We start from the raw sequence: 922,746 nt of genomic DNA on the forward strand, positions 1-922,746 counted from the left end.
TGGCAACAGGGCAATGGCCGGCAACGGGTTGAACATCGACGTCAGGGTGCTCAGCAAATCACGACCCAACTGGGTCGAAACCGCCAGCGTGGTGAGCGCAAACGCCAGAATGATCCCGATCAAGTAGCCCTTGAGCAGCACCACCATGGAAATGCCCACTTTGCTCAACAACTCGCCGCTGATCAAACCGCTATACAGGGCACTGCTGGTTTGCAGGAACGTGGGTAACAGCAGATCGTTGTTCTGGTAACGCGCAACCAGCTCCCAGAGCACGGCCAGGACTATCAGAATCAGGCTTTTACGTAACCAGCCCTGCTGCCAGAGCCGCTGCCCGAGGGGCAGTTCGCGCTCCAGAGGTACCGTCAGCAACGGCTCCAGGACCACTTCATACTCCTGGCGTACAGATGATGATTGGCTCATCGGGCAATCCTCCACGGCTCAATAAGCGATACGGATATCAGCGAAATTCAGGGGTTGTTCGTCAGTGCCTGCATCGGTTTCATCGAACAGCAGCCGATGAATGCGCCGCGCCGTGTGCTGGAACCCCGTACCGCCCAGGCTGTGCAGGTCGTACTGATGGCTGTTGATTTCAGCGCGCACACGCCCCGGGTGCGGCGACAGCAGCAAGATCCGGTTACCGACTACCAGCGCCTCTTCGATGGAGTGCGTGACAAACAATAAGGTAAAGCGCACCTCCTCCCAAAGCAGCAGCAACTCTTCCTGCATCTTGCGTCGGGTCAGGGCGTCGAGTGCGGCAAAGGGCTCGTCCATCAACAGGATTTTCGGCTGCATCGCCAAGGCCCGGGCGATCGCCACGCGAGCCTTCATGCCACCGGACAAGGTGTGCGGGTAAGCTTCGGCAAATGCAGCCAGGCCGACCTTGTCCAGATAATGCAGTGCCCGTTCCTCGGCTTCGCGCCGTGGCAGGGTTTTGGAGGCCAGCAAAGGGAACATCACGTTTTGCTTGACCGTCTTCCAGGGCGGCAGTTGATCGAACTCCTGGAACACCACCATACGGTCCGGCCCCGGCGCGGTGACGGCCTGGCCCTGGAGGCGGATCTGCCCCTCGCACGGTGTGTGAAACCCGGCGACTGCCTTGAGCAACGTCGACTTGCCGCAGCCCGAAGGGCCAAGCAGGATAAAACGGTCCGCCGGATCGATTTCAAAACTGACCTGATGGGTTGCCCTCACCACACGTTGCGGCGTGCGGTACTCAAGGCTTACCTGATCGACCGACAACAGGGCAGGCCCTGTTGCGTTCAAGTGGCTGGCCGTGTGGCCTTGCACGGAGGCGTTCATGGCTGTCAGCTCCCCTGCAGCGGTTTGGCGTCCTGGAAGAAGTAATCTTTCCAGGAGTCGGGTTTGTTTTTGATCGCGCCAACGCGGTACAGAAACTCAGCCAGTGGGTAAGTGTTTTTCGGCGTCACGCTGAACTCGTACTCCGGGGTGTCGATGATCTTCAGCAACTCGTCGCGATCGACTTTGGACTTGGTTACACGAATGTATGTGTCAGCGGCAGCAGCCTTGTCGTTCTGGGCAAACTCGGCCGCCTCGGTCAACGCCTCGACGAAGGCCTTGTAGGTTTTAGGGTTGTCGTTACGAAACTTCTCGGTGGCAAACAGCACGGTCGGTGAGTTGGGGCCGAGCAAGTCGTAGGTATTGAGCACCACGTGTACGTTGGGGTTTTTCAGCGCCTGATCCTGGAACGGCGGGTTGGAAAAATGCCCGCTCAGCTCTGTACCACCGGCAATCAGCGCAGCCGTGGCATCAGGATGGGGAACGGCGATGGTGTACTTGTCCAGCCGGTTGAATTCCTTGTCGCCCCATTGCTTGGCAGCCGCGTATTGCAAGAAGCGTGACTGCACGGAAACACCCACAGCAGGCACGGCAATGCGGTCCTTCTCGGAGAAGTCGGCAATGGTTTTGACGTTCGGGTTATTGCTCAGCAGGTAGTACGGAAAATTGCCCAGCGATGCCACGGCCTTGACGTTCTGCTTGCCGTGGGTGCGGTCCCAGATTGTCAACAGCGGGCCAACCCCGGCGCCGGCAATGTCAATGGAGCCGGAGAGCAAGGCATCGTTGACCGCCGCTCCGCCGGACAATTGAGTCCAGTCGACCTTGATGTGGATGCCCTCCTCCTTGCCGTGTTTCTCGATCAGGTTTTGATCGCGCACCACGTTGAGCAGCAGGTAGACAATGCCGAACTGTTCGGCAATACGGATCTCGCCTTCGGCATGGGCCACGGTGGGTGCGACCAGGCTGCTGGCAAGCAGACTCAAGCCCAGGCCTACACTGGCAGCGACGGTTTTGAATGATTTGGGCATGGCTATGCTCCTTGAAATAGGGACGATCAGTAAGGGGCATTGCCCTGAATGGTGGTGCGATAGAGCTTGCGCCGCAGATGGCTTGGGCATCCGGCAGCGAGATGGATCAGCGAACGGTTATCCCAGAACACCAGGTCATGGGGCTGCCATTGATGGCGGTAGATGTTTTCAGGCAGCACGCTGTGGGCGAATAGCTCTGCCAGCAACTGGCGGCTTTCATCCTCGGGCAGGCCCACGATACGGGTCGTGAAACCCTCGCTGACAAACAGGGCCTTGCGGCCGTTTTCCGGGTGGGTCCGTACCACCGGATGCACCACCTCGCTGACCTGGGCCAGTTGCTCTGGGGTCAGGGTCGGGCGCCAGTTGCCTTCAAATTTGGTTTCGCTGTAGCGCGCCGTATACGAATGCGCGGCCGAGCGGCCCTCCACGGCGCTGCGCAAGGCTTGCGGCAGGCCGTCCCAGGCTTTGTGCATGTCAGCGAACAGCGTATCCCCGCCTTCGCTCGGCAGCTCCTGGGCATGCAGCATCGAGCCCAGGCTCGGCAGCTCTTTATAGGAAAGATCGGAGTGCCAGAACTTACCCGCATCCCCCAGGCCGATGGATTGGCCGTTCTCGATAATATTGGAGACGATCAGAATTTCCGGGTGGCCGGTGAGCAGAAACTGCTTGAGCACATGAATCTGCAAGATGCCAAAACGACGACTGAAGGCGATCTGTTGCTGCGGGGTAATGCGCTGATCGCGAAACACCACCACGTGATGCTCCAGATGCGCGCGGTGAATGCGCGCAAAATCCTGGTCATTGACCGGCAACGCCAGATCAAGCCCGATGATTTCGGCACCCACGGCACCGCTGAACGGGCGGATTTCAAAAGACTGGGGGGCGATGCTTACAGCAATCGCAGAGGCAGACGGTGCAGACATAAATCACTCCCACGCAGAGCACACCCAATGGCGCGCTGATCGATCAGAAACTCACGGAGGTCCCGTGTTGGTTCATTTCGTGCGGCGCGTCGATTGGTCGACCTGTACGCAGGGGTATGACTTTATAGGTATAAGAAATTTAATTTAAATACCGTTAGGGAATAAGCATATGACCTGTGATCCGGCTTATTTCGCTCCACGGGCTAAAGCACTGACGCGCCCTGCCGATGGACTTGAATGGCATAAGGTTTAAAGGACGAATCGACATGGTCGGCAGCATCAATCCCTTGGCATCCAGCCTGAATATCCAGAGCGTGGCCAGCACTGCATCCAGCAAGGCGCCGGACAGCAGCGCCGTGAGTGACGCCAGCGCCACGGCCACCGAACAGGTCAAGCCGCGAGCGTCCAGGGGCGCCAATGCAGCACCTGCGCCAGACAGCAATGACGACAGTTCAGACACGGTCAAGCAGCTGAAAAAACAGATCGCGCAACTGCAAAAACAGCTCCAGCAGCAGATGCAGGCACTGCAAAGCATTCAGGCCAGCGACCAGAGCCCGGACGCCAAGGCCGCTGCCGTTGCCGGGGCCCAGGCACAAGTGACGGCGACCACTGCGGCGCTGCAAGCGGCCACGGCCGCATTGCTGCAGGCACTGACAGCCCAGGGCAGCAGCGGCTCGGGGTCAATGGTCAGCACCAAGGCGTGAGCTTTAGGGCAGGCGCGCAGAGCGCCTTATAGATACTTAGGTGGGAGTGAGCCTGCTCGTGAATGGTTATAGCGAGCGGCTTGCCCCCACGGGTGAAGCCACTCTGCAGCCGCTGAACCTCAGGTCGGTAAACCGCTACGCTGTAGCCGGTATACGGTCCAGGCGTAGAACACCAGCGCCAGGCCCGCCAGCGAGCCCCCCGCCAGCCCGATCCAGGCAAAGCCAAAATGGCTGCCAACCGAACTGCCCAGCAGTGCACCGCCGCCGATCCCGATGTTGTAAATCCCCGAGAACATTGCCATCGCCACATCGGTTGCATCGGGCGCCAGCGTCAAAACTTTGGACTGCATCGCCAATCCAAAACCCATGATCGCCATCCCCCAAATGATGCTCAGCACACCCAGGGACTCAATCCAGTTGCTGGCCGGCAACATCAACAACAGGCTAAGCGCGATCAAGCCCACTGCCGTCAGCAGAAAGCCTTGGGGGTTGTACTTGTGGAACCAGCTGAAACACAGGGAGCCGATAATCCCTGCCCCACCGAACAGCAGCAGGATCAAGGTCACAGTGCTGCCGCTCATGCCGGCCACCCCTTGCACAAAGGGCTCAACGTAGCTGTAAGCCGTAAACTGAGCAGTAATCACCACAGCGGTCAACACATAGACCGCCACCAGCGCAGGTCGCTTGAACAGCACCGGCAGGCTTCTGAGTGAGCCCGAGTTCTGGCTCGGCAACAATGGCAGGGTTTTGGCCAGCCAAAACACCAGCAACGCGGCCAGCCCGGCAATGACAACAAAGGTGGTGCGCCAGCCCATGGCTTCACCCAGCAAGCGACCCAAAGGGACGCCCATGACCATCGCCAGCGACGTACCGGTTGCCAACAAACCCAGCGCCTGTACCTGCTTGCCCTCTGGGGCCAGCCTTACCGCCAGTGACGCGGTAATCGACCAGAACAGGGCATGAGACAACGCTACCCCGATCCGGCTTAACAGCAGGATGCCAAAGTTTGTCGCCAGGCTCGATAACACATGACTGGCGATAAACAACCCGAACAGCACGAGCAACAACTTGCGTCGCTCGACGTTGCGGGTCAGCAGCATGATCGGCAGCGATGCCAGTGAAACCACCCACGCATAGATGGTCAGCATCAGTCCGACCTTGGCAGTGGACAGATCAAAACTGCTGCCAATCGCACTCAACAACCCCACAGGTACAAATTCGGTGGTGTTGAACACGAAAGCGGCCAGCGCAAGCGCGATGACCGGTTGCCAGTTGGCAGTGGAGGTAGAAGTGGGGTTGGTCATTTAAAGAATGCACTACTCGCTATCGATGATCTAACAAGCCCATGACACGACCGCCCTTGCAGACCCTTCGAGCCAGAACCACGCAGACGGTAGTTTATAGCCTTCTCAAGGGGCTGTTGATGAACATCTGCTCTTGCTCTGAAAATTTTTAATGGATCCACTGAAGTAACTCATATTTTTATTTTGTGTTCGGTAATCGCCAAAACAAGCCATAAAACCCAATAAGCCATCAATGTGAAATTGACTTGAAAGATCTGGATACCGCCTAATGGATCCATAAAAGCAATAACACCTGATCTGGAGATTGGTCATGTACCCAAAAAACACCTGGTATGTCGCATGCACCCCCGATGAAATCACTGACAAGCCTTTGGGCCGGCAGATTTGCGGCGAGAAAATGGTTTTCTATCGCGGCCACGAAAACAAAGTCGCCGCTGTCGAGAACTTTTGCCCGCATCGCGGTGCTCCCCTGTCACTGGGGTATGTCGAGAACGGCAACCTGGTGTGCGGCTATCACGGACTGGTCATGGGCTGCGACGGCAAAACCGTCGAGATGCCCGGACAGCGGGTACGCGGTTTCCCGTGCAACAAGACCTATGCCGTGGTCGAACGCTACGGCTTTATCTGGGTATGGCCCGGCGATCAGGATCAAGCCGACCCTGCCTTGATCCACCACCTGGAGTGGGCGGTGAGCGATGAATGGGCCTATGGCGGCGGCCTGTTTCATATCGGTTGCGACTATCGCCTGATGATCGACAACCTGATGGACCTGACCCACGAAACCTACGTACACGCCTCCAGCATTGGCCAAAAAGAAATCGACGAAGTCGCCCCGACCACCACGGTTGAAGGCAACGAAGTCGTCACGGCGCGGCACATGGAAAACATCATGGCCCCGCCGTTCTGGCGCATGGCATTGCGCGGCAACAACCTGGCCGACGATGTGCCGGTGGACCGCTGGCAGATTTGCCGCTTTTCTCCACCCAGTCATGTGTTGATTGAAGTCGGGGTCGCCCACGCGGGCAAAGGTGGCTACCACGCAGCCCCCGAGTTCAAGGCATCGAGCATCGTGGTCGATTTCATCACCCCTGAAACAGACACCTCAATCTGGTACTTCTGGGGCATGGCGCGCAACTTCAACCCTCAGGATCAGGCACTCACCGCTACGATCCGTGAAGGTCAGGGCAAGATTTTCAGCGAAGACCTGGAGATGCTCGAACAACAGCAACAAAACCTGCTGGACCACCCGCAACGCGCATTGCTCAAGCTCAATATCGACTCGGGCGGCGTGCAGTCACGCCGCGTCCTGGACCGCATCATCGCCAGCGAACGCACACCCGAGCCACACCTGATCGCCACTGCGCAGTAATTCCCGGACGGGGGCGAGCGCACGTGGGCCAGCCCCCTCAATGGCAACGCTTTGAGGAAGCAGCATGATTGATGTGGTGGTGGTATCTCGCAACAACGAAGCGCAGGGCATTTGCACCTATGAACTGGCCAACGTCGATGGCAGCGCCCTGCCCGCGTTCAGTGCCGGTTCGCACATTGATGTGCACCTGCCCGGCGGGCTGATCCGCCAATACTCCCTGTGCAACCATCCTGACGAACAGCATCGCTACCTGATTGGCGTGCTCAAGGACCCAGCTTCACGGGGCGGCTCGCAAAGCCTGCATGAACACATCAAGGGTGGCGATCGTCTGCGCATCAGTGAACCGCGCAACCTATTCCCGCTGGTCCACGAAGCCCGCCGCAGCTTGCTGTTTGCAGGCGGGATAGGGATTACCCCGATTTTGTGCATGGCAGAACGACTCGCCCACAGTGGCGCAGATTTCGAAATGCATTACTGTGCCCGCTCCAGCGAGCGAGCGGCTTTTGTCGAGCGCATCCGCAACTCGCCTTTTGCTGACCGGGTGTTTTTGCATTTCGACGAGCAGCCAGAAACCGCCATGAATACCGCTCAGGTACTGGCCAACCCGCAGCCCGACACCCATTTGTATGTGTGCGGGCCCGGTGGTTTCATGCAGCATGTTTTAGACAGCGCACGCGCTCAGGACTGGCAGGAAAACGCCCTGCACCGCGAGTACTTCGCCGCCGCCCCGGTTGACAGCAGCAACGATGGCAGCTTCTCGGTCAAGGTGGGCAGCACCGGCCAGGTCTTCGACATTCCGCCCGACAAAACCGTGGTTCAGGTCCTGGAAAGTCACGGCATCGATATTCCCATGTCGTGCGAACAAGGGGTCTGCGGCACATGCCTGACCCGCGTACTTGAAGGTGTGCCGGATCACCGCGACATGTTTCTCACCGAAGAGGAGCAAGCCTGCAACGATCAGTTCACCCCGTGCTGTTCGCGCTCGAAATCGCCCATGCTGGTGCTGGATATCTGAACCTCAATCGGAGCGGTGAATCACTTTCATCCGCTCATTGGCGGTGGCCGAGCCGAAGATTTCGGCATAGCGCAACGTCGCGTTGGCGTGCTCGCGCATGATCGCTTCGGCGCGGGCACCCTGGCGACTGACCAGCGCATCGAACACCGAATGATGCTGCATATGGGCATAGTTGAAGCGCCGGTATTCACGGGCCATGTCTTTTCGATCAACCGCCAGCGCCGTCACTGAAGCAAACGGCAAATGATCATTGCGGGCCAGGGCATCGGCAATGGCCGGGTTGTGACTGCCTTCAACGATGACCTGATGGAAACGCATATTGAGGTCGTGATAGACCTCAAGATCGTCCTCGGTGACGAAGCCTTTATCGAACAGCTCGTCCCCTTGCAACAGGCATAACTCAAGGGCGGCCCGCGCCTCTGGCGACAGCCCGCGCTCGGCAGTCAACCGTGCCGCCAGACCTTCGAGCACCCCGCGCACTTCCACCGCCCCCGCGATGTCATTGGCACTGACCGAGCGCACCTGAAAACCGCGCCCGCCGAAACGCACCAGCAAGCCTTCCTGCTCAAGCGTGCGAAAGGCCATGCGTACCGGCATGCGGGAGACGCCGAACAACTCGGCAGTGGGAATTTCCATGAGGCGTTCGCCAGCGGCAAGCTCGCCAGAGGCAATCATCTTGCGCAGTGCAATCAGCACCAATTGACCGGGTTTGCTCATCCAGGCAGCATCCAGAAAACGTGAGCGGCCATAGTAACGCATGAGCGGCTATAGAGACTGAGCGGCGCGCACACTCCTCAGCATCCACCGCCTGGCACACCTCCTTGTGGGAGCGGGCTTGCTCGCGATGGTATCGACGCTGTTCGGCAGACACACCGCACGGCCTGCATCGCAGGCGCCCCTACATCGACAACGGATAACTCACGATCACACGGGTCTGGTCGAAGTCGCTGTTGAAGCTGCGACGGTTGGTGGCGTTGTTGACGCGCAAGCTGAGGTTCTTCAGCGTGCCGCTCTGGAACGTATAGCCGACCTCGGTATCGCGCTCCCATTCCTTGCCGTTAGCCCCCTGTTTGGTAGTGGCGTTGTCGCCATGACCATAGCGAACCATCGCCAGCAATCCAGGCACCCCGAGCGCGGCAAAGTTGTAGTCGTAGCGCGCCTGCCAGGAGCGCTCGTCGGCATTGCTGAAGTTACCGTTGAACATGTCGTTGCCCAGCGTGCGCCCGCTGCTGCCGTACACCGACATCCAGCCGCTGTCCCCGCTGACCCGCTGCAACCCCAGGTACAACGTGTGCCCGCCCGTAGCCGCGGAGAACAATCCGTACGCCGTGCGGCTGCTGACCCGACCGATACGCGCGCTGCCATCGTCCTTGTCGATGAAGTAACCCAGATTGGCGCCCAGCACCCAGTCACCCACCGGCTGTTTGTGCAGCAGATTGAAATAGCTCTGCTGGTAGATATCCGCCAACTGCGAATGCCACGCCCCCACCTGGGTACGCTGCTCATTGAAACGGTACTCAGCCCCCGCGTAGTTGAATCGGTCGGAGGTCACGCCCGGCGCAGCCCAGGCCGCCAGATCCTGCATGTCTGAAGAATTGCGCAGGCTCACGGCCCGGTATTGCCCCGCCTGCAGCCCCAGGCCTTCAATCTCCCTGGACACCAGCATGGCGCCACGGAAGGTCTGCGGCAGCAGTCGCCCATCGTCGTAGCGCAGCACCGGAACATCCGGCAGCAGTTCGCCAACCTTCACTTCCGTTTCCGAAAAACGCGCCTTGGCCGCCAGTCCTGCCCGGCCAAAGTTATCGGCCGCGCGACCATCGCTGTTCACCGGCAGCAGTTCGGAACCACTGGCCACGCGACTGCTGTCGAGCTTGACCCCAAGCATGGCAATCCCTTCCAGGCCAAAACCCACAGGCCCCGGGGTGTAGCCTGAGCTGAATTTCAGAATAAAGCCCTGCGCCCATTCATCCACCTTGCTTTTGCCGGCGCTGTGGTCACGAAAATCACGATTGAAGTAGTAGTTGCGCAGCATCAAATCGGCCTTCGCGCCGTCAAAAAAACCTTCATCCTGGGCCATTGCCGAGGCACACACCGACAACGACAGCAAACCTGTAAGCATCTTCATTATTATTGTTCTCCGATTGTTGGGCGCAGCCGCTCCCCGCAGCTGATACAGCCCGCCCAGACAGATAGATAGATAGATAGATAAGGGTATTCGCCCGGCCAGGCCGGGCATTGATCAGAAAGTTGAATCAGGCCTGGGCGAACGCCGGTTGTGCCTGCGAAGTCGACGGCTTGAGCAGCAGCAAGCAACCGGCCGCGATCACGAAGACGATGGCAAACACGCCATACAGGTGCAAGGGCTGCCAGCCGGCATCCAGCAGAAAACCGGCCACAATGGGCGACAGGATCGCGCCGATACGACCAATGCCGATCCCCCAGCCCACGCCCGTCGCTCGTACGGATGCGTCATACACCACTGGCGACAATGCATAGAGCCCGGCAACGCAACCGTTGGAAAACAGCCCAATCAGCAATCCAAGCCCAAGCGCGGCCATGACCGAAGACCCTGAGCCGACAAACAGCACCAGCAACCCTGCGGTAATCAACATGAACAGCGACAACACCCGGGTCAGCGGCCAGCGCGATGACAAGCCGCCGATCAGCGCCGCGCCAAAAATCCCGCCCACGCTCAACAGCACGCCGCCGGTAATGCCCTGTTGCGCCGAAAGCCCGGCCGACACCAGCAGTTTTGGCGTCCAGCTCATCACAAAGTAAAAGCCGAACATCACCAGGAAGAACAACAACCAGATCAGCAGCGTGGTGCGGCGCATGGCAGGCGCCAACAGCTTGGTCAGGCTTGAACTGGATCCTGCCGTGCTCGCCACGACAGGGGGCATTTGGCTCAAGACCGGCTGACCCAGGCGCCGGGCCAGGTTATTGATGCGCTGTAAGGCCGTGGCCGGGCGGCGCGCAAGCAAAAAGTCCAGCGACTCGGGCAGCCACAGCAACACCAGCGGGATCACCGCAAAGGTCACAACCCCGCCGAAGACAAACACCGAACGCCAGCCCCAATGCGTCAACAACCAGACCGCCAGCAAGCCGCCCAGTGTCGCGCCCAAAGCATAGCCGGTGGATTGCAGACTCACTGCCAGGCCGCGCCAGCGCTTGCTGGCGTACTCGCTGGCAATCACGTTGCTGCTGGCCAGAATCCCGCCAATCCCCAGCCCCGTAAGCCCGCGCAACAGCGCCAGCTGCAATGGGGTCTGGCTCAGCGCCGAAAGCAGCATGCCCGTGCCGCTCACCACCAGGCACAACAGGATCAATGGGCGTCGACCGATGCGGTCCGCCCAGGGCGCAAGAAACAGTGAACCCGCCGCCATGCCAAACAGCCCGGCACTGAGCAACATGCCGATTTGCGCTCCACTTAGGGCCCACTCCGCCGACACTGAAGCCGCCGTGAACGCCATTACCAACACATCAAAGCCATCGATCATGTTCAACACGATGCAGATCCCGATGGCGAGCCACTGGAAGCGCACCATCGGACCGTTATCCACGCGAGCTTTCAGATCGATATCCATCATTGCACCTGCCTGTCGCAAGCGACCCGGACAAGGCAAACGCAAAACACGGCAGTGCGCGCAGACATAAAGCGGACAGAACCCTGACAGTTCTGTGCTCTGGATAAGCCTTTCATGACGAGACCCTTTTTTTGTAATTTTTATGGGCGACGGTCAGGAAGGAATCCAGCCATCGCCAGGGCGCTAGTCAACCCGTTAATGGATCCACAGGCAATATGATGGATTGTCACAATCTCAAGAACCCCTGCCCTCAGATCCTGAAACCGGCGCAGGGATAATATTTTTTTCCTTTAAATACAATACCTTGGATTAAAAAGACCCTCTACACTTTAGCGTTCGATTATCGACCAATCTCGTAGCCAGAAATCCTGTCTGGCCACGAACCCAGTATTAGTCACTTGAAAATCGATTTATTGGATCCACTGAAGCAGTGTTTTCCGGGTATCACTCGACAAACGCCAGGCTCGCCTGTGCGCCACGAATGGAGGCGATTCGGTAGTCGGCTTCTGGCAATAGATAGGCAAAAAAGAACTGCGCAGTTTGTAGCTTGCCGGCGCGTACAGGGTCGCTGTCGGGCAGCAAACGGGACACCCGCGCCCCTCGTACCCAGGCAAACCCCAGCAGGGCCACCCCGCACAACCGCAAAAAGTCCCCGGCAACCCGATAGGGGTACTCGACCTCTTCGCCAGCGCGCTCACGAACTGCGCCCACCAACGCTTCAAGCTTGTCGCACAGTCGCTCCAGCTCAGTGCCAAAACCGGCACACTCCGAGACCTCCAAAGCCAGCGCGGACTCCTGGCGCATCACCGCCAGCAACTCGGCAAACGCCCGGCCGTCATCGCCCAGTACTTTGCGCAACAGCAAGTCATTGGCCTGGATCTCGTTGCTGCCTTCATAAATCATCGCGATCCGGCTGTCGCGCAGGGTTTGCTCGATCGCGAACTCGCTGACATAGCCGTAACCGCCGAACACCTGCAAAGCGTTGCTGGCCTGGCGAAACCCCTGGTCGGTGAAAAATGCCTTGATCACGGGCGTCAGCAGTTCTGCCAGTTGCAGGGCGCGCTGTCGCTCGGCCGGACTCTCTTGGTGCTCAGCCTCATCGAGCAGATGCGCCACCCAATAGCCCACGGCCCGCATCCCCTCGGTGCAGGCGCGCAACTCCAGCAAGGTGCGGCGCATGGCCGGGTGAAAATGGATCGGGTCGGCGGCGTCGGCACTGACGCCTACAGGCCGCACCGGCGCACGCATCTGCTTGCGTTCCAGGGCATAGTCACGCGCGTTCTGCCACGCCGCTTCGGCGTGCCCCAGCCCCTGCAGACCCACGTGCAGCCGCGCCGAGTTCATCATCACGAACATCGCCGCCAGGCCGCGATTAGCCTCGCCAATCAGCCAGCCTTGTGCCTGCTCGAACACCAGCGAACAGGTCGCGCTGCCCTTGATCCCCATTTTGTGTTCGATACCATCGCAACGCACGGTGTTGACCTGATGGTGGTCCAGCAGCTTGGGCACCAGAAACAGCGAAATGCCCCGGCTGCCAACAGGCGCACCGGGCAGTCGTGCCAACACCAGATGCAGGATATTTGCGCTCAGGTCGTGTTCGCCGCCAGAAATAAACAGTTTGCTGCCGCTCACACGATAACTGCCGTCGTCTTGCGGCTCGGCACGACAGCGCAGCAGGCCGACGTCGCTGCCTGCCTGCGGCTCGGTCAGGCACATGGTGGGCAAGACTTCACCGCTGACAATCTGCGGCAAATAACGCGCCTTGATCCACTGCGGGGCATGGGCCTTGAGGCACAGGTAGGCACCATGGGCGATGCCGGTGTACATGGCCCAGCCATGATTGCTGGCATAGAGCATTTCCTGCAGCGCCGCGTCGAGCAGCTGCGGCAAGCCCTGCCCGCCGTAGGCCTCATCGCACGCCAGGGCTGACCACCCGCCTTCGGTGTAGGCGCGATACGCCTCGACAAATCCGGCGGGCGTCGTCACCCGGCCCGCGTCGAAACTACATCCCTGGCGGTCGCCACTGCTGTTGATCGGCGCAAGCACCTGGGCGCTGAACCGCCCGGCTTCTTCGAGCACCTGGCGGGCCAGCGCCAGGTCCAGCCCCTGGAACCGCTCTGTCTGCGCCCAGGCCTGCGGGGCCTCAAGCCAGTGTTCAATCACAAATTGCATGTCGCGCAGCGGCGCCTGGTATTGCCACATGGGAAAACCTCAAATCGTGGAAAAATGCGGATTCTCGATCAGTACCGCCATGCCCTGGCCACCCCCGACACACGCAGCGGCAATGCCATAACGCAGGTTCTGTTCGCGCAGTTGCCGCGCCAGGGTCAACACCAGACGCAATCCGGTGGCGGCCAAGGGATGCCCCAGGGCAATGGAGCCGCCACGGCAATTGAGTTTTTGCAGGTCGAGTTCCAGCACCTGAGCCACGGCCAGAACCTGTGCACCCTGCGCCTCGTTGATTTCAAACAGATCGATCGCGTCCAGTGCCAAACCGCTGCGCTGCAGCAACAACTGGATCGCAGGCACCGGACCTATCCCCATCAATTGCGGCGCTACGCCGACCACCGCCGTCGCCAGCAGAGTGGCCAGGGCCGGCTGCCCCACCGATGCACGGGCGACCAGCGCAGCAGCGGCGCCATCCACCACTGCGCAACTATTACCCGCCGTCTGCACACCACCCGGGTGAATGGCCCCAAGCCTGGCCAGGGCTGCGGCGTCGGTGGAACGCGGATGACTGTCGAGGCTGACCGACTCACATCCACGCGGCAGGCTGATACCCCTCGGCTGGTAGCCCTCCAGCTCAAACACTTCATTGCGCAGGGTGACGATCTCACCTGCCAGCCAGCCGCTGATCTGTGCGTGAAGTGCCTGCTGGTGACTGTTCAGGGCATATCGGTCCACCGCCTCACGGCTCAGGCCGTACTCCGTGGCCAGGTTTTCCGCCGTGGCGATCATGTCCACGCCGGGAGCCGGGTCGTACAGTGCCTCCCAGAGAAAATCCTTGAACTCGACCGGCGCCCCCAGGCGGAATCCACCGCGATGGGTGTAGCCGGCAATCGGGTTACGGGACATGGACTCAGTGCCCACGCACAGCGCCAGTTCCATGCCGTCCTGCAGCTGCCCGGCAGCCTGGCGCAGCAGTTCAAACCCGGTGGCGCAAATCCGTTGTACCGCCAGGGCAGGCACCTGTTGTGCCACGCCACTGTAAAGGCCCATATGGCGCGGCAACATGTACGCATCGAAACTGGCCTGGGCCATTGAACCCGCCAGTACCGAGTCCACTGCCCCCCCGTCCAGCCCGGCGCGGGCCAGTACTTCACGGGCGACCTTGATCCCCATGTCGATCGGTGAAACCTGGGCCAATGCCCCGCGCAGGTCGACCCACGGTGTACGAACCGCCTCAAGAATGGCGACATCGGTGAATGCCGAGTACTGCCCCCCAGGGCTCACGACGGCTTGCCAGCACGCAGGATCGAAGGCGCCTGCCCGCGATATAGCGCTTCCACATGCGCCGCTCGCCATTGCAGCACTGCACGCTGATTGATCGAACCCTTGTCGGTGATTTCACCGCGATCGATCGACGCAGCCTCATCCTGCAGCGCGATCCATTCCAGACGACTGGCATTGCCACTGGCCTGAAGATTGAGCCGCTGCAACCAGTCCGCAAACCACTGGCGCACCGGCTCACTGGCCAACACTTGCGCCTCACTGGCATCGGCGGGCAAACCCGATAACTGTCGGCACTCATACATTCGCGCAAACACCAGGGCCCCCAGGCATTCGCGATCCGGCGCTGCAATCACCAGATCCTGAACATAGGGCGAACCTTCGAGCACGGCCCGGTTGCGCAGCGGCCCCACGCTGACAAACACCCCGGATGACAATTTGAAGTCCTCGGCCAGTCGTCCATCGAACATCAACCCCCATTGCGGGTTGCAAGGATCGGCCAGCTTGATGGCGTCACCGGAGCGGTAAAAGCCTTCATCATCAAACGCCTCGGCACTCTGCTCGGGGGCGCGCCAGTAACCGGGCATGATGTGCGGGCCGCGAAAGCGCCCTTCCAGCTTGCCATCCACCGGTACCAGACGGACCTCACAGCCCGGCGCCGGCAGACCGATGTAACCGGCCATCGACAACGGTCCGGTGGTGAAGGTGCATGAAGGCGAGGCTTCGGTCATGCCCAGCCCGGCCATCATCCGGATGCGTTCGCCACAGTGTTGCTCGGCAACCCGGTCGAGGCGGTCCCAGATACTTTGCGAAAGGCCCGCCGCGGCGAAAAAGAACAGTTTGATGCGGGCAAAAAAACGCTCGCGCAACTCGCTGTCGGTTTCCAGCGCCGTGACCAGTTCTTCCCAGCCTTTAGGCACGGTGAGGTAGGCAGTAGGCGAGATTTCCTTGAGGTTGCGCAGGGTTTCGGCAAAGCCCTGAGCCGTTGGTTTACCGCCATCCAGGTACAGCGTACCGCCGTTGTACAGGACGATCCCGAGGTTATGGCTGCCGCCAAACGTGTGGTTCCAGGGCAGCCAGTCCACCAGCACCGGGGGTTCTTCGGCAAATACCGGAAAGGTCTGCAACAGCATTTGTTGATTGGCACAAAGCATGCGCTGGGTGGTAATCACCGCTTTGGGCAGCTTGGTCGAGCCTGAAGTGAAGAGAAATTTGGCGATGCTGTCCGGGCCTGACGCCATGAACGCAGCCTGGGCCTCGGCGCCGCCCGGCTGCTCCAGCAAACTGGCAAAGCTCACCTGGGGCCGCTCCGCCATCTCGCCGCGTACCGCTACCAATGGCGTGTCTGCGGGCAATACCGCGTCCACGGCACGCTGATAAACCGCCGCGTCACTGACAAAGATCAGGCCCGGCTGCAACAGGTCGCAGACATGGCGCAATTTGGCAAAATCCTGGGACAGCAACGAATAGGCAGGCGAAACCGGACAGTAAGGAATACCGGCGTACATCGCCCCCAACGCCATCTGCAAATGCTCAATATCGTTGCCCGACAGGATCGCCAGCGGACGCTCTGCTCCCAGGCCATAGGCCAGCAGGCTTTGTGCAATGGCGCGAACGTCTTCCAGCATCTGGGCATAGCTGATGCGACGCCATTGGCCGTCACTGTCCCGTGCGGCGATAAAGGTCTGCTCGGGACGGATTCGCGCCCAATGCTCAAGGCGATCAAGCAAGCGTTCGGGCATCGGCTCCAGGGTTTCCAGGGAGCGCATGTGCAAGATGCCGCCGACCTCCAGCACTTCGACCGCCGGGTGACCGATGGCCACCTCGCGATAACGTGGCGTCGGTGTAGGGGACTTGGCCGGGGAATTGAATTCGAAACTCACGTCATGCTCCTCCATCAAGGCATGCGCTGCCCGTCCGACACTTAAGCGGCATGGCGCAGGCATGGCTCCTTGTTATTGTTATGCCTTGTGCAGACGATCAGATCGGGTAGTGGCGCGGCCCGTTCTGCAAGGTGATCCATCGCAACTGGGTGAATTGCTCGATCGACGCCTTGCCGCCAAAACTGCCGTATCCGCTGGACTTGACCCCACCGAAAGGCATTTGTGCTTCGTCGTGAACCGTAGGGCCGTTGATATGGCAAATGCCCGATTCGACCCGCTGGGCCAGCGCCAGGGCACGCCCGGTGTCGCGACTGAAAATCGCCGCCGACAAACCGAACTCCGAATCGTTGGCCAGGCTCAGCAAGGCCTCATCACCGTCACCGCGCAGCAGCACGGCAACCGGGCCAAAGGACTCTTCGCGGTACAGGCGCATGCTCGGGGTTACGCCATCGAGCAACGCCGGTTGCATGATGCTGCCCTCGACCTGACCGCCCACCACCAGCCGCGCGCCTTTGCCGACCGCATCGTCGATCAGTGCCTTGATCCGCACACCGGCGCTGGCATCCACCAGAGAGCCGAGTACCGAGCCGTCCGCCTGAGGGTTACCTGCGCGCAAGGTGGCAACCTTGGCCGCCAGCTTGTCGATAAAGGCATCAGCCACCTTGTTGTCCACGATCAGCCGCTCGGTGGACATGCAGATCTGGCCCTGATTGAAGTAAGCGCCAAAGGCTGCGGCGTCGACTGCGGCGTCAAGGTCAGCGTCGTCCAGCACCAGAAACGGCGCCTTGCCCCCCAGCTCCAGAAGGGCCGGCTTGAGGTGACGGGCTGCCAGTTCGGCAACAATGCGCCCCACGTGGGTTGAGCCGGTAAAGTTGACCCGGCGCACCGCCGGATTGGCGATCAGTCGCTCCACAATCGCCGGTGCATCTGCCGGAGCATTGCTGATGACGTTGACCACGCCATCGCCCAGTCCCGCATCCTGCAACACCTGGCCAATCAACCGGTGAACGGCCGGGCTCAGCTCGGAAGCCTTGAGCACCACGGTGTTGCCGCACGCCAGCGGCATGGCCAGCGCACGGGTGGCAAGAATCACCGGGGCATTCCAGGGCGCGATGCCCAGGATCACGCCACAGGGTTGACGCAAGGCCATCGCAAAACTGCCGGGCACATCGGAAGGGATCACTTCGCCGTTGATCTGGGTGGTCATGGAGGCGGCCTCACGAAGCATGCCGGCCGCCAGCTTGACGTTGAACCCATACCAGTTGGCCATAGCCCCGGTTTCGCCCGCCGCCTCGATAAACTCGCTCGCCCGTGCCTGCATCAACTCGGCAGCAGCGAGCAGCCGCGTACGTCGTTCATTGGGCGCCAGCGCAGCCCAGGCAGGAAAAGCAGCCTGAGCCGCGGCAACTGCGGCATCGGCATCTTCCAGAGTGGCGGCGGCCACGCGTGACACCACCTCACCCGTCACCGGGTTGCAGCGCTCGAACGTTCGGCCATCACGGGCCGGGCACGACTTTCCGCCGATGAGCAGGGGCACGTCCAACATGGTGATTCCTCTTTATTGTCTTTATCGGGAATTCATTTACAGGGTGCGACCGGCGCACCCTGAACAGCGAGATTAGCGCTTGTAGGCTTGCAGGCCTGGCTTGATGCTCTTGTCATCGAGGAATTGCTTCATGCCCTGCTCACGCCCGCCTTCGGTGTCCAGCAGTCGCGACTGGTCGAGTTTGGCGTACAGGTAATCTTCGTTCTGCTCCCAGGTCAGTTCGCGGCAGCGCTTGAAGCCATGCTTGGCCGCACGCAGAACAACCGGGTTTTTCTCCAGCAGATTGCGCGCCAGCTCAATGGTGACTTCACGCAGCTGCGCCAGCGGCACGCTCTCATTGACCAGGCCCATCTCGGCGGCTTTACGCCCGTCGAAGGTCTTGCCGGTCATGATGTAGTACAGCGACTGGCGGTGGCCTACGGTGTCTGCCATTGCCTTGCTGACCAGGTTGCCCGGTGGAATGCCCCAGTTAATCTCCGACAGGCCAAACGTAGCCTCGTCGGCGCAGATGGCCAGGTCGCACGCCACCAGCGGGCTGAAGCCGCCACCAAAGCACCAGCCATTGACCATGGCAATCGTTGGCTTGGCGTACATGCGCAGCAACTTCCATTGCCACTGCGACGCTTCACGGCGGATTTTCTCCTGAAGAATCTCGGGACCGGCGTCCACTTCGCGAAAGTACTCTTTCAAGTCCATGCCCGCCGTCCAGGCATCGCCCGCACCGGTCAACACCAACACGCCAGCTTGCGGGTCCTGCTCCAGGGTTTCCAGCACGTCGATCATTTCACGGTTCAGGGTCGGGCTCATGGCATTGCGTTTTTCCGGACGATTGAGAATCACCCAGGCGATGCTGTCTTCGATTTCGACTTTGACGGTTTTCCAGCGGCCTTCGTATTGGCTCATAGCGATTGCTCTCTTGTTGTTCGCATGAAGATGAGTAAAAACTAACCGGCAAAATTAGTTATGTCAATTAACCATTAATTAAATTAATCAAATTTTTTGGCAGCAAACGCTCGTAAAATAACGCAGCGGTGGCTATCAACCTTCAACCGCGGCAAACTAGATAGGTTTATTAACTTCATTCGAGCAAGGACCCCTCTATTTATGGCCAAGTCAGCCACCCCTGTCGTCGCCCAAGAGGCCCTGCCTGAAAGCCCGGACGTACAGCCCCCCCTGGACACCGCGCTGGACGAACTGATCGGCTATGCCATGCGTCGCGCCCAGCTCAAGCTGTTCCAGAACCTGATCAGCCGACTGTCGGCCCATGACCTGCGCCCGGCGCAGTTTTCGGCAATGGCGATCATTGACCAGCATCCCGGCCTGATGCAGGCAGACCTGGCCCGTGCGCTGGCGATTGAGCCTCCGCAGGTGGTGCCATTGCTCAACAAGCTGGAGAGTCGGGCGTTGGCGGTACGGGTTCGTTGCAAACCCGACAAGCGCTCCTACGGCATATTCCTGAGCAAGACAGGCGAAGCCCTGCTCAAAGAGCTCAAGGCCATCGCTGCCCAAAGCGACATCGACGCGACCTCGGCGCTGGATAGCGCCGAGCGTGAAGAACTGCTGCGCCTGCTGAAAAAGGTGTATCAGGAGTAAGCCGGGGCTGTAGCCACTGCGTAGCAGTTGACGAGTAGAACGAGGCTACGTTCGAGCGCGCAGCGGTCGCAAAACCTCAACACGCGCAGTGCCTGATTAACCGTGCAAGCCGGTTTCACGACTGCTTCGCACGGCTCGTCAGCTGCTACGAACGCTGCGTAGCAGTTGACGAGTAGAACGAGGCTACGATCGAGCGCGCAGCGGTCGCAAAACCGCCCCTACCAGATCGGCAAGGTATAGATGGCCAGAAAGCGGGTCTGGTTTTCATCGCGAAAGGCCGCACCTGTCGGGAAGTCGTTTCGGTAAATAGACTCCCTCGCCAAAAGACCCAGGTTTTTCAGCGGCCCGCTCTGGATCACGTACCCCAGCTCCATCTGAAACTCGCGCTCCTTGCGATCATCCGCATTCAAGGACGCTAGTTCGATATTGTCACCGCGCACATAACGCAACCGCCCTTTCAATCCCACCACCCCCACCGCCGTGAAGTCGTAGTCGTAAATGGCCTGCCAGGTGCGCTCCTTGGCATTGAGAAAGTCCGAACTCATGGTCATTTCGCTCATGCCCATCAGCTCTGTGCCGGAGATATATGGCGTTGCCGTATCACCGCTGGAATGCATATAGCCCACGCTTAAACGATGCCCCCCCAATCGATAACCCAAGAGCGCCGATGCGTTGATGTTGTCGACCTTGCCTGCTTTGGCACTGCCCGCCTCATCACTGAAAAAACTGCGCAGGTCGGTGGTCAGCACGCCGTCACCCAAGGGCAGGTCATGCAGCAATGCCAAGGTGCTTTGCTTGTACAAATCCGCCACCTCGACATGGTAGGCACGCAGGCTCAGGTTTTTGTTGACCTGATAATCACCGCCGCCGTAAGCCAGGTGCGAGGTTTCGGCCGAGCCCTTGAATCGGCCATTGGGGGACGCGATGGTCATGGCCTGGTAGTTGGTGGAGTCACGTTTGTTGATCGCGTCGATATAACCGGTGTTGAAGGTCAGGCCGTCAATCTCCTTCGAGCTGACGATGGTTCCGCGAAAAGTCTGGGGTAATAGCCGCGACGGGCTGGCAAAGGCAAACGGCAGAAAGATCGAGACATCACCGGTCTTGAGCGTGGTCTGGCTCACACGCAACTTGCCGGTGAAAGCCAGTCGCGAGTACTCATCCGCCGCCTGTTTGTCGCTGTTGACCGGCAGCAGTTCGGTGCCGCTGCGGTCAGGCGACGAGTGCAGACCGCGCACATCAAGTCCGAAGCCAACCGTCCCTTCGGTAAAGCCCGACTCCATGTTGGCAATGAAGCCCTGAGCCCATTCCCGCGCAGCGGTCTTGGCGCCATCGTCCTTGTAATCACGGTCCATGTAGTAATTGCGCAGGGTCAGGGTGCCGTGGCTGTCTTCGATAAATCCCTGAGCCCACACCTGGGGCGTGAGCAGGCACAGGGCAATGCACGAAAGCGGGAACAAGCGCAGGGCGCCTTGGTTGAGCGTATGCATATTGAATGTCCATTTATTGTTTTTTTTGACAGAACCAGAACGCTCTCATGGCGTTTCCTGAGCCAGAGAATGGAAACAACTCAAAGCAACGTCAATCATAAATGACCGATAATCGAACATTATGTTTCTTATCTAGTTTTGATTATCACTGGCAGATACGGGCTAAAAGCCTGTCTTAAACACCTTAAATCTCATCTTGAAGCCAATAACAATCTCAGCTTCTTTTTTTAGTTATCTTTGTTAATCTTTATTTGGCTCGCAGAAAGCCCCCCTACAAAAACAATAACGAGGTTCGTCCATGAACACTCCACAGCATCGCTCGACGCTGACAATCGCTTTGTGCTTTATCGTTGCGCTTATCGAAGGGTTCGACCTGCAAGCCGCCGGCACTGCCGCCGCAGGCCTGCGCCAAACCTTTGCCCTGGACCCGAAAATGATGGGCTGGGTGTTCAGTGCCGGGATCATCGGCCTGCTGCCCGGCGCCTTCTTCGGCGGCTGGATTGCCGACCGCATTGGTCGTAAAAAAATCCTGATCGGCGCGGTCATCCTGTTTGGCGTCTTCTCCTTGTTGACCGCCTATGTAGACAGCTACTCCCATTTGCTGCTGGTGCGATTCATGACGGGCCTTGGTCTGGGCGCCGCCCTGCCCAACCTGATCGCTTTATGTGCCGAAGCGGTTGACGAACGCCGTCGTGGCACAGCGATCAGCATCATGTATTGCGGCGTGCCACTGGGCGGCGCATTGGCAGCGGTAGTGGCGATGTTCTCCCATGACCACTGGCAAACCACTTTTATCATCGGCGGACTGGCCCCGTTGCTGGTGGTGCCGCTGATGATCATGCTGCTGCCCGAGTCCCGGGTTTTCCGCCAGGACGTCAGCCAGGCCTTGCGCGTGTCCACGGGCCAGGCACTGTTTGGTGAAGGTCGTGGCCGTTCGACCCTGGCGTTGTGGCTCAGTTACTTCTTTACCCTGACCGTGATGTACATGCTGCTGAACTGGCTGCCCACGTTGCTGCTCGCCCAGGGCTTTACCAAGCCGCAGGCGGGCATGGTGCAAATGCTGTTCAACATAGGCGGTGCTTTGGGCTCCTTGCTCGGTGGCCTGCTGCTGGACCGCTGCAACCCGATCAAGGTGGTTCTGGGCGTCTATGCCGGGCTACTGGCATCACTGGCCGGGATCGGCTTTTCGGTAGGGATTGTGCCCGTGGCCACCGCAGGCTTTGCCGTGGGCCTGTTCGTCATGGCGGCGCAGCTGGTGCTGTATGCAATGGCTCCGCCGCTGTACCCGACCGCCGTACGAGCAACCGGTGTCGGCGCTGCGGTCGCTATTGGGCGCCTGGGTTCGGTTGCAGGTCCCTTGGCCGCAGGTCAGATCCTCGCCGCCGGGGCAGGTACGGCCGGGGTGCTGCTAGCGACCTCTCCGGGACTGGTGATTGCGGCATTGGCGGTGATCACGGTGATTAACCGCGCCAATCAAAGTGCGAGCCTGAAACCGGGCTTTGTGGCCGCTGACCAGTAACCCAAGGCTGCGCTCTGTGGCTTGGAGCGCCTCGACAGCGTGTTTGTTTAGGTTCTGCCGATCTCAGGATTCAAAGGTTTGAATCCTGAGATAACCGGTTGTCTGTTATTAACGTTCGATGCACCGCACAACCATAATCGAACCTCAAGGACGACCCGCAATGCCATCCACTCCTCCCCAACAGGCCAAGGGCGTCTTCGGGCTCTTCTGCCTCGCCAGTTACCTGTTGTCGTTGTCTTATGGCACCACTTTTTTACTGGCCATGATGCTCAGTGCCCACGGCGGCAGTGAGTCGGATGCGGGTACGATCATCTCGGTCGCCATGCTCAGCACCTTCATGGCCGTGATTTTTTCCGGCCATCTGACCGACCTGTTCGGCGCTCCCAGGGCCATAGCCTGCGGGGCTCTGCTGCTCGCCGCGGCCTGCCTGGGTTTCGCCACCTTGCCGGGTCATGGCACCGCAGTACTGATCTTTGGCTTGGTGCTGGGGTTGGGCTGGGGAGTGTTTTACACCCTGGGGCCGATCGTCGTGGCCATGCTCATCGAGCCCGCGCAACGGGTGAAACACTTCGCCTTGCTCTCGGGCAGCATGATGACCGGCATCGGCACCGGGCCCTTGCTCGGCCGGGCCGCCCAGGCATTGGGTTATCCAGTGGAGTCGGCGTTCCTGGTGGCGGCCTTTGCCAGCCTGCTGGGTGGTCTGGTGTTTGTGGTCATCGGCCCTGAAATCAAGCGTCAGCACAGCACCCTAGGCCCTGTCATAGCCTGCAAAATAACGTTGCCGGCCACTGGGCGCGTACTGCGTTCCAAGGCCGTGTTCGCGATCATGATGGTTGGCCTGGGCGGTGCCATCTTCGGAGGGTTGTCCAGTTTTCAAACCTCCTACGCGACGCTCAATCAGCTGGACTATTCACTTTTCTTCCTGGGCTTCATGGGTGCCGCAATCACCTGTCGCCTGCTGGTTGCGGGGTTGATTGTCAGGCGCGACCCCTATGTCATGTCCTGCTTGCTGACGGCCTTGATGGTGGTTTCGGTGTTGATGCTGATGTTCTTTGTCAGCTCCGGGTTCACCTATTTATTGGCTGCCATTGTGCTTGGGGTCGGCTACGGCCTGACGTACTCGGTAATCAACGGCCTGGCTGCCAACGAAGCACCTGCCGGGCTGACGCCACAGTCGCTGGTGCTGTTCAGCCTGGCGTATTTTGTCGGAGTATTTGGTTTCCCCTGGCTGGCCGGGCAGATCATCGTTAACTACGGAATGCACACCCTGCTCTGGATAATCCTGGGGATTGCCTTGTGCAACTGGTCCATTACCCTGGGCCGCCTGGTATGGCGGCTGCCTCTGTTCCAGAACACCCCCCCACCCCGGACCTTCGCGAGCAGGCTCGCTCCCACGGTTAAAGTCCCTCCGGTCACTCAGCCAGGGAGCCTGCCTTCACCCCCCCACACTCCAACGGAATAATCTGCGCAGTGCCATGCCGAACCCCGCGTTCGGCCATCACATGACGCGCCAACTCCGTCACCTCCCCCACTGTGCCCTTGAGCACCGAGACTTCCATGCACTTGCCCTGATCCAGGTGCACATGCAGCGTCGACAGCGTCAGGTCATGGTGCTCATGAAAGGCCGTATTCAGACGCTTGGACAACTCCCGCGTAGCGTGGTCATACACGTAGCTCAAGGTCGCGACACAGGCACTTTGCGGGTCACCCTGCTCCGGTTCCAGCAACCCGGCACGCAACAAATCACGTATGGCCTCGGAGCGCCCCTGATAGCCGTGGGTACCCACACGCGCATCAATGGCAGCCAACAAATCATCGTCCAGCGAAATAGTGACCCTCTGCATCCAATCAGCCTCGCAGTTATGAACTTTTGACATAGACTTCATACCCAGCATCTGATCAGGCCAATAGCCATCAATTGAGGGAGAAGCAGTGTGAAGCAGTCACGGACTAAAAAACAGCTGGCTTTATGGATGATTGGAGCCTGCCTGAGCGCAGGCATCTCGACTGCCTGGGCCGCCGCCCCGGCACCCACGCTGACCTATTCATGGCCGACCAATGCTGGTCCGCTAGACCCCCGAGGCTATTCGCCCAACCAGATGTATGCCCAGGCAATGGTCTATGAACCCCTGGTGCGGTACACGGCACAGGGCACTCTGGAACCCTGGCTCGCAACTCACTGGACCGTGTCGCCGGACGGCAAGACCTACACCTTCACCCTGCGCGACAACGTAACCTTCAGTGATGGCAGCCCCTTCAACGCGAGTGCCGCCAAAACCAACCTTGATGCGGTGCTGGCCAACAGTAAGCGCCACCAGTGGATGGAGCTGGTCTCCACCCTTGAGCGCGTCGAAGCGCCGGACGAGCACACGTTGGTGCTGGTGCTGAAACATCCTTATTACCCGACCCTGATGGAGCTGGCACAAGTACGCCCGTTGCGTTTTGCCGCGCCAGACGCCAAGCCAGGCACGCCGGTGGGTACCGGGCCTTGGGTGCTTGCCCAAACCCGGCGCGGCGAATACGACCGCTTCGACCGCAACGAGCACTACTGGGGGCCGAAACCGGCCTATGACTCGGTACTGGTCAAGGTCATCTCCGACCCGGACAGCCGTGCCATCGCGTTGCAAACAGGTGAAATCGATCTGATCCAGGGCGCCGACGGCGAAATTTCTCCGGGGACCTTTGTGCGCCTGCGCGATTCGGGCTTCAAGGCTGCCATTTCCGCACCGCTGGCCACTCGCACCGTGGCCATGAACACCGGCCTGGCACCGACCAATGAGCTGGCGGTACGCCAGGCGATCAATCAAGCCGTGGACAAGGACACCATCATCGCCAAGGTGCTGCATGGCCAGGAACCCCGTGCCGATGCGCTGTTCGCCAGCAACATGCCCTATGCCGATCTTGGCCTCAAGGCATTGCCCTATGATCCCGAGCAGGCGAAAAAAACCCTTGAGGCCGCAGGCTGGAAAGTCCCTGCGGGCAAGAGCATTCGCGAAAAAGACGGCAAACCCCTGAGCACCGAGCTGGTATTTCTGGGCCCCAGCGCCCTGCAAAAAAGCCTGGCTGAAATCATTCAGGGAGAGTTGGCCAAAGTCGGTATCGAGGTCAAATTGCGCGCTGAAGAAGACGGCGCACTGGTCCAGCGCCAGCGTGAGGGCAAGTTCGGCATGATCTTCGCCGACACTTGGGGCGCGCCCTACGACCCGCACTCATTCGTCAGTTCCATGCGCTACGCAGGTCACGCGGATTACATGGCCCAGCGCGGCCTGCCGATGAAGGACGCCATCGACCATAAAATCGCCGAGGTACTGGGCGAAAAGGATGAAAAAAAACGCGCCGAAGATTACCGCGAAATTCTCACCACCCTGCACGATCAGGCCGTGTACCTGCCGATCTCGCACCTTACGGCCATCAGTGTCAGCGGTAAAAACGTCGACAACGTGCAGTTCGGCAGCACGTTGTTTGACGTGCCGTTCGAGGTCATGCACCCAACCACCGGGAAGCCATAAATCATGCTGCGCTATATCATCCTGCGGCTTGTGCTGCTGATCCCGGTGCTACTGGGGGTGTCGCTGATCGTCTTTGTCCTGCTGCATCTGGGCAACGGCGACCCGGCACTGGATTACCTGCGCCTGTCGCAGATCCCGCCGACCGACACCGCGCTGGCCGAGGCCCGCCACGCACTGGGCCTTGACCGCCCCCTGCCCGAGCAATACTTCACCTGGCTATGGAATGCCCTGCATCTTGATTTCGGCATTTCCTATATCACCGGGCGTCCGGTGCTCGACGACATTCTCTATTACCTGCCTGCCACCCTGCAGCTGGGCGGGCTTGCTTTGCTCACCACCCTGGTGATGAGCATTCCGCTGGGCCTGGCGGCGGCTCGCTGGAAAGGTCGCTGGCCCGATCAGGTGGTGCGTTTCATCACTTTTATCGGGGTGTCGATGCCCAACTTCTGGCTGGCATTTCTGTTGATCGCCTTGTTCTCTCTGTGGCTGGGCTGGTTACCACCGATGGGCCGTGGTGGCCCGCAGCATCTGCTGATGCCGGTACTGGCCATTGCATTAATGTCAATGTCGATCAACGCCCGTCTGCTGCGCGCCAGCCTGCTCGACGTGCGCCAGCACCGTCATGTGTTCTACGCCCGGGCCCGCGGCCTGAATGAGAAACGGGTGTGGCGGGACCATATCCTGCGCAATGCCTGGATGCCGCTGGTAACCGCAACGGGCATGCATATCGGCGAATTGCTGGGCGGCGCACTGGTGATCGAAACCATCTTCGCCTGGCCCGGTGTCGGGCGCTTCGCGGTCAGCGCGGTGCTCAATCGCGACTTTCCGGTGATGCAGTGCTTCACCCTGCTGCTGACCACGCTGCTGGTGGTGTGCAATCTGGTGGTGGACATCTGCTACGCCTGGCTCGATCCACGTACGCGTTTGTCGGGGGTGATGGCATGAGCGAAATAGCTGCGGCTTATACAAGCAAAAAACACGGCCTGCGCATCGGTTATGTACTGGTGGCCCTGCTGCTGGTGATGGCGTTGCTCGGCCCATGGCTGGCGCCTTATGACTCGACACTGGTGAATCTCGACGACCGTCTGCTGCCCGCCAGCGCCAGTCACTGGCTGGGTACCGACCATCTGGGGCGCGACGTACTCTCGCGCCTCATCGTCGGAACGCAACTGTCCCTGGGCAGCGTAGTACTGGTGCTTGGCCTGGTTCTGGTGCTGGGCGTGGTTATTGGCGGTATCGCGGGCATCGTCGGCGGCAAGGTCGACATGTTCCTGATGCGTCTTTGCGACATGTTCCTGACCTTCCCTACACTGGTGCTGGCGTTCTTTCTGATTGCCTTGCTGGGTACCGGCCTGACCAACGTCATCATCGCTATCGCCCTGTCCCACTGGGCCTGGTATGCGCGGATGGTGCGCGGCATGGTCCTGGCGCAGCGCAATCGCGACTATGTGCTGGCTTCGCAACTGGCCGGCGCTTCACGCCTGACCCGCCTGCGCCAGCACGTGATGCCCAACGTCGTGGGGCAACTGCTGGTCCTGGCGTCGATGGACATCGGCCATATGATGCTGCACGTCTCGGGACTGTCCTTTCTCGGTTTGGGCGTCAGCCCGCCGACGCCTGAATGGGGGGTAATGATCAACGACGCCAAGGAGTTTATCTGGACCCAACCGCAGCTTCTGCTCTGGCCCGGCCTGATGATTTTTATCTCGGTCATGGCCTTCAACCTGCTGGGCGATGCATTGCGTGACCGGCTCGACCCAAGCGTACTGGCGGAGATCAAGGAATGAAGCACACATTGACCATTCGCGACCTGACCCTCAAACACCAGCAACGCACCCTGGTTGACCGGGTGGAACTGACCCTCAAGGCTGGCCAGGTGCATGCGCTGGTGGGCGCCAGCGGTTCCGGCAAGTCTCTGACCAGCCTGGGCATCCTCGATTTATTGCCCCCCGGTGTACACAGCAGCGGCGCAACCTTGTTGCTGGACGGCATTCCGGTTGAAGCCGCGCACCTGCGCGGCCGCGAAGTGGCGCTGGTGTTGCAAAACCCGCGCAGCGCCTTCAACCCCGTGCGTTCATTACGCCAGCACGCACTCGAAACCTTGCAGACCCGCGGCCTGGGAGGCGCAGAGGCCGAGCAACTGATCCAGACCACCTTGCACGAGGTCGGCCTGCACGATGATCAACGGGTGCTCGACTCATTCGCCTTTCAACTGAGCGGCGGCATGCTGCAACGAATGATGATTGCCCTTGCGCTGCTGGCCGACAGCCGTTTTTTGCTGGCCGACGAACCCACCAGTGATCTGGATGTAGTGGCCCAGGCCCGCTTTCTCGACCTGCTCGAGCGGCTGGTGGAACAACGCAACCTGGGCGTGCTGCTGATCACCCATGACATGGGGGTGGTCGCGCGCTGCGCCGACCGGGTGAGCGTCATGGCCAACGGGCGGATTGTCGAGCATGCCGGTGTGCATGAGCTGTTCAACGCACCGCACAGCAAGGAAGCGCGCACGCTGCTGGCGGCGCATCACTCATTGACCCTGGAGGGCTGCGCGCCATGAGCTTTATTCAAGTACGCGACCTGAGTCACGGTTACAACGCTGGCGGTTTTTTCAGCAAACGGCATCGAGTGCACGTGCTCGACGGATTGAATCTGGACCTGGAACAAGGCCAGAGCCTTGGCCTGCTGGGGGGCAGCGGCAGCGGCAAAAGCACATTGGCGCGCCTGCTGATGGGCCTGGAAAACGCCGATCAGGGCAGCATCGTGTTCAATGGCCAGCCGCCGTTTTTGCAAAGCGTGCAGATGGTATTCCAGGACGCCCTCAGCGCCTTCAACCCCCAGCGCAGCATTGGCTGGAGCATTGCCGAGCCTCTGCGCCATCTCAGCACAATGTCTACCGAGTCGTGCAAGGCCCGGGTTGAACACCTGTTGCAGCAGGTCCAGCTGGAAGCCAGGGACATCGACAAACTCCCCGCGCAACTGAGCGGCGGCCAACTGCAGCGCGCCGGTATCGCCCGAGCCATGGCGATCGGGCCGCAACTGATTATTCTCGACGAAGCCCTGTCCAACCTTGATCGGGTGCTGCAAGTGCAAATTCTGGATTTGCTGGCACAAATACGGCGTGATTCGGGCACAGGCTTTTTGCTGATCACCCATGATTTGAGCCTGGTGCAGCGTTTTTGCCAGCGGGTGGTGGTATTGGCCGAAGGCAAGCTGGTGGAGGACATGCCCGTTACCCCGCAGATGCGCTTTACCCACCCGGCAGCACGGACCTTGCAAGAAGCAGTGCTGCCGGCAATGCCGAGGGCGAGCAAAGTCTATCGCGAGACGGCGATCCTGTAGCACTCCTGTGGGAGCGGGCTTGCTCGCTCCCACCGTGATGATGAAGCTCTGGTTTTGTGAGGCTCACGTCCCGCTTTTAACCTTGCTCCATACCCGTGTCCGTACCCGCTCAAGTTTCAGGGGCAGCGGCTCAAGCGGGAACAGCGTCTGCATGACGTCCTTGCCGGGGTAAATCTCCGGATTGTCGCGGATCTTTTCGTCTATCAGTGCCCTGGAGTCCTGATTGGCATTCGGGTATTTGAGATAGGTAGTGGTCTGCGCAATGACTTGCGGGCGCAGCATGTAATTGATAAATGCCAGGCCCTGTTCGGGGTTGGGAGTTTCCTTGAGCAGGACCATGCTTTCGACCCAGATCGGCGCGCCTTCACGGGGGATGCTGTAACGGATGTTTCGACCATTGCCGGCCACTTGGGAGGCGGTCTTGGCGTCCTGCACCCCGCCTGCCCAACCCACCACCACACACACGTTGCCATTGGCCAGGTCGGTAATGAATTTGGACGAGTCAAAATAGCGAATGTATGGGCGCAACGTCAGCAGCAATGCCTCCGCTTTCTGGTAGTCCTCAGGGTTGGTGCTGTTGTAGGGCAGCCCCAGGTAATGCAGGGCGATTGGGATGATTTCACTGGGAGCGTCCAGCATCGCCACGCCACACTGGCTGAGCTTGCTCAGGTTCTCGGGCTTGAAGATCAGGTCCCAGGAATCGACCGGCGCATCCGCCCCCAGTACGGCCCTGACCTTGTCGACGTCATAGCCCACCCCCGTGGTGCCCCACAGGTAAGGCACGGCGTAGCGATTACCCGGATCGTTACTCTGCATCTTGGCCAGGATGTCCGGGTCCAGGTGTGAGCGATTGGGCAACTGCGCAGGGTCCAGCTCCTTGAGCACCCCGGCCTTGATCAGGTTGGGCAGCAGATCCCCGGTGGCCACGACAACGTCATAGCCACTGCGCCCGGCCATCAGCTTGCTTTGCATCACATCGCTGTTATCGAACACGTCGTACATCGAGCCGATTCCAGTTTCGGCCTTAAAGTTTTTCATCGTGTCGGGGGCAATAAAGTCGTACCAGTTGTAGATGTTCACCTGCTGTTCAGCCGCAACCGCGCTCGCGAGGCTACAACTCAACACCGCGGCCAGGGCCAGGCGCATACCGTTTTTATTTTTCATGTTCAGGCTCCGATCAACAGTTCGCGACGACCGTCTGCATGTTCGAGCTGTGTGCCCGACAGCAACAAACGGCGATCCTTGAGGTAGTCGTAATCACGGCGGGCAGCCTTCAGCTGATCAAAATCCAGCGCCACCACCTGGCGATTTTCTTCGCGCCCGGCTTCAACCAGCACCCGCCCAAACGGGTCGACCGCCATACTGCCACCCGCAAACACCAGCCCGTCGTCCCCAGCTCCTACGCGGTTGACCATCACGGCGAATGCCTGGTTTTCCTGGGCGCGGGCCATGATTGCCGTGCGGTGCACAGGGCCATAGGGATCCATGTTGCCGTTGGTGACGATGATCAGTTCGGCCCCCAGTTGCGCCAGGGCCCGGCTGGTTTCCGGCAGTTCGATGTCGTAACAGATCAGCAGACCAATCCGAACGCCCTGCCACACAACGGTGGTAAAACGGTCGCCGGGGCAGAAGTCGCCACGCTCCGAGGGCCAAAGATGGGTCTTGCGGTACTGCAGCGTGATCCCCTCGGGCGTCACCAGTACCGAGGTGTTGTAGAACGTGCCCTCATGGACCTCGGCAATCCCGACCACCACACCGACACCACGCTCCCGTACGGCCTGCAGCACAGCGTGCAGAGTCGGACCGTCCAGGGGCTCGGCCACCTGCGCCAGCTGTTGGCCGCCGACAAATCCGGTCAAGTGGGTCTCGGGAAATACCAGCAAATCCGTATCGCCAGCGCAGGTGGCGATGGCATTCAGTGTGCGCGTCAGGTTATAAGCGGTGTCGCCGTCACGGCCAGCCAGTTGCACCAATTCAATGTTCATCTCGGATCCTTGTACCCAGGGATGAGCCGAGTATGGTGCGCGGCACAGCGCCAATAAATGACTTCGATGGGGTAACACCCGGTGGGTAGTGAGATGAATCTGACGTTGCAGGATGTGGCTTGGCACGACGCAATGGGCCGGGTGATCGAAACCCTCGACCAGTCCAACTTCTGGACGGGGCTGGTGCGTTTGCTGGGCCGTTATGTGCCCGTGGACAACTGGGTGGTGCTTGTTTACAGCGCGGGCAAGCCGCAGGTTCTGGCCGAATCCCCCGGGGAAGACGGCGGCATGGACTCGTTGTTCCAGGACTACCTCAAGGGCCTGTACCTGCTGGACCCGTTCTATATTGCCAACCGCGAATCACCGAAAAGCGGGTTGTTCCGCTTGCAGGACGTGGCTCCGGAATGCTTTGAGCAGACCGATTACTATCAGCGTTACTTTCGCCTGAACATCGTCACTGACGAAGTGCATATCAATGTGCAACTCGACAACGAACGCACCCTGAGCCTGTCACTGGGCAGCCAGTGCCGGTTCAGCCTTGAGCAGACCGCGTTGCTGGGGCTGGTGCAGCCTTGGGTGGCCGCACTGATGCGCCAGCGTCTGATCTTTGAACGCGAGCCGCGGGAGGCGCCCGAGCTGACTCCCAACTGGCAAAGCCGCCTGGAAGCCGCTACTGAACAGTTGAGTACACCCCTGACCGCGCGAGAAATGGAGGTGGGCCTGCTGCTGCTCAGCGGCTGCTCGAACAAGGAAATCGCCCGAAAACTGGCAATTTCTGCAGAGACGGTGAAGGTGCATCGCAAGCACATGTACAGCAAGCTGGGAATCAAGTCACAGTCCGAACTGTTCTCGCTGTTTTTACAGGCGCAGGAATAAAAAGCACCTACCGTTGCACTTCCTTGCAGTGTAAGTTTAGAAATGTTTTGTTTCATTCATCCCACATTTCTACCCAACTGACTGCAAAGGAATGCCCAGCACAATGGATTTTTCACTTAAGCATCTGGCCGTCGCAACCATGATGATGGCCAGCCTGTCTGCGTTCAGCAACGCTGCACACGCCGCCATCACACCGCAACAGAGCGCGGTTATTCTCAAGACATTCAGTGGCACTTCAGCCACTGATTTCAGGGAGTTCCTGAGCGGTCTGGCCAAGAGCGATCTGGCCAGGACCGACAACCTTGAGCAAACCATCAACGCCTACCTCGATAACCAGGCCCTGGCACCTGAACAACAGAACGAAATCTATCGCCTGCTGGGCCTCTACACGCGGTTGAAGTATGGCAGTGAAGCCACGCAAACCCTGCGTGAGCTGGTTGCGATCCCGACCGTCAACGTGGACGGTGTGCCCACGTACGAGAACCCTCAGTTCATCAAGATTGCCGACAAGATCAAGGGCCTTGCCCAGGCCTTCAACCTGAACTTTCGCAATGTCGACAACCGCGTTTACGAAATTACCCTGCAAGGCAGTGGCGATGAAGTCGTCGGTATTCACGCCCACGCCGACGTAGTGCCCGTGACCCCGGAAAACTGGGTGTTGAAGGACGGAACCCGACTCGATCCGTTCAAGGTCACCCTGATCGGTGATCGCATGTACGGTCGCGGCACCGAGGATGACAAAAACGGCATCGTGGTGGCCATGTACGCCATGAAAGTGATCAAGGAAGAGAAGCTGCCACTGGCGAGGAACTTCAAGCTGCTGATCGACACCACCGAGGAAACCTCCGGTGATGCCATCCCCTATTACTTCGAAAAAAACCCGGTCCCCAATTACAACCTGGCGCTGGATGGCGGCTATCCGGTAGTGATTGCCGAGAAAGGTTACGGCACCGTCATGGCCAGCTTTGCACGGCGTAACGCCGAGGGTCAGGGCGCTGAAATCATCTCGCTCACGGGCGGCATGGCAACCAACCAGATCCCTTCGACCTCGGTCGCCACCCTGATCACGGACAAGCCTGCAGAACTGGCCGCTGAATTGAATAAGGCCGGGGCGCAATACGCTAAGCGCAACGGCGGTAATTTCGAAGTGAATGCCAAGGTGGTCGGCAAGGATGTAGTGCTGACCGTCACGGGCGTGTCTGCGCACTCCTCTGAGCCCGAGTCCGGGGTGAACCCAGTGGCAAGGATGCTGGATTTCATCAGCAGCGTTGACGGCCAGATCGCCCTTAAACACAACCACATTACCGACGCGGCTCACTATGGCGCCGAGAACTGGGGGCTGGACTACGAGGGTGGCAAGTTGGGGATTGGCTTTGCCGATGCGTTCATGGGCCCGATGACCACTTCACTGACGTTTGTCGGGCTGGACGACAAGGCCCTCAAGCTTGCCGTCAACCTGCGCGTGCCCAAGGGCAAGTCCCCGCAAGAACTCAAGGCGCAAATTGCCGAGAAGCTGGATGCCTGGAGCAAAAGCAAGCACGTTCCGGTGACGTTCGACTACAGCATCGCCGAACCCATGTACCGCAACCCCGAAGGTGAATGGGTCAAGGCGCTGCTGGCCGTAGCCAGCGAAAACCTGGGCATGGAACACACCTTCGGCACCTCGGCGGGTGCTACATCGGTTCATGAACTGCCTAACGGCGTGCAATTCGGTCTGGCCATGCCCAACGTCAAATACACCGGGCATACCGACAACGAGTTCAAGACGGTCGAGCAGTTCATGCTGGACTTGCAGATCGTCACCGAGATGATGGCTCGCGTCGGGCAATTGCCCAAGCTGTAAGGGAAACGCCACAAAACCTGTGAGAGCTGGCTTGCCTGCGATGCATATGACGCGGTTTATTTGAACGATCGCGGTGATGCCTTCGCGAGCAGGCTCGCTCCCACAGAATCTTCAGCACCTACAGAATCCGAGCCTTGCAGGGATTTTTGTGGGAGTGAGCCTGCTCGCGATGCAGGCGACGCGATCTGTCTGGGCTACTGCGGCGATACCATCGCGATCAAGTCGAATAGTCGCACTGCCGCTCCTACAGGTTGGATTCGAGTCAATCCGCAGGCTTCCAACCCACCTGCTGCAACGCCGCAAGCAATCGCTCAGGCTTGAGCGCCAGCACCGTGTTGCCACAGCCTGTCAGGTCATCAGCGCCGAGCATGGCATTGAGAATGGCTTCTTCCACTGCATCGGCCGCTGCCACAAACAGTGGCGAGATGTAGTCGTTATTGACCATCTGCAATGCCGTTGTCGGCTCACCCGGATGACCGAAATTGGCCGCCGGCAAGTTGTTGTTGCCCACCGCAAAGGCAATGAAAATATCGCCGCTGGAGTCCTCGGTTCCTCCCCCCACCCGCGCCAAGCCGACACTGGCACGCTGTGCAAGACGGGTGCACTGATGGGGCAACAAGGGCGCGTCGGTAGCAATGGTAATCACGATCGACCCCATGCCCGGCACGCCGACATTGACCCCGCTTTTGAAGGGCGATGGCACGTCATCCAGCACCGTGCCGACCGGGTAGCCGCCCACCCGCAAGGCTTCACGCACGCCGTAGTTGGCCTGCACCAGTGCCCCTACCGTCCAGCCCCCCTGCTCCGGGCTCAATACCCGTGATGACGTGCCGATCCCGCCCTTGAATTCGTGGCAGATCATTCCGGTACCGCCCCCGACGTTGCCCTCTGCCACAGGCCCGGACTCGGCCGCTTGCAGGGCAAGTTGCAGATGCTCGGCAGTCACGTGCTGGCCCCAGATATCGTTCAACGTTCCGTCGTAGGTCTCCAGCACCACGGGCATGCACCAGTAGGTATGTTGCTTGCCCATCTCCCGCTCGGCAGCCACCAGCGCATCGCGAACCACGCCCACACTGTGGGTGTTGGTATAGGCGATGGGCGAGGTCAGCAAACCCGCCTCGCGAATCCACTCCAGCCCCGTGGCGTCGCCATTGCCATTGAGCACATGCACACCCGCAAAACACGGCTGCAAATGGGTGGCTCCGGCCCGCGGCTCAATCACGGTGACACCGGAATGGATGGAAACCCCATCGGTTTCAACATTGAGGGTGTGATGCCCCACTCGCACACCCGGTACGTCGGTGATGGCGTTGTACACGCCCGGGGTACCTGAACCGATAGTGATGCCAAGCTCTCGGATACGCATGGTGCTGTTCTCGTCATTCGATTAAGTGCCCCCAGTTTAGGAACCCGGCAGGCACTTGACGATAACCCCCATTCACTACCCCTGAGGGGTTACTTGTCCGACTTGATGCTGGTCCAGACCCGGGTGCGCACCCGTTCCATTTTTTGCGGCAGCGGTTGCACCACATACAGAGACTTCAACGCCTCGCTGGTCGGGGTCAGGTTCGGGTTGCCGGTGATGTCCTTGTTGATCAGCCCCAGCGAGTCCTTGTTGGCATTGGGATAACCAAGAAAGTCGCTGATCCCGGCGATAACCTTGGGCTCCAGCAGGTTATTGAGAAACTCGTGGGCTTCTTCGACATTTTTCGCGCTTTTAGGGATGGCGAAGGTGTCAAACCAGATCGGCGCGCCCTCTTTGGGCAAGCGCCAGTCGACCACTACACCGTTACCCGACTCTTTGGCGCGATTGCCGAACTGGTAGAAGCTCCCTGAATAACCGATGGCCACGCAGATGTCGCCATTGGCGATATCAGTCATGTACTTGGCCGAGTTGAAGTAGGTCACGTAGGGACGGATCTTGAGCATCAGCTCCTTGGCTTTTTCATAATCGGCCGGATTCTGGCTGTTGGGGTCCAGGCCCAGATAGTGCAGCGCCAGCGGCAGGATTTCCGACGGTGAATCGAGCATGGCCACGCCGCAGGATTTCAGCTTGGCCATATTCTCGGGCTTGAACACCAGATCCCAGCTGTCCACCGGGGCATTTTCGCCCAGCGCGGCCTTGACCTTGGCCGGGTTAAAGCCGATCAGCACCGTGCCGTACATGTAAGGCACTGCGTACTGGTTGCCGGGGTCGTTGGTGTCCAGCAACTTGAGCAGGGCCGGGTCCTGATGCTGCCAGTTGGGCAGTTTGGACTTGTCCAGTTTCTGAAATACGCCAGCTTTGATCTGGGTATCGAGGAACTGGTTGGACGGCACCACCAGGTCATACCCCGAGTTGCCTGTCAGCAGTTTGGCTTCAAGGGCTTCGTTGGTGTCGAAAGAGTCCCAGGTCACCTTGATGCCCGTCTGTTTGGCGAAGTCCTTGGGTACGGACGGCAAGATATAGTCCGCCCAGTTGTAAACCCGCAACTCGCGCTGCTCGGCATGTACGCCGCCGGCCAGCAGCGTCAGCCCGCAAACAGTGGCGCCCAGTAAGCATTTCAGAGTGTCCATGGATCAGTTCCCCAGGTTCGGCGTGAGATCGATAGTTGTTATGTTCTGTACACGGCAGAGGCCTGCAGAAGGCCGAGGGTAATGACGAAAGGATTTGTTGTTATTTGAGTGGTGGGGTTGATTCTTGCCGACAGCCAGAACCGATCACAGAGGGAGGCAGGCCAAAAGGGGATTTATATGGCCATTGTGCGTGTCCGATTCTATGTCCGGGACGCAGATTCAGGGGCTAACACTAGATCTGTAGGGGCTTGCTTGCCTGCGATGCTGACGACGCGGTCTTTGCGCCGTACCGGGTAGATGCCATCGCGAGCAAGCCCGCTCCCACAGGGATTTGTGCCAGACAGCGGATGCAGCCGACGCGGTCTGTCAGGTCAAAACTCTACAGCCAACCGATTGGCCAATGCCTTGGCTTGTAGTGCAACGTCCGTCACCGCAGTGCTTTCCCACCACATGCCACGCAACGGCGGGCCCATCGCAAACAGCTTTTGTCCCGGCTCGCCGTCGGCATTCAAAACCGCTCCGCCCGCGTCAGCGGCAATGCCCAGCCCCAGGTTGCCGGGCCGTATCAACCCGCGCTGCAGCAGTTGCCGGGGCAAGGCTTTATCCACCCGGCGCCAGTCATACTCAATGCCGGTGGAGTTGATCAGCCCATCCCCTTCTACCCACACCGCTTCAGTTTGCCCACGGTAACGCAGACGAATTCGAAGGCCGGCACTGTCTACACCTTGCATGGACGCGGCACGCACCGTCAGCCGACCTTCCTTGAGCAACCGCTCCAGCAAGGCATTGCCCTGGGGCGGCGAGCGATGGTGATGGCTTTCCCACCAGGGCCGCACATGACGCACAAACTGTCGGCGCTGTGCGTCGCTGGCCTGGCTCCACAGCCGGGCGATATGCACCCGCACAGTGTCCAGCGGCGCCTGCCAGTCGATGCCCTGCTCCAGGGCCAGCGCACATTGGCGACGCAGTTCGCGCAGCAGTTGCAAGGGGCTGCGCAGATCCGGCGCCAGGGACAAAAAATCCTCCCAGGCTGGCGGCTGGCGGCGTACATGGGGCAGTAGTCCGTGACGCGAATAGACCTCAATAGGCCCGCGATGCCCGGCCTGATTCAAGGACTCCAGGGCATCGACCATAGTCAGCCCCGAGCCGATGATCAGCACCCGGGCATCCGTGGGCAGCGCTCGTAGTGCGTCGACATTCCAGGGGTCCAGTGCTGCTGCGTTAAGGCCGCTGGACTCGCGCTGGGCAGTTCGGGCCGCCGGGAACATGCCCGTGGCCAGTACGGCCGCAGCGGCCTGCCACTGGGCACCGTCCTTGAGCGTTGCCCTCACCCCCTGTTGGAGGGTTTGCAGGTCGATCACTTCATCACGCACATGGATCAGGCTTGAGCCATTGGCCTGACCGATGATCAGTGCTTGCGCCAGGCGCTGCTGGGTATACAAACCAAACAGCCCCCGGGGCGGGAATAATTCACTGACCGGCACATCCTGGGTACCGGACTCGGGCCAGCCGCCCTCATCAAGATGGGCCTGCAGCCAGCGTGTCAGGTCATCGGCATCGTCCGGTTCGATACTCATGCGCGCCGCATTACCGTTCAGGGTATGCCCCAGTTCGGTGGCGCTATAGGCTTCGCCCCGGCCCAGTTCGGGCCTGGGCTCCACCAGCACGATGCGCCGGGCGCCGGGTAAACGCAGCAGTTGCATGGCTAACAAGGTGCCGCTCAGGCCACCTCCGACAATCAAAACATCGGCCTCACGGATGGCAGGAGTTGCCTGTCCGGTTTGCGGCTCACTCATGGTTACTCACTCATTCTTGGATTTATTAAGCGCTGAACGCAGGATCGATCGCCAATCCTGCGTTCAGCTCCCCCGCTGTGTCCAGCACCGGGGTTCAGGCCCGTTGTTTTTCCTGGGCGCGATTAAGCTCTCCCAGGTTGCGGTAGCCAGGCCAATGAGCTTTTACCAACTGTTGCTGGGCTAGCAGCTCTCCTGCAACGCCCGCGGGCGATGGCTGCGCAACTCGGCTGCGGGGGCGGCGGCCTGCTGCAGCTGGAAGTCGAATGCAAGCTCGGCATAGCGCCCCGTCACATCACGGGCGCCATCGTCGCGAAACTGCACCTCGCCGACCAGACCTTCACGGGTGGCATAGGCAAAGTCATCCCACAGGTACTTTTCGCCCGACAGGTTGATCTGCGTGGTCAGATGCCGGTGGCCAGGGGCCGAGATAAAGAAGTGCACATGGGCCGGACGCTGGCCGTGGCGCCCCAGCAGATCCAGGCATTCCTGGGTCGGCCCCTGTGGATCGCAGCCGTAGCCCGATGGCACGATACTGCGGGCGCGATAGCGACCTTCGGCATCCGTGATGATGCGCCGACGCAGGTTGTACTCAGACTGGCTCTGGTCGAAAAACGAATAGGTGCCCTTGGTGTTGGCGTGCCACAGGTCGACCGTGGCGCCAGCCAGCGGCTTGCCCTGGGTGTCGAACACCTGACCTTCAAGGAACATCACGGTGGCAACACCCTCTTCACTGCCGTCGTCCATCCGTGCGTGCCCTTCGGACAGCGGCGCACCGGCCACGTACAGCGGGCCTTCGATGGTACGCGGAGTGCCGCCGACCTGACCGGCCTGCTCATCCTTGGCGTCCTGCAACAGGTCGATAAAGTGCTCGATGCCCAGGCCTGCTACCAACAGACCGGCTTCCGAGCGGCCGCCCAGACGGTTGAGGTAGTCCACGGACTTCCAGAATTCGTCCTCGGTGATTTCAAGGTCTTCGATGATTTTTGCGCTGTCCTGCAGCACACGCAAAATGATGCTTTTGAGGCGCGGGCTGCCGTTGTCGCTGCCAAAGCCGGCGGCTTCTTTGAAGAAGCTCTGGATACCGTCAGTGTGGGAAATTTTCACGGTCATGGGGCTCACCTTATCTTGTTCTTGTGCGAGGGAATGAAGGGGTTAGCGGTCGTCGTCATGGATCGAGGACGGGTGGCGGCACAGCCCTTCGATCTCGATGTCCATGTACGGAAAAAGCGGCAATTGCAGCAGGGTGTCGTGCAATGCCTCGACGCTGGCCACGTCGAATACGCTGTAGTTGGCGTAATGCCCGGCAATGCGCCACAGGTGGCGCCACGTGCCTTCCTGTTGCAGGCGCTGGGCCAGTTCCTTTTCGTCGGCCTTGAGCGTCGCGGCCTTGGCCGGGTCTATGTCGAGTGGCAGGTTTACGGTCATTTTTACGTGGAAAAGCATGGGGTTCTCCTTGAAGAAATAGGGGAAGAGGCTGTGGGAGCGAGCCTGCTCGCGAAGACGTCGAGGCGCCTGCATCGCGAGCAGGCTCGCTCCCACAAGGTTTGGTTCAGCGGCTGAAGCGCGCCAGGCGCTCTTCGTCCAGCGTCAAGCCCAGGCCCGGGGTACGCGGGATGTGCAGTTCAAAATCGCGGTACTGAGGTGCCTCTGTCACGATGTCTTCGGTCAACAACAGTGGCCCGAACAGCTCGGTGCCCCAGGTCAGTTGCTTGAGGGTGAGGAACGCATGGGCCGAGGCCAGCGTGCCTACCGAGCCTTCAAGCATGGTGCCGCCGTACAGGGCGATCCCCGCTGCCTCGGCAATCTGCGCAGTACGCAGCACGGCGCGTGGGCCGCCGTTTTTGGCGATCTTGAGGGCGAATACGCTGGCCGCGCCGTCAGCCGCGAGGCTGAAGGCGTCCTCGACACTTTCGATGGATTCGTCGGCCATGATCGGCGCCGGACTGCGCTGGTTCAGGCGCATCTGGCCCGAGCGGTTGACCCGTGAAATCGGCTGTTCAATCAGGTCGATACCGTTGTCACCCAGCACCTGACAGCCTCGGATGGCCTGGGACTCGTCCCAGTACTGGTTGACGTCGACGCGCACGCTGGCCCGGTCGCCCAGGGCCTTTTTAATGGCGAGCACATGCTTGAGATCCTGCTCCAGCGGGTTGGCGCCAATCTTCAGCTTGAAGATCCGGTGACGGCGCACATCCAGCATCTGCTCGGCTTCGGCGATATCGCGGGCGGTGTCGCCACTGGCCAGGGTCCAGGCCACTTCCAGGCTGTCACGTACCCGACCGCCCAGCAGCTCGCTGACCGGCAGCCCCAGGCGCTTGCCCTGAGCGTCCAGCAACGCGCTTTCGATCCCGGACTTGGCAAACGTATTGCCTTTGGCAATCTTGTCCAGGGTCTGCATGGCGGCATTGATATTGTCCGCAGGCTTGCCCACCAGCATTGGTGCCAGGTGCGCATCAATGTTGGCCTTGATGCTTTCCGGGCTCTCGTACCCGTAGGCCAGGCCGCCGATGGTGGTGGCTTCGCCGATGCCTTCGATACCGTCGCTGCAACGCAGGCGCAGGATCACCAGGGTCTGCTTGCGCATGGTATGCATCGCCAGCGTGTGCGGGCGGATGGTGGGCAGGTCGACGATCAGGGTCGTCAGGCTTTCAATCAGGACTTGGTTCATTTCAGTGTTCCCGTCAGGTACTTGATACCGGCCCTTCAGCCGAGGTCGCCGCCGCCGACCGGCAGGGTTACGCCGGTGATATAGGAGGCTTCGTCGCTGGCCAGAAACAGGATCGCGCCGACCTGTTCATCGAGGCTGGCGTAGCGTTTCATCAGGCTGCTGTCCAGGGTCTGGTCGACGATTTGCTGGTACCAGATTTTCTCGTCGGGCGTCGGCTGGGCTTCATTGCGCGCAATCCGGCGCGGCGGTGCCTCGGTACCGCCCGGTGCGGTGGCGTTGACCCGAATGCCGCGCTCGGCGTTCTCGAACGCCAGGCAGGCGGTCAGTGCATTCACCCCGCCCTTGGCCGCGCCGTAAGGCACGCGGTTGACACTGCGGGTGGCGATTGAAGACACGTTCACGATCGCACCATGGCCCTGTTCCAGCATGTAGGGCAGCGCCGCATGGCAGCACCACAGGGTGGGGAACAGCGAACGGCGTACTTCGGCCTCGATTTCTTCGACCTGGTAGTGCTCGAACGGCTTGGCCCAAATGGTGCCGCCCACGTTATTGATCAGAATGTCGAGACGGCCGAAGGTTTTTACCGCCTCAGCCATCACCCGAGCGCAGTCGGTGTATTGCTCAAGGTCGGCTGTCAGGGTCAGCACGCCCTCGCCCTGCAGCTCGAACACCAGCTCGGAGCGGTCCACCGCGATGACCCGTGCGCCTTCAGCCAGCAAGCGTTCACACACACGGCGGCCGATGCCTTGGGCAGCGCCGGTGACCAGCGCGACCTTATTGTCGAATCTGTTGTTCATGGCAACCTCGTATAAAAAGGAATCAAGCGGCAGCGGCGAATTTTTCGTAATAGAAATTGGCCGGTGTAATGCCTTGTTCGCGGATATAGAGGTTGACCGCCTCAACCATCGGCGGCGGGCCGCACAGGTATACGTCGACATCGCCCTGGTTCAGGTGGCATGGCTCGATATGCTGGGTGACGTAGCCCTTGAGCGGGTGCTGGCTCTGCGGGTTGGCCACGCAGGCACTGAAGCTGAAGTTGGCAATGCGGGCGCTCAAGGCCTGCAGCCGATCCAGTTCAACCAGATCAAAGTCGTTGCTCACGCCATAGATCAGATGCACCGGGTGCGGGCTGCCCTGCTCGGCGATTTTTTCCAGCATTGCGGTAAACGGTGCCAACCCCGTGCCTCCGGCCAGCAGCAACAGCGGGCGCTGGATCTGGCGCAGATAGAAGCTGCCCAGCGGCCCGGCCAGGGTCATGCTGTCACCTGCCTTGGCAATGCCGGTCAAGAAGGTGCTCATCAAACCGCCCGGCACATTGCGAATCAGAAAGCTGACCTCGCCATCCTTTTGCAGCGTGCTGAAGGAGTAAGCCCGCGACTGATCGCTGCCCGGTACGTTCAAGTTGACGTACTGACCCGGCAAGAAAGCCAGGCTGCTCAGAGACTCGCCCTTGATCGACAACGCGATCGTGCTCTCGGACAGCTGGCGCACATCACTGATGCTGGCTTCAAAACTGGCCTGCTGGGTCTTGCACACCGTCGAAGATGCGGGCACACGCAATACGCAGTCGCTGGCGGCACGCATCTGACAGGTCAGCACGTAGCCCTGCTCAACTTCATCTTCGCTCAGCGCGTCTTCGATGTATTCGTCGCCCAGCTCGTAGGTTCCGGCTTCGGCAAAGCACTTGCAGGTACCGCAGGCACCGTCGCGGCAGTCCAGCGGGATATTGATGCCCTGGCGGTAAGCCGCGTCGGCGACGGTTTCGTGGCTGTTGGCTTCGATAAAACGGGTAACGCCGTCTTCGAAATTGAGCGCAATTTGAAAGCTCATAATGTACCTCGCAGGCAATGCCGGGCCGCAGGTGCCCGCAGGCACCTTCAAGCACGCATCACAGCGTTGATCAGATGTGGTAGATGTCGATGACCTGACGCACGTAGTCGTTCTTGAGCACTACTTTTTTGGCCTTGATCAGCGGCTGGGCGCCGCGCAGGTCGAGGGTGTAAAAGCTGGTGCCGAAGTAGCTGTCGGTGGTCTTGTAGCGAAAGCTCAGGGTGTGCCAGTTGAAGCGCACTTGGCACAGCCCGTCGGCCTCTTCGACGATCTCGATATTGCTCAGATTGTGCGAGGTGCGGGTGTCGGGCATGGTCGCACTGGAGCGCTCGGTCTTGATCCGGAACACCCGGTCTTCCAGGCCGCCACGGCTGCCGTACCAGATCAGCGAAATTTCGCTTTGCGGGTCTTCGGTCAGGGTGTCGTTGTCGTCCCAGCACGGCATCCAGAAGCTCGCATCGGCGGCGTACAGTTCCAGCCATTGATCCCACTGGCCGTCGTCCAGGTAACGCGCTTCGCGGTACAAAAATTCGCACACCATCCCATAGAGGCTATTCATTACACGGCCTCCAGAGGAATCAGCTCAGGCTCGCACGCCGTGGCCTTGAGCATGGTTTCCTGCCAGTACTTGTGTTGCAGCACAAACAGGCCTTCGTCTTCGGTACGAACACCGGACAGCAGGGGCTTGAGGTCGATTTCTTCGGCGCCGGCATCGGCACCTTCGATCCAGTGCTCGGCGCCGCGTGACATATCGTTCCAGCCACGACCCGCGCCGTAGCCGGTCTGGCAGGAGCGGAACTCTTCCAGGTCATCCGGGGTGGCCATGCCGCTGACGTTGAAGAAGTCTTCGTACTGGCGAATACGTTTGGTGCGCGCCTCGCTGCTCTCGCCCTTGGGCGCGATGCAGTAAATGGTGATCTCGGTCTTGTCGACGGAAATGGGCCGGGCGATGCGGATTTGCGAACTGAACTGATCCATCAGGTAGACGTTGGGATACAGGCACAGGTTGCGCGAGTTTTCGATCATCCAGTCGGCGCGGGCCTGGCCGAAGTCGCGGGACAGTTCGTCGCGGCGCTCGTAGGCCGGGCGATCCTCGGGGTTGGCCCAGCGGGTCCAGAGCAGCAAATGGCCGTGGTCGAAAGAATAGAAACCGCCACCGCTCTTGGCCCAGCTACCGGCGCTCATGGTTTTGATTTCTTCGCCGGCTTCACGCAGGGTGCGCTGGTTTTGGGTGGCAGCGTAGTTCCAGTGCACAGAACTGACGTGGTAGCCATCGGCGCCGTTTTCGGCGGCGAGCTTCCAGTTACCTTCGTAGATATAGGAACTGGCGCCGCGCAGTACTTCCAGGCCATCGGCGGACTGGTCGACGATCATGTCGATGATCTTGGCCGACTCACCCAGGTGTTCGGCCAGGGATTTGACGTCGGGATTGAGGCTGCCAAACAAAAAGCCGCGATAGGACTCGAAACGGGCAACTTTGGCCAGGTCGTGGGAGCCTTCGCAATTGAAACCTTCGGGGTAGCCGGCCGCGCTCGGGTCCTTGACCTTGAGCAGCTTGCCGCTGTTGTTGAAGGTCCAGCCGTGGAACGGGCAGGTGTAGCTGGCACGATTGCCGGTCTTGTGCCGGCACAGCATGGCGCCGCGATGGCTGCAGGCGTTGAGAAAAGCATTGAGCTCACCGGCCTTGTTGCGCGCGATAAAAATCGGCTGGCGCCCCATGGTGGTGGTCAGGAAGTCGTTAATGTTGGGGATCTGGCTCTCGTGGGCAAGGTAGATCCAGTTGCCCTCGAAGATGTGGGTCATTTCGACTTCGAAGAGATCAGGGTCGGTGAACATCTCGCGCTTGCAGCGGTAGATGCCCTTCTCCTTGTCGTCTTCAAGCATGGCATTCAAGTAATCGATTCCCAGGGACATGGCCGGGGCCTCCGTTGTTATTATCCAGGCCCGGTCAGGTTAGAGCGTCGATTCAAGGAGCAATATCCGTTTACTGCGGATCGCTATCCGATTACTGCGCAAAGGGGATGTTTCAATCGTGGGAGCGAGCCTGCTCGCGAAGCGCATTCACGAGCAGGCTTGCTCCCACAGTGGGGAGGGGGTATTTCAATGCCGGCGCTTGAAGGTGCTCGAAGGCAGCTCGCCGAACTGCAAACGGTAGCTTTCGGAAAAACGCCCCAAATGTAGAAAACCGTAATCGAGTGCCAGTTCGGTGAGGCTGCGGACCCTGCAACTCGGGTCGCTCAGGCAGGCGTGGATACGCTCAAGCTTGCGTTGGCGGATGTACTGCAAGGGGGTGACGCCCAACTGGCGTTCGAACAGGGTGTACAGCGAGCGCGGACTCATGCGCGCCTGCGCAGCCAGGTCCTCAGCACTGAGCTCCTGCTTCAGGTTGCGTTCGATGTAATCGAGGATGCGCTCGATGCTGGCATTGGGTGAAGTCAGGGATTCACGGGTGATGTTGGTCTGCATCAGCGTCAGCAACTTGCTGCCGACAATCTGGGTGTAGTGCTCTTGTACCCGCAGTAACGGGTCACTGGCCTCCGACTCCAGGCACACCATCCCCAGCAAGCCGAGAAACCCTTCCAGCTCATCGAGCCGGTAGTGATTGCGCATGAAGCGCACACCGCCCGCAGGTCGTCCCCAACGCTGCTCGTCGCAAATGGATTCGAGCACGTTGACCGGTAATTTCAGGATGAATTTTTCACAGTCCTGGGAGTACGTCAGGTCGACCGGGTCGTCGGGATTGATCAGCAACAATTCCCCCGGTACCAGATGGTGTTCACGGGTCGGACCACGCCACAGGCAATTGCCGCTCAGCAGCACCTGCAGGTGAAAGATGGTCTCCAGCGCAGGCGAAGTCACGCGAACACTCCCGCCATAACTGATGCGACACAGATCAAGTTCGGCGAATTTTCGGTGATTGAGGCTCGCCAGTGGTCGTGTGGTTCTGGAGAGACCAATACAGTGCTGGCCAACATGCTGGTTCACATAATCGGAAACGGCATGTGGGTCTGCATGTCTGAACACACTACTGCGCTCACTCAGCAGGTGGCTATCCATCGGCAAGGTACTCGGTGTTGTCATTTTTATGGGTGTCACGTACGCCAGAGTAGGCACGGTCATGATTGCAGATCAATTGGACCCTTGACTAATGTTCGATAATCGAACGGTTTTAGCCGACCGGCTGAGCCACTTCGGTTGACGACGACATAACCTGTGCGGCTTAGACCAACAATATAGAGAAGATCAATGTTCCCCCGCCTAAGCCCTGCCCCTTTGTACCTCGCGCTGGTCAGCGCACTGACTGCCACCGCCAGCCAGGCCGCTGACCTGAGCTGGGTCGATCCCGCCGTCGCCTCGGTCAACTCACAGGTTATTTCGCTGCGCCATACCATTCACCAGAACCCGGAGATGGGCAATCAGGAGTTCAAGACCGCTGCATTGGTCGCTGAACAGCTCAAGAGCCTGGGTCTGGAGGTGCGCACCCAAGTGGGTAAAACGGGGGTGGTGGCCGTGCTCAAGGGCGCACTGCCCGGCCCGGTCATGGCCCTGCGCGCGGACATGGACGCGTTGCCGGTCAAGGAGATGACCGGCCTGCCGTACGCCAGCAAAGCCACCGGTACGCGTCTGGGCAAGACCGTGCCGGTCATGCACGCCTGCGGCCATGACACTCACACCGCCATGCTGCTGGGCGCCGCCAGGGTGCTGGCCGAACACCGCGATCAGGTCGCGGGCACGGTGGTCTTTGTGTTCCAGCCCGCAGAAGAAGGCGCGGCGGACGTGGACGAGTTCGAGTCAGATACCTTGATTGGCGCCCAGGCAATGATTCGCGACGGCGCACTGGACTCGCCCAAGGTCGAAGCCATCTTCGGCGTTCACGTCATGGCGGGTTATCCCACCGGACACCTGTATTACAAGGCAGGCACCGTACTCAACAGCAGCGACGGCTTTCGCATCATCGTCAAGGGCAAGCAGACTCACGGCTCAGCACCCTGGAGCGGCGTTGATCCCGTGGTGGCCAGTGCAGGCATCATCAACGGCCTGCAGACCCTGGTCAGCCGGCGCGCCGACCTCACCCAGGGGATGGGCGTGATCAGCGTCGGCACTGTCAATGCAGGTTCGGCGGCCAACATCATTCCCGAAACCGTGGAAATGACCGGCACCATCCGCAGTAACAGCGCTGCGGTGCGCGACACCCTGCTGCAAAAAATGCCGCCACTGGTACAAGGCATCGCCAGCGCCTATGAGACCGAAGCCAACCTGCTGCTGGTCAACCATGCACCGGTCACTACCAACAATCCGCAACTGACGGCCGCCATGATCCCGGCACTCGAACTGGCAGCCCCGGGCAAGGTGCAACGGCTGGAGGCATCCCTGTCCCCAAGCGAGGACTTCTCGTATTACGCCGAAAAAGTGCCAGGTTTGTTCGTCTTTTTGGGGGCCACGCCTGAAGGACAGGACATGAGCAAAGTGCCGAATAACCATAGCCCCTACTTCACCGCCGACGACGCGACCCTGGCTACGGGTGTGAAGGCGCATGTGCAGTTTGTAATGAATTATCCGGGCCGGGATCGCAGCAGCCTCTAACCCCCCGCTAGATCTCTGACTGACCGCACTGATCGGGCCGACTCCCACCGCACCTCGTCGGGAGTCAGGCCGCATGTGCCCGCGCCTGCGGGCTCCTTGTGATCCAGACACTCCGCCACCGCGCCATGCTCGCCCGAACCCGAAAGTGCCTGAGGGGGATGACCGGCATACTGAAAACCGACCTGCCAGTCACATATGTAGTGCGCAAAAATAATCACTACATATGTATTGACGACACGATTTTCCCCCAGCATTATGCAGACGTCTTCCCCACCGGAAGCGCTGGAAAGGGTTGTTGCAAGCATGTCCGACGAGCTGTCGGGCTGTTCCGGGATAGGTACTGCCCACAAGGCAGAATTGATGAAGCTGACCTGGCTTGATCGTCCGCGTCAAAGACGACAGAGGGGCTTCAAGAAGCTTGTGGTTGATGCGTCATGTCACCCTGGCATCCTGGTTTACGCTGCTCTCCCTCGCTTTACGCTCTTTATGTAGTGTTATGTTTTACGACTACATATGACGAACTCAAGACAGATCTGCTTTAGATGGACACTACGTAGCGCTGCAAATGCAGTTGCGCGAATCAATTAGACAGATCAACGAGTGGTCAAGGAGTTAGCTATGAACCTGAATAACCAACCGACTGTTAATGAGCTGGCTCGACTCTTCGCCGCCCAGAAAGACACGCTGAACGACCACATTCTGTGGATCAGTGACGCCGGTGATGTTCGTATCGATGCAGTGACTTCGTGCAAGGAAGAAACCAGTTTCGAGGAGGACCGTCCACAGATGCGAGCCCACCTCAAAATGTACCGCCGTGGCCAAGGCTACGTGGGCAAGAAGGCTGCCGCCGATAACGACTACATGGCGCGTGTCCTGCAAACCTTGACCCTGACTTGGGAAAAGGCTCAAACCGAGCCAGCACTGGTCAAAGTTAACAGCTACAGCTGATAACCTGCTGCTGTAACAAAAAGCCCCGGACAATCTCCGGGGCTTTTATGTTTCTGGCACATCGGTGGTTAGCTTCAGCGTCCCATTGTGGGAGCGGGCTTGCTAGCGATGGCATCGCCCCGACCTGTCTGCCAGACCGCATCGTCAACATCACAGGCAAGCCAGTTCCCACAGAATGGGGTCAACCCCAGCTTTCAGCTCGGCTTCAGATCGCCCGCTCCAGTTCAGGCACTGCTTCGAACAAGTCCGCTACCAGGCCGTAATCAGCCACCTGGAAGATCGGTGCTTCTTCGTCCTTGTTGATCGCAACGATCACCTTGGAGTCTTTCATGCCGGCCAGATGCTGGATCGCGCCGGAAATCCCCACCGCGATGTACAGCTGTGGCGCAACGATCTTGCCGGTCTGACCGACCTGCATGTCGTTAGGCACAAAACCTGCGTCAACGGCTGCGCGAGAAGCGCCAACAGCAGCGCCCAGCTTGTCAGCCAGGGTGTAAAGCAGTTTGAAATTGTCGCCGTTCTGCATGCCGCGACCGCCCGAAACGACGATTTTGGCTGCGGTCAGCTCAGGACGGTCCGACTTGGCCAGTTCTTCACCCACGAACGACGAAGTCCCTGCATCGTGAACCGCTGCAACCGCTTCAACCGCTGCCGAACCACCTTCTGCAGCCACCGGGTCGAAACCGGTCGCACGTACGGTGATCACTTTTACCGGCGCAGTGGACTGCACGGTAGCAATGGCGTTACCGGCATAGATCGGGCGCGTGAAGGTGTCAGCGCTGATGACCGAAACGATCTCGGAGATCTGATCCACGTCCAACTGCGCAGCAACGCGCGGCAGGATATTTTTGCCGTTGGAGGTAGCGGCCGCCAGGATGTGGCTGTAACCGGCACCCAGCTCAGCGACAAGAGGCGCCACGTTTTCAGGCAACTGATGGGCGTAAGCCGCGTTGTCGGCGACCAGCACTTTAGCCACGCCAGCGATTTTAGCGGCGGCTTCGGCTACTGCGCCAATGCCCTGGCCTGCAACCAGAACGTGGATGTCGCCACCGATTTTAGCGGCAGCAGCCACGGTATTCAGCGTGGCCGGGGCCAGTGCTTTGCCGTCGTGTTCTGCGATTACCAAGATAGTCATGTTTAGATTACCTTCGCTTCGTTTTTCAGTTTCTCGACCAGTTCAGCCACCGACTTGACCTTGATACCCGCGCTGCGAGCAGCCGGTGCTTCAACTTTCAGGGTCTTGTTGGTCGAAGCTGTCGAAACGCCCAACGCATCTGGCGTCAGCACTTCAAGCGGCTTCTTTTTGGCCTTCATGATGTTTGGCAGGGACGCATAACGCGGCTCGTTCAAACGCAGGTCGGTGGTGATGATCGCCGGCAAGCTCAGCGAAACAGTTTGCGCACCGCCGTCTACTTCACGGGTCACTGCAACCTTGTCGCCTGCCACTTCAACTTTGGAAGCGAAGGTGCCCTGACCGAAACCGGTCAGCGCGGCCAGCATCTGGCCAGTCTGGTTGTTGTCGCTGTCGATGGCCTGTTTGCCCAGGATCACCAGCTGAGGCTGTTCCTTGTCGACAACGGCCTTGAGCAGCTTGGCCACGGCCAGCGAGGTCAGATCTTCGGCGGACTCGACGAGAATGGCGCGATCTGCACCCAGTGCCAGCGCGGTACGCAGCTGTTCCTGAGCAGTGGTCGGGCCGATGGAGACGACGACGATTTCAGTCGCAACCCCCTTTTCCTTAAGGCGTACGGCTTCTTCCACAGCGATTTCGCAGAAGGGGTTCATCGACATCTTGACGTTGGCGAGGTCAACGCCGGAGTTGTCCGCCTTGACGCGAACTTTAACGTTGTAATCGACCACGCGCTTGATACAGGCCAGCACCTTCATAGTTTCTCCCTCTATGGCTACAGGAGCAGTACCGACAAAAAACAGCACTGCGTACCTGTGTTGATTGGAAAGCCCTTAAACCGTTGCGGGTTCGACGGGCAAAATCAGTTGATCCGGCACCGACTGCCCCGACGTGCGTGCCACGAAGTAATACACCAGCGCTGGCAGCGTCAGGCCGATGATCCACGAGATATCAGTCCCGCCCAGTTGTTCCACCAGAGGCCCGGTATAGAAGCTGGTAGCAATAAACGGCAATTGAACCACCACCCCAAAGGCGTACACCAGAATACCGCGCAGGTTCCAGCGCCCGTATCGGCCATTCGGGTTAGACAAGGCAGGCACGTCGTAGCGCTCTTTGCTGATCAGGTAGAAGTCCACCAGGTTGATCGCGCTCCACGGAGTGAAAAACGCCAGCAAAAACAGGATAAATGCCGAGAAGTCCTTGAGAAACGAATGCTGCCCCAGTAACGCCAGTGCGGTGGCAAAGCCCACCATCAGCAGGATGTAAAACAGGCGCAAGGGTTTGGAGATGTCGTGGTTACCGCGAAAGCCGCTGACAATGGTCGCCAACGACATGAAACTGCCGTAGGCATTGAGTGTGGTGATGGTTACCTTGCCGAACACCACGCAGAAATACAGCAGCGCCGCCATTGCACCGCTCGCGCCCATACCAACGATGTACGACACCTCATGCCCGGCAAACTTGCTCCCTGCCAGCGCCGCCACGAACACACCGAAGACCATCGAGATTTGCGAGCCGACGACCGAGCCCAAGCCTACCGCCAAAAAGGTTTTCAACGAAGAGGTGTTCGATGGCAAGTAGCGCGAGTAGTCCGCTACATAAGGCCCGAAGGCAATCTGCCAGGAGGCGGACAACGAAATCGCCAGTAAAAAACTGCTCAGCGAAAAGTGTTTATTACTGAGTAGCAGGCCAATGTCGTTTTGTGAAATCAAGGTGTAGAACAGGTAGAAAAACGCCAACACCCCGACCACGCTCGCCACGCGTCCGATCATATGAATGGTGCGATACCCCAGAACGGTCAGCAGCACGATCAGCGCCGCAAAAATCAAAATCCCCCACGAATCGCTCACCCCGACCAGTTGCCCGACCGCCTGCCCGGCCAGTACCGAACCGCTGGCTGAAAAGCCCACATACATCAGGCACACCAGCACAATCGGGATCACGGCGCCGTAGACACCGAACTGCACCCGGCTGGAGATCATCTGTGGCAATCCCAGTTTTGGGCCCTGCGCTGCGTGCAACGCCATGATGGTGCCACCCAGCACTTGGCCGATCAGCAGGCCGATCAACGACCAGAACACATCGCCGCCCAGCACCACGGCCAGGGCCCCGGTGACGATCGCGGTCACTTGCAGGTTGGCCCCGAACCACAGGGTGAACTGACTGAACAGGCGCCCGTGGCGCTCCGACTCAGGGATGTAATCAATAGAGCGTTGTTCGACCAGTGAGGCCCGTTGTGAATCCTGGTTGTGCGTGGACATAAGCAGTTCCTTCAGGCTGGCACCCAAGGTGCGCCGTGTTGTTTTGGGAAAGACTTTTCCAATCCTTGACCGAACCTCAGTGCATCCATGCAACAACGGGCAGGCTCTATTACGAACCTGCCGCAAACCGATTATTTGGCTGCGTCGAGCAAGGCGCGGGAGATGATGATTTTCTGCACCTCGGAAGTGCCTTCAAAAATCCGCAAAATCCGTGCATCACGCACGTAACGCTCCAACGGCAAGTCCCGGCTGTAACCATATCCGCCGTGCAATTGCAGAGCGGCATCGGTGATAAACCCGGCACACTCGGCGGCGACCAGTTTGGCGGTGGCCGAGTCCAGGCTGAAGCGCTCGCCGCTGTCACGCCGCGCGGCAGCTTTCATGGTCAACATGCGTGCGCTTTCAAGCTGTGCGTACATGTCTGCCAGCCGCCATTGGGTACCTTGATAAGCCGCCAGCGGCTTGGGCCCGATCTGACGTTCGCGCACCCAACTCAGGCTGGCTTGCAGTGCGGCATTGGCAATGCCAAGCGACATGGCCGCCACTTCCACCCGTCCGCGATCCAGCACCGCCATTGCCGTGTTGAAGCCCTGACCCTCAACACCGAGCAGCGCCGACTCCGGCAGCCAGCAGTCCAGCGACAGCTCATAGATGGTACTGCCACGCAGGCCCATGGTTTTTTCCGGGCTTGAGAAGCTGATACCCGCCGTTCCACGGGGCACTATAAATGCACTGATGCCTTTATGACCGGCGTCTGGGTCCGTCTTGACATAGAGGACGATGAAATCCGCTTCCTTGGCATTGGTGATGTAGTGCTTGCTGCCCCGCACACGCCAGCCGCCCTCTTCTCGCACTGCGCGGCTGCGCATGTCGGCCGGATTGGAACCCGCCGCAGGTTCAGTCAGGGCAAACGCTGCCAGCAACTCGCCGCTGGCCGCCCGTGGCAACCATTCCTGCTTTTGTTCTTCTGTACCGCCAAGCAGGATCGAGTCAGTGGCCAAAAAGTGCGCGGTCATGGCCGATGCCGTGGATGCACAGGCGCCCGCCACCGCTTCTACCACACGGCTCATGGCAAGACTGCCGATGCCCAGGCCGCCATATTCTTCTGGCAGGTTAATGCCCATGCAGCCCAAATCCCCCAGGGCCCTGATGCTCGCCAGACAGAAGGTTTCCGTTTCGTCGTAGTGCTGGGCCAGTGGTTGAATGACCTCGCGGGCGACTTGTTCGGCACTGTCGATCACTGCCAATTCTTCTGCAGTCATTTCGAAGTTCATGCGTGTGCTCCTGCTTTGTTCAAGCCAAATGCGGCGTTGTCTGCGCCCAAACGTGGGGCAATGGTGGACGCGTGGGGTTTGTGGCCGTTGAAGAACACCGGTTGCGGTACCAGCGGCAGCGCTGCGCCCTCTGGCTGAAACTGCAACTGGCGGACGCGGGCGTGTTCGCTGCCTGCGGCTTCGGCCAGATCCCACACTGGAGAGGACGGCACACCAGCATCGAGCAGGCCATCGCACAAGTGCTCAACGCTGTGTTGCGCGGTCCAGGATTCAATGGTGGCGCGTAACGCAGGCTCGTTCAGGGTGCGCTGAGTGTCATTGATAAAACGCGCATCCGTCGCCAGCTCCGGTTGGCCCATGCACTGGCACAAACGTTCAAACAAGCGATTGCTCGCCACCGCAATTACCACCAGGCCATCCGCTGCACGGTATGTGTCGAAAGGCGTCGATACCGGGTGCCGATTACCGACCAGCCCGGGCGCCACACCGTTGGCGTAAAGGTTGGACAAGCCCGTCACTTGCAGGCTGAACAACACGTCAAACATGGCCACATCGATGTACTGCGCCCCCGGCGCATGCCGTTCGCGGGCAAACAGTGCCGAGCTGATTGCCCAGGCGGCATAGACGCCAGCGCACAGATCACCGAGGGCCTCACCGCTGCGAGTCGGGCCGGTCGCGGCAAAGCCGGTCACACTCATCAGGCCGGACATGGCCTGCGCCACGATGTCGTAGGCTGGACGCCTGGACAGCGGGCCTTCCTGGCCAAAGCCGGAAATACTGGCGTAGATCAGGCGCGGGTTGTGCTGCTTGAGGCTATCGAAATCAATGCCCAGGCGCTGAGTGACACCGGGGCGGAAGTTCTCCACCACTACATCGGCATCGGCTACCAGCTCATAGAAGCGCTGACGGTCCGCAGGGTTTTTAAAATCGATTTCAACGCTTCGCTTGCCGCGGTTTATCAAGCCGAAGTAAACACTTTCACCGTCCAGGAACGGCCCCAGATGACGGGCATCATCGCCCTCCTCGGGTACTTCAAACTTGATGACATCGGCCCCTAGGTCAGCGAGCATCGCGGTGCAATGCGGTCCGGCCAGTACGCGGCTGATGTCCAGCACACGAACGCCTTGCAGTTGTTGGGTAAACGGACTGTTGTTCATGCTCACACCCTCTAGATATCCGCAAACAAACCCGTCCTGTGTCGCCGGGCCTGCCTGCAATTGAATCGCCTCGTATCGCCTGAAGCACCGAGGCGTCTGCATCGAGCAAGCCCGCTCCCACAGGATTCGTACCCGTGGGTCAGCCGTTAATCATCGGCAGGTTCAGGCCCTGCTCGTTCGCACAGTCGATGGCGATGTCATAGCCCGCATCCGCGTGGCGCATCACGCCGGTTGCCGGATCGTTGTGCAGGACACGGGCGATGCGCTCAGCCGCTTCGTCGGTACCGTCACACACGATCACCATCCCCGAATGCTGCGAGAAGCCCATGCCTACGCCGCCGCCGTGGTGCAGCGACACCCAGGTCGCGCCGCTCGCGGTATTGAGCAAAGCGTTGAGCAATGGCCAGTCGGACACAGCGTCCGAGCCGTCTTTCATTGACTCGGTTTCGCGGTTCGGGCTCGATACCGACCCGGAGTCCAGGTGGTCGCGGCCGATCACGATCGGGGCTTTCAGCTCGCCACTGCGGACCATTTCGTTGAAGGCCAGGCCCAGCTTGGCGCGTTGACCCAGGCCTACCCAGCAGATACGGGCCGGCAGACCCTGGAAGCTGATGCGCTCGCGGGCCATGTCCAGCCAGTTGTGCAGGTGCGCGTCGTCGGCAATCAGTTCCTTGACCTTGGCGTCGGTTTTGTAGATGTCTTCGGCATCACCCGACAGCGCGACCCAACGGAACGGGCCTACACCACGGCAGAACAATGGGCGGATATAAGCCGGTACAAAGCCCGGGAAGTCGAAGGCGTTTTCTACGCCTACTTCTTTTGCCATCTGACGAATGTTGTTGCCGTAGTCGAAGGTCGGCACGCCCGCTTTCTGGAAGGCCAGCATGGCTTCAACGTGCTCGCCCATCGAGGCTTTGGCGGCTTTGACCACGGCTGCCGGATCGGTCACGGCGCGGTCGCGGTACTGCTCCCAGGTCCAGCCTTTTGGCAGGTAGCCGTTCAGTGGATCGTGGGCGCTGGTCTGGTCAGTGACCATGTCCGGGCGTACACCACGACGAACCATTTCTGGCAGCAATTCAGCAGCGTTCCCGCACAGGGCGATGGAAATTGCTTTGCCTTCGGCGGTGTATTTGGCGATACGGGCCAGCGCGTCATCCAGGTCCGCGGCTTGCTCGTCGACATAGCGAGTGGCCAGGCGGAAATCGATGCGGCTTTGCTGGCATTCGATGTTCAGCGAGCAGGCGCCGGCCAGGGTGGCGGCCAGAGGCTGGGCACCGCCCATGCCGCCCAAACCGGCCGTCAGCACCCATTTACCGACCAGGCTGCCGTTATAGTGCTGGCGACCGGCCTCGACGAAGGTTTCGTAGGTGCCCTGGACGATGCCCTGGCTGCCGATGTAGATCCAGCTGCCGGCGGTCATCTGGCCGTACATGGCCAGGCCTTTGGCGTCGAGTTCGTTGAAGTGCTCCCACGTGGCCCAGTGCGGCACCAGGTTGGAGTTGGCGATCAGGACCCGTGGCGCGTTGCTGTGGGTTTTGAACACGCCGACCGGCTTGCCCGACTGCACCAGCAGGGTTTCGTCATCGTTGAGGTTGGTCAGGCTTTCGACGATTTTGTCGTAGCACTCCCAGTTACGCGCTGCCCGTCCAATACCGCCATACACCACCAGCTCGGTCGGGTTCTCGGCCACTTGCGGGTCGAGGTTGTTCATCAACATCCGCAGCGGCGCTTCGGTCATCCAGCTTTTAGCAGTGAGCTGGGTGCCACGGGCGGCGCGGATTTCACCATCACGGTGACGGGTGTGAGCAGTGGTCATGGGGCAGTCCTTCATCAAATGGCATCAACGTCATACGGTGAAGTGCGATAGGTGCGCACTTATACCAACCTGTATGTACAAGTGAATGCAAGTGAAGGGCCAACACGCAAACACCCGCGCGCGAAAAGGTGTCTGAATCGATATAAATATTTTTTAAATCAATGAGTTAAAAAAATTACGTTTTTTAATGAAAGAACATCACGCACGGAAAAGCTGCAAAAAAAGTGCCGCAACTTTGTGCATAAACAGGCGGGAAGGTAACAAAAACGCACCAAAAGTAACGCGAGTAACACATCGTTACCCGCTACGAGGGGCCACTCAGTTGCCGCACTGACCCTGCAGGCGATAGCGCGTTCCCGGGTACACCAGCCGGGCGCACCCCACCATCCCTTGAGCCGCCCAGGTGCGGCGGCGAATCAGCAGGCACGGCTCGTTTCGCTTGACGTGCAACAGGCGACACTCTGCAGATTTTGCATGGATCGCTTCCACCACATGCTCGCCGCCGGTCAATGGCGCTAGGTTCATCAGGTAGGCATAGGCCGTGGTGCGAGTGAAATCCTGCTGCAAGTACTCAGGGGCAATCTCGGCATTCACGTAGCGCTCTTCAATTTGCACGGGCACTTCGTTTTCGTAATGCACCATCACCGAGTGGAAGAACCGCTTGATGCCGTCCAGGGCGAACGGCATGACAGGCGTGACCTTGGCCGGGACCTCTTCGAGCACGATGACTTCACAGCGATGCACGTGGCCACGGTCAGCGATTTCCTGGGCAATGTTATGGATTTCAAATAACGCCGCATTGCCTTTGGGCACCGCAACAAACGTCCCCACCCCTTGCATGCGCACCAGCAGCCCTTCGATTGTCAGTTCACGCAGTGCGCGGTTGATCGTCATGCGACTCACGCCCAACAGGGCAAGCAACTCACTCTCGGAGGGCAGCTTGGAGTTGGGCAGCCAGGCACCTGAACGAATTTTTTGCGCAATGGCCTGCTTTACGCGCGCGTACAGCGGCGCAGGACTCTCGATGGAAAATGACTCAAGGGATGAATTGTCATCGACTGACTTGGACACAACGACTCCTGTTCGTGGGGGTGGGCATGCCAGGGGGGCTTGATCAGTTTGCACGCCGTGAGCAAACGGATTGAAAACACACCCTCGTGCGCCGGAGCAGTTTACGCGCAGCGTGAGCGAAGCAAAACGGGCGTTTAACGCGGCATGTAATCGCGCTGCCAGCGGCGCGGGATTCTCAACGAAAGCAGCCCGAGGACGGCGGCAAAACCGGCACTGAAGAGCATGGCCTTGAGCCCGAACTGTGCCTCCAGCAGTGCGCCCATGACCGCGCCCAGCAGCATTCCCGTCCATGGCACCAACTGCACGCGCCAGCCACTGCGACGCTCGCCCAGCACCCATCGGCCAAGGCCCCGGCCAAAACGTGACAACGCCCCGGTTACATAGGTCAGGCCCACCGGCAGTCCATTGACCTGTTCCACCGCCGCATTGAGCATGCCCATGGCCACAATGGCGGCCAGCAACGCCGGCACTTGGGTGGCGAACGGCAGTAGTGCCGCTGTGCACAGCAGACCCGCAATCACCAGCATCAACGGCAGTGCGCGCCGCCCTCCCCAGCGCGCCAGCAAAACCCCCAGGGCGTTGCCGACAATAAACGCCAGCACCGCGAATAACAGGCGCACCACCAGGCTCAAGTCGCCCTCGCCAATGGCTACCGCCAGGCGGGTGGTGTTACCGCTCATGAATGAAACGAAATCACCGGTGGCCAGAAAGCCAATGGCGTCAGTCATGCCCGCCAGCACCGACAGGCTGGCAACCATTGCCAGCCCCACTCGCCCGCGCCAGGCACGAACACGCAGATGCACGGGATTGCTCGGTTTTCTGAGGGGGGCTGGAAGCATGGTGTAAGCCTCTGAAGAGTGACTCGACTAAAGAGAGAACGATTTTGTCATACAAAAAAGCCACCATAGCACTCGACCTGTAGGACCATTCCCAATCTAGCGCAGGTAAAATCGAACCAAATTTGAAAATGCCATCTAATGATTGCTTGGAACAAGGATGAGAAACACAGGTTGTGTAGTAATGACAGGGATAAACACACGCGCGATGTGCTCGATGTGCCAGGCCAGTCAGCCTTAATGCTGTATGTAGAAGAGCCCCATGACTCAGTCTGTTTGGAATAAATTCCGACTCAAAACCTACGCACTGGCGGCAGCCCCGCTGTTACTGATTGCAGGCGCCGTGACGCTGGCCGTGCATGCAGATGATGTGTTTGCCCAGCCGGTTGATGGCGTACAAACCCTGGTATTTATGCGTCACGCCGAAAAACCGGCCGACGGCCTTGGCCAGCTCACCTGCCAGGGACTTAACCGCGCAATTGATCTGGCCACCCTGCTGCCGCAACGCTATGGCAAGGCCGACTACGTGTTTGCCGCCAACCCTTCACGGCAAGTGGAAGAAGGCGCTGATGACGATGCCTACAGCTACGTGCGCCCGATGATGACCATCAACCCCAGCGCCATCAAACTGGGCTTGCCGATCAATCTGGAGTACTCAGCCAACGACACCCGCGCACTGGCCAAGGAACTGACCGACGACCAGTATCACAACTCCACCATCTACACCGCGTGGTCGCACGGCTATTTGCCGGAGCTGATCAACAACGTCGCCAGCCAGGCCCTGGGCAAGAAGACTTCACTGACCGAAGACTGGCCCGGCAGTGATTTCGACTCGTTGTACGTGCTGACCCTGACCTGGAAAGATGGCAAGGCCACCCTGCTCAGTCGCGCCGAAAAACAGGACCTCAACAATGGGGCTCATACCTGCCCTAGCTGATTGGCCCGCACATGGATCACGGCGCGAGCATTGTCCGCGCCGGGGCATGGCGGCGCACCGCCCAACTCACGCCCCCAAGCAGCAATACAACCGCCACGGCTTCGGTCAAAGTCGGCCAGCGCTGCAAGTAAACAAAGCCATAGAACAACGCAAACACCGTTTCGAACACAATCAACTGCCCGCTCAGGGTCAGCGGCAGGCGGCGGGACGAAGCATTCCACATGCGATTGCCAAACCATGAACCGAGCACCGCACACGCCAGATTAACCATCCAGAACATCTGCCAGCGCTGATCACTGACCTCGACCGTCACTGCGTCCAGGGACAATACATGGGCCATACCCCAGATCATCAGACCCAGCACACCCGTGGTGACGCCCCACAGTGTCGACCACTCACCACTGTCAAACTGGCTGTGTTTCAAATACCGCGCATTCTCGATCGCAAACCAGCTCCAGCACAGCAAGGCGCCGAGCCCGCACAGCACGCCCAGAACCTTGTCCCCCAGCGGCTGCTGCGAAGTGCCGCCGAACAAGGCTTCAAGATTGATGCAAAGCACGCCGCCCAGCACCAGAAGCAGCGGCCAGGCCAGCCTCGCCAGTGGCACCGCTCCGGCATCGCGGCGCCCCAGCCAGGTAATGCTCAGGGGCAACACCCCCACAATCAGAGAGGCGGCCGCAATGCCTACCCACTGAATCGATGCCGCCAGCAGCATGTAGTAAACCAGGTTGCCCAGCAGTGCGAACTTGACCAGTGTGAGCACATCGCGCCGGGTGAGCTGGCCCAGCAAACGCCGCGCATGGGGCAGCAACAAAAGCAGCGATACGGCCCCGTACACAATAAAACGCCCGCAGCTGAGCAACAGCGGGCTGAATTCCGGCAACAGCTTGGGCACCAGAAACACCAGCCCCCACACTGCACCTGCCATGCCTGCATAGACTATTCCGCGCTTCATTCAACACTCTCAAACAGTTCAGTATCGAGTGAGCGTAAGCGGCCCTGCGATTTGTCACAAAAGATCATTTGGCATGCTGGTATTCCGTGCAGGAATGCCTTATACCGTCACCCCGCGGCAGGATAGCCGTGCCGGACAGGTATCCGGTCGGCCAGCAAAACCAGATTCTCAGCAGCTACAGGGCCTGAAGGAAACTTCAACTGTGGGAGGGTTGACTGGCAACAGAGTAACTACAGCATTTGCGCGGCATTCCAGTGACGAAGAGGCAACATGAATCGCTATTCGAAAAACCTGCCACCTCTGGACAGCCTGATCACCTTCGAAGCGGTCGCACGCAATGGCAGCTTTACCCGTGCGGCAAGCGAGCTGTGCTTGACCCAAAGCGCGATCAGCAAACAAATCCGGGCCCTGGAAGACAACCTCAAACTGACCTTGTTTGAACGCCAGGCGCGGGGCATTTGCCTGACGCAGGCCGGAGCAAGTCTGCTCAGCGAAGTCACTACTCTGCTTGAACGCCTGCTGCACGGCGTCAACCGGATCAAGACGGCCCATGCCCCCAACTCGGTCACGGTGCTCTGCACCCATGCCGTGGCGCAGTTCTGGCTGTTTGGGCGATTGCTCGCGTTCAATACCGAGCATCCGTCCATCACGGTGAATATTCACGCCAGCAACGACATCCACGAATCCAGCGTCGCAGATTACGATTTCACGATTTTATACGGCGCCGGTCACTGGTCATCCCTGAATGCTGAGCCATTGTTTGCCGAAAGGGTCTACCCTGTTGCCCGACCTGATTTGAAATTGAACCGCGTCAATGAGCCCTCAGACCTTCAGGACTTGCCCCTGATTGAACTGGACGCCTCGCAATGGAACTGCATGGACTGGCGCGACTGGTTCGCGCATTTCGGCCTGGAGCACAAGCCCGATGCGAAGCGGCCGACCTTCAATCAGGTCACCCTCGCCTATCAGGCAATCGTGCAAGGCATGGGCGTGGGGCTGGGATGGGACTTTATGGTCAAGGACAAAATCGACAAGGGCGAACTGCGCCGCGTGGGTCCATTTGAATTTTTCAGCTCTAACGCGGACTATCTGGCGCACTCTCGCCATAAAACGCTGTCAGATGCAGCACTAACTTTCCAGCGCTGGCTGCTCGACGACGCCCGGCGCGAACACTCTCCACATTGCCAAGAGCTCAAGGTACACCCATGAAAATCAACGCTATCGGTTTACCCCTGCTTGTGGTTGCCTTGCTGGGACTGGCAGGTTGCGCGACCCCGAGCGTTGTAACCCTGCAAAACGGCACGCAGTACCTGACCAAAGACCTGCCAAAGACCACGAACAAGGACGGTCTCTATGAGTTTGTGGACATTGCAGGCAAACACATCAAAGTCAGGGCAGCGGATGTCTCGACAATCAAGTCTGATTGAAGGTTAGCGCCAGGTACCAGGCCAGCCGTCACCCATGCAAGGCATCCAGCAACCGGTAGTAGCTGATGCCCGCTGCCACGTACAAACGCTGCAAGCTATGAAAGGGAATTCTGCGAATCGGCGTCACCGGGAACGGGAAGTCATCGCTGGTTCCCAAGATGCGGGCCGCGAGGTGTTTGCCCAGGGTGGTGGACATCGCAATGCCGCGCCCGTTGTAGCCCATCAGGATTGACAGGCCCGGTTGCGGTTCGTGCAGTTGCGGCAGCACGCTGTGGTTGAGTGCCACGCGACCGCTCCAGCGGTACTCAATCGCAACGCCTGCCAACTGCGGGAACACGTTGATCAGCGAGCGCTCCAGATGCGCCCAGTCTTCGTTGCGGCCCGGCTCGGAAAACGGCCCACGGCCACCCAACAGCACTCGCCCTTGAGCATCCTGCTTGAAGTACAGCAACAGGCGCCGTGCATCCGAACACACTTCTCCACCCGGCAAAATCGTTTTGCGCAGTTCCGGCGAGAGCGGTCGAGTCGCGATCATAAAGCTGTTGGCCGCCAGCACGGTTTGCCGCAAACCGGGCCATAAACCATCGGTATAGCCATTGGTGGCCAACACCACCCGCTCGGCCGTCACGGTGTGACCTTGTGCAGTGCTCAGTTGCCACTGCGTACCGATGCGCCGCAAATCGGTCACCCGGCTATCGCTGTGAATCATCGCCCCACGGCCCAACGCCGACCGGGCCAGTCCACGGGCATAATTGAGCGGGTGCAGGCTCCCGGCACGAGGGTCAACCCAGCCGCCCACATAGTTTTGCGTGCCGATGCGCTGGCAAACGGCATTGCCGTCCAGCAACTCAGCAGCCACACCACGCTGCTGCCATTGCCGGGCGCGGTGCTCCAGGGTTTTCATCGTGGCACTGGAGTACGCGGGTTGAATCCAGCCCTTGCGTGTTGCATCGCAGGCGATTCCGTACTCACGAACCAGCGAAAACACTTCGTCAGCCGCCCCGCCGCACGCCTCGATAATCTTTTCACCGCGCGCCGCGCCAAAACGTTCGATCAACTGGTCAGGATCGTATTTGAGCCCGGGAATCACCTGCCCGCCGTTGCGCCCCGAAGCACCCCAGCCAGGCTCTCCTGCATCCAGCACGCACACGCTGACACCCGACTCGGCCAGGCGCAGTGCAGTCACAAGCCCCGTGTACCCGGCGCCGACAATTGCCACGTCCACCCGCTTGTTTTGCGCGAGTGGCTGGGTCATCGCAGCGGTGCGAGCCGTGGCGGACCAGAGCGAAGGCGGCAAGGTGAGTTTCGACGTTGCTTTCATGTACGCCTCCGCAGCGCAAAACGGCCTTCCAGACGACGCAAGCCATAAGACAGCGGCAAACTCATCGACAGATAGAGCAAGGCAACCAGGGTGTAGACCGTCATGTTTTCAAAGGTCGAGGAAGCGATCAGTTGCCCTTGGCGCGTCATCTCGGCCACGGTGATGGTCGACACCAGCGAGGAGTCCTTGAGCATCATTACCAGCGTGTTGCCATAGGGCGGCAAGGCAATGCGAAACGCCTGGGGCAGCACAATGCGGCGCATGATCATCAGGCCACGCATGCCAAAGGATTCGGCGGCCTCGATCTGGCCAATGTCGATGGCCTGAATCCCGGCCCGGAAGTTCTCGGCCTGATAGGCCGAATAGGCAATCCCTAGACCAATCACACCGGCCTGCATGGCGCTGAGCTGGATGCCGAAGTCGGGCAAGACAAAATAGATGTAGAACAGTTGCACGATGATCGGCAACCCGCGAATCACATTGACCACGCCAATGGCGAACAATGCGATGGCGCGGATTTTTGAAACCATCATCAGCGCGAACATCAGGCCAATCACTGAACTGAGCAGGAACGAACCCGCCGTGACCTGCACAGTGACCACTGCCCCTTTGAGCAGAATAGGAAGAAAGTCCAACGCGTCCTGGAGAAACATAAACTACCTGCACACCGCTACAAGAAGTGGCCCACCGCAGAGCGGGGGCCACAGAATCATCAGTTCAGCTTCCACTTCTCGATGATGCGCTGCAGCGAGCCGTCAGCCTTGATGGCTGCAATGCCCTTGTTGACCTGTGCCAGTTTCTCGGCGTCGCCCTGACGCATGACCAGGCACACATCACCCATCACTACCGGCACATAGGTGCTCGACAGTTTCACATCCGGGTTTTTACCCTGGGCCAACTGGTAGGCGATGATCGGGCGATCGCCGAAAGCAGCCTTGATGCGACCCAGTTTCAGGTCACGCATCAGGTCAGGAATAGAGTCGTAGCTGCGCACTTCCTTGAAGCCGCCGTGCTTGTTCAGGGCGTCGAGGAATACCGTGCCCACTTGAGCACCGACCACTTCACCGGCCAGGTCATCCATGGTCTTGTATTCTTTGGGATCGTCAGTCTGGACGATCAGGCCTTCGCCATAGCTGAAAATCGGATCGGAATACTGCACAACCTTTTCACGCTCAGGGGTTTTGAGCATGGCGGCGGAGATCAGGTCAATTTTGTTGGTGGTCAGCGAAGGGATCAGCGCGGCAAACGTGGTTTGCTGGATCTCGGTGTCAAACCCCCCTGCTTTGCCGACGGCTTCAGCGGCGTCGACCATCATGCCCTGGATTTTTCCGCTCTTGATATCGAGGAAGGTGAACGGGATACCTGTCGCCGTTGCACCGACTTTATAGACAGGCTCTGCAACAGCACTGGCTGATCCAATCAGTCCGGCTGCCATTGCGCATACAAGCGTCAGTACTTGAAAAGGTTTGTGCATAGCGAATCTCCCTGTGGTCGCTTTTATTGTTGCGGGGCAGCATTTAACACCCTTGCACCCTCTGGTACAAAATGCCGCCATCGACTATAACCAATTTACTTAAATCGTAAAGAGATTTATAAATATCGCATATCGATATTCATGACTCTAAAAAAAGCCAAGGATGCGCCATGAGCGATAGCAACAACCCTCTTTTCAACCAGTCACTGGAAAAGGGCCTGGCCGTACTTCGCGGCTTCGGGGCAGCGCGGCGCACCATGACTCTGGCGGATATCGCGCAGGTTGCGGGCATCAGCAAAAGCTCGGCCCAGCGCATGGTGCATACCCTTGAAGAACTCGGCTATGTGCGTAAGCACCCGCAAAGCCGACGCTTCCAGTTAACGCCCAAGGTTATGGAAATCGGCTACAACTATTTAGCCGCCGACATATTGGTCGATGTCGCAAACCTCTACCTCGCCGAGCTCAACCAGCTCACGGGCGAGACGGTCAACCTGACGGAGCCGGACGGCCTGGACATGGTCTATGTCTCGCGTTTTGTGGCACCCAAATTTATCCCGATCCACATGCCCATCGGCAGTCGAATCCCGATGTATTGCACCGGGGGCGGTCGAGCCTATCTGAGTGGCCTGGGGGATGACGAAATTCGCCGTGTGCTGCAAGACAGCACGCTGGCTGAGCTGACCCGCTACACCCTGACTGATGCCACCGCCATTTTTGAGCGTGTGATCACCAGCCGCAATCAGGGCTATGCCACCAACAAGGAAGAAATGTTCCTGGGCGATATGACCATTGCCGCACCGATATTCAACAGCAACGGCCTGCCGGTTGCGGCCGTGCATGTGGTAGTGCCGAGCAGTCGCTGGAGCATGGAAGAAGCCGAAGATAAATTGGCCTCGACCGTTATCCAGTGTGCCCGTGGGATCAGCAATTCGATCAGAACCTTGTAGCGGTCCCCGGTGGGAGCTAGCCTGCTCGCGATGCAGCCGGACGTAGCCTCGCACAGCTCGTCAACTGCTACGTATTCCTTGTAGATGCTCTGTTGCCAACCGGCCTGTTTAGAGAAATGTGCTTCGCTAAACAGGTCGGCCTGTAGGCCGCCTCGGCGGGCCGTTGATCTTGTTTTTGCACTGGTTTTTGATCTGCCTGCCCTTCGGGAGGCCGTACGCGGGGGCGAAAGCGCTTTGGTTACTTTGCCGCTTTTGCAAAGTGACTCGCTGTAAGAGCGAAACCATCATTTCAGTTAACTGCGGATGCCGGATATGTACCCCGTGTGCCCGTTGTTTTGCGAAGCGCCCGCACCTATGTCGAGTACATATCCATTCGATGTGTCACGGTTCTCTACGGGTTCCGCCCTTACGGCGGGTCACTTTTTCCAGACGCCGAAAAATTAACCAAAAAGGCTTGCCCTACCATTCGGCCGCCTCGCCCAGGCTCGGTGGTTCCCTCACTCCTGCACTGTCATGGGGGCACGCCGCGACGGGCCATCCATGGCCCATCGCGGCTGGCGCGGCGTCCTGCCGCGCCACCCCCATAACAGCACCTGCGTTCGGCCTTCTGTCATGGGCATTCGCGTCGTCTGGACATTCGTATGGCTCCAGCAAAAGCAAAAAGCATCGCAGACGACACTGAACCCTACGAAAAACGGTTTAGCGCCAACATACAAGTAGCCACCGAAGGAACGAGGCTGCGTCAGGTTTGATGCGCCACTGCGACGTAGCAGTCGTGGAATCGGTGATCGTGGTCGCCCTGAATCACCACAGCCGCTGTCGTTGCATGGCAACAAAACCCCCTCCCACAATAGGTAGCATCCTCATATAAAGCCCGTGCTAGAGCAGTCAATTAAGGTTCAGTTAAGTTTCGGGCGCTAACGTGACCGACGAGTCACAAATGACTCGCATTAGCTTTTCCCCTGCTCTACCACAGAGGATGAACGATGGATATCAAGGTCACACAGCGCTCGGCTGCAGCTACTGCCCCTCCTGAAACGGAACAGGCTGGCGCAGCACTGCAGCTCATTGTTGAAGGTTTTCTGCACTTCCATCGTGAGGTCTTTCCACAACAGAAAGACCTGTTCAAAAAACTGGCCACCGCTCAACGCCCAAGGGCAATGTTTATCGCTTGCGCCGATTCTCGAATCGTCCCCGAATTGATTACCCAAAGCGCTCCTGGCGATTTGTTCGTCACCCGTAACGTCGGCAACGTCGTACCGCCTTATGGCGAGATGAATGGCGGGGTCAGCACGGCGATCGAATACGCCAACCTGGCACTGGGCGTACAGCACATCATCGTCTGTGGGCACTCAGACTGTGGTGCCATGCGCGCAGTACTTAACCCGCAAAGCCTTGAGAAAATGCCCACGGTCAAAGCCTGGCTGCGCCATGCCGAAGTGGCCAAAAGCATGGTTCAGGAAAACTGTTCCTGCGCCAATGAAGCTGAAAGCATGCACGTGCTCACCGAAGAAAACGTGATTGCTCAGTTGCAGCACTTGCGTACCCATCCCTCAGTCGCTTCGCGCATGGCCAGCGGCCAGTTGTTTATCCATGGTTGGGTCTACAACATCGAAACCAGCCAAATCAAAGCCTACGACGCAGAGTCTGGCAGTTTCCTGCCATTGGACAATCTCCAGACAATCCCTTGCGCGACACCTAAAGCGCGCTTCTAAACCTGTCCCAATGAGGTAGCAGTGGCGGCCAGGCATGACGCCAGGCCTTGCCACGCCCCAAGCCCCCCCCAGGGAGAATCATCATGCGTGCTGCGCAATTAAAAGCAGTCCTGCCACGGGAGCTTTTGGCCTCTGTGGTTGTGTTTCTGGTCGCCCTGCCTTTGTGCATGGGCATCGCGATCGCCTCCGGGATGCCACCGGCCAAAGGCTTGATCACCGGCATTATCGGTGGCCTGGTCGTAGGCTGGCTGGCGGGATCGCCGCTACAAGTCAGTGGCCCGGCAGCCGGTCTGGCCGTGCTGGTCTTTGAAGTGGTGCGCCAGCATGGTATGGCCATGCTGGGGCCGATCCTGCTCCTGGCAGGATTTTTACAACTGGTGGCCGGACGTTTGCGCTTGGGCTGCTGGTTCCGTGTTACCGCCCCGGCAGTGGTCTACGGCATGCTTGCCGGGATCGGGGTGCTGATTGTGCTGTCGCAAATACATGTGATGCTCGACGGCGCGCCAAAGCCCTCAGGCCTCGATAACCTTGCAGGCTTCCCGCAGGCGGTGGCGCAAGCCATTCCAACCCTTGGCTGGCAGGCTGGCCTGCTGGGCCTGGCAACCATTGTGGTGATGTGGTCGTGGGATAAGCTGCGCCCGCAAAAATTGCGTTTCGTCCCCGGCGCCCTGCTCGGTGTGGGCCTGACCACGGCGGTCAGCCTGGTCATGGCCTTGCAGGTCAAGCGCGTCGAAGTCCCGGAAAACCTGGCGGATGCCATCGACTGGTTGCGCCCGGCCGATTTGCTGAGCTTTGCCGATCCCAATCTGTTGATCGCGGCGTTTGCGGTAGCCTTTATTGCCAGCGCAGAAACCTTGCTGTCCGCAGCGGCCGTTGACCGCATGCACAACGGCCAACGTTCCGACTTTGACAAGGAGCTGACGGCCCAAGGGGTCGGCAACATGCTCTGTGGTGTGGTGGGTGCGCTGCCAATGACCGGCGTGATCGTGCGCAGTTCGGCCAACGTTCAGGCAGGTGCCACCACGCGGCTTTCGGCAATGTTCCATGGCCTTTGGCTGCTGGCTTTTGTGCTATTGCTGTCCAGCGTGCTGCAAAGCATTCCGGTGGCGAGCCTGGCGGGCGTACTGGTGTATACCGGCATCAAGCTGGTAGACATCAAGGCTTTTCGCGGCCTGGCGCGCTATGGCCGCATCCCGATGCTGACCTATGCGGCGACCGCCCTCTCAATCATCTTCACGGACTTACTGACCGGTGTACTGCTGGGTTTCGGCCTGACCCTGGCCAATCTGGCCTGGAAGGCAGCACGCCTGAAAATCAGCCTGATTGATCTGCCCCAAAACGGCGAAATGGAGTTGCGGCTCAATGGCTCGGCGACCTTTCTCAAAGTACCGGCATTGACTCAAGTGCTGGCTCGCGTACCGGCAGGTAGCATCGTGCATGTGCCCCTCAATAACCTGAGCTATATCGATCACTCCTGCCTGGAGTTGTTTGAAGAATGGGGGCGGGCCAATGCCGCCAAGGGTTCGAAGCTGATCATTGAACCTCAGGGGTTGAAGCGACGCCTGGAAGGCCGACTGCGCACCACCCGTGGCCTGGGTTCAGCCACCGCCTAAAATCAAACCCCGGTAATGCCCGGGATTGGTTCCCGACCATTTGCGAAAGGCTTTGTAAAACGAGCTGGTGTCGGCAAAGCCCAAGCGCAGGGCGATGTCGGCATAGCTATGGTCGGGTTCGGCCAGCCAGCCAATTGCCAGTTCCTTGCGCACGCCGTCCTTTATCCCCTGGAAGGTTTGCCCTTCTTCCGCCAACCGACGGCGCAGGGTCGATGCCGACATGCACAGGCTTTGCGCCATCCCCGGGGTTTCAGGCCACTGCACGGCAGGCAGTTGGCGCAAGTCCTGTTTGATCTGGCTGGCCAGGCTCTCAGGATCCCGGTATTTGACCAGAATATTGGCAGGCGCTTCGGCCAGAAAACGCTTCAGCTCCTGAGCGTTGCGCTTGATCGGTGCATCCAGGCAGTCGGCGGCAAAAATCATCCGCGTGCGTGGCCGCTCAAAGCGCAGATTCTCGGAGAACATCACCTCGTAGTCTTCGCAATAGTCGGGCGCTGCACAGCGCAACTCAATGGCCAGAATCGGTATTCGCCGCCCGGCCAGCCAGCAGGCAATACCGTGCACGATCATCCAGTAGGTGAAGTAGGTAAAACCACGGTTCGCCGGTTGCTCAGGCTCCTGCAAGACGATTTCCGCCAGGCTTTGCTGGCGCACTAATTGCGCCGGCAAACGCTCAAGCATCAAGGACAGGAAACCCAGCACCACCTCCAGCCCCTGCGCCAGGGTGGGCTGAGCCATGGCCGTGCGGCACATGAACTCCAGGCTGCCAGACCGCAGCTTGCGCGGATCCATGGCAAAAAACTCGTCATCCAGACGTCGCGCCAACAGACGCCACATCCGCGCATAAACCATCGCAGGTACCCGGGCATCCGGCTCGTTGAGCAACTGCGGGGCAATGCCGACCTTGTGCAGCACTTCATCCGTGGCACTACCTGGCGCACAGCTCTGCAGCAGCGCCTCTCGCACCAGATGAATGGAGATGGTGTCCTTGTTCAACATTGGCCGTGTTCCAAGCCCGATGACGTGTCGTTGACGGCCATCTTAAGCAGCACGGATCAAAAAGCCAGCAGTACCTTAGGCTTATACGGGCAACGCCAGCGGCGGTGATGACAGGCGTCTGGCCAATAGCCCGGCAAAGGCCACCACCGGCACCACAGCCGTGGCCAGTGCCAGCCACAGCAGTCCGGCAAAACCGTCTGCCACCAGTTGTCCCGCCAGCGCTGGCCCCACCATTGAGCTCAAGGCAAACGCGGCAGGAATCAGCATGATCGAGCGACCGCTCGGATCGAGCCGGGCCACGGCGGCGGTCTGGTAGATGCACCCCCAGCAGAAACCCACTTCCCAGATCCAGGCACCCAGGGCATACATCACAAATCCCTGGGCATAGGCCAACAGCAACAAGCCCGTACCGATGACAGCCAGCACCAGCAGATGCGGCCAGCGCGAACCGAGGCGATCGCCAACCAGCGCCAGGGTCAGGGCCGCCCCACCGCCCAGCAGTTTAAGCACCGCAAAAACCACGCCCATCTGCGCCGGGGCCACGTCCAGCCCGTGCCCGAGACGTTCAAGAAACGCCCATAGACCAATCTGTCCGGCACCAAATACGAAAAAAAACCCCAGCGCCCAATAGGCGGGCACCGGGAAGCGAAAACGCCCTTGAAGGGAGCTGTCTTTAGCCAAATCTGCATGCACCGCGAAGTCACTGCGCCGAGGCAACGCGAAGGCGCTCAGGCTCAGTAACAGAATCATTGCCGCCAGCACCAGCGCGCCACCGGCGTAGTGAAAATTGCTGATCACCAGCGATGGCAGCACAAACAACACCAACGCCACCAACCCCAGCTCAATCCCCTGACGCATACCGAACGCCCGCTCCTTGTTGGGCATCTCGGCCATTATTCGCAACCCGAGACACGTCATGAGCGCGGCAAAAAAACCGATCAGGGCCCACAACGGCAACTGTGCAGGCGCCGGCAGTTGTGATGATGCCAGCAACGCCAGTGCCGCACCCAACGCACAACCAAAGGTCAGGGCGCGCCAGTTGCAGCGGTCAATAAAGCCCACCGCTACCAGCGTTCCTGCAAGATAGCCAGTGAAGCAAACAGAGCCGAGCAAACCGATTTGCGTCGGTGCGAAACCGAAACTGTCCGCCAGTGAGCCCAGCAAAATAGGCAGCGTATTGAAGGGCAAGCCGCCAATGGTTGAGGCCAGGCTCGCAGCCAACATAAAAGTCAGGGTTTTACGTTGGTTCAGCAACATTGGCAGTACCCTTCGTTCAAGCAATCAATCAGCGGTTATCAACGGTGGTGAATTCACGGCGCTCGGCCATACTCGCCGGCACACCGGCTTCGTCCGTAAAGAACTGCTGATACCACTCGCGCAGTTGATACACAGGGCCATCACCTTCAGCCAATACCGGATTGTTGACCCGAACCTTGTGGGTCCAGATATCAACGTCCTGATAGAAGGAATCCCGGTTACGTTGCACGTAATCCACCGCCAGCGCTTCGTTCTGCTCCTCTGTCCAGCCCGGTACTTTTTTGACCATACAGCCAAAACGCAGCTCAAAGCTGTTGGGTCCGATCGGCACGTGGCAGTTAAGAAGGATGGACTTGATTTCCAGCCCTTCGAACACCGCGCGCATGCGGGTCAGGTGAGTCGCAGGGCCGTAATAGGCCGACTCTGCCACCAGATCACCCCCCAGGCGCTCAGAGTCGCCATGGAAGATCTGTTGAGCGATATGCCCTTCAAATACGTTATGGAAATACTTGGTCGGTGTGCCATGCACCGGGCCGAAATGCTGGGCATCCACCAGGTTGTCGACCAGTTCGCGGGGGTTGGTGTTGATGATCAGCTTGTCCATGTGCCAGCTGTGCAGCCACTCATCGCTGTCCATTTCGGGCAGATGGGGAATCACCACGTCTTCGGCAGGCGGCTTGCCTTCGGGGTTGTTCCACACGAACAGCAGCTTGTTCACTTCACAGGTCTGCCAGGCACGGGTTTTGGCCTTTGGCGGTATGCGTTTGCAGTACGGGATCTCGACACACTTGCCGCTGGCATCGTACTGCCAGTGGTGGAAGGGGCAAACCACGCGGTCATTCTCGATCGTGCCCTGGGACAGGTCGGCGCCCATATGCGGACAATGGGCGTCCAGCACGCTGATCTCGCCCTTGGACGTGGCAAACGCCAGCAGTCGCGAGCCAAACACATTCAGGGTATGCAGCTTGCCATCACGGAACTCATCCGCTTCGCCCAGACAATGCCAACCACGGCCAAAGCGCGGCGACAAAGCGTTCTCGACGTGAATTTCAGCGAGTTTAGTCATTTTTATTATTCCTCAGGTTAAGGGCCAGGGCGCTTTACTGAGAGATCTTCACCGAGGTGAGAAACAGGCTCATCGTTCAGATGGACTAGAACACAGAGGTGTTGTAGTCGCTGCCGAGGCACGAGGCTGCGATAAGGGCCGCAGGACCTTCAAAAAACCGGGGCCGCTGCGCAGCCCATCGCAGCCTCGTGCCTCGACAGCGACTACAGGATTTGAGTGTTCAAAATCCTTGTTAACGCCAATCCTCAACAATCCCGTGTTCCCGGGCAAACGGCTGGCATTGAATGGTCTTGCGCTGATGATCGACTGCAGCCTCATTGGTTGCCAGCCACAGCATCACCGCTGCCGGCACCTCGGGCGGTGCAGAGCCTGCACGCAAGGCAATCACGCCCTTGTCACCGATGGTGGCGCGCAAGGCATCGGTGGTCACCACGCCCGGGTTCAGGGTGTAGGCGCGAATCCCCTGATCGCCGAACTCCACCGACAAAATCCCCGACAGCCGCGACACCGCAGCCTTGCCCGCACCATAGGCATAACCCCAGCCGCCCTTGCCTGCCGCCACCGGCGGATCGGTTTCACCCGCTCCGGAGGTGACATTGATCACTACCCCGCCGCCCTGCTCCAGCATCTGGCTGACCACGGCCCGGGTCAGCAGGAACGGGGTCATCATGTAGCCTTGAAACACCCGCTCCAGGGTCTCTGGCTGCAACTCCATAAAGGGCGCGTTCAGATCGCTGCCCTGATAAATCGCGTTATTGACCAGTACATCCACCCGGCCATATTCCGCAAACACCGCCTGACTGGCCGCAAGCACCGACTCACTGTCGAGCAGGTCCATGCGCACCACCAAGGCCTTGCGGCCCAGTTCGCGAATGGCTGCGGCGGTTGCGTTCAAACTGCCGGGCAACGCCGTGCCGTCAGGGTTGCGCAAACCGTGGGTGTGGTTTTCACCTTCTTCCAGGCTGCGGGCGCTGATGGCCAGATCAAAACCTGCACGGGCAAACGCCAACGCTGTTTCACGACCAATACCGCGACTGGCGCCCGTAATAAATGCCACTTTGTTCATAAGGACTCCTTTAAGGTCAGAAGCGCTGCGCACGCACCATTGCGTCCATACCACCATCGACGAACACTACGCTGCCGGTCACAAAACTGGCCTGGCTCGATTGCAGAAAAGCAACCACCCGGGCGATTTCTTCAGGCGTACCCGCACGGCCCAATGGCGCCACAAATTCACGCACCGCCTTGCCGAACCGCTCATCTTCCTTGGCTGCCTGGTGCAGCGGGGTTTCTACTGCGCCCGGCGCAACCACGTTCAGGCGAATACCTTGCGCCGCCCACTGCACCGACTTGCGCCGCGCTTCACAGGTCACCGCGTACTTGGAGCTGGCATAGGCGATGTGGGGCTGGCCCAGTGCATTGGCCAACTCCAGCGCCAGGGTCTCGTCACCGCCCAGCAAGGCTGCGACCATCGGTTGTTGATCCGCGCCGGGCTGGGTGGCGGCCACCGAGCCAATGACCAGCGCGGCCGGGTGTTGCCCCTTGGCCAGCGCATCGGCCAGGCCATCAAGCAATTCGCTGACGCCAAAGTAGTTCACCGCCAGCACCAGGCTGCTGGAAGACGCCGTCACCCCGAGCCCGGCGCAACACACCAGGCCGTCGAGCACACCGCCCGACTGTTCAAGCACCTGCGCCACGGCGGCCTCGCGCCCGGCACGGGTGGACAGGTCGGCGACCACCTCGGCATTGGCCCGGTCAATCCCGATAATGCGGTGCCCCGCAGCCCGTAATACCGCGCACACGGCGGCGCCGATCCCGGAAGCGGAACCACTGACAGCTGTAACTGGCATAAGACTTTCCTTGATGATTCAGGCGCTGGTTGGCCTGACTGAAGGGCAACTGGCAGTGGCGCTCAATCGCTACTGCCAGCCTGTATTCATTCCTTAAGCGCTTTTGCGAACGGGTCGCGCCAACTGGGGTGCTGGCACCACCACGGACTCAGCCGCTCGCAAGGCGCACTTGGGCTTTCCCAAGGCGACCACGCTGTTCAGCAAAATCCTTACCAGTTCGGTCTGACGGCGCACCCCCGTCTTGGAGAAGATCGAACGCAGGTGCGCCCGTGCGGTGTTGCGTCTGATATTCAGGTTTTCGGCGGCTTCTTCCAGTGACAAGCCGTTCGCCAACTCCATCGCCAGCGCCGTTTCGGCTTTAGTCAGGTTGAACAGCTGCTTGGTCACCACTTCACTGGCCAGCGACTTGCCGACCGAATCACGGATATAGATCACCGCCGCAGGCTTGCTTTTGCCTTCCGCCCATTCGAGCGAAGGAATCGCCTCGACCACCAGGCCCAGGCTGACCTGCCCCGATGGCCGAGTAACGGACATTGCATCGGCCGTCACCCCGCCGTCGCGCACTTCCTGGCTAAAGGCGTGCTTGACCAGACGCTGCAGCTCACGGTTATCGCTGGGGTAAGTGGCCTCCAGCCGACCGCCCACCAGTTTCAAGCCATCAGCATTCTTGAGGATTTCTTCAGCAACCGGGTTAAGGCGCAGTACCTTGCCGGTTTCGTCGAGCACGATGGTGGCCACGGACAGGCGGCTGATGGCCTGCGCGTAAAGTTCGCTCATGGACTCGCTGCGATCGAGCAGGTTGTGCAGGTGCAGGGCCCGGCGCAGATGCGGCAAGAAACTGCTGCACAATGCTCGCTCGGCACTGGAGAATTTGGGAGACGTTTTGGGGCGGGTAAGACGAAAGCGCAGCTTGCCGCCGTCGGGAGTCGAAATATCGGCGCCCATCACATGATAGACATCCTGCTTGGCACAGTAGGCTTTGAAATACGGCGACTGCACCCACTCGGACTCGCTCATCAGGTCCTCAACCGTAAACACCTGATCAAGCGCCTGCCCGGCGAACGGAGTGTTGGCTTGCGGGTAGGTCTGATACGTCAACTCACCCTCGCCTTCGATATCACCAGCCACAATCATCAAGCCCAGATCGGGCTGATCCGGCACCCGCAGAATCAGGGTCGCGTAGTTGGCCTTGAACATGCTGCGAACGGCACACAAGGTACGACCCATCACTTTCGGGTCCAGCGCACCGTCGTAGAAGTTACCGACCATTTGATCGTAATCGGCCAGTTCGAGCCCCAGACTGGCCAGGGTTTGGTGGTTCAGGGTCACTGTATCCACGGACGTATCCTCGCATTGGGTCAGGTTCAAGACCTGCCCTTTTTATTGTTCTTATTACTAGCGGTTGTCTCTGCGCAGCCACTGCAACCGCAGCTGCGCAAAAACGCCTCAGTGTCTCTTTATGTTCACCGTCATACAAGCCCGGCAAGCTGTCTGTTTCAGCGGTTTGAAGCGTCCTTGGCGGCAACGCTCTGCTTGAGCGGGTAATGCCCTGCAGGTACGTCCCGGACGTGGGTTTTAACCCTGACCAACGGGCGACCCAAATTGAACCAGGCGGCCAGCGCTGGCAGCAGAAAGATGGCTCCGAGCACGTTGACCAGGAACATGAAGGACAGCAGCACGCCCATGTCAGCCTGGAACTTCAACGGTGCAAAAGCCCAGGTACAGACCCCGATGGACATGGTCAAAGCGGTAAACACCGCCGCCGTTCCGCGTTGGCACATGGCCTGGTAAAACGCGTTGCGCAGGTCTTTGCCGTCGGCCATCTCATGGGCAATACGCTCGTAAAGATAGATCCCGTAATCGACCCCGACCCCCACACCCAACGCCATCACCGGCAGCGTGGCAACCTTCAGGCCGATGCCCAGGGTGGCCATCAAGGCGTTGCACAGAATGGCGACAATCGCCAATGGCACCAGAATGCACAGCACTGCCCGCAATGAGCCGAAGGTCAGCCAGCAGAACAGCGCCACCGAACCGAACAGGGCTGCCAGCATCACCACCTCGGCCTGTTTGACCGCTTCGTTGGACGCAGCCATCACGCCCACGTTGCCGCCCGCCATCAGAAACTCCACATTCGGCCCTTGCAAACCGGCAATGATGCGCTGGGTTTCGTCGACCACATGACTCACCGTCGCCCCCTCGTGGTCGGTGAGGAACACCAGGATCTGCATCCGCTGGCAGCCTTCGGTCACCAATCCGTCGTCCGGCATATACGCCCGGGAGCCCTGACTCAAACCACGTTCGGAACCCGGGATCGCCGACCAGCGCGGGTTGCCTTCGTTATTCCCGGCAATCACGGTTTTGCCCATGCCCGCCACACTCTGTACCGACTGCACGCCCTCGACGCTACGGATCTGAAAGTCGAACGACTCGATCGCGCGCATCACTTGAGGCGCCAGGCAACCCTCTTCAATGCCTTTGACCCGCACAAACACCGACATCACATCCAGTCCGATGGAATAGCTGTTGATGATCTTCTGGTTGTCCTGGTTGTAGCGCGAGTCTGCCCGCAGTTCCGGCGCGCCGACGCCAATATCGCCCACCGCCAGGTCCCGGGCCTTCCAGGCGCCCACGCCGAGCAGCAACAGGCTGACCACGAACACGGCCAGCGCCGGTTTCGGCTCGGCCAGTGCCGACAGGCGCCACCACAATGCGTGCTTGCCCTGAACCTTGAGGCCTTGAGCCAAAGCGCTCGGTTCGAGTTTCAAGTACGACAGGATGATCGGCAGCATCAGCTTGTTGGTGATGATCATCAGCATCACACCAATACAGGCGGTCACACCCAGTTCATGCACAATGGGAATGTCGATCAGCATGATCACGCCAAAGCCCAGGGCGTTCATCAGCAAGGCCAGGGAGCCCGGAATGAATATCTTGCAAAAGGCCCCCTGCGCCGCCTGCACCGAAGAGCTGCCGCCCAGCACGTCCTGTTTCCAGGCATTGGTCATCTGCACGGCATGGGACACGCCAATCGAGAAAATCAAAAACGGCACCAGAATCGACATCGGGTCGATCCCGAGCCCCAGCAAAGGCAGCAGCCCCAGCAGCCAGACGACCGGCAGCAGCGCCACAGCCAGAGCGACAATCGTCAGGCGCCATGAGCGTGAATACACCCACAGCATCAGGGCCGTAATGACAAAGGCAATCACAAAGAAGCCGATCACCGTGGTCAGCCCTTCGACCACATCCCCTACCAACTTGGCAAAGCCGACGATATTGATTTCGATGTCATCGTTGCTGTATTTGGCGCGGATATCCTCAAGCCGTTGGGCCACCTCTGCATACGACACCGACTTGCCGGTTTGCGGGTCCATATCCTGCAAGTCGGCGCGCACCATCGACGAAGTCAGGTCATTGGCCACCAGGCGTCCGATCTGCCCCGACCGGGCAACGTTATTGCGCACCTGGGACAGATCTTCGCCCGAGCCGATAAAGCGCGGCGGCACGACCACATCGCCAAAAAAGCCGTCTTCGGTGATTTCGATGTACCGCACATTGGCAGTAAACAACGAGGTCACACTGGCGCGGCTGACACCATTGATGAAGAACACGTCATCCGTGACCTTGCTCAAGGTATCGAGGTACTGGCGGTTATAGATATCGCCCTCGCCCTTCCACTTCACGCTGACCAGAAAGCGGTTGGCGCCGGTGAAGTACTGGCTGAAGTTGAGGAAGTTGACCATGAACGCATTGCGCACCGGGATCTGCTTGTTAAAACCCGGATCCAGCTGGGTGTGCGTGGCGCTGTAACCCAGGGCCAGCGTCAGCAATACAAACAGCGCCAGCAAGCTTTTGCGCCATTTGATCAACAGATCGGCAACGTGCTCGACCGCGCGATTTACTGCACTTTTTTCGCTACTCACTGGGCACCTCCGAGCGCAGCAACGCCGTCATCGGCCCCCTGAAACACACCGCGCTCCCCCCCCACCAGCAAGCGCTGGGCGCCGATCAATACAGCTGAAGTCAACGTACCCAGCCCTGGCAGGCGTGTGGCACTGACCAGACGACCATTGCCGTCCAGGCGAACCACAGAACTGCCCGCACCCACAATCAGCAGACCGCCGCCATTGGGCAAGAGTGCATGCCCGTAGAGCGGCAACTGATTGCCCACCTTCACAGGTTCCCAGGTCTGGCCAAAGTTCTGGCTGACGAACACATGCCCGCGCATGCCGTAAGTGACCCAACGGTCGGGGGTCAGGCGCACCACACCGAACAATGAGCCGTTGTAGAACGGTTCCAGTTTCTTCCAGCTGAGGCCTGCGTCGTCACTGCGCAACACCAGCCCCTGCTCACCCACCACCATCCGCCGACCATCGGCACCGCCGTCCATGCCATTGAGGTGAGCACTGTCCACCTCCAGCGGCTGGGCTTGCCAGGTGCGACCGTCATCATCGGACTGGTAAAACTTGCCAAAGCTGCCGAACGCCAGCACGCGATTACCGCCAGCACTCCAGACACCCAGCAAAGGCTCGGCGATGTCGCCATCAAAGCGGACCTCGGACCAGTTTGAGCCTTCATCTTCGGAGCGCAGGATCCAGCCATCATGACCCACCGCCAGCAGGCTCTTGTCTTCAAGGGCTACCAGGGCGGTGAGGGTCAGATCACGTTGTGGCTTGACCGCGGCGGCCTTCCAGGACTGCCCCTGATCATCGCTGAGCAAAATATTGCCGCGCTCACCCACCGCTACCACACGCTTGTCGAGGTACAGCATGCCGTTGATTTGCAGGCGGTCAGGCCGCAACTGAGCAGAAGCGACGGTCGATGCAGGGCGGGGGGAGAAGGTAAACGCGATGGTTGCAGCGACAATCAGGCAAACCAGATAGCCGATCATTGAGCGCATGGTTGATGCCTCGCTGCACGATTCAGTTGCTGGGCAGAGTTCATGCAGCCAGTCCTCTTTTTTATTATCTTGGATGCTCTGGATTGCTCCTCGCAGAGGTATCCAGAACCTGGCTTCGATCATCGGACTGGTCAGTCACAGACACATCGTCCAAATGGCCTAGCCCGGATGGAGGGGGGGATAGTTAAAACGCTTGTCGCCGCTGACGAGGAACGAAGGCTGCGGTGGGGGCGGTGAGGTGTTTGCTGTGATGCCTTAGCGCACCGCTCGACAGCGGCTACAGACTCACGCTTACCCCCCCCCGCCGTAGCAGTTGACGAGTAGAACGAGGCTACGTTCGATCGCGAAGCGGTCTCAAAACCGGTACACGCGGTGTGCCTGATTAACCGTGAAAGCCGACTTCACGACTGCTACGCAGCCGGACGCAGCCTCGTGCTACTCGTCAGCTGCTACGGGTCGTGAGTACAACCCACCAACCAGGTCGGACGCCACGGGGTGCAATGCTTTTGATCTGACCGCACCTGCGCGGGGGACTCCTGAGCGAAGCGAATGCCGGATATGTACCCGGTACACCCGTTATCTCCCGAAAACCCAAACGCAGCATCACACACTCAAACCAGTCGCTGAATCTGCTTATGCCGCCACACAAACCGGTAATACGCGGCTTGCAACCCCAGCATGGCGATATAGGTCACAGGGAACGCCATCCACACCCCTTCGAGACCAAAGTGCGCATTGAGTGCATAAGCCACCGGCAACTCGATGCACAACACGCAGAAAATCGTGATCCCCATAGGCACCAACACCACCCCGCTGGCTCGCATGATCCCGCCAATCACCGCCTGGAAACCAAACACCAGAACGCTCCACAGCATGATATGCAGCAGGTGCTCAGCCCGGACCCGTGCGTCAACGTCAGTAATAAACAGCCCCAGCAACCAGTGGGAAAGCACATAGCCCAGCACAATCAGGAAACCGGTCAGGCACAGGTTGATCAGCAGCCCGGTGCGCAGGATGGGCCCGATGCGCTCAATGCGCCCGGCGCCAATGGCCTGGGCGCCAAGGATCGAGGCGGTGATTGCAATCGACAACGCCGGAAACTGCACGTAGTTGACGATCTGGGTCACGGCCCCGTAGGCCGCGGTCGCCTGGGAGCCGTGACTGTTGACCAGCGCCAGAATCACCAGCTCCGACAGTGACAACACCACCATCTGCACGCCCGTCGGCAGGCCGATGCGCAACACCTTGCCCAGAATTTCCCGGTTCAGGCGCAGTGCAAGCCAGAGCTCGCGATCTGGTGCCATCACATGGTTTTTGTGGCGCAGGCGCAGCACCAAAAACAGCATGGCCAGCACGTTGCCCACCAGCCCCGCATAGGCAGCACTTTGAATACCCATGGGTGGCAGACCGGTCCAGCCCAGGATCAGCGCCGGGGTCAACAGTAAACCCACCGCCGTTGAGACCATCAGTGCCAGCAATGGCGAAACCGTATCACTGACCCCGCGCAGAATTTGCGTGAACAAAATAAATACCAGCAGCAATGGCATGATCAACATCATCACCCGGGCATAACCGACGGCCTCTTCCAGCACGTCAACCGGCGTGCCCAGCGCCTGCAAGGCGGGGCGCGCCAACAGGCTGCCCAGCACCGCAGCAAGCAGCCCGATCAGCGCCCCAAGGGTCAAGGTGGCCCCGGTGATCTGCTTGACCATCGTGGTTTCCCGCGCGCCCCAGGCCTGGCCGATCAGCACCGAAGCCCCCGCCCCCAGACCAATGACCAGCGCGATAAAAAAGAACACGATGGGAAACATCCCCGATACCGCGGCCAGCGCCTGAGTACCCAGCAGTTGCCCGACATAAATCCCGTTCAGGGTACCGGAGAAGCTCTGAAGGAAGTTGGACAGCACCATGGGCGCGAGAAAGATCAGGTAGATCCGCCACAGCGGCTGTTGCGAAGGGGTTTGCATGAACACAGCGCCTGAAAAAATGAACAACGGGAGTTATACCGCAAATGTATCCAGATATTCCTGAAGAGCAGGATCAACGACCCGGCTTGAGGGTCTCATCAGGGGCATTTGGACTACGCTTTCTGACGACTTGCTGAACATGAAGAAATATTCAGAAACGTTTCAGCTTTTTGCGGGCAAAATGTGCTCAACGCTGAAAGAGCCCATCAGGTGACGGTATGACCCGTATTTTGACCATTGAAGACGATGCCGTAACGGCGAAAGAAATCGTGGCTGAATTGACCAGCCACGGCCTTGAGGTCGATTGGGTAGCCAATGGTCGCGAAGGTTTGGTGCGCGCAGTCAGTGGTGACTACGACCTGATCACACTGGACCGCATGCTCCCCGAACTGGATGGCCTGGCGATTGTGACCACCCTGCGCACCATTGGCGTGAGTACACCGATTCTGATGATCAGCGCCCTGTCCGATGTCGACGAGCGTGTACGCGGCCTTCGCGCAGGGGGTGATGACTACCTGACCAAACCTTTTGCCAGCGACGAAATGGCGGCCCGGGTTGAAGTCCTGTTGCGGCGCAAAAGCCCGGTCGACAAATACGAAACGTCATTGCGCGTCGCGGACCTTGAACTCAACCTGATCACCCGTGAGGCCAGTCGCTGCGAACAACAGCTGAGCCTGCTGCCCACCGAGTACAAGTTGCTGGAGTTCCTGATGCGCAACACCGGGCAAATCCTCTCGCGCATGATGATTTTCGAAGAGGTCTGGGGCTATCACTTCGACCCTGGCACCAACCTGATCGACGTGCATATCGGTCGCCTGCGCAAAAAAATCGATCCTGCGGGCCAGGTGCCTCTGATTCGCACTGTCCGAGGCTCGGGTTATGTCATTGCCGAACCCCTCTAAGGGCTGGCGTTCTTCCAGCAGCCGACTGCTGGCGCTGTACAGTTTTCTGTTCGTAGCCTGGAGCTGCATCCTGATGGGGGTGCTTTATTACGAGGTGTCGGATTACCTGGGCAATCTGGCCAAGCACTCGCTCATGCAACGCCAGCATTTGTTTGCCCGCTTTGAAGGCGAACAACTGGACGAAGCGCTTGCCACCAGCATGACCTTCGACATGCGCGCAGTGGATGCCTATGGCCTGTTCGATGCCCACCACAAGCCCCTGAGTGGCCCCATTCGATCACTCCCTGCGGGTTTGCCGCTGGATGGCCAGATCCATGCCCTGAGCACCTGCATCGACTCTGACAACCCCGACCTGCCCCAGGACAGTTGCGATGCCATCGCCACACAGACCAACGACGGCCGCTGGCTGGTACTGGTACGCGACAACGGTTCGCTGTTTGCCGTCACCCGGATCATTTTGCACGCGCTGCTCTGGGGCTTGTCGCTGACCATCATCCCGGGCATTGCCGGTTGGCATTTGCTGCGCCGACGCCCCTTGCAACGCATTCGGGCGATTCAGGCCAGTGCCGAAGCGATTATCGCGGGGGATTTAACCTGCCGCCTGCCGTTGTCCAATCGACGTGACGAGCTGGACATGCTGGCCGCCATCGTCAACGCCATGCTCGATCGCATCGAACTGTTGATGCACGAGGTCAAAGGGGTGTGCGACAACATTGCCCACGACCTGCGTACCCCCCTCACCCGCTTGCGGGCCCAGCTGTACCGGATGCGCCAGCATGCTGTCGAGGGCTCCGCCGAGGCGCTGCAACTGGACGAAGTGATCGGCGAAACCGACACCTTGATGGCACGTTTTCGCGGATTGCTGCGCATATCCGAGCTGGAAGACCATCAACGACGCTCGGGCTTCCTGCAGCTCGATCCGCTGCCCTTGCTGCAGGAGCTGTACGATTTTTACCTGCCTCTGGCTGAAGAAGGCCAGGTCACCCTGATTCTCGACACGGAGCCGACATTGCCCAGCCTGACGGGCGATCGCGCATTGCTGTTTGAGGCACTGGCCAATCTGCTGAGCAATTCGATCAAATTCACCCCCCCCGGCGGCGAAGTGACCCTGCGAGCCACAGACGATAACGGGAGCCCGCGCATTGAAGTGCTAGACACAGGCCCCGGGATCCCCGAGGCCGAGCGGGAGGCAGTGTTCAAGCGTTTTTACCGCTGCGATGACACGCACGGCGGTTTTGGCCTGGGCCTGTCCATCGTAGCCGCCATCGTCAACCTGCACGGCTTTAGCCTGGACGTCAGCAACCGCGAAAGCGGCGGCGCGTGGTTGACCCTGCACTGTCGACAAAGGCTGATTAACCCCGGGTAATCCTTTATTTAATTAGCAATAGTGTGGGAGCCAGCTTGCTCGCGAAGGCAGCACCGCGATCGTTCGGATAAACCGCATCGCCTGCATCGCGAGCAGGCTCGCTCCCACAGTAACCCCTGCAAGCTCAACTCTTCAGGGCGCCAAAGTTGAAGTGGGAGCGAGCCCGCTCGCGAAGGCAGCACCGCGATGGTTCGGATAAACTGCATCGCCTGCATCGCGAGCAGGCTCGCTCCCACAGTAACCCCTGCAAGCTCAACTCTTCAGGGCGCCAAAGTTGAAGTGGGAGCGAGCCCGCTCGCGAAGGCAGCACCGCGATCGTTCGGATAAACCACATCGCCTGCATCGCGAGCAGGCTCGCTCCCACAGTAACCCCTGCAAGCTCAACTCTTCAGGGCGCCAAAGTTGAAGTGGGAGCGAGCCCGCTCGCGAAGGCATCACCGCGATCATTCGGATAAACCGCGTCGCCTGCATCGCGAGCAGGCTCGCTCCCACAATAATCCCTGCAAACTCAACTCTTCAGGGCGCCAAAGTTGAAGTGGGAGCGAGCCCGCTCGCGAAGGCAGCACCCCGATCGTTCGGATAAACTGCGTCGCCTGCATCGCGAGCAGGCTCGCTCCCACAGTAACCCCTGCAAGCTCAACTCTTCAGGGCGCCAAAGTTGAAGTGGGAGCCAGCTTGCTCGCGAAGGCAGCACCGCGATCGTTCGGATAAACCGCATCGCCTGCATCGCGAGCAGGCTCGCTCCCACAAAAACACCGCTCGTTTAAATGAACAGCATTGGCTGTGCGGGTGTGGGGGTTTTCAACGCGCGGCACAAGGATCTCCCGGCATGCCTTTACGATTCCTGCCCCTGCTCCGCTCCATGCTGGCGCCCGTACTGGCCTGCATGTGCCTGAACGTAAGTGCAGCACCCAGCGAGGCCATGACCGTCTATGGCGAAGCGCCCAAATACCCGGCCAGCTTCCAGCACTTCGACTTTGTAAATCCGAACGCCCCCAAAGGCGGCTCCCTGAGCCGGGCGGCCATGGAAATCGGCCAGTTCAACTACATCACGCCCTACGTCGATCAAGGCACCGGGGTCGCTCAAGTAAACGACTGGGTCTACTCGCCACTGGCCTTTCGTTCACTGGATGAGCCCTACACCGTATACGGCCTTGTAGCGCAAAAAATGGAGCGCGACCCCGAAGGACTGTGGGTACGGTTTTACTTGGACCCCAAGGCACGTTTCGCAGACGACACACCGATCACCGCCCGGGACGTCGCCTACACCTACAACCTGCTGATGACCAAGGGCAGCCTGGGCTTTCGCATGCTCTATGGCGAGGTCAAGGGCATGGAGGTCGAAGGCCCGCTGCAAGTGCGCTTCGACTTCAAGAGCAACCAGAACCGAACCTTGGCGCTGGATCTGGCGAGCATGCGCATCCTGCCGCAACACTGGTGGGAAACCCGTGACTTCAGCAACGGTGGCGGTTTTGAGCCCCCTTTGGGCAGCGGCCCGTATTCGGTGTCCCAGGTCGATCCTGGGCGCAGCATCAGCTTTGAGCGCAACAAACACTGGTGGGCCAGGGACTTGCCGGTCAGCAAGGGGCTTTACAACTTTGACCGCCTGACCGTGAATTTTTACGGTGACACGGACGTGGCCCGCGAACTGCTCAAGGGTGGAGCCTTCGATTACAACCGCGAATTCTCGGCCACCGGGTTCAGCATCGGCTACGACAGCCCCAAGCTGACCGATGGCCGCCTGCAAAAAGGGGTATTCGCCAAGCAAAAGCCGGGGGCGGCACAGGGCTTTGCCTTCAACCTGCAAAATCCGTTTTTCCAGGACCGCCGGGTACGCCAGGCGCTCAGCCTGTTATGGGATTTTGAATGGACCAACAAGCAGATGATGCGCAGTTTTTATGTGCGCCAGCAGAGCTACTTCCCGAAAAGCGAAATGGCTGCCACTGCCCTGCCCGACGCCCGCGAACGGGAGATCCTTGAACCCCTGCGCGGCAAGGTTCCAGATGAGGTGTTCACGCAGGTCTACCAGGCGCCGAAAACCGATGGCAGCGGTTACATCCGCGACAAGCAACTGCAAGCCCTGGCGCTGCTCAAGGAGGCGGGCTGGAGCGCGAAAAACAACACCTTGGTCAATGCACAGGGCGAGCCGCTGAGCTTCACATTCCTCGATGGACAGGGCGGATTCGACCGCATGATCCTGCCGTACAAACGGACCCTGGCGCAGATCGGGATCAACATGGAAATCCGCAAGATAGACTCGGCGCAATACGTCAACCGGCTCAATGCCCGTGACTACGACATGATCGTGGTGGGCTTTCCGCGCAGCGGCGACCCCATTGTCTCCCCGGGCCGGGAGCTTTACGACATGTATGGCTCGCGCAGCGCCACCCAGCCCGGTGCCTCCAACGCCTTCGTGCTGCGCGACCCGGCAGTGGACACGCTGCTCGACGGATTGGTACAAGCCAACACCCGTGACGAAATGGTGCATTACGCCCGCGCCCTCGATCGCGTCCTGCAGTGGGGCTATTACATGATTCCCAACTATTACTCGGTGGGCACCCCGACCGTGTACCAGAACCGCTTCGCCCGTCCGGCGCTGGAGCCCAAGTATGACGAGGGGCTGAACACCTGGTGGGAAGTCAGCAAAACCGCACAAACCAACGCCGCCATGAACGCTACGGGCACAGCGTCGGAGGGGCATTGAAATGCTGCATTACATCAGTCGACGCTTACTGCTGATCATCCCCACCCTGCTGTGCATTCTGGTGGTCAACTTTATGATCGTGCAGGCCGCCCCCGGTGGTCCGGTGGAGCAGGCCATTGCCCGCTTGCAGGGCTTTAGCAGCACTGCCGTCGCCGGTGGAGCCCGTGACATGGCAGGCGGCACCGGCCTTGCCAGCCGTAGCAGCCGGGGCCTGGACCCGGCGCTTGTCGAAGAAATCACCCGGCACTACGGCTTCGACAAACCCATGCACGAGCGGTTATGGCTGATGCTCAAGAACTACGCGCAACTGGACTTCGGCAACAGTTTCTTTCGAGGCGCCAAGGTTACAGACCTGATCCTGCAAAAACTGCCGGTGACTATTTCACTGGGGCTGTGGGCGACGCTGATTACTTACCTGATCTCGATCCCGCTGGGCATACGCAAGGCCATCCACCACGGCAGCGCGTTCGATGTGTGGACCAGCACCGCGATCATCATCGGCTACGCCATGCCAGCGTTTCTGTTTGCCATTTTGTTGATTGTGGTATTTGCCGGTGGTAGCTACGTGAGCTGGTTTCCGGTGCAAGGGATGGTCTCGGAGAACTTCGACAGCCTGGGCTTTTTTGCCAGAATCGGTGATTACCTGTGGCACATGGTGCTGCCGGTCTCGGCGTTGGTGATCGGCGGTTTTGCCACCCTGACCATTCTTACCAAAAACAGCTTTCTCAATGAAATCAGCCGCCAGTACGTGGTCACGGCACGGGCCAAGGGCCTGACCGAGCGGCGGGTGCTGTACGGTCACGTCATGCGCAACGCCATGCTGCTGGTGGTCGCAGGGATTCCCCAGGCCCTGATCGAAGTGTTCTTTGCCGGCTCACTGTTGATTGAGACCATCTTCAACCTCGACGGCATCGGGCGCATGAGCTACGAAGCGGCCGTTTCGCGGGACTACCCGGTGGTGTTCGGCACGCTGTTTCTGTTTACCCTTTTTGGCCTGCTGATCAAGCTGATCGGCGATCTTTGCTACACGCTCCTCGATCCCCGCATCGACTTCTCGGGGAGGGAAGTTTGATGCTCAATCTTTCCCCCTTGGGCCGTCGGCGTCTTGCCCGTTTCAAGGCCAACCGCCGTGGCTGGTGGTCGCTGTGGATTTTTATCGCGCTGTTCGTCCTGTGCCTGTGCGGCGAGCTGATCGCCAATGACAAACCGCTGGCCATTCACTTCAAGGACCGCTGGTACTTCCCGGTGGTGTCCAGCTACGTTGAAACCGAGTTTGGCGGCGAGCTGCCCTTCGAGCCCGACTACAGAAGCGATTACGTGCGCAAGCTGATTACCGATCAGGATGGCTGGATGCTCTTCGCGCCGATCCCGTTCAGCTTCGACACGGTCAATTACGACCTTCAGGAACCCGCCCCGAGCCCGCCCAGCAGTCAAAACTGGCTGGGCACCGACGATCAGGCACGGGATGTACTGGCGCGGGTGATTTTCGGTGCCCGGATTTCGATTCTGTTCGCCTTGATCCTGACTGCCATCAGCGTAGTGGTGGGCATCAGCGCCGGTGCCCTGCAAGGGTATTACGGCGGGCTGGTGGACTTGCTCGGCCAGCGCCTGCAAGAGGTGTGGTCAGGGCTGCCGGTGCTGTACCTGCTGATCATCCTGTCAGGCTTTGTGGCGCCCAGCTTCTGGTGGTTACTGGGGATCATGGCGCTGTTCAGCTGGCTGGCGCTGGTGGACGTGGTGCGCGCCGAGTTCATGCGCGGGCGCAACCTGGAATACGTCAAGGCTGCGCGGGCACTGGGCCTCAGCGATATGGAACTGATGCGACGGCACATCCTGCCCAACGCCATGACCTCCACCCTCACCTACCTGCCCTTTATAGTGACCGGCGCGATTGCCACCCTCACCGCCCTGGATTTTCTGGGGTTTGGCATGCCGCCGGGCACCGCGTCCCTGGGTGAACTGATCGGCCAGGCCAAGCGCAACCTGCAAGCTCCCTGGCTGGGCCTGACTGCGTTCTGTGCCCTGGCGCTGATTCTGTCGCTGTTGGTGTTCATCGGCGAAGCCTGCCGTGATGCTTTTGATCCACGGGCGTGAACCTGGGCGCAGCCTCGCACACCGTTGCGTAGCAGTTGACGAGTAGAACGAGGCTACGTTTGAGAGAGTGCGCCACTGCGACGCAGCGGCGCAGCGGTCGTAAAACCGGTACGCATGGCATATCTGATAAACCGTGGAAGCAGACGAGAACATATCCATTCGATGTGTCACGACTTTCTACGGGTTCCGCCCTTACGGCGGGTCACTTTTTCCAAACGCCGAAAAAGTAACCAAAAAGGCTTGCCCTACCATACGGCCGCTTCGCCAAGGCTCGGCGGTGCCCTCGCGAGCAAGCCCGCTCCCACAGCGATCAGCGCAACGTCATATTCCTTAAAGGCATATTCAAATCATTTTATATTCTTTTTTAAAAGTTAAATTTCCTGCAAGACTCTCGTCATAACTCTTCCAACTCATGATGAGAACGAAATGAAAAAAATCACTGCCCTCACCGCTTTGACCCTGGCTGTCTTGTCTGGCCTGGCCCACGCCGATCGTCTGGACGACATCAAAAAGTCCGGTGTGCTGCGCGTGGCGTCTTTTGACAGCAATCCGCCGTTTGGCTTTGTTGATGCCAAGAGCAAGCAGATTGAAGGCCTGGACGTGGACTACGCCAAGGCCATTGCCGATAAGCTGGGCGTGAAATTGCAGTTGCAACCGACCAACCCGGCCAACCGTGTGCCGTTGCTGGTCGCGAACAAGGTGGATCTGGTGCTGGCCAACTTCACCATCACCCCTGAGCGCGCCGAGCAAGTGAACTTCAGCATTCCGTACTTCGCATCGGGTCAGCAATTTATCGTCAAGAAAGGCACGCTTAAATCCCCGGAGGAACTGAACAAGTGGCGTGTCGGGGTGGACAAGGGCACTGTCAATGAAGGTGTGCTGCGCGAGAAATTCCCCGGTGCCAAAGTGGTTGCCTACGATGACACCCCTTTCGCCTTCACCGCCTTGCGCAACGGCAACGTCCAGGCCATCACCCAGGACGGCCCGAAGCTGATCGGCCTGCTGGCCAATGTGCCGGACAAGGACAAATACGAAGTGCCGCCGTTCACCATTTCCAATGACCTGATCGGTGTGGGCATTCCAAAAGGAGAAGCGCGCCTGACCGAAGTGGTCAACCAGACCCTCACCGACCTGGAAGCCCAGGGCAAGGCACAAGGCATTTATGACGCCTGGTTCGGTCCGACCACCAAGACCCCGCTGACTCGCCTGTACAAAATCGGCGACAAGAGCTGAGCCACTGCCTGTGTGAGGGCGAGCCTGCTCGCGAAGGCTTTTCGCGAGCAGGCTCGCTCCCACGGCTCCTGCCTCCTTCAGCCCGTCCCGGATAACCGGACGGGTTTGTTCGTTTATAGATGGACGCTGTTTTTATGTTTGGTGAACTGCTTGCCCCGCACTACCTGCACTGGCTGCTCGACGGTTTTGTCCTCACCCTGATCCTCTCGCTTCTGACCTGCCTGGTAGCCACCGGGCTGGGTTTTTTGCTGTGCCTGGCGCGCATTTCACCTTCGCGCGTGTGGTCGTGGCCAGCACGGGCTTATCTCGCCCTGTTTCGCAATACGCCGCTGCTGGTGCAATTGTTTTTCTGGTACTTCGCAGTGACGGCGATGCTGCCCGAAGAGTTGGTGATGTGGCTCAACCAGCCGCGCAGCCTGTCAGTGGGCCTGTTTGAAATTGAATGGCCGTCCTTTGAGTTCATTGCCGGGTTCTGGGGCCTGATGTTGTATACCGCAGCCTTTATTTGCGAAGAGTTTCGCGCGGGCATCAGCTCGGTGCGTATTGAACAACGGGCGGCCGGTCTGGCGCTGGGCTTCAAGCCTGCACAGGTGTGGCGCTATATCGTCTTTCCACAGGCACTGCGCACGGCTTTGGGGCCGTTGCTGGGGCAATACATGAATGCCCTGAAAAATTCGTCGCTGACCATGGCCATTGGCCTGGCCGAATTGTCTTACGCTTCGCGCCAGGTCGAGACTGAAACCTTCAAGACGTTTCAGGCCTTTGGCTTTGCCACCTTGCTGTATGTGGCCAGCATTGCGCTGATCGAAGTGATCGGCCAACTGATTGCACGCAGCAAGTGGTATCGCCAGGGAGTGGTGTAAGACATGGACTTTTCGGTGATTAGCGATAATTTTTCGTACTTTATGCTCGGCGCCTGGCCCAACGGACCTCTGGGCGGAGCGGCACTGACGCTGGTGCTGAGTCTGCTGTCGGGGATCATCTCGGCACTGCTGGGGCTGGTGCTGGGTATTGCGCTGGTGATGATTCGCGGCAAAGTGCGCTGGCTGTTGCTTGGCGTACTGGGCTTTTTACGGGCGATCCCGGTGGTGATGCTGATTTTCTGGAGTTACTTCCTGCTGCCCATTGTGTTCAAGGTCGATGTTCCCGCACTGGCCACCGTGGTGTGCGCGTTGTCGTTGATTGGTGGCGCGTACCTGGCGCACTCGGTGTATGCCGGGATCAGCAGCTTGCCGGCCGGGCAATGGGCTGCAGGCAAGGCGCTGGGCCTGGGCACCTGGCAAGTGCTGCGCCTGATCATCCTTCCTCAGGCCTTGCCCATGATGTTGCCCTCCTTTCTCAATCAATGGATTTCACTGATCAAGGACACCTCGTTGGCGTATGTGATCGGGGTTGGCGAGCTCTCGTTCGTCGCCACCCAGGTCAGCAATCGGGTGATGGTGCACCCGACTGAAATATTCCTGTTCGTCGCCTTGGTGTATTTCGTGTTTTGCAGCAGTCTGGATGTAATTGCCAATCGCTGGGTTCGAAAACCTGCATAAAGCTTGTAGCAGCTGCCGAAGGAACGAGGCAGCTGCTACGGGTTCACGTCAGGGTTTCGATCACCGCCCAAACCGGCACAAATCCCATCGGCAACCACACGGCCAGGCGAGGCCTGTACGGCAACAGCATCAGCAGCCCAAAACCGCTCAACGAAAGCATGCCGAGCCAGCCCACCGGCCCCATCGCCCAGCCCCAGGCCAGCCCGCAAAAATAGAAGCTCAGCCCCAGGCTCACCCAGCCTGAAACCCGCAGCAAGCGGCTCAGACGAGGCGATGGGGGTTTGCCCCACACCTGTTTGTAATGGCGGTCCAGCCCCTGACACAGAGCAAGCATGCCGAGGTAGGCGAACGCCAGCGCAGCAAAAAAATGAGCCAGCATCTCAATTCACCTCAGCCATGACAGCGGTCTTTTTGCGCGGCACGCGCTCAACCGCCGGTTGCGATACCTTCCAGCACGCCCACAACAACAAGGCACCTAGTGCCATCGCAGTCAGTTCCACGCCCATGCTGGTAGGCAGCGCCCAAGGCCGACTGACCGTGAGCATGCTCAGCAGTGGCAAGGCCAGGCACATCAACCCCGCTAACCCAAGCTGCTCGCGCCAGGCCTGCATGCGTGGCCGGATCAACGCATGAACCAGACTCAGGGCCCACACACCGAAGAACACGTTCAGTTCAGCGTCGGCACGTTCTGCCAGCCCTGAGGGCAACAAGCGATTGCCCCACAGCAAGCTGATGCAGGCCAGGCTCAGACCAGCCATGGCGGTGATATTAAGCGCTTCAACCACACGGTAGAGGACCTGCGCGACGCGGCTTTCGCTGGCGTATTTACGTCGCCGCTTGACGGTGAACAACACCAGGCCACTGGCGATCATGGCGCTGCTGATCAGACCGCAAACGAAGTACAGCCAGCGCATCGGATACCCCCCGAACTGGGCAAAGTGCAGCCCTGAAATCACCCGATGGGTCAGCACTGTAGGACGCATTTCTGTCGGCCCGGAAATCTGCTCACCCGTTACCCCGTCGAAGCGCATGCCTTGCCCTTTGGTCAGGGCGATGCGGTTACCCAGAATCGGTCGAACCTGGATTTCGGCATTGCTCTGCCCGGGGTTGCTGATGTTTACCCCGCTCAACGGCCCCATCACCTCACGGGCCTTGGTCAGCAACGGCCCAAGTGCCACCAGCGGCGCCGGTTCGACCGTCGCCGGGCGCTTGACCTCAAGCGCGGGTGGCGCGGCGTCCTGGGCTTTGAAAAAGGCCTCGCGGTTGCCATCGAACAACGCATCCATCGCCGCTGGCATGTAGATCACCAGAAATATAGCCAGCCCGCTGTAGGTGATCATCAAGTGAAACGGCAACAACAGCACGGCACTGGCGTTGTGAGCGTCCAACCATGAACGCTGGCCCTTGGCAGGACGAAAGGTAAAGAATTCCTTGAAGAACTTTTTGTGAATCACGATCCCGCTGACCAGCGCTGCAAGCATGCCCATGGCCAGTGCGCCAACCAGATAGATCCCGATCATGCGCGGCATATGCAGGGTGAAGTGAAACAGGAAGAAAAACCGTCCACCCACCGATTCGCGCACCGGTATCACCTCGCCGGTATCGGGGTCGAGTGTCACCGACACCCCGTCACGGCGCCCGCCGGTCGAGGCCTGCAGCTGCGGCGAACGTTCATAAGGCAGGCGGATACCCCACTGCTTGGTGTCGGCCTTGTGTGCTTGCAAGTAATCCAGCGCACGTTGCGCGGCTTGCTCATCCGTCAAGTGGTGCGCAGGCAGTTCGGGGGTCATCCAGTTGTCGATCTCTTGATCGAACACCGCCAGGCTGCCGGTCAAAAAGATCACGAACAACAACCAGCCGACGATCAGGCCGCCCCAAGTATGCAGCCAGGCCATGGATTGGGTCAGGGTCTGTTTCATCCCAGTTGCTCCAGCAGTTGTGGCCAAAAGCCGATGGCGGCCAAAGGGACGGCGAGTACCGCGCCCATCCAGGCCGACCACTGATGACGGGCAGCAAACGCCCACAGGATGGCGAAGGTGTAGATCACAAACGACAGCAAACTGGCGACGATCATCGAGTCCACATTGTCCAGCGGCAGCAGCCGCGCCAATGCAGCGGTAAAGGCATAGGTAAAGACATAACCGCCGACCAGTGCAGCCAGGGTGCGGGACACAATCGGCGCCCAGGCCGACGTAGCGAGTTTCATGTTTTCAATTCCTCATCGAGCTCTGCGTTTTGCCTGCACCAGATGCGACAACGGCGCGGCACCCGTTATTCACGGATGTCGCGCCTGGATGTGCCTGCACCGGTAACAGCGATCAGGCCCGGGTTATTTATCAGAAGGAGCTGGTCACCGACGCAAAGTAGGCACGGCCTGCTTCGTTATAGGTTTGCGCGCCCGCTTCGTCAGAGTTGCCCTTGCGGTACAACTGCTTGTCGAACAGGTTGTTGATGCCGACCCGCACGCTGAAGTTCTTATTGAACTCATAACCACTGCTCAGGCCCACGAGACCGTAAGGGTCAACCGGCTGTTGTACCGATTTGTCGAGTTCTTCGTTGGCGCGGTTATTACGCTTGGGCGCTTCCTGCTTGCCGTAATAAGTACCGCTGACCTGGAATGACAGTTTTTCAGTGGCGTACCAGTCCAGCATGGTGTTGAGGGTGTACTTGGGAATGATGCTCAGCGGATCACCGGTTTCCTTGTCCTTGCTTTCGATCATGTAGGTCAGGTTGGTGTTCCAGTCAAGATCGTCGCGCAAGCTGACGAACAGATTACCCTCAATCCCTTGCACGATGGCTTTGCCGCTGTTTTCCCATTGCAGCACGCGACGGCCGTTTGGCAGGCGGAATGCCGATTCGTTGCTGGCATTGATCTTGTTTTGGTAGTCGTTGCGGAAATACGTACCGCTGGTGCGCCATGTGCCTTTGTCGTACGCCAGGCCGATCTCTTTGTTGACGCTGATTTCAGGCTTGAGGTCCGGGTTACCCACCAGGTAGCAACCGCCCAGATTCACTTCTACTGAACTGCAACCGTTACCACGGCTGTACAGCAGGTAGTTGGGGTTGGACTGGTACAGGTTCGGGGTTTTGTAGGCCCGGGCAATACCGCCCTTGATGCTCAGCTCATCGGTGATCTGGTGCGAAGCGTTGAGGCTCGGGCTCCAGTTGGCACCAAACTCGCTGTGGTGATCGAAACGTACGCCGGGGGTCACGATGGTCTTGGCGCCGACTTCGATATTGTCTTCAACATAGAACGCATAGCTGTTGGCCGTGGTTTTGGTTTGCGTACGGTCCGTGCCCGGCAGCCCTGGAGTACCGTCAGTGCCTGGGTCCCAGCTTTGCGGCCGCAACGAACCCGGGTCATTGAGCGATTCGTACAGGTACTCGCCGCCCAGCGTCAGCACTTGTGCGGTGCCCAGGGTCAACGGCAGGTTTACTTCGCCGGTGGCTCGGGTGTTGCGCAACCGCGATTCAAATCTGCCCGCGCTTTCAGACGGCGCACCTTCACCATAACCGGCCAGGCCTTCGTTGAGGCGAGCGTTACGGGTCAGGTCGTGGGTCAGAGAGGCCATGGTGGAGCCCCAGTCGAACGAGCCATTATGGGTCGCCGAAAAGCTGCTGCGCTGCAGTACGCTGGTTTCTTTACCGGTCAGGCTGTTAACGAAATCACCACCGCTGTTGAGCATGGTGTCACCGGCAAAAATATTGCCCTGACGGCTGTAACTGGCTTCCAGGTCCAGTGACTGCTCCGGGGTGAACTGCCAGCTGAGCAAGCCGTTGACGTCTTTGTTGCGCACGCCTTCACGACCAGCCACTACGCTGTCAGGAGACGCCTGAGCGGCGGTGTTGATGCCCGGATCATCGGCATCGGTCTTGTTCAGGCCGCCATATACACGAAACACCAGATCGTCCGTGATCGGCCCGCTGAGGTTGAAGTTGGTGCGTTTGCTGACGCCCTCAGAATCGTCTTCAGGGGACATGTAGTACGCAGTGACCGAGCCGCTGAGTTTGTCCGAAGGGCGCTTGGTGATGATATTGACCACCCCGCCCATTGCGCCGGAACCGTAACGAGCAGCTGCCGGGCCACGCAGGATCTCGATGCGCTCGACTTCTTCGGCCGGCACCCAGTTGGTTTCGCCACGGGTATCACGGTCGCCGCTCCAGCCATAGCGCTGGGCGTTGCGTGAAGAGGATGGTTTGCCGTCAATCAGGATCAGGGTGTTTTCCGGGCCCATGCCACGCAGGTCGATCTGGCGATTGTTGCCGCGAGCGCCGCTGGAGCTGTTGCCCGTCAGGTTGACCCCCGGCTCCCGACGAATGATGTCGGAGAGGTCGTTGGCTGGCGGCCGTTTTTTAATATCTTCGGCGGTGATGATCGACACACCCGGTGCCTGCTTCAGTTCCTGGGCTGCGGTGCCCAGTACGCGGGTTTCTTCAAGTTGCAGCGCCTGTCGGGTGCCATCCACCGGCAAATCGGCGGCCTCTACCGGTACTTCGTCACGCTCACGCTCAAGTGCATCGGCGAGCAGGGTTGGCGAAGCCAGTGCGGCCATGAGAGCCAGTGAAAGATGACTGCGGTTGAATCGAGACGACATGTCCAGTTGATCCCTTAACAATGGAGTGTGCTCAGCAGGCCAAGGGCTGGAAATTGCTGACGCACGACCTTGAAAGGACCTACGTGTTTAGCGTTCCCCGGCACTGCCAGGGCTGCAATGATAAACATTCTCAGTTGAGAGTAAAGCGCAATTGACAATGATCCTCATTGCAAAGTTCCCCGATCCCTTTGTTTTAGAGCCTTTTCCTACATAAAAAGAATCAAAAACAATTGCAAAACCGCCTTCAAATTGAGAAAAACCCTGCCCGGAACAATCGTTCACCCTACTTTTTGAGTCCCACCACCATGACAGACGAACTGCAAATCACTGACCTCTTGCCGGGCGACGGCAAGGCCGTGGCCAAAGGTGCATTGATCACTACGCACTACACCGGCTGGCTCGAAGATGGCACGGTATTCGACTCATCGTTTGAGCGCGGTAAGCCGTTCCAGTGCGTTATCGGCACAGGGCGCGTGATTAAAGGCTGGGATATCGGTCTGATGGGCATGAAGGTCGGAGGCAAACGCGCACTGCAGGTACCAGCACACCTGGCCTATGGTGAAAGAAGCATGGGCGCGCACATCACACCGAACTCCAACCTCCGGTTTGAGATCGAACTGCTGGAAGTGCTCACGCGCGACGATTGATTGGCAGGGCATATTTAAAGGAGTTGTATCGGGTGAATCGATTCTTCAGGTGTTTTTTATCGGTGATGCCCCTGGTGGTAGTGGCGGGTTGCGGTACCCAGGGGTCGCGGACAAACCCGGATATCACCCCCGACCAGGCACGGGCACGCATTGTGCAATTGCTCCCGGTGAAAACCGCGGACCGCCAGGGCTGGGCGGCGGATATCCAGGTCGCGTTTACCGCTCAGGGGCTGGCCCCCACCGATGAGAACCTGTGCTCCGTGCTAGCGGTGACCGAGCAGGAGTCGACCTTTCAAGCTGATCCGCCGGTGCCTGGGCTGGCCACCATCGCCCGCTCGGAAATCAACCGCCGCGCCAGCACACTGCATATCCCCGAGTTTTTGGTGCGCAGCGCCCTGAGCATCACCTCGCCCAATGGCAAGACCTACAATCAACGACTGGACACGGCCCGCACCGAAGGCCAGCTGAGCGCCATTTTTGATGACTTTATCGGCATGGTGCCATTAGGCAAAAGCCTGTTTGGCGGCTTGAACCCGGTGCACACCGCAGGCCCTATGCAGGTCAGCATCGCCTTCGCCGAGCAACGGGCGCGGGACTACCCTTACCCCGTTGCACACTCGATCCGTCAGGAAGTCTTCACCCGACGCGGCGGCATGTACTTTGGTATCGCCCACTTGCTGGGCTACCCGGTGGACTACACACAATCGCTGTACCGTTTTGCCGACTTTAATGCGGGCTGGTATGCCAGTCGCAATGCCGCTTTTCAGAATGCTGTTAGCCGCGCGTCCGGCATTCCGCTGGCACTGGATGGCGACTTGACCATCCCGGGGTCCTACAAACTTGGCTCCACCGAATTGGCGGTGCGCGCCCTTGGCAAACAGGTGGGCTTAAGCAACAACGCCATCCGCCGCCAACTCGAAAAAGGTGACAGCCTGGAATTTAACGACACGGACCTTTACCAGAGCGTCTTCGCCCTCGCCGACCGCCAGCAAGGCAAACCCCTGCCCCGCGCCGTGCTGCCGGGCATCACTCTGCAAAGTCCCAAGATCACCCGCAACCTGACCACCGCCTGGTTTGCCAAGCGGGTGGATGAACGGCGGGCGCGGTGCATGAACCGGGCAAAGGCCTTGCCAATGGGCTGAGTGGTAGTTCTGTGCTGCCATCGCGAGCAGGCTCGCTCCCACAATCATCCCTGCAAGGCACACATTCTGTAGGCGCCGAAGTCCCTGTGGGAGCGAGCCCGCTCGCGAAGGCATCACCGCGATCATTCGGATAAACCGCGTCCCCGGCATCGCGAGCAGGCTCACTCCCACAATCATCCCTGCAAGGCACACATTCTGTGGGCGCCGAAGTCCCTGTGGGAGCGAGCCCGCTCGCGAAGGCATCACCGCGATCATTCGGATAAACCGCGTCCCCTGCATCGTGAGCAGGCTCACTCCCACAATAATTCCTGCAAGGCTCGAATTCTGTGGGCACCGAAGTCCCTGTGGGAGCGAGCCCGCTCGCGAAGGCATCACCGCGATCATTCGGATAAACCGCGTCGCCTGCATCGCGAGCAGGCTCGCTCCCACAACAATTCCTGCAAGACACACATTCTGCGGGCACCGAAGTTGAAGTGGGAGCGAGCCCGCTCGCGAAGGCATCACCGCGATCATTCGGATAAACCGCGTCCCCGGCATCGCGAGCAGGCTCACTCCCACAATCATCCCTGCAAGGCACACATTCTGTGGGCGCCAAAGTCCCTGTGGGAGCGAGCCCGCTCGCGAAGGCATCACCGCGATCATTCGGATAAACCGCGTCGCCTGCATCGCGAGCAGGCTCGCTCCCACAACAATCCCTGCAAGACACACATTCTGCGGGCACCGAAGTTGAAGTGGGAGCGAGCCCGCTCGCGAAGGCATCACCGCGATCGTTCTCATAAACAGCGTCCCCGGCACTTGTAAGACCATGCAGTCATATTTTCATAATTCATATGTGAACTAATTTATTGAAAATAGTCGTATCCGGAGTAAGCTGGCCATATCAACTTTCTGGAGGCGGCCATGCACCTGGTAGCCAAACACCCCGAACCCGATATCACCAGCGGCGATGCTGGCCGGGTTGCACTGACTTTTTTCTTCAGCTTGATGGAGCATTGGGGCTGTACCAAGGATCAGCAGTGCACCCTGCTCGGCTCCATCGGCAATACCACTTACTTCAAGTACAAAAAGCTGCCAAACGTACGCTTGCCCCATGACACTCTGGAGCGCATTTCGTACCTGATGGGCGTGCACAAGGCTTTGCGCATCCTGTTCAGCAATAAACCTGAACGTGCCTATGAGTGGGTTCATAAACCCAACACTGCTGCGCCATTCAATGGTCAGAGCGCCTTGAGCTACATGCTCGCAGGTCAGGTCGTCGACCTGGCGGATGTGCGCCGCTACCTCGATGGAGTACGCGGCTGATGCCAGATGCAATGCTGCCTGAGTGGAACAAGGCTTATCGCATCGTCAACAGCGCCTTCCCGCCCATTTCAGTGTTTGAAGACACCCTGGACCCGGCCGATCTGGAGATCGCCTTCGCCCTCGAAAGCCTGACCAATGACAGGTTGCGTGATCAGGCGGGAGTGCTGAACAGGGTCCGGCCTGAAGACCGCCTGTGTGGAGAAGGCTCAACGCCCGTGATGGCGGCTTTTACCCATATTGGCCGTGCCAGCCGTTTTACCGATGGCAGCTACGGCGTGTACTACTGCGCCAACAGCGTTGACGCGGCAATCGCAGAAACCTGTTTTCATCAGGAGCAATTCTGGCGGGCGACACAGGAGCCCAGTATCGAAATCACCATGCGTACCTATATCAACCGCGTGGTGCAGCCGATGATCGATGTGCGTGGCGACCCGCAGCTGCATCAACCGTCACCGTGCGCATATGGTCTGTCTCAGGCATTCGCCCGGCCTTTGCGGGAAAACGGCGCCTGGGGGCTGCTCTACAAGAGCGTGCGCCTTGAGGGACACGAATGCGTGGCCGCGTTCCGTCCACCTGCGCTGTCGGTACCGGTGCAAGGCCAGCATTTTCGGTATGTGTGGGATGACAAGACGCAGGCGATTGCCTGGGTGTTGCAGGTCAGTGAAGTGGTGAGATAAGAGCAGGGCAATGTCAACGACACCACCCTGCCCTCGCTCAGGTGTTACAAACCATCGGTTGGCTTGAGCGTACGCTCGGCAACTGCGTCAGCACTTTTTTCCTGCCAGACCGGCCAGTATTCAGCGCGTTTTTTCTCGACGCTGGCTTTGACTCGCTCATACCAGGCCAGAGACTTCGGCGAGTTGGTCACCATCTCCGTGTCTTCAACCCATTCTTTGAAGTTCTTGGACTTCAGGCTGTGTGACGCTTCGGGGTCATTGCTGATCGGCCACAGTGAAAAGCGAGCTTTCCACAAACCCATGCGCGGCGTTACCAGCGCGTAATAGGTTTTGCCTGCCACAAGGTCGGCTTCCATAAAGTCAGCCGCTTCGGACACCACCATGTAGGTGTGTTTGCCTGGGGTGGCGGGATGAACGATTTTCGTGCCGTTGGCCATTACACCAATGAATTGGGTCTTGCCATCGGTCACGTCATACAGCGAGGAAACAATGGCTTTGCCGGTGTAGGCATCGCGCATGAACACGACTTGTGACATGCCTGGCGCAGGTGGCTGCACCGTCTGGTCAGCTACCGGGTCCATGGGGTTGCTTGCGCAACCGGCCAACAACAAGGTGCCCAACAGGGTAAAGATATAAAACACGCGCATCTACAGCTCCTTTGAATTGCAACTTCCTGACCCGGCACCTGCCGGGCCCGCGGCATTATCGACACATCTTGCCCTGGCCTCAAACCAGATCATTGATCGCGACCCCACTCAGAGGGTGTATTGCTTGAACAGTTCCTCTTTGATGATCAACAACGCATCTTCGTAATAGCGCTCACCCCGGGCTTCGCTGAGCAACACCGAACGGACGCTGCCCTCGCCTTCCCGGGGCGTGTGTTCGCAGGTGAGGTAGAACTCGGCGGTTTCGGGCTTGAATTCCAGGTAATAGAACAACTCGCGACCTTCTCGGTGCCAGTAGCCAATTTCTCTGCGCATGAGGGTTCCTTGGACAGTTCGGGCGGTAAAGGATACACAAGACCTTTGGGCGCAGCGGTCACAAGATAAGCCTCTTCGGTTTATCAGGCAGAGGGGTGGGCGAGGGTTTTTGCTGTTTATCGCCTTTGCCTTTGCTGTAGCCATTCGATTACCTGAACGCCACAAATGCCCATCACAGAAGGTCGAACGCAGGTGCTGCTACGGATCGCGAGTACCCTTTAGCACTTACCCGCAATCCGCTCCAGCGCCACCTTCAGAACCTGGATACTCGCAGCCGCTGTCAGGCTGATGCGCACTGCATTGGTCGCGGTGGGTTTGACCGTAAATACGTCCGCAGGCACCACGTCAACCCCCGCGGCGCGGCAAGCCTCGGCGAGCGGAATCTCACTGTCGGGCACCGTCAGCCAGATATGAGGCGATGGCGTTTGTGTCTGGTACATCCCGGGGCCAAGGATCTTTTTTGCCAGCCGCCAGCGCCGGGCGACTTCCCCGGTTTGCCACTGCACACGCGCTTGCGCAGTGCCGTCGCCAATCCATTGGCAAGCAATGGCCATGCACAGGGGCGATACCCCCCAGTGCGCGGACTGCGCATAGGGATCAATGCGGGCCAGCAATTCAGGACTTGCGACAATCCACCCCAAACGCACGCCTGCCGCAACGGTCTTGGACAAGCTGCTGACCAGCACCGATAGCTCGGGTAAAAACCGGTACAACGGCGGGCTGTCGGTGAGAGCCCCGTACACGTCATCCTCAATGATCAGTACACCGTGACGCCGGGCGACATGGGCAATGGCCTGTTTGCGCTCAATGCTCATGACTGCCGATGTAGGGTTTTGCAGGGTCGGCGTCAGTACGGCAATCCGCGCCCCCGTCGCTCGAATCATCCGGTCGAAGTCCTCCGCCACGATGCCTTCCCGGTCAAGCGCTACACCGTGCATGGGCAGGCGCAGTTGTGCGCAGGCAGCCTTGATCCCGGGAGCGGTAAACGCCTCGACCAGCACCGGCTCGCCTGCCTGGCACAACGACAAGAGCACCGTGAACAGCCCTTGCTGGGCGCCGGTACACGGCATGATGTGATCCACGTTCAGGTCCAGCCCGCGCCCCTTGAACCAGGCCGCGCCCTGCACCCGTGCCAGCAGTAAATCCGCCGCGCTCAAGTAACCCTGCAAACGGATTGCCTGGCGACTGTCGAGTAGCCATGACAACGCCTGTGCATCATGCTCACCGAGGTGATCAATGGCCGGCACGTTGGTTCGCAGGTCGATGCGCGCGGCGTTTTCATCGGCCTGTTGCAACCTGAACAGGGTCGCTTCCTGGCTGCTGGCCAATACATAAGTGCCACGGCCCACCTCGCCCGAGACCAGATGCCGGCGTGCCGCCTCGCGATAGGCCTGCATGGTCGTGCTGGGGTTCCAGCCCAGCGCCCAGGCCAGACGCCGCTGTGGCGGCAAACGTGCGCCGGGTTGCAGCTCGCCACAGGCTATGGCCTTCGTGATGGCATCGACCAGCGCCAAATAGCGCGGCTGGTCCTTTTCGCTGAGCGTCGGTATCCACATTTATTGTTGGCCATGCAATATAAGGATCGGCCCATACAATGCGTTGTGCCTAGAATCGAGTCAAACCCCTCGATGACGGTGCGCCATGTTTGACTTGAATGCCCTTCGCCTTGCAGCACAAACCGTTTACCAGACCCTGGCGCCAACACCGCAACTGGCCTGGCCTTTGCTGACTCAGCGCCTGGGCTGCACGGTGTGGGTCAAGCATGAAAACCACTTGCCCACCGGTGCGTTCAAAGTGCGCGGCGGGTTGTTGTATGTCCAGGGCTTGCTGGCACGGGAACCGAATACCAGAGGCCTGGTCACCGCAACCCGCGGTAATCACGGGCAAAGCCTGGCGCTGGCGGCTCGGCGCATGGGGCTGCCGATCCGTATCGTGGTGCCTGTAGGTAATTCTCAGGAAAAAAATGCGGCCATGCGGGCGCTGGGCGCAACCGTCATTGAATGCGGCAAGGACTTCGACGAAGCGCGGGCCGAAGCCGCCACACTGGCCGCCACCCATCAATGGCATATGGTGCCCGCGTTCCATCACGACCTGATCCGCGGGGTCGCCACTTATGCTCTGGAGTTGTTGGAAGCGGTGGAGGAACTGGACACGGTGTATGTGCCCATCGGCATGGGCTCCGGGATTTGCGGGCTGATTCAGGCCCGTGATCTGCTGGGCCTGGATACAGATATCGTGGGTGTCGTGTCATCCCATGCCGATGCCTTTGCTCAAAGCTTCGAACAAGGCCGCGTGGTGTGCACGGACTCGGCCCACACCTTCGCCGACGGCCTGGCCTGTCGTCAGCCGCTGCCCGAGGCATTGGACATTATCGCCAAAGGTGCGGCACGGGTGATTCGGGTCTGCGATCAACAGATCTCCCACGCCATTCGGGTCTACCATGAAACCACCCACAACACCGCCGAAGGTGCGGGTGCTGCGGCACTGGCCGGGTTGATCAGCGAGCAGTCAAGCCAGCAAGGCCGTCGGGTGGCGCTCATTCTGAGCGGTGCCAATATTGACCGTCAGCTGTATGCCGGGATTCTGGCCGAAGGCCCTGACCCCGCAGCCTGACCCTGGAAAAACAAGGAGCCTGTGTGCAGTGTCAGATTCGCCGCGCCCTGCCGGTCGATGCCCAAGCCATCAGCAAGGTGGTGATTGCCGCCTTGCAGGAATCCAACGCCCGGGACTATTCCCCCGAGGTGATCGCCCAGGTAGAGCAGAACTTCTGCCCGACTTCGATCATGGCGCTGATGAAACAACGCCAAATGTATGTGGCAGTGGTTGAACAGCATGTGGTGGGTACGGCCAGCCTCGATCAGGCGGTGGTGCGCAGCGTTTTTGTCAGCCCGCGCCATCAGGGGCGCGGTATTGGTCAGCAATTGATGGCCCGCCTTATGGAGGCAGCCATTGCCGCGCAGGTCGAAGAGCTGAGGGTGCCCTCCTCGCTGACCGCTGAATCGTTCTACGCACAACTGGGTTTTCACACCGTGCGCGATGAGTTTCACGGTGCCGAACGCACCGTGATTATGGCGCTGCGGCTGGACGCTTAAATCGTCGCGCAGCTATGCTGAGCCCCATGACTCCCATAGCAGCGACTCGCTCACCCTGCCCACCCGGCGCCTGCATCTGCGAGCGGGAACAACTGTTGGCGACACCGGATACCGACCTGCGCATTTTCAGCCTGACCCGCCAGGCCGAAAAGGTGCTGCTGGAGCGACTGGAGAATATTCAAAGCCTCAGCGATCTGGAACACATGCAGCGCCGCATGCACGAGCAACTGGGGATTGAAGTACAGATTGACCCGGGGTTTAACGAAGTTCGCACCATGCGCGGTATTTCAATCCGCCTTGTCGAGCAGCCGGGGTTGTGCCGAAAAACCCGGCAGGCCATTCCCGCCGCCATTCGCCGAGCCCTGGAGAAACGCCCGGAAATTGCCTACAAGTTGCTGGACGGTCACGACTTGCTGCGCGACACCTGAATCGGTTCAGATAAGGACTTTTAGCCATTAAAAGGCCATAATATGCAGCCTATGAACAAATTTGCTTGCCATAACCCGAATCGCTGCCCTATAAGCGCGTCTTTTATATTACAAGAGTCTTATCAATGAGTGCCGGATTCACCGAGGACGACATGCGCAGAGCGCTCGGCCTTGATATACCTGCTGCCCCTGTTCAACCTGAAGTTGAACCTGCCCCTGCAAAAACCACCCCAATCCCGAAGAAAGCTCCGGCACCTGCCAAGGCTCAGTCACCTGTGCCGAAAAAGCGCAGTGGCCCGGTTCTTCGCGTCACCATGCGTGTGACGAAGGTCTTTGACGGCGAAGAAACCAAGTTTGTGCACGACTCCAAGGATTTGAGCCGATTCAACGCTGAGCAAGAGGCCAAAAAAGCCCTGGCCAAAGCCGGCTTCAAATACTTCGAGCTTGAGTCTATCGTTTCAGTGGACTGACTTCGCACTGGCGGTCAGCCATCGACCGCCCGCTCTAGCGCCCCATCCAAGGAGCCCGAACATGCAATCGCAACCCCTGAACGCCAGCGACTTTGACGTGCTCGAAAACACGCTGCTCAAATACGGCGACGATCACTCTGTGCTCAACCCTTCGGAGCTGGACGGCTACTTCACGGCTCTGGTGTCGAGCCCGACTCGAGTGGATATCGCCGAATGGTTCCCGGCGATCTGGGGCGGCCAGAATCCGGCCTGGCAAACCCCGGAAGAAGCCAAGCAGTTCATCGAGTTGAGCGTTCGCCACATCAATACCCTTGCACGGCAACTGGCCGAGGACAGCGCTGCATTTTCACCGCGCTTCGAGCAGACCGAGCATCTGGGTCAAGACGTGACGCTGGCTGAAGAATGGTGCTTCGGTTACACCCGTGCAGTCGCTATCTGCAACTGGCCGGCATTGCCTCTGCCGCAAGCGAACCTTCTGCAAGCCATTGCCGAATGCGCCGAGCAGGACAACTTTGAACTGCCTGAAGACCTGGACGTAGCGGCTCATCAGCACAGTGTTGCCGCCATTGCACCAGCGGCACGTGCACTGCATGACTTCTGGTTGAGCCAGCGCTGATCACCCGATCAAACTCAGATCCAGTGTGGGAGCGGGCTTGCTCGCGATGGCGCCACTTCGGTTTATCTAAAAACCGAGGTGATGCTATCGCGAGCAAGCCCGCTCCCACAGAGATTCACCTCTCCCTCGCGGACAAAGCCCCATGACCACCCTTGCCCACTTCGATACTCCGGTCAGCGAGCCGATCAACAGCCAGATTCTGCAGATCGTCGTCGACCACCTCACCGACATCAGCGCCATGGAAATCGCGCCGAGCAATCTGCTGTACAGCATCTACCAATATGCAATTGGTTTTGAAGTGCACCTTTATCTGCAAGCACTCGACGGCTCCAAGGGGATTGCGGTTGAGCTGATTGTGGCGACCGACGCTCAAGACCCGGAAAAAGTGACCGGCTTCGCCCTCTATCTGCCCGTCAAGGATGATCCGCATGCTTGCGGCATCGCGTACATGGCCGAACTGGCCAGCCATCGTCATTTGGGTGTAACCCAGGCAATGGTGCAGGAAGTGGTGCGCCGTTACCCCCATACCGAACTGACCTGCAGCGTGACCAAAGTGCCGGCATTTGAAGCCATGGGCCTGCAAGTCATCGGTACCCGTGGCCCCCAAGTGTTGATGAACACCCGTGATCACAGCACCGACGGCCTGACGGGCGTACTCGATGTCGCAGCGATCTACAACTCCACCGAAGTGCGCCAGATCCATACCTACCTGCTGCAACGCAACGGCAAGAAGGCAATGCTCGACGCCGAGAAAAAGCGCGACCGCCAGATCGATCAGCTGACCGCCAGGGCAAAAGCCTTTGTGGCCCAGGCAAAAGACTAACAAGCCGAAATAACGCATCATGGGGGTATTACGTTTAGAGGGAACCTATATGCGTACTCACTTAACCCTGGCCCGTCTTGGTGCCTTGACCCTGGGGCTGGCGTTCAGCGTTCCGGCCCTCGCCAGCGAAGAGTCGCAATTGATCGATTCGATCAACGCGTATCGCAGCCAGATCCAGTTGTGCGCAGGCCAGGCTTCGCAAGAGTTGCCGCCGCTGTCCGCTGATACCCGGCTGATACTGCCCGCCAGCAGCTTCGGCGACTTGCAGCAAGCCCTTGGCCGGGCGGCATACCCGATGGTAAACGTACAGGCGATCAATCTCTCCGGCCCCCGTGATGCGCAGGCCGCCATGAAAGCGGTGCAGGAAAGCTTCTGCCGCGTGGTGCTGGACCCGCAGTTCGTCGATATCGGCGTCAGCCATGACCAGCGCGAATGGCGCATCGTCCTGGCCCGCCCTCTGCTGGCGGCACGCTTGGGTGACTGGCAGGCCGAAGGCCAGAAAGTCCTTGAGATGCTCAACAGCGCCCGCAACCAGCCCCGTCAATGCGGCACACAGGCCTTTGCCCCGGCCGGACCGCTGACCTGGAATGCCACCCTGGCAACCTCCGCTGAAGCCCATTCACGGGATATGGCCAATAACAACTATTTTGACCACAAGGGGCGCGACGGCTCGACACCAGGCGACCGTGCTGAACTGGCGGGCTATATCGCCCAGCAGATCGGCGAAAATATCGCGGCCGGGCAAGACACCACGCGCAAACTGGTCGACGGCTGGCTGGCCAGTCCTGGCCACTGCGCCAACGTAATGAACCCTGAGTTTCGCGAGCTCGGCGCAGCCTACGCGGTAGACCCCAAAAGTGACGCAGGCATTTACTGGACGGCCTTGTTCGGCACGCAGTAAGGGCCGATACCCGGTGCGTATGGTGCGAGGCGAATGTAGGAGGGGGTAGTGCGAGGTAAAGCAGCCCCACCCGAACAGCGTCGGGTGGGGCCGTTTTTTTACAGCGCCATGTCAGCCGCTGGGTTGCTTGGCGCAGGCTTGGCCGGCGCGGCAGCAGGGGCTGCAGTGTGAGTTGCAGCCGGGATCGCCGGCGGCGGAGTCAATTGCAGGACTTCAGCTGTGTAGGCCCACTCTTGAGCAACGCGATCAGGATCACCGTTCAGCTTGGTGCCATAGCTCGGCACGATCTGGTGCAGCTTGGCTTGCCACTCTGGCGTCGCAACCTTGTCCTTGAACACGGTTTCGAGCACGGTCAGCATGATCGGTGCAGCGGTGGATGCACCAGGCGATGCGCCCAACAGACCTGCGATGCTGCCGTCTTTGGCGCTGACAATCTCGGTACCGAGTTTCAGCACGCCGCCCTTCTCTTCATCACGCTTGATGATCTGAACACGCTGACCGGCTTGCCACAGGCGCCAGTCTTCAGATTTAGCGTTCGGGAAGTACTCTTTCAAAGCATTGAAGCGATCTTCGTCAGACAGCATCAGTTGGCCAGCCAGGTATTCAACCAGTGGGTACTGTTCGATGCCGACTTTGGTCATTGGCCAGATGTTGTGGGTCGTGGTGCTGGTCAGCAGGTCGAAGTACGAGCCTTCCTTGAGGAACTTGGTAGAGAAGGTCGCGAACGGGCCAAACAGGATTACGCGCTTGCCATCCAGCACGCGGGTGTCCAGGTGAGGAACCGACATCGGCGGTGCGCCAACCGATGCTTTACCGTAGGCCTTGGCCAGGTGCTGCTGAGCAACGGTAGGGTTTTCGGTGACCAGGAACGAGCCGCCAACCGGGAAGCCTGCGTATTCCTTGGCTTCAGGAATGCCGGACTTCTGCAGCAAGTGCAGAGCACCACCGCCTGCGCCAATGAATACGAACTTGGCATCAGTCTCGGTTTTGGTGCCGTCTTTCAGGTTTTTGTACACCACACGCCATGAACCATCTTCATTGCGCTTGATGTCTTCAACTTCGCTCGACAGTTTGAGCGAGAATTGAGGCTTGGTTTGCAGGTAAGCCACGAACTGGCGCGTGATTTCGCCGAAGTTCACGTCAGTACCGATCGGAGACCAGGTGGCCGCGACTTTTTGAGCCGGGTCACGCCCTTCCATCATCAGCGGAACCCACTTCTTGATCTGCACCGGGTCTTCGGAGTATTCCATGCCCGCGAACAGAGGGCTGGCCTGCAGGGCCTCGTAGCGCTTCTTCAGGAACTTGATGTTGTCATCGCCCCACACAAAGCTCATGTGCGGAGTGGAGTTGATGAACGAACGCGGGTCTTTCAGAACGCCGTTCTTGACCTGCCAGGACCAGAACTGACGCGACACCTGGAAAGCTTCATTGATTTCAATGGCCTTCGGGATTTCAACGTTGCCGTTCTTGTCTTCTGGCGTGTAGTTCAACTCGGCCAGGGCCGAGTGACCGGTACCGGCGTTGTTCCAGCCGTTGGAGCTTTCCTGGGCAACGCCATCGAGACGTTCAATCATCTCCATGGACATGCCAGGTTCCAGCTCATTGAGCCAGACACCCAGAGTAGCGCTCATGATGCCGCCGCCAATCAGCAGTACATCCACCTGTTTAGGCTCGGCAGCGTGCACGGAGGTAATCCCCATGGTCAGCGCCAGACCCAGTAGCCCCTTGTTCACTTTTTTAAACATGTTGTAGTACCTAAGATAAAACGCCATCCACCCGACACGCAGAGCATGAAATTCTTCGACTCACCACAGGCTTGTCGCCTGCGATCGAACCGATCCTCAAACCTTGAACGGGCAGATATATAAGGCCTGTGCACGTTACAGACCTCACTTTATGCACCTTGGGCGCTGATCTCTTGTTGGTTTTGGCTTCAGCTGCTTGGGTAACATTTTTTGTGCAGCACTTGCGGCTCCTTGATGCCCGGCCTGCTCACAGCTCCTTCCGGGGAACGTGTGTGGATACGACGATCCAGGGCGGCCAGCCGACTTGCTGCGTCATTCTACCTCAGGTGGCACTTTGGGCGAAGCGGCAGTCGCTGCAGTGACCGAGCCCCGAGGTCAGGTATAATCGCGCTTTTGCTCCGCCCATCAACAGGATTCACCCATGTCTTTAAGCAAGCGCACCCAGGCACAGATCGAACGTCGTCTGATCACCACCCTGACCGAGGCCTGTGAAACAGCCAAATCACAGATTCCGGGGTTTGTCTGGCTGACTCATGTGGTCGACTACGAGGCCTTCCCGGCCAGCCTCAAGGTGGTCTGGGTGTTCGATACACAAGCCAGTAAAGACTTCGCCCTGGCCGATGGCGAGGCCAGTTATATGGGTGAACTGACGGCCCGGGCATTGGCTGATGCCCAGGTGAAGGTGCGTAATGGCTCGGCCCACGTATTTTTCGATTCTGAAGAAGAATGCCAGCGCAGCTGTGGCGGCAACTGGCCAAAGCGTCTGGCCCAAAAGCAGACGGGGCGCAACTGATTGGCTAAAGACATTGAAAATCCGTGCATAGCCGTGTGCCAGTTGAGTGGCGATCTCTGCGTGAGTTGCGGGCGTACCAAGGAAGACATCCGCAAGTGGCGGAGCATGAAACGTCCGGAAAAAATGGCCGCCGTGCAACGCGCCAGCGCCCGACTCAAGAGCTTGCGCAAAAAGAACAGCTAAGCCTTTACGCCAGATACTTGCCGAACCAATCCAGCGTCCTGCTCCAGGCCAATGTCGCCGCGGCCTCATCGTAGCGGGGCGTTGAATCGTTATGAAAGCCGTGGTTTACCCCCGGGTAGACATGCCCTGCATAATTTTTGCCATTGGCCTTAAGCGCCTGTTCGAAGACCGGCCACCCTTCGTTGATTCGCGTGTCCAGCCCGGCGTACTGAAGCATGAGTGGCGCCTGGATGCGGCTGACCTCATCGGCAGCGGCCTGGCGCCCGTAAAACGATACCGCCGCCCCCAGCTCCGGATAGGCCACCGCAGCCGCGTTGGCCACCCCACCGCCATAGCAGAACCCGGTAATCCCTACTTTTCCGGTCGTCGCGTCGTGCTGCATCAGCCATTCCACTGCGGCAAAAAAGTCGTTCATCAACTTGGTGGGATCGACCGTTTGTTGCAATGCCAACCCTTGCGCGTCATTGCCCGGGTAGCCGCCCACTGAGGTCAGACCATCGGGTGCGAGGGCGATATACCCCGCTTTGGCCAGCCGCCTGGCGACATCTTCGATATAGGGGTTGAGCCCGCGATTTTCATGAACCACCACCACAGCTGGCAACTTGCCCTGCGCCTTGGCAGGACGCACGAGATAGCCGCGAACCTGGCCGTTGCCCTTCGGAGATGGATACATGACGTACTCGGCCACGATATCCGGGTCGGTAAAAGAGACCTGTTCGGCGAGCGCGTAATCAGGGCTTAGCGCAGCCAGCACGCTAAGCGCTGAACCACCCAGGGTGAACAACGCGGCACGATCCAGGAACTCGCGACGGTTGATCTTGCCGTGGGCGTAGTAGTCATAGAGCTCAAGCAACTCAGGGGCAAAGTCTTTCGCGGTAAGACGAGTCATCAGTGCACTTCCTATGGCCGGTTGCGTTTAACCATAGAGCAATTTGTAGCTAAATGCGTCTCAGAACTTTTACCTGATCCTGTGGGATACCATACGCGCCATGCCCGATGCATGTCGGGCTCCAACGCTTCGACTACACAACCTGAAGGGGTATCAAACGGTGAGAATTGCACTTGTGCTGCTGTTGAGCGCGCTGTCCATGCAGGCCTTCGCGGCGAATATCGGCGAGCGCCTGACGCCCTGGACCCTGCAGGACCAGCATGACCAACCCTACACCCTGGACACTCAAACCCGGGTTCTGCTGGTAGCACGCAACATGGACGGTTCCAAACTGGTCAAGGCTGCACTGGAAAACGAGGCCAAGGGCTATCTGGAAGCGCGCAACGTGGTGTTCCTGGCCGATGTACAGCGCATGCCCTCGCTGATCGGCAAGTTCATCGCCATCCCGGCCATGCGTGACTACAGCTATCGTGTGGTCCTGGACCGCGATGGCAGTATTGCCGCCAACTACCCGGGCGCCGAAGAGAAGGTGCTGTGGCTGCAACTGGACAATGGCACGCTGGTTTCCCAGCAAGAGTTCGCGACCGCTGAGGAGTTGCGTGGGGCGCTGGAAAAACTCCCGGTTCAATAAAGTTTCGGGGCTCAGCCGTCTCGGCTTGGAGCCCCCTCCTCCCGCCTCACTCTTGAGCGCTGTTCACCACCACCAGCAGTTGGGCCTGCTGCTCGCCCACCGAACGAATACGGTGCGGTTTCTGCGCGTTGAAATGCAAGGCATCCCCGCGATTGAGCAACACACGCTCGTTCATGAAGTCCACTTCGACCTGCCCCTCGTGGACAAACAGAAACTCCTCGCCCATGTGCTCCTTGAAGGCTTTGTCAATGAAATCGGCCGGCGGATAAATCATGAACGGCAGCATGCTGCGCTCCCCCACCTGATGGGCCAGCACGGCGTACCCCAAGCTCTGGTCATTGGCTGCCAATGACTGACGCTCATCGCTGCGTATCAGGCTGTAGCTGTCGAGCTGGACGTTTTCTTCGCTGAACAACTCTTCGACCTTCACATTCAGCGCTTTGGCCAGCTTCAAGGCTGCCGCAATCGACGGCGTATTAAGGCCGCGCTCGATTTTCGACAGATAACTCTTGGTCATGCCGGATTTTTCAGCCAAGGACTCCAGGCTCATCCCCAGTTTTTTTCTTAGCAATTTCAATCGGATAGACATAAAAAACGGTCAGCTCACAAAAAAGGAAACGACTCATGCTTGCCAATGACACAATGTGTCATATAGGATCTTTCGTGTCATTTGTATTCACCCATGCCCTCCCCAGAGATGAGTGACAGCGAACTCGACGCTTAATGAACGCATCAGAGGACACCTCTATGAGCAAGACACTAGCACTCCCCAAAGACCAATTGGTCAAGCAGGCACTGCAACAGATGCAACAAACCCTGGCGGATAATACGTGGACTGACCGGCAAAAGCTGGCACTGACCTGCCGTATTTTGTTCGAGAACGGTCATGACTCGGGCCTGGCCGGGCAAATTACCGCTCGTGGCCCGCAACCCGGCACTTACTACACCCAGCAGTTAGGGCTCGGTTTCGATGAGATCAGCGCAGGCAACCTGTTGTTGGTCAATGAGGACCTGGAAGTGCTCGAAGGCCACGGCATGCCCAATCCGGCCAACCGTTTCCACAGTTGGGTGTACCGCGCCCGTCCGGACGTAAACTGCATCATTCACACCCATCCCACCCATGTCAGTGCGTTGTCGATGCTGGAGGTTCCACTGCAGATTTCGCACATGGATCTGTGCCCCCTGTATGACGATTGCGCGTTTCTCGAAGGCTGGCCGGGTGTTCCGGTGGGCAATGAAGAAGGCGAACTGATTGCCGGTGCGCTGGGCAAAAAACGGGCGGTGCTGCTTTCCCATCACGGCCAATTGTCGACCGGCGCCAGCATTGAAGAAGCGTGCGTGATTGCGCAGTTGATCGAGCGGGCCGCCAAACTGCAATTGCTGGCCATGGCCGCAGGTGAAATCAAGCCGATCCAGCCTGAACTGGGCCGCGAAGCCCACGACTGGATTGCCAGGCCCAAACGCCACACTGCCGCCTTCAACTATTACGTCCGGCAAAACCTTCGTCGTCATGCCGATTGCCTGAACTGACCCCCCCTTTTCTCAAGGACATCGACATGTCGACCCCTGATATCCACGGCATCATCGGCTACACCATCACCCCATTTTCCGCTGACGGCGAACACTTGGACCTGGATGCTCTGGGGCAATCCATAGACCGCCTCGTCGACAGCGGCGTACATGCCATCGCGCCATTGGGCAGCACGGGCGAAGGCGCCTACCTGAGTGACCTTGAATGGGACCGGGTGTGCGAATTCAGCATCCAGCACGTGGCCAGACGAGTCCCGACCGTCGTCAGCGTTTCAGATTTGACCACCGCCAAAGCCGTACGCCGTGCGCGCTTTGCCCAGGCCCAGGGTGCCGATGTGGTCATGGTGCTGCCTGCGTCTTACTGGAGACTCAGCGAAGCGGAAATTCTTGCCCACTACCAGGCCATCGGCAGCAGTATCCAGGTGCCGATCATGCTCTATAACAACCCGGCCACCAGCGGCACGGACATGTCGCCCGAGCTGATCCTGCGGATCTTCAACGCCGTTGAGAACGTCACCATGGTCAAGGAGAGCACGGGGGACATCCAGCGCATGCACCGCCTGCACGTGCTGGGCGAGGGGCAGGTGCCGTTTTACAACGGCTGCAATCCTCTGGCACTGGAAGCCTTTGCCGCAGGCGCAAAGGGCTGGTGCACCGCAGCCCCCAACTTGATAGCGCCCCTTAACCTTGAGTTGTACGCGGCCATTCTGGCCAATGATCTGGAGCGGGCACGGGCGTTGTTTTACCGCCAGTTACCCCTGCTGGATTTCATCCTCAAGGGCGGCTTACCAGCAACCATCAAGGCCGGCTTGCGCAACACCGGACTGGAAGTCGGCAACCCGCGCTTGCCGGTATCGCCACTGGACGATGGCGCCTGCAAACAGCTTGAACGTCTGATCGCCGCCTTGAGCTAATGAGTCCGGTATTTTTCTGAGTTTATGTAGTGTCCGTTCGCCGCCTCGCTCCGCGAGGCGGCGGCTACTAAATCTCTTCCAGCACTTGCAGGGTTGATGGCACACAACATCCAACACCAGCGGCACCGCTCTTTTGGTGATCACGATCCGTGATCACGGCATCACCATATACGATTGGCACTCAAGGGCGGGAGGGGTTGAAAGTGGCGGCATTGCCCCACTCATAAATCCAATTCAAGGAGGCACCCATGCCCCAATCCCTGCCAACCCTGTGCGGTTCGATCATGGGGTCGCCGTTTTCCCTCTCCGCAAAAATTCACAATGCGGCCTATGCCGCGCTCGGTCTGGACTACACCTTTGTGTGCTTTGGCGTTGAAGACCCGGTGGCCGCCGTCGCGGCCATCCGGGCCTTGGGTATACGCGGCATGAACGTGTCCATGCCTTACAAAACCGCCGTGATGGCTCATCTGGATGTGATTGACGAGTCCGCCCACGTGATTGGCGCAGTCAACACCATCAATAACATCGACGGCGTGCTTACTGGCTACAACACCGACTATCTGGGCGCAGTGCGTGCCCTGCAGGAAGTCAGCGAACTGAACAGCAGGCGCATTGCCGTGATCGGTGCCGGTGGCGCTGCCCGGGCCGTGGTTTACGGCTGCCTGCAAGCAGCGGCCCGGGTCACGGTGTTTAACCGCAGCCGCGAGCGCGGCAAGGCATTGACCGAGGATTTGGGGGCTCGATGGGGCGGCAGCGTCGATGCATTTGCAGCCCAGGATTTCGACATCGTCATCAACGCGACGTCCGTGGGGTTCAAGCAACCGGACAGCAACCCGCTGGACGGCCTGCTGGCCAGCCACCTGATTGTCATGGACGTGGCGTTCATGCCCGTGCAGACCGCCCTGCTGCTGCAAGCGGCAGGGCTGGGCTGCCGCACGGTTAGCGGCACACGCATGCTGGTGCACCAGGCATGTCGGCAAATCGAGTTGTACACCGAACACGATGCACCCATCGACGTTATGGAGCAGGCCATGCTCCATGAAATACAGAGACTGAAATTGTAAGTAACCCTGCTGCCTATCGATAACAAGATGCCGTAAAGGCACCTACCAGAAGGTACCAACATGACTCATGATCATTCTCCATCTGACATTGACCTGGTCCCCGAACCGCAAGAACACAAGAAAGACTTGCACCGCGCTGCCTGGGCCTGCTCCTTGGGCAGTGCTCTGGAATATTACGACTTTGCCCTCTATACGTTGGCCGCCGCACTGATTTTCGGGCCGCTGTTCTTTCCTGAACAGACCCGTACCATGAGCCTCATCGCCAGCTTCGGTACTTACTTCCTGGGTTTTGCCATTCGCCCCCTCGGCGGCGTGCTGTTCGGCATGATCGGAGACCGCGTAGGGCGCAAATTCGTGCTGACATCCACCGTGCTGCTGATGGGTGTTTCCAGCACCCTGATTGGCGCCCTGCCCACTTTTGAACAGGTCGGTTATCTGGCACCGGTCCTGCTGGTGGTTCTGCGTCTGCTCCAGGGCCTGGGCGCAGGTGCCGAGCAGGCAGGCGCAGCCGTCATGATGACCGAGTACGCCCCCGAAGGCAGACGCGGTTTCTATGCCGCCCTGCCATTCCTTGGCATCCAGCTGGGCACCATCCTTGCGGCGCTGGTGTACTTTTTGGTGATCAGCAGCAGTGACAACGTGCTGGAGAGCGGGCTTTGGCGCATACCGTTTTTCAGCAGCGTGGTGATCGTTGCCCTGGGCCTGTACATGCGTTTGTCGCTCAAGGAATCGCCGACATTTATCCGCCTCAAGGCACTCAAGCGCGTCTGCGACAACCCGCTTAAAAGTTCCATGAAGCACTCCAAGCCCACCCTGCTGCTCGGCATCGGCCTGCGCCTGGGAGAAAACGGCGGTTCTTCGATTTATCAAGCCCTGGCGGTGAGCTACATCGTTGGCGTAGTTGGCCTGCAAGGCCCGGTGGGTGTGCTGACATTGATCTGCGCTGCCAGTCTCGGCGCGCTGACCGTACCGATTGCCGGCAAACTCAGCGACCGCTTTGGTCGTGTGGTGGTCTACCGGGCTTTTGCCATGCTGCAACTGGTATTGGCTTTTCCGGTGTGGTGGGTACTGAGTCAGGGCAATGTGGTGGCGAGCATCATTGCCATCTCCATCGCGCTGGGCATCGGTACCTGGGGGATGTTCGGTACGCAAGCGGCGCTTATGCCCGAGCTGTTTGGTTCGCGTCACCGTTACATGGGCGTTTCCATCGCCAGGGAAGCCTCGGCCGTGATCGCGGGTGGCATTGCGCCCTTGATCGGCGCAGGCCTTATCGCCCTGGTCGTGGCCAGCCACGATGGCGACGCCAGCGCGGGCATTGGCGCCTGGCTGCCGATTGCCTGCTACCTGTCGCTACTGACGCTGATCACCCTTTACACCACCTTCAAAACTCCGGAAACACTCAACCGCGATCTGGACGAACCCCGTGATGCCTGGGAGATGATGCCCGCCCACAACGTCTCGAACATAACACCGCAGCCAGTCGTGCCGTGATGATCACCCGCTGCGGGAGCGAGCCTGCTCGCTCCCGCAGCGGTACTGCTCAGCCTCAACCCTCGATAAACACCTTCAGTGGCGGCTCGTGCATCAGGAAGTTCTGATGCGAGATGTTCCAGGCATAAGCCCCCGCCAGCGTGAACACCAGCAAATCACCCATCGCCAGTTGCGCCACGGGTTGCCGTCTGGCCAGCACATCCTTTGGCGTACATAACTGCCCCACCAGCGTGACCTCCTGATCACTGATCTGAGCTGGCTGAGTGCCTCGTACTACCGTGAACGGATGGTCATGGCCTTGAGCAGCAGGCGTGCGGAAGTGATGCGTACCGCCGCGGCCAATGGCAAAAAACTCGCCATGACTGCTTTTTATGTCCAGTACCTGCATGACGTAGTAGCCACAGGCAGCACTGATAAATCGGCCAATCTCGAAACGAATGCAGGTGGCGCCCATGTCGTACTCATCGATCAAACCCTGCAGGCCCTGACAGAACCGTGGCCAGTCGAACGACTGCGCCGAGTCCTGATAGTGGATGCCCATGCCTCCGCCGACATTCAGGATCGGCAGTTGCAGGCCGTTGTCGGCGCACAGCTTGCGGAATGTCAGGAAGTAGCTGCGAATCAACTCCAGGTGCGCGTCCACATCCAGCTGGTGTGACAGAAGATGGAAGTGCAGCCCCTTTAGCTCCAGAGACGGCTCTTCACGCAGTAGGTGCAGGGCACTGGCGAGCCCCTCTTCATCCAGACCGAATGGCGTGGGTTTGCCTCCCATGACCAATCGGCTTTGCGGTGCCTGGGCCAGCTTCAGATTCAATCGCAGCATGACCGGTGCCTGCACGCCACGCTCACGGGCGATGCGTGCCAGGCTGCGCAATTCAGTCACGCTCTCCACATGAAACGCCGATATCCGGTACTGCAGGGCGAGATCCAGCTCGCGATCAAGCTTGCCGGGGCCGCCAAAAATCAGCGGCTGGTCGGGGCACTGGTCATGCAGCCACGTCAGTTCGCCGCCTGAAGCAGCTTCAAAGCCATCGACCCAAGGGGCAAGGGATTTCAGCACCCGGGCTTCCGGATTGGCCTTGGCGGCGTAGAACAGTTCACAGCTTTTGGGCAGTACCTGGCGCATTGCCTTTACGTGCCGTTCAAGGGCAGGCAGGTCGTAAACGTAGGCACATAATGGCCCGTCGTGCTCAGCCTTGAGCTGCTCGATGCAGTGGGTGACGGATGCAGGAAGGCTCATGCGCATTGGCTCTTTTCAATGATAGCCAGCGGACTGGGCAACAGGGTGTAACCGGCTTCACGGTCGGCGCGCATCATCAGGCGTGTCATGAAGTTCTCTTTGCTCGGCAATGGTGCACCGGCGCACAACGCTCGCAGGGGCTCGGGGTGGCCAAGCCGCTCTGATTGCACCTGCAGCAGGTCGCCGATACGTGCCCACAGTTGTTGCTCCAGGGCAGTGCTACCGCTGGCCAGATGGAACACTGCCTCGCCCAGATTGTTCACCAGGGCGCAGTAGCCCACCCGCTGCCAGGCCTTTTGTGCGCTGTAGTACACCGAGCTGCGGGTGCGCTCATCCAGTGCGCTGAGGCGTTCAGCGGGCCAGATTTCAGGGACCAGCTTGGTGCCTTCAAGGTCTCGAATCCACACCTGGCTTGGCAGCCCATCCTCGGCGAAACCGATGACCGTATTCTGCAAGTGCGGCTCCAGCGCTACGCCCTCACGGAACAGGCAATACAGTACGCCGCCAAGCATCTGGGCAGCATAGGCATCCAGCCAGTTCAGGGTGGCGAGCTCAATGCCCAGACCGGCGCGGTCGGCATAGCGCTGTACCTGTTCGCGGCACACGCTGCGACCCTGTTGATCCCAGGTGAACAGCGCCATTGCCACTTGCGGCTGATACCGCTCGCGGTCTTCGGCGCAGAGGTTTTCCCGGTACACGATACCGAAGCATTCAGTGACTTCCCGGGCCTGTTCAAGGGTGCCAAAAGCACTGAGGTCCAGGCTGGTGGCACTGGGTTCGGGCATCAGCCTGAAACCAGGTTGCTGCATCGCCAGCTCGTTCATGACAGGGCCGAGCAGCCGGGTCAGAGCGACGGCACTGTCAAGCTCATACCAGGCGTTCTTGCGCACGCAGTTGGTCAGGCGCACGTGCATCGAGAACTTCATGAAATAGGGCAACTGCGGATGGTAAAGCGTGCGCACCGACGACGTCGGGTACATGGACTGTCCCAAAGCACCGAGGTATGTAATCAAGCCCTGCTGCTGTGCGCGCTGCACCAGCGGGTCGGCCAGTATACGGGCGACTTCCCAGGGGTGGCACGGGTAAGCGTCGTCGCGCCCCGATAGGTCGCGCAAGGTGCTGCGCGGGTCATCGCCCTGATGCCGTATCAGCGCCGGGTCGACCTTGAACCAGTGCAATTGAAAGCGCGCCCCGACTTCCGGCGAGCAGGCCAGCAAATCGTCATGGGAAATACCTTCTCGACTCTTCGGAGTCGGATGCAGGGCGTGACCCCACAGCTGATGTTGCTCGGACGCCAGCAGGCTATCGGCAACTTCATTGGCAGGACGGGAGTGGCGCAGAAAGGTACGGGTGATCAGCAGGCTGTTGGCGACTTGCTGCAGCATCTCGCCGACGCGCTCGGCGCCACTGAGCGGCGTACACAGCAGGCGTGCCAGCTCATGGGCGTCCAGCGGCCGCCAGCTCTGTTGGTTGCCCTTGAAATAAGGTGCGCTGAGATAATGGCATCGTCCCAGAAGGCTGGCGCGATCGATGCGTACCACCAACCGGCCGCCGGGCAGGCGAATGCTGATGCAACGGCCGTTGGCCTGGCGCAGGCTCATTGGCAAGTCCTGAGCCTGATAGTTCAGGTTGGCCTCATTGCGCGGCAATGCATATTCACGCAAATAGCAATTGAGCAGGCACTCGATGGCATGTCGCTGCGCTTCGCCATCAAGGGCATGGTCCTGCAGGGATACGGTGTTCAAGGATGGGGTATTGCTAGCGAACGTCATGCCGGAATCTCCCGGGAAGTGATCAATAGAGGTCGCGCCAGGACCATGGCCGCCATGGCCGCCAGGCACGCAACAAGAAACGGAGAGGCAATGCCGCAGGTCTGGCTGACCACGGCGGCGGTGACACCGGCAGCGGTTCCGGCCCATTTGCCGCTGGAGTCGAACCAACCGAACAGGCGCCCTGCACTGCCCTGGCGGCTGCGCTGGCTCAGGCAGCGGTGCAACCCGACAAAACTGAGCAACATGCCCGCCCCGCTGAGCAGGCGCAGGGCGAATAAAGGCTCGGCCTGCACACTCCAGAACTGCAGCGCGTTACTGATTGCCAGCAGCGCCAACCCCGGCAACAGCAGGTTGCCCTGATGCTTGTGCACCCAGGGCAAGGCCAGCAGGTACACCAGATGCGGCAGGCTGTAGAGCACGCCGATCAAGGTGTCGCTGCCGACTCCCAATTGCTCGCCGAACGGCATGAAATAGGGAAAGGTGACGACCATGGCGAAGCTGAATAAAAACTGCACCGCCAGCAGCCGCGCCATATCTGGCGGCAGCTCACCCAATGCCTGGTTTTTTTTGCTGTCCAGAGCATGCCTGGGCTTGTCGTTGGGCAACGCCAGGACGAGCACAAAGGCCAGTAGCGGCAACCAGGCCAGATAGCTGTACAGGCTTAACCCCAGACCTTTGGAAGTCATCAGCCCCAGCAGGATCGGACCAGTGATCATCGCCAGCCGCGCCGAATACTGTGTCCAGTTCAGGGCTCGGGACAGGTCCCCGCCCTTGAACTGGGTCGACAGATAGGCGTTGGACGCCGCCATCGCACCACCGAAAGTGCCCTGGATGATTAACGCCAGAACGAACACCGTCAGATTGGGGCTAAAGCCTGCCAGCAGAAAACCCGCGAACAGCCCGGCATGAGCGCGCAGCAATGACAGGCGACAGCCGTTGCGATCGGCCCAGCGCCCCCAGATCGGCGCTGCCAGCGCGGTGCACAGTGTCGGCAATACAAACAGCACACCAATGGCCCACCCAGGGGTACCGGGCGCCAGATCGGCCAGGATGCGCGGCAGGTACAGCGGAATCCCCAGCGCCGTGAAAGCCGACAGGAAATGCCCCAGCAGGACGCTGGTGATCAGACGGCGTTGCATGCCCCCTCCTCCAGCAGGAAGTTCGTCGCGCTGTAGCCGTAGAACTTGTTGATATCACTGGCACCGGAATGCGCCTTGCTCAACAGGCTGCCTGCACTGAGCAGGTACTTGACCGGCAGTTTCGGGCTGTCGAGAAGCCACAGGCGTGCGTCGTCACAGTTGATGCCGTCTGTTTCGAGCTGCTCCAGACAAAGCATCAGGCGCTGACGCAACGTACCGTACAGGCTGGATCGGGAGGACAGCCCCGCGACCGCAATGGCCTCAACAATGGCCACGATGTTCAGTTGCAAGGTGATGGTGCAGAACATCTCGGCCAAGGGCTGGGTGCTGTCGACACGAATGCGCTCATCCTGCAGCGCTGTCGGCAAATCGGCGAGATCCGGGCAGGCAGCAGCGAAGCGCTGAGGCCACAAACGAGCGGCGTCGTTGTCCTTCATCAACAGTCGCAATGGTTGCCCGGGTTCGAAAATCAGTACGGCGTTCTGCTGGTTGGCCTCCAATGCGATGCCGTAATGCAGCCAAAGCCGCAGATGCACCTGCAGCAGCAGGTCGAGATAGTCGTTGAGCCAGTGTTGCAATGAACCTGCGTAGAAGCGCTCGACCAATTGCTCAAGGAACAGCCGCCCATCGGTAAGCGGGCTGGCCAGCGCTGCGACGGGCACCAGCGTGGTGTTTTCAAGACCTGAGGGATAACGACGCACGATGTAAGCCAGATGACGACTCTGGTCCGCATGACCGCCATGTTTTTCATCGACGTGCAGATACCGGGATGCCAGGGCCGTATCGCGCTCGGCCAAAGCCATCAAGGTGGTTTGAAACCAGTGACCGTCATACAGAGTGCTCGGTTTGATCAGGCGTAAATTGCGCGCCCCGAGGGTGCTGACCAGCAACGGCAGTTTGAGGTGCCACTGCGGTTGGTCGATGCACACCACCGTTCGCACGGACAGCGTGGGCTCGACCTGCATGGCGGTACGTGGAGCCCTGAGTGTGCCTTCGGGCAAGCCATAGTGCTCAAGTTCGTTCCAGGTCAGCGGATGAACCGGCAACAATGAATGGCTGTTGTGCAAGGTCGGCGACAGGCCGACTTCTTCAAAGTCCGGCCAATGCGGCGGCGGCGGGCTGGTCAGGGTCAGCGCCTGGCTGGGAATCGCCAGCCAGTTGAGTTCAAAGCGCGGTGCAAACTCCGGGGCGTAGCCTTTAAGCGCCGCCGCATCGAAACCGCTTTTAGCCCGCGCCGTGGGGTAGAACGGGTGATCCAGATAGCTCGCCAACTGGTCTATTTTCAACAACCGCTGTGACCAGTCCTTGAGCGCAATGACATCACCGAGACCGGGGGCACAGTGGTGATAGGCCTGATTGCACAGGGTCCGGTGTTCAGTGGCGCAATCCGCTTCTTTCAGATACGCCGCGAACAGCGCCAGGCTTTCTTCATCCAGGCCCTGACTCAAGTGGCCCAGCCATTGCGAATAGCCGCGCTGGACCTCGACCGGTTGTTGCGACGAAACCTTGATCCAGGCGTCGCCTGTACCGATCCAGTCCTGCAACGGATAGGCCCTGACAACGGGCAGCCATAGCTCGTCGGCGCCCAAATGGGCGATACGGAGCCAGTGGGCGCCGGGCTGCTGATGCAGATAGGGGCTCAACGCTTCGGGCAGCGGGCCAAGCTGCCCCTGGCTGACAACCCCGCGAATGTCTTCGCGCAGGCAACAATCGATGATGCGCCGGGTGATGAAGCCCTGATCGGCGACCTCTGGTTGCAGGCTCATGCCACCACCCATTTCAGGTCGTTCAGGGTCGAACTCAGTTGCGCATCAAGGCTGACATCATCCGGCGCGATCAGGCGCAGCACACCGACATAGTCTTTGTTGGAGTGGCTGATAGTCACCGTATCCCCCGCATGCTGCAACGCCCGATAATCGCACCAGTGCCCTTCTCGCTCGACGTTGAAACTGGCGCTGGCCTGGTCCAGGCGCCCGCTGCGGTCGGCTACCAGGTAATGCACGGTGGCCTGGGCTTGCGCCGGTTGCGCAGCGCTCAGGGCGTGCCCCAAATGCACCGCGACAATACGATCGAACCACCCTTGCGGCAGCAGGCGGTCAAGCAGGAACTCCCGGCCATCCCCGATACTGCGATAGTTGATTTCAACCAGTACCGGGCCTTGGGCGGTCAGAATGAACTCGCTGTGGCACACACCGAAATTGACCCCGAATGCAGCGACTTGTGCCAGCGCCGCAGAACGCTGCGCGCAACTGAGGTGGCCGTTCCAGCGTGCGGCGAGTTCCACAAAATGCGGCGGCGCAGACAGGGTCACGTCGAAGCCGCCAATGGCTTGCAGGGTCCGTCCGTCCCCCAGGGTTTCGAGGGTGAACAACGGGCCTTCCATATAAGCTTCGAGCAACAGTGCCCGATCAGGTTGCTGCTGCCAGAACTGCTCGCAGTAAGTGCCCAGGTCGTCCGCGTTGTGACATAGCCTGACGTCCAGGCTGGCAACGCCTTCACGAGGCTTGGCCACCACCGGCCATGGCGCATCGGCCGGCAATGGGCTCTTCGATGTGAGTACCTGAAACCACGGCCCAGGCAAACCCAGTCGTTGCATGCGCTCGCGCATGGCCGCCTTGTTCTTCGCCGCGTAACACAGTCGCCAGTCCTTGCCTGGACACTCGAATGTCTCGGCCACCATCGCCGTGGCGGTTTGCAGGTGGTCGCTGTTGGAGAACACAGCCACGGGGCGCAAGCCCTGGGCGTTGAGCGTCTCGATAACTGCCAGCGGATTGAACACATCACATTCGATAACGTGCAGCTGGTCGGGCGAAATGTGCGAGGTGGCGAGCAGACGCCGGTGCTCCTGGGCGTGATCAGTAATCACCACAACCGGCACCCCGCGCGCGTGTGCTGCAGGCAAGAAGCCCTCGAGAATGGCTGGATGTGCGACGTGTGCAAGGATGACAAATGGACGTTGCATGGCAGTTTCCTGGGGGCAGCAGTTGCCCGTCCCTGAGGATCGGGCAACTGGTTCACGTAGGCGCGTGTGCGCGGGTTAGAAGCGGTAGTTGACGCCTAGGGTGAGCGAACGCTCGGGCGCGGCTTGACGACCCCAAGGGGCGGTGTCGATACCGCGGAAATAGTATTCGCGGTTGAACAGGTTGCTGATGCCCGCCGATGCGGTCAGGACGCTCTTGTCTGCCAGCGGGAACTCACGTTCCACGGCCGTGTTCCAGACCCAGTACGCAGGCAGCTCACCCACACTGGCCGAGGCATTTTCATCGCGGGTATTCGCGGCATCGGTGTAGGCCTTGCTGATGTACAGGCCGTCAAGGTTGTAGGTCCAGTGCTCGGCAAAACGATAACGGGCGTCAACCATGAACTGGTTGCGCGAGGAGTACGGCACCTCGTTGTCTGTGTATGTGCCATTGCGTTGCTTGGCATCGAGGTAGGCATAACCGGCATGCAGGTCCAGATCACGCATGGCTTGCGGCGTCCAGAAGATATCGGTCTCGAAACCCTGGTGACGCGTGCTGCCAAGGTTGTCGAAGCGGTCGGTCGTGGCGTTATATGAAATCTGGTCGTCGAAGTCGATGCGGTACAGATTGAAGTCGACGCGCATGCCGTCCCACGGGGTGTAGCGCACACCGGTCTCGTAGTTCCACGCCAGCTCGGCCCCCACAGCGCCCTCCTTGACGATCTGCGTAACTTGGGGCGGACGCAGGGACTTCTGGGCGTTGGCGTAGACATACCAGGCATCGTTCGCCTGATAACCCACAGTCAGGCCCGGCAGCCACTCCTCGGATTTGTTTTCGCGCTTGAACCCGGTGATGCCGTCGCTGTAATTCATGCGGGCGTTTTCATAGCGCACGCCCGGCGTGATGGTCAGGCGGTGATCGAGCAGACTGATGGCGTTGCTGATGTAGAAGGCACGGGCGTTGTCATCGAACTTCCAGTCGCGGAACGGCGCCGTCACGCCGGTCGCGAGGCTCTGGCGATTGACCTTGTAATCGATGTCTTCGCTGACATAGCGGGCACCGAGCAGCCAGGTCTGGCCAACGTTGTCGCCATCGACCGTGGCACTGATGCGCGGCTCCGTCCCCCATACTTTGAAATCACGAGGGCCGTCCTGTTTGGTGACTGCCGTTCCGTCCGGTGTGAACGGCAAGCCGACCACGAAGTTGCGGTAACTGTTGTGGGCGAAGTTGGTCCAGCTGAACTCCACCGAGTCGAAAGGCCCCATGGCGCCCAGGCGCTGGGTGTAGGTGCCCCAGACGCGATTGGTGTCGCCCTCGAAGCGGTCCAGCGGGCGCGTAGACTGGCGCGGATCATCCTTGTAGTCCTTCACGCTGAGCGCCCCGGCTAGGTCCATGTCGGCCTTGTAGTGCTGCACACCGAAGCTCAGATCACGATCGTCGTCGATGTTCCACTGACCCCGCAGGCGGTAGTTCTGAACATCGGTGTCGGAGTGCTCGCGACCGTATTCACCGCTCAGGGTGTTGATATCCAGTTGCAAGCCGAAGTTGTCGGTCAGGTAACCACCGGTGCCCAGATAGGTGTCCCACAACTGGCGCCCGCCAGGGTTGAATGTAGTCCTCTCCTGCAAAGTGGTCTCCCACTCACGCGGAATCGGCTTGCTGATGAAGTTGATGACCCCGCCTACGTTATTCGGACCATATTGCACCGCTGCGCCCCCGCGCACGATATCAATACGATCGACCGTGGCCATGGTCATTGGAAACAGCGACAGGCCCGTCTGGCCGTAGGGTGCCAATGCCAGAGGGATGCCATCGGACAAAGCCTGGATCCGGCCGCTGCGGCTCTCATAGAGCCCGCGTACAGAAATCTGCGGCAAGGCGCCGGTGCCGGTTTCGTCAAAAATCTTGATCCCGGGGACCCGCTGCAAAGCGTCGTCCAGACCGCGGACGCTGGCTTTTTTCAGATCGCTGGAATCGACGACACTACGACTACCGGCGTAAGTACGCACGTCCTGATCGCTGGCTGCGCCGAGAACGTCCCCCTGAATCGTCATGGGTGCCAGTTCCAGACTGCTGACGGGGGGTTGCTCAGCAGCCAGGGCGGCATGGCAAATGCCCAGTGTGATGAGACTGAGTGAAAAGTGTAGGTATGTTGTTGTTTTCATTTATCTACGTCGACTCGTTATTGCTGTTGGAGAGAATGCAGGCGGGCTTTCAATGCGTTATGCAGCAAGCCACGGTCTTCACCGGCCAGAAAACTGCGCACACCCCGAGCTCGCCAAAACGCGTTCTGTTCAGCGGTGCGGGGATTGGCGCAAAAAGGCACTTCAGCGGCGAGGCAGGCGTCGGCCATGCCTTGCAGCATTTGCCAGACGTGAGGGCTGAGCGGGTCAGGCCCCAGATCGAGATCAAGGGCCAGATCCAGGGCGCCCTCCATGATCATGCCGACTCCCGGCAGTAGCAGGATTTCGCTCAGAGCGTCGACCCCTGCGCGGCTTTCAATCATGGGAACAATCGGTGTCTGACGGTTGGCCAGCTCGATGTATTCGGGTAATGGCACACGACCGAATCCGGTGATGCGCCCCCCTGTTATTCCGCGGTTCCCCATGGGCGGGAAACGAGTGGCTTCGATGGCGCGCTGAACCTGCGCGGCACTTTCGGTACGTGACAGGACAATGCCTTCGATACCGGCATCCAGTGCCCTGCCGATCAGCTTTTCGTCAACGTGGGGCAGGCGCAGCCAGGGAGAAATGCCGGCAGCCTCACAGGCCCGAATGCAATGCATGAGGTCTTCTTCGGAGCGCAGCAAGTGCTCAAGATCGAGGATTACAAAGTCATACCCGGCAAACGCGAGCATTTCACAGAGCATGGGTGAAGGCAGGGAATTGAGCATGCCGTAAACGCTTTTCCCGTTTTGTAGCAGGGAAAATACCGGAGAGGTTCTGATCACTGACACAGGTCCTTTGAGCGAGGAAACACTGAAGCCAATAATAATCATTCTCAGATAGGAGTAAACGATTTTTATTATCGAATAGCGATATTCGTGATGGAGTGCATAAAAAAACGTTGCTGCCCGTAAATGGCTGGCTAAACGCCAGTGCTTTCTTGAACTTCAGACGCTGAGCTGTGGAGTGCTGAGGTGGGTGGCTGCTAGAAAAATAAGGTCGTTCTGGATCCTTGCGATCCAAAAGCCCTGCTGGCGGATATTGAGGACGTGCACGAGAACAACGGGCCGTGCTCAGCCTGAGCGGTATCTGGCCCCCCGCACGCCAAATTTCAGGCAAAAAAAAGCCGCTATCGCTAGCGGCTTTTTTACTATCTGGCTCCACGACCTGGACTCGAACCAGGGACCCAATGATTAACAGTCATTTGCTCTACCAACTGAGCTATCGCGGAATTGCGTCTATCTTACTGATATAAAAAGAGAAGTCAACACTTTCGATGACTTCTCAGTGCATTATTCAGATGACCTGAACAATAGCGTCGGTTACCGCTTCAATGTTGCGCTGATTCAAAGAAGCCACGCAGATTCGGCCGGTGTCCAGGGCGTAGATGCCGAACTCGGTACGCAGGCGCGTCACTTGCTCAACGGTCAGGCCGGAGTACGAGAACATGCCGCGCTGACGCGCAACAAAGCTGAAATCATGCCCCGGAGCCTTTTTCGACAGCAGCTCTACCATTTGCAGGCGCATACCGCGAATGCGCAGTCGCATTTCAGCCAGTTCTTCTTCCCACATGGCACGCAGCTCAGGGCTGTTGAGCACAGCGGCGGCGATGGTTGCACCGTGGGTCGGCGGGTTGGAGTAGTTGGTGCGGATCACACGCTTAACCTGGGACAGAACGCGAGCGCTCTCATCCGCAGACTCGGTGATGATTGACAGTGCCCCTACACGCTCGCCGTACAGCGAGAACGACTTGGAGAACGAGCTGGAAACAAAGAAGCTCAGCCCCGACTCAGCAAACAGGCGCACTGCCGCGGCGTCTTCGTCGATGCCGTCGCCAAAGCCCTGGTAGGCCATGTCCAGGAACGGAATCAGGCCTTTGGCCTTGACCACGTCCAGCACGTTCTGCCAGTCAGCCGGGGTCAGATCGACACCGGTCGGGTTGTGGCAGCACGCGTGCAGCACAACGATGGAGCCGGCTGGCAGGGCATTGAGATCTTCGAGCATGCCGGCACGGTTTACGTCGTGGCTGGCGGCGTCGTAGTAGCGGTAGTTCTGAACCGGGAAACCCGCGGTTTCGAACAGAGCACGGTGGTTTTCCCAGCTTGGATCGCTGATGGCGACAACAGCATTTGGCTGCAGTTGCTTGAGGAAGTCAGCACCGATTTTCAGCGCGCCAGTACCGCCCACGGCTTGAGTGGTGATTACTCGACCAGCAGCCAACAGGGGTGAGTCAGCACCGAACAGCAGTTTCTGAACAGCTTGGTCGTAGGCAGCAATACCATCGATCGGCAAGTAGCCGCGCGACGCATGCTGAGCAACCCGAATCGTTTCGGCTTCGACAACGGCACGCAAGAGCGGAATTCGTCCCTCTTCGTTGCAGTAAACACCGACCCCCAGATTCACTTTGCTGGTACGGGTATCGGCGTTAAATGCTTCGTTGAGGCCCAGGATAGGATCGCGTGGTGCCATTTCGACAGCGGAGAACAGGCTCATTATTACGGCGGCTCTGAATGGAGAATGGAGGGGGTGACAACGCTCCAGCCGATTGCACTAGAGCGGTGCACAAACGGGGAGCAAGTATAAGGCCGATCACGATTCGGGCAACAGGCTATTACCGGTTTTGGCTAAGTATTTGAGTTTATTTTCAGGCCACTGGTCGAATTGCAATCTTTGCCAAGATCACCGTGTCAGAGCAGCGCCTTGAAACAGTCAGACATGACCTCCATATTTACCCGTATCCTGTTTTTTTCCTGCGGCTTGAGTCGCATGCACTTATAAGGGTCAACGCCTTTATAGAAGCAAACCCCGAGGTCCTTCATGCCCGATTTCCAGCTTGTTACCCGCTTCGAGCCTGCGGGTGATCAACCCGAAGCCATTCGCCAGATGATCGAAGGCATCGAAGCCGGCCTGTCGCACCAGACCCTGCTCGGGGTAACGGGTTCGGGCAAGACCTTCAGTATCGCCAACGTGATCGCCCATGTGAATCGTCCCACACTGGTACTCGCGCCAAACAAGACCCTGGCCGCGCAGTTGTATGGCGAGTTCAAGTCGTTCTTCCCAAACAACGCGGTGGAGTACTTCGTTTCGTACTACGACTACTACCAGCCCGAAGCCTACGTGCCCTCCTCCGACACCTTCATCGAGAAAGACGCCTCGATCAACGACCACATCGAACAGATGCGTCTGTCCGCGACCAAGGCGCTGCTGGAGCGCAAGGACGCGATTATCGTCACCACGGTGTCGTGCATTTATGGTTTGGGCAGCCCGGAAACCTATTTGAAGATGGTGTTGCACGTCGATCGCGGGGACAAGCTCGACCAGCGCGAGCTGTTGCGCCGCCTGGCCGACCTGCAATACACCCGCAACGACATGGATTTCGCCCGTTCGACATTCCGGGTGCGTGGCGATGTGATCGACATTTACCCGGCAGAGTCGGACCTTGAGGCCGTGCGCATCGAGCTGTTCGATGATGAAGTCGAGAGCATCAGCGCCTTTGACCCATTGACCGGCGAAGTCATCCGCAAGATGCCGCGCTTTACTTTCTACCCAAAAAGCCACTATGTGACCCCGCGCGAAACCCTGCTGGACGCCGTCGAAGGCATCAAGGAGGAACTCAAGGAGCGTCTTGAGTACCTGCGCGCCAATAACAAACTGGTCGAGGCACAGCGACTGGAGCAGCGCACCCGTTTCGATCTGGAAATGATCATGGAGCTGGGCTACTGCAACGGCATCGAAAACTACTCGCGCTACCTTTCGGGCCGCGAGTCCGGTGCGCCGCCACCGACTTTGTTCGACTACCTGCCGGCGGATGCCTTGCTGGTGATCGACGAGTCTCACGTCAGCGTGCCGCAGGTAGGCGCCATGTACAAAGGCGACCGCTCCCGCAAAGAGACCCTGGTGGAGTACGGCTTCCGTCTGCCTTCGGCACTGGACAACCGGCCGATGCGCTTTGATGAATGGGAGCGCATCAGCCCGCAAACGATTTTCGTCTCGGCCACGCCGGGTAACTACGAGGCCGAACATGCGGGCCGTGTGGTCGAGCAAGTGGTGCGTCCGACCGGCCTGGTCGACCCGCAAATCGAGATTCGCCCGGCACTGACCCAGGTCGACGACTTGCTGTCCGAGATCGCCAAGCGCGTCGCGCTGGAAGAACGGGTGCTGGTCACTACGCTGACCAAACGCATGTCCGAAGACCTGACCGACTACCTGGCCGACCACGGCGTACGCGTGCGTTACTTGCACTCGGACATCGACACCGTGGAACGGGTCGAGATCATTCGTGACCTGCGTCTGGGGGTGTTTGATGTGCTGGTGGGCATCAACTTGCTGCGGGAAGGCCTGGACATGCCCGAAGTGTCGCTGGTGGCAATTCTCGATGCCGACAAGGAAGGCTTCCTGCGTTCGGAGCGCTCACTGATCCAGACCATTGGCCGTGCGGCCCGTAACCTTAATGGCCGGGCAATTCTCTATGCAGACCGGATCACCGGCTCGATGGAACGGGCCATTGGCGAAACCGAGCGTCGTCGCGAGAAACAGATCGCGTTCAACCTCGCCAACGGCATCACCCCCAAAGGGGTGTTCAAGGACGTTGCCGACATTATGGAAGGCGCAGTAGTACCGGGTTCGCGCAGTAAAAAGCGCAAAGGGATGGCCAAAGCCGCCGAAGAGAACGCCAAGTACGAAAACGAACTGCGCTCGCCGAGCGAGATCAGCAAGCGCATTCGCCAGCTGGAAGAAAAAATGTACGCCCTGGCCCGCGACCTGGAGTTCGAGGCCGCCGCGCAAATGCGCGACGAAATCGGCAAGCTCAGGGAGCGGTTGTTGCAGGTTTAACCGTTCACGAGCAGGCTCGCTCCCACAGGGGCACAGAAAAAAATTCAATTAAGTGGGAGCGAGCCTGCTCGCGAAGTCTTCCAGGCAGCGCGGTTTATCCAGTAACTGCGCGTTAACGGCGGGTTCAGACTCCCACTTACACAGCCACTGCCGCCACCGCCTCTACCTCAAACAGCATCTCATCCAGCGCCAGTCGCGGTACCGGGATCAATGTGCAGGCCGGTGCTGGCAGTTCACCCCACACCCGCGAGATCTCGGCACCCAAAATCTGCAGACGCTCCATGCTGTGATCTACGATCAATACGGTGATCTTGGCGACGTCCTTGATCTGCGCATCCGCTGCTGCCAGGGCAATCTGCACGTTGGCAAATGCCTGGCGCACCTGCTCGGCGAAGTCGGGTGACAACTGGCTTTCGGCGTTTTCACCGCCCTGGCCTGCGGTGTACACCAGGCGCACATTGGGCGCCAGACGGGCGACATGGGAATAGCCGTTGGGCGCAGGGTCATACAAGCCTGCCGGGTTGAGTAATTGCACTGCAGGGTTAGAGTTCTTATCCATAAAATACGCACCATAGGCAGTTGAGTAAGCAAGCGCGCTATTCAACCACTCTCGCAAACCCGTATGCCAGCGCCCTCGCGACACCTGCCGCAAATATGTAAGGATGTCCCGCCGCATCGCACCAGAGCCCGTTTTCCAAGGATGACCATGACCGCCATCAACACCCAAATGCCCCTTGTGCCGGGGCGTCTTGAACAAATGTCGACCCGCATTGCCTTTTTTATCGCCGGTTTTGGGCTCGCGGCCTGGGCGCCACTGGTGCCCTATGCCAAAGCGCGGGCCGGACTGGATGAGGCGACCTTGGGGCTTTTGCTGCTGTGTCTGGGCGCAGGGTCGATCCTGGCGATGCCTATCGCAGGGGTTCTGGCCACACGCTTTGGCTGTCGGCGGGTATTGATCGGCGGGACGCTACTGATCTGCCTCGCACTGCCGCTGTTGGCGACTGCCAGCTCCATGTCGCTGTTGATCGCGACGCTCTTTGTATTTGGTGCAGGGCTGGGCGCCGTCGACTCCACCGTCAACCTGCAGGCCGTGATCGTTGAGCGCGCCAGCGGACGCAACATGATGTCGGGCTTTCATGGTTTGTTCAGTGTGGGCGGGATTGCCGGGGCAGCCGGTGTCAGCGCATTGCTTGCGCTGGGCCTGTCACCACTGTGGGCAATTGTGGTGGTGATTATGCTGATCCTTGCGGCCCTGATTAAAGCCGCTCCCCATCTGCTGCCCTATGGCAGCGAAAGCAGCGGCCCGGCGTTTGCCGTGCCTCACGGCGTGGTGCTGTTCATCGGGCTGCTGTGCTTTACGGTGTTTCTGGCCGAAGGCGCGATGCTCGACTGGAGTGCGGTGTTCCTGACCACCGAAAAAAACATCGGTGAAGCCTACGCCGGGCTTGGCTATGCCGCGTTCGCACTGACCATGACCGCAGGTCGTTTGATGGGCGATACCATCGTCAAGCGCTTGGGTGCCCGGCGGGTGATTGTCGTGGGAGGGCTGTTTGCCGCTGCCGGCATGGCCCTGGCAACACTGGGGACGGGTTGGGAAGTTTCGCTGCTCGGGTATGCATTGGTGGGCGCGGGGTGTTCAAACATCGTTCCGGTGCTGTACACCGCCGTAGGCAAACAAACCGTGATGCCGGAAAACATCGCCGTGCCGGCCATCACCACCCTGGGTTATGCGGGGATTCTGGCAGGGCCTGCGGCCATCGGCTTTATCGCCCATGCCAGCAGCCTGAGCATCGCCTTTTTGCTGATCACCGCCATGCTGATGGCCGTGGCCATCAGCGGGCGGATCTTGCGCGTCTAGGTAACACAACACCCTGTGAGGGGGGCCAGTGCTGCGCCTCGCAGGCAAACCCGCACCCACAGGTCCGGCAGTACCTGTGTTGAGGCGCTTAGAAACCTACACTCGCCTGCACAAAGAACGTACGCGGCTCACCCAGGTAAATCCCTGAGTTGTTGTCGCTGGAACGGGTGTAGTACTCCTGGTTCAGCAGGTTCTTGATCCCCGCCCCCACCTTCAAATTCGACGCTTCAGGGCCGAAATCGTAGCCAACACGGGTGCTCCAGGTCGCATAGCCCGGTATGTCCCCATACTGGCCATCCGGTGTCGGATCAGTGATGTACACACCGCCAGTGCCGGGCGCGTGCTGCTGGGACTGGGCAAACATGTCCAGGTTATAGGTCCAGCGATTGACCACATAACGCGCACCCAGGTTTACCACCTGGCGGGAATACAGCGGCAGGTCACGCCCCTTGAAGTTCGGAATGTCACCCTCGGAAGTCGCCTTGGTGTAAGTGAAGCCCGCATTCACCGACAAGCCTTCAAGGCGTGCGTCCAGAGCCGACAGGTCGTAATGAACCGAAGTTTCCAGGCCCTGGTGCTTGGTTGCCCCCAGGTTGGTCCAGCCCACGTCATTACTCACGTATTGCAGCTCATCGGCAAAATCGATGTAGAACAGCGTCACTTCACCGCCCCACACGCCATTGTCGTAGCGCGTACCCAGCTCGTAGGTTTTGGCCTTTTCAGGGCGCAGGCCTGCCGCTGTCGCATCGCCGACACCGCCCTGCCCCAGCTGGAAGTATTGCAGGCTGCCGAACGAGGTTTCGTAGTTGGCAAACAGCTTCCAGGCGCCCGAGAGGTGATACATCACGCTCAGGGCCGGCAGGGCTTCGCTGCTGTCGATGCTGCGCTTCTTCTCAAGCACCGGCACACCGTTGTTTCCCAGTACCGGGCGGTCATGCCATTGGGTGCTGATGCGCTCGAAACGAATCCCCGGAGTCACCGTCCAGTTACCTACATCGATCTTGTCATCGATATAGAACGCGTTGGCCTCAGTGCCGCCCGTGCGATCCTGATACACATGACCATCGGCTCCTGGCCCCGGCACTGGCACGTTATTGACCAGCAAGACCTGGCTGGCCTCCTCGTGCATCGCTTCTTTGAGATAGCGATAGCCCACACCCACTTCCTGCGTCACGGGCCCCAGCGTAAACACATGGGACACCCGTGGCTCGATGCCAAACGTGTGATAACTGCGCGGATACGAGGCCAGGGTCTGCAAGTTACGTGCGGCAATAGTGCTGCCACGAAAGCTGTCGGTGTAATACGTCAGGACTTCAAACTGGGTCTGGTCGTCAATCTGGCGCAGGTACTTGAAAGACACGTCCTTGCGCCGCCCGGTGAAGCTGTCGTAGTCGCGCACCGACTGATACGGATCGGCATCGAACTGCTTCTGGGTCAGGCCACCGGGCATGTCCGCTGTGGCATCGTAATAATGAAAGTTGAGGGTGAAGTCATCCTGATCGGTGGGCGCCCAGTGGGTTTTAAGCAACACGTCATCAATATTGTTGTCATTGTTGCGCGCCCGATAGCCATCCCCCTTGACCCCCGAGTACAGCAGCGCGGCACCGATGCCGTTGTCTGCCGTGCCGCCCAGAAACGCCGATTCAATGTGCTTCCAGCCACCGCGTTCGGAGGTCTCCAGGGTAGTACCCACTTCGCCCTGGAAGGTTTCAGGAATGGCCCGGGTGACGAAATTGATCACCCCGCCCACGTTTTGCGGCCCATAGCGCACCGAACCGGCACCGCGTACCACGTCAATGCTGTCCAGGTTGCCCGACGAAATCGGAGCCATCGACAATTGTGGCTGGCCGTAGGGCGCGAACGCCGCAGGGATGCCGTCGATCAATACGGTGGAGCGCGGCGACAGCCGTGAAGTCAAACCGCGTACGCCTACGTTCAGCGAAATATCGCTGCCGCCAGTGCCGTTGGACTCCTGCACCTGCACCCCGGGAATGCGCTTGAGCGCGTCACTGACGTTCATGGTGCCCTGCTCGACCATGGCCTCGCGGCGTACCACCGTCCGGGCGCCCGGATGATTCTGCACCACCGCGTCATTGGCATCGCTCAGCCAGTTACCGACCACTTTCACATCCACCGGTCCCAGTTCCAGGGGTCCGGAAGGTGCGGCACTGACGGTGGGCGCAGCACTCAGGGTCACGGCATCGCCGTCCAGCGTGTAGCTCAGGCCACTGCCTTGCAGCAACTGCGCCAGGGCTTGCTCGGGTGACAGGTTGCCGTCGACCGCAAGCGCCAGTTTGCCCGCCACAAGTTGCGGGCTGAAAAACACCTGCAACGAGGTCTGTTGAGCCAACTGGCTCAGTGCGGCACCCAAGGGCTGCGACTGAATATGGACAGCACTCGACGGGGATTGTGCGGCAAACGCACAGGGCATCGCCGCATTGACCGCCAGGGCCAACGCCAGCGGCAACAAGCGCGTGCGGGGAAGAGAAGCTGGAGTGCTCAAAGGTGTTTCAAGCGAGGAAAGTCGCCCACGATGATTGTTGTTTTTCACGTCGAGTCTTGCCCTGTGGATCGCACTTGAGTGCGACTGTTAATGCAAACCAGTTGCAGTTGATCAAGAAGACGAAGAACTCGAAAAAAACCTGAATTGATTACCCAATTATTTTCTGGCGATGATTTCCTGACTGCCGTCTGACCGTGCCCGGACAGCGACTGGAAGGATCTGTGGCAAGGCCTTGAGCAGCGCATCGGTGTCATCGGTTTTAAACACGCTGGACAGCCGCAGCCGGGCGATCGCAGGCGAGGTCACGTGCACAGGCTTGTCGCGATAACGGGACACTTGTGCCGCCACTTCACCCAGGGTGGCATCCTCGAACACCAGTTGTCCCTTGCGCCAGGCGGTCAACACCCGGGTGTTGACCGCCTGCACGGCAGCCACCTGCCCCTGCGCGTCCACAACAGTCCCCTGCCCCGCCGTCAGGTTGGCCACTGCGTGCGGGTTGGCACCTTGCACCCGAACATGCCCGGACTCCACCGCAACCCGTGCCTGATCGCCCTCGCGCAACACGTCAAAACGCGTACCGGTCACTGTCACCTGTCCGGCACCGGCCTGAACCACAAACGGCCTGTCAGCGTCGCGGGCCACGCTGAACATTCCCTCGCCCTGCTGCAACTCGACATTGCGCTGGCCACGCTCGAAATTGATTCGTACGCGGCTGCGGCCGTTGAGTTCAATGGATGATCCATCGGGCAGGTTCACTGTGCGCCGCTCACCTGTCGCCGTGGCAAACTCGGCCTGGTAGCCCGCTGACGATTGCAGCTGCATCCACAGGCCCGCCCCGGCCGCTATTGCCACAACACTCGCAGCCAGCCCGTAAGCCAGAAACGAGCGACGCCCCAACCTTGGCGCAGGCACTTCGCACAACGCCTGCAATCGCGCCTTGGGCAACAGGTCTGCGGCCGACCACATGCTGGCCAACCACTGGTATTCCGCCTCATGGCTGGCGTGTTGCGTACGCCACGCCTCAAATTCGGCCTGCTCGACCACGCTCAGGGTGTGCGCTTGCACCCGCGCAAACCAGGTTGCGGCGGCGGCGCGCACATTCGCGCTGCCACATGCACAGTCAGGCGTATCCATCACGCAATCCTTTACCGATGTCATCACGCAGACCCCACACGTTCACGCAGATGGCGCAGGGTGCGGATCATATACTTTTCCACCATGTTCTTGGACAGCCCCAGGCGCTCTGCAATCTCTGCCTGGGTGAGGCCTTCGATCTTCTGCCAGACAAAGACCCTGCGACAATTGAGCGGTAGCTCCAGCAATGCCCTTTCAACCGACTCAGCCAACTGCAGAGCACGCATGTACTGCTCCGGATCACCGGTTTCGGACGAGCCTGAAGGAACGCCCGCCTGCTCCTTGGCAGCGCGCAGTTCTTCACGGCGAAAACCGTCCACCGCGATATTGCGGGCTGTCTGGTGCAAATACGCACGCGGCTGCTCGACCGCATCCACATTGGATTCGAGCACGCGGACAAAAGTGTCATGGGCGAGGTCTTGAGCCTGCTGTCGGTTGCGCAGGCGCCGGGTCCAGGTTCCGATCAACTCTTCGTAATGGTCAAAGAAGCCCGTTTTACGGGGCACTTTCTGAGTCATCGCAGGGGACTACACAGGTGGGGCGCGAATAGTAATGCTTCCTATTAAAGCCAGCAATCACTGCGATGACAGATGGTCAAACCCTTACATCTCGGCCTTGGCTAACAAGCGTTTCTCGACTTGAGTGGCACCGCTGGAACCATAGCGCCGGGCCGTGAGCAACCCGACCACTCCCATCACCCCGCAGAACGCCACGCACACCCACGGACTCCACGGCATCAACGCGATCAGCAGCAACGGCGTGGTGCTGGCCCAGAGTGCGTAGGCGATGTTGTAGGTAAACGAAATGCCCGAGACGCGGATCGGCGCAGGAAACAGGCCAACCATCACCGAAGGCACCACCCCGACAATCCCGCAGGTCAAACCGGCGAATGCGTACGCCAGCCCGGGCAATGCCCACTCCCCTACCAGACTGGCGTACAACAGGCCGATACCCAGTGGCAGCAAAACGCTGTACAGCGCAATGCTGCGCCAGACGCCGATACGGTCGACGATCAGACCGGCCAGCACACAACCGATATTCAAAAACACGATGCCCAGGCTGCTCAACGCAAAGGTGTGACTGGCAGTCATGCCAAAGCGTTGCTGCATCACGGTCGGCGTAATCACCACAAACACCACCACGGCGCTAGTAAGAACGCAGGTCAGCAACGCAGCCGGCAGCAAAGACCCACGGTGATCACGCAAAACCGTGCGCAACGGGAACTCTGCGCGGCCTTCCTTGCGCTCGCGCAAGGCCAAAAACACCGGGGTTTCACTGAGCCAGCGACGCAGCCACACGCCAATCACACCGAACACGCCACCGAGCAGGAACGGAAAGCGCCAGGCGTAATCAAGGATTTCTGCTGGTGTGAACATCTGGGCGAGCAGCGTCGCGGTCAAGGCCCCGATCAAGTAGCCGAAGGTCAGCCCGGCTTGCAAGAAGCCCAGGGCAAAGCCCCTGCGACCGGCCGGTGCATGCTCGGCCACAAATACCCAGGCACTGGGCACCTCCCCCCCTACCGCCGCGCCCTGAAGGATGCGCAGGGCCAACAGAATCAGCGGCGCGAAATAACCGATATCGGCGTAAGTGGGCATGATCCCGATCAGCAGACAAGGCAGCGCCATCATCAGGATGCTCAGGCTGAACACCCGCTTGCGCCCCAGGTGGTCGGCAAAATGCGCCATCAGAATCCCGCCCAATGGGCGGGCCAGATAACCCGTCACAAAAATCCCGAAGCTCTGCAGCAAGCGCAGCCATTCGGGCATGTCCGGCGGAAAAAACAGCTGGCTGAGGGTCAGGGCAAAGAATACGAAAATGATGAAATCGTAAATTTCCAGCGCCCCGCCCAGGGCCGCAAGGCCCAGGGTTCTATAGTCGGAACGGGAAAAACGCACCGTTGTGGCTTGAGTATCAGCAGACATAAATAGGCTCAATGTTAACTGGACACGCCTATGTTGGCGCTTGCGGTCGAGGGCGCGAGCATAGCAAATCCTGTAGAAACCACTGGCATAACCTGTGGGAGCGGGCTGGCTTGGGATGCGAACTGCTCGGTGTGACTGAGTCACCAAAGCGCGGCCATCGCGAGCAAGCCCGCTCCCACATAGGCCCCCGCCCCCAGGCAACTACCCCTGCCACCCTCCACCCAATGCCCCAAACACATCCACCAGCGACAGCGACACCTGGGCGGTGCTGTCGACCAGCGCTGCTTCGTTGGCCAGCAGCACGTTTTGAACGGTCAATACGTTCAGAAAGTCCACCGTACCCTGGGTGTACTGTTGATGGACGCTATCCAGCGCACGCTGGCTATGCACCACCGCCTGCTGCAGGCTGTCACGACGACGCTGGTTGGCCTGATACGCCACCAGTGCATCGTCCACCTCATGCCAGGCCCGCAATACGGTTTTTTGATAGGCAATGCCGGCCTCTTGCTGACGCCCTTCCTGCAATTGCAACGCACCCTGCAAACGTCCACCCTCAAACACCGGCACGCTCAACCCCGGCCCGAACGCAAAACTGCGCGAGCCCCAGCTGCCCAGATCTGACAGTTGCATGGCTTGCATCCCCAGGCTTCCAGACAAGGTAATACGTGGATAAAAGTCCGCCTTGGCCATACCGATAGCAGCCGTGGCTGCATGCAATTGTGCCTCGGCACGGCGGATATCGGGGCGTCGCTGCGCCAACTCGCTCGGCAAGCCAATCGGTACATCCGCGCCATAGGCCGGCACGGGCGCCGCTACGTTCAATTGCTGCTGCAAGGCCCTTGGTTCACGAGCCACCAGCATGCTCAGAGCATTGATCAATTGCGCACTACGCTGCTGCAACGGCGCCATGCGCGCTTCGATCTCGGCTACCTGAGCGGCGGCTTCCGACACTTGCAAGTCAGTGGCTACGCCCTCTTTGAGCTGCAATTGAGTCAGCTCCAGACTACGGCGGGCGATCTGCAGGTTTTGCTCCACCACCGCCAGTGCCTGCTGCGTACCACGCAGCTGAATATAGTGCTGCGCGGTCTGCACGATCACCAGCAACTGCACCCCGTGACGATCCTCTGCCGCCACTTGCACTGATGCATCAGCCGCTTCCACCGAACGCTTGACCCTGCCCCACAAGTCCGCTTCCCAGCTAAAACCCAGGCCACCATTCCACAGATTGAACGCCTGCTTGCCGCTGTGCCCCGAAGGGTCATTCAAGCCCACCTGACTGTTACGGCTGCGACTGTAACTGGCCGTACCGTCCACCTCAGGCAAGGTGTCGGCGTTTATTTGACGGCGTATCGCAAGGCTTTGCTCCAGGCGACTGGCCGCCAGTTGCACATCAAAGTTGCTCTGCTGCGCCTCGCGCACCAATGCCGACAGCTGACGATCGCCAAAAGTGTCCCACCAACGCGGGTCGATTGCTGACTCGAGCGTCCCGCTATGCCCCGCTTCGGTGGCCACGGGCGCCCAGTTTTTTGCAATCTTGGGCACGGGCGCCTGGAAGTCCGGACCTACCACGCAACCACTCAGACTCAACACGCTGTAACAGGCCACAGCCCAGATCAATGCAGTGTTTTTCATCGTGCGCTGACCTGTTGATCGTGCGCTGTGGCCGTGTCGATAGATGCATCTACCGACATCCCGAGGCGCAATTGGCTGGCCAGTAACTGCCCTTGATCCAGGGTGACTTTCACCGCTATGCGCTGCGCCACCTTGGTGAAGTTGCCCGTTGCGTTATCCGGGGCAATGGCCGAGAACGTCACACCGGTAGCCGGAGCAATACTGTCGACGGTGCCTTGCAGGGTCTGGCCGGGGAAACTGTCAACCTTGATCGTCACACGTTGCCCGGCCTGCATGTGGGTCAGCTGATGCTCTAGAAAGTTGGCAACGACAAAGGCGTCCGCCAACGGTACAACCGCCAGCACGGTATCCCCGGGCTTGACGTAAGCGCCAAGACGCACGCTGCGCCGCCCTACAACGCCGTCAAAAGGTGCCGTCAGTTGGGTGTGGGACAAGTCCAGCTCGGCCCGTGCTTGCAAGGCCTCGGCATAGTCCACCGACGCTTGCGCCGCGGTGGCCTGGGCGGCCAGCACACGGGTTTGCTGACGGGCAGCTTCCATGGCGGCCTTGTGCTGGGCCAACTCGGCCCGGGCGGTCAGCGAACGATTTTTCGCCTGCTGGGAGTTCTGCAATGTTCCCGCCCCCTGCCCCGCCAGATGTTGATAGCGCTGCAACTCATGTTCGGCAAACTCCACCTGCGCCAGGTCCGCATCGACCGTGGCCTTGGCCTGTTCGATCAGCGAGCGTTGACGCTCAAGCATCGCCAGTGCATTGGCCTGCTGCGCCCGAGCGCTTGCCACGCTGGCTTGCGCCGCTTGCACGGCAGCCTGATAGTCCTGAGGATCGATCCGCGCCAACAACTGCCCGGCCTTGACCGGCTGGTTGTCCTGCACCAGCACTTCGTCGATAAACCCTGCGACTTTAGGCGCGATCAAAGTGTAATCGGCGCTGACAAACGCATCATTGGTGCTCTGCACTGCACCCGATCCGAAAACCAGCCGCCACAACCCGTACAGCACAATAACTGCCACCAGACCCACGCCGACCATGACCAAAGGCTTGCGCCCGCTTGTTGTACTCATTTCACTGCTCCAACAGGTGTGCCCGGCGCGTAGATCCGCGTGGGGCCAAAAGGGATTAACACAATCAATAGAAGCGCCAAGGCGGCCATGTACAGATAGAGGTCGGCAGACGTCAGCACCACCGCCTGCTGATGAACCCGATGCGCCAGATCTGCCCCGGTACTGACCAGCGGCGAGTTACCCAGGCGATCGAGCAACATCGTTGAATGGAAGTGCTCGCGGTTGAGCGTCAACACACCCAGCACACTGCCCGCGGCAACCGCTGAAAAGCCTTTGACAGTGTTGAACCAGGCCGATGCAAACGGGCCGTCAGCCGGGTTCAGGCCGCCCGTGGCGAGCATCAACAACGGAATTACTGCCATGGGCTGTGCGATGATTTGAATCGCCTGCAACCCGTAGAAATTCTCGCGACTCCACATTGAGGTCACCTGCGAACCGAGGCCGCACGCCAGCGCCAACAGCGCCAGACCAATGGCCAGTACCCAGCGGCAGTCAACCCAGCGCAGGTTGCACAGCGCGACCACCAGCGGCAGCGCAATCAACTGTGGCAACGCCACCAGCAACATGACCGGAGCGGTTTCAAGGGGACGGTAACCCTGCACCTGAGCCAGATAACTGGAAGGGATCTTGATCACCGCCAACAACACAAACAGCACCCCGCCCAACGTCAGCAGGGCATGAGCCAGGTTGCGGATTTTCAACAGTTGCAACTTGAAAAACGGCAGCGGATGCGACCATTCATTAATAAAAAACAACACCATCAGCGCGGTGCCGCCGACAATAAAAAACTGAATCATCGGCGACTCGAACCAGTTCAGCCGCTGGCCCAGTTCCAGGCCCAGCACCAGCATGATCAGGCCCGGCAAGCCAAGCAGCAGACCTCGCCAGTCAAACTGCTTGAAACGCTCCAGCCGCAATGGGTCCTGGGGCAAACCCCAGGCCACACAAGCCATCGACAACAGACCCAGCGGGATGATTTGCCAGAACGCCCACTGCCACCCGGCGTACTCCACCCACCAGGCAGACAGCGGCGTACCAAAACTGGGGCCAAAGGTCGCGGTCAGCGCATAACTGCCCAGCCCGTATAGACGAATGCCCGGCGGCAAAAACCGTAGTGCCACCGACATCAGCATTGGCGGCAGGGCGCCACCGGCAAACCCTTGCAAAGTGCGCAGCAACATCAGCACATCGACATTAGGCGCAAACGGGCAGAGGATGCCCAACAGCAAAAAAGCACCGATGGCACACAAGGTAAATCGTCGCAAAGAGAAGGTTGCCGCGCACCAGGGCGCGAAAGCCATGGCACTGATGGACGTGGCCGAATACACCGCCAGCAACCAGGTACTTTCGTCAAAACCGATGCCCATTGCCCCACGAATATCGGGCATGGCCACCTTGGTTACATTCTCGTTGAAACCCGATACCAGCACCGCCAGCAACACGCCCAGCAGACCCGTAAAAATCCGCAGCCCAAATGCCGTGCTGATGGCGGGTGCCGGGGTGGTTGCACCTGCAACCAGCGCAGTCACACCCCTGCTCCAGACGCCAGACTGCGCCCATGATCAAACCGCCAGTACATGGCTGACTCCGTCGTCTTTATAGATGACAGAAAGTTTAATCAGCTTGCATTGCTATAAAAATTGATAAATAGCTAACTGTGGAGTGCGTCAGACGCAATTATTGCGGATGCCAACTTTTGCCGGTATTCGCTGACGAAGGGATGAGCGCTCAAACCACTGCGTTATCGCAGAAAGTCTTGAGGGTTCGACGCAGCCAGCGGTGGGCATGGTCGTTGTCCAGGCGCGGGTGCCAGGCCTGAACGATTTCAACCGGCTGCAACTGGATCGGCAACTCGAACGGACGCAATTTAAGGCCCAGTGGTTCAAGGGTTTTAAGCAGCACCTGGGGCATCAACGGCAGAATCAGGTCGGCGCCAGCCAGCGCAAAGATCGCCGAGTAGAAGGTCGGCGTAGTGAATGACACCCGACGCTCCAGCCCCTGTTCAGCCAGCACCACATCAATCGGCCCCCGGGCATGGCCCCGGCGGGACACACTGATATGGTCATACCCGGCAAAGCGTCGGGGTGTAATGGGCTGGTCGAAGATGGGATGACCTTCCCGTGCCAGCCCTACAAACGGGCAAGTGAACAGCTTTTGAACCTTGATATCCGAGCTGAAGCGGTTAGTGGCGCAGATGGTGAGGTCAATACGCCCTTCATTAAGCGCTTCATCATCGGTAAAACCTTCCGGCACGACCCGCAAGGTGGCCTTGGGCATTTCCAGGGCTATTTGCTGGCGTAAAGCGGCACCATACACGCCAAAAAATACGTCGTTGGCGCGAATGCTGAACGTGCGCTCCAGCTCACGCAAATCACTGTTCTGGCTTTGAGTGAAGATCCCGTGGGCCAACTCAACCACACCGCGTACCTGTTCACGCAATTCCAGCGCCCTGGGTGTGGGCACAAGCCCACGGCCGGAACGCACCAAAATAGGGTCATTCAAGACTTCACGGATTCGGGTCAAGGTGCGGCTCATGGCCGGAGCGCTCAGGTTCATGCGCCGGGCAGCGCCCACCACAGAGCCCTCTTCGAGCAAGACATTCAAGGCAACCAGCAGATTCAAGTCAGGTATTTGCATGCCTTAAAGGGTATCGGGTAACGCATGTCATGCCTAGCCGGCTCGTAATGCACCATTATTGCGCATCAGGTAAAACAGTTTCGCTCACACTTAGCTAGCTAACTAAGAGTGACATTGATACATTGCCGCCCGTCAGGTTGATGCCTGACGCTCTCTTTGGTTGAGATTTTTGGCCATTACCGGATCCCCATGATGGTAATGGCCTTTTTTACGCCTGCCATTTCTCCCCCGCCCCAAAGTAGAGCCATCCTGAGTGGTGGAGCCACCCATCCTGAACTACGCTGGCAGCCCAATCCATTACAACGATTGGGGACTCTATGCAGCTGGGCAAAAAGATTTCAAATCTGGAAAAACTGGCCTGCAAATACAACCACTGGATCCATGCCACCCGTATCAGTCTGGCGTTCCTGATTACCTTCGTTGTCATTCGTTACTTCAAGCTCGACGGCGCCTCCTATGCCCTGATCACCATGCTCATCGTGATGGGGCCGCAGCCTTATTGGGGTAATGTCTCGTCACGAGCCGTGCAACGTACCGGTGGCACCATCATTGGTGCGCTGTCGGGGCTCGTGGGTTTGTACCTGGAAACCTACTCGTTTTCCCTCATGCTGTTGTGGTCCGGCGTCCTGATGTTCATCGCAGGCTACCTGACGCTGGGCAAGCATCCTTATATGGCCCTGCTGATCGGCGCAACGCTGGCAGTGGTCAGTTGCGCGCCGCCCAATGACATGGAGTCCGCACTCACCCGCAGTGGTTACGTACTGGCAGGTTCGATACTGGCCATGCTTTACACCAGCATTTACCCGTTAAGGGCCTACACCGATCTGCGGATCAAACTCAGTGCAAGTCTGGGCAAGATCAACGAACTGTATTCGGCGTACTTTTCCCCCCGGATCGCCGAGCGGCCCGATCTGGAGGATGAGCTGAAGGATGAGTTGGACACGATCATCAAGTTGCGCAGCTATATCGCTCCCGCCAGCAAAGAGACCAAACTCAAGCCACACGTGTTCGAGGCAGTGCAAACCCTGCACCGCAACATGCTGGCGACCATGAGCCTGATGATCGATGCATACTGGTCTTCACGCGAAAGCCATCTGCTGATTGAGAGCGAACCGGCATTGAGCGACCTCCACCACCTGATCCCGCAAGCGCTCGAATCACTCCAGAACAAGCTGACCCTGGGCATTTCAAACAACCAGATCAGTGGCGAACTGCGGCAAAAAACCCACGACCTGCATGAACTTGTGCTCAAGAGTCTTGATGGCAAGATCAGCGAAACACCCTTTTATGCCTATGTGTGGCTGAGCCTGGAAATGCTCAGGCAACTGACCGAACTCAATGATCAACTGCACAGCGCACTCTATCCGAACCCCCACAAGCACTTGTTTAAAAACGACAAGCTGGCGGATCAGAAATAACCTCATGGCAGCTGCCTGAATGGTGAATTCGCAGGGTCTCATGCAAGAATTATGACGCTTGCATAAGGCCCTATTAATCCAATGCTCTTGACCCATTTAGATGACTTAACGCACAAAAGATGAGGATTTTTCGGACTCTAAAAATGCGTATTTAGCTATAAACACCAGCCAAAAAAGCAAATAAAAAATATGTAATTTATTGTTTTAAAACAATAAAAATAAAAATCAGCCAATTCCAGACTCTGTCAACACCCTGTTACCACCCTACAGCCTCACCTGGCCTGCCGAGAATTATGGTCTAGGCTCTGCTCGCACCCGTATTAATGGATTTGAACGGTTGAGCCCATGAAACGACCACCTGCACCCAAAAACCACTCAAACCTCAACCAGCCTTTGCACGGTCCCGACGTGTGGAGTGTTTTGCATGCGCGCACGCCTGACACGCACTCCAGAACTTTAATTCTTACCGCACTGTAGATAGGAGGGCTTATGCAGCTCACCCCCAGAGAAGTCGAAAAGCTGATGGTTTACACCCTCTCGGACGTCGCATTCCGGCGCAAGGCTCGCGGCTTGAAATTGAACTATCCAGAGGCTGTTTCAATTATCACCGTGACCGCACTGGAAGGCGCGCGAGACGGCAAGTCAGTTGAAGATGTGATGACCGAGGCCAGCAAAGTGCTGACCAAAGATGACGTGATGGAAGGTGTCAGCGACCTGATTCCCAACGTTCAGGTCGAAGCGATTTTCACCGACGGCAGCCGTCTGGTCACGGTCCATGACCCGATCAAGTAACCGCCTGTTCCAAACCCGGTTAACGCAAAACTTTCACGTTTTGAGGAGTCAGTCATGAGCACTAAAGAGACCGCAGGGCCGCACCAGGACACCCACCCGAAGCACAACATCCCTCACGCCAAAAACCCTGGCGGCGTACACAAGGGCAATGAAGCTGACGTGCCTCTGGGCGGGACCATCTTCGCCAGCACCCCGATCACATTCAACGAAGACCGTCCCGTCACCAAAGTCAAAGTGCGCAACACCGGCGATCGCCCGATCCAGATCGGCTCACACTTTCATTTTTTCGAAGTCAATCGTGCCCTTGAGTTCGATCGTGCCGCAGCCTTTGGCAAGCGCCTGAACATCTCGGCTACCACCGCCATCCGCTTCGAGCCGGGCGATGAAATTGAAGTGCCGCTGATTCCGTACGGTGGCAAGCAAACCCTTTACGGCTTCAACAACCTGGTCGATGGCTGGGCACCGGACAAAATGACCAGCAACCATGAACGCCCGGAAAAACTCCAGGCCATTCAGCGCGCGGTCGATCACGGCTTCAAATTTTCCAAGCCGGCCAAGCCCACCAACGACAAGTAACCACAGCATTTTCATATTTTGCACTCGCGCCGTTTAGTCATTGACGCCCGCGCGGCATTAGAAAAGGAGCCACCGATGCCAACCATTTCACGCAAAGAATATGCAGGCCTGTTCGGCCCAACCACGGGCGACAAAATCCGCCTGGGTGATACCAACCTGTTTGTCGAGATTGAAAAGGACTTACGTGGTTACGGCGAAGAATCCGTCTACGGCGGCGGCAAATCCCTGCGCGACGGCATGGGGGCTGACAACACCCTGACCCGGGACAATGGCGTACTGGACCTGGTGATCACCAACGTCACCATCATCGACGCGATCCAGGGCGTGATCAAAGCCGACGTGGGCGTGCGTGACGGCAAGATTGTCGGTATCGGCAAAAGCGGTAACCCGGGCACCATGAGCGGTGTGACCCCCGGTCTGGTGGTGGGTGTGAGCACCGACGCCATCTCCGGTGAGCATTTGATCCTGACCGCAGCCGGGATCGACACCCACGTTCACCTGATCTCGCCACAACAGGCCTATCACGCGCTGTCCAACGGCGTGACCACCTTCTTCGGCGGCGGCATCGGCCCTACCGACGGGACCAACGGCACCACCGTGACCGCGGGCCCGTGGAACATCCGCCAGATGCTGCGCTCGCTGGAAGGTCTGCCGATCAACGTCGGCATGCTGGGCAAGGGCAACTCCTTCGGCCGCGATCCGCTGGTCGAACAAATCATCGCCGGTGTAGCCGGTCTTAAGGTTCACGAGGACTGGGGCGCAACTTCAAACGCCATACGCCATGCGCTGCGTACTGCCGATGAGATGGACGTCCAGGTGTCGGTGCATACCGACAGCTTGAACGAATGTGGTTACGTCGAAGACACCATTGATGCCTTCGAGGGTCGCACCATTCACACCTTCCATACCGAAGGCGCCGGCGGCGGTCACGCCCCCGACATCATCAAGGTGGCGAGCCAGAGCAACGTGCTGCCGAGTTCGACTAACCCGACCCTGCCCTACGGCGTCAACAGCCAGGCCGAGTTGTTCGACATGATCATGGTCTGTCACAACCTTAACCCCAACGTGCCGGCTGACGTATCGTTTGCCGAAAGCCGGGTACGCCCGGAAACCATTGCCGCCGAAAACGTGCTGCAGGACATGGGCGTGATTTCCATGTTCTCCAGTGACTCTCAGGCCATGGGCCGGGTCGGTGAAAACTGGTTGCGCGTGATCCAGACCGCCCATGCGATGAAGGCTTCACGCGGCAAACTGCCGGAAGACAGTGCCGACAACGACAACTTCCGTGTACTGCGGTACGTGGCCAAGATCACCATCAACCCGGCGCTCGCCCAAGGTATCAGCCATGTGCTGGGCTCGGTCGAAGTCGGCAAGATGGCCGACCTGGTGCTCTGGGACCCGCGTTTCTTCGGTGCCAAGCCGAAGATGGTCATCAAGGGCGGCATGATCAACTGGGCGGCAATGGGTGATCCGAACGCCTCCCTGCCAACTCCGCAGCCCGTGTTCTACCGTCCGATGTTTGGCGCGTACGGTAAAACCGTGCAAGACACCTGCGTCACGTTTGTTTCGCAAGCGGCGCTTGAAGACGGCGTGAAAGAAAAAGCCGGGCTTGAACGTCAGGTCGTGGCAGTCCGGGGCTGTCGCACCGTGTCCAAAAAAGACCTGGTGCGCAACGACCAGACACCGAATATCGAAGTTGACCCTGAAACCTTCGCCGTAAAAGTCGACGGTGTGCACGCCACGTGCAAACCCATCGATGTGGCCACCATGAACCAGCGTTATTTCTTTGGCTAAAGTCTGAACGGGCAGCCGCCGGGAGCGCATTCATCCCCGGCGGCAAACGCCCGGCAAATGATTCGGGGAAGGAGTTTGCGACGTGATTTTGATTGAACACATTCTGGGTAACGCCAAGAAAGACACGCTCTGGAAACAGAAACTGGAAGGCGCCAATGTCGACCTGCTGGTGCTGGACCAGCGTGAAGCGCAAAAAAGCCGCTGCCGGCGCACCAGTCTCGGCGGTCTGGACCTGGGTATCTCGCTGGAGCGCAACGTCGTGTTGTCCGACGGTGATGTGCTGCTGTGGGACGACGCCACCAACACTGCGGTGGTGGTGCAACTGAATCTGCGTGACGTGATGGTGATTGACCTCAAGGAACTTAAACAGCAACCCCTGGACGTTTTGATCAAAACCAGCTTTGAACTGGGCCATGCCCTGGGCAACCAACACTGGAAAGCCGTGACCAAAAACAACGAGGTGTACATCCCTCTCACGGTCGAAACCAAAATGATGGACTCGGTGATGCGCACCCACGGTTTTCAACATTTGCCGTATGCCTTTGTCGGCGGCGCTGAAATCCTGCCGCTGCTGACTACTTCAGAAGCACGTCTGCTGTTTGGCGGCGCCGAAGAAACCGACACCCACGTTCACGTGGCCAGCCCGCAAGACAAGCTGGACGCCGCAGCCCTAAAGATCCAGGGCCTGCACAGCAAAGACTCGCACAGTCACAGCCACGACAATGGCCATACGTTTCACAGCCATAAGCACTGAATCCGGCAAGAAGGCGCTTTGATGAACGCATCAGATCTAATTCGCATCATGCAGTTTGGCGATTCCGTATTGCCAGTCGGTGCCTTTTCGTTCTCGAACGGCGTGGAATCCGCCATTCAGAAAGGCATCGTTCACGATGTCGCGACCCTCAAGGGTTTTGTCCTCACGGCTCTCAAACAAGCGGCCAGTTGTGACGGCATGGGCGTCGTCGCAGCCCACCGGGCCTGCGTCGCCGACGACCGCGACGCAATTTTGCGCGCTGATTGGGCGGTTAATAACCGTAAGCTCAACGAAGAAAGTCGGCTGATGGCCACCCGCATGGGTAAAAAACTGGCCGAAATGTCGATCCATGTCGTCGAAAAACCCTTGGTCCGCTGGTGGCTGGAGCAGATCAAGGCCGGCAATGCGGCGGGTACTTACCCCGTCACCCAGGCCGTAGTGATGTCGACCCAGGGCATTGGCGCCAGGGAAGTGGTGGTGATGCACCAGTACGGTGTCGCCATGACCATTCTCAGCGCCGCCATGCGCTTGATGCGGGTCACGCACCTGGACACCCAGCACATTCTGTTCGAACTCAACCATGACATTGAAGCCTTCTGCGATATCGCTGAAATCGGCGATATCGATCAAATGTCCTCCTATGTACCCATCGTCGATGTGCTTGCCGCCGTACACGTCAAAGCCCACGTACGACTATTCATGAACTGACACCCGTGGCCTGCGTTGACAGGGTCAACGCTCAATCAGCTCCCCTATCTGGTAAGGAAATAACCGTGAAAAAGATTACTCGTATTGGTATTGGCGGCCCGGTCGGTTCAGGTAAAACCGCGATCATCGAAGTGATCACTCCGATTCTGATCAACCGTGGCTACAAACCACTGATCATCACCAACGACATCGTCACCACCGAAGACGCCAAGCAGGTAAAACGCACCCTCAAGGGGATCCTGGACGAAGACAAAATCCTGGGCGTGGAGACCGGTGCCTGCCCGCACACGGCAGTGCGTGAGGACCCGAGCATGAACATTGCGGCGGTCGAAGAAATGGAAGAAAAGTTCCCCGACAGCGACCTGATCATGATCGAGAGCGGCGGCGACAACCTGACCCTGACCTTCAGCCCTGCCCTGGCCGACTTCTACATCTACGTGATCGACGTGGCCGAAGGCGAAAAAATCCCGCGCAAAAACGGCCCGGGTCTGGTGCAGGCCGACATTCTGATCATTAACAAGATCGACCTTGCCCCTTATGTCGGCGCCAGCCTGGATGTCATGGAGAGTGACACTAAAGTGGTGCGCGGCAACCGCCCGTACATTCTCACCAACTGCAAAACCGGCCACGGCATTGAAGAGCTGGTGGACATGATCGAACACATGTTCCTGTTCGCACAAAAACCGGCGGTCAAGAGCGAGGTCACTGCATGACAGCGCAGAGCCAGATCGTGAACACCCCGTCACGGCTTCGCGCTCACTCATTAGGCAATGATGCGCCGGAGCTGTCCCAGTACCAGGACGAACCACCGCAAATGCAAAGCGGTGCCGCAGGTAAAAGCGGCTACCTGCGACTGGGTTTTGAAAAACGCGGCAATCGCAGTGTGCTGGCGGATATGGAGCGGCGGGTACCGTCGCTGGTACAGCGGGCCCTGTATTGGGACGAGGTGATGCCCCAACTGCCCTGCGTGACCATGATTTCAACTTCAGGCTGCGTGCTGCAGGGCGATCGCCTGGCCACTGACGTCACGGTGGGGGTGGGTGCCTGCGGGCACGTCACCACCCAGTCAGCGACCAAAGTGCATTCGATGGATGCCAACTACGCCACGCAAATCCAGCACTTGCGGATCGAGGAAGACGGCTATCTGGAGTTCATGCCAGATCCGCTCATACCCCATCGCAATGCGCGGTTTATCACCAACACCCAGATCAAGATCCATCCCACGGCGACGGCGATCTACTGCGAAGTGTTGATGTCGGGGCGCAAATACCACCACATCGATGAGCGCTTCGGTTTTGACGTGTACTCCTCGCGAGTGAGCGCTGAAAACCTTGAGGGCCGTGAGTTGTTTGTCGAGAAGTACATTCTTGAACCGAAAAAGGAGAGCCTGGACGCCATTGGCGTCATGCAAACCTTCGACGTGTTCGGCAACGTGGTGTTGCTCACGCCCAAAGAGCATCACAACCGGATTGTGGAGCGCATCCCGGCGCTCTTCGACATGACTGCAGGGCTGGCCAGCGGCGTCACCCGCCTGCCGAACGACTGCGGCCTGATTTTCAAGGTGCTGGGCAATGACAGCGGTGAGGTCAAGGCGCAAATCCGCGAGTTCTGGAAAGTTGCCCGCGAAGAGATTCTGGGTTTGACACTGCAACCGCAGTTTCTGTGGAAGTAGCTGTGTAGCTTCGCGTTGTTCGTCAGAGGCTACAGAAAGGTCAACTGTGGGAGCGAGCCTGCTCGCGAAGGTTGTTCGCGAGCAGGCTCGCTCCCACAGGGGGACATAGCATTACCAGGGCGGCTCTTGGCCGAATGCATAATTGGGAGAGTCAATATGGAAACTGCATCCAAGTGGTCAAAAGTGGCGGATGGCAACGTCGTCCTTGAGTTTATCGACGTCACCCTGCGCGGTTGCGCTCAGGTCATGTTCCAGAACAATCCGCTGACCGGATTGTTTTTTTTCGCTGCGATCTTTGTCGGGGCTTTTGCCGAAGGTAATCCGGCCGTGGCCTACGGCAGCGTACTGGGCACCGTAGTGGCAACCCTCACCGGCATGCACCTCAAGGACCACACGTCCTGGAAAGCCGGTCTGTACGGCTATAACGGCTGCCTGGTGGGTGTTGCCTTGCCGACCTTTCTCGCCGTCACCCCCATCCTGTGGCTGTGCATCATCCTGGGCAGCGCAGTCTCGGTAATCGTCACCATCTGCATTGCCGACATCCTGAAAACCTGGAAAGTCGCCGCACTGACCGCCCCCTTCGTACTCGTAACCTGGACCATGCTGCTGGCCAGCTATGCCTTTGGCGGACTGGAAAACAGCTCACTGCCCGTCCCCAACCTGCCCCACGACCTGATCGCCTATAACAGCAATCTGTTCGACGGCATCGACCTGTTCAAAAGTACGTTTTACGGCGTCTCTGAAGTGTTTCTGATTAGCACGGTGATTGGTAGCGTGCTGTTTCTGGCAGGGCTGGCGGTGTCATCGTTATGGGCAGCCGTGTTCGGCCTTCTGGGCTCGCTGCTGGCCGTGCTGACCGCGGTGGTCCTGCAGGCCGAACACACCAGCATCAATAACGGCCTGTATGCATTCAGCGCTGTACTGACGGCCATCGCCCTCGGGTCAACGTTCAACAAACCCAGCTGGCGAGTGCTGATCTACACCCTGGTGGGCGTAATCTTCACTGTATTTGTACAAGGTGCCTTGAATACAGTATTGGGCCCGGCAGGTATCCCGACACTGACCATGCCCTTTGTGCTGGCTTCATGGTTATTTCTGGTACCTAACAAAGACGTCATGCCGGCCCACCGCCAATAACTTTCGATGCCTTGCCGGAGTCTTCCCATGACCGTGATTGCCCGACCCCTTGCCGGTGCCGAACCGTCGAACACCACGCGTCGTGCCATTTACCTGCTGGCCGGTTTGGTCCTGGCCAACCTCCTTGCCTGGGCCTGGGCCTTTATCGAGTTCGGCAACAACCCGATACTGATGGGCACCGCATTACTGGCGTACGGCTTCGGCCTGCGCCACGCCGTGGATGCCGACCACATCGCAGCCATCGACAATGTCACCCGCAAACTGATGCAGCAGGGCAAACGACCGATTGCCGTAGGCACCTGGTTCTCCCTGGGGCATTCCACCATCGTGGTCCTGGCATCCTTTGCCATCGCCGTCACGGCGTTGGCTTTCAAGGACGACATGGAGTGGTTCCATGAAACCGGCGGATTGATCGGCACCCTGGTGTCATCGGTGTTCCTGCTGCTGTTCGGCGTGCTCAACCTGGTGATCCTGATCTCGGTGTACAAGAAGTTCAGGCTGGTCAAGGCTGGCCACAGCCTGCCCCCCGAAGAGCTGGACCTGATCTCCACCAACAAGGGTGGCCTGATGGCGCGGATCTTTGGCCGGGTGTTCAACCTGGTGGATAAAAGCTGGCACATGTACCCGGTGGGTTTTCTGTTTGGCCTGGGTTTTGACACCGCCACCGAAATCGGCCTGCTGGGCATCAGCGCCACCAGTGCCTCGCACGGCATCAGCCTGTGGTCGATCATGGTCTTCCCGATACTGTTCGCGGTGGGCATGGCCCTGATCGACTCACTGGACAACTTCGTGATGATCGGTGCCTACGGCTGGGCGTTTTCCAAACCGGTGCGCAAGCTCTATTACAACATCACCATTACTGCCGCCTCGGTGGTGGTTGCGTTGTTCATCGGCGGCATCGAGGCATTGGGACTGATTGCCGACAAGCTGGAGCTAACAGGGGGAATATGGACACCGATCAATGCCATCAGTGAAAACTTCGGCGAAATTGGCTACTGGATCATCGGCATGTTTGTGCTGTGCTGGTTAATTTCGGCCCTCAACTACTACCTCCGCGGTTATGACCAACTGGCTGCCAATACCTGATAAAGGCCAAGCACTCGGCCCCCCGTGTGGCAGGCATAAAAACCTGACCTACACTCCCTTCACCCCTCAACAGACGCGTCGTAGGTGCCATGACTTTATTACAGGACGTAAAAAATCGGATCTCCTTTGCCTATGGAGTCGCCTTGTTGGTGGCGATCAATGGCTTTCTTTTATTTTTGCCGGTGTTGCAGCGTGGTATTGCTCACGCCAATACAGTCTCTGGCTCATTTGACTCCTGGAAGGAGGCCTTAAGATTTTTAGATTTACTCGAAATACCCGGATTTGTGGTGGGATTTGTACTGGTACTGATGTCACTGGGGCTGCTGATCAAGTCGCGCATCAGTTGGTTTTTCGCATTATTGCTCTTAGTGGCCACCGTCTGCGTTGATGTCTTTATCCTTAAGAAACCCGACGGCGTGACCTTCTTTTCACTCTTCACCCTTGCGGTACTGGCCTTCTATTGGCGCCGGTTCGACCACTACAGTCTGGCCACAGGCAGCTTCTTTGCGGTGGTCAGCATTGCCTCGCTGATCGTCTACAGCACGCTGGGCACGCTCTACATCGGTGAAGGATTCGCACCCCCCGTTACCGACCTGCCGTCAGCTTTCTACTTCGCCATTGTGGTGATGTCGACCGTGGGGTTTGGCGACATCGTCCCGCACACCACCGATGCGCGGTTTTTCACCCTGACGGTGATCATTCTGGGCATCACCATCTTCGCGATCTCGGTGGCGTCCATTGCCGGCCCGCTGATCAGCAACAACATCCAACGAATCGTTAAAGGCAGGATTACCCACATGGCCCGTAAAAATCACTACATCCTCGTTGGCGTCGGCTCACTGGCACAAAACGTCTACAAAGGCCTGACTGATCGCGGCGAGCACGTCACGGTCGTGTGCACCACCGGCAGCCAGCACGACTTGCCCGAAAAAGCTGACATCATTGAGGGTGACCCATCGGCAGCTGCAACCCTGAAAATGGCCGGTGCCGAGGACGCCAAATACATCGTGACCCTGTGCGACAGCGACGCCGAAAACGTGTTCACCATTCTGGCGGCCAAGGAAGTCGCCGGAGATGACACCCAGATCATCGCGCTGGTCAACGAAACGCGGAACATGCCCAAGGTCAAACGCGTCAACCCGACCATGGTGCTGTCGTTGCCATTGCTGGGCAGTGAGCTGCTGGTGCGGACCCTGCAGGGCGATCAAATCAATAATGACCTGATCACCGAGATGTTCTTCGGCAAGCGTACGTCCCTGGCATAAACACGAGCGGTGTTCTGTGGAAGCGAGCCTGCTCGCGAAGATCATTCGCGAGCAGGCTCGCTCCCACAGTTGAGGGCTTTATCATGTTTTATTGCGAGGTATCGGGGGCAGGCGTGCCCTTGGCCCCGGCCACCAGGCCGAACTCAACGGCGGCAAAACCGATCACCAGACTGAGCACCAGATAGCAGATGGAGACAAATACACCGCTCGGGTCTTTCATCATCTCAACGGCACCGAACACAAAACTGGAGAACGTGGACAGCCCGCCCATGATCCCTGTGCCGACCATGACGTGTACGTATTGATTGATCCGGTTGCTCTTGAACAGCGACGTGGCCACCCCCAGCAGGAAGGCGGCGACGATATTGACGACAAAAATATCCATGGGAAAGCCGTCGGCCAGGCGCGGCACCGACAGCATGACAAATTCGCGGCACATGGCACCAAACGCACCGCCGACGAAAATCAGAATAATCATGTTCAACATGGTGTTTGCTCCTGTGTCAGCGCGCCAGCCAGGCGCCGAATGCGGCGGCGGCCAGACCGACCAGTACCGAGATGATCAGATAACCTGCCGCCCATGCACGATCCTTCGCCTTGGCCAGTTTGGAAGCATCCAGCTGCATGCTACTGAACGTTGTGTAGCCGCCAAGAATACCAGTCAGCACGGCAGCACTCAGGAAGTCGCCGTAGCGGTCACGCCAGTCCACGGTAAACAGAATGCTCAAGTAACCGATCACAAAGGCGCCACTGACGTTGATCAAAAACGTGCCCAGCGGGAATGATCCCTTATAGAACTGCCCCACCCGCAGTCCGATCCACCAGCGCAGCAAAGACCCCAGCCCGCCCCCCAATCCGACCCAAAAAACATCCAGCGCAGTCATGAAGTTCCCTCTCGTGCCTGTTGATTAGTGAGAGGAACTCTAGTTCAGAAATACCAGGAGGCACGTGATTTGGAGCATAAGGGGCGCCACACACTTTCTTGAAGTTTGTGTCTGGTATTAACGAGGAGGACTTGGTAATTGAATAGCCGCTTAGAAATGGAAGTCACTTGCTAAAGTCCCACTATGGGACTAGGATCATTCTATGAGAATTGTTGCGACCAGTCAGCTTAAAAAATTTTGGCAACAGCACCCGGGCTCGAAACAGTCTTTCCTTTGCTGGATAGATGAGGCCAGGCAGGCCGACTGGCAAACACCCGCCGACATCAAGGCCCAGTTTCGCCATGCCAGCATTCTCAAAAGCAGCAGAGTCGTTTTCAACATCAAAGGTAATGAGTATCGACTCGTGGTCGCCGTGGCTTACCGCTTCAGCGCCCTTTACATCAAGTTCGTCGGCACCCACAAACAGTACGACGCCATTGATGCCGATACCGTTGAAATGGAGTAACCCATGAATATTCGCCCAATCCGTACTGAACAAGATTACCAGGACGCCCTGAAGGCTGTTTCCCCTCTGTTCGACAATGAGCCGGAACCAGGCACCCCGCAAGGCGACTACCTCGATGTCATGATCACCTTGATTGAAGCCTATGAAGCGAAGCACTTCCCGATGGACCTGCCCAGCCCGATAGAGGCCATACGCTTCAGGATGGAGCAGTCCGGACTGTCACCTGCCGACCTGGTGCCCGCTATCGGCAGGCAGAACCGGGTTTACGAGGTGCTTAATGGCAAGCGGGCGCTGACACTGCCCATGATCTGGAAACTGCATGAGATGTTTGGCATCCCGGCTGAAAGCTTGATCAGGCCGGCAAAACCTTAGCCGCCAGGTATCCCGTCAGCCCGGCGGTTTAAATACAGGCGATTGCGATGAAAAGGAGTACCCTGCCCTCCGGCTTTATCCCCACGCTTATGGACCCCCTATGTTTCCCAACGCTGAACGCTACAACCACTCCACCGAATACGCCAACAAACTGGTCGACCGCATCGGCCAGACCCCGGCCTGGATTGCCCAGCGCATCGGCGTGACCGAAAAGCGCATGCGCTACATCCTCGCGGGCTCGCGCACGATCAAGGGTGATACCACAGAAATCATCATGAGCTACGCCGAGCAGTTCTGCCTGGAATGCCTGGCCGCTGAAGCCAAGGCCGCCAAGGATCGCGCCAAGTCCAAGGCAACTGCCCCCGGCAGCGACGTTTAAAACAACCCCATCTGCCCGCCCACCAGCGCGCTGAAGTCGTCGTCGACAAACACCAGAATCGCGTCCGCCACCGGTTGTAGCTGACGCGTCAGGTAATGGTCGTAATCCACTTCTGCGGTGCGATTTTCCAAGGGCTGGGGGCCGGCCACGGTAATCACATAGCTGATAGTGCCGCCGTTCTGGTACTGCCGGGGCCGCCCCTGCTGGTCGTTGTACTCATCGGCCAGCCGCGCCGCCCGCACATGGGGCGGTACGTTACGTTCGTAATCACTGAGTTGACGACGCAGACGCTTGCGGTAAATCAACAGTTCGTCATGCTCGCCCGCAAGAGTGCTGCGCACAAAATCCCGCACATAGTCCTGATAGGGCTGGCGATTGAAAATGCGCAGGTACAACGCTTGCTGAAACTGCTGGGCCAGCGGTGACCAGTCGCTGCGCACAGTCTCAAGCCCCTTGTAGACCATCTCCCGACGCCCGTCCGCATGGGCCACCAATCCCGCATAGCGCTTTTTACTGCCCTCTTCGGCGCCGCGAATCGTGGGCATCAGGAACCGGCTGTAGTGGGTTTCGAACTGTAGCTCCAACGCACTGGTGAGCCCGTATTCTTCACGCACATGGGCCTGCCACCACTGGTTGACGTGCTGCACCAGCTCGCGACCGATACGGGCGGCGTCGTCTTCGCTGTGCTCGCTACGCAACCAGACGAAGGTGGAGTCGGTGTCGCCATAGATCACGCTGTAACCCTTGGCCTCGATCAATGCCCGGGTCTTGAGCATGATTTCATGCCCCCGCAAGGTGATCGACGACGCCAGCCGCGTATCGAAAAAACGGCAGCCACTGGAACCCAGCACCCCATAAAACGCATTCATGATGATTTTCAGGGCTTGGGACAAGGGTGCGTTTTTTTCGCGCTTGGCGACTTCGCGACCATTGGCCACCCGTTCGACAATGGCAGGCAAGCAATGCCGGGTTCGCGAAAAGCGCGCCCCGCGAAAGCCTGGCACCGAGGCCTCGTCACTCGGGTCGCGCAACCCTTCTACCAGCCCCAGCGGGTCGATCAGAAAGGTGCGGATAATCGACGGATAAAGGCTTTTGTAATCGAGCACCAGCACCGACTCATAAAGCCCCGGCTGGGACTCCATGACAAAGCCGCCGGGGCTGGCCTGGGGTGGTTTGTCGCCGAGATTGGGGGCGACAAAGCCCTGGCGGTGCATCAACGGCATGTACAAATGGTAAAACGCCGCCACTGAACCACCGCTGCGATCTGCTTCCAGGCCCGTGACCGAAGCCCGTTCCAGCAGAAAGGTCAGCAACTCGGTTTTCGCGAAGATCCGCGTCACCAGCTCGCAATCCTTGAGGTTGTAACGCGCCAGCGCAGGCTTGTCTTCGGCAAACATGCGGTTGATTTCGTCCATGCGCTGATACGGCGTGCTGATGTCCTTGCCTTCACCGAGCAGGGTCTGGGCGACATTTTCCAGGCTAAACGAGGAAAACGACCAGGTTGCCGAGCGCAACGACTCAATACCGTCGATGATCAATCGCCCCGCCGCACTGGCGAAGAAATGATTATTGCGGGTGCCGTGTTCGCGCCACTGCATTTCACTGCCCGCACGCCCCAGCAGCAGCGGGATACCCAGGCGCCGGGCATGCTCGTGCAACACCCGCAGGTCAAATTGCACGACGTTCCAACCGATGATCGCATCGGGGTCATGCTGTGCCATCCACTGGTTCAGGCGCAGCAGCAAGTCGCCGCGGGTAGCGCAGAACTCAAGATCGAAATCGACCGCAGTGTCCGCCTCGGTGGCTTTGCCCAGCATGTACACCTGACGCTGGCCACAGCCCTCTAGGGCAATGGAATACAGATCACCCTGGGCACTGGTTTCAATATCCAGCGAGACCAGTTTCAAGCGCGGCCGATAATCGGGATGCGGCTTCATCCTGGCATCCAGTAGCGATCCATCGCCCTGAGCCCGTCCGCCAAAACTCACCGGGGCGGTGATGAAACGCTCCATCAGAAAACGTTCCGGCGGGCGCACATCGGCCTCGAACACATCGACCCCGGCGCGCCGCAGACGCTGGGCGACGTCCATCAACTGGGCATGCTGACGGCAGTAAAGGCCCATGACCGGTCGCGATTGAAAATCGCAGAGCTGCAGCTCACGAAACTCCACGCCACGCTCATCCTGCAACAGGGCCTGCGCCTGAGCGAGCTGCACCGTCGGGATAAACGCGGTTGAGGTCTGATAAGGCAGGCGTACGTGCTGCGGCCCGTCATCGGTGGCCAGCCAGAAGTCGACTTCGATCCCCGACGGCGTATCGCGCCAATGCCGGGTCAGGACAAACCCCTGCTTCAACTCCACCGCAGCACCCTCAAGAACTTACAAACATGTCGCCAGCATCGCCAAACGGCGCATGGCTGCAGCGTCGCCCGGTTGCTTGGCGTAGTAGCTCACCGCAGTGCCCGTACCTTGCGGCACCAGATCGGCAAAGGATTCTGCGCCACGGGTATACACCGTCTGCTGACCAGCCTTGTCGCTGTTGAGATAGGCACTGGCATCTACCCCGAAAACGCTTTCGTCTTCCCACGAAAACTTGATGCATTCGGCGACCAGCGCCGTGGCTTTATCTGACGCCAGCACCCGGACCGGGGCTTTGCTGCGGGCAGTGTCCATCGCAGGAGACACACAACCGGCCAGCAAGGCCAGGCTCAAAACGCCAATCAGCATTCGCATTGGAAATCCCCTCAATAAAGGTCAACACGATAGCACGCGGCCAGCGCTAACCGGTGGCTAAATATCCAGTAGTCGCCATTAGAATCAGTGCCTTCAGAGGATTCACGTCAGATAACCGCTCGTCTTTTATCAGTGACCCAGGCCACAGAATCAGCAGTTTTTCATCCGCCAGCCAGCGAAGTCCGGGGTTACTGCTAGCTTCAATTAACAATAAATTCGCCGGGCATCGGACGATAGACCGCCAAAGGGCAATTGAAGGAGCAATACGATGGGATCAAGCACCGTCCGTAAAGCCAGTGTCACGGCACTCACTTTGGTCCTGACGCCGCTGGCGAGCTGGGCCGATAACGCCCGCGATTGGCAAAATACACCCACCGACCTCAACATGCTGTTCGGCTATTACAACCGCGTCGACAGTAACACCCCCATCGACACGGCCTTGCCCATCAAAGGCCTGTCGCTCAATGCTGATGTTTACATCCTGCGCTATGCCCGCTCGTTCTCCGTAGAGGGCCGCAACACTGCGATCCAGCTCCTGCAGCCCTATGCCGACCTGTCGGCGTCTTTTGACAATGCGCGCTATTTCACTGGCACCAAGCACAACGGCGGCATGGGCGACACCCAAGTGGTGCTGGCTCATAACATCTTCGGCGGCCCTGCCCTGAGCAAAGAGGAGTTTGCCAAATGGACTCCCGAGACCTTTCTCACTGGCGCTATGGGTGACTACGCCTACCGGGGACTACGACAAAAACCGGGTGATCAATATCGGCGCCAACCGCTGGGTATTCAAACCGGAAATAGGCTTTGGCACGCCCATTGGCCCTACCTGGCTTGAACTGAACACCTGGGTTTCGCTGTTCGGTGACAACGACGAATACCAAGGCGACAGCAAGCTTGAGCAAAAGCCGCTGTATGCCATTGAGGGCCATTACAGCTACACCATTAATCGCGCCCTCTGGGCCTCACTGGACGCCACCTATACACGCGGCGGCGAGACCAAAATCGACGGCGACTGGCAGGACAACAAACAGGAGAGCACCCTGGCAGGCGCCAGCGTGGGCTTTATGCTCACACCCCAGTTTGGCGGCCTGCTGGCCTACACCGACACTGTGGCCGAGCGCAAAGGGTCACCAGATATCGCCACCTGGACCCTGCGCATGCAGTACGTCTGGTAGAGGCCGCCATCATGCTCGCCTTGCGTCCTGCCTTGCTCGGCCTGCTCCTGGTCTTTACCGGACAGGTCCATGCCGCTGGGAACATAGCCATTGAACCCGCAGCCGTGCAGGCACTGGAGCGGATGGGCAGTTACTTGCGCAGCCTCAGGCAGTTTGGCATCGAGGCCAGCAGCCTGACTGACCAAGTGCTGGAAAACGGCCAGACTGTCGAGTTTCGTCATACCACCCAACTGCTGGCCCAACAGCCGGACAAGCTGATGGTCTCGGTCGACAATCAAGGCGTGCGGCGCACGCTCTATTACAACGGAAAGCGCTTTACTCTCTACCAGAGCCCCAGCGCCTACTACGCCAGCGCTCCTGCGCCAGCGAGCATCAATGCACTTATCGACCTGCTCAACACCCGTTACGGTATTGAATTGCCACTGGCCGATCTGTTTCGCTGGAACGCCAACACCTCGGAACAAGCCGGCTTGCGCTCCGCCGTGCTGATTGGCAGTGACACTCTGGAAGGTCAGCGCTGCGATCACTACGCCTTGCGCCAGGACGATATCGACTGGCAACTATGGCTACGCCAAGGCGAACAACCTCTACCCTGCCGCCTGATCATCAGCCGCCGCGATATCCCCGAACATCCGCGCCACAGCGTGGATTTTACCTGGCAACTTAAACCGGCGATCAGCGCCAGCAGTTTCGAATTCGAACCACCCCAAGGCGCCCAGGAAGTGCCATTGCAATGGGCCCCCAGCAAGTACAGCCCGGAGGCGCAACCATGAAGCGCCTACACTGGATGCTCTGTGGCGTACTCGGCGCCAGCCTGTTGCACACCTCGGTGGTCATGGCCTGGCAAATACGCAGTGGTGGCGGAGCACGCACCTTTGTTGTGCCCCACAATGGGGGGTATCCGCCCTCTCCACACCCCATGCCACAACCACACCCTCAGTCAGGTCAGCATCCGCATCCACAACCGGGGCCGCCCCCTTATCCGCAACCGCACCCCTACCCGGCGCCCCGGCCCATGCCGCCTCCACGCCCCATGCCTCCTCCACCGCCCCCGCCTCCTGATAACTGGTATCACCCTTGGGCCGCAGCAGCTGTGGTAGGTGCAACCACGGCCATAGCCATCGGCTCGCAGGTAACCAGCGTACCTCCTGACTGCGTGTCGGTGATGGCCAACAATGTGGCGTATCAGCACTGCGGACCCACCTGGTACCAACCGCGTTACGTAGGCGGCAACGTGCAGTTTGTAGTGGTCCCCGCGCCCTGGTAATCATGCTTAAGCAAGGAATGCTTTATGACAACGCTCAACGATCTTAACGCCCTGCAAGCCAGCATCGCCGAATCGGTACTGGGGCAGGATGAGGTTATCCGACAGATTATTGTCGGCCTGCTGGCCAACGGGCATCTGTTGCTGGAAAGCCTGCCGGGGCTGGCCAAGACCCGTACCGTCAAGGCGCTGGCCAAACACCTGGACGCCAAAATGAGCCGCATCCAGTTCACCCCCGACCTGTTGCCTTCGGACATCACCGGTGCCGAGGTGCTGCATCAGGTCGACGGCCAGAACCAGATCATGTTCCAGCCCGGCCCGCTGTTCGGCAACCTTATCCTGGCGGACGAAATCAACCGCGCCCCGGCCAAGGTGCAGGCCGCCTTGCTGGAAGCCATGGAAGAACGCCAGATCACCGTGGCCGGCAACAGCCATCAATTGCCCGAGCTGTTTATTGTGTTGGCCACCCAAAACCCCATCGAGCAAGAAGGCACCTACCCGCTGCCCGAGGCGCAGATGGACCGCTTTCTGATGAAGGTATTGCTCGACTACCCCAACCCTGCGCACGAGTCGCAAGTGTTGCGCATGCTGCGGGCCGAGGAACAGGCGCAAGGCGCCAGCGCCGACACTGCGCCGGGGTTCGCCCTTGGCCAGGAGGCCATTTTTGCTGCCCGCCGTGAAGTCAGTGCGGTGACCGTCTCGCCCGCCATCGACTGCTACCTGATCGACCTGATCAACGCCACCCGGCACCCCGCCGACTACGACCCCGACCTGGCGCGCTGGATCGCCATCGGCGCCAGCCCCCGGGGCGGCATCGGCCTGGACCGTTGTGCCCGGGCCGACGCCTGGTTGCGCGGTCAGGCATTCGTTTCGCCCGATAACGTGCGCGCGGTGGTGCATCCGGTGCTGCGTCATCGCCTGCAACTGAGTTACGACGCAGTGGCCGATGGCGTCAGCGCCGATCAAGTGCTCCACCGACTGCTCGAAAAAGTCGCAATACCGGCCTGAGGAACTTGCCGATGTACGCTCCACAGCAGGACGCCGATGGATTGGTGTATGTGTGTCTGGCGCAATTGATGGCGCTGGAATTCAAGGCGCGTGCGTTGAGTTTTGTCGCCCGCCAACCCCAGGGCAGCATCCTTTCGGGCAACCATGCTTCGCGCTTGCGGGGCCGTGGATTGAATTTCGACGAACTGCGCCGCTACCAGCCCGGTGACGACCTGCGTCACCTCGACTGGCGGGCCTCGTTGCGCACCGGCAAACCGGTGGTACGCACCTTTACCGAAGAGCGCGACCGCCCGGCGCTGATCCTGGTTGATCAGCGCATGTCGATGTTTTTTGGCTCCAGCCACAGCTTCAAATCCGCCACCGCCGCCGAGCTAGGCGCATTGGCCGCGTGGATGGTTTTCAACGCCGGCGACCGGGTTGGCGGGCTGGTGTTCAACGACCAGCGCATCGACAGCATCGCCCCGCTGCGCAGCCGCAAACGGGTCGAAGCGCTGTGCAGCAAAATCGTGCAGCAAAACCAGCTGCTCAATGCCACGCAACCCGACTGCGAAGACGCCGACCAACTGGACAAGGTGCTGCAACACTGCCTTGCCGTAGCCGGCCATGACCACCTGATTTGCCTGATCAGCGATTTCGCCGGTGCAGGCCCGCGCACCCTGCAGCTGATGCGCCAACTGGCGGTGCACAACGATGTGATCGCGATGCAGGTCTACGATCCCTTGGCGCTGGACCTGCCCAAAAACGGCCGCTTGCTGGTGACCCAGGGTCAACTGCAAGTGGAGCTGGCGGTGCAGCACCCCCACATTCGCCAACCCCTGGGAGACTTTCTCAGCGGCCGCTTCAAGGACATCGCCAGCCTGCTGCGCCGCAGCCAGGTGCCGTTGATGATGTTCAGCACCGAGCTGGATGCCCACAGCCAACTGCGCACTGAACTGGGCAAACTGGGCGGGCCGCGTCGATGACCACTCCCATCCCCAGCATTGATCAACTGCAAAACTTGGCCTTGCCTGCGCCCGTCAGTTACATGCCGCAGACCTGGGGCTGGTGGGCGTTGCTGGGGGTTGTACTGGCCGGGCTGGCGGTCTGGGCCGCACGCACTTACTGGCTTTGGCGGCGTAACCGCTACCGGCGCGAGGCCTTGCAGCGTTTGGCCCAGCTGCGCGCGGCCAACGACCCGATCGCCACCTTGCGCGAGCTGCCCACGCTGCTCAAGCGCGTGGCCCTGTCCATGCCGGCCCCACAGGCTGTTGGCCCGTTGCAGGGGGCGGCCTGGCAAGACTTTTTGCGCGGCCACAGCCCGCAACCGCTGCCAGACGATTTCAGCGAGCAACTGGCGTTCCTGGCCTATGCCCCGGATGACCAGTTGCTGGCATTGCCTGACACGCAGCGCCAGTACCTGTTCGAGACCTGCACACGCTGGGTGGAGCTACACCATGTGGCAGTTTGATTACCCCTGGTTGCTGCTGTTGCTGCCTTTGCCGTGGTTCGGCTACCGCTGGCTGCCCGCGTACCGCGAGGCCTGCAGCGCGGTGCGAGTGCCGTTTTTCAACGCCATGAGCCGCGCCATCGACCAGGCGCCACAGGCCGCCGGCACGCGGCATAACCTCTGGCAACTGCTGCTCAATCTGCTGGTGTGGGCGTTGCTGGTGGTGGCCGTGGCCAGACCGGTGTGGGTCGAAAAGCCCATCGAACGCCAGCAACCGGTGCGCGATCTGATGCTGGCCATCGACATCTCACAATCGATGGAAACCACGGATTTTACGGACGCCAACGGGCAAAAGATCAACCGCCTGGCCGCCGTCAAACAGGTGGTGCAGGACTTTATCCAGCGCCGCAAGGACGACCGCATCGGCCTGATCGTGTTCGGCAGCGGCGCCTACCCCCAGGCGCCGCTGACCCTTGACCACGCCAGCCTGTCGTTGCTGCTCGAAGACACGGGAATCGGCATGGCCGGGCCCAACACCGCCATCGGCGATGCCATTGGCCTGAGCCTCAAACTGCTCGACCAGGCCCACGAGCCGGAAAAGGTGCTGATCCTGCTCACCGATGGCAACGATACCCACAGCGCCATCCCCCCGACCCGTGCCGCCGCAATGGCAGCGGCCAAAGGCGTGGTGATTCACACCATCGGCATTGGCGACCCGAATGCCGAAGGCGAAGCCAAGGTCAACCTCACCGCCCTGCAAAGCATCGCCAAAAGCACCGGCGGCCAGTACTTTCGCGCCGAAGACCGTGACAGCCTGAACCAGGTGTACGCCACCCTCGACCGCATCACCCCGCACCAGGTCAAAACCCTGAGCCATCAACCCAAGCGGGACCTGTTCTGGTTGCCGCTGGCGGCGGCCATCAACCTGTTGGCGCTGTATCACCTGGGCGCGCTGCTGGCCTCGCGGCTGCATCAACGTCCGACCCGGCAGGAGGTCTGAAATGGAGATCAACCTCAGCGACTTCCACTTTCTGCGCCCGTACTGGCTGCTGCTGGCTTTGTTCGGCGCCCTGCTGCCATTGCTGTGGCGCCGCAGCCATGACCAGCAGCGCCGCTTGCGGGCGATCATTGCCCCGCATCTGCTGCCCCACTTGCTGATCACCCCGCAAGACCCTCACCGCCTGCGCCCGGTGCACTTGACGGCCGCCCTGCTGATCCTTGGCGCCATCGCGGCGGCCGGGCCCACCTGGGAACAGGATCGCCCGGCGTTCCTGCAAAACCGTGCCCCGCTGATCATCGCCCTGGATTTGTCACCGTCGATGGACGCCAGCGATGTGCAACCGACGCGCCTGGAAGCCGCCAAACACAAACTCCACGACCTGATAGCCCGGCGCAGCGGCGCACGCACGGCCTTGATTGCCTATGCAGGCAGCGCGCATCTGGTATTGCCCGCCACCGACGACCCGGCGTTACTGGACAGTTTCATCCAGGCCTTGGGCACTGACCTGATCGCCCTCCCCGGCAAAAATGTGGCGGCAGTGATCGAACAGGCCAAGCGTCTGCTGCAAGCCGAGAAAGCCCCCGGCACTTTGCTGCTAATCACCGACGGCGCCGACACCGCGCAGCTGGACAGCCTCAAACCACTGCTGCAAGGCAGCGCCCTGCAAGTGCTGGTACTGGCCGTGGGCAGCGCCAATGGCGGGATCATCCGCGATGCCAGCGGCCAGCCGCGCACCGACAGCAATGGCCGCCCCGAGCTGGGCAGCTTCGACAGCGCCGCACTCAAGCAACTGGCCGCCGCCACCGATGCGCCGCTGGGCAGCCTGACCATCAATGATGACGATCTGGACTGGATAGAGGGCCACGCCCGGCAGCACTTTCAGGCCGCCAGCGATGAACAGCGCGAACTGCAATGGAAAGACGCAGGCTACTGGCTGTGCGGGCCACTGCTGTTGATCGCGTTTTTCTCGGTGCGCCGTGGCTGGAGCCTGAACTGGAACGCCGTGCTGGTGCTGGGCGCAGGCCTGGCCCTGCAGCCGGCACCCGCTGAGGCCAACGCCCTGACCGATGCCTTTTTCACCCGTGACCAGCAAGGGCGCTGGGCCTTTGAACATCAGCATTACCCGGCAGCGGCCGAGCTGTTCGTCGACCCTTACTGGAAAGGCATCGCCGCCTACAACGCTGCCGATTTCGACCTGGCACTGGCCAGCTTTGCGCAACTGGACACCCCCCAGGCGTACTTCTATCTGGGCAATATCTACGTGCGCCGCTTCAAGTTCGAGCAAGCGATTGCCGCCTACCGCCAGGCGTTGGCCCTGCAACCACAGTTCCCCGAAGCCAGTGCCAATCTGGCCCTGGCACTGGCCCTGTTGAAAGACACCGACAGCGCCGAGCAAAACACCCCCGAGGTCAAACCCGACGCGATCAAATTCGACAAGCAACCGGGCAAGGGCCAAAGCAAGCCGCTGCAAACCCTGCAAGCGGCCAGCGACGAACAATGGCTGCAAAACCTCACCACGTCCCCGGCCAACTTCCTGCGCCAGAAATTCAGCCTGCAGGACCAGACCGCACAGCAACCGAAGGTGGCGCCATGAAGCGCCTGGGCTTGACCTTGCTGCTGTTCAGCGCTCTGGCCTGGGCTGATGAGCCGCAGTTGCTGGTGCAAACCCGCCTCGTGCCGGGTGACGCGGTGGTGGTCGGCGAACCCTTGCAGCTGCAAGTCGATGTGCTGACCAACACCTGGTTCACCAGCGCCGCGACGCTGCCGGAGCTGTCGATCAGCGGCACCGATATCTTGCCGCCCAATGCCGAAGCCCAGCACCTCACACAAACCCTGCACGGCCAGACCTTGACCGGTCTGCGCTACACCTACCGCATCACCGCGAATCTGGCGCAGGGCTTTGCCATCCCCCCTTTCACCGTGCGGGCAACCCCGGCCCAGGCCAGCCATGAGCTGTCGGCGCAAACACCGGCGATGCAGTTCCGCGCCAGCCTGCCGAGCGGCTTCAGCCCCGGCGAGCCGGTGCTGGTGGCCAGTGCACTGCGTTTTAGCCAAACCATCAGCCCCAATGCCGGCCCGTTCAAGGTCGGTGACAGCCTCAGTCGCACACTGACGCTACAAGCCGACAACACCCCCGGCCTGTCCTTGCCAACGCCTGCGCTGGGCACCCTCCAAGGGCTCAGTGCTTACCCGAAAACCCCGCAAGTGCGCAATCTGGACGACGGCCGTGGCAGCTTTATCGGCGGGCAACGCATCGACCGCGTGAGTTATCGCATCGAGCGCGAAGGCGACTTCACCCTGCCGGCGATCAGCGTCAAATGGTGGGACAGCGTGAACCGCAAGGTGCAGGTCAGCCAGGTACCCGGGTTCAGCTTCAAGGCCACAGCCAACAGCGGCGACAGCCCGGTGTTTTCCATCACCCGCGACCTTGAACAGCTGGGGCAACCGACCCGGCTGCACATCCCCGGATCGCTGTTGTTCCTGGGCTCAATCCTGCTGCTGACAGGCATCGGCTATATGAGCCGCCGCCGGTTGCAGCACGGTTTCAGCCAGGTCAACCACTGGCTACGCACGCGACCTCCACGCAAAACCTATGGTTTGCGCCCACTTAATCCTGGTCATGAAAAGGACTTCCAAGAATGAATACATCAAAACCAGTAGCCGTGAGAGCGAGCCTGCTCGCGAACGACCTTAGCGAGCAGGCTCGCTCCCACCGGGGCTGCTACAAGAGGCCCTTGACCGGCAACAGGGTATTTACAAAAGCGCTGACGGCCTTGCTGTTTGCCCTGCCCCCTGTTCGCGCAAGCGGCAGATCCGCTGCCGTCCTGGAACGACGGCCCGGCGAAAAAAAGCATCATCGAGTTTGTGCAGACGGTCACCGCTCCGAACAACAAAGGCTTTGTACAACCCGAAGCGCGGATTGCCGTATTCGACAACGACGGCACGTTGTGGAGCGAGCAACCGGGTTACTTCGAAGAGCTTTTCGCCTTCGACGAAATCAAGCGCATGGCCGCCCAGCACCCGGAGTGGAAAGACCAGCAACCATTCAAGGCGGTGATCGAGAATGACCACAAAGCCCTGGCAGAAGGCGGCATGGAGGGCCTGCTGAAAATCTTCATGGCCACCCACGCCGGGCTCACCACCGATGAATTTCGCGACAACGTCCAGCGCTGGCTGAGCACGGCCCGTCACCCCACCACCGGCAAGCCCTACACCGAGATGGTCTACCAGCCGATGCTGGAAGTGCTCGCTTACTTGCGCAGCCAGGGTTTCAAACCGTACATCGTGTCCGGCGGTGATACCGGCTTTATGCGCGTGTTCGCCGAAGAGGTCTACGGCATCCCGCCTGAGCACGTGATCGGCTCCACATTCGTAACGGAGTACCAGGACAAGGACGGCAAACCTTCAATCCTGCGCACCGCCAAAATCGCCCACAACGATGACGGCCCCGGCAAACCGGTAAGCATCGATAGCGTGATTGGTCGTCGGCCGATCCTGGCGTTTGGTAACTCGGACGGCGACCTGCAAATGCTCCAGTGGACTGCCGCAGAATCAGGTCCACGCTTTATGGGCCTGGTTCACCACACCGACGCCAAACGCGAATGGGCCTATGACAAGGACTCAAAAATAGGTCGCCTGGACAAGGCGCTGGATCAGGCAAAACAACAGAACTGGGCTATCGTCGATATGGCGTCGCAGTGGCGGCAAATCTATCCATTCGAGTCCGGCGTAACGGAGCAACAGCAATAAGAATAAGCCGTCAGCAATGCATCAAACAGGTCAACAAGGAGCAAGTTGCATGACTCGAATAGCCAAGTGGTTACCTCAGCTAGCCTTAGTGGCGGCTTCAGTGATGGCGTTGTCTGCCACTGCTGTTGCCGCTGAAAAACCCAACATCCTGGTGATTTTTGGCGATGACATTGGCCAATCCAATATCAGCGCCTACTCCATGGGTGTGGTGGGTTACAAAACGCCCAATATCGACCGGATTGCCAAAGAAGGCATGATGTTCACCGACTATTACGCGGAGAACAGCTGCACTGCCGGTCGATCATCGTTTATCACCGGTCAGACACCACTACGAACCGGCCTATCCAAGGTCGGTGTTCCAGGCGCACCGGTGGGCCTGCAAAAACGTGACATCACCATCGCCCAGGCGCTCAAGTCGCAAGGCTACGCCACGGGGCAATTTGGCAAGAACCACTTGGGTGACCGCGACGAATACTTGCCGACCAATCATGGTTTTGACGAGTTCTTCGGCAACCTGTATCACCTCAATGCCGAAGAGGAACCCGAGCGTCCGTACTGGCCCAAGGATGACCCCGAGTTCGTCAAAACAGCCTCACCACGGGGTGTGATCCACAGTTTTGCCGATGGCAAGATTGAGGACACCGGCGCTTTGACCGCCAAGCGCATGGAAACCATCGACGACGAAACCACCGCGGCTGCACAGGCGTTTATCGAAAAGCAGGCAAAGGCCGACAAGCCTTTTTTCGTTTGGATGAACACCACGCGCATGCACTTGTTTACCCACGTGCGCGACTCCATGAAGGGCCAGAGTGGTATGCCCGGCAACGAATATGCCGATGGCATGCTTGAGCACGATGGCGACGTCGGAAAACTGCTCAAAACCCTGGACGACCTGAAGCTCACTGACAACACCATCGTGGTGTACACCACCGACAACGGACCGAACCAGTTCTCCTGGCCAGACGCGGCGACCACTCCGTTTCGTAATGAGAAAGACTCCAACTGGGAAGGTGCCTACCGCGTCCCTGCCATTGTGCGCTGGCCAGGCAAGATCAAGGCCGGCGAAGTGAGCAACGAAATGTTCTCAGGGCTGGACTGGTTCCCGACCTTGCTGGCCGCGGCAGGTGATACTGAGGTCAAGGACAAGCTGCTCAAAGGTTGGGCACCGGTGGCAGGCGGCACCGACTTCAAGGTGCATCTGGACGGCTACAACCAACTGCCCTACTTGACCGGTCAACAACCCAAGGGAGATCGTAGCGAGTTCTATTACTTCAACGATGACGGCATGCTGGTATCGATGCGTTTCGACAACTGGAAAGTCGTGTTCTGCGAGCAACGTGAACCGGGCGGATTCAAGGTTTGGAGCGAACCTTTCGTTTGCTTGCGAGTGCCCAAGATCTTCAACTTGCGCATGGATCCGTTCGAGCGGGCAGACATTGTGTCCGATCAGTATTACGACTGGACCACCAAAAACGTTTACCTGGGTGAAGTCGCAACCATGAAGGCTGCCAAGTTTTTACAAACTTTTGTAGATTTCCCGCCAAGCCAAAAACCGGCCAGCTTCAGTATCGATCAGGTAAGGGCTGAAGTAGACGCCAAAATCGCCGAGAAAATGAAGCAACACCCAGCGCAGTAACCCTCCGCAAACCTGCCCTCTCCCTGCGGGAGAGGGCTTAAGCTCTTTATGTAGGCATCCGAATTCTTTCCGCACAAGGCTCCCGCGCAATGCCGTCATCCTACCCGACCAGTCGTAAGACGCTGTTAATGCCCGCCTTGCTGCTCTTTATCTCCGGAACTGCAGCCCTGATTTATCAGGTGCTATGGATCAAACAACTGTCGCTGGTGATCGGTGTCGAGGTGTATGCCATCACCACCGGCATCAGTGCCTTTTTCGCAGGCCTGGCTTTAGGTGGACTGCTGTTTGGGCGATTTGCCGACAGGCTGGTCAAACCTTTGCTGCTGTATGCAGGGCTTGAGGTTGGCGTGGCAGTTCTGGGTGTTGCTACTACCCTGGGCCTGAGCCTTAGTGCAGCCCCGTTCGCCTGGCTTGAGCAAAAGGTTGGCCTGCTGGCCTGGTTGCTGCCTCTGCTGCTGGTGGGCCTGCCTGCATTGCTGATGGGCGGCACGCTGCCGGTACTGGTCCGCGCGCTGGCAGCTGACCCTCGGCAACTGGGCCAGGCCGGTGGCCGCCTGTACGCCGCCAATACCGCCGGGGCAATTGCCGGTACGCTGCTCACCGCCTTTGTGCTGATTGCCACCCTTGGCGTGCGCGGCAGTGCCTATGCCGCAGCCTTGCTGAACGTTGTCGCGGCCATTGGCGCATTAATCGTACAGCGTCGCTATCCGACACCCCTTGCCACTCCTTCTTCGACGCCACCGTCGCCGGCCCGTTTGGCCATGGTGCTGTACGCCATTGCAGGCGGTGTGGCGCTGGGTTACGAAGTGGTCTGGTCGCAATCGATCGTGCAATTCATGAGTACACGTACCTACGCCTTTGCGGTGGTGCTGGCGACCTATCTCACCGGTTTGTTTATCGGCAGCAGCCTGATGGCGCGCCGGGTTGATCGCCTGCGCGATCCCTGGGGCATCTTTGCGTTGCTGATCGCTGCTGCAGGCCTGGTCGCCTTGCTGGAAGTCGCCCTGCTCGGGCGCTGGCTGGTCCTGCTGCAAACCCGGGGCGAAACCCTGGTACTGGCTTTAGGCACCTCTGCACTGGTGGGCATGAGCACCCGTTTTGCGGTGGCGGCGCTGTGCATCGTATTTATTCCCACACTGCTATTAGGCGCAGCTTTCCCGGTGGCGTTGCGACTGTGTGTAGGCCCGGATCGGGTCGGGCGTGATGTCGGCGCAGTCGTTGCATTCAATACGCTGGGCGGCATAGTCGGCGTTGCCCTCTGCGGCTTCGTGCTGATCCCGTTGCTGGGTCTGGTTCGCACCCTGGGCCTATTGGCAATCATCGCTGCAGGGGTTGGTTTTGTCGCGGTGCGTCAGGGACACGGGGTCAAAAAAGGCCATCGCCAAGGGGTCATTGCGCTAAGCCTGGCAGCGCTGCTGGTGGCCTGGCTGACCCCGGTTGAGCGCATCGCCGACTTGCTGCCGGGGGCTCGCAACGCCGAGCTGGCGTTCTATGAAGAAGGCCGTGGCGGCACCGTGGCCGTGGTGACCCAAGGTAAAGGCGAGCGCACCTTCCACCGCCTTTATATTCAGGGTGTATCGAACACCGGCGATGCCATGCCGTCGCTGCGTTACATGCGTATTCAAGCCCTTCTGCCGTTGCTGATCCACAACGGCGAACCACGTTCGGCGATGGTAATCGGTTTCGGCACAGGGATAACCGCCGGGGCATTGTTGAGTTATCCGGGGCTGGAACAAAGGGTGGTGGCCGAGTTGCTGCCCTCGGTAGTCAAGGCCTCTTCACTGTTCAAAGGCAACTTCGATGCCGCTGCCAACCCCGGCTTGCAAGTGCGCTTGCGCGACGGTCGCCAGGAGCTCCTGCGCAGCGACCAGCGTTATGATCTGATCACCCTGGAGCCGCCACCGCCTTCCGCCGCTGGGGTGGTCAACCTGTATTCGCGGGACTTTTATCAACTGGCCGCGCAGCGCCTGGAGCCCTTGGGGATAGTCGCGCAATGGCTCCCGCTGCCAACCCAGAACATAGACGACTCGCGCTCTCTGGTGCGCAGCTTTCTAGACGTGTTCCCCTACGCGACGTTATGGACCAGCGAGTTTCACGAAATGCTGCTGGTCGGCTCCTTGCAACCGATTGAACTGGACGCAGCGCGCATCAACGCACGCTTCGAACAACCAGGTGTACGCAGCGCCCTGCAGGATGTAGGCGTCGCTTCGGCGGCGGCCCTGCTGGCAACCTGGGTGACAGATCGTCAGGGGCTTGAACGTTTTGCTGCAGATGCGCCGGCCGTCACGGACGATCAACCACGTATCGAGTACGCTCCCTGGGTACGCTCCAAGGAAATCAGCCGGGTACTCCCGGCGTTGCTCGATCTGCGTCGCCCCGCACTTTTGCTCAACGCCGACCCCGGGTTTGTCGCGCGCATGAATGACCATCAGCAACGTCTGATGCAGTTTTACCGCTCAAGCCTGCATGCCTACGATGGCGACCGTGAGGCATGGGCCAGGGACATCCGCGAAGTGATGCGCGGTGATGGCGCCAACCCCTATTACCGCTGGTTTGTCGGTGAACGCTAAAGCTATTTGGATACGGAAGTCGCAATGCCCAAAACTAAAACTATAAAAGCTGCAAACCAACCTGATTCGCGCCCTACCCTGATGAACCGTTATCTATTACCCGTCAGCGCTGTCATGTTGCTGTTGGTGCTGGGCGGGCTGTGGTTTTATCTCAACCGCCCGGCCCCGGTCGTGACGCCGGTGCTTGAGTCCAAGGCGGTGGCCACCGCACCCGTAGTCAGGCACATGCCCCCTGCGCAGATGGTCGACGAACAACAGTGCCTGGGCTGTCACAGCGCCCAGGCCAATGACTGGCAAGGCTCCCATCACCAGCTGGCCATGCAGGGGGCCGACCAGCAGACCGTGCTGGCCGATTTCAACAATGCCACGTTCAAGGGCGAAGGCGAAAACACCCGGTTCTTTCGCAAGGGCGATGAGTTCTGGGTCAATACGCCGGGACCTGAAGGCAAGGCTGGCGACTTCAAGGTCGCCTACACCTTCGGCATTGCGCCGTTGCAGCAATATTTGATCGAAGTCGGCGACGGCAGGTTGCAAGCCCTGGGCGTGGCCTGGGATACCGAGAAAAACCGCTGGTTTCACCTTTATCCGGGCCAGGGGGTGGACTTCAAGAATCCATTGCACTGGAGCAAGCCCAGCCAGAACGCCAATTTTATGTGCGTGGAGTGCCACACCACCGGCTACAAGCGCAATTTTGACGCCGCGACCAACCGCTTCAACAGCCAGTGGAACAGCCTCGGAGTCGGTTGCCAGGCCTGCCACGGACCGGCCTCCAGTCACCTGCTGGCAGTGACTGACAACACCAAACTGCCCCACAGCGGGTTTGTCGTCGACCTTAAAAACAAGGACGCCACCAGCGAGATCGAAACCTGCGCCCGCTGCCACGCCCGACGCGCCCCGCTGGGTGACGGCTTTACCGTCGGCAAACGCCTGATGGATGACTACCTGCCCAGCGTGCTCAGCCGTGAACTGTATGCACTGGACGGCAAGATCAAGGATGAAGTGTTTGAACACGGCTCCTTCGCGCAAAGCAAAATGTTCGACAAGGGAGTGCGTTGCAGCAATTGCCACAATCCGCACAGTACTCAATTGAAAGCACCCGGCAATGGCGTGTGCCTGCAATGCCATAACAGCGCAGGCAAAGCGGCGGTTACGGGTATTGACGGCAAGGGGCTGCAAGCCAAGGACTACGATTCGATCGAACACCACCGTCATACCGAAGGCCAGCCGGGCTCGCAGTGCGTGGATTGTCATATGCCCGGCAAGCTCTACATGGGCAACGATTTCAGGCATGACCACAGCTTCAGCATCCCCAACCCGGTACGGGCCAAAACCCTCGGCACCCCGGACGCCTGCCTGACCTGCCATCAGGGCAAGACGGGGGACAAGGTGACTGAACAGTTCAAGCTCTGGACCTCACATCAAGGCCCCCAGGCAGCCCGTTACGACGAAAGCTTGTGGTTGATTCGCAGCGGTCAGCCCGGCGCGGCGCAGGCGTTGTACGAGCAATTGCGACGCAGCAACCTGCCGGCAATTCAACGCGCAACGTTATTGGCCGAGCTGGCGAACTACCCCAGTGAATCCGCCATGAAACTGGCCAGCAAGGACTTGAACAACCCTGCACCGCAAGTACGTGAAAGCGCGGTGCGGGCAGTAAGCACGTTTTTGCCTGCGGCTGAACGTATCACCTTGCTCGGCCCGTTATTGAATGACAGCGTGCGCGCGATACGCATCATCGCCGCCCGTAATTTGCTGGGGGCTGCGCGCAATGGTCTAGGGGCACATCAAGGTGCCTGGGACGCAGCCATCGGTGAGTACGAAACAGTGCAACTGGGTCTGGCCGAACGGGCCGAGTCCAACCTCAACCTGGCTATGTTGTATCAGGCCAGTGGTCGTAATACCGAGGTTGAACCAAAACTGCGGGCCGCTTTACTCCGCGACCCGGAGTTCTTCCCGGCGCTGGTCACGCTGATCCAGTGGCTGGAAGCCAGTGGCCGCAGTGCCGAGGCTATGTCCTTGCTTAACGACACGATCAAAACGCACCCACAAACAGCGCTGTTGCAACACAGCCAGGGGTTGGCGTTGATTCGTGCAGGCCAGCCCAAACACGCCATGACAGCTTTGCAGCAAGCGGTGAAACTGGAACCTGACAATGCCCAATACCGTTATGTGCTGGCAGTGGCGTTGCACCAGAGCGGTCAGGTAGAGCCGGCCTGTGCGCAAATGGAAGAACTGCTTAAACGCCAACCGGCATTTCGCGATGCACGGCTGGCGTTGATCCAGTTTTACCTCGACAGCGGCCAGGAGCCCAAGGCACAGGCGGTACTGCAGGCATGGAAAAAGATCAACCCTGAGGACGTGGCGTTGAAGTGAGTCGTCGTAAACTCAGGCGTTAAACCTGGCTATGCTCCTCAGCGGCTACAGTGCGCCCATCCTGTAGATACTCTGTTGCCAGCCGACCTATTCAGAGAAATGTGCTTCGCTAAAGAGGTCGGCCTGCAGGCCGCCTCGGCGGGCAGTTGATCTTGTTTTTGCACTGGTTTTTTGATCTGCCTGCCCTTCTTGGCGTCCGCTGCAAGGAGACAGGTCCAGTTTTAGCGCCAACATACAAGATGGTTGTGACATGTTGAATGTGTTGGGTTGGCGATTGCAGCCTGCATAGAAAAACACCCCAGTGCAGGGCTTTACGGCGGCTGCGTCTACAGGATTCGTCGTCTATCCCTCTACGTAGCAGTTGACGAGTAGAACGAGGCTACGTTCGAGCGCGCAGCGGTCGCAAAACAGTTACACGCGCAGTGCCTGATTAACCGTGCAAGCCGATTTCACGACTGCTGCGTCGCAGTGGCGCACCAAGCCGAACGCAGCCTCGCACGGCTCGTCAGTTGCTACGGATCGTGAATGCAACCCACCAACCAGGCCGGTCGGTCGGCCGCCTCGGCGGGCAGTGCTTTTGATCTGCCCGCCCCTTCGGGAGGCCGAGAGGAGGTTCTGCGTAGTGGGTCGACCGGCATGGATGCCGGGAGAGCCGTGTTGGGCCAGGGATGGCCCGTCACGGCGGGGCCACGGAGCGGGACCGGAATGAGGGAACCTGAGCGCAGCGAGGGCCGTACGCGGGGGCGAAAGCGCTTTGGTTACTTTGCCGCTTTTGCAAAGTGACTCGCTGTAAGAGCGAAACCATCATTTCAGTTAACTGCGGATGCCGGATATGTACCCCGTGTGCCCGTTGTTTTGCGAAGCGCCCGCACCTATACCGAGTACATATCCATTCAATATGTCACAACTTTCTACGGGTTCCGCCCTCACTCCGGCACTGTCATGAGGGCACGCCGCGAAGGCTACAGCATGTATGCATGATTCACCTCCCCGCCATGCGCTCCAGGCTGTTGCTCAAGTGCAGCAGCATGGCGGCGCGGGCGGCATCGGGGTCCTGTCGGCGAATGGCACGCAAGATCGCTTCGTGTTCCAGCACTGCCATTTGCCCCAGTTTCATCAAGTCGGCATCGCCGCGCTCGTCAGCGTCAATCCGCGTGCGGGGGATCACCGAACGACCCAGCTGCGAAATGATGTCAGTGAAGTAGGTATTGCCAGTGGCCTGGGCTATCAGGTTATGAAACCGCTGATCGGGCTCGACGCTGCTGTCGTTGTTGGCCAGTGAACTCTGATAGTCATCCAGCGCCTGGCGCATTTGCAGCAATTGCCCTTCTGTTCGACGCCTGGCGGCCAACGCTGCCGCTTGTGTCTCAAGGCCCATGCGCAATTCGATGATGCCACGTACGCTGGCAGCGGTATCGCGCTTGAGGTGAATGCCCTGCTGCTGATCGCGCTCAAGCACGAAGGTGCCAATCCCGTGCCGGGTTTCGACCAGCCCCGAGGCCTGCAATTTGGAGATGGCCTCGCGCACTACGGTACGGCTCACTCCATGCTCACGCACGATGGTCGATTCGGAAGGCAGCTTCTCTCCGGGAGCCAGTTGGCCCAACAGGATTCGCTGCGTGAGCTCAGCCACGATGTCGTGGGCCAGGCCAGGAGAACGCTTGCGGGTCGATGGGCTTTGCGGGTCTTGCATGGGAAACCCCTTCAGTTAAGGCGGCGTAATACTAGCATCTGAATCGCCCCCAACATGTATGACAACCTATCTTCAGACCAAAAAATGCAGGTCTTGAAAAATTTTAACCTGCCCGCGACAGAACCTCTAAACAACCTAAAAACTGCGAAAAAAAGCTTTATAAGGGCATAAAATCCATTAAAGGCATTTTAAATCTGTTTTATATAACTTATCGGTTTGTGTCTGGGCATTGCGATGACAAAAGTCAACTCGTATGATGTCCGTCAACCGAAGGCGCATCCTCCGGCACATATCACCCGCATAACAATAATCAGTGGGGCTTCGAATTGTGAACACTTCCAGCAATCCGTCTGCTGCGCACGCCAACGACCCCGTCCTGGCGCGCGCGATTCAAAAAGTTAAGAGGCATGTGCTGCCGCTCTTCGTCATCATGTTTATCGTTAACTACATTGACCGCGTAAACATCGGGTTTGTGCGCACCCACATGGAGCACGACCTGGGCATTGGTGCAGCCGCTTATGGCTTCGGGGCCGGACTTTTTTTCATCGGCTACGCGCTGTTTGAAGTGCCCTCCAACATGCTGCTGCAAAAAGTCGGCGCCCGTATCTGGCTGACCCGGATCATGTTCACCTGGGGCATCACCGCTACCCTGATGGCCTTTATCCAGAACGAAACCCACTTTTATATCCTGCGCTTTTTACTCGGTGTGGCCGAAGCGGGGTTCTTTCCCGGAGTGATCTACTACTTCACCCGCTGGCTGCCTGGCGCCGAGCGCGGCAAGGCGATTGCCATCTTCCTCAGCGGTTCGGCACTGGCGTCCCTGATCTCGGGCCCGTTGTCCGGCCTGCTGTTACAAATCACCGGCATGGGCCTGCATGGCTGGCAGTGGATGTACATCATCGAAGGCATGGCCTCGGTGTTTTTGTGCGGCTTTGTATGGTACTGGCTGGACTCAAAACCCCATGACGCCAAATGGCTCAGCCGTGAGGAACAAGATGCACTGGTGAATGAAATTGACCGCGAGCAGCGCGAGCGAGACGCCGTCAACACCGTTAAACCGAGCATGCTCAAGCTGCTGAAGGACCGCCAGATCATGCTGTTCTGCGCGATCTATTTCTGCATCCAGTTGACCATTTATGCCGCGACTTTCTGGCTGCCCAGCATCATCAAGAAAATGGGCGACCTGAGCGACATGCAGGTGGGCTTTTTCAACTCGATTCCGTGGTTGATTTCGATTATTGCCATGTATGCATTTGCTTCACTGGCCAGCCGCTTCAAATACCAGCAAGCCTGGATTGCCACAGCCCTGTTGATTGCCGCGCTGGGCATGTTCCTGTCGACCACCGGCGGCCCGATCTTTGCCTTCATTGCCATCTGCTTCGCCGCGATCGGTTTCAAATCGGCATCGGCGCTGTTCTGGCCCATTCCCCAAGGCTATCTGGATGCACGCATCGCGGCAGCCGTGATCGCACTGATCAACTCCGTCGGCAACCTGGGCGGATTCGTCGCGCCCACCACCTTCGGCTTTCTGGAACAAACCACGGGTTCGATCCAGGGCGGGCTCTATGGCCTGGCCGGCACATCGATCATCGCGGCAATCATCGTGTTCTTTGCCAAGACCAAACCCACCCCCGCCGCTGCGATCCCCGCCGCCCTGCAACCAGCCTGACAAGGAACAGACCATGAACGCCGAACATCAACATCACGCCACCAAAGCCCCGGTCGTCACCAGCCTGCAGGTTATTCCGGTAGCGGGTCATGACAGCATGCTGCTCAACCTCAGCGGCGCCCACGGCCCTTTCTTTACCCGCAATATCGTTATCCTCAAAGACAGCAGCGGCAATATCGGCGTCGGCGAAGTGCCTGGCGGTGAACGCATCCGCGAGACCCTGGAAGACGCACGCAACCTGGTCGTGGGCCAGCCCATCGGCAATTACCAGAGCATTCTCAACGCCATGCGCACCACCTTCGCCGCCCGTGACTCGGCTGGCCGTGGCCTGCAGACCTTTGATCTGCGCATCACCATCCACGCCGTCACGGCAATGGAAGCCGCCCTGCTCGACTTGCTCGGTCAGTTTCTGGAGGTACCAGTGGCGGCCTTGCTTGGCGAAGGCCAGCAACGGGATGCGGTGAAGATGCTCGGCTACCTGTTCTACATTGGTGACCGCCAACAGACCGATCTGGCCTACCGCGATGAAGCCGAGGCCGATGACTGGTTCCGTCTGCGCCATGAAAAGGCACTGACCCCGCAAGCCATCGTCCGCCTGGCAGAAGCCGCACAAGCCAAATACGGCTTCAACGACTTCAAGCTTAAAGGCGGCGTTTTTAGCGGTGCCGAAGAAATCGAAGCCGTCACCGCTCTGGCCGAGCGCTTCCCCAACGCCCGTATCACACTGGACCCTAACGGTGCCTGGTCACTCAAGGAAGCTGTCGCCCTGTGCCGCGATCAACATCGCGTACTGGCCTATGCCGAAGACCCCTGCGGTGCTGAAAACGGTTATTCGGGACGCGAAGTAATGGCTGAATTTCGCCGCGCCACCGGCCTGCGCACTGCCACCAACATGATTGCCACGGACTGGCGCGAAATGGGTCACGCCATTCAATCCCAAGCCGTGGACATACCACTGGCCGACCCGCACTTCTGGACCATGCAAGGTTCGGTACGCGTCGCGCAAATGTGCCACGAGTGGGGCCTGACCTGGGGCTCGCACTCCAACAACCACTTTGATATTTCCCTGGCCATGTTCACCCAGGTCGCGGCCGCCGCACCGGGCGAAATTACCGCCATCGATACCCACTGGATCTGGCAGGACGGCCAGCGCCTGACCCGCGAGCCGCTGAAAATTGTCGACGGTCACATCAAGGTTCCGACCAGAGCCGGACTGGGCGTGGACATCGACATGGACGCCGTGGCCAAGGCCCACGAACTGTACAAAGGCATGGGCCTGGGCGCACGGGACGATAGCGTCGCCATGCAGTACATTGTTCCGGGCTGGAAATACGACAACAAAAAACCCTGTCTTGTGCGCTGAGCTCCCCACTGCGCCCTTAACACTCTAGCGAGGATCGAACGATGTCGACCGTAACTGGCCACAACTTTATCGGTGGCAGCCGCAGCGCTGCCGGTACCGTCACAGTGCAAAGCCTTGATGCCAGCACCGGAGAGGCGCTGCCTCTGCACTTTTATCAGGCTACGCCTGAAGAAGTGGACCGCGCCGCCTACGCCGCCGAAGAGGCCTTTTTACCGTTCCGCCAACTTTCCCCTGAACGCCGCGCCGAATTTCTGGACGCCATTGCCGACGAAATCGATCAGTTGGGTGACGATTTTGTGACCCTGGTGTGCCGAGAAACCGCGCTTCCAGCAGCGCGCATTCAAGGTGAGCGTGGCCGTACCAGCGGGCAAATGCGCCTGTTTGCAAAAGTACTGCGTCGCGGCGACTTTTTGGGGGCGCGGATCGATCTGGCCCTGCCGGATCGCAAGCCTCTGCCTCGGGTGGACCTGCGTCAGTACCGCATCGGCGTCGGACCTGTGGCCGTCTTCGGTGCCAGCAACTTTCCGCTGGCCTTTTCTACTGCTGGTGGCGACACCGCAGCCGCCTTTGCAGCGGGCTGCCCGGTGGTTTTCAAGGCACACAGCGGGCACATGGCAACCGCCGACCAGGTGGGCTGCGCAATTATTCGTGCGGCTGAAAAGACCGGCATGCCCAAGGGCGTGTTCAACATGATCTTCGGCTCTGGCGTCGGTGAACTGCTGGTCAAGCACCCGGCCATCCAGGCCGTGGGCTTTACCGGGTCGCTGCACGGCGGCAACGCACTGAGCAAAATGGCCGCCGAACGCGAGCAACCCATCCCGGTATTCGCCGAGATGTCGAGCATCAACCCGGTGATCCTGCTGCCTCAGGCCCTGGCCTCACGCAGCGAGGCTGTCGCCAAAGACCTGTCGGCATCGGTCACTCAGGGCGGCGGACAGTTCTGCACCAACCCCGGCCTGGTGATCGGCCTGCGTAGCGCCCAGTTCTCTGCCTTTGTCGAGCAACTGACCCGGCACATGGCCGAACAGGCGCCGCACACCCTGCTCAACGCAGGCGGGCTGCGCAACTACGCCAAGGGCGTGGAGCATCTGCTCAGCCATCCGGGCATCAGCCACCTGGCCGGCCACACCCAGTCGGGATCGCAAGCACAACCTCAGTTGTTCAAGGCAGATGTCAGCCTGCTACTGGACAAGGATCCACTGCTGCAAGAGGAAGTGTTTGGCCCGACGACCATCCTTATCGAAGTCGAGAGCGATGCGCAGTTAAAGGCCGCCTTGCTGGCCTTGCGCGGCCAGTTGACCGCCACCTTGATCGGCGAGCCGGATGACCTGGTGAAGTATCAATGGCTGGTGCCGATCCTTGAGCAAAAGGTCGGGCGGATTCTGGTCAATGGCTACCCTACCGGCGTCGAAGTGTGCGACGCCATGGTTCACGGCGGCCCTTACCCAGCGACTTCGGACTCACGCGGCACGTCGGTTGGCTCATTGGCCATTGACCGCTTCCTGCGTCCGGTCTGCTACCAGAACTATCCCGATGCCCAACTGCCCGAAGCGTTGCAAAACAGCAACCCGTTGGGTTTGAAGCGTCTGGTGAACGGCGAGTGGAGTTCGCAGGCGATTAAATAAGGCGGGGGTTTGCCTGGAGGCGCCAGCATGTGGCGCCTTTTTTATGCCTGCAAATTGGATCCAATATCAAATTTCAGGCAAAAAAAAGCCCAAGTAGCTGATGGAAACTTGGGGCTTAAAAATGCATAAACCGTGGTAGGTGAACGCAGGGCGATCTTACCCTATCGTAACAATCAGTAACAAGTGATTCTGCACAATTTATTTCAAACCAATACTGACCTAAGTCATTAAATAGCCACGTTTTTTAATTGTTTTTTGGATCCAGTCTTATTCCAAATTGCTATCACCGCGATATTTATGGGTATTTTTTACCCATATCTCGCAGCCCTGTGCTCAACCTGGAAAATTGCTTCGCAGCGCCGTCAGCCCGCCCTGATAGATGCCTGAAAACAGCTCCTGCGCCTCTTCATCGCTTACCCCATTCGGGGTAAAGCGCCCCGACCAGGTCACACGGGCGCCATCGCCGTGCGCTTCCACGCGCAAGGTTGCCAGGTAATCCGTCACCGGGAACGGCGCCTGAGTAATGGAGTAGCTGTAGGTCTTGCTCGCGTTGTCGAAGCTTTCAAGCCGTTCGACGATCACCGTACCGTCTTCGGTATGCAAAGTACGCAAGCGCCCGCCTTCGCTCTGGTCGCTTTTTACAATAAACGCCAGCCAGTCCGGCAGCGAGTTAAAGCCACCAACCAATTGCCAGACCTGATCGGCCGAAGCGGGGATATCGATAACTGCGGATGCTGTTGCCATGTGAAATTTCTCTGTAAGTCAGTGATCTGTCGTTAGCACTCAGTTTACGGGTTGAACAAAACCGAAAATACGTGTGCCAACAGCAACGGCCCCTGTGAGCCCCGCTCGGGTTACTCGAAAACCGGCCTGAAGAAGCTTCGCTCGTAGCTCAGAATGCAACGATTGTCTTCAGCCAGTTTGAAGGCGGCAATGCACTCGGCATCGGTTTTTGAGCGCTCGCGGTAGTCTTCATAGGCCGCAAGGCTGGGGAAGGTAAACATGGCCAGGGCGATGTTGTTGGCACCTTCCGAGGGCAGGAAGTAGCCATGGTGCTGACCGCCGAACTTCTCAACCAGCGGTATCCAGATTCGCCCGTACGCTTCGAATTCGGCCAGCTTGTAAGGGTCAATCACATAACGCAGATAGCACGTGATCATTGGTTCACTCCATGAGGCGAAAGGAGATCGAGACTAGTCTCCAGCCGCCCCACGGGTCAACAGACTCAAAGAGGATGCAGACGATCATCCTCGGCATAAATCGCCGTGTGCAAACCGCCTTCGGTATCGCGCCAGGCGCGGTACATGCCCGGCGTATTAAAGCTCAGGACGGTCTCGCCGGACGGTGACACCGCCACTACTCCGCCGTTGCCTCCCAAGTCCTTGAGTTCGCCCTGCACGACCTGCTCGCAGGCATGCGCCAGGCTCGATCCCACCAACCGAATCCGCGACGCAATATTGTGTGCTACCACCGTGCGCATGAAGAACTCGCCGTGACCGGTCGCCGAAATCGCGGCACTGCGGTCATCGGCCCAGGTGCCGCAACCAATCAGCGGCGAGTCACCCACGCGTCCGTAGCGTTTGTTGGTAATGCCGCCTGTAGAGGTGGCCGCCGCAACATGACCCTGTTGGTCCAGCGCCACAGCCCCCACAGTGCCGAATTTTTTCTCGACGCCACCCGGCTCCAGCAACACGGTCTGCGGCTGTTGTTGCTGGGCAGCCCACTGTCGGCGACGCAAGGGGGTGTCGTACCAGTCGTTGCTGACGTGCTCCAGATCGGGTTGTTCGGACAGAAACAGATCCGCACCCTCGCCTGCCAGCAACACATGTTCGCTGTGCTCCAGTACCGCCCGTGCACCACAAATCGGGTTACGCACGTGATGTACGCCAGCCACCGCTCCAGCTTCGAGGTTGGCGCCGTTCATGATCGCCGCGTCCAGTTCGTGGTCACCCTTGTGGGTAAACACCGCGCCCTTGCCGGCGTTGAACCATGGGCACTCTTCGAGTTCTACAACGCTTGCCTGCACGGCGTCCAGGCTGCTGCCGCCCTGTTCCAGCACCTCAACACCGGCCCTGAGCGCCTGCAACAACGCTGCGTGAATCGCCTGTTCGTCATCGTGCGTCAGCACGCCGGGCATCAGCACCCCGGCTCCGCCATGCAGGGCCATCGCTATGGATTGAGTCATTGCGCATGCACTCCGTGATTAATTATCTGGCTCAAAAAACGTTGGGTCCAAGGTGATTCCGGGGCCGAAAAAAAACGCTCGGGGGGCGCTTCTTCGACGATTTCGCCCTGGTCCATGAATACGATCCTGTCTGCGACCTTTCGGGCAAAACCCATTTCATGGGTCACGCAGATCATGGTCATGCCTTCCTGGGCCAGGCTGGTCATCACATCCAGCACTTCGGCGATCATTTCCGGGTCCAGCGCCGAGGTCGGCTCGTCGAACAGCATGACCTTGGGTTGCATGCACAATGCCCGGGCAATAGCGATACGCTGCTGCTGCCCACCGGACAACTGCGAGGGAAACTTGTTGGCGTGATCGCGCATCTTGACCTTGTCCAGCAAGGCCAGTGCACGTTCGATGGCTTCAGCCTCAGGCACACCCAGATTGGACGTCTGGGGCAAGGTACAGTTTTTCAGTACCGTCAGGTGCGGGAACAGATTGAAGTGCTGAAAACACATGCCCACCTGCCGACGGATTCGCTCCAGGCCCTTGACGCTGCCATTGAGCTCCTCGCCCAGCACCTCGACCAACCCTTGCTGATGCTGTTCCAGCTGATTGATGCAGCGGATCAGGGTCGACTTGCCGGAACCGGAAGGCCCGCAGATCACCACTTTCTCCCCGGCATGGACATTCAGGGAGATGTTTTTCAACACGTGGGCATTGCCGAACCACTTGTTCAATTGTTCGATACGCACCATCTCGGCGGCATCTGCCTTGGGTTTCATGATCATGAGCGGCTTTGCTCCATACGAAGTTCAAGATGTCGGGCATAGCGCGACAGTGCAAAACAGATGACAAAGAAATAGATCGCCAGGAAGACGTAAATTTCGTGGCCGTACTCAACCCACTCCGGCGCGACGGCGGTGCTCATGGCGATACCGACGATGTCCAGCACGCCGACAATCATCACCAGCGTGGTTTCCTTGAACAGGCCGATAAATTGTGTGAGCAAGGGCGCAATGGATTGCTTGAGCACTTGCGGCAGGATGATCTGGCCCATGGTTTTCCAGTAGCCAAAACCCAGCGCCATGGCCGCTTCGTACTGCCCCTTGGGCAGGTTCTGCAAACCGCCGCGCAGGGTCTCGGCCATATAGGCGGCGGTAAACAGGATCAGCACCAGTTGCACCCGAAGCAGGATGTCGAAGGCCGAGTCCGGCGGCAGAAACAGCTGAATCATCAGCGAAGCCATAAACAGCAGAGAGATCACCGGCACCGAGCGCACCAGCTCGATATAGAGCACGCACAGCATGCGGATAACCGGCAACTTTGAGCGTCGACCCAAGGCCAGCAAAATCCCCAGGGGCAAGGCGAAAATCATCCCTGCGGTACCCAGAAAGACCGTCACCAGCATCCCGGCAAACTTGGTCGAAGACACCTCGGGCAAACCGGCCCCGCCCTTGAGCAGCCACCACATCACGATCGGCAGCAAGGCCAGGTACGCCAGCAGCACGCGGCGGTCCAGACGTTTGAAAAACAGCAAAACAAACGCCGCGCCCGCCAGTATCAGCGACAGGGTCACTCGCCACTGCTCGGCTTGCGGGTAAAAGCCATACACAAACAGGTTCCAGCGTTGGGTGATCGGCAGCCAGCATGCCCCGGCGGGGTTGCAGTCCTTGGCGCTGTCGCCCACGAACGTCGCGTCGAACACTAGCCAGTTGAGTGCCGCAGGAATGCACCAGCACAACAGTGCAATCACGCCGAGCGTCAGCAGGCTGTGGCCAATACTGGGGAACAGCTGACTACGGCTCCAGGCCAGCGCCCGCTGAGCCCAGGGCAATTTTGGAGGTGCCAGCGCGATAGCCAGTGATTGATTCATGGCAGTCATGTTCAGTGCCCCCTCTGGCCAATACGATGGTTATAGATGTTCATCCCCAGAGAGATCACCAGACTGATTGCACAGTAAGTCCCCATGACCAGCGCGATGCACTCAATGGCCTGGCCCGTCTGGTTCAGGGTGGTACCGCCGGTAGACGACACCAGCTCCATAAAGCCGATGACCACACCCAATGAGGAGTTCTTGACGATGTTCAGGTATGTGTTGGTGATCTGCGGAATCATCGGATAGATCGCTTGTGGCACGATCAGTTGGCGCATGGTTGAGCCGGATTTGAAGCCGAGCGCTTTGGCTGCTTCGTACTGACCGCGATGCACCGACTCAATGGCGCCCCTGACGATTTCTGCGATGTAGCTGGCGCTGTAGAACGACAAGGCGAGGCACAGGGCAAGCATCTCCGGCACCAGGGTGATTCCGCCCTTGAACCCGAATCCACGCTGCACAGGCACTTCCCATTGCAAATGGGCATCGCTCAAGACGTACACCAGCAACGGCAGCAATACCGCACCGGCCAACAGCACTGGCCATCGGCGGGAGGCAAATCCGCGCCACGGTGTACGGGCTTCCTTGACGCGACAAAACACATAACCCAGCAACGTACCCAATACCATCAGGGTCAGGCCCCAGCCGACCTGACTGCCTTGCGCAAGCCAGGGCAGGTTCAGACCGTTGTTGTTCAAAAACACCACGCCAAACAACGAAGCCGAATGCTTGACCCCTGGCAACGCCAGTACCAGGCCGTACCACCAGACCAGATGCACCACCAGCGGCACGTTGCGCAGAAACTCAATGCACGTCCCGCTCAGGCGCTTGATCAGCCAGTTGTCCGAGACGCGGGCCATGCCCAGTGCGCCCCCCAGGAGGGTTGCCAGCACAATGCTCAATACCGACACCAGCAAGGTGTTGAGCAACCCCACCAGATAGGCCCGGGCATAGCTCGCGTCCGGGGTGTAATCAATCAGCGAAAAACTGATGTCGTAGCCAGCGCGCTGAGATAAAAACCCGAAGCCCGAGGCAATATTCAGATTTTTCAGGTTCAGCGCAGCGTTACTGGAAAGCAGGTAAAAGACCGCCGCAACCAGAGCCAGTACCAGCCCTTGCTGCAACACACTCGACAGGCGCAGGTTGTGCGAACGATAAGTCGACATGACAGTAATTCCCTTAACGAATCGGCGGCGCGTACATCAAGCCATTGTCTTTCCAGCTGCGGTTCAGACCGCGCGGGATGTTCAGTGCCGTCTGCTGGCCGAGGTTGCGGTCATAGATCTGCGCGTAGTTGCCGACTTGCTTGAGAGCGCGGTACGCCCAGTCACTGTCCAGGCCAAAGGACTTGCCGATCGTGCCTTCAGTGCCCAGCAAACGGGCGATATCGGTCGACGCCGTTTTATCACTGTGCAGTTGGTCGACGTTTTCAGATGTCACCCCCAGTTCTTCACCTGTCATCAGGGCATAGGCGGTCCAGGTCACGATATTGCGCCAGGTGGTGTCCCCTTGGGCGACGAAGGCGCCGAGGGGCTCCTTGGAAATGACTTCCGGCAACAGCACGTAGTCTTGAGGGTTGTTCATCAGCGCCAATCGGGCAGCCAGGCCGGAGGAGTCATTGGAGATGGCGTTGCAGCGCCCGCGCTGAAACGCGGCGTACAGTTCGGGGCTTTTCTCGATGACCACCGTCTTGTACGTCAGGCCGCGCCGACCGAAATAGTCCTCGAGGTTCTGCTCCGACGTAGTGCCCGGCGACAGGCAGAACGTTGCTCCGTCCAGATCCGTCAGCTTTTTAATGCCATCCGCGGCGTGGGTCATGAAACCCTGGCCGTCGTAAAACCAGACCGTGGTGAAGTCCACACCCAGATTGGCCACCCGTTCGGCGGTCCAGGATGCGGCCCGCGACAGAATGTCGATTTCCCCGGAAGCCAGGGCGGTAAAGCGGTTTTTTGCAGTGGTGGTCAGGTACTCGACCTTGTCCGCATCGCCCAGCACGGCGGCGGCAACGGCACGGCACAGGTCAACGTCCATGCCGGTCCAGCGACCTTTGTCGTCAATCAGGGAAAACCCCGGTTTGTCGCCGGCCACCCCGCAGCGCACGCTGCCATGGGCCTTGACCTTGTCCAGCACACCTGCCTGGGCAACTTGAGCACCGGTCACCAGCATCGCCAGCAGTGGTGCCCCAAGTAAAAGCTTCACCCTATTCAATTTGTGCATATCATTGCCCCTTCAAAATTCTTCTTGTTATGCCTGACAACCACAATCCAACGGCAGGTGGCGGTTAAGACGCACAATAAAGACAGAGGCATGGGCCGGATAGCGACTATTGATCCACTAAGCTGGACGCGCTATCGAATATTGGAATAACTCTATGAACATCGACTGGTATGAAGACTTTCTCGCCCTGGCCGATACCGGCAAGTTCACGGCGGCGGCCAGCATGCGCGGCTCTTCGCAATCGGCGCTGAGCCGGCGAATTCAATTGCTGGAAGCGCACCTGGGTGCGACCCTGATCGACCGCGAACGCAACCCCGTGCGACTGACGGCCGCCGGTGAAGCCTTGCTGCCCAATGCCGTGGAACTGGTGCGTATGGCCCGCGACTGCGAACAGAGCGTGAAGGTGCTGAATCGGCCCCTGACCTTTGCCTCGTTGCACACCCTGGCGTGCAACTTTTTCCCGGACTGGATCAGCCAGTTGAACAACCCGCAAGCGCCCCTGTTCACCCGTATCGATACCGGCTATCGCAGCACCGATGACTACTACATGGCGCTGATGTCCGGACGTTGTGATTTCATCCTGTTCTACCGTGATACCAAGACCGCGCCCTACTCCCGGCAAAGTGAGTTCGAGGTCAAGTCCTTGGGCCATGACGAGCTGTACTGGGTCGCCACCCCGGCACTGGCGGTGCATTGCGCCCAGACCGATGAACCGATCCCGCTGCTCAGTTATTCGCGCAGTGCGCAACTGCATGAATTGTCCCGTACCCAGATCAACCGTCACCCCCAGCCCCACCGCCTGCTTCAGGTGTTTGAGGCCACAGTGTCCGAAGCCCTCAAACCGATGGTCGCCAGCGGCCAGGGCGTGGCGTGCATGCCACACAGCATGGTTGCACCGCTGATCGAGCGCGGGGAGCTGGTGCGCTTGTATCCGGACATGGAGTCCGACCACCTGGAAGTCATTCTGGTGCGGTGGAGGGACAACCGTAACCCCCAGGCTGATGCGCTCTGGCAGCGGTTGTAGACAAAGAAAGTGTAAAGATCCCGGGACCGCTGCGCACCGGCGACAGGCGTACGCAGGGGCGAAAGCGCTTTGGTTACTTTGCCGCTTTTGCAAAGTGGCTCGCTGTAAGAGCGAAACCCCTATTCCAGTTAGACATGCATGCCGGATATGTACCCGGCCTGCCAGCTATCACCAAAGCCCCCAATCGCGGCCCCGCACATCACCAGCCCCACTACGAACTTTCAGGATTTTTCGCACAGGTTTGCCAATTGCTGAGGTATCGGCACGACGCCTATAGTCAGCCCTCGCCGATAAGGCGACCGGGTTTGGCGACCTGGCAGTATCCAGTTAACGTGTGGTTGTTAAATATGGCTAAGCGTGTATTTTGCTCGCACTGCTTTATGGCAGCTGTACGTGGGAGATCTTCGGGTCTGCCGGGTTTCCTGGATCACCGGTTCGCCAACCCGCGTACAGCGGCCACCTGTTTTCGTTTGGCGACGAAATAAGCTGGCTCAAATACCCTTCCAGGAGCATCACTTATGACTCAACATCCATTTATTCCGCTAACCGCCATCGACTGCACCATCCCCGCCTTATTTATCGACCGCAATACGCCCCTCGATGTGCTTCACGCCAACGCCGTGGCCCGCATGCTGGCGGCAACCCAACTTATGGAAACACTCTCCAGCCGCGAATTGCAGCAGGCAGATTCGGTTGATCTCAAACATCTTGCCACGGCGGCTGCGCTGCTACTGCGAGATGGTTGTGACGTATTGAATGTGTTGGGTTGGCGATTGCAGCCTGCATAGAAAAACACCCCAGTGCAGGGTTATACGACGGCTGCGTCTACAGGATTCGTCGTCTATCCCTCTACGTAGCAGTTGACGAGTAGAACGAGGCTACGTTCGATCGCGCAGCGGTCGCAAAACAGTTATACGCGCAGTGCCTGATTAACCGTGCAAGCCGATTTCACGACTGCTGCGTCGCAGTGGCGCACCAAGCCGAACGCAGCCTCGCACGGCTCGTCAGCTGCTACGGATCGTGAATGCAACCCACCAACCAGGCCGGCCGGTCGGCCGCCTCGGGGTGCAGTGCTTTTGATCTGCCCGTCCCTTCGGGAGGCCGAGAGGAGGTTCTGCGCAGTGGGTCGACCGGCATGGATGCCGGGTGAGCCGTGTTGGGCCAGGGATGGCCCGTCACGGCGTGCCCACGGAGCGGGACCGGAATGAGGGAACCTGAGCGCAGCGAGGGCCGTACGCGGGGGCGAAAGCGCTTTGGTTACTTTGCCGCTTTTGCAAAGTGACTCGCTGTAAAAGCGAAACCATCATTTCAGTTAACCGCAAATGCCGGATATGTACCCCGTGTGCCCGTTGTTTTGCGAAGCGCCCGCACCTATGCCGAGTACATATCCATTCGATGTATCACGGTTCTCTACGGGTTCCGCCCTTACGGCGGGTCACTTTTTCCAGACGCCGAAAAGTAACCAAAAAGGCTTGCCCTACCATACGGCCGCCTCGCCCAGGCTCGGTGGTTCCCTCACTCCGGCACTGTCATGGGGGCACGCCGCGACGGGCCATCCATGGCCCATCGCGGCTGGCGCGGCGTCCTGCCGCGCCACCCCCATAACAGCACCTGCGTTCGGCCTTCTGTGATGGGCATTCGCGTCGTCTGGACATTCGTGTGGTTCCAGCAAAAGCAAAATCCATCGCAGACGCCACAGAACCCTGCGCAAAACGTTTTAGCACCCACATACAAGCCGCTGACGAGTAGAACGAGGCTGCGTTCGATCACGCAGCGGTCGCAAAACCGGAATACGCGGTTTACCTGATAAACCTGGGAGGCTGATTTTACGACGGCTACGCCGCAGTGGCGCACCAAGCCGAACGCAGCCTCGCACGGCTCGTCAGCGACTACAGATCGTGAATGCACCCCACCAATCAGGCCGGCCGGTCGGCCGCCTCGGCGGGCAGTGCTTTTGATCTGCCCGCCCCTTCGGGAGGCCGAGAGGAGGTTCTGCGCAGTGGGTCGACCGGCATGGATGCCGGGTGAGCCGTGTTGGGCCAGGGATGGCCCGTCACGGCGTGCCCACGGAGCGGGACCGGAATGAGGGAACCTGAGCGCAGCGAAGGCCGTACGCGGGGGCGAAAGCGCTTTGGTTACTTTGCCGCTTTTGCAAAGTGACTCGCTGTAAGAGCGAAACCATCATTTCAGTTAACTGCGGATGCCGGATATGTACCCCGTGTGCCCGTTGTTTTGCGAAGCGCCCGCAGCTATGCCGAGTCCATATCCATTCGATGTGTCACGGTTCTCTACGGGTTCCGCCCTTACGGCGGGTCACTTTTTCCAAACGCCGAAAAAGTAACCATGGCCCTGTCCCGTGACAACGGACGCCTCGCCCAGGCTCGGTGGTTCCCTCACTCCGGCACTGTCGTGGGGGCACGCCGCGCTCGCAAACCCTGCACACCCGGTCTGTCTGAGAATGCGAGGGCTGCCCATCGCAGCCTCGCTGCGCTCCTCAGCGGCTACAGTTTGTCTGCGCCCAGCCCCGCCTGAATTTTTCCCACCATCTCCTGCATCGCCGGTAAGAAGCGGCGGGCAGCTTCTTCAACTGGCATGGCCTTGGCGATATACACCAGGTTCAGGCAACCCATGACCCGCTCCTCATGCATCACCGGGATCGCAATCGCCGCTATCTTGCGCTCTTCGCCCCAGTGCGAGTTGTTTTCGCCATAACCCTTGCTGCGGGTGTGCTCCACCAGTCGCTCGACGAATCGTCGATCCGCCGCCAGCGGTGATTGCACGTCGTCTCGACTGATCATCAATTCGATCAATTCTTCTCGCTCGGCAGGTGGGCAAAACGCGAAATATGCCCGCCCGGTTGCGGTCATCAGCAAGGGTAAGCGGCGACCCACCATCGAACGGTGAAACGACAGGCGACTGAAACGGTGAGTGGTTTCGCGAATCACCATGGCGTCGCCGTCCAGGGTGCACAGGTCGGTGGGCCACGCCACTTGCTGGAGCAACTGGCCGAGCAAGGGCGCGGCAATCGAGGAAATCCACTGCTCATCGCGAAAGCCTTCACTCAGTTCTCGTACCTTCAGCGTCAACCGGTAGCTGTCATCGGATTCACTGCGGCGCACGTAGCCTTCAGCCTGCAATGTCTCCAGCAAACGACGCACGGTCGTGCGGTGCAAGCCACTCTGCTCAGCCAGTTGAGCCGTACTGGCGCCCCCGTCAAAACGGTTGAGACCGTTGATCAGTAACAGCCCGCGCATCAAGCCCCGCACGGCCTTATATTCGGTTTCGCTCATGTGTTTCCCATTATTTTTATCGGTAAATCAACGATGTGCACTGAGTGCACCCTAGCAAGGGTTGTCGTTGTTCACCAGCTTCGTGATTTCCATACTGCGCCCAACAAGAAATCCAAAAAAAGCGCTGTACGGAGATACCCATGAGTTCTGCACCCACTGCTTCCCCCTTGGACCTGAGTACCGATGTCGCCATTGTCGGGGCTGGCCCTGTCGGGCTGATGATCGCCAATTACCTGGGCCAATGTGGTGTAAACGTCACCTTGGTGGAAAAGCTCGACAGCCTGATCGACTACCCACGCGCCATTGGCCTGGATGACGAAAGCCTGCGCACATTCCAGGCCGTCGGCCTTGCCGAAAACGTGCTGCCGCACACCACGCCCTGGCATGCGATGCGTTTCATGACGCCCAAGGGTCGCTGCTTTGCAGACATCCAGCCCAAGACCGATGAGTTCGGCTGGTCCCGGCGCAACGCCTTTATCCAGCCCTTGGCAGACCGGGTCCTGTTCGAAGGGCTGGAACGCTTTGACAACGTCAAGGTGCTGTTCGGCCGCGAACTCGAAGGCTTCGAGCAAAGCGACAGCGGCGTGCAACTCACACTGAAAAACGCCGAGGGCCGCAGCGAGCGCTTGCAGGCCAAATACCTGATTGGCTGCGATGGCGGCAACAGCCTGGTGCGCCGCAGCCTGGACATCAGTTTTGAGGGCAAGACCGCGCCCAATCAGTGGATCGTGGTGGATATCGCCAACGACCCCCTGAGCACGCCCCATGTGTACCTGTGCTGCGACCCGGTGCGCCCTTACGTGTCCGCCGCCCTGCCCCACGGCGTGCGCCGCTTTGAGTTTATGGTGATGCCCGGCGAGACCGAAGCTGAACTGAGCAAGCCCGAAAACATGCGCAAGCTGCTGGCCAAGGTGCTGCCGGACCCGGACCGCATCGAGCTGATTCGCAGCCGCGTCTATACCCACAACGCCCGCCTCGCAGGCCGCTTCCGTCAGGGCCGGGTACTGCTGGCCGGGGATGCCGCGCATATCATGCCGGTCTGGCAGGGCCAGGGTTACAACAGCGGCATGCGCGATGCCTCCAACCTGGCCTGGAAACTGTCACTGGTGATCAAGGGCCTGGCCAGTGACCGCCTGCTCGACAGCTATGAGCTGGAACGCCGGGATCACGCCAAGGCCATGATCGACCTCTCGGTACTGGCCGGCCACGTACTGGCGCCCCCCAAGCGCTGGCAGGGCACCCTGCGCGATGGTGTGTCGTGGCTGCTCAACTATGTGCCGCCGGTCAAACGCTACTTCGTCGAAATGCGCTTCAAGCCCATGCCGCAATACACCCGTGGCGCCCTGATCGTGCCGAGTGAAAAAGGCTCGCCAGTGGGCAAGATGTTCATTCAGCCCAAGGTGCTGACCGACGCGGGTGCAACCGTATTGCTCGATGAAGTGATCGGCGAGAATTTCGCGATTATCGCCTGGGGCTGCGACCCGACCTGGGGCCTGACGGCGGCGCAGATTGCGCAATGGAAAGCACTGGGCACACGGTTTATTCAAGTGCTGCCGGATGTCCAGCTCAGGGCCCCGAGCGACGCCGGCAACGACGTGATTCGCGTCGGCGACAGCAGCGGCCGCCTGCGCGAGTGGTTCGCTCGCGGCTCATCGTCCATTGCCCTGTTGCGCCCTGACCGCTTCCTCGCCGGGCTGGCCACACCGCAAACCCTCGGCAAGGCCTGCAATGAACTGGCCCTGGCGCTCAACGCGCAGCCACACATCCAGGTGACGCCAGCCGTCAGCAAGGTGGCTTGAGATGAGCGCCTATTTGCACTGTTTGTCACACACGCCGCTGGTGGGCTACGTCGACCCGACACCTGACGTGCTGGCCGAAGTGGACAGCATGATCCGCGATGCCCGCGAACGCATCGCCCGCTTCGACCCGCAGCTGATCGTGCTCCTGGGGCCCGATCACTACAACGGCTTTTTCTACGACGTCATGCCGCCCTTTTGCATTGGCATGGCTGCCGATGCCATCGGTGATTTCGACACGGCCGCCGGCCCCCTCGACGTGCCCAAAGCGCTGGCCGAAGCCTGCGCACAAGCGGTTATGGATGCCGGGATAGACACCGCCGTGTCCTACCGCATGCAAGTCGATCATGCCTTTGCCCAACCCCTGGAGCTGCTGCTGGGCGGGTTGCGCACCTGCCCGGTGATTCCGGTCTTCATCAATTCGGTGGCGGTGCCCCTGCCCGGTTTCAAGCGTGCGCGCTTGCTGGGTGAGGCCATCGGCCAATGGGCCAAGTCACTGGACCTGCGCGTGCTGTTTCTGGCGTCCGGAGGACTGTCTCATCAGCCTCCAGTGCCCGAACTGGCCAAGGTCGATGCGCGCATGGCCGACCGCTTGATGGGCAGCGGCCGCCAGTTGCCCGCCGATGAGCGCGCCGCACGCCAGCAGCGAGTCATCGAGGCCGCACGGCACTTCGTCGAAGATCAGAACAGCCTGCATCCGCTCAACCCGGTTTGGGACCAACAGTTTCTCGACACGCTGGAGCAGGGTCGCTTGAGCGACCTCGATGCGCTGGGCAATGACGCGCTGTCGGCGCTGGCCGGCAAGTCGACCCACGAGGTGAAAACCTGGGTCGCCGCGTTCGCAGCACTGTCCGCCTTTGGCCCTTACCAAACCGAAGGCCGCTACTACCGCCCGATTCCCGAATGGATCGCAGGCTTCGGCGCCCTTGGCGCACAGCCGCTGAACACCACCCTTTGAATTCAAGGAACACTGCCATGACTGCCAGCGTATTCACTGAAGCCTCGACCAGCCGCTTTGCCCGTATCAAGGAAGGCGACCTGGACCTGCAATTGCACTACAACGACGTCGGCCAGGGTGCCGAAACTGTGGTCATGCTCCACGGTTCCGGGCCTGGCGCCAGCGGCTGGGCCAACTTCAACCGCAATATCGAACCGTTGGTGACTGCCGGTTACCGGGTGATCCTGCTCGACTGCCCGGGCTGGAGCAAAAGCGATCCGGTGGTCAGCGAAGGCTCACGTTCCAACCTCAATGCGTCGGCGCTCAAGGGGCTGCTCGATGTGCTGGACCTTGACCGGGTGCACATCATCGGCAACTCGATGGGTGCCCACAGCACCGTGGCCTTCGCTCTGGAAAACCCCGAGCGCATCGGCAAACTGATCCTCATGGGCGGCGGCACCGGCGGCCCGAGCGCGTTTGTGCCCCAGCCCACCGAAGGCATCAAGCTGATCGGTGCGCTGTACCGCGAGCCGACCATCGAGAACCTGAAGAAGATGATGAGCGTCTTCGTTTTCGATACCAGCAGCCTGACCGAAGAACTGTTCCAGACCCGTCTGGATAACCTCCTGGCGCGCCGCGACCATCTGGAAAACTTCGTCAAAAGCAGCACCCTCAATCCCAAGCAGTTCCCCGACTTCAGCCATCGCCTGCACGAAATCAGCGCCGAAACCCTGCTGGTCTGGGGGCGCGAAGACCGCTTTGTGCCGATGGACACCGGCTTGCGCCTGCTGGCAGGGCTGCCCAAGGCTCAGTTGCACGTGTTCAACCGCTGCGGCCACTGGGCGCAGTGGGAGCACGCCGACACCTTCAACCGCATGGTGCTGGACTTCCTGACCCACTGATGACCGAGACCGCCATGAACCCGACTCCCGAAACACTGGCCCAACTGGCCGCCGACCTGCGTCACGCCGAAACTCACGGCAACGCCATCGCACCGCTGCGCGAGCTGATCGGTGAAGACAACGCGACAGCCGCCTACACCATCCAGCAGCTCAATGTCGCCCACGGCGTCGCCAACGGGCGCCGGGTAGTGGGCCGAAAAATCGGCCTGACCAACCCCAAGGTGCAGGCGCAGCTGGGCGTGGACCAACCGGACTTCGGCACCCTGTTCGCCGACATGTGCTACGGCGACAACCAGACCGTGCCCATCGATCGCGTGTTGCAACCCAAGATCGAGGCGGAAATCGCCTTGATCCTCAAACATGACCTGCCCCACTCCGACACCACCTTCGACGAAGTCATGGCCGCCACCGGCTGGGTGGTCCCGGCCCTGGAAATCGTCGGCAGCCGTGTGCAGCAGTGGAACATCCGCTTTGTCGACACGGTGGCCGATAACGCCTCCAGCGGCTGCTACGTACTCGGCGGCCCGGCCCGCAGCCTCGAGGGGCTGGACTTGCGCAATGCGGGCATGCGCATGACCCGCAATGGTGAAGAGGTTTCCAGTGGCAGCGGCGCGCAATGCTTGGGCCATCCGCTCAATGCGGCCGTGTGGCTGGCTTGCACCATGGCGCGCCTGGGCAATCCGCTGCAAGCGGGCGACATCATCCTGACCGGCGCACTGGGGCCGATGGTGGCCGTGGCCGCCGGTGATCGTTTCGAGGCGCATATCGAAGGCATCGGCAGTGTCGGTGTGGACTTCTCGCAACACAGCAGCGCCGAGTAATCGGCGACTTGCGTGCAAATGAGGCAACAATAATGAACAAGAAACTCAAGGTCGCCATCATCGGCTCCGGCAATATCGGCACCGACCTGATGATTAAAATCCTGCGCAATGCCAAGCACCTGGAAATGGGCGCCATGGTCGGTATCGACCCCGCCTCCGACGGTCTGGCCCGTGCTGCCCGCATGGGTGTTGCAATCACTCACGAAGGGGTTGAAGGCCTGACGCGCATGGACGTGTTCAAGGACATCGACTTCGTGTTCGATGCCACCTCCGCCGGTGCCCATGTCAAGAACGACGCCTTTCTGCGGGCCATCAAACCCGGCATCCGCCTGATTGACCTCACCCCGGCCGCCATCGGTCCGTACTGTGTGCCGGTGGTCAACCTGGAACAGAACCTCGACCAGCTCAACGTCAACATGGTGACCTGCGGCGGGCAGGCGACCATTCCGATGGTCGCTGCCGTGTCTCGAGTGGCCAAGGTGCATTACGCCGAAATCGTCGCGTCGATTGCCAGCAAATCTGCCGGCCCCGGCACCCGCGCCAATATCGACGAGTTCACCGAAACCACCTCCAAGGCCCTCGAAGTGATTGGCGGTGCAACCAAGGGCAAAGCGATCATCGTGATGAACCCGGCCGAGCCGCCGCTGATGATGCGCGACACCGTTTTTGTGCTCAGCGAAGCCGCAGACCAAGCGCTGGTCGAGGCCTCTATCGTCGAAATGGCCGCCGCTGTGAACGCCTATGTGCCGGGCTATCGCCTCAAGCAGAGCGTGCAATTCGACGTCATCCCTGAAGACGCACCGTTGACCATTCCCGGCCTGGGCAGGTTTTCCGGCCTCAAGACGTCGGTGTTTCTTGAAGTTGAAGGCGCCGCCCACTACCTGCCGGCCTACGCCGGAAATCTCGACATCATGACCTCCGCAGCCTTGGCCACCGCCGAGCGCATGGCGCTGTCGATGCTCAACGCCTGAGGGGAAAACCATGAACGGTAAAAAGATCTACATCAGCGACGTCACCCTGCGCGACGGCAGCCACGCGGTACGCCACCAGTATTCGTTGCAGAACGTGCAAGACATCGCCCGCGCGCTGGACAAGGCCCGCGTCGACGCCATCGAAGTGGCCCACGGCGACGGTCTGCAAGGTTCGAGCTTTAACTACGGTTTTGCCTCCCATACCGATCTGGAGTGGATCGAAGCGGCGGCGGACGTGATCAGCCACGCAAAAATCACCACCCTGCTGCTACCCGGCATCGGTACGGTTCACGACCTCAAGGCCGCGTACAACGCCGGGGCCCGGGTGGTGCGCATTGCCACCCATTGCACCGAAGCCGACGTATCGAAGCAGCACATCGAATATGCCCGCGAACTGGGCATGGACACCGTGGGCTTTCTGATGATGAGCCACATGATCCCGGCCGAGCAGCTGGCGGCCCAGGCCAAGCTGATGGAGAGCTACGGCGCGACCTGCGTGTACATGGCCGACTCGGGCGGGGCGATGAATATGCAGGACATTCGCGATCGCTTCCGCGCGTTCAAGGCCGTGCTCAAGCCTGAAACCGAAACCGGCATGCATGCTCATCACAACCTGTCGCTGGGCGTGGCCAACTCGATTACAGCGGTTGAAGAAGGCTGCGACCGGATCGACGGCAGCCTCGCGGGCATGGGGGCCGGGGCCGGTAATGCCCCGCTGGAAGTGTTTATCGCCGCCGCCGAGCGCCTGGGCTGGAACCACGGTACGGACCTTTACACGCTGATGGATGCGGCGGATGACATTGTTCGACCGTTGCAGGATCGCCCGGTGCGGGTCGACCGCGAGACCTTGGCGCTGGGTTATGCCGGCGTGTATTCGAGCTTCTTGCGCCACGCCGAAATCGCTGCGGCCAAGTACGGGCTCAAGACCCTGGACATCCTGGTCGAGCTGGGCAAACGGCGGATGGTGGGCGGTCAAGAAGACATGATCGTCGACGTGGCGCTGGACCTGCTCAAACGCTAAGGCCTTCCTTACCCCCCTTGTGGGAGCGGGCGTGCTCGCGATGCAGATAACGCGGTTTACCTGACGAACCGCATTGATCCAGTCGCGAGCAAGCCCGCTCCCACAGAAACAGGGGTTATCGCTGCTTCATCCATAACAACAATAAAACGGGTACAGCCCATGACTTCACTCAATCTGCAAATGGCCCGCACCATCGGCCTGTGTTTTCTCGTTGCCCTCATGGAAGGCCTCGATCTACAGGCCGCAGGGATCGCTGCTCAAGGCATGGCTGCCGCGTTCGAATTGGATAAATTACACATGAGCTGGGTGTTCAGCGCCGGCATTTTCGGCCTGTTGCCCGGTGCGTTCGCGGGTGGATGGCTGGCTGACCGCATTGGTCGCAAACGCGTGCTGATGGCCTCGGTGGTGCTGTTCGGGGTGTTTTCACTTGCCACCGCATTGGCCTGGGACTTTAACAGCCTGCTGGTCGCACGTTGCCTGACCGGTGTTGGCCTTGGCGCCGCCCTGCCCAACCTGATCGCCCTCACCAGCGAAGTGGCTGGCCCGCGCTTGCGCGGTACGGCGGTAAGCCTGATGTATTGCGGCGTGCCTTTGGGCGCTGCGCTGGCCGCCATTATCGGCATCGCCGACCTGACCGGTGGCTGGCAGGTGGTGTTCTACGTCGGCGGCGTGGTGCCGCTGTTGATCGTGCCGCTGCTGGGGCTCTACCTTCCCGAGTCGCAGCAGTTTCGCAACGCTCAGGGCGAGATGCCTGTCGGTGTGGTTCAGGGCTTGTTTCGCGATGGCGCGGCACTGCCGACTGCGCTGATCTGGGTCAGTTATTTCTTCACCCTGATGGTGGTTTACATCCTGATCAACTGGCTGCCCAGCCTGGTGATCGGCCAGGGTTTCACCGGGCGTCAAGCCAGCTGGGTGATGCTCGCCCTGCAAATTGGCGCAGCCATCGGCACCCTGTTTCTGGGTTGGGTGATGGACCGCCTGCCCGCCTGGGCACTGTCTGTACTGATCTATCTGGGCATCCTCGTGTCCCTGAGCGCCCTCGGGTTGGCCAGTCATCTGCCGGGCATGCTGGCCGCAGGCTTTATCGCCGGTTTCTTTGCCACCGGTGGCCAATGCGTGCTCTACGCCCTGGCGCCCCATTTCTATCGCCCTTCGATACGCGCCACGGGCGTGGGCAGCGCGGTGGCCATTGGTCGTCTCGGTGCCATGAGCGGCCCATTGGTAGCCGGCAAGATGCTCGCGCTGGGTACCGGTACCGCCGGGGTGATGCTGGCGTCGGCGCCGGGCATCGTGATCGCGGCCGTGGCCATGTTTTACCTGTCGGTGCGGCGCAACGCAGCAGCGCCGGACTGACAACCTGCGCGTCGAAAGGCGCGCAGTGCTCCACCCCCAATAACAATAAAAGTGAAACCGCCATGCTCAAGACTGTTCTTCGGGCGCTCAGCGCCTGCACCTGCGTTTTATCCATTGGCCCTGCCCTGGCCAGCGGCTTTATCGATGACAGCCACGCAGACCTGGTGATGCGCAACTATTACTTCGATCGCAACTACGTCAATGCAACACCCCAGGCCGCTGCCCGGGAATGGGCACAGGGGTTTATCCTCAACCTGCGCTCGGGCTACACCGAAGGTCCGGTCGGGTTTGGCCTGGACGCCCAAGGTTTGCTCGGCGTGCGCCTGGACTCCTCACGCGCACGCACCGGCACCGGCCTGTTGCCTTACAACGCCACCACCCGCGAACCTGCCGATGAGTACTCGGAGCTGGGGCTGACAGCCAAGGCCCGCGCCTCCAAAAGCGAGCTGCAACTGGGCACCATCAGCACCTTTTTGCCGATCGCATTCGCCAGCCCTACCCGCCTGCTGCCGCAAACGTTTCGCGGCGCGTATCTGAAGTCTCAGGACATTGACCAACTGACGCTGCATGTCGGCTGGCTGGACCGCATCAACCTGCGCGACTCGACCGACTACCAGAAAATGTCGGTCGGCTCGCCCAATGGCCGCTTCAATGGCGCGGTCGAGTCAAACCGCTTCATGTTTATCGGCGGTGACTACGCCTGGTCACCGCACCTGACCCTCAAGTACTACCACGCTGAACTGGCGCAACTGTACCGCAAGGATTTTTACGGCCTTGTCGATAATCGGCCGATGGGCCCCGGCAGCCTGAAAAGCGATTTCCGCCTTTTTGTCACTGGCGAAGACGGCGCAGCCAAAGCCGGAACGGTGGACAACCGCAATGCGGCGCTGATGCTGACCTACAGCCTGGGCGCCCATAAAATCGGCGCCGGCTACATGCAACTGACCGGCAAGACCGGCATGCCGTATCTGTTTGGTACCGAACCGCTGGTGATCACCGAAGGCACCCTGAGCTCGGAGTTCCTCAACCCCAAGGAGCGCAGTTGGCAGGTGCGCTATGACTACAATTTCGCCGCAATGGGTGCGCCAGGCCTCAACGGTATGCTGCGCTACGTGAGCGGCGACAATATCGAGCTGGCCAGATTCGGCGGCTCGAACCTGAGCGAGAGCGAAAAGGACATCGAGGTGTCATACGTGCTGCAGAGCGGACCGCTCAAGGACCTCTCCCTGCGGTTGCGCAACGCCTGGTACCGCAACGATTTCACGGCACAGGCCAGCCATCGGGATGACAACGAACTGCGGGTCAATATCGATTACACCTGGAAGCTGTGGTGACGATTTACGACAACAATTGCGACATGGGCTGGCTGAGCAGGCAGGACTTTAGATAAGCTCTGCCACCCCCATCAGCAACCAGCGGTAAGCGCATGATTGAAGTCACCGAGGTTTCCATAGCCCAACTGCGCGCCGCGCTAGAATCCGGCCAAACCACGGCGGTCGAGCTGGTGCAGGCCTATCTCGCACGGATCGACGCCTACGACACCCCGGACACCCCTACCGCGCTCAATGCGGTGGTGGTGCGCAACCCGCAAGTGCTGATCGAGGCTCAGGCATCCGATGCCCGCCGAGCCAAGGGCCAGACCCTTGGCCCGCTGGATGGCATCCCCTATACCGCCAAGGACAGTTATCTGGTCAAGGGCCTGACCGCAGCGTCAGGCAGCCCGGCCTTCAAGGACCTGGTGGCGTATCGCGATGCGTTCACCATCGAGCGGCTGCGCGCCGCCGGTGCCATCTGTCTGGGCAAGACCAACATGCCGCCCATGGCCAACGGCGGGATGCAGCGCGGCGTTTATGGCCGTGCCGAAAGCCCGTACAACGCCGACTACCTCACGGCCCCCTTCGCTTCCGGTTCGTCCAACGGCGCAGGCACGGCCACGGCGGCCAGCTTCTCGGCATTCGGCCTGGCGGAAGAAACCTGGTCGAGCGGACGCGGCCCGGCTTCCAACAATGGTTTGTGCGCCTACACCCCGTCACGGGGTGTGATCTCGGTGCGCGGCAACTGGCCGCTGACGCCGACCATGGACGTGGTGGTGCCGTTTACCCGAACCATGGCCGACCTTCTGGAAGTGCTCGATGTGGTGGTGGCTGAAGACCCGGACACCCGTGGCGATTTGTGGCGCCTGCAACCCTGGGTGCCCATCCCGAGTGTCGCTTCGGTGCGTCCGGCTTCTTATGCCGAGCTCAATGCCAATGGCGCCGCCCTGGCGGGCAAACGCTTTGGTGTGCCGCGCATGTACATCAATGCCGACCCAGAGGCGGGTACCAGTGAAGCACCGGGTATCGGCGGCCCTACGGGGCAGCGCATCATCACCCGCGCCTCGGTGATTGACCTGTGGCAAGCCGCGCGCAAAGCCATCGAAGCCCAGGGCGGCGAAGTGATCGAAGTCGACTTCCCGCTGGTATCCAACTGCGAAGGCGACCGCCCTGGTGCCCCGACGGTGTTTACCCGTGGGCTGGTGTCCAAAGCGTTTTTGCATGATGAACTGTGGGAGCTGTCGGCCTGGGCGTTTGACGACTTCCTGCGGGCCAACGGCGATCCAAAACTGAACCGTTTGGCCGATGTCGATGGCCCGCAGATATTCCCTCACGACCCGGGCACCCTGCCCAATCGCGAAGACGAACTGGCGGCGGGCATGGACGAATACGTGCGCATGGCCGAGCGCGGGATTACCCCGTGGGACCAGATCAGCACCGTCCCGGACGGCCTGCGCGGCCTTGAGCAGACGCGTCGAATCGACCTGGAAGACTGGATGGACCGGTTGAGGCTCGATGCCGTGCTGTTCCCGACTGTGGCCGACGTGGGTCCGGCGGATGCGGATGTCAATCCGGCCTCGGCGGACATCGCCTGGAGCAATGGCGTGTGGGTGGCCAACGGCAACCTGGCGATTCGGCATTTGGGCGTGCCTACGGTTACGGTGCCAATGGGCGTGATGGCGGATATCGGCATGCCGGTGGGGCTGACCTTTGCGGGCCGTGCGTATGACGATTCGGCGTTACTGCGTTTTGCATCGGCGTTTGAGGCTACGGGCTCCAAACGAGTGATCCCGCCGCGTACGCCGCCGTTGTCGGGTCGTTAACAGGAGAGTCTCGTCAGCGGTTGTAAATCCGTGCTGACTTTACGACGGCTGCGTCGGGGATCGCAGCCTCGCACGGCTCGTCAGCGGCTACAGATTCACGTTTACCCCGCTGTAGTCGTTGACGAGTAGAACGAGGCTACGTTCGATCGCGAAGCGGTCGCAAATCCGGTACACGCGGTATGCCTGACTAACCGTGGAAGCTGACTTTACGACTGCTGCGCAGCCGGTCGCAGCCTCGCACGGCTCGTCAGCTGCTACGGGCCGTGATTGTCGCCCGAAAGTCGAAACCGCTTTATCGCTGCAAATGCGAAATCAATAGGCCGTGTATCAGCCCTTCGCAGCCATCGCCGTCACTTCTACCCGCATCCCTTCAACCGCCAACGAGGCCACGCCCACCGCGGCACGCACCGGCCACGGCTTGGCAAAGAATCGTTTGTACACTTCGTTAAACGCCGCACGATCAGCCATGTCGGTCAGGTAGATAGTCAGGTGCAACACCCGGTCCATCGAGCTGCCCGCCTTCTCCAGCGCTACCTTGAGCGCCTGCAGGGTGCATTCGCTCTGCTCGACAATCCCGCCCAGCTCAAGGCTGCCGTCAGCACGGGTCGGGATCTGGGTGGACATCAGGATGCCGCCGAAACCGGCAACATCCGATGAGATGGAGTCAGCATCAGGATCGGGAACAAACGTCAGGTCGTGATTACTCATGGGAGTCTCTTGTTTGAGTTAAACAAGGATTGTCGCGTGTGCCAGCACCGTCGACAACCCTTGCCAGGATCACACTACCCCAACGCTACAACGGCCCGGGTTCCACACCCTTGAAGCTCAACCCCTGGCTGTCGCTCACTTGCCAGGGGTTGGTCCCGCCCGTATCGGTAAACACCACCTCTGCGAACTGCGAGTCTTTCAAGCCGTCAATCCGCGCTTTGGCCGGGCCGCTGAAACGCACCCGCTCGAAAACCAACCCTTCGTGATAAGCGCTGTTTTTACTGTCGCCCTTGACCTCAATTGACGCTCCCCGGGCGTTCTCGACACTCACGTCGGAGACGCGAATATCACGGAACTGCCCCGGCACCGTGGAGCGCCGGTAGTCGAGTTTGGCGTTCGGGTCGTTGTAGTCGAGGGTGAAAATAAACGCCTGTTTGACCGTGTTGCGAATCGCAGAATCGCGGAAGGTGACGTTGCGCGCACCGCCATCCATGAAGTTGGTGCTCTTCATGCGCAGCCCCGCATCGGTGCCGTCCGAGACGTTGTCTTCTGCAAGGATGTTTTGAATCCAGGCGCCTGTATGGCTGCCGGCCACAACCATGCCGTGGCCCTTGCGGAAGAAGTTGTTGAAGATCCAGGCATCTTCCTGGGGCTTCTGATGCACCGCATCGGCCCCGGTGCCCGCGGCGAAGTTGACGCAGTCATCACCGGTGTCGAAAAAGTTGTTGAACACCATGGCGCCCTTGCTGTTCGCAAACTCGATGCCATCGCCATTGTTGGCGTCGTAGGTCTTGTGCGTGGTGTTGGCCAGCACCACGTTTTCGGTCTCCAGGTTCATGATTCCGTGGTAGGCCGGATTGAGCACGGTGAAGCCGCCATAAAACACATTCTTCACGTCACGCAAGGTGATCAATGAGGAACGCATCTGCCCATACGCATCCTTGACGTTCATGCCGCGGGCAACGGCTTGCTCCACCTGGGCCTTGGCCAAAACGCCGTCCAGCATGTAGCGGGTGTTATCGCTGGGCAGGTAGAACGGCAGCGCCTGACCCGTCTCGTCCAGCACATCGGCCTGGCGCTTCCAGCCATTGCCGTCGATGGTGCCCGGGCCGACGATACGAATATTTTCGAAGCGCTGGTGCTGCTTCGGATCTCTGGGCAACGCGTTAATCAAGGATGCCGGCCGCACGGTGGTGGAATACGGATACTGGATATAACCCGCCAGCGGATAGTCTTCGGCCCGCTCTGAGCCCAGCAACGTGGCACCTTCAGCCATTTGCAGGGTCATGTTGCTCTTGAGGTAAAGCGCCCCGCTTTTGTAGATGCCCTTGGGCAGCAGCACTTTGCAGCCGACGGTACAGGCGTCGATGGCGCTCTGGATGGCCTGCGTATCGAGGCTGCTGCCGTCGCCCTTGGCGCCGTACTGCATGACGTCAAAGACCGCAGGCACAGGGGTGGTGCGTTGCTCCACGGCCGGGCTGTCGACCGATTCCTGGCCATCAGCCCCTACCGAACGCACGGTAAAACGGTACGGGGTGTCCGGCTTGAGGCCCTGTGCGGTGTAGCTGTGGATGCCGATGCGATGGTGAAAGTTGGCCTTGTCCTGCTCGTAGAAGCGGTTGATGTAAGGCTTGGCGGGCGACACCCGGTCGTTGTTGGCGTTGCTGCTGCCCAGCAGCACGCCATTGGTGTAAACCCGATAATCCTTGACCGCAGCATGGTCTGCCGGTTTTTCCCAGACCAGAATGATCTCCTGATCATCAAAGGCCAGGGTCGGCACTTGCACCTTCACTGGCGCCTGCAACGCGGCCCACAGCGGCAGGCTGAACCCCAGCGCCAGGGTGGCCACCGCCGACCGAGTCAGCACCCGCCGGGGTAAAGCAGTCGTCGTGTTTTGATCCAACATGTTGTCTTCCTTATTGTTGTGAATCGTCACGCCAGAGCCGTTTAAGCCGATGCCTGACTGAAATCGCGACTGGCCTGCACCAGCATTTGGGTATAGGCGTGGACCGCCGAGTCCTGACTCAGGGCCTTGCTGTCCAGCAGTTCAACGATTTTGCCCTGCTGCATCACGGCCACCCGATCACACAGGTGCGTCACCACCCCCAGGTCGTGGGTCACCATCAAGTACGTGAGTTTTTCCCGTTCACGCAGGTCCGTGAGCAGATTGAGAATCTCGGCCTGCACCGAAACATCCAGGGCCGAGGTAGGTTCATCCAGCAGCAGCACCCGTGGCTCCAGAATCAGGGCCCGGGCAATGGCCACCCGCTGACGCTGACCACCGGACAGTTGATGGGGATAGCGATAACGGAAACTGTCATTCAGACCGACCTTGAGCAGGATTTCATTGATCCGGTCATCCTTGTCCCCAACCCCGTGAATGATCAGCGGTTCGCGCAGGGCGGTGTCGATGGTGTGGCGCGGATGCAGGGAGCCGTAGGGGTCCTGGAAGACCATCTGCACCTTGCGAAAATGCTCCTTGGACAGTTTGTGCTGCAACGGCACGCCAGCAATGCTCAGCTCGCCACTCCAGTGCCGGTACTGTCCGGCCAGGCAGCGCAGGACCGTGGTCTTGCCGGAGCCGGACTCCCCCACCAGACCAAAGGATTCGCCATCGGCGACACTCAGATTGACATCCTGCAACACGTGGTTATGAGCCGCGCCTGCACCAAAGCTCAGGTTCAGCGAACGGGCTTGAATCATGGACATGACGGGTTTCCTCAGTGGGTCAGCCAAAGCGGGTCACGCTGCAGCACCGGCAGGCGCACACGGCGATTATCCATGCTGGGCAGCGCAGCCAGCAGGCCACGGGTATAGGGGTGCTGGGCATTTTGCAGGTCGCAGGCAGCAAGAGACTCCACCACCCGCCCGGCATACATCACCAGCACACGGTCGCAGTAGTTGCGCACCAGATTCAGGTCGTGGCTGACAAAGATCAGCCCCATCTCCTGCTCCTCGACCAGCTCCTCGAGCACGCTGAGTACCTGCTGGCGAACGGAAACATCAAGGGCAGAAGTCGGCTCGTCGGCGATGATCACTTCCGGCCGCGTGATGACCATCATCGCGATCATGATGCGTTGCCCCATGCCCCCGGACACTTCGTGGGGGTACAGGCCGTAGACCCTTTTTGGATCACGAATATGCACTTTTTCGAGCATTTCCATGACCCGTTCCCGGGCCTCGCTGCGGCTGGCCTTGTGATGGGCCAGGTAGGCTTCGGCGATCTGGTCGCCGACTTTGACCACCGGGTTCAACGAGTACTTGGGGTCTTGCATGACCATGGAAATGCGCTGCCCGCGAATCTTCTGCATGGCCTTTTCACTGGCACTGAGCAGGTCGACTTCGCAAAATTGCAGGGTGTTGGCGGTGATCCGGGTGCTGCTCGGGTGCAACTTGAGCAGGCTGCGCCCGACCGTCGACTTGCCCGAACCGGACTCGCCGACAATGGCCAGCTTTTCCCGACCCAGGGTGAAGGACACATCGCGCACGGCATGGGTTTCTTTCTGGCCGTTGACGAAGCGCACATTGAGCCCTTCGACGACCAGTTTATGGGTGGACACGGTATTCGCAGACATAGGGCCTCCAGTTACTCGCTACGCGGATCGAGAATGTCCCGCAGGCCATCGCCCAACAGGTTGAATGCCAGGCTGACCAGCATGATCGCGGCCCCTGGAACTGCGACCAGCCACCAGCACTCGAGCATGTAGCGCCGACCCGTGGAGATCATCGCGCCCCACTCCGGCGACGGTGCCTGGGCCCCAAGCCCAAGGAAGCCCAGGGCGGCGGCAGTGAGGATGATCCCGGCCATGTTCATGGTCAGGCGGATGATCACCGACGACAGGCACATCGGCACGATGTGACGCAGGATGATCCGCGCAGGCGAGGCGCCTTGCAGCTCGACGGCGACCACAAAGTCGGCCTTGCGCAGGGACAGGGTTTCGGCCCGAGCCAGTCGTGCGATAGGCGGCCAGGACGTCAGTGCAATAGCGACCACCGCATGCTCCAGGCCAGGGCCCAGTGCTGCGATAAAGGCCAGCGCCAGTACCAGGCTTGGAAAGGAGATGAAAATATCGGTCAGGCGCATGAACACCGTGTCGACGATGCCGCCGAAATAACCGGAGACGGTGCCGATAAACAGGCCGATGGGCCCGACGATCACCGTCACCAGGGTGATGATGTACAGGGTGATGCGCGAACCGTAGACCAGCCGACTGAACACATCGCGGCCGTATTCATCGGTGCCGAACCAGTGGGCGGCACCCGGCGGCTGCAGGGCGTCGGCCAGGTTCTGCGCGACGGGGTCATGGGTGGCAATCCAGGGTGCGAACGTCGCCACCACAATCAGCAACAGGGCGACCAGCAGCCCGGCCAATGTCATGGGGTTGCGCAGCAGATGGCGCAGCACCCGCAGACCGTTCTTGCACAGGGCATCGAAACTGGATGCCGGAGCATGGTGCAACGGCTGTTTGAGGCTGGAATCGGTAGAAGACATGGTGGGAATCATCGGCATGTTCTCGGATTGAAATCAGGTTCACCGGATACGCCCGCAGGCGCGTCCGGCAGCACTTCGCGGGTGAACACTCAGCGTTCCTTGTAGACCCCCAGATAACGGGTGGCCTCGGCGTCATCACCCGTAAACCCCTTGATATCGGAAGCGCTCACGACGGTGTCGGTCATTTGCGAAATCATCATGATCGGGCCCACTTCCTGGTCGTAGAGGTTCTGCGCCTGGTGGTACAGGCTCACCCGCTGGCTGGCGTCACGCTCCACCCCGGCCTTGTCGATCAGGCTATTGATCTGCGGGCTAGAAAACGAAGCACGCCAGCCCTGGAAATTTGGCAAGCCTGCGTCATCGCTGTTGTCGGGGTTGTAGACGAAGGTGCGCAAGCTGAAGTACGGATGCGGGTAACGTTCGGCGCCACGGGCGACGATGATGTCGAAGTTGCGCGCACGCATCGCGCCATACACCTGGTTACCCGTACCGGTGACGATGCTGGCCTTGATCCCGCCTTCGGCCAGGGTTGATTGCAGGCGCGCAGCGATGTCAATAAAGGGTGGCTCGGACAAGGTGCGGATGGTGGTGGTGAAACCCTGCGGGTAACCGGCTTCGGCCAGCAGTTTTTTCGCCTCCGCCACGTCCATGTGATACCCAGGATCCGGCAAGCGTGCTTCCAGGCTCAATTGCATCGGTTGCTGGTTGAGCTTGCCGTAGTAGGGCATCACCTGCTCATCCAGGCCCTTGTAGTCGATGAGGTTGCGCACCGCTTCACGGACCTTGGGTTTGGCAAACTCGGGCTGCTTCATGCTCATGGCCACGTAGTACATGGTGCCCCGGGGTAACGATTGCACCTGAAGCTTCGGTGAACCGTCGATGGCGCGAATGTCCGGCGCCGCCATGCCGTAGGCCAGGTCCAGATCCCCACGCTCAAGCATCAGGCGCAGGGACTGGGACTCGGTCATGTGCCGCACCACCACACGCTTGAGCTTGGCCGCGCCACCCCAGTAGCCATCAAAGCGGGTCAATAACAGCGAGTCATTGGCGCTCCACTTGGTCAGCACGAAAGGACCGCTGCCCGCTTCGTTGGTCACCAGCCAGCCTGCGCCAAGATCACCGTTCTTTTCATGGGCCAGGGCCGTCACGCGGTCCACCACCACGGCACTGGGCGAGATCGCCAGGGAGTCCACCAACAGCAGTGGATCCATGACCTGCGGCAGGTCAATGACCAGGGTGTGGTCATCTGTGGCGCGGATCAGCGACTGAATATTGTCGACGTTGTAGCCGTAAGCCTTCCAGGTCGTGGCCAGGCCAAAGTTGAGTTTCATCACCCGGTACAGCGACCAGGCCACGTCTTCGGCGGTCAGCGAATTGCCGGAGTGGAACTTCACGTCCTGGCGCAAATGAAAGGTCACCTGCTTGCCGTCTTCACTGACCTCCCAGCGCTCGGCCAACTGCGGCACGTGACGCTCGGGGTTGCCCTGGTCACGCTTGATCAGGGTGTCGTAGAGGTTGGCATTGACGCCCGAGGCGTCAAGACCGGGCGCATTGGCCGGGTCTATGGAGAACAAATTAACCATGCTCATGCCGACAATCAGCTGGTCGGCCGGGGTCTTGGCATTGACCGCGCCCGTCGCGCCCAACGCCAGAACAGCTGCCAGCAGACTCATATGCACTGTCGAAAATGCAGTCTTCATTCAAAAATCCTTCTTCTTATAGTTATTAAGGTGCTGCAGTCGGACTAGCGGGTGCGCGGATCAAACACCTTGTACAAGGCATCACTGATCAGGTTGAGCGCGACGAAGATCAAGCCGATTACCAGTACGCATCCCATCACGGCATTCATGTCGCCGAGCATCAGGCTGCTGGTCAGGTACTGGCCGAAACCGGGCCAGGCAAATACCATCTCGATCAATACCGCGCCTTCGAGCAGCGACCCGTAAGCCAGGGCCACGACCGTCAGCAGTTGCACCAGGATGTTGCGAAAGGCATGCCCCCAGACCACCTGGCGCCGGGACAGACCCTTGACCCGCGCCGTAATGATGTATTCCTGGGAGAGTTGTTCGAGCATGAAGCTGCGTGTCATGCGACTGATGTAGGCCACCGAGTTGAGGCCCAGAATCAGTGCAGGCAACAGGATGTGGCGCATGGCGCTGGCAAACGCATCCCAGTCCCGGGCCAGGCTGGTGTCGATGAGCAGCAACCCGGTCACTTCGGGCACCATGCCGTCGTAGGCCAGGTCGATGCGTCCTGCCCCACCCGCCCATCCAAGCCAGGCGTAGAACACCAGAAGGCCCATCATGCCCAGCCAGAAGATCGGCGTGGAGTAACCGAACAGTGTGATGACCCGGGCAATATGGTCACCCATGCGCCCCTGGTTACTGGCAGCGCAGACCCCCAACGGCAACCCGATGAGCACCCCGAACAGGATCGCCAGCGTTGCCAGTTCGATGGTTGCCGGGAAGACCCGCAGAATGTCTTCAAGCACCGGATGACCGGTTAACAGCGCGTTACCGAAATTGCCGTGCAGCAGGTCATTGAGGTACAGGCCGAACTGGGTCCAGATCGGCTTGTCCAGGCCCATTGCCCGGTAGACCTGGTCATAGGTGGAACTGTCCGCGTCCGGCCCGACCACCGCCAGGACCGGGTCCAGCGGCATGACCCGGCCAATCACGAACGTCAGAGCCAGCAGGCCGAGCAAGGTCACCAGGACCGTGCTGACCCGCCGGGCGGCGTTGGAAGTACGCGCTCCCAACACAGAGGCTGTCGAAACAAACATAGTGAACTCCTGATCTATCGGGCACCGGTGCACCAAGGACGCGGGCGTTTACCCGCGCCACTTTCAGCGATTTTTGTAGACGTCTTTGTAGCGCGTGGTCGCCGCCGTATGGCCCTGGAAATCAACCACATCGCCGTATACCAGCACCGTGTCAGTCATCTGCGAGACAGGCAGGATGGCCCCGACCTGCTGGTCGAGTTGCTCCTGAATCTCGCGGTACTGGGCCAGTTGCTTGGCGGCATCGGGCTCCACTTCGGCGCTTTCGATCAGGGTGTTCAGTTCCGGGCTGTAGAACGATGTGCGCCAGCCCTGGAAGTTGCTGAGCTTGGCTTCATCGCGGTTGTCGGGGTTATAGACCAGGGTGCGCAGGCTGGAATGGGGATGGCGTTCAGCACCGCCGCCGCCACGGCCGACGATGATGTCAAAGGACCTGTCGCGCATGGCGCCGTAAACTTGGTTGCCGGTGCCGGTGATGATGCTGGCCTCGATCCCGGCCTGGGCCAGAGTCGATTGAAGGCTGGAGGCGATGTTGATAAACGGCGGCTCGGTCAGCACCCGGATAGAAGTCTTGAAACCGTTGGGATAGCCCGCTTCGGCCAGGAGCTTTTTGGCTTGATCGACGTTCAACTGGTAGCCCGGATCGGGCAGCCGTGCGGGTAGCCCCAAGGGCAAAGGCCGCTGATTGATCACGCCGTAGTGCGGCATCACGGTCTGGTTGATGCCCTGATAATCGATCAGCGAACGCACGGCCTGGCGAACCCGGGCATCGGCAAACATCGGCTGCTTCACGCTCAAGGCCACGTAGTAAAGGGTGCCGCGCTGCAGGCTTTGGGTACGTATATCGGGATTTTTTTGCAGGGCCTGGATATCCGGGGCAGACATGCCTTTGGCGATATCCAGATCACCGCGCTCGATCATCAGCCGCAAGGACTGCGACTCCGTCATGTTGCGCATGACGATACGCTTGAGCTTGGCCGGGCCACCCCAATAGCCATCGAAACGGGTCATCAGAATCACGTCATTGGCGCGCCAGTCGTTCAGCACGAATGCCCCGCTGCCAGCCGCATGGGTCACCAGCCAGGCGGCACCCAAATCATTGTTCTTTTCGTGCTCCAGGACTTTTTTACGGTCCAGGATAAAGGCACTGGGGGACGTCGCCAGCGTATTGAGCACCAGCATCGGGTCGGTGGGCCGGGCCAGTTCAATCACAACGGTGTTGGGGTCAGTGGCGCGGATCAGGCGGTCAACATTGTCGGCACTGAATCCGTAAGCCTTCCAGGTCGAAGCCAGAGCCAGGTTGAGTTTGAGTACCCGTTGCAACGACCAGACAACATCGTCGGCGCTCAAAGGATTGCCTGACTGGAACTTCACATCGGAGCGCAGGTTAAAGGTCAGGGTCTTGCGGTCATCACTGACCTGCCAGCGTTCAGCCAGCGCGGGCAACAGACGATCGGGCTGTGCCACATCCTGCACCAGCAGCATGTCGTACAGATTGGCATTGATCTCCGACACATCCAGGCCAGTGGCTGCCGCCGGATCCAGGGATAACAGGTTGATCATGCTCATGCCGACAATCAGCTGGTCGGCCGGAGTCTTGGCATACGTCACAGGTACTGCAGTGACCGCCAGGGCCATCGCCAATACCCGCGCCCAAAGCAAAGGGGAAATGCTCATGGTGAGAGTGCCTTTCTTATAGTTATAGGGCGCTCGGACAACCCGGTTTTTACCGGGTTAGCCGGGTACACATCAGAAGCTTTTGAGCGTGTTGGTCTCGATGAAATCGAAATCGATTTCTTCACCCAGCCCTGGCAAATCGGACAGATGAACAAACCCGTCACTGTCCATCGGGTCGACCAGGCGCTTGAGATACGCGGGTACTTCGTCGTAATCCAGGTACGGGTGCAGCAAGCCGCGCTCATACCAGGTGCAGTTCTTGATGGCCCCGACCACCGCCAGGTTGGCGGCACCGTTGCCGTGGATCTCGCAATCCATGCCGAACGACTCCGCCATGTGCGCGACCTTCAGGCACGGCGCAATTCCACCGACCCCGGCAACGCCTGCGCGCAAAATATCGCACACGTCGTTCTTGACCCAACTGGCACGACTCAGGTGCTTGCCACCCAGGCTTTCCGGGCCCAGCACCGGAATATCCAGCTGCCCCGCCAACCAGGCATAGGACTCGGCGGAGTCTTCCATCATGGGCTCTTCAAACCAGGCAAAATTGAGTTTTTCCAATTCGCGACCGATGTACAGCGCGTCAGTGCGGCTGTACCAGTGATAACCATCGAGCATCAGGGCGATGTCCGGCCCCACTGCCTCGCGCACGGCGGCGCAGGCTTTGACATCCATGCGCGGGCTCGGGGCGAAGGACACCGGCGGCATCCAGGTATGCAGCTTGATCGCCTTATAGCCTCGCTCGACCAGCGTCTGGGCAAACCGGCCATAATCTTCTGGCGTCGCCAGACCACCCGGTAATTCATCACCGCACATGGTTGACCCATACGCAGGCACCTTGTCGCGGAAACCACCAATGAGTTTGTGCACCGGCACGCCCAGCTTGCGGCCTGCCCAATCCCACAACGCCTGCTCGACCAGTGCCAGTGCGCGGTCGGTCAACTGGCTGGCGCTGCCACGTTGCCAGTGCGCCAGCTCATGCCAGATCTTTTCGCGATCAAATGCGTTTTGCCCCACCAGCACTTTGCGCACAAAGCCATCGAGCACATACGGCCTGATCAATTCGGGAGCTCCGAAGGCATACCCCTCGTTGCCGTCTTCGGTCTGGATCCGCAGCAGCGCCATTTGTGCCTGGGCGACATCACCGGGATGGGCATGGCCGGCGCTGTCTACTGCGCGGCGAGTGGGATAGGAAAAAACCTGGACGTTGACTGCGGTAATTCTCATGGACGTGGTTCGCCTTTTTATTGGGTGTGTATCAGAGCAATCGCCTGTCGACATGATCATAAGTCATCGTACAACTATTGAAAAGACACTGATAAACATCCTTTAAAAATGCACACCGCTCCTGAAAATCGCATCAAAGCCCCAATTTACTGGGGCTTAAAGGACAACATCGAGATAACTCATCCATCACCACGGCTGAGTAAAACATCAACATATGTAACAAGATGTTACCAAAGCACCTATAACCCATAGACTCGTTACATGTCGTACGATAACGTATATCGGCGCGCAACATTTGATCCGCCCGTAACAACTGATTGGTAGCAGCCGTTTCAAACGAACCCCAAAAAAAACAATAAAAGAAGGCCGTATGAACAACCCTCTACGTACGCTCGTTACTGTCGCGACCCTGTGCCTGCCCTTCTACGTCAGTGCCGATTCCGCCAGCATCAATTACCGGCACCAGATGACTGAGGAAGACAGCGCCCACGCCGACAGAATCAAGCTGGGCTACCGCTTGGACAGTGGTCTGGGCTTTGAAGCAGAAATGAAATACCGCACGGCCGGCGATCGCAAAGACGTCGCCTACGACAACATGGTCAACAACGGCCATGAGTTCACCGTCAGCTACAACCACAAGTTGAGCCCGCAATCGACGTTGACACCGGCGTTTCAGATGGACAGTTCGAAGGACTCGACCTCTTACAAGTTCGGCCTCAAGTACACCTACAAAATCAACGACACCTTCTACGTCGCGACCCGCTATCGCATGGACATGAAGAAACTCGACCGTGACCAGGTCAACAGCGACCTGCCCGATCACATCAAGGATGACCAGGACACTCACCGTATCGAAGGTTGGGTGGGCTACACCCCGGCCGGTAAGTGGGCTTTTGAATACCAGGCCATCTATTTCAAAACCAACTACATCCGCTACGACAACAAGAAGAGCGATTACGAGCAGAACCTGATCGTGAAGTACAAGATCAACAAGCAGTGGGCTCCGTTCATGGAGATCGGCGACGTCAAGGTCAACTCAACCTCCGACGACCGTCAGGCCCGCTGGCGTCTTGGCGTCCAGTACAACTTCATGTAATGCGCGTGCTGCCTGGCGTACGCGCATCGTGCGCCAGGCAGGCCTGTGCCACCCGGACCTGAATCCCCATCAAAGGACGACCTGACCATGACAACACCGCTCTCTTCTAACAAACCCTTCAACCGCATTCTGCTCACCGGCGCCGCCGGTGGCCTGGGCCAGATACTCAGAGAAACCCTGCAGGCTCACGCCACCATCGTTCGAATCTCGGATATCAGCCCGATGGCGCCCAGTCAGGGTGAACATGAGGAAGTCATCACCTGCAACCTGGTCGACAAAGCCGCCATTACGGCACTTGCCAAGGATGTGGACACCATCGTTCATTTGGGCGGGATTTCAGTTGAGCGCCCCTTTGAAGAAATTCTCGAGGCCAATATTCGCGGCACCTTTCACATTTATGAGGCTGCGCGCATCCACGGGATCAAGCGGATCGTCTTTGCCAGCTCCAACCACGTGACAGGTTTCTATCCCCAGGACACGCCGCTGGATGCCCACTCCCAACGTCGTCCCGATGGCTATTACGCGCTGTCCAAGTCTTACGGCGAAGACATGGCAACCTTCTACTTGCACCGGTATGGCATCGAGACGGTGAGCCTGCGTATTGGTTCTTCGTTTACCGCACCCCGCAATACCCGAATGCTGTCGACCTGGCTGAGCTACTCCGACCTTGAACACTTGGTAGAGCGCGCCTTGCTGGCACACGACGTCGGCCATAGTGTGGTCTACGGTGTTTCCGATAACAGGGATGTGTGGTGGAGCAACCGCCATGCCTCGCACCTGGGCTTTGCGCCGCAGGACACTTCAGAACCGTTTCGCCCACAGTTCGAACAACAGCCCGAACTGGCGGCTGATGACCCAAACCGGCTGTATCAGGGCGGGGCCTTTGCGGTTGCCGGGCCTTTCGGCGAGTGAAGCGCCAGCACTCATCCCTTCAGGCTTGACTCATACGCCTTGCGCATCCGCTCACGGCTGTTGGAGAGGTGCAAACGCATCGCCGCACGGGCTGCATCGGAGTCGCGCCGGGCAATGGCCTTGTAAATGTCCTCATGCTCGCGGCTCAACCGCTCCAGATAAGGGCCCGCATCACTGGTATGGCGCGTTGAATGCAGCCGGGTGCGCGGGATGATGCTGAGCCCGAGGTGCAACATGATGTCGGTGAAGTAACGATTACCCGTGGCCAACGCGATCTGCTGGTGAAACTGGAAGTCCGCAGACACGGCGTAATCGACACTGACTGCCGGTGAATTCAGGGCATCCAGCGAGTCGCGCATCAGTTGCAGCTGTTGATCCGTTCGCCGCGAGCACGCCAGGCCTGCAGCCTCTACTTCCAGGCTGATGCGCAACTCAAGCACAGCCAGCACGTCATGCAGCGTCACAATGCTGTCAGGGTCGATATAAAAACCGCTGGCGCTCGGGATGTCCCGCACAAAGGTGCCAATGCCATGCCGGGTTTCTACAAGCCCGCTGGCCTGCAATCGGGAAATAGCCTCGCGCACCACCGTACGGCTGACACCGTGCTCCTGCATGACCTGCGACTCGGTCGGCAGTTTTGCAGCACGTGCCAACTCACCCTCTCGGATCCGCCGGGAAAGCTCAGTAACCAGATCCTCGGCCAGGCTGCGATGCTTTTGGCGAGCTCGGGGTTGGACGTTCGGATTGTCCATCAAGTGCCTTTACTTCTGCTGGCGAATGAACTGCCATCATAGCTCAAGCAGTTGTACGACAACATGCCTAAGCACTGAGACCTGCTCCATCCGTGTCTTGCGCGGCCTTTTTTCCGCTGATAGGGTCTGCTGACAATACCTGCCCAAGCAGGAACACGAGGAAGCAAGCCATGCAGATTCAATCCCACAACACGGCGGACGTGGATCAGCAACTGGTGATTGCAGGCTGGCAGGAACACTACCAACAAATGTCGGCGGGGTATTTCCAGGGCAAGGTGGTGCACCTGCAACTCAACGGCATCGAGGTGTTTGAGGAGCAGATGAACACCCGCATCGAGCAGCATTTTCATGCACCCGCTGCCTCGCTGGTGTTCAGTTTTGACACGCAAAACGGCTCGCTCTATCTGCTCAACGAAGAAACCCAGAACACCTGGATCACCCCGGAAAACTACAAGGAAGTCTCGGTCGTCATCGGCCCCCGCTACCTCAGGCAACTGGAAAACCTGAGCAACCTCGATGGCCTGTTCCTCACGCCGCTGGTGTCCCAGCAAAGCCGCATTTTTGGTCGCTGGTTAAGCAGCACCTTGCAGCAACTGGCCGTCGATGATTCGCCCCTGCCCGACGAAAGCCTGGCCCAGCAACTGGTCGACGATTGCCTGTATATCCTCGACTGCCCGCGCCAGACCCTCGATCACAGCCAGCAAAAACACCTGGCCCATGACCGACGCCTGATCCAGCGCGTATTCGACCTGGTCATGACCGCCCCCCAGGAACACTTCAACGTGCTGCAACTGGCCAATGCCGCCGGGGTATCCGTGCGTCAGTTGCAACACAGTTTCACGTCCTTTACCGGCGTCTCGCCCAGCCAGTGGCAACGTTTGCGCCGACTGAATTTTGCCCGCCGCGACTTGCTGCGCCTTTGTCCCGCCCAAACCACCGTGGCAGAAATCGCCATGCGCTGGTCGTTCTGGCACCTGGGCCGGTTCTCGGAAACCTACCGCACACTGTTCGGCGAACTGCCCAGCAGCACCCTGTTGCGCCCCCGCTAGCGCACCAAAACAGGGCATTAATTAAAACGCAAATCGGATAGAAGCCTGCCGTCCCACGATTGCACTATCACCTCGCGACACGGAACTGAGCAGCCAGGGGGCGCTCAGGCATTTCCCTGCAAGAGGCGTTATGAAAGGCAATCTGGATCGACTGAGTCACTGGCTTAAAGAAAACAAAATCACTGAAGTCGAGTGCCTGATCTCTGATCTGAGCGGCATCGCCCGGGGCAAAATCTCTCCCACCAACAAGTTCCTCAACGAGCAAGGCATGCGCCTGCCGGAGAGTGTCTTGTTGCAGACAGTGACCGGCGATTACGTAGAAGACGATATCTACTACGAACTGCTGGACGCAGCGGATATCGACATGCACTGCCGTCCCGATCAGGACGCCGTGTTTATCGTGCCCTGGGCAACAGAGCCCACGGCACAGGTCATTCACGACACCTATGACAAACGGGGCAATGCGATTGAACTGTCGCCACGCAACTTGCTGAAGAAGGTGTTGAGCCTGTACACGGCGCGCGGATGGAAGCCCATTGTTGCCCCCGAAATGGAGTTCTACCTGACCCAGCGCAGCCCCGACCCGGACTACCCGCTTAAGCCGCCAGTGGGTCGCTCCGGCCGCCAGGAAACCGGACGCCAGTCGTATTCAATCGAGGCCACCAACGAATTCGACCCGTTGTTTGAAGACATGTACGACTGGAGCGAAGCTCAGGGGCTGGATCTGGATACCCTGATTCACGAAGAAGGCACGGCGCAGATGGAGATCAACTTCCGTCATGGCGCGGCGCTGTCCCTGGCTGACCAGATCATTATTTTCAAGCGCACCATGCGTGAGGCAGCGCTCAAGCATGACGTGAACGCAACGTTCATGGCCAAGCCCATGACCGGCGAGCCCGGCAGCGCGATGCATGTACATCAGAGCGTGGTGGATCTTGAGACAGGCAAGTCGGTGTTCTCCAACCCCGATGGCAGCATGAGCGAGCTGTTTATGCACCACATTGGCGGCCTGCAAAAGTACATCCCCGAAACCCTGCCGCTGTTCGCCCCAAACGTGAACTCGTTCCGCCGTTTCCTTCCCGACACCTCGGCCCCGGTCAACGTCGAGTGGGGCGAAGAAAACCGCACCGTGGGCCTGCGCGTCCCTGACTCGGACCCGCAAAACCGTCGCGTTGAAAACCGTCTGGCCGGTGCCGATGCCAACCCCTACCTGGCCCTGGCCGCCAGCCTGCTCTGCGGTTACGCCGGGATGGTCGAGGGCATTGAGCCGAGCGCTGCAGTCGTTGGCCGTGGTTATGAGCGCCGTAACCTGCGCCTACCACTGACTCTGGAGGCTGCGCTGGAATGCATGGAACAGTCGGACATGGCCAAAAAGTACCTCGGCGAGCGCTTTACCAAGGGCTTTGTGGCCGTCAAACGGGTCGAGCACGAGAACTACAAGCAGGTCATCAGTTCCTGGGAGCGCGAGTTCCTGTTGTTTAGCGTGTAGCGCTTAACGCCTTCCAAAATGGACTCACAGAATGGACATGTGGATGAAACGTATTGCTAAAAAAATGATGTTCATAAGCTGCTTCGCCCTCGCCGGCCAGGCCTCGGCGCAAGACACGGTCAATATCTATAACTGGACGGACTACATCGCCGAAGACACTCTGGTCAACTTCCAGCGCGACACCGGCATCAAACCGATTTATGACGTGTTTGATTCCAACGAAACCCTTGAGGGCAAGTTGCTCGCCGGGCGTACCGGGTATGACGTGGTGGTGCCCAGCAACCACTTCCTGGGACGACAGATCAAGGCCGGGGTGTTTCAGAAGCTCGACAAGTCGCAGATCCCCAACTGGAAGAATCTAGACCCGACCTTGTTGGCCAGGCTGCAAGCCAACGACCCGGGCAATGAGTACGCAGTGCCCTACCTGTGGGGCACCAACGGCATTGGCTACAACGTCGATAAAGTCAAACAGGTGCTGGGCATCGACAAAATCGACTCTTGGAGCGTGCTGTTCGAGCCTGAAAACCTCAAGAAGCTGAAAAGCTGCGGCGTTGCCTTCATGGATTCTGCGGACGAAATAATGCCCTCGATGCTCAACTATCTGGGGCTCAACCCCCGTAGCCTGGAGCTCAAGGACTACAAGATCGCCGAGAAAAAACTGGAGCCGCTGCGCCCTTACATCAGCTACTTCCACTCCTCCAAGTACGTAACGGACCTGGCCAACGGCGACATCTGCATTGCCTTCGGTTATTCGGGTGATGTGTATCAGGCGATCCATCGTGCGCAAGAGGCCGGTAACGGCGTAAACGTTGCCTACGTGGTGCCCAAGGAAGGCGGCAACCTGTGGTTCGACATGCTGACCATCCCGGCCGATGCCAAGAACCCTGAACAAGCCCACGCTTTTATCAATTACATGCTCAAGCCCGAAGTGATTGCCGGTATCAGCGAGTACGTGGGTTACGCCAACGCCAACACCGCGGCCACGGCCTTGATGAAAGACGAAATCACCCACAACCCGTCGATTTATCCGCCCGAGTCAGTGCAGGCCAAGCTCTATGTGTCATCGGAGCTGCCGCCAGACCTTATGCGCTGGATGACCCGTTCGTGGAATAAGTTCAAGTCCGGTCGTTAATCCTGTGCAGGGCATCAATGGGTGCCCTTCAACTCAGTAGGCAGTTTTTTATGACGCCCATGATGTCTTTACCGCACACCTATTACAGCGCCACGCGCAACCAGCAGCTCGACTGCCCGCCCCTTGCAGGCCATGTGCAGGCCGACGTCTGCATTATTGGGGCAGGCTTTACCGGTTTGAACACAGCCATTGAGCTGGCGGAACGGGGGCATTCAGTGATTGTGCTTGAGGCGCGGCAAATCGCTTGGGGGGCCACAGGCCGAAACGGCGGTCAACTGATCCGCGGGGTTGGCCACGACCTGGATGCCCACGAAAAAACCATCGGCCGCGAAGGCGTCACGGTACTCGAGCGATTGGGGCTGGACGCGGTGGATCTGGTGCGCCAGCGCGTAGAAAAACACGGCATTGATTGTGATTTGCGCTGGGGCTTTTGCGAGCTGGCCAATACCCCGGGCCATGTTGAAAATCTCGTGGCAGAGCAGGCGTCCCTGCAACGACTGGGGTATCAGCACAAGGTGGAACTGGTCGAGCGCGCGGACATGCATCGCGTTGTCGCTTCAGACCGCTACCTCGGCGGGCTGATCGATCAAGGCTCGGGGCATTTGCACCCGCTCAACCTGGCTCTGGGCGAAGCCAGAGTCGCTCAGCAGCTTGGGGTCCGGATTTACGAGAACAGCGCCGCGACCCGTATCGACTATGGCAGTCAAGTTCGTGTGCACACGGCCAACGGCGTGGTGCAGGCAAAGACTCTGGTACTCGCTGGCAACGCCCATCTCGGTGATCTGGAACCTGCGCTCAGCGGCAAAATTTTGCCCGCAGGCAGTTACGTGATTGCCACTGAGCCCTTAAACGAGGACTTGGCGCAAACCCTGATTCCCGAGAACCGGGCACTGTGCGATCAACGTGTGGGGCTTGATTACTATCGTTTGTCGGCTGACCGGCGCTTGCTGTTTGGCGGTGCGTGTCACTACTCCGGGCGTACGCCCAAGGATATTGCGGGGTATATGCGCCCCAAAATGCTTGACGTGTTTCCGCAGCTGGCCGGCAAAACCATCGACTTTCAGTGGAGCGGCATGATCGGCATTGGCGCCAACCGGCTGCCACAGATTGGCCGGTTGCAGGCCCATCCCAACGTGTTTTATGCCCAGGCCTATGCCGGGCATGGCATCAACACCACCCATATGGCGGCGCGGCTGGTTGCACAGGCCATCAGCCTTGAACACAGCCAGGGTTTTGACCTGTTCGCCCGCGTACCGCACCTGACATTCCCCGGGGGCAAGCACCTGCGCTCACCTTTGTTGGCGCTGGGCATGCTCTGGTACCGACTCAAGGAAATCGCGGGGCATTGATGCATCCATGGTCACCAATAAGCCTGTGATCCATTACCATGAGCCTCGCCATGACGTCGTTACGTAGCCTGGAGTGCTCAGTGGAAATCAAACACCTGCGATCATTTGTGACCCTGGCGGAGGAGCTGCACTTCGGCCGCGCTGCGCAACGGTTGTCCATCGTGCAGCCGGCCCTGAGCATGCAGATCAAGCTGCTGGAGGAGGAGCTCGGGGTACGCCTGTTTGAGCGCAACCGGCACTCGGTCACGCTGACTGAAGTGGGCACCCTCTTCCTGCCCGAGGCCCAGGCGACGCTGTATCAGTGCGCCCATGCAGCAGATGTGGCCAAAGCCTGCGGACGTGGAGAAATCGGTCGCGTACGTTTGGGGTTTGTCTCATCGGTGCTGCCTGAACTGCTGCCTTCACTGATCCGCTCGCTGCATGCACGATTCCCGCGTATCGAGCTGGAGCTCAAGGACATGCCTGGCCCGGACCAGGCAGTGGCACTCAAAAACGGCCAGCTCGATTTCGGCCTGATGCGCCTGCCAGCCGCTATCCCCGGCATCCAGACCCGCGAGGTGCTGCAGGAAACCTTTATTGTTGCCCTGCCCGGCGATCACCCGCTGGTTGCCTGCGACACCCTGCACCCGACCACCCTCGACCAACTGCCCGTCTTTATCCTGGCCAGACGTTACGCTCCCGGTTTTTACGATGAACTGATGCAATCAATCACACGTCAGGGCGTGCAGCTTCAAATTGCGGCGGAGCTGGGCGAGTTCACCACCATGCTCGCGCTGGTGTCGGCCGGGTTAGGCGTTGGCTTGCTGCCCGCCAATGCCGGACGCGCATTACCCGCCAACGTCATCTCCAGACCTCTTGAGCTGGGAACCTACCGCGCAACCACAGGGTTGGCATGGACGGATTTGAACAGCGCCGTCAAAAGCACCGTGTTCAACTTGATGAGCGAGTTGCTGCCGTTTGGGCCACAGGTGCTTAAAGAATGACGTGCGGGCTTTGACGTGGTGGATCCCTTACTGACCCCAGCACGTCCTTAACAGGATTGCCTTATGCACGACGGGTTTAATGCTCAATCGATGAACAAAGCACCCAATCAAAGCGAATGAGACTGGATACCGATAATACAATGACAAGGGATGTTCATCGCTTTTAGCTCAAATTAAAGATCCAGTTGGCAAAACATTCATTTAAACAACGACAATGCTGATCCGCTGGCTATAATCGAATCTTTCCTCGTATGGCCTTTTGCTATGCTCCACTCAATTCAATTATTAAGAGCCGTGGCTGCCTGGCTTGTGGTACTTCATCACTATATTCAGATTGTGCATGGCAACCAGCTAAACGGCCCCATATCTAAAGCACTCCATATGTATGGCGCCATAGGCGTGGATTTATTTTTTATTATCAGCGGCTTTGTTATTTACCTATCAGTCGTTGGGAGAAACGTTACACTTGGCGTTTTTGCAGTCCATCGTCTGGCACGAGTAGTACCCGCTTATTGGGTTTTTACTTTTATTAGCGCCGCTACCTTCATCATTGCACCAACGTTCTTGCCACTGACCGCCTTTGAACCGATGTTCTTTTTACAAAGCCTATTGTTTATACCGGCTCAAAACCCATCAGGCATTGGTCCGTATCCACTGATTACGGTGGGCTGGACGCTGAATTATGAAATGGCATTTTATGCTGTTTTTTTGCTGAGCTTTTATTTTCCCAAGAAAATGCAACTACTCATGGTTGCGCTCGGGCTTTTTCTGCTTTGCAAATTTGTATCCCGTCTTGGTGGCGATTGGTCCTTCTATGGCAACAAAATCATCTATGAGTTTTTATTCGGGATCATTACGGCCATCGCCTATAAGAAAAGATGGATGCACAAGCTACCGACACTGGGGGCTGTCGTCATGGTTCTTGTCGCAACTGGAATGATTATCTATTACGGACAAGTCGTTCACAGTCCGATAAAGTCAGGTCTTCCTTGCGCAATGATCTTTTTTGCGGCCGTTTCGCTGGAACGCTTTAGCCCTAAATCAGGATTGATGAGCCGATTAGGGGATTGGTCATATTCAACTTACTTGTGCCACATCTTGGTTATGTGCTGCATGATGAACGTCCAGGAACAATTGAATCTGAGTGATGCCGTGACATTTATCTTGATCATCATGGGTATTGTGGCCGTGTCCTATTCGAGTTTTCGGTGGATCGAAAAACCGATTTCAGATCTCGTGAAAAAGAACTTCAAGACGTCCTCAGTAGCGACAGTCGCCGTTTAGTTTAATTTCATAATCTCATGCATTGCTAACATGCAGAACGCGCCACTGCGCACGAAAATGATTGCTCTTTGTGCGGGCACATCGCCCTGCTCCACAGCTTCGTTTTGTACTCCACACCCAAAGTAAATGATAAACATTCCTGCTGCTGATACGATTCAGCACTGCTGACGCGCCTGAAACGCCCGTAATAGACGTTTCACCCGGAATACCTGGAACCTTGTCCCGCGTGTGTCCGGTGCTCGGCAGCGAATTCAGTTATCTGCCGTCAATGGTGTGGAGTGTTACGGATGTTGCAAAGGAAGCAGGGATTAAAACGGGCCGGCATTGTGCCGCTGGGTGTGTGCACCAGTCTGATGATCAGTTGCACGGTGCTGGCGAACGAAGCCGCCCCCATACAACTGCCGAGCATTCAGGTCGACGGTGTGCAGTCCAGCGGGGACGATACGGACTACCGTGCAGGCTACAGTTCGACAGCAGACAAGACCGAAACGCCCTACCTCCAGCAGTCACAAACTGTGGATACGGTGACGCCCCAACAGCTCAAGGATCAAGCGCCTCAAACCCTCGAAGACGTGATCAAGTTTATGCCAGGGGTCGTGGTCAGCAATAATTTTGGTGGCACCCAGGACAGTTTCATCAAGCGCGGTTTCGGCAACTCCGACGATGGCGGCGTGTTACGCGATGGTGTACGCATGCCCATCGGCCGTAACTTCCAGCGTGTCACCACTGAACGCGTTGAGATGCTCAAAGGCCCTGCCTCATTGCTTTACGGCATGCAGGAGCCGGGCGGTGTGATCAACGTGATCACCAAAAAGCCGCAGTACCAATGGAACAGCGCACTGGGCGGTACTCTGAGTGACCAGGGCGGTGGCGATGGCTGGTTCGATGTGACCGGGCCCCTGGGTGAGACAGGGTTTGCGTTTCGACTGATCGGGCAAAATCGGGACGAAAATTACTGGCGCAACTTTGGCCAGAACACCTCCAAGCTGGTCGCCCCCTCGTTGTCCTATGAGTCTGACGATCTGTCATTTCTGGCCGCCTATGAATACAACGATTACAGCAACACCCTTGACCGCGGAGCAGTGTTTTACAACGGTCATCACGTGGGCAGCCGCGACAAGCGTCTGGACGAAAAATGGACCCGCGCCCAAGGCCAGCGCCAGTCGTTCAACACCACCACCGAGTACCGTCTGGCCCCGGATTCACGGGTACGCCTTACGACCGGCTGGGTGTATGACCACTACAACGATTATCAGGCCGACCCCAGCGAATACCGCCCCGCCACCGGCGAGTTGACCCGACGCTTTCGACGCAATGTGGGCGCCAATCGCGAGAACGCTTACCTGTCTCTGGACTGGATCGGCAACAAGACCTGGTACGACATCGACCATGATCTGGTCACGGGTGTCGACTATGAAACCCGTCGCGAAGCCAACGGGGATTTCCTGCAAAGTCGTAACGTGGGCGGCTTTTACCCGGCCAATCCGCAGTATGGCTTGTTGCCTGCGACAGGCACGGTCAACCCGTCGAACACCAACGGCAAAAGCCACATCAAGGGCCAGTCGCTGTACGTCAAAGACACTATTCACTTGGGCGAAAAATGGATCCTGGCGCCAGGCCTGCGCTATCAGCACTACTCGATAGACGCTGGAGCGGGTCTGGACTTCAAGCAAACCACTGATGAGGGCGAGTCCAAGCTCCTGCCGTTTCTGGGGCTGGTGTATCAGATGCGCGATGACCTCTCTGTCTATGCCAATTACAGCCAGTCGTTCGCACCCAATGAGATGGAATCCGGCACCACCTTCGAAGGCACTTACAAGTCGGAGACCGGCCGCCAGTACGAGGTGGGCCTCAAGTATGACAACGGCGACTGGACCAGCCAGCTGGCGCTTTACGACATCCTGAAAAAGAACGTGCAGCAGAACACCGGCGAGCTGGACGAGTTCGGCAACATGGTGCAGCGCTTGGCGGGTGAAGTGCAGTCTCGTGGACTGGAATGGAGCATGACCGGACGCCTGAACGCGCAATGGAGCGTGATTGGCAACTATGCCTACACCGACGCCCGGATCAAAAAAGACACCGAACAAACCGAAGGCAATCGGTTGTTCAACGTGGCACGTCATGTGGGCGGTGCTTACCTCACCTACGAAGTCCCGGCCGATATTTTCGCGGGTCGATTGCGCCTGGGTTCCGGTGCTCGCTATGTGGGTAAACGCGCAGGCGATATCAGCAACTCTTTCGAGCTGCCGGACTACACCACGCTGGACGCTTTCGCATCCTGGAATTCTAGCCATCTGCTGGGCAAGGAGACTTCGCTGCAACTCAATGCCAGCAACCTGACCGATCGCAGCTACTTTGTGGCTTCAGGTGGCAACACCCGGCGAGTGAGCTGGGGAGAAGGACGTACGTTGCGCCTGTCTGCGCAAGTCAGCTTCTGATGAGACGTGCGGGCGCCAGGATGACTGGGCATGACGCCCATACATTGACGGTTCAGCAACGTGTGAGGATCACGTCAGCTGCGCTGATCCGGCGCCAGTGCAATGAATACTTGATGCAGCGTTGCCTGGGTTTCACAATCTTGAATTGCGCCTTGCAGTCACTCAGGCGCTGAGCTATTACGCTGTTTCAAAACCCTTCACGGAATTGGGTTGAACCCGAAAATAACTGACCAAAAAGGACTTTACGGATGTCATTTTCACTGGAAGAAAGAATCGCTCTGTTAGGGCTAAAGGGTATAGGGCCAACCGTCATCACTCGGCTTGAGCAAATGGGCATCGAGTCCCTGGCTGACCTGAGTAAGGCGAGTGTCAGTGACATCCTCACCCAAGCATCCGCGGCAACCGGATCGACTTGCTGGAAAAACAGCCCTCAAGCCCGAGCGTCCATCACTGCAGCTTTTGAATTTGCCAGAGCCTCAACAGAGACTGTTTCAGTCCAGTAGGCACCTTCCATACGTCCTTGGCGAACAGCTTGATTGTCATGAATCGTCCAAGGTCGCACAGCCCCCTGAGCACTGAACTTATTGGACAGGCGCTCGGTCACACTTCAACCAATACCCTGTGTGAATATCTGCATGCTTAACCTTACAGATAGCAATAGAACGTTTTTAAAGAAGATTTATTCGCTCTCCACCGACCTGAATGACAGAGAGGTTTTGGTGGGGCTCACCCATGAAGAGTCCAGACGATACCTTGCTCTAAGCGAGCCGATGAGAAACGCGACACCTGAAGAAAAGAACGAGCACTCCGAGCTTAAGGACAGGCACAGCCTGACTCGCGTGCAAGTTTTGGAGGCGGAGCTTTACCTGCGGACCGAGAACCCTTCTGTGCACTGAGAATGTTCATTCGGTGCAGTCGGAAAAATCCGGCAGAATGATCCACCGTGATACACATTCTCAGGAGAGCTCATGAGACGAATCCAGCCCAATCAGGAGCTTAGTCGCAAGCTCGAAATAATAGGTAGCAAGCTTGAGCTGGCCGCAAATGATGCGCTTGGCCAAGCGAAGGAATATCAGGGCGCAGAACTCATAGAAGTTCTCAAGCTGATCACAAAGCTTTACGAAGACGTTGCCCGGCTTAAGGTGATTTCAGAAGAGCTCAAGCAGAGAGATTGCGAAGACTAAAGCTGAGTGCGTGGCGCGACTTCGATTTACTGGCGTTCATCTGATGTATGCGTCGTTTTGGCGATTGCCCAGCCCGTGCTGCGAACTTGATACGCCACTCAACCTGTCGAGAAGCCAATCTTCAACCGAAAAGCGCGGACGGCTAGCGACCTTGGTAGCATGACCGTCCGCCTCCCCTCGACTACTGACCTTTTTGTGAGTTGACAACATCCTGCAGGGCTTTATTCGTGAGGCTGATGCACTTCTGCGTGTCACCTTCAGCCTGCGCTTTTTCAGCCTCAACTCTCGCGTCGTGGATTTGCCCAAGCAGCGGCTGGCCAAGAGTGCTGGCAGTGGCCTTGTAGTCAGACAGTTTCTGCAGATTGATGGTGCATAAATCATCGGCAGCAAAAATAGGCGTTGCTACCAGGCCCGCTAGAACAAACAAAACTGATCGTTTCATAACGCTCTCTCTTATTGAGGCAGTGGGCTTTCACTATAGCTATAAACAAGCAATCTGCCGCCTGCACTGGGCATCTCCCCTACCGTGCCTGCTGGCACCTGTAAATCCGGCATTGCTTGAGATGCCCTGCACATCACACACGAAGTCCTCATCGAGGTGTTTGTGGCACCGAAGGACAGGGGCCGCATGCAAATAATTATGCTGAAAACAGTGCAGATTCACGTAATCAAGCTTCACTTGAATATAAAGGTTTGCAGTGAACAACCAGCGCCAACGACAGCCTGTCGGTAACTGCCCGATCCCTCACGGGAGGTCGCATCGGAGTGTGATCTGAATGCCGCCCGCCAGCGCGAGAGCAACGTCGGACAAGCATCAGGTAGATCCCACTCCCATGCAGAATACTTGGGCACCGCGCAAAGCGTGCCATCTGAATCAAATCCGTTTAATAACACTCTTCCCTTCAGCCTACCGGACGTTGGTTGTTGCTTAGCTATCCGAAGTGGAATGTCACCCCTCCACCGATGGCAGCGCTTGCCCGGGCAAACGATCCGTGGCGCGCGATTGAGCATCAGGCGGTTGCAGCATGACCGCCCTTAGCCGAATCGTAATATTTCGACGCCCCCCCATGCGGCCGCTGGATCTGCACACCATCTGTTATAAACGCGGCAAATCACCCGCGCACGGGAGAAGTGATGACTCACCCTCCCAAAGATGAAGGCCCCAAAGGCAGGGTTTTGTGAATTGCGGTTATAGCTCAACCACCCGCTACAGCGCAGCCCACATTCCTTTCGCGACCATGCGTCCAGACGGATGCGAAGTCGAAGGTCTCTCCCGACATTGTATCGACACAGGGCGTTTGGATGATGAGCAAGGTAAAGTCGCTATCACCGTCGACACCGACGTATTTAACGTTATCTGCCGAAATAACCTTGTCAACTTTGAGCTGACTACCCTGTAAGTTTTCAGGCGTTATCCAGGTCAATGTGGCTCCGTTGGATTTGATCGTCCAGAACGGTTCATTACCTCTTGCAACGAACTCTCTAACAAGTCCGCTTGACTCAATTTTCTGAGATGAACTTGCCTTGGATGCTTGGAATTCAGCTACATCACCAACAGGCTGAGACTGTTTACATGCCGTTAACACCGACAATAAAAAAGCACCCCCGAGGAACAAAAACATTCTCTGAATCATGGTTTTACATTCCTTATAGGAGTTGTGATCCAACCTAACAAAATACATGCGTATTACCAGCTATACCAGTTCGCCCGCCCTCAATTCAAAGCCAGCCGCTACAGCGACAAGGACGAAGTCATGCCTGAAGAAACAGTATTGATCCAGCCGGTTTGCGTCGAACGTGACAACGACGGACGGTGGGTTAACTCAACATGCCAGATATCGATGGTCTTCACCCGTATGACGACGGCGAGTGTCACTGCCTCGACTGGAACCCGTTCGCATCTGCTCATGAGCAGTTCCTGATCGGGATTTTCGATACCGTAGACCCTGGCCCTGTTTAACGAAAAAGTCCGCCCTACTTCAGTGAGTTTCTTATTGGCGAGCGCGGCCTTGGCTTTGACCGGCTGGAGCTTGATGAGTGGGCCTATTCTTACGTCGAAACCTGGGCAATTGATATAAAAGGCGCATCGGAGTAACAACATGGCGCGCAAAACAATCACAGGCCTTCCCCAATGGAACGGGCTCGGCATATCGACAAGAAAATCAACGGCGAACGAATTTGCGAAAGTACTGGAGCTAGTCAACAGTAAGCAGCAGAGCGGTACCTGATCCACAGGCTGAAGCAAATCCGGCAGCAAAAGGTGTATGGCGTCAAGCAGGTGAGAACGTGGCGGGACGCAGCCATGCGTTTCCTTCTGGAGATTCGCGACCAGCCATCGATCAAGTTGTCAGCTCACCACCTTTCGCAGCTCGATCCGTATATCGGTGGCATGCCTTTGATCAATTTCGGCGGGCGATGTGATGAGCGCCCGGTGGTGCTCAACACCGTGGCCAAGTCGATCATTGAGAAGCAGCGTGGTATCAGCAAGGAATGGGTATTTCCTTACAACGGGACCGCGATGCACCGAATGAACGATTCAGCCTGGAGAAAGCGCGAGTGAGAGCGGCGAAACTCTGGCAGGAGAAAAACCTTCGCCGTGCTCACCCTGGCTACCAGTCGATCAGGATTCACGACTTGAAGCACACGTTTGGCCGACGGCTACGAGCAGCAGGTGTAACCGAGGAAGACCGCAAGGCATTGCTCGGACACAAGAACGGCAGCATCACCAGTCACTACTCCGGCGCTGAACTGGGGCATCTTCTCAGCAGCTGACTCGCGTGGGCCGGTGCTGACGATTTTGAAGAGAAGGCAGGCGTCAACTGTGAAGAAGTCACGCACATGAAAAAGCCCAACTCGTGAAAGTTGGGCTAAGTCATTGAATAATATGGTCGGGACGGAGTGATTCGAACACTCGACCCCTAGCACCCCATGCGGGCTAAGACCCTACAACCCCTTATATATCAAGTGTTTACGTGGGCACCCACTGCAATCGATGCCCAACGCTGCACAGCTAAGTTTTACGATTCCCCGCAAAATCCCCTGTGGTGCTTCTGTACCTTCCTACGGCGTCCTGCCGAACGAACACAACCATTAACGTATGAAAAATCACTCCCCTCAATGGAGCACACAACTCGCTCCGACTATCAATCGATAAGTAGAGCTCTGGCCTCATCAACAGATAAGCCCAGGTCGTACTTATCTACCAGCATAATTACGGCAAACTCATTGCTGGCATAGCCTCCAGTTTCAATCTGCTTGCGGTAGGCCTGCACCTCACACCAGCGCCGGTACGGCCGGGTAAACTTGTACAGCAGCTGATGAAGGAGCGGTGCCAGGCCAAACAGAGGCCAGAGGGACGGCGAGACCAGCAGTGTCAGTAGCGTGCCGATCAGCAGCCCCAGGGCAAGCCAGGCATACCACTGACGCACATGCACTTTTTCATGCTCAAGCAGGCCGATGTCATCTTTGTACTTCGGCAGTATTTTGATGAGCGGGCCTTGAGCGGTGCCACCAAATCCGTTGGGCAGTTCTTTTGCGTACTTAATCAGGTAGAACTTCACTCTTTCCTCCATACGGAAAAAAGCCCGCACAGTGGCGGGCATGCTTGGCTATAGGATCAGGCCTGAGCTCCGACTACTGTGCCGTCCGTTTCGCTGGTCGGATCTCCGTTCTTGATACGCGACCTCCCGGACGATTCAATCCAGCGGGTGTACCCACCACGTAACAGCTCAACATTTCGCCAAAGTCCAACAGGATTCTCAGCCCGCTCGTTAACCGAGTAATTAACCCCATTTCCGGTGTAGTGCAGGACGTCTACGTCCCCCTCAGAGGTATTCCCGGATGAGCGGATACCGTTCAGACCGTTCGTGCTTACTGCCGGGCCTTTATCATCATGCCGGTGGCAATTGAACGCGGTGGACTTGCTGCCTGAACCTGACAAGTAAATTGCCCCGCGAGCAAAGATATCTGCCGGAACACCGATAGACAGAGGGTTTTCCATTTCCAGTCCTTCCACGTCAATACGCACTGTCGAGCGTACTGGGTGTCTCCCTGTGTCCGCGAAGCGCATGCCCTTGATAGACGAGCGTCCGCCCAGGCAGACGATGCTGTCGATTGCAGCTTTAGTGGAATAACCGCCGCTTACTTGAACAGGGTAGTTCGCTTGAATATCAGCATTCAGAGAGTACGCAAACCCGCAATCAACAAGGGCGAATCCGTCTGTAGGTGCTGTTACACGTACGTGCTGCTGCGTCGGATCCATACCCGCGCCAGCTATATCGCCCTTAAAGTTAACGCCAATAGCCTTGATGCGAGAGTTCTTTTTCACTGTGCCGGTGTACAGGCCATAGAACGGGACGAAGTTTAAGAACCCCCCGATGATGAGCACGTCGGATACGCCGTCTACCTTAATGCCGCCATAGCGTGTCTTAAAGGCGCCGCAGTTCTGAACTACCGTTGACTGCCCTGTGTGGTAACCGTCGCCAGTACCCTCAAAAATAGCTAAGTGCCCGCTACCGTTGTCAGCAACACAGTTGAGCATAAATCCATCATTGGTAATGCCCACGGTGCGTACACCACAGTCGGCAAAAAACCAGCAGTCCCGGACGTCCCAGCCTGAAATACCGTCCAAAAATATTGCGTTAACGCCACCGACAGTCTCGGCAAGGCAAATGCCTGTAATCTTTGGTATCAGACCCCCAGGGTCTTTGGTAAGAATTCCGTCAACTAAAGCCCACCCGACATAGATTAGCTGGCCTATGCCGACCTGATTCGAGAAAATACGAGTTGCTGTATACCCGCCACCTTCCAGCCAGTCACCTTTGCGCTGGTAGATCGGCGCAGTAATCCTGTAGTTGCCCCCAGGTCGCAGGATTATTTTTCGGCCTCCAGGTTTCAGGAAGGTGTAGCCATAATCGTTGTCATACGGAACCTCTGACCGGAACGCCAAGCGAAGCTCCGCAGTGTCATCGGCCACCCCGTCACCGACAGCGCCGTACCACTCGACATTGACAGAGGTAATGTCAGCAATTCGCAAAAGGCGACCTCCGGGAACTTCGAAGATAGCGCCTCCCTCAGCCGGGATAGTAGAGCCTTCCAAAAACTTAAAGTCTCCGCCCCCCAGTGGGCCAAGGTACGCAGTGGTTAGACTCCATTTGTGATAGGACTCGACCCTGTAGATCACGTCACTTTTGTGTGTTGCGGTCAGCAGATCGGCGATTGTTGCTATTGCGACAACACCGCGCCCCAGCATGGCCGAGCCCTTGTTCGGGTCGATGGAGTTGGCCAAGTCAATCGCCAGCTCCGTCCCTGATCCACTGGCTGGCAACAAACCTATAGGCTGACCAGCAGCATCAAATCCCATAACCTTGTTGGCGCGGGATGAGGCTGACGGCAGCTGAGAGAGTGTCTCCCCGTTTGCCGTTCTTACCGTGCGAAGCATTTGTGTATCGGTGTACTGAGTCGTATCGAGCGTCAGCTCATCTGCATATTTTTTTGTTACTGCATCCTGAGGGTTAACGGGGTCATGCAGGTCGCGAATCCCATTCCCCTTCGCCCGATACCAGCCTCTCCCATCAACGTCAAAATAACCGAGGCGCAGCGAGCGGCCTGCCCAGCGCAAGAGCTGCTTAAGCGCCTGCCAAATCCTATCGAAGTCTCGATTAACCGTGGATGAAAGGAAGTCGCCATTTTCCTGATAGTCATTCAGGCGCTCAAACGGAACGTCTAGCTGCAGATAGATATCAGCTTGATCAGCTGGAGCTACAGCGAATGTAAGGGTGCTGGTGGGGTAACCCACGCTGGTAACGGTAAACCCCGAAATGACCTCTATCCCGTCAATGAAAACATCTAGATCGGTCGCAGCCAGCAACAAGAAGGGGATGGTGAATGTCTTTGTCACACCGTTGCCGATGTAACGTTTGTCGGTTGGTCCTTCTGGAACTGCCATGGTCTGCCCCTGTGTATTGCCGGGCTAGTAGTCCACTTGAACTTCATGTACGCCCGCATCTGGACGCCAATCGTCGCGCCGCGCCTCTGTCGGTTTCCCGACTATTCGCCCAATGCGTACGGGGGTTTGACTGATTGCACCGGCGCCGGAGTCGATGTAGTCATCATCCTGGTTAGCCAATGCAGGATTGAAGTCGCGCATCTGATCCCACACGGGGCCCCGCAACACGTCGACGTGTGCCCACAGGAAGCGGGCCGACAATGGCGACTCGAATGCATCAAGGATTCGCTTCTGTTTGTTGGTGCTGGAATGCTCCTCCCCTACCCCGCACCCGGTGCCCTTGAGCGCCTGTTTCAGAATCGTTGGAACGAATCCACCCGGCCCGTTGGTTTCAACGATGACGCGGGGGATCTGGTACTTGATGACCAGTTCTCGCACCTGGTGCACCTGCCCGCCGATAATTCGGTCACGGCTATCAAACTCGGCGATTTCACCGGTTAGGCCTTCGGCGACGTGCCAGTAGAGCTGGCCGCGCGCGTCAGTCAGCAGCAACGTGAAGGCTGAGGCATCTGACTTGATCTTGCCCAGCGAGCAGTCCCAATACGCCACGGCACCGACGATCTGGGTCGAGCCCAAGAACATGGCCACGGCGTTGTTGGCGTGCCGCATGGTGGGCTGTACGTCGTAAGGAATGATACGAGCCGGGTCCAATCGAACCTCCGTAATGGGTTTCGAGTGGAGCTGGTACTGCGAATCCCATTCGTTGATGGTGCGGGTTTTCTTACGGCGGTCGGCCAGTTCTGCAGCGTTGAAGCGCTCAGGCCATGCGCTACCGGCGTAGCAATCGACCAACGTACCGGGCGGTGTTAAGAAGGCAATGCCGGTTTTCGTCAGTAGATAATCAACGCCCAGCACCAACAACCGGGCATGTTTGCCAATACCGGAAAACACCACGTCCGGGACAAACGGCACGTCGTAAGCGTTGAGCTTGGCATCATCAATGCGGTACTCCTGGCCAAACATCCGAATGGTTAGGCAGTCAGCCCCCAAGCCCTCTACCTCGTCATACAGGCTGTCATGGGTGTGCGGGGTGCCGATGAACAGCTGGCGTGCACCTGGCACCATGATGTGGATCTGTTCACCCAGCCGGTACCGCATCTTTTCTCGCGCTTCGGGCGTGCCGATGTTGCGGGGCACCTCAACATCATCGTTCTGACATTCATCCGCCCGGGCAGAGGTGACGTTGGACAGGATGCCTTTGGCGAACATGCTGCCGTTTCGGCTATCCACTGCACCCAGAACCCACCACTGTTCAACTGTGCCCTGGTTATGGGGCAGCAGGTGGCGAGTCAGTGGATGATTGCGAATGACGTTCTGAGTATCCCGGCTGGTCTTGTAAGCCGTCGGGTCAGACTCCGACTGGTGCAGGATTCGATAGGTCGGGTCGCAGTAGTACCGCCAGGCGTTGTAAACGGCCAGCAGTGTGGACTTACCAAACCCACGGAAACAGCGAAGCACCGCAAGGTTGCCGCGGTGCTCCAGCCAGTAGCATGCCCGGACGTGAATGTCCGGTACCGCCCAACGCATGCGCTTCGCCCACATTAGGAAGAAGACCAGCAGCGACACCTTAGTGGACATTGGCGCCCTTGCTCGCTCGCTCCAGCAGCGCCATAGCCTGGCGTTCGGCCTGGGCTACCTCTTCATCCAGTTCATCTTCGCCCTTGCCGGTGCCTGCAGTTGTCGCGGTGTGCGTGACTACCAGGTTGTTGACCTTAGTCAGTAGGGCAATGGACGCAGCCGCCAGCTTACGACACCAGTAAGCATCCCCCCGCTCTTTCTGAGTCATGTCCACCGCGACTTTTCCTGAGCCAATCCAATTTGACGGATCAGCATCTAGAAGCGCGGTATCTAAAAGGCGGTCCCGCAGTATCTCAAGCCTTTCTCGTTGATCGGGCCTCATACTCGCGCTGCCGGTCCAGACCGCTCACCCAATGCGCATTGCTCTTCTCGACACCATAAGTAATCGAGCTGAGTACAGTCATTTTTCTTGGGGCGATATTGGGACATGTGCCGGTGAGGGTGCCATGGTGAACTAGCTTGTGTAAGCGCATTTGCCGTGATCTTGTACATATCGTGCACCTGCTCCCTAGAAAGGAGTACAGGCACGAACGATGGGAGCACGATTGGCGTTCGTTTTCGGGAGCGACCCTAGCCTGTCATCACCACTCCATAAAAGTGGTGATAACAGAAGAATCGAACGCGCAGGGTGTCGGTTTCCCGACTCTTTGAGTTAATAGACTTGATAGTAATTACTAAAGCGTTGGGGCTAAGGCATTTCCAGCACAGTTGTTCACAATCAACTTGTCGTAAACCCCTACTAGTTCGGCATTTTTATTGTAATAAGCCGTCATGGCGTCTGCGTTTTCCGCAGATTGAGCATCATATGGTGATGGACACTCACTGACTGCCGATAAGAAACTGGATCTGGAAGACTTGTACCTCTTCGCAGCCAAATATGCTCCCATTCTCGTATCCTGCGCTGCAGTGCAAATCTCCGTATTGGTCGCATCAGTTTTTATCATATCTTGCATTTGGTTTAGCTTCTCTATAGAGCGAGCCGCATAAGCGTTACCTTTTTTCAGGGCTGCGTGTGCCTCAGTTAGAGTTGATTCGCAATCAGCGATTGCAAAATTGGCGAAAAATAAACAGATGACAGCGGCGACTCTATTCATAGACCACCTCATGTTTTCGCAATTAGTAGCGATCACGAAATGTCAGTCTAGCCACCTCCTTGTAAAAGCACGCGAGAGCTAGAAAATATTTCCTACACCCTTTGAGTATTGGCAAAGGTGCCGATCACCTGATCCACCTCATCGGCTGGCTCCCACAGCTGCACCAAGGTTTGGTGCGCGATCGGGAGTTGCTTCGCCCGGCTCCCACCAGAACGATTGCCCGAAGTCTTTTTGTGCACGGCGCGTCATCCGGCGCAGGTACCCCGGGGACAGCAGCTCTTGCATGTCATGGAAAACGGCATGCTCAAACGCCGCTTTGGTGTACCAACTGCGAATAAATGGAGTGTTCTGGTAACCGATACGAAGAAGGTTCGCTCCCACGTCCGCAGGTTCTGTGCCCTTCTTGAAGACGCTGCCGGCCGTCAGGCCAACATCAGCGGCTGTGCCGTACACAGGGCCAAGCAAGCCCGTAAGGTTTGACTGACCGCCACGGTTGTCGCCACCGAGGCCGGTATTCAAAATGTCGCCGAAGATGCCGACACCACCGCCACGCAAGGCAGCCTGCACCCAGAACTTAGGGTCATTGATGTTTCGCGGGTCACGCCCGTTCATGATGTCCATCAATTGGTTGGTCATCGCGCCAGCCATCAGCAAGCCAGTGAACACCGACGCGGAGTAGGCGAGTTTGCCTGCGGTCGTTTCGATCTGTGAGGCGCGCTTCCAGTGGCGTTCAAACATTGCTACGCCAAAGGATTTGAATAGGGTCAGGTGGCGCAAAGACTCGCCGCCGATGCTGCCTGATTGCGTACCTTGGCGCAGGGTTGCCCGGGTCATCAGGCCCGGAAGGATTGATGTGAATTCAGCCTCGTTCTGGATGTATCCCAACAACTTACCGACGGCATCATTCTTCTGCTTCGCACTGAATCCTTGCAGGCTGGCAATGGATTCAGGAGTGAGCATGTTCTGCCCACGCCAGTTCTCGGGCGCTGCTGCCTGCCAGACCGCCCAATCTTCCTGGTTGATGCCATAGCGCTCGAGCCGGGCCTGTAGTTTCGGGTCGGAACCCCAAGCGCTGCGGGTGTCGCTGGCCATGCGCGACATGATCTCAACCGAGAATCCGCGACGCATCGCAGTGGTCCACCCCTCCAGCAAGGTGACCTTCATAGTTGCGTTGGCAAGCTTCGAGGTCCAACCAGCGGACAGGTTGTCAGTGTGGAAGGTGACCATGTCCGAAGTGATGCTATCCATGCCTATGGCCATGCGCGCAGCTTCGGCGCGGTACTCTGGAGAAACACTCTTAAGGGCGCTGACCAGCGTCTTACCAATGGGCAGCCCGTGGTAAGCGCTTGTGATAGCCAGGGACTGCATGTCGCCGACCATAGATGTGATCAAAGTCGCCTGCAGTTTGGCCGCCACCATGAAGTTACGGATACCCTGGTTGAACTCAGCAAAGCGAGCGTTGACCGGGACGCCCAGGCTGCCATTCAGCACGTTCCATACCATGTCCGGCGTTGCACCAAACTCGGTACCGGAAAAGAAGCCGTCACCCTTCCCGTCTTTCATCTTGGCCGTGTCATGCAGCAGGCGATAAGTCTGAGCAGAGTTCGGCCCGAGCTGCTCGATCATGACCGTGTCCTTGATTTGGGCATGCACGGAGCCCTGCATCGCTTCAAATACTGAAGTTGGCCCGAAGTCCCGCATGTACTCGAGGTATGAGTCACCGTCTTTAAAGTGGATTTGCCGGTGGGCATCGTCGTGTTTGGCCGCGCGGCTTGCGCCACCTGCAGCGCCCGGCGTCATTTTGTTGAGGCCGTCTGTCTTCAAGGTTTCGTGGGCAGCCAGCAAGAAGTCAGTAACGGCCGCATCATTCATCTGCGTGCCGTCCTCGTTCAAATAGCGCTTGCGATCCAGCCGGTTCAACACAAAAGCAGCCCAGGCATCCGGCGTCGCTGCGCGCACCTTCACCAGGCTATGGGGCTGCGGTAGCCAGCCGTAGTCGAGTCGCCCAATATTCGCACCAGCGGCGTTCTGCCGTTCACGGATGGCATCCATCTGTTCACGCCATACCTTGGCGCCCTTCGCGGCCAACTGGTTGCCTGTGTCGCGCCCGAACACCTCGTGCACAAAGTCACGCTCAGCGGCCTTGTTGGTGATCATGCCCAAGAACTTGGGAGCGGCAGCATCGATGGTTTCCATGATCGAACCAAACGCCCGGTTGCGCTCCCCCTTGATACGGCTGTCCACCTGGCGCAGGCGCTCGAACAAAGCAGAGGTAAAAGGCTGCTTACCTCCAATTACCGCAGCTCGGGTCTCTTGGTTGGCCAGCTCGCGGGTTTGCGCCAGCAGGTTCTGCCCCTTGCGCTGCGCTGCCTTATCGACGCTGGCCAAGTGATCGACCATAGCGGCCTGAGCGGCGGTCAACTGGCGCTGCTGCTCGGTCATGGAGTTGAATTTGGCAGGATCGGTGCGGGCCAGGTCACGGATGTGAAAGCTGATCTTGTCCTCGATCGCTTGGGCCTCGGCCTTTTTGAGCGGACGGCCAATGGCCTGTTCAACTTCTTTGATGCAATCAGCGCGCATCGCCATGGGCTTGCCTCCAGTGGGAATGGAAGCAAGCCTATGAGGGAGAGGTAGACGGTTTCCCGACTATTTGGGTTGCCATAACAAAGGGCGTTTCAATCAGAATTTCTTAGGCATGAACCAAGATATAACAAAGCAGATGATCGTCAGCCCCCCACTTATTTGCCAGAACTGCAGTTCGCCCCAAGGACCTCTCACTGTGAGCTCGATTGATAGAGCGAGCGAAGCTATGAAAACCACAATAGATACGCCCCACACGAGATAAAATATAACGGAAGGGATTTGGCTTGTTTTGTAGGACGCAGACTCGCGAGCAAGACTTGCTACTTGTTTTATGAAAAAGCATGCAATTAACAAGAGAAAAACGACTACAGCCCCGTATACAAGAGACTTATCCATGATCACCTCAACAAGCAACTAATTGCCGCAAGATAAGACTGCGACTCCCTGACCCCGGCTCTGTGCTCAGCCTCAATATCCGCAAGAACATCAGCAGCTTTTGCCTGTAGTGGCATACCGTCAGCATCGAAACCGGAATTTACCACGGTGTCCGGGTTTCGGTTCACCGAGTCGCGCAACAGCTGCAGCTCGACGGGCTCAGCCCTGGTAGCTGGTTTCCCTTCGCCATCTGGTTTACCACCTCCGCTTACCACCTCAGGGCCCGATTTATCAGGAGTGGTAACTTTCGTGGCTGCTGGTTTACCACCTGGTGGTAAGTCGGGTTTCGGCGCCGAAGCCTCTACCGGCTCACGCGGCAAGGTGGCCTCGTACTCACGCACCAGCACGTCCAGCTCATCCCTGGCAGCGCGCTCGTTGATCTGGCGCGGGGTCATTGTTCGTTTGGCCGCAGCAACACCATCCGCCAATGGCTTGCGCTGGAAGCCTTGGATGATTTCATCTGATCGAGCATTGAAGCGCTCATCAAAGCGCGCAGGCAGCTCGCCGCGATCAAGGGCGTTCAAGTCTGCCCGGGCCTGCTCGGCGGAGCGGTTGCCGGCCAATCTGTCATTCAGTTCAGATTGACGGCCAACCAACTGCGATCGTTCTTCGGCAATGGCCTTGCGCGCAGACTGCTCGGCCTTTTTGCGGCCAAGGCCCTGCCCCTGAAATTCTTTCGCTTTGGCGCGGAAGGTGCTGTCCAGGTCATCAAGGGTTTTACTGACGGTGGCCAGCTCCGCGCGAATATCACGAACGTTTGCCAGGCTACCGGCTGCAGCCTGCTCAGCCTCGGCACGCACTACCGGCAACAATTCCTCCCTGGCGCTGGCCAACGCTTGATCACGACTTGGCGCAATCACTGGAGACTCATCACCGGCCCGCAAGAAGCTGGCCGACTGGATGTTGTCCGGCAATACCACAGCCTCACCGCGGTTGATCGAATTGATGGCCGCGCGCAAAGCATCTTGGTGGGCAACGGCTGATCGAGGATCTATCGGCAATCCCGGCGCAGTGTCGATATCGGCGTGCTGGGAGTTGCGCTCAGCAAGCACAGCATCTATTTGTTCTGTGGTGGGTCTGCGCATCGCGACCCGACCAATACCAAAAAAACCAAGCCCCATGAATAGATCTGTTAGAACAGCTGTTCTATCGAAGACTTTGTATTGTGCGGCTTGAGCATGATATCCATTAGTTTCTAGCAGTGCCGCGGCTGAACCTCGGTGAGCCATTCCAAGACCAACAACGGCGCTCACAGAAAGGCCCGCATCCCCTATAAGCGTTTTCGCAAAACCAGCAGCCGGAAGTGCGGCTCCTACCCCAGTGACCACACCTTCCGTGACACCCAGCCAAGTAGCCGTTGACTCGTCAATTCCCTCCTCCATAGCTGTTCGCTTGCGCGAGTAGCCAGCAGGGCCGCCCGCAGCGACAGCAGCGCCAGCTGGCCCCGCAACAACAGCACCTACCAATGTACGCGGGAGGATCGCGGCAGCTTCACCGATGATCTGACCGGCAATGCCGACCTCAGTAGGGTCAGGTCGGTATGCCTTGGCCATCTCACCAACGCCTTGGCCCAGCGCTTCCTGGCTGGACTCTTCGGCGCTGGTGACGTTAGGTGTCCCGCCGAACTTAGGCTCCGGCAGCAACAGGCTGGCGGCAGCATTAAGCCCGCCCTGCCAGACCGTGCTAAGTCCCGACTCAACACTAGTTACCCCTTCAAGTACCCCGCGATAAGTATTTGGCCCCAAAGGATCTAGGGCACCAGTGAAGAACCCCGGTTTGAGTTTTTCGTTTGTGCGGTCAAGGCGCTGGTCTTGGCTCAGCGCCTCGTTGTCTTCGACCAATCCATCGAACCAGCTCATTTGACTTTCACCACCATGGGTTGATTAGTCGCCGGATCAACCTGCACCCGGCCCGCATTCATCAAGTAATACGAACCTTCCTTGCCCGGTACCGGAGATAGAGGCATGTCCTCCAGTTGGCTGATAGGGAGTTTGCTGTGCATGGATAGGCCTTCAAGCTGCATATCTACAAGCGCGTTGAAAGTCCCTTCCTCCATTTCGTATGGCTTGATCACCTTGGCCCCACCCCTTTCCATGATGCCGCCAGTAGACATTTCTGCAGCCTGATCAGCCAAGTCACGATCCAGCTCCGGAGCGGGCCCATCGTGTTTGATCCCCTTGGGCCCCGACATACCGGCATACAACGACTTGAATGCCAGATAGGCCTGCTCCCGCTGCGGTGTACCAGGTACCAATGCATTGCCCACGGCTTTGTCGAAGGACTCCCGAAACACAGCATCCTTGGGCATGGGCGTTGATTTGTCCGTAAGTACCTTGGCGCCAGACAGCAGGGTCCGGGGAACGTCAGTACCATCAGCCCCCTTAAGCCCACGGAACTGAGCCATACCCGCGAGCATGGTGATGGGCTGGTCAGCAATAAGCGGTTTGATGGCTGCGGCGTACTCCGCGCCCGAAGGGGATGAGCTGGCAATAACACCCAGCACCTGCAATTTAGTGCCGTCATCCGCCTGTTCAAGTAGCGATTTCAGCATGGTCTGCTCTTCGGGCTTCCATGGGTTGCGAGCAACCTCCGGACCGTATGCCTTGCGCACAGAGTTGACTACGTCGAAACGATCAGCGATCTGTTCGCCCAGCTTCTGCTGGCCTTCTTGGGTCATAACTCCAGAAACGTCGAGCGGCTCCACATCGGCACCGGTTCGCATTGCGTTGAAGGTCAGCGGGTTCTCACGCAGCATCTTGGTGTTGTAATCGACAGCAGTTTGCAATCGGGTGACGTTGGCCTGCTGGGCAACGCTGGCACCATTGACCTGCATCTGCTGACGTTTACGGTCGATGTACTGCTGTTGCTCGGGCAGTGGTGCCCGCAGTAATGTCTGAACCTCGTTCATCTCCTGCATACGAGTATTGAATTCGCCTGCGACGGAGGTGCCAGATAACACAGACTTCCAACGCTGCTGGAGCGCTGGTGGTGGTGGCACCCCGGTAGCTGCCTGCTGGTCCATCTGGGTGAGTACCCGCTCGGCTTTCATCTCACGCATTTCTGCCTGGCGCTGCTGGTGTTCCTTCACCTGGAAGATCCGGCCACTGACAGTGTTCAGCAACTGGTTACGCTTCTCCGGATCAAGCTTTTTGGAATAGAAACCGTCCTCGGCCGTGAGGTCATGCTCTACCTTTTGCAGGCTGGCCAAGCTCTCACGCGACTCAATAACGCGCTGGGTGGCATGCGTAGACCAGTTGCCATCCTTAAATTCCTGCTTCTTACTGGTCCACCCCTCACCGAACGCCAAGCGCCCTGCTGTATCAATGTCTTCGGCATCCATCCGCGCGTTGATCTGTTCGACATTTGCCCCGGGCATGGCAGCATCTTTTCCCAGCATATCCATGCGCGATGTCAGATCACTCTGGGCCGACAGGATGCGCCCCTTAGCAGAGGCCGCGCGCACGTTCTCCAGCCCGCCCAGCTGGATGCGCTTCAGTGAGTTGCCAATTGCGCCCTGCTCAGCTTCGTTAAGACCGGGGGTTTGCAGAGGCTCCAGCTGCGCCACAGCGGTGTTGTAGGCCTCCTCTGATTTTTCATAACTCAACTGACCTGTACGCATCTGCTCATCAAGATCAGTAGCAATGGTCTTGATTTGCGACTCCCGGTCGATCACTGCGTTGCTGGCTTTTACTCGAGCAAGGGCCTGATCCTCTTTGGCCCGCTCATCAATGATATTGAGGCCGATATTGACCAGCGTGCTGGCAACTTGCTGCGCACCCCGGTTCTGCAGGCCAGGATCAGGGGTTATGACGCGGTTCTGTACAACATCCTGCTGCACATTGACCTGGCCAAAATTACCAAGGGGGATCTGTGCCATTAGCCGTTCCCCCCAACTCTTGGCGCTGTGCCGTTAACTGATGCCTTCCAGCCCATCATGGCGAGCGATGAACCAGTGTTAAGCACGCTGCCCACGGCCTGAGAGTTTGCCGCCGACTGAGCCTGGCTGCCTGCCAGCTTGTAATTGCTGGAATCAACGTAACCGCGGGCCTTTTGGTTTTGCCCGTTGAAGATGGTCAGCGCAGCGTCTTCCTCGCCGTTGCCGATAATTTCCTCGTTGATGTTGATTGCGGTACCGGCGCCAGTCTCAACACCCGAGGCAGCCAGTGCGGCATTGGCCTCACTGGACTGGTTGCGGGCCAAGCGACGTATGCGGTCAGCTTGCACCGCCGAAGCGCTTGCAGCGGCATCAGCGTCTTTCTGAGCCTGTTCTGACTGCGCGTCAGCGTTGAGACCTGCCTGCTTGGCCGTCTGATTGCCCGAGTAAACCGAGTACGCGGTGCCCGCAACAGCTGCCGCAGCAGCAATGTACCCACCATATGCAGCCATAAATGCAGCGCCAGCGGCCATTAGATAAGCTCCTTTTGAAAGAGGGGCGCGAACAACTCAAGCCCCAATGATTGGTACAGCCGGGATGTGCCCTCGACGTTTACGCCGGTTCCTATACCCATTTGCATATGCTTGGCGCCCTTGATCCGGGCCCAGGATTCGAAAGCACGGATCAAGCGAATAGCCGTGACACCATGACGCTTGGTGGGCTCGATGAACAGGGAGTAGTCATAAGCCACCAGGTCATCGTTGAACCACTGATCAACCACCGCCCCTGCCATGCCGCCGACCACAAGGCCTTCGACCTCAGCCACAAACACCACGCCGTTCGGCCCATTAATCAGCTCATGCAGGAAGTTGCCCGATTTGGCCGCGTTGAAAGCCATCGTTGAATAGCTGCTGGTGGCATGCAGCAACGTGCCCAGCTCAATAAGGCGGGGAACATCGGAGTGTTTGGCAGGCCTGATCATGGTGTCCCCTCAGTCGTTGAATGTTGCTTTTTTGATGATGCACAGCAGATGGAACGGCAACGGTTGGTCCTGGGAGATTTCTAAAGTGGCTTGGCCACGATCCCACCCGAGGTTCTCCATGCGGTGAACCCCTGTGAACAAAGCTGGTGGTTTGTCGAGCACCTGAGCCCCGAGGTTGCGGAACGCCACGGTTTGGCCATTGATCTTGCAACCGATGGTTTCGAGGAATCGCAGCGACACCTCGCCGATGCGCATGCTGTTGCCCTGCACGCTGCCGGTATTGCCGGAAACCTCAGGGGTTAGCGTTTTGATCCGAGTCTTGAAGTTGAGACCGATCGAAGTGGTGAGTGCGTTACGGGGAATGGTGACTTGGCCACCGGTGACCAGCTGCTGTTGCATGACAACGCCGTCAGCAACGATATCCACCATCTTGCCTTCCAGGTGTGAGAGCCCGCCCCATACGGCCTGACCCTCAGCGCTCACAGCATTCACGCCTGAGTCGACGCGAACATTCGCGGTGAAGCGCTCGATGTAGCGCACGTTCTGACCATTCACGTTACGGCGCACCACCACCCATACCTGATCACCATCGGCAGTAGGGATGGATGCCGCAGACTCAAAAGCCCCGTCAGTGATCTGGCGGGCCCAACCAACAACGTCCTGGTCACGATCCACGGTCATGGTGGCCATCACGCCATCGGCACGCACCATGTAGAGAATTGATTCAGGCTCCTGTTGATACGCCATGTCGATGATGCCGGACTTGGTGGCGTGCTCAGACAGCACGGACATGTCAGGCGAACCAAAGGTGTCGGAATCGTACTTATAGGCCATGGCCCGTAGCCTGCGGTTGGAGCGCTGGATGAAATACAGCTCGTTGCCAATTCGCACAGGGCGTACACGGTTGCAGCCATACACGGAGGGGTTTTTCGCACGGATGTTGGTCGGGGTGATTGCCTTCTCTACCCCGCCACTGACCGTGAACTCACCGCCGTAGGTCAATGGAATCAGGGCGTTGATCTGGCCTATGTGCAAAATCGGGTTGATCTGGTCAGACGACAAGTTGTAGGAAATAGCGTCATCGTCTTTGGTCCCCAACTCGAAGTTCAGGTACTCCCCGGTGCGCGACTCCCATATGGTTTGGGGGAAATTCGGCGATCCGCCCAAGGCAAGGCGTTGCTCGTACAGAGTGCCTGCACCTGGGTAACCGTCCACATCGTTCCAGACCGAAGCCTCAAGCGACCAGGCATTGGCAGGTGACGCAACAACGGACGTGGGAGCTGATCGGATGATGCCCGACACCACTGTGGGACTGGTGTAAGCACTGACCTCGAGCAGGCCACCGTTGATCTTCACGAACTTACCAATGTCGTTGGCACGCCAGCCGGCAAGCCCCAGTGTCATCGTGACCGTCCCACCCACAGGGGTGAAAGCGCTCAAGGTATTGGTAGTTTGCGGAGATCCTTTCAAAGACCAGGTGGGGCGTGTGGTTGCACTGAATGCGTTGAGCACTTCAACGGTGGCCACTGTCGGACTGGTGATTGCCGTAATACGAGCGATGCCACCACCAGCCCAGATTTCACGGCCAACATCAGCAGCCAGAAAGGCAGCCTCTGAGGCTGTTGCTGTGCGACCGAGACCAACAGCCGGATCGCTGAGGGTGATCAGGGTTAGAAAGTCGATGCCCTTCTCGTCAAAGGGTTTGGTTACGAACGGTGCAGGGGCAAGGGTCCATTCAGCATTGGTGATGCGGCGTAGCCTCTGCACAGGCACGGCATTGTTGAAAATGAACATAGTGTCAGCACCCTGCACGTAATCCATGCGCTCAAGCATGTCATGGCTATAAGGGCTGACTAGCTCGATACCGCTGTAGCTGCCATCGGCAAAGAAGATCCTCACGTAAAAATCACCAAACTCAACCATGTACGCCTGCGAGGCGTTGAAGACGTAAGGGATCAGTCGGCACTTCTTGTCAGGAAACTTGGCGGGGGCGCACATCAACGTGCCGTCACGACGAACACAGCCGCCATGAATGACCGGCCAAGCGTTCTCAATGATTTCGGCGCCGTTCTGGTACCGGGCAAGATCGACCCGGCCCAGCATGCGCGGGGAGACTTCACCGGCAGTGAAATTGGTTTGGATCAGTGTCAGACGAGGCATTACCAGCCACCTCCGAAACGAGCCCGCAGCAGTCGCTCATCACCAAGGGTTTGTGGCGGATCCTCTTGACCGTCAACGGCGCGCGCACGCTTGAGTGTCATTTCAAGCTTTTGCTCGAAGGACTGCTGCAAGGCGGAGGACTGGGTCACCGGATATGCCAATGCCGCAGCCATGCCCAGCGTCACCAGCTTAACCAGGTGCGCATCCCATGTGTTTTCAACCTCGTTGCGGAACACGTAACGCAGCTCGAGCACGGTGGTGTCCGCCTGGATCGTGTGGCCTTCAACCAGGTAATCAATCTGGGAACCGTTGGTACCCACCTCGAGCACGCGCATGAAGTCAGCAGGCAACTCAAAGGAATGCGTGTATCCAAACACAGGGGCTACCGCATCAGGGGCCAGAACGGCCCGTTTGATAGCGCAGTTCCATGGGTGAGAGCGCAGCATGTCGTCGCGCACTGTTGGATACAGGTTGGCGCAAAGCTTGGCCCGGTCCAGGTTCAACTGGTCTGCAAAGTCGTTAATGGTCTGCGCACCCAACATCAGCAGCGCGTTGGAGCAGATTGATACACCGGTGGCCATGCTCATCCTCAAAACCTCCAGATAAAAAGACCGGGGCACGCGGCCCCGGTAAGTTATTGCCATCCATGGCCGCCGCGAATCAGTTCTGTCCGGCGTACTGCGCAACCAACGTGATTACTTGGCCTGCCTGCAACGCTGCACCTGCAACAGTGGAGAGCAGCTCACTTTGGTCAGTGGCCAGGCCTTGCTGGGCCACGGCCACTTCAAACAACCCACCGTTGGCAAACTGAGCCTCAGCCACAGCGTTACCAGCAGCAGCAACAGACGTGGCAGCGAGGTAGCGAGCCTGCGAAACCGAATCGCCCAAGTTGATGGTTGAGGACGCAGCGCCAGCCCCGAAGTACAACTTGGTGCCAGGCATCAGGCGAGCACCGAACGGGATAAAGCCCCAGGAGATTTTGTCGCCAATGGCAACGCCACCAGCAGGAACGGTGTAGGTGCTGACCAAAATCTGAATGTCAGCGCCTTGCAGATTTGGCTTAACCAACTGCTGTGGGAGCGCCGCACGGGCTGCGGCTACGAATGCGTTTACGGTTGCCATGGTGTGGCTCCTAAATCTGGACTGAGAGGAAAAGCCAAAGCCGCTTAAGCGGCCTCGGTTACAGCGATTTCAACCACCTTCTCTTCCTCAGTCCGTACAGCACCGATGGACTGCTTGGCATAGATCCGGACGTTGAAGCCCTTGCCTGGATCCTCGCCGACCTTGGTGGTGATATCGGCGCCCTTGCCCAGCGTTACGCCAGACTTGGCCCAGGCGTACAGGCGTCGAGTAGCGCCGTCGTAAGGGGTGCGTTCAGATGGAATCCAGGTGAAACCCATCCACTTGCCTTCCACATCGCCTTCCTGCAGGAACTTGCCGGCCATGTAGTCAGCGCTGGTCAAGGTGGCGTCCGCGAGAATGTCGGCAGCCGCAGCAGCCGTGTAGGTGATGAACAGCTCTTCACCGTTGTGGTTGTCCGCTTCGTTACGGCGGAACAATTTGCGGGCCTGAATGATCTTGGCCTTGGTCAAGCCAGTGCCGCCCACAACGATTTTCTGGGCAACTGGCAAGATGACGTTGCCGGTGGTCGAGCGCGAGTTGCCGCCCATTGAGGCGATGATCACGTCGTCTTTCGCACGATTGAGCGCTGCAACCATTGCCTTGACGTAGTCCGATGTTGGGTCAACCAACATACGAATCTTGTCCTGGTCGTCGATCATGTCGCCGTCATCCCAGTCGAACAGATCCACAAAGCGCGTGCTGTGTGGCTGATCATTGATCGGGGTGTCTGCGTGTCGCTGGGTGCGGCGCTGTGCAGTGCGTTGACCCAGGCGGTTCACAGACTTGGACATGCCGACAATGTTCGGCTCGATGGAAACCCGCGTTTCAAAGCGCGAGGTCATTTGCTGCGCCAGATGGCGGAAGTTGTCCGCAAACTGCTGAACAAAGGCTTCGGTGATTTGTTGGGACATAAGATGCACTCCAATGCAGATAAGGGATTGCCTGCCGGGTATCCGCATCGCGGGCCGGTATTCCTGGCGTGCATCGGCTTTGCTGCGCCTCGGGGCTTTCTGGGTATCTGCGTGCCATCGCAGGCCAGCCCATTACTGGGATGCCTGCGATGTTTGTGCATGGAGGGTGTCGGTTTCCCGACTATTTGCGGGGGGAGTCAGAAGCGGGTTTTAGGCTGGTTGTATTTCTGGTTGTACATTCCGTCGAGCTGAGCCTGGATGCCTTTGCGCTTCGGGTCGTGGGCCGGTAGGTCCTGCAGCTGTTGGCGCAACTCAGCTGTCTTGACTGCGAAATCTGCCTCGCTGACCTGGGCACCACCATTGATGGCACGGTCTTCCTTGAGCTCTTTGCCGATGTTGGCAGTGAACGCAATGAAGTCCGGGTCGTTGCCATACTTGGTCATCAGGGCGTTGAAGTTGCCTGGCGCATCGCCCTGGCTGGCGAATGCCTCGGCCGCGCGGTAGGACGCGGAAACATTGGCGCGGATCGACTGGTCATCGCCCCAGACGGCTTTGAGGGCTGCGGTGCAATCCTGCTGGGTCAATACTGCCGCGCCACCAATCAGGCCCGGGGCCGCTTTCAAGTACTCGCCAATCACATACTCAACCTGGTCATTGTTCAGGCCTTTGGCATGTGCGCCCTTCAAAAACGATTGGGTGCTCTCGTCGGCCTTGAACTCATCCCAGTTGAAGCCCTCCACTTCAATCTTGGGGGCGTACTCCTCGTGAGTCTTTGGCGGTGCATCACCCGAACCCATGCGGGTTTCAAGGTGTTTGTAGGCCTCGGCAACCTTGCGCGACGATGCTTCCAGATCAAGGCTGCCATCCTCTTTGTTGGTCCGGTACTTCTCGGGAATGAAGTCGGTGCCGGTGTTGCCGGTGGAAAGCACAGAGCCTGGTGCAGGCTCAGCTGCTGGGGCTGCCAGGGTGGATGGGTCTCCACCCTCCCCAGCTTCAGCCATGTAAAAGTGGCCCAGTCGGCCATGAATAAACCAGTTCATCGTTAACCCTCTTGGTCGTTGGCGTCTTCTTGAACGCCGTTGGCACGGTTGATACGGAGTACAACGTGATCCAGGACCTCACGGGCCCCGGCCTGCTTGTAAGTGGTGAGGACGGCATCGATGCCGCCGACGGTGCAGGCGTTCTTGGCAAAGCGCTGGATCAGCAGCTCAAGCACAATCCGGCCTTCGTTGTGATCTTCGAAAACGCGTTTGAACATGTCGTCGACTTGTTCCGGGGTCATGCTCATGCTGCGGCTCCCTGTTGTTTGAGTGCGGCCTCACCGGCCTGCTGCTGCATCACTTGTTGCTGTGCCTGCTCCTGCTGCGCCTGCAGGGCTTGGGCTCGATCCTCACGAATCTTGTCCCGGTCGGCCTTGCTCCGGATGACAGCGGACGGAACGCCCAAGGCTTCACCCTTGAAGCGCTGCGCCTCGTCCATATCGATGTTGTCCATAACGGTGGGATCGACCGCGACAAGCGCTGCAGCACCGGCAACGAACTGGTCAATGGCGGTTACCTCCTCGAGCTTCTGAGACCTGGCCAGCGGCGACAGATAGCGCACGGTGAAGTTGCGTCCCGCCAGTGACTCGGGCGCCGCGCCGAGAATCCCCGCGCGGTAAGCCAGGCCGAAACAACGCTCGATCATGGGTTGCAGGTATTCGGTCTGCAGGCGGCCATACACCGGACCGAGCAGCTGACGAATTAAGTTCACACGGACGTGCACCTCGGTGGCTGTCATCGCCGGACCGTCCTGTGCCTGGAGCTGATCGGCCATCAGGATCTTGCGGATAGAGCCCTGCAGGCGTGCGATCTTGGTCTCGGCATATTGGAAGTTCGACCCGCTCTGCAGCGGCTTCATGCTGTCCACAGAGTTGGCCACAATGATCTTGCGCGGCCCGACCTTGACCGTGCGTGGGTTCAGCACGCCATCGTCTTCGGCAATCCACATGCCCGCGATGGCCAGATCACCCGCCGCCAAGTCCATGCGGCAAAGCTCGTTGAGGGTGCGTGAATCCGGCAGCGCATCGAACACCGGGCCTACGGCGTAAACGCTGTCAGGGATCATCATCCAGCGCGGAACAACCACCGGCATTTCGTGGTAGCCCGACTCGCTCACCAGCTTCTTGGCTTCTACCTCGACCTTGCAGGACGCAATGGGCATGTTCTTGGCCAGCCTGGCCCCGACCATATGCGTGGTACGCGGATAGATCGCATGGACGAAGCGCACCATTTCCTGAGGCTTGTCCTTGGCCAGCTTGCGGGTGTTCTCGCTGAGGTTATGCTCCCCGAACTCATTGACCGCCTGCTCAGCCGTGAGCTTGTACTCTCGATAAACCGTATCGATCTTGCCGCCAGCCTTGGATGCCGAGCAGTACACGCTCGCAATTGGCCACAGGTCGAAGGTGAAACCACCCTTTTCCATGTCCTGGTCGATGTACAGGGCAAACCAACCGGCGCACACAACGTCAATCAGCCCCTCAAAGGCGGCAGCATCGAAGTTGGATGCGTGGATGTTCTGCCAGAGAATGTCGGCGGAGTCGTCCAGCCAGCGACGCTCGTCTTCGCTCTCCTGCCCGACGTCCATGCCGAACCACAGGGAGTTGGCCGGGGTCAGGCCCGACATGATCCCGGACGACAGGATCCGCGCCGCGTCTGTGGTGGTGCCATCGATCATCCTGGCCTTGCGCATCTGCGCCTCCATGGCCGTGATCTGTTCAGTACAAAACCCGCTCCCACGAATGGGGTAGCTGTGGTCGAAGCAATCGCGCCAGACCGACTCATGCGGCGAGCGGAGAGACTTCAAGGTGCTCAGCGTTTTGGCGATCTGGTCGGCTGTCATGATCCGAGGGTTCTCTTACCTTGCTCAAGGACGCTGCCACCGGCGCCAGCGGACGACAGCAAGCTGCTCTCGGCCTTGCGCTTCTTGCGGGTGGCGGTTTCTTCGTTGGCCTTCTGCGCAGCCGTATCAGCGGCTTTTTGGGCCTCAACTGCTGGATCAGGCACATCAACCACTTTCGGCTTGCTTGGCTTGCTTCCCATGGCCTTAACCCTTAACTGTTGGCTCAGGGCACAACCAGCCTTCACTGGTCATGACTGGCTGTTTGAGGGTGGTGGCGTCGATGGCGCCGGTGCTGGTGACGGGACGGGCCTGAGCTGCGGCCTCGTTGAGATGCTGCGGATCAAGTACCAGGGGCTCGCCACCCTCGGTCAGGCGCAAGGCTTCGGCCTCGGCCTGGGCTTTGGCACCATCACCAGCGGCCATGAAGTCGCTGAACCAATCGGCATCGCCTTCGGATGGTGTTAGCCAGACCTTCCAGCGCCCGCCACCGTTGTGCTTGGCGGTGTACGTAGGTGCGGATGGGGTTTGAGTAATGGCGCCGGTGCTGGTGACGGGCGCAATGGTTGAGAGCGGTTCACCCGGCATCTGCGGGGTAAGGTCTGGTGCTGACATGCTGGAGGCCTCGGTGATGGTTGTGATCAACGAAGGCCAGCATCTGAGAGGTGAGCTGTCGGTTTCCCGACTATCGCGAGGCGCTGCGCGTGCAGCTGGTGATGATGAACTGCTGCAGCCCTGTCACCTGGGCAGTCACTTTGCTGTTGGCGGCAACGAGGTCGGCATAATCCTGTCGAGCATCAGCTGCAAGTTGGGGGGTGGCTGCATCAGTGCTGCCGGTGGCGTTGGGATTGGCGGGCACACAGGCGGCGCGGACGTACACGACGCGAGCGCCAGAGTTGAGGTCAGCAACAAGCTGAGGTTTCGAATCTTCGGCATTGCGGATTGCCTCCTGATACTGGCGGTCGATTGAATCGCGGACGGTGATGGCCTGCTCGTATGCCTTGGCTTCGCCTTCCAGCACGCCTACACGGCTCGTTGCAGTGGTGAGGCTGGTGCTGGCATGGTCGAGACGCCACAACGCCAGCAGCAGACCAATGACGAGCGCGACACAGATACCTGCAAGAGTCTTCATTGGGCTGCCTTGCACTTGGCGTTGCGCTCGAGCTGCCGAGACCAAACGCCCCAGCACTGCTTGTTGCCCGGCGTGGAGCAGTCGAAACCAGCGGCATAGCGATACTTGAGCAGATCGGTGCATGCCCGGGCGTACTCACCTGCGATCAGATCCCGGCGCATCGATGACGAGCGCCAGTTGCCAATGCCGTACTGCCCGGTGAAGTCCATGTACAGGTCGAACTCCACCTGGTGCAGCTTCACGCCCGGGAGCGATGCTGCAAATTGCTTCTCGGTTTGGCTGTTCAGATTGCGAGCCAGTAGCTCGGCGTGCGGACGGGTAATGGTGTCGCCCATCTTCACGGGCTTGCCATCCTCGTAGCGTGTCGAGCCGTGGCCTATGGTGGGCACGTCGCCTTTGGTGGGGATGACGGCAGTATCCGTGAAACCTTCGCTGGCCTTCCAAGCGCCAAAACCGGCAAGGCTCACGGTCAATAGCCCGACGGCTATGCGCTGTCGTAGCTGGCTCATGCTCAAGGCCTCAGCCAGTCACGGAACTGCGACCAGTACCGCGGAATCAGCAGCCCAATCTGCAGCAACAGGTACAGCACCGTCAGCGCGGTGATCCATTCCGCTGGCGTCATACCGAACAGCATGGCGCCTGAAACAATGACCGGAGGGGTGGCCTTCATGGCCTCAAGGGTTACGTCTTGGGTTGCCGTCAATTTGATATCTCCCTGCACAAAGAAAAGCCCAGCGCGGTGGCTGGGCTGCGATGAAGGCAAGGATCATCGGGGCGGGGTGTCGGAATCCTGACTATTTCGGCTCCCGTTTTAGATACCTGAGCAGGAGTTCATCGGAAACTTCCACCTCCTCAGCAATGAAAACGCTGGACTCAGACCAGCCATCGAGCACATGCCTGGTGTAAAGAACGTTTGCTGACGGCCTCGAATAAGGCGTCCCAAAAGGCTCAACACTTGCTTGCGGCAGCTCAAAGCTATCCTCTTCGTAATCCGGAAAACGGTCTCCATCGTGAGGACCGCCGATAAGCAAAACATCATCCATTTGAAGCCCATCCATTCGTCAAAGGAAAACGGACTATACGACAGCGTTTCCACGCCCAAAAGCCCTCAGGCCTTGGAGTGGTAAGCCCACCAGTCACCTGCGGCGACCATGGGCAGTTTGTCGCGGCTTTCGCCTGATATCTGGCACCAGAGCAGTACCAGGCGTTCGCCTTCGCTGTAGCGGGGCTCGGCGCCCTGCTTCCAGCCAATGAGCGTTGTGCGGGCCACATCGATGGCATCGGCGGCACTCTGGATCGAGTGCCCACCGCGCAACACCTCCGTGATCACCCGAAACCAGTCGATGCGCTTTGGTCCTGAGCGGACAGGCGCAGGCGTGTGCAGAACATGCTGCGCGATCGATACGCGAGCTGGCTCTGCAAACAGGGGTATCTGCTCAAGCACGGGGGGCTTCATCACAAGCACCAAACGCGCGCGCACGCGAGGCAGACAAGGTATGAACCTCCACCCCAAGCCCCCTGCCCATCACGTAAGTCATTTCGGATATAACCCGTTTGAAATCCATAACCGGATCGTTTGACTCATCAAAGTGGAAGGGATGCACAGCGCGGCGGTACCCAAGCAAAGCCTCTGGCTCTCCCGGCAGTTCAAGGCTTGCGTCAACGCAGAGCAGCACCCAGCCGTCGGCGAGCTTGTGTGTGGTCCAGATCAGGGTTGGCAGGCTCATGATGATTTCCCCACAAGCGGCACAACACGCACTGACACGCCCGGTGTTTCGCTGAAACGCTTGCTGAGTGAGACGTTGACCACTTGCACGTCATCCTTGAAAACGATGCCGTTGATACCGTCACAGATGGCCTTGAGCACGTTGTCAGCGTCTGGTTTCTTGGTGGGCATCACATCACCCGCCAGGGCTTCTGCCGTTTTCTTCTTCGACCAGGACGCAGCGACGGAAACCAAAATTTTCATTTCGACCAGTACGGGGCCCCCAATCAGCTCGCGCCCTGCCATGGCCTGCTGTGCTGCCATAGCGATCAAGGTTTCGTAGTTGGCAGTTTTCGGTGGCGTGAACATGCGAGCGTGACCACCGATGGTGCTGACACGCGGCCTGCCCTTCCCCACGGCTTCACCTGGTACAACGAACGAAACGGGTTTCAGGTCAGACATGCGTGTCTCTCCGGATATTGAGCTTGGCCAGCAGCATTGCCCTGGCGGATTGGCCGTTTGATGGGATGCCCTGGGCGATGACCAGCGCTTCGGCTTCCTTGCGGGAGTGCTCGAGCTGGATCTGTTCGCGTGGCCGGCTGCTGTCGTGGCCAATGCCGTGGGCAATACGCCCTTCCAGTGGCTGGCCGGTCTGTGCACGGCGCATGACGATGGCGTAGTTACGTTCAAAGCGTTGTTTGAGCGCCTTGTCGTTGTTCTTGCCTGAGTGCAGGTCGAACGTGCTCGTGGCTTCAGCCGCGATCTTCACGGCATTGTGGCTGTACTTGCCTGAACGGGCTTCGTCCCATGCTTGCGCTTCGGATGGCAGTCCAGGTACTTGCAGGCACATGGCGCGAAAAACGTTTGCCGGAGGTGGCCAGCTGAACTCATCCGCCTTGTCCACCAGTGCATTCAAACCGTTAGCGATCTGCTTACCAGTGATGCCCTTGAGCACCGTGGCCCACGAATGACTCAGATCAGCAGATACGCCGAAATTCGACGTCCAGCGGTGGCCGTACATCTCGCTCATCTTGATCCAAAGGTTGTCCATCAACGCCTGCGACAGCTTCTCTGGCTTGTCGCTCTGCAATGGCTGCTCGCACTTGGTCTGGAACTGGCAATGAGCCTTTTCGAGCATTGCGTTGGCCTGACTTGGCACCCTGGCCTTGACGGTTTTGGGCAGCGTTTTCGGGTCGAGCGTTTCCATTGGCGGTGCTCCCGCTGGCTTTGGCGAATTGGATTTGGGTGTTCAGGTAGGCGACCAGCTGGTATTCCCACTGGGCCTGGGACTGCTCTTTCTCTGGCCTGACGAACCAGTACGAGCAGAACGCGTCGAGCAGCTCGGGGGTGGCCGCGCTGACAGGGATCTGGTTTTTGAAGGCAATGGCTTTGAAGGTTTTGGGGTCTGGCTCCCAGCCTTCGAGCGGCATCGGGAAGTAAGTCCCGCGCTCTAATAATTTAATAGGATTAACGGATATCGGAGGTAGGTTGTTGATCAGGGGTTCGCCTGATTCTGATCCGGTTGTTGATCCTTGGTCGGGGTCGACAAAAGCACCGGGTTCATTGATGTTTTCCGGTATGTCTTCTGGTTGTTGATGTGGTTGCTGATCGGGTTGTTCATCGGTTGCTGATGATTTGGACGAACCATCCCAATCCGCATTTGGCAGCTGGTAAACAAGGGGTCCAACAGGGGTTATTGCACCTAGGGTGATCAGGCGATCAACCAGCGATCTGACCTTTTGCCTGGTAGGGGATCCAGACTCATGACGGCCACGCGTGGGGGCAATATACAGCTCTTCGCGGAACATTTGTTCGCTCAGTCGCCGCTTCTGTCCAGACACGCCTGTCCTGTAATCCATAAACCGGCGAATGGCGCAGTACAGCTTGAACACGTCCGCTGGCTCATCAGCCAGGGCGCCCCACTCTGCGTCATTGATCTGGAAGGAAGGCACAGTCAGTCCTCCTCGAGCTGATCAACGTGCTGGACGTGTTCCATCCAGCGCTTGGCCTGGTGAAAGATCGCTTCAATATCCCGCTGGTTGAAGCAACGCATCTCACCGGGAACGATCTTCAAATCAAGCACGGCCAGAATTTGAGCGAACTGCTCGAACTTCTCCGGCTTCATACGGCTGATCGTCGCCTCGTCGCAACCGACTGCAAGCGCGACAGGGCCGTTACCGATCGATGCAAGGCGCTGCATGAGAACGGAGTAGTTCTTGCGAGCCCTTACGGTCTGCTCTTGGTTCAATGGGCTCGTCGACATAATCAAGCCGCTACTTCGGCGGAACCCTTGAAGCGCTCCGGGTACAAGATGTGAATTTCGGTTATTTCGTGATCGAAAACCCGGCACAAGTTTTCGGCCAAGGATGTTGATGCGCGTTGAGCGCCCCGCTCAATCCTGGAAAGGTTTCCGGTATCGACTGTCTCGCCGACCTGGGCAAGCCGCGCCGAAACCTCGGCGAGTGTCCAGCGGCGCAAGGTGCGCGCTTGTTTTAAGGGAGTCATGGCAAGGCCCTGAGTTGATTTCAGGGAACATTCTGCGCAGCGCGCAGATTTAACGCAAGCCAAATCTGCGCTGGACGCTTTGCGTGTAACGCAGTAAGTCTCGAGAATTGCTGAATGGATATCGGACAAAGCATTAGAAAAGCGCGTAAAGCCAAGGGCTTGACGCTAGAAGCTCTCGCCAACCAGGTCGACACCGACACGGGCAACCTGTCACGCCTTGAGCGTGGCTTGCAGGGTGCGAGTCAGGAGTTACTGAAAAAGATCATGGCTGCTCTCGATATGACTATCGGGCATAGCCAGCCGCTCGATGATGGGCATTCAAATGTGCAGGTGGCTTTACAGCCAAACAGAGCACCTAAGGAGTACCCGCTGATTAGCTGGGTTATTGCTGGATCGTGGGCAGAATCCCCCGAGAATTTTCAGCCAGGTGACGCAGACGAGTGGATTTCCTCAACCGAAAATGCCGGTGATCATGGTTTTTGGCTTGATGTGAAAGGTGACTCGATGACCTGTTTTGGAAACCCAAGCTTTCCAGAGGGGTCCAGAATCTTAATCAGGCCAGAATCAGACTTAGTCAGTGGCAAGTATTATGTCGTACGGCTGCTGGATAGCGGCGAACAGACCTTCAAGCAATACGTTGAGGACGCTGGACATAAGTATCTTCGCCCGCTAAATCCGAGTTATAGAACCATAGAAATCAACGGAAACTGCCATTTTATTGGGCGCGTTGTTGACGCCAAAATGACCGGACTTTGAAGGCATGAAAGGTTTTTTATCATTGGCCATGGCGACCATTGCCGCATGCCCGGCCGTGTCGTTCGCACTATCTGGTAATACCCTGTATCCATCGGGAGTTCAGTTCGAAAAGGAAAACCCAAACTTCGAATCTGCTATCAGCTATGCGTTCATAGGGTACGTTTCAGGGGTTATCGACTCTCTAGACAATACTGCGTTCTGTCTGCCGATAACTGTCACCTATCCGCAGGCGGGATCTATCGTGATGAAGTACCTAAGAAACAACCCCGAGCAGCGCGATAGGATGGCTTCAAAGCTTGTTGTAGAAGCATTGAAAAAACCATTCCCATGCTCTGAATAGAACCTCCTCCCTCTAAGAGAGCCCGCCATTGCGCGGGTTTTTTTTCGTCCACAAAAAATAATCTGCGCTTGACGCAGAAAACAATCTGCGCATAATGCAATCCATGTTCTGCGTTGTACGCAGATATTGCCGAAGGTCACCGCTCTTTAAAAACCAATCGCTACACAGCATCGGCCGGGAAAGGCTTTGACGCATCGAGGGTGGGCGACTCCCACGTTGATGCGCCGTATAGACCTCGGTAAGTCGGTGCGCAATACGGAAATTTTCACCAGATGCACCTGGGTAACCGGGTGCATTGGGAAACCTACCGGAGAAGTGCAATGAACCACTACCAAGCAATCAGCAAGTTTTCTGGCCGCGTGTACGCCTCGGGCTCTACGGCGGCAGAAGTGAACGGGGCGTGCAAGGCGATGGGCGTACCTCGCTCGGAATACACGCTCAAGGGCAGCAAATGAATAACGGAGCTTTTCGCTTCTGCCACTGGATCGGTGGCAGTGGGAAAACAACCAAACCGCCACTTTGGAGGCGACCATGACTTATGAAGTGATTGTTGAAGGGTTCGTCCTCCAGGTGGAGGTTACGAACTGCGAGAACACCCCGCCCAACCCAGGTAGCTGGGCCAGTGACTGGGATTTTCAAGGCAGCCGCGAACTTGAGTTCGTTGTTGTCTCGGGCATCACCTATGACGATGACGGCGTGCCTATGGATGTACCTGGTTACGAGTGCTACCAGGTTGGCCAGCTGTACGAAAAGCAGATCGAGGCCGAGATTTGGCGCCAGATCGACAGCCACACGCAGCGGCAACGGTGGGCAGCATGAGCCGTTATCACAGCATCGCAGTTGGGATGATCGACTCTCGAATTGATCAGCTGGCTGCAGGCAGCACGTCGGCACAACTGCACGCGGAAGTGGGTATGGCCATTGAAATGGCTCACTCACTGGGTGCGATCGATATCAGTGAGTACTCCCACTACGTCGCTCGGCAGAACCGGATTATTGAGGGCCAGCATCAAGACCTGCTGGCCAAGCTGGAGGGGCTCAGCGCATGACCATCCTCTGCCGAACTTCTGCCCAACTTGTACAAGCCCTGCATCGACAGGGCTTTTTTCTGGTCAGCGTATTGCCCCGCCCGCTTCGCATTGAAGTTCGGCGCGGCATGTTGATTGCGAGGTTGTTATGACCAATCGCCAACGCCAGCGCCGCTATCTCCTGTGGCGCGGCTCATTCCCTGCCCTCGCCGTCTTCACAGTCCTGATGCTGCTCAGCGCTTTCGCTGATCGGATCACTCAATAACCCTCCCCCCCTTTCAATGCTGCGCACGTCGCGGCAAGGAAACTCTTGTGTCCGAATTAGCCATCAAGCCCACGTTCAGCCTGGCACCGCAAAACCTCGACGAGGCATTGAAGTTCGCCGACTACCTCGCGAACTCCGACATTGTCCCGAAGGACTTTCAGAAAAAGCCCGCCAACATCCTGGTGGCCGTGCAATGGGGTATGGAACTGGGCTTGCAGCCCATGCAGGCCATGCAAAGCATCGCGGTCATCAACGGGCGCCCATCGCTCTGGGGTGACGCGGTAATCGCTCTGGTCCGCAGCTCGCCGCTGTGTGAGTACGTGTACGAGACCGACGACGGCGAGACGGCTTCCTGCCGGGTGAAGCGTGTCGGAGAGGACGAGCAGACCCGCACGTTCAGCATGAACGATGCCCAGCAGGCCGGCCTCAAGGGCAAGCAAGGCCCCTGGGCGCAGTACCCGAAACGAATGCGCCAGATGCGCGCCCGGTCCTTTGCCCTGCGAGACGTGTTCCCCGACGTGCTGCGCGGCATGCCGATGGCCGAGGAAGTCCAGGACATCCCAACCGAGCGCGAGCTCAACCAGACCCACGCCCGTAAAGCCGAAGAGCCGAAGGTGCTGCCGGCCTACCCCGACAGCAAGCTGGAGGAAAACGCGGAGAAATGGCGCGGGATGATCGCGCAGAACCGCACAAGCCCCGAACACCTGCTGGCGAACCTCACCAGTAAATACGTCGTTACCCCTGAGCAAGAAGAGCGCATCCGCGCCCTTACCCCTATCGAAGGAGAAGCCACCGATGAAAGTGCATAACGTTCAGCAAGGCACGCCCGAGTGGCATGCCCTTCGTTCCAGCTATTTCACCGCTTCGGAGGCGCCCGCGATGATGGGCGCTTCGAAGTTCCAGACCCGCAACGATCTGCTGACCATGAAGAAAACCGGCATTGTTCCGGACGTCACCCCGCAGCAACAGGCCGCGTTTGACCGTGGCCACACCACTGAGGAAATGGCGCGCCCCCTGGTCGAGGAAATGATCGGCGAGGAGCTTTACCCCATCGTCGGTACCAGCGGCAACCTGCTGGCCTCCATGGACGGCGCCACGATGCTGGGTGACGTACTGTTTGAGCACAAGCTGTGGAACGAGAAGGTCGTCACGCAGATCCGCGCCGGCGAGCTGGATCCCCACTACTACTGGCAGTTGGAACAGCAGCTGCTGGTGAGTGGCGCCGAACGCGTGATTTTCGTCTGTTCGGACGGCACCAAAGACAGGTTCGCGCACCTGGAATACAGCCCGGTTGCCGGTCGTCGTGAGCAACTGGTCGCTGGCTGGGCCCAGTTCGAACAGGACCTTGGCGAATTTGTGGTCAAGGAAGCCAAGGTCGAGGCGATTGGCGCTGCCCCCGATCAACTGCCGGCGCTGCGAATCGACGTAACCGGCATGGTCACCGCCAGCAACTTGGACGCGTTCAAGTCCCACGCCCTGGCTGTAATTGGCGATATCAACACCGATCTGTCGACCGACAAGGACTTCGCCGATGCGGACGCCACTGTGAAGTGGTGCGGCGAGGTTGAAGACAAGTTGAAGGCAGCCAAAGAGCACGCCCTGAGCCAAACCGAGAGCATCGACGTGCTGTTCAAGGCCATCGACGACATCACAGCAGAGACTCGACGCAAGCGCCTCGAGCTGGAAAAGCTGATCAAAGCGCGCAAGGACATAATCCGTAGCGATATGGTCATGGATGCAGCGAAGGCCTTGCAGGCGCACATCGACCAGATCAACGAGACGCTGAACAGCCGGATCCGGATGCCGAGAGTGCCGGCGGATTTCGCAGGCGCCATCAAGGGCAAACGCACCATCGACAGCCTTAAGGAAGCCGCCGACGCCGAGCTGACCCGCGCCAAGATCGAGGCCAGCCGCATTGCTGACCTGATTCGAGCGAACCTGAAAAGCCTGAACGAACTGGCCATCAAACACGGCTTCCTGTTTCACGATGCGCAGGAACTGGTGCTCAAGACCAACGATGACCTGGTAGCGCTGATCAAGGTCCGGATCAACGAGCACGAACTGCAGCAGGCGGAGCTCAAGCGCCAGGAAGAGGAAAAGGCGCAGCAGCTCGCAGCCCAACAGCGACAGAAGGCCGCTGAACCGGTTGTTGAACAGCCAGTGAAAGCCCCGCAAGAGCCGGAGCTGGTCGCCGCCACTCCGATCAAGACGACTGCAGCAGCTCAGCAGCCCGTCGATGATGGTCAGCGCATCAAGCTTGGCGATATCAGCACTCGCCTGGGCTTCACATTGTCCGCCGAGTTCCTGCGCTCTTTGGGGTTCGAAGCGGTGGAGCGCAAGCAAGGCGCCCAGCTGTACCGCGCCAGTGACTTCCCACGCATCTGCGTCGCCCTGGTCCACCACATCCAGGCAGTACAGGCCAATCAGGTCGCAGCCTGATCATGGCTGTCCAATCCATCCTCGACATCTACGACAGTGTTGAGGAGTTCACCGGCATCCTGGTCTCCGCCGAGCTTCACGCCAGCGGGACCTGGGAGTTGGAGTTCGTCGAAAGCATGCGCGCCAGCTTCAAGCGTTACGGCGCCCATACCAACCTGAGCCCGGCTCAACAATCGAAGCTTGAGCGCATCGCCAAGCACTGAGGATCCTTATGAAAATTGAACACATGGAAGTCATCGAGCGCGCCAAGATGCACGGCGTAATGCCTTCGGTGCTGGCTCATGAGCTGCTGGTGCGCGACCTGGTCAAAGCTGCAATGTTCGAATGGCAGAACATCGCGGCACCGTTCAGCAAGCTGAACGAAGGCCAGCGCCAGGAAGTCACCGACCGTGTCACCGAGAAAGTCACTACAGCGGTTTACACGGCTGTCGGCATCATTTCTTCGCGTAGCGTCGACACCATCCCGCTGACGGTGGCAGACGCCAAGTTCAAGGCCAAGAGCATCACGGTCACCGCGACCATTGATGCTCAAGATCCGAATCGTCATGGACTCATCGATGTTGCCGGCAAGCTGTGTTTGCTGGTCTTGGCTCCAAACGATTACGCCGAAGGCCTAGACAGCCTCCAGGTTGAGCGTGATCAGCGCGAAATGCCGCTGCACGTCAGCGACCTGACCGGCAGCCTGTTCGAACACAGGGCGACAGGATCGGGCGAACCGGACGGTGGACACCCACTTGGCAGCGCCACTGAACTGGCCGAGCGCACCGATGGTGCTAGCGGCGCCGACCTGGACAAAGAGTTCGGTGAGTTCACCTACGACGATGCCAAGCAGTTGATCGTGCTCAAGTCCAACAACAAGCCGTTCAAGGGTCACTGGGTGCAAAGCCGACTGGCCATCGATAGCGACAAGACCGCCACCCTGCTGCTGCGGCTGCTCGATGACAAAGTGGTCGAGATCGAAACCGAGGGTGAATCGGCGTTTGACCACAGCTTCAAGGTCATCGCCGCGCTGGAAGACGTCGTCTGACTCTCCCGCCACAACACCAGGCGCCAACACGGCGCCTTCTTTTTGCCTATAGGAAATGCCCCATGAACCTGATCACCCCTTACGACACTGAAACCACCGGTCTGCCGCTGTTCCGCGATCCAAGCGACGATCCACGTCAGCCGCACCTGGTGGACATTTGCATTCTTGCCTTCAACGCCGACGGGACTCTGGTCGATTCCTTCGAAGCGATGATCCGTCCGGATGGCTGGGTGATCCCTGCCGAAGTGACGGCGATCCACGGCATCACCAACGAAATGGCGATGGACCTGGGTATCCCTGAGTCGGAAGCGCTGGATGGTTTCATGGCCATTCATGACCGTGCGGGCCAGCGGGTTGCCCATAACATCAGCTTTGACGACCGGATAATGCGCATTGCTCTGTCGCGGTACCGGGGCAAGGAAGCGGCCGACGCATTCAAAACCACCCCGGGTTACTGCACCTGCCAGAACAGCAAGAACCTGGTGCAGTGCCCGCCGACCGCCAAGATGATCGCCGCGGGCTTAGGTCGACAGTTCAAGGTTCCGACCGTTGCCGAGGCGCTGCGCCACTTCACTGGCGAAGAGTTGGTCGGTGGCCACCGTGCGCGGCCTGATGCTGAGGCTTGCGCTCGTGTTTATTGGGCAATGAACTCTTCTGTCTAGCCATTTAGTCATGAGCGGGCGGCATACGCCGCTCTATTTGAACATATGGATTTTCGGACTTAATAAGATACGTAAAACTTTCATTAATTCTTTTTCCATCTAAACGAATATATTCGATCAAACAGTCGCCAGAAAAATCCTCATCGGGACAAATAAACTCGAACCTAATCTGCCTAGTCTTATCCCCTCCCCCGAGCCTTCCAAACTCCTCGATACATACTTCACCAATCGGCGGATTAAAACTTACTTTCAACGATCTAGCTTCAGGACCAGAATTCAAAAAAGACACATACGTTATTATCTTTACCCCAGGCCCATTACTACCATGCTTAATCCCTGACTCAGCTGAAATATTCGGAGATAGTGAGCGTTCTACCTCGAGCTCTTGAAGCCTCAATACTGCACGCTGAGACTCAATCTGCTGTATAGCAGCCTGAGCCATGATGGTTTGCTGCTCAACTGAGTTCTTCAGCTCTTTCGCCTGTAGCTGCAAGGCTTCAGAGCTTAATTTAAGTTCGCGACCTTGCTGGAGAAAACCCAATACCAACCATAAAAACGCTATCGGGCCGAATGCACCGGCCAAAAAATCACCGAGTTCATTAAGGCTTAGAACTACAAAATTTGAAAACTTAAATGCTACGGTTGAAGCAATAACTAGCAGATATATTGCTGTACCCACCACCCCCCAAAACTCTAACTTCTTATGCATAGCTAAACTCCATCTACTGCCGAAACGGCATCTGGCCATTATTTCATAGTAAGAGGTTTTAAATGAACCCAATCGCACAGCGGGCGCTTGATCGTGCCCGCGAAACGTCTGCATCAAAGCTTCTCCCGCCGATCCAATCCAACGAACCGCTACCTGACCTGGTCATCACTGGCCCCATCAACCGCGTCATGGAGTTGGAAGCAAAGCGCTGGGCCCTCGACTTCGTGCAGGACCTGGGCGCATCAATCCGACGCGAGCCCGTGCGGACCAAGGCCATCGCAGACCTGACCCGGTACGCCGTTGCCCAGCCACCCAGCGTGGCGAGCGGCGTGAAGATTGTCATTGATCTGTTGAAGGAGGCCGTGTGATCGCCCTCCGCCGAACAGTTCGGATACGCGGCGCTCCCATGGGCCAACTGGATCTGCAAACGATCAGTGACAAATGCAATAAGTCACACGCCCACAGTAACTATGCAAAATGGATTAAACTGCGCAAAGCAAAAACGAATGAGCGGCGCGCATTGGAGCATACGGCAACAAATTTAAGTCGAACCTCACTCACTCCGAGTACTACACAGCAAACAAATGATAGTTCAAACATACAGATCTATACACCGTTCATATACTCATAAAACAAATCCCCATACCCCCAAACCACTGCTCCAGCAACGGCAGTAAAAAGGCACAGCCTATTTAGCTGCACCACAACTTTTTTCAAGTTGTTAGATACTTTTTGCACCCCAGGGGAAGCCGCTTCTCCATAAGTTTTATGGTAAGGCATCACTAAGTGATCCAGCCTATATGCAGCCCACAAGCCGAGGAGAGTAGCAACTGCACCTACTCGCATGAAGGCATCTGACTGGCTTCTGCCAGGAAAATAGGAAGCAAAAAAATATGCAAGCACGACGCTAACAATTGTCAGCATACAAATATAAAAAACCATACACAGCTGATATCCAATATTTACATCACGCCCATTAAAGCTCCATCCAAGTAATTTCACCGGAAGAGACACCAGCACTTTCAACAACAATTTTAAAACATCCATAAAAGGTCCTAACAAATAAATTCGACACATCTCAATATAGCTTGTGAAGCATCATACTTCTAATCCTCCTCTACTCAAATAAACAAAAGCCATCACATGGCGAGGTACTCCTATGGGCGCTAAAAAAACACAGACAATTTTGCTTATAGTATTTCCCGATTTCCACCTTGATAGTCACTCCGCACACTGGGTCAAAGCCGAGGTGTTGCAATGGCTCAACGAACAAATGGCAGCGTGCAGAATGTCGCCGCTGGCACGGGGGTAACTTATGGCAAACGCAGCAGCCAGCGCCAATCAATGCCAACCACGAATTCTCCGCGCCGGTAAAGCCCCCGCATACCTCGGCATGTCGAGAGGCGCTTTCACTGAAATGGTACGCCCCTATGTCCAGGAAATTCGCATTGGTACACAAGGCGTTGGGTTCGACAGATACGAGTTGGACCAGTGGGCAGACAACTACATCAAGACCAAATCGGTTGATAAAGCATCGCCGCAGGACAACAATCCGCCCTGCAGTGGGCGCCCGGGAGAGAAACAATGGCGCGAAAAACGATCTCCGGCCTCTACGAGAGGAACGGTATCTGGCACATCGACAAGGTCGTCCGAGGTACTCGACTTCAAGAAAGCACTGGAACAAGCGAAAGGGAAGAAGCGGAGCAGTACCTGATTTTTCGGCTTGAGAAACTCAGGCAGGAGAAAGTTTACGGCGTGCGCCAGGTGCGAACTTGGCGCGAGGCGGCAACAAGGTTTTTGGTTGAATACCAGCATCAGCCATCAATTGCCCTGTCTGCATTGCACATCGAACAGCTTGATCCTTACCTTGGCGATCTGCCCATAACCCACGTCGATGACGGGACACTGGCGCAGTACATCAAGGACAGGCAAACGCCGGGGCTGACAAAGACCGGCAAGGTCAAACCCGGCGTATCGAACAGGACGGTCAACATCGCCCTGCAACGAGTCGTCAGGGTGCTGAACTTGTGCGCAAGGAAATGGCGGGACGCTGAGAAAAGGCCCTGGCTTGAGTCAGTGCCGATGATCAGCATGCTGGACGAGAAGACAGAAAGCCGAAAGCCCTACCCACTTTCTTGGGAGGAGCAATCGGTGTTGTTTGCTGAGCTGCCGGCTCACTTGCAGCACATGGCCATGTTCAAGGTGAATACAGGGTGTCGCGAGCAAGAGGTCTGCAAGCTGCGTTGGGATTGGGAGATTTGCGTGCCCGAATTGGATACCAGCGTGTTTCTGATTCCAGCAGGGTTTGGCGGGCGACGGGAAACCTCAGGCGTGAAAAACGGCGAAGATCGTCTTGTCGTTCTGAACGGAGTGGCTAAGTCAGTTATCGAGAAGCAACGCGGTCTGAGTAAGGAATGGGTTTTCCCTTATGACGGTACCGGGATGCATCGGATGAACGATTCGGCCTGGAAGAAAGCGCGGGTACGCGCAGCGAAGATATGGCAGGAGAAATACCTGCGCCCTGCTTTGCCGGGTTTCGCATCGATCCGGGTTCACGACCTGAAGCACACCTTTGGCAGAAGGCTACGTGCAGCAGGCGTGACACTGGAAGATCGAAAGGCATTGCTTGGGCATAAGAACGGAAGCATTACGAGCCACTATTCTACCGCAGAGCTTGGGCAACTGATCGAAGCGGCAAACAAAGCGTCGTCAACTGATTCGCGGGGGCCCGCACTGACGATCTTGAGGAGGAAAACCGGGTGATCCCCCGCAAAAGTCCCTGAGCATGAAAAAGCCCAACTCGCGAAAGTTGGGCTAAGTCATTGAATAATATGGTCGGGACGGAGTGATTCGAACACTCGACCCCTAGCACCCCATGCTAGTGCGCTACCGGACTGCGCTACGCCCCGACTAGGCGTTACAACTTTCTAGAACGTCGAGAAATATACCCTAAGCTTTTGAAATACGAAAGTATTTTAAACGCCGAAGTTACTTTCTAAGGACTAGCAGAACATCCTCCAACTCGGAGATCGTTTGGCGAATCAGTTGCTTGTACTGTGTGGTGTCATCTTTGGCTTCATCACCAGAAAGTCGCAAACGCGCTCCTCCAATGGTGAATCCTTGATCATAAAGCAGTGCACGAATTTGCCGGATCATCAGCACATCTTGACGCTGATAATACCGGCGATTTCCGCGACGTTTCACAGGGTTGAGTTGAGGAAACTCTTGCTCCCAATAGCGCAGCACGTGCGGTTTTACCGCACAGAGCTCGCTGACTTCGCCAATGGCGAAGTAGCGTTTGCCTGGGATCGGCGGGAGCTCGTCGTTATGACTTGGTTCCAGCATAAGCCTCTACTCGGGCCTTCAACTTCTGCCCTGGACGAAAAGTGACTACACGGCGAGCCGTGATCGGGATTTCTTCTCCCGTTTTCGGATTGCGGCCTGGCCGCTGTCGCTTGTCACGCAGATCAAAATTGCCAAAACCTGACAATTTGACTTGCTCGTTGTCTTCAAGAGCGTGCCTGATTTCTTCGAAAAACAATTCCACCAATTCTTTGGCTTCACGTTTATTCAGGCCCAACTCTTCATAAAGACGTTCCGCCATTTCAGCTTTCGTCAGAGCCCCCATACGTCACTTCCTTAACGTGGCGTTCAACCTTTTTTCGAGCGAGGTGAGAATATTTTGCGTCGTGGCGTTCACCTCATCGTCATTAAGAGTGCGCGATGGATGCTGCCAGGTCAAGCCAACTGCAAGGCTTTTTCTATGCGGATCAATACCTTTACCCTGGTAAACGTCAAATAACCTTAGGTCCGTGAGCCACTCGCCTGCATTTTCACGAATCACATCCAGTACAGCACTGGCTGCAACGTCACGGTCGGCCAACAAGGCCAAGTCACGACGCACTTCAGGAAAGCGCGATAACTCATGGAATTTAGGCATTTTACCCAGCGCCACTTCAGCCAAAACCAGCTCAAAAACAAACACTGGTCGGTCAAGACCCAGATTTTTTGACAGTTCCGGGTGAATTGCACCGACATAGCCGACTTCTCGACCATCACGTTCGATACGGGCGGTTTGACCAGGGTGCAGCGCAGGATGTTTACCTGGCACGAAGCTGAATGCATCCAGAGCACCAGCAAAACCCAACACTGCCTCTACATCGGCTTTGACGTCGAAGAAGTCAACGACGTCGCGGCCTTGCGCCCAACCCTCAGGAAGACGACTGCCGCAAACCACACCTGCCAGCATGGGCTCTTGCTTAAGTCCTTCCAGCTGACCTACAAAACGCAGACCACTTTCGAATAGGCGAACGCGGTCTTGCTGACGGTTCAGGTTGTGCTGCAATGCCTTGACCAGTCCTGGCCACAACGAGGCACGCATAGCGGCCATGTCGTTGGAGATCGGGTTAGCCAGCAGCAGTGGCTCAACACCCGGGCTGAACAGTTCGAACTGTTTCGGGTCGATGAAGCTGTAGGTGATCGCTTCCTGATAACCACGCGCTACCAGTAAACGACGCAGCTCAGGCAGGTCGCTACGGGCTTCAGCCTTGGCTTGCGGTGCCAGGCGGGCCTGCGGATAACGAACCGGCAAACGGTTGTAGCCGTACAGACGGGCCAGTTCCTCGATAAGGTCAACTTCCAGACTGATATCGAAGCGATGACTAGGCACTTCTACACGCCACTGCCCTGCCCCTTCAGCGGTAATGGTCAGACCCAGCGCACTGAGCAAGCGCTCAATTTCTGCCGAATCCATTTCCAAACCCAACATCTGACTGATACGAGCTGCACGCAAAGTGATCGGTGCAATCGATGGCAGATACTGCTCGCTGACAGTTTCGATGATCGGGCCGGCTTCGCCGCCAGTGATGTCCAGCAGCAGGCCAGTGGCGCGCTCCATCGCTTCACGGGCCAGCTTCCAGTCAACGCCACGCTCATAGCGGTGCGAAGCGTCAGTATGCAGACCATATGAACGTGCTTTGCCAGCGACAGCAATCTGATCAAAGAAGGCACTTTCAAGAAATATATCGCGGGTCTTGGTGGTTACACCGCTGTGCTCGCCACCCATTACGCCAGCAATCGCCAAGGCCCGGGTGTGGTCAGCAATCACCAGTGTATCGCTACGCAGGGAAACTTCCTGACCGTCGAGCAACACCAGCTTTTCGCCATCTTCGGCCATGCGTACGCGGATACCGCCATTGATTTCGGCGAGGTCAAACGCGTGCAACGGCTGACCCAGCTCCAGCATCACATAATTGGTGATGTCGACAGCTGCATCGATACTACGTACATCGGCACGACGCAAACGCTCAACCATCCACAACGGCGTGGGCCGGGACAGATCAACATTGCGGATTACACGGCCCAGGTAACGCGGGCATGCGGCAGGAGCAAGTACTTCGACAGAACGGACTTCGTCATGTACAGCCGGTACAACAGCCACAACAGGGCGAGTCACCGGCGCCGCGTACAAAGCACCCACTTCCCGGGCAAGACCTGCAAGCGACAGGCAGTCACCGCGGTTAGGGGTCAGGTCCACTTCGATACTAGCGTCTTCGAGGCTCAGGTAAACGCGGATATCTTCGCCAACCGGCGCATCAGCCGGCAGCTCCATCAGACCGTCGTTACCTTCACCCACCTGCAGCTCTGCCTGGGAGCACAACATGCCGTTGGACTCGACACCACGCAGTTTGGCTTTCTTGATTTTGAAGTCGCCCGGTAGTTCGGCGCCGATCATGGCGAACGGAATCTTCAGGCCTTGACGCACGTTAGGCGCGCCGCAAACTACCTGAAAAGTCTCAGAACCATTACTGACCTGGCAAACACGAAGCTTATCGGCATCAGGGTGTTGCTCAGTGCTCAGCACCTCGCCCACGACCACACCACTGAATACACCGGCGGCCGGCGTAACACTGTCGACCTCAAGACCGGCCATCGACAGACGAGCAACCAGCTCGTCGCGACCTACCTGCGGGTTTACCCAACCACGCAGCCATTGTTCACTGAATTTCATCCTGCTCTCCTAAGAATTAGTTACGACTAGCGAAATTGCGCGAGGAACCGCAAGTCGTTGTCGAAGAACAGACGCAAGTCATTCACGCCGTAACGCAGCATGGCCAGACGCTCAACGCCCATACCGAAGGCAAAGCCCGAAAATTCTTCTGGATCAATTCCGGACATGCGCAGCACGTTCGGGTGAACCATGCCGCAGCCCATAACTTCCAGCCAGCCCGTCTGTTTGCAGACACGGCAGCCTTTACCGCTGCACATCACGCATTCCATATCCACTTCAGCTGAAGGCTCAGTAAACGGGAAGTACGAGGGACGGAAGCGCACGGCCAGTTCTTTTTCGAAGAACACCCGCAGGAACTCTTCGATGGTCCCTTTCAGGTCCGCGAAGTTGATATCGCGATCTACCAGTAGGCCTTCAACCTGATGAAACATCGGCGAGTGGGTGATATCGGAGTCGCTACGGTACACACGGCCCGGGCAGACGATGCGGATCGGCGGTTGCTGCGATTCCATGGTGCGGACCTGTACCGGCGAGGTATGGGTGCGCAACAACATGTTTGCATTGAAGTAGAAGGTGTCATGCATCGACCGGGCCGGGTGATGGCCTGGGATGTTGAGCGCTTCAAAGTTGTGATAGTCGTCTTCAACCTCAGGGCCTTCGGCAATGCCGTAGCCAATGTGGGTAAAGAACTGCTCGATACGTTCCAGAGTCCGGGTAACCGGATGCAGACCGCCGGAGGTCTGGCCACGGCCAGGCAGGGTCACATCAATGGACTCGGCAGACAGTTTGGCGGCCAGGTCAGCCTCTTCAAACAGTGCCTTGCGCGCATTGAGAACCTCTGTGACACGCTCCTTGGCAACGTTGATCAGAGCACCTACTTGCGGACGCTCATCTGCCGGCAGATTGCCCAGGGTCTTCATCACCTGAGTCAATTCACCTTTTTTGCCAAGGTATTGAACCCGGATTTGCTCCAGGGCATTGATATCTTCAGCGCTTTGCACAGCCTCTAGTGCTTGAGAGACCAGCGCATCCAGGTTTTCCATGTACAGACTCCAGATACAAAATAGGGGAAGAGCTTGAAGGCTCTTCCCCTATTTAAGACGTTTAGCACCTGGGCTCACACAGGCAAGCCCAAGTGAATGTCGGGGGTACTTAAGCCAGAGTGGCTTTAGCTTTCTCGACAATCGCAGCAAACGCCGCTTTTTCGTTCACTGCCAGATCAGACAGAACCTTACGGTCGATCTCAATGGAAGCTTTTTTCAGGCCGGCGATGAAACGGCTGTAGGACAGACCGTTAATACGTGCACCAGCGTTGATACGAGCGATCCACAGAGCGCGGAACTGACGTTTTTTCTGACGACGGTCACGGTAGGCGTATTGGCCTGCCTTGATTACCGCTTGCTTGGCAACACGGAATACGCGTGAGCGTGCGCCGTAGTAGCCTTTAGCCAGTTTCAGAATTTTTTTGTGACGTTTACGGGCGACAACGCCACGCTTTACACGAGCCATGAGTTACTTCCTCTATTCTTGACCGAAATTAGCAAAGGCGCAGCATGCGCTTCACTTTTGCCACGTCAGACGGATGCAGCAAGCTGCTACCGCGCAATTGACGCTTACGCTTAGTCGACATTTTGGTCAGGATGTGGCTCTTGAAAGCGTGCTTGTGCTTGATGCCGTTAGCAGTTTTCAGAAACCGCTTAGCAGCACCACTTTTAGTTTTCATCTTTGGCATGTTCGGTACTCCGCATTCAGTTGATAAACATAATCAAAAGGCCTGCCGTGCCCTAGTGATTACTTCTTCTTTTTCGGGGCGATGACCATAATCAGTTGGCGTCCTTCCATCTTAGGATGCTGTTCGACGGTCCCGTATTCAAGCAGGTCACCTTCAACCCGCTTCAACAGTTCCATACCCAGCTCCTGGTGGGCCATCTCACGGCCGCGGAATCTTAACGATACCTTGGCCCTGTCCCCATCACTCAGGAAACGTACCAGGTTGCGCAGTTTTACCTGGTAATCCCCTTCCTCCGTCCCTGGACGAAACTTGATTTCTTTAACCTGGATCTGTTTCTGGTTTTTCTTTGCAGCGGCAACCTGTTTCTTCTTTTCGAAGATAGATTTGCCGTAGTCCATCAGCTTACAAACTGGGGGTACTGCATCAGCGGAAATTTCCACCAAATCCAGTTTGGCCTCTTCAGCTTTAAGAAGCGCGTCTTCAATTGACACAATCCCAAGCTGCTCGCCTTCAGCCCCAATTAACCGAACCTCGCGTGCAGAGATATTCTCGTTGATCGGGGCTTTCGGTGCAGCTCGTTTATCTTGTCTCATTTCACGCTTAATAATAATTACTCCGAATCATGGCGACCACGCCGGGAAACCGCTTGTGCGAGGAATTCAGCGAATTGCGCGACGGGCATCGAGCCCAGGTCAGCACCTTCACGTGTACGCACAGCGACAGTCTGCATCTCGACTTCCCGATCTCCGATAACCAAGAGATAAGGAACCTTGAGCAAAGTATGCTCTCGGATTTTAAAGCCGATCTTTTCATTTCTCAAGTCAGACTTGGCACGAAATCCGCTCTGATTGAGAGTTTTTTCAACTTCAGCAGCAAAATCTGCCTGTTTATCAGTGATATTCATGATCACTGCCTGAGTCGGCGCTAGCCACGCAGGGAACGCACCTTCGTAATGCTCAATCAGAATTCCGATGAAGCGTTCGAACGATCCAAGGATCGCGCGGTGCAGCATAACGGGTTGCTTTCGACTGTTGTCTTCGGACACATATTCTGCGCCAAGACGGATCGGCAGGTTGAAATCGAGCTGCAGGGTACCACATTGCCAGACACGACCCAGACAATCTTTCAGAGAAAATTCAATCTTGGGTCCGTAAAAGGCACCCTCGCCCGGCTGCAAATCATAAGCCAGGCCAGCGCTATCAAGGGCTGAAGCCAGTGCGCTCTCAGCGCGATCCCACAGCTCATCAGACCCAACACGCTTTTCAGGACGTGTCGACAGCTTGAGCTCAATGTCTTTGAACCCGAAGTCAGCGTAGACATCCAGCGTCAGCTTGATAAAGGCTGCAGACTCGGCCTGCATCTGTTCTTCGGTGCAGAAAATATGCGCATCGTCCTGCGTGAAGCCTCGAACACGCATGATGCCGTGCAAGGCACCCGACGGCTCGTTACGATGGCAAGCGCCGAACTCTGCCAGACGCAGCGGCAGCTCACGGTAGCTCTTCAGGCCTTGATTGAACACTTGCACGTGGCAAGGGCAGTTCATCGGCTTGATTGCGTAATCGCGGCTTTCCGACTGAGTCGTAAACATGTTGTCGGCGTAGTTGGCCCAGTGCCCGGACTTTTCCCACAAGCTACGATCCACTACCTGGGGAGTTTTGATCTCCAGATAGCCATTCTCGCGCTGTACTTTGCGCATGTACTGCTCAAGCACCTGGTAAAGCGTCCAGCCATTAGGGTGCCAAAACACCATGCCCGGGGCTTCTTCCTGAGTATGAAACAAGCCAAGACGCTTGCCGATTTTACGGTGATCGCGTTTTTCAGCTTCTTCAATACGCAGAACGTAGGCCGCCAGCTGCTTCTTGTCAGCCCATGCCGTGCCGTAAATACGCTGCAACTGCTCGTTTTTGGCATCGCCACGCCAGTAGGCGCCCGACAGCTTGGTCAGCTTGAACGACTTCAGGAAGCGAGTGTTCGGGACGTGAGGCCCGCGGCACATGTCGACGTACTCTTCGTGAAAGTACAAACCCATGGCCTGCTCGTTCGGCATGTCTTCAATAAGACGCAGCTTGTAGTCTTCACCACGAGCGGCAAACAGATCGATCACTTCGGCACGCGGAGTGACTTTCTTGATGACGTCGTAATCTTTTTCGATCAACTGCTGCATACGCTTTTCGATAGCGGCCATGTCATCCGGAGTAAACGGACGCTCATAAGCGATATCGTAATAAAAACCTTCGTCGATCACCGGCCCGATCACCATTTTGGCTGTCGGAAACAGTTGTTTGACTGCATGACCGACCAAGTGAGCGCAAGAGTGGCGAATAATCTCCAGCCCCTCTTCATCCTTGGGCGTGATGATTTGCAGGGTGGCGTCGTTTTCAATCAGATCACAGGCATCTACCAGCTTGCCGTTGACCTTGCCGGCCACGGTGGCTTTAGCCAGGCCCGCGCCAATTGAAGCGGCGACCTCAGCAACAGATACAGGATGATCGAAAGAGCGTTGACTGCCGTCGGGAAGAGTAATAGTTGGCATGGCGCCTCCTCTCCTAGTGGTGACCCCTACCAAAGGTCACGTGGGTTGGGATGAGCCAGTACGCGATTCGGTGGTATGCCTGCCTCACAGTGGCAGGAGCCTTGCGGCCAACCAAAAACCGAACCAGAGTGACTGGAGTTCAAATCAATAAGGTTAATGGCACTGCCCTGCAACTCAGAGAGCATGCAAACACACAAAATAGCCAAGGGCGGCATGCTAGCACAGATGCATGATCACTGTTGTGCGCCCGGCCCTGCATCTAAAAGAAAGGCAGCTTTTTTACATATTGGTGAACTTGAGCTGCACTAACCTCTCAGATACTCAGTGATACACACTCGGTTTTAATGCTTACAAGGAGCATCTTATGCGCAAGATCCGCTTACTCGCCTTCGCAGCACCTTTGGCAATGCTGCTACCCCTCACCGCCCAGGCCGACAACTGGCCAGCCGGAGCAAAAAAAGACTACATGAAGGACTGCGTAGCGGCGGCAAGCCAAAGCGTCGACCTGAAGACCGCTCAACAACATTGCGCGTGCGGTGCGGACAAACTGTCCGAGAAGTTTTCGACTGCAGAGATCCAGCAGTTGATGAGTAAGACGACGCAGCCGAGTGCAGAGCTTAGAACCAAAGCTCTGGATGCAATACAGGCCTGCAGAGCTACAAAATAGACCTCACCCCCAAGGCTGATTGGGTCCTGATTCAGGGCGAAACAGGCCTAAAAACCTATTTTGCGTAAAAAACATGTATTCGCGACTGCTTTTTTTCTAAGTGTTTTTAACCCTCAAACCCCCGTAAACCGGGGTCCTTGAGTGTTGCCACTCACAAAAAAGAGCGAACATTGCAGCAATCTGTGACTCAGGGGGGCTCCCAAAGCGCACATTTCGACTATGATAGCTCGGTGTGCCCAGTTGGCCTGAGCAGCACAGTACTACTGAAAATATAAGTTTCTTGGAGATACACCATGTCTAATCGCCAAACCGGCACCGTAAAATGGTTCAACGATGAAAAAGGCTTCGGCTTCATCACTCCTCAAGGTGGCGGTGACGACCTGTTCGTACACTTCAAAGCTATCGAAAGCGACGGTTTCAAAAGCCTGAAAGAAGGCCAAACCGTTTCCTTCGTGGCTGAGAAAGGCCAAAAGGGTATGCAAGCTGCACAGGTTCGTCCGGAGTAAATCTCCCTCGAACAAAAAAACCCCGTCCATGTGACGGGGTTTTTTATGCCTGATACAAAGCCAGGCCTGCTGCTTAGCCGCAGTTCACGCGGGTGATGACTGCATTGTCATCCGTATTAAGATTCAAGCGATCCGACCGATACTCGAGGGTCATGACGTCGTGTGGCGACAGGAGGCGTGCATTCTGCGCACCGGCCTTGACGCGGGCTTGCTCCAGAAGCTGCGCCGACGCTTTCTGACCAATCACAAATGATGCTGCTTTAGCATCACAGCGGCTATGCCCTGCCTCCACGGCGGGTTCTTTATCCGAATTTGAGGTGGTGCACCCTGATAGCGCTACGACCGCCAACAACGAACCCAATGACACTAGCTTCCAAGACATGAAGCCTCCTTAAAATAAAAAGTCCGAACCCTTGCGACAGCTTTTTCGCAATTAGGTTGCATGGTGCCTGACAGCATCTTCTCTTAGATCAATGCGCGAACAAGTGTGCCCGAGCCGGCCTCTATAGCACTCACCCAATCATTGCCAAATATGTGTAGGAATCAGTACACATCAATGTAGTCAAAGGGCGGATTGGGCCAGTTGTCTTTGAGGGCATTGGAAATCTGCATAACCCAGACCTCATCACTTGCCGCAACCTTTCCGACATAGCCGGAACCTGCCGCCCAGGTCTCCAGCCTGAAAAGCAGCCCGTCGATATCTACTCCGCCGACTACACCTGATGAAATGTAGGCAATACCTGCCTTGGTAACACGCAATTGGGTATGCGCATCATCACTGGCTGAAGCCAGCAGTTGACGTACAGCCGCAAGGGTTAAAGCTTCTGGGTCGTTTAGATCAATTTGCATGGCCTGCCCCACTTTCAAAAAGTGCAAGTGTGGCATGCAGCATGGGTCTCATGGGAAAGTTGAGGCCCCGAAATATCATTCACACGATTTACGGTGGTCTCTTGATAGCTTCGAGACGACTTTTTGCTAAAATCCCTGTTTCACGCCCCCTTATCATGAGCAGCCAATGACAACAGTCAGCATCGATGCAGATATCAAGGCCAAATGGCATCAAGGACAATGCTCCTACAGCCCTGGCAGCCCTGAAGAGCTGGCCATCATCGGCATCGACCTTTTAGTCAAGGAGCTCGGGACAGAGGCTGCCCGAGCGTTTGTCAGCCAGGTTTTCGAAAAGTACAAACCGACTGAACTGTCCAAGCTGACTTGACTCTGCGCGACATCAAATCACTTCAACCGGCCCAGCCGCGCCGTCAATAAATCGAAGAAACCTTGTGCGTCGCCGTTTTCGACCCAAAAAGCGTTTTTGGGCTGGCTCAAGGTGTTGTACCAGTCAGGAATTGTCTGGCCAAAGGTCGGCCCTTCACGGGTATCCACTACCAAATTGACCTCACGCCCGGAAAACAGACCCGGATTCAGCAAGTAGGCAATGACACTGGCATCGTGTACGGGCCCACCCGGTAATCCGTAGTGCGCCATATCGCCTTTGACATATTCATTGAGAATATCGCCGACCAGCTTTCCGGCCGTATTGCCCAACGCTGCGATCTGCTTGAGACGCTCCTCGCTGGTCAGGATTTTATGCGTAACATCCAGCGGCACATAAGTCAGCTTGACGCCGCTTTTCAACACCACATCGGCTGCATGGGGATCCGCATAGAGGTTGAATTCGGCGACCGGAGTGATATTGCCCCCATTGAAGTGAGCGCCGCCCATGACCACGACTTCCTTGATGCCCTGAGTAATATCAGGTGCCTGGATCAATGCCAGCGCCAGGTTTGTCTGTGGGCCGAGCATGGCAATCGTCACGCTGCCAGGCTTCGCCGCACGCAATGTCTCGATCAGATAGTTAACGGCATTGGTCGATTCAAGTCCTTTTGCAGGCTCATGGACAGGCACACCTGTCACACCTTCCTGACCATGAATATTCTCGGCATAAATCGGGGTGCGCACCAAAGGCTTTGGCGCTCCTGCATAAACAGGAACCTCCTCACGACCTGCCCACTCCCGCGCCAAACGGGCATTACGAGAAGTCTTGTCCAACCGCACATTGCCCGCCACGGTGGTGATCGCCCGCACATTCAATTGCTCGGGTGAAGCCAGCGCCAACAGCAGCGCAACAACATCATCGGCACCGGGGTCGGTATCGATAATCAAATCAATCTTGTCTGCGGCTTGAACACTCGAGATCGTAATGGCGGACAAGAAGAGGACACTCCTTAGCAATGGCTGAAAAACCTGTGTAAAACGCGACATGACCAACTCCCTGGATTATTTCGTTAAAAGGTTACGCCTGAGACCAAGGCAATGTTGCAGTAAGGACGACACTCTCCAGTACGAACAATCACCTTTGCCTGTAGGCACAGCTCCTTGAAAGCACTGTGGGTGAGCAGAAGCCTCGACCCCAACTCACCGCTACCGGCTAGCTCCTCGATGCACGAGAGTGCAGGACACGGTGCATGCAGCAGCTCGTTGGCCAGTACATGACTTTGCACCTGCATCTCGCTGAGCAACGTACGCAAGGTACTGGCGACATCCGGAATGCCCTGGGTCAGCGCCAGATCAATCAGCTCCACTCCCTTGGGCACCGGCAATCCTGCATCCGCGATAACCACAATGTCGCCATGCCCAAGCGAAGCAACAAGCCGCGACAGGGCAATATTAAGCAGAGGTGTTTTTTTCATGGTGTGGCAAAGCCCTGGACATCACGCAATGAAGGAATCGAAGGCTGAGCACCTGCATGGGTTACCGACAACGCGGCAGCTACTTGAGCAAAGCGAATCGCATCGTCCTGATCCATACCCGCCGCCAGTGCAGCAGAAAAGCCCCCGACAAAGGTATCCCCTGCCGCTGTGGCATCTACCGCCTCAACCCTGGGCGCAGCAAAGTGCTCTACACGCTGGGCACTGACAAACAGGGCGCCCTTGGCACCCAGGGTCACAATCACCTTGCGCGCTCCAAACTCGATCAACTGGCGAGCTGCCAGCTCTGCCGATTCAAGGGAGTCGACTGTCACACCGCTAAGCGCCCAGGCTTCACTTTCATTCGGAATTAAATAGTCGATGGCGCCGTACCAGTGCCCGGGCAAAGGACCACTCGCCGGGGCGGGATTTAGAATCACGATCTTATCCAGTTCACGCCCACGGCCGAGCACGTAGCCTACAGTCTCCATCGGCACTTCAAGCTGGCAGACAATCACGTCTGCGTCTTGCAAAACCTGATCACACGCCTTGAGATCTTCAGGCTCGAGACAACCATTGGCACCAGCCACGACCACAATGGTGTTCTGGCTGTTGGCATCGACGGTGATGAGCGCCACACCGCTTGCACTCTCGGGCACGGTGCGCACTGCCAGGCAATCAATCCGATCAGCCAGCAGCCCTTCGCGCAGTTGCACTCCATAGGCGTCACTGCCGACACACCCAACCATGGCCACGCGGGCCCCCAGGCGCGAAGCCGCCACCGCCTGATTAGCCCCCTTGCCTCCGTGCACTGTGCCAAAGGACTGCCCAAAAACCGTTTCTCCCGGGCGAGGCAATCTCTCCGTGCGGGTGACCAGGTCCATGTTCAGACTGCCAACCACTACTACGTTTGCTTGCATGTATCGGCACTCATCCATTGATATTTTGGGGGGACTTGAAAGGGGCCTCGACATAGGCTCTGGTGGACTCTCGCAACACGATGTCAGGCTTCACGATCCGCTGCTCTATCGCTCGCTCCGGCGAGGCAATGCGGCGCAACAACAGTTGTGCTGCCATTTCACCTAATTGCAAAATCGACTGCCCCACCGTCGTCAGGGAGGGATAGACGTAACGACTCATCTGCACATCATCAAAGCCGATGACCGACAACTGCTCCGGTACTCGAATGTTGCGCTCCGCCGCCGCCCGCAATACACCGATACCCATCATGTCGTTGCAGGCAAAAATAGCCGAGGGCCGGTTGTGCTCGAGCAGGCCGACAGCAGCCTGATAGCCGCCCACGCTGCTGAAGTCGCTTTCGACCAGCCAGCGTTCATCCGCCATAACGCCCGCCTCGGCCAACGCCCGCAGATACCCGGCCATGCGCAGCTGTGCAACGCGAGTGATTGCCGGCCCTGCGATACAGGCAATGTCACGGTGCCCCAAATCGAGCAAGTGACGGGTCGCCAAATAAGCGCCAAGCTCGTGATCGATTCGCACCAGATCAGCCTCCACGCCCTCAAGGCTACGGTCGACGATGACCATCGGCGTTCGAACCCCGACCAGGCCGCTGGCCATCCCCAGATCGCCACCGGCCGAAGCAACCACCAGCCCGTCCACCCGCTTTTCAAGCAGTACCCGTAAGTAATTGCGTTGTTTGTCTGGGTCATCGTCGCAATTGCACAAAATCACGCAGTAATTGTTGCGCTCGCAATAGTCCTCAATCCCCCGCGCCAACTCGGCAAAGTACGGGTTCAGGCTATTGGCAACCAACAGACCGATAGTCGCCGTGGTCTTGGCTTTCAACGAGCGCGCTACAGCGCTGGGGACATAATCGAGGCGCGCGATGGCTTCCTCAACTTTCAAGCGAACCGGCTCGCTCACTGGGCGGGTTTTATTCAGAACATGGGAAACCGTCGTATATGAAATGCCCGCCATTGCCGCGACATCTTTAATAGTTGCCATCGCTTAGTTCCGTCGCTGTGCACGTTGACTGCGGTATGTGTCCAATACCACTGCTATCACTATGACAGCACCGGTAATAATACGCTTTGTAGGCTCTGTCGCGCCGATCTGGGCAAGCCCTGCGGCCAATACCGAGATAATCAGCACACCAAAAAAGGTACTGATTACCGAGCCGCGCCCGCCCATCAGGCTCGTACCGCCAATCACCACTGCGGCAATCACCTGCAGCTCAAGACCCGAACCGGCATTGGGGTCGGCAGCTTCAAGGCGAGAGATCTGGAACAGGGCCGCAACTCCTGCCAGCAACCCCATCATGCTGAAGACCACTATCTTGTAGGGCTTGGGATTGATACCGGCCAGACGTACTGCTTCTTCGTTGGTACCAATACCGATCAGGTAGCGGCCAAACACCGTGCGCGTCAGTACCGCTTGAGCGATAACAATGATCAGCAATGCGATGATGAAAGAGGGTGAAATACCGAAGGCAACCGGGTTTGAAAGCCAGGCGAACGCATCACCGATATAGGCCGTGCGCGAGCCGGTCATTTGGTAGGCCGCACCCCGGGCCATCTCCAGAACCCCCAGCGACACAATAAAAGAGGGGATTTTCCAGGCCACTGTGATTGAGCCTGTAATCGTACCCGCAAGGGCTGCACACCCCATGCCCAGCAAGGCGGCAGGCATCACACTCCAGCCCCAGCCCAGAATCGCGACACTGACCGCTGACGCAGCCAGGGCCAATACCGATCCAACCGACAGGTCGATGCCGCCGATAATCAGTACAAACGTCATACCGACAGAGAGCACCATCAAATCCGGAATCTGGTTGGCCAGCGTGCTCAACGTGTCATAAGAGAAAAAGTGATCACTGAGGCTTGAGAACAGCACAATCATGGCCAGCAAGGCGCCCGCCAACCCCAGATAAGTGCCCATTCCGTAGTAGTTGTGTGCATTTTTTTGCGGCACGAGGGTGGCTTTCATGAGGCTTCCTTTGGCGCGGCTTCTGTAAGCAACGCATCTCTTTTTTGATAACCGGCAAACGCTGCTGCCAGCAATTGTTCTTGGCTCCAGCTGTCACGCTCGAACGTATCGATCAAACGCCCCGCAGACAGCACGCCAATGCGGTCACAGATCAACATCAACTCACGAAGGTCGCTCGACACCACCACCAGCGCCTTGCCCTTGCGCGTCAGTTCACCCAACAGTCGGTAAATATCGAACTTGGCACCGATGTCGATACCGCGAGTGGGTTCATCAAACAGCAGGACCGTACAGTCGCGCTCCAGCCAACGGCCGATGACGACTTTCTGCTGGTTCCCGCCGGACAGTTGCGACACCACTTGATCAGGACCGCTGCTGCGGATCCCCATTGCGTCTATCTGGCGTCGGGCCAGCGCGGCTTCCTGCTGGCCATTCACCACCCCCGTGCTGGAGATACGGTGCATATTGCCCAGGCCGATGTTGGCACTGATCGACTGAGTCAAAAGCAACCCCTCGCCCTTGCGATCCTCCGTAATCAGGGCAATACCCTGCTTTACCGCATCGGCTGGCGAGCGAATGCTCACCACTTGCGCCGGCGTGCCCACCGCAACGCTGCCGGTATCGGGTAGATCGGCGCCATAGATCAATCGTAAAAGCTCGGTGCGCCCTGCTCCGATCAGCCCCGAAATGCCAAATATTTCGCCCTGCCGCACTTCAAACGAGACATCTTGCACCTTGTTCGAACGACCGATCCCACAGACTTTGAGCGCCGTGTCACCCAAAGTACGCGGCCCTAAATCCAGCTGGTCGCCCAACTCACGGCCCACCATCAGATTGACCAGTTGCTCACTGCTGTAATCCGCAATGGGCTCGACACACACCAGGCAACCATCACGCAGCACGGCAATCCGCTGCGCCACACGCGCCAACTCTTCAAGTCGATGGGAGATATACACAATTGCCACGCCACGGGCCTGAAGCCGTTCGATTTGCACAAACAGCATTTCAACTTCACGGGCCGTGAGCATCGCAGTAGGCTCATCCAGGATCAGCACATGACAGTCACCAATCAGGTTGCGAGCGATCTCGACCATTTGCTGATGACCAATCCCAAGCTCTCCGACCAGGGTGTCAGGGTCTATCGCCTCCAGCCCCACCTGGGCCATGGCTTCAATGGCTGACTTGCGCAATTGTTTACGGCTGATCCAGCCCATGCGGCTGGGCAGGTTATCCAGAAACAGGTTTTCAGCCACTGTCAGGGTGGGCAGCAGGTTCAGCTCCTGCATGACCATGCGCACGCCCTGCTTCTCAGCGTGTGAGCGACTGCTCGGGGCATAGGCCTGGCCATTGAATTGCATCTGCCCCAGAGTCGGCACTTCCAGGCCGCCGATAATTTTCGACAGGGTGCTCTTTCCGGCGCCATTTTCACCCGTCAAGGCCAGCACTTCGCCGCGATACAGCGACAGATCAATGCCTGCCAGCACTGCCTGTTGAGTGTACGTTTTACCAATCCCGCTGACCGTGAGGACCACGCCGGCATCAGGAGCAGACATATTATTTCTCCCGGCACCCGCCCAAACGGGCGGATGCCTGCAACACCGAAGGGGGTTACTTGTTGATGACCAGTTCGACTGGGGTGTCGATGACACCGTCCTTCAGGTTTTCAACCGGCTCTTTCTTGACCAGCTTGAGGGCGGTTTCAATGCCAAAAACCGCCTGCTTGGCTGCTGCCTGGTCTGCAGTGGCCAGTACCCGGCCATCTTTGAGCATCGGTTTTATCGCATCGATATTGTCATAGCCCACGACCTGGACCTTACCGACCTTGCCTGCTGCACGGATGGCCGACACAGCGCCAAGAGCCATGCTGTCGTTGCCTGCAAGAATGGCCTTGAGATTGGGGTACTCGCTGAGCATGCCCGCCGCAACCTTGTTGCCGCCGTCGATTTCCCAATTACCCGACTGCACGGGCACAATTTTCATGCCGGCTGCGGTCATGGCGTCCTTGAAACCTGCGGTGCGCATTTGAGCATTGGTGGTGGTCGACACGCCCTCAATGATCCCCACTTCATCGCCTGCCTGAAGTTTTGTCGCCAGGTACTCACCTACTTCACGGGCGCCTTGGCGATTGTTAGGCCCCACAAACGGCACCTCGATACCTTTGCTTTTCAGCACGTCGGGGTCCAGCTGGTTGTCGATGTTGACCACCACGATCCCGCGGTCCTTGGCTTTCTTGATCGCCGACACCAAGGCTTTGGAGTCCGCCGGTGCAATCACCAGCGCATCGACCTTGGCGATGATCATCTGATTGATGATGTCGATTTGGCCTGCGGTGTCGGTTTCATTTTTGATCCCGTTAGAGACCAGGTCGAAACTGGCCGCATGGGCTTTTTGATAGTCCTCGCCACCCTTTTGCATGGTGACAAAGAACTCGTTTGCCAACGACTTCATCACCAGGCCGACTTTGGGTTTTTCAGGGGTATCTGCATGAGCAACAGGGAGGGTAAGGGATGCCGCAGCCAGCATGGCGACAGCAAGAAGGCGTCCAGCGAATGGCAGCTTCATGGAAGTAACTCCGATCTTATGATTATTGTGAGCAACGTCCTGCTCGCGCCAAGCCTGAGTGCCAACAGCCGTGTTCTGGCAATAGGTCATGATTCAGAAACTGCCGGGGCAGGTTCAAAAAACGCCGCGCAAACGTTTGCTTGAACCTCACTATGGAAAGCCGCTTGTTATTTGTCAATGTGAAAAAAAGACCGCGTAAAACGGACTGGCATTCGAATCTCCGAACGGAAAAAGCTTTTTTGTTCGGGAAACCGGCCAATTTCAATACAAGAAATTTCAAATTATATTTTTATACTTATAAATCAATAACTTACATATCGACACAAGGGCCGCGCGCACTGGCATAAATAATGCTCTCCCATACACCGCTCACGGCCAATGAATCGCTTGTGCCGTGTTTGGTGTGCGTACACCGGCACACTCACTAATAAGAGAAAAAACAATGAAAAATGCTGTGTTGAAAACCTTCGTTCCGGGCGCTCTGGCCCTTCTGCTTGCACTGCCAACTGCTGTACAAGCCGAAGAAGCCGCCACCAAGCCCAATGTTGTCATTCTGGCTACAGGCGGCACCATCGCCGGTGCAGGCGCAAGCGCTGCAAACAGTGCAACTTACACAGCAGCCAAGGTCGGTATCGACAAACTGATTGCCGGTGTACCCGAGTTGAGCCAGCTGGCTAACGTTCGTGGCGAGCAAGTGATGCAAATTGCATCCGAGAGCATCACCAACGACAACCTGCTGCAATTGGGCCGCCGGGTAGCCGAGTTGGCTGACAGCAAGGATGTCGACGGCATCGTGATCACCCACGGCACCGACACCCTGGAAGAAACCGCTTACTTCCTGAACCTGGTCGAAAAAACAGACAAGCCAATCGTTGTTGTCGGCTCCATGCGTCCGGGCACCGCCATGTCGGCTGACGGCATGTTGAACCTCTACAACGCCGTTGCCGTTGCCGGCAGCAAAGACGCCCGCGGTAAAGGCGTGCTGGTCACCATGAACGACGAGATCCAGTCCGGCCGTGACGTCAGCAAATCCATCAACATCAAGACCGAAGCATTCAAAAGCCCATGGGGCCCACTGGGTATGGTCGTTGAAGGCAAATCCTACTGGTTCCGCTTGCCAGCCAAGCGTCACACCATGGATTCCGAGTTCGACATTAAAGACATCAAGAGCCTGCCAAACGTAGGCATCGCCTACTCCTACGGCAACGTCGATGACACAGCCTACAAGGCATTGGCACAATCCGGCGCCAAAGCCATCATCCACGCGGGCACAGGCAACGGTTCGGTGTCTTCACGTGTTGTTCCGGCCCTGCAAGCTCTGCGTAAGGATGGCGTACAAATCATTCGCTCTTCCCACGTAAATAACGGCGGGTTCGTACTGCGTAACGCAGAACAACCTGACGACAAAAATGACTGGGTTGTAGCCCACGACCTGAACCCTCAGAAAGCTCGCATCCTGGCCATGGTCGCACTGACCAAAACCCAAGACAGCAAAGAGCTGCAACGGATCTTCTGGGAATACTAAGTCGCACGCGTTAACGCCTGCGGTTGAACTCGAAAAGGCCGCCTCCCTCAGGGAGGCGGCCTTTTTATTGGGGCCTGAATAACCGCCGGATGCGCTCCCCCGTGCACCAAACAGTTGCCAAATCTGACACAGTTAAATACTGTATGCGCATACAGCACACCAAGGATCGCATCATGGCTAAAAAAGTGGCGAAAGCGCCTACCCCACCGAGCCCCTACGAAATTTTCGGCACACGCATACAAAAAATCATCAGTTCGCCCAAAGCTCAAAAAGACAAAATGGCGGTGCTTGAGCGACTCGAAGGCGACAATCCTGAGTTCTGGGAACGCCTGCTGGAAGAAATTGGTGAAAACGACAACGTAACCGTTGCCCATCGCGATGATGGCAGCGTCAATATTTTCTGGACTGTGCCCGAGGAAGACTGAGTCGATGAGGTTTTGTTTACTGGCACTGGTCAGTCTTTTTACCGTTGTAAGCGCACACGCTGCAGCCCCGCAAACCTTCAGTGAAGCCAAGAAGGTCGCCTGGAAACTCTACGCACCGCAGTCCACCGAGTTCTACTGCGGCTGCAAATACAGCGGCAACCGCATCGACCTGAAAGCCTGTGGCTACATCCCACGCAAAAATGCCAATCGGGCCGCTCGCATCGAGTGGGAACACATCGTTCCGGCCTGGCAAATCGGTCATCAGCGCCAATGCTGGCAAAGTGGCGGGCGGAAAAACTGCACCCGTAACGACCCGGTATACAAAGTGGCCGAAGCAGACCTGCACAACCTCGTGCCCAGCATTGGTGAGGTCAACGGGGACAGAAGCAACTTCAGCTTTGGCTGGCTACCCGAGAAAAAGGGCCAATATGGCTCGTGCCTGACACAGGTCGACTTCAAATCCAAAAAGGTCATGCCCCGCCCCAACATTCGCGGCATGATCGCCCGCACCTACTTTTACATGAGCAAGCGCTACAACTTGCGCCTTTCCAAGCAAGACCGTCAGCTCTACGAGGCCTGGGACAAGTCCTATCCCGTTCAAGCCTGGGAGCGTCAGCGCAATCAGGCGGTCGCCTGCGTGATGGGTCGCGGCAACGAGTTTGTTGGCCCGGTCAACCTCAAGGCCTGTGGCTGAAACCCCTCTGCTCGACTGCAACAGCCTTGAGCCCTGATGTCAGCGCAGGCTCAAGGCGTTTCTCCTGCCATTGAATGTCCACCAACAGCCAATGAATTATGGCTTTTTCAGGGGGGCTCACATTGCTGAACCTGCATTGCTGAGCTATTACTTGCGGGATGATTAAACAGGTTCGATTCACTAAAAAACAACGCGTGGTCGACGAGCTCGTCCACCGTATCGAAAGCGGGCTTCTGGCAGATGGACATCTGCTGCCGGGAGAAGACCAATTAGCTCAAGAACTGCGTGTGAGCCACAGTACGTTGCGCGCAGCACTGACTGAACTGGAAAGGCGAAAATATATCGCTACGCGGACCGAAGGCGGCGCCATCGTCACGTATGACGGTATTACGCTCGACCAACATAACGGCTGGACCCAGGCGTTGGCCAATACGGGCGCCCGCATCCACACAGAGCTGCTTCGACTAGAGGCCATTGAGCGCCCGGATCTGCTCCATCAATTCGGTTTGAGTCAATTTGTCATGCTGGAGCGACGCCGCCGGCGCGACGATGGCACCGCGATTTCGCTGGAGCGCTCCCTCATGCCCGCAACTGGCGGCCTTGAAGGCCTGCCAAGAGTAGGTCTGATCGACGACTCACTCACCATCACCCTCGCGGCGTACGGCTTTGTCGGCGACCGGGGCGATCAATGGATTGGCGCCGAACCTCTCAACGAGGAAGACGCACTGTTGCTTGGGCGTCCTGCCGGAACCGTTTTTCTCAAGGCGCTACGTACCACTTACGACCGCCACGGACGCTTTATGGAGCTGGTCGAAAGCTGGCTTGATCCCGTGCACTTTCGCATGTACCACTCGTTTGGAACGCCCACATGACGGCGACGGATCGTGCGCTGGGTGCGTTTTATGGCCTGGCTTTGGGTGACGCATTGGGCATGCCGACCCAGTCATTGAGCCGAAGGCAAATTGTGGCCCGCTTCGGGCACATTACGACGCTTGAAGGCGCCCCGGCCGACCAGCCCATTGCCCCGAACATGGTCGCAGGCTCAGTCACCGATGACACCGAGCAAGCCATTCTGGTTGGGCAACTACTGGTCGAAGGCAAAGGCAACATTGACCCCAACCAGCTTGCCCAGCGCCTGATCAGTTGGGAATCCGGCATGCAGGCAAAAGGCTCTCAAGATCTGCTTGGGCCATCCACCAAGCGCGCGATCGAGATGATCCTCGCTGGCCACAGCCCCGAGGAGTCAGGCCGCTACGGCACCACCAACGGCGCCGCAATGCGCATTGCCCCGGTGGGTATCGCCAGCGACATTTCCCATCCGGAACATTTTATCAATACCGTGATTCAGGCGTGCCAGGTCACTCACAACACCAGCCTGGGGATCGCCAGTGCAGCGGCGGTCGCCGCCGTGGTCTCCAGCGGGATCAATGGCAAAAAACTGGAACACGCCCTTAATGCGGGCACCGAAATGGCATTCATTGCGGAGCATCACGGCCACTGGGTTGCGGGCGGGCGCATGGGCCCGCGCATTCGCTGGGCCAGACAGGCAAGCACCGAGTGCAACCCTGACAACCTTGGCGACTTGCTGTATGACGTGATCGGTACGTCCGTCGCGTCCCAGGAATCTGTCGTCGCAGCGTTCGCCATCGCCCAGCGAGTGGCAACCGCCAACCTCAGCAGTTTCGACGCCCTGTGCATGGCCGCCAGCCTTGGCGGCGACACCGACACCATTGCCGCCATTCTCGGCGCCATGCTGGGCGCCTGTGCTGGGCTGGATCAATGGCCGGCTGAGCTGATCGAACAGATCACTGCGGTCAACAGCCTGCAACTGGAGCCGTTGGTGCACCAACTGCTGGCCCTTCGTAACCTGTAAAAAATCTGCCATGGACAGCAAACGATCGGCCTCGCTTCTGAGGCCCGTCCTGGACGCACGCGGCTTACAACGAGAACACAGCATCAGGAGCCACTTTCCATGACATCGCCTAACGCCGGGCACAGCGCCGGGCAACTGGAAACACGCGGCATTGAGCCCGTCCCCGAAAACGAGTGCAACGGCGATCCCCTGCAACTGTTCTGGGTCTGGTTTGCAGCCAATATCAGCATTCTCGGTCTGCCATTGGGGGCAACCCTGGTGGCCTTTCATCAATTGGCCATTTGGCAAGTCGTCATCGTCGCCCTGATCGGTGCTGCCGGCTCGTTTGCCGTGGTCGGTGTCATCTCGATTGCTGGACGACGTGGCCGCGCGCCAAGCCTGACGCTGTCGCGAGCCATCTTCGGCGTACGGGGCAATATTGGCCCCACACTGGTTTCACTGATTTCACGTGTAGGGTGGGAAACAGTGAACACCACCACCGCCGCATTCGTGCTGCTCGCACTGTCCTCAATCGTCTTCAACACCCCTGCCGAAGCCAAACACGCACCGTGGCTTACCCTGCTGTGTATCGGCATTTTTACAGTGCTTACCCTCTGCGTTTCCGGCCTGGGGCATGCAACCCTACTGCTTATTCAGAAATGGGCAACCTACGTGTTTGGCGCGCTCAACCTGCTGGTAGGCGGCTTCCTGTGCGCCACCATCGACTGGCAAACCGTGTTCAGCGCCAGCCCTGCGCCCCTGAGCGCGGTGATTATCGGGATCGGCATCATGGCTGCAGGCACCGGCATTGGCTGGGCCAACGCCGGCGCCGACATGTCGCGGTACCAGAAGCGCAGCGTCAGGGCCTCGCAACTGATCGCGAGCGCGGCCTGGGGTGCCGGGATTCCTCTGGTCTTGTTGATCAGCCTTGGCGGCTTGCTGTCTGTCGGCAACCACGACCTGGCCTCCGCCACCGACCCTATCGCCGCGATCCGTAACATGCTGCCCTCCTGGATGGCTGTTCCCTACCTGCTCAGCGCCTTTGGCGGCCTGTTACTGTCCAACCATCTGTCAGTCTATTCCGCAGGCCTGACCACCTTGACCCTAGGGGTGAACATCAAACGGGTACAGGCCGTCGTCGTCGATATCGTGGCAATTTTTTGTGGCTCGATTTACTTCATGCTGTTTGCTGGCAGCTTTTATGGCCCCTTCATCACCTTTATCTCACTCACCGCCATTCCGATTACCGCCTGGGTGGCCATCTTTGTCGTCGACCTTGCTCACCGCCAGTACTACAGCCCCAAAGACCTGCTGGACGTCAGCGCAAGCAGCGCCTACTGGTACAACGGCGGCATCGAATGGAGAGCATTGGGTGCTTGGGCACTGGCCCTGGTGCTGGGGTTTTGCTTTACCCGTGTGGGCAGCAGTGACGCGGACTGGTTTGTCGGACCACTGGCCGACTCCTGGTTGGGCCATAACGGCTTGAGTTGGGTGGTGACATTCGTCGTGGCAGGTGGCTTGCACGCACTGCTGGGCGGTGCCAAAGACCGCCGTCAGTCTGCTCCGGATACCGCCCATGTCTAGGTTGCTGCATACCGGCCAGGTCATCGTCGACCTGGCAATGACCCTCGACACGCTGCCCCGTTCCGGTGGCGATACATTGGCCCACAGCGCCCGCTTTCATGCAGGTGGTGGTTTCAACGTGATGGCCGCTGCCCAGCGCAATGGACTACCAACGTTGTATTTGGGACGCCACGGCCAGGGGCAGTTCGGTGATTTGGCCCGGCAGGCCATGAATGCCGAGGGCATCCAGATGACCTTGCCCATCGACCCGCACAAGGACACCGGACTGTGCGTCGCCCTCACGGAAGCCAGTGCTGAGCGCACGTTTATTTCCTGTATCGGTGCCGAAGGCGGGTTATCCGCCCAGGATCTGGCGAACGTCACCGTCCAGCCTGACGACTACGTCTATGTCAGCGGTTACAGCCTGCTCCATGTCGACAAGGCTCTGGCGCTAATGAACTGGATACAGAGCCTGCCGTCGAGCGTACATGTGTCGTTCGACCCCGGTCCGTTAGTGGCCGACATCGATCCGCACCTTCTCGACCTTCTGTTACCGCGTCTTGACCTCTGGACCAGCAATCGCAGTGAAGCACAGACCTTCACCTCCAGCACTACGCTGGCAGGCGCCCTGTCCCTCCTGCCTGCACGCTTGCCCCACCACTGCCTCACGATTGTGCGCGACGGACCGCAGGGGTGCTGGATCAGCGATTGCCAAGGTCCGCAGCACATGGCCGGGTTCAAGGTACACGCCGTCGACAGCAACGGTGCCGGAGACACGCATGCCGGAGTGATGATTGCCTCGTTGGCGGCGGGCTATAGCTCGGCGCAAGCAGCTACGCGCGCCAATGCCGCAGCGGCGCTGACCGTCACCCGCCACGGCCCCGCCACGTCGCCAGGTGCCGACGAAGTAGATGCTTTACTGAGGGAAATAGAAAATCCCCACCCGCAACACGACCAAAGACTGTAAGCAAATATGTTCAAAAACATCATGAAAAGCTGGAAAATGCCTAAAGTGCTGCACTAACCTTACGCCTTGGCTCCCATCAAGCGACACCAGCGCCCGATAACTCCTACAGGATATCGGGCTATTTGCGTGTATGCAGGGCTGCGTTTCTCCTGACTTGTGACGATACTTTTGAAACTCATCATTATTGCTGTCTATGTTTTGTCCATTGCCTATGTCCACCTGCGGGGCACTGTGCGCCATAAACTTGGACGTCAACTGAGCGACCATTCCACCTTTCTGGCCCCCATCAACTGCTTTCTGTACCTCTTTTCCAAAGTACCGAGCCAGCCCTACCTGAAACCTTCAGATTTCCCCGAGCTACAGCCTCTGCAAGCGCATTGGCAGGAGATCCGCGAAGAAGCACGAAACCTGATGCAAGCGGGCGAAATCAAACGCTCCGAACAGCCGAACGACGTGGGGTTCAACTCGTTTTTCAAAAGCGGCTGGAAGCGCTTTTATCTGAAGTGGTATGGCGACAACCACCCGTCAGCGGTCGAACTGTGCCCAAGAACCATTGAGTTGCTCAACGGCATCGGCACCATCAAGGCCGCCATGTTTGCCGAGTTGCCACCCGGCTCGAAACTGGTGCGTCACCGCGACCCTTATGCAGGCTCGCTGCGCTTTCACTTGGGGCTGGATACGCCTAATGATCCGGGCTGCTACATCAATGTCGACGGCCAGAACTACGCGTGGCGTGACGGCGAAGCGGTGATGTTTGACGAAACCTTTATTCATTACGCTGAAAACACCACCGACAAGAACCGCATCATCTTGTTCTGTGATGTAGAGCGGCCCATGAAATATCGCTGGGCCAGCGCCTTCAACCAGTGGTTCAGCCGAACGGTCATGGCTTCTGCCAGCTCACCCAACGGCAGCAGTGATAAGACCGGTGGTCTGAACCGCGCATTTACCAAGCTGTACAAGATTCGCCTGCGCGGCAAGGAGCTGAAAAAGCGCAACCGCGCGCGCTACTACCTGGAAAAGTGGCTGGTGTTTGGCGGTTTGCTGGGCGTTTTTTTACTGATCTAGACTTCTCCCTGGGGAGCCTGCTCGCGAAGATCATTCGCGAGCAGGCTCGCTCCCACAATAATCCCTGCAAGCTCGACTCTTCAGGGCGCCAAAGTTGAAGTGGGAGCGAGCCTGCTCGCGAAGGCATCACCGCGATCATTCGGATAAACCGCATCGCCGGCATCGCGAGCAGGCTCGCTCCCACAATAATCCCTGCAAGCTCGACTCTTCAGGGCGCCGCGAAAGTTGAAGTGGGAGCGAGCCTGCTCGCGAAGGCATCACCGCGATCATTCGGATAAACCGCGTCGCCTGCATCGCGAGCAGGCTCGCTCCCACAATAATCCCTGCAAGCTCGACTCTTCAGGGCGCCAAAGTTGAAGTGGGAGCGAGCCCGCTCGCGAAGGCAGCACCGCGATCATTCGGGTAAACCGCGTCGCCTGCATCGCGAGCAGGCTCGCTCCCACGAGGCAGTGCAGGCATTAAAAACAGTTAGCCCACCACCAGCGGCGGCAAAGTGCCCAGCAACGAAACCGCAGCCACTGCCGCCAATCCGAAAAACCATTCAAGGGCAACACTGCTGCGTAACAGTGCGATGCGGCCCAAACGGCTCATGACCAGATTGAGCAGTGCCAGCAGTAACATCACCCCCACCAGCGTCACTTTGATCAACAGAATCAGTGCGAACCCTTCAAACAACGGTGTAGGCCAGAGCGCCCCCGTTAGCACCCGGGTATTGATGAGCCCGGTCAGCATGATCCCGGCAACCAGCACAAAACCCAGATTGCTGAAGCGCTGTAAAACCGCACTCACGGCATGCCCCGCAGGACGCCCAAGGATCAGCAGCAACCCCATCAGACCGCCAAGCCAGGTGGCGACACACACCAGATGAATCAGTTGGTTGAGCATCAACAGTTGCCCACGCCAGCCATCCAGCATCGCACCGTGACCAACCGGCGCCAATGTGGCCAGCAACAAAAAGCTCAACAGCCAGATGACGTAAAAACGGGCCGGGGCGTACAAAGTGATCAGTAACAGAACGCAGAACAACAGATGGAAGGCCCAGACCTGACCGAAAAAAGTGCTGCCCAGCACCAGCCACAATGTGCCGAGGTCAAGTGTTTCTGGCCAACTGCCGGCCATCGAATGGGTGGTCAACACCAGCCACGCCACCCCGCTGCCAAGCCCAACCCATGCCAGAACGCGATTGACCTTGCGCAGCTGTCGATCAATCTCGACGCAAGGCCAGACACCCAGCAGCAGAGGCCTGAATGCACAGGCCCCGAACATCAGCAGCACAACGCAAAAATGCACAAAACGGCAGATGACCATTGCACTGACAATCAACTCAGTTGCTCACCGTAAAACTGTAATCGCCAGCACTCTTGTGAGTATCCACAGACACTGCGTTCCACTTCACCTGGTAGGTACCTGCAGGCAACGGTTGGGCCGGGGTCACAATCAGGACTTTCTTGTTGGCAGGCTCGGTCTTGATGCTGCTCACAGTAACCGGCGCCTGGTCACGGGTCAGCACGACCTTGGTGAACGCCTGCTCCACGCCTTCGGTGAACACCAGTCGCAGTTCATTGGCACTCGTGACGGTGCTACCGGCAGCGGGTGTCGACTGTTCCAGATGGGCATGGGCGAACGCCGCACTGGCACCGGCCATCAGTGTCAGTAATGCAGCGGTATTAAGGACTTTTTTCAACAGAGCAGCAGCCATTGCACAGTACCTTGAGAGTGAAATACGCGGTCATAATACTCGCCTAAACTGATTCAAGGGCGAGCGCACGCAGTCTCCCGGCACCCAACACGACGCCTCCCCCGCAAGGACCCCAGCATGCCCACCCGCCTCAGCTTTATTTGTCATGCCCGCACTGAAGCCCAGCGTCTGGGACGCTTTGCACTGGATGAACCGGCTGAACCAAAGGGTTTGCTGCTGGCAGCTGAACTGAGGGCGCGGCTGAAAAAGCCGGTGCGCATACTCTGCGGGCCCGAAACCCGAACCTTGCAAACCGCTCAGGCACTGGGCGGCGAGATTGAAATTGTACCCGCCCTGGGGGACTACGATGTCGGCGACTGGCAGGGGTTGCGCCTGTCGGACTTGCAGCAAAGCATGCCGCAAGTGCTCACAAGCTGGATCAACAACCCGTATTCAGCGCCCCACGGCGGCGAGTCCGTGCAGGACCATTGCCTGCGAGTCAGCGCCTGGCTCGATGAGTTTCGAGAAGAAGGTCATTTTGCCGTAGTGACTCACCCCTTTGTCATCCGTGCCGCCATATTGCATGCGCTTGCTGCAAATACGGTGTCCTTCAACCTGATTGACGTTGAGCCGCTGTCGGTGGTTGACCTGCGCTTCACTGAGCGCTGGCGGCTGCGGGTGTGAATCACTCCTCCAGCATTAGCCCACCCGGAGGCAGCGGCAACGCGGTTTTGTAGCGCACCTGTTTGAGAGCGAAGCTTGAACGGATGTTGGCCACCCCTGGAACCTTGGTCAGAAAGTCCATCATGAAACGCTCAAGTGCCTGAATACTCGGCACCAGCACCCGAATCAGGTAGTCCGGGTCGCCCGCCATCAAATAGCACTCCATGACTTCATGGCGATCGGAAATTGCCGCTTCAAAATGTTGCAGGGCTTCTTCGACCTGTTTCTCCAAGCTGACATGGATGAACACATTGACGTGCAGCCCCAGCATGTCGGCGTCGAGCAAGGTCACCTGCTCACGGATCAGGCCACGCTCTTCCATCGCCTTGACCCGGTTAAAACACGGCGTCGGTGACAGGTTTACCGAGCGCGCAAGGTCCGCATTGGTGATGCGCGCATTCTGCTGAAGGCTGTTGAGAATCCCGATATCCGTTCGATCTAGCTTACGCATGAGATAAAAACACCTGTTTTTTATGTTTATAAAGAATTCTTATCCTTAAATGCTGCAAAGCACAATGAACTACAGAGAAATATTCTTCAGCGTCAGGAATATGATTGTTGTAGGACAAGATCTTGGTCTTATATCAGACAGATCTTCGACGTTTTACCTAGCTCCCGCGCCTAATAATCACGACAAGATCGAGCGTAGAGAAAGCCATGAATGAATATGCACCGTTGCGCCTGCACGTTCCCGAACCGTCTGGCCGCCCAGGCTGCAAGACCGACTTCAGTTACCTGCGCCTGACCGATGCCGGTCTGGTACGCAAACCGCCAATCGATGTAGAACCTGCCGACACGGCTGATTTGGCCAAGGGCCTGATTCGCGTGCTCGATGATCAGGGCCAGGCCCTTGGCCCGTGGGCCGAAGGCGTATCCACCGAGGTGTTGCGTGCAGGCATGCGCGCCATGCTCAAAACCCGCATTTTCGACACCCGCATGGTGGTCGCCCAGCGCCAGAAGAAAATGTCGTTCTACATGCAGAGCCTTGGCGAAGAGGCCATCGGCAGCGCCCAGGCCCTGGCCTTGAATATCGACGACATGTGCTTCCCGACCTACCGTCAGCAAAGTATTTTGATGGCCCGCGACGTCCCTCTGGTCGACCTGATCTGCCAATTGCTGTCCAACGAACGCGATCCGCTCAAGGGCCGGCAATTGCCGATCATGTATTCGGTTCGCGATTACGGCTTTTTTAGTATTTCCGGCAACCTCGCCACCCAATTCATGCAAGCCGTCGGCTGGGGTATGGCCTCGGCGATCAAGGGCGACACCAAAATCGCCTCGGCCTGGATTGGCGACGGTGCCACTGCCGAGTCCGACTTTCACACCGCCCTCACCTTCGCCCACGTCTACCGCGCCCCTGTGATCCTCAACGTGGTCAACAACCAGTGGGCGATTTCGACGTTCCAGGCCATTGCCGGCGGCGAATCCACCACCTTCGCCGGACGTGGCGTAGGTTGCGGTATCGCTTCGCTGCGGGTTGATGGCAACGACTTTATCGCGGTGTACGCCGCCTCGGCCTGGGCCGCCGAGCGGGCCCGCCGCAATCTGGGACCGACCCTGATCGAGTGGGTCACCTATCGCGCAGGCCCGCACTCCACGTCTGACGATCCATCCAAGTACCGTCCTGCCGATGACTGGAGCCACTTCCCGCTGGGTGATCCGATTATTCGTCTCAAGCAGCACCTGATTGCCACTGGCAACTGGTCGGAAGAAGAGCACGTCGCGGTCAGCGCTGAACTCGAAGCTGAAATCATTGGCGCGCAAAAGGAAGCCGAGCGTTTCGGCACCCTGGCCGGTGGGCAAATACCCAGCGCTGCCTCGATGTTTGAAGACGTGTACAAGGAAATGCCCGAGCATTTGCGCCGGCAACGTCAGGAATTGGGGTTATAACCAGATGAACGACAACAATAAAATTCAGATGGAGAACGCCGTGAGTACCAGCACCATGACGATGATCCAGGCCCTGCGCTCGGCCATGGATGTGATGCTTGAGCGCGACGATAACGTGGTGGTATTTGGCCAGGACGTGGGCTACTTCGGCGGCGTGTTTCGCTGCACCGAAGGCCTGCAGGCCAAGTACGGCAGCTCGCGGGTGTTCGACGCCCCCATCTCCGAAAGCGGCATCGTCGGCGCTGCAGTGGGCATGGGTGCTTACGGCCTGCGCCCTGTGGCCGAAATCCAGTTTGCCGACTACTTCTACCCGGCTTCCGATCAGATCGTTTCCGAAGCGGCGCGCCTGCGCTACCGCTCGGCCGGTGAATTTATCGCCCCGATGACCATCCGCATGCCCTGCGGTGGCGGGATCTACGGCGGCCAGACCCACAGCCAGAGCCCGGAGGCCATGTTCACCCAGGTCTGCGGCCTGCGTACCGTGATGCCGTCCAACCCCTACGACGCCAAGGGCCTGCTGATTGCCGCCATCGAGAACGATGACCCGGTCATCTTCCTTGAGCCAAAACGCCTGTACAACGGTCCGTTCGACGGCCATCACGATCGCCCTGTCACCCCGTGGTCGAAACACCCGGCCAGCGCCGTACCCGACGGTTATTACACCGTGCCGCTGGACTGCGCCGCCATTGTGCGCCCCGGCACTGAAGTCACCATCCTGACCTACGGCACCACCGTCTATGTCGCCCAAGTGGCCGCTGAAGAAACCGGCATCGATGCTGAAGTCATCGACCTGCGCAGCCTGTGGCCGCTGGATCTGGACGCCATCGTCACCTCCGTGAAGAAGACCCGCCGTTGCGTTGTCGTGCACGAAGCCACCCGCACCTGCGGTTTCGGCGCCGAGCTGATCGCACTGGTTCAAGAGCACTGCTTCCACTACCTGGAAGCACCAATCGAGCGTGTAACCGGCTGGGATACGCCGTATCCCCATGCTCAGGAGTGGGCCTACTTCCCCGGCCCGGCGCGAGTGGGTGCTGCTTTACAACGGGTTATGGAGGTCTGAATGGGTACGCACGTTATCAAGATGCCGGACATTGGCGAAGGCATTGCTCAAGTTGAACTGGTGGAGTGGTTTGTCAAAGTCGGCGACATGGTCAGCGAAGACCAGGTCGTGGCCGATGTGATGACCGACAAGGCCACCGTGGACATTCCCTCCCCCGTGGCCGGTAGAGTCCTGGCTCTGGGTGGCCAGCCCGGTGAAGTCATGGCCGTGGGCAGTGAATTGATCCGCATCGAAGTCGAAGGCGCGGGCAACCTGCGTGAAAGTGCCCAGCCTGCCGCGGCGCCAGCCCCTGCGGTCGCCGCCCCTAAAGCTGCGCCCCAGGCCCGGGTCGAAGTCGCCGTGGTGTCATCGCCTACGGTGAAAACCGCAGCAATGCAGCGTGTGGCGCCTGTCGCCCGCGAAGCCAATGAACGCCCGCTGGCCTCCCCGGCCGTGCGCAAGCGTGCCTGGGATGCCGGGATCGAGCTGCGCTTTGTGGTGGGCAGCGGCCCTGCGGGTCGTGTGCTGCATGACGACCTGGATGCTTATCTGGCACAAGACTCCAGCACCAGCGTTGCGCCTGCCAGTGGTTACGCCAAACGCAACGACGAGCAGCAGATCCCGGTGATCGGCCTGCGCCGCAAGATCGCCCAGCGCATGCAGGACGCCAAGCGCCGCGCTGCACACTTCAGCTATGTCGAGGAAGTGGACGTCACAGCGCTCGAAGAACTGCGCGCCCAGCTCAATCAAAAATGGGGCGACAGCCGAGGCAAGCTGACCTTGCTGCCATTCTTGGTACGGGCGATGGTCGTCGCCTTGCGCGATTTCCCGCAGATCAACGTGCGTTATGACGACGAAGCACAAATCATTACCCGCTTTGGCGCCGCCCACATCGGCGTTGCCGCGCAGAGCGACGCCGGCTTGATGGTGCCCGTGGTTCGTCACGCCGAAACCCTGAACCTGTGGGGTGCCGCCGATGAAATCGCTCGCCTGGCCAACGCCGTGCGCACCGGCAAAGCCACCCGCGAAGAACTCTCCGGTTCAACCATTACCCTGACCAGCCTGGGCGCGCTGGGCGGCATTGTCAGCACCCCGGTGGTCAACCTGCCTGAAGTGGCGATTATTGGGGTTAACCGCATCGTCGAGCGTCCGGTCGTGGTCAAAGGCCAGATCGTGGTGCGAAAAATGATGAACCTTTCCAGCTCCTTCGACCATCGCGTGGTCGATGGCATGGACGCGGCGCAATTTATCCAGGCCATGCGTGGCTTGCTCGAACAACCTGCCACCCTGTTTCTGGAGTGAACATGCAGCCAACACAACACACCACGCTGCTGATTATCGGTGGCGGCCCTGGCGGCTATGTCGCGGCGATCCGCGCCGGCCAGCTGGGGATCCCGACGGTCCTGATCGAAGGCCAGTCCCTGGGCGGTACCTGCCTTAACGTGGGCTGCATTCCGTCCAAGGCGCTGATTCACGTTGCCGAGCAGTTCCACACGACTCAACGCTACAGCACTAACCATTCACCGCTGGGGATCAAGACCCAGGCCCCGAGCCTGGATATCGGCCAAAGCGTGCAATGGAAAAACGGCATCGTTGACCGCCTGACCACCGGCGTCGGCGCACTCCTGAAAAAACATGGCGTGAAGGTCATTCATGGCTGGGCCAAGATCCTCGACGGCAAGGCCGTTGAAGTCGACGGACAGCGCATCGAATGCGAACACCTGTTGCTGGCTACCGGCTCGCAGACCGTCGACCTGCCGATTCTGCCCATTGGCGGCGCGATCATTTCGTCTACCGAAGCCCTGCAGCCAACCGCCATTCCCAAGCGCCTGACCGTGGTCGGAGCCGGGTATATCGGTCTGGAGCTGGGTATCGCCTACCGCAAGCTCGGCGCCGAAGTGACCGTGGTTGAAGCACGTGACCGGATCTTGCCAACGTACGACAAGGATCTCACGCTGCCGGTGGCCGAATCCCTCAAGGCGCTGGGCATTACTCTGTACCTGTCCCACAGCGTCGAAGGCTTCCAGGCCAGCACCAAAACCCTCTCCATGCGCAACGCCATGGGCGAGAGCCAAACCCTGGAAACCGATCAGGTGCTGGTGGCGGTCGGTCGCCGCCCCCGCACTCAAGGCTTCAACCTTGAAACCCTGGCTCTGGCCATGAACGGCCCGGCCATTCGCGTCGATAACCGCTGCCACACCAGCATGCGCAACGTGTGGGCGATTGGTGACCTGACGGGTGAGCCGATGCTGGCACATCGAGCCATGGCCCAGGGCGAGATGGTTGCCGAGATCATTGCCGGTAAACAGCGCGAGTTCAGCCCCACGGCCATTGCTGCGGTGTGTTTTACCGATCCGGAAATTGTCGTGGTGGGCAAAACCCCGGCCGAGGCAGAAGCGGCCGGGCTGGACTTTATCAGCGCCAGCTTCCCGTTCTCGGCCAATGGCCGGGCCATGACCCTGGAATCCAAAACCGGATTTGTGCGGGTTGTGGCGCGCCGCGACAACCACCTGATCGTCGGTTGGCAAGCCGTGGGCGCGGGTGTTTCGGAGTTGTCGACCGCCTTTGGCCAGTCAATGGAAATGGGCGCCTGCCTGGAGGACATTGCCGGCACCATTCACGCCCACCCCACACTGGGTGAAGCCGTACAGGAAGCCGCCCTGCGCGCATTGGGGCATGCCTTGCATCTGTAATGTCTGATGTGGGAGCGAGCCTGCTCGCGAAGGTCGCGTGCAGGCATTCGCGAGCAGGCTCGCTCCCACCGAAGTGAGTCGCGGCGTCAATAACCAACCAACACTGGGCGTAATGGCCCAAGACCAGTAGAATCGCGCTCTTTTTTCCAGGGCGCTCGCCATGACCTCTCTCAACACACCGCCTGAAGCCGAGTCCCAGACCAGCGAGCTGGTCTTCGGTCTTGAAGACCGGCCCAAGCCGTGGATCGGCTTTCTGGCAGCTCTGCAACATCTGCTGGCGATCATCGTGCCAATCGTCACCCCCGGCCTGCTGATCTGCCAGGCACTGGGTGTGTCCAGCCGCGATACCAACCTGATTGTCTCCATGTCGCTGGTCATCTCCGGCATCGCCACCTTCGTTCAGTGCAAGCGCTTTGGTCCTTTCGGCGCCGGGCTGCTGATCGTGCAAGGCACCAGCTTCAACTTTGTCGGGCCGCTGATTGCGGGCGGCGCGCTGATGGTCAAGCAAGGCACGCCGGTTGAAGCTGTGATGGCTGCGATCTTTGGCGTGGTCATTGCCGGTTCGTTTGTCGAAATGGGTATCTCCCGGGTTTTGCCCTTCGTAAAACGCATGATCACCCCGCTGGTCACCGGCATTGTGGTGCTGATGATTGGCCTGACCCTGATTAAAGTCGGTCTGATCAGCATGGGCGGCGGCTTTACCGCGATGGGCAACGGTACGTTCGCCAACGGCGAAAACCTGATGCTGTCGGGCGTAGTGCTGGCAATCATCGTGATCCTTAACCGCATCCCGCTGGTGTGGATGCGCAGCTGCGCCATCGTCATCGCCCTGGCAGTGGGCTATGCGCTGGCGGGTTATCTGGGGCGTCTGGATTTCACCGGCATGCACGAAGCAGAACTGTTCCAGGTGCCAATGCCGTTGCACTTCGGCCTGGGCTTCTCCTGGTCGCTGTTTATTCCGATGCTGGTGATTTACCTCGTCACCTCGCTGGAAGCCATTGGTGACGTGACCGCCACCAGCAAAGTGTCGCGCCAGCCGGTCGAAGGCCCAATCTGGATGCAACGCATCAAGGGCGGCGTTCTGGTCAACGGTGCCAACTCGTTCCTGGCGGGCATTTTCAACACGTTCCCCAGCTCGATTTTTGCCCAGAACAATGGCGTGATTCAGCTCACCGGCATTGCCAGCCGCCACATTGGCGTATGGATTGCAGGCATGTTGATCCTGTTGGGCCTGTTCCCAAGCGTGGCCGGTGCCATTCAGGCCGTGCCCGAGCCGGTACTGGGCGGTGCAGCCATGGTGATGTTCGGTGCCGTAGCGGCGTCGGGGATCAATATTCTGGCCAGCATCAACCTGGACCGTCGCGCCCTGTTGATCATTGCCGTCTCCCTGGCCTTGGGTCTGGGTGTGTCTCAGGTACCTGAGTTCCTCGCCCACATGCCCGCTGCCCTGCGCAACGTGCTGGAATCCGGCGTGGCCACAGGCGGTATCTGCGCCCTGCTGCTGAACTGGTTCCTGCCGGAAGCCGAGAAAAAGCCGGCGCTGTAGGCAAAATAAAAGAGGCAGGAACGCTTGGCGCTTTCCTGCCTCTTTTTGTCTGAAATCACACAACCTGCAGAGACTATTGACGACCGCCCTTTCCCTCTTTCACCGCTTGAATTAATCTTTGCATGACACCCATGCTCCTATCAGGTTACGCACATGAGTACCTACGGAAAACGCCTCAGAGAAGAGCGCCTGCGCCTTAGCCTGACGCAGCAGCAAATGGCTCTGGCCGGAGGTATCGGTCGCAACGCGCAAAGCCTGTATGAGCGGGACCTTAGCCTTCCCCGAGCCGACTATCTGGCGTTGATCACCCTGCTCGGCACCGATGTGCTCTATATCCTTAACGGTCGCCACACCTTGTATCGATCGCCCTCTGTCATCGTGCCTACCGGCAATGGACAACTCACCAAAAACTGATCTCCATCCCGCGATGCAGCCAACACGACTACACCGTTGAATGGCCAGACCCCGGGTGCAAACGACACGAGCGGCGTCGAACGCGTCTACGCTATGTTCTCGCCCTTTTTCAATCTGGAGACTTGTGTGACCGAACCCGGAACCAATCATCAAAAAGCCCTTGATCGCTTTCTCGACGAACACCCTGATCTGGCTGCAGAACTTGAAACGTTAAACCCCCTGGCTGCCCGCGCTGTTGGCCAGTCCATGAAGGAATATCGCCAGGAACGCTTGAATGAAGCCTTTGAGGCCGAGGCCGAACGCCTGGGCTTTTTTGCCTGGGAGCTGACGCTGCAATTGACCAGTGCCGATGCTGAAGAATTTCAGGCCCAGCGCCTGGAAGTTCACCGTGAAGTGGCGCAAATGGCGGGCATGGACTGGGCAGAATACTGCGAATTGCATGGCCTTGAGGGGCGCTGATTACATACGCTCCACACGTCATCAGAATCACCGCAGCGTCTGCATCGCGAGCAGGCTCGCTCCCACAGTGGATTTGCGGTGGTTCCCACACAAATTGCAACGCCTGCACCTGCCTGATCCCTTTCCCTCGACACGCTCGAAACCACAGCCCATCCGGGCACGCCACTCTTCAGCATCAACCCGGTATCAACGCCCACGACGCCTTGCTGCCTATTTCGCTGTTGCTCAAGGGGGCAGAAACCACTGCCGGCGACATCCGCTCCCCCCTCAGGGGTTTTGACGCCGAGCCGCTGTGGAACGTGATACACGGTGTCGAAATGGCACGCGGCGTGGTGGATTCACTGCTGGCAGTGCGTAGCAGCATTCACACCCAGCGCCCGCTGCGGCATCCAGATACTCGAACACACCTTCTCCAGCAGGGCCTTGTTATGGCTGAACACTATCAGCCCCAACTCACGATGCCGGGCTTCTTCCAGCAGGACATGCCAAACCTGCGCCTGAATATGCGGGTCCAGCTGGGCCGTCACTTCGTCTGCGATCAGGTAACGGGTGCGCGGATCAAGCGCTCTGAGCAAGGCGATACGTGCCAACTCACCGCCCGACAATTCATCCGGGCGTCGCGCCAGCCAGTCGGGTTTCACGGCCAGACGCTCCAGCCAGGCGGCATCCGGGGACCAGGCATCGCGCAGGCTTTCGCCCGTGGTGCGATAAGGGTTGAAGGTCTGCTCGGGATGTTGCGGCACTAACTGAACCGGGCAATAACCCTTTTGTGAAAGCGGTTTGCCGCCCACGGTGACCTTGCCCGACGTTGCTGACTGCCATTGCGCCAGCACCCGGCCCAGGGTGGTTTTACCGTAGCCGCTGGGCGCCGAGATGCCCTGGCGCTCACCGGGCCGGACCTGGAACGACACCGAATCCCAGAGCCGGCGTCCATCCTGTACGATACTCAACTGCTGGACTTCAAGCATATTCAGGCACCCTGCGCGCCAGAAACTGCTGTTCGGGCAACGCCGCCCACAGCGACTGCAACCACGGGCTGCCACCGTTCTCGCGCAACTCTGCAGCACTCAGGGTTTCGTGCAGCTCGCCTTGATGCAGTACGGCTATGCGGTCGGCAAAACGTGCCGCCAGCGCCAGGTCATGGGTCACCCACAAGATCCCGCGCCCCTGTTGGCAAAAACCTTTCAGGTGCGTCAGCAACTGGCTGGCATGCTCGTCATCCAGCCACGACGTGATCTCGTCAGCGAGGATATAGCGCGCACGGGTCAGGGCCGCGCAACTGGCCAGTACGCGCTTGGCCATCCCGCCCGACAGGGTGCGCGGGAACTCATCCACCAACTGCGGCTGCAAGTTGTAGTGTTTGAGTTGATCAGCCACCTCCTCCATTCCCAACTTGACCCCGCTCAGGCGCGCGGCACGCATCAATTGCGGCCCGACCTTGATCAGCGGGTTCAGGGCGCTGACGCCCTGAGGCACGTAACACACCGTTTTGCCGCGTTGATCGACCTTGCTGGTATCGCCCAGCACCTGCCCGTCGAGCACAATGTCACCGCGACAGCGCATGTTCTCGGGCAGCAAGCCCAGGATGCTTTGCAGCAGCAGGCTTTTACCCTCGCCGCTGGAGCCCACCAGCGCCACCAGCTCTCCGGGTTTGACCTCAAGGGAGATAGTGCTCAACAGCGGATGCCAGGTTTTGAGGCCCAGCCAGTGGTAGTGAGCAACATCGATCGAAAACTGGTCGAATTTCAGCATCAGGTAATCCTTATCCAGAGCTGCTGCAATGCCCGTGCAAATTGGTCAAAAACCAACACCAGACTTACCAGAATCAAACCCGGGAAAAACGCCAGCCACCAGGCGCCGCTGCTCAAGTACCTTAGCGCATCGGCCAGCAACAGGCCCAGAGACGGGTCATGGGGTGCCAGGCCAAAGCCCAGAAAGCTCAACGCAGCTGAGTGCAGCACCGCGTGGGGGAACATCAACAAGGTGCCGATGATCCACTGCGGCAACAGCAAGGGCAGCAAGTGATGGCGCCAGCGGTAGAAACTGCTGTTGCCCAGGCGGTGCGAGAGCATCACGAAATCCGTCTCACGGATACGCAGGATCTCGCCACGCAGGATCAGTGCCAGCCGCGGCCAGTGAGTCAGCGCCACCGCCAGGATCACCCCCTGTTTACCGCCACCCAGAGTGAAACAAATCAGCACCAGCAGCAGTAAATGCGGCAACGCCAGCATGCTGTCGATCAGGCCGCGAATCAGGTAGTCCAGGGTTTTGTTCAGCGAACACAAACTGGCGGCCAGCATCGCCAGAAAACCGCTGCTAAAAGCCGCGGTCAGGCCGATCTGCAAGCTGGTGGTCATCCCCTGAAAGCAGCGCAACCAAAGATCGCGCCCCAGGCTGTCAGTACCAAACCAGTACTCGGCCGACGGCGGCAGACGTCGCGCCAGCAGGTCCATGGAGACATCGACATTGATGATCGAAACGCCATAGGCGATCAACACCAGCAACATCAACAGCGAAAGGCAGAGCCTTAGCAAGGCGCGATTCGGATCGTACGTCATGACTGGCGCGCCGCCCCACGGTTGAGGCGCAATAACAGCGCGTTGGCAATGCTGTTTCCGGTAAAGACCAGCACCGCGCAAAACATTACGATCCCCATCAGCAACGGAATATCACCGCGCAATCCTGCATCAATCGTGGCCTGCCCCAGGCCTGGATAAGCGAATACTTTTTCAGCCAGCAACGAGCCGCCAATCAGCTCTCCTACCGAAGCAAACTGCAGGCACAAGGCAGGCGTCAGGGCATGGCGCACGATATGGAAGTTGATCAACGGCCAGCCTTTATCGCCCTGAGCACGGGCGTAACGAATGAACTCGCTGTTCATCACCTCCGCCACCCGGGAGCGGGTATGCAGGGCGATATTGCCTACGCCCAGCATGCCTAGCGCCAACATGGGCAGAATCAGATGCCTGAGTTTGTCACCCCACGTGGCCGTTTCGGCATTGCTGCCGGGGGTCCAGGCGCAGCAGATCGGCGCCCAGTTGAGGGTCACGGCAAACAACGACAGCAACAGCAGGCCAATCCAGAAGGTTGGCATGGAGGCGAGCACATAAGACAAGGTCGAAATCAGTCGGTCAGGCCAGCGATTCAAGTAGCGCCCTGCCGTCAGCCCCATGGCCAGGCCGACAATGCCGGAAAACAGCCACGCCGAAAACAACAGGGCAAATGAGGTGGCGAAACGCTCGCCGATCACCTGCGAAACCGGCGCGTTATAAAGCATCGAGTAGCCAAAGTCTCCTTGCAGCATTTGGCCAAACCAGCGCAAAAAGCGCTCCCACAACGGCAGGTCGAGCCCCCAGCGCGCAGCAATCAACGGGTATTGCTCGGGCGGCACGTGCAGCAAGTCGTTGCCTATATAGGCGCGAATCGGGTCCACCGGAGAAAAACTGAGCAAGGCAAAGGTGCCTGCTGCTGTCACCAGCAGCAGGCCCATCAAACGCACAACGAAGAACGAGAGCCCTCGTATCACTTGCAGGTCCACTTCCAGCCATCAACGCTGTTGAGCAGCGACCAGGACCCGTGAATTTCCGGTGCTCCCTTGCCCAGATCAACACATTCATCGGTCAAATAGGTGTGCTGCACGTTCAGGAGCCAGGCCCAGGCCGCATCACCTTTAACGCCAACACCGGTCTTGCCGTCCCACTCCACTTGCTGCCAGAACGGCACCGCCTGCTGCCAGGTCGGGGCATCCAGCGCTTGCTGGAGATGCTGGTCGACGACCGGATTTTTGTAATAGCCAGGGTTGTAGTACTCAACGCCTGCGGCCTTGCTGCTGTAGTGATGGTAAAGCTCCATCGGGTCGAGGCTGCCCCAACCAAACAGGGTCGGGTTGGCGTGCATGTTGCGCTCGACGGTCTCCCAACTGCCGGACTTGAGGTCCACGTCGATGCCGACGGGCTTGAGCATTGAGCGCACGGCCTGGGCCAGATCACGACGAGTCACATCGCCACTGGCGTACCACAGGGTGATTTTGGCCGGCAGGCCATTTTTCTCCCGGATACCGCTCGGGGTTTCTACCCAGCCGCCTTCATCCAGAATCTGCTTGGCCTTGGCGATATCGCCATCCTTGAAGGCTGCATCCGGATTAGCCCACGGCAAGCCCTGGACGCCGGAATACGCCGGGACCGCATGCCCTTCGAGAATCTGATCGGCGAGCAGTTGGCGATTGATTGCGTAGTTGATGGCTTTGCGGATGGCGACATCTGCTGTCACATCATTGCCAATGGGATAGCCGTTGGCGTCTTTTTTACCGGAGGCGATGGTCGGCATCACGATGCCGCGGTTTTCAACGCTGGGCCGCACCCACAGCTTCATGCCCGCGGCCGGGGTCACCGCCAACGAAGGGGCAATGCGCACAATGCCCAGCTGCTTGCTTTGAGCGGCAGCAAAAGCGCTGTCTTCATCCAGGAAAACGAACACCAGTTTATTGAAATCGTTTTTTTGCCCTGCGTAGTACGGGTTGGCCTCAACAATCAACTGCTGGCCCGGCTGATAGCTGACCAGTCGGTAGGGCCCTGCACCGATCGGCTTTTGCGCGTAGGTTTTGGCATCGTATTTATCCGCTGAAACAATACCCAGCGAGCCGAGCACATTGACGAACGTGCTTTGTGGCGCCTTTAACTCAATACGCACCGTGAGCGGATCAACCGCCTCGGCCTTGAGGAAGTTGCCCATGTCGACCTTGCCACCGCTGGCCGCTGCATTGTTGTAGGTGTAGGCCACGTCCTTGGCTGTGAGCGGTGAACCGTCAGAGAACTTGAGTTCGGGCTTGAGCTTCAAGGTCCAGGTCTTGCCATCGTCGCTGGTCTGATAATCGCTCAGCAGAAAACTGCTCCAGGACAAGTCCTCGTTTTGCTTGAGCAATGGGCTGTGCAACAGCAGGTAACTGCCATGGCTCCAACCCAACATAGGATCAAAGCCCTCGGTCGGCTCATCACCAATAGCCAGTTGCAGAGTGCGGTCCTGCGACGAATAAGCCGGCGCTGCCATGACACTGAGCAAAGCAGCCGCCACCAGGGTGTTACGCATCCATGCAGTCTTTGACATCTATCCTCCCGATCATAAATAGGCTGGCCAGAAGGCCTGATAAGCGGCTGTACACGCGTTATCGCGCCCAACAGTAATAGCAGTCTGACTCTAAATAGCCAGTTATCCATCTGATTTTTTAGGGGTTTTCCGGCCTGCCAGCATCACTTTGTAACAATTGCTGCAGGTCAGGTTTCATGCGTGTGACTGTGCTATACCAATGGGGAAGATTATTCCGTCACGGGATACAGACTCAACTGACAGAGGTTCGCATGTTTAAAGGATTAGCCGGTCACCTCAAAGATAAAAACGTCCACTCGATCAACGCCCTGCCGTCCAACAACATTGAATTGTTCGACTGCTATACCGGCTTGATCCTGGGCCATTTGTACCGCAACTTTCCCTTGCCGATCACCCTCACCGCAGAAAGCTTTATCGACTACAAAACGCTCGGCGACAGCAACCGCGAAGCGTTGGAAAAGGAAGAAAACCTGTTTTTGGCCACCGTCAAATGGCTGGCCGATATCGGCTACATCCACTTCGACGGTATGTCTGGCGTAGCGTTCTACGAAGTCGTGCTGACCAATAGCGGGCTACTGATCTTGCGCGCCTACCCTGAAGGCACAGACACCGCCCCGACCCTGGGTGAAAGGCTGGCGCAGTGCATCAAGGACGAAAACACCACGGACCTCAGAGCCCTGGTAACACAAGCGCTTAGCTTGGGAGTCCGGATGATCAGCCCGATGAGTCGGTCGGGGATTTAAGCCAAGTACAATGGTCCGCATGCCACTGCAATGCTTTAAGACTCGCCATCGCTGAAGGCGATGCTGGTGTATTCAGTGGCATGCCTTCGTATTGGGCATAGTCCGATTGACTGAGCGCTGGGGCCAGACGAATAAGCCGAGTACCTGGCTCAATGGCGATCAAGTACAAATCGAACAATGTATGAAGATCGGCGCGAAGCAATAAGCCGTTGGAAACGGAGTGGGTTTGCTGCCCCATATAAGGATGAATATGCGCTGCCTCTAGCACTTCGACTTGGTCGCAACCTGTGATGGCGCATTTACCATAGGCTGCCAATAGTTCCTTACGAAACGCAGCTTGTCCGCGACGACGGACAATACTCGCTACTACTCGGTTTCTAGCATCTTCAATGTTTATGGGGTCGAACGCGTCATCTTGATCTGCTTGGGCTTCGGCTAACGCAAGCTCTTGAGCTGCAGGGCTGAGATCAGAGCGTGAGTTAATCATTTCAATCAGCCTGCCTTGATCGCTGTGCCGATATTTCTTTGCGGTTTTAGCCCTTTAACCCACTCCTGGCCGCTGGCTTCATAAATCGCCGAAATGTTTTGCATCCGACGCTCAAAAGCACCCTCATCGCGCCCAAACCGCTCAGCTAAGCCACGATAAATATGAGATTTTACAAAGGTTTGTTCTTTAGCCTGTTTCTTCAACATCTCACGGTATGCCTCAACCGAGGCCGCAAGTTCCTTGTCACTCCAACCGTCCGACATCACCTTATCCCTATGAACCTATGCGTAGGCACTCAAGGTAGGGAAATTTACTGGCAACGTAAGCAGAAAGTAACTGCTGTAGGAAAGAGCCGAGATGCTAAAACTAAAATCGAGACCCTAACCCATTACTAAATCACCACCCGCCGCCCTCCCACTCGCCACCCCAGTTGAATCCCGGCCGCAGCGATCAAAATCGCCGCAACGCCGATCCATTGCAAAAGCTCAAGGCGATGGCCAAAGGCAAACCAGTCCACAAATATCGCGGCGATGGGGTAGATAAAACTCAGGGCACCGATCAATGCCGTGGGCAATTTCTGGATTGCTCCGTAGAGAAGCACGTACATCAGGCCGGTATGGACCACGCCAAGCGTCAGCAAAGTACTCCAGGCCTGTGTGCCAGTGGGCAGTTCCGTGATGTTGGCCATCGGAGCCAGCAGCAGTATGCCGGTACTGACCTGAATCAGCGCGATCAGGTGCGGGGGGACTGCGCGCAGACGCTTGATGATCAACACGGCCACGGCATACATCAACGCCGCACTCAAGGCCAAGGCAATCCCCAGCAAATATTCAGTCCCGCTCTCCCCTTTGCCGTGATGGGCGCTGACGATAGCCAGCATTCCTGCGAATGACACCGCAAGCCAGGCCAGTTTTTGCAGGGTGATTTTTTCGCCGAGAAACAACGCTGCCAGCCCAAGCAAAATAAACGGTTGGACGTTATAGACGGCAGTGCCAATGGCAATTGAGGCCCGCGAGTAAGAGGCAAACAACAGTACCCAGTTGGCGACGATGGCCACCCCGCTCAGCACAATCATTAAAAAACTATGGCGATTCAATACGCCGGGGCGCAGGAACCCCATCAGCGCACAAATCACCAGCAACGTGGCCGCACCGAACACACATCGCCAGAACACAACGTCCAGTACCGCTTGCCCGGAGAGCATGACCAGCCAGCCGATGGTGCCGGAAAGCAGCATGGCGGCGACCATTTCCAGCGAACCGCGTTGCGTTGTTTTGTCCATAATTGCCTCCCTCAAAGTAGGAAACAGTATGGCAATCTCGACGCTCGCAGCTCCATAATCCAAAAAAGGTAAATCGACCTATTTGCCTTTAGTGTTGAGGCATTCTGCTGGTTTCGCCTAAGGAGCAAAAATGAACGACGAGATAGATCAGCTATTGATTAGCGCCTTGATGCAAGACTCCCGCAGCTCCCTGAAAACGCTTGCCCGCATCAGCGGACTGTCATCACCCAGTGTGGCGCAGCGCATACATAAACTGGAGGAGCGCAAAGTCATCACCGGTTATACCGTGGACGTCGACCCCAAAGCATTTGGCTATCAACTCCAGGCCATCATCCGCATTCGCCCGCTGCCCGGTCAGTTGCAGGAGGTAGAACGCCAGATCCAGAACACGCCCCAGTTCACTGAATGCGACAAGGTCACGGGGGATGACTGTTTTATCGCTCGACTGCATGTGCGTTCCATCGAACAGTTGGACAGTCTGCTCGATGGCTTGAATGCCTATGCCGAAACCAATACCGCAATTATCAAGAAAAGCCCGGTTAAACGCCGCCTGCCACCCATGGGGTGATCTCCCACGGTTGAGGTCATGGCCGGCCCCTAAGCATGGGCTTGAACCACCCATTTCACTTTGGCCAGCCCCTCTCGCAACGCGTTCATGTCCACCGAACCCAGCGCCAGCCGGATCGCACGGGGCACGTGGGCTGAGGTGGCAAACGGCTGAGCGGTGGAGACCGAGACTTGCTCACGCAACAAGGCCGCCGCCACCTGATCGGCTCTGGCGTCCTCCGACAGAGGCAACCAGACAAAGTAGGAGGATGGATGACGAACTGTGTGCAGTCCGGCCAGGCGTTCGTCAGCGATCAATTGCCTTGCTTGTGCGTCCTTACGCTTTTGCGCCTCCAGTCGGCTAACGGTGCCATCGTCAAGCCAGGCGCTGGTGATGGCGGTCATCACGCCGGGGGCGTTCCAGGCTGTAACCCGGATGATTCGCTCCAAAGCACCAATTTTGTGTGCGGGCGCAACGATAAACCCAACCCGCAGACCCGCCGCAACACTTTTGGAAAACCCGGAAACGTAGACCGTCCTCTCAGGTGCTAACTCAGCCAACGGCTTAGGTGGGTTTTCAACCAAAAAAGCGTAGGCCGCGTCTTCAATAATATGCAGATCATGCTTGCGTGCGATCGCTACCAACTGCTCGCGCTGCTCAAGACCCATCACCCAGCCCAACGGGTTGTGCAAAGTGGGCATGCTGTAGATCGCGCGCACTGAGCGGCTACAACAGAGCTTTGCAAGGGCATCAAGATCGGGCCCGTGGTCTGTTGTCGGGATGGGCAGGATTTCAAGATGCAGTGCGAGCGCCAGCGCCTTGAACCCCGGGTAGGTCAAGGCATCGACCGCAATGACATCACCCGGTTGCAGCAAGGCCATCAGGACCACGGTCAATCCGTGTTGCGCGCCATTGACGATTAGCACCTGTTCGGCAGGCACGTTCAGGCCGCTCATGGCCAGATGCCGCGCCACCGACGCCCGCTCATGCAGGCGTCCTCCATGGGGCTGGTAGCGCAACAACGATTCGAGATCACCGGACAACGCAAGCTGACGCAACGCGGTGCGCAGCATATCGGCCTGGCCCGGCAAGGAGGGATAGTTGTAGTTGAGGTCCAGCATCCCGGCCGTCACGTCGGGCTGGTCAATGCCGTGACCGGGTGGCAGCGAGGTTTCCCTGACGAACGTGCCACGCCCGGTTTCGCCACTCACCAGCCCCATAGCCTCCAGTTCTGCATAGACCCGACTTGCGGTGACCAGGGCCAGCCCTTCACTGGCCGCCAATTGACGGTGCGTAGGCAGGCGTGTTCCCGGAGGCAAGCATCCTGAACGAATATCGACTGCAAAAGTGTCAACCAGCGACTTGTACCGGGATCGAGACATCGACTTGTATCCATGACAATATTTTGATTGTCATTAATCATCAGCCCTAGGATGCGTTGCATGCAATCCCGCGATTAGACCTGAGCGTGAGACTCGATGGAACGTACCTCCAACCTGCAAAACCCCGGCGCTGAAAAAAACCTGAGTGGCTGGATCAACGGGTTTATTGGCGTGGTCATTTTCAGTGCTTCACTGCCCGCAACCAAGGTAGCGGTACTGGAGTTTGACCCGGTGTTTCTGACCCTGGCCCGCGCCAGCATTGCCGGCGTAATCGCACTGGCCCTGCTTGGGGTGCTCAAGGCCAAGCGACCGGAGCGTCGCCATCTCTTCTCGCTGTTGCTCGTGGCAACCGGCGTTGTCGTCGGCTTCCCCTTGTTGACCGCACTGGCTTTGCAGCATGTGACCTCGGCCCACACCATTGTCTTTCTCGGCCTGTTGCCTCTTTCCACGGCAGCCTTCGCCGTCGTACGTGGCGGTGAGCACCCTCGACCGGCGTTCTGGATTTTTTCAATGCTGGGCAGCGCGATCGTGGTGGCGTATGCCCTGTCACAAGGCCTGACAGTCGCTCCCGAAGGCGACATCCTGATGCTTCTGGCAGTCCTGATGTGTGGCCTGGGGTATGCCGAAGGAGCAAAGCTGTCCCGCACGCTAGGCGGCTGGCAGGTGATCTCATGGGCGCTGGTACTTTCGCTCCCCGTCATGGCTCCACTTGCAGGGTTGAGTGCCCCGTCTTCATTTGCAGGCATCAGCCCCCCCGCCTGGTTTGGACTGGCATACATATCCGTTTTCAGCATGTTGATCGGTTTCATATTCTGGTACCGGGGGCTGGCCCAGGGCGGAATTGCAGCCGTCGGGCAACTACAGTTGTTACAGCCTTTTTTCGGGTTGGCACTGGCAGCTACCTTGTTGCATGAAACGGTTAGCATGGGCATGTTTGGCGTGACAGCAGCGGTGATTCTGTGTGTGATTTCGGCCAGGAAATTTGCCAACTAAGACACCTTGTTAATTGACAAGGTGCGAGGAGTTTAATGCTAAATGTTCTCTTGCGCTGACCGTTCGACAGCCACTTTTCCGTCACGGATCGCGCTTAAACTGTACACGGAGTGTTTATTTATAATAATGACACTCCAACAAACGGACACACCTGTTATATCTAAACTCCCCAACCGCACCCCCACACACTACCCGATTAAAAATAAAGACTTCAGTATAAACACTCTCGCGACGCAACACCTCACCCGACCTTACTCATACATCACTTTAATCTTAATCAATCTTACTTACCCCCAAACTCACCCCATTACCACCTCGAACAATCCAGCAAAGGGTAAAAATAGGAATTTTCCTACATCCATACTTGACTCATAACGCCTCACCATGGTGTAGTTGCACAAGACTATATCAAAGGTAAGTAAGATGCAGGGTGACCGTGAAACGCCAACACCATTACACACGGCCAAATGCACCTATGATCACGATAAGTTGTTACTGAGTTACCCTCCCCTGCAAACAACCCTCACCAGCAATGAAGGCCATTTATTATTAGCCCTGATTGAGGGGGTTACCGACAAGGAAGATTTAATTAGCCGTGTCTGGGGCGACCGGGGGCTCATTGTATCGGACAGCAGTTATTATAAAGCGCTCCACACCCTCAGGCATTACCTCTCCGAAGTGGGGCTCGACAGGTCCATCTTAAAAACACTGCCACGACGAGGCGTTGTTTTATTGCAGCACATAGAACGTGTTTGCGGCGATAACAGCAACCACGACGTACCCGGCGACCTGAAGCCCGCACGCCCCGACAGTCAAACCTTTGAAATCGCTACGCCTCCCTCAGAAGTAGCCACCCCGTTACTCGCCATCAGTGACCCACTTGAAAACAGTGAAACACCCTTGGCCGCCACACTCGAAGAACAGAGCCCCCCCGCCCTTCCACGTTCAAGTGCCGTGTTCAGGAAGTATTTCTATAAAGCATTTTTTTACGCGACGTTTTTCCTCGGCATTACGTTGCCTGTTTATTATGCCTATATGCTTTTCAACAAGCCGGTCCAACTGGAAGGGTGGCGACTGTTATGGGAAACCCCCCAAGCGAAACTGTATGTCGAACGGGGAGAGAAAAAAACCAAGGACAGCATTCTTTCAACCATGGCCAGGTTTGGTTCTTCTGTGGGTGCAACGGGAACAAATTACTATGTCCATAAAACATTATCCGAACTGTTAGTTAACTGCGAAAAACCAGAAAGCAAAGGAGAGGCGCTGTGCACAAACCACCTCATTATCGAACAAAAAAATTAATACTGCTCCTGAGCCTTGCCTCCACTCTCGTGTTCGGAACCCTCATCGCCCTGCAAGCCTACACCTACCATGAGGACACGCCTCAGGCACCGTGCTACGCCGCCATTGATTTCATCTACACGCTAGACAACGGCCAGCGCTGGACGGGCAAAGGAGACATGTCGATCAACATGGAGGCGCAAGAAATCTATCTTTACTTCAACCTCAAAGATCCTGAGCAGCAAGAGTTTCTATATAACCGCAGGCTCGACGTGCAGTTTGACACGCTGGACAGTTCACGTTTTTTGTTTAAAACCCTGAACGCCACGGTATTCGAAAGTGACAACAGCCTTAAACATGCGCTCTTCATGCGTCGCGGGCTGGAGGGCGGACTTATTACCTTCTCACGTTTCTCGGACGTTGAATATTATTACAACATCAATAATGTTCTGACGGGTGTATGCCACGTCCCCACTTGAGCACTGCAGGGTAAGTGCAACCCTTCAAACCCGCCCATTCTTTTCTAGTTGATACGCGGATGCCTTGCAGACATTCGCGCTGAACAAATACGGATAAACAGGTGCTCTCCCCATGCTCGTACAACGGCACGCGTGCTCTCTTTGCTTTGGCGAGCACCGACAACAAGTGCCGGACAGTACTTGCAGCCCTGGGGACATCAGTACTTGATCCATGCACAAACTTCACCACGCTCGTTAGCGCACTGCTGTACTGCGTAAAGGAGACCAAGGGAGGGTACTTCCCGCACTGACAAATATGCGCAGCAATCGTGTTAGCGATATGTTCAATCTCCTGCTCGCTAGCCAGGCAGCCTTGGCGAATCAATACATCAAGAAAGCGCAAGGCATTTCTAACATCGATATTCCTGACGGTATTTTCATCCTGAATGGCCAAGGCGGCTTTAAATCCGAAGTTTCTGCCCACGATGGGAATTGATAGACGTGAATGCATGCTGCCCTGCCCAGGAAGAGTTCTAACGCCATGCTCCCACAGCGCTACGCCCTTAACCCGGCATCGCTCTTATATAGACTTTCCGGACCTTACTTCTTCTTACTGCATCGGAAATACACAGTGCACGGGTATTATTCAAGGCCCGATGCGCTTAACATTGCAGCCTGAAACTGCCATTTATCATGTTCGCCCTCTCTTACCTTACCCGTATTCTATCCGACTGAATTTCGCAGGAATGATCCATGAATCGAGCACTACGTTATTCCTCGAAGAAGGTTTTTTTAATAGCGCTTGTCATCGGCATTCTTCCACTGGCCCTGGGCATTCCTCTGGTCTACCTGAAATCTGTCTCGGATTTATCTCGCACATCAAACACTGCGGCGCATGAGGCATTCAGGCAGATAAATGTGATGCTCAGCGAAGCAGAGGCGGCCGCCAAAGAACTGTCAGACATAACCGGGTTGCCCTGCTCGCAAGCGGCCAAGCCACTTCGGGAAGCCGTTGCCACCTATCGTTTCTTGCGGGCAACAAGTCTGGCCACTGACAACAAGGTTTATTGCAGTTCGCTGTATGGGTCCGATGTAAACATTACCGTGAACCCACACGATTATTTGCGTGGCCGTCTGCGACTGATTGACCAGACAGCCTCAGGCTCCAAAACCGCAGCCCTCATTCTAAGAACCCAGCAAGCACATAAAAGCGCCTTGGTCAGCATTGATGGCCGCCATATTCAGGACGCCCTTCACCTCATCGATAAAAAAAGTAATTTGTCACTCAAGGTCGGTAACCACTGGATGACCCAAAACGGGGTAGTGGATAACCCTCCGTTCGAAAACGAACCGACGGCACCCCGCTCCGTAGTGTCCAACGAATATGGGTTTACAGTCTCTGCGGCCTATCCGGCAGGCACCCTTTTCAGCCATACACTTGAGACCTATTCGATTATTCTTGGCCTATTGCTGGCCTTGGGCATGTTTTCCGGCCTGCTCACCTACTGGATGCTGGGGCGCGTGCTGGCCCCCAGCATTGAGCTTCAGCGGGCTTTGTCCGCCGATGAGTTCGTTCCTTTTTTACAACCTGTCTTCTCTTCAACCTCTGGCAAATGTATCGGGGCCGAAGTACTGGTCAGGTGGAACCACCCTCATGAAGGGATTATTACGCCCAATAGTTTTATCCCGCTGGCCGAGCGCTCCAATCTGATCATTGCCATCACCCGGCGCCTTATGCACAAGACTGCACAACAACTCGCGCCACACGCGTCGAGACTGGAGCAGCCCTTTCACATCGGATTCAATGTGTGCGCAAAACACTTTGAGAACTTTGACCTGGTGGATGAATGCATTTTATTTTTGAAAGCGTTCAAACCCGGCACTGTGATCCTGGTGCTGGAAATGACCGAGCGCGAACTTGTAAAACCGACACCCACCGCACTTGAACTCATTGAAAGGCTCCATGAGCTTGGCGTAAAAATTGCGCTGGATGATTTTGGCACCGGTCATTCGAGCCTGAGCTATTTGCAGCGTTTCAAAGTCGACTTCATCAAGATCGATCAGAGCTTTATCTCGATGATCGGAGCGGATGCCCTGTCCGTGCACATCCTTGATTCGATTTTAGACCTGGCACTTAAACTGGACCTGCAAGTGCTGGCCGAAGGCATTGAAACGGAAGAACAACGCGACTACCTGGGTGCCTGCGGCGTGGATTACATGCAAGGCTATTTCTTCGCCAAACCCATGCCCGTCAGTGAGTTTCTGAAGACGATACTCAACCACCCGGATTTCTCGAACAAAACAGCCTGGACTGACAGCCACAGTCAAACCGGTAAACGTTTAACGTCCCCGGTGCGGTGATTCTGTCAGTTCGCAGACCTGCCCTACAGGTATTAACCGAAGGATCGTCGGTGCTGAATATGCCGATGACACTTTTGGAGCGAATCACCTCCAGCGCTGCCTCGATAATCACGACTTACTGATGACAGGTCGAGGTTCAGCATGACGAGCGTATCCACAGAGCAGGTCAGCCCGAAAGCGCTGAGAAAAGTGATTGCCGCCGCCACCATCGGTAATTTCGTCGAGTGGTTCGACTTCGCAGTGTATGGGTTTCTGGCCACAACCATCGCCCAGCAGTTTTTCCCCAGTGGCGATACCAGCGCCGCGTTGCTCAAGACGTTTGCCGTGTTTGCAGTGGCTTTCGCCTTCAGGCCATTGGGCGGCATTTTCTTCGGCATGCTGGGGGACAGAATCGGCCGCAAGCGCACGCTTGCGATGACCATCCTGCTGATGGCCGGTGCCACGACCTTGATCGGTGTGCTGCCCAGTTATGCCGCTATCGGGGTTATGGCACCGATCCTTCTGACCCTGATCCGATGCGCCCAAGGGTTTTCGGCCGGAGGCGAATATGCGGGAGCCTGCGCCTATCTGATGGAGCACTCGCCCAACGATAAAAGGGCTTGGTATGGAAGTTTTCTGCCGGTATCGACATTTTCCGCTTTTGCCGCTGCTGCCGTGGTGGCCTATGCGCTCGAGGCGTCATTATCGGCCGAGGCCATGGGTAGCTGGGGCTGGCGCCTGCCGTTCCTGATTGCCGCACCTCTGGGCCTGGTGGGTCTTTACATGCGCTGGAGGCTGGACGAGACCCCGGCGTTTCAGGCGGTGACAGAGGAACACGCGGTTGCCCACTCCCCGCTCAAGGAAACGTTGCGCAATCATGGCGCAGCCATCTGCTGTCTGGGGGCTTTTGTATCGCTGACGGCGCTGTCGTTCTATATGTTCACCACCTACTTCGCAACCTATCTGCAAGTCGCAGGAGGATTGAGTCGTGCAACCGCGCTGCTGGTGTCGTTGATAGCGCTGATCTTCGCCGCCGCAATATGCCCACTGGCCGGGCTCTATTCGGATCGGGTCGGGCGTCGGGCTACAGTGGTGACGGCGTGCGGTCTGCTGATTATCGCGGTGTATCCGTCGTTCATGATGGCCAGTTCCGGGGGGTTCGCAGCGTCCATCATCGGCGTGATGCTCCTGGCCATTGGCGCAGTGTTATGTGGCGTGGTGACCGCAGCGTTGCTTTCGGAAACCTTTCCTACACGTACTCGCTATACGGCGTCGGCTATCACCTACAACATGGCCTACACCCTCTTCGGCGGCACGGCACCGCTGGTAGCCACTTGGCTGATCAGCTCTACCGGCAGCAATCTGTCGCCTGCGTTTTACCTGATGGCTGTGGCATTGCTGGCTCTGGTCGGTGGCCTGGCATTGCCCGAGACTTCGCGGATTTCGCTACATGATGTGGCGACGCCAGCAAAAGGGACGACTGTGCCTGCATCGGTCTGAGGTGCTGACCGGTTGGACTGAAAGAGGATGCCGCCGAGCTTGAGCTCGGCGGCAGTTGGATCAGGACGCGGCGTCCAGGGCGGCTTTTTGCGCCTTGGCGATTGAGCGACCACGCAGCCAGTTGAAACAGATAGCGAGGATCAGGGCGAAACCCACGTAGCCCAGCAGCGGATAGACGGTACCTACCAGCTTGCTGAAACCGCCCAGGCTCAAGCCCAGACCCACGCATACGGTCACGGCACTGACGATTTTGAAGCGACTTGTTTCAGGTTTGGAGAATCGTGCACTGAAAGCAAAGAACATCCCCACCGCAGTGCTGTAGACCATGCACACCAACGCCACCGACATCACCACCGAGAGGATTGGCGAGATGCGGCCTGCGAGTGCCAGGGATGGCATTTCGATGCCTTGCAGTTGGTTAATGTTGGCAAACAGGCCGATGTTCAACAGCAGGATCAGCGCACCCAGACCCAGACCGCCAAGTACGCCGCCGATTGCAGCAGCCTTGGGCTGTTTGGTCATGCCGCCAATCACAGCCAGCATCGGGAAGCCTACGGCGATATTGAACGATGCGTACAGCAATGCACCGACAAACCAGTTACCCGTAACGGTCTCGTTGTTTTCACGAGCAACAGCATCGAGGGTTTCGATCGGGGCGTTGTAGCTGAAAATCGAGTAGGTGGTGATGATGAGTACCATCGCCAACAGGAAAGGCATCACCGCGCTGATCAGGTCAATGATGCGCTTGACGTTCATGCACAGGGTCGCGATCACCAGTACAGTCATCAGCACACCGCCGACCAACGGATCCAGACCGTACTGCTGGGAAAAGATCGAACCGCTACCGGCCAGCATCACCACACCGACGCCGTACAGGAAGAAGGACAGCACCACGTCAACTACCAAGCCGAGACGAGCGCCGAACAGAATATAAAGAACGTCCTTGTGGGACTTCGCCTGCATCTTCGAGCTCATTCGAGCGATCTGCATACCGAGGAAAGCGAACATCAAACCGCTCACCAGAGTGCCTACGATGCCTATCAGCCCATAGCCGGTGAAAAACTGTAGCACCTCCTGCCCGGAGGCGAAGCCACCGCCAATGACGACAGACATGTATGCAAGAGCAATCTGGATCGACTGTTTATTCATTACACTTTTCTCATTCTTAGACTTATTAGGTGCACGGGAAAAGTGAGGCCATCTACGCCTTAACATTTCCGCAGAGCGACTATCTCCATAGCAGTCCAAAAAAACATCGTGCTTTTTCGAACTGTGCAGGTACGCAGACGCCGAGCGCAGTATAGGAAGTGTTGAGCAGTTATTTTCACCATAAAAATCACAAATAACAGCTTAAACATGGCGCACTTCATGATTTAACAGCAAATAGATACCGAACATGGCAATATTCACCGCAAAATCAATTGAAACATTATGAAACAAGTAGGCTTTTACAAATCAAGCACTTAGCCGATATCGGCAAAAACGCCAGACGCTCAGACCCATGGATACAGTCCTGAGGCACCCCCCTCACAGGGTCAAGCCAGATGCAAAAAATCGGGGTATTAGCTGAGCGTCCCGTGCAAAAATAACTGACAATCGTCTTTACAGAGCGCAACTCCATGACGCCCATCAACTTTTGTGCGCACTAGGGACTCAAAACCTGCGAACGCTTGGCGGCTCAAGGGGGGGGACGGGGTGATGGATGACCTTTGGAACCGTAAGTCGAGCGGCTCCCTTCAATGTGGCGGCACACTCTCGAAGACACGGTCAGGCAAAAATCAAGAACATACATGCTGAGTAGAAAACATGAATCGTCGCAAGAAAATAACGCAGCTATTGAAGGCTCACGCCAAAAAAGCCAGTGCCAAGCTGGCACCGAAAAACAAGACCAAATACATCAGCAAAGCTGACCGACTTAAGCTGGCAGCCGAGACCAGTCAGGAACCGACCACGCCTTGCGAAAGTTGATTTACAGGCCACTCGTGTTAACGCTGCCCTGGCGTCAGCAAGGACGCCCATGTCGACCGTTTGCTCGACACTGATATTCCCTTGCCACAGGCTAAAGGCCTTGACCACCTACCCGGTACTTCGCGACCTGAGTCGCTTGTCCGTAGGTGGCGGTCTTTATTGCCAGAACACCCGCCTCAATCAGGCAGCAGCAACCAGGCCTCGACGACCAGCTCCCGTATCGAGCTGATAAACAGCTAACAAACCACGGAACATATCCAAATGCGTATGGCCAAGCGCTTAAATACGCCCATGAGGCCGAACGTCTGTGACCGTCAACGCATCAGGTGCGCCTGCGAACTTGAGGCAAGTCATAATGACTGATCCCAGTTAGTCATTAAAAAACTGAACACAGCAAACACAACCAGCGCAATTACAAATATGTGTTTCTTGTGGATTTTAGTTTTCATAACGTTCCCTTTTTTCTAAAGTTTCCAAGCCGCCAACGCCGCTCGAAGTTCAATGTCAGGTTGTGAAGATAATCAAGTGCGATTCAGTGATGGCCGATCACGCAGGTCACGCCTCACCGCCTCGATCGTCCAAATCCAAAAAGCCGTGCCTACAAATTCCGAAATCAGTGCCTGAGGACCAGCACTCCATAACCACCCTGACAGCCCCAGAAGAGGAACAACCAACCCATGGGCAAAAACAGAAACACCCACGCCAAATACAATACCGTGAAGAATATTGGCCCTTGGTAAAAACTCAACAACGACACAATAGATGACGGCAATCACCATAGAGAAGATTATATGAACCCCATTGCCGCCCCAATTAATGCTGTATCCCATCCAGTCATAAGTCAGGACGTCTACGTTAACGCCAAGCTTTTCCAGAAGCACTACAGGGGGCGGTGGTGTATTGAGGGTTCTGGGTGGAATCAATGTCTCAACGCCTGATTTCACGAGCGCAGATAGGATACCGGCAACTACCCCCACCCGAATAGCCGCTGTTATATTTCGTTCTTTTTTTGATCGCATGGTTAATAACGCTAACATCCAATCACCCCATATACCTAGCCAGCAAGTGCTATGGCATTTGTAAAAAAACAGACCCGCGAGTTGTTCGGATCTTACTCTAGTACATTTTTATTTTTTTGACAGAGGCTAAAGTACTGATGTGTTGTATCGACCCTGGAATGCGCGCTGAGCCTGATTTTTCCGGCGTTAATGCGGGTATGCCTTAGCCAAAAAGACCTTTAAGCAGACGAACCGCCGACAGTTGTTTTTGCGCCTCGTGCGCGCTGAGAGGTCTTTCGCAGCATTCTCGACTGAGAAAGACAATTGCGTCATTACCGTCAGGATTTGCGGAATAACCGGGGTGACTGGATATCGCTGCCAGCAAGTCTTGCGTGACAGGTGCAACATGAAAATGGACATTAAAACCAGGCGAGAACCCTAATTTGTAGAACATCACTTTGTAGGGGGAATACGCCATTATTAGTACACGCTCCACCGTTTTCATTACCCACCCTAAAGACGAAAGGGCTTCACAACTCAACTCACCGAGATCCGATGCTGTTTCTTCAGATGAAATGATCAAGTACCCGTCGTGACGTGCGTCTCTGCGATGGCTCACCACCCAGTGGGAATTCCTGAAAACCCTTAGCTCGTCCATATAGCCCCCAGTTGAGCGACGTCGTTAGATGTTTGCTGGCCGGGGCTGATCGTGCATAACGTCAGCCATGACCGCAATATTTAATAGATGCAATGGGCAAAAAGACTGTCCCGCCCCCGCTGCGTTATCACTGATCTGACCTGAGCTGAGGCCCAATGCTCAGTCCCTTTATCAAGTCATCGACTCTGTCCTTGGGGCCAGACTCGTCAGCCCGCCACCAACGACTAGATATGCGCATGGTGTAGCGACGGCGATATTCTGAAGGCGTGACTCCCGTTGCGCGACGGAACAGGCGCCGGAAAGCGCTGGCATCCTGATAGCCGCAGTACTCCATCACTTCAGTCAGATCTACCAGGGTGACTTCCAATAATTGCTTGGCTCGTTCCACCCGCAGTCGGTGCAGATAGTCGAGCGGCGTCATGCCTTCTACTTCTTTGAAATGACGCAGCAAGGTGCGAGGACTCGCTGCCGCTTCCTGAGCGACGCGTTCCAGGCTGTAAGGCGTCTGGATGTGCTGCTGAATCCAGTGCTTGGCACGGAACACCACGCTGTCACGGGTCTTTACCGAAATGCCAGGGAAATTAAGGCTCGAATGCTCAAAACGCATTGGGTGATAGAGCAGCCCATTGGTCGCAATCTGCGCCATTTCTTCGCCTGCAAAATGACGAATCAACTCCACCATCAAATCGCATACGGCTGCCGGGGCACCTGCGGTAAAGACCAACCCGTCAACCACCACCGGGCCTTCCATTGCCAACTGCACCGCAGGAAAGCTGGAGGCAAACCAATTGGCAATCATCCAGGTGACCGTCGCACGCCTGCCGTCCAGCACACCCGCTCGAGCCAGCATCACCGGGCCGTTAAAGCTGGCTGCAACGACACGTCCTTGAGAGTGATAACGCGCGATGCAATTCAGTTCCTCGGTGCATTGATCGAGCACATGCTTAAGATCCGGCACGCTTTTCATCTGCACCCCTGGCACAAACAGCGCGGTCTGCGAAGGCCGCAACGCTTTGCGCCCTCCGGCAGGCGATTGCATCCCTGACAACCAGTCCGGAAGCGGCAGTTCATGGCCCGCTGCATCAATCAATCGCCAGTGAAAAAAGGCCCCTCGCTTATCCGGATTACGCATCTGCCACAGGTTATTAAAGGTGCGCAGAATGTCGATCACACTGAACAGCGTCCCGGCCATGCCATGGGGGCTGTGCAATAAATCTATTCGGACGTTCATCGGTCCACCTGGCGTTATTGGATTTATTTTTGGCGATATTAGCCCTACTTCCAAATGCTGTCTGCCTACGGCTCGTACTCGCTGCCCTGCCCTATTCCCCCTCCCTGCCAGAACACTGGATATCAAAGCGTATGAGTAGGCTGACTCAGGGGTGGGCTCGCTTCTTTTGAGCGCTCAAATAAGGGGCCTTAATGCCTGTTTTCTGCTGGCGATATTGACACCATCGCTGTCGGTATTCGCCGTATTAAGAAAAATAGTTCAGCGCTAGACTGAAAAACGCCTGGCATTCACAAGAGAAACAAAAACAAAGGTATTAGTCAGTGACAACAACAATAAGAAAACAGTGGGCAGCGACCCGAAACCCCGTATTTGCAGGGCTGGCCACGTCTTTATTGACCGTTGGCATGACGGCATCCGCTGTGGCTGGAGAGCTTGTTTTCGGCGATCTCAAGTCAGGATTGGGCAAAGGTATCGAATGGCAGCAGGACGACACTCGCCTGAACGTGAAAGGTGCTTTTTCACTGGGCTCCGTGTGGCGCATGGACAAACCGAGCCATCGATTGACCAGCACCGAGTACGGCATGAATTTGTTCAATGACGGCAACCTCAACTACAAGCGCGGCGATGCGGTTTCTACTTCCACCGAGGCTTACCTGCAAGCGGATTTGAGCCACCGAAACCTTGGCATGTTTCTGAGCGCCAAAGGCTGGTACGACTACACCCAAAAACACCAGAACGTGGACTACGGCAGCGTTCCGAACGGCTATCAATCCGGTGAGCCGCTGAGCGATGCAGGGTTTGATTCGCTGGCGCGGTTTTCCAATGCAGTCATCAACGACGCGTATGTTTACGGCACGTTCCAGCCTGGCGGGCACAACCTGCTGGTGCGACTCGGCGATCAGGCGATCCCCTGGGTCACGCCAACCACCATCGGCGGCGGCTTACAGGCAGTGAACGCTTTTGATTGGGCCGCGGCACGTCGAGCCACTTCAATTGCAGAAGCTCGCACCGTGGCGATGCCGACCCTTTACGCCAAGTTGGCGCTGACTGAAAACCTGTCGGTCGATGCGTTCAACCAGTTTGAGTTCCGTCCCAGCGCTTATCCGGGTTGCGGTACCTTTCTATCGACCAGCGATTACGCTCAACCGGGGTGCGATCAGTTTCTTCTCAATGGCAGTATTTTGAGCTCCCTGGCCGGGCGCCCGATTTACACCACCGACGGCCAGGCCTTGAACAACCCTCTGGATTACGTGTCCCGTGGCCCGGACCATCGCCCCAGTAACAATCAGTTCGGCGCCAGCCTGCAATATTTATGGCAAGACGTCGGCATGTTCGGGCTGTATTTCGCTGACTACACCAGCCGCGAAGCAGTCACCCAGGCGGTACGTACCGGCCCCGGCGTTCTGACGCCGCCCGCCGCTAACCTCGGCCAGGCCAAACCCTCGGGGATTGCCGCTTATTATCAACGCGCCTTCCCGACCAGCATCCGGATGTACGCCCTTAATTTCAAAACGCGACTGCCAGGTGGCACAGGCATCTACGCTGAATACAGCTATCGTCCCAATCAACCGATCGCCTGGAACGGTTCCGATTTCATTGCTGGCCTGTTAGGAGGCAACGGGCCCATGGGCTACCTGTCCAAAACGCCCACAGGCTATGTGGCCAGCGGTTTCGACCGGTTTCGAGTGAGCCAGCTTAATCTCGGCGCCAGCCATCCTTTTGGCACTGTATTGGGCGGCGAGATGAAGTTGTCAGCCGAGGCGGGATTCAAATATGTCCACGACCTGCCCGACACTGACGACATCCGTTACGGACGCCCCGGCTTCGGCAGCGCGCCTTACGGCAACAGTTCGAAATGCACAGGCCCGGCGGCAAAATGTGCAATCGATGGTTTCGTCACACCTTTCTCGTGGGGAACCCGTTCCAAAGGAGAGATTCGTTATAGAAACGTTTTGCCCGGACTTGACCTGACGCCTTCGTTAACCCTGGTGTATGACGTCAAAGGGCACGCCTATGACGGCGTGTTTTCCGAAGGGCGTTATGCACAAATTTTCGGACTGCAGGGTGAGTACAAAAGCGACTACAACTTTGAGCTCAACTACCTGAACACCGGGGGTGGCGATTACAACATGGTTGCAGACCGAAGCATGTTAGAAGCCAGTGTCGGCATGCGCTTCTAAAAAAGCTCCTCAATTAAAGGCCATACCCATGCATTTACTTCCCGATAAAAGACGTCCGTTCGTTGTTGCTTTGCTGATGACTGTGGTGATTATCAGCGTGCTGGATAAAACCATTTTTGCCTTCGCCGGCCCGCAGATTATTGACGAGCTGAAACTGACGCCCGAGCAGTTCGGTTTTATCAGCAGCGCGTTCTTTTTTCTGTATTCCATCTCTGGGGTACTGGTGGGCTTTCTGGCCAACCGCATGCCAAGCCGCTGGATCCTTTCGGGCATGGCCTTGGTCTGGATGGCCGCGCAATTGCTCGCCGCCCTGTCCAGCAGCTTCGTCACCCTGCTCATCAGCCGCGTCATGCTGGGCGCCGGTTGCGGCCCTGGTACAGCCGTCACCCAGCACGCCTGTTTCAAATGGTATGCCACCCGCGAGCGGGTGCTGCCAGCGGCGCTGATTCAAGTCGCAATCATGTTAGGTGCCATCGCAGGCGCCCTGTCCCTGCCAACCTTGATTGAGCATTACGGCTGGCGTACGGGGTATGTGCTGCTGGCAGGTGTTGGCCTGGTGTGGCTGCTGCTGTGGCAGCTGTTTGGCCGCGAAGGCCAGCATGACGATACAAAAACCGCCAATGGCAGCCTGTTGCCCACACTGCCCTACAGCCGACTGCTGCTCAATCGCACGTTTGTCTGCATTACTCTGGTCGCTTTCTGTAGCTATCTGCCCAATGCTCTGCTTTACAGCTGGCTGCCCACCTACCTGCAAAGAGGGCTGGGGATGACGCCGATGCAGTCCGGTTATCTGGTGCTCGCCACCACGCTGGGGGTGATCTTCATGAACTTGCTGGTGTCCAGCCTGGCCCAACGAGCGATGAAGCGTGGCGCCAGCATCCGCAAAGCGATGGTTATTCCGCCCCTCGTGGCATGCCTTATCGCAGCCGTGGCTTACATCATCATGGGCTTTAGCTCGACATCGCTGACGGTCACGCTGGGGCTGTTTCTTCTGGGCAGTATCCTTCTTAACTTGCTGTCAGCCTTTGGTTTTAGCATCGTCGCCCACATCGCACCGGCCCGCCAACGCGGAAGTATGCTGGCCATCCACATCGCCTTGCTGACCACCGCAGGCATGCTCGCGCCTCTTCTGGTGGGTCAGGCCATCGGCTGGCAGGGGGGGGATTTAGTCACCGGTTTCGAACTGGCGATTGGCCTGTTCGGGATCGCACTTTTAGTGTTCACCGTACTTGGCCTGGTGCTCATCGACCCTGAGCGCAGTCGTCGCGAACTTAACGCCAACCTTCCCGAGCCCGCCCCTTCAACTGCCTGCCCGGCCCACATCGCGCAGTGATTACCCCCACTCCCTGATCGCCAAATTTGGCACGACTGTTAATAGGACATCCTTGATGGACGTATCCTGCTTTTCACAAAGCTACGCCGAAGCTCGGCAAAAATTCCTGCAGGCTTGCGCCTATGCCCATCTGGAAGTTGAATCCCGCGCTCACCCGTTACCCGGTCGCGATGGAGAAGAGCTGGCAATTGATGTCGCACTTCTTGGTTCACCCACAGCAGCCAACCTGCTGGTAGTGAGTAGCGGCGTGCATGGCGTTGAAGGCTTTTGCGGCTCGGCTGTTCAGGTGGATCATCTGCGCAATCATGATTGGAGCAGGCAGTGCCGGGATCAGAATATGGCCGTGCTTTATGTGCATGCGGTCAACCCTTATGGCTTCTCCTGGCTGCGTCGCGTCAACGAAGACAATGTCGATATCAATCGCAACTTCATGGACTTCGACCGGCCATTGCCCGGTAACCCCGAATACACCTCGATCGCCCCGTTACTGGTGCCCCGGCGTCAACCGCCCACGCTGCTCAGTACCCTCGGGCTCCTTGGGTACGCGTTACGCCACGGCACCAAAGCCTTACAGTCAGCCATCACCCGAGGTCAACACAACGACCCTGACGGCTTGTTTTTTGCGGGCACCCAGCCCACCTGGAGCAACGTACAGGTTCGCCAGATCATTCGACGTTATGGCAGCCAATGTCGGCGCATAGGCTGGATCGATGTGCATACAGGGCTTGGTCCCAGTGGCGTGGGAGAGCGTATTTATAAAGGACACGATACCCCGGACGCGATTGCACGGGCACGAAGCTGGTGGGGTGAACAGGTCACCCTCAGCACACAAGGTACTTCTTCATCAGCCGTTTTAAACGGCACCCTTGATTTAGCCGTGATGCAGGAATGCCCCGACGCGCAATACAACGGATTGACCCTGGAGTACGGCACCAAACCCGGACCAATGGTGCTCAAAGCGCTGCGTGCCGATCAGTGGTTGCACAACCAAGCCGCTGTCCCAGCAGAACGGTTAATGCAGATCAAACGCCAACTGCGCGATGCCTTCTATATTGATACCGACCCATGGAAACGCCGGGTGCTGCAGCAGGCGCAAGACGTGCTTGAACTCACCCGGCTCGGGCTGGCCGGCACCCCGAAAGTACGTAGTTAAAATCGACTTGCGCTGTAATCACCAAGCAAACCCAGAGGATATTCAGGATGAATGCTTATATGTTTGAAGCATTAAAGGAGCTTGTACGGTCAATCAAATGCTGCCTGGATGGGCACGAAGCCGAGACCATCGACATACTGCGGCGCGTCGCTGATGGCGACCTGGAAATGGTCGAGACCATCAGCCCCGAGGAAGAGGCTTACGCGCGGGCGTTGTTCGGCTGGATTGCACAACAGGGCCCGAAGCGGGTCTGGGAGAGGCTTGAGCCGGTGCTCGCCGATCCATCTCAATTACTCAAGGCAGAGATCTTGCTCGAGGAATTCCTTGATGATCCCGGATTTGGAGTACTCCCCCCTGCCCTCAAGGACCCGATACACCAGCGCACCCTGCTCAGACTTGGTGTTTTGCTGATGAGTTACATCTGCTATGAGCAGTTTCATTACCCGCAGCCCGAAACAGGCGTGTATGACATCTCGGGCAATACTTTCCAGAAGACCAAGTGGCTCTACCGCTACTGGCTTAATCAACTTGAAGTTGCCGAAAAAGAGTCGGGGCTCGAAGGATTCTTCGCTGACCAGACCTTGAAGTTCCGTAACCTGAGTGACCCCTCAATTGAACAAGGGGGTGTATTCCCGGTTATTCCCGTCCTCTCAGTTTCATGTGCGGGTGACTTGCTTGCGGTGGATGTGCTGACGCCTGAAAACACACCGCACCTGTTCGACGACATCACAGATTTTTACAGCACCGCTGACATCGTTAGTGCCAACCTGGAGTCGACCGTTGATGAGAGCAAGCCTATAGGGCGCCACCAGCAAACTGGCAAGCCGGCGCAAATGAACACCTCTGAAGCGATGTTCAACAAGTTCCGCCATGAAGCGAAGATCAACTTCTTCAGCACAGCGACCAACCACGCGATGGACTGGGGTAAGGAAGGCGTGGAGGCCACACTCAAAGTACTTGAGAAGTCAGGGGCCTACTATTCCGGCACTGCCCGCAGTCAGGCCGAGCAGGATGATGTCGTCGTGGTGGAAAAAAACGGCATCAAAGTCGCTCTCCTGTCTTACACATTTGACCTCAACGGTCACTCACGGGATGGGGAGCTTTACCTGGCCAACGAAGTGCGATTCAACGACGTTGACCCGCCTCCGGATTACGCCCTGATCAAAAAACAGGTCGCTGCCGCCAAGGCCAAGGGCGCTGACTGGATCATCGCCTACTGCCATTGGGGGTGGGAGTTCGAAATGTACCCCCATGCAAAAATTGTTGATGCCGCGCACAAGGTTATCGAGTGCGGCGTGGACACCATCCTCGGCAACCACGCGCACGTCAGCCAGCCAGCGCAAATGATTCCACGGCATGGCAAACAGGATGCGTTGGTCATCTACGCTTTCGGCGACTTTGTGAGCTTCCATCCAGAGAGTCGCAACTCAAAACTTGCCTACTCCGTAAAGTTCGACATTGGCAAAACCCTTGGGGTGACTCGGCTGTATAACCTAAAGGTACTGCCCATCTATATCGTTAACGAAAAACGGGACACGACCGACTACAACTGCCGCATCGTCAAGTTCGAAAATGTCCTGAGCAACCCAGACCACTACGGCCTGACCGAGCTGGAAAAGAGTCAACTGCCTCATCTGCGTGACAAGGTGTGGAAGGAGATCCTGTCACCTCTTTCGAGCCTCTATTCAGACCTCTAGAGAATGATTTGAGAGAAACACCCGCCCCTTGCAGGACTCAACTTCGGAATTGTTGGCCGGGCTGGATATAGACGCATCCAGTTGCGGCCGCTTTTTTACGCGCCCGATGCGATAGAGAAGCTACTTTCCAGAGCGCTGGATCGGGCTCTAAAACTGCTCGGGGTGAGCAAGGGATGGGGCAAACGCTGAGTTCCCCCACCCCCCAGAAACGACAAAGCCCGCCAAAAGGCGGGCTCTGCGGTGTAGCAATATGGCGGAGGCGATGGGATTCGAACTCATGGACCTGTTACAGTCGACGGTTTTCAAGACCCCCATGTATGCATATACAGCATATGGCCTGCAGGGCGTTTTGGGTACCAATACTTTGAGAGTGGTGATTGGCTGCAGGCCACGTCCTGCAAGGGGGGATTTTTTGGTTCTGGTACCAAATTTTGCCCCTTCATTTTCCATAAAGCAGTTCACGGATGTTTGGCTAGACAGCAGTCATGCCATTGAAAGTTAGAGCCAATTTAACAGCTCAGGATACATCCATTCCCATCTAGCGGCTGGCTCGCCAATGAGCATCAGCTGTCTTCCTCAGCCATTGACGAAATCGTGCAAACCATCCGCCAGTGGAGCGTGATGGCGCACGCCAATCAAAGCCTTACCTCACCCACACCCCCAGGAGCTCGCCACCTGCTGCGCAGAAATTTTATCCCCACAAACCAGTCGCCAACCAGTAACAAACCAAGCATATAAAATAAATTTCAATGTTTATTGAATGAAACACGCATACTCGAAATCAACCCGAAAACAATCAGTAGACATTTACAGCTCAAGGAATTAGCTTAATAAGCACTAGCCCATCACATCGCAGGCAAACCAATGATCGTTCCTCCTTGCCCTTTTGAGCACACCGCCACGTCTCTGGACGATATCCGCGAACTCCTTAAACATATGGGCGCGGACATGGCGATGCTGAAGTTCCTGCCAAAGAACGCCAACGACAAAAACCAGGTGTACTGGCTTCGGGAAATAGGGCCGCTCCCGACTCACTTTGCCCTGAAGTTCAGCGAGCGCGGCATCAGCACAAGCAAGGACCGTGTGAATCCAGGGGACAGCATCACAGAGGCAGTATTTGAAGATTTTCAATGGCTGGAACAGGACGGGGAAAAAGTACCGGTAAAGAATGCGAAAGTGATCATCTACCCGCAGTACCCGGAAACCAGGCTCTCAGGCTTTGCCACAACCAAAAACACGATGCCTAGAATGCTGTCAGCCACATTCACCAAGGCAAATCCTCACGCCATCAGACTGATGGTCCTCGGACGCATCCCGGGCGGAGCTTGTGTTGGAGTAATGTTCATTGACCTGTCGCAATCTGTTGTCGATGAAATTAATGCCCTGCCAGGTGTTGAAGGATCTCGGGCCTGCAAATTGCTCATCATCTCCCAGGACCATAGCAAGCGACTTTTCGGCCGGCTCCGGGAAGTGGTCGATCAACCTCACAGAGGCTGCCGACTGGATGTACAAGGAAACACAATCCCTTTTACTGGAACTCAAGTCTGCGGTTACACCCTGGAGCAACAATTCGGCATCACGCCCAATGCAGATATGGACGGCGACTTTCACGGCATAGAGCTCAAGGTACATACGGCGCGTAAAGTCACGCTGTGCACCACCGAGCCGGATTTCGGAATGTACGCTGAAAATTTCGAAAGCTTCATGACCACTTATGGTTATGAGTCTGCCCCCGGCGAATGGAGAGTGACCGGGCTTCACCGGGCCAATGCACCCTGCGCAAAATCCGGACTTACGCTACGGGTCCGGGAATTCCGTACAGTCGACCCGCACAACCCTAAATCTGACTGGATTCGCAACGAACAAGGTGAACGGGAAAGCTTTGCTTACGATCCGAAGACATCTCTAACCGCAAAAATCAATGCCGTCGAAGTAGTGCTACAGGATGACGCGGGTACAGTTGCCGCCGGATGGAGTCTCGGCCGCCTGATGAACAACTGGGGTGCAAAACATAACGAGGTGGTCTACATCTCAGCCAATAAAGAAGACAATACAAACGTCATTGATGCGGAAATGGGATTCAAATATGAAATCACCTTTTCTCCCAAAATCATCTGGTGTCGTGAAACCTCCGCCGAGCGCTTGCTGGAAGCAATCTGTGTCGGCACCATTTTCCTGGACCCTGCTCCAAAATTTCTGGCCAACGACCGCTCCAAGAACAAGCGCCGCTGCCAATGGCGCGTGAACGACATCTACAAGTCGGCTAGCTCCCTTTATGAAAACGTCATCTTCAGGGATCTCAGCGATCAGCACTCCTATACGCTTGCCCCAGCCCCCTGACAGGTGAAGCATCTTTGCGCCTGAGCATCAGTCTTGGGCCATCGACACAACCAGTGGATCCAAAGACCAGCAGAATTTTGCCCCTGATTGAAACTGCCAATCATGAAGCCCCTGCAGCTAGCCTTAAAAAGGCAACACAAACTGGTCTCATTGCAGGGGCAAGCCCCGCCGCCTCCCCCCACCTCAAAAACTTGACGCGCCCTCTTGCGCACTGGTTGGATATACAGCAACCTACCCGCAACATATCCCCGACTTGCTTCGCTCCGATGCGGTGGCTGATTTCGCCCTTCCGGAAAGATATTAATTTACATCACAAGCTACAGGGATAGAATGGTGACATTACGTCACAGATTTTACCCAGAGGAAAACAGGACTCATGAACCATTTTGATAGCGCAGCTCTTGAGTCTGCCCAACTGGGACTTCCGATCTCTCAACCGCACCTCGCAGAAGATCTCGAGCTGATAAACAAGCTACTCGAGATCTACGACCAGGGGCAGCTTGCCGCGAAGCTTAATGAGGTAGGCTCCCTGCATTGTCGCGAGACGGTAAACCGTTGGGTTAAAGGCAAGGCAACGCCTCGTCTTACCTACGCAGAGCACATGCATCTGAAGTCCCTGCTTCCACCCAAGCCTACAAAAAAGACCTCTTTCACCTTTATCGACCTGTTTGCAGGAATCGGTGGAATCCGGAAGGGGTTTGAAGCCATCGGAGGTGAGTGCGTATTCACATCCGAGTGGAACCCCTTCGCCGTCCGCACCTACAAGGCAAACCACTACTGCGACCCGGAGCGTCACCGCTTCAATCAGGACATCCGCACAGTTACCTTGTCCGACAAGCTAGACGTTAGCGAAGAAGAGGCCTACCAGAATATCGATCGTGAAATTCCTGATCATGACGTCCTGCTAGCCGGCTTCCCGTGCCAACCGTTCTCCCTGGCAGGTGTTTCCAAGAAAAACTCTTTGGGCCGCAAGCATGGGTTCGAGTGCGAAACTCAGGGCACCCTGTTCTTTGACGTCGCTAGGATCATCAAAGCCAAACGCCCGGCTGCCTTCCTGCTGGAGAACGTCAAGAACCTTAAAAGCCACGACAAGGGCAATACATTCCGCATCATTTGCGAAGCACTGGATGAGCTCGGTTATGAAGTCGCAGACGTCAATGCGCCAAAGGGTTCAGACCCAAAGGTGATAGACGCCAAAAACTTCGTGCCGCAGCATCGGGAACGTATCGTACTGGTGGGCTTCCGTCGCGACCTTGGTATCCATAATGGCTTCACATTGCGGGATATCGACAAGCTGATACCCAAACAACGCCCGACCTTTGGCGACATTCTGGAGCCTAAGGACCAAGTCGACAGCAAGTACATCCTCACGCCGAAACTTTGGGATTACCTTTACAGGTACGCCGAGAAGCACCGCCAGAAAGGCAACGGCTTCGGGTTTGGCTTGACGGGGCCGAATGACGTAGCACGTACCCTCTCGGCCAGATACCACAAAGACGGATCAGAGATCCTGGTTGACCGCGGCTTTTCAGAGAAGCTTGATTTTAACAGCGAACTGAATCAGCTCAACCGCCCGCGCAGACTTACACCTCACGAATGCTCACGATTGATGGGCTTTGATAAGCCGGGAGAAAGTAAATTCGTGATTCCGGTCTCTGACACGCAGGCATATCGCCAATTTGGTAACTCAGTTGCCGTTCCTGTGTTCGAGGCTGTAGCACAATTAATGAAGAGCCGAATTTTAGCCGCTAAGACGAAGGCTACCGACTCAGAGAGATAGTAGATAGAAAAAGCACTTGCCAACTGAGCGTCCCTTGGAGATATTCGAGCCTTTTGCAATATGTCGTAGCATTACGCATTTGCAGCAGGACGGTATCTCAAGGAGTAGCAGGTGTCTGATCAAGAGCGATCACCGCTGGAGTTTGCAAGTGATGTAATGCAGCGTCATGGGGCGACTAGAATTGTCTTCAAGCTGCTGGCCAATAATGACAACTCCAAGCAACAGGTGTATTTCGGGGGGGATTTTGACGTTTTACGTCTGATCCCTCACGGCGATCTTGTTTCTGAAATATCCTCTCGAGACGGCCCTATATTCAAAGCCAGTCTCAACTTAAGCTGGATTGACGTTTTTTCCGATGCCGATCCGGCGCCTGCTCCTGGGGCTCAACTAATTTTCTACCCCCGATACCCTGAAGTCAGGTTTTCCGGTTTTTTGAAAAATTGCTCACGGGCCCCCAACCTGTTGATGAAGGCCCCCACTTCCCAGCAACGACAAGAACGAGAACTCACACCTCGCTGCCTTGTGCTTGGACTAGTTCCGAACGGAAGTGTTCTAGCCTATGTTGCAGCATGGGGCAGCGACATGGCATTGGATGCAACTCATTGCATCAACGCGGGCCAAGTCGAAAATATAGCCTCCGTTTTTCATGAGCTAAAACTTCAAACAGCCGACAGTCGCTCGCGCTTGCTTCAACGTCTCACCGAAATTTACCAAGGCGGTGAGGTCCAATCCTGCAGATTGGGTCGTGACGGTAAATGGCAGGCTTACACGGCAAGAAATGCCGCAGGTTATACACTCGAAAGTCTTTTCGGAATAATCCCCAATGGTATCGCAGAGCCTGACTTCCTAGGCTGGGAACTCAAATGTCATGGCAGAGGCCCTGTAACTCTCATGACGCCGGAACCGGACTCTGGTTCATATCGAGATGACCTCGGGCAGTTCCTGCAAACCTATGGCAAATGCGGCGTTGAGCGCAGAGACTTCACTGGCAGGCACTTGATTGGAGTTCGAAATACTAAAACAGGGCTTACCCTTCGGATGGAAGGTTATGATCCAGCTAAAAATGAAGTTACGGATACCTCCGGCGGACTAGTCCTTCGAGATGATCAAGGGAATATTGCCGCAGGATGGACATTCAATAAGCTGTTGACCCATTGGTCAAAAAAGCATGCCGAGACAGCGTACATCAGGTATACCGCCATTGAAGCCAACGGTTTCAAACACTTCACATTTGGGCCTGAGATCCAGTTATGCCAAGGTGCAGGAGTAGGGTCGTTCCTGAGAGCCATGTACACCTGCGAAATCTACTATGATCCCGGCATCAACATGAAACGGATCAATGAGCACTGGACCCCTAAAAAACGAAATCAATTCCGTGTGGCATGGAAGAATATCGGCGCACTTTATGCGAAGACCGACAATATCCTTTTACCTACAATCTGAGTTCAGGCAGTATGGATATTGTCGATGCAAATACTCGATCTCGGATGATGGCAAACATCGGAAGTAAAAATACCCTTCCTGAAATTACAGTGCGCCGGTATCTGCACGGCTTGGGATATCGCTTCAGATTGCACCGTACTGACCTGCCAGGAAGGCCAGATCTTGCACTGCCCAAATACAAGCTTGCCATATTTGTTAATGGCTGTTTTTGGCATAGACATAATAATTGCTTCTACGCAACTTCACCTGCGACGCGCAAGGAGTACTGGCAGGAAAAACTCAATCGAAATACAGAGCGCGACACTCTACATATAAAACTTCTTATTGAGTCTGGCTGGAGAGTCCTCACCGTCTGGGAGTGCGGACTGAAACACAATATGGACTCAATTGATTCGCTACCAGAAATGATCGAGTCAAAACTACCTATATGTGAGTGGCCAGCCACTCCTCCCCGCCTCCGAAGTGATTACTGAAAGCACTCATTAATATGCCTTGATGAAAAATATTTCGTGCATTTCCGCACAAAACCTCAGTCAATTACTGATTGATAGAAACGTGCCGATCTAAATAATCAATAAAATGGTTACACCTGCCCGGCACGGATGGCAAAATGCGACTATTACCAACCGAACTGCAAAAAAATGACCATTTCAAAAGCTCAGCTAATAATCGCCATACATCAAGTTGAGAAGGGATATCACACCCGGATTTCCAGCCTGATCACTGAATGCTATCTGATGCGACAATTCAAAATCAGCTTTGCCCAAGGGAAGTACAGCGATGTGCAGTCTGGCTGGGTCATTTTGAGAAATCCCTCACTACACCACGGTGAAGAAACTTGGTACCGGTTAAGCTCCACCAGTACGTCTATTTCAACCGTTGACATGGAGCTTATGAATAAATTCGCTCGACCGGGTCGACGTTTTTTTCTGTGAGCTACAAATTTTCTTTAGATTTCTCACTGCCTAAAAGCTTAATCCTATCCACGCAAAAAATGGGGACAGACTGTCTTCCTCTTTCTTCTGATAGACAGGAACAAAGCAATATATTAATGGATCGCCTTAATTAATTTTTCTCTCGAGTAAATGAAACTAAATCCAGCCTAACCGAGCCATCTGCGCCATGGCTTCAGAATTTGGATCGGCACGAGTTTGAATTAGCTTTGGCTCAGCGGTGCCTCATGAACGCCATAGGTATATGCCTTGATATTGACGCCATAGCTTTAAGAAGCGCCGACAATAAGCTTGTGCTTTTTGAATTCAAACGCAAGTATCCTACCGTAGGCGACAATGCTTTGAATGAGGCTTTCGACAAAAACCTTAACAACCTGATCGAGTTATATCCGCCCTAACTAGCGGCATGCCGATATTGTATAAAAAATTAAAATTACGTTTTACGCAACCCAAAACCTTGTAAAACATTCGAGCAAATTTGTAACGACAATTTAGTAGACGCCTACCGTCAGCACCCTGACGCCAAGTACTGCGGCCTTGACCGGGATCTCGCTCATAACGTATCCATGTGCGAGAAAGTAAATATAGAATATAGATATTTAGTATGGAGCTATAAACCAGAGAATGATCTATCAATGGTTAACCTACCAAAAATAACACAGCACTCCAAAATAAAAACACTTGAAAGACTTCTACCCCTAAACTTGCAAGCAATCCAAGGCAATAGAAACTTCCTGGCTGCCACTCTTACTTGCAAGAATGCTGCCGCCTTGTCTTTTACGGAGGGTGCTGACTCAGGGATTTTTAATGGCGGCGTCAGGGTTCAGGTTCTTTTCAGTATGCCCGAGGTAAAAACCGATCACCTCTCCCCCATCACTACCCAAACGCTCCCAAGATGAGCCTACAGCGCGATCAGCCCTTGATTGCCATCTCTGATGGTTGCGATGAACATCTGCTGGACAAGGCATAGTTCCGCAAGCTCCATGAGCCAAACTGCCGGGCTGGGCAGAAGCTTGAGTTCAAGTTTAAAAAAGCAGGAGCTGAGTCTTGAATCGACCTTCAGTACTTCGTGAAAGCCGTTTAATAACCGCCCTACATGTGGCAGGATGCCATTACTCATGATTATTTTAATCATAAAAAAATGAAGCTCATCTTTAGCCAGGGAAGCCTATGTCAGCCATCATGACGGAACCACAGTACGACCGATGCAGGGACTACATTGACCTATGCCGGCAGCAGAACCAAGAATGGGACGAGCTGAAAACCCTAGGGATGAATGAAGAAGACCTAGATCAGTGGCTCTCCCATCAAGTCAAGTTCCAATTCTGGCCCTCGTTTGGGAACACACTGGCTGAAAGGCGCCAGTGCTGGCAAGATCTTGTGACGGGCAAGCAAGCGGCCGATCAACGGGCAATCGAGACCAGTCGACCACTGGTAGTGGTGGGGATTGAGGAAACTGAGCCGGGAATCAAAGTTCCTGCATCTGCGAAAACATCTTGGCAACTGTACAAAAAACATCTCCTTGACCAGAGCTGGAAAAAGACAGCCGTCAGTAATATCGAAACGTCTGCATTAAAAACGCTACGGCATATGCGCTTGAAGAGCTCTATCCCTGTTAAAGGGCTTATTGTGGGGCACGTTCAATCCGGTAAAACGGCAAGTATGGCCGGGTTGATTGCAATGGCTGCCGATCATGGGTGGAACCTGTTTATTGTGCTGACCGGAACATTGGAAAACCTCCGCGTACAGACACGGGATAGGCTCTTTGATGACCTTGTTCGTCCAGGCAATCTGAGCTGGCGTCTGATCAATCAACCTAGCCACAACAGCCCACCGGAATACCAAGCCAGAAACATGAATTTCACTGACGGTAGCAATGATCGCCACCTGATCGTCTGCCTGAAAAATCCCACGCGCCTCGCTGGCCTGATCCGCTGGATCAAGGAGCTTCAAGCAGGCATGGACAATTTGCGAATTGTGATAATCGATGACGAAGCTGATCAGGCCGGCATCAATACTGCAGACGTATCCTCAGACGACCGCACACGAATCAACGGGCTTATCGTCGAGCTTGCGAATTTATCTACTCAAAGCGTGAACTACATCGCTTACACCGCAACACCGGCAGCGAACTTCCTCAATGAAGGTCCTGGGGAAGGTCTTTATCCAGAAAATTTCATCATTGCCCTGAAACAGTCCGACGAACATTTCGGCCCGGTCCAAATTTTTGGTAATTCCGATTCAGGACAAGAGCCACTCGGCATCGTGCGCAAAGTCAGCACAACCGACGTTGATCTGGTCAATGCGGTGTACGAAGGCGATATAAGCTCGATACCTAAAAGCCTCGAAGATAGTGTGTTGTGGTTCCTTTGCTGCGTCGCCGCCATGAGATACAGAGGCTTCTCTCGTCCGGTTAGCATGCTGGTTCATACCAGCTCAAGACAATCGCACCATAGCGGCGTAGATGATGCTATCAAGTCGCTGCTGGAACGCTACGCGACTCAGTACGGAGCTACACCCAAGAGTTTCAAACGTCATGCTAAGGAGTGCTGGGAGAGAGTCACCTCAAATCTTAATATCGCGGATTTCGAGACTCGATTCCCGATGTATGGCCGGCTTGAAGAGATCGAAGCTTATCCAGACTTTGATGATATTTATCCAGAATTCGAATCCTTGCTTGCTGAGGTAACAGCCATCCAGCTGGATAAGGAAGGCGCTCTCAGCTACCACCGAGGGGTTCATATTTGCGTTGATAACTGTGCCAATAATGGCATCAATGACGAAAATGAAATACGACGGCTTTTTTACCCTCGCTCTGCAGCTAAAGGCGGCCCCAATTTTGCTACTGCATTTATTGTCATTGGGGGAGGCACGTTATCCCGGGGACTGACTATTGAGAACCTTGTGAGCACCTTTTTCTTGCGCGGTTCAGCCCAAGCGGACTCATTAATGCAGATGGGGCGCTGGTTCGGCTATCGGAAGGGTTACGAACTTCTACCGCGCATTTGGATGCCGGACGAGACACTCGAGAAATTCGAATTTATGGCGCAAGCAGAGGAGGATCTTCGAGATGAGTTGGAACGTTGTGAGCACCAAGGTACCAAGCCATCAGAATTTGGTCCACGGGTAAGGGTTAATCCTCGTATCAATTGGTTACGTCCTACGGCCGCAAACAGAATGCAGCTCGCCATCGGCGCAAATTATGATTTTTCGGGAGTTAATCGGCAAACAACCTTGTTCCACAACGGTGCTGGATCTGGCGATATTCACCGTAGGAACTTTGAGTTCACTAACGGTTTCTTGCGTACGTGTGGCAAGAGCACCAGAGGTGGATTTGGTAGCCAGGTATGGAGACACGTGCCGGTCGGTGATGTCTCTGAGTTTCTACGCAACTTCACATTCCACCCAAGCAGTCAATTCTTCTCGGATGTTTCGCCATTTTTAGCGTGGCTTAAAGAACACGCAAAAGCAGCAGGATTCGATAAATGGAATGTTGTTGTCGCAGGGACCCATGACAAGAAAGACGATGGCTGGAGCTTGCCTACAGGGAGTGTCGGTCGGGTGACTCGAACCCGCCTAGGCCCAATGCGTAGTGATGGCGCCGTTTCGATCGGTGCATTGAGAGACCCACGCGACTTGTTGGCAGATCTGGCCGGTGAAGTTGTAAAGGCGCCCTCGGGCCAACCGTTTACAAACAAATACATTGAAAAAACCAGGAAAGATCACGGGGTGGGTCACTTGCCCCAGCTGTTGCTTTATCTAATTGACAAGAACAGCAAGCCGCAAACTCAAGCGACCGACAAAGCACCTGACGGTAGTGAATTACCGATATCAGAAAAAGCACGCCAGCCACTGGAGGCCCAAGAAGACATAGTCGGAGTCAGTATTTGGTTGCCAGGCGCCAGCAACGGCAAACAGCAGAGTTTTGTCACTCATGTCACCGTAAACATTCCGGCGGCGGGCATATATGACAAGTTCGAGCAGGCATCTGAAGACGTAGAGGGAAACTGAGCGTGAAGTATCACGGATTAACCTTGCGGCCTATGCAGGAGTCTGGCGCCTTTTTATTGCGGGCAATGCAGAATGAGGACATGCCACGTCTCGACTTGCTGGTAAGAGAGTCGGTTCAGAACTCACTGGATGCTGCCATAGACAAGCTGTCCGGCGGTCATGTTCGTGTAGATTTTTCTTTCCGTGAACATAGCACTGCTGCGGTGACAAACTGGTTCCATGATGGTATTGACGTCCCAATGCTAAATGAGCGCTACCCAGTGGGTGGGCGTTTGCTAGAGATTCGCGACACATATACAGAAGGCTTGGGAGGACCACTTACATTCTCACACGTAAACGGCGCAAGCCCCCATGGCAACTTACTCAAACTGGTGTTCGAAATTGGCCGCACCAGGGATGACGAGGGTGCTGGTGGCTCCTGGGGACTGGGCAAAACCTGTTACTTCAGGATGGGGCTTGGTTTTGTTTTGTATTACTCACGAATTCACACCGAGAATGGCTATCAAGAACGCTTGGTGGCAAGTATCGTTGAAAACGAGGCCAGCCAATCGAAAGTCCAGTGTCGTACGCAAACCGGAATTGCTTGGTGGGGTGACGATAACAGTCAGGAGTCAATCCCTGTAACAGACTCCTCAAAAATTGCCCCAGTGCTGGCTGCACTGGGCGTGAGCCATTTTCATGGAGATGAAACTGGGACTGTGATCGTAATTCCGTTCCTCAGAGACGACCTGATTATCGAAGAGGAACCTGGTGAAGATGGTCAAAAGACACGGCAACCTTGGTGGTGTAGCAATTACGAAGCATATACAGAGATCTCTCTACAGCGTTGGTTCGCTGCCAGACTGGACAACCCGTTGTTCCCAAATGGACCTTGGCTGGATGCCCGGGTAAACGGAAACCAGGTACGCCGTTCCGAGATGCTTCCTGTTTTCCAGGTGATGCAGTCGCTTTATAACCGTGCCGCAGCCGATCAAGTTCTTGACGACGACTACCTGAAAAGGCGCGCGGTGAGTGAGCCTGATTTGACGTGCAGGTACGTGAACGTTCGAAATGAGTTCGAGAATGGTGGCCAGGCCGGCAAACTGGCCGCAGTTATTCTCAATAGTGGTCAGCTCGGAATGGGGGCGCCGGATAACGAACCAAGCCCGGCAACATGCATTTTCGGACGTATGGACACCTCCCCACCATATAGTCCAATAGTTACTTACGTAAGAAAGCCTGGCATGAACATTTGCTGGAACGACGGTACTGAAAGCCGAGGATGGTCTGGTGGCCTGGTTTCTGCTACTGGCGAGGGGCATCTGATTGCTGTGTTCGTCCCGCACCATGAACAGGTGCTGGTGAAAAGAAAGCTTCTACCGGTAGCCGAAGGACGCTCACTCACCCTAGAGGCATACCTTCGCAGTTGCGAGCGCTCAGACCACACTGAGTGGGTCGATAAGAACGGCGTGCGAATAGTTGATAAAATCCGTACCAACACCGGACGAGCGCTTAAAGATTTTGGTGGAAAGCCTGCTCCGGCCTCGAATGTGAAACCAGCTGTGCGAATGGCACGTAACCTGGCTGATCTGGTAATGCCCAAACGCGGCTTTGGCCAGGACGGTAGATCTGGTCGTCCTGCAAAACAGAACAGACCACGAGCCGAGGGGCTCCCGAGAACTTCAAACCCGACTCTCTATATAGAGCGCATTGAGCACATCAGTGGCAGTATCCTTGTCCACTGGTCCCTTGCATGGGGAGCAGCCAACCCAACGAGCTCCCGCGTAATTGATCTGCGCGTCGACTCCGAGACAGGCTCCATTACAAACGGCGACTGGGCATATGACCTGGGGGATTTTCCATTCCGAATTGGAAATTGCATGGTTGAATCACAGGGTGTCGCAGTGAAGGTTACGGTTGATAATCTTATTCAGATTCAGGCAACTGCAGCGGTTCCGCCGTCCTCAGTGACAGGCCAACTTCGTATAGATATCGTCACTTCATCAGGAGGTACTTTACGCCCCGCACTGCATGCGAGTCTTATGAAAACTGCAGAGGCTGAGCTGTGAGCGGCCTAATCATGCCGTATCGGACACTGCCTACTGACTTTCATCTGGATGTCCGATATAGCTTCACCTCGAGCGGGCCGGACCCTAAAGCAGAAATAATTTGTGGCATCCAATACTCTCTTGGAAATGACAGCGATTGGAGTGCAGATGAGCATGACCTAGAAGTTCACTGCCACTTGGGTAACATCCATCTATTGACTGCCCTGTTTGATGAAGCGGGAATAGCTGCGCCCGACGCTGAAGTGGTAATTGCGTTAGAGTGGACTTCCGCAAATTCGGGATGGCGGCAGTTTGGCGCGCCCCTTTACCTGACCCGCTACCAGTGTATGTCGATGGAAGTTCCCCGAGTCATAAAGCTACAGATGGAGCGGGCGACATTGCGTGGCTACGGACATTTAACTCTGCAGCTCATACTCGGACACCCCGGCAGCGCTGAAACCAACTCCGCTTGGGCTCAAGTAGCCGGCTCTCATTTGGGCTCCTTGACAGAGCGCTTGGAAGTTGTAATTGATGGTGACGGCTCAATATTTCCGGTTCTAGAAGAGGCTCGGACTGCCGAAGGCCCATTATGGGAATTGAGCGCCAACTGGACTGATGCATTTGAGGAGCCTTTCTCAAGTGAATACATCGCCCTGCTGCTAAACCGTGACCATGAGCTGTTTAGCGCACTTTATGAGCGCAAACCTGAATCAGGCAAGCAGACGCCCTTGATGAGAATGGTCCTGTCGTCATGGATTGCCCTGTTTGTGTGCAAAGTCAAAGATGAGATAGGTGATGAATTAGAAGCACTCGTCAGTCGCCCTAATATCACAGATGAACTAGGAAGCGTTGCAGATGCCGCGGCTTCTTTTGTCCGACTTGGGGCACTGGATACAACATCACCAGAGAAACTGTTTGCGTCGGCACAATGCTGGCTCGACCGGCGAATAGAACCGGAGGCTGTGCAATGAAATGGCCCACACTTAGTGTAACCATGTCTCAGCGGCGGTTTAGCGAGATGCAAGATATCGGTATTTTTGAATCGACCGGGCTTACCAAAGAACTTGAGGCGTTCCGTGATGAGTTTCTGCGTGAATTGGCCCCCTTTGAAGAACTGATGAAACAAAATGTCGGCGCATTCGATGTCGCGTGTGGCCTTGTATTGTACCGAGTTCTAAGTCAGTCCGGATTTGACGTGCGAACGGCAGCAGACAACGGCGTATGGCGTTTTTTTTCTATAAAGCTGTTGCCTGACCTAGTTGCAAAACGATGGAAACAAGTGCCTGAAAGCCGCTTCTTCAGCGGTCGAAGCCGCATCTGGTTGCGCGCTATCTGGTGGACGGTACACCTGACCTGGCAGGGTACAGAAGCTCGTACACGTGAGATTCTCGCCACGGTAACGACGGACACCATCGTACAGCTCGTAGAACGGCCCGGTAGAGCTGGGTTCAGGGTTGAACTTACGCGGCGGTTGTTTTCGGAGCGTAACCTGCATAACCCTTCACAAGAGCAGTTCCGGGCAATTATGAAGCTCAATACTGCCAAAATCCTGATCCTTGAACCTTCATTTCACGAAGGGGGTATGGTCGGCTATGTGCGGCGCCTGTTCAAAGAGGCAGGCTGCGACAATGCTCTAAACGCTCCAGCATCCATCAAAGGTGAACCCATCCATGAATCTAATTGATGAGATCCGTTTTGGATTCGCCAATCTTGGGAAAAATAACTTGATGCTACCAATCAATCTCCTCCCCAGCAGCGCACCCGCTTGGGTATTCAGCGAGGGCTCGGTGTTTGGTGTGGCTGTAGAGCTGAATGATGATCGACTAGTAGCTGAAGCTTTTACCGGTTCGCAATTGGTATCTGTCGATCGAATCGTTGGTGGGGTGCCTCGCCATTTATTACGCCTTGAATCCAACATGCATTCATTGCGAAACGAATTTGCAGTCATTTGTGCGCACATGATTACGCCGGGCGAAAATGACTGTTCGCGAAATGAACTGCTTGCCGAGCCCTCGACGTGGTGGAAAAAGTGGCGACACTTATTGGGTAACTCACTGGCAACAAAGAGCAGCTTCGGGGTGCTAGCCGAGATGCTCACCATTGAAAAGCTGATGGCACAAAAGACTGAAATCCAGTGGCTAGGACCCTGCGGCGGGGTAGTCGACTTGAGAACATCCACAGCTGCATACGAAGTGAAAGCCACAGTAAGCCGTTACGATTCTTGTATTCATGTGGCCGGGCAATTCCAGCTGGCGCTGGCTACTGAAATGCCGTTGAATTTAGTCCACTACCGCTTCGAAGCCTCCGCATCCGGGGACTCCATAGATACAGTAGCGCACCGTTTGATCAAATCTGGGTACGATGCCGAAGAACTGACCCAGTCCTTGGCACGTGTCGGCTTTCATCCCGGCAACTCCGCAAGGAGTGAAGCTTTCATTGTGTTGGAGTCTCGAATATTTTCGGTGGACGCCAATTTTCCGAGAATTACTCCAGAGAGTTTTATAAGCGGAGGTTTACCTCAAGGAGTAGTTTGTATTGAGTACCAAGTGGACCTTGCCGGGCTGCCTAACCAACCTTTCTGATACATGCTAAAAACCACAGCGGCAACTAACATGAATCGGTCATAACAACGGGCAGCCTCAGTGGAAAAACCAGAGTTCCTTTGCAGAACTTGCTGGTGGATCCTGAAGGGCCGGTGACTGGACTCGATGTTGACTTACTCAGTGCCGGCCGCTCCTTTTACTTTGTGCCAAATGCTCCTTTGGCGTAGGCCTGACAGGCCTGCAGCGCGATCAGTCCTTGATCGCCGTCGCTTGTGATTCCGATAATTCGTTGAGCATGCGCTGGGTCAAGTTGGGCTCTATGGGCGCCATAAACCACGCCGCCGGCGCCGGTGGTGGCTTGCACTGCATCACAACCAGTTGCGACGATGGCGCCGAGTTGGACTGACAGCCGCAGGTCAGCAGTAGCAAGGCGATCACGCAGGCGGGTTTGTTTGATTTTCTCATCGGTCAGGGCTCGGTAATGGGATTGGTCACTGGCTGCCAGCCATTGCTCCAGGGCGAGGCGCTTGCCCTGCTCTGCCAGAATCTGTGCGGCGTTGACATTGGCCAGATCGGTATGTTCGGTTTGGTAGGCGGCTTCCTTAGCGGCCAATTGCTGGCCGTAGGCGTTGGCCTGCCACTCCCATGCGGCCCACGCGCTGCCCGCCATCAGGGCCAGGATGATCAGCAGCACCCCGCCACACTTCACCGCATCGATGTTCACGCCAGCACCTTGAGCGCCCGGGCGTACAGTGCCTGCCGATCGGCAGCGCCATTCTGGCCACCGTTGATGCGCCGGGTGATCTTGTCGAACTGATCAGCCTCAGCAAGCGTGTTTAGGCCTTTGGTCGCCCAGAACCATGCTGCCGACTTGCAGGCATGCTGCGGCTTCTCCAGCAGCTCGGGCTTCTTGATCAGGTCAAGGTCCAGCGCTTCGCCGCACGCCATGTAGTTGGCACGGCCGGTGATCTGGATCAGGCCACGCCCCCGGTACTTGGAGCCGTCGCCGGCCACGGTGTTGCCCAGGTCTTTGCGGCCTTCGTATCTGGCTTGGGCGGCCGTTGGGCCCCAGATTTCCTTGACGTATTTGAGCTGGCCAGACTCATGGCCAATTTGGGCGATAAACGCAGCTACGCGCTTGGTACCAACAATCTGGTACCGGTTCATTGCGGTGTTCAAGACAGGCACAAAAACGCCGGCAACTTGGCCGGCGTTCGGGAGGATCAGCAGCAGTTGCTGCGCGGTGATGGGCATAAATTTCTCCAGATAATAAAAAACCCGCACTCGGCGGGTTTCTTTGAATCGGTGCAGGTATTTACTGTGGCTGGATGCCTTTGATTTTCTCCAGGCGCATTGGATAGCCATTGGCTGGCTGAACCACAGTTTCGCTTTCAACCGCTTGAATGATCTTGCCGTTAGCATCTTTCGTCACTGAAATAGTCTTGCTATAGGTGCTCTGCACCACGCAGCCATTCATCAACAATGCCGCGCCGACTACAGCCAAAAAATGGATGCCATTCACTTGGTACTTCCTTACCTGGATAATTTCGGCGCCGACTGTAGCAGGCTTTATGCCATCATTTCCAACGACATGGGCTGAAGTCTTGCTTCGCTTGAAGGCATGCCTATCTCGAGACAAAAAAAACCCGCACTTGGCGGGGTTCGGTACTGCAGTCTCACTTCATTAAGACATCACTTGTTCAGCCGTTCCGCCAGTCGCGTCATCAGGTCCATGCGCTCATGCAATATCGCCACGATCAAAGCAGGTGCACCCTCACGCGGCAGGGCAAATGCGTAGTGGTGTTCGCAGTGCGCTATCAGCAACGTCGGGTAGAGGTCGCTCATGTCCCTGTATGCGCCTTGACGGGCGGCAAGGCGCGCAATCCCGCGTTCAAGTCTGCTGATATACACGCGCACCTGCTGGTCACTCCACTGTTGGCGCGTATAGCGGATGATCCCGCGCAAGTCGGCTTCAGCCTCAAGCGTAAGAACGTAGGCGCCGCTCAAACCCGGCTTTCCCCGGACAGTTCTTCGTCGAGGATGTCACCAATGCTCCTGTCTGAAACCTTGCCCGCCAGGCCATCATTGATGCGGGCGGTTAGTACGCCTTTCAGCTCTTGCCATGCCGGATCATTGTCGATATTGCCCGGGAACAGGCGCTCAATAGCGTATTGCTTGATCGTCTTGCCCTGCAAGGCGGCCAACGCTTTCAGGCTCTGATGCTGCTGCTCGGATATGTCGATGGTCAGGCGGCTCATGTGGCAACTCCATACGTGATCTACGCCCTAATCTTCGCACAAATGTGGGAATGTGGGTCATCTGCTGGACGACCGGGACTTCTGTCCGATTAGCTTGGTCGTGCTGGCCGCTGACTTGAATCGGGATAGCCCTCTGCATCGAGCTTCCAGGCTCGAACCTGAGTACGGTAATCACGCCACAGGCGCTCCGTACACGCTACCTGCTCGCCATCCTCGATGGCCTCCAATTGCTCAGCCACGAACTTGCGCTCCTGCTCGGCCCACTGGACTTCGACAGCAATCAAAGGCGCCAAGCGTGCAGTCTCGGCCTCAGCTTTGATATCTGCTGCCTTGCGCAGCTCTGACAAGTCAATATTGCTCATGGGCTCCTGCGCGGACACTTGGCTGATCTTGCTCGCCAGCGCGGAGCTGACATCCGCCGAGGCTTTGGCCACGTCGATAATGCTCGCCGCGTTCTCACCGACTTGGGCCTCAACCTTGTCGGTACGCACAGCCTGGGCAAAATCTCGCTCGGCTATCACCGACACCAGCGACTCTGCGCCAGCCGATGCACGCTCATCCCCTGCGCTGCCGTTTTCATCACCGGCAGAGCCGGAGTCGATATAGGCATACACGCCATCGACTCTCTCGGCCGTTGCCGTGACCTTGCCGTCGAGGGTTTCCACGGTGCTGGTGAGTGAACTCAAGCCGCTGGCAGTGGCCTCTAACCCTGTTTCAGGGTCAGTGACCTTGGCGTTGATTGCGTTGAGTTGCTCGGCCTGCGCCGTGATCTTGCCGTCGTGTTCGATGATGCTGGCCGAGTTCTTTTGTACCTGCAGCACCAAGGCATTGGTGGTTTCGGCCAGGGTGCCCATATCGAGCCAATACGTGGCGTCAGGCGGTGGATGGCCAGTGGTGGCTGCAATCGCCTGAAATAGGCGATTGCCCAAGCGCACGACTTCGCCCGATGCATAGGCCTTAGTGTTGTCGTACTCCAGCGCATCTGTGATTTCGTCGATCAGGCCTTCCAGTTCCTTTTTGGCCTGGTTGAGACGGTCATTTACGGAGCCTGACCCATCGCCATCAATCAGCTCGATCCGATCCAGCAACTCCTTGCCCAGCTCGGTTTCGCCAATCTGCCCGGCGATCAATTCCAGCACTGGCCCGGCCTCGGCGCTGGCCTGCCCCATCACCCCGTTTTTCTCCGGGAAGAACGGCCCGATATTGCCGGTGCGATCCACCAGCCGCGCCCAGAAGAAAAACTGCGCACCAGCTGCCAGGCTTTGCAGACGGTGATCGTTCTGCGGATAGGCCAGATCCGACAGTTTGACGGCGCTCTCCAGGCTATTGGTTTGGCTGAACCAGATCTCGGTGCGCTGGGTGTCTTCCGCCCCTTCCGGGAAGCCCCACTTGAGGCCGATTTCAAACAACCGACTTTGGCTGGTCAAGTAGCTGACTGCAGGGGGCACGCCTTCCTTACCGTTCAGTTGGGTCAGCTCCGAGGACTTCCAGACGGAAGAAATATCAAACGCACTGACCGCTCTCACCCGAGCCAGATAGGCGCCGGCGTAGATGCCGGTGATGTCCACGCTGGACGAGCCAGTACGTTGCACCTTGATCCAGTTGCCGCTGTCCTTGCACCACTCCACGTCATAGGCGACAGCGCCGGGCACCGACTCCTAGGCGATGGTCATGGTGGTCACCGCCAGGCCTTGGGCAATCGACGAATTCGACGTCAGCACCACGCTGGCCGGCGCCGGCACCACAGTAATCGGGATCACGCTGATGGGGCGCTCTTCCAGCCGGGCGCCGGTGTCGATATGCGCAAACTTGCTCGGGTCGTACTGCACGGCCGAGATTTCGAATACACCGGCCTCCGGCCGCGACACGCTGGTGACCCGGTAAAGCGGTACCGCCAGATCGTCAGCGTCCAAGCACCACACCAGTTCGGGCTCAGGTGCAACGGAGTACGCCGTGGTCACCGTCAACTTGCGCCCGCTGACCTGCTGGATCGTTCGCCCCTCGCACTTGCCGTCGGGCAGGTTGAGAATCAGGCGATCGCCCGGCTTGGCCGATGTCTCGCGGTCCAGGGTAATGACCTTGCCGCCAACCCCCGCCACCAGCCCGCCCACTGGCCGCCCAGCGATTAACTCGTCAGCAATAGGGATCACATACCCCGGCAAGGGGATACGCCCGGCCAGACCCGTTCTGAAGGTCACCGCCCGATCCTTGGCATTGGTCAGCAACGCCCACTTTCCCCGGCGCTGCCCTCTGATTCGCGGGTGCAGCCAATCGCGCTGATCTCCAACGGGTTGTCGCCATAGCGGCGCTGCAACTTGCTGTCGGTTACCGCGGTGACATCGGTGTCGTAGTTATTGGCCGGGTTGTCGTAGCTGATCAGTGCCCGGCTGTAACGGGTGCGCTCAGAGGCACTGGCATAGGTGAACTTGCCGTCGATGACATTGGCGCGGGTGTAGGCAAAATCAAAATCGGTCGAGCGCGGCATATCCGACAGCGAGAACACCTGGCCCTGCGCCCAGTAGGTCATGCCGCGTTAAATCGCCGAAATATCCCGCAGCAACGTCCAGGCATCCGCCTTGCCCTGCAGGTTCAGGTTGCAGATAAAGCGCGGCTCCATGCCCCCCCTGCCGTCCGGTACCAACTGATCGCAGTATTAGGCGATGCGATACAGCTCCCACTTGTCGACCTGCCAGGGCTTGATGCGCCGGCCTAGGCCGAAGCGGTCGTTGACCGTAATGTCGTAGGTCATCCATACCGGGTTGTCAGTCCAGGCCTGCTTGAAGGTGCCGTCCCAGATACCCGTGTACGATCGACTCCGCGGATCGTAATTGCTGGTCACGGCGATTTTGCGCGCGTCACACTCAACCGTGATCGCGGGGATATTGCGGAACTGCTCAGCAGAGAACTCAATGTAGAGCAGCGCGGTGTTCGGATACCGGCATGGTCACCGCCAGCAACCTGAAGGTATTTGAAGATTCGGCTCTGGCTGTCATCGACTCGGTGAAAACCAAACTCTCCACCGACCAGGACTTCGCCGACGCGAAGAAGGCGGTCAAGTGATGCGGCGATGTTGAAGAGGCTGTCGCGGCCGCCAAGAAACAGGCTCTGCCGCAGACACAAAGTATCGACGAGCTGTTTTCGTCACTGGATCGCATCAGCGGCCATGCCCGCGAAACTCGCTTGAAGGTCGACAAGCTAGTGAAGGCTCAAGAGTTGTTGGTGAAGACCAATATCAAGCACAAAGCCGAGCTCGCCCTAGCGGGACATATAGAGGGGATAAACAAAACCTTAGGCAAGGTGGCGCTACCTCATGTGCACGTCGATTTCGCCGGCGCCATGAAGAACAAGCGCACCATCGCCAGCCTTCAGGATGCAGTTGATACAGAACTGGCCCGGGCGAAGATCGATGCAAGTCAGGCTGCCGACGGCATTCGCTTGAACCTGACTAGCCTGGCGGAGCTCGCTGTTGATTACGCCTTCCTGTTCAGCGACGTGCAGCAGTTGGTGGCCAAGGCCAATGATGACCTGGTGACGCTGATCAAATTTCGGATCGCAGAACACCAGAAGGACGAGCAGGCAAAGGCCGACGCGAAGCGCATCACCGAAGAGCAGGAAGCCCAGCGCCTGGCTGCCATCAAGCCAGAGCCGGTCGTGGAGAAAGTGCCGACACCAGAGCCTGTCCGCGCGGCACCGGTCCAGACGGAGGCACCCGTCATCCAGACCACAAAGCCATTAACGAGCCAAGCGGTCGAACAGGCAGCGCTACAGGCTAGCGTGACAGACTTCGAGGCCCTGGTGAAAGCCGTGGCATATTGTCAGGCGCCAATTACCGTCCTCCTGGTTAACTGGGAAGCGCTCGACGCAATGGTCGCGGCGCAGGGATCAACCTTCAGCATGGCTGGGGTGATGCTGGCCAAGGCCGCCGCATGATCAGCAACCACATCAGCCTGGTCGAGGCACTTCGCCCGGCCTCGGATGAACTAGCGGCCTAGGTCGCCCAGTTTCTTGCCAGAGGCGGCCAGATCGAAGAAGCGGAGCCCATCGGCTACAAGCCCAAGCCCATCACCTAAAGCAACCAGATGCCGCCTGCACCGAAGCCGTTTGTTCGGAGGCGGGCTGAGGCGACTCCCCTGCCCATGGCGCGATCCGATGTTCGTGACCAAGAGCGCCTGAAGCTGGTTGAGCACATTCGCGGCCTAGCCGTTAATCACTCAAAGATTGAGGTCGCGGCAGAACTCGGCATCGACCGGCGTACAGTCTCCAAGATCGGCAAGGAGTTCGGTATAACCTTCAAAGCTCCAACCCGCGGCGGCGCCCGGAACCTGGCACCAAAGAAGATGGATGAAGCTAAGGATGCGCGCCTCCCCCAACGGATCAAGGCATTCATGGCGCTGGGCATCACCCGCCGGCGTTGCTGCGGCAAGCTAGCAATCGGCGCCAAGGCCTTCGAGCGGATCATCGCCGCCCACAGCATCGACTACCCCAAAGCGCGCCAAGGCAGTACTTCATGCGCCGCATAGCCCGCATCCAACAACGCAAACGTCAAACTTGGCCCGCACTGCCAGCCAGTGGAATAGAAGAGGTAGGCCATGGCTGCCCAGCAGAAATAACTATCAGCAAAGACTGCGGCGAAGCGAATATCTCGAGGCGAGGAAGAAATCCGGCTGCATTGCATGGCCGGCACCCGGCAGGCTCTAGCTGAGCTGATGGGCTGGAGCGGCATCGAGGAATAGGGCGAAGCGTGTCATGACAGTTGCTGATGGCAAACCAATCATCAACCCTAAGACCAAATTGCCCAAGGTTGAGTTATGCGAATGGCAGCCTAAGTCGCAAACTCAGGCGGCCTAACTCTCCGGCCAAGCTCAGGTAACTGGTACTTGCTCGGCCTGAATCTGTCGCAATATCGCCCTCATTCCCACATGAGTGCACGACCTGCCTGGCGCAGTGCATTCAATCGTGCGATTGATCTCACGGCTTGTGATGCTTGGATCCAAGGCCGCAGGATAAAGAGCGCGGACATGGCTCTCATCAAGCCATTTATTACTTCTTTTGTTAAATCAAATGCTAAGTCCTGGTCGGCGTTTCCTGACAGGCAAAGTGGCACTGGTTATTTCAAAAAAACGATTAACAAAGCTATGAATTGTCATCGCCCCACTCCCTGATCCGGCACAGCGCCAGTATTTCGTAAGACTCCATATCAACGAGCCACGCTAGCTCAGGCCGCGCCAAAGGCTGGCCAGAGATAACCCATGAGCACATTTGCAGTGCTTCGAATGACCCTCGACTTTACCAAGAGCTAGACTCGAAAGAAAACGACCGGTACCAAGAAGAACCCTAAAGCGTCTGGCGGCGTCGAGACGACTCCTGAAGCTGAATGGCTGAAAGTGGTCGCCAAGCAATCCGGAAAGATCAGGGGGCACGGCGCCCTCACCATTAAACACATCGAGCTTACAGATGCAGTTGACTATGTGCTCGCCGACCAGCGAAAGCCCATCAGCATTATCGTCTGGGAGAGCATCCCCGGCGTCCTCAGTGACCAAGGAGGAAGCTATCCATATCGACCAAGGTATAACCTTGTCAGCTAATTTTCGGCTTCGTGGTGACTTGATCGATGCGCTCGTCCTCCCACAGTATATCTCCATTTGGAAGATTAAAGTGCCAAGCCTCAAGACCAACGCTATTCGCATCACCTTCAAAGTAGGTCAGTTCAACAATAACTTCTAAAACCTTTATATAACGCTCCTCCCACCTATGAATTTCAACATGCTGCCCACCACCTGCAATTGATGTTGAAGGTTCAGTACGGAAGTATATCGTTTGGACTACAAATTCGTAATCAACAGCATATTTAGCGCTCGTCCTATCGGCATATAGAACACGTCTATTCGCAGGCGTCACTTTCAAAACTTCGGAAGGATTGTAGCGATAATTAGACTCTCCATCCTCAAGAATACCGAAATCTTGGTCATTCAAGTATTCCACAACGAGAGATAAAATATCTTTTCCAACAACAACAAATGCTTTATCTGCAAAAGCAGCTGGATCAACATGCTCTAAATGAACCGCAGCATTTACAAATACTCCAAGCCTATCCGAAAAATAAAAATTTGGATCACTGTCGCAGTAGGCTCGCATATCCTCATCAGCACTAAGGATATGTATGCGAACTCCGTTATCAACAGCATAGGCTTTTAGAGCCTCTAGGACGAAGGCATCTCGAAACTCTTCGGGTTTCTTTTCAGAAAATGGTGGTAAAACGGAAAAATATTTTTCGAAAACCTCCTCAGCAGATGCAAGATCAAGTGAAACAACCTCGACATTCTTTGCCGACATGAAAGTATCAAACATAGCGACTAAATCATCTTCAACGGCTTTGCGATCGACCTTCTGAAAAACAAAAGTACTCGAGAACTCCGGCAAGTTTCGTAAAATCTTACCTTTGTCTCGAAGAGATTGAACTGCGTTTGCAGCTTCATTTGCTTTTATTTTAATATGCCGCTTAATTTCAGAAATTGTGATTGTGGTAATCAATAATGTCAGCTTACCGGACTCCAAAAGCCTGGTAATACTTTCCAGATCCGACTTGAGGAATTGATAATTACTAGCATGATAAATACTTGTATCTATAAACAAATACCTTGATTTTATAGCGAACACATCAACTTTTTCTTCCACAACATATACTCACATCCCAGTCCATGACAAATCATATCGCTTTTTATGACCTAGAACCATGGCGAATGGCTTTTACTCAATCTACCTTCGGCTCAGCTTCTTAGACAGACCACGTCGATCCACTTTAAGCGATATCCTCGAACTGTAGACTCTGGACAAACCTGTTGTACGCCTGCATATGCCTACTGAGTCGCTCCCATAGCACTATTGCTAACACCAATGATCCATGGCTTTTGAATCCACATAGTTCAAATCCATGGCAGCTGCGATGCTAACGATGGATATGGTGAGGGTGACCCTGAGTAGGCCGTGGGATGGAGCACTACTTCTGATAGAGGGCAACGCCCAGGCGCCATACGACTAAACAGTAACACTGACCTCAACAGCCACCCAGCCATGCAGCTCACGCTGGATGCTTTCCTCAATTTTTAGACTTCTGCGACCAGCCGACAACCCTGAATACGCTCCTAGGTACCCAAATCCCGGGTATTGAAGTGGAAAGACCGATAGCAAATAGCGACATCCCTACTACGAACAATAGCTGTTTGAATGCGCTGCCTGTAACACAAACCTCCTTTAAGAGTTAATCCCATATAACAATAACCCCAGCCGCTGTAGCGGCAAGGATTCCCTGTGCCTCTAATTCATACCATCACCACCAAACAGCTATGCCTGTTCGCACTGATCGTGACCTTGTTCCTGATTACCAGCGTTGCATGGTTCTTTCTTGCCATACCAAAGCTGATGGAACACGGCTCAGAAGCCTGCTTAATCCTGGCCTTTTCCGGCACCTCGCTCTGGGTTGTCGCCGGGTTTTCGCTTGTCATTTATATAGTCCTCCCCACCAGGAGCTGAACATGGAAACTGAAATCCTCTCAGAGAAAGAACTGGCCGACCTGACTGGCTATAAACAACGCAGTTTCCAGCGCCAATGGCTAAAAAAACGCGATTGGGTCTTTGTCGAAAGCCGCGGAGGCCGTCCGCTTGTAGGTCGAATGTTCGCCCGCATGAAACTGGGAAGAGCCCCACCTAGCCTTTCAGCACCAACTCCGCCATCAGCACCACCCACCTGGACCCCTGACTTTTCCCGAGTAAGTTGACATGCGCCCACGTAAAACCGAAAACCAGAATCTGCCACCACACATGTACCGGCGCACGCGCCAACGCAAATATGGAAAAGTGTGGGTTGCTTACTACTACCGCGACGCCCAGGGCAAAGACATACCACTGGGCAGCGACCTCGATCAGGCGCGAATCAAATGGGCGCAGTTGGAGGCCAAGGAAAAGCCCCTGGATCTGCTGACTATGAAAGGCATCTTTGATCGTTACATCCGCGACATCATTCCGAAGAAGGCGCCGCGCACGCAAAAGGACAACCTGGCCGAGATAAAAAGGCTACGTGAACTATTCGATGATGCCCCCATCGACTCCATCACGCCGTCATCGATCGCGGGATACCGGGACGCCAGGACTGCCAAGGTTCGGGCCAACCGCGAGATCGCCACGCTGTCCCATGTATTCAACATGGCCAGAGAGTGGGGCATCACCACAAAAGAGAATCCGTGCCAGGGCGTGCGAAAGAACCGCGGAAAGCCGCGCGACTACTACGCCAATGATGTGGTGTGGGCCGCTGTGTACAGCAAAGCGCCCCAGGAACTCAAAGACGCAATGGATCTGGCGTATCTGACGGGCCAGCGCCCTGCTGACGTGCTGATGATGCGCAAGGACGATGTAGAGGGTGGGTATTTGCTGGTCCAGCAGAACAAGACCGGAAAGCGTCTCAGAATTCGCGTGAACTCTGACGGGGAAGTTAACAGCCTTGGCAAGTTGCTCAACCAGATTGCCGCACGCAACTCCAAACTAGTTACAAGCTACTTGATTGTAAGCAAAACAGGCCGGCGTATGACCGCGGCTATGTTGCGCAAGCGTTGGGATGAAGCGAGAGAGTCAGCCAGGACAAATGCACTACTGGAAAAGGATTCTGTACTGGCAGACAAGATAGCCGCATTCCAGTTCAGGGATATCCGCCCCAAGGCAGCCTCTGAAATCACGGACATTGGCGAGGCAAGTCTGCTGCTGGGGCATACCGAGGGAGATATTACGCAGCGGGTTTACAGGCGCATCGGAGCGACCGCCAACCCGTCAAAATAAGCTGAGTTATGGAACACATGCTAAAAAGTTTTGGAACACATCACCCAAAACCACCCTTCAGCAGCACCCTTCCCCAACCCCCAGAAACGACAAAGCCCGCCAAAAGGCGGGCTCTGCGGTGTAGCAATATGGCGGAGGCGATGGGATTCGAACTCATGGACCTGTTACAGTCGACGGTTTTCAAGACCGTTGCCTTAAACCACTCGGCCACACCTCCTAACGTTGTTTCGGGCGCCATAATACCTGAATGAAACACGTTGTCAAACTCTCTTGATCGCTTGTTTCAGAGCCTCTGCTATGATCTTTGCTACTTAACATTTCAGACCACAGGAGTATCGCCATGCGCGAACAGGATTACGCAGTTAATAACAGCGTGCAGGCCGAGCAGCTAGAGGTTAGCCGCGTCCTGCGCAACACATACGGTTTGCTGGCTCTTACCCTGGCTTTCAGCGGTGTGATGGCTTACGTCTCGCAGCAGATGCGAGTCGGCTACCCTAATATTTTTGTCGTCCTCATCGGTTTCTACGGCCTGTTCTTCTTGACGAACAAGCTGCGTGATTCGGCATGGGGCCTGGTGTCTGCTTTTGCCCTGACCGGTTTTATGGGGTTCCTGCTGGGCCCTATTCTTAATCGTTTTCTGGGCATGCAGGGCGGCGCTGAAGTTGTCAGTTCTGCATTTGCAATGACCGCTCTGGTTTTTGGTGGCCTGTCCGCCTATGTGCTGATCACCCGCAAGGACATGAGCTTCCTGGGCGGCTTCATCACTGCCGGCTTCTTTGTGCTGCTGGGCGCGACGCTGGCTAGCTTCTTCTTCCAGGTCAGTGGCCTGCAACTGGCGATCAGCGCAGGTTTTGTACTGTTCTCGTCGGTGTGCATCCTGTTCCAGACCAGCGCCATCATTCATGGCGGCGAGCGCAACTACATCATGGCTACCATCAGCCTGTATGTTTCGATCTACAACCTGTTCATCAGCCTGCTGCAAATTTTCGGCATCATGAGCCGCGACGACTGATCAACAACCGCTACACAAAAGCCCGCTTCGGCGGGCTTTTTGTTGTCTGCTGCAAGCATCTTTGGGCTTCTGGCTTTATCATTACCGCAGATTTGCTGACAGAGCCCACCATGAAATTTGCCATTGCCCTTTATTCGGCAGCCCATGCGCCCTCTTCCCGTCGCGCCCTGCGTTTTGCCGAGGCAGCGCTGGCGGGCGGCCATGAAATTGTAAGGCTGTTCTTTTATCAAGACGGTGTTCACAGCGCTTCGAGCAATATCGTGACGCCGCAAGACGAGCAGGATATCGCGCAACAATGGACGACCTTCATAAGTCAGCATCAGCTTGATGGCGTGGTGTGTATTGCCGCTGCCTTGCGCCGAGGCGTGCTTAATGAAGACGAAGCAGCGCGCTATCAACGTCCCGGGGTCAACCTGAAAGCTCCGTGGGAATTGTCGGGGCTGGGGCAGTTACACGATGCCATTCAATCGGCAGATAGACTGATCTGCTTCGGAGGGCCTTGAAATGACCAAATCGCTTTTGATAATTAGCCGCCAGGCGCCATGGTCTGGCCCCGGGGCCAAAGAAGCGCTGGATATCGTTCTGGCTGGCGGTGCTTTCGATTTGCCGATTGGCCTGCTGTTTATGGATGACGGTACTTTTCAGCTCGTGCCCGAACAAAACGCTGCCGCCCTTCAACAAAAAAACCTCACTGCCAATCTGCAAGCCTTGGCCATGTTTGGTGTTGAAGATCTGTATGCTTGCCGTCACAGCCTCAACGAACGCGGCATCTCGCCCGCAGGCCTTGCGGTAGCAGATGTGCAGCCACTGTCCGCAGAGGAAGTCCGTGCAGTTATTGACCGTTATGACCAAGTGATTACCCTCTGATGTCGACCCTACACGTTGTGAGCCACTCACCTTTTTCTGACACCCGCCTGGGTAGCTGCCTGCGCTTGCTGGGCAGTGAAGATGCCCTGCTGCTTTGCGGCGATGCGGTATACGCCCTGCAGCTTCAAGGCAGCGCTCTCACATCCCTGGAAGACAAAAACGTTTTTATCCTTGAAGAGGACTTGCTGGTGCGCAACCTTGAGTGCCCGATATGGGCGACTGGAGTTGATTACCCGGCCTTTGTCGAGCTGTCGATTCATTATGACAAGGTCAACACCTGGCTATGAATGTGCTTACGCTGAGCGGTAAAAGCATCGAACTGGACAAAGACGGCTACCTGCTTGATCTCAACGACTGGTCTACTGAAGTTGCCCAGGCACTGGCCGCTCAAGCAGGTATCGAGCTAAGTCCCGAACACTGGGAAATCCTTGAGTTGTTGCGCCGCTTTTATCAGGAGTTTGAGCTGTCTCCCGCCACGCGCCCATTGATCAAGTACACCGCTCTCAAACTGGGGCCTGAAAAAGGCAACAGCTTGCACCTCAACCGACTGTTTAATGGCACCCCAGCCAAACTCGCCGCCAAGCTGGCGGGCCTGCCCAAGCCGACCAATTGCCTATGAACACTCCCGCTGCGCTGACGCTCGAAACCCCGGCCGAACACCCTTTTGCGCAATTTGTACGCATCCTGGGCAAAGGTAAACGTGGTGCTCGCAACCTGACCCGCGAAGAAGCTCGCGAGGCCATGGGCATGCTTCTTGACGAGAAGGCAGAAGACACCCAATTGGGTGCCTTCCTGATGCTGTTACGTCACAAGGAAGAAAGCTCCGAAGAAATGGCAGGTTTCACTGAGGCTGTGAGGGAGCGTCTGACAGCGCCCGCGATCAAGGTCGACATCGACTGGCCGACTTACGCAGGTAAAAAGCGTCACTTGCCTTGGTATCTGCTGGCTGCCAAGTGCCTGGCCCAGAACGGCGTGCGCATTTTCATGCATGGTGGTGGCGCCCATACGGCGGGCCGAATGTACAGTGAACAGCTTCTGGAGACGCTTGGCATTCCACTGTGCCGCAACTGGCAGAGCGTTAACGAAGCCCTGGATGCAGGCAACCCGGCGTTTATGCCGCTACAGGACTGGGCGCCACAATTGCAGCGCATGATCGACCTGCGCAACACCTTGGGCCTGCGCTCGCCGATTCACTCTCTGGCACGCATTCTTAATCCCCTTAGTGCACGCTGCGGCCTGCAAAGCATTTTCCATCCGGGCTATCAAAGTGTGCACCGCGAAGCCAGTGGCTTACTGGGAGACACCAGCATCGTGATCAAGGGTGATGGCGGCGAGGTCGAAATCAACCCCGACACGCTGAGCCATCTCTACGGCACAACGGCAGGTGTGAACTGGGATGAAGAGTGGCCCGCTTTGTCTGCACAACGCCATGTCAAACCCGCATCGCTGGAGCCGGAGCACCTTAAGGCGCTATGGCGTGGCGAAGTCGAAGACAGCTACCCCCAACTGGCTCTGCTTTCAACCATCGCCTTGGCACTGAGAGGGTTGGGCACGCCCCGAGAGCAAGCCTTTGAGCTGGCCCAGCGCTATTGGGATAATCGTGACAAATCGATTTGATGCTGTAACTGGCCGCCCAATTCTGCCTTTTTGCGAGACCGCACCATGCTAATTCCCTACGACCAGCTTGAACCCGACACCCTCACGAGTCTGATCGAAGATTTCGTCAGCCGTGATGGTACTGACAACGGCGATGACACACCCCAGGAAACCCGCGTGCTGCGTGTCCGGCATGCGCTGAGCAAAGGGCAAGCCGTCATTTTTTTCGACCTCGAAAGCCAGCAGTGCCAGCTGATGCCCAAGCACGCCGTGCCAAAAGAGTTCTTTGATTAATCCTTTGCAAGCGCGCCACCTGCCAGGTGCCCGGCATTGCCATCTTTTATCCGCTTATAGATTTCAGCGCGATGAACACTGATGGCCTTGGGGGCCTCAACCCCCAAGCGCACGTTAGTACCGTTTACGGCAATAACGCTCAGCGTTATTTCTGATCCGATTGAAATACGCTCGCCTGCGGCACGGGTGAGTATCTGCATGGCTGTCATCCTAGGATCTGAGTAGGCATAAAGACTGCACTGCGTAAAACACCCCATCAATCCCTACAAATGAATTCAGCGCACGCCTACTGCTTCCTCAGATACCTCCTACAGACTAACTGACAAACAAGCCTTTTACGGGCTTGAAAAGCGCGGCCCCAGCAAGATGATAGTTGCGCCGATCACACACAACCCTACGCCAATCCAGTCGGACCCCAGCGGCCGAATACGTTCCACGACCGCCAGCCAGGCGATGGACGTAACAATGTAAATACCGCCATAGGCGGCATAGGCTCGCCCGGCATAAGCCGCTTCGACTTTGGTCAAGAGCAAGGCAAATAGCACCAGGCTCACGATCGCCGGCAATGCCCACCATGCACTTTTGCCTTGGCGCAACCACATCCAAAATCCGTAACAGCCTGCAATTTCAAACAAGGCTGCCAAAAAAAACCATACGTAGTTGAGCATGCGTGTGTCTCCAGATAGGCAGCGCGCACCCTACCTGCGGGTCTGCTGCCGATCAAGGTGGAAGTGTTTTTCAACTGAAGCGAATAAAAGTTGAATTATTCGCCTGTCAGTTGAGTCGGATTTTATAAGCACTGCCCATCCTTGCTCCTCAAGCGGCGCCCCAAAACCTGCATATTGGTGCAACACAACAAGAAGGAAATGCTCATGACCACGATTCTTCTGATCGTTCTTATTTTGCTGTTGGTCGGTGGACTGCCGGTATTCCCACACTCAAAAAGCTGGGGATATGGTCCGTCGGGGATTATCGGGACAGTACTGGTTGTGCTGTTGATATTGCTGTTGCTCGGCAAGATCTGACGCCAGCAACACAATAAAAAAGAGGCCCTGAGGCCTCTTTTTTATTTACCCGGCTGATTACTTCGGATCAGCCACGCCTGCGGTGTTGTCCAGCAGGCTCTTGGTAGCGGTTTGCAGGAAGGATTCGAGCTTTTGCTTGAGCTCGGTCGCTTCAGGCGAATCGGTTACCACTTTTGCTTCGGCATTGGCGCCCAGCTTGTACTGCCAAACCTTGGCCGGCATATCCTTGGGCTGAACCAGCAAATGGTCGCCGCTGATGATCGCCACGGTCTGGTCACTGCCAGACGGCTTGATCACACCGCTGCCCTTGTCGCCTTCCGGCAGGGTCAGCAGGTCACGCCCCCAACACTGCTGACGGAACTCGCCACCCAGACGACCCATGATGGTCGGAACGATATCGACCTGAGTACCCACCGTGTCATTGCGGGCACCAAACTTCTCTTGAATACCAGGCCCGATCAGCAGCAGGGGTACGTTAAAGCGCCCTAGGTCCATCTCGGAAATTTGCTGTTCGTTGCCGAAGCCGTGGTCACCGACCACAACAAACAGGGTTTCCTTGAAGTACGGCTCTTTACGCGCTTTTTCGAAGAACTGGCCCAATGCCCAGTCCGAGTAACGCATCGCAGTCAAATGCTCGTTGAGCGAACCGCGATCAGTCACCGGCTCAACCGGCAACGGCGTAGGCAAGGCATACGGCGTGTGGTTGGACAGGGTTTGCAACAGCGCATAGAAAGGCTCTTTACCTTCACGCTTTTTCAGCTCTTCGAGGCCACGATTGAACATGTCCTGGTCGGACACGCCCCAGGTAGGGTCCGAGAACACCGGGTCAACGAAATCGTTACGACCCACAAAAGTAGTCATGCCCTGGTTGCTGAAGAAACCTGACTGGTTGTCCCAGGCAAAATCACCGTTGTAGACATACACGTCATCGAACTTACGGGCACTCAGCAATTCCGGCAGGCCGGACAGCTTGTGGCTGCCTTCGGGCGTCTGCATCAGGTATTCGAAACCCGGCAGGTTCGGGAAGCAGGCCATGGTGGCGAACATACCTTGGTGGGTATGGGTACCGTTGGAGAAGAAACGTTCGAACAGCAAACCTTCCTTCGCCAGGTTGTCGAAGTACGGTGTGATATTGCCCGGACGACCCAAGGCACCCACCGAGTGACCGGCGAAGCTTTCCATCAGGATCACGACGACGTTCTTGATCGGCAGGGTTTTTTCCGCAGGCGGCGTGGTATCACGGCGCACAGGAGCAGTATCCGGGTCGACCAGCTTGTCGTTCTCGGTCAGCAGCATGTCGCGTACGGTCTGCTGAGCGACCGGTTGCTCCAGCGTAGCCTTCCAGATATTGGTGCGATCGTCACCGAAGCGGCTTTTGGCAGCAGCAATCAACGACAGAGAGCCGTTGAGCCCCAATTGGTTAGCGAAGTTGGAATCAGTTGTGTAGGCATCACCCCAGCGCAGCGGAGGACCCTGGCGCAGGGTGCCACGGGCCGCGACCACGCACACCAGCAACAACACCATAAACACGGCTACACGGCCATACCACGGCGCAACAGCGCGGGAGGCGCCCGAGGCAGTGCTTGAACGGGTGATGCGGTCTGCGCCACGGAATGCGAAATACAAAATGACAGTGCCAACGGCCCAGGCCAACAGGTAGCGCACTACCGGGAAGCCGTACCAAAGCATGCTCATGACGGTTTTCGGGTCTTCTTTAACGTACTGGAAAACCAGGCCGTTAAGGCGTTGATGGAATTCACGGTAGAAATCCATCTCCATCAGGCCCAAAAACAGCGCCAGACTGGAAGCAGCAAGCAGCCAGAAGCGCAATACACCGCGCATGGTCATTGCCTTGGCACTGAGCAGCGCCAACAGCAATGGAATGCTGAAGTAAACGACAATACGCAAGTCAAAACGCAGGCCGTTGGCGAACGCTTCGAGGAAAGTCGAGGCCGGGGTATCGAGGATCATTTCCCGGTTATAAACCAGCAATGCCACCCGCAGCAGGGTGAACATCACCATCATGATCAAGGCACAGAGCAGCGTAAACGCCAGATGCGATTTGACGGTCGGTTGCAACACACGCGTAGCAGCATGTTGTTGACTTGGGGCGTCCGGGTTTGCCATGTCGTTTTAGGACCCATTGGTTCATGTTGAAGTGGCTTTATTGAGCATTGCCCTACCCTTGGCACCCGTGCGCGTTGGCACAGGCAGAGAGGTCACGCATTGGGGGGGCAAATGTTGCATGATCACCGGTGGATTTCCACTGGTACATCGCTCTTCTTTAAGCAGGATTTGGCCCGACACTCACCGCAAAACACCGCGCTAGAGGTGTTTGCAAGTTATGTAGCCGATAATTTGCGTGCGAATTGTCTTAAAGATTCCGTGAAAATTTCGTTCAAAGCACATCTTGAAACATAAGAAAGGGCCATCAGGCCCTTTCCAGTCTTTGCACAGCCGTTGAGTGTCGGCACCGCGGCTTGATAACCCAGTTGCTTAAATGCGCACATTCCCCCGCGGCCCGGCGATGGCCCAAATGACCAGCCCCAACACCGGCAGCAACAGAATCAGCAAGATCCAAAGGATTTTTGCCCCGGTCCCGGCACCACTTTTAAGCACGTTGATAATGGCCCAGATATCCAGGGCCAAAATAATCAAACCGATCAGTCCATTAAACGTTGAACCCATGATGACGCTCCTGAGTGAGTACGTGTGCACATAGGATAGTCACCCGCAGCCAGGGTTCCGCTTTTTATTGCACCGGCACAGCTTCAGACGTGCACGGCAACCTTCAAGGCTTCGAGCGAAGGTGCTGCCGCGATACCCGCTTCGGCACACAACTCCAGCACGCGAGGCACGTCATTGCCATACACCAGCACCACTTGAATCTCATCATCGAGCGGCTGGCTCAGGTTTAACAACACATAACCACCCTTCTCGGCGCTCATGCTGCCCATCTGGATCTGGATGCGGTTCAGCGCCGTCAGCGGCTCGGTCTTGGCCAACTGCTTGGGTTTGATGTTGAACGCGACGTCCGGACCAAACGAAGCAACGATCTGGGCAAACAGGTCCATGTAGGTATCTGCCTGGAACAAAACAGTGTCCGGCAAGCTACCCACAATTACCCACTCACCCAGAGGGATAGGGAAGCTGTCGTCGTAGTTGATGTCCGGATTGGCAGCCAGAAACGCATCCTGATCAGCGTAAGCTTGAGCCGCCTCGTCAGCGATTGTGGCGATTTCGTCGTCGCCCATGCACCCAGAGCTGATTTTGCTGATGAGTTCAACGAGAGTGGTTTTCATGGGCGAGGCCTGTCACTGGGAAATTTAAGGGCGCGAAGGATATAACAATTGCGCCCTTCACGGGCATTCAGCCCAACAGCTTCTCAAGTTTAGCCACGGCGTCGGTTGCGCCCATGGTCTTGGCGGCATCCAGCGCAGTAATGCCGTTGGCATCCTTGGCTTTAGGGTCAGCGCCCTTGCTGATCAGGTAATCGATGATCTCGGTGCGATTGAACATGGCGGCCATCATCAGTGCGGTTCGGCCATCAAACGAAGCACCTTCAACTTGTGCGCCGCCCTCGACCAAGGTTTTGACCATCTGCAGATCTCCCTTGAAAGCTGCACCGGCAATCGGGCTTTGGCCGTTGTCATTGCGGATTTCGGGGTCGGCATTGTGTTCAAGCAACACCTTGACCGCCTCTGCGTGCCCGTGATAGCTGGCCAGCATCAGCAAAGTATCGCCTTTATGGTTGCGCAAGTTAGCCGGCAAACCCTTGCTCAGCAAGGCGGCCAACATTGCAGCATCGCCGTCGCGCGCTTTGTTGAACACCTGCTCGGCAAAGTCGGCGGCCTCTTCCGGGGTCATCTGCCGGGCTTGATCTGCTGGCTTGTTGTCTGACATGTAAGGCTCCACCTTCGCTACAAAAAAACCTAGTTTCCTGAGACAGAGCAAAGGTGTCATCCCTTTTTTTCTCAACATGGCCATAGAAGCAATCAATCGCAGATTCAGGCCTCATATCAACTGGGCAAAATGCAGGATGCACGATGGCCCTTCATGCAAATTGCACGACACCTTCACTTTTAATAAATTTTATGTCATTGATTAATAAGGGTTTTTTAAAACCAAAATAGTGGCACAATCACTGCAACTACCCCTCCATAGAAGCCTTTCAAGAGCTATGGAGCCAAACACATGAGCCTGATTCAGGAAAAATTCGCATCGTTGTTCTCCAACTACACAGTTACCGTCAAACCCCGTCCAGATGGCGGCGTGTTGTTGACCCTGTGTGACAGCGACGGGAAACAGACTCAGCGCACGATTTCATACGCGCAATTGCACACCGCCGAACAACTGACGTGGGCCATCAGCGCCATTCGCCGCGATCTAGCCGGCACCGCCAGTGAACTGCCGACGATTTCGCTGCTGCAAAGCCAGCATCGCTTCGCACTGCCGACTTATCACACGCGCTAGTCAGAACGACTGATGCAAAAAAGCCAGCGATTGCTGGCTTTTTGTTGTGTCCGGCAGGTGCACGATCTAATCGTCAAGACCTGGGAAGTGGCTGGCGATGTCTGCCCCAGTCGGATTCACAACCATGCCCTGCGTGCTGCTGTACATCCTGATGGCAACAAGGTGCGGGTGCTCACCCATATCAAACCATTGCGCAGTGCCGGCAGGCACCGAGACCACATCGTTCCGCTCGCACAGCACCGCATACAGGTAATCGCCGATGTGCAGCGCAAGCAGTCCGCGTCCGGCGGCAAAAAAACGTACCTCATCAGCGCCATGTCGATGCTCGTTCATAAACCCTGCGCGCAACTCGGCTTTTTGCGGGTGTTCGCTGTTGACGCTGACAACCTCTATACAGACGCTACCGTGTTCACTCATAAGCCGATCAATCGATTCACGGCAGGCCTGGACCACTTCGTCCTCGCTGGCTCCCGGCCGGATCGGTGTCGTGGTTTGCAAACGATCAAAACGCACACCCTGCTCGGCCAGCGTAGAAACGATGTCTTCAAAGTGGGTCAGCACTTTGTTGGGTAATTCAGGGCTCGATACGTGATAAACGGACAGGCTGCTCATGGGATGTGGTTCCTTGACTTGGGCGTGCATTCGGCTGTTACGGACAGTGATTAACGCCTGTCCTCTTGCAATCGAGTGGCAATGATAACGGCTGCGGTCAGCGCTGCGACGCTTGCCATACTAAAGGTGAACGTGGGACCCAGGGTGTTCCAGCTGTAGCCGGAATACAGCGCACCCACTGCGCCGCCAATCCCGGCCAGGGTGGCGTACAAAGCCTGTCCTTGCCCTTGCTGGCCCGGCCCGAAACTGCGCTGTACAAAGGTCATGGCCGAGGCATGAAAACTGCCGAACGTGGCAGCATGCAGCAGTTGCGCCAACAGCAATACCCACAAGTGCTCCGCAAAAGAGCCCAACAACAGCCAGCGCAATGCGGCCAGCAAGAAACTGAACATCAACACACGACGCACCGAGAACCTGAGCAGGATGCGGCGCATGCCCAAAAACATCAGGACTTCGGCGACGACTCCCAGGGCCCAGAGCAAACCGATCACTCCCCGACTGTAACCCAGGTCTTCAAGGTGCAGGGTCAGGAAGGTGTAATACGGTCCGTGGCTCATTTGCATCAACGCGACACAGGCATAAAACGCCAGGACACCGGGGCTGCACAATTGCTTTAAAAAGCCGCCGACGATGGCTGCACGACCCTGACTCGAAGGTTGCGCGTTCGGCACCCAGAGGCTGCACAACACGATGCCGCCCATGATCACGATCAGCGCTACCGGGTAAATATCCAGGCTCAGCCACTCAAACAGACGTCCCAAAATCACCACGATGAGGATAAAACCGATCGAACCCCATAGGCGAATCTGACTGTAACGTTCGGGCTGCTCGCGTAGATGGGCAAAGGTGATGACTTCGAACTGCGGCAGTACGGCATGCCAGAAGAAAGCGTGAAGCGCCATCACCAGCGCCAGCCAGGCGTAGCTCTGGCTGACAAAAATCAGGGCAAAGCTGAGCAAGGTAAAGAGCGCACCCAACCGCACGATCAACAGGCGCTGGCCAGTGTAGTCCCCCAGCCAGCCCCACAAATTGGGGGCCACGCAGCGCATCAGCATCGGGATGGCCACCAGTTCGCCTATTCGCGCACTGGAGAAGCCCAAATGATGGAAGTACAGCGCCAGAAACGGCGCTGTCGCACCGAGCAAGGCGAAATAGAAGAGATAGAACCCTGACAGTCGCCAGTAAGGAAGAGTCGCCACGGTCGTCAGACCATGGCGCTCAGCAGCCCCTGCATTACAGCTGGCCCAGCACAGGCGTGCTTACGCGCACGTCGGCATTTTGGCCTCGATGACGCAGCAGATGGTCCATCAGCACGATGGCCATCATCGCTTCGGCAATCGGCGTGGCACGAATGCCGACACACGGGTCATGACGGCCCTTTGTGATCACGTCCACCGGGTTGCCATGCACGTCAATCGAGCGGCCCGGGGTGGTAATACTCGATGTTGGTTTGAGAGCCAAATGCGCAACGATCGGCTGACCCGACGAAATACCGCCCAAAATGCCGCCCGCGTTGTTGCTGAGGAAGCCTTCGGGAGTCATCTCGTCGCGGTGCTCGGTGCCACGCTGGGCAACGCTGGCAAAGCCCGCACCAATCTCGATGCCCTTGACTGCGTTGATGCTCATCAGTGCATGGGCCAGTTCGGCGTCAAGGCGATCGAAAATCGGCTCGCCCAGACCGGGAATCACACCCTCGGCGACCACGGTGATTTTTGCACCGACCGAGTCCTGGTCACGACGCAGTTGGTCCATGTAGGCCTCAAGCTCCGGCACTTTGTCTGGATCAGGACTGAAAAAGGCGTTTTCTTCGACCGAGTCCCAGGTCTTGAACGGGATTTCGATCGGGCCCAGCTGGCTCATGTAGCCACGAATCACGATGCCCTGGGTGGCCAGATACTTTTTGGCAATTGCACCTGCGGCCACACGCATCGCCGTTTCACGGGCCGAACTGCGACCGCCACCGCGGTAATCGCGTTCGCCGTACTTATGGTGGTAGGTGTAATCGGCGTGGGCCGGGCGGAACAGATCCTTGATCGCCGAGTAGTCCTTGGACTTCTGGTCAGTGTTGCGGATCAACAGGCCGATGGCGCAACCCGTGGTGCGGCCTTCAAACACACCGGAAAGGATTTCGACTTCGTCGGCTTCCTGACGCTGGGTGGTATGACGGCTGGTGCCGGGCTTGCGTCGATCCAGATCTCGCTGCAGGTCTTCAAGGGACAGCTCCAGCCCTGGCGGGCAGCCATCAACAATGGCGACCAACGCCGGACCATGGCTTTCGCCAGCGGTGGTGACAGTGAACAGCTTGCCGTAGGTATTGCCGGACATGCAGGGCGCTCCGCGAAAATCAGCCGATAAAATTCAGCCCGGAATCCGTTCAAATCTTGTTGCAGCCACAACAGAAGTTGAACAGATCCCAGATAACCAAATGCGCCAGTATACGCAGGCTACCTCCGTAGTTCATCCTCGAACCTTACTCATCCGGGTTTGTCCAACCGGCACACTAGACAATGATGGCGCTATGATGCTGCGAATACTCTTTTTTGCACTGACCCTGCTTGGCTTTGGCTCCCAGGCCCTGGCAGCCCCCCCCTCCAATGTCTTGCTGCGACCCATTGAGCTGGATACCGGCTCCGGCACGCTGTATGGCTCGCTGGTGTTGCCCAAGAGCGACAAACCTGTCCCCGTGGTATTGATCATCGCAGGCTCCGGCCCCACTGACCGCGACGGCAACAACCCCCTAGGCGGGCGCAATGACGCCCTGAAAAAACTGGCATGGCGCCTGGCCCAGAGCAATATCGCCAGCGTGCGTTTCGACAAGCGTGGCATTGCTCAAAGCCGACCAGCCGGGCCTGACGAACGACAGTTGAACCTTGATCAATATGTCACCGACGCGGTGGCCTGGGGCGAGAAGCTCAAAAGCGATCCGCGCTTTGGCAAGGTGTTTGTGCTCGGACACAGTGAGGGCGCGCTGATCGCAAGCCTGGCAGCCCCCAGAATTGGCGCCGCCGGGGTGATTTCCATTGCGGGGACGGGACGCCCGGTGGGCGTATTGTTGCGCGAACAGTTGCAACGCAATCACCTGCCACCTGCGCTGCTCAAACGCAGTTTTGAGTTGATCAGTACACTTGAAGCCGGTCGCACCGACGACAATGTACCCAACGACCTGCAACTGGTGTTTCGTCCCAGCGTCCAGCCTTACATGATCAGCCTTCTGCGCTACAACCCTGCGACTGCCTTTGCTGCACTGAAAATGCCGGCACTGATCATTCAAGGCACTCACGATATTCAGGTCGAGGTCAAGGATGCACGCCTGCTCAAGGCGGCCAAGCCCGATGCCGTCCTCACGCTGATCAATGGCATGAACCACGTGATGCGCATCGTACCGATGGACATGAAGCGCCAGATACAATCCTACAACGACCCCAATCAGCGTCTGGCTGGCGAACTGGGGGATCGAACTGTGCGCTTTATCACGAAAGTGAACGCTGGCCAGCCCTACAGTCCTGCGCATAACGGCCGATAAACCGGTGTCGGCCGCCTTTGCTTTGCTGACATTTCGGGCTAGCACAGGACTGAGCCGCTATGAGCGACACCCCATCACACCCCGCCGGGCCTGAAGCACCGGCAGTGCCCGAGGCACCGCCCCTGCCTTGGGCTGACGTGCAGCCCGAGCATTTCAGGATGCTGCGCCTCGCCCCCCTGCAAACTGACCGCAGCACCGGGGCGCGGCCCCTGCGTTTTGTGCAGTTCGGGTATGCCGAGCGCAGCAGCAAAGAACTCAGCCTCCTGCGCCTGACTGTCACCTTGCCCGGCCAACGGGTGCGCAATGAGCAAAACCATCTCGACGTGTGGGTCGACCACGTCACTCACCGTGTGCGTTTGAGCCCCGAACGCGGCCTGCAGGTTGAACCCTTGAACCGCGGTATTGGCCGTTTTCTGCTGGCTCAAGCCGCTCAATGGGTGCAAAAAAAGTGGTCACACTACCGCATTGACGGGACCGACCTGCCCAGCAGGGATGCCCTGAACGAAGACAGCCGCCTGCGCCGCGACCATTTTTTGCGCGTGCATGGGTTTGATGTGGTGTATGCCGACGCCCAGTTTCTGAAAGCGCGCATCGAAGACGTCCAGGCAGGCGAAATACTGGACAGCTGGAACGTCGAGAAACTTCAGTTCCTGGAAGTGCTCGATGCCGCACACATGCTGCAGCAGGCCGAACAGAATCTGCAGGAGCAGGACGTCAAGTTGCGGGACAAGGATGAAAAGCTCAGCAGGTTCCGGCGCGAAGAGACCGGGTTGCGCTTTACCATTACCTGCCTGGTGGCCTTTTCAGTGTTCCAGGCAGGCTTGTTGATCTGGATTGCGACACACCGTTAACACAACGGCTACAGAAAGACTTCAACCATGGGAGCGAGCAGGGTCGCTCCCACGCTGCGTATCTGCATCAGCCATCAGATCCGCGAAGCAAACAGCGCCTGATGCTCGCGGCACTGCTCGGCGGTCAGCATGAACACGCCGTGCCCCCCACGCTCGAACTCTAGCCAGGCAAAATCGACTTCCGGGTACAGCGACTCAACGTGAACCTGGCTATTGCCCACTTCAACAATCAGCAGGCCTTTTTCGGTCAGGTGGTCACCCGCCTCGGCCAGCATCCGACGTACCAGGTTCAGACCATCGTCGCCGCAGGCCAGACCCAGCTCAGGTTCATGCTGATATTCGGCAGGCATGTCGGCAAAATCTTCAGCATCGACATACGGCGGGTTGGACACGATCAAGTCGAAGCGTTGCCCCGGCAAGCCATCAAAGCCATCGCCCTGAACGGTATAGACGCGCTCGTCAACGCCGTGACGCTCAATATTCTGATTAGCCACTTCAAGGGCTTCAAAGGACAAGTCAGCCAACACCACTTCGGCGTTCTGGAACTCATAGGCACACGCGATGCCGATACACCCCGACCCGGTGCACAGGTCAAGAATGCGCGCAGGCTCTTGTGCCAGCCATGGCTCAAAACGTTTTTCGATCAGCTCGCCAATGGGCGAGCGCGGAATCAGTACACGCTCATCCACGATGAACGACATGCCGCAGAACCACGCCTCGCCCAACAAATAGGCCGTCGGCACGCGCTCTTCGATACGGCGCTTGAGCAAGTGTTGCAGGTTGACCAGCTCATCGTCTTCAAGACGGCAATCGAGGTAACTGTCCGCAATTTCCCAGGGCAGGTTCAACGCACCCAACACCAATTGACGGGCTTCGTCCCACGCGTTGTCGGTGCCATGACCAAAGAACAGCTCTTCCCCATGAAAGTGGCTAACGGCCCAGCGAATATGGTCGCGCAAAGTGCGCAGGCGGGAAGTGATCAATGGTCTTACTCCTCAAAATCGATTGGCGATTCTAACAGCCAAACTCCGACGCGCCAAAGTTGTGCCTTACGCTTACACGCAACGCTGTTTTAAAACGTCAGAACGCGTCCCGGAAAAACATGAAATCGCTCCAATTTGTACATTTTCCGGTTCTTGCCTTACCCCTTGACATCGCTACAGGCCAGCAACCACACCGCTTACACGACAGGCCATTCACATAAACGCTCCGCCAGTGGAGAATGTCGCAAAAGCCCCATTCAAAGGAGCCCCCGAATGCCCGCTTTAAAGACGATGTTTCAACTCACTGGACGTGGTTATGCCGCGGCCAATCTGAGCAATGCCAGCCTGCTGATCATCGATGCGCAAAATGAATACCTGAACGGGCCATTGGCCTTGTCCGGGATGGACGCTGCCACCGCCAACATCGCACTTTTGCTGGAGGCTGCCCGCAAGGCCAAGCGCCCGGTGATTCATATCCGTCACCTGGGCACCGTTGGCGGCATGTTCGACCCTCAGGGCGAGCGCGGCGCGTTCATCAAGGGCCTGGAGCCCCAGGGCGATGAACTGATTATCGAAAAGCGCATGCCTAACGCCTTCAATGACACGGGTCTGCAAAAGGCACTGGAAAACCTGGGTTCTCTGGATGTGATCGTCTGCGGCTTCATGAGCCATTCCAGCGTCAGCACCACCGTGCGTGCAGCCAAGGACTATGGCCTGCGCTGCACCCTGGTCGAAGATGCCTGCGCCACCCGAGACCTGCCTACCCCGGACGGCATTATCAGTGCAGAGCTCGTTCAGAAAGCCGAGATGGCGATCATGAACGACAACTTCGCCACCCTGACCCTGACCAAAAACCTGATTTGATCTGAATCGGCTTCTGACGGGCGGTCTCTCCAACCGCCCATCAATAAACGCCTTCCACCTGCACGCAGCTTCCTATTTCACCCCTCCCAGGAACAACCTGCCCAAGTCCCTGTCGAAGGGCCGATACCCTTTAAGGAAAGATCGGAATGAAGATCTCCGATGGTTTTGATGCTCGACGCTTACGCCCCAAGGCCCACAGTGATTGGCGCTCGCGCCTGGTTCTGATGTTTGCGGCGCTGCTGGCGCTGCTTGGCGCACTAATGTTTGTGGCGGGGGCTACCAGCCTGATTGGCCATCCAGATGCCTTGGGCGAGCTCAATGCCAGCCCCGCTGGTGCATCGCTGGTGCTGGTGACGGGCATGCTGATCTGCTGGCTAGGGATCTGGATGTGGCGTCGCCGTCGGCGCCTGATGCGAAAACCGTTTGGGCTGAACATGGCTCCACACCTCATGAAAAAGCACGACTGAAGCATATCCGCCGCCCGATGGTCGTCGACTTGGGTAAACTAGCCGCCCTTCACGGAGGCTGACATGCAAGACGACGACTTTTCCCTGTTCAAAAACGAGATCCGCGGCGTTAAACCGATCAAGCATGATCGAGCGGACACCGGTAAACCCAAAGCTGATCGTGCACAGCTGGCAAAACTGCGTCAGTCAGCCACTGTGCGAACCAATGCGACCATCATCGACGGCCTGTCAGACCAATTCGTGATTGATGTCGGCCCCGAAGATCAACTGAGCTGGGCCCGTGACGGCGTGCAAGAAAGCCAGATGCGCAAGCTCAAGCTGGGCCAGATCAGCTTTGAGGGCAGCCTTGACCTGCATGGCATGACTGTCGAAAAAGCCCGCGAAACCCTTTGGGAGTTCCTCAGCGAAGCCACCCGGCTAGAAGTACGTTGCGTGCGCGTCACCCACGGCAAGGCTGTGCGTCTGGACGGCAAGCGCCCGATGATCAAAAGTCACGTCAATACGTGGCTGCGTCAACACTCACAGGTGCTAGGGTTCTGCTCCTGCCAGGCCAAGCATGGGGGTGCCGGCGCGGTGTATGTCATGCTCAAACGCACCATGATGGAAGGCCGCGACGAGCAATAAACCCGGCATGGGTGTAGAACCCGCTTCGCTCCAGGCAAAGCCGTCATATCGAGCAGCCCTCCAACTGCTCAATAACCCCTTAGTTCAGTGGCACTCTCCTCGCACACACTAAAACTTCGTGAGCTCGTGGTCGAGGCTGGCTGTAGCGTTTTACGGCACCCTTAAGTTACCCGCTTAACTTTATGGGTTTCAAACTAACTAACTATACAAAAAGTATGGCTACCCTCCCCTTTAAACCTGCTGGATAATACGGGGTATTCGGCGCTGCTTTAGCCCTCCACACATGGATAACTTTTTGTGACTCCACGACCTCCCAAAACACGCATATTAGTTGTCGACGACCAGCCGCTTATCGTTGAAGAGATGTGTGAGTTTCTTGAGAGTAATGGTTTCGCCTGTATTCCCAGCTACAGCAGCCGCCAAGCCATTGACCTGTTCAACGAGGACCCGTCGATCGCCTTGGTGGTGTGCGACTTGTTGATGCCCGGTTTCGATGGAATAGAGCTCATCCAGAAGCTCAAGCAATACTCCAAGAAGCATCGCGTCTTCGATGCCGTCCTGCTGAGTGCCCAGGGCGAAAAACAGGATTTGGTCCGCGCTCTGCGGGAAGGTTTCTCCGACTACCATCAAAAACCTGTCAACCCCGACTCGCTGCTTCAAACGCTAAAAAAACTGGAAGAAAAGCAAACAGAAAGCGCCACACATAATCAAAGCACCGACGCCTTGAGCAGGCGCTTGCAAGGCTTGATAAATTCCATAAGCGACATACACAGCGATATAAAAAAAACACACCCCACCCGTGTAAAGAACACTAAAAGCTCATCAAATACCGAACAAGCTGATTATAAAAAATTTCTATTCAGCAAGTTATCCCCTCGCCAACTGCAAGCGGCACACCTTGTCAGCGAAGGTAAAACAAACTACGAAATCGCCTGCGACATGGGCATTACGCCAAATACCGTAAAGCTCTATATCTCACAAATACTGAACTTAACAGGCGCCTCCAACAGAACACAGTTAGCGCTGGCTTTAAAATCACATGGATTGAGTCTCTAAAGCGATGAACATACGCTACAGCAAAGGTTTTGGCTCCTTTATCACTATTTGCATGCCGGACGCGGTGAGGGTCGGTTTACACCGTCAACTAAAGGCTATCAATAGCGCCCGGAACAGCCTGCAAGTACGCTTGGCAAGTGAGCGCGCAGAAGGCTTTAGCGAAGCGCTCAAAACCCTCGATATATTAAGCAATGAGGATATGGCCAGTGTTTCCCAGGTGATACACGCCGTGGTCCAGGCCAGGACCCACGCCCTGACGCTGTAAAGGCGGCTGGATGAACACGCCCTCGCAGGCCTCCAGCGGGGTCAGCCCTCGATTCGCGCAGGCCTGATCCCGATAATGTATTGAGCCTGCACTCGACCGAATCACGCTTATTTTTCAAGAAGCGCCATCAAAACTGACCATCAGAGTGCGCTGACAATACAACTGCCGCCATTCCTACGCTACCATGTGCCTCATGGCAGGCATGAACCCTGCGTTTATCGCCAATCAGCTAAGTCACAGCGTACAAATGTTGCATTCAACGTATGCTAAATGGCTCATTTCCAGCACAGACTGGAGCGAGCTCGGGAAACTCGAAAACAGCAAGATTGGTACAAAATTGGCACGACCCGACGAGGTGCCACTATGAAACCCGCATGGAATATAGCCCTGTGACATTGGAACAAAACTACACCGCCATCCTCGGTCAACTCGGCGAAGACGTTTCCCGTGAAGGCCTGCTGGATACGCCAAAGCGTGCAGCCAAAGCCATGCAGTACCTGTGCCGTGGCTATGAACAAACTCTCGAAGAAGTCACCAATGGTGCCTTGTTCAGCTCTGACAACAGCGAAATGGTGCTGGTGAAAGACATCGAGTTGTACTCGCTGTGTGAACACCACCTGCTGCCGTTTATCGGCAAGGCCCACGTTGCTTACATTCCGAGCGGCAAAGTGCTGGGGCTGTCTAAAGTGGCGCGCATTGTCGACATGTACGCCCGCCGCCTGCAGATCCAGGAAAACCTGAGCCGCCAGATCGCCGACGCAGTGATGCAAGTCACCGGCGCCCTGGGCGTTGCCGTGGTGATTGAAGCCAAACACATGTGCATGATGATGCGCGGTGTCGAGAAGCAAAACTCGTCGATGATCACATCGGTGATGCTGGGTGAGTTCCGCGAAAACGCCGCCACCCGTAGCGAGTTTCTCAGCTTGATCAAGTAACTGGCGTCCCGAAAAAGACCGGCGTTTATCGCCGGTTTTTTTTCGTCTGCCTGTTTTCAGGTAAGCTGCGCCCCTTCTTACTTGCCCATGAGGCTTTTACTGTGTTTATCAAAGCGCTTCGCGTAGGCCTGGGTCAGCTCATCATCGCTGGCGATTTTGTTACCCGCCCCAGCAAAAAGCAGCGCCCTGCAGCCGCACAGGCGCAGGTCGATCACGCTGCCAAAAGCCTGACCCTGTACCAGTTCCACGCGTGCCCGTTCTGCGTAAAAACCCGCCGCACCTTGCGTCGCCTGAATGTGCCGGTAGCCCTGCGTGACGCGAAAAACAACGAGCAGGACCGTCAAACCCTGCTGGAGCAAGGCGGCAAGATCAAAGTCCCGTGCCTGCGCATCGAAGAAGATGGCAAGACCACTTGGATGTACGACTCCAAGGTGATCATTGCGTACTTGAACCAACGCTTTGCCAACGTTTAAACATCACGCTCCACTTACAAAAAAAACCGGCACTAGGCCGGTTTTTTTGTGTGCGCAATCAACTCAATCGAGCATGCCCACATGCCGCGGATGGCTGGCCACTCGTTGCAGCCACGCTTGAATACCCGGGTAACCGCTGAGATCAAAGCCACCCTGATCCGCCACGTGGGTGTAGGCGTACAGGGTCACGTCTGCAATCGAGTACTGATCACCCACCAGATACGGTGTGCGGTTGAGCTGTTGCTCCATCACGTCCAGCGCTTTGTAGCCCCGCTTCTGCAGTGTGCGGTACTCCTCCAGACGCTCTTGAGGCAAGCCCAGGTAAAACTGGATAAACCTCGCCACCGCAATGTAAGGCTCATGGCTGTACTGTTCGAAAAACTGCCATTGCAGCACCTGGGTGCGCAAGCGCGGCTCGGTCGGCAAGAACTCACTGCCGTCGGCCAGATAGTTGAGAATCGCGTTGGACTCCCACAGGCACGTACCGTCTTCCAGCTCCAGCACCGGCACTTTGCCGTTCGGGTTTTTCGCCAGGAAATCCGGGGTTTCTGTTTCACCCTTGAGGATGTCCACCGCGAACCACTGATAATCAAGGCCCAGCAAATGCAGCATCAGCTTGATCTTGTAGCAGTTGCCCGAATTGTAATCGCCATAAACCTTGAGCATCGCGCCTCCTTTAGGCCGCTTGGGCAGCCTGTGCCTGACGAATAACGTTAGCCAGGCGCTTGAGGCCTTCGTGCAGACGCGCAGGGTCGATGTGGCTGAAGTTCAGGCGCAGGCTGCCAACGTTCTGGTCCGGGTTGGCGAAGAACGGCTCACCCGGCATGAATGCCACGTTCTGCTCCAGCGCAGGCTTGAGCAACGTACGGGTATCGAACGGCTGCTTGAGGGTCAGCCAGAAGAACAAACCGCCCTGCGGTACATGCCAGTCAGCCAGGTCCGAGAAGTGCTCTTCGAGCGCCAGCTGAAAGCCGTCACGACGCACACGGTAGAAGTCACGCAATTCGGCCAGGTGGTTGCTCATTTTCTCGGTGCCGATCCACTGCAATGCCTGCCATTGGCCAACACGGTTGGTGTGCAGGTCCGCCGATTGCTTGAGGCGCAGCAGGTGCGGGAACAGATCAGGGCTGGCAATCAGGAAGCCAACGCGCAAACCCGGCAACAGGGTTTTGGACACGGTGCCGGTGTAGATCCAGCTGGCTTTTTTCAGGCGGCTGACAATCGGCGTGGCGCTGCCGCCGTCAAAATTCAGTTCGCGGTACGGCTCATCTTCAATCAGGGTTACGCCGAACTCGTCCAGCAAGGCCGCAACGGCGTCGCGCTTGGTTTCGCTGTAACGCACGGCAGACGGGTTCTGGAACGTCGGGATCAGGTAGATGAAAGCGGGACTGTGTTTTTCCAGTTGCACACGCAACGCGGCCAGGTCCGGGCCATCGGCTTGCAGCGGGAACGTCAGGCACTCGGCACCGAACAGTTGGAATATTTGCAGCGCGGCCAGATAGGTCGGCGCTTCAAGCATGATCTCAGTGCCTTTGTCGATGTACAGCTTGGCAGCCAGATCCAGTGCCTGCTGCGAGCCGCTCAGTACCATGACCTGGCTCGCGTCGCAATCAACGCCCAATGCACGGGCCTCGGCAGCCAGTACTTCACGCAATGCCGGCTCGCCTTCACTCATGCCGTATTGCCCCATCGAGGCCGGCATATCGGTCCAGTCGACCTTGGGCAGCATGGCTTCGGCCGGTAGCCCGCCAGCGAAAGACATGACTTCCGGACGTTGGGCTGCAGCCAGAATTTCACGAATCAAAGAGCTTTTCAGGCGGGAAACACGTTCGGAGAAGGCCATACAGATCACCGGTAGCGGAAGTAATTGGAAATAAGTCAAACTGGTTGACCGAAACTACGCCGCGAAGCCTAGATACGTCAATATGCTTGACCTTAAAAATCCGACCACTCAGCGTGCCGCCATGGAAGCCTTCTTCTTTGGCTATCAAGCATTTACCGCCAAGGCGGACGAAATGCTGGCACGTCGTGGGCTAAGTCGGGTGCATCAGCGCATCGTTTTCTTTATCGCCCACCATCCCGGTGTAAGCGTCAAGGAACTGCTGACGCTGCTGGGTGTAAGTAAACAAGCCCTTAACACGCCTTTACGCCAGTTGATCGAAATGGACCTGGTGCGCAGCGTCGCCCCCGAGACCGACAAGCGCAAACGCCTGCTGGAGTTGACCGCTGACGGCGTCACCTTCGAGAAAAACCTGCGTCGCGAGCAGGTCAAGCTATTGCAGCGGGTGTTCGCCCAAGCGGGTGACGACGCCGTCAATGGCTGGCTGGCAATCAACCATGCCTTGGGCCAAAGCCGCCAGCCCTAGCCTGCCCCCACCTTAACGTCCTCATGCACCCTGCATTTCGTCTACAACCTCGAAAACATTAATTGCTTTTTTTGTATACAAAAGCATAATTCATCTCGCCTGCATTCTTGACCCAAAGGTCAGAAAACTGCCGCTCGCCTCACCAGTGCCCTTAAAAACAATAAAAGCCTGAGGAAATAACCGTGGACAGCCAAAAGTCAGAAATCCCCGCCGTTGAACTTTCCCCTCCCACCTCCCGCGGGTGGCTGGAGCGCCTGTTCAAACTGTCGCTGCATGGCACCACGGTCAAAACCGAGCTGATCGCCGGGCTGACCACCTTTATCACCATGGCCTACATCATCTTCGTCAACCCCAACATCATGGCTGACGCAGGCATTAATCATGGCGCGGCCTTTGTGGCGACCTGCATCGCCGCCGCGCTAGGCAGCCTGCTGATGGGGCTTTACGCCAACTGGCCAGTAGGCCTGGCGCCAGGCATGGGCCTGAATGCGTTCTTCACTTACACAGTGGTCGGAACCATGGGTTACAGCTGGGAAACGGCCCTGGGTGCGGTATTTGTGTCTGGCGTGCTGTTCCTGTTTCTGACCCTGTCGCGGATACGCGAATGGCTGCTCAACAGCATTCCTGTCAGCCTGCGCCATGCGATGGGTGCGGGGGTCGGCTTGTTTTTGGGGGTTATTGGCCTGAAAACCTCGGGCATTATCGTCGACAGCCCGGCCACCTTGATCAAGCTGGGATCGCTGCATGATCCTGCTCCGCTGCTGGCCGCCGTGTGTTTCTTGATGATTGCGATTCTTAGCTATCACCGTGTATTCGGCGCGATCCTGATCAGCATCATTGCCGTCACCCTGGCTGGCTGGAGCCTGGACCTGGTCCACTACAACGGCATTATGTCTGCGCCGCCTAGCCTGGCTCCCACCTGGATGGCCATGGACCTCAAGGGTGTGTTCAATATCAGCATGATCAGCGTGGTATTTGCCTTTCTGTTTGTACACATGTTCGACACTGCCGGAACCCTGATGGGCGTGGCCCAGCGTGCCGGCCTGGTCAAGGCTGACGGCAAGATCGAAAATCTGTCCCGGGCACTCAAGGCTGACAGCGCTTCGAGCGTATTCGGCGCCGTGGTGGGCGTGCCGCCCGTAACCAGCTATGTCGAAAGCGCCGCGGGTGTTGCCGCCGGCGGTCGAACCGGACTCACCGCAGTCACCGTGGGCGTATTGTTTGTAGCCGCGATGTTCTTTGCCCCCCTGGCTGGCATGATCCCCGCTTACGCGACTGCTGGCGCACTGATTTACGTGGCCATGCTGATGATGGGTGGCATGGCCCACATCAACTGGGACGAACCCACTGACTGCATCCCTGCCATTGTGACCATGATCATGATGCCGTTGACCTTCTCGGTCGCCGACGGGATTGCTCTGGGCTTTATCACCTATGTCGCACTCAAGGCGGGCACCGGCAAATACAGCGAAATTTCTGTCAGCTTGTGGGTGCTCTGCGCTATTTTCATCGCCAAGTTTATTTACCTGTAGACCGGGCGATATCAACCGGCCCCGCCAATGATGCGGGGTCTTTGTGTTATGGGAGGAAGTGATGAGTCTGGAAACCTGGCTGCTGTTCAGCAGCGCGGCATTGGTGGTAATCCTGATTCCGGGGCCTTTGTCGTTATTGATGATCAGCAACAGTTTGAACTACGGTTTGCGCCGTTCGTATCCGGCATTTCTGGGGGGAGTGTTTGCCTCGATTTGCCTGCTTAGCGCTTCAGCTCTCGGCCTGGGTGCCTTGCTGCTGGCTTCGGAAAAACTCTTTAGCGCCCTGAAAATCGTCGGTGCGCTGTACCTGTTTTACCTTGCCTGGCAAAGCTGGAAGCAATCGCGCCAGCCGGCCACGGTCACCAACGTGCCTGAAGCCGCACCAAAACCACGCTTCAGCGCCCTGTTCGGGCGCGCGTTTGTACTGGGCGCCAGCAATCCAAAAGATATTTTGTTCTTTGCCGCCTTCCTGCCACAGTTCCTCAACCCCGACTTGCCGTTCCTTAACCAGTTGCTGGTGATGATCGCCACCTGGACCGTACTCGACCTGCTGTGCAAGCTGGCCTACGGCCTTGGTGCCCATGGCGCGGCGGGTTATCTGCGCAGCGGCAAGGGCCAGAGCTGGTTCAACCGCATCAGCGCCGGGTTGTTTGGTGTAGCGGGAACGGCGTCACTGCTAAGCCGCTGATAAAGCACCGCCTGTGTGGGAGCGGGCTTGCTCGCGATTCAAGCGCCGCCGTGTGTCTGGATGACCGCGTCGATGCCATCGCGAGCAAGCCCGCTCCCACAGGTCATGTATAGACAGGCAAAAAAAAGCCCGCAGTGTGAGCGGGCAAATAACCACATGCGCAGATCGAAAGCTTCTAGCTACCGCGATAGGTCGAGTAGCTGTAGGGCGAAATCAGTAGCGGTACATGGTAGTGATCCTGCTCGGAACTGATCCCGAAACGCAGCACCACTACGTCCAGGAACGCCGGCTCAGGCAATTTCACACCCTTTGCGCGGTAGTAGTCACCGGCACTGAACTGCACCTGGTAAACCCCCGAACGGTACGTATCCCCTTCCAGCAGCGGCGCGTCGCACCGGCCATCGCTGTTGGTCAGTGCTGTAGCGACCAACTCCAGCCCCGAACCTTCAACCCGATACAGCTCGACCTTGATCGAGCTGCCCGGACAGCCATGTGCGGCATCCAAAACGTGCGTAGTCAAACGTCCCATAGATTGTGCGACCTCCCGAATCGGTAAAAAAATGGCCACTGCACCCCTTTGGCGCACCAAAAGCATCAGCGAGAACACGATTAAGACATTTATCAAAAAAATTGTACACAATTAAAAAGCACAATTTCAGCCAACCCTTGAGCCACGCCGCCTGCACGGTATTTACTGTCAAAGCCGCAGGGTTAGCAGACTTCTTATCCATAAGCTGACCAATCAGGCAGGTTTCTTGCAAGTACCCTTTAGGCGCGAAGCATGGTAGAAATAGATAAAATCAGGGTTACAAATAGATTATAAAGTTGTATACAATCAGGCCATCGCAGTGACGCCAGGTCTGGCCAATCGACTGTTAACACGAACAATAAGGAAGACTGTAGTGAGCGCTGACTACCCACGCGACCTGATTGGTTACGGTCCCAACCCCCCGCATCCGCATTGGCCGGACAACGCCCGTATCGCCCTGTCTTTCGTACTCAACTACGAAGAAGGCGGCGAGCGCAACATTCTCCACGGCGACAAGGAGTCTGAAGCTTTCCTGTCCGAAATGGTCTCGGCGCAGCCGCTGCAAGGCGAGCGCAACATGAGCATGGAGTCTCTCTACGAGTACGGCAGCCGCGCAGGCGTATGGCGTGTACTCAAGCTGTTTCGCGAGTTTGATATCCCGCTGACTGTATTTGCAGTCGCGATGGCCGCCCAGCGCCATCCGGATGTGATCCGCGCCATGGTGGCCGCCGGGCATGAGATTTGCAGCCATGGGTATCGCTGGATCGACTACCAGTACATGGATGAAGCCCTTGAGCGTGAACACATGCTCGAAGCCATCCGCATCCTCACCGACATCAGCGGTGAACGCCCGCTGGGTTGGTACACCGGACGCACCGGCCCCAATACACGGCGCCTGGTGATGGAAGAAGGCGGTTTCCTGTACGACTGCGACACCTATGACGACGACCTGCCTTACTGGGAGCCCAACAACCCTACCGGCAAGCCGCATCTGGTGATCCCTTACACCCTGGACACCAATGACATGCGATTCACCCAGGTGCAGGGTTTCAACACCGGCGAGCAATTCTTCCAGTACCTCAAGGATGCTTTCGATGTGCTGTACGCCGAAGGCGCAGAGTCGCCGAAAATGCTATCCATCGGCCTGCATTGCCGCCTCATTGGCCGCCCTGCGCGTCTCGCCGCCCTCAAGCGCTTCATTGAATACGCCAAGGGTCATGAACAGGTCTGGTTCACCCGCCGCGTGGACATCGCCCGCCACTGGCACGCCACCCACCCTTTTGTTGCAGAGACAGCCAAATGAGCGCCTTCAAGACCCTCAAGCCTTCACAACTGAGCCGTGAAGCGTTCGTGGCAGCCTTTGCCGATATCTACGAACACTCGCCCTGGGTAGCCGAAAAAGCTTATGACCTGGGCCTGGACAGCAGCGTCGATCAAATCGAAACCCTGCACCAGCGCATGAGTGACCTGTTGTTGAGCGCCGATCACGCCAGCCAGCTGGCACTGATCAATGCTCACCCGGACCTGGCCGGCAAAGCAGCCGTCCAGGGCCAACTCACCGAAGCCAGCACCCATGAACAAGCTGGCGCCGGTATTCACCAATGCACGGCCGAAGAGTTTCAACGCTTCACCGAGCTGAACGAGGCCTACAAAGCCAAGTTCAAGTTTCCCTTCATCATGGCGGTAAAAGGCAGCGACCGGCACCAGATCCTCGCCGCGTTCGAGACCCGCATCCACAACCCGGCAGATGTCGAGTTCAAATGCGCGTTGGCAGAAATCAACAAAATTGCCCTGTTCCGATTACTCCAGCTCTAAGCCGAATCGGCACCTGCCGATGACGCATCTCCAGCCACTTATTTAAAGGCAGACAAGAAGAATGAAAGCTTACGCCGTACCTTTCGAGAAGTTCGTCAACCTGGCCGATGCCCGCCTGGGCACCAAAATCGTTTCGGTCACCGATGACTGGTTCGCCGACGCCAACCGCCTGTTCCAGCCTACCCCGGCCGTATGGAAGGAGGGCGTTTTCGATGACAACGGCAAGTGGATGGACGGCTGGGAGTCCCGTCGCAAGCGCTTCGAAGGCTATGACAGCGCAGTGATCCGCCTTGGCGTTCCGGGCTCGATCAAGGGTGTAGACATCGACACTTCATTCTTCACCGGCAACTTTCCGCCGTCTGCCTCGCTGGAAGCCTGTTTCCTGGCCTCGGGCGAACCCAACGAAAACACCCAGTGGGTTGAAGTGCTGTCGGCTGTCGAGCTGCAAGGCAACAGCCATCACTACCACGAAATCAGCAATGACCAGGCCTTCAGCCACCTGCGCTTCAACATCTACCCGGATGGCGGCGTAGCACGTCTGCGTGTGTATGGCGTGCCGTTCCGTGACTGGTCGGCGGTGGGCGACAACGAGCAGATTGACCTGGCAGCTGCCTTGAATGGCGGTCGCGCCCTGGCCTGCTCCGACGAACACTTCGGTCGCATGAGCAACATCCTTAACCCGGGTCGCGGCATCAACATGGGCGACGGTTGGGAAACCGCACGCCGTCGTACTCCGGGCAATGACTGGGTCATCGTGGCTCTGGGCCATGCCGGCGAGATTGAAAAAATCATCGTTGATACCCTGCACTTCAAAGGCAACTACCCGGACAGCTGCTCGATCCAGGGCGCGTTCGTCAAGGGCGGTACCGACAGCCAGATCGAAACCCAGTCGCTGTTCTGGCGTGAGCTGCTGCCGAGCCAAAAAATGGAGATGCACGCTGAGCACACCTACAGCGAGCAACTCAAAAACCTCGGCCCCATTACCCATATTCGCCTGAACCTGTTCCCGGACGGTGGTGTAAGCCGCATTCGCGTACTGGGTAAAGTCGCCAAATAAGCGCTGAACCCATCGCGGGCAGGCCCGCTCCCACATTTGAAATGCATTCACCCGGTGGGAGCGGGCTTGCCCGCGATAGCGACAAAAACTGACACCACAGAAACCCGAATAAGAAGACCACCATGCGCACATTGATGATTGAACCGCTGACCAAAGAAGCCTTCGCCCCTTTTGGCGATGTGATTGAAACCGATGGCAGCGACCACTTCATGATCAATAACGGTTCGACCATGCGCTTTCACCGTCTGGCAGAGGTCGAAACGGCTACGCCAGAAGACAAGGCGATCATCAGCATTTTCCGCGCCCAAGCGCAGGACATGCCGTTTACCGTACGCATGCTGGAGCGCCATCCGCTGGGCAGCCAGGCTTTTATACCGCTGCTCGGCAACCCCTTTCTGATCGTGGTCGCGCCAGTTGGCGATGAACCTGTATCAGGCTTGGTCCGCGCCTTTGTCAGTAATGGCAGGCAGGGCATTAATTACCATCGCGGCGTTTGGCACCATCCGGTGCTGACGATCGAAAAGCGGGATGACTTCCTGGTGGTTGATCGCAGTGGCACAGGCAATAACTGCGATGAGCATTTCTTCAAAGAGGATCAGTTGTTGTTCCTCGCCCCCCACCAATAAGAGAAGGTCCAACACTCATAAAAGAGTGACGGGCAAGAGGTAAAGACTGTGGAAGCACATCTAATGGAATGGCTGAATCTGAGCGTGCGCTGGATTCATATGATCACGGGTGTGGCCTGGATCGGCGCATCGTTTTATTTCGTCTGGCTGGAGAACAACCTCAACCGGGCCAACCCCAAGGATGGCCTGGCCGGCGATCTATGGGCGATTCACGGCGGCGGCATTTACCACCTCGAAAAATACAAGTTGGCTCCTCCCACCATGCCGGAAAACCTGCACTGGTTTAAATGGGAAGCCTATTTCACCTGGATGTCAGGCATCGCCCTGCTCTGCCTGGTCTTCTACTTCAACCCCGCGCTGTACCTGATTGCTCCAGGCTCCAGCCTGAGCGGTCCAGAAGCCGTTGCCATCGGTATCGGTTCGCTGATTGCCGGCTGGTTCATTTATGACTTTCTGTGCGACTCCGCCCTGGGCAAACGCCCGGCGTTGCTCGGCTTCGTCCTGTTTGTGTTGCTGGTTGCGGCAGCGTTCGGCCTGAGCAAGGTGTTCAGCGGGCGCGGTGCATACCTGCACGTGGGCGCCATTATCGGCACCATCATGGTCGGTAACGTGTTCCGCACCATCATGCCCGCGCAACGCGCTCTGGTCGCCGCGATCAAGGAAGGCCGCACACCCGACCCGGCGTTGCCGGCCAAAGGCCTGCTGCGTTCGCGTCACAACAACTACTTCACCTTGCCGGTGCTGTTCATCATGATCAGCAACCACTTCCCGAGCACTTACGGCAGCCAGTACAACTGGCTGATCCTGGCCGGGATTGCGGTGTTCGCGGTGTTGGTGCGTCACTACTTCAACACCCGTCACGACAGCCACAAATATGCCTGGACACTGCCTGTCGCGGCACTGGGCATGATCTGCCTGGCGTACGTCACCGGTCCAAAGCCGGTGTCGACTGCACCTGAAACAGCCAAGGTAATCAAATACCAACCGCTCCCGGAAACCGCTCTGGGCGGTGTCAGGGCGCAGGATGCTCCACCGTCTGCACCCGCAGCACCTGCAACACCCGCAGCACCAGTGGCCAGCGTTGACTTCGAAAAAGTCCATGTAGTGATTCAGGAGCGCTGCACGGTTTGTCATTCCGCCACCCCCACCAGCCCGCTGTTCAGTGCGGCCCCGGCAGGCGTGATGTTCGACACCGCGCAACAGATCAAGCTCATGGCTCCCCGCATACAGGCCCAGGCCGTCGCCACCCCGATCATGCCGTTGGGCAACATCACCCAGATGACCCAGCAGGAACGTGATCTGGTCGGCGCCTGGATCAGTGCAGGAGCCCAGACCAACTGACGCACGCGCTATGCGGTCGCAGCCATGCTGCGACCGCATGAACACACCACTAGCTCACAACAATAAAAAATGACCGAGGTGTTGCATGTCCGATTTATCCGAACCGCGCATACCCGCCATAACCGCGCCGCCCCCGCTGGCGCGGCTACCCATGCTGCAACTGATCCTGGTCGGTTTGCAGCATGTACTGCTGATGTACGGCGGCGCGGTTGCAGTGCCGTTGATCATCGGACAAGCCGCAGGCCTGAGTCGGGAAGAAATCGCCTTTTTGATCAACGCTGACCTGCTGGTAGCGGGTGTCGCCACCATCGTGCAATCGATGGGTATCGGCCCCATGGGTATTCGCATGCCGGTCATGATGGGGGCCAGTTTTGCCGCCGTCGGCAGCATGGTGGCTATGGCCGGGATGCCGGGTATCGGCCTGACCGGGATTTTCGGCGCCACCATCGCTGCAGGCTTTTTCGGGATGATCATTGCGCCGTTCATGTCCAAGGTGGTTCGTTTCTTTCCACCGCTGGTCACCGGCACCGTGATTACTTCGATCGGTTTGTCCCTGTTCCCCGTTGCCGTCAACTGGGCCGGTGGTGGCAGTACTGCTGCGCAGTTCGGTTCCCCGACGTATCTGGCCATTGCTGCACTGGTGCTGGGAACCATCCTGCTGATCAACCGCTTCATGCGTGGCTTTTGGGTCAACATTTCGGTATTGATCGGCATGGCCCTGGGCTATGTACTGTCAGGCGCCATTGGCATGGTCGACCTCTCCGGCCTGGACAACACTCCCTGGTTCCAGATCGTCACCCCGCTGCACTTCGGCATGCCTGAGTTTCACCTGGCCCCGATCCTTTCGATGTGCCTGGTGGTGGTGATCATCTTTGTCGAGTCCACCGGAATGTTCCTGGCGCTGGGCAAAATCACCGATCAGGAAGTCACTCCACGCATGCTGCGTCGTGGCTTGCTGTGTGATGCCGGGGCGTCGTTTATTGCCGGTTTCTTCAACACTTTCACCCATTCCTCATTCGCCCAGAACATTGGTCTGGTGCAAATGACCGGCGTACGTTGCCGCTCGGTGACGATCATGGCCGGTGTATTTTTGATCACCCTGAGCCTGCTGCCAAAGGCCGCGTATCTGGTGGCCTCCATTCCGCCTGCGGTATTGGGCGGCGCCGCCATCGCCATGTTCGGCATGGTCGCGGCCACAGGGATCAAGATTCTTCAGGAAGCCGACATTGCCGACCGCCGCAATCAATTGCTGGTGGCTGTGAGCATCGGCATGGGCCTGATCCCGGTGGTACGCCCCGAGTTCTTCGCCCACCTGCCACTGTGGATGGACCCCATCACCCACAGCGGCATCGCCATGGCCGCCGTCAGCGCGGTCTGCCTGAACTTGATGTTCAACGTACTGGGCGGCGCCGAGCGCGCAGCCATGAGCGGGCACGTGCATCAGCACTGATCCGACTACCCCCCTTGTGGGAGCGAGCCTGCTCGCGATGCAAACGATGCGGTATTTCTGAACGACCGCATTGATGCCATCGCGAGCAGGCTCGCTCCCACAGATTCACCCGCTTCTGGTTAAGAAAACAACAATAAAAAAGGAGTTACCCATGAACTGCAAACACTGGGGCGTCACGCTCGCGGGTGGGTTTTTGGCTGCCGGTCAGGCCCTGGCAGGTGATCTGTTTTTGTGGCAAACCAACAGCCTGACTTACCTCTACGGCAAGAATTTCGCGATCAACCCCTCGATCCAGCAAACCGTCACCTTCGAGCATGCCGACAAGTGGAAATACGGTGACAACTTCCTGTTTGTCGACCGCATTTTCTACAACGGCAAGGATGATCCCAACAAAGGCCCGCACACCTACTACGGCGAGTTCAGCCCACGCCTGTCGTTTGGCAAGATCTTCGACCAGAAGCTTGAGTACGGCCCTATCAAGGACGTGTTGCTGGCCATGACTTATGAGTACGGCGAAGGTGACAGCGAAGCGTATCTGATCGGCCCGGGCTTTGATCTGGCAGTGCCGGGTTTTAACTACTTCACCCTTAATTTCTACCGTCGCCACACCGAGGGGCCACGCCCTGGCACCGGGGTCTGGCAGATCACTCCGTCGTTTTCCTACACCATCCCCTTGGGGCGCTCCAACCTGCTGATCGATGGCTACATGGACTGGGTGGTCGACAACGACCAGAACTCACGCGGCACCTATCACGCCAACCTGCACTTCAACCCTCAGATCAAATATGACCTGGGCAAAGCCCTGAACCTGGGTGAGAAACAGCTGTATGTGGGGATTGAATACAGTTACTGGAAAGACAAGTACGGCATCGAAAGCAGCAGCCGCCTGGACACCAACCAGAACACGGCCAGTGCCCTGATCAAAGTCCACTTCTAAGTTAAAGGCTGTGCACGCTCTGTTATCGCTCGACCCGGGTGATAACAGAGCGCTTGAGTGCAAACGTCTGAGCCAGTATTCTCCGCGGCCGCTCAAACGCGAGTGCTGTTTTAAAGCTGACTTCAAAGCCAACTTAATGCCTTTAAATCAAAGGTTTAGTGCCTGTATCAATCACCTTTCACGCGATTGTCAGATGACTGCCGGGGGATTCTTTTGGCCCCCAAACAGGTATGGCCCCGTACTTGCTTTAAACAATAAAGCTGACCGTAAGGGCAAGTTTTATAAAGACGGACCAAGGCGCCAAAACAGAGCGCCACGTTCTCACTACTGCACACCTTTTTACTTTTTTGGAGCTAACCGAATGAAGCGCACTCTTACCAGCCTGATGCTTGCGGGGAGCATGTTGGGCGGGGCTCCGGCAGTCGCCGGCGACCTGCTGCAATGGCAAACCAACAGCCTGACTTACTTGTATGGCAAAGACTTCCAGGTCAATCCAAAGATTCAGCAAACCCTCACCTTCGAGCACGCTGACAGCTGGAAGTACGGCGATAACTTTTTCTTCCTCGACCGTATTTTCTATAACGGTAAAGAAGACGGTAACGTTGGCCCGAACACCTATTACGGCGAATTCACCCCACGCTTGTCGTTCGGCAAAATCTTCGACCAGAAGTTTGAGTTTGGCCCGATCAAAGACGTACTGCTGGCCATGACTTACGAGTTTGGCGAAGGCGACACCGAGGCCTACCTGATCGGCCCGGGTTTCGACCTGAACGTGCCGGGCTTTGACTACTTCCAGTTGAACTTCTACCAGCGTTTCCCTGAAGGCAACCGTGCTGGCAAAGGCGTCTGGCAGATCACCCCGGTGTGGTCCTACACCCTGCCCGTGGGCAATTCCGATGTGCTGATCGACGGCTACATGGACTGGGTGGTCGACAACGACCAGAATTCCCGCGGCACCTACCACGCCAACCTGCACTTCAACCCACAGATCAAATATGACCTGGGCAAGGCGTTGAGCTGGGGCGCCAAGCAGTTGTACGTAGGTGTTGAGTACGACTACTGGAAAAACAAATACGGTATCGAAGACAGCGGTTCATTCAAAACCAACCAGGACACTGCAAGCCTGCTGGTCAAGTACCACTTCTGATGCCTGGGCCTCAGTCGCGTCAGCGCGCCTGAGGCACCTGCAACAAACCCCGCAACATCAGGTCAAGGCTGTCCAGCGCAGCCGCCAGACGCTGCGGCGGGTTGTCAGCCTCGGCAATCCAGAACGATGCATCCATCAAGCCGCCCTGGATCAGGCGTGCCAACGCCTCGGGATCGGTGCGTTTAATCACGTGGGTGTCCATCAAGCCTTGCAGCATCGCCGCCATGGACAGGCAGCACACTGACTGAGTGTTCTGCACGTATTGCGACCCCAGCACCGAGGGCGCATCACGCAACAAAATGCGCTGCACTTCGATTTGCAGGGCCATCTCCAGATACAGCCGGCACTGATCCTGAAACCCTTGCCACTGGCTTTCGGCTAGCTCAAGCACCTGCGCCAGCTGCGCATCCAGCTCGGCGTCGATTTGCTGGGCCACCGCTTGAAACAACCCCTTCTTGTCACCGAAATGGTGATACAACGCGCCGCGCGTCAAGCCCACCGAAGCCGTCAACTCATCCATCGAGGTCTGGGCATAGCCCACCGTACCGAAAGCCAGCCGTGCTGCTTCAATCAGCTTGCCACGGGTTTCTTCGATCATTTGCGACCGCGCTTTGGGCGCCATGTCTGCCACCTTTTTTTGGGATACACGGCGTATGTTAATTGACATACGCCATGTATGCGTATATTTCTACATACGCCACGTATGTGACATTCGGCAATTACACATTTCCCGTAGCCGCTGCCGAAGGCTGGGTCCGGTTGCGAAGCAACCGTAAAATCAGTGAATGCCGTTTTCCTGAAGAACCGCATTCACTGGTTTTACGTCGACTGCGTCGCCGGACGCAGCCTGCGGCAGCTGCTACGTAAGCGCCCCCAATACCGTTCCGGAGCTTGTATGTCTAACCCTTACCGCGAGATTTTCAGTACCCCTGGCACCAAGGCTTTCAGTGGCGCGGGGCTGATCGCACGGATGCCGATTTCCATGGTCGGCATCGGCATCATCACGATGCTTGCACAACTGCACGGCTCCTATTGGTTAGCCGGCGCCGTCGCAGCCACCTTTGCCCTGGCCATGGCCTTGTTGGCCCCGCAAATCTCGCGCTGGGTCGACCGTTACGGTCAAAGCCGGGTATTACCCGGCGTCACTGCCGTTGGCGTTAGCGCCATGCTGGCCTTGTTGCTGTGTAGCCATTTTGCGGCGCCTGACTGGACACTGTTTGTGTTCGCTGCGTTGTCGGGCTGCATCCCGAGCATGCCGGCCATGGTGCGGGCACGCTGGACCGAGCTGTATCGCGGCTCCCCCAAACTGCACACGGCGTTCTCGTTCGAGTCAGTACTTGATGAGGTGAGTTTTATTGTCGGCCCGCCGATTTCCGTGGGGCTGAGCGTGGCGCTGTTTCCGCAAGCCGGGCCACTGGTCGCTGCCATCCTGCTGGCTATCGGCGTTACCGCATTTGTGCTGCAACGCAAAACCGAACCACCGGTACACCCACGCAGCAGCGAACACGGCGGCAGCGTATTGCGTCAGGGCGCCGTGCTGATTTTGCTCATGGCTCTGCTGGGCCTGGGAACGATTGTGGGGACTGTGGACGTGGTCAGCGTGGCCTTCGCTCAACATCAGGGCCAACCCGCCGCTGCAAGCATTGTGCTGTCGGTGTATGCCCTGGGTTCGTGCGTCGCCGGGCTGGTGTTCGGCACACTCAAGTTGAACATGCCACTGCCAAAATTGTTTGTGCTGGGCGCGCTGGCCACTGCGATCACCATGGTGCCGCTGATGTGGGTCGACAGCATCGCCACGCTGGCCGTGGGAATGTTGTTCGCCGGGCTGTTTTTCGCCCCTACCCTGATTACTGCGATGGGTCTGGTGGAAAACATAGTCCCGCCCGCCAAACTGACCGAAGGACTGACCTGGATGATTACCGGTCTGGGCATGGGAGTTGCCCTGGGCGCAGTCGTTGGCGGCTGGGTGATTGACGCCTACGGCCCCCAGACCGGGTTCACAGTGTCGCTGGCGGCCGGGGGCGCCATGCTGCTGTTTGCCGTTCTGGGTTATCGCCTGCTGCAGGACAGCACCTCACCGCGTGCCGTAGCGACCTGACAGCTTAGCTTTTGACCGCGCGCCAGACCTTGCTCACACCAGACACCACCGCCAACACCACCGCGCCGGCAATAATGCCGGCCACGGCGTTGAGCAAAGTCGGCACGATTGCCGAGACCACGCCCAGCCATTGCGCGCTGCTTTGCGCCACGCCTTCAACCCAATGATGCAGCGCCGGTACGCCGTGGGTCAGGATGCCGCCGCCGACCATGAACATCGCCGCCGTGCCAATCACCGACAGGCTTTTCATCATGTAAGGGGCCGTGTTCAGCACCCCGCGACCGAAACTGCGCTGAAAACGGGGCCACACGCCTTCGCCGGTCTTCTTGCTCAAGTACAGGCCAGCGTCGTCGAGTTTGACGATACCCCCTACCAGGCCATACACCCCGATGGTCATCACAATGGCGATCCCCGACAACACCACCACTTGCTGCATCAGCGGTGACTCGGACACGATCCCCAGGGTGATGGCGATGATTTCGGCTGACAAGATGAAGTCCGTGCGCACGGCACCCTTGACCTTGTCCTTTTCATACGCCGCCAGATCGACGTCAGCACCGGCCAATGTGTCATGCAGCGCCTGACGTTCGCCCTGGGCGTCGGCCTTGCTGTGCATAAAGGTGTGAGCGAGCTTCTCGAAGCCCTCGAAACACAGATAAGCACCGCCCACCATCAACAGCGGCGTGACCGCCCACGGCGCAAATGCGCTGATGGCCAGTGCTGCGGGAACCAGGATCAGCTTGTTGCGAAACGAGCCCTTGGCCACGGCCCACACCACCGGTAACTCCCGGTCAGCCCGCACGCCAGAGACCTGCTGGGCATTAAGCGCAAGGTCGTCGCCCAGCACCCCGGCGGTTTTTTTGGCGGCCACTTTGGTCATCAGTGCGACGTCATCGAGTACAGCGGCGATATCGTCGAGCAACATCAGCAAGCTACTGCCAGCCATAGAAAAACGTCCTTTAAGATTGAATGGCCACAAGCATAGCGCGTGCCAGCCCGAAAGCTGCAATCTTGAGCCACTTGCAAGCCCGGTGCTACCATGCCCGACCGCCCCAGCAGGCAAGGACATATCGGGTTTATGAGCAGTATCCGCGAGCGTAATAAAGAACTGATTTTGCGTGCCGCCAGCGAAGAGTTCGCTGACAAGGGTTTCGCCGCCAGCAAAACCAGCGATATCGCGGCCAAGGCAGGCGTGCCCAAGCCCAACGTCTACTACTACTTCAAATCCAAGGAAAACCTCTATCGCGAGGTACTTGAGAGCATTATCGACCCGATTCTGCGGGCTTCGACACCGTTCAATGCCGATGGCGAACCGAACGAAGTGCTGAGCAACTACATCCGCTCAAAAATCCTCATTTCCCGCGACTTGCCGTTTGCCTCCAAGGTGTTTGCCAGCGAGATCATGCACGGCGCCCCGCACCTGAGCGAAAAACAGGTCGAACAGCTCAACGTCCAGGCCAAGCACAACATCGACTGCATCCAGATCTGGATCGACCGTGGCCAGATTGCCCCGATCGACCCCCATCACCTGATGTTCAGCATCTGGGCGGCGACCCAGACCTACGCCGACTTTGACTGGCAGATCACCGCCATCACCGGCAAGGCCAAACTCGAAGACAGCGACTACGAAGCCGCGACCCAGACCATCATCCGGCTGGTGCTCAAGGGTTGTACTCCAGACTGAGCCCCCTTCAAAACCTGTGGGAGCGGGCTTGCTCGCGATGGCATCACCGCGCACTCCTGAGGGACCGCGCCGTTTGCATCGCGAGCAAGCCCGCTCCCACAAGGCCCGCCCCACCTCACTACGGTCTCTGCGTTTAGACCACCACCCCCGCATCCGCCCTCAAGCCCAGTGCCTCGACCGCGTTGATCGCGCACTGCTCGTCGATATCCGAGGTGTCGCCGCTGATGCCGATCGCACCGATCACCTGCCCCGACTCATCACGGATCAACACCCCACCCGGCGCTGGCACCACGTCGCTCTGCCCCATCCCGTTAAGGGCGGCATAAAACGCCGGGCGCTGCTGTGCGTCCAGCGCCAGCAAACGCGAGCCCTTGCCCAGGGCAATCGCGCCCCAGGCTTTGCCAATCGCGATGCTGGGGCGCAGCAAGCTCGCACCATCCTCGCGCTGCAGCGCCAACAGATGCCCGCCACAGTCGAGCACCGCCACCGTTAACGGTGCCGCGCTGATCTGGCGCCCTGTGCTCAAGGCCTGAGCAGTAAGTTCTAAAGCGACTTTCAAGGTTAAAGCACTCATGGTTGCCGTCCTTATCTTGTTATGGAAAGCCTTTCGCGCGTTTTTTCAGGCGCATTCAATACAATCAATAGAACACAATACAAATCTGTTTTGTATACAATTTTTATTGGGCATTAAATCAAAAATCAAACCAAAGACCAGAATGCAGGGCTCCAGAGCCATCAATCACTGAATCAACAAAAGCCATTGACCTGCACGCCGGAGGATGAATACACTCGCTCAACAGCCACTTGTATACAATTACAAAACGTAAGAGGCACAAAAAATGAGCAAAATGAGAGCAATCGAAGCCGCCGTTCTGGTGATGCGTCGCGAAGGTGTCGATACCGCATTCGGTATCCCGGGTGCCGCCATCAACCCGTTGTACTCGGCCCTGCAAAAGGTCGGTGGCATCGATCACGTCCTTGCTCGCCACGTAGAAGGCGCCTCGCACATGGCCGAGGGTTACACCCGCACCAAGGCCGGCAATATTGGCGTGTGCATCGGCACTTCCGGCCCGGCAGGCACCGACATGGTGACGGGCCTCTACAGTGCCTCAGCCGACTCGATCCCTATTCTGTGCATCACCGGCCAAGCACCACGGGCACGGATGCACAAAGAAGACTTCCAGGCCGTCGACATCACCACCATCGTCAAACCCGTCACCAAGTGGTCGACCACCGTGATGGAGCCGGGCCAGGTGCCCTACGCCTTCCAGAAAGCCTTTTACGAAATGCGCTCCGGCCGCCCAGGTCCCGTGCTGATCGACTTGCCGTTCGACGTGCAAATGGCCGAGATTGAATTCGACATCGATGCCTACGAACCGCTGCCACTGGCCAAACCATCGGCAACCCGGCTCCAGGCCGAAAAAGCCCTGGCCTTGCTCGATCAGGCCGAACGTCCGCTGCTGGTCAGCGGCGGAGGCGTGATCAACGCTGACGCCAGTGATCTGCTGGTGGAGTTCGCCGAGTTGACCGGCATCCCGGTCATACCGACGCTGATGGGCTGGGGCACGATTGCTGACGATCACCCGCTGATGGTGGGCATGGTCGGCCTGCAAACGTCCCACCGTTACGGCAACGCCACCCTGCTCAAGTCCGACGTGGTACTGGGCATCGGTAACCGCTGGGCCAACCGCCACACCGGCTCGGTCGACGTTTACACCGAAGGTCGCAAGTTCATACACGTTGATATCGAGCCCACCCAGATCGGCCGCGTCTTCAACCCGGATCTGGGCATCGTTTCCGACGCAGGTTCCGCGCTCAAGGTATTCCTCGAAGTGGCCCGCGAATGGAAAGCCGCCGGCAAGCTGAAAAACCGCAGCGCCTGGCTGCAAGACTGTCAGCAACGCAAAGCCACGATGCAGCGTAAGACTCACTTCGACAACGTGCCGGTCAAGCCCCAGCGCGTGTACGAAGAGATGAACCAGGTGTTCGGCAAAGACACGTGCTACGTCAGCACCATCGGCTTGTCGCAGATCGCCGGCGCGCAGTTCCTGCACGTTTACAAGCCGCGTCACTGGATCAACTGCGGCCAGGCCGGCCCACTGGGCTGGACCATTCCTGCAGCGCTGGGCGTGGTCAAGGCCGACCCGACCCGCAACGTCGTAGCGCTGTCCGGTGACTATGACTTCCAGTTCATGATCGAAGAACTGGCGGTGGGCGCACAGTTCAACCTGCCGTATATCCACGTAGTGGTAAACAACTCCTACCTTGGGCTGATTCGTCAGGCGCAACGCGGTTTCGAAATGGACTACTGCGTGCAGTTGGCTTTCGACAACCTCAACGCACCCGAGCTCAACGGTTATGGCGTAGACCACGTGGCCGTCGTTCAAGGCCTGGGCTGCAAGGCCTTGCGCGTGTTCGAACCCAGTGAAATCCAGCCTGCACTGCGCAAGGCCCAGGAGCTGATCAAGGAGTTCCGTGTGCCCGTGATGGTGGAAATCATCCTGGAGCGCGTGACCAACATTTCGATGGGCACCGAAATTAACGCCGTGAATGAATTTGAAGACTTGGCGCTGGTGGGTAACGATGCACCGACCGCCATTTCGATGCTGGATTAATTGACTGCCCCTCTCTCAGGGAGAGGGGCCACCTATTTGCAGGAGTTCACCATGCCGCGTTTTGCCGCCAACCTGTCCATGCTGTTCACCGAACAGGATTTCCTTGTCCGTTTTCAAGCGGCTGCCAACGCTGGTTTCCATGGCGTTGAATACCTGTTCCCTTACGACTACAGCTCTGCCGAGATCAAGGCGCAGCTCGATGCCAACAAGCTGACCCAAGTGCTGTTCAACCTGCCGGCCGGTGATTGGGCCAAGGGCGAACGCGGGATTGCCTGCCACCCGGATCGGGTTGAGGAGTTCCGTGCCGGGGTCGACCTCGCCATTGCTTACGCGCAAGTACTGGGCAATGACCAGATCAACTGTCTGGCGGGGATTCGCCCACAAGGCGCAGACGAGGTCCTGATCGAAAAAACCTTCGTCAGCAACCTCAAGTACGCCGCCGACAAGCTGCAAGCGGTGGGCATCAAGCTGGTGATGGAGTCGATCAACACCCTCGACATTCCCGGCTTTTACCTGAACAACACGAAGCAGGCCCTGGCCATTCAGGACAAGGTCGGTAGCGCCAACCTGTTCCTGCAATACGACATCTACCACATGCAAATCATGGAGGGCGACCTGGCCCGCACCATGCAAACGCATCTGCCGCAGATCAACCATATCCAGCTGGCCGACAACCCCGGCCGCCACGAACCGGGTACCGGCGAAATCAACTACCGCTTCCTGTTCGATCACCTGGACCGCATTGGCTATCAGGGCTGGGTGGGTTGCGAATACAAGCCACTGACCAGCACCGAAGCCGGTCTGGCGTGGCTCAAGACTCATAACGCGGTGTAACTCTGTGGGAGCGGGCTTGCTCGCGATGGCAACGACGCGGTGTACCTGTCACTCCACAGCGCTCCCCTCGCGAGCAAGCCCGCTCCCACATCAGCCCACCTACTCTGAATCGCCTTAAGAAAAACAAGAGGATTTGTCATGGCTAAAATCGGATTTATCGGCACAGGCATCATGGGTTCGCCTATGGCCAGCAACCTGCAAAAGGCCGGGCACAGCCTGTTTCTATCGACCCATCACGGCGCCGCACCGGCCGATCTGGTCGCCGCCGGCGCAATCGCCCTGGCCAGCCCTCGTGAAGTCGCCCAGGAAGCCGAGTTCATCATCGTGATGGTGCCGGACACCCCTCAGGTCGAAGACGTACTGTTCCGTGAAGACGGTATCGCGGCAGGTCTGAGCCCGAACAAGGTCGTGATCGACATGAGCTCGATCTCGCCGACAGCAACCAAAGCCTTCGCTGAAAAAATCAACGCCAAGGGCGCGCAGTACCTGGACGCGCCAGTGTCTGGCGGTGAAGTCGGCGCCAAGGCCGGCAGCCTGAGCATCATGGTCGGCGGTGACGAAAAAACCTTCGCCCGCGCCCTGCCCCTGCTCCAGAGCATGGGTAAAAACATCACCCTGGTCGGCGGCAATGGTGACGGTCAAACCGCCAAGGTAGCGAATCAGATCATCGTTGCCCTGAACATTCAGGCAGTGGCAGAAGCGCTGGTGTTTGCCGCAAAAAACGGGGCTGACCCGGCCAAGGTTCGCGAAGCACTGATGGGGGGGTTTGCTTCGTCAAAAATCCTTGAAGTCCACGGCGAGCGCATGATCAAGGGCACCTTTGATCCGGGTTTCCGCATCAGCCTGCACCAGAAGGACCTCAACCTGGCCCTGGCGGGCGCCCGCGAACTGGGGATCAACCTGCCCAACACCGCCAACGCCCAGCAAGTGTTCAGCACCTGCGCCGCCATCGGTGGCAGCAACTGGGACCACTCGGCGCTGATCAAGGGCCTGGAACACATGGCCAACTTCTCGATTCGCGACAAGTAATCTGCACGACTTCTGCAGAGAAACTTCAGTCGTGGGAGTGAGCCTGCTCGCGAAGGACGTTCGCGAGCAGGCTCGCTCCCACCCATAGTTTCTACAGGGTTTACGGGTTCCAACCGCCACACTGCGTAGCCATCACCATGAGCTCACATCCCTGTCCCGACTGGGCGACTGCCCTGTGCGCCGGTTTCAGCCAAATCTTCCTTCAACGCCATCCACTGTGCGGGGTGATGTGCCTGCTGGCGATTTTGCTCAGTGCGCCCACCCTGCTCGGTGGCGCCTTGCTGGGCGGTGTTGCGGGGCTCCTTACCGCGCAACGCCGCGACTACCCCAAAGCCGAACGCCAGGCAGGCCTCTACAGTTACAACGGCATCTTGCTGGGGTTGCTATTGAGCCATCAACTGGAATGGTCGGCCCTGCTGCCTTTGCTGATTATCGCGAGCGCCGGGTTGAGCACCATGCTCGTCCACCAATGGTTAAAACGCGCCGCCCATGGGCAAAGCCTGATGGCCTATACCGCGCCGTTCGTGGCTATTGGCTGGATTTTGCTGCACGTCAACAACGCCTCTGCCACTGCCTTGAACCACGATCAGACCGTCAACAGCCTGACGCTGATACAAGGCCTGTTCAAAGGCGTAGCCCAAGTCATGCTGTTGCAGCATCCAATTGCCGGGCTGCTGATTGTCCTCGGCGTGTGGCTGAGCAGCACGCGGGCAGCACTCTGGGCCATCACGGGGTCTTTGGCGGGTCTGGCATTCGGCCTGTATCAACAGGATACGGCTGGCGCATTGAGCGGTCTGGCGGGTTATAACCCGGCACTCGCCGCATTGGCCCTGAGCCAGCAACGACGGCGGCCCTGGCTTCCACTGGTCGGCATCATCGCCACCCTGTTGCTCACACCCGGATTTATCGCCCTGGGGCTGGCGCCATTAACCGCACCGTTTATTCTCAGTTGCTGGCTGGTGCATGCCAGCATTCGGATACTCAGCCCCCAGGCGCCCGATGCAGAAGAACAATGCAGGTTGCGCATTGAGCGTTAATACTCGAACCTTCTGACATTTGGGCATCGAGCAACCTGCATGGATAACAAGGATTGGCGTCAACGCCTGTACGTCATGGTCTTCCAGGCCGACACCCCCGCGGGCCGACGTTTTGATACCGCGCTGCTGCTGATCATCATGTGCAGCCTGGTGGTGGTGGTGCTCGACAGCATCAACAGCATTCACCGCGACTACGCCAACCTGCTGGCCTATATCGAGTGGGGCTTTACCTTTGTATTTGCCATCGAGTATGGCCTGCGCCTGTACTGCTCACCCAAACCACTGCGTTACGCCTTCAGTTTTTACGGGCTGGTGGATTTGCTGGCCATCGTGCCGGGGATTCTGGCGATCTATTACAGCGACGCGCAGTACCTGCTGATCATTCGTATCATCCGCATGCTGCGTATTTTCCGCATCCTCAAACTGCGACCCTACCTGAGCCAGGCCAACTACCTGCTCTCGGCCCTGCGTGGCAGCAAGCAAAAGATCATCGTGTTTCTGGTCAGCGTCTCGACTCTGGTGACGGTGTTTGGCAGCCTGATGTACGTGGTCGAAGGCCCGGAAAACGGTTTTACCAGCATCCCGGTCAGCATTTACTGGGCCATCGTTACCCTGACCACAGTCGGCTTTGGTGACATCGTGCCCAAAACCGTACTGGGGCAAATCATCTCGGCCATGGTCATGATCACGGGCTACTCGATCATTGCCGTGCCCACCGGCATCTTTACCGCAGAACTGGCCAACGCCATGCGCGGCGAACAGCTCAAGCACGACTGCCCCACCTGCAAGAAGAACAACCACGAACCCTCGGCTTCTTTTTGTTCACGCTGTGGCAATGCTCTCTTTACTAAAAATGCATAACCACAGCACTTTTTAATCTTTTAAGGACTATGCGCCAACCGCTATAGTTGCTGGCAAATTGCCCTTATTGCTCCCTATAACAAGGAATTCGCAGTGAAAAAACTCTTTGGTGCTTCAATTCTGGCCGTAGGCCTGGCCCTGGGCAGCGTTGCTCACGCAGCCACCCCTCCGCCGTTGCTGAACGTGTCCTACGACGTGATGCGTGACTTCTACAAGGACTACAACGCGGCCTTCCAGAAGCACTGGGCACAAGAGCACAACGGCGAAAAGCTCAACATACAAATGTCCTTCGGCGGCTCCAGCAAACAGGCCCGTTCGGTAATCGATGGCCTGCCGGCAGACGTGATCACCATGAATATGGCCACCGACATCAACGCGCTGGCGGACAACGGCAAACTGGTCCCGGAAAACTGGGTCACACGCCTGCCTGACAACAGCGCGCCGTTCACCTCGGCCACTGTGTTTATCGTGCGCAAAGGCAACCCAAAAGCCCTGAACGACTGGCCTGACCTGCTCAAGGACGGTGTTCAGGTGATCGTGCCCAACCCGAAAACCTCGGGCAACGGCCGCTACACCTTCCTTTCGGCGTGGGGTTATGTGCTGAAAAACGGCGGTGACGAAACCAAGGCCAAGGACTTTGTCGCCAAGCTGTTCAAGCAAGCTCCGGTACTCGACACCGGCGGCCGTGCAGCTACCACCACCTTCATGACCAACCAGATCGGTGACGTGCTGGTGACCTTCGAAAACGAAGCTGAAATGATCGCCCGTGAATTTGGCCGCGACCAGTTCGAAGTGATCTACCCAAGCGTATCGGCCGAAGCCGAACCGCCAGTGACCGTGGTCGACAAAGTGGTCGACAAAAAAGGCACCCGCGCAACAGCCGAAGCCTACCTGAAGTACCTGTGGTCGCCTGAAGGCCAGGAAATCGCTGCCAACAACTACCTGCGCCCACGGGACAAGGCAGTGCTGGACAAGTACAACGACCGCTTCCCGAAAGTCGACTTCCTGTCGGTTGAGAAAACCTTCGGTGACTGGCGCGACGTGCAGAAAAAGTACTTCAACGACGGTGGCGTTTTCGATCAGATCTATAACGGTCAATAATCCCCGCCTCCTGTGGGAGCAACTGTCTTGCTCCCACAGGATTTACTCGTAGCATCTGCCGTAGGGACGAGGCTGCGTTCGACGACGCAGTCGTCGCAGAATCAGGCACTGGGGTGTACCCGTTACATCCAATTCTCAGAATTTACGATCGCTTCGCAATCGAACGTAGCCTCGTCCCTTCGGCAACGGCTACTCAACAATTAAACCTGTACATATCAACAGTAAAAACACTTGCCCTCGCGCCCGTCTCTGCCCATGCTGTGCGTCTTCTGCGCACCCTGAATGAGTTGAGCGATGCGGTTGTTTTTGTGTGAAAAACCCTCCCAGGCCAAAGATATCGCTGCCGTACTCGGTGCCAGCCGACGCGGAGACGGCTGCTGGGTCGGGCCCAATGCCACCGTCACCTGGTGCATCGGCCACCTGCTCGAAACCGCCCCGCCCGACGCCTACGACGAGCGCTACAAGCGCTGGGTACTGGCCGACCTGCCGATCATTCCCGACAAATGGAAAATGCGCGTCAAGCCCAAGACCGCCAGTCAGTTCAAGGCCGTCAAGCGCCTGCTGGGTGAAGCCAGCGAACTGGTGATCGCCACCGACGCCGACCGTGAAGGCGAGATGATCGCCCGCGAACTGATCGAGCACTGCCGCTATCGCGGCCCGATCCAGCGCCTGTGGCTGTCAGCCCTGGACGACGCCTCCATTCGCAAGGCCCTGGCCGCACTCAAACCGGGGGCCGAAACCTTCAACCTCTACCATTCGGCACTGGGCCGCTCGCGGGCCGACTGGTTGATCGGCATGAACATGAGCCGCCTGTTCACCCTGCTCGGGCGCCAGTCCGGCTATCAGGGCGTGTTGCCAGTGGGCCGGGTGCAAACCCCGACGCTGCGGCTGGTGGTCGACCGGGATCGCAGCATCAGCGACTTCATCCCCGTGGCCTACTGGGCCATTGATGTGCAACTAAAACACGAGGGGCAGTTGTTCACCGCGCAATGGCGCGCTGATCCCGACACGTGCGACGACCAGGACCGTTGCCTCAACCAGGCCCATGCGCAGCAGGCTGCCGCGGCGATCAACAGCGCCAGCAGCGCCCGGGTGACCACGCTGCGAACCGAGCGCATGCGTGAAGTGGCGCCGTTGCCGTTCGACCTCGGCACCCTGCAAGAGGTGTGTTCAAAAAAACTCGGCCTCGGCGCTCAGGAAACCCTCGACGTCGCCCAGGCACTGTACGAAACCTACAAAGTGATCACCTACCCGCGCAGCGATTGTGGCTACCTGCCGCAAAGCCAGCACAGCGAAGCACCGTCGATCCTGGCGGCATTGCAGCAGGCAGACCCGACACTGGGAGCGCTAGCCGGGTATCTGGACCCTCAGCGCCGCTCACGGGCCTGGAACGACGCCAAAGTCAGCGCCCACCACGGCATCATTCCTACCGCGGCAGCGAAAAACCTTGAGCGTCTGAGCGGCAAACACCGCGCCGTGTATACGCTGATTCGCGCACGCTACCTGGCGCAATTTCTGCCCAATCACGAGTACGACCGCACCCAGGCCGACTTCGATTGTGCAGGTCAGCACTTGCGTGCCGTGGGCAAACAGATCGTTGAACCCGGCTGGAAGCGCGCGCTGCCCGAAGCCCTGGCTCCGGCAAAAGGCCGCGAAGCCCCAGCGCCACAACCTTTACCGATAATGCGCGAAGGCCTGGACTGCGCAATTTCGGCGGTCAACCTCAAAGACCTGTGGACCCAGCCACCCAAGCCTTTCACTGAAGGCGATCTGATCAAGGCGATGAAAAACGTCGCCAAGCTGGTGCAAGATCCGCTGCTCAAGCAAAAGCTCAAGGACACCACGGGCATCGGCACCGAAGCCACCCGGGCCGGAATCATCCAGGGCTTGCTGGACCGCGGCTACCTGATCAAAAACGGCAAGGCCCTGGCTGCCACGGCGCCCGCCTTCAGCCTGATCGACGCCGTGCCCCGCGCCATCGCCGACCCCGGCACCACGGCCATCTGGGAACAGGCACTGGACATGGTGCAAAGCGGCGAGATGACCCTCGACGTATTCGTCGCCAAGCAGGCGGCCTGGATGAGCAAGCACATCGAGCGCTGCAGCGCCCTGACGCTGACCATCAGCGGCCCTGCCAGCCCGGCGGGTGCAGCACCTGCCTGGAAAAAGAAGCGCAAGGCCGCAACCGGCAAGGCCAAGCCAAAACGCGCGGTGAAAGCCAAAGGGGCATGAATGTTAAAGCGTGAGTTGCCCCGAAATACAGGTCACGGCTGAACCGCCCACCCAGATATCATCGCCAACCTGTTCGATGGAGACGCGCCCCGCTCGCCCCATGGCCGTGCCCTGACTGGCCACATAGTGTGCCGGCGCAAGGCCGTCGCCGATCAGCCACTGGGCCAGCCCGGCGTTCAGACTGCCAGTGACCGGGTCTTCGGGCATGCCTTCACCGGCACAAAACGCACGCACTTCAAACTGAGCTTCATCCCCATGGCGCTCGACGCTCCAGGGAGCGACCACGCCAATGGACAGGCCAAGCAATTGTGCATAATCAGGGTTTAAAGCCAGTACCTGCTCACGGTCGTGCAGCATCAGCGCTACCCAGCCCGGGCCGTTGTCGACCCAACGCGCCAGCGCCACAGCCTTGGACTGTATGCCCAGGCCACCGCAGATACGTTGCAACAACTCATCCTCGACAGCGCCATCACGCAACAAAGGCGGTGCTGTAAAGGCCAGTTGCTCCCCGTCGCGGCGGATTCTGATCAAGCCCGCGCTGCATTCCTGAATGATTTCTTCACCCTTGGGCTCGCCCCCGGTTTCCAGCCAGGCATGACAACTACCCAGCGTCGGGTGCCCGGCAAACGGCAGTTCGTGAAGGGTGGTGAAAATGCGCAGGCGGTAATCCGCTTCAGGATTTTGCGGTTTCAGTACGAAGGTGGTTTCACTCAGATTGGTCCAGCGCGCAAAGTCGGCCATCTGCCCGTCGGTCAGACTGTCAGCGTTCAACACCACAGCGACCGGATTGCCCTTGAGTGCAACCGTACTGAAGACATCAACTTGCTTGAATTCAAATAGGCTCATGGCCAGCTCCTGATAACGACCAGAAGCACCCTACACAATCCGGGGAAATATCGCGCGTTTTGTAACTGCTGCAGAAACACAAAAGCCGCGATCGGCTTTACAAGCAGATCGCGGCTTCCTCGTTTCAAACGCTGTTACACGGGTTAAACCAGATCCGTACCGTCACGCTTCGCCTTGCGCATGTCGCGCCACAGGCTGACGCACAGTGTCACCATCACCGTGGCCGCGATGGCCGGCCAGATCAATACGTAAGCAGTCAAAGCGAAACTGGACATGGGGAGGCTCCGTTTACAGTGTCAGGTTCAGCGTCGTGGTGAAACGCCACCACCCGCTCGTTGATGCAGTCAAAATCAAATGTCTGGTTGGAACGTAAACTCACCAGCACACACACCACCGTACTGACGCCATAGGCCGTCAGTGAGCTGAGCAGTACCGGGTAATCACGTAAAAAACCAAACGCAAAGGGCGCAAACACCATAAAGGCCAGCGCACCCAGCACAAACCCGGCGCGCTTACCCAAAAAGCCGAATGCCATCAGTCCGATCACCACCCCGCCGCCAATCGAAGCGCAGAGTTCGAAAAACAGTGCCACCACCCCTTGCATCTCCAGCAGCTCGAACCGCGCCACCAAAAACATCACAAAGCCTGCGATTGCCGCACTGGTAAACGCTGCATTGGTGATCCGTTCCCAATACAGACTGGCGATGACAGGGAACACGATGGCACCCCACAGCGCACCGACAAAAATCAGCATGGTTAATATGTCGAGTTTCATACTGGCAAAAATCATTGCCAGCATTGTCGCCAGCACCATGGTCAGGCGCCCGACAAACAACATGGTTTTGGGGTTTGGCTTGCCCTTGGCGATGTTCTTGCCATACACGTCGGTCATGACCAGCGCCGACAATGCGGACAGATCCGAATCGGCAGTGGATGACAGCGAACCAATCACCATGATGAAAAACAGCCCCACCGCAAACGGCGGCAAGTAGGTCGACGCCATTTGCGGGATCAAGTTATTGAGGTCGCCATCCAGCGGTTCGATACCGGCCAGCAACGCCAGAAAGCCCAGCATGCCGAGCCCGATCACGATCGAGGCATAACCGATGGTGGCCGTGACAAAGGTCGACTTCATCAAGTCCTCACGCACCGCAAACAGGCGCTGGGCGATGGTCTGGTTACCGATGGCGTAGGCCAGCACGGCCACGAAGTACGGTGCACCCTGTTCAAGAATCGCGGTTTTGGAATAGAAACTGGCTTGCTCGGGCGTGATTTTCGGCATGCCCTGGGTGAAGATTTCCGGCCCGCCCAGCTGGAAGAAAATAATCGGAATAATCACCACGGCAGCGAAGATCATGGCGAACAACTGACCGAAATCCGTGAGTACCGACGAGCGAAACCCCGACCAGATGGTGTAGGTAAGAATCCCGACACCCGCAATCAAAACCCCGTGGGTGAAACTCAGTGGCGAGAGTACTGCCACCAACGCCCCGGCGGCGGTGAAGTTGACCATCAGGCTGATGAGGCTGCCTACAATATTGGAACCCGCCAGAATCATCTGGCTCGAGCGCCCGTGCCGGGCATGCATGATTTCAGCAAGCGTGTGAGCCTTGGGTGCCAGTTGCCGAAATCGCCGGCCAAAAGGGTAAATGAACAAGATCATCAGCGCGCCCCAGAAGCCGTAGTGCAGCGCCCCCGAGATCCCGAATTTGTAACCCGCAGTGGCGGCGGCATAAAACGATGCCGCCCAGATCCAGGTCGCCGTCATGCTGGCGGCTGACATGCCAAAACCGATGGAGTTATTGGAAACCATATAACCGTCGACATTTTCTTCCTTGCGACCCACGCGCAAAGAGACCAGAAACGTCAGGCCATAAAAGCAGAACATAAGCAGCAACACAGTGAGGGTGGAAAGTTGAAACATTCCTTTCTCCTTTTTATGTGCGCGCAATCGCCACTGACGCAACGAAAGGCCAAAAAACGGCAAGCGCAACAACCCGGAATTCCTGACAGGCAGGCGATAACAGACAGAGGTCCGTGGGTTGTCAGAGTGATGGCTGGCAAGTGACGGAACGCAAGAGGCGTCCCACGTCAAAAGGTAAAGCGTGCGCTAGCACGTTGAACCCGGTGCTTGCAGCAATGGCCGGCGTGTGCCGGAAGATAAGTCCTACATCAGAAGCGTAAAGCCCTGACGCGAACGGATAGGAAGTATACAGATTTGGGCGTGAAACTGTTCGTTCAAACTAAACCGTGGGAGCGAGCCTGCTCGCGAAGGCAGTAAGCACTGGCTTTTGTTAACGCCCTTCGCGAGCAGGCTCGCTCCCACAGAGGTCGCCGTTTTGCGTTACTTGAACTGCCGGCTCAGCCCTGGCGGTACGCCGCTGATGTCAGTCTCTTCCCAAGGCCCGTTGGCGGTAGAAGACGTATTTGGGCGTGAAACTGTTCGTTCAAACTAAACCGTGGGAGCGAGCCTGCTCGCGAAGGCAGTAAGGACTGGCTTTTGTTAACGCCTTTCGCGAGCAGGCTCGCTCCCACAGAGGTCGCCGTTTTGCGTTACTTGAACTGCCGACTCAAACCCGGCGGTACGCCGCTGATGTCAGTCTCTTCCCACGGCCCGTTGGCGGTAGAAGACGTATTTGGGCGTGAAACTGTCCGTTCAAACTAAACCGTGGGAGCGAGCCTGCTCGCGAAGGCAGTAAGCACTGGCTTTTGTTAACACCCTTCGCGAGCAGGCTCGCTCCCACAGAGGTCGCCGTTTTGGGTTACTTGAACTGCCGACTCAGCCCCGGTGGTACACCGCTGATGTCGGTCTCTTCCCACGGCCCGTTGGCGGTAGAAGACGTATTTGGGCGTGAAACTGTCCGTTCAAACTAAACCGTGGGAGCGAGCCTGCTCGCTAAGGCAGTAAGCACTGGCTTTTGTTAACGCCTTTCGCGAGCAGGCTCGCTCCCACAGAGGTCGCCGTTTTGCGTTACTTGAACTGCCGGCTCAGTCCTGGCGGTACGCCGCTGATGTCAGTCTCTTCCCAAGGCCCGCTGGCGGTAGAAGACGTATTTGGGCGTGAAACTGTCCGTTCAAACTAAACCGTGGGAGCGAGCCTGCTCGCGAAGGCAGTAAGCACTGGCTTTTGTTAACGCCTTTCGCGAGCAGGCTCGCTCCCACAGAGGTCGCCGTTTTGCGTTACTTGAACTGCCGACTCAAACCCGGCGGTACGCCGCTGATGTCAGTCTCTTCCCAAGGCCCGTTGGGGCTTACCGAACGGCTCCAGCCGTTGTCCCAGCGGTAGTAGGCACGCTGGCGGTAGAAGATGTTGGTCTGGTTATCCAGCACGTACACGCCCATGCGCGCATCCCAATGGCTCGGGCCACCCGGCGGCGGCGCAAAGGTGGCCGAAGTACGCGGCAACGGTTTTGGCGGCTTGGGGATGGGCATGTCCGGCAGGGGTTTGCCGGAGGGCTGGGGCGACGGTTGCGGCATCGGCATCGGTGTTGAAGGCGCTGTCGGTTCGTAAGGCTGATTTACCGCACAGGCGCTCAGGCCTAAAGCCAGTGTGAGCAAGGTGATGCGTGCAAGTGGATGCATTTCTATTTATCCGGGCTGTCGATGGTCAGTTGTTGCAGCTCTTTGGTGCTGCTGGACAACGGCTGGCTACGCCCTACCCACTCGCCCGCCGTCGGCTGACCAGCACGGGAGATGCGTGCCATCAATTGGACTTCAGGAAAGTTGGACAGTTTCAATTGCGGCATCATTGCGTCCACGTCCCCCAGTTCAACGGTGATCGGCAGGTCCGCCACAGTCACACGCTTGACCGCCAGAGGGGCCGGAGGGCCGGACACGGCACGGGCAAAAATGAAGACGCTATCACCCGGCAGCGCGCTGGCTTTCACCGCGTCGGCCAAGTCAACGTTCACCTTGATCGAGGCCTGGGCCTTGGCGACAGGCGCCGCTTCAACCTTGCCACCGCTGGCCAGCAACTGCTCACGGGCTTTGGCAATACCGCCTTCGAGGGCAGAACGTGAAGCATCGCCTTCGGGCAGCTCGTCCATCAAACGCTGCCAGTAGCCAATGGCCTCCTGGTAGCGCTGATCTTCAAAAGCGGCAATGCCCAACAGGCCAAGGCTGGTGACTTCTTTCGGGTCAGCCTTCAAGGCTTCGTCGGTCAGCGCCTGAACCTTGTCGCTCCATTTTTTATCGTCGGCAAAGTACTGCGCCTGAGCCCACTGGCCCAGCAGTTCGGGCTGACGCCCGGCCAGGTTGGCAGCGCGCTCAAACACTTTGGCCGCATCGCCCGGACGGTTTTGCGCCATATAGGCACGGCCCAGGAAGTACAGGCCTTCGGCCGACTCCGGTTGCGCCACGGCGGCACGCTCAAGGCGCGCAACCATTTCTTCAAGGGATTGCGGCGGCTGCGAGAACTCGCGGGTCAGTTCGACCTTGTCGCTGGAGCCAAAGTGCAGGTACAGCCCCAAACCCAATACCGGCACCAGCACGGCTGCCAGTAATGGAATGGCCTTGCCGAGACTGGACACCCGTCCCGGAGCAACGCCTTCAGTGTCAGCCAGCAATTCGCGGGCAGCTTCGGCGCGACCGGTTTCAAATTGCTCGGGGGTCAAAGCACCCTCTTCGCGCTGCAACTGCAACTCGGCGACGCGCTCCTGGTACAGCGCGACATTCAGTGCGGTGCGGTCTTCTTCGCGCTGGGCGCGACGACCACGCAATACCGGGATCAATAAAAAGCTGAGGGCGATCAGTAGCAGCAAGCCGGCTGCGAGCCAGAAATCAATCATCTTTGGTTTTATCCAGCAAAGTGTCGAGGCGCTTGCGCTCATCGACAGAAAGTGTGTCCGGGCCGTCGGTCTGCTCTGTGCGACGACGGCGCCCTACGATGACGCCAATCACCACCATACCTCCCACCAGCAGGGCTAGCGGGCCAAACCAGAGCACTGCCGTCTTGCTGGTCAGGGCCGGTTTATAGAGCACGAAATCGCCGTAGCGGGCGACCATGAAATCGAGGATCTGCTGGTTGTCCTTGCCCTCGCCCAGCATGCGGAAGATCTCGCGGCGCAGGTCAGTGGCAATCGGTGCGTTGGAATCGGCAATGTCCTGATTCTGGCACTTGGGGCAGCGCAGTTCCTTGGTCAGTTCGCGAAAACGTTCGCGCTCGGCGTCGTTGGCAAACTCATAGGTGTCGATGGCGGCATGGGCAACACCCGTCAACGTCAACCCGAATACCACAGCGGCTAACCAGCGCTTCATGGTTTGGCCTCGTCAACCAGTGCCTGATATTTACCCGCAAGCTGCTCGCGCCACACGGTTTCGTCGATCACACCGACAAATTTGTGACGAATGATGCCCTGGCTGTCGATCAGGAATGTCTCGGGGGCACCGTACACACCGAGGTTCAAGCCCAGGGAGCCGTCAGCATCGTTGATGTCCAGCAGGTATGGGTTGTGGAATTCCTTGAGCCACTTTTTCGCGTCTGCGTTGACGTCCTTGTAGTTCACGCCATAGATCACCACACCCTGCTCGGCCAGCTTGGTCAACATCGGGTGTTCGACCCGGCACGAAATGCACCAGGTGGCCCACACGTTAACCAGCGCGGGCTTGCCCTTGAGGTCAGCTTCGGTCAGGACTTTGTCGCCCTCGACTGCAGGCAGACTGAATGCCGGGAACGGCTTGTCGATCATCGCCGACGGCAACTCGGTCGGGTCCAGGTACAAGCCTTTGTAGAGAAACCACGCCATGCCCAAAAAAGCGGCCAGCGGGACCAGCATTAACCAACGTCTCATGCCGTGGCTCCTGTCATGCCCAATGCTTCACGCACGCGGCTTTTAACCTTGACCCGGTAGCGACGGTCCATCGCTGCCAGCAACCCACCAAAACCTGTGAGCAGACCGCCGAACCAGATCCAGCGCACAAACGGCTTCACATGCACCCGCACCGCCCAGGCGCCATCGCCCAAAGGCTCGCCCAGCGCGACGTAAAGGTCACGAGTGAAACCGGCGTCGATCCCGGCTTCGGTCATCATCGAGTTCTGCACCGTGTAAAGTCGTTTTTCCGGGTGCAGCACGCTGACTTCCTTGCCGTTGCGGATAACCCGCACGGTGCCTTTGTCTGACGTGAAGTTAGGGCCCTGGAAGTGCTTGGCACCTTCAAAGATGAACTGATAACCGCCCAACTCCATCGACTGGCCTGGCGCCAGGCGCAAGTCACGTTCGGCACTGTTCTGGCTCGACAAGACCACACCCAGGGCGCACACCGCGATACCCAGGTGGGCGATCTGCATGCCCCAGTAACTGCGGGTCAGGCTGCGAACGCCTTTGACCAGGCCTTTGTGCCGGGTTTTATCCCCGATGTCGCGAACCCCGGCCAGCAGCACCCAGGCCGCCAGCATGAAGGTGGTAATCACCGCCCAGTTGAAGTCGCCATAGGCAACACCCGCAATCGCCGCCAGCGCTGCGCTGCCCAGCAATACCGGGGTCAGCATGCCCAGCAGCCATTTGACCGGGGTGTCTTTCCAGCGCACCAGCATGCCCACTGCCATCACCACCATCAGCAGCCCCATCAACGGAATGAACAATGCGTTGAAGTACGGCGGGCCCACCGACATTTTGGCGCCACTGATGGCATCCAGAATCAGCGGGTACAACGTGCCGAGCAGAATCATCGACGCGGCCACCACCAACACCAGGTTATTGCCCAGCAGCAAGGTTTCACGCGACCACAGCTTGAAGCTGACGTGGCTCTTGACCACCGGCGCACGTAACGCGAACAGGGTCAGCGAACCGCCCACCACAAACAGCAGGAAGATCAGGATAAACACGCCGCGCTCAGGGTCGGAGGCGAACGCATGCACCGAGGTCAGCACGCCGGAACGTACCAGGAAGGTGCCCAGCAGACTCAGCGAAAACGCGGCAATGGCCAGCAACACGGTCCAGCTTTTGAACACACCGCGTTTTTCGGTTACAGCCAGCGAGTGAATCAGTGCAGTACCCACCAGCCACGGCATGAACGAGGCGTTCTCCACCGGGTCCCAGAACCACCAGCCGCCCCAGCCAAGTTCGTAGTAAGCCCACCACGAACCCAGGGTGATGCCGATACCCAGGAAGGCCCACGCCACGATGGTCCACGGACGGGACCAACGCGCCCATGCGGCGTCCAGTCGACCACCGAGCAAGGCGGCAATGGCGAAGGCAAACGCCACGGAGAAACCGACATAACCCATGTACAGCATCGGCGGGTGAACAATCAGGCCGATATCCTGCAGCAGCGGGTTAAGGTCATTACCGTCCGAAGGAATCTGTGGCAGCAAACGTACGAAAGGGTCTGAGGTCAGGATCAAAAACAGCAGGAAGCCCACGCTGATCATGCCCATGATCGCCAACACCCGCGCCAGCATCACCTGCGGCAATTGCCGGGAGAAGATCGAAACGGCGAAGGTCCAGCCACCCAGAATCATGGCCCACAACAGCAGCGAACCTTCGTGGGCGCCCCACACGGCACTGAACTTGTAATACCACGGCAGCGCACTGTTGGAGTTGCTCGCCACGTACGCCACCGAGAAATCATCGGCCATAAAGGCATAGGTCAGGCAGGCGAACGAGAACAACAAGAAAGCGAACTGCCCCCAGGCGGCGGGTTGCGCCAGGCTCATCCACAATTTGTCGCCGCGCCAGGCGCCCAGCAGCGGCACGATGGCCTGCACAATGGCAAAGCACAGCGCCAGAATCATGGCCAGATGGCCCAATTCAGGAATATAGAGTCCAGACATCAGTACTTAACCTCTTTCGCCGGTGCTGAGTTGCCCGGTACAGGCGCGGACAGGCCACTTTCATTCAGCGCCTTGGTCACTTCAGGTGGCATGTATTTTTCGTCGTGCTTGGCCAGCACTTCATCGGCCACCACCACGCCCTGGGCATTGAGCTTGCCCAGCGCGACGATGCCCTGCCCTTCACGGAACAGATCCGGCAGGATGCCGCGATACGTGATGGTCACGGATTTGTTGAAATCGGTGACCACAAACTGCACGTCCAGCGAATCACCCGTGCGCTTGAGCGATCCGGCTTCAACCATGCCGCCGGCACGAATACGGGTATCCAGTGGCGCTTCGCCATTAGCGATTTGAGTCGGGGTGTAGAACAGGTTGATGTTCTGCTGCAAGGCGCTCAGGGCAAGGGCCACGGCAGCACCCACCCCCACCAGAATCGCCAGGATGATGATCAAACGTTTTTTACGCAGCGGATTCACTTCACATTCTCCCGACGCAAACGACGCGCCTCTTGTTGCAAATAACGTCGACGCGCCATGATCGGCAACGCCACGTTCAACGCCAGTACCGCCAGGCAAATGCCGTAGGCCGACCAGACATACACCCCGTGATGGCCCATGGCGATGAACTCACCAAAAGAAGCAAAACTCATCGCGCGCCCTCCAGTGCCTTCAACACCTCAGCCTTGACCCAACTGCTGCGAGCCTCGCGCTTGAGCACTTCCAGGCGCATGCGCAACAGCAGCACCGCGCCAAAGAAGCAATAAAAGCCCACCACTGTCAGCAGCAGCGGCATCCACATTTCCATGGGCATGGCCGGCTTTTCGGTGAGGGTGAACGTCGCACCTTGATGCAGGGTGTTCCACCACTCCACCGAGTACTTGATGATCGGAATATTGATCACGCCAACAATCGCCAACACCGCACAGGCCTTGGCCGCGCTGTCGCGGTTGGTGATGGCATTGCCCAGGGCAATCAAGCCGAAGTACAGAAACAGCAGGATCAGCATCGAGGTCAGGCGCGCATCCCAGACCCACCACGAGCCCCAGGTCGGCTTGCCCCAAACGGCGCCGGTGACCAGCGCCACGGCGGTCATCCAGGCACCGATGGGCGCAGCCGCCTGTAGCGCAACGTCGGCGATCTTCATCTTCCAGACCAGACCCACCACGCCGCACACCGCCAACATCACATAGCAGGACTGCGCCAGCATGGCGGCCGGAACATGGATATAAATGATCCGGAAACTGTTGCCTTGCTGGTAGTCCGGCGGTGCAAACGCCAGGCCCCAGACCACCCCGCAGGTGATCAGCAACACGGCGGCAATGCTTAACCACGGCAACAGCCGCCCACTGATGGCATAGAACCATTTGGGCGAGCCGAGTTTGTGAAACCAAGTCCAGTTCATCACGCTGTTTCCATCACGGTGCCGGTCACGACGGGTTGAGTGTCATGCCAGCCAGGGTCTTTACTGGTCCACGGGGACCAGACCTCATTATTCGCCGACGCTGATTTTCAGCCCGGCGGCTATAGCAAAAGGTGTCAGGGTTACTGCCAGGGCGGTCAGGCTACCAAGCCACAGCAGATAACCGGTTGCGGGCATGCCTTGCAATGCCGCCTGCAAGGCGCCACTGCCAAGAATCAGCACCGGGATATACAAAGGCAAAATCAGTAGCGCCAGCAGCAGGCCGCCACGCTTGAGGCCGACGGTCAGCGCAGCCCCCACGGCCCCAAGCAGGCTTAACACCGGCGTCCCGAGCAACAATGTCATCAGCAACACCGGCAGGCAGGCTACCGGTAGCCCCAACATCATGGCCAGCAGCGGCGACAGGATGACCAGTGCCAGTCCGGAAAACAGCCAGTGTGCCAGCACTTTGGCCAAGACCAGTAGTGGCAAGGGGTGCGACGAAAGGACCCACTGTTCCAGCGATCCATCCTCAAAATCACTGCGAAAAAGCCCGTCCAGCGAGAGCAAAACCGCTAAAAGTGCTGCGACCCAGAGCAGCCCCGGAGACAAGGTTTGCAACAATTGAGTCTCGGGGCCGACCGCCAAGGGGAACATGGCGATCACGATTGCAAAAAATACCAGCGGATTGGCCAACTCGGCCGGACGGCGAAACAGCAAACGCGCCTCACGCGCCACCAACGTTCCAAACACACTCATACAGCCCACTGCCCCAGGTCGATATTGCGATAACCGGCCGGCATCCGGAGCAACGTATGGTGCGTGGTAAGCACCACCATGCCGCCGCCTTCGCAATGGCGGGCCAGGTGTTCTTCAAGTTGCGCGACCCCTTGTTTGTCGAGCGCGGTAAACGGCTCGTCGAGAATCCACAACGGCGGGCTGTCCAGATACAACCGGGCCAGCGCCACACGCCGCTGCTGACCGGCCGACAAGGTGTGGCACGGTACATCTTCAAAACCCTTGAGCCCTACCGCAGCCAGTGCTGTCCAGATCGCTTCGCGGGTTGCCGGTCGATGCAGGGCGCACAGCCAGCCGAGGTTTTCTTCGGCGGTGAGCAAATCCTTGATCCCGGCAGCATGGCCGATCCACAGCAGGTTAGTGGTCAGTTCATGGTGCTGGCTGCTCAAGGCCTGGCCGTTGAGTCGTACTTCGCCCGCCGTCGGCTGCATCAGGCCCGCCAACAATCGCAGCAGGCTGGTTTTACCGCTGCCGTTGGGGCCGCTGATTTGCAGCATGTCACCGCTGGCCAGACGCAATTCGAGGTTCTCGAACAACATCCGCCAGTCACGCTCGCAGGCGAGCGATACGGCTTCTAAAAGAGGGCTGGTCACGTAATTGAGGCCTTCACGGTTCAAGTCGGCTCAGGCGCGGCCGTTAAAGTGATGCAGAATAAATGCATTTGCGGCCGGTTTCAGAGAGCTGGATCAAACAATTGCAATGTTTTCATGCCCTCTGAACGACGGGGCAGCATTATACATGCCATGTCCTACGCTAAAGAGGGCAATTTCGACAGGTTGTAACGATGAAAGGCGACATGAATATTCCACCCATCCCGCAAGCCACCCCCAGCAGTGTGCGCCCTGGTCTTGTGGGCGGTGAAGTACTCAAGTTGTTGCAGCCTGCCGAAGGTCTGATAAGACCCGGCCAAAGTGCCCAGGCAGAAGTGATATCGCTCAAGCAAAACGACCTGGCGTTCCAGTTGCTACTCAAGTTGACCCTGGCCGGTGGCCGGGAAACCAACGTGCAGGCCAGCAGTAACTTTCCCTTGCCGTTGGGGACACAACTGGCCGTGACCCAGCCTTCTGCAGGCAATCTTGCGATCAGTCTGCAACAGGCCCTGAGCAGCAGCGTCGCCACCCTGACTCGCCTTGATACTCAGCAAGTGCCGGTGGGCACCCTGCTCCAGGGCAAGGTTCTGACGACTCAGGCATTGGCGCAGCCAGCGGGCCAACCGGGGATCTATCGTTCATTGGTGACCCTGCTCAACAGCACCCTGAGCGGTAGCACCCTGACCCTGGACAGCCCGCAGCCCTTGCGTATCGGCAGCTTGTTGAGCGCACAGGTCCTCGATGCGCAACGTTTGAGTTTCGTCCCGCTCAGCGGACGCCAGGAACAACTGGCCGTCGCGCAGCAATTGGCCACACAACTAAGCCGCCAAGGCTCACTGGAGGGACTGCTCAACGCCCTGCAAAAACTGCCGCCCAACGCACAGATACCTCCTGAACTACGTGCCTCTATCGACACGCTGTTGGCTCAATTGCCTACACCCTCGCAACTGAGCAACCCCAAAGCCCTGGGCACTGCCTTGCTCAACAGCGGCGCATTCCTGGAAGCCAAGTTGCTCAGCGGTCAGGCACACGCAATGGCCCCGGACATGAAAGCCTCACTACTACGGCTGATTGCGCAGATTCTGCCCGGCGTGCCGGCCAGCACCAGCTTCAACCCCGGCATGGCCGCCAGCACTCAGGCCCAGGCGCTGCCGACTTTTGTGCGTAATGCCTTGGGAATGCTCGGTCAGGTCAGCGCCAAGCCGCCACCCACAGGCTTTCCACTGCCCCAGCGCTCGGTGCAAAACGGCGAAAGTGAAGACAGCCTGGAAAACTTGCTGAAACTGGCCGCGGCGGCCATTTCACGACTGCAAAGCCACCAGCTCTCGAGCCTGGAACAAAGCGGGCGAACCGCCGATGGCGGCGTGCTAACCACTTGGCAACTGGAAATCCCCATGCGCAATGCCCACGACATCGTGCCTTTACAGGTCAAGTTTCAGCGAGAAGACCCGCCCGAAAAAGAGCCACACGATCCGCCCGAATCCCGGGAAATCAAGGACCCACTGTGGCGGGTAGAACTGGCCTTCGACCTCACGCCCTTAGGCCCGCTGCATGTCCAGGCGCAACTGCTGCGCGGCAGCCTGTCAGGCCAGCTGTGGGCCGAACGGGCCTCTACGGCGCACTTGATTGAGAGCCAGCTGGGCGACTTGCGCCAGCGTTTAAACGACGCGGGGTTGAGCGTGACCGATCTGGACTGCCACCAGGGCACCCCGCCACACAGTGGCCCTGCCCGACTTGAACAACGCTGGGTCGATGAAACCGCATGAAGACAGAGCCCGCACCACGCCAGGCGATCGCCCTCAAATATGACGGCAAACAAGCGCCCACTCTTACCGCCAAAGGCGACGATGAATTGGCTGAAGCCATCCTTAGTCTGGCCCGCGAGCATGAGGTGCCGATTTATGAAAATGCCGAGTTGGTCAACCTACTGGCGCGCATGGAGCTGGGCGACAGCATCCCGCAAGAGTTGTATCGAACCCTGGCTGAAATCATTGCATTTGCCTGGCAGCTCAAAGGCAAATTCCCGGAAGGGTTTGATCCGGATGCGGGGCCAGGAGAGTCGTGATGAGCGTTCGCGTTGTTTGAACATTCCCGTGGCTACAGCAAAGGCAATAAGCAGATTTTAAACAGCACCTTTGAAGTGGGAGCGAGCCTGCTCGCGAAGCAGGCGACGCGATCTTTCCGGCAAACCGCAGTGATGCCTTCGCGAGCAGGCTCGCTCCCACACAAGCAACTAACCCCGCAACGCCAAATCTACTTGCCCGGCCGCGTCCAGCAGCACACTGTCCTGACGAAAACCACCAATCAGTTGCAACCCCACCGGCAGTTCACCCGGCTGTCTGGGTAAGGGAATGTTGATTTGCGGCAGCCCGAATGCCATCCAGCATTTGCAAAAGTCCGATGGACCCGTCGTTTCCAGACCCAGGGGCGCAACCATGCCGCAGGTGACGCTCAGCATCGCATCGAAGGGTGCAAAAATCGCTTGCAGTCTCGGTGCCTGCGCAGCCAGGCGCGCCTTGGCCGCTGACTCCTGCTCCCATGTTGTGCCCTTGGCCCGCTCGATCATGGCCACGACGGACGGGCTCAGCAGTTCAGGGCTGGATTGCCACTCTTTTGACAGCGACCGTGCGCCCTCGCAGTCATTGATCAACAGGTGGTCGTCAAACACCTGCGCAAAATCATCCGGCAGGTCCACCATGGTCACGCTGTGCCCTGCGGCTTTTAATCTATCGACCGCCGCCAGCAACGCATCAGCCACAAGAGGTTCAACCTGATCCCAGCGCGCGGTGCGGCAAAAACCAAACGTGCGCGGGCCGCTGGGGCGCGTGGCATGTGGCAAACCGGGAATCAGCACCTGTGCGACCAGCCCCAGGTCACGAACTGAGCGCCCGTACCAACCCATCGTGTCGAAACTCGGCGCCAGGGGTTTGACCCCTTCCAGGGACACCAGCCCGTATGACGGCTTGAACGCATACAGACCGCAATAAGCCGCAGGCTTGAGCAATGAACCGGCTGTTTGCGTGCCCAACGCAACGGGGAAAAACCCTGCAGCCATACCCGCAGCAGAACCGGCGCTGGAGCTGCCCGGGGTCCGGCTCAGGTCCACGGGGTTGCGGGTCGGCCCGGTGTGCATATAGGCAAATTCGGTGGTGTGGGTCTTGCCCATGATCACCGCCCCCGCCTGACGCAGCAGCGCAACCACATGGGCATCGCGCGATGGCCAATTGTTGTCGTAGATCGGGGAGTAAAAACCCGTGGGGTGGTCGCGGGTATCAATGATGTCCTTGACCCCTATCGGCACTCCGGCCAGCAAGCCGTTGATCCCTGGGCTGCTCAGCCCCTGTGCCTGTTTGCGCACGACCTGCGGGTCGAGGGCGACAAACGCCTGGATCGCTGACTCACGGGCGCTTGCTTGGGTCAGGAAATGCTCGGCCACTCTGCCGGGGCTCAGGCGTGCAGTGCGGACCTGTTCGGCAATCGAGTGGGCATCCGCTGTGTCGAGAAAACTCATGCTGTTTTCAACCTCGGTTCATGAATACGTTACTGGGCATAAACCGCCGCCCACTCTGCAAACCCCTTGATCTCGACAGGGTTGCCTGACGGATCGAGGAAAAACATCGTCGCCTGCTCACCCGGGGTCCCGACAAAGCGAAAGGTCGGCTCCAGAACAAAGTTCACGCCGCGCTCCACCAGTCGCTCCTTTAAGGCCAACCAATCAGGCATGCTCAGCACCACCCCGAAATGCGGCATGGGTACCCAGTGGTCACCCACTTTCCCGGTGTTGCTGACAGAAAATGGCTCACCCAGGTGCAATGACAATTGGTGACCGAAAAAATCGATATCCAGCCACGTGTCGGTACTGCGACCTTCTGCGCAGCCCAGCACATCACAGTAAAAGCTGCGCGCCGACACCAGATCATGAACGTGGTAAGCAAAATGAAAGAGCGATTGCACAGTAACCTCCTGAACCCGGACCTGGCCAAATGACCAGGCGGGAAATCATGCTACGGCCGGTTCAAAAGAGATAACCTGTTATTTTTTCCATCAACGAAAGAAATTCTTATGGATACGCGCTATCTCAGAAGCCTGATCGCCGTGGTGGAATGCGGGTCAATCGCCAAGGCAGCCCGCCTGGAAAACCTGACGGCTGCGGCGGTCAGCCAGCGTATTGTGGCGCTCGAACGACAGCTGGGGCTCGAACTTCTGGTGCGGGTTGGCCACGAAGCCAAACCCAGCCTGGCCTGCATGGACCTGCTGCCAAGGGCCAGAGCCATCGTCAATGAAGTGGCGCTTCTGGCAGGTGACGTCGACACACAAGGCCTGACCGGCCCCTTGCGCATCGGTGCTGTTTCAACGGTCCTCACGGGCCTTCTGCCACAGGCCTTGCGCAGCTTGACCCGATCAACTCCGCAACTGAAACCGGTGATAGTCCCAGGGACGTCACGTTCGCTGTATCAGGCGCTTGAAGCCAACGAGCTGGATGCCGCCCTAGTGGTCGCGCCGCCATTTGCGCTTCCCAGAACGTTCGATGCCGTATTGCTGCGCAAGGAGCCCTTGGTGTTTCTCTCCAATGAGCACTCGACGCAGACTATCGACGCCCGCCTGCAACGCTGTCCGTATATTCAATATGACCCCGATGCCTGGGGTGGCCGCCATGCCGTGCAGTACCTGCAAGACCATGGCCTGACACCTGCCGCCCTGCTGGATCTGGATGCACTGGAAACCATCGCCCTGCTGACCTCGCAAGGGCTGGGGGTCAGTCTGGTGCCTTGCTGGTCGGGGATTGAGCGCTGGACAGAAAGTTGTGTGGTGGAGGATGTGGGTGATGAACGCTATGACCGCAAGATTGTGCTGATCAGCCATGCACAAGGTGCAAGGCTACGAATGGTTGAGGCGTTGAAGCAGGCGCTGCAGGAGAAGACGCCATGACCCGCTCCCACAGGATTAGCCTCAGCCCTTGTGCATCTTGCTCATCAACTCGGCCTCGGCCTGAGTCAACCCGCAAGACTGGGTTAATTCGTCAACGCTGGCGCCCATGCTGACCAGGCGTGCTGCCTGGTTGAACGACAGGCTGGTAGGGTCGCGCTGTTCGAGCTGGGTCAGCTTCTCGGGCAGCGGCGCTACCACCGCCCGCAGTTCGTGCAGGTCTTCCCCCATCTGCACATTGCCGTTCTGATAGGTGTCCAGTCGCCGCGCCAGCTCCCTGAGGCGCCGGTCACGCTGTTCATCGCCCGCGACCTGCTGCGCCGCCAGCACGCGCTGGCGGCGAACATGGCTTACGAACAGCCACAGGGTCACGGCCCACAACAGGCCCAGGACGATTACCGCCACCTCAAGGATCAATCAGATGTTCTCCAGATCCGACCATTCTTCTTCGGTCATCATTTTGTCCAGCTCAACCAGAATCAGCAGTTCGCCATTCTTGTTGCATACGCCCTGGATAAACTTGGCCGACTCGTCGTTGCCCACATTGGGCGCCGTTTCGATTTCAGACTGACGCAGGTAAACCACTTCCGCCACGCTGTCGACCAGAATCCCGACCACTTGCTTGTCCGCTTCGATAATCACGATGCGCGAATTGTCGGTGATTTCTGCGTTGTACAAGCCAAAACGCTGACGCGTGTCGATGACCGTCACCACGTTGCCGCGCAGGTTGATAATGCCCAATACGTAGGAAGGTGCGCCGGGGACCGGGGCGATTTCGGTGTAACGCAGCACCTCCTGCACTTGCATCACATTGATGCCGTAGGTCTCGTTATCGAGCTTGAAGGTAACCCATTGCAGGATCGGATCTTCCAAACCCTGTGCCGCTGACTGTTTCATACCCCAAACCCCTGACTGAAATACCGCTGAATGCTGATAACTGGCGGCTCACCCTTGCAGATGAGCATCAACCACACGTGTTCTTATGCTTTGCCCTTGGCGATCAATTCGGCCAGCTGCGCCACGTCCAGCAATGCGCACATGTGCTCAATCACTGTGCCTGCCAGCCACGGCCGCTGCCCACGCTGGGACCGCCATTTGATTTCGTTCGGGTGCAGGCGCAATGAGCGGCTGACTTGATGCACCGCCAACCCCCACTCGTAGCCCTGTACGGAAATAACGTATTGCAGGCCTTCGCGAAAATCATCGCGATAGCGCTCGGGCATCACCCAGCGCGCGGTGTCCAGCACGTTGAGCTTGCCGCTCTGGCTCGGGAGTATCCCCAGAAACCAGTCCGGCTGACCAAACAGCGGAGTCAGTTCACGCCCGGCCAGCGAATAGATTGAGCCCAAGCACACCAATGGCACTGCCAGGGTCAACCCGGCCACGTCGAACAACAGGCACTCGAAGGGTTCTGCGGCCCACGCGGGGCGGCCATCATCGGGTATCGGTAAATGCGCACCGGGCGCACTTGGCCGATGAACCTCAACCAGCGGATGGGCCAGCGCCTCAGCGGGCACGCCCACTTGCGAGAGCTCCACCGGCATCGCCACCTGCGCCTCAACAGGCGCCTCAACGGCCTGCTCCTGCTCCAGCGCAACGGGCTCAACCGACTCCAGCGCCTGCGTTGCATCAAACAGCAGGTCGTCGAGATACGACTGCAACGCCACTTGCGATCGATTGGAAAGTGCTATCGGCTGCGTCATAAAGTGCCCCACTCAACAGCCTCGCGACAGAGACTTGTAGACGTTATCGGCCACACGCGACCGATACTTGAATAACCGTCCACCTCAAGCGACCTGAGGTGCAAGCTGGCGGGTCAGTACATGTTTGAGCAACGCACGATAGGCGATGACCCCCCGGGTTTTGTCATCGAACTGCGAAGGCGTCTGCCCTGCCCGGCTGGCATCGCGCAAGCGGGTGTCGACCGGGACAAAGCCCTGCCACAAGGTGTCGGGATACACATCGCGCAAGACCCGCAAGGTGCTCATCGAGGCTTGGGTGCGGCGGTCAAACAAGGTCGGCACGATGCAGAACGGCAACGCTTGCGCTCGCGAGCGATTGATCATGCGCAGAGTGTGAACCATGCGCTCCAGGCCCTTGAGCGCCAGATGCTCGGTTTGCACCGGAATGATCAATTGCTGGCTGGCCGCCAATGCGTTGACCATCAGTACGCCCAGGATCGGCGGGCTGTCGATGATTGCGTAGTCGTAGTCCTGCCACAGTTGCGCCAGGCTGCGCGCAATCACCAGGCCCAGCCCACTTTGCCCCGGCGCCTGACGCTCCAGGGTCGCCAGCGCGGTGGTTGCCGGCAGCAAGGCAATCTTTTCGTGGCTGGTGGGCAACAGCAACTGTGCAGCCAGACCTTCCGGTACCTGGCCCTGATGCAGAAACAGGTCGTAGACGCTGTGTTCCAGACCGTCGGGGTCATACCCGAAGTAACTGGTCATGGAGCCGTGCGGGTCAAGATCGACTATCACCACGCGCTTGCCCGCCTCTGCCAGCAAACCGGCCAGAGCGATGGATGTGGTGGTCTTGCCGACCCCACCTTTTTGATTGGCTACTGCCCAGACTCTCATTCAGTTGTTCCTCCCGGCTGCATGCGTGCCGGCCGAGACTATAGGGTGGGTGACGGGGAATTGACGGCATCCCCACGAACCAGTGGCTGTGTCTGTGGCGGTGCAGTTTGTGTGCCAGCACGCTTGAGGGCCGCATCCGGTGTGGCGTTGGCGGTCCCCGTACCGGTCAGGCTGCGACGCACTTCCAGGTTGCGCGACACCACCAGCACCACCCGGCGATTGAGCGCGCGCCCTTCTGGCGTAGCGTTATTGGCCACCGGCTGGAACTCGCCATACCCCACCGACGCCATACGCCCGGGGTTCACGCCCTGCATCGCCAGCATCCGCACGATGCTCGCCGAACGCGCCGACGACAGCTCCCAGTTGGTAGGGTATTGCGCAGTGCGGATCGGCAGATCGTCGGTAAAACCCTCGACGTGAATCGGGTTTTCGAACGGTTTCAGGATCGCCGCCACCTTGTCGATAATGTTGAACGCTGCATTGCTGGGCATCGCGTCGCCACTGCCGAACAGCAGGCTCGAATTGAGTTCGATCTCGACCCACAACTCATTGCCACGCACAGTCAATTGTTTGGTCGCGATCAAGTCGCCAAACGCATGGGTGATGTCATTGGCAATGGTCTTGAGCGGGTCATCGGGTACTTGCCCAAGGCCGGCGTCGGTATGTTCACTGTCTTTGATCAACGGTTCGGCAGGCGGAATCGTCAGCGGGCGCTCTTCACCTATGGGTACCGGCTTGATGCTGCGCTCGGTGTCACTGAACACCCCGACCAGCGCCTGGGAGATGACCCGATACTTGCCTTCGTTGATCGAAGAAATCGAGTACATGACCACGAAAAAAGCAAACAGCAAGGTGATGAAATCCGCGTAGGACACCAGCCAACGTTCGTGATTGACGTGTTCATCCGCAGGGCGACGGCGCCGGCTCATAGTTAACCCGTAAAGCCTTGAAGCTTGAGTTCGATAGACCGTGGGTTCTCACCTTCGGCAATCGACAGGATGCCTTCGAGCAGCATCTCGCGGTACAACGACTGGCGCATGGCTATGGCCTTGAGCTTGCTGGCGATGGGCAGCAACACCAGGTTGGCACTGGCCACCCCGTAAATGGTCGCTACGAACGCCACCGCAATACCGCTGCCCAGTTGCCCCGGATCGGCCAGATTGCCCATGACATGGATCAGGCCCATGACCGCGCCGATAATGCCGATGGTCGGCGCATAACCGCCCATGCTTTCAAATACTTTCGCGGCCTCGATATCGCGGCTTTCCTGGGTCATGTAATCGACTTCCAGCACGCTGCGAATCGTTTCTGGCTCCACACCGTCGACCAGCAATTGCAGGCCTTTGCGCGAATAATTGTCGGGCTCGGTGTCGGCCACGCCTTCCAGGCCCAGCAAGCCTTCCTTGCGCGCCGTCAGGCTCCAGTTGACGACACGGTCAATACCGCCCGCCATGTCGATACGCGGCGGGAACAGGATCCAGACCACGGTCTGCATCGCCCGCTTGAACGCACTCATGGGCGACTGCAACAGCGCCGCGCCCACCGTCCCGCCCAGCACGATCAGGGCTGCCGGACCATTGGCCAGGGCGCCCAAATGACCGCCCTCCAGGTAGTTGCCGCCGATAATCGCGACAAACGCCATGATGATGCCAATCAGGCTGAGCACATCCATCAGTGGCAGGCCTCCACCAGGTGTTTGCCAATGTCATCAAGGCTGTACACCGCATCGGCCAGGTTGGCTTTGACGATGGCCATCGGCATGCCATAAATCACGCAACTGGCTTCGTCCTGTGCCCAGACCTGACTGCCGCCCTGCTTGAGCATCCGGGCACCTTCACGGCCATCCGCGCCCATGCCGGTCAGGACCACCGCCAAAACTTTGTCACCAAAGGACTTGGCGGCAGAGCCGAAAGTGATGTCCACACACGGTTTGTAGTTCAAGCGTTCGTCGCCCGGCAGGATGCGTACCGCACCACGACCATCAATCATCATCTGCTTGCCACCCGGCGCCAACAGGGCCAGGCCGGGGCGCAGGATATCGCCGTCTTCGGCTTCCTTGACGCTGATACGGCATAGCTTGTCCAGACGCTCGGCAAACGCCTTGGTAAACGCCGCCGGCATGTGCTGCACCAGCACGATCGGCGCCGGAAAATTGCCCGGCAACTGGGTCAGTACCCGCTGCAAGGCCACCGGCCCACCAGTCGAAGTACCGATGGCTACCAGCTTGTAAGCTTTGCGCTTGGGAGCCCCGGACGTGGATGACGGCGCAGGCGCGCCACGGCTGGCAATCGGCGTGGTGCGCACTGAAGCCGTCGGAGCGGATGACACAAAACCGCCGGGCGCAGGCCGAGGCACCGGGGCAGGAGCTGAAACCACTGGTGCTGGCGCACTGTAGCTGGACAGTCGACGGTTGCTGCGCGAGATGCTGTGAACCTTTTCGCACAGCATTTGCTTGACCTTCTCGGGGTTGCGCGAGATGTCTTCAAAGTTTTTCGGTAAAAAATCCACTGCCCCGGCATCCAGCGCATCGAGAGTAACGCGGGCGCCCTCATGGGTCAGCGAGGAAAACATCAAAACCGGGGTCGGGCAGCGTTGCATGATATGGCGCACAGCCGTGATGCCATCCATCAACGGCATCTCGTAATCCATGGTGATCACGTCCGGCTTTAGCGCCAGCGCCTGATCAATCGCTTCCTTGCCATTGGTGGCGGTGCCGATCACTTGAATCGTCGGGTCAGCCGACAGAATTTCCGAGACGCGGCGGCGGAAAAAACCGGAATCATCCACCACCAGGACCTTGACTACCATAAACACTCCGTTAGGCGGTGCGGGGCGTAAAAGCCCCGGCTCACCAGAATCAAATACGCCGTGATGCGTAATGCTTGAGCATGCTCGGAACATCCAGAATCAAGGCAATACGGCCATCACCGGTAATGGTGGCGCCCGACATGCCTGGCGTACCCTGGAGCATTTTCCCCAACGGTTTGATCACCACTTCTTCCTGGCCGACCAACTGATCGACCACAAAGCCGATGCGCTGGGTCCCGACCGACAGAATCACCACATGCCCTTCGCGCTGCTCTTCATGGGCGGCAGACGCCACCAGCCAGCGCTTGAGATAGAACAGGGGCAACGCCTTGTCGCGCACGATCACCACTTCCTGACCGTCAACCACGTTGGTGCGCGACAGGTCGAGATGGAAAATTTCGTTGACGTTGACCAGCGGGAAGGCAAACGCCTGGTTGCCCAGCATCACCATCAGGGTCGGCATGATGGCCAGGGTCAGGGGTACCTTGATGACGATTTTAGAGCCACGCCCCAGGACCGACTCGATGCTCAGCGAGCCATTGAGCTGGGCGATCTTGGTTTTCACCACGTCCATGCCCACGCCACGTCCGGACACATCGCTGATCTCGGTCTTGGTCGAAAAACCCGGCGCAAAAATCAGGTTGTAGCAGTCGCTTTCGCTCAGGCGATCGGCTGCATCCTTGTCCATCAGGCCTTTTTTCACCGCCAGGGAGCGCAGGAAGTTGGCATCCATGCCTTTGCCGTCATCGGAGATCGACAGCAAGATATGGTCGCCTTCCTGCTCGGCCGACAGAATGACCCGGCCGCAGCTTGGCTTGCCCGCAGCCGCACGTTCTTCCGGTGTTTCGCAACCGTGGTCGACTGCGTTGCGCACCAAGTGGACCAGCGGATCGGCCAGGGCCTCGACGAGGTTTTTGTCCAGATCGGTTTCTTCGCCCACCAGTTCCAGGCTGATTTCTTTTTTCAGCTGACGCGCCAGATCCCGCACCAGACGCGGGAAGCGCCCGAATACTTTTTTGATCGGTTGCATGCGGGTCTTCATCACGGCGGTTTGCAGGTCGGCGGTGACCACGTCGAGATTGGACAGGGCCTTGGCCATATCTTCGTCATGACTGTTCAGGCCCAGGCGCACCAGACGGTTACGCACCAGCACCAGCTCGCCGACCATGTTCATGATGTCGTCAAGGCGTGCGGTATCGACCCGTACGGTGGTTTCCGCCTCAGAAGCAACCGGTTTTTCCGAAGGTGCAGCTGCCGCCCGTGCCGGTGCCGGACGCGCCGCTGCAACCGGCTTGGCGGGTACAGCCGCAGCGACTACCGCTGCCGAGTCGGGGCTGAACTTGCCTTTGCCGTGCATCTCATCGAGCAGGGCTTCGAATTCGTGATCGCTGATCAGGTTCGGGTCGCCAGCCGGCTCCTGGGCAGTGGCTACGGTCTCGGCGACCGCAGCGCCCAGCGCTTCGGTGTTGAACGCCCCCTTGCCATGCAACTGATCCAGCAAGGCCTCGAATTCGTCGTCGGTGATTTCATTGCTGACTTCGGCTGCAGCTGCAGGCACTTCGTCAGGCACCGGGGCAACCACTGCGGTATCCGCAGAAAACTGGCCCTTGCCGTGCAACTGATCAAGTAGCAACTCGAACTCGGCGTCGCTGATTTCGTCACTGGCCGAGATGTCTGCCACCGCCACCGGTTCCGGGTCAGGCTCGACCGCAGCGGCCTTGACCGCATCGAGGGACTCCAGCAGCTGCTCAAACTCGCTGTCGGTGATATCGGTCACCGGGGCTACAGCCGCAGCCGCAGACACCGGCGCAGGCTCAGGTGCACCAACTGCTTGCGCGGCTGCAGGCTCGGCAAGACGTGCCAGCGCCGCCAGCAACTCGGGAGTCGCTGCAGTGATCGGGCTACGCTCGCGCACTTCGCTGAACATGCCGTTGACCGCATCCAGGGCTTCAAGCACCACGTCCATCAGCTCCGCGTCGACGCCGCGTTCACCCTTGCGCAGGATGTCGAAGACGTTTTCGGCGATGTGACAGCACTCCACCAACTCATGGAGCTGCAGGAAGCCGGCGCCCCCTTTTACAGTATGAAAACCGCGAAAAATTGCATTGAGCAGATCCGCATCATCCGGTCGGCTTTCCAGCTCGACCAGTTGTTCGGACAGCAACTCCAGAATTTCGCCGGCTTCAACCAGGAAATCCTGAAGGATTTCTTCATCGGCGCCGAAGCTCATGTACGTGCTCCTTGATATAGGCCCGCGACGCCAGGCAACAGCGCCCGCACGTCTATCGAGTCCTAAAAACCTAAACTGGACAGCAAATCGTCAACATCATCCTGACCGGATACGACGTCATTACGTGTATCGGCATGAATCTGCGGACCTTCACCCTTGGCCTGGTTTTTTTGCGAATTATTTTCAGCGCGCAGTGCATCACGGTCGTGTTCGATGCCGGCAAAGCGGTCCACCTGGCTGGCCATCAGCACCAGCTTGAGCAAGTTGCTTTCAACGTCGGTGACCAGTTGCGTCACACGCTTGATAACCTGACCGGTCAGGTCCTGATAATCCTGAGCCAGCAAAATGTCAGTGAGGTTGGCAGACACGACCTGGTTTTGCTCTTCACTACGCGTCAAAAAACTGTCAACTCGACGCGCCAGCTCACGAAACTCCTCGGCACCGATTTCACGGCGCATGAAGCGACCCCAGTCGGCACTCAAGGCCTTGGCGTCCTGCCCCAGGCCGTTGACCAGCGGCGTGCTGTTTTCCACCAGATCCATGGTGCGATTGGCTGCCGCTTCGGTGAGTTTCACAACATAAGCCAAGCGTTCAGTGGCGTCTGTGATCTGCGACACTTCTTCGGCTTGCGGCATGCTCGGGTCAATATGAAAATTGACAATCGCACTGTGCAGTTCACGGGTCAGTTTGCCGACTTCGCGATACAACCCGCGATCACGGGTCTGGTTAAGTTCGTGAATCAGCTGCACTGCATCGCCAAACTGACCTCTTTCAAGGCTTTCGACCAATTCGTGAGCATGTTTTTTCAGGGTCGACTCAAAATCGCCCTGTGTGGATTCTTTATGCTCCATAGCGCCCCCAAGGCAACCGATCAACCGATGCGATCAAAGATCTTCTCGATCTTGTCTTTGAGTGCGATAGCCGTGAACGGCTTGACCACATAACCGTTAACACCGGCCTGGGCCGCTTCGATGATCTGCTCACGCTTGGCTTCAGCGGTCACCATCAGCACCGGCAAGTGCTTGAGTTTTTCGTCTGCACGCACGTGGCGCAGCAGCTCGATACCGGTCATGCCGGGCATGTTCCAGTCGGTCACCAAAAAGTCGATGTGACCCAGATTGAGGATCGGCAACGCCGTGATGCCGTCATCCGCCTCGACCGTGTTGGTGAAACCAAGGTCACGCAACAGGTTTTTGATGATCCGCCGCATCGTTGAAAAATCATCAACGATGAGGATTTTCATGTTCTTGTCCAATTCGACCTCCAAGCAGTCTTAAACGCGTCCGGTCTGGGGACACGCCATTCAATCAATTCGTTTTCAAACACCGCCAGAATCGACTGTGGGAGCGAGCTTGCTCGCGATGCTGGCGGCGCGGTTTTTCTGATTCACCGTGTCGATCCCATCGCGAGCAAGCCCGCTCCCACAATAAGTACGCGTGTTCCCGTCAGTGCGCTCGCCACTGGCTCAAGCGTGCACGCAGTCGTGCGGCGCACTGGCTGTGCAACTGGCTCACACGGGACTCGCTGACCCCCAGCACTTCGCCGATTTCCTTGAGGTTCAATTCCTCGTCGTAATACAGCGCCAACACCAGTCGCTCACGCTCGGGCAGATGGGCAATTGCATCGGCCAGTGCGCCCTGGAAGCGCTCGTCTTCAAGGTCACGCGACGGCTCCGGGTGAGCACTTGCGCCATCCTCATGCAGCCCTTCGTGTTCACCGTCCTGCAACAAGTCGTCAAAACTGAACAGGCGGCTGCCCAGGGTGTCATTCAAGATGGCGTAATAATCATCAAGGCTTAACTGGAGTTCGGCCGCAACTTCATGATCTTTAGCGTCACAACCGGTTTTTGCTTCAATTACCCGAATTGCGTCACTGACCATCCGTGTATTGCGGTGGACAGAACGCGGGGCCCAGTCGCCTTTTCGCACTTCATCGAGCATTGCGCCACGAATGCGAATCCCGGCATAGGTCTCAAAACTCGCGCCCTTGGTCGCGTCGTATTTGCCCGACACCTCAAGCAATCCGATCATTCCGGCCTGGATCAGATCGTCCACCTGCACGCTGGCGGGCAAGCGCGCCAACAGGTGATAGGCGATGCGCTTGACCAAGGGGGCGTAGCGCTCGATCAGCTCGTACTGGCTGTCACGCGACGCCTTGCTGTACATGCGATAGCCGCTGGCGGTCATTAAAAGCGCCCCCCTGCTTGCTGCACCAGACGCTCGACAAAGAACTCCAGATGCCCGCGGGGGTTGGCGGGCAACGGCCAGGTGTCAACTTTCTGTGCGATGGCTTTAAACGCAAGGGAGCACTTGGAGCGCGGGAACGCTTCGTAGACGGCCCGCTGTTTTTGTACGGCCTTGCGCACGCATTCGTCATACGGGACGGCGCCCACGTACTGCAGGGCCACATCCAGAAAACGATCGGTGACCTTGGTCAGCTTGGCGAACAGATTGCGCCCTTCCTGCGGGCTCTGGGCCATGTTGGCCAATACGCGAAAGCGGTTCATGCCGTAATCGCGGTTGAGCAACTTGATCAGCGCATAGGCATCGGTGATCGACGTCGGCTCGTCGCAGACCACCAGCAGCACTTCCTGGGCGGCGCGCACAAAGCTGACCACCGACTCGCCAATCCCGGCCGCGGTGTCGATCACCAGCACATCCAGATTGTCGCCGAGGTCACTGAATGCCTGGATCAGTCCGGCATGTTGCGCCGGGCTCAAGTGCACCATGCTCTGGGTGCCCGAGGCCGCGGGCACGATACGAATCCCGCCCGGGCCCTGGAGCAAGACATCGCGCAGCTCGCAACGCCCCTCGACCACATCGGCCAGGGTAAATTTTGGGGTCAAGCCCAACAGGACATCGACGTTCGCCAGCCCAAGGTCCGCGTCCATCAACAGAACGCGCCTGCCCAGCTCGGCCAAGGCGATGGACAAGTTGACTGACACGTTAGTTTTACCGACGCCACCCTTGCCGCCGGTCACTGCGATCACCTGTACGGGATGCATGCTGCCCATGATCTTTTTTTACCTTGTCTTACTTAGACGCGGCTACATGCGTTGGCTGCCCGTTCCCGAATGGAACAAAACCTTCAGACCATCAGATGTAGGTACATTGCAACGTAATCTTGACTACCTCAACCTACCCGCTTGGGAGGGCTGTGGTAGATATCAGCGAACATATCGGCCATGGCTTCTTCGCTGGGTTCTTCCTGCATTTGCACACTCACTGCGCGACTCACCAACTGGTGACGACGCGGCAGGTGAAGGTCGTCCGGAATCCGTGGACCATCGGTGAGGTATGCCACCGGCAGCGCGTTACTGATCGCCAGGCTCAACACTTCGCCCAGGCTCGCCGTTTCATCCAGTTTGGTCAGGATGCAACCGGCCAGCCCGCAACGCTTGTAACTGAGGTACGCCGCCGTCAGCACCTGTTTCTGGCTGGTGGTGGCCAATACCAGAAAATTTCTGGCCTTGATCCCGCGCCCCGCGAGGCTTTCCAGCTGCAGGCGCAACGCCGGATCGCTGGCTTGCAAGCCAGCAGTATCCACCAGCACCACACGCTTGCGCACCAGCGGCTCAAGGGTCTGGCCCAACGACTGACCGGGGGCCACGTGGGTCACCGGGACGTTAAGAATCCGGCCCAGGGTCTTGAGTTGCTCCTGAGCGCCAATACGAAAGCTGTCCATGCTCACCAGCGCGATATTCTGCGCGCCGTACTTGAGCACATAACGCGCCGCCAGCTTGGCCAGCGTGGTGGTCTTACCCATCCCGGCAGGACCGACCATCGCGATCACACCGCCCTCTTCCAGCGGCTCCAGCTCAGGTGTGGCAATCATGCGCGCCAAGTGCGCCAGCAACATCCGCCACGCCTGACGCGGCTCTTCGATACCGGCCACTTGCGCCAGCAGATCTCGGGACAGCGGTCCGGACAGGCCGATACGCTGCAGGCGACGCCACAGATTGGCTTGTGCAGGCTTGGCATCCTGCAACTGGCTCCAGGCCAGCGAGCCCAGCTGCACTTCGAGCAACTCGCGCAAACCGTTGAGCTCATGACGCATGTTGTCGAACGCGCGCTGATCAATCGTCGGGGCGGCCGGCGCAGGCGCAGGGCGCGGTGGCTCTTCGAGCGTCGGTTCAATCAATGGCTCGGCGGCGGTCAGCGGCAGACCGGCAAACAGCTGACGGTTATCGCCCGCCTCGCCCTCACCGCGCAGACTCAACTCGGCCTGGGCCGAGACAATCCGCGACTGGGTCTTGCGCAGCTCTTCTTCGAGCTCAATGTTCGGTACACGGGGTGCCAGCGCGGACAGCTTGTAGTCCAGGGCCGCGGTCAACTCAACGCCCCCGGCAATCCGGCGGTTGCCAATGATGGCGGCGTCAGCCCCCAGCTCATCACGGATCAGCTTCATGGCCTGACGCATATCGGCGGCGAAAAATCGCTTCACTTGCATAAACCAAACCCTCAGCCGTTAGGGCCTACTGTCGCAACGATCGTGACCTGCTTGTTGTCAGGGATTTCCTGGTAAGCCAGTACATGCAGGTTGGGCACCGCCAGACGGCCAAAGCGCGAAAGCATCGCGCGTACCGGGCCTGCCACCAACAGGATCACTGGATTACCTTGCATCTCCTGACGCTGAGCCGCGTCAATCAACGAGCGCTGGAGCTTTTCTGCCATGCTTGGCTCGAGCAAAACGCCCTCTTCCTGGCCTTGTCCGGCCTTCTGCAAACTATTGAGCAATATTTGTTCCAACCTTGGCTCCAAGGTGATCACAGGCAGCTCAGACTCAACTCCTACAATGCTTTGCACAATGGCGCGCGACAAGCCGACCCGTACAGCGGCAACCAAAGCGGCAGTATCTTGACTCTTATGGGCATTATTCGCGACGGCTTCGGCAATACTGCGGATATCGCGCACCGGTACCTGCTCAGCCAGCAAGGCCTGCAATACTTTGAGCAGTTGGGACAGGCTCAGCACGCCCGGCACCAGTTCTTCGGCCAGCTTGGGCGAAGACTTGGCCAACAACTGCATCAACTGCTGCACTTCTTCATGACCGATAAGCTCATGGGAGTGTTTGTACAGAATCTGGTTAAGGTGAGTCGCCACTACGGTGCTGGCGTCCACTACGGTATAGCCCAGCGATTGCGCCTGGCTGCGCTGACTGACCTCAATCCACACGGCTTCCAGACCAAAGGCCGGGTCTTTGGTGGTAATGCCGTTAAGCGTGCCGAATACCTGCCCCGGGTTGATCGCCATTTCGCGGTCCGGGTAGATCTCGGCCTCGGCCAGAATAACCCCCATCAACGTCAGCCTATAAGCACTGGGAGCCAAGTCGAGGTTGTCGCGGATATGCACGGTGGGCATCAGAAAGCCCAGGTCCTGGGACAGCTTTTTGCGCACGCCCTTGATCCGCGCCAACAGTTGGCCACCCTGATTGCGGTCAACCAGCGGGATCAACCGATATCCAACTTCCAGGCCGATCATGTCGATGGGCGTCACGTCATCCCAGCCCAGCTCCTTGGTCTCTTGGGCGCGGGCAGGCGATGGCAACAGTTCCTGCTGGCGCTTGACCTCTTGCAGGGCCTGAACCTTGACCACGTTCTGCTTTTTCCACATCAGGTACGCCACGCCACCGGCCACTGCGGCCAGGCTGAGGAAGGAGAAGTGCGGCATGCCCGGCACCATCCCCATCACGGCCATCAGGCCTGCCGACACAGCCAGCGCCTTGGGCGATGCGAACATCTGACGATTGATCTGCTTGCCCATGTCTTCTGAGCCAGAGGCGCGGGTCACCATGATCGCGGCGGCAGTGGACAGCAGCAGAGAGGGCAGCTGCGCCACCAAACCGTCACCGATGGTCAGCAAGGCGTAGACCTTGCCGGCTTCGCCGAAGGTCATGCCGTGCTGGAAGATACCCACGGCCATACCGCCGATCAGGTTGATAAACAGAATCAACAGACCGGCGATGGCATCACCGCGTACGAATTTGCTGGCACCGTCCATCGAGCCGTAGAACTCGGCTTCCTGGGCAACTTCCTGACGGCGCATCTTGGCCTGGTTCTGATCGATCAGGCCGGCGTTGAGATCAGCATCGATGGCCATTTGTTTACCGGGCATGGCGTCGAGGGTGAAACGCGCGCTCACCTCGGAAATACGCCCGGCACCTTTGGTCACCACCACGAAGTTGATGATCATCAAAATCGCAAAGACCACGATACCGACCACGTAGTTACCGCCGATCACCACTTCACCGAAGGCCTGGATCACCTTGCCTGCGGCCGCGTGGCCTTCATGACCGTGGAGCATCACCACCCGGGTGGAAGCCACGTTCAGGGCAAGGCGCATCAGGGTCGCGACCAGCAAAATGGTGGGGAAAACAGCAAAATCCAGTGGCCGCAGCGCATAGACACAGACCAGTAGCACCACAATCGACAGCGCGATGTTGAAGGTGAAGAACACATCCAGCAAAAACGGCGGAACGGGCAACATCATCATCGCCAGCATCACCAGCAACAACAACGGCACACCTAACTGCCCCTGACCCAAACCGGCCAGACCGCTGCGCGCGGTGTTGATTAACTGAGAGCGATCCAAGGACATTGCGTCAAACCTTTAGCAAACTTTTGACGCCATGCGCGCCGTAGAGCCTGCCTCTGCAAGAAACCTTCCAACTTTGGCCACTTGTTCACGCATGGCCGATTTGGCCAAGGGTTTCGGAGTGGGCCATGAGTCACGCTCAGCGTGACGCACAGCTAATTGACTCGGCTTTGGCTCAGCCTGTACTGCGGCCGATCGTTCAATTACCTGCAGTTGTGGGGGTGAGATCCTGGTAACACGGCGCATGAACGGATCGTTTAATCGAACGTGTTTCCAGGTTAAATCCGACTGTCGGGGTACGGCATTTCTAGTGCACTGCCTCACAAGTACTGATCCTTTTTTGACGAGTGGCTGTTGTTGCCAGGCAAGGCGCCGCGACGACTCATAGCTAACTATGGGCAGGAGCGGCAACGCAGCATGGCAACAACAGATGCCGTTAAAAGAGGATCAGTATTTGCGAGATAAAACACTAGGTTCAAGGTAGGCCCATTATCAGCGTCGCACTGCCCGTAAAAGGCCCTGCGGCAGGCAAGCTGCCGGGTTTGCGAATAAGTGCAAAAGTCACACCGTCCCTTCCCGAGCTATTGGTGATAGTCCCTGCGAATGAGCCGCCCGGAGGTACTAGCGCACGGGTACTGGTACGGTACATGACAGTCGCGAGATCAGGATTACTCATCACAAGGCCACCTGAGAAGAACGAAGAGGCACTGCCCATCAATGTGATTTTGATGGGTGAGGAAATCCCCGCATCAGGGCATGAATAGATCAGTACGAAATTTTTATTATTTGGCGTAGCCAGTGGATTCGTCCCGACCGCCAAGGGATCCACCGAACCGAAGTCCACATTAATAGGCGCATTATTATTAATCGTGCAGGTGGACGGGTTCAAATTAAGTGAATGACGCGCATACACATTCACAAAAGTCACAAAGTTCCGGAGTGTCGAGCCGTTCAAATAAGTGCGCACCCTTAATCTTACGGTAGCGACAAGCGCCCCGGACGAGATTCTAACGTATCTGCCCGGCGCTCTTACAATATTGAGATATGGCCGCCCCAGCACACTCACGAGGGGCTCATTTCGCTGCACGGAGAGAACAATACCGGCCCTCACAGGTGTCGGATAATAAGTACCCGTCACATTCAATCCACCCTCAGCAAAATAACCAGGTTGCGGATACAGCATCATCGTATCGGGGTCGGTCAGCACTTGCTCGTAAGGATCAAAAGGAAAAGTCGTTTGCAATCCATGCCTGCATTCAAACGTGTAACCATCCAGAAAAACTTTTGCAGCTGCAAGGTTCGGCACAAGATTGACATACGCGTTAAATCCATGCCTTTCAGGATTTACCCAGTTGCCACCATTCAATCGGCATTCCGTTGCACTGACGGCTTGCATCAGCAGTAAAAAAAGCAGCCCCATCAGATACTTCATATACATCCCTCCGCTATAAAACAGCCCTTGCAGCTGTGCATATTTATGGGCGTAGCCCGATGCAAAAACCGAACTACAGCAAATACCTCAGGCTTTATTATTTGATTAACAACGATCCGTGGCTTAACTTTGGTCGATACCTTAAATGCAATCATGTAGCCTGATATTTAATAAAACAGCACCCTAAAATCACTACTCTTTTAAGGGTAGGCTAATGTAAATGTCGAAACGGCCGTAAAGTGTCCGGCCACTATCGTTTGATTAATAATGGCTTGCGGCTCCCCCTGCAAAAACACTTTAAAAGCAATGACATTGGCGCCATTACTCAATGCCTGCTTACCACTGGCGATATTTAACGGCAACGGTGAGCCCGCAAGTGTTTCTAGCCCCAGCGCCACTCCTTTCTCAGGGCTTGCGTCCAGCGCCAGCAAGCCCGGCAGCTTGGTGTTCTCGATGCCGCTAAAGGTAGTCGTCACAGCGTCACTGATACTGGTGTCGCACTCTTCAAGGCGGATCTGAAAAGTCTTGCCGACCGTCCGGGTATTTAGATAAAGCTCTGCGTTAGTGACCGCCTCCAGATCAATCGCCAACGCCTCGTCGCCCGCCTTGATCCTGCAGGCTGCCGCAACCAATGCGCCCTTGAGCGTCAAGTTGCTCGCCGCCACGCCATCATCTGACCGCATCAAGGACACACCCAGCAGCAGCACGATCACAGCAGGTTGCCAGCGCTTACTCATGCTCCCGGCTCGCATGGGATGCCCTCCTTACTCGTAAAATGCCAGCAGAACTGCTGTGGCCGTAAAATCGCCTTCACTCAGCGTTGAGCCCGACCTCTTGACTGGAACCACCTCCAGTACCGGTGGACTTGACAGGCTAATTGAAAGCTTAGTGTTGAGCACAAATGCCAGGTTATTTCGCAGTACCTTGATGCCAAGATCAGGAACACTGGACTGCACGGCTGAAGAGTCAAAACTCGTTGCCGTACCCGTCAACATCAAGTTCAGCCCCCACGGCAGAGTGCTGGAAGTGCAAGTAATGGTGTAATTCAGCCCTTTGCGGTTCTTGACCCCATCGACACTTTTGACACTTATATCCCCAAAGTCGACAGCAATAGTGGAACCACTGTTTATGGTGCAGGGCGGCGGCTCTACCAGGGTGCCACTAAACGTGAGGTTGGCCATTGCGTTAGTGCAAAAGCCAAGCATGGACACTGTTAAAAGGGCAAATCGTTGCTTGAATCTCATCAATATGTCTCTCTTATCGCAGTGCAACCACTAAGGTAGCCGCTGCAGAAAATGACCCGCCCGTGAGCGTGCTACCGGTTTTTTTGACGAGATAAGCCTTCACAACCGGCAGGGCGGGATAGGTGAAGTTCACGGTTTTATTGAGGGGCCAGGTAACACCCCCAACAGTAAAACTGATGCCGAGATCACTTTTACTGGTACCCAGGAACGCACTGTTAAACCCGGCGCCAGTTCCCTTTAATTCCAGGGTCATAAAGTTGGTTGGCTGCGGTCCGCATGTGACGGTATAAGCCACTGTTTGGCTGTAATTAACGCCGTTGATCCTGGTGGTCAGAAGGCCGGCTCCAAAAGGTACATTCAACGTGCCCCCTGCGTTGACCTTGCAGGGTGGAGGCATAAGGACGACCCCCTTGATGCTCACACTGACGTCCCCCCATGCAACCTGACAGCACATCGACAACAGGCCGCCCACCGCAATGAGTGCCCGCCAATGCTTTAACTGACTCATCGTTGCGCTTTCATTCATAGACAAGCCTGAAATCAACGGCCGCCCGAAAGGCGCCATTGCCCAGCGCAGCCGAAGTGCGCACAGGCTGCACGTGCCAGGTCTGTGTGTCGTTGCCATGCTGCATAAACAAAGGCTCGCCGCGACTGCCCAAAGCTACGTTCCGGCCAAGGGCATCGGTCAGGAGTAGCCCCATCCCGGTTACCCCCCTCACCTTGACCAGCCTTGAGTCATCCGCATCGGCTGGCGCCACAAAGGCAACCGATACCACCGGCTGATAGGCACTCCACACCAGATTGCCAGTGCGCTCACTCTGAATACTGCCCGAAGCGCGCTGGCAGTCGACAAAGCGCAACTGGAAAGCCACAGGCGTTCCCTGATCGCCAGGGCGCAGCAGCTGGCTGCGAGAGACAGTCCCCAGGTTTACCTCTTGATAGGCCGAAGGCATGTCCACGGCACAGGGGGTGTTGTGCAATTCGCCAATAACATCCAGCACTCCACTCATGCCGTCGACCGCCTCGGCCCGGGCCTGGTGGATACTCGACGCCAGTAGCCAGCACGACAGGGTCGTGACCGTGCACACACCTCGCGCACTACTCATTGACTGAGGACGCCGCCACGTCCACCTTGCAGGTATTGCCTTCGCAACTGAAAACCAGAGGTGGGCGACCGCCGTAATCATTTACATAGGTCAGTCGTGGTTTAGTACCAAGCGCAGCCACACTCCCGCCCAGCTTTAGCGATTCTTTTGGTGACAGCATAAGGGGCTCGAAACCCGTCACGGTTTCTGCCTCTTTACTGCGGCGGGCATCAATCAGGGTGACGTAGTACGGAGTGGGGTTGTTGACTTGATACTGATCCCCCACAAGGGTGAGGGTCAGTTCCTCCTGCCAAGGTGCAGACCGCTCTTGTCGGCTCTGAACTAACGCGGCAGGACGGTAAAACAACTTGATTCGGGTTTGCAGGGCAATCTGCAGGCTGTTGGTCTTTTCACTGCGCGGAGGAATTTCGCGCAGGTTGAAGTAATACACCGACTCCCTGTCCTGAGGGAGCGACTGGACTGCAGGTAACGACTGGACTTTTACCTGACTGTTTTTACCCGGCTCCAGACGCTGGACGGGTGGAAGCACGATCAGCGGCGAGGTGATCTTGTTGCCCTGTTCATCTTCTATCCAGCCCTGGGCCAGATAAGGCAACTGTGTGTTGTTATTGGTGATGCTCATGCTGACGGCTTCTTTGTTGCCATCAAACACAACCCGGGTGCGATCAAGACCAATGGCTGCATTGGCGTTGTTGATCAGGCACATGGCCACAAGGGCAGGAACCGAGAGTGCAAAGCTGACTGTCTTGATCATGAAGGTGTGATCTCTGTGTTGGTAAGCCGGATCCCCGATGCAGGTGCAGCGTTGTCAGGTATCAGCATCTGGCAGGGCAGATCCAGGGTGGTGGCCAAACCGTCGTCCGGTAAATTGGCAGGCATCACCAGCGTGCAACGCTCTGCCCCCCCCCCAAGAGACAACCATCATTCCCCCAGGCCGGATGCCGCTTAGATAGACACTGCCACCGTCATTGATGATGCCGGTCTCCTGCTGTTTTTCATTCTTCACCGTGCCACCGAACGGCGGCACGCGGCCATCGGACAGGCGCAGCACAACCATGGCCTTGTAGCCGGCAATCACATCCAGCGTGCGATAGCCAATGGCCCCGTCCGTCAGGGTCAATTGAGTCACGGACTGAGTCGCCTCGACATTGGCCGGCAGACTTTCAAGGTCAATACTGGCCGCTGTACGCAAGTAGCTGTTGACGTCAGGGATCACTGCTTTGCCGAAGGCATTGCTGCGCGTTGGGCTGCCATAACCGCGAACGGGCACTCCCGGAACACCGCTGGTATCGACCATCAGTCGAGTGCCGCCCGCTCCTGCGCTTCGATGCCCTGCGCCCCCATACGGTGTGAGTGTGGCGCCGCCTCGCGCAGACATGCCAAGGCTGGTGTGGTTGTTTTCTTGTCGACTGGCGCTCAAGGTCAGATCAGCTTGATCTGCGGTATGGCTTAGATAACCGCCAATGGAGGTGTTACTGACTGCCAACTGATAGTGGTTGCGTTCATCCAGCTGATCGCTGAAGCGTGCCGAATACGTACTTTTATTCTGCGAATTGTTGGCACTGGTGGTTAAAGTGCCGGATCTGCCAAGGGGAAGAGTGAGTGACAGATACATCCCGGAATTATTATTTTGCGTACGAGTACGCTGGTTTTGTTCCTGATTTCGAAACAGGTTCAATGAGAGATTGATGTTCTTGACCGACCCCGCATTGAAATAGCGCGCCAACGACACGTTCCAGCGGTTGCTGCTCGGGCGATCCCAGTAGGACTGGTCGGTGTAGGTCACATAAGCGGAGAGGCCAGCCTCTCGAAAATGCTTGTTGAACGTTGCGGTGTAGAGCGATTTGCTCCCGCCCACACGCTCGCCGTAGCGTCGCGCATCCAGGTATTCGCTCATGCTCAGGTAGTTTTTCTCGGAAAACCGGTATCCCGCGAAGGTGACCTGGCTGTCGTATTCTTCAAATTTTTTCGAATAACTCAGGCGGTAGGAGGCGCCGGACAACGTATCGTCCTGCAGGGTGGCGCTGGCTCGCGAAGCATCGAATGAAAGGGCACCAAACGCCAGCAGATCGCGGCCTACCCCGAGGGAAAAAGCCTTGTAGTAGCTGTCACTGATACCCCCTCCATATACTGACCAACCATTGCTCACACCCCAGGAAAACTCCCCCGCACCAAAGACACTGCCCTGCCCTCCATCATGCAGATAGGACGGCCGACCGGTGGCCAGCTTGTAGCGCACAGTGCCGGGGCGTGTCAGATAGGGAATACTGGACGACTCGACCTTGAACGTATTGACACTGCCGTCCTGCTCTTCCACGCGGACATCCAGAGTGCCGGTGACGGCATCGTTCAGATCCTGGATGCGGTAGGGGCCGGCCGCGACCAATGCCTCATACAGCACACGGCCTTGCTGGCTGATGATGACCTTGGCATTGGTTTTAGCTACCCCGACGACTTCTGGGGCATAGCCTCGCAAGTTGGGAGGTAGCTGACTGTCATCCGAGTTGAGTGCGGCGCCGGTGAAACGGAAGCTGTCGAACAGGTCCGAATACAGGTAGTTTTGCCCCAGCGACAGACGTGCCCCGAGTGAGGGAACAGCGCGATAGGCGTAAAAGCGGCTCCACTCAAGGTTCTTTCTGCTATTGACGGCCTCATCTTCAATACGACCCTGCCAATCAGCCCTCAGCCGCCAAGGGCCTGCGTTGGCACCGAAAGTACCATTGCCGGTCAGGTCGGTTCGGCTGGCAGTGTTTCTTTGATTGATGGACTGTGCCGTAAGGTTGTAATCAACCAGCAGGCCAGGCACGCCGTCATCCCAACGTGAGGGCGGGTCCCAGTTCTGAGCGTTGTACTCCAGATAGGCCTGGGGCACAGAAATGTAGAGCGTAGATGTACCCAGATCGCCGCTCACTTCCATCCCCGCAAGGCTGCGAATATCCAGGCACGTTCCCTCCTTCCACCAGGAGAGTTCCGTCAACTTGTTTTCCTTTAAGCCCAACTGGCTTGCCAGATCGGATGACAAGCAGGCCTGGCTGCCTTTGGGATCATCGTCCGGAGGATAAAAAGTGATGCGCTGTTCAGGCAGCACCAGCGTGTTCACCTGTACTTGCATTGGATAAGTACCCGGCAAGATAAAGCCGCTGCGCGAGAACTGAGACAAGTCAATATTGGTGCGATCGTTCAGGTCGAGAATATCGGTATTGAACTGGATGTCTTCTGCGGCCGACACTTCACAGGCAATCGACATCAAACTACTTAATACACTGGTATGCAGAATTGTCTTCGCAGTTGAAAAATCTCGTAATGCAAGCAACCCATGCATTCAAAAATACTCCAGTCTGAATCGCAACGCTGTGCGGTGAGATCCAACAACCATGGGGCGGCCATTGCCAACCAATTGCAGGGAGTAACGTAATTCTTGGTGGTTTTCGGTCAGGGCGATGAGTGACATCGGGACGCCCGGTATACTTTCCTGCCCTTGCACATCGGTTATGCGCAGGGCCATACCACTTGAAGTACCTAATGCTGCAAAGTGACGCCCGCTAATGTCAGTCAACCCGTCAAAGGTCACTCTTACATGCTGCCAATCGGGCAAGTAGGCACCAGGACGATGAGGATCGGGACGCGTTAATGAACATTTGACCAGGCGCAATGAAAACACACTGGGCTCACCCGCGTTATGGCGAATAAGGCCGCCCACTGACAAAGGGGTCATATCAATGACTTGATAAGCGCTGCTCGCATCCAGTGCACAAGCAGAATCCAGTATTTCTCCGGCCATGTTGATACGGCCATTACCTTGATTTTCACGCGCTGCAGCAATAGACATCAACGAACTTGTTAACATACCGATAAAACCAGTCATGACTAACATCGTGAGCACTCTCACACTCGACCCCGCTGAAACTTGCCCCGCCACTGAACCGACTGCAACGGGGCAAATAACTTACTTGTAAGTCAAGGAGAAATTGGTCACTGCAGCGAACGCGCCCGGGGTGATGGTTCCCGTGCCCTTACCTCTGAGAAAGGCACTAAAACTCAGGGTGTTATCACCGGCTTGAATAAGTTGCGTCTTGGTTGGCGTCCCCAGTGTTACAGCCGTGCCGGAGCCATCGACCATCATGACGCCCGCCCCACTTGCCGTCCCGATAATGCCCAACGCACCGGGCACATCGACGGATTCGGCACCTGTAAAGGTGGTCGATACGGTTTTATCGGTAAGGCTCGAGGGAGAGCATCCGGTCAATTCAATTTCAAAGACTTTAGGAGTACTTGCACCGCCCGTTTCCAGTTGAGACTTGGCAACTTCACCCAGTGGAACGGTCTGGTCGCTATTGCCCGGCTTGATGGAGCAGGCAGCTTCCAGAATCTCGCCCTCAAACGTGATTGTTCCTGACCCGGCTCCCGCCGCATGAACAACCGATACAGAAGCAGCCAGCAACGCCATGGAAGCCATGGCCTTTTTAATTACAGCATTCATTAAAGATCCCCTGCACATAAGTATTTGACTCAACATGAAACCTGTAGGGGCCTTCATGTCTATTAAGAGTCCAGAGCATATTAAGTTTGGCAAACGCTCCAAAAAGAGCATTGGAAAACTAACAATTTAACACTCAAGAATATGCAGGAAATTGCCTATTAATCCGAATGGATTTTATTGAAAAATTGAAGGAGCACTCTAGATTCACAGTAGGAAGTTGCTGGTCTCGATAAAACAACCGCCCCGACAACCCCCTACGGGCCACTCACTTAAAAACATATCGCAAGCAACTGATTATAGTTAACAACACCCACCTCAACACAGACTTGAATATACACTTCATGTCTATCTTTAAAACAACAACACACTATTATCTTAACACCCACTTCCAGTAAGAATCTAAAGACCTATCACCCCAACCTTATCCACATCACTCATCACGCCTTAAATCCGGCGGAATCGGCAGGTCCTTGAGCGGATCCGGGCGCTTGCCCTTGCCCGCCTGGTGCTGACGGATCTGATACACGTAAGCAAGCACCTGGGCCACGGCCAGATACAGCCCGGCAGGGATCTCTTGTTCCAGCTCTGTGGAGTGGTAGATCGAACGCGCCAGCGCAGGGGATTCAAGCAGCAGGATGTTGTGCTTTTCACCAATCTCGCGAATCTTCAGCGCCAGAAAATCACTGCCCTTGGCCAGCAACATCGGCGCCCCGCCCTTCTCCGCATCGTACTTGAGGGCCACGGCGTAATGCGTCGGGTTGGTGATGATGACATCAGCATCCGGGATCGCGGCCATCATCCGCCGCTGGGACATGTCGCGCTGCAACTGGCGAATCCGCTGTTTGACCTCAGGGCGCCCCTCCTGGTCCTTGTGCTCGTCGCGCACTTCCTGCTTGGTCATCAGCAGTTTCTGATGGCTTTCCCACAGCTGCACCGGCACGTCCACCGCAGCGATCAAGATCAACCCGCAGGCCATCCACAAGGCGCTCCAGGCCACCACTTGCAGGCTGTGAATCACCGCCAGCTCCAGCGGCTCATGGGCGATGCGCAGCAGGTCGTCGATGTCAGACTGCAACACCAGCAAGGCCACAATCAGGATGATGAAGAACTTGGCCAGGGCCTTGAGCAGCTCGACCAGTGCCTTGGCCGAGAACATGCGCTTGATCCCCGCAGCGGGGTTCATACGGCTGAATTTAGGGGCCAGGCTGCCAGCGGCGAACAGCCAGCCGCCAAGGGAAATCGGGCCGACCAGAGCGGCGATCAGCAAGGTGACCAATACCGGTTGCAGGGCGAGCAGTGCGATTTTGCCCGAATGCAGTAAAAACAGGCCCATGGAGTCAGGATTGAGCAGCACCTCGCGGCTCAGGCTGAAGTTGTAGCGCATCAGCTCCATCATGTCCTGCGCCAGCGCACCGCCAAAAATCAGCAAGCCCGCAGACCCGGCCAACATGATGGCCAAGGTATTCAGCTCTTTTGAGCGTGCGATCTCGCCCTTTTCCCTGGAGTCCTTTTTGCGTTTCTCCGTGGGGTCTTCTGTTTTATCGGCACCACTTTCACTCTCTGCCATAGCGGTCTACTTCGCCTGTGCCAGTTCACGTAGAAACTGCAGGGCCTCGGAGGCCAGCGGTTGATACTGGTTGAGAATGTCCGCCATGCTGATCCACAGAATCACCATGCCCAGCACCAGGGTCAGCGGAAAGCCGATGGCAAAAATATTCAGTTGTGGTGCAGCCCGGGTCATGACGCCAAACGCGATGTTGACCACCAGCAACGCCGTGATGGCTGGCAGCACCAGCAGCAGCGCAGCTCCCAGGACCCAGCCCAGTTTGTTGGCGATTTCCCAGTAGTGATTGGTCAGCAACCCACCGCCTACCGGCAATGTGGTGAAGCTCTCGGTGAGCACCTCAAACACCACCAGATGGCCGTTCATGGACAGAAACAACAGGGTCACAAGCATGGTGAAGAACTGCCCGATAACCGCCACGTTCACGCCGTTGGCCGGATCGACCATGGACGCAAAGCCCATGCCCATCTGAATCGCGACAATTTGCCCGGCCACCACGAACGCCTGGAAAAACAGCTGCAACGAAAACCCCAGTAGCGCGCCAATGATGATCTGTTCGGCAATCAGCATCAGGCCGCTCAGATCAAGCGGGTTGACAGTGGGCAGCGGCGGCAGGCTGGGCATGATCGCCAGGGTGATCGCCAATGACAGAAACAGCTTGATGCGCTTCGGCACCAGGGTCGTGCCGATGATCGGCATGGTAGTCAGCAGTGCACCCACCCGAAATAGCGGCAGCATAAAGCTGGCGACCCAGGTACTGATCTGCGCGTCTGTCAGAGCGAGCAGAGACATTTAGCCGATCAACTGCGGAATGCTGCCGTACAACTGCAGGATGTATTCCATAAAGGTCTGCACCAGCCAGGGCCCTGCCACGATCAGGGTGATCAGCATCACCAGCAATCGCGGGAGGAAGCTCAGGGTTTGCTCGTTAATCTGGGTCGCGGCCTGAAACATCGCCACCAGCAACCCGACCAGCAAACTGGGGATTACCAGTACGGCGACCATCAGTGTGGTCAGCCACAACGCACTGCGAAACAGGTCAACCGCAACTTCTGGGGTCATGACTCACACTCCGCCAAAACTGCTGGCCAGGGTGCCGATAATCAGCGCCCAGCCATCCACCAGCACAAACAGCATGATTTTGAATGGCAACGAAATGATCAGCGGCGAGAGCATCATCATGCCCATGGCCATCAGCACACTGGCCACTACCAGGTCGATGATCAAAAACGGGATAAAAATCATGAAACCGATCTGGAATGCAGTTTTCAGTTCTGACGTGACAAATGCAGGGACCAGAATGGTCAGGGGTGCAGCATCCGGTGTGGCGATGTCGGTGCGCTTGGACAGGCGCATAAACAGTTCAAGGTCGCTGGTGCGTGTCTGGGCCAGCATAAAATCCTTGATCGGCACTTCAGCCTTGAGAATCGCATCCTGGGCCGAGAGCTTTTCAGCAAGATAGGGCTGCAGGGCGTCGTTGTTCACCCGATCGAACACCGGGGCCATGATGAACATCGTCAGAAACAACGCCATGCCCGTCAGGATCTGGTTGGACGGGGTCTGCTGCAAACCCAAGGCCTGACGCAGGATCGAGAACACAATGATGATCCGCGTAAAACTGGTCATCAGCATGACGAACGCCGGAATAAAACTTAGCGCGGTCATGATCAGCAAAATTTGCAGGCTGACCGAATATTCCTGCTGGCCGTTGGCCCCGGTGCCCAGGGTGATGGCCGGAATCGACAGTGGATCAGCCCCTAACGCCAACGGCGCGACAAGCGCCAACAACAGCGCGACAACTAAACGCATTACGGCTTGTCCTTTTGCTGGCCCAGTATTTCCATCAGCCGCTTGGCAAATTCGGGGGTTGCCTGCGTTGAAGTACCCGGCACTTGCACGGGCTCCTTGAGCACATGCAACGGTGTAATACGGCCCGGCGTCAGGCCAAGCAGGATCTGTTCATTGCCGACCTGCACCAGCACCAGCCGATCCCGCGCCCCCAGGGCCCGGGAGCTGATCAGCTCGATCACTTGCCCCTGGCGCGGCCCCGTTTGCTGGACACGGCGCAGCAACCAGGCCAGGGCAAAGATCAGACCCAGCACCAACAGCAAACCCAGTACCAACTGTGTCAATTGCCCGCCGATGCTGCTGCCCACAACCGGCGCGGCCGCCGCCGTGGCGCCAGCCAGCGGTTCAGCCGCCAGCACGCTTACGGGGAACGCGAGTAAACCGCCTAGAACCCGCTTCACTTAACGCAGCTTCTTGATGCGTTCGCTTGGGCTGATCACGTCCGTCAGGCGGATGCCGAACTTTTCGTTGACCACCACCACTTCGCCGTGAGCAATCAGGGTGCCGTTCACCAGCACGTCCAGCGGTTCGCCCGCCAGGCGATCCAGCTCTATCACCGAGCCCTGATTGAGTTGCAGCAGGTTGCGGATATTGATGTCGGTGCTGCCCACTTCCATGGAAATCGATACCGGAATATCCAGAATCACGTCCAGGTTAGGGCCATCCAGCGTCACTGGCTGGTTGTTGCGCGGCACACTGCCGAACTCTTCCATTGGCAGACGGTTGGGTGCCGGTTTGGTGACCGCATCAGCCGCCAGCAAAGCGTCGATATCTGCCTGGCCAACATCGCCGGTTTCTTCCAGCGCCGCTGCCCATTCATCAGCCAGCGCCTGGTCTGCAGCAGTTGTATCGTGTTCGTTAGCCATGGGGTGTCCTCGGCGAGCATTTCAATCATTAGCACAGCAAATTCGTGTGGCCTGACGCCTAGCGTCGACCGATAGGCTCAACCACTTGCAAGGCAAGATTGCCTTTGTGCGAGCCCAGTTTGACCTTGAACGAAGGCACGCCATTGGCGCGCATTACCAGTTCATCTTCCAGCTCGATCGGGATCACGTCCCCGGGCTGCATGTGCAAAATGTCCCGCAGTCGCAATTGACGACGGGCCACCGTGGCACTGAGCGGCACGCTGACATCGAGTACGTCTTCGCGCAGAGCCTTGCTCCAGCGCTCGTCCTGATCGTCGAGGTCGGACTGGAAACCGGCGTCGAGCATTTCCCGTACTGGCTCGATCATCGAGTACGGCATGGTCACGTGCAGGTCGCCGCCGCCCCCATCGAGTTCGATGTGGAACGTAGAAACCACAATGGCTTCGCTGGGGCCGACGATATTGGCCATGGCGGGGTTAACTTCCGAGTTGATGTACTCGAAATTGACTTCCATGATCGCCTGCCAGGCTTCCTTCAAATCGATGAAGGCTTGCTCCAGCACCATGCGCACCACGCGCAATTCGGTGGGGGTGAATTCGCGGCCTTCGATCTTGGCGTGACGGCCGTCACCGCCAAAGAAGTTGTCTACCAACTTGAACACCAGTTTGGCGTCGAGGATGAACAGTGCCGTGCCGCGCAACGGCTTGATCTTGACCAGGTTCAGGCTGGTAGGCACATACAGCGAATGCACGTACTCGCCGAACTTCATGACCTGCACCCCGCCCACCGCCACGTCCGCCGAGCGGCGCAGCAGGTTGAACATGCTGATACGGGTGTAGCGGGCGAAACGCTCGTTGATCATTTCCAGGGTCGGCATGCGGCCCCGGACAATACGGTCCTGACTGGTCAGGTCGTAGCTTTTGACACTGCCGGGCTCGGCAGCTGTTTCGGCCTGTACCAGACCGTCATCCACGCCATGCAACAGCGCGTCGATCTCATCCTGGGACAGCAGGTCTTGCACGGCCATGTCGTGATCCTACTGCAATACAAAGTTAGTAAAGAGCACCTGATCGATAACCACTTTTCCGAGTTCTTTCTGTGCGACTTCCTGCACGCTGGCTGTCGTTTTCTGGCGCAGTATTTCTTGACCCACTGGCGTTGCGAGGTCGTCAAAGGCCTGCCCGGAAAACAGCATTACCAGATTGTTGCGAATGACCGGCATGTGCACCATGAGGGCTTTCAGATCGCCAGCATCGCGAGCCTGCAAGGTCACGCTCACTTGCATGTAACGCTGACGGCCATTGGCGGTGTAGTTGACGACAAAGGCCGGGGCCATGGGCTCATAGAGCGCGGGTAATTTGACGGTGCTATCCACTTGCGGCACAGGCTCGCTCTTGGGGCTGTGCATGAAATACCAGGTGGCACCTACGGAAAGACCAATCGCCAGCAGCACAGCCACGACGATCAGGATAATCAGCTTGAGTTTGCCTTTGCCGGCCGGTTCACTTACCGCGTCGCTCGTCGCCATGCCAATAATCCGTCACTATTTGGTTTTCACAGATGCTGGGGTAGGCACAGCAAGTGTTATGCCAGAAGCAGGACGGTGGGTGACTTTGTGGGAGCGGGCTTGCTCGCGATACAGGCTATGGGGCGCTACCGTTACACCGCGCAGCCCGCTCCCACAGGATTTGTACTCAGGCGTAGTAATCCACTGCACTGGAGCCCAGAACTACGCTTGGCGTTACCGCCGCGACCTTCGCTGGCTCGTCATCAATGACGCTGCCCAGCCGCTGGCCATCGCTCCTCCTGCGGTCCTGTTGCTCCTGACCCTGCTGCCCCTGCCAGTTGCGCGGCTGGTCGGACACGTTAACGTCCACCTGCCCCATGCCCTGCTGCGCCAGCATGTCGCGCAAACGGTGCATCTGGCTGTCCAGCGCTTCGCGCACTCCCGCATGACCACTGACAAAATTGACCTGCGCCGACTGATCGGCGGCAATGTTGACCCGGATATCCAGGCGCCCCAGTTCCACCGGTTCCAGCTGGATATCGGCGGATTTGAGGTTGGCACTGGACAAGTACATCACACGATTGACCACTTCTTCAGACCAGCCACCCTGGTGCATGGCCAAGGGCTGATTGACCGGCAGCGCATTCACGGTTTTGGGCACTGCAGCCTGGGTGAGTGCCGCCAGGCGGTTGGCGAAGTCATCGACCCGCGTATCGCTGGACGTGCTTTTCAGATCCTTGAGGCCGTCTTCGAGCAACCCTTTAAAGGCCTTCTCGCCGCCCTCGCCGGTGGCCGGCTCGTCGGCCTCCCCATCGACCAGCATAGCGATGCCGCTGGCTTGCCCCTGAGCCACGGCAGGCGTGCTTTCACTCGGCTGGTTTTTGACCGGGCTCTGGCTGCTGGCCGATACATGCCCACCCTGCTCCATCGCCAGGCGCACAGCAGGCATCGCGTCGAGAGGGTCTGCCTCGGGGTCGAAGGTGTCGTCGGCGGCCGGCTGCAACTGGGGCTGTGCTTGAATAACCTGTTGTTGTGCGGCTTGTATCTGTGCAGTAACCGGCAACTCAGGTGCGGCCTCAACAACCGGCACGGAAGCTGCCGTCACAGGCTGCGGGGCAAGCGGATCGACCACTGCCATGTCATCGCCCGACTGGCCAGCACTGTCATCCTGATCGGTGATGGCTGCATCCTTGGGCTTGCCGCCAGGCAAGGTGTTGCCGCTATCGGCAACCGAGAGCGCCGGGTCAGACGCCTTGGCATACACCTTGGCAAAGGGCTGAGCCTCAGGCCTGGCAGGTTGCGCAGGGTTGCCCGCCGCTGCTTTGGGGGCAGCGGCGGCAGTTGTCTGAAGCAGAGGTTGGGCGGCAACGGGCATTAACGGGTCTCCGCTGTACGGCTGGCATGGGTACAGGTCAGAGAGTCAGAGCAAGGTTCGGGCCAGCTTTTGAAGAATCAGCTGACCGCGAAATGCGACGGCCCGGAGCGATGGCGCTCGGCGCGATAAAGTCGCCGTACCATCTGGTATTCGTCATCGATCTTGATCACCAGCTCCTGGATACCGGCCAGTTGCCTCTTTTGCGCACGCTCTTCAAGCAGGCCGCACAAGTGCGCCAAACGAATGGCACCCATGTTGCTGCTGCTGCCTTTAAAGCTGTGGGCTACCAGTGTCAGATCGCCGGCTTCGCGAGTGTTGTGCAGTTGGCCAATGCGCTCTTCGGAGTCAGATAGGAAGGTATCCAGCAAGTCCACAAAACCTCCCTCCATCACGTCGCGCAATGCATTGACCACTTTCGGGTCCATATGAATGTCAGACACTTGTTCACTCCTTGATCAAGAATGGCCGGATTATGCCAGACCCCCCCATGAAAACTCTACGGTCGCACTACGACCATCAGGGGCCCAGCGGGCTGCAGGGCACAGTTGACGTACCAGACTCACGCCACGCCCCGACAGACGGTCTGCATCAAGGGGTCTGGCCATCACTTTGATGACATCAAAGCCGGCACCACTGTCTTCAACCTGGATAAGAACCCGCCCGCTCTCCCCGATCGGTTCGACCTGCAACGACACCCGCACAAATCCGCTTTTAAGTGTCGCCAGACGCTCCCTGCGCTGCTGGTAGTAATGGGCAAATCCTTCTGTATCGCGCTTGAGCCGAGAATCGAGCCCCAGCACACCGTGTTCCAGCGCATTACTGTAAAGCTCGGACAGCACGGCATGGATCACCGCCCCCTGGGTACGCAACCCATGAACTTCCATTAGCAACTGCAGCAGGAAAGGCAGTGGATTGAACTGCTTGAGGGTTGATGCCCGAAACTCGAAACTGGATGACCAGTCCCGCGGGCTGCATTGGCCGCTGTCTGAATAGACGATGGCCGGCACGCCCAAAAACTGCGGCAGCTGGGAGGTGATCTGCACCATGCTCACGTCATCCCGGGCCTGCCCCTGAAAGTCGCGCAAGGCCTGTTCGACCTCTGCAATCAGTTGCAACGGATGACGATTGGCATCGAGCACCCGCTCCAGACGCTCGACCCCGAACAACTGCTGATCCGGACCACAGGTATCGATCACACCATCGGTTAATAGAAACACCTGATCGCCCGGCTGCATCGGCCACACTTGGGTGGCATGGTCAAACGCGTCAGCACGCAACACACCCAATGGCAGGTGTTGCGAGGTCAATGCCATACGCTTCCCGCCAGCCTGCAAGTAGCCGTCGGGCATCCCGCCATTCCACACCTCGACACTGCGGCGCTGGGCGCTGATACACAGCAACGTGGCACAGCAATACATATCGACGGGCAGGATACGCTTAAGTTTGGCGTTCATTTCACGGAGGATTTCGGCCAGGCCATAGCCTTTGGCCGTCATGCTGTAAAACACTTCGGCCAGCGGCATTGCGCCAATGGCTGCCGGTAAACCATGGCCGGTGAAATCAGCGAGCAGCAGGTGGGTATCCCCTGCGGGAGTGTAAGCCGCCAATAGCAGGTCGCCATTGAACAAGGCATACGGCGATTGCAGAAAGCGGATATTGGGTGCATCCAGGCAGCCCGAGTGCGCCACCCGATCAAAAACAGCCTTGGCTACCCGCTGCTCATTGAGCAGGTAGTCGTTGTGCTCGGCTATCAAGTCACGCTGCTGCAGCACGGTTTGCTGCAACCGCCGCAAGCGCTCCATTGAACGGCTCAATTGATATCGAACAGCTTGTCAAAATTGGAAATACCGAGAATCTTGCGCACATCCGGACTGCTGTTGACCACGCGGATATCGGAATCATCACCGCCCACATGTTCACGCAACAGCAACAACATGCCCAGCGCCGAACTGTCGAGGTAGGTCGCATCTTTCAAATCCACGATCACGCAGACGGGCCGCGGTCTCAGCTCCTCGTAGGCACTGCGGAATTCCTGGTGTTTGGCGAAGTCAAAACGGCCCTTGATTGCGATTGTCAGCTTGCTGCCATCTGCGGAGACTTCAGACGTCACTGCCATATGGATACTCCCGTGGTTGACCCAGCAACTATAGACGCTTTGCGTGGGAGCGGGACTGGGGGTCAGTACACGTCTTTACGCGGCAGCCGCTGGGACAACTCGTCCATCAGTTTTTGCTCGCGCTTGTCTTCGAGCTGGCGGGCTTCGTCAGCGTAGCGCTGGACCAACTTGCGCAGCCCCTCAACCCGCGCATACGCCTGCTGCCACGTTTCGCGGGCCTTATTGAGGTTGTTCTGGTGCCACACCAGGCTTTGGCGCTGCTGGCCGACGGCCGTCTCCAGCTGGCTGAGGAAGTATTGGTAGTTGCGCAACCATTGACCCGATACGCCCTGGCTGCCGCGATCAACCCATTGCGACTGGTACTCGCCACGGAAGTTTTCCAAGTCGCCCAGTTTGCTGTTGGCCAGGTTGACCTGCCCTTGAAAGTGCCCCAATCGCTGGGCCGCAGCCTTCTCGGTCTTTTCGGCCATATCTACCACGGGCGCCAGGCGCGCCGCTCTTGAATCTGCGCCCATCGTCGATTAACCGCCCGCTGCCGGAGCGAAGATGCTGCCCAGATGGCCGCCACTCTCGGCCAGGCTGATATTGTCGTTCAGCCCTTGGCGCAGATACGCCACCATCGCCGGCTGCAAGGCAATCGCAGTGTCGGTTTCACGGTCGCCACCCGGCACGTAGGCGCCCACGCTGATCAAGTCCCGTGCCTGCTGGAAGCGCGACCACAGCTGTTTGAATTGCTGCGCCCGGCGCATGTGTTCTTCCGTCACCACCGACGGCATGACCCGGCTGATGGACGCTTCAATGTCGATGGCTGGGTAATGGCCTTCTTCGGCCAAACGCCGAGACAGCACGATATGACCATCAAGTACGCCTCGGGCCGAGTCGGCAATCGGGTCTTGCTGGTCATCGCCTTCAGACAACACGGTATAAAACGCGGTGATCGAACCGCCACCCGCTTCAGCATTACCGGCCCGCTCCACCAGTTTGGGCAGCTTGGCGAACACCGAAGGCGGATAACCCTTGGTGGCAGGCGGCTCACCAATGGCCAGGGCGATTTCTCGCTGGGCCTGGGCGAATCGGGTCAGGGAATCCATCAGCAACAGGACATTCTTGCCCTTGTCGCGAAAGTATTCGGCAATCCGCGTGCAGTACATGGCCGCACGCAACCGCATCAGTGGCGCGTCATCGGCAGGCGATGCCACCACCACCGAACGCTTGAGGCCTTCGGTGCCGAGGATATGCTCGATAAATTCCTTGACCTCACGACCCCGCTCACCAATCAGGCCCACCACGATAATGTCGGCCTCGGTAAAGCGGGTCATCATCCCCAGCAGCACACTCTTGCCCACGCCCGTACCGGCAAACAGGCCCAGACGCTGACCGCGACCCACCGTCAACAACCCGTTGATACTGCGAATGCCCACGTCCAGCGGCACGCTAATGGGGTCACGTTTGAGGGGGTTGATGGTGGGGCCGTCCATCGGCACCCAGTCTTCGGCCTTCATCGGGCCTTTGCCGTCCAGTGCACGCCCGGCGCCGTCGAGAACCCGCCCCAGCATGCTCATGCCCATCGGCAAGCGGCCATTATCGGCCAGGGGCACCACACGGGCGCCCGGCGCGATCCCGGCGACGCTGCCCACGGGCATCAGGAAGATTTTGCCACCGGAAAACCCCATCACCTCGGCTTCGACCTCCACCGGATGAAAGCTGTCGTCGTTGATCACCAGGCAGCGGCTGCCCATGGCGGCGCGCAGGCCTTCAGCCTCAAGGGTCAGGCCGACCATGCGCAGCAAGCGGCCTTCAACCACCGGTTGCACGGGCAAAGTCACGGCCGGGGCATAGGTGCTCAGGCGCTTGGCAAAGCTGGTGCGCTTAAGGTGCATCGAGGTCGATGTCGATATCAGGCGCCGCCGGGTGCAGTGCCTGCTCGTGGAGCTGATCGAGCAACTGGCTCATGGCCTGCTTGATGCGGGTTTCGATACTGGCATCGATCCGGCTGTGCTCGGTTTCAATGCGGCAACCGCCGGGCTGCAGGGTGTCATCTTCAACAATTCGCCAGTGCTCGTCGTGGCGCTCACGCAAGGCTTTGATCTGATCGAAATCCTGTGGATTGATAAACAGCCGAATGTTCTCGGCGCCCATCGGCAAGAGCTTCAAGCCCTCGCGCAGCACTTTCTCGATCTGGGTCGAATCGGTTTTCAGTTCACGCTGAATCACTTGCCGGGTCATGTGCTCGACCAGCCCGACCATGGCTTTTTCAAGCTGCTGGTCCTGCTCGGCAAGGGGCGCCAGCAGGCTACTCATCAACCGTTCAAGGCTGGCAACCTTGGCGCTCAAGGCGACTTCGGCTTCCTGGCGAACCTTGAGCTGAGTGCTGTGAAAGCCTTCTTTCTCACCCGTGGCGAAGCCTTCGTTCCAGGCCTCCTGACGAATGCTTTCGAGCTCTTCAAGGGTCAGCGGCTGGACTTCATCCAGCGGCACTTCTTCGCTCTCCACCGGCAGCTCTTCGACCGGTTCGGGCTCAGGTTCTTCGGGCTCGCGCCAAGGGTCAAAGCTGGGCAACCCCCATACATCGAAGGCACCTACATCCTTGGCACGGATCACATCACCGGGAGACTCGCCGCTGCTCACTTAGATCATCTCTTCGCCGCCCTTCCCGCCGAGAACAATGTCTCCGGCTTCGGCCATTCGGCGGGCGATGGTAAGGATTTCTTTCTGCGCGGTCTCAACATCGCTGACGCGAACCGGGCCTTTGGCTTCCAGGTCGTCACGCAACAGTTCGGCAGCCCGTTTGGACATGTTCTTGAAGATTTTTTCCTGCACGTTTTCGTCGGAGCCCTTGAGCGCCAGTACCAGCACGTCCGAAGACACCTCGCGCAACAGCGCCTGGATGCCCCGATCGTCGACGTCGGCCAGGTTGTTGAACACGAACATCAGGTCTTCGATCTGACCGGACAGGTCCTCGTCGATATCGCGAATGGAATCCATCAACTGGGCTTCCATCGAACTGTCGAGGAAGTTCATGATGTCGGCCGCCCGCTTGACGCCACCCAGAGAGGTGCGCGCCGCATTGGAGTTGCCGGAAAACTGCTTTTCGAGGATCTGGTTCAGCTCTTTGAGCGCCGCCGGCTGCACGGTATTGAGCGACGAAACCCGCAGGATGATGTCCAGACGGGCCTTCTGGTCAAAATGACCCAGTACTTCACCCGCCTGGTCCGGGTCCAGATACGCCACCACAATGGCCTGGATTTGTGGATGCTCGAAGCGGATCACATCGGCCACTGCACGGGGCTCCATCCACTTCAGGCTGTCGAGGCCACTGGTGTTGCCGCCCAACAGGATGCGGTCGATCAGGCCATTGGCCTTGTCTTCGCCCAGGGCCGAAGTGAGCATTTTGCGGATGTAGCTGTCCGAGCCCACACCAAGGCTGGTCTGGTCGCCGACGATTTCGACGAACTCGCTCATCACCTGCTCGACCTGCTCACGGTGCACATTGCGCATTTGCGCCATCGCCACACCCACCCGCTGGACCTCTTTAGGGCCCATGTGGCGCAGAACCTGGGCCGCGTCGGACTCACCGAGGGACAGCAGTAAAATTGCCGCCTTGTCGACACGGGTCAACTTGGCGTTGGCAGCGGCGCGGTTATCACTCATCGGCATTGATCCACTCTTTTACTACCTGGGCCACACGACCCGGATCTTCTGCGACCAGACTTTTGATGGCGTTCAACTGAGCGTCATAGCCTTCGCTCGGGCTTGGCAACATGATGCTTTGCGGACCGCTGAGGCTGACACGGTCGTTGGCCAACTCACGATCCAGTCCCCCCAGGCTGCCCATCTCGGCATCGCTGCCAATGCCTGCCACTTGCTTGTTGCGACCGTTGCCGGTGAGGTTGTTGAGCACCGGGCGCAACACACCAAACACCAGCACCAGAATAAACAGCACGCCCAGTACTTGTTTGACCACATCCCAGAACCAGGGCTGCGAATAGAACGGGATGTCGGCGATCACTTCGGCGCGCTCGGTGGAGAACGGCACGTTGATCACGCTCACACTGTCGCCACGGCTGGCATCAAAACCCACGGCGTCCTGCACCAGACGGGTAAAGCGCGCCAACTGATCAGTGGTCCACGGCACCTGGGTGATTTCACCGTTGGCCGGGTTGACGCTGATCTTGTCGTCGATCACCACGGCCACCGACAGACGATTGACCCTGCCCTGCTGCTGCTTGGTATGGCTGATGGAGCGGTCCAGCTCGAAGTTGCGGGTCGACTGCGAGCGCTTGTCTGCCGGGTACGGAGCCAGCATCGGCTGGCCCGTGCCCGGGTCCATGATTTGCTGACCGTTGGCATCGAGCAAAGGCTGACCCGGCTGGATCATGCCCGCTGCGGCTGCACCCTGACCGGCTTGCTGCGGGGCCGTGGCCGGGCTCGGCGGCTGATTGCTCAAGGCACCGGGCACGCCTTGCGGGCCGTTGCTGGCAGTGCGCTGCTCGCTGGTGGATTGTTCGCTGCGCAGCGCCGGTTGATCGGGGTTGAACTGCTCGGAGGTGGACTCCACTGCACTGAAATCCACGTCGGCCGACACTTCAGCCTTGTAGCGGTCATTACCCAGCACCGGCTGCAGGATGTTGTGCACACGCTGGGTCAACATGCCTTCCATGCGGCGGCTGTAGTCGAACTGCTTGCCAGCCATGGTCAGTTCGGAGTTTTCACCCTGATCCGAGAGCAGGTTGCCCTTTTGATCGACCACGGTGATCTGGGACTTGCTCAGTTCAGGCACGCTGGTGGCGATCAGATTGACAATCGCCAGCACCTGACCCGGCTCCAGCGAGCGGCCCGCATAGAGCTCAACCAGTACCGAAGCGCTGGGCTTGCGCTCATCACGCACGAACACCGAGCTTTTCGGGATTGCCAGATGAACCCGCGCGCCCTTGACGTTGTTGAGGCTGGAAATGGTGCGCGCCAGCTCCCCTTCCAGACCGCGACGATAGCGCGTGGCTTCCATAAACTGACTGGTGCCCAGGCCCTGGTCCTTGTCGAGAATCTCGAAACCGATATTGCTGTCGGTAGGCGAAACACCTGCGGCGGCCAACTTAAGGCGGGCACGGGAGATGTCGTCGGCCTTGACCAGCAAGGCACCCGAGTTGGGCTCAACGGTGTAGGCAATGTCGGCGGCGGCCAGGGTTTCCATGACCTGTTTGGCATCCATACCGGCCAGGCTGCCATACAGCGGCCGGTAATCAGGTTGCTGGGACCACAACACAACGGCAAAACCAATCGCCACGCTCGCCGCCAGACCGACCATCAGGCCGACCTGACGCAGCATGGTCATGTCGGCCAGGTTGTCCATAAAAGACAAGCCAAACAGCGGCGACTTGCCGCCGGCTGAGCCTGCTTGGGCCGGAACGTTATCCGGGAGTGCATCTGCCATGACTTGATATCGCCCTTAAACCGGCATCTGCATGATGTCTTGGTATGCCTGAACCAGCTTGTTACGGACTTGGGTCAACGCCTGGAAAGAAACGCTGGCCTTCTGGGAAGCGATCATCACATCCGTCAGGTCTACACCGGTTTTGCCGATCTCGAATGCGTTCGACAACTGGCTCGATGCCTGCTGCGTATCGCTGACTTTATTGATTGCGTTGCCGAGCATGTCGGAAAAACTGCTGGCACCCGCTTCAGGAACGGCCTGCACAGCCGATTTAGGCTGAGCCATTGCGTCCATCTGCATGGCCCGCATGTCCAACATCAATCGATTAAATTCAATACCTTGGCTCATGGACAACTGCCTCCGACGACCCGCATTTTTTTGACACTTTCACAGCGCTTACCGAGGTATAGCAACAAGAGTGCCAGCTCTTTGTCGTTCTATAACTATTAACGTTACAAAACGTCGCAGGTAAAACGTCACTCAACCCTGTGGGAGCGAGCCTGCTCGCGAAGGCATCACCGTATGCACCTGGTAAACGCTTCGCGAGCAGGCTCGCTCCCACAAAACAGGAGGCGACCTGTCAACCTGAAGCAAACAGATAAGCCTCAACATCCATCCCCGCATCGCGCATCTGCGCCAGCTTGTAGCGCAGGGTGCGCGGACTGATGCCCAGGCGCTCGGAGGCTTCCTTGCGCCGACCACGCTCGGCACGCAAGGTGTCGATGATCATCTGGAACTCACGCCGGCGCAGATCATCGCCCAAGGCCCCTGCCGGCTCCATGGCATCGACCGGCAACGGTTCAATACGCGACAAAGACGGCAAGGGCGCGCAAGCCACCGGCCCGGCCAGGCAAAAATCTGCCGCCTGGATCATGCCGCCCTGCTGCAAAATCAACGCCCGCTGAATCGCGTTATCGAGCTCGCGCACATTACCGGGCCACGAGTAAGCGCTCAGGCACGCCTGTGCATCCGCCGAAAACCTTACTGCGGTGTGCTTCATTTTACTGATGTACTTGGCCAGCAGCCGCTCAGCCAAGGGCAGGATGTCGGCGGTACGTTCGCGCAGCGGGCTCCAGGCCAGCGGAAACACTGAAAGGCGATAGAACAGATCCTCGCGAAACCGCCCAGCCGCCACTTCGCCCGCCAGATCACGGTTGGTGGTGGCGACTACGCGGATATCCAGCACAATCGGCTTGCGCCCCCCCACTCGTTCCACTTCACGCTCTTGCAGCACACGCAGCAGTTTGGCCTGCAGACCCAAGGGCATCTCGGAAATTTCATCGAGCAGCAAGGTGCCGCCATCCGCCTGCTCAAACTTGCCGGCCTGGGCCGCAATGGCACCGGTAAACGCGCCTTTTTCATGACCAAACAGCGTGGCTTCGAGCATGTTGTCGGGGATGGCCGCGCAGTTGATCGCCACAAACGGCTGATCAATTCGACGGGAATGCTGGTGGATGTATCGCGCCAGGACCTCCTTACCGGTACCTGACTCACCCGAGATCAGCACCGTGGCATCACTGCGCGCCACCCGCGCCGCCAACTCCAATAGCTGCACACTGGCCGGCTCAACCGCCACCGGACCTTCTGTGTCCGCCACACCGAGACTGCCCAGGGCATGGCGGGCCACCAGATCGAGCAAGGCCCTGGGCTCAAACGGCTTGACCAGATAATCCACCGCCCCTTGGCGCATGGCGTCCACCGCTCGCTCAACGGCGCCGTGGGCCGTCATCAGCAACACCGGCAATTGCGGCTGACTGGTGCGCAGGCGGGCGAGCAACTGATGGCCATCCATGCCCGGCATATTGACGTCACTGATCACCAGACTGAACGCTTGCGACGTGACCGCCGCCAGTGCTTCTTCCCCCGAGTTGACCGCCAGAAAGCCGTGACCGGCCAGCAATAGCGTGTCCGCCAGCGCTTCGCGCAAGGCATGATCGTCTTCGACCAACAGCACGTTAATTCGCATCACCATCAGTTTGCCTCCGCCACACCGGGAATCAGCGGCAAGCTGAGCAAGGCGCACGTGCCACGCCCCAGCCGCGAACGTAATTGCAATTGGCCCTGATGGGCCCGCACCACCGCGTTGACCACCGCCAACCCAAGGCCGGTGCCGGTCGCTTTGGTGGTGAAAAACGGCTCGCCCAAACGTGCCAGGACTCGAGGTTCAATACCCGTGCCACTGTCGCTCACACACAGCCTCAGGCTGTTATCGCGACGGTATAAATGGACTTTAAGCCGCACCTGCACGGCCCCGGTTTGCAGGGCGTTTTCGATCAGGTTCAGCAGCGCGCCGACCAGGGTGTCGCGATTGCACAGCAACTGGCCGGTATACGCGTCGCACTGCCAGCGGATTGGCACGCCCTGAACATGGGTTTGGGCGGCGGCCTGCAGGGTTTGCATCAGGACTTTGGGGCTGACCTTATCTGTGAGCGGCAACTCACCCCGGGCAAACACCAGCATGTCGCGTACTTGGTGCTCAAGCTCATGCAGACGCTCCTTGAGGCGCCCGGCAAAACGCTGCTGGGTTTCCAGCGGCAGCGCCTGCTCAGTCAAATGACTGGCGTAAATCAGGGCCGCCGAAAGCGGTGTACGAATCTGGTGGGCCAAGGAGGCCACCATCCGTCCCAAAGACGACAAACGCTCATGGCGGGCCAGTTGATCTTGCAGGCGCCGGGTTTCTGTCAGGTCGTTGAGCAATACCAACTGCCCCGGCTCGGCATCCAGCGAGCGGGTGGCAATCGACAGGCGCCGGCCGTCCTTCAGGGAGACTTCGTGACCATCGTCTTCGCGGGGTGCAAAGCAGCGGGCAATCACATGGCGCCACAACTCGCCTTCCAGCGGCAGGCCCAATAGCTCGCAAGCCGCGGGATTAGCCTCGCGCACCCGTCCGCGATCATCGATAACGATGACTCCACCCGGCAGCAGATCAAGAAGGTTTTGCAAGCGATTGGCCAGCCGCTCTTTTTCCGCGAGTTCGGCCATGCGCTGCGCGCTGACCACCGCCAGCTCACCGGTAAGCTCCGAGACGCGGGCCTGGAGCAGGCTGTAGGGATCAGCAGCGGAGGATAACTGGAGGGCGGCTTGAGACATGGTGCGTTCTCGCTTGGCTGACCGTCATAAAACGGTTCGTTGAACCAAGCGAAGCAATACCCGTGCCTGATAGGGGTGAATGGCAGAGGTAAGCGCTCCGTAGCAGCTGACGAACTCCGCGAGGCTGCGTCCGGCGGCGAAGCCGTCGTAATCACGAGCACTGCTTGCAGCCAGGGAAATCTCGAATTCAGATTTTACGGTTGCTTCGCAACCGAACGCAGCCTCGTTCCTTCGGCAGCTGCTACAAGGATTAGCGTCAATCGTCAGCCTGTTCTTCGCCTTCACGACGGCTCATGCCGTACTTGCGCATTTTTTCCACCAGGGTGGTGCGACGAATCCGCAGGCGCTCTGCCGCGCGGGCGACGATGCCATTGGCGTCGTCGAGCGCCTGCTGGATCAGGCCTTGCTCCAGACCACCAAGGTAGTCCTTGAGGTCCAGCCCTTCGGGCGGCAGCATCGCGTTGGCGCTGGCGACGAAGTCGGTACTGACATTGTTGATTGCCACGCGCTCTTCCAAGTCGCTGCGCAGGCTGTCGACCATCTGCTCGTCTTCGTCGTCCACATAGCGGAATTTCTTGGGCAGTTCAACGACACCAATCACGCCATACGGGTGCATGATCGCCATGCGCTCCACCAGGTTGGCCAGCTCGCGAACGTTGCCCGGCCAAGCATGACGGCACAGCGACATGATGGCGGCAGAATTGAAGCGGATAGAGCCGCGCTTTTCGTGCTCCATGCGCGAAATCAGCTCGTTCATCAACAACGGAATGTCTTCGACCCGCTCGCGCAGGGGCGCCATTTCGATCGGGAACACGTTGAGGCGGTAGTACAAGTCTTCGCGAAAAGCGCCGACTTCAATCATGCTTTCGAGGTTTTTGTGGGTCGCGGCAATGATCCGCACATCGGCGGACTGGGTCTTGTTACTGCCTACACGCTCAAAGGTCCGTTCCTGCAACACCCGCAGTAGCTTGACCTGCATGGGCAGCGGCATGTCGCCGATTTCATCGAGGAACAGCGTGCCGCCATTGGCCAGTTCAAAACGCCCGGCGCGGCTGGTAATTGCCCCGGTGAAGGCGCCCTTCTCATGCCCGAACAGCTCGCTTTCGAGCAGCTCGGCAGGAATCGCCCCACAGTTAACGGGTACAAATGGCGCGTCACGGCGCTTGGAGTGGTAATGCAGGTTGCGTGCAACCACTTCCTTACCGGTCCCGGACTCGCCGAGGATCAAGACGCTGGCATCAGTGTCGGCCACTTGTTGCATCATCTGGCGCACGTGCTGAATCGCCCGGCTGGTACCGACCAGACTGCGAAACAGGTTGGGCTCACGATGGCGGCCGCGCTCACGGGCCTGGTCATACATCTCGCGATAGACCTGGGCACGGTGCAGGGAATCAAGCAATTTGCTGTAGCTGGGGGGCATTTCGAGGCTGGACAACACCCGGCGGCGTTGGTCGTCAGGCAGGTCGACCGAAGAAACTTCACCTAAAAGCATGATCGGCAGGAACTCATCCCACACAGCCAGTGTCTTAAGCAAGCCAGAAAGACCACCCGCAGTGCTCACGGTGCCTACAAGCACGCAGAGCACTTCACGGCTGGACGGCAAGACTTTGACGGCTTGCTCCCACTCGTGGCTAGGGCTGGCCAAATTTTCTTCGCCAAGAAAATTCAGAATCACCGCCAGGTCGCGGCGGCGGACGCTATCGTCATCGATCAGCAGAATTTTGGTTTCACGCCACATGCAATAGCAACTTCCCTAGTCAACTCAATGCCCCGGATGGCAGGACATATGTAGACGCCCTAACCCTGTTGGATATCTAAGACGACTGAATACAGAATAACGTGCTAGTTAAGTCAAAAAACTGTGCAGAGTCAAATTTATGGCGGTTTAAAACGCAATTAACCACATAATCTTTAGGCCTTAACCGAATAGATGGTAAACCTTTGACGCATTTTTTGCTTGATTGATCTGCCCCATTTGCTCAACGACTGACTGACGCTCATCAGTCGCGGCTTCCAGCAGCATGCGATACACCACCAACAGCCCTTCCAGATTCTCGCGCAACACCGCCTCATCCAGCGGCGCCTCATCCAGAACACTCTCGACACATACCCGACACGCCGAGTCCAGCTCGCCGATGGCATCCCAATTGCGCTCGGCCAGAGCGTCAATCAGCGCTACGCGGGTTTCTTGAATTCGTTGCAGTTGGCTCATGGCGCACTCCTCGGGCTTATTGCGGGGCAATGGCATCCCAACCACTTTTTACAGTGATCAGCAGGCGAGCCACTTCATCGATGATTTCAGGGTCGTTCTTGGCATTGGCCTGGGTCAAACGCACCGTCATGAATTCATACAGGCTGTCCAGCTGCTGCAGCGCTTCCTTGTCATCGGTCTTGTCTTCATCCAGACCCTGACGCAGGCCGGTGATGATGTCGATGGCCTTGGTGATCAACATGGCCTTCTGCGGGATATCCCCACGGCTCATCGCGCCTTTGGCCTGGGCCATACGATCCAGACCGCCTTCCATCAGCATTTGAATCAAGCGATGGGGGCTGGCTTCGGAGATTTGAGCGTGGGAATTAACCTTCTGGTACTGACGAAGGGCGCGCATCGGGTTCATGTTTCGACCTCATTACGGTGACAGGCAAAAATGGCGGGTTCTTGATCTTTTTATCGACAGAAGCGGCCAAAGCTTTAGTGCCAAGGCCGGGCAAAATCAGTCGGATTTAGGATTATTCAAGGAGTTGAGCGTGGTCATGATGCTGGAGCTGCTGGCGTTGATTTTGGCGATCAGACCGTCCATGGCCGTGTATTTGGCGGTCAGGGTGCTTTTCATGGATTCCATACGCCGGTCCAGATCCGCTTGCTGAGTGGTCAGGGTGGTCAGCTTGGTGTTCAGATCCGTGGCCCGCGCCGCCAGCAACCCGCTGCTGCCGACATAGCTTTCGGTGGCCTTGGTCATACGGGTTATCAGGCCGGTATCGCCGGTAAACACCTTGGCAATCTCGATTGCACCATTGGGCGTTGCAACCGCTGCTTTCCACTTGGTGTCATCCAGGGTCAACAGCCCGGTTTTCTGATCGGTACTGATGCCCATCTGGGACAGGTTGCCGACACTCGACGTACCCGAGTTTTGCAGCAGCTCGCCGCGCAAACCGTTGACCAGCTGACGCATCGACGCGTCACCCGTCAAGGCACCTGCAGTGGTGGTCGCGGCATCACCGGTGGCGGTGACCTTGGTCTGGGTGTTGATGCTGGTCAGCAGCGCGTTGTAGGCCGTGACAAACGACTGTACGGAGGTTTTCAGAGTGTCGGTGTTGGAGGCCACGGTGATGGTGGACGCCTTGGTATCGAGCAACTCAAGGGTCACGCCACTGATGGCCGAAGTGATCTTGTTGCTCGACGACTCCATGACGATGTCATCGATGGTGTACTCGGCATTCACCGGCGCTTTACCGGCGTCATATCCGGTGGCCAGCTCCGAATCACCGCTGACGGTGATATCGGTGCCCTTGCCCGTGGTCTGCGAGCCGATCACCAGCCGCGAGCCGTTGGCATCGGTCAGAACGTTGGCGCTGATGCCCTTGGACTGCAGCTGCGTGTTGATCGCTTCACGGGTCTGCTGCAGGGTCGCGCCAGCCTGGATCTTGACGTCATAGCTGTCACCGGACTGGGAGATGGTCAGGGTCTGGTCTTGCTCGCTGGAGTTAACCGACGCCGATGCGCCCCCTTCAAACACCTTGCTGGTGATTTTTGATGCGGTCGCCAACTGAGTGACGTTCAGCGCGTACTTGCCGCTGGACGCCTTGTCATCGATGGTGACTTTAGAAATTTTTTCGTCATTGGACGAAGCGGTCAAACCGTTGAAGCTGGAAACGCTGTTGAGCTTGGCAATGGCCGTGCGATAGGTTTCGAGCGAAGCTTTTACCGTGCCCACAGCGGACAGCTGAATCGTGGTGTCTTTTTGTTGCGCAGTAATCTGGCTTTGCTTGGGCGCTTTTTCAGCATCCACCAAGGCTTTCACAATCCCGATGGTGTCAAAACCCGAGCCGACACCGGTAATCGTTGAACTGGCCATCTGTATTCTCCTTGTACGGTGGCTATCGCTTTATTGACGAAGCAAGTGCCAAGGCTGCAGGCAGCTTCACATTTCGTGCCACCTTCAAGTACCAAACGCTGAAAAAACAAAAGGGCACGTAAACGCGCCCTTTTGTTCTCAACCAAACGCTGAAATTACTGAAGCAATTTCATGACAGCGGAAGGCAGCTGGTTAGCCTGGGACAGGATCGCGGTGGAAGCCTGTTGCAGGGTTTGTTGCTTGGTCAGCTCGGCAGCTTCGGAAGCGAAGTCAGTGTCCTGAACGCGACCCAGTGCAGCGGTAGAGTTCTCGGAAATGCTTTGCAGGTTGGCCACGGTGCTGGTGAAACGGTTTTGTACTGCACCCAGGGCGGAACGTTGGGTGTCGATCTGCTGGATCGCGTCAGACAGGGCCTGGACGGTACGCTGGGAGTCAGCGGCGGTCAGGACGCTCAGGTTGGATACGGTGGTTTCTACGGTGGTGGCCTTGTTGGAACCGGTGGACAACCCAAGAGCGTCCAAGCCTGAACCTGCAGCGCCGTCCTTGATAGTAATGTCCTTGTTGGAGAACAATTTCAAAGTACCATCAGTGTTTTTGCTTGCAGTTACGCCAGTGCTGGCACTGTTAATCGAGGACACGATGGTATCAGTGGTATCACCCTTCTTGAACTTGACTTCAACGCCGTTCAGTTCGATAGAAGTGTCATCCTTCAACTTCGCTTGGGAAGTACCAGCCGACAAACCTAGCTGAGCTAGCGAGCCACCTGGAGTCGCGTTGGCCAGCTTAATATCCTTGCCGGCACCCGAAGTAATTGTGACACGGCCGCCAGTTATTTCAGCTTTAGCTCCCGTACCTGCCTCGGCTTTGATCTTGTCCAGCACAGCAGACATCTGATCACCCGCATTCCATGCCACTGCCTTACCATTTACAGAAATTCCACCAGCAGCAGCCATAGGAGTGGTAAGTGTAGGGGATGCAGCCGGTGTAGCAGGCGTATTTGCCGCAAGGCCACCCAAAGCAGCCATAGGAGTGCCTGCATTGTTGGCAAGAACAATCGCACTATCCGACTTTAAAACCAACTTCCCTGAGTCTACAGAAGCAGTAACGCCTGTATTAACAGTTTGATCATTAATCGCTCTCAGGGCTTCTGTGAGTACATTTGCACCGCCAGTAGAGGCAGTAGCTGCGCCAAACGAGATTGTTACATTATTGATTGTTAGCTTGTCAGTAGCTGCAAGCACAGCAGTATCAGTTACAGCAGCAGTCGCTGTTACTTTAGCCTGCGCTGGCGTAATCAAAGATGAACCAGTAGTAGTTGCAGCTAAACCTGTTAGCGCAGTACCGCTGGTACTTGCTTCACTGTAAGAACCCTTCAAAGCAGTAGCACTGATATCGCTCATACCAAACGAAATGGTCTGGTTGGCATCAGCACCCACCTGGAACGCCTGGTTCTGGAACGAACCGTCCAGGATGTTACGACCACCGTAGGTAGTGGTTTGTGCGATACGGGTCAGTTCACCGGTTTTCGCAGTAAATTCTTGTTGCAGGGACGCACGGTCGGCGTCGCTTTTATCACCGTTCGCGGACTGCAGGGCCAGTTCACGCAAACGTTGCAGAATGTTGGTCGACTCTTGCATCGCGCCTTCAGCGGTCTGCGCGATCGAGGTGCCGTTGTTGGCGTTGGCGATGGCAACGGTCATGCCTTTGGTCTGAGAGGTCAGACGGTTGGCCATCTGCATGCCAGCAGCATCGTCTTTGGCGCTGTTGATTTTCAGGCCGGAAGACAGACGAGTCATCGAGGTGCTCAGTGCATCGCCGGCTTTGTTCAGGTTCTTCTGAACGGTCTGGGACGTGATGTTAGTGTTTACTGATAAAGCCATGACGAAATCCTCATTGGATGAATACTGCGGCTTCCGGCCCTGGCAACCGCCGGGTGTGGCCTAGAGAACCTTCGTAATAGTTATCGTCGTCAAAGCGGGTTGCTTGAGGGTTTTTTTGAATTTTTTTACTGGCAGGAGGCCATCCCTTGTATTTCAGGGGGTTAGCGAGGGATGACCTGCCAGGCATCCCCCGCTCCCACAGATGGCATCAGCCCCTATCAGAACGCAAAACGCCCGTGGCTTTTTGGGCCACGGGCGTTTTGTGTGTCGGCTTGAAGCTTATGGGCGATAGATGATCGCCGAGCCCCACGACAGGCCCACGCCGAAGCCGCTCAGCGCTACGCGCTTCCAGCTGGCTTCCATGACGTGTTTTTCCAGCAGCAGAGGAATGCTCGACGACACGGTGTTGCCGGTCTCGACCATGTCCTTGATGAACTTCTCGGGCTCGCCTTCAAAACGGCGGGCCACGGCGTCGACAATGGCCGCACTGCCCTGGTGGATGCAGAAGGCGTCGATGTCTTTGGAGGTCAGTTCGGACTCTTCCAGCAGCTCGTTCAGGTGCGCAGGCACTTTGAGCAGCGCGAAGTTGAAGACCTGGCGACCGTTCATGAAGAACACGCCATCACTGACTTTAAGGTGCGGAGCGCCGGAACCGTCGGTGCCGAACTTGGCCTTGCCCAACTGCCAGGGAGCGTCTTCGCCCATCCAGGTGGCGGTGGCCGCATCGCCGAAGAGCATGGTGGTGTTGCGGTCTTCAGGGTCGACGATTTTCGAATACGGGTCTGCGGTGATCAGCAGGCCGTTTTTCAGGCCCGTGGCCTCCATAAAGCCTTTCATCGCGTAGATGCCGTAGACATAACCCGAGCACCCCAGGGAAATATCAAAGGCAGCCACGTGGGTCGGCAGACCGAGCTTGTCCTGAACGATAGCGGCCGTGTGCGGCAGGCCTTCGGCGTCGCCGTTCTGGGTGACGACGATCAGTGCGTCAATGGATTCGCGTTTAAGCTGCGGATTGTTGGCGAACAGCGCGTTGACCGCTTCGACACACAGGTCCGAGGTTTCCTGGTCAGCGTCTTTGCGCGGCAGAAAGGCCGAACCGATCTTGCCCAGAATGAATTCTTCGTCCTTGGAGAACTTCGCGCCTTGCGCGTAGTTGTCTACACCGCTTGCTGGCACGTAACTGGCGATGCTTTTAATGCCAATCATTGTGGCTTCCCAATACTGAATAGCTGGAGATCACCCGCTCGTACAACCGAGGGGCGTTGACAATAAAAGGGCTTTATCGCGCAGGAATGCGGCGAATGTGGGTGCATGAAAATAGACAAAACAGCCTGAAAAAGGCCCGGCACCCGCCCGTACGTTTCACACGATACAGTGAAGATGCGCGTAATGACTCATAGGTCACGCTATTTTGTGTGGTTTTATACAAAACATTACGAGAACACAGGGATTCCCTGTGGGAGCGAGCCTGCTCGCGATAGCCATAACGCGGTATGCCTGAATCACCGCGTTATGGCTATCGCGAGCAGGCTCGCTCCCACATAGAGGTCTCTGCGCAGCTGTTTAAAGCTGGTTAAACAGGCTCAGCTGGGAGATTTTGACAAACGCCAGTTGCGAGGCTTCGAGCATGGCCTTCTGGAACGCCAGTTCGATGGAGGCCCCGGCCATGTCGGTGTTGCCAATCGCCGCCGTGGTGGAGTCGTTGGCCAGGCCCAGGCTGATGTTTTCGTCAGCCTGGATGTCCACCGCCTTCAAGCGCGCACCAATCGAACCCCGGGCGCTGTCGACCCCCGCACTGGCGTTTTTCAGGTTGCCGATCGCCGAGTTGATCGCGTCTTTTTGCGTTTGCTGGGCCAGCGGATCTTTGTCGCTCGGGATCACCAGCGCCTTGCGCAGCTCACTGATGGTGTCCAGCGCGCTTTGGCTCTGGTGGTTGTTGCGGTTGATCGAGAACTGGTCACCCGCCTGTGCCGTGCCGGCAAAATCGAACGTGATCCCGAGCGCACCGTCGGCAACGTTCCCTTGGGCAATCGACTTGCTGTCGGCCGTCAGCGGCTGGGCATAGACGTCGTACTCCGTGGCGCTGGTGAATTTGATCACCGCGCCATTGCTCGGAAAGCTGTCGCCGTAGACCCCGGGGTCGGTCACGGTCGCGTTGGTGATCTGCGCTGTCGAGCCGTTGCTCGGCGTGCGCGAGGCATTGAACGAGTCCGGCTTGGCCTCAAGGGTAAAGGTACGCCCCGCCACTGCTGCATCCCGGTCCGCTGCCGGAACGTCTTTGAGGTTGGGGGTGATGTCAAAGGACACGCCACGCAGGCTGATGCTCTGTGCGCCATCCTTGGTCGGGTCGAACACGCCATTGCCCGCCATTTGCGAGGTCAGGTCGTTGCCGTCGCGGTCGGTCACGGTGTACTGGGTGCTGCTGCTGAATGTCAGCGTGTACGGCTGGCCTTCGGCAAAGCTCTTGTTGAACACAGGACTTGAAGTGACCAGGCCGGCAGAGACGGAGAGCTTGCCATCATTGACCGTAGGCTCGCCATTGGCGTCCACCCCCGGCACAAAGGTGGCCTGGGTACGCCCGGTATTGACCGAGTTCTCCATAAAGCTTTTGGCCGTGTCGCTGCTGGCCAGGGTCAGGGTGTCCGAGACTTTCAGGTTGAGCTGGGTGTCGTCGCCCTGATAGCTGTAGGTGCCGTCATTGTTTCGGGTATAGGGCGGGGTATCGGTCCTGGAGCCCGAGAACATGTAGTTGCCTGCGACGTCCTTGCTGTTGAGCAGGCTGAACACCTGCTCTTCAATGCTGCCCAGTTCGTTGGCGATTGCAGTGCGGTCCGCGTCGCTTTTACCGCTGCCCGCCCCAAGCGCCAGTTCACCGGCCTTTTGCAAGGCGGTGTTGATGCTGTCGAGCACCGCTTCCTGAGCCCCCAGCGACGCCTTGATGCTGTTCATGTTGGTGCTGTACTGGCCCAGCATGTCTTTTTGCTGTTGCAGTTGCAGCAAACGCGCAGCGCCCACCGGATCATCCGCGGCCGTCTGGATACGCACGCCGGAGTCGATCTGGCCCTGGGTCTTGATCACCGACGAGAAGTTGTTCTGGTAGGTGGCACTGGTCGATTCAAAAAACTGCGAGGTAGAAATACGCATCGTCGCGGGCTCCCTTAAAGACTGTTGATCAGCGTGCTGAAGGTTGCTTGCGCCGCTTTGATGATCTGCGACGAGGCGGTGTAGTACTGCTGGAACTTGACCAGGTTGGACGCTTCTTCATCCAGGTTGACCTGTGACACCGAGTTGCGCACTTCCTTGGCATAGGCCAGTGCCGCGCCGTTTGCAGTGCCGTCGACAGCCGCCTGGCTGGCCTTGCCGCCCACCTTTGACACAAGCTGGCTGTAGGAGGTCGCCATGCTGACACCGCCAGTGCCGTCCTTGCCTACACCGACTGTGGCTTTGGTTTGCAGGGCCAACAGTTCGTTGCCGTTGCGGTTGTCGGCCTTGCCGTCCTTGTTGAACTTGATATCGAAGCTGTCGCCCTTGCCCGGCGAGCCGCTGATAACAGTGTCAAAACCGACGTTGGTCGTGGTGCCGTCCGCGTTGGTGACGGGCACATTGATCGTGACCTTGTTGTCCTGCCCCGGCACGATGCTGCCTTTGCCGATTTCCTTGCCCGCTTCGTTCAGCACCCGATAAGTCTGGGTGCCGTCGGCGCCGGCTTCGTCAAAGGCAATCCGTACCGGCATTGCGCCTTCAATATCACTTTGCGACTTGCCCAGATCGACGCCGCCGTAAATATCCAGCACCGAGGACAGGCTCAGGCCACCCACCGCGCCCGTACCACTGTTGGAACCGCCCGCCCCCGCCACCAAAGGCCCGGCAAACGCCAACTTATTGGCATCGCTCATTTGCACGCCGATAGCGCTGGCGCCGGTGCGGGTGGGGCTGACCTTGAAGCTGTCGCCCGCAGCTACCGCGCCGCCCTGGGGGAGTTGGAGGGTAAAACCGTCAATCTCCTGCTTGTCACCGAGCTTGAACGGGCCCTTGGCATCCTGGCCGTCAGAGCGCTGGACCGTGTATTCGGTGGCACTGGTAAACGTCACCTTGTAGTCATAGGCCGTCAGTTGGCTACTGTCGCTGATGCTTACGTTCAGGTTGCTCGAACCGGCACTGTTGCCCGTCGCCGCCAGGCTGCGCTGGGTGATGGCTTTTTCGCTGTTGATGCTGTTGAACATCGACGAGCCGAACTCGCCATTGGCATCCAGGCCCTGCCCCAACTGCTTGTTGATCGCATCGGCAACCACAATCGCAGTACGCCCCAAGTCGTTGATCGCGGGCGCAAGCACATCATCGCGATAACGCAGCAGGCCGCCGATCTTGCCGCCGCTGAGCACCGAGGTCACATCGGAGCTGGACTGCTGGTAATTGATCTGGATGCTGAACTGGCTTTTATCGACTTGGCCCGGCACCGCCGACAAGGTATTGGAGGTAGAGCCTTGCACCAGGGTCTGACCGGTGCCCAGCGTAATGTCGTAAACGTTGTCGTGTTCCTGAACCGTTACCCCGACCAGCTCATTGAGCGTGCGCACCGCTTCGTTGCGCGCATCCAGCAGGTTGTTCGGGATATTGCCCGCCGTGGTGGCCTGGGCGATCTGCTTGTTCAGCGAAGCAATGGTCGCCGTGTGCTGGTTGACCATCGAGGTCAGGGTGTCCAGCTGGCTGTTGATGCCTTCGTTCTGCTGATTGAGCTGGGACGAAATCGAGTTGAAACGGTTGCTCAGGGTTTGCGCGCTGGTGAGTAGCAACTGGCGCGCCGACATATCACCGGGGGCAGCGGCGGAAGTCTGCAACGAGCTGAAAAAGCTGCTGAGGGCGGCCGAAACGCCGGTGTTTTTATCCGACAGCAGTTTGTCGACCGTACCGATCTGATCGAGGTAGGCCTGAGCATCGCCGTTGAGCGAGGTGGTGGTTTGCAACTGGGCGTCGAGGTATGAGTTGTACACGCGGCGCACGTCGGCCAGGGTGGTGCCGGTGCCGATAAACACCCCGCCCACCTGCTGCGAAGCGCCACTGCCCTGGACAATTTGCTGACGCGAATAGCCCGAGGTATTGGCGTTGGCAATGTTGTTGCCCACGGTGGCCAATGCGCCCTGGCTGGCGTTTAGCCCCGACATCCCGATGTTGATCAAACTCGCCATGGTTCAAACCTTATAAATTCGTGAGAGAACCCGTCGAGGCGTAGCTCTGGTAGGTTTTCATTTGCTTGGCTATCTGAGAAATCTTGCTCGCGTATTCAGGATCGGTTGCGTAACCGGCCTTCTGCAACTCACGTACAAACTGCTCCGGTTTATCGGCCGCGTTGAGTACTTCTTTATAACGATTGTTGCTCTGCAACAGCGTGACCAGATCGTGGAAGCTGTCCTGATAGGAATCGTAGGAGCGGAAGTCCGCCGTCTCCTTGACCCTCTGCCCGCCCTTGAACTCACTGGTGATGGCCCGCGCTTGCGCACCCTGCCAGTTGCCGGTGGCCTTGATGCCGAACAGGTTATGGCTGCTGCTGCCGTCCTGCTGGCGCATCACCGACTTGCCCCAGCCGGTTTCCAGTGCCGCTTGCGCCACCAGATACAGCGGATCGACACCAATGCGGTCGGCAGCCTGCTGCGCCATCGGCAACATCGTCGCGACGAACGCATCGGGGGAGCTGAACGCCTGCTTGGCCGGGGCCAATGGCGGCTGCGCCACGGCACGGCCATAAATCTGCATCCGCCCATGCGCACCACTGGCACTGAGCATCGGCTGGCGGCCGCCCTTGAGCACAGCATCAAGCCCCGGCGAAGTGCGCTCCGGCACTGCGCCTGTATTGAGGGTTGAACGCGCCGGGTCGGCGGAAGGTACGATCCCGGCCAACAAGCGGTCGGTCAGCTTGGTCGGCAACGCCAGGCGTCGCTGATTGAGCATGGCCATGTCATTTTTGTGCCCGCCCGCTGCCGCATCCGGCGCGATAGCAACCCGCGAAGCCCACAACGGGCGCTGGCCACTGGAACGGACAAAAGGACTGTCCACCGCAGGGGTGGCCGCAGGAGTTTTAACTTCAGCGGTCAGCGCCGTGGTCACCGCAGACTCCCCCGGCACGGCGGACTTGTTTTTCGACATCTGGCGCATCAGCACGTCTGCCAGGCCGATACCACCGCCCTGCCGGGACAGCGTCACCGACAGTTGCTGGTCGTACATTTCCTGATACTGCTTGGCCGCAGGGGTGTTGAGCGGATTGTCCTTGCCCAGCACTTCGTTTGCCGAGCGCATGGACTTGAGCATTTCGTTGAGGAACAGCGACTCGAATTCCTGCGCCACCTTGCGCATATTGGCGTCGCTTTCGCGGTCGCCGACCTTCAGGTTGTTCAGCCGATTAAGGTCGGTAAACGCTCCCGAATCGCTGCCACTGACCACCCCGCTCTTATGCATGTCCATAACGTCGGCCTCAGATCACGATCAGGTCGGCTTGCAAGGCGCCGGCCTGTTTCAGCGCTTCGAGAATCGCCATCAAGTCCCCTGGCGCCGCGCCGACCTGGTTCACCGCCCTTACGATCTCGTCCAGGGTGGTGCCCGGGCCGAACTTGAACATGGGCTTGGCTTCTTGCTGGGCATTGAGGCGCGAGCGCGGCACTACCACGGTTTCGCCGTTGGACAGCGGGCCGGGCTGGCTGACAATCGGGTCTTCGGTGATGGTCACGGTCAGGCTGCCGTGGGTCACGGCGGCAGGCGAGACCTTGACGTTCTGGCCAATCACGATGGTGCCGGTGCGCGAGTTGATGATGACTTTGGCCACCGCCTGCCCCGGATCGACTTCGAGGTTTTCCAGGATCGACAGGTAATCCACCCGCTGGCTTGGGTCCAGCGGCGCGGTCACACGGATCGAGCCACCGTCAATTGCCTGCGCCACACCCGGGCCGAGCAGGTCGTTGATCTTGTCCACTACGCGCTTGGCCGTGGTGAAGTCAGAACGGTTGAGGTTCAGGGTCAGGCTGTTGCCCTGGTTGAAGCCACTGGGCACCGCACGCTCCACCGAGGCGCCGCCCGGAATGCGTCCGGCTGACGGAACGTTGACGGTGATCTTCGAGCCGTCACGGCCTTCTGCATCAAAACCGCCTACCACCAGGTTGCCCTGGGCGATCGCATACACGTTGCCATCGATGCCCTTGAGCGGCGTCAGCAACAGCGTACCGCCGCGCAGGCTTTTGGAGTTGCCGATGGACGAAACGGTGATGTCGATCACCTGCCCCGGCTTGGCGAACGCTGGCAAGTCGGCACTGATGGACACCGCGGCCACGTTTTTAAGCTGCACATTGCCCGAGCCCGGCGGTACCTTGATGCCGAACTGGGACAGCATATTGTTGAACGTTTGCAGGGTGAACGGGGTTTGCGTGGTCTGGTCGCCCGTGCCATTCAACCCGACCACTAGGCCGTAACCAATCAATTGGTTGGAGCGCACGCCAGAAATGCTGGCGATGTCTTTCAACCGCTCGGCGTGAACGCCCAGGGAGGTCGACAACAGCAACACGGCTGCCAGCAAATGCTTGAGGTTGGGCATGGCTCGATTCACTTGGAAAGACTCGGTTAAAAAGGGAATAACGGACTAAGGAAGAATCGGTCAAACCAGCCTGGCTGACTCGCATCGGCAAACGAGCCGGTCCCCGAATAGGTAATGCGCGCATCGGCCACGCGAGTCGAAGACACGGTGTTGTCGGTGGCGATGTCATCCGCCCGCACCAGACCGGCAATGCGTACCAGTTCGTCGCCCGTGTTCAGGGTCATCCACTTCTCACCACGCACGGCGATGATGCCGTTGGGTAGCACGTCGGCCACGGTCACGGTGATCGAGCCGGTAAGGCTGTTGCCCTGCCCCGCCTTGCTGTCGCCCTTGGTGGCACGGCTGCCGCTGTAACCGGCATTGAGGCTCAGGTCACCACTGCCCAGCGGGTTGTTGGTGGTCAGGCCGCTGCCGAACAACGAGGTCAGGCCGATGCTGGTATTGCTGTTTTTACCGATCGCCGAGTTGGCGTTTTTGCTCGCCTGCGTCCGCTCGTTCAGAGTGATGGTAATGATGTCGCCAATGCGGAACGCCTTGCGGTCGCTGTACAGGTTCTGCTCGAAGCCAGCCTGGTAAATCGAACCGTTATTGGCCGCAGCCGGCAGCGGCGTGCGCGGCAGGACAGGGGCGTAGTACGGGTCGTTGGCCCGCGGAGGCGGACTGACGCACCCCGCCACAAAGGTAATGGCGCCCAGTGCCAGAACAGAAAACAAGCGCTTCATGAGCTCTCCCGCTATTTCACGTAATTACAGGTTTTGCGTGACAAACGACAACATCTGGTCAGCGGTGGAGATCACTTTCGAGTTCATCTCGTAGGCGCGCTGAGTGGTGATCATGTTGACCATTTCTTCCACGGTGCTGACGTTCGAAGTCTCAAGCATGCTCTGCATGGTCAGACCGAAACCGTTGAGGCCCGGGGTGCCAATCTGCGGCGCGCCGCTGGAGGCGGTTTCCAGGAACAGGTTGCCGCCCTGGGACTGCAAACCGGCCGGGTTGATGAAGTCGGCGGTCTGCACGTTGCCGATCACTTGGGCGGCCGGGTTGCCGGCGATGGTCACCGACACGGTACCGTCCTGGCCGACGGTGAAGGTCTGGGCATCGGCGGGCACCACAATCGCCGGTTCCAGGGCAAAGCCGCTGGCGGTGACGATCTGGCCGTTGGCATCCAGGTGGAAAGTACCGTCGCGGCTGTAGGCCGTGGTCCCGTCGGGCTGCATGATCTGGAAGAAACCACGGCCATTGATTGCCATGTCCAGCGGCTGGTCGGTGGTCTGCAGGCTACCGGCGGCGAAGTTCTTTTGCGTGCCCACGATGCGCACCCCGGTGCCCACTTGCAGGCCCGACGGCAGTTCGCTGTCCTGGGTCGACTGGGCACCTGGCTGGCGCTTGATCTGGTAGAGCAAGTCCTGAAACTCGGCGCGATCACGTTTGAAACCGGTGGTCGACACGTTGGCCAGGTTGTTGGAAATGGTGGTCAGGTTGGTGTCTTGTGCAGCCAAACCTGTTTTTGCAACCCACAGTGCCGGAAGCATGGTGCTCTCCTCGCGCGCCGATTTTTCGGCGCTGCGTTCAAGTAATTAGCTGATGGACAAGACGCGAGTCATGGCCTGGTCGTCTTCTTTGGCGGTGTTCATCATTTTGATGTGCAACTCGAACTGCTTGGACAGGGCCAGCACCGAGGTCATTTCATCGACGGCATTGACGTTGCTCGCCTCCAGAAACCCCGAAACCACCTGCACGTTGGCATCGGCTGGCGCCGGCTGACCGTCGTTGGTGTGGATCAGGCCGTCCAGGCCCTTGCTCATGGTTTTCAGGTCGGGCTGGACCAGCTTGATGCGGTCCACTTGCGCCATCACCCGCGGGCCTTCGCCCTGGGCACGAATGCTGATGGTGCCGTCCTGGCCGACTTCGATCTGTTGCTGGGGCGGTACCGCGATCGGCCCGCCGTTGCCCATGATCGGCATCCCGTTGCCAGCACGCAGAATGCCCAGGGCATCCACATTCATGCTCGCGGTACGCACATAGGCTTCACTGCCGTCAGGTGCCTGCACGGCCAGCCAGCCATCGCCGGACACGGCCACGTCCAGATCGCGCCCTGTTTCAACCAGAGCGCCGGGAGTGAAGTCGGTCGCGGGGCGTTCGCTCAGAGCAAAGGCACGCGCCGGAAAGCTGTCACCAAACACCGGCATCGAGCGGGCCTGTTCCAGGTCACGCTGAAAACCGTTGGTCGAGATGTTCGCCAAATTGTTGGCATGGGCCTTTTGCGCCAGTGCGTTCTGACTGGCGCCGGTCATTGCCACATAAAGGTACTTGTCCACAGTCTTTCCTCTGTCTGACGGACGCTTGCCGCCCACCGCTGTACTGCGATGGCTAAAGCAATTTGCGCACCAACTATTTTTTGACGCCATGCAGCGCGGGTTTGCGAGGGGGTGGGGTGAGGTACGGGGCAAGATCAGCGGGATGAAAACGGCGGGGTTATGCCGGTTGCGGCAATGCATGGCCAGAAACGTGTCGCTGACGAGGCAAAATCCGGAAAACCTTGCACTTCCCTTGCCCCAACCTGCCTCTGAAAATCCTGGCGCCGACAATTCACGCAAATGCTCGGTATTAACCAGTGCGCAAGAAGTTGCACACTTATTACAAGAACAAACTGGCGAACAGTTATCTGCAGACTAAAACACAAGAAACCGACCAACACTGTGCAACTTCTTGCGCACTTTTATAAGTTTCGTTTATTTGTTTATACACTTCAGCCGCCCCTGCATTGGCAAACTTTTATGAACACCATAAAGAGCATTTGATTTTGCCAACACTAGACTTGATAGTTATAAGACGCCTGAACTCCAGCCACCCTCACGGGCGTTTCAATAATCTCACTAACACTTTAAAGGCACTTAGCAAACACCCACTGGCATTGCACTGGGTGCTCTTCTTTCAATAAGCCTGACAAGAGACAAGACCCACTTATGAACTGCTTGCCCCTTTTGATATTAATCAGCGCCCTCTCACTGCAGGGCTGCGCCGACGCCATACCTGACCGGTTAGGCGCGCCCATCGAGGGGTACAGCCATACCTCGGCAGCGATTAACCGGTTTTCGGTGAATAAGAATGGCGGGCCCAATTTGGCGCCCTACGGATACGGCGGCGGGCAAATGTGCTGCGCGACGCTTCCCGTGAAATGGCACCCCGGTTTGACGGTAGTGGTCGAGTGGGAGAAAGACCCCAATCCGTTTGATTCCGCCAACTGGCCCAAACCCCGCTATTCCGATGCTTGGTCCAAGGCCGCCCGAGAGCACGAAGCCAAGTACACCCGCCATCGTGCCGTTGTGGCGGTTGCGCCGTATGAACGCTTAGGTGTCGTCAATGTTCACTTTCTACCCTGCAACCAAGTCGCTGTTACGGCAGGTCTGATGATGCCCCGCTCACCCAACTACCCCTATAAATTCCCTCAAAAAATGCAGGAGCCTGCCACATGTCCGACGCCGTGATCCGTGGACTGTTGGTGATGTTAATCAGCGCCCTCTCGCTGCAGGGCTGCGCCGACGCCATACCTGACCGGTTAGGCGCGCCCATCGAGGGGTACAGCCATACCTCGGCGGCGATTAACCGGTTTTCGGTGAATAAGAATGGCGGGCCCAATTTGGCGCCCTACGGATACGGCGGCGGGCAAATGTGCTGCGCGACGCTTCCCGTGAAATGGCACCCCGGTTTGACGGTAGTGGTCGAGTGGGAGAAAGACCCCAATCCACATGCATATGCCGACTGGCCCAAACCCCGCTATTCCGATGCTTGGTCCAAGGCCGCCCGAGAGCACGAAGCCAAGTACACCCGCCATCGTGCCGTTGTGGCGGTGGCGCCGTATGAACGCTTAGGTGTCGTCAATGTTCACTTTCTACCCTGCAACCAAGTCGCTGTTACGGCAGGTCTAATGATGCCCCGCTCACCCAACTACCCCTATAAATTCCCTCAAAAAATGCAGGAGCCTGCCACATGCCCGACGCCATAATCCCACCATTCAAAAAGCCTGATCCGGAGTTCCTCAGCCTGACCCCCGACTTCAAAACGAGTGGGTTATTGCCGCAAACACCAGGGGATGTATTGCGTAATTATCGGGAGCAACTGAAGGCTTTCCACCCGTTTGAACAGCAGGCGATGGACGCAGAGCGTGCTGCCGGTAGGGTTTACGCGGGGGCACCGTGCATGAAGATGGTGACCATCACGCTTTGCTTTGACGGTACTAATAACCATGAGCCTTCGGACAGCCTGGCGTTACCGTCGACCACGACCAATGTGGCACGTCTGTTTCATGCGAGCTTGGGAGGCTCTGAACATGAAGCAGAACAGAGAGAGGGGTTTTATCGTTATTACCTGCAAGGCGTCGGCACCGAATTCAAGGAAATAGGCGAGTTCAAACCCGATGGTGCAGGGTTGATGGCTTCCGTTGGTGGCGAGAACCGAATCAATTGGGGGTTGACCCGTTTGATTGACGCACTGAAAAGGGCCTCTGGCGATACTTATCTTGATAATGGAGATGCCTACGCCCTCGTACATAAAATGGGCACCAGCCTCACCGAAGATGCCCTCGGGGTCTCACTCTTCAAAAACAGCTATGACCGTCGCAAAGAAGTCTTGGATCAACCGCTGGCCGAACTCAAAGCCCAGATCGACGCGGCCCATACCGGCAAGACCATCGCTGAGATCAAGGCCATACGCCTGTTCGTGTACGGCTTTTCACGGGGGGCAGCCCAGGCGCGGGCATTTGCCAACTGGCTGGAAGCCCTGACCAAGGTCGAGGTGGAAGGCACCACCTGCTACCTGTTTGCCGGGTTGCCGATCAAAATTGTGTTTATGGGCTTGTTCGACACCGTTGCCTCAGTGGGCATCCCTTACCTGGCGCCGTTTGCCGCAGGCCATATGGGCTGGGCCGACGGCACGCTGCGCCTGTCAGACTCCGAAGCGTTTCTTGAGCACTGCGTGCACATGGTGGCCGCCCACGAGCAGCGCAGTTGCTTCCCGCTGGATTCGATCCGGCGCAAAGCCAACCCCGACGATCCGAATTGCCCTTCGACCTACCGCAACGGCACGGCGGAGTACCTCTACCCCGGCATGCACTCCGACGTGGGTGGCGGTTACCCGCCCGGCGATCAGGGCAAAGCTGCAGCAGGGGGAAAAGAGGTGCTATCGCAGATTGCCCTGCACCATATGTATGACGAGGCCTACAAAGTTGGCGCTCCGCTGCAGGCACCCAAAGATGCTCTCGAAAACGAATTGGAAAGGCGCTGGCCATGGCGTGTGATGGATGGTGCGACGGCGGTTGAATTCCAGGTCGCCCCCACCCTGATCGAACGTTTCAACACCTGGCTCGACAACATGGACAACGGCCCGCTGGAAGAGGTCATGGCCCGCGAAGCCGGGTTGATTACCGGTTGGCGCATCAGCCGCTACGCCATGGACCGGATCAATTGGACGAATATCTATGGGCGGGTACTGCAAAACGGCCCCGCGAGCGATATGGACGGCGACGAAGTCGACGCGTTCATGGCCTTGCACGCCAGGCAACTCGAAGAAGACGCCGCCATGCGCGCCGGCTCTCAAGCGCCGGTATGGTCCGAAGCCGAGCTGGCATCGCAAAAAAAACATCAAGCCACAAAAGTGGCTTATGAAAAGCGCACCGGCACCCAGCCTGCCGACTCGTTCAACACTAGCAAGATGTATGAGCCCAACCTGGATTACCGCCAGTTGCGCAACGCCATGGCCGATTTTCGGCGTGACTACGTGCCGGAGTGGAACTTGACCTTCAGCGAGATGATCAGTTTAGGCACCCTCTTCAACACCCTGGTGGGCGGACTGGTGTATATGACCAACGGCCAGGATGAGGCCGAGCACTATGTCGAACTGCGCCAGGCCGGTGAAGCGAATTACGCCCTGCTGTTCGGCGCCAACGGCAAGCCGGTGAACGACAAAGCCTGGGCGATCGTGGGCCTGTTTGACGAGCATGTGCATGATTCCCGCGCCTGGTTCATGAACGCGGCCTTGAACGAGCGGGAGGTGTTCAGCGACTACTTTCGATACCGCGGGATCTTCTTCGACACTCAATCCAACAACGAACTGTCGCTACTGGTGAACGCCGGACGCGTGGTGGGTGTCGCCCTGGCGGTGGCCAGTGTCGGCCTGACGATCAGGCGCCAGGACCCGCGCTTTTTGGTGGGGCTGATTCTGCCAAGCCTGGGCACCCCGGTGCTTCGCGGCAAGGTGGGGTTCCCGCAGATCAGTGCTTTTGACACCGTGACAGGCCTGGCATTGCCGATGATCGAAGGCATAGAAGCCGTATGCGCTTTTACCAAAAACACCGGCGACGCCGTGAAAGCGGCCCAGGCGCTGCCCGTGCCACCTGCGCTGACCGAAAAAACCGCCACTACGGCTGACTTGATCGCGATTCTCAAAGCCTCTCAAGCGCTTGAAACCAACAGCCTGTTGGAGCAAGCGCTGCAAACACAAACGCCCCAGGCTGAGCCGACCAAGGGCTGGCTGGATCAGGCGAGGGGCGTGGCGCAGAGCTTAAAGGGCTAGTTGCCGAGCTGTACTTGGGGCTACACCTCAGGTCACAGAAATCTAGGCCGGTTTGATAATGTCGTACTCGCGCAGTTTGTTGGCGATGGTGGTGTGGGAAACCCCCAGCCGCTTGCCCAGCAATCGGCTGCTCGGGTGCTCGGAATACAGCTGCTCCAGCACCGCCTTTTCGAAACGGCCGACAATGTGGTCCAACCCGCCTTCCAGGGAGAACTCGCCCAACGGCTGGCGCACGCCGTAGTCCGGCAGGCGGATATGCTCGGCTTTGACCACCCCGCCATCACACAGCGACACTGCCTGAAACAGCACGTTTTCCAGTTGGCGCACGTTGCCCGGCCAGTGGTAGTGGCTCAACCGGTCCTTCGCGGCAGGCGCCAGGCGGGGCAGCGGGCAACCGATCTGTCGGCTGGCCTGATCCAGAAAGTGCTCGACCAAAGGCTCCAACCCGTCCAGGCAATCGCGCAACGGCGGGATATGCAGCGACAACACGTTAAGCCGGTGGTACAGGTCCTGGCGGAACTCGCCCCGGGCGCACAACTCGGACAGGTCGACCTGGGTGGCACACATCACCCGCACATCGAGGTAGACCTCTTCATCGCTGCCGACCCGCCGGAAGCAACCGTCCTGCAAAAAGCGCAGCAGCTTGACCTGCAAACGCGGGCTCATTTCGCCTACGCCATCGAGAAACAACGTACCGCCCGCTGTCAGCTCCAGCAGGCCGAGTTTGCCTTCGGCCCGCGCGCCTTCAAACGCCCCCGGGCCGTACCCGAACAGCTCGGTTTCAGCCATCGACTCCGGCAGCCCTGCACAGTTGAGCGCCATCAGTGGCGACTGGCCACGGGGGCTGGCCAGGTGACAGGCGCGGGCCAACAGTTCTTTGCCAGTGCCGGTTTCGCCTTCTATCAAGAGCGGCGCATCCAGGGGCGCCATGCGCCGGGCTTCACGCACCACGGCGGCCATGACTTTAGAGCTCTGGAAGATGCTGTCAAAACCGCGCAACTCTTGCTTGCGCACGTTGTAGATCTGCTCGCCCACGCGGTCGGCGCGGTGCAGGGTCAGGACGGCGCCGGCCATGGCCTCGCTTTCATCATGTTCCAGTTGCAGCGGCGCGATATCGGCCAGGTAAACCAGCCCCTTGATCGTGACTCGCAAGCCATTGATCCGCGACTTGTTGGCCCGCACCAGCTCGGGCAGGTCGAAGTCTTCGGCATAACGGGACAGGGAAATCCCCGGCACCTCGTCGACCCGCACCCCGAGCAACTGTGCAGCCGCACGGTTGGCGGCAACGATGCAGCCCCCCATGTCGATGGACAACACCGGAAACTCCAGCGCCCCGAGCAAGGCATTGAGCTCCATATGCCTGCGCTCGCTGGGCATCAAGCCTACGCGCTTGACCCCAAACACCCCGGCGATGGTTTCAAACTTCGGGCGCAAGGCCTGGAATTGCAGGTTGATCAAATTCGGGCAGTACAGATAAATCGCGTTGCCCTGATCCCCCCCGACCTCCCCACGCTTCACGTTGATGCCGTAGGCAACCAACAGGTTAAGAATGTCGCGAAGGATGCCAATCCGGTTTTGGCAGTGGACTTTGATACGCATGGGCAAGGCTCGGAGATAACTAACAATGGAGATCCAGTGTGGGAGCGAGCCTGCTCGCGAAGGCCTCAAGAGCGCCTTTCGCAAGCAGGCTCGCTCCCACAGAGAAGTTTTCATACTTCAGGGGCATTTCATCGTCACGATTTTGTGACAGTTGTGCTGTCGCACACTCAATAATGACAGCCCGGAGCGCACATCGTAACGAATACTTTACGAATAACCCGCATCATCCCAGCATTACTGGCTTTAGGCTAGCTGCACGGAGCAATCACTTGGGGTATCACTAAGGCATCGCAACAACACCGAATAATAAAAACGATTTCCTTGCGGAGAGCCCCATGAAGCAAACGAAATACGTCGCCCGTGAGCCGGATGCCAGTGGCTTTATCGACTACACACCAGCCGAACACGCGGTGTGGAATACGCTGATCACCCGCCAGCTGAAACTGCTGGAAGGCCGCGCCTGCCCAGAGTACATGGAAGGCATCGAAAAGCTGGACCTGCCCCACGACCGCATCCCGCAACTGAGCGAAATCAATCAGGTACTGGGTGCCACCACTGGCTGGCAAGTAGCCCGCGTTCCCGCGCTGATCCCCTTCCAGACCTTCTTTGAGTTGCTCGCCACTAAGCAATTCCCGGTAGCGACCTTTATTCGTACCCCCGAAGAGCTGGATTACCTGCAAGAGCCGGATATTTTCCACGAAATTTTCGGCCACTGCCCGCTGCTGACCAACCCGTGGTTTGCCGAGTTCACCCACACCTACGGCAAGCTGGGGTTGCAAGCGAGCAAGGAGCAACGGGTGTATCTGGCGCGCCTGTACTGGATGACCATCGAGTTCGGCCTGGTGGACACGCCAGAAGGCAAACGCATTTATGGCGGCGGGATTCTTTCGTCGCCCAAAGAAACGGTTTACAGCCTGTCGTCAGAACCGGAACATCAGGTCTTCGATCCGCTGGAAGCCATGCGCACGCCGTATCGCATCGATATTTTGCAGCCGCTGTATTTTGTCCTCCCGGACTTGAAGCGACTGTTTGACCTGGCCCACGAAGACATCATGGGCATGGTCGAAAAAGGCATGACAATGGGCCTGCACGCGCCCAAATTTGCGCCTAAACCGAAAGCGGCATAACACGTCTTTTTACCTATCAATAAAAAATGAATTCAGGAATCCACCATGAACGCTCTGAACCAAGCCCATTGCGAAGCCTGCCGCGCCGATGCTCCTCAAGTCAGCGATGAAGAACTGCCGGTACTGATCAAGCAGATTCCAGACTGGAACATCGAAGTTCGCGACGGCGTCATGCAGCTGGAAAAGGTGTTTCTGTTCAAGAATTTCAAGTTCGCACTGGCCTTTACCAATGCCGTGGGCGAAATCGCCGAAGCCGAAGGCCATCACCCGGGCCTGCTGACCGAGTGGGGCTCGGTGACCGTGACCTGGTGGAGCCACTCGATCAAAGGCCTGCACCGCAACGATTTCATCATGGCCGCGCGCACTGACGACGTCGCAAAAACTGCAGAAGGCCGCAAATAATGCACTTCGACGCCATAGGTCGGGTGCCGGGCGACCCGATTCTCGGTTTGATGGATGCCTACCAGCAGGACAGCAACCCGGACAAGTTCGACTTGGGCGTGGGCGTCTACAAGGACGCGAACGGCCTGACGCCGATCTTGCAGTCGGTCAAAAAGGCCGAACAGCGCCTGGTGGACCAGCAACTGACCAAAACGTACATCGGCGGTCATGGCGACAGCCGCTTTGGGCAATTGATCACCGAGCTGGTATTGGGCGAGGATTCGCCGCTGCTGGCGGGCAAACGTGCTGGAGCCACCCAAACCCCGGGCGGCACCGGTGCGTTGCGCCTGAGCGCCGACTTTATCGCGCAATGCCTGCCGGGCCGCGGTATCTGGCTGAGCGATCCGACGTGGCCGATCCATGAAACCATCTTTGCCGCTGCCGGGCTGAAGATCAGCCACTACCCCTACGTGGGCCGCGACAACAAGCTCAACGTGGCGGCAATGCTCGAAGCGCTGGAACACGCGCCAAAAGGCGATGTGGTGCTGCTTCACGCCTGCTGCCACAACCCGACCGGTTTCGACCTGTCCCAAGCTGACTGGCTAAACGTGCTGGACGTGGTTCGCCGTCGCGAACTGCTGCCGCTGATCGATTTCGCTTACCAGGGGTTCGGTGACGGCTTGCAGGAGGATGCCTGGTCAACTCGTCTGTTCGTCAGCGAGTTGCCGGAAGTACTGATCACCAGTTCATGCTCGAAGAACTTCGGTCTGTACCGCGAACGGGTTGGTGCCTTGATCGTGTGTGCCAATGACAGCGAAAAGCTGACGGATATCCGCAGCCAGCTGGCGTACCTGGCTCGCAACCTGTGGTCAAACCCGCCGGATCATGGCGCGGCAGTGGTGGCGACCATCCTCGGCGATGCAGAGCTTAAAAACCTGTGGATCGACGAAGTCGAAGCCATGCGCAGCCGTATCGCGCACTTGCGCAGTGGCCTGGTCGAAGCACTGGCGCCGTTCGGGCTGGCGGAACACTTCGCTCATATCAATGAGCAACGCGGGATGTTTTCCTACACCGGCCTGACCCAAGAACAAGTCCAGTTATTACGCGAGAAGCACAGCGTGTACATGGTCGGTTCTGGCCGCGCCAACATGGCCGGCGTGGACGGCACGCGCCTGAGCCTGCTGGCCAAGGCGATTGCGCAGGTGTGTACCCGCTGATTTTGTACTGATCCTGTACCTGTACCTGTAGTCGCTGCCGAAGGCTGCGAAGGGTTGCGGAGCAACCCGTTCTCTCAAGCTCACCGCAGACTTCACGCAGCCTTCGGCAGCGACTACAGGGTTCTTACGCCGCCAGATGAAAATTTCGATACAATTCCCCCCAGACGCAATAAAAAGACAAATTGTCACACTCCCTCCTGTATCCTTAGCAAGCTACTTAAAACACACCTTGCGAGGAGCGCGACGATGCACGAGATCCCAAACCTCCCCTTCCCAAGCCTGCACGAAACCGAGCAGCCAATCCCGCAACACACCAGTGGCGAAAACAGCGCTCTGGATGAGGCTTCAGAAAGCCTCCAGGCCGACAGCGAAGACTGACGGCATACACTCAGACGGTGCGAAAAGCAGCTTGTTTTTCACACCGTCTGACACAATCGCTCCACCCCCCTATTCCGGATTAATGCGTGACTGACACTTTCAGCGAAACCCAAGCCAGCGTTCTGATCGGCACCGCCGAAAAAATGATCGACCTCTGGGAGCGTCTCAGCCCCGAGAAGCAGGCGACCCTGCTCAAGCGTTTCGGCACTCAGGAAAACGCCTTGGCCGCTTTAATCGCGACACAATTGGTTGCACCACTGTAATCTGCCTCAACCGTACCCCGCAGGACCCCTACCCCATGCCCGAAACACAGCGTCCTATGGCGATCACTCTGCAAGTGGTTTCCATCGTTCTGTTTACCTTTATCGGCTATCTGAATATCGGCATACCGCTGGCCGTGCTCCCCGGTTACGTACACAACCACCTTGGCTATGGCACCGTCATCGCCGGGCTGGTGATCAGTGTGCAATATCTGGCCACGCTACTGAGCCGCCCTTATGCCAGCCGTATCATCGACAACCTGGGCAGCAAGCACGCGGTGATGTACGGCCTGGCGGGCTGCGGCCTGAGCGGCGTATTGATGCTCGCATCGAGCTGGACAGCATCGATGCCGGCCGTAAGCCTTACCTGCCTGCTGATCGGGCGACTGGTGCTGGGCAGCGCTGAAAGCCTGGTGGGCTCCGGCTCCATCGGCTGGGGTATTGGCCGGGTCGGTGCGGCCAATACCGCCAAAGTAATTTCATGGAACGGCATTGCCAGTTACGGCGCAATTGCCATTGGCGCGCCATTGGGCGTGGTGATGGTCAGCCACTTGGGCATGTGGAGCATGGGCGTGAGCATTATTTTGCTGGCGCTGGTGGGCTTGCTGCTGGCATGGCCCAAGCGCGCGGCGCCCATCGTCAGTGGTGCGCGCCTGCCGTTCCTGCATGTGCTGGGGCGTGTATTCCCCCACGGTGCCGGGCTGGCGTTGGGCTCGATTGGTTTTGGCACCATTGCGACCTTTATCACCCTGTACTACGCGACCAATCACTGGGAAAACGCGGTGCTGTGCCTGAGCCTGTTCGGCGCCAGCTTTATTGGTGCACGGCTGATATTCGGCAACTTTATCAACCGTATCGGCGGTTTCAGGGTGGCGATTGCCTGCCTGAGCGTCGAAACCCTGGGCTTGCTGCTCCTCTGGCTGGCACCGAACCCTGAACTGGCGCTGGCGGGCGCAGCCTTGAGCGGTTTCGGCTTCTCGCTGGTATTCCCGGCGCTGGGCGTTGAAGCGGTCAACCTGGTTCCCGCCTCCAGCCGGGGGGCGGCAGTGGGCGCGTACTCGCTGTTTATCGACCTGTCACTGGGCATCACCGGCCCGCTGGTGGGTGCCGTGGCGGCAGGCTTCGGCTTTGCTTCGATCTTTCTGTTCGCGGCACTGGCGGCATTTAGCGGGTTGTTGCTGAGTGTTTACCTGTATCGCCAGGCGCAGAGAGCGAGAGTCACTTAATGCCCTTTGGGGGTATTGGAGGACTCTCTAGAAGTCCACCTTGCCTCGCCCGGCCTTGATGCTGCCGCGCTTGGTCTTGGATTCCAGGCGACGCTTTTTTGAGCCCAGGGTCGGCTTGGTAGGACGGCGCTTTTTCTCGACTTTGGTCGCGCTGACGATCAACTCGACCAGGCGCTCCAGCGCATCCGCCCGATTTTGCTCCTGGGTGCGATATTGCTGAGCCTTGATGATCAGCACACCATCGCTGGTGATCCGACTGTCACGCAGCGCCAGCAGCCGCTCCTTGTAAAACGGCGGCAACGAAGAGTTGGGTATATCGAAGCGCAAGTGCATGGCGCTCGACACCTTGTTGACGTTCTGCCCGCCCGCACCTTGGGCGCGAATTGCCGTCAGCTCGATCTCGGCATCGGGGATATGCACGTTGTTGGAAATCACCAGCATCAAAAATGGGTCCGTCTTCGGGGCGTGCAGGATACCCCACAAACAACAAACCCGGCTCAATGGCCGGGCTTGTTGCATTAACCGCTCAGCTTATTTGGCAGAGCTGTAGGCCGCAGCCGATGCCTGCACCGCGCGCTTGTTTTTGATCAGGTAGCACACCCACATAAAGACCACCCACACCGGAATCGCGTACACCGACACGCGAATGCCCGGGATCAACAACATGATCACCAGAATGAACGCGACAAATGCCAGGCAGATGTAGTTGCCGTAGGGATACCACAGGGCCTTGAACAGCGGCGTCTGTGCTGTTTTGTCCATGTGCTGGCGGAACTTGACGTGGGAGAAGCTGATCATCGCCCAGTTGATCACCAGGGTGGCCACTACCAGCGACATCAGCAGCTCCAGCGCATCGTGGGGCATCAGGTAGTTGAGCAGGACCGCAATCACCGTGACCGCTGCCGAAGCCAGGATCGAGTTGACCGGCACACCGCGCTTGTCGATTTTGGCCAGCACTTTGGGTGCATCACCCTGCTGCGCCATCCCCAACAGCATACGGCTGTTGCAGTAGGTGCCGCTGTTGTACACCGACAGCGCTGCGGTCAGAACCACAAAGTTGAGGATATGCGCAGCCGGGTTGCTGCCCAGCATCGAGAACACTTGCACGAACGGGCTACTGCTGTAGCTGTCGCCACCGGCGTTCAGGGTTTCGAGCAACGAGTCCCACGGCGTCAGAGACAGCAGAACCACCAGGGCACCGATGTAGAAAATCAGGATGCGGTAGATCACCTGATTGATCGCCTTGGGGATCACGGTGCGTGGTTTGTCGGCTTCTGCTGCGGTGAAACCGAGCATTTCCAGACCGCCGAAGGAGAACATGATAAAGGCCATGGCCATGATCAGACCGGTCGTCCCGTTCGGGAAGAAGCCGCCGTGCTCCCACAAGTTGCTGACCGATGCCTGAGGACCGCCGCTGCCGCTGACCAGCAGGTAGCTGCCCAGGGCAATCATGCCGACGATCGCCACGACCTTGATGATCGCGAACCAGAACTCGGCCTCGCCAAACACTTTGACGTTGGTCAGGTTAATCAGGTTGATCAGGACGAAGAACGCTGCCGCCGAGGCCCAGGTTGGAATCTCCGGCCACCAGTAGTGCACGTACTTGCCGACGGCGGTCAGTTCCGACATGCCCACCAGGATGTACAGCACCCAGCAGTTCCAGCCCGACATGAAGCCGGCAAAACCGCCCCAGTACTTGTGGGCAAAGTGACTGAAGGAACCGGCGACCGGCTCTTCGACGATCATTTCGCCGAGCTGGCGCATGATCATGAAGGCAATGAAGCCGCAGATCGCATAGCCCAGAATCATCGATGGACCGGCTGACTTCAGCACCCCGGCCGAACCGAGGAACAGGCCAGTACCAATCGCGCCACCGAGGGCGATCAGCTGGATATGACGATTTTTCAGGCCGCGTTTAAGCTCGCCCGAATGCGAGGTATTTCCACTCATTGAAAAGGTCCCACACAAGGTTTGATGTGATTCAGTGCGTTGTAGCTTGAGCACCAGAGGCAGTGATCGAAGGGTCTACAACACAAATCAAACCCCAGCGCAGGCGCCAGGAATCCAAGGTTGTTTCACGAGTCATGCGTCACCTGTTTGTTTTTATCTGTGACGGAATCGAACCCGCAACGCTTGTGGCATTGCGGAATTATCAAGGCGTACGGCCTTGGCAAAATGCGCGGGTACGCAATTGAGTCACAGTTAAAACGCGGCGCATTGTACACCCGCACGAAGGCAAGATCCCATCACACAGCCGATAGCAAGACGAAACAAGCCGCCATATCGGTAGGAAGTGTCCTAAATCTATAAAACTCGGAAGATTTTCATTACAGCGAGGTGATTTCAGCGGTTTAAGGTCGGTAAGTGGCTGAATTCGTATGGATTTATTGACGCGGCGTAACGAAAAATTGCCACTTAAAAAACAACCGCACAACCTGTACAAGGCCCCTTGTGGGAGCGAGCCTGCTCGCGAATGCTCTTCGCGAGCAGGCTCGCTCCCACGGTCGAAGTATCTCTGCAGCCGTTCATGACCAAAATGGCATCAATCCGTCAGGCATAAAAAAACGCCAACCCCGAGGGGTTGGCGTTTTTTGTACAGCGCTTAAAGCTTACTGCGGCTTGCGACGGCCGAAGCCTGGACGCTGGCCGGAACCGGCCGGGGCGCCACGACGCTTGCCCGACGGTGCATCTTCAACCAGCTTGGGGCCTGAGCGGCTTGGCTTGGTTGGACGCTTGTTGACTTCGCTCGGACGCTCGGCCACTGGCGCGCCACGACCCGCAGGTACGCGGTCAGTGCGACCCGCTGGCTTGCGTGCCGGACGAGCAGCCTCATCGCGGGCAGGACGCGCCGGGCGCTCGCCTTCGATGTGCGGCTGACGCGCCGGGCGCGGAGCCAGCGGAGCACCTTCGGCAGGACGCAGAACGCGGGCAACACGATCGCCACGAGCCACAGGGCGCGAGGATTTACGTTGCATACGCTCAAGCTTGTCTTTGCTTTTGGCGTTCATTTGCGGCATGGCAACCGGCGTGAGGCCAACTTCAGCGCTGAGGATATCAACCTCAAACTGGCTCATTTCGCGCCAGCGACCCATCGGCAGGTCAGAGTTGAGGAACACCGGACCGAAACGCACGCGCTTCAGGCGGCTGACCACCAGGCCCTGGGATTCCCACAAGCGACGTACTTCACGGTTACGGCCTTCCATCACTACGCAGTGGTACCAATGGTTGAAGCCTTCGCCGCCCGGAGCCTGCTTGATGTCGGTGAAACGCGCCGGGCCGTCTTCCAGCACAACGCCGGCCTTGAGGCGCTCGATCATCTCGTCGTCCACTTCGCCACGCACACGTACCGCGTATTCACGGTCCATCTCGTAGGAAGGGTGCATCAGGCGGTTAGCCAGCTCACCGTCGGTGGTGAACATCAGCAAGCCGGTGGTGTTGATGTCCAGACGACCGATATTGATCCAGCGGCCTTCTTTTGGACGCGGCAATTTGTCGAACACGGTCGGACGGCCTTCAGGGTCGTCACGGGTGCAGATTTCGCCGTCTGGTTTGTTGTACATGATCACGCGGCGAACCGATTCGGCTGCCTCTTCACGCTTGATCACCTTGCCATCGATGGAGATGGCGTCGTGCAGGTCTACGCGCAGACCCAGGGTTGCATCTTTGCCATTGACCTTGATGCGGCCCTGGCTGATCCAACTCTCTACGTCGCGACGCGAGCCAACGCCAATACGGGCGAGGACTTTTTGCAGTTTTTCGCCTGCTGGGCCAATTTCCTGGCTGTCTTTAGGGTCTAGATCACTCATCTGGGCACCTCCCGGTGTGTCAATTCAGGCGAACGCCTGAAGTGTAAAAAATGGGCCTTGGGGCTCTATCGAGCGCCAGAGGGTCGCGAATCATACGCTGATGTTGGCCATTGCGCATCAAAGGCTAGTCACGAAGTGGCTGACTTACTTCTTTTTCCGCCGGCCGGTGGCTTCAAATGCCAGCAAACGCAGAGCCGACTCGGCCAGCACCGCACGCTTTTCGTCCTTGTCGAGCTTCTTCCAGGCCTTGATTTCACGCTTGGTGCGACCGCAACCGATGCACATGTCATCGGTGAATTTGCAGACGCCTATGCAGGGGTCTTTGGGTGAACTCATGGTTAAACCTCTCAATCAGAAGCTGGCCAAGGTCCGTAGCAGCTGCCGAAGGAACGAGGCTGCGTTCGGGCGCGAAGCGGTCGTAATAATGAAAATCCGGCGTATCTGACATACCGCACCCACTGAATTCACGACTGCTTCGCAGCCGAACGCAGCCTCGTTCCTTCGGCAGCTGCTACAAGAGCGTGTCAGTCCTCCAGCTCGCGGCGCTCTTGCTCGATGGCTTCAGCCAGTGCCTGGGCCTCAAGCTCTTCGTCGCTCATGGTCGATCGCTGCTCAAGGGCTGCAACGGCAGCGCGCAATCGCTCGCGGGCCAGTTCGGCGGCAGAGGGTTGCTGCGGTTGTGGTTGCGCTTCTACCTCTACTTCTACCTCTACTTCCGGCTCCGGAACATCAACGGGCGCAACGTCACGCAACAGGTCATCAAAGTCGGTTTTAAGACCTTCTTCCATGGTGTCCAGTTCCGTCAGCAGGGTGCGGAAGCTGGTTTCATCCTTGGGTTCTTCCGGCTCGGCACTTTCGTCGGCCAAGGCCTGAAGATGCGCAGGCACCGGAGCGTCGTCGAAATCGAGGATCGGATCAGGTTCCAGCTCACGCAACTCCGCCAGCGGCGGCAGTTCGTCGAGGCTCTTGAGGTTGAAGTGATCGAGAAACCCCTTGGTGGTTGCGAACATCGCGGGTTTGCCCGGCACGTCGCGATAGCCCACCACGCGGATCCATTCGCGCTCAAGCAGGGTTTTGACGATATGGCTGTTGACCGCCACACCTCGCACATCTTCAATTTCGCCCCGAGTAATGGGCTGGCGATAGGCAATCAGCGCCATGGTTTCAAGCATGGCTCGCGAGTAGCGTTGCGGACGCTCTTCCCACAAGCGCCCGACCCACGGCGAGTACTTTTCGCGGATCTGCAGGCGATAGCCTGAGGCAACTTCCTTGAGCTCAAACGCGCGGCCGTCACAGGATTTGCGCAGCAGCTCCAGGGCCTTTTTGAATACGGGCGGTTCCGGGCGTTCGACCTCTTCAAACAGTTCAAACAGGCGTTCAAGGCTTTGCGGCTTTCCCGAGGCCAACAGAAAGGCCTCAAGCAAGGAGGCCAGCTCGCGGGGTTCAGTCAAATTCATGGTTTCAGCTCTTTATTCGGCTCTTGCCCGCACGTGGATCGGCGCGAAGGGTTCATTTTGCACCAGCTCGACCAGCGACTCCTTGACCAGTTCAAGAACGGCCATAAAAGTCACCACCACGCCCAACTTGCCTTCTTCGGCGGTAAACAGCTCGACAAACGGCACAAAGCCACCGCCCTTGAGGCGTTCGAGGACATCGCTCATGCGTTCGCGGGTCGACAGAGCCTCACGGCTGACCTGATGACTTTCAAACATGTCGGTTCGGCGCAGCACTTCAGCCATGGACATCAGCAACTCTTCCAGGGCTACATCCGGCACCAGCTTGCGGGCCCGCGCTTCAGGGGCATCGAGTTTGGGCACGAAGACCTCGCGCCCTACCCGGCTCAATCCTTCAATCCCTTCAGCAGCAGCCTTGAAACGCTCGTATTGCTGCAAGCGGCGAATCAGTTCGGCGCGTGGGTCGCCTTCGTCCTCTTCGATCTCGACCGAACGAGGCAGCAGCATCCGGGATTTGATCTCGGCCAGCATGGCGGCCATAACCAGGTACTCGGCGGCCAGTTCCAGGCGCACGGTTTTCATCAGCTCGACATACCCCATGTATTGGCGGGTGATCTCCGCCACAGGAATGTCGAGGATGTCGATGTTTTGCTTGCGGATCAGGTAGAGCAGCAGGTCGAGCGGGCCTTCAAAGGCATCAAGAAACACCTCCAGTGCATCCGGCGGGATGTACAGGTCTTGCGGCATTTCGATGACCGCCTGGCCATAGACCATAGCGAGGGACAGTTCTTGCTGGGCACCGGCCTGGGCCTCTACCGCCTCAGGGGCTTGAACTTCAGACATCAGGCCTCGACCATAAACGGTTCAGGGTCGCCGCAACCTACCCGGACAATCTCGGGATCTCCGCTGTCTACCAAGCTGATCACGGTCGACGCCTTGTTGCCGCCAAAACCGCCATCAATAATCAGGTCGACCTGTTTTTCGAGGGCATCGCGGATCTCGTACGGGTCTTCCATCGGCTCGCTCTCACCCGGCAGAATCAGCGTCACGCTCATCAGCGGTTCGCCCAGCTCTTCAAGCAGTGCCAGCGCAATCGGATGGCTCGGCACCCGCAGGCCGATGGTACGACGCTTGGGATGCAGCAGCAGGCGCGGTACTTCGCGGGTGGCGTTGAGAATGAAAGTGTAAGGACCCGGCGTATGGGCCTTGAGTAAACGAAACGTGCCGGTGTCAACCTTGGCGAACAGCCCCAGCTGCGAAAGGTCGCAGCACATCAGGGTGAAGTTGTGCTTGTCGTCCAGGTTTCGCAGGCGCTTGATCCGCTCGATCGCACTCTTGTCACCCATCTGGCAACCCACGGCGTAGGACGAATCGGTGGGGTAAATCACCACCCCACCCTTTTTAATGATCTCGACGGCCTGCTTGATCAGGCGCGCCTGAGGGTTTTCCGGATGAATCTGGAAAAATTGACTCACAGTGTTTACCTGTTCAGACGTTAGCAGTGGGCTGTTCATATTTGAATCGACACCACAATGGCGGCAGATCTTCCGGGACTGGGCGGTATTCGCCTATCTCGGACCAACCTCCCGGACCATGAAAATCACTGCCGGCACTGACCAGCAGACCGAACTCACGCGCAAGGATCGCCAGGCTGCCCACCTGATCGGCTGGCTGATACCCGTTGACCACTTCAATAGCGTGACCCCCAGCTTGAATATAGTCGCCAATCAGACGTCGGCGCTTGCTGCGGGTGAAATCGTAGTGCGACGGGTGCGCCAGGCTGACCCAGGCCCCGGCTGCACGCAGGGTGGCAACCGTGTCTTCAAGGGTTGGCCAATGCAGTTTGACGTCACCCAACTTGCCAGCGCCCAGCCATTTGCGAAACGCCTCGGCGCGGTCCTTGACGTAACCGGCCTCGACCAGGAAGTCGGCAAAGTGCGGGCGGGCCGGAGCATTACCGCTGTCACCCAGCCCTTGCTGGATGGCCCTTGCGCCTTCAAGCGCGCCGGGCATGCCCTTAAGCGCCAGTTTGCGGCTGATCTCCTCGGCCCGCAGCCAGCGCCCCTCATGAAGCTTGGCAATGGCCTCGACCAACGCCGGGGCATGGACATCAAAGCCGTAGCCAAGCACATGGATCGTGGCACCGCCCCAAGTACACGACAATTCGACGCCATTGATCAGGGTCATGTTCAACGCCTGCGCCGCTGTGCGGGCTTCGTCGAGGCCTTCAAGTGTGTCGTGATCGGTCAGGGCCAGGACTCGCACACCTTTCTCGAACGCACGCGCGACCAGTACCGCAGGCGCCAGGGCGCCATCGGAAGCTGTGCTATGGCAATGCAAGTCAATTTCCACGGGGATTTAATAACCTCTAGCTGACACTTTCGCTGTCATTGATGTTTGTTATTATGCCGCCACATCCTGCTTCTGGCTGCCACTGTGAAACAATTCATCGACTTCATCCCGCTGTTACTGTTTTTCATCGTTTACAAAACCGACCCACGCGTCATCGAAATCGGCGGGCACAGCCTGTCGGTAGGGGGTATCTACAGCGCTACGGCGATGTTGATTGCCAGTTCGCTGGTGGTGTACGGGATTCTGTTTTTTAAACAGCGCAAACTCGAAAAAAGCCAATGGCTGACCCTGGTTGCCTGCCTGGTGTTCGGCAGCCTGACCCTCGCCTTCCACAGCGAAACCTTCCTTAAATGGAAAGCTCCAGTGGTGAACTGGCTGTTTGCGCTGGCGTTTGCCGGCAGTCATTTCATTGGTGACAAGCTGCTGATCAAACGCATCATGGGCCACGCACTGACCCTTCCGGACGCCGTTTGGGCCCGCCTGAACCTGGCCTGGATCGCGTTTTTCCTGTTCTGCGGTGCCGCCAACCTGTTCGTTGCGTTCACCTATCAAAGCATCTGGGTCGACTTTAAAGTGTTCGGCAGCCTGGGCATGACCGTGCTGTTCCTGATTGCCCAAGGTATCTACTTGTCGCGCCATCTGCATGACACCGATCCAACCACCCCCAAGACCAAGGACTGACATGCTCTACGCCATCATTGCAACTGACGTCGCCAATTCGCTCGAAGCTCGCCTGGCTGCTCGCCCAGCGCACCTTGAGCGCTTGCAACAACTGAAAGCCGAAGGACGCATGGTGCTGGCCGGCCCGCACCCGGCCATCGACAGCAATGATCCGGGCGCAGCCGGTTTCACCGGTAGCCTGATCGTGGCAGAGTTCGAGTCTCTGACCCTCGCTCAGGCCTGGGCCGATGCCGACCCGTACATTGCTGCTGGCGTGTATGCCAATGTCAGCGTCAAGCCGTTCAAGCAAGTCCTGCCATAACCTGCCTGCCTGCGGTATCTTTGCCGGTGGCCGACGTAGACAGCGTCGGCACTGGTTAAATCGAGTAAGTCATGAGCGACCTGTTACTGATAGATGATGACGAGGAGCTGTGTGAGCTTCTGGTCAGTTGGCTGAGCCAGGAAGGCTTTCAGGTTCGCGCTTGCCACGACGGTTCAAGCGCCCGCAAGGCGTTGAACGAATCCAGCCCCGATGCCGTGGTACTGGATGTCATGCTTCCAGATGGCAGTGGTCTTGAGCTGCTCAAACAACTGCGCAACGATCATCCGGACCTGCCCGTGCTGATGCTGTCGGCCCGTGGCGAACCGCTGGACCGCATTCTGGGGCTCGAACTGGGCGCCGATGACTACCTGGCCAAACCGTGCGACCCCCGAGAGCTGACGGCCCGCCTGCGCGCTGTATTGCGCCGCAGCCACCCGGCAGCGGTATCCAGCCAGATGGAGCTGGGGGATTTGTGCTTCAGCCCCATGCGCGGCGTGGTCACGATCGACCAGCGCGACATCACGCTGACGGTGTCTGAAAGCCGGATTCTTGAAGCCCTGCTGCGTCAACCGGGCGAGCCGCTGGACAAGCAGGAACTGGCGCAGATAGCCCTGGGCCGCAAGCTGACCCTGTACGACCGCAGCCTGGACATGCACATCAGCAACCTGCGCAAGAAGATTGGCCCCCACCCCGACGGCAGCCCCCGTATTGTGGCCCTGCGCAGCCGTGGTTACTTTTACAGCGCATAACCCCTTTTTGCCGGCAGCGTATGTAAAGACCCCGAAAAACCCTCTTTACCAAAGCTTTACGCAGGGCTGACAGCGCTTGACCTTGATCTCCCTAAACTGGGCGCATCCGGATTCACCGGAACCGTAATCGAAGGAGACACACCATGCGTAAGACTCTAATTGCTTTGATGTTTGCTGCAGCACTGCCAACCGTCGCAATGGCCATGCCTGGTGGCGACGGCTCAATGGGCCCACGTCACGGTGGCGAACACCACGGTCGCGGCGATGCTCCCTACAGCCAACTGGACCTGAGCCGCGAACAGCGCCAGCAGATTGGCAAGTTGATGGGCGAGCAAATGCATGATCGCAAGCAGTTGGTCGAGAAGTACCTGGAAAAACTGCCAGCCGCTGATCAAAAAGCGCTGAAAGACGAGATCAAGGCCAAGAAGGACAAGACCCAGAGCGATATCCGCGCCGTGCTCAAGCCTGATCAGCAGAAACGTTTCGACGAGATGCAAAAGAAACGTGCCGACCGTCAGGCCGAGTGGAAGCAGTTCAAGGAATGGAAAGCACAGCAAGCTACTAAAGCGCAATAAACCGCGCGTGCATCAAGCCCAACGGCCCCTGGCCGTTGGGCTTTACTCGTTTTAAACCACAACTCGTGAGGAATTACCGTGCGATCACTGTTTTGGCGCATTCTTGCCAGCTTTTGGCTGGCAATTGCCTTGGTCGCAGGGCTGTCGATCCTGCTGGGGCATATGCTCAATCAGGACGCGTGGATTCTTTCCCGCCACCCAGGGATCGCCAACCTGGCGCAACAATGGACTGAACGCTACGAAACTCAGGGCGCCGACGCGGCGCAAGACTTCCTCGAAAAACGCAAACGTCGTTACCACATCGACGTGCAGGTACTTAACGAAAGTGGCGACCCCGTAGTACGCGGCACCTTCCCGCGCCGGGCAGCCGCCTGGGAAGCTCGCCAGCACCCGGGCGAAGAGCAGTTGCCGTGGCGCCGCCTGACGGTCGAATACACCAGCCCGAAAACCGCCGAAACTTACCTGCTGATTTATCGCATTCCGCACCCGGAACTGGATGCCTGGCATCGCCAGAGCCTGCTCTGGCCGCTGAGCGCATTGGGAATTGCCCTGGTGGTGCTGACCCTGTTCAGCCTGATGGTCACGTTGTCGATCACCCGGCCACTTAGCCGCCTGCGGGTGGCGGTGCACGATCTGGGGCAAACCACCTATCAACAGAACAGCTTGGCGCGCCTGGCCTCGCGCCGCGATGAGTTTGGCGTCCTGGCCACCGACTTCAACCGCATGGGTGCCCGCCTGCAGAGTTTGATCAGCAGTCAGCGCCAGCTGCTGCGCGACGTGTCTCACGAACTGCGCTCGCCACTGGCCCGCCTTAAAATCGCCCTGGCACTGGCTGAGCGCGCCGGACCTGAAGAGCGGGAAAAACTGTGGCCGCGGCTGACCCGCGAATGCGATCGGCTGGAGTCATTGATCAGCGAGATCCTGACCCTGGCCCGGGTTGATGCCGATCAGGCGAGCGCGGAGCACGTCGAGCTCAATGCCCTGCTCTGCGCAGTGCAAAAGGATGCGTCGATGGCGGTCCCTGAGCAACCCGTGCAATTGCATGCCGAGCCGGATTTGAGCCTCAATGGCTGGCCTTTGATGATCGAGCGTGCGGTGGATAATCTGCTGCGCAATGCGCAACGTTTCAACCCGCCCGGCCAGCCGATCGAGTTGAGTGCGGCGCGCGAGGGCGAGCACATCACCATCAAGGTTCGCGACCACGGACCTGGAGCGGCTGAAGAGCATTTGACGCAGCTTGGCGAACCGTTCTTCCGCGCACCCGGCCAGACAGCCGCCGGGCACGGATTGGGACTGGCGATTGCACGCCGTGCGGCGGAACGTCATGGCGGCCGCCTGGTACTGGGCAATCACCCGGACGGCGGGTTTATCGCCACCCTGGAGTTACCGCTGGAGCCCAACGGCAATCTGTGAAGGTTGCGCTTTCACTCAATGCGTAGCAGCTGTCGAGCTCCGCGAGGCAGCTGCTACGAGTATGTGTGCTTCTTAATTGACCGACCACGCCTTCACGAACTCGGCGCTATCCACTTTCGGCGCGGTACGCAGTTCGTTCTGCGGTGTCCCAAGATACAAAAACGCCACTACTTCTTCGCCTTCGCCCAAGCCCAAACCTTTGGCGACGTGCGGTGCATAGGATAACTCGCCCGTGCGCCATACCGCGCCAACGCCCTGGGCATAAGCCGCCAGTTCAATGGCATGGGCCGCGCAGCCTGCAGTAATCAACTGCTCAGACTTCGGTACTTTGAAGTGATCCTGCAAACGGGCAATCACCACTACCACCAAAGGTGCACGCAAAGGCATGGCGCGAGCCTTGTCCAACGCCGCTTGTGTCACCTCGCCACCCTGGGCCTGCACGGCCTCGGCAAGTATTTCACCCAATTGATTGCGCGCTTCGCCTTCAACCGTCAAAAAACGGTAAGGACGCAACTGGCCGTGATCCGGCGCACGCAGTGCGGCCGCAAAAAGTACTTCACGTTGCTCAGCCGTTGGCGCCGGATCAAGCAAGCGCGGGGCAGAAACACGGTTGAGCAAAGCGTCGAGAGCCTCCATTGGCCACCTCCTGAAGAAAATGTGCAGCTATTCTAACGGTATCTCCCTAAGGCCTGGCGGTTTACATAGCCCAGACCACAGGTAGAATGGCGCCCCTCTTTCATGCCCGAGCTGACTTCATGGCGTTGCCGACCTTACGCATCATCGGTTTTATTATCGGCATCTTCCTGATTACGCTCGCGATCAGCATGGCTGTGCCCATGCTGACCCTGGTGATTTACGACCACTTGGGCGACTTGCCGTCTTTCCTGTGGGCCAGCCTGATTACCTTTATTGCCGGTTTGGCGCTGGTGGTACCTGGACGCCCCGAGCAGGTTCACCTGCGCCCCCGGGACATGTACCTGCTGACAGTGTCCAGCTGGGTCATCGTGTGTATCTTCGCCGCGCTGCCATTTTTGCTGACGCAGCACATCAGCTACACCGACTCTTTTTTCGAAAGCATGTCCGGCATTACCGCCACCGGTTCCACGGTATTGAGCGGGCTGGACACCATGTCCCCCGGCATTTTGATGTGGCGCTCAATGCTCCACTGGCTCGGGGGCATTGGCTTTATCGGTATGGCGGTAGCGATTTTGCCCTTGCTGCGAATCGGTGGCATGCGCCTGTTCCAGACCGAATCTTCTGACCGTTCGGAAAAGGTCATGCCCCGCTCGCACATGGTGGCCAGACTGATAGTGGCCGCCTATGTCGGCATCACCATCATCGGTAGCCTGGCGTTCTGGTGGGCGGGCATGAGTGTGTTTGACGCGATCAACCACGCCATGTCGGCCATTTCCACCGGTGGATTCTCGACCTCTGACCAGTCGCTGGCCAAATGGTCACAACCGGCGGTGCACTGGGTAGCCATTGCCGTAATGATCATGGGCAGCTTGCCGTTTACCCTGTATGTCGCCACCCTGCGCGGCCATCGCAAGGCGCTGATCAAGGACCAACAGGTACAAGGCTTGCTCGGTTTGCTGCTGGTGACCTGGATCGTACTCAGCGCCTGGCTGTGGTGGACCACCAACATGCCCTACTGGGACGCCTTTCGCCATGTGGCGCTGAACGTAACTTCGGTTGTTACGACCACAGGCTTTGCGCTGGGCGACTACAGCCTGTGGGGCAATTTCTCGCTTATGCTGTTTTTCTATCTGGGCTTTATTGGCGGGTGTTCGGGCTCGACCGCAGGCGGAATCAAGATTTTCCGCTTTCAAGTGGCCTATATCCTGCTCAAGGCCAACCTTAATCAGCTGATCCACCCCCGCGCGGTGATCAAGCAGAAGTACAACGGCCACCGCCTCGACGAAGAAATCGTACGCTCGATTTTGACCTTTTCGTTCTTCTTTGCCATCACCATTTGCGTGATCGCCCTGGCCCTTTCGTTGCTGGGGCTGGACTGGATGACCGCCCTCACCGGCGCTGCCAGTACCGTGTCCGGCGTTGGACCGGGGCTGGGCGAAACCATTGGCCCCTCCGGCAACTTCGCGAGCCTGCCGGATGCAGCCAAGTGGATTCTGTCCCTGGGCATGTTGCTGGGGCGCCTTGAGATCATTACCGTGTTCGTACTGTGCATTCCGGCATTCTGGCGGCACTGATCCACACATGAGGTCGCCATGGACCAAATCCTGTCACTGCGTCATTACCGCCAAGAGGTGATTGCTCACAGCCATGAGCACGCGCAGGTGGTGATCAGTCTGTCCGGCAAACTCGATTTCGAAGTGGACGGGCGCGCCAGCCTGTTGCGCCAGCAACACCTGATCATTATTCCCGCAGGTGCCCACCACACCTGCGGCAGCCCGCAAGGCAGCCACTGCCTGGTGCTCGATGTTCCGGGGCAAAACTGGCTCGGGCAAACCCTGGGCGAGCACGCCGATGCCAGCCGTCGCTTGCTCGACACGACCGGTCACTTGATCCTGGACCCCAGGCAACATCAATTGGTGAGCTGGCTGGCCAGCAGTCCTGTGAGTGATCCGCTGATTGCCCGCCAGGGTGCGATCCTGCTGTTGGCCAGTTTGAACCAGCTTGCACCCGAACAGGTTCAACCCAAACGCCTGCCCTATGCCGCCATGGATGCCTACATCGAGCAAAACGCCGCCTACCCGCTGCAGGTCGCGGACCTGGCACACATCGCTGGCCTATCCTGCGCCCGCTTGCACAGTCGTTTTGTCAGCGAGAGCGGGCAGACTCCCATGGACTACATTCGCCAACGCCGCCTGTACAGCGGCTTGACGCTGTTACGCCACAGCGCTCTGCCCATTGGCGAAGTCGCCAGCCGTGTCGGTTACAGTTCACAAAGCGCTTTTGCAGCCGCCATGCTCCGGGAATTCGGCGCCTCGCCTTCGGTGCTGCGCCGCGAGTCTGGCGACAACTGACGCCAGTCTCACGACAGACAGCCCCCCGCCCTGCCCCTTAGACTGCACGTCTTGCCCGTATTGATTTAAGGAATGCAATGACTCCGCGTACCGCCTTGGGCGCTCTGCATATCGGCGCCTTGCTGTTTGGCATGACTGGCGTTTTCGGCAAGCTTGCGGCCGCTTCAGCTTCGGTCATCGTTTTTGGTCGCGCCGCATTTGCGGTGCTGGCGCTGGTCTGTTTCGCCGGGCTGGCCAAAGGCTGCTGGTACAAACTGACCCTGCGCGATGCCCGCAATCTGCTGTTAAGCGGTTTGCTGCTGGCCGGGCACTGGGTGAGTTTTTTTGTTTCGGTCAAGATCGCCGGGGTCGCGATTGCGACCTTGGGCTTTGCCAGTTTTCCGGCGTTTACGGTGATTCTCGAAGGATTGATTTTTCGCGAACGCATCCGGCTCAACGAAATCATTCTGGTGGTTCTGGTCAGCGTCGGGCTGATTCTCGTCACCCCCAGTTTCGATCTGGCCAGCCAGGCCACCGAAGGGCTGCTGTGGTCAATCGCCTCGGGGCTGCTGTTCTCTTTGCTGTCGCTGAACAACCGCGCCAACGCGGGACGAGTTCCGGCCGTGCAGGCAGCCATGTGGCAAAACGTGGTAGTCGCCTTTTGCCTGCTGCCATTTGCCGCCCCGCAGCTGAACGATGTTCGCCCGCTGGACTGGCTGTGGATCTGCCTGCTCGGCGTACTTTGCACCGGGCTGGCTCACAGCCTGTTCGTCGCAAGCCTGGCAGTGATCAAAGCGCGCACAGCTGCCGTGGTCTTTGCCTTGGAGCCGGTCTACGGCATCACTCTGGCATGGCTGCTGTTCCACGAAACACCTTCGCTGCGCATGCTACTGGGCGGGGTGCTGATTATTGTTGCGATTGTGGTGTCGAGCCGCATGGCCAGCGGCCCCGCTACGGGCAAGTCAACACTGGACGCCGCCGCTCACTGAACCCGATCGTTATGCCCGAGGTCGCGCTGTGGATCGATCTGGTCGCGAACGCGCTGCTTGAGCACCTTGGCCTCGGGAAAGCCGCCATCGGCCTTGCGCTCCCAGATCTGTACGCCATCGCAAGTGATGCGAAACACCCCACCGGTGCCCGGCTCCAGCGCGACCCTGCCAAGGTCTTCGGCAAACGTGCTGAGCAACTCCTGGGCCAGCCAGGCAGCGCGCAACAGCCACTGGCATTGGGTGCAGTAGGTGATGACAATTTCGGGTTTGTTTGACGACATGATTTCAAAGGCTCTTGAAGGAAAGGCGCCGCTATAATAGCCGCCTTTGTCGCTTGCCCAGAGATTCATGATGCGCCGCCTGCTGAGCTGTTTACTCCTGTGTTTATGCCCCTTGGTGCTGTTTGCTGCCGAAGCGGCCAAGCCAAAAATCGGCCTGGTACTGTCCGGAGGGGCGGCCCGTGGCCTGGCCCACGTCGGCGTACTCAAGGCGCTCGAAGAGCAAGGCATTCATATCGATGCCATCGCGGGCACCAGCATGGGGGCAGTGATCGGCGGGCTGTATGCCTCGGGCTACAAGATCGATGAGCTGGAAAAACTCGCGCTGGGCATCGACTGGCAGGAAGCCCTGTCAGACGCTCCGGCCCGCGAAGACATACCGTTCCGGCGCAAGCAGGATGACCGTGATTTTCTGGTCAAACAAAAACTCAGTTTTCGCGATGATGGCAGTCTGGGCTTGCCATTGGGCGTGATCCAGGGCCAGAACCTGTCGTTGCTGCTCGAAAGTTTGCTAGCTCATAGCAGCGACATCCGTGATTTCGACAAGCTGCCGATCCCGTTTCGTGCCGTGGCCACCGATATCGTCAATGGCGAAAAGGTGGTGTTTCGCAAGGGCCATCTGCCCCAGGTGATCCGCGCGAGTATGTCGATCCCGGCGGTATTCGCCCCGGTTGAGATCAACGGGCAACTGCTGGTTGACGGGGGCATGGTCGACAATATTCCCGTGGATGTAGCCCGCGAGATGGGCGTGGACATGGTCATCGTGGTGGACATCGGCACCCCGCTTCGGGGGCGCAAAGAACTCAACACCGTGTTCGATATCCTCAACCAGTCCATTACCCTGATGACCCGCAGCAACTCCGAAGTGCAGCTGGCGTCGCTCAAACCGGACGACATCCTGATCCAGCCCGCGCTGGCCAGTTATGGCGCCACCGATTTTGGTCGCTCGCAAGACATCATCAACGCCGGCTACCGCGCCACGCAGATACTCGAAAAGCGCCTGGCCAGCTTGCACCATGACTCCAATACTCAGTTGGCTGAGGCCCGAACTCCCGAAGAACGCACCCCGGTCATTACCGCGATCAAGATCGAAAACGATTCGAAAATCGGCGACTCGGTGATCCGCTATTACATTCGCCAGCCCATAGGCGAACCGCTGGACCTGGGCCGTTTGCAACGGGATATGGGCACGCTGTACGGGCTGGACTACTTCGATCAGGTGCAGTACCGCGTGGTGCACAAAGGCCAGGACCGCACGCTGGTCATCAGCGCCCGTGGCAAACGCAGCGGTACTGACTATCTTCGCCTGGGGCTGAACCTGTCTGACGATATGCGCGGCGACAGCGCGTTCAATATCGGCGCCAGTTACCGCATCAACGGCATCAACACCCTGGGTGCCGAGTGGCTGACCCGGGTACAGATTGGCGACAAGCAAGAGCTGTACAGCGAGTTTTATCAGCCGCTGGATGCGGGCTCGAGGTACTTTGTAGCGCCCTACATCAACGCCCAGTCACAAAACGTGGAAGCCATCCTCGATAACGACCCTATTGCCGAGTACCGACTTGAGCGTTACGGCTTTGGCCTGAATTTTGGTCGCCAAATCGGCAACAGCGGCGAGATCCGCCTGGGGGTGGGCGAGGCATGGGGCAAGGCCGACGTGCGAATTGGCGAGCGTGACTTGCCAAGCACCAGCTTCAATGAAGGCTTCTACGACCTGAAATACTCCTTCGACTCTCTGGATAACGTGTACTTCCCCCACTCCGGTGAAGACATCAACCTGAGCGTGCGTCAATTCGATCCGGGCATCGGTTCGGACGAGCGTTATCGTCAATGGGAGTTCAATCTGGACAAGGCCCTGAGTTCGGGACCCGACACCTGGATTTTGGGCGGACGCTACGGGCGCACGCTGGACAAGGCCAATGTGGTGACATCGAGCTTCCTGCTCGGCGGCGCACGGCAGTTGTCGGGGTTCAGGGAAGACGGGATTTCGGGACAGAACATCAGCCTGATGCGTGCCGTGTACTATCGCCGCCTCACGCCGCGCTCATACTTGCCGTTTGATTTCCCGCTGTATGCCGGTGCCTCGCTGGAACGCGGGCGCGCCTGGAACAACGACAACGAGTTCGACAGCGGCTATATCAATGCGGCGAGTATTTTTATCGGTTTCGACACACCGCTGGGCCCGCTGAACTTCAGCTATGGCTTTAACGATGATGACCAAAAGGCGCTGTATTTGAATTTGGGGCAGACGTTCTGACGATTCAAACCAATGTGGGAGCGAGCCTGCTCGCGATGCTGGCAGCACGGTCTTCCAAAGAGACCGCAGTGATGCCATCGCGAGCAGGCTCGCTCCCACAAGGGGAAATGTGCAGGGATCAGTGCTTTTCGAGGTTATCCAGAATGCGCTTGTGAACGCGCAGGCAAATACGCTGCTCTTCTTCGTCGACGCCCACAAACAACTCTTGGCGCAAGGCCGTGGCGATGGCTTCGATCTGCTCGATCAACGGGCGGGCGGAGTCACTCAGGACGATTTTCTTGGCGCGGCGGTCTTCGACCACCGAGTGACGCTGAACCAGGCCCTGGGCTTCAAGGCTGTCGAGCAAACGAGCAAGGGTCGGGCCTTCAACGCCAACGCTTTGGGCCAGTTCGCGCTGAGTAGGCGCCTCGTCAAAACGGGCCAGATGCAAGAGCACCAACCAGCGCGCCTGGGACAACCCCAGACCGGCAAGACGACGATCCAGCTCGGCACGCCAGCCACGGGACATTTGGGCCAGTTGCATACCAAAACGGTGCTGATCGGTTAACGGCATAAAAAACTCGATGATTAGACTGAAAATAGAGTGAAGCTAATTATTAGTCAGCTAAGCATGCCGCTTGCTCATAGGCAAGAGGTGCAAGTCAATCAATCGTTACATAATCAGCTACATGGTCACATTTCAAACTCAGATTGCAGGGCTGCACGCACGCAATACAGCACACCTTCCGGGACACGCCCCTTGAACTGCTCGGCGATACTGGCAACGCTCGGCAGTTCGCCTTCACCATCCAGGAACGCATCCTGTACTTCTTCCATCAGGTCTTCAGGCAAGTCCAGCGCCTGTTCCAGCGATAGCTCCTGACGACCAATGGCTTCGGCCAGCATTGTGTAAACGTTCTTTTCCGAACACTGCAATTGTCCGCTGATCTGCATTGGGGTCATGCCGGCACGGGCCAGGCTGATCAGCTCGTGGCGAATATCGGCCACCACTTTGGGCGTTTCGGCTTGCCCGCCCAACACTTCGAGGAACGCCTCGCCGTACCGCTCCAGCTTGCGCGCACCCACACCACTGACCGTTGCCATCTCGGACAGGGAGGTGGGTTGGCTACGCAACATTTCGAGCAAGGTTGAGTCGGGAAAGATGACGTAAGGCGGCACACCGTGCTCTTCGGCCAACTTGCGCCGCAACGCGCGCAGGGCTTCCCACTGTTCTCGCTCTTCGCCACGCACCAATTGACTGGCCGGGCTGGCAGAGCTGCTCTTGACTGTGGTTTGCGGCTTGAGCTCGCGGCGCAGCTCCAGGGTCACTTCGCCACGCAGCAAAGGCCGGCAGCTGTCGCTCAGACGCAAACCGCCAAAGCCTTCGATATCAATATCGGCCAGACCACGGGCCACCAACTGGCGGAACAGCGTGCGCCATTCGCCTTCGCTACGGTCTTTGCCGACACCGAACACGGCCAGGTGCTGATGCCCCATGCTGCGGGTCTTTTCGTTTTCTCGCCCCAGCAGCACGTCGATCAAATGCCCGGTGCCATAACGCTGACCCGTGCGATAAATCGTCGAGAGTGCCTGACGTGCAGGCTCGGTGGCATCCCAGGTTTGAACGCCATCCATGCAGTTATCGCAATGCCCGCAAGGCTGTGGCATATCTTCATCAAAATACGCGAGCAGGGTCTGACGGCGGCAGCGGGTTTCTTCGCACAACGACAACATCGCATCGAGCTTGTGGTGCTCAAGACGCTTATGGCGCTCGTCGCCTTCGGAGTTTTGCAGCATTTGCTTGAGCATCACCACGTCTTGCAGACCGTAGGCCATCCAGGCATCAGCCGGCAGGCCATCGCGCCCTGCACGACCGGTCTCCTGGTAATAAGCCTCAAGGGACTTGGGCAGATCCAGATGCGCGACAAAACGTACGTTGGATTTATCGATACCCATGCCGAACGCGATGGTCGCTACCATGATCAGCCCTTCCTCATTGAGGAAGCGCTTTTGGTTGGCGGCGCGGGTTTCACTCGGCAAACCGGCGTGATACGGCAAGGCCGGGAAGCCCTGCTCGCACAGAAACTTCGCCACCTCATCGACCTTTTTGCGCGACAGGCAGTACACAATGCCTGCGTCGCTGCGGCGCTCCGAGAGAAATGCCAGCAACTGCTTGCGCGGCTGTTCTTTAGGCACAATGCGGTAAAAGATGTTGGGACGGTCAAAGCTCGACAAAAAACGTTCTGCGTTCTGCAAATGCAGGCGGGTGACGATTTCTTCGCGAGTACGCTTGTCTGCCGTGGCGGTCAGGGCGATACGCGGCACATTGGGGAACACTTCGGCCAACTGGCCCAATTGCAGGTATTCCGGGCGGAAGTCGTGACCCCACTGCGATACGCAATGGGCTTCGTCGATGGCAAACAGGGCGATATCCAGGCTCTGCAAAAACGCCATCATGCGCGGTTGCACCAGACGTTCGGGGGCCAGGTAAAGCATTTTGACTTCACCGCGCTTGATGCGGTTGGCCAGATCACGCTGTTGTTCGGCGCTGAGGGTCGAATTCAAGGCCGCAGCTGCCACCCCGAGTTCTTCAAGGGTTGCCACCTGATCGTCCATCAAGGCGATCAATGGCGAGACCACTACCGCCAGACCATCGCGCAGCAGTGCCGGCACCTGGAAGCACAAGGATTTGCCGCCGCCGGTCGGCATCAGCACCAAGGCGTCACCACCACTGGCCACGCGCTCAATGATGTCACCCTGACGACCACGGAAACTGTCGTAGCCGAAGATGTCTTTGAGTACGCGTTGAGCCTGTTCGAGCATAGAAACTCCAGAAATCGCCGAAACACCCCTGCGCCAGCGCGATCCGGCACGGCCGCAAGCCTTTTAAAGGCTCGGGCACAAGGCGCCGGTGCGCTACATTCATCGCAGGGCATCACAAAACGCGGCAGTATACCCGAGCACTCCCCCGCTGCGGGTTGTGTAATTGCAACACTGATAACCGGGAACTGATGGCAAATGTGCCCTGCGACTGGCTTGGGAGCTCAAGAAAGCCTAGAATTCACTATCGTTTATTTACTAGGTAGCACATTAATGTCCTTCGCTGAGCAACTAACCCGCCTGCAAGTCTTCCTCGACGCCGACGAGCTGCATGACGAGGCGCTGGACTACGTGGCCACCCACGGCTATCTGACTGCCCTGTCCATCTGCTCTGAAGAGGTTCCTGAGCGTGAATGGATCGATGCGATCTTCTCTGAAGCCCCGCATTACAAGGACGACGCCCAGCGCGCAGAGATCGAAGGCACGCTGATTCAACTCAAGGCCCACATCGCTCGCCAACTGGCGTCCGACGAAGAGTTCGAACTGCCTTGCGACCTGGATCTGGGTGACGAGCCGGATGACTCCGACCTGCGCGGTTGGTGCGTAGGCTTCATGGAAGGCGTATTTATGCGCGAAGCCGCCTGGTTCGAAACCGCCGAAGAAGAAGTCAGCGAAATGCTGCTGCCAATCATGGTGGGTTCGGGTCTGTTCGATGACCAGCCTGAGTTCGAAGACATCGCCAAGGATGCCAACTTGATGGACGACATGATCGTCCAGATCCCGGAAGCGCTGACTGCCCTGTACCTGCTGTGCCAGGCGCCAGACGAAAAGCCTGCGATCCTCAAGCCACGTCACCACTGATTCAGTGACACCTCCCGATTTCAGCAACCGCTCGCGGTTGCTGCGCCACGTTCTGTTTGCCATCGGCTGGCTGAGCGTGGCCCTGGGAGTGATCGGCATCTTCCTCCCTGTTCTGCCCACGACTCCCTTTCTGCTATTGGCTGCCGCGTGCTTTGCTCGCAGTTCGCCGCGCTTTTATCAATGGTTGGTCGAGCACCCTCGACTTGGGCCATGGATCCGCGATTACCTTGATGGCAACGGCATTCCGCTCAAAGGCAAGGTCTACGCCATTGGCCTGATGTGGCTGAGTATCGGGGTGTCCTGTTACCTGGTGCCTTTGCCCTGGGCAAGGGGGTTCATGTTGACCAGCGCGGTGCTGGTGAGCATTTACATCCTGCGTCAAAAAACCCTCGAAAAACCCTGAACCCTTTGTGGGAGCGGGCTTGCTCGCGATCGCATCAACCCGGCCTCCCTGACATACCCCGCTGCCTGCATCGCGAGCAAGCCCGCTCCCACACGTTACGACTTGTCCCCGTGATTTTTCAGATAGGTGTCGGCACCCATTGCCTCGATCTGCCCCTCAATCAACGCCTCAAACGGACGCAGCAAGGGCGCAAACGAAGTGGCCGGCTCAAGGATTTCAAGCGCCTGCACGATGGCTTCCAGGGTCGACAGGGCTCCCGGCCCCGGCGCTTTGCGCAGGCGGTAACGGGACACCGCACCTTCAGGCAGCGTGACCCGGGGCAACTGTGCCAGCAAGGGATTCAGGTGCAATAGCTTGCGGGCCTTGCGCCACGTGCCATCGGGCACCACCAGCAGCACTGGCAAGTTTTCGCCTGACGCAGCGCTTGCCTGCAGCAACTGCGCATCAGCCCCCGGAAACAGCAACCGCGCCTGGTACCCCGGCGGGCTGAGCAACCTGTCCAGATCCTCAAACACTTCGCCCACCAGCAGCTCGGCATTGATCAACCCCAGCGCTGCCAACCGCGCGGTGTTCAGCGCATGATTGACCTCGCTGGGATGCTGTAACAGCAACACCCGGGTGCGGCTGTCCAGGTGCGTAATCAACTCGCATAAACAGTGAGATTGCGGGCGCATGCAGCGAGGGCATTGGGCTCGTGACATGAAATTAAAGCTCTCGTTCAAGGTTGATTAAGCTGTGCTTTGAGCAGGTCGCGAAAGGTTTGAATCAGCGGTTCACGGCTGCGACCACGGCGCACGATCATCGAAAACGGTGCCTGATAACCAAAGGTCGCAGGGAGCAGCACACGCAGGTCGCCCTTCTCTACCCAGGGCTCTGCGTAATGCTCTGGCAAGTAACCAATGTAAGCACCCGAAAGCACCAGGATCAGCTGCGCCTCCATGCTGTCCACCGTCGCCGCGCTGTGTTTGAAGCCGTGGCGCGCCAGCTCTGCTTGGCTCCAATAACCGCGACCGACCATCCTCTGCTGAGTAATCACCTGCTCGGGAATACGACGCTCGCTGAACAGGGGATGCCGTGTGCTGCAGTACAACCAGTGTTGCTCACGATACAACGGCTGATAGACCAACCCGCTCATGCGTGTCGAAAACGCACCGATGGCCAGATCCAGGCGATTGTCTTGCACGCCTAGCTGCAATTCATAAGGGCTCATCACTGATAAATGCAGGTGCACCGCCGGGTGTTCCTGACTATAGGCACCAATCGCCTCGGCAAAGGGCAAGGCCTTGTCGCTGACCGTGGAGTCGATAACGCCCAGGTTCAAAGTGCCGCGCAATTCACCCTTGAGCGCAGCAGCGTACTGCTCAAAACCTTCCAGCTCACCCAACAGGCGCAGAGTTTCCTGATGAAACAGCTCGCCTTTGCTGGTCAAGCTGAACCCACCGCGCCCGCGATGGCACAGCACCAGGCCGAGATTGGCTTCGAGCTGGCTCATATAGGTGCTGATGGCCGATGTAGAAAGGTTTAGCGCCTGCTGCGCATTGGCAAACCCCTGATGCCTGACCACGCTGGCAAATATTCGTAATAGTTTCAGATCAGGTAAAGCGTTGGCCATCAAACTCTCACTTGCCACTGCGGGAGCGGGCTTGCTCGCGATACAGGCGGTCTTGGGCATCAGAGTCTACCGCCATTAGTTTAGAAAAACCTGAACTAAGTATTTGCCTACAGCGATTCTTCCCGCCGCGCACCTTTCGCAGAATCGAACGCCATAACCACAACAAACGACGAGGCCTTACCCGTGGACAAAATTCTTCATCAACCACTGGGCGGTAATGAAATGCCGCGCTTCGCCGGCATCGCCACCATGTTGCGCCTGCCACACCTGCCATCGGCCAAGGGCCTGGACGCAGCCTTTATCGGGGTGCCTCTGGACATCGGCACCTCGCTGCGCCCCGGCACCCGCTTCGGGCCTCGCGAAATTCGCGCTGAATCGGTGATGATCCGCCCCTACAACATGGCCACCGGCGCTGCGCCGTTCGACTCGCTGTCAGTGGCCGATATTGGCGACGTGGCAATCAATACCTTTAATCTGCTGGATGCCGTGCGCATCATCGAAGAGTCTTACGACGAAATCCTAGAGCACGATGTAATCCCCCTGACCCTGGGTGGCGATCACACCATCACCCTGCCGATTCTGCGGGCCATTCACAAAAAACACGGCAAGGTCGGGCTGGTGCATATCGATGCTCACGCTGATGTGAACGACCATATGTTCGGCGAGAAAATTGCCCATGGCACTACTTTCCGCCGCGCCGTGGAAGAAGGACTGCTGGACTGTGACCGCGTAGTTCAGATCGGCCTGCGCGCCCAGGGCTACACCGCCGATGACTTCAACTGGAGTCGTAACCAGGGTTTTCGCGTGGTGCAGGCAGAAGAATGCTGGCACAAGTCCCTGGAACCGCTGATGGCACAGGTGCGCGAAAAAGTCGGCAATGGCCCGGTGTATCTGAGCTTTGATATCGATGGCATTGATCCCGCCTGGGCACCCGGTACCGGAACGCCGGAAATCGGCGGCCTGACCACCATTCAGGCGATTGAAATCATCCGCGGCTGCCAGGGCCTCGACCTGGTCGGCTGCGATCTGGTAGAAGTCTCGCCGCCGTACGACACCACCGGCAACACCTCGTTATTGGGCGCCAACCTGCTGTACGAAATGCTCTGCGTGCTACCCGGCGTAGTGCACCGATAAGGACATCTTTGCGGTGCCATCAAGCCTTGCGCTTAACGGCACCAAGCCACCGAGCCTGCTGCATCCATAAAAAAAATAATCGGAGATTCGCCATCATGGCTTTAGATCTACTGGTCGTCCTTATCTACGCTGCGGCAATGTTGGTGCTGGGTTACTACGGCATGCGCAAGGCTAAAACCCACGAAGATTATCTAGTCGCAGGCCGCAACCTGGGCCCTACGCTCTACATGGGCACCATGGCTGCTACGGTTCTGGGCGGCGCTTCCACCGTCGGTACCGTGCGCCTGGGTTATGTGCACGGGATTTCTGGATTCTGGCTGTGCGCCGCCCTCGGTTGCGGGATCATCGCGCTCAACCTGTTCCTGGCCAAGCCGCTGCTCAAGCTGAAAATATTCACCGTGACCCAGGTCCTGGAGAAGCGTTACAACCCCATGGCCCGCCAGGCCAGCGCGGTGATCATGCTGGCTTACGCACTGATGATCGGCGTGACCTCGATTCTGGCCATTGGTACCGTACTGGAAGTTCTGTTCGACCTTCCTTTCTGGATCTCTGTGTTGCTCGGCGGTGGCGTGGTGGTGGTTTACTCGACCATTGGCGGCATGTGGTCGCTGACGCTGACAGATATCGTGCAATTTGCGATCAAGACCATCGGCCTGATGTTCGTGCTGCTGCCGATATGCCTGTACCGCGTCGGCGGCTGGGACGAACTGGTCAGCAAGCTGCCGGCATCGAACTTCAGCTTCACCAGCATCGGCTGGGACACGATCGTCACCTACTTCATGATCTACTTCTTCGGCATCCTGATCGGCCAGGACATCTGGCAGCGCGTATTTACCGCCAAAACCGCCCGGGTGGCGAAGTACGCCGGTACATTCGCAGGCTTGTACTGCATCCTCTACGGCCTGACGTGCGCGCTGATCGGTATGGCGGCGCATGTATTGCTCCCTGATCTGGACAACGTCAACAACGCCTTCGCCGCAATCGTGAAAGTCTCGCTGCCTGACGGCATTCGCGGCCTGGTGATTGCTGCTGCCCTGGCCGCCATGATGTCGACCGCCAGCGCGGGCTTGCTGGCGGCCTCCACGGTACTGACCGAGGACCTGCTGCCTAGGCTGCGCGGGGGCAAGCAATCAAGCCTCAGTATCAATCGCCTGTTTACCTTGCTGACCGGTTTTGCCGTGTTGGGAATCGCACTGGTGGTCTCTGATGTCATCAGCGCTCTCACCCTGGCCTACAACTTGTTGGTCGGTGGCATGCTGGTGCCATTGATCGGGGCGATTTTCTGGAAGCGCGCCACCACAGCAGGCGCCATTACCAGCATGAGCCTGGGGTTTGTCACCGCACTGGTATTCATGTTCAAGGATGGGCTGGAAGCCAACACGCCCATTTATTACAGCCTGGCCGTGGCGCTGATCAGTTTTATCGTGGTCAGCCTGCTGGATCGACGCCCCGCTACAGTAGTGAGCGTCGCCTGATCAACGCTTTATAAGACGGGTACGACGTGGCAGGTCGTATCCGCTTTTAACCCTGCCCCTTTCACACAGCCCCGAACACCAATACCTCGTCCATACAGCGCCTTATCGCTGCCAGCCCATTAATGAGTCCAACTACGCTTGAAAAGCGGCCACATGGGATGTAGCCGCACACCCTCAAGCCACTTCGACTCACTAAATGGACTTAACGACATGACCCACGTAAATAAATATCTGGCCACTGCGGTAATGGCTATCAGCCTGGCGCTCACCGGCGTCAACGCTCAAGCTGATGTCACCACGCTGACATTCGAAATCGTCAATAACACCTCCGAACCGCTCAAGCTCAATCGTTCGAGCTGGGACCTCTCACTGGCCGCCCCCGGTTTCTTTGATGTCGATCCGTATAGCGAGCATTCATATGAAGCGAACTATAAAACCAGCTTTGGCTACCCGCGAAAAACACCCGCGACACTGCGCGAAGTCATTTCATATGCCACTGGCAATCGGGAATGCACCTTTACCACGGCGCTGAGAGTTACCCAGTCATTCGGTGTATTCAAGCCGGCACTGAGCTCAACGCGGTCAGCCAGTGCAACCTCGACGGGTATAGACGATGTGAAGTGTGAAGCGCGGGTTACGGAGAAAACAGACAAAGTGCCACTGGATTACAGCGTGCGCTTCACCATGGGCTAACACAGCCCTGGAGGGAGGGGCAGCTCGCACTGCCCTTTTCTTTTTCCAGCCCGACACCCTTCCGGCGATCCAGGACCGAAAAAAACATGGCCAGACAACCGGCGTAACGTGCAGCTGCGCCCTTAACGGCGACGTTGTGGACGGCGGCGCGTGTCATCGACAGGGATCGGCACAGGCTGCAGTGGCGGCTCGATCAGGCCAAGCGCAACACCAACGTCATGAAGCCAGGTTTGCAGTTTGTCTTTCATATATCCCCCTTGGGGTCACTCTGGCGACGGGAATTCTGTGGTCGCTTCACACAGATAATAGTCCTAAGTCCTACGCAATGCTTGCCTAAGGTCAATGAACTTTAGGCTAATGCCCTACACATCTGACTCAATGTTCCACCTTGAGTTGCGACGACGCTGCTCCATTTGACAACGGCGCCGTCTGCTGCAGCTCTATCCATGCATTCAAGTTGGCGCCCATCATGCCTTTTCGCCACATCAGCCATGTTGTGGCGCTTGCAAAAGGTTGTTTCAAGGGATGTATGCTGACATTTTCTCGCCCTGGCAAGCTGCCCAGCATCGAGGCAGGCATCAGCGCCACACCCGAACCCGCCACCACACACGCCAGCATGCCTTGATAGGACTCGATTTCCATCACCCTCCCCATCGTGGCGCGGTCGCTGGCATACCAGGCTTCGAGTCGGGTGCGATACGAGCAGCCTTGACGAAAGGTGAATACCGCCCTGCCCTGCACGTCCCGGGCACGATCAATCGGCGGATGATCCAGGTCGCTGATCAGCACCAGGCTTTCTTCGCAGAACTCCACACCGTCCAGCCCGGCCAGCTCCAGCGGACCATCTACCAGCGCGGCATCCAGACGCCCCGTCAACAGCCCCTCAAGCAACTCGCCGCTGGGGGCCGATTGAACGTGCAGATTCACCGCCGGATAGGTGCGGTGATAGTGCGCAAGCAAACCCGGCAAATGGATCGCCGCCGTGCTGTACATGGTACCCAGCGTGAACTTGCCCGAAGGCACGCCACCTTGCACGGCACTCAGGGCTTCATCGTGCAGTGCAAACAGCCGCGCGGTGTAGTCCAGCAACACTTGCCCCGCGGGAGATAACTGCAAGCGCTGGCGCTCTCGGACGAACAACTCGACGCCCATCTGCTCCTCAAGCTGCTTGAGCCGGGTCGACAGGTTCGATGGCACGCGATGCAGGCGCTCAGCGGCACGGGTGATCGATCCTTCCTGGGCCACGGCCTGAAAAATCCGTAGTTGGCTAAACTCCACGCCTTTCTCCAAAACTGAACAAGTTACTCACTATTATTCATTTTTGAAGAAAGTCAATCCGCATTAGCCTGACGGTCATTGCCTTCACCCTGGAACCTGCAGCATGTCGCCCCTGATCCGCTTACTCGCCAGCTTTATCGCGCTCATGATGGCCATGGGCATTGGCCGCTTCTCCCTGACTCCGCAACTGCCGCACCTGATCAGCGAGGGGCAGATTGACCTGACCGGCGCCGGACTGATTGCTGCCGCCAACTATCTTGGCTATCTGATCGGCGCACTGGATGCCATGCGCGCCAGACGCCCAGAACAGGTTCGAGGCCGTTTGCACACGGGCCTGTGGCTATGCGTGCTGCTGACACTGGTTTCGTACTGGGCCTACGGTTTTTGGCCGCATCTGCTCTTGCGATTTGGTTCCGGTGTCGCCAGTGCTTGGGTGATGGTGATGATTACCGCGCTCAGCCAGCACATAGCTATCACTGACAATCGCCCACGCCTGGGCGCCCTAGTGTTTGCCGGGCCCGGCCTTGGCGTGATGCTCACCGGTTTATTGGCACTGGCAGCCAATGTAACCGGGCAAGGTTCGGCCACCCTCTGGATGATTTATGCCGTGGCGGCGCTGTTGATGCTGCTTGTGATTTGGCCGGCCCTGCCACAACCGGCCGCGGCCGCCGCCCAGACTCACACTGCGCCAACTGGCAGCCGCCAACCCGGAATCGCGCGCCTGGGGGCGATTTATGGGCTGTATGGTCTGGGTTACATCATTCCTGCGACATTTTTGTCACAAATGGCCAATGCCCGTTTTCACGGCCAGTGGCAGGCCGATCTGTTTTGGCCGGCTTTCGGGCTATGCGCCGCGATTGGCGTAGTACTGATCAGTTTTCGTCGACCCCGCCCTGCCACTACGCGCTTCTGGCTAATGGGCGGGCTATGGGTTCAAGCCCTTGGCGTACTGGCATGCCTGCTGCCGAGCAGTACGGGCCTGGCACTTGGCGTGATCCTGTGCGGCACGCCGTTTCTGGCCTGCATGCCACTGGTCATGCAGCGCTCACGGGATCTGGTGCCCCACGCCACCGCTCGAAACGCCGCCCTGCTGACCGCCTGCTTTGCCGTGGGCCAGTTGTCCGGGCCGTTACTGGCAGCACTCAGCAGCTATTTCAGCGGCGGCCTGCAACCGGCGCTGATCATTGCCGCCAGCGGGCTGCTGCTGGCTGGCATGCTTGCCTGGACGTCGGTCAGTTCCCCAGCAGAGCGCGCACTTTGCGACGCACCCACTGTTCAGCGCTGACAAATGTGATGCCGCACAACACAAAAATCGCGCCCACCACAAAGTTGACGCTTAAAGGTTCGTTAAGCACCAGCACACCGAAGGTCACGCCAAACAGGGGCGTCATAAATGAGAACACCGCCAGATTGGAGGCCATATAGCGCTTGAGCAGCCAGAACCACACCAGGTAGCTAAAAAACGACACCACCAGCCCCTGAAACAGCACGCTGGCCACTGCGACGGTGGTCAGGCTGACATGGGTGATCTGGCCGCTGAAAGCTGCAATTACCAGCAACCCGAGAAAGCCTACGACAAGCTGGTAGAACAGAGTCAGGGTGACTGGTGCTTCCGACAATCGGGAGCCGCGTACCACCACAGTGGTTGCGCCCCAGGCCATGCCTGCAAGAATCCCGTAGACGTCGCCCAGCAGCATGTTGCGATCCATATCGGAAAACGAAATACCGCCAGCAAAGGAAAAGGCGATCCCGACGAACGCGAGAATGATCCCCAGCCATTGCAATGGCCGCAAACGCTCGCTGGGTAACAACCAGTTGATCCCCAGGGCGGTAAAAATGGGCGCGGTATAGAGGAACACTGACATATGCGCAGCGCTGGTCAGTTGCAGGCCTTCGGCTATAAAGAAGAACTCCAGACCAAAGAGGCTACCGGCCAGCACGCCGCCACGCCACGTGGCGGGCACCTGGTTCCAGCCACCCTTCCAGCAGATCAACAAACCCACCAGCAGCGCCGATATACCGGAGCGCAACGCGGCTTGCATGACGGGCGCGATGTCGGGTGCTGCAACTTTGATGATGACCTGTTGCACGCCCCAGATCAGGCATAACCCCAACATGACCTGCAGTGCAAAGGCATCCGTTGCACGTCGAGAAACACTCATAGTCCACCCGAAAAAAAGCCACGCCCTCACAGGTTCAAAACAGCACAGTGTTTAACGTGTAAGAAGAAAGGAATCAGGACGCCAGCTTGCGGGCCGCCCAGTAACCCGACAATGATGCAAGACAGGTCAACAACCCGCCCCACGCCATGTCCATCAATGCCAATTGGGCAGACCAGCCTTGCAGCGTCGCCCAATTGGTCATGTCATAGGTGCCATAGGCCACCAATCCGAAGAACGCGCCGGTCAGTGCAGCCCTGCGCGCACTGGCCCGGGCCAGGGCCGGCAGCACGACAAAGAACACTACGCCCAGCACGTACGCCAGATAAAACACGATGGCCGGACCCCACTTGGGCTGTGCCAGCATCAACGAGCCCAACAGCTCTTTGTAGGTAGAGGTCATGAGCACGCCGAGCCAAAGGCCGTCGAGCACCAGAAAAGCCAGTAACGCACCGATATACGCCCACACTGCCTTGCTCATGTCGTCAGCCCTCCTGGGTCAGTTCAGATCAATTCGATGCGGTCCGGGTGGATCGCAATCTTGCCTTCCTTGTACAGCGCGCCAATGGCTTTTTTGAAGTTGCCCTTGCTGACGCCAAAATGGTTGCTGATCACTTCTGGAGCACTTTTATCGCTAACCGCCAGCACGCCGTTGTTGTCGCGCAACTTGCTGAGGATTTTCGAGTTCAGGCTGCTGGCGGCTTCCTGACCGACGGGTTGCAGGCTCAGGCTGATTTTGCCGTCAGCACGAATTTCCTTGATATAGCCTTTTTCTTGCTTGCCCGCACGCATGAACTTGAAGATTTCATTCTTGTGGATCAAGCCCCAATGCTTGTTGTTGATCACGGCCTTGAAGCCCATGTCCGTGGCCTCGGCCACCAACAGATCAACTTCCTGACCTACTTCATAGTTGGCCGGGGTCTTGTCCAGATAACGATCCAGACGCGCAGTCGCGGTGATACGGCGAGTGTGCTTGTCGAGATAGACGTGCACGACGACATATTCGCCGGCGGTCATCTGGCGTTTTTCTTCGGAATACGGCAGCAGCAAATCTTTTGGCAGACCCCAATCGAGGAATACACCAATGCTGTTAACTTCAACCACTTTAAGACTGGCGAACTCACCGACCTGAACTTTTGGTTTTTCAGTGGTGGCAATTAACTTGTCAGCGCTGTCCAAATAAACAAATACGTTGAGCCAGTCTTCATCTTCACTGGGAATATCTTTGGGAATATAACGATTGGGCAACAGGATTTCGCCGTCCGCCCCACCGTCGAGATACAAACCAAAACTTGTATGTTTAACCACTTGCAAACTGTTGTAGCGACCGATTAAAGCCATGTCCAATACCCTCATTACGTAGGCGGCATTCTACCCGAGTTTAGGGGGGCGAATTGGAGCGCCGCGAGCCGGTATTCAAAAAATCTGCGAAAGGTTTGATTTATCAGGATTTTCTGGAGCACCTTGGCTGCCACTCGTCAGCCTGCGAGGGGCTGACCTCCCATCCATCAGCGTCTGAACATGTATAAGATCCCTCCCGTGATATGAATTAAAACAGCGAGTTAGCGGACAATTAGACGCGTGTATATGTCATCGAGCACAGCGCCTCTATTATTTTACGAAGATATTTAACAAGCAATTGTCAAGTATTTCAGGTACTATCGCTGGCCAAGTTATTTTCTACAGGTCAATAGCCGCCATGCGTGTAAAAGCATCCGCCAGCAAAGCAAAGCCAGCTCCCGCAGTTGAAACCAGTGATTCCATCAATGCTCAAATCGAAGCATTCCTGAAATCGGGCGGCGAGATCCAGCAAATCAACAAAGGCGTCAGCGGCCAAACTTTTGGCCCGTCCAAGCAAATCACGCTGGGCAAGAAGTAATACCCCTCGCCTCATCTGGTCCTTATGCGCTTTGCCTTCCAAGGCGCTAGGACTATCGATTCATCCCTGGTTCCCTCGCTATACCTCTGATTCGAATCGATAAATCGACGAACGGCACTTTATTGCCGGTATTCCTGCGTATGCTCCAAAGGCTCTGAATCAAGCCTTTGAGCCCATATAGGGAGCCGATTATGCTCACACGGGCTGTACTGCTGACTAGCACGTTGCTGGCCAGCACGATTGTAGATGCACAGGTCTTTTCCCGCGAACTGGGCAGCTTCGACCTTAAACTGGCCACACAGCCAAGCCGCAGCATGGCTCAAGGCCTGGTCAAGCCTACAAGCCCCGGCTCGACCTTTCATGGCGGCCTGGACCTGGCCCATGACAGTGGCTGGTATGCCGGCCAATGGGCACCGACCATGGGTATCAAGCCAGGCAGCAATCTGGAAGTAGACTCCTACCTCGGCTACAAGCACCCCTTCGACCAAACCCTGAGCTATGAGCTGGGGGTAATCCATTACAGCTACCCCAAACTCAGCTCACTGGACAGCCAGCAGATCTTTGCCGGCCTGACCATACTGGGCACACGCTTTGGCGCCGCCTTCAGTAACGACCCGGACCGACGCGACAGCACCCTGTTTGCCGACCTGGGGGTCAACCAGCCCTTCGGTATCGGAGTGAGCATGAAATACACCACTCACCAACTCGGCTCGCCCGTGTCCATTGTCGATGGTGGCAGCGTGAGCGCTTTCAATGACTGGTCGATAAAGCTCTCCCGCCCCTGGATGGGCATCGACCTGGATCTGATCTACAGCGACTCAAGCCTGGACGGTACCGACTGTTCAGCCTACTCAGGGCAAAACACCCAGTGCGATGGCCTGCTGACATTCAAGGCTGAGCGAGCCTTTTACTGACCCGTAATTTTTTGTGGGAGCGGGTCTTCTCGCGGTGGCAGCCCGCGGTTTTGCAGGCAACAAAAAACCCGGCACTGGCCGGGTTTTTTGTGAGTTACACCTGCGCTTTATTCAGCAGCCGGCGCTTCTGGCTTACGGCGCTTGAGCGGAGCCATACCGTCCTTGCTGACCAGCGACAGGGCGTCGGTCTTCGGGCGGTTGGCTATTTTGCGCTTGGTCGGTGCCTTGGCGCCCGACTTCTTCTTGACACCCTTGGCGTCAGTTTTCTTCTTCTTCACACCAACAGCTTTACCCGAGGCCTTAACGTTTTTCGGACCGCCGTAAACGCCTTTGACTTCCTTGATGGTGCGGCGCTCGAAGCTTTGCTTCAGGTAGCGCTCAACGCTGGACATCAGGTTCCAGTCGCCGTGGCAGATCAACGAAATCGCCAGGCCTTCGTTACCCGCACGACCCGTACGACCAATACGGTGTACGTATTCGTCGCCGCTGCGTGGCATATCGAAGTTGATCACCAGATCCAGGCCTTCAACGTCCAGACCACGGGCTGCAACATCAGTAGCCACCAGAATCTTGACGCCGCCCTGCTTCAGGCGATCGATGGCCAATTTGCGATCTTTCTGGTCTTTCTCACCATGCAAGACAAACGCCTTGTAGTCCTGAGCGACCAAACGACCGTAGATACGGTCTGCCATGGCGCGGGTATTGGTGAAAACAATAGCTTTTTGATACGTCTCGTTAGCCAGCAACCAGTTAACGATTTGCTCTTTGTGCTGGTTGTGGTCGGCCGTGATGATTTGCTGACGCGTCGTTGCGTTCAGCTGGCTGACCTGATTGAGCTGCAAGTGCTCGGCATTGTTCAGCACCTTGCCGATCATCTCGCGCAGACCCGAACCACCGGTGGTGGCCGAGAACAGCATGGTCTGCTGGCGATTAGGGCACTCGTCGACCAGACGCTGAACGTCTTCGGAGAAGCCCATGTCGAGCATGCGGTCGGCTTCGTCGAGTACCAGCACTTCAACTTCTTTCAAGTCGAGGTTGCCGGCGTTCAGTTGCTCCAGCAAACGACCCGGGGTGCCGATCAGGATATCCGGCACCTTGCGCAGCATGGCGGCCTGGACCTTGAAGTCTTCACCGCCGGTGATCAGGCCGGACTTGATGAACGTGAACTGCGAAAAGCGCTCAACTTCCTTGAGCGTTTGTTGTGCCAGCTCGCGGGTCGGCAGCAAAATCAACGCTTTGATACTTACGCGGATTTTGGCTGGACCAATCAGACGATTCAGAATCGGCAGTACGAAAGCGGCAGTTTTACCACTCCCGGTTTGAGCTGTAACCCGCAGGTCACGCCCTTCGAGCGCGAGCGGGATGGCCGCTGCTTGCACAGGCGTAGGCTCGACAAATTTAAGCTCGGCCACAGCTTTAAGCAGGCGTTCGTGCAGGGCGAAATCGGAAAACACGGGTGCTACCTCGAAGAAATACAAAAAATCAGCGGCATAGAGTAACGGTTTCGAGCGCCAAGGCCGAGTTACTTTGCACGAACGGCATGAAACAAATGGTTTTTTAAGGTCTTTAGTCCAACCAGGGCCCATAAATTGCTCTGAAGTGCTCTAATCCCATGGCCATTTATTACTGGGATATCGTTTTAGCTTATGGAAACTCAACCACTCTGGACCCAAATCCAGACCCTGTGGGCCAACCTGGATCAACATCCCTGGGTCAGCGCCATGTTGGGTCTGATCGTTCTGGTGGGCATTGCCCTGCTTGCCGGTCATATCGCACGCATCATCGTGTTGCGCGTGACCAAAATCCTGGGCCGTCAGCCGGCCTTGCACTGGATCAACGATTTACGCGAACACAAAGTGTTTCATCGTCTGGCGCAACTGACCCCCTCCCTGATGGTGCAGTTCGGGCGCAATCTGGTGCCGGACATGAGCGACAACGGTCGCCACTTCCTCGGCAACCTGGCGCTGGCCATTACCATTTTTGTGCTCACCCGGGTGATCAGCTCACTACTGGATGCCTTGCTCGATATTTACTCGCGTACCAACTACGCAAAGACCCGACCGATCAAGGGCTACATTCAGCTGACTAAAATGCTGCTGTATGTGTTTTCCGCAATCATCATCGTTGCAACACTGATTGATCGCTCACCGATGCTGTTGCTCTCCGGTCTGGGCGCGATGTCTGCGGTCATTTTGCTGGTCTACAAAGACACACTGCTGTCGTTCGTAGCCAGCGTGCAGCTGACCAGCAATGACTTGCTGCGCGTGGGCGACTGGATCGAGATGCCGCAGGTCGGCGCCGATGGCGATGTGATCGACATCACCTTGCACACCGTCAAGGTGCAGAACTTCGACAAAACCATTGTGTCGATCCCGACCTGGCGCCTGATGTCCGAATCGTTTAAAAACTGGCGCGGCATGCAGCAGTCCGGCGGGCGCAGAATCAAGCGCAGCCTGTTTATTGACGCCTCTGAAATTGCTTTCTTGACCGATGAGCAGGAACAGCGTCTGGAACAGGTACACCTGCTGAACGATTACCTTCATCGCAAGAAAGCAGAGCTCAAAAGCTGGAACGAAGCCCAAGGCAATGTTGCGGCAATGTCTGCCAACCGTCGCCGCATGACCAACATCGGGACTTTCCGCGCCTATGCCTTGGCCTACCTGAAAAGCCATGCCGACATTCAGCCCAACATGACCTGCATGGTTCGCCAAATGCAAGCCACGCCACAGGGCGTGCCACTTGAGGTGTACTGTTTTACCCGGACCACGGTCTGGAGTGATTACGAGCAGATCCAGGGCGATATTTTTGACTATCTGCTGTCAGTACTCCCCGAATTCGGACTCAGCATGTACCAGCAACCGAGCGGCAATGACCTGCGCAAAGGGCTGCTGAGCAAGCTGCAAACTCCGCTGGCGCTGCCCGAAGACGACTGAACCTGGTGGGGGCGGGCCTTCTAGCGATTCGGGCAACACGATGCTCCAGAGAAACAGGGTGATGCCATCGCGAGCAAGCCCGCTCCCACAGATCCCGTCAACCCAAGCGGCCACAGCATGAGTTCAGGCTTGCTTGAACTGAGGGTCGCCAGTGAGCTTGAACAGCAACTCGATCCCCTGCGGCCAGTTGCCATAGCCCCCTTCACCATTGATGTGCCCGGCATTTTCCAGCCACACCAGTTCACTGCCCCAGGCATCGCTGAAGGCGCTGGCGCGTTCCTGAGTCACATACGGGTCGTTGGTGCTGGCGACAGTGATTGCATCAAAAGGTAGGGTGTTGAGCGGCATCGGACTAAAACCCGTTGTGCCGGCCGGGTAACTGTCGGCTTCGGTGTCGCTGGGCGCGACCAACAGCGCCCCGCGTACACGCCTTGCCTCTTTGGGGTACTGCAGCGCCCAACGGGCAATCAGCGTACACGCCAAGCTGTGGCCCACCAGCACGACGGGCCGCTCGCTTTTGGTGATCTTTTTCTGCAGGTTCTGCACCCAATCCGTACAAACGGGGGTCTCCCAGTTTTCCTGCTTGACCCGGTGCAGCCCGCTGTAGTGCTGTTCCCAGTGAGATTGCCAATGCTCTGTTCCTGAATTGAACAGGCCCGGCAAGATCAACACCCTGACTGTCATTCCGACTCTCCCTTAAGGCGCTAGATGGACTGTGATTGACCTTAGACCGTCACAGCCCTGCGGTCTAGCCGGCTTATCCAGACGGCCAGGACAATCACCAGCCCGCCGATGAACAGTCGCCCCAGAGGCTCATGCTGGTTCCAGATCAACAGGTTGAGCAACAGGCCCACCGGCACATGGAGATTATTCATCACCGCCAGAGTGCCTCCACTGACCATGCAGGCGCCTTTGTTCCACCAGTACAGGCCAAGGGCCGTCGACACCAGGCCCAGAAACACCAGCACGCCCCACTGCAAGGGCGCTTCAGGCAGGAAGTTGGCTTTGCCAAACAGCATGAATGCCGGCAACACCACCGCCAGAGCGCCAAGATAAAAGAAACCAAAGCGCCGGTAATGGGGCAAATCACTCGGGTAACGGGCCACCAGACGACGATACAAGACCTGCCCGGCTGCATAGGTGAAGTTGGCCAGTTGCAGCAACAAGAATCCCTTGAAGAAATCCGGGCTGATGCTGTCAAAGCGAATCACCCCGGCACCCGCCACGGCCACCAGTGCCGCCACCAGCGCCCAGGGGTTAAAACGCCGGTTCAGAGCGTCTTCGATCAATGTCACGTGCAACGGTGTCAGGATGGTGAATAGCAACACCTCAGGCACCGTCAGCACCCGAAAGCTCAGGTACAGACACACGTAGGTGATGCCGAACTGCAAGGCCCCGATCAGTAACATGCCGCGCATGAAGCCGGGTTCGACCTGTCGCCAGCGCGTCAGCGGAATAAACACCAGCCCCGCCAGGACTACGCGTACCAGTACCGCAAAGTAACTGTCGACGTGCCCCGCCAGATACTCACCAATCAGGCTGAAGGAAAACGCCTGAATCAAGGTGACAAACAACAGATAGCCCATGAATCTCTCGCTCAGAAAGTCGAAATAGCTTCGCGGTAAAACGCCCGTGAACCCATAAGAATGTGCGCGACCTTAGCGGTTTTTCATCAGCCTTGACCATCACCCCGCAAAAAGCGGGCAAAAAAAAACCCGATCCGGCGCAAGGGCTGATCGGGTACGAGCACTCAAAAAAGTGCAAAGGGAGGTTCGATGCGCGAACCGCATGCTTGAAGGAGCAATGAAACGATTAAGCCATCCTGCGATTATCTGTCGATTAACAGCCTATGCAATTGCAGACAGTCTTGCCTTGGCCTGGTTTAAACCTTTTTCCTGGAAGTCACCGCCCAGGTTCATGCCCTCTGCATGAATGAAGGTCACATCGTGAATGCCGATAAAAGCCATGACCTGACGCAGATAGGGTTCCTGATGGTCCGAGGTGCTACCCGCATATAGCCCGCCCCGCGCAGTCAAAACGTATGCTTTCTTGCCGACCAGCAGTCCTTGAGGACCGGTTTCGGTGTATTTAAAGGTCACCCCAGCCCGCAATACATGATCAAGCCAGGCCTTGAGCGTGCTCGGGATCGCAAAGTTGTACATGGGGGCCGCCAGCACCAGCACATCAGCTGCCAGCAGCTCATCAGTGAGCTCGTTGGAACGTTGCAGGGAAATCTGTTCGTCAGCATTGCGTTGCCCTTCTGGCTTCATCCAGCCGCCCAACAGACTGGCGTCAAGATGCGGCACCGGGGCCAGGGCCAGGTCACGAACGGTCACTTGATCAGCCGGATGCGCCGCTTGCCACTGACTGATGAACTGCCGGGTCAACTGTCGTGAGAATGAGTCCTGCTGGCGGGCGCTGCTTTCAATGATCAGAACGTTGGACATGGCGGATAAGACTCCATCTGTAAATACGGTAAGGCGATGGAGTAAAGAATAGAGAGCATCAACTCGATAAAAAAGCGCATTAATTTGCTACAACCTATCTATAAACCTGTTGTTTAACGGTATCCTGCAACCACTCCAATTCAGAGGAATTCATCGTGAAAGCGCCCCGCGTGACCCTTGATCAATGGCGCACCCTGCAAGCGGTGGTCGACCACGGCGGTTTTGCTCAAGCCGCAGAAGTACTCCATCGTTCGCAGTCGTCTGTCAGCTACACCGTGGCCCGCATGCAGGATCAACTCGGCGTGCCGCTGCTGCGGATCGATGGGCGCAAGGCGGTGCTTACCGAGGCGGGCGGCGTGTTGCTGCGCCGTTCACGGCAACTGGTCAAGCAGGCCAGTCAGCTCGAAGACCTCGCCCACCATATGGAGCAAGGCTGGGAAGCCGAGGTCCGGCTGGTCGTCGACGCGGCCTACCCCAATGCACGACTGGTGCGCGCCTTGACCGCCTTCATGCCGCAAAGTCGTGGTTGCCGCGTGCGCCTGCGCGAAGAGGTATTGTCCGGCGTCGAAGAAGTCCTGCTCGAAGGCGTGGCTGACCTGGCCATCAGCAGCTTCAATATTCCCGGCTACCTGGGCACCGAGTTGAGCACCGTCGAATTTGTGGCCGTGGCCCACCCCGAGCACCCCTTGCATCGCCTGCAACGCGAACTGCATTTCCAGGACCTCGAAAGCCAGTTGCAAGTGGTGATTCGTGACTCCGGCCGCCAACAACCCCGTGACGTGGGCTGGCTCGGCTCAGAACAGCGCTGGACCGTCGGCAGCCTGGCGACGGCGGCCGCCTTTGTGGGCAGCGGGCTGGGCTTTGCCTGGTTGCCACGGCACATGATCGAGCGAGAACTCAAGGAAGGTGTCCTGAAGCCGTTGCCCCTCAACCAGGGTGGTAACCGTCATCCGGTGTTTTTCCTGTACGCCAACAAGGACAAACCGCTGGGCCCGGCGACACAAATCCTGGTCGAACTGCTGCAAACTTTTGACACGGCACCGCTGGATGCGCCGTTTGCCGCGCCACAGCAAGCGTGAAGATCAGTGGGCAGGAACCCGATTCGAGAATATCCTGTCCAACACCCGCCGCCCGTGAGCATCCGCCACTAACGGATGTGGCACGGGCATTGGTTCAACGCACCTGGCGTTACTGCCTGTGTGGCATTGAACAGTCACCCCACTTTTCAGGATCACTGAGCCATGCTTAAAAAAATTGCACTTGCCGCTGGCGCCATGCTGTTCGCTGCCAACCTAATGGCTGCCGACACGTCCAAGGCACCTCATGTCGTACTGGACACCAGCTTCGGCAAGATTGAAATCGAACTGGACCCGGTCAAGGCTCCGATCAGCACTGACAACTTTCTCAAGTATGTGGACAGCGGCTTCTATAACAACACCATTTTTCACCGTGTGATCCCGGGCTTTATGGTGCAAGGCGGCGGTTTCACTTCGCAGATGGCGCAAAAGCCGACCCGCGACCCGATCAAGAACGAAGCCAGCAACGGCCTGCATAACGTGCGCGGCACGCTGTCGATGGCCCGCACTTCCAACCCTAACTCTGCCACCAGCCAGTTCTTCATCAACGTGGCAGACAACGCGTTCCTGGACCCGGGCCGTGACGCCGGCTACGCCGTATTCGCCAAGGTGGTGAATGGCATGGACGTGGTTGACCAGATCGTCAACTCGCAAACCACCACCAAACAAGGCATGCAGAATGTGCCAATCGACCCGGTGCTGATAAAGTCGGCCAAACGTATCGACTGACAGGCTGCACACTGCAGGGAGCTTTGACCTGTGCCCCGTAGCAGTTGCCGAAGGAACGAAGCAACTGCTACGGGAGGGGTAACGTCAACTAAAGGAGAGCCCGCGCTGCGGGCGTCAGTGCCCATGCTTTACCGCCGTTTCGAACAACTGATCGATATATTCCGCGAAGCCCCCTCTGCCGCTCCTCCCAGCACCGTCTGGGCGTTTTACTTCTACTACCTGCGTCAAGTCTGGCCCATGTTTGCCGCCTTGCTGGTGATCGGCCTGATAGCGGCACTGATCGAAGTTTCGCTGTTCAGCTATCTGAGCACGCTGATTGACCTGACCCAGGGCACACCCAACACCGAATTCTTCAAGGTCCATAGCGGCGAACTGATCTGGATGGCCGTAGTCGCGCTGATCATCCGCCCGGTGTTCTTCGGCCTCCATGACCTGCTGGTGCACCAGACCCTGAGCCCGAGCATGACCAGCATGATCCGCTGGCAGAACCACAGCTACGTGCTCAAGCAAAGCCTCAACTTCTTCCAGAACGACTTCGCCGGGCGCATTGCCCAGCGCATCATGCAAACCGGCAACTCGCTGCGCGACTCGGCCGTGCAGGCGGTCGATGCCCTGTGGCACGTGTTGATCTACGCCATCAGCTCACTGGTGCTGTTTGCCGAAGCCGACTGGCGCCTGATGATTCCGTTGCTGACCTGGATCCTTTGCTACATCGGCGCCCTTTACTACTTCGTCCCCCGGGTCAAAGAGCGCTCGGTGGTGTCTTCCGATGCGCGCTCAAAATTGATGGGCCGTATTGTCGACGGCTACACCAACATCACGACCCTGAAGCTGTTTGCCCACACCCATTTTGAGCAGCAGTACGCCCGCGAAGCCATTATCGAGCAAACCGAAAAAACCCGGTTGGCCAGCCGCGTAGTCACCAGCATGGACGTGACGATCACCACCATGAACGGCCTGTTGATCGTCAGCACAAGCGGCCTGGCGTTGTGGTTGTGGAGCCAGTCGCTTATCAGCGTCGGTGCCATCGCCCTGACCACCGGTCTGGTCATCCGTATCGTCAACATGTCCGGCTGGATCATGTGGGTGGTCAACGGCATTTTTGAAAACATCGGCATGGTGCAAGATGGCCTGCAAACCATTGCACAACCCATCGCCGTCCAAGACCGCGAACAGGCACCCCGCCTTACGGTCAGCCGTGGCGAAGTGCGCTTTGAGCACGTCGATTTCCATTATGGAAAACGCAGCGGCATCATCAGCGACCTCAATCTGGTGATCAAACCCGGTGAAAAAATCGGCCTGATCGGACCTTCCGGTGCGGGCAAGTCGACGCTGGTCAACCTCTTGTTGCGCCTGTATGACCTGCAAGGCGGTCGTATCCTGATCGACGATCAAAACGTCGCTGAAGTAACCCAGGAGAGCCTGCGCGAACAGATCGGAATGATTACCCAGGACACCTCGCTGTTGCATCGTTCGATCCGCGACAACTTGCTCTATGGCAAACCGGACGCTACCGACGAAGAACTGTGGGCAGCCGTGCGCAAAGCCCGGGCCGATGAATTTATTGCGCTGCTGTCCGATGCTCAGGGCCGCACCGGGTTTGACGCCCACGTGGGCGAGCGCGGGGTCAAACTGTCTGGCGGTCAACGCCAGCGGATCGCCATTGCACGGGTCCTGCTCAAAAATGCACCGATCCTGATCATGGACGAAGCCACCTCGGCACTGGACTCCGAAGTCGAGTCTGCGATTCAGGAAAGCCTCGAAACCCTGATGCAAGGCAAGACCGTGATTGCAATCGCTCACCGCCTTTCAACCATCGCCCGCATGGACCGTCTGGTGGTGCTGGAAAACGGCCATATCGCTCAAACCGGAACCCACAGCGAACTTCTCGCCCAGGGAGGTCTGTACGCCCGCCTTTGGCAACATCAAACAGGTGGTTTTGTAGGCATCGACTGAAGCCTACAACCGGCACCTGTAAAGCCCGTGAAACACAACGCCAGCGCCCGGTTTTAAAGGGCTCTGGCGTTTTTTATGGCGCTGGAAAAAACCCGGGCGAGTGCTGTACTTAAATCAGGGCTCGGGAGAGCTCTGTTGTTAATCGCAGGACGCTACGCCGCTTCAATTGCTCGATAGATTTATCTATCCGGGACCTTCACATGACCTTGCTCAAACGTTCAGCAACCGAGTTGGTAGGCACCTTCTGGTTGGTTCTTGGCGGCTGTGGCAGCGCAGTACTCGCTGCGGCTTTCCCCAACGTTGGTATTGGACTGCTGGGGGTCGCACTGGCTTTTGGCCTTACCGTACTGACCATGGCATTCGCGATCGGCCATATATCCGGCTGTCATCTGAACCCCGCCGTGTCGTTCGGGCTGTGGGTGGGCGGCAGATTCCCTGCAAAAGAGCTACCCGCTTACATCGTGGCCCAGGTACTGGGGGGCATCATTGCCGCCACACTGCTGTACTTCATTGCCAGCGGCAAACCCGGGTTTGATCTGGCTGCCAGCGGCCTGGCAGCCAATGGCTATGGCGACCATTCCCCCGGTGGCTACTCGATGATTTCAGGGCTGGTATGCGAAGTGGTAATGACGGCCATGTTCATCCTCATCATCATGGGTGCCACTGACAAGCGAGTCCCGGCAGGTTTCGCCCCGATCGCCATAGGTTTGGCGCTCACGCTCATCCACCTGATCGCTATCCCGGTCACCAACACCTCGGTCAACCCGGCTCGCAGCACAGGCCCGGCCCTGATCGTGGGCGGCTGGGCACTTCAACAGCTGTGGATGTTCTGGTTGGCCCCCCTGGTGGGCGCAACCCTTGGCGCACTGACCTATCGATGGCTGGGCAAGCAGGACGACTGACAACCGAAATGGCGAGGATCAGGCCTGACGATAGGGCAGCGCCGACCTCGCCTCTTCTGCATACGCCAGCACCCCGACCCGCTCACGCTGCAGAAAGTCACTGACGGCGGATTTCAGGCCCTGATGGCGCAGGTAATGCCATGAGTGAGTGATCACCGGTTCAAAACCGCGGATCAGTTTGTGCTCGCCCTGAGCGCCGGCATCAAAACGCTTGATACCCTGAGCAATGGCGTAATCCATACCCTGATAGAAGCACGTCTCGAAATGCAGGCGATCAAACTCGGCCAGGCATCCCCAGTAACGCCCATACAAGCTGTCGCCACCGATAAGACTGAACGCCATCGCTACCGGGGTCGGCCCCTGCCTGGCCAGCACGACACGAATCGACTCGGGCATGCGCTCGGCCAGCAAGCTGAAAAACGCTCGCGTCAGGTAGGGTGTTTGTCGCCGTACGGCGTAGGTGTTGGCGTAGCAGGCGTAGACAAAATCCCATTGCGCCTCAGTGACCTGCTGGCCTTCCAGCCATTCGAACTCGAACCCCTGCCCGGCCACTTGCTCGCGTTCTTTGCGCATCTGCTTGCGCTTGCGGGAACTCAAGGCATCCAGAAAGTCCTGAAAGTCGCGGTACTCACGGTTCTGCCAATGAAACTGGCAACCGAGCCGCTGCATCCAGCCGGGCTGTTGCGCCAGGGCCGTATCGGCCAGGGTGTCGGTGAAATTGATGTGCGCGCTGGACAGCCCTTCTATCTCCAGATAGCCGGGCAAAGCGGCCAGCAACTCAAGCCCGTCCTGGGCACTGGCGGCCAATAAACGGGGACCGCTGACCGGGCTGAACGGGATTGCCGTCAACAGCTTGGGGTAGTACTCGATACCCGCCCGCTCGCAGGCCTGCGCCCACTCGTGATCGAACACGTACTCACCGTAGGAATGCCACTTGCGGTAGCTCGGCAACGCCGCCTGCAACCGCCCGTTTTCATAGTGCAGCAAGTGCTCGGGCTGCCAACCGGAATGCGGGCCCAGGCAGGCACTGTCTTCCAGACTACTGAGAAAGGCATGCCGCAAGAACGGCTGCTCCACCGGCACCAACGCATCCCATTCCTGAGCGGTGATAGCGGACAGGCTGTCCAGTCGTTGTAACGGCATTGAGAGTCCCCGGAGCGTGGCATGTGAGCCGCGATGGTAGCACCGCAACCCAGGTGGGTGCTGGCTTGCCGGCGATACAGGCGCAACGGTTTGCCGCGCATCTTGCGGTGAGGTCTTTGAGAGCAAACCCGGCTCCAACAGGTTTTCTGGCCTCTGCAGCGCGGTCAGCGAGTGTCACGGACTTGCTATCAGACTGCCACTTTTCTGTCATATCCAGCCGCGATACTGGCGCCGCTTCTTAGATCACGAGGTTATGAGTGACCTGTTTGCCAACACGCTCATGACACACCCAAGCCTCGTTAACGTGAGCCCGCTAAGGGCCGATTTTTATTGGGGTGGCTAGGGCCATCTCAGCACTGGGAGATTCACAATGCGTTTTGTTTCTACACGGGTTGCGGCTGGACTGTGTGGTGGCCTGGTACTGGCCATGAGCGTTCCGGCCAGCGCTGCGGTCGATGCCAAACTGCTCGAAATGCTTAAAGCCAACGGTTCCATTTCGCCGGCCCAATACTCCGAACTGCAAACCGAACTCGCCAGTGAGAATCAAGCCAAGCAAGAAGCTGCTGCCAATCAGGTCAAAAAATCCGACCTCACCGCCTTTGAACAAAAAGTCGCCTGGGCAGCCAAAACCGAACTCAAGGGGGATGTCCGGGTTCGTCACGAAAACATCAAGATCGACGGCGAGTCCGATGGCAAGAACAAGGACCGTCAGCGCATTCGTGCCCGTCTGGGCGCCTACACCGAAATCAATCCGCAAGTGAACACCGGTATCCGTATCGCCACAGGCGGCGGCGACGATGCGCGCTCCACCAACCAGGATCTGGACAACTACTTCGACAAGAAGCAGCTGTGGCTGGACATGGCCTTCATCGACTACCACCCGACCGCCGTCAAGGACCTGCACTTGATCGCCGGCAAGATGGCACAGCCCTGGGTCAGCATGGGTGATGTGATCTGGGATAGTGATATCAACCCGGAAGGCCTGGCTGCCACTTACAAGCACAATCTGGGTAACAGCGGCGTCGAAATGTTCGGTAGCGCCGGTTACTACACCCTCAAGGACAACGTCGACGGCGACGGCGTGCAATTTCGTCATGACTTGCGTCTATACGCAGGTCAGTTGGGTGCAAAATTCGCACCCACCGACAGCCTGAAAGTTACCTTGGGCGGTAGCGTTTACAGCTACGACAATGACAAGGACAGCGCCTGCCCTGCCACCGGGACCAAGACGACCCCTTGCGCCCTGGCCGTTAACGGCAACAGCACCAGCGAGTTCCGCCTGTACGAAGGTTTCGGCCAGGTCGATATCGCCAACCTGCCGCTGCCTCTGTCGCTGTACGGCCAGTACGTACACAACGCAGCCACCGACAGCGACCAGGACGACGCCTGGCTGGTGGGTTTCAAGAGCAAGCTCAACGCCTTCAGCCTGGACTACAACTACCGCGACCTTCAGCGTAACGCAGTGGTCGGCGCCTTCACCGACTCTGACTTCGCCAACGGTACTACTGGTTCGCGCGGTCACAAGTTCAAAGTGGGTTACGAAATCGACAAGAACTTTGGTGTCGGCCTGACTTACTTCCTGACCAAGGCTGACTACGTAACGTCCACGCAAAAAGATGCCAAGGCCAACACCTTGCAGCTGGACCTGGAAGCCAAGTTCTAAGATCCAATGACAAAGCGTTTCACGTAACAAACAGGACGCCGAACTTATTCGGCGTCTTGTGTCTGAAAGCAAAGCGAGGTTGGCGTCGGCCCCCCTGACATCCACCGACGGCAGCCTCGCTCTTGCCCCTTCTTTAGCGCGATTGCTCGCGCATCATCCGCTCAACTGTTTGCTCAAGGTCTGCGGGCAACGGTTCGGGAAGCTTTTTCAACGTGACGCTCATCAAGCGCATGTGCTTGATAAAACGTCGGCAGTTCGCACAAAACATCAGGTGATGACGCACCAACAGCCGCTCACGGAAACTCAGCTGGCCATCCAGATAGTCGCTTGAGCGTGCTACTTGCTGTTTGCAGGTCAACATTCGCCGGTTTCCTCGAAATGCTCCACAGTGGCAAAGACTTTAAGCCGGGCTCGATGCACCAGCACTCGAGCATTAGAGAGCGATATCTCCAGTAAATTACAAATCTCCTCCAGCTCCAGCCCCTGGCGCTCGCGCAACAGCAGCACACTGCTTTGTAACTGCGGCAGGCTGAGCATCGTGTGCTCCAGGCATTCACGCAATTCATCTTCTGTGAGCAAGGCTTCAGGCGTGTCTTGATGCCAGGCAAACGGCGCCAGCAACCAGTGGCCATCGCCGCTGAACCGGTCGTCATCGATGGTGCCGTGGGGCGAGGGTAGATCGTCGAGCAACACTTCGCGGCGATTTTGCTTGTAGCGGTTTTTCGCCGAGTTGGCGGTGATGGTCAGCAGCCAGGTCTTGAGGCTGGAGCGACCTTCGAATCCGGCCAGATTGCGTACAACTGACAGCCACGCATCTTGCACGGCTTCATCGGCATGACGGCTGCCGACGATGGCATAAGCCACTGCACGCATGGCACTTTGGTAGGTAGTGACCAACTCGCGAAAAGCCGATTGCTCGCCCGCCAACAGACGCTTGAGCAGTTGAGAGTCGTCAGCAACTGACATGGATACCTCGTCTGCCTGGAGTCTGTGGGAGCGGGGAGTTGTCGATTAACGCTTGCGCAAAATCACACTGCCGATCGAATAACCTGCACCGAACGAGCTGAGTACCGCCAGCGCACCGCTTGGCAGATCATCCTGATACGTGTGAAAAGCAATAACAGAACCGGCCGAACTGGTGTTGGCGTAGGTGTCGAGAATGACCGGTGCTTCTTCGATCGAAGCTTCGCGCCCCAGCAGCTTGCGCACGATCAAGTGGTTCATGCTCAGGTTGGCCTGGTGCAGCCAAAACCGCTTCACCTGTTCCACGTCCAGCTGGTTTTCTTGCAGATGCTGACCGATCAGTTCAGCCACCATCGGGCACACGTCGCGGAATACCTTGCGGCCTTCTTGAACGAACAGTTTGTCCGGGCTGTCGGCAGGCTCGTCAGAAGCACGGTTAAGGAAACCGAAGTTGTTGCGGATGTTGTTGGAGAACGTGGTCAGCAATTTGGTGCTGACGATATCGAACTGATGCTCGGACGTCGCCAGATCTGCGCGCTCGACAACCACCGCAGTCGCCGCATCACCAAAGATGAAGTGGCTGTCACGGTCACGGAAGTTCAAGTGGCCGGTGCACACTTCAGGGCTGATCAGCAGCACTGCGCGGGCTTGCCCCAACTGGACGCTGTTGCTGGCGGTCTGGATGCCGAAGGTTGCCGAAGAACAGGCCACGTTCATGTCAAAACCAAAACCCTGGATACCCAGCGCGTGTTGCACTTCAATGGCAATCGCAGGGTACGGACGTTGCAGGTTAGAGCACGCCACAATCACGCCGTCGATGTCGGCAGCTGTTTTGCCCGCTCGTTCCAGCGCCTGTTTGGCGGCGCCAACGGCCATTTCGCAGAGCACGGACATTTCGTCGTTGCTGCGGGCCGACAAGTGCGGGCGCATGCGTTGTGGGTCGAGGATGCCGTCCTTGTCCATCACAAACCGGCTTTTGATGCCCGATGCTTTTTCAATAAATGCAGCGCTCGATTCGGCCAGAGGCTGGATTTCACCGGCCTCGATAGCCGCGGCGTTGTCCGCATTGAACTGTTGCACGTAGGTATTGAAAGACTGCACCAGCTCTTCGTTGGAGATGCTGTTGGCCGGGGTATACAGGCCGGTGCCGCTGATGACGACGTTATGCACGGTCGTTCCTCTATAGGTATTCAGGTTCGATAGCCGCGAAGTTTGCCATAAACGCCAGCATTTGGCGTCATTTGCACGCGCGATGAGCGCCACTGCAGAAACTTAAACTGTGGGAGCGAGCCTGCTCGCGAAGATCTTTCGCGAGCAGGCTCGCTCCCACAGGGGGCCTTGGCCGGTAACAAGGCATCCCGCTATCAGTGGCCTCTATGCGTCCACCGCACTCCACTGCTTGCTCAGGCGCTTGTCCGAAATAGGCACCTTGGTGCCCAGTTGCTGGCCGAACAACGATACGCGGTATTCCTCCAGCCACCAGCGGTACAGCTCAAGCTGCGGGTCGCGTTTGCCTTCCTGGGCATGCTTGGTGGCACGGGCTTGATACTGCGCCCACAACCCGCTGAGCTCACCACTCCAGACCCGGTCTTTCTGCACCTGGCCCGGCAGTTTTTCGAGGCGCATTTCTATCGCCTTGAGGTAGCGCGGCAGCTCCTTGAGCCACAGGGCCGGAGTTTCGCGGACAAACCCCGGATACACCAGGTGGCTCAACTGCTGCTTGATGTCATTCAGGGCAACGGCCTGGGCCAGATCGATCTTGCCCTTGAAACGCTTTTGCAGACCGTGCCAAAGCTTGAGGATATCCAGCGTCAGTCTGGCCAGTTTTTCCGCATGCTCGGTCCAGGCACCACGCTTGCGCTCGGCAAGCGATGCCAGCCCGGCGCCATCACGGGGCAATACCGCTTCGCCTTCAAGGATGCAGCTGTCGAGGCTGGCCAGCAGAATGTCCTCAACCAGGCTTTCAACCCGGCCCAGTTCGCGGTATAGCAAGCCCAGCTCGGTCAGCCCCGGCAATTTGCCGCGCAGGAACTTCGCGGGTTCAGCCAGTTGTTGCATCAACAAACGCTGCAACGCACGGCGATGCTGATACTCAGCCTCGGCCGGGGTCGAAAAGCGTCCTTCCTTGACCGTGTTGCCCTCTTCCACCAGCGCCGGGTAAACCGTCATCGACAGGCCCGCGATCTTCTGCTGGGTCTTTTCGGCAACCGGGGCGAACACCTTGGCCTCGACCGGCAGCTGGTTCTTGGCTGTTTGCGGTACGGCCAGTGCCGCCTGGCTGGCCTGGGCGAAGCGCGCCGTCAACTCGGCCAGATCACGGCCTTCGCCCAGGAACTTGCCGTCCGCGTCGACCACTTCAATGTTCATCTTCAGGTGATTCTCGACCTGCAGCGCGGCTTCTGCCCACGCCTCGTCACTCACCCGTGCGCCCGTCATGCGCAGCAGTTCTCGGCCCAGGGTCTGCGGCAGTGAACCTTGAGCAAACTCCATGCGCTCCAGGGCCGCCTTGATGAAGTCAGGCACCGGTACAAAGTTTTTGCGCAACGCCTTGGGCAAACTGCGCACCAGAGCAATGCACTTGGCTTCGATCATGCCGGGCACCAGCCATTCCAGGCGCTCGGGCGGCAATACCGGCAGCAGCGGCGCAGGCACCTTGACCGTCACCCCGTCACGGGGGTGGTTGGGCTCAAAGTGATAGCTCAGCTCAAGGGTCAAATCACCCAAGTGCAGAGTGTCCGGATAATGCCTGGCGGTGATTTCAGTGGCTTCGCGGGCCAGCACGTCTTCTTCGCGCATGATCAACAGCTGCGGGTCTTTCTGACTGTTAACCCGGTACCAGCTGTCAAAGGTCGCGGTTTGATGAATCTCGGCGGGCAGACGGGCGTCATAGAACGCATACAGGGTTTCTTCGTCGGCCAGGATATCCCGACGACGGGCCTTGGCCTCCAGCTCGTCGAGCTGCTCCAGCAACTGCGCATTGGCAGTCAGGCACTTGGCACGGGACTGAATCTCGCCTCGCACCAGCCCTTCTCGGATAAACAGCTCACGGGACAACACGGGGTCAATCGGCCCGTAGTGCACGGCACGGCGGCCGACCACGATCAGGCCGAACAACGTGATTTGCTCGTAAGCCACCACTTGCCCGCGTTTCTTCTCCCAATGGGGTTCGAAATAATTCTTTTTGATCAAATGCCCGGCCAGCGGCTCGATCCAGTCAGGTTCGATCTTGGCCACCATGCGCGCATACAGCTTGGTGGTTTCTACCAGTTCAGCAGTCATCAACCACTGCGGGCGTTTTTTACCCAGGCCAGAGGAAGGATGAATCCAGAACCGGCGCTGACGCGCGCCCAGGTAATCGCCGTCTTCGGTTTTTTGACCGATCTGGCTCAGCAAACCGGACAGCACCGCCTTGTGCAATTTCGGGTAGTCGGCCGGCTCTTGGTTGACCGTGAGCTGCATGTCACGGCAGATCAGGCTCAACTGACGGTGGGAATCGCGCCACTCGCGCAACCGCAGGTAATTGAGGAAGTTCTTGCGACACCAGTTGCGCAACGGGCTGGCTGTCAGGGCCTGGCGTTGCTCTTCAAAACCACGCCAGACGTTGATCAAACCAGCGAAATCGGAGTCAACATCTTTCCATTGTGCGCGGGCCTGATCCGCCGCTTGTTGACGCTCAGGAGGACGTTCACGCGGGTCTTGCACCGACATCGCACTGGCGACAATCAACACTTCCTGCAAGCTGCCCAGCTTGGCGGCTTCGAGCAGCATGCGACCCATGCGCGGGTCCACCGGCAAGCGCGCCAGCTGGCGTCCCAGCGGGGTCAGCTGATTTTCACGGTTCACTGCCGACAACTCTTGCAGCAGGTTGAATCCGTCGGTGATCGCCTTGCCATCTGGCGGCTCGATAAACGGAAACGCCGTAATCTCGCCCAGACGCAAGTGCAGCATCTGCAGGATTACTGCCGCAAGGTTGGTACGCAAAATCTCCGGATCGGTAAACTCCGGGCGACCGTTAAAGTCTTCTTCAGCGTACAAACGTACGCAAATCCCGGGCTCGACTCGACCACAACGGCCTTTGCGCTGGTTGGCACTGGCCTGGGAGATCGCCTCGATCGGCAAACGCTGCACTTTGGCCCGATAGCTGTAACGGCTGATACGTGCAGTACCACTGTCGATCACATAGCGAATACCAGGCACCGTCAGCGACGTTTCGGCCACGTTGGTGGCCAGCACCACACGGCGCCCCGGGTGGGACTGGAAAATCCGCTGTTGTTCGGCAGGTGACAGCCGCGCATACAAAGGCAGGATTTCGGTGTGCTTGAGCTGGGCCTTGCGCAGCATGTCGGCGGCATCGCGAATCTCGCGCTCTCCGGGCAGAAACACCAGCACGTCGCCCGGGCTTTTGCGCTCGCTGCGTTCGAAGGCTGCAATCTCGTCCAGGGTGGCAATGATGGCCTGATCGACACTCAGGTCTTCTTCGACGTTGTTGCCCTCTTCGTCCTGCTCGGAGGTCAGCGGGCGATACCAGGTTTCGACCGGGAAGGTACGGCCCGACACTTCGACGATGGGTGCGTCATTGAAGTGTTTGGAGAAGCGCTCCAGATCGATGGTCGCCGAAGTGATGATGACTTTCAGGTCTGGACGGCGCGGCAGCAGAATCTTCAGATAGCCCAGCAGGAAGTCGATGTTCAGGCTGCGTTCGTGGGCTTCGTCGACGATGATCGTGTCATAGCGTTCGAGATAGCGGTCGTGCTGGGTTTCGGCCAGCAGGATACCGTCGGTCATCAGCTTGACCAGGGTATTGGAGTCGCTCTGATCCTCAAACCGTACCTGATAGCCGACCAACGCACCCAGGGGCGTACCCAGTTCTTCGGCCACACGGCTCGCGACACTGCGCGCAGCAATCCGGCGTGGCTGGGTGTGGCCGATCAGGCCGTGCTGACCACGGCCGATTTCAAGGCAGATTTTCGGCAACTGGGTGGTTTTGCCCGAACCGGTCTCACCCGCCAGAATCAGCACCTGATGCTTGAGCAATGCGGCCTTGATCTCATCGCGCTTGGCGGCAATCGGCAGGTTTTCGTCATAGCGAATCAACGGCACACTGGCCGCCCGCGCGGTCACCTGCGCACAGGACGCCTGCACCCGCTCGGCCCAGACGGCCAGCTTGGCCTCGTCAGGCTTTTTGCGCAGCTCATGCAGTTGCCGCCGCAGCTTATGGCGATCGGCAATCATGGCTTGATCAAGGTTTTTCAACAGTTGGTCGATAGCAGGCGATTCGTCAGTCATCAGGTACGCAGAATTCTTCGTAAATGCAGGGGGCGGATTGTCGCAGATTTGGGCTCTACAGACACGGGGATAACGGTGGGCGCGGGCATGCCCGCGCCCACACAATCATCAGGCTGCGTCCAGTCCCTTGCGCCTGTAGGGAAACACATCAATCACCTTGCCCTCCAAAATCGCCGCTTGCAGGCTTTTCCAGTAATCGGCGTCGTAGATTTCGCCGTGCAGCTCGTTAAACAGGCGGCGCTGCCCTGCATCGGCGAACAGGAACGGCGGAAACTCTTCGGGGAACACGTCCAACGGGCCGATGGAGTACCAGGGCTCACTGGCCATTTCGTCTTCAGGGGTCCGCGGCTGCGGGATATGTCGGAAGTTGGCCTCGGTCAGGTAACAGATTTCGTCGTAGTCATAGAACACCACGCGCCCATGGCGGGTGACACCGAAGTTTTTCAGCAGCATGTCACCGGGAAAAATGTTGGCCGCAGCCAGTTGCTTGATCGCCAGCCCGTAATCGTCCAGCGCTTCGCGGATTTGCGCGCTGTTGGCGTTTTCCAGATACAGATTGAGCGGAGTCATGCGTCGCTCGGTCCAGCAGTGGCGAATCAATACGTTATCGCCTTCAACCACCACGGTTGAAGGCGCGACTTCCAGCAACTCGGCCAAGCACTCGGGCTCGAATTTGCTCAACGGGAAGCGAAAGTCGGCGAACTCCTGGGTATCGGCCATGCGCCCTACCCGGTCGACACTTTTTACCAGTCGGTACTTTTCAATCACCGTGGCGCGACTGACGTTTTTCGACGGTGAAAAGCGGTCCTTGATCAGTTTGAACACCGTGTTGAACCCTGGCAGGGTGAACACCGTCATGACCATGCCGCGCACCCCGGGCGCCATGACAAAGCGGTCGTCGGTGGTCGCCAGGTGATTGATAAGCGCCCGGTAAAACTCGGACTTGCCGTGTTTGTAAAAGCCGATCGAGGTGTACAGCTCCGCCACATGCTTGCCGGGCAGGATGCGCTTGAGAAAGCCGATGAACTCTGCAGGCACCGGCACATCCACCATGAAATACGAGCGGGTGAACGAAAAGATGATCGACACTTCGGCCTCGTCGGTGATCAGCGCATCGATCTGGACCCCCTGACCTTCACGGTGCAGCAAAGCGATCGCCAACGGCCATTGCTCGTCGCGTGTATATAGACGCCCCACCAGATACGCACCCTTGTTGCGGTAAAGCACTGACGAAAACAGCTCGATGCTCAACTGCGGGTCTTTACACACCCAATCCGGCAGGTTTTCGCGCAAGAGGGTTTCGAGCCGGTGCAGGTCGCCCGGCAAGTTGGCGTAAGGCTCATCGAAGGCAAAGTCGGAAAAAATTTGCGCCAGCGCCTGATTCAATTGCCCGGCAGGCCGATAGGTGCGGGTTTGCGCGGCGCGGGCCTGACGCAAAGCGGGTCGGGTGGTGTGAATAAACATACAGCCATCGCTGATCAGGTCATGACTGAACAGGCTGCAAAAGGTCGAGTTGTACCAGGTCTCGGCCAGCTCATCGTCAAAGCGCAAATCTATAAGCCGGATATAAGCACTTTTGACCCGCGGCCATTGATCAGCATCCAGCAAATCCTGACCGGCAAAGGTGCTGCGCAAAGCCTGGCTGATTTCACTGACTTTATGCTCGTACAGATTGATCCGTGCGGCCGAGGCAAGCTGTGCGGCTTGCCACAACGCCCCTTCAAACCGGGCACGGGCGCCTTCGGTGATCTGGCGAAAGTGCTCGCGGTAATCATCGAAGCCATCGAGGATCATCTGAGCAATAGCGGCCGCCGGCCAGGAGTGGGGCATGGTGGAACCTCTGCACAGCTGTCGGTGAGGGTTTTATTACACGCCTGAGCTTAGTGGCCAATTGTTAGCAGGCGCAACCATTGCCTTGCGCGCAGCATCCCCTACACTGCGCGGCTTAAACCTTGTAAGGAAAATCCCGTGAGACTTGTCGATTTGGTGCGCATGCTGTCGCTGGCAGGCATTTGGGGCGCCAGCTTTCTGTTTATGCGGATCATTGCACCAGTACTGGGGACTATTCCTACCGCATTCTTTCGGGTCTCCATCGCCGCTACCGGCCTGGTGGTTATTCTGGCGCTGATGCGCGTGCGCTGGGATTTCGGTGGCAAGCTCAAGGTCATTCTGATTCTGGGGGTGATCAACTCCGGGGTTCCGGCCACCCTCTATTCAGTGGCGGCTCAGGTATTGCCTGCCGGTTACTCGTCCATTTTCAACGCGACCACCCCGTTGATGGGCGTGTTGATTGGCGGGCTGTTTTTCAGCGAAAAACTGACCCTGACCAAAATGGCCGGGGTATTTCTGGGGTTGCTCGGTGTCGGTATTTTGACCCGGGCCGGGCCAGTTGCTTTCAATATGGACTTGCTGATGGGCGCCCTCGCCTGCCTGCTGGCTACCACCTTTTATGGCTTTGCCGGCTTTCTGGCGCGCCGCTGGCTGGATCAGCAAGGCGGTCTTGACCCACGGCTTTCGGCGCTGGGCAGCATGCTGGGTGCAACCCTGTTCCTGTTGCCGCTGTTTGGGCTGAGCGTGATGAATCAGCCACCCGTGAGCTGGGGCGGAATGAGTGTGTGGTTATCGTTGCTGGGGCTGGGCCTGGTGTGTACGGCGTTTGCCTACATCCTGTACTTCCGTTTACTGACCAGCATTGGCCCGGTCAAATCCATGACCGTGACGTTTATGATCCCGCCGTTTGGCGTGCTATGGGGCGCGCTGTTCCTGGGTGAGCCGCTGTCGATGGCCCACCTGTATGGCGGGCTGCTGATCGCTGTGGCGCTGTGGCTGGTGCTCAAGCCAACGGCCAGACAGCCAGCCTGAGCCTTTCCACCCGTAGCAGCTGCCGAGGTACGAAGGCTGCTACGGGTCTTGGTTTACTCAGCGGGTTTTACGGAACACAAACATCAGCCCGACGATAATCATGGCCATCCCGAGCACACTTAACGCTGCCAGTTTATTGCCGAAAAACAGGTAGTCCATGATCGCGGTCACGGCGGGAACCAGATAGAACAGGCTGGTGACGTTGACCAGATTGCCCCTGGCAATCATCCGGTACAGCAGCAAGGTTGCCAGCACCGACACCACCAGCCCCATCCACAACACCGGCACCACAAAGCCGGCACTGTGTTCGAAGTGAAACGGCTGGAACGGCACAAACACCGCGCACACCAGCAAACCGGCAAGGTATTGCAACGGCAGCGTGCCCAGCGGGTTCTGGGTGATGCGTTTTTGCATCAAAGTCCCTGCCGTCATGCTGGCAAGTGCCAACAGGGCAAACAACATCCCGGCCCACGACAACCCCGCCAGACCGATGCTCTGGTACACCACCAGAACCAGCCCGGCAAGCCCCAGCAACAACCCGAGGGAACGGCTGAAGGAGTGTTTACGCTCCATGATCACAGCCGTGAGAATCGGCTGCACGCCCATAACGGTGGCCATCACTCCGGGGGTTACTTTCAGGTCCAGCGCCAGCAGATAAAAGATCTGGTAAGCGGCCAGCAACACCACACCCGTAGCCATGGCATAACTGATCGCCCTGACGCCACGGGGCATCTGAAACTTCATCAACGGAATGATCAGCACCAATGCCATCAGGGCGATGGCGAAACGCATCAACAAAAAGGCAAAGGGCGAGGCGTGAGCCAGCCCCCACTTGGAGAAAATCGCACCGCTGCTCCACAGCAGTACGAACAGACACGTGGAAGCAGCCGCCATCGCGGACTCTTTAGAAATCAAAAACATGGAAAGCACCTGTCATCAGGCAAAAAAAGCCGACTCAGCCGAAGCTGAAGTTCAATGGTTTTTTAGACGGGTACGGGCAGCCGAACGATCAGCTCAGCCCGCAACAACACCCGGTGGCGATACGGCGACGTACGCCACAGTGCGGCTGACAGGAGGGGGGTAGTGACTGATCTGCGCAGGCTGTTGGTTCCCGCACGGCACGACGCCAGCAGTGACTGCTGAATCGACGACGCAATGTGCAAAGGAAACCGGCATGGGCTGATCTTTTTGAAGAGGATTAACGAGCGCCGACTATAACCAGCGCCCGATACAAATTGCAACGACTTAACCGAACAACCACCGCCATAGCACTACCAGCACCAGCACGGCCAGGATCGGGCGGGCGATGCGGTACAGCTTGGGATTACGGCGCTTCCACTGCTTGACCACGCCGCTGAAGCGGTCGCTGAAGGTTTTGCTCCAGGCATAGGCCTTGTTGATCCCGCCTACGCGCTCGTCATCGAGGTTCTGCGGCGCCGTGGCTTTGCCCAGTTGTGCGCTGACCCAGCGGTTGACGCGGGTCATGAAGGGGCTGGAGAGCGGTCGTTCGATATCGCAAAACAGGATGACCCGAGTGATGTCGGTTTCATTCTTGACCCAATGCACATAGGTCTCGTCGAACATCACGTCTTCACCATCGCGCCATGCGTACTCCTCGCCATCGACGAAAATACGGCAGGCATCCGAGTTGGGAGTCGACAGCCCCAGGTGATAACGCAGCGATCCGGCAAACGGGTCACGGTGCGGATTGAGGTGACTGCCGCCCGGCAGCAAGGCAAACATTGCGCCTTTGACATTGGGGATGCTGTTGACCAGCTCAACGGTTTTTGGGCACAGCAACTCGGCCGATGGCAGCGCTTTGTCGTACCACTTGAGGTAAAAACGCTTCCAGCCTTTTTTGAAGAACGAGCCAAAGCCGGCGTCGTTGTTTTTTTCTGCGGCGCGAATATAGCCTTCATCGAACAGATGCATGGCTTCTTCGCGGATCGCTTGCCAGTTGTCCTTGAGGACATCCAGCTCGGGAAACTTGCTGCGGTCCAGGTACGGCTTGGACGGCACGCCGGAGAACAGGTACATCAAGGCGTTGTAGGGTGCAAAGAACGCTGAGTGGTTGACGAACTGACGTAACACCGGCAACCGTGCCTTGCCGCGAAAATGCACGTAAAGGATGCTGCCGACAAACAGCAGTATGAGCCCGGCCTTGATGGCGAAGGATAAGGTCATGCAACAACTCCTCGAAAATACCGTGCGGCACCAATAGCCCGACGTGGCAGCCGGCCATGATAAACACTACCGGCGCAGGACAAAACCCGCGTATTCCAACAATCAGTCTTAAGTAATACGTAACAGCGCTTTTTTAGCATAAGCCGTGAGAAAGAGGCTTGATGTGGGTCAGCCAAAAACTGTAGCCGCTGGCGCAAGCGGCTACAGCGTAGTGTGTTACTGGTGCAGCTCCTGCTCGCTGAACATGTCGCTGAACAGAAAGCTCGACAAGTAGCGCTCACCCGAGTCGGGGAGGATCACGACGATGGTTTTGCCTTGCATTTCCGGGGTCTCTGCCAGACGTACCGCCACGGCCATGGCCGCGCCACTGGAGATACCGCACAAAATGCCCTCTTCCTGCATCAGGCGCAGGGCCATGGCCTTGGACTCGTCATCGCTGACCAGTTCAACTTTGTCGAGGATCGACAGGTCGAGGTTTTTCGGTACAAAACCGGCGCCGATGCCCTGGATCTTGTGGGGAGAAGGTTTGATTTCTTCCCCTGCCAGCGACTGAGTGATCACCGGCGAGGTGATAGGCTCGACCGCAACCGACAGGATCGGCTTGCCCTGGGTGTGTTTGATATAGCGCGAAACGCCGGTAATCGTACCGCCGGTACCGACGCCAGAAACCAGCACATCAACCCCGCCATCGGTGTCGTTCCAGATTTCCGGGCCGGTGGTCTTCTCGTGAATCGCCGGGTTGGCCGGGTTTTCGAATTGTTGTGGCATATAGTATTGCGCGGGATCGCTGGCCTGGATCTCGGTGGCCTTTTCGATGGCGCCTTTCATGCCCTTCGCGGGCTCCGTCAGCACCAACTCGGCGCCCAGCGCCTTGAGCACTTTGCGCCGCTCGATGCTCATCGACGAAGGCATGGTCAACACCATTTTATAACCCCGCGCCGCCGCCACAAACGCCAGGCCGATACCGGTGTTGCCCGAGGTCGGCTCGATGATGGTCATACCCGGTTTGAGCAAGCCCCGGCTTTCGGCATCCCAGATCATGTTGGCGCCGATCCGGCACTTCACCGAATAGCCCGGGTTACGGCCTTCGATCTTGGCCAGGATAGTCACGCCACGGGGTGCAATGCTGTTGATCTGCACTAAAGGCGTGTTACCGATGGATTGGGCGTTATCTGCAAAAATGCGGCTCATGGCGGGGTCCTTATGCACCTTTTGGGAAGATCCCAAGGGTAGGCCTCACGTTCCCGTGCGTCCAGTCATGACGTGACGCTTCATTCAGAGACTGAATGGTGCGTCTGCGTTCAAGTTCGGCGGGCGGCGCGTTATAGTCGGGCATACTTTTCAGTTCTCCCGCCCTGCCCCTTGCAGGGCCCGGGTCATGGTTTGAGGAATAGCAAATGAAGTTTGAAGGCACTCGCGCCTATGTGGCCACCGATGACCTGAAGCTGGCGGTCAACGCAGCTATCACCCTGGAGCGCCCGCTGTTGGTCAAGGGCGAGCCTGGTACCGGCAAGACCATGCTGGCCGAGCAACTGGCTGAATCCTTTGGCTGCAAGCTGATCACCTGGCATATCAAGTCCACGACCAAGGCCCATCAGGGCCTGTATGAGTACGATGCTGTCAGCCGCCTGCGCGACTCGCAACTGGGCGTCGACAAGGTGCACGATGTTCGCAATTACCTGAAAAAGGGCAAGTTGTGGGAAGCCTTCGAGGCCCAAGAGCGGGTCATCCTGCTGATCGACGAAATCGACAAGGCCGACATCGAGTTCCCCAACGACTTGCTGCAAGAACTCGACAAGATGGAGTTCTACGTTTACGAGACGGATGAAACGATCAAGGCCAAGGTGCGCCCGATCATCATCATTACCTCCAATAATGAAAAAGAGCTGCCGGACGCTTTCTTGCGTCGCTGCTTCTTCCACTACATCAACTTCCCGGATCGCACCACGCTGCAAAAAATCGTCGATGTTCACTTCCCGAACATCAAGAAAGAGCTGGTCAGCGAAGCCCTGGACGTCTTTTTCGACGTACGCAAAGTGCCTGGCTTGAAGAAAAAACCTTCGACCTCAGAGCTGGTGGATTGGCTCAAGTTGCTGATGGCCGACAATATCGGCGAAGCGGTATTACGCGAACGCGATCCGACCAAGGCCATTCCGCCCCTGGCCGGTGCGCTGGTGAAAAACGAGCAGGACGTGCAATTGCTTGAGCGCCTGGCGTTTATGAGCCGTCGCCCCAATCGCTGATTTTTCAAGAAGGCGATAAGCATGCTGCTTAATCTGTTCAATGAAATGCGTGCGGCCAAGGTGCCGGTTTCAGTGCGTGAGCTGCTGGACCTGATCAACGCCCTGAAAAACCGCGTGACCTTCGCCGACATGGACGAGTTTTATTACCTGACGCGTACGATTCTGGTGAAGGACGAACGCCATTTCGACAAGTTCGACCGGGCCTTTGGCGCCTACTTCAATGGCTTGCAAAACCTCAACGAGCACCTTGAGGCCCTGATCCCCGAAGACTGGCTGCGCAAGGAGTTCGAGCGCTCGCTGAGCGACGAAGACCGCGCGCAACTCCAGTCCCTGGGCGGGCTGGACAAGCTGATCGAGGCATTCAAGCAACGTCTTGAAGAACAAAAGGAACGCCATGCCGGTGGCAACAAATGGATCGGCACGGGCGGCACCAGCCCGTTCGGTTCGGGTGGCTATCACCCTGAGGGCATACGCGTGGGGGATGCGGGGGCGCGACAGGGCAAGGCCGCCAAAGTCTGGGAACAGCGCGAGTACAAGAACCTCGACGATCAGGTCGAGCTGGGCACGCGCAATATCAAGGTCGCGTTGCGGCGCCTGCGCAAGTTTGCCCGCCAGGGCGCGGCGCAGGAGCTGGATATCGACAGCACCATCGACCACACCGCACGGGACGCTGGCCTGCTGAACATTCAGATGCGCCCCGAACGGCGCAACAACATCAAGCTGCTGTTGCTGTTCGACATCGGCGGCTCGATGGACTCCCATGTGAAGATCTGCGAAGAGTTGTTTTCGGCCTGCAAGACCGAGTTCAAGCATCTGGAGTACTACTACTTTCACAACTTCATTTATGAGTCGGTGTGGAAGAACAACCAGCGCCGCCAGGTTGAGCGCATCTCGACCCAGGATCTGCTGAACAAGTACGGGGCCGATTACAAAGTGATTTTTATCGGCGACGCAGCGATGGGGCCATACGAAATCACCCACGCCGGGGGCAGTGTCGAGCACTGGAACGAAGAGCCGGGTTACAAGTGGATGCAGCGTTTTATGGAGAAGTACAAAAAACTGGTCTGGATCAACCCGTATCCCAAGGACACGTGGAACTACACGGCCTCGATCGGGATCGTGCGTGACCTGATAGAAGACCGCATGTACCCGCTGACCCTTGAGGGGCTGGGAGACGGGATGCGGTTTTTGGCGAAGTAATGAACCTTGTAGATACTCTGTTGCCAACCGGCCTGTTTAGAGAAATGTGCTTCGCTAAACAGGTCGGCCTGTAGGCCGCCTCGCCCAGGCTCGGTGGTTCCCTCACTCCGGCACTGTCTTGGGCATTCGCGTCGTCTGGACATTCGTGTGGCTCCAGCAAAAGCAAAATGCATCGCAGACGTCACAGAACCCTACGAAAAACGGTTTAGCGCCAACATACAAGCCGCTGCCGCAGGCTGGGCAGCGCAGCGCAGCGCAGCGGCTACAGAGATACTTCAAGCGTGGGAGCGAGCCTGCTCGCGAAGATCATTCGCGAGCAGGCTCGCTCCCACTGGGGCTTGACCTGGAACAGAGTATCTACAAAGTGATTCAGCCGAACCGTTGCATAAACCCCACCATCTGACGCTGCGCAGCCTCTTGCGTGGTCGGGCGCAGGGCCACGCCCTCCCCCGGCAAGCACTGGGCCAGTCGCGCCAGCGCCAATGGCGTCAATGCCCCCAGTCGCGGATAACCCCCAATGGTCTGGCGATCGTTGAGCAGCACAATCGGCTGACCATCGGGCGGTACTTGAATCGCGCCCAGCGGTATCCCTTCTGAAATCATCGGTGCACCTTGATAGACCAGTGCGGGGCCCAGTAAACGGATGCCCATGCGATCGGCACGGGTGTCCAGTGTCCACGGGCTGTTGAAGGCATCAAACGTACTTTGGCCACTGAAGGCACCGACTTGCGCCCCCAATACCACGTCCAGCCCGGGGTTGGGACTGAACACGGGTTGCTGCTCACTGGCCAGTTCGCGCAACGGCTGCGCATGCCCGTCAAAACTCAGTTCATCGCCTGCCGCCAACCCACGGCCAAAGCCGTCCGGTCCGCCCAGTTGTTCGCGGGCCACAGTGGCGCAGCTGCCCAATACTTGAGGCGCTGCAATCCCCCCAGGAGCGGCCAGATAAGCCCGGGCACCGAGCAGCGGCTGGCTTAATGTCAGGGTCTGGCCTTGTTTCAGGGCAAAACTGCGCCAAGGCTTCAGCACCTGACCGTCCACAGTGGCCGCAAGGTCGGCGCCCGCCAGTGCCAGAGTGCAATCGTCTTGCGCGACAAGGCTCAAGCCACCCAGGGTGATTTCGATCACAGCCGCATCCGGCGAATTACCCAATAGCCAGTTTGCCCACGCCATCGACAGCCAGTCCGCGGCACCGCCCTGGGTCACGCCCAAATGCCGCACGCCAAACCGCCCGCAGTCTTGCAACAGACACAACGGGGTGCTGGCCTTAATCAGTAAACGGCTCATGCCAGTGCCTCCTGAGGGGTGTCATCGCCGCCCAGACGGATGAATTCAGCGCGGGACACAGGCTCAAACCGAACCGTGTCGCCGGGTTGCATCAGGCTGTAGCCATCCCGCTCGCGGTCAAACAGTGCGCTGGGTGTACGCCCCACCAGGTTCCAGCCACCGGGGGATTGCGCCGGATAGGCCGCGGTCTGGCGCTCGGCAATGCCGACGCTTCCGCTGGCGACGCGTTTTCGCGGAGTATTCAGGCGCGGCGCGGCCAGGGCTTCTTCGACCAGGCCCATAAAGGCGAAACCCGGGGCAAAACCCAGCGCAAACACCTGATACTCATGCGCGCTGTGACGACGGATAACTTCACTTACCGGGCAACTTGCGCGCTGGGCCAGTAACGTAAGCTCCGGGCCCACGCTCAAGTCGTACCACACCGGCAGAACATGGCACTGGCCAAGGTTTTGGGTTTGCGGGCGCAGGTCCGTCAGCGCCTGGGCGATCAACTCGCGAGCCTCAACCGGGCTCAGCGCCAGCCCGTCGTAATGCACCATCAGGGTGGTGTAGGACGGCACCAGATCGATCAGGTTTCCGGCAAAGCTGGCCCGCAGGCGCTCGCTGGCCGCCAGCATCCAGGGCATGTTGGCTTCGGCAATCTCATCGAACAAACGCAGCATCAAGCAATCGATCGCCACCACTTCGATACGCGGCTTCATGCCTGCGCCTGCTGACTCAAGGCATCGCGAATACGCTGCACCGCAGCCACTGAACTGGCGTTATCGCCATGTACACACAGAGTATTGGCGTGCAGGTGCAAGGCGCTGCCATCACTGGCAACCAGAGCCTTGCCCGCCGCGATGGTCAGGGCCTGCTGCACGATGACATCGGCTTCGTGGTGCACGGCACCCGGCAACTGTCGGGAGACCAAACGCCCGGCGCTGTCGTAAGCCCGGTCGGCAAAAGCTTCGAACCACAGGGTCACGCCGAACTCATCACCGATGGCCTGCGCGGCGCTGTTATCCCGCGTGGCCATCAGCATCAGCGGCAACGTTGAGTCATAAGCGGCCAGGGCCTGAATCACTGCCCGCAGTTGCGCGGGATTGGTCATCATGTCGTTGTACATCGCGCCATGCGGTTTGACGTAGCTGACCCGCGCGCCCTGAGCACGGCAAATACCGTCCAGTGCACCGATCTGATAGTGCAGAAGGTCCTGCAGCTCTTGCGGCGAGTAGGCCATCGAGCGGCGACCGAAGCCGGCCAGGTCCTGATACGCCGGGTGGGCACCGATTTTCACGTTGTGCGCCAGGGCCAGCGCTACGGTTTTGCGCATGATGCTCGGATCGCCGGCGTGAAAACCGCAAGCAATGTTGGCGCAATCGATAAACGGCATGACGTCGGCATCCAGGCCCATGGTCCAGCTGCCGAAACTCTCACCAATGTCGCAATTCAATAACAGGCGGCTCACGATGATGCTCCTGTGGTCTTTTTATAGTTTAGGTGTGGGCCATTTTTCGACAGGCGCACGCCGGTCGTCCAACTAATAAAAGCCGGACTCGGGCATAAAAAAAAGTTGATTGCTTCTGTGGGAGCGAGCTTGCTCGCGAAAGTCGCCGGGGATTTTCGCGAGCAGGCTCGCTCCCACAACGCCTAAAAGCTGCGCTCGCGGCGGGCAATGCGTTCGCGCTGGCGTTTGCCGCCCAGCACGACCCAATCCACGAGCCGCACGAACCCTTCAATGATGAAGGAGAACAACAAGGCGCCCGCCATGGCCCAGCCGATAGCACTCGGGGACAGCAAAACCTGATAGGTGTAACTGTCGGCGGTTTCCTGGCGGATGGCCGGGTCGGCGGCATAGGCCACCTGCAGGGCGCGCATGTACCACGGGCCTTGCATGGCCTGGAACTGTTCATCAAGCAGACGCTGGCGGTTCAGCAAGGTGCCCAGGCTGGTGGCATCGCTGCGAAAGACCGGGTCGTCGCTGGCCTGGTAATGCGCCACCAACGCGTGCAGGTCGCCCTTGAAAAACTGGTTGGCGGTGTTCTGGAAACCCACCAGCCCGGTCTGGGCCTCGATCAGATGAGCTTCGACGCGATTGGCGTAGTCATTGATAAAGCCTGGCACTTGCACACCCATCAACAAACCAATGGTAAACAACACCAACCGCAGGTAGCTCAAGAACATGTGTGCCCATCCTTATTCGGTTGTGCCCTGGCTGACGCATTCGCCGCGTCGCCACAGGCTCCATTGACCCGGCTCATAGCGCGTCCAGGTTTCGTTTTCGGTCAAAGGCTCGGTGGCGATCACGGTGACCACATCGTTGGGCGTGGTTTCGGCCTGAAAATCGACGATCACGTCGACGTCTTTCAGGCGCGCCGGACCAAACGGGGCACGGCGGGTAATGTGCGCCAGCTTGGTCGAGCAGTAGCAAAACAACCAGTCACCGTCGCTGAGCAGGCAGTTGAACACGCCCTTGCTGCGAAACTCGGCGCAGGCTGCTACCAGCACCGGCAGGATGCGTTCGACATCAACCGGCTCGGGGAATGCTTCGCGCACACGGTTGAGCAGATCACAGAACGCCGCTTCGCTGTCGGTGTCGCCAATGGGTCGATAAAAGCGGGTGCTCGGCGACAAATCGGCCAGTTGGCCATTGTGCGCAAAACACCAGTTGCGACCCCACAGCTCGCGAACAAACGGATGAGTATTGGACAGACACACCTTACCCACGTTGGCCTGACGGATATGCCCGATGACCACCTCGCTTTTGATCGGGTAACGCTGCACCAGCAAGGCGACTTCAGAGTCGCAACTGGCGGCCGGGTCCTGGAACAGGCGCAGGCCACGGCCCTCATAGAAGGCAATGCCCCAGCCATCGCGGTGCGGGCCGGTACGCCCGCCACGCTGCATCAGCCCGGTAAAACTGAACACAATATCGGTCGGGACGTTGGCGCTCATGCCCAATAATTCACACACGCTCGCACTCTCGCATTCAGGCTCGACGAAATAGGATTACAACCGCGGCTCGACCCGGGACGGGGCCGATGTTCGCGACGCGCTTTGTGGCACATAACGATCATTGCCCGCCGAGCCGAACGGCTGGTCGTCTTCAGGATCGTGTTTATCGGCGCGTGCTGCTGCGTCGGCTTGCGCCTTGCGGGCCGTGCTGGCGCGCTCGATGGGCCAGCGGATCAGCGCAAATACGGCGTACACACAAAATGCGATGATGGCGTACATCAACAAATCAGAGACGGCACGCCAGGCGTTGTTGCCAACCTTAAAGGCCAGGTCCAGGGCGGTAATCGCCACCGCGGGTGCAAACTGCTCCTTGACCGGATCAATGATGGTGGGACTGAACAGCAGCACGGCCATTAGCACACGCAGCGGTTCGCGCAACCAGCGCCACATGAAGCGGGTCATTCGGCACCACACGAGCAGGCAGCCCAAAGCGGCAAAGGCGTAAAGGCCCCATGCGATCAGATAGTCGTTCTCGGTCATGGTATCCATGGTCGGCAGGCAATGAGACGCTATGATAACGGCTTTTAGACAGTGCGGCTGCAACGCCGTCAGCCCCTCTTCTTTTTCATGCAGGTTTCAGAGAACACTCAATGACCGAATCAGCCTACGCAAATAGCGCCCCTATCGCACATAAAGCAGAGGGTTCAGACCCCTACTCGTGGTTGCAAAATCGCGATAGCGAAGAGGTTCTAGACTACCTAAAAGCTGAAAACAGCTATCAGGAAGTGCAGTTGGCCGACCAGGCCACATTGCGTGAGACGCTGTTTCAAGAGATCAAGGGCCGAATTCGCGAGACTGATCTGTCGCTGCCCTCCCCTTGGGGGCCGTATCTGTATTACACCCGCACCAACGCCGGTGACGAATACCCTCGCCATTACCGCTGCCCGCGCCCGGCCGATGACAGCCAGCAGGTCGACGAAAACGCCGAGCACTTGCTGCTGGACCCGAACGCCTTGGCCGAGGGCGGTTTTATTTCTCTGGGTGCCTTCAGTATCAGCCCGGATCACCAGCGCCTTGCCTATAGCCTGGACACCAGTGGCGAAGAAACCTATCGCCTGTTTGTCAAAGAACTGAGCACCGGCGCAGTCACCGAGCTGCCGTTTGAAGAATGTGATGGCAGCATGACGTGGGCCAACGACAGCCAGACACTGTTTTTTACCGAACTGGACGACACCCATCGCCCGCACAAACTGTTGCGCCATACCTTGGGCGAGGCAGACGTCCACGAGGTGTTTAATGAGCCGGATGGACGTTTTTTCCTGCATTGCTATCGTTCGAGTTCTGAGCGCCAGCTGATTCTGCTGCTCAACAGCAAAACTACCAGTGAGAGCTGGGTGCTGGACGCCAATCAGCCGCAGCAGGCTTTTAGCTGCCTGGCGCAAAGGGTTGAGGGGCACGACTACAGCGTCGATCACGGCCTGTACGAGGGGCAATGGTCGTGGTTTATTCGCACCAATCAGGACGGAATCAACTTTGCGCTGTACTACGCCTTTGGCGAGGTGCCGACACGCAATGACTGGCAGCGATTGATCGCCCATAGCGACAGCGTGATGCTGGAAGGCTTGAGTTTGAACGCCCAGGCCCTGTGCCTGAGCCTGCGCGAAGGTGGCCTGCCGATCATCGAAGTCCGCCCCAACGGTTTGCCGTCATATCGCGTGCAATTGCCGGACGCTGCCTACAGCCTGTATGTGCAAGACAGCCTGGAATTTGACAGCACGCACATCCGCCTGCGCTATGAGGCGCTGAATCGTCCTGCGCAAGTACGGCAACTGACGCTGAACACTGGCGAACAAGTCGTACTCAAGGAAACCCCGGTGCTGGGGACATTTAATGCCGATGACTATGTCAGCCATCGCCTGTGGGCCACCGCTCCCGATGGCACTCAGGTGCCGATCAGCCTGGTGGTCAAGCGCGACGTGCTGGGCAAGCCTGTGCCGCTTTACCTGTATGGCTACGGCGCCTACGGCGAGAGCCTAGATCCGTGGTTTTCCCACGCCCGCCTGAGCCTGCTGGATCGCGGCGTAGCCTTTGCCATCGCCCACGTACGCGGAGGCGGTGAGCTGGGTGAAGCCTGGTACCGCGCCGGCAAGCAAGAACACAAGCACAATACATTCAGCGACTTTATCGCCTGCGCCGAACACCTGATCGACCAGGGCCTGACCCGTAGCGAACAGCTGGTGATCAGTGGTGGCAGTGCTGGCGGCCTGCTGATTGGCGCAGTGCTCAATCAGCGCCCGGAGCTGTTCAAGGCGGCGATTGCCGAAGTGCCGTTTGTGGATGTGCTCAACACCATGCTCGACCCGGACTTGCCGCTGACCGTCACCGAATACGACGAGTGGGGCAACCCGCAAGAGCCCGAAGTGTATGAACGGATCAAGGCTTACGCACCCTACGAAAACGTCACGGCGCAAGCGTATCCGGCGATGCTGGTGATTGCCGGCTACAACGACAGCCGCGTGCAGTATTGGGAAGCGGCCAAGTGGGTGGCCAAGCTTCGCGCCACCAAGACTGACGACAATCTGCTGCTGCTCAAGACTGAGCTGGAGGCTGGCCATGGCGGCATGAGCGGGCGTTATCAGGGTTTGCGCGACGTAGCACTGGAATATGCGTTTGTGTTCAAGGTACTGGGGATTTGACAGCCCCGCGATAACTCCCCTTTTCGGCGGCTAGAGATACTTCAACCGTGGGAGCGAGCCTGCTCGCGAAGATCATTCGCGAGCAGGCTCGCTCCCACGGGGGGCTTGAAGCATCCACAGCAAGGATGAACGATCAATCCTGGGGGATTTTGCCCTTCAAGTCTTTAACCTCAAGCCCCGGCAGCGGCTGGTCTTTGGGCGGTTGCGGCAGATCAATCGGTGGCAGCGGGATCAAGCTGCCACTTCCGGCAACCGGCTTGGGCACTGCTCTCGGAGTGATTTGCGGGTACGGGGTTGGCGTGGCAGTGCCCGGCGAACCCGGTGCGGCTGTCACGGGGGCACTCGGAACAGTCGTCAATTCCGTTGCCTGGGCTGCACTTATCAAGAGCGCGCTCCCTACAATGGCCGTTAGAATAGTGCGTTTCATCAATCACTCCGTTGCCAGACCGGCTTGTCTGCCCTCAGGCTACTCGTAACCTGCGGTTTTTGCCCCCTTCAATGAGATTTCCATGAAACGTTTTGTTTTGCTCGACACCACTCCGATCCCCGAAAACGGCGGTGCCTTGTGCCTGTTCGAGTATGGCGAAGACTTCGTGATCAAGATTCAGGGCGGTGATGGCGGCCAGTTGATGAACACCCGCATGCACGGCTCGGAAGACGCGCTGGCAGAAATCCCCTGCCGGAAAGTCGCCGGCCGGCCGCAGTCGCGGGTACTGATCGGCGGTCTGGGCATGGGGTTCACCCTGGCCTCGGCACTCAAGCACTTGGGCAAGACGGCCGAAGTGGTGGTCGCAGAGCTGGTACCCGGCGTGGTGGAATGGAATCGCGGACCGCTGGGCGAAAAATCCGGTAACCCGCTGCAAGACCCGCGTACCGTGATCCGCATGGAAGACGTGGCCAAGGTGTTGCAAGTCGAACCCAACGGGTTTGATGCGATCATGCTCGACGTCGACAACGGCCCCGAAGGCCTGACCCAAAAAGCCAATAGCTGGTTGTATTCGGCGGGAGGCCTGAGTGCATGTGCCAAGGCCCTGCGCCCCAAAGGCGTGCTGGCCGTGTGGTCTGCCAGCGCCGACAAACAGTTTTCGGACAAGTTGCGCAAAGCCGGTTTCAAGGCTGAAGAAGTCCAGGTGTTTGCCCACGGCAACAAGGGCACCCGACACACCATCTGGATTGCAGAAAAAATCAAAGGCTGATCAACAGCTAAACTTAACGACATAACCGTCATTTGTCTTACAAGGTGAACCCATGAGTTCGGTGAATCCACCCTCCCACACCGCCAAACTGGACCGCATTCTGGCTGATGCCCAGCGTGACCGTGAAATGGGCTATCGCGACAAGGCCCTGAAAATGTACCCCCACGTGTGCGGCCGTTGCACCCGTGAATTTGCCGGCAAGCGCTTGAGCGAGCTGACCGTTCACCACCGCGACCACAACCACGACAATAACCCGCAAGACGGCTCAAACTGGGAGCTGCTGTGCCTGTACTGCCACGACAACGAGCACTCGCGCTACACCGACCAGCAGTACTTTGCGGAAGGCTCTACCAGCAGCCCGAAAATTGCCAAGGCCACCCACAACCCGTTCGCGGCACTGGCCGGCTTGATGAAGAAAGACGAGTAGCGCCTCGCTGTCGTAGCAGTTGCCGAAGGCTGCGTCCGATTGCGAAGCGATCGTAAAATCAGAGCACGCGACTTCACTCTTAGGCCGCATGGCTCAGGTTTTACGACGACTACGTCGCCGGACGCAGCCTGCGGCAGCTGCTACGGAGTTAGGGACAACACAGGTATACTCGCGTCTTTTTTTCGCAAGGGCTCGGGCAAGTGGCAAACAAACGGTACAGCTGCATTGGTTTGTATAACCCAAAATCGCCGGAAAACGTCGGCTCGGTGATGCGTGCGGCTGGTTGCTACAGCGTTGCCTCGGTGTTTTACACCGGCAAGCGTTACGAACGGGCTCGCGACTTTGTCACCGACACCAAGAAAGTCCATCAGGACATCCCTCTGATCGGCATTGACGACCTGAAGAAGATCATTCCGCTGGGCTGTATTCCGGTCGCGGTAGAAATGGTCGAGGGCGCACGTTCCTTGCCTGAGTACACGCATCCGGACCGGGCGATCTATATTTTCGGCCCAGAAGACGGCTCGCTGGGCAAAGACGTGCTGGAGTGGTGCGAAGACGTGATTTACATCCCGACCAATGGCTGCATGAACCTCGCAGCCACGGTCAATGTGGTGCTTTACGACCGACTGGCCAAGGGCAATAACACCCGCTCCGGCCCCAAGTTCGGCTAGACCTTGCCTTTGTTCTGCTGGCTGGAGCTCCAGTCCACCAGCAGGCTGTAGGCAATGGCGAGCAAGGTAGGTCCGATAAACAAGCCGATAAAACCAAAGGCTATCAACCCGCCAAACACGCCGAGCAGAACAATCACCAGTGGCAGGTTGCCGCCTCGGCTGATCAAGTAAGGCTTGAGCACGTTGTCGACACCGCTGATGATCACCGTGCCCCAGATACCTAGGAAGACCGCCATCCCGTAGTCGCCTTTCCAGGCCAGCCAGGCCGTGGCCGGGACCCAGATAAGCGGCGGCCCCATCGGGATCAGGCTGAGCAGGAACGTCGCCAGCCCCAGCACCAGTGCGCCGGGGACTCCCGCGATCAGGAAGCCGATCAACGCCAGCAGCGCCTGAGCGGCAGCGGTACCAATCACCCCGTTGACCACACGCTGTACGGTGCCCGCCACCAGTTCCTGATAGTAATCGGCACGGTCGCCAATCAGCCGCTCAAGCAGGCCATGGACGAAGCTCGCTAGCCGCGGCCCGTCACGGTAGAAAAAGAACACAAAGACAATACTCAGTGTCAGTTCAAGGATGCCGCCACCAATCTGCGCACTGCGGGCCAAAAACCAGTTCCCCACCTGCCCCAGGTAAGGCTTGACTGCCAGCAGCAGCGCAGCGCCCTGCTCGTCGATAGTGTTCCAGATGCCGACCAAACGCTCGCCGACGATAGGGATACCGGCCAGCCAGGTCGGCGCATCAGGCAAACCTTCGAGCTGAACATCTTTGACGAAGGTAGTGGCATCGCGCACATGGTCTGCCAGGTTGAGCCCCAGCCACACCAGGGGCGCGGCGACCAGCAGCATCCAGCCCAGGGTCAGGATGCCCGCAGCCAGCGACTCGCGCCCTCTGAGCACGCGTGTCAGCAGGCGCATCAGGGGCCAACTGGCGAATGCCAGCACCGCGCCCCAGAACAAGGCCGACCAAAATGGTGCCATCACCCACAGACTGGCACCGAACAACACCAGGAGCAGAATCTGCACCAGCAGGCGATCGTTATTGAGCATGTGTGTTCCACAGAAAGTTCAGAAATCAAAGAAGGACGACGACTACGCAGAGTGTAGCCGTCGTTTACAAGATGCTAGCGCAGTAACTCGATACGCAGCCCTTTGGCATCGCTGTCACCCAGCTCCAGTCGGGCGGCCCGTACACCCTTGCTGATCAACCCATCGCGCCAGGCAGAAGCCTTGGCACCGGTCAAACTGACTCGGGAAGTTGAATCAAGGTTCAATGCCCTGGAGATTAACGTCAGCCACTGTGCATCCGGCTCATCTGCAAGCTTGGGAAAGTCCAGCTCACCCGTGCTTTTCAACTGGCGTTGCAAGGTAGCCGAAGTAGGCAACAGTTCACCCAGATCGGCGCTCGCCTGGAGTTGCTCGACGTGCAGGTAGCCTTTGCGACTGCCCCGATTGATCCCGTACAGGGCAACCAGCTGGTTCTCCCGGGGTGCTGCCCGACGCAACAGCAAATAGGTTTGTTGCTCATCGGAGCCGACCAGCTTGGCGTTGCCGAAAACCTCATTGGCCCACAGGCTGCTTTCGCCACAGTCACGGGCCTGGCACCAGAACAGCAGCTCTGCGCCCTGCTCCTGTAATGCCTCACGGGCAGCGGTAAAGGCTTCAGTCGCCGAGTGTTCGGCGGGTAACTCGTAGGTGATGGCCGTGGTTTGACCACGGGTGTTGACCTGCCCCTCAAATCGCAAGCGGCCGCTGATCTTGCGGATCGAGCCCATCGGATAGATACGTTCGACGTCAGGCTTGACGGCGTAGTCGACAATTTGCGCATCCGCGAGACGCGGTACGTCAGGCAAATCCTGGCTACCGGGCACATCGCTGGCCCAGAGTAACGGGCTAAAACAACTGAGGCTCAAGGCCAGGATATAACGATTGGGTATTTTCATCGGCGTACTTCACCGAGAGATAGCGTGTGGCTCAGCATCCTCACGATAGAGACCGGATGGCCTTTCGGGGTCGCAGCGGTGTAGAGATCTATCATGGTCGTCTCCCATTTCAACCCGCCAAGCCTCGACAGTTGGTCGCCGCAAGTCAAGGAACGGCGAAGAACCGATTGAAACAGTCTGCAACAAGGATCGCTCCCGCTTCGTCATTCAGGTGCAAATGATGGCCACCCGGCAACCGCTCCAGGTGGAAGGGTAGTCGATCCAGTAGCTCCGGATGGCTGGCCAGCATGCCCTGTTCCGCCACAACCAACGTTGTCGGGCAACTCACCCGGCGAATGAAAGACATGGCCTGCTCGTCATTCATGCGCAACGGCGTCGGCAATGTCAGTCGGCTGTCGCTACGCCAGCTGTAACCACCGGGGACCGGCATCAAGCCACGCTGAGCCAGCAGTTCTGCGGCCTCCCGACTGACGGCGACCAGGCCTTTCATCCGCGCTTCCACGGCGCGGTCGAGGGTCGGATGCACCGATTTACGCTTATGCGTCAGGTCGAGTTGCGCCTGCAAGGCCTGGCCCATGCGCTCAGCCACATCCCCTTCGGGGCCACTGCGCGCTACGATGCCGTCAATCAACGCCAACCGGGTCACTCGCTCCGGGAACGATCCGGCGATGACCACTGACACAATCGCCCCCAGCGAATGCCCCAGCAGCGCAAATCGCTCCCAGCCTAATTGCTCGGCCACACACAACACATCGAAGGCATAGTCCGCCAACCCATACCCTGCCCCTCGTGGGCGGTGATCCGAATGGCCATGTCCGGCGAGATCCAGTGCCACGATGCGCAACCCGGCAAGCTTTGGCGCCAGCCGGGCGAAGCTATTGGCGTTGTCCAGCCAACCGTGCAGCGCTATCACGGGCAGGCCGTCCTCTGGACCAAAAATGTGCGCAGCCAGCTCGATATGCGGCAGGCTCAGGCGAATTTCTTCAACCACAGGACTCATGCAAAGTGCTCTTTAAAGGCCGGAATGACGAAGCTCCCAGCGGGCAAAAATCTGTTTGAGCAGGCGGGCGGTGTCCTGCGGTCGCTCCAGCGGAAACATGTGCCCGCCCGGTACGCTCAGGGACTCTCCGTTGGGCATGCGCGAAACGGCCTTGGCATGATGGTTCATGACCACTCGACTGTCGCGCCCACGCACGACGGTCAGCGGTACCTGCAACTGAAAGGCCTTGCCGGGACTGGTGTGGGGCACGCCGCGATAGATATCGATCTCGGTCGCCGGATCAAAGCTCAACCGCAAACGGTCATTAACCGGTTGTAATCCGTGCTCCAGATAAGCCTCAAAGCAGTCAGGGTCAAAACTGCGAAACAGCGACTTGCCCGCAAAGTAGGCGCGCGCCGACTCACGGTCCGCAAATTCTTCGCGCCGCCCCAGCGTGCGACCCGCCGGGGTCAGGCGATCAATCAGGCCAAAACGCTTGGCCGCACGAATCACCCACTGATCGGTACGTGTCAGCACCGGCGAATCCAGCATGACCACGCCCCTGTACAGGTGCGGGCAACGGATGGCGGCATGCAGGTGCAGCATCCCGCCCAGGGAATGGCCAACACCCAGTACGGGCCCAGCTTGTTGTTGCAGGTGGAAAATCAGTTCATCGACGAGGTTATGCCAGTTGTTGTCCACCGGGTAACGGGGGTCATGACCGTGCTTCGGCAGGTGAGTCACGCTGAAGTCCGGGGCAAGGGCACTGAACAACTTGCCATACGTGGCTGAAGGGAAGCCGTTGGCATGGGCGAAAAAAATCTGCCGAGACATACAAGGCGTCCAGATGCGGGAGGTATGCCGTATTGTCTGCAGGAAGATTCTTCATATCAATGACCGTATGCGCCATGAGTGGCGACAATACGGCCATTATCTGGCCGTTTGATCACCGGGCCGGCGGTGTTTCGCCCAGGGGCACAACGGCGATGGTCAGGCGGGAAATGCAACTGAGTTTGCCGCTGTCATCGCTCAGGCGGATATCCCAGACGTGGGTCGTGCGACCCATGTGCACCGGGCGGGCCACAGCGCTCACCCGGCCGCTGCGTACGCCACGCAGGTGATTGGCGTTGACCTCAAGGCCCACGCAATAAAATTTTTGGGTATCGACACACATAAAACTGGCCATCGAGCCGAGGGTTTCGGCCAGCACCACTGACGCCCCGCCATGCAGCAGGCCGAAAGGTTGGTGGGTACGATGATCGACCACCATGCTCGCCGTGATGGAGTGGTCATCGAAGGCATCGAAAGTGATGTCCAGGACGTCGCAAATGGTGTTTTTGCGCAGCTCATTAAGGCGCGCCAGGTCGGGCGGTGTGATCCACGAAATCATGCAGTCATTCCTTGGTCTGTGAGTGTTGGTGGCGGCGTCATTGACGTGCAATGCAGCCGCAAAAATGCCATTGATCCGCCCCAACTATCTTTCACTACGACCGGAATGCGCAACCGCTGCAATGATCAGGGGTGATGAACACCGAGCAGGGTCATGCTGCCAGCCAGCGGCCACTCACCTTCGAGCTCCACCAGGCTGGCCGTCTGCATCGGCTGGGGCTGACGCACATGACCATGCACCAGCAGACTGATCAACTCGCCCACAAACGGCTGATGACTGACCAGCAGTACATTACCGCTGTCCGGCAGTTTGCTGACCGCAAACTTGGGCTCACTTTCGGGTGTCAGCCAGGGCACGGTGATGAGGCCGGATGTAAAACCAAGTGCCTTGCGCACCAGCTCGGCGGTTTGCTGCGCCCGCACGTAAGGGCTGACCAGAATGCTGTCCAGCGGCTGGCCAATCAACAGGGCTGCACTGTGCAGCACCTGCTCACGACCATGGGCTGTGAGCTCGCGTTCGGCATCACGCCGGGCGTGAGGCTCGGCTTCGCCGTGACGCAGAATCCAGATTTTCATGGCTTGGTCTCTTCGCCCTTGGCGGTTTGCGCGTAGGGAGCTTCACCTTCTGGTGCACGCGGGGCCGGCCAATCGGCAAACGGCCAGGGTTTTTGCTCGGTGTGAAAGCTGCCAAATCGACCTATTTGTGCGAGGTAAAGGCTCAGGCTATCCCCAAAGTTCATCAGGCCGCCATTGGGAGCACCGTAAACCACACGGTATATCAGTTGCACCAGCACCAGCCCGCCAAGCACCAATTGCGCAACCTGCCAGACCAGCAAGAAAACCAGCATCCACAGCACGCGCAAAACGAGGGACTCGTACTTGGGTGCGTTTTTAGTGTCGTTCATGTGCTGCTCCTGTCGTGCTTAGTTGAAACCGCTGGTGGAGATAAAATCGACATCCGTCTTGGGCTCGCCGCGCATCAGCTGCCCGATGACCTGATCCAGGGTGTAACCCTCGAACAAGATCGCGTGCAGGCCAGCCACCAGCGGCATGTACACGTTCAGCTCTTGCGCCTTGGCCTTGAGCACCTTGAGGGTGTTAACGCCTTCGGCGACCTCCCCCAGTCGAGTGACGGCCTCTTCCAGACTGAGCCCCTGCCCCAGGGCGAACCCCACCTGGTAGTTGCGGCTTTTGGCCGATGAGCAGGTAACGATCAAATCACCTACACCTGCCAAGCCGAGGAACGTCATCGGGTTTGCGCCCTGGCTCACGGCAAATCGGGTCATTTCAGCCAGGGCACGGGTAATCAGCATGCTCTTGGTGTTTTCACCCATGCCCAGCGCCACGGCCATGCCGGCGATGATTGCGTAAACGTTTTTCAACGCCCCGCCCAGCTCTACCCCAAACCGGTCAGCACTGGCATAGACCCGGAATGTACGACCATGCAGTGCCGCCTGAACGCGGTTGCAGAGGTCTTCATCGGCGCTGGCGACCACGGTGGCAGTCAACGCATGCTCAGCGACCTCGCGGGCAAGGTTGGGCCCTGACAAGACGCCAATACGCGCTTGAGGGGCTATTTCTTCGAGAATTTCGCTCATCAGCTTGAAACTGTGGGCTTCGATCCCTTTGGTCAGGCTGACCAGCATTTTGCCGCTCAAACGCTCGGCGTGTTCGGCCAGAACGCTGCGCAAGGCGCTGGACGGCAAGGCTACAAAACACAGCTCGCAGGCATCGAGCGTCGCTTGCAGGTCAGTGACCGGCTCAACTGCGGGGTGGATTTTGATGCCCTTGAGGTAACGCGGGTTTTCGCGATTGAGGCGAATGGCCTCGGCTTGCTCGGGGTCGCGCATCCACTGATGCACACGATGACCGTTTTCTGCCAGCAAGTTGGCCACGGCGGTGCCAAAGCTTCCGCCTCCCAAGACCGCAATAGCGTGCTGTTCAGTCATATGCAATCCCGTTTTCCATCTAGCAGTGGCAATGGCGGCATTATACGGAGCACATCCCCCGCGACCAGCCCTATGGCATATAGATGGCTTTGACTGAAAAAGTGCAAGACCTCAGTTAACATGCCGCTCAGGTACTCACCTTCAAGAGGCAGCTTCGCTGCACTTCAAAATGAACGACTGCAGGTCAAGGATGACAACGTATATGGGAGATGTATTCGCTGGGCGCAGAGTTTCTGTCGGAGACACGTTCCCATGATGACTCGCAGCCGGTGGGATATTCACACCCGTACACAAATGATGAGTCTTGGCCCGGCCTTGTTGTTGACCTTGCTGTTGATCAGTTTTTTCACGTTCGTACGCATTCAGGATTTACGTCAGGAACTCAAGCACACCGGCCAATTGATCGCCAACCAATTGGCACCCGCTACCGAGTACGGGCTCATCACGGGGAATACCCACGTCCTGGAACCCCTGATCAACGCCTCGCTGAACATCCCACACGTACAGTTTGTGCAGGTACAGAATCGTACCAATGAAGTGCTGGCACAGGCCGAGCACTCCCCGCCCGGCAATGAGCAGGGCTCGCAGGTTGAAGTGTTCCAGGCTTCCGTCAGATTGCAGAAGAACCCTTCGGGGGATTATTTTTTGCTCAGCAGTAACCAGACGCCTGCACCGACAGAAGACTATCTGGGACGGGTACTGGTTGGCATGTCCGGTGAGGCGTTCAGCACCCGCCAGCAAGAAATCCTGCTCAAGGCGGTGATTCTCGCCTTGTTTGCCCTGGGCTTCACTTACCTGCTGGCCAGACGCCTGGCATCCAACCTGTCCAAGCCCATCAGTGATATGAGCAATGCGGTCAAGGCCATCCAGCAGGGCGACTACACAACGCCCCTGCCGGTCGTCGACGATGGCGAACTGGGCAGTTTGGCCCAGCACATCAACAATCTGGCCGATGGCCTTGAACAGGCCAGCCGGGAGCAACATGCCGCCATCGCCCAACTGATTCAGACACGTGAAGAAGCCGAACGGGCCAACCGTGCCAAAACCGACTTTTTGGCCATGATGAGCCACGAGCTTCGTACGCCGATGAATGGCGTGCTAGGCATGCTGCAACTGCTGGAAACCACGGAAATGACTGAAGAGCAGGCTGAATATGCCGCTTTAGCGTCTGAGTCCACCGAGCATTTGCTCAAAGTCATTAACGATATCCTCGACTTCTCGCGCATCGAACGGTCAGCCCTTGAACTGGAGCGCATCCCCTTCAACCTCGCAGAGCTGGTCAGCAATTGCGCCCAGGCTTTCCAGCACAGCGCCGTGCAACGCGGCCTGCACTTGCAACTGACAATCCCCGAGGGCTTGCAGGACTTGCACGTGCTGGGGGACCCGACACGGATCAGGCAAATTCTGGTCAACCTGATCGGCAATGCCTTGAAATTTACCGAGCATGGCCAGATCAGCATCGAACCGCTTTGGCAAAGGCTGGATCATGAGTTGATCTGGTTTACTTGTGTCGTGCGCGACAGCGGTATAGGTATCAGCAGCGAAAAACTGGATTCCATGTTCACCGCTTTCCAGCAGGCCGACAGCTCGATTTCGCGGCGCTACGGTGGCACAGGGCTGGGCCTGCCCATCGCCCGCACGCTGGCTGAACGCATGGGCGGCACGTTGCATGCCACCAGCGAAGAGACCCTGGGCTCAGTGTTCACCCTGGAAATCCCGTTGGAACTGCATCAGCCCGCAGAGCACAGTCAAAGACCTGCACTGGAGCCGGAAACGACGTGCGCGCCAGGGCGTAAAATTCTGTTGGTGGAAGATAATCAGGTCAATCAGACCGTCATTGAAGCCATGTTGAGCAGCCTGGGATATGAAGTGAGCATGGTCAGTGATGGCGCACAGGCCATTCACTTCGCCAACACCGAGCGCTTTGCCGCGATCCTGATGGACTGTCGCTTGCCGATCATCAACGGCTACGAAGCCACCCGGCAAATTCGTCAACTGCCCGGGTGCATGACCCTGCCCATTATTGCCCTGACCGCCAATGCGTTGCAGGGTGATCGGGAAACCTGTCTGCAAGCCGGAATGAACGATTACCTTGCCAAGCCGTTCAAACGAGCTGATCTGGAACAAATTCTGCTGCGCTGGGTCCAGTAACTTATGGCTAAAAGGCCACCTGCGACTGGCGTTAAACACAAAAGTGCGGCAGTCTTAGGCACCCGAATGGGCCACTGAACCGGCCCGATTTAAATTTTCAGTGCACAAGTGTACATTCTTGCCCTTTGCGCTGTGACTTTCACTACAACGCAATAGTCTATGTGTAGGCTGGCGAACTGGAACTCGTATGTTTCAGTTGGTCGGGAAGATTTGCCCCACCCTGCCGCATGGGATTATTGAGGAGCTCGCATGACCAAACAAAACGCCTTTACTCGGGAAGATTTGCTGCGCTGTAGCCGTGGCGAGCTGTTCGGCCCAGGTAACGCGCAACTGCCCGCCCCTAACATGCTGATGGTTGATCGCATCACCCATATCAGCGATGAGGGTGGCAAGTACGGCAAAGGTGAATTGGTCGCCGAGCTGGATATCACCCCTGACCTGTGGTTTTTCGCCTGCCATTTCGAAGGCGATCCGGTGATGCCAGGTTGCCTGGGCCTCGACGCCATGTGGCAGCTGGTCGGCTTCTATCTGGGCTGGCAAGGTCTGCCAGGCCGCGGTCGTGCCCTGGGTTCCGGCGAAGTGAAGTTCTTCGGCCAGGTCTTGCCGACCGCCAAGAAAGTCACCTATAACATTCAAATCAAGCGCGTCCTCAAGGGCAAGCTGAACCTGGCCATTGCCGATGGTTCGGTCACTGTCGACGGTCGCGAGATTTATACTGCCGAAGGCCTTCGGGTCGGCGTATTTACTTCCACTGACAACTTTTAAGGGTTATCCGCATGCGCCGCGTCGTTATCACTGGTCTGGGCATCGTTTCGTGCCTGGGCAATGACAAAGAGACCGTCTCCGCTAACCTGCGTGCAAGTCGCCCTGGCATCCGATTCAACCCGGAATATGCCGAAATGGGTCTGCGTAGCCAGGTTTCCGGCTCCATTGACCTGCCTCTCGAAGAGCTGATCGATCGCAAGATCTATCGCTTCGTCGGCCACGCAGCGGCTTACGCCTACCTGGCCATGAAAGACGCCATCACTGATTCGGGCCTGACCGAGGAGCAAGTCTCCAACCCGCGTACCGGCCTCATCGCCGGCTCGGGTGGCGCGTCGACCTTGAACCAGATGGAAGCGCTGGACATCCTGCGCGAAAAAGGCGTCAAGCGCGTTGGCCCGTACCGCGTTACGCGGACCATGGGCAGCACCGTTTCTGCCTGCCTGGCTACTCCCTTCAAGATCAAGGGCGTGAACTACTCGATTTCCTCTGCCTGCGCCACCAGTGCTCACTGCATCGGTACTGCGGTCGAGCAGATTCAGTTGGGCAAGCAAGACATCGTTTTCGCGGGCGGTGGTGAAGAAGAACACTGGAGCCAATCGTTCCTGTTCGACGCCATGGGCGCGCTTTCCACTCAATACAACGACACGCCTGAAAAAGCGTCCCGTGCCTACGACAAAAACCGTGATGGCTTCGTCATCGCCGGTGGTGGTGGCATGGTTGTGGTTGAAGAGCTGGAGCACGCTCTGGCTCGTGGCGCCAAAATCTACGCTGAGATTGTCGGCTATGGTGCGACATCCGACGGCTACGACATGGTTGCTCCAAGCGGCGAAGGCGCCATCCGCTGCATGCAGATGGCAATGTCTACCGTTGACGGCCCGATCGACTACCTCAACACCCATGGCACCTCTACTCCAGTAGGCGACGCCAAGGAAATGGAAGGTGTTCGCGCGGTGTTCGGCGACAAGGCGCCAGCCATCAGCTCTACCAAGAGCCTGTCGGGTCACTCTCTGGGCGCCGCCGGCGTTCACGAAGCGATCTACTGCTTGCTGATGATGGAAGGTAACTTTATCGCTGGTTCGGCCAATATCGATGAAATCGATCCGGTCGTTGCCGACATGCCGATCCTGACCAAGACCCGCGAGAACGTCACGCTGAACAATGTGATGAGCAACAGCTTCGGCTTCGGTGGCACTAACGCCACTCTGGTACTGAAGCGCTGGGCTGAATAAGCCTGCTGCTCGCAGGATAAAAAATGCCCCGGACATCCGGGGCATTTTTTTGTCCTGAATAAAGCGTCATGGCTGCTTTTTCGGCAATACCGCCAAAAAGTTGTCCTTGGCGACTTGGCGCGCCACGCTGAGGGGCAATGCATCCAGGAACGGATCAAAGCTGCGCAATTCCTGACCCAAATTGTCGAAACGCCCCACTACATCCGAGCCCAGCATAAAACGCCCGGGGAAGCGCTCTACCAACGCAACCCACTCAGGCCTTGCCAAGCCCTGCTCATCCAGCAGATACGGCCTGAGCATGCTCCAGGATAGGTCTACGTACAGATTCGGGTAAGTGGCCAGCAACCGTTCCAGGGTCGGCAACAAAAATGGCATTTGGGTTTGATGCCGATGAATCTCGGCGCTGGTGCCAGCGTGGGCCCAGATAAAGCGGGTGTCGGGATGCCGAGCCAGGGGTTCCTCCAGCTCGGCCAGATACAGCGGGTTCCTCTCACGTTTCGACGTGATGTTGGAATGCAGCAAGACTGGCAAATCATGTGCGCCAGCCAAGGTGTAAATCTTGTTCATGGCTTCATTGTTGGCTCGCGGCGTATCCCCGGCGATCAGAGCTGTCAGATCATCATGCCGGGTAAACACCTCGCCGATGCCTTGCCACAGCCCGGGGTCGAGATCGAGCATGCGCTGGATATGTGCTGCCGAGTTTTTGTCATTGGGATTAAACCCTGACAGAAACGGATGAAAGTGCCGACGCTGCTCTGCAGTCAAACCTTTGACCGCCGCAGCCACCCATACATCCGTGGCACTGAACCAATAGGCATCCGCATCATCACCCGCGTAGTAGCGTGGCCGCTTGGGCTCGTCTTCATGCCACTTCTTGGCAACCGGAATACCGGAGATCATGACGTGCTCGATACGGTTTTGCGCCATAGCCGCCAGCAACTTGTCCATTCCCGCCGTTTCCTGGAAGAAATCGACGTAATGCAGATGTGCATCGCTGTAGGCGTAGTCACGGGACTGGGCCCAAGCACCGGAAGTCGCCAGGGCCAACGCCAGAACGCAGTGTTTCAATCGCACCTGCCACCTCCTGTTTTATTGACTCCAGTAGACCTGCGAGGCCACGCAAGGTTTCAGCTTGGGATCAAAGGGAACGCATAACTCGCCGTATGCTCTATAAAGATCAGGACCTTTATCACTGCCACTCCGAGGTTTGCCATGACTGTTACCGTTAATACCGAGTCCAACGAAGGTTTTCGTCACAGCATCAAAATCGACGATCACGAGGTGTTTACTGACTTGCCTAAATCCATGGGAGGCGAAAGCTCCGCTCCCTCCCCCCATGATTACTTCGATGCGGCCCTAGGCGCCTGCAAGGCGCTGACACTCAAGCTCTATGCGCAAAAAAAGGACATCCCGCTCACCGGCGTGACCGTCGAAGTCAAGCACGACGCCAGCGAAGAGCAGAAAGGTAAATACGCCCTGCACGTCAAACTGACGCTCAAAGGCGTACTGACCGATGCCCAGCGCGATGAACTGCACAATGTGGCCGACAAGTGCCCGGTGCATAAATTGATGACCACCGCCGAGGTCACCATCGAAACCCATTTGTCTGAAGGTGCCTTCAGCCAGTAACGCACCGGTTCTACCTGCAGGCCTGCGAAGCGTTGGGTTATGCTCAACGCTTCTCCATTGCAGGGACCTTCAAATGCTCACACTGACCATGATTCGGCCACGCGCCGAGGATGTCGAAGGCCAGCCGATCTTGCGCCCCCTGCCCTCGGCCAAATGCCGCAGCGTCGGGCCTTTTGTATTTTTCGACCACATGCTGCCTACCCACTATCCACCCGGCCACGGGATGAATATCCGACAGCATCCGCACATCGGTCTGTCCACTCTGACCTATTTGTTCGAAGGGCAACTGCAACACAAGGACAGCCTGGGTTCTGACCAGCAGGTTGGCCCTGGAGACGTCAGCTGGATGACCGCAGGCGCGGCCATTGCTCACGTTGAACGTACACCCGCCTCAATACTGGCGCACGGTTCTAGCCTGCACGGGCTGCAAGTGTGGCTGGCTTCGCCCAAGGAGCATGAACAAGGTGCAAGCCACTACAGCCATCATGATGCGGACAGCCTGCCGGTCAGTGAGGGTCTGGGCGTGATGATTCGCCTGATTGCGGGCACGGGTTTTTGCTTGGTCTCACCGGTACCGGTGCTCTCACCGACCCTGTATGCCGAAGTGCAGATGCAGACAGCCACTACGCTGCTGGTTCCTGCTGAACACCCGGAGCGCGCACTGTATGTGCTCGAAGGTGAAGTGCAACTGGAAGGTCAGACGATCGAGCCCCGCTGCCTGGTACTGTTGCCGCCCGGCGAAGCCATGACCCTGTGTGCCATGAGTGACAGCCATATGGTGATAATCGGCGGGACGGCGCTCGATGGTCCGCGCCGCATGAACTGGAACTTCGTCGCCAGCGATCCCGCCCTGATCGAGCAGGCCCGATCTCGCTGGGCCGCAGGACATTGGCCGACAGTACCTGGAGAAACCGGTCGTATCGAACTGCCTTGAAGCCCAGCCCGCAGATGCCTTACAACACCATTGCCGCCACCCAGCCAAAGGCCAGCAACGGCAAATTGTAATGCAGGAACGTGGGCACTACGGTGTCCCAGATATGGTGATGCTGGCCGTCAATATTCAGACCGGACGTTGGCCCCAGCGTGGAGTCGGACGCAGGAGAGCCCGCATCACCCAGGGCGCCCGCTGTACCGACGATACAGACGATGGCCATTGGGCTGAAACCCAGCTGTACACAAAGCGGCACAAAAATAGCCGCCAGAATCGGCACAGTGGAAAATGACGAACCTATACCCATGGTCACCAGCAATCCAACCAGCAGCATCAGCAGCGCGCCGACGCCCTTACTGTGGTTGATCCAGCCAGCAGAGGCTTCAACCAGTGATTTGACTTCGCCCGTGGCTTTCAGGACCTCAGCAAATCCCGACGCTGCGATCATGATGAAACCAATCATGGCCATCATCTTCATGCCTTCGGTGAACAAATCATCAGTCTCGCGCCAACGCACGATCCCCGAGGCCGAAAAAATCAGAAAACCTGCCAGCGCACCAATGATCATGGAGCCCAGCCATAGCTGAATGATAAACGCCGAGGCAATGGCGGCACCGGCTACCAGCAGTGTGCGCGGGTTATAACTGACGGCAACCTGCTCAACCTGTTCTATCTTGGCCAGGTCATATTCGCGTTTTTTACGGTAACTGATAAAAACTGCCACCAACAAACCGAACAACATCCCTAATGCCGGGATTGCCATTGCGTGGGTGACATTGACCTGGCTGATGTCCACGCCGCTTTTGCTGACGTTGGCGAGCAATATCTGATTAAGAAAGATATTGCCAAAGCCCACCGGCAAAAACATGTACGGCGTGATCAAACCAAAGGTCATGACACAAGCGATCAAGCGCCGGTCAATTTTCAGCTTGGTCAGCACATACAACAGGGGGGGAACCAGCAAAGGAATAAAAGCGATATGAATCGGCACAATGTTTTGCGAAGAAACAGCCACAACCAACAACAGACCGATCAGTAACCATTTAACGCTGTTGCCACCGACCGCATGCTGCTTGTTGACCATCATCAACGCTTTGTCCGCCAGGGCATGGGCCATGCCCGACTTGGCTATTGCTACGGCAAATGCACCCAACATGGCATAGGACAACGCCACCTGAGCACCACCGCCCAATCCACCGTTGAAAGCATTGAGCGTTGCCTCGATGCCCAGCCCGCCAACGAGACCGCCCACAACGGCCCCCACTATCAGTGCAATTACCACGTGCACACGGGACAAACTGAGCACCAGCATGATGCCGACCGCGGCAATTACTGCATTCATCATTACAACCTCATAGCGCGCACCACGATAAAACACCGTAAAGCGGAAAATTTCGGGCAAAAGACGACTGTTCCAATCGCCGGATCTGGAAGGGTGGACCTTTTTGAGGGCGCACACTTTGCAGCACCTCCCGCGCCTTGTCAAAGCGCAGGCCCAAGGCATCCAGACAATCTTCCCCAACCGGCCTTATCCCTAGTATTTAAAGGGCTAAATAAGCTTTTTAAAGACCGGGCAAAACACTAAAAACTCCGGTTTTTACGTAAAGAAAAAAGCCGCGTGGCCGCTAACGATGAAAGCCCCTTTTAAGGATGTATCCATGTCGCTCAGACAGCTTTCCATCCAATGGAAAATCACCCTCCTCGCCGGACTTTGCCTGCTGGGCGTTGTTACCTTGCTGGTGGGGCTTTCTCTCTATCGCATGGATCACACCGCCGACATGGTGGAGGCTTCAAGCTCACAGATGCTAAATGAGTCTGCGCAAGCCCGCATTGAGGCTCAGGGTGAAGCCCAGGCACTGGCAATCAGTCGCCAGTTTATGGACGCCTATCAGTACGGCAACGGGTTCGCCCGACAAGTCCTGTTTTTACGTGAGCAATCCGAGAAACGCTTCCTGGATGCTTTCGACCTGCGCGAAGACCTGACACGACAGGTAAAAGCGGCATTGCAGGCCAATCCGGATTTGCTGGGGCTGTCGCTGGTATTTGAAGCCAACGCACTGGATGGCAAGGATTCACTCTTCGACCATCAAAAAGAGCTGGGCAGCAATGATAAAGGGCGTTTTGCCCTTTACTGGTCGCAACCGACACCGGGCAAGCTGAGCTCGATGGCCCTGCCCGAATCGGATATGGCCGACACCAGTACTGGCCCCAGCGGCCAGGCCAATAACGCGTGGTTTACCTGCCCTCGCACCACGCGCAAACCGTGCATTATTGAACCCTACTTTTATGAAATCGACGGGCAAAACATACTACTGACCAGTATCGTTTTCCCGCTGATTGTTGACGGAAAGGTCATTGCTTCACTGTCGGTTGATATCAACCTCAACAGCTTGCAAGCCATCACCGTCCAAGCCAGTCAGAAGCTGTACGACGGGCAAACACGCGTCGGCATTATCAGCTCAGCCGCCATTCTGGCCGGTTTCAGCGCTGACGCCAGCAAACTTGCCCAGCGCCTTGATCAGGTAGACGCCAGCGATGGCGCTGAACTGATCCGCATAATGGCCACAGGCAATCAGGCGCAGAGCATTCGCAGCCAGCAACGCCTGAAAATCCTGACGCCTTTCCAGCCGATCCCGGGCAGCAAGCCCTGGGGCGTATTGCTCGACGTGCCTGAAGCCGTACTGGTCGGGCCTGCCCAGGCCCTGCAGGCAGAACTGGACGAACGCAATAAAGCCGGAGCCTTGACCGAGCTGGCCTGGGGCTCTCTGGCCGCCATTATCGGGCTTCTGCTGGTGTGGTTGATGGCCCGCAGTGTCACGCGCCCGATCCTGGGCGTGGCCAACATGCTTGAAGACATTGCCAGTGGAGAAGGTGATCTGACCCGTCGCCTGGCGTATGACAAACAAGACGAACTGGGACAGCTCGCCAGCTGGTTCAACCGGTTTCTCGACAAGCTGCAACCGACCATCGCCGAGGTCAAACGCTCGGTGCAGGACGCCCGCAGTACGGCCGATCAATCGGCGGCCATTGCTACCCAGACTAGCGCGGGCATGGAGCAGCAGTACCGTCAAGTCGACCAGGCGGCCACAGCCTCCCATGAAATGAGTGCAACGGCGCAGGATGTCGCTCGCAGCGCTGCACAGGCCGCTCAAGCCGCTCGTGATGCTGATCAGGCGACGCGCCAGGGACTCACGATCATAGACCGTACGACTGCCAGCATTGATCATCTGGCTGCCGATATGAGTGTGGCCATGGCGCAAGTTGAAGGGCTGGCTGCCAATAGCGAAAAAATCGGCTCCGTACTGGAAGTCATTCGTGCCATTGCCGAACAGACCAACCTCCTCGCCTTGAATGCGGCGATTGAAGCGGCGCGGGCAGGCGAAGCCGGGCGCGGGTTTGCCGTGGTTGCTGACGAGGTGCGCAACCTGGCACGCCGGACTCAGGAATCGGTTGAGGAAACCCGCCAGGTCATCGAACACCTGCAAGCGGGAACTCAGGAAGTGGTGAGCTCCATGAGCAACAGCCATCGCCAGGCTCAGGGCAGCGTGGAGCAGGTAGGACAAGCGGTGACGGCCTTGCAGCAAATCGGTGATGCCGTGACGGTAATTACTGACATGAACTTGCAGATTGCCAGCGCGGCTGAAGAACAGAGTGCCGTGGCAGAAGAGATCAACAACAATGTTTCGACTATTCGTGATGTCACAGAGTCTTTGTCTGAACAGGCCAATGAGTCTGCCAGGGTGAGCCAGGCCCTGAACTCACTGGCTAACCAGCAGCAAAAATTGATGGATCAATTTAGGGTTTGATCCGTCGTGCGATGACGGCTTTACGCCGTCGTCGCCTTTTGCGTACGCCCGGGGAGCTTGATTCTTACCATCAGCCCACCCAATGAGCCCGTTTCAAGCGCCATCTCACCACCCCAGACATCAACAATGTCTCGCACGATGCCCAAGCCAAGGCCATGGCCACTGGTTTGTTCATCCAGACGCGTGCCCCGGCTGAACACCTGATCACGTTTAGCCTCAGGAATACCGGGACCATCGTCCTGTACCTCAATCAGAAATCCGTCTGGAGTTTGGCTCACGCTCAGGTCTACCTGGGCGTCGGCCCATTTACAGGCGTTATCCAATAGATTGCCGAGCAATTCGAGCATGTCTTCCCGATCCCAAGGCAGATGCAGCCCCGGTGAAGCATTGAGCGACAGCTCCAGATGCTCACCATGAATCATCCCAAGAGTCGCCAGTAGCCCCGGCAACTCGGCATCAACGTCAAATTGCGCACCTGGCAAGGCATCACCTGCCAGCCGGGCACGATTGAGTTCCCGACTCATGCGCTGCTGAATGTGCTCCAACTGTTCGCGGAGTGTTTTTTGTATCTCGGGATAGGCCGCAAGTCGCGAGTCACTGGCAAGACTGATTAAAACTGCCAGCGGTGTTTTTAATGCATGCCCCAAATTACCCAACGCATTACGCGAGCGTTTAAGGTTGTCTTCGGTATGGGCCAGCAAGTGGTTTATTTGCGTGACCAGGGGTTCAAGCTCAAGGGGGACTCTCGAATCAAGCTGCGAGCGCTGACCTGATTGCAACTGAGCGATTTGTTTACGCGCCGTCTCCAATGGCCGTAGAGCACGGCGAACAGTAACGCGCTGCAACAGTAAAATAACTACCAGGGCAAAGACGCCCATTCCCAGGCCAATCTGCTGAACCTGTTTAAAGCTTTCACGTATGGGGGTGTAGTCCTGGGCAACACTGATGGAGACCGCTTGGCCCAGGCGCTGGTAGTCACTGCGCATGACCAGCAACATCTGCCCTTCTGGACCAGGTTGCAGTTCGCTGCTCAACCCGGGCTGGCTGGGGCGCGGTAATTGAGCGTCCCATAGCGAACGAGAGCGCCAATGAGTATCGCCAAACTCGATACTGAAGTAATGCCCGGAAAATGGCCGCTGATAAGCAGGCGACAACCGTCGTTCATCCAGCTGCAAGCCTTGAGGGCCGCGACTTAACGCTATCAGCAAGTTCTCGCTATCGTTTTTCAGGCCTGATTCCAGATAACGCTGGAGGCCATTTTCAAACAGCCAGAGGCTGACTTGACCTACCACCAGACCCGCGACCAACAGAACACTGACCAAACCCAGGCTCAAACGCCTCTGAATGGATCTCACTGACCGACAGCGCCGAAAATATAGCCTTGACCGCGACGAGTTTCGACCACTGCACGCCCCAGTTTGCGACGTAAGTGGTTCACGTGAACCTCTAAAACATTAGAGTCACGTTCGGTTTCGCCGTCGTAAAGATGTTCGGCCAGATGGCTCTTGGAGAGGATCTGTTGGGGATGCAACATGAAATACCGCAGGAGGCGAAACTCGGCTGCGGTCAACTGCACCTCGGTTCCCTCTCTGATTACACATTGACGTGCTTCATCCAAATGAAGCCCAGCAGATTTCAATAAAGGCTGATTCGCTTGACCGTGAGAACGACGCAACAGCGCCTGCACCCGCAATTGCAGTTCTTCAGGATGAAAAGGCTTGGTCACATAATCATCTGCACCGGCTTTAAGACCATCTATGCGTTCGGACCAAGAGCTGCGGGCCGTCAAAATCAGAACAGGCGTCGCCAGCCCTTGTGTGCGCCATTGTTTGAGAACATCGATGCCGGACATCCCCGGTAACCCCAGATCAAGAATAATCAGGTCATACGGTTCACTTTGTCCTTGATAAAGGGCATCGCGGCCATCGGCAAGCCAATCAACTGCATAACCAAGGCGTGTTAATCCGGCCATCAGTTCATCGGCCAAAGGAACGTGATCTTCTACCAGCAGCAACCGCATTAATCATCTACCTCATCTTTAAGCAATTGACCATTGTTGGCGTTCAGCTTGATCTCGCGCACAACGCCGCTGGTCGTCAGCAACTCAACCTCGTAAACATAAACGTCGTCATCTTCCTCCAGCTCTACCTCCAGCAACTTTGCACCAGGGTGACGCTCAAGGGCTTTTTGAAGCAGCTGCTCCAGCGGCTGGATCAAGCCTTGCTCACGCAAACGCAGGGCCTCGTCCGGGCCCAAGTCTCGCGCAATAGCCATAGAACAGAAAGCAGAGAACACCAGCACGATAAATCCACTTACTCGTAGGTTCACTGTCATCACTTGCCTTTGCGGCCTCCGTTCAATGTCATTTTTGCGATATCAAAAACAGGGAGCATAAACGTATTGGCTTAATTGAAACTGAATCAGCTAACCCTCGCCCTCTGATTGCGGGAGGTATACACCTGCGCTGGGCGTTAACTGCTAAACTGCCGCCCTGTATTCATCGCTCAGGCGATAGTCACCTTTCAAGAGCTATAAATATTGTGGAAATTTTCAAAGAGTTTACCTTCGAATCTGCGCATCGCCTGCCTTACGTTCCTGAAGGCCATAAATGCGGCCGCTTGCATGGTCACTCATTCAAGGTGGCAATCCATTTAAGCGGTGATATCGATCCGGCAACCGGCTGGATTCGTGACTTCTCAGAAATCAAAGCGATTTTCAAACCACTTTATGAGCTGCTTGATCACAACTATCTGAATGATATTCCGGGCCTGGAGAATCCAACCAGCGAAGTGCTGGCCAAGTGGATCTGGCAACAGCTTAAGCCTTTGCTTCCAGAATTATCCGCGATCCGAATCCATGAAACCTGCACCAGTGGTTGCATCTACTACGGTGACTGAGTCAATTGCGCCAAAAAACCACCTGAATGGGTGGTTTTTTTTGCCTTGAAAAAAGCTACAGGCAGGATGCAAGCGGTTTAAACCTGCCAATACTTTTCTCGCCACAAAAACAAACCCCCTGTCTGCGTTAGCAGACAGGGGGTTTGGAATTTAATCTTGACGATGACCTACTCTCACATGGGGAAACCCCACACTACCATCGGCGATGCATCGTTTCACTGCTGAGTTCGGGATGGGATCAGGTGGTTCCAATGCTCTATGGTCGTCAAGAAATTCGGTAGCCAGGTCGTTTACCTTTCGGTTTACGCTCCAGCGAATGGGTATGTAATAGTTGGTGTTTTGTGAGTCGCAAACTTTCGGTTTGTATCGTCTTCACACACCGCAATCTGGTCTCTTCGACGCAAATTGCTTGGGTGTTATATGGTCAAGCCTCACGGGCAATTAGTATTGGTTAGCTCAACGCCTCACAGCGCTTACACACCCAACCTATCAACGTCGTAGTCTTCGACGGCCCTTTAGGGAACTCAAGGTTCCAGTGAGATCTCATCTTGAGGCAAGTTTCCCGCTTAGATGCTTTCAGCGGTTATCTTTCCCGAACATAGCTACCCGGCAATGCCACTGGCGTGACAACCGGAACACCAGAGGTTCGTCCACTCCGGTCCTCTCGTACTAGGAGCAGCCCCTCTCAAATCTCAAACGTCCACGGCAGATAGGGACCGAACTGTCTCACGACGTTCTAAACCCAGCTCGCGTACCACTTTAAATGGCGAACAGCCATACCCTTGGGACCGGCTTCAGCCCCAGGATGTGATGAGCCGACATCGAGGTGCCAAACACCGCCGTCGATATGAACTCTTGGGCGGTATCAGCCTGTTATCCCCGGAGTACCTTTTATCCGTTGAGCGATGGCCCTTCCATACAGAACCACCGGATCACTAAGACCTACTTTCGTACCTGCTCGACGTGTCTGTCTCGCAGTCAAGCGCGCTTTTGCCTTTATACTCTACGACCGATTTCCGACCGGTCTGAGCGCACCTTCGTACTCCTCCGTTACTCTTTAGGAGGAGACCGCCCCAGTCAAACTACCCACCATACACTGTCCTCGATCCGGATAACGGACCTGAGTTAGAACCTCAAAGTTGCCAGGGTGGTATTTCAAGGTTGGCTCCATGCAGACTGGCGTCCACACTTCAAAGCCTCCCACCTATCCTACACAAGCAAATTCAAAGTCCAGTGCAAAGCTATAGTAAAGGTTCACGGGGTCTTTCCGTCTAGCCGCGGATACACTGCATCTTCACAGCGATTTCAATTTCACTGAGTCTCGGGTGGAGACAGCGCCGCCATCGTTACGCCATTCGTGCAGGTCGGAACTTACCCGACAAGGAATTTCGCTACCTTAGGACCGTTATAGTTACGGCCGCCGTTTACCGGGGCTTCGATCAAGAGCTTCGCGTTAGCTAACCCCATCAATTAACCTTCCGGCACCGGGCAGGCGTCACACCCTATACGTCCACTTTCGTGTTTGCAGAGTGCTGTGTTTTTAATAAACAGTCGCAGCGGCCTGGTATCTTCGACCGGCATGGGCTTACGCAGTAAATGCTTCACCCTCACCGGCGCACCTTCTCCCGAAGTTACGGTGCCATTTTGCCTAGTTCCTTCACCCGAGTTCTCTCAAGCGCCTTGGTATTCTCTACCCAACCACCTGTGTCGGTTTGGGGTACGGTTCCTGGTTACCTGAAGCTTAGAAGCTTTTCTTGGAAGCATGGCATCAACCACTTCGTTGTCTAAAAGACAACTCGTCATCAGCTCTCGGCCTTAGAATCCCGGATTTACCTAAGATTCCAGCCTACCACCTTAAACTTGGACAACCAACGCCAAGCTGGCCTAGCCTTCTCCGTCCCTCCATCGCAATAACCAGAAGTACAGGAATATTAACCTGTTTTCCATCGACTACGCTTTTCAGCCTCGCCTTAGGGACCGACTAACCCTGCGTCGATTAACGTTGCGCAGGAAACCTTGGTCTTTCGGCGTGGGTGTTTTTCACACCCATTATCGTTACTCATGTCAGCATTCGCACTTCTGATACCTCCAGCAAGCTTCTCAACTCACCTTCACAGGCTTACAGAACGCTCCTCTACCGCATCACCTAAGTGATACCCGTAGCTTCGGTGTATGGTTTGAGCCCCGTTAAATCTTCCGCGCAGGCCGACTCGACTAGTGAGCTATTACGCTTTCTTTAAAGGGTGGCTGCTTCTAAGCCAACCTCCTAGCTGTCTAAGCCTTCCCACATCGTTTCCCACTTAACCATAACTTTGGGACCTTAGCTGACGGTCTGGGTTGTTTCCCTTTTCACGACGGACGTTAGCACCCGCCGTGTGTCTCCCATGCTCGGCACTTGTAGGTATTCGGAGTTTGCATCGGTTTGGTAAGTCGGGATGACCCCCTAGCCGAAACAGTGCTCTACCCCCTACAGTGATACATGAGGCGCTACCTAAATAGCTTTCGAGGAGAACCAGCTATCTCCGAGCTTGATTAGCCTTTCACTCCGATCCACAGGTCATCCGCTAACTTTTCAACGGTAGTCGGTTCGGTCCTCCAGTTAGTGTTACCCAACCTTCAACCTGCCCATGGATAGATCGCCCGGTTTCGGGTCTATTCCCAGCGACTAGACGCCCTATTAAGACTCGCTTTCGCTACGCCTCCCCTATTCGGTTAAGCTTGCCACTGAAAATAAGTCGCTGACCCATTATACAAAAGGTACGCAGTCACCCAACAAAGTGGGCTCCCACTGCTTGTACGCATACGGTTTCAGGATCTATTTCACTCCCCTCTCCGGGGTTCTTTTCGCCTTTCCCTCACGGTACTAGTTCACTATCGGTCAGTCAGTAGTATTTAGCCTTGGAGGATGGTCCCCCCATATTCAGACAAAGTTTCTCGTGCTCCGTCCTACTCGATTTCACTGCAAAGATGTTTTCGCGTACAGGGCTATCACCCACTATGGCCGCACTTTCCAGAGCGTTCCGCTAACATCAATACAGCTTAAGGGCTGGTCCCCGTTCGCTCGCCACTACTAAGGGAATCTCGGTTGATTTCTTTTCCTCAGGGTACTTAGATGTTTCAGTTCCCCTGGTTCGCTTCTTAAGCCTATGTATTCAGCTTAAGATACCTAACTTATGTTAGGTGGGTTCCCCCATTCAGACATCTCCGGATCAAAGTCTGTTTGCCGACTCCCCGAAGCTTTTCGCAGGCTACCACGTCTTTCATCGCCTCTGACTGCCAAGGCATCCACCGTATGCGCTTCTTCACTTGACCATATAACCCCAAGCAATCTGGTTATACTATGAAGACGACATTCGCCGAAAATTCGCATGTTCAATTAAGAACGTTCACAAATTTTACCTTAGCCTGAATAAACACCAGTGAAAGTGTTATCCAGTCTAACTTTCTATTACATACCCAAATTTTTAAAGAACGATCTAATCAAAAGATCAGAAATCAACATTCACCATCGTTTGATGGAATGCTCATTTCTAAGCTTTACGACACAGAAGCAAGTTATGGTGGAGCCAAACGGGATCGAACCGTTGACCTCCTGCGTGCAAGGCAGGCGCTCTCCCAGCTGAGCTATGGCCCCATATTTCTACAGGCTTTTTACACAAAATTGGTGGGTCTGGGCAGATTCGAACTGCCGACCTCACCCTTATCAGGGGTGCGCTCTAACCAACTGAGCTACAGACCCAATTTTGGTCTGCTTCTATCGTCTTCTTCAATGAATCAAGCAATTCGTGTGGGAACTTATGGAGCAGCTGATGTCGTCGATTAAGGAGGTGATCCAGCCGCAGGTTCCCCTACGGCTACCTTGTTACGACTTCACCCCAGTCATGAATCACACCGTGGTAACCGTCCTCCCGAAGGTTAGACTAGCTACTTCTGGTGCAACCCACTCCCATGGTGTGACGGGCGGTGTGTACAAGGCCCGGGAACGTATTCACCGTGACATTCTGATTCACGATTACTAGCGATTCCGACTTCACGCAGTCGAGTTGCAGACTGCGATCCGGACTACGATCGGTTTTATGGGATTAGCTCCACCTCGCGGCTTGGCAACCCTTTGTACCGACCATTGTAGCACGTGTGTAGCCCAGGCCGTAAGGGCCATGATGACTTGACGTCATCCCCACCTTCCTCCGGTTTGTCACCGGCAGTCTCCTTAGAGTGCCCACCATTACGTGCTGGTAACTAAGGACAAGGGTTGCGCTCGTTACGGGACTTAACCCAACATCTCACGACACGAGCTGACGACAGCCATGCAGCACCTGTCTCAATGTTCCCGAAGGCACCAATCTATCTCTAGAAAGTTCATTGGATGTCAAGGCCTGGTAAGGTTCTTCGCGTTGCTTCGAATTAAACCACATGCTCCACCGCTTGTGCGGGCCCCCGTCAATTCATTTGAGTTTTAACCTTGCGGCCGTACTCCCCAGGCGGTCAACTTAATGCGTTAGCTGCGCCACTAAGAGTTCAAGACTCCCAACGGCTAGTTGACATCGTTTACGGCGTGGACTACCAGGGTATCTAATCCTGTTTGCTCCCCACGCTTTCGCACCTCAGTGTCAGTATCAGTCCAGGTAGTCGCCTTCGCCACTGGTGTTCCTTCCTATATCTACGCATTTCACCGCTACACAGGAAATTCCACTACCCTCTACCATACTCTAGCTTGCCAGTTTTGGATGCAGTTCCCAGGTTGAGCCCGGGGATTTCACATTCAACTTAACAAACCACCTACGCGCGCTTTACGCCCAGTAATTCCGATTAACGCTTGCACCCTCTGTATTACCGCGGCTGCTGGCACAGAGTTAGCCGGTGCTTATTCTGTCGGTAACGTCAAAACACTAACGTATTAGGTTAATGCCCTTCCTCCCAACTTAAAGTGCTTTACAATCCGAAGACCTTCTTCACACACGCGGCATGGCTGGATCAGGCTTTCGCCCATTGTCCAATATTCCCCACTGCTGCCTCCCGTAGGAGTCTGGACCGTGTCTCAGTTCCAGTGTGACTGATCATCCTCTCAGACCAGTTACGGATCGTAGCCTTGGTGAGCCATTACCTCACCAACTAGCTAATCCGACCTAGGCTCATCTGATAGCGCAAGGCCCGAAGGTCCCCTGCTTTCTCCCGTAGGACGTATGCGGTATTAGCGTCCGTTTCCGAACGTTATCCCCCACTATCAGGCAGATTCCTAGGTATTACTCACCCGTCCGCCGCTCTCAAGAGAAGCAAGCTTCTCTCTACCGCTCGACTTGCATGTGTTAGGCCTGCCGCCAGCGTTCAATCTGAGCCATGATCAAACTCTTCAGTTCAAACATCTTTGGGTTTTTAAGAAACCCTAAACTTGGCTCAGCAATCGTTGGTTACATCTTTGATTTCTCGCGGAGTAACTTGTGATGCTGATAATCTTGTTGACTATCAGTCTGACTCCACAAGCACCCACACGAATTGCTTGATTCAGTTGTTAAAGAGCGGTTGGTTTAGCTTTCGCTGAACCGAGGCGCGCATTCTACAGCAGCCTCTGTTGCTGTCAAGCGGTTATTTTAAGATGTTTTCAAAGTTTCCTCTGTAACATCAACCACTTGCGCTTTCGATCTCTCGTTAGCGGGAGGAGAATTTTACAGCGTTACACGCTGCTGTCAACACCTCATTTCCTGCTTCGATGACTTGAAGCTGACACTGCCGAAAACCAATCCAACTCATTGAAACTCAAGGAGTTTTCCGTTTCGACTGCGCCGGAAGTGGGTGAATTATAGGCCGCTGTGTATTTGAGTCAAGCATTAATCGAAACTATCGAAAACCAATGTTTAATAGACAGAAAACCGCACAAATTGCGCACTATATTGCACATTTTAAATTACCCAAGCATGATACCTGCCTTTAAACACCCTCCTCAGGTTCACTCTGCAATGATCAAACACCCCCAGCGCCTCATAGCAACGCTATTCCCTGTCGGGTTGCTACTCATTGCCATGGCTTCGATACAATCCGGCGCTTCTCTGGCTAAAAGCATGTTCCCGGTTATTGGTGCACAAGGAACAACCAGCCTACGCCTGATATTCGCCAGCCTGATCATGTTCCTGATACTGCGACCATGGAGAGCCAAGTTCACCACTCAGTCCTTGAAGACCGTCATTGTTTACGGGATCGCGTTGGGCGGGATGAATTTCCTCTTTTATATGTCTCTACGTAGTGTTCCGCTGGGCATTGCAGTCGCCCTGGAGTTCACCGGACCTTTGGCGGTGGCTATTTATACCTCCCGCAGACCCATCGACTTTATATGGATTGGCCTGGCCATAACGGGACTCCTGTTACTCATACCTTTTGGAGAGAGCGCTCAAGGAATCGACCCGCTAGGTGCTGGTTACGCGCTCAGTGCCGGGGTGTGCTGGGCGCTATACATCCTCTATGGGCAGCGGGCTGGTGCAGATAACGGCGTTCAGACAGCCGCTTTAGGCGTAATTATTGCTGCCCTGTTTTTTGCGCCTATCGGGATTTACCACGCAGGGGGGGCATTGCTGACCCCTGGCCTGATCCCTATAGCCATAGGCGTAGCACTCTTATCGACAGCTTTGCCCTACACACTAGAGATGATCGCACTTACACGTATGCCCACTCGCACATTCGGTACTTTGATGAGCATAGAACCTGCATTCGGTGCGCTGTCGGGGCTGCTGTTCCTGAATGAGGTCTTGTCGTTTACACAATGGATGGCCATCTCTTGCATCATAATGGCCTCCATCGGTGCAACCTTGACGATGCGCAATCACTCTAAACCCATCGTTGCCGATAATAAGTCCGCCAACTAACACAGTTCTGGTAATTGACTCTCATTTAAGGGATGTTTGTCTCTTGAGAATCACATGAGCCGATTCCGGATAAGGATATCCATAAGAGCCATTGGGAGATGGTCACCGATTCTCGCATCCCGTAAATCCGACGCAAACGCTTAAGGACAGGAATGAAACGAATTTTGGTAGCTTTAGCCGTACTCGCTGTAACCGGCTGCGCTGCAACCTCAGAAACCGCCGTAAAGCATGGAAAAAGAGGCTTGCATATCAATTGCTCTGGATTGTCCTCATCGTGGAACAAGTGCTACGCCGAAGCCGTCAAGTCCTGTGGAAGCAAGGGATACCGAGTGGTTGCCAAATCTGGCGATACCGCAGAAGAGCCTGGAGATTACCCGTTCGGTTTGAACCCGGCGGGCTATACCAGCCGCAGCATGATTGTTATCTGCAAGTAACGACCCGCTCTGCCATGCCGTCGAGCGAGTCGACAGCATGGCAGGGAAATCAGGCAGATATCGAAAGTGGTACCGTACGCTCCAGCAGCCACTCAAGAGCAGCCCCAACAAGCAGCGGGCTCAAGCGCTCGCGAACCATCGCGTGATAAGCATCAAACCACTGCAGCTCTTCCAGGGTCAGCAATGAAGGCTCCAGACAGCGAGTGTCAATCGGGCACAACGTCAGGGTTTCAAACTTCAGGAATGTTCCAAACTCCGAAGTCCCCGCCTCACGATTCAACACCAGGTTCTCGATTCGCACCCCCCAGCGACCCGGACGATATGTGCCCGGCTCAATCGAGGTAATCATCCCTGGCTGCATCGCTGTATGGGGTGCAGGAGCTGCCTGATAGGCAATGACCTGCGGCCCCTCATGCACATTCAGGAAATACCCGACTCCATGACCTGTCCCGTGCCCGTAATCGACGCACTCAGCCCAGATCGGCGCCCTTGCGATTGAGTCCAGCAAGGGTGACAGGATCCCTTTTGGAAATTGAGCCCTGGACAAAGCGATCACACCTTTTAGCACACGGGTACAGTCTTGCTTCTGCTCGCGGGTTGGTGTGCCAACAGGGACCATGCGGGTGATATCGGTTGTGCCACCCAGGTACTGCCCTCCCGAGTCGATCAGCAACAAACCATCACCTTCAATCACAGCATGCTCTTGCTCCGTTGCATGGTAATGAGGCATGGCACCATTGGCATTAAAAGCGGCAATGGTGTTAAAGCTCAAAGATACGAAGTCAGGGCGGCGGGCTCGAGCAGCGGTCAACTGTTCATCAATAGTCAACTCGGTGATGCGCTCACGTCCAAGGGCTGTTTCCAGCCACGCAAAGAACTCGCAGAGAGCAGCACCATCCTGCTCCATAGCCTTACGGATATGGACCGCGTCATCAAGGCTCTTCTGCGACTTGGCCAAGGTAGTTGGATTCAAGCCTTCAACCAGCTTCACTTCTGCCTGTAAATGACCGAGCAGCCCACAGGTCACCCGCGCAGGGTCCACCAACAGACGAGTTGAAACCGGCAATGACGCCAGCGCCGCATTGATCTCAACGTAATCACGCAGTTCAACACCATCCTTCTCAAGGATCTCGCGCAGGCCGGGGTTGATTTTATCCAAGTCCAGAAACAAGGTAGCCCGCGAGGCATCGACCAACGCAAACGAAACGAATACGGGGTTAAAAGAGACATCTGAACCACGCAGGTTAAACAACCAGGCGATGTCATCCAGCGTCGCAATAAAATGAGCATCTGCCTGACGCTGCTGAAGTGTTTCGCGTAACTGCGCCAGTTTTTCGACCCGGCTGACAGTCGCTTGCGGTGGCAGATGCTCATAAACAGGCTGTACTGGAAGGAGTGGGCGATCATCCCAAACCTGATCCAGCAGATCGATATCCGTACGTAAAACGGCACCACGCTCTTTAAGTTTGCTCTCGAGTGTTCGTGCAGAAGCCAGCGCAAGTACTGCCCCATCAACCGAAACCGTTGCACCTTCAGGTGTCAGCTCTGCCAGCCACTCCAGAGGGCCGGGTTGTCCGGGCAACAACTTGACGAGTTCAATGGTACTGCCACTCAGTTCTTTGGTCGCTTGCTCCCAGTAACGACTGTCGGCCCACACACCGGCAAAGGTTGGGGTCACAATCAATGTCCCAACAGAACCGTAAAAACCCGACAGCCACTGACGGCCTTGCCAATACGCAGGCAGATACTCCGAAAGATGGGGGTCAGCCGAAGGCACCAGCAGCGCATAGATACCGTTCTGGCTCATCAAGGCCCGGGTACGCGCCAAACGCTGCGTAACCGTTCCTGGATTCAACGACTGAGTACTCATTCTGTCTCCTGCTAATCACTGGGATTTATTATTCGTTAACAAACGCTTTAGCTATAGATGATGGATCAGCTACCAAGGTTGGGCAACCGCCCAAAAAGGTGCCGGTGCGGCTACAGCAGCTTTAATCGCTCCGACTGCGGCATCTATATCCTGCTCGCGGGTGAAGCGCCCAAGACTCAGGCGAATTGTTCGACTGGCCTTGTCAGCATCGTGCCCCAGAGCCAGCAGTACATGGGAAGGTGCATTGCTTGCCGAATTGCATGCTGAGGTTGCCGAATACGCCAGAGAGGCACTCAGAACCGCGCTATCGAAGCGCCCTTCGCTGAAAGTCAGGCTCAGGGTATGGGGAATACGCTGCGTCGGACAGCCATTACACTGCAGCCCAGGCACGTCGGCCAGTTGCTCAAGCAAACGCTGACGTAGTTCACCTATGTGAGCCAGCTCCTGAGCAAATGATTCACTTGCCACCGCAAAAGCAGCGCCCATGCCCGCAATTTGATGAGTTGCCAGAGTTCCCGAGCGCAGACCGGACTCATGCCCGCCACCATGAATCTGTGCCTGTAGCCGATCCTGCGCGCGCGGCCCCACATACAAGGCGCCGATACCCTTGGGACCATAAATCTTGTGGCCCGAGAACGACATCAAGTCTACCTCCCACTCATCAAGGTCGATGACTACCTTACCCGCTCCTTGCGCTGCGTCCACGTGGAACAGCGCACCATGCTCGCGCACCCGACGCCCGATACCTGGAATGTCATTGACCGTGCCCAGCTCATTGTTGACCAGCATCAACGACACCAGCAGCGTGTCATCGCGCAAGGCGGCATCTACCTGCCCGACACTTATAAGGCCATTGGCATCAGGGGCCAGATACGTCACCTCAAAGCCCGAACCCTCCAAAAAGCGTGCAGTGTCCAACACCGCCTTGTGCTCGATCTGGCTGGTGATGATATGTCCGCGGGACTGACCACCGCCCAGGGCCACGCCTTTCAACGCCAGGTTATTGGACTCGGTGGCACCCGAGGTCCAGATGATCTGCTCAGGCCGGGCTTTAATCAGCTGCGCGACCTGTGCTCGAGCCAGTTCTACCGTCTGCCGGGCTTGCTGACCAAAGACATGGGAACCCGAGGCCGGATTGCCAAAATTGCCTTCAAAGCCCAGGCAATCGACCATCACCTGAATGACACGAGCGTCCACAGGAGTGGTGGCCGCGTAATCGAAATAAATAGGTCGTTTGTTCATTGTTCAAACCCACTGAGCGCATTCCGGCAACAGGCAGTACTTGATGCCGGTGAGTGAAGCCACGAAAAAAGCGGCCGTTAGAGATAACCGATAGAGCCAAGCGAAAAAAGGTGCATTTGGCAGAGAGCCCGTAGGATAAGTCTCAAACTTGGGCTATCTGGAAAGCAGGGTCTTATAAAGCGCTAAAAGCAGGCCATCACGCAAGTCAGATATGCGATATCGATATATAAATATGGAATTAGGCTAGTTTACGGAATAACAAAATGACTTTATAAAGCAGCCTTCGGCTTTCCTTTTGTGGGCAGAGCCCCTGTTAAAAGGAGCTGTCAATGCAGCTTTTAACATTACCTGCCACCCCCGCACTGGCCACGTCCATACGAGCCACGGCCCAAGTGTTCGAGGACCCCGCGTCGAAAGCCCTGTTGGCACATTTGCAACAAATAGCACCCAGCGATGCCAGCGTACTGATCATTGGGGAAACCGGCACCGGCAAAGAACTGGTCGCCCGGCATATTCATCAACTCAGCCACCGCCAGAATCAGCCGTTTGTGGCGGTCAACTGCGGAGCCTTTGCCGAATCATTGGTGGAGGCAGAACTGTTTGGCCATGAAAAAGGGGCGTTCACAGGCGCGCTGACTTCTAAAGCCGGCTGGTTCGAAGAGGCCGATGGCGGCACATTATTTCTGGATGAAATCGGCGACTTGCCACTGACCATCCAGGTAAAGCTGCTGCGCGTCCTGCAGGAACAAGAGGTCGTGCGGCTGGGCTCGCGTAAAAGCACACCGATCAACGTGCGCGTACTGGCTGCCACCAACGTCAACGTGGAGCAGGCCATAGACGCCGGTCATTTTCGAGAAGACCTGTACTACCGTCTGAATGTCGTCAGCCTTGGGCTGCTGCCGCTGCGCGAGCGCCCGGGAGATATCCTGCCGCTGGCCAGACACTTCCTCAAAACCTATCGCCAACGGCTGCCCCACGGACCAACGTCACTGAGTGAGTGCGCCGAACAAGTGCTCATCCACCACCCGTGGCAGGGCAATATTCGCGAGCTGGAAAATGTCGTGCATCACAGCTTGCTGCTGTGCCGCAATCAGACCATCACGGTGCAAGACCTGCGCTTGTCACAATCACGTAGCAGACGTCAGGATTTCTCGCTGCAGCAACCCGCCACACACACCACCCGGGACTTGTTGCAACGCGCCTTTCGAAAACTGTTCGAAGAGGAGCCGGGCGCCTTGCATGAAGCCGTTGAAGACACCCTGTTGCGCACGGCCTATGAGTTTTGCCATCACAACCAGGTACACACTGCAAAATTGCTGGGTTTGAGTCGAAATGTCACCCGCACGCGCCTGATCAAACTCGGAGCCCTGTCCGTCAATGTTCGAAGAGCGCAGGCCGACGCCCTCGCCTACTGAAAAAGCCAGCACCTCGCAGTTGCCTGACGACGCTCCAAACGGTTCGCAGCATCGTTCGAAGCAGTGTCGGGCGACCAGCGCTGTTTCTATGTTCCTATCGCACCACAAAAGGCCTATCGCCGCTGTTCACGCTTATCGGTAAGATGACGTCCTTCCTGCGCGCTTGAGCGCTGTACGTCCCGCCGAATTAAGTCGATCCCATGCCTTTTGAACTCAGCGTAGATTTGACCACCCTCGCCATTCTGGCCGCCGTTGCCTTTGTTGCCGGATTCATCGACGCCATTGCCGGTGGCGGTGGCCTGCTCACCACCCCTGCCCTGCTGACCGCAGGTTTGCCCCCCCATCTGGTGCTGGGCACTAACAAGCTCAGCTCCACGTTCGGCGCAGCCACGGCAAGTTTTACTTTTTACCGGCGCAAACTGTTCCACCCCCGTGAATGGAAGCTGGCCATTTTCGGCACCCTCGCCGGCGCCCTGATCGGAGCAGTCGTCGCCCATTACATGCCCGCCGAATGGCTCAACAAAATGCTGCCGGTGATTGTTTTTGGCTGCGGGATCTACCTGCTGTTTGGCGGCACGCCCAAAACCCCCATCGATAACGATGCCCCGATCAAAAAGAAATGGCAGTTGCCGCAAGGCTTTGGCCTGGGCTTCTATGATGGCGTGGCAGGACCGGGAACAGGTGCTTTCTGGACCGTCAGCACCATGCTGATGTACCCGGTCGATCTGGTTAAAGCCAGCGGTGTGGCGCGCAGCATGAATTTCGTCAGCAACATTGCGGCGCTGTCGGTGTTCATATTCTCCGGCCATGTGGACTGGGTGATCGGCCTGACCATGGGTTTTGCAGTCATGATCGGCGCGTTCTTCGGCGCCCGCAGCGCAATCAGCGGCGGGGCCAAATTCATTCGCCCCGTATTTATCACTGTGGTGCTGGGTTTGACCGTGCGCCTAGCCTGGCAGCACTGGTTCGGCATGGCCTAAGCGCCGGGCCACATACAGGTCGATGAGATAGCGCGCAATCGAGCGCGATGCCGGCAACGGCGGTAGCTGATGCACATTGAACCACTGCGCATCTTCTATCTCGTCGGCCTGAGGCACGATATCGCCTCCTGCGTATTCAGCGTGAAACCCCAGCATCATCGAGTGCGGGAACGGCCAGCACTGGCTGCCCACATACTGGATGTTCTTGACCTCTAGCTGCACTTCTTCGCGCACTTCGCGGATCAGGCAATCCTCGGCCGACTCCCCGGGCTCGGCGAAACCCGCCAAGGTGCTGTATACCCCTGGCACAAAGCGCGGCGAACGGGCCAGAAGCACTTCGTCGCCCCGGGTAATCAATACAATCATGCTGGGCGAAATACGCGGATAGCTGCGTAAATCGCAGGTGGGGCAATGCATTGCACGCTCCCTTGGCACCTGCGTCATGGCCTGCCCGCAGCTACCGCAAAAGCGATGTTCACGAGCCCAGGTGCCGATTTGCGCGGCATAACCCAGTACCTTGTACAACGTGTGGTCATCGCCCAGCATAAAGGCGCGCAAGCCCTGCCACTCACAGCCTTCAACCTGGGCTGCACCTGACAGCTCAAGGAGATACACCGGCTCGCCGTCCAGGTGTCCGATGCCATGCTCCGCCAGCACCGGCAGGTCCTGGCGCTTGAGCCACTCCCGGGGAAACAGCGGGCCATTACCATCGATCAAGAACCCGTCGGGGCCGCGCGCCACGGCCCAGCCGCCAGGTAGGTCTGTATCCAGTACTGCCGTGATCCAACGCGGTGTCATTAAATGATCCTTGTTCAGGTTACAAAAACGTCAATCCAGAAACTCGGGTTTTTGCTTGGTCATATGCGCCGTCATCGCGACCCGCAAGTCACTGGACTGAAGCATCGCCGCGTTCCAGGTGGCCACATACTCCAGACCGTCGTCCACGCGGTGATCGCGCATATAGCTGATCATCTGCTTGGTACCGGCGATGGCGACGGGCGATTTGCTGGCGATGTCCAGGGCAATTTCCATCACCCCTTCCAGCAACGCCTGATGATCGCTGTAGACGCGGTTGACTAGGCCAATCGCTCGGGCTTCATCCGCCGCGACCATCCGCCCGGTGTAAGCCAGTTCACGGAGCATGCCATCACCGATGATGCGCGGCAGACGTTGCAGTGTGCCTACGTCAGCGGCCATCCCCATGTCGATTTCCTTGATCGAGAACTGCGCGTCTTCGGCGGCGTAGCGCATATCGCAGGCCGCAATCAGGTCAATCGCCCCGCCCAGGCAGTAACCATGAACAGCCGCCAATACGGGTTTGCGGCACTGGTCAACGGCATTGAATGAGGCCTGCATTTGCAGGATTTTACGCCGTAGCATGCGGGCATTGCGGCCCACATCCTTGCCCATCTCGTTGGCCACCGAAGCCAGCAGCATCAAGTCGATACCGGCAGAAAAGTGCTTGCCTGCACCACTAAGCACCACCACCCGCACGGCGTCGGTTTCATCAATCCACTGGAAGATCTCGATGATTTCTGTCCAGAACGCCGCATTCATCGCATTGACCTTTTCAGGCCGATTGATCTGAACGTGGGCAATGTTGCCTGTTAACTCAACCTGAAAAGCCTGGTAGTCGGACATAACCTGAATCCTTTATGGGGGCACTGTCGCCGCTCAATGAGCGGCGGACTATAACAAGCCTGGCAGGCCCCAAGCAGGCCGCGATGACGCCAAAATACGGACAGAATGACCTGCCTGAATAACGTCAACGCTGCAGGATAAAACGCTCAATGACCTGGGCAACACCGTCATCAACGTTGCTGCCGGTGACCTGCATCGCCTGCTCGCGAACCTGCGCTTCGGCCTGCCCCATGGCTATCGACAGGCCGGCACGATGGAACATCGCCGGATCATTGCCGCCATCACCGATCGCTGCCGTACGTTCAAGAGGGACCCCCAAATGTTCGGCCAGAGCTGCAAGGGCATCACCTTTATTGGCCTGGCGTGCGGTGATATCCAGATATCGGGCCTGGGAGCGGCTGGCCGATGCCTCACCACTCAACACCTGTTGCAAGCGCTGCTCAAGCGCCACCAGCAGTGGCGCATTACTGGTAGTGGCCACAATCTTGTCCACACGATGCAAATAAGGCTCAAAACTCTCAACTACCTGCGGCGCGTAACCGAGGCCCTGTTGTTCGTGGGCGACCATCGGACCAAGCGGATCGCGCAACAGCCACTCATCGTCGGCAAATACCCAGATCTCGACATCATGCTCGGCCAACAGGGCCAGGGTCTTCAACACGGCCTCGTACGGCACATGATGCGACTGCAAGTAGCTGCCATCGGCATTAACCAGAACGCCGCCGTTGAATCCTGCGGTGGGCAATTCAATGCCCAACTGCCGGATATATTCGCGCATGGCCCTGGGCGGGCGGCCTGTAGCCAGGGTGAAATGAATGCCTGCGGCCTGTAACGCCTTGACCGCCGCCAGATTGCGCGGGCTGATCGTGTGATCGGGCAGTAGCAAGGTGCCATCCATGTCACACAGTACCAATTGAATGTAGTCTTGCTTCACGTCACTCATCCTATGTTGAGCCAGACGCGACCATCGCGAGCCAGCAACTCTTTGGCCGCCTCAGGGCCGTCTTCCCCAGCCTTGTAAGGCTGAACCTCGCTGTGTTCACGCCATGCGTCCAGAAAAGGCTGCACACCGCGCCAGCCGTTTTCAATATTGTCCGCACGCTGGAACAAGGTCTGGTCGCCGGTGAGGCAGTCGTAAATCAACGTCTCGTAGCCTGTTGAAGGCTGCATTTCGAAGAAATCCTTGTACGCAAAGCCCAACTCTATATTGGCCATTCTCAGACCCGGCCCTGGCCGTTTGGCTTGAAGGTCAAACCACATTCCCTCATTGGGCTGGATCTGAATACGCAAATAGTTGGGCTGCAGCCGGTCAACTTCGGTGTCGCGGAACTGCGCATAAGGTGCAGGCTTGAAGCAGATGGCGATCTCAGTGTCACGCGCACTCATGCGTTTGCCGGTGCGCAGGTAAAACGGCACACCGACCCAGCGCCAGTTGTCGATCATCACCTTGAGCGCCACAAACGTCTCAGTGCTGCTGTCGGCAGCCACATTGTTCTCTTCGCGATATCCCACGACCGGCTTACCGCCGGACTCACCCTGGGTGTACTGCCCGCGTACCGAGTTTTTCAGCGCATCTTCTTTCGACCAGGGGCGGATCGCTCCTATCACCTTGGCCTTTTCACCGCGCACCGCATCAGCCCCAAAGGCTGCGGGCGGCTCCATCGCCACCATCGCCAGCAGTTGAAACAAATGGTTGGGCAACATGTCGCGCAAGGCGCCGGTGTGTTCGTAAAAACTGCCACGTGTCTCGACCCCGACGGTTTCGGCCGCAGTGATCTGCACATGGTCAATGTAATGATTGTTCCAGAAGGCTTCGAAGAGCCCGTTGGAGAAACGGCTGACCAAAATGTTCTGGACAGTTTCCTTGCCCAGGTAATGGTCAATCCGGTAGATCTGCTTCTCGCTCATGACACTCAGCAGGCACTCATTCAATGCTTGAGCTGTCTGCACGTCAGAACCAAAAGGTTTTTCAATGACGACCCGGCGAAATGCATCGGGGGTTTCCTGGAGCAACCCGCTGGCGCCCAGCCGCTGCACGACTTCGCTGAAAAAGCGGGGTGCAGTGGCCAGGTAGAACACCGCATTGCCCGTGCCGCTGGCGATGATTTTCTGCTCGAGCGCCCCGTAGGTGCTGTCATCCAGAAAGTCGCCCTGCACGTAACTGATGTTCTTCGCCAGCGAGGCCCACAAATCGGCATTCAAGCCATGCCCGTCAGGATGATCCACTTTGCTGGAGGCTTCATTGCGAATGAAGTCCTCCAGCTTTTTGGCAAAACCCTCATCGCTGATCGCATTGTGGTCGACGCCCACAATGCGCAGGCCATCGTCCAGTAAACCGTCACGACTCAAGTTGTACAGCGCCGGCATCAGCAAGCGCTTTACCAGATCACCGTGGGCACCAAACAAAAACAGTGTGGTGGGCGGCGCAGGCTTGGCATCTGGTTTACTGGACAGATCAATCATTTTTTAGACGTCTCCACATGGCCACCGAAACCAAAGCGCATGGCCGATAGCATTTTGTCGCCATACAGGCTTTGCTGGCGCGAACTGTAGCGGGCAAACAGGGCTTGCGACAACACCGGTACAGGTGTCGACTGCTCCATTGCAGCTTCGATGGTCCAGCGGCCTTCACCACTGTCCGCAACGGCGCCGGAGTAGCCATCCAGAGGCTCGTCAGTGGCCAGTGCATCTGCGGTCAAATCCAGCAACCAGGACGAAACAACGCTACCACGACGCCACACTTCAGCGATGTCGCCCAGGTTCAGGTCAAAACGCTGATCTTCAGGCAGGTTCTCACCGCCTTTCATTTTCATCAGGTTGAAGCCTTCGGCGTAGGCCTGCATGAGGCCGTATTCGATACCGTTGTGCACCATTTTCACGAAATGACCTGCACCGGCCGGGCCCGCATGAATGTAACCACGCTCGGCACGATCATCGTCAGATTTACGGTCCTTGGTACGCGGAATGTCGCCCATGCCCGGTGCCAGAGCAGCGAACAGCGGGTCCAGGTGTTTTACCACGGCGGTATCACCGCCAATCATCATGCAGTAACCGCGCTCCAGACCCCAAACGCCGCCCGATGTACCGACGTCAACGTACTGGATGCCCTTTTCAGCCAGAGACTGCGAACGACGAATGTCATCTTTATAGAAGGTGTTACCGCCATCGATGATGATGTCATCGGCGTCCAGCAGCTGGCTCAGGGTCTCGATGGTGTCTTCGGTCGGAGCACCGGAAGGCAGCATGACCCAGACAGCACGGGGTTTGGCCAGGCCTGCGACCAGCGCTGGCAAATCGGCAACGCCTGTGGCGCCTTCCTGTTCCAGAGCACTGACAAAGTCGGTATTGCGGTCAAAAACCACGGTTGTATGCCCATTGAGCATCAGACGCCGTGCGATATTCCCGCCCATACGGCCCAATCCAATAATTCCCAACTGCATGTACTGTTGCTCCCAACGACAAATAAATAGGTGTACAGCACCTTAGTGCAGCATTGCCCAAGGTGCCCGGTCAGGATCAGTCCTGACACATGGTGCATAGTTTCGCACAAGGTGAAGGCCAGATTCCCGATTCAATACACTCAACAGACGGACGAAGCAGCAAAGACTGCAAAACTTATAAACATTAAGGTCGCCGAATACGCCGACAACCCCCTGCAAGCGCGGCCATTGGCGACAAAGTTTTCACATGCACTTGGAGATACTTGAACACTTTGTGGCTGCTCATTCGTGAGACAGCCCCCATGTGTTGTGCCTCGATACCCGGCATTAACCCTTCAAGTTAGTTATCAGCTGGAGCGCTGTATGGGGATGTTTAAACGCAGCAACACGTCTGCGAAAGGATTTGACTGGGCGGGCCTTGGCTGGCTGTTCCTGTTCTTTTGGTATTTTTCCGGCATCACCCAGCTACTGATCCAACTGACCGGCACCTCCGGGTTTTCGGGGTTTCGCCAGGCCTTTGTGATGAGTGCCATTTGGTTGGCCCCGATGCTGATGTTTCCAAGACACACCCGGGTAATGGCAGCCGTTATTGGTGTCGTGCTGTGGGCTTGCTCGATGGCAAGCCTGGGCTACTTCTTTATCTATCAGCAAGAATTCTCGCAAAGCGTCATCTTCATCATGTTCGAATCGAACATCTCCGAAGCTGGCGAATACATGACCCAGTACTTCGCTTGGTGGATGGTGCTGGCATTCCTGGCCCATACCGCTTTCGCCGTGTTCCTGTGGTCGCGCCTGCGTCCGGTATACCTGCCCCCTGCGCAGGCCTGGGCCGCAGCAGTCGCCATTCTGGTAGCGGTTATTGGTTACCCGCTGATCAAGCAAACGATCAAGCACGATACCCTCGCCTCGGCCATGGAAAGCTTCGAAAGCCGAGTAGAACCCGCTGTGCCGTGGCAGATGGTCGTCGCGTATCGCCGTTACCTCGAGCAACTGGATAACATGCAAGGCATGCTGGCCAGCGCCAGCAAGATTCCGCCACTGACCAACCTCAAGGACAACGAAGCCGGAAGGCCGACCACATTGGTTCTGGTCATTGGCGAGTCGACCAACCGCCAGCGCATGAGCCTCTATGGCTACCCGCGCGAAACCACACCCAACCTCGATAAGCTGCGCGATCAACTGGCGATTTTCGACAACGTTATCACTCCGCGGCCTTACACCATCGAGGCCCTGCAACAAGTGCTGACGTTTGCTGACGAAGAAAACCCGGACCTGTACCTCAGCACGCCGTCACTGGTCAGCGTCATGAAGCAAGCCGGTTACAAGACCTTCTGGGTCACCAACCAGCAGACCATGACCAAGCGCAACACCATGCTTACCACCTTCTCCGAACAGGCTGATGAGCAGGTCTATCTCAACAACAACCGCAACCAGAACGCCCGCCAGTACGACGGGGATGTCATTGAACCGTTCAACAAGATCCTGGCCGACAGCGCACCGCGCAAACTGATCGTGATTCACCTGCTCGGCACTCATATGAGCTACCAGTACCGCTACCCGCCGACCTTCGACAAATTTGTCGACCGTACCGGCGTGCCCGTCGGGCTGACCGATGACCAGGTACCGACCTACAACAGCTATGACAACGCCGTCCTGTACAACGACTTTGTGGTGTCGAGCTTGATCAAGGACTTCGCAAAGACCGATCCCAACGGCTTTCTGCTGTACCTGTCCGACCACGGCGAGGATGTTTTCGACTCGGTCGGGCACAACACCCTGGGCCGGAACGAAGCCAAGCCGACAGCACCGATGTACACCATTCCGTTCATGGCATGGGCCTCGCCAAAATGGCGTGAAAGCCACACCTGGAATTTCGCCAGCGACCTTGGCCGCCCTTACAGCAGCTCGCAGTTTATCCATACCTGGGCCGATCTCGCGGGCTTGAGTGCCGACGAACTGGACGACAAAAAGAGCCTGGTCAGCGATCAGTTTGTCGCCCGCCCGCTGCTGATTGGCGATCCGTACTCGCGCCCACAAAAGGCCTTGATCGACTTCAGCCTGATCAAGCCGAAACCCCCGGCCGTAGGCAATGTTGCCAAGCAATAAACAACCCGCAGGGCGCCAATGGCGCCCTGCTCGTTTCCAGGCACACAGAAATAAATAATTCTCATTATCCTTAAAGCGCCGCCTTGTCATTCGTTTGAAGCACTAGACAACTTCATAACAACGACAAGGAGTCGGCAGCGATGTTCGCGCCATTTACCCGTTCCATGACCTTGACCCTAGGTCTTATCGGCACTGCAGTCAGCCCATCATTGTGGGCTGACACCGAGCAGGATGACGTAGAGAAAACCTCCCGTTCACTGGAACTGGGCAGTACCAGTGTCACCGCCCAGGGCCTGGGAGCCACCACCGAAAATACCGGTGCCTATACCACGGGCTCGACCAGTACCGCGACCAAACTCAACCTGAGCATTCGCGAAACCCCGCAGTCGATCTCCGTCGTCACTCGCCAGGAGATGGACGATTTCAACCTCAATACCCTGACCGAGGCCATGCGCCATACCACGGGGATTGTGGTTCAGCACAATGACTCGGACCGAGTCAGTTACTCGTCTCGCGGCTACACCATCTCCAATTTCCAGATTGACGGGATGCTCAATACGTTCAGTTTTATGAAAACTGATGCCGACACCATCATTTACGACCGCATTGAAGTAGTGCGTGGTGCCACCGGTCTGACCACCGGCGCAGGCGATCCGTCAGGCACCATTAACATGATCCGCAAACGCCCGACCCACGAATTGCAAGCCAAGGCCAGCGCCACGGGCGGCAGTTACGATGACTACTACAGCTATGTCGATGTGGGCGGCCCGCTGGCTTTCGACGGTCGCTTGCGCGGACGCACCGTACTGTCTTATCGCGACAGCAAATCGTTTCGCGATAACTACGCACTGAAGCGAGAAGTGGCCTACGGCATCCTGGAAGCCGACCTGACCGACACTACCATCCTGGCCGTAGGTTACGACTACCAGGACAAGCAGGTGCAAGGTTCGTCCTGGGGGACTACCCCCTATTGGACCGGCTCGGGCGAAAAAGCCAATTTTGGCCGTTCGACCAACCTGGCCACCTCCTGGAGTTCGTGGCCGATGAAGGACAAAACCGCCTTCGCCACCCTCGACCAGCAGCTGTCCAATGACTGGCACCTCAAAGCGGCCTACACCCATCGCACCAGTGATGCCGAAGGCAAGGTCTATTACGCAGGGGGCGGCTTCCCCAATGCCGATGGCACGGGCATGTCAGCCTATAGCAGCCATTTTATCGGCGAAGAAAAAATGACCGCCGTCGACGTCAACATCTCGGGCACTTACCCTTTGTTCGGGCGTGATCATGAGTTGATGGTGGGTTACGGCCAGGCCAAGAACGACAATACGTCGCCCTTGATGATTAACCTCAACTCAAAAACCTACGACACAATCGCGAACTGGCAGGACATGAGTTCGATTCCCAAGTATCAGGACTTTAATACCGGCATTGAAGGCAGCCAAAGCATCGTCAAACAAAAGTCAGGCTATCTGGCCACACGCTTTAACCTGACGGATGAATGGCATGCAGTGCTCGGTACCCGCTATGGCAGCTGGAAAAGCTCCAATGCCAACTCCGAGTTTGTTGAAGGCAATTCAGGCCCTCTCAACCACACGAAAGTCACCCAAACACAAAATGACATCATCACGCCATACGCGGGCTTGCTGTATGACTTCACTGAAGAATTGACGCTCTACGCGAGCTACACGGATATTTTCAAACCGACGACCAACAAGGGCGCAGGCGATGTGTATCTTGAGCCGGTGGTGGGCAGTAATTATGAGTTGGGTTTGAAGGGAAGCTTCCTGCAAGAGCGCCTTAATCTGTCGTCAGCCGTGTTCTGGAGCAAACAGGACAACGTGCCGGAAATCGACGATTCAGTCCCTCGCGGTCCCAAGGGCGAGGAATATTACAAATCAGGCGGCAAGGGTAACAAGATCAATGGCTTTGAGGTCGAATTAGCCGGTGAAGTCATGGATGATTGGAACATGGTCGCCGGTTACACCTACACCCATTCACGCAACGCCGCAGGGCAACGCATGAATACTGCGTCGCCTTTGAACCTGGTCAAGATCTCGAGCACTTACCGCCTGCCGGGTGAATGGAGTGCCATGACCGTGGGTGCCGCTGTCAACTGGCAAAGCGATATCTATCGCGCTGGCAACCGCCCTACCGGCGAGAAAAATGATAAAGGCAACCCGATCACCTTCAAGGAAGACATCACCCAAAAGTCCTACACCCTCGTCGACCTGATGGCCCGATATAAATTCGACGAACACGTGTCGGCGTCCTTGAACGTCAAGAACCTGTTCGATCAGAAGTATTACGAAAACGTCGGCTTCTATAACGGCGTGTTCTGGGGCGATCCGCGAACAGTGAGCGTCGGTCTGGAGTGGACGCTCTGAAGCGGGGTTTTATCCAGCAGTGTGGCGTGCCTGTGACGCTGATAACCCCGATTATTTGAAAGCCCGCGCTGATGCCATCGCGGGCAAGCCCGACTCCCACAGCGCTGGATGTCGCACTTGAGGCGTGTGCACGACAGAAACCCTGTGGGGCTCGCCGCCCTTACAAATACTTGTTCCAGAACATCATGCGTCCGTGAGCAGGGTCGAGTTGCCCATCGCTGAAACCAAACTTGCGATAGGACCCTTGTGCCACCGGGTTGCCCTCAAGCACTTCAAGGGTGATCTTGCAGCAGCCGCGCTCGCGGGCGATGTCTTCAACCTTGAGCAGCATTTTCTGGCTCAGGCCCAAACCACGAAACGAGTCCACCACCGACACATCATGTACGTTGACCAGCGGTTTGCCGGCAAAGGTCGAAAAACCTTCAAAACAGTTCACCAGACCTGCCGCCTCGCCATTGACGAACGCTAGCACGCTAAACGCATGAGGACGCCTCGCAAGCTCTGCTGGCAACTGCGCCAATACGTCCTGTGACAATGCTTCACCGCCCCCCATGGGGTCCTGGGCGTAGTGGTTCAACACGTCTCTCAGCGCCTGTGCATGAACCGGGTTTGTATAATCAGCTTGAACTACCACGACATCCGACATTACGCGCATCCCTCGACCCATCCTGGTGGCTGTTTATGAGAACGCCTGACCTTAGCGCGGCCCATGTTCAGCACACAAGTACCCACTTCAGGGTTGGAGCGATGAATCCAGCATCGACATCTGCGTGGCGAGCTGATTTGCAAAACTGTCGGCATCCGCATAGATCAGTACGTGGCGAAACTGCGAGTTGTCCATTCGAAACTCAGCTTCACCCACGATGCCCCCTCCGGCCATTTCCTGGCTGATCAGCAGCACGTCATACTCGTTGGTCCGGGCTGCTCTCAAGCTCACCAAGGCCTCAGGGCTGTACAAAGGTGCGATCCGGTAATAACCCAGAAGGTTGAGGGCCCTTTCCATTTTCAGAGCCTGATCAGGGTCAGTATCGGCAATCAATATGCGTAATGTTTTTGTTGGCATTTTGGCCTCGTCATTAATGAGACTCATCGGCTTGAGCATAACGATCCAGTTCGTCGGCCAATTGCTCCATGCTGTGGTGCAGCGCATCGACAGCAGCGGCAAGATCGTGTGGCTCTCCCGTCTTGCAAACCTCTTCCAATTGCTCGCAACACTCAATCAGTTTCGTGGCTTGAATGAGCCGGCCACCTCCTTTGATGCCATGTGCCAGAGCAGCCAGGCCCTCATAGTCATCCGTTACAAACAGCTCGATCAGGGCACCGAGGTCCTGGCGATTACTGATGGCCAGTTCAGAGAGCAACTTGTGAATCACCCCATCGTCACCCTGGCTCAGCTGTTTAAGATAAGTCAGATCAATCTCACCATCAGCCCCATCGACATAATTGTCTGACTCTCCCTGCGGTACACCTGCTGCCAGGCAGGCACTCAAATCCTTCAGGCTGATGGGTTTGAACAAACATTGATCCATCCCTGCTTCCCGGCAACGCTCAGCCTCTTCCGGTTGGGCGTTAGCCGTAAAACCAAAAATCTGACAGGGCGTGCGCCCCGACACGGCCTCCTCATACCGAACCGTCCGGGCCAGCTCATAGCCATCCATGACCGGCATGGAGCAATCTGTGATGACCACGTCAAAGTACCCCATTCGCCACGCCTTCAGTCCCAGCGACCCATTCTCGGCGTCGGTCACGCGGTGGCCCAGATAACTGAGTTGCTGGGCCAGCAGCATCCGGTTCGCCGGATAATCATCCACCACCAGCACATTCAACGAGCGTGTATTCCCGACTTCTTGCTGTTCGTCGTCGACAGCGATTTCTGCAGGTTCGAGTAATGGCACCGCCATCGTGATCTCAACCTGAGTACCGGTCCCGTCAACACTACTGAGGCGCAACTGCCCCCCCATCATTTCGCAGAGTTCACGGCTGATAACCAGGCCCAAACCTGAACCCGAACGCGCAGACTGGGTGTTGTTGCTGGCCTGAACAAAAGGGCTGAACAGTCGACGCTGGTCTTCGTCAGAAATGCCCACCCCCGTGTCCTCCACGCGCAAACAGACCGATGCATATTGCCCATCGTGATCGGGATGCAGGTTTAGCTTCAGGCGGACTGAGCCCTTGTTCGTGAACTTGATGGCATTGCTCAACACATTGGAGACGATTTGCTTGAAACGCATCGGATCGATCAACACATCAGTGTCCGACGCCACGCTCAACTGACACTCCAGGCTCAAGTGTTTCTGCCGCGCAAGACCATCGAACATCCGCGCTACAGCCTCAACCAGCGACTTGAGATTGCAACGCTTGGGACTCAAAGACAAATGACCGGATTCAATACGCGCGATATCCAGAATATCGCCAATCAAATCGAGCAGTTCGCGGGCTGAGACCGAAGCCACTTCAATTGCAAAACGATCCGTGATCCCCTGATCGGCTTTTTTCATGGCCAATTCAAGCATGCCGATGACAGCATTCATGGGGGTACGGATTTCGTGACTCATGGTGGCCAGGAATGTGGTCTTCGCCCGATTAGCCTCATCGGCACTTTGTTTGGCGACATTCAACTCGTTCATTAGCTGTTGGCGCTTGGCGATAACTCGCTGCAAATAGGTAATCCAGGCAATCGCCACCAGCAGCAAGGCCGCCGCAATGACGAATCCTTGAATAATTGCAGCACGATTTCGCAGCCAGTAACTCTCAACTACCGGTGTATCAGTGCGCCATCGGCTGGTCAGTTCACTCATTTCTCCAGGGGTAATACTCAACAACGCCTTACCCAGAATGGAGCTCAACTGCGGATCATTGCTGGCGGTGGCAAAACCGATCTGCTCGGGTTGCGTGCCCACTGTGCTGGTGATTTGCAGCTGTTGATTGAAGCGCCTCGAGACCAGATAACGGGCACTGACCAACGCACAGACCGCGGCTTCAGCCCGCCCCTGCGCCACCATGTTCAGGGCCGCAGGAGGGTTGTCAGCCTCCACCACCTGGATACCCGGATAGTTGCGTTCAATAAACTCGCGCAGTACGTTACCTCGCACCAATGCCACCCGCCGGCCCGACATTTCATCCAGGGTTTGCGGCACGTCAGAACCAATTCGGGTGATCAGCACAAAGGGGGTTGTGAGGTAAGGTCTGGTAAAGCGCAGTTGATTTTCTCGGGCGGTACCGCTCGTGATCCCTCCCAGCATCTGCGCCTTGCCCGAACTGACCAGCTCAATCCCCTCGGCCACCGTGCTCTCGCGAACCGCTTCGAACTCAAGCCCTGTGCGCGCACTGACATTGGTTAACAGATCAGCTATCAAACCTTTGAACGTGCCTTGCTCATCAAAGAATGACAACGGCACAAACTGATCATTGATCGCCACTTTTATTCTGGGGTGCATCGCCATCCAGCGTTGCTCGCCGGGACTGGGATTAAAGCGCCAGGGATTAGAGATTTGCGGCCCGTCGGAGCTCCAGCGCCGCAGGATTGTCATGCGCTCACTGGGCGGGATCACCGCCAGCGCCGCATTCACAACGCGCAGTAATCCGGGGTTATCGCGGCGTACTGCAAAAGAGAACGGGTTGTCTTCCAGCCGGGAGAAATCGGCCAGTTGCACGTTGTTCAGGTAGTTCTTGTGAATCAGGTAATTAGCACTAATAAAATCCCCGAGGTAGACGTCGGCCTGACCAAACGCCACGGCGCCGATCGCAGTCAGGGTTGAGGGATACAGCTGCAAGGTTGCCTTGGGGTAAAAATCCTTGACCTTTTGAGGCGGTAAATAGTGATCCAGCATGGCCACCCGCAACCCAGCCAGATCCACCGGCGGACGCTCGCGATTACTGATGCGCGTCACCAGCGCAGGCGAATCGTCTGCGTAGGCACGGCTTAGCACCAGCGCGGGATCTTGCGCCTCAAAACCATTGGAACTGCTCAACAAGTCCAGCTCGCCACGCTTGAGTGCGTCTATTGCCAGCGGTCTTGAGGGATAGCGTTTGACTTCAATCTCGACGTGAAGCAACTGCGACAACAACCCCGCATAATCGGCAGTCAAACCTTCAAAATCCTGGCCATTGACGGCCAGATCAAAAGGACCGTAGTCGGGAGCCGAGATACCAAGACGCAAGGGACCGTTTTGCCTGAGCCATTGCACGTCGGATGGCTCAAGTACCGCGCTGTACGCTTCAACACTCGAACGTCCCAGCAGGCGCAAGGTCTGCACCGATGTTTCAGCGGATGCATTGTGTTGACCGAGGACAAGCAGCAGCCCGACAAGTCCCAGACATACAAGGCTTTTCAATTAAATCAAATCATTGCGCTTGGCAAAATCTGCCAAATAAACGACTGACTTTATATTCAATTTTTCTATCAACCTCGCCTTGTAAGTACTGATGGTCTTACTGCTCAGGATCATGTCTTCAGCAATCTTCTTGTTACTCAAGCCACGGGCGAGCTGTTGCAATATGTAAAGTTCTCGAGCCGACAAATGCTGAATCAACTCTACATCGCTCATGTTTGCATCGCTGCTGCGTACCGAACTGGCCGCCAGATACGGAAAAAAGGTGTAACCATCCATGATTATTTTGACGGCCCTCAACAACTCCGTGAGGTCCTGGCTTTTAGTGATGAACCCTGCCGCACCGGCTTTCATGCACCGCTGGGAATAAAACAGCGGCGACTGGGACGTGAGCACCAGAATACGAGTGTCCAGCCCTGAAGCCCTGATTCGATTGATCACCTCCAGGCCATCAAGTCCTGGCATGGTGATATCCAGGACAATCAGGTCCACCTGATGCATACGCGCCAGTTGAACCGTGTCGGTTCCATTGGCCGCCTCAGCCACGACGTCATAACCCTGGCTTTCCATCAGTACTTTCATCGCTGACCGAATAAGTGAGTGATCATCCGCAATCAACACTTTCATACATGTAATCCTCCGCCAGTAAGCCGAGCATCCGCGTATATCAGGCACAAACATATCGTTTTGAATAGGTACAACAGGCGAAAGCCTGAAAAAAACGACCTAATGAATGATAGTGAAAGTATAGGACAGTTCTTACAGGCAACATCCCCAAAGTCCACAATATCTATGCGCAACATACCGAACCCCGTTCAAAATCGAGCCGGGGATGATCGTCAATCGAATTCGATCTACAAGAAGGGAAAACACCATCTGAGTTGTAGGTTTTTTCCCAAGATACGGATCCAAAAGCTGAATAAGCTTTTGGATCCTGTTACATGACGAAGTTAATACTTATTGCCATCCAAACTTGCGGATGTAAAACCCTTTTACTGCCTGGGTCAGCGCCATGTATGCCAGCAAAATCATGGGCAGGAACACAAAGTACAACCCCGGCAATGCCTCCAACTTGAAGTAGCCAGCCAACGGTCCCATAGGCAAGAAGATACCAACGGCCATGATGACCCCCGTCATCACCATCAACGGCATCGCTGCGCGGCTTTGAAGGAACGGGATTTTAGGCGTGCGAATCATGTGCACGATCAGGGTTTGGGTCAGCAGCCCGACCACGAACCAGCCCGACTGGAAAAGGGTCTGGTGCTCAGGTGTGTTGGCTTTGAACACGTACCACATCAGGGCAAACGTCAGGATGTCGAAGACAGAGCTTATCGGCCCGAAAAACAACATGAAACGCCCTACATCGGCAGGTTGCCAGCGCTGAGGTTTTTTCAGCATTTCCTCATCGACGTTATCGAAAGGGATGGCAATTTGTGACACATCGTAAAGCAGGTTCTGTACCAGCAAGTGCATCGGCAACATCGGCAAGAACGGAATAAACGCACTGGCGACCAACACCGAAAACACATTGCCGAAGTTCGAGCTGGCAGTCATTTTTATGTACTTGAGCATGTTGGCAAAGGTGCGGCGCCCCTCCAGCACGCCCTCCTCCAGCACCATCAGGCTTTTTTCCAACAGGATGATGTCAGCAGCCTCCTTGGCGATGTCTACCGCACTGTCCACCGAGATACCGATATCTGCCGTGCGCAACGCTGGGGCATCGTTGATCCCGTCGCCCATGAAGCCGACCACGTGACCATTGGCCTTGAGCAAACGCACGATACGTTCCTTGTGCGTAGGCGTGAGTCTGGCAAATACGTTGGTGGTTTCTACTGCCACCGCCAATTCGGCATCGCTCATGCGCTCAATGTCGTTGCCCATCAGCAGGCCTTGCTGCTCAAGACCCACCTCACGGCAGATTTTGGCCGTGACCAGTTCGTTATCACCGGTCAGAACCTTTACCGCAACGCCATGCTCGGCCAACGCTTTAAGCGCCGGCGCGGTGCTTTCCTTGGGAGGATCCAGGAATGCCACATAGCCAATGAGCGTCAGTGCCTGTTCGTCTGCCAGGCTATACGTGTCGCGCCCTGCGCTCATTGGCCGCGCCGCCACTGCCACGACCCGCAGCCCTTCCTCATTGAATTCGGCGGTGACCTGACGAATACGCGCCAGCAGTTCGTCACTCAGGGCTTCCTCCTGATCGCCATGGCGCACGGTGTTACACACTGCCAGCACTTCTTCGACGGCCCCCTTGCAGATCAACAGATGAGGCTGATCCTGCTGGGCCACCACCACCGACATGCGACGACGGGTAAAGTCGAACGGGATTTCATCAACCTTGCGCAAAGCCGTCCCCACGTTCAGCTCTCGATGAACCTCAACATGCTCAAGCACCGCAACGTCCAGCAGGTTCTTCAAGCCGGTCTGGTAGTAGCTATTGAGATAGGCCATTTCCAGCACATCGTCAGACTCTTGCCCCCATACATCAACGTGCCGGGCCAGGAAAATCCTGTCTTGGGTCAGGGTGCCGGTTTTGTCGGTACACAGCACATCCATCGCACCAAAGTTCTGAATCGCATCCAGGCGTTTGACGATGACTTTTTTACGCGACAGAAATACTGCGCCCTTGGCCAGGGTCGAGGTCACAATCATCGGCAGCATTTCCGGGGTCAACCCCACGGCCACCGACAACGCGAACAGCAAGGCTTCGGTCCAGTCCCCCTTGGTAAAACCATTGATGAACAGCACCAGTGGCGCCATCACAAACATGAAGCGGATCAGCAACCAACTGATGTTGTTGACCCCGGTCTGAAACGAAGTCGGACCACGGTCCGTGGCTCCGACACGCTGCGCCAGCGCGCCAAAGTAGGTGCTGTTACCGGTGGCCAGCACCACCGCCGTCGCCGCACCGGAAACCACGTTAGTGCCCATGAACACGATATTTTCCAGCTCCAGCGGGTTGCTGGTCTGGTTGTCAAACTGGCGGGAGAATTTCTCCACCGGCATGGACTCGCCCGTCATGGCGGCCTGGCTGACAAACAAGTCCTTGGCGCTGAGCACCCGGCAATCAGCCGGAATCATGTCCCCTGCCGACAACACAATCAGATCACCCGGCACCAGTTGCCTGATCGGTAACTCGATACGCTGCGCCCCCCGGATTTGCCGAGCCGCGCCAGAGAATTTGCCAAACATAGGCGAGGTGTCGGCACCGAAGTCACGGCGCATCACGGTGGCGGTATTACTCACCATTTCCTTGAGCCCATCAGCCGCCTTGTTGGATTTTGCCTCCTGCCAAAAACGCAGCACTGTCGACAACACCACCATGGTGCTGATCACCACAGCGGCCTGAACATCATCGGTGGCCAGAGACACCCCTGCGAGCAGGGTCAGCAGCAGGTTGAACGGGTTTTTGTAGCAATGCCATAAGTGCACCCAGCGACTGAGCGGCTGCTCGTGTTCAACTTCATTGAGGCCGTGTTGCTGACGCAGCGCATCAACCTCGGCATCACTCAGGCCGTCAGTGTGGGTACCCAGGTTGTCGATCAGTACCGCACTGTCACTGTTCGCGGCAGCCACCAGCGTCTGCGCCAGCGTGGGGGGAACTTCGCGACTGACCGTGGTGTTGGTCATGCTGTCGAGCAAGGCAAGGCGCCGAAAGTGCCGACCAAAGTGGCGGGTGCGCAGAAAGCCTGCGAAGAATTCCTTCAGGGAGAGTTTCATGGTGCTACTCCTGTATCGCCCGTGCTCACACCTGATCGTTGATTACGCAGGCGACCTTGATCTCGAACCGCACGGCAATGCGGGCCGATGCTGGCGCCAGAGCAAACACACATTTGAGAGTCCCGCAAAAGGCTTCACGATTGAGGTCAGAACTGACCGAATCAAAACGCCGGCAACTTACGCCCGACGTTTTAAAGAGTAAACCGTCGGGAAACTTCTATCTTGTGTATCGGAAAGTTCTTCAGGAATGGTTCAGTCAACGCACTGACGCGACTACAAATCCCCGGGCAGCTGTAACCTGCAAATCAACACATCACCGCCGCGCGTGACCGAGACCAACAGTTTGTACAACCGATGCCGTTCATGCGCGGCGCGCACTATTTTGGCAACCTTGCTGTCCGGATGGGCGAACAACTCTTTAGCAAGCTCCGACTCAACCCAGCTATCACCAAAGTGCAAACCTTTTTGGGTGTTATGCACTGCAATACTCTTCAGGGCGCCGCCCGGCCCCCGATAAGCGCTGAGCCTGGTCGCCGCCACATACACTTCACCGTTGGGGCCTGTGAATACCAGACCGAGTAATCCTCGGCTCAACACCGTCTCACGGCCTAAAAATGTATACCCTTTGCGGTTCAAGACAGTGCTCAGAAACGGGGTCATGGCCCCCGCTGCGGATAGCACTATGCTTTTGGGATTGCTCAGTATGGTTTTTACCTTCGTATGCATCTCGCTCTCCTCGGCAGTCAGAGGCATGAAGTGCAGGTAATTACCCGACACAAGCGCAGCATTGATGTTGAAACTATTGCCGCCCAACACCGACAGCGGAATCAACCCCTGTAGCTCATCGTAAATCGGCAACCCATCCGGGATCGGCAGCCCGTTGATTTTCGCTTCGACGATCCGTATCAGCGTTTCAACCGGCAACCCGTGGCGGTAGACATACTGCCTGGTCAATGTATCCAGCTCTACCAAACCGCGAGCCAAGAGAAGTTCAGGCACCGTATATTTGAGGATCTGATGCCCATAATTCGAAATATAACTCGAGACCTGCTGATCAGTAGCCGGTAGCGGCATTAACTGGCGTACCAAGGCGTCGAGCCTTGCCGAGAGATCCTTTTGCAGCACCTGGGCCGATAACAAACGCCATTCACCCATAAATTGAAAGGGGCCAGCCGGTTCCACCATCAATCCATCCTGCGTGCTGCCATCGGTTTTGATGATAGTGAAGCGATTTAGCGTCTGGTTGAACCGGGTCTCGTAAAAGTACCCGCCAATCGAAATATAGTCCCTCTCTACGGGGTGTTGGATGTGATAAATACCTTCAGGCGACAGTCTTCCGCAGACCTCGAGCGCCCCTTGTTCAAGAGCATTGGGTCGATACAGCGAGTTAAAACCGTCACCATCCGTGCCTGCCGCTACCAACAGATCGTTCTCTCCAATCACCACTCGATGCATCAACTCACTACCGCTGATCATGGCTGGGGTAACGGCAGGCTGTACCACATAGTCTTCCAGCCCCAAAGTGACTGGCACGCAAGCGGACAGGCAACGTGAAGAACCTGCCATGGGTTCGGCGGTAACGGCGCGAAACTTGTTAGCCCACTCGGGCTTGATGCCATCTCTTTGCACGTTCTTGGCAAACAGCTTATCGAGACCTGAGTTGACCGGAAAGTCGTAGTCCGCCAGTAATCCTTGCGCTATCTCCAGCGACATACCGCAATTGATCAGTATGGTCTCGGCCGTTTTCCCGCCGCCTGGTAGTCCGTAACCCGCAGCATAGAACCACTCACCGGCCTCGCTTCTGCGAACAGGCAGCCCCAGACGTTGCGTGAAAGGGTCTTGCAGATGCAATGCCTGGGCATTTTTGGGACGTGCGACACGATAGCTTTGGCCTTTTTGCACAATAAATTGCACGCCATCCTTGCGATAACTGCCCAGGTCGTACTTTCCAGTTAGCGCGCAACCCTCATGCGCAGTGAACGGGACCTCATAACCGCTGAAGTCCGGTGCCAGCATTGGTTTAGGTTCAGGATTGATAACCCGGGCCCCCCTGCCTTCATGACTCAGGGCTTGTCGAGCCTTCAAGGGCTGCATCAACCACTTGGTTTGCTCGTGATCCTGAGGCGCCACTCTTTCCCAGGGACTTGCTTTAACGCCGTCCTCACCAAACGAAGCGACGGTAACAAGCATGTCGGTCATGCACATTCCGATTTGCAATACCTGCTGCGCCACTTCATAAGCAGAGTGGGCAGTGTGCAGTGCCTTAAATGCCTGAACGATGTAATAAATATCAGCCGCCATGTTCAAACCCGGGACAAATGCCAACCAGGTGAAGAGCTTGGCAATCCTTTGCTGATGGTTGCGTTCGTTGCGCAGGCGTTCGCGCTTGGCGTTTGACTGAGACATCAAGCGCAGCACCTGGATAATGCGATCAGAGCGAGCGGTGCTCAGGCCTCTGCCCATATCGATTTCGCCTGCAAACGTTGCGCCGATCCAATCCTGCGGTGCATAGCCCGCGCCGTCCGCCAGATGTTCTTGTATATGCGCTGCTTGCTCTTCAGGCTCCGTGCGTTGCGCAAGATAGGCCAACCACTGCGGCTTGCTTCCCATCTCTGCCAATGCCGCGTTGGCCAACTCCAGACTGGGGTACATGACCAGGCTATTGCCGCCCGGGATACCGGGCAGATAGATCAGGGTCATATCCGAAAGCGTGTCACGAATGACCCGTACACCCGCGACCGAGGTCAAGCCATAACGTTCGACGACACTGCTGTAGGTGACATTTCCAACGGCGATATCCATGCCGCCCACCTTCAGGTCAGCCGCCTTGCGCGCCCCTATAGCGCGGCTGAACAAGGTTAGGGCCGATGGGTCCATTGATTGCTGGCGGGCCATCCAGAGCTCCAGCTCCAGCGTTTGGCGAAATGGCCGAACCATAAGTTGAATCCGCAAATCGCTGCCGGGGGCCTCGCTGACCTGGTTTTCCTCCAGGCAGGGCTTGCCGTAAAACACCTGGTTGATCTGCTGTTCGTACGCCCCGCTGATATCCAGGGCCGACATTACCCTCGTCAAGTACCCAACACTCAGGCGAGTCTTCCACTCAGGTTTCAAAACCTGCAGATGTTTGAGGCGCAGCGCTATTGATGGGTCATCCGGGTCCATATTTTCCAGGGCAAATTGCACCAGATTATAGGTGCGCACTCCTTGAGGGACTTGTGCCAGTTCAATCTGCGGCACGATGTTAGCGAAGGTAGGTAAATTCGCAGTCGGCAACGTGCTGATGATGTCCACATGATCCGGGAGGCTGAGCATGTCTGCCAACGGGTCCAATTCATCGTCAAAACCATCGTGTTTGAACTGCTCGCGTAGTTTCTGCGCAGCAAACTCATCGAGCGACGGCAAATGCTTGAACAGATAACGTTCAATAGCCAGCAGGTTTTCATTGATCTGCCTGGTCCGACGCGCGTAGTCGACCTGAACCTCGTTAGTCTCTAAAAGTAGCCACGGCGCAAGTTGCTGCTTAAGCAATTGAGCCTGGCGCATTAATAGAATGTGATCAAATGCCTGTTTGCGTGCCGCGTGCTCGTGTACTTGCAATACCAACGCACTGGTCTGGCCCAATATGCCCAGCGTTGCCTGCCGGTCGGCGCCAGCAATCACCAGCACATTGTTTTTTATCGCCTGCATGCTTTTCTTGTGGGCCTTGATTTGCGCTTTAACGCTGAACTCAATAATACCGAGGGTGATTTCGCTCAATTGCAGCTCAACTCGGACTGACTCAGGCACCGTTTCAATCCATGCGCGTGCTGCAGCCTGCTCCTCCAGCGCAACCGTCGACCACAGCGAACAATCGGAACATCGGAACAGGGTCTGGCCCACATGCTCCTGTAATTGCGCCAATGATCTGAACTTGACCAAACCGCCGTCCTGACCTGGAACAAACAACAGTGCTGGCCCTGCGAGCGATGGCGTGAGCAATCCCTGGCGAGAGGTAATGGCGAAACTCCCGACCAAGGCAAATGGCTGCTGTGCGGTACCTATGGCAATCGCCACCACACGCAGATCTGTAGCGCTGTCATGTCCCACGATATTAAGTTTCAACGCTTGAGTCAGTAGGGTGAAGTCCGCAGCGCCCAGCTGTTTGTGCAGGACTTGCAGCTGACCTTCAATCAGCAAGGCCTGACTGCGACTGGCAATCAAGCGACTCTGCGGCGAACCCTGACCTGCATCGCTGGTCAACAGATCGGCATTATCACGTTGCGTCACTGTTAATAAATCCTTCAAGCACGTTAACGACAGGGCGCGCTCGGCCTGCAATGCGGTTTGATACTTCACAAAAGCAATGAATGCCGCAGTATCTTCAGCCAATTGACCAGGCCTCAACAGCTGCAAAATACTGTGCTCGTAGAGCTCGATTTTTTCTTGGCGAATACGCAATGCCAGCTCAGGCGCCAAGCTGCCAAACGAAATATCGTCCTCATGCCAACGTGCGTGACCGCGCGCAAGCTCGGCCAGCACCTCAGTTAAATCAGCCGGCAGGCTTTTACCTGCCACTTCGCGGCGCCACTGCTCAGTGGTCTGGGCGTAACTCAAGGCAACACCACTAAGGTCTGTCGCCAACAGAATCGCCTCCCCGGTTTGCAATGCAGGACTAAGGGTTACCGCACAGATGAGCTCGTTGGTGTGCTGGGTGAACACGCTCGCGCGGGCGCTGTGTTCGAAAATATCACCTGCAACCGCTTTATAGTCGAGATGCTCAAGCGGTAGCCGGGCGCCCGAGCCATACAGCGTTGAGCGACTGTGATAGGGCAGCAGCTGCCATAACAACCAGCCTGGCTGCGCACCGCTGTCGATCCAGCGCACCATCTGCGCCCATAACCGAGAGCGCGAAGTGAATTCGAATAGCTCCGTGCCCATACCCGGCACAAACAGCAGCTCGCGGGAGTTCTGCTCAGCGTCACGTCCATGGATCACAAATGCCCCCTTAAACACCACACCACCGCCATTGCCATGGGTCTGGCCATTGGCCCAAGCAATTTCACTGACCTGCAAATTACTGACTTCACCCCCCGCATCCATACGCTTCTGATCGGTTGGCGCATCGACTACCTGTAACCACGTTTCAAGCCCCTCTTCGCTCAACTGCCCAGACGCCTGAGCCAACAGCGCGCGGGTTTTGATCGAGACGCGGCGTAACTCGGCCACATGCTCGCAACAACTCACGCTTTGGCCTTGAGCAAGACCCTGCCAATAGTCGCGAACCGTCAGGTTGAAGCGGTCTTTAAGGTTGAGTGAGTCGAGTTGGTTCAAGATCTGAGCAGGACTCAGAGCAACAGGCTTGCTCGACGCGCCCGAGTCGTCGTTCAGACTGACTGCCTGATTGATATCGCCAGTAATGAAGTCGTCGCGCAGGCTCTCGACGGCAATCTGAGTCAAGGTCAACGTAACCGGTGCATCCGGTTGCAACGCACTGGTCCAGGTCAGTTTATCGGGATCACAATTTAAGGCCTGCGACACCTGTGCATGCACGACCTGATACAGCGTTGGCGCTGCGCTAAATAGGGCCTGGGACTCGGCCAGCGCGTGCTGGTTCAAGGTAACTGCCGCTTGCAGTTGATTGAGCAGCTCGCCTGGATACGCCGCCTCCTCAATCGCCCTCCCCAATTCGATCGATAACCGCTCGCGACGGGTCAGTTTGGCGGGCAAAGCAGAAGGCAGATAAGTCGTAAAAGACGTGTTGGGAAAAGTCATGACGCTCACTTTCTAAAGAAAAGAGCGCCCAGTACAACAGCGGGGCATTGGCCAAACGTGTTACTTAGTTAGGTCTTAGTGCACGACTCAGGCGTTGTCCCACTGCCGAATCCGAATCCGGCAGTGCTTCATGGCGTTGACGATGTGCTTCTCGACCACGCTGCGCGACACCCCCAGGCGCTCGGCAATTTCAAGGTGAGACAAGCCCTCCAGCTTGCGCAGCAAAAAACATTCACGGCACGGCGCAGGCAGTTCGGCCAACGCTTTCTGGATCATATCCAGTCGCTGGCTCTGGTCCATCAGGACCTGCGGCGAGGGACTGAAAAAACGCTCTTCTCCGTCGAGCACTTCCAGCGGCTCGGACTGGCGCAGGGTGCTGCGCCGATGTCCATCAATCACCAGGTTGAGTGCCGTGCGATACAAAAATGCACGCGGCTGTTCAATCGGCTCGCCACTGGAGCGCTCCAGCACTCGCACATAAGCGTCATGCACCACATCTTCGGCCGCCTGGGCATTACCCAGCCTGGCACTCAAAAAGCCCACCAGTTCTCGATAGTAGTTTTCCAACAGGACTCCAGGCCGCGACGGCAGCGGCAACACTCCATGAGCGCAGAAACAGATCTAATGGGATAGCGGCATGATGATGGCATTTGTGCGGATGTAATTTATAGTAATTCTCATATAGATTTAAAGCCCGCACGCTTAAACATTTCCGAAATATTCAGTTACAGACGCTCCAACCATTACCTAAATCCCTCGCCAAATCATTCGTTTACTCAACAGCTCCCCGTCTCTGTAGCGCTGGCGACAGCGTTTGTCTCTGGGTATTGGACCCTGACGGCATGACGACGGGTCGATATTCATTGCTCGGAACCCCGTATGAAACGCCCTCGACAGACCCGCCGTGCGCTGCTTGTCACCTTGTGCTTATTGCTTGTCGCGACCGTCACAGCCTGGGCTTTGCTGACCCCGGGACGGGACGCGTATGACACCGTTCCTGTCACCCGGGGCGATATTGAAAGCAGCGTGACCGCGCTTGGTACCTTGCAACCCCGGCAATACGTCGACGTGGGCGCGCAGGCTTCGGGGCAAATTCATAAAATCCACGTGGACGTTGGCACTGAAGTCAAAGAGGGACAGCTGCTGGTGGAGATCGACCCTTCCACCCAAACCGCCAAGCTCGATGCCAGCCGCTTTGCCATCGAAAATCTCAAGGCTCAGTTGCAGGAACAACGGGCCCTGCATGACCTGGCAAAGCAAAAACTCCAGCGCCAGCTACATCTGGCCAAAGGCGGCGCCACCCGCGAAGAGGATGTTCAAGCCGCCCGTGCTGAAGTTCGTACCACCCAGGCCCGGATCAACATGTTCGAGGCTCAGATCAGTCAAGCCCGGGCCAGCTTGCGCAGTGACGAAGCCGAGCTGGGATACACGCGCATCTATGCGCCCATGTCCGGCACGGTGGTGGCACTGGATGCCCGAGAAGGTCAGACCCTGAATGCCCAACAACAAACACCGCTGATACTGCGCATCGCCAAACTCTCCCCCATGACGGTCTGGGCCGAAGTATCGGAAGCTGATATCGGCCACGTCAAACCCGGCATGCCCGCCTGGTTCACCACCTTGAGTGGTGGTAACAGGCGCTGGAGCAGCACTGTGCGACAAGTCTTGCCCGTACCGCCAAAACCCCTCAACGAGACCAGCCAGGGCGGCGGCAGCCCCGCCAGTAAAAGCGGCAGCGCCCGCGTGGTGCTGTACACCGTGCTGCTGGATGTCGACAACAATGATCAGGCACTGATGCCCGAGATGACCACCCAGGTATTTTTCGTCGCCGATCAGGTCAGGGATGTGCTGCTGGCCCCTATCGTCGCGTTGCAGGGCACCCCTGAAGACAACCGCCAGACCGCTCACATCGTGACCCAAAACGGCAAAGTCGAGCCGCGCGAAATCCGTACCGGCCTCAGCGACCGTTTGCGCGTGGAGATCATCGACGGTTTGAATGAAGGCGATCACCTGCTGATCGGCCCCGCCACCGGGAACGGAGGTTAAATGCCCACTCCCCTGATTGACCTGCAGGATATCCGCAAGGTCTACGGCGGTACCGATACTCCCGAAGTTCACGTGCTCAAGGGCATCAACCTGTCGATCCATGCCGGTGAGTTTGTCGCCATCGTCGGCGCTTCGGGCTCAGGCAAGTCAACCCTGATGAACATCCTGGGCTGCCTCGACCGCCCGACCTCGGGTCGCTACCTGTTTGCGGGCGAAGACGTCGCCCACCTCGACAGTGACGAACTGGCCTGGCTGCGCCGCGAAGCCTTTGGTTTTGTGTTCCAGGGCTACCACTTGATCCCCTCGGCCTCGGCCCAGGAAAACGTCGAAATGCCGGCCATCTATGCCGGTACCCCGGCCGCCGAACGCCACGCCCGAGCCGCCGCCCTGCTCGACCGCCTGGGCCTGGCCGAGCGCACCGCCAACCGCCCGCATCAATTGTCCGGGGGCCAGCAACAGCGGGTGTCGATAGCGCGCGCCTTGATGAACGGCGGGCACATCATTCTCGCTGACGAACCCACCGGCGCGCTCGACAGCCACAGTGGCGCCGAGGTCATGACCTTGCTCGACGAACTGGCGAACCAGGGTCATGTCGTCATCCTGATTACCCATGATCGTGAGGTGGCTGCACGGGCCAACCGGATCATCGAGGTACGCGATGGCGAAGTGATCAGCGACAGCGCCAACGGCAAGCAATCACCCGCTACCGAGAACCCCGACGCCTTGCAGGCCATCGACTTGCGCAAGCGCCTGAGCGAAGGCAGCGAAGCACGCGGGGCCTGGAAGGGTGAACTGGTGGATGCGGTTCACGCCGCTTGGCGGGTGATGTGGATCAACCGTTTTCGCACTGCCCTGACCCTGCTCGGCATCGTCATCGGCGTGGCTTCTGTGGTGGTCATGCTGGCGGTCGGTGAAGGCAGTAAACGCCAGGTGATGGCTGAAATGGGCGCCTTCGGTTCAAACATTATTTACCTCAGCGGCATGCCACCCGGACCGAGGGCGCCGCTGGGCATCATCACCCTCAATGACGTGGCCGCCCTGTCGACCTTGCCGCAGGTCAAGATGATCATGCCTATCAATGGCGCCGAAATTGGCGTGCGTTACGGCAACGTCGATCACACCCTGTACACCGGTGGCAATGGCATCGACTTTTCGGCCATTTTCAACTGGCCGGTCGTGCAAGGCAGCTTCTTCACCCAGGCCGATGAAAACGCTGCGGCCGCCGTGGCCGTCATCGGAAAAAAGGTGCGCGATAAAGTCCTCAAGGATGTGCCCAACCCGATCGGCCAGTACATCCTGCTCGAAAACGTACCGTTTCGCGTGGTCGGCGTCCTGGCCGAAAAAGGTGCCAGCTCCGGTGACTCGGACAGTGACGCGCGCATCGTGGTGCCGTACTCAGCTGCCAGCGTGCGCCTGTTCGGCAGCCACAATCCGGAATACGTCGTTATCGCGGCGGCGGATGCCAGCAGGGTTCAGCAAGCCGAAAAGGCCATTGAGCAGCTGATGCTCACGCTGCACCACGGTATCCGTGACTTCGAAATCACCAACAATGCAGCGATGATCCAGGCAGAAGCCAAAACCCGTAACACCCTGTCGTTGATGCTGGGTTCAATTGCCGCCATCTCGCTACTGGTCGGCGGCATCGGCGTGATGAACATCATGCTCATGACGGTGCGCGAGCGTACCCGCGAAATCGGGATTCGCATGGCCACCGGCGCCCGCCAGCGCGACATCCTGCGCCAGTTTTTGACCGAGGCCCTGATGCTGTCGGTGGTGGGCGGCCTGGCCGGTATCACCCTGGCCTTTATCGTCGGCGGGATGCTGTTGCTGTGCGATGTAGCCGTGGCGTTCTCCCTGACCGCCGTACTCGGTGCTTTTGGTTGCGCACTGGTAACCGGCGTTATTTTCGGCTTTATGCCGGCCCGCAAAGCTGCCCGGCTAGACCCGGTCACGGCCCTTACCAGTGAATGATCTATTGATGAAGCCGTCCTTGAGCCTGTTGACCCTGTGCCTGCTGTTGGGCGCGTGCAGCCACTCCACTCCTGATGACCACAACGACGTGATTGCCCCAGCGACCTGGCAGTCGGCACCGGGGCAAGCCCGCCATCAGATCAACCAGCAATGGTGGCAACAGTTTGGCAGCACCGACCTGGAGCATCTGGTCAACCAGGCGCGGCTCGGTAGTTACGATTTGGCCGCTGCAATGGCGCGGGTGCAGCAAGCCCGGGCTTCTGCTGTCATTGCCGGCGCACCGTTACTGCCCGAAGTCACCTTGGGCAGCAACGCCAATCGCGAAAAACTCCTGCGCGGCAAAGGCTACAGCCAACTGGAGGCTCGCGACGACAACCAGGCGGCGGACTATTTCGACACCCGCCTGAGCGCCAGTTATGAGGTGGATTTCTGGGGTGGCAAAGCGGCGGCCCACGACAGCACACTGCAGACCCTCAAGGCCAGCGAGTTTGACCGGGACACCGTCGAACTGACCCTGCTCAGCAGCGTCGCCAACAGCTACGTCCAAGCCCTGGCACTTGATGAGCAACTGCGCATTGCCCGACTCAATCTGGCCAATGCGCACAGCGTATTGCACGTCGTGCAGACCCGTCATGATGCGGGTTCGGCAACGGCCCTGGAACTGGCCCAACAAAAAAGCCTGGTTGCCAGTCAGCAGCGGCAAGTCCCACGGGTTGAGCAACAGACCCGGGAAGCGCGAATCACCCTCGCCGTCCTGCTTGGCCAACCTGTACAAAATCTGACACTGGGCGATACGCCTTTCACACGGTTGCATTGGCCTGCCATTGGCGGCGGATTGCCCAGTGAATTACTGAGCCGGCGCCCGGACATCGCGAGCGCCGAAGCCAAGCTGGTCGCAGCACGGGCCGATATCACCGTTGCCCGTGCGGCCATGTTGCCAAACCTGACCCTGAGCGCCAGCCTGGGCTCCGGGGCAGATCACTTTAGCGATGTCCTGCGCAGCCCGTTCTACACCCTCACCGCCGGACTGATAGCGCCGATTTTCAACAATGGTCGCCTCGGCGCCGAGCGCGACAAAGCCACCGCCCGCCAACAAGAACTGCTGCAAACCTATAGGGCTAGCATCATCAGCGCGTTTGCCGACGTCGAAAAAGCCCTCAACAGCGCCAACGGCCTGGACCAGCAACGCCAATGGCAGGATGAAGAACTCAAGCAGGCACAACGGGCCTTCGACATTGCGCAAGACCGCTACAAGGCCGGTGCCGAGATGCTGCTTACGGTACTGGAAACCCAGCGCACGCTGTATCAGGCCCAAGACCAGTACGTACAACTGCGCCTTGCGCGACTGCAAGCCAGTATTGCGTTGTACAAGGCACTCGGGGGCGGCTGGGGCACTTATGCACTGGACAACAGCCATGCTACTGCACCCGTAGCAGCTGCCGTAGGAACGAGGCTGCGTCCGAGCGCGAAGCGGTCGTAAAATCTAAGTCCGTAGGCGTATCCAGTGCAACGCATTTACTGATTTTACGATTGCTGCGCAGCCGGACGCAGCCTCGTTCCTACGGCAGCTGCTACGCAAGGTGTTTAAAGGCCAAAGCGCTGCAACTGCATTTCCTGTAGACGGCTCAAGGTCCGGCGGAAGGCGAACTCCAGGTAGCCCTGGGTGTAGAGCTGATCCATTGGTACTTGAGCTTCAATGCAAACAGGCACTTTGCGGTCGTAACACTCGTCGATCAGCGCAATGAAACGCCGCACGCTGTCATCGTATTTGGACAGCTGCGGCAGTTCGCGATCACCTGCCTCGACTTTCACCGCAGCGTCTTCCGTACCGCGGGCAATTTTGCCCTCGCGCTGCTCGGCACTCAGGCAAGGCACGCCGCTGAGTAATATCACCGTGTAGCGATCACAGATTTCCATGAATTCAGTAGCGGCCAGCGGTTGCTCGCACAGTTCGTGAAAGTCGCACCACAGCACGGCATCACTGGCCTGCACTACATTCAGCGAACGGTACCCCACGCCTATGGGCTGATCTGACACCACCTGCCCTTGGGTTAAATCCTTGAACACCGGCTCAATTGCACTTGGCTGACCCGGACCCGTTACCCAATACCGTTGATGAGCAATGCCGGGGTGCAGGCGATGGTCCTCAACCCCGTTCACCGAGACCACCTCCATATGCTTGAGAATCGCAGTGATCCCGGGCGCAAAGCGATCCCGGTTGAAACCGTGACCGTAGAGATCTTCGGGTGGCTGGTTAGAGGTGCACACCAGCACCACGCCTTCATCGAACATGACCTGAAACAAGCGGCCAAGAATGATCGCATCGGCAATGTCATTGACGAACAGTTCGTCAAAACACAGCACGTTGACTTCCTCACTCAAGCCTTTGGCCAGGGCCTTGAGCGGGTCCGCCGTCCCGGTCAGCTGGAACAGGCGCTGATGCACCCATTGCATGAAATGATGGAAATGCTGACGCCGGGCCGGCACCTGCAGGCTTTGGTAGAAGCGATCCATCAACCAGGTTTTGCCCCGGCCTACCGGGCCCCACAAATACACGCCCTTAGCCGACTGTGCTCCTGAATGCACTGCCTCATGGCAACTTTGCAGTGCTTGCACAGCCCTCCATTGGGCAGGGTCATGGACAAAACCCTGCTGCTCAATGGCTTGTTGATAGGCACTGAGGGGGGACTCGATATTCATTCGGATGACTGACTCCTGAATCAGGAGTGCCAGTATGCCAGCAAGGACACACTCCGAGCACTTGAAAATAGCCACAACGCCACCACATTGTTACCCGAGCGGTAACAGAGCCTTTTGCCATCCCGTCTTTTTACTTGGGTGGATCGGCGTAACATTGTTCATATGCTTCACACATAGATTGACACGGATACACGGTACTTCGTACGCACCTGACAACGTTGGCAGGTGCCGTAACTTCTTCCCGCCTCATCGGCAAATGAAGTCAGTCAATTTAAACTCTTGATTACTTTAGAGGCACTACCATGAAAAACTTGATCGCACTCTTTCTTGCCGGCTTTGCAACGCTGGCCGTTGCAGGTGAAACTTCCGCTGTCCAGACCCCAACGGTCGAATCGTACAGTTATGGAACTAAGCTGGATATTGCACGGGTCATCAGCCTGTCGACCATTCCCGATGTATGTGAAGTTGTACCCGCCACCATGACCTACGAAGACTCCCAGGGTCAGCGTCACATCCTTGAATACAAGGCCATGGGTGACGGTTGCAGTTCGCACTAATTTTGAGTGGTTGCACCCACTGTTACGACCCCGGCCCCCTCTTGCGAGGGGGCTTTTTGTTGTGTGTCGATCAAGCCCAAGGATTGTTACTGATTCGGAAAGACTGCTTGGCGATCTTTTGACTTTAATCAATACGCGCGGGGCGTATTCTATGTTCATCCCTCAACGCAACATTGAAACAGGGCACGGTACTTCGTGTTACGTCACTTCCCTACAGGGCGTAACAACTTCTCCCGCCAACAGGGCAATTGAAGTCAGTGATTCGTGATTGTTTTAAGGTCTTAATAATGAAACGTTTGATTGCTCTTGCACTGGTTGCTTTTTCAACACTGGCTGTTGCTGACGAAGTTCAAGTACCCCAACAACAACCTGCGGTTGAACAGTACACTTACGCCACCGATCTCGATATTGCCAACGTGATCAGCGTGACGCCGATTGCAGATGTCTGTGAAGTCGTACCCGCACAGATGACCTACGAAGACCATCAGGGTCAGCGTCATATTCTTGAATACCGTGTGATGGGCAATGGTTGCAGCAACGGCTAATACCCGCTCCAGACGCAATGATCTAGCGGGTTTGCTCCCGCACCGGATCAAATCCAAGCCTCCGTTTAACGGGGGCTTTTTTATGAGCGCCATTGGGAGGTACTCTCGACTCAAATTACTGGCAAGGAGCCACCTCCCATGCAGACCCCACCAACACTTCAGACCCGACGACTCTTACTGCAGCCACTGCACTTGAGTGACGCGCCCGCGATCCAGCAACGCTTCGCCCATTGGGAGGTCGTGCGCTACTTGAACGCGCTCGTGCCCTGGCCCTATCCCGCCGATGGGGCTCTGGGTTATTTACGCGATGTGGCGTTGCCCGCCGTTGCACGCGGCGAAGAATGGCACTGGACTATTCGCTTGCTCTCGCAGCCGGACGAACTGATTGGCAGCATCAGCTTGATGGATACCGTCGATAACAACCGGGGCTTCTGGCTGGCACCGCAATGGCAAGGCCAGGGGCTGATGAGCGAAGCGTGCGGGACAGTTGACGCCTTCTGGTTCGAGACCTTGGGCCGCGAACGCATGCGGGTGCCAAAAGCCTCCCCAAACGTGGCATCGCGACGAATTTCCGAACGGGCCGGAATGCAGTGGGTCAGCAGCGAAGAAAAAGATTTTGTCAGCGGCAGGTTTGCTTGCGACCTGTGGGAAATGACTCGGGAACAATGGCTGTTGCGGCATAGGCGCAATGATTGAAGCGGCAAGTTCAAAACACCCGGCCCTGTCAAAAGTTACGATCAGGGCCGGGTTAAAACGCTCAGCGGGGGATTCGTCTCAGGTGAGGAGAATCAGTCTTTCTTCTCGGAAATCACCTTGCCGGTCGAATCGAAGATAATTTCATATTCCAGGCCATCGACCTTCTTGATCCCTTCTGCTTTCCAGATGCCAGCAGCCGGGTCTTGAGCTTCAATTTTCTTGATCACGGTGTAGCCGTTCTTGTTCTTGAGCACTTCTACCAACTCTTTGGAGAATGCCCAGTTCGGGTCAACAGGCTGAGCCATCGCTGCACCGGCACTCAACAAAGCAGCAGTAGTGATTACAGCAGCAAAGGTTTTCTTCAACATTGTCTTAACTCCATTAATTGATGTTGCGTCTGGTACTCAATGTGACTGGAACAACCGTAGCAGAGAAAAACGCGGCCATACGGCTAATTGACATGCTTTTGACATGGCTCATGTTCTCGTTACCTCCAGTGCGGGGTTAGAATGCGCAAAACCGGGAAAAGCCAATGAGTGAAACACGCCCCACAGAAGCCGAAAACGATGTCATCACTGAAGCTGCGGCCCAGTGGTGCATGCGCTTGCACGAGCCCGATTGCACACTCCAGGAACGTGACGCTTTTGCGGTGTGGTTAAACACTGATCCCCGGCACGCTGTTGAATATGAGGCAATGCTGGACATTTGGGATGTCAGTGAACACCTGTCGCGCCCCGCGCCCGCCGAAGCCCGGGTGATTGCATTGCCTGCACCACGTCGCACGACCTTGCAGCGTTTTGCCGTGGCCGCAGCCGTGACTCTCCTCGCCGCCCCTGTAGCGGCCTACAGCGGCTGGCAACTGGGCTGGATTCCTGATGCCCATGAACGCTTTACGGCCGATACCCGTGCGAAGACGGTGACACTGCCCGATGGCAGTCAAGTCGAGCTCAATCTGGGTACGCAACTGACTTTCAGCAACTACAAGGACGAACGCCGGGTAACCCTGGGCAAGGGCGAAGCATTTTTCAAGGTCAGTCACGATGTCTCGCACCCGTTTCTGGTCCAGGCCGCAGAGGGACAGGTTCGGGTCACAGGCACCCAGTTCAATGTGTGGATGTACGAAGATCAGGTGCGGGTCACGCTGCTGGAGGGCTCAGTGCTGGTCACCAGCAACAAGCACCTGAGTGGCGACGGCTTGCGTCTGGAACCGGGGATGCAGGCGCGCTACAAGGCTGGCGACTACGCCGCACAAATCAGCCAGACCTCAACTGGCATGCCGGATCTGGCGTGGCGCAACGGCAAGCTGGTGCTCGATAACCTGTCACTGGCCGACGCCCTGCCCCTGATCAACCGCTACCTCGACAGCCCGCTTTCTGTGGCCGACAGCGCCACTGGCAAGCTGCGCATTGGTGGCGTATTCAACACCCGCGAAATCGACCATCTGGTGACATCCCTGCCCAAGGTCTTGCCGGTGTACCTGAGCCGCACTACGGACGGCAGGCCCGTGCTGAACGCCCGCACAAGCCTTTAAAAGAGCCGTGTAGATACTTGCTTCAGGTCAAGGCCCCCTTGCTCGCGAATGACCTTCGCGAGCAGGCTCGCTCCCACGGTTGAAGGCTGCGACGTCATTTCACACGTTTGCACGGCTGACCGTCCGGTTCCGAAACCTCAGTGCACAGGTGAAAGACCGCACAGATTAAAAAAATTTAATAATCAGTCCAAACCCCCGTCCCCATTGGGCGAGAACGCGACTGAGACGAATTCACGACAAAATTTCTACATTCCAGTGTTCATGATTTAAGCCGCTCATTCGTCTAGTTAACCAAGAGCGCTTTTTTATTTTTTCCTGATCAGGCTCTGAAAAGGAGTTTTTTGCATGCACAACCAGCAAATACCAACGGATGGTAGCAACCAGCATCGCGACGCAGCTTTCCAGCCCGATTCAGGGTTGCTGGAAGCGCTGACTCCCTTGCAGGGCAACGAACGGATCCGCCACTTACTCAAGTGCTTCGGGCTACGTACCAGCCTGGTGAGACTCAAAGTCATTGATGCATTGCTGACGGCGGCCGGCAATGATCGCAGGTTGGGGGTACGCGGCATGCACAGCCACTTGCAGGCACTGGATATTCCACTGTCATTTCTGAGTGTGCGCGAGGTGCTCAAGCGTCTGTGCAGCGAAGGGGTGGTGGTACTCAACAGCGACAAGAGCTACAGCCTGCATCCACAGGCTGAAGCCGTTTTGGTCGGGCAAATCGAGGCTTAAATCTTGGTTTTGCGGCGCATCACACCATTGATCACAACCACGATCACTGCCACGCCGATGGCGACGTACTGGAACATTTTTTCAGTGATCATGCCGGCGTTTTGCATGTACGAAAGACCAAACATGATTCCCAGAACCACCAATGAAATCAAAATCGAGTATTTCAAGCGCTGCGAAGGGGTCATAACCTGTTCCTGAAAGTAAGTCTGAAAGCGAAAACCGGAAATTAACAAAAACGTTCGGCTTTCGAAAATGAATTGAAATATTCAAGGCCATATCTTACAGCCGGAACAGTTTTTTAGCTGCCACGGCTCCAATGGCGTGACGGCCTCTCGGGTACATCGCACCGATATTCTCGCGGGCCTCCCACACAGAGTGTGGGAGGCATTTCATCGCAGGTTAGAAGTCCCGTTTGTAAAAGATATCCAGCGAGCTCGCAAAGCCGCTCGCCACTTCCACATACACCCGCTTGCTCAGCTTGTAACGCAGGGCAATGGTGCTGGCAGGTTCAAACACCCCAACCCCGTAACGCACGCTCAGGCGCTCGTTGATCTTGCCGCTGGCCACGACTGATGTGTTATTGCCGCTGCCTTCGGTGTCGAGTTCAAACTCCTTGAGCCCCAAATGATTCGCCAGGCTGGTGGTGATCCCCGAGCTGCCCAGCAGCCCCAGGCCCAAGGCTGCTTGCGCCAGCAGGTTTTCATCTTCGCCGGTGCCCGTCAGCGGACGCCCCAGAATCAGGTATGACAACGCCTGCTCCTGACTCATGGCCGGTTCCGAGAATATTTGCGTGGTGGGCTGTTCAGCACTGCCTGTCAGGCGAATGCCGGCAATCACGTCGTCGGTCTGGCGAACCGCTTCGATATCCAGATACGGCTGATCGATTGGTCCTGCAAACAACAGACGTGCCCGGCGAATGGTCAGCTTCTGGCCATAGGCGCGGTAGCGACCATTGTTAAGGCGCAACTCGCCGCGGGTCTCCAGGTTGTTGCCAATATGAACCTGCCCCGCCAGATCGGCGCTCAGGCCAAAGCCCGAGAACGTCAGCAGTTCCTGGCCCACCACTACGTTGATGTCCATGTCGATCTGCATCGGCGACGCCTCATCGGTCGTCTGCTGGCCCACGACGACCGTGTCATCCGAAACCTTGACCGTCGACGGCGGCAATTCGCGAACAACAATTTCACCTTTGGGTACATTGACCCGGCCCGCGATCAACAACGTGTTGTCGGGGTTGAGGGATATTTTCAGATCCGGGGCGACTTCAAGCTTGGCGTAAGGCTCGACGGTCACCGGCAGGTTGTTACCCTTGATCAACACGTCGACCACCATGGCCCGACCCCAGGCGACATTACCGCTGATACTGCCCTGCCCTTGCTGGCCGCTGGTCCAGCCGCCATTGATCAACGCCGTCTCGCCGTTAATAGCCATCGACAACTGGACATTTTCGAAGTTGGTCGGCAACTGCGGTCCCGAAATTTCGCCATCGCTCAGGGCCACATTGCCGATGATATGGGGCGACAGTAAAACCCCCGAAATCGTACCCGAGCCATTCAACTGACCGGTGAGTTTCTCAACCATTGGCGCGAACGGACGGATCATCGACACGTCCAGCCCGGTCAGTTGGAACTCTCCGCTGATAGGTTTGCTTTTAGGCAAAGGATTGATTCGCGCCGACAGCATCAGTTGCCCCAGCTTGCCGCCGTCGAAATCAAGACGGGATTCGACCCGGTTTGGGGTCAGGTTGCTGGTCAGCTTGAAGGCCTCATAGGGGAAGTCTACCCACTGGCCCTTGTCTTTGAAGAGCAGTGTGCCACCGCTGGCATCGACCACGATCTGACCTTTGGGCCCGCTGGCTGGCAAGTCCAGCACCAGGTCGGCATTGAGGTCGCCTTGCCATTGAAAGTCCTTGGGCAGCCACTCGGCCAGGCTGTCGAGGGGGAACTGTTTGAGGTGCAGACGCAGTCTTGGATCAGGCATCAAACGCTGTTCTTCACTGCACAAGCTGGCCGGGCCTGAAATCCAGCACTGCGAACCCATATTGATTCGGCCATCGGCCAGACGCTCCAGCCTTGCCGGATTTTGCAGTACCCAGGCCTGCCCACCGGCCTTGACGTCACCGCTGACCAGTCGACCGCGCCAATTGTCTTTATCCAGGCCGCCATCCAGGGCCAGGGCCAGTTGCAGCATCGGCCCTTGCAAACCCAGCTTGAGCTGCTGACGCTTGATATCGCCACTGGCGTTGGCGGTCAGAACGCCGAGCTGAGTCTCCCCGGCCTGAATTCCGCTGCCCTTGAGGTCAAGGCGGCCACGTTGATTGCGATCGAGACTGGCATCCAGGGTCAGGTTTTGCAGGCGATTATCGGCGAAAGCCAACTGTTGGCCATTGAGCTTAACCGTGCCTTGCGGCGCCTTGAGGGTGCCACCCAGATCGACACGGCCTTTTAGCTGGCCGCGCAGCTCTGGCCAGAGCTGGCCCAGACGCGGCATGTTGAGGTCAAGTTGGGCCTTGATCTGCTGCTGTAACGTGGCGGTGCCGTTGATGCGGTTGTCACCCAGGCGAATATCCAGCGCGCTGACCGTCCAGGTTTCACCCGCGCCGTTGGCCTTGGCTTGCAACACCGCAGGCAGGCCGCGCAAACGACCCTTGAGGTCAAGGTTGGCATCCAGTTCCAGGCGCTCAGTTTTGAATGAGCCTTTGCTGCGCAGTGGGCCAGCCAGCGTACCCGGCAGTTCGGCCACCCAGTACGCGGGGTTGATCGCACTCAGGTCCAGTGCCGTGTCCCAGGCCACGCCATCGGCAAACTGCACATTAACGTGCCCCTCGGCCTTGCCTTGACCGGCGACCAGTTTCAATTGCGGCAAAAATATCTTGCCCAGATCGCCACTGAAGGGGCTGCTGAGGCTGAACTTGCCTGCTGGGCCATCGAGGTTTGCCTGGAAGTTACCCAGGTAATTGCCATCGCGGTAGGAGACTTCACCGACAAAGGTGCGCACATCCACATCGGGCTTGTCGATCAACGGGTACAGGTTGTGCCACGGGAACTCCAGCCAGTCGATTTTGGCTTCGGCACTCAAGCCTTCCTGCCAGTCCACTTGCCCCGACAGTTTCAGGTGCTGCTTGGGGTTGGCTGTCAGGTCCAGGGCTGCGATTTGCGCGCCCTTGGCATCCACCCGGCCTTTGAGCAGCAGACTTACCGGCTCTTGTTCAGCGGGCAATGTGGCACTGCCATTCAATTCATAACCGTCTTTCAGATCGCCCTTGGCCGTCAGCAACAGCTGGTTGAGCACCAGGGTATCCGGCAGATCAGGGCTGGCCTTGAACGGCTCGGCGGTAATTTTCAACTGCGCCGGCAGATTGTCCGCCAACGGCTGGATCTCTCCCGTCAGGTGTGCAGTGAGATACCCGCTGGTGTCGGCCGCAAGGTTGAGGGTGGTGCGCAGATTGCCTTCAACCTTGAGCGCTACCGCCAGCGGTTTGTCACCCGGCGCTGGCAGGCTGACGTTGCCCTGCAAGGTCAACGGCCAGTCGCCATTGGGTTGCAGCAAGCCAGACAACTCAACATTCAGGTCTTCACGCTCGACCTTCACCGAATCGATCTGCAAACCTTTGGCTGTCCACTGCGCCGACATTTGCATGCCCTTGAGCTGCTCGATGCCGTTGAACAGCACATTGCCTACCTTGATTACCCCCACCTCAATCGCCAGTGGCAATTTCAGTTCCGGCAGGCTGATCGGACCGCTGCTGCTGTCTTCGCTTGGCGGGAATTGCAGGCTGACTTTCTCTGCTTGCAATTGATCGATACACAAGGTCATGCGGGTCAGGCAGCCCGGCGACCAGGCAAAGATCGGCCTGTCCACTTCTACGCGACTGGTGCCTTGCTCCCACAACAGGTGATCGGCACCCCACTGACCGCCCAGACGCCCGGCAAAATTATCAACCTGCAAGCCTGGCACCTGCCCCAGCACCCAACGGCTGCCCGTTTGCGTGCCGAGCATGACGCCCACGCTCACAACCACCAGCAGCACCAACGCCAACACCACCAGACCCGCTATTTTCAAACCACGAATCACAGTTCTGGCCCCATCGAAAAGTGCAAACGAACACCGCCATCGTCATCCAGCGCATGGGCCAGATCCAGACGAATCGGGCCTACCGGCGAGATCCAGCGAATACCCACGCCGACCCCGGTTTTCAAACTCGGGAAGTCCAGCGTATTGAACGCATTGCCCTGATCCACAAAGGTCGCCCAACGCCATTTTTCAGCGAACTGATATTGATATTCGAGACTGCCGGCCAGCATGTAGCGCCCACCGATCCGATCACCTTCAGCGTTCTTGGGCGACAGGCTCTGGTAGTCATAGCCACGTACGCTTTGGTCACCACCGGCAAAAAAGCGCAAGGACGGAGGAATCGATTTGTAGCCGTTGGTGGCGCTGCCGCCAAACTGAATCCGCCCCAAAAAGCGGTGCTTGTCCCACAAGGTGGTCAAGGCCTTGAATTTCACATCGCCGTGAAAGAGGTTGGTATCGGACAGCAGCCCTTCCTTGGCTACTTGCATCTCAGTGTTCACGCTGTAGCCGTGACTGGGATCGATACGGTTGTCGCTGCGCAAGACCGAGTAGCTGACACCGGGCATCAGCAAGGTGCTGAGCCCCGAGTCATCGCCCAGTCGGTATTCTTCGTGCTGCCATCTGAGCGACACGATTCGCGTCCAGCCGTTGTCCAGTTTGCTGTGCCACTCGGGGCCGACCGTGAGCAGTTTGCTCAAGGTATCGGTGTTGGCGATTTCTTCGTTTTGATAACCCGCGGCAAGACGCAGTTTGTCAGTCAACGGAGGGTCCAGCGGGATGTCATACCAGGCGCCGACGTTTTGCTTGGGCTGGGAAATTTCGGATTCAAACCCATAGCTGTCGCCGCGCGGATTGCCCCAATGGCGCATCCAGCTGGCTTTGCCACGGGCACCGGTGTCGGTCGAATAACCAAGGCCCAACGTCATGGTGCGCGGCTTGCGGGTTTCCAGATCAACATCAACCGGAATCACCTGCCCCACTGCTGTGCTGGGGGCGGCATCGACGCGCACGACTTCAAAATAACCACTGCTTTGCAGGTTTTGGTTGAGCTCAGCGACCAGTTCGGAGTCGTAAGGGGTGTCCGGTTTAAAAGGCACCATGCGGTCCAGCAGGGTTTGGTCAAAGGGTGCATCGCCTGCAAAAGTGACTTTGCCAAGCAAAAAACGCGGCCCGCTTTCGTAGACCAGATTGATATCTGCAAACCCGCCTTTGGGGTCGACCAGAATTTCGTGCTGAGTAAATTTACCGTTGAAAAAACCGTAACGCAGGGCACGGTTCTGGATCAATCGCTTGGCGTCTTCGTAGTTGCCCTGATTGAGCACCGCGCCGGGTTTCAGATCATCACTGGCCGGCACTTGAAAGGCCTTCAGTGAGGCGGCTGGACCTTCGACGCGCACGTTGACGTTGCGCAGATGCACCGGTTCGCCGGGATCGATGCTCAACACCAGACGCGGCGGGTCACCGGGTTTGACCTCGGCTTCTATAGAGGGATGGTAGTAACCCAAGGCCTGGGAAGCTTTGAGGGCTTGCTCCTGCGCGCCACGCTGAAAGCGCAATAACGCTTTTTCGTCACGATCGCCGAGACTGCCTATATAGCCTTCCACGTTGGCCTTGAGGGCATCGTTTGCCGGTTTGACCTTAACCACCAACTCGCTTTGGGCAGACACCGCAAAGCTGCTGAGCAGCAGGACAACACCACTGGTAAATCTTCCTGAGAACTTCATAGGCGCGGATGCTATCACGGGCTGGGGGGCTCATAGAGCGCGCCAACGGGCAAAAATTTCGTCTTCAGGCCGTTGCTGTGTGCGACACCTGTGGATTGGCATGGAAGAACACATGTTCCACCACTGGCCCAACGGCCACTTCACCGATTTCCACATAGCCCTGGCGTTTGTAGAACTCCAGGTAATGCGGGTTGCCGGTGTCGAGTACCACGCCTTCGGAATGCTCATCCTCCGCGCACCAGTTATGCACGGCCTCAAGCAATTGCTCGCCGTAATGCTTGCCCTGAAATTCGGGATGGATCCCCAGCAACGGCAGCATATGCACCGCATCACCCGGAACGCAGGCCTGTACCGCCTGGTGATAGGCCAGATAGCGCCGTGTACAGCTCAGGCCAGTACTGAGCACCATGCGCAACTGCCACGCCCAGCTTTCGGTGATACCCAGGCGCCGCTGTGGTGGCGCGATCAGGGCAATGCCCAATAGCCGGTCATCAACCAGCAATCCCAATGCTGGCAAATCCTGCAGAAAATGCTGTTTGACCAGTTCGCGCACAGTGGCCCGAACCCGTTGCTCGTAACCACTGCGCTGCGCGTTGAATAGAAAACGAAACGTCGGCTCATGACGATAGGCCTGATACAACAAGGAACGCGCTTCTCTTGAATAGCCACTGTCGAGCAACTGTATCTGACAGGTGGCGTTCGACGTTTGCGTCATGCGATCAATCTCCCCGGCGCGGCCTCAATAGCGGCGCTTCTAATGCGTACGAACCCCCGAGGGCCACAACAGTTCAATCATGGCCAAGTGCATCCTACGTTAGCAGTGCATTTGCCCTACTGCACGCTGGCAGCTAGCATCGCAGTTTTGCTCAGGACTGCCCGCCCATGAAAATCGTTTCATTCAACATCAATGGCCTGCGCGCTCGGCCGCATCAGCTGGCAGCGCTGATCGAGAAACATCAGCCAGACGTGATCGGCCTGCAAGAAACCAAAGTCCATGACGACCAGTTCCCCCTCGCCGACATCGAAGCGCTGGGTTACCACGTTCACTACCATGGGCAAAAAGGCCACTACGGTGTTGCACTGCTCTCGCGCCAGGCACCTCTGGAACTGCACAAAGGCTTTGCCAGCGATGAAGAAGACGCACAACGGCGCTTTATCTGGGGCACTTACGCTGACGAAAACGGCCAGCCCGTCACCATCATGAATGGCTACTTCCCACAGGGCGAAAGCCGTGATCACCCCACCAAGTTCCCCGCCAAACAGCGCTTCTACAGCGACCTTCAGCAGTTACTCGAAAGCCGGTTCAGCAACGAACAGCCGCTGGTGGTGATGGGTGATATCAATATTTCCCCGCAAGACTGCGACATCGGCATAGGTGCGGACAACGCCAAACGCTGGTTGAAGACCGGCAAGTGCAGTTTTTTGCCGGAAGAACGCGAGTGGCTGGAGCGCCTCAAGGGCTGGGGGTTGGTGGACAGCTTCCGTTACCTGCACCCGGACGTGGCCGATCGCTTCAGCTGGTTCGACTACCGCAGCCGCGGTTTTGAAGACGAGCCCAAGCGTGGCCTGCGCATTGACGTAATCCTGGCCTCCCAGGGGCTGGTACCGCGCATCAAGGCGGCCGGAGTCGACTACGACCTGCGCAGCATGGAAAAACCTTCGGACCATGCGCCCATCTGGCTGGAACTGAGCTGATCTCCCTGTCATCGGCTTGAAACGTTTCTGACTTAAATTGCAGACATTTCTATGGCTCCAGGAAGGTGCCCACACATGCTGCGCTTTATGTCGGTGACCCTGTTATGCACGATGGCCAGCCTGGCCATCGCTGCAGACTTGCGGATCCAGGGTTCCAACACCATCGGCGCCAATCTGGGTCCCGCGCTGGTGGCCGCCATGCTGGCAGAGCAGGGCTTGCACGACATTCACAGCGTCCCGGTCATTCCTCCCAACGAGCACAGCATTGTCGGCTTCAACGCCCAGGGTAAGCAGGTGCGGGTGGATGTCGCGGCCCACGGCTCAGGCACCGGTTTCTCTGCACTTTCCGCCGGGCAAGCGGACATGGTGGCTTCATCGCGGCCGATCAAGGACCGCGAACTGGTCGATCTCGAACGCCTCGGCGATCTTAAAAGTCCTGACGCCGAGCAAGTCATCGCCATCGATGGGCTGGCGATTATTCTTCATCCGCACAACCCGCTTAATCAACTCAATACCGAGCAACTGGCCCAGGTTTTCAGTGGCCAGGTCAGCAGATGGGAACAACTGGGCGGCATTGGTGGCACGATCCATTTGTATGCCCGTGATGAACAGTCCGGCACCTGGGACACGTTTAAAGAGCTGGTCTTGAACCGGAGCAAACTCGCTCTTAGCAGCACCGCGCAACGCTTCGAATCCAGCGAGCAACTCTCGGATGCCGTCAGCCACGACCCTCAGGCCATCGGGTTTATCGGCCTGCCTTACATCCGTGAGGCCAAAGCCGTGGCCATCGTCGACGGCGCATCACAACCCATGTTGCCGCTCACCGGGCTGATCGCCAGCGAGGACTATCCGTTATCGCGACGGTTGTTCTTTTACTTGCCGCCCTCTTCCCGCAACCCTTGGGCCAAGGCGCTGGTGACCTTCACCCAAAGCCCTCAAGGCCAGGCCATCGTCGCGCTGAACGGCTTTGTCGCCCAAACCGTACAGGCCGGCAATGTCCTGCCCGGGGCGCATATGCCCGCGCAGTACCAGACACTGACCCAACAGGCTAAGCGCCTGTCGGTCAATTTTCGCTTTGAAGAAGGCAGTGCTTCACTGGACAACAAGGCGCGTCAGGACTTACTGCGGGTCATTGATTACTTGAAGGCCACCCACAAGCTGATCAATCAAGTGACGCTGGTGGGGTTTGGCGATGCCAAGGACGATCCCGAGCGGGCGCAACTGCTGTCAAAGTTACGGGCGATGGCCGTACGGCGCGAGCTGGTTAAAAGCGGCGTGGTGCTTCGCGAAATTCGCGGCTACGGCGCACAAATGCCGGTGGCGGCCAACACCGAAGATGAAGGCCGTATCAAGAATCGTCGGGTTGAGGTGTGGGTGCATTGACCAATGACTCTCACCTCAATCTGCTTGCCACTTATCCAGCTCAAACTTGCCCACCGCTGCCCGGTGGACTTCATCCGGGCCATCGGCCAGACGTAACGTGCGCTGCATGGCGTACATGTAGGCCAGCGGAAAGTCCCCCGAAACCCCCGCCCCGCCGTGAATCTGAATGGCCCTGTCGATTACTTTCAATGCAACATTCGGGGCGACGACCTTGATCTGGGCGATTTCGCTTTTCGCCACCTTGTTACCTACTGTGTCCATCATGTACGCGGCTTTAAGGGTCAAAAGCCGTGCCATGTCGATTTCCATGCGCGAGTCGGCGATCTTGTCGATAGTGGCGCCCAAGCGTGCCAGCGGCTTACCAAACGCGGTGCGTGCCAGCGAACGCTTGCACATCAACTCCAGTGCCCGCTCGGCCATGCCGATGGAGCGCATGCAGTGATGAATACGCCCGGGGCCCAGGCGTCCCTGAGCAATTTCAAAACCCCGGCCTTCACCCAACAAGACGTTTTCGTAAGGCACTCGCACGTTTTCGAACAGCACTTCAGCGTGCCCGTGGGGCGCATCGTCGTAACCGAACACCGGCAGCGGTCGCAGGATTTTCACCCCCGGCGTGTCGACGGGTACCAGGATCATGGAGTGCTGCTGATGACGCGGATTCTCAGGGTTGCTCAAGCCCATGAAAATCATGATTTTGCAGCGCGGGTCACAGGCGCCGGAAGTCCACCATTTGCGGCCACTGATCACCCACTCATTACCCTCGCGCACAGCAGTGGCCGCCATGTTGGTTGCATCCGATGACGCCACATCTGGCTCGGTCATGGCAAACGCCGAACGAATTTCGCCGCGCAACAGCGGATCCAGCCACTGTTTTTTTTGCGTATCACTGGCATAGCGCACCAGCACTTCCATATTGCCGGTGTCGGGCGCCGAGCAATTGAACGGCTCTGAGCCCAGCATCGAGCGGCCCATGATTTCAGCCAAAGGTGCGTATTCCAGGTTGGTCAAACCGGCGCCCCGCTCGGACTCGGGCAGAAACAGGTTCCACAGTCCTTCGGCCCGGGCCTTGTGCTTCAACGCCTCCATGATTGCGGTCGGCTGCCAGCGGTCACCTGTAGCCACCTGCTGCTCGAAAATCGCCTCCGCCGGATAGACATGGGCGTCCATAAACGCTGTCACTCGCTCGCGCAGTGCCTGAACTTTTGGGGAGTAAGCGAAATCCATGGAGGGCTACCTTCTACCGGGAATGACGAAAAGTGTTGCCCGATGCTAGAGCAGCCACCCTTAATTTGCGCTGCCTATTAGCGGTGTGTATTACCATTCATAAGCAATATATGGCTAGCCCGCATCACTGCCCCTACAACAAGAGCCCTGCGCCATGAATCTGAACAAGGTCGACCTCAATCTGTTTATCGTCTTCGACGCCATCTACACCGAAGCCAACCTGACCCGCGCCGGGCAGATCATCGGTATCACTCAGCCTGCCGTGTCCAACGCGCTGGCGCGACTGCGCGAAAGTTTCAACGACCCGCTGTTCGTCCGTACTGCCCAAGGCATGGTGCCTACTCCAATGGCGCAGAACATCATCAGCCCGGTGCGCAGTGCCCTGGCGCTGTTGCGCGTGTCCGTGCAAGAAAGCCGCACCTTTAACCCGCTACAAGCCAACAAGACCTACCGCATCAGCATGACGGATCTGACCGAGGCAGTAATTTTGCCGTCTTTGTTTCAGCGTCTGAGGCGTCAGGCACCATCGGTGGTGATCGAGAGTTTTCTCTCCCATCGACGCGAGACAACCAGCGATCTTGCGGCCGGACGTCTGGATTTTGCCGTGGATGCACCACTCAATACCGATCCACAGGTGCGCCACGTCAAGTTGATGGAAGACCGATATGTGTGCGCCATGCGCCAAGGACATCCACTCGCCAGCAAGATCTCACTGTCCCTGGATGAGTACCTGGCCATGACTCATATTCATATCTCGACCCGTCGCAATGGCCTGGGAGAAGTAGACCTGGCGCTGGGGAAAATGGGCCTGCAACGTAAAATCACCTTGCGCTCGCAGCATTACCTGATGGCGTCCAATGTGCTGCAACAGACCGACATGGTGATGACCGTGCCCGAGCGCTTTGCCCGGCGCCATGCCTTGCATTTTGTACCCTTGCCACTCAGCGAGTTGCCCAACGTTGAAACCCATTTGTACTGGCACGAAAGCACCGAACAAGACCCGGCAAACCGCTGGATGCGTGAGCAACTGATCGAACTGTGCCAACAACAAGTCGCACAGGAAAATAAATCAGACACGGCCAGCTTGCTTGACGTATACGTCAAGCAGCCATTAGTTTAAGCCCACGAACTCTCCAGAGCCCGCCCATGAGCAGCCAGACGTACAGTATTTCCGACCTTGCCCGCGAGCTCGACATCACCACCCGTGCCATTCGTTTTTATGAAGAACAAGGGTTGCTCGCCCCCGAGCGACGCGGCCAGGAACGAGTCTACTCAGCGCGGGACAAAGTCAGCCTGAAATTGATTCTGCGCGGCAAGCGCATTGGTTTTTCCCTGGCCGAATGTCGCGAGCTGATTGAGCTTTACGACCCCACCAGTGGCAATCAAAAGCAACTCAACAGCATGCTGGCCAAAATCGCCGAGCGCCGCGAGCAGCTTGAACAACAGTTATTGGATATCCAGCAGATGCAACTGGAGCTCGATACCGCTGAAGAACGGTGTATCCAGGCGCTGGAACAGACCATAAAAAACCAGACGACTAAAAGCCCCTCACCCTAGCCCTCTCCCAAAGGTAGAGGGTTGGGGTGAGGGCTTGGCAAGACACACATTTCTACAGACACGGTGACCCCCATGACACTTCCAACCCATGTGCGCCTGATCGAAGTTGGCCCGCGTGACGGTTTGCAAAATGAAGCGCTGCCCATCAGCGTCGCAGACAAGGTGCAACTGGTTGATGCCCTGACCGACGCCGGACTGGGCTATATCGAAGTCGGCAGTTTTGTATCGCCCAAGTGGGTGCCGCAAATGGCGGGCTCGGCCGAAGTCTTTGCGCAAATCCGTCGCAAGCCAGGAGTGGTCTACGGAGCGCTGGCGCCCAACATGCGCGGGTTCGAAGATGCGGTAGCAGCAGGCGTAAAAGAAGTCGCAGTGTTTGCTGCTGCCTCCGAGGCGTTCTCCCAGCGCAATATCAATTGCTCGATCAGCGAAAGCCTGGCGCGCTTTGTACCCATCATCGAGGCCGCCCAACAACACGGCATCAGCGTGCGAGGCTATGTGTCCTGCGTGCTCGGGTGCCCTTATGAAGGCCAGGTCAGCCCGCAACAGGTCGCACAAGTGGCCAAAGAGTTGTTCGCCATGGGCTGTTACGAGGTCTCTCTGGGCGACACCATCGGCACCGGAACCCCAACAGCCACGCGTACCCTGTTTGAGGCCGTAACGGCATACGTACCACGGGAAAAACTCGCCGGGCATTTTCATGACACCTACGGCCAGGCGCTGGTCAATATCTACGCCAGCCTGCAAGAAGGTATCGCCGTATTCGACAGTTCCATCGCCGGGCTCGGCGGCTGCCCATATGCCAAGGGCGCCAGCGGTAACGTGGCCACGGAAGATGTGGTGTACATGCTCAACGGCATGGGCATCGAGACCGGCGTCGACATGGACAAGCTGCTTCTGGCAGGCGAACACATCTGCAACGTGCTGGGACGTGTTACCGGGTCACGGGTAGCAAAGGCCCGGCAGGGCTAAAAAGTGTTCCATGGTGTTACCTCGCCTCCCCACAAACGAGTAACACGGAAACAAACCGGCCTTTCCAAGGGCCGGTTTTTTATTGCCTAAAAACTCAAACCATTGATTTATAAGGATTTTAAAAAGTTGGCACGGCTCCTGCTATCTCTATGGCATAACAAGAATAAAAACCGCAGCAACATAATAAAAACAATACGAAACGACTCTGACATAACAAAAACAACACGGCAGAGACGCAGCTAACAGATTTTTTTGGAGAAGGTTTACTTTTCCGAGGCGCCTAAAAGCCACCTCGCAACCGGGCAGAGAAGAATAAAACTACCTTCAGGTAGCACCCGCACAGGTTGGATCACAGGTTTGATAGCCCGTGATAAAAGTGGATCAGCGCTCAAAAAAATACGTTTGCTCTTGATCCCGCATGGGGATCGCAAAAAAACGCAGCAAAGGGTGAGTTCCAAAAACAACAATAAACCGCCCTTCAATAATAAAAAAAAAGCATGCACGACATATTAAAGGGGAGCCTCGGCTCCCCTTTGTGTTGTCTGCGATTCAAGATTACGCCCGCGTGGGAGCGAGCAGGCTCGCTCCCACAAAAGCCGGTCATTTTTGTTCGCATTCCTGAATGCTGATCTCGCGCATTTTGAATTTCTGGATCTTGCCGGTTACGGTCATTGGGAACACTTCAACAAATTTGAAGTAACGCGGCGTTTTAAAGTGCGCAATACGCGACTTGCACCAGGTTTGCAGCTCGAGTTCATTGGCCGTGTGGCCGGGATGAAACTTGATCCAGGCGACGATTTCCTCGCCATACCTGGCGTCCGGAATACCCACTATCTGAACGTCTGCTACCGCCGGATGAGTGAAAAAGAACTCCTCCAGCTCGCGCGGGTAAATGTTTTCGCCACCGCGAATGATCATGTCCTTGTTGCGCCCCACAATGCGCACGTATCCCTGCTCATCCATCTGCGCCAGATCACCGGTATGCATCCAGCCTTCGCTGTCGATGGCATCGCTGGTCGCCTGCGGATTGTTCCAGTAACCCAGCATCACGCTGTAGCCCCGAGTACACAGTTCGCCAATGTCACCGCGAGCAACAGTGTTGCCCTCAGCGTCGATCAGCTTGCTCTCAAGCTGCGGCTGAGTACGCCCCACTGTGGTAACACGTAATTCAAGCTCGTCTGCCGGACCTGTCTGAATCGAGACCGGACTGGTCTCAGTCATGCCGTATGCAATTTGCACTTCACCCATGTGCATTTCGCTGATGACCCGACGCATCACCTCTATCGGGCAAGTGGCGCCTGCCATGATCCCCGTGCGCAGGCTCGACAGATCAAATCCCGCACGCTGCGGGTGATCAAGCATGGCGATAAACATGGTCGGTACGCCGTACAACGCAGTGGCACGCTCATCCGTCACCGCTTGCAGAGTCAGGCCCGGGTCAAAGGCCTCACTGGGATAGATCATCGTGGTCCCATGAGTTACACACCCCAGATTACCCATGACCATGCCGAAGCAGTGATAGAGCGGCACCGGGATGACCAGACGATCACTGGCCGTCAAACCCAGGCTTTCGCCGACCATGTAGCCGTTGTTGAGAATATTGTGGTGGCTGAGGGTCGCCCCTTTGGGGAAGCCCGTCGTACCTGAGGTGTACTGAATGTTTACCGGCTGGTCGAAGTGCAGGCTGGCCTGGCGGGCATGGAGTTGATCCGCCGTAACCCCGGCACCCAATGTGGCAAGTTGCGACCAGGGGAGAAAGCCTGCGGGGGGTTCAGAATCGAGACTGATGACGCCACGCAACTCGTTGAAACGCGCACAATCCAGAGCTCCGACCGATTGCTCGGTCAGCTCCGGAATCAGCTCCAGGAGCATGGCGTGATAGTTGGAGGTCTTGAACGCGCCCGCACACACAAGCCACTGACACGCCGATTGCGTGAGTACGTATTCCAGCTCCGAGAGCCGATACGCCGGGTTGATATTGACCAGAATCACGCCGATCTTGGCGCTGGCAAACTGACTGATAAACCATTCGGCGCCATTGGGCGCCCACACTCCCAGCCGGTCCCCTGCCTTCAAACCCAAAGCCAGCAGAGCCCTGGCATGCAGATCAACTGCCCGGGCCAATTGCGCCCAGTTGTAGCGTTGCTGTTGATGACGCACCACCAGCGCTTCTCCCTCTGGATAGAGCGCGGCGGTGTGATCGAAGGCCTGGCCGATGGTCATGGCCAGCAATGGCTTATCCAGCGAACCCTGGGTGTAACTGGGGACGGATTGCTGCTTCATGACAACTCCTCTTGTGATTGTTTTGGGAGCATGAGCAAGGCGTGCAGGTGCGCCCTCTCATTTGAAGAACTGCAATTACTCTGGCCTAAGTTGACGTTAACGTAAAGGTCGTTGACAGTTTTAAGCACCAAGTTTACGTTAACGTCAAGGCTATCCATGGCGACGCTGTTAACGCCTCCACAAGAACAACGATCAAGGTGCCACATGAGCTACCCGACTTTGAACTTCGCCCTGGGCGAAACCATCGACATGCTGCGCGATCAGGTGCAGGCCTTCGTCGCCGCCGAACTGGCGCCACGAGCGGCGCAAATCGACAAGGACAACCTGTTCCCGGCAGACATGTGGCGCAAGTTCGGTGACATGGGTTTGCTCGGCATCACAGTCCCTGAAGAGTACGGCGGCACCGGCCTGAGCTACTTGGCGCACGTGGTGGCGATGGAAGAAATCAGCCGCGGTTCGGCGTCAGTCGCCCTCTCCTACGGCGCCCACTCCAATTTGTGCGTCAACCAGATCAACCGCAACGGCACCCACGAACAAAAACTCAAGTACCTGCCCAAACTGATCAGCGGCGAACACGTCGGCGCACTGGCCATGAGCGAGCCGAACGCCGGTTCCGACGTGGTATCGATGAAGCTGCGCGCCGACAAGCGCGGCGACCACTTTGTGCTTAATGGCAGCAAGACCTGGATCACCAACGGTCCGGATGCCAGCACCTACGTAATCTATGCAAAGACTGATCTGGAAAAGGGCCCACACGGGATCAGTGCATTTATCGTCGAGCGTGACTGGAAAGGCTTCAGCCGAAGCAGCCATTTCGACAAGCTCGGCATGCGCGGGTCCAATACCAGCGAACTGTTCTTCGACGATGTTGAAGTGCCGGAAGAAAACCTGCTGGGCACCCTCAACACTGGGGTCAAGGTATTGATGAGCGGCCTGGACTACGAACGCGTTGTGCTTTCGGGTGGGCCTACCGGGATCATGCAGGCGTGCATGGACCTGATCGTGCCGTACATCCACGACCGCAAACAGTTCGGCCAGAGCATCGGCGAGTTTCAGCTGATCCAGGGCAAGGTCGCGGACATGTACACCCAGCTCAATGCCAGCCGCGCCTACCTGTATGCCGTCGCAGCTGCGTGCGAACGGGGTGAAACCACACGCAAGGATGCCGCCGGGGTGATTTTGTACAGCGCCGAACGCGCCACACAAATGGCCCTCGATGCGATCCAGATTCTGGGCGGCAACGGTTACATCAACGAGTTTCCTGCAGGGCGCCTGCTGCGTGACGCCAAGCTGTATGAAATCGGCGCTGGCACCAGCGAAATCCGACGCATGCTGATTGGTCGTGAACTCTTCAACGAAACTCGATAAGGAGCGTAGGCATGTCCATCTTGCATACGACGATCAACCCGCGCTCGGCCGAGTTCAGTATCAACCGTGACGCCATGCTCAAGCAGGTCAATGCCTTGCATGCCCTGCTTGAGCAGGTGCAACAGGGGGCGGGGCCAAGGCGCAGGAACGGCACACTTCACGGGGCAAGTTGCTGCCACGCGAGCGTATAGATCGCCTGCTGGACAGCGGTTCGCCCTTTCTGGAGCTGAGTCAGTTGGCGGCTTACAACGTGTACGGCGAAGACGTCCCGGCTGCCGGAATAATCGCCGGTATTGGTCGGGTAGAAGGCGTGGAATGCATGATTGTGGCCAACGATGCCACTGTCAAAGGCGGCTCGTACTATCCGCTGACGGTCAAAAAACACCTGCGGGCGCAAACCATCGCCGAGCAGAACCGCTTGCCCTGCATTTATCTGGTGGACTCCGGTGGTGCCAACCTGCCGCGCCAGGATGAAGTGTTCCCGGACCGCGAGCACTTTGGACGCATCTTTTTCAATCAGGCGAACATGAGCGCGGCGGGTATCCCGCAAATTGCCGTAGTCATGGGCTCGTGCACGGCTGGGGGGGCTTATGTGCCCGCCATGGCCGACGAAGCCATCATGGTACGTCAGCAGGCGACCATCTTTCTGGCCGGCCCGCCGTTGGTTAAGGCTGCCACGGGTGAAGTCGTCAGCGCCGAAGATTTGGGCGGCGCCGATGTGCATTGCAAGATTTCAGGGGTCGCCGATCATTACGCCGACAGCGACGAACATGCGCTGGCGCTGGCCAGGCGCAGCGTCGCCAACCTCAACTGGCGCAAGCTGGGCCAACTGCAACAGCGAACTGCGCTAGCCCCGCTGTATGGCCGTGACGAGTTGTACGGCATCGTTCCGGCCGATGCCAAACAGCCTTTTGATGTGCGTGAAGTGATTGCCCGACTGGTGGACGGGTCGGTGCTCGATGAATTCAAGGCCCTGTTCGGCACCACGCTGGTGTGCGGCTTTGCGCATTTGCACGGCTATCCGGTGGCGATTCTGGCCAACAACGGGATTCTGTTTGCAGAGGCCGCACAAAAAGGCGCGCACTTTATTGAGCTGGCGTGCCAGCGCGGTATTCCGTTGATCTTTCTGCAAAACATTACAGGCTTTATGGTCGGTCAAAAGTACGAAGCCGGGGGCATTGCCAAGCACGGGGCCAAATTGGTCACTGCCGTCGCATGCGCCAAGGTACCGAAGTTCACCGTGATCATCGGCGGCAGTTTCGGGGCCGGTAACTACGGGATGTGTGGCCGCGCCTACGATCCGCGCTTTCTGTGGATGTGGCCAAACGCCCGAATTGGCGTGATGGGTGCCGAACAGGCGGCGGGCGTGCTGGTACAGGTCAAACGTGAACAGGCTGAGCGCAATGGTGTGGCGTTCTCGGCACTGGACGAGGCCGAGATCAAACAGCCGATTCTTGACCAGTACGAACACCAGGGCCACCCCTACTACTCCAGCGCTCGGTTGTGGGATGACGGCGTGATCGACCCGGCGCAAACCCGCGACGTCTTGGCGCTGGGCTTGTCGGCGGCACTCAATGCTCCGATTGATGCCACACGCTTTGGCGTGTTCCGGATGTAAGCCCTCGCCTCTTAAAGGACTGACAAACATGATCGATTTCAACACGCTCGAACTGCACACCGATCCCCGGGGTTTTGCCACCCTGTGGTTGAGCCGTGAGCAAAAGAACAACGCTTTCAACGCCGAGATGATCCGTGAGCTGATTCTTGCTCTGGATGCCGTGCAATCGGATCCGACCCTGCGCTTTTTGGTTCTGCGCGGGCGTGGCAAACATTTCAGCGCAGGCGCCGATCTGGCCTGGATGCAGCAATCGGCCGAGCTCGACTATCACACCAATCTCGACGACGCCCGCCATCTGGCCGAATTGATGTACAACCTTGCCAAACTGAAAATGCCCACCCTGGCCGTTGTGCAAGGTGCGGCCTACGGCGGAGCGCTGGGCCTGATCAGCGCCTGCGACATGGCCATCGGCGCGGATGACGCGCAGTTCTGTTTGTCTGAAGTACGCATCGGCCTGGCGCCTGCCGTGATCAGTCCCTTTGTGGTGCAAGCCATCGGTGAACGTGCGGCGCGGCGCTACGCCCTGACCGCCGAACGCTTCAGTGGCCATCGTGCCCGCGAGCTGGGCTTGCTGTCAGAATGCTACCCCATCGCCGAGCTTGAGCAGCACATCGACCACTGGATCGAAAACCTGCTGCTTAACAGTCCGCACGCCATGCGTTCCTGCAAGGACCTGCTGCGCGAAGTCAGTCATGGCGCACCGACTCTAGCCATTCGCCGCTACTGCGAAAACGCCATTGCACGGATTCGGGTCAGCCCTGAAGGCCAGGAAGGCTTGCGTGCCTTTCTGCAAAAGCGTGCTCCCAGTTGGCAAGCCAATCCAACGACTCAGGAGCCGCGCCCATGACCGCCTCTGGTATTACCTCTGTGCTGGTCGCCAACCGTGGCGAGATCGCCTGTCGGGTCATGCGCACGGCCAAAGCGATGGGCCTCACAACCGTCGCCGTCCACAGCACTACCGACCTCGATGCGCGGCATTGCCGCGAAGCTGATATCTGTGTGGACCTGGGGGGGAGCAAAGCCGCCGACAGCTACCTGAAAATCGACAAGATCATCGCAGCGGCGAAGACCAGCGGGGCTCAGGCCATTCACCCCGGCTACGGTTTTTTGTCGGAAAACGCAGGCTTTGCCCGCGCCATTGAAGCGGCCGGACTGATTTTTCTCGGCCCGCCGGCCAGTGCCATTGATGCGATGGGCAGCAAGTCTGCGGCCAAGGCCTTGATGGAAGTCGCAGGCGTACCCTTGGTGCCGGGCTATCACGGCGCAGATCAGGACCTGGAAACCTTTCGTGTGGCGGCAGAGCGCATCGGCTATCCAGTGCTGCTCAAAGCCACGGCGGGGGGTGGCGGCAAAGGCATGAAAGTCGTCGAGGAGGTCAGCCAGCTGGCGCAGGCACTGGCCTCGGCGCAGCGTGAAGCACTGTCATCTTTTGGCGATGCGCGGATGCTGGTTGAAAAGTACGTGCTCAAACCCCGTCATGTGGAAATACAGATTTTTGCCGACCAACACGGCAACTGCCTGTATCTCAATGAGCGTGACTGCTCGATTCAGCGTCGCCACCAGAAGGTCGTGGAAGAAGCGCCAGCACCGGGCCTGAGCGTCGAGCAGCGCCAGGCCATGGGTGAGTCTGCCGTGAGAGCGGCACAGGCTATCGGCTATGTGGGTGCAGGCACCGTAGAGTTTTTGCTGGATGCGCGAGGCGAGTTCTTCTTTATGGAGATGAACACGCGCTTGCAGGTTGAGCATCCGGTCACCGAAGCCATTACCGGGCTGGATCTGGTGGCCTGGCAAATCCGTGTGGCCCGTGGTGAAGCGCTGCCCATGACCCAGGCGCAAGTGCCTTTACACGGCCACGCCATCGAGGTGCGCCTGTACGCGGAAGACCCAAGCAATGACTTTCTTCCGCAAACCGGACGCCTTGAGGTGTATCGCGAGTCGGCTGCCGGCCCGGGAAGACGCGTGGACAGTGGCGTCAGCGAGGGTGACGAGGTTTCACCGTTTTACGACCCGATGCTGGGCAAACTGATTGCCTGGGGAGAAGACAGGGAGCAGGCCCGCTTACGGTTGCTGGCGATGCTCGATGAATTTGCCATAGGTGGCCTGAAAACCAACCTGAGCTTTTTGCGTCGTATCATTGCTCATCCCGCCTTCGCCGCAGCTGAACTCGATACCGGGTTTATCCCGCGCTACGAGGATCAATTGCTGCCTGCTGCACAGCCGCTGCCTGCAGCCTTCTGGTCGGCAGCCGCTGAAGCCTTTAATCAGAGTCAGCCCCCACGAGTACGCGACGATGACCCGGCGTCACCCTGGTCCGCACGCAACGGCTTTCGTACCGGCCTACCCGCCCAAACCTTGCTGGCATTGGCCTGTAATGGCGAGCAACAGGTCATCCATCCAAGTGGTAACGCCGCCACCTTGTGTAATGAACAGCTAGTCATCGAAGCGGGCGGAGTAAGGCGTCAGCACTTGGCCGTTCGCCGGGCAGATGCGCTTTACCTGCGGTGGAACGGTGAGCTGCACTGCGTGCGCCTGCACGACCCGATCAGTGCCGTGGATGCCAGTCACACGGCCCAGGGCGGCCTCACAGCGCCCATGAATGGCAGTATCGTGCGAGTGCTGGTTGAAATCGGACAAACCGTCGAGGCTGGCGCTCAACTGGTGGTTCTTGAAGCCATGAAGATGGAACACAGTCTGCGGGCGCCCCATGCGGGCGTGGTGAAAGCCTTGTTCTTCCAGGAAGGCGAAATGGTCAGTGAAGGGGCTGCGCTGGTCGAACTTGAATGAAAAAAGGCGGATACCGACATCGGTATCCGCCTTTACTACAGCATTTGAAATACACCTCTAAAACTTGACTGTCGCCTGTACCACTACCCCGATGATCCGGCAGTTTTCATCAAACAGGGTCTTAGGATAGGTCGGGTTAAGTGGCTTCAGGTAACGTTGACCGCTCTCTTCGATCAATTGCCGAAATGTGCTCGCCTCTGACTCCGGTGTCAGGGCTATGACCATTTTGCCTGGCGTGGCCTCAATGTCCGGGTCGACCAGAATCATCATCCCTTGCGCGATGCTGACCCCCACCGGAGCGGTCATGGCATCACCCGTCACCTGCAACCAGAACGCAGCCCCTTTGGCGTAGTGATCACTCACCTCAAATATCGTGCCGGGCGGTGCAGCATAGCCAGCCTGCAGCTTCTCGCTGACCTGACCTGCCGTGACCCAGTCTCTCACCGGATAGCGGAATGCCGAGGTGATCTCGTAGGTGTATTCGTCAGCGCCAGGCTTGTCGCCTGCGTCACTGCGCTCACGAATTACCAGCGCGACTTCAAGGTGCTCGAGCCCAAGGGCATGCAACACGTTGTTCATCGTCGGCAAGTCGGGTTGGCGGCGTTTATTGAGCCAATGGCCGACTCCGCCCTGGGAAGCCCCGACGCGTTCGGCTAGTTTTTCTTGCGTGAGTTTTAGTTCGCGCAATTTGGTTCTGACTAAAGCGATCCATTTATCCATCTGCCGAACAATACGGATTGAATTCGACTCAACAATACACACATTGTATTATTTAACTTGAATATGAAAATACTTACTGTACTAATATTGGTTGGCTGATTCGATAAATTCCTGAAACGCAGGCAAACCATGACTCCAATTACAAAAACCCCGCAGAAAAACGAGTCCGATTCCGAGCTCGAATCCTTAAAGGACACCGTCGCGACTCAACGTGCGCTGGACTATTATTTGAAACCATCTGTTTCTCAGCACACGGTTGAAAAAAAAGTGTTCCTGGTGAGCAGTGACGTGAGCCAGGAAGAAGCCTTGGTCCATGCGTCAGATTATCTGCGATGTGCAATTGCCAGCGCTCAAGGCGCCGCCGAACATCAGCAAGGACCTCAGCGTGACCTGCTGATGAGCCTCCTGTTCTTCATCGAATCATCCAAGCAACTGGTGGACAGGGCGATCGATGTGCAGCAACTGGCGGCCCATTGATGCAAGAGCAGGCGCCGGCTGCCCGATACTGACACCCGCGCCTTTCTCATCAAGCGTTGAGACGTTCGTGTGCGAGGCTATCGGCGATGCGCGTGGTGTTCTGATCCTCGGCTTTGGCCCTTAGAAAGATCTGACGCAGAGTTTCTCCAATGCCTTCCACGTGCTGACGAACCTGCTCGGGCGTGCCTCCGTTGTACTCGTAGGACACGTCAATAATACCGCCCGCGTTGATCGCATAATCCGGTGCATGCAGACAGCCCCGACGCCACAGCTCATCGGCATGTGAGGCTTTGGCCAGTTGATTGTTGGCAGCACCGGCAATGACTGGCGCACGCAGTAACTGCAAGGTTTCATCATTGATGATTGCGCCCAGCGCGCAAGGCGAGAACACATCGACGTCCAGCCCGTAAATGTCTTGTGCTGTCACTGCGTGAGCGCCCAGCTCGTCAACTGCGCGACGCACGTTGGCCTCCTGAATATCGTGGACCCACAGCTCAGCCCCCGCCTCCTTCAATTGCCGGGCGAGGTTGAAGCCCACTTGCCCAAGCCCCTGTACGGCCACACGCAGCCCCGTCAGGTCACTGCGGCCAAGACGTTGCAAGACCGCTTCACGCAAACCGATAAACACCCCGAGCGCCGTTGCAGGAGACGGATCACCGCTACGGGTACCGCCCCCCAGCTGCTCACGCGTGCCAGCACCCACTACATGACGAGTGCGCTGGCCCATAAGAGCCATTTCGGTGACCCCGGTGCCCGAGTCAGCAGCCGTGATGTAACGCCCACCCATGCTTTCGACAAAACCACCCATGGCCTGGAACAGCGCTTCGTTCTTGTCCTTGCGCGGATCACCAATGATCACCGCCTTGCCCCCGCCCAACGGCAACCCGGCCAGCGCCGATTTGTAAGTCATGCCACGGGACAGGCGCAATACATCGTTCAAGGCTTGCTGCTCATCGGCGTAGGGCCACATGCGGCACCCGCCCAGAGCAGGGCCAAGACGGGTGTTGTGCACCGCAATGATGGCTTTGAGGCCAGTGGCCTTGTCATGGCAGAACTGGACCTGTTCGTGATGATCGAATTCGGGGTGAGTAAAAATCGGCATTGCATTCTCTCTCTTGTTATTAGCCTGGGAAACGAGTCAGACCGAGAAGTCAGTATCTGACCCAACGCAGGGGTGCGAAGCAAAAGAGTGAAGGTTTTGCCTAGGATTTTTCTTTCTAATTTGTAGGATTTCTTCTGCTAATCTGCATGAATCGTTCAAAAAAAATAAGAAATCAGATCAATTCATGCAGATTAAATTAAGCGCTATTGACCGTAAGATTCTTCGCCTGCTGCAACACAACGCCGACCTGTCTGCCGCCGAAGTGGCGGAACACGTGGAGTTGTCGCAATCGCCCTGTTGGCGTCGCATCCATCGATTGCAAGAGGAAGGCGTAATCGAGCGAAAGGTCGCCCTGCTCAATCCGAAAAAGCTTGGGCTCAATGTGGTGGTGTTCGTCAATGTGCGGCTATCCGGACATGGACGACGTCACCTGACCGAGTTTGAAGAAGCGATCACCGATTACCCCGAGGTGATCGAGTGCTACACGATGGCAGGCGACATGGACTATTTGCTGAAAGTGGTTACCCACGACATAGACAGTTATGAACGTTTTTTGCGCGATCACTTGTTACAGAAGCCGCACGTCCAGGAAGCCCACTCGAATATCGCCATGAGTGAAGTCAAACGCACCACTGAATTGCTGCTGGACTAGGGGTAAAGGTCGCGAGATAGAGCCTTGGGATGGGATAAGGAAATTTAATTTCCAAAAAGCGCGGGAAAATACTTGCTTTGCAAATGATAATGATTACTATTGCATGCAGCTGGTCGCGAGATCAGTCGATAATTCAAAGGACCTTAGGTCGGTCTTTTGAATTACCTCCTCATCAGGCTAATCACGGTTATTTGACCCGGCTTCTAGCCGGGTCTTTTTTTTGCGGCCAGTTATCTGGCTCTGCGTGCTTCAGGCTAATGAAGTCTTGTGTGCGGCCGGTTTTTTCGGTGACCGCTACGATGCCGACGATGATAGCAAAAGAACATCGGGAAACGGAAGCCTGAAGTCCTGGACTATGGCCGTAATGGCAATCTAGCACTTGAGAATCAATCGCAAAAACCCTACACTTGCGCAGCGTCAAGGACGACGCCCCCCTTCGCTTTTTCCTTCAACTTATTGTCCAAAATTCCGTATTGGCCTATAGCCATAGCGATGTACAGTAACGCCCACAATTATCAGATTTCGGGATTTTGACGATGACTGTGGCGCCCTCTTCACTTCATATCAGCAGCGACTTCGACAGCGGCAATATCCAGGTGCTGGATGCCAGCAACCCGCTGCAGGTAAAACTGGCCATCAGGCCGGATACCAAGAGCCCACACTTTCAGTGGTTCCACTTCAAGGCCGATGGCCTGACCCCGGGGCACACTCACCACTTTCAATTGAGCAATGCCGGCCAGTCTTCCTACAACAAGGCATGGGATGGCTATCAAGCGGTGGCTTCATACGATCAAGAAAACTGGTTCCGGGTCCCGAGCGAATTCGACGGTACATCGCTGAACGTTCACCTTGCCGCCGAACAGCCTCAAGCCTGGTTTGCCTACTTCGAACCCTATAGCCGCGAACGCCACGATCAGTTGATCAAAAACGCCTTACAGTGGTCAGGTTGCCAATTGCTGGCCACCGGCAAAAGTGCCGAGGGTCGCGATATCCAGTTGCTGCGCAAAGGCAACGGCGCCAGCCACAAGCGCAAGATCTGGATCATCGCCCAGCAGCACCCGGGCGAACACATGGCCGAATGGTTTATGGAAGGAATCTTCGAACGCCTGGAACAGGGCAGCGATCCACAGATGCGCAAGCTACTGGACTTTGCCGACTTGTACCTGATCCCGAACATGAACCCGGACGGCGCGTTTCACGGGCACTTGCGCACCAATGCCAACGGCCAGGACCTGAACCGGGCCTGGCAAAACACCAGCCCCCAGATCAGTCCTGAAGTGTTCTTTGCCCTGGAGCAAATGACTCACTACGGCGTTGACCTGTTTCTGGATATCCACGGCGACGAAGAAATCCCCTATGTGTTCACGGCAGGCTGCGAAGGCAATCCTGGCTACACCCCACGCCTGGCGACCCTAGATGAGCGTTTTCGTAGTCACCTCAGCGGCCTGACCAAAGATTTTCAGACCACCCATGGCTACACCCGTGACGAACCCGGACAAGCCAATATGACCCTGGCCTGTAACAGCGTCGGCCAGCGCTTTGACTGCTTGTCATTGACCCTTGAGATGCCGTTCAAGGACAACGACGATGCGCCGAACCCCCAGACCGGCTGGGATGGTAAACGCTCAAAGCAGTTGGCCAAGGACGTGCTGACCACCCTGTCGGCCATGGTCAAGGAACTGCGTTAAAAACTCACGTCCAGCACCACGCTGTCGGAGTAGTTACCGGCTGGCGGCGTGGCCTGATCGGTATAGATCCTGGCGTTGTAGTTGAAAATCTGACTGCCGCTGCCCAAGCCGGTTCCGGGATTGACCTCGGCAGTCGTACTTGCACGCCGGGCAGCGCCAACGCTGCCCCAGCGGGTAGTGCCGGCACTCTGAAAAATGTCGTAGGCCAAATAGTTGCCGCCGGACATCATCTGCCGCCTCCCTCCCACGCTGACGGGGTGCGTGCCATCGCCCAAACCGACCGTATAGGCACTGCCCTTGGTGCAGTTGACACTGACGGTCTGGCTTACTGTTGAAAACGCGCTGACCACCGGTGCGCTGCCAAAACTGATCGAGGGTGCGCTGATGGTGCAGTCGTTGGCCACCGTCATGCTCACTGTCAGGGTGCTGATCTTGTTGGAGCCCGTGTCATATCCCAGGCAAATCCCCAACACTCCCAGCCCGGTGCAGTAGGACCAGTCCCAGCGAACATTCAGGGTTTCGGTGTAGACGCCAGCCGCCACGTTGTTGGCTGCGGTGGTGAAGTACAACGGGATCATACTGGGGGCCGTAGCACCCAGTAGACCATTGCTGGAAAAGTCGAATGCCTGGCCACGGGTGATGGGCTTCGCGATGCTGTTACTCGCATAAATGGTGTAAGCAATAACATCCCCGGTGGGGCCAACCATGCCGGAGTTGGAGGACGTGATCGTGGCCTTGAAATACGCTTCACCGAGCAGCGAAATCCCCCCGGCGGTGCAGGTCAGGCCCGCATTGGAGGATGACGTGCTTTGAGCCGCAGTGCGTACCAGAGTCGAGCTGATCGGGCCATAACTGGCCGGGCTGGCGACCCCCGCAACAGTGCAGCCGGCTTTGGCTTCGAACGCTGCCAAACAGCACAACAGTCCCAACCCGATTGCACACTTCATTGGCACACCACTCCCTCAATCAAGGGTACCTGGTCCGTCTCTGGCGGCAATCCAAACTGCGCCTTGCACGACTGGCCGTCGGGCATGATCACCTGCAGCGAGTTCTGCGCCGCCAGGTTTTCCAGGTACACCAGCCCGTCCCAGCCCACGACCGCACGAGAGCCGTTTTGCTCGTTCAATACCGCACTGCCCAGCGCCAGATCCTGTTGCCGGGCATCAACCAGATGCACGCTGGCAGCCGCCACCCGGCTCAACTGGAACTCCAGTAAATAACCGCTGCCCCGGCGTACAGCCACGCGCTGCTCAACATTGGGGCTGAGGATATTGGCTGCCAGGTTCAGCGGATCAATCTCGTATTTACCGCGGTAATAAGCGCTGCTCCAGGGCACCAGCAAGTGACCGTTCTTGTCGGTATTGCCGATCCACTGGTTTTCGTAACGCACGCCTACATCGGGAAAACCGCCGGTACTGACGACCACAAAAGCATCGTCGATGCGGTTGGCGGCGAATGTTTGTCCGTCCATCCATACCAGCGAGCCGCTGGCATCTGCCCAGCGTGTCTGCTGATCCGACGTGCCATACACTCCTGCCTGCAACTGCACCGATTGCAGCCGCCAGGTCAGATCGGCCTGGCGGTACGCCGGCGCATCACCCTGGGCATAGCCCAGATTGAAACCAACACCCCCCTGGGTCGGGACGCTACGGCTGTAGTTGACCCGTTGTTGCGTCACCCCCGAACTGCTGCGCTCGGTGCCAAAACTGAAGTTGCCGCGCAGATCAAAGGGCACCACGATCTGCGCCTGCATCGCCCAGTTGCTGTCGCCCAATTCACGGTTGGCCGAGACATACAAGCTGCTGCTGAACCACAGCGGCGTGCTCCAGCTCAAGTTGAGCAGGCGCGTGCGTGTAGCATCGGCGGCCACCACATCGAAATACCCGGCCCCCAGACTCCCGAAACGATCCAGATCCACGGCCAGAGTTACTTGCTCGCTGCGTCGGCTGAGGCTGATGTAGTCAGTGTCGATGACCGTCAGGTCGGCGTAGTCGTCAAACCGTTGCAAGCGTTGATAGGCAAAGCTCACACCTTGCGAGCTGTACTGATAGCCCAGGCTCACCTGTCGGCCGCTGCGACCATCGAGCTGGCTTTGACTCACAGCGCTGTTGAGCACACCAAAGTTGCCCAGCTTGAGGTTGCCCCCCACCCCGCCCAGGGTCAGCGAGTCCGAGGCTTCAAGATGGCTTTCAAGCGTCACATTGTTGGTCAGGCCATAACGCAAGCTACCCGATGACACAGCAGGGCCGTAGGCAAAATTTTCAATCCCGTAGCCCCGACGCACACTGCCCGCCGAGACACTAAAGTCACTCAAGCCTTGCTGCAGCAAGGTACTGGTCACATAAAACGGTACGCTGGTAGAAACCTGCCGCCCCAGCGCATCAGTGGTCACCACCACCGCCTCACCGGCACCATTGATAAAAGGGACGTTAGTCAGGGTGTAGGGCCCCGGCTGCAAGTTTTCACTGGAAGACTTGTAGCCATTGATAAACAGATCTACCGACGACGGCACCGCCGCCTCTCCGGAAAACTGCGGCAATGGATAAGTCACCAGATCGGGGCGCACACCAAAATCCCGGGACAGCTGCACACCGCCCATGCGTAGGGCACTGGTCCAGGGCAAGGCGCCACTGATCAGGTCGCCAGCCTCGTAGGTGAGCATTCGTTCATCGTCAGAAAAGCGCCAGGTGGTGTCATAGCGCAGATAGCCGCTGTCCAGCGAGGTTTGCCCTGAGGTAACGATATTGCGCCGGTATTGCCCGGTACTGGACAACGTGCCCCAACTGTCAAACACCCGAACTTCGTTCCAGACGGCCAGATAAGAGCCCGCATCATCGGTGTCATTGAGGTAGGCATCGTAGTTGAACAACGCACCAAAGCTGCTGACGGCCTCGCTGTGCGGCAAGGTCGAGCGCCCCAGCACTTGCTCGGGCAACCAGTCGGGCGGCACATCCAGCAACAGGCGCTGGCCCTGTATGTCGTACTCACTGTGCAAGCCCGGCACACTGTCCAGGCCTACTTCCTCTGGTGGTGTGAGGGGCAGGTGTATCCCGGCCTCCTGTAGCACACTCGCTTGCAGATACAGTTGACCTGCACGCTGCTGCACCTGCACCAGGCGTCCTGTGTTCATTTGGTTAACCACCAGTTCCAGATAGAGCTGGGCATCGGCAACAGCCTCCATGCTGGCGGGAGGTGGCGGCAATTCACCTGCCTCAGTCGATGGACCCCAGAGCGCACTGCACAGACCGATGCAGACGCACACCAGGGACCTCCTCACTTCCACGCCCAAGCTTTCAATGGCCGCTCCTTGCTACCACTTCCCCCCTGCGCAACAACCTTGAATGCCGGGCGAGCATGCCAAGGGCGATTGCCGAAGGTGACTTGCGAAAACGGGTCGATGCCCGGGTTATTGGCTTAAAGGCACAGTCTGCAACTGCGCTTGGCCATTGACACGGACCTGCAACGCATCGCCCTGAGCCGGTGCCGGCCAGCGCATCGTTGCCCCTGGCAACACGTAACCCAGCAACCCGTCCACGACCGGTTTGGACTGAGCACCCGACTTGAGCGCGGCCTCGGTCAATCGCGCATGTACCGCCCCGCGATTAACCACCTCGACATAAGGCTTGCCGTCGACCTTGACGGCGCGTCCGCTCAATTGCGGCAAGCCCGCACCGCTCGGGTCCCGAGGGCGGCTGGCATCCGGCTTGCTCCACAGCCCCGCGCCATAGGCAAACAACGGCACCGAATAGCGCATCTGCAAGCGGACAGCTGCCGCAGCCTTGTTGCTGCCGGCCTCTGAGGGAGGCAGCGGCATCGGGATCTCGTCAATGATGATGCGGTAAGCGTGCTCCTCGCCCGCCGGAAAAGTCTTGGCCCGGGTCAGGCGAATCAGTTGCTTTTGTCCGGGCTGGATGGTGGCTACAGGGGGGCTGCCAACCACATCGCGCTGGTTCTGGTACTTGTCGTCAAAGCCTTCCTGATTCCAGGCGAATACCCGTATCTGCAAGTTGGCGGGCGTGTCACCACGGTTTTCCAACCACAGGGCACTGGCCTGTTGGTCCGCTTCCAATACCGGATCGATAGGCCAGATCAAAATCGAACTGGCTGCCTGTGCAGACTGGGCCATGCCCAATACCAGCAAGCAAAAGGCCAGCCCCTGAAGTGGCCGTAAAAATGAATGCATAAACAGGCTCCTGATCCTTGGGCATCAATAAGAAATTTGCACCTGCAGCGTGTCGCTGTAGGTGCCCGCCGGCTGGTTGCCCGGCAACACCACATAGCCGTAAATCGGCAGGCTTATAGCGTTGGCATTGGTGTACGGCACGTTGACCGATTGCGCGATACCCAGGCTCTGGGTACGCGCTGCGTCTTGAAACAACTGATAAGCAATCTGCGCAGTACCGCTGCCCATCTTTAAATGCCGTCCGCTGACGTTATTCAAACCGCCATTGACTTGCATGCTTACACTGACCCCCGGCGTGCATTGCAGCGTCACACCACCTGCCAGCGCCACCGTCACTGGCGCGGTGGATAATGCGGAATACGTCCCGAAGCTCAAGGTGCCGTACAGCCCCCCCGTGCTGTTCACCAGACAACCCGCCACGATGCTGGCGCTGACCGGTAGCGCCGCTGTCAAAGCTGCATTCACCGTTGCACTGCCGGTGCACAGCAGCACCAGTGATAGAGCACGCAGCCATGCCACAAGGCTTAAAAAGTCAACACAACAGTAATGGTGTCGCTGTAAGTCCCGGCCGGCAGCCCGGACTTGCCGGTCGCTTTGCCGTAAATATTGACTGTTTGCTCCACACCCGTGCTCAGGGGCAGCGTGACGTTGCCACCGATAGCTACCAGCGTGGTATGGCCCGAGTCGCTGTACAGGTCATAGCCCACGTAATTGCTGCCATTGGCCAATGCCCGCGTGCCTTGTGCCGCCGCTAACCCGTCATGGGCACCCGTGCCGAGAGTGATCGCGGGAGTGGTCCCGGCCGAACACAGCACCTTCAGGGCTCCAGCCCCGCTCATTACCTGAGCGTTCGCGGTGTCGAACAGCGTCGTGGTCGTACCGAAGTCCAGCGCCCCGAACACCGCCCCACCAGCACCCACCACCCCGTTGATCAGGCAACTGCTCGTCAGCACCAACGAGGCATTTACAGTGCCACTCACGGTAGTGACTGCTTGCACCGGGCCGGTCAACATCAAGCCCAACAATGAGAAACCCAGCGTTGATTTAAGTCCGCGCATCTTGCACCCCACTTTTGTTTACCAATCCAGCGTCACCCGCAGCGTGTCGCGATAGACGCCAGCCGGTAGCGCCACAGGATTTGCCATCACCATGCCATACACCGGGATCGGTACATGACCGCCACTTGCCACCACAAAATTGTGTTGCTGCCCGATGCTGTAGCTGTTGCTGCCAGCAGCATCGAGATACAAGCGATAAGGGATCATTTGCCGGCCATTACTCAGTCGGCGGTCTACGCCATTACCGTGATTGCCACCATCGATCGAAACCGTAAAACCTCGCACTGCAGGGTTACAGGTCACCCTCAAGTTGCTCTCGCTGCCATCTAGCAACACCTCGACCGGTGTATCCCAGGTCGGGCCTTTTGAGCCGAAATTAAGCGTTCCGAGATCATCGAGACGGTTTTCCTCTCCAGTCCCCACTCCACTGCTCACCTGGCAACTGGCCATAATCACCAGACGCGCCTGAATCTGCCCGCTGACCATGGCCGCCTGTGCACCGCTGACCAAAAGCCCGCAGGCTGCAAGCAAGGCTGACAACTGAGCAGGGCCGGCCATATTCATACTCCTGGCACTACCACGTGAGAGTGACTTTCAACAGGTCCGCATACAGTCCTGCTGGGGGGATCTGACGCAACGGCTCGATCCGGCCATATAACGGCAACTCAACTGAACCGCTCTCAGGCACTGTGCCGCTGACAGGCACATTGACCGACAACGGGATCTGGCGGGCCGGATCGCTAAACAGTCGATAAGGAATGGGCGGGCTATCCGGCCCCAGGGCCAAATAGCGAACATCTGCGGTGCCACCATGCTGGCCACCGTCGACCTGAATTTGATAGGTGGTATCGGGATTGCATTCCAGGCGCGGTAAACGCGGGTTTATCAGCGATGCACCCAAGGGCGCCGAAGGACCGTCCAGCCGCGCAGTACGGCCGAAATCAAGGAGGCCCAAGGACTCAACGCCAGCGTCGCGGGTTATACCCACCAGTTGGCAGCCTCGTTCGACGATGACTCGAACCTGAACCTCGTACTGCGCAGACCAGGCACAGGTACTGAACAAGGAGCCTATGATGACTATCCCTAGACGGCACTCCATGACCTTTCCTTGTGTGCATTTATAGGATGAAGGCTAGCATCGAAGGACGATACGTCCAGCTGTGTAAGAAATTAAACAAAGTTAAACGAAACCTAACTCTTAACTCACAGCCCCTACACGCAAATACTCGGCCCCACGCTGATTAATCGTTATCATGCGCGACACTTTTGCCCCACCCACGAGTACCCGACCCTGCTTATGGATACCCTCGCCAAACTGCGCGCCGGCCAACTGGCGGGCCTCAAACGCCTTGATCTGTCGTGTGGGCTGACCGAGTTCCCGCCCGAAATTTTCCAGCTGGCCGACTCGCTGGAAATTCTTAACCTGAGCGGTAACGCCCTAAGCAGCCTGCCCGATGACCTGCATCGCCTGACCCGTTTGCGCATTCTGTTTTGCTCGGACAATCAGTTCACCGAACTGCCAGCTTGTTTGGGCCAGTGCGCACAGTTGAGCATGATTGGCTTCAAAGCCAACCAGATCCAAAGCGTGCCGTCTGCTGCGCTGCCACCTTTGCTGCGGTGGCTGATCCTGACCGACAACTGCATCGAGCAATTACCCGAAGCACTGGGCCAGCGCCCCCTACTGCAAAAGCTGATGCTGGCCGGTAACCGTCTCCAGCAACTGCCCCGCAGCCTGGCCGGCTGTGAGCGTCTGGAACTGATCCGCCTGGCGGCCAACCAATTCAGCGAGCTGCCTGACATGCTGCTGGCACTGCCAGGCCTGAGCTGGCTGGCATACGCCGGTAACCCGTTGCAAGAAGATGCCAGCGCCCGTCGCCAGCCCGACAACACCCCGAATATCGATTGGTCGCACCTTGAGCTTGAGCACAAACTGGGCGAAGGCGCCTCCGGCATCATTTATCAAGCACGGTGGAGCCGCCCCGGTCAGGCTGACCAGTCAGTTGCCGTCAAGCTGTACAAGGGCAGCATCACCAGCGACGGCTCGCCACTCAATGAAATGAACGCCTGTATCGCCGCAGGCCGGCACCCCAACCTGATCAAAGTATTAGGACGTGTCGCCGGGCATCCTGAGAATCAGGCCGGTCTGGTCATGGAGCTGATCGACCCGTCGTTCATCAACCTGGCGGCCCTCCCCAGTTTCGATACCTGCAGCCGTGATGTGTATGCCGACAGCACCCGCTTTACCGGCGACAGCGCTTTGCGTATCGCTCGCGGCATCGCCTCGGCGGCAGGTCATTTGCACGCGCAGGGCATCTGTCATGGCGACTTGTACGGGCACAACATTTTGTTCAATGCACAAGGCGAATGCCTGCTGGGGGATTTTGGTGCAGCGTGCTTCCACGCCATCGACGACAGCCCGCGCAGCCGTGCGCTGCAACGTATTGAAGTACGTGCCTTCGGGATTTTACTGGGGGAGTTGCTGGAGCGGATCGATTCAGGCCTGAGTGATCAACGGCGCAGTGCGTTACAAGGCTTGCAACAGCGTTGCATCCAGCCGGAGGTGTTGGCACGACCCGGGTTTGCTGAGGTTAACCAGATACTGGGATAAGTGCGTAGCAGCTGCCGAGGAACGAAGGCTGCGTTCGAACGCGAAGCGGTCGTAATGTCATAGTTCACGGTGTGTCGAATACACCTAAGACTCAGGTTTTACGACCGCTTCGCGCTCGAACGCAGCCTCGTTCCTACGGCAGCTGCTACGGAGTCAGGGCAGACTCAGGCCAGCGCTACAAACATGTCCTGCACGTCGTCCTGCTCTTCCAGCTTGGCCAGAAACTCCTGGACTTCAGCCATTTGCTCGTCAGTCAAACCACTGACCGGGTTTTTCGGCTGGTAGCCCAATTTGGCCGATAACACGGTGAAGCCTTGCTCCGGCAGTGCTTTTTGCACGGAGTCCAGGTCAGTCGGCTCAGTGATGAACAAAGTCGTGCCTTCGTCTTCACCTTCTTCGAAGTCCTGGGCACCCGCTTCAATCGCGGCCATTTCAGGGTCTGCATCCGGGGTATCAGGCTTGGCTTCGATCATGCCGACGTGGTTGAAGTCCCATGCCACCGAACCCGAAGCGCCCAGTTGGCCTTTGCGGAAAGCAACGCGGATTTCAGCCACGGTGCGGTTGATGTTGTCCGTCAGGCACTCAATGATCAGCGGTACCTGATGAGGTGCAAAGCCTTCATAGGTCACACGATGGTATTGCACGGCTTCAGTACCGATACCGGCACCTTTGTTGATCGCACGCTTGATGGTGTCAGCCGGCATCGAAGCCTTTTTGGCCTGTTCGTAGACCAGACGCAAGTGCGAGTTCATGTCCGGATCTGCGCCGTTGCGAGCAGCAACTGTCAGTTCCTTGGCCAACTTGCCAAAAATCTTGCCGCGGCTGTTGGCGGCGTCCGCTTTATGTTTAACCTTCCACTGTGCGCCCATAACTCACTCTCTCAATCTGGTGTGTCGCGGCCTGTCGGCCGTCGAATGGGCGCAAGTTTATACGGCAAGAAGTCGGCAATCGACCAAAAAATCCAATCGTTGCCTGCTTAACCCTTGTCGGCCTTGCCCGCAGCCGCTGCAAATCTGGCCAGACGCACATCCAGATGCCGGGGCCGGTGGCCATGGTCTTCGGCACGCTCCTTGCGCCGAATCGCATTGCGCACCATCAACGAGCCCAGGTAACGAATGGGTTCGGGCGGAAAATAACCCAACGGTCCGTTGACCAGCGGCGAACGTGTCCAGTCATTAGCCAGCCCCTGCACCAGTGACGCCAGGATCTGCCCGCCCATGTGGCACGGACCTACCCCGCTACCTGAATAACCAAAGCCATAAAACACATTGCCGTGGCTGCTCATCTGACCGAAAAACGGCAAACCGGTGACCGAACGATCAGAAGGCCCGTTCCAGGTAGCCTCCACTCCAACCCCCGCAAATGCCGGAAAGAACTGCTCAAGGCTTTTGCTCAGTAGCCCGGCGTAGGGTGAAGGCTGATCGAATACCGGCAACATGCGCCCGCCATAGGCAAAGGTGTTGCCGCCCTTGCCCAGCATGATTCGCCCGTCCGGGGTGTTGTGGTAGTAGTGCACGAAAATTCGTGAGTCGAGCACGGTGACACCGCTGGTCAGGCCGATTTCCTGCAGCAAGTCAGGACGGGGTTCGGTAATCAGCATATCGCTGGACACAATCGCCACGCTGCGTTCGAACTGTGGAAACGCCCGGGCCATCCACGCATTCATCGCCAGCACCACACGGTCGGCGCGAATGCTCCCCGCCGGGGTGCGGATCACTGCCGGGGCGCCTTCCTCCAGCCCGGTCATTGGAGTGTTCTCATAAATTTTCACGCCTAGCTGCAAGGCAACCCGGCGCAACCCGCGCACCAGCTTGCCCGGTTGCACGCTGGCCGCTGCGGGAGAAAACCAGCCCTCCACATGCTGAGCCGATCCGGCCCGGCGCTGGACCTCGTCAACGGGCAACTTGCTGAACGAGTTGATGGATTGACGCTCCAGCGCGGCAATCACGCCGTCTGTGGAGCCAACCTGCGCCTGATTGGTCGCGGTATACAGCGTGCCATCGAGGCGGTAATCCGCGTCCACTGCGTACTTTTCACAAAACGCGCCAATCGCATAAATGCTTTGTTCTGACGCTTTGACCAGTCGCACCGCCTCCTCCACCCCGAACAAGCGTTCAAGGGTGAAGTACTTGGCCGACCAGGACAGCGCGCAGCCTCCGTTACGCCCGCTGGCACCTGCCCCGCAGATGTCAGCCTCAATCAGCACCACGTCCAGTTCGGGGCTCTGCTCCTTGAGCATGATCGCGGACCACAGCCCTGTGTAACCGCCGCCCACAATGCACACTTGAGCCCGTGTTTCACCCTGCAGCGCCGTGCAGGGTTCTATATTTTCCTGGGCAAGTGCCTGTTCCAGCCAAAAAGGTCGCATGGGTCGTTCTCCTGCTCAGGTACGCAAAGGTTTGATCAACAACGGGTGATTGGGTACAAACGCGCAGCCGGCGTTGAGCCCTGCAGGCCTGCTGTTCCAGTGCGGGATCAGCACCAGGGAGGAAAAAAGCGCGCAGCAGGCAAATACAATAAACACCGTGACCGTGTCGAAATAGCCAGGCAACAAACCGCCAAGAATCGCCCCGACTGAACCGCAGCCATTCACAAAACCCGCCGCGGTGGCACCGGCTTTGGCGGTGCCAAAATCAATGGCGGCAGCGCCGCTGATCATGGAGTCGGGCCCGTACAGGGTCAGCCCCATTACAAACAACAAGGCCACCACCAGCGTTACGCTGCCGGAATGCAATGCCCCCATAAAGAATGCAAGGGAAACGGTCAGCGCCAGCAGACTCAAAATGCAGGCTGGCATTCGCCGGGCGCCGAATAGCTTGTCGGAGGCCAGGCCTATCATGATCGGCCCCAACAAACCCGCCAGCTCAAAGGCCGTGGGAATAATGGCCGCACCAACCTTACCCACTTGGGGCATTTGTTCAAAAACGATGACCGGCCCCCACAACAGAATTGCGTAACGCGCCGGCTTCAACATGAAGTACGCCAGCCCCAGGGTCAGTACCGTGCGATTGCGCATGATCTCGCGCAGCGGGGCCAATACACTGATGCGTTTTTCGGCAGCAATCTCCTCAGCGCTCATTTCCGGCTCCGGCTCGACCGCAGGTAGACCGACATCTTCAGGAGTGTTGCGCTGGAATATAAAGAACAGCCCCGCCACCAATGCCACCACCACTGCACTGGAAATAAACGCCGCGTGCCAGGTACCCATCAGCGTGTATGCCCACCACCCGGCAAAGGGTGAAGCCACCAGCCCGCCAAAGGCGTAACACGAACTCCACAGCCCCAGCACCCGACCACGCTGCTCGGACGGGAAGAAACTTCCGATGTTTTTGCACAGGCCCGACCAGCCCGTCGATTGCGCCAACCCCTGGATCAGCATGCAAGTAGCAAAAATCGGCAAAGTGGCGTAAGTGCCCATAACCAGTGCCGCCAGCGCCGAAATGATCAAGCCGCCCAACACCACAACCCTGGGTCCAAAGCGGTCCGCAAGGATCCCCCAAGTGAATTGCCCGACGGCATACGCGGCGAGGTAGATGCCGTCAAGGTTGGCCATGGCCATCTTGTCCAGATGAAAGCTTGGGTCTTCGCTGATGCCCAGTTTGGCAACGGAGAAGGCTTTTCGTGTGAAGTAAAAGGCCGCGTAGGCCAGCCAAGTGATGGCAAAAATCTGCACGCGCCAGCGCTGGATGGTGGCAATGGACTTATTCATGTTGGGTCTGACCTCAGGTGTGAAATGTGCCGGCAGAATCAGAAAAGAACGCCTGTTTTTTTATTATGTTGAGCACTTCAATACCGCCCCGAGAAAGCAGACCGGCATCTATCAGACACACCCTGATGTCCATTTTATTGGGTTTGCAGGTCTTTTCAGGGAGTGTCACAACCCGGCGCTATCGAGGACATAACGCCGGGCCGAGGTCGATCAAAGCAATTACTGACTAATAGGTAAAATCGATTTATCGTATTTCACTCATAAGCTCAGCTTGTAACAGGTTATCCAATGCCGATTTCACATGCGCAGTTGAAAGCCTTTCACGCGGTCGCCGTCCACGGCAGTTTTACCCGCGCCGCCGAACGGTTGTTTTTGAGCCAGCCGGCCATCTCCGATCAGGTCAGAAAACTTGAGGAACGTTTTGGCGTGCTGCTTTTTCACCGCAACAAACGCTCGGTACGCCTGACGGATCTGGGTGAGCGCTTGCTCAGCATCACTCAGCGTCTTTTCGTGGTGCAGGCCGAGGCACAGGAGCTGTTGCAAGACTCCCGCGCCCTGCAAACCGGGAGCCTGATTCTGGCCGTCGACGCGCCGGTTCATGTACTGCCCCAAATAGCCCGTTTCTGTGAACGCTACCCGGGGATCACAGTAAAAATCGAAACAGGAAACACCGACGAATCCCTGACACGCTTGTTCAACTACCAAGCGGACTTGGCATTGCTGGGGCGCGATGTCAGCGATGAGCGACTGCTGAGCGTGCCCTTGCGCAGCGATCCAATGGTGGCGTTTGTGGCCCGTACCCACCCGTGGGCCAGTCGCAGTTCCATCTGCCTGGCCGACCTGGATGACACCCCCTTGGTGCTGCGCGAAGTAGGCTCGGTGACCCGACAAACCCTTGAAGAAGAAATGAGCCAGGCTGGCCTGCGTATTCGCGCCGCGATCCAGGTGGAAGGCCGCGAAGCTGCACGTGAAGCGGTGGTTGTCGGCATTGGCGTAGGGGTGGTATCGGCGGCAGAATTCGGGTCGGACTCACGGGTATGCGCCCTGCCCATTACCGACTGCAAAAGACGCCTGACTGAAACCCTGGTCTGCCTGCGCGAGCAGAGTTCACGGCGTGTGGTGGCGACGTTTCTGGAAATTGTGAAGGAGAGTTTGTAAGCCCATGGACAGTCTAGTGTGGGAGTGAGCCAGCTCCCACAGGATTAAAGCGCCTTTACGGCGCCAGCTCCATGAATGCCTTGATCAGCCGCAACTCGGCACGCCGCTCCATACAACCGAGCATATGCAGATTGACCAACCCAGCACCGTTGATCGGCACCGCGCGTACACGCGGGTCATGGCTGACTTCTACCGAAGACACGATTCCCACCCCGAGCTGAGCAGCTACCGCCTCGGTGACGGCTTCGCGGCTGTCCAATTCCAGCAACACCCGCGGGTTAACTGCGGCCAGCTCACAGGCAGTGTCGAAGGTGCGACGGGTGATCGATGTCGGTTCACGCAACACCATGATCACCTGATCCAGTTGCGCAATCTCGACACCATCCGGCAGCGCCAGCCACGGGTGATTGGCCGGCACCAAGGCGCATATCCTGGACTGATCCAGCGCGCGCAAGGTCAACCCTTTGCGCGGTTCGACCTCTGTCAGCACAGCCACATCGGCATGCTCCGACAACAACGCCGCCAGGGTTTCCTGGGCATTGCCCAAACGCAAGTTCACGGTGATCCCCGGATAACGCGCCCGCAAGCTGGCCAGCATCGGCATCACCAAATGCGGACCGTCGGCCGCCACCTCAAGCCGTCCGGTGAGCAGTTGGCGATTGGCCTCCAGCATGACCTGTGCCTCATCCACCAAACCAAACATGGCGCGGGTGATGGCAGCAAGCCTGGTGCCTTCTTCGGTCAACTCTACACGCCGTGCAGTACGCCGCAGCAAGGTGATTTGATAGTGCTCTTCAAGAGCCTTGATGTGCCCGGTTACGGCCGGCTGACTGATAAAAAGTCGCGCCGCAGCGCGGGTAAAACTGCCTTCACGGGCCACGGCGTCAAAGGCACGAAGCTGGAATAAATTCATGCATAACCCTCACTGATGGCTGGCATAACAACAAACAATTTGATTGATATCAACTCAAACTGCAATTTATGCCCTGTACCAAGTAGCCATCCAATGCTTGTGAGGACTTCAGAATGAGTACTGCCGCGCCGATCCTGCTGACCCCCGGCCCACTGACAACGTCGGCGCGTACCCGCCAGGCGATGATGGTCGACTGGGGTTCCTGGGATGACAGCTTCAACCAGTTGACTGCCAGCCTCTGCGACCAACTGCTGACCATCGTCAATGGCAAGAGCAGCCATCACTGTGTGCCTCTGCAAGGCAGCGGCACCTTCGCCGTCGAGGCCGCCATCGGCACCCTGGTGCCACGAGATGGCAATGTGCTGGTGCTGATCAACGGTGCCTATGGCAAACGACTGGCCAAGATCTGCGAAGTGCTGGGGCGTCGCTTCAGCACCTTTGAAACAGCTGAAGATGAACCCACCACTGCTGCCGACGTAGAGCGTCTGCTGAGTGCCGACCCGAGCATCACCCATGTGGCTCTGATTCACTGCGAAACCAGTACCGGAATTCTTAATCCGCTGCCCGAAATTGCAACGGTCATTGCTCAACACGGGAAACGTCTGATCATCGACGCCATGAGTTCTTTCGGCGCTCTGCCCATTGATGCGCAGCAAGTCCCTTTCGACGCGCTGATCGCCGCCTCCGGAAAATGCCTGGAAGGCGTTCCGGGCATGGGTTTTGTTTTCGCCCGCAAAGAGGCACTGGCGAACGCCGCAGGCAACAGTCACTCACTGGCGATGGACCTGTTTGATCAGCACGCCTATATGGCCAAGACAGGCCAATGGCGCTTCACTCCGCCCACCCACGTGGTCGCGGCCTTGCACGAAGCCCTGCTGCAGTACAACGAAGAAGGCGGTTTGCCGGCACGCCACCAGCGTTATGCCAACAACTGCCAGACGCTGCTCGACGGCATGGCCGGGCTGGGTATCCGTAGCTTCCTGCCTGACGCCATTCAAGCGCCGATTATCGTCACCTTCCATGCCCCCAAAGATCCGCGCTACCAGTTCAAGGAGTTCTATCAACGCGTCAAAGCCAAGGGTTTCATCTTGTATCCGGGCAAATTGACCCAGGTCGAAACCTTCCGCGTGGGCTGCATCGGTCACGTCAATAAGGCTGAGATGCAGGCTGCCGTCAATGCGGTAGGCCAGGTGCTGCAAGAGATGGAAGTCTTCGAGATCTGATGATGTGGGGGCGAGGCGCTCCCACCTGCTTGAACAACCCAAATTACTTCGTGCGGCACAGCCCGCTCATACAGGATTGACAGACATGAATTACACCAACCCGAGCAAACTCCAGGCAGCCATTCTCGATTGGGCAGGCACCGTGGTCGACTTTGGCTCGTTCGCACCGACGCAAATTTTTGTCGAAGCCTTCGCCGAGTTCGACGTACAGGTTTCCATCGAAGAAGCACGCGGCCCGATGGGCATGGGCAAGTGGGACCACATCCGCACCTTGTGTGACCAACCACAAATCACCGAGCGCTATACAAACGTGTTTGGCCGCGCGCCGACTGACGAAGACGTAACCGCCATTTACCAACGTTTTATGCCGCTGCAAATCGAAAAAATTGCCGAGCACTCGGCCCTGATCCCCGGCGCATTGGAAACCATCGCCAAACTGCGTGAACAAGGCATCAAAATCGGATCATGCTCGGGCTACCCGGCGCAGGTGATGGCCAAAGTCGTTGAGCTGGCGGCCACCAATGGCTACGTCGCGGATCACGTAGTGGCCACCGACGAAGTGCCCAATGGCCGCCCGTGGCCCGCTCAAGCACTGGCCAACGTGATCGCGCTGGGCATCGATGATGTAGGCGCCTGCGTGAAAATCGACGACACCGTGCCGGGCATCCTCGAAGGCCGCCGTGCAGGCATGTGGACGGTCGCGCTGGTGTGCTCCGGCAACGCGCTGGGCTTGACCTACGCGCAATACAAGGCGCTGGATGCCGCGACACTGGACAGTGAGCGCACCCGCATTCATGCCTTGTTTGCAGGCTCACGCCCCCACTACCTGATAGACACCATCAGCGACCTGCCGAACGTCATTGCCGATATCAACCAGCGCCTGGCCAATGGCGAAATGCCACAAAGCAGCTAAGTGAGATAAAAAAACGCGGCTGCCCTGAGTCAGGCCTGCCGCGTTTTTTATGAGAAAGACTCAGCGTTTGTGTTGCTGCTCGACCCAATTGGCAAAGTCGTCGATGAATTTCTGCAAAAACGGTCGAGTTTTGTCTGACAGCTTTCCAGACGCATCAAATGCATCCCCCGCCCCGCCCAGGTACGCTTCAGGCTGCTGCATGCACGGCACATTGAGGAAAACCAGTGACTGGCGCAAATGCTGGTTTGCCCCAAAGCCGCCAATGGCTCCCGGAGAAACACTGATCACGGCACCCGGCTTGCCACTGAACACGCTTTGACCATAGGGACGCGAGCCGACATCAATCGCGTTTTTCAATACACCCGGCACCGAGCGGTTGTATTCAGGGGTCACGAACAGCACAGCATCGGCCGGGCGTACCTGATCGCGAAACGTGCTGTAAGACGCAGGTGGCGGCGTGACATCAATGTCTTCGTTATAAAGCGCCAGGTCACCGATTTCGACAATATCCAGCTTCAGACTTGCCGGAGACAGTTCTGCCAGAGCAAGGGCGACTTTTCGATTGAGAGAATCTTTCCTCAGACTACCGACCAACACCGCAACGCTGTAGACCTTGCTCATAGAAAAACCCCGAGTCTGTAGTTGTAGGAAGAGTAGTTATAGATGATCGGACGCCTTTCTTGCACCCCAGTTCACCCTATCTGCCTGCAAGCCTGTAAAGTAGCAGGACTATTTTTTTCACATTGCTAAACTTCCCCTACTGATCAACGGTCTACAGAACCGCAAATTGGGTGTTTATCTCCAGAGGTTCTCTACAAATGGCGGCAGTTCTCGTTGGGCAATTTCATGCAAGGGATGCGGAAGGTCGCGTCTATTCCGTGCATGAGTTTGAAGATACACAAGCGGCAGACGACCAACCGGTAAAAACGTACAAACTGGCCATTGGCGATCGCGTCAAAAAGAACGACGACAATACCTTCGAGCTAGTACAGTCGGGCGTCATACTGGTTCGAGATCCTTCTCCGGTTGTCGCCGCCTAACCTGCTGCCCGCGGCATATCGCTGAAGTCAAAGGATGAGACTTGGGTCAGGCTTCATAACGCTGAAACCTCATCTGCCGGACATGGACTTCACGCATGCGTTTACGCCACATCGAAGTGATTCAAGCCATCTTGCAAACCGGCAATCTCGGCCATGCTGCCGAGTTGCTGCAATTGCCCGCGGCAACCCTCAGCGCCACGCTGCAGGAAGCCGAGCAGCAATTGGGCTTTATGCTGTTTGCCAGTGTTCGCGGGCGGCTTAAAGCCACCCGCGACACCCTTGTGCTCCAACCCCATATCAACCAGCTGTACCAGGCACTTGAGCCGCTACGCCAGCTTGGCAACGACTTGCGCCAGCATCAGGAGCCGGCCTTGCGCGTGGCCTGCAGCGAAACCCTGGCACACCCTCTTCTGCCTCACTGCATAGGTGCCCTCAGGCGCCGTTTCCCCGATACGCCGACCACCTTGACCAGCCAGCCTTGCGCCGAAATTGTGCGCCGCCTGTTAATGGACGAATGCGATATCGGCCTGAGTTTGCAGGCATCTGAACAACCCGGGATCGACTGCCAGCCGCTGATTCAAGGCAAAGTGCAGTTCCTGGCACCCCACGGCTGGTTATCCCCCAAGCACAAATACATCGCACTGCAAGAGTTGGCTGGACAGGCAATGATTGGCCTGCAGCAGCACGACCCTTTGAGCCGCCTGCTCGATGACAAGCTTCAAGCCTTGCGCCCGGTGCCTGTGGTACAGATTCAGGTTCAGAGTTACCAGATGATGCGCAGCATGGTGGAAGCTGGCGAAGGGTTGGCGCTGGTCGATCCGTTCACGGCAGTGGGAGCCAAAACCAGCGGGCTGGATGTGTGCCCACTGTCACCGGCTATCCCGGTAACACTCTACGGGCTGACCCGCAAAGACGCACAGCCCGGGCCTGCGCTTAAGGCACTGCTCGATATCGTGCGTCAAAAGGCCGAGGCATTACTCGCGGATCAGGGGTTGGTGGTGCTGTAACAACCGCCCCATGACCTTCAAAGTACTGCGTCGCGATTCTCAAACATCAAATACCAGAAGATCGCCACTTCGCTGGTCTGCGGGTCTATGCCGCGATAGCGCAGGTAATCGATGCCACCGACCTGATACCCGCAACGTTCATACAACCGGCATGCGCCAAGGTTGTTGTTTTGGGTTTCCAGCATGATTCCCGGCAGGTTTTTTTTGTGGCTCCAGAACTTGACCACATCCAGCAATGACTTGGCCACGCCATGGCGACGGGCGCTGGCGACGACGGCTAGCTCATCCACGTGGGCGAAGCCATTCCAGTTGGTGCTCACCACCACATGCCCGACCGGCTGATTGTCCAGGTACGCCATGAAGATGTCGCTGTCCTTGCCACCCCGATAGCTGGCAAATTCATCAGGGTCGATGCCGTAGCATTTGCGATAAGGCGTGATCAGGTCCAGCGGCCAGTGCTCGACCCTTTTATGGCGGTCGGCGCGAGCGTAAGCGCGAACTTCAAAGCTGAAGTCATTGCACCACACGTACGGCGCAAAACCTTCGTCGGCCAAACGTACAGAGACTTGAGGGTCTTTGGGGTTCATAACCAGATGCATGAAAAATCCTTCTTTCTTGTCGTCGATGCTGACAATGGGCTGCTGTGCAACCCATTGCAGCCTGCGGCAGCGACTACAAGGTTAGCGCAAGGCTATTGCAGCGTCTGTCCCTTAGCGTCGAGAAGCTGGGCCCACAACGACGGGCTGCCTGCCGATTTGGCAATTGCTTCAAGACGAGCCGCATGCTCGGCCAAGTCGCTTTCACTTGCACGAATAATCCGACCCGGCTGACGGTCGGCCGACAAGCGGCGGATTTCGCTGGCCTGGTTGCCTGAGCCTTCGCCAGAACCATTTCCGTCGGAAGCATTACCGGCCAACGACAGGCTGGTCTGACCTCCGGTCATGGTCAGGTAAACGTCTGCCAGGATCTCGGAGTCGAGCAATGCGCCGTGGAGTTCACGGCCCGAGTTGTCGACACCATAGCGTTTGCACAAGGCATCAAGACTGTTGCGCTGCCCCGGGTGACGGGCCCGCGCCATGGCCAGGGTATCGAGGATGGAGCAGTGACGGGTTATGTCCGCCCGGTCCGCCTGCCCGATCAGGGCAAATTCGTTATTCAAAAAGCCCACGTCAAACGCGGCGTTATGAATGATCAACTGAGCGCCCTTGATGAAATCAAAAAACTCATCGGCCACTTCAGCAAAGCGGGGCTTGCCCACCAGAAATTCGTTGGTAATACCGTGAACGCCGATGGCGCCCTCGTCACTTTCACGGTCGGGCTGCAGGTATACGTGAAAATGCCGGCCGGTCAAACGACGCCCCATCAACTCGACGCAACCGATCTCGATCACGCGGTGGCCGTCAGTGACCGGCATACCGGTGGTTTCGGTATCGAGTACCACACTACGCATGCTTGATTCCCCGCACCTGATCTACTCCGCGGTTGGCCAACTGGTCGGCGCGTTCGTTGCCAGGATGACCGATGTGCCCACGTACCCACTGCCACTTCACGGTATGACGGTTGACCTGCTCATCGAGCAGCTTCCATAGATCGGCGTTTTTCACCGGCTCTTTGGAAGCGGTTTTCCAGCCACGCTTTTTCCAGTTGACCATCCATTCGGTGATGCCTTTCATCACGTACTGGGAGTCAGTCACCAGCAACACTTCACACGGGCGTTTAAGCTCTTCAAGACCGCGAATGGCGGCCATCAGCTCCATGCGGTTATTGGTGGTATTGGCTTCGCCACCCCAGAGTTCTTTTTCAACGCCCTGGCAGACCAGCAAGGCACCCCAGCCACCCGGGCCAGGATTGCCCTTGCAGGCACCATCGGTGAACATTTCAACGCTATCGGTCATTACAAACTATCCAGAAAAAGGCTGCTTATGGCCTGACCATCAGCAATGGTCAGTGCCTGAGCCGGGCAAACCCGGCCCAACAAAAATTAAGGTTCAGTGTGGCGCCGATTGACCTTGGCCATCTGCAGGGGAATCAGCTTGCCCATCGGTTCCCGACGCAAAGGATTGACGGGGCGCAAGCCCACCACCATTTTGCGTGCAACCAATATATAGAAGCCGCCACCGGCCAATTGCCAGCTGCCAGCCTTGCGCTCCCAGCCTGAGAAACGGCTTTGCCACGCCTTGGATGCAAGCGGCGGACGATAGCACCCGAAGCGGCGTTTCTCCAGCGCAAAGCCCAGCAGATTCAGCCAGTCGGCGACCCGTGAAGGTGAAATGCAACGCGCTTTGCGCAGGGCATCCTTGGCGAACACATGGCGCAAGCCCCAACTGCTCCAGGGGTTGATCCCGACAATCAACAAATGACCGCCAGGACGCACGCTGCTGGCTGCTTCGCGCAACAAACCATGGGGCGAGAGGCAAAAATCCAGGCCATGTTGCAACACCACCACATCCGCTGCGTGCTCACACAGCGGCCACGCCTGCTCTTCACAAATGATCTCAACACCCGGCAGGGGGGCTCCAAGACGCACACTGCGGCGTACTTGCGCAGCCTCTGGAGGGGGTTCGGCGCCAGGGCCGTAATGCACCAGATAGCCGCCGAAAAAGCGTCCCAGCTCATCCTCAAGCACACGCTGCTCATCTTCGAGCAACAACTGCCCAAGGGGGCCGGACAGCCATTCACGCGCTGAACTGATCAGCGCCAGCCACTCAGGGTCTGCCTGAGCCAATTCTTTATCGGTCATCGCTCCTCCAACTCGCCGTCTACCAATCACAAGCCTTAAGGTTTGCTGACGTTTCTTTGCGGCCGCGACCATAGCACACGTGGTGCCGGGCGAGGCGCGAGCAGCGCAGTCAGGTTGTACCGAACAGGCTGGACGCAACGTCGTCCTGCGACGCGGCTCGCAATGGAACATCAACAGACCCTAAGATGCGCCATTGTTTCGCACTTGGGAATTGCACCATGTTACAGATCGACGCCCTGCCCGCCTTCAGCGACAACTACATATGGTTGTTGCAAGACACCGCTCACAAACGCTGCGCCGTGGTCGATCCGGGTGACGCCGCGCCCGTCATGGCCTGGCTGGAGCAGCACCCGGGCTGGGTGCTCAGTGACATATTGATCACCCATCACCACTTCGATCATGTGGGCGGTGTTGCGCAACTGCATGAGCACACTAACGCGAAGGTCTGGGGCCCGGCACTTGAGACCATTCCAGCCCGACAAGTGGCGCTTAACGACGCCGACCGTATCGAAGTGCTGGGCCTTGAATTTAAGGTCATGCTAGTGCCCGGACACACGCTGGGGCACATTGCCTTCTATCATGACGACCCATCGGCTCCCCTGCTGTTCTGCGGTGACACCCTCTTCGCCGCTGGCTGTGGCCGACTGTTCGAGGGCAGCCCTGAACAAATGCACCAGTCACTGAGCCGACTCGCTGCGCTGCCAGCCCTCACTGGCGTGTACTGCACCCACGAATACACCCTTAGCAATTTGCGCTTCGCCCAGGCGGTCGAGCCCACCAATGCGGATATTGCAGCGCGGGTAGCGCAAGTCACCCAATGGCGCGCCGAAGGCCGCATCAGCTTGCCATCCTCCATAGGTCTCGAATTACGCACAAATCCCTTTTTAAGGGTTAAAGAAACATCTGTTAAAGAAAAAGCTGACGAGTGGAACTCCCTCGACAACGACTCGCCCGGTGCTGTCTTTGCCAGCCTGCGCAGCTGGAAAGATACGTTCTAAAACGGGCTGCGGTTAGCACAGAAATTCTCAACAGTTGACCGCACCCCCCCTGCTTTCTAGAATCCCCCGACATTTTTTCCTGAAACTATCATCAGCCAATGTCGTCATTTAAAGGTTACTCCATCAATTCAGACGCATTGACGCGCTTGGTTAAAGCCATCGCGGTGGCTGTGTCCGCCACTCTTGCGGGCTGCCAATCCATGGATCATTCGGCGCAAACCACCGAACGGGCCAGCCTGAAAATCGCCAAGCGCATCCCTCAAGAGCCGCTCTGGCTCAGCGAAAAACCTAGCCCCGTTGCCCCGCAAGATGTCTGGGAGCGGATGCGCCAAGGGTTCAAGTTGCAGGACGGCCAGAACGTTAACCCCCGCATTGAACAACAGCGCTTGTGGTTTGCCAGCAATCCGTCATTCCTCGAGAACGCAGGGGAGCGTGGCAGTCTTTACATCCACTACATCGTCGAACGCCTCGAAGAGCGCAACATGCCGCTGGAACTGGCCCTGTTGCCAGCCATCGAAAGCGCCTACAACCCAATGGCGTACTCCCACGCCAATGCGGTCGGTCTCTGGCAATTTATCCCTTCGACGGGCCGCTATTTCAATTTGCGTCAAACCCGCGCTTACGACGGTCGCCGTGACATTACCGCCTCGACCCTGGCAGCCCTGAACTACCTGAACCGTCTGCACGACATGTTCAACGGTGACTGGCTGCTGGCCCTGGCGGCTTACAACGCAGGCGAAGGTACTGTTAGCCGGGCCATCGAGCGCAATGAAAAACTCGGCTTGCCGACCGATTACTGGAACCTGCCACTGCCGCAGGAAACCAAAGACTACGTTCCAAAACTGCTGGCACTGTCCCAAGTGGTTCTGGCCCCTGAAGCCTATGGCATCAACCTGAATCCGATCGCCAACGAACCCTACTTCGAAATGGTCGAAATCAAGCAGTCCATGGATCTGTCCCGCGTTGCAGCCCTGGCCGAGATCGACGAAGACGAGATGTTTCAGCTGAATCCGGCTTACAAGCAGCGCGCCACAACCGATGGCCCGCAACACCTGCTTGTGCCCACCTCCAAAGCGCAGTTGCTGACCGCCAGCCTTTCCAACCTCAAGCCCGAAGAACTCGTCAGTCTGCGCCCTAAAAAGCCTGTGTTTGACAGCATTGCGAGCAATCAACCGGCACGGCTTAACCGCAAGTACCGGGTTAAAAGTGGCGACAACCTGACCCTGATTGCCAAAGCCAACAAGGTTGATGTCAAAGACCTGCAGCATTGGAACAAACTAAGCGGCAACAACCTCAAGGCCGGTCAGATCCTGGTCATGCAGGACACCCGCAAGTCCACGGGCAGAAAGCCTACGCAATACAAGGTCAAAAAAGGCGACTCGCTGTACATCGTTGCCAAGCGTTTCAACGTTGAAATGCAACATCTCAAGCGCTGGAACCCAAGCAGCGTAAAAGCCCTGAAACCCGGGCAGATGCTGACAGTTTCAAAACCGCGTTAAAGCATAATGCTGGCACTATTGCGGGCAAGTTGATTCCTACACAAAAGTAGGGCGCAACTTGCCCGCAGTGCTTTCCAGCGTGGCCTTTTTCCTACAGATACAAGCTGTTACTGTACGGAAACCTAAGCCCAATGCCTGGATCGGATCTCTGACTTGATGCGTCCCCTCCTCACGCTATTTATCAGCCTGGCCTTGAGCTTCCCCGTAAGCGCATCCTTGAGCGAAAGCCACGGTTATGCGCAGTTCGGCACACTCAAGTACCCGGCCACGTTCACCCATTTCGATTGGGTAAACCCTGACGCGCCCAAAGGCGGGACCTTGAAGGTCATGGCGTTCGGCACCTTCGACACGCTAAACCCCTATACCTTCAAAGGCACCAGCCCGGTATCGACGCCAAATTTTTTGCAATACGGGGTCAACGAGCTCAACGAAACCCTGATGGCCGGCACTGGCCAATACGCGCCATCCGGCGATGAGCCAACATCCAGCTATGGCTTGATCGCACAATCGGTGGAGTACAACGAAGACCGCAGCTGGGTGGTATTCAACCTTCGACCCGAAGCCCGTTTTCACGATGGCAAACCGATCACTGCCTACGACGTTGCGTTCTCTTACAACCTGTTGCTCAAAGAGGGCCATCCGCAGTACCGGACCAATCTTCAGGAAGTCCAGCGCGTCGACATTCTGGGGCCCAAGCGCATTCGCTTTGTGTTCAAGCGTGCAAACAACCCTTTGCTGATTTTGCGTCTGGGTGAGTTGCCAGTCCTGCCCCAACATTACTGGGCAAAACGCGATTTTAAAGCCACCACCTTTGAACCACCGCTGGGCAGCGGGCCATACCGCATCACCAAGGTCACTCCGGGTCGCCAACTGGTCTTCGAGCATGTGAAGAACTGGTGGGGCACCAACTTGCCGGTCAATCGCGGCAAATATAATTTCGACCGGGTTGAAGTGGAGTTCTACCGCGACAGCGATGTCGCCTTCGAAGCCTTCAAAGCACGCGAATTCGATATCTATATCGAACACCAGGCCAAGAACTGGGCCAATGGCTATAACTTCCCGGCGGTCCGTCGGGGAGATGTGGTTAAGGCTGAAATCGCCCACCAGATTCCGACGCAAACCCAGGGGCTGTTCATGAACAGCCGCCGCGCCACCTTTGAGCAAACCAGAGTCCGTGAGGCCCTGGGCTTGATGTTCGACTTTGAATGGACCAACCGCACACTGTTCAACGGTGCCTACAAGCGCGCTTCGAGTTTTTATCCCAACAGCGAGTTTTCGGCCAGCGGCATTCCCCAAGGGCATGAATGGCTGATGCTTTCACCGTGGCGCAACCAACTGCCTCCCGAACTGTTCAGCCAGGCCTTTGCCCTGCCCCAAACCGACGGCCGCGGCATCCCCCGTGAAACGATGCGCCAGGCGCTGGGCTTGCTGGCCGAAAGCGGCTGGAAGCTGTCCGGTCAACGCTTGCTCAACAGCGAAGGCAAGCCGCTGCGCTTCGAGATATTGCTGGTCAATCCCAACCTTGAGCGCATCCTGCAGCCTTATGTGGAAAACCTCGCCAGCATCGGCGTCGACGCCCGACTACGCACGGTAGATCGCGCGCAATACAAACAACGACTGGATCAATTCGACTTCGACATGATCCTCATGACCCTTGACCAGACCCTGAGTCCCGGCCTTGAACAGTGGCAGTACTTCCACTCCAGCCAGGCGAACGTCAAGGGCAGCAAAAACTATGCAGGCGTTTCCAGCCCGCTCGTGGATCAGTTGCTCGAACGCTTGCTGGCCGCCCAGAACCGTGACGAGCAATTGTCGGCCGGGCGAGCCCTTGACCGTGTGTTGCTATGGCAGCACTACATCATTCCTAACTGGTATCTGAACTATCACCGCCTGGCGTACCGCAACCGGTTCGTCTTTGTGACTACGCCGCCCTACACCCTGGGCCTTAGCGCGTGGTGGCTTAAGCCTACGGAGAAAAAACAATGATGCCTTTGCGTACGTTGCTCAACCCCCTCGCTGGCTTACTGTTGACCGGTTTTGCCTGCATGGCGCTGGCCGCCCCTCAACATGCGTTGACCCTCTACGACGAGCCTCCGAAATACCCGGCCAATTTCAAGCATGTTGATTACGTCAACCCGGACGCTCCCAAGGGCGGGACATTTCGCAAGTCCTCGCTGGGCAGTTTTGACAGCCTCAACCCCTTTATCAACAAAGGCGTTCCGGCCGACGACATTGACCTGACCTTCGATACCCTGGCCCGGCAAACCCTCGATGAGCCCTTCACTTCCTACGGCCTCATCGCCGAGAAAATCGAAAAAGCCCCAGACAACAGCTGGGTGCGCTTTTACCTGCGCCCCCAGGCAAAATTCAGTGACGGTCATCCGATTCGTGCCGAAGACGTGGTGTTCAGCTTCGATACCCTGATGAAAAACGGTTCACCGCTTTACAAGGGCTATTACAGCGATGTCGACCAGGCGATCGCAGAAAACCCGTTGCAAGTGAAGTTCACCTTCAAGCACAACAAGAATCGCGAGCTACCGCTGATACTTGGCCAGCTCCCGGTTTTGCCCAAGCACTGGTGGGAAACACGAGAGTTCGGCAAGGGCAACCTGGAAGTGCCGCCCGGCAGCGGGCCTTACACCATCACCGAAATCAAGCCCGGGCGCTCAATCCGTTACGAGCGCAACAAGGACTACTGGGGCAAAGACCTGCCGATCAACAAGGGCCTGTACAACTTCGACACGATTACCGTCGATTACTTTCGCGACAACAGCGTAGCGTTCGAAGCCCTCAAGGCCGGGCAATTTGATTACTGGCTGGAAATCAGCGCCAAGAACTGGGCCGGTGCCTACAACGCCCCCGCCTTCACTCAGGGCCGGTTGAAAAAAGAAGAAATCCGCAACCACAACCCGACAGGCATGCAGGGTTTTGTCTTCAACCTGCGCAAACCCATGTTCCAGGATGTTCGTGTTCGTGAAGCCATCAGCCTGCTGTTTGACTTCGAGTGGGCCAACAAGCAGCTGTTCAGCGGCGCTTATGCACGTACGGGCAGTTATTTCGAAAACTCAGAAATGGCTGCCAAAGCACCGCCCACCGAAGAAGAACTGGCCATTCTGGAACCCTTGCGCGGCCAGGTTCCGGACAAGGTATTCACTGAAGTCTTCAAGCCTAACGTCACTGATGCCAGCGGCATGATTCGCGAGCAGCAACGCCGCGCCTATCAACTGCTGCAAGAAGCAGGCTGGCGTATCGTCGACGACAAGATGGTCGACGCACAGGGAAAGCCGGTCACCATCGAATTTCTGCTGGCACAAACCGAATTCGAGCGAATCCTCCTGCCTTTCAAACGCAACCTGAGCGATCTGGGTATCGACTTGCAGATACGTCGGGTCGATACCTCCCAATACCTGAACCGTCTGCGCTCGCGCGATTACGACATGATCGTCGGCAGCTTCCCGCAGTCCAGCTCACCTGGTAGCGAACAGCGGGAATACTGGGAATCGCTCAGTATCGATAAGCCCGGCAGCCGTAACTTTATCGGCCTCAAGGACCCGGCTATTGATCAACTGACGGAGGGCCTGATCAATGCCGAGTCCCGAAAAAGCCTGATCAACCATGCCCGGGCCTTGGACCGAGTCTTGCAGTGGGGCTTCTACGTGATTCCGAACTGGCACATCAAAACCTGGCGCGTTGCGTATTCGAGTCACATCGGCCACCCCGAAGTGACCCCGAAATACGACATTGGCACCTCGACCTGGTGGGCAAAGCCTGACGCCAAAACTGAGACCCCGATTAAACCTGCAAGCGCGAGCCAGGAGCCTTAAATGCTGGCTTATATATTCAGGCGACTGCTGCTTATTATTCCGACGCTATTCGGGATACTGCTGATTAACTTCATCATCATCCAGGCCGCACCCGGCGGCCCGGTTGAACAGATGATCGCCAAGCTGGAGGGTTTTGATGGTGCCACCAGCCGTATCGCGGGAGGGGGTTCGGAGGTGTCCGTGGCCGGCTCCAACTATCGCGGCGCGCAAGGGCTGGACCCGGAGCTGATCAAGGAAATCGAAAAGATGTACGGCTTCGACAAGTCGGCGCCGGAACGTTTGTGGATCATGATCAAGAACTACGCACAACTGGACTTCGGCGAGAGTTTCTTTCGAGACGCCAAGGTCATCGACCTGATCAAGGAGAAGATGCCGGTTTCGATTTCACTGGGGTTATGGAGCACCCTGATCATGTACCTGGTGTCGATTCCGCTGGGAATCGCCAAGGCTACGCGGCACGGCAGCCATTTCGACGTCTGGACCAGTTCGTTGATCATTATCGGTTATGCGATCCCCGCCTTTTTGTTTGCCATCCTGCTGATCGTGCTGTTTGCCGGGGGCAGCTATTTTGACTGGTTCCCGTTGCGCGGCCTGACCTCCAACAACTTCGACGAGCTGAGTGTGGGCGGCAAGATCCTTGATTACTTCTGGCATCTGGCATTGCCGGTCACCGCGCTGGTAATCGGCAACTTCGCCACCATGACCTTGCTGACTAAAAACAGCTTCCTGGATGAGATCAACAAACAGTACGTGGTCACCGCAAAAGCCAAAGGGCTGACCAACCATCGCGTGCTTTATGGCCATGTGTTTCGCAATGCCATGCTGCTGGTGATCGCGGGTTTCCCGTCCGCATTCATAGGAATTTTCTTTACCGGCGCCTTGTTGGTCGAAGTAATTTTCTCCCTCGACGGCCTGGGCCTGATGAGCTTTGAAGCGGCGATCAATCGCGATTACCCCGTGGTCTTCGGCACCCTGTTTATTTTCACGCTGGTCGGGCTGGTGGTGAAGCTGATCGGTGACCTCTCATACACCCTGGTTGATCCACGCATCGACTTTGAAAGCCGGGAGCATTGAGATGAAATTATCGCCTCTGAATCGACGCCGCTTTGCGCGCTTCAAAGCCAACAAGCGTGGCTGGTGGTCGCTGTGGATTTTTCTGGTGCTGTTCGGGCTTAGCCTGAATGCCGAATTGATCGCCAATGACAAACCACTGGTGATCAATTACGACGGGGAACTGTATTTCCCGGCGCTCAAGCGCTACCCGGAGACTGACTTTGGCGGTGAGTTCCCCCTCGAAGCCAATTACAAAAGCCCGTATATCCGTGAACTGCTGGCCAAGAAAGACGCCTGGGTGCTGTGGCCACTCATCCCGTACAGCTATCAGAGCATTAACTACGACCTGAAAGTCCCCGCTCCTGCGCCGCCGTCAGCGGAAAACTGGCTAGGCACCGATGACCAGGGGCGCGATGTGCTTGCCCGAGTGATTTACGGCTTTCGGATTTCGGTGCTGTTCGCGCTGACCCTGACCGTTTTAAGTTCGATCATTGGCGTCATCGCCGGAGCACTCCAAGGCTTTTATGGGGGTTGGGTGGACCTTGCCGGCCAGCGCTTTCTGGAAATCTGGTCAGGCTTGCCTGTGTTGTATCTGCTGATCATTCTCGCCAGCTTTGTGCAGCCCAATTTCTGGTGGCTGCTGGGGATCATGCTGCTGTTCTCGTGGATGAGCCTGGTCGACGTCGTACGCGCCGAATTCCTGCGTGGGCGAAATCTGGAATATGTGCGCGCCGCACGCGCCCTCGGCATGCAGGACATGGCCATCATGTACCGCCATATTCTGCCTAACGCCATGGTCTCCACCATGACGTTTATGCCGTTTATCCTGACCGGAGCCATTGGCACGCTCACCGCGCTGGACTTTTTGGGCTTCGGCCTGCCGCCAGGCGCGCCGTCACTCGGTGAACTGGTCGCTCAGGGCAAGTCCAACCTGCAAGCTCCTTGGTTGGGTATCAGTGCATTCGCGGTACTGGCCATTATGCTCAGCCTGCTGGTGTTTATCGGTGAGTCCGCTCGCGATGCCTTCGACCCGAGGAAATGAGATGACGCAAGACAACCTGATCGAAGTGCGCGACCTCTCCGTCGAGTTCACCGCCGGTGAAACACCGCAGCGTGTGGTACAAGGCATCAATTTTGATATCAAGCGCGGGGAAACCCTGGCCCTGGTCGGTGAAAGCGGGTCTGGCAAGTCAGTGACCGCGCACTCGATCCTCAGGCTTCTGCCCTACCCGCTTGCACGCCATCCAAGCGGCAGCATTACCTATGGCGGGCAAGATTTACTGAGTCTGGACGAGAAAAAGCTGCGTCACATTCGTGGCAATCGCATTGCAATGATTTTTCAGGAGCCCATGACTTCATTGAATCCGCTGCACAGCATTGAAAAACAAATCAATGAAGTGCTAGGCATTCATAAGGGGCTAACAGGCAAGGCGGCCACACAGCGTACGCTGGAGCTTCTGGACCTGGTTGGCATCCCCGAGCCTCACAAGCGTCTCAAGGCTCTGCCTCACGAGCTCTCGGGTGGGCAGAGGCAGCGGGTGATGATCGCCATGGCCCTGGCCAATGAACCCGAGTTGCTGATCGCCGATGAGCCCACCACGGCGCTGGACGTCACGGTGCAGCTTAAAATTCTTGATCTGCTCAAGGATCTGCAAGCCCGCCTGGGCATGTCTCTGTTACTGATCAGTCACGATTTGAACCTTGTTCGACGAATTGCGCATCGAGTATGTGTCATGCAGCGCGGTTTAATCGTCGAACAAGCATCGTGCGAGCAGCTGTTCCGTTCGCCGCAGCATCCATACACTCGGGAACTGCTCAGTGCAGAGCCTAGCGGAGGCCCGGCCAACACCGTTGCCGGCCCGCCATTGCTGGAAGTCGAGGACCTGAAAGTATGGTTCCCGATCAAAAAAGGGCTGTTGCGCAAGACCGTTGACCACGTGAAAGCAGTCGATGGAATCAACTTCAGCCTGGCGCAGGGACAGACACTGGGCATTGTGGGTGAAAGTGGATCGGGCAAGTCGACGCTGGGCCTGGCCATTTTGCGCCTGATTGCCAGCAAGGGTTTGATCAGTTTTGAAGGCAAACGGCTAGACTGTCTGTCGCAGAAAGAAGTCAGGCCGCTGCGCCGCGAAATGCAGGTGGTGTTCCAGGATCCGTTTGGCAGTCTCAGCCCGCGCATGAGCGTCAGCGAGATTGTCGGTGAAGGGCTGCGCATCCACCGCATGGGCACAGAGGCAGAGCAGGAAATAGCAATTATTGAAGCCTTGCGAGAAGTAGGTCTGGATCCGGAAACCCGGCACCGTTACCCTCACGAGTTTTCGGGCGGACAACGGCAAAGAATCGCCATTGCCCGGGCACTGGTTTTGAAGCCGGAGTTGATTTTGCTGGACGAACCCACCTCAGCGTTGGATCGGACAGTGCAACGCCAGGTCGTTGAGCTGCTGCGCTCACTTCAAACCAGGCACAACCTGACATATTTGTTTATCAGCCATGACCTGGCTGTCGTCAAAGCGCTAAGCCACCAGTTGATGGTGGTCAAGCATGGCCAAGTGGTCGAACAGGGTGATGCGCAAAGTATCTTTGCCTCACCGCAACATCCATATACACAGCAGCTGCTGGAAGCCGCCTTTTTGGCACCAGTGGCTGTCGATTAACCTGATAGAGGAACAACACATGGGTTTTCTCACCGGTAAGCGCGTACTGATCGTTGGTGTCGCTAGCAAATTGTCCATCGCTTCTGGCATTGCTGCCGCCATGCATCGTGAAGGCGCTGAACTGGCTTTCACTTATCAGAACGAAAAGCTGAAAGGTCGTGTTGAAGAGTTCGCAGCAGGCTGGGGTTCCAACCCTGAACTGTGCTTCCCTTGCGACGTTGCCAGCGATGAAGAAATCGCCAAGGTATTCGAGGACCTGAGCAAGAAGTGGGACGGTCTGGACTGCATCGTTCACTCAGTAGGTTTCGCTCCTGGCGACCAACTGGATGGCGACTTCACTGACGCTACTACGCGTGAAGGCTTCCGCATCGCTCACGACATCAGCGCCTACAGCTTCGTAGCCCTGGCAAAAGCCGGTCGCCCGATGATGAAAGGCCGCAACGGCAGCCTGCTGACCCTGTCTTACCTGGGTGCAGAACGCACCATGCCTAACTACAACGTGATGGGTATGGCCAAAGCCAGCCTGGAAGCGGGCGTACGTTACCTGGCTGGCAGCCTCGGTCCGGAAGGCACTCGTGTTAACTGCGTATCGGCAGGTCCGATCCGCACCCTGGCCGCTTCGGGCATCAAGAACTTCCGCAAAATGCTGGCGGCCAACGAAGCACAGACTCCTCTGCGTCGTAACGTCACCATCGACGAAGTCGGCAATGCCGGCGCCTTCCTGTGCTCCGACCTGGCGTCGGGCATCAGCGGTGAAATCATGTACGTGGACGGTGGTTTCAACACTACCGCCATGGGCAGCCTCGAAGAGTAAATACTTCGTTGTAGCCGTTACTCAAAACGCCCGATGCATTGAATGCATCGGGCGTTTTTCATTTCGTGCACAGCCTTTAAAAACTGATGCCGAAACGGGTGGCCAATTCCTTTCGCCCATTGGGAGTCAACCCAAGTGCTCGACTGTCCAGATCCTGGACAACCCAATTGCGGGCAATGGACATTTGCAGGAAGGCGGCGCCCAGCGTGCCAGCCAGATGAGGACTGCGCATGCTCCAGTCCAGGCACCCGCAGGCAAAGCGACGACGCTGCGCCCGCAGCGCATCGATCTTTATACCAAGCCCCGTCATCGCCCTTTCACCGTCAGGCGTGAGTTGATACAGGCCGTCGTTGGACGCGGTCGATACAAGCCAGGCCGACTCGATGAAAAAGTCATGCAGGCGAACCGCCAGCGTCCCAGCCATGTGGTCGTAACAGGTTCTGGCAAACTGCAAACGATCGGGTGCCGTAGGCACAAACCGTGGAGTGGCTATCTTGCTGATAACCATCAGGGCTTCAATGGCCCGAGCCACATGGGCATCGGCCAGGCTGTAATAACGATGCCGCCCCTGCACATGCAGCTTGACCAGCCCGTCCTCTCTCAGCCGAGCCAAATGCGCACTGGCCGTGGATGTTCCCACCCCCGCAATCACAGCCAGCTCGGTACTGGTGCGCGCATGGCCATCCATCAGCGCGCAGAGCATCCTCGTCCTTGCCGGCTCAGCAATGGCCGCCGCAACCTGGGAGATATCGGAGTCATGACCTGGAACATCCATATTTCGCTCCTGAGCGAATTGCAGGAAGAGTGGATGCGAGAGATTACCCGTTCTTACTGACAAGGACGCTCTTAATGACTCCCTTCGAGGCTGCTACACACGCCGCCCCCTACCCTTATTACTCGCACTTGCGAGAAAAAACGGATCTTTTTTTCGATCCTGATCTTGGCCTGTGGGTCGCCTGCGGAGCTGCAGCAGTGGAGGCAATCCTGCAACAGCCGGATTGCCGGGTACGGCCCGAGCATGAGCCGGTTCCGCGAGCCATCGCCCAAGGTCCGGCCGGGGACGTATTCGCCAGATTGATGCGCATGAACGAGGGAGCGCGCCAGCAATGCCCAAGAGCCGCGATCGAGCCTGCTCTGATGGCAGTGCCTGTACAGAACGTCGAAACACTCGTGTGCAGCCTTGTAGGCCGTGCAGACCTCGGCGCCGAGAGCCTGAACGGCTTAATGTTCAGCCTGCCAGTTTCAGTGCTCGCAGCCATGATGGGGTTTCAAGCCGCCCAGCTACCCAGCGTCGCCAGCCTGACCAGGGATTTTGTCGCTTGCCTTTCGCCATTGAGCAATGCCTGCCAACTGCGCAGCGCGGACGATGCCGCCACCCGGTTAAGCCAGATGCTGAACGCGCTGCTCAACGGCCAACAGCCTAAAAGCGACTTCCTTGCAGATATATGCCGGGCCTGCACAGCCAGCAACTGGCAAGACCAAGATGCACTGATCGCCAACCTGATCGGTGTGCTATCCCAGACTTGCGAAGCAGGCGCCGGATTGATCGGCAACACGCTTGTTGCACTTCAACAACAACCCGGGTTGCTCGAGGAGGTAACCCGCACTCCGACACAGATTAACGAGCTGGTTGCAGAGGTTGCGCGCTTCGACTCTCCAGTACAGAACACTCGGCGCTTCGTGACCAGGCAATGCACCATTGGCGATAGCGTCTTGCACGCCGGGGATACGGTTCTGCTGTTGCTGGCCTCGGCCAACAGGGACCCACACTCGAATCCAGACCCCGACCGCTTTTTGCTCAGGCGAACTCATCGAAAAATCTACAGTTTTGGCCACGCAAGACATCAGTGCCCCGGTCAGCAATTAGCGCTGACTATTGCGGCTCAAAGCATTTTGGCATTGCTGCAACAACCGGCTACCTCACTGATACCGCAATTGCGCTGGAGTTACCTCCCTTCGCTCAATGGCCGAATCCCCGCATGGAGCAATCCCTTGGAGCCTGAACAATGATTGCCGTGATTTTTGAAGCCTGGCCGCACGACCAGCACTACCAGCGTTACCTCAACCTTGCAGGAGAACTCAAACCCCTGCTTGCAGAGTTGGAGGGTTTTATTTCCATTGAGCGTTACCAAAGCCTGAGCGAACCGGGAAAACTGCTGTCATTGTCATTCTGGCGCGACGAAGAGGCTATCCAGAAGTGGCGTACGCTGGAGCAGCATCGAATGGCCCAATCCGAAGGTCGGGTACAGGTATTCAACGACTATCACGTGCGTATCGCCCATGTAGTGCGCGATTACACCCTTGACCAGCGATCCCAGGCTCCAGTCGATAGTCAACACGCCCACCCTGAGTGAATCCTTACGACAATCGCCAATCACCGCCCATAAAAAATGGCCACTCACTGAGCGGCCATTTTTAGTGAAGCGGGATAAACGCCTAGTAGCGCTCTACCTTGGCTTCGTTTTCCAACTGCTTGCGGTAGGCAGCAAAGTCTTGCTGGCCAACACGGGAAGCGAGGAAGCGACGGTACGACGCCTTCTCTTCTTCAGTCGGTGCAACAGCATCGTTAACACCATTCAAACGCAAGACCATGACACCACCATCAGCCAAGGTCACGCTGCCAAACGTCGGCTTGTCCTTAGATGCTGGCTTGGGCATGCGGAACACAGCTTGCAACACGGCCGGATCAATACCTTCCTGGCCACGGGCAACAGCTTCCTGAACCTTCCAGGACTGACCATCAATTGGCTGGTTCAACGGCAGTTTGCCATCGCGCAGTTCCTTGATGATTTCTTCAGCTCTGGTTTTGGCAGCAGCGCTGGCGTGTTCTTTCACCAATTGCGCGCGAATGCTTGAAGCAACAGCTTCAAGAGGCAACTGCTCTGGCTTGCGGTGCTCCTTGACGCGCAACACAACTACGGTCTCAGGATCGAGTTCGATAGCCGTGCTGTTCGCACCTTCATCCATCACTTCGGTACTGAATGCGGCTTGAATCACAGCACGATTGGCTGCTATGCCTTCGCCACCCTCACGACCAAATGGCGCAGAGGTATGCACAGTCAGCTTCAGCTCTTGAGCAGGCTGAACCAAATCGGAGGCTTCAAACGCAGAGTCTTCCAATTGCTTGGTCGCATCTACAAAGCGGCGCTCGACCTGCTGGGTTTTCAAGTCATGGGTCAGCTTGTCTTTCAGGCTGGCAAAGCTCGGCACTTCAGGTGCTTCGACGCCCAGCAGCTTGATCAGGTGATAACCAAAAGTGGTCCGCACCGGTTCCGAAACCTGGTCTTGCTTCAATGCATAAACTGCAGTTTCAAACACAGGATCGTAGACACCTTGACCTGCAAAGCCCAGATCACCGCCATTGGCGGCCGAACCCGGATCCTGGGAAAACTCCTTGGCCAGAGCCTCAAAGCTTTCACCTTTGGCCAGACGCTTCTGAATATCGGCGATCTTGGCTTTGGCCTGCTCGTCGCTGACCTTGTCGTTGACTTCGATCAGGATATGCGCAGCTCGACGCTGCTCAGCCAGGTTGGCGATTTCTTTTTGATACAGCGCTTGCAGCTCATCGTCTTTAACGGCTACCTGGTCAAAGAAAGAGGATTTCTTCAACTCGATGTAATCGATTACGACCTGATCAGGCGTCATGAACTCTTTGGCGTGCTCGTCGTAGTAAGCCTTGATTTCGTCATCGCTCAATTTCACCGCAGCCGGGTCGGCCTTGATGTTCAGAGAAGCGAAATCACGGGTTTGTTTTTCGAGACGGGCAAAAGCGTTCACCTGTTCATCGGTCACAAAACCGCTACCTGCCAAACCGGCACGCAGCTGACCAATCAACATTTCCTGGCCCAGCATGTCGCGGAACTGAAGACGGCCGTAACCCAGTTGACGAATGACCTGATCGAAACGCTCAGGACTGAATTTGCCATCTTCCTGAAACTCAGGGGTCATCAGGATGACTTGATCCAGGGCAGCTTCAGAGAACGAAAACTTCGCTTCTTTAGCGCCTTGAAGCAACAGCTTGCGATCGATCAGCCCTTTGAGGGCCGCTTCACGCAGCATTTTTTCATCCAGCAACGAAGAGTCGAAATCCTTGCCCAACTGCTGCAGCAGCTGACGACGTTGCATGTCGACGGCTTGGCTCAGCTCAACTTGAGTGACTTCTTCACCGTTAACCTTGGCGGCATCCTGGCTGGTAGAGGTGGCTTGAAAAATGGCATCGAAACCGGTCAACGCCATCAACGCGACGATGACACCGATGATGGTCTTGGCAATCCAGCCTTGTGAATTGTCCCTGATATTTTGCAGCATGCTTCCCCCAGAAACGGTCTTGCATAATGAGCAACCGTGGAGCGTGGGTAGAGTCCGGATAGAAGAAAGGCGCATCCGAGGATGCGCCTTCTCGTAACTGGCGGAGCGGACCGGGCTCGAACCCGCGACCCCCGGCGTGACAAGACGATGTTGCCATCGATTGCACTACCGCTCCGCTGCCAAGCCTGGCGTGCGCCTGACCCGGTTGGGTAAAAAGTGTTACAGAAACTTAGTTAACCGCTTCTTTCAGTGCTTTACCGGCTTTGAAGCCTGGTTTTTTAGCAGCAGGAATTTCCAGCGTTTTACCGGTCTGTGGGTTACGACCAATACGAGCAGGACGATCGGTTACAGAGAAAGTACCAAAACCAACCAGTACCACAGAGTCGCCAGCCTTAAGAGCGCCAGTGACGGATTCGATTACTGCGTCCAGCGCACGGCCAGCTGCAGCTTTCGGGATATCAGCAGATGCAGCGATAGCATCAATCAGTTCCGACTTGTTCACTCTAAGTCCCCTTATATCTATCTGAGTATGTTTCTAAAGTTTTTTGGTAAAAGCAAAACGACTGCTGAAGCACTTACGGACACTTATAGAGCCGCTTTATAACAAGGGCTCTAAAAAGCGTCAAGAAAGCCCATCAGGCGAATCCGTATTAATGCGTGCTAATTCTTTCCTTAGAGTCAGACTCTCGTTTGTCGTCCTTGGCAACAATCTCGGGAGCCACATCCGGCAAGGGCTCCGGGGCGTATTGCAGCGCAATTTGCAGGACCTCGTCAATCCATTTAACTGGTTTAATCTGAAGATCCTGTTTGATGTTGTCAGGAATTTCCTTCAAATCACGTACGTTTTCTTCAGGAATAATTACAGTTTTGATCCCACCACGGTGAGCTGCAAGTAATTTTTCTTTCAGACCGCCAATCGCCAGCACCTGACCACGAAGGGTAATTTCACCCGTCATTGCAACATCGGCACGTACCGGAATCAGGGTCAATGCAGAGACAAGAGCCGTACACATTCCTACACCGGCACTAGGACCATCTTTAGGCGTAGCGCCTTCCGGCATGTGAATGTGAATATCGCGTTTTTCGTGGAAATCCAACGGGATACCCAGGCTTTTAGCACGGCTACGCACTACCGTAAGTGCAGCCGTGATCGACTCAACCATCACATCGCCCAGCGAACCCGTTTTGATCAGTTGACCCTTGCCAGGAACAACTGCCGCTTCAATAGTCAACAACTCGCCACCAACCTGCGTCCAAGCCAGACCGGTCACTTGACCAATTTGATCCTGAACTTCAGCCAAACCGTAGCTGAATTTTCTTACACCCAAAAAGTGCTCAAGCAGCTCTGGAGTCACAGTGACAGCAAAGCGTTTTTCCATTGCATGCTCTTTGACCGCCTTGCGGCAGATCTTCGCAATTTGACGCTCCAGGCCCCGCACACCGGCTTCACGAGTGTAGTAACGAATAATGTCGCGGATAGCTTCGTTATCGAACGCCAGCTCGCCTTTCTTCAAACCGTTGGCTTCGATCTGTTTCGGGGCCAGATATTTGACAGCGATGTTGATCTTTTCGTCTTCGGTGTAGCCAGGCAGACGAATGACTTCCATCCGGTCCAGCAAAGCTGGCGGGATATTCATCGAGTTGGACGTACACAGGAACATCACATCGGACAGGTCGTAATCGACTTCGAGGTAATGATCGTTGAAATTATGGTTTTGCTCCGGGTCTAGCACCTCAAGCAAAGCCGAAGCCGGATCGCCGCGCATGTCACTGCCCATCTTGTCGATTTCATCGAGCAGGAACAGAGGGTTGCGCACGCCAACCTTGGTCATCTTTTGAATCAATCTTCCTGGCATCGAACCGATATAAGTACGGCGATGACCACGAATTTCCGCCTCGTCACGCACACCACCCAAGGCCATACGTACGAATTTACGGTTTGTCGCGTGGGCGATGGACTCAGCAAGTGAGGTTTTACCTACACCTGGAGGACCCACCAGACATAGAACGGGACCACGAATTTTTTTCACACGCTTTTGCACGGCGAGATATTCGAGGATCCGCTCTTTGACTTCGTCCAGACCGTAGTGGTCTGCGTCCAAAATGTCTTCAGCGCGCTTCAGGTCAAGACGCACCTTGCTCTGAGCCTTCCACGGCACCTGTACCAGCCAGTCGATGTAGGAGCGCACTACAGTGGCTTCAGCAGACATTGGCGACATTTGCTTGAGCTTGTTCAGCTCAGCCTGAGCCTTGGCCATTGCATCTTTGGGCAAGCCGGCAGCATCGATACGCTTTTTAAGCTCTTCAATTTCATTGTGACCTTCGTCACCATCACCCAGCTCTTTTTGAATGGCCTTCATCTGCTCATTCAGGTAGTACTCGCGCTGGCTGCGCTCCATCTGCTTTTTGACACGGCCACGGATGCGTTTTTCAACTTGCAGCAAGTCGATCTCGGCATCCAGCAACGCAAGAACGTGCTCAACCCGGGCCTGAAGGTCGACAATTTCAAGAATCTCCTGCTTCTGTTCGATCTTGAGCGCCATGTGGGCGGCCATCGTATCGACCAGACGGCTTGGTTCATCAATGCTGTTAAGCGATGACAGAACCTCAGCCGGGACCTTTTTGCCCAACTGCACATATTGTTCAAACTGCGAGAGCAGGCTGCGAACAAAAACCTCGGATTCACGATCCGGGGCAGCCACTTCATCAATCAAGGAGACTTCAGCGCTCAGATAACCATCTGCCTGGCCGAAATGCTCAACAGCACCGCGCTGCTCACCTTCCACTAGCACCTTGACAGTACCGTCCGGAAGCTTGAGCAGTTGCAGAACGGTAGCAATGGTACCGACACGATAGAGAGCATCTTCGCCCGGATCATCGTCAGCAGGGTTTTTTTGAGCTAACAGCAAAATCTGCTTGTCGCCCGTCATCGCAGCCTCAAGGGCCTCGATCGATTTCTCGCGTCCCACGAACAGTGGGATCACCATGTGCGGATAAACCACAACATCGCGCAATGGCAGGAGAGGCAATTCGATGGTTGTCTTCATGATTTCGCCTCTACGGCGGCCATAAGGCCGTAATCAGATGGAAGTAAGCTTGAAGCCAAGATGGGGGCAGTCTTGAAAAAAAACAAGCGTTGAACAACAGGAAAAACAAAGGGGCCCGCAGGCCCCTTTTTTAACACGCTATGTGTAATGCCCAGCATTACCTTTACGCGTCAGGTGCAACCTTGGCAGTCGCTTCGTTGTTTTCATAAATCAACAACGGCTTGGACTTGCCTTCTATAACGCTTTCATCGATCACCACTTTACTCACCTCAGATTGCGAGGGGATTTCGTACATGGTGTCGAGCAGTACGCCTTCAAGAATCGAACGCAGGCCACGGGCGCCAGTCTTGCGCTCAAGCGCGCGCTTGGCCACAGCTTTTAAGGCATCAGCACGGAACTCGAGATCAACACCTTCCATCTCGAACAGCTTCGCGTACTGCTTGGTCAATGCGTTCTTGGGCTCGGTCAGAATCTGCATCAAAGCAGTTTCGTCCAGTTCATCAAGTGTCGCCAGAACAGGCAGACGACCCACGAATTCCGGGATCAGACCAAACTTGACCAAATCATCAGGTTCGACTTCACGCAGGGATTCGCCAACCTTCTTGCCCTCTTCCTTGCTGCGAACTTCAGCGCTGAAGCCGATGCCGCCACGAGTCGAGCGAGCCTGTACAACCTTTTCCAGACCCGAGAATGCACCACCACAGATGAACAGGATATTGCGGGTATCAACCTGCAAGAACTCTTGCTGTGGGTGCTTACGACCACCTTGAGGGGGAACGGAAGCCACAGTGCCTTCAATTAGCTTGAGCAAGGCCTGCTGGACACCTTCACCGGAAACATCACGGGTAATCGAAGGGTTGTCAGATTTGCGCGAAATCTTGTCGATTTCATCGATGTAGACAATACCCATTTGGGCTTTCTCTACGTCGTAATCGCATTTCTGCAGCAGCTTCTGAATGATGTTCTCAACGTCTTCACCCACGTAACCAGCTTCAGTCAGCGTGGTCGCGTCAGCAATAGTGAAAGGCACATTCAGCAGACGAGCCAAGGTTTCTGCCAGCAAGGTTTTACCCGAGCCGGTTGGGCCGATCAGCAAAATGTTGCTCTTGCCGAGTTCGACGTCGTCGTTCTTTTTGTCACGCTGGTTAAGGCGCTTGTAGTGGTTGTAAACCGCTACAGCCAAAACCTTTTTGGCACGTTCCTGACCAATAACGTATTGATCAAGGATGCCGCTGATTTCTTTTGGCGAAGGTAATTTATGCGCGCTGCTCTCGGCCTGGGCTTCCTGCACCTCCTCACGGATGATGTCATTGCACAGGTCAACGCATTCGTCGCAGATAAAGACCGAGGGGCCGGCAATCAATTTGCGCACTTCATGCTGGCTTTTGCCACAGAAGGAGCAATAGAGCAATTTGCCGTTGTCCTCGCCGTTGCGGGTGTCAGTCATTCGATCGATCCAAATCCGATAGGCTTGCAACACAAGATGAAGGCAACTGCGGGCTTTTTCAAGCCCGCAGGTGGTCGGTTAACCCAACCACCCACATTTGAGCTGCTTAAGCGGGCATTTGACGCTTGCTGAACACAGAGTCGATCAAACCGTATTCGGTTGCACGCTCGGCGCTCATGAAGTTGTCACGCTCAGTGTCACGCTCGATGGTTTCGAGAGTCTGACCCGTGTGGTGAGCCAGTAGCGAGTTCAAACGATGACGGATGTTAAGGATTTCCTTGGCATGAATGTCGATATCCGACGCCTGCCCCTGGAAACCGCCCAGTGGCTGGTGAATCATCATGCGCGAGTTAGGCAGGCAGTGACGCTTACCCGGTGCGCCACCGGCCAACAGGAAGGCACCCATGCTGCAGGCCTGACCGATGCAGATGGTCGACACATCAGGTTTGATGAATTGCATGGTGTCGTAGATCGACATGCCTGCAGTCACTGAACCACCTGGGGAGTTGATGTAAAGATGGATGTCCTTGTCCGGGTTCTCGGCTTCAAGGAAAAGCAGCTGCGCAGCTACCAGGTTGGCCATGTAGTCTTCTACAGGACCGACGAGGAAGATGATTCGCTCCTTGAGCAGGCGCGAGTAGATGTCATAGGCGCGCTCGCCACGGGCGGACTGCTCGACAACCATCGGGACCAGGCCGCCAGCGGCGTGGATATCAGAGTTCTGCTGAATATAAGAATTGCGGGACATGTCCGGCAGTCACTCCCAAATAGTCTTGTCTGGATACGCATAAGCCAGCTCGAGGCTGGCTTATGGTTGTGTTTTCTAACGAGTCAGAAATCAGTCGGCTTGTGGAGCTTCCACCGGCTTGACAGCTTCTTCGTAAGAGACCGCTTTATCGGTCACCTTAGCCTTCTGCAGAACAGTATCCACAACTTGCTCTTCCAGCACAACCGAACGAACCTCGTTCAATTGAGCGTCATTTTTGTAGTACCAAGCTACAACCTGCTCTGGCTCCTGGTAGGCGGAAGCCATTTCCTGAATCATTTCGCGAACGCGATCTTCGTCAGGCTTGAGGTCGAACTGCTTGACCACTTCAGCCACGATCAGACCCAGAACTACGCGACGGCTGGCTTGCTCTTCGAACAGCTCAGCTGGCAGTTGATCAGGCTTGATGTTGCCGCCGAACTGCTGAACAGCCTGCACACGCAGACGATCAACTTCGTTGGACAGCAGGGATTTAGGCACTTCGATCGGGTTGGCAGCCAACAGACCGTCCATTACCTGATTCTTGACCTTGGACTTGATAGCCTGACGCAGCTCACGCTCCATGTTCTTGCGAACTTCGGCGCGGAAACCTTCCAGACCTGTTTCCTTGATACCGAATTGAGCGAAGAACTCTTCGTTCAGCTCAGGCAGCTTAGGCTCGGAAACAGTGTTCACAGTCACGGTGAACTCAGCTTCTTTGCCGGCCAGGTCCAGGTTTTGGTAGTCAGCAGGGAAAGTCAGCTTCAGAACGCGCTCTTCGCCAGCTTTAGCGCCAACCAGGCCTTCTTCGAAGCCAGGAATCATGCGACCCGAACCTAGAACCAGCTGAGTACCGGTGGCGGAACCACCAGCGAATACTTCGCCGTCAACCTTGCCAACGAAATCGATGTTCAGTTGATCATCGTTCTGGGCAGCACGGTCAGTCACTTCAAAACGGGTGTTCTGCTTGCGCAGCACGTCCAGCATTTTGTCCAGGTCGGCATCAGCCACTTCGGCGCTCAGGCGCTCGATAGCGATAGTGTCCAGACCAGTTACTTCGAATTCAGGGAACACTTCGAAAGTAGCAACGTATTCCAGATCCTTGCCTTTTTCGAAGACTTTAGGCTCAACCGAAGGTGCGCCAGCCGGGTTTAGCTTCTGCTCAACCACTGCTTCGTAGAAAGAAGCCTGGATCACATTACCCAGAGCTTCTTGACGCGCATCAGCTTCGTAACGCTGACGGATCACGCTCATTGGCACTTTGCCTGGACGGAAGCCCGGGATCTTGGCCTTTTGGGCAGTCTGTTGCAGACGCTTGTTGACTTCAGCCTCAATACGCTCAGCTGGCACGCCAATGGTCATGCGACGCTCAAGAGCGGAAGTATTTTCAACAGAAACTTGCATGGATATTCCTCGTTGCACAGACGTTAGCCGGCCGTTTCCGACCCCATAATCAAGGGCATGCATTCTAGTGGGTCAAACTCAAGAAGTCACCCTACCGCAAACACCCTTGGAAACAGCCGGCAGAAATTAAGTAAATACGGCCATCTGCTTCGCCTTCTATATAGATAGAAGCGCGCATCAGGCAGGACCCAATGCTTCACCGAAGGCACTTTTCGCAGACGACCACACAGTTCGACAAAAGCCGGGTGCAAACAACACACAGCCCTTGCTGAGTAACTGGCGATATCGGACACCCTTTGGAGCCGCCCCAATCTGCGCGCATTGTCACACAAATTGCAGAGGACGCTAAGCATGCGGGAAATGAGGCGCTACAGGGGACCCACACATCCGTTTCTCAAACTGCAGATACAAAAAAACGCCAGACTATTAATCTGGCGTTTTCTTTAAATATGGGGTGGACGAAGGGGATCGAACCCTCGACAACGGGAGTCACAATCCCGTGCTCTACCAACTGAGCTACGCCCACCATATTGCGTTACAGCACTGCCAGCCCTAAAGAACAAGCAGTCAAACAAAAGAAAAAAGCCGCTACAAGCGGCTTTGTTCAAATTTGGTGCGGACGGAGAGACTCGAACTCTCACACCTTGCGGCGCTGGAACCTAAATCCAGTGTGTCTACCAATTCCACCACATCCGCATTTCAAACTTTTAAAGCAAAGACGCCAGACGATTAATCTGGCGGCTTTCTAAATATGGGGTGGACGAAGGGGATCGAACCCTCGACAACGGGAGTCACAATCCCGTGCTCTACCAACTGAGCTACGCCCACCATATTGCCTGTACTGCTTACTTGTGCCAAAGCTGCCTAATGGCGCACCCGGCAGGACTCGAACCTGCGACCATCCGCTTAGAAGGCGGATGCTCTATCCAGCTGAGCTACGGGCGCCTTGTTAGCCTGTATTCTTTGACGACTACAAACCAAGTGCTTTCAGTATCACCAAGCTGAACAACAACTTCGCTCTACCTTCTTAACCAGTGCTAGGCTGTGCCCGACAAGTGCGACGAATGTTATAGGTGAGCCTGAAAGTCGTCAACTCTTTTTTAAAAAAAGTTTAGAAATATAAAGGAGTTAGGGCAATAAACAGACCAGGCGCCTTTGCCCTCGAGCCACGGCATGCGAGAATGCACGTCCTTTTTCCACCCTTTACGATGGTTAATCACGCGTAATGACTGCACAACTAATCGACGGTAAAGCGATTGCCGCCAGCCTGCGCCAGCAGATTGCCAAACGTGTCGCCGAGCGTCACGAGCAAGGCCTGCGCACCCCTGGTCTGGCGGTGATCCTGGTCGGCAGCGATCCTGCTTCCCAGGTTTATGTTTCGCACAAGCGTAAAGACTGCGAAGAGGTAGGCTTTCTTTCCCAAGCCTATGACCTGCCTTCTGACACTACCCAGCAAGCGCTGACCGATCTGATCGACCGTCTTAATGACGACGCGAACATCGACGGCATTCTGCTGCAACTGCCTCTACCTGCCCACTTGGATGCATCCAAGCTGCTGGAGCGCATTCGCCCGGACAAAGATGTCGACGGTTTCCACCCTTATAACGTCGGTCGCCTGGCCCAACGGATCCCACTGCTGCGCCCATGCACCCCCAAAGGCATCATGGCCCTGCTCGAAAGCACCGGCCAGGATCTGTACGGAATGGACGCCGTGATTGTCGGAGCATCCAACATCGTTGGCCGCCCAATGGCCATGGAGCTGTTGCTGGCTGGCTGCACCGTGACCGTGACCCACCGCTTCACCAAGGATCTGGCCGGCCACGTTGGCCGTGCTGACCTGGTGGTCGTGGCTGCCGGTAAACCTGGCCTGGTCAAGGGCGAGTGGATCAAGGAAGGCGCCATCGTGATCGACGTTGGCATCAACCGCCAGGCGGATGGCAAACTGGTTGGTGATGTAGTTTACGAGACCGCCCTACCCCGCGCTGGCTGGATCACCCCAGTCCCAGGGGGCGTAGGCCCGATGACTCGCGCCTGCCTGCTTGAAAACACTCTGTACGCAGCTGAAACATTGCACAGCTAAATGTTCAACCTGCTACAAAAACAACGGCACCTTCGGGTGCCGTTGTTATTGGCGCCACCAAACGCCGGACAAACAAAAGCCCGCACGAGGCGGGCCTTTGTTCACACAACAAGCAACCTAGTCAGCCAAGCGCCAGGTCGTCCCGCCTTTACCGTCTTCCAGCACAACACCCATTGCAGCGAGCTGATCACGAATCCGATCCGACTCTGCCCAGTCCTTACCGGCACGGGCCGCCAAACGCGCGGCGATCAAGGCATCCACCTGGGCTGCATCGACCTTGCCTTCAGCGCCAGCCTGCAAGAAATCATCAGCCTCGAGCTGCAAGACACCCAGCACATCAGCCAACTGCTTGAGGCGCGCCGCCAAACCAGCCGCAGCTTGCAGATCGGTTTCGCGCAACCGGTTGATCTCGCGAACCATCTCGAACAGCACCGCACAGGCTTCCGGCGTACCGAAGTCGTCGTTCATCACCTGGGTAAAGCGCTCAACGAATGCCTCACCACCGGCCGGAGCCACCTTCGGCAAGCCTTTGAGCGCATTATAGAAACGATCAAGGGCTGCTTTCGCATCCTTTAGGTTGTCTTCGGAATAGTTGATCGAGCTACGGTAATGGCTCGATACCAACAGATAACGCACCACTTCTGGATGATATTTCTCCAGGACGTCGCGAATGGTGAAGAAGTTGTTCAAGGATTTGGACATCTTCTCGCCATTAATGCGAATCATCCCGCAGTGCATCCAGGCATTGGCGTAGGTCTTGCCGGTTGCCGCTTCGCTTTGGGCAATTTCGTTTTCATGGTGCGGAAACTCAAGGTCGCTGCCGCCGCCATGAATATCGAAGGTCTCACCCAGGCAGCAGGTGGACATCACCGAGCACTCGATGTGCCAGCCCGGACGACCCGCCCCCCACGGCGACTCCCAGCTCGGCTCGCCAGGCTTGACGCCTTTCCAGAGCACGAAGTCCAGCGGATCATCCTTGGCTTCGTCGACTTCGATACGCGCACCGATGCGCAGGTCTTCGATTTTCTTGCGCGACAGCTTGCCGTACCCCATGAACTTGGCGACGCGGTAATACACATCGCCATTGCCCGGGGCGTAGGCGTAGCCCTTGTCAATCAAGGTCTGGATCATTGCATGCATGCCAGGGATGTGATCCGTGGCCCGGGGCTCCATATCCGGCTTGAGGATATTGAGCCGCGCTTCATCTTCATGCATCGCCTGGATCATGCGCTCGGTCAGCGCCTCAAACGGCTCGCCGTTTTCACGAGCACGATTGATGATCTTGTCTTCAATGTCCGTGATGTTGCGCACATAGGTCAGGTTGTAGCCGCTGAAACGCAACCAGCGGGTCACCAGATCGAAGGCGATCATGCTGCGGCCATGACCAATGTGGCAGTAGTCGTACACGGTCATACCGCACACGTACATGCGCACATTGTTGCCGTCCAGCGGCTTGAAAACTTCTTTGCTCTTGGTGAGCGTGTTGTAGATCGTAAGCACGGCTTATTCCTTCAAAACTTGATCACTGGCCCCACGAATCACGCAAGGTCACGGTACGGTTGAATACCGGGCGACCAGGTTTCGAGTCCTTGATATCCGCGCAGAAGTAACCTTCGCGCTCGAACTGGAAACGGTCTTCCGGCTGTGCATTGCCCAGCGAGGGTTCAGCACGACAACCGGTAAGCACCTGCAGCGAGTCAGGGTTGATGTTTTCCAGGAAGCCGGCACCGTCTTCAGCCTTTTCAGGGTTTGGCGAGCGGAACAGACGATCATACAAACGCACTTCACATTCGACACTGGCTGCCGCCGGCACCCAATGCACAACACCTTTGACCTTGCGACCTTCCGGGTTTTTACCCAGGGTTTCAGGGTCGTACGAGCAATGCAGTTCGACGATGTTGCCATCGGCGTCCTTGATTGCTTCGTCAGCACGAATCACATAGCTGCCGCGCAAACGTACTTCGCCCGCGGGCTCAAGACGCTTGTAGCCTTTTGGCGGTTCTTCCATGAAGTCATCACGATCGATGTAGATCTCACGGGCGAAAGGCAGTACCCGCACACCCATGTCTTCTTTCGGGTGGCAAGGCAGCTCAAGGTTTTCGACCTTGTCTTGCGGGTAGTTGGTGATGATGACTTTCAGCGGACGCAATACACACATGGCACGCGGTGCGCTGTGGTCCAGGTCGTCACGGATGCTGAACTCCAGCATGCCGAAGTCAACCACGCCGTCAGAACGGTTGGTGCCGACCATGTCGCAGAAGTTGCGGATCGATTTAGGCGTGTAACCACGACGACGGAAACCCGACAGCGTGGACATGCGCGGGTCATCCCAGCCATTGACGTGCTTTTCATCAACCAGTTGCTTGAGCTTGCGCTTGCTGGTGATGGTGTAGTTCAGGTTCAGACGGCTGAACTCGTACTGACGCGGGCGCGCAGGCACTGGCAGGCTGTCGAGGAACCACTCATACAACGGGCGATGGCTTTCGAATTCCAGGGTGCAAATCGAATGGGTGATCCCTTCGATGGCGTCCGACTGACCGTGGGTGAAGTCATAGTTCGGGTAGATGCACCACTTGTCACCGGTCTGGTGGTGATGGGCGTGACGGATGCGGTACATGATCGGGTCGCGCAAGTTCATGTTCGGCGAAGCCATGTCGATCTTGGCTCGCAGTACGCACTTGCCGTCCTCGAACTCACCGGCCGTCATGCGGGCGAACAGGTCCAGGTTCTCTTCGACGCTGCGGTCGCGGAACGGGCTGTTCTTGCCCGGCTCGGTCAGGCTGCCGCGGTATTCCTTGGCCTGCTCTGGCGTCAGGTCGCAGACGTAGGCCTTACCTTCTTTAATCAGGTAAATCGCCCACTCGTGCAACTGATCGAAATATTGCGAGGCATAGCGCACTTCGCCGGACCATTCAAAGCCCAGCCACTTCACGTCGCTTTCGATCGCGTCGATGTATTCCTGGTCTTCCTTGGCCGGGTTGGTGTCGTCAAAACGCAAATGCGTAACGCCACCGAACTCCTGAGCCAGCCCAAAGTTCACACAAATGGACTTGGCGTGACCAATGTGCAGATAGCCGTTGGGCTCCGGCGGGAAGCGGGTCACGATCTGTGTGCATTTACCCGAGTCAAGGTCCGCCTGAACGATTGGACGCAGGAAATTGGCCGGGACAGCAGGGCCAGCCTTTGGATTCAGAGTGGGGTCGACAGTGGGCTTGCTCATAGGATCCTTGAACGTAACAGGGTGCGCGGCCTGGGTCGGCCGACTAAATCAAAGCGCCTATCATAGCCGATGCCGTCAAGTCACCGACAGAGCAGGTGCTCAATCAAACCGATTGAAATGCCGGCTTTTAGTCCCCATATGGGAAAAACACCATCGAAATGCCGCGTGAGCACGCTAAACTCCGCCCGCGGCTGTATCTACCCAGCCAGCCTGGGGGATTGAGGTGTGTCACCGCGCCCGGGCCCGACGAATTCTCTGATAGAGCGATAACGACCATGACCAAAGTAAAACTGAGTACCAACCACGGCGACATCGTGATCGAGCTGAACGCTGAAAAAGCACCGATCACCGTTGCTAACTTCATCGAATACGTTAAAGCCGGCCACTACGAAAACACTGTGTTCCACCGTGTAATCGGCAACTTCATGGTCCAGGGCGGCGGTTTCGAGCCCGGCATGAAAGAAAAGAAAGACAAGCGCCCAAGCATCCAGAACGAAGCTGATAACGGCCTGCCAAACGAGAAGTACACCGTGGCCATGGCTCGCACCATGGAGCCGCATTCGGCTTCCGCCCAGTTCTTCATCAACGTGGCTGATAACAGCTTCCTGAACCACAGCGGCAAAACCGCTCAGGGTTGGGGCTATGCCGTATTCGGTAAAGTCGTTGAAGGCCAGGACGTTGTAGACAAGATCAAAGGTGTTGCCACCACTTCCAAAGCCGGTCATCAAGACGTGCCTAAAGAAGACGTGATCGTCGAGAAAGCAGAGATCATTGAGTGATACTGCTGATTTCAGACTTGCATCTGGAAGAGGAGCGCCCGGACATAACCCGGGCGTTTCTGGATTTCCTGACCGGGCGTGCGCGCTCGGCTCAGGCGCTATACATTCTGGGTGATTTTTTCGAAGCCTGGATTGGCGACGATGCGATGACACCTTATCAGCGCTCGATCTGTGAAGCGCTGCGAACACTGAGCGATACCGGCACCAAGATTTTTCTGATGCACGGCAACCGCGACTTTTTGCTTGGCCAGGCCTTTTGTAAAGCGGCTGGCTGCACCCTGATCAAAGACCCCAGCGTTGTCGACTTTTATGGCGAGCCGGTTTTATTGATGCACGGCGACAGCCTGTGCACTCGCGACGAAGCCTACATGCGCCTGCGACGCTACCTGCGCAACCCCATCACCTTATGGGTCCTGCGCCATCTGCCCTTGGGCACGCGGCATAAACTGGCACGCAAGCTGCGCAGCGAGAGCCGCGCCCAAACCCGCATGAAAGCCAATGACATCGTCGACGTGACCGCCGAAGAAATCCCCCGGATCATGGCGCACTTTGGCGTACATACCTTGATTCACGGCCATACCCACCGCCCCGCGATCCACAAACTGCTGGTCAACGAACACGCAGCCAAACGCATCGTGCTCGGTGACTGGGATCGCCAGGGCTGGGTTCTGCAAGTGGACGAGCAAGGCATGCAACTGTCGCCGTTTGATTTTGCACCGCCTCCCTCACAATAAACCCGTGGGAGCGAGCCTGCTCGCGAAGGTTTCTGCGCAGTATCACAGATAAAACGCATGGCAACTCTCGCGAGCAGGCTCATTCCCACAAGGGGTTTGCAGGGCTCCAGATTTAATGCCCGCTCGTCGCCGGCCCCGCCTTGGCCGCAAACGGCGGCTTGGCCAGCCATACCAGCAAAATCAACCCCATAAACAGCCAGCCCATCATGGTGAAGTAGTCCACGGTGGAGAACATATACGCCTGACTGGTCAGAATCTGATCCATCTGAGCGTAGGCCGGTGTACTGGCGCCCCCCAGGCTTTCCAGGGTATGCCGTGTCACCGGATCATAGGCACTAATGCTTTCACTCATGTAGGCATGATGCTGATCCGCCCTGCGAATCCAGATCCATGTGGTCAAGGAAGCGGCAAAGCTGCCCCCCAGGGTCCGCAAGAACGTCGCCAGCCCGGCTCCGTCGGCGATCTGATGCGGTGGTAAATCCGACATCAAAATGGTCAACGTCGGCATAAAGAACAACGCCACGCCAATCCCCATGAACAACTGCACCATCGCGATATGCTGGAAGTCCACCTCATTGGTGAAGTCAGCACGCATAAAGCAACTCAGCCCGATGGCCAGAAACGCCAGGCCGGCCAGCAAGCGCAAGTCGAATTTATTCGCATACTTGCCCACGAACGGCGACATCAACACCGGCAAGATCCCGATCGGTGCCACCGCCAACCCCGCCCAGGTCGCTGTATAGCCCATCTGCGTCTGCAGCCATTGCGGCAAAATCAAGTTGATACCGAAGAACCCGGCATACCCCAACACCAGCACAATGGTGCCGATGCGAAAGTTACGGTGGGCAAACAGGCGCAAGTTGACGATCGGATGCTTGTCCGTCATTTCCCAAATAATGAAAGCCGCCAGCGCCACCACTGATAACGCACTACCCAACAGGATGAAATTGGACTCGAACCAGTCCAGATCATTGCCTTTGTCGAGCACGATCTGCAGCGCACCCACACCAATGATCAGGGTAATCAACCCTACATAGTCCATCGGCTGGCGGGTGATCACCACCGGGCGCGCCTTCAGTTGCTGGCGAACCACCATCACCGCAAAAATGCCGATCGGTATATTAATGAAGAAAATCCACGGCCAACTGTAACTGTCCGTGATCCAGCCACCCAAAATGGGACCCGCAATGGGCGCGACCACCGTGACCATCGCCAGCAATGCCAATGCCATCCCCCGTTTCGCAGGCGGATACACCGCAATCAACAGGGTTTGAGTCATGGGATACAGCGGCCCGGCCACCAGCCCTTGCAACACGCGAAACCCGACCAGCTCAGGCATCGAAGTCGAAATACCGCACAAAAACGAGGCCAGCACGAACAGGATTGTGGCCCACAAAAACAGCTTCACTTCGCCAAAACGGCGGCTCAGCCAGCCAGTGAGGGGCAAGGCAATCGCGTTACTGACTGCGAAGGACGTAATCACCCACGTGCCCTGCTCCGAACTCACCCCAAGGTTGCCGGAGATGGTGGGCAAGGCAACGTTGGCGATGGTGGTGTCGAGCACCTGCATAAAGGTCGCCAGCGATAGACCAATAGTGGCCATTACCAGGCTGGGAGGGGTAAAAGACGCGTTTGTACTCATCGCAAATCCTTTAAAACCGGGGATGCAGCCCCGCCACTTCGGCGAGGCTCATGGATTGGCGAATCAACGCTGAGCGGCCATATCGGCTGTCGCAGCGCTGTTGCTGTTAATCAAACGCGTAATCAGTGCTTCAGCATCTGCCAACTGCTGCGCATACACATTGGTACTGAACGAGGCTTTTTGCGGTGGTTGCTGAGCCAGTACCGGGCCGGTCTGGTCACGCAGGTCCACATCAACGGTTGTAGACAAACCGACGCGCAATGGATGCTCAGCCAGCTCATCGGCATTGATATGGATACGCACTGGTACACGCTGCACGATCTTGATCCAGTTACCCGTCGCATTTTGCGCGGGCAACAGGGCGAATGCGCTGCCAGTACCGGCACCAATGCTGTCGATGGTGCCGCTGTATTTCACGCTGCTGCCATAGATATCAGATTCAATATCCACCGGCTGACCGATGCGCATTTTATGCAACTGGGTTTCCTTGAAGTTGGCATCAATCCACAGCTGATTGAGCGGAATGACCGCCATTAGCGCAGTGCCCGGCTGAACCCGCTGGCCCAACTGAACCGTACGCTTGGCCACATATCCGGTGACCGGAGCAATCAAGGTGGAGCGGGCGTTTGCCAGGTAAGCCTGACGCAACTGCGCAGCAGCAGCCTTCACATCCGGGTGGTTGGCCACCGATGTGTTATCGACCAACGCACTCGTGGTATCGAGTTTTTGCTCAGCATTGCGCAAGGCGCTTTGTGCCGAAGACAGATCATCCCGGGCATGGGACAGCTCTTCCTGGGAGATGGCCCCGCCAGCCGCAAGACTTTTACGACGGTTGTAGTTGTCCTGGTTCTTTTGCACTTCGACTTTCTGCGCAGCCACCTGGGCCTTCATGCCCTTCACATCACTGAACAGACCACGCACCTGACGTACGGTACGAGCCAGATTGGCCTCGGCGCTCTGCAGCCCAACCTGCGCGTCGCTTGGGTCGAAGTTCAGCAAGACCTGGCCCTCATGAACCAGATCGCCATCGTCGGCACCAATACTCACCACCGTACCGGTGACAAGAGGCGTGATCTCAACCACATTGCCGTTTACATAGGCATCGTCGGTGCTTTCACTCCAGCGACCGTACAGCTCTTCCCAGGCCCAGACGCCCAACCCGACCAAGATGACCAGAACCGCCAGGCCACTCAGCAAGAGCTTGCGTTTACGCTGATTGCCAGCGTCCTGGGTGTGTTGCGTTTCATTCGGTGTTTGCACAGTGGCCATGACGATTACCTAAATTATTCTGCCGACGAGGACTTGAGAGGGAACGGCTTCAGCCGTATTGCCGGGCTCAAATCCACCGCCCAGGGCTTGCATCAATTGGATCGAAAGATCGATCTGCTCGGCATTCAGGTCCGCCAGCTGGCGCTGGGCCTGAAGCAATTGCTGCTCAATGCTGAGCACGTCCAGGTAGTTACCGACACCCGAGCCATAGCGCTGCAACACGGTGTTGAACGAGTCCTGGGCGATATCGGTTGCCCGTTGCTGGGCGTTGATTTGCTGCCCAACGGCACCTAGCTGAACGAGGGTGTCACTGACATCGCCCAGGGCGCCCACCAATATTTTGTTGTACTGCGCGACAGCCAGATCGTACTTGGCGTCCTCGCTATCCAGCCCTGCACGCAGGCGGCCACCATCAAAGATCGGCAGCGAAATGGCCGGTGCGATAGTGAGGAAGCGACTGGCAGACCCGAACAACGCTTCACCCAACAGCGACTGAGTACCTGCCGCCGCACTCAAGTTGAGATTGGGATAAAAGCGCGTCTTGGCCGCAGCAATATTCTTGCTCGCCGCCTCCACTCGCCAGCGCGCCGCCACCAGATCCGGACGACGACCCAGCAACTCAGCAGGCAGGGCACTTGGCAACGCCACAGCGCTCGGCGCCAGAATTTTCGGACGCGCGATATCAATGCCGCGATCCGGCCCCTTGCCTAACAACACCGCCAGCGCGATGCGCGCGCTTTTGAGTTGTTTTTCAGCGCTGATCAACTGCTCTTGAGAACTGGCCTCGAGGCTTTCGGTTTGCTGAAACTGGTAATGGCTGTCGATGCCGGCTTGCAGACGACGCTTGCTCAGGTCGAGCAATTTCCCGGTACGCTCCAGGTCATCCTTGGCCAAGTCACGGACGATAAAGGCATGCCCGAGGCTGCTGTAACCCCGGGCTACATCGGCGGCCAGGGTCAGGCTCGCGGCCCGGCTGTCAACTTCGGCCGCACGGGCCTCGCCCAACGCTGCTTCCCAGGCGTCACGCTGACCGCCCCACAAATCGAACGTGTAATTAAACGTCAGACTGGCATCACGCAGGGTGTCGTATCGACCGCCCTGCCCACTCGGATCTTGAGAGCGCGACAGGCGTGAACGCGAGACATCGGCTTCGGCATCCAGCGTCGGCATACGTGCGGCATTGGCCGCACCGGCCGCGGCAGTCGCCTGATGCGCACGGGCGCTGGCTATTTGCATGTCCGGGCTGTCGCGCAAGGCTTCCTGAATCAAGCCGTCCAGCTGAACGTCCCCCAGACGCTTCCACCAGTCTTTTTCAGGCCAGGCTGCCGGGGTAACCGTGACGCCATTGAGCGATTGAGCAGCCTTGAGGTTTTTCGCTTCCTCACTCACGCCCACGGTGTTTAAGCCGCTATAGCTGGCGCAACCGGCCAACACCATCGACGTAAATACCAGGCTAAGGCCTGTACGCAGCGTTTTGTGGCTCATTTTTCACCTAAGCGCATGACAGTGATCGGATCACCAGCTGCCAAGAGTATTTTCTTGAGGATCTGTTCCAGACTTTGCAGCTCTTGCGGGCTAATGGCGCTTGCCAGCTGATTCATTGCATCGGCGCCAATCTTCGGCAATTGGTTGGCCAGGGCCTGGCCGTCGTCGGTCAACACCAACCTGACCTGTCGCCGATCGGCTTCGGAGCGCTGGCGCATCAACAGCTTTTTTTGCTCGAGGCGATCAAGCATGCGAGTCATGGACCCACTGTCCAGCGACAGATGGCGGCAGAGCTCGGCCGGGGTATCAACGTCGAACTGGGCCATGATAATCAGCACCTTGAACTGCGCCGCCGTAATGCCATATGGCTCCATATGACGATCGATGATCCGGTCCTTGAGCATGGCCGTACGCCCGAGGAGCATGCCCAGGGTGCAATTTTGGAAGTTATCGGGATGGAAATGTTTCATCAAGGCACCAGGAAGCTGCCTAGGCAGTAATGTTTCTAAATATTACTGTCTAGGCAGCTAATGTCAAGACGACAATTAGGTACCTATCTATCTGGCTGTTTGTACCGTTAAGATTTTCGTAGCAGCTGCCGAAGGAACGAGGCTGCGTCCGGCGTAATGCGGCACCCCGACGTAGCCGTCGTAAAACATGAAATCGCGGCCTTTCAGTTAAATCGCGGACTCAGATTTTACGACCGCTTCGCAATCGAACGCAGCCTCGTTCCTTCGGCAGCTGCTACAGGGGATTTAAGCGGCGCTTGGCACACCACTGTGGAAGCGGAATTCAACATCCGGTGATTCGATCAGCTCTTGCTCTGCCGCCCTCACCCGCTCGATCACCTGGGCAATATCCTTGGCATCGCCATACTGATAGGCCAGTTTCAGATAACCCTGAAAATGCCGTGCTTCGCTCTTGAGCAGGCCAAAGTAGAACTTGCCGAGTTCTTCGTCCAAATGCGGGACCAATGCCTCGAAACGCTCGCAACTGCGGGCTTCGATAAACGCCCCAACCACCAGGGTGTCCACCAGTTTGACCGGCTCGTGGTTACGTACCACCTTGCGCAGACCCGAGGCGTAGCGCCCGGCCGACAGCTGACGCAGCTCGATCTTGCGCTTTTTCATCAGGCGCATGACTTGCTCGTGATGCACCAACTCTTCCCGGGCCAGACGCGACATCATATTGATCAGGTCAACATGGGAGTGGTACTTGGCAATCAGACTAAGCGCCGTGCTGGCGGCCTTGAATTCACAGTTTTTGTGATCAATCAGCAAGGTTTCCTGATCGGCCAATGCCGCTGCGATCCAGCCGTCAGGCGTGCGGCAGCCCAGGAACTCATGAATTTCAGGAAGAATCACGCGCACGCTCCCGACCGTTGGGGATTGCACAGAAGACCGGCAGTGTTTTGAAAAATCGCTGACATGAGGCTCACAAAGACTGAATTGAGGCGAGCCGGCGATTATACGGGCCACGGAGCGCAGCACCAACGGCGCAACTTGATATGCATCAACACAGGGGCAACCGCTGAGCAACTATAGTGATTACACGCCGCTTTTATAACTTGTGGAGTTACCGGTCATGCACAGCATTAACAGCCTGTTGGTCGTCATCGAGCCCCATCTGATGGAAAGTCTCGCACTCAAGCGCGCCAAACACATCGCCAGCCACACGAAAGCGCATTTACATCTATTGATCTGCGATAAAAAGCATGACCATTCAGCCCTGCTGAGCGTGCTTGAAAGCAGCCTCAAAAGCGAAGCCTACAGCGTCACCAGCGAGCAGAACTGGCATGAGAGCCAGCACGCAACCATCATCAAGGTGCAGCAAGCCCACAACTGCGGGCTGGTGATCAAGCAGCACGTACCCGATAACCCGCTGAAAAAAGTACTGCTCACACCCGAAGACTGGAAACTGCTGCGCTATTGCCCCAGCCCGGTACTGCTGGCCAAAACCACAGCGTCGTGGGAGCACGGTGTAATACTGGCCGCCGTCGACGTGGGCAACAACGACCCTGAGCATATGGCCCTGCACTCAAGCATCGTTGACCATGGTTTTCGCATCGCAAGCATGGCCCATGCACAATTTCATGTCGTCAGCGCTCACCCTGCCCCCATGCTGGCAGCTGTAGACGCAGCCTACCCACTGGACAACCAGCTGCAAGAAACCTACCGGGCCGAGTGTCAGGTGTTTCAGCAACAGTGTGAAATAGACGACAGCCGCCTGCATATAGAAGAAGGCCCGGCAGACGTGATCATCCCACGGGTGGCCAAGGCCTTGGGCGCAATAGTGACCGTCATGGGTACCGTGGCGCGTACCGGGCTCTCGGGAGCATTGATTGGCAACACGGCCGAGGTGGTGATCGACAAGCTGGAAAGCGACATTCTGGTGCTCAAGCCCGAGGACATGATCGAGCATCTGGAAGAGCTGGCAAACAAAGGCTGATCGGCTGACGCCTTACTCGCCAAACGCCTCTTTCAGAAACCCCGGGGCGATATAGCGCTGATAATGGGCTTCGGACAGCAGGAAAAATTCCCGATCAATGGCGTCACGCAACTCTGGCAGCGCCCAACCGCGAAACTCCGGCAGCAGCACCATGCCATAGAGCTCCAGCTGATTGATCACCCGAGCCCCGCGGGCAATCAGCTGATACGCCCAGCAATATTCGGATTGGTTGGGCACAAAGCGGATCTTGCGCGCCACCAGTTGGTCGCGCAGCGTAGCCCGATCGAATACTTCGACCTTGCCGGCCATTACCTGCACCAAAAGCTGCTCAAGCCGACGCCACACGGCGCGCTTTTCTTCCTCGTTGTAACCGTTCCAATTGATCACTTCGTGGTGGAAACGCTTGCAACCACGGCACACGAGGTCGCCGTAAACCGTTGAGCACAGGCCTATGCAGGGGGTCTTGATGGTTTGATTGGACATGGCGAAATAGAGCACTGCAGAACGAAACAGGGGCCCATGTTAGCCCTTTGTCTAACGCAGATCACCCCTCAACCTTCAGGGGCTAACTTACCTTTAACAAGTTTTTCCCGTAGAATCGGCCTGCCTTTTAAGGCGCCAATGTCCGTTAGAAGCTGTTTTCAAAGCGTCACGAGCACAGTTGATCCCGAAGAACGGTGTTGGTGAGGGGTATTTGCACTGCAGATACCCGCACCAACATTCATCATCTCCCCCGTTCGGAAGGCGTAAAACTTTGAAAACAGCTTCTGTTGGGAATCCTTGCAACTCTGGCTAAGCGGCTCAAAAAGCCCCCATGCGCATGAGTGCTCGGCATTCCTGGATGAGCGTCCCGGACACCCATTTGGGACCAATGATGAGGGTAATAACTGTGCTTGAAGCCTACCGCAAACATATCGAAGAGCGCGCAGCACTGGGTATCGTTCCCCAGCCGCTTAACGCCGAACAAACTGCAGGCCTGGTTGAGCTGCTGAAGAACCCGCCTGCCGGCGAAGAAGAATTCCTCGTTGACCTGATCACCAACCGCATTCCGCCGGGTGTTGACGAAGCGGCCTATGTAAAAGCCGGCTTCCTGTCCGCCATCGCCAAAGGTGAAGCGACTTCCCCACTGATCAGCAAAAAGCGCGCTGTAGAACTGCTTGGCACCATGCAAGGCGGCTACAACATCGTGACGCTGGTCGAGATGCTGGATGACGCAGAGCTGGCACCGGTTGCCGCCGAGCAACTCAAGCACACCCTGTTGATGTTTGACGCCTTCCACGACGTCGCTGAAAAAGCCAAGAACGGTAATCCCCACGCCAAAGCCGTGGTGCAATCCTGGGCTGACGGCGAGTGGTTCAAGAACCGCCCTGTACTGGCTGACAAAATCAGCCTGCGCGTGTTCAAGGTAACCGGCGAAACCAACACCGATGACCTGTCGCCTGCACCGGACGCCTGGTCGCGCCCTGACATCCCGCTGCACGCCCTGGCCATGCTGAAAATGGCTCGCGACGGCATCGTGCCGGACGTTCAAGGCTCCATCGGTCCGATGAAGCAAATCGAAGAAATGCGCAACGCGGGCTTCCCTATTGCCTACGTCGGCGACGTGGTCGGTACCGGTTCGTCGCGTAAATCGGCCACCAACTCCGTACTGTGGTTCTTCGGCGACGACGTTCCTTACGTACCGAACAAGCGTGCCGGTGGTTTCTGCTTCGGCAGCAAAATCGCTCCAATCTTCTACAACACCATGGAAGATGCTGGCGCACTGCCAATCGAGTTCGATGTTTCCAACATCAACATGGGCGACGTGATCGACCTGTACCCGCACGCAGGCAAAGTCTGCAAGCACGGTACCGACGAAGTCATCACCACCTTCGAAATGAAGACCCCGGTTCTGTTGGACGAAGTCCGTGCTGGCGGCCGTATCCCACTGATCATTGGCCGTGGCCTGACCGAGAAGGCTCGCGCCGAACTGGGCCTGGCTCCATCCGATCTGTTCAAGAAGCCTGAAGCTCCTATTGAAAGCACCAAGGGTTTCACCCTGGCGCAAAAAATGGTCGGCAAGGCTTGCGGCGTGACTGGCGTTCGTCCAGGCACTTACTGCGAACCGAAGATGACCACCGTAGGTTCTCAGGACACCACCGGTCCCATGACCCGTGACGAACTGAAAGACCTGGCGTGCCTGGGCTTCTCCGCTGATCTGGTAATGCAGTCCTTCTGCCATACCGCTGCTTATCCAAAGCCGATCGACGTGACCACCCACCACACCCTGCCAGACTTCATCATGACCCGCGGCGGCGTGTCCCTGCGTCCGGGCGACGGCATCATCCACAGCTGGCTGAACCGTATGCTGCTGCCGGATACCGTCGGCACCGGCGGCGACTCCCACACCCGCTTCCCGATGGGCATTTCGTTCCCGGCCGGTTCCGGTCTGGTAGCGTTCGCCGCAGCCACTGGCGTAATGCCACTGGACATGCCGGAATCGATTCTGGTTCGTTTCAAAGGCGAAATGCAGCCGGGCATCACCCTGCGTGACCTGGTACACGCCATTCCTTACGTCGCAATCCAGAAAGGCCTGCTGACCGTAGAGAAGAAAGGCAAGATCAACGAATTCTCGGGTCGTATCCTGGAAATCGAAGGTCTGGACAACCTGAGCATCGAGCAAGCATTCGAACTGTCCGACGCTTCGGCAGAGCGTTCGGCTGCTGGCTGCACCATCAAGCTGTCCAAAGAGTCCATTACCGAATACCTGAACTCCAACATCACCCTGCTGCGCTGGATGATCGGTGAAGGTTACGGCGATGCTCGTACCCTTGAGCGTCGCGCTCAAGCGATGGAAGCCTGGGTAGCCAACCCTGAGCTGATGGAAGCCGATGCTGACGCCGAATACGCTGAGATCATCGAAATCGATCTGGCTGACATCAAGGAGCCTGTGCTCTGCGCGCCAAACGACCCTGATGACGCCCGCCTGCTGTCCACCGTTGCCGGTGAGAAGATCGACGAAGTGTTCATCGGTTCGTGCATGACCAACATCGGCCACTTCCGCGCTGCGGGCAAGTTGCTGGACAAGGTCAAAGGCCAGCTGCCAACTCGTCTGTGGCTGTCGCCTCCGACCAAAATGGACGCGCACCAACTGACCGAAGAAGGCTACTACGGCATCTACGGCAAAGCTGGCGCACGCATGGAAATGCCGGGCTGCTCGTTGTGCATGGGTAACCAGGCACGCGTAGAACCGAACTCGACTGTTGTGTCGACTTCGACCCGTAACTTCCCGAACCGTTTGGGTGATGGCGCGAACGTTTACCTGGCTTCGGCTGAGTTGGCGTCGGTAGCCTCGATCCTGGGTCGCCTGCCTTCCGTTGAGGAATACATGGCCTACGCGGCTGAGATCAACACCATGGCAGCGGACGTATACCGCTACCTGAGCTTTGATCAGATCGCCGAATTCCGTGAAGCGGCTGCAAACGCCAATATCCCGGTTATTCAAGCGTAAGTTGATGCAGTAACGAAAAAGCCCCGACTCTCACAAGAGCCGGGGCTTTTTCATGTTCGCGATTCGGTTATTTATAGAAGTGGAGCCACCACTTGCTGCTCTCTCGGCCAGGCATCAAGTACGGCCTTGAACAGCGTCGCCAGCGGGATTGCAAAAAACACCCCCCAGAAACCCCACAACCCGCCAAACAACAGCACGGCACAAATGATTGCCACCGGGTGCAGGCTCACAGCCTCAGAGAACAGCAGCGGTACCAGCACGTTACCGTCCAGGGTCTGGATGATCCCGTAGACCGCCATCAGGTAGATAAACTGGTCGCTCCAGCCCCACTGGAACAACGCGATCAACAGCACCGGTACCGTCACCACCACGGCTCCCACATAGGGCACCACCACCGAAATCCCCACTAGCAGCGCCAGCAAAGCCGAGTAGTTAAGATCCATGGCGACAAATGCGATGTAAGTCACGCCGCCGCAAATAATGATCTCGATGACTTTGCCGCGAATGTAGTTGGCGATCTGGCGGTTCATTTCCTCGGCCACACGGGTAATCAATGCCCGTTCACGGGGCAGGTAACCGCGCACCCAACGCCCAATCAGCGCCCGGTCCTTGAGAAAGAAAAACACCAGAATCGGTACCAGCACCAGATAAATCATGATGTTGACCAACAACGGCAAACTGGACAGCGAAAAGGTCAACGCCAGTTGCCCGAACTTGCCGATTTCACCCCGCGCCACTTCAATGGCTTGCAGCACTTGCTCATCCGACACCAGGTGCGGGTAACGCTCTGGCAACAGCAACAACAGCGACTGCCATTTTGCGAGCATGCCCGGCAGCTCATTGAACAGCGTGATCAGTTGATGCCATAGCAATGGCACCACCACCACAAGAAATACCAGCAACAACCCCATGAACAGTGCAAACACCAGCCCGACCGCTGCGGCGGCCGGTACTCGCAGGCGCTCCAGAGCAACCACCAGGCCCTGCATCAGATACGCCAGCACCATGCCCGCCAACACGGGCGCCAACATGCCGCCCAATGTCAGCACAGCGGTAAATGCCAGCACCAACAAAACCGCCAGTACCACCGCTTCTTCATCAGAGAAATAGCGCTGCACCCAACCGCGTAAAACCTTGAACATCGATATTCCTTAGAAAAAAGTGCAGTGCTTCTGTGGGAGCGAGCCTGCTCGCGAAGATCTTGATACTTATTGCGATTCTTTCACGAGCAGATTCGCTCCCACAGTGAGGTCAAGCAAGACTCAAGCCTTGCGTAACCAGTAGCGATAAGTGCCCGCATTGTCTTCTTCATGCAGCAACTCATGCCCTGCCAAGCGTGCGAAGGTACGAAAGTCACGTTGTGAACCCGCATCCGTGGCGATCACCTTGAGGACCTGACCACTGCTCATCTTGTTCAACGCCATCTTGGCCTTGAGCAGTGGCAACGGACAGTTAAGGCCCGCTGCATCCAGTTCGGTATCGTGGGCCAACGCGTCAGTCATTACGTACATCTCCAGAGATGGCATTTTTATGCCGGCTAGAATACCCCAAGCAGACCCGCCACTGGTCGCCAGCCGAGTGTCCAGCTACAGTAAGCGCTTTACCGACTAGAGCTCTGTGAATGACTTTTCTGCGCCCTACCCTGTTGACGCTCGCTTGCCTGCTCGCCTCGCCGAGCTTCGCCGACGATTTACCGTCCCTGGGTGACGCCAGTTCGTCCATCGTCTCTCCACAACAAGAGTACCAACTGGGCCGCGCCTGGTTGAGCATGCTGCGCAGCCAGGTGTCGCAACTCAACGACCCGCAGCTTAAGGATTACGTCGAAACCAGCGTCTACAAACTGGTCGAAACCAGCCAGGTACAGGACCGCCGACTGGAATTCATCCTGATCAACAGCCCGCAACTCAACGCCTTCGCCGCTCCCGGCGGTATCATCGGGGTCAACGGCGGCCTGTTCCTCAACGCCCAGACCGAGGGCGAATACGCTTCGGTAATGGCTCACGAACTGGCTCACTTGTCCCAACGCCACTTCGCTCGTGGCGTAGAGGCGCAGCAGCGCATGCAACTGCCGATGATGGCTGCACTGCTCGCAGGAATCATCGTTGCGGCTTCTGGCGCGGGCGACGCCGGCATTGCTGCTATCGCAGGGACACAGGCCGCAGCCATGCAAGAACAGCGGCGCTTTTCGCGACAGAATGAGCAGGAGGCTGACCGGATTGGCATTCTCAACCTGGAGAAAGCAGGCTATGACCCGCGCTCCATGCCCACCATGTTCGAGCGCCTGATGCGCCAATATCGCTTTGACGGTCGGCCACCCGAGTTTTTGCTGACTCACCCGGTCACTGAATCGCGTATTGCCGACACCCGCAACCGCGCCGAACAGGCCCGAGTGGGCGGCACCGAAGACAGCTTGCGCTATCAACTGATCCGCGCCCGAGTGCAGCTCAACTACGAAGAAACCCCTGGCCTGGCTGCCAAGCGCTTTCGCCAGCAGTTGGATGAGAACCCGAAAAACGACGTAGCCCGTTATGGTCTGGCGATTGCCTACATGAAAGGCAGCCAGTTCAACGAAGCCCGCGACACGCTCAAGCCGTTACTGGAAAAGTCGCCGAACGACATCACCTACAACCTGGCGCAAATCGAGCTGGACATGGACAGCAATCGCCTGGCCGAAGCCCAACAGCGAATCGACAGAATGCGCACCCTGTATCCGGGCAACTACCCGCTCAATCAGGCGCGAGTCGACCTGCTGCTCAAGCAAAACAAACCCAAAGAAGCCGACAAAGCACTTGAGGCCCTGCTCAAGAGTCGTCCCGACGACCCGGATGTCTGGTACTCGGTTGCAGAGACCCGAGGCTTGTCTGGCAACATCATCGGCCTGCATCAAGCCCGTGCGGAGTACTTTGCGCTGGTGGGTGACTACCGTCAGGCCATCCAGCAACTGGACTTTGCCCAGAAGCTCACCAACAACTTCCAGCTGTCAGCACGCCTGGATGCCCGCAAGCGGGAATTGATGGATCAGGAGCGGGCGCTCAAAGAGATGATGAACTGACCCCAAGAGCAAAAGCCCACCCCAGCCCTCTCCCGCAGGGAGAGGGAGCTGATTGTCGGTGATATCCAGTCAGTGTGCGGTCAGTCCCCTAACCCTCTGGGAGAGGGTGAGGGCCCAAACAACAACTCGATCTATCAGGCATTCCCCGCCAGCTTCAAACGCGCAGCCTGGGTGAAATCCAGCATGCGCTTGAGCGGGCGAATGGCGTGGGGCACCAGTGCCGGGTCGACGAAAATTTCGTTGGTCCCCTGCTGTAAACACTCCAGCGTACGCTCCAGAGTGTTCATGGCCATCCACGGGCAATGGGCGCAGCTACGGCACGCCGCACCGTTACCCGCTGTCGGCGCCTCGATAAAGACCTTGTCCGGGCACAGCTGCTGCATTTTGTAGAAAATGCCGCGGTCTGTGGCCACGATAAAGGTCTTGTTCGGGAGGTTTTGCGCCGCGGCGATCAGTTGACTGGTAGAACCCACCGCGTCAGCCAAATCGATCACCGACTCCGGCGACTCAGGGTGAACCAGAATCGCCGCGTCCGGATACAACGCCTTCATGTCTTCAAGCTGCTTGGACTTGAACTCTTCGTGCACGATGCAGGCACCGTCCCACAACAGCATGTCGGCACCGGTCTGGCGCTGGATGTAACGGCCCAGATGCTTGTCCGGCCCCCAGATAATGGTTTCGCCGTTATCCATCAGGCTTTCGACGATTTCCAGCGCGCAGCTTGAGGTCACCACCCAGTCAGCCCGGGCCTTGACCGCCGCCGAGGTGTTGGCATACACCACCACCGTGCGCTCGGGGTGCTTGTCGCAAAACGCCGAGAACTCTTCAACCGGGCAGCCCAGATCAAGAGAACAGGTGGCCTCCAACGTCGGCATGAGCACGCGTTTTTCAGGGGTCAGGATTTTCGCCGTCTCGCCCATAAAACGCACACCGGCCACCAGAATGGTTTTGGCCGGGTGGGCCGCGCCAAAGCGGGCCATCTCAAGGGAGTCGGACACACAGCCACCGGTTTCTTCGGCCAGGGCCTGAATCACCGGATCACAGTAGAAATGCGCCACCAGCACCGCGTCACGGGCTTTAAGCTCAGCCGCGATCTGCGCACGCAGGCTGAGGGATTGTGCCTCAGTCAACGGTTTTGGCTGCTTGGCATCAAGGTGGGCTTGAACCAGAAGTCGTTCAGAAATTTGCGTCATGTTCGCAAGACCTGCAAGCGCGTTGCGCGAAAGTCGAGTGTACCACCAGCTCCGGACCGTCAAGTCCCGCTGGGAGAATGTGTGTATCAGGCACGGACAAGCACTGAAGCGCGACAAGGCTACAGAATATCCTTGGGATTCAAAAGTTTAATGTTGCTCTTGCGACGGCGGGCGGGTGATCGGCAGTTTATTGGGGGAAAGGGGCGCTGCGTGCGCCCCTCACTTAGATCTTCCCGAAGACCTTGAACACACTAATGATCGCCGGACCGATGGCCACCAGGAAAAAACTTGGCCACAGACAAAAGATCAGCGGAAACACCAGTTTGGTACCGACTTTGGCCGCTTTCTCCTCGGCCATTTGCGTACGCCGATCGCGAAACTCTTCGGCATAAACCCGCAAAGTGGTCCCCACACTGGTACCAAAGCGAATGCTCTGCGCCAGCAAACTCACCAGTCCGCGTATGTCTTCCAGCCCGGTACGCTCGGCCAGGTGCTTGAGGGCCTCGGTACTGGGAACACCCGCACGCACCTCGGCGTTCACCAACGCAAGCTCCAGGGCCAGATCAGGCTGGCTGACCGCCATTTCCTCGGCGACCCGCTCGATAGCCTGGGGCAAGGCAAGCCCTGATTCCACGCACACCACCATCAGGTCCAGGGCATCCGGAAAGGCAATCAGCAGACGCGACATCCTCGCCTCCTTGCGTGCGCCGACATAGACCGCCGGGGCCAGCCACCCCACACCCAGCACCACCATTAACAACCCGACCCCCAACAGCAGCGACAGGTTGGGAATAAACGGCAGCGCCATAAGCGTAATCCCCACCAGCAACAGTGGCAGTAACAGTCGGATCGCCCAGTACACCTGCACCGCCGACGGCGATCGGTAACCGGCATGGGTCAGCAAACTCCGGGTGGCCGAAGATTGACCCGGCTCACCGCTGTTAAAACGCTGACCGACCTGTTCCAGCATCATCTGCAGGTTGCTCGGCGGTGCCCGCAGGTCGACGCCGTGACCACGCTTGATCAACATCAGTCGACGCTGCACAGGGCTTTGCAACCCCTTGACCAGTATCGCCAGGGTGGCCACCACCAGCACCACACTCAGACCGATCAGTGCGGCAAACAACAACCGGGTCAGTTGCTCATCACCCACCGCCCGATTGATCAGACCCAATAAATAGTTCATGCCCATACCCTCCGGGTTACCCCGTGTTCAAACCTGAATCCGGATGATTTTGCGAATCCAGAAAATACCGATCAGCATGGCCACAAAAGCCCCCATGATCAGCTTCTGCCCCAAGGGCTCCTTGAACAGCAAAGGCATGTAAGTCGGGCTTGAAATCAAGATGGCCACCGCCAGTACAAAGGGCATCGACACCAGGATCCAGCCGGACATCCGCCCCTCGGCCGAAAGGGTCTTGACCTTGCGATGAAAGCGAAAGCGTCCACGGATCAGGCTACTCAAACGGGTCAGCACCTCAGTCAGGTTGCCACCGGTTTCGCGGTGGATCAGCACCGTGGTCACCAGCATCATCACCGTCATGCTGGGCACACGTTCAAGCAGGCCCAGCATGGCCCGGCGCACATCATTGCCATAATTGATATCGGCGAAGGCCAGGCCAAATTCGTAAGCCACGGGCCCGTGGTGCTCATCAGCAACCAGTTGCAGGGTTTCATTGAACGGATGCCCGGCACGCAGGGCGCGGCACATGGCATCCAGAGCATCGGGCAAGCCCTCCTCAAACTGGGCGAAGCGCTGGGTGCGATCGTGGGAAATCTTCCACACAGGCAACCAGAAACTGACAAGTGCAGCCGGTACCGCCACCCACCACAGTTGCAGGAACGACCACAGCACCAGCCCCACTGCTGTCGCCAGCACCAGCCCCAGCAACAGGACCCGATAGGCCCGGTACTCATGGCCGGCCTGCTCGATCATCTGGGCCAGGGTTTCCATCATCGGCAACTGCTCCAGGCGAGCCTCGAGCGGCGGCAGGCGACGCAAATATTTCTGGCGCAGAATCGATTGCATGTTGGGCACGTTATTGGCCCGCTCCAGCAGGTTAAGACGACCACGAATGCGCTTGCGCACCTGGTTGGCCTCGCCGAACACCGGAATTGTCAGCCCCTGACTGAGAAGGAACATGGCCGAGAACACCATGCCCAGGAACGCCAGGATAAATTCACCAGGAATCTGGTTCATCGCTACCCCTCCATCCATTCCGGCCGGAACAGGCTGAGCGGCAGCTCAATACCTCGTTTGGCCAGCACATCACGAAATGCCGGCACCATACCGGTTGAGCGAAACTCGCCCAGAACCTCCCCTTTCTCACCCATGCCATTGCGCACAAAAGCGAAGATCTCGGTCATGGTGATGACATCGCCTTCCATGCCATTGATCTCCTGGACACTGACCAAACGCCGCGTACCGTCCTCCTGACGCTCCAACTGGATAACCACGCCGATGGCCGAGGCAATTTGCTGACGCATGGCCTTGATCGGAAACGTAGCTCCGCTCATGGACACCATATTCTCGATCCGCCCCAATGCATCGCGGGCAGTGTTGGCGTGAATGGTGGTCAATGAACCATCGTGACCCGTGTTCATTGCCGTCAACATATCCAGCGCCTCGGCGCCACGCACTTCACCGATCACGATGCGATCCGGGCGCATCCGCAGACTGTTGCGCACCAGTTCACGCTGGCCCACCTCGCCACGGCCCTCGATATTGGCCGGGCGGGTTTCCAGGCGCACCACGTGAGGTTGCTGCAATTGCAGTTCGGCGGAGTCTTCGATGGTGACGATCCGCTCGTTGTGCGGGATAAAGCTGGACAGCACATTGAGCATGGTGGTCTTGCCGCTGCCCGTACCGCCGGAGATCAGCACATTGAGCCGCCCGCGCACGATTGCCTTGAGCATCAGGGCGATCGCCGGCGTAAGGGTGCCCATCTGCACCAGGCTTTGGGTATTGAGCAAATCCACGGCAAAGCGACGGATCGACATGCTCGGCCCGTCGATGGCCAGCGGCGGGATGATCGCGTTGACCCGCGAGCCGTCCTTGAGCCGTGCGTCCACCAGCGGCGAGGATTCATCGATGCGGCGTCCCAGACTGGACACGATCCGGTCGATGATATTGAGCAAATGCTGATCATCGCGAAAGCGCACATCGGTTCTCTGCAACTTGCCAAAGCGCTCCACGTACACCGAGTTGAATCCATTGACCAGAATGTCGGACACGCTGTTGTCACCCAGCAACGGCTCAAGCGGCCCGAGCCCCAGTACCTCGTCGGTGATCTGCTTGATAATCAACTGGCGGCTGCTGGCACTGACCGGCGCCGAGTACTCGTCCAGCAGACGCAGGCTGATTTCGCGGATCTGGCGTCCGGCGTCGGCCAGCTCCAGAGTATCGAGCAAGGACAGGTCCATGACCTTGAGCAACTGCTGATAGATCTTCTCCCGCCACTCGGCCTCCATGGAGCTGAGCTTGGTTCGGGTTTCATAGACGACATCCGGCGCACTGGCTTCCCACGCCATCATGACACTGGAGCAATCGGCACCCTCGATGGGGATTACCAGGGCATCTGCCGGAGCCGGTTGGCCGGCTTGCTGACGCAGGCGGTTACGAAAGTCGCTGAGCATGGCTTATCCTCCGAACAGACGGTTGAACGTACGTTTTAGCAAGCCCGCGTCATGGGCTTCGATCCCGATCAGGCTCTGGCTCAATTCACGCAAACTCAAGGTGATGCTGGCACGTGGTGCATGCAGCTCCAGTGGCACCCCGGTGTTCTGGCTTTCACTGACCACTGCATAGTCATTGGGCAACTTGTGCAGCTCGTTGCAGCGCAGTGCATCGCTGATGTCCTTGGGCTTGAACGGCGAAGACTTGTCGAAGCGGTTGACCACCACATGCAGACGGTTACTTTGCACGCCCAGGTCATCACGCAGAATGCGCACCAGCCGGTTGGCATCCTGCAGATGGCTCAGGCTCTGTTGCAGCACGATGTAGACCCGGTCCGACTGCTCAAGCGTGATTCCGGTGAGGTGATCAATGTGCCGCGGTAAATCCACCACCACCCAGTCATAGGTGTTGCGCGACAGCCGCAGCAAGCTGTCCAGTTGCTCCAGACGTATCTCCTGGGACAGGCACAGCTCATCGGTGCGCCCACCCAGCACATGCAGGGAGGGGCTGAAATGGCTGCAAAAACCGCGCAATGCAACGCTGTCCAGGGTATCGATCTGTTGCAGCACATCCGTATGACTGTGTGTAGGCAGCACATCCAGACTGTGGGCCAGGCTGCCGAACTGCAGGTCCAGGTCCAGCAACAGGGTTCTACCGCCCTGAACACTCAGTTGATGAGCCAGATTGCAGGCCAGCATCGAGGCCCCCGATCCGCCCTTGGCATTCATCACAGCCACCAGCTTGCCCTTGGCCCCAAGATCGGAATGCAGCTCCATCTGCATACGGTCGAGTGCCGACTGCAAATCCTCTGCTGAAACAGGCTCAGGCAAAAAGTCACGGGCTCCGGCCTGCATGGCCATGCGCATGCCTTCGCGCTCATCCATGGGCCCGCATACCAACAGCGGTGGACGCTCCTTGAGCGGATGCAGCAACAGGGCCGCCAGCTCTTCGCGCCATAAATGGCTGACACGCAACAGCAGGAAATCAGGCATCTGCTCCAGGCCGTACAACGGATCGGTATGGCCATTGCTCACCAATCGCGTGCTCACCAGCAGGTTGGGTACGCCCTGACTCAAACCTTTGAGATGGTTCAAGGCCGCTGCATCACGCCCACTGATCAACAAGCGCATGCCCTGACGGTCAGATGACGCTGCCGCCGTCACTTCTCGGACACTTAACATGGCGTAATCCCCGGTGTAACCGTCGGATCAGGCTGGCGGCCAAGGCTTTCACGCGGGGCGGTCGACCTGAACGTGGGCAGGATGAATACCCCGCTGAATCCGGGGATCAACAAATTGAAACTGAAGTTGGTCACCTGTAACTGCACATAACGAATGGCCGCAAAACCGGTGGCATTCACCAGGTCATTGGGACTGGCAATCACCGCTCCGTTGGCGTCCATGTAGATCAGGTTCAGGTTGGCCGTGCTCAGGCTGGCAATCAGGCTGCTCGGCCCGTTATTGGCGGCTGTGTTGAACATCGCACGACGCAGGATGACCGGGTCCTGGATGTTGCATACCGCCGCCAGACGCGCACCTCGGCGCACCGACTCGCTGAGCACGTTGACCGTGAAATACAAGCGGCCCATTTCCAGCGCGCCGAACAGCAGGGTGAACAACACCAGAGCCGTGATGGCGAACTCCACGACATACACACCGCCCATGCGCTTGCTGTTCATCACAAGGCCCTCATGACGACGGTTGAAGTCAACAGCAAACCCAGTGGCACGCTGCTGCCAAACAGGGCGGGGATCGAACTGCCGATCACCGGGACAAAGGTGTAGGCAATGCTGACCCGAACATGGTCTGTGCCCACCGCGCTCACCGTGACATTACCGGTGGTGAGGCCGGGTGCTGCCGCCGGGTAGCCATTGGGGTTGGCCGGAACACCGTAAACCGCAACGTTCCTGGTCTGCGCAATCAGCGCAGTGCTTAACTGCACCGTACCCAGGGTTGAATTCCACGCCTGGCTGGCCACATAGCGCCCGGCATCGCGACTGGCTTGCTCCATGCTGTTGTACTGGAACAGCATGCGACCGAACTCGGCGAAGGTGAGCATCAGCAACACCAGCAACGGCAATGTCAGCGCCAGCTCGACCATTGCCAGGCCACGTTGTGCGCGTACCGACTTGAATCCACAGCGTCCCATAAGACCTCCTAGGAGTCGGTGCTCGGCGTCTGGTTGTTGTCGATGTAGGTTTTGTACAACTGAATGATCTGCGGACCGACGTTACCCGCCGGGTTAGGCCCGGGCACATTGTCGCCTTCACACACACTCACGAACTGGCCGAATATCTGGGCCGAATTACCTTGTTGATCTGCCGGCTGCATCACGAAATAGCAACCAAAGCCCAGCACCGGTATCGAGGACGCACCGTCGTTCTTGCCTGAGCAATCGCCAATCACGATTTTCAGGATCCGCCGTTCAAAGACACCATTGCTCTGACAGCCACCCGCGCCCCCCACACAGGCTGCTTCATCCTGTGCCCAGTTGTTGTAGTCGTACAAAGCACCGCCGGAAGTGGACAAGTTGCCGCTGCTGGAGGTGATCGTTTGACCGTTGTACAAAATCGGCGCGGGTGATCCGGCGTAGGTAAATGACTTGGGATTGACTGTAATCACAAGGTCCGGCGGATAGTCCGCAGCGCTGAGGCCACCCTTGTATTCGTTAAAGCGCGTATTGAGCCCTTGGGAGGCTGGCCCCACGGTATTGCCCGGTTTCGTCAGGACGGTCGAGCCGACGACATTGCACTGGTTGATCCCCCCCGCCAGCCCTTCCCTGACGGTTTTGCCGCCTGAGCCAAAGTCCAGTAGCTGAAAATTTCCGGGGCCAATGGCAGAGCTGTTATTGGCTGCGGTTTTCAACACCTGTAAATCACCGAACCTGAAGCCCCAGAACATCCCCGCCGTCGGGTTGTTTTGCGCAGGGTCGCCACATACCAGCAGCGGGGTCAGATCACATGGGCTGCTGGTCGGACTGGGGCCAGCAGTGGCGACTGCAGCAACGGCCTTGCTCGTGGCATTGCCGTTGTCCAGCGCCTGAAATACCCCCCAGAAAAAACTGCTCAGGGGGTAGTTGGTCACCGTTACCCGGACAAAAGTCGCACTCGCAGGGCCAGGAAAAGAGAACGGCCCGTATACGCTGGTTGCCAGTTCCACCTTGGCGAAGCCTGCTGCATTGGCGGCCATCGCAGTGGCCAGCTCCTGGTTACCCGCCGCATTGGCGTTCAGGGTCAGGGTATTGAGTGCAGCGGTTTGGCTCAGGCTCGCAGACCCGCTCGTACCTGCCACCATGCTGAGTGTCTTGGCCCCGCTCAGCGCCGCCGCGTCCACTGCATTTTGCAGGCGAGTCTTGTTCAGCAGCATATGACTGCCGTCTAGCGCCAGGGCCCCCATCAGCAAAAGCGAAGCCATGGCAATCACGACCAGGACAAGCATGGCTCCGCGCTGCTGTTGAGCAAACGCGGTGTGGGGCTGTTGGATACGCGCGTTCATGATGTTCCACCTTTCTGTTCTGCCGTTGCGGCGGCCCGACCCTCTACATCGCTTTTTCGACCGTGGCCACGACACCACGAATCACGATGACGCTCCCGTTGCTGGCAGGTGCGCGACGACGCACCACTGGCTTGGTCATGACGGGTGCCAGTGCAGGCGCCGCCACTGCAACGGGCTCAGTCATCACCGGGGCCTTGTGGTTATCCAGCGGATTACGCAAGGCCAGTTGCACCTTGCCTGCGGCCATCCCCTTGACCAGCACTTCTGCCTGAGGGGGCGTCATCTCCAGGGTCACCGCACGCACCACCACCGGTTGGGTCTTGTCGGTACTGGCTGTCTGGTCCACCGCCAGCACACGCAAATCTTCCAGAATGGTCTTGGACTCGGCATCACCCGCGTTACCGGTCTGCCGGGTTGCCAGCACGTCGACTCGATTGCCAGGCAGCAGGAACCCGCCGACACCGACCACATCGTCCACCCGCACCGATATGGCGCGTTTGCTGGGCTCAATCAGTGAGGCCAGGGTGCTGCCGCCCATATGCTCAGCCAACCGCGCACCCCGCAGAATGTCGCCGCGAAGCAAGGAAAACGTGGCGATTTTGCCGACCACTTTTTCCGTAGAGTCGAATGCATCATCCGGCGCTGCATCCTTGGGCATGCGTACCACAGCCACCTGCTGGGGCTCGATCATTTGCCCGAAAGCGATTTCCACCGTGGCAATCACCACGTTTTGCTGGTTATCGTCGGGGCTGGTATTGAGCCTTGCCGTCAGCCAGTTATTGGCCATCCATGTCGCGCCCAGCCCGAGAATCACGGACAGGACAATCAAAGCAAGCGTGCGCGAGTTCATGACAGTGACTCCTTACCCAAGAAAATCGAGTTGGACGAAATAGTTGTGCCACGCCCACTCAAGCTCCTGAGTAGTCAGTGGCCCTGCCCCCTCCTGATAACGCTGGCGATCACAGGCCATGTTCAAGAGATCTCTCGGATGGCAAGGCACCAGGGGCATGTTTTCGGCGCCATAGAGTTCTCGCAACACAAAGCTGAGCAACGCGGGGTCATAGGGGATGCCCAGTCGCTGCGTCTCTTGAATCCAGATACGTTCGTACTCGCCTGGCTTGAGGTAGCCGAATTGCAGCTTGTAGCCAATGCGTCGCAAAAACGCTTCGTCGGCCAGCTCCAGCGGATTGAGGTTGGTGGAAAACACCAGGATCAGGTCAAAGGGCAGCTCGCAGTGGCGGCCGCCCCCCAGGTTGAGGAAATCCCGCCTCTCCTCCATGGGCACAATCCAGCGGTTCAACAGCACCTCTGGCGTCATGCGCTGACGCCCAAGGTCGTCGATGACAAGCAAGCCGTTGCTGGCCTTCAGTTGCAACGGTGCCTGGTACTGACGCGAGAAAGGCTCATAACGGACGTCCAGTTGCTCCATCGTCAACTCGCCACCGGTAATGACAATCGGCCGTTCACAGCGCAGCAGCCGGCGATCTATGCCTTCATTGAGCATCAAGGCATTTTGCTGTTCGTCATCATCCAGACGCTTGTGCACCTGGGGATCATAAATTTCGATGACCGCTTCGTTGATCGCGATTGCATGGGGCACCCATATTGACTCAGCAAACAACCGGATCAGCCGACTGCTGACATAGGTCTTGCCGGTACCTGCAGGCCCGTAAATCATGATGGCGCGCCCCGAGTTCAGGGCAACACCCAGTTGGTCGAGCATGTTTTGCGCCAGCACCATCGAGCCGAAACAGGTGTGCATGTCATGGGCACTGATACGGCCATGATGAATGGTCTGCAACTTGAGGAGTGCGCGGTACGCACTCACCGGATAGGGCGCAGCGCCAATGTAGCCACTGCGTGCGAGGGCATCGCGGGCACTGTTGCGACCGCGCTCCGTCAAGCCATAACGCAAGGCCTGGCCCCCTGACTGACCAAGCACCTCCACACGACGATCCTTGCGCAGGAACGTCAGCACTTCTTCAAGAACCGCTCCGGTCAACGCCAGTCGTGCTACCAGCTGCACCATGTCCAGCACACCCGCATCGTATAAATGCTTGCACACCAGATCACCGAGAAAGCTGTCTGCCAATCCGGTCTCAAGGATCGTGCGCGGCTGTGGAGCCAGTTGCTGGACCGCTTCGCGTTCATGCAGGGAAACACGAGTGCTGTTGATAGCGAACATAGTGTTCTCCTGAACTAATGGCCAAAGGGCAGCCAAAAGACGCTGGTCAAGGTGCCAAGCAAAACTGCAATTGAATAAGGAAAAGGTTTGCCGGCCACTTCATCCGCTGCGGGTGAAAAATAGGCCCGGGCCCTGAGCATCAACCAGTACCGACCCAGGGTTTGCAGGGCCTGACCACGCAGCAGCACAATCAATAATCCACATGCACCGCCGGCAATGAGGCTGAAAAAAGCAGCCCATAGGGCGTCGTACGGTGTGAGAAAAGCGCCAACCATGGCCATTAACTTCACATCACCGGCAGCCATGCCCCCGACCGCGTACATCGGCAGGAAAATCGCGAAACCGACTAGCATGCCCAGCAGCGCATGGCCCAATCCGATCAATCCTGAGGCATAGCTCTGGCCCACGACTCCCAGCACCACCCCCAACAAAACAAGAAGGTTGGGAATCCGGTGATTTCGAAGATCGTTCACCACCGCAATTCCCAGCAGCCCCAGTAGCAATGCAACAGCAAACATCTGTACCCCGCCCATGGCTGCACCCTCAACAAGACACATCGCGCTAGCAGGTCTGGCCTTTGACGGCACATCCCAGACTGGTAATTGCCGTTTTCACATTGGTGCCCAGCGTGATAAACGCAGCGACAGCGTCCAGCGTGATCAGGCCACCGGCCACGGCATATTCCACAATGGTCAGGCCATCTTCATCGTTGATAAACTTCACCACGGAAGTTTTGATTTTTTGCAGTTTCATTTTGTCCACCTCACTCAATGTTTAATATTAAGCAGCAGGGCAAACTGCACTGCTTAATTAAATCCTAGTCAGCGTGATAATTGAGGGTTAGGAGTTTTTTGCTGACTGATAGGACTTTATTGCCCAGACCGTAAATATTTAAATCCTGAAATAAACAAATAACACAACAAACAACTGCAGCATCGACACAAATACATGTCGACCGTACTACAATACGCATACTGCTCGTTGTACAGCAGACCATTTCAGTGCCTGCCGACAGAATAAAAACCGGCCTGGAACTGTCAGCTAGAGGGGACGTATAGCGCGACAGACTAAGCCGGGGGTTTCATATCAGAATTTAATCTTCTCAGCGTTAATGCAACGGCAATACTTGTCTACACACCCGTACTATTAGCGCTGCGCCAGGCAGCGGGCAGCTGCCATGAGGAGCCTGGATCCAATGAAGAGTCTTGCGTCAGCAGGTTTGCCCCTTGACCGCGCACCCCAGGCTGGTGATGGCTGTGCTGACATTTCCCCCCAGGGTTATAAACGCTGCAACTGCACCCAGGGTTATCAAGCCACCGGCAACGGCATATTCAACAATCGTCAGGCCATCTTCATCGTCAATAAAGGCAAGCACGTAAGCTCTAATAGATTGAAAGTTCATTTTATTCACCTCATTCGAGTGATTTACCGAAAGCGATTACTTAATGCACCGCCTGATTAAAGGCGAGCCAGAGGCCGCAGAAAAAGTTAGGAGTTTATTGTCGAACAGCAGGATTTTTTTGCAGAGGCAAAGCAGAACAAGAAACACTCTCAGCCGTATTTTAAATAGCGCTGCACACACTGAACATTCACCAAGAAGACAGCAGACAACACCAAAAGGATTAAGTGAATGAAGTTCGACGCTGTCAAAAAACCTCACCTTTTATGGTTTGACCTGACGCGCAATCAATCGACTGAAGCGTTGATGGTGCCTTTTCGTTCAGCCTGCCACTGCCAACTGGAAAAACCCGGGGGATGGTTCGACAAACTCCGTGACTCCGCGCCCGACATGGTCTGCATACATTTCGACTGCCCCGACCTGTCAGGGCTCAACCTGTTGCAGGAGATCAAATTCAAGGCACCCTCCATCCCTGTGACCATGTTCACCGTGCAGCACTCCGAAGAGCTCGCCATCTGGGCCATGCGTTCAGGGGTCTGGGAGTATGTGGTGCTCCCCCTGTGTGGGACCGAGATCAACCGTTACCTGCATGCCCTTGAGCAATTGTGCGAACTGCGACGCAACGTCGGTAACAGCAAGACGCTACCGATCGAACATGGCCCCTCCCTGCCTGACAGCATCCGGCTTACCACTGACCACCAAAAACACAAGGCTCTGCACAACGTGCTGCAGTACATCGATCAGAACTACTGCGAAAGCATCGATCAAAAACAACTGGCCAAGCGCTGTGGCATGACAACCTTTCGCTTCAGCCGCCTGTTCAAGGAAGTCTATGGGTTGGGGTTTATGGACTACGTACTGGGCAAACGCATGGACCACGCCAAGGACCTGCTCGACAACAGCCAGATGCCCATCACCAGCATCGGCTATGACGTGGGATTCAAGGATCCTTCCTACTTCGCCCGGGCATTCAAACATTACGCCGGCTGCACCCCCAGCGAGTATCGCCAGGCACGACGCAATGACGTGCCGGTGTCCAATGACGTTCTTACGCACGTCATCGAAAGCCTGGCCCACAGCGCCGAGGGTTGAACTGAGGGCTATTGGCCGGCCAAGCGTGCGAGTTGCTCGCGGGCATCCTTGAGGGCTACGGCCACCGCTTCTTCGCCAAACACCAGGCCCTGCAAATAGACAAAGTGAATGTCAAACAGCCCAAGCGTGTTAAGGGCATAACGCAGGTAGTCCGTCAAAAAATCGGGTTGCCGCGCCCTCTCCCCCTGATGAAAGCCACCTGACCCCACCAGTACAAACACCGGCCGATCGGCAAGCAAACCGATTTTACCTTCAGGGCCTGCGCTGAACGTGCGATGAATGCGCAGCACGTAATCGATCCACAGCTTGAGAGCTGCCGGAATAGTGAAATTGTGCATGGGCGTGGCGATCACCAGCATGTCGCTGCTTTCCAGCTCACGTATCAGCGCCTCGGACACATCGAACGCAGGAGACTCGAACGGCGTGGGTGCGGCTAAAGCTGCGCCGTAATCGCTGCCCAGTGGCGGCAACGGCTGTTCGCTCAAATCCCGCCCCACCCAGGCAAGATCCGGATAGCGCTGGCGCAGGGTTGCCAACCATTCGCGAGCCAGGCGACTGGCATGGGAAAAGTGCCCGTGGGGACTGGCATTGATCAGCAAGGCGTTGTTCATGGTTGCTCCCCGGTCAGCTTCTGAGTGAAGTGCATGCCCTGCGCCAGCAAGCCCTGACGGAAGTAGAAACGCTGAGCCAGCGCCATGTGCAGCCCTGTATCCAGCACCAGATGATCGCACTGGCGGCGCACGGCTTCGTCACGCACGCAGCTCAGGAGACGGCTACCCAAACCTGAGCGCTGCATGTCGGGGCTCACAACCAAGTCATCGACATAGATAAAGCGCGAATAGATCAGGTTTTCCATCTCGCGGTACCCCGCCAGCCCGACCAGCCTGTGCCCCTGCCAGGCGGCAAGCAGGCGATAGCCCTGAGCCATCTGACGTAGCAGTTGCGCCGAATAGGCCCCGGGATCGCGCAGATGTGGGCGCAAAACGCCCATCAGGTCAAAACTGACACGCAGCGCCGACTCGTCCCCAAGATGTTGCAGTGTGAAATCCATGATGGTCAGCCCTTAGGAAAGATGGCCCCACTTTAGAACTGCGACGGCATACCACCTAGAGCCACAAAATGACTAAATGACCAGGCCATGATTATCACTGAGCGCCCAGCCCCCCCGCCACCTGGAGGCATTAACATCCTACAGTCCGCATTCCCTAAAACGCTTTTTTAATACGACCAGTGCTGTTCGTCGGGATCAGATTAATACCGTAATCCATGTAGGAATAGCCTCACATACCCGCTTAAGCCGCACTTTTAGACTTCAAGAACCCCCATCAATCGGAAGGTTACTTGTGTCTAAATTCATCTCTCTTGTCTTACTGTTCACCCTCGCCGGCTCTAGCATTGCGTGCGCTGCCGACCTGCGAAAACCCTACGCCTGGGCCATTCAAACCGTTAAACAAGACGCCTCACCCGTTCACGTCAAGAAGGTCATCAAGCGCGCCCACTCCTTGCTGGGCATTCCTTATCTGTGGGGGGGCATGTCACTGGACAAGGGTTTCGATTGCAGCGGCATGCTGGTCTATCTGTTCAAGAACGAAGCCAATATCCATATACCAAGAACCACCTCAGCCATGCTGAATGCGGACTTGCCCATAGTCGCCCGGCATAAACTGAAACCCGGCGATGCCGTGTTTTTCCGTACCCAAGGGAGCACCCGAAGCAATCACGTAGGCTTGTACATCGGCGATAACCGTTTTATCCATGCACCCCGTAAGGGCAAGACGATTCGTATCGATTCGATGGATAACTCGTACTGGAAGAAAAACTACACCACTGCACGCCGCTTCTAAGGCGGGACACAAGGATTAAACCGCTCATAGAAGCGGACACATTGATGGATCTACCCGTACTGAATGACCAGCGAGGGGTTTAGGGGTAAGCCCCTCGCGTTGTAGTCATCAGCCAAATTGCTTCAAGCCCAGATGACCGCGCAACGTCGGGTGTTCGTACGCCGTGCGCAAATAACCGCGACGTTGCAGGATCGGCACCACCGATTCGGTAAATTCCGTAAACGTGCCAGGCAGGTAGGCAGGCGACACCACATAACCGTCACAAGCACCCAGCTCCAGCCAGTCGATCAGTTGCTGTGCCACGCTTTGCGCAGTGCCCGTCAATTGCGGCACCCGGATACTGGCCGCCATGATGGCGCCGTATTCGCCAAGAGTGATGTCGCGCTCCAGGCGCAGCTTTTGTGCAATCACATCCGGCGTCGCCGAATGCCTGGCGATATCGAGCAAGCGGGTGTCCAGCGGGAACTGGGTAAAGTCGAAATTCGACTGGGTCGACAGCGTAATAACTCCCAGCTCAGGGTTGGCCAGCGCATTGTGTTCATCACGCTTTTTGATCGCTTCAGCCTCAGTGCCGCCAATGAAGGGCATGACGGCAGTAAGGACTTTGCACTCATCCGGGTTACGACCAATGGCGCGCATTTGCTGGTGGATGTCCTGACGGAATTCAAGCATGCGCTCTACCCGACTGTTGATACTGAAAATAACCTCTGCCCAACGTGAACCAAACTGCCGGCCACGGCCCGAAGCCCCCGCTTGAATCAATACCGGCTGGCCCTGGGGTACTCGGGGGATATTCAGCGGCCCCTCGCATTCAAAGAAAGCCCCGCTGTGCTTAAAGGCATCGATTTTGTTCGGGTCCGCGAGAATGCCGCGTACCTTGTCCAGCACCAGCGCATCAGGCTGCCAGCTGTTCCACAGCTTGAGCACCAGCTCGACAAACTCATCGGCACGGGCATAACGCTGGTCATGGGCCAGATGCTGCGCATGACCAAACAGACGTGCTTCGCTGTCGTTCATGGACGTGACGATGTTCCACGCACTGCGCCCCCTGGAAATATGATCCAGAGAGGCAATCGCCCGCGCCACATGGGGCGGTTGGTAGTAGGTGGTGGAGCGCGTCAGTCCCAGGCCGATATGTTTGGTGTGGCCGGCCAGCAGGCTCAGAATCGGCAACGGGTCCAGCCGCGCCGCATCCTGGGCCCCCAGCTCAAAAGAGCGCGCACGTGATTGCCCGGCTTGATCGCCAACCGCCAGCCGATCGGCAAAAAACAGCAGGTCAAAGCAGCCGTCTTCGAGGGTTTTGGCAATGTCGATGTAGTAGTCGGGGTCGAGAAAGTGGCTATGGGTCTGCGGGTGACGCCACACCGCGTGGCTATGTACCACGGGGCCCGAAAGCATGAACCCCGCCAATGCCATTTGCTTGGCCATAAGGTTTTCCTCGGTTATCAGAGTGCGCGGTCAAACATTGGGGTGACGTCATACGGCTTTTTAAGCAGCTTGGCGTCATAGAGAAAATCAGAGGTAGCCTGGGCTTCGCTGACAATGGTGGGCGAGATCGGCAATACGGTAATGGCGTCGCGCTTGAACCAGGCCTTGGCGATCTCCGGAGAGGACTGGTTGGCCTTGGACCAGGCATCGGCGTATTCGTCGACATGGCTTTGGCTCCAGACCCGGGCGCGGGTCAGGCGCGCAACAAAGTCCTTGATGATCTCGCCCTTTTGCGCCAGCACCGGTTCATACGCAACTACATAAGTCGGCGCGCTCATCAACCCCTTGGCATTGCGGATCAGCGTGCTGCCCTCTTTCTCCTGCAAGGAAACATAGGGTTCCCATGTACCAAAAGCGTCGATGTCACCCTGGCTCAAGGCCATACTCGCTTCAGCTGGCAACAGGAACTTATAGTTCACGCTGTCGCGCGGGACGCCCGCTTCATCCAGAGCCTTGAACATCATCTGCTGGCTCCACGAGCCGTTCCAGATCGCGACGGTTTTGCCTTTGAGGTCTGCCACCGATTGGATGCCCGGGCGGGCCACGATTCCTACACCGTTGAGACTGGTCTGGGTACTGGCCACGACTTTGACCGGGGCCCCGTTGGCCGCCAGGCTGATCACTGGAGTGTCACCCACCACACCAATATCCAGCGCGCCGCTGGCCACTGCCGATGCCACAGGCGACCCGGTATTGAAACGCTTGAAGTCGATGGTGTAAGGCAAGTCCTTGAGCTCACCCGAGAGCTCCAGAACGATACGATTGGAAAAGAACTGATCCCCTACTACCAGAGTCAGCGGTGCAGCGGCGTAAGTGGGTGCGCCATGCAGCACCAGCGAGGCCAGACCCAACAGGGTTAGCAGTTTTCGACGTGTTGTCATTCAGAAATCCTACAGAGTTAACGGATAACTCAACCATCTGTAGGCATGCAGTCTGGCATTGAGAAAAGAGGCTTCAGGGGGTCGCCAAGCGTGGCGTTTTTAGAAGCTAGCGCAATAAAGACATAAGCATCTAATACTTTTAATGCATATATATAGAACCCTGTCCGGGTATTTGGTTAGCTGTTTTTGGTATTAAGCATTTAACCAATCTAGGATTAGGGTGACCTCACCAGACCACTGGGCCTAAACGCATTTACTTCACTTATTACAGCGCCAGCGCGCCTTTGAGCGCAGGCCCGGCAAGGTCAGATTGCATGCCTAATCCAGAATTGAACATTTGGGGCACCACCCCTTCCGCCCGTTACGAACAACTGGCCGCACCCTTTCGCCCGCTGTTTGAACGCATCAGTGCGCAAGCTGCAGAGGCTGACGGATCACGCAGCAGCCTGGCCACGGTGATCCAGCAATTGAATGCGCTCGGCTTGCCGCGCTGGCGCTTGCCCGCCGCGTATGGCGGACAAGACGCCACGCTGGTTGAGTTGCTTACCCTGTTGAGCGAGTTGTCTGCGGCCGACTCAAACATCACCCAGGCCCTGCGCGGGCATTTTGGTTTTTGCGAAGAAGTGCTGGTTTCCAAGAGTCCCGACTGGCAGGCAAAGTGGCTGGACAAGCTCAGCCAGGGCGCGCTGCTCTCACCGGGCAGCACCGAGGTGGGCACACAGACCCGTGGCGAGTTTGAAACACGTATTCATCGGTCTGAAGATGGCTCGCTGCGTATCAGCGGGAAAAAGTTCTACACCACCGGGGCGCTTTACAGCGACCTGATCAACACAATCGGTACCGGTGAGGACGGCACGCTCTACAGCGTAGTGGTCGACCTTAAAGCGGCGGGAGTACAGGTCATTGATGACTGGAACGGTTTTGGCCAACGCCTGACGGCGAGCGGCACCTGCATCTTTGACAAGGTGCGGCTGGATGATGAGCCGCGTCCCACTGATCAGCGTTTTGCCTATGGGCAATCGTTCTTTCAGATTTATCACCTGAGCACTCTCGCAGGCATTGCCCGTCGCGCAACCTTGAGTGGCGCCGAGGAGTTGAGCAACCGATCCAGAACCTTTTCCACGGGCAATGCCGATGTCGCAGCCCAAGACGTGCAACTGCTGCAAGTGATCGGCGAAGTGGCCAGCCAGGCCTACGCGGCACACGCCATTACCCGACAGGCTGCGCAGCGTCTGGAACAGACCGCGCAGTACACGATCGCCAGTGACCAGCCTCTTGCCCATGACGACCCGCAGGTCGCACTGGCAGAGCTGGAAGTGTGCCTGGCAGTCAATCCCGTGGTGGATGCCACGCTCGCCGCCACCACAGCGCTGTTCGATGCCCTGGGGGCCAGCGCTACCGCCAGCAACAAGGCGCTGGATCGACTCTGGCGCAACGCACGCACCCTGGCCAACCACAACCCCCGCGTGTACAAGTCGCGCATCGTGGGCAACTACCTGGTCAACGGCCTGGTGCCACCTTCGCAATGGCGGGTGGGCGTCGCCAAGGTCTGAGTATTGCCGGGGTGGTGTGATTGGATGTCAGTTCAGTGCCTGACAGCGTGATGCATTGGCAATGCTGCTCAGCGCCGCTTTCAGTTCACTGCCCCCTTTGACGGCAACCACGCGCCCGGCGCCAGACACCTGAAACTCTTTTGGCGTCGAATACACGCCGGTTACGGTGATGACGGCGCTGTGACCATTGTTGAACGTCACCTGAACATCAGAGGCAGTGGCGCTGACACTTTGAGTCTGAAAAGAATGCTGGATTTTTGTCGGTAACGTAGCGAGCAGCGCCTCAATATCTGAATCCATTTCGGCCATGAACCTGGACCTCTGGTGCTCGCGATGTTGCGTGGCTTGCGGGGTTTCGCCACGGGAACCACAAGCACAGCTGTAACTGGCAAACATCCCGCTGGTATGGTCACAATACATTTTGTCACACCAGCAATTCATGACAGTGCCGAACGCACTGGCCTCATTCCCGCAACCGGGGCACGTGATAGTACTCATCTTAATCCTTTGAATGTAGGGACACCGGTTTGTTGCCATTGGGTACTTATCGAGTAGCTAATAATAAGTACGGTGGCGCCCTGCAAAACTGGCACTGAACATCCCCCTACACAATTCAGGTGGGCGAAATCGAGCCAATAAAGACCAAACCTTCTAATACATACGAAATCTCCTACAGCTCTTCTCCCGTAATTAACACCTTATGGCGTGGCCTGCTAAAGCGCCCCGTGTACTTACGCACACGGGGCGGCAATGCCGGGCACCCTGAAGCAGGGCCACTCACCCGACCGGACAATCAGCCAATTTTGATAACGACCTTGCCGAAGGCGCCTCTCGCCAAGTGCTCGTAGGCGTGTCGTGCTTCTTCAAATGGATAGACCTTGTCGATGACGGGGGTGATCTCGTTCTCGTTGAGGAAGGCATTCATTCGATCAAACGAGGAGCGTGGCGCGACCGCGATGCCGCGTATGGTCGTCTGCCGGAAGATCAGCGGCATAAGGCTCAGGGCGGTGGTTTGCCCCGTCAGGAAGCCGATTTGTGCAATTTTGCCTGCGGCCTTAGTGGCAGCAATTGACTGATTCAAACCATTGCCACCGGCAACGTCCAGAAGCAGGTCCACCCCTTTACCGTCGGTGAGACGCAGCACTTCTTCTTCCCACTTCGGATGGGTCCGGTAGTTCACGCCTGCAACGGCGCCAAGCTTCATTGCAGCTTCCAGATTACGGTCGTTGCTGGACGTCACGATGACGTTGGCACCGAGCGCTGTGGCCAGTTGAATCGCAAAGATCGACACGCCGCCCGTACCTTGTACAAGCACGGTTTCACCTGCCTTGATCTGACCGTAGTCCACCAGTGAGTACCACGCCGTGAGCGCGGCAATCGGCAGTGTCGACGCTTCTTCGTCCGACATGTTGTCGGGTGCGCGGACGGCGCTTTCTTCGTGGATGATCATGTACTCAGCCAAGCCGCCTGGAAGGGGTGAACCGAAGCAGTAATCGGGTTCATCGGGGCCAGGAGCACCATCAAGCCAGCGCGAGTACAAGTGCGAGTTCACCCGGTCGCCGACCTTGAATCGGCTGACGCCTTCGCCCACTGCCACCACGGTTCCTGCGGCATCGCTCACGGGAATCAGGGGTTTAGGCACCATGTGTGGCTCGTAGATGCCGTCGACGATCGCTTTGTCTCGAAAGTTGAGCGAAACGGCGCCCACTTTGACAAGCAACTCGCCAGCCTTGGGTTGCGGGGCAGGTGTTTCACCCAGGACTAAATTATCGAGACCAAAATCTTCAAGAAGCCAGGCTTTCATTTTGTTTCTCCGTAAGGTCACCAGCGATCTCTGGTTAAGTACGGCTATTGTTTCCTTTAAATCGGCAACGATAAATGCACCAGCCATCACAGGACTGTTATCTTAAAAGACAACAATCACTTGCCATTAGTGATGACCAACAGCAACAAAAACCGTCGAGGGCGTATGGAACTGCTTCAATCAATGCAGGTTTTTGCTCGCGTTGCAGAGCTTGGCAGCTTCACGAAAGCGGCGGATGCCATTCAGGTGGGACGCCCTCAAGTAACCCGGGCGATACAGGAGCTGGAGGCAACGCTTGGGGTAAGGCTTTTTCAGCGCACGACCCGTCACGTTCGCCTTACCACCGAGGGTGAGCAGTTTTACGAACGGGTTTTGGACGTTCTGGGGCGCGTAGCCGAGACGACAACCATGTTCGATACCACGGGAGCATCCCTTCGGGGAAAACTGCGTGTTGATATCCCTTCTGCGTTTTCCCAGCCTGCATTTATCACCAGCCTGAAGGAGTTCACCGACAGCCATCCGGAAATCGAAATGGCTTTAGGGGTTACCGACCGTACGGTGGATTTGGTCGCAGAAGGAGTAGATTGCGTGCTCAGGATTGGAGAGTTGCCGGACTCCAGCCTGGTGGCCCGACGCATTGGCATGGCCACCATGGTGACGTGCGCTGCGCCTGGGTATATCAAGGAGTTTGGGGCTCCGGACACTCTGGAAGCGCTCAAGGCTCATCGTGGCATCAGCTTTTTGTCCGGGCAGAACCAGCGCCCCCTCCCCTGGCAGTTTTCCCAGGATGGCATCGACAGGAGTTACATCAGTCGCCACGGCATCGTCGTCAATGAGTCAAACGCCTATGTGCAATGTGGCGTGGCTGGCTTTGGCATTCTTCAGGCACCGGGAATAACCTTGGGCCAGTACCTGGCTGATGGCTCTTTGGTTGAAGTGCTCGAGCACTTTCGTCCACGTCCACGCCCGGTGTCAGTGTTGTATCCGAGCAGATCACACCTCGCCCCGCAGGTTCATGCTTTTGTCGACTGGGTGAGTCAGCGGTTTGCCGTCCTTCATCACTCCTGGTTGGAGTAAAAGCCTGCGAGGGCCTGGATTTAATCCTGGTCCTTTGAAGGGTGAGGCTACTTTGTTTGCGGGGCTATCGCTCACAGCTCCGGGATGGAAAGGTTTTGAAGAGCCATTACCCGTCACTTTCAATGTCCCAGCGAACGCTCTGCCACCACGAAAGTGAAAAGCTACGCCTGGTCCCTCCACACCACTAATCGACAATGAACAACTTGGCGCCGGTACGGGTAAATGACCGATGCCCCTCAGCATCATTAGCCACCTGATAGCTCATCCCCGCATCAAGCGTGTACTGGCGGCCATCTTCCAGTTCCGTGTGTAACTGACCTTCCAGGCACAGCAGAATATGCCCCCTCCAGCACCAGTGATCGGCCGAGTATCCCGGGCTGTATTCGACCATGCGCACACGCATCGAACCCACCTGCAGGGTTCGCCAATAGGCTGTACCTGTCTGACCGGCATGCGCTACCGGTTCAATGGTTGACCAGTCAGTAATGCCGAACGGGATGGCGGTGAGTTCCATTTTAGCCTCATCAAAATACGGTTAACCCGGACCCTATCAACCCCGCAATACTGCCGATAGACACAGATGGCGCGCATTAATGAAATACAGCGAAACAGGAAAAATGGTGCTGACACCGTCGGACCTTGGCGACCCTGCAATGCGTATCAACCAACAGGGCCCCGCAAGGCCCTGTTGGTGTATCGGGAGGGATAAATCAAACGTCTCTGACGCATAAACTCAGGGGTTACCCGTTTACGCCGAGAGGTAATCGTCCACAGATTTAACGGTGCCGTACCCAAACTCAAACGCGGCCATCATCGCGGCATGCACTTGAGCGGCCGGCACATTGACGCCATTAAAGGTGAGGTCCAGGGTGGCGCAGGCGTCATGCAGCACCGTAACCGGATAACCCATGTCCGCCGCAGCACGTACGACGGCGTCGATACACATGTGGCTCATTGCACCTACCACCACGATATCCTGAACATCGAAAGCATCCAGCTGCTTCTTGAGGTCAGTGTCTCTGAAGGCGTTGATGTGTTTTTTAACAATCACCGGCTCTTCACCCTCAGGAGCTACCGCAGGCTGAATGTGCGCGCCGCTGGATCCCTTGACGAAAATGGGGGCAGCCGCATTATCGGATTCGTGCCGTATGTGAAAAACGGGAATACCTGTATGTCGCGCATGGTCGATGACCCGGCGGGCATTCGCCACTGCCGCCTCGATGCCGCTCAAAGGCAACTTGCCAGTGGGCAGGTATTCGTTTTGCAAATCAACTACTACAAGACCTTGTTTCATGAGCGATCTCCGATCAAATCAAAGTGATGTTGCCCTGAGGGTCGAGAGGGTTGGCGGGTTAGAAACCTGCCCGCTACCACGCCCAACACGGTTTTAAATCAGTACTCCAGCGCAGCGCCGTCTTCCGGTATATCAACGCGACTTTCGATACCTTGCTTCTTGACGTAATTGCGCAACTCTTCACGGCTCAGGGACATGTGGTTAACCGCGTCCATGTGCACCGCGACAATTTTTGCGTCTTTGGCGGTCTGTGCGGCACGCAGGACGTCCTCCTCACCCATGATGATCGCCCCCTCGAACCCCGTCATTTTTGCTTTACCAGCGTTCAGCACGATGACTTCAGGGTGATATTTCTCGATGGCTTGGTCGACCTCTTTGCGCCAGATGGTGTCGCCGGCAAGGTAGAGAGTCTTGTAGCCTGGCGCTTGAAACACCACACCCATGGCTTCGCCCAGCGGTTTTGCGAGGGCTGGCACGGCATACATTTCGTCGGTGCCATGCTGACCACCGGTTTTGGTGATTTTGACGCCGCCGAACTCAGCTTCGTCAGTCAGTACACGTACATTTTTGAAACCCTGGGAACGAATCAGCTGCGCATCGTCTTCGTGCTGGGTGAACAGCGGGATGTCTTTAGGCAGCGCTTTTTGTGCCGCATCATCCCAGTGGTCAAGGTGTGTATGGGTGACGATGACTGCGTCGACACCCGAGATAACCTTGTCAGGGGATTCGGGTAGATCGACCAGCGGATTGCGAAGGTTGCTTCGGTAGGTATTTTCGAACCCCGGGTAAGCCCCTTTTTTAGCCAGCATGGGATCGATCAAGAACGTAGTGTCACCGTAAGTGATTTTTACCGTGGCGTTGCGAACCTGCTGCAGATCCACTTTGTGGGAGGTGTCAGGTGCCTGGGTGGCGTTTGTGTCCGCTAACGCCGCAGTAGCGAGTGCACCGCAGGCAATGCCAAGGGCGAGAGGAAGCGCAATGAATTTCATGAAATTAATCCTGTTGGTACATCGAGGAGAGCATTCTGGCCCAGTGTCTTGGAGCCCAACAGTGGCCTGAATGACATATTTCGATATAATCGGGCCAACCAATCGGTGTTGCCGCAGAGGGTCAAGGGTAGTTGACGCACCTCATGGCGTGAAAAAACTCCCGCTCTGTGTGGGCCGTTACAGGATCAATCTGAGGCTGCCTGATGCAAGCCATACGTGTTGCAGTTCTAGCGTTCAACGGCGTGAGTCTTTTTCACCTTTCTGTTCCCGGTGTTGTATTGGGGACCGCTCAAACCGCGCCGGGTGAGCCAGAATACGAGGTCAATTTCTGCGCAGAGGTGCCGGGCATGCTGAGCAGTGACCAAGGCATTGGGCTGTCTGTCACCCACGGCCTGGAACTGATGGAGGCAAGTGACGTAATAGTCATTCCCGCGTGGACTGATCCGGCGGTCGCCGCATCCGCACAGCTTGTGCAGGCGCTGCAACTCGCCCACTCCAAAGACAAGTTGATCGTCGGGTTATGCCTTGGAGCATTTGTGCTCGGCGATGCCGGGCTGCTTGACGGGAAAGAGGCGACGACTCACTGGGTGGCCCGCGATGAATTTGCGCGGCGGTTTCCAGAGGTCAGTTTTCGGCCTGAAGTGCTCTATGTCAGTGACGGCAACATCATGACCTCGGCTGGAACCGTGGCCGCCATCGATTGTTGCCTGCATCTTGTACGCCAGCGTCTCGGGGCTGATGTTGCCAATCGCACCGCCAAACTGCTGGTGACACCACCCCACAGGCAGGGGGGCCAGGCTCAATACGTAGAGCATCCTGTACCACAGCTCTCCAGCGAAACTCATTTATCTGATGTATTGGCGTGGGCTCGCATGAATCTGGCCAGCCATCTGTCACTCGATGTCCTGGCAGACATGGCAAAAATGAGCAGGCGCACCTTTACCCGTCGGTTCAAAGAGGCCACCGGCACCACCGTATCCAAATGGTTAAACGCGCAACGCGTGGTCAGAGCTCAGGAGCTACTGGAAACGACCGAGTTATCGATTGAATGCATCGCGGGTGAAGTAGGCTTTGGAACGCCCCTGTCTTTAAGGCAACAATTTGGTGCTCATCTGGGCACATCACCCTCTGAATACCGGAAAATGTTTTGCCTCGGAGTGCATCTAAAAAATGAGCAGAGAAGTGACAGCGCCCTGCCATGACGTTCGATAGTGGCCAAGGGAGATGCCGACGCTTCAAAGCATGGGTTTACCCCATTTCATTCGGTGCCACCTCTTATATCCGGTGATGTTCCAGCAAAAAGTCCACAAACAATCGCACCCGAGCCGGCATTGTCGATCCTCCGACGAACACCGCATGAATCGGCTCCTGGTCGCCTGGATTCCAGGCTTCCAGCAGCGGTATCAGGGCACCGCGCTGCAGATCCTCGCTCACGCTGAACTCGCCGATACGGGCAATCCCAGCCCCTACGCGCGCAAGTTGTGCCAGCGCTTCACCACTGCTGCATTCGATGTTGCCGCTGACCTTCAGGGAAAACTCTCTTGCATCGCGGATAAATGGCCAGTTGGGTTCGGCCCGCCGGAAATTAAAGCGCAGGCAGTTGTGCCGTAGCAGGTCTTCCGGTTCGAGGGGGATGCCGTGGCGCTGCAGGTACTCGGGGGATGCCACCACGACCTGGCCGGTGGCACCGATCCTGCGCGCGGTCAGCGGGCTGTCCGGCAAATGACCAAAACGTACCGCCACGTCAGCCTGGCCGCCGAGAATGTCGACGACTTCGTCACCCAGTGTGAGGTCGACGACGATATTCGGATAACGGGCGCTGAATGCTGCCACCAAGGGAACGATGGCCAGCCGCCCATGGCCCAGGGCGGCGCTGACCCGCAATCGGCCCCTTGGTACGCCTTGGTCGGCGATGGCTTCTTCGACCTCGGCCATGTCGGCCAGGATGCGCCGGGCACCGCGCAGGAAAGCTTCACCCTCGGCGGTGAAGGTGATCGCCCGGGTGGTGCGCAACAGCAGGCGGGTACCCAGACGCTGCTCGGTACGCGCAATGATCCGACTGACCGCAGAGGGTGTCAGCCCCAATGCACGCGCGGCGGCCGACAGGCTGCCTTCCTGCGCCACAGTAACGAACACGCTCATTTCACCCGACCTGCCGTTGAAGTCCATTTGTGCTCACTACGCAAAGGTGATTGCCAAAATTGCTATCTACCGCCTTTAAAGGCTGGATCGTAGCATTGGCGGCATAGATAAGGAGCTTTCCATGCGTATCAATCCACCACTTGTAGCACTCGCCATTGGTGCCTTTGCCATTGGCGTTACCGAGTTCGCGCCTATGGGTATGTTGCCGGGCATCGCTGCGGATCTCGGCGTATCTATTCCCGCCGCAGGTCTGTTGGTCAGTGCTTACGCCCTGGGCGTACTCCTCGGCGCGCCGCTGATGACCCTGACCACCGGCAGAATTCCACGACGCTATCTGCTGATCGGACTCATGGCGATTTTCACCTTGGGCAATCTGATGTCAGCCCTGGCTACCGATTACTACAGCCTCATGGTCGCCAGGGTGGTGACCTCACTGAACCACGGTGCGTTCTTTGGCGTCGGCTCCATCGTCGCCGCCAGCGTGGTCGCCCCGCAGAAACGTGCGGGGGCGGTTGCGGCCATGTTCATGGGCCTGACCCTGGCGACCATTGGTGGTGTTCCACTGGCCGCCTGGTTTGGCGAGCTGCTGGGCTGGCGCACGGCATTCTGGGGCATTACCGGCCTCGGCGTGGTGGCCATGGTCGCGTTATGGTTCGCCCTGCCCAACCTGCCGGCGCCGAAAAGCGTCGGTGTACTGGCCGAAATCAAGGTACTGGGCCGTGGCCCGGTGCTGGGGGCCTTGGCCCTGACCGTTGTCGGCTCGGGAGCCATGTTTACCGTCTTCACCTACATCGCACCGATCCTCAGCAGTGAGACCCACGCATCCACCGCTTACATCACCGCCATGCTGGTACTGTTCGGTGTGGGTTTGACGCTGGGCAACATGTGGGGCGGCAAGGCCGCCGACCGCTCGATAGATCGCACCCTGATCGTTTCGTTGAGCGTGCTGATTCTGGTCTTGCTGGCGTTCACTGTACTGATGCGCTGGCCGCTGCCAGCCGCGGTTGCCATCCTGATATGGGGTATCGCCAGCTTCGCCCTTGTGCCGCCGCTGCAGATGCGCGTTATGGAAGCGGCCAAGGACGCGCCCAATCTGGCCTCGGCGGTAAACATCGGTGCCTTCAACTTCGGCAACGCGATTGGTGCGGCGCTGGGCGGAGCGGTGATCAATGCCGGGCTGGGTTATCCGGCGATCTCCCTGGCCGGAGCGGCAATGGCGGGTCTGGGGCTGCTGATGGTGCTGGCTTTTGCCTGGCGTTCCAGAACGATTGCAGGTGCGGTTGCGTGACGTCGAGGTGATTGGGCTGCTGGTCGCCATTGATGAGTGACGGCTAGCAACCTTGGGGTGGGGGGTTGCCTTCAAGGCGAGGACGACTCAGATTACGCACCAAGCTGTAATATCTGACTTTCCAGGATGGAATCTATTTTGAATAAAGCCCTGAAACGCAACACGATCATCACCCTTCTCGCGGCTGCTCTAGCACCTGCTGTCATGGCTGATACACCTGAAATGCCTCAGGGAATGACGGTCAAAGAGCTAATGCCTACCGAACCGTTTCCATCGACTTACCCCGGATTTGAAAGCTACAAGAGCAAGTTCCCGGCTCAACTTGAAGGCAGCGCAGAGTTCAAGGTCACACGAGTGGCAAGCGTCTGCTCCGACCCAACCAACCCGATTAACTTCGCGATGGAGGCAGAGAACTTCATCCGTATGGGGAACAAGCCGGTGGCTGCCGTGCTGGAGAAACGCAACATCGATTGGGAGATGTGCGACGCCTCGGTCGTTGGGCAAAAACTCAAGGTTGTTCGCCTGCAGCTCTTGGCCATGGGGTGTGGCTTTCCCTTTGTGACCCAGAAAAACATGCCTGTCGACCAGATCAGCCAACATGCCTGCTTCTACCTGCCTGTTGTTGAATACAACGGCAAGGAACAAGCGATTGCCAGCGATGCACTGGATGGTTTCGAGGCTTTTGCTGTAGAGCGTCTGAGTGCCTACCTGAAGAAGTAAGTGCTTATCGTCAGTGGCGCCCGCGGGTAGACCCTCACTGACACGAAACCCGCCACAACTGATCCAGCCTCGTCGTATAGCTTTGACTCATCATCTCCCGCCGCATGCTCCAATCCGGCTTGCTCGGCACACTGGCGGCGCGCAGCGTGCCCCTGCCCCAGCGCCCGTTGATCTGATCCAGAACCGCCATCACCCTGGACGCTTCTGCAGGCTGATTGATGGCAAACAGGTCATCGGAAAACTCGCCGGGCTGGCGAAGGTCCAGCAGCAATACCTCGGCCTTGCTGTACTTGAACCCGGGCTGAAAGACATGCTCCAGCGCATCGACTGCCGCCTTGGTGAGCAACCGTACATCGTCCGTCGGGTATGGCAGGGTCACGACGACTCCTTTCGCGTATTTCGCTTCATCCGGGTTAAACATGCCTGTGCGGATACTGACCCTGACTTTCTTGCAGTAGGACTTTTGCGCTCGCAGCTTTTCCGAAGCACGCATCATGTACGTGGCCACAGCCTCTTTGATCGGGGCCAGTTCAGTCAGCCGCTTGCCAAACATCCGGCTGCAGCAGATTGCCTGCTTGGGTGGATCAGGTTCGTCCAGCTCAAGGCATGGGGTACCCGACAGCTCGCGAGCCGTTTTTTCGATCACCACGCTGAATTTTTTACGCAGTGTCCACGGGTCGGCTTTGGCCAGGTCCATTGCGGTCTTGATGCCCATCCCTTCAAGGTGAGCGGTCATACGGCGCCCTACTCCCCATACTTCAGATGCGGCGGTATTACGCAGCACCCAGTCGCGCTCAAAATCACCACACAGATTCACCACACCTCCAGTGCGTGTCTGGAGGCGCTTGGCGGTGTGGTTGGCGAGTTTGGCCAGGGTTTTGGTGTGACCGATACCGACACCCACAGGTATGCCGGTGCACTTGAGGATTCTGGCCCGCAACTGCCTGCCCATGGCACTGACATCCGCAATACCGGTCAGGTCGGCAAAGGACTCATCAATGCTGTAGACCTCCACCGCTGGCACCATGGACTCGATCAGGCTCATGACGCGCTCGCTCATGTCGCCATACAGCGCATAGTTCGATGAGAACGCGACGATCCCCTCCTGCTGGAGGCGCTGTTTGATCTGGAAATAGGGTTCACCCATTTTCACAAAGGGCTTGGCGTCGTAACTGCGCGCGATCACACAGCCGTCATTGTTGCTCAGCACCACAATAGGGACTTTCGCGAGGTCAGGTCGAAATACCCTCTCGCAGCTGGCATAGAAGCTGTTGCAGTCAATCAGTGCGAACACCGGCTTGGGCTTAGTGACCATGGCTGCGCACGCTATGGGTCACCATCCCCCGGATCAAGCGAGCGATGACCGCCACATCCACTGAGATCAGTGTCTCGATAGGGTCGCCAGCAAGTGACGGACCGTCTTCAGGAGTCTTGAACGAGCAAAGGGGTGAGCGGACGCCACCTTCAGCCAAGTGACTCAGGAGTGTGAAACTCATGACGCGCGCCCTCAATAAACTGTATATGTATACAGTAAACGTTGTGAGACGCATCAGGTCAATATTTCTGTAAGAGGTTCTGACAGGAGGAGCGCATGACCTGAAGAAGCTACACGTCTGACCCGCACCTCGCCAAATCGCAGGCACAAAAAAGCCGGTTAATCCTGAGGATTAGACCGGCTGTTTTGGTGTTGCATATGGTGGGTCGTGTGGGATTCGAACCTACGACCAATTGGTTAAAAGCCAACTGCTCTACCAACTGAGCTAACGACCCGCTTCGTTGTGGGACGTATAATACTGATTTCTAACGAGAATTCAACACCTTGTTCGAAATAAATTCGAAATAATTCAAAAATAACGGGTTGGGTCACTAATTCCGGCGGCTGCGAAGCCTTCAGCACGCAAGCGGCAGCTATCGCACTTGCCACACGCACGGCCTTGGGCGTCCGCTTGGTAGCAAGAAACTGTCAACGCGTAGTCCACACCCAGCTTTGTACCTGCCTGGACGATTTGAGCCTTGCTCATATTTTGCAAAGGCGCCTGAATTCGAAAACCCTGGCCCTCTACCCCGGCCTTTGTCGCCAGGTTTGCCATGACTTCAAATGCTTCAACAAACTCCGGACGGCAATCCGGGTAGCCCGAGTAATCAACAGCATTGACGCCGATAAAGATATCGCGCGCTTGAAGCACTTCAGCCCAGCCCAACGCCAAAGACAGGAACACGGTGTTACGTGCGGGGACGTAGGTGACCGGGATGCCTTCACTCGGAGCTTCTGGCACGTCAATTGATGAGTCGGTCAGTGCCGAGCCGCCAATGCCGTCCAGGTTCAGGCCAATGACTTTATGCTCGACTGCACCCAGATCCCGTGCAACACGGGCCGCAGCATCGAGCTCGGCACGGTGACGCTGACCGTAATCAAAGCTCATGGTGTAGCAGCTATAGCCTTCAGCACGAGCCATAGCCACGACAGTTGCTGAGTCGAGGCCGCCGGACAGCAAAATCACGGCTCTTTTTTCAGTGACAACAGTTTGTTCGGTCATTTCAGCGCCCCGGCTCGTCATTCCACAGATATTTGTGCAGTTGCATTTGTAAACGTACTGGCAAGTTGTCCGCCACGATCCAGTCAGCCAGATCACGGGCCGGCAAGTCATGGTGACTCGGCGAAAACAGCACTTCGCCCGCCCGTCGCTCCAAACCATACTCAATCAACTTGGATACCGCCCAGTCGTAGTCCTCCCGCGAACAGATCACGAACTTGACCTGATCATTGGGCGTCAACAAGGCGATGTTTTCGTAGAGGTTGCGATGGGACTCTTTGGAGCCCGGCGTTTTCAAGTCAAGAACACGGCTCACGCGCGGATCGACTGCCGAGATGTCCAGCGCACCGCTGGTCTCGATAGAAACTTCATAGCCCGCATCGCAAAGCTGCTTGAGCAGAGAAATGGCATTGGGCTGGGCCAGCGGTTCGCCACCTGTCACGCATACATAACGCGGACGAAAGTCGGCAACTTGCTGAAGGATATCGTCCAGAGGGCGCACGGTTCCGCCGCTGAAGGCGTAGGCGCTGTCACAGTAACCGCAGCGCAAAGGGCAACCGGTCAGGCGTACAAAAACGGTGGGCAGGCCAGCCGTTCGCGTTTCACCCTGCAACGAGTAAAAAACTTCGGTAATTCTCAATGTGTCTTGCATATTCGCCACGGGCGTAACAGCTAAACAGGCTGTCCGCCTCCGTCAGGCACTCCAAAGAATCTGCTTATGCAGGATTAAGAGGAGCGTATTTCATAAAAGGGCGTGGATTCTAACGAAAAAACCCGCGATAGGCGCGGGTTTCTCGATTAAAGCCGGTTATTGCTTACATGCGCTGCAAATCGCGCTGAGCCAGCTGAGCAGCCGACGTGCCCGGATACTGGGCTACAACCTGCTGCAAGATGCCTTTGACCTTGTCTGTATGACCCAGGCGGCGCTCTACATCAGCAAGCTTATAGAGTGAGTCCGGTACTTTTGCATGCTTGGGATACAGCTGACTGACTTTGGCAAATGCTTGGCCAGCGGCCTGCAAATCGCCTTTGGCCAGATTCACTTCACCCAGCCAGTATTGGGCATTGCCCGCATATTGGCTGTTTGGGTATTTGCGCAGAAAGGCTGTAAATGCCTGACTGGCCTTGTCGAAATCCTTAGCCTTGATCAAATCGAAAGCAGCATCGTAATAGAGCTTTTCTTTCGCCGGATCAGCCGGTTCCGAGCTGGCAGCAGCCTGAGTTGCAGGCGCTGCTGTATTACCGGTGGCATTAGCACCACTGGCAGAAGAATTATCAGGTGTGGCAGCAGGAGCAATGCCAGCACCAATACGCCGATCAAGTTCCTGGTATCGCTCCAGGCTTTCTTGTTTCATGCGCGAGACATCATTTTGCAGAACTTCAATCACACCCTGTTGGCGTGCAATCTGTTCCTGCATTTGTTGCAGCTGGTTGAACAGCTCGCCCTGTGCCGAGACAGGGGCCGAAACCCCTCCCCCGGCATAGGCGCCGCTCGCACCATAACCCGGTGATGGATAACTCCCCCCGCTATTGTTATAGCCAGAGTTGTCATCGACCACAGGAACCGCAGCCCATGCCGCTAGCGGCATGAGGCTGAGAGTCAGAATAGTTACAGCACGGCGGCACGTTCGCATGACGAATTACTTACGCAGTTCGACGCGACGGTTTTGAGCCCACGACTGTTCGTCGTTGCCAGTAGCGATTGGACGCTCTTTACCGTAGGACACCAGCTCCAGCTGTGCTGGAGAAACGCCTTGCAGTACCAGGTAGCGTTGAACGGCTTTCGCACGACGCTCGCCCAGTGCCATGTTGTACTCACGAGTACCACGGGCGTCAGTGTTACCTTCCAGAACAACGCGAGCGCCGTTAGCTTTCAGGTCTTTAGCGTGAACATCCAGAGCGCGCATTGCTTCTGGTTTCAGGTCCGAAGAATCGTATTCGAAGTAGAAAACAGTGATAGCGCGCAGAGCAGCTTCTTCGCTCAGGGAACCATCAACAGCGCCTGTGTTTGCGCCGTAACCAGCGTTTGGATCAACAGCAGCGCCTTCACCGGCATTGTCGCCGCCTTTGGACGAGCAACCTACAGCTACAGCCATGGCCAGTGCCAGCGCAGCAAATTTACCAAACTTCAGCATTTCCATCGTAAAACTCCTAATGAACCCCAAATGTTATGTGAAACGTACAGCACCACGTCAGTTCAGGTAAGGGGACCAGGAAGGTTCTCTGACTTCGCCTTGAGCGGTAGGAAGAGGGAGCCTTACGCGTCCATTGATAGACACGAGCATCAAGACTCCCCGGCCCTGCTGGCGGGTGGCGTAGATTACCATGGTGCCGTTGGGTGCAACAGTAGCAGACTCATCAAGGTTGGTATCTGTGAGGATTTTCACGCTTCCACGCTGCAAATCTTGCGCCGCAACACGGAAATTGGTGAAACCGTCCTGACGATGGATCATTACCAGGGTCTTTTCGTCAGCCGAAAGCTTGGGACTGGCGTTGTAGTTCCCGATAAACGTCACGCGCTCTGCGTTACCGCTGCCTACATTGGTTTTGTAAATCTGCGGTTTGCCACCACGGTCAGAGGTGAAGTAGATGGTAGAACCATCTTTACCCCAGAACGGTTCAGTATCAATGGCTGGGTTATTGGTGACGCGAGTCAACCCACGGGAAGCCAGATCCATCACGTAGATCTCGGCGTTACCGTCCTTGGACAGTACGAACGCCAGCTTGGAGCCATCTGGCGACCATGCAGGCGCACCGTTCAAACCTTCAAAGTTGGTGATTTGCTCACGACGACCGGTATCAATGTTCTGAACAAAGATACGAGGACGCTTCTGTTCAAACGATACATAAGCGATGCGCTTGCCATCGGGTGCAAAACGCGGCGACAGGATCGGCTCACGCGACTGCAGCAATGTAACGGCACGGGCACCATCGTAGTCCGAACGCTGCAAGGTGTAGCGGGTGTTGGTTGCACTTGCACGCTCTGCCGTTACATAAAGCAGACGGGTTGAGAACGCACCTTTAATACCCGTCAGTTTTTCAAACGACTGATCGGAGATGTAATGCGCCATGTCCCGCAACTGCTCGGCGGTCCCAGACACGCTGCCAGTCAATACTGGCTGCTCGGTGGTAACGTTGAACAAGGCATATTGCACCTGCAAGCGACCGCCTGCTGGCACGATATTACCGACCATTACGTACTGGGCACCCAGGGCTTTCCAGTCGCGAAAAATGACTTCACTGGCCTGAGTCGGCAAGCCGATCATGTTCTGCTTTGGAATCGGTGCGTAATAACCCGAGTTACGCAGGTCGTTACCGATGATTTCAGCCATGTCATCCGGCAACACGGTGCCGCCTTGCCAGCCGAAAGGTACTACCGCAATAGGCGTCGCCCGATCACTACCACTGGTGACCAGAATGTTCTTTTCATCTGCTACAGCCATCCCTGCCAGGCAGCAGACGACGACCAGCAGTCCTCGAAAAAGTTTAATCACAAGGCTAGATCCTCAGGTGTGAATGTCATCTTGAATGATCGATAAGGATTAAAATCGCTGGGCTTCATACCCTGCATTTCCGTTAAACGACCAATGTTCTTGACCGCTGCCACAGCCGAGCTGTCGAACGGACCGTCACCGCTGGACTTGGCAACCGTCACAGACGTCACCGTGCCATCTGGCAACATGCCAATTTGCAGCACCACTGTCATGTTCTTGCGCGCCGACGGCGGACGAGCCCACCCTTCTGCTGCACGAGCACGAATCAGGTCATCAAAACTGCCGGCGACCTCATCACCTTGCTCATCTGCCAGAGCTTGCTGGCGTTGCGGCGTATCGGAAAGCAAATCAGCCAAGGCTTGCGCCTTTTTCTCTTCGGTCGATTTACGTGCTGCTTCTACGGCCTTTTTCTTGGCTGCATCAGCAGCGGCCTTTTTCTTGGCATCTTCGGCGGTTTTCTTCTTCGCCTCGTCTGCTACGGCCTTTTTCTTGGCGTCTTCAGCTGCTTTTTTCTTCGCATCTTCAGCCGCTTTTTTCTTGGCGTCTTCAGCGGCCTTTTTCTTGGCCTCTTCTTCCGCGGCCTTCTTGGCCTCTTCCTCGGATTTTTTCTTGGCTATGTCAGCCAATTTTTTCTCTTCGGCTTTTTTAGCTTCCGTCGCCTTTTTAGCATCGTCGGCTTTCTTGGCGTCATCAGACTTCTTGGCCTCGTCTGCCTTTTTGGCTTCGCTTGCTTTGGCTTCGTCAGCTTTCTTGGCGTCAGCAGCCTTTTCGGCAGCTTCTTCCTTCTTTTGTTCCGCGGCTTTCACAGCCTCCTGCTCAACCTTCTTCTGTTCCATCTGTTCGACTTCGGTCTGACGCGCGGCAGATTTCTTCGCCTCACCCGCAATCTTTTGATTGGTTTGAGTAGTTGCCTGACTTTTTGACTTCAGTTGATACAAGGTCGCCTGGACAATCGGTTTCGAAGGCGGCAAATCCGGGGTCATGGCAAAACTTACGAACAGCATGCCAAAAATCAGAACGTGCAGCCCTATCGCCCAGACTGCAGGCCAAAAATAATTTTCAGAGGCGGACGGCTCCCGCTGTTCGCGCATCAGGGAGCCTCGGTTATCAAGCCAACGTTACCGACCCCGGCCTTCTGAAGACCACCCATGGCACCCATTACCGCGCCGTAATCAACGGTTTTGTCACCACGGATAAAGACCTGGGTGTGTTTGCCGCCTTCATTGCCTGCACGAATGATTTTAGTCACGGCGTCAGTCATTTGAGGCAAGGTCATTGCCTTGTCCATCTGCTTCTCGGTATCAACTTCACTGCCAAGATTCCAGAAATAGGTCTTGTCAGCCTTGATCGAAATAGTCAGAACCTGAGTGTTGTTGTCTTGCGGCAAGGCCTCGCTGGAGACCTTGGGCAAATCAACCTTCACACCCTGATTGAGCATCGGAGCGGTCACCATGAAGATAACCAGCAGCACCAGCATCACATCGATGTAAGGCACCACGTTCATCTCGGCAACCGGCTTGCGCTTCTTGCGAGCTCGAGCGATTAAAGCCATTGGAAATTACCTGCTTATTCTTCGCTGGTGTGCACTTTGCGGTGCAGGATCGCCTGGAATTCGTCGGCGAAGGTGTAGTAGCGGCTGATCAGGGTTTCACTGCGAGCTGCAAAACGGTTGTAAGCGATAACCGCCGGGATAGCAGCGAACAAGCCAATAGCCGTTGCAATCAGTGCTTCAGCAATACCGGGCGCTACGGTCGCCAGCGTTGCTTGCTGGGCAGTTGCCAGGCCACGGAAGGAGTTCATGATGCCCCACACCGTACCAAACAGACCGATATACGGGCTAACAGAACCCACGGTCGCCAGGAACGGCAGGCCTTGCTCCAGCTTTTCTTCTTCACGGGAAATGGCTACACGCATGGCACGCGCCACACCTTCCATTACCGCTTCAGGATCGACACCCGGCTGCTGACGCAGACGCGAGAACTCCTTGAAACCGGCACGGAAAATTTGTTCAACACCGGAGTCCGGATCAGGATTGCTGCCCGCCTGACGATACAGCTTCGACAAGTCGATACCTGACCAGAAGCGCTCTTCAAAGCTTTCAAGGGCACGTCGACCGGCGCGCAGCATTGTGCTGCGCTGAAAAATCATGACCCACGAGGTAACCGATGCGGCCAGCAGGGTCAACATTACCAACTGCACAACAATGCTGGCATTGCTGACCAAGCTCCACATGGAGGAATGGTCGACGACGTTAGCTTCCACGCTTTATCTCCTGCTCTAAATGTTTACCCGCGCCGCTCACGTCGGCAAAGGCCGTACGTAAAGCTTCGGGAATGGCCCGGGGTTTGAAACTATCGGCGCGCACACAGGCCACCAAAAATTGCCCTTCACAGAGCAACGTTGCATCTGCAGCCCGCCAGACCTGCTGCTTGAAACGCAGGCTGGCACGGTTGAGCTCTATTACTTGCGCACTTACCAACAGTTCGTCGTCCAGTCGCGCCGGTGCGTGGTAACGCGCCTCGCTGGAATGCACGACAAATAACAGGTTCTCCCCCACAAGCTCGGATTGGGCAAAGCCCATCTCCCGCAGCCTTTCGGTTCGAGCCCGCTCCATAAACTTTAGATAATTTACGTAATACACGACGCCACCCGCATCGGTGTCCTCGTAATAAACGCGACAGCGATGTGCGAACGGCTCTAGCCTGTTTTGCGCGCGCATACTCTAGTGCTTACTCCTCAGGTTGCCAATCCGCCTAACAACTGTTTTTTACGCTTCAGGGGCTTTATGGCCCAAGATTTTCAACGCCAGCCCTTAAGACAGCAAAAACCTTAAAAAAATCGGCCGCTAATGGCTTATTAATCGTCCAGGGCATTCAAAAATTCGTCTACCACAGGCATATCACCCAAACGGGACGGAATGTTCAAACCGAAGTGCAGATACGCATGACGCGTCACAACACGCCCACGCGGTGTGCGCATGATGTAACCCTGCTGAATCAGGTATGGCTCCAGCACGTCTTCAATGGTGTGCCGCTCTTCGCTAATCGCTGCGGCCAAGCTGTCCACACCCACCGGCCCACCATCGAACTTCTCGATCATGGTCAGCAGTAAACGCCGGTCTTGATGATCGAAACCATGTTCATCAACGTCCAACAGGTTCAATGCCAGGTCTGCCACCGGTTTGGTGATATGCCCTTTGGCCCGTACTTCGGCAAAATCTCGCACACGACGCAACAAGCGATTGGCTATCCGCGGCGTACCACGAGCCCGCCGGGCAATTTCGTATGCCCCCTCAGGATCGAGTGGCAGACCAAAAATACCTGCGGAGCGACTGACGATCGTCGCCAGGTCGTCAGTACTATAGAACTCCAGTCGCTGAACAATCCCGAAACGATCGCGCAAAGGGTTGGTCAGCATCCCGGCGCGGGTCGTCGCACCCACCAGAGTAAAAGGCGGCAGGTCGAGCTTGATGGAGCGCGCAGCTGGCCCTTCGCCAATCATGATATCGAGCTGAAAGTCTTCCATTGCCGGGTAGAGCACTTCCTCGACGATGGGTGACAGACGATGGATTTCATCAATAAACAGCACGTCATGGGGCTCAAGATTGGTCAACAAAGCAGCCAAGTCACCCGGACGCTCCAAGACGGGACCTGAGGTGCTTTTAATGGACACCCCCATTTCCTGGGCAATGATGTTCGCCAACGTGGTTTTACCCAGCCCGGGCGGACCAAAGATCAACGTGTGATCCAACGACTCCGAACGCCCGCGCGCCGCCTGGATAAACAGCTCCATCTGCTCACGCACGGTTGGCTGACCAATATAGTCGGCCAGGCTCAGGGGACGAATCGCCCGGTCCTGAACCTCTTCGCGGTCTCGCCCGCCCGAGGCCGTTATCAAACGATCAGCTTCAATCACTTAAATCATCCCCTTAAGGGCGCGACGAATCATATCTTCACTGCTCAACGTTTTATCCTTGATTGCCGAAACGGCCTTGCTCGCTTCCTGGGGCTTGTAGCCCAGGGAAATCAAGGCACTGACCGCATCACTTTCAGCACTGGCCACCTGCACCGGGGCATCAGGCTGATTGGGGACCAGTGCAAACATACTTGGCACCTGCTCCCACGCCTTGAAGCGATCTTTCAACTCAACCAGCAGTCGCTCGGCTGTCTTTTTCCCGACACCCGGAACCTTGGTTAAGGCCGAGGTATCCTGAGCCTGCACACACCTAACAAGCTCATCGACCTCAAGGCTGGACATTAGAGCCAAGGCCAGCTTGGGACCAACACCGTTGAGGCGGATCAGCTCACGAAAGAAATCGCGCTCGCGCTTGCCTATGAAACCATAGAGCAACTGGGCGTCTTCGCGAACTACCAGGTGAGTATGAAGAGTCAGAGGCTCGCCTATGGACGGCAGCCGATAGAGCGTAGTCATGGGTACTTCCAGCTCGTAACCCAGGCCATTTACATCAAGAATCAGGTGCGGCGGCTGTTTTTCAGCCAGAGTGCCGCGCAAGCGTCCAATCACGTTTCAGATCCTTTTCTCTGGCCAGATCAATGGCTGACAAGTAGAACGGCAAAGCCGCATCATTAAAGATGACACCCTGCCAACAAGCAAAATCAGGTTACAAATCACATCTCAGAGCCGCAAACGGCCACCACGGCTACGCGCCGCACCCAAACCATGGGGCAGCAGGCTGGAGCGAGTGTGGGCATGACACAAGGCAATTGCCAGCGCATCCGACGCATCGATTTGCGGCTTGCTGGTCAGCTTGAGCAGGTGCATGACCATCATCATCACTTGCTCCTTGTTGGCACCACCGGTGCCGGCTACGGCTTGCTTGACCTGGGTTGCCGAATACTCTGCGATCTCCAGGTTTTCCTCGGCGCCGGCAACAATCGCCGCGCCCCTGGCCTGGCCCAGCTTGAGTGCCGAATCGGCATTGCGCGCCATGAACACCTTTTCGATGCCCATGGTAACGGGACCATACGTCTGAATAACTTCGCGCACCCCACGATAGACGATCAACAACCGCTCATGCAGCTCGCCGCTACCCGTGCGAATACACCCTGAAGCCACGTACACACAGCCACGCCCAGTGTCTCGCACTACGCCATAACCGGTGATTCGCGAACCAGGATCGATACCAAGAATAAGAGTCATAACGCCTACAGCTTATGAAGTGACGCCTACCGGCCTATGCCCGGACAGCTTAAAGGCAGAAGCCGGAGGTGCCCAGCGCCGCTATCGTCGCGACGGTGCACCTCCGGCCTCTTGACTGACGCAACCCGTGGATCAGGCCAACTGCTCCAGGACAGCGTCAGGAATCTCAGCGTTGGAATACACGTTCTGCACGTCATCCAGGTCTTCAAGCATATCGATCAGTTTGAGCACCTTTTCAGCGCCCTCCAGGTCCAGCTCGGCACTGGTGGTGGGCAACATCACGATTTCTGCGTCAGTCGGAGCGAAGCCTGCGGCTTCCAGAGCGTTGCGAACCGCGTAAAAGCTCGAGAACGACGTAAACACGTCAATGGAACCGTCTTCGTTGGTGACTACGTCGTCGGCATCAGCCTCCATCGCAGCTTCCATCAAGGCATCTTCATCAACGCCAGCCACATAGGAAATCTGACCCTTGCGCTCAAACAGGTACGCAACTGAACCGTCAGTACCAAGGTTCCCGCCGCACTTGCTGAACGCATGCCTCACAGCGGCTGCGGTGCGATTACGGTTGTCGGTCATGCACTCGACCATCACGGCAACGCCGCCAGGACCGTAACCTTCATAGCTCAGCTCGACCATATCGTCGGTATCAGCTGCACCAGCACCACGGGCAACCGCACGATCAATGATGTCGCGGCTCATGTTAGCGCCAAGTGCCTTGTCCAACGCCAGACGCAGGCGCGGGTTGGAGCCCGGATCACCACCGCCCTGACGGGCAGCAACGGTCAGCTCACGTATCCACTTGGTGAAAATCTTGCCTTTTTTGGCATCCTGACGCTCTTTGCGGTGCTTGATGTTCGCCCACTTAGAATGACCTGCCATAACGCACTCCGAATCCTTTATGAAACATTGCCCGGCCTTGACCCGGCAATAAAAATTCTCGACCCAAATAACAAAGGCGCATCCGGAGATGCGCCTTTGAGGGCCAGTTTTACTCAGCCTTTGGTTGTTCGCGCAAACGAATATGCAATTCGCTCAACGCTTTGTTATCAACTACGCCCGGGGCCTGAGTCATGACGCAGGCAGCACTCTGGGTTTTCGGGAAGGCAATCACTTCACGAATCGACTGAGCGCCAGTCATCAGCATCACCAGACGGTCCAGACCGAATGCCAAACCACCATGGGGCGGTGCACCGTATTTCAGCGCATCGAGCAGGAAGCCGAATTTCTCTTCCTGTTCGGCTTCATTGATACCCAACAGACGGAAGACCGCCTGTTGCATTTCTTTGCGGTGGATACGGATCGAACCACCACCCAACTCAGTACCGTTCAACACCATGTCATAGGCACGGGACAACGCGGTAGCCGGGTTGGCCTCGAGCTCTTCAGGCGAGCACTTTGGCGCAGTGAACGGGTGATGCAAGGCGCTGAAGCTGCCGTCTGTGTTCTCTTCGAACATAGGGAAGTCAACAACCCACATCGGTGCCCACTCGCACGTCAGCAGGTTCAGGTCGTTACCAACCTTGATACGCAGTGCACCCAGAGCTTCGCTGACGATCTTGGCCTTGTCGGCACCGAAGAACACGATGTCGCCATCAACCGCACCAACGCGATCCAGGATCACATTGAGGTTGGCTTCAGGGATGTTCTTGACGATCGGCGATTGCAGACCCTCAACACCCTTGGCGCGCTCGTTAACCTTGATGTATGCCAAGCCACGTGCGCCGTAGATGCCAACAAACTTGGTGTATTCGTCGATTTTGCTGCGCGGCATGCTCGCACCGCCCGGAACACGCAAGGCGGCAACGCGGCTTTTAGGGTCATTGGCAGGGCCGCTGAACACCTTGAATTCGACTTCCTTGAGCTGATCGGCAACGTCAACCAGTTCCAGCGGGTTACGCAGGTCAGGCTTGTCGGACCCGTAACGGCGCATGGCCTCTTCCCAGGTCATGTGCGGGAACTCACCGAACTCCAGACCCAGGACTTCCTTGAACAGGTTGCGGATCATTTCTTCAGTCAGACCCATGATCTCGGCTTCGTTCATGAAGCTGGTTTCGATGTCGATCTGAGTGAACTCAGGCTGACGATCGGCACGCAGGTCTTCGTCACGGAAGCACTTGGCGATCTGGTAGTAACGGTCAAAACCGGCAACCATCAGCAGCTGTTTGAACAGCTGTGGCGATTGCGGCAAGGCAAAGAAGGAACCTGCGTGAGTACGGCTTGGCACCAGATAGTCACGTGCGCCTTCTGGCGTGGCACGGGTCAGGATTGGAGTTTCAACGTCCAGGAAGCCGTTTTCGTCCAGGAAGCGACGGATGCTGGTGGTCATGCGCGAACGCAGACGCAGCTTCTCAAGCATTTCAGGACGACGCAGATCGATAAAACGATAGCGCAGACGCGTTTCTTCGCCGACGTCAGAGAACTCGTTGAGCGGGAACGGCGGAGTTTCGGCTTCGTTCAGAACCTCGAGCTCGTACCCCAGTACTTCGATCATGCCCGACGCCATGTTGGCGTTGCCTGCACCGGCTGGACGCAGACGTACCTTGCCGGTGACCTTGACCACATATTCACTGCGCACGCGATCGGCGGCTGCAAAAGTCTCGGCGCGATCCGGGTCAAACACCACCTGGGCCAGACCATCACGATCACGGATATCGAGGAAAATCACCCCACCGTGGTCACGGCGACGATGGACCCATCCGCAAAGGGTAATTTCCTGGCCTTCCAGGCTTTCGTTCAGTTGGCCGCAATAATGGCTGCGCATCATGGTAGTGGTTTCACTTCTCGTAATTCGAAATTCGGTGGAGGTCTTGCGCACCGTCGGTGCTGGTAACCATGCAAGAGCCCGCTAGTGTTCTGACTGCTTTCGCTCAGCCTCAGTCGGATTTATCGCCGCCTGCCAGATTCTTTTTCGAGCCTGTCTTGAAGTCTGTTTCATACCAGCCTGTACCGCTGAGGCGGAAACCTGGCATGGACAGCATTTTTTTCAGTTCAGGGGCCTGACAGGCTGGACAATCAACCAACGGCGAGGCGCTGATCTTTTGAATGGCTTCCAACTGATGACCACAGGAAGCGCACTGGTAATCGTACATGGGCATTGGCGTGTCTCGACAATCCGTTAGCGGCAACCCTTAAAGAGGGCCACACAGCAAAGGGCGAGATTATATCTGGTAAATCGAGCCATTGCAGCCGCATGAGCAGCAAGAAGCCCCTAAATGCATCATAAATTTCGAGCGATTACAAGACACCGAACGCCCTCCTCCAGCCAACCGCACCGTATCACCCCATGAACACCTGCTTTTGCACTCCCTCCGCGGAATCGCGTGCCATCCTCAATAAATGCATCACACAGACAACCCGGATGAGCCCGCTGAAATTTCTTACCCCCCCATAACGCAAATGCACCTCACGATCGACATAAGACAACAGCGTATTTATTGAGCAGTTATTAAGTCGCGAAATATCAGACAACACTTCCCAGTACACTTCCTCAAGTCGCAAGCAGGTGGCAAAACCATTCAATCTGACTGACCGCGAAAGTGGTTGAGCCAACGTCATGCCAAAATCAAGAATATCGGGATCAACCCCAACTCTTTGCAGTAATTTTCCTCTGGCGCTTTCTTGCCGAATCAATCGCCTCATGTCCAAAGCACTCCATTGCGTAACACTAGAATTAATGAATGATTTTTAAAAAACACACCCCATCAAACGATATGTAAAAATTCTTATCCAGCGGACCAAACCCTCAAGCCTGTAGGAGCCCTCTCGGTCCGAGCGGCGAATACGGTGGCCTTCGCACCTTGAACCATGACCGCGAGGCTATTAGGTTAAACGGACAGGAACGCGAACAGCCAAGCGACTTAATCCAGTGAGAGCGTTTAACTTAGAGACTCATTAAGCTCCCGACATTCCTGTCCTAACGAACAGTTATACATACGTACAAAACATGCATTATCGTGATTAAGTTTTGCCTGTACTTATTCAGACTCTAGTTTGATCGCCATTAAACTGGAGTATTTCCGGCCCGGCAAATAAACCGACCGCATATACGGCCCAAGACTACACGCCCCCCCCCTTGAACTGCACGCAAGCAGGAATACTGATGCCATGCACATTGCCTACTCCAAAGAACATAAAAATTAACGACCAACGGTCATCAGCACAGCGACCTGAACAATTTCGGGCCTATCACGCATCATAGGGCACCACATCAGCCCCCCTACTGGAAAGAGGACTACATGTGTCTAGGACAAGGTTTTCACTACAAACAGATTTGGCCGAGACTTCCTCAGGTAGCCTCGCTCGTAGATAGCGCCATACGCTTAATTTGAGTAGGCCCAAGCTTTGCTGTTAAATTGGCAACGTGTCGCCCTCTTCCAGCCTCTATCGAGGGCGCATAGGCTGATATATGCACGTGTCCAGCGCCTCCTCTTTTTTCTGAAGCGAACCGTGTGCAATCAGCTCTTCCTTGCGATCCATCTTAATGTGAGTCATTGAAATGTTGAAAATCGTCCACCTGCTAACGGGTGCAGCGGCTTTGCTGCTGTCCTTTATTCCCAGCCTGCAATCCGAAGCGTTACCTTACCTCCAACACCCCGATGCCCTTTACCTGGCTTTTCTTGGCCTGCTGAACCTGACACTGGCTCCAGTCATTCCATTCTGGAACAAAGGCCCGCGTCATCAACTGCAAAATCTGGTCAGCGCCCTGCTGGTGCTTTCCGTTGTTCTACAAACACTGACCCTGTTCGGCCTTCTGCTGCCGATCGGTGATCAACCTGCGGTACTGCTCGGCCTTACTCCTGCAGTCATTGCCGTACTGCTTCATTTGATCGTCAGCTTCTATAAATCATCACCTTCACCCTCCTCACAAAGCTATGACATGACCAACCGCGATACCGGGACGGTCAAGTGGTTCAATACCTCTAAGGGTTTCGGCTTTATCTCCCGAGATTCCGGCGATGATATTTTTGTGCACTTTCGCGCCATTCGCGGCGAAGGCCACCGTGTACTGGTGGAAGGCCAGCGCGTTGAGTTCTCGGTCATGAACCGTGACAAAGGCCTGCAAGCTGAAGATGTGATCGCAGCGCTGCCGCGTCGCTGATTCAAACTTAAAAAAAACCGCGATCAGCCAGGCTGTATCGCGGTTTTTTTTGCCTGCGCAAAAAGACTTAATAGTGCGGCGGCGGAGCTTCCTCTTCAAACGACTCGAACTGTCCGCCCATTTCTTCCTGGCGCTTGAGCAAGGCAGCCATTTGCATTTGCAAACGATCCACCGCGTTCTGCTGCATTACCAGCACATCATTCAATGCCTGGATGGTGTCATCCTGAAAGGCCAAACGACTCTCAAGATCCATCACTCGCGCTTCAAGTGTCACAATTAACCCTCCGAAAAAGTAAAACCCGCATCAAGAACCGACGCAAGCCTGTCCCGGACAGCATCTACATCTGCCTGCGTGTAAGGTTTGGCTGGATGCTTGCCCCACACCGGCCCTGGCCAAGCCACGTCAGCCTGATAACGAACAATCACGTGCATGTGCATTTGGCTGACCACGTTACCCAATGTGGCGACATTCATTTTGTCCGCACCGAACAACCCTTTCAGCACTCGCGCCAGAGCGGTCGTCTCAGCCCATATCAACTGCTGATCCGAGTCATCCAATTGAAACAATTCGGTTATACCCTCGCGCCGTGGCACCAGAATAAACCAGGGGTAATTCGAATCGTTGGATAGCAGCAAGCGGCACAAGGGGAAATCCCCTATGAGCCAGGTATCCTCTTGAAGACGTGTATCCAAAGCGAACACTGGGAGCTCTCCTCTTTACCGTTCTTTAAACTCAGCGTGCGATGAGACTCAGCGCCAGCCATGTGACAGAAGTGAAGGATACCCTTGATCGGCTCCTGCATCACGCCGACAACCGCGGATGCACACGTGAATGACAGCAAGACACGCTCAATCAACAGTACTCAGACACTTGTGCACCAAAACTGCACAAAACGAATGCTTTTAGTGCGCCAAAACGTCACTAACCACCCCATAAGGTGTTAACCGGTAACGCTTTAATCACGCTTTTCTGAGAAAAATGCTTCCTTGCAACGAAAAAGAACACGCCAAGGGCGGCGTTATCGCCGTTTGACCCAAGCAAGATCAGGCCTGATCGCTCGGAAACGCACAAAAAAATTTATTTTCCATCTCTGCTGCCTTTTGAGCATGCTTGTTGCATAGAGCATTTACATAGTCGCCAGGCTGCAGCCGGAATGCAGTGGCCTGACGATAAATAACAATAGCGGGATCGTAGGAATTTGGAGTTTTCATTGTAGGCAGTGCGGACTCCCCCATATGCCAAACGCTGAAAACAGCAGTAATTACATGCCTAAACATGGCATTAGGCTGCGCGTTTGCGACATGTAGGGTGCTATTTGCGACATGCCTGTAAAGAAGCCGAAAGCTTATGAGAGCAAGTATCGCCAACATTGTCGGCGTGATATAAGTTTGCGCCGACACAAAAAGAAAGAGCCGCCCAGATAATAATTTCAGGTGGGACGGCAGTACTCTTCCTAAAAACCAAAGGAGCAAATCACGATGCGCGTGATGAAGTGGAGCATAATCGCCCTGGCTGTTTCAGCCGGTACTACCCAGTTCGCAATGGCCTCCTCCCAGGACGACGCCAAAGGTTTCATCGAAGACAGCACTCTGACTTCTAAAACCCGCATGCTGTACATGAACCGTGATTTCCGTAACGGCGCTGGCAACATTGCCAAGCCAACCGGCGGCTTTAAGAGCGGCTACCGTGAAGACTGGGGCCTGAGCGAACTGCTTAACTACCAGTCCGGCTTCACCCAAGGCACCATCGGTGTCGGTGTTGACGCTTTCGCCATGGGCACAGCACGCCTGGACGGCGGCGCTGGTCGTCAAGGCAACGGCCTGTTCGCCACCAAGAGCGACGGTTCTCCGGAAGATACCCAGTCGAAAATGGGCGGCGCTGTTAAATTCCGCATTTCCGATACTGAGCTGAAATACGGCAACCAGTTCGTAGCCAGCCCGGTTTTCTCCACCGACGATAGCCGTCTGCTGCCAGAGGTTGCTACCGGCACCCTGATCACCAGCAAGGAAATCAAAGGCCTGGAGCTGAGCGCAGGTCGCTTCACCGCACTGAGCTCGCAGACTGGCATGGCACGCGACAGCATCAATGGTAAAGGCCAGCCAGGCCTGACCTCCGCCAACATTGCCGGCGCGACCTACCAGTTCACCGACAACTTTGTTGGTGGCGTGGCAGCGTCCGACGTTGAAGACTACTTCAAGAAGCAGTACATCAACCTGAACTACACCCTGCCTATCGCAGAGTCTCAGGCCCTGAACTTCGACTTCAACGGCTACAGAACCACCAGCGACGGCAAGGAACTGCTGGGCGACGTGGACAACAAAATCTGGAGCTTGGCAGCTGCTTACAGCCTCGGCGCTCACAAGTTCACCGTGGCTCACCAGCGCTCTACCGGTGACAGTGGTTACAACTACGGCATCGACGGCGGCGGCAGTATCTTCCTCGCCAACTCCGTGCAGTACTCCGACTTTAACCAACGTGACGAACGTTCTTGGCAGGGTCGCTACGACCTGAACATGACCAGCTACGGCGTTCCTGGCCTGAGCTTCATGGCTCGCTACGTTAAAGGCGATAACATCTCCACGACTGACGGTGAAGGCAAAGAGCACGAATTCGACTTCGAAACCAAGTACGTATTGCAGGAAGGCCCGGCCAAAGACCTGTCTTTCCGTCTGCGTAGCGCGATCTATCGCACTACCAGCAACAACGGCAACGATGTCAACGACTTCCGCCTGATTGCTGAATACCCACTGAACATCTTGTAATCATGGCCTCCGGGCGATAATTACACTCACTGTTTAGTGAAAGCCACGCTCCTGTCTCAGGGCGTGGCTTTTTATTTGCCTGAATAAAAGAGCCGTTATATAGCAAGCTAACTAATAAATATAAATGCAATTAATTATCAATAGTAAAGTTGGCTTGCCTAAACATCTGCAACTGCCTGTCCCAAGGTACAAAAACAATTAAAGGGGCCTTTAGCCCCTTTAATTGTTTACACACGGTCGACTCAAGAATCAGACGCCGCCTTTAGTCTTACTGCGCAGCTACTTCCTGAACCACACGAACCACTCGCTGTGGGAAAGGAATATCAACGCCCTGCGCCTTCAAGCGATCGCGTGAATGTTCGTTGAGCATAAACAGGACATCCCAGTAGTCAGGGGTGTTGACCCATACACGCAACGACATGGTGATTGCACTATCACCCAAGGCAGTGACCACGACGACTGGAGCCGGTTCTTTCAGAACACGAGGGTCATCGGCCAAAGCCAGCAGCACTTCACGGACCTTTTGAAGGTCAGCCTCATAGTCCACGCCGACATCAAACACCACCTTGCGCGTCGGTTGACGGTTGTAGTTGGTGATGATGCCGTTGGACAGGTTACCGTTTGGCACGATGACGGTTTTATTGTCACCAGTACGCAACACGGTGTGGAAGATCTGAATGCTGTCGACCGTTCCGCTCACGCCTTGCGCTTCGATCCAGTCACCGATCTTGAACGGACGGAACAACAAAATCAGTACCCCGCCCGCAAAGTTCGCCAGACTGCCCTGCAACGCCAGACCAATGGCCAGACCTGCCGCACCAATGGCCGCGACAAACGACGTGGTCTGGATACCGATCATTGACGCGACACTGACGACCAGCAATATCTTGAGAATGATGTTGGCAAGATTGCTGATAAAGCCCTGTAACGCCAGATCAGCCTTTCTCAGCGCCAGCAACTGACCAATTTTAGTAGTCAGACGGTTGATCAGCCACCAGCCCACCGCCAGCGTAACCACTGCCAGCAGCACGCGGCTACCGTACTCCATGATCATCGGGATCCAGGCCTGCGAGGCCTTGATCAATTGATCCACTTCAGTGTTCAAATCCATTTACATCTCCTCGCGACAATACCCGACGCCGTCATTTTTTCAGCAACACGATAAGGCGACCGTGGCCGCCAAACCGTTCATGCAGCCCCCAGGAAAAATCGGACGGCTATAAGCACCATAGGTTCCCTGGACTCGTAATTAGTCGCGGAAGTTATTGAACTGCAGTGGCATGTCGAACGTCTTTGCGCGCAGCGCTGCAATTGCATCCTGCAGGTCATCGCGTTTCTTGCCGGTGATGCGCACTTGCTCGCCCTGAATGGCGGCCTGAACCTTGAGCTTGGCATCCTTGACGTGAGCAACGATTTTCTTCGCCAGCTCTTTATCAATGCCTTCCTTGAGCACCGCTTCCTGCTTCATCAGTTTGCCCGAAGCATATGCATCCTTGACCTCAAGGCACTGAACGTCGATCTTGCGCTTGACCAGCGCCAGCTTGAGGATCTCGATCATTGCTTCCAGCTGGAAGTCGGCTTCTGCGGTCAGATTGACCGTCAGATCCTTCTCCTTGAACTCAAAAGTACCTTTGCCCTTGAGGTCATAACGACGGTCCAGTTCCTTGACGGCGTTCTCTACGGCGTTGGTGACTTCGTGCTTGTCCAGTTCGGATACCACGTCGAACGACGGCATGTAATTTTCTCCAATAATAAAGGGCGCGCTCAACACAGATGGAGCACGCCTGACCTGACAGTTAAAATGCGCGGGCATTATAGCGGTTCTTCGACTTCATTCACTTGCGAGCTCACATGCGAAATTCGGCCCTGTCCCACCCCCACTCCGATGCACCAGCCCTGACTTCGGCCACCTGGTACGTACTTGGTGCTGGAAGCATGGGCATGCTGTGGGCAACTCGCCTGGCGCGAGCAGGCTTGCCAGTGAAACTCATCGTGCGTAACTGCGACCGCCTGCAAGCGTACAAAGCAGCCCAAGGATTGACTCTGATTGAAGGCGAAGATTCGCAAAAGTGGGACATCAGTGCGCAAACCCCTGAAACCGAAGAGCCTATCCAGCGCCTGCTGGTCGCGTGCAAAGCCTATGACGCACAGCAGGCCGTTGCGCAAATCGCCGGGCGGCTCAGCCCGGATGCAGAGCTGATCCTGCTGCAAAACGGCCTAGGCAGCCAACAGGCCGTCGCCGCCCTTGTGCCCCACATTCGCTGCATATTCGCTTCCAGCACCGAAGGCGCCTTTCGCGATGGCGATTGGCGGGTCGTGTTTGCCGGCCTTGGTCACACCTGGCTGGGCGATGCCGATCAAGGCCCGCCCCCACACTGGCTTGGAGAGCTTCAGCGCAGCGGGATTACTCACGAATGGAGCCCGAATATCCTGAGCCGTCTGTGGCGCAAACTGGCACTTAACTGTGCAATCAACCCTCTGACGGTTCTCTACGACTGCCGTAATGGCGGCCTGCAAGCACACAGCGCTGAAGTGAACACCCTGTGCACAGAACTCAGCGCACTACTGAAATGTTGCGGGCAAGCAGGTGCAGCGGTCGATTTGGCCACAGAGGTTCATCGCGTAATCCAGGCCACCGCCAACAACTACTCGTCCATGCACCAGGATGTCGCCCACGGTCGTCGCACTGAAATCAGCTACCTGCTGGGATATGCCTGCGAAGCAGCCCGCAGCCGACAGTTCGTCGCGCCACACCTGCAGCGCCTGCACCAGCGATTAACTGAACACCTGCTGCGGCGCGGATTGCCCTGTAACTGAGGGCCGCGCTACCCTGCCAGCATGTTCCTCTCTATGCGGCCACCCCATGCCCTTGCGCCAGCGCCTTGAAAACCTCCCGGTAGGCCAGAAGTTATTAGCCGCCCTGCTCGTCTTACTGGCGACCGTAATGCTGGTAGCCAATTTGACGTTTATCAGTGTGGCGTACTGGATTTCCCACGAGAGTACGGCGCCACAAGCCTTGCAGACTCTAGGACAGCTGACCTCAAATCCTGACCTGATCGCTCATGCGCTGGATTCGCCTGAGAACGCGAAATCTCTACTCAATGAAATCGGCAGCTACGCACCCCTTCGCGCCGCCGCGATCTATGACAGCGCGGGCAATCTGCTGGTGCAGTTGCAACACGGTGAACCTCTTCCGCTCCCTGAGCACTATCGCCACATAGAAGCCTGGAGCCTGACCGAACTGCGCAGCCATCAAGTCACACGCCTGCACCACGGCGACCAGCCGCCCGGGCACCTGCTGCTGATCGCCAGCAGCGAGCTGCCCATGGCCTTTTACACCGGCACGCTGACGGCCAGCTTGGGTATTCTGGTGTTTAGCGTTTTACTCTGGTTCGTGGTGGCACGGCAGATCAAGCGCCTGATCACCCAACCCATTCACCGCCTTGAAGAGCTGTCTCGCCAGGTCAGCCGCGAAGAAAATTACGCATTACGCGCAGCACCCGGCAACAACGACGAGATCGGCAGCTTGGCCAAAGCCTTCAACACCATGCTGTCGCGCATTGAAGTGCGTGACCAGGAACTCAAGCGCGCCCGGGACGAAGCCCGGGAAGCTTACGACCAGGCCCAGGCACTGGCCGAAGAAACCCGTCACGCCAATCGCAAGTTGGAGCTCGAAGTCCAAGTTCGAAGCAAGATAGAAAAAAAACTCACCGGCTTTCAGAATTACCTCAATTGCATCATCGACTCCATGCCTTCGGCCCTGATCGCGCTGGACGAAGAGCTGTATGTCACCCAATGGAACCAGGAGGCTAGTGCTCTGTCGGGCACACCCTTGGACGATGCCATGAGCAAGCCCATCTACCTGGCCTTCGAACCCCTGAAGCCCTTCCTGCCTCAGCTCAAAGACACTATTGAGCATCACAGGGTGGCAAAAATTGAGCGCGTTACCTGGGGCCAGGGCGAGGACGCCCGCCACTACGCCCTGACCTTTTATCCGCTGATGGGCGGCGCCGGTCGTGGCGTCGTGATCCGCATTGATGACATTACGCAGCGACTGTCACTGGAAGACATGATGGTGCAGTCGGAGAAGATGCTCTCCGTAGGCGGGCTGGCCGCCGGCATGGCCCACGAGATCAACAATCCCCTGGGCGCCATCCTGCATAACGTGCAGAACATTCGCAGACGCCTGTCGAGCGACCTGCCAAAGAATATCGAGCAAGCCGAACAAACCGGCATCGACCTGGATGTGGTCAATCACTACCTGCAAGCACGCGAGATCCCGCAGTTGCTTGACGGCATCCAGCAGGCCGGGGCGCGCGCAGCAAAAATCGTCACCCACATGCTCAGTTTCAGCCGACGCAGCAATCGACAAATGAGCCCCTGCGATTTATCGGCATTGATTGATCAGGCTCTGGACATTGCCAGCAATGATTTTGATCTGGCCATTGGCTTTGACTTCAAGGGCCAGGCCATCATCCGCCAGTTCGACCCGCAGCTGGGCCCGGTGCCCGGCATCCCCAACGAACTGGAGCAGGTGCTGCTCAACTTGCTGAAAAACGCTGCCCAGGCCATTCATCAACGCACTGACAAGAGCGAGCCCGGACGTATCATCCTGCGCACGAGGCTGAACCCGCCGTGGGCCGAAATACAGATTGAAGACAATGGCATCGGCATGCCGGAGCCTGTGCGCAAACGGATTTTCGAACCGTTTTTCACTACCAAGGAAGTTGGCCAGGGCACAGGACTGGGTCTTTCCGTGTCGTATTTCATCATTACCAACAACCACAAGGGTCAAATGGAAGTGCATTCAACCCAGGGTCAAGGTACCTGCTTTACCCTGCGCCTGCCTTTGGCCGGCAACCCGATGACCTCCCCCGAATCAACCAAGGTGGAACTGTAAACATGGGCTTTCGCTTATCGAAAATTTACACCCGCACCGGCGACAAGGGCGAAACCGGGCTCGGCGATGGTCGCCGGGTACCCAAGGACCACCCCCGCATCGAAGCCATTGGCGAGGTCGACACCTTAAACAGCCAGGTCGGCCTGCTCCTGGCCGGGCTCATGGAGCACAGCGAACAGACCCCAGGTCTCAACGAGTTGATTGAAGTACTTGAGCCCTGCCAGCATCGATTGTTTGACCTGGGAGGGGAATTGGCGATGCCGGAGTATCAAGCCCTGAACACGGCCGAAATCGAGCGGCTTGAAGCTGCGATTGATCGCTGGAATGAAGAGCTGGGCCCGCTTGAGAACTTTATCTTGCCCGGGGGTTCGAGCCTGATCGCCCAAGCCCATGTTTGCCGCAGCCTGGCGCGCAGCGCCGAACGCCGCTGCCAACAGCTCAATGCACTGGAACCCCTGGCTGGCGTTGGGCTGGCTTACATCAATCGTTTATCTGACTTGCTGTTTGTAGCGGCACGCTTGATTGCCAAGCGCCAGGGCATAGCAGAAATTCTGTGGCAGGCGGCAGCAAAGCCTGAGGTTTAACCATCATGCACAGCACTTGTGGGAGCGGCGCTCCCACAGGGTCGTGCGTATTTTTAAGCCTGCGGCCAAAACGCCCTGATTCCGGCAACGCCCTGCCCACCAATGCTCCACACCTGCTGACGATCGTCAGGGCCCAAGCCTCCCAGTAAAAACACCGGTTTACTAAAGTTGGCGATCAATCGTTGTGCCTGATCCCAACCCAAAGGCTGCGTATCAGGATGAGTCTGTGTCGGCAGAACCGGCGACAGGGTCACGAAGTCCACATCCATCTGTTCGGCCAATGCCAACTCTTCGGCGTTATGGCATGACGCCGCCAACCAGCGGTCTTTCGGCAGCGGCCTGCCCTTGGCAGCGTACTTGCGCAATTGCGCAGCGGTCAGGTGCCAGCCAGCCGAAGGGAAGTCACCCAGCCATTCCAGCGGCCCCTTGAGCATCAGTTGTGCCTTGCCTGCACACAAACCGGTCGCATCTACCGCCAAATCGCGGTACTTGGGGTCATAGCCATTGGGCGCCCGCAGCGAAACCAGCTTGATACCACCGGCGATTGCCTTCTGGATGCCACGCAACAATTCAGGGGTCTCCAGGCCATCCGGAGTAATCAGGTATTGATCGGGCAAACGGGCTGCCGTCACGATCGGCTGGTTAGCCTCTGGAAATGCATAGTCCGCCAATTCGCGGGGGCTTACCCACGCCAATGGCTGACCTTCTGCACCGTGAGGCTCTCCGGTGAAAGCCGAAACCTCCCACACATCCAGCAGAACATGCTTATCCGGGTAGTCATGTTGAACCTTGATCAAAGGTCGAGCGGCCTGAACCACAATGCCCAACTCCTCCTTCAACTCGCGACCCAGCGCAGCCTCGACCGACTCCCCTGCCTCAACCTTGCCGCCGGGAAACTCCCACAGGCCGCCTTGATGCTGAGAATCAGCGCGACGAGCGATCAGAATCTTGCCGTCTGTGCCTCGGATAACGGCCGCAGCCACATGAACTCGTTTCACCCTTGTACTTCCTCTAATCCGGCCTGTTGCCAGGCTTTGAACGCAGGCCATTGGTAAATGGCATCGATATAAGCTTCATCTTCGGCTGACAGCGCAACGCGGTACGTACGCAAACGAACAGCCACCGGTGCAAAAAAAGCATCAGCCACACTAAGTCGTCCAAACAGATAGGGCCCGTTTTCGGTCGCCACTGCCCGGCACTCTGCCCACAGCGCACTTATCCTGTCGATATCGGCCTGGGCCTCCGCCGGCATGGGTATCAGCGCCTGATCACGACTCAAGTCAAAAGGCAGATTGCCCCGCAACCCAAAAAAGCCGCTGTGCATTTGCGCGCACGCCGAGCGAGCCTGAGCTCGCGCAGCAATATCGGCAGGCCACAGTTGAGCGGCCGGAAAACACTCATTCAGGTATTCCGCGATAGCCAACGAATCAGCGATGGTGCCGTGTACAGTCTTCAGCAACGGCACTTTGCCTGTTGCCGAATGTTGGAGAATAAGTGCCCGGGTATCAGGCTGACCCAGCTTGATCAGCGTCTCGGTATACGGGGCACTCGCCAGATCCAGCGCCAGCGCGGCGCGCAGGGACCACGATGAGTGCAACTTGTCGCCAATGATCAGGTGAAAGTTCATACATAGGCACCTTGGGAAGGGAGCGCTGATGAAGCGGGGGGGTATCACGGGCCCATCCGTGCAGAGTCGACTGACAGGCCCATGATGTCGAAACGAATCAGGTGCGGTATTCGGCGTTGATTTTCACGTACTCGTGGGACAAGTCCGTCGTCCAGATAGTCTCGCTGCAAGCACCACGACCCAACTCGATACGAATGGTGATTTCTTCACGAGCCATCACGGCCGAACCCTGCTCTTCGGTGTAAGTGGCCGAGCGTGCGCCACCGCTGGCAATACACACCTCACCCAAGAACACATCAATCTTGCTTACGTCCAGATCCGGCACGCCAGCACGGCCCACAGCAGCCAGGATGCGACCCCAGTTCGGGTCAGAGGCAAACAGCGCGGTCTTGATCAACGGCGAGTGGGCGACGGTGTAACCCACGTCCAGGCATTCTTGATGATTGCCACCGCCGTTTACTTCGACAGTGACGAACTTGGTTGCGCCTTCGCCGTCACGCACGATGGCCTGCGCCACTTCCATGCAGACTTCCAGCACGGCCTGTTTCAACGCAGCAAACAGCGGACCGCTGGCTTCGGTAATTTCAGGCAAGGCCGCTTTACCGGTAGCAATCAACATGCAGCAATCGTTGGTCGAGGTATCACCATCGATGGTAATGCGGTTGAACGACTTGTTCGCGCCATCGAGCAGCAGGTTTTGCAGCACATCGCGGGCTACTTTGGCGTCGGTCGCGATGTAGCCCAGCATGGTGGCCATGTTGGGACGAATCATCCCTGCGCCTTTGCTGATACCCGTTACAGTGATGGTTACACCTTCGTGTTCAAACTGACGGCTGGCACCTTTGGGCAGGGTGTCAGTGGTCATGATACCGGTGGCAGCCTCTGCCCAATTATTCTCGGACAGATCGTCCAGAGCGGCTTGCAATGCACCTTCGATTTTCTCAACCGGTAGTGGCTCACCGATGACACCGGTGGAGTACGGCAGCACGGCACTGGCTTGCACGCCTGCCAGCTCCGCCAGCTTGGCGCAGGTGCGGGTTGCAGCAATCAGACCCAGCTCACCGGTACCCGCATTGGCATTGCCGGTGTTGGTCAACAAGTAACGAACCGGACCTTGCACACGCTGCTTGGCCAGGATCACAGGGGCTGCGCAAAACGCATTAAGGGTGAAGACACCCGCCACGCTGGAACCTTCGGCGCAGCGCATAACCACCACATCCTTGCGTCCTGGACGCTTGATACCGGCGCAAGCTATACCCAGTTCAAAACCGGCCACCGGATGCAAAGTAGGCAAAGGACCAAGACCAACAGCCATGACGCGCTCCTAAATAAGTGATGTGCACCGCCGCAAAGGGACGGGAATTCAATGGTAAAACGCCGCGACGGCTAATGCCGGTCGCGGCGCAGGTGTTTCAGCAGTTGAAGCGGGCTTTAGTTGATTTGCCCGTGGCAGTGCTTATATTTCTTACCCGAGCCGCAGTAGCAGAGTTCGTTGCGACCCAGCTTTGGCTCGTTACGAGCAGGCTCGGCGACCACGTCAGCCACATCGGCACCTTCCAGCACCTTGGCCAATGCGTCTGGCTGATCAAGGCCCGGCGCTTCGGCATGCTGGAATTGCAGGCGGGAGGCCAGATCTTCAGCTTCCTGACGCAGACGTGCTTCTTCAGCTTCCGGGTCTTCGCGACGAACCTGTACATGCGACAACACACGGATCGAATCGCGCTTGATCGAATCAAGCAGCTCGGAGAACAGGTTGAACGACTCGCGCTTGTACTCCTGCTTCGGGTTCTTCTGCGCATAGCCGCGCAAGTGGATACCGTGGCGCAGGTGGTCCATGGTCGACAGGTGGTCTTTCCACAAGTCATCCAGTACACGCAGGACAATCTGCTTCTCGAAGGTGCGCAGCGCATCAGCGCCGGCCTGATCTTCTTTCTCGCTATAGGCCGCAATCAGCTCGCTCAGCAGCTTGTCGCGCAGGGTTTCTTCGTACAGGTGATCGTCTTCGTCAAGCCATTGCTGGATCGGCAACTTCACACCAAAGCCGCTTTCGATGGCCGCTTCCAGTCCTTTGACGTCCCACTGCTCCGGCAACGATTGTGGCGGAATGTGAGCGTTGATGGTGCTGTCCAGAACGTCCTTGCGGAAGTCCGCAATGGTTTCACCGATGTTGTCGGCGGCCAGCAACGTGTTACGCATGTGATAAATCACTTTACGCTGTTCGTTGTTGACGTCATCGAACTCCAGCAATTGCTTACGAATGTCGAAGTTGCGGCCTTCAACCTTGCGCTGAGCCTTTTCGATTGCGTTGGTCACCATGCGGTGCTCAATCGCTTCGCCAGATTGCATGCCCAGGGCTTTCATGAAGTTCTTCACCCGATCAGAGGCAAAGATGCGCATCAGGCTGTCTTCAAGCGACAGATAGAAACGGCTGGAACCCGCGTCACCCTGACGACCGGCACGACCACGCAACTGGTTGTCGATACGGCGCGACTCGTGACGCTCGGAAGCGATCACATGCAGGCCGCCCGACTCCAGCACTTGCTGGTGGCGTTTTTGCCAATCGGCCTTGATCTGTGCGATCTGCTCAGGCGTCGGATCTTCAAGAGAAGCGACTTCCACTTCCCAGTTGCCGCCCAACAGGATGTCAGTACCACGACCCGCCATGTTGGTAGCGATGGTCAGCGCACCCGGACGACCGGCCTGGGCAATAATTTCGGCTTCTTTTTCGTGGAACTTGGCGTTCAGAACCTTGTGCTCAATGCCTTCCTTGTTCAACAGGTTAGACATGTGCTCGGAGGTTTCGATGGTCGCAGTACCCACCAGCACTGGACGGCCTTTGGCCATGCAGTCCTTGATGTCAGCCACAATCGCCGCGTACTTCTCATCGGCGGTGAGGAACACCAGGTCGTTGAAGTCTTTACGCGCCAGAGGCTTGTTCGGCGGGATAACCATCACCGACAGACCATAGATCTGGTGGAATTCAAACGCTTCGGTGTCCGCAGTACCGGTCATGCCCGAGAGCTTGTTGTACAGACGGAAGTAGTTCTGGAAGGTGGTCGTGGCCAGGGTCTGGCTCTCTGCCTGAATATTCAGGCCTTCCTTCGCTTCGATAGCCTGGTGCAGGCCTTCGGACAAACGACGACCCGGCATGGTACGGCCAGTGTGTTCGTCGACCAGCAATACCTGACCGTCTTCAACGATGTATTCAATGTTGCGGTTGAACAGCTTGTGAGCGCGTAGTGCAGCGTACACATGGGTCAACAGGCCCAGGTTGTGTGCCGAGTACAGGCTCTCGCCTTCAGCGAGCAAACCGATCTGGGTCAGCATGTCTTCAACAAACTGGTGACCGGCTTCGTTCAGTTCTACCTGGCGAGTCTTTTCATCAATGGTGAAATGACCGGCCTTGGTAACTTCACCTTCGACTTCCTCGACGTGCATCTCAAGGCGCGGGATCAGTTTGTTGATTTCGGTGTACAGCTTGGAACTGTCTTCGGCCTGGCCGGAGATGATCAGCGGAGTACGGGCTTCATCGATCAGGATGGAGTCGACTTCGTCGATCACTGCGAAATTAAGCTCGCGCTGGAATTTTTCTTCCATGCTGAAAGCCATGTTGTCGCGCAGGTAATCGAAGCCAAACTCGTTGTTGGTACCGTAAGTGATGTCGGCGGCGTAGGCTTCACGCTTTTCTTGAGGCGGCTGGAACGGCGTTACAACACCGACCGTCAGGCCCAGGAATTCGTAGAGCGGACGCATCCAGTTGGCATCACGGCGAGCCAGATAGTCGTTCACGGTAATCACGTGAACGCCTTTACCCGACAGCGCGTTGAGGTAAACCCCAAGGGTCGCTACCAAGGTCTTGCCTTCACCAGTACGCATTTCAGCGATCTTGCCTTCATGCAAGGTCATGCCGCCAATCAACTGAACGTCGAAGTGGCGCATGCCCATGACACGCTTGCCTGCCTCACGGCAGACCGCGAAAGCTTCTGGCAACAGTTGGTCGAGGGTCTCACCTTTGGCTATGCGGGCCTTGAACTCTTGGGTCTTGGCGCGCAATTGCTCATCGGTAAGAGCAACCATTTGCTCTTCGAAGGAATTGACCACCTGTACCGTCTTGAGCATGCGTTTAACTTCGCGCTCGTTCTTGCTTCCAAAAAGTTTCTTTAACAAAGGCGCAAACATATCGGCAGGATCTTCCACACATAGGGATGGAGGGCGGCCCCGTGAGTCGCCCGAGCAGCCCTGATGGCCGCATGCGAACGAGCATTCTACCCGGAAACGTCGGTGAGGAAAGTGGCGTTATTCCACGATACTGGTGCAGCGTTGTGACGGGGCCTCCCTAAAATAAGGGCTTTTTGCTGAACTTCAAGCCATAAGCATAAGAAGTTAATCATTGATTTCATAAATAAATGTTGATGAAACTTGATCTGGACGAGTGAAACCGGAGGTTTCTGCTAAGATTGCGGCTCTGTTTTCTCAGGTGTTTGAACATGGCATTTCGCCCACACCCAGCACGGGCACCCTCCGTTCTGCTCCGCGAGGCCAAGCCCCTAAAAGCCATTTTTGGTCATGCAAAGCGCCTTGGGCACCTGCAACGTTTGCTTGAAAGCCAGCTCCAGCCAGCCGCACGCGAGCATTGCCACGTCGCGTCATGGCGAGAAGGCAGCCTGTTGCTCATCGTGACTGATGGCCACTGGGCCACTCGCCTGCGCTATCAGCAAAAACGCCTGCTGCGCCAATTGCAGGCGTTTGACGAGTTCGCCAGCCTGACCCGAATTCTCTTCAAGGTACAACCACCCACCGTGCAGGCTAAAGTTGTGGGGCACACGCTGGATTTGTCCGAGGATGCCGCCCAGACCATTCAGGCAACGGCCGACGGCATTACCGACCCGGCCTTGCGCGCTGCCCTTGAGCGCCTGGCGAGCCACGCACGACCAAAGCCCTGACCTGAAACTGTGGGCGGGCTTTACTTGCGCTTGCTGCCCCCCAACAGCGACCCCAATAACCCCCGAACCAACTGACGACCCATCTGGCCTGCGGCCTGGCGCGCCATTGACTGCAACGCCTTGCCTGCAGTCGAGCCCAGAAAATCACCCGCCTGATCCAGAAAACCAGGCTCATGGGGCGCCGCCTCTTGCTGTGCCTGCCCCTGCTCTTGGGGCACTCCCCCTTTACGGGCCATTAGAATCTCGTAAGCCGACTCCCTATCGACAGGCTTGTCGTAACGCCCCTGCAACGCAGAACCGCGAATCAACGCCGCCCGCTCGGCTTCAGTCAGCGGGCCAATGCGCGATTGTGGTGGCGCAATCAGTACACGCTGGACCATGGCTGGTGTGCCTTTCTCCTCCAGCATGCCCACCAGAGCTTCGCCCGTACCCAACTCGGTCAGTACCGCCAGCGCATTGAACGCCGGGTTCGGACGAAACCCGTCAGCCACGGCCTTCAAGGACTTCTGCTCTTTGGCCGTAAAGGCCCGCAAACCGTGCTGGACACGTAACCCCAGCTGTGCGAGCACCGTATCCGGCAAGTCCGCAGGCGATTGAGTGACGAAATACACCCCCACGCCCTTGGAACGGATCAGACGTACGACTTGCTCAAGGCGGTCCTGCAACGCTTTTGGCGTGTCGGCAAACAGCAAATGTGCTTCGTCAAAAAACAGCGCCAGCAGAGGTTTGTCCGCGTCACCGCGCTCGGGCAACTGCTCGAACAGCTCCGCCAACAACCACAGCAGGAAAGTTGCGTACACCTTCGGCGCTTCATGCACCAAACGACTGGCATCAAGCAGATGAATTTGCCCGCGACCATCGCTGGCCGGCTGCAAAATATCTTCGAGTTGCAGTGCCGGCTCGCCGAACAGGGCCTCGGCACCCTGCTGCTCAAGGGTTGCCAGGCGACGCAACAATGCCTGACTGGATCCCGTGGTCATCAGGGCCGCGTCATCACCCAGCACTTGGGGGTTATCGCGCAAGTGGTTGAGCAGCGCTTTCAGGTCTTTTAGATCGAGCAGTAACAGCCCTTCACGATCTGCCACCTTAAAAGCTGCATAGAGCGCCGACTGCTGACTGTCGGTCAGTTCCAGCAAGCTGCCTAACAGCAACGGCCCCATTTCACTCAAGGTCGTACGCAGCGGATGACCGGTCTTGCCCTGGATATCCCATAAGGTCACCGGATACGCCTTGGGCTGGTAATTGAGCCACGGCATTCCCGCAATCCGTTCCGCGATTTTCCCCTGGGGATTGCCGGCCGCGCCCAAGCCGCACAAATCGCCCTTTATGTCTGCGGCAAAGACTGCAACCCCGGCATCGCTGAACTGTTCAGCCAGGCGCTGAAGCGTGACGGTTTTACCCGTCCCCGTGGCCCCCGCCACCAGCCCGTGCCGATTGGCAAGGCGCAAGGACTGAGCGATAGGCTGACCCGATAGGTCGGCACCGAGTACTAGAGCTGAAGAGTCAGGCATTTTGCCACCTTTGATTAATCTTTCGCGATCGCGGGTCGATACACCCTGAATGCTAGACCAGAAAAAACCGGATTTAGCGTCGTAAAGCGCCTTGATGAACACTCAACTTGCCCGTTAATGGCAGTGATGTGTAGAGCGCGCGTTTTACCAGAGTGTATGCCTCACACTTTTAGACCTTAGCGGACCCTTCAAGTCATGAATAAAAACCTGCGTTTCAGCCATAAAATCCTGCTTGCCGCGTCCCTGATCGTAATAGCCGCCTTCTCGCTATTTACGCTGTACAACGACTACTTGCAACGCAACGCCATCCGTCACAACCTGGACAACTACCTTCACGAAATGGGCAGTGTCACAGCCAATAACATACACACTTGGCTGGGGGGCCGGATTCTGCTGGCGCAAAATCTCGCCGAATCCATCGCACTGACTCCAGAGTCCGCACAGGTGGCAAATCTGCTGGAGCAAAAAACCCTCAGCAGTACATTTATGGCCGTTTATTTTGGTGATAGCCAAGGTGGCTTCACCATTCGTCCGAACAGCAAAATGCCTGACGGTTACGACCCACGTACCCGCCCCTGGTACAAGGATGCGCTGAACAGTGCAGCCTCAAGCCTGACCGAACCCTATATAGATGCAGCCACCGGTCAGATGGTCATTTCCATCGGCGCCCCGGTCAGAATAGCCGGGCAAACCCTTGGCGTGGTCGGCGCCGACCTGACACTGCAAACCATCACCGACAGTATCAATGCCCTGAACTTCAATGGCATGGGCTACGCCTTTCTGATCAGCGCCGACGGCAAGATCCTGGTCCATCCGGACAAAACGCTGGTGACCAAAAACCTGAAGGATATTTATCCCCAGGACACGCCTTCGATCAACGCCGGGTTCAGCGAGATTCAGGTCGACGGTAAAACCCGCATTGTGACGTTTGCCCCGGTCAAAGGGCTGGGTTCAGTCAACTGGTACATCGGCCTGTCCGTTGATAAAGAACAGGCTTTCGCTGCACTCAGCGAATTTCGCACCTCAGCCATCATTGCCACAGTGATAGCTGTGGTTTCGATCATCGCCCTCCTCGGCTTGCTGATTCGCCTGCTGATGCAGCCACTGCACGTGATGACTCGCGCCATGCAGAACATTGCTGAAGGTGAAGGAGATCTGACGCGCCGTCTGGTGGTTGAATCCCAGGATGAGTTCGGCATGCTGGGCAGTGCGTTCAACCGCTTTGTGGAGCGCATTCACTCTTCGATCAGCGAAGTGGCCTCGGCCACCGAACAGGTCAACGAAGTGGCCCTGCGTGTGGTCAGCGCCTCCAACTCATCGATGCTCAACTCTGACGAGCAAGCGAGTCGCACCAACAGCGTCGCGGCTGCAATCAACGAGCTGGGCGCTGCTGCGCAAGAGATCGCCCGTAATGCTGCCCAGGCCTCACACCAAGCCAGCGATGCACGCGGCCTGGCCGAAGAAGGCCAGCAAGTGGTCGAGCGCAGTATCAGCTCGATGCAGCAGCTGTCGAAAATGCTCGGCACATCCAGCGGTCATATCGAGTCGCTGAACGACAAGACCGTGAACATCGGTCAAATTCTGGAAGTGATCACCAGCATTTCTCAGCAAACCAACTTGCTGGCACTGAACGCAGCCATTGAAGCGGCCCGTGCTGGTGAGGCCGGGCGAGGCTTTGCCGTGGTGGCCGATGAAGTTCGCAACCTGGCGCACCGCACCCAGGAATCGGCGCAGCAAGTACAAAAAATGATCGAGGAGTTGCAGGTCAGTGCCCGCGGGTCAGTGAGCACCATGGAAGAAAGCCAGCGTCACAGCCAGGACAGCGTAGAAATTGCCAATCGCGCAGGTGAGCGCCTGATCAGCGTGACCGAGCGCATTGGTGAGATCGACGGGATGAACCAATCCGTCGCCACCGCAACCGAAGAGCAAACGTCGGTGGTCGAATCGATCAATATGGACATTACCGAAATCAATACGCTCAACCAGGAAGGCGTCGAAAACCTTCAGTCAACGCTTCGCGCCTGTTCCGACCTGGAACAGCAGGCTGCGCGCCTGAAGCAACTGGTGGGCAGCTTCCGTATCTGATTGGCCGTCAGCAGCTTCAAGCCTGTTGCTTGAAGCTTGCTGCAACTGCTCCCAAAGCCTGGCGGCGTCAGGAAAGTCCGTACCGTCCTCGACGCTCAGCGCCTCTGGGTCATAACGACTCAAACAGCCTTCGCCCAAGGTTGCCGGCGCACGAGATGTGGCTTTGTCGAGTGGATCGCTCATGACATCACCCTCGAAATGCTGTGGGAGCAGGCTTGCCTGCAGTACAGACGCGGTGGTCAGTCAGGCAAACCAAGTTGATACCATCGCGAGCAAGCCCGCTCCTGCAGCGTTTATCACGACCAGCTTAGAACACGACCGTTTTGTTGCCATGGACCAGCACGCGGTCTTCAAGGTGATAGCGCAAGCCACGGGCCAACACCATCTTCTCGACATCACGACCGAAACGAACCATGTCTTCGATGCTGTCACTGTGGCTGACACGTACTACGTCCTGCTCGATGATAGGACCTGCGTCCAGCTCTTCAGTCACGTAATGGCACGTTGCGCCGATCAGTTTCACCCCACGCATGGATGCCTGGTGATAAGGCTTGGCCCCCACAAACGACGGCAGGAAACTGTGGTGAATGTTGATGACCTGGCCCGCATATTCACGGCACAGATCTGGTGGCAGGATTTGCATGTAACGCGCCAGCACCACCACTTCAGCATCATGATGCTTGACCAGACGCGAGACCTCGGCAAATGCCGGCTCTTTGTTCTTCGGGTCAACGGGTACGTGATAGAACGGGATGCCATGCCACTCGACCATGCTGCGCAAGTCATCGTGGTTGGAAATCACGCAAGAGATCTCGCAGTCCAACTCATCGCTGTGCCAGCGGTGCAGCAAATCTGCCAGGCAGTGAGATTCGCGACTCGCCATCAACACCACGCGTTTTTTCTGCGCTGTATCGGTAATGCGCCACTCCATCGAAAACTCTTCGGCAATAGGGGCAAATGCCTCGCGAAATGCCTCAAGTCCGAAGGGCAGAGAATCGGCACGAATCTCGTGACGCATAAAGAACCAACCACTCTGGTCGTCCGAGTGATGGCTCGCTTCAGTGATCCAGCCATTGTGGGAGGCAAGGAAATTGCTGACCTTGGCGACAATGCCGACGCCGTCGGGGCACGCAATCACCAACCGAAAAGTGCGCATGAGGAAAAAACTCCAAAACTTTACTAAGGCCGCCATTCTAGCGAGTGCGCGGCAAAACTACAGTATTCGTTACGTCCTGCCGCCTGCGCCATGGGGTCGCGCCGCCTGTTCCACACGCCAGCACTGCCGTGGCCTGCACTGCAATTGACCCGTAACTGACAGGCCTTATTAATCACCGTTGTTAAGCCTATTGCACCAGTCATTATTTAATAGTGCGCATATAGGCAACCGCGAAGTTAATGAATAAAAATTTAAATTAATCGCCTGTTACAGGTTTACTTGCAGTAACTGTCTGACTACTATTGCGCCACTGTCTCCCTGTTACCCCTTTTCAACATAAGGTTATCCTCATGTCCTTGATCAACGAATACCGTGCAACAGAAGAAGCCATCAAAGAATTGCAAGCCCGCCTGAAGAACCTGTCCGAAGACGACAAACTTCAAACCGAGCTGGAATTTGAAGGCAAACTGCGCACGCTGATGGGCGAATACCAGAAATCGCTACGCGATATCATCGCGCTTCTGGACCCAGAATCCAAAGTTAGCAAAGCACCACGCGGTGTTGTTAAAACTACCGGCACCAAACGTGCCCGCAAGGTTAAACAATACAAAAACCCGCACAACGGCGAAGTGATTGAAACCAAAGGTGGCAACCACAAAACTCTGAAAGAGTGGAAAGCCAAGTGGGGCAGCGACGTGGTTGAAGGCTGGGCTACTTTGCTCGACTAAGTGACACCCGGCGCGCGCACGTTTTGCGCCGCTCATAAAAAACGCCAGCTTGCTGGCGTTTTTTATTATCTGTTTTTTAATCCACACTGTCGCCGTGGTTGTTCAACCCCATACGACGACTCAACTCCCGCGCATAATGCTGCCACTCCCCCAGCAGCTTTAGCTGGGCCGTCGTGGCGCTACGGGACACTTCGTCCGCTGCCTGCATGAAGTTATCCAGGGTCATGGGGGCTCCCATGGCCGGATCGGACAAACGCTGTTGGCAGAACGCTTGCCAACGTTCAAGTTCATGCGCACTCAAGGTATGAGGAAAGTTTCGGGCGCGGTAGCGAAATAATAATTCCGGTAAACGCTCATCATCAAAAGCCCATGTATCGTTGGCCAACTGCTCCGGATCACTGAGTCTGACTTGCTCACACAACCGACGGTCTCGATCACCGAGAAAACCGTCATACAGTTGCTGCTCCGGATCTTCGCTGGGCGTAAAGTCTTCGCGCGCATAAAGGATCGACAACTTATCCTTCCAAACTTCCTGCGCCTCGGTAAGGCGGTGGGCTCGCGCTTGATAGAGTGGCATATCCAATTGCAAGCGTTCTTGATCCTGTGCACGCACTACATTCAAGGGCGCGACCACCGGACAACGATTAATTTGAATCAGCTTTAGCGGAACCGGCAATTGTCCTTCGGGCAAATCTTCGCGACGGGTGTACAGCAGTGTGCGCAAAGTTTCTGCATCCATGTCCAATAATGGCTGAGGATCGAAGTGCAGATCGCACACAATCAGCGCATTACGATTCTTTGGATGCCAGGCCAGCGGCAATACCACGCCCACATAATGTCTGGCCGCAGAAAAGCGCCCCGAAATATGCACCATCGGTTGCAACAGACGAACTTGATCACGCACGCGCTGCTTACTGCGCAACTGGAATAACCAGTCATATAACTTGGGTTGTTTGTCACGGATCAGCCGGGCCAGTGCGATGGTTGCCCGCACATCGGACAACGCATCATGGGCCTGACCATGATCAATCCCGTTGGCTGCCGTCAAACGCTCCAGCTTGAGCGTCACCCGCCCATCTTCTTGCGGCCAGACGATCCCTTCCGGGCGAAGGGCATAGGCTGTTCGCACGACATCAATCAAGTCCCAGCGGCTGTTGCCGCCCTGCCATTCACGGGCATAAGGATCGAAGAAGTTTCTATACAGGCTGTAGCGCGTGACCTCGTCATCAAAACGCAACGAGTTGTACCCCGCGCCACATGTGCCGGGTAACGCCAGCTGGGCATGAGTACGGGTGATGAACTCGGCTTCGCCCAAGCCTTTATCTTCAAGGCGACTGGGGGTAATACCCGTGATCAGACAGGCCATCGGATGAGGAAGGATATCGTCGCTGGGCTGGCAGTAGAGATTGATCGGCTGATCAATCTCGTTGAGCTCCAGGTCGGTGCGGATACCGGCCACTTGCACGGCTCGATCGCAGCGCGGGTTGATGCCGGTCGTTTCGTAGTCGTACCAAAAAATAGAGGTCACGGGGTGTTCCTGAGCAGTAGACCTCAACAGTCTAGGCGCTCAAGCCCGGGCAAGACCAGCCCTAGGCAGAAGCCTGCAAGGGTTGAAAACTGAAGTAACGCTGCAAGGCGGTGATCAATGCTGCATATTCGGCGGGCGGCTGGTACAGGATAAAGCCGGAGTCATAATAATGAGGGGTTACATCCTCATGACACCACATGCAACGCGCCGTCAGGTCAATAAATTGCGGGCATCCATCGGTATCAGGCAGCTTGAGCCGAAACTCGAAGTTGGCGTCCACCAGCATCGGCAGCTGACTGATCAACATCAGGCCGCCATCGGATACATTGCCCAAATAACCAATGGGCTTGTCGGTGAACCGATTGAACACGTTCAAGTAAAACGTCAGTTGATGCCGCTGGATAAGCCGTTCGATAACCATGATCAATATCACTGTAAAAGGCCATTCAGCATGGCCGCGCTAGCGCTTCGAATTACTCTGCTTGCACACTTGATCTTAAAGCCCCGCCAACAGCTGCCCCCCTGCGTTCCACCTGAGGCATGGCACAAAAACGCACCTCCAAGCACCACACCTTTTTGGATGTGCCAACAAACAGAACAAACTCAAACGAATTAAATAGTAGTCAAGCGACTACAAATGACCAATTTAAATTCCGACCATCATGGAATGACTGCTGGCAGCGCCTGGCCTGTTGCCCCGGGGCCGGGGATGAACTTGAGTATGCGCAGGGTCTCAATCCGCGCCTTGGCCCGATAGGCATATTCGCTCTTGGGAAACTCATTGATGATGTACTGATAGGTCTGGGCTGCATCCAGGTAAAACTTCGTACGTTCGAGGCACAGCCCACGAAGCATAGCTGTTTGTGGCCAGATGTAGGGCCGACTGCGACTGTCGCGGTCAACCTCGGACAACTCGAGCATCACCGCTTCGCAGTTGCCACGGTCATAAGCCCGGTAGGCATTGTTCAAATGGTGATTCATCGACCAACGGGTACAGCCGGCCACACTGGCGACCAACAGTAAAACGAGCACAATTCGCATGGGGATCTCCTGTTCACAACAGTGTATCGACCCCACAGCCAAATTCTTCAGACAACAGACCCGATGCACCACAACTTAAGCAGAAAGTAGTGCAGAGGAACAATGACTACAGCTAAAGACCATAGTAGCCTTTGGCAGCGCTTGAACTCAGGAGTCTTTGCATGTCTGTTCGTCGAACCAAAATTGTTGCCACACTTGGCCCTGCCAGCAATTCACCAGAAATGCTGGAGCAGCTGATCCTCGCGGGCCTGGACGTTGCCCGTCTGAACTTCTCCCACGGCACTCCCGACGAGCACAAGGCTCGCGCCAAGCTGGTCCGTGAGATCGCTGCCAAGCATGGTCGCTTCGTAGCCCTGCTGGGTGACCTGCAAGGCCCGAAAATCCGTATCGCCAAATTCGCCAACAAAAAGATCGAGCTGAAGATCGGTGATCAATTCACCTTCTCCACCAGCCATCCGTTGACCGAAGGCAACCAGCAAGTGGTCGGCATCGACTACCCGGACCTGGTCAAAGACTGCGGCGTTGGCGATGAGCTGCTGCTCGACGACGGCCGTGTCGTCATGCGTGTAGACACCGCCACCGACGACGCTCTGCACTGCACCGTGCTGATCGGCGGCCCGCTGTCCGACCATAAAGGCATCAACCGTCGCGGCGGCGGTCTGACCGCTCCGGCCCTGACTGAAAAAGACAAGGCCGACATCAAGCTGGCTGCCGAAATGGAAGTCGACTACCTGGCCGTTTCGTTCCCGCGCGACGCTGCGGACATGGAGTACGCCCGTCAACTGCGTGACGAAGCCGGCGGTACTGCCTGGCTGGTGGCCAAGATTGAACGCGCTGAAGCCGTAGCTGACGACGAAACCCTCGACGGCCTGATCAAGGCCAGCGACGCGGTAATGGTTGCCCGTGGCGACCTGGGCGTTGAAATCGGCGATGCCGAGCTGGTGGGCATTCAGAAGAAAATCATTCTGCACGCACGTCGCCACAACAAAGCGGTGATCGTAGCTACCCAGATGATGGAGTCGATGATCCAGAACCCGATGCCAACTCGTGCCGAAGTGTCCGACGTTGCCAACGCCGTTCTCGACTACACCGATGCCGTGATGCTCTCGGCTGAAAGTGCTGCTGGCGCCTACCCACTGGAAGCCGTGCAAGCCATGGCGCGTATTTGCGTCGGCGCTGAAAAGCACCCGACCAGCAAAACCTCCAGCCACCGCATCGGTAAAACCTTCGAAAGCTGCGATCAGAGCATCGCGCTGGCGGCCATGTACACCGCCAACCACTTCCCGGGTGTCAAAGCGATCATCGCCCTGACCGAGAGCGGGTATACGCCGTTGATCATGTCGCGCATCCGTTCTTCGGTGCCGATTTACGCGTTCTCCCCGCACCGTGAAACCCAGGCCCGCGCCGCGATGTTCCGTGGCGTGTACACCGTACCGTTCGACCCGGCTTCGCTGCCGCCAGAACAGGTCAGCCAGGCTGCCATCGACGAACTGCTCAAGCTGGGCGCGGTTCAAAATGGCGATTGGGTCATCCTGACCAAGGGCGACAGCTACCACACTATCGGTGGCACCAACGGCATGAAGATTCTGCATGTCGGCGACAAAATGGTTTAAGCCCTACAAGGCTCTAGCCCAAAGCCCCGCCTGAGTGATCAGGCGGGGCTTTTTTATGACCGCATACACCTAACTGCGAGTCAAAAAGGCATCCGCCAGCAGTTGATTGCGCGGTAATCCGGCCAGAAACAGACGCTTGGCAAACGCGTCAACACTGTCGGGATGCCCGCAGACCAGCGCGTGGGTCTGGCGCGAAACAATGCGCATCTCAAGCAAGTACTCCGGCAACTGATGACGCTCCAGGTGCTCGACCACAAGGTTGGGCCAAGTGCCCACCAAGGCGGACAATATGTCCTTGAGGTAATACTCGCTTTCATCGCGCGCCACATGCACCAGCAAAATCGGCCCTTGATGGTCCTGGCGCAACGCCTCGCGCAACACGCCATACAGCGGCCCCAAACCCGTGCCCGAGGCCAGCAGCCAGAGCGGCTGCTCCTGCCAGTCCGGGTCGTAACGCAGGGCGCCACCGCGCAACTCTCCCAGTCGTACACAATCGCCGATATTGAGTAGGCGGGCAGCACTGGCGAACTCACCGGGGTGAGCGCAATCGAGGTGAAACTCCAGAAAGCGGTCTTCTTCGGGCAGACTGGCCAGCGAGTAAGGACGAGCGATACCACTGGCGGTCCACAACACCACATGCTGGCCTGCGCGATAACGCAAAGGGCGCTGCGGCAAAAGACGCAGACGCAATACCGTCGGGCTTAGCCAGTCGAGCGCCGCCACCTCGGCAGGCAAGCCGTCGCGCACGGGATCAAACGCTTCAACCTCCAGATCTTCGACTACCTGGCACTGACACGCCAGGCGCCAGCCCTGCTCACGTTGCGCCCGGACCAACGCGTCGGGCTTGAGATCCACGGGTTCACCCCTCACGCAGCGCACCAGACACGCATGGCAACTGCCCGCCCGGCAGCTGTAGGGCACAGCCACACCGGCCTGATTCAAGGCGTCAAGCAGGTTGGTGCCATCGGCAACCGACCAATGCCGGTCGGCAACGTGTAATTCGGGCACTCAGGCCTCCGCAGGGTAATTCTGTGGGAGCGGGCTTGCTCGCGATTGCATCACCGCGGTGTACCAGGTTCACCGTGCAGCCTGCATCGCGAGCAAGCCCGCTCCCACATGGGGTATGGGTTGATTGATAGATCTTTATCGCAGCCTTCGCCAGCGGCTACAAGTTTTGCCCGTGCGGGTGTATCAAGGAGTGTACCGGGTTATACTGCCGCGCCGTTTTTGTACCGGTCATGCGTGCCCGGTATGCCTAGTAAAGATGTTTTCGACAGACCGATACACCAAGGTCGCAAACACCTTAATTGAATGTTCCCGTCTTATAGAGGAGCGCGACCCATGACCGTGATCAAGCAAGACGACCTGATTCAGAGCGTTGCTGACGCCCTGCAATTCATTTCCTACTACCACCCCGTGGACTTCATCCAGGCGATGCACGAGGCCTACCTGCGCGAAGAATCGCCAGCGGCCCGTGACTCGATGGCGCAAATCCTGATCAACTCGCGCATGTGTGCCACTGGCCACCGCCCGATTTGCCAGGACACCGGCATCGTCACCGTTTTCGTGCGCGTGGGCATGGATGTGCGCTGGACCGGCGCCACCATGGGCCTGGACGACATGATCAACGAAGGCGTGCGTCGCGCTTACAACCTGCCGGAAAACGTCCTGCGAGCTTCGATCCTGGCCGACCCGGCAGGCGCTCGTCGCAACACCAAGGACAACACCCCTGCGGTCATTCACTACTCCATCGTTCCGGGTAACACCGTGGAAGTGGATGTAGCGGCCAAGGGCGGCGGTTCCGAGAACAAGTCGAAAATGGCCATGCTCAACCCGTCCGACTCGATCGTTGACTGGGTGCTCAAGACGGTTCCAACCATGGGTGCGGGCTGGTGCCCTCCGGGCATGCTCGGCATCGGCATTGGCGGCACTGCTGAAAAAGCGGCAGTGATGGCCAAGGAAGTGTTGATGGAGTCCATCGACATTCACGACCTGATCAAGCGCGGCCCGTCCAACCGTATCGAAGAGATGCGCATCGAGCTGTTCGAGAAGGTCAACCAACTGGGCATCGGCGCCCAGGGCCTGGGCGGCCTGACCACCGTTCTTGACGTTAAAATCATGGACTACCCGACCCACGCAGCGTCCCTGCCGGTGTGCATGATCCCGAACTGCGCTGCCACCCGTCACGCCCACTTCGTACTGGACGGCTCAGGCCCTGCATCTCTCGAAGCGCCACCGCTGGACGCCTACCCGGAAATCGTTTGGGAAGCAGGCCCGTCGGCTCGCCGTGTCAACCTCGACACCCTGACCCCGGAAGATGTGCAGAGCTGGAAGCCGGGTGAAACCGTCCTGCTGAACGGCAAAATGCTGACCGGTCGTGACGCGGCGCACAAGCGCATGGTCGAAATGCTGAACAAGGGTGAAACCTTGCCGGTAGACCTCAAGGGTCGCTTCATCTACTACGTGGGCCCGGTTGATCCGGTGCGCGACGAAGTGGTTGGCCCTGCCGGCCCGACCACCGCCACGCGGATGGACAAGTTCACACGTCAGATCCTCGATCAAACCGGCCTGCTGGGCATGATCGGTAAATCCGAGCGCGGCCCGACCGCCATCGAAGCCATCAAGGAACACAAAGCCGTGTACCTGATGGCCGTCGGCGGTGCTGCGTACCTGGTAGCCCAGGCGATCAAGAAATCGCGCGTGGTGGCATTTGCCGAACTGGGTATGGAAGCGATCTACGAGTTCGACGTCAAAGACATGCCCGTCACCGTGGCAGTCGACAGCAACGGCGAGTCGGTCCACATCACCGGCCCGGCGATCTGGCAGAAAAAAATCAGCGACAGCCTGGCCGTTGAAGTGCAATAAGCGCTTTTAAAGCCAGACATAAAAACGGCCGGGTTAATAACCCGGCCGTTTTTTTATGCCCTCAAACCAGCCAGCTTAAAACGCGTTACGAAAGATTTCCTCAATCTGCCCCTGATCTGCCTTGCGCGGATTGGTCAAACCACACGCATCTTTCAAGGCATTGGTGGCCAGGATCGGGATGTCATCCAGCTTGGCCCCCAGATCACGCAGCCCCGCCGGAATCTCGACGTCCCTGGCCAGCGTACGAATCGCCGCGATTGCTGCCTGAGCCCCCTCCTCCGGGCTCAAGCCGCGGACATCGGCACCGAGTGCGTGAGCCACGTCAGTCAAACGAGCCGCACACACGCTGGCGTTGAAGGTTTGCACATGAGGCAGCAATACCGCGTTACACACACCATGGGGCAAGTCATAGAAACCGCCCAACTGGTGGGCCATCGCATGCACAAAACCCAAGGATGCGTTGTTAAAGGCCATACCCGCCATGAACTGCGCATAAGCCATATTTTCGCGCGCCGTCAGGTCCTTGCCGTCATTCACCGCCTGGCGCAGGTTCTGACTGATCAGCTCCATCGCCTTGATCGCGCACGCATCGGTAATCGGGTTGGCGGCGGTCGACACATAAGCCTCAATGGCATGGGTCAGTGCGTCCATACCAGTGGCTGCAGTCAGCCCTTTGGGCATTGCCACCATCAGTTCAGGGTCGTTGACCGACAGCAGCGGTGTGACGTTGCGGTCAACAATGGCCATTTTTACGTGACGTTCTTCGTCGGTGATGATGCAAAAACGCGTCATCTCACTGGCCGTACCGGCCGTGGTATTGATCGACACCAGTGGCATTTGCGGCTTGGCGGAGCGATCGACACCTTCGTAATCACGGATATGCCCGCCATTGGTGGCGCACAGCGCAATACCCTTGGCGCAGTCATGGGGCGAGCCGCCGCCCAGCGACACGATAAAGTCGCAGTGATGCTCCTTGAGCACCCGCAAACCCGCCTCTACGTTAGCAATACTGGGGTTAGGTTTGGCACCGTCAAAAATCACCGAATCAATGTCTTGCAGCGCGAGCTTTTCAGCGATCAACGTCGCAACCCCCGCCTTGGCCAGCCCCGCATCGGTCACAATCAATGCCTTTCGAAAACCATAATTGCGGATCGCAGTCATGGCCTCGTCCAGACAACCGTTACCCATAATGTTGACGGCGGGAATAAAGAAAGTGCTGGTCATGTCGAGTCCTCTTGGCGGGTCATTGGCTAAGTCGGTTTTCTACAGCTTCCCCCAATCACAATGCAGCAATGTTGATCTGGCTCAACACTTGAGCATGATAAAGTCCGCTACCGCCCACGCCTTGAGACGATATTTGCGATGACCCCCTTCCAGGAATTTGATGCCGAACTAGAAGACTGGAACACGTTACGCACCAGCACACCGTGCAGCGGGCTACTGATCGGTAATGGCGCGAGCATGGCCGTGTGGCATGACTTCTATTACGACTCGTTGTTTGAAAAAGCCAAGAGCGTCGCCGAAAAGCCGCTGAGCCAGACCGAACTCAGCGTGTTCGAAGCCCTTGGCACCCGCAATTTCGAACACGTACTGAGCGCCCTTAAAACCGCGAGCAAGGTCAACAAAGCCCTGGCAATCAACTCGGCCTCGCCGCGCAAACGCTATTACGCCATTAAGGAAGCGCTGATCAATTGCACTCAGGACATCCATATTCCCTGGCGCCTGATGCAGCCCGAGACCCTGGCGTGCTGGCACGAAGAACTGGCGCGCTACAGCACCGTGTATTGCTCCAATTACGATCTGCTGGCGCCATGGGCTGTCATGCAGGCGCCAAAACAGTTCAACGATTTGTTCAACACTCCAGGCGCAACCTTTGACTTGAGCGCCAGCGCGGCCAAGGGTAAAACCACCCGCATGCTCTACCTGCACGGCGCCTTGCACCTGGTCAGGAACCAGGAAGGCAAGGCTCGCAGAGTCACAGCCAACGAGCACACCTTGTTAAGCAACTTCGCCATTAACCATTCGATCAGCGCACTGGACGATGTACCGTTGTTTGTCAGCGAAACCAGCAGTGACGACAAACGAAAATCCATCCGCCAGTCCGACTACCTGTCTTTTTGCCATGAACAATTAATGGCTCATAAAGACGCGCTGTGCATCTTCGGCCACAGCTTGGGCGAGCAGGATCAGCACCTGATCGATGCCTTGCGTCAGGCACCGCTCAAAACCCTGTGCATCGCCATCTACCCGCGTAGTGAAGCGTTTATCCGCTTTCAGAAAAACCATTACACGGCGCTGTTTGCTGACAAGAAGCTTGCGTTGCGCTTCTTCAATTCAAAAACTCACCCGCTGGGCCTCAGCCGACACTCCGTGCCAGTAGAGGCTTGACCCAAACCGCACGCCTCAGAGTTTTTCTTTGATCACCGTCGTCGGGCCGTTGTGTTTGACACTGGCAATGCCTTTGTCTCGCGCGGCTTCGGCGGAGTACAACTCGCTGGTGCCAATGATCTGATGATTGGCGGCCTTAAGGTTGAAGTACGGCTTGCCATCCTTGGCTACTTTTTTCTCGTAGCGCTCATCCAGCGGACTATTGGCCTGGACCGAGGCGATACCGCCCTTGGCCGCCGGCAGCGTGGTGTACTGCTCACTGACCAATATCGTTTCGGCATTCGCCGCTTTTAATACAAAGCGAAACTGACCGCCGCTGGTCTTGCTCAATTCATACCAACCCGACATAGCCTTTCTCCTGAAAATTAGGGTACCTGCATTAATTCAGTAAAGACCCCGTGGGCTATTTATCCATTTATCAGCAGCAATGAGCGAAAGGCGAATATTCAACGAGACAAATAGCAATGGTTATCGATACCATTCGCAAACTATTTGCATCGCTGTGTTCTCAAGGATATTCATGTCTGGCCTTAAACCCGACCCACCTGCGGCCGATCACTTTCGCGAGTTCTACACGCAAATTTTGCACTTTCTGCGCAAGCGCACCGACAACACCAGCGATGCAGCGGACATGACCCAGGATGTTTTCACCCAATGGCTCGGCTATCAGGACCGGGCCAAAGTCGAACAACCTCGGGCGTTTTTATTCCAGATGGCGCGCAATTTGTTGCGCGATCACTGGCGTCGTCAGCAGGTACGACTTGCCGTGCACGGCGATCACGCCGCGAGTGACCCCGAACCATTAAGTGATGAAAGGGATGACCCGATGGCTGCAGCCCAGCGCCAGCAGCGCCTTGAGCAACTCAAACATGTCCTCGCAGAACTCTCGCCCAGACGCCGCGAAGCTCTTATGCTGCACCGTTTTGAAGGCTTGAGTCAGACACAGATTGCCGAACGCATGGGGATCTCCGTCAGCATGGTTGAAAAACACATTGCCCTAGCTTTGCTGCACTGCAAGCAACATCTACAACGGGACAGCGGCAAGGAGCAGCCAGAATGAGCCCTTTTCATGAAGCCGGGCACAGCAGCATCGATGAACAGGCGGCCAACTGGTTTTCGCGCAACCGTAACGGGCGCGACCCGTCCAGCCGTGAGCAATTCAATATCTGGTTCGCAAACCCGGCCCATGCTCGGGCTTATAGCGAGTTCGAGTCTTTGTGGGCTGACCTGGGCGAGCTTGAGCAGATCAACCGCCCCGTCGCGCTCCCCGTGCGCCGACGGCGCTTCAACCCTGTACTGGCCACCGCTGCCGCCGTGCTGTGCGCCGTATTTGCGTTGAACCTGGGTGCTCCCGTGGCACTGCACCAGCAACACGTCAGCACGTTGGCCCAAAGCGGGCGCACGCTGTTACTGCCCGACGGCAGCACCTTGAGTGTCAATGCCAACACAAGGGTTCGCCTGGAATTCAGCGCACAGCAGCGCGATATTTATCTGGATCAGGGCCAACTCTACATAGACGTAACGGCCAATAAAGAACAGCCATTGGTGGTGCATGCAGGCGATGCACGCATCCGCGTAGTCGGCACCGGGTTTGATGTGAGGCGCAGCCCACGCCAATTGGTGGTCAGTGTCGCTCACGGCCAGGTCGCGTTTACCCCCGACGCCCACTCTTCAATCCTGCTGGGCGCGCAACAACGTGCCACTTACGACTACGTCAGGCGCTCGTTACAGGAGCAAACCCTGGGATCTGGTGAAGTGGCGGACTGGCGCAGCGGGCACCTGTCATTTCGCAATCGCGAACTGGCCAGCCTGGTGGATGAACTTGACCTGTACCGCCCCGGCGTCATCCAGCTTGCCGATGGCCCCCTCGCTCGCTACAAGGTCTCGGGTAATCTGAACATCAGCGATCCACTGGCACTGGTCAAGGCCCTTCCCGCGTTGATCCCGGTAAAAAACGTGCTGCTGGACAACGGAACAATCCGCATCGAACCCCGCTAAAAAAACATATGCGAATATTTTACATTCGCATATGTGGATTTTTCATTCTGTCGCGTCTTCCTCCGGTCTGCGTTGCTAACGCATGTCTTTTTGGCCTTTGTTGCCACACCGGGGGATTTCATGTTTCGCACACCACATCACTTCTCGCACGTTTACGCGCGCCCGACACTGATGGCGGCTTGCCTGTCGATTAGCCTGCAAGCTCACGCCGAGTCGTTCCAGTTGCAGCTACCGGCCCAATCGCTAGCCAGCTCGCTGAGTGAGGTGGCACAGCAGGCAAAAATCCAGCTGCTGTTCGACGAAGCCCTGTTGCGCAACATAAAAGTCCCCGCACTCAAGGGCGACTACACCCCCCAACAGGCTATCCAGTTACTGCTCAAGGGCACCGATTTCAGCCTGATCCAGGTCGATCGCACCTACGTTGTGCGACCTCGGGAAGACGGCACCACCACCAGCAACAGCCTTGAACTCGGTGCAGTCAGCGTCGTGGGCAATGGCGGCGAGGTGGACTCCAGCAACGTCGGTAAATCGACGATGACGCAAACCCAGATCAATCAATATCAAGCCAACAACATCCCCAGCCTGCTGGCCACACTGCCCGGTATCAATCTCGGCGGATCGCTAAAGCCCGGTGGTCAGACCATCAATATTTGGGGGATGGGCGAAGCCGAAGACGTTCAGATGACAGTTGATGGCGCGACTAAAAGTGGCTTTGAGCGCTACAAGCAGGGCACGATTTTTATCGAGCCCGAGCTGATCAAGCGCCTTGAAGTTGAAAAAGGCCCCCATGACATACACACCGGCAATGGTGGTTTTGCCGGCGTCGTACACATGGAAACCAAAGATGCCCCGGACTTGCTCGAAGACGGCAAAGACGTTGGCGCCATGCTCAAGTACGGCTACAGCAGCAATGACCATCAACAGGTTTACAGCGGTGCCGCCTACGGTCGTACCGAAGATGGCCGCGCCGATGTACTGGTGTATTACACCAAGCGCGACGGCGACGACATGAAGCTGGCCGACACGATGCCCGATCCGAAAAACCTGTACCCGGTCAACCCCAAGCGCCTGCCCAACACCGCCCAGGACCTGGACGCTCAACTGTTAAAACTCAACCTGCACCTCGACGATGAACACAGCGTAGGGATGTCTTACTCGCGGGCGAACAATTACCTGTGGGTGCCCTTCTCGGCAGTCAGTTATCCGGAGCCGCCCAGCAAGGCCAACATTGCCAAATATGGATATGACATTGCCTCCCAACGATACCTGTCCAACCGCTCAACCATCGACACCACCTGGTCGGCCAAATACAAATACGAGCCTCTGGACAACCCCCTGGTAGACCTTGAGGTCAAGTACTCGCACTCCAACACCGAACAGACCGACAAGCGTAGCGAACACGCCTTCACCCAGCCCACCAGTGGCGGGCGCAAGATGGAAACCGGCTACACCGATGACATGCTCCAGATCGAAAACATCAGCCTGTTTGCCACCGGCCCGCTGGACCATGCGGTGACCACCGGCGTGCAATTTCGCAAACATCAGCGTGATGTGGACATGTGGATGCCAGGCGGTAATTACGAAACAGAGAAGTACAACTACGGCCACTATCAGCCCAACTTCATGCCACGGGGCAAGGTCAATACCAACAGCGTCTACATTCAGGACGCCATCACTTGGGGCGACTTCACCTTGACCCCGTCCATGCGTTACGACCATGTGCGCAATCGCGGCCAGGAAAACGACGCGCCCTTTTACAACCATCCGGAACTGGGTCACGACTACAGCGACAAAACCTACACTGGCTGGTCGCCTCGCCTGTCGGCCTTCTGGACAATTACCCCGAAAACCGCCTTATTCCTTAACTACAGCAAGACCTGGCGCGCCCCGGTGATCGACGAGCAATACGAAGTCCAGGGCACTGGTAGCCGCACCTCCAGCAGCCGGAGCCTGGATCCGGAGCGCATCACCGGCTGGCGCGGGGGCAACATCACCACGTTCGATCAGATTTTCGGCGACAGTGACCACGCTCTGGTGCGCACCACCCTGTTTCACAACACCGTCGACGATGAGATTTTCAAAGCCACAGGTGTTGGCTGCGCCGCACAAACCGTCGATGTCAGCATGAGCACAGCGTGCGGCCCCAACATGCCCAACTACCGCAATATTGGCAGCGTGACCATCAAGGGCTTTGAGGTTGAAAGCTTCTACGAGTCCACCTACGTGTTCGGCTCACTGTCGTACGCATGGATGACGGGTAAACACGAAGGCGCCTACACCAACCCGTGGGGCCCCAACGTCTGGGCCCGAGATGTGCCTGCACCAAAATGGATTGCCGTACTGGGCACCAAAATACCGAGCCTGGATGCTCGCGTTGGCTGGAAGGGAGAATGGGTGCGTAAAACAGACCGCAGACCGAGCGACGATTACTACAGCAGCCCGATCAGCGTCCTGGGTGACCGTTACTGGGATCACTACAACAACGACGGCTACAACGTGCAGGGCCTGTTTGCCAACTGGAAGCCACAACAGCCGTACCTCAAGGGCACCGAGGTCAATTTCACCGTGGACAACCTCTTCAACAATAGCTTTCGACCGATGCTCAGCGGCGATAACGCCTACAGCCAGGGCCGCAATGCCAAGGTCAGCGTAACGCGGTTCTTCTGAGTTGGCTGATCCGGCAAACCCTCTGTGGGAGCGGGCTTGCTCGCGATTCGGCCTGCTCGGTGTATCTGGCCAACCGCGCCGACGCCATCGCGGGCAAGCCCGGCTCCCACAGGTGTATGCCGCTCACACCCACAAGCGCTATTGCGGGAGAGAGCGGCTACTGTGACGAGCTACCACACTCAACTCCGGCGCCTGAACCCGGCGCTGGCTCAGGTAGCGGGTGCAGCTCACACGCAGGAACGAGGCAAAGTTGACCACTTCGCCGCGATAATCCATCACCTCTTCATACAACTTGGCCACCAATTGGTTGGTGGTCATGCCGTCTGCTTCGGCGATGTCGCTGAGAATGTCCCAGAACTGGTTTTCCAGGCGCAACGTCGTGACCACGCCACAAATACGCAATGAGCGCGAACGTGACTCGTAAAGAATCGGATCGGCTTTTACATACAGTTCACACATGGTCACGCCTCCTTCCTACAAAGTGATCTTGGTGCCCAGCAAGCCCAGAAACGCCGCAAGCCAGGCAGGATGTGCCGGCCAGGCAGGAGCGGTAGCCAGGTTGCCCTGTACATGGGCCTTGGTCACGTCGATGTCGATATACGTACCGCCCGCCAGACGCACTTCCGGTGCACACGCCGGATAAGCGCTGCATTCACGTCCTTCAAGCGTGCCCGCCGCCGCCAGCAGTTGCGCGCCGTGGCACACCGCCGCAATCGGCTTGCCCGCCTTGTCGAAATCACGCACCAGTTCAAGAACCTTTTCGTTCAAGCGCAGGTACTCCGGCGCACGACCACCCGGCACGAGCAGAGCGTCGTAATCGCTGGCTTTAACCTTGTCGAAATCGAAATTCAGGGCAAACAGGTGGCCGGGCTTTTCGCTGTAGGTCTGGTCGCCCTCGAAGTCGTGAATGGCGGTACGCACGGTTTGGCCAGAGGTCTTACCCGGGCACACGGCGTGCACTTGATGACCGACCATCAACAGCGCCTGAAACGGCACCATCACCTCGTAGTCTTCGACGTAATCGCCGACCAGCATCAGAATTTTTTTCGCTGCCATGGTACGCGCTCCTGTGGGGTAAGACCTTGGGCCAGTAAGAGTAGCCAAAGTAACCCCTCAGCGCCCAAGCGGGTAATAGCCAAGTACTACGTACCCGCCAGACGCAACTCACAGGCTTATTTCAGCAAGCCATCGGCCTGCAGCAGCGTTTCAAGGCAGTGTTCCTGGATGTTGTAGAACGCCTTGAGCGCCTGGATTTTCACCAACAGCTGAGCCGGATCAAGCGGCTCGGCGCGCTTGACCGCGAGGATCATCTTGTTTTTGTTGGTGTGCTCCAGGGAGATGAACTCAAACACCTTGGTTTCATAACCGCAGGCTTCCAGGAACAGTGCGCGCAAGCTGTCAGTGACCATTTCGGCCTGCTGGCCCAGGTGCAGGCCGTATTGCAGCATCGGCTTGAGCAATGCCGGGCTCTGGATTTGCAGGCGGATCTGCTTATGGCAGCACGGCGAACACATGATGATCGCAGCCCCGGAACGAATCCCCATATGGATGGCGTAGTCGGTGGCAATGTCGCAGGCATGCAGCGCGATCATCACGTCGATCGGGGTCGGCGCAAAGCTGCGCACATCACCGTGCTGGAACGTCAGGCCCGGATGTTCGAGGCGCTGAGCGGCGTTGTTGCACAGCGTGACCATGTCTTCGCGCAACTCAACCCCGGTCACCAGGCCTTCGGCTTGCAGGCTGTGGCGCAGGTAATCGTGGATCGCAAAGGTCAGGTAGCCCTTGCCCGAACCGAAATCCACCACTTTGATCGGCTGGTCGAGCTTGAGCGGCGAGTTGCTCAGGGCGTGGGAAAACACTTCGATAAATTTGTTGATCTGCTTCCACTTGCGCGACATCGCCGGGATCAGCTCTTGCTGCTTGTTGGTGACCCCCAGGTCCGCGAGAAATGGACGCGTCAGTTCCAAAAAGCGATTTTTCTCACGGTTGTGCTCGGCCGACGGCACTTCCCGCTCTTGCTGGCTTTTGCCTTTGAACAGCGAGCTTTTGCCTTTTTTGCTGTATTCCAGCTGCACTTCGTCGGTCAGGGTCAACAAATGTGCGTTCTTGAACGCGTCCGGCAGCAGCTCGGCAATGTTGGCCACGCCCTCTTGCAGCGGGAAGTTCTTGGTGATGTCACGGGTTTTGTAGCGATACACAAACGAGAGGCAGGCCTGATCCTTGACCGTGACCTGCTTGATGATGATCCGCTGCAGCTCGGCTTCAGCACCCACGTACTTGGCCAGGACCAGCTTGATAAAGGAGTTCTGGGCCAGGCCGGTCTCCAGCAGGCTCAAAAATTGCGCACGATGATCCGGCACAGACGCGGCGGTGGTAGCAGTCACTGACATTGAAAAAGGTGCCTCGGGGGTGCAGGAGGAGAAATCAAAAAAAGAATGGCGGCCATTTTAGGCGTGTTGGTCGCCGGGGGCACGGAGTTATTTCAGACAGCGGCAATTACAACATCACCAACCGATTCGGTAATTGGTTACGCGGCTGAGTTTTAGGTATGTGCTGCGCAAGCACTTCGGCACAGGCATCGATGCAGGTAATAAAGCCTTCAGCCGTATGCCCCAGCGCCACGCGGCGAACGAAGTCGTTGACGATAGTGCCCCAATCGCTGTCGTCCAGATGACGGGATATCCCTTCATCCACCAGAATTTCGACATAACGCTCGGCCTCACTGACAAAAATCAGTACGCCGGTGCGCCCTTCGGTGTGGTGCAGTTTTTGTTCAAGAAACTGGCGCCGGGCCAGGTTGCTGGCGCGCCAATGCCGCACACGGGGCGGGATCAGGCGGGTGGTGATCGCAGGGATGCGAAAAATCAAACTGAGGAATACAAAACTGGCCCACTGCAGCATCAGCAGCGTGTACGTCGCCAGCCCGCTGTTTAAAAAATGCACCACGGCAGGCACCACCAGAGCGATGAGGCTGGCCCACAGCAAGGGGATATAACTGTAGTCGTCGGACCGCGGTGCCAGCACGGTAACTATTTCGGCGTCGGTGCGCTGTTCGGCGCGGGTGACGGCCTCTGCGACCTGCTGTTGTTGCTCTGTAGTTAATAAAGCCATAAGTATCGATACTCGTTGAAAAGTGAATTACCAGCCGCCTGAGGCCCCGCCGCCGCCAAAGCTGCCACCGCCGCCGCGAAAACCTCCGCCACCGCCTCCTCCGAACCCGCCACCCCCAAAGCCGCCCGAGCGCGAACCACCTCCACCGCCCGAGTGGCAGATGCCCAGGAACTGGCAGGCAGCGACAATCAGCACAAACAGTATAAATAGCAGTACAACCACGCCCGGGTGCTCAGCCATGAAGTCACTGCCGTCGCCCTGCCCGGTGGCGTAGGCCGGTTCGGCCAAGGGAACGCCGCCCAGTACCTGCAGGATGGCGCCAACACCGTCGCTGATCCCCTGGTTGTAGTTCCCTGCCTTGAAGGCCGGAGTGATGACCTGATTGATGATCACCGAGGACTGGGCGTCAGTGAGCCGATCTTCCAGGCCATAGCCGACCTCAATGCGCAACTTGCGGTCGTCCCGGGCAATGATCAGCAGTGCCCCGTTGTTCTTGTCCTTTTGGCCGATACCCCAGGCCCGGCCCAATTGGTAACCGAAGTCTTCAATCGGGGTACCTTGCAGGTCGGGCACGGTGACCACGACCACTTGCTCGCCAGTGGCTTTTTCGTGGGCTTGCAGGGTTTGTGTCAATTGCTCGCGCGTAGCGGGATCAAGCATTTGCCCGTCATCCACCACCCGCCCGCTGAGCGCAGGAAAGGTCAGCGCCTGGGCCGTGGCTATAAAGAGCCACAGCAGCAGACCCAACCCCGGTTTTAATACGCGCATCGGCACCTCGTTAGTTGAAGAAAATACCCCAGCTGCGTGGGAGCGAGCCTGCTCGCGATGCAGTCCACGCGGAGTGTCTGATCGAACGTGGTGATGCCATCGCGAGCAGGCTCACTCCCACAATGGTCAGAACTTCACTTCAGGCGCTTTGTCGGCGTCCGGGGTGGTGGCTTCAAAGGTCGGGCGGACCGGCAGGTCGCTGTACATCACCGCATGCCACAAACGCCCCGGGAAGGTGCGAATTTCAGTGTTGTAACGCTCCACGGCGAGGATAAAGTCGCGGCGGGCCACGCTGATGCGGTTTTCCGTGCCTTCAAGTTGTGACTGCAGCGAGAGGAAGTTCTGGTTCGACTTGAGGTCCGGGTAACGCTCGGACACCACCATCAATCGACTCAAGGCTCCCGTCAGCTGGTTCTGCGCTTCCTGGAACTGCTTGAGTTTTTCAGGATTGTTCAGGGTGCTGGCGTCGACCTGGATCGAGGTCGCCTTGGCCCGCGCTTCAATCACTGCGGTCAGGGTTGCCTGCTCCTGTTTGGCCGCGCCTTTGACCGTTTCGACCAGATTGGGTATCAGATCAGAGCGACGCTGATACTGGTTTTGTACTTGCGACCAGGCCGCCTTGACCTGCTCGTCGAGGGTCGGAATGGTGTTGATCCCGCACCCCGCCAGCACACTGCTCATGGCCAGCAGTGCGATCACTTTCCAGCCCACGACTCTAACGCTTTGTATTTCCATGCTTGTGACGCTCCGAAATAACGACATTAGGATTATTGACCACACACCACGCCTAAAAACTCCCGGCAATACTGGATTGCGCGCGATGAATCAGCTAAAAGACTGCCTACCAGTCAGGAATACTCTGTTCTAAAGGTAGGTCAATTCTTTAATCCGAGTACTCCTGATACCTCCCCAGAACAATATCGCTGCACAAGCGTGGGCTTCCCTCGCTTCACGTGAGCGGCTGCGCAGAAGAATCCAATGAGAAAAATGTGTTTGCTGGGCATCGTCATCAGCCTGGCCAGTCACACCGCGTGGGCTCAAACCCCGGCGGCCCCGCTCCCTCCCAAAGACGAGTTCGTCGCCCAACTGCTGAAACAAATGACCGTCGATGAAAAAATCGGCCAACTGCGCCTGATCAGCATCGGCCCGGAAATGACCCGCGAGATGATCCGCAAGGAAATCGCCGCAGGCCACATCGGTGGCACATTCAACTCCATCAGCCGCGACGAAAACCGCCCTATGCAAGACGCCGCCATGCGCAGCCGTCTTAAGATCCCGATGTTTTTTGCGTACGACGTGATCCATGGCCATCGCACCATTTTCCCGATCAGCCTGGCTCTGGCCTCCAGCTGGGACATGGATGCCATCGGCCTCAGCGGTCGCGTGGCCGCCAAGGAAGCCAGCGCCGACAGTATCGACCTGACGTTCGCGCCCATGGTGGACATCGCTCGTGACCCGCGCTGGGGCCGTACCTCAGAGGGTTTTGGTGAAGATACCTATCTGGTCTCGCGCATCGCCAAGGTAATGGTCCACGCCTATCAGGGCGCGTCACCGGCCCTGCCCGGCAACGTGATGGCCAGCGTCAAACACTTCGCCCTGTATGGCGCAGTGGAAGGGGGGCGTGACTACAACACTGTGGATATGAGCTCTACACGCATGTTCCAGGACTATCTGCCGCCCTATCACGCGGCGATTGAAGCTGGCGCAGGCAGCGTCATGGTGGCCCTGAACTCGATCAATGGCATACCGGCCACCTCGAACATGTGGCTGATGCAGGACTTGCTGCGCAAGGACTGGGGCTTTAAAGGCGTCGCCGTCAGTGACCACGGCGCGATCATCGAGCTGATCAAGCACGGCGTGGCCAAGGACAGCCGGGAGGCCGCCAAACTGGCGATCAAGGCCGGCATCGACATGAGCATGAACGACAAGGCCTACGGCGAAGAGCTGCCTGGCCTGCTCAAGTCCGGCGAAGTGCCGCAAAGCGATCTGGATAACGCGGTGCGTGAAGTGCTGGGCGCCAAATATGACATGGGCCTGTTTGCCGACCCGTACCTGCGTATTGGCAAGGCTGAAGATGATCCGGTCGACACCAAGGCCGACAGCCGCCTGCATCGCAGCGAGGCCCGTGAAGTGGCGCGCAAGAGCCTGGTGCTGCTGAAAAACCAGTCTGAAACCCTGCCGCTGAATAAGCAGGCGCGCATCGCTCTGGTTGGCCCGCTGGCCAAGGCTCCCATCGATATTTTGGGCAGTTGGGCGGCAGCCGGTCTGCCGGCACAAGCTGTAACCGTCTACGACGGCATGCGCAATGCACTCGGCAAGCAAGGCAACTTGATCTACGCCCGTGGCGCCAACATCACTGACGACCAGAAAATCGTCGATTACCTCAACTTCCTCAACTTCGATGCGCCCGAAGTGGTCAATGACCCGCGTCCGGCACAGGTGATGATTGACGAGGCGGTCAAGGCGGCGCAGCAGTCGGATGTGGTGGTCGCCGTGGTGGGCGAATCGCGGGGCATGTCCCACGAATCATCAAGCCGCACCAACCTCGACATTCCTGCCAGCCAGCGCGCCCTGATTACAGCGCTCAAGGCTACGGGCAAGCCGTTGGTGCTGGTGTTTATGAACGGCCGGCCGCTGTCGATCGACGTGCAACAGCAACAGGCAGACGCAGTGCTGGAAACATGGTTCAGCGGCACTGAAGGTGGCAATGCGATTGCTGACGTACTGTTCGGCGATTACAACCCGTCTGGCAAATTGCCGATCACCTTCCCACGCTCTGTTGGCCAGATCCCGACTTACTACAGCCATCTGAGCATTGGCCGGCCGTTCACGCCGGGCAAACCGGGCAACTACACCTCGCAGTATTTCGATGAGTCCAACAGCCCGTTGTACCCGTTTGGTTATGGCCTGAGCTACACCGACTTCAGCGTGTCGGATGTCAGCCTGTCGAGCAAAACCTTGAAGCCGGGTGCCACCCTGACGGCCAGTGTGACCGTCAAAAACACCGGCAAGCGTGCTGGCGAAACAGTGGTTCAGCTGTACATCCAGGACGTCACAGCGTCCATGAGCCGTCCGGTCAAGGAGCTGAAAAACTTCCAGAAGATCATGCTCCAGCCCGGCGAGGAAAAGATCGTGCAGTTCAACATCGACGAGGACGCCCTGAAGTTCTACAACACACAATTGAAGTACGCCGCAGAACCGGGTGAATTCAACGTGCAGATCGGCCTCGACTCGCAAAACGTCCAGCAAAACAGCTTCCAATTGCTGTAATTTCGCTCAATGACCGGGAAGGTCTGCCCTGACCTTCCCGGTGCTTCTTCGTAGCAATATCCCCTTGACCTTTCCTATCTTTGCACCCGCCTGAAAATGCGTTCGGACAGCGCTGTTTTTTATGGTAGGGTTCGCGCCCTCAAAATTCAGCACGCACAGTTTAATCCGGTAAAAATTGGTGACAAACGGTCTGATGCAGAGCCTGTGGGGCCTACGCCGTTTTTTATACTTTCATACACAAATCGAGCATGGATTCAAGCCAAGATCCTACGTTGCAGAGACTCGGCAAAACGCATATCTTGTATCTATCCAGCCAAAAAACCCCATATGTAGGGTTTTAAGCAAAAAGACCAAGCACAACTCAGACGAGAATTTCAAGCCCTTTTCTCGCGCCTGCCTGGTGAACCAAACACGATTTTAAAGACCAAACCGCTCATGCGGATGGCAACCGCTTTCCAACGTAAATGTCGGAAAGCGGCCCGGGTGTTGCAGTAAAAATACTGTCATCCAACAGGAATACGGTTTCACGCGGTCTGCGTGAATCAAGACTTCGGCACGGAAGCGGCTTAACCCCCCTTCTGTACGTCCCGAAGTTGTTATGCCCGGCTCATCACCGGTTGTAGTGCTTCAGGACGTAACGGTGGGCACCCAAAAGGCGCCCAAACAAACATAGAGAATGTGGAGACACCCCCCATGCAAACCGATACAACTCGCGAGAACTCGCAGGGTTCTGATTCAAATCTGGATCTGTCTGCGACCGCGCCAGGCCAACTGCGCGTGATCAAACGTAACGGGGCTGTGGTTCCTTACACCGATGACAAGATCACCGTTGCCATCACCAAGGCGTTTCTCGCAGTTGAGGGCGGCAACGCTGCCGCCTCGTCCCGCATTCACGACACTGTTGCGCGCCTGACCGAACAGGTCACTGCAACCTTCAAGCGTCGTATGCCATCGGGTGGCACCATCCACATCGAAGAAATCCAGGACCAGGTTGAACTGGCCCTGATGCGCGCCGGTGAGCAAAAAGTGGCTCGCGACTATGTGATCTACCGTGACGCACGCTCCAAGGAACGCGCCATCCGCGCTCCTGCCCAAGACGCGGTGCAAGCTCACCCGTCAATTCGCATCACCCTCGCTGACGGCACGTTCGCGCCGCTGGACATGGGCCGCCTGAACACCATCGTCACCGAAGCCTGCGAAGGCCTGGAAGAAGTTGACGGCGACCTGATCCAGCGCGAAACCCTGAAAAACCTCTACGACGGCGTAGCGCTGAGCGACGTCAACACCGCCCTGGTGATGACCGCCCGCACCCTGGTAGAGCGTGAGCCCAACTACTCGTTCGTGACCGCTCGCCTGCTGATGGACACCCTGCGTGCCGAAGGCCTGAGCTTCCTGAAAGTCGCTGACAGCGCCACCCACCACGAGATGGCTGACCTGTACGCCAAGGCCCTGCCGGCCTATATCGCCAAGGGTATCGAGTTCGATTTGCTGAACCCGATTCTGGCCACCTTCGACCTGGAAAAACTGGGCAAGGCGATCAACCACGAGCGCGATCAGCAGTTCACCTACCTGGGCCTGCAAACCCTGTACGACCGCTACTTCATCCACCACGATGGCGTGCGTTTCGAACTGCCGCAGATCTTCTTCATGCGCGTGGCCATGGGCCTGGCAATCGAAGAGAAGCAAAAAGAAGACCGCGCCATCGAGTTCTACAACTTGCTGTCGTCCTTCGACTACATGTCGTCGACCCCTACCCTGTTCAACGCCGGTACTCAGCGTCCGCAGCTGTCCAGCTGCTACCTGACCACCGTGCCGGATGACCTGTCGGGCATTTACCACGCGATCCACGACAACGCCATGTTGTCCAAATTCGCCGGTGGCCTGGGCAACGACTGGACGCCAGTACGTGCACTGGGTTCGTGGATCAAGGGCACCAACGGCAAATCCCAGGGCGTGGTTCCGTTCCTCAAGGTCGTGAACGACACCGCTGTGGCCGTTAACCAGGGTGGCAAGCGCAAAGGCGCTGTGTGCGCTTACCTGGAAACCTGGCACATGGACATCGAAGAGTTCATCGAGCTGCGCAAGAACACCGGTGATGACCGTCGTCGTACCCACGACATGAACACCGCCAACTGGATCCCTGACCTGTTCATGAAGCGCGTCTTCGATGACGGCCCGTGGACCCTGTTCTCGCCATCCGAAGTACCGGACCTGCACGACCTGACCGGCAAGGCCTTCGAAGAGCGTTACGAGTACTACGAAGCACTGTCCCAGTACCCGGGCAAGATCAAGCTGTTCAAGACCATTCAGGCAAAAGACCTGTGGCGCAAAATGCTGTCCATGCTGTTTGAAACCGGCCACCCATGGCTGACGTTCAAAGACCCGTGCAACCTGCGCAGCCCGCAGCAGCACGTGGGCGTGGTCCACAGCTCGAACCTGTGCACCGAGATCACCTTGAACACCAACAAGGACGAAATCGCTGTTTGCAACCTGGGCTCGATCAACCTGCCGAACCACATCGTCAACGGCAAACTGGACACCGACAAGCTCAAGCGCACCATCGACGTAGCCGTTCGCATGCTCGATAACGTGATCGACATCAACTACTACTCGGTGCCGCAAGCACGCAACTCGAACTTCAAGCACCGCCCAGTGGGTCTGGGGATCATGGGCTTCCAGGACGCTCTGTACCTGCAGCACATTCCGTACGCCTCCCAGGCTGCCGTTGAGTTTGCCGACAAGTCGATGGAAGCGGTCAGCTACTACGCGATCCAGGCTTCTTGCGACCTGGCAGACGAGCGCGGCGCTTACGAGACGTTCCCGGGTTCCCTGTGGTCCAAAGGCATCCTGCCGCTGGATTCGCAACAGATCCTGATCGAGCAGCGCGGCCAGAAGTACATCGACGTTGACCTGAACGAATCCCTGGACTGGGCACCGGTTCGTGCCCGCGTACAAAAAGGCATTCGTAACTCCAACATCATGGCCATCGCACCGACCGCGACCATCGCCAACATCACTGGCGTATCGCAGTCGATCGAACCGACCTACCAGAACCTCTACGTGAAATCGAACCTCTCGGGCGAATTCACCGTGATCAACCCGTACCTGGTTCGCGACCTCAAGGCGCGCGATCTGTGGGACTCGGTCATGATCAACGACCTGAAGTACTACGACGGTTCCGTGCAGCAGATCGAACGCATCCCGCAAGAGCTCAAAGAGCTGTATGCCACCGCGTTTGAAGTCGACACCAAGTGGATCGTTGACGCCGCCAGCCGCCGTCAGAAGTGGATCGACCAGGCTCAGTCGCTGAACCTGTACATCGCTGGCGCTTCGGGCAAGAAGCTGGACGTGACCTACCGCATGGCCTGGTACCGTGGTCTGAAAACCACTTACTACCTCCGTGCCCTGGCCGCGACCAGCACCGAGAAATCCACCGTCAACACGGGCAAGCTCAACGCCGTGTCGAACGGCAACAACAGCGAAGACGTCGTCGCAGCCCCTGCCGGTCCAGCACCGGTACCAAAGGCTTGCGCGATTGACGAGCCGGATTGCGAAGCTTGCCAATAAGCTGAGCTGGCAGGCGGGTCAAACCGCCTGACCAAAAACCCCCGTTAAACCCTGGCAACAGTTGGGTTTAACGGGGGTTTTGTTTTTGCGCGATTAAACGACGGGAGCACCCTTCTTGCTTCGTCAGCGACTACATTGCAGGTTGCAGAATTCAACAACAGGACGCCCCATGAAGATCATCAATGCCACGCTGCGAAAAACTCCCGGCCTGCACACCGTCATGTGTGAGGGTGAGCACATCAGTGCCATCACCCTGCAGTCGGCTCATGTACCGCCTCAGGCAGGCGATATCGACGCCCAGGGCCAGTTGTTGATCGCACCGTTTGTGGAGCCGCATATTCATCTGGACGCGGCCCTGACCGCAGGTCAGCCCGAGTGGAACTTGAGCGGCACCCTGTTCGAAGGCATCGAGCGCTGGGCGCAGCGCAAGGAAACCATCACCCATGAGGACACCAAGCAGCGTGCCCACACCACCCTGCGCATGCTGGCCGAGCATGGCATTCAACACGTGCGTACCCATGTCGATGTCACCGATCCGACGCTGGCCGCGCTGCGGGCGATGATTGAAGTGCGTGAGGAAACCCGCCACCTGATTGACCTGCAAATCGTTGCGTTTCCGCAGGAAGGTATCGAGTCCTACGCCGGTGGGCGCGAGCTGATGACCCTGGCAGTGGAGCTGGGAGCGGATGTAGTCGGCGGTATTCCGCACTTTGAAAACACCCGGGAGCAAGGGGTCAGTTCAATCAAGTTTCTGATGGACCTGGCTGAGCGCACTGGCTGCCTGGTGGATGTGCACTGCGACGAGACCGACGACCCGCATTCGCGCTTTCTTGAAGTGCTGGCCGAAGAGGCCCGCGTACGCGGCATGGGCAGCCGGGTCACCGCCAGCCACACCACGGCCATGGGTTCTTATGACAATGCCTACTGCTCGAAATTGTTCCGCCTGCTCAAGGCTTCGGGTATCAACTTTGTCTCGTGCCCGACCGAAAGCATCCACTTGCAGGGGCGCTTCGACACCTTCCCGAAACGTCGCGGTGTGACACGGGTTGCAGAGCTGGACCGAGCCGGGATGAACGTGTGCTTCGGTCAGGACTCGATCAAGGACCCTTGGTACCCACTGGGCAACGGCAACATTCTGCGGGTGCTGGATGCCGGTTTGCATATCTGCCACATGATGGGTTTTGAAGACCTGGCACGCAGCCTGGACCTCGTCACCGACAACAGCGCACGCACCCTCGACCTTGGCGAGCGCTACGGCATTGCCGTTGGCCGCCCGGCGAATATGCTGGTGCTGGATGCCGAGAGCGACTACGAAGCGGTGCGCCGCCAGGCCAAGGCGCGGGTATCGATTCGTGGCGGCAAGGTATTGATGACACGGGTGCCAGAGCGGGTTGAGTTCAGCTGAGCGAAGCGAGGCTGCGACTAAAACAATCGTGGGAGCGAGCCTGCTCGCGAAGGTCATTCGCGAGCAGGCTCGCTCCCACAGGAAGGCTTTATCGACAACAGAGTCTCTACAGAAGGCCTGGATGACCGATAACACCCATCACGTCATCTGAATAATGGTCTGCATGATGGTGCTTTGGGTCGAGATAGTTTTAGCGTTGGCCTGGTAGTTGCTCTGGGCCTTGATCAAGTCCACCAGCTCACTGGTCAGGTTGACGTTGGAGTCTTCCAGGGAGTTGGACTGGATGGCGCCCAAGCTGCCAATTTTCGGCGCATCGTAGCCCGCCATGCCCGAGGAGTAGGTTTCTTTCCAGGCGGTACCACCCACCGGCTGCAGGCCTTGCTCGTTGGTAAAGCTGGCCAGGGAAATCTGGCCGATGGCACGGCTCTGGTTGTTGCTGAAGTTGGCGAACATCACGCCCGAACCATCAATGGTCAGGTTGTTGATCTGGCCCGTAGCGTAACCGTCCTGAGTGGGTGGGTTACGAGAAGAGTCGGTGTTGTACTGGGTGGTTTTGGCCATGTTAATGACGATGCCACCCGCTTTGGACGTTGCACCGTTTTCTTTCCATTCGCCATTGATCATGGCACCCGGCTTCCATCCAGTGACGACCAGCGTGTTTTCAGCTTGATCATCCAACGGATCTGGCTGCGTAACCTTGGTCAACGCACCGGCCGAATCAAACGCCATGGTTGAAGGCACTGGTGGCGTAGCACCTTCTCCTGACGGCAAGCTGCCATCCGGGTTGCGGCCATCGATCAGGGTATAGACACTCCAACTGTTGCCACCGGTCTTGACCATGTACTGATCCATCGGGTGCGCGTTGCCCTGGGTGTCGTAGACCATGGTGCTGAATTTTTTGGTGTAGCTGGTGGACACGGTCGGATCGAACGGGACCTTGGTCTGATCGATCGCATCAGAGCTGGAATTCAGGTTGATCTCGGACGTTACCGACCCTGTAGGCTTGGGCGCCAGGTTTGAGGTGTCGATACGCAGGTCGGTCAGCACGCCATTGACGATATTGCCGTTGGCATCCACGCCATAACCCTGCAAACGCGCAGTCCCATCAGAACTGGTCACGTAGCCGTCTTTATCAGACTTGAACGTACCGGCACGGGTATAGCTCAAGGAACCGTTGTCGCTCAGCACGAAGAAGCCGCTGCCCTGAATGCCCATGTCCAGCAGGTTGCCGGTGTTGTTGACGGCACCTTGACCAAAGTTTTGCGAGACCGCTGCCAGGTTCACGCCACTGCCGATGGTCTTGCTGCCGGTACCCAGTTTGTTGGCCGAGTAGATATCGGCGAACTCTGCGCGCGATGATTTGAAGCCGGTGGTTGCAGCGTTGGCGATGTTGTTGCCGGTCACGTCGAGCTGCTTGTTCGCCGCATAGAGGCCGCTAAGGCCGATATTGAATGACATGTTTCTCTCCTTGAGGCGTATGAGTCGGCTTAGAGGCCAATGGTCTGGACTTTGGATATGCCAATGCTGCCCAGGCCTGCGAGGTTGAGCATGATTTCGCCACCCGTCTTGCTCAGGGTCACGCTGTTAACCGTGGCAGGCAGGTAGGTGGTGAGCGCCGTCGTACCGGTGTCGGTTTTGCTCGATGCGGTGAAGGTGTACGAACCCTTGTCCAGCAGCACGCCGTCGTCGTCCTTGCCATCCCAGGTAAAGCCCGCGTTACCGGCCTTCTGGGTGCCCATGTCGATCGTGCGAACCACTTCACCGTCCGCATTGGTAATGCTGATCACGGGATTGGAGTTGGCGTCCTGGACCACCACGGTGCCGTTGAATGGTTTTTCGCTGGCAGGGTCTACGTAAGCTTCACCGGTTTGCACAATCACCGAGCGACCCACCAGGGACGAGGCCTGCAAGGCTTGCGAAGACTGGAAATTGCCCGAGAGAGAAGTCACCGTATCGTTAAGCGTGGTGATGCCTTCCAGGCTACTGAACTGGGCCAGTTGCGCGACGAACGCAGTGTTGTCCTGCGGGTCCAGCGGGTTCTGGTTTTTCAGTTGGGTAACCAGCAGTTGCAGGAACGCATCCTTGCCCAGCGCCGTGTTCCCGGACGCAGCCTTGGAGGCCGCCGCCAGACTGGTATCGGTGGTCTTGGCCTGGGCTGAGTTGGCAAGCACCTGGTTAAGGGTCATGCCGCTGGTGGAATCGGTCACACTCATTTGCGTCGCCCCTTATCACTGACCGAGGGTCAGGACCTTCTGCATCATGGTTTTGGCGGTATTCATCAACTCGGCGTTGGTTTGGAACGAACGGCTGGCAGAAATCATGTCAGCCATTTCTTCAACCACATTGACGTTGGGGTAGTACACATAGCCCTTGGCGTCTGCAGAAGGATGATTAGGCTCGTAACGGGCCTGAAGCTCGCTTTGGTCTTCAACCACACCCAGCACTTGTACACCTTGGCCTGCAGCGTCCTGGTTCTGGAACAGCGAGCCGCCGGTGGTGCTTTGCGCGCCTTCAAACACGGTGGCGAACACCGGATGACGGGCACGGTAGGTCTGGTCGATGCTCGAAGACACGGTGTCAGCGTTGGCGATGTTGCTGGCCACGGTGTTCAGACGCGTGGTCTGGGCGCTCATGCCACTACCGGCAATATTGAAAACACTGGATAGAGACATGAATTACTCCCCGCGCAGGGCCGACATCAGCCCTTTGAATTTGCTGTTGAGCAGGGTGAAGCTGGCCTGGAAGTTGACCGCATTCTCTGCGTAGTTCGATTGCTCCAACTGAGCATCCACGGTGTTCTGGTCGATCGAGGGTTGCATCGGGGTGCGGTACAGCAGCGACTCGTCGCCACTGCTCAGGCCCTGCGCTTCGATATGGCGAGTGTTGGTCTTGTTCAACGCAAAAGCGCCGCTCTGGTTTTTGTCGCTCTGTGCGGCGAGCACCGAGGCAAAGTCCAGATCCCGAGCTTTGTAGTTCGGTGTATCGGCGTTGGCGATATTGTTGGCCAGTACTTCAGCGCGCTGAGCGCGAAAGCCCAGGGCTTGCTCATGGATACCAAGCGCTTTATCGAAGCTGATGCTCATGTCGGAAAACCTTTGTGGGCTGACCTGAGAATGTGATTCAGGCTTTACATGACAGGGATAGAGCAAACCCCGTGCCAGTTTTTACAGCCCCGTATTTCAAGGGTTTGCCGGGATGCGGACAGCGGCAATGCCAGAAAAGCGGCAACGGCTGACCGCTGACTGCCGCTTTTCTGCCGCTTTTTATCGGACAACGCAAAACCGGTGGGAGCGAGCCTGCTCGCGAAGGCCGTTCGCGAGCAGGCTCGCTCCCACGGAGGTTACTTGGCCTGGTAGATGATGCCCGGGCTACATTGGACCATCTGGTAGTGATCCGGCAAGCCGTTGAGGGCTTCAGAGGCTCCCAAAAACAGGTAGCCGCCCGGCTTCAAGGTGCTGTGAATACGCAGCAGGATGTCTTTTTTCACTTCTGCCGAGAAGTAGATCAACACGTTGCGGCAAAACACGATGTCGAACTTGCCAAACCCTGCGTAGCTGTCCAGCAGGTTGAAGGAGCGGAACTCTACCCGGCTCTTGATCGGCGCCTTGAGCACCCAGCGCCCCGGCCCCTTGGGGTCGAAATAGCGCTGCAGGCGTTCGGGCGACAGACCACGGCCAATCGCCAGGTTGTCGTACTCGCCGGTTCTGCAAGTATTGAGCATCTGGGCCGACAGGTCGGTGGCAAAAATCTGCACCCCCGCTTTCAACTGCCCAAGATTGCTGCGCTCAAACTCGTCAATCGCCATCGACAACGAGTACGGCTCCTGCCCCGAAGAACAGGCCGCCGACCAGATGCGCAACCGCTGGCCCGGACTGGCCTTGATTTGCTCAGGCAGCACCTTGTTCTTCAATACTTCGAAGGGGTAGGTATCGCGAAACCACAGGGTTTCGTTGGTGGTCATGGCATCGACCACCTGTTCGCGCAGCCCGCTGCGCGGCTGGCTCTGGATACGCTGAATCAGCTCGCCCAAGGACTTGATACCTTGCTGCTCCATCAGCTTGTTGAGCCGACTGGAGACAAGGTACTGCTTGTTATCACCCAGCAAAATGCCACAGGCTTTTTCCAGGAAGACCCGGAACTGTTCAAAATCCAAATTAGCCGTCGACAAATGTCCTGCCTCTTAAATCGTTTTGACAGCCAGGGATGAGCCCTGGCTGTGGTCTGCTGCTTTGATCCGGTCAACTACCCGGGATGCCAGGTCATCTGGCCGGAACTTGGCCAAAAAGTCATCGGCACCGACTTTTTTCACCATCGCCTGGTTGAATACCCCGGACAACGAAGTATGCAGAATGATGTGCAACTTTTGCATCCGCGGATCGTTACGGATTTCAGCGGTCAGGGTGTAGCCGTCCATTTCCGGCATCTCGATATCCGAGATCATCATCAGAAACTCTTCAGACGGGTCCTTGCCCTCCTCCACCAGCTTGCGCAGGTAGTCCAGCGCCTGACGGCCGTCGTTCAGCGACACCACTTCAACACCGACCGTTTGCAGGCAACGGGCAACCTGCTTGCGCGCCACCGACGAATCGTCGACGGTCAGCACCCGCAATGACAGTGCCTTGCTTCGGGTTTCGACATCCACCACGCCATGGGTGATGGTTTCAGGTGATGGCGAGACTTCTGCCAGGACCTTTTCAACATCGATGATTTCAACCAGTTGGTCGTCCAGCCGGGTGACGGCCGTCAAGTAATGGTCGTTACCCGTGCCCTTGGGCGGCGGGTGAATATCTTCCCAGTTCATGTTAACGATGCGTTCGACCGAGCGAACCAGAAAACCCTGAGTCTTGGTGTTGTACTCGGTGATGATCACAAACGGGCTGCTTTGATCTTTCAGGGGGCCCGCCCCGGTGGCCATGGCCAGATCAAGAATCGGGATGGTCGCGCCTCGAATGCTCGCCACACCACAGACCACGGGATGGGATTTGGGAATCAAGGTCAGTTTCGGGCATTGAAGCACCTCCCTGACCTTGAACACATTGATCCCGTAAAGCTGTGGCCCATCCAGACGAAACAACAACAGTTCCAGGCGGTTTTGCCCGACCAGTTGAGTGCGCTGGTTAACCGCATCCATCATCCCGGCCATAGTCAGCTCCTCTTAAAAACTTCAAGTTTCATCACGCAGTTCCCGGTAAACGGCACGGGGCTTGCTTTTTTATCGGCCATGAACGCAAAAACGACAATTTCCTGCCACCGGCCCTTCCTTCAGACCCTGCGTCGCAGCTGTCTGAGTGTCCTGGCGGCTGGCACCCTGCTTGGCACAGGCACTTATAGCAAGGCTGATGCGTTTACGTCGCCTGAACAGCTTATCGGCGTGACCCAGGGCTTTCTTGAATTCACCGTTGAAGACTACCTGGCCACCAGCCAGACCGAAGGTCGATATCAGATCCAGGTCAACAACCTGGACCCCCGTCTGCGACTGGCCCACTGCGACAAGGAATTGACAGCCACCCTCGAAAGCCCGGCCCAACCCATGGGCCGGGTGATCGTGCGCGTACGCTGCGAAGGGCTCTCACCGTGGACCATCTTCGTTCCCGCTCAGGTCAAACTGTTCCGGGACGTGGTCACCGTCAATCACCCCCTCCAGCGTGGCAGGGTGATCGACTATGCCGATGTGACCTTGCGCGAGCGGGATATCAGCCTGATCAATCAGGGATACCTGACTGCCACTGAACTGGCGGTGGGTCAAAAGCTGCTGAGGCCCATGGTCACCGATCAAGTGCTGACCCTCACGCACCTGGAACAGGTTGCCGCCGTACGCAAGGGCGATCACGTGGTCATCAGCGCGCGTAGCGGTACATTAAGTGTCAAAATGCCCGGCGAAGCCCTGTCAGACGGTGGGCTCAGCGAACAGATACGAGTAAAAAACCTGAATTCCAAGCGTGTGATCCGGGCCCGAGTGACAGCACCCGGTCAAGTTGAAGTGGCATTGTAGGAAAGTTGGCATCAGTCTCTCTACTTTCCTACACTGTGGTTTGACGCAGATCAGTACAGTTCTGTGTGAAGCTATGATTAATCGAGCCTAAAGTTTTTCCGGGTATGGCCGAAAACATGGCAAGCGTCCAAATACCCCGAGGTTTTTCGTTATGGTCATCGACTTCAGTCGTCTTAACAGCGCCCCGCCCTTAACCGGCAGTACGCGCAGTAATGCAAATCAGGAAGCAGGCAGCGCCACGCAAGCGGCCCCGGCAAAAAACCCTGAACAAACCAGCGCCAGCGCCCCAAGCGGGGAGTCTGTACACCTCAGCCAAGAGGCTCAGCAGTTGCAGAAGATCAGCGACTCGTTGCGTGACCAACCTGCGGTCGACAAAAATCGGGTGGCAGAGCTCAAACAAGCCATCGCCGAAGGCAGCTATAAAGTCGACAGCAACCGGGTCGCCAGCAAACTGCTTAACATGGAAGCCCAGCGCTAGGCCCACACGGCCAGTGCCAGGCTTTTGGACGCTTAACTCCCAGAGCCGACTATGCACGACGAAAATTTACTGCAACTGATCAATGATGACCTCGCCCCCGCCGAGCAATTGCTCGGTCTGTTGCAGGACGAGTCCATCGCCCTCAAAGGCCGCGACATGCAGGTGCTGGAAAACATTCTGGCGCGCAAACAGTCGCTGATCATTTTGCTGGAGCAACATGGCCGCAAACGCAGCGAGATTCTGGCGGGCCTTGGTCTGGCCACCAACCGCAGCGGCCTCGAAAGCCTGGCCAGCCACTCCAGTGTGGGTGCGCAACTGCTCAGCCAGAGCGATGTGCTGAACCAGTTACTGGCCCAATGCCAGGCCGCCAACCTGATCAATGGACAGTCGATCCAGACCCAGCAGGCGATCACCGCCAACCAGCTGCGCATTCTCCATGGCGGCGAAGCCCCATCGCTGTATGACGCACGCGGCACCACCTCGATGCTCAACAAGCACCGCGCCTACAGCCAGGCTTGAACCTGTACATCCGCAGCCTGTAGCGAGACACGCACCATAATGGCAGAATGCCTCTTTTTTGCGTGTCGCTGTATTTTGTCTGGAGATTGACCAAACGTGTTCGACGCCCAAGATGCTCCGCAACCACCAAAGGTGCTGACCACCCCTTTGGAAATTGCCTCCAACCTGCGGATGCTGTTAGAGAGCCATGACCCGCTGATTATCACTTTTCAGGACCGTACCCAGCGCTTCCAAAGCTATGTGGTGGATGTGGACCGTGAGCGCAATACCATGGCTCTGGACGAAATGATCCCCCGTGACGGCGAGCGCTTTCTTGAGGCGGGCATACCGTTTCGGGTTGAGGGTTTCCACGACGGCGTGCGCATTGCCTGGGAATGCACCACGTTGCTGACCATTGATGATGCCAATCATCATCGCTGCTATCGCGGCGCGTTACCCCAGGAAGTGGTCTACCACCAGCGGCGCAATGCGTTTCGTGCAGCGTTGCGGCTGGCCAACCTGGTCAGCGTGGAAGTCGGAGGTGAAAAGCTCAATTCCCCGCTCAAAGGCAAGTTGCTGGACGTTTCAGCAACAGGCTGCAAATTGCGCTTTGAGGGTGACATCAGCCAGGGCATGCAACTGGGCCAGGTGTATGAGCGATTCAGCGCAGACCTGCCGTTCGGCTTGATGTCCACACCGGTCGAGCTGCGGTACCTGCACTTTGAAGAGCGGCTGAACATTACCTTTGCCGGCATGCGCTTTCACAACATCAGCGGCGCCGTTCAGCGTCAGGTCGAGCGTTTTGTGTATCAACTGCAGCGCGAAGCGCGCCAGTTTGATAAAGACGACGATTATTGAACTTGAGTGAACACTGCACATCCTGTGGGAGCTGCCTTCGCGAGCAAGCCCGCTCCCACAGGGAAAGTGTCTAGGGCTTGGGTTCCGTCTCTGGTTCCGGCTCCGGCTCCGGCTCCGGCTCAACGTTATCCACCATCTGATCCTGCACCACCTGCTCATCGACCCTAGGGTCAAGCGCCGCTACCAGCGGCGAGCTGGACATGCTGTCAGGCATTGCCACGTGATGCAGCGGCGCATCATCGACCTGGTGCAGGTTGGTCACTGCATTCGGACGAATTCGCCATACCAGGATCAAGCCGGCCACGCTGAAAAACGCGTAAAGCATCTGGCTGCCAAGCACCTTCATCAGCACCCCTGCCACCAGCGGTCCAACGCTTGCTCCAATGCCGTAGGTCACCAATAGCATCGCGGTCAGCGACACGCGACGCTCGGGCTCGATGTGGTCATTGGCAAACGCCACGGCCAGCGGATAAATACAGAACTGCATCAGTGCCGCCATGCCCCCGGCCACAAACAGCACCTCCAGAGGCACCGACGGCAGGATCGCCAGCGGCAATGCCGCCACCGCCAGCAAGAAGGCGAAGATGCGAATCAGCAATGGCCGGTCATAGCGGTCGGACAGCCAGCCCAGCGGCCACTGCACCAGCAACCCGGCAAAAATACAGCTACCCATGTACAGACCGACCAGCTCGGTCGACAGCCCCTGCTGCGAGGCATAAAGCGGCGCCAGACCGTAGAACGAACCCACCAGCAGGCCTGCGCCCATCACCGCGATCAATGACTGGGGTACACGTTTGATAAAAAACTTGGGGTCCATCGGTGCGGGGTGCAGGGGCGCCGGGTGAATGCGCCGGGTCATGGCCACGGGCACCAGGCACAGGGCAAAGCACAACGCCACAACCATCAGCAATTCAAGCCCCAGGTCCGGATGGATCACCAGGATCAATTGGCCGAGCACCAGGCCCAGATAGGAGGCGATCATGTACAGACTGAACACCACCCCACGCTGCTTGGCATCGGCCTGCTCATTGAGCCAGCTTTCGATGACCATGTACTGGCACATCATGCCCAGACCCACGATCACCCGCAGCAGCAACCATACCGGCAACCAGTCCGTCAGCCCGTGACACAGCACTGCCGCACCGACAATGCCGGCACAGGTGGCGTAGGCACGAATATGCCCCACCCTGGCAATCAGCCGGTGGCCAATCTTGCCGCCCAGTACCAGGCCAAAATAGTTGGCCGCCATCAACGCGCCGATCCACAGACCGTCAACGTTGTCGGCCGCCAGACGCAGCGCCAGATAGGTACTCAACAGGCCTGAGCCGATCAGCATCATCAGCGAGGCAAAGTACAACGCTCGAAAAGACTTCCAGATTTGGTGCATTGGCTTTCCGTGCGGCTCCTTGTATCTGCAGCCGGGACGAGGGCCCGGCGCCACAGATTTAAACGCTTAAGCCTGAGCCGCCAGAACGCGACGTTCCCAGGGAGTTATTTCGTCATGGAAGCTGGTAAGTTCCAGCGTCTTGGACGCAACGTAACCTTCGATGAACTCAGTGCCGAACAGTTCAATCGCCAATTGACTGCGCTTGAGGCGATCAAGGGCTGCATGCAAGGTACAGGGCAATGACAGCGCCTGGGGCACTTCGAACTCACCCTGAATCGCGGCGCTCGGTTCCAGCTCATGCTCAATGCCATATAACCCTGCCGCCAGGCTGGCGGCAATGGCCAGATACGGATTGGCGTCGGCGCCCGGCAAACGGTTTTCGACCCGCCGCGCCACCGGCGAGCTGGCCGGAATGCGCAGGCCTGCGGCACGGTTGTCGTGGGACCAGCACGCATTGTTCGGCGACGCATAGGGGTGAAACAAACGCTGATAGGAGTTGACGTTCGGGGCAAACAACGCCGTAAAGTCAGCCATCCCCGCCTGCTGGCCGCCGATAAAGTGGCAAAAGGTGGCTGTCGGCTGCCCCTCCTCGTCACTGAATACGTTGCGACCGCTGCACAGCTCCACAACGCTCTGGTGGATGTGCATCGAGCTGCCAGCGGTGTGTGCCAGTGGCTTGGCCATACACACAACGGTCAGGCCATGCTTGAGGGCAACTTCCTTGAGCAAGTGCTTGAACAGAAAAGTCTGGTCGGCGAGCAACAGGGGATCACCATGCAGCAAGTTTATTTCAAACTGACTGACACCCATCTCGTGCATAAAGGTATCGCGCGGCAAACCCAGTGCCGCCATGCACTCGTAGACTTCGCTGAAAAAAGGCCGCAAACCGTTATTGGAGCTGATGCTGAACGCCGAAAAGCCATCTTCGCGACGACCATCCAGCCCCACAGGCGGGCGGAACGGCTGAGTCGGATCGGGGTTGGGCGCAAACACAAAGAACTCAAGCTCGGTGGCTACCACCGGCGCCAGACCACGGGCCGCGTAGCGAGCGATAACCGCCTTCAACTGACCACGCGTCGACAACCGCGAGCTTTCACCGCTGAATTCATCGGCGTCACAAATGACCAGGGCTCTGGGTTGTTGGCTCCAGGGCAGGCGATGGAGTTGGGCCGGGTCTGGCACCAATGCCAGATCCCCATCATCGCTGCCGTAGAAGCGCGACTCCGGGTAGCCACCCATGATGCATTGCAACAGCACGCCACGAGCCATCTGCAAGCGCCGGCCTTCGAGAAAGCCCGCCGCAGTCATCACCTTGCCGCGCGGTACGCCATTGAGATCGGGAGTGACGCATTCAACCTCATCGATACCCGCCAATCGCTGTGCGAGTGAGCCCTGGCCGTCGCTCGTCATGACACTTTCCTTGCTGTGCAGGCCACTGAGGGCAATGTGTACAAAATACGCACCTGTTCCAGGTTTGTGTAGTCGCTGATGATGGACCGTATTGGCATTGTGGGAGCGGGCTTGCTCGCGATTCAGGCGGCGCGGTCCACCAGGTAAACCGCGTCGATACTATCGCGAGCAAGCCCGCTCCCACAGAGCCGATACGCCAGGTTGTGCGGTGTTTACCCGATAACTGTCTAAGCTCTTTGCCCACCGTGTCAGGAAGACCAAAAGGAAGAACGATGAAGACGCTGCTCCCTCTTTATACCGGTCTGCTACTGGCCAGCATGCTCAGCCCTGCGGCCTTGGCCCAAACCCCCACAAGCGATGGTTATGCGCTGGATAAAGTCGTGCAAGTCAGCCGTCATGGCGTGCGTCCTCCTACCAAGTCCAATGAAAAACTGCTCACCGCCGTCACCCAACGCCAATGGCCGACCTGGCTGGTGCCCTTCGGCAACTTGACCGGCCATGGCTACACCGGTGCTGTCGAATTGGGACGCTACCGTGGCGAAGTACTGCGCACCGCCGGGCTGATCCCCAAGGGTTGCCCGGATGCCAGCCAGTTACTGGTACACGCCAGCCCCCTGCAGCGCACCAAGGCCACCGCGCAAGCCTTGCTCGACGGCATGTTCCCGGGCTGCGGCCTGCAACCGACCTATGTCAGCGGCGACCAGGACGCCTTGTTCCAGGCCAATGAAATGCCCTTTGCCGCCCTCGACCCAGTGAAAGCCAAAGCCGACATTCTCAAAGCCCTGGGTGGCAGCGTCGAGGCCGCTCAGGCCCGTTACAAACCCTTTGAAGAAAAACTCAGAGAAATCGCCTGCCTGCCCGCGGCCGACTGCCCCTATGGCAAACAAGCCTGGACCCTTGAACAAAACGCCAAGGGCCGCTTCGCGATCAAGGGCCTGAGCGCGGGCGCCAACATGGGTGAAGTGTTCCGTCTGGAATACAGCCAGGGCTTGCCGGTGGATAAAGTCGCGTTCGGCAATGGTCGCACCGCAGCCGAAGTGTCGAGCCTGATGGTGCTGACCAAAGCCAAATACGATTACCTCAACGACATCCCCTACATCGCCAGCCGCGGTGCGTCCGAGCTGATGAACCAGATCTCGCTGCAACTCAAGCAAGGCACCCCACTGGCGCCAAAAGACGCGCAAAGCATCCCGCCCGATGTCCCGCTGATGCTGCTGGTGGCCCACGACACCAATATTTCTTACCTGCGCACCATGCTCGGCTTCGGCTGGAAGCAAGGTGACTACATCGAGAACAATATCCCGCCCGTGGGTACGCTGCAGTTTGAGCGCTACAAGGAAGTCAAAACCGGCGAGTTCTTTCTGCGTATTGCGTTTGAGGCACAGTCGATGGATCAGATCCGCAACCTGACCCAACTGACCGCAGGCCAAAAACCGCTCAAGACTGATTTCAACAGTGCCAAGGACTGCCGTAACACCAGCGTCGGCCTGCTCTGCCCGCTCAAAGGTGCGATGGCCACCGTCGATCAGAACATCGACCCGACAGCACTGACACCGTACTCCTTCGAGTGATCAGCCACGGTTGAACCATCAGCGCCAGGACCGGTTTCACGTCGCTGCAACCAGTGCAGCAAGTCCTGTCCGCTCATGGGGCGTGCAAACCAGTAGCCCTGCCCTTCAACGCAGCCCATTGCCAGCAAGCGTTGAAACTGGGCCTCGGTTTCAACCCCCTCGATGACCACCGACATGCCCAGGGTTTTACCCAGGGCCAGGGTGTTGCTGATCACGGCTTCGCAACGGGGCTCATGCTCCAGGTGACGGACAAACTCGGCGTCGAGCTTGATCTCGTTGAACGGCAACTGACACAGCCGTTGCAACGAGGAGAACCCGGCACCAAAGTCGTCGATCGATAACCGGCAGCCCATCATTCGCAGGCGCACCAGATTCTCCAGGCTGGCAGCCGGAGCTTGCAGCAGTCCGCTTTCTGTCAGCTCGAAGGTCAGCCGGGAGCCTGGCGTCACATGGCGAGCCAGAATCCCCTTGAGGGTATAAGTCAGCTGAGTATTGGCCAGTTGAGCCGTTTGCAGGTTGAAGGCCATATTCAGGGCAAATCCCTGAATTCTGGCCTGCTCTTGCAGGCTCAACGCTTGATTCAGTTGGGCAAACAACAACTCATCCATCAACCCGCAACGCTCCAGCACCGGGATGAACACAGCCGGGGGCAACACCCCTTTACTCGGATGCAGCCAGCGACACAGCACCTCGGCGCCACACACCTCGCCGGTCTGCAGGTTGAACTTGGGCTGATACCAGGCCTGCAATTGCTGCAAGGCCAGGGCTTGGCGAACCTCGTCTTCACAGGCCAGTTGCACAACACTGCCCGGCATTTTCTCGGGGGTGCAGGCGCCCTGATACCTTGCCAGCAAAGGCCCGAGCACGTCCGCGTGCAACGGCTTGCCGACATCACCCAGCAACTCCAGCCCCAAAAGGGCAATGATCTGATGCGCCGCCCGGCGCAAGTCAGCCGACAGGGCGCTGCTGATGATGATGGATTTTACCTGCCCCGACAGCCCCACCCGACGCATGAACGCTAGCCCGTCCATACCCTCCATCTGCAAATCGCAGACGGCGATATCCACCGCCCCCACCTGCTCAAGTACCGCCAGCGCTTGGCCACCGTCAGCGGCCTCAAACACCTGATGACAGCCCAGCGAACGAAACAGGCTCACCGCCACGGCACGCTGAAAGCGGTCATCTTCAAGAATCAGGATACGCAGGGAGTTGCCAGGCATTGAGATCGACCCATCGTGAACGGTGTAGGTCAATTGTCTCGGGAACGGCAAGGTATTTACCTAGGAAACATCCCTGTAAATGTAGGAATTATCCCAATCCTGCCGAGCGTCCATTGAGGATCAGCGAGCGCTCCGGCTGAAGATGCGGATCACTTCATCCAGATGCTCGGCCATTGCCTGACGTGCAGCGGCCGGGTCGTGCTGCTCCAGTGCTTGCAGCACTCGACGGTGTTCATTTTCCGAACGATGAATCATGTCATCCGGGGTGTAGTGACTTTGCAAACGCTGGAACATGCTGCCGTAACGATGACCCAGCAAATGCTGGATCATCAGCGCATAGGCCGGGTTATCCGAAGCCTGGGCAATGCGGATATGGAACAGGCGGTCGCCCGGGTGGGTATGGGAGTCGTTGCGGTTGTCCTGCACGTTGCGCTCGAACGCCTCACGAATACCCGCCAATTCTTCGTCACTGGCATTCACCGCTGCCAGTGCCGCGGCCTCGGGCTCGATCAGGCGCCGAGCCTGAAGCAAGGCGAACGGCGGGATCTCAGCGCTGAAATCAACTTCGATGCCCAACTCAGGGTCCAGCTCTTTCCACTGATTTCGCGTGGCCTGGGCCATCACTGGTTCGTCGGACACCGCTTGCACCGGCGGCTCACAGACCAGAACCCCGTTACCCACGCGCACATCCACCAGACCGATGACTTCCAGGGCAATCATCGCCTCGCGCACCGAGGCGCGACTCACACCCAGCAACTTGGCCAGTTCGCGCTCGGCCGGCAAACGGCTGCCCGGCGGGAATTCACCGCTGTCGATCAAGGCACGTAGTTGATCAGCGATTTGCCGATAAAGTCTTTGATTATCAATAACTTGAAATGGCATCAGGAAATAAGCTCTGGAATGGACAGCCTTCGACGAGCACTTTTGGCAAAAAAAGACGCTTGTTGAAGCTTGAGGTGCATGCTACAAAAGGACCAATGGCCTGACCATTGGATGGATAACGTAAAGCGATCATAGCAAACCTTATCCCTGCACTTGAGTCGTTTTGCCATTTGCTACGCCCACAATGGCCTGACCATTAGGCCATTTACGACAAAAACAAAAAAACGTAATGGAGCACCCATGGATCTTTCCGGCAAACGCGTGCTGATCACTGCGGCCGCTCAGGGCATTGGCCAGGCCAGTGTCCAGGCATACCTCGCCGCTGGCGCCGAAGTCTTCGCCGCCGACATCAATGCCGCAGCCCTCAACACCCTTGAAGGCGCGCACACACATATTCTGGACGTTACCGATGCCGCTGCAATCGAGCGCCTGGCCAAGGAACTTGGCCCGCTGGATGTGCTGTTCAACTGCGCTGGCGTTGTGCACAGCGGCAACATTCTGGAATGCAGCGAACAGGACTGGAGCTTCGCCCTGGACCTCAACGTGACCGCCATGTACCGCATGATCCGCGCCTTCTTGCCGGGCATGCTGAGCAACGGTGGCGGCTCGATCATCAATATGGCGTCGGTGGCCTCCAGCGTTAAAGGTGTGCCCAACCGCTTTGCCTACTGCGCCAGCAAAGGCGCGGTCATTGGCCTGACCCGTTCGGTGGCGGCTGATTTTGTAAGCCAGAACATTCGCTGCAATGCCATCTGCCCCGGCACCGTCGACTCCCCTTCCCTGCGCCAGCGCATCAGCGAACAAGCCGAGCGTGAAGGCCGCAGCACCGACGAGGTGTACGCCGCCTTTGCCGCTCGCCAACCCATGGGCCGCATCGGCACCGCCGAAGAAATCGCCCAGCTGGCGCTCTACCTCGGTTCCAGTGCCAGCGGCTTTACCACCGGCACAGCACAAATCATTGATGGCGGCTGGAGTAACTGACTCCATCGCTTTTGACTTTGCTCTTGTGGGAGCGGGCTTGCTCGCGATTGGATCGCTGCGGTGTATCAGGATAATCGCGCTGATGCCATCGCGAGCAAGCCCGCTCCCACAACAAGCCAGCTCCCACAGGGCCCTGCCCCTTCCAAAAAGGATTGTTTATGAAACTGCTGCGCTACGGTGACAAAGGCCAGGAACGCCCTGCTCTGCTCGATAACAACGGTCAACTGCGCGACTTGTCCGCAGTGGTCACGGATATCGCAGGCGAAACCCTGAGCCCGCAAAGCATTGCCCGCTTGCAAGATATCGACCCGTCGACCCTGCCACTGGTTGAAGGCTCGCCACGTATCGGTGCCTGCGTCGGCCAGGTCGGCAAGTTCATCTGCATCGGCCTCAACTACGCCGACCATGCTGCCGAAACCGGCGCCGCCATCCCCGCCGAGCCTGTGGTGTTCAGCAAATGGACCAGCGCCATTGTCGGCCCCAACGACAACGTAGAAATCCCGCGAAACTCGCGCAAAACCGACTGGGAAGTCGAACTGGGCGTGGTCATCGGCAAGGGCGGTCGTTACATCAGCGAAAGTGATGCCCTTGAGCACGTGGCCGGTTATTGCGTGATCAACGACGTCTCCGAGCGCGAGTTCCAGCTCGAGCTGGGCGGCACCTGGGACAAAGGCAAAGGCTGCGACACCTTCGGCCCGCTTGGCCCGTGGCTGGTGACCCGCGATGAAATCGCCGACCCGCACCAACTCGACCTGTGGCTGGAAGTAGACGGCAAGCGCTACCAGAACGGCAACACGCGAACGATGATTTTCCAGATCCCGAAAATCGTCAGTTACCTCAGCCAGTTCATGAGCCTGCAACCGGGCGACGTGATTTCCACCGGCACGCCGCCGGGCGTCGGTCTGGGCATCAAGCCCGAACCCGTGTACCTGCGCGCCGGCCAGACCATGCGTCTGGGCATCAGCGGCCTGGGTGAACAACAACAACGCACCGTGAACGCCGACTGACAGGGAGTTGAACCATGACCACGATTACCGCCGTACGGGTTGAAGACATTCGCTTCCCCACTTCGCAATCCCTGGATGGTTCGGATGCGATGAATCCGGACCCGGATTACTCAGCCGCCTATGTCATTCTTGAAACCGACACCCCGGGCCTTGAAGGTCACGGCCTGACCTTTACCATCGGCCGCGGCAACGAGATTTGCTGCGCCTCGATCAAGGCGCTGTCCAGCTTGCTGGTGGGTTTGAAACTGCAATGGATCGCCGAAGACATGGGCCGCTTCTGGCGCCACGTGACCAGCGATAGCCAACTGCGCTGGATCGGCCCGGACAAGGGCGCCATTCACCTGGCTACCGGTGCAGTGGTCAACGCGGCCTGGGACTTGTGGGCCAAGGCAGAAGGCAAACCCGTGTGGCGCCTGGTGGCCGACATGAGCCCCGAAGAACTGGTGCGTTGCATTGATTTTCGCTACATCACCGACTGCATCACGCCGGCACAAGCTTTGACCTTGCTGCGCGAACGCGCCCAGGGCAAGGCCGAGCGCCTGGCTTCACTGGAAGCTGACGGTTACCCCTGCTACACCACCTCGGCCGGATGGCTCGGTTATGCCGATGACAAACTGCGCAGGCTTTGCCAGGAAGCGGTGGATGCAGGTTTCTCCCACGTCAAACTGAAAGTCGGCCACGACCTGCAAGACGACATCCGCCGCGTGCGCATCGCCCGCGAGGTGCTGGGGCCGGATCGCCAATTGATGATCGACGCCAATCAGGTATGGGAAGTCGACGCCGCCATTGACTGGGTGCGCGAGCTGTCGTTTGCCAACCCGTGGTTTATCGAAGAACCCACCAGCCCGGACGACGTGGAAGGTCATCGCAAAATCCGTCTGGACGTCGCCCCGGTCAAGGTCGCAACCGGCGAGATGTGCCAGAACCGTATCGTGTTCAAGCAACTGATCATGCGCGAAGCCATTGATGTGGTGCAGATCGATGCCTGCCGTCTCGGCGGGGTCAACGAAGTGCTGGCCGTGATGCTGATGGCAGCCAAGTACAACTTGCCGGTATGCCCGCATGCCGGCGGTGTTGGCTTGTGCGAGTACGTGCAGCACCTGTCGATGATCGATTACCTGTGCATCGCCGGGACTCACGAAGGCCGGGTGGTGGAGTTTGTCGACCACCTGCACGAGCATTTTGAAGACCCGTGCGTGATTCGCAATGCGGCCTATATGCCCCCACAGGCGCCGGGCTTTTCGATCCAGATGAAAGCAGCGTCCCGCGAGCAGTATCGGTACCGGGGCTGAACCAAGGGCGGAGCACAATAATAATGTCGTCCTCACACTCACTGCGACTCGATGCACACCAGCACTTCTGGCGCTATGACGCCACGGACTATCCCTGGATAGGTCCCGACATGAGCGGCTTGCGCCGGGACTTTCAACCCGATGGCTTGCGGCCCTTGCTTGATGCGGCCGGTCTTGACGGCTGCATCGCCGTGCAGGCCCGGGCCTGCGCCAGTGAAACCGATGCGTTATTGCTGCTGGCTGAACGTTACCCGTGGATTCGCGCCGTGGTGGGTTGGGTCGACCTGTGCGCCAGCGATCTTGAACAGTCGCTGGAACGCTGGGGGCAAAATCCGGTTTTGCGTGGCTTTCGTCATCAGTTGCAGGACGAACCTTCACCCGGTGACTTCATGCTAAGCCATAAATTTCAGCGCGGCCTCACAACGTTGCAGCGCCAGGGACTGGTCTATGAAGTGCTGGTCAAGGCAAGAGATTTGGGGGCGGTCACCAAACTGTGCCAGCAGCATGACCAGCATCATCTGGTGCTCGATCACCTGGGAAAGCCCGATGTGCAAGCCGGTGATTTAACCGCCTGGGCCAAACAGCTCGCGCCGTTGGCCGCCCTGCCCCATGTCAGTTGCAAGTTGTCGGGGTTGATCACCGAAGCCCATTGGCAGCATTGGCACAGCGCCCAACTGACGCCTTATTTGCACACCGCACTGGAACTGTTCGGCGCCGATCGTCTGATGTTTGGCTCCGACTGGCCGGTGTGCCTGTTGGCCAGCGACTACACAGCCACCTGCACTTTGCTCGACAGCCTGTCGTCCAGCCTCAGCACGTCGCAACACGCGGCTATCTGGGGCGGTACGGCGTGCCGCGTCTACACCATTGAGGGAGCGACTCCATGAATTTGTACCTGCAAGACAAGGTCTTTATCGTCACTGGCGGCGGTTCGGGGATTGGCGCAGCCATCTCTCTGGGGCTGGCTGACGAAGGCGCGATCCCGGTGATTTTCGGCCACAGCCCGCTGTCCGATGAGCTGGCACGGCAACTGGACCAGCGCGGCTCGCAGAGCCTGTTTATCCAGGTCGAACTGCGTGACGAAGACGCCTGCCGGGCAGCGGTCGCCACTGTACTGCAACGCTTTGGACGCATCGACGGGCTGGTCAACAACGCCGGAGTCAACGACAGCGTAGGCCTTGAGGCCGGGCGCTCGGCCTTCGTCGAGTCCCTGGAAAAAAACCTGATCCATTACTACGTGATGACCCACCTGTGCGTGGACGCGCTCAAGGCCACTCGCGGCTCCATCGTCAATATCAGCTCCAAAACAGCCCTCACCGGCCAAGGCGGCACCAGCGGTTATACCGCTGCCAAAGGCGCGCAACTGTCCCTGACGCGCGAATGGGCCACCTCATTGCTAGAGGACGGGATCCGGGTTAACGCAGTGATCCCGGCAGAAGTCATGACCCCGCTGTATGAGCGCTGGATCGACACCTTTGCAGACCCGAAAGCCAAGCTTTCGAGCATCGTCGAAAAAATCCCTTTCGGCCAACGCATGACCACGGCCTCGGAAATCGCCGACAGCGTGCTGTTTCTGTTGTCCTCCCGCGCCTCTCACACCACCGGGCAATGGCTGGTGGTCGATGGTGGCTACACCCACCTGGACCGGGCGCTGACATGACCCGCCAGTGCCTGGCGCTGGACCTCAAGGACGATCCGGTATTGATCGCCGAGTACGAGCGCTTGCACCAACACATCTGGCCGCAGATCAGCGCCCACCTGCGCCAGCACGGGGTGCTGGACATGCAGATCTGGCGCTTGGGGACGCGGCTGTTCATGGTCATGGACACCGCCCCCGGCTTCAGCGCCGAGGGTTTTGAGCGTGCCAGCGCCAGCGACCCCAAGGTGCAGGAATGGGAAGCGCTGATGTGGCGCTTTCAACAGCCCACACCCTGGACCTTGCCCCATGAAAAATGGGCGCCGATGAGCCCGATATTCAGCCTGTAGCCGTAACCCTGTGGGAGCGAGCCTGCTCGCGAAGCAGGCTTTGATGCCTTCGCGAGCAGGCTCGCTCCCACAAATCGATCCAGATCCATGCAAGTCGCCAACAACAATAAGAAGGAGATGCGTCATGTCACTCAAGCACTCGAACGTCGCAGAGCCACCTTTTACCCGGGCGGTTACGTCCTATCGCTGGGCACTGATTCTGGTGACCTGCCTGTTCTTCCTGTGGGGCCTGTCCTATGGCCTGCTCGATGTACTGAACAAACACTTTCAGGAAACCCTGCACGTGAGCAAGGCCCAGTCGGGCCTGCTGCAAAGCGCGTACTTCGGGGCGTACTTTCTGATTGCCCTGCCTGCCGGGTTCATCATGGACAGATACGGCTACAAGGCCGGCATTTTGCTGGGCTTGTGCCTCTACGCCACGGGCGCCCTGCTGTTCATGCCCGCCGCTGCCGCACAGAGCTTTCAGTTCTTTCTGTTCGCCCTGTTTGTAATCGCCTGCGGCCTGGGTTGCCTGGAAACCGCCGCCAACCCGTATGCCACGGTGCTGGGTGAGCCTGCCGGTGCTGAACGACGCTTGAACCTGGCACAGTCATTCAACGGACTGGGGCAGTTTTTTGGACCATTGATTGGCGGCGCACTGTTTTTCAGTGGCGCCAACAGCACCGACACCACGCAATCGCTGCAAATGACCTACCTGGTAATTGCCGCACTGGTGTTGCTGGTGGCCATCCTGATCGCCCGCACCCCCTTCCCTGATCTGCGCGAACAGGAAGTACAAGCCGGCCAGCATGACCACAAAACCCTGTGGCAGCACCGCGAGTTCGTCACCGGCGTCATCACCCAGTTCTTCTATGTGGGCGCACAAGTCGGCGTGGGTGCGTTTTTCATCAACTACGTGACCGAGCATTGGGCGCAGATGAGCAGCCAGCAGGCCGCGTATCTGCTCTCGGTGGCGATGCTCAGCTTCATGTTCGGCCGGTTCTTCAGCACCTGGCTGATGGGCCGCGTCAACGCCCAGCGTCTGCTGCTGATCTACGCATTGATCAACGTCGGGCTGTGCGCGGTTGTGGTGACGGGGATTGAAGGCCTGTCGGTGGTGGCGCTGGTGGCGACGTTCTTCTTCATGTCGATCATGTTTCCGACCTTGTTTGCCATGGGCGTGAAAAACCTCGGCCCGCATACCAAGCGCGGCAGCTCGTTCATGATCATGGCCATTGTCGGCGGCGCACTGTTGCCCTACGTGATGGGCCTGGTGGCCGACCATTCCTCCACGGCCGTGGCCTACCTGTTACCGATGGGTTGCTTTGTGATCGTGGCGGCTTATGCCCGCGGCGCCCTCAAAGCCAAACCAGCCCGTTAAGTGTCGTTGTACTCCACAAAAAAAATAACCGGAGCACCTCATGTCCAATCCCGTTTTGCAACAGGCGCTAAGTAAAATCCGCTGGCGCATCCTGCCCTTTGTCGCGTTGATGTTCGCGATGGCCATCATCGACCGTTCCAACATCGGCTTTGCCAAACACGCCTTTCAGGCGGACACCGGCCTGAGCAACGCGGCGTTTGCCTTGGGCGCAGGGATTTTCTTTATCGGCTATGCGGTATTTGAAGTCCCGAGCAACCTGATGCTGCACAAGATCGGTGCCCGTATCTGGCTGAGCCGGATCATGGTCACCTGGGGCCTGGTGTCGGCGGCGATGATGTTTGCCCACGACGAAACCAGCTTTTACATCCTGCGTTTTTTGCTGGGCGTGGCCGAAGCCGGCCTGTCGCCGGGAGTGGTGCTGTACCTGACCTACTGGTTCCCGCAGAACCAGCGCGGCTCGGCCTATGGCATCTACTACTTTGGCGTACCGGTGTCGCTGATGGTAGGCGGGCCGGTGTCGGGCTGGTTGCTGGAAACCGCGCAGTTCGGCCTTACCGGCTGGCAATGGATGTTTGTGACTGAAGGTCTGGCGGCTTCGATCATCGGCGTGTTTGCGTTCTTTTATCTGACCGACAAGCCCCGGGATGCCAAGTGGCTGAGCCGTGAAGAAAAGGCAGCCATCGAGCACGAGCTTGAAAAGGAACACCTGCTCAAGGCCAACAAGGGGCCTTCGTCGTGGCGCGCGGCACTGATCAACCCGATGGTGCTGTACTTCACCCTGATCTACTTCACGATTCAGGTCAGCGTGTATGGGGTGCTGTTTTACCTGCCGACGCGGATCGCCGAATTGCTGGGCACCGGCATTGGCTTGAAGGTTGGCGCACTGACTTCAATCCCGTGGATTGCCACCGTGTGCATGCTGTATATCGTGACCCGCTACGCCGACCGCAAAGGTCAGCAAACCCGCTTCGCCGCGCTAATGCTGGCCTTGGCCGCAGTGGGCATGGTCGGCTCGACATTAAGTGGCAGCCTGCCGCTGGTGATATTGGCGTTCTGCATCGCGGCCGCCGGATTCATCACTGTGCAACCGCTGTTCTGGACCCTGCCTACCCGCTTTCTGGGGGGCGCGGCAGCTGCCAGCGGGATTGCCGTGATTGGCGCGCTGGGTAATCTGGGCGGGTTCCTGGCACCAACGGTCAAAACCTGGGCCGAGGGCTACTTCAACAATCCGCACGCGGGCATGTACTTTTTGGCCGGGACGGCGTTGTTGGGCGCACTGATGTTGATTCGCAGCGCAAGAGCCGGACATGAGCCAGGCAAACAGGTCGATTCACCGTCCGTGACAGCACCCGCGTCACACTGACCGGGCAGCGGGTATTAACACGGGTCACATGTGAGCTACATTGGGAAACAGTTGGAATCAAAACAACAGCCCGTAATCTCACAAAGGGTGACCCGTGAATACCAATCAAAAACTGCGAACCTTCGACCTGATTCGAGAAGCGGTACTGCCCGAGTACCGCGACCGGGTGGACGAATATCTGAGCCTTTATGAAGAGGCGCTGCACAACCAAAACACCCGCACTGCCGACATTCACGCCAGCGCTCATCAACTGCGCGGCTACCTGCGCGGCCTGAACACCACCCGGGTGCTGGGCATGGCTGACTGGGAAGAGCTGGACCGACGCATTACCGAGTCGTGGTTATAAGCGCCTCATCATTCCCGTAGCAGCTGCCGAAGGAACGAGGCTGCGTCCGGCGGCGCAGCCGTCGTTAGTCAGGTGCCTCGTTGTGTCAGGCGAAAACGGAATTCAGGTTTCACGACGGCTGCGCAGCCGGACGCAGCCTCGCTCCGCTCGTCAGCTGCTACAAAGCCTGCGCCTCGCGAAGCTGCAGGGGTGACGATGCATTCCCGCCCGGCTCCTTGAGCAACGCAAAGTAGGCAAAGGCTGAACACGCAGCGACCACCGCACTGATCACGAATGCCGAAGAAAACGAGCCGCTCTGCTGCACGCTGAACCCCGTCAGGATCGGGGCAATGGAGCCCGCCAAATAACCGCCAAAGTTCTGGATCGAACCAAACGAAGCGACACGCTCCGACGGCACGATGGTGTTGACGATCATCCAGGCCGTGGCGCTGGAGATGTTGATGAAGAACATGGTCAGGCACAGCAGGATCACGCAGGCCACCACGTTGGTGGTAAACGCCACGATCAGGGTAAACAGCGCCCCGCCCAGCAGGCCCAGAATCACCATCAGTTTGCGGCTGGCCAGTACCCGCATGCCGCGTGCCACCAGACGGTCACAGCACTTGCCCGCGACGATGGTGCCCAGGGCGCCGAACAGATAAGCCAGCGATACCACCCAGGCCGTGCGATACAGGTCCAGGCCATGCTCGCGTTCAAAGTAGCCGGGCAGCCAGGTGAGGTTGAGCCAGATCATGTAGATCACGCCCATGAACCCGAGAAAGGCCCCCCATGTATTGCGATCCTTGAACAACGAGGTCCAGCGCACTTTCGGTGCCTTGGCCTGTTGCACCGGCACCGGTTCTGCACGGCCTGTCTCGGCCATGTATTGCGCTTTGCTTTTGTAGAACTTGAACCAGCACACCGCCAATAACAGGCCCATCACACCGGTCAGGATGAACATACCGCGCCAGCCCAGATGCACCATGAATACGGTCAACAAAGGCGGCGCCAGGCACGGCCCGATGCAGGTCGAGGACCACACCCAGCCGGTTGCCGTGCCCCGCTCCTGGGTGTCGAACCACTCCGACAAGGCCTTGGCCGCCGAAGGAAAGACCGGTGCCTCGCCAATCCCCAGCAATACCCTCAGCCCGACCAGATGGCCGTAGCTGCTGAACAGCCCGAAAGCCGCTTGCGCCACCGACCACACCACCAGCGATCCACCCAGCGCCAACTTGCTGCCCAGCTTGTCGATCAGGGCACCGAGGGGCAATTGGGAGAAGGCGTAGGCCACGGAAAAGGCAGAGAGCATCACGCCCATTTGCATCGGGCTGATGGCAAGGTCTTTCTGGATGGTGGTGTTGGCGATGGACAGTGCACTTCGGTCGAGGTAATTGACCACGCCAATCAGGAACAGGAAGAAGATTGTCAGCGTCTTGTAGCTTTTTATTGTTCTCATTCGCGCCTCTCATGAGCGGTTGCGCCCCTACCCGGCAGGTGGGGCGTCGATCACTTTAGAGGGCGATGCGGCCGCTGCCCAATCACATGATTGGATCAGTTAATAACTGCGAGTTATCAAGGTGTCTGGCGAGCACCGCGCAGAGCATCGGGCCCGCTCAATAGCGCATCGATAAAAGCTTTTGCAGACCACTGCGGCTCTTCGTTGCGCCGGGTGATGACGCCGTAATCCGCCAAGACCAGCGGAAACGGTAAGGCTAGACGGGTCAGGCGTCCGGCCTGGATTTCTGGCTCGACCATCGATTCAGCCAGCATCGCCACCGCCGGGGTTGTTTGCAGCAGTTGCATGGTGGTTTGCAGGGACACGGTTTCGACGGTGTTTTCCGGGGTCTGCATGCCGGCTTCGACAAAGGCTTTTTCTACCCGCGCACGCATCGGTGTGCCTGTGGGGTAGATCACCCATGGCCAGCTGCCGAGTTCAGCCAAGGGGACTTCACTGGCTCCAGCCAAGGGATGCTGACTGCCGGTGACCAGACACAACGGCTCCGGCGCCAGCGCCTGGAACTCGAACAACTCACGATGACGGTCGAGGGTAAACCGGGCCACCACCAGGTCCAGCTCCTTGTGTTCGAGCAAGGTCAGCATGTTGGCGCTGGTGCCTTCAAGCACTTGCACGGTAAGCAATGGCCACTGCTGCTTGACCCGCACAATTGCCGCGGGCACGGCCAAAGCCGTCGCGGCATAGATCGTGCCGACCTTCAGCAGGCCATGTCCGCCCTGGCGCAGATGATTGATCTGGCTGACAAACTGGCCGGTGTCGTTCAGCGCGATCTGGGCGAACCGGGCCACGTGGGTGCCCAGGTCGGTCAGCGTCATGCTGCGCGGCAAGCGGGCGAAAACTTCGAAGCCCAACTGGTGCTCGATTTCACGCAGCATCTTGCTAACAGCCGGCTGGCTGATGCTCATTTCCTGTGCCGTGGCATGCATGTTTTGCGTGCGCGCCAGGGTGTCGATCAGCACCAAATGGCGAAACCTCAGCCAGTTGCACAGCTGGTTAAACCCGACATCCGCCATCCGATAACCTCCGGTTATTAAGTCCTGAGAATATCTCATTGGCGATTATCGCAAAGCAACATTAGTGTGCAGTGGTTGCGCCAAATAATAACAACGGACACTTGTCATGAACCTAGCCAATAAACGCGTTCTGATCACCGCTGCAGCGCAAGGCATAGGCCGCGCATCGGTACTGGCTTTTCGGGATGCCGGCGCTCAGGTCATCGCCACCGACCTGAATATCGAAGCCTTGCACGACATCCCCGGCATTCAAACCCTCTCTCTGGACGTGACCCGTGCGTCGGACATTGACGCTATCAGCCAGCAAGTGGGCAACGTGGACGTGCTGTTCAACTGCGCAGGTTATGTGCACAGCGGCGCTGTGCTGGACTGCGACGAACAGGCCTGGCAATTCTCATTCGACCTCAACGTAACGGCCATGTACCGGATGATCCGTGCCTTCTTGCCGGGCATGTTGAGCAACGGGGGCGGTTCGATCATCAACATGGCCTCGGTGGCCTCCAGCGTTAAAGGCGTGCCCAACCGTTTTGCCTACACCGCCAGCAAGGCCGCCGTGATTGGCCTGACCAAATCCGTGGCCGCCGATTACGTGCGCCAGGGCATTCGCTGCAACGCCATTTGCCCCGGCACCGTGGACTCCCCGTCGCTGCGCCAGCGCATCGCCCAGCAGGCACTTGAGCAAGGACGTTCCGAAGCTGAGGTGTATCAAGCTTTTGTTGACCGCCAGCCCATGGGCCGCATCGGCCACGCTGAAGAAATCGCCCAGTTGGCGTTGTACCTGGCCAGCGATGCCAGCAGCTACACCACCGGCACCACCCAAGTGATTGATGGCGGGATGAGCAACTGAAACCTGACTGTGGGAGCGAGCCTGCTCGCGAAGGCATCAGCGCCTGTTTCGCGAGCAGGCTCGCTCCCACAGAACATATTTAAATATAGGAGTGCTTATGAAACTGCTGCGCTACGGCGATAAAGGTCAGGAAAAACCCGGTCTGCTGGATGCTCAAGGCAATATCCGTGATGTGTCGGCGCACATCGCTGATGTCGCAGGCTCCGCGCTCAATCCCGAAAGCCTGGCCGCACTCAGCAAAATCGACCCCGCCACCCTGCCTCTGGTCAGCGGCTCGCCTCGAATCGGCGCCTGCGTCGGCCAGGTCGGCAAGTTCATCTGCATCGGTCTGAACTATGCGGACCACGCCGCAGAATCCGGCCTGGCCGTGCCGTCGGAGCCGGTGGTGTTCAGTAAATGGACCAGCGCCATCTGCGGCCCCAACGATAACGTCGAAATCCCCCGCGACTCGACCAAGACCGACTGGGAAGTCGAGTTGGGCGTGGTGATCGGCAAGGGCGGACGCAATATCGACGAACACAACGCACTGGAACACGTGGCCGGTTACTGCGTGATCAACGATGTGTCCGAACGCGAATGGCAGCTGGAGCGTGGCGGCACCTGGGACAAGGGCAAGGGCTTCGACACCTTCGGCCCCCTCGGCCCGTGGCTGGTGACCCGTGATGAAATCACCGATCCACACCAGCTCGACCTGTGGCTTGAGGTCGACGGACAGCGCTACCAGAACGGCAATACCCGCACCATGGTGTTCCAGATCCCGGCATTGATTGCCTACCTGAGCCGCTGCATGTCACTGCAACCGGGCGATGTGATTTCCACCGGTACGCCGCCGGGTGTGGGCCTGGGCGTCAAGCCGTCGCCGGTCTATCTGCGCCCGGATCAGGAAATGCGCCTGGGCATCAGCGGCCTTGGCGAACAGCGCCAGCGCACCGTGCAGGCCGACTGATTCACCGCTCAAACAACTATAAGAAACAGGGGCTGTACATGAGAATTCTAATCACCGGCGGTACCGGCTTTATCGGCAAGCAACTGGCTCAGCGCCTGCTTGACCTGAACACCCTGACCCTCGAAGGCCAGGCGCCTCGTGCCATTGAACGCATCGTGCTGTTTGACGCCTTTGCTGGGGAAGACCTGCCCGATGACCCGCGCATCGAACTGGTGACCGGCGATGTGGCTGACCCGCACGTTATCGCCCGAGTGACTGACGGCGTGGATCTGGTCTGGCACCTGGCAGCAGTGGTCAGTTCGGCCGCCGAGGCGGATTTCGACCTCGGCATGCAGGTCAACCTGCACGGCCTGATGCTGCTGCTCGAAACCCTGCGCAAACAGGGCAACACACCGCGCTTTGTGTATGCCAGCGGCTTCGCCGTATTTGGTGGCGCGCTGCCGCCTGTGGTCGATGACAATACCGTGCTCACGCCGCAGTCCTCCTACGGCATGCAAAAAGCCGTGGGCGAACTGCTGGTGGCTGACTATGCCCGCAAGGGTTTTGTCGATGGTCGCGTGCTGCGCCTGCCAACGGTGGCTGTGCGCCCCGGCAAGCCGAACAAGGCCGCATCAACCTTCTTCAGCTCGATCATTCGCGAGCCGCTGGTGGGTCTGCCTGCCGTGTGCCCGGTGCGCCCGGACACCCAGGTGTACCTCACGTCTCCGCGGCGGATTATTGAGTCGATGCTGCTGGGCATGACCCTGTCACCGCAAACCCTGGGCAACGAACGCATCATCCCGCTGCCGGGTGTGACCACCACCGTGGCGGACATGGTCTCGGCGCTGCAACGGGTGGCAGGAGAGGACGTGACAAAGCTGATTCGCTGGGAGCCGGACGCTACCATCCAGCGCATCGTGGAAAGCTGGCCGAGCAAGGTCCAGGCTCCACGCGCCCGAGCCCTGGGCTTTACCGCCGACCCGGACTTCGACGCCATCGTGCGGGCCCATATCGAGGATACGGCCCCCAAATAACCCCACACCTCTGTGGGAGCGGGCTTGCTCGCGACGGGATCGATGCGGTTGTTCAGTGACACCGCGTCGCCTTTATCGCGAGCAAGCCCGCTCCCACAAAAAGCAAAAAAGCTCGCGTTACACACAACAATAAAAACTGAGGCCGTGCGATATGACCACAACGCCACTTCCCGATGTCTCCGACATCGAACAACAGACGATCAAGCGCGTTACCCAGCGCATGATCCCCTTTCTCATCCTGCTGTTTGTGGTCGCCTTTCTGGACCGTAACAACGTCGGGTTCGCCGCACTGCGGATGAACGAAGACATCGGCATCAGCCAGACCATTTATGGCCTGGGCGCGGGTATTTTCTTCCTCGGCTACTTCATGTTCGAAGTGCCGAGCAACATTCTGCTGCACCGCTACGGCGCCCGGGTCTGGATTGCGCGGATCATGGTGACCTGGGGCATCATCGCAGGCGCCATGGGCTTTCTGCAGACGCCCGTACACTTCGTTTCCCTGCGCGTACTGCTGGGTATTGCCGAAGCCGGGTTCTTCCCCGGGGTGATTTACCTGCTGTCGCTGTGGTTCCCGAGCCGTTACCGCGCCCGCATGATCGCCACCTTTTACCTGGGCGTACCCATCGCACAAATCATCGGCGCACCGTTGTCGGTAGGCCTGATGGAGCTGGGCGATGCCTGGGGCTTCGTCGGCTGGCGCCTGATGTACATCGTCGAGGCCGTACCGGCCGTGATCCTCGGTGTGGTGTGCTACTTCTACCTCACTGACCACCCGGCCGACGCGCACTGGCTGACCGACAAACAGCGTAACTGGCTGATCAATACCCTGGCCCAGGAAGAGCGCAACAAACCGCTGGTGGTGGGCATTCAACCGACCAAAGGCCAGATGATCCGCAAGGCTCTGTGCAACCGCCAGGTATGGCTGTTGGCATTGGTGTATTTCGGCATCACCTCGGGCTCCAACGCGATGAACTTCTTCATGCCCACCGTACTGGCCTCGTTCCGTGGCTCGTTCGGGCTTGAAATCGGCCTGATGCAAAATGGTCTGATCACCGCCATCCCTTACGCCGTTGCCGCTGTAGCGATGATCTGGTGGAGCCGTCGCTCTGATCGTCTGCAAGAGCGTCACTGGCATGCGGGCGGCGCTGCCATGCTCGCGGCGGTGTCCATAGCCGTCGCGTTATGGCTCAACCAGCCGTGGATCATCGTCGTCGGCTTTATCCTTCTGGCGATGGGTGTGTACAGCGCAATCAACGTGTTCTGGGCCGTACCGGGGCAAGTGCTGACCGGCGTTGGCGCTGCCGTGGGGATTGGCCTGATCAACTCCATCGGTAACCTCAGCGGCTTTATCGGCCCTTACCTGACAGGCTATCTGTTCACCGTAACCGGCAGCTACACCCCGGGCTTTATGGTGATTGCAGCGCTGGTCGGCCTGGGTGGCCTGGGCATGGTGCTGATGCCACGCAACAAGGTGTCGCAGATTGGCGCAGAAATGGCCCCGGCTGTTGGAGGCAAAGCATGAGCCTGCCTGCCGTAGCCTTTATCGGAACCGGGATCATGGGCCAGCCCATGGCCCGCAACCTGCTGCACGCAGGCTTTGCGGTACGGGCATGGAACCGTTCGCCGGCCAAGGTGCAGGAACTCTCGGCACAAGGTGCTGAGGTTTTCCAGACCCCGGCTCAAGCAGCACACGGCGCGCAAGTGCTGATCTGCATGCTCAGCGATGGCCCGACTTGCGACGAGATTCTGTTTGGCGACAACGGCGCGGCCCTGGCCTTGGCACAGGGTGCGCTGGTGATTGTGATGAGTTCGATCCCCGTCGACACCGCTGCCGAGCAAGCGCGGTTGTGTGCCGAACGCGGCCTGCGCTACCTCGACGCCCCGGTGTCGGGGGGCGAGCGCGGCGCGCGGGAAGCCAGCCTGGCGATCATGGTCGGCGGTGAAGCTGAGGCCTTCGAACAGGGCCGCGAGGTGCTGGCTGCCATGGGCCGCCCGGTACACGTAGGCCCGGCGGGCACTGGCGAACTGTCCAAGCTGGTCAACCAGTTGATCGTCGCCAGCACCATCGCCACCGTCGCCGAAGGCCTGCTGCTGGCCGAGCGCGGCGGCGCGGACCCGTCAAAAGTCCACGAAGCGCTGATGGGAGGCTTTGTCGATTCGCCGATCTGGCGTCAACACGGTCAACGCATGCTCAACAACGACTTCACTCCCGGCGGCCCTGCCAAGTGGCAGCTCAAGGACACCCGAACCGCCCTCGCTCAGGCGCAAAAGCTGGGCCTTAACCTGCCCGTGGGCAGCCTGGTGGACAGTCTGTTTGCAGCCATGGTCGAGGCCGGAGATGGCGAACTCGACCACGCCGGACTGATCCGTCAGTTGCGCCGTAACAACCCATTACCCGAATAATTTGCTGGAGCCTGCCATGACCGATTCAACCCCACGCCGCCTGCGCAGCCAGCTGTGGTTCGATGATCCAAGCCACGCTGACCTTACCGCGCTGTACGTTGAACGCTACATGAACCAGGGCCTGACCCGCGCCGAACTGCAATCGGGGCGGCCCATTATCGGCATCGCCCAGACCGGCAGCGACCTGACGCCCTGCAACCGCCATCACATCGAACTGGCCAAGCGGGTCAAGGACGGCATTCGCGACGCGGGTGGCATTCCGATGGAATTCCCGGTGCACCCGATCGCCGAGCAGTCACGCCGGCCCACCGCCGCGCTGGATCGCAACCTCGCCTATCTAGGTCTGGTGGAAGTGCTTCATGGCTACCCGCTGGACGGTGTGGTGCTGACCACTGGCTGCGATAAAACCACCCCGGCGTGCCTGATGGCGGCGGCCACCACTGACCTGCCCTCCATTGTATTGTCCGGTGGGCCGATGCTCGACGGTTGGCACAAAGGCCAGCGCATCGGCTCCGGCACAGTGTTGTGGCATGCGCGCAATCTGCTCAGCGCAGGCGAGATCGATTACGAAGGGTTCATGACCCTGACCACCGCCTCTTCGCCTTCGGTTGGGCACTGCAACACCATGGGCACCGCCCTGTCGATGAACGCCCTGGCCGAAGCGCTGGGTATGTCGCTGCCCGGCTGCGCCAGTATCCCGGCGCCGTACCGCGAACGCGGGCAGATGGCCTATGCCACCGGCATGCGGATTGTCGATCTGGTTCGCGAGGACGTACGCCCATCGCAGATCATGACCCATGCTGCATTCGAAAACGCCATTGCCGTGGCCTCGGCACTGGGCGCGTCCACCAACTGCCCGCCGCACTTGATTGCCATAGCCCGCCACAGCGGCATTGATCTGTCGCTCGAAGATTGGCAGCGCGTGGGCGAAGACGTGCCGCTGCTGGTCAACTGCATGCCGGCCGGCGAATACCTGGGCGAAAGTTTCCACCGTGCAGGCGGCGTACCGGCGGTGATGCATGAACTGGACAAGGTTGGCCTCCTGCACCGCGACTGCCTCACGGTGAGTGGCCGCACCATGGGCGAGGTGGTCGCCGACACCGTCACCGGCGATCGCGATGTGATCCGCGCCTTCGAAGACCCGCTGATGCACCGTGCCGGTTTTATCGTGCTCAGCGGCAACTTCTTCGACAGCGCCATCATGAAAATGTCGGTGGTGGGTGAAGCCTTCCGCAAGACCTACCTCAGCGACCCGTTGCAACCCAACAGCTTCGAAGCGCGGGCCATTGTGTTCGAGGGACCCGAAGACTATCAGGCACGGATCAACGACCCGACGCTGGATATCGATGAGCGCTGCATCCTGGTGATTCGCGGCTGCGGCACCGTGGGTTTCCCCGGCAGTGGCGAGGTGGTGAACATGGCCCCGCCTTCCAACCTGATCAAGGCCGGGATCGACTCACTGCCGTGCATGGGCGATGGCCGCCAAAGCGGTACGTCGGCCAGCCCGTCGATCCTCAACATGTCCCCGGAATCTGCCGTAGGTGGCGGCCTGTCACTGCTGCGCACGGGAGATCGCCTGCGCGTCGACCTGAATGCGCGCAGCGTCAATTTGCTGGTGGACGAAACCGTACTCAACGAGCGTCGCCAGGAACCGCTGCCGCCGCTGGCCCCGTCGCAAACACCGTGGCAGGAACTGTATCGCCAACTGGTCGGCCAGTTGTCCACCGGCGGCTGCCTGGAACCGGCAACGTTGTACTGGCGCGTAATCCCGGAAAACGGCCCGCCCCGCCACTCTCACTAGAAACCACAGACACATGACTTGTGGGAGCGAGCCTGCTCGCGAAGCAGACGCTGCGGATGCTCAGGCAAACCGCAGTGACTCGATCGCGAGCAGGCTCGCTCCCACGAATCTCGATGTACCTTTTTCAAGGATCAGGCCTATGCAAACGCTGCAATTGACCGTAGAAAACTCCCTGCCCAATGACTGGCAACGCGCGACACTGGTCGGTCGCGTATGGCTGCCCGGCGAGCGTGGTGGCCCGGCCGTGGTAGTGGTTCGAGACGGCGAAGTGATCGACTGCACTGCGCACTTCCCCACCCTGAGCTCGCTGCTGGAAAACGCCAAACCGCTGCAAAGCCTGCGTGAAATCAGCGGTTCTTCAGTGGGTACGATTCAAGCGTTGCTGGCCAACAGTGGCGAGCAACGTGACATTGCCAAACCCTACCTGCTGGCCCCTGCAGACCTGCAAGTGATCAAGGCGGCAGGCGTGACATTTGCCGCCAGCATGATCGAGCGGGTCATCGAAGAAAAAGCAGGCGGCGATGCACTGCGCGCCCAAGAGATCCGCGCATTGGTGCAAGAAGTCATTGGCGACAACCTGCGCGATCTGCGTCCCGGCTCACCTGAAGCCATGCGCCTCAAGCAGGTGCTGATCGAACAGAACATGTGGTCCCAGTACCTGGAAGTCGGTATCGGCCCGGACGCCGAGATCTTCACCAAGGCCCCGATTCTGGCGGCGGTGGGCAGCGGTAATGCCATCGGCATTCACCCGGGTTCAAGCTGGAACAACCCCGAACCGGAAGTCGTACTGGCGGTGGACAGCCAGGGCCGGATTCACGGCGCAACCCTGGGCAACGACGTCAACCTGCGCGACTTCGAAGGCCGCAGTGCGCTGCTGCTGAGCAAGGCCAAGGACAACAACGCATCCTGCGCACTGGGACCGTTTATTCGCCTGTTCGACGAACACTTCAGTCTCGATGACGTGCGCCACTGCGAAGTGACCTTGCGCGTCGAAGGCACGGACGGCTATGTACTGGACGGCAAGAGTTCCATGAACCAGATCAGCCGCGACCCGGCCGACCTGGCAGAGCAGACGCTCAATGCCAACCACCAGTACCCGGACGGCTTTGTACTGTTTCTCGGCACCCTGTTCGCGCCCACCGAAGACCGCGACCACCCGGGTCAGGGTTTCACCCACAAAGCGGACGATATCGTGAGCATTTCATCACCCACACTGGGCGCCCTGCACAACCGCGTGACGGGTAGCGACCAGGCGCCGCAATGGGCGTTTGGGGTGGGTGCATTGATGAAGAACCTGGCACAACGGGGGTTACTCCGCCAGGCTTGAATGACGGGCTAAGCCACAAAAAAGGCCCCGCCTGTTAAACAGTGCGGGGCCTTTGCGTATCTGGTGTCCCAGGCGGGGTTCGAACCTGCAACCTTCCCCTTAGGAGGGGGATGCTCTATCCAATTGAGCTACTGAGACAAATGACGGCGAGCATGGTAACGGCCATGCCTTTATTTGTCATGTCGTGCGTGGCCTTTTTCACGGTAAGACTCACTCCCCGTAGCCGTTACTGCAGTGCAACCGGCAGACCTGACGCTCAATGTTCACGACCTATCGCTGCCCCGCGCAGCGCGGCAGCGATTACAGGTGCCTACAGCGCCTATTAATCGTATACAAAACGTCACATAACGGTGCACTCAAACTTTTCAAAAAGGTTTTCTGCATCAAAAGGTAACATCTCACTCTTTGGTCAGAATCCACCTCGCTTCACCCTCCTTTCTATTGGCTTGTTTTTAAGCAGTCGCGAAAAAATTAAAAATTCTTTTATTTTCAAATAGATAAAAAAACACAAAGCGGTCTGTGAACACCGTTATCGGTTCTGATGTTTTTGCTGGCATGAATATCGCTTACACCCACGCGACACTTGTATACAAAACAAACAAAAACTAAGTACACATTGTTTCGTAGCCTGCCACATAAAAGCAGGCATACCGCGAACTCTCACAACCAGTGATTTCCGCTGTCGTGACGAAGATTTGTCGAGCCAACGCTCATGAACAGTCATCACGCCAGCGGGCATCAGGAGCTTGCCAGAATGCGTTCAAGACTCTCCGATACCATCGCTCTGGATTTACCTTCACCGGTTTCAACTCCCCTCCCCGATTCTCTGGACGCTAGCGCATTACCTTTGGCGCTCAGTCCACGCCTGCACAACCGTGACCTTGCTCCCACTAAAACCGAAGGCCGCCGCTGGGGCCGCTACAGTATTTTTGCCCTGTGGACCAACGATGTGCACAACATCGCCAACTACTCGTTCGCCATCGGGCTCTACGCATTGGGCCTGAACGGCTGGCAGATCCTGCTTTCACTCGGGATCGGCGCAATGCTGGTGTTCAATTTTATGAACCTGTCGGGCTATATGGGCCAGCGCACCGGTGTGCCCTTCCCCGTGATCAGCCGGATAAGTTTCGGCATTCATGGAGCGCAAATTCCTGCGCTGATACGCGCAGTAATCGCTATCGCCTGGTTTGGTATTCAGACGTATCTGGCCTCGGTGGTTCTGCGGGTGCTGCTGGTGGCCGTACACCCTGGTTTCGACGCTTACGACCATGACTCGATCCTTGGCCTGTCGAGTCTGGGCTGGGTGTGTTTTGTCGCGATCTGGCTGGTGCAACTGACAATCCTGGCCTACGGCATGGAAATGGTTCGCCGCTACGAAGCCTTTGCCGGGCCGGTGATTTTGCTGACGGTATTGTGTCTGGCGGGGTGGATGTACTTTCAGGCTAACGGCACCATTGCCTGGTCCGACCGCGTGCCCTTGAGCACCGCGGAGGTGTGGCGCAACGTGTTTGCCGGTGCCGCGCTGTGGTTGGCGATCTACGGCACGCTGATCCTCAACTTCAGTGATTTCTCACGCTCATCGCCGTGCTGCAAAACCATCAAGGTTGGAAATTTCTGGGGCCTGCCAGTAAATATTCTGGTGTTTGCCGGTATCACCGTCCTGCTGTGTGGCGCTCAGTTTCAAATCAACGGAACCGTTATCGAGAGCCCAACGCAAATTATTGCCACGATCCCAAATACCTTCTTTCTGGTGCTGGGCTGCCTGGCGTTTCTGATTGTGACGGTGGCGGTGAATATCATGGCCAACTTCGTCGCACCAGCGTTCGTGCTGAGCAACCTGGCACCCAAGCACCTGACGTTCAAACGCGCCGGACTGATCAGCGCGACCCTCGCGGTGCTGATCCTGCCATGGAATCTCTATAACAGCCCGCTGGTGATCGTCTACTTCCTGTCCGGCCTGGGTGCCCTGCTTGGCCCGCTGTACGGGGTGATCATGGTCGACTACTGGCTTGTACGAAAAGGCCGTATTGATGTGCCGGCTTTGTACAGCGAAGACCCGAGCGGAGCTTACTACTACAGCCGTGGCGTCAATTTACGCGCTGTCGCGGCGTTTATTCCTGCCGCATTGATCGCCATCGTGCTGGCCCTGGTGCCGGGCTTCCACGCGGTTTCGCCGTTCTCCTGGATGATCGGGGCCAGCATCGCGGCGATGCTTTACCTGATCATCGCCATACGCCAACCCCACTACGCCCAGGTCAGCGGCGAGTCGATCGCGGTCGACAACGCCGGCCATTGATACCCTTGCGGTCTGGCCAGGTCAGACCGCCCACCCTTGATTTGAAGGAACGTCCATGCGAATTCTCGTGGTCAACGTCAACACCACCGACAGCATCACCCAGGCCATTGCGCGTCAGGCGCAGTCCGTTGCCGCACCAGGCACCGAGATCATCGGGCTGACGCCCAGCTTCGGCGCCGAGTCGGTTGAAGGTAATTTTGAGAGTTATCTGGCCGCCATCGCGGTAATGGACTGCGTCATGTCCTACGACCAGCCCTTCGATGCGGTGATTCAGGCCGGGTATGGCGAGCATGGCCGAGAAGGATTGCAGGAGTTGCTCAACGTACCCGTGGTGGATATCACTGACGCTGCGGCCAGCACCGCCATGTTTTTGGGGCGCGCCTATTCGGTTGTCACCACACTGGATCGTACCGTACCGCTGATTGAGGATCGCCTGAAACTGTCCGGGCTCTGGTATCGCTGTGCATCGGTACGGGCCAGCGGCCTGGCGGTTCTGGAGCTCGAATCGTCACCGCAAAGAGCGGTCGAGGCCATTGTTCGTCAGGCTGAACTGGCCGTGAGCGAAGACAAGGCCGAGGTCATTTGCCTGGGCTGTGGAGGCATGGCGGGGCTGGATGAGCAGATTCGCCAGCGCACCGGCGTGCCAGTGGTCGATGGCGTTACCGCTGCGGTAACCGTTGCCGAGTCGCTGGTTCGTCTGGGGCTGTCGACGTCAAAAGTACGCACCTACGCAACCCCGCGCCCCAAGGTTATTCACGGATGGGCCGAACGTTTCGCACGCTGACGGGTCATCTGTTGGCGATATCCACTGAATCTTTCCCAAGCCCGCTCCCGCGGGCTCTGGACCTGATCGTGCAATTTGCACTACATCAAAAAGCCATCATTGCAAATTGCAATCAAATCCTCTTGAATACATACCTCAACCAGCTGTTTTATAAGGGTTTTTAGACCTTTAACAGTTGGCACGAAGACTGCTCTATTAACAGTATCCCGTCCATGCTCTCAGAGATGACCGCCATGAACAGCACCCTTTTACTGTTAAACGCCCTGGCGCTGGCTGTGTTAGTGATTTTTCACTTTCAACCCGAGCCCGCTGCCGCAGAGCAACATGTCCAAATTTACAACAAGCCCCTCGCGCCGCAGCCACAAGTGGCAGTCATGAATAGCGTCAGCAGCGTGACACCTCACCTGACCACCGAACACCCTGCCGCCAATCTGGCATCTGAGGGTGAGCGCTGGGTCTTTTGAAGAGCACCTTGAGAGGTTGGTAGGAAATCATGTCCAAAATTGCTTTGAGTTTGTTAATGCTGGCGTTGTCGAGCCTCGCACTCGATGTATTTGCCCGTGACGAATTCGGAAATCTGCCATTAATTGCTGCCGGAGTGTTTTTCAGCTGCTGGCTGGTGGCGCTGATCATCGGCCGCAGGTTCAAATTTGACCCGCAATTGCGTTGAGACCGCTCAACGTCGGGGGCGGAGCATTTGGGGTAAGTGGTGGATGTCGATGCTATTAATGCGGATGCCTATTTTTTAGCAATCACTACTGGCATAACGCCTTTATCCGGTTCAATATTTGTCACAGAATTGACGCCAGGGAAGTGGCAGATTTGAGGCATGATGCGCGCCTCCTAGCAATTCAGGTTGAACTTTGGCTATAAGGACGGTCTTAATCACATCCTGCGGCCAATTCCCGAGAACCGCTCCCCTGAACTAACCGGTTAACTAAAATGCGCCCATTGAAACAGGCAATTTACTCCAGCCGTACGGCTGACAAGTTCGTCGTACGCCTGCCAGACGGAATGCGCGAGCGCATCGCCGAGGTGGCTCGCAATCATCACCGCAGCATGAACTCAGAAATCATTGCTCGCCTTGAGCAAAGCCTCATTCAAGAAGGCGTACTGGGTGACGAACTCAGCATGCGCCTGGACAGCCCTGAGCTCTCCCTCCACGAGCGCGAGCTGCTGCAACGCTTCCGCCAACTGTCCCATCGCCAACAAAACGCCCTGGTTTCACTGATTGCTCACGACGCTGAGGCAGCTTCGGAGTAATCCTGATTTAATTCAGGCGACAAAAAAGCCAGCGTTTAGCTGGCTTTTTTATGGGCGCGATTTGCGCCAGGTACAAAACGACCTGGCGTGACAGTTGTCAGACCAGGCCGCCAGCCCTCAGAGCAGGAAGATGGTTGCCAGTCCCAGGAAGATGAAGAACCCGCCGCTGTCCGTCATGGCGGTGATCATCACACTCGCACCCATGGCCGGATCACGCCCCAGCCGGGCAAGGGTCATGGGGATCAATACCCCCATCAGCGCTGCCAACAGCAGGTTGAGCGTCATGGCCGCGGTCATCACCACACCCAGTGACCAGCTGCCGTACAGCAGATACGCCACAACACCGATCACCCCACCCCACACCAGGCCATTGATCAAGCCCACGGCCAGCTCCTTGCGCATCAGACGCGAGGTGCTACCGGTATTGACCTGATCGAGCGCCATCGCCCGTACGATCATGGTGATGGTCTGGTTGCCGGAGTTACCACCAATACCGGCCACGATGGGCATCAGTGCTGCCAGTGCCACCAGTTTTTCAATCGAACCTTCGAACAGGCCGATCACCCGCGACGCAATAAACGCGGTGACCAGGTTGACTGCCAGCCAGGCCCAACGGTTACGCAGGGATTTCCAGACGGAGGCGAAGATGTCTTCTTCTTCACGCAGACCGGCCATGTTGAGAACTTCGTTCTCGCTCTCTTCACGGATCAGATCGACCATTTCATCGATGGTCAGACGACCGATCAGCTTGCCGTTTTTGTCGACCACAGGGGCCGAAATCAAGTCGTAACGCTCAAACGCCTGTGCGGCATCGTAAGCATCCTCATCCGGATGAAAACTCACCGGATCGTTGGCCATGACCTCGGACACTTGCTTCTCGGGGTCATTGACCAACAAGCGCTTGATCGGCAACACGCCTTTAAGCGCACCGTCGTAATCGACCACGAACAGCTTGTCGGTATGGCCCGGCAGTTCTTTGAGGCGACGCAGGTAACGCAAGACGACTTCAAGACTGACATCCTCGCGGATCGTCACCATCTCGAAGTCCATCAGTGCGCCAACTTGATCCTCGTTGTAGGACAGCGCGGAGCGGACGCGCTCACGCTGCTGACCATCAAGGGTCTCCATCAACTCATGGACGACGTCTCGCGGCAGCTCGGGGGCAAGGTCAGCAAGTTCGTCGGCGTCCATCTCCTTGGCGGCTGCCAGGAGCTCGTGATCGTCCATGTCGGCGATCAGGGTTTCACGTACCGAATCGGATACTTCAAGCAGGATGTCGCCGTCGCGATCGGCCTTGACCAACTGCCAGACCGTCAGACGGTCATCCAGCGGCAATGCTTCGAGGATGTAGGCAACGTCTGCGGAGTGCAGGTCTTCCAGCTTGCGCTGGAGCTCAACCAGATTCTGCCGATGAACCAGGTTTTCAACCCGGTCATGGTGATGGCCTTCCTGACGATGAGTCAGGTCTTCGACCACACGCTGGCGATTAAGCAGCTCAATAACTTGAGCGAGGCGGCTTTGCAGGCTTTCTTGTGTTTTCTTTACTTCAACTTCGGTCATAGGCGAACTCCACTCCCAGCAGCAGGGCACGCCGGAAGGATCAATCAGTCAATTCATGATTGGAAAAACGGGATGCTGAGTTACTACTGGGTAAGTCCATGGAGGTATTCCACAAGCCCCGGCGGGGCTGACGGGCGCAATCATACACGGCTTAAAAATTATTGACGCAAAAATCTCGGAGATAACAAATGCTTGCGGGTAACACCTGCTTTGACAGTGCGACGCAAGATGATTCACGCAGGGCACAACCCATGTGTGAAATTTCAGGTTGCAGGCGCTGCTGGGGAACGAGGGCTGCGAGCGGCTGCACCACGATCGCGAATCAGACGACTCGGTTCTGGACATCTGGGATTTAGACATGCCGCGCACGCATTCGTTGCCTTCGTTCTTCGGCAGCATCTACGCAGCAATCAGGATAAACAGGAAAGAAGTCTGCAGGATGACAGAATGCCCAAATCCCAGATAGCAAAAAGCCCGCATACAATGCGGGCTTTTTGGTGTTTGGTGCACTCGACAGGATTCGAACCTGTGACCGCTCGGTTCGTAGCCGAGTACTCTATCCAGCTGAGCTACGAGTGCAAGTTGTGTTTGATAGACCAGACCACCCTGGTTGAAGCCAAGTTAGCTGCCGAAGCAACTGACTCTTAAATGGTGCACTCGACAGGATTCGAACCTGTGACCGCTCGGTTCGTAGCCGAGTACTCTATCCAGCTGAGCTACGAGTGCAAGTTGTGCTTGTTAGACCAGACCACCCTGGTTGAAGCCAAGTTAGCTGCCGAAGCAACTGACTCTTAAATGGTGCACTCGACAGGATTCGAACCTGTGACCGCTCGGTTCGTAGCCGAGTACTCTATCCAGCTGAGCTACGAGTGCATTTGAAGCTGCGCATTATAGACCGTTAAATCTCTCTGACAAGCTTTTTTTTCAGTATTTTCAACAACTTACCGAAACTGTCCAGATCCAACGTGCTACATGAATAATGGCGGAGAAGGGGGGATTCGAACCCCCGACACCCTTTTGAGATGTACTCCCTTAGCAGGGGAGCGCCTTCGGCCACTCGGCCACCTCTCCGCAACACGGGGCGTATAATAACCAGCCTTTTCCCCGCTTGCAACTAAAAACTTAAATAAAATTAAAGACTTGGTTCTTCATCCTTTTCTTTCTTGATCCGCAGGTAGATCTCCTCACGGTGCACCGCCACTTCCTTGGGAGCGTTCACACCGATGCGTACTTGGTTTCCTTTGACGCCGAGCACGGTCACAGTAATTTCGCCATCGCCTATGATCAGGCTTTCCGCACAACGGCGAGTCAGAATCAGCATACTTTTCTCCTCACACTTTTCATTTCAGTGGCCACAGTCTGCAAAAAAAAAGGGCTTCGGACTACTAGCTAAACAGCTATAGCCCGCAGCTCCTTAGTATTGACCAACATGACGAAACTGGAGGTCTTCGTTCATGCCCGCCAAAAAACAAAGGGCGCGGATTAACCGCGCCCTCCGGACAACGCCTTACTCGCCCTGTCGGGCTGGCGCATCGAGGTCAAAAGCGGTGTGCAGGGAACGCACAGCCAGCTCCAGGTACTTCTCTTCGATCACCACCGACACTTTGATTTCGGAGGTCGAGATCATCAGGATATTGATGTTCTCTTTAGCCAATGACTCAAACATGCGACTGGCAACGCCTGCGTGAGAGCGCATGCCCACACCGACGATCGAAACCTTGGCAATGTTGGTGTCGCCGACCACTTCACGGGCACCGATCTCACGAGCCGTGTTTTCCAGCACGCTTTGGGCAGCACTGTAGTCATTGCGGTGCACGGTGAAGGTGAAGTCGGTGGTGTTATCGTGCGCAACGTTCTGCACGATCATGTCGACTTCAATATTGGTCGCACTGATCGGGCCCAAAATCTTGAACGCCACGCCCGGGGTGTCTGGCACGCCACGGATGGTCAGCTTGGCTTCATCGCGATTGAACGCAATACCAGAAATGATCGGCTGTTCCATGGATTCCTCTTCATCAATAGTAATGAGGGTACCTGGACCCTCCTTGAAGCTGTGCAGAACGCGCAGCGGTACGTTGTACTTGCCTGCGAACTCGACAGCCCGGATCTGCAGCACCTTGGAGCCCAGGCTGGCCATTTCCAGCATTTCTTCGAAGGTGATCTTTTCCAGACGCTGAGCTTTTGCCACAACCCGCGGGTCAGTGGTGTAAACGCCGTCGACATCCGTGTAGATCTGGCACTCATCAGCCTTGAGGGCCGCTGCCAGCGCCACGCCGGTGGTGTCAGAGCCGCCACGACCCAACGTAGTGATGTTGCCGTGCTCATCAACGCCCTGGAAACCTGCAACCACAACCACACGCCCGGCCTTAAGGTCGGCGCGAATCTTCTGGTCGTCAATTTTCAGGATGCGGGCTTTGGTGTGCGAACTGTCCGTCAGGATGCGCACCTGGCTGCCGGTGTAGGACACCGCTGGCACACCACGCTTGTTCAGCGCCATTGCCAGCAGACCAATCGTCACCTGCTCGCCCGTGGACACAATGACATCCAGCTCACGGGGTAACGGCTGATCGCTGATCTGCTTGGCCAGTTCGATCAGGCGGTTGGTTTCGCCGCTCATTGCAGATAGCACGATCACCAGATCATTGCCGGCTTCGCGGAACTTCTTAACTTTATCGGCGACCTGCTCGATTCTCTCGACAGTGCCGACCGAGGTGCCTCCGAATTTCTGTACGATCAAAGCCATTTCAAAGCAGCCTCAGCCCATAAAGGGCGCCCATTTATCATTCAAACGACGTGCTGCCACTAGACGACAGCACGTACTGGACCTCAGATACCTTGCTCGACAAATGGCACAGTCAGGGCCAGCGCGGCGTCCAGGGCTGCAGCATCAACACCGCCGCCTTGCGCCATGTCCGGACGACCACCGCCCTTCCCGCCCACTGCCGCAGCGGCCTGCTTCATCAAATCACCGGCTTTGAGTTGGCCAGTCAGGTCTTTGGTTACGCCTGCAACCAGTACAACCTTGTCTTCATGAACACTGCCGAGCAGGATCACTGCACGGCCGAGCTTGTTCTTCAGCTGATCTACCAGCGCCAGTAGCGCCTTGCCATCTTGACCGTCCAGGCGGGCGGTCAATACGTTCACGCCTTTTACGTCCACAGCCGACGATGACAGATCGTCACCGGCTGCGCTTGCTGCCTTGGCCTGCAATTGCTCAAGTTGTTTTTCCAACTGGCGATTGCGCTCAAGTACCGCAGACAGTTTGTCGACCAGGTTCTCGCGCGAGCCCTTGACCAGGCTTGCGGCTTCCTTGAGCTGTTCTTCGGCTGCGTTCAGGTAAGCCAGTGCGGCTGCACCCGTAACCGCTTCGATACGACGGATACCCGAGGCTACGCCGCCTTCGCTGGTGATTTTCATCAGGCCGATATCACCGGTTCGCTGGGCGTGAATACCGCCACACAGCTCCACAGAGAAATCACCGCCCATGCTCAGTACTCGCACGTTGTCGCCGTACTTCTCACCAAACAGCGCCATAGCGCCTTTTTGCTTGGCGGTTTCGATGTCGGTTTCTTCCGTCTCGACCGGCGTGTTATTGCGAATCTGGGCGTTGACAATATCTTCCAGGGCCTTGATCTGCTCAGGCTTGATCGACTCGAAATGGCTGAAGTCGAAGCGCATGCGCTGGCTGTCTACCAACGAGCCTTTCTGCTGAACGTGCTCGCCCAGTACCTGGCGCAAAGCCGCGTGCAGCAAGTGAGTCGCCGAGTGGTTCAGCGCCGTGGCGTGACGCACATCGGCATCAACCCGGGCTTCAACGGTTTCGCCAACGTTCAGGCCGCCCGCTGCAACCACGCCGTGGTGCAGGAATGCGCCGCCGGTCTTGGTCGTGTCGCGCACGTCGAAACGCGCCGCGCCAGCTTGCAGGAAACCGCAATCGCCGACCTGGCCGCCCGACTCGGCGTAAAACGGGGTCTGATCAAGAATGACAACGCCCTCGTCGCCTTCGCTCAGGCTGGCAACCGACTGACCGTCTTTATACAGAGCAACGACCTTGGCCGAAGCCTGGGTAGCGTTGTAACCGATAAACTCGGTAGGCACATCGACTTTAACCAGCGTGTTGTAGTCCAGGCCAAAAGAACTGGCCGAACGCGCACGAACACGCTGAGCTTCCATCTCGCGCTCAAAACCTGCTTCGTCCACGGTCAGGTTGCGCTCACGGGCGATATCGGCCGTGAGGTCCATCGGGAAGCCATAGGTATCGTAGAGTTTGAACACTACGTCGCCAGGAACCACGGTGCCCTTGAGTTCAGCCAGATCCAGCTCGAGGATTTTCAGGCCCTGCTCCAGGGTCTTGGAGAACTGCTCTTCTTCAGCCTTGAGCACACGCTCGATGTTGGCTTGCTCGCGAACCAGCTCCGGGAAGCTTTCGCCCATCTCGGCAACCAGTGCCGCGACGATCTTGTAGAAGAAGTTGCCCGTAGCGCCCAGCTTGTTGCCGTGACGGCAGGCGCGACGAATGATGCGGCGCAGCACATAGCCGCGACCTTCATTCGATGGCAGTACACCATCGGCGATCAGGAAGCTGCACGAACGGATGTGGTCAGCCACAACCTTGAGCGATGCCTGGCCGTCGTTGGTGCAACCGATCGCGGCGGCCGCTGCCGTCAACAGGCTCTGGAACAGGTCAATGTCGTAGTTGGAGTTAACGTGCTGCATCACCGCACTGATCCGCTCCAGGCCCATGCCGGTGTCTACCGACGGCGCTGGCAACGGATGCAACACGCCATCGGCGGTGCGGTTGAACTGCATGAATACGTTGTTCCAGATTTCGATGTAGCGGTCACCGTCTTCGTCTGGCGAACCTGGCGGGCCACCCCAGATTTCAGGACCGTGATCGTAGAAAATCTCGGTGCACGGACCGCAAGGACCGGTATCGCCCATGGTCCAGAAGTTATCCGACGCGTACGGAGCACCCTTGTTGTCGCCAATCCGGATCATGCGCTCGGCAGGTACGCCGACGTCCTTGGTCCAGATGTCATAGGCTTCGTCATCGCTGGCGTAGACGGTTACCCAGAGCTTGTCTTTAGGCAGATTGAGTACGCCGGTCAGGAAGGTCCAGGCGAAGTTGATCGCGTCTTTCTTGAAATAATCGCCAAAGCTGAAGTTGCCGAGCATTTCAAAAAAGGTGTGGTGACGGGCGGTGTAACCGACGTTTTCCAGGTCGCTGTTCTTGCCGCCGGCGCGCACGCACTTCTGGCTGCTGGTCGCTCGGGTGTAGGCACGTTTTTCTTGACCCAGGAAACAGTCCTTGAACTGGTTCATCCCCGCGTTGGTGAACAGCAGGGTCGGGTCGTTATTAGGGACCAAGGAGCTGGAAGGGACACGGGTGTGACCTTGCTCCTCGAAGAAGCGAAGGAAGGCTTCACGGATTTCTGCGCTTTTCATAGGTTCTTCCACGGAGGCTGCGGCCAGAGGCAAGTAAATCACGTCAATCGACAGTGCGACTCGCAAAGGGCCGCATTATATCGGCCCTTCGCCCCGGGTACAGCGTGTTTATACGATAGCGACAAGCAATTGGACGGATCGCAAGCTTATTGGCGGGAAAACTCGGAAAAAACGGCTACTACCTGTTCGATCTGACTGCGACTGACATCCATGTGCGTCACCATTCTCAAACGCGGCGCGGCGCTGAGCATGATCCCCTCCTCGGCTGCAAAGGCCTTGAGAGCTTGAGCCCGCTCATCGATCTGAACGTACACCATATTGGTCTGCACCGGTTCGACCTCATAACCGGCCGCACGCAAGCCTTCAGCCAGTAACTGGGCGTTGGCATGGTCATCGGCCAGACGCTCGACCTGATGATCCAGCGCATACAAACCGGCTGCCGCCAGTTGACCGGCCTGGCGCATGCCGCCACCGACCATTTTGCGCAAGCGCCGGGCCTTGGCGATCAAGTCAGTGGTGCCGCACAGTACGGAACCCACCGGCGCGCCCAGACCCTTGGACAGGCACACGGATACCGAATCGAAATGCCGAGTGATCTCTCCAGCGTCCACACCCAGCTTGACAGCGGCGTTGTACAGTCGCGCGCCATCAAGGTGCAGCGCCAGGCCATGCTCACGGGTCAGGCGACTGGCCGCTGCCAGATACTCAAGTGCCAGCACCTTGCCCTGCATGGTGTTTTCCAGGGCGAGCAAGCGCGTGCGGGCAAAATGAAAGTCGTCAGGCTTGATTGCGGCCGCAACCTGCCCCAAGTCCAGCGAACCATCCGCCTGAACCTCCAGCGGTTGTGGCTGAATGGAGCCCAATACCGCTGCCCCGCCGCCTTCGTATTTATAGGTGTGGGCCTGCTGGCCCACAATGTATTCATCCCCTCGCCCGCAATGCGCCATCAGAGCCAGCAGGTTGCTCATCGTGCCAGTGGGCACGAACAATGCTTTGGCAAAGCCCAAACGCAAGGCCAGTTCGGACTCCAGCTTGTTCACCGACGGATCTTCGCCATACACATCATCGCCCATCGGCGCATTCGCCATGGCCTCGCGCATGCCATTGCTGGGTTGGGTCACAGTGTCACTACGAAGATCAATAACAGTCATGGGAGCGGCCTCGGCAATAAGTGATCAGCTCTGGATGCTAATCGGGGAATTCCCTTTCGGACAAGAGTACTGCAGGAAGGATTCGTCATATTCAACGGCTTGCCCAGGATCGCACTGATAACGCAGCAAAAAATTTGATAGCTATTAGCAAAAAGCAGCCATGCATTTGCGAAAAAATTATGATACAAAATGTCCGCCGCCAGAAAGGCTGGCGGCAACGTTCTCAGGGCGGGGTGCAACTCCCCACCGGCGGTAATTGCGCGCAATGCGCATAGCCCGCGAGCGCTTGGCAGATCCACCCGTGAGGGTTGAGGATAGCCAAGGTCAGCAGACCCGGTGTGATCCCGGGGCCGACGGTCATAGTCCGGATGAAGAGAGAACGGGATTGGCGCCAAAGGGCCGTCAATCAGGTGGGCAAGTGGCGATGCCGAAAGGCCGTGCGCTGCCCTCCTGAACGTACCCTTTAATCCCATTCGATTCATATGCCCTGTTTTTCACACAAACAGGAATCTGAACATGCAACCCACCGCAATCGACAGCAAAAGCAAAAGCCACCACAACGAGCGCGTAGCGTTTATCCAGGCCTGCTGGCACAAAGATATTGTCGACCAGAGCCGTAAAGGCTTTCTGGCCGAAATGCTGGTACAGGGATATCAGGAAAGCGACATCGACTTCTTTGAAGTCGGCGGCGCCTTTGAAATCCCGTTGCACGCCAAGCTGCTGGCAAAGACCGGCCGTTATGCCGGCATCGTCGGTGCAGCACTGGTAGTGGATGGTGGCATCTATCGTCACGATTTCGTGGCCCAGACCGTGGTCAGCGCCTTGATGCAAGTGCAGCTGGAAACCGAAGTTCCGGTTTTCTCGGTCAGCCTGACACCGCACCACTTCCATGCGGGTGAAGAGCACCAGAAGTTCTTCTTCGACCACTTCGAACACAAAGGCCAAGAGGCCGCGAAAACCTGCGCCGATACCCTGCAAAAAATCCGCACCATCAAGCGCATGGACACCCAGCAAAAACGCGCGGTGTAAAGCCAGCTTTTGTAGGAGCGGGCTTGCTCGCGATTGGAGCGGCGCGGTTTGACTCTCTGACCGCGTCGCCTGCATCGCGAGCAAGCCCGCTCCCACAGCTCTCCTTAACTGACAGGCACTGCCCTGGCTACGCTAACGCCAAAGCGCGAGCCGGCTCAATAATGATCCCGGCGCGCAGGCCATTCTTCACCTTCGGGTTGGGAAAGATAATCCGCGCACCCTCTTCTTCGATAATCCAGCGGGTCTTGCCCGCGTCTTGCGCCAGCAAATAGCCCTTGGGCAACTCACAGAAATTTTCGACATCCGCAGGCAAGTGCAGGATAAAAGTATCGCTGTGCTTGATCACCTCACGCGCCACGCTGAACAGCTGCAAACCTTCAAGCGATTCATCGGCCAACGGCGGCTCGGTGCCTTCGATCATCTGCTGCAGACGCAGCTCAAGACGCTCCACATTGACGCCGTCGTTCTGCCCAAAAGGCCTGGCCTTGCCCAGCTCAAGGGTAAACGCCTCGGCGCCCAACTGGTCGTAGGTGTAAGCACTGAACACAATCGATGGTTTGTTCTGCAACAAGACCGCTTCCATGCCGGCTGCGCGCAAGCGAGCGAGTTCATCGCGAGAGTGAGCACGCCCCTCTTTATAAGGGTAGAGCGCGAACTGCTCGATCTTCGATCCACGAATGGCTGTGTGCAAATCGTAATGAAGGCGGGAGCGCTCAGGGAGGCTGAAAAATGTTTCGGCCAGGTGTTCAAGTTCGCACGCGCGCAGCGCCTCGGGGCCACTGCTGCTTTCGTGGCGACCGTTGAACAGCCGGTTAAGGTCTTCTTCGACAAATCGCGCGCCGGTGCGCATGGCGCCCGGGTTGCCGAACAAGAAAAGAATTCGTGCGCGGGGTTTGATAACGCCCCGGGCAATGTCATGCAACAGGCGATCGAGCAACTCGATCGGCGCCGTTTCATTACCGTGGATGCCGGCTGACAACAACAGATCCATACCGTTGTCACGAGCCTCGGGCGGGCGTACTTCAAGCGCGCCTTCGGTCAGCCAGCGCATCCGCACGCCGTCGACAGTCAGTTGAGTTTTCTCGGCCGGTTCACGTCCGGCCAAGGTCAGTTCAAGCAGTTTGCCGAGAGCGAGCATAGTGCATCCTTAATCAGTGGTTGCAGTCTGGGCCGTGTACGTGGCCATCTTCACCGTCTTCTTCAATGTCTGCCGGTTCCATTTCCAGTTGCAGACTGACAAGGTTAGTCGCCAATGGACGCAGCAGCAGGTTGGCGTATTCAGCATCGCCTTCTTCAACGTCAACGCCGATCAGCAGTTGGCCACGGCCGTCATGCTGGATCCACAATTCCTTGCCCTGCCACATCACGGCAACGCGGGTGCAAGAGGTTTCCAACTGAGTGCCATCAGTGTCTTCAAGGATCAGTTTCAGGGTGTCGGTCATTATTTAGCTCTCATGTGGAGGTGAAGGTGCGTGCCGCAGATGAATATTCGCTCAGGCACGCAGCTGTTCAATTGATCTGGAAGGGGTAAACCGAGCCCAGTTTAAGGATTTGCGTCAGTTCATCCAATGCCGTGCGGCATTCAAGCAACAATTGCGGGTCGGCCAGGTCGCTTTCACGCAAGGCGTCGCGGTAGTGCCTGTTTACCCACTGGGTCAGCGTGTCGTACAACGACGCGGTCATGATAACCCCCGGATTGACCGCCGCCAGCTCAGTTTCATTGAGCGCGACACGTAAGCGCAGGCACGCCGGGCCACCACCGTTCTGCATGCTTTGCTTGAGATCAAACACCTTGACCTCGCGAATCGGCCCGCCCGCAGCGGTCAGCCCTTGCAGGTACTGCCAGACGCGCGGGTTGGAGCGGCACTCTTCAGGTACGATCAACAACATCGAACCATCGGCACGGCTCAGCAACTGGCTGTTGAACAGGTACGAACGCACTGCGTCCTCTACCGCCACCTGATCGCGAGGCACGCTGATCGACTGGAAATTACCGCCACGTGCAGCCAGCTTTCCCTGTAGCTCGGCCAGCATTTGCTCGGTATTGAGGAAAGCGTCCTGGTGGTGGAACAACAGCTCGCCATTGCCCACCGCAATCACGTCGTTATGGAACACGCCCTGGTCAATGACCGACGGGTTTTGCTGAGCGAACACCACACCCTCTTCGCTCAAGCCGTGCAAACGCGCCACCGCTTGTGAAGCTTCGAGGGTCTGGCGGGCCGGATACTTTTGCGGCGCCGGGTAGCGGCTGTCGAACGCGCTGCGACCGAATACAAAAAACTCGACACCCGCCTCGCCATATTCACGGCAAAAACGCGTGTGGTTGGCAGCACCTTCGTCGCCAAACTGAGCCACAGCCGGCAACGCCGCATGGTGCGCAAAGTGTTGCTGGTCGGCGAACATCGCGCCCAGCACGCGACTGGTGGTCGGGTGCTCGATGCTGCGGTGGTATTTACAGTTGAGGTTGGCGGCGGTGAAGTGCACGCGACCATCTGCGGTGTCAGCACTTGGGCTGACAGTCGCGGCGTTGGCCACCCACATGCTCGATGCCGAGCAACTGGCCACCAGCAATGGCATGGCTTCTTTGGCGGCGCGCTCGATGACCTGAGCGTCAGTGCCGGAGAAACCCAGACTGCGCAAACCGGCAACGTCCGGGCGCTCTTGCGGCGCCAGCACGCCCTGGACAAACCCCATGTCCATCAGCGCTTTCATTTTTTCCAGGCCCTGCAGTGCTGCTTCCTTGGGATTGGAAGCCTGCTGGCTATTGCTCTGGGAGGCGACGTTGCCAAACGACAAACCGCCGTAGTTATGGGTCGGCCCCACTAAACCGTCAAAATTGACTTCAAAGGACTTCATCGGTGAGGCTCCGGCAAACGGTTATAAGTCATACATCCCTTGTGGTAGCGAGCCTGCTCGCGAAAGCCTCAAAGGCCGTTCGCGAGCAGGCTCGCTCCCACAGGGATGAGCGAAGCGTTACGACAAGCGCACGCCCGGGGTCAGCGCCGCAGGCAACGACAGGGTCGGCGTTTCCAGGGAAGCCACCGGGTACGCGCAATAATCAGCCGCGTAATAGGCACTGGCGCGATGGTTGCCCGAGGCCCCGACGCCACCAAACGGCGCACTGCTTGCCGCGCCCGTCAGCTGCTTGTTCCAGTTCACGATCCCGGCACGGCTCTCCAGCCAGAACTGCTGATACCGCGCCTCGGAGTCCGACAACAAACCTGCTGCCAGACCAAACGCGGTGTTGTTCGCTTCAGCAATGGCCGCCTCGAAACCGTCGTAACGAATCACCTGCAGCAGCGGCCCGAACAATTCTTCGTCCGAACGATCGTGAACGTCGGTCACGTCGATAATGCCCGGCGTGAGCAAGGCCGCCTTGCTGTCTGGCTGATGCATGTGCAGCAAGGCAACAGCGCCCGAGCCCAACAGGACTTCTTGTGCATCCATCAAGGCGCGCGCTGCGCCCAGAGAAATCACCGAACCCATAAAAGGCGCCGGCTGCTGATCGAAAGCACCCACTTCGATGGTTTGGCTGACCTCAACCAGACGCGCCAGCAGGCTGTCGCCCCACGCGCCTTGTGGCACCAGCAAACGACGGGCGCAGGTGCAGCGCTGCCCGGCGGAGATAAACGCCGATTGAATGATGGTGTAAACCGCCGCATCCAGGTCTGCGACCTGATCGACCACCAGCGGGTTATTACCGCCCATTTCCAGAGCCAGGATCTTGTCCGGGCGCCCGGCAAACTGCTGATGCAGCGCATTGCCAGTGCGGCTCGAACCGGTGAAGAACAAGCCGTCGATACCTGTGTGTGCCGCAAGTGCGATACCGGTTTCACGGCCGCCCTGCAGCAGGTTCAGTACCCCGGCTGGCAACCCGGCTTCGATCCAGCACTTGACCGTCAGCTCAGCGACTTTTGGGGTTAGCTCACTGGGTTTGAACACCACGCTGTTACCGGCCAGCAACGCCGGGACAATGTGCCCGTTGGGCAAATGCCCCGGAAAATTGTACGGGCCAAACACGGCGACCACGCCATGTGGCTTGTGGCGCAAAACGGCCGTGGCATCGCCCAGCGGGCCGCTTTTTTCACCGGTGCGCTCGCGATAGCTTTGTACCGAAATCGCCACCTTGTTAATCATGCTGGTGACTTCGGTGGCCGACTCCCACAGGGGCTTGCCGGTCTCTTCACCGATACAACGGGACAGCTCGTCCGCGTGTTTTTTAAGGCTTGCGGCGAACGCTTCGAGCACGCTCAGGCGATCTTCAAAGGTGCGCTTGGCCCACGCCGGGAAAGCTTGACGTGCAGCCTTGACGGCGGCATCTGCCTGCTCGGCATTGGCGCCATTGCCTGCCCACAGCACATGCTGCGTCACAGGGTTCAACGACTCAAAGGCTTCGCCCTGCCCGTTCTGCCAGGCGCCTGCGATGTACAACGTGCTCATTATTTCGACTCCCGGGAGGCCACTGGCTGGGCGGATAGCGCAACGGCACGCACTTGATCGCCCGCTGTCAGCTGCAAACGCTTGGCGGTCAATGGATCGACCACCAGAGTGCCCGCAGCCAGGCGCGCAGGGGCAGCCGTGATGCGGCAATCTTCGCGTTTACGGTTGTGGATCAGATAAGGCGTGGCATCGTCACCTGGAGTGCCGATCGCCAGTACCAGCGCTTCACTGTCGCGTACCGCGCGGATTTTGCTGGTTTCACATTCAACCGCCGGGCCCGCATCAAAAATATCGACGTAACCCTGATAGCTGAAACCTTCGCTTTTAAGCATGTTCAAGGCAGGTTCGGTGTGGGTATGCACCTTGCCGATCACCCCACGGGCATCTTCAGACAAGAAGCAGGTGTACACCGGGAATTTGGGCATCAACTCGGCAATAAAAGCCTTGTTGCCCACGCCGGTCAGGTAGTCCGCCTGGCTGAACTCCATTTTGAAGAAGTGTCGGCCCAGGCTTTCCCAGAACGGCGAGCGCCCGGCTTCATCGGACATGCCGCGCATTTCAGCAATGATCTTGTTGCCGAACAGCTCCGGGAACTCGGCGATAAACAACATCCGCGCCTTGGCCAGCATGCGGCCATTAAGCCCGGTGCGGTAATCGGCACTGAGGAACAACGAACACAGCTCCGAATTTCCGGTCAGGTCGTTGGCCAGAAACAAGGTCGGGATTTCGCGATAAATACTCAGCTCCTGGGAGGCGCTGACAGTCAGTCCCACCCGGAAGTTGTACCAGGGCTCACGCAGGCCTACGGCGCCGGCAATGGCGGAAATACCCACCACCTTGCCGTCATCATTTTCGAGCACAAACAGGTAATCCGCATCGCCGCGCTCGGCTTCGCCACGGAAGGTTTTTTCAGCCCAGGTCACACGATGAAGCAAGCGCTCTTCGTTGGCCGGCAAGGTGGTGAGGCCGGTTCCGGTGCTGCGTGCCAGCTCAATCAGGGCCGGTAAATCACTGTTGCGTACAGGACGAACGATCATGCTATCTCCTCAGACAGGGCTCGCTGACGAACCCCGCGAAACTCGCTCAAACGCGTTAAACCGCCACCACTCGTACGCTGGCACCTTCGCCAACGCCAAGTGCTTCGGCCGCTTCCAGATCCAGCGTGACCGGTTTGCCCGGCGCCCAATCAAGCTCCAGCAATACGGCGCGGTAATCCTGCAACTGAGCATTGGCCACCAGGTACTGGCGACCACCGCCCTTGCTCAGCTCACCGAGCTTGACCGGCACCACGCGGCTTTGGGCGATTGAGCGAATACCCGAAACCCGTGCATGCAGGGTTGGGCCGCCGTCGAAAATATCGATGTAATGATCGGTCTCGAAGCCTTCGCGCATCAGGATGTCGAAGGTGATCTGCGCCCGCGGATGAACTTGCCCCATGGCTTCCTGGGCAGTGTCTGGCAGCAACGGCACGTAAATCGGGTAATGCGGCATCAACTCGGCGAGGAAGGTGCGGCTTTTAAGCCCGCACAGACGCTCGGCGGCGGCGTAGTTCAAGTCGAAGAAGTTGCGGCCAATGGCGTCCCAGAACGGCGAGTCGCCATTTTCATCGCTGTAACCAACGATCTCGGTCACGACAGAATCGGCGAAGCGTTCCGGATGATTGGCCACAAACAGCAGGCGGCCACGGGAATTGAGCTCAGACCAGGCCGACCCCACCAACTCCGGAACCACATAAAAACTGGTCAGCAGGCTATTACCCGTCAGGTCATGGCACTGCGAGAGGACGTGGATCTTGTTGTGGATCTTCAGCTCGCGGGAGGCATGCACGAAGGTCTCGTTACGGAAGCTGTAAAACGGCTCCGAGTAACCGGCCGAGGCCACGATTGCCGAACAGCCCACCAGCTTGGCGGTGGTGGTGTCCTCAAGGACAAAGAAGTAGCTTTCTTCGCCGTTGAAACTGACTTCGGCGGCAAACGAGGTTTCAGACGCAGCGATCTTGTCGCGCAGGCGTTCGATATCGTCCGGCAATGAAGTGACACCAATCGGGCTGTCCGCAGCCAGACGCTGTACCTCGCCCAGATCAGCCATTTGCGCAGGGCGCATCACCAGCATGGTGTCACTCCTTAAATCCTTGAACTACATAGAGAGGGTGGGACCGGGCTTGCTGCAATCGCGAGCAAGCCCGGTCCACATTAATTCGGTTCGACGCCTGATGAATCAGGCGTCGAGGCCAGACTCAGGCTTGGGTCAGTGTTTTCACTGCACGCTCAAAGCGATCCAGACCTTCCTTGATGTCTGACTCTTCAACCACCAGGCTCGGCGCAAAACGCACCACGTCGGGGCCAGCCTGCAAAATCATCAGATTTTCTTTTTCAGCGGCATTGAAAATGTCTTTGGCGCGACCTTTCCAGGCATCGCTCAACACACACCCCAGCAACAGGCCCATGCCACGCACTTCAGTGAACAGGCCGTATTGCTGGCCGATTTGCTCAAGGCGGGTTTTGAACTGATCGTGCTTGGTTTTGACACCTGCCAGCACTTCAGGGGTGTTAATCACATCAATCACCGCATTACCTACCGCACAGGCCAGCGGGTTACCGCCATAAGTGGTGCCGTGAGTGCCGACGACCAGATGTTTGGCCAGCGCTTCGGTGGTCAGCATGGCGGCGATCGGGAAACCGCCGCCCAGGCTCTTGGCGCTGGTCAGGATGTCCGGAGTCACGCCGTAATGCATGTAGGCAAACAGCTGGCCGGTACGGCCCATACCGGTTTGCACTTCGTCGAACACCAGCAGCGCCTTGTGTTCGTCACACAGGTCGCGAGCGCCTTGCAGGTAAGCCTGTTCGGCTGGCAGCACACCGCCTTCGCCTTGAATCGGTTCCAGCACCACCGCGCAGGTCTTGTCCGAAATGGCCGCTTTCAGGGCGTCAAGATCGTTGAACGGGACGTGGGTAATACCGGTGATTTTCGGACCAAAGCCGTCGGAGTACTTCGACTGCCCGCCGACGTTCACGGTAAACAGCGTACGGCCGTGGAAACTGTTGAGGGCGGCAATGATTTCGTACTTCTCGCTGCCGAAACGATCAAAGGCAACGCGACGGGCCAGCTTGAAAGCGGCTTCGTTGGCTTCGGCACCGGAGTTGCAGAAGAACACGCGCTCGGCAAAGGTCGAATCCACCAGCTTTTTGGCCAGGCGCAGCGCCGGCTCGTTGGTGAAGACGTTGGATACGTGCCACAGGGTATTGGCCTGTTCGGTCAGCGCGCCAACCAGTGCCGGATGCGCATGCCCCAACACGTTAACGGCGATGCCGCCAGCGAAGTCGATCAATTCACGACCGGCCTGGTCCCACACTCGGGAACCGGCGCCGCGCACAGGGATAAAGGCTGCAGGCGCGTAGTTGGGAACCATGACCTGATCGAAATCGGCGCGTTGCACCGGGGCTTGCTCAACGGACATCGGAGTCTCCTGAAGAGGAACGCCTGCCTAAACTGGCGAGCGATGGGAGGATTGTAGGGACACACGGGGGGCACGCCTTGTCGCCAAGCGACAACTTCTTATAGCGCCCAACCATGATTTTCCAAGGCATTACGACAATGCGACATATTCCGTCACAAAGGCGCAGTTTAAACGCTGGGCCACTTTTACGGCAGCACTCTGGCGTTTTGTTTGCGCTAAAAGCATGGGCGTTTCCAGAACGGCTTAGGCGGGTTGTTTTCAGGTGCCACATGTATATCGGCTGAACGCTGTTTATTGATCAGAACCCCAGTGGGTTGAACAGGTATTTGCGCTTTTTTTTAGCCTCGGGCTGGCCGATCTTGATGGCCAATCATCGAGGCCACTGAACGGTGTCGACTTGGGCCAGAGCCTGGGTAACGACGCCAGGCTGACGCGCACCCTCTTGTTCCACTCTCTCTATATGGATTGATCATGAGCCGCATTCCCGACAACCCGCCGTCCCCCGAACAGCTGTTTAGATTCAGCCCTCACTTCACCCATGTGAACAAGGCGCTTGCAAGCTGGACGCCACGCTTGACCTCCCCCGTCTTGCAGCGACTGAAAACAGTGAAACCCACCTTGCACCGTTCGCTGGCAACCATCACCCCCACTCAAAACCGCACATTCAAAAACACACTGACCGAGCGCTGGGCCGCGCACGGCGAAGTGGACAAGCAACTGGAGAACATCCTCGATGTACGCGCGTTCGCCGAACCGTTACTCAAACGGCTGATCCAGCAACGTCATGGCCTGGACCTTGACGTCAACGCCCTCTGGATCAACCTTTACATCCCCAGGTACCTGCCGGTGATCGGCCTTCAAGACAGTGGTTCCACGGCGTGGCGCGTGTCGTTGCTGGACGCCGCCCTGCACAACTTTGAACTGCATGAAACCCTGCCCTATGCCTACGGCCCTGACTCGGGCTATATCACTCGCCCCGATGAGCTGGGCCATTACACACTCAGGGACGATATCGCCGAAAAAATGCCGGTGCTGGCCTTCACCGCCTTGTGCCGCGCACTCAACCTTGGGGCCCGCTATGACGCTCATCTAAGAGCGCATCTGGGGCTCAATGACCGTGCCAGGCAATTACGGATTAAAACCACCCTGCGCGAATGTCATCAGGCCGACCTAAAGGCTGACCTGCTCCACGGGACCCTCACCCGGCAAATGCACGCACCCTTGTGCGAGTCATTGAATGGCTTTATTAGCGGCATGAGCGACAAATGGCTGATCTACACCCTCTCTGTAAGTGGACTGGCGGCAGAGGGACCGCTGATTTTCATTCCCGAAGATCAGCGCTCCGTTGTGGTGTACATCCCCCACGACCCGCTGCACCCGGCAAAAGAATACTCATCCACCGGCCGCTTTATTGAGCACCTGACCGCGCGCCTGAGCGCAGACGACTATCAGCACTTCTTCAGTCGCTTCATCCCTCACGAGCATCTGGCGACTTACTTTTCAGCGCTGAAAAAAACTTACTTCCACGTCATCAATGACACTCCCAACGCCCCTGATCTGGAAGACCGCGAGTTCGGGGTCAGCCAAACCCTGATCCCGATTGAAGCCCCCTTGCTCGAGTACTCGCTAGAGCCGATTACCGATGACCTGTGGGAAACCCTCTACAGCACAAAGCTGGCCAGGATTTTCAGCGACGCCAAGAGCATTGCGATTTCCACCGACGCAGAAGACCGCAAAACCCGCCAGGATCGGCTGGAGCGCTGGAAGCGCATTGGAATGGCCCTTTTCAATGCGGCAACCTTTGTCATCGCCCCGCTGGTGCCGGTGGTCGGTGAGCTGATGCTGCTTCAAATGGCCTATCAACTTCTGGATGACGTCTACGAGGGCGTTCACGACTGGGTAGAAGGTCAAACAACCGAGGCCTTTGAGCATTTGATTGCTGTGCTGGAAAGCGGTGTGCAGGCCGGACTGTTTGCGGCGGGAGGACAAATCGTCAGCGACCTGCTGCCCAAATCGTCAGCCTTTGTAGAAGGCATGGCCCCCGTCACCGGCAGTGACGGTAACACGCGGCTATGGAACCCTGACATCAGCACCTACAGCCATCCATTGAGCGTGCCTGACAGCGTGCTCCCTGACCGACTGGGCCTGCGCCATCAGGACGATCAAATGCTGCTGACGCTCAACAGCACTCCTCTGGCTGAACACACGCTGGTAGTTGAGAAGACCGAAGGCTCTGAACGCTTCACCCTGCTCCACCCCACTCGCCCGCACGCCTATCGGCCCAAAATGCTGCATAACGGCGAAGGGACCTGGCTGATGGAAGGCGAGCGTCCGCAGACCTGGGACGATGAGACCCTGATGCGGCGACTGGGTCACACCACCGATGGGCTCAGCAACACTGAACTTCAAAACCTGCGACGTATCAGCGCCACGTCCACAGGCGTCCTGCGTCGGGTATACCTGAACAACGAACCCATCCCCCCCCTGCTCAATGACAGCCTGACGCGTCTCAAGCTGCACAAACAGAACATCAAGGACATCGAGCTCGTGCGCAACGGCCTGACCTCGTCAGAGAGGAGCCATTGGCTTGAAAGCCTGCCCACCGAGCTGCAAGGCTGGCCAGAGGACAAGGCGGTGGCCATCTACTCGGATCACACACTGTCCGGCTCGCCCCATGTGTACGGCAACCCGGATGCCGCACCTGAAGGCACGCTGAAAATTTCAAGGGGCGAGGTCAAGCAGGGCAAGCTTTGGCCACTGATTATCGACAACTTGGACTCAACACAACTCGACACCTTGCTGGGCGCCAAAACCGTTAAGACGCAGGCAGTGAGAGCACTGCAAACCAAGGTGGCCGACTATGCCTATCAGCGCCGGGAAGACATTTTCAACTACACATACGCCAAAGAGCGACTCACAAACCGCCCGCAGGCCGCCTTGATTGAAACGGGCTTTACACAGCTTCCAGCCCCGGTGACGCAGGCCCTGCTTGATACCGCCAGCACCCTTGAAAAAACAGACTTGCTGGCAGGCAACAACTTGCCGTTGCGAATCAGGCATCTGGCTACGGAGCTACACACTCAGACACGGATCGCGCACGCACAGGAAGGCCTGCTTGAAGAGGACCTGATCAGCCCCGATGCCGAGAAACTCGCCATCAACACACTGAAAATGCACACCGATGCCATCAGCAGCCTGAAGCTGGAAGTACGCGAATCGGTAGTGGACGGGCCTTTGCGGCACGCCCATCACCCCGAGGGAGCCAGCCACACGCGAACAATCGTGCGCCTGGGGCCGGGCAACTACGAAGTTTATGATGAACACGGGGCCTTGACTCACCCGGCTTCGCGCTTCCACACCGCCCTTCAGCATTCACTGCCAGACGCCAGCCTTGAACACATGAGGGCCCACCTCAAGCCCGGGCAAACTCTCAAGCAATGGCTCCTCGAAAAATACCAGTCTGGCAATCAGGTCCGAACCGCCCTGGAGCTCCCTGCCCCCAAAAGCTCCGTGGCCATGGAGGCTGAAACGCTGCTGCGGGGCATCGGCAGCAGCCATATGGATCCCAATGCTGCGACCAGTACGCTGAAAAACCAGGTCAAGGCCCTGTACCCGATGCGCGATGATGCCGAAATAGAAATGATCACCGCGCGCATCAACACCGAACAGGCCTTGACCCACCTCAATGCCCTCGAGGACGAAAAAAACCTGTTGTTCCGCGAACTGGATGAGTGGGTGCAGACGCCAGCAGCCCCCTCAGCATCAGGTACCGACAGTCGCGGCATTTATCAAATCCGCAACTATGTCAGTGCCAGAATCAAAGATTCTTGGCACACCGCAGATAAACCGCACATCAACAAGGCCGGCAGAATTGAAATCAGTGCGGTACTCGACTTCAGCCACGCGGCACTGGGTGCCATCGAACTCGAAAGCTTGAATGTGAGCAAACCGCTGCGCCATGTCGCCGGGCTATTTCTCGATGACTGTCAGTTGTCGTCCGCCAGTGAAGGGTTCCTGGATCACTTTCCCAACCTGCGGGTGTTGTCTCTGGCGTCCAATACGCTGGAGCGCTTTCCACCGGCCCTCACACGGCTGCGCCGCCTCAGGCAACTGACGTTTTCCCATAACAGATTGGCGATGACGCCTGAGGCACAGGATCATCTCAACGGGCTGACCCGGCTTCTGCACCTGGACCTGAGCAACAACCCGCTAGGGCTACCTCCTGCCATTGGCCATTTGCCTGAGCTCATGACATTGATGCTTAACAGAACCGATATTACGCAGTGGCCAGAAGGCCTGTTCTCGATACCCAGGCCCAAAGCCTTCAATTTGAACCTGCTGGGCAACGAAATATCAGCGGTACCTGACTATTTGCCCGAGTCTGCAGAGGCTTGGGTGGTGTCCAATGCCCGCCTTGAGCGGCAAAAACTTGATCTGGATAACCAGGAGCGGGTTATTCAGTACCGCCGCGCGCAAGGGTTGGACCCTCATCGCACGTACCCGCCCCGAGGCCCGGAAGGGAGTAGTTTTTGGCTCGACGGCACTCTCGAAGAGCGGGCCTTTCTGCAAAACAGCTGGGATAGCGTCGAAAGAGAGCACGGCTCCCAGGGATTTTTTGAAGTCATTTCCAGAATGGAAATTCCACCGGAGGCGTTTGAGACTCAAGGTGACAGGATCGACTACGACGACGCCTGGGAGGATCTGGCCACCAAGGTGTGGCGCCTGATCGATGCTGCACATGGCGATACCCGGATGCGCGAAAAACTTTTCACCCTGGCCAGCGCCCCCACGCATTGCGCGGATGCCGGCGCGCAGATTTTCAATGCCATGGGCCTTGAGGTTATGGCCTATGAATACTACGAAGCCGCAAGCCCTTCACGAGAGCTGAGAAACAACCTGATCACATTGGCACGGGGCAAGGCCCGGCTGACGAAAATCCATGACATCGCCCGCGCCGATGTCGCTCAGCGGGTAAAGCCTGTCAGCGAAGGCGGCCTGGGGTTGAGGTTCAGCTCTGAAGTCATCGACGGGGTCCCCGGCACCGTCGATGAAGTCGAAGTGCACACGGGTTATCAGGTTCGCCTGAGCTCCAGCCTTGAACTGCCCTGGATTCCCAATTACATGGTGTACCGCCTCACTGCGGGAGTCGGGGATACAGAATTTACGCGGGCCTACAGCCTGATCAAGGAGAGCGAAAAAGGCGATGGCCTGGTTAACCAGATACTGGCAGAGGCGCCTTTTTGGGAGACCTACCTGACCACAACCTATCCAGGCAGGCTTGAAGACAATGCACGGGTTTTCGACGAGCGAGTGGACTGGCTAAATCAGTTGGTCGAGCAGCAAAACGCCTGGGTCAAGTCACAGGTCCAACTGCAAAGTCGTGATCCGGCGTTGAGGGCTTCGCTAGTAGACATCGCCGCCAAACTGCGGATCACGGCCCCTGAAGTACTGACTCAAGAGCCCCTCAGTGACAACCTGTATAACCGGGTTTACTTGCAACTCGCCGATGAGCGCATGGAAGTCAGCCGGCAATTGACCCGAGAGGCCATCGCCGAGGCCAAACTGCTCTGAGGTCAGCCCCGCTCTGCAGGCGCCGAAGACAACTCGAACGGGCTGCTGCTACGGCGCTGATTTCGGTCTTCACGAGGGGTGGCGCCAAAAAAGTTGCGATACGCACTGGAGAAATGCGGCCCCGATGAAAAACCGCAGGACAAGCCGATCTGGATGATCGATTTGCTGGTTTGCATCAGCATTTGCCGGGCCTTGTTCAGACGCAGCTCCAGGTAATACTGGCTGGGCACGCGGTTGAGGTATTGCTTGAAAATCCGCTCCAGCTGCCGACGGGATACGCACACATGCTGGGCGATTTCGTCGGTAGTCAGCGGCTCTTCGATGTTGGCCTCCATCAGCAACACGGCCTGGGTCAGCTTGGGATGGCTGGAACCCAAACGGTTTTGCAGCGGAATACGCTGACGCTCGCCACCTTCGCGGATGCGCTCCACCACCAGCTCTTCGGACACCGCACCGGCCAGTTCAGCCCCATGATCGCGAGCCAGAACGGCCAGCAACAAATCGAGTACCGACAACCCGCCACAAGCGCTCAGGCGATCACGGTCCCAGTCAAACAAGTGACTGGTGGCGATCACCTTGGGAAAACGCTCGGCAAAATCGTCCTGCCAGCGCCAATGCACTGCAGCACGATAACCATCGAGCAGACCGAGTTGCGCCAGCGGATACACCCCGGCCGACAACCCGCCGATCACACACCCTGCCCGCACCAGTTGCTTGAGCGCACTGCTCAAGGCCGGAGCCAGGGTGGTCGGGGGCTCGTCAGCCAACAGGAACAGCTTTTGGCAGCCTTCAAGCTTGCCGTTCCACGGCTCGCCAGGCAATTGCCAGGCCCCCTCGGGTTGAGGCTCGGCCTGCAGGAACGACAACTCGTAGACAACTTCAGGGTGCACGCGCTGAGCAACACGCAACGCTTCCTCAGCCAGCGCCAGAGTCAGGGCTTTGGTGCTGGGCCAAATAAGGAAGCCAATTCGATGGGCGGTCATAGCGTGCTATCCGGAACGAAACGGGAATAAAAACGGAAGGAGCCGAGCACTGAGCCTAGGTCAGCTTCGCGGGATGCGGAGCATGACCTATTTTGGTGCACAGCGGCAGTCTAAAAATGGCAGTTACTTCAAGCTGCCAGACAGAAATTGCTGCAACCGCTCGCACTGAGGGTTAACCAGCACTTCCCGCGGGTTACCGCTTTCTTCAACAATACCTTTGTGCAGGAATACCAACTGGTTCGACACTTCACGGGCGAAGCCCATTTCGTGAGTCACCACAACCATGGTCCGGCCTTCCAGAGCCAGGTCCTGCATCACCTTCAGCACATCACCCACAAGCTCGGGGTCGAGAGCTGAAGTCGGTTCATCAAACAGCATGACCTCGGGCTCCATCGCCAGGGCACGAGCAATCGCGACCCGCTGCTGCTCGCCACCGGACATGTGTCCAGGGTAGGCATCCTTGCGATGGGACACGCCGACCTTGTTGAGGTAGTGCTCGGCTTTTTCACGGGCTTCGGATTTGGTCATCCCCAGCACATGCACCGGCGCTTCCATGATGTTTTCCAGCGCGGTCATGTGCGACCACAGGTTGAAATGCTGAAACACCATCGACAAACGCGAACGCATGCGCTGCAACTGCTTGGGATCAGCAGCCTTGAGGGCGCCGTCCTTGTTGGCAATCAGCTTGAGCTCTTCGCCATTGAGCAGGATCTTGCCTGCATGGGGCTGCTCAAGCAGGTTGATGCAACGCAAAAAGGTACTTTTGCCGGAGCCACTGGAGCCGATGATGCTGATCACATCGCCTGCCTTGGCGGCCAGTGAAACGCCTTTGAGCACTTCATGACTGCCATAGCGTTTATGCAGGTCTTGGACTTCAAGTTTGTACATGCTGTCGGTTCTCACAAAAACAGTCAGTCGTTGAGCAAGCGCCCGTGACGCAAAGGCTCGCGCCCCGCCACTTTAGCCAGCCAGAAACCGGGTTGGGCATAACGCAGTCGCTCAACGGCAAATAACACGCCGGATGTTCCTGCGCATACCGTACTGACCCGGTCAGATAAAGGATCAATCACTTCGAACAGCGGCTCGCCAGTCTCAACCCAGGCGCCCACCGGACGTAAAAAACTCACCACACCGGGGTGCGGTGCAAATAACAATTCAGTGCCTTCAAACGGCATGCCTTCGCACGTTTCGTACTGCGCAGCAGGCCAGTCGCCCGTGATCAGCCCCTGCTCGGCCAGGAACGCCAGAATACCCTCGGCATAGGCTTCGGCTTGTGGGCGCCCGGTGTCGGCCTGCCCTCCCAGCTCCAGCGTGGTGGACATGCAGGCCAATGCAATCTGCGCGTCGCTGAACTGGCGCTGCAAACGTAACCAGGGCACCGAACAGGCTTCATCGAATGAGCTGCCGCCCGAGTCTTCGGCCAACAGACCTACGCGCACATCCAGCCGCGCGGCCAGTGAACGCCACTGGGGCCAATGCTGAGGCAAGGCGTACATATGCAGTGCGGCATCGGTCTCGCAGTGCAAGTCCAGCACAATGTCAGCCGTGCAGGCATGACTAAGCAACACACGCTGCATACCTTGCAACTGACTGGCCGCAGGGGGGAGCTCGGACAACACATCAAGCATCGTCTGACGGATGAGTCGGGTGTTGGCATGGGGATCATCCCCCAGGCACCCAACCAGTCGCTGCGCCACCGGGTCGCTCAACTCAACGAAGTCCCGGTTGAAGTTCTTGCCGCTACCAAACTCAAAGCGCCCCTGGTGGCTGCCTTGCAGCAATTGACCAAGCCCTAGCGGGTTGGCCACAGGCACCAGTTCGATCACACCGTTCAAGGCACCTTGCGCCTCAAGTTCGGCGAGACGCTTTTTCAGCTCCCAGGCACACCGCATGCCTGGTAGTTCGTCTGCATGCAAGCTGGCCTGAATGTAGGCCTTGCGCTCGCCCGCGCCGAAACGAAACACCGTCAAGTGGCGTTCAGAACCCAGGGTGCTCCAGGGCAACACGTGATCTATGCGTTCCATGGGTCAGGCCTTGCGCGGGGCCATGTAGCCCAGCCAGCGGCGCTCGGCCAGTTTGAACAGACGCACCAGAATGAAGGTCAGGCAGAGGTAGAAAGCACCTGCCGTGATGTAGGCCTCAAACGGCAAGTAATACTGCGCATTGACGGTACGTGCAGCACCCGTAATGTCGATCAGGGTCACGATCGAAGCCAGACTGGTGGTCTGCAACATCATGATCACTTCGTTGCTATATTGCGGCAGCGCCCGGCGCATGGCCGACGGCAGCAAAATACGGCGGTACATTTTGGACCGCGACATACCCATGGCCTTGGCCGCTTCAATCTCGCCATTAGGTGTGGCCCGCAGGCTACCGGCAATGATTTCGGCAGTGTAGGCACTGGTATTGATCGCGAACGCCAGGCATGCACAGAAGGTTGCACTGGAAAGCAGTGGCCACATGAAACTGTCACGAACAGCCTCGAACTGGGCCAGTCCGTAGTAGATCAAAAACAGCTGTACCAGCATCGGCGTGCCGCGAATCACGTAGGTAAACAGCCAGGCCGGGAAGTTGACCCAGGCCTGCTTGGAGACTCGCATCAGCCCCAGCGGCACTGCCGCCAGCAAGCCAAAAAAGAGTGAAATACCCAGCAATTTCACGGTTTCCAGCAGCCCGCTCAAGTACAGCGGCATGCTGGCCCAGATGACGTTGTAGTCAAAGATCATAGCTCAGCCGTCCTAACGCCTACCGAGTAGCGCTTCTCAAGTTGTCGCAACGCCAGCAGCGAAACACTGGTCAACACCAGATACAACGCGGCAACGGCCAGGAAGAAGGTGAACGGCTCGCGGGTGGCATCAGCCGCCTGCTTGGCCTTGAACATCATGTCTTGCAAGCCGACCACCGAAATCAGGGCCGTGGCTTTGGTCAATACCAGCCAGTTATTGGTAAAGCCCGGAATCGCCAGGCGAATCATCTGTGGAACCAATACCCGGAAAAACACCTGAAACGAACTCATGCCATACGCCATGCCGGCTTCAGCCTGGCCCTTGGGGATGGCCATGAAGGCACCACGGAAGGTTTCAGACAGATAGGCGCCGAAAATGAAGCCCAGGGTGCCGATACCGGCAGCCAGCGGGTTCAAGTCAATATAGTCGTCGTAGCCCAGCATCGGCGCCACGCGGTTGAGCAAGTCCTGGCCGCCGTAAAAAATCAGCAAAATCAGCACCAGATCGGGAATTCCGCGGATTACCGTGGAATACAGATCGCCCATCCAGGCCAGCCAACGTACCGGCGACAAGCGTAACGAAACACCGATCAGACCTAGAACAATGGCCAGGGCCATGGACGACAAGGCGAGCTGAAGCGTCAGCCAAGCGCCATCGAGGATGACAGCCCCGTAGCCTTTCAACATGATTCAGGTCCTCAGAAATGGGGATGAAAAAATGGCGCAAACTTCAGAGAATCTGTTGCTTGCGCCATTTCGGACTTACCGCAGCGATGTATTACTGACCGTAAATATCGAAGTTGAAGTATTTGTCCTGGATTTGCTTGTACTTGCCGTTTTCACGCAGAGCCGTGATAGCAGTGTTGATCTTGTCTTTGAGGGCGTCGCCCTTGCGCACTGCGATCCCCACGCCGTCACCAAAGTATTTCACGTCGGTGAAAGCCGGGCCTGCGAAGGCATAACCTTTGCCAGCCGGGGTTTTCAGGAAACCGTCTTCCAGCAGGGTGGCGTCTGCAACGGTGCCATCCAGACGGCCCGCTTCTACGTCCAGGTAGATTTCATTCTGTGAACCGTAAGGAACGACGGTTGCACCTTTAGGTGCCAGAACTTCCTTGGCGAAACGGTCGTGGATCGAACCGCGCTGTACGCCGATTTTCTTGCCCTTGAGCTCCTCAAGGTTATCGCCGACCACAGTGCCTTCCTTCATCACCAGACGTGCCGGAGTGAGGTAGTACTTGTTGGTGAAATCAACCGACTTCTTACGGTCTTCGGTGATGGACATCGAGGACAGGATCGCATCGATTTTGCGTACTTTAAGCGCAGGGATCAGACCATCGAATTCTTGCTCGACCCACACACACTTGACCTGCATCTGCTCACACAGAGCATTACCGATGTCGTAGTCAAAACCCACGATACTGCCATCCGGGGCCTTGGAGGCGAACGGAGGGTACGCCGCTTCAATACCAATCTTCAGAGGTTTATCAGCAGCAAAAGCCTGCAGGGACAGCACGGACAGTGCCAGGGCGCCAAGAAGCACGAGTTTCTTCATCTTAGGACTCCATCGGTAAAGGGCAATAAATGCAGAGTGAGCCTAGGCCCAATATGCGGAGGTTAAACCGGGAATGCGGCGCCACGTCCTACTGGCGTTGCACTGAGATCAGCACAACAACGACGAGCGAGTGATCGGCATTCTAACGACAGGCTTCAAGCCGTAATTTCTTCAATGCGACAACTAATTACAGATGCACCGAAAAAGGCGACCCTAGGCATTGACAGCTCTCCAAAATAATGCAAGAGCAAAAGATGTAGAACCTATATGAGTTGCAAATAGCGGGCCTATTATTCGCAAACCCTTCTATTCCGGCAAGTGTAGCGTTTCATCTTATTTTATGACGGGCCACAAACGGCTCTAAATCAGTGCTTTTAGTATCGCAAAGCCCCACCTTGGCGCAGTCGGTTACACATTCGGTAACACCGACGTCCTGCACATACAGCAGCAAATGCCCTACAGGTCCTACATACCCTTGCAGAATCGGGCTCGCTATAAAAAAAGCCCCGCCAGGCAACGCCGGACGGGGCTCGATGACACTCAGGACGTGTTATGCGACTTTCATGCCTTTGTGGGTCTCAATCAAGTGCTGCACCACACCCGGGTCGGCCAAGGTAGAAATATCACCCAGACCATCGTATTCACCGGTGGCTATCTTGCGCAGAATGCGGCGCATGATCTTGCCCGAGCGAGTTTTCGGCAGGCCCGGCGCCCACTGGATTACATCCGGCGAGGCGATTGGACCGATCTCCTTGCGCACCCAGTTTTTCAATTCAAGGCGCAGCGCTTCACTCGGCTCTTCGCCACCATTGAGGGTGACGTAGACATAGATCCCCTGCCCCTTGATGTCATGCGGAACGCCAACCACTGCAGCTTCAGCGACTTTAGGATGCGCCACCATCGCGCTTTCGATTTCAGCCGTACCCATCCGGTGGCCGGACACGTTGAGCACGTCATCCACGCGACCCGTGATCCAGTAGTAGCCGTCTTCGTCGCGACGCGCGCCGTCACCGGTGAAGTACATGCCACGGAAGGTCTTGAAGTAGGTATCGACGAAACGGTCGTGATCGCCATACAGGGTCCGCGCCTGCCCCGGCCACGAATCCAGAATCACCAGATTGCCTTCGGCTGCGCCCTCTATCAGGTTGCCCAGGTTATCCACCAGCCCCGGCACCACACCGAAAAACGGACGCGCAGCTGACCCCGGCTTGAGTGCGTGCGCACCCGGCAACGGGCTCATCATGCAAGCACCGGTTTCGGTCTGCCACCAGGTATCCACGATCGGGCAGCGCTCCTTGCCTACCGTTGTGTAGTACCAGTTCCAGGCTTCAGGGTTAATCGGCTCGCCCACCGAGCCCAGCAAACGCAAGCTGGAACCATCGGCCCCTTTAACCGCAGCCTGGCCTTCAGCCATCATGGCGCGAATGGCGGTTGGTGCGGTGTAGAGAATGTTGACCTTGTGCTTGTCGACAATTTTCGACACCCGGGTGATGTCCGGATAGTTCGGCACACCTTCAAACAGCAAGGTGGTCGCGCCATTGGCCAACGGCCCGTAAACAATATAAGTGTGACCGGTCACCCAGCCCACATCGGCGGTGCACCAGTACACTTCGCCTGGACGGTAATCGAACACACGCTCATGGGTCAGCGCCGCATAGAGCAGATAGCCGCCAGTGGTGTGCTGCACGCCTTTGGGCTTGCCGGTTGAGCCAGAGGTATAAAGGATGAACAGGGCTTCTTCGGCCCCCATCTCTTTCGGGGCGCAGTGCTTCGAAGCAACGGCCATCAAGTCGTGGTACCAGATATCACGGTGCTTGTACCAGGCGATGTCGCCACCGGTGCGCTTGAACACGATGATCTTCTGCACACTCGAGGTGTCAGGGTTGGTCAGTGCCACATCGACATTGGCCTTGAGCGCTGTGCGCTTGCCGCCACGCAGACCTTCGTCGGCGGTGATGACCACCTTGGATTTGCAATCGATGATCCGCCCGGCCAGTGCCTCGGGGGAGAAACCGCCAAACACCACGGAGTGAATCGCGCCGATCCGGGTACAGGCCAGCATGGCGACCACGGCTTCCGGCACCATCGGCATATAGATAGTAACGACGTCACCACGGTGCACATCCTGACCGCGCAGGGCGTTGGCCAGCTTGCACACTTCTTCGTGCAGTTCGCGGTAGGTAATGTTGCGCTGTTCGGAAGGGTCATCGCCTTCCCAGATGATGGCTATCTGGTCGCCGCGCTCAGCAAGGTGGCGATCCAGGCAGTTGTAGGAAACGTTGAGCGTGCCATCTGCAAACCACTTGATATCGACATGGTGATCGTCGAAGGAGGTCTGCTTGACGGTAGTAAAAGGCTTGATCCAGTCGAGACGCTTTGCTTGTTCGCGCCAGAAGCCATCCGGGTTGACGACGGACTGCTGGTACATCGCCTTGTAGGTCGCCTCGTCAGTCAGCGTATTGGCAGCGACTTCAGGGCGTACGGGATACAGGGAAGCGGCACTCATGTTTCATACCTCAATGCTTGTAGTTGTTGTTTTATGACCCTGTTTTAGCCGGGCCAAGCCGTGAGATCCATTCGACGTTGGTAGTAAGAAACACGCAGAAAAACCATGGTTTTTCTGCGCAAGGCTCAAGAACAGTACTTACAGCGCTTTACTGTTGGATGCACGCCTTGCAAACGTCAAAAATGAACCCTGTTTTCGACGATTGTTGCAGAAACTGTCAACAGTCTTTATCAAAACCCCCTCTATATGCCCGTGCAGCGCAGGCCTAAAATTCATCTCGCCAACCAAGGCACCGCGATTAACCCAAGTTACAGCCCCCACGAAGGCAAGTTTAGTCGCTCTTACTTACTCAGTTTCACACACAGCCTCACAAGGGCTGTGTGACCCCACTCGACCTAAAACAGGTAAATTTGAAATGAAAGCGTTGTTAGTTCTGGCTCTGAGCAGTGTGTGTTTGACCGCCATGGCGGATGAAACAAACACACAGGCTGCGCACCAGCAACCGGCCGTTGAACAGTATTCCTACTCTTCCGAACTGGACATCGCCAAGGTGATTTCCATGAGCGAAATTCCCAGCGTCTGCGAAGTCGTGCCGGCACAAATGGTCTACGAAGACTCGCAAGGCATGCAGCACACCCTTGAATACCGCGTGATGGGCAACGGCTGCTCCAACGGCTGATTCATCGCAACCGCTTTATGACACCGCTAATTAACTTACTTATATAAGCGATCCCACGCGGCACTTAATCGCCACTTTCAATGCAACTTTATTGCCGTTGAACAGTTGCCTGCCTGCGCCTGTATCGCCCGGGAATTATTAAATGAAACGTTCATGGATAATGGCTTTGAGTCTGTCCGTTCTGGCCAGTACCGCATTTGCCGCTGACGGCTACGACCGCACTCACGCAGCCGGTTTTGCAGAAGACGGTTACGACAACACCCGTTCGGCCAGCTTTGCAGAAGATGGTTATGACAACACCCGCTCGGCAGGCTTTGCCGAAGATGGCTACGACCGTACCAACGGCCATCGCCTCAGCTGACACCGCATCGACTGACGCCCGGTTTCGGCCGGGCTTGATCCTTCCTCGCACCAAAGCCCTCTTCATTCGCGCTTAAGCCACAGGTCATTCGACCTCTTGGGCCGATGAAAAAAAACTTCTGCTCCCGTAAACCCTCGCTCAGCCGCAGCCCTACTTAAGCCCAGGATAAATTTAGGGCGTTTCGTCGCATCCCCTGAAAAAAAACTGGCTGAAATACCTTGTGCAAAAGCCGTATACTGCGGCCATCAAAAAGGCTTGATATATCCCCTTCGCGGGCTATAAATCCACGCTGCTACGGCCTCAAGGCCCAGGGTGAGTGCAGGTACAACCTCCTCCCCTGAGCGACAGCGATACAAGCCAACGTACACATTCATGTTTTTGCGTGAGCACAACGCTACTGCAAGCAACATTTCTTAGATCCAAGTGGCCTATGGCCGTGTAAAAACCAAACCATAAGTGTTTTCACACGGCCATTGGCCCTCACGCAGGAGACGATACGTCATGCTGAGCTGGGACGAATTCGACAAAGAAGACGAAGGCGAAGTCGCTGTTAAAGGCGCCAACGCGGGTCACGCAACCGAAGCCAACATGGACCGCCTGGACGCCGCCGGTGGTGTTGCCGCCCAAGAAGCCCGCGCAGTGACGGCCAGCGACTCTGCCGCCATCATTCGCGCCAAGGCCGCACTGGATAACCTTGACGTCGCCGAAGGTCTGGCCGAACTCGAAGGCGCTTCCGCCCGAGTTGCGGTTGACGAAAAGATGATGATCAACTGCCGCGCCGACCTCAACCAGCTCGTACCGTTCAAGTACGACTGGGCCTGGCAGAAGTACCTGGACGGCTGCGCAAACCACTGGATGCCGCAAGAAGTCAACATGACCGCCGACATCGCCCTATGGAAAAACCCGGAAGGCCTGACTGACGACGAGCGCCGCATCGTGATGCGTAACCTGGGCTTCTTCTCTACCGCCGACTCCCTGGTTGCCAACAACCTGGTGCTGGCCGTATACCGCCTGATCACCAACCCGGAATGCCGCCAGTACATCCTGCGCCAGGCATTCGAAGAGGCGATCCACACCCACGCCTACCAGTACTGCATCGAATCGCTGGCCATGGATGAAGGCGAGATCTTCAACATGTACCACGAGATCCCGTCGGTCGCTAAAAAAGCCACCTGGGGCCTGAAGTACACCCGCTCGATCTCCGATCCGAAGTTCGAAACCGGCACTGTTGAAACCGACAAAGAGCTGCTGCGCAACCTGATCGCCTACTACTGCGTTCTGGAAGGTATCTTCTTCTACTGTGGCTTCACGCAGATCCTGTCGATGGGCCGTCGCAACAAGATGACCGGCGTCGCCGAGCAGTTCCAGTACATCCTGCGCGACGAATCCATGCACTTGAACTTCGGCATCGACGTGATCAACCAGATCAAAATCGAAAACCCGCATCTGTGGGACGCTGAAATGAAGGAAGAAGCTTCGCAGATGATCCTGCAAGGCACCCAGCTGGAAATCGAATACGCTCGCGACACCATGCCGCGCGGAGTACTGGGCATGAACGCCGCGATGATGGAGGACTACCTCAAGTTCATCGCCAACCGTCGCCTGTCGCAAATCGGCCTGAAAGAAGAATACCCGGGCACGACCAACCCGTTCCCATGGATGAGCGAAATCATGGACTTGAAGAAAGAGAAAAACTTCTTCGAAACGCGGGTTATTGAATACCAAACCGGCGGTGCATTGAGCTGGGATTGATACGGGGCTTGATATAAGTCGTAAGTAGCAAACAAAAAGGGCCAACAATTGTTGGCCCTTTTTTTGTGCAAAACCGTATAAGCCCGCGCAAATAAAAGTTAGGGCGGTACTGAAGCGGCATATATCTGTCATTAACAACCGAGCGCTTTTACAGGACGGCGGGCGAGTGAAGTAAATAAAATACAGATCTAGATGATTGTAATAACCATTAATATTATTTGACTTGTGTTCCAATCTTCAATGTTTCCTGCCTTGCAATGCACTCGCATCTTGGGAATAATGCCGCGCCTCGTCATTGGGGAGTAGCTATCTTCAGCCACACGGCTGAGGAAATCATGTCAACACACTTGAAGTCTCTTACTTCATGGCATGATTGGCACATTCGGAACCAGCCGATGTTGCCCAGCAAGACCTTTGGCCACTGCGTGTTTACCGACCGGGTAAGCCACGTCGTGTGCCATTGGATTTTTGCTTGCCCGGTCTGTGTCTCCCATGCTCCTAACCTTGGTTCTCTTTTTTCTCTCCGCTATTACCATCTATCTGTCATGCGAATATTTCGTTAACGGTATTGAATGGTGTGGCCGTCACATGAATCTCGGCGCCACAGCTGTTGGCACCGTACTGGCCGCATTTGGTACAGCCCTGCCTGAAACCGCAGTGACGTTTACAGCCGTCGTGTTTGGATCAACCCCCGAGCAGAAAGACATCGGTGTAGGCGCTGCCATGGGCGGCCCGTTGGTTCTCGCGACAGTCGCTTATGGCGTCGTGGGCTTTGCGCTATGGATGAATCGCCGCAAACTGAATCGAGACGACTCAGTCATTCGCGTGGATCACAAAGGCCTGGCGAAAGATCAGTTGGCGTTTTTGGCTGTGTTCGTCGTAAAAGTAGGCTTGGGTCTCGTAGCCTTTGCCATCAAGCCCTGGCTTGGGATCTTGTTCCTGGCGACCTACGGCCTCTACGTCTGGCGCGAGATCGTCAGCGCGGATACAGCCCCCGAAGAGGAGGAGCTGGAACCCCTCAAGCTGAGGCCGAAAAATGCATCGATGGGCTGAGCCGGGCTACAAACGGTTATAGCGCTCTGCGTGATTGGCGCAGCGTCACATGTATTTGTTTCCCAACTGGAGAGCATAGGCATTCTCTTCGGCCTGTCCCCCAACATGGTCGCGCTGCTGCTTAGCCCCGTAGCGACCGAACTTCCTGAGATCATGAATGCCTTGATCTGGGTTCGCCAGGGTAAAGAGCGATTGGCCTTGGCCAATATTTCTGGAGCGATGATGATCCAGGCGACCATCCCCAGTTCGCTCGGTTTGTTCTTCACTCCTTGGATGTTAGACACCCCTCTGCTGATTGCCGGCGCCATAACGGCATTTGCTGTACTCATGCTCTGGCTACTATTTCGTCGCGGCAATATTGAAGCCAAAAGTTTGATGGCAATCGCTCTCCTGTACTGCGGTTTCGCGGGTTACGTGGCATGGCACTTCATGCATTGATGCCTTTCATTTTCCATGTGGGACAACAAGCCAGCTGAGGGCAAAAGCCTGAGAGCCTCCGCGGATAGCGTGAGTAACGGGTGCCAGTTCTCCGGTCGGGACTCATCAAAAAACGAGTTTGATCCACGCCAAAAATAACTGTATAAAAACACAGTATATTTTCAAGCACTGACTCAGCCCTGGAGAACCCCCATGCCTCATTCAGCCATGCGCAGTACGTTTGAACGCATCGTCATTAATCAATTTACCCCGCTGCACTGCGCGCAAGCCCGTGAAATGCTTGGCTGGAGCCTCGACTACCTGAGTGAGCAGTCCGGGGTTTCGGTCCCGGCGATCGAACGCTTCGAAGCCCAAGCCCCTGTGCGCGACGTTACCCGGCTGGCCCTCGCTTACAGCCTGGAGGCGCAAGGGTTGGTGTTCTTTCCCGGGTTTGCGCCCGGTCGCGGGGGCAATATTCGCGGCACCACGCCAGACCCGATGGGCCGCGAAGACTTTGCCATGATCGAGTAAACCCCGGCCCTACTGCCCCGGGGTTTGTACTTCAAGCCACCAGGCACGCCCTTTGTGGGGCTGCATCAGGTTGAATACTTCCCCCATTTGTGGCGTTGTAATGAGTACATTGCGTTGCTCTGCCAACGCCACAATGCGATCAAACGGCTCGGACCAGGCATGGAAAGCCAGATCAAAAGTGCCGTTGTGAATCGGCATTAACCAGCGCCCATTGAGGTCGATATGAGCTTGGAGGCTATGCTCGGGCTGCATGTGCACATGGGGCCAGTCGACGTTGTAGGCACCCGTCTCCATCAGCGTCAGGTCGAATGGCCCAAACTGCTCACCAATCAGCTTGAATCCATCGAAGTACCCTGAATCTCCACTGAAGAAAATCCGAACCTCACCAATGATTAACACCCAGGATGCCCAAAGCGTCTGGTTGTGATCAAACAGGCCGCGGCCTGAAAAGTGCTGGGATGGAGTGGCGATAAAACGAATGCCTGCAACATGGGTGTCTTGCCACCAATCCAGTTGCTGGACTTTGCTGGCCTGTACTCCCCACTTGATCAACAGGTCGCCGACACCCAGCGGCGCCAAAAAATGCTGTGTTTTGGCCGCCAGCTGCAACACGGTTTTTTGGTCCAGGTGGTCGTAGTGGTTATGGGACAGAATCACGGCCTCCAACGGTGGAAGCTCTTGAAGGCTGATGGGGGGAGCATGGAAACGCTTGGGGCCAATCCACTGCAGCGGTGAGGCGCGCTGCGCGTAGACAGGATCGGTCAGCCAGTATTTGCCATTGAGCTTGAGCAGCAAGGTCGAGTGTCCCAATCGATAGACACTGAAATCAGGTGCCGCAGCCAACTGTTCACACGTTAACGCCTTGACCGGAATCACACCTGCAGGACGCGTACTCGCCGGCTTTTGAAAAAGCATTCTCCAAAAAATACCCAAGGTCTTGCCAAGACTGGAGGACGGCCGGGCGCCATGATTTCGAAATGCACCTTGATAACGCTCAGCGGGTTTAGGCCGCTCAGCACTGCGTGAGTCGAGTGCCATGGCATGAAGCCTCCAGTGAAAAAATGAGTATTATCTTGCTTTCCGGCCTGTTAGAGGTTGATCGTCATTCTATAAGAACTAACAGTGGCCACAGACATTGTCACCAACGCCGACTCGCCTTCGACTTAATAGAGCTAGTCTGCATCCATAACCGTTCCAAAAATGTGCGGAATATGTGCGATGTATTCTCGACAACCGATATCAGCAAGCAATCGACGGTCCGGGTACCCAGCGGTATCCGGGTTCATAGTCCAAACATCTCGCGCAGATAACCATGGACAATAAAAGAGGCAAAGGTTTGTCGTTTGCCAAGCGTATTTATACGCCACGTGCCATAGGTTCAGGGTTTGGCGGTCTGAGTTTGGTAGCAGCCCTGTACCCACTCGACAAGCCCATCTGGCTATGGGGACTGCTGCTGTTCAATGCACTCGTATGGCCACACCTGGCATTTCAATTGTCTTCACGTGCGACCTATCCGTATCGGACTGAGCGGCGCAACATCTTGATTGACTCGCTGTGCGGGGGGTTCTGGGCAGCAACCATCCAGTTCAACGCGCTGCCGACAGTCATTATTGTGTCCATGATGATGATGCATAACGTCGCGGCAGGAGGGCCAAGATTTCTCTTGTACGGTGTGTTGGCGCAGTTGGCAGGGGGCCTGATTTCGATTCTGTTTCTGGGAGCTGCCTTCACGCCCGAAACCAACAGCCTGCAAGTCTATGCCTGCATACCGGTGCTGATTCTTTACCCGTTTTCTGTAGGCATGGTCAGCTATCGGCTGGCGATAACCTTGGCCGAGCATAAACGCGCACTAAGTACCCTGAGCCGCACCGACAGCCTGACCGGGCTGCTCAATCACGGTTCATGGAAAGACCTGCTGCACCTGAGCTTCCTGCAAAGCAGGGAGAGTCATTCACCCGCCACCCTGGCCCTGATTGATATCGACCATTTCAAGCAGATCAATGATACCTACGGGCATATCGTCGGTGATTGTGTACTGCGCCAGCTCAGCAAGGAGCTCAAGGACAACTTGCGCGTTCAAGACCTGGCTGGTCGGTATGGCGGTGATGAATTCTGCATCATCCTGCCCAACCGCTCTTTGCATCAGGCCCAGGAGATCATGGAGCGGTTGCGTCAGGTATTTTGCAACTACCAACACGCGGACGAGCCTGAACTACGGATAAGCGTGAGCCTGAGCATTGGGCTTGCTTCGTGCCGCCCTGAGTTTCAAAACGCCTCCATCTGGCTGAACGAAGCCGATAAAGCGCTGTATATCGCAAAGAACACTGGCCGAAACAAAATCTGTGTCGGCGCCGCAGACACTTTTTCAGAACCTTCTTGAATAGCAGCCCGGGAGATACAGAGTGTCCTGGGCTGCTGCACTCAGTTAACGCAACGGCGTACAGCCGAAATTTCAGGCACGTCCAGACGCCGCATATACACGTGCAGTGGTTCGGTGATGTTAAGGCGGTCATCGATATTTTGATCCAGTAATAACTGAATCAGCTCGCGCTTCAGGGTCATGTTGTCTGCGCCATCGGCCTGCCAGACAAACTCGCTGGTGGGCGTGATGTTGTCGTCAGCAACATCCATCCCGAAGGAATCCTCACTGAAACGGACAATGTGCTGGCCTGTCTTGCGATTGAAACCAACAAAGCCATTAAGCAGGTCGGCGGCTTGGCAGATAAGTTGCGAAGTGATGCGCATGGTAAACCTCACTGACGAGCCAGAAGGCTCTGGAACAATGGTTTACACGCAAGATGTAACGCTTGTCCCTCTGCCGGGGACGTTGGTGTGGTCAAGAATACTGCACATTTGTAAGAAAAAACGCTTAAAAACAAGCAAGACACTCATTTGTGTCAGGTTCTCGATAGCCTCCATGACTGTCTTGTTGTTAAAAAGGCGGTCTCTATTTTTCTGATTGAAAGGAATTCAACCAATGCCTGACACTTTTGGCAAAAGCGCCCTGCTTCTAAGCCTGATTCTGGGCATCGGCGGCGCACAGGCCGCCAGCGCACCCAACGCTACCGAGGCGGCACTGGCCAACGCTCATGGCATCCCGCACCCGGCCGTAATTGCACATCGCGGTGCATCCTTCGATGCCCCGGAATCAACTGCAGCAGCCTATACCCTCGCCCGTGATCTGGGCGCCGACTACCTGGAAATGGACCTTCAACGCAGCAAGGACGGGGTTCTGTTTGCGCTTCACGACAACAGCCTGTTACGCACCACTGACGTGGCCAAAAAGTTCCCGGACCGCAAGGACAGTCCCGCCAGCGCCTTCACCCTGGCCGAGCTTAAAACCCTGGATGCCGGTAGCTGGTTCAATCAGGCTTACCCTGATCGCGCGCGCCCATCCTATGCAGGGCTACCGATTCTGACCCTGGACGAAATAATCGATATTGCCCAAGGCAATCCACACTACAAACCGGGCCTGTACATCGAAACCAAAGAACCCAAGCAGTTCCCGGGACTTGAGCACGACCTGAAAAACAAGCTGAGCGAGCGTGGCTGGCTTGAACCTGCAACTACAACAGAGTCAAAAGTCGGCCAGGGTAAAGGTCGGGTCATGCTGCAAACCTTTGAGAAAAGCAGCCTTGAGCTGCTGCAAAAAGAAATGCCCGATACTCCGAAAATCCTGCTGCTGTGGGTGGGCGAAGGCGGCATGACACCCAACACCAGCAAGAGCTTTACAGACTCGGGCGAGAAGGACAAAGCTGCGTATTACGCCAAACAGCAGCCCAAGGACAAAGCCGAGTTCATCCAGTGGCTCGACTTTGCCAAGGCCAACGGCGCTATCGGCACAGGCCCTTCGGCGGCATTGACCCACGGCGGAGACCAAAGCTACTTCGACCTGATCAAGCCGTGGATGAACAAGGCTACCCACGACAAGGGCATGCTGGTGCACGTGTACACCCTCGACGAACCGGTTGATTTCAAGAAAGCGATGGAAGCAGGGGTCGACGGCATTTTTACGAACCGCGCCAGCGAGTTGCTCAAATTCTATCAGCGCCCCGCCCCACACAGCGTCAACCAACTGTTGGAAAAGAATGGCTATTAAGTCCGTGACTCCGTAGCCAGGTGAAAATTAAGGATGAGTTAAGTTGCGCCGGGTAATCTGATCCCACTTAAACACCTCAACCCCAAGGGATTAAACATGAAAGCACTTAATGTAGTATTCGCCACTGTTGCCCTGGCTCTGACTGCCGGTATTGCCCAGGCTGATGTACGCCCGGACCATATTCCAGGCCTGATCAAATCGGGTGAAATCACCTCATTTGAAAAGTTGAATCAAGCGGCGCTGGATAAACACCCAGGCGCAACCATTCTCGATACCGAGCTTGATCACTCTTACGGCAAACTGGTTTATGAAGTTGAATTGCGCGATAGCAAAGGTGTTAAGTGGGACGTCGATCTCGACGCTAAAACAGCCGAAGTCCTGCAAGACAAACAAGACACTTAAGTCGACTTAATAAAAAGGCCGCGCCGTTCAATATGAATGGCGCGGCCTTTTTTATTGGCTCCGCTCGGGCTTTTATAGATATTGCCCCTGCGTTTGTGCCACGCTCAGTGTTCTGGCTGGAATCAAATCTTTAAACAAGAGCATTTACCATGGCGCAAGGCGCGATTGAAGATATCGCAACGATTAACCGGATCAGTGCAGTTCCCGCGATCCTTAAGGTCATTACTGAAATGACCGGTATGCGCTTTGCCGCCGTTGCCCGTGTCACCCAAACCACCTGGACCGCCTGCGCGGTGCTCGACAATCTGAACTTTGGTTTACAGCCGGGCGGAGAACTGGACCTGGTCAGCACCCTGTGCTTTGAAAGTATGAACTCGCACCTGCCGATCATCATCGACAACGCCAGCGCAGACCCGCTCTACCAGCACCACCAAACGCCAAAGATGTATCGTTTCGAAAGTTACATCACGATCCCGGTATGGCGTACCGACGGCAGCTTCTTCGGTACCTTGTGCGCGCTTGACCCCAAGCCTGCAAGCCTCAGAAGCAGCAACATCCAGTCCACAATGGAGTCCTTTTCACGCCTGCTGTCGCTGCAAATAGAAGCAGAAGAAAACCTGCAACGCACTGAAACAGCGCTGCTGCAAGAACGTGAGAATGCAGAGTTGCGTGAACAATTCATCGCCGTTATCGGCCATGACTTGCGCAATCCGCTATTCGCCATCACTGCCGCCGCCGAGCGCTTGCTACGCAAGCACTCCAACCCGCTAAGCGATGTTCTGGTGCAGCACATCCTGGCCTCTGGCCATCGGGCATCTCAGTTGGTAGATGACGTGCTGGATTTTGCCCGGGGCCGTCTCGGTAGTGGAATTCCTGTAACTTTGAGCGAATGCTCTGATCTCAATCAAGTATTCAACCACGTGATTTCAGAGATACAGAACGTGCATCCCCAGCGTTTGATCCTGTCCGATATAGGGCAACTCATAGGTATTCGATGTGACCGTGGCCGCTTGGCACAACTGCTCTCCAACCTGCTGATCAATGCGATTACCCATGGTTGCAGCACCGGTACGGTGCGCGTCACAGCCTTGATCCAGGACGGAGTGTTCAGCATCAGGGTAGCCAACCAGGGCAAGCCCATCCCGCATGACGTGCTGCCGCACCTGTTCAAACCCTACTCACGTCCGGCCAACCATACTCCGCAAGCAGGTCTTGGTCTTGGGTTGTACATTGCCAGCCAGATCGCCCTGTCCCACGGAGGCCAACTGGAAGTCGCCTCGGATGAAGAAAACGGTACAGTTTTCACCTTTAGCTTGCCGGTAGCCTGAGCCTGCATACGAATAACTCTGTATTTGGCCTCCTGATGGGTAGAAACTGACGCGATGCTCAGCCGTAACTGACTTAACGCGTCAGTTACCCCCTATTGCGCCTCGACAGAATCTAGACATGAACACCCGCCTCTGCGCCCATGAAGACCTGACCCTCCTGCAGCGCGAGCAACTGCGCAAGATTGAGGTAGGACCTGATCAAATCGTATTTTGCGGCGACATAGCGTCGGCCTTGCACTCGCTGCCTGCTCAGCCACACGAGGGAATCAAAGGATTGGTGCTGCTCTGTGAGGAGTTGCCGGTTGCCTTTTTATTACTTAAGCGTGAGCCACTGTTGGCCCATTGGGCCGAGGCTGGCAGCGCCACCTTGCATGCGTTTCAGGTCGACAGCCGCGTTCAGGGGCTGGGGCTGGGTAAAGCCTGTCTGCGCGAACTCCCCCGAGCCATTCAGCAGTTCTGGCCCGAAATCAGCCAATTGATGCTATCGGTAAGCCCGTTTAACGCCAGCGCCCTGGCCTTTTATCTGAGCCAGGGATGGACCGAACAGGGTGAAGCCTATCGTGGCGAGCGACGCTTGGTCCTTTCTCTGATGTCACCCGCTCAGCCCCAACTGCGAGCAAGCTAAACGGGTTTCTTAACTGGCAACCAGATCTCTAGCAGCCCTGTGCCGGTGTCCGGATTAAAATCTGCGCTGTAACGTTCAAACTCGGGCGCATCCACTGCTTCGTAGCCCGACTGAGGCAGCCAGTCTTTCCAGATCGCCTGAAACGTCTGCGCAAGGGTGTCCAATGGGCCGTGATGCTCAAAGACCGCATACGACTGCTCTTGCAACTCAATCCAGCGATAGCGCTCGGGCAAATCGTCCAGCTTGCTGATAGCCACGCCAGCAATGTATTCAAAGCCCCCCTCGCCATCAGGATTGCAACAAACGCCGTAGGTTTCCTCGCCAATTTGACTTGGTACCTTTCCGATTTCCGGAATGAATTTTTCCCACAGTTGTGGAATTCGGCTAGCAGTCTCCTGAGTGAAACGGCCACCCAATCCCGCGATCAATTGAAACTGACCTTTGGTAAATCGCGGCGCCGACAGTTCGAACTTTTTTATTTGATCCATGGGGCATACTCGATGGAGTAAGTAGGAAACCTAGCAGCAGAGTATAGGAACAAAAATACAGCCCAGTCGGATCGGCGAGAAAATAGGTCCTGACAGCATCTAGACAAAAGGCCATCACCGCCCGTATTGTTCCGCCCAGACCACCGCAGTGGTCAACGTCGCTCGGACGGTTCCGGGCGCTTACGTATCAGAGGCACACATGGCAGACCAAGGTTCGCCGCGCCGCTTTGCGCGCATAGATCGACTCCCCCCTTATGTTTTCAACATCACTGCTGAACTGAAGATGGCCGCCCGACGTCGTGGCGAAGACATCATCGACTTCAGCATGGGTAACCCTGACGGCCCGACACCTCCTCATATCGTTGAAAAACTCTGCACCGTCGCACAGCGTGAGGACACTCACGGCTACTCGACATCGCGTGGCATTCCTCGCCTGCGTCGTGCTATTTCTCGCTGGTATGCCGACCGTTACAACGTTGAGATTGATCCGGAACACGAAGCCATCGTCACCATCGGTTCCAAGGAAGGTCTGGCGCACTTGATGCTCGCCACCCTGGATCAGGGCGACACCGTGCTGGTGCCTAACCCCAGCTACCCGATTCACATTTACGGTGCCGTGATCGCCGGCGCCCAAGTGCGTTCGGTGCCGCTGATTCCTGGCGTGGACTTTTTTGCCGAGCTGGAAAAAGCCATTCGCGGCTCGATCCCCAAGCCAAAAATGATGATCCTGGGCTTCCCGTCCAACCCGACGGCGCAATGCGTTGAACTGGATTTTTTCGAGCGCGTAGTGGCGCTGGCCAAACAGTACGATGTACTGGTGGTTCACGACCTGGCTTACGCCGACATTGTCTATGATGGCTGGAAAGCGCCCTCGATCATGCAAGTACCGGGCGCCAAGGACGTAGCCGTGGAGTTCTTCACCCTGTCCAAAAGCTACAACATGGCAGGCTGGCGGATTGGTTTTATGGTGGGTAATCCGGAGCTGGTCAATGCCCTGGCACGGATCAAGAGCTACCACGACTATGGCACCTTCACCCCGCTGCAAGTCGCGGCCATCGCTGCGCTCGAAGGCGACCAGCAGTGCGTCAAGGATATTGCCGAGCAGTACCGCCAGCGCCGTAACGTGATCGTCAAAGGGTTGCACGAACTGGGATGGATGGTCGAAAACCCGAAAGCTTCGATGTATGTCTGGGCCAAGATTCCCGAGGCTTATGCACACATGGGTTCACTGGAGTTCGCCAAAAAGCTGCTGTCGGACGCCAAGGTCTGTGTGTCGCCAGGAGTAGGATTTGGTGAGTATGGCGACGACCATGTGCGTTTTGCCCTGATTGAAAATCAGGACCGCATTCGTCAGGCGCTACGTGGCATTCGCGCCATGTTTCGCGCAGATGGCTTTAACGCTGGCTAAAGCCCGGCGCAAACCAAACCTGTAGATGCTCTATGTGGGAGCGAGCCTGCTCGCGAAAGACCTTCGCGAGCAGGCTCGCTCCCACATTGGCAGTTTTCCTGTAGCCGCTGCCGCAGGCTGCGACTACAAAATGTTGATGGCTTAAACCACCAGCGACAGCAGCAGAATAAAGATCAAACCTACAATCGACAGAATGGTTTCCATCGCGGTCCAGGTCTTGAACGTTTCAGCCACGGTCATGTTGAAGTACTGCTTCACCAGCCAGAAACCTGCATCGTTGACGTGAGACAGAATCAACGAGCCAGCCCCTGTCGCCAGGACCAGCAGTTCGCGGTTTACACCTGGAATCATGTCTACCACCGGCAACACAATCCCCGCCCCGGTAATCGTCGCCACAGTCGCAGAACCTGTTGCGATACGAATCACCGCGGCCACCAGCCAGGCCAGCAGGATTGGCGAAATTTGTGCGTTCACCGCCATATGGCCGATCACATCACCCACACCGCTCGCTACCAGCATTTGCTTGAAACCGCCGCCCGCACCAATGATCAGAATGATCGCTGCGGTAGGGGCCAGGCTCGCGTCGAGCAGTTTGAGAATGCGCTTGGAGTCGATCCCCTGGCGCGCGCCAAAGGTGTAGAGCGCCAGCAGCAATGCCAACAACAGAGCGCTGATCGGGTGGCCGATCATGTCCATCCAGACACGGAAGAAGTTGCCATCAGGCAGCGCGACGTCAGCAAACGTCTTGAGCAACATCAGGAACACCGGCAGCAGCACAGTGATCAGGGTGATGGAGAAGCTCGGCAGCGTGCTGGATTCCGGCTCGCTCGCCAGCTGGTCCATCAGCTCCTGGGATGCGTGACCCGGGATGTACTTAGAGATAAACGTGCCATAAATCGGACCGGCAATGATCGCGGTAGGCAGTGCAACGATCAGACCGTACAAAATAGTCTTACCGATATCGGCACCAAATACCCCGATGGCCAGCAGGGGGCCCGGGTGCGGTGGCACCAGGCCGTGTACCGCCGACAAACCTGCGAGCAATGGAATACCGATTTTGATGATCGACACGCCGGTACGACGCGCAACGATGAACACCAAAGGAATCAGCAGTACAAAGCCGATTTCGAAGAACAGCGGAATACCGACCAGGAAAGCGGCAAACATCATCGCCCACTGCACTTTTTCCTTGCCGAAGGCACGGATCAAGGTACGGGCAATTTGGTCAGCACCACCGGAGTCAGCCATCATTTTGCCAAGCATGGTGCCCAGTGCCAGGATGATCCCGACAAAGCCCAACACACCACCAAAGCCGTCCTGGAACGATTTGATGATCAGGTTGGCAGGCATGCCGGCGGTCAAGCCCAGAAACGCGGAGGCGATGATCAGAGCAATGAATGGGTGCAGCTTGAATCGGGTGATCAGTACGATCAGCCCGATGATGGTGACCACTGCATCGAGCAGCAGAAACGTATTGTGGGACATGCCTAGCATGGGGCGTCTCCTGCCTTTTTGTTCTTATCAAGTACGTGTGTGCCGCTACAGCCGAGGCAGGTAGCGCTATCTGATTGAAACAACATCATGAGGTTGCCATTACCGTCTGCTCGCACCACCAATCCTGGGCAGCGCTCGCTAATTGCTTAATGTTCATCTCGGCTGCATTCAGGGTCAGCACCAATGACTCATTGGTGGGTGACTCAAGCGCAGCGAACTGACTGTCGATCAGGGTCTTGGGCATGAAATGCCCCGGACGATCGGCCACTCGCGCTGCGGCAACCTCGGGGGTCAGCTCCAGAAACACAAAACCCAAACCGTCGACCGCACCACGCAAGCGTTCGCGATAGCGCAGCTTTAGCGCCGAGCAGGTCAAGACCGGACGCTGGCCGCTGGCAACCGCACGACGCAATTCATCGCACAGGCTGTCTAACCAGCCGGCACGGTCTTCATCGGTCAGGGGAATACCGGCACTCATTTTGTCAATGTTGGCCGCAGGGTGAAACGCATCGCCTTCAATCGGGGTCGCGCCATTGAGCTGGCACAGTGCCTGGCTAACGCTGGACTTGCCGCAGCCGGCAACGCCCATGATGACCAGAGCAGTGATAGGTTGACTCATGAAACACCTCAGTCCGTAGACAGCGCTGTCTTTGTTCATGCGTTCAATACTTGAAAGCAAAGCACAAAGCCTAGGCTACCGACGTCTATTTCTCATTTTTATGGGGAGACGCGGTGACGCTCTCGACATACAAAGCTGGGGTAACTGATTTACACACAATCAGGCAATTGCGGGCACGTCAGGACAGCGCTACCTTAGTGACTTGTTTTTTGTTTGGCAAGCCGCCCCGATGACCACCTCTAAAAACGATAAAAACACCCGAACCACGGGTCGCCCCACCCTTAACGAAGTTGCCCGCCTTGCAGGGGTCAGCCCTATCACGGCCTCCCGTGCCTTGCGCGGTATCAGCAGCGTCGCGACGGACCTTGCCGAAAAGGTGCGAATCGCAGCAGACGAGCTGAACTACGTGGTTAACCCGGCTGCTCGGGCACTGGCTTCGGCACAGAGTCACTCCGTTGTGGTACTGGTCCCTTCATTGTCCAATCTGTTGTTCATCGACACCCTCGAAGCCATCCATGACGTATTGCGTCCCCGGGGGTTTGAGGTGCTGATCGGTAACTTTCACTACTCGCGCGATGAAGAAGAGAACCTGCTGCGCAACTACATGTCCTACCAGCCACGAGGTCTTTTGCTGACCGGCTTTGACCGCTCCGAAAGCTCACGCCGGATGATTGAAAGCAGCAATGTACCCTGCGTGTACATGATGGAGCTGGATGCCGCCGAGGGCCTGAACTGCGTCGGTTTCTCCCAGTTAAAAGCCGGTGAAACCGCTGCCCGCCATTTGATCTCCCGTGGTCGCAAGCGTCTGGCCTATATAGGCGCTCAACTCGATCAGCGCACGCTGCTGCGTGGCGAGGGCTATCGCCGCGCTTTGCAGGAAGCCGGCTTGTACAATCCGGAGCTTGAACTGCTGACGCCGCGCCCGTCCTCTGTTGGCCTTGGTGGCGAACTGTTCCTGCAGTTGCTGGCCAGCCATCCGCAGGTAGATGCGATCTTTTTCGGCAACGATGACCTTGCCCAGGGCGCACTGCTGGAAGCCGCACGCACCGGCATTAAAATCCCGGAGCAGATCGCCATATTAGGTTTTAACGACCTTCCGTCCTCGGAATTTATGGTGCCGCGCTTAAGCAGTATTCGCACCCCCCGAGAAGCCATCGGCCGTCGTGCGGCCGAGCAGATGCTCACACTGATGGCCGGCAATAAAGTCGCTAATCCAGTGCAGGACATGGGATTTGAACTGATGGTGCGTGAGAGCAGCTAAAGCCCGTAGCAGCTGCCGAAGGAACGAGGCTGCGTCCGGCTGCGCAGCAGTCGTAAACCCGGTGTACGCAATGTCACTGAAATACCCCGACTGAATGGTTTTACGAGCGCTACGCACTCGGACGTAGCCTCGCACGACTCGTCAACTGCTACCGGGTTTTGCTCACCCAGTCGAGAATGTGTTGCGGCCTTTAATGCAGTTGCAACGTTGAGTTGAACTGGCTGATGGCATCGACCACATGCCTGGAGCCTTGCTGGATTTCCAGAATCGCCTCCCCTGCCTCATTCGCCAGTTCAACGCCCAAGCCGGTTCGACTCAGGCTCGACTGCATGCTGGTCACCGCACTCAGCGAGAGGTCGTGGTTTCTGCGCACCACTTCAACAATTTCCAGAGTGGCCGCACTCGTGCGAGCCGCCAGGGTTCTGACTTCATCCGCCACCACGGCAAATCCGCGTCCATGCTCGCCTGCCCTCGCCGCCTCTATCGCGGCATTGAGCGCCAACAAATTGGTTTGATCGGCAATCCCGCGAATGGTCTGCACAATCTTGCCTATGTTGTCTGACTGCCTGCTCACCGCATCAATACTTTGTGCAGCTTCATTGAGGTCTTTGGAGATAGCTTCAATGATTTGCACCGTCTGCTGAACCACCTGCGAACCTTTCTGCGCACAGGCGTCGTTTTGCACAGATGTGCTGTGGGCTGATTCCGCGGCGGTTTGCAGGTTCGTGACTTGAGCGGTGATATCACTGGCGAACTTCACCACTTTGTATAAACGGCCCTTGGCGTCAAAAATCGGGTTGTAGGACGCCTCGAGGTAAACCGTATGACCGTATTTATCGACCCGTTCAAATCGCCTGGAGTGGTATTCGCCACGATTAAGCGAAGCCCAAAAAGCTTTATACCCGGCAGACTCTGCCTCACTTCTGCGACAGAACATGCCGTGGTGCTGGCCGACGATTTCACTCAACGAATAATGCATGGTGTCGAGAAAATTCTGATTGGCATTCATCACCCGACCATCAGGAGAAAACTCGATCACGGCCATCGAGCGGCTCAACGCATTCACGATGCTCTGATTTTCGTGTTCTTTGTTGATTCGAGCGGTGATGTCAGAAGCCACCTTGATCACACGGGTGACGTGCATGTCTGCATCGACAATGGGCATGTAACTGGCTTCCAGCCACACCTCGCGCCCTGCCTTGTCGAGACGTGAAAAGGTGCCATTCAAGGGGTCGCCGTGCGCCAGATCGCTCCAGAAGTGACTGTAGTCGCTGGATCGTGCGTAAGCGTTTTCGCAAAAAAGTCGGTGGTGCTTACCGCGGATTTCGTCAGCGGAATAACCCATTACCCTGCAGAAGTTCTCGTTGGCCTCCAGAATGGTGCCATCAGGAGCAAATTCAATGATTGCCATGGACCGACTGATTGCTTGCACTTTGGCTAATGTTTCATTTAACGAGCCGTTTAGACGTTTGTTCTCAAGCAGGTCGGCTTTGCTATGCAAATTAAACATGGCTCAATCCCTGGAGGTGCTGTCTATTGATAATTCAAAAGTTTGAAGGCACGGCAAATCACCCGACTTTTAACTTTTAACGTTAGAGCTGTACGCACTTCGAGGGTTTAAGCATTTACCGCTCAGGCCCCGTCACGATGGAGCATAGCTAGCCAAATGATACGTGCAAGCATATGGCCATCAACCTGCGACGGAACGCTCAAGCTTTAGAAAATCACCGAATGGAGGATGCGCGATTAAAACTGGCAGGGGCTCAAACACCGAGCCCCCGGCAAATGGCTTAATGCCCAAACAATCCTGTATCGGATTTCTTGGATTTTTTATCAGCGCGTTTTTCATCGGCTGTTTTGGCGGGCTTTTTCTTCGCCGCTTTCTTTGAATCCATGCCTTTAGCCATGTTGTGCGCTCCAGTGTTCAGGGATGTGAACTCAGGTATAACACTGATCCGCTGCAAACTTTTATTTAAACGCTGTTATTCAAAAAAGAATGAGCGGTCTCGTGTTTTAATTTCGAATAAACCTTTAAAAGTTTCTTCGATTACCGCGCAAATCCAACCTGTTGATTGTTTATACTGCGCGACCTCTCCTTAAGCCTCGACTTATGACTGCCCTAGTTTATGCCCCACTTGAAGCGCCTTTATGGCCGTTAATGAACAAGTTTTACCGTGCCCATCAATCGTCGATGAAAGCGGTCAAGGACGCACAGCTGTGGGTCGCCCGCCAAGAAGACATCATTGCGGGGCTGTGCCTGCGACCACTGGCTCACGGCCACTGGCTGACTGGATTGTTTGTCGCACCGGCACTGCGCGGGAAAGGCGTGGCAGGTGAACTGGTCAGGCATGCTGTGAGCAGCTGTGAGGGGCCAGTCTGGTTGTTCTGCGATCCCGAACTGCAAGGATTCTATGAAAAACTGGGGTTCTGCCTGGACGTGGAATTGCCCCACGCCCTGCACGAGCGGCTGGTTCGCTATCAACGCAACAAGGCGATGATAGCGATGGGGGTAACTACTCCTTCGTACCCGGCTCCAGATCAGGAAACAGTACCTCGATAAAACCGAACTTGCTGAAGTCCTTGATCCGAGACGGATACAGCCGACCTATCAGGTGATCGCACTCATGCTGGACTACCCGCGCATGAAAACCTTCAGCCACCCGTACGATCGGCTCACCTTTGGGGGTGAAGCCCTCGTAACGGATCTTGTGAAAACGCTCAACGACCCCGCGCAGACCTGGTACTGACAGGCAACCCTCCCAATCCTCCTCAAGCGCCGGGCTCAAAGGTGTGATCAGCGGGTTGATCAAGATGGTCTGAGGCACGGCCTCGGCATCCGGGTAACGTTCGCTGTGCTCGAAACCGAAGATGATCAATTGCAGGTCAACCCCGATTTGCGGAGCCGCAAGACCCACGCCACCAGCGTGCTCCATGGTCTGCAGCATGTCGTCGATCAATTGCCAGAGTTCTGGAGTATCAAACATTTCATCCGGGACTGGCTGGGCTACACGTAATAGACGCTCATCGCCCATTTTCAAGATTTCACGAATCATGGTCAGTATTCATCAGAAGTGGGTTTAAGGGAGTGGTCACGCCCAAGGCCGGAGACATGTTGCTTGGGATCAGGGTCGTCAGATTCATCGAATGTCTTCTCACCCGGATTCTTGCCTTCAGCCGACATGTGTTCAATCACAGCATTCATTTCAGCACCCAGCAACAGCACTGCGGACGAAATGTAGAAGTACAGCAACAGGACGATGATTGCGCCGATACTGCCATACATGGCGTTGTAGTCCGCGAAGGTTTTGACATAAAAGGCAAACCCCAAGGACGCAATGATCCAGACCACCACCGCCAGCACCGAGCCCGGCGTGATAAAGCGAAACTTCTGCTCCACATCCGGCATGACGTAATACATCAACGCCACGGCCACCATCATCAACAGGATAACCACCGGCCAGCGCAGGATGGTCCACAGAGTCACCACAAAGTCTTCAAGGCCTACCTGCCCCGCCAGCCAGCTCATCACCTGCGGCCCTAGCACCATCAATGCCGCGGCAACCAGCAGCATCCCGGCAATGCCGATGGTGTAAAAAATCGACAGCGGAAAACGCTTCCAGATGGGACGACCTTCGACCACGTCATATGCGGCGTTCATTGCACTCATCATCAGCCTTACGCCTGCAGAAGCCGTCCATAAGGCAATCACGATACCCACTGACAGTAATCCGCCCTTGGATTGCTGTAACTGATCGATCACCGGATTGACCTGCTCCAGCGCTTGCGGTGGCAGTACCAGCTCGGACTGCAGGCGCAGCCACGAAAAGAAGTCGGGAAGATGCAAAAAGCCGATCAGGGCAATCAGAAACAGAATGAAGGGGAATAATGAAAACAGCATTTGATAGGCCAACGCCGAGGCATAAGTCGACATCTCATCGTCGATAAACTCCTTGACCGTACGGATCAAGACTTTGCCCAAAGGCAGGCCGTTCAAGCCTGGAAAAAACATAGCGTCTCCTTTCGCCGCTGAGTTATTGAGATCACACGCCTCCAAGCGAAGGGTTGTACCTAAAAGTAGTCCAATTGGCGACGTTAAAAGCACTGGATTGCCAAACCCGTGAAAGGACCACTGCAAGTGTTGACCTGCCTGCCCCGTAGCGAGTTTCATTTATTTCTGCCGATCATTTCGTCGATCAGAGCAGGTTGGGCTTTATGTTTGCCCGCTAACCCCCGAGAATACGCGACGTATTCAGGCTATGGCGCTGAAGATCCGCAATTGTAGGAAGTTTATGAAACTCGATAAAAAGCTGGCTATTGCCCGCAGAAACCAGGAACTCGGCGGCGCGGTACTCGGCGTCAACAACTGCCATTTCGCCGCACTGAACACCAACAAGAACATCTGGTGGTTCGATATTCCGCTGGCCCGCCTGGCCATCGGTCAATACGAATGGGTGCACCTGCTGCTGCACACCCCAAGCACCGACGAACTGCTGCACCTGAAGGTTACCACTGCTTTCCTGCGTGAAAAACGCGAAGGCATGGTTGTTCGCGCGACGCACAAGCGTACGCCGACCATGAGCCTTGAGCTGAGCGCAGACAAGGACTCCTACTTGCAGGACGTTCGTCCGACAGGTACTGGTGTTAACTTCTCGCAGTTCTTGCAGAAATAAACCCAAAGGCCACAACCTGTGGCCGTCCTGTAGCAGCTGCCGAAGGAACGAGGCTGCGTTCGAGCGCGAAGCGGTCGTAAATCAGGCGAGCGCGGTGTATCTGGCACACTACATCGAATGGTTTTACGACGGCTGTGCCGGGGTGCCGCATCACGCCGAACGCAGCCTCGTTCCTTCGCCAGCTGCTACAACAGATCTTCGCCGTTTCAAAACGAAAAAGCCCCGCATTGCGGGGCTTTTTCGTATCCGGGCGAGTTACTTTTTAAGGCCCAGCTTTTTCAGTTCTTCGTCACGCAGCTCACGACGCAGAATTTTGCCGACGTTGGTAGTCGGCAAGCTGTCGCGGAACTCGACGAATTTCGGTGCCTTGTAAGCCGTCAGATTGGCGCGCATGTGCGCCATGACCTGATCCTTGGTCAGGGTCATGCCCGGCTTGACCACGATAAACACCTTGATCAATTCCCCGGTTTTTTCATCCGGTATGCCGATTGCTGCTGACTGCAGTACGCCAGGCAATGAAGCCATCACGTCTTCCAGTTCGTTCGGGTAAACATTGAACCCCGATACAAGGATCATGTCCTTCTTACGATCGACAATACGCATGTAACCATCAGGCTGAATGATCGCGATATCACCGGACTTCAACCAACCGTCGCTGTCCATGATCTCGGCGGTCGCGTCAGGGCGCAGCCAATAACCTTTCATGACCTGCGGGCCCTTGATGCACAGCTCGCCAATTTCGCCCAGCGGCAGTTCTTCACCGGCATCGTTGATCACTTTGCACAGGGTCGAAGGCATCGGAATGCCGATAGTGCCAATCTGGATGTTCTGGATCGGGTTCACCGAAGCCACTGGGCTGGTTTCAGTCATGCCATAACCTTCGCAGATCGGGCTGCCCGTCACGGTTTTCCAGCGTTCGGCTACCGACAGTTGCAAGGCCATGCCGCCCGACAACGTCATCTTGAGCGCTGAAAAGTCCAGCTTGCGGAACGCCTCGTTATTGCACAACGCTACAAACAGGGTGTTAAGACCGACAAACCCGGTGAACTTCCACTTGGAAAGCTCTTTAACCATCGCCGGCAAGTCACGGGGGTTGCTGATCAGCACGTTGTGGTTGCCAAGCAACATCATTGCCATGCAGTGAAAGGTAAAGGCATAGATGTGATACAGCGGCAATGGCGTAATCAGGATTTCACTGCCCTCATTGAGGTTGGAAGCCATCAACGCCTTGCACTGCAACATGTTGGCGATCAAGTTGCGATGGCTGAGCATCGCGCCCTTGGCCACACCGGTGGTGCCACCCGTGTATTGCAACACGGCAACTTCACTGTTCACCGGGCTTGCTTCCTTGACCGGCTGGCCCCGCCCTTTGCTCAGTACGTCATTGAACTTGATGGCCTGAGGCAAGTAATAGGCCGGCACCATCTTTTTCACATACTTGATGACCGCATTGATCAGCACACGCTTGAAGGGTGACAGCATGTCAGCCACTTCGGTGACGATCACATATTTGACCGAGGTCTGTGGAACGACCTTTTCGGCCAGATGCGCCATGTTTGCCAGGCATACCAGCGCTTTGGCACCGGAATCCTTGAACTGGTGTTCCATTTCCCGCGCGGTGTACAGCGGGTTGGTGTTGACCACGATCAAGCCGGCGCGGATGGCTCCGAACACAGCGATCGGGTACTGCAACAGGTTGGGCAATTGCACGGCGATGCGATCGCCGGGTTGCAGGTCGGTGTGCTGCTGCAACCAGGCAGCAAATGCGCCGGACTGCTCGTATAGCTCACCGTAAGTGATGGTTTTGCCGAGGTTACTGAACGCCGGTTTATCAGCGAAACGCTGGCAAGACTCCCGCAGTACCGTCTGAATATTTGGGTATTCATCTGGATTGATTTCAGCAGCAATCCCAGTTGGGTACTTATCCTTCCAAAAGCCTTCAATCATGGAAGCCCACTCCTCAGCGTCGCGAATTCTTCACCGCATCGGGTGCGGTTCTTATTTGTTTGATTTTTATAATGGACAGTTCTGGCTTTTAGTTACCTAGAAGTCACAAAGCGCGCCGAGAGTAGCAGCTTTGCCAAAGGCCGCCTAGAGCCAAAAACAGGGTTGAGAGTCACCAACCTGACTGTAGGACAATCCTAAGTCATCATTAGTGCAAAAACTCTATTACTGACAAAACCCCTCTATACCGGGCCTTTTGGATCACTCATCTGACACCTTCAGTAACGACAGGTCATTTTCACGGATGAAAAAAACGCCCACTCCCTCAAGGCAAGCGGGCGTCTGTCGCCAGGCTGAACGAATCAGGCGATATCACGTAACTCGCGACGCAGGATTTTGCCCACCGGTGTCATGGGCAAAGAATCGCGCAAAACGATTTGCTTGGGCACCTTGTAACCGGTGAAGTTGTCCTTGCAGTAGGCCTTGAGCTCTTCAACGGTCACCCCGCCAGCGCGAGGAACAACAAACAGTTTGACCGCCTCCCCGGTGCGCTCGTCCGGTACGCCAATGACCGCGCAATTGGCCACTTTTGGATGGGCCATCACGATGTCTTCAATTTCGTTGGGGTACACGTTGAAACCGGAGACGATGATCAGGTCTTTTTTGCGATCGACAATACGGACAAAGCCATCCGGATCAATCACCGCAATATCACCGGTCTTGAACCAGCCCTCGGCATCCAGTACTTCGGCTGTGGCTTCTGGGTTTTGCCAGTAGCCTTTCATCACTTGCGGACCTTTGACGCAGAGTTCGCCTCTCTCGCCCAGGCCCAAGTCGACACCTTCGTCGCTGATTACTTTCATGGCTGTACCGGGAACCGGCATCCCCACCGTCCCCAGCCTTGCCAGTGACCCGCAGGGGTTGGCACTGGCCACGGGCGAGGTTTCAGTCAGGCCGTAACCTTCGACAATGCGGCACCCAGTGAGTTTTTCCCAACGTTCAGCGGTGGCCTTGACCAGCGCCGTACCGCCCGAGTTGGTGATTTTAAGCGCGGAGAAATCCACCGTCTTGAAATCAGGGTGATCCATGAGCGCGACAAACAAGGTGTTGAGACCCAGAAAACCGGTGAATTTCCAGTTCTTGAGTTCCTTGATAAAACCTTTTATGTCACGCGGATTGGTGATCAGGACGTTGTGGTTGCCGGTGACCATCATGCCCATGCAGTTAACGGTGAATGCATAGATATGGTAGAGCGGCAGCGGGCCAATCATGATCTCGCGACCGTCCTTGAGCATCGGCTGCCCGTCAGCATCATGCTGGGAGAGGCAGGCACGCAATTGCTGCATATTGGCGATCAGATTGCCATGGGTCAGCATTGCCCCCTTGGGCAGACCGGTTGTACCGCCGGTGTATTGCAGCACTGCGGTGTCATCCAGCGTTACGGTCAGTGGCCGGATAACCTGGCCAGCACCACGGCGCAAAACACTTTTAAAAGGGATCGCCTGAGGTAACTGATAAGCCGGCACCAGCTTTTTAACCTTGTCGACCACCAGGTTTGTGATCCAGCCTTTTACGGCGGGCATCATGTCGCCCATTTTGGCTTCGATCAGGTAGTCGATCTCGATCTCTTGCAGTACTTCCTGAACGCGCTTGCCGAACATGTTCAAGTACACCAGCGCACGAATGCCCGCGCTCTTGAACTGATGGTGCATCTCGCGCGAGGTGTAGAGCGGGTTGGTGTTGACCACCACCAGCCCAGCCCGCATGGCACCAAAGACCGCAATCGGGTACTGCAGGGTATTGGGCATTTGTACGGCGATACGATCACCGGGCTTGAGATCGGTGTGTTCCTGCAGATAACCGGCAAAGGCGGCACTGTAGCGCTCAAGCTCGGCGTAGCTGATGGTCACACCCAAATTGCTGAAGGCAGGGCGATCCGCGAATTTTTTGCAGGAGCGCTCAAACACGTCAACGACCGACTTGTAGGTCGTCATGTCGATATCCAGCGGAACACCGGTTGGACGTTTGTCATTCCAGAAATCAGGTTGCATTATTTTTATCCTCGTACCTGAGCGTGTCTGGCCGCAATTTTCACTTGATGAAAAGCGGAACCTGCGGACGGTATCAGTTATCAAGTTGTAGGCAAATACAGCGATCTTCGCCATTTACATCTTGAATCTTATTACAACACGACGCCTTGATAAGTGGCTGCAGTGCAAATGCGCTATACACTGCTACGACAACAAATAAAGGAAACGCCATGATCCCTGAGACTTTTTGGCTTGGCGCGAATGACCGCAGTGGTCTTTTCGTTAACCAGTGGCTGCCTGCAGGCACGCCCAAGGCCATAGTCCTGCTGGCTCATGGCATGGCTGAACACAGTGGCCGCTATGCCCACCTGGGCAAAACCCTGTGTGATGCCGGCTTTGGACTGTATGCCCACGACCAGCGCGGTCATGGCAAAACGGCCGAACATGGGACTCTGGGGTATTTCGCCGACAACGATGGCTGGTGCGCAGTCGTCAGCGATGTCGCCAGCCTTGCTCAGCACATCGGCCAGACTCATCCAGGGGTGCCGATTTTCCTGCTCGGCCACAGCATGGGTAGTTATATCGCCCAGGCCTACATGATGCATCACGGTGCCAGTCTGCAAGGTGCCATTCTCAGTGCCTCAAATTTCCAGCCGATAGCGCTTTATCGTGCCGCCAGCCTGATCGCCCGCCTCGAGCGTTTACGCCAGGGCCCCAAGGGCCGGAGTGCGCTGATCGAGTGGCTGTCTTTCGGCTCGTTCAATAAAGCCTTCAAGCCCAATCGCACGCCATATGACTGGCTCAGTCGTGACCCGGCGCAAGTCGATGCCTATGCCAGCGACCCTTTATGCGGCTTTCGTTGCACCAACCAGCTGTGGATCGATCTGCTTGGCGGGTTGCAGCAAATCAGCAAAGCGTCCAATCTCGCTCAGATCGATCCGGGCCTGCCTTTGCTGATAATGGGCGGTGCATGTGATCCGGTAAGTGAAGGCAAGCGTCTCACTGATCTGGCCAAGGCTTTGAGAACGGCCGGAAATCGTCAGTTGCAACTGAATTTGTATCCGCAAGCGCGACACGAACTTTTCAACGAAACAAATCGCGACGAAGTGATGGCGGATGTGATCGATTGGCTCAATCAGGCATTGAGCCACGCCCGCCCCCAGCGCAGCGAATGAGTAACACCTTTTTTGTAAAAAAGTATTTTAAAATCAATATCTTAAAACCGAACACTTGTCACAGGACATGCGCTAGATGACCCAGGTTACCAACACCCCGTACGAAGCCCTCGAAGTCGGCCAGACTGCCAGCTACAGCAAAACCGTCGGAGAGCGCGATATTCAGCTTTTTGCGGCCATGTCCGGCGACCACAACCCCGTGCACCTCGATCCTGAATTCGCGGCCGCTACCATGTTTAAAGAGCGCATTGCCCATGGCATGTTCAGCGGCGCTTTGATCAGTGCTGCCGTGGCCTGTGAACTCCCAGGGCCGGGCACCATTTATGTCGGCCAGCAAATGAGCTTTCAGAAACCGGTAAAAATCGGTGACACCCTCACCGTGCGTCTGGAAATTCTGGAAAAGCTGCCAAAATTTCGCGTGCGCATTGCCACCCGAGTATTCAATCAGCGCGATGAAATCGTCGTTGATGGCGAAGCCGAGATCATCGCGCCGCGCAAGCAACAAACCGTGACCTTGCCAGTACTCCCGGCGATCAGCATCGGTTAAACGCATGCATGCAAAAGCGGGCTTGCTGGCGATGCAGTTCACTCGGTACAGGTCACATACCGGGTTACTGCTATCGCGAGCAAGCCCGCTCTCACTGTAGATCTAAAGTCGATCTACCCGCCCTGGGCTAATTAAGCCCGGGCACGTGCCTCGTTGCGCAAAGCCTTGACCTGATCGTGGTTGCGTTGCACGCCATGCAACTGACGCTCTACCAGATCACGGATACCTACCAGGTTGTGCTTGCTGATTTTTTCCAGCGCTTCCTTGTAGGCTTTCAGAGCATGGTCTTCGCCGCGCTCAGCTTCGTTGAGCACCGCTTCTTCATCCTTGCCTGTAAACACGGATTTAACGTCTACCCAGCGGCGATGCAAGTCACCGGACACGCTGGTGCTGGTTTCAGGATCGCCACCCAAGGCGCGTACCTGAGCCTGCAACTCGGCCGCAGCAGCGGCACATTCAGCCGAGCGCTTGGCAAACAGCGCTTTGAGTTCAGGGTGTTTGATATCTTCGGCGCAGGTTTTAAACCCTTCCTGACCGTCTTTGCTGGTTTCGATCAAATCGTTCAGGACGCTAATGGCTTCTTTATTGAGGTCAGTCATTGTTCAATTCCTTACAAGGTTGAGGATCGTGCAATAGAGATTGCAGGGCTCGTGCCAGTTTTTGAATTAAAAAAAACCTATAAATATCAATAAGTTATCAAAACAAGGGAAATCTGTATCCGGTTTATATGCATGATCTGTCAATTGGCCTTCATGCAAATTGCCTGTATTTTCCCCCCATAGCATTACGCACCTGAAGGCCGCTGCATGAACCCCGAAAAACTTGAACTCCTGATCACTCGCGAGATGCCTTTCGGCAAATACAAGGGCCGAATCATCGCAGACCTGCCCGGCCAATACCTGAACTGGTTTGCCCGCCAGGGCTTCCCCCATGGCGAACTGGGCGGCTTGCTGGCCCTGATGCAAGAGATCGATCACAACGGCCTGTCAGATCTGCTCGACCCGCTACGCGCAAAACACTCAAAACCCAAACCTCGCCACTAATCGAGTTGCCCATGCCAAGGATTGAAGATAACGCCCGTGACGAACACTTCTGGCACGCCATCGCCGAGCGCTACGACGTGGCACCCGGCCCGATCAATCTGGAAAATGGCTACTTCGGTCGCATGACCCGCGACGTGGCGCAGGACTACCAGCGCAATATCGACTTTATTAACCGCAACAACTCGCTGCCGGTGCGCCAGCACTTCGATGAGATTCAGAGCATTGAGATCCGCGACCGGGTTGCGGGCCTGCTGGGCGTTGCCCCGGCCAGTGTTGCACTGACTTCGCGGGCGTCCGACGCCCTGCAATCGTTGATTCGTAACTACAACGGCCTGCAACCCGGCGATCAATTGCTGATCTGCGACCTGGAATACCACAGCGTCGCATACGCGATGCGCTGGGTTGCCCAGCAGCGCGGGCTTGAGGTTATCGAAATATCCCATAAGCACCCCGCCACCCATGAAAGCGTGGTGACCCGCTATCGCGAGGCCTTTGAGCGTTACCCACGCCTCAAACTGATGGCGCTCACCCATGTCACCCACCGCACCGGACTGGTATTGCCCGTGCAGGACATTGTTGCAGCGGCCAAAGAACACGGGGTCGATGTGATCCTTGACGGTGCTCACGCGCTGGGCCAGATCGAATTCGACCTGCAGGCACTGGGCGTCTCTTTTGCGGGATACAACCTGCACAAATGGATCGGCGGACCGCTGACTCTGGGTTTTATGTACATCGACCCGCAGCGCCTGACCGATATTGATCCCGACATGGGCAACCAGCATTATCCCGAGCCGGATATTCGCAACCGCGCGCCCTATGGCACGACCAACATACCGGCATGGCTGACCCTGCCCAGAGTATTGCAAGAGCATCTGGACATGGGCGGCACACAGGCCAAGGGGGCACGGCTGAACTACCTGCGGGATCTGTGGGTAAGTGAAGCGCGAAAAATGCCGGGGATTGAAGTGCTGATCGAGGATGATCAGCGACTGCGATGCGCGATTACCTCGTTGCGCTTTACCCATCTGCAGGACCAGCAACCGATGGTTGAGCGCCTGCTCAAGGACTACAACCTGTTCACCGTCGCGCGCGATGGCTCGGCGTGTGGCAGTTGCATCCGGATAACTGTTGGGTTCACTACCACCCTGGATGACATCAATCAGCTGGTCAACGCGTTGCGCGAGCTGTCTCAGGGTAATTAGTCGATCCTGTGGGAGCGGGCTTGCTCGCGATGCTGACGACGCGGCTTTTCAAATAGAGCGCAGCGATATCATCGCGAGCAAGCCCGCTCCCACACCACCGACCCTGTGTTTTTCAGGCAAAAAAAAGGTGCGCCGACCAAGCGCACCAAAAAACCGTAGAACACACAACAAATTCGGAACTAAAACATCAATCCAGCAGCGCAAGCGCCTCAGCGGTACATTCCTGGATCCGGGCCCAATCGCCGTTTTTGATCCACTCGCTGTCCAGCATCCAGCTCCCACCTACACACATCACGTTTTTCAACGCCATGTAGTTGCGGATATTGGCCGGGCCTACACCGCCAGTCGGGCAGAATTTCACTTCACCGAACGGACCGCCCAATGCCTTGATCGCGGCCACACCACCACTGACCTCAGCCGGGAACAGTTTGAAACGACGGTAGCCCAACCCGTAACCTTCCATGATCCCGGATGCATTGCTGATACCCGGCAGCAGCGGAATATCGCTGGCAACGCTGGCCTGGAGCAAGTCACGGGTGATACCAGGCGTGACAATAAATTGCGAACCGGCTTCTTCAGCCGCCGCCAGCATGTGCCGATCCAGTACGGTACCGGCACCTGTTACCAGCTCAGGGCGCTGATCACGCAGAATGCGGATCGCCTTAAGACCGAACGAGGAGCGCAGAGTCACCTCAAGGGCAGTCAGACCACCTGCCGCCAGCGCATCTGCCAACGGCAGGATGTCTTGTTCGCGGGCGATGGTAATCACCGGCAGAATTCGGGCACGGTCACAGAGGCTGTCGATCAGGGCGACTTTATCCGCCATCGATACGTTCGCAATTGTTGTTGTCATGGCAGCTGATCCTTGGCTCATGGGCACCAGTAAATCTCTAACGTAGGTTGCAGAAAGGCACGAATCGGCAAGGCGGCAACATCGTTACCCCCCAGCGCTTCGTTGAGGGTGTTCAATTTGGACTGCCCCTGAATCGACAGCACCTTGTGCTTTGCGCTCGCCAACAGGCTGCGGCTCATGCTCAGGCGCTGATGCGGCACGGTAGGCGCCAGCATCGCCCAGCAACGGCGCGGGTTATCCAGTTGCAGGGCTTCGCTCAGGTTCGGGCTGTTGGGGAACAACGAGGCGGTATGCCCGTCATCGCCCATGCCCAGAATCAGCACATCAATCGGCGGCAACTCGGCCAGGCCCTGATCCGCTTCCAGTGCAGCCTTTTCAACTGTCGAAGCAGCATTGTACAAACCGACAAAACGGGCCTTGGCAGCCGGGCCTTGCAGCAAGTGTTTCTTGAGCAGGCCAGCGTTGCTGTCAGCGTGTTCAACCGGCACCCAGCGTTCATCGGCAAGGCTGACGACCACTTTCGACCAGTCGATCGGCTGTTTGATCAGGCTCTCGAAAAACACCACCGGGCTACGACCGCCAGACACCACCAGCGTCGCAACGCCCTGACTGGCAATGGCCTGGTTCAATTGCCCGGCAACGTTTGCTGCCAGCCCCTCGGCCATTGTTGCCGAGTTCTTGAAGGTGTGCGCGTTGACACCCTCAGGCAGTTTCAAATCAGATATCGCCATACCAAGACCTCCCGTCCCGCGTAATCAATGCAATGGAACTCATCGGTCCCCAGGAGCCCGCCGCGTAAGGCTTGGGCGCATCACCAGACTTTTTCCAGCCCGCGATCAACTGGTCGCACCATTTCCATGCAGCTTCAATTTCATCTTTGCGTACAAACAGATTCTGGTTGCCACGCATGACTTCGAGTAACAGACGCTCGTAGGCATCCGGAATCCGTGCACTGCGATAAGTGTCGGAAAAATTCAATTGCAACGGACCGCTGCGCAGTTGCATGCCCTTGTCCAGACCCTGCTCCTTGGTCATCACACGCAAGGAAATACCTTCGTCCGGCTGCAGGCGAATGATCAGCTTGTTGCCGATTTGCAGACGCTGCTCCGGAGCGAATATGTAGTGCGACGGTTCCTTGAAGTGGATCACGATCTGCGACAGCTTTTGTGGCATGCGTTTACCGGTGCGCAGGTAAAACGGCACACCCGCCCAACGCCAGTTGCGGATGTCGGCACGCAGGGCAACAAATGTTTCGGTGTCGCTCTGGGTGTTGGAGTTTTCCTCCTCCAGATAACCCGGCACCGACTGGCCTTCGCTGTAACCGGCGATGTACTGGCCGCGCACCACTTGGGTGGTCAGGCCTTCGGCACTGATAGGGGCCAGTGCCTTGAGCACTTTTACCTTCTCGTCGCGAATGCTGTCAGCCGACAGGTCCGCAGGCGGGTCCATCGCAATCAGGCACAGCAACTGCAACAAGTGGTTTTGAATCATGTCGCGCAGCTGACCGGCCTTGTCGAAATAGCCCCAACGACCTTCGATACCCACTTTCTCGGCCACGGTGATTTCAACGTGGGAGATATAGCGCTGGTTCCACTGGGTTTCGAACAGGCTGTTGGCGAAGCGCAACGCGATCAGGTTTTGTACGGTTTCTTTGCCCAGGTAGTGGTCGATCCGGTAGGTGCGGTTCTCGGGGAAGTACTGCGCGACGGAGTCGTTTACCTTGCGCGACGATTCGAGGTCCGAGCCGATGGGTTTTTCCAGCACCACGCGGGTATTTTCAGCCAGACCGACTTTCGACAGGTTCTCGCAAATAGCGCCGTACACCGCAGCCGGTGTGGCGAAGTAGGCAATCAGGCGCTGTTCTGTTCCGGCAAGTTCTGCCAGAGACACGTAATCTTCAGTCTTGAAAAAATCCACATGCAGATAGCTCAATCGAGCCAGGAAGCGTGTTAACGCCTCTACTTCAATTTCCTTCTCGCCCAGATACTGGCGCAACTGGCTGTCGATATGCGCCAAATGCGTAGTGGCGTCACCCGGTTCACGAGCCAGCGCGAGAATGCGCGTATCTGCGTGAAGCAGACCGGCGCGGTCCAGTTGATATAACGCAGGAAACAGCTTGCGCAAGGCCAAATCGCCAAGGGCGCCGAACAAGGCAAAGGTGCACGGTTCAACCGTAATCGAAGACATGATGTTTGTTCTTTTATCAAGTTAAGCTACAAATACCTTTTTTCAAGGCATCACTCAAGGAAAAATGTAGTAATAAACACAACATTTTCTCAAAATACAGATTCCTGCTAGTGGTCATCTCAGGCCACCAGTAGGATAGGCCACCTTCCAGAACCGCTTTTGAGCGGTTCTTGCATCGCTGACCCAAGGATCATAAATGGACCGCGTGCGAAATTTACTCGAACAGATCAAGGGCCGCCTCGAAGACCTGAACAAGGCCGAGCGCAAAGTGGCTGAAATCATTTTGCAGAACCCGCAGCAAGCGACCCGCTTCAGCATCGCGGCCCTGGCTCAGGCGGCCTCGGTCAGCGAGCCTACAGTCAACCGTTTCTGCCGTTCATTTGGCGTCAGCGGTTATCCGGAATTAAAGCTGCAACTGGCACAGAGCCTGGCCAGTGGTGCCGCGTATGTCAGCCGTGCGGTCGAGGCCGACGATAATCCCGAAGCCTACACCCAAAAGATTTTCGGCAGCGCCATTGCCTCCCTGGACAGCGCTTGCCAGGCATTGGACCCGAACCTTATCAGCCGCGCCGTCGACTTGCTGATCCAGGCTCGGCAAATCCACTTTTTCGGCCTGGGCGCTTCGGCTCCAGTGGCGCTGGATGCGCAACACAAGTTCTTCCGTTTCAACCTGGCGGTCACCGCCCATGCCGACGTATTAATGCAACGCATGATCGCGTCCGTGGCCCACACCGGTGAGTTGTTCGTCATTATTTCCTATACAGGTCGCACCCGTGAGCTGGTGGAAGTGGCTCGTATTGCGCGAGCCAACGGTGCCTCGGTACTGGGCCTGACAGCAGAAAACTCGCCACTGGCCAAAGCCAGCACCTTGAGCCTGAATATTCCGCTGCCTGAAGACACCGACATCTATATGCCGATGACCTCGCGCATCATCCAGCTCACCGTGCTCGACGTACTCGCCACCGGCATGACCCTACGCCGGGGGGTGGACTTCCAGCCGCACCTGCGCAAAATCAAGGAAAGCCTCAACGCCAGCCGGTACCCGGTAGGCGATGAATTCAACTGATCGTCTTGCACCACAACCCGTACCCGTAGCAGATGGCGTCAGCACCGCTGACCCTGCCCGACAAGCGGCTGAACCATGCCGCTCCCCCCCTCTCCTGCCCAGCCCCTGTTTTCTAAGGCAATCGCTCTCTTACCGCCTTTAAAGCTGTAGCCCCCATGACGTTTAACTGTCAGATGTGACAGGTTACAGCTGTCGAAAACAGTCATAACGTGAATACCTCGGGGTTATTTTTTGCAACGGGGTTCAGGCCTTTTACGCCTGCTGCTCCTGCCCCTAAATCTTCAGATCGGTCTATCTGAAAAAGCCCTGTGGCAGGAGCTCATGATCATGGCCCAAGAACCGCTCAGTATTTCTGCACCTTCACTGCCAAAAGGCGGTGGCGCCATTCAGAGCATTGGCGAGGGCTGGGGAGCTGTAGGCTTGACCGGTGCTGCGTCACTGGCAATTCCGCTGCCCATTACGCCTGGCCGCGGCTATGCCCCCGCACTGGGCCTGAGCTACAGCAGTGGCGCAGGTCGTACCGAGTTCGGTCAGGGCTGGTCAATCAACCGCCCCTCCATCAGCCGGCAAACCAGCCTGCAAACACCTCAGTTCGAACCCGATTCCAATGGCCAGCTGGCCGAGCCGGTCTACCTCTCCCCCAGTGGCGATGTGTTGCTGGCGCAACGCGACGCCAGCGGCCAGATCAACACCCGTGACACCTCGTTTTTTCGCGACCGGCAGCTGTCTGAACTCTATCGAGTGACCGCCTACCACCCACGGGTAGAAGGCGACTTCAGCACTTACCAACACTATGTCGGCACCACCGATTCGTTCTGGCTGATCCAGATTGCGGACGGCAGTGTCCATGTGTACGGCCACAGTGACAACGCCCGCCTGCAACACGTGCGGAGTACCTCGACCTGGGTGGCCGAGTGGCTCCTTGAGGAGTCGGTCGCTGCCAATGGCGAGCATGTGCTGTACGAATATGTGCCTGAGAATGATGCCTCACTGAACACACTGACCGGGCCTGCAGCAGATGCCTGGCGAGACCGCGACACCAGCACTCATCGTTACCTGCAACGCGTGCGCTACGGCAATCTGACGGGCGATCGGGTGCCGTTCGTGATGCAAGATCCGGCGGTGCGCACCTGGCTATTTGATCTGGTTTTCGACTATGGCGAAGCTGATGCCCGACTGGTGGATTGCCCCCAGTACCCCAAGACGCCAGGCACACAGTGGCCCCTGCGCGCCGATCCGGTCAGCAGTTACCGCTACGGGTTCGAGGAGCGCACGCTGCGGCTGTGCCACCAGGTACTGATGTTCCATTGGTGCGCCGATGGCCCGGACAATAGCGGCCCCGTGCTGCTCCAGGGCGAGCCGGCGCTGGTACAGCGCCTGCAACTGGAGTACAGCCAGCAACCGGCCGTGTCCTTGCTGACCGCCGCGCACGTCATCGGCTATGTGGGGCAAAAAGCGCAATTCAACCCGCCACAGGAGTTCGACTACACCCCGTTCACGTTCACCCCGGAATCCGCAAGGTTCTCACCATTTTTTACAGAGCAGACGCCCGTGCAAAGCCCGGGTATCGATGCCGACAACTACCAATTGGTGGATCTGTTCGGCGATGGGTTGGCCGGGATTCTCTATCGCCTGCAAAACGCCTGGTACTACCGACGGCCCATTCGTCATCCGATGCCCGGCCTGAATAAAAATGCGGTGGGTTACGCGGCGCAGGAGCTGCTCAAACAGATTCCTGTCGCCAACAACAACTCGCCAACGCTGCAAGTCCTCACGGACGTCAATGGCGACGGCAAGCTCGACTGGCTGGTGGCCCAACCTTCGATTGCAGGTTTTTTCACCCTGAACACTGACCAGCAATGGAGCCACTTCACGCCCTACGCGGCCTTCCCCTCGGAGTTTTTTCATCCCCGAGCGCAGTTGGCCAGCCTGATGGGTAACGGCTTGTCGGACCTGGCTATGATCGGGACCCGCAGCGTGCGGTTGTATGTCAATTTGAAAAACCAGGGCTTCGACACGCCTGTCGAGGTCCACCGCCTGGGCACTGAAACTGCCTTGCCAGCGGTCATTGACGAACGCTGCGAACTGGTTGCGTTCAGTGACCTGCTGGGGTCCGGGCAGCAGCATTTAGTCCACATCACCGGGCAGGCCGTACGCTGCTTTCCGAACCTGGGCCGGGGTCGATTTGGCGAGCCGGTCAACTTTGGCAGGCTGGACTTTGCGGGTGAATTCAACCCTGCCCATATCCGCCTCGCTGACCTGGACGGGTCAGGCGCGGTGGACATCCTGTACTGGCAAAGCAGTTCGGTGCAGATTTTCATGAACCTCAGCGGTCACGGTTTCGCCGCCCCCGTCACGATCACGCTGCCTGAAGGGCTGAGGTACGACTCGCTGACCCGAGTCAGCGTGGCCGACCTGCAAGGGCTGGGCTGCACAAGCCTGGTAGTGACCAGCCATACGAACACCCCTGCACTCGTGCCCGCTCATTGGCGCTGCGACTTTGTTACCGACAACAAACCGTATTTGCTGTGCGCCACGGACAACAATAGGGGGGCTGCAGGCGAGGTGGTGTATCGCTCTTCGGCACAGGAATGGCTGGACGAGAAAAACCTGCTTCCAGACCCGTCGCAGGCCGTGTCTGAAATGCCCTTCGCGATGCATGTGGTCAGCGAGCAGCGCCAGTTGGATCAGATTACCGGAAATCATTTGTCCCAGTTCTTTACCTATCGCCACGGCTATTACGATGGCGTGGAACGGGAATTTCGCGGCTTTGGACTGCTGCTGCAAACCGACACCGAGGCTGACAACAGCGATACCCAGGGTTTTAGCGCCCCCGTAATGAGCAAGACCTGGTTCCACACCGGCAAAACCCTGCATATGGACGTGCCTGATGCTTGGGCCGGTGATATCCAACTGGCGCCGCTGGGCAACACCCTGTGTACCCAACACATTGATGGCACCGAACAAACGCACACTGACTGGGATGCCCCGACACTGCGCGACGCGGCCCGCACCTTGAGCGGCTCGGTGTTGCGCGCCGAAACCCTGGGCGTCGATGGCAACGCCGTGCCTTACAGCGTCACGCAAAGCCGGTTTGGCGTTCGCCTGCTGCAAGCGCGCTCCAATGTCAGCCCCTACAGCGTCATGCTGCCTTTTGTCATTGAGCAACGCAGCCTGCAATACGAGCGTCAGATCAATGATCCGCTCTGCCAGCACCAACTCAATCTGGCCATCGATGACTATGGCACCGTCAGCCATGGTGTCGGTGTCGCATACGCTCGACGCGCCGACGCACAACCGCCCTATCCCGACGATGAAGAGCACGCCCATTTGCGGCGCTGGTGGATGGATGCCAAGGATGATGCCCAGCAGTGCTTCTACCTGAGCGAGACGCGCGAGCGGATCCTGCATATCAACCAGACCGATTACCTGCGCCTGGGCCTGCCGTACCGCCGTCAAGAGACCGCCTATGCAGTGGACGCAGGCGACCCGTCGATCGTGGCCATCAGCTACGAAGCCTTTATTGGCGCGAACTCACCCTTGGGCAAGGACCCGCTCAACGGCCAACGCATGCTGGCAGGCCAGAGCCGCGTGCACTATCAGGGGTGCCCTGACGGGACGGTGAACTTCGATGCACTCCCCGAGTATGGCGAGCAGGCCGAACTCGATACCGCTGCCTTGCAAGCCTATCGGGTGACGGATGATCAGGGCGTCGAAAAAAACCTGTTGGGTAACACGCCCGACGAAGTCAAAGCCCGACTCGAATCGGCCGGCTATATCGATGTCGGTCTGTGGCGGCCAACGAGTAATACCGTCGACACCTCCATCAGCCTGTGGGCGACACGCACGGGGTACTCAACCTTCGCCGGAGTCGAGCATTTCAACACCGTGCTCGAGCAAAAACCGGTCGCCTGGGTCAAGCCATCAAAAGTCAGCTACGACGGCCTTTGGCTACTGCCTGACACCTTCACGGCACCTGACGAAGGGATCACCAAAACGGTCTACGACTACCGCTCGCTGCAGGCCAAATGGATACGCGACCCCAATCAGAATGTCAGTGAAGCCTGCTACGACGCGATGGGTCGAGTGGTGCTGACAACCTTCTGGGGCACCGAATGGGACGACGACACCCAGGCCGTTAAAAATGTGGGTTTTGGCAACATGGCCAGTCATGCGTGGCAACCCGTGAGCGCCGCGCAAGCCATTGCCGACAGCTCGGTCATGGGCGACCTGGCAACTGCCCTCTTTTACGAAAGCAGTAGCTGGATGGGCCTGGCCCCGCCGGAGCTGCTACCCAACGGAGTTGAGCTGGGCGTGCTGATGCCCACCGGACACTTGCGCGCCAGCGCGCGCAAACGCCTGGCCAAGGGTGATTACCCTGTAAACCAGATTCCGGCCCAGACCTGTTCAGCCTTGCTGGCCCTGCCTCGCGAACCGGCACACAGCGCCGTTCTGCAATCTGACCGCTATCCGGGCGATCCCGATAAGCAGGTGAGAATGTCGCTGAGCGCCTCGGATGGTTTTGGCCGTGCCTTGCAAAGCAAACAGAAAGTCGAACCGGGTCAGGCTTACGCCGTCGACGACAATGGCAACCTGATAATCAGCAACGGGGAACCGGAACAGGTGCAGGCCACCGAGCGCTGGCGCGTCAGTGAACGCGTGGAATACAACAACAAAGGGTTGGCGATTCGCGTCTACCGGCCTTACTTCGCGAACCAGTACCGCTACATCAACGATGAGTCCTTTCGCCAGTTCGGCTACAGCGACCAGCAGTTCTATGATCCGTTGGGCCGCCCCACCAAAACCATTACTGCCAGTAGCTATTGGCGCCGCCAGACGTATATGAACTGGTACACCATCGTCGAGGATGAAAACGACCTGTATCAAGAGGCACTGGAACACCCTAGAGCTGCCACCGTGCTGCAAGCGCGGGGCAATCGGCTTGATCCGATGCAAGCCCTTGCAGGCGCAACGGTGCGGGTTGAATACCCGGGCATGCTGACCACCGACAGCATCACGGTTAGCTGGAGCGGTGTAACCGGCGTCGGCTCTCCTGTGCTGGCATCCAAACAGGGCGACCTGAAAGGTCGGGTGCTGTTTGATATTCCAGCGACAGCCGTGGGCGCCAACCTCGGCAGAACGGTCCTGGTGACTTATACGGTGACACGCACAACCGCAGAGCTGCATTCAGAAGTACTGAACCTGACTATCGCCACCCTCCCCGCGTCGCATCTAAGCAGCTTGCTGACGGTTGAAAAAGAGAGCAGCGGCAAACTGGACGTAAACCGCGCCCCCAATGGCGTGAACATTGATATCCGCACCTGGCCTTTCGTCGTCGCCGGGCAGAGGATCTGGATGCGCCTTGAGGGTCAAAAGGCGGATGGCACGTTGCACGAGCTCGCAATATGGGTCGCAGCATCCGTGCATTCGGTCGAGGTAAACCAGGGGTTTATACGCAAGCTCGTCAAGCCCGATTACCTGGCGCTACTGGCTGACGGCTGTACGCTCACCGTGATAATCAAAGTCGCATTCACTGGCAACGATGAAACCCAGGCGTTGGTGTTCCCTTTGAAAAAAATGGTGATTATCAACAATGCCAACGCTTCCTGATGGGTGGCAAGCGTTCATAGCGAACTGAGCAATGAGGCATTGCAAAGATGAACAGTCTAATGAACCAGAAAACGCCCGTACTGACCTCGATCGACGGGCGCGCGGCTCTGCTTCGGACAGTGATTTACCACCGTACCGATGCAAGCCAAGCATCATCGACCCGGGTGACCCGACAGCGGTATGACGCGCTCGGGCATCTGACTGAACAATGGGACCCGCGACTGAATGACCTTGCCGCCACTGACCCCAGTGTCACGGCCAATCAGCAAACTCGTTTCAGCCTGTCGGGGCAGGAGTTGCGCAGTGATTCGGAGGATGCAGGCTGGCGCGTCAGTTTCTACAACGCGGCCGCACAGGCCGTGCACAGTTGGGACGGGCGTGAAAGCTTTATGCGCCTGGACTACGATGAGCAACAGCGCCCTGTCGCACTGTTTGAAAAAGGGGCTGACGAAAACGTAGAGCAGTGCGTCGAACGCTTTATCTATGCCGCAAATAATACTGAAGATGCTCAGCGCAACCGGTGTGGCCGCATGCTGCGTCACGACGATCCAGCCGGCAGTTTGTGGTATGAAGCATTCGCCGTAACCGGCCAGACGCTGATTGAGACCCGGCGATTTTGCGTCTCACTGAGCGCTCCCCACTGGCCGGATGCCCCGCTCCAGACCGCCAGCTACAGCACCCACTGGCAGTACGACGCACTGGGCGCGGTGAAGGCGCAAACCGATGCTGTAGGCCACATCCAGACGTTTAACCTCGACATTGCCAGTCACCCTCGTGCCTCGCAACTGGATGGTATGCCCCTGCTCAAAAGCTGCGAATACAACGCTTTCGATCAGGTGGACACCGAACAAGCTGGCAACAATGTGCAGACCATCGCCCGCTATTCAGCGCTCGATGGCCGGTTGATAAGCCTCAAGGCCAGTACTTCGACAGGCCATTTACTGCAAGACCTGCACTACCAGTACGACCCGTTGGGCAATATCGAGCGCATCCAAGACCTGGCCCAGCCCGTACAGTGGTTTGCCCAACAACAGGTTGAGGCAGTCAGCACCTACCGCTACGACACCCTGTATCAACTGATCGAAGCCACGGGCCGGGAAAACGCCAGCCAACGTATCGGCCCTGAACTGCCGGGGCTGGAGGTTTTCGGCGCCAGGGACGACAGCCACTGGCGCAACTACACCCAGACCTACACCTATGACAGCGGCGCCAATCTGACTTCGCTAAAACATGATGCTGGCGCCGGTAACGCCTACCTGCGCCAGATGGTGGTGGCAGAGCACAGCAACCGCAGCCTGTTCAAGGGCGAAGTACCCGTGGACTTTGCCAGTAGCTTTGATGCCAACGGCAATCAACAGGTACTGGCACCGGGGCAGCTCATGAGCTGGAATGCCCGCAACCAACTGCATCAGGTCACGCAAGTGGTGCGCGAGGAGCCTGACGGCCAGGACGACGATGTCGAGACCTATATCTATGACGGCGCGGGCCAACGCGTGCGCAAGGTACGCCGGGCCAAGACCGGCGGTGGTGAACAGGTCCTTGAGGTGCTGTATTTGCACGGTCTTGAAATTCGCACATCCACCACGGGCGAGCAGCTACATGTCGTGACCACCCAGGCCGGTCGCAACCATATCCGGGTGCTGCATTGGCAGGCTGAGCCCGATCAGTGGCGCTACAGCCTGGGGGATCATCTGGGCAGCAGCACCCTGGAGCTGGATCAGGCAGGCGAACTGATCAGCCAGGAAACTTACTATCCGTACGGCGGAACTTCATGGTGGGCGGCACGCAATGCGGTGCAGGCCAAATACAAGGCCCTGCGTTATTCCGGCAAAGAGCGGGATGCCACGGGGCTGTATTACTACGGCGCACGGTTTTACGCACCTTGGTTGCAACGGTGGATCAATCCAGATCCAGCGGGAACTCTGGATGGTTTGAATCGCTATCGGATGCTGCGCAATAACCCGCTGCGCTTCATTGATGAGAGCGGCAACATCCCCATCGAAGTAGAAGACGCGTATGAACATATGATCAGTCGCGGATATGTCTGGGAACCTTTAAGGAAACGGGGAAATGGTTACATCGCACTAAAAGAACTCTCGGGCGAAAAGACAGTACGCCTTATAGAAGACCTTAATTTGTCAGCGGCGGACATGCAGTTTTTAAACAGCTTCACGGAGAATGAATTTAACCTGGTGCACTTTTCAGATAAAGATTTTCGTGCCAGAGATAAATCGCTGACACTGCTATCGAGCACGCAATTGAAAAAAAATAAAATCACGTTCAATACATCAAACACCGAAATGGTCGATCTGGACGCTTTCGCAACCAATGATTTTGTATTTTTTTCACTCGAGGCAGGGGCCGAACCTAAAAAAGAATACAGCCGATTCGGCGAGCACCGATACAGGGCCCCCCTGGACGCTTTGCAAGCACGACATGAGTATGCTCATACAGAATTGACGGATCTTGCCCTGGTGGACAAAAGGCCCGGGGATCTAAAACCTGCATGGGTCACGGCTTCGGATGAGGAAATTTATTTCAGTTCAGCCGAGTACAATACCATCCTGTCTTCCGTTTTTGTGGGACCCAATATGATTAAAGGGCTGGCATTAAGAATAGTGAGTGATTTACAACACTTTGACAGTGACACCAAACACAACGCTTATGAACTTCAGGCTTCCGGGCAGGCGGATGAACTCATGAACAGTTTGTTTCGACCTCAAATCGTTGTCCCCCACAGCATCTCTTTTTCACATTCAAACATGTCGTATAGAGGCCCTGCACATGCGCCCTACCCCTAAACTTAAGGCGCTGGCACAAAAAACCGAAAGCAAACCCGAGAACCGTAAAACAACACTCGGAAAAATACGCAGGCTGTTTAAATAGCGTCACGTCCGATAGAACATCCAGTGGCTCAATACTGCAAGGTTCAAGGAGCGACTCAATCATGAATGCTTTTTTGCATCACAGAACTCCCGTACTGCTGGCAGTCGACGGACGTAATGCGGCAGTGCGTACCGTGATCTACCACCGCACTGAGGAAGACCAAGCCTCATCAAGCCGAATCACCTCACAACGGTTTGATGCGAGGGGGTTTGTGGTTGAGCAATGGGACCCACGGCTGTCATCGCTGGCCGCGACCAATGCCAGTGTGATGGCTAATCAGCAAACCCGCTTCAGCCTGTCGGGGCGGGAGTTGCGCAGTGATTCAGTGGATGCAGGCTGGCGCGTCAGTTTATTCAACGCGGCCACACAGGCTGTGACCCTATGGGACGGCCGCGAAACACGTATTCGCTCCGACTACGATGATCAATTGCGCCCTGTAGCACTGTTTGAAACAGTCTCCGATGGAGCCAGCGAGCGTTGCGTCGAACGCTTTACCTATGCCGCAAACACTACTGAAGATGCTCAGCGCAACCGTTGTAGCCGCGTGCTGCGTCACGACGATCCCGCAGGCAGCCTGTGGCATGAAACCTTTGCCGTGACAGGTCAGCCTGGGATTGAAACCCGACGGTTTTGCCTATCGTTGACAACTCCCGACTGGCCGAATACCTCGCTCGATACTCAAAGTTACTCCACACGCTGGCGGTACGACGCATTGGGAGCGGTGATGGCGCACACGGATGCAGTGGGCCACGTCCGTACATTTAGCGTCGACATCGCCGGGCGCCCTCGCGCTTCCCAACTGGACGGCTTAGACCTGCTCAAACGTTGTGAGTACAACGCCTTCGATCAAGTGGAAGTCGAGCAGGCAGGCAACGATGTGCTGACTATCACCCGCTATTCACCGGCAACCGGTTGGTTGCAGCGCCTCCAGGCCAACACCCTGGCCGGTCATCTGCTGCAAGACCTGCACTACCAATACGACCCGGTGGGCAATGTCGAACAAATCGAAGATCTGGCCCAACCCGTTCAATGGTTTGCCCAGCAACGGGTTGAAGCGCTCAGCACCTATCGTTACGACACCCTGTACCAACTGGTCGAAGCCACGGGCCGGGAAAGCATCAACCAAATGATCGGGCCCGATCTGCCGGGGCTGGAAACCTTCGGCATGCCGGACGACAGTCGCTGGCGCAACTACACCCAGACCTACACCTACGACAGCGGCAACAACCTGACCCAACTCAAGCATGACGCGGGGGCCGGTCACACCTATTTGCGCCAGATGGTGGTGGACGCACACAGTAACCGCAGCCTGCTCAAGGAAGAGAACCCCGCTGACTTCACGACCCGTTTCGATGCCAACGGCAATCACCTGGCATTGGCGCCGGGCCAACTGATGCACTGGAATGCGCGCAACCAACTGCATCAGGTGACGCAGGTGGTGCGCGCGCAACCTGACGGCCAGGACAACGATCTTGAAACCTATCTCTACGATGGCGAAGGTCAGCGCGTGCGCAAGGTACGACGAGCCAAGACGGGGGGTGGCGAGCAGATCAGTCAGACCCTGTATTTACCGGGGCTCGAAGTGCGTGAATCCACCTCGGGTGAGCGACTGCATGTGATGACAACCCAGGCGGGGCGCAACAATGTACAGGTACTGCATTGGGAGGCCGGACGACCCGACGAAATCGATCAGGATCAGTGGCGCTATAGCCTGGGGGATCATCTGGGCAGCAGCACCCTGGAGCTGGATCAGGCAGGCGAACTGATCAGCCAGGAAACTTACTATCCGTACGGCGGAACTTCATGGTGGGCGGCACGCAATGCGGTGCAGGCCAAATACAAGACCCTGCGTTATTCCGGCAAAGAGCGGGATGCCACGGGGCTGTATTACTACGGCGCACGGTTTTACGCACCTTGGTTACAACGGTGGATCAATCCAGATCCAGCGGGGACTCTGGATGGATTGAATCTCTATCGGATGCTGCGCAATAACCCGCTGCGCTTCATTGATGAAGAGGGTAATCAGCCTAAAGAGGTAACCGATGCTTATAACCACATGGTCAATCACGGAGAGGCTTGGGAGGATTTAAGGAGCCGGGGCGAGCCCTTCTCTGCGGTCAGGGCGTTATCCGGCGAGAAACTAATGAATCTCAGGCAAGACCTTGAATTGTCACCTGCAGAAAGCCAATTCGTGCAGGGATTTCAAGACGAGCTGTTTGACATCGTACACTTTTCAAACAAGGACTTTCGTGACAGCGAAGGCTCGCTCACGCTGCTCTCGAGCAAACAATTGACGAAAAATAAAATCAGCTTCAACAGAAACAATACCGACATTCTCGACTTGGACAGTTTCGCAACCAATGACTTTGTGTTCTTTTCACTTGAGGCCGGAGTCACGGGTCGCAAAGAAAAAAGCCGATTTGGGGAACACCGGTTCAGAGCGCCAATGGGGTCATTGAAAGAGCGGCACCCGTACACGCATATGGAGTTGATGGATCTTGCTCAAGTGGATCAACGGCCTGGATCGGACAAACCCGGCTGGGTTGCACACGAAGATAAAGACACTTTCTTCAGGTCCGCTGAATCAAATGAAATCCTATCATCCGTTTTTGTGGGAAAAGACATGATTGAAGGGCTGGCATTAAGAATAGTGGGCGAGTTACAACATTTCGGCAGCGATACAAAAGACAGCGCTTTTACGTTGCAAGCCTCCGGGCAAGTCAGTGAAGTCATGAACAGTCTGTTTCGACCACAAATAGTCGTGCCTCACAGCCTTACAATTCCAAAAACACACTTGTCTTACAAAGGACCCGCGCCAAAAGCGGCTAGCAGCGGACTGTCCTATAACCCGCCAAATTTTTATATTTAGCGCTGAAGACCGGGGGGCGGCGTACCGAATGACTGAGGTACGCCGCCCTTTATCAGCGCCCTCTCAACCAAAGTACTTGCGTAATTCAACCGGCGTCTTGATCTGTTCTCGACCCCGCTGATACTGAAGTTCCAAACCTGTAGCGGATTGCTTTACATACTTGACGCGTCCGACATGAACACGGGTCATACCCAATGCCGTCAAGGCGTTGTCAAAGGGCGCACCGGCCTGAGGGTGACGATTAACCTTCATCGACCTCATGTCATTGTCACCTTGGGCATCAAAGCCAACGGTATGGGCATCGACATCCGTCAGTTTGTCCAAAAAACCGACAGCAGGATTGAACGAGTCCATAAACCCGCTAAAGCAGGTATACAGAGACACCGTTTTGACCGTGTCCTTGCTCTGCAACTTGGCAATGGCATCTTTATCCAAAAGCTCACTGGTACTTCCCAGAGTGACCACGCTCTGCTGCCCTCGTTTAGGGCTGATGGAACCGTGATAATCAAGAATCACCTTGTCGATACCCGCCAGTTGCCCCGTACCGATTGCATTCCAGGTGTCCGTCAGTTCCTTCACTGAACTGGCATAAGCACCGGTTACCTGATGGCCTTTATGAGTGAGGTAACTCATCTTCTTGCTGGCAAACTCAGCCGTTGCTTTCTCGGTCATGTCAATTGAGAACGGATTGGGCTTGGCGCTGATATAGAGGATGTTGTGCTTGGGTGTGTCTTTGGTGAGCTCACGTTTCGCAGCGAGTGTCTCGATCAAAGCAAAGGGCACTTTAAACACTTCAGGCTTGAACACGTTACCCGGCACGTTTGGTGCGGCGGCCCCTTCATTCTCGTTTTCTACCATTAAGCCCAATGCATCTTTAAAGGTAATGGGATTGTTCCTGACCATCAGGTACAGGTTCAGGCCATCAACCGCTCCTGCAGGGTCGGCACTCAACCATCGGCCTGCCCAACTCTGGTAATAGCGGTGGCCGTAGTAATACAGCCCCGTTGCATCCCGCTCCCGGCCTGAATAACGGATGGTTTTGTTGTTCGCCTGCGCCTCACTGCGAACCGTCCAGAGCGCGGTCCCGGCGAACGGAAAATATTCTTCCAGGCTGATAATTTCACCGTTTGCGTCCAGCTCCAGCCCGCTGCTCCCGATCAGATCGTCATAGCTGTAGCGCATCTGATTATTGCTGGCCACAAGCCCGACCTCCCAGTGCAGCGACCTTACCTGTGAGCGGCCGGCTTCACCTACCGTGATCGTGTGCAGATCCTCTTTCAAGGTGTCGCCACTGTGGGTGCTGCGCCGCTCCAGCCCCGGCAGGTAAGTCACCCGCTGCACTAAAGAGTTGTTGCCACTGAACTGAGTAGTGATTTTTTCGATACGCAGGCCGTCGCTGGCGTAACGATACTGCTCACTGTCCGATGATGCGCCCTCGCGCCTCACCGGGTTGACCTGCTGCAACTCACCCCGCGCATTCCAGCTCAGGTACTGCCCCGGGAACAATTGCAATTGATGCCCCCCACTGTCGAACCCTGCGTCAACCGTATCGCAAGCGGACGTCAACGAGGTCAGCACTGCGCGGTTACTGCGCGAAGACACCGTTAAATCGCGGGTGAAATTATTGCCTGTGGACGGGGTGCTGTGGCGGATGCGCTTCAGATTGTCACCACGGTCATAGGTATAGGTGCGGGTGTAGCGGGTATAGGCACTGTCATCGACGGGAAGCGGGATAAGCGGGGAAGGATGGGGACTGCTTTGTTGTCCGATACTGGCCATCTGACGTCCAGTCGCATGTACCAGTTGATACAGGCTGTCGTAGAGGTAGGTATTTTGCGGCACTATTTTTTGATTACGCCAGAACCGGGTGGCTTCGGCATCATTGTGTACCCGTAACACATTGCCCACCGAGTCATAGTCATAACGCAAGTCTTGCAGGAGCCGGGCACCGCTGGCATGCCCTGCTGGACGCTCGGTTTTAATGCCAACCAACCGCTCGCTCGCCCCGTCATGCGATAGGTAGTCACCACGCCATTGCCGTGTTCTTCACGCAGTTTCTTGCCTTGGGCAGAGTACGTCAGCGATGCCACGACCACGTGTTCGGGTAGCCCCTTGAGCGTCAGCCAACTGCCTTTGAGTTGCCCGCCAATATCGTATGCCTGGCGTTGAACGTTGCCATAGGCGTCGGTCCGGATCAGGGAGCTGCCCGCCGCATCAAAGGTAGTGCGGGTAGTGAATAGAATGGGGGCCAACAGGTTTTCCCAGGCGGGTTCGTCAGCGGCCTGCCAGTCAGCGTGATGATGCGCTTTCATCAGTTGACGGCTAACCGATGCAGCATACCCGTCAGGGCGATGCTGTTGATCTGATCAAGCCCGGCGGTATCGTAATGGCGCACACATTGCCCGACAAGATTGCGATCCTGCTGCGTCTGAGTGTTGTCCGCCCACAAAAAACGCTCTGTCACTCGGGCCGTTTCGCCCTTCCCCTGCTCGGTAATATCCAGCAGGCGACCCGACAGACCATTGCCCTCATATCCAAAAATGCGCTTGAGCCCCGTAGCAGAAAGGCTCAACAACGGACGCCCGGCAGCGTCGTTGAACATGACGGTGGTCCCGGCATCCACACTGTCAGTGCGCAGTACATTGCCACCCAGTGACGACACATAAACAATGTTGGGATTAACCCTTGTATCGGCTTGCCGCAAGGCAAACAGTCGCGGATCAATGCTCTGCACACGTTCTCCACGGGCAGCGTATTGGTGTCGAATGATTCTCTCATCGGTCAGGGGCAGCGTATCGGGGTGACGGTGGTAGCGGACATTGCGGATAACCAAACTGCGATTATCCTTGACCGTAAGTTGCGGTGTATTGCGATGTAAGGCGCCATGAGTGTTGAACATGGGATATCTCCTATGTAGCACATAGAACGTTGATAACCAGAGGTCTAACTCTTTTTGAATGTAGCCTTTTCAGCCTAGCCCCATGTCGTTGCGCCCACCTCAACAGAGAGTACCGCCGGGCATAAAGTCAATGCCTGACGGCTTGCTCAATCAACCTGGCAACCTGAACGATTGCAGCCTCAAGCCCCCACCAGCCTCGCCCGCGCTTGCAAACTCAAATGCGCCTGTTCGCCCGGCGCCAGGGTTTGGTTGTGGATGCCTCCGCTGGTGGACTCCACGCACACAAAGCCCATGACCTCACTCCAGCTCACACCCAGCAACGGCCGCTTGCCCGGATGCCAAACCACGGTGTTGGCTTGATCACCCGTATCAATGCTTAACGCCCTTTGCCAGGCGTGGTCATTGAGCTGCATTTCGCCGTCATGCTGAAACACCCGCTGACAACCACCCTCCACCCGCAATTCACCCTTCTGCTGGCAAACCTTACGGTTCAACTGATCGTAGCCGTGAACACCATCCAGACCGGACAGCGCTACCTCCGCGACATCTCCGATACGCCAGTAAGCCCGTAAAGCTTGGCTGACCTGGCAAGGCTCGTCGTCCTGATGTTCGGTGCTCAAGCGCAATTCCATGTCTTCGCCCAACCGCGCATGCAAATCGACCTGCCAGTCGCACAATTGCAAACGCCAGTGCAGGGTCACACCGTCTTCGTCAGTGCTGCTGTCGAGCAGTTTCCAGTCAATCAACCGCGCCCAACCATGGGATGGCCACGCGTTTTCACTGGGATGGCGGCCATACCACGGCCAGCAAATCGGTACCCCGCCGCGTATCGCGCCCACCTGCGGCCATTTGGCTGCGCACCACAGCCACGGCTTTTGCCCGGTCGGCTGAAAGTGCAGCAGTTGCGCACCCTGACGACTGAACACCGCCTGGCAATGGGGGTGATCGATCACCAGCACATCGCGCAGTTGAAAGCGCTCCCACTGGAAAATCGGCTGTTCGCGTTTGGATTTGAAAAAACGGTGAAGCGGATGCTCATGCATGTGCCGCAGTCCTGAAAATCATGCGCTGGGGTGTGCAGCCCCGAAAAAAAGCGGATAGCCAAGGCTATCCGCTAGAAAAGCAAGGAGCTTAGCGCAAGAGGACTAAAACACAGACTGAATTTTCAGCCCGGCTACCAATGCGTTGTCTACCTGGTCCACACCACCCGGGTGAGTGATGTATTGCAAGTTAGGACGCACGGTAAGCCAGTTGGTCACGTGGAAACCGTAGTTGATTTCATAGTTGTACTCGGTGGTGCGCAGCGGCGAGTACAGCGGATCGTTGTAATCGGTGACACCCAGCGAAGCATTAATCTGCTCGGCGCTTTTCTTCACGTCATCGTTGACGTGGATACGGGCGGCGCCAATACCGATGTCATCCTTGGGACGAGCATCGAATGGGCCCTTGTACACAAACATCAGCGACTGGTAGTTGTCGACGATGTTGGTGGCCTTGTCATGAAAAGTAGCGTTGGCCGCAATATTCAAACCGCGCGAAGCGTCTCCGTTGTGGCTGGTGAGCTGCTGTTGCACGACAAACCAGTAACCGTGCTTGCTGTCGCGTACGCGGTAGTCTTCACCATCATTGGTGATATTGACCTTCACGTCATCGGCAGGCGCCGTGCTCTTGTAGTAACCGACACGGTATTCACCCGGCAGGTTATTAAGCTTCGGCGACCAGACCAGTTCAACCGGCAGCACGGTACCCTTGGTGCCACTGCCGCTGAGTTTGAAGCCGTTGCCGTGCTCCAGCTGCGACGGGTTCTGGTTGTACGCGCCGATCTGGGCATACAGTTCAGGGGTGATGTTGTATTTCACCCGCAATGCAGCCTGACTGACCGGCCAGTTGTACCAGACGTTGGTGGCCCAGTTACCCACCTGGGAGCCACAGAACGCCAGGTTCTGGAATTCGCACGGGAAGGTGTTGAAGTCTTCGCCTTCACCGAAGTAACCGGCCTTGACGTCCAGCTTGCCGTCGAGGAACTGGTGCTGAATCCACAATTGGGTCAAACGCACCATGTGGCCACGGCCATAGACTTCCTGCGAGGAACTCAAGGTACCGGCACGCGGGTCGCCGATACGGTCATTGGAGATGTTCTGACCATTACGGTTGGTGAGCTGGATCTTGGCCTGGGTATTGTCCCAGCCCCACAGCTTTTGCAGATCCAGCGCTACGCCCAGGCCAAACTGGTCGCTGTAACGCGCCGTCTTGCTGTCGTTGTAACCGCCATGCAGGTTGGCGCCGACTTCACCGACGTAATCGGCCTTGATGTCGATACCCTGCTCGATCAGTTTGGTCCGCTCACCGCCCCAGTCGCCGGTCATCCATTTCGAGTCAGCGCTGAACGCTTCGTCAGCGTAGACACTGCTTGCACCCAGGCTTAGCGCGACAATCGCCGATAGCTGGCAGGCCAGACGGGTACGGGTCATTCTGTTAGTCATCCCTTTAATCCTCGTTGTTTTCTTATTGGCTTTCTATAACGCGGCACCACCCAAGGAGGCCCGGTAACAGGCTCCCTGTTGACTTAACGACCCTTGAATTGCGCCACGTTATCAGCCCGGCCGTGGGCCTGGGGCGAACTCATCGCACCCAGACGCTCGCCCGTGTTCGCATCAAACAGTAGCACTTTGGCTGGATCGAACTGCAAATTGAGGCTCTGGCCGACCTGAGGCGCATCATCAGGGGCCATTCGGCAGCAGACCTTGCTCCCGTTCAGGTTCACAAAAACCAGGGTGTCCGGGCCGGTAGGCTCAATGACTTGCACTTCGGCACGAATGACCGGCAGGCCATTGGGTTCCGAGGGTGCCAGTACAATCTGCTCGGCGCGAATGCCCACAATCACGTCACGATCCTCAAGCCCCGCGTCCTGCATGCTCAGCGGCAACTCGCAGCGCGCCTGGCCGCTGTCGAGCAAGGCCGACAAGCGACCTTCGTTGCGCTGCAACCGCAGGGGGATAAAGTTCATCGGCGGCGAGCCAATAAAGCTGGCCACGAACAGGTTGGCCGGGTCGTTGTAGATCTGCTTGGGCGTACCGAACTGCTGAATGATCCCGTCTTTCATCACGGCCACTTTGTCGCCCAGGGTCATGGCTTCGATCTGGTCATGGGTGACGTAGACGGTGGTGGTTTTCAGACGCTGGTGCATCAGTTTCATTTCGGTGCGCATCTCGACTCGCAGCTTGGCATCGAGGTTGGACAGCGGCTCGTCAAACAGGTAGATCTTGGGCCGACGCGCCAGTGCCCGGCCCATGGCCACGCGCTGTTGCTGACCACCGGACAACTGCCCGGGCTTGCGGGTCAGCAAGTGTTCGATTTGCAGCAGCTTGGACACCCGCGCCACTTCTTCATCGATTGCCGCAGCGCTCATTTTGCGGATCTTGAGGCCGAAGGCGATGTTGTCCCGCACATTCATCGTCGGGTACAGCGCGTAGGACTGAAACACCATGGCGATATCACGGTCCTTGGGGCTCATGCCGCTGATGTCGGCATCGTCCACCAGAATCGCCCCGCCGCTGATGGTTTCAAGACCGGCGATGCAATTCATCAAGGTCGATTTACCGCAGCCCGAAGGCCCCACCAAAATCAGGAACTCGCCATCATCGATTTTCAGCTCGATGTTTTTCAGCGTGTCGGGCAAACCCTTGCCGTAGGACTTGTTAACGTTGCGTAATTCGAGAGTAGCCATGCCTTACCCCTTGACCGCGCCGGACGTCAGCCCGCGCAGAAAATACTTGCCCGCAAAGATGTAAACCAGCAGCGTCGGCAGCCCCGCGATCATGGCCGCAGCCATATCAACGTTGTATTCCTTGGCGCCGGTGCTGGTATTGACCAGGTTGTTGAGCGCCACCGTAATCGGCTGCGCATCACCACTGGCAAACACCACACCAAACAGAAAGTCGTTCCAGATCTGAGTGAACTGCCAGATCAGGCAGACCATCACAATCGGCACCGACATCGGCAGCAGAATCCGCCCGAAAATAGTGAAGAAACCCGCGCCATCCAGCCGTGCTGCCTTGACCAGCGCATCCGGGATGCTCACGTAGTAGTTGCGGAAAAACAGCGTGGTGAAGGCCAGGCCATAAACCACGTGCACCAACACCAGGCCGGTGGTGGTGTTCGCCAGCCCAAGCTTGCCGATGGTGAACGAGGCAGGGAGCAACACCGTTTGGAACGGCAGGAAGCAGCCGAACAGCAGTAAGCCAAAAAACAGCTGTGAGCCGCGAAAACGCCACATCGACAGCACGTATCCGTTCATGGCCCCGATAAAGGTCGAGATCAAAACCGCAGGCACGGTGATCTTGACCGAGTTCCAGAAATACCCGCCCACAGTGTCCCAGGCCTTGATCCAGCCAATGCCGTCAATCACTTGCGGCCAGCTCAACAGGTTGCCGGTGCGGATGTCTTCCGGGCTTTTAAAGCTGGTGAGCAGCATCACCACCAAAGGGATCAAGTAGACCGCTGCAGCGAGAATCAAGGTGGCGTAAATGGTCACGCGGCTGATGGTGAATCGGGACGCGCCGATGCCGCTTGTCATATTAGTCATGGCGTTTATTCCTCAGCTCGGAATACAGATACGGCACGAGGATGGCCAGAATCGCTCCCAGCATCATGATCGCACTGGCAGAACCAATGCCCATTTGCCCACGACTGAAGGTGAAGGAATACATGAACATGGCTGGCAAGTCGGAGGAATATCCCGGGCCACCGGCGGTCATTGCCGACACCAGATCGAAGCTCTTGATGGCAATGTGCGCAAGGATCATGAAGGCGCTGAAAAACACTGGACGCAGGCTCGGCAACACGATGCGCAGGTAGATGGTCGGCAAGCTCGCACCGTCCACCTGGGCAGCACGAATGATCGACTGGTCGACCCCGCGCAATCCGGCCAGAAACATCGCCATCACAAACCCCGAAGCCTGCCACACCGCTGCGATCACCAGGCAGTACACCACCCGATCCTGATCCAGCAGCCAGTCAAAGCGAAAGCCTTCCCAGCCCCAGTCACGGAGCATTTTGTCCAGACCCAGGCCCGGGTTGAGCAGCCATTTCCAGGCCGTACCGGTAACGATCATCGACAGCGCCATCGGGTACAGATAAATCGTGCGGATGAAGCCTTCCTTACGAATCCGCTGGTCGAGCAGGATGGCCAGGAACACGCCGATCACCAGGCTGATGACAATGAACATCCCGCCAAAAACCGCCAGGTTTTTGCTGGCGACCCACCAGCGGTCGTTGTCCATCAGTCGTGCGTATTGCTGCAAACCAACCCATTTGTAGCTGGGCATAAAACTCGAGTTGGTGAACGAGAGCAGAAACGTCCAAAAAATGTAGCCATAAAAGCCAACCAATACGATCAGCATGCTCGGTGCCAGGACCAGCTTGGGCAACCAGCGTTGCAGCGCATCAAACGGCGAGGCCTTGCTGAACACAGCCACGGAACTCATCGAAATACTCCCGATAGGGTATGCCGGCATCTGCAAACGCAGATGCCGCACAACCAGGGGCAAGGGGGAGCCACGCGTGAGCGTGGCAGGTCAGATCAACGAATTACTGTGCGGACTTGATGGCCGAGTAAAGTTTTTTACCGGCTGTGGCCGGATCAGCATTCTTGTCGCTCATGAAGTTGCTGACCGTGTCGAAAATCGCGCCTTGTACGGCCAGAGAAGTGGCCATGTTGTGCGCCATGCTTGGCAGTTGGCTGTTGGCCTTGCCCGCGTCGGCGAAGTCTTTGGCAGACGCCTGGCCACAACTGTCGAACTTGCTCATGTCCAGGTCACTGCGTACCGGGATCGAGCCTTTGTTCTGGTTGAACACGTACTGGAACTCAGGCTCAAGCGCGACTTTGGCCACGTCGTTTTGCGCGGCGATGTTGCCAGGTGTGTTGTTTTTGGCGGACAGCTTGAACATCGCCAGCGAGTCGATGTTGTAGGTAAAACTGCCCTTGGTGCCCGGGAACGGCACGCACTCGAAATCAGTGCCCGCCTTTTTGCCCGCAGCAGCCCATTCGCTTTTCGCCCAGTCACCCATGATCTGCATACCGGCCTTGCCGCTGATCACCTTGGCGGCTTCCAGGTTCCAGTCCTGACCGGTGCCATCCGGGTCCATGTAGCCCTGCAGTTTTTTCAGGTGAGTAAAGACTTCAGCCATTTGCGGGCCGGTCAGGGTTTTCTCGTCAAGATCGACGAAGGCTTTCTTGTAGCCTTCTGGCCCCATGACGCTGAGCACCAGGTCTTCAAAGACCGTGCTGTCCTGCCACGGCTGACCACCGTGGGCCAGAGGGATAAAGCCCGCGGCCTTGAGTTTGTCGCCTGCCGCGTAGAGTTCATCAAGGGTGGCTGGCGCCTTGTCGATGCCTGCCTTTTTGAACACTTCGGGGTTGATCCACAACCAGTTAACCCGGTGAATGTTCACCGGTACAGCCACGTAATGACCGTCATATTTCATGGTATCGGACACGGTTTTTGACAGCAGGGTGTCCCAGTGATTGGCCTTGGAAACCTCATCGAGGTTAGTCAACAAACCGAGTGCGCCCCACTCTTGCAAGTCAGGGCCTTTGATTTGTGCTGCGGAAGGCGGATTGCCGGAGACGGCTCGGGTTTTAAGCACGGTCATGGCGGCGGCACCGCCACCGCCTGCCACGGCACTGTCCTGCCAGGTGTAACCGTCTTTTTCAATCAGCTTTTTAAGCACATCAACCGCTTTGGCCTCACCACCGGAGGTCCACCAATGCACCACTTCAACCGTGCCTTTGGAATCGGCAGGGGCGGCGGCATAAGCACCCAGGGGGAATAATGTAGCTAGAGAAATGACAACGGCGAGGCGATTGAATGAATTCATGTCTAGACCTTTCTTGTTGTTATAGCTGTGCAAGTCTTTTTGCTTGCGCTGCTAAAGAGTGTATCCATCACCGCCTGCTCGCACGTAACGAAGAGACGCTCAAATGTCACAGCCTGGTGACATTGGACCGGAAGGATCGTTGGTGCCGACGATTTTTCAACTATGTCTGACTCTGCTTTCCTGTAAGCCCTAAACAGGGCCTTACAGACAAGTAAGGTATTTTCCGCGTTGCTTGTAGGACGCATCCCGAAGTCGTTTTCCCACGTTGAACCTGTAAAAAACTTCAGCGAGTCTGCAACACATCGCCACGATTCAAGAACGGATGCCGGCCCCCATC

At 57.5% G+C, this 922,746-nt stretch carries 850 protein-coding genes, 15 tRNA genes, 3 rRNA genes, 10 pseudogenes and 2 riboswitches (1 of these 880 only partly in view); of the genes and pseudogenes, 371 read left to right on the forward strand and 507 right to left on the reverse strand.

The genetic code is table 11. The features are described from left to right. The 4 genes in view from RGV06_RS04320 to RGV06_RS04335 are tightly spaced (at most 26 nt apart) and all read right to left on the reverse strand, a layout consistent with a single transcriptional unit that may run on beyond the window. Positions 1 to 420: the beginning of an ABC transporter permease gene (locus RGV06_RS04320; protein ID WP_019822432.1), read on the reverse strand. Its footprint begins 447 nt before the window's first position; 420 of the gene's 867 nt are visible here — the first part of the coding sequence; it begins with the start codon at positions 418 to 420; its stop codon lies beyond the left edge, outside the window. An 18-nt stretch (positions 421 to 438) separates the two neighbouring features. Further along, positions 439 to 1,299, reverse strand: coding sequence for an ABC transporter ATP-binding protein (locus RGV06_RS04325; RefSeq protein ID WP_322149465.1), 861 nt, complete (start codon positions 1,297 to 1,299; stop codon positions 439 to 441). 5 nt (positions 1,300 to 1,304) lie between these two features. Further along, positions 1,305 to 2,324: an ABC transporter substrate-binding protein gene (locus RGV06_RS04330; RefSeq protein ID WP_322149466.1), complete on the reverse strand. Its 1,020-nt coding sequence runs from the start codon at positions 2,322 to 2,324 to the stop codon at positions 1,305 to 1,307. A 26-nt stretch (positions 2,325 to 2,350) separates the two neighbouring features. Then, positions 2,351 to 3,247: a TauD/TfdA dioxygenase family protein gene (locus RGV06_RS04335; RefSeq protein WP_019822426.1), complete on the reverse strand. Its 897-nt coding sequence runs from the start codon at positions 3,245 to 3,247 to the stop codon at positions 2,351 to 2,353. A gap of 266 nt (positions 3,248 to 3,513) precedes the next feature. Here RGV06_RS04335 and RGV06_RS04340 point away from each other — a divergent pair, with 266 nt between their 5' ends. Then, the gene (locus RGV06_RS04340) at positions 3,514 to 3,951 is read left to right on the forward strand and encodes a hypothetical protein (protein ID WP_322149467.1); all 438 of its coding nucleotides are present in this window, start codon (positions 3,514 to 3,516) and stop codon (positions 3,949 to 3,951) included. 119 nt (positions 3,952 to 4,070) lie between these two features. On the opposite strand, the gene RGV06_RS04345 is transcribed toward RGV06_RS04340, so the two are convergent. Continuing rightward, positions 4,071 to 5,255, reverse strand: coding sequence for a sugar transporter (locus RGV06_RS04345; protein WP_019822423.1), 1,185 nt, complete (start codon positions 5,253 to 5,255; stop codon positions 4,071 to 4,073). A gap of 310 nt (positions 5,256 to 5,565) precedes the next feature. Here RGV06_RS04345 and RGV06_RS04350 point away from each other — a divergent pair, with 310 nt between their 5' ends. Both RGV06_RS04350 and RGV06_RS04355 read left to right on the forward strand, forming a co-directional pair. Then, on the forward strand, positions 5,566 to 6,624 hold the full coding sequence (locus tag RGV06_RS04350) for an aromatic ring-hydroxylating oxygenase subunit alpha (RefSeq protein ID WP_133078539.1): 1,059 nt from the start codon (positions 5,566 to 5,568) through the stop codon (positions 6,622 to 6,624). Between the two features lie 64 nt (positions 6,625 to 6,688). Beyond that, positions 6,689 to 7,639 carry a PDR/VanB family oxidoreductase gene (locus RGV06_RS04355; RefSeq protein ID WP_019822421.1) on the forward strand — a complete coding sequence of 317 codons (951 nt, stop codon included), beginning with the start codon at positions 6,689 to 6,691 and terminating at the stop codon, positions 7,637 to 7,639. 3 nt (positions 7,640 to 7,642) lie between these two features. Here RGV06_RS04355 and RGV06_RS04360 read toward each other — a convergent pair whose 3' ends face one another. The 8 genes from RGV06_RS04360 to RGV06_RS04395 all read right to left on the reverse strand — a co-directional run bounded on the left by RGV06_RS04360 (position 7,643) and on the right by RGV06_RS04395 (position 19,005). After that, the gene (locus RGV06_RS04360) at positions 7,643 to 8,356 is read right to left on the reverse strand and encodes a GntR family transcriptional regulator (RefSeq protein WP_046810628.1); all 714 of its coding nucleotides are present in this window, start codon (positions 8,354 to 8,356) and stop codon (positions 7,643 to 7,645) included. Positions 8,357 to 8,537: 181 nt separating this feature from the next. After that, a complete protein-coding gene (locus RGV06_RS04365; protein ID WP_046810622.1) occupies positions 8,538 to 9,764 on the reverse strand; it encodes an OprD family porin in 1,227 nt (408 codons plus the stop codon). Positions 9,765 to 9,891: 127 nt separating this feature from the next. Next, on the reverse strand, positions 9,892 to 11,223 hold the full coding sequence (locus RGV06_RS04370) for an MFS transporter (protein ID WP_322149469.1): 1,332 nt from the start codon (positions 11,221 to 11,223) through the stop codon (positions 9,892 to 9,894). Between the two features lie 444 nt (positions 11,224 to 11,667). After that, the gene (locus tag RGV06_RS04375; protein WP_322149470.1) at positions 11,668 to 13,425 is read right to left on the reverse strand and encodes an acyl-CoA dehydrogenase; all 1,758 of its coding nucleotides are present in this window, start codon (positions 13,423 to 13,425) and stop codon (positions 11,668 to 11,670) included. A 9-nt stretch (positions 13,426 to 13,434) separates the two neighbouring features. Then, a complete protein-coding gene (locus RGV06_RS04380; protein ID WP_322149471.1) occupies positions 13,435 to 14,676 on the reverse strand; it encodes a thiolase family protein in 1,242 nt (413 codons plus the stop codon). Further along, entirely contained in the window at positions 14,673 to 16,556 is a 1,884-nt protein-coding gene (locus RGV06_RS04385) for a feruloyl-CoA synthase (RefSeq protein WP_416194551.1), read from the reverse strand. The genes RGV06_RS04380 and RGV06_RS04385 overlap by 4 nt, the downstream gene beginning before the upstream one ends. Before the next feature lie 97 nt (positions 16,557 to 16,653). Further along, the gene (locus RGV06_RS04390) at positions 16,654 to 18,102 is read right to left on the reverse strand and encodes an aldehyde dehydrogenase (RefSeq protein ID WP_046810618.1); all 1,449 of its coding nucleotides are present in this window, start codon (positions 18,100 to 18,102) and stop codon (positions 16,654 to 16,656) included. Positions 18,103 to 18,174: 72 nt separating this feature from the next. After that, a complete protein-coding gene (locus RGV06_RS04395; protein ID WP_019822412.1) occupies positions 18,175 to 19,005 on the reverse strand; it encodes a p-hydroxycinnamoyl CoA hydratase/lyase in 831 nt (276 codons plus the stop codon). A 201-nt stretch (positions 19,006 to 19,206) separates the two neighbouring features. On the opposite strand from RGV06_RS04395, the gene RGV06_RS04400 reads away from it, so the two are divergent. Continuing rightward, positions 19,207 to 19,695, forward strand: a complete 489-nt coding sequence (locus tag RGV06_RS04400; protein ID WP_322149472.1) for a MarR family winged helix-turn-helix transcriptional regulator — start codon at positions 19,207 to 19,209, stop codon at positions 19,693 to 19,695. Between the two features lie 218 nt (positions 19,696 to 19,913). On the opposite strand, the gene RGV06_RS04405 is transcribed toward RGV06_RS04400, so the two are convergent. After that, complete coding sequence (locus RGV06_RS04405) at positions 19,914 to 21,182, reverse strand: OprD family porin (protein WP_322149473.1); 1,269 nt, start codon at positions 21,180 to 21,182, stop codon at positions 19,914 to 19,916. Between the two features lie 298 nt (positions 21,183 to 21,480). Between RGV06_RS04405 and mhpT (RGV06_RS04410) the strand changes: the two genes are divergently transcribed. Both mhpT (RGV06_RS04410) and RGV06_RS04415 read left to right on the forward strand, forming a co-directional pair. Beyond that, complete coding sequence (mhpT, locus tag RGV06_RS04410) at positions 21,481 to 22,701, forward strand: 3-(3-hydroxy-phenyl)propionate transporter MhpT (RefSeq protein ID WP_322149474.1); 1,221 nt, start codon at positions 21,481 to 21,483, stop codon at positions 22,699 to 22,701. Between the two features lie 160 nt (positions 22,702 to 22,861). After that, entirely contained in the window at positions 22,862 to 24,163 is a 1,302-nt protein-coding gene (locus RGV06_RS04415) for an MFS transporter (RefSeq protein WP_019822406.1), read from the forward strand. Here the strand turns inward: RGV06_RS04415 and nikR are convergent. Further along, a complete protein-coding gene (gene nikR, locus RGV06_RS04420; RefSeq protein ID WP_322149475.1) occupies positions 24,114 to 24,545 on the reverse strand; it encodes a nickel-responsive transcriptional regulator NikR in 432 nt (143 codons plus the stop codon). The two genes, RGV06_RS04415 and nikR, sit on opposite strands and share 50 nt — an antisense overlap. A gap of 90 nt (positions 24,546 to 24,635) precedes the next feature. Here nikR and nikA point away from each other — a divergent pair, with 90 nt between their 5' ends. From nikA to RGV06_RS04445, 5 genes are read left to right on the forward strand one after another with little or no spacing between them, the layout of a single operon-like run. After that, positions 24,636 to 26,210 (forward strand): nickel ABC transporter substrate-binding protein, encoded by a 1,575-nt coding sequence (nikA, locus tag RGV06_RS04425; protein WP_019822400.1) that lies wholly within the window; start codon positions 24,636 to 24,638, stop codon positions 26,208 to 26,210. Between the two features lie 3 nt (positions 26,211 to 26,213). After that, the gene (gene nikB, locus RGV06_RS04430) at positions 26,214 to 27,155 is read left to right on the forward strand and encodes a nickel ABC transporter permease subunit NikB (RefSeq protein WP_019822398.1); all 942 of its coding nucleotides are present in this window, start codon (positions 26,214 to 26,216) and stop codon (positions 27,153 to 27,155) included. Beyond that, positions 27,152 to 27,997: a nickel ABC transporter permease subunit NikC gene (nikC, locus tag RGV06_RS04435; protein ID WP_046810613.1), complete on the forward strand. Its 846-nt coding sequence runs from the start codon at positions 27,152 to 27,154 to the stop codon at positions 27,995 to 27,997. The genes nikB and nikC overlap by 4 nt, the downstream gene beginning before the upstream one ends. Continuing rightward, positions 27,994 to 28,767, forward strand: a complete 774-nt coding sequence (locus RGV06_RS04440; protein ID WP_322149478.1) for an ATP-binding cassette domain-containing protein — start codon at positions 27,994 to 27,996, stop codon at positions 28,765 to 28,767. The genes nikC and RGV06_RS04440 overlap by 4 nt, the downstream gene beginning before the upstream one ends. Then, a complete protein-coding gene (locus RGV06_RS04445) occupies positions 28,764 to 29,549 on the forward strand; it encodes an ATP-binding cassette domain-containing protein (RefSeq protein ID WP_322149479.1) in 786 nt (261 codons plus the stop codon). Before RGV06_RS04440 ends, RGV06_RS04445 begins: the two co-directional genes overlap by 4 nt. A 63-nt stretch (positions 29,550 to 29,612) precedes the next feature. On the opposite strand, the gene RGV06_RS04450 is transcribed toward RGV06_RS04445, so the two are convergent. Next, positions 29,613 to 30,713 (reverse strand): polyamine ABC transporter substrate-binding protein, encoded by a 1,101-nt coding sequence (locus RGV06_RS04450; RefSeq protein WP_322149480.1) that lies wholly within the window; start codon positions 30,711 to 30,713, stop codon positions 29,613 to 29,615. Between the two features lie 2 nt (positions 30,714 to 30,715). Beyond that, positions 30,716 to 31,534, reverse strand: coding sequence for a carbon-nitrogen hydrolase family protein (locus RGV06_RS04455; RefSeq protein WP_019822387.1), 819 nt, complete (start codon positions 31,532 to 31,534; stop codon positions 30,716 to 30,718). A 93-nt stretch (positions 31,535 to 31,627) separates the two neighbouring features. Here RGV06_RS04455 and RGV06_RS04460 point away from each other — a divergent pair, with 93 nt between their 5' ends. Both RGV06_RS04460 and RGV06_RS04465 read left to right on the forward strand, forming a co-directional pair. Beyond that, on the forward strand, positions 31,628 to 32,410 hold the full coding sequence (locus RGV06_RS04460; RefSeq protein ID WP_019822385.1) for a response regulator transcription factor: 783 nt from the start codon (positions 31,628 to 31,630) through the stop codon (positions 32,408 to 32,410). Between the two features lie 103 nt (positions 32,411 to 32,513). Continuing rightward, complete coding sequence (locus tag RGV06_RS04465; protein ID WP_322149481.1) at positions 32,514 to 34,253, forward strand: dipeptidase; 1,740 nt, start codon at positions 32,514 to 32,516, stop codon at positions 34,251 to 34,253. 262 nt (positions 34,254 to 34,515) lie between these two features. Here RGV06_RS04465 and RGV06_RS04470 read toward each other — a convergent pair whose 3' ends face one another. The 11 genes from RGV06_RS04470 to RGV06_RS04520 form a co-directional block, all read right to left on the reverse strand. Then, positions 34,516 to 35,619, reverse strand: coding sequence for a P1 family peptidase (locus RGV06_RS04470; protein WP_048351491.1), 1,104 nt, complete (start codon positions 35,617 to 35,619; stop codon positions 34,516 to 34,518). Positions 35,620 to 35,708: 89 nt separating this feature from the next. After that, positions 35,709 to 36,809 carry a polyamine ABC transporter substrate-binding protein gene (locus RGV06_RS04475; protein ID WP_019822380.1) on the reverse strand — a complete coding sequence of 367 codons (1,101 nt, stop codon included), beginning with the start codon at positions 36,807 to 36,809 and terminating at the stop codon, positions 35,709 to 35,711. Positions 36,810 to 37,180: 371 nt separating this feature from the next. Further along, entirely contained in the window at positions 37,181 to 38,605 is a 1,425-nt protein-coding gene (locus RGV06_RS04480; RefSeq protein WP_019822379.1) for an FAD/NAD(P)-binding protein, read from the reverse strand. Positions 38,606 to 38,785: 180 nt separating this feature from the next. Continuing rightward, positions 38,786 to 39,715 carry a catechol 1,2-dioxygenase gene (catA, locus tag RGV06_RS04485; protein WP_198822421.1) on the reverse strand — a complete coding sequence of 310 codons (930 nt, stop codon included), beginning with the start codon at positions 39,713 to 39,715 and terminating at the stop codon, positions 38,786 to 38,788. Positions 39,716 to 39,757: 42 nt separating this feature from the next. Continuing rightward, the gene (gene catC, locus RGV06_RS04490) at positions 39,758 to 40,048 is read right to left on the reverse strand and encodes a muconolactone Delta-isomerase (RefSeq protein WP_322149482.1); all 291 of its coding nucleotides are present in this window, start codon (positions 40,046 to 40,048) and stop codon (positions 39,758 to 39,760) included. Between the two features lie 106 nt (positions 40,049 to 40,154). Continuing rightward, positions 40,155 to 41,273 carry a muconate cycloisomerase family protein gene (locus tag RGV06_RS04495; RefSeq protein WP_322149483.1) on the reverse strand — a complete coding sequence of 373 codons (1,119 nt, stop codon included), beginning with the start codon at positions 41,271 to 41,273 and terminating at the stop codon, positions 40,155 to 40,157. Between the two features lie 35 nt (positions 41,274 to 41,308). Then, a complete protein-coding gene (locus tag RGV06_RS04500) occupies positions 41,309 to 42,070 on the reverse strand; it encodes a 1,6-dihydroxycyclohexa-2,4-diene-1-carboxylate dehydrogenase (RefSeq protein ID WP_322149484.1) in 762 nt (253 codons plus the stop codon). Positions 42,071 to 42,092: 22 nt separating this feature from the next. Next, on the reverse strand, positions 42,093 to 43,103 hold the full coding sequence (gene benC, locus RGV06_RS04505) for a benzoate 1,2-dioxygenase electron transfer component BenC (RefSeq protein ID WP_019822369.1): 1,011 nt from the start codon (positions 43,101 to 43,103) through the stop codon (positions 42,093 to 42,095). Between the two features lie 70 nt (positions 43,104 to 43,173). Next, on the reverse strand, positions 43,174 to 43,662 hold the full coding sequence (benB, locus tag RGV06_RS04510; RefSeq protein WP_019822367.1) for a benzoate 1,2-dioxygenase small subunit: 489 nt from the start codon (positions 43,660 to 43,662) through the stop codon (positions 43,174 to 43,176). After that, positions 43,662 to 45,017: a benzoate 1,2-dioxygenase large subunit gene (gene benA, locus RGV06_RS04515; protein ID WP_322149485.1), complete on the reverse strand. Its 1,356-nt coding sequence runs from the start codon at positions 45,015 to 45,017 to the stop codon at positions 43,662 to 43,664. Before benA ends, benB begins: the two co-directional genes overlap by 1 nt. 186 nt (positions 45,018 to 45,203) lie before the next feature. Next, positions 45,204 to 46,160 (reverse strand): AraC family transcriptional regulator, encoded by a 957-nt coding sequence (locus RGV06_RS04520; RefSeq protein ID WP_019822363.1) that lies wholly within the window; start codon positions 46,158 to 46,160, stop codon positions 45,204 to 45,206. 189 nt (positions 46,161 to 46,349) lie between these two features. Between RGV06_RS04520 and RGV06_RS04525 the strand changes: the two genes are divergently transcribed. Then, complete coding sequence (locus tag RGV06_RS04525) at positions 46,350 to 47,687, forward strand: amidohydrolase (RefSeq protein ID WP_019822361.1); 1,338 nt, start codon at positions 46,350 to 46,352, stop codon at positions 47,685 to 47,687. Positions 47,688 to 48,305: 618 nt separating this feature from the next. Next, positions 48,306 to 48,635: a hypothetical protein gene (locus RGV06_RS04530; RefSeq protein ID WP_019822358.1), complete on the forward strand. Its 330-nt coding sequence runs from the start codon at positions 48,306 to 48,308 to the stop codon at positions 48,633 to 48,635. Between the two features lie 205 nt (positions 48,636 to 48,840). On the opposite strand, the gene RGV06_RS04535 is transcribed toward RGV06_RS04530, so the two are convergent. The 8 genes from RGV06_RS04535 to RGV06_RS04570 form a co-directional block, all read right to left on the reverse strand. Continuing rightward, entirely contained in the window at positions 48,841 to 49,770 is a 930-nt protein-coding gene (locus tag RGV06_RS04535) for an electron transfer flavoprotein subunit alpha/FixB family protein (RefSeq protein ID WP_322149486.1), read from the reverse strand. 2 nt (positions 49,771 to 49,772) lie between these two features. Then, entirely contained in the window at positions 49,773 to 50,522 is a 750-nt protein-coding gene (locus tag RGV06_RS04540; protein ID WP_046809889.1) for an electron transfer flavoprotein subunit beta/FixA family protein, read from the reverse strand. Positions 50,523 to 50,597: 75 nt separating this feature from the next. Next, complete coding sequence (locus RGV06_RS04545) at positions 50,598 to 52,025, reverse strand: purine-cytosine permease family protein (RefSeq protein ID WP_046809888.1); 1,428 nt, start codon at positions 52,023 to 52,025, stop codon at positions 50,598 to 50,600. A gap of 131 nt (positions 52,026 to 52,156) precedes the next feature. After that, entirely contained in the window at positions 52,157 to 53,299 is a 1,143-nt protein-coding gene (locus RGV06_RS04550; RefSeq protein ID WP_046809887.1) for an acyl-CoA dehydrogenase family protein, read from the reverse strand. Further along, positions 53,296 to 54,456, reverse strand: a complete 1,161-nt coding sequence (locus RGV06_RS04555; RefSeq protein ID WP_322149487.1) for a CaiB/BaiF CoA transferase family protein — start codon at positions 54,454 to 54,456, stop codon at positions 53,296 to 53,298. The genes RGV06_RS04550 and RGV06_RS04555 overlap by 4 nt, the downstream gene beginning before the upstream one ends. Positions 54,457 to 54,595: 139 nt before the next feature. After that, positions 54,596 to 56,272, reverse strand: a complete 1,677-nt coding sequence (gene hutU, locus RGV06_RS04560) for a urocanate hydratase (RefSeq protein ID WP_046809885.1) — start codon at positions 56,270 to 56,272, stop codon at positions 54,596 to 54,598. Between the two features lie 318 nt (positions 56,273 to 56,590). After that, complete coding sequence (gene hutC / locus RGV06_RS04565; protein WP_046809884.1) at positions 56,591 to 57,343, reverse strand: histidine utilization repressor; 753 nt, start codon at positions 57,341 to 57,343, stop codon at positions 56,591 to 56,593. Positions 57,344 to 57,477: 134 nt separating this feature from the next. After that, positions 57,478 to 58,182 carry a YoaK family protein gene (locus RGV06_RS04570; RefSeq protein WP_046809883.1) on the reverse strand — a complete coding sequence of 235 codons (705 nt, stop codon included), beginning with the start codon at positions 58,180 to 58,182 and terminating at the stop codon, positions 57,478 to 57,480. A 259-nt stretch (positions 58,183 to 58,441) separates the two neighbouring features. Here RGV06_RS04570 and RGV06_RS04575 point away from each other — a divergent pair, with 259 nt between their 5' ends. Then, entirely contained in the window at positions 58,442 to 59,116 is a 675-nt protein-coding gene (locus tag RGV06_RS04575) for a histidine phosphatase family protein (RefSeq protein ID WP_046809882.1), read from the forward strand. Between the two features lie 16 nt (positions 59,117 to 59,132). Here the strand turns inward: RGV06_RS04575 and RGV06_RS04580 are convergent, their stop codons facing one another. After that, entirely contained in the window at positions 59,133 to 60,071 is a 939-nt protein-coding gene (locus tag RGV06_RS04580; protein WP_048351665.1) for a DMT family transporter, read from the reverse strand. Between the two features lie 270 nt (positions 60,072 to 60,341). Here RGV06_RS04580 and RGV06_RS04585 point away from each other — a divergent pair, with 270 nt between their 5' ends. Together RGV06_RS04585 and RGV06_RS04590 are read left to right on the forward strand one after the other, a co-directional pair. Then, complete coding sequence (locus RGV06_RS04585; RefSeq protein ID WP_198822414.1) at positions 60,342 to 61,280, forward strand: LysR substrate-binding domain-containing protein; 939 nt, start codon at positions 60,342 to 60,344, stop codon at positions 61,278 to 61,280. Next, positions 61,277 to 61,498: a YgdI/YgdR family lipoprotein gene (locus RGV06_RS04590; protein WP_046809879.1), complete on the forward strand. Its 222-nt coding sequence runs from the start codon at positions 61,277 to 61,279 to the stop codon at positions 61,496 to 61,498. Before RGV06_RS04585 ends, RGV06_RS04590 begins: the two co-directional genes overlap by 4 nt. Positions 61,499 to 61,526: 28 nt before the next feature. On the opposite strand, the gene RGV06_RS04595 is transcribed toward RGV06_RS04590, so the two are convergent. From RGV06_RS04595 to RGV06_RS04605, 3 genes are read right to left on the reverse strand one after another with little or no spacing between them, the layout of a single operon-like run. Beyond that, on the reverse strand, positions 61,527 to 62,819 hold the full coding sequence (locus tag RGV06_RS04595; RefSeq protein WP_198822413.1) for an NAD(P)/FAD-dependent oxidoreductase: 1,293 nt from the start codon (positions 62,817 to 62,819) through the stop codon (positions 61,527 to 61,529). After that, positions 62,816 to 63,472, reverse strand: a complete 657-nt coding sequence (locus RGV06_RS04600; protein ID WP_048351662.1) for an amino acid ABC transporter permease — start codon at positions 63,470 to 63,472, stop codon at positions 62,816 to 62,818. Before RGV06_RS04600 ends, RGV06_RS04595 begins: the two co-directional genes overlap by 4 nt. 59 nt (positions 63,473 to 63,531) lie before the next feature. Next, positions 63,532 to 64,293, reverse strand: a complete 762-nt coding sequence (locus RGV06_RS04605; RefSeq protein ID WP_046808659.1) for an ABC transporter substrate-binding protein — start codon at positions 64,291 to 64,293, stop codon at positions 63,532 to 63,534. A gap of 170 nt (positions 64,294 to 64,463) precedes the next feature. Between RGV06_RS04605 and RGV06_RS04610 the strand changes: the two genes are divergently transcribed. The 3 genes from RGV06_RS04610 to RGV06_RS04620 all read left to right on the forward strand — a co-directional run bounded on the left by RGV06_RS04610 (position 64,464) and on the right by RGV06_RS04620 (position 68,568). Further along, on the forward strand, positions 64,464 to 65,240 hold the full coding sequence (locus RGV06_RS04610) for an IclR family transcriptional regulator (protein ID WP_322149488.1): 777 nt from the start codon (positions 64,464 to 64,466) through the stop codon (positions 65,238 to 65,240). A 986-nt stretch (positions 65,241 to 66,226) separates the two neighbouring features. Continuing rightward, positions 66,227 to 66,955, forward strand: coding sequence for a carbonic anhydrase (locus RGV06_RS04615; protein ID WP_019826465.1), 729 nt, complete (start codon positions 66,227 to 66,229; stop codon positions 66,953 to 66,955). An 83-nt stretch (positions 66,956 to 67,038) separates the two neighbouring features. After that, positions 67,039 to 68,568, forward strand: coding sequence for a SulP family inorganic anion transporter (locus tag RGV06_RS04620; RefSeq protein ID WP_046808657.1), 1,530 nt, complete (start codon positions 67,039 to 67,041; stop codon positions 68,566 to 68,568). On the opposite strand, the gene RGV06_RS04625 is transcribed toward RGV06_RS04620, so the two are convergent. From RGV06_RS04625 to RGV06_RS04665, 9 genes are all read right to left on the reverse strand, one after another. After that, on the reverse strand, positions 68,554 to 69,567 hold the full coding sequence (locus RGV06_RS04625) for an AraC family transcriptional regulator (RefSeq protein WP_048351659.1): 1,014 nt from the start codon (positions 69,565 to 69,567) through the stop codon (positions 68,554 to 68,556). The genes RGV06_RS04620 and RGV06_RS04625 overlap by 15 nt on opposite strands. Positions 69,568 to 69,648: 81 nt before the next feature. After that, positions 69,649 to 70,824 (reverse strand): MFS transporter, encoded by a 1,176-nt coding sequence (locus RGV06_RS04630; protein ID WP_322149489.1) that lies wholly within the window; start codon positions 70,822 to 70,824, stop codon positions 69,649 to 69,651. Positions 70,825 to 70,852: 28 nt separating this feature from the next. After that, on the reverse strand, positions 70,853 to 71,890 hold the full coding sequence (locus RGV06_RS04635; RefSeq protein ID WP_322149490.1) for a Rieske 2Fe-2S domain-containing protein: 1,038 nt from the start codon (positions 71,888 to 71,890) through the stop codon (positions 70,853 to 70,855). A gap of 232 nt (positions 71,891 to 72,122) precedes the next feature. After that, on the reverse strand, positions 72,123 to 72,956 hold the full coding sequence (locus RGV06_RS04640) for an SDR family NAD(P)-dependent oxidoreductase (protein ID WP_046808653.1): 834 nt from the start codon (positions 72,954 to 72,956) through the stop codon (positions 72,123 to 72,125). A 16-nt stretch (positions 72,957 to 72,972) separates the two neighbouring features. Continuing rightward, on the reverse strand, positions 72,973 to 73,740 hold the full coding sequence (locus RGV06_RS04645) for an SDR family oxidoreductase (protein ID WP_019826476.1): 768 nt from the start codon (positions 73,738 to 73,740) through the stop codon (positions 72,973 to 72,975). Between the two features lie 93 nt (positions 73,741 to 73,833). Then, positions 73,834 to 75,078, reverse strand: coding sequence for a helix-turn-helix transcriptional regulator (locus RGV06_RS04650; RefSeq protein WP_019826478.1), 1,245 nt, complete (start codon positions 75,076 to 75,078; stop codon positions 73,834 to 73,836). A gap of 158 nt (positions 75,079 to 75,236) precedes the next feature. Continuing rightward, positions 75,237 to 77,663, reverse strand: coding sequence for an efflux RND transporter permease subunit (locus tag RGV06_RS04655; RefSeq protein WP_019826479.1), 2,427 nt, complete (start codon positions 77,661 to 77,663; stop codon positions 75,237 to 75,239). Further along, on the reverse strand, positions 77,660 to 78,640 hold the full coding sequence (locus RGV06_RS04660) for a WD40/YVTN/BNR-like repeat-containing protein (RefSeq protein ID WP_322149491.1): 981 nt from the start codon (positions 78,638 to 78,640) through the stop codon (positions 77,660 to 77,662). The genes RGV06_RS04655 and RGV06_RS04660 overlap by 4 nt, the downstream gene beginning before the upstream one ends. A 611-nt stretch (positions 78,641 to 79,251) precedes the next feature. Further along, the gene (locus RGV06_RS04665) at positions 79,252 to 80,607 is read right to left on the reverse strand and encodes an MATE family efflux transporter (RefSeq protein WP_019826483.1); all 1,356 of its coding nucleotides are present in this window, start codon (positions 80,605 to 80,607) and stop codon (positions 79,252 to 79,254) included. 218 nt (positions 80,608 to 80,825) lie between these two features. Here RGV06_RS04665 and RGV06_RS04670 point away from each other — a divergent pair, with 218 nt between their 5' ends. The 8 genes from RGV06_RS04670 to RGV06_RS04705 all read left to right on the forward strand — a co-directional run bounded on the left by RGV06_RS04670 (position 80,826) and on the right by RGV06_RS04705 (position 90,447). After that, complete coding sequence (locus RGV06_RS04670; protein WP_019826485.1) at positions 80,826 to 81,509, forward strand: response regulator transcription factor; 684 nt, start codon at positions 80,826 to 80,828, stop codon at positions 81,507 to 81,509. Next, positions 81,487 to 82,875 carry a sensor histidine kinase gene (locus RGV06_RS04675; protein ID WP_019826487.1) on the forward strand — a complete coding sequence of 463 codons (1,389 nt, stop codon included), beginning with the start codon at positions 81,487 to 81,489 and terminating at the stop codon, positions 82,873 to 82,875. Before RGV06_RS04670 ends, RGV06_RS04675 begins: the two co-directional genes overlap by 23 nt. A gap of 829 nt (positions 82,876 to 83,704) precedes the next feature. Continuing rightward, a complete protein-coding gene (locus RGV06_RS04680; protein WP_416194552.1) occupies positions 83,705 to 85,579 on the forward strand; it encodes an extracellular solute-binding protein in 1,875 nt (624 codons plus the stop codon). 1 nt (position 85,580) lies between these two features. Continuing rightward, the gene (locus RGV06_RS04685) at positions 85,581 to 86,651 is read left to right on the forward strand and encodes a microcin C ABC transporter permease YejB (protein WP_048351657.1); all 1,071 of its coding nucleotides are present in this window, start codon (positions 85,581 to 85,583) and stop codon (positions 86,649 to 86,651) included. Next, on the forward strand, positions 86,651 to 87,673 hold the full coding sequence (locus RGV06_RS04690; RefSeq protein WP_019828401.1) for an ABC transporter permease: 1,023 nt from the start codon (positions 86,651 to 86,653) through the stop codon (positions 87,671 to 87,673). Before RGV06_RS04685 ends, RGV06_RS04690 begins: the two co-directional genes overlap by 1 nt. Before the next feature lie 426 nt (positions 87,674 to 88,099). Next, complete coding sequence (locus RGV06_RS04695; RefSeq protein ID WP_046808650.1) at positions 88,100 to 88,906, forward strand: ABC transporter substrate-binding protein; 807 nt, start codon at positions 88,100 to 88,102, stop codon at positions 88,904 to 88,906. Positions 88,907 to 89,040: 134 nt separating this feature from the next. Then, positions 89,041 to 89,769, forward strand: coding sequence for an amino acid ABC transporter permease (locus tag RGV06_RS04700; protein WP_048351656.1), 729 nt, complete (start codon positions 89,041 to 89,043; stop codon positions 89,767 to 89,769). Positions 89,770 to 89,772: 3 nt separating this feature from the next. Next, entirely contained in the window at positions 89,773 to 90,447 is a 675-nt protein-coding gene (locus RGV06_RS04705; RefSeq protein WP_019828405.1) for an amino acid ABC transporter permease, read from the forward strand. A gap of 43 nt (positions 90,448 to 90,490) precedes the next feature. On the opposite strand, the gene RGV06_RS04710 is transcribed toward RGV06_RS04705, so the two are convergent. From RGV06_RS04710 to RGV06_RS04725, 4 genes are all read right to left on the reverse strand, one after another. Next, the gene (locus tag RGV06_RS04710) at positions 90,491 to 90,826 is read right to left on the reverse strand and encodes a DUF3325 domain-containing protein (RefSeq protein ID WP_046808649.1); all 336 of its coding nucleotides are present in this window, start codon (positions 90,824 to 90,826) and stop codon (positions 90,491 to 90,493) included. A 1-nt stretch (position 90,827) separates the two neighbouring features. Beyond that, positions 90,828 to 92,366: a PepSY-associated TM helix domain-containing protein gene (locus tag RGV06_RS04715; RefSeq protein ID WP_322149492.1), complete on the reverse strand. Its 1,539-nt coding sequence runs from the start codon at positions 92,364 to 92,366 to the stop codon at positions 90,828 to 90,830. Then, positions 92,363 to 92,653: a hypothetical protein gene (locus tag RGV06_RS04720; RefSeq protein ID WP_019828408.1), complete on the reverse strand. Its 291-nt coding sequence runs from the start codon at positions 92,651 to 92,653 to the stop codon at positions 92,363 to 92,365. The genes RGV06_RS04715 and RGV06_RS04720 overlap by 4 nt, the downstream gene beginning before the upstream one ends. A 130-nt stretch (positions 92,654 to 92,783) precedes the next feature. Then, the gene (locus RGV06_RS04725; RefSeq protein WP_019828409.1) at positions 92,784 to 95,042 is read right to left on the reverse strand and encodes a FepA family TonB-dependent siderophore receptor; all 2,259 of its coding nucleotides are present in this window, start codon (positions 95,040 to 95,042) and stop codon (positions 92,784 to 92,786) included. Between the two features lie 305 nt (positions 95,043 to 95,347). On the opposite strand from RGV06_RS04725, the gene RGV06_RS04730 reads away from it, so the two are divergent. The 4 genes from RGV06_RS04730 (at position 95,348) to RGV06_RS04745 (ending at position 98,810) form a co-directional block, all read left to right on the forward strand. After that, on the forward strand, positions 95,348 to 95,689 hold the full coding sequence (locus RGV06_RS04730; RefSeq protein WP_019828410.1) for an FKBP-type peptidyl-prolyl cis-trans isomerase: 342 nt from the start codon (positions 95,348 to 95,350) through the stop codon (positions 95,687 to 95,689). A gap of 65 nt (positions 95,690 to 95,754) precedes the next feature. Then, positions 95,755 to 96,831: a DUF1615 domain-containing protein gene (locus tag RGV06_RS04735; RefSeq protein ID WP_019828411.1), complete on the forward strand. Its 1,077-nt coding sequence runs from the start codon at positions 95,755 to 95,757 to the stop codon at positions 96,829 to 96,831. Positions 96,832 to 97,731: 900 nt separating this feature from the next. Further along, complete coding sequence (locus RGV06_RS04740; RefSeq protein ID WP_322149493.1) at positions 97,732 to 98,133, forward strand: MbcA/ParS/Xre antitoxin family protein; 402 nt, start codon at positions 97,732 to 97,734, stop codon at positions 98,131 to 98,133. Further along, complete coding sequence (locus tag RGV06_RS04745) at positions 98,133 to 98,810, forward strand: RES family NAD+ phosphorylase (protein WP_322149494.1); 678 nt, start codon at positions 98,133 to 98,135, stop codon at positions 98,808 to 98,810. Before RGV06_RS04740 ends, RGV06_RS04745 begins: the two co-directional genes overlap by 1 nt. Positions 98,811 to 98,854: 44 nt before the next feature. Here the strand turns inward: RGV06_RS04745 and RGV06_RS04750 are convergent, their stop codons facing one another. From RGV06_RS04750 to RGV06_RS04760, 3 genes are all read right to left on the reverse strand, one after another. Next, a complete protein-coding gene (locus RGV06_RS04750) occupies positions 98,855 to 99,457 on the reverse strand; it encodes a hypothetical protein (protein ID WP_019828415.1) in 603 nt (200 codons plus the stop codon). Between the two features lie 108 nt (positions 99,458 to 99,565). After that, positions 99,566 to 99,790 carry a hypothetical protein gene (locus RGV06_RS04755; RefSeq protein ID WP_019828416.1) on the reverse strand — a complete coding sequence of 75 codons (225 nt, stop codon included), beginning with the start codon at positions 99,788 to 99,790 and terminating at the stop codon, positions 99,566 to 99,568. Between the two features lie 218 nt (positions 99,791 to 100,008). After that, on the reverse strand, positions 100,009 to 101,346 hold the full coding sequence (locus RGV06_RS04760) for a PLP-dependent aminotransferase family protein (protein WP_322149495.1): 1,338 nt from the start codon (positions 101,344 to 101,346) through the stop codon (positions 100,009 to 100,011). Positions 101,347 to 101,431: 85 nt separating this feature from the next. Here RGV06_RS04760 and RGV06_RS04765 point away from each other — a divergent pair, with 85 nt between their 5' ends. The 7 genes from RGV06_RS04765 to RGV06_RS04795 all read left to right on the forward strand — a co-directional run bounded on the left by RGV06_RS04765 (position 101,432) and on the right by RGV06_RS04795 (position 106,120). Continuing rightward, a complete protein-coding gene (locus tag RGV06_RS04765) occupies positions 101,432 to 102,403 on the forward strand; it encodes a threonine dehydratase (RefSeq protein ID WP_019828419.1) in 972 nt (323 codons plus the stop codon). Between the two features lie 23 nt (positions 102,404 to 102,426). Next, positions 102,427 to 102,882 (forward strand): GNAT family N-acetyltransferase, encoded by a 456-nt coding sequence (locus tag RGV06_RS04770; protein WP_019828420.1) that lies wholly within the window; start codon positions 102,427 to 102,429, stop codon positions 102,880 to 102,882. Between the two features lie 26 nt (positions 102,883 to 102,908). Next, entirely contained in the window at positions 102,909 to 103,310 is a 402-nt protein-coding gene (locus RGV06_RS04775) for a hypothetical protein (RefSeq protein WP_322149496.1), read from the forward strand. Positions 103,311 to 103,435: 125 nt separating this feature from the next. Next, entirely contained in the window at positions 103,436 to 103,780 is a 345-nt protein-coding gene (locus RGV06_RS04780; RefSeq protein ID WP_046808644.1) for a hypothetical protein, read from the forward strand. Between the two features lie 61 nt (positions 103,781 to 103,841). Beyond that, positions 103,842 to 104,396: a UPF0149 family protein gene (locus RGV06_RS04785; protein ID WP_046808643.1), complete on the forward strand. Its 555-nt coding sequence runs from the start codon at positions 103,842 to 103,844 to the stop codon at positions 104,394 to 104,396. A 142-nt stretch (positions 104,397 to 104,538) separates the two neighbouring features. Then, a complete protein-coding gene (locus tag RGV06_RS04790; protein WP_322149497.1) occupies positions 104,539 to 105,219 on the forward strand; it encodes a GNAT family N-acetyltransferase in 681 nt (226 codons plus the stop codon). 49 nt (positions 105,220 to 105,268) lie between these two features. Then, positions 105,269 to 106,120 carry a CAP domain-containing protein gene (locus tag RGV06_RS04795; RefSeq protein WP_019828428.1) on the forward strand — a complete coding sequence of 284 codons (852 nt, stop codon included), beginning with the start codon at positions 105,269 to 105,271 and terminating at the stop codon, positions 106,118 to 106,120. A 98-nt stretch (positions 106,121 to 106,218) separates the two neighbouring features. On the opposite strand, the gene mqo is transcribed toward RGV06_RS04795, so the two are convergent. Beyond that, positions 106,219 to 107,865, reverse strand: a complete 1,647-nt coding sequence (gene mqo / locus RGV06_RS04800) for a malate dehydrogenase (quinone) (RefSeq protein ID WP_019828430.1) — start codon at positions 107,863 to 107,865, stop codon at positions 106,219 to 106,221. A 421-nt stretch (positions 107,866 to 108,286) separates the two neighbouring features. Here mqo and RGV06_RS04805 point away from each other — a divergent pair, with 421 nt between their 5' ends. Both RGV06_RS04805 and RGV06_RS04810 read left to right on the forward strand, forming a co-directional pair. Beyond that, the gene (locus RGV06_RS04805; protein WP_019828432.1) at positions 108,287 to 108,658 is read left to right on the forward strand and encodes a hypothetical protein; all 372 of its coding nucleotides are present in this window, start codon (positions 108,287 to 108,289) and stop codon (positions 108,656 to 108,658) included. Continuing rightward, entirely contained in the window at positions 108,659 to 108,841 is a 183-nt protein-coding gene (locus RGV06_RS04810) for a DUF1289 domain-containing protein (RefSeq protein WP_046808641.1), read from the forward strand. Between the two features lie 4 nt (positions 108,842 to 108,845). Here RGV06_RS04810 and yghX read toward each other — a convergent pair whose 3' ends face one another. Then, positions 108,846 to 109,730: a YghX family hydrolase gene (yghX, locus tag RGV06_RS04815; protein WP_019828433.1), complete on the reverse strand. Its 885-nt coding sequence runs from the start codon at positions 109,728 to 109,730 to the stop codon at positions 108,846 to 108,848. 160 nt (positions 109,731 to 109,890) lie between these two features. On the opposite strand from yghX, the gene RGV06_RS04820 reads away from it, so the two are divergent. Further along, on the forward strand, positions 109,891 to 110,361 hold the full coding sequence (locus tag RGV06_RS04820; protein ID WP_037032692.1) for a hypothetical protein: 471 nt from the start codon (positions 109,891 to 109,893) through the stop codon (positions 110,359 to 110,361). Positions 110,362 to 110,407: 46 nt separating this feature from the next. Here the strand turns inward: RGV06_RS04820 and RGV06_RS04825 are convergent, their stop codons facing one another. Further along, positions 110,408 to 110,950, reverse strand: coding sequence for a helix-turn-helix domain-containing protein (locus RGV06_RS04825; protein WP_019828436.1), 543 nt, complete (start codon positions 110,948 to 110,950; stop codon positions 110,408 to 110,410). 158 nt (positions 110,951 to 111,108) lie between these two features. On the opposite strand from RGV06_RS04825, the gene RGV06_RS04830 reads away from it, so the two are divergent. From RGV06_RS04830 to RGV06_RS04845, 4 genes are all read left to right on the forward strand, one after another. Beyond that, a complete protein-coding gene (locus RGV06_RS04830; protein ID WP_019828438.1) occupies positions 111,109 to 111,891 on the forward strand; it encodes an aldolase in 783 nt (260 codons plus the stop codon). 26 nt (positions 111,892 to 111,917) lie between these two features. Next, positions 111,918 to 112,805 (forward strand): dihydrodipicolinate synthase family protein, encoded by an 888-nt coding sequence (locus RGV06_RS04835; protein WP_322149498.1) that lies wholly within the window; start codon positions 111,918 to 111,920, stop codon positions 112,803 to 112,805. A gap of 248 nt (positions 112,806 to 113,053) precedes the next feature. After that, positions 113,054 to 113,869, forward strand: coding sequence for a shikimate dehydrogenase (gene aroE / locus RGV06_RS04840; RefSeq protein WP_322149499.1), 816 nt, complete (start codon positions 113,054 to 113,056; stop codon positions 113,867 to 113,869). A gap of 60 nt (positions 113,870 to 113,929) precedes the next feature. Further along, the gene (locus RGV06_RS04845; RefSeq protein ID WP_322149500.1) at positions 113,930 to 115,360 is read left to right on the forward strand and encodes an MFS transporter; all 1,431 of its coding nucleotides are present in this window, start codon (positions 113,930 to 113,932) and stop codon (positions 115,358 to 115,360) included. A gap of 55 nt (positions 115,361 to 115,415) precedes the next feature. On the opposite strand, the gene RGV06_RS04850 is transcribed toward RGV06_RS04845, so the two are convergent. The 9 genes from RGV06_RS04850 to RGV06_RS04890 form a co-directional block, all read right to left on the reverse strand. Further along, on the reverse strand, positions 115,416 to 116,600 hold the full coding sequence (locus RGV06_RS04850) for a type III PLP-dependent enzyme (protein WP_019828444.1): 1,185 nt from the start codon (positions 116,598 to 116,600) through the stop codon (positions 115,416 to 115,418). After that, positions 116,597 to 118,372 carry an IucA/IucC family protein gene (locus RGV06_RS04855; RefSeq protein ID WP_198822163.1) on the reverse strand — a complete coding sequence of 592 codons (1,776 nt, stop codon included), beginning with the start codon at positions 118,370 to 118,372 and terminating at the stop codon, positions 116,597 to 116,599. The genes RGV06_RS04850 and RGV06_RS04855 overlap by 4 nt, the downstream gene beginning before the upstream one ends. After that, a complete protein-coding gene (locus RGV06_RS04860; RefSeq protein WP_322149501.1) occupies positions 118,369 to 119,511 on the reverse strand; it encodes an MFS transporter in 1,143 nt (380 codons plus the stop codon). The genes RGV06_RS04855 and RGV06_RS04860 overlap by 4 nt, the downstream gene beginning before the upstream one ends. Further along, positions 119,496 to 121,277: an IucA/IucC family protein gene (locus RGV06_RS04865; RefSeq protein WP_322149502.1), complete on the reverse strand. Its 1,782-nt coding sequence runs from the start codon at positions 121,275 to 121,277 to the stop codon at positions 119,496 to 119,498. The genes RGV06_RS04860 and RGV06_RS04865 overlap by 16 nt, the downstream gene beginning before the upstream one ends. Next, entirely contained in the window at positions 121,274 to 122,473 is a 1,200-nt protein-coding gene (locus RGV06_RS04870) for an ATP-grasp domain-containing protein (RefSeq protein ID WP_322149503.1), read from the reverse strand. Before RGV06_RS04870 ends, RGV06_RS04865 begins: the two co-directional genes overlap by 4 nt. 75 nt (positions 122,474 to 122,548) lie before the next feature. Next, positions 122,549 to 124,636, reverse strand: coding sequence for a TonB-dependent receptor family protein (locus tag RGV06_RS04875; RefSeq protein WP_198822159.1), 2,088 nt, complete (start codon positions 124,634 to 124,636; stop codon positions 122,549 to 122,551). Between the two features lie 17 nt (positions 124,637 to 124,653). Beyond that, positions 124,654 to 125,364, reverse strand: a complete 711-nt coding sequence (locus RGV06_RS04880) for an HpcH/HpaI aldolase family protein (RefSeq protein WP_322149504.1) — start codon at positions 125,362 to 125,364, stop codon at positions 124,654 to 124,656. A gap of 427 nt (positions 125,365 to 125,791) precedes the next feature. Continuing rightward, a tRNA-Asn gene (locus RGV06_RS04885) sits at positions 125,792 to 125,867 on the reverse strand. A gap of 65 nt (positions 125,868 to 125,932) precedes the next feature. Beyond that, positions 125,933 to 127,129, reverse strand: a complete 1,197-nt coding sequence (locus tag RGV06_RS04890) for an amino acid aminotransferase (RefSeq protein ID WP_019828454.1) — start codon at positions 127,127 to 127,129, stop codon at positions 125,933 to 125,935. A gap of 324 nt (positions 127,130 to 127,453) precedes the next feature. Here RGV06_RS04890 and uvrB point away from each other — a divergent pair, with 324 nt between their 5' ends. Further along, the gene (uvrB, locus tag RGV06_RS04895) at positions 127,454 to 129,469 is read left to right on the forward strand and encodes an excinuclease ABC subunit UvrB (protein ID WP_019828456.1); all 2,016 of its coding nucleotides are present in this window, start codon (positions 127,454 to 127,456) and stop codon (positions 129,467 to 129,469) included. A gap of 136 nt (positions 129,470 to 129,605) precedes the next feature. On the opposite strand, the gene RGV06_RS04900 is transcribed toward uvrB, so the two are convergent. Further along, positions 129,606 to 130,028, reverse strand: a complete 423-nt coding sequence (locus RGV06_RS04900; RefSeq protein WP_019828457.1) for a RidA family protein — start codon at positions 130,026 to 130,028, stop codon at positions 129,606 to 129,608. 147 nt (positions 130,029 to 130,175) lie between these two features. Here RGV06_RS04900 and RGV06_RS04905 point away from each other — a divergent pair, with 147 nt between their 5' ends. Continuing rightward, positions 130,176 to 131,327 carry an MFS transporter gene (locus RGV06_RS04905; protein ID WP_019828459.1) on the forward strand — a complete coding sequence of 384 codons (1,152 nt, stop codon included), beginning with the start codon at positions 130,176 to 130,178 and terminating at the stop codon, positions 131,325 to 131,327. 88 nt (positions 131,328 to 131,415) lie between these two features. Here the strand turns inward: RGV06_RS04905 and RGV06_RS04910 are convergent, their stop codons facing one another. The 8 genes from RGV06_RS04910 to RGV06_RS04945 all read right to left on the reverse strand — a co-directional run bounded on the left by RGV06_RS04910 (position 131,416) and on the right by RGV06_RS04945 (position 142,216). Next, positions 131,416 to 133,758 carry a TonB-dependent siderophore receptor gene (locus tag RGV06_RS04910; protein ID WP_322151835.1) on the reverse strand — a complete coding sequence of 781 codons (2,343 nt, stop codon included), beginning with the start codon at positions 133,756 to 133,758 and terminating at the stop codon, positions 131,416 to 131,418. 228 nt (positions 133,759 to 133,986) lie between these two features. Further along, on the reverse strand, positions 133,987 to 134,964 hold the full coding sequence (locus RGV06_RS04915) for a FecR family protein (protein ID WP_322149505.1): 978 nt from the start codon (positions 134,962 to 134,964) through the stop codon (positions 133,987 to 133,989). 23 nt (positions 134,965 to 134,987) lie between these two features. After that, positions 134,988 to 135,482 carry a sigma-70 family RNA polymerase sigma factor gene (locus tag RGV06_RS04920; RefSeq protein WP_019828462.1) on the reverse strand — a complete coding sequence of 165 codons (495 nt, stop codon included), beginning with the start codon at positions 135,480 to 135,482 and terminating at the stop codon, positions 134,988 to 134,990. Between the two features lie 84 nt (positions 135,483 to 135,566). Beyond that, entirely contained in the window at positions 135,567 to 136,886 is a 1,320-nt protein-coding gene (locus RGV06_RS04925) for an MFS transporter (RefSeq protein WP_019828463.1), read from the reverse strand. A 201-nt stretch (positions 136,887 to 137,087) separates the two neighbouring features. Continuing rightward, positions 137,088 to 138,518 (reverse strand): efflux transporter outer membrane subunit, encoded by a 1,431-nt coding sequence (locus tag RGV06_RS04930; RefSeq protein ID WP_198822157.1) that lies wholly within the window; start codon positions 138,516 to 138,518, stop codon positions 137,088 to 137,090. Continuing rightward, entirely contained in the window at positions 138,515 to 139,579 is a 1,065-nt protein-coding gene (locus RGV06_RS04935) for an HlyD family secretion protein (RefSeq protein WP_019828466.1), read from the reverse strand. The genes RGV06_RS04930 and RGV06_RS04935 overlap by 4 nt, the downstream gene beginning before the upstream one ends. Further along, a complete protein-coding gene (locus RGV06_RS04940; RefSeq protein WP_046808629.1) occupies positions 139,576 to 141,108 on the reverse strand; it encodes an MFS transporter in 1,533 nt (510 codons plus the stop codon). The genes RGV06_RS04935 and RGV06_RS04940 overlap by 4 nt, the downstream gene beginning before the upstream one ends. A gap of 199 nt (positions 141,109 to 141,307) precedes the next feature. Continuing rightward, the gene (locus tag RGV06_RS04945; RefSeq protein ID WP_019828469.1) at positions 141,308 to 142,216 is read right to left on the reverse strand and encodes a LysR family transcriptional regulator; all 909 of its coding nucleotides are present in this window, start codon (positions 142,214 to 142,216) and stop codon (positions 141,308 to 141,310) included. A gap of 317 nt (positions 142,217 to 142,533) precedes the next feature. On the opposite strand from RGV06_RS04945, the gene RGV06_RS04950 reads away from it, so the two are divergent. The 11 genes and pseudogenes from RGV06_RS04950 (at position 142,534) to kch (ending at position 153,418) form a co-directional block, all read left to right on the forward strand. Next, complete coding sequence (locus RGV06_RS04950; RefSeq protein WP_322149506.1) at positions 142,534 to 143,634, forward strand: FUSC family protein; 1,101 nt, start codon at positions 142,534 to 142,536, stop codon at positions 143,632 to 143,634. Between the two features lie 489 nt (positions 143,635 to 144,123). After that, complete coding sequence (locus RGV06_RS04955) at positions 144,124 to 144,426, forward strand: urease subunit gamma (protein WP_016781195.1); 303 nt, start codon at positions 144,124 to 144,126, stop codon at positions 144,424 to 144,426. Between the two features lie 159 nt (positions 144,427 to 144,585). Next, positions 144,586 to 144,882, forward strand: a pseudogene (locus tag RGV06_RS25735) (urease subunit beta); the annotation flags it as partial. Between the two features lie 195 nt (positions 144,883 to 145,077). Further along, positions 145,078 to 146,796 (forward strand): urease subunit alpha, encoded by a 1,719-nt coding sequence (locus RGV06_RS04965; RefSeq protein ID WP_046808628.1) that lies wholly within the window; start codon positions 145,078 to 145,080, stop codon positions 146,794 to 146,796. Between the two features lie 82 nt (positions 146,797 to 146,878). After that, on the forward strand, positions 146,879 to 147,550 hold the full coding sequence (gene ureE / locus RGV06_RS04970; RefSeq protein WP_019828473.1) for an urease accessory protein UreE: 672 nt from the start codon (positions 146,879 to 146,881) through the stop codon (positions 147,548 to 147,550). 21 nt (positions 147,551 to 147,571) lie between these two features. Further along, positions 147,572 to 148,258, forward strand: a complete 687-nt coding sequence (locus tag RGV06_RS04975) for an urease accessory protein UreF (RefSeq protein WP_019828474.1) — start codon at positions 147,572 to 147,574, stop codon at positions 148,256 to 148,258. 65 nt (positions 148,259 to 148,323) lie between these two features. Continuing rightward, a complete protein-coding gene (gene ureG, locus RGV06_RS04980) occupies positions 148,324 to 148,971 on the forward strand; it encodes an urease accessory protein UreG (protein ID WP_019828475.1) in 648 nt (215 codons plus the stop codon). Further along, positions 148,968 to 149,930 carry an urease accessory protein UreD gene (locus tag RGV06_RS04985; protein WP_019828476.1) on the forward strand — a complete coding sequence of 321 codons (963 nt, stop codon included), beginning with the start codon at positions 148,968 to 148,970 and terminating at the stop codon, positions 149,928 to 149,930. Before ureG ends, RGV06_RS04985 begins: the two co-directional genes overlap by 4 nt. A 156-nt stretch (positions 149,931 to 150,086) precedes the next feature. Continuing rightward, the gene (yut, locus tag RGV06_RS04990) at positions 150,087 to 151,067 is read left to right on the forward strand and encodes an urea transporter (RefSeq protein ID WP_019828477.1); all 981 of its coding nucleotides are present in this window, start codon (positions 150,087 to 150,089) and stop codon (positions 151,065 to 151,067) included. A 27-nt stretch (positions 151,068 to 151,094) separates the two neighbouring features. Continuing rightward, on the forward strand, positions 151,095 to 152,153 hold the full coding sequence (locus RGV06_RS04995; RefSeq protein ID WP_046808627.1) for a HoxN/HupN/NixA family nickel/cobalt transporter: 1,059 nt from the start codon (positions 151,095 to 151,097) through the stop codon (positions 152,151 to 152,153). 89 nt (positions 152,154 to 152,242) lie between these two features. Then, entirely contained in the window at positions 152,243 to 153,418 is a 1,176-nt protein-coding gene (gene kch / locus RGV06_RS05000) for a voltage-gated potassium channel protein (RefSeq protein ID WP_046808626.1), read from the forward strand. Between the two features lie 88 nt (positions 153,419 to 153,506). Here kch and crcB (RGV06_RS05005) read toward each other — a convergent pair whose 3' ends face one another. After that, the gene (gene crcB / locus RGV06_RS05005) at positions 153,507 to 153,905 is read right to left on the reverse strand and encodes a fluoride efflux transporter CrcB (RefSeq protein WP_046808625.1); all 399 of its coding nucleotides are present in this window, start codon (positions 153,903 to 153,905) and stop codon (positions 153,507 to 153,509) included. Between the two features lie 16 nt (positions 153,906 to 153,921). After that, on the reverse strand, positions 153,922 to 154,302 hold the full coding sequence (gene crcB / locus RGV06_RS05010; RefSeq protein WP_019826008.1) for a fluoride efflux transporter CrcB: 381 nt from the start codon (positions 154,300 to 154,302) through the stop codon (positions 153,922 to 153,924). A 202-nt stretch (positions 154,303 to 154,504) separates the two neighbouring features. Here crcB (RGV06_RS05010) and RGV06_RS05015 point away from each other — a divergent pair, with 202 nt between their 5' ends. The 3 genes from RGV06_RS05015 (at position 154,505) to RGV06_RS05025 (ending at position 155,558) form a co-directional block, all read left to right on the forward strand. Beyond that, a complete protein-coding gene (locus RGV06_RS05015; protein ID WP_019826011.1) occupies positions 154,505 to 154,807 on the forward strand; it encodes a type II toxin-antitoxin system HigB family toxin in 303 nt (100 codons plus the stop codon). 3 nt (positions 154,808 to 154,810) lie between these two features. Continuing rightward, a complete protein-coding gene (locus RGV06_RS05020) occupies positions 154,811 to 155,179 on the forward strand; it encodes a helix-turn-helix domain-containing protein (RefSeq protein ID WP_019826012.1) in 369 nt (122 codons plus the stop codon). Between the two features lie 100 nt (positions 155,180 to 155,279). Next, positions 155,280 to 155,558, forward strand: a complete 279-nt coding sequence (locus tag RGV06_RS05025; RefSeq protein WP_019826014.1) for a hypothetical protein — start codon at positions 155,280 to 155,282, stop codon at positions 155,556 to 155,558. On the opposite strand, the gene RGV06_RS05030 is transcribed toward RGV06_RS05025, so the two are convergent. Both RGV06_RS05030 and RGV06_RS05035 read right to left on the reverse strand, forming a co-directional pair. Continuing rightward, on the reverse strand, positions 155,555 to 157,918 hold the full coding sequence (locus tag RGV06_RS05030) for a DNA polymerase II (RefSeq protein WP_322149508.1): 2,364 nt from the start codon (positions 157,916 to 157,918) through the stop codon (positions 155,555 to 155,557). The two genes, RGV06_RS05025 and RGV06_RS05030, sit on opposite strands and share 4 nt — an antisense overlap. A gap of 18 nt (positions 157,919 to 157,936) precedes the next feature. Then, on the reverse strand, positions 157,937 to 158,290 hold the full coding sequence (locus RGV06_RS05035; protein WP_037032389.1) for a hypothetical protein: 354 nt from the start codon (positions 158,288 to 158,290) through the stop codon (positions 157,937 to 157,939). A 268-nt stretch (positions 158,291 to 158,558) separates the two neighbouring features. On the opposite strand from RGV06_RS05035, the pseudogene RGV06_RS05040 reads away from it, so the two are divergent. The 13 genes and pseudogenes from RGV06_RS05040 to RGV06_RS05100 all read left to right on the forward strand — a co-directional run bounded on the left by RGV06_RS05040 (position 158,559) and on the right by RGV06_RS05100 (position 174,489). Next, positions 158,559 to 159,465, forward strand: a pseudogene (locus tag RGV06_RS05040) (transporter). Positions 159,466 to 159,476: 11 nt separating this feature from the next. Further along, a complete protein-coding gene (locus RGV06_RS05045; protein WP_046808623.1) occupies positions 159,477 to 160,238 on the forward strand; it encodes a DUF2092 domain-containing protein in 762 nt (253 codons plus the stop codon). Then, positions 160,235 to 160,732 carry a hypothetical protein gene (locus tag RGV06_RS05050; RefSeq protein ID WP_148561519.1) on the forward strand — a complete coding sequence of 166 codons (498 nt, stop codon included), beginning with the start codon at positions 160,235 to 160,237 and terminating at the stop codon, positions 160,730 to 160,732. Before RGV06_RS05045 ends, RGV06_RS05050 begins: the two co-directional genes overlap by 4 nt. 24 nt (positions 160,733 to 160,756) lie before the next feature. After that, positions 160,757 to 161,737, forward strand: a complete 981-nt coding sequence (locus tag RGV06_RS05055) for an AAA family ATPase (protein ID WP_322149510.1) — start codon at positions 160,757 to 160,759, stop codon at positions 161,735 to 161,737. A gap of 11 nt (positions 161,738 to 161,748) precedes the next feature. Further along, positions 161,749 to 162,699, forward strand: a complete 951-nt coding sequence (locus tag RGV06_RS05060) for a DUF58 domain-containing protein (RefSeq protein WP_322149511.1) — start codon at positions 161,749 to 161,751, stop codon at positions 162,697 to 162,699. Next, the gene (locus RGV06_RS05065) at positions 162,696 to 163,184 is read left to right on the forward strand and encodes a DUF4381 domain-containing protein (RefSeq protein ID WP_019826032.1); all 489 of its coding nucleotides are present in this window, start codon (positions 162,696 to 162,698) and stop codon (positions 163,182 to 163,184) included. The genes RGV06_RS05060 and RGV06_RS05065 overlap by 4 nt, the downstream gene beginning before the upstream one ends. After that, a complete protein-coding gene (locus RGV06_RS05070) occupies positions 163,171 to 164,163 on the forward strand; it encodes a vWA domain-containing protein (protein ID WP_019826033.1) in 993 nt (330 codons plus the stop codon). The genes RGV06_RS05065 and RGV06_RS05070 overlap by 14 nt, the downstream gene beginning before the upstream one ends. Before the next feature lies 1 nt (position 164,164). Next, complete coding sequence (locus RGV06_RS05075; RefSeq protein WP_019826035.1) at positions 164,165 to 165,757, forward strand: VWA domain-containing protein; 1,593 nt, start codon at positions 164,165 to 164,167, stop codon at positions 165,755 to 165,757. Then, on the forward strand, positions 165,754 to 166,806 hold the full coding sequence (locus tag RGV06_RS05080) for a hypothetical protein (RefSeq protein ID WP_322149512.1): 1,053 nt from the start codon (positions 165,754 to 165,756) through the stop codon (positions 166,804 to 166,806). Before RGV06_RS05075 ends, RGV06_RS05080 begins: the two co-directional genes overlap by 4 nt. A gap of 138 nt (positions 166,807 to 166,944) precedes the next feature. Beyond that, positions 166,945 to 167,913: an HAD family hydrolase gene (locus tag RGV06_RS05085; protein ID WP_322149513.1), complete on the forward strand. Its 969-nt coding sequence runs from the start codon at positions 166,945 to 166,947 to the stop codon at positions 167,911 to 167,913. A gap of 49 nt (positions 167,914 to 167,962) precedes the next feature. Continuing rightward, positions 167,963 to 169,549 (forward strand): arylsulfatase, encoded by a 1,587-nt coding sequence (locus tag RGV06_RS05090; RefSeq protein ID WP_037032392.1) that lies wholly within the window; start codon positions 167,963 to 167,965, stop codon positions 169,547 to 169,549. Between the two features lie 89 nt (positions 169,550 to 169,638). Further along, the gene (locus tag RGV06_RS05095) at positions 169,639 to 172,119 is read left to right on the forward strand and encodes a fused MFS/spermidine synthase (protein ID WP_322149514.1); all 2,481 of its coding nucleotides are present in this window, start codon (positions 169,639 to 169,641) and stop codon (positions 172,117 to 172,119) included. Positions 172,120 to 172,143: 24 nt separating this feature from the next. Next, a complete protein-coding gene (locus RGV06_RS05100) occupies positions 172,144 to 174,489 on the forward strand; it encodes a tetratricopeptide repeat protein (RefSeq protein ID WP_198822140.1) in 2,346 nt (781 codons plus the stop codon). Between the two features lie 982 nt (positions 174,490 to 175,471). Here RGV06_RS05100 and RGV06_RS05105 read toward each other — a convergent pair. Then, positions 175,472 to 176,182, reverse strand: a complete 711-nt coding sequence (locus RGV06_RS05105) for a FadR/GntR family transcriptional regulator (protein ID WP_048351635.1) — start codon at positions 176,180 to 176,182, stop codon at positions 175,472 to 175,474. Between the two features lie 328 nt (positions 176,183 to 176,510). Between RGV06_RS05105 and RGV06_RS05110 the strand changes: the two genes are divergently transcribed. The 3 genes from RGV06_RS05110 to RGV06_RS05120 are packed head-to-tail and all read left to right on the forward strand — an operon-like array spanning position 176,511 to position 180,839. Then, the gene (locus RGV06_RS05110; protein ID WP_019826058.1) at positions 176,511 to 177,851 is read left to right on the forward strand and encodes an MFS transporter; all 1,341 of its coding nucleotides are present in this window, start codon (positions 176,511 to 176,513) and stop codon (positions 177,849 to 177,851) included. A gap of 13 nt (positions 177,852 to 177,864) precedes the next feature. Then, positions 177,865 to 179,214, forward strand: coding sequence for a glucarate dehydratase (gene gudD / locus RGV06_RS05115; RefSeq protein ID WP_019826059.1), 1,350 nt, complete (start codon positions 177,865 to 177,867; stop codon positions 179,212 to 179,214). A gap of 41 nt (positions 179,215 to 179,255) precedes the next feature. After that, positions 179,256 to 180,839 (forward strand): aldehyde dehydrogenase (NADP(+)), encoded by a 1,584-nt coding sequence (locus RGV06_RS05120; RefSeq protein ID WP_019826061.1) that lies wholly within the window; start codon positions 179,256 to 179,258, stop codon positions 180,837 to 180,839. 333 nt (positions 180,840 to 181,172) lie between these two features. Here the strand turns inward: RGV06_RS05120 and RGV06_RS05125 are convergent, their stop codons facing one another. The 7 genes from RGV06_RS05125 to RGV06_RS05155 all read right to left on the reverse strand — a co-directional run bounded on the left by RGV06_RS05125 (position 181,173) and on the right by RGV06_RS05155 (position 187,099). After that, positions 181,173 to 181,583, reverse strand: a complete 411-nt coding sequence (locus RGV06_RS05125; protein ID WP_019826063.1) for an SRPBCC family protein — start codon at positions 181,581 to 181,583, stop codon at positions 181,173 to 181,175. 110 nt (positions 181,584 to 181,693) lie between these two features. Next, positions 181,694 to 181,999, reverse strand: a complete 306-nt coding sequence (locus tag RGV06_RS05130) for an NIPSNAP family protein (protein WP_019826065.1) — start codon at positions 181,997 to 181,999, stop codon at positions 181,694 to 181,696. 65 nt (positions 182,000 to 182,064) lie between these two features. Then, positions 182,065 to 183,024, reverse strand: coding sequence for an isoaspartyl peptidase/L-asparaginase family protein (locus RGV06_RS05135; protein ID WP_046810813.1), 960 nt, complete (start codon positions 183,022 to 183,024; stop codon positions 182,065 to 182,067). After that, entirely contained in the window at positions 183,021 to 183,797 is a 777-nt protein-coding gene (locus RGV06_RS05140; protein WP_322149515.1) for an amino acid ABC transporter ATP-binding protein, read from the reverse strand. The genes RGV06_RS05135 and RGV06_RS05140 overlap by 4 nt, the downstream gene beginning before the upstream one ends. Beyond that, positions 183,794 to 184,891, reverse strand: a complete 1,098-nt coding sequence (locus RGV06_RS05145; RefSeq protein ID WP_019826071.1) for an amino acid ABC transporter permease — start codon at positions 184,889 to 184,891, stop codon at positions 183,794 to 183,796. The genes RGV06_RS05140 and RGV06_RS05145 overlap by 4 nt, the downstream gene beginning before the upstream one ends. 2 nt (positions 184,892 to 184,893) lie before the next feature. Next, complete coding sequence (locus RGV06_RS05150) at positions 184,894 to 186,048, reverse strand: amino acid ABC transporter permease (protein WP_019826073.1); 1,155 nt, start codon at positions 186,046 to 186,048, stop codon at positions 184,894 to 184,896. 13 nt (positions 186,049 to 186,061) lie between these two features. After that, positions 186,062 to 187,099, reverse strand: coding sequence for an amino acid ABC transporter substrate-binding protein (locus tag RGV06_RS05155; protein WP_019826075.1), 1,038 nt, complete (start codon positions 187,097 to 187,099; stop codon positions 186,062 to 186,064). Positions 187,100 to 187,253: 154 nt separating this feature from the next. Between RGV06_RS05155 and RGV06_RS05160 the strand changes: the two genes are divergently transcribed. Then, positions 187,254 to 188,123 carry a LysR family transcriptional regulator gene (locus RGV06_RS05160; protein WP_046810811.1) on the forward strand — a complete coding sequence of 290 codons (870 nt, stop codon included), beginning with the start codon at positions 187,254 to 187,256 and terminating at the stop codon, positions 188,121 to 188,123. Positions 188,124 to 188,641: 518 nt separating this feature from the next. Continuing rightward, on the forward strand, positions 188,642 to 188,911 hold the full coding sequence (locus tag RGV06_RS05165) for a hypothetical protein (RefSeq protein WP_048351816.1): 270 nt from the start codon (positions 188,642 to 188,644) through the stop codon (positions 188,909 to 188,911). A 1,713-nt stretch (positions 188,912 to 190,624) separates the two neighbouring features. On the opposite strand, the gene RGV06_RS05170 is transcribed toward RGV06_RS05165, so the two are convergent. Then, positions 190,625 to 191,413, reverse strand: coding sequence for a DNA-binding transcriptional regulator (locus RGV06_RS05170; RefSeq protein ID WP_322149516.1), 789 nt, complete (start codon positions 191,411 to 191,413; stop codon positions 190,625 to 190,627). 140 nt (positions 191,414 to 191,553) lie between these two features. Between RGV06_RS05170 and RGV06_RS05175 the strand changes: the two genes are divergently transcribed. The 9 genes from RGV06_RS05175 (at position 191,554) to RGV06_RS05215 (ending at position 202,350) form a co-directional block, all read left to right on the forward strand. Next, positions 191,554 to 193,212, forward strand: coding sequence for a bifunctional 3-(3-hydroxy-phenyl)propionate/3-hydroxycinnamic acid hydroxylase (locus RGV06_RS05175; protein ID WP_322149517.1), 1,659 nt, complete (start codon positions 191,554 to 191,556; stop codon positions 193,210 to 193,212). A 1-nt stretch (position 193,213) separates the two neighbouring features. Then, positions 193,214 to 194,167, forward strand: a complete 954-nt coding sequence (gene mhpB / locus RGV06_RS05180; RefSeq protein ID WP_019829308.1) for a 3-carboxyethylcatechol 2,3-dioxygenase — start codon at positions 193,214 to 193,216, stop codon at positions 194,165 to 194,167. A 17-nt stretch (positions 194,168 to 194,184) separates the two neighbouring features. Next, entirely contained in the window at positions 194,185 to 195,048 is an 864-nt protein-coding gene (locus RGV06_RS05185) for an alpha/beta fold hydrolase (RefSeq protein ID WP_019829307.1), read from the forward strand. Positions 195,049 to 195,062: 14 nt separating this feature from the next. After that, the gene (gene mhpD / locus RGV06_RS05190; RefSeq protein ID WP_046808992.1) at positions 195,063 to 195,869 is read left to right on the forward strand and encodes a 2-keto-4-pentenoate hydratase; all 807 of its coding nucleotides are present in this window, start codon (positions 195,063 to 195,065) and stop codon (positions 195,867 to 195,869) included. 32 nt (positions 195,870 to 195,901) lie between these two features. Then, complete coding sequence (locus RGV06_RS05195; protein WP_046808985.1) at positions 195,902 to 196,840, forward strand: acetaldehyde dehydrogenase (acetylating); 939 nt, start codon at positions 195,902 to 195,904, stop codon at positions 196,838 to 196,840. 10 nt (positions 196,841 to 196,850) lie between these two features. Further along, positions 196,851 to 197,861, forward strand: a complete 1,011-nt coding sequence (gene dmpG / locus RGV06_RS05200; protein WP_019829304.1) for a 4-hydroxy-2-oxovalerate aldolase — start codon at positions 196,851 to 196,853, stop codon at positions 197,859 to 197,861. A gap of 159 nt (positions 197,862 to 198,020) precedes the next feature. Further along, on the forward strand, positions 198,021 to 199,214 hold the full coding sequence (gene mhpT, locus RGV06_RS05205) for a 3-(3-hydroxy-phenyl)propionate transporter MhpT (protein ID WP_198822128.1): 1,194 nt from the start codon (positions 198,021 to 198,023) through the stop codon (positions 199,212 to 199,214). A gap of 62 nt (positions 199,215 to 199,276) precedes the next feature. After that, positions 199,277 to 200,548 (forward strand): OprD family porin, encoded by a 1,272-nt coding sequence (locus RGV06_RS05210; RefSeq protein WP_322149518.1) that lies wholly within the window; start codon positions 199,277 to 199,279, stop codon positions 200,546 to 200,548. Positions 200,549 to 200,640: 92 nt separating this feature from the next. After that, a complete protein-coding gene (locus RGV06_RS05215; protein WP_322149519.1) occupies positions 200,641 to 202,350 on the forward strand; it encodes an amidase in 1,710 nt (569 codons plus the stop codon). Positions 202,351 to 202,677: 327 nt separating this feature from the next. On the opposite strand, the gene RGV06_RS05220 is transcribed toward RGV06_RS05215, so the two are convergent. The 9 genes from RGV06_RS05220 to RGV06_RS05260 all read right to left on the reverse strand — a co-directional run bounded on the left by RGV06_RS05220 (position 202,678) and on the right by RGV06_RS05260 (position 213,233). Next, positions 202,678 to 203,058 carry a RidA family protein gene (locus RGV06_RS05220; RefSeq protein WP_019829300.1) on the reverse strand — a complete coding sequence of 127 codons (381 nt, stop codon included), beginning with the start codon at positions 203,056 to 203,058 and terminating at the stop codon, positions 202,678 to 202,680. An 85-nt stretch (positions 203,059 to 203,143) separates the two neighbouring features. Beyond that, positions 203,144 to 204,964, reverse strand: a complete 1,821-nt coding sequence (locus RGV06_RS05225) for a glycoside hydrolase family 28 protein (protein WP_322149520.1) — start codon at positions 204,962 to 204,964, stop codon at positions 203,144 to 203,146. 41 nt (positions 204,965 to 205,005) lie between these two features. Further along, entirely contained in the window at positions 205,006 to 205,767 is a 762-nt protein-coding gene (locus RGV06_RS05230) for an ABC transporter ATP-binding protein (protein ID WP_019829298.1), read from the reverse strand. An 11-nt stretch (positions 205,768 to 205,778) separates the two neighbouring features. Next, on the reverse strand, positions 205,779 to 206,618 hold the full coding sequence (locus tag RGV06_RS05235; RefSeq protein ID WP_046808990.1) for an ABC transporter ATP-binding protein: 840 nt from the start codon (positions 206,616 to 206,618) through the stop codon (positions 205,779 to 205,781). 26 nt (positions 206,619 to 206,644) lie between these two features. Next, complete coding sequence (locus RGV06_RS05240) at positions 206,645 to 207,562, reverse strand: ABC transporter permease (RefSeq protein WP_019829296.1); 918 nt, start codon at positions 207,560 to 207,562, stop codon at positions 206,645 to 206,647. A gap of 77 nt (positions 207,563 to 207,639) precedes the next feature. Continuing rightward, positions 207,640 to 209,250 carry an ABC transporter substrate-binding protein gene (locus tag RGV06_RS05245; protein WP_322149521.1) on the reverse strand — a complete coding sequence of 537 codons (1,611 nt, stop codon included), beginning with the start codon at positions 209,248 to 209,250 and terminating at the stop codon, positions 207,640 to 207,642. A 44-nt stretch (positions 209,251 to 209,294) separates the two neighbouring features. Beyond that, on the reverse strand, positions 209,295 to 210,332 hold the full coding sequence (locus RGV06_RS05250; RefSeq protein ID WP_019829288.1) for an ABC transporter permease: 1,038 nt from the start codon (positions 210,330 to 210,332) through the stop codon (positions 209,295 to 209,297). Positions 210,333 to 210,395: 63 nt separating this feature from the next. Next, positions 210,396 to 212,006: an ABC transporter substrate-binding protein gene (locus RGV06_RS05255; protein ID WP_019829287.1), complete on the reverse strand. Its 1,611-nt coding sequence runs from the start codon at positions 212,004 to 212,006 to the stop codon at positions 210,396 to 210,398. A 72-nt stretch (positions 212,007 to 212,078) separates the two neighbouring features. Then, positions 212,079 to 213,233, reverse strand: coding sequence for a mandelate racemase family protein (locus RGV06_RS05260; protein ID WP_019829286.1), 1,155 nt, complete (start codon positions 213,231 to 213,233; stop codon positions 212,079 to 212,081). A 370-nt stretch (positions 213,234 to 213,603) separates the two neighbouring features. On the opposite strand from RGV06_RS05260, the gene RGV06_RS05265 reads away from it, so the two are divergent. Next, entirely contained in the window at positions 213,604 to 214,329 is a 726-nt protein-coding gene (locus tag RGV06_RS05265) for an oligogalacturonate-specific porin KdgM family protein (RefSeq protein ID WP_019829285.1), read from the forward strand. An 87-nt stretch (positions 214,330 to 214,416) separates the two neighbouring features. Continuing rightward, positions 214,417 to 215,241 carry an NAD-dependent epimerase/dehydratase family protein gene (locus RGV06_RS05270; protein WP_019829284.1) on the forward strand — a complete coding sequence of 275 codons (825 nt, stop codon included), beginning with the start codon at positions 214,417 to 214,419 and terminating at the stop codon, positions 215,239 to 215,241. A gap of 11 nt (positions 215,242 to 215,252) precedes the next feature. Here the strand turns inward: RGV06_RS05270 and RGV06_RS05275 are convergent, their stop codons facing one another. Beyond that, a complete protein-coding gene (locus RGV06_RS05275) occupies positions 215,253 to 215,993 on the reverse strand; it encodes a FadR/GntR family transcriptional regulator (protein ID WP_019829283.1) in 741 nt (246 codons plus the stop codon). A 170-nt stretch (positions 215,994 to 216,163) separates the two neighbouring features. Between RGV06_RS05275 and RGV06_RS05280 the strand changes: the two genes are divergently transcribed. The 9 genes from RGV06_RS05280 (at position 216,164) to RGV06_RS05320 (ending at position 226,901) form a co-directional block, all read left to right on the forward strand. After that, the gene (locus tag RGV06_RS05280; RefSeq protein WP_019829282.1) at positions 216,164 to 217,042 is read left to right on the forward strand and encodes a helix-turn-helix domain-containing protein; all 879 of its coding nucleotides are present in this window, start codon (positions 216,164 to 216,166) and stop codon (positions 217,040 to 217,042) included. A gap of 130 nt (positions 217,043 to 217,172) precedes the next feature. Continuing rightward, a complete protein-coding gene (locus RGV06_RS05285; RefSeq protein ID WP_322149522.1) occupies positions 217,173 to 218,531 on the forward strand; it encodes a glutamine synthetase family protein in 1,359 nt (452 codons plus the stop codon). 64 nt (positions 218,532 to 218,595) lie between these two features. Continuing rightward, positions 218,596 to 219,663, forward strand: coding sequence for a polyamine ABC transporter substrate-binding protein (locus RGV06_RS05290; protein WP_322151838.1), 1,068 nt, complete (start codon positions 218,596 to 218,598; stop codon positions 219,661 to 219,663). Positions 219,664 to 219,713: 50 nt separating this feature from the next. Then, positions 219,714 to 221,012 carry an NAD(P)/FAD-dependent oxidoreductase gene (locus RGV06_RS05295; RefSeq protein ID WP_019829279.1) on the forward strand — a complete coding sequence of 433 codons (1,299 nt, stop codon included), beginning with the start codon at positions 219,714 to 219,716 and terminating at the stop codon, positions 221,010 to 221,012. Positions 221,013 to 221,092: 80 nt separating this feature from the next. Next, complete coding sequence (locus RGV06_RS05300) at positions 221,093 to 221,995, forward strand: LysR family transcriptional regulator (RefSeq protein ID WP_048351608.1); 903 nt, start codon at positions 221,093 to 221,095, stop codon at positions 221,993 to 221,995. Positions 221,996 to 222,259: 264 nt separating this feature from the next. After that, a complete protein-coding gene (locus RGV06_RS05305; protein WP_322149523.1) occupies positions 222,260 to 223,279 on the forward strand; it encodes an acyltransferase in 1,020 nt (339 codons plus the stop codon). 287 nt (positions 223,280 to 223,566) lie between these two features. Further along, positions 223,567 to 225,717 carry a TonB-dependent siderophore receptor gene (locus tag RGV06_RS05310; protein ID WP_322149524.1) on the forward strand — a complete coding sequence of 717 codons (2,151 nt, stop codon included), beginning with the start codon at positions 223,567 to 223,569 and terminating at the stop codon, positions 225,715 to 225,717. Between the two features lie 248 nt (positions 225,718 to 225,965). Then, positions 225,966 to 226,220: a helix-hairpin-helix domain-containing protein gene (locus RGV06_RS05315; protein WP_322149525.1), complete on the forward strand. Its 255-nt coding sequence runs from the start codon at positions 225,966 to 225,968 to the stop codon at positions 226,218 to 226,220. 465 nt (positions 226,221 to 226,685) lie between these two features. Continuing rightward, positions 226,686 to 226,901: a hypothetical protein gene (locus tag RGV06_RS05320; RefSeq protein WP_019829273.1), complete on the forward strand. Its 216-nt coding sequence runs from the start codon at positions 226,686 to 226,688 to the stop codon at positions 226,899 to 226,901. A gap of 181 nt (positions 226,902 to 227,082) precedes the next feature. Here the strand turns inward: RGV06_RS05320 and RGV06_RS05325 are convergent, their stop codons facing one another. The 3 genes from RGV06_RS05325 to RGV06_RS05335 all read right to left on the reverse strand — a co-directional run bounded on the left by RGV06_RS05325 (position 227,083) and on the right by RGV06_RS05335 (position 229,020). Next, complete coding sequence (locus RGV06_RS05325; RefSeq protein WP_019829272.1) at positions 227,083 to 227,343, reverse strand: hypothetical protein; 261 nt, start codon at positions 227,341 to 227,343, stop codon at positions 227,083 to 227,085. Between the two features lie 754 nt (positions 227,344 to 228,097). Then, positions 228,098 to 228,535 (reverse strand): hypothetical protein, encoded by a 438-nt coding sequence (locus RGV06_RS05330; protein ID WP_322149527.1) that lies wholly within the window; start codon positions 228,533 to 228,535, stop codon positions 228,098 to 228,100. Between the two features lie 98 nt (positions 228,536 to 228,633). Continuing rightward, the gene (locus RGV06_RS05335) at positions 228,634 to 229,020 is read right to left on the reverse strand and encodes a hypothetical protein (RefSeq protein WP_322151956.1); all 387 of its coding nucleotides are present in this window, start codon (positions 229,018 to 229,020) and stop codon (positions 228,634 to 228,636) included. Here RGV06_RS05335 and RGV06_RS05340 point away from each other — a divergent pair. Then, positions 229,001 to 229,743: pseudogene (locus RGV06_RS05340) on the forward strand (tyrosine-type recombinase/integrase). The gene RGV06_RS05335 and the pseudogene RGV06_RS05340 sit on opposite strands and share 20 nt — an antisense overlap. A 301-nt stretch (positions 229,744 to 230,044) precedes the next feature. On the opposite strand, the gene RGV06_RS05345 reads toward RGV06_RS05340, so the two are convergent. The 30 genes from RGV06_RS05345 to RGV06_RS05490 all read right to left on the reverse strand — a co-directional run bounded on the left by RGV06_RS05345 (position 230,045) and on the right by RGV06_RS05490 (position 255,866). After that, on the reverse strand, positions 230,045 to 230,461 hold the full coding sequence (locus RGV06_RS05345; protein ID WP_322149530.1) for a hypothetical protein: 417 nt from the start codon (positions 230,459 to 230,461) through the stop codon (positions 230,045 to 230,047). Positions 230,462 to 230,517: 56 nt separating this feature from the next. Then, the gene (locus RGV06_RS05350; RefSeq protein WP_322149532.1) at positions 230,518 to 232,848 is read right to left on the reverse strand and encodes a hypothetical protein; all 2,331 of its coding nucleotides are present in this window, start codon (positions 232,846 to 232,848) and stop codon (positions 230,518 to 230,520) included. A gap of 24 nt (positions 232,849 to 232,872) precedes the next feature. Further along, the gene (gene terL / locus RGV06_RS05355; protein WP_322149533.1) at positions 232,873 to 234,486 is read right to left on the reverse strand and encodes a phage terminase large subunit; all 1,614 of its coding nucleotides are present in this window, start codon (positions 234,484 to 234,486) and stop codon (positions 232,873 to 232,875) included. Then, positions 234,476 to 234,700 (reverse strand): hypothetical protein, encoded by a 225-nt coding sequence (locus RGV06_RS05360; RefSeq protein WP_322149534.1) that lies wholly within the window; start codon positions 234,698 to 234,700, stop codon positions 234,476 to 234,478. Before RGV06_RS05360 ends, terL begins: the two co-directional genes overlap by 11 nt. A 460-nt stretch (positions 234,701 to 235,160) precedes the next feature. After that, positions 235,161 to 235,580: a hypothetical protein gene (locus RGV06_RS05365; protein WP_322149535.1), complete on the reverse strand. Its 420-nt coding sequence runs from the start codon at positions 235,578 to 235,580 to the stop codon at positions 235,161 to 235,163. A gap of 138 nt (positions 235,581 to 235,718) precedes the next feature. Then, on the reverse strand, positions 235,719 to 238,166 hold the full coding sequence (locus tag RGV06_RS05370) for a hypothetical protein (protein WP_322149536.1): 2,448 nt from the start codon (positions 238,164 to 238,166) through the stop codon (positions 235,719 to 235,721). A 395-nt stretch (positions 238,167 to 238,561) separates the two neighbouring features. Then, positions 238,562 to 240,151 carry a hypothetical protein gene (locus RGV06_RS05375; protein WP_322149537.1) on the reverse strand — a complete coding sequence of 530 codons (1,590 nt, stop codon included), beginning with the start codon at positions 240,149 to 240,151 and terminating at the stop codon, positions 238,562 to 238,564. Between the two features lie 302 nt (positions 240,152 to 240,453). Then, the gene (locus tag RGV06_RS05380) at positions 240,454 to 242,475 is read right to left on the reverse strand and encodes a hypothetical protein (RefSeq protein WP_322149539.1); all 2,022 of its coding nucleotides are present in this window, start codon (positions 242,473 to 242,475) and stop codon (positions 240,454 to 240,456) included. Next, complete coding sequence (locus RGV06_RS05385) at positions 242,475 to 243,005, reverse strand: hypothetical protein (protein ID WP_322149540.1); 531 nt, start codon at positions 243,003 to 243,005, stop codon at positions 242,475 to 242,477. Before RGV06_RS05385 ends, RGV06_RS05380 begins: the two co-directional genes overlap by 1 nt. Next, positions 243,005 to 243,454 (reverse strand): GNAT family N-acetyltransferase, encoded by a 450-nt coding sequence (locus RGV06_RS05390; protein ID WP_322149541.1) that lies wholly within the window; start codon positions 243,452 to 243,454, stop codon positions 243,005 to 243,007. Before RGV06_RS05390 ends, RGV06_RS05385 begins: the two co-directional genes overlap by 1 nt. Before the next feature lie 9 nt (positions 243,455 to 243,463). Further along, positions 243,464 to 245,614 (reverse strand): hypothetical protein, encoded by a 2,151-nt coding sequence (locus RGV06_RS05395; protein WP_322149542.1) that lies wholly within the window; start codon positions 245,612 to 245,614, stop codon positions 243,464 to 243,466. Beyond that, the gene (locus tag RGV06_RS05400) at positions 245,614 to 246,201 is read right to left on the reverse strand and encodes a hypothetical protein (protein ID WP_322149544.1); all 588 of its coding nucleotides are present in this window, start codon (positions 246,199 to 246,201) and stop codon (positions 245,614 to 245,616) included. Before RGV06_RS05400 ends, RGV06_RS05395 begins: the two co-directional genes overlap by 1 nt. A 73-nt stretch (positions 246,202 to 246,274) precedes the next feature. Next, the gene (locus RGV06_RS05405; RefSeq protein WP_322149545.1) at positions 246,275 to 246,736 is read right to left on the reverse strand and encodes a hypothetical protein; all 462 of its coding nucleotides are present in this window, start codon (positions 246,734 to 246,736) and stop codon (positions 246,275 to 246,277) included. 44 nt (positions 246,737 to 246,780) lie between these two features. Next, positions 246,781 to 247,647 (reverse strand): phage capsid protein, encoded by an 867-nt coding sequence (locus tag RGV06_RS05410; protein ID WP_153379509.1) that lies wholly within the window; start codon positions 247,645 to 247,647, stop codon positions 246,781 to 246,783. Positions 247,648 to 247,844: 197 nt separating this feature from the next. After that, on the reverse strand, positions 247,845 to 248,687 hold the full coding sequence (locus RGV06_RS05415; RefSeq protein WP_322149547.1) for a hypothetical protein: 843 nt from the start codon (positions 248,685 to 248,687) through the stop codon (positions 247,845 to 247,847). A gap of 2 nt (positions 248,688 to 248,689) precedes the next feature. Continuing rightward, positions 248,690 to 248,935: a hypothetical protein gene (locus tag RGV06_RS05420; RefSeq protein WP_218580725.1), complete on the reverse strand. Its 246-nt coding sequence runs from the start codon at positions 248,933 to 248,935 to the stop codon at positions 248,690 to 248,692. Beyond that, on the reverse strand, positions 248,932 to 250,527 hold the full coding sequence (locus RGV06_RS05425; RefSeq protein ID WP_322149549.1) for a portal protein: 1,596 nt from the start codon (positions 250,525 to 250,527) through the stop codon (positions 248,932 to 248,934). Before RGV06_RS05425 ends, RGV06_RS05420 begins: the two co-directional genes overlap by 4 nt. Further along, positions 250,524 to 250,727 (reverse strand): hypothetical protein, encoded by a 204-nt coding sequence (locus tag RGV06_RS05430; protein WP_095018599.1) that lies wholly within the window; start codon positions 250,725 to 250,727, stop codon positions 250,524 to 250,526. Before RGV06_RS05430 ends, RGV06_RS05425 begins: the two co-directional genes overlap by 4 nt. A 4-nt stretch (positions 250,728 to 250,731) precedes the next feature. Further along, positions 250,732 to 251,139, reverse strand: a complete 408-nt coding sequence (locus tag RGV06_RS05435; RefSeq protein ID WP_322149550.1) for a hypothetical protein — start codon at positions 251,137 to 251,139, stop codon at positions 250,732 to 250,734. Between the two features lie 70 nt (positions 251,140 to 251,209). Further along, the gene (locus RGV06_RS05440; protein ID WP_322149551.1) at positions 251,210 to 251,656 is read right to left on the reverse strand and encodes a lysis system i-spanin subunit Rz; all 447 of its coding nucleotides are present in this window, start codon (positions 251,654 to 251,656) and stop codon (positions 251,210 to 251,212) included. Continuing rightward, positions 251,653 to 252,165, reverse strand: coding sequence for a glycoside hydrolase family protein (locus RGV06_RS05445; RefSeq protein ID WP_322149552.1), 513 nt, complete (start codon positions 252,163 to 252,165; stop codon positions 251,653 to 251,655). Before RGV06_RS05445 ends, RGV06_RS05440 begins: the two co-directional genes overlap by 4 nt. A 2-nt stretch (positions 252,166 to 252,167) precedes the next feature. Beyond that, complete coding sequence (locus tag RGV06_RS05450) at positions 252,168 to 252,359, reverse strand: hypothetical protein (RefSeq protein ID WP_322149553.1); 192 nt, start codon at positions 252,357 to 252,359, stop codon at positions 252,168 to 252,170. 91 nt (positions 252,360 to 252,450) lie between these two features. Further along, the gene (locus RGV06_RS05455) at positions 252,451 to 252,699 is read right to left on the reverse strand and encodes a hypothetical protein (RefSeq protein WP_322149555.1); all 249 of its coding nucleotides are present in this window, start codon (positions 252,697 to 252,699) and stop codon (positions 252,451 to 252,453) included. 65 nt (positions 252,700 to 252,764) lie between these two features. Further along, positions 252,765 to 253,112, reverse strand: coding sequence for a hypothetical protein (locus tag RGV06_RS05460; protein ID WP_322149556.1), 348 nt, complete (start codon positions 253,110 to 253,112; stop codon positions 252,765 to 252,767). Then, complete coding sequence (locus tag RGV06_RS05465; RefSeq protein ID WP_322149558.1) at positions 253,093 to 253,383, reverse strand: hypothetical protein; 291 nt, start codon at positions 253,381 to 253,383, stop codon at positions 253,093 to 253,095. Before RGV06_RS05465 ends, RGV06_RS05460 begins: the two co-directional genes overlap by 20 nt. Continuing rightward, the gene (locus RGV06_RS05470; protein WP_322149560.1) at positions 253,380 to 253,823 is read right to left on the reverse strand and encodes a RusA family crossover junction endodeoxyribonuclease; all 444 of its coding nucleotides are present in this window, start codon (positions 253,821 to 253,823) and stop codon (positions 253,380 to 253,382) included. Before RGV06_RS05470 ends, RGV06_RS05465 begins: the two co-directional genes overlap by 4 nt. Beyond that, positions 253,816 to 254,391, reverse strand: coding sequence for a hypothetical protein (locus RGV06_RS05475; protein ID WP_322149562.1), 576 nt, complete (start codon positions 254,389 to 254,391; stop codon positions 253,816 to 253,818). The genes RGV06_RS05470 and RGV06_RS05475 overlap by 8 nt, the downstream gene beginning before the upstream one ends. Continuing rightward, on the reverse strand, positions 254,339 to 255,313 hold the full coding sequence (locus RGV06_RS05480; RefSeq protein ID WP_322149563.1) for a DnaT-like ssDNA-binding domain-containing protein: 975 nt from the start codon (positions 255,311 to 255,313) through the stop codon (positions 254,339 to 254,341). Before RGV06_RS05480 ends, RGV06_RS05475 begins: the two co-directional genes overlap by 53 nt. A 2-nt stretch (positions 255,314 to 255,315) precedes the next feature. Then, a complete protein-coding gene (locus tag RGV06_RS05485; RefSeq protein WP_254925887.1) occupies positions 255,316 to 255,609 on the reverse strand; it encodes a CII family transcriptional regulator in 294 nt (97 codons plus the stop codon). A 17-nt stretch (positions 255,610 to 255,626) separates the two neighbouring features. Next, positions 255,627 to 255,866, reverse strand: a complete 240-nt coding sequence (locus RGV06_RS05490) for a helix-turn-helix domain-containing protein (RefSeq protein ID WP_153379646.1) — start codon at positions 255,864 to 255,866, stop codon at positions 255,627 to 255,629. Positions 255,867 to 255,980: 114 nt separating this feature from the next. Between RGV06_RS05490 and RGV06_RS05495 the strand changes: the two genes are divergently transcribed. The 10 genes from RGV06_RS05495 to RGV06_RS05540 all read left to right on the forward strand — a co-directional run bounded on the left by RGV06_RS05495 (position 255,981) and on the right by RGV06_RS05540 (position 262,383). Continuing rightward, positions 255,981 to 256,622 (forward strand): helix-turn-helix domain-containing protein, encoded by a 642-nt coding sequence (locus tag RGV06_RS05495; protein WP_322149567.1) that lies wholly within the window; start codon positions 255,981 to 255,983, stop codon positions 256,620 to 256,622. Between the two features lie 4 nt (positions 256,623 to 256,626). After that, entirely contained in the window at positions 256,627 to 256,962 is a 336-nt protein-coding gene (locus RGV06_RS05500) for a Rap1a/Tai family immunity protein (protein ID WP_322149569.1), read from the forward strand. Positions 256,963 to 257,282: 320 nt separating this feature from the next. After that, complete coding sequence (locus tag RGV06_RS05505; protein WP_257010819.1) at positions 257,283 to 257,417, forward strand: hypothetical protein; 135 nt, start codon at positions 257,283 to 257,285, stop codon at positions 257,415 to 257,417. 76 nt (positions 257,418 to 257,493) lie between these two features. Beyond that, a complete protein-coding gene (locus tag RGV06_RS05510; RefSeq protein WP_322149570.1) occupies positions 257,494 to 257,781 on the forward strand; it encodes a hypothetical protein in 288 nt (95 codons plus the stop codon). Beyond that, a complete protein-coding gene (locus tag RGV06_RS05515; protein ID WP_322149571.1) occupies positions 257,778 to 258,011 on the forward strand; it encodes a hypothetical protein in 234 nt (77 codons plus the stop codon). Before RGV06_RS05510 ends, RGV06_RS05515 begins: the two co-directional genes overlap by 4 nt. A 291-nt stretch (positions 258,012 to 258,302) precedes the next feature. After that, entirely contained in the window at positions 258,303 to 259,064 is a 762-nt protein-coding gene (locus tag RGV06_RS05520) for a recombinase RecT (RefSeq protein WP_094994163.1), read from the forward strand. Further along, positions 259,051 to 260,694 (forward strand): YqaJ viral recombinase family protein, encoded by a 1,644-nt coding sequence (locus RGV06_RS05525; RefSeq protein ID WP_322149572.1) that lies wholly within the window; start codon positions 259,051 to 259,053, stop codon positions 260,692 to 260,694. Before RGV06_RS05520 ends, RGV06_RS05525 begins: the two co-directional genes overlap by 14 nt. Positions 260,695 to 260,696: 2 nt before the next feature. After that, positions 260,697 to 260,897: a hypothetical protein gene (locus tag RGV06_RS05530; protein ID WP_095009747.1), complete on the forward strand. Its 201-nt coding sequence runs from the start codon at positions 260,697 to 260,699 to the stop codon at positions 260,895 to 260,897. Positions 260,898 to 260,905: 8 nt separating this feature from the next. Then, on the forward strand, positions 260,906 to 261,721 hold the full coding sequence (locus tag RGV06_RS05535; RefSeq protein WP_322149573.1) for a DNA translocase FtsK: 816 nt from the start codon (positions 260,906 to 260,908) through the stop codon (positions 261,719 to 261,721). Between the two features lie 62 nt (positions 261,722 to 261,783). After that, positions 261,784 to 262,383, forward strand: a complete 600-nt coding sequence (locus RGV06_RS05540; RefSeq protein WP_322149574.1) for a 3'-5' exonuclease — start codon at positions 261,784 to 261,786, stop codon at positions 262,381 to 262,383. 4 nt (positions 262,384 to 262,387) lie between these two features. Here the strand turns inward: RGV06_RS05540 and RGV06_RS05545 are convergent, their stop codons facing one another. Then, the gene (locus RGV06_RS05545; RefSeq protein ID WP_322149575.1) at positions 262,388 to 263,092 is read right to left on the reverse strand and encodes a hypothetical protein; all 705 of its coding nucleotides are present in this window, start codon (positions 263,090 to 263,092) and stop codon (positions 262,388 to 262,390) included. A 62-nt stretch (positions 263,093 to 263,154) separates the two neighbouring features. Here RGV06_RS05545 and RGV06_RS05550 point away from each other — a divergent pair, with 62 nt between their 5' ends. After that, positions 263,155 to 263,460, forward strand: coding sequence for a hypothetical protein (locus RGV06_RS05550; RefSeq protein WP_322149576.1), 306 nt, complete (start codon positions 263,155 to 263,157; stop codon positions 263,458 to 263,460). A 238-nt stretch (positions 263,461 to 263,698) separates the two neighbouring features. On the opposite strand, the gene RGV06_RS05555 is transcribed toward RGV06_RS05550, so the two are convergent. Next, positions 263,699 to 264,139 carry a hypothetical protein gene (locus tag RGV06_RS05555; protein ID WP_322149577.1) on the reverse strand — a complete coding sequence of 147 codons (441 nt, stop codon included), beginning with the start codon at positions 264,137 to 264,139 and terminating at the stop codon, positions 263,699 to 263,701. A 537-nt stretch (positions 264,140 to 264,676) separates the two neighbouring features. Between RGV06_RS05555 and RGV06_RS05560 the strand changes: the two genes are divergently transcribed. Beyond that, positions 264,677 to 265,855, forward strand: coding sequence for a tyrosine-type recombinase/integrase (locus tag RGV06_RS05560; RefSeq protein ID WP_322149578.1), 1,179 nt, complete (start codon positions 264,677 to 264,679; stop codon positions 265,853 to 265,855). A gap of 69 nt (positions 265,856 to 265,924) precedes the next feature. Here RGV06_RS05560 and RGV06_RS05565 read toward each other — a convergent pair. From RGV06_RS05565 to thrS, 9 genes are all read right to left on the reverse strand, one after another. Beyond that, positions 265,925 to 266,001, reverse strand: a tRNA-Pro gene (locus tag RGV06_RS05565). Positions 266,002 to 266,080: 79 nt separating this feature from the next. Continuing rightward, on the reverse strand, positions 266,081 to 266,437 hold the full coding sequence (locus RGV06_RS05570; protein ID WP_019829202.1) for a MerR family transcriptional regulator: 357 nt from the start codon (positions 266,435 to 266,437) through the stop codon (positions 266,081 to 266,083). Further along, positions 266,418 to 266,720: an integration host factor subunit alpha gene (gene ihfA, locus RGV06_RS05575; RefSeq protein ID WP_002553164.1), complete on the reverse strand. Its 303-nt coding sequence runs from the start codon at positions 266,718 to 266,720 to the stop codon at positions 266,418 to 266,420. The genes RGV06_RS05570 and ihfA overlap by 20 nt, the downstream gene beginning before the upstream one ends. A gap of 3 nt (positions 266,721 to 266,723) precedes the next feature. Beyond that, positions 266,724 to 269,102 carry a phenylalanine--tRNA ligase subunit beta gene (pheT, locus tag RGV06_RS05580; protein WP_322149580.1) on the reverse strand — a complete coding sequence of 793 codons (2,379 nt, stop codon included), beginning with the start codon at positions 269,100 to 269,102 and terminating at the stop codon, positions 266,724 to 266,726. 26 nt (positions 269,103 to 269,128) lie between these two features. After that, the gene (gene pheS / locus RGV06_RS05585; RefSeq protein ID WP_048351600.1) at positions 269,129 to 270,145 is read right to left on the reverse strand and encodes a phenylalanine--tRNA ligase subunit alpha; all 1,017 of its coding nucleotides are present in this window, start codon (positions 270,143 to 270,145) and stop codon (positions 269,129 to 269,131) included. Positions 270,146 to 270,254: 109 nt separating this feature from the next. Beyond that, positions 270,255 to 270,611, reverse strand: a complete 357-nt coding sequence (rplT, locus tag RGV06_RS05590; RefSeq protein ID WP_003442184.1) for a 50S ribosomal protein L20 — start codon at positions 270,609 to 270,611, stop codon at positions 270,255 to 270,257. A 28-nt stretch (positions 270,612 to 270,639) separates the two neighbouring features. Beyond that, positions 270,640 to 270,834 carry a 50S ribosomal protein L35 gene (gene rpmI / locus RGV06_RS05595; protein ID WP_003442181.1) on the reverse strand — a complete coding sequence of 65 codons (195 nt, stop codon included), beginning with the start codon at positions 270,832 to 270,834 and terminating at the stop codon, positions 270,640 to 270,642. A 59-nt stretch (positions 270,835 to 270,893) separates the two neighbouring features. After that, on the reverse strand, positions 270,894 to 271,445 hold the full coding sequence (gene infC, locus RGV06_RS05600) for a translation initiation factor IF-3 (protein ID WP_171970586.1): 552 nt from the start codon (positions 271,443 to 271,445) through the stop codon (positions 270,894 to 270,896). Further along, positions 271,445 to 273,367, reverse strand: coding sequence for a threonine--tRNA ligase (gene thrS, locus RGV06_RS05605; RefSeq protein WP_019829199.1), 1,923 nt, complete (start codon positions 273,365 to 273,367; stop codon positions 271,445 to 271,447). The genes infC and thrS overlap by 1 nt, the downstream gene beginning before the upstream one ends. Before the next feature lie 364 nt (positions 273,368 to 273,731). Between thrS and RGV06_RS05610 the strand changes: the two genes are divergently transcribed. Both RGV06_RS05610 and RGV06_RS05615 read left to right on the forward strand, forming a co-directional pair. Then, the gene (locus RGV06_RS05610; RefSeq protein WP_019829198.1) at positions 273,732 to 274,034 is read left to right on the forward strand and encodes a hypothetical protein; all 303 of its coding nucleotides are present in this window, start codon (positions 273,732 to 273,734) and stop codon (positions 274,032 to 274,034) included. 293 nt (positions 274,035 to 274,327) lie between these two features. Further along, complete coding sequence (locus RGV06_RS05615; protein WP_003179963.1) at positions 274,328 to 274,540, forward strand: cold-shock protein; 213 nt, start codon at positions 274,328 to 274,330, stop codon at positions 274,538 to 274,540. A gap of 73 nt (positions 274,541 to 274,613) precedes the next feature. Here the strand turns inward: RGV06_RS05615 and RGV06_RS05620 are convergent, their stop codons facing one another. After that, positions 274,614 to 274,922, reverse strand: coding sequence for an I78 family peptidase inhibitor (locus RGV06_RS05620; RefSeq protein WP_019829196.1), 309 nt, complete (start codon positions 274,920 to 274,922; stop codon positions 274,614 to 274,616). A 161-nt stretch (positions 274,923 to 275,083) separates the two neighbouring features. After that, positions 275,084 to 275,389 (reverse strand): hypothetical protein, encoded by a 306-nt coding sequence (locus RGV06_RS05625; RefSeq protein ID WP_037032894.1) that lies wholly within the window; start codon positions 275,387 to 275,389, stop codon positions 275,084 to 275,086. Positions 275,390 to 275,555: 166 nt separating this feature from the next. On the opposite strand from RGV06_RS05625, the gene RGV06_RS05630 reads away from it, so the two are divergent. Then, complete coding sequence (locus RGV06_RS05630; protein ID WP_019829192.1) at positions 275,556 to 275,756, forward strand: hypothetical protein; 201 nt, start codon at positions 275,556 to 275,558, stop codon at positions 275,754 to 275,756. A 17-nt stretch (positions 275,757 to 275,773) separates the two neighbouring features. Here the strand turns inward: RGV06_RS05630 and RGV06_RS05635 are convergent, their stop codons facing one another. Genes RGV06_RS05635 through RGV06_RS05665 form a run of 7 tightly spaced genes read right to left on the reverse strand, consistent with a single transcriptional unit; the run spans position 275,774 to position 282,735 of the window. Further along, complete coding sequence (locus RGV06_RS05635) at positions 275,774 to 276,802, reverse strand: nucleoside hydrolase (RefSeq protein ID WP_322149584.1); 1,029 nt, start codon at positions 276,800 to 276,802, stop codon at positions 275,774 to 275,776. A 23-nt stretch (positions 276,803 to 276,825) separates the two neighbouring features. Beyond that, a complete protein-coding gene (gene rbsD, locus RGV06_RS05640) occupies positions 276,826 to 277,230 on the reverse strand; it encodes a D-ribose pyranase (protein ID WP_019829190.1) in 405 nt (134 codons plus the stop codon). After that, on the reverse strand, positions 277,227 to 278,147 hold the full coding sequence (gene rbsK, locus RGV06_RS05645) for a ribokinase (protein WP_322149585.1): 921 nt from the start codon (positions 278,145 to 278,147) through the stop codon (positions 277,227 to 277,229). The genes rbsD and rbsK overlap by 4 nt, the downstream gene beginning before the upstream one ends. Positions 278,148 to 278,157: 10 nt before the next feature. After that, positions 278,158 to 279,192: a LacI family DNA-binding transcriptional regulator gene (locus RGV06_RS05650; RefSeq protein ID WP_046808934.1), complete on the reverse strand. Its 1,035-nt coding sequence runs from the start codon at positions 279,190 to 279,192 to the stop codon at positions 278,158 to 278,160. A 3-nt stretch (positions 279,193 to 279,195) separates the two neighbouring features. Beyond that, positions 279,196 to 280,173, reverse strand: a complete 978-nt coding sequence (locus RGV06_RS05655; protein ID WP_322149586.1) for an ABC transporter permease — start codon at positions 280,171 to 280,173, stop codon at positions 279,196 to 279,198. Beyond that, positions 280,170 to 281,726, reverse strand: a complete 1,557-nt coding sequence (locus RGV06_RS05660; RefSeq protein ID WP_198822102.1) for a sugar ABC transporter ATP-binding protein — start codon at positions 281,724 to 281,726, stop codon at positions 280,170 to 280,172. Before RGV06_RS05660 ends, RGV06_RS05655 begins: the two co-directional genes overlap by 4 nt. 55 nt (positions 281,727 to 281,781) lie before the next feature. Then, entirely contained in the window at positions 281,782 to 282,735 is a 954-nt protein-coding gene (locus RGV06_RS05665; protein ID WP_019829182.1) for a sugar ABC transporter substrate-binding protein, read from the reverse strand. Between the two features lie 442 nt (positions 282,736 to 283,177). Here RGV06_RS05665 and RGV06_RS05670 point away from each other — a divergent pair, with 442 nt between their 5' ends. The 8 genes from RGV06_RS05670 (at position 283,178) to lpxO (ending at position 290,829) form a co-directional block, all read left to right on the forward strand. Beyond that, positions 283,178 to 284,260, forward strand: a complete 1,083-nt coding sequence (locus RGV06_RS05670; protein WP_048351596.1) for an asparaginase — start codon at positions 283,178 to 283,180, stop codon at positions 284,258 to 284,260. A 173-nt stretch (positions 284,261 to 284,433) separates the two neighbouring features. Next, positions 284,434 to 284,685 (forward strand): DUF1654 domain-containing protein, encoded by a 252-nt coding sequence (locus tag RGV06_RS05675; RefSeq protein WP_019829179.1) that lies wholly within the window; start codon positions 284,434 to 284,436, stop codon positions 284,683 to 284,685. A gap of 4 nt (positions 284,686 to 284,689) precedes the next feature. Then, entirely contained in the window at positions 284,690 to 285,379 is a 690-nt protein-coding gene (locus RGV06_RS05680) for an endonuclease (protein WP_019829178.1), read from the forward strand. Positions 285,380 to 285,537: 158 nt separating this feature from the next. Next, entirely contained in the window at positions 285,538 to 286,251 is a 714-nt protein-coding gene (locus tag RGV06_RS05685; protein ID WP_046808937.1) for a GntR family transcriptional regulator, read from the forward strand. Next, on the forward strand, positions 286,248 to 287,252 hold the full coding sequence (locus RGV06_RS05690; protein ID WP_198822100.1) for an ADP-ribosylglycohydrolase family protein: 1,005 nt from the start codon (positions 286,248 to 286,250) through the stop codon (positions 287,250 to 287,252). Before RGV06_RS05685 ends, RGV06_RS05690 begins: the two co-directional genes overlap by 4 nt. Before the next feature lie 99 nt (positions 287,253 to 287,351). Beyond that, positions 287,352 to 288,815 carry a purine-cytosine permease family protein gene (locus tag RGV06_RS05695; protein WP_322149587.1) on the forward strand — a complete coding sequence of 488 codons (1,464 nt, stop codon included), beginning with the start codon at positions 287,352 to 287,354 and terminating at the stop codon, positions 288,813 to 288,815. Then, entirely contained in the window at positions 288,808 to 289,761 is a 954-nt protein-coding gene (locus RGV06_RS05700) for a PfkB family carbohydrate kinase (RefSeq protein WP_322149588.1), read from the forward strand. The genes RGV06_RS05695 and RGV06_RS05700 overlap by 8 nt, the downstream gene beginning before the upstream one ends. A gap of 168 nt (positions 289,762 to 289,929) precedes the next feature. Then, positions 289,930 to 290,829: a lipid A hydroxylase LpxO gene (lpxO, locus tag RGV06_RS05705; protein ID WP_046808941.1), complete on the forward strand. Its 900-nt coding sequence runs from the start codon at positions 289,930 to 289,932 to the stop codon at positions 290,827 to 290,829. A gap of 468 nt (positions 290,830 to 291,297) precedes the next feature. On the opposite strand, the gene copD is transcribed toward lpxO, so the two are convergent. After that, positions 291,298 to 292,149 (reverse strand): copper homeostasis membrane protein CopD, encoded by an 852-nt coding sequence (gene copD, locus RGV06_RS05710; RefSeq protein WP_322151840.1) that lies wholly within the window; start codon positions 292,147 to 292,149, stop codon positions 291,298 to 291,300. A 4-nt stretch (positions 292,150 to 292,153) separates the two neighbouring features. Continuing rightward, positions 292,154 to 292,528, reverse strand: coding sequence for a copper homeostasis periplasmic binding protein CopC (gene copC / locus RGV06_RS05715; RefSeq protein ID WP_322149589.1), 375 nt, complete (start codon positions 292,526 to 292,528; stop codon positions 292,154 to 292,156). Between the two features lie 117 nt (positions 292,529 to 292,645). On the opposite strand from copC, the gene RGV06_RS05720 reads away from it, so the two are divergent. Continuing rightward, positions 292,646 to 293,191 (forward strand): histidine phosphatase family protein, encoded by a 546-nt coding sequence (locus RGV06_RS05720; protein ID WP_198822097.1) that lies wholly within the window; start codon positions 292,646 to 292,648, stop codon positions 293,189 to 293,191. Position 293,192: 1 nt separating this feature from the next. On the opposite strand, the gene RGV06_RS05725 is transcribed toward RGV06_RS05720, so the two are convergent. Next, on the reverse strand, positions 293,193 to 293,681 hold the full coding sequence (locus tag RGV06_RS05725; protein ID WP_019826494.1) for an Lrp/AsnC family transcriptional regulator: 489 nt from the start codon (positions 293,679 to 293,681) through the stop codon (positions 293,193 to 293,195). A 206-nt stretch (positions 293,682 to 293,887) separates the two neighbouring features. Between RGV06_RS05725 and RGV06_RS05730 the strand changes: the two genes are divergently transcribed. The 7 genes from RGV06_RS05730 (at position 293,888) to RGV06_RS05760 (ending at position 301,271) form a co-directional block, all read left to right on the forward strand. Continuing rightward, positions 293,888 to 295,120, forward strand: a complete 1,233-nt coding sequence (locus tag RGV06_RS05730) for a 3-methyl-2-oxobutanoate dehydrogenase (2-methylpropanoyl-transferring) subunit alpha (RefSeq protein ID WP_046808942.1) — start codon at positions 293,888 to 293,890, stop codon at positions 295,118 to 295,120. A 4-nt stretch (positions 295,121 to 295,124) separates the two neighbouring features. Next, on the forward strand, positions 295,125 to 296,180 hold the full coding sequence (locus RGV06_RS05735; RefSeq protein ID WP_019826497.1) for an alpha-ketoacid dehydrogenase subunit beta: 1,056 nt from the start codon (positions 295,125 to 295,127) through the stop codon (positions 296,178 to 296,180). After that, positions 296,181 to 297,461 carry a dihydrolipoamide acetyltransferase family protein gene (locus RGV06_RS05740; RefSeq protein ID WP_322149591.1) on the forward strand — a complete coding sequence of 427 codons (1,281 nt, stop codon included), beginning with the start codon at positions 296,181 to 296,183 and terminating at the stop codon, positions 297,459 to 297,461. 2 nt (positions 297,462 to 297,463) lie between these two features. Next, complete coding sequence (gene lpdA, locus RGV06_RS05745; RefSeq protein ID WP_019826502.1) at positions 297,464 to 298,852, forward strand: dihydrolipoyl dehydrogenase; 1,389 nt, start codon at positions 297,464 to 297,466, stop codon at positions 298,850 to 298,852. A 160-nt stretch (positions 298,853 to 299,012) separates the two neighbouring features. Continuing rightward, entirely contained in the window at positions 299,013 to 300,398 is a 1,386-nt protein-coding gene (locus RGV06_RS05750) for a nucleobase:cation symporter-2 family protein (protein WP_019826503.1), read from the forward strand. Between the two features lie 153 nt (positions 300,399 to 300,551). Further along, a complete protein-coding gene (locus RGV06_RS05755; protein WP_019826505.1) occupies positions 300,552 to 300,812 on the forward strand; it encodes a helix-turn-helix domain-containing protein in 261 nt (86 codons plus the stop codon). A gap of 126 nt (positions 300,813 to 300,938) precedes the next feature. Next, a complete protein-coding gene (locus tag RGV06_RS05760; protein WP_037032463.1) occupies positions 300,939 to 301,271 on the forward strand; it encodes a DUF6388 family protein in 333 nt (110 codons plus the stop codon). Between the two features lie 338 nt (positions 301,272 to 301,609). Here the strand turns inward: RGV06_RS05760 and RGV06_RS05765 are convergent, their stop codons facing one another. Genes RGV06_RS05765 through RGV06_RS05785 form a run of 5 tightly spaced genes read right to left on the reverse strand, consistent with a single transcriptional unit; the run spans position 301,610 to position 306,374 of the window. Next, entirely contained in the window at positions 301,610 to 302,239 is a 630-nt protein-coding gene (locus RGV06_RS05765) for an ATP-binding cassette domain-containing protein (RefSeq protein WP_322149592.1), read from the reverse strand. Next, positions 302,232 to 303,023, reverse strand: a complete 792-nt coding sequence (locus tag RGV06_RS05770) for an ATP-binding cassette domain-containing protein (RefSeq protein ID WP_322149594.1) — start codon at positions 303,021 to 303,023, stop codon at positions 302,232 to 302,234. The genes RGV06_RS05765 and RGV06_RS05770 overlap by 8 nt, the downstream gene beginning before the upstream one ends. Next, a complete protein-coding gene (locus RGV06_RS05775; protein ID WP_019826512.1) occupies positions 303,023 to 303,829 on the reverse strand; it encodes an ABC transporter permease in 807 nt (268 codons plus the stop codon). The genes RGV06_RS05770 and RGV06_RS05775 overlap by 1 nt, the downstream gene beginning before the upstream one ends. Continuing rightward, positions 303,826 to 304,797, reverse strand: a complete 972-nt coding sequence (locus tag RGV06_RS05780) for an ABC transporter permease (RefSeq protein ID WP_322149597.1) — start codon at positions 304,795 to 304,797, stop codon at positions 303,826 to 303,828. Before RGV06_RS05780 ends, RGV06_RS05775 begins: the two co-directional genes overlap by 4 nt. Beyond that, complete coding sequence (locus RGV06_RS05785; protein WP_046808948.1) at positions 304,794 to 306,374, reverse strand: ABC transporter substrate-binding protein; 1,581 nt, start codon at positions 306,372 to 306,374, stop codon at positions 304,794 to 304,796. Before RGV06_RS05785 ends, RGV06_RS05780 begins: the two co-directional genes overlap by 4 nt. Positions 306,375 to 306,625: 251 nt before the next feature. On the opposite strand from RGV06_RS05785, the gene RGV06_RS05790 reads away from it, so the two are divergent. After that, entirely contained in the window at positions 306,626 to 307,117 is a 492-nt protein-coding gene (locus RGV06_RS05790; RefSeq protein WP_019826515.1) for a hypothetical protein, read from the forward strand. On the opposite strand, the gene RGV06_RS05795 is transcribed toward RGV06_RS05790, so the two are convergent. The 3 genes from RGV06_RS05795 to RGV06_RS05805 all read right to left on the reverse strand — a co-directional run bounded on the left by RGV06_RS05795 (position 307,089) and on the right by RGV06_RS05805 (position 308,886). Next, the gene (locus RGV06_RS05795) at positions 307,089 to 307,604 is read right to left on the reverse strand and encodes an HNH endonuclease (RefSeq protein WP_322149598.1); all 516 of its coding nucleotides are present in this window, start codon (positions 307,602 to 307,604) and stop codon (positions 307,089 to 307,091) included. The genes RGV06_RS05790 and RGV06_RS05795 overlap by 29 nt on opposite strands. Positions 307,605 to 307,609: 5 nt before the next feature. Beyond that, on the reverse strand, positions 307,610 to 307,867 hold the full coding sequence (locus RGV06_RS05800) for a hypothetical protein (protein WP_235428607.1): 258 nt from the start codon (positions 307,865 to 307,867) through the stop codon (positions 307,610 to 307,612). Between the two features lie 128 nt (positions 307,868 to 307,995). Beyond that, complete coding sequence (locus tag RGV06_RS05805; RefSeq protein WP_322149600.1) at positions 307,996 to 308,886, reverse strand: DMT family transporter; 891 nt, start codon at positions 308,884 to 308,886, stop codon at positions 307,996 to 307,998. A gap of 130 nt (positions 308,887 to 309,016) precedes the next feature. Here RGV06_RS05805 and RGV06_RS05810 point away from each other — a divergent pair, with 130 nt between their 5' ends. Then, positions 309,017 to 309,454, forward strand: coding sequence for an Lrp/AsnC family transcriptional regulator (locus tag RGV06_RS05810; protein WP_019826521.1), 438 nt, complete (start codon positions 309,017 to 309,019; stop codon positions 309,452 to 309,454). 29 nt (positions 309,455 to 309,483) lie between these two features. On the opposite strand, the gene RGV06_RS05815 is transcribed toward RGV06_RS05810, so the two are convergent. Beyond that, complete coding sequence (locus RGV06_RS05815) at positions 309,484 to 310,815, reverse strand: PLP-dependent aminotransferase family protein (RefSeq protein ID WP_019826523.1); 1,332 nt, start codon at positions 310,813 to 310,815, stop codon at positions 309,484 to 309,486. A gap of 96 nt (positions 310,816 to 310,911) precedes the next feature. Between RGV06_RS05815 and RGV06_RS05820 the strand changes: the two genes are divergently transcribed. The 6 genes from RGV06_RS05820 (at position 310,912) to RGV06_RS05845 (ending at position 317,387) form a co-directional block, all read left to right on the forward strand. After that, the gene (locus RGV06_RS05820) at positions 310,912 to 311,808 is read left to right on the forward strand and encodes a DMT family transporter (protein ID WP_019826524.1); all 897 of its coding nucleotides are present in this window, start codon (positions 310,912 to 310,914) and stop codon (positions 311,806 to 311,808) included. A gap of 423 nt (positions 311,809 to 312,231) precedes the next feature. Beyond that, positions 312,232 to 313,110, forward strand: a complete 879-nt coding sequence (locus RGV06_RS05825) for a winged helix-turn-helix domain-containing protein (protein ID WP_322149603.1) — start codon at positions 312,232 to 312,234, stop codon at positions 313,108 to 313,110. Continuing rightward, the gene (locus RGV06_RS05830; RefSeq protein ID WP_322149605.1) at positions 313,074 to 313,568 is read left to right on the forward strand and encodes a hypothetical protein; all 495 of its coding nucleotides are present in this window, start codon (positions 313,074 to 313,076) and stop codon (positions 313,566 to 313,568) included. Before RGV06_RS05825 ends, RGV06_RS05830 begins: the two co-directional genes overlap by 37 nt. Before the next feature lie 295 nt (positions 313,569 to 313,863). After that, positions 313,864 to 314,043: a hypothetical protein gene (locus RGV06_RS05835; RefSeq protein WP_322149606.1), complete on the forward strand. Its 180-nt coding sequence runs from the start codon at positions 313,864 to 313,866 to the stop codon at positions 314,041 to 314,043. A gap of 257 nt (positions 314,044 to 314,300) precedes the next feature. Beyond that, positions 314,301 to 315,908, forward strand: coding sequence for an EAL domain-containing protein (locus tag RGV06_RS05840; RefSeq protein WP_322149608.1), 1,608 nt, complete (start codon positions 314,301 to 314,303; stop codon positions 315,906 to 315,908). A 141-nt stretch (positions 315,909 to 316,049) separates the two neighbouring features. After that, on the forward strand, positions 316,050 to 317,387 hold the full coding sequence (locus tag RGV06_RS05845; protein WP_322149609.1) for an MFS transporter: 1,338 nt from the start codon (positions 316,050 to 316,052) through the stop codon (positions 317,385 to 317,387). Positions 317,388 to 317,447: 60 nt separating this feature from the next. On the opposite strand, the gene RGV06_RS05850 is transcribed toward RGV06_RS05845, so the two are convergent. Then, positions 317,448 to 318,536 (reverse strand): hypothetical protein, encoded by a 1,089-nt coding sequence (locus RGV06_RS05850; protein ID WP_019826533.1) that lies wholly within the window; start codon positions 318,534 to 318,536, stop codon positions 317,448 to 317,450. Between the two features lie 657 nt (positions 318,537 to 319,193). Here RGV06_RS05850 and RGV06_RS05855 point away from each other — a divergent pair. Then, a complete protein-coding gene (locus RGV06_RS05855) occupies positions 319,194 to 319,355 on the forward strand; it encodes a DUF2986 domain-containing protein (protein WP_019826534.1) in 162 nt (53 codons plus the stop codon). A gap of 521 nt (positions 319,356 to 319,876) precedes the next feature. On the opposite strand, the gene RGV06_RS05860 is transcribed toward RGV06_RS05855, so the two are convergent. From RGV06_RS05860 to RGV06_RS05870, 3 genes are all read right to left on the reverse strand, one after another. Further along, positions 319,877 to 320,392 (reverse strand): DUF1440 domain-containing protein, encoded by a 516-nt coding sequence (locus RGV06_RS05860; protein ID WP_082113360.1) that lies wholly within the window; start codon positions 320,390 to 320,392, stop codon positions 319,877 to 319,879. 184 nt (positions 320,393 to 320,576) lie between these two features. Continuing rightward, a complete protein-coding gene (locus RGV06_RS05865) occupies positions 320,577 to 320,936 on the reverse strand; it encodes a hypothetical protein (RefSeq protein WP_322149610.1) in 360 nt (119 codons plus the stop codon). 202 nt (positions 320,937 to 321,138) lie between these two features. After that, positions 321,139 to 322,242: a GlxA family transcriptional regulator gene (locus tag RGV06_RS05870; RefSeq protein WP_173667400.1), complete on the reverse strand. Its 1,104-nt coding sequence runs from the start codon at positions 322,240 to 322,242 to the stop codon at positions 321,139 to 321,141. Positions 322,243 to 322,562: 320 nt separating this feature from the next. Here RGV06_RS05870 and RGV06_RS05875 point away from each other — a divergent pair, with 320 nt between their 5' ends. The 8 genes from RGV06_RS05875 (at position 322,563) to RGV06_RS05910 (ending at position 334,641) form a co-directional block, all read left to right on the forward strand. Then, positions 322,563 to 324,422, forward strand: coding sequence for a DUF1302 domain-containing protein (locus RGV06_RS05875; RefSeq protein WP_322149611.1), 1,860 nt, complete (start codon positions 322,563 to 322,565; stop codon positions 324,420 to 324,422). Positions 324,423 to 324,450: 28 nt separating this feature from the next. Further along, on the forward strand, positions 324,451 to 325,755 hold the full coding sequence (locus RGV06_RS05880; protein ID WP_019826544.1) for an MFS transporter: 1,305 nt from the start codon (positions 324,451 to 324,453) through the stop codon (positions 325,753 to 325,755). Between the two features lie 55 nt (positions 325,756 to 325,810). Next, positions 325,811 to 326,908 carry a M14 family metallopeptidase gene (locus RGV06_RS05885; protein WP_322149612.1) on the forward strand — a complete coding sequence of 366 codons (1,098 nt, stop codon included), beginning with the start codon at positions 325,811 to 325,813 and terminating at the stop codon, positions 326,906 to 326,908. Between the two features lie 59 nt (positions 326,909 to 326,967). Then, complete coding sequence (locus tag RGV06_RS05890; RefSeq protein ID WP_231984110.1) at positions 326,968 to 328,605, forward strand: CapA family protein; 1,638 nt, start codon at positions 326,968 to 326,970, stop codon at positions 328,603 to 328,605. 864 nt (positions 328,606 to 329,469) lie between these two features. Next, the gene (locus tag RGV06_RS05895; RefSeq protein ID WP_322149613.1) at positions 329,470 to 330,945 is read left to right on the forward strand and encodes an MvaI/BcnI family restriction endonuclease; all 1,476 of its coding nucleotides are present in this window, start codon (positions 329,470 to 329,472) and stop codon (positions 330,943 to 330,945) included. A gap of 376 nt (positions 330,946 to 331,321) precedes the next feature. Beyond that, positions 331,322 to 332,725: a DNA (cytosine-5-)-methyltransferase gene (gene dcm / locus RGV06_RS05900; RefSeq protein WP_322149614.1), complete on the forward strand. Its 1,404-nt coding sequence runs from the start codon at positions 331,322 to 331,324 to the stop codon at positions 332,723 to 332,725. 111 nt (positions 332,726 to 332,836) lie between these two features. After that, a complete protein-coding gene (locus RGV06_RS05905) occupies positions 332,837 to 334,168 on the forward strand; it encodes an MvaI/BcnI family restriction endonuclease (RefSeq protein ID WP_322149615.1) in 1,332 nt (443 codons plus the stop codon). Positions 334,169 to 334,179: 11 nt separating this feature from the next. Next, positions 334,180 to 334,641, forward strand: a complete 462-nt coding sequence (locus tag RGV06_RS05910) for a very short patch repair endonuclease (protein ID WP_322149616.1) — start codon at positions 334,180 to 334,182, stop codon at positions 334,639 to 334,641. Positions 334,642 to 336,022: 1,381 nt separating this feature from the next. Here RGV06_RS05910 and RGV06_RS05915 read toward each other — a convergent pair. Further along, on the reverse strand, positions 336,023 to 336,256 hold the full coding sequence (locus RGV06_RS05915; protein WP_322149617.1) for a hypothetical protein: 234 nt from the start codon (positions 336,254 to 336,256) through the stop codon (positions 336,023 to 336,025). Between the two features lie 137 nt (positions 336,257 to 336,393). Here RGV06_RS05915 and RGV06_RS05920 point away from each other — a divergent pair, with 137 nt between their 5' ends. From RGV06_RS05920 to RGV06_RS05940, 5 genes are read left to right on the forward strand one after another with little or no spacing between them, the layout of a single operon-like run. Beyond that, positions 336,394 to 339,132 carry a Z1 domain-containing protein gene (locus RGV06_RS05920; RefSeq protein WP_322149619.1) on the forward strand — a complete coding sequence of 913 codons (2,739 nt, stop codon included), beginning with the start codon at positions 336,394 to 336,396 and terminating at the stop codon, positions 339,130 to 339,132. Positions 339,133 to 339,134: 2 nt separating this feature from the next. Continuing rightward, entirely contained in the window at positions 339,135 to 341,180 is a 2,046-nt protein-coding gene (locus RGV06_RS05925) for a hypothetical protein (protein WP_322149620.1), read from the forward strand. After that, positions 341,177 to 342,130, forward strand: coding sequence for a hypothetical protein (locus RGV06_RS05930; RefSeq protein ID WP_322149621.1), 954 nt, complete (start codon positions 341,177 to 341,179; stop codon positions 342,128 to 342,130). Before RGV06_RS05925 ends, RGV06_RS05930 begins: the two co-directional genes overlap by 4 nt. Beyond that, the gene (locus RGV06_RS05935; protein WP_322149622.1) at positions 342,127 to 342,843 is read left to right on the forward strand and encodes a hypothetical protein; all 717 of its coding nucleotides are present in this window, start codon (positions 342,127 to 342,129) and stop codon (positions 342,841 to 342,843) included. Before RGV06_RS05930 ends, RGV06_RS05935 begins: the two co-directional genes overlap by 4 nt. After that, positions 342,830 to 343,741 carry a PD-(D/E)XK motif protein gene (locus RGV06_RS05940; RefSeq protein ID WP_322149623.1) on the forward strand — a complete coding sequence of 304 codons (912 nt, stop codon included), beginning with the start codon at positions 342,830 to 342,832 and terminating at the stop codon, positions 343,739 to 343,741. Before RGV06_RS05935 ends, RGV06_RS05940 begins: the two co-directional genes overlap by 14 nt. 157 nt (positions 343,742 to 343,898) lie before the next feature. Here RGV06_RS05940 and RGV06_RS05945 read toward each other — a convergent pair whose 3' ends face one another. The 6 genes and pseudogenes from RGV06_RS05945 to RGV06_RS05970 form a co-directional block, all read right to left on the reverse strand. Continuing rightward, positions 343,899 to 344,426, reverse strand: a complete 528-nt coding sequence (locus tag RGV06_RS05945) for a lysis system i-spanin subunit Rz (RefSeq protein WP_322149624.1) — start codon at positions 344,424 to 344,426, stop codon at positions 343,899 to 343,901. Continuing rightward, positions 344,423 to 344,956, reverse strand: a complete 534-nt coding sequence (locus tag RGV06_RS05950; protein ID WP_322149626.1) for a glycoside hydrolase family 19 protein — start codon at positions 344,954 to 344,956, stop codon at positions 344,423 to 344,425. The genes RGV06_RS05945 and RGV06_RS05950 overlap by 4 nt, the downstream gene beginning before the upstream one ends. 61 nt (positions 344,957 to 345,017) lie before the next feature. Further along, complete coding sequence (locus RGV06_RS05955) at positions 345,018 to 345,224, reverse strand: hypothetical protein (protein ID WP_322151958.1); 207 nt, start codon at positions 345,222 to 345,224, stop codon at positions 345,018 to 345,020. Between the two features lie 170 nt (positions 345,225 to 345,394). Beyond that, the gene (locus RGV06_RS05960) at positions 345,395 to 345,709 is read right to left on the reverse strand and encodes a type II toxin-antitoxin system RelE/ParE family toxin (RefSeq protein WP_322149627.1); all 315 of its coding nucleotides are present in this window, start codon (positions 345,707 to 345,709) and stop codon (positions 345,395 to 345,397) included. Further along, positions 345,706 to 345,960, reverse strand: a complete 255-nt coding sequence (locus RGV06_RS05965; protein ID WP_322149628.1) for an antitoxin — start codon at positions 345,958 to 345,960, stop codon at positions 345,706 to 345,708. The genes RGV06_RS05960 and RGV06_RS05965 overlap by 4 nt, the downstream gene beginning before the upstream one ends. Positions 345,961 to 346,619: 659 nt before the next feature. After that, positions 346,620 to 348,898 (reverse strand): annotated as a pseudogene (locus RGV06_RS05970) (host specificity protein J); the annotation flags it as partial. Between the two features lie 281 nt (positions 348,899 to 349,179). On the opposite strand from RGV06_RS05970, the gene RGV06_RS05975 reads away from it, so the two are divergent. Then, positions 349,180 to 349,890, forward strand: a complete 711-nt coding sequence (locus RGV06_RS05975; protein ID WP_322149629.1) for a hypothetical protein — start codon at positions 349,180 to 349,182, stop codon at positions 349,888 to 349,890. Between the two features lie 206 nt (positions 349,891 to 350,096). Then, positions 350,097 to 350,480, forward strand: coding sequence for a hypothetical protein (locus tag RGV06_RS05980; RefSeq protein WP_322149630.1), 384 nt, complete (start codon positions 350,097 to 350,099; stop codon positions 350,478 to 350,480). Between the two features lie 1,057 nt (positions 350,481 to 351,537). On the opposite strand, the gene RGV06_RS05985 is transcribed toward RGV06_RS05980, so the two are convergent. Beyond that, positions 351,538 to 352,635: a PIN domain-containing protein gene (locus RGV06_RS05985; RefSeq protein ID WP_322149631.1), complete on the reverse strand. Its 1,098-nt coding sequence runs from the start codon at positions 352,633 to 352,635 to the stop codon at positions 351,538 to 351,540. An 857-nt stretch (positions 352,636 to 353,492) separates the two neighbouring features. Between RGV06_RS05985 and RGV06_RS05990 the strand changes: the two genes are divergently transcribed. Continuing rightward, complete coding sequence (locus RGV06_RS05990; RefSeq protein ID WP_322149632.1) at positions 353,493 to 353,735, forward strand: DUF4224 domain-containing protein; 243 nt, start codon at positions 353,493 to 353,495, stop codon at positions 353,733 to 353,735. A 1-nt stretch (position 353,736) separates the two neighbouring features. Further along, positions 353,737 to 354,786 carry a tyrosine-type recombinase/integrase gene (locus RGV06_RS05995; RefSeq protein WP_322149633.1) on the forward strand — a complete coding sequence of 350 codons (1,050 nt, stop codon included), beginning with the start codon at positions 353,737 to 353,739 and terminating at the stop codon, positions 354,784 to 354,786. A 129-nt stretch (positions 354,787 to 354,915) separates the two neighbouring features. Here the strand turns inward: RGV06_RS05995 and RGV06_RS06000 are convergent. After that, positions 354,916 to 355,003: transfer RNA gene (locus RGV06_RS06000), tRNA-Ser, on the reverse strand. A gap of 123 nt (positions 355,004 to 355,126) precedes the next feature. Here RGV06_RS06000 and RGV06_RS06005 point away from each other — a divergent pair. From RGV06_RS06005 to RGV06_RS06035, 7 genes are all read left to right on the forward strand, one after another. After that, positions 355,127 to 355,798, forward strand: a complete 672-nt coding sequence (locus tag RGV06_RS06005; RefSeq protein WP_019826549.1) for a Bax inhibitor-1/YccA family protein — start codon at positions 355,127 to 355,129, stop codon at positions 355,796 to 355,798. A 110-nt stretch (positions 355,799 to 355,908) separates the two neighbouring features. Continuing rightward, a complete protein-coding gene (tusD, locus tag RGV06_RS06010; protein ID WP_046810454.1) occupies positions 355,909 to 356,301 on the forward strand; it encodes a sulfurtransferase complex subunit TusD in 393 nt (130 codons plus the stop codon). Between the two features lies 1 nt (position 356,302). Beyond that, positions 356,303 to 356,665, forward strand: a complete 363-nt coding sequence (gene tusC / locus RGV06_RS06015; protein WP_019826553.1) for a sulfurtransferase complex subunit TusC — start codon at positions 356,303 to 356,305, stop codon at positions 356,663 to 356,665. Continuing rightward, a complete protein-coding gene (tusB, locus tag RGV06_RS06020) occupies positions 356,665 to 356,952 on the forward strand; it encodes a sulfurtransferase complex subunit TusB (protein WP_019826555.1) in 288 nt (95 codons plus the stop codon). Before tusC ends, tusB begins: the two co-directional genes overlap by 1 nt. After that, positions 356,949 to 357,284 (forward strand): TusE/DsrC/DsvC family sulfur relay protein, encoded by a 336-nt coding sequence (locus RGV06_RS06025; protein WP_019826557.1) that lies wholly within the window; start codon positions 356,949 to 356,951, stop codon positions 357,282 to 357,284. Before tusB ends, RGV06_RS06025 begins: the two co-directional genes overlap by 4 nt. After that, positions 357,281 to 358,282, forward strand: coding sequence for a glycosyl transferase family protein (locus tag RGV06_RS06030; RefSeq protein ID WP_048351579.1), 1,002 nt, complete (start codon positions 357,281 to 357,283; stop codon positions 358,280 to 358,282). The genes RGV06_RS06025 and RGV06_RS06030 overlap by 4 nt, the downstream gene beginning before the upstream one ends. Positions 358,283 to 358,327: 45 nt before the next feature. After that, complete coding sequence (locus RGV06_RS06035) at positions 358,328 to 358,555, forward strand: YheU family protein (RefSeq protein WP_019826561.1); 228 nt, start codon at positions 358,328 to 358,330, stop codon at positions 358,553 to 358,555. Here RGV06_RS06035 and csrA (RGV06_RS06040) read toward each other — a convergent pair. Together csrA (RGV06_RS06040) and RGV06_RS06045 are read right to left on the reverse strand one after the other, a co-directional pair. Next, positions 358,552 to 358,755, reverse strand: coding sequence for a carbon storage regulator CsrA (gene csrA / locus RGV06_RS06040; protein ID WP_019826563.1), 204 nt, complete (start codon positions 358,753 to 358,755; stop codon positions 358,552 to 358,554). The two genes, RGV06_RS06035 and csrA (RGV06_RS06040), sit on opposite strands and share 4 nt — an antisense overlap. 135 nt (positions 358,756 to 358,890) lie before the next feature. Then, positions 358,891 to 359,223, reverse strand: coding sequence for a YnfA family protein (locus tag RGV06_RS06045; protein ID WP_019826565.1), 333 nt, complete (start codon positions 359,221 to 359,223; stop codon positions 358,891 to 358,893). Positions 359,224 to 359,421: 198 nt separating this feature from the next. Between RGV06_RS06045 and RGV06_RS06050 the strand changes: the two genes are divergently transcribed. After that, positions 359,422 to 359,580, forward strand: a complete 159-nt coding sequence (locus RGV06_RS06050) for a DUF3309 family protein (protein ID WP_088500097.1) — start codon at positions 359,422 to 359,424, stop codon at positions 359,578 to 359,580. 57 nt (positions 359,581 to 359,637) lie between these two features. On the opposite strand, the gene RGV06_RS06055 is transcribed toward RGV06_RS06050, so the two are convergent. The 4 genes from RGV06_RS06055 to RGV06_RS06070 form a co-directional block, all read right to left on the reverse strand. Then, positions 359,638 to 361,707, reverse strand: a complete 2,070-nt coding sequence (locus RGV06_RS06055; protein ID WP_019826568.1) for an LTA synthase family protein — start codon at positions 361,705 to 361,707, stop codon at positions 359,638 to 359,640. A gap of 369 nt (positions 361,708 to 362,076) precedes the next feature. Beyond that, positions 362,077 to 362,268, reverse strand: a complete 192-nt coding sequence (locus tag RGV06_RS06060; protein ID WP_019826570.1) for a PLDc N-terminal domain-containing protein — start codon at positions 362,266 to 362,268, stop codon at positions 362,077 to 362,079. A gap of 83 nt (positions 362,269 to 362,351) precedes the next feature. Next, positions 362,352 to 362,882 (reverse strand): hypothetical protein, encoded by a 531-nt coding sequence (locus RGV06_RS06065; protein ID WP_019826572.1) that lies wholly within the window; start codon positions 362,880 to 362,882, stop codon positions 362,352 to 362,354. 67 nt (positions 362,883 to 362,949) lie between these two features. Continuing rightward, positions 362,950 to 363,483, reverse strand: a complete 534-nt coding sequence (locus RGV06_RS06070; protein WP_019826574.1) for an ankyrin repeat domain-containing protein — start codon at positions 363,481 to 363,483, stop codon at positions 362,950 to 362,952. Positions 363,484 to 363,774: 291 nt separating this feature from the next. Here RGV06_RS06070 and RGV06_RS06075 point away from each other — a divergent pair, with 291 nt between their 5' ends. Beyond that, on the forward strand, positions 363,775 to 364,053 hold the full coding sequence (locus RGV06_RS06075; protein ID WP_019826575.1) for a DUF3509 domain-containing protein: 279 nt from the start codon (positions 363,775 to 363,777) through the stop codon (positions 364,051 to 364,053). A 66-nt stretch (positions 364,054 to 364,119) separates the two neighbouring features. On the opposite strand, the gene RGV06_RS06080 is transcribed toward RGV06_RS06075, so the two are convergent. Genes RGV06_RS06080 through aroC form a run of 3 tightly spaced genes read right to left on the reverse strand, consistent with a single transcriptional unit; the run spans position 364,120 to position 366,990 of the window. Next, complete coding sequence (locus RGV06_RS06080) at positions 364,120 to 364,665, reverse strand: 1,2-dihydroxy-3-keto-5-methylthiopentene dioxygenase (RefSeq protein WP_019826576.1); 546 nt, start codon at positions 364,663 to 364,665, stop codon at positions 364,120 to 364,122. A gap of 50 nt (positions 364,666 to 364,715) precedes the next feature. Continuing rightward, positions 364,716 to 365,864 (reverse strand): MFS transporter, encoded by a 1,149-nt coding sequence (locus tag RGV06_RS06085; RefSeq protein ID WP_322149634.1) that lies wholly within the window; start codon positions 365,862 to 365,864, stop codon positions 364,716 to 364,718. A gap of 34 nt (positions 365,865 to 365,898) precedes the next feature. Next, positions 365,899 to 366,990 carry a chorismate synthase gene (gene aroC, locus RGV06_RS06090; RefSeq protein ID WP_019826578.1) on the reverse strand — a complete coding sequence of 364 codons (1,092 nt, stop codon included), beginning with the start codon at positions 366,988 to 366,990 and terminating at the stop codon, positions 365,899 to 365,901. A gap of 193 nt (positions 366,991 to 367,183) precedes the next feature. Between aroC and RGV06_RS06095 the strand changes: the two genes are divergently transcribed. Both RGV06_RS06095 and RGV06_RS06100 read left to right on the forward strand, forming a co-directional pair. After that, the gene (locus RGV06_RS06095; protein ID WP_019826579.1) at positions 367,184 to 368,188 is read left to right on the forward strand and encodes an alpha/beta hydrolase; all 1,005 of its coding nucleotides are present in this window, start codon (positions 367,184 to 367,186) and stop codon (positions 368,186 to 368,188) included. 59 nt (positions 368,189 to 368,247) lie between these two features. Continuing rightward, a complete protein-coding gene (locus RGV06_RS06100) occupies positions 368,248 to 369,039 on the forward strand; it encodes a hypothetical protein (protein ID WP_019826580.1) in 792 nt (263 codons plus the stop codon). A 74-nt stretch (positions 369,040 to 369,113) separates the two neighbouring features. On the opposite strand, the gene prmB is transcribed toward RGV06_RS06100, so the two are convergent. Next, positions 369,114 to 370,022, reverse strand: coding sequence for a 50S ribosomal protein L3 N(5)-glutamine methyltransferase (prmB, locus tag RGV06_RS06105; protein WP_019826581.1), 909 nt, complete (start codon positions 370,020 to 370,022; stop codon positions 369,114 to 369,116). 273 nt (positions 370,023 to 370,295) lie between these two features. Here prmB and RGV06_RS06110 point away from each other — a divergent pair, with 273 nt between their 5' ends. The 7 genes from RGV06_RS06110 (at position 370,296) to RGV06_RS06145 (ending at position 374,706) form a co-directional block, all read left to right on the forward strand. After that, the gene (locus RGV06_RS06110; protein ID WP_019826582.1) at positions 370,296 to 370,886 is read left to right on the forward strand and encodes a cysteine hydrolase family protein; all 591 of its coding nucleotides are present in this window, start codon (positions 370,296 to 370,298) and stop codon (positions 370,884 to 370,886) included. A 146-nt stretch (positions 370,887 to 371,032) separates the two neighbouring features. Continuing rightward, the gene (locus tag RGV06_RS06115) at positions 371,033 to 371,353 is read left to right on the forward strand and encodes a hypothetical protein (protein ID WP_019826583.1); all 321 of its coding nucleotides are present in this window, start codon (positions 371,033 to 371,035) and stop codon (positions 371,351 to 371,353) included. A 63-nt stretch (positions 371,354 to 371,416) separates the two neighbouring features. Beyond that, positions 371,417 to 371,977, forward strand: a complete 561-nt coding sequence (locus RGV06_RS06120) for a Smr/MutS family protein (protein WP_019826584.1) — start codon at positions 371,417 to 371,419, stop codon at positions 371,975 to 371,977. Positions 371,978 to 372,274: 297 nt separating this feature from the next. Further along, on the forward strand, positions 372,275 to 373,033 hold the full coding sequence (locus RGV06_RS06125; protein ID WP_019826585.1) for a response regulator transcription factor: 759 nt from the start codon (positions 372,275 to 372,277) through the stop codon (positions 373,031 to 373,033). A 4-nt stretch (positions 373,034 to 373,037) separates the two neighbouring features. Next, entirely contained in the window at positions 373,038 to 373,298 is a 261-nt protein-coding gene (locus tag RGV06_RS06130) for a hypothetical protein (protein WP_019826587.1), read from the forward strand. Between the two features lie 389 nt (positions 373,299 to 373,687). Beyond that, a complete protein-coding gene (folE, locus tag RGV06_RS06140; RefSeq protein WP_019826593.1) occupies positions 373,688 to 374,233 on the forward strand; it encodes a GTP cyclohydrolase I FolE in 546 nt (181 codons plus the stop codon). A 101-nt stretch (positions 374,234 to 374,334) separates the two neighbouring features. Further along, entirely contained in the window at positions 374,335 to 374,706 is a 372-nt protein-coding gene (locus RGV06_RS06145; RefSeq protein ID WP_322149635.1) for a glutaredoxin family protein, read from the forward strand. A gap of 63 nt (positions 374,707 to 374,769) precedes the next feature. Here RGV06_RS06145 and RGV06_RS06150 read toward each other — a convergent pair whose 3' ends face one another. Continuing rightward, the gene (locus RGV06_RS06150; protein ID WP_322149636.1) at positions 374,770 to 375,372 is read right to left on the reverse strand and encodes a glutathione S-transferase family protein; all 603 of its coding nucleotides are present in this window, start codon (positions 375,370 to 375,372) and stop codon (positions 374,770 to 374,772) included. A 10-nt stretch (positions 375,373 to 375,382) separates the two neighbouring features. After that, positions 375,383 to 376,549 (reverse strand): PLP-dependent aminotransferase family protein, encoded by a 1,167-nt coding sequence (locus tag RGV06_RS06155; protein WP_019826599.1) that lies wholly within the window; start codon positions 376,547 to 376,549, stop codon positions 375,383 to 375,385. A gap of 82 nt (positions 376,550 to 376,631) precedes the next feature. On the opposite strand from RGV06_RS06155, the gene RGV06_RS06160 reads away from it, so the two are divergent. The 3 genes from RGV06_RS06160 to RGV06_RS06170 all read left to right on the forward strand — a co-directional run bounded on the left by RGV06_RS06160 (position 376,632) and on the right by RGV06_RS06170 (position 379,292). Beyond that, positions 376,632 to 377,072 (forward strand): MarR family winged helix-turn-helix transcriptional regulator, encoded by a 441-nt coding sequence (locus tag RGV06_RS06160; RefSeq protein WP_019826601.1) that lies wholly within the window; start codon positions 376,632 to 376,634, stop codon positions 377,070 to 377,072. Positions 377,073 to 377,254: 182 nt separating this feature from the next. Beyond that, the gene (locus RGV06_RS06165; RefSeq protein ID WP_019826603.1) at positions 377,255 to 378,604 is read left to right on the forward strand and encodes an NCS2 family permease; all 1,350 of its coding nucleotides are present in this window, start codon (positions 377,255 to 377,257) and stop codon (positions 378,602 to 378,604) included. Positions 378,605 to 378,665: 61 nt separating this feature from the next. Then, positions 378,666 to 379,292: a LysE family translocator gene (locus RGV06_RS06170; protein ID WP_019826607.1), complete on the forward strand. Its 627-nt coding sequence runs from the start codon at positions 378,666 to 378,668 to the stop codon at positions 379,290 to 379,292. Positions 379,293 to 379,467: 175 nt separating this feature from the next. On the opposite strand, the gene uraH is transcribed toward RGV06_RS06170, so the two are convergent. Further along, positions 379,468 to 379,821, reverse strand: a complete 354-nt coding sequence (uraH, locus tag RGV06_RS06175; RefSeq protein WP_019826609.1) for a hydroxyisourate hydrolase — start codon at positions 379,819 to 379,821, stop codon at positions 379,468 to 379,470. Positions 379,822 to 380,194: 373 nt separating this feature from the next. Between uraH and puuE the strand changes: the two genes are divergently transcribed. The 8 genes from puuE (at position 380,195) to RGV06_RS06215 (ending at position 388,194) form a co-directional block, all read left to right on the forward strand. Continuing rightward, entirely contained in the window at positions 380,195 to 381,124 is a 930-nt protein-coding gene (gene puuE, locus RGV06_RS06180; protein WP_019826611.1) for an allantoinase PuuE, read from the forward strand. Further along, complete coding sequence (gene uraD, locus RGV06_RS06185; protein WP_019826613.1) at positions 381,121 to 381,636, forward strand: 2-oxo-4-hydroxy-4-carboxy-5-ureidoimidazoline decarboxylase; 516 nt, start codon at positions 381,121 to 381,123, stop codon at positions 381,634 to 381,636. The genes puuE and uraD overlap by 4 nt, the downstream gene beginning before the upstream one ends. A 61-nt stretch (positions 381,637 to 381,697) precedes the next feature. Further along, positions 381,698 to 382,693: an allantoicase gene (gene alc / locus RGV06_RS06190; RefSeq protein ID WP_019826615.1), complete on the forward strand. Its 996-nt coding sequence runs from the start codon at positions 381,698 to 381,700 to the stop codon at positions 382,691 to 382,693. Positions 382,694 to 382,815: 122 nt separating this feature from the next. Next, complete coding sequence (locus RGV06_RS06195) at positions 382,816 to 383,319, forward strand: ureidoglycolate lyase (RefSeq protein WP_019826617.1); 504 nt, start codon at positions 382,816 to 382,818, stop codon at positions 383,317 to 383,319. Between the two features lie 48 nt (positions 383,320 to 383,367). Then, the gene (locus tag RGV06_RS06200) at positions 383,368 to 384,660 is read left to right on the forward strand and encodes a urate hydroxylase PuuD (RefSeq protein ID WP_048351574.1); all 1,293 of its coding nucleotides are present in this window, start codon (positions 383,368 to 383,370) and stop codon (positions 384,658 to 384,660) included. An 85-nt stretch (positions 384,661 to 384,745) separates the two neighbouring features. After that, positions 384,746 to 386,110: a nucleobase:cation symporter-2 family protein gene (locus tag RGV06_RS06205; protein ID WP_037032474.1), complete on the forward strand. Its 1,365-nt coding sequence runs from the start codon at positions 384,746 to 384,748 to the stop codon at positions 386,108 to 386,110. Between the two features lie 151 nt (positions 386,111 to 386,261). Beyond that, complete coding sequence (locus RGV06_RS06210) at positions 386,262 to 387,047, forward strand: outer membrane protein OmpK (protein ID WP_019826624.1); 786 nt, start codon at positions 386,262 to 386,264, stop codon at positions 387,045 to 387,047. A gap of 361 nt (positions 387,048 to 387,408) precedes the next feature. Beyond that, positions 387,409 to 388,194, forward strand: a complete 786-nt coding sequence (locus RGV06_RS06215; protein WP_019826626.1) for an outer membrane protein OmpK — start codon at positions 387,409 to 387,411, stop codon at positions 388,192 to 388,194. 19 nt (positions 388,195 to 388,213) lie between these two features. On the opposite strand, the gene RGV06_RS06220 is transcribed toward RGV06_RS06215, so the two are convergent. Further along, complete coding sequence (locus tag RGV06_RS06220; protein ID WP_322149637.1) at positions 388,214 to 388,816, reverse strand: TetR/AcrR family transcriptional regulator; 603 nt, start codon at positions 388,814 to 388,816, stop codon at positions 388,214 to 388,216. A 273-nt stretch (positions 388,817 to 389,089) separates the two neighbouring features. On the opposite strand from RGV06_RS06220, the gene RGV06_RS06225 reads away from it, so the two are divergent. After that, entirely contained in the window at positions 389,090 to 390,292 is a 1,203-nt protein-coding gene (locus tag RGV06_RS06225; protein ID WP_048351573.1) for an MFS transporter, read from the forward strand. A 4-nt stretch (positions 390,293 to 390,296) separates the two neighbouring features. Here the strand turns inward: RGV06_RS06225 and RGV06_RS06230 are convergent, their stop codons facing one another. Then, a complete protein-coding gene (locus RGV06_RS06230; protein ID WP_322149638.1) occupies positions 390,297 to 391,238 on the reverse strand; it encodes a DUF808 domain-containing protein in 942 nt (313 codons plus the stop codon). A gap of 132 nt (positions 391,239 to 391,370) precedes the next feature. Here RGV06_RS06230 and RGV06_RS06235 point away from each other — a divergent pair, with 132 nt between their 5' ends. Continuing rightward, positions 391,371 to 391,976 carry a TetR/AcrR family transcriptional regulator gene (locus RGV06_RS06235; protein WP_219261031.1) on the forward strand — a complete coding sequence of 202 codons (606 nt, stop codon included), beginning with the start codon at positions 391,371 to 391,373 and terminating at the stop codon, positions 391,974 to 391,976. A 133-nt stretch (positions 391,977 to 392,109) separates the two neighbouring features. Here RGV06_RS06235 and RGV06_RS06240 read toward each other — a convergent pair whose 3' ends face one another. Beyond that, entirely contained in the window at positions 392,110 to 392,550 is a 441-nt protein-coding gene (locus tag RGV06_RS06240) for a GlcG/HbpS family heme-binding protein (RefSeq protein ID WP_048351570.1), read from the reverse strand. Between the two features lie 265 nt (positions 392,551 to 392,815). On the opposite strand from RGV06_RS06240, the gene gcl reads away from it, so the two are divergent. The 7 genes from gcl (at position 392,816) to RGV06_RS06275 (ending at position 401,685) form a co-directional block, all read left to right on the forward strand. Next, positions 392,816 to 394,591 carry a glyoxylate carboligase gene (gene gcl / locus RGV06_RS06245; RefSeq protein ID WP_048351569.1) on the forward strand — a complete coding sequence of 592 codons (1,776 nt, stop codon included), beginning with the start codon at positions 392,816 to 392,818 and terminating at the stop codon, positions 394,589 to 394,591. 51 nt (positions 394,592 to 394,642) lie between these two features. Then, positions 394,643 to 395,425 carry a hydroxypyruvate isomerase gene (gene hyi / locus RGV06_RS06250; protein ID WP_322149639.1) on the forward strand — a complete coding sequence of 261 codons (783 nt, stop codon included), beginning with the start codon at positions 394,643 to 394,645 and terminating at the stop codon, positions 395,423 to 395,425. Positions 395,426 to 395,563: 138 nt separating this feature from the next. Further along, positions 395,564 to 396,454: a 2-hydroxy-3-oxopropionate reductase gene (locus tag RGV06_RS06255; RefSeq protein WP_046809691.1), complete on the forward strand. Its 891-nt coding sequence runs from the start codon at positions 395,564 to 395,566 to the stop codon at positions 396,452 to 396,454. A gap of 137 nt (positions 396,455 to 396,591) precedes the next feature. Continuing rightward, positions 396,592 to 397,491, forward strand: coding sequence for an urea transporter (locus RGV06_RS06260; protein WP_322149640.1), 900 nt, complete (start codon positions 396,592 to 396,594; stop codon positions 397,489 to 397,491). 39 nt (positions 397,492 to 397,530) lie between these two features. Next, entirely contained in the window at positions 397,531 to 398,352 is an 822-nt protein-coding gene (locus RGV06_RS06265; protein ID WP_019828880.1) for an ion transporter, read from the forward strand. Between the two features lie 93 nt (positions 398,353 to 398,445). Next, positions 398,446 to 399,453 carry a sulfate ABC transporter substrate-binding protein gene (locus tag RGV06_RS06270; RefSeq protein ID WP_019828879.1) on the forward strand — a complete coding sequence of 336 codons (1,008 nt, stop codon included), beginning with the start codon at positions 398,446 to 398,448 and terminating at the stop codon, positions 399,451 to 399,453. A 294-nt stretch (positions 399,454 to 399,747) separates the two neighbouring features. Further along, on the forward strand, positions 399,748 to 401,685 hold the full coding sequence (locus tag RGV06_RS06275; protein WP_322149641.1) for a DNA topoisomerase III: 1,938 nt from the start codon (positions 399,748 to 399,750) through the stop codon (positions 401,683 to 401,685). A gap of 3 nt (positions 401,686 to 401,688) precedes the next feature. Here the strand turns inward: RGV06_RS06275 and RGV06_RS06280 are convergent, their stop codons facing one another. From RGV06_RS06280 to ccmA, 13 genes are all read right to left on the reverse strand, one after another. Next, positions 401,689 to 402,531: a PhzF family phenazine biosynthesis protein gene (locus tag RGV06_RS06280; RefSeq protein ID WP_019828877.1), complete on the reverse strand. Its 843-nt coding sequence runs from the start codon at positions 402,529 to 402,531 to the stop codon at positions 401,689 to 401,691. Positions 402,532 to 402,674: 143 nt separating this feature from the next. Further along, positions 402,675 to 402,806: a putative transporter small subunit gene (locus RGV06_RS06285; protein WP_019828876.1), complete on the reverse strand. Its 132-nt coding sequence runs from the start codon at positions 402,804 to 402,806 to the stop codon at positions 402,675 to 402,677. Further along, positions 402,788 to 404,455, reverse strand: coding sequence for a sodium:solute symporter family protein (locus RGV06_RS06290; RefSeq protein ID WP_322149643.1), 1,668 nt, complete (start codon positions 404,453 to 404,455; stop codon positions 402,788 to 402,790). Before RGV06_RS06290 ends, RGV06_RS06285 begins: the two co-directional genes overlap by 19 nt. Before the next feature lie 1,256 nt (positions 404,456 to 405,711). Then, on the reverse strand, positions 405,712 to 406,113 hold the full coding sequence (locus tag RGV06_RS06295) for a hypothetical protein (protein ID WP_037032771.1): 402 nt from the start codon (positions 406,111 to 406,113) through the stop codon (positions 405,712 to 405,714). A gap of 2 nt (positions 406,114 to 406,115) precedes the next feature. After that, positions 406,116 to 407,318, reverse strand: coding sequence for a c-type cytochrome biogenesis protein CcmI (gene ccmI, locus RGV06_RS06300; RefSeq protein ID WP_019828873.1), 1,203 nt, complete (start codon positions 407,316 to 407,318; stop codon positions 406,116 to 406,118). Next, positions 407,311 to 407,787 (reverse strand): cytochrome c-type biogenesis protein, encoded by a 477-nt coding sequence (locus RGV06_RS06305; protein WP_322149644.1) that lies wholly within the window; start codon positions 407,785 to 407,787, stop codon positions 407,311 to 407,313. Before RGV06_RS06305 ends, ccmI begins: the two co-directional genes overlap by 8 nt. Beyond that, positions 407,784 to 408,320, reverse strand: a complete 537-nt coding sequence (locus RGV06_RS06310; RefSeq protein WP_019828871.1) for a DsbE family thiol:disulfide interchange protein — start codon at positions 408,318 to 408,320, stop codon at positions 407,784 to 407,786. The genes RGV06_RS06305 and RGV06_RS06310 overlap by 4 nt, the downstream gene beginning before the upstream one ends. Beyond that, a complete protein-coding gene (locus RGV06_RS06315; RefSeq protein ID WP_162488791.1) occupies positions 408,317 to 410,302 on the reverse strand; it encodes a heme lyase CcmF/NrfE family subunit in 1,986 nt (661 codons plus the stop codon). The genes RGV06_RS06310 and RGV06_RS06315 overlap by 4 nt, the downstream gene beginning before the upstream one ends. After that, complete coding sequence (gene ccmE / locus RGV06_RS06320; RefSeq protein WP_019828869.1) at positions 410,302 to 410,778, reverse strand: cytochrome c maturation protein CcmE; 477 nt, start codon at positions 410,776 to 410,778, stop codon at positions 410,302 to 410,304. Before ccmE ends, RGV06_RS06315 begins: the two co-directional genes overlap by 1 nt. Continuing rightward, the gene (ccmD, locus tag RGV06_RS06325; protein WP_019828868.1) at positions 410,775 to 410,951 is read right to left on the reverse strand and encodes a heme exporter protein CcmD; all 177 of its coding nucleotides are present in this window, start codon (positions 410,949 to 410,951) and stop codon (positions 410,775 to 410,777) included. The genes ccmE and ccmD overlap by 4 nt, the downstream gene beginning before the upstream one ends. Further along, on the reverse strand, positions 410,948 to 411,706 hold the full coding sequence (locus RGV06_RS06330; protein WP_173667401.1) for a heme ABC transporter permease: 759 nt from the start codon (positions 411,704 to 411,706) through the stop codon (positions 410,948 to 410,950). Before RGV06_RS06330 ends, ccmD begins: the two co-directional genes overlap by 4 nt. Before the next feature lie 84 nt (positions 411,707 to 411,790). Continuing rightward, on the reverse strand, positions 411,791 to 412,459 hold the full coding sequence (gene ccmB / locus RGV06_RS06335; RefSeq protein ID WP_019828866.1) for a heme exporter protein CcmB: 669 nt from the start codon (positions 412,457 to 412,459) through the stop codon (positions 411,791 to 411,793). After that, positions 412,456 to 413,091, reverse strand: a complete 636-nt coding sequence (gene ccmA, locus RGV06_RS06340; protein WP_037032821.1) for a cytochrome c biogenesis heme-transporting ATPase CcmA — start codon at positions 413,089 to 413,091, stop codon at positions 412,456 to 412,458. The genes ccmB and ccmA overlap by 4 nt, the downstream gene beginning before the upstream one ends. A 191-nt stretch (positions 413,092 to 413,282) precedes the next feature. Here ccmA and RGV06_RS06345 point away from each other — a divergent pair, with 191 nt between their 5' ends. Then, positions 413,283 to 414,854 (forward strand): flagellar hook-length control protein FliK, encoded by a 1,572-nt coding sequence (locus tag RGV06_RS06345; protein WP_322149645.1) that lies wholly within the window; start codon positions 413,283 to 413,285, stop codon positions 414,852 to 414,854. Continuing rightward, positions 414,851 to 415,153 (forward strand): EscU/YscU/HrcU family type III secretion system export apparatus switch protein, encoded by a 303-nt coding sequence (locus tag RGV06_RS06350; protein ID WP_019828863.1) that lies wholly within the window; start codon positions 414,851 to 414,853, stop codon positions 415,151 to 415,153. The genes RGV06_RS06345 and RGV06_RS06350 overlap by 4 nt, the downstream gene beginning before the upstream one ends. Positions 415,154 to 415,321: 168 nt before the next feature. Here RGV06_RS06350 and RGV06_RS06355 read toward each other — a convergent pair whose 3' ends face one another. Next, positions 415,322 to 416,599 carry an amidase gene (locus tag RGV06_RS06355; RefSeq protein ID WP_322149646.1) on the reverse strand — a complete coding sequence of 426 codons (1,278 nt, stop codon included), beginning with the start codon at positions 416,597 to 416,599 and terminating at the stop codon, positions 415,322 to 415,324. 29 nt (positions 416,600 to 416,628) lie between these two features. Further along, positions 416,629 to 417,042 carry a VOC family protein gene (locus RGV06_RS06360; RefSeq protein ID WP_046809999.1) on the reverse strand — a complete coding sequence of 138 codons (414 nt, stop codon included), beginning with the start codon at positions 417,040 to 417,042 and terminating at the stop codon, positions 416,629 to 416,631. Positions 417,043 to 417,150: 108 nt separating this feature from the next. On the opposite strand from RGV06_RS06360, the gene RGV06_RS06365 reads away from it, so the two are divergent. Continuing rightward, positions 417,151 to 418,017 carry a LysR family transcriptional regulator gene (locus RGV06_RS06365; RefSeq protein WP_322149648.1) on the forward strand — a complete coding sequence of 289 codons (867 nt, stop codon included), beginning with the start codon at positions 417,151 to 417,153 and terminating at the stop codon, positions 418,015 to 418,017. A gap of 21 nt (positions 418,018 to 418,038) precedes the next feature. Here the strand turns inward: RGV06_RS06365 and RGV06_RS06370 are convergent, their stop codons facing one another. The 56 genes and pseudogenes from RGV06_RS06370 to RGV06_RS06645 all read right to left on the reverse strand — a co-directional run bounded on the left by RGV06_RS06370 (position 418,039) and on the right by RGV06_RS06645 (position 474,130). Further along, complete coding sequence (locus RGV06_RS06370; RefSeq protein ID WP_019828857.1) at positions 418,039 to 418,431, reverse strand: DUF2802 domain-containing protein; 393 nt, start codon at positions 418,429 to 418,431, stop codon at positions 418,039 to 418,041. Further along, entirely contained in the window at positions 418,432 to 418,911 is a 480-nt protein-coding gene (locus tag RGV06_RS06375; RefSeq protein ID WP_019828855.1) for a chemotaxis protein CheW, read from the reverse strand. Positions 418,912 to 418,994: 83 nt separating this feature from the next. Continuing rightward, the gene (locus RGV06_RS06380) at positions 418,995 to 419,717 is read right to left on the reverse strand and encodes a CheW domain-containing protein (protein WP_046810001.1); all 723 of its coding nucleotides are present in this window, start codon (positions 419,715 to 419,717) and stop codon (positions 418,995 to 418,997) included. A gap of 84 nt (positions 419,718 to 419,801) precedes the next feature. Continuing rightward, complete coding sequence (locus tag RGV06_RS06385) at positions 419,802 to 420,590, reverse strand: ParA family protein (RefSeq protein ID WP_019828851.1); 789 nt, start codon at positions 420,588 to 420,590, stop codon at positions 419,802 to 419,804. A gap of 38 nt (positions 420,591 to 420,628) precedes the next feature. Then, positions 420,629 to 421,519: a flagellar motor protein MotD gene (motD, locus tag RGV06_RS06390; protein WP_019828850.1), complete on the reverse strand. Its 891-nt coding sequence runs from the start codon at positions 421,517 to 421,519 to the stop codon at positions 420,629 to 420,631. 2 nt (positions 421,520 to 421,521) lie between these two features. Continuing rightward, positions 421,522 to 422,262 (reverse strand): flagellar motor protein, encoded by a 741-nt coding sequence (locus tag RGV06_RS06395; protein WP_133076022.1) that lies wholly within the window; start codon positions 422,260 to 422,262, stop codon positions 421,522 to 421,524. Further along, the gene (locus tag RGV06_RS06400) at positions 422,262 to 423,398 is read right to left on the reverse strand and encodes a protein-glutamate methylesterase/protein-glutamine glutaminase (RefSeq protein ID WP_322149650.1); all 1,137 of its coding nucleotides are present in this window, start codon (positions 423,396 to 423,398) and stop codon (positions 422,262 to 422,264) included. The genes RGV06_RS06395 and RGV06_RS06400 overlap by 1 nt, the downstream gene beginning before the upstream one ends. Before the next feature lie 49 nt (positions 423,399 to 423,447). Continuing rightward, complete coding sequence (locus RGV06_RS06405; RefSeq protein WP_322149651.1) at positions 423,448 to 425,628, reverse strand: chemotaxis protein CheA; 2,181 nt, start codon at positions 425,626 to 425,628, stop codon at positions 423,448 to 423,450. Between the two features lie 62 nt (positions 425,629 to 425,690). Beyond that, a complete protein-coding gene (locus RGV06_RS06410) occupies positions 425,691 to 426,479 on the reverse strand; it encodes a protein phosphatase CheZ (protein ID WP_019828846.1) in 789 nt (262 codons plus the stop codon). Between the two features lie 20 nt (positions 426,480 to 426,499). Further along, a complete protein-coding gene (locus tag RGV06_RS06415; protein WP_019828845.1) occupies positions 426,500 to 426,871 on the reverse strand; it encodes a chemotaxis response regulator CheY in 372 nt (123 codons plus the stop codon). Positions 426,872 to 427,073: 202 nt separating this feature from the next. Further along, on the reverse strand, positions 427,074 to 427,814 hold the full coding sequence (fliA, locus tag RGV06_RS06420) for an RNA polymerase sigma factor FliA (RefSeq protein ID WP_019828842.1): 741 nt from the start codon (positions 427,812 to 427,814) through the stop codon (positions 427,074 to 427,076). Beyond that, on the reverse strand, positions 427,814 to 428,641 hold the full coding sequence (gene fleN / locus RGV06_RS06425; RefSeq protein ID WP_016781547.1) for a flagellar synthesis regulator FleN: 828 nt from the start codon (positions 428,639 to 428,641) through the stop codon (positions 427,814 to 427,816). Before fleN ends, fliA begins: the two co-directional genes overlap by 1 nt. 119 nt (positions 428,642 to 428,760) lie before the next feature. Next, entirely contained in the window at positions 428,761 to 430,077 is a 1,317-nt protein-coding gene (flhF, locus tag RGV06_RS06430; protein ID WP_322149652.1) for a flagellar biosynthesis protein FlhF, read from the reverse strand. A gap of 11 nt (positions 430,078 to 430,088) precedes the next feature. Continuing rightward, the gene (gene flhA, locus RGV06_RS06435) at positions 430,089 to 432,218 is read right to left on the reverse strand and encodes a flagellar biosynthesis protein FlhA (protein WP_019828839.1); all 2,130 of its coding nucleotides are present in this window, start codon (positions 432,216 to 432,218) and stop codon (positions 430,089 to 430,091) included. Positions 432,219 to 432,696: 478 nt separating this feature from the next. Beyond that, positions 432,697 to 433,653 (reverse strand): fimbrial protein, encoded by a 957-nt coding sequence (locus RGV06_RS06440; protein WP_019828837.1) that lies wholly within the window; start codon positions 433,651 to 433,653, stop codon positions 432,697 to 432,699. A gap of 200 nt (positions 433,654 to 433,853) precedes the next feature. Next, complete coding sequence (locus RGV06_RS06445) at positions 433,854 to 434,390, reverse strand: fimbrial protein (protein WP_231984111.1); 537 nt, start codon at positions 434,388 to 434,390, stop codon at positions 433,854 to 433,856. A 27-nt stretch (positions 434,391 to 434,417) separates the two neighbouring features. Then, positions 434,418 to 434,897 carry a fimbrial protein gene (locus RGV06_RS06450; protein WP_322149653.1) on the reverse strand — a complete coding sequence of 160 codons (480 nt, stop codon included), beginning with the start codon at positions 434,895 to 434,897 and terminating at the stop codon, positions 434,418 to 434,420. Between the two features lie 13 nt (positions 434,898 to 434,910). Next, positions 434,911 to 435,423 (reverse strand): fimbrial protein, encoded by a 513-nt coding sequence (locus RGV06_RS06455; RefSeq protein WP_231984112.1) that lies wholly within the window; start codon positions 435,421 to 435,423, stop codon positions 434,911 to 434,913. Further along, complete coding sequence (locus RGV06_RS06460; RefSeq protein ID WP_037032763.1) at positions 435,416 to 436,003, reverse strand: fimbrial protein; 588 nt, start codon at positions 436,001 to 436,003, stop codon at positions 435,416 to 435,418. The genes RGV06_RS06455 and RGV06_RS06460 overlap by 8 nt, the downstream gene beginning before the upstream one ends. Then, on the reverse strand, positions 435,996 to 436,757 hold the full coding sequence (locus RGV06_RS06465; protein ID WP_046810408.1) for a fimbria/pilus periplasmic chaperone: 762 nt from the start codon (positions 436,755 to 436,757) through the stop codon (positions 435,996 to 435,998). The genes RGV06_RS06460 and RGV06_RS06465 overlap by 8 nt, the downstream gene beginning before the upstream one ends. Positions 436,758 to 436,811: 54 nt before the next feature. Then, positions 436,812 to 439,250 carry a fimbria/pilus outer membrane usher protein gene (locus RGV06_RS06470; RefSeq protein ID WP_322149655.1) on the reverse strand — a complete coding sequence of 813 codons (2,439 nt, stop codon included), beginning with the start codon at positions 439,248 to 439,250 and terminating at the stop codon, positions 436,812 to 436,814. A 75-nt stretch (positions 439,251 to 439,325) separates the two neighbouring features. After that, a complete protein-coding gene (locus RGV06_RS06475) occupies positions 439,326 to 439,868 on the reverse strand; it encodes a fimbrial protein (RefSeq protein ID WP_198823081.1) in 543 nt (180 codons plus the stop codon). 81 nt (positions 439,869 to 439,949) lie between these two features. After that, the gene (locus tag RGV06_RS06480) at positions 439,950 to 440,483 is read right to left on the reverse strand and encodes a fimbrial protein (protein WP_322149657.1); all 534 of its coding nucleotides are present in this window, start codon (positions 440,481 to 440,483) and stop codon (positions 439,950 to 439,952) included. Positions 440,484 to 440,913: 430 nt separating this feature from the next. Beyond that, positions 440,914 to 442,050 carry a flagellar biosynthesis protein FlhB gene (flhB, locus tag RGV06_RS06485; protein WP_019828828.1) on the reverse strand — a complete coding sequence of 379 codons (1,137 nt, stop codon included), beginning with the start codon at positions 442,048 to 442,050 and terminating at the stop codon, positions 440,914 to 440,916. A gap of 6 nt (positions 442,051 to 442,056) precedes the next feature. Next, positions 442,057 to 442,839 carry a flagellar biosynthetic protein FliR gene (gene fliR, locus RGV06_RS06490; protein WP_019828827.1) on the reverse strand — a complete coding sequence of 261 codons (783 nt, stop codon included), beginning with the start codon at positions 442,837 to 442,839 and terminating at the stop codon, positions 442,057 to 442,059. Next, positions 442,840 to 443,109: a flagellar biosynthesis protein FliQ gene (gene fliQ, locus RGV06_RS06495; protein WP_019828826.1), complete on the reverse strand. Its 270-nt coding sequence runs from the start codon at positions 443,107 to 443,109 to the stop codon at positions 442,840 to 442,842. Positions 443,110 to 443,112: 3 nt separating this feature from the next. Beyond that, complete coding sequence (fliP, locus tag RGV06_RS06500; RefSeq protein ID WP_019828825.1) at positions 443,113 to 443,856, reverse strand: flagellar type III secretion system pore protein FliP; 744 nt, start codon at positions 443,854 to 443,856, stop codon at positions 443,113 to 443,115. Next, on the reverse strand, positions 443,856 to 444,296 hold the full coding sequence (gene fliO / locus RGV06_RS06505; RefSeq protein ID WP_019828824.1) for a flagellar biosynthetic protein FliO: 441 nt from the start codon (positions 444,294 to 444,296) through the stop codon (positions 443,856 to 443,858). Before fliO ends, fliP begins: the two co-directional genes overlap by 1 nt. Continuing rightward, on the reverse strand, positions 444,297 to 444,761 hold the full coding sequence (gene fliN, locus RGV06_RS06510; RefSeq protein ID WP_046810415.1) for a flagellar motor switch protein FliN: 465 nt from the start codon (positions 444,759 to 444,761) through the stop codon (positions 444,297 to 444,299). 58 nt (positions 444,762 to 444,819) lie between these two features. Continuing rightward, complete coding sequence (gene fliM / locus RGV06_RS06515; protein WP_019828822.1) at positions 444,820 to 445,788, reverse strand: flagellar motor switch protein FliM; 969 nt, start codon at positions 445,786 to 445,788, stop codon at positions 444,820 to 444,822. A 9-nt stretch (positions 445,789 to 445,797) separates the two neighbouring features. Further along, complete coding sequence (gene fliL / locus RGV06_RS06520) at positions 445,798 to 446,289, reverse strand: flagellar basal body-associated protein FliL (protein ID WP_019828821.1); 492 nt, start codon at positions 446,287 to 446,289, stop codon at positions 445,798 to 445,800. 166 nt (positions 446,290 to 446,455) lie between these two features. Then, complete coding sequence (locus RGV06_RS06525) at positions 446,456 to 447,643, reverse strand: flagellar hook-length control protein FliK (RefSeq protein ID WP_322149659.1); 1,188 nt, start codon at positions 447,641 to 447,643, stop codon at positions 446,456 to 446,458. 77 nt (positions 447,644 to 447,720) lie between these two features. Beyond that, positions 447,721 to 448,083 (reverse strand): Hpt domain-containing protein, encoded by a 363-nt coding sequence (locus tag RGV06_RS06530; protein WP_019828819.1) that lies wholly within the window; start codon positions 448,081 to 448,083, stop codon positions 447,721 to 447,723. A gap of 30 nt (positions 448,084 to 448,113) precedes the next feature. Beyond that, positions 448,114 to 449,451: pseudogene (locus RGV06_RS06535) on the reverse strand (ATP-binding SpoIIE family protein phosphatase); the annotation flags it as partial. Positions 449,452 to 449,453: 2 nt separating this feature from the next. Next, positions 449,454 to 449,759, reverse strand: coding sequence for an STAS domain-containing protein (locus tag RGV06_RS06540; RefSeq protein WP_019828817.1), 306 nt, complete (start codon positions 449,757 to 449,759; stop codon positions 449,454 to 449,456). Positions 449,760 to 449,821: 62 nt separating this feature from the next. Then, positions 449,822 to 450,274 (reverse strand): flagellar export protein FliJ, encoded by a 453-nt coding sequence (fliJ, locus tag RGV06_RS06545; protein WP_019828816.1) that lies wholly within the window; start codon positions 450,272 to 450,274, stop codon positions 449,822 to 449,824. Between the two features lie 6 nt (positions 450,275 to 450,280). Next, positions 450,281 to 451,639 carry a flagellar protein export ATPase FliI gene (gene fliI, locus RGV06_RS06550; protein WP_019828815.1) on the reverse strand — a complete coding sequence of 453 codons (1,359 nt, stop codon included), beginning with the start codon at positions 451,637 to 451,639 and terminating at the stop codon, positions 450,281 to 450,283. Then, a complete protein-coding gene (gene fliH, locus RGV06_RS06555; RefSeq protein WP_019828814.1) occupies positions 451,629 to 452,387 on the reverse strand; it encodes a flagellar assembly protein FliH in 759 nt (252 codons plus the stop codon). Before fliH ends, fliI begins: the two co-directional genes overlap by 11 nt. After that, entirely contained in the window at positions 452,388 to 453,410 is a 1,023-nt protein-coding gene (gene fliG / locus RGV06_RS06560; RefSeq protein ID WP_019828813.1) for a flagellar motor switch protein FliG, read from the reverse strand. Beyond that, positions 453,403 to 455,190, reverse strand: a complete 1,788-nt coding sequence (fliF, locus tag RGV06_RS06565) for a flagellar basal-body MS-ring/collar protein FliF (RefSeq protein WP_322149664.1) — start codon at positions 455,188 to 455,190, stop codon at positions 453,403 to 453,405. The genes fliG and fliF overlap by 8 nt, the downstream gene beginning before the upstream one ends. Positions 455,191 to 455,205: 15 nt before the next feature. Then, on the reverse strand, positions 455,206 to 455,538 hold the full coding sequence (gene fliE, locus RGV06_RS06570; RefSeq protein ID WP_019828811.1) for a flagellar hook-basal body complex protein FliE: 333 nt from the start codon (positions 455,536 to 455,538) through the stop codon (positions 455,206 to 455,208). A gap of 232 nt (positions 455,539 to 455,770) precedes the next feature. Then, a complete protein-coding gene (locus RGV06_RS06575) occupies positions 455,771 to 457,156 on the reverse strand; it encodes a sigma-54-dependent transcriptional regulator (RefSeq protein WP_019828810.1) in 1,386 nt (461 codons plus the stop codon). 5 nt (positions 457,157 to 457,161) lie between these two features. After that, positions 457,162 to 458,241, reverse strand: a pseudogene (locus tag RGV06_RS06580) (sensor histidine kinase); the annotation flags it as partial. A 295-nt stretch (positions 458,242 to 458,536) separates the two neighbouring features. Continuing rightward, positions 458,537 to 460,018 (reverse strand): sigma-54 dependent transcriptional regulator, encoded by a 1,482-nt coding sequence (locus RGV06_RS06585; RefSeq protein ID WP_198823076.1) that lies wholly within the window; start codon positions 460,016 to 460,018, stop codon positions 458,537 to 458,539. A 180-nt stretch (positions 460,019 to 460,198) separates the two neighbouring features. Continuing rightward, a complete protein-coding gene (locus RGV06_RS06590; RefSeq protein WP_019828807.1) occupies positions 460,199 to 460,492 on the reverse strand; it encodes a hypothetical protein in 294 nt (97 codons plus the stop codon). 16 nt (positions 460,493 to 460,508) lie between these two features. Continuing rightward, on the reverse strand, positions 460,509 to 460,898 hold the full coding sequence (fliS, locus tag RGV06_RS06595; protein ID WP_046809730.1) for a flagellar export chaperone FliS: 390 nt from the start codon (positions 460,896 to 460,898) through the stop codon (positions 460,509 to 460,511). A gap of 96 nt (positions 460,899 to 460,994) precedes the next feature. Continuing rightward, positions 460,995 to 462,356, reverse strand: coding sequence for a flagellar filament capping protein FliD (gene fliD / locus RGV06_RS06600; RefSeq protein ID WP_322149666.1), 1,362 nt, complete (start codon positions 462,354 to 462,356; stop codon positions 460,995 to 460,997). A 155-nt stretch (positions 462,357 to 462,511) separates the two neighbouring features. Continuing rightward, on the reverse strand, positions 462,512 to 464,236 hold the full coding sequence (locus RGV06_RS06605; RefSeq protein WP_322149667.1) for a flagellin: 1,725 nt from the start codon (positions 464,234 to 464,236) through the stop codon (positions 462,512 to 462,514). A gap of 279 nt (positions 464,237 to 464,515) precedes the next feature. Beyond that, positions 464,516 to 465,442, reverse strand: a complete 927-nt coding sequence (locus RGV06_RS06610) for a ketoacyl-ACP synthase III (protein WP_019828801.1) — start codon at positions 465,440 to 465,442, stop codon at positions 464,516 to 464,518. Positions 465,443 to 465,799: 357 nt separating this feature from the next. Further along, on the reverse strand, positions 465,800 to 467,380 hold the full coding sequence (locus tag RGV06_RS06615) for a flagellar hook-associated protein 3 (protein WP_322149668.1): 1,581 nt from the start codon (positions 467,378 to 467,380) through the stop codon (positions 465,800 to 465,802). Between the two features lie 14 nt (positions 467,381 to 467,394). Beyond that, complete coding sequence (gene flgK / locus RGV06_RS06620) at positions 467,395 to 469,422, reverse strand: flagellar hook-associated protein FlgK (protein ID WP_322149669.1); 2,028 nt, start codon at positions 469,420 to 469,422, stop codon at positions 467,395 to 467,397. Between the two features lie 10 nt (positions 469,423 to 469,432). Next, positions 469,433 to 470,692 (reverse strand): flagellar assembly peptidoglycan hydrolase FlgJ, encoded by a 1,260-nt coding sequence (gene flgJ, locus RGV06_RS06625; protein ID WP_322149670.1) that lies wholly within the window; start codon positions 470,690 to 470,692, stop codon positions 469,433 to 469,435. A 10-nt stretch (positions 470,693 to 470,702) separates the two neighbouring features. Next, positions 470,703 to 471,812: a flagellar basal body P-ring protein FlgI gene (locus RGV06_RS06630; RefSeq protein ID WP_322149672.1), complete on the reverse strand. Its 1,110-nt coding sequence runs from the start codon at positions 471,810 to 471,812 to the stop codon at positions 470,703 to 470,705. Positions 471,813 to 471,838: 26 nt separating this feature from the next. Next, entirely contained in the window at positions 471,839 to 472,534 is a 696-nt protein-coding gene (flgH, locus tag RGV06_RS06635) for a flagellar basal body L-ring protein FlgH (protein WP_019828796.1), read from the reverse strand. Between the two features lie 24 nt (positions 472,535 to 472,558). Next, complete coding sequence (gene flgG / locus RGV06_RS06640) at positions 472,559 to 473,344, reverse strand: flagellar basal-body rod protein FlgG (RefSeq protein ID WP_019828795.1); 786 nt, start codon at positions 473,342 to 473,344, stop codon at positions 472,559 to 472,561. Between the two features lie 45 nt (positions 473,345 to 473,389). Continuing rightward, positions 473,390 to 474,130 (reverse strand): flagellar basal body rod protein FlgF, encoded by a 741-nt coding sequence (locus RGV06_RS06645; RefSeq protein WP_019828794.1) that lies wholly within the window; start codon positions 474,128 to 474,130, stop codon positions 473,390 to 473,392. 648 nt (positions 474,131 to 474,778) lie between these two features. Between RGV06_RS06645 and RGV06_RS06650 the strand changes: the two genes are divergently transcribed. Genes RGV06_RS06650 through RGV06_RS06660 form a run of 3 tightly spaced genes read left to right on the forward strand, consistent with a single transcriptional unit; the run spans position 474,779 to position 478,382 of the window. Next, complete coding sequence (locus RGV06_RS06650) at positions 474,779 to 475,300, forward strand: DUF3304 domain-containing protein (RefSeq protein ID WP_198822878.1); 522 nt, start codon at positions 474,779 to 474,781, stop codon at positions 475,298 to 475,300. Then, positions 475,285 to 475,818, forward strand: a complete 534-nt coding sequence (locus RGV06_RS06655; protein WP_322149673.1) for a DUF3304 domain-containing protein — start codon at positions 475,285 to 475,287, stop codon at positions 475,816 to 475,818. Before RGV06_RS06650 ends, RGV06_RS06655 begins: the two co-directional genes overlap by 16 nt. Then, complete coding sequence (locus RGV06_RS06660) at positions 475,803 to 478,382, forward strand: T6SS phospholipase effector Tle1-like catalytic domain-containing protein (RefSeq protein WP_198822880.1); 2,580 nt, start codon at positions 475,803 to 475,805, stop codon at positions 478,380 to 478,382. Before RGV06_RS06655 ends, RGV06_RS06660 begins: the two co-directional genes overlap by 16 nt. A 42-nt stretch (positions 478,383 to 478,424) precedes the next feature. Here the strand turns inward: RGV06_RS06660 and RGV06_RS06665 are convergent, their stop codons facing one another. Then, on the reverse strand, positions 478,425 to 479,981 hold the full coding sequence (locus tag RGV06_RS06665; protein WP_198822881.1) for a sigma-54-dependent transcriptional regulator: 1,557 nt from the start codon (positions 479,979 to 479,981) through the stop codon (positions 478,425 to 478,427). Positions 479,982 to 480,316: 335 nt separating this feature from the next. Between RGV06_RS06665 and phhA the strand changes: the two genes are divergently transcribed. The 6 genes from phhA to RGV06_RS06695 all read left to right on the forward strand — a co-directional run bounded on the left by phhA (position 480,317) and on the right by RGV06_RS06695 (position 484,570). Continuing rightward, entirely contained in the window at positions 480,317 to 481,108 is a 792-nt protein-coding gene (gene phhA, locus RGV06_RS06670) for a phenylalanine 4-monooxygenase (protein WP_322149674.1), read from the forward strand. 45 nt (positions 481,109 to 481,153) lie between these two features. Next, a complete protein-coding gene (locus RGV06_RS06675) occupies positions 481,154 to 481,510 on the forward strand; it encodes a 4a-hydroxytetrahydrobiopterin dehydratase (RefSeq protein WP_019828788.1) in 357 nt (118 codons plus the stop codon). Then, entirely contained in the window at positions 481,510 to 482,706 is a 1,197-nt protein-coding gene (locus tag RGV06_RS06680) for an amino acid aminotransferase (protein WP_019828787.1), read from the forward strand. The genes RGV06_RS06675 and RGV06_RS06680 overlap by 1 nt, the downstream gene beginning before the upstream one ends. 246 nt (positions 482,707 to 482,952) lie before the next feature. Next, positions 482,953 to 483,084 (forward strand): hypothetical protein, encoded by a 132-nt coding sequence (locus RGV06_RS06685; RefSeq protein ID WP_019828785.1) that lies wholly within the window; start codon positions 482,953 to 482,955, stop codon positions 483,082 to 483,084. Between the two features lie 86 nt (positions 483,085 to 483,170). Continuing rightward, entirely contained in the window at positions 483,171 to 483,347 is a 177-nt protein-coding gene (locus RGV06_RS06690) for a hypothetical protein (protein ID WP_019828784.1), read from the forward strand. Between the two features lie 35 nt (positions 483,348 to 483,382). After that, complete coding sequence (locus tag RGV06_RS06695; RefSeq protein ID WP_322149675.1) at positions 483,383 to 484,570, forward strand: MFS transporter; 1,188 nt, start codon at positions 483,383 to 483,385, stop codon at positions 484,568 to 484,570. 27 nt (positions 484,571 to 484,597) lie between these two features. On the opposite strand, the gene arfB is transcribed toward RGV06_RS06695, so the two are convergent. From arfB to RGV06_RS06735, 8 genes are all read right to left on the reverse strand, one after another. Beyond that, a complete protein-coding gene (gene arfB / locus RGV06_RS06700) occupies positions 484,598 to 485,011 on the reverse strand; it encodes an alternative ribosome rescue aminoacyl-tRNA hydrolase ArfB (RefSeq protein ID WP_019828782.1) in 414 nt (137 codons plus the stop codon). Positions 485,012 to 485,101: 90 nt separating this feature from the next. Beyond that, complete coding sequence (locus RGV06_RS06705; RefSeq protein ID WP_322149676.1) at positions 485,102 to 486,520, reverse strand: amino acid permease; 1,419 nt, start codon at positions 486,518 to 486,520, stop codon at positions 485,102 to 485,104. A 659-nt stretch (positions 486,521 to 487,179) separates the two neighbouring features. Continuing rightward, positions 487,180 to 488,376, reverse strand: coding sequence for a 23S rRNA pseudouridine(2605) synthase RluB (gene rluB, locus RGV06_RS06710; RefSeq protein ID WP_046809855.1), 1,197 nt, complete (start codon positions 488,374 to 488,376; stop codon positions 487,180 to 487,182). Between the two features lie 144 nt (positions 488,377 to 488,520). After that, entirely contained in the window at positions 488,521 to 488,712 is a 192-nt protein-coding gene (locus tag RGV06_RS06715; protein WP_019828773.1) for a DUF1289 domain-containing protein, read from the reverse strand. Positions 488,713 to 488,900: 188 nt separating this feature from the next. Further along, the gene (gene scpB / locus RGV06_RS06720) at positions 488,901 to 489,833 is read right to left on the reverse strand and encodes an SMC-Scp complex subunit ScpB (RefSeq protein ID WP_322149677.1); all 933 of its coding nucleotides are present in this window, start codon (positions 489,831 to 489,833) and stop codon (positions 488,901 to 488,903) included. Between the two features lie 12 nt (positions 489,834 to 489,845). After that, entirely contained in the window at positions 489,846 to 490,544 is a 699-nt protein-coding gene (locus tag RGV06_RS06725; protein WP_162207958.1) for a segregation and condensation protein A, read from the reverse strand. A 128-nt stretch (positions 490,545 to 490,672) separates the two neighbouring features. Beyond that, positions 490,673 to 491,305 carry an L-threonylcarbamoyladenylate synthase gene (locus RGV06_RS06730; RefSeq protein WP_019828770.1) on the reverse strand — a complete coding sequence of 211 codons (633 nt, stop codon included), beginning with the start codon at positions 491,303 to 491,305 and terminating at the stop codon, positions 490,673 to 490,675. 13 nt (positions 491,306 to 491,318) lie between these two features. Further along, positions 491,319 to 492,182, reverse strand: a complete 864-nt coding sequence (locus RGV06_RS06735; RefSeq protein WP_019828769.1) for a PHP domain-containing protein — start codon at positions 492,180 to 492,182, stop codon at positions 491,319 to 491,321. 84 nt (positions 492,183 to 492,266) lie between these two features. On the opposite strand from RGV06_RS06735, the gene RGV06_RS06740 reads away from it, so the two are divergent. From RGV06_RS06740 to RGV06_RS06760, 5 genes are all read left to right on the forward strand, one after another. Beyond that, positions 492,267 to 492,863, forward strand: a complete 597-nt coding sequence (locus tag RGV06_RS06740) for a septation protein A (RefSeq protein WP_019828768.1) — start codon at positions 492,267 to 492,269, stop codon at positions 492,861 to 492,863. 1 nt (position 492,864) lies between these two features. Continuing rightward, positions 492,865 to 493,164 (forward strand): YciI family protein, encoded by a 300-nt coding sequence (locus RGV06_RS06745; protein WP_019828767.1) that lies wholly within the window; start codon positions 492,865 to 492,867, stop codon positions 493,162 to 493,164. Between the two features lie 71 nt (positions 493,165 to 493,235). Next, entirely contained in the window at positions 493,236 to 493,913 is a 678-nt protein-coding gene (locus RGV06_RS06750) for a response regulator transcription factor (protein ID WP_019828766.1), read from the forward strand. Positions 493,914 to 494,056: 143 nt separating this feature from the next. Then, positions 494,057 to 494,488: a Spy/CpxP family protein refolding chaperone gene (locus tag RGV06_RS06755; RefSeq protein WP_019828765.1), complete on the forward strand. Its 432-nt coding sequence runs from the start codon at positions 494,057 to 494,059 to the stop codon at positions 494,486 to 494,488. A 78-nt stretch (positions 494,489 to 494,566) separates the two neighbouring features. Then, positions 494,567 to 495,901, forward strand: a complete 1,335-nt coding sequence (locus RGV06_RS06760; RefSeq protein WP_019828764.1) for a sensor histidine kinase — start codon at positions 494,567 to 494,569, stop codon at positions 495,899 to 495,901. 72 nt (positions 495,902 to 495,973) lie between these two features. On the opposite strand, the gene RGV06_RS06765 is transcribed toward RGV06_RS06760, so the two are convergent. Further along, positions 495,974 to 496,537: an NAD(P)H nitroreductase gene (locus RGV06_RS06765; RefSeq protein ID WP_019828763.1), complete on the reverse strand. Its 564-nt coding sequence runs from the start codon at positions 496,535 to 496,537 to the stop codon at positions 495,974 to 495,976. Positions 496,538 to 496,656: 119 nt separating this feature from the next. On the opposite strand from RGV06_RS06765, the gene RGV06_RS06770 reads away from it, so the two are divergent. The 3 genes from RGV06_RS06770 (at position 496,657) to RGV06_RS06780 (ending at position 499,856) form a co-directional block, all read left to right on the forward strand. Then, a complete protein-coding gene (locus tag RGV06_RS06770; protein ID WP_019828762.1) occupies positions 496,657 to 498,111 on the forward strand; it encodes a TrkH family potassium uptake protein in 1,455 nt (484 codons plus the stop codon). An 18-nt stretch (positions 498,112 to 498,129) separates the two neighbouring features. Beyond that, entirely contained in the window at positions 498,130 to 498,888 is a 759-nt protein-coding gene (locus RGV06_RS06775; protein WP_046809861.1) for a helix-turn-helix transcriptional regulator, read from the forward strand. 77 nt (positions 498,889 to 498,965) lie between these two features. Beyond that, complete coding sequence (locus RGV06_RS06780; RefSeq protein WP_322149682.1) at positions 498,966 to 499,856, forward strand: DMT family transporter; 891 nt, start codon at positions 498,966 to 498,968, stop codon at positions 499,854 to 499,856. Here the strand turns inward: RGV06_RS06780 and RGV06_RS06785 are convergent. Beyond that, entirely contained in the window at positions 499,850 to 500,137 is a 288-nt protein-coding gene (locus RGV06_RS06785; protein ID WP_019828759.1) for a SelT/SelW/SelH family protein, read from the reverse strand. The two genes, RGV06_RS06780 and RGV06_RS06785, sit on opposite strands and share 7 nt — an antisense overlap. A 70-nt stretch (positions 500,138 to 500,207) precedes the next feature. Here RGV06_RS06785 and RGV06_RS06790 point away from each other — a divergent pair, with 70 nt between their 5' ends. Next, complete coding sequence (locus RGV06_RS06790) at positions 500,208 to 502,391, forward strand: patatin-like phospholipase family protein (RefSeq protein ID WP_019828758.1); 2,184 nt, start codon at positions 500,208 to 500,210, stop codon at positions 502,389 to 502,391. Between the two features lie 118 nt (positions 502,392 to 502,509). Here RGV06_RS06790 and RGV06_RS06795 read toward each other — a convergent pair whose 3' ends face one another. Next, positions 502,510 to 502,944, reverse strand: a complete 435-nt coding sequence (locus tag RGV06_RS06795) for a MarR family transcriptional regulator (protein WP_019828757.1) — start codon at positions 502,942 to 502,944, stop codon at positions 502,510 to 502,512. Positions 502,945 to 503,063: 119 nt separating this feature from the next. After that, positions 503,064 to 505,193 (reverse strand): DNA helicase RecQ, encoded by a 2,130-nt coding sequence (recQ, locus tag RGV06_RS06800; RefSeq protein ID WP_019828756.1) that lies wholly within the window; start codon positions 505,191 to 505,193, stop codon positions 503,064 to 503,066. A gap of 270 nt (positions 505,194 to 505,463) precedes the next feature. Between recQ and RGV06_RS06805 the strand changes: the two genes are divergently transcribed. Then, entirely contained in the window at positions 505,464 to 506,051 is a 588-nt protein-coding gene (locus RGV06_RS06805; RefSeq protein ID WP_019828755.1) for a YecA family protein, read from the forward strand. 4 nt (positions 506,052 to 506,055) lie between these two features. Then, positions 506,056 to 506,454: a YbaN family protein gene (locus tag RGV06_RS06810; RefSeq protein WP_173667403.1), complete on the forward strand. Its 399-nt coding sequence runs from the start codon at positions 506,056 to 506,058 to the stop codon at positions 506,452 to 506,454. A 95-nt stretch (positions 506,455 to 506,549) separates the two neighbouring features. Here the strand turns inward: RGV06_RS06810 and RGV06_RS06815 are convergent, their stop codons facing one another. Together RGV06_RS06815 and RGV06_RS06820 are read right to left on the reverse strand one after the other, a co-directional pair. Next, positions 506,550 to 507,155: a tRNA-uridine aminocarboxypropyltransferase gene (locus tag RGV06_RS06815; RefSeq protein WP_322149683.1), complete on the reverse strand. Its 606-nt coding sequence runs from the start codon at positions 507,153 to 507,155 to the stop codon at positions 506,550 to 506,552. Positions 507,156 to 507,172: 17 nt separating this feature from the next. Continuing rightward, positions 507,173 to 508,066 (reverse strand): LysR family transcriptional regulator, encoded by an 894-nt coding sequence (locus RGV06_RS06820; protein WP_019828752.1) that lies wholly within the window; start codon positions 508,064 to 508,066, stop codon positions 507,173 to 507,175. Positions 508,067 to 508,249: 183 nt separating this feature from the next. On the opposite strand from RGV06_RS06820, the gene speB reads away from it, so the two are divergent. The 3 genes from speB to RGV06_RS06835 all read left to right on the forward strand — a co-directional run bounded on the left by speB (position 508,250) and on the right by RGV06_RS06835 (position 511,368). Further along, positions 508,250 to 509,200, forward strand: a complete 951-nt coding sequence (gene speB / locus RGV06_RS06825; protein WP_019828751.1) for an agmatinase — start codon at positions 508,250 to 508,252, stop codon at positions 509,198 to 509,200. Positions 509,201 to 509,295: 95 nt separating this feature from the next. Continuing rightward, on the forward strand, positions 509,296 to 510,675 hold the full coding sequence (locus RGV06_RS06830; RefSeq protein ID WP_019828750.1) for a sodium:solute symporter: 1,380 nt from the start codon (positions 509,296 to 509,298) through the stop codon (positions 510,673 to 510,675). Positions 510,676 to 510,885: 210 nt separating this feature from the next. Further along, the gene (locus tag RGV06_RS06835) at positions 510,886 to 511,368 is read left to right on the forward strand and encodes a hypothetical protein (protein ID WP_046809866.1); all 483 of its coding nucleotides are present in this window, start codon (positions 510,886 to 510,888) and stop codon (positions 511,366 to 511,368) included. 122 nt (positions 511,369 to 511,490) lie between these two features. On the opposite strand, the gene RGV06_RS06840 is transcribed toward RGV06_RS06835, so the two are convergent. Together RGV06_RS06840 and ptrR are read right to left on the reverse strand one after the other, a co-directional pair. Next, positions 511,491 to 511,616, reverse strand: a complete 126-nt coding sequence (locus RGV06_RS06840; protein ID WP_019828748.1) for a PA1414 family protein — start codon at positions 511,614 to 511,616, stop codon at positions 511,491 to 511,493. A gap of 127 nt (positions 511,617 to 511,743) precedes the next feature. Next, positions 511,744 to 512,646 (reverse strand): putrescine utilization regulator PtrR, encoded by a 903-nt coding sequence (gene ptrR / locus RGV06_RS06845; RefSeq protein ID WP_198822889.1) that lies wholly within the window; start codon positions 512,644 to 512,646, stop codon positions 511,744 to 511,746. Positions 512,647 to 512,749: 103 nt separating this feature from the next. Between ptrR and RGV06_RS06850 the strand changes: the two genes are divergently transcribed. Further along, complete coding sequence (locus RGV06_RS06850) at positions 512,750 to 513,931, forward strand: MFS transporter (protein ID WP_322149685.1); 1,182 nt, start codon at positions 512,750 to 512,752, stop codon at positions 513,929 to 513,931. Here the strand turns inward: RGV06_RS06850 and RGV06_RS06855 are convergent. The 3 genes from RGV06_RS06855 to RGV06_RS06865 all read right to left on the reverse strand — a co-directional run bounded on the left by RGV06_RS06855 (position 513,879) and on the right by RGV06_RS06865 (position 516,146). Further along, positions 513,879 to 514,808 carry a DMT family transporter gene (locus RGV06_RS06855; protein ID WP_019828745.1) on the reverse strand — a complete coding sequence of 310 codons (930 nt, stop codon included), beginning with the start codon at positions 514,806 to 514,808 and terminating at the stop codon, positions 513,879 to 513,881. The two genes, RGV06_RS06850 and RGV06_RS06855, sit on opposite strands and share 53 nt — an antisense overlap. Positions 514,809 to 514,881: 73 nt before the next feature. Next, positions 514,882 to 515,286, reverse strand: coding sequence for a DUF2177 family protein (locus RGV06_RS06860; protein ID WP_019828744.1), 405 nt, complete (start codon positions 515,284 to 515,286; stop codon positions 514,882 to 514,884). 23 nt (positions 515,287 to 515,309) lie between these two features. Then, positions 515,310 to 516,146 carry a S1 RNA-binding domain-containing protein gene (locus tag RGV06_RS06865; protein ID WP_019828743.1) on the reverse strand — a complete coding sequence of 279 codons (837 nt, stop codon included), beginning with the start codon at positions 516,144 to 516,146 and terminating at the stop codon, positions 515,310 to 515,312. Positions 516,147 to 516,504: 358 nt separating this feature from the next. Here RGV06_RS06865 and RGV06_RS06870 point away from each other — a divergent pair, with 358 nt between their 5' ends. Together RGV06_RS06870 and RGV06_RS06875 are read left to right on the forward strand one after the other, a co-directional pair. Beyond that, entirely contained in the window at positions 516,505 to 516,684 is a 180-nt protein-coding gene (locus RGV06_RS06870) for a hypothetical protein (RefSeq protein ID WP_003441690.1), read from the forward strand. A gap of 191 nt (positions 516,685 to 516,875) precedes the next feature. After that, positions 516,876 to 517,598 carry a TorF family putative porin gene (locus RGV06_RS06875; protein WP_046809870.1) on the forward strand — a complete coding sequence of 241 codons (723 nt, stop codon included), beginning with the start codon at positions 516,876 to 516,878 and terminating at the stop codon, positions 517,596 to 517,598. A gap of 107 nt (positions 517,599 to 517,705) precedes the next feature. Here the strand turns inward: RGV06_RS06875 and RGV06_RS06880 are convergent, their stop codons facing one another. Further along, entirely contained in the window at positions 517,706 to 519,052 is a 1,347-nt protein-coding gene (locus RGV06_RS06880) for a DEAD/DEAH box helicase (protein ID WP_019828741.1), read from the reverse strand. A 192-nt stretch (positions 519,053 to 519,244) separates the two neighbouring features. Here RGV06_RS06880 and RGV06_RS06885 point away from each other — a divergent pair, with 192 nt between their 5' ends. After that, entirely contained in the window at positions 519,245 to 520,531 is a 1,287-nt protein-coding gene (locus RGV06_RS06885; protein WP_019828740.1) for a mechanosensitive ion channel family protein, read from the forward strand. Positions 520,532 to 520,654: 123 nt separating this feature from the next. Here RGV06_RS06885 and RGV06_RS06890 read toward each other — a convergent pair whose 3' ends face one another. The 3 genes from RGV06_RS06890 to RGV06_RS06900 all read right to left on the reverse strand — a co-directional run bounded on the left by RGV06_RS06890 (position 520,655) and on the right by RGV06_RS06900 (position 522,978). Then, a complete protein-coding gene (locus RGV06_RS06890) occupies positions 520,655 to 521,215 on the reverse strand; it encodes an RBBP9/YdeN family alpha/beta hydrolase (RefSeq protein ID WP_019828739.1) in 561 nt (186 codons plus the stop codon). 41 nt (positions 521,216 to 521,256) lie between these two features. Next, on the reverse strand, positions 521,257 to 522,117 hold the full coding sequence (locus RGV06_RS06895) for a carboxylate/amino acid/amine transporter (protein WP_019828738.1): 861 nt from the start codon (positions 522,115 to 522,117) through the stop codon (positions 521,257 to 521,259). Positions 522,118 to 522,378: 261 nt separating this feature from the next. Further along, positions 522,379 to 522,978, reverse strand: coding sequence for an FMN-dependent NADH-azoreductase (locus RGV06_RS06900; RefSeq protein WP_019828737.1), 600 nt, complete (start codon positions 522,976 to 522,978; stop codon positions 522,379 to 522,381). 155 nt (positions 522,979 to 523,133) lie between these two features. Between RGV06_RS06900 and RGV06_RS06905 the strand changes: the two genes are divergently transcribed. The 4 genes from RGV06_RS06905 (at position 523,134) to aqpZ (ending at position 527,641) form a co-directional block, all read left to right on the forward strand. Next, positions 523,134 to 524,057: a LysR family transcriptional regulator gene (locus tag RGV06_RS06905; RefSeq protein ID WP_019828736.1), complete on the forward strand. Its 924-nt coding sequence runs from the start codon at positions 523,134 to 523,136 to the stop codon at positions 524,055 to 524,057. A gap of 162 nt (positions 524,058 to 524,219) precedes the next feature. Then, positions 524,220 to 524,783: a peptidylprolyl isomerase A gene (locus RGV06_RS06910; protein WP_019828735.1), complete on the forward strand. Its 564-nt coding sequence runs from the start codon at positions 524,220 to 524,222 to the stop codon at positions 524,781 to 524,783. A gap of 123 nt (positions 524,784 to 524,906) precedes the next feature. After that, positions 524,907 to 526,739, forward strand: a complete 1,833-nt coding sequence (locus RGV06_RS06915; RefSeq protein ID WP_322149688.1) for an ABC transporter ATP-binding protein — start codon at positions 524,907 to 524,909, stop codon at positions 526,737 to 526,739. A 200-nt stretch (positions 526,740 to 526,939) separates the two neighbouring features. Continuing rightward, positions 526,940 to 527,641, forward strand: coding sequence for an aquaporin Z (aqpZ, locus tag RGV06_RS06920; RefSeq protein ID WP_019828733.1), 702 nt, complete (start codon positions 526,940 to 526,942; stop codon positions 527,639 to 527,641). An 18-nt stretch (positions 527,642 to 527,659) separates the two neighbouring features. Here aqpZ and RGV06_RS06925 read toward each other — a convergent pair whose 3' ends face one another. Then, complete coding sequence (locus RGV06_RS06925) at positions 527,660 to 528,784, reverse strand: GNAT family N-acetyltransferase (protein WP_322149689.1); 1,125 nt, start codon at positions 528,782 to 528,784, stop codon at positions 527,660 to 527,662. A 370-nt stretch (positions 528,785 to 529,154) separates the two neighbouring features. On the opposite strand from RGV06_RS06925, the gene RGV06_RS06930 reads away from it, so the two are divergent. After that, a complete protein-coding gene (locus RGV06_RS06930) occupies positions 529,155 to 530,447 on the forward strand; it encodes a putative porin (RefSeq protein ID WP_019828731.1) in 1,293 nt (430 codons plus the stop codon). 133 nt (positions 530,448 to 530,580) lie between these two features. Here the strand turns inward: RGV06_RS06930 and RGV06_RS06935 are convergent, their stop codons facing one another. The 5 genes from RGV06_RS06935 to aceK form a co-directional block, all read right to left on the reverse strand. Continuing rightward, positions 530,581 to 530,808, reverse strand: a complete 228-nt coding sequence (locus tag RGV06_RS06935; protein ID WP_322149690.1) for an anti-sigma factor family protein — start codon at positions 530,806 to 530,808, stop codon at positions 530,581 to 530,583. Beyond that, complete coding sequence (locus RGV06_RS06940) at positions 530,802 to 531,413, reverse strand: RNA polymerase sigma factor (RefSeq protein ID WP_019828729.1); 612 nt, start codon at positions 531,411 to 531,413, stop codon at positions 530,802 to 530,804. The genes RGV06_RS06935 and RGV06_RS06940 overlap by 7 nt, the downstream gene beginning before the upstream one ends. 45 nt (positions 531,414 to 531,458) lie before the next feature. Further along, a complete protein-coding gene (locus tag RGV06_RS06945; protein ID WP_019828728.1) occupies positions 531,459 to 532,580 on the reverse strand; it encodes a beta-ketoacyl-ACP synthase III in 1,122 nt (373 codons plus the stop codon). Between the two features lie 204 nt (positions 532,581 to 532,784). Beyond that, positions 532,785 to 536,696 (reverse strand): ATP-dependent RNA helicase HrpA, encoded by a 3,912-nt coding sequence (gene hrpA, locus RGV06_RS06950; protein WP_322149691.1) that lies wholly within the window; start codon positions 536,694 to 536,696, stop codon positions 532,785 to 532,787. A 108-nt stretch (positions 536,697 to 536,804) separates the two neighbouring features. Further along, a complete protein-coding gene (gene aceK / locus RGV06_RS06955) occupies positions 536,805 to 538,526 on the reverse strand; it encodes a bifunctional isocitrate dehydrogenase kinase/phosphatase (RefSeq protein ID WP_019828725.1) in 1,722 nt (573 codons plus the stop codon). A 138-nt stretch (positions 538,527 to 538,664) separates the two neighbouring features. On the opposite strand from aceK, the gene RGV06_RS06960 reads away from it, so the two are divergent. Continuing rightward, positions 538,665 to 539,558 carry a DMT family transporter gene (locus tag RGV06_RS06960; RefSeq protein WP_019828724.1) on the forward strand — a complete coding sequence of 298 codons (894 nt, stop codon included), beginning with the start codon at positions 538,665 to 538,667 and terminating at the stop codon, positions 539,556 to 539,558. A gap of 57 nt (positions 539,559 to 539,615) precedes the next feature. On the opposite strand, the gene RGV06_RS06965 is transcribed toward RGV06_RS06960, so the two are convergent. The 3 genes from RGV06_RS06965 to cysK form a co-directional block, all read right to left on the reverse strand. Next, a complete protein-coding gene (locus tag RGV06_RS06965; protein WP_019828723.1) occupies positions 539,616 to 540,479 on the reverse strand; it encodes a DMT family transporter in 864 nt (287 codons plus the stop codon). A gap of 324 nt (positions 540,480 to 540,803) precedes the next feature. After that, entirely contained in the window at positions 540,804 to 541,742 is a 939-nt protein-coding gene (locus tag RGV06_RS06970) for an aspartyl/asparaginyl beta-hydroxylase domain-containing protein (protein ID WP_019828722.1), read from the reverse strand. A gap of 216 nt (positions 541,743 to 541,958) precedes the next feature. After that, positions 541,959 to 542,933, reverse strand: a complete 975-nt coding sequence (gene cysK / locus RGV06_RS06975) for a cysteine synthase A (RefSeq protein WP_019828721.1) — start codon at positions 542,931 to 542,933, stop codon at positions 541,959 to 541,961. 206 nt (positions 542,934 to 543,139) lie between these two features. Here cysK and RGV06_RS06980 point away from each other — a divergent pair, with 206 nt between their 5' ends. Together RGV06_RS06980 and RGV06_RS06985 are read left to right on the forward strand one after the other, a co-directional pair. Continuing rightward, positions 543,140 to 543,985, forward strand: a complete 846-nt coding sequence (locus tag RGV06_RS06980; RefSeq protein ID WP_019828719.1) for an AAA family ATPase — start codon at positions 543,140 to 543,142, stop codon at positions 543,983 to 543,985. Between the two features lie 21 nt (positions 543,986 to 544,006). Next, a complete protein-coding gene (locus RGV06_RS06985; RefSeq protein WP_322149692.1) occupies positions 544,007 to 545,185 on the forward strand; it encodes a vWA domain-containing protein in 1,179 nt (392 codons plus the stop codon). A gap of 369 nt (positions 545,186 to 545,554) precedes the next feature. Here RGV06_RS06985 and RGV06_RS06990 read toward each other — a convergent pair whose 3' ends face one another. The 6 genes from RGV06_RS06990 to RGV06_RS07015 all read right to left on the reverse strand — a co-directional run bounded on the left by RGV06_RS06990 (position 545,555) and on the right by RGV06_RS07015 (position 549,958). Then, positions 545,555 to 546,472, reverse strand: a complete 918-nt coding sequence (locus tag RGV06_RS06990) for a biotin-dependent carboxyltransferase family protein (protein WP_322149694.1) — start codon at positions 546,470 to 546,472, stop codon at positions 545,555 to 545,557. Next, positions 546,469 to 547,173 carry a 5-oxoprolinase subunit B family protein gene (locus RGV06_RS06995; RefSeq protein ID WP_048351527.1) on the reverse strand — a complete coding sequence of 235 codons (705 nt, stop codon included), beginning with the start codon at positions 547,171 to 547,173 and terminating at the stop codon, positions 546,469 to 546,471. Before RGV06_RS06995 ends, RGV06_RS06990 begins: the two co-directional genes overlap by 4 nt. Beyond that, a complete protein-coding gene (locus RGV06_RS07000) occupies positions 547,170 to 547,922 on the reverse strand; it encodes a 5-oxoprolinase subunit PxpA (protein ID WP_322149697.1) in 753 nt (250 codons plus the stop codon). Before RGV06_RS07000 ends, RGV06_RS06995 begins: the two co-directional genes overlap by 4 nt. A 182-nt stretch (positions 547,923 to 548,104) precedes the next feature. Next, the gene (locus RGV06_RS07005; protein ID WP_048351525.1) at positions 548,105 to 548,638 is read right to left on the reverse strand and encodes a DUF2937 family protein; all 534 of its coding nucleotides are present in this window, start codon (positions 548,636 to 548,638) and stop codon (positions 548,105 to 548,107) included. A 12-nt stretch (positions 548,639 to 548,650) separates the two neighbouring features. Then, positions 548,651 to 549,427 carry a class II glutamine amidotransferase gene (locus tag RGV06_RS07010; RefSeq protein WP_046809797.1) on the reverse strand — a complete coding sequence of 259 codons (777 nt, stop codon included), beginning with the start codon at positions 549,425 to 549,427 and terminating at the stop codon, positions 548,651 to 548,653. Positions 549,428 to 549,463: 36 nt separating this feature from the next. Continuing rightward, positions 549,464 to 549,958 carry a hypothetical protein gene (locus tag RGV06_RS07015; protein WP_037032736.1) on the reverse strand — a complete coding sequence of 165 codons (495 nt, stop codon included), beginning with the start codon at positions 549,956 to 549,958 and terminating at the stop codon, positions 549,464 to 549,466. 101 nt (positions 549,959 to 550,059) lie between these two features. Here RGV06_RS07015 and RGV06_RS07020 point away from each other — a divergent pair, with 101 nt between their 5' ends. Next, the gene (locus RGV06_RS07020; protein ID WP_322149702.1) at positions 550,060 to 552,105 is read left to right on the forward strand and encodes a S9 family peptidase; all 2,046 of its coding nucleotides are present in this window, start codon (positions 550,060 to 550,062) and stop codon (positions 552,103 to 552,105) included. Between the two features lie 133 nt (positions 552,106 to 552,238). Here RGV06_RS07020 and RGV06_RS07025 read toward each other — a convergent pair whose 3' ends face one another. Then, positions 552,239 to 552,532 (reverse strand): hypothetical protein, encoded by a 294-nt coding sequence (locus RGV06_RS07025; RefSeq protein WP_019828708.1) that lies wholly within the window; start codon positions 552,530 to 552,532, stop codon positions 552,239 to 552,241. A gap of 82 nt (positions 552,533 to 552,614) precedes the next feature. On the opposite strand from RGV06_RS07025, the gene RGV06_RS07030 reads away from it, so the two are divergent. From RGV06_RS07030 to RGV06_RS07040, 3 genes are all read left to right on the forward strand, one after another. Then, positions 552,615 to 553,301, forward strand: a complete 687-nt coding sequence (locus RGV06_RS07030; protein WP_048351523.1) for a spermidine synthase — start codon at positions 552,615 to 552,617, stop codon at positions 553,299 to 553,301. A gap of 52 nt (positions 553,302 to 553,353) precedes the next feature. Beyond that, a complete protein-coding gene (locus RGV06_RS07035) occupies positions 553,354 to 553,728 on the forward strand; it encodes a YajD family HNH nuclease (RefSeq protein WP_019828707.1) in 375 nt (124 codons plus the stop codon). A gap of 200 nt (positions 553,729 to 553,928) precedes the next feature. Then, positions 553,929 to 554,399, forward strand: a complete 471-nt coding sequence (locus RGV06_RS07040) for an RNA methyltransferase (protein WP_019828706.1) — start codon at positions 553,929 to 553,931, stop codon at positions 554,397 to 554,399. On the opposite strand, the gene RGV06_RS07045 is transcribed toward RGV06_RS07040, so the two are convergent. The 8 genes from RGV06_RS07045 to RGV06_RS07080 form a co-directional block, all read right to left on the reverse strand. Next, positions 554,396 to 555,445 carry an AI-2E family transporter gene (locus tag RGV06_RS07045; RefSeq protein WP_019828705.1) on the reverse strand — a complete coding sequence of 350 codons (1,050 nt, stop codon included), beginning with the start codon at positions 555,443 to 555,445 and terminating at the stop codon, positions 554,396 to 554,398. The genes RGV06_RS07040 and RGV06_RS07045 overlap by 4 nt on opposite strands. Positions 555,446 to 555,519: 74 nt before the next feature. Continuing rightward, positions 555,520 to 556,338, reverse strand: a complete 819-nt coding sequence (locus RGV06_RS07050) for a DUF4892 domain-containing protein (RefSeq protein WP_019828704.1) — start codon at positions 556,336 to 556,338, stop codon at positions 555,520 to 555,522. Between the two features lie 145 nt (positions 556,339 to 556,483). After that, the gene (locus RGV06_RS07055; protein WP_198823115.1) at positions 556,484 to 557,338 is read right to left on the reverse strand and encodes an alpha/beta hydrolase; all 855 of its coding nucleotides are present in this window, start codon (positions 557,336 to 557,338) and stop codon (positions 556,484 to 556,486) included. A gap of 12 nt (positions 557,339 to 557,350) precedes the next feature. Then, entirely contained in the window at positions 557,351 to 558,151 is an 801-nt protein-coding gene (locus RGV06_RS07060) for an alpha/beta fold hydrolase (RefSeq protein WP_019828702.1), read from the reverse strand. 112 nt (positions 558,152 to 558,263) lie between these two features. Then, positions 558,264 to 558,707 (reverse strand): hotdog fold thioesterase, encoded by a 444-nt coding sequence (locus RGV06_RS07065; RefSeq protein WP_019828701.1) that lies wholly within the window; start codon positions 558,705 to 558,707, stop codon positions 558,264 to 558,266. Between the two features lie 125 nt (positions 558,708 to 558,832). Then, the gene (gene sixA, locus RGV06_RS07070) at positions 558,833 to 559,282 is read right to left on the reverse strand and encodes a phosphohistidine phosphatase SixA (RefSeq protein WP_019828700.1); all 450 of its coding nucleotides are present in this window, start codon (positions 559,280 to 559,282) and stop codon (positions 558,833 to 558,835) included. Then, positions 559,279 to 559,611: a DUF4389 domain-containing protein gene (locus RGV06_RS07075; protein WP_019828699.1), complete on the reverse strand. Its 333-nt coding sequence runs from the start codon at positions 559,609 to 559,611 to the stop codon at positions 559,279 to 559,281. Before RGV06_RS07075 ends, sixA begins: the two co-directional genes overlap by 4 nt. A gap of 18 nt (positions 559,612 to 559,629) precedes the next feature. Then, the gene (locus RGV06_RS07080) at positions 559,630 to 560,655 is read right to left on the reverse strand and encodes an NAD(P)H-dependent glycerol-3-phosphate dehydrogenase (protein ID WP_019828697.1); all 1,026 of its coding nucleotides are present in this window, start codon (positions 560,653 to 560,655) and stop codon (positions 559,630 to 559,632) included. 252 nt (positions 560,656 to 560,907) lie between these two features. Between RGV06_RS07080 and RGV06_RS07085 the strand changes: the two genes are divergently transcribed. The 3 genes from RGV06_RS07085 (at position 560,908) to fabB (ending at position 564,800) form a co-directional block, all read left to right on the forward strand. Further along, complete coding sequence (locus RGV06_RS07085; protein ID WP_019828696.1) at positions 560,908 to 562,806, forward strand: response regulator; 1,899 nt, start codon at positions 560,908 to 560,910, stop codon at positions 562,804 to 562,806. A 249-nt stretch (positions 562,807 to 563,055) separates the two neighbouring features. Then, positions 563,056 to 563,571, forward strand: a complete 516-nt coding sequence (gene fabA, locus RGV06_RS07090; protein WP_322149707.1) for a 3-hydroxyacyl-[acyl-carrier-protein] dehydratase FabA — start codon at positions 563,056 to 563,058, stop codon at positions 563,569 to 563,571. Between the two features lie 11 nt (positions 563,572 to 563,582). Continuing rightward, complete coding sequence (gene fabB, locus RGV06_RS07095; protein WP_019828690.1) at positions 563,583 to 564,800, forward strand: beta-ketoacyl-ACP synthase I; 1,218 nt, start codon at positions 563,583 to 563,585, stop codon at positions 564,798 to 564,800. Between the two features lie 66 nt (positions 564,801 to 564,866). On the opposite strand, the gene RGV06_RS07100 is transcribed toward fabB, so the two are convergent. Beyond that, positions 564,867 to 565,874 carry an amidohydrolase family protein gene (locus RGV06_RS07100; RefSeq protein WP_019828689.1) on the reverse strand — a complete coding sequence of 336 codons (1,008 nt, stop codon included), beginning with the start codon at positions 565,872 to 565,874 and terminating at the stop codon, positions 564,867 to 564,869. A gap of 138 nt (positions 565,875 to 566,012) precedes the next feature. Here RGV06_RS07100 and RGV06_RS07105 point away from each other — a divergent pair, with 138 nt between their 5' ends. Together RGV06_RS07105 and RGV06_RS07110 are read left to right on the forward strand one after the other, a co-directional pair. Next, positions 566,013 to 566,429, forward strand: a complete 417-nt coding sequence (locus RGV06_RS07105; protein ID WP_322149708.1) for an OsmC family protein — start codon at positions 566,013 to 566,015, stop codon at positions 566,427 to 566,429. A gap of 73 nt (positions 566,430 to 566,502) precedes the next feature. Next, positions 566,503 to 567,363, forward strand: a complete 861-nt coding sequence (locus RGV06_RS07110) for a pirin family protein (RefSeq protein WP_019828687.1) — start codon at positions 566,503 to 566,505, stop codon at positions 567,361 to 567,363. A 19-nt stretch (positions 567,364 to 567,382) separates the two neighbouring features. Here RGV06_RS07110 and RGV06_RS07115 read toward each other — a convergent pair whose 3' ends face one another. After that, the gene (locus tag RGV06_RS07115) at positions 567,383 to 568,702 is read right to left on the reverse strand and encodes a Na+/H+ antiporter family protein (protein ID WP_019828686.1); all 1,320 of its coding nucleotides are present in this window, start codon (positions 568,700 to 568,702) and stop codon (positions 567,383 to 567,385) included. A gap of 535 nt (positions 568,703 to 569,237) precedes the next feature. Between RGV06_RS07115 and RGV06_RS25740 the strand changes: the two are divergent. Next, a pseudogene (locus RGV06_RS25740) lies at positions 569,238 to 570,308 on the forward strand (HAMP domain-containing protein); the annotation flags it as partial. Between the two features lie 102 nt (positions 570,309 to 570,410). Further along, entirely contained in the window at positions 570,411 to 571,166 is a 756-nt protein-coding gene (locus tag RGV06_RS25745; protein ID WP_404688903.1) for a methyl-accepting chemotaxis protein, read from the forward strand. Between the two features lie 20 nt (positions 571,167 to 571,186). On the opposite strand, the gene RGV06_RS07125 is transcribed toward RGV06_RS25745, so the two are convergent. From RGV06_RS07125 to RGV06_RS07135, 3 genes are read right to left on the reverse strand one after another with little or no spacing between them, the layout of a single operon-like run. Beyond that, the gene (locus tag RGV06_RS07125; protein ID WP_037032732.1) at positions 571,187 to 572,521 is read right to left on the reverse strand and encodes a sensor histidine kinase; all 1,335 of its coding nucleotides are present in this window, start codon (positions 572,519 to 572,521) and stop codon (positions 571,187 to 571,189) included. Continuing rightward, positions 572,518 to 573,186, reverse strand: a complete 669-nt coding sequence (locus RGV06_RS07130) for a response regulator transcription factor (protein ID WP_019828683.1) — start codon at positions 573,184 to 573,186, stop codon at positions 572,518 to 572,520. Before RGV06_RS07130 ends, RGV06_RS07125 begins: the two co-directional genes overlap by 4 nt. After that, positions 573,186 to 573,500 carry a PepSY domain-containing protein gene (locus tag RGV06_RS07135; RefSeq protein ID WP_046810871.1) on the reverse strand — a complete coding sequence of 105 codons (315 nt, stop codon included), beginning with the start codon at positions 573,498 to 573,500 and terminating at the stop codon, positions 573,186 to 573,188. Before RGV06_RS07135 ends, RGV06_RS07130 begins: the two co-directional genes overlap by 1 nt. 206 nt (positions 573,501 to 573,706) lie before the next feature. Between RGV06_RS07135 and queD the strand changes: the two genes are divergently transcribed. Beyond that, entirely contained in the window at positions 573,707 to 574,063 is a 357-nt protein-coding gene (gene queD / locus RGV06_RS07140) for a 6-carboxytetrahydropterin synthase QueD (protein WP_019410510.1), read from the forward strand. Between the two features lie 154 nt (positions 574,064 to 574,217). Here queD and rrf read toward each other — a convergent pair. From rrf to RGV06_RS07165, 5 genes are all read right to left on the reverse strand, one after another. Beyond that, a 5S ribosomal RNA gene (gene rrf / locus RGV06_RS07145) occupies positions 574,218 to 574,333 on the reverse strand. Between the two features lie 150 nt (positions 574,334 to 574,483). After that, positions 574,484 to 577,375: ribosomal RNA gene (locus RGV06_RS07150) — 23S ribosomal RNA — on the reverse strand. 246 nt (positions 577,376 to 577,621) lie between these two features. After that, a tRNA-Ala gene (locus RGV06_RS07155) sits at positions 577,622 to 577,697 on the reverse strand. A 28-nt stretch (positions 577,698 to 577,725) separates the two neighbouring features. Next, positions 577,726 to 577,802 (reverse strand) — tRNA-Ile (locus RGV06_RS07160). Between the two features lie 81 nt (positions 577,803 to 577,883). After that, positions 577,884 to 579,420, reverse strand: a 16S ribosomal RNA gene (locus RGV06_RS07165). The 16S, 23S and 5S rRNA genes sit together here with 2 tRNA genes alongside, the layout of an rRNA operon. Before the next feature lie 597 nt (positions 579,421 to 580,017). On the opposite strand from RGV06_RS07165, the gene rhtA reads away from it, so the two are divergent. Together rhtA and RGV06_RS07175 are read left to right on the forward strand one after the other, a co-directional pair. After that, on the forward strand, positions 580,018 to 580,917 hold the full coding sequence (gene rhtA, locus RGV06_RS07170; RefSeq protein WP_046810367.1) for a threonine/homoserine exporter RhtA: 900 nt from the start codon (positions 580,018 to 580,020) through the stop codon (positions 580,915 to 580,917). 152 nt (positions 580,918 to 581,069) lie between these two features. Continuing rightward, positions 581,070 to 581,351, forward strand: coding sequence for a hypothetical protein (locus tag RGV06_RS07175; RefSeq protein ID WP_019828326.1), 282 nt, complete (start codon positions 581,070 to 581,072; stop codon positions 581,349 to 581,351). Positions 581,352 to 581,400: 49 nt separating this feature from the next. Here the strand turns inward: RGV06_RS07175 and RGV06_RS07180 are convergent, their stop codons facing one another. Next, the gene (locus RGV06_RS07180; protein ID WP_048351679.1) at positions 581,401 to 583,221 is read right to left on the reverse strand and encodes an aminopeptidase P family protein; all 1,821 of its coding nucleotides are present in this window, start codon (positions 583,219 to 583,221) and stop codon (positions 581,401 to 581,403) included. A gap of 69 nt (positions 583,222 to 583,290) precedes the next feature. Then, complete coding sequence (locus RGV06_RS07185; protein WP_198821128.1) at positions 583,291 to 584,463, reverse strand: cysteine desulfurase family protein; 1,173 nt, start codon at positions 584,461 to 584,463, stop codon at positions 583,291 to 583,293. Positions 584,464 to 584,792: 329 nt separating this feature from the next. On the opposite strand from RGV06_RS07185, the gene RGV06_RS07190 reads away from it, so the two are divergent. Together RGV06_RS07190 and RGV06_RS07195 are read left to right on the forward strand one after the other, a co-directional pair. Next, positions 584,793 to 585,878, forward strand: coding sequence for a sigma-54 interaction domain-containing protein (locus RGV06_RS07190; RefSeq protein ID WP_322149709.1), 1,086 nt, complete (start codon positions 584,793 to 584,795; stop codon positions 585,876 to 585,878). 200 nt (positions 585,879 to 586,078) lie between these two features. Continuing rightward, a complete protein-coding gene (locus RGV06_RS07195; RefSeq protein WP_019828330.1) occupies positions 586,079 to 586,858 on the forward strand; it encodes a TSUP family transporter in 780 nt (259 codons plus the stop codon). On the opposite strand, the gene nudC is transcribed toward RGV06_RS07195, so the two are convergent. The 5 genes from nudC to gnd all read right to left on the reverse strand — a co-directional run bounded on the left by nudC (position 586,826) and on the right by gnd (position 591,939). Then, the gene (gene nudC, locus RGV06_RS07200) at positions 586,826 to 587,656 is read right to left on the reverse strand and encodes an NAD(+) diphosphatase (protein WP_019828331.1); all 831 of its coding nucleotides are present in this window, start codon (positions 587,654 to 587,656) and stop codon (positions 586,826 to 586,828) included. The two genes, RGV06_RS07195 and nudC, sit on opposite strands and share 33 nt — an antisense overlap. Positions 587,657 to 587,686: 30 nt before the next feature. Then, complete coding sequence (locus RGV06_RS07205) at positions 587,687 to 588,499, reverse strand: crotonase/enoyl-CoA hydratase family protein (protein WP_019828332.1); 813 nt, start codon at positions 588,497 to 588,499, stop codon at positions 587,687 to 587,689. 124 nt (positions 588,500 to 588,623) lie between these two features. Then, positions 588,624 to 589,442: an HAD family hydrolase gene (locus tag RGV06_RS07210; protein ID WP_322149711.1), complete on the reverse strand. Its 819-nt coding sequence runs from the start codon at positions 589,440 to 589,442 to the stop codon at positions 588,624 to 588,626. Next, positions 589,439 to 590,962 (reverse strand): glucose-6-phosphate dehydrogenase, encoded by a 1,524-nt coding sequence (zwf, locus tag RGV06_RS07215; RefSeq protein WP_019828334.1) that lies wholly within the window; start codon positions 590,960 to 590,962, stop codon positions 589,439 to 589,441. The genes RGV06_RS07210 and zwf (RGV06_RS07215) overlap by 4 nt, the downstream gene beginning before the upstream one ends. Next, positions 590,959 to 591,939: a phosphogluconate dehydrogenase (NAD(+)-dependent, decarboxylating) gene (gene gnd / locus RGV06_RS07220; protein WP_019828335.1), complete on the reverse strand. Its 981-nt coding sequence runs from the start codon at positions 591,937 to 591,939 to the stop codon at positions 590,959 to 590,961. Before gnd ends, zwf (RGV06_RS07215) begins: the two co-directional genes overlap by 4 nt. 363 nt (positions 591,940 to 592,302) lie before the next feature. On the opposite strand from gnd, the gene RGV06_RS07225 reads away from it, so the two are divergent. Together RGV06_RS07225 and RGV06_RS07230 are read left to right on the forward strand one after the other, a co-directional pair. After that, the gene (locus tag RGV06_RS07225; protein ID WP_046810363.1) at positions 592,303 to 594,045 is read left to right on the forward strand and encodes a phosphoethanolamine transferase CptA; all 1,743 of its coding nucleotides are present in this window, start codon (positions 592,303 to 592,305) and stop codon (positions 594,043 to 594,045) included. Between the two features lie 140 nt (positions 594,046 to 594,185). After that, a complete protein-coding gene (locus RGV06_RS07230; RefSeq protein WP_019828337.1) occupies positions 594,186 to 596,429 on the forward strand; it encodes a TonB-dependent siderophore receptor in 2,244 nt (747 codons plus the stop codon). Positions 596,430 to 596,589: 160 nt separating this feature from the next. On the opposite strand, the gene RGV06_RS07235 is transcribed toward RGV06_RS07230, so the two are convergent. From RGV06_RS07235 to RGV06_RS07265, 7 genes are all read right to left on the reverse strand, one after another. Continuing rightward, positions 596,590 to 597,075, reverse strand: coding sequence for a GNAT family N-acetyltransferase (locus RGV06_RS07235; RefSeq protein WP_019828338.1), 486 nt, complete (start codon positions 597,073 to 597,075; stop codon positions 596,590 to 596,592). An 87-nt stretch (positions 597,076 to 597,162) separates the two neighbouring features. Then, positions 597,163 to 597,531, reverse strand: a complete 369-nt coding sequence (locus RGV06_RS07240; RefSeq protein ID WP_019828339.1) for a hypothetical protein — start codon at positions 597,529 to 597,531, stop codon at positions 597,163 to 597,165. Then, positions 597,506 to 600,763, reverse strand: a complete 3,258-nt coding sequence (locus RGV06_RS07245; protein ID WP_322149713.1) for a transporter substrate-binding domain-containing protein — start codon at positions 600,761 to 600,763, stop codon at positions 597,506 to 597,508. The genes RGV06_RS07240 and RGV06_RS07245 overlap by 26 nt, the downstream gene beginning before the upstream one ends. Next, positions 600,764 to 601,387 carry a response regulator transcription factor gene (locus tag RGV06_RS07250; protein ID WP_019828341.1) on the reverse strand — a complete coding sequence of 208 codons (624 nt, stop codon included), beginning with the start codon at positions 601,385 to 601,387 and terminating at the stop codon, positions 600,764 to 600,766. A 330-nt stretch (positions 601,388 to 601,717) separates the two neighbouring features. After that, positions 601,718 to 604,480, reverse strand: a complete 2,763-nt coding sequence (gene mgtA, locus RGV06_RS07255) for a magnesium-translocating P-type ATPase (protein ID WP_046810856.1) — start codon at positions 604,478 to 604,480, stop codon at positions 601,718 to 601,720. 273 nt (positions 604,481 to 604,753) lie between these two features. Then, a complete protein-coding gene (locus RGV06_RS07260) occupies positions 604,754 to 610,231 on the reverse strand; it encodes a dermonecrotic toxin domain-containing protein (protein ID WP_322149714.1) in 5,478 nt (1,825 codons plus the stop codon). A gap of 87 nt (positions 610,232 to 610,318) precedes the next feature. After that, on the reverse strand, positions 610,319 to 610,798 hold the full coding sequence (locus tag RGV06_RS07265) for a sigma-70 family RNA polymerase sigma factor (protein ID WP_019828345.1): 480 nt from the start codon (positions 610,796 to 610,798) through the stop codon (positions 610,319 to 610,321). 312 nt (positions 610,799 to 611,110) lie between these two features. Between RGV06_RS07265 and RGV06_RS07270 the strand changes: the two genes are divergently transcribed. From RGV06_RS07270 to RGV06_RS07280, 3 genes are read left to right on the forward strand one after another with little or no spacing between them, the layout of a single operon-like run. Beyond that, a complete protein-coding gene (locus tag RGV06_RS07270) occupies positions 611,111 to 612,277 on the forward strand; it encodes an efflux RND transporter periplasmic adaptor subunit (protein WP_322149715.1) in 1,167 nt (388 codons plus the stop codon). After that, the gene (locus tag RGV06_RS07275) at positions 612,278 to 614,248 is read left to right on the forward strand and encodes a MacB family efflux pump subunit (RefSeq protein WP_322149716.1); all 1,971 of its coding nucleotides are present in this window, start codon (positions 612,278 to 612,280) and stop codon (positions 614,246 to 614,248) included. It begins immediately after the preceding gene. A 7-nt stretch (positions 614,249 to 614,255) separates the two neighbouring features. Continuing rightward, positions 614,256 to 615,728 (forward strand): efflux transporter outer membrane subunit, encoded by a 1,473-nt coding sequence (locus RGV06_RS07280; protein ID WP_322149717.1) that lies wholly within the window; start codon positions 614,256 to 614,258, stop codon positions 615,726 to 615,728. Positions 615,729 to 615,832: 104 nt separating this feature from the next. Here the strand turns inward: RGV06_RS07280 and zapE are convergent, their stop codons facing one another. Then, positions 615,833 to 616,948, reverse strand: a complete 1,116-nt coding sequence (zapE, locus tag RGV06_RS07285; protein ID WP_046810852.1) for a cell division protein ZapE — start codon at positions 616,946 to 616,948, stop codon at positions 615,833 to 615,835. 302 nt (positions 616,949 to 617,250) lie between these two features. Between zapE and RGV06_RS07290 the strand changes: the two genes are divergently transcribed. The 3 genes from RGV06_RS07290 (at position 617,251) to RGV06_RS07300 (ending at position 618,746) form a co-directional block, all read left to right on the forward strand. Next, complete coding sequence (locus RGV06_RS07290) at positions 617,251 to 617,505, forward strand: DUF2790 domain-containing protein (protein ID WP_019828350.1); 255 nt, start codon at positions 617,251 to 617,253, stop codon at positions 617,503 to 617,505. A gap of 287 nt (positions 617,506 to 617,792) precedes the next feature. Continuing rightward, positions 617,793 to 618,050: a DUF2790 domain-containing protein gene (locus RGV06_RS07295; protein WP_019828351.1), complete on the forward strand. Its 258-nt coding sequence runs from the start codon at positions 617,793 to 617,795 to the stop codon at positions 618,048 to 618,050. A 138-nt stretch (positions 618,051 to 618,188) separates the two neighbouring features. Beyond that, a complete protein-coding gene (locus RGV06_RS07300; RefSeq protein ID WP_046810851.1) occupies positions 618,189 to 618,746 on the forward strand; it encodes a GNAT family N-acetyltransferase in 558 nt (185 codons plus the stop codon). 92 nt (positions 618,747 to 618,838) lie between these two features. On the opposite strand, the gene RGV06_RS07305 is transcribed toward RGV06_RS07300, so the two are convergent. Continuing rightward, positions 618,839 to 619,114: a PepSY domain-containing protein gene (locus RGV06_RS07305; RefSeq protein ID WP_016782369.1), complete on the reverse strand. Its 276-nt coding sequence runs from the start codon at positions 619,112 to 619,114 to the stop codon at positions 618,839 to 618,841. A gap of 164 nt (positions 619,115 to 619,278) precedes the next feature. Here RGV06_RS07305 and RGV06_RS07310 point away from each other — a divergent pair, with 164 nt between their 5' ends. Both RGV06_RS07310 and RGV06_RS07315 read left to right on the forward strand, forming a co-directional pair. Further along, positions 619,279 to 620,277, forward strand: a complete 999-nt coding sequence (locus tag RGV06_RS07310) for a FecR family protein (protein ID WP_046810850.1) — start codon at positions 619,279 to 619,281, stop codon at positions 620,275 to 620,277. A gap of 345 nt (positions 620,278 to 620,622) precedes the next feature. Continuing rightward, complete coding sequence (locus RGV06_RS07315) at positions 620,623 to 621,009, forward strand: hypothetical protein (protein WP_019828354.1); 387 nt, start codon at positions 620,623 to 620,625, stop codon at positions 621,007 to 621,009. Here the strand turns inward: RGV06_RS07315 and RGV06_RS07320 are convergent. The 4 genes from RGV06_RS07320 to RGV06_RS07335 all read right to left on the reverse strand — a co-directional run bounded on the left by RGV06_RS07320 (position 621,006) and on the right by RGV06_RS07335 (position 627,522). Further along, complete coding sequence (locus RGV06_RS07320) at positions 621,006 to 621,194, reverse strand: hypothetical protein (protein ID WP_019828355.1); 189 nt, start codon at positions 621,192 to 621,194, stop codon at positions 621,006 to 621,008. The genes RGV06_RS07315 and RGV06_RS07320 overlap by 4 nt on opposite strands. Positions 621,195 to 621,408: 214 nt before the next feature. Further along, a complete protein-coding gene (locus RGV06_RS07325; protein ID WP_322149723.1) occupies positions 621,409 to 625,083 on the reverse strand; it encodes a translocation/assembly module TamB domain-containing protein in 3,675 nt (1,224 codons plus the stop codon). Continuing rightward, on the reverse strand, positions 625,080 to 626,807 hold the full coding sequence (locus RGV06_RS07330) for an autotransporter assembly complex protein TamA (protein ID WP_019828357.1): 1,728 nt from the start codon (positions 626,805 to 626,807) through the stop codon (positions 625,080 to 625,082). The genes RGV06_RS07325 and RGV06_RS07330 overlap by 4 nt, the downstream gene beginning before the upstream one ends. A 64-nt stretch (positions 626,808 to 626,871) precedes the next feature. After that, entirely contained in the window at positions 626,872 to 627,522 is a 651-nt protein-coding gene (locus tag RGV06_RS07335) for a GNAT family N-acetyltransferase (RefSeq protein ID WP_019828358.1), read from the reverse strand. Positions 627,523 to 627,689: 167 nt separating this feature from the next. Between RGV06_RS07335 and xthA the strand changes: the two genes are divergently transcribed. Together xthA and RGV06_RS07345 are read left to right on the forward strand one after the other, a co-directional pair. Then, positions 627,690 to 628,502: an exodeoxyribonuclease III gene (xthA, locus tag RGV06_RS07340; RefSeq protein WP_019828359.1), complete on the forward strand. Its 813-nt coding sequence runs from the start codon at positions 627,690 to 627,692 to the stop codon at positions 628,500 to 628,502. A gap of 87 nt (positions 628,503 to 628,589) precedes the next feature. Next, positions 628,590 to 629,885: a phosphate ABC transporter substrate-binding/OmpA family protein gene (locus RGV06_RS07345; RefSeq protein WP_322151847.1), complete on the forward strand. Its 1,296-nt coding sequence runs from the start codon at positions 628,590 to 628,592 to the stop codon at positions 629,883 to 629,885. A gap of 15 nt (positions 629,886 to 629,900) precedes the next feature. Here RGV06_RS07345 and RGV06_RS07350 read toward each other — a convergent pair whose 3' ends face one another. Next, a complete protein-coding gene (locus RGV06_RS07350; protein ID WP_019828361.1) occupies positions 629,901 to 631,109 on the reverse strand; it encodes an acyl-CoA dehydrogenase in 1,209 nt (402 codons plus the stop codon). Between the two features lie 154 nt (positions 631,110 to 631,263). Between RGV06_RS07350 and RGV06_RS07355 the strand changes: the two genes are divergently transcribed. The 3 genes from RGV06_RS07355 (at position 631,264) to RGV06_RS07365 (ending at position 633,635) form a co-directional block, all read left to right on the forward strand. Then, positions 631,264 to 632,229, forward strand: a complete 966-nt coding sequence (locus RGV06_RS07355) for a LysR family transcriptional regulator (RefSeq protein WP_322149725.1) — start codon at positions 631,264 to 631,266, stop codon at positions 632,227 to 632,229. A 26-nt stretch (positions 632,230 to 632,255) separates the two neighbouring features. Continuing rightward, positions 632,256 to 632,666, forward strand: a complete 411-nt coding sequence (locus RGV06_RS07360) for a MerR family transcriptional regulator (protein ID WP_019828363.1) — start codon at positions 632,256 to 632,258, stop codon at positions 632,664 to 632,666. A 72-nt stretch (positions 632,667 to 632,738) separates the two neighbouring features. Beyond that, positions 632,739 to 633,635, forward strand: a complete 897-nt coding sequence (locus tag RGV06_RS07365; RefSeq protein WP_198821100.1) for a hydroxymethylglutaryl-CoA lyase — start codon at positions 632,739 to 632,741, stop codon at positions 633,633 to 633,635. 600 nt (positions 633,636 to 634,235) lie between these two features. Here RGV06_RS07365 and RGV06_RS07370 read toward each other — a convergent pair. Beyond that, on the reverse strand, positions 634,236 to 635,918 hold the full coding sequence (locus tag RGV06_RS07370; protein ID WP_322149726.1) for an AMP-binding protein: 1,683 nt from the start codon (positions 635,916 to 635,918) through the stop codon (positions 634,236 to 634,238). Between the two features lie 204 nt (positions 635,919 to 636,122). Between RGV06_RS07370 and RGV06_RS07375 the strand changes: the two genes are divergently transcribed. The 4 genes and pseudogenes from RGV06_RS07375 to RGV06_RS07390 all read left to right on the forward strand — a co-directional run bounded on the left by RGV06_RS07375 (position 636,123) and on the right by RGV06_RS07390 (position 641,688). Next, entirely contained in the window at positions 636,123 to 637,286 is a 1,164-nt protein-coding gene (locus RGV06_RS07375) for an isovaleryl-CoA dehydrogenase (protein WP_019828366.1), read from the forward strand. Positions 637,287 to 637,297: 11 nt separating this feature from the next. After that, positions 637,298 to 638,904, forward strand: a pseudogene (locus RGV06_RS07380) (carboxyl transferase domain-containing protein). Positions 638,905 to 638,932: 28 nt separating this feature from the next. Further along, positions 638,933 to 639,751, forward strand: coding sequence for a gamma-carboxygeranoyl-CoA hydratase (locus RGV06_RS07385; protein ID WP_048351694.1), 819 nt, complete (start codon positions 638,933 to 638,935; stop codon positions 639,749 to 639,751). Next, entirely contained in the window at positions 639,748 to 641,688 is a 1,941-nt protein-coding gene (locus RGV06_RS07390) for an acetyl/propionyl/methylcrotonyl-CoA carboxylase subunit alpha (protein ID WP_322149727.1), read from the forward strand. The genes RGV06_RS07385 and RGV06_RS07390 overlap by 4 nt, the downstream gene beginning before the upstream one ends. Positions 641,689 to 641,745: 57 nt before the next feature. Here the strand turns inward: RGV06_RS07390 and RGV06_RS07395 are convergent, their stop codons facing one another. Then, positions 641,746 to 642,408, reverse strand: coding sequence for a LexA family protein (locus RGV06_RS07395; protein WP_019828370.1), 663 nt, complete (start codon positions 642,406 to 642,408; stop codon positions 641,746 to 641,748). 129 nt (positions 642,409 to 642,537) lie between these two features. On the opposite strand from RGV06_RS07395, the gene RGV06_RS07400 reads away from it, so the two are divergent. Next, positions 642,538 to 642,885, forward strand: coding sequence for a DUF6124 family protein (locus RGV06_RS07400; protein ID WP_046810839.1), 348 nt, complete (start codon positions 642,538 to 642,540; stop codon positions 642,883 to 642,885). Between the two features lie 49 nt (positions 642,886 to 642,934). Here the strand turns inward: RGV06_RS07400 and RGV06_RS07405 are convergent, their stop codons facing one another. Beyond that, positions 642,935 to 643,987 (reverse strand): Glu/Leu/Phe/Val dehydrogenase dimerization domain-containing protein, encoded by a 1,053-nt coding sequence (locus RGV06_RS07405; RefSeq protein ID WP_019828372.1) that lies wholly within the window; start codon positions 643,985 to 643,987, stop codon positions 642,935 to 642,937. Between the two features lie 184 nt (positions 643,988 to 644,171). Here RGV06_RS07405 and RGV06_RS07410 point away from each other — a divergent pair, with 184 nt between their 5' ends. Both RGV06_RS07410 and RGV06_RS07415 read left to right on the forward strand, forming a co-directional pair. Next, on the forward strand, positions 644,172 to 644,639 hold the full coding sequence (locus tag RGV06_RS07410) for an Lrp/AsnC family transcriptional regulator (RefSeq protein ID WP_019828373.1): 468 nt from the start codon (positions 644,172 to 644,174) through the stop codon (positions 644,637 to 644,639). A gap of 536 nt (positions 644,640 to 645,175) precedes the next feature. Further along, positions 645,176 to 646,327 carry a M14-type cytosolic carboxypeptidase gene (locus RGV06_RS07415; RefSeq protein WP_019828374.1) on the forward strand — a complete coding sequence of 384 codons (1,152 nt, stop codon included), beginning with the start codon at positions 645,176 to 645,178 and terminating at the stop codon, positions 646,325 to 646,327. Here the strand turns inward: RGV06_RS07415 and RGV06_RS07420 are convergent. The 7 genes from RGV06_RS07420 to RGV06_RS07450 all read right to left on the reverse strand — a co-directional run bounded on the left by RGV06_RS07420 (position 646,324) and on the right by RGV06_RS07450 (position 652,667). After that, a complete protein-coding gene (locus RGV06_RS07420; protein WP_322149730.1) occupies positions 646,324 to 647,274 on the reverse strand; it encodes a spore coat U domain-containing protein in 951 nt (316 codons plus the stop codon). The genes RGV06_RS07415 and RGV06_RS07420 overlap by 4 nt on opposite strands. Continuing rightward, entirely contained in the window at positions 647,271 to 649,589 is a 2,319-nt protein-coding gene (locus tag RGV06_RS07425) for a fimbria/pilus outer membrane usher protein (protein WP_322149731.1), read from the reverse strand. Before RGV06_RS07425 ends, RGV06_RS07420 begins: the two co-directional genes overlap by 4 nt. A 144-nt stretch (positions 649,590 to 649,733) precedes the next feature. Beyond that, on the reverse strand, positions 649,734 to 650,510 hold the full coding sequence (locus tag RGV06_RS07430) for a molecular chaperone (protein ID WP_046810836.1): 777 nt from the start codon (positions 650,508 to 650,510) through the stop codon (positions 649,734 to 649,736). 24 nt (positions 650,511 to 650,534) lie between these two features. After that, a complete protein-coding gene (locus RGV06_RS07435) occupies positions 650,535 to 650,975 on the reverse strand; it encodes a spore coat U domain-containing protein (protein ID WP_231984113.1) in 441 nt (146 codons plus the stop codon). A gap of 59 nt (positions 650,976 to 651,034) precedes the next feature. Continuing rightward, the gene (locus RGV06_RS07440; RefSeq protein ID WP_322149733.1) at positions 651,035 to 651,568 is read right to left on the reverse strand and encodes a spore coat U domain-containing protein; all 534 of its coding nucleotides are present in this window, start codon (positions 651,566 to 651,568) and stop codon (positions 651,035 to 651,037) included. Positions 651,569 to 651,586: 18 nt separating this feature from the next. Continuing rightward, on the reverse strand, positions 651,587 to 652,126 hold the full coding sequence (locus RGV06_RS07445; RefSeq protein WP_019828380.1) for a spore coat U domain-containing protein: 540 nt from the start codon (positions 652,124 to 652,126) through the stop codon (positions 651,587 to 651,589). Positions 652,127 to 652,142: 16 nt separating this feature from the next. Further along, positions 652,143 to 652,667, reverse strand: coding sequence for a spore coat U domain-containing protein (locus RGV06_RS07450; RefSeq protein WP_048351700.1), 525 nt, complete (start codon positions 652,665 to 652,667; stop codon positions 652,143 to 652,145). Positions 652,668 to 652,865: 198 nt separating this feature from the next. On the opposite strand from RGV06_RS07450, the gene RGV06_RS07455 reads away from it, so the two are divergent. Next, complete coding sequence (locus RGV06_RS07455) at positions 652,866 to 654,176, forward strand: protein kinase (protein WP_048351701.1); 1,311 nt, start codon at positions 652,866 to 652,868, stop codon at positions 654,174 to 654,176. Between the two features lie 164 nt (positions 654,177 to 654,340). On the opposite strand, the gene RGV06_RS07460 is transcribed toward RGV06_RS07455, so the two are convergent. From RGV06_RS07460 to RGV06_RS07470, 3 genes are all read right to left on the reverse strand, one after another. Further along, positions 654,341 to 655,045 carry a YebC/PmpR family DNA-binding transcriptional regulator gene (locus RGV06_RS07460; protein WP_019828383.1) on the reverse strand — a complete coding sequence of 235 codons (705 nt, stop codon included), beginning with the start codon at positions 655,043 to 655,045 and terminating at the stop codon, positions 654,341 to 654,343. A gap of 107 nt (positions 655,046 to 655,152) precedes the next feature. Continuing rightward, positions 655,153 to 656,544 carry an FAD-dependent oxidoreductase gene (locus RGV06_RS07465; protein WP_198821081.1) on the reverse strand — a complete coding sequence of 464 codons (1,392 nt, stop codon included), beginning with the start codon at positions 656,542 to 656,544 and terminating at the stop codon, positions 655,153 to 655,155. Positions 656,545 to 656,559: 15 nt separating this feature from the next. Beyond that, positions 656,560 to 657,885: an MFS transporter gene (locus RGV06_RS07470; RefSeq protein WP_019828385.1), complete on the reverse strand. Its 1,326-nt coding sequence runs from the start codon at positions 657,883 to 657,885 to the stop codon at positions 656,560 to 656,562. Between the two features lie 288 nt (positions 657,886 to 658,173). On the opposite strand from RGV06_RS07470, the gene RGV06_RS07475 reads away from it, so the two are divergent. Then, positions 658,174 to 659,043, forward strand: coding sequence for a LysR family transcriptional regulator (locus RGV06_RS07475; protein ID WP_019828386.1), 870 nt, complete (start codon positions 658,174 to 658,176; stop codon positions 659,041 to 659,043). A gap of 55 nt (positions 659,044 to 659,098) precedes the next feature. Here RGV06_RS07475 and RGV06_RS07480 read toward each other — a convergent pair whose 3' ends face one another. Next, positions 659,099 to 659,956, reverse strand: coding sequence for a LysR substrate-binding domain-containing protein (locus RGV06_RS07480; RefSeq protein WP_019828387.1), 858 nt, complete (start codon positions 659,954 to 659,956; stop codon positions 659,099 to 659,101). 113 nt (positions 659,957 to 660,069) lie between these two features. Here RGV06_RS07480 and RGV06_RS07485 point away from each other — a divergent pair, with 113 nt between their 5' ends. Then, entirely contained in the window at positions 660,070 to 661,179 is a 1,110-nt protein-coding gene (locus RGV06_RS07485) for a 2-aminoethylphosphonate--pyruvate transaminase (protein WP_198821079.1), read from the forward strand. A gap of 85 nt (positions 661,180 to 661,264) precedes the next feature. After that, positions 661,265 to 662,092 (forward strand): phosphonoacetaldehyde hydrolase, encoded by an 828-nt coding sequence (gene phnX / locus RGV06_RS07490; protein ID WP_019828389.1) that lies wholly within the window; start codon positions 661,265 to 661,267, stop codon positions 662,090 to 662,092. Positions 662,093 to 662,152: 60 nt separating this feature from the next. On the opposite strand, the gene RGV06_RS07495 is transcribed toward phnX, so the two are convergent. Beyond that, positions 662,153 to 662,713: an NADPH-dependent FMN reductase gene (locus RGV06_RS07495; protein WP_046810832.1), complete on the reverse strand. Its 561-nt coding sequence runs from the start codon at positions 662,711 to 662,713 to the stop codon at positions 662,153 to 662,155. 197 nt (positions 662,714 to 662,910) lie between these two features. Between RGV06_RS07495 and RGV06_RS07500 the strand changes: the two genes are divergently transcribed. Both RGV06_RS07500 and RGV06_RS07505 read left to right on the forward strand, forming a co-directional pair. Further along, on the forward strand, positions 662,911 to 663,132 hold the full coding sequence (locus RGV06_RS07500) for a hypothetical protein (protein WP_322149737.1): 222 nt from the start codon (positions 662,911 to 662,913) through the stop codon (positions 663,130 to 663,132). Positions 663,133 to 663,227: 95 nt separating this feature from the next. Beyond that, entirely contained in the window at positions 663,228 to 664,139 is a 912-nt protein-coding gene (locus RGV06_RS07505; RefSeq protein ID WP_048351705.1) for a LysR family transcriptional regulator, read from the forward strand. A 17-nt stretch (positions 664,140 to 664,156) separates the two neighbouring features. Here the strand turns inward: RGV06_RS07505 and RGV06_RS07510 are convergent, their stop codons facing one another. The 4 genes from RGV06_RS07510 to RGV06_RS07525 all read right to left on the reverse strand — a co-directional run bounded on the left by RGV06_RS07510 (position 664,157) and on the right by RGV06_RS07525 (position 666,879). Then, positions 664,157 to 664,738, reverse strand: a complete 582-nt coding sequence (locus RGV06_RS07510) for a GNAT family N-acetyltransferase (RefSeq protein WP_019828393.1) — start codon at positions 664,736 to 664,738, stop codon at positions 664,157 to 664,159. Positions 664,739 to 664,830: 92 nt separating this feature from the next. Further along, positions 664,831 to 665,589 (reverse strand): DNA polymerase III subunit epsilon, encoded by a 759-nt coding sequence (gene dnaQ / locus RGV06_RS07515; protein ID WP_322149738.1) that lies wholly within the window; start codon positions 665,587 to 665,589, stop codon positions 664,831 to 664,833. Further along, positions 665,582 to 666,034, reverse strand: coding sequence for a ribonuclease HI (gene rnhA / locus RGV06_RS07520; RefSeq protein ID WP_019828395.1), 453 nt, complete (start codon positions 666,032 to 666,034; stop codon positions 665,582 to 665,584). The genes dnaQ and rnhA overlap by 8 nt, the downstream gene beginning before the upstream one ends. An 86-nt stretch (positions 666,035 to 666,120) precedes the next feature. Next, positions 666,121 to 666,879, reverse strand: a complete 759-nt coding sequence (locus RGV06_RS07525) for a methyltransferase domain-containing protein (RefSeq protein WP_322149740.1) — start codon at positions 666,877 to 666,879, stop codon at positions 666,121 to 666,123. Positions 666,880 to 667,097: 218 nt separating this feature from the next. Between RGV06_RS07525 and gloB the strand changes: the two genes are divergently transcribed. The 8 genes from gloB to fabI all read left to right on the forward strand — a co-directional run bounded on the left by gloB (position 667,098) and on the right by fabI (position 677,721). Then, on the forward strand, positions 667,098 to 667,877 hold the full coding sequence (gene gloB, locus RGV06_RS07530) for a hydroxyacylglutathione hydrolase (protein WP_322149742.1): 780 nt from the start codon (positions 667,098 to 667,100) through the stop codon (positions 667,875 to 667,877). 98 nt (positions 667,878 to 667,975) lie between these two features. Beyond that, a complete protein-coding gene (locus RGV06_RS07535) occupies positions 667,976 to 669,376 on the forward strand; it encodes a lytic transglycosylase domain-containing protein (RefSeq protein WP_322149744.1) in 1,401 nt (466 codons plus the stop codon). A 156-nt stretch (positions 669,377 to 669,532) separates the two neighbouring features. Next, positions 669,533 to 671,362: an extracellular solute-binding protein gene (locus RGV06_RS07540; protein ID WP_322151849.1), complete on the forward strand. Its 1,830-nt coding sequence runs from the start codon at positions 669,533 to 669,535 to the stop codon at positions 671,360 to 671,362. Then, positions 671,359 to 673,200, forward strand: a complete 1,842-nt coding sequence (locus tag RGV06_RS07545; RefSeq protein WP_046810827.1) for an extracellular solute-binding protein — start codon at positions 671,359 to 671,361, stop codon at positions 673,198 to 673,200. Before RGV06_RS07540 ends, RGV06_RS07545 begins: the two co-directional genes overlap by 4 nt. Further along, positions 673,201 to 674,274 carry a microcin C ABC transporter permease YejB gene (locus RGV06_RS07550; RefSeq protein ID WP_046810826.1) on the forward strand — a complete coding sequence of 358 codons (1,074 nt, stop codon included), beginning with the start codon at positions 673,201 to 673,203 and terminating at the stop codon, positions 674,272 to 674,274. 1 nt (position 674,275) lies between these two features. After that, positions 674,276 to 675,295, forward strand: coding sequence for an ABC transporter permease (locus tag RGV06_RS07555; protein WP_046810825.1), 1,020 nt, complete (start codon positions 674,276 to 674,278; stop codon positions 675,293 to 675,295). Between the two features lies 1 nt (position 675,296). Next, positions 675,297 to 676,907, forward strand: coding sequence for an ABC transporter ATP-binding protein (locus RGV06_RS07560; RefSeq protein WP_048351708.1), 1,611 nt, complete (start codon positions 675,297 to 675,299; stop codon positions 676,905 to 676,907). Positions 676,908 to 676,926: 19 nt separating this feature from the next. Beyond that, positions 676,927 to 677,721 (forward strand): enoyl-ACP reductase FabI, encoded by a 795-nt coding sequence (gene fabI / locus RGV06_RS07565; RefSeq protein WP_016782317.1) that lies wholly within the window; start codon positions 676,927 to 676,929, stop codon positions 677,719 to 677,721. A gap of 76 nt (positions 677,722 to 677,797) precedes the next feature. On the opposite strand, the gene RGV06_RS07570 is transcribed toward fabI, so the two are convergent. Further along, on the reverse strand, positions 677,798 to 678,496 hold the full coding sequence (locus RGV06_RS07570) for an ArsR/SmtB family transcription factor (protein ID WP_198821073.1): 699 nt from the start codon (positions 678,494 to 678,496) through the stop codon (positions 677,798 to 677,800). Positions 678,497 to 678,570: 74 nt separating this feature from the next. On the opposite strand from RGV06_RS07570, the gene RGV06_RS07575 reads away from it, so the two are divergent. Continuing rightward, entirely contained in the window at positions 678,571 to 679,731 is a 1,161-nt protein-coding gene (locus tag RGV06_RS07575; RefSeq protein WP_322149748.1) for a cytochrome P450, read from the forward strand. Then, positions 679,728 to 680,075, forward strand: a complete 348-nt coding sequence (locus RGV06_RS07580) for an antibiotic biosynthesis monooxygenase family protein (RefSeq protein ID WP_046809724.1) — start codon at positions 679,728 to 679,730, stop codon at positions 680,073 to 680,075. The genes RGV06_RS07575 and RGV06_RS07580 overlap by 4 nt, the downstream gene beginning before the upstream one ends. Before the next feature lie 82 nt (positions 680,076 to 680,157). Here RGV06_RS07580 and RGV06_RS07585 read toward each other — a convergent pair whose 3' ends face one another. The 10 genes from RGV06_RS07585 to RGV06_RS07630 form a co-directional block, all read right to left on the reverse strand. After that, entirely contained in the window at positions 680,158 to 682,029 is a 1,872-nt protein-coding gene (locus tag RGV06_RS07585; RefSeq protein ID WP_322149749.1) for a SurA N-terminal domain-containing protein, read from the reverse strand. Positions 682,030 to 682,258: 229 nt separating this feature from the next. Continuing rightward, on the reverse strand, positions 682,259 to 682,531 hold the full coding sequence (locus RGV06_RS07590; RefSeq protein ID WP_016782315.1) for an HU family DNA-binding protein: 273 nt from the start codon (positions 682,529 to 682,531) through the stop codon (positions 682,259 to 682,261). Positions 682,532 to 682,679: 148 nt separating this feature from the next. Beyond that, positions 682,680 to 685,076, reverse strand: a complete 2,397-nt coding sequence (gene lon / locus RGV06_RS07595; protein ID WP_046809722.1) for an endopeptidase La — start codon at positions 685,074 to 685,076, stop codon at positions 682,680 to 682,682. Positions 685,077 to 685,239: 163 nt separating this feature from the next. Further along, positions 685,240 to 686,523, reverse strand: a complete 1,284-nt coding sequence (gene clpX, locus RGV06_RS07600) for an ATP-dependent Clp protease ATP-binding subunit ClpX (RefSeq protein WP_046809721.1) — start codon at positions 686,521 to 686,523, stop codon at positions 685,240 to 685,242. 106 nt (positions 686,524 to 686,629) lie between these two features. Continuing rightward, positions 686,630 to 687,271, reverse strand: coding sequence for an ATP-dependent Clp endopeptidase proteolytic subunit ClpP (gene clpP, locus RGV06_RS07605; RefSeq protein WP_016782312.1), 642 nt, complete (start codon positions 687,269 to 687,271; stop codon positions 686,630 to 686,632). Between the two features lie 90 nt (positions 687,272 to 687,361). After that, entirely contained in the window at positions 687,362 to 688,672 is a 1,311-nt protein-coding gene (gene tig / locus RGV06_RS07610) for a trigger factor (protein ID WP_046809720.1), read from the reverse strand. 450 nt (positions 688,673 to 689,122) lie between these two features. Next, positions 689,123 to 689,198 (reverse strand) — tRNA-His (locus RGV06_RS07615). Positions 689,199 to 689,283: 85 nt separating this feature from the next. After that, a tRNA-Leu gene (locus tag RGV06_RS07620) sits at positions 689,284 to 689,368 on the reverse strand. A gap of 56 nt (positions 689,369 to 689,424) precedes the next feature. After that, a tRNA-His gene (locus RGV06_RS07625) sits at positions 689,425 to 689,500 on the reverse strand. 40 nt (positions 689,501 to 689,540) lie between these two features. Beyond that, positions 689,541 to 689,617 (reverse strand) — tRNA-Arg (locus RGV06_RS07630). 280 nt (positions 689,618 to 689,897) lie between these two features. Here RGV06_RS07630 and folD point away from each other — a divergent pair. Beyond that, a complete protein-coding gene (gene folD / locus RGV06_RS07635) occupies positions 689,898 to 690,752 on the forward strand; it encodes a bifunctional methylenetetrahydrofolate dehydrogenase/methenyltetrahydrofolate cyclohydrolase FolD (RefSeq protein WP_019823166.1) in 855 nt (284 codons plus the stop codon). Positions 690,753 to 690,869: 117 nt separating this feature from the next. On the opposite strand, the gene cysS is transcribed toward folD, so the two are convergent. Both cysS and RGV06_RS07645 read right to left on the reverse strand, forming a co-directional pair. Beyond that, complete coding sequence (gene cysS / locus RGV06_RS07640; RefSeq protein ID WP_046809719.1) at positions 690,870 to 692,252, reverse strand: cysteine--tRNA ligase; 1,383 nt, start codon at positions 692,250 to 692,252, stop codon at positions 690,870 to 690,872. Between the two features lie 22 nt (positions 692,253 to 692,274). Further along, entirely contained in the window at positions 692,275 to 693,972 is a 1,698-nt protein-coding gene (locus RGV06_RS07645; RefSeq protein ID WP_019823169.1) for a glutamine--tRNA ligase/YqeY domain fusion protein, read from the reverse strand. Positions 693,973 to 694,247: 275 nt separating this feature from the next. Between RGV06_RS07645 and RGV06_RS07650 the strand changes: the two genes are divergently transcribed. After that, complete coding sequence (locus tag RGV06_RS07650; protein ID WP_019823171.1) at positions 694,248 to 694,751, forward strand: peptidylprolyl isomerase; 504 nt, start codon at positions 694,248 to 694,250, stop codon at positions 694,749 to 694,751. Further along, entirely contained in the window at positions 694,748 to 695,485 is a 738-nt protein-coding gene (gene lpxH / locus RGV06_RS07655; protein WP_322149752.1) for a UDP-2,3-diacylglucosamine diphosphatase, read from the forward strand. Before RGV06_RS07650 ends, lpxH begins: the two co-directional genes overlap by 4 nt. 112 nt (positions 695,486 to 695,597) lie before the next feature. Here lpxH and RGV06_RS07660 read toward each other — a convergent pair whose 3' ends face one another. From RGV06_RS07660 to RGV06_RS07680, 5 genes are all read right to left on the reverse strand, one after another. Further along, a complete protein-coding gene (locus RGV06_RS07660; RefSeq protein ID WP_019823174.1) occupies positions 695,598 to 697,127 on the reverse strand; it encodes a DHA2 family efflux MFS transporter permease subunit in 1,530 nt (509 codons plus the stop codon). A gap of 63 nt (positions 697,128 to 697,190) precedes the next feature. Next, positions 697,191 to 698,396 (reverse strand): efflux RND transporter periplasmic adaptor subunit, encoded by a 1,206-nt coding sequence (locus tag RGV06_RS07665; RefSeq protein WP_322149753.1) that lies wholly within the window; start codon positions 698,394 to 698,396, stop codon positions 697,191 to 697,193. A gap of 9 nt (positions 698,397 to 698,405) precedes the next feature. Further along, positions 698,406 to 699,881 carry an efflux transporter outer membrane subunit gene (locus RGV06_RS07670; protein WP_322149754.1) on the reverse strand — a complete coding sequence of 492 codons (1,476 nt, stop codon included), beginning with the start codon at positions 699,879 to 699,881 and terminating at the stop codon, positions 698,406 to 698,408. Further along, complete coding sequence (locus RGV06_RS07675; RefSeq protein WP_019823177.1) at positions 699,878 to 700,351, reverse strand: MarR family winged helix-turn-helix transcriptional regulator; 474 nt, start codon at positions 700,349 to 700,351, stop codon at positions 699,878 to 699,880. The genes RGV06_RS07670 and RGV06_RS07675 overlap by 4 nt, the downstream gene beginning before the upstream one ends. A gap of 285 nt (positions 700,352 to 700,636) precedes the next feature. Next, complete coding sequence (locus tag RGV06_RS07680; RefSeq protein WP_019823178.1) at positions 700,637 to 701,245, reverse strand: tRNA-(ms[2]io[6]A)-hydroxylase; 609 nt, start codon at positions 701,243 to 701,245, stop codon at positions 700,637 to 700,639. 220 nt (positions 701,246 to 701,465) lie between these two features. Here RGV06_RS07680 and RGV06_RS07685 point away from each other — a divergent pair, with 220 nt between their 5' ends. Next, complete coding sequence (locus RGV06_RS07685; protein ID WP_322149755.1) at positions 701,466 to 702,329, forward strand: universal stress protein; 864 nt, start codon at positions 701,466 to 701,468, stop codon at positions 702,327 to 702,329. A gap of 12 nt (positions 702,330 to 702,341) precedes the next feature. Here the strand turns inward: RGV06_RS07685 and RGV06_RS07690 are convergent, their stop codons facing one another. Continuing rightward, entirely contained in the window at positions 702,342 to 702,812 is a 471-nt protein-coding gene (locus RGV06_RS07690; RefSeq protein ID WP_019823181.1) for a DUF1289 domain-containing protein, read from the reverse strand. A gap of 406 nt (positions 702,813 to 703,218) precedes the next feature. On the opposite strand from RGV06_RS07690, the gene acnB reads away from it, so the two are divergent. Then, entirely contained in the window at positions 703,219 to 705,819 is a 2,601-nt protein-coding gene (gene acnB, locus RGV06_RS07695) for a bifunctional aconitate hydratase 2/2-methylisocitrate dehydratase (protein WP_019823182.1), read from the forward strand. Between the two features lie 71 nt (positions 705,820 to 705,890). On the opposite strand, the gene RGV06_RS07700 is transcribed toward acnB, so the two are convergent. Both RGV06_RS07700 and RGV06_RS07705 read right to left on the reverse strand, forming a co-directional pair. Next, on the reverse strand, positions 705,891 to 706,961 hold the full coding sequence (locus RGV06_RS07700) for an AI-2E family transporter (protein ID WP_019823184.1): 1,071 nt from the start codon (positions 706,959 to 706,961) through the stop codon (positions 705,891 to 705,893). A gap of 120 nt (positions 706,962 to 707,081) precedes the next feature. Next, positions 707,082 to 707,321 (reverse strand): sulfurtransferase TusA family protein, encoded by a 240-nt coding sequence (locus RGV06_RS07705; RefSeq protein WP_019823186.1) that lies wholly within the window; start codon positions 707,319 to 707,321, stop codon positions 707,082 to 707,084. A 119-nt stretch (positions 707,322 to 707,440) separates the two neighbouring features. Between RGV06_RS07705 and RGV06_RS07710 the strand changes: the two genes are divergently transcribed. Next, entirely contained in the window at positions 707,441 to 708,871 is a 1,431-nt protein-coding gene (locus RGV06_RS07710) for a M48 family metalloprotease (RefSeq protein ID WP_019823188.1), read from the forward strand. Between the two features lie 134 nt (positions 708,872 to 709,005). Here RGV06_RS07710 and nadA read toward each other — a convergent pair whose 3' ends face one another. The 13 genes from nadA to RGV06_RS07775 all read right to left on the reverse strand — a co-directional run bounded on the left by nadA (position 709,006) and on the right by RGV06_RS07775 (position 720,821). Then, entirely contained in the window at positions 709,006 to 710,064 is a 1,059-nt protein-coding gene (gene nadA, locus RGV06_RS07715) for a quinolinate synthase NadA (protein WP_198821062.1), read from the reverse strand. 223 nt (positions 710,065 to 710,287) lie between these two features. Next, positions 710,288 to 711,250 carry a type II secretion system F family protein gene (locus tag RGV06_RS07720; RefSeq protein WP_322149756.1) on the reverse strand — a complete coding sequence of 321 codons (963 nt, stop codon included), beginning with the start codon at positions 711,248 to 711,250 and terminating at the stop codon, positions 710,288 to 710,290. 27 nt (positions 711,251 to 711,277) lie between these two features. Continuing rightward, positions 711,278 to 712,264: a type II secretion system F family protein gene (locus RGV06_RS07725; RefSeq protein WP_019823194.1), complete on the reverse strand. Its 987-nt coding sequence runs from the start codon at positions 712,262 to 712,264 to the stop codon at positions 711,278 to 711,280. 2 nt (positions 712,265 to 712,266) lie between these two features. After that, complete coding sequence (locus RGV06_RS07730; protein WP_019823196.1) at positions 712,267 to 713,700, reverse strand: CpaF family protein; 1,434 nt, start codon at positions 713,698 to 713,700, stop codon at positions 712,267 to 712,269. Between the two features lie 3 nt (positions 713,701 to 713,703). Beyond that, complete coding sequence (locus tag RGV06_RS07735; protein ID WP_048351716.1) at positions 713,704 to 714,921, reverse strand: AAA family ATPase; 1,218 nt, start codon at positions 714,919 to 714,921, stop codon at positions 713,704 to 713,706. Beyond that, positions 714,915 to 715,418, reverse strand: a complete 504-nt coding sequence (locus RGV06_RS07740) for a TadE/TadG family type IV pilus assembly protein (protein WP_322149758.1) — start codon at positions 715,416 to 715,418, stop codon at positions 714,915 to 714,917. The genes RGV06_RS07735 and RGV06_RS07740 overlap by 7 nt, the downstream gene beginning before the upstream one ends. Continuing rightward, the gene (locus RGV06_RS07745; protein ID WP_019823200.1) at positions 715,418 to 715,888 is read right to left on the reverse strand and encodes a TadE/TadG family type IV pilus assembly protein; all 471 of its coding nucleotides are present in this window, start codon (positions 715,886 to 715,888) and stop codon (positions 715,418 to 715,420) included. The genes RGV06_RS07740 and RGV06_RS07745 overlap by 1 nt, the downstream gene beginning before the upstream one ends. A gap of 8 nt (positions 715,889 to 715,896) precedes the next feature. Beyond that, entirely contained in the window at positions 715,897 to 717,237 is a 1,341-nt protein-coding gene (locus RGV06_RS07750) for a TadE/TadG family type IV pilus assembly protein (RefSeq protein ID WP_198821134.1), read from the reverse strand. Positions 717,238 to 717,277: 40 nt separating this feature from the next. After that, positions 717,278 to 718,084 (reverse strand): Flp pilus assembly protein CpaB, encoded by an 807-nt coding sequence (gene cpaB / locus RGV06_RS07755; RefSeq protein ID WP_322149760.1) that lies wholly within the window; start codon positions 718,082 to 718,084, stop codon positions 717,278 to 717,280. Between the two features lie 12 nt (positions 718,085 to 718,096). Continuing rightward, entirely contained in the window at positions 718,097 to 719,419 is a 1,323-nt protein-coding gene (locus tag RGV06_RS07760) for an ATPase AAA (protein ID WP_019823203.1), read from the reverse strand. Positions 719,420 to 719,433: 14 nt separating this feature from the next. Beyond that, the gene (locus RGV06_RS07765) at positions 719,434 to 719,952 is read right to left on the reverse strand and encodes an A24 family peptidase (protein WP_322149761.1); all 519 of its coding nucleotides are present in this window, start codon (positions 719,950 to 719,952) and stop codon (positions 719,434 to 719,436) included. Positions 719,953 to 719,980: 28 nt separating this feature from the next. Further along, entirely contained in the window at positions 719,981 to 720,172 is a 192-nt protein-coding gene (locus tag RGV06_RS07770) for a Flp family type IVb pilin (protein WP_322149762.1), read from the reverse strand. Positions 720,173 to 720,629: 457 nt separating this feature from the next. Continuing rightward, the gene (locus RGV06_RS07775) at positions 720,630 to 720,821 is read right to left on the reverse strand and encodes a Flp family type IVb pilin (protein WP_019823207.1); all 192 of its coding nucleotides are present in this window, start codon (positions 720,819 to 720,821) and stop codon (positions 720,630 to 720,632) included. 228 nt (positions 720,822 to 721,049) lie between these two features. Here RGV06_RS07775 and RGV06_RS07780 point away from each other — a divergent pair, with 228 nt between their 5' ends. After that, complete coding sequence (locus RGV06_RS07780; protein ID WP_019823209.1) at positions 721,050 to 721,910, forward strand: response regulator transcription factor; 861 nt, start codon at positions 721,050 to 721,052, stop codon at positions 721,908 to 721,910. Between the two features lie 8 nt (positions 721,911 to 721,918). Here RGV06_RS07780 and RGV06_RS07785 read toward each other — a convergent pair whose 3' ends face one another. Together RGV06_RS07785 and RGV06_RS07790 are read right to left on the reverse strand one after the other, a co-directional pair. Beyond that, on the reverse strand, positions 721,919 to 722,521 hold the full coding sequence (locus tag RGV06_RS07785) for an FMN-dependent NADH-azoreductase (protein WP_019823211.1): 603 nt from the start codon (positions 722,519 to 722,521) through the stop codon (positions 721,919 to 721,921). After that, positions 722,518 to 722,961 (reverse strand): GNAT family N-acetyltransferase, encoded by a 444-nt coding sequence (locus RGV06_RS07790; RefSeq protein WP_322149763.1) that lies wholly within the window; start codon positions 722,959 to 722,961, stop codon positions 722,518 to 722,520. Before RGV06_RS07790 ends, RGV06_RS07785 begins: the two co-directional genes overlap by 4 nt. Before the next feature lie 292 nt (positions 722,962 to 723,253). On the opposite strand from RGV06_RS07790, the gene RGV06_RS07795 reads away from it, so the two are divergent. Next, positions 723,254 to 723,754, forward strand: coding sequence for a C40 family peptidase (locus RGV06_RS07795; protein ID WP_019823215.1), 501 nt, complete (start codon positions 723,254 to 723,256; stop codon positions 723,752 to 723,754). A 108-nt stretch (positions 723,755 to 723,862) separates the two neighbouring features. Here RGV06_RS07795 and RGV06_RS07800 read toward each other — a convergent pair whose 3' ends face one another. Together RGV06_RS07800 and RGV06_RS07805 are read right to left on the reverse strand one after the other, a co-directional pair. Next, entirely contained in the window at positions 723,863 to 725,182 is a 1,320-nt protein-coding gene (locus RGV06_RS07800; RefSeq protein WP_019823216.1) for an LLM class flavin-dependent oxidoreductase, read from the reverse strand. 17 nt (positions 725,183 to 725,199) lie between these two features. Next, the gene (locus RGV06_RS07805; protein ID WP_019823218.1) at positions 725,200 to 726,123 is read right to left on the reverse strand and encodes an ABC transporter substrate-binding protein; all 924 of its coding nucleotides are present in this window, start codon (positions 726,121 to 726,123) and stop codon (positions 725,200 to 725,202) included. Positions 726,124 to 726,437: 314 nt separating this feature from the next. Here RGV06_RS07805 and RGV06_RS07810 point away from each other — a divergent pair, with 314 nt between their 5' ends. Further along, positions 726,438 to 727,676, forward strand: coding sequence for an acyl-CoA dehydrogenase family protein (locus RGV06_RS07810; RefSeq protein WP_019823220.1), 1,239 nt, complete (start codon positions 726,438 to 726,440; stop codon positions 727,674 to 727,676). A gap of 27 nt (positions 727,677 to 727,703) precedes the next feature. On the opposite strand, the gene RGV06_RS07815 is transcribed toward RGV06_RS07810, so the two are convergent. Further along, positions 727,704 to 727,985 (reverse strand): hypothetical protein, encoded by a 282-nt coding sequence (locus RGV06_RS07815; protein WP_019823222.1) that lies wholly within the window; start codon positions 727,983 to 727,985, stop codon positions 727,704 to 727,706. A gap of 484 nt (positions 727,986 to 728,469) precedes the next feature. Beyond that, complete coding sequence (locus RGV06_RS07820) at positions 728,470 to 729,480, reverse strand: zinc-dependent alcohol dehydrogenase family protein (RefSeq protein ID WP_198821059.1); 1,011 nt, start codon at positions 729,478 to 729,480, stop codon at positions 728,470 to 728,472. Between the two features lie 165 nt (positions 729,481 to 729,645). Between RGV06_RS07820 and RGV06_RS07825 the strand changes: the two genes are divergently transcribed. Then, entirely contained in the window at positions 729,646 to 730,557 is a 912-nt protein-coding gene (locus RGV06_RS07825) for a LysR family transcriptional regulator (RefSeq protein ID WP_173667404.1), read from the forward strand. 184 nt (positions 730,558 to 730,741) lie between these two features. Here the strand turns inward: RGV06_RS07825 and RGV06_RS07830 are convergent, their stop codons facing one another. The 3 genes from RGV06_RS07830 to RGV06_RS07840 all read right to left on the reverse strand — a co-directional run bounded on the left by RGV06_RS07830 (position 730,742) and on the right by RGV06_RS07840 (position 732,840). Next, positions 730,742 to 731,071 (reverse strand): DHCW motif cupin fold protein, encoded by a 330-nt coding sequence (locus tag RGV06_RS07830; protein ID WP_322149764.1) that lies wholly within the window; start codon positions 731,069 to 731,071, stop codon positions 730,742 to 730,744. 234 nt (positions 731,072 to 731,305) lie between these two features. Next, the gene (locus RGV06_RS07835) at positions 731,306 to 731,851 is read right to left on the reverse strand and encodes a cysteine hydrolase family protein (protein WP_019823230.1); all 546 of its coding nucleotides are present in this window, start codon (positions 731,849 to 731,851) and stop codon (positions 731,306 to 731,308) included. 98 nt (positions 731,852 to 731,949) lie between these two features. Continuing rightward, the gene (locus RGV06_RS07840; protein ID WP_322149765.1) at positions 731,950 to 732,840 is read right to left on the reverse strand and encodes an MBL fold metallo-hydrolase; all 891 of its coding nucleotides are present in this window, start codon (positions 732,838 to 732,840) and stop codon (positions 731,950 to 731,952) included. A gap of 203 nt (positions 732,841 to 733,043) precedes the next feature. On the opposite strand from RGV06_RS07840, the gene RGV06_RS07845 reads away from it, so the two are divergent. Continuing rightward, positions 733,044 to 734,042: a GlxA family transcriptional regulator gene (locus tag RGV06_RS07845; protein ID WP_322149766.1), complete on the forward strand. Its 999-nt coding sequence runs from the start codon at positions 733,044 to 733,046 to the stop codon at positions 734,040 to 734,042. Positions 734,043 to 734,115: 73 nt separating this feature from the next. Here RGV06_RS07845 and RGV06_RS07850 read toward each other — a convergent pair whose 3' ends face one another. Next, positions 734,116 to 735,009 (reverse strand): LysR family transcriptional regulator, encoded by an 894-nt coding sequence (locus RGV06_RS07850; RefSeq protein ID WP_322149768.1) that lies wholly within the window; start codon positions 735,007 to 735,009, stop codon positions 734,116 to 734,118. A gap of 94 nt (positions 735,010 to 735,103) precedes the next feature. Between RGV06_RS07850 and RGV06_RS07855 the strand changes: the two genes are divergently transcribed. Beyond that, positions 735,104 to 736,270 (forward strand): MFS transporter, encoded by a 1,167-nt coding sequence (locus RGV06_RS07855; RefSeq protein ID WP_019823238.1) that lies wholly within the window; start codon positions 735,104 to 735,106, stop codon positions 736,268 to 736,270. 138 nt (positions 736,271 to 736,408) lie between these two features. Continuing rightward, complete coding sequence (locus RGV06_RS07860) at positions 736,409 to 736,990, forward strand: hypothetical protein (protein WP_048351728.1); 582 nt, start codon at positions 736,409 to 736,411, stop codon at positions 736,988 to 736,990. A 34-nt stretch (positions 736,991 to 737,024) separates the two neighbouring features. Here RGV06_RS07860 and umuC read toward each other — a convergent pair whose 3' ends face one another. From umuC to RGV06_RS07955, 19 genes are all read right to left on the reverse strand, one after another. Continuing rightward, positions 737,025 to 738,305, reverse strand: a complete 1,281-nt coding sequence (umuC, locus tag RGV06_RS07865; protein ID WP_322149769.1) for a translesion error-prone DNA polymerase V subunit UmuC — start codon at positions 738,303 to 738,305, stop codon at positions 737,025 to 737,027. After that, on the reverse strand, positions 738,295 to 738,486 hold the full coding sequence (locus RGV06_RS07870; protein WP_048351729.1) for a hypothetical protein: 192 nt from the start codon (positions 738,484 to 738,486) through the stop codon (positions 738,295 to 738,297). Before RGV06_RS07870 ends, umuC begins: the two co-directional genes overlap by 11 nt. Before the next feature lie 198 nt (positions 738,487 to 738,684). Continuing rightward, positions 738,685 to 738,760, reverse strand: a tRNA-Lys gene (locus tag RGV06_RS07875). Positions 738,761 to 738,834: 74 nt separating this feature from the next. Further along, positions 738,835 to 739,527 carry a 7-cyano-7-deazaguanine synthase QueC gene (gene queC, locus RGV06_RS07880; RefSeq protein ID WP_019823243.1) on the reverse strand — a complete coding sequence of 231 codons (693 nt, stop codon included), beginning with the start codon at positions 739,525 to 739,527 and terminating at the stop codon, positions 738,835 to 738,837. 1 nt (position 739,528) lies between these two features. After that, positions 739,529 to 740,176: a 7-carboxy-7-deazaguanine synthase QueE gene (gene queE, locus RGV06_RS07885; RefSeq protein WP_019823245.1), complete on the reverse strand. Its 648-nt coding sequence runs from the start codon at positions 740,174 to 740,176 to the stop codon at positions 739,529 to 739,531. Between the two features lie 163 nt (positions 740,177 to 740,339). Continuing rightward, on the reverse strand, positions 740,340 to 741,158 hold the full coding sequence (ybgF, locus tag RGV06_RS07890) for a tol-pal system protein YbgF (RefSeq protein ID WP_019823247.1): 819 nt from the start codon (positions 741,156 to 741,158) through the stop codon (positions 740,340 to 740,342). 6 nt (positions 741,159 to 741,164) lie between these two features. After that, complete coding sequence (gene pal, locus RGV06_RS07895) at positions 741,165 to 741,665, reverse strand: peptidoglycan-associated lipoprotein Pal (protein ID WP_003441254.1); 501 nt, start codon at positions 741,663 to 741,665, stop codon at positions 741,165 to 741,167. A gap of 51 nt (positions 741,666 to 741,716) precedes the next feature. After that, positions 741,717 to 742,967: a Tol-Pal system beta propeller repeat protein TolB gene (gene tolB / locus RGV06_RS07900; protein WP_322151852.1), complete on the reverse strand. Its 1,251-nt coding sequence runs from the start codon at positions 742,965 to 742,967 to the stop codon at positions 741,717 to 741,719. Between the two features lie 47 nt (positions 742,968 to 743,014). Next, positions 743,015 to 744,109, reverse strand: coding sequence for a cell envelope integrity protein TolA (gene tolA / locus RGV06_RS07905; protein WP_019823252.1), 1,095 nt, complete (start codon positions 744,107 to 744,109; stop codon positions 743,015 to 743,017). Further along, positions 744,109 to 744,561: a protein TolR gene (gene tolR / locus RGV06_RS07910; protein ID WP_162207799.1), complete on the reverse strand. Its 453-nt coding sequence runs from the start codon at positions 744,559 to 744,561 to the stop codon at positions 744,109 to 744,111. The genes tolA and tolR overlap by 1 nt, the downstream gene beginning before the upstream one ends. A gap of 23 nt (positions 744,562 to 744,584) precedes the next feature. Further along, entirely contained in the window at positions 744,585 to 745,280 is a 696-nt protein-coding gene (gene tolQ / locus RGV06_RS07915; protein ID WP_019823255.1) for a protein TolQ, read from the reverse strand. Beyond that, entirely contained in the window at positions 745,270 to 745,737 is a 468-nt protein-coding gene (gene ybgC, locus RGV06_RS07920) for a tol-pal system-associated acyl-CoA thioesterase (RefSeq protein WP_019823256.1), read from the reverse strand. The genes tolQ and ybgC overlap by 11 nt, the downstream gene beginning before the upstream one ends. Before the next feature lie 137 nt (positions 745,738 to 745,874). Next, the gene (gene ruvB, locus RGV06_RS07925; protein ID WP_019823257.1) at positions 745,875 to 746,933 is read right to left on the reverse strand and encodes a Holliday junction branch migration DNA helicase RuvB; all 1,059 of its coding nucleotides are present in this window, start codon (positions 746,931 to 746,933) and stop codon (positions 745,875 to 745,877) included. Further along, positions 746,934 to 747,542 (reverse strand): Holliday junction branch migration protein RuvA, encoded by a 609-nt coding sequence (ruvA, locus tag RGV06_RS07930; protein WP_019823258.1) that lies wholly within the window; start codon positions 747,540 to 747,542, stop codon positions 746,934 to 746,936. 111 nt (positions 747,543 to 747,653) lie between these two features. After that, positions 747,654 to 748,178, reverse strand: a complete 525-nt coding sequence (ruvC, locus tag RGV06_RS07935) for a crossover junction endodeoxyribonuclease RuvC (RefSeq protein ID WP_019823259.1) — start codon at positions 748,176 to 748,178, stop codon at positions 747,654 to 747,656. Between the two features lie 132 nt (positions 748,179 to 748,310). Continuing rightward, positions 748,311 to 749,057, reverse strand: coding sequence for a YebC/PmpR family DNA-binding transcriptional regulator (locus RGV06_RS07940; RefSeq protein ID WP_019823260.1), 747 nt, complete (start codon positions 749,055 to 749,057; stop codon positions 748,311 to 748,313). Between the two features lie 109 nt (positions 749,058 to 749,166). Next, positions 749,167 to 750,942: an aspartate--tRNA ligase gene (gene aspS / locus RGV06_RS07945; protein ID WP_019823262.1), complete on the reverse strand. Its 1,776-nt coding sequence runs from the start codon at positions 750,940 to 750,942 to the stop codon at positions 749,167 to 749,169. Between the two features lie 109 nt (positions 750,943 to 751,051). Then, positions 751,052 to 751,273: an FmdB family zinc ribbon protein gene (locus RGV06_RS07950; protein WP_019823263.1), complete on the reverse strand. Its 222-nt coding sequence runs from the start codon at positions 751,271 to 751,273 to the stop codon at positions 751,052 to 751,054. A gap of 181 nt (positions 751,274 to 751,454) precedes the next feature. Beyond that, positions 751,455 to 751,817: a ribbon-helix-helix domain-containing protein gene (locus tag RGV06_RS07955; RefSeq protein ID WP_046809001.1), complete on the reverse strand. Its 363-nt coding sequence runs from the start codon at positions 751,815 to 751,817 to the stop codon at positions 751,455 to 751,457. A gap of 856 nt (positions 751,818 to 752,673) precedes the next feature. Between RGV06_RS07955 and RGV06_RS07960 the strand changes: the two genes are divergently transcribed. Then, positions 752,674 to 753,276 carry a cold-shock protein gene (locus RGV06_RS07960; protein WP_019823267.1) on the forward strand — a complete coding sequence of 201 codons (603 nt, stop codon included), beginning with the start codon at positions 752,674 to 752,676 and terminating at the stop codon, positions 753,274 to 753,276. Positions 753,277 to 753,343: 67 nt separating this feature from the next. Here the strand turns inward: RGV06_RS07960 and RGV06_RS07965 are convergent, their stop codons facing one another. Together RGV06_RS07965 and RGV06_RS07970 are read right to left on the reverse strand one after the other, a co-directional pair. After that, positions 753,344 to 753,550 carry a SlyX family protein gene (locus tag RGV06_RS07965; protein WP_003441212.1) on the reverse strand — a complete coding sequence of 69 codons (207 nt, stop codon included), beginning with the start codon at positions 753,548 to 753,550 and terminating at the stop codon, positions 753,344 to 753,346. Positions 753,551 to 753,552: 2 nt separating this feature from the next. Continuing rightward, the gene (locus tag RGV06_RS07970; RefSeq protein ID WP_322149774.1) at positions 753,553 to 753,978 is read right to left on the reverse strand and encodes an HIT family protein; all 426 of its coding nucleotides are present in this window, start codon (positions 753,976 to 753,978) and stop codon (positions 753,553 to 753,555) included. 777 nt (positions 753,979 to 754,755) lie between these two features. Here RGV06_RS07970 and RGV06_RS07975 point away from each other — a divergent pair. Next, a complete protein-coding gene (locus RGV06_RS07975; protein WP_019823273.1) occupies positions 754,756 to 756,039 on the forward strand; it encodes an OprD family porin in 1,284 nt (427 codons plus the stop codon). A 268-nt stretch (positions 756,040 to 756,307) separates the two neighbouring features. Here the strand turns inward: RGV06_RS07975 and RGV06_RS07980 are convergent, their stop codons facing one another. Both RGV06_RS07980 and RGV06_RS07985 read right to left on the reverse strand, forming a co-directional pair. Further along, positions 756,308 to 757,150, reverse strand: coding sequence for a mechanosensitive ion channel family protein (locus tag RGV06_RS07980; RefSeq protein WP_019823275.1), 843 nt, complete (start codon positions 757,148 to 757,150; stop codon positions 756,308 to 756,310). Positions 757,151 to 757,288: 138 nt separating this feature from the next. Further along, positions 757,289 to 757,774, reverse strand: coding sequence for a YajQ family cyclic di-GMP-binding protein (locus RGV06_RS07985; protein ID WP_019823277.1), 486 nt, complete (start codon positions 757,772 to 757,774; stop codon positions 757,289 to 757,291). Positions 757,775 to 757,980: 206 nt separating this feature from the next. Here RGV06_RS07985 and RGV06_RS07990 point away from each other — a divergent pair, with 206 nt between their 5' ends. Genes RGV06_RS07990 through RGV06_RS08000 form a run of 3 tightly spaced genes read left to right on the forward strand, consistent with a single transcriptional unit; the run spans position 757,981 to position 761,523 of the window. Beyond that, positions 757,981 to 758,856 (forward strand): putative 2-dehydropantoate 2-reductase, encoded by an 876-nt coding sequence (locus tag RGV06_RS07990; RefSeq protein ID WP_019823279.1) that lies wholly within the window; start codon positions 757,981 to 757,983, stop codon positions 758,854 to 758,856. A gap of 46 nt (positions 758,857 to 758,902) precedes the next feature. Next, positions 758,903 to 760,939, forward strand: a complete 2,037-nt coding sequence (locus RGV06_RS07995; RefSeq protein ID WP_019823281.1) for an ATP-binding protein — start codon at positions 758,903 to 758,905, stop codon at positions 760,937 to 760,939. Positions 760,940 to 760,941: 2 nt separating this feature from the next. Continuing rightward, positions 760,942 to 761,523, forward strand: a complete 582-nt coding sequence (locus RGV06_RS08000; RefSeq protein ID WP_019823282.1) for a cob(I)yrinic acid a,c-diamide adenosyltransferase — start codon at positions 760,942 to 760,944, stop codon at positions 761,521 to 761,523. A gap of 53 nt (positions 761,524 to 761,576) precedes the next feature. Here RGV06_RS08000 and RGV06_RS08005 read toward each other — a convergent pair whose 3' ends face one another. From RGV06_RS08005 to secA, 4 genes are all read right to left on the reverse strand, one after another. Next, the gene (locus RGV06_RS08005) at positions 761,577 to 762,521 is read right to left on the reverse strand and encodes a Nudix family hydrolase (protein WP_322149775.1); all 945 of its coding nucleotides are present in this window, start codon (positions 762,519 to 762,521) and stop codon (positions 761,577 to 761,579) included. Next, on the reverse strand, positions 762,518 to 763,150 hold the full coding sequence (locus RGV06_RS08010; RefSeq protein WP_046809004.1) for a glutathione S-transferase: 633 nt from the start codon (positions 763,148 to 763,150) through the stop codon (positions 762,518 to 762,520). Before RGV06_RS08010 ends, RGV06_RS08005 begins: the two co-directional genes overlap by 4 nt. A 97-nt stretch (positions 763,151 to 763,247) precedes the next feature. After that, positions 763,248 to 764,465: a bifunctional glutamate N-acetyltransferase/amino-acid acetyltransferase ArgJ gene (argJ, locus tag RGV06_RS08015; RefSeq protein WP_019823285.1), complete on the reverse strand. Its 1,218-nt coding sequence runs from the start codon at positions 764,463 to 764,465 to the stop codon at positions 763,248 to 763,250. A gap of 116 nt (positions 764,466 to 764,581) precedes the next feature. Beyond that, positions 764,582 to 767,329: a preprotein translocase subunit SecA gene (gene secA, locus RGV06_RS08020; protein ID WP_019823286.1), complete on the reverse strand. Its 2,748-nt coding sequence runs from the start codon at positions 767,327 to 767,329 to the stop codon at positions 764,582 to 764,584. Positions 767,330 to 767,637: 308 nt separating this feature from the next. Between secA and RGV06_RS08025 the strand changes: the two genes are divergently transcribed. Continuing rightward, a complete protein-coding gene (locus tag RGV06_RS08025; protein ID WP_019823287.1) occupies positions 767,638 to 768,093 on the forward strand; it encodes a DUF721 domain-containing protein in 456 nt (151 codons plus the stop codon). Positions 768,094 to 768,113: 20 nt separating this feature from the next. Here RGV06_RS08025 and RGV06_RS08030 read toward each other — a convergent pair whose 3' ends face one another. Further along, positions 768,114 to 769,604, reverse strand: coding sequence for a helicase HerA-like domain-containing protein (locus RGV06_RS08030; RefSeq protein WP_019823289.1), 1,491 nt, complete (start codon positions 769,602 to 769,604; stop codon positions 768,114 to 768,116). 195 nt (positions 769,605 to 769,799) lie between these two features. Between RGV06_RS08030 and RGV06_RS25750 the strand changes: the two are divergent. Together RGV06_RS25750 and RGV06_RS25755 are read left to right on the forward strand one after the other, a co-directional pair. Beyond that, positions 769,800 to 770,831: pseudogene (locus RGV06_RS25750) on the forward strand (cache domain-containing protein); the annotation flags it as partial. A 93-nt stretch (positions 770,832 to 770,924) separates the two neighbouring features. Then, positions 770,925 to 771,689: a methyl-accepting chemotaxis protein gene (locus RGV06_RS25755; RefSeq protein WP_401014841.1), complete on the forward strand. Its 765-nt coding sequence runs from the start codon at positions 770,925 to 770,927 to the stop codon at positions 771,687 to 771,689. Positions 771,690 to 771,996: 307 nt separating this feature from the next. On the opposite strand, the gene purU is transcribed toward RGV06_RS25755, so the two are convergent. After that, positions 771,997 to 772,845, reverse strand: a complete 849-nt coding sequence (gene purU / locus RGV06_RS08040; protein WP_019823293.1) for a formyltetrahydrofolate deformylase — start codon at positions 772,843 to 772,845, stop codon at positions 771,997 to 771,999. A 350-nt stretch (positions 772,846 to 773,195) separates the two neighbouring features. Here purU and mvaT point away from each other — a divergent pair, with 350 nt between their 5' ends. Further along, positions 773,196 to 773,573, forward strand: a complete 378-nt coding sequence (gene mvaT / locus RGV06_RS08045) for a histone-like nucleoid-structuring protein MvaT (protein ID WP_016782206.1) — start codon at positions 773,196 to 773,198, stop codon at positions 773,571 to 773,573. 76 nt (positions 773,574 to 773,649) lie between these two features. Here the strand turns inward: mvaT and sbcB are convergent, their stop codons facing one another. From sbcB to RGV06_RS08060, 3 genes are all read right to left on the reverse strand, one after another. Continuing rightward, positions 773,650 to 775,101, reverse strand: a complete 1,452-nt coding sequence (gene sbcB, locus RGV06_RS08050) for an exodeoxyribonuclease I (RefSeq protein ID WP_322149778.1) — start codon at positions 775,099 to 775,101, stop codon at positions 773,650 to 773,652. A gap of 61 nt (positions 775,102 to 775,162) precedes the next feature. Beyond that, complete coding sequence (locus RGV06_RS08055; RefSeq protein WP_019823297.1) at positions 775,163 to 775,522, reverse strand: PilZ domain-containing protein; 360 nt, start codon at positions 775,520 to 775,522, stop codon at positions 775,163 to 775,165. 239 nt (positions 775,523 to 775,761) lie between these two features. Then, positions 775,762 to 776,142 carry a tetratricopeptide repeat protein gene (locus RGV06_RS08060; RefSeq protein WP_019823300.1) on the reverse strand — a complete coding sequence of 127 codons (381 nt, stop codon included), beginning with the start codon at positions 776,140 to 776,142 and terminating at the stop codon, positions 775,762 to 775,764. Between the two features lie 161 nt (positions 776,143 to 776,303). On the opposite strand from RGV06_RS08060, the gene pyk reads away from it, so the two are divergent. Continuing rightward, positions 776,304 to 777,755 carry a pyruvate kinase gene (gene pyk / locus RGV06_RS08065; RefSeq protein ID WP_019823302.1) on the forward strand — a complete coding sequence of 484 codons (1,452 nt, stop codon included), beginning with the start codon at positions 776,304 to 776,306 and terminating at the stop codon, positions 777,753 to 777,755. 69 nt (positions 777,756 to 777,824) lie between these two features. Here the strand turns inward: pyk and RGV06_RS08070 are convergent, their stop codons facing one another. Then, positions 777,825 to 778,763, reverse strand: coding sequence for an iron-sulfur-binding ferredoxin reductase (locus RGV06_RS08070; RefSeq protein ID WP_322149780.1), 939 nt, complete (start codon positions 778,761 to 778,763; stop codon positions 777,825 to 777,827). 333 nt (positions 778,764 to 779,096) lie between these two features. On the opposite strand from RGV06_RS08070, the gene RGV06_RS08075 reads away from it, so the two are divergent. Then, positions 779,097 to 780,620, forward strand: coding sequence for a fumarate hydratase (locus RGV06_RS08075; protein ID WP_019823305.1), 1,524 nt, complete (start codon positions 779,097 to 779,099; stop codon positions 780,618 to 780,620). Positions 780,621 to 780,695: 75 nt separating this feature from the next. Here RGV06_RS08075 and yiaY read toward each other — a convergent pair whose 3' ends face one another. After that, complete coding sequence (yiaY, locus tag RGV06_RS08080; RefSeq protein ID WP_019823307.1) at positions 780,696 to 781,844, reverse strand: L-threonine dehydrogenase; 1,149 nt, start codon at positions 781,842 to 781,844, stop codon at positions 780,696 to 780,698. Between the two features lie 138 nt (positions 781,845 to 781,982). Here yiaY and RGV06_RS08085 point away from each other — a divergent pair, with 138 nt between their 5' ends. Next, positions 781,983 to 783,008 (forward strand): DUF4917 family protein, encoded by a 1,026-nt coding sequence (locus tag RGV06_RS08085; RefSeq protein WP_322149781.1) that lies wholly within the window; start codon positions 781,983 to 781,985, stop codon positions 783,006 to 783,008. A 15-nt stretch (positions 783,009 to 783,023) separates the two neighbouring features. Here RGV06_RS08085 and RGV06_RS08090 read toward each other — a convergent pair whose 3' ends face one another. Continuing rightward, a complete protein-coding gene (locus RGV06_RS08090) occupies positions 783,024 to 783,356 on the reverse strand; it encodes a YegP family protein (protein ID WP_019823310.1) in 333 nt (110 codons plus the stop codon). 172 nt (positions 783,357 to 783,528) lie between these two features. Here RGV06_RS08090 and RGV06_RS08095 point away from each other — a divergent pair, with 172 nt between their 5' ends. The 3 genes from RGV06_RS08095 to RGV06_RS08105 all read left to right on the forward strand — a co-directional run bounded on the left by RGV06_RS08095 (position 783,529) and on the right by RGV06_RS08105 (position 787,673). Then, positions 783,529 to 784,068 carry an RNA polymerase sigma factor gene (locus RGV06_RS08095; protein ID WP_198821042.1) on the forward strand — a complete coding sequence of 180 codons (540 nt, stop codon included), beginning with the start codon at positions 783,529 to 783,531 and terminating at the stop codon, positions 784,066 to 784,068. Then, entirely contained in the window at positions 784,065 to 785,006 is a 942-nt protein-coding gene (locus tag RGV06_RS08100) for a FecR family protein (protein ID WP_048351737.1), read from the forward strand. The genes RGV06_RS08095 and RGV06_RS08100 overlap by 4 nt, the downstream gene beginning before the upstream one ends. A gap of 120 nt (positions 785,007 to 785,126) precedes the next feature. Next, complete coding sequence (locus RGV06_RS08105; protein WP_046809011.1) at positions 785,127 to 787,673, forward strand: TonB-dependent receptor; 2,547 nt, start codon at positions 785,127 to 785,129, stop codon at positions 787,671 to 787,673. Positions 787,674 to 787,811: 138 nt separating this feature from the next. Here RGV06_RS08105 and RGV06_RS08110 read toward each other — a convergent pair whose 3' ends face one another. The 6 genes from RGV06_RS08110 to RGV06_RS08135 form a co-directional block, all read right to left on the reverse strand. Then, positions 787,812 to 788,132 carry a ribbon-helix-helix domain-containing protein gene (locus RGV06_RS08110; protein ID WP_019823318.1) on the reverse strand — a complete coding sequence of 107 codons (321 nt, stop codon included), beginning with the start codon at positions 788,130 to 788,132 and terminating at the stop codon, positions 787,812 to 787,814. 15 nt (positions 788,133 to 788,147) lie between these two features. Next, positions 788,148 to 788,729 carry a DJ-1/PfpI family protein gene (locus tag RGV06_RS08115; protein ID WP_019823320.1) on the reverse strand — a complete coding sequence of 194 codons (582 nt, stop codon included), beginning with the start codon at positions 788,727 to 788,729 and terminating at the stop codon, positions 788,148 to 788,150. A gap of 116 nt (positions 788,730 to 788,845) precedes the next feature. Next, positions 788,846 to 790,063 carry a class I SAM-dependent methyltransferase gene (locus tag RGV06_RS08120; protein WP_046809013.1) on the reverse strand — a complete coding sequence of 406 codons (1,218 nt, stop codon included), beginning with the start codon at positions 790,061 to 790,063 and terminating at the stop codon, positions 788,846 to 788,848. Positions 790,064 to 790,169: 106 nt separating this feature from the next. Further along, a complete protein-coding gene (locus RGV06_RS08125; RefSeq protein WP_046809014.1) occupies positions 790,170 to 790,784 on the reverse strand; it encodes a TPM domain-containing protein in 615 nt (204 codons plus the stop codon). Between the two features lie 27 nt (positions 790,785 to 790,811). Beyond that, the gene (locus RGV06_RS08130) at positions 790,812 to 791,552 is read right to left on the reverse strand and encodes a TPM domain-containing protein (RefSeq protein WP_322149783.1); all 741 of its coding nucleotides are present in this window, start codon (positions 791,550 to 791,552) and stop codon (positions 790,812 to 790,814) included. A gap of 126 nt (positions 791,553 to 791,678) precedes the next feature. After that, positions 791,679 to 792,287: a LemA family protein gene (locus RGV06_RS08135; RefSeq protein ID WP_322149784.1), complete on the reverse strand. Its 609-nt coding sequence runs from the start codon at positions 792,285 to 792,287 to the stop codon at positions 791,679 to 791,681. Between the two features lie 243 nt (positions 792,288 to 792,530). Here RGV06_RS08135 and bglX point away from each other — a divergent pair, with 243 nt between their 5' ends. The 3 genes from bglX to codA all read left to right on the forward strand — a co-directional run bounded on the left by bglX (position 792,531) and on the right by codA (position 799,794). Continuing rightward, positions 792,531 to 794,822, forward strand: a complete 2,292-nt coding sequence (gene bglX, locus RGV06_RS08140) for a beta-glucosidase BglX (protein ID WP_322149785.1) — start codon at positions 792,531 to 792,533, stop codon at positions 794,820 to 794,822. Between the two features lie 693 nt (positions 794,823 to 795,515). Then, the gene (locus tag RGV06_RS08145) at positions 795,516 to 798,389 is read left to right on the forward strand and encodes a ribonucleoside-diphosphate reductase subunit alpha (protein ID WP_322149786.1); all 2,874 of its coding nucleotides are present in this window, start codon (positions 795,516 to 795,518) and stop codon (positions 798,387 to 798,389) included. A gap of 169 nt (positions 798,390 to 798,558) precedes the next feature. After that, positions 798,559 to 799,794 carry a cytosine deaminase gene (gene codA, locus RGV06_RS08150; RefSeq protein WP_019823333.1) on the forward strand — a complete coding sequence of 412 codons (1,236 nt, stop codon included), beginning with the start codon at positions 798,559 to 798,561 and terminating at the stop codon, positions 799,792 to 799,794. Between the two features lie 138 nt (positions 799,795 to 799,932). Here codA and flgE read toward each other — a convergent pair whose 3' ends face one another. The 6 genes from flgE to RGV06_RS08180 all read right to left on the reverse strand — a co-directional run bounded on the left by flgE (position 799,933) and on the right by RGV06_RS08180 (position 804,937). Continuing rightward, complete coding sequence (flgE, locus tag RGV06_RS08155) at positions 799,933 to 801,252, reverse strand: flagellar hook protein FlgE (protein ID WP_019823335.1); 1,320 nt, start codon at positions 801,250 to 801,252, stop codon at positions 799,933 to 799,935. 29 nt (positions 801,253 to 801,281) lie between these two features. Then, a complete protein-coding gene (locus RGV06_RS08160; protein ID WP_019823337.1) occupies positions 801,282 to 802,007 on the reverse strand; it encodes a flagellar hook assembly protein FlgD in 726 nt (241 codons plus the stop codon). A 15-nt stretch (positions 802,008 to 802,022) separates the two neighbouring features. Then, positions 802,023 to 802,466, reverse strand: a complete 444-nt coding sequence (flgC, locus tag RGV06_RS08165; protein ID WP_019823339.1) for a flagellar basal body rod protein FlgC — start codon at positions 802,464 to 802,466, stop codon at positions 802,023 to 802,025. 3 nt (positions 802,467 to 802,469) lie between these two features. Next, positions 802,470 to 802,877: a flagellar basal body rod protein FlgB gene (gene flgB / locus RGV06_RS08170; RefSeq protein WP_019823341.1), complete on the reverse strand. Its 408-nt coding sequence runs from the start codon at positions 802,875 to 802,877 to the stop codon at positions 802,470 to 802,472. A gap of 257 nt (positions 802,878 to 803,134) precedes the next feature. Next, positions 803,135 to 803,962: a protein-glutamate O-methyltransferase CheR gene (gene cheR, locus RGV06_RS08175; protein WP_019823342.1), complete on the reverse strand. Its 828-nt coding sequence runs from the start codon at positions 803,960 to 803,962 to the stop codon at positions 803,135 to 803,137. Positions 803,963 to 803,974: 12 nt separating this feature from the next. Then, complete coding sequence (locus tag RGV06_RS08180; RefSeq protein ID WP_046808547.1) at positions 803,975 to 804,937, reverse strand: chemotaxis protein CheV; 963 nt, start codon at positions 804,935 to 804,937, stop codon at positions 803,975 to 803,977. A 78-nt stretch (positions 804,938 to 805,015) separates the two neighbouring features. Here RGV06_RS08180 and flgA point away from each other — a divergent pair, with 78 nt between their 5' ends. From flgA to RGV06_RS08200, 4 genes are all read left to right on the forward strand, one after another. Next, entirely contained in the window at positions 805,016 to 805,786 is a 771-nt protein-coding gene (gene flgA, locus RGV06_RS08185; RefSeq protein WP_198821034.1) for a flagellar basal body P-ring formation chaperone FlgA, read from the forward strand. Between the two features lie 151 nt (positions 805,787 to 805,937). After that, positions 805,938 to 806,264, forward strand: coding sequence for a flagellar biosynthesis anti-sigma factor FlgM (gene flgM, locus RGV06_RS08190; protein WP_046808548.1), 327 nt, complete (start codon positions 805,938 to 805,940; stop codon positions 806,262 to 806,264). Between the two features lie 51 nt (positions 806,265 to 806,315). Next, positions 806,316 to 806,783 carry a flagella synthesis protein FlgN gene (locus RGV06_RS08195; protein ID WP_322149789.1) on the forward strand — a complete coding sequence of 156 codons (468 nt, stop codon included), beginning with the start codon at positions 806,316 to 806,318 and terminating at the stop codon, positions 806,781 to 806,783. A gap of 96 nt (positions 806,784 to 806,879) precedes the next feature. Next, positions 806,880 to 807,620, forward strand: a complete 741-nt coding sequence (locus RGV06_RS08200; protein WP_322149790.1) for a flagellar brake protein — start codon at positions 806,880 to 806,882, stop codon at positions 807,618 to 807,620. 70 nt (positions 807,621 to 807,690) lie between these two features. Here the strand turns inward: RGV06_RS08200 and RGV06_RS08205 are convergent, their stop codons facing one another. After that, the gene (locus RGV06_RS08205; protein WP_198821032.1) at positions 807,691 to 809,007 is read right to left on the reverse strand and encodes an MFS transporter; all 1,317 of its coding nucleotides are present in this window, start codon (positions 809,005 to 809,007) and stop codon (positions 807,691 to 807,693) included. A 66-nt stretch (positions 809,008 to 809,073) separates the two neighbouring features. Continuing rightward, positions 809,074 to 810,315 carry a glutamine synthetase family protein gene (locus RGV06_RS08210; protein ID WP_322151854.1) on the reverse strand — a complete coding sequence of 414 codons (1,242 nt, stop codon included), beginning with the start codon at positions 810,313 to 810,315 and terminating at the stop codon, positions 809,074 to 809,076. Between the two features lie 374 nt (positions 810,316 to 810,689). On the opposite strand from RGV06_RS08210, the gene RGV06_RS08215 reads away from it, so the two are divergent. Further along, positions 810,690 to 811,988: a histidine-type phosphatase gene (locus RGV06_RS08215; RefSeq protein WP_046808552.1), complete on the forward strand. Its 1,299-nt coding sequence runs from the start codon at positions 810,690 to 810,692 to the stop codon at positions 811,986 to 811,988. Here the strand turns inward: RGV06_RS08215 and RGV06_RS08220 are convergent. Together RGV06_RS08220 and RGV06_RS08225 are read right to left on the reverse strand one after the other, a co-directional pair. Further along, entirely contained in the window at positions 811,943 to 813,208 is a 1,266-nt protein-coding gene (locus tag RGV06_RS08220) for an EAL domain-containing protein (RefSeq protein WP_198821028.1), read from the reverse strand. The two genes, RGV06_RS08215 and RGV06_RS08220, sit on opposite strands and share 46 nt — an antisense overlap. Positions 813,209 to 813,328: 120 nt before the next feature. Then, positions 813,329 to 814,090: a FadR/GntR family transcriptional regulator gene (locus RGV06_RS08225; RefSeq protein WP_019823357.1), complete on the reverse strand. Its 762-nt coding sequence runs from the start codon at positions 814,088 to 814,090 to the stop codon at positions 813,329 to 813,331. Positions 814,091 to 814,330: 240 nt separating this feature from the next. Between RGV06_RS08225 and RGV06_RS08230 the strand changes: the two genes are divergently transcribed. The 9 genes from RGV06_RS08230 (at position 814,331) to RGV06_RS08270 (ending at position 822,425) form a co-directional block, all read left to right on the forward strand. Continuing rightward, positions 814,331 to 815,071, forward strand: a complete 741-nt coding sequence (locus tag RGV06_RS08230; RefSeq protein ID WP_019823358.1) for an SDR family oxidoreductase — start codon at positions 814,331 to 814,333, stop codon at positions 815,069 to 815,071. Positions 815,072 to 815,229: 158 nt separating this feature from the next. Further along, positions 815,230 to 816,078: a fumarylacetoacetate hydrolase family protein gene (locus tag RGV06_RS08235; protein WP_019823359.1), complete on the forward strand. Its 849-nt coding sequence runs from the start codon at positions 815,230 to 815,232 to the stop codon at positions 816,076 to 816,078. Positions 816,079 to 816,092: 14 nt separating this feature from the next. Then, positions 816,093 to 817,370: an L-fuconate dehydratase gene (locus RGV06_RS08240; protein ID WP_322149792.1), complete on the forward strand. Its 1,278-nt coding sequence runs from the start codon at positions 816,093 to 816,095 to the stop codon at positions 817,368 to 817,370. A 23-nt stretch (positions 817,371 to 817,393) separates the two neighbouring features. Then, positions 817,394 to 818,257 (forward strand): amidohydrolase family protein, encoded by an 864-nt coding sequence (locus tag RGV06_RS08245; RefSeq protein ID WP_322149793.1) that lies wholly within the window; start codon positions 817,394 to 817,396, stop codon positions 818,255 to 818,257. Beyond that, entirely contained in the window at positions 818,254 to 819,030 is a 777-nt protein-coding gene (locus RGV06_RS08250; protein ID WP_046808556.1) for an SDR family oxidoreductase, read from the forward strand. The genes RGV06_RS08245 and RGV06_RS08250 overlap by 4 nt, the downstream gene beginning before the upstream one ends. Next, complete coding sequence (locus tag RGV06_RS08255) at positions 819,027 to 819,356, forward strand: L-rhamnose mutarotase (protein ID WP_019823365.1); 330 nt, start codon at positions 819,027 to 819,029, stop codon at positions 819,354 to 819,356. The genes RGV06_RS08250 and RGV06_RS08255 overlap by 4 nt, the downstream gene beginning before the upstream one ends. A 124-nt stretch (positions 819,357 to 819,480) precedes the next feature. Beyond that, complete coding sequence (gene fucP, locus RGV06_RS08260; protein WP_322149795.1) at positions 819,481 to 820,716, forward strand: L-fucose:H+ symporter permease; 1,236 nt, start codon at positions 819,481 to 819,483, stop codon at positions 820,714 to 820,716. 40 nt (positions 820,717 to 820,756) lie between these two features. Beyond that, positions 820,757 to 822,079, forward strand: coding sequence for an MFS transporter (locus RGV06_RS08265; protein WP_019823368.1), 1,323 nt, complete (start codon positions 820,757 to 820,759; stop codon positions 822,077 to 822,079). A 94-nt stretch (positions 822,080 to 822,173) separates the two neighbouring features. Then, on the forward strand, positions 822,174 to 822,425 hold the full coding sequence (locus tag RGV06_RS08270) for a hypothetical protein (RefSeq protein WP_019823369.1): 252 nt from the start codon (positions 822,174 to 822,176) through the stop codon (positions 822,423 to 822,425). Positions 822,426 to 822,582: 157 nt separating this feature from the next. Here RGV06_RS08270 and RGV06_RS08275 read toward each other — a convergent pair whose 3' ends face one another. Together RGV06_RS08275 and RGV06_RS08280 are read right to left on the reverse strand one after the other, a co-directional pair. Then, entirely contained in the window at positions 822,583 to 823,860 is a 1,278-nt protein-coding gene (locus RGV06_RS08275) for an MFS transporter (protein WP_019823371.1), read from the reverse strand. A gap of 116 nt (positions 823,861 to 823,976) precedes the next feature. Further along, a complete protein-coding gene (locus RGV06_RS08280; RefSeq protein ID WP_019823372.1) occupies positions 823,977 to 824,933 on the reverse strand; it encodes a LysR family transcriptional regulator in 957 nt (318 codons plus the stop codon). A gap of 106 nt (positions 824,934 to 825,039) precedes the next feature. Between RGV06_RS08280 and RGV06_RS08285 the strand changes: the two genes are divergently transcribed. The 7 genes from RGV06_RS08285 (at position 825,040) to RGV06_RS08315 (ending at position 833,270) form a co-directional block, all read left to right on the forward strand. Then, positions 825,040 to 825,780, forward strand: a complete 741-nt coding sequence (locus RGV06_RS08285; RefSeq protein ID WP_046808558.1) for an SDR family oxidoreductase — start codon at positions 825,040 to 825,042, stop codon at positions 825,778 to 825,780. Positions 825,781 to 825,877: 97 nt separating this feature from the next. Next, positions 825,878 to 826,726, forward strand: coding sequence for an ureidoglycolate lyase (locus RGV06_RS08290; RefSeq protein WP_322149799.1), 849 nt, complete (start codon positions 825,878 to 825,880; stop codon positions 826,724 to 826,726). Positions 826,727 to 826,764: 38 nt separating this feature from the next. Continuing rightward, positions 826,765 to 827,739, forward strand: coding sequence for a D-erythronate dehydrogenase (gene denD / locus RGV06_RS08295; protein ID WP_019823376.1), 975 nt, complete (start codon positions 826,765 to 826,767; stop codon positions 827,737 to 827,739). A 151-nt stretch (positions 827,740 to 827,890) separates the two neighbouring features. Then, complete coding sequence (locus RGV06_RS08300; protein WP_198821012.1) at positions 827,891 to 829,261, forward strand: MFS transporter; 1,371 nt, start codon at positions 827,891 to 827,893, stop codon at positions 829,259 to 829,261. Continuing rightward, positions 829,258 to 830,142, forward strand: coding sequence for an NAD(P)-dependent oxidoreductase (locus tag RGV06_RS08305; protein ID WP_046808559.1), 885 nt, complete (start codon positions 829,258 to 829,260; stop codon positions 830,140 to 830,142). The genes RGV06_RS08300 and RGV06_RS08305 overlap by 4 nt, the downstream gene beginning before the upstream one ends. 16 nt (positions 830,143 to 830,158) lie before the next feature. Next, positions 830,159 to 831,943 carry an IlvD/Edd family dehydratase gene (locus tag RGV06_RS08310; RefSeq protein ID WP_019823383.1) on the forward strand — a complete coding sequence of 595 codons (1,785 nt, stop codon included), beginning with the start codon at positions 830,159 to 830,161 and terminating at the stop codon, positions 831,941 to 831,943. Positions 831,944 to 832,082: 139 nt separating this feature from the next. Further along, positions 832,083 to 833,270 (forward strand): fumarylacetoacetate hydrolase family protein, encoded by a 1,188-nt coding sequence (locus RGV06_RS08315; protein WP_322149801.1) that lies wholly within the window; start codon positions 832,083 to 832,085, stop codon positions 833,268 to 833,270. 61 nt (positions 833,271 to 833,331) lie between these two features. Here the strand turns inward: RGV06_RS08315 and RGV06_RS08320 are convergent. Further along, positions 833,332 to 833,408: transfer RNA gene (locus RGV06_RS08320), tRNA-Arg, on the reverse strand. Positions 833,409 to 834,024: 616 nt separating this feature from the next. On the opposite strand from RGV06_RS08320, the gene RGV06_RS08325 reads away from it, so the two are divergent. The 5 genes from RGV06_RS08325 (at position 834,025) to RGV06_RS08345 (ending at position 837,613) form a co-directional block, all read left to right on the forward strand. Further along, positions 834,025 to 835,566, forward strand: coding sequence for an NCS1 family nucleobase:cation symporter-1 (locus RGV06_RS08325; RefSeq protein ID WP_037031889.1), 1,542 nt, complete (start codon positions 834,025 to 834,027; stop codon positions 835,564 to 835,566). A 55-nt stretch (positions 835,567 to 835,621) separates the two neighbouring features. Beyond that, on the forward strand, positions 835,622 to 836,350 hold the full coding sequence (locus RGV06_RS08330; RefSeq protein WP_019823389.1) for an aspartate/glutamate racemase family protein: 729 nt from the start codon (positions 835,622 to 835,624) through the stop codon (positions 836,348 to 836,350). Between the two features lie 233 nt (positions 836,351 to 836,583). Beyond that, the gene (locus RGV06_RS08335; RefSeq protein ID WP_019823393.1) at positions 836,584 to 836,814 is read left to right on the forward strand and encodes a hypothetical protein; all 231 of its coding nucleotides are present in this window, start codon (positions 836,584 to 836,586) and stop codon (positions 836,812 to 836,814) included. 29 nt (positions 836,815 to 836,843) lie between these two features. Continuing rightward, the gene (locus tag RGV06_RS08340) at positions 836,844 to 837,020 is read left to right on the forward strand and encodes a PA3371 family protein (protein WP_019823395.1); all 177 of its coding nucleotides are present in this window, start codon (positions 836,844 to 836,846) and stop codon (positions 837,018 to 837,020) included. Positions 837,021 to 837,292: 272 nt separating this feature from the next. Further along, entirely contained in the window at positions 837,293 to 837,613 is a 321-nt protein-coding gene (locus tag RGV06_RS08345) for an Arc family DNA-binding protein (protein ID WP_019823397.1), read from the forward strand. A 117-nt stretch (positions 837,614 to 837,730) separates the two neighbouring features. Here the strand turns inward: RGV06_RS08345 and mgtE are convergent, their stop codons facing one another. From mgtE to ltaE, 9 genes are all read right to left on the reverse strand, one after another. Then, positions 837,731 to 839,173: a magnesium transporter gene (gene mgtE / locus RGV06_RS08350; RefSeq protein ID WP_016782141.1), complete on the reverse strand. Its 1,443-nt coding sequence runs from the start codon at positions 839,171 to 839,173 to the stop codon at positions 837,731 to 837,733. Between the two features lie 502 nt (positions 839,174 to 839,675). Next, positions 839,676 to 839,752 (reverse strand) — tRNA-Arg (locus RGV06_RS08355). Positions 839,753 to 839,822: 70 nt separating this feature from the next. After that, a tRNA-Arg gene (locus RGV06_RS08360) sits at positions 839,823 to 839,899 on the reverse strand. A 70-nt stretch (positions 839,900 to 839,969) separates the two neighbouring features. Then, positions 839,970 to 840,046: transfer RNA gene (locus RGV06_RS08365), tRNA-Arg, on the reverse strand. 107 nt (positions 840,047 to 840,153) lie between these two features. After that, positions 840,154 to 840,244: transfer RNA gene (locus RGV06_RS08370), tRNA-Ser, on the reverse strand. Positions 840,245 to 840,305: 61 nt separating this feature from the next. Continuing rightward, complete coding sequence (gene csrA, locus RGV06_RS08375) at positions 840,306 to 840,494, reverse strand: carbon storage regulator CsrA (protein WP_003175645.1); 189 nt, start codon at positions 840,492 to 840,494, stop codon at positions 840,306 to 840,308. A 186-nt stretch (positions 840,495 to 840,680) separates the two neighbouring features. Further along, on the reverse strand, positions 840,681 to 841,916 hold the full coding sequence (locus RGV06_RS08380) for an aspartate kinase (protein ID WP_019823401.1): 1,236 nt from the start codon (positions 841,914 to 841,916) through the stop codon (positions 840,681 to 840,683). 83 nt (positions 841,917 to 841,999) lie between these two features. Continuing rightward, positions 842,000 to 844,618: an alanine--tRNA ligase gene (gene alaS / locus RGV06_RS08385; RefSeq protein WP_019823403.1), complete on the reverse strand. Its 2,619-nt coding sequence runs from the start codon at positions 844,616 to 844,618 to the stop codon at positions 842,000 to 842,002. A gap of 146 nt (positions 844,619 to 844,764) precedes the next feature. Then, complete coding sequence (gene ltaE, locus RGV06_RS08390) at positions 844,765 to 845,769, reverse strand: low-specificity L-threonine aldolase (protein WP_019823404.1); 1,005 nt, start codon at positions 845,767 to 845,769, stop codon at positions 844,765 to 844,767. A gap of 215 nt (positions 845,770 to 845,984) precedes the next feature. Next, positions 845,985 to 846,154: riboswitch (FMN riboswitch) on the forward strand. Between the two features lie 131 nt (positions 846,155 to 846,285). Between ltaE and RGV06_RS08395 the strand changes: the two genes are divergently transcribed. Then, positions 846,286 to 846,798, forward strand: a complete 513-nt coding sequence (locus tag RGV06_RS08395; protein ID WP_019823406.1) for a 6,7-dimethyl-8-ribityllumazine synthase — start codon at positions 846,286 to 846,288, stop codon at positions 846,796 to 846,798. Positions 846,799 to 846,925: 127 nt separating this feature from the next. On the opposite strand, the gene astE is transcribed toward RGV06_RS08395, so the two are convergent. The 7 genes from astE to RGV06_RS08430 form a co-directional block, all read right to left on the reverse strand. Then, the gene (astE, locus tag RGV06_RS08400; RefSeq protein WP_019823408.1) at positions 846,926 to 847,936 is read right to left on the reverse strand and encodes a succinylglutamate desuccinylase; all 1,011 of its coding nucleotides are present in this window, start codon (positions 847,934 to 847,936) and stop codon (positions 846,926 to 846,928) included. 13 nt (positions 847,937 to 847,949) lie between these two features. Next, positions 847,950 to 848,240, reverse strand: coding sequence for a hypothetical protein (locus tag RGV06_RS08405; RefSeq protein ID WP_019823410.1), 291 nt, complete (start codon positions 848,238 to 848,240; stop codon positions 847,950 to 847,952). A 67-nt stretch (positions 848,241 to 848,307) separates the two neighbouring features. Then, a complete protein-coding gene (astB, locus tag RGV06_RS08410) occupies positions 848,308 to 849,654 on the reverse strand; it encodes an N-succinylarginine dihydrolase (protein WP_322149807.1) in 1,347 nt (448 codons plus the stop codon). A 117-nt stretch (positions 849,655 to 849,771) separates the two neighbouring features. Next, positions 849,772 to 851,241, reverse strand: coding sequence for a succinylglutamate-semialdehyde dehydrogenase (astD, locus tag RGV06_RS08415; protein WP_322151856.1), 1,470 nt, complete (start codon positions 851,239 to 851,241; stop codon positions 849,772 to 849,774). After that, on the reverse strand, positions 851,238 to 852,275 hold the full coding sequence (gene astA / locus RGV06_RS08420; protein WP_019823415.1) for an arginine N-succinyltransferase: 1,038 nt from the start codon (positions 852,273 to 852,275) through the stop codon (positions 851,238 to 851,240). The genes astD and astA overlap by 4 nt, the downstream gene beginning before the upstream one ends. A gap of 55 nt (positions 852,276 to 852,330) precedes the next feature. Then, positions 852,331 to 853,350, reverse strand: a complete 1,020-nt coding sequence (gene aruF / locus RGV06_RS08425; protein ID WP_019823417.1) for an arginine/ornithine succinyltransferase subunit alpha — start codon at positions 853,348 to 853,350, stop codon at positions 852,331 to 852,333. Between the two features lie 124 nt (positions 853,351 to 853,474). Continuing rightward, a complete protein-coding gene (locus RGV06_RS08430; protein ID WP_019823419.1) occupies positions 853,475 to 854,695 on the reverse strand; it encodes an aspartate aminotransferase family protein in 1,221 nt (406 codons plus the stop codon). Positions 854,696 to 855,166: 471 nt separating this feature from the next. Here RGV06_RS08430 and RGV06_RS08435 point away from each other — a divergent pair, with 471 nt between their 5' ends. Beyond that, positions 855,167 to 860,266, forward strand: a complete 5,100-nt coding sequence (locus RGV06_RS08435) for an NEL-type E3 ubiquitin ligase domain-containing protein (protein ID WP_322149808.1) — start codon at positions 855,167 to 855,169, stop codon at positions 860,264 to 860,266. A 2-nt stretch (positions 860,267 to 860,268) separates the two neighbouring features. Here RGV06_RS08435 and argR read toward each other — a convergent pair whose 3' ends face one another. From argR to acs, 7 genes are all read right to left on the reverse strand, one after another. Continuing rightward, positions 860,269 to 861,249 (reverse strand): transcriptional regulator ArgR, encoded by a 981-nt coding sequence (gene argR / locus RGV06_RS08440; protein WP_019823423.1) that lies wholly within the window; start codon positions 861,247 to 861,249, stop codon positions 860,269 to 860,271. A gap of 123 nt (positions 861,250 to 861,372) precedes the next feature. After that, on the reverse strand, positions 861,373 to 862,137 hold the full coding sequence (locus RGV06_RS08445; protein WP_019823425.1) for an ABC transporter ATP-binding protein: 765 nt from the start codon (positions 862,135 to 862,137) through the stop codon (positions 861,373 to 861,375). Positions 862,138 to 862,160: 23 nt separating this feature from the next. Continuing rightward, the gene (locus tag RGV06_RS08450) at positions 862,161 to 863,273 is read right to left on the reverse strand and encodes a succinylglutamate desuccinylase/aspartoacylase family protein (protein WP_019823428.1); all 1,113 of its coding nucleotides are present in this window, start codon (positions 863,271 to 863,273) and stop codon (positions 862,161 to 862,163) included. Positions 863,274 to 863,276: 3 nt separating this feature from the next. After that, entirely contained in the window at positions 863,277 to 863,975 is a 699-nt protein-coding gene (locus RGV06_RS08455; RefSeq protein ID WP_019823429.1) for an ABC transporter permease, read from the reverse strand. Beyond that, on the reverse strand, positions 863,972 to 864,661 hold the full coding sequence (locus RGV06_RS08460) for an ABC transporter permease (RefSeq protein ID WP_019823431.1): 690 nt from the start codon (positions 864,659 to 864,661) through the stop codon (positions 863,972 to 863,974). Before RGV06_RS08460 ends, RGV06_RS08455 begins: the two co-directional genes overlap by 4 nt. Before the next feature lie 91 nt (positions 864,662 to 864,752). Continuing rightward, positions 864,753 to 865,526: an ABC transporter substrate-binding protein gene (locus RGV06_RS08465; protein WP_019823433.1), complete on the reverse strand. Its 774-nt coding sequence runs from the start codon at positions 865,524 to 865,526 to the stop codon at positions 864,753 to 864,755. 550 nt (positions 865,527 to 866,076) lie between these two features. Beyond that, the gene (acs, locus tag RGV06_RS08470) at positions 866,077 to 868,032 is read right to left on the reverse strand and encodes an acetate--CoA ligase (RefSeq protein ID WP_019823435.1); all 1,956 of its coding nucleotides are present in this window, start codon (positions 868,030 to 868,032) and stop codon (positions 866,077 to 866,079) included. Positions 868,033 to 868,447: 415 nt separating this feature from the next. Here acs and RGV06_RS08475 point away from each other — a divergent pair, with 415 nt between their 5' ends. The 6 genes from RGV06_RS08475 (at position 868,448) to RGV06_RS08500 (ending at position 872,825) form a co-directional block, all read left to right on the forward strand. Beyond that, on the forward strand, positions 868,448 to 868,711 hold the full coding sequence (locus tag RGV06_RS08475) for a DUF2790 domain-containing protein (protein WP_019823437.1): 264 nt from the start codon (positions 868,448 to 868,450) through the stop codon (positions 868,709 to 868,711). Positions 868,712 to 868,853: 142 nt separating this feature from the next. Beyond that, positions 868,854 to 869,072 carry a hypothetical protein gene (locus RGV06_RS08480; RefSeq protein WP_019823439.1) on the forward strand — a complete coding sequence of 73 codons (219 nt, stop codon included), beginning with the start codon at positions 868,854 to 868,856 and terminating at the stop codon, positions 869,070 to 869,072. A gap of 501 nt (positions 869,073 to 869,573) precedes the next feature. Then, the gene (locus tag RGV06_RS08485; RefSeq protein WP_048351774.1) at positions 869,574 to 870,824 is read left to right on the forward strand and encodes a ribonucleotide-diphosphate reductase subunit beta; all 1,251 of its coding nucleotides are present in this window, start codon (positions 869,574 to 869,576) and stop codon (positions 870,822 to 870,824) included. 285 nt (positions 870,825 to 871,109) lie between these two features. Next, positions 871,110 to 871,283: riboswitch (yybP-ykoY riboswitch) on the forward strand. 33 nt (positions 871,284 to 871,316) lie between these two features. Beyond that, positions 871,317 to 871,877 carry a sodium:calcium antiporter gene (locus RGV06_RS08490; protein ID WP_322149809.1) on the forward strand — a complete coding sequence of 187 codons (561 nt, stop codon included), beginning with the start codon at positions 871,317 to 871,319 and terminating at the stop codon, positions 871,875 to 871,877. Positions 871,878 to 871,895: 18 nt separating this feature from the next. After that, entirely contained in the window at positions 871,896 to 872,315 is a 420-nt protein-coding gene (locus RGV06_RS08495) for a sodium:calcium antiporter (RefSeq protein ID WP_322151858.1), read from the forward strand. 192 nt (positions 872,316 to 872,507) lie between these two features. Beyond that, the gene (locus tag RGV06_RS08500; RefSeq protein WP_322149810.1) at positions 872,508 to 872,825 is read left to right on the forward strand and encodes a helix-turn-helix domain-containing protein; all 318 of its coding nucleotides are present in this window, start codon (positions 872,508 to 872,510) and stop codon (positions 872,823 to 872,825) included. A 9-nt stretch (positions 872,826 to 872,834) separates the two neighbouring features. Here the strand turns inward: RGV06_RS08500 and RGV06_RS08505 are convergent, their stop codons facing one another. Beyond that, positions 872,835 to 873,863: an MBL fold metallo-hydrolase gene (locus tag RGV06_RS08505; RefSeq protein WP_322149811.1), complete on the reverse strand. Its 1,029-nt coding sequence runs from the start codon at positions 873,861 to 873,863 to the stop codon at positions 872,835 to 872,837. Between the two features lie 274 nt (positions 873,864 to 874,137). On the opposite strand from RGV06_RS08505, the gene RGV06_RS08510 reads away from it, so the two are divergent. Beyond that, positions 874,138 to 875,205: a diguanylate cyclase gene (locus RGV06_RS08510; RefSeq protein ID WP_046808853.1), complete on the forward strand. Its 1,068-nt coding sequence runs from the start codon at positions 874,138 to 874,140 to the stop codon at positions 875,203 to 875,205. A 41-nt stretch (positions 875,206 to 875,246) separates the two neighbouring features. On the opposite strand, the gene RGV06_RS08515 is transcribed toward RGV06_RS08510, so the two are convergent. Then, on the reverse strand, positions 875,247 to 875,570 hold the full coding sequence (locus tag RGV06_RS08515; protein ID WP_019829165.1) for a DUF2025 family protein: 324 nt from the start codon (positions 875,568 to 875,570) through the stop codon (positions 875,247 to 875,249). A gap of 232 nt (positions 875,571 to 875,802) precedes the next feature. On the opposite strand from RGV06_RS08515, the gene RGV06_RS08520 reads away from it, so the two are divergent. The 4 genes from RGV06_RS08520 to RGV06_RS08535 all read left to right on the forward strand — a co-directional run bounded on the left by RGV06_RS08520 (position 875,803) and on the right by RGV06_RS08535 (position 879,279). After that, a complete protein-coding gene (locus RGV06_RS08520) occupies positions 875,803 to 876,924 on the forward strand; it encodes a glycerophosphodiester phosphodiesterase (protein WP_322149812.1) in 1,122 nt (373 codons plus the stop codon). A gap of 96 nt (positions 876,925 to 877,020) precedes the next feature. Continuing rightward, entirely contained in the window at positions 877,021 to 877,326 is a 306-nt protein-coding gene (locus RGV06_RS08525; protein WP_019829163.1) for a PepSY domain-containing protein, read from the forward strand. A 149-nt stretch (positions 877,327 to 877,475) separates the two neighbouring features. Then, positions 877,476 to 878,654: a GAF domain-containing sensor histidine kinase gene (locus RGV06_RS08530; RefSeq protein ID WP_046808855.1), complete on the forward strand. Its 1,179-nt coding sequence runs from the start codon at positions 877,476 to 877,478 to the stop codon at positions 878,652 to 878,654. A 118-nt stretch (positions 878,655 to 878,772) separates the two neighbouring features. After that, the gene (locus tag RGV06_RS08535; protein WP_019829161.1) at positions 878,773 to 879,279 is read left to right on the forward strand and encodes a GNAT family N-acetyltransferase; all 507 of its coding nucleotides are present in this window, start codon (positions 878,773 to 878,775) and stop codon (positions 879,277 to 879,279) included. Here the strand turns inward: RGV06_RS08535 and RGV06_RS08540 are convergent. Continuing rightward, complete coding sequence (locus RGV06_RS08540) at positions 879,276 to 879,767, reverse strand: GyrI-like domain-containing protein (RefSeq protein WP_019829160.1); 492 nt, start codon at positions 879,765 to 879,767, stop codon at positions 879,276 to 879,278. The genes RGV06_RS08535 and RGV06_RS08540 overlap by 4 nt on opposite strands. 199 nt (positions 879,768 to 879,966) lie before the next feature. Here RGV06_RS08540 and alaC point away from each other — a divergent pair, with 199 nt between their 5' ends. Next, on the forward strand, positions 879,967 to 881,175 hold the full coding sequence (alaC, locus tag RGV06_RS08545) for an alanine transaminase (protein WP_019829159.1): 1,209 nt from the start codon (positions 879,967 to 879,969) through the stop codon (positions 881,173 to 881,175). Positions 881,176 to 881,316: 141 nt separating this feature from the next. On the opposite strand, the gene RGV06_RS08550 is transcribed toward alaC, so the two are convergent. Further along, on the reverse strand, positions 881,317 to 882,669 hold the full coding sequence (locus tag RGV06_RS08550; protein WP_019829158.1) for a GntP family permease: 1,353 nt from the start codon (positions 882,667 to 882,669) through the stop codon (positions 881,317 to 881,319). Between the two features lie 85 nt (positions 882,670 to 882,754). After that, the gene (locus RGV06_RS08555) at positions 882,755 to 883,288 is read right to left on the reverse strand and encodes a gluconokinase (RefSeq protein WP_019829157.1); all 534 of its coding nucleotides are present in this window, start codon (positions 883,286 to 883,288) and stop codon (positions 882,755 to 882,757) included. A gap of 229 nt (positions 883,289 to 883,517) precedes the next feature. On the opposite strand from RGV06_RS08555, the gene RGV06_RS08560 reads away from it, so the two are divergent. Beyond that, positions 883,518 to 884,549, forward strand: coding sequence for a LacI family DNA-binding transcriptional regulator (locus RGV06_RS08560; protein WP_322149813.1), 1,032 nt, complete (start codon positions 883,518 to 883,520; stop codon positions 884,547 to 884,549). A 190-nt stretch (positions 884,550 to 884,739) separates the two neighbouring features. Here the strand turns inward: RGV06_RS08560 and RGV06_RS25760 are convergent, their stop codons facing one another. Both RGV06_RS25760 and RGV06_RS25765 read right to left on the reverse strand, forming a co-directional pair. Further along, complete coding sequence (locus RGV06_RS25760; RefSeq protein WP_401014846.1) at positions 884,740 to 885,312, reverse strand: methyl-accepting chemotaxis protein; 573 nt, start codon at positions 885,310 to 885,312, stop codon at positions 884,740 to 884,742. Then, a pseudogene (locus tag RGV06_RS25765) lies at positions 885,289 to 886,059 on the reverse strand (PAS domain-containing protein); the annotation flags it as partial. The gene RGV06_RS25760 and the pseudogene RGV06_RS25765, both read right to left, overlap by 24 nt. A 600-nt stretch (positions 886,060 to 886,659) precedes the next feature. Between RGV06_RS25765 and RGV06_RS08570 the strand changes: the two are divergent. Continuing rightward, entirely contained in the window at positions 886,660 to 887,109 is a 450-nt protein-coding gene (locus tag RGV06_RS08570) for a GNAT family N-acetyltransferase (RefSeq protein WP_082113352.1), read from the forward strand. Here RGV06_RS08570 and def read toward each other — a convergent pair. Both def and RGV06_RS08580 read right to left on the reverse strand, forming a co-directional pair. Further along, positions 887,063 to 887,602, reverse strand: a complete 540-nt coding sequence (gene def, locus RGV06_RS08575; protein WP_198820990.1) for a peptide deformylase — start codon at positions 887,600 to 887,602, stop codon at positions 887,063 to 887,065. The two genes, RGV06_RS08570 and def, sit on opposite strands and share 47 nt — an antisense overlap. A 2-nt stretch (positions 887,603 to 887,604) precedes the next feature. Next, positions 887,605 to 888,558 (reverse strand): YihY/virulence factor BrkB family protein, encoded by a 954-nt coding sequence (locus RGV06_RS08580; protein WP_019829151.1) that lies wholly within the window; start codon positions 888,556 to 888,558, stop codon positions 887,605 to 887,607. Positions 888,559 to 888,838: 280 nt separating this feature from the next. Between RGV06_RS08580 and RGV06_RS08585 the strand changes: the two genes are divergently transcribed. Further along, positions 888,839 to 889,219, forward strand: coding sequence for a hypothetical protein (locus tag RGV06_RS08585; RefSeq protein WP_322149814.1), 381 nt, complete (start codon positions 888,839 to 888,841; stop codon positions 889,217 to 889,219). A gap of 255 nt (positions 889,220 to 889,474) precedes the next feature. On the opposite strand, the gene fadD1 is transcribed toward RGV06_RS08585, so the two are convergent. Together fadD1 and fadD2 are read right to left on the reverse strand one after the other, a co-directional pair. After that, positions 889,475 to 891,166, reverse strand: coding sequence for a long-chain-fatty-acid--CoA ligase FadD1 (fadD1, locus tag RGV06_RS08590; protein ID WP_046808857.1), 1,692 nt, complete (start codon positions 891,164 to 891,166; stop codon positions 889,475 to 889,477). A 359-nt stretch (positions 891,167 to 891,525) separates the two neighbouring features. Next, positions 891,526 to 893,214, reverse strand: coding sequence for a long-chain-fatty-acid--CoA ligase FadD2 (fadD2, locus tag RGV06_RS08595; RefSeq protein WP_019829148.1), 1,689 nt, complete (start codon positions 893,212 to 893,214; stop codon positions 891,526 to 891,528). 209 nt (positions 893,215 to 893,423) lie between these two features. Between fadD2 and RGV06_RS08600 the strand changes: the two genes are divergently transcribed. Then, entirely contained in the window at positions 893,424 to 894,368 is a 945-nt protein-coding gene (locus tag RGV06_RS08600) for an alpha/beta hydrolase (RefSeq protein ID WP_046808858.1), read from the forward strand. A 76-nt stretch (positions 894,369 to 894,444) separates the two neighbouring features. After that, positions 894,445 to 894,915 carry a MaoC family dehydratase gene (locus RGV06_RS08605; protein ID WP_019829146.1) on the forward strand — a complete coding sequence of 157 codons (471 nt, stop codon included), beginning with the start codon at positions 894,445 to 894,447 and terminating at the stop codon, positions 894,913 to 894,915. Between the two features lie 131 nt (positions 894,916 to 895,046). Here RGV06_RS08605 and RGV06_RS08610 read toward each other — a convergent pair whose 3' ends face one another. Then, a complete protein-coding gene (locus RGV06_RS08610; RefSeq protein WP_019829145.1) occupies positions 895,047 to 895,514 on the reverse strand; it encodes a PA2169 family four-helix-bundle protein in 468 nt (155 codons plus the stop codon). 207 nt (positions 895,515 to 895,721) lie between these two features. Between RGV06_RS08610 and RGV06_RS08615 the strand changes: the two genes are divergently transcribed. Together RGV06_RS08615 and RGV06_RS08620 are read left to right on the forward strand one after the other, a co-directional pair. Next, positions 895,722 to 895,958: a DUF3820 family protein gene (locus RGV06_RS08615; RefSeq protein ID WP_019829144.1), complete on the forward strand. Its 237-nt coding sequence runs from the start codon at positions 895,722 to 895,724 to the stop codon at positions 895,956 to 895,958. A gap of 11 nt (positions 895,959 to 895,969) precedes the next feature. After that, positions 895,970 to 897,160 carry an aminotransferase class V-fold PLP-dependent enzyme gene (locus RGV06_RS08620; protein WP_322149816.1) on the forward strand — a complete coding sequence of 397 codons (1,191 nt, stop codon included), beginning with the start codon at positions 895,970 to 895,972 and terminating at the stop codon, positions 897,158 to 897,160. Between the two features lie 187 nt (positions 897,161 to 897,347). Here RGV06_RS08620 and RGV06_RS08625 read toward each other — a convergent pair whose 3' ends face one another. Genes RGV06_RS08625 through zwf (RGV06_RS08635) form a run of 3 tightly spaced genes read right to left on the reverse strand, consistent with a single transcriptional unit; the run spans position 897,348 to position 900,200 of the window. Then, positions 897,348 to 898,013, reverse strand: coding sequence for a bifunctional 4-hydroxy-2-oxoglutarate aldolase/2-dehydro-3-deoxy-phosphogluconate aldolase (locus tag RGV06_RS08625; RefSeq protein ID WP_019829141.1), 666 nt, complete (start codon positions 898,011 to 898,013; stop codon positions 897,348 to 897,350). Positions 898,014 to 898,030: 17 nt separating this feature from the next. Next, positions 898,031 to 898,744: a 6-phosphogluconolactonase gene (pgl, locus tag RGV06_RS08630; RefSeq protein WP_019829140.1), complete on the reverse strand. Its 714-nt coding sequence runs from the start codon at positions 898,742 to 898,744 to the stop codon at positions 898,031 to 898,033. After that, positions 898,731 to 900,200: a glucose-6-phosphate dehydrogenase gene (zwf, locus tag RGV06_RS08635; protein WP_019829138.1), complete on the reverse strand. Its 1,470-nt coding sequence runs from the start codon at positions 900,198 to 900,200 to the stop codon at positions 898,731 to 898,733. Before zwf (RGV06_RS08635) ends, pgl begins: the two co-directional genes overlap by 14 nt. Positions 900,201 to 900,405: 205 nt before the next feature. Here zwf (RGV06_RS08635) and RGV06_RS08640 point away from each other — a divergent pair, with 205 nt between their 5' ends. The 4 genes from RGV06_RS08640 (at position 900,406) to RGV06_RS08655 (ending at position 912,631) form a co-directional block, all read left to right on the forward strand. Continuing rightward, the gene (locus RGV06_RS08640) at positions 900,406 to 901,266 is read left to right on the forward strand and encodes a MurR/RpiR family transcriptional regulator (RefSeq protein WP_173667433.1); all 861 of its coding nucleotides are present in this window, start codon (positions 900,406 to 900,408) and stop codon (positions 901,264 to 901,266) included. Positions 901,267 to 901,593: 327 nt separating this feature from the next. Next, a complete protein-coding gene (locus RGV06_RS08645; protein WP_416194556.1) occupies positions 901,594 to 906,876 on the forward strand; it encodes a SpvB/TcaC N-terminal domain-containing protein in 5,283 nt (1,760 codons plus the stop codon). Between the two features lie 59 nt (positions 906,877 to 906,935). Beyond that, positions 906,936 to 909,677 (forward strand): RHS repeat domain-containing protein, encoded by a 2,742-nt coding sequence (locus tag RGV06_RS08650; RefSeq protein ID WP_322149819.1) that lies wholly within the window; start codon positions 906,936 to 906,938, stop codon positions 909,675 to 909,677. 146 nt (positions 909,678 to 909,823) lie between these two features. Next, entirely contained in the window at positions 909,824 to 912,631 is a 2,808-nt protein-coding gene (locus RGV06_RS08655) for an RHS repeat domain-containing protein (protein ID WP_322149820.1), read from the forward strand. 63 nt (positions 912,632 to 912,694) lie between these two features. Here the strand turns inward: RGV06_RS08655 and RGV06_RS08660 are convergent, their stop codons facing one another. The 8 genes from RGV06_RS08660 to RGV06_RS08695 form a co-directional block, all read right to left on the reverse strand. Next, positions 912,695 to 914,623 carry an RHS repeat protein gene (locus RGV06_RS08660; protein ID WP_198820981.1) on the reverse strand — a complete coding sequence of 643 codons (1,929 nt, stop codon included), beginning with the start codon at positions 914,621 to 914,623 and terminating at the stop codon, positions 912,695 to 912,697. Positions 914,624 to 914,942: 319 nt separating this feature from the next. Next, positions 914,943 to 915,530, reverse strand: coding sequence for a hypothetical protein (locus RGV06_RS08665; RefSeq protein ID WP_052750670.1), 588 nt, complete (start codon positions 915,528 to 915,530; stop codon positions 914,943 to 914,945). Positions 915,531 to 915,709: 179 nt separating this feature from the next. Then, on the reverse strand, positions 915,710 to 916,573 hold the full coding sequence (locus RGV06_RS08670; protein ID WP_019822337.1) for a D-hexose-6-phosphate mutarotase: 864 nt from the start codon (positions 916,571 to 916,573) through the stop codon (positions 915,710 to 915,712). Positions 916,574 to 916,675: 102 nt separating this feature from the next. Beyond that, positions 916,676 to 918,013: a carbohydrate porin gene (locus RGV06_RS08675; RefSeq protein ID WP_037031629.1), complete on the reverse strand. Its 1,338-nt coding sequence runs from the start codon at positions 918,011 to 918,013 to the stop codon at positions 916,676 to 916,678. Between the two features lie 83 nt (positions 918,014 to 918,096). Beyond that, complete coding sequence (locus tag RGV06_RS08680) at positions 918,097 to 919,257, reverse strand: ABC transporter ATP-binding protein (protein ID WP_019822334.1); 1,161 nt, start codon at positions 919,255 to 919,257, stop codon at positions 918,097 to 918,099. 3 nt (positions 919,258 to 919,260) lie between these two features. Next, complete coding sequence (locus tag RGV06_RS08685; protein ID WP_322151861.1) at positions 919,261 to 920,106, reverse strand: carbohydrate ABC transporter permease; 846 nt, start codon at positions 920,104 to 920,106, stop codon at positions 919,261 to 919,263. Position 920,107: 1 nt separating this feature from the next. Next, entirely contained in the window at positions 920,108 to 921,016 is a 909-nt protein-coding gene (locus RGV06_RS08690; RefSeq protein ID WP_019822330.1) for a carbohydrate ABC transporter permease, read from the reverse strand. Between the two features lie 103 nt (positions 921,017 to 921,119). Further along, entirely contained in the window at positions 921,120 to 922,409 is a 1,290-nt protein-coding gene (locus RGV06_RS08695; RefSeq protein WP_198820979.1) for an ABC transporter substrate-binding protein, read from the reverse strand. Between the last annotated feature and the right edge of the window lie 337 nt (positions 922,410 to 922,746).

Origin of the sequence: Pseudomonas sp. CCI3.1 (assembly GCF_034313985.1) — a bacterium.
Lineage (GTDB): Bacteria > Pseudomonadota > Gammaproteobacteria > Pseudomonadales > Pseudomonadaceae > Aquipseudomonas > Aquipseudomonas psychrophila.

Excerpts from the sequence above, each read along its gene's own strand:
- RGV06_RS07450 (WP_048351700.1), bottom strand. The coding sequence starts at position 652,667 with ATGGAGTGCCGTCTAGGGATAGTCATCATAGGCTCCTTGTTCAGTACC.
- RGV06_RS08010 (WP_046809004.1), bottom strand. The coding sequence starts at position 763,150 with ATGAACTTTCACCTGATCATTGGCGACAAGTTGCACTCATCGTGGTCC.
- fleN (WP_016781547.1), bottom strand. The coding sequence starts at position 428,641 with ATGGGCAGCATGCATCCCGTACAGGTGATCGCAGTGACCGGCGGCAAG.
- RGV06_RS06970 (WP_019828722.1), bottom strand. The coding sequence starts at position 541,742 with ATGACCTTATCCTTCGCCATCAAGGCCGGGCTCATACTGCTGTTTGTC.
- RGV06_RS05510 (WP_322149570.1), top strand. The coding sequence starts at position 257,494 with ATGACTTATGAAGTGATTGTTGAAGGGTTCGTCCTCCAGGTGGAGGTT.
- RGV06_RS07660 (WP_019823174.1), bottom strand. The coding sequence starts at position 697,127 with ATGAGTACAAACGCGTCTTTTACCCCTCCCAGCCTGGTAATGGCCACT.
- RGV06_RS07430 (WP_046810836.1), bottom strand. The coding sequence starts at position 650,510 with ATGCATTCATTTTTACGGCCACTTCAGGGGCTGGCCTTTTGCTTGCTG.
- RGV06_RS07940 (WP_019823260.1), bottom strand. The coding sequence starts at position 749,057 with ATGGCAGGTCATTCTAAGTGGGCGAACATCAAGCACCGCAAAGAGCGT.
- RGV06_RS05125 (WP_019826063.1), bottom strand. The coding sequence starts at position 181,583 with ATGGCAACAGCATCCGCAGTTATCGATATCCCCGCTTCGGCCGATCAG.
- RGV06_RS07645 (WP_019823169.1), bottom strand. The coding sequence starts at position 693,972 with ATGAGCAAGCCCACTGTCGACCCCACTCTGAATCCAAAGGCTGGCCCT.
- RGV06_RS06290 (WP_322149643.1), bottom strand. The coding sequence starts at position 404,455 with ATGTTTCAACTTTCCACCCTCACTGTGTTGCTGCTTATGTTCTGCTTT.
- RGV06_RS04805 (WP_019828432.1), top strand. The coding sequence starts at position 108,287 with ATGTCTTTAAGCAAGCGCACCCAGGCACAGATCGAACGTCGTCTGATC.
- RGV06_RS06985 (WP_322149692.1), top strand. The coding sequence starts at position 544,007 with ATGCTGCTTAATCTGTTCAATGAAATGCGTGCGGCCAAGGTGCCGGTT.
- RGV06_RS06830 (WP_019828750.1), top strand. The coding sequence starts at position 509,296 with ATGGCTTTAGATCTACTGGTCGTCCTTATCTACGCTGCGGCAATGTTG.
- mgtE (WP_016782141.1), bottom strand. The coding sequence starts at position 839,173 with ATGACCGAAGTTGAAGTAAAGAAAACACAAGAAAGCCTGCAAAGCCGC.
- RGV06_RS04455 (WP_019822387.1), bottom strand. The coding sequence starts at position 31,534 with ATGAACATTGAATTGGTGCAACTGGCTGGCCGTGACGGCGACACCGCT.
- RGV06_RS06045 (WP_019826565.1), bottom strand. The coding sequence starts at position 359,223 with ATGCTCAACTACGTATGGTTTTTTTTGGCAGCCTTGTTTGAAATTGCA.
- RGV06_RS05385 (WP_322149540.1), bottom strand. The coding sequence starts at position 243,005 with ATGGCCGCTGGCGCTGCATTTATGGCTGCATATGGTGGGTACATTGCT.
- RGV06_RS08115 (WP_019823320.1), bottom strand. The coding sequence starts at position 788,729 with ATGGCAGCGAAAAAAATTCTGATGCTGGTCGGCGATTACGTCGAAGAC.
- RGV06_RS07250 (WP_019828341.1), bottom strand. The coding sequence starts at position 601,387 with ATGAAAGTGTTGATTGCGGATGATCACTCACTTATTCGGTCAGCGATG.
- RGV06_RS04715 (WP_322149492.1), bottom strand. The coding sequence starts at position 92,366 with ATGAAACAGACCCTGACCCAATCCATGGCCTGGCTGCATACTTGGGGC.
- RGV06_RS07545 (WP_046810827.1), top strand. The coding sequence starts at position 671,359 with ATGATGCCTTTGCGTACGTTGCTCAACCCCCTCGCTGGCTTACTGTTG.
- flgM (WP_046808548.1), top strand. The coding sequence starts at position 805,938 with ATGGTCATCGACTTCAGTCGTCTTAACAGCGCCCCGCCCTTAACCGGC.
- RGV06_RS08160 (WP_019823337.1), bottom strand. The coding sequence starts at position 802,007 with ATGAGTGTGACCGATTCCACCAGCGGCATGACCCTTAACCAGGTGCTT.
- RGV06_RS08265 (WP_019823368.1), top strand. The coding sequence starts at position 820,757 with ATGTCCAATCCCGTTTTGCAACAGGCGCTAAGTAAAATCCGCTGGCGC.
- flgB (WP_019823341.1), bottom strand. The coding sequence starts at position 802,877 with ATGAGCATCAGCTTCGATAAAGCGCTTGGTATCCATGAGCAAGCCCTG.
- fliR (WP_019828827.1), bottom strand. The coding sequence starts at position 442,839 with ATGTCTCTGCTCGCTCTGACAGACGCGCAGATCAGTACCTGGGTCGCC.
- RGV06_RS06910 (WP_019828735.1), top strand. The coding sequence starts at position 524,220 with ATGCTTAAAAAAATTGCACTTGCCGCTGGCGCCATGCTGTTCGCTGCC.
- RGV06_RS08455 (WP_019823429.1), bottom strand. The coding sequence starts at position 863,975 with ATGATCTTTGACTACAACGTCATCTGGGCCAGCATGCCGCTGTACTTG.
- RGV06_RS06160 (WP_019826601.1), top strand. The coding sequence starts at position 376,632 with ATGCTTGACCTTAAAAATCCGACCACTCAGCGTGCCGCCATGGAAGCC.
- pheT (WP_322149580.1), bottom strand. The coding sequence starts at position 269,102 with ATGAAATTCAGTGAACAATGGCTGCGTGGTTGGGTAAACCCGCAGGTA.
- RGV06_RS06785 (WP_019828759.1), bottom strand. The coding sequence starts at position 500,137 with ATGTCGTCAAACAAACCCGAAATTGTCATCACCTACTGCACCCAATGC.
- RGV06_RS06285 (WP_019828876.1), bottom strand. The coding sequence starts at position 402,806 with ATGTCCAGTTTCGCTTTGACTGCTTACGTATTGATCTGGCCGGCCATC.
- RGV06_RS07410 (WP_019828373.1), top strand. The coding sequence starts at position 644,172 with ATGCAGATTAAATTAAGCGCTATTGACCGTAAGATTCTTCGCCTGCTG.
- RGV06_RS07500 (WP_322149737.1), top strand. The coding sequence starts at position 662,911 with ATGGCGGCAGTTCTCGTTGGGCAATTTCATGCAAGGGATGCGGAAGGT.
- rbsD (WP_019829190.1), bottom strand. The coding sequence starts at position 277,230 with ATGAAAAAAACACCTCTGCTTAATATTGCCCTGTCGCGGCTTGTTGCT.
- RGV06_RS08345 (WP_019823397.1), top strand. The coding sequence starts at position 837,293 with ATGCGCCCATTGAAACAGGCAATTTACTCCAGCCGTACGGCTGACAAG.
- RGV06_RS08675 (WP_037031629.1), bottom strand. The coding sequence starts at position 918,013 with ATGACTAACAGAATGACCCGTACCCGTCTGGCCTGCCAGCTATCGGCG.
- dnaQ (WP_322149738.1), bottom strand. The coding sequence starts at position 665,589 with ATGCGTAGTGTGGTACTCGATACCGAAACCACCGGTATGCCGGTCACT.
- RGV06_RS07115 (WP_019828686.1), bottom strand. The coding sequence starts at position 568,702 with ATGAATGCAGTAATTGCCGCGGTCGGCATCATGCTGGTGCTCAGTTTG.
- zwf (WP_019828334.1), bottom strand. The coding sequence starts at position 590,962 with ATGATTGATCTGTCCAGTAAACCAGATGCCAAGCCTGCGCCGCCCACC.
- RGV06_RS05915 (WP_322149617.1), bottom strand. The coding sequence starts at position 336,256 with ATGATTAAAATAATCATGAGTAATGGCATCCTGCCACATGTAGGGCGG.
- RGV06_RS06065 (WP_019826572.1), bottom strand. The coding sequence starts at position 362,882 with ATGAAAACCACTCTCGTTGAACTCATCAGCAAAATCAGCTCTGGGTGC.
- dmpG (WP_019829304.1), top strand. The coding sequence starts at position 196,851 with ATGAACGGTAAAAAGATCTACATCAGCGACGTCACCCTGCGCGACGGC.
- RGV06_RS06840 (WP_019828748.1), bottom strand. The coding sequence starts at position 511,616 with ATGAAAGACAAACTGCAAACCTGGCTTCATGACGTTGGTGTTGCGCTT.
- catC (WP_322149482.1), bottom strand. The coding sequence starts at position 40,048 with ATGCTTTTCCACGTAAAAATGACCGTAAACCTGCCACTCGACATAGAC.
- RGV06_RS08535 (WP_019829161.1), top strand. The coding sequence starts at position 878,773 with ATGAACACCCGCCTCTGCGCCCATGAAGACCTGACCCTCCTGCAGCGC.
- RGV06_RS04405 (WP_322149473.1), bottom strand. The coding sequence starts at position 21,182 with ATGCATACGCTCAACCAAGGCGCCCTGCGCTTGTTCCCGCTTTCGTGC.
- RGV06_RS06400 (WP_322149650.1), bottom strand. The coding sequence starts at position 423,398 with ATGGTAGTCAAGGTCCTGGTGGTGGATGATTCCGGTTTTTTCCGCCGC.
- RGV06_RS08600 (WP_046808858.1), top strand. The coding sequence starts at position 893,424 with ATGATCCCTGAGACTTTTTGGCTTGGCGCGAATGACCGCAGTGGTCTT.
- RGV06_RS04945 (WP_019828469.1), bottom strand. The coding sequence starts at position 142,216 with ATGCAAATACCTGACTTGAATCTGCTGGTTGCCTTGAATGTCTTGCTC.
- RGV06_RS07420 (WP_322149730.1), bottom strand. The coding sequence starts at position 647,274 with ATGAAGTGTGCAATCGGGTTGGGACTGTTGTGCTGTTTGGCAGCGTTC.
- RGV06_RS07440 (WP_322149733.1), bottom strand. The coding sequence starts at position 651,568 with ATGCGCGGACTTAAATCAACGCTGGGTTTCTCATTGTTGGGCTTGATG.
- RGV06_RS08300 (WP_198821012.1), top strand. The coding sequence starts at position 827,891 with ATGACCACAACGCCACTTCCCGATGTCTCCGACATCGAACAACAGACG.
- RGV06_RS08430 (WP_019823419.1), bottom strand. The coding sequence starts at position 854,695 with ATGTCCGTTGAGCAAGCCCCGGTGCAACGCGCCGATTTCGATCAGGTC.
- RGV06_RS06660 (WP_198822880.1), top strand. The coding sequence starts at position 475,803 with ATGCCCGACGCCATAATCCCACCATTCAAAAAGCCTGATCCGGAGTTC.
- RGV06_RS04745 (WP_322149494.1), top strand. The coding sequence starts at position 98,133 with ATGCCAGATGCAATGCTGCCTGAGTGGAACAAGGCTTATCGCATCGTC.
- RGV06_RS06765 (WP_019828763.1), bottom strand. The coding sequence starts at position 496,537 with ATGGAGGCTCTCGACGCTTTGCTCAACCGTGTTTCTGCCCCGCGCTTG.
- RGV06_RS04325 (WP_322149465.1), bottom strand. The coding sequence starts at position 1,299 with ATGAACGCCTCCGTGCAAGGCCACACGGCCAGCCACTTGAACGCAACA.
- RGV06_RS06980 (WP_019828719.1), top strand. The coding sequence starts at position 543,140 with ATGAAGTTTGAAGGCACTCGCGCCTATGTGGCCACCGATGACCTGAAG.
- mhpB (WP_019829308.1), top strand. The coding sequence starts at position 193,214 with ATGAGCGCCTATTTGCACTGTTTGTCACACACGCCGCTGGTGGGCTAC.
- RGV06_RS06265 (WP_019828880.1), top strand. The coding sequence starts at position 397,531 with ATGGATAACAAGGATTGGCGTCAACGCCTGTACGTCATGGTCTTCCAG.
- RGV06_RS07825 (WP_173667404.1), top strand. The coding sequence starts at position 729,646 with ATGGAACTGCTTCAATCAATGCAGGTTTTTGCTCGCGTTGCAGAGCTT.
- rnhA (WP_019828395.1), bottom strand. The coding sequence starts at position 666,034 with ATGACCGATAGCGTTGAAATGTTCACCGATGGTGCCTGCAAGGGCAAT.
- RGV06_RS07820 (WP_198821059.1), bottom strand. The coding sequence starts at position 729,480 with ATGAAAGCCTGGCTTCTTGAAGATTTTGGTCTCGATAATTTAGTCCTG.
- RGV06_RS08290 (WP_322149799.1), top strand. The coding sequence starts at position 825,878 with ATGAAACTGCTGCGCTACGGCGATAAAGGTCAGGAAAAACCCGGTCTG.
- RGV06_RS07045 (WP_019828705.1), bottom strand. The coding sequence starts at position 555,445 with ATGCTCAATAACGATCGCCTGCTGGTGCAGATTCTGCTCCTGGTGTTG.
- RGV06_RS04570 (WP_046809883.1), bottom strand. The coding sequence starts at position 58,182 with ATGCTTCCAGCCCCCCTCAGAAAACCGAGCAATCCCGTGCATCTGCGT.
- RGV06_RS08215 (WP_046808552.1), top strand. The coding sequence starts at position 810,690 with ATGAAGACGCTGCTCCCTCTTTATACCGGTCTGCTACTGGCCAGCATG.
- RGV06_RS07955 (WP_046809001.1), bottom strand. The coding sequence starts at position 751,817 with ATGAGGCGATTGATTCGGCAAGAAAGCGCCAGAGGAAAATTACTGCAA.
- RGV06_RS08685 (WP_322151861.1), bottom strand. The coding sequence starts at position 920,106 with ATGACAAGCGGCATCGGCGCGTCCCGATTCACCATCAGCCGCGTGACC.
- RGV06_RS04610 (WP_322149488.1), top strand. The coding sequence starts at position 64,464 with ATGAGCGATAGCAACAACCCTCTTTTCAACCAGTCACTGGAAAAGGGC.
- rbsK (WP_322149585.1), bottom strand. The coding sequence starts at position 278,147 with ATGCAAGCAAACGTAGTAGTGGTTGGCAGTCTGAACATGGACCTGGTC.
- RGV06_RS08550 (WP_019829158.1), bottom strand. The coding sequence starts at position 882,669 with ATGCTAGGCATGTCCCACAATACGTTTCTGCTGCTCGATGCAGTGGTC.
- RGV06_RS04660 (WP_322149491.1), bottom strand. The coding sequence starts at position 78,640 with ATGCGCTCAATGATCGGCTATCTGGTTTGCCTGATTGTCGCTGCAACC.
- RGV06_RS05090 (WP_037032392.1), top strand. The coding sequence starts at position 167,963 with ATGACTCGAATAGCCAAGTGGTTACCTCAGCTAGCCTTAGTGGCGGCT.
- fliP (WP_019828825.1), bottom strand. The coding sequence starts at position 443,856 with ATGCGTTTAGTTGTCGCGCTGTTGTTGGCGCTTGTCGCGCCGTTGGCG.
- clpP (WP_016782312.1), bottom strand. The coding sequence starts at position 687,271 with ATGTCCCGCAATTCTTATATTCAGCAGAACTCTGATATCCACGCCGCT.
- RGV06_RS08335 (WP_019823393.1), top strand. The coding sequence starts at position 836,584 with ATGAACAGCACCCTTTTACTGTTAAACGCCCTGGCGCTGGCTGTGTTA.
- RGV06_RS06450 (WP_322149653.1), bottom strand. The coding sequence starts at position 434,897 with ATGAGATTCAAGCAACGATTTGCCCTTTTAACAGTGTCCATGCTTGGC.
- RGV06_RS08405 (WP_019823410.1), bottom strand. The coding sequence starts at position 848,240 with ATGACCGACACCCTGAAACTGATCCTTGAAGACACTGATGGCACTCAG.
- RGV06_RS05020 (WP_019826012.1), top strand. The coding sequence starts at position 154,811 with ATGAATATTCGCCCAATCCGTACTGAACAAGATTACCAGGACGCCCTG.
- RGV06_RS05665 (WP_019829182.1), bottom strand. The coding sequence starts at position 282,735 with ATGAAGCTGCCATTCGCTGGACGCCTTCTTGCTGTCGCCATGCTGGCT.
- RGV06_RS04875 (WP_198822159.1), bottom strand. The coding sequence starts at position 124,636 with ATGAAAACAACAACATACCTACACTTTTCACTCAGTCTCATCACACTG.
- hyi (WP_322149639.1), top strand. The coding sequence starts at position 394,643 with ATGCCGCGTTTTGCCGCCAACCTGTCCATGCTGTTCACCGAACAGGAT.
- RGV06_RS05935 (WP_322149622.1), top strand. The coding sequence starts at position 342,127 with ATGAAATGGCCCACACTTAGTGTAACCATGTCTCAGCGGCGGTTTAGC.
- RGV06_RS05775 (WP_019826512.1), bottom strand. The coding sequence starts at position 303,829 with ATGACGTACGATCCGAATCGCGCCTTGCTAAGGCTCTGCCTTTCGCTG.
- denD (WP_019823376.1), top strand. The coding sequence starts at position 826,765 with ATGAGAATTCTAATCACCGGCGGTACCGGCTTTATCGGCAAGCAACTG.
- RGV06_RS08530 (WP_046808855.1), top strand. The coding sequence starts at position 877,476 with ATGGCGCAAGGCGCGATTGAAGATATCGCAACGATTAACCGGATCAGT.
- RGV06_RS08555 (WP_019829157.1), bottom strand. The coding sequence starts at position 883,288 with ATGAGTCAACCTATCACTGCTCTGGTCATCATGGGCGTTGCCGGCTGC.
- aruF (WP_019823417.1), bottom strand. The coding sequence starts at position 853,350 with ATGCTGGTGATGCGCCCTGCGCAAATGGCTGATCTGGGCGAGGTACAG.
- RGV06_RS07195 (WP_019828330.1), top strand. The coding sequence starts at position 586,079 with ATGCCTTTTGAACTCAGCGTAGATTTGACCACCCTCGCCATTCTGGCC.
- RGV06_RS04580 (WP_048351665.1), bottom strand. The coding sequence starts at position 60,071 with ATGAAGCGCGGAATAGTCTATGCAGGCATGGCAGGTGCAGTGTGGGGG.
- RGV06_RS05940 (WP_322149623.1), top strand. The coding sequence starts at position 342,830 with ATGAATCTAATTGATGAGATCCGTTTTGGATTCGCCAATCTTGGGAAA.
- RGV06_RS06855 (WP_019828745.1), bottom strand. The coding sequence starts at position 514,808 with ATGAGTGTTTCTCGACGTGCAACGGATGCCTTTGCACTGCAGGTCATG.
- copC (WP_322149589.1), bottom strand. The coding sequence starts at position 292,528 with ATGGCTGCTGCTCTGTTGAAAAAAGTCCTTAATACCGCTGCATTACTG.
- RGV06_RS07485 (WP_198821079.1), top strand. The coding sequence starts at position 660,070 with ATGAGTACTGCCGCGCCGATCCTGCTGACCCCCGGCCCACTGACAACG.
- RGV06_RS05910 (WP_322149616.1), top strand. The coding sequence starts at position 334,180 with ATGGATATTGTCGATGCAAATACTCGATCTCGGATGATGGCAAACATC.
- RGV06_RS04830 (WP_019828438.1), top strand. The coding sequence starts at position 111,109 with ATGAGCAAGACACTAGCACTCCCCAAAGACCAATTGGTCAAGCAGGCA.
- RGV06_RS04395 (WP_019822412.1), bottom strand. The coding sequence starts at position 19,005 with ATGAGCCAATACGAAGGCCGCTGGAAAACCGTCAAAGTCGAAATCGAA.
- RGV06_RS05570 (WP_019829202.1), bottom strand. The coding sequence starts at position 266,437 with ATGCTGGAACCAAGTCATAACGACGAGCTCCCGCCGATCCCAGGCAAA.
- RGV06_RS06460 (WP_037032763.1), bottom strand. The coding sequence starts at position 436,003 with ATGAGTAGTGCGCGAGGTGTGTGCACGGTCACGACCCTGTCGTGCTGG.
- RGV06_RS07810 (WP_019823220.1), top strand. The coding sequence starts at position 726,438 with ATGCCTAATCCAGAATTGAACATTTGGGGCACCACCCCTTCCGCCCGT.
- RGV06_RS05375 (WP_322149537.1), bottom strand. The coding sequence starts at position 240,151 with ATGGCCAAGGCATACCGACCTGACCCTACTGAGGTCGGCATTGCCGGT.
- RGV06_RS04465 (WP_322149481.1), top strand. The coding sequence starts at position 32,514 with ATGGATTTTTCACTTAAGCATCTGGCCGTCGCAACCATGATGATGGCC.
- RGV06_RS07830 (WP_322149764.1), bottom strand. The coding sequence starts at position 731,071 with ATGGAACTCACCGCCATCCCGTTCGGCATTACTGACTGGTCAACCATT.
- RGV06_RS08380 (WP_019823401.1), bottom strand. The coding sequence starts at position 841,916 with ATGGCTTTGATCGTACAGAAATTCGGAGGCACCTCGGTCGGCACTGTC.
- RGV06_RS05690 (WP_198822100.1), top strand. The coding sequence starts at position 286,248 with ATGACGGCGACGGATCGTGCGCTGGGTGCGTTTTATGGCCTGGCTTTG.
- RGV06_RS04695 (WP_046808650.1), top strand. The coding sequence starts at position 88,100 with ATGAAAAAAATCACTGCCCTCACCGCTTTGACCCTGGCTGTCTTGTCT.
- RGV06_RS07020 (WP_322149702.1), top strand. The coding sequence starts at position 550,060 with ATGACCGAATCAGCCTACGCAAATAGCGCCCCTATCGCACATAAAGCA.
- RGV06_RS05880 (WP_019826544.1), top strand. The coding sequence starts at position 324,451 with ATGCATTTACTTCCCGATAAAAGACGTCCGTTCGTTGTTGCTTTGCTG.
- flgG (WP_019828795.1), bottom strand. The coding sequence starts at position 473,344 with ATGCTTCCGGCACTGTGGGTTGCAAAAACAGGTTTGGCTGCACAAGAC.
- RGV06_RS04825 (WP_019828436.1), bottom strand. The coding sequence starts at position 110,950 with ATGTCTATCCGATTGAAATTGCTAAGAAAAAAACTGGGGATGAGCCTG.
- flgJ (WP_322149670.1), bottom strand. The coding sequence starts at position 470,692 with ATGGACATGCATAAGAGCGGGGTGGTCAGTGGCAGCGATTCGGGAGCG.
- RGV06_RS04415 (WP_019822406.1), top strand. The coding sequence starts at position 22,862 with ATGCCATCCACTCCTCCCCAACAGGCCAAGGGCGTCTTCGGGCTCTTC.
- RGV06_RS05315 (WP_322149525.1), top strand. The coding sequence starts at position 225,966 with ATGTCATTTTCACTGGAAGAAAGAATCGCTCTGTTAGGGCTAAAGGGT.
- RGV06_RS05860 (WP_082113360.1), bottom strand. The coding sequence starts at position 320,392 with ATGTTAGCGTTATTAACCATGCGATCAAAAAAAGAACGAAATATAACA.
- RGV06_RS06050 (WP_088500097.1), top strand. The coding sequence starts at position 359,422 with ATGCTCATGACCACGATTCTTCTGATCGTTCTTATTTTGCTGTTGGTC.
- RGV06_RS05515 (WP_322149571.1), top strand. The coding sequence starts at position 257,778 with ATGAGCCGTTATCACAGCATCGCAGTTGGGATGATCGACTCTCGAATT.
- RGV06_RS05435 (WP_322149550.1), bottom strand. The coding sequence starts at position 251,139 with ATGTCAGCACCAGACCTTACCCCGCAGATGCCGGGTGAACCGCTCTCA.
- aspS (WP_019823262.1), bottom strand. The coding sequence starts at position 750,942 with ATGATGCGCAGCCATTATTGCGGCCAACTGAACGAAAGCCTGGAAGGC.
- RGV06_RS04470 (WP_048351491.1), bottom strand. The coding sequence starts at position 35,619 with ATGCGTATCCGAGAGCTTGGCATCACTATCGGTTCAGGTACCCCGGGC.
- RGV06_RS07305 (WP_016782369.1), bottom strand. The coding sequence starts at position 619,114 with ATGTTGAAGAAAACCTTTGCTGCTGTAATCACTACTGCTGCTTTGTTG.
- RGV06_RS06345 (WP_322149645.1), top strand. The coding sequence starts at position 413,283 with ATGAAAGGCGACATGAATATTCCACCCATCCCGCAAGCCACCCCCAGC.
- RGV06_RS07575 (WP_322149748.1), top strand. The coding sequence starts at position 678,571 with ATGACTCCCTTCGAGGCTGCTACACACGCCGCCCCCTACCCTTATTAC.
- RGV06_RS07850 (WP_322149768.1), bottom strand. The coding sequence starts at position 735,009 with ATGGACTTCAACGGCAGGTCGGGTGAAATGAGCGTGTTCGTTACTGTG.
- RGV06_RS05145 (WP_019826071.1), bottom strand. The coding sequence starts at position 184,891 with ATGACTGCCATGAATCAATCACTGGCTATCGCGCTGGCACCTCCAAAA.
- RGV06_RS06170 (WP_019826607.1), top strand. The coding sequence starts at position 378,666 with ATGAGTCTGGAAACCTGGCTGCTGTTCAGCAGCGCGGCATTGGTGGTA.
- yghX (WP_019828433.1), bottom strand. The coding sequence starts at position 109,730 with ATGACTCGTCTTACCGCGAAAGACTTTGCCCCTGAGTTGCTTGAGCTC.
- RGV06_RS06155 (WP_019826599.1), bottom strand. The coding sequence starts at position 376,549 with ATGGCCTTCTCCGAACGTGTTTCCCGCCTGAAAAGCTCTTTGATTCGT.
- RGV06_RS05055 (WP_322149510.1), top strand. The coding sequence starts at position 160,757 with ATGACAACGCTCAACGATCTTAACGCCCTGCAAGCCAGCATCGCCGAA.
- RGV06_RS05410 (WP_153379509.1), bottom strand. The coding sequence starts at position 247,647 with ATGTCCCAACAAATCACCGAAGCCTTTGTTCAGCAGTTTGCGGACAAC.
- RGV06_RS06655 (WP_322149673.1), top strand. The coding sequence starts at position 475,285 with ATGTCCGACGCCGTGATCCGTGGACTGTTGGTGATGTTAATCAGCGCC.
- RGV06_RS05430 (WP_095018599.1), bottom strand. The coding sequence starts at position 250,727 with ATGGGAAGCAAGCCAAGCAAGCCGAAAGTGGTTGATGTGCCTGATCCA.
- RGV06_RS06035 (WP_019826561.1), top strand. The coding sequence starts at position 358,328 with ATGCTAATTCCCTACGACCAGCTTGAACCCGACACCCTCACGAGTCTG.
- RGV06_RS04605 (WP_046808659.1), bottom strand. The coding sequence starts at position 64,293 with ATGCACAAACCTTTTCAAGTACTGACGCTTGTATGCGCAATGGCAGCC.
- alaS (WP_019823403.1), bottom strand. The coding sequence starts at position 844,618 with ATGAAAAGCGCAGAAATCCGTGAAGCCTTCCTTCGCTTCTTCGAGGAG.
- RGV06_RS05290 (WP_322151838.1), top strand. The coding sequence starts at position 218,596 with ATGATGTTCATAAGCTGCTTCGCCCTCGCCGGCCAGGCCTCGGCGCAA.
- pgl (WP_019829140.1), bottom strand. The coding sequence starts at position 898,744 with ATGGCGATATCTGATTTGAAACTGCCTGAGGGTGTCAACGCGCACACC.
- RGV06_RS04375 (WP_322149470.1), bottom strand. The coding sequence starts at position 13,425 with ATGTGGCAATACCAGGCGCCGCTGCGCGACATGCAATTTGTGATTGAA.
- RGV06_RS07785 (WP_019823211.1), bottom strand. The coding sequence starts at position 722,521 with ATGAACAACGCCTTGCTGATCAATGCCAGTCCCCACGGGCACTTTTCC.
- RGV06_RS05545 (WP_322149575.1), bottom strand. The coding sequence starts at position 263,092 with ATGCATAAGAAGTTAGAGTTTTGGGGGGTGGTGGGTACAGCAATATAT.
- RGV06_RS05615 (WP_003179963.1), top strand. The coding sequence starts at position 274,328 with ATGTCTAATCGCCAAACCGGCACCGTAAAATGGTTCAACGATGAAAAA.
- RGV06_RS05845 (WP_322149609.1), top strand. The coding sequence starts at position 316,050 with ATGACGAGCGTATCCACAGAGCAGGTCAGCCCGAAAGCGCTGAGAAAA.
- ccmI (WP_019828873.1), bottom strand. The coding sequence starts at position 407,318 with ATGATTGATTTCTGGCTCGCAGCCGGCTTGCTGCTACTGATCGCCCTC.
- RGV06_RS08305 (WP_046808559.1), top strand. The coding sequence starts at position 829,258 with ATGAGCCTGCCTGCCGTAGCCTTTATCGGAACCGGGATCATGGGCCAG.
- pheS (WP_048351600.1), bottom strand. The coding sequence starts at position 270,145 with ATGGAAAACCTGGATGCGCTGGTCTCTCAAGCACTAGAGGCTGTGCAA.
- zapE (WP_046810852.1), bottom strand. The coding sequence starts at position 616,948 with ATGAATATCGAGTCCCCCCTCAGTGCCTATCAACAAGCCATTGAGCAG.
- fliL (WP_019828821.1), bottom strand. The coding sequence starts at position 446,289 with ATGGCGACGAGCGACGCGGTAAGTGAACCGGCCGGCAAAGGCAAACTC.
- zwf (WP_019829138.1), bottom strand. The coding sequence starts at position 900,200 with ATGTCTTCGATTACGGTTGAACCGTGCACCTTTGCCTTGTTCGGCGCC.
- RGV06_RS08485 (WP_048351774.1), top strand. The coding sequence starts at position 869,574 with ATGCTGAGCTGGGACGAATTCGACAAAGAAGACGAAGGCGAAGTCGCT.
- RGV06_RS05420 (WP_218580725.1), bottom strand. The coding sequence starts at position 248,935 with ATGAGCATGACCCCGGAACAAGTCGACGACATGTTCAAACGCGTTTTC.
- RGV06_RS05075 (WP_019826035.1), top strand. The coding sequence starts at position 164,165 with ATGGAGATCAACCTCAGCGACTTCCACTTTCTGCGCCCGTACTGGCTG.
- RGV06_RS07525 (WP_322149740.1), bottom strand. The coding sequence starts at position 666,879 with ATGACCGATAAAGAATTGGCTCAGGCAGACCCTGAGTGGCTGGCGCTG.
- RGV06_RS06130 (WP_019826587.1), top strand. The coding sequence starts at position 373,038 with ATGAACATACGCTACAGCAAAGGTTTTGGCTCCTTTATCACTATTTGC.
- RGV06_RS04760 (WP_322149495.1), bottom strand. The coding sequence starts at position 101,346 with ATGTGGATACCGACGCTCAGCGAAAAGGACCAGCCGCGCTATTTGGCG.
- RGV06_RS07365 (WP_198821100.1), top strand. The coding sequence starts at position 632,739 with ATGACACTTCCAACCCATGTGCGCCTGATCGAAGTTGGCCCGCGTGAC.
- RGV06_RS05365 (WP_322149535.1), bottom strand. The coding sequence starts at position 235,580 with ATGAATAGAGTCGCCGCTGTCATCTGTTTATTTTTCGCCAATTTTGCA.
- RGV06_RS06795 (WP_019828757.1), bottom strand. The coding sequence starts at position 502,944 with ATGCCGTTAACCGATCAGCACCGTTTTGGTATGCAACTGGCCCAAATG.
- RGV06_RS07710 (WP_019823188.1), top strand. The coding sequence starts at position 707,441 with ATGACTTTTCTGCGCCCTACCCTGTTGACGCTCGCTTGCCTGCTCGCC.
- fliE (WP_019828811.1), bottom strand. The coding sequence starts at position 455,538 with ATGAGCCAAGGTATTGAATTTAATCGATTGATGTTGGACATGCGGGCC.
- RGV06_RS04535 (WP_322149486.1), bottom strand. The coding sequence starts at position 49,770 with ATGACTATCTTGGTAATCGCAGAACACGACGGCAAAGCACTGGCCCCG.
- RGV06_RS06080 (WP_019826576.1), bottom strand. The coding sequence starts at position 364,665 with ATGAGCAGCCTGTCCGTTTATCACGTATCGAGCCCTGAATTACCCAAC.
- RGV06_RS08225 (WP_019823357.1), bottom strand. The coding sequence starts at position 814,090 with ATGCCATTTCAAGTTATTGATAATCAAAGACTTTATCGGCAAATCGCT.
- RGV06_RS07110 (WP_019828687.1), top strand. The coding sequence starts at position 566,503 with ATGCTCACACTGACCATGATTCGGCCACGCGCCGAGGATGTCGAAGGC.
- dcm (WP_322149614.1), top strand. The coding sequence starts at position 331,322 with ATGAACCATTTTGATAGCGCAGCTCTTGAGTCTGCCCAACTGGGACTT.
- RGV06_RS04705 (WP_019828405.1), top strand. The coding sequence starts at position 89,773 with ATGGACTTTTCGGTGATTAGCGATAATTTTTCGTACTTTATGCTCGGC.
- RGV06_RS04915 (WP_322149505.1), bottom strand. The coding sequence starts at position 134,964 with ATGGATACGCCTGACTGTGCATGTGGCAGCGCGAATGTGCGCGCCGCC.
- RGV06_RS08095 (WP_198821042.1), top strand. The coding sequence starts at position 783,529 with ATGTCTGGCCTTAAACCCGACCCACCTGCGGCCGATCACTTTCGCGAG.
- flhB (WP_019828828.1), bottom strand. The coding sequence starts at position 442,050 with ATGGCAGAGAGTGAAAGTGGTGCCGATAAAACAGAAGACCCCACGGAG.
- RGV06_RS05105 (WP_048351635.1), bottom strand. The coding sequence starts at position 176,182 with ATGCAAGACCCGCAAAGCCCATCGACCCGCAAGCGTTCTCCTGGCCTG.
- RGV06_RS05740 (WP_322149591.1), top strand. The coding sequence starts at position 296,181 with ATGGGTACGCACGTTATCAAGATGCCGGACATTGGCGAAGGCATTGCT.
- RGV06_RS05695 (WP_322149587.1), top strand. The coding sequence starts at position 287,352 with ATGACATCGCCTAACGCCGGGCACAGCGCCGGGCAACTGGAAACACGC.
- RGV06_RS07350 (WP_019828361.1), bottom strand. The coding sequence starts at position 631,109 with ATGGATTTCGCTTACTCCCCAAAAGTTCAGGCACTGCGCGAGCGAGTG.
- flgC (WP_019823339.1), bottom strand. The coding sequence starts at position 802,466 with ATGTCTCTATCCAGTGTTTTCAATATTGCCGGTAGTGGCATGAGCGCC.
- RGV06_RS07385 (WP_048351694.1), top strand. The coding sequence starts at position 638,933 with ATGATCGATTTCAACACGCTCGAACTGCACACCGATCCCCGGGGTTTT.
- RGV06_RS05525 (WP_322149572.1), top strand. The coding sequence starts at position 259,051 with ATGAAAGTGCATAACGTTCAGCAAGGCACGCCCGAGTGGCATGCCCTT.
- RGV06_RS07460 (WP_019828383.1), bottom strand. The coding sequence starts at position 655,045 with ATGGGCGCACAGTGGAAGGTTAAACATAAAGCGGACGCCGCCAACAGC.
- RGV06_RS08255 (WP_019823365.1), top strand. The coding sequence starts at position 819,027 with ATGACCCGCCAGTGCCTGGCGCTGGACCTCAAGGACGATCCGGTATTG.
- uraH (WP_019826609.1), bottom strand. The coding sequence starts at position 379,821 with ATGGGACGTTTGACTACGCACGTTTTGGATGCCGCACATGGCTGTCCG.
- RGV06_RS07465 (WP_198821081.1), bottom strand. The coding sequence starts at position 656,544 with ATGCGACCTTTTTGGCTGGAACAGGCACTTGCCCAGGAAAATATAGAA.
- RGV06_RS04525 (WP_019822361.1), top strand. The coding sequence starts at position 46,350 with ATGTTCCCCCGCCTAAGCCCTGCCCCTTTGTACCTCGCGCTGGTCAGC.
- RGV06_RS07950 (WP_019823263.1), bottom strand. The coding sequence starts at position 751,273 with ATGCCCATGTACGATTACCAGTGCGCTTCCTGTGGTCATCAGTTGGAA.
- RGV06_RS05855 (WP_019826534.1), top strand. The coding sequence starts at position 319,194 with ATGAATCGTCGCAAGAAAATAACGCAGCTATTGAAGGCTCACGCCAAA.
- RGV06_RS05245 (WP_322149521.1), bottom strand. The coding sequence starts at position 209,250 with ATGAAGACTGCATTTTCGACAGTGCATATGAGTCTGCTGGCAGCTGTT.
- RGV06_RS07135 (WP_046810871.1), bottom strand. The coding sequence starts at position 573,500 with ATGACAGTGAACCTACGAGTAAGTGGATTTATCGTGCTGGTGTTCTCT.
- RGV06_RS04740 (WP_322149493.1), top strand. The coding sequence starts at position 97,732 with ATGCACCTGGTAGCCAAACACCCCGAACCCGATATCACCAGCGGCGAT.
- RGV06_RS05685 (WP_046808937.1), top strand. The coding sequence starts at position 285,538 with ATGATTAAACAGGTTCGATTCACTAAAAAACAACGCGTGGTCGACGAG.
- RGV06_RS08130 (WP_322149783.1), bottom strand. The coding sequence starts at position 791,552 with ATGCGCGTATTAAAACCGGGGTTGGGTCTGCTGCTGTGGCTCTTTATA.
- RGV06_RS04460 (WP_019822385.1), top strand. The coding sequence starts at position 31,628 with ATGAATCTGACGTTGCAGGATGTGGCTTGGCACGACGCAATGGGCCGG.
- RGV06_RS04550 (WP_046809887.1), bottom strand. The coding sequence starts at position 53,299 with ATGAACTTCGAAATGACTGCAGAAGAATTGGCAGTGATCGACAGTGCC.
- RGV06_RS05080 (WP_322149512.1), top strand. The coding sequence starts at position 165,754 with ATGAAGCGCCTGGGCTTGACCTTGCTGCTGTTCAGCGCTCTGGCCTGG.
- RGV06_RS04880 (WP_322149504.1), bottom strand. The coding sequence starts at position 125,364 with ATGCTCAATTCCCTGCCTTCACCCATGCTCTGTGAAATGCTCGCGTTT.
- RGV06_RS07845 (WP_322149766.1), top strand. The coding sequence starts at position 733,044 with ATGCAAGCCATACGTGTTGCAGTTCTAGCGTTCAACGGCGTGAGTCTT.
- RGV06_RS06195 (WP_019826617.1), top strand. The coding sequence starts at position 382,816 with ATGCGCACATTGATGATTGAACCGCTGACCAAAGAAGCCTTCGCCCCT.
- RGV06_RS08000 (WP_019823282.1), top strand. The coding sequence starts at position 760,942 with ATGGGCTTTCGCTTATCGAAAATTTACACCCGCACCGGCGACAAGGGC.
- aroC (WP_019826578.1), bottom strand. The coding sequence starts at position 366,990 with ATGTCCGGCAATACCTACGGCAAGCTGTTCACTGTCACCACCGCTGGC.
- tusD (WP_046810454.1), top strand. The coding sequence starts at position 355,909 with ATGAAATTTGCCATTGCCCTTTATTCGGCAGCCCATGCGCCCTCTTCC.
- RGV06_RS07735 (WP_048351716.1), bottom strand. The coding sequence starts at position 714,921 with ATGTTAAGTGTCCGAGAAGTGACGGCGGCAGCGTCATCTGACCGTCAG.
- RGV06_RS08235 (WP_019823359.1), top strand. The coding sequence starts at position 815,230 with ATGAAACTGCTGCGCTACGGTGACAAAGGCCAGGAACGCCCTGCTCTG.
- RGV06_RS06305 (WP_322149644.1), bottom strand. The coding sequence starts at position 407,787 with ATGAAGCGCTGGTTAGCCGCTGTGGTATTCGGGTTGACGTTGACGGGT.
- RGV06_RS05805 (WP_322149600.1), bottom strand. The coding sequence starts at position 308,886 with ATGGACAAAACAACGCAACGCGGTTCGCTGGAAATGGTCGCCGCCATG.
- RGV06_RS06525 (WP_322149659.1), bottom strand. The coding sequence starts at position 447,643 with ATGCCCGTTGCCGCCCAACCTCTGCTTCAGACAACTGCCGCCGCTGCC.
- RGV06_RS07990 (WP_019823279.1), top strand. The coding sequence starts at position 757,981 with ATGCTGTGGGCAACTCGCCTGGCGCGAGCAGGCTTGCCAGTGAAACTC.
- fliG (WP_019828813.1), bottom strand. The coding sequence starts at position 453,410 with ATGAGTGATAACCGCGCCGCTGCCAACGCCAAGTTGACCCGTGTCGAC.
- RGV06_RS05660 (WP_198822102.1), bottom strand. The coding sequence starts at position 281,726 with ATGTCTGCTCCTGATGCCGGCGTGGTCCTCACGGTCAGCGGGATTGGT.
- RGV06_RS04370 (WP_322149469.1), bottom strand. The coding sequence starts at position 11,223 with ATGGATATCGATCTGAAAGCTCGCGTGGATAACGGTCCGATGGTGCGC.
- RGV06_RS06610 (WP_019828801.1), bottom strand. The coding sequence starts at position 465,442 with ATGATTGGCATTAAAAGCATCGCCAGTTACGTGCCAGCAAGCGGTGTA.
- kch (WP_046808626.1), top strand. The coding sequence starts at position 152,243 with ATGACTTTATTACAGGACGTAAAAAATCGGATCTCCTTTGCCTATGGA.
- RGV06_RS07310 (WP_046810850.1), top strand. The coding sequence starts at position 619,279 with ATGAGTGAAACACGCCCCACAGAAGCCGAAAACGATGTCATCACTGAA.
- RGV06_RS07675 (WP_019823177.1), bottom strand. The coding sequence starts at position 700,351 with ATGAAACATTTCCATCCCGATAACTTCCAAAATTGCACCCTGGGCATG.
- RGV06_RS05650 (WP_046808934.1), bottom strand. The coding sequence starts at position 279,192 with ATGGCAACTATTAAAGATGTCGCGGCAATGGCGGGCATTTCATATACG.
- RGV06_RS06590 (WP_019828807.1), bottom strand. The coding sequence starts at position 460,492 with ATGAGCCAACTGCAACGAATTCAAGAAACCCGCGTAGCGCTGATTGAC.
- RGV06_RS04345 (WP_019822423.1), bottom strand. The coding sequence starts at position 5,255 with ATGACCAACCCCACTTCTACCTCCACTGCCAACTGGCAACCGGTCATC.
- RGV06_RS04440 (WP_322149478.1), top strand. The coding sequence starts at position 27,994 with ATGAAGCACACATTGACCATTCGCGACCTGACCCTCAAACACCAGCAA.
- RGV06_RS08100 (WP_048351737.1), top strand. The coding sequence starts at position 784,065 with ATGAGCCCTTTTCATGAAGCCGGGCACAGCAGCATCGATGAACAGGCG.
- RGV06_RS06060 (WP_019826570.1), bottom strand. The coding sequence starts at position 362,268 with ATGGGTTCAACGTTTAATGGACTGATCGGTTTGATTATTTTGGCCCTG.
- RGV06_RS07225 (WP_046810363.1), top strand. The coding sequence starts at position 592,303 with ATGGGGATGTTTAAACGCAGCAACACGTCTGCGAAAGGATTTGACTGG.
- RGV06_RS04475 (WP_019822380.1), bottom strand. The coding sequence starts at position 36,809 with ATGGACACTCTGAAATGCTTACTGGGCGCCACTGTTTGCGGGCTGACG.
- fabB (WP_019828690.1), top strand. The coding sequence starts at position 563,583 with ATGCGCCGCGTCGTTATCACTGGTCTGGGCATCGTTTCGTGCCTGGGC.
- RGV06_RS04930 (WP_198822157.1), bottom strand. The coding sequence starts at position 138,518 with ATGAAAAACACTGCATTGATCTGGGCTGTGGCCTGTTACAGCGTGTTG.
- RGV06_RS05620 (WP_019829196.1), bottom strand. The coding sequence starts at position 274,922 with ATGTCTTGGAAGCTAGTGTCATTGGGTTCGTTGTTGGCGGTCGTAGCG.
- RGV06_RS04890 (WP_019828454.1), bottom strand. The coding sequence starts at position 127,129 with ATGAGCCTGTTCTCCGCTGTCGAAATGGCACCACGCGATCCTATCCTG.
- crcB (WP_046808625.1), bottom strand. The coding sequence starts at position 153,905 with ATGTTGAACATGATTATTCTGATTTTCGTCGGCGGTGCGTTTGGTGCC.
- RGV06_RS04640 (WP_046808653.1), bottom strand. The coding sequence starts at position 72,956 with ATGAACAAAGTGGCATTTATTACGGGCGCCAGTCGCGGTATTGGTCGT.
- RGV06_RS07185 (WP_198821128.1), bottom strand. The coding sequence starts at position 584,463 with ATGAACAAACGACCTATTTATTTCGATTACGCGGCCACCACTCCTGTG.
- RGV06_RS08110 (WP_019823318.1), bottom strand. The coding sequence starts at position 788,132 with ATGTGTGAACTGTATGTAAAAGCCGATCCGATTCTTTACGAGTCACGT.
- RGV06_RS07390 (WP_322149727.1), top strand. The coding sequence starts at position 639,748 with ATGACCGCCTCTGGTATTACCTCTGTGCTGGTCGCCAACCGTGGCGAG.
- RGV06_RS05445 (WP_322149552.1), bottom strand. The coding sequence starts at position 252,165 with ATGAGCCAGCTACGACAGCGCATAGCCGTCGGGCTATTGACCGTGAGC.
- RGV06_RS07670 (WP_322149754.1), bottom strand. The coding sequence starts at position 699,881 with ATGAGCCACAAAACGCTGCGTACAGGCCTTAGCCTGGTATTTACGTCG.
- RGV06_RS06095 (WP_019826579.1), top strand. The coding sequence starts at position 367,184 with ATGATGCTGCGAATACTCTTTTTTGCACTGACCCTGCTTGGCTTTGGC.
- fliQ (WP_019828826.1), bottom strand. The coding sequence starts at position 443,109 with ATGACCCCAGAAGTTGCGGTTGACCTGTTTCGCAGTGCGTTGTGGCTG.
- RGV06_RS05155 (WP_019826075.1), bottom strand. The coding sequence starts at position 187,099 with ATGCACAAATTGAATAGGGTGAAGCTTTTACTTGGGGCACCACTGCTG.
- RGV06_RS05560 (WP_322149578.1), top strand. The coding sequence starts at position 264,677 with ATGGCGCGAAAAACGATCTCCGGCCTCTACGAGAGGAACGGTATCTGG.
- RGV06_RS05465 (WP_322149558.1), bottom strand. The coding sequence starts at position 253,383 with ATGAGCCTGCCAACCCTGATCTGGACCACACACAAGCTCGCCGACGGC.
- RGV06_RS05765 (WP_322149592.1), bottom strand. The coding sequence starts at position 302,239 with ATGCTTGAAGTCCAGCAGTTGAGTATCGTACAGGATGGACGCCGGCTC.
- RGV06_RS08135 (WP_322149784.1), bottom strand. The coding sequence starts at position 792,287 with ATGGAAATACAAAGCGTTAGAGTCGTGGGCTGGAAAGTGATCGCACTG.
- RGV06_RS04335 (WP_019822426.1), bottom strand. The coding sequence starts at position 3,247 with ATGTCTGCACCGTCTGCCTCTGCGATTGCTGTAAGCATCGCCCCCCAG.
- motD (WP_019828850.1), bottom strand. The coding sequence starts at position 421,519 with ATGAGCCGGCGCCGTCGCCCTGCGGATGAACACGTCAATCACGAACGT.
- RGV06_RS04920 (WP_019828462.1), bottom strand. The coding sequence starts at position 135,482 with ATGACTCAGAAAGTGCCCCGTAAAACGGGCTTCTTTGACCATTACGAA.
- RGV06_RS07780 (WP_019823209.1), top strand. The coding sequence starts at position 721,050 with ATGAAGTTCGACGCTGTCAAAAAACCTCACCTTTTATGGTTTGACCTG.
- RGV06_RS04355 (WP_019822421.1), top strand. The coding sequence starts at position 6,689 with ATGATTGATGTGGTGGTGGTATCTCGCAACAACGAAGCGCAGGGCATT.
- RGV06_RS07055 (WP_198823115.1), bottom strand. The coding sequence starts at position 557,338 with ATGAGTCCTGTGGTTGAAGAAATTCGCCTGAGCCTGCCGCATATCGAG.
- RGV06_RS05400 (WP_322149544.1), bottom strand. The coding sequence starts at position 246,201 with ATGAGCATGGCCACCGGTGTATCAATCTGCTCCAACGCGCTGCTGATG.
- mhpT (WP_198822128.1), top strand. The coding sequence starts at position 198,021 with ATGACTTCACTCAATCTGCAAATGGCCCGCACCATCGGCCTGTGTTTT.
- RGV06_RS08460 (WP_019823431.1), bottom strand. The coding sequence starts at position 864,661 with ATGTTGAAAGGCTACGGGGCTGTCATCCTCGATGGCGCTTGGCTGACG.
- RGV06_RS04620 (WP_046808657.1), top strand. The coding sequence starts at position 67,039 with ATGCGTGCTGCGCAATTAAAAGCAGTCCTGCCACGGGAGCTTTTGGCC.
- RGV06_RS07190 (WP_322149709.1), top strand. The coding sequence starts at position 584,793 with ATGCAGCTTTTAACATTACCTGCCACCCCCGCACTGGCCACGTCCATA.
- clpX (WP_046809721.1), bottom strand. The coding sequence starts at position 686,523 with ATGACTGACACCCGCAACGGCGAGGACAACGGCAAATTGCTCTATTGC.
- nikC (WP_046810613.1), top strand. The coding sequence starts at position 27,152 with ATGAGCGAAATAGCTGCGGCTTATACAAGCAAAAAACACGGCCTGCGC.
- RGV06_RS07175 (WP_019828326.1), top strand. The coding sequence starts at position 581,070 with ATGAAACGAATTTTGGTAGCTTTAGCCGTACTCGCTGTAACCGGCTGC.
- RGV06_RS05225 (WP_322149520.1), bottom strand. The coding sequence starts at position 204,964 with ATGTTGGATCAAAACACGACGACTGCTTTACCCCGGCGGGTGCTGACT.
- RGV06_RS08240 (WP_322149792.1), top strand. The coding sequence starts at position 816,093 with ATGACCACGATTACCGCCGTACGGGTTGAAGACATTCGCTTCCCCACT.
- RGV06_RS05800 (WP_235428607.1), bottom strand. The coding sequence starts at position 307,867 with ATGTCGGACGGTTGGAGTGACAAGGAACTTGCGGCCTCGGTTGAGGCA.
- RGV06_RS05250 (WP_019829288.1), bottom strand. The coding sequence starts at position 210,332 with ATGTTTGTTTCGACAGCCTCTGTGTTGGGAGCGCGTACTTCCAACGCC.
- RGV06_RS07130 (WP_019828683.1), bottom strand. The coding sequence starts at position 573,186 with ATGCGGTTGCTGCTGGTAGAAGATCACGTTCCTTTGGCCGATGAACTG.
- RGV06_RS04670 (WP_019826485.1), top strand. The coding sequence starts at position 80,826 with ATGACCCGTATTTTGACCATTGAAGACGATGCCGTAACGGCGAAAGAA.
- ybgF (WP_019823247.1), bottom strand. The coding sequence starts at position 741,158 with ATGCGAACGTGCCGCCGTGCTGTAACTATTCTGACTCTCAGCCTCATG.
- RGV06_RS05550 (WP_322149576.1), top strand. The coding sequence starts at position 263,155 with ATGAACCCAATCGCACAGCGGGCGCTTGATCGTGCCCGCGAAACGTCT.
- RGV06_RS04445 (WP_322149479.1), top strand. The coding sequence starts at position 28,764 with ATGAGCTTTATTCAAGTACGCGACCTGAGTCACGGTTACAACGCTGGC.
- RGV06_RS08465 (WP_019823433.1), bottom strand. The coding sequence starts at position 865,526 with ATGAAGAAACTCGTGCTTCTTGGCGCCCTGGCACTGTCCGTGCTGTCC.
- nikR (WP_322149475.1), bottom strand. The coding sequence starts at position 24,545 with ATGCAGAGGGTCACTATTTCGCTGGACGATGATTTGTTGGCTGCCATT.
- RGV06_RS07375 (WP_019828366.1), top strand. The coding sequence starts at position 636,123 with ATGAGCTACCCGACTTTGAACTTCGCCCTGGGCGAAACCATCGACATG.
- RGV06_RS04540 (WP_046809889.1), bottom strand. The coding sequence starts at position 50,522 with ATGAAGGTGCTGGCCTGTATCAAGCGCGTGGTCGATTACAACGTTAAA.
- RGV06_RS07550 (WP_046810826.1), top strand. The coding sequence starts at position 673,201 with ATGCTGGCTTATATATTCAGGCGACTGCTGCTTATTATTCCGACGCTA.
- RGV06_RS06915 (WP_322149688.1), top strand. The coding sequence starts at position 524,907 with ATGCTTTACCGCCGTTTCGAACAACTGATCGATATATTCCGCGAAGCC.
- RGV06_RS05015 (WP_019826011.1), top strand. The coding sequence starts at position 154,505 with ATGAGAATTGTTGCGACCAGTCAGCTTAAAAAATTTTGGCAACAGCAC.
- RGV06_RS06815 (WP_322149683.1), bottom strand. The coding sequence starts at position 507,155 with ATGTCACGAGCCCAATGCCCTCGCTGCATGCGCCCGCAATCTCACTGT.
- RGV06_RS07770 (WP_322149762.1), bottom strand. The coding sequence starts at position 720,172 with ATGAAACTGCAAAAAATCAAAACTTCCGTGGTGAAGTTTATCAACGAT.
- scpB (WP_322149677.1), bottom strand. The coding sequence starts at position 489,833 with ATGAATTTGACTGAACCCCGCGAGCTGGCCTCCTTGCTTGAGGCCTTT.
- RGV06_RS06575 (WP_019828810.1), bottom strand. The coding sequence starts at position 457,156 with ATGCGAATTAACGTGCTGTTGGTCGAAGACGATCATGCCTTGCGCGAA.
- RGV06_RS04500 (WP_322149484.1), bottom strand. The coding sequence starts at position 42,070 with ATGAACAACAGATTCGACAATAAGGTCGCGCTGGTCACCGGCGCTGCC.
- RGV06_RS04630 (WP_322149489.1), bottom strand. The coding sequence starts at position 70,824 with ATGTTGCTGAACCAACGTAAAACCCTGACTTTTATGTTGGCTGCGAGC.
- RGV06_RS05160 (WP_046810811.1), top strand. The coding sequence starts at position 187,254 with ATGAACATCGACTGGTATGAAGACTTTCTCGCCCTGGCCGATACCGGC.
- RGV06_RS06585 (WP_198823076.1), bottom strand. The coding sequence starts at position 460,018 with ATGTGGCGTGAAACCAAAATTCTGCTGATCGATGACGATAGCGTCCGC.
- RGV06_RS05175 (WP_322149517.1), top strand. The coding sequence starts at position 191,554 with ATGAGTTCTGCACCCACTGCTTCCCCCTTGGACCTGAGTACCGATGTC.
- RGV06_RS08665 (WP_052750670.1), bottom strand. The coding sequence starts at position 915,530 with ATGTTCAACACTCATGGCGCCTTACATCGCAATACACCGCAACTTACG.
- gudD (WP_019826059.1), top strand. The coding sequence starts at position 177,865 with ATGAACGCCGAACATCAACATCACGCCACCAAAGCCCCGGTCGTCACC.
- RGV06_RS07760 (WP_019823203.1), bottom strand. The coding sequence starts at position 719,419 with ATGTTCGCTATCAACAGCACTCGTGTTTCCCTGCATGAACGCGAAGCG.
- RGV06_RS04860 (WP_322149501.1), bottom strand. The coding sequence starts at position 119,511 with ATGCAACGCCGTCTGATCACCAGCGTCCTGCTGGGGCATTTCCTGTCG.
- RGV06_RS05350 (WP_322149532.1), bottom strand. The coding sequence starts at position 232,848 with ATGGCAGTTCCAGAAGGACCAACCGACAAACGTTACATCGGCAACGGT.
- RGV06_RS08330 (WP_019823389.1), top strand. The coding sequence starts at position 835,622 with ATGCGAATTCTCGTGGTCAACGTCAACACCACCGACAGCATCACCCAG.
- phhA (WP_322149674.1), top strand. The coding sequence starts at position 480,317 with ATGAAGCAAACGAAATACGTCGCCCGTGAGCCGGATGCCAGTGGCTTT.
- RGV06_RS07585 (WP_322149749.1), bottom strand. The coding sequence starts at position 682,029 with ATGCTGCAAAATATCAGGGACAATTCACAAGGCTGGATTGCCAAGACC.
- RGV06_RS07775 (WP_019823207.1), bottom strand. The coding sequence starts at position 720,821 with ATGAACTTTCAATCTATTAGAGCTTACGTGCTTGCCTTTATTGACGAT.
- RGV06_RS07105 (WP_322149708.1), top strand. The coding sequence starts at position 566,013 with ATGACTGTTACCGTTAATACCGAGTCCAACGAAGGTTTTCGTCACAGC.
- RGV06_RS06350 (WP_019828863.1), top strand. The coding sequence starts at position 414,851 with ATGAAGACAGAGCCCGCACCACGCCAGGCGATCGCCCTCAAATATGAC.
- RGV06_RS04680 (WP_416194552.1), top strand. The coding sequence starts at position 83,705 with ATGCCTTTACGATTCCTGCCCCTGCTCCGCTCCATGCTGGCGCCCGTA.
- RGV06_RS05285 (WP_322149522.1), top strand. The coding sequence starts at position 217,173 with ATGAAAGGCAATCTGGATCGACTGAGTCACTGGCTTAAAGAAAACAAA.
- RGV06_RS05735 (WP_019826497.1), top strand. The coding sequence starts at position 295,125 with ATGAACGACAACAATAAAATTCAGATGGAGAACGCCGTGAGTACCAGC.
- bglX (WP_322149785.1), top strand. The coding sequence starts at position 792,531 with ATGAGAAAAATGTGTTTGCTGGGCATCGTCATCAGCCTGGCCAGTCAC.
- RGV06_RS08195 (WP_322149789.1), top strand. The coding sequence starts at position 806,316 with ATGCACGACGAAAATTTACTGCAACTGATCAATGATGACCTCGCCCCC.
- fliM (WP_019828822.1), bottom strand. The coding sequence starts at position 445,788 with ATGGCCGTGCAAGACCTGCTGTCCCAGGATGAGATCGACGCGCTGTTG.
- RGV06_RS07835 (WP_019823230.1), bottom strand. The coding sequence starts at position 731,851 with ATGAAACAAGGTCTTGTAGTAGTTGATTTGCAAAACGAATACCTGCCC.
- RGV06_RS08220 (WP_198821028.1), bottom strand. The coding sequence starts at position 813,208 with ATGCCTGGCAACTCCCTGCGTATCCTGATTCTTGAAGATGACCGCTTT.
- RGV06_RS08120 (WP_046809013.1), bottom strand. The coding sequence starts at position 790,063 with ATGTCAGTGACTGCTACCACCGCCGCGTCTGTGCCGGATCATCGTGCG.
- RGV06_RS07995 (WP_019823281.1), top strand. The coding sequence starts at position 758,903 with ATGCCCTTGCGCCAGCGCCTTGAAAACCTCCCGGTAGGCCAGAAGTTA.
- RGV06_RS05170 (WP_322149516.1), bottom strand. The coding sequence starts at position 191,413 with ATGAGCGAAACCGAATATAAGGCCGTGCGGGGCTTGATGCGCGGGCTG.
- RGV06_RS05505 (WP_257010819.1), top strand. The coding sequence starts at position 257,283 with ATGAACCACTACCAAGCAATCAGCAAGTTTTCTGGCCGCGTGTACGCC.
- RGV06_RS04645 (WP_019826476.1), bottom strand. The coding sequence starts at position 73,740 with ATGCCAGTTACAGCTGTCAGTGGTTCCGCTTCCGGGATCGGCGCCGCC.
- RGV06_RS05230 (WP_019829298.1), bottom strand. The coding sequence starts at position 205,767 with ATGTCCATGATTCAAGCCCGTTCGCTGAACCTGAGCTTTGGTGCAGGC.
- RGV06_RS08445 (WP_019823425.1), bottom strand. The coding sequence starts at position 862,137 with ATGTACAAACTTGAAGTCCAAGACCTGCATAAACGCTATGGCAGTCAT.
- flgH (WP_019828796.1), bottom strand. The coding sequence starts at position 472,534 with ATGAAGCGCTTGTTTTCTGTTCTGGCACTGGGCGCCATTACCTTTGTG.
- RGV06_RS06415 (WP_019828845.1), bottom strand. The coding sequence starts at position 426,871 with ATGAAAATCCTCATCGTTGATGATTTTTCAACGATGCGGCGGATCATC.
- RGV06_RS06870 (WP_003441690.1), top strand. The coding sequence starts at position 516,505 with ATGCGTGTAAAAGCATCCGCCAGCAAAGCAAAGCCAGCTCCCGCAGTT.
- RGV06_RS08510 (WP_046808853.1), top strand. The coding sequence starts at position 874,138 with ATGGACAATAAAAGAGGCAAAGGTTTGTCGTTTGCCAAGCGTATTTAT.
- RGV06_RS07295 (WP_019828351.1), top strand. The coding sequence starts at position 617,793 with ATGAAACGTTTGATTGCTCTTGCACTGGTTGCTTTTTCAACACTGGCT.
- RGV06_RS05150 (WP_019826073.1), bottom strand. The coding sequence starts at position 186,048 with ATGTCGACTTATCGTTCGCACAACCTGCGCCTGTCGAGTGTGTTGCAG.
- RGV06_RS07400 (WP_046810839.1), top strand. The coding sequence starts at position 642,538 with ATGACTCCAATTACAAAAACCCCGCAGAAAAACGAGTCCGATTCCGAG.
- RGV06_RS04665 (WP_019826483.1), bottom strand. The coding sequence starts at position 80,607 with ATGCAAACCCCTTCGCAACAGCCGCTGTGGCGGATCTACCTGATCTTT.
- RGV06_RS05095 (WP_322149514.1), top strand. The coding sequence starts at position 169,639 with ATGCCGTCATCCTACCCGACCAGTCGTAAGACGCTGTTAATGCCCGCC.
- RGV06_RS08090 (WP_019823310.1), bottom strand. The coding sequence starts at position 783,356 with ATGTCGGGTTGGTATGAATTGAGCAAGACCAGCGGCGGTCAGTTTCGC.
- RGV06_RS07005 (WP_048351525.1), bottom strand. The coding sequence starts at position 548,638 with ATGTTCTTGAGCTACCTGCGGTTGGTGTTGTTTACCATTGGTTTGTTG.
- RGV06_RS08475 (WP_019823437.1), top strand. The coding sequence starts at position 868,448 with ATGAAAGCGTTGTTAGTTCTGGCTCTGAGCAGTGTGTGTTTGACCGCC.
- RGV06_RS08180 (WP_046808547.1), bottom strand. The coding sequence starts at position 804,937 with ATGGCCGGGATGATGGATGCGGTTAACCAGCGCACTCAACTGGTCGGG.
- RGV06_RS06965 (WP_019828723.1), bottom strand. The coding sequence starts at position 540,479 with ATGTTTTTGATTTCTAAAGAGTCCGCGATGGCGGCTGCTTCCACGTGT.
- RGV06_RS05050 (WP_148561519.1), top strand. The coding sequence starts at position 160,235 with ATGAAGCGCCTACACTGGATGCTCTGTGGCGTACTCGGCGCCAGCCTG.
- RGV06_RS05210 (WP_322149518.1), top strand. The coding sequence starts at position 199,277 with ATGCTCAAGACTGTTCTTCGGGCGCTCAGCGCCTGCACCTGCGTTTTA.
- RGV06_RS07345 (WP_322151847.1), top strand. The coding sequence starts at position 628,590 with ATGTCGGTGACCCTGTTATGCACGATGGCCAGCCTGGCCATCGCTGCA.
- RGV06_RS05920 (WP_322149619.1), top strand. The coding sequence starts at position 336,394 with ATGAATGAAGAAGACCTAGATCAGTGGCTCTCCCATCAAGTCAAGTTC.
- RGV06_RS04495 (WP_322149483.1), bottom strand. The coding sequence starts at position 41,273 with ATGAACCAAGTCCTGATTGAAAGCCTGACGACCCTGATCGTCGACCTG.
- RGV06_RS06805 (WP_019828755.1), top strand. The coding sequence starts at position 505,464 with ATGTCCTTCGCTGAGCAACTAACCCGCCTGCAAGTCTTCCTCGACGCC.
- RGV06_RS05950 (WP_322149626.1), bottom strand. The coding sequence starts at position 344,956 with ATGCCCATCACCGCGCAGCAACTGCTGCTGATCCTCCCGAACGCCGGC.
- RGV06_RS07035 (WP_019828707.1), top strand. The coding sequence starts at position 553,354 with ATGAGTTCGGTGAATCCACCCTCCCACACCGCCAAACTGGACCGCATT.
- RGV06_RS04710 (WP_046808649.1), bottom strand. The coding sequence starts at position 90,826 with ATGCTGGCTCATTTTTTTGCTGCGCTGGCGTTCGCCTACCTCGGCATG.
- RGV06_RS08680 (WP_019822334.1), bottom strand. The coding sequence starts at position 919,257 with ATGGCTACTCTCGAATTACGCAACGTTAACAAGTCCTACGGCAAGGGT.
- RGV06_RS06380 (WP_046810001.1), bottom strand. The coding sequence starts at position 419,717 with ATGACGCAGCCGATAGCACTTTCCAATCGATCGCAAGTGGCGTTGCAG.
- RGV06_RS06940 (WP_019828729.1), bottom strand. The coding sequence starts at position 531,413 with ATGTCAGTTGCTGACGACTCTCAACTGCTCAAGCGTCTGTTGGCGGGC.
- RGV06_RS05680 (WP_019829178.1), top strand. The coding sequence starts at position 284,690 with ATGAGGTTTTGTTTACTGGCACTGGTCAGTCTTTTTACCGTTGTAAGC.
- RGV06_RS07855 (WP_019823238.1), top strand. The coding sequence starts at position 735,104 with ATGCGTATCAATCCACCACTTGTAGCACTCGCCATTGGTGCCTTTGCC.
- RGV06_RS05835 (WP_322149606.1), top strand. The coding sequence starts at position 313,864 with ATGCGCAGCAATCGTGTTAGCGATATGTTCAATCTCCTGCTCGCTAGC.
- RGV06_RS08125 (WP_046809014.1), bottom strand. The coding sequence starts at position 790,784 with ATGGCTTTATTAACTACAGAGCAACAACAGCAGGTCGCAGAGGCCGTC.
- fliS (WP_046809730.1), bottom strand. The coding sequence starts at position 460,898 with ATGAACCCGATGCGCGCCCTTCGTCAGTACCAGAAGGTTAATTCCCAC.
- RGV06_RS08670 (WP_019822337.1), bottom strand. The coding sequence starts at position 916,573 with ATGCATGAGCATCCGCTTCACCGTTTTTTCAAATCCAAACGCGAACAG.
- RGV06_RS05035 (WP_037032389.1), bottom strand. The coding sequence starts at position 158,290 with ATGCGAATGCTGATTGGCGTTTTGAGCCTGGCCTTGCTGGCCGGTTGT.
- RGV06_RS08560 (WP_322149813.1), top strand. The coding sequence starts at position 883,518 with ATGACCACCTCTAAAAACGATAAAAACACCCGAACCACGGGTCGCCCC.
- yiaY (WP_019823307.1), bottom strand. The coding sequence starts at position 781,844 with ATGACCAGCACTTTCTTTATTCCCGCCGTCAACATTATGGGTAACGGT.
- RGV06_RS08525 (WP_019829163.1), top strand. The coding sequence starts at position 877,021 with ATGAAAGCACTTAATGTAGTATTCGCCACTGTTGCCCTGGCTCTGACT.
- RGV06_RS04795 (WP_019828428.1), top strand. The coding sequence starts at position 105,269 with ATGCGTACTCACTTAACCCTGGCCCGTCTTGGTGCCTTGACCCTGGGG.
- RGV06_RS04700 (WP_048351656.1), top strand. The coding sequence starts at position 89,041 with ATGTTTGGTGAACTGCTTGCCCCGCACTACCTGCACTGGCTGCTCGAC.
- RGV06_RS05530 (WP_095009747.1), top strand. The coding sequence starts at position 260,697 with ATGGCTGTCCAATCCATCCTCGACATCTACGACAGTGTTGAGGAGTTC.
- RGV06_RS05310 (WP_322149524.1), top strand. The coding sequence starts at position 223,567 with ATGTTGCAAAGGAAGCAGGGATTAAAACGGGCCGGCATTGTGCCGCTG.
- RGV06_RS08615 (WP_019829144.1), top strand. The coding sequence starts at position 895,722 with ATGAACCCCGAAAAACTTGAACTCCTGATCACTCGCGAGATGCCTTTC.
- RGV06_RS06280 (WP_019828877.1), bottom strand. The coding sequence starts at position 402,531 with ATGAGCCTATTTGAATTCAAGCAAGTTGATGTCTTCAGTACGGTTGCA.
- RGV06_RS05495 (WP_322149567.1), top strand. The coding sequence starts at position 255,981 with ATGGATATCGGACAAAGCATTAGAAAAGCGCGTAAAGCCAAGGGCTTG.
- mvaT (WP_016782206.1), top strand. The coding sequence starts at position 773,196 with ATGTCCTTGATCAACGAATACCGTGCAACAGAAGAAGCCATCAAAGAA.
- RGV06_RS07975 (WP_019823273.1), top strand. The coding sequence starts at position 754,756 with ATGCGCGTGATGAAGTGGAGCATAATCGCCCTGGCTGTTTCAGCCGGT.
- RGV06_RS04905 (WP_019828459.1), top strand. The coding sequence starts at position 130,176 with ATGACCGCCATCAACACCCAAATGCCCCTTGTGCCGGGGCGTCTTGAA.
- RGV06_RS05895 (WP_322149613.1), top strand. The coding sequence starts at position 329,470 with ATGATCGTTCCTCCTTGCCCTTTTGAGCACACCGCCACGTCTCTGGAC.
- RGV06_RS07725 (WP_019823194.1), bottom strand. The coding sequence starts at position 712,264 with ATGAACCAGATTCCTGGTGAATTTATCCTGGCGTTCCTGGGCATGGTG.
- alaC (WP_019829159.1), top strand. The coding sequence starts at position 879,967 with ATGGCAGACCAAGGTTCGCCGCGCCGCTTTGCGCGCATAGATCGACTC.
- RGV06_RS04735 (WP_019828411.1), top strand. The coding sequence starts at position 95,755 with ATGCCCCTGGTGGTAGTGGCGGGTTGCGGTACCCAGGGGTCGCGGACA.
- RGV06_RS05810 (WP_019826521.1), top strand. The coding sequence starts at position 309,017 with ATGAACGACGAGATAGATCAGCTATTGATTAGCGCCTTGATGCAAGAC.
- RGV06_RS07685 (WP_322149755.1), top strand. The coding sequence starts at position 701,466 with ATGCACAGCATTAACAGCCTGTTGGTCGTCATCGAGCCCCATCTGATG.
- uraD (WP_019826613.1), top strand. The coding sequence starts at position 381,121 with ATGAGCGCCTTCAAGACCCTCAAGCCTTCACAACTGAGCCGTGAAGCG.
- secA (WP_019823286.1), bottom strand. The coding sequence starts at position 767,329 with ATGTTTGCGCCTTTGTTAAAGAAACTTTTTGGAAGCAAGAACGAGCGC.
- RGV06_RS08210 (WP_322151854.1), bottom strand. The coding sequence starts at position 810,315 with ATGACTGCGGCGGGCTTTCTCGAAGGCCGGCGCTTGCAGATGGCTCGT.
- RGV06_RS05630 (WP_019829192.1), top strand. The coding sequence starts at position 275,556 with ATGACAACAGTCAGCATCGATGCAGATATCAAGGCCAAATGGCATCAA.
- RGV06_RS05720 (WP_198822097.1), top strand. The coding sequence starts at position 292,646 with ATGCCCACCCGCCTCAGCTTTATTTGTCATGCCCGCACTGAAGCCCAG.
- RGV06_RS05130 (WP_019826065.1), bottom strand. The coding sequence starts at position 181,999 with ATGATCACGTGCTATCTGCGTTATGTGATTGACCCTTACAAGCTGGCC.
- RGV06_RS04675 (WP_019826487.1), top strand. The coding sequence starts at position 81,487 with ATGTCATTGCCGAACCCCTCTAAGGGCTGGCGTTCTTCCAGCAGCCGA.
- fliD (WP_322149666.1), bottom strand. The coding sequence starts at position 462,356 with ATGGCCAGTTCAACGATTACCGGTGTCGGCTCGGGTTTTGACACCATC.
- RGV06_RS06385 (WP_019828851.1), bottom strand. The coding sequence starts at position 420,590 with ATGAGAGTCTGGGCAGTAGCCAATCAAAAAGGTGGGGTCGGCAAGACC.
- RGV06_RS08650 (WP_322149819.1), top strand. The coding sequence starts at position 906,936 with ATGAACCAGAAAACGCCCGTACTGACCTCGATCGACGGGCGCGCGGCT.
- mhpT (WP_322149474.1), top strand. The coding sequence starts at position 21,481 with ATGAACACTCCACAGCATCGCTCGACGCTGACAATCGCTTTGTGCTTT.
- RGV06_RS08245 (WP_322149793.1), top strand. The coding sequence starts at position 817,394 with ATGTCGTCCTCACACTCACTGCGACTCGATGCACACCAGCACTTCTGG.
- RGV06_RS05415 (WP_322149547.1), bottom strand. The coding sequence starts at position 248,687 with ATGAACTGGTTTATTCATGGCCGACTGGGCCACTTTTACATGGCTGAA.
- RGV06_RS06470 (WP_322149655.1), bottom strand. The coding sequence starts at position 439,250 with ATGTCGATTGCCTGTGAAGTGTCGGCCGCAGAAGACATCCAGTTCAAT.
- RGV06_RS04530 (WP_019822358.1), top strand. The coding sequence starts at position 48,306 with ATGAACCTGAATAACCAACCGACTGTTAATGAGCTGGCTCGACTCTTC.
- RGV06_RS08520 (WP_322149812.1), top strand. The coding sequence starts at position 875,803 with ATGCCTGACACTTTTGGCAAAAGCGCCCTGCTTCTAAGCCTGATTCTG.
- RGV06_RS07370 (WP_322149726.1), bottom strand. The coding sequence starts at position 635,918 with ATGAAGCAGCAATCCGTCCCCAGTTACACCCAGGGTTCGCTGGATAAG.
- RGV06_RS08395 (WP_019823406.1), top strand. The coding sequence starts at position 846,286 with ATGCAACCCACCGCAATCGACAGCAAAAGCAAAAGCCACCACAACGAG.
- RGV06_RS08605 (WP_019829146.1), top strand. The coding sequence starts at position 894,445 with ATGACCCAGGTTACCAACACCCCGTACGAAGCCCTCGAAGTCGGCCAG.
- RGV06_RS06885 (WP_019828740.1), top strand. The coding sequence starts at position 519,245 with ATGGAAACTCAACCACTCTGGACCCAAATCCAGACCCTGTGGGCCAAC.
- RGV06_RS04690 (WP_019828401.1), top strand. The coding sequence starts at position 86,651 with ATGCTCAATCTTTCCCCCTTGGGCCGTCGGCGTCTTGCCCGTTTCAAG.
- pyk (WP_019823302.1), top strand. The coding sequence starts at position 776,304 with ATGTCTGTTCGTCGAACCAAAATTGTTGCCACACTTGGCCCTGCCAGC.
- RGV06_RS07315 (WP_019828354.1), top strand. The coding sequence starts at position 620,623 with ATGCACAACCAGCAAATACCAACGGATGGTAGCAACCAGCATCGCGAC.
- terL (WP_322149533.1), bottom strand. The coding sequence starts at position 234,486 with ATGTCCACTAAGGTGTCGCTGCTGGTCTTCTTCCTAATGTGGGCGAAG.
- fadD2 (WP_019829148.1), bottom strand. The coding sequence starts at position 893,214 with ATGCAACCTGATTTCTGGAATGACAAACGTCCAACCGGTGTTCCGCTG.
- RGV06_RS06900 (WP_019828737.1), bottom strand. The coding sequence starts at position 522,978 with ATGTCCAACGTTCTGATCATTGAAAGCAGCGCCCGCCAGCAGGACTCA.
- RGV06_RS07805 (WP_019823218.1), bottom strand. The coding sequence starts at position 726,123 with ATGACAACACGTCGAAAACTGCTAACCCTGTTGGGTCTGGCCTCGCTG.
- tolB (WP_322151852.1), bottom strand. The coding sequence starts at position 742,967 with ATGGCTGTAGCAGATGAAAAGAACATTCTGGTCACCAGTGGTAGTGAT.
- RGV06_RS07740 (WP_322149758.1), bottom strand. The coding sequence starts at position 715,418 with ATGAACAGCAAGCGCATGGGCGGTGTGTATGTCGTGGAGTTCGCCATC.
- RGV06_RS08025 (WP_019823287.1), top strand. The coding sequence starts at position 767,638 with ATGGCATTTCGCCCACACCCAGCACGGGCACCCTCCGTTCTGCTCCGC.
- RGV06_RS06995 (WP_048351527.1), bottom strand. The coding sequence starts at position 547,173 with ATGAAGCCGCGTATCGAAGTGGTGGCGATCGATTGCTTGATGCTGCGT.
- RGV06_RS06115 (WP_019826583.1), top strand. The coding sequence starts at position 371,033 with ATGAAGATCTCCGATGGTTTTGATGCTCGACGCTTACGCCCCAAGGCC.
- RGV06_RS06260 (WP_322149640.1), top strand. The coding sequence starts at position 396,592 with ATGAGCTCACATCCCTGTCCCGACTGGGCGACTGCCCTGTGCGCCGGT.
- RGV06_RS04555 (WP_322149487.1), bottom strand. The coding sequence starts at position 54,456 with ATGAACAACAGTCCGTTTACCCAACAACTGCAAGGCGTTCGTGTGCTG.
- arfB (WP_019828782.1), bottom strand. The coding sequence starts at position 485,011 with ATGCTGGTGATTTCCAACAACGTGCATATCCCCGATGCCGAGATCGAG.
- RGV06_RS07030 (WP_048351523.1), top strand. The coding sequence starts at position 552,615 with ATGAAACGTTTTGTTTTGCTCGACACCACTCCGATCCCCGAAAACGGC.
- RGV06_RS05025 (WP_019826014.1), top strand. The coding sequence starts at position 155,280 with ATGTTTCCCAACGCTGAACGCTACAACCACTCCACCGAATACGCCAAC.
- RGV06_RS04870 (WP_322149503.1), bottom strand. The coding sequence starts at position 122,473 with ATGCAACGTCCATTTGTCATCCTTGCACACGTCGCACATCCAGCCATT.
- tusC (WP_019826553.1), top strand. The coding sequence starts at position 356,303 with ATGACCAAATCGCTTTTGATAATTAGCCGCCAGGCGCCATGGTCTGGC.
- RGV06_RS07555 (WP_046810825.1), top strand. The coding sequence starts at position 674,276 with ATGAAATTATCGCCTCTGAATCGACGCCGCTTTGCGCGCTTCAAAGCC.
- RGV06_RS05425 (WP_322149549.1), bottom strand. The coding sequence starts at position 250,527 with ATGACAGCCGACCAGATCGCCAAAACGCTGAGCACCTTGAAGTCTCTC.
- RGV06_RS05295 (WP_019829279.1), top strand. The coding sequence starts at position 219,714 with ATGACGCCCATGATGTCTTTACCGCACACCTATTACAGCGCCACGCGC.
- RGV06_RS06935 (WP_322149690.1), bottom strand. The coding sequence starts at position 530,808 with ATGTTGACCTGCAAACAGCAAGTAGCACGCTCAAGCGACTATCTGGAT.
- benA (WP_322149485.1), bottom strand. The coding sequence starts at position 45,017 with ATGTCCCTGGGAATCGATTACTTGAATGCCATGCTTGAAGACGACAAG.
- RGV06_RS06025 (WP_019826557.1), top strand. The coding sequence starts at position 356,949 with ATGAATGTGCTTACGCTGAGCGGTAAAAGCATCGAACTGGACAAAGAC.
- RGV06_RS07815 (WP_019823222.1), bottom strand. The coding sequence starts at position 727,985 with ATGGCCGAAATGGATTCAGATATTGAGGCGCTGCTCGCTACGTTACCG.
- RGV06_RS04950 (WP_322149506.1), top strand. The coding sequence starts at position 142,534 with ATGCAGCTGGGCAAAAAGATTTCAAATCTGGAAAAACTGGCCTGCAAA.
- RGV06_RS05820 (WP_019826524.1), top strand. The coding sequence starts at position 310,912 with ATGGAACGTACCTCCAACCTGCAAAACCCCGGCGCTGAAAAAAACCTG.
- RGV06_RS04625 (WP_048351659.1), bottom strand. The coding sequence starts at position 69,567 with ATGTTGAACAAGGACACCATCTCCATTCATCTGGTGCGAGAGGCGCTG.
- phnX (WP_019828389.1), top strand. The coding sequence starts at position 661,265 with ATGAATTACACCAACCCGAGCAAACTCCAGGCAGCCATTCTCGATTGG.
- ruvC (WP_019823259.1), bottom strand. The coding sequence starts at position 748,178 with ATGACTCTTATTCTTGGTATCGATCCTGGTTCGCGAATCACCGGTTAT.
- RGV06_RS07570 (WP_198821073.1), bottom strand. The coding sequence starts at position 678,496 with ATGGATGTTCCAGGTCATGACTCCGATATCTCCCAGGTTGCGGCGGCC.
- RGV06_RS08285 (WP_046808558.1), top strand. The coding sequence starts at position 825,040 with ATGAACCTAGCCAATAAACGCGTTCTGATCACCGCTGCAGCGCAAGGC.
- RGV06_RS08620 (WP_322149816.1), top strand. The coding sequence starts at position 895,970 with ATGCCAAGGATTGAAGATAACGCCCGTGACGAACACTTCTGGCACGCC.
- RGV06_RS04615 (WP_019826465.1), top strand. The coding sequence starts at position 66,227 with ATGGATATCAAGGTCACACAGCGCTCGGCTGCAGCTACTGCCCCTCCT.
- cysK (WP_019828721.1), bottom strand. The coding sequence starts at position 542,933 with ATGAGCCGCATTTTTGCAGATAACGCCCAATCCATCGGTAACACGCCT.
- tolA (WP_019823252.1), bottom strand. The coding sequence starts at position 744,109 with ATGCGCGAACAGCGGGAGCCGTCCGCCTCTGAAAATTATTTTTGGCCT.
- fadD1 (WP_046808857.1), bottom strand. The coding sequence starts at position 891,166 with ATGATTGAAGGCTTTTGGAAGGATAAGTACCCAACTGGGATTGCTGCT.
- csrA (WP_019826563.1), bottom strand. The coding sequence starts at position 358,755 with ATGCAGATACTCACCCGTGCCGCAGGCGAGCGTATTTCAATCGGATCA.
- RGV06_RS06875 (WP_046809870.1), top strand. The coding sequence starts at position 516,876 with ATGCTCACACGGGCTGTACTGCTGACTAGCACGTTGCTGGCCAGCACG.
- RGV06_RS05535 (WP_322149573.1), top strand. The coding sequence starts at position 260,906 with ATGAAAATTGAACACATGGAAGTCATCGAGCGCGCCAAGATGCACGGC.
- RGV06_RS08060 (WP_019823300.1), bottom strand. The coding sequence starts at position 776,142 with ATGCGAATTGTGCTCGTTTTACTGTTGGTCGCCAGTGTGGCCGGCTGT.
- RGV06_RS05140 (WP_322149515.1), bottom strand. The coding sequence starts at position 183,797 with ATGATCATGAAACCCAAGGCAGATGCCGCCGAGATGGTGCGTATCGAA.
- RGV06_RS08280 (WP_019823372.1), bottom strand. The coding sequence starts at position 824,933 with ATGGCGGATGTCGGGTTTAACCAGCTGTGCAACTGGCTGAGGTTTCGC.
- RGV06_RS07665 (WP_322149753.1), bottom strand. The coding sequence starts at position 698,396 with ATGGCCACTGTGCAAACACCGAATGAAACGCAACACACCCAGGACGCT.
- RGV06_RS07235 (WP_019828338.1), bottom strand. The coding sequence starts at position 597,075 with ATGTCGGATGTCGTGGTAGTTCAAGCTGATTATACAAACCCGGTTCAT.
- RGV06_RS04450 (WP_322149480.1), bottom strand. The coding sequence starts at position 30,713 with ATGAAAAATAAAAACGGTATGCGCCTGGCCCTGGCCGCGGTGTTGAGT.
- RGV06_RS07705 (WP_019823186.1), bottom strand. The coding sequence starts at position 707,321 with ATGACTGACGCGTTGGCCCACGATACCGAACTGGATGCAGCGGGCCTT.
- csrA (WP_003175645.1), bottom strand. The coding sequence starts at position 840,494 with ATGCTGATTCTGACTCGCCGTTGTGCGGAAAGCCTGATCATAGGCGAT.
- fliJ (WP_019828816.1), bottom strand. The coding sequence starts at position 450,274 with ATGGGCGCAGATTCAAGAGCGGCGCGCCTGGCGCCCGTGGTAGATATG.
- hutU (WP_046809885.1), bottom strand. The coding sequence starts at position 56,272 with ATGACCACTGCTCACACCCGTCACCGTGATGGTGAAATCCGCGCCGCC.
- codA (WP_019823333.1), top strand. The coding sequence starts at position 798,559 with ATGAAGATCATCAATGCCACGCTGCGAAAAACTCCCGGCCTGCACACC.
- mhpD (WP_046808992.1), top strand. The coding sequence starts at position 195,063 with ATGAACCCGACTCCCGAAACACTGGCCCAACTGGCCGCCGACCTGCGT.
- RGV06_RS06705 (WP_322149676.1), bottom strand. The coding sequence starts at position 486,520 with ATGAGTGGAAATACCTCGCATTCGGGCGAGCTTAAACGCGGCCTGAAA.
- recQ (WP_019828756.1), bottom strand. The coding sequence starts at position 505,193 with ATGCTCGAACAGGCTCAACGCGTACTCAAAGACATCTTCGGCTACGAC.
- RGV06_RS04965 (WP_046808628.1), top strand. The coding sequence starts at position 145,078 with ATGCCAACCATTTCACGCAAAGAATATGCAGGCCTGTTCGGCCCAACC.
- RGV06_RS05255 (WP_019829287.1), bottom strand. The coding sequence starts at position 212,006 with ATGAGCATTTCCCCTTTGCTTTGGGCGCGGGTATTGGCGATGGCCCTG.
- RGV06_RS07480 (WP_019828387.1), bottom strand. The coding sequence starts at position 659,956 with ATGAATTTATTCCAGCTTCGTGCCTTTGACGCCGTGGCCCGTGAAGGC.
- RGV06_RS04975 (WP_019828474.1), top strand. The coding sequence starts at position 147,572 with ATGAACGCATCAGATCTAATTCGCATCATGCAGTTTGGCGATTCCGTA.
- flgA (WP_198821034.1), top strand. The coding sequence starts at position 805,016 with ATGAACGCAAAAACGACAATTTCCTGCCACCGGCCCTTCCTTCAGACC.
- catA (WP_198822421.1), bottom strand. The coding sequence starts at position 39,715 with ATGACCGTGAAAATTTCCCACACTGACGGTATCCAGAGCTTCTTCAAA.
- nudC (WP_019828331.1), bottom strand. The coding sequence starts at position 587,656 with ATGACACCGCGTTGGATCACGGCAGTACTGGATACAGACCTACCTGGC.
- RGV06_RS08310 (WP_019823383.1), top strand. The coding sequence starts at position 830,159 with ATGACCGATTCAACCCCACGCCGCCTGCGCAGCCAGCTGTGGTTCGAT.
- RGV06_RS07540 (WP_322151849.1), top strand. The coding sequence starts at position 669,533 with ATGCGTCCCCTCCTCACGCTATTTATCAGCCTGGCCTTGAGCTTCCCC.
- fliF (WP_322149664.1), bottom strand. The coding sequence starts at position 455,190 with ATGGCAGATGCACTCCCGGATAACGTTCCGGCCCAAGCAGGCTCAGCC.
- RGV06_RS05165 (WP_048351816.1), top strand. The coding sequence starts at position 188,642 with ATGACTCAACATCCATTTATTCCGCTAACCGCCATCGACTGCACCATC.
- rluB (WP_046809855.1), bottom strand. The coding sequence starts at position 488,376 with ATGAGTGATCTAGACCCTAAAGACAGCCAGGAAATTGGCCCAGCAGGC.
- RGV06_RS07650 (WP_019823171.1), top strand. The coding sequence starts at position 694,248 with ATGACCAAAGTAAAACTGAGTACCAACCACGGCGACATCGTGATCGAG.
- RGV06_RS06480 (WP_322149657.1), bottom strand. The coding sequence starts at position 440,483 with ATGAATGCTGTAATTAAAAAGGCCATGGCTTCCATGGCGTTGCTGGCT.
- benC (WP_019822369.1), bottom strand. The coding sequence starts at position 43,103 with ATGAGCTTTCAAATTGCGCTCAATTTCGAAGACGGCGTTACCCGTTTT.
- RGV06_RS04995 (WP_046808627.1), top strand. The coding sequence starts at position 151,095 with ATGACCGTGATTGCCCGACCCCTTGCCGGTGCCGAACCGTCGAACACC.
- RGV06_RS07205 (WP_019828332.1), bottom strand. The coding sequence starts at position 588,499 with ATGTCCGACTACCAGGCTTTTCAGGTTGAGTTAACAGGCAACATTGCC.
- RGV06_RS05795 (WP_322149598.1), bottom strand. The coding sequence starts at position 307,604 with ATGATTAACTCACGCTCTGATCTCAGCCCTGCAGCTCAAGAGCTTGCG.
- RGV06_RS06715 (WP_019828773.1), bottom strand. The coding sequence starts at position 488,712 with ATGAGTTCACCCAAAGACCCCTGCATAGGCGTCTGCAAATTCACCGAT.
- RGV06_RS07330 (WP_019828357.1), bottom strand. The coding sequence starts at position 626,807 with ATGAAGTTCTCAGGAAGATTTACCAGTGGTGTTGTCCTGCTGCTCAGC.
- RGV06_RS04575 (WP_046809882.1), top strand. The coding sequence starts at position 58,442 with ATGACTCAGTCTGTTTGGAATAAATTCCGACTCAAAACCTACGCACTG.
- RGV06_RS06745 (WP_019828767.1), top strand. The coding sequence starts at position 492,865 with ATGCTCTACGCCATCATTGCAACTGACGTCGCCAATTCGCTCGAAGCT.
- RGV06_RS06930 (WP_019828731.1), top strand. The coding sequence starts at position 529,155 with ATGCGTTTTGTTTCTACACGGGTTGCGGCTGGACTGTGTGGTGGCCTG.
- RGV06_RS08055 (WP_019823297.1), bottom strand. The coding sequence starts at position 775,522 with ATGGTTATCGAACGGCTTATCCAGCGGCATCAACTGACGTTTTACTTG.
- RGV06_RS06225 (WP_048351573.1), top strand. The coding sequence starts at position 389,090 with ATGTCTAACCCTTACCGCGAGATTTTCAGTACCCCTGGCACCAAGGCT.
- RGV06_RS06445 (WP_231984111.1), bottom strand. The coding sequence starts at position 434,390 with ATGAGTAAGCGCTGGCAACCTGCTGTGATCGTGCTGCTGCTGGGTGTG.
- RGV06_RS07025 (WP_019828708.1), bottom strand. The coding sequence starts at position 552,532 with ATGAAACGCACTATTCTAACGGCCATTGTAGGGAGCGCGCTCTTGATA.
- RGV06_RS07395 (WP_019828370.1), bottom strand. The coding sequence starts at position 642,408 with ATGGATAAATGGATCGCTTTAGTCAGAACCAAATTGCGCGAACTAAAA.
- RGV06_RS06220 (WP_322149637.1), bottom strand. The coding sequence starts at position 388,816 with ATGGCGCCCAAAGCGCGGTCGCAAATGATCGAAGAAACCCGTGGCAAG.
- RGV06_RS06110 (WP_019826582.1), top strand. The coding sequence starts at position 370,296 with ATGCCCGCTTTAAAGACGATGTTTCAACTCACTGGACGTGGTTATGCC.
- RGV06_RS08450 (WP_019823428.1), bottom strand. The coding sequence starts at position 863,273 with ATGGAACGCATAGATCACGTGTTGCCCTGGAGCACCCTGGGTTCTGAA.
- cpaB (WP_322149760.1), bottom strand. The coding sequence starts at position 718,084 with ATGAACTCGCGCACGCTTGCTTTGATTGTCCTGTCCGTGATTCTCGGG.
- RGV06_RS05995 (WP_322149633.1), top strand. The coding sequence starts at position 353,737 with ATGCGCCCACGTAAAACCGAAAACCAGAATCTGCCACCACACATGTAC.
- RGV06_RS04750 (WP_019828415.1), bottom strand. The coding sequence starts at position 99,457 with ATGCGCGTGTTTTATATCTTTACCCTGTTGGGCACCTTGTTGTTGGCC.
- RGV06_RS08500 (WP_322149810.1), top strand. The coding sequence starts at position 872,508 with ATGCCTCATTCAGCCATGCGCAGTACGTTTGAACGCATCGTCATTAAT.
- RGV06_RS06685 (WP_019828785.1), top strand. The coding sequence starts at position 482,953 with ATGCACGAGATCCCAAACCTCCCCTTCCCAAGCCTGCACGAAACCGAG.
- RGV06_RS05275 (WP_019829283.1), bottom strand. The coding sequence starts at position 215,993 with ATGGACAATCCGAACGTCCAACCCCGAGCTCGCCAAAAGCATCGCAGC.
- RGV06_RS06465 (WP_046810408.1), bottom strand. The coding sequence starts at position 436,757 with ATGATCAAGACAGTCAGCTTTGCACTCTCGGTTCCTGCCCTTGTGGCC.
- RGV06_RS06295 (WP_037032771.1), bottom strand. The coding sequence starts at position 406,113 with ATGCATCCACTTGCACGCATCACCTTGCTCACACTGGCTTTAGGCCTG.
- RGV06_RS05120 (WP_019826061.1), top strand. The coding sequence starts at position 179,256 with ATGTCGACCGTAACTGGCCACAACTTTATCGGTGGCAGCCGCAGCGCT.
- RGV06_RS07505 (WP_048351705.1), top strand. The coding sequence starts at position 663,228 with ATGCGTTTACGCCACATCGAAGTGATTCAAGCCATCTTGCAAACCGGC.
- RGV06_RS06030 (WP_048351579.1), top strand. The coding sequence starts at position 357,281 with ATGAACACTCCCGCTGCGCTGACGCTCGAAACCCCGGCCGAACACCCT.
- RGV06_RS04985 (WP_019828476.1), top strand. The coding sequence starts at position 148,968 with ATGACAGCGCAGAGCCAGATCGTGAACACCCCGTCACGGCTTCGCGCT.
- RGV06_RS05455 (WP_322149555.1), bottom strand. The coding sequence starts at position 252,699 with ATGGATGATGTTTTGCTTATCGGCGGTCCTCACGATGGAGACCGTTTT.
- RGV06_RS07745 (WP_019823200.1), bottom strand. The coding sequence starts at position 715,888 with ATGGGACGCTGTGGATTCAAGTCGGTACGCGCACAACGTGGCCTGGCA.
- RGV06_RS04730 (WP_019828410.1), top strand. The coding sequence starts at position 95,348 with ATGACAGACGAACTGCAAATCACTGACCTCTTGCCGGGCGACGGCAAG.
- RGV06_RS07335 (WP_019828358.1), bottom strand. The coding sequence starts at position 627,522 with ATGACGCAAACGTCGAACGCCACCTGTCAGATACAGTTGCTCGACAGT.
- RGV06_RS04360 (WP_046810628.1), bottom strand. The coding sequence starts at position 8,356 with ATGAGCAAACCCGGTCAATTGGTGCTGATTGCACTGCGCAAGATGATT.
- RGV06_RS05725 (WP_019826494.1), bottom strand. The coding sequence starts at position 293,681 with ATGCGTAAGCTAGATCGAACGGATATCGGGATTCTCAACAGCCTTCAG.
- crcB (WP_019826008.1), bottom strand. The coding sequence starts at position 154,302 with ATGACTGCGCTGGATGTTTTTTGGGTCGGATTGGGGGGCGGGCTGGGG.
- argJ (WP_019823285.1), bottom strand. The coding sequence starts at position 764,465 with ATGGCTGTTGGTCTTGGTCCTTTGCCTACTTTGCATCCGGTGGCCGGT.
- RGV06_RS05870 (WP_173667400.1), bottom strand. The coding sequence starts at position 322,242 with ATGAACGTCCGAATAGATTTATTGCACAGCCCCCATGGCATGGCCGGG.
- RGV06_RS04765 (WP_019828419.1), top strand. The coding sequence starts at position 101,432 with ATGTTTGACTTGAATGCCCTTCGCCTTGCAGCACAAACCGTTTACCAG.
- RGV06_RS08645 (WP_416194556.1), top strand. The coding sequence starts at position 901,594 with ATGGCCCAAGAACCGCTCAGTATTTCTGCACCTTCACTGCCAAAAGGC.
- RGV06_RS07445 (WP_019828380.1), bottom strand. The coding sequence starts at position 652,126 with ATGGCCGGCCCTGCTCAGTTGTCAGCCTTGCTTGCAGCCTGCGGGCTT.
- RGV06_RS06235 (WP_219261031.1), top strand. The coding sequence starts at position 391,371 with ATGAGCAGTATCCGCGAGCGTAATAAAGAACTGATTTTGCGTGCCGCC.
- RGV06_RS07180 (WP_048351679.1), bottom strand. The coding sequence starts at position 583,221 with ATGAGTACTCAGTCGTTGAATCCAGGAACGGTTACGCAGCGTTTGGCG.
- RGV06_RS05785 (WP_046808948.1), bottom strand. The coding sequence starts at position 306,374 with ATGTCAAAGACTGCATGGATGCGTAACACCCTGGTGGCGGCTGCTTTG.
- thrS (WP_019829199.1), bottom strand. The coding sequence starts at position 273,367 with ATGCCAACTATTACTCTTCCCGACGGCAGTCAACGCTCTTTCGATCAT.
- RGV06_RS07495 (WP_046810832.1), bottom strand. The coding sequence starts at position 662,713 with ATGAGCAAGGTCTACAGCGTTGCGGTGTTGGTCGGTAGTCTGAGGAAA.
- RGV06_RS05755 (WP_019826505.1), top strand. The coding sequence starts at position 300,552 with ATGAGTACCTACGGAAAACGCCTCAGAGAAGAGCGCCTGCGCCTTAGC.
- RGV06_RS08655 (WP_322149820.1), top strand. The coding sequence starts at position 909,824 with ATGAATGCTTTTTTGCATCACAGAACTCCCGTACTGCTGGCAGTCGAC.
- RGV06_RS04685 (WP_048351657.1), top strand. The coding sequence starts at position 85,581 with ATGCTGCATTACATCAGTCGACGCTTACTGCTGATCATCCCCACCCTG.
- fabA (WP_322149707.1), top strand. The coding sequence starts at position 563,056 with ATGACCAAACAAAACGCCTTTACTCGGGAAGATTTGCTGCGCTGTAGC.
- RGV06_RS06750 (WP_019828766.1), top strand. The coding sequence starts at position 493,236 with ATGAGCGACCTGTTACTGATAGATGATGACGAGGAGCTGTGTGAGCTT.
- RGV06_RS07290 (WP_019828350.1), top strand. The coding sequence starts at position 617,251 with ATGAAAAACTTGATCGCACTCTTTCTTGCCGGCTTTGCAACGCTGGCC.
- RGV06_RS07360 (WP_019828363.1), top strand. The coding sequence starts at position 632,256 with ATGAGCAGCCAGACGTACAGTATTTCCGACCTTGCCCGCGAGCTCGAC.
- argR (WP_019823423.1), bottom strand. The coding sequence starts at position 861,249 with ATGACCGCCCATCGAATTGGCTTCCTTATTTGGCCCAGCACCAAAGCC.
- RGV06_RS07475 (WP_019828386.1), top strand. The coding sequence starts at position 658,174 with ATGCCGATTTCACATGCGCAGTTGAAAGCCTTTCACGCGGTCGCCGTC.
- fliA (WP_019828842.1), bottom strand. The coding sequence starts at position 427,814 with ATGACCGCCAGCGGCTATCGCATGTACAGCAAGGCGTCGCGTGACAGC.
- RGV06_RS05325 (WP_019829272.1), bottom strand. The coding sequence starts at position 227,343 with ATGAAACGATCAGTTTTGTTTGTTCTAGCGGGCCTGGTAGCAACGCCT.
- RGV06_RS06310 (WP_019828871.1), bottom strand. The coding sequence starts at position 408,320 with ATGAGACGTTGGTTAATGCTGGTCCCGCTGGCCGCTTTTTTGGGCATG.
- RGV06_RS05370 (WP_322149536.1), bottom strand. The coding sequence starts at position 238,166 with ATGGCGATGCGCGCTGATTGCATCAAAGAAGTTGAACAGGCCATTGGC.
- RGV06_RS06120 (WP_019826584.1), top strand. The coding sequence starts at position 371,417 with ATGCAAGACGACGACTTTTCCCTGTTCAAAAACGAGATCCGCGGCGTT.
- sixA (WP_019828700.1), bottom strand. The coding sequence starts at position 559,282 with ATGAAAATCTGGATTCTGCGTCACGGCGAAGCCGAGCCTCACGCCCGG.
- RGV06_RS07300 (WP_046810851.1), top strand. The coding sequence starts at position 618,189 with ATGCAGACCCCACCAACACTTCAGACCCGACGACTCTTACTGCAGCCA.
- RGV06_RS08075 (WP_019823305.1), top strand. The coding sequence starts at position 779,097 with ATGACCGTGATCAAGCAAGACGACCTGATTCAGAGCGTTGCTGACGCC.
- RGV06_RS06100 (WP_019826580.1), top strand. The coding sequence starts at position 368,248 with ATGAGCGACACCCCATCACACCCCGCCGGGCCTGAAGCACCGGCAGTG.
- RGV06_RS06860 (WP_019828744.1), bottom strand. The coding sequence starts at position 515,286 with ATGAGCAAGGCAGTGTGGGCGTATATCGGTGCGTTACTGGCTTTTCTG.
- RGV06_RS08625 (WP_019829141.1), bottom strand. The coding sequence starts at position 898,013 with ATGACAACAACAATTGCGAACGTATCGATGGCGGATAAAGTCGCCCTG.
- RGV06_RS04635 (WP_322149490.1), bottom strand. The coding sequence starts at position 71,890 with ATGACTAAACTCGCTGAAATTCACGTCGAGAACGCTTTGTCGCCGCGC.
- RGV06_RS07560 (WP_048351708.1), top strand. The coding sequence starts at position 675,297 with ATGACGCAAGACAACCTGATCGAAGTGCGCGACCTCTCCGTCGAGTTC.
- RGV06_RS04935 (WP_019828466.1), bottom strand. The coding sequence starts at position 139,579 with ATGAGTACAACAAGCGGGCGCAAGCCTTTGGTCATGGTCGGCGTGGGT.
- purU (WP_019823293.1), bottom strand. The coding sequence starts at position 772,845 with ATGCGCACTTTTCGGTTGGTGATTGCGTGCCCCGACGGCGTCGGCATT.
- RGV06_RS06355 (WP_322149646.1), bottom strand. The coding sequence starts at position 416,599 with ATGAGTTTTCTCGACACAGCGGATGCCCACTCGATTGCCGAACAGGTC.
- RGV06_RS06230 (WP_322149638.1), bottom strand. The coding sequence starts at position 391,238 with ATGGCTGGCAGTAGCTTGCTGATGTTGCTCGACGATATCGCCGCTGTA.
- RGV06_RS05320 (WP_019829273.1), top strand. The coding sequence starts at position 226,686 with ATGAGACGAATCCAGCCCAATCAGGAGCTTAGTCGCAAGCTCGAAATA.
- RGV06_RS06275 (WP_322149641.1), top strand. The coding sequence starts at position 399,748 with ATGCGGTTGTTTTTGTGTGAAAAACCCTCCCAGGCCAAAGATATCGCT.
- RGV06_RS05655 (WP_322149586.1), bottom strand. The coding sequence starts at position 280,173 with ATGAAAGCCACCCTCGTGCCGCAAAAAAATGCACACAACTACTACGGA.
- RGV06_RS05750 (WP_019826503.1), top strand. The coding sequence starts at position 299,013 with ATGACCTCTCTCAACACACCGCCTGAAGCCGAGTCCCAGACCAGCGAG.
- RGV06_RS07355 (WP_322149725.1), top strand. The coding sequence starts at position 631,264 with ATGAATCTGAACAAGGTCGACCTCAATCTGTTTATCGTCTTCGACGCC.
- RGV06_RS04330 (WP_322149466.1), bottom strand. The coding sequence starts at position 2,324 with ATGCCCAAATCATTCAAAACCGTCGCTGCCAGTGTAGGCCTGGGCTTG.
- RGV06_RS05470 (WP_322149560.1), bottom strand. The coding sequence starts at position 253,823 with ATGTCTGACCTGAAACCCGTTTCGTTCGTTGTACCAGGTGAAGCCGTG.
- ltaE (WP_019823404.1), bottom strand. The coding sequence starts at position 845,769 with ATGACTGTTATTGATCTTCGTAGTGACACTGTGACCCAACCCAGCAAT.
- RGV06_RS05460 (WP_322149556.1), bottom strand. The coding sequence starts at position 253,112 with ATGAAGCCCCCCGTGCTTGAGCAGATACCCCTGTTTGCAGAGCCAGCT.
- RGV06_RS08325 (WP_037031889.1), top strand. The coding sequence starts at position 834,025 with ATGCGTTCAAGACTCTCCGATACCATCGCTCTGGATTTACCTTCACCG.
- gloB (WP_322149742.1), top strand. The coding sequence starts at position 667,098 with ATGTTACAGATCGACGCCCTGCCCGCCTTCAGCGACAACTACATATGG.
- RGV06_RS07690 (WP_019823181.1), bottom strand. The coding sequence starts at position 702,812 with ATGTCCAATCAAACCATCAAGACCCCCTGCATAGGCCTGTGCTCAACG.
- RGV06_RS07230 (WP_019828337.1), top strand. The coding sequence starts at position 594,186 with ATGTTCGCGCCATTTACCCGTTCCATGACCTTGACCCTAGGTCTTATC.
- RGV06_RS05390 (WP_322149541.1), bottom strand. The coding sequence starts at position 243,454 with ATGATCAGGCCTGCCAAACACTCCGATGTTCCCCGCCTTATTGAGCTG.
- RGV06_RS06540 (WP_019828817.1), bottom strand. The coding sequence starts at position 449,759 with ATGGCAGTGACGTCTGAAGTCTCCGCAGATGGCAGCAAGCTGACAATC.
- RGV06_RS08340 (WP_019823395.1), top strand. The coding sequence starts at position 836,844 with ATGTCCAAAATTGCTTTGAGTTTGTTAATGCTGGCGTTGTCGAGCCTC.
- RGV06_RS06395 (WP_133076022.1), bottom strand. The coding sequence starts at position 422,262 with ATGGATGTGCTCAGCCTGATTGGCATCATCATGGCGTTTGTCGCGATT.
- RGV06_RS08690 (WP_019822330.1), bottom strand. The coding sequence starts at position 921,016 with ATGAGTTCCGTGGCTGTGTTCAGCAAGGCCTCGCCGTTTGATGCGCTG.
- tusB (WP_019826555.1), top strand. The coding sequence starts at position 356,665 with ATGTCGACCCTACACGTTGTGAGCCACTCACCTTTTTCTGACACCCGC.
- RGV06_RS04725 (WP_019828409.1), bottom strand. The coding sequence starts at position 95,042 with ATGTCGTCTCGATTCAACCGCAGTCATCTTTCACTGGCTCTCATGGCC.
- RGV06_RS07280 (WP_322149717.1), top strand. The coding sequence starts at position 614,256 with ATGAAGCCGTCCTTGAGCCTGTTGACCCTGTGCCTGCTGTTGGGCGCG.
- RGV06_RS05380 (WP_322149539.1), bottom strand. The coding sequence starts at position 242,475 with ATGGCACAGATCCCCCTTGGTAATTTTGGCCAGGTCAATGTGCAGCAG.
- RGV06_RS07985 (WP_019823277.1), bottom strand. The coding sequence starts at position 757,774 with ATGCCGTCGTTCGACGTGGTATCCGAACTGGACAAGCACGAAGTCACC.
- flhF (WP_322149652.1), bottom strand. The coding sequence starts at position 430,077 with ATGCAAGTGAAGCGATTTTTCGCCGCCGATATGCGTCAGGCCATGAAG.
- fucP (WP_322149795.1), top strand. The coding sequence starts at position 819,481 with ATGTCACTCAAGCACTCGAACGTCGCAGAGCCACCTTTTACCCGGGCG.
- RGV06_RS04775 (WP_322149496.1), top strand. The coding sequence starts at position 102,909 with ATGACTCCCATAGCAGCGACTCGCTCACCCTGCCCACCCGGCGCCTGC.
- acs (WP_019823435.1), bottom strand. The coding sequence starts at position 868,032 with ATGAGTGCCGCTTCCCTGTATCCCGTACGCCCTGAAGTCGCTGCCAAT.
- gcl (WP_048351569.1), top strand. The coding sequence starts at position 392,816 with ATGAGCAAAATGAGAGCAATCGAAGCCGCCGTTCTGGTGATGCGTCGC.
- RGV06_RS05840 (WP_322149608.1), top strand. The coding sequence starts at position 314,301 with ATGAATCGAGCACTACGTTATTCCTCGAAGAAGGTTTTTTTAATAGCG.
- RGV06_RS05990 (WP_322149632.1), top strand. The coding sequence starts at position 353,493 with ATGGAAACTGAAATCCTCTCAGAGAAAGAACTGGCCGACCTGACTGGC.
- RGV06_RS06255 (WP_046809691.1), top strand. The coding sequence starts at position 395,564 with ATGGCTAAAATCGGATTTATCGGCACAGGCATCATGGGTTCGCCTATG.
- RGV06_RS08540 (WP_019829160.1), bottom strand. The coding sequence starts at position 879,767 with ATGGATCAAATAAAAAAGTTCGAACTGTCGGCGCCGCGATTTACCAAA.
- RGV06_RS08695 (WP_198820979.1), bottom strand. The coding sequence starts at position 922,409 with ATGAATTCATTCAATCGCCTCGCCGTTGTCATTTCTCTAGCTACATTA.
- RGV06_RS04520 (WP_019822363.1), bottom strand. The coding sequence starts at position 46,160 with ATGGATAGCCACCTGCTGAGTGAGCGCAGTAGTGTGTTCAGACATGCA.
- RGV06_RS06890 (WP_019828739.1), bottom strand. The coding sequence starts at position 521,215 with ATGACAGTCAGGGTGTTGATCTTGCCGGGCCTGTTCAATTCAGGAACA.
- rpmI (WP_003442181.1), bottom strand. The coding sequence starts at position 270,834 with ATGCCAAAGATGAAAACTAAAAGTGGTGCTGCTAAGCGGTTTCTGAAA.
- RGV06_RS05815 (WP_019826523.1), bottom strand. The coding sequence starts at position 310,815 with ATGTCTCGATCCCGGTACAAGTCGCTGGTTGACACTTTTGCAGTCGAT.
- RGV06_RS06850 (WP_322149685.1), top strand. The coding sequence starts at position 512,750 with ATGTCGCCCCTGATCCGCTTACTCGCCAGCTTTATCGCGCTCATGATG.
- RGV06_RS06675 (WP_019828788.1), top strand. The coding sequence starts at position 481,154 with ATGAACGCTCTGAACCAAGCCCATTGCGAAGCCTGCCGCGCCGATGCT.
- RGV06_RS05185 (WP_019829307.1), top strand. The coding sequence starts at position 194,185 with ATGACTGCCAGCGTATTCACTGAAGCCTCGACCAGCCGCTTTGCCCGT.
- RGV06_RS05280 (WP_019829282.1), top strand. The coding sequence starts at position 216,164 with ATGCAGATTCAATCCCACAACACGGCGGACGTGGATCAGCAACTGGTG.
- ybgC (WP_019823256.1), bottom strand. The coding sequence starts at position 745,737 with ATGCGCGCGCAAAACAGGCTAGAGCCGTTCGCACATCGCTGTCGCGTT.
- astB (WP_322149807.1), bottom strand. The coding sequence starts at position 849,654 with ATGAAGTCCTTTGAAGTCAATTTTGACGGTTTAGTGGGGCCGACCCAT.
- RGV06_RS07510 (WP_019828393.1), bottom strand. The coding sequence starts at position 664,738 with ATGCATCTGGTTATGAACCCCAAAGACCCTCAAGTCTCTGTACGTTTG.
- RGV06_RS07270 (WP_322149715.1), top strand. The coding sequence starts at position 611,111 with ATGAAACGCCCTCGACAGACCCGCCGTGCGCTGCTTGTCACCTTGTGC.
- uvrB (WP_019828456.1), top strand. The coding sequence starts at position 127,454 with ATGCCCGATTTCCAGCTTGTTACCCGCTTCGAGCCTGCGGGTGATCAA.
- queE (WP_019823245.1), bottom strand. The coding sequence starts at position 740,176 with ATGCAAGACACATTGAGAATTACCGAAGTTTTTTACTCGTTGCAGGGT.
- xthA (WP_019828359.1), top strand. The coding sequence starts at position 627,690 with ATGAAAATCGTTTCATTCAACATCAATGGCCTGCGCGCTCGGCCGCAT.
- RGV06_RS05270 (WP_019829284.1), top strand. The coding sequence starts at position 214,417 with ATGACAACACCGCTCTCTTCTAACAAACCCTTCAACCGCATTCTGCTC.
- RGV06_RS05770 (WP_322149594.1), bottom strand. The coding sequence starts at position 303,023 with ATGCTGAAATTCGACCAGTTTTCGATCGATGTTGCTCACTACCACTGG.
- RGV06_RS05265 (WP_019829285.1), top strand. The coding sequence starts at position 213,604 with ATGAACAACCCTCTACGTACGCTCGTTACTGTCGCGACCCTGTGCCTG.
- RGV06_RS06790 (WP_019828758.1), top strand. The coding sequence starts at position 500,208 with ATGCGCCGCCTGCTGAGCTGTTTACTCCTGTGTTTATGCCCCTTGGTG.
- lon (WP_046809722.1), bottom strand. The coding sequence starts at position 685,076 with ATGAAGACAACCATCGAATTGCCTCTCCTGCCATTGCGCGATGTTGTG.
- RGV06_RS08435 (WP_322149808.1), top strand. The coding sequence starts at position 855,167 with ATGAGCCGCATTCCCGACAACCCGCCGTCCCCCGAACAGCTGTTTAGA.
- RGV06_RS04845 (WP_322149500.1), top strand. The coding sequence starts at position 113,930 with ATGACTCATGATCATTCTCCATCTGACATTGACCTGGTCCCCGAACCG.
- RGV06_RS06650 (WP_198822878.1), top strand. The coding sequence starts at position 474,779 with ATGAACTGCTTGCCCCTTTTGATATTAATCAGCGCCCTCTCACTGCAG.
- RGV06_RS06475 (WP_198823081.1), bottom strand. The coding sequence starts at position 439,868 with ATGACTGGTTTTATCGGTATGTTAACAAGTTCGTTGATGTCTATTGCT.
- RGV06_RS06375 (WP_019828855.1), bottom strand. The coding sequence starts at position 418,911 with ATGAAACAGTCAGCGGCACAGGGTTTGGAAGATCCGATCCTGCAATGG.
- aceK (WP_019828725.1), bottom strand. The coding sequence starts at position 538,526 with ATGCCCCACTCCTGGCCGGCGGCCGCTATTGCTCAGATGATCCTCGAT.
- RGV06_RS05555 (WP_322149577.1), bottom strand. The coding sequence starts at position 264,139 with ATGGATGTTTTAAAATTGTTGTTGAAAGTGCTGGTGTCTCTTCCGGTG.
- RGV06_RS04720 (WP_019828408.1), bottom strand. The coding sequence starts at position 92,653 with ATGAAACTCGCTACGTCGGCCTGGGCGCCGATTGTGTCCCGCACCCTG.
- RGV06_RS08580 (WP_019829151.1), bottom strand. The coding sequence starts at position 888,558 with ATGTTTTTTCCAGGCTTGAACGGCCTGCCTTTGGGCAAAGTCTTGATC.
- ccmD (WP_019828868.1), bottom strand. The coding sequence starts at position 410,951 with ATGAGTTTTGCTTCTTTTGGTGAGTTCATCGCCATGGGCCATCACGGG.
- RGV06_RS05540 (WP_322149574.1), top strand. The coding sequence starts at position 261,784 with ATGAACCTGATCACCCCTTACGACACTGAAACCACCGGTCTGCCGCTG.
- RGV06_RS06215 (WP_019826626.1), top strand. The coding sequence starts at position 387,409 with ATGAAGCGCACTCTTACCAGCCTGATGCTTGCGGGGAGCATGTTGGGC.
- umuC (WP_322149769.1), bottom strand. The coding sequence starts at position 738,305 with ATGGTCACTAAGCCCAAGCCGGTGTTCGCACTGATTGACTGCAACAGC.
- RGV06_RS06210 (WP_019826624.1), top strand. The coding sequence starts at position 386,262 with ATGAACTGCAAACACTGGGGCGTCACGCTCGCGGGTGGGTTTTTGGCT.
- RGV06_RS07790 (WP_322149763.1), bottom strand. The coding sequence starts at position 722,961 with ATGGATTTCACACTGCAACATCTTGGGGACGAGTCGGCGCTGCGTGTC.
- RGV06_RS08610 (WP_019829145.1), bottom strand. The coding sequence starts at position 895,514 with ATGACTGACCTCAATAAAGAAGCCATTAGCGTCCTGAACGATTTGATC.
- RGV06_RS07800 (WP_019823216.1), bottom strand. The coding sequence starts at position 725,182 with ATGGCCAAGCAAATGGCATTGGCGGGGTTCATGCTTTCGGGCCCCGTG.
- RGV06_RS05500 (WP_322149569.1), top strand. The coding sequence starts at position 256,627 with ATGAAAGGTTTTTTATCATTGGCCATGGCGACCATTGCCGCATGCCCG.
- RGV06_RS06865 (WP_019828743.1), bottom strand. The coding sequence starts at position 516,146 with ATGGCTTTAATCGGTCGCTACAACAGTTTGCAAGTGGTTAAACATACA.
- RGV06_RS08480 (WP_019823439.1), top strand. The coding sequence starts at position 868,854 with ATGAAACGTTCATGGATAATGGCTTTGAGTCTGTCCGTTCTGGCCAGT.
- RGV06_RS07470 (WP_019828385.1), bottom strand. The coding sequence starts at position 657,885 with ATGAATAAGTCCATTGCCACCATCCAGCGCTGGCGCGTGCAGATTTTT.
- RGV06_RS07320 (WP_019828355.1), bottom strand. The coding sequence starts at position 621,194 with ATGACCCCTTCGCAGCGCTTGAAATACTCGATTTTGATTTCATTGGTG.
- RGV06_RS04900 (WP_019828457.1), bottom strand. The coding sequence starts at position 130,028 with ATGGATAAGAACTCTAACCCTGCAGTGCAATTACTCAACCCGGCAGGC.
- RGV06_RS06075 (WP_019826575.1), top strand. The coding sequence starts at position 363,775 with ATGAGCCTGATTCAGGAAAAATTCGCATCGTTGTTCTCCAACTACACA.
- RGV06_RS07730 (WP_019823196.1), bottom strand. The coding sequence starts at position 713,700 with ATGCTCAGCGACTTTCGTAACCGCCTGCGTCAGCAAGCCGGCCAACCG.
- RGV06_RS05195 (WP_046808985.1), top strand. The coding sequence starts at position 195,902 with ATGAACAAGAAACTCAAGGTCGCCATCATCGGCTCCGGCAATATCGGC.
- RGV06_RS25755 (WP_401014841.1), top strand. The coding sequence starts at position 770,925 with ATGCTCAACTCTGACGAGCAAGCGAGTCGCACCAACAGCGTCGCGGCT.
- fliI (WP_019828815.1), bottom strand. The coding sequence starts at position 451,639 with ATGCACCTTAAGCGCACCAGCTTTGCCAAGCGCCTGAGCACCTATGCC.
- RGV06_RS06680 (WP_019828787.1), top strand. The coding sequence starts at position 481,510 with ATGCACTTCGACGCCATAGGTCGGGTGCCGGGCGACCCGATTCTCGGT.
- RGV06_RS08205 (WP_198821032.1), bottom strand. The coding sequence starts at position 809,007 with ATGCACCAAATCTGGAAGTCTTTTCGAGCGTTGTACTTTGCCTCGCTG.
- RGV06_RS07960 (WP_019823267.1), top strand. The coding sequence starts at position 752,674 with ATGTTGAAAATCGTCCACCTGCTAACGGGTGCAGCGGCTTTGCTGCTG.
- RGV06_RS05220 (WP_019829300.1), bottom strand. The coding sequence starts at position 203,058 with ATGAGTAATCACGACCTGACGTTTGTTCCCGATCCTGATGCTGACTCC.
- RGV06_RS04910 (WP_322151835.1), bottom strand. The coding sequence starts at position 133,758 with ATGCCCTGTGCGTTTGCCGCACAATCCCCGTCGAGTGCTGTCCATATT.
- RGV06_RS05965 (WP_322149628.1), bottom strand. The coding sequence starts at position 345,960 with ATGAGCCGCCTGACCATCGACATATCCGAGCAGCAGCATCAGAGCCTG.
- RGV06_RS05730 (WP_046808942.1), top strand. The coding sequence starts at position 293,888 with ATGAATGAATATGCACCGTTGCGCCTGCACGTTCCCGAACCGTCTGGC.
- RGV06_RS07240 (WP_019828339.1), bottom strand. The coding sequence starts at position 597,531 with ATGCTCAAGCCGATGAGTCTCATTAATGACGAGGCCAAAATGCCAACA.
- RGV06_RS07720 (WP_322149756.1), bottom strand. The coding sequence starts at position 711,250 with ATGAACTATTTATTGGGTCTGATCAATCGGGCGGTGGGTGATGAGCAA.
- RGV06_RS05045 (WP_046808623.1), top strand. The coding sequence starts at position 159,477 with ATGCTCGCCTTGCGTCCTGCCTTGCTCGGCCTGCTCCTGGTCTTTACC.
- RGV06_RS08085 (WP_322149781.1), top strand. The coding sequence starts at position 781,983 with ATGACCCCCTTCCAGGAATTTGATGCCGAACTAGAAGACTGGAACACG.
- RGV06_RS05790 (WP_019826515.1), top strand. The coding sequence starts at position 306,626 with ATGTTTAAAGGATTAGCCGGTCACCTCAAAGATAAAAACGTCCACTCG.
- mqo (WP_019828430.1), bottom strand. The coding sequence starts at position 107,865 with ATGTTTAAAAAAGTGAACAAGGGGCTACTGGGTCTGGCGCTGACCATG.
- tig (WP_046809720.1), bottom strand. The coding sequence starts at position 688,672 with ATGCAAGTTTCTGTTGAAAATACTTCCGCTCTTGAGCGTCGCATGACC.
- RGV06_RS08505 (WP_322149811.1), bottom strand. The coding sequence starts at position 873,863 with ATGGCACTCGACTCACGCAGTGCTGAGCGGCCTAAACCCGCTGAGCGT.
- RGV06_RS05825 (WP_322149603.1), top strand. The coding sequence starts at position 312,232 with ATGCAGGGTGACCGTGAAACGCCAACACCATTACACACGGCCAAATGC.
- fliN (WP_046810415.1), bottom strand. The coding sequence starts at position 444,761 with ATGGCTAACGAACACGATACAACTGCTGCAGACCAGGCGCTGGCTGAT.
- folD (WP_019823166.1), top strand. The coding sequence starts at position 689,898 with ATGACTGCACAACTAATCGACGGTAAAGCGATTGCCGCCAGCCTGCGC.
- RGV06_RS07700 (WP_019823184.1), bottom strand. The coding sequence starts at position 706,961 with ATGTTCAAGGTTTTACGCGGTTGGGTGCAGCGCTATTTCTCTGATGAA.
- RGV06_RS06630 (WP_322149672.1), bottom strand. The coding sequence starts at position 471,812 with ATGCCCAACCTCAAGCATTTGCTGGCAGCCGTGTTGCTGTTGTCGACC.
- RGV06_RS06925 (WP_322149689.1), bottom strand. The coding sequence starts at position 528,784 with ATGCCGTTACAACGACTGGACAGCCTGTCCGCTATCACCGCTCAGGAA.
- RGV06_RS05885 (WP_322149612.1), top strand. The coding sequence starts at position 325,811 with ATGGACGTATCCTGCTTTTCACAAAGCTACGCCGAAGCTCGGCAAAAA.
- RGV06_RS06990 (WP_322149694.1), bottom strand. The coding sequence starts at position 546,472 with ATGAGCCGTTTACTGATTAAGGCCAGCACCCCGTTGTGTCTGTTGCAA.
- RGV06_RS05675 (WP_019829179.1), top strand. The coding sequence starts at position 284,434 with ATGGCTAAAAAAGTGGCGAAAGCGCCTACCCCACCGAGCCCCTACGAA.
- lpdA (WP_019826502.1), top strand. The coding sequence starts at position 297,464 with ATGCAGCCAACACAACACACCACGCTGCTGATTATCGGTGGCGGCCCT.
- RGV06_RS07580 (WP_046809724.1), top strand. The coding sequence starts at position 679,728 with ATGATTGCCGTGATTTTTGAAGCCTGGCCGCACGACCAGCACTACCAG.
- RGV06_RS05850 (WP_019826533.1), bottom strand. The coding sequence starts at position 318,536 with ATGAATAAACAGTCGATCCAGATTGCTCTTGCATACATGTCTGTCGTC.
- RGV06_RS06070 (WP_019826574.1), bottom strand. The coding sequence starts at position 363,483 with ATGTCAGACAACAAGCCAGCAGATCAAGCCCGGCAGATGACCCCGGAA.
- RGV06_RS07405 (WP_019828372.1), bottom strand. The coding sequence starts at position 643,987 with ATGCCGATTTTTACTCACCCCGAATTCGATCATCACGAACAGGTCCAG.
- RGV06_RS04790 (WP_322149497.1), top strand. The coding sequence starts at position 104,539 with ATGACCACCCTTGCCCACTTCGATACTCCGGTCAGCGAGCCGATCAAC.
- flgE (WP_019823335.1), bottom strand. The coding sequence starts at position 801,252 with ATGTCATTCAATATCGGCCTTAGCGGCCTCTATGCGGCGAACAAGCAG.
- aqpZ (WP_019828733.1), top strand. The coding sequence starts at position 526,940 with ATGACCTTGCTCAAACGTTCAGCAACCGAGTTGGTAGGCACCTTCTGG.
- RGV06_RS05980 (WP_322149630.1), top strand. The coding sequence starts at position 350,097 with ATGGCGCGATCCGATGTTCGTGACCAAGAGCGCCTGAAGCTGGTTGAG.
- ccmB (WP_019828866.1), bottom strand. The coding sequence starts at position 412,459 with ATGAGTGTGTTTGGAACGTTGGTGGCGCGTGAGGCGCGTTTGCTGTTT.
- RGV06_RS04780 (WP_046808644.1), top strand. The coding sequence starts at position 103,436 with ATGAGTGCCGGATTCACCGAGGACGACATGCGCAGAGCGCTCGGCCTT.
- RGV06_RS07870 (WP_048351729.1), bottom strand. The coding sequence starts at position 738,486 with ATGAGTTTCACACTCCTGAGTCACTTGGCTGAAGGTGGCGTCCGCTCA.
- RGV06_RS05440 (WP_322149551.1), bottom strand. The coding sequence starts at position 251,656 with ATGAAGACTCTTGCAGGTATCTGTGTCGCGCTCGTCATTGGTCTGCTG.
- RGV06_RS04365 (WP_046810622.1), bottom strand. The coding sequence starts at position 9,764 with ATGAAGATGCTTACAGGTTTGCTGTCGTTGTCGGTGTGTGCCTCGGCA.
- RGV06_RS07085 (WP_019828696.1), top strand. The coding sequence starts at position 560,908 with ATGATGACTCGCAGCCGGTGGGATATTCACACCCGTACACAAATGATG.
- RGV06_RS05395 (WP_322149542.1), bottom strand. The coding sequence starts at position 245,614 with ATGCCTCGTCTGACACTGATCCAAACCAATTTCACTGCCGGTGAAGTC.
- RGV06_RS06835 (WP_046809866.1), top strand. The coding sequence starts at position 510,886 with ATGACCCACGTAAATAAATATCTGGCCACTGCGGTAATGGCTATCAGC.
- RGV06_RS07065 (WP_019828701.1), bottom strand. The coding sequence starts at position 558,707 with ATGATTTCGTGGATCACACCGCCCGACCTGGCGCGCCTTAATGAGCTG.
- RGV06_RS08275 (WP_019823371.1), bottom strand. The coding sequence starts at position 823,860 with ATGAGAACAATAAAAAGCTACAAGACGCTGACAATCTTCTTCCTGTTC.
- aroE (WP_322149499.1), top strand. The coding sequence starts at position 113,054 with ATGCCCCAATCCCTGCCAACCCTGTGCGGTTCGATCATGGGGTCGCCG.
- RGV06_RS04590 (WP_046809879.1), top strand. The coding sequence starts at position 61,277 with ATGAAAATCAACGCTATCGGTTTACCCCTGCTTGTGGTTGCCTTGCTG.
- RGV06_RS04595 (WP_198822413.1), bottom strand. The coding sequence starts at position 62,819 with ATGAAAGCAACGTCGAAACTCACCTTGCCGCCTTCGCTCTGGTCCGCC.
- RGV06_RS05240 (WP_019829296.1), bottom strand. The coding sequence starts at position 207,562 with ATGATTCCCACCATGTCTTCTACCGATTCCAGCCTCAAACAGCCGTTG.
- rplT (WP_003442184.1), bottom strand. The coding sequence starts at position 270,611 with ATGGCTCGTGTAAAGCGTGGCGTTGTCGCCCGTAAACGTCACAAAAAA.
- RGV06_RS06150 (WP_322149636.1), bottom strand. The coding sequence starts at position 375,372 with ATGCTCAAGGTTTATGGCGATTACAATTCGGGCAACTGCTACAAGATC.
- RGV06_RS04585 (WP_198822414.1), top strand. The coding sequence starts at position 60,342 with ATGAATCGCTATTCGAAAAACCTGCCACCTCTGGACAGCCTGATCACC.
- RGV06_RS05625 (WP_037032894.1), bottom strand. The coding sequence starts at position 275,389 with ATGCAAATTGATCTAAACGACCCAGAAGCTTTAACCCTTGCGGCTGTA.
- RGV06_RS07535 (WP_322149744.1), top strand. The coding sequence starts at position 667,976 with ATGTCGTCATTTAAAGGTTACTCCATCAATTCAGACGCATTGACGCGC.
- RGV06_RS08250 (WP_046808556.1), top strand. The coding sequence starts at position 818,254 with ATGAATTTGTACCTGCAAGACAAGGTCTTTATCGTCACTGGCGGCGGT.
- RGV06_RS04865 (WP_322149502.1), bottom strand. The coding sequence starts at position 121,277 with ATGAGCCTGCAACCAGAGGTCGCCGATCAGGGCTTCATCACCCGGCGC.
- RGV06_RS06410 (WP_019828846.1), bottom strand. The coding sequence starts at position 426,479 with ATGGAGCATAAAGAATCCACACAGGGCGATTTTGAGTCGACCCTGAAA.
- RGV06_RS07275 (WP_322149716.1), top strand. The coding sequence starts at position 612,278 with ATGCCCACTCCCCTGATTGACCTGCAGGATATCCGCAAGGTCTACGGC.
- RGV06_RS06365 (WP_322149648.1), top strand. The coding sequence starts at position 417,151 with ATGGATACGCGCTATCTCAGAAGCCTGATCGCCGTGGTGGAATGCGGG.
- RGV06_RS04835 (WP_322149498.1), top strand. The coding sequence starts at position 111,918 with ATGTCGACCCCTGATATCCACGGCATCATCGGCTACACCATCACCCCA.
- RGV06_RS04390 (WP_046810618.1), bottom strand. The coding sequence starts at position 18,102 with ATGTTGGACGTGCCCCTGCTCATCGGCGGAAAGTCGTGCCCGGCCCGT.
- RGV06_RS07060 (WP_019828702.1), bottom strand. The coding sequence starts at position 558,151 with ATGTCTCGGCAGATTTTTTTCGCCCATGCCAACGGCTTCCCTTCAGCC.
- RGV06_RS07015 (WP_037032736.1), bottom strand. The coding sequence starts at position 549,958 with ATGGATACCATGACCGAGAACGACTATCTGATCGCATGGGGCCTTTAC.
- RGV06_RS05610 (WP_019829198.1), top strand. The coding sequence starts at position 273,732 with ATGCGCAAGATCCGCTTACTCGCCTTCGCAGCACCTTTGGCAATGCTG.
- RGV06_RS05070 (WP_019826033.1), top strand. The coding sequence starts at position 163,171 with ATGTGGCAGTTTGATTACCCCTGGTTGCTGCTGTTGCTGCCTTTGCCG.
- RGV06_RS07455 (WP_048351701.1), top strand. The coding sequence starts at position 652,866 with ATGGATACCCTCGCCAAACTGCGCGCCGGCCAACTGGCGGGCCTCAAA.
- def (WP_198820990.1), bottom strand. The coding sequence starts at position 887,602 with ATGATTCGTGAAATCTTGAAAATGGGCGATGAGCGTCTATTACGTGTA.
- RGV06_RS06775 (WP_046809861.1), top strand. The coding sequence starts at position 498,130 with ATGGACCAAATCCTGTCACTGCGTCATTACCGCCAAGAGGTGATTGCT.
- RGV06_RS05490 (WP_153379646.1), bottom strand. The coding sequence starts at position 255,866 with ATGACTCCCTTAAAACAAGCGCGCACCTTGCGCCGCTGGACACTCGCC.
- RGV06_RS04545 (WP_046809888.1), bottom strand. The coding sequence starts at position 52,025 with ATGTCCACGCACAACCAGGATTCACAACGGGCCTCACTGGTCGAACAA.
- nadA (WP_198821062.1), bottom strand. The coding sequence starts at position 710,064 with ATGACGCAAATTTCTGAACGACTTCTGGTTCAAGCCCACCTTGATGCC.
- RGV06_RS04850 (WP_019828444.1), bottom strand. The coding sequence starts at position 116,600 with ATGAGCCTTCCTGCATCCGTCACCCACTGCATCGAGCAGCTCAAGGCT.
- astE (WP_019823408.1), bottom strand. The coding sequence starts at position 847,936 with ATGCTCGCTCTCGGCAAACTGCTTGAACTGACCTTGGCCGGACGTGAA.
- RGV06_RS08570 (WP_082113352.1), top strand. The coding sequence starts at position 886,660 with ATGACTGCCCTAGTTTATGCCCCACTTGAAGCGCCTTTATGGCCGTTA.
- RGV06_RS06055 (WP_019826568.1), bottom strand. The coding sequence starts at position 361,707 with ATGGCAAACCCGGACGCCCCAAGTCAACAACATGCTGCTACGCGTGTG.
- RGV06_RS07840 (WP_322149765.1), bottom strand. The coding sequence starts at position 732,840 with ATGAAATTCATTGCGCTTCCTCTCGCCCTTGGCATTGCCTGCGGTGCA.
- mgtA (WP_046810856.1), bottom strand. The coding sequence starts at position 604,480 with ATGAAACTCTCCCTGAAGGAATTCTTCGCAGGCTTTCTGCGCACCCGC.
- RGV06_RS04400 (WP_322149472.1), top strand. The coding sequence starts at position 19,207 with ATGGCCAAGTCAGCCACCCCTGTCGTCGCCCAAGAGGCCCTGCCTGAA.
- RGV06_RS06820 (WP_019828752.1), bottom strand. The coding sequence starts at position 508,066 with ATGGCCAACGCTTTACCTGATCTGAAACTATTACGAATATTTGCCAGC.
- RGV06_RS07050 (WP_019828704.1), bottom strand. The coding sequence starts at position 556,338 with ATGAAAATACCCAATCGTTATATCCTGGCCTTGAGCCTCAGTTGTTTT.
- RGV06_RS06780 (WP_322149682.1), top strand. The coding sequence starts at position 498,966 with ATGACTCCGCGTACCGCCTTGGGCGCTCTGCATATCGGCGCCTTGCTG.
- RGV06_RS04755 (WP_019828416.1), bottom strand. The coding sequence starts at position 99,790 with ATGCGCAGAGAAATTGGCTACTGGCACCGAGAAGGTCGCGAGTTGTTC.
- RGV06_RS05890 (WP_231984110.1), top strand. The coding sequence starts at position 326,968 with ATGTTTGAAGCATTAAAGGAGCTTGTACGGTCAATCAAATGCTGCCTG.
- RGV06_RS06405 (WP_322149651.1), bottom strand. The coding sequence starts at position 425,628 with ATGAGCTTCGGCGCCGATGAAGAAATCCTTCAGGATTTCCTGGTTGAA.
- ihfA (WP_002553164.1), bottom strand. The coding sequence starts at position 266,720 with ATGGGGGCTCTGACGAAAGCTGAAATGGCGGAACGTCTTTATGAAGAG.
- RGV06_RS05330 (WP_322149527.1), bottom strand. The coding sequence starts at position 228,535 with ATGATTCAGAGAATGTTTTTGTTCCTCGGGGGTGCTTTTTTATTGTCG.
- RGV06_RS05135 (WP_046810813.1), bottom strand. The coding sequence starts at position 183,024 with ATGACTCAATCCATAGCGATGGCCCTGCATGGCGGAGCCGGGGTGCTG.
- RGV06_RS05635 (WP_322149584.1), bottom strand. The coding sequence starts at position 276,802 with ATGTCGCGTTTTACACAGGTTTTTCAGCCATTGCTAAGGAGTGTCCTC.
- RGV06_RS05215 (WP_322149519.1), top strand. The coding sequence starts at position 200,641 with ATGATTGAAGTCACCGAGGTTTCCATAGCCCAACTGCGCGCCGCGCTA.
- RGV06_RS05670 (WP_048351596.1), top strand. The coding sequence starts at position 283,178 with ATGAAAAATGCTGTGTTGAAAACCTTCGTTCCGGGCGCTCTGGCCCTT.
- RGV06_RS04480 (WP_019822379.1), bottom strand. The coding sequence starts at position 38,605 with ATGAGTGAGCCGCAAACCGGACAGGCAACTCCTGCCATCCGTGAGGCC.
- gnd (WP_019828335.1), bottom strand. The coding sequence starts at position 591,939 with ATGCAGTTGGGAATTATTGGATTGGGCCGTATGGGCGGGAATATCGCA.
- RGV06_RS04855 (WP_198822163.1), bottom strand. The coding sequence starts at position 118,372 with ATGACGTTCGCTAGCAATACCCCATCCTTGAACACCGTATCCCTGCAG.
- RGV06_RS08315 (WP_322149801.1), top strand. The coding sequence starts at position 832,083 with ATGCAAACGCTGCAATTGACCGTAGAAAACTCCCTGCCCAATGACTGG.
- RGV06_RS06895 (WP_019828738.1), bottom strand. The coding sequence starts at position 522,117 with ATGGGCTATCTGTTGTTTGTCACCTTGATTCAGGCGTTTTCCTTCAGC.
- RGV06_RS07260 (WP_322149714.1), bottom strand. The coding sequence starts at position 610,231 with ATGACTTTTCCCAACACGTCTTTTACGACTTATCTGCCTTCTGCTTTG.
- RGV06_RS05405 (WP_322149545.1), bottom strand. The coding sequence starts at position 246,736 with ATGGCAACCGTAAACGCATTCGTAGCCGCAGCCCGTGCGGCGCTCCCA.
- RGV06_RS05065 (WP_019826032.1), top strand. The coding sequence starts at position 162,696 with ATGACCACTCCCATCCCCAGCATTGATCAACTGCAAAACTTGGCCTTG.
- RGV06_RS04955 (WP_016781195.1), top strand. The coding sequence starts at position 144,124 with ATGCAGCTCACCCCCAGAGAAGTCGAAAAGCTGATGGTTTACACCCTC.
- RGV06_RS06440 (WP_019828837.1), bottom strand. The coding sequence starts at position 433,653 with ATGAAGTATCTGATGGGGCTGCTTTTTTTACTGCTGATGCAAGCCGTC.
- alc (WP_019826615.1), top strand. The coding sequence starts at position 381,698 with ATGAAAGCTTACGCCGTACCTTTCGAGAAGTTCGTCAACCTGGCCGAT.
- RGV06_RS05100 (WP_198822140.1), top strand. The coding sequence starts at position 172,144 with ATGCCCAAAACTAAAACTATAAAAGCTGCAAACCAACCTGATTCGCGC.
- RGV06_RS06770 (WP_019828762.1), top strand. The coding sequence starts at position 496,657 with ATGGCGTTGCCGACCTTACGCATCATCGGTTTTATTATCGGCATCTTC.
- RGV06_RS08105 (WP_046809011.1), top strand. The coding sequence starts at position 785,127 with ATGTTTCGCACACCACATCACTTCTCGCACGTTTACGCGCGCCCGACA.
- RGV06_RS04340 (WP_322149467.1), top strand. The coding sequence starts at position 3,514 with ATGGTCGGCAGCATCAATCCCTTGGCATCCAGCCTGAATATCCAGAGC.
- benB (WP_019822367.1), bottom strand. The coding sequence starts at position 43,662 with ATGAATAGCCTCTATGGGATGGTGTGCGAATTTTTGTACCGCGAAGCG.
- RGV06_RS07075 (WP_019828699.1), bottom strand. The coding sequence starts at position 559,611 with ATGAACGACACTAAAAACGCACCCAAGTACGAGTCCCTCGTTTTGCGC.
- flgK (WP_322149669.1), bottom strand. The coding sequence starts at position 469,422 with ATGGCGAGTTTGATCAACATCGGGATGTCGGGGCTAAACGCCAGCCAG.
- RGV06_RS05475 (WP_322149562.1), bottom strand. The coding sequence starts at position 254,391 with ATGAGCGAGATGTACGGCCACCGCTGGACGTCGAATTTCGGCGTATCT.
- RGV06_RS07415 (WP_019828374.1), top strand. The coding sequence starts at position 645,176 with ATGACTGTGGCGCCCTCTTCACTTCATATCAGCAGCGACTTCGACAGC.
- fabI (WP_016782317.1), top strand. The coding sequence starts at position 676,927 with ATGGGTTTTCTCACCGGTAAGCGCGTACTGATCGTTGGTGTCGCTAGC.
- RGV06_RS07210 (WP_322149711.1), bottom strand. The coding sequence starts at position 589,442 with ATGAGTGACGTGAAGCAAGACTACATTCAATTGGTACTGTGTGACATG.
- RGV06_RS06315 (WP_162488791.1), bottom strand. The coding sequence starts at position 410,302 with ATGTCTGGACTCTATATTCCTGAATTGGGCCATCTGGCCATGATTCTG.
- RGV06_RS08145 (WP_322149786.1), top strand. The coding sequence starts at position 795,516 with ATGCAAACCGATACAACTCGCGAGAACTCGCAGGGTTCTGATTCAAAT.
- RGV06_RS07765 (WP_322149761.1), bottom strand. The coding sequence starts at position 719,952 with ATGGGCGGGGTACAGATGTTTGCTGTTGCATTGCTACTGGGGCTGCTG.
- RGV06_RS06755 (WP_019828765.1), top strand. The coding sequence starts at position 494,057 with ATGCGTAAGACTCTAATTGCTTTGATGTTTGCTGCAGCACTGCCAACC.
- RGV06_RS05305 (WP_322149523.1), top strand. The coding sequence starts at position 222,260 with ATGCTCCACTCAATTCAATTATTAAGAGCCGTGGCTGCCTGGCTTGTG.
- RGV06_RS06005 (WP_019826549.1), top strand. The coding sequence starts at position 355,127 with ATGCGCGAACAGGATTACGCAGTTAATAACAGCGTGCAGGCCGAGCAG.
- RGV06_RS07080 (WP_019828697.1), bottom strand. The coding sequence starts at position 560,655 with ATGACTGAACAGCACGCTATTGCGGTCTTGGGAGGCGGAAGCTTTGGC.
- RGV06_RS04925 (WP_019828463.1), bottom strand. The coding sequence starts at position 136,886 with ATGTCTGCTGATACTCAAGCCACAACGGTGCGTTTTTCCCGTTCCGAC.
- RGV06_RS25745 (WP_404688903.1), top strand. The coding sequence starts at position 570,411 with ATGGAGCAGCAGTACCGTCAAGTCGACCAGGCGGCCACAGCCTCCCAT.
- RGV06_RS08230 (WP_019823358.1), top strand. The coding sequence starts at position 814,331 with ATGGATCTTTCCGGCAAACGCGTGCTGATCACTGCGGCCGCTCAGGGC.
- RGV06_RS08585 (WP_322149814.1), top strand. The coding sequence starts at position 888,839 with ATGAAACTCGATAAAAAGCTGGCTATTGCCCGCAGAAACCAGGAACTC.
- rhtA (WP_046810367.1), top strand. The coding sequence starts at position 580,018 with ATGATCAAACACCCCCAGCGCCTCATAGCAACGCTATTCCCTGTCGGG.
- pal (WP_003441254.1), bottom strand. The coding sequence starts at position 741,665 with ATGGAAATGCTGAAGTTTGGTAAATTTGCTGCGCTGGCACTGGCCATG.
- yut (WP_019828477.1), top strand. The coding sequence starts at position 150,087 with ATGGAAACTGCATCCAAGTGGTCAAAAGTGGCGGATGGCAACGTCGTC.
- RGV06_RS06615 (WP_322149668.1), bottom strand. The coding sequence starts at position 467,380 with ATGCGTATTTCTACCTCGCAGTTTTTTGAATCGACCAGTGCCACCTAC.
- RGV06_RS08030 (WP_019823289.1), bottom strand. The coding sequence starts at position 769,604 with ATGCCTGACTCTTCAGCTCTAGTACTCGGTGCCGACCTATCGGGTCAG.
- RGV06_RS07980 (WP_019823275.1), bottom strand. The coding sequence starts at position 757,150 with ATGGATTTGAACACTGAAGTGGATCAATTGATCAAGGCCTCGCAGGCC.
- nikB (WP_019822398.1), top strand. The coding sequence starts at position 26,214 with ATGCTGCGCTATATCATCCTGCGGCTTGTGCTGCTGATCCCGGTGCTA.
- RGV06_RS08490 (WP_322149809.1), top strand. The coding sequence starts at position 871,317 with ATGCTCCTAACCTTGGTTCTCTTTTTTCTCTCCGCTATTACCATCTAT.
- queC (WP_019823243.1), bottom strand. The coding sequence starts at position 739,527 with ATGACCGAACAAACTGTTGTCACTGAAAAAAGAGCCGTGATTTTGCTG.
- RGV06_RS04600 (WP_048351662.1), bottom strand. The coding sequence starts at position 63,472 with ATGTTTCTCCAGGACGCGTTGGACTTTCTTCCTATTCTGCTCAAAGGG.
- RGV06_RS06665 (WP_198822881.1), bottom strand. The coding sequence starts at position 479,981 with ATGCGTATCAAAGTCCACTGCCAAAACCGGATTGGCATCCTTCGCGAC.
- RGV06_RS06240 (WP_048351570.1), bottom strand. The coding sequence starts at position 392,550 with ATGAGTGCTTTAACCTTGAAAGTCGCTTTAGAACTTACTGCTCAGGCC.
- RGV06_RS04350 (WP_133078539.1), top strand. The coding sequence starts at position 5,566 with ATGTACCCAAAAAACACCTGGTATGTCGCATGCACCCCCGATGAAATC.
- hrpA (WP_322149691.1), bottom strand. The coding sequence starts at position 536,696 with ATGACTGACGAATCGCCTGCTATCGACCAACTGTTGAAAAACCTTGAT.
- RGV06_RS06695 (WP_322149675.1), top strand. The coding sequence starts at position 483,383 with ATGCCCGAAACACAGCGTCCTATGGCGATCACTCTGCAAGTGGTTTCC.
- RGV06_RS05260 (WP_019829286.1), bottom strand. The coding sequence starts at position 213,233 with ATGAGAATTACCGCAGTCAACGTCCAGGTTTTTTCCTATCCCACTCGC.
- RGV06_RS05700 (WP_322149588.1), top strand. The coding sequence starts at position 288,808 with ATGTCTAGGTTGCTGCATACCGGCCAGGTCATCGTCGACCTGGCAATG.
- RGV06_RS06205 (WP_037032474.1), top strand. The coding sequence starts at position 384,746 with ATGTCCGATTTATCCGAACCGCGCATACCCGCCATAACCGCGCCGCCC.
- RGV06_RS06455 (WP_231984112.1), bottom strand. The coding sequence starts at position 435,423 with ATGAATGAAAGCGCAACGATGAGTCAGTTAAAGCATTGGCGGGCACTC.
- RGV06_RS08515 (WP_019829165.1), bottom strand. The coding sequence starts at position 875,570 with ATGCGCATCACTTCGCAACTTATCTGCCAAGCCGCCGACCTGCTTAAT.
- astA (WP_019823415.1), bottom strand. The coding sequence starts at position 852,275 with ATGATCGTTCGTCCTGTACGCAACAGTGATTTACCGGCCCTGATTGAG.
- RGV06_RS06605 (WP_322149667.1), bottom strand. The coding sequence starts at position 464,236 with ATGGCTTTATCAGTAAACACTAACATCACGTCCCAGACCGTTCAGAAG.
- RGV06_RS05060 (WP_322149511.1), top strand. The coding sequence starts at position 161,749 with ATGTACGCTCCACAGCAGGACGCCGATGGATTGGTGTATGTGTGTCTG.
- RGV06_RS04785 (WP_046808643.1), top strand. The coding sequence starts at position 103,842 with ATGCAATCGCAACCCCTGAACGCCAGCGACTTTGACGTGCTCGAAAAC.